760 protein-coding genes, 1 tRNA gene, 11 pseudogenes and 2 riboswitches (2 of these 774 only partly in view) are annotated in these 922,746 nt (G+C 64.4%); of the genes and pseudogenes, 415 read left to right on the plus strand and 357 right to left on the minus strand.

Annotation, left to right across the window (positions count from 1 at the left end; genetic code table 11):
* The 4 genes in view from AC1RGE_RS03245 to AC1RGE_RS03260 are tightly spaced (at most 28 nt apart) and all read left to right on the plus strand, a layout consistent with a single transcriptional unit that may run on beyond the window.
* Positions 1–460, plus strand: the 3' end of a protein-coding gene (locus AC1RGE_RS03245) for a branched-chain amino acid ABC transporter permease (RefSeq protein WP_047336614.1). Its footprint begins 590 nt before the window's first position; 460 of the gene's 1,050 nt are visible here — the last part of the coding sequence; the start codon falls outside the window, past its left edge; the stop codon is at positions 458–460.
* 28 nt (positions 461–488) lie between these two features.
* Positions 489–1,823 carry an ABC transporter substrate-binding protein gene (locus AC1RGE_RS03250; protein ID WP_011060918.1) on the plus strand — a complete coding sequence of 445 codons (1,335 nt, stop codon included), beginning with the start codon at positions 489–491 and terminating at the stop codon, positions 1,821–1,823.
* Between the two features lie 3 nt (positions 1,824–1,826).
* Positions 1,827–2,594 carry an ABC transporter ATP-binding protein gene (locus tag AC1RGE_RS03255; protein ID WP_401334317.1) on the plus strand — a complete coding sequence of 256 codons (768 nt, stop codon included), beginning with the start codon at positions 1,827–1,829 and terminating at the stop codon, positions 2,592–2,594.
* A gap of 13 nt (positions 2,595–2,607) precedes the next feature.
* Positions 2,608–4,044, plus strand: a complete 1,437-nt coding sequence (locus AC1RGE_RS03260) for an FAD/NAD(P)-binding protein (protein ID WP_258611822.1) — start codon at positions 2,608–2,610, stop codon at positions 4,042–4,044.
* Positions 4,045–4,100: 56 nt separating this feature from the next.
* Here AC1RGE_RS03260 and AC1RGE_RS03265 read toward each other — a convergent pair whose 3' ends face one another.
* From AC1RGE_RS03265 to AC1RGE_RS03290, 6 genes are all read right to left on the minus strand, one after another.
* Positions 4,101–5,207 carry a Gfo/Idh/MocA family protein gene (locus AC1RGE_RS03265; protein ID WP_492583325.1) on the minus strand — a complete coding sequence of 369 codons (1,107 nt, stop codon included), beginning with the start codon at positions 5,205–5,207 and terminating at the stop codon, positions 4,101–4,103.
* A gap of 231 nt (positions 5,208–5,438) precedes the next feature.
* Positions 5,439–6,206 carry an SDR family oxidoreductase gene (locus AC1RGE_RS03270; RefSeq protein ID WP_011060922.1) on the minus strand — a complete coding sequence of 256 codons (768 nt, stop codon included), beginning with the start codon at positions 6,204–6,206 and terminating at the stop codon, positions 5,439–5,441.
* A 39-nt stretch (positions 6,207–6,245) separates the two neighbouring features.
* Positions 6,246–7,313 (minus strand): phosphotransferase family protein, encoded by a 1,068-nt coding sequence (locus AC1RGE_RS03275; RefSeq protein WP_011060923.1) that lies wholly within the window; start codon positions 7,311–7,313, stop codon positions 6,246–6,248.
* 247 nt (positions 7,314–7,560) lie between these two features.
* Positions 7,561–8,511, minus strand: coding sequence for a 2-hydroxyacid dehydrogenase (locus tag AC1RGE_RS03280; protein WP_492583327.1), 951 nt, complete (start codon positions 8,509–8,511; stop codon positions 7,561–7,563).
* A 17-nt stretch (positions 8,512–8,528) separates the two neighbouring features.
* The gene (locus tag AC1RGE_RS03285; protein ID WP_019094301.1) at positions 8,529–8,924 is read right to left on the minus strand and encodes a VOC family protein; all 396 of its coding nucleotides are present in this window, start codon (positions 8,922–8,924) and stop codon (positions 8,529–8,531) included.
* 134 nt (positions 8,925–9,058) lie between these two features.
* A complete protein-coding gene (locus AC1RGE_RS03290; RefSeq protein WP_123430918.1) occupies positions 9,059–9,598 on the minus strand; it encodes a cysteine hydrolase family protein in 540 nt (179 codons plus the stop codon).
* A 493-nt stretch (positions 9,599–10,091) separates the two neighbouring features.
* Here AC1RGE_RS03290 and AC1RGE_RS03295 point away from each other — a divergent pair, with 493 nt between their 5' ends.
* Together AC1RGE_RS03295 and AC1RGE_RS03300 are read left to right on the plus strand one after the other, a co-directional pair.
* Positions 10,092–11,372 carry a serine/threonine transporter gene (locus AC1RGE_RS03295; protein WP_093408640.1) on the plus strand — a complete coding sequence of 427 codons (1,281 nt, stop codon included), beginning with the start codon at positions 10,092–10,094 and terminating at the stop codon, positions 11,370–11,372.
* Positions 11,373–11,688: 316 nt separating this feature from the next.
* The gene (locus AC1RGE_RS03300) at positions 11,689–13,362 is read left to right on the plus strand and encodes a SulP family inorganic anion transporter (protein WP_019094304.1); all 1,674 of its coding nucleotides are present in this window, start codon (positions 11,689–11,691) and stop codon (positions 13,360–13,362) included.
* A 54-nt stretch (positions 13,363–13,416) separates the two neighbouring features.
* Here AC1RGE_RS03300 and acnB read toward each other — a convergent pair whose 3' ends face one another.
* A complete protein-coding gene (acnB, locus tag AC1RGE_RS03305) occupies positions 13,417–16,026 on the minus strand; it encodes a bifunctional aconitate hydratase 2/2-methylisocitrate dehydratase (protein WP_011060929.1) in 2,610 nt (869 codons plus the stop codon).
* A gap of 409 nt (positions 16,027–16,435) precedes the next feature.
* On the opposite strand from acnB, the gene AC1RGE_RS03310 reads away from it, so the two are divergent.
* On the plus strand, positions 16,436–16,903 hold the full coding sequence (locus AC1RGE_RS03310; RefSeq protein ID WP_011060930.1) for a DUF1289 domain-containing protein: 468 nt from the start codon (positions 16,436–16,438) through the stop codon (positions 16,901–16,903).
* A gap of 216 nt (positions 16,904–17,119) precedes the next feature.
* On the opposite strand, the gene AC1RGE_RS03315 is transcribed toward AC1RGE_RS03310, so the two are convergent.
* Positions 17,120–17,983: a universal stress protein gene (locus tag AC1RGE_RS03315; RefSeq protein WP_011060931.1), complete on the minus strand. Its 864-nt coding sequence runs from the start codon at positions 17,981–17,983 to the stop codon at positions 17,120–17,122.
* Between the two features lie 289 nt (positions 17,984–18,272).
* Between AC1RGE_RS03315 and AC1RGE_RS03320 the strand changes: the two genes are divergently transcribed.
* The 3 genes from AC1RGE_RS03320 to AC1RGE_RS03330 all read left to right on the plus strand — a co-directional run bounded on the left by AC1RGE_RS03320 (position 18,273) and on the right by AC1RGE_RS03330 (position 21,050).
* Positions 18,273–18,878 carry a MiaE family protein gene (locus tag AC1RGE_RS03320; protein WP_011060932.1) on the plus strand — a complete coding sequence of 202 codons (606 nt, stop codon included), beginning with the start codon at positions 18,273–18,275 and terminating at the stop codon, positions 18,876–18,878.
* A gap of 171 nt (positions 18,879–19,049) precedes the next feature.
* Complete coding sequence (locus AC1RGE_RS03325; protein ID WP_011060933.1) at positions 19,050–19,760, plus strand: winged helix-turn-helix domain-containing protein; 711 nt, start codon at positions 19,050–19,052, stop codon at positions 19,758–19,760.
* Entirely contained in the window at positions 19,761–21,050 is a 1,290-nt protein-coding gene (locus AC1RGE_RS03330) for an ATP-binding protein (RefSeq protein ID WP_492583329.1), read from the plus strand. It begins immediately after the preceding gene.
* Between the two features lie 70 nt (positions 21,051–21,120).
* Here the strand turns inward: AC1RGE_RS03330 and AC1RGE_RS03335 are convergent, their stop codons facing one another.
* From AC1RGE_RS03335 to AC1RGE_RS03345, 3 genes are all read right to left on the minus strand, one after another.
* Positions 21,121–21,921, minus strand: coding sequence for a MipA/OmpV family protein (locus tag AC1RGE_RS03335; RefSeq protein WP_492583331.1), 801 nt, complete (start codon positions 21,919–21,921; stop codon positions 21,121–21,123).
* 6 nt (positions 21,922–21,927) lie between these two features.
* A complete protein-coding gene (locus AC1RGE_RS03340; RefSeq protein ID WP_103291097.1) occupies positions 21,928–23,739 on the minus strand; it encodes a serine hydrolase domain-containing protein in 1,812 nt (603 codons plus the stop codon).
* A 108-nt stretch (positions 23,740–23,847) separates the two neighbouring features.
* Positions 23,848–24,336, minus strand: a complete 489-nt coding sequence (locus AC1RGE_RS03345; RefSeq protein WP_019093781.1) for a GFA family protein — start codon at positions 24,334–24,336, stop codon at positions 23,848–23,850.
* Positions 24,337–24,446: 110 nt separating this feature from the next.
* A riboswitch (yybP-ykoY riboswitch) is annotated at positions 24,447–24,607 on the plus strand.
* A gap of 10 nt (positions 24,608–24,617) precedes the next feature.
* Between AC1RGE_RS03345 and mntP the strand changes: the two genes are divergently transcribed.
* Positions 24,618–25,190: a manganese efflux pump MntP gene (gene mntP / locus AC1RGE_RS03350; protein WP_492583333.1), complete on the plus strand. Its 573-nt coding sequence runs from the start codon at positions 24,618–24,620 to the stop codon at positions 25,188–25,190.
* Positions 25,191–25,265: 75 nt separating this feature from the next.
* Here the strand turns inward: mntP and AC1RGE_RS03355 are convergent, their stop codons facing one another.
* Together AC1RGE_RS03355 and AC1RGE_RS03360 are read right to left on the minus strand one after the other, a co-directional pair.
* Positions 25,266–25,832: a GNAT family N-acetyltransferase gene (locus tag AC1RGE_RS03355; RefSeq protein ID WP_011060939.1), complete on the minus strand. Its 567-nt coding sequence runs from the start codon at positions 25,830–25,832 to the stop codon at positions 25,266–25,268.
* Between the two features lie 135 nt (positions 25,833–25,967).
* Positions 25,968–26,873 carry a LysR family transcriptional regulator gene (locus AC1RGE_RS03360; protein ID WP_019093783.1) on the minus strand — a complete coding sequence of 302 codons (906 nt, stop codon included), beginning with the start codon at positions 26,871–26,873 and terminating at the stop codon, positions 25,968–25,970.
* Between the two features lie 142 nt (positions 26,874–27,015).
* Here AC1RGE_RS03360 and AC1RGE_RS03365 point away from each other — a divergent pair, with 142 nt between their 5' ends.
* The 6 genes from AC1RGE_RS03365 to AC1RGE_RS03390 all read left to right on the plus strand — a co-directional run bounded on the left by AC1RGE_RS03365 (position 27,016) and on the right by AC1RGE_RS03390 (position 33,145).
* Positions 27,016–27,843 (plus strand): HTD2 family dehydratase, encoded by an 828-nt coding sequence (locus AC1RGE_RS03365; RefSeq protein ID WP_041752747.1) that lies wholly within the window; start codon positions 27,016–27,018, stop codon positions 27,841–27,843.
* Positions 27,844–27,877: 34 nt separating this feature from the next.
* The gene (locus AC1RGE_RS03370; protein ID WP_011060944.1) at positions 27,878–29,041 is read left to right on the plus strand and encodes an acyl-CoA dehydrogenase family protein; all 1,164 of its coding nucleotides are present in this window, start codon (positions 27,878–27,880) and stop codon (positions 29,039–29,041) included.
* A 9-nt stretch (positions 29,042–29,050) separates the two neighbouring features.
* On the plus strand, positions 29,051–30,400 hold the full coding sequence (locus AC1RGE_RS03375) for an MmgE/PrpD family protein (protein WP_015635353.1): 1,350 nt from the start codon (positions 29,051–29,053) through the stop codon (positions 30,398–30,400).
* 32 nt (positions 30,401–30,432) lie between these two features.
* On the plus strand, positions 30,433–31,638 hold the full coding sequence (locus tag AC1RGE_RS03380; RefSeq protein ID WP_103407501.1) for a CaiB/BaiF CoA transferase family protein: 1,206 nt from the start codon (positions 30,433–30,435) through the stop codon (positions 31,636–31,638).
* A 165-nt stretch (positions 31,639–31,803) separates the two neighbouring features.
* Positions 31,804–32,616 (plus strand): HpcH/HpaI aldolase/citrate lyase family protein, encoded by an 813-nt coding sequence (locus AC1RGE_RS03385; RefSeq protein ID WP_123473258.1) that lies wholly within the window; start codon positions 31,804–31,806, stop codon positions 32,614–32,616.
* Positions 32,617–32,713: 97 nt separating this feature from the next.
* Positions 32,714–33,145 carry an HD domain-containing protein gene (locus AC1RGE_RS03390; protein WP_492583335.1) on the plus strand — a complete coding sequence of 144 codons (432 nt, stop codon included), beginning with the start codon at positions 32,714–32,716 and terminating at the stop codon, positions 33,143–33,145.
* 28 nt (positions 33,146–33,173) lie between these two features.
* On the opposite strand, the gene AC1RGE_RS03395 is transcribed toward AC1RGE_RS03390, so the two are convergent.
* The 5 genes from AC1RGE_RS03395 to AC1RGE_RS03415 form a co-directional block, all read right to left on the minus strand.
* Positions 33,174–33,365, minus strand: a complete 192-nt coding sequence (locus AC1RGE_RS03395) for a tautomerase family protein (protein ID WP_011060949.1) — start codon at positions 33,363–33,365, stop codon at positions 33,174–33,176.
* A gap of 90 nt (positions 33,366–33,455) precedes the next feature.
* On the minus strand, positions 33,456–33,785 hold the full coding sequence (locus tag AC1RGE_RS03400; protein ID WP_011060950.1) for a hypothetical protein: 330 nt from the start codon (positions 33,783–33,785) through the stop codon (positions 33,456–33,458).
* A gap of 63 nt (positions 33,786–33,848) precedes the next feature.
* Positions 33,849–35,312 carry an amidase gene (locus tag AC1RGE_RS03405; RefSeq protein WP_492583337.1) on the minus strand — a complete coding sequence of 488 codons (1,464 nt, stop codon included), beginning with the start codon at positions 35,310–35,312 and terminating at the stop codon, positions 33,849–33,851.
* A 105-nt stretch (positions 35,313–35,417) separates the two neighbouring features.
* The gene (locus tag AC1RGE_RS03410) at positions 35,418–36,539 is read right to left on the minus strand and encodes a polyamine ABC transporter substrate-binding protein (RefSeq protein WP_011060952.1); all 1,122 of its coding nucleotides are present in this window, start codon (positions 36,537–36,539) and stop codon (positions 35,418–35,420) included.
* Between the two features lie 106 nt (positions 36,540–36,645).
* The gene (locus AC1RGE_RS03415; RefSeq protein WP_036996300.1) at positions 36,646–37,677 is read right to left on the minus strand and encodes an AraC family transcriptional regulator; all 1,032 of its coding nucleotides are present in this window, start codon (positions 37,675–37,677) and stop codon (positions 36,646–36,648) included.
* A 363-nt stretch (positions 37,678–38,040) separates the two neighbouring features.
* Between AC1RGE_RS03415 and AC1RGE_RS03420 the strand changes: the two genes are divergently transcribed.
* From AC1RGE_RS03420 to dctM, 3 genes are read left to right on the plus strand one after another with little or no spacing between them, the layout of a single operon-like run.
* The gene (locus tag AC1RGE_RS03420; protein ID WP_210482181.1) at positions 38,041–39,042 is read left to right on the plus strand and encodes a TRAP transporter substrate-binding protein; all 1,002 of its coding nucleotides are present in this window, start codon (positions 38,041–38,043) and stop codon (positions 39,040–39,042) included.
* Positions 39,043–39,099: 57 nt separating this feature from the next.
* Positions 39,100–39,732, plus strand: a complete 633-nt coding sequence (locus AC1RGE_RS03425; protein WP_065363856.1) for a TRAP transporter small permease — start codon at positions 39,100–39,102, stop codon at positions 39,730–39,732.
* Positions 39,732–41,012, plus strand: coding sequence for a C4-dicarboxylate TRAP transporter large permease protein DctM (dctM, locus tag AC1RGE_RS03430; RefSeq protein ID WP_492583339.1), 1,281 nt, complete (start codon positions 39,732–39,734; stop codon positions 41,010–41,012). Before AC1RGE_RS03425 ends, dctM begins: the two co-directional genes overlap by 1 nt.
* Positions 41,013–41,243: 231 nt before the next feature.
* On the opposite strand, the gene AC1RGE_RS03435 is transcribed toward dctM, so the two are convergent.
* The 5 genes from AC1RGE_RS03435 to AC1RGE_RS03455 form a co-directional block, all read right to left on the minus strand.
* Positions 41,244–41,855, minus strand: coding sequence for a DNA-3-methyladenine glycosylase family protein (locus AC1RGE_RS03435; RefSeq protein WP_015635362.1), 612 nt, complete (start codon positions 41,853–41,855; stop codon positions 41,244–41,246).
* 117 nt (positions 41,856–41,972) lie between these two features.
* Positions 41,973–42,875 carry an alpha/beta hydrolase gene (locus AC1RGE_RS03440; protein WP_019093789.1) on the minus strand — a complete coding sequence of 301 codons (903 nt, stop codon included), beginning with the start codon at positions 42,873–42,875 and terminating at the stop codon, positions 41,973–41,975.
* A 44-nt stretch (positions 42,876–42,919) separates the two neighbouring features.
* On the minus strand, positions 42,920–45,154 hold the full coding sequence (locus AC1RGE_RS03445; RefSeq protein WP_430765461.1) for a TonB-dependent siderophore receptor: 2,235 nt from the start codon (positions 45,152–45,154) through the stop codon (positions 42,920–42,922).
* 147 nt (positions 45,155–45,301) lie between these two features.
* Positions 45,302–46,639: a HAMP domain-containing sensor histidine kinase gene (locus AC1RGE_RS03450; RefSeq protein WP_492583341.1), complete on the minus strand. Its 1,338-nt coding sequence runs from the start codon at positions 46,637–46,639 to the stop codon at positions 45,302–45,304.
* The gene (locus AC1RGE_RS03455) at positions 46,639–47,331 is read right to left on the minus strand and encodes a response regulator transcription factor (protein ID WP_492583343.1); all 693 of its coding nucleotides are present in this window, start codon (positions 47,329–47,331) and stop codon (positions 46,639–46,641) included. Before AC1RGE_RS03455 ends, AC1RGE_RS03450 begins: the two co-directional genes overlap by 1 nt.
* Positions 47,332–47,513: 182 nt before the next feature.
* On the opposite strand from AC1RGE_RS03455, the gene AC1RGE_RS03460 reads away from it, so the two are divergent.
* The 8 genes from AC1RGE_RS03460 (at position 47,514) to AC1RGE_RS03495 (ending at position 52,376) form a co-directional block, all read left to right on the plus strand.
* Positions 47,514–48,209 (plus strand): helix-turn-helix transcriptional regulator, encoded by a 696-nt coding sequence (locus AC1RGE_RS03460; RefSeq protein WP_125063919.1) that lies wholly within the window; start codon positions 47,514–47,516, stop codon positions 48,207–48,209.
* Positions 48,210–48,214: 5 nt separating this feature from the next.
* Positions 48,215–49,000, plus strand: a complete 786-nt coding sequence (locus AC1RGE_RS03465) for a PhzF family phenazine biosynthesis protein (protein WP_492584242.1) — start codon at positions 48,215–48,217, stop codon at positions 48,998–49,000.
* A gap of 115 nt (positions 49,001–49,115) precedes the next feature.
* On the plus strand, positions 49,116–49,763 hold the full coding sequence (locus tag AC1RGE_RS03470; RefSeq protein ID WP_103291085.1) for a hypothetical protein: 648 nt from the start codon (positions 49,116–49,118) through the stop codon (positions 49,761–49,763).
* Positions 49,760–50,236, plus strand: a complete 477-nt coding sequence (locus AC1RGE_RS03475) for a surface-adhesin E family protein (protein WP_011060965.1) — start codon at positions 49,760–49,762, stop codon at positions 50,234–50,236. Before AC1RGE_RS03470 ends, AC1RGE_RS03475 begins: the two co-directional genes overlap by 4 nt.
* A gap of 135 nt (positions 50,237–50,371) precedes the next feature.
* A complete protein-coding gene (locus tag AC1RGE_RS03480; protein WP_011060967.1) occupies positions 50,372–50,665 on the plus strand; it encodes a hypothetical protein in 294 nt (97 codons plus the stop codon).
* A 40-nt stretch (positions 50,666–50,705) separates the two neighbouring features.
* A complete protein-coding gene (locus AC1RGE_RS03485; protein ID WP_011060968.1) occupies positions 50,706–51,056 on the plus strand; it encodes a hypothetical protein in 351 nt (116 codons plus the stop codon).
* Between the two features lie 107 nt (positions 51,057–51,163).
* Entirely contained in the window at positions 51,164–51,772 is a 609-nt protein-coding gene (locus AC1RGE_RS03490; protein WP_072442144.1) for a hypothetical protein, read from the plus strand.
* A 16-nt stretch (positions 51,773–51,788) separates the two neighbouring features.
* On the plus strand, positions 51,789–52,376 hold the full coding sequence (locus AC1RGE_RS03495) for a hypothetical protein (protein ID WP_492583345.1): 588 nt from the start codon (positions 51,789–51,791) through the stop codon (positions 52,374–52,376).
* A gap of 84 nt (positions 52,377–52,460) precedes the next feature.
* Here the strand turns inward: AC1RGE_RS03495 and AC1RGE_RS03500 are convergent, their stop codons facing one another.
* Both AC1RGE_RS03500 and AC1RGE_RS03505 read right to left on the minus strand, forming a co-directional pair.
* A complete protein-coding gene (locus tag AC1RGE_RS03500) occupies positions 52,461–53,015 on the minus strand; it encodes a UPF0149 family protein (RefSeq protein ID WP_492583347.1) in 555 nt (184 codons plus the stop codon).
* Between the two features lie 95 nt (positions 53,016–53,110).
* A complete protein-coding gene (locus tag AC1RGE_RS03505) occupies positions 53,111–53,512 on the minus strand; it encodes a hypothetical protein (protein WP_015635375.1) in 402 nt (133 codons plus the stop codon).
* A 411-nt stretch (positions 53,513–53,923) separates the two neighbouring features.
* Between AC1RGE_RS03505 and AC1RGE_RS03510 the strand changes: the two genes are divergently transcribed.
* The 3 genes from AC1RGE_RS03510 (at position 53,924) to AC1RGE_RS03520 (ending at position 55,558) form a co-directional block, all read left to right on the plus strand.
* Entirely contained in the window at positions 53,924–54,154 is a 231-nt protein-coding gene (locus AC1RGE_RS03510; RefSeq protein ID WP_011060977.1) for a DUF3079 domain-containing protein, read from the plus strand.
* A 45-nt stretch (positions 54,155–54,199) separates the two neighbouring features.
* On the plus strand, positions 54,200–54,850 hold the full coding sequence (locus AC1RGE_RS03515) for a DUF2239 family protein (RefSeq protein WP_373940193.1): 651 nt from the start codon (positions 54,200–54,202) through the stop codon (positions 54,848–54,850).
* 87 nt (positions 54,851–54,937) lie between these two features.
* Positions 54,938–55,558 carry a LysE family translocator gene (locus tag AC1RGE_RS03520; RefSeq protein ID WP_011060979.1) on the plus strand — a complete coding sequence of 207 codons (621 nt, stop codon included), beginning with the start codon at positions 54,938–54,940 and terminating at the stop codon, positions 55,556–55,558.
* Positions 55,559–55,603: 45 nt separating this feature from the next.
* On the opposite strand, the gene AC1RGE_RS03525 is transcribed toward AC1RGE_RS03520, so the two are convergent.
* Complete coding sequence (locus AC1RGE_RS03525) at positions 55,604–56,191, minus strand: AidA/PixA family protein (protein ID WP_065363866.1); 588 nt, start codon at positions 56,189–56,191, stop codon at positions 55,604–55,606.
* A gap of 458 nt (positions 56,192–56,649) precedes the next feature.
* Between AC1RGE_RS03525 and AC1RGE_RS03530 the strand changes: the two genes are divergently transcribed.
* Entirely contained in the window at positions 56,650–57,837 is a 1,188-nt protein-coding gene (locus AC1RGE_RS03530) for a PrpF domain-containing protein (RefSeq protein WP_492583349.1), read from the plus strand.
* 187 nt (positions 57,838–58,024) lie between these two features.
* Here the strand turns inward: AC1RGE_RS03530 and AC1RGE_RS03535 are convergent, their stop codons facing one another.
* A complete protein-coding gene (locus AC1RGE_RS03535) occupies positions 58,025–58,471 on the minus strand; it encodes a WapI family immunity protein (RefSeq protein WP_492583351.1) in 447 nt (148 codons plus the stop codon).
* A 1-nt stretch (position 58,472) separates the two neighbouring features.
* Positions 58,473–58,814 carry a low molecular weight protein tyrosine phosphatase family protein gene (locus tag AC1RGE_RS03540; protein ID WP_492583353.1) on the minus strand — a complete coding sequence of 114 codons (342 nt, stop codon included), beginning with the start codon at positions 58,812–58,814 and terminating at the stop codon, positions 58,473–58,475.
* A gap of 189 nt (positions 58,815–59,003) precedes the next feature.
* Here AC1RGE_RS03540 and AC1RGE_RS03545 point away from each other — a divergent pair, with 189 nt between their 5' ends.
* From AC1RGE_RS03545 to katG, 3 genes are all read left to right on the plus strand, one after another.
* Positions 59,004–59,561, plus strand: a complete 558-nt coding sequence (locus tag AC1RGE_RS03545; RefSeq protein ID WP_492583355.1) for a helix-turn-helix domain-containing protein — start codon at positions 59,004–59,006, stop codon at positions 59,559–59,561.
* A 118-nt stretch (positions 59,562–59,679) separates the two neighbouring features.
* On the plus strand, positions 59,680–60,252 hold the full coding sequence (locus tag AC1RGE_RS03550; RefSeq protein WP_492583357.1) for an HD domain-containing protein: 573 nt from the start codon (positions 59,680–59,682) through the stop codon (positions 60,250–60,252).
* A gap of 254 nt (positions 60,253–60,506) precedes the next feature.
* Positions 60,507–62,687: a catalase/peroxidase HPI gene (katG, locus tag AC1RGE_RS03555; protein ID WP_492583359.1), complete on the plus strand. Its 2,181-nt coding sequence runs from the start codon at positions 60,507–60,509 to the stop codon at positions 62,685–62,687.
* A 62-nt stretch (positions 62,688–62,749) separates the two neighbouring features.
* Here katG and AC1RGE_RS03560 read toward each other — a convergent pair whose 3' ends face one another.
* The 3 genes from AC1RGE_RS03560 to AC1RGE_RS03570 form a co-directional block, all read right to left on the minus strand.
* Positions 62,750–63,403 (minus strand): hypothetical protein, encoded by a 654-nt coding sequence (locus tag AC1RGE_RS03560; RefSeq protein ID WP_492583361.1) that lies wholly within the window; start codon positions 63,401–63,403, stop codon positions 62,750–62,752.
* Positions 63,396–64,016, minus strand: a complete 621-nt coding sequence (locus tag AC1RGE_RS03565) for a hypothetical protein (protein WP_492583363.1) — start codon at positions 64,014–64,016, stop codon at positions 63,396–63,398. The genes AC1RGE_RS03560 and AC1RGE_RS03565 overlap by 8 nt, the downstream gene beginning before the upstream one ends.
* A 64-nt stretch (positions 64,017–64,080) precedes the next feature.
* Complete coding sequence (locus tag AC1RGE_RS03570; RefSeq protein WP_492583365.1) at positions 64,081–64,509, minus strand: hypothetical protein; 429 nt, start codon at positions 64,507–64,509, stop codon at positions 64,081–64,083.
* 178 nt (positions 64,510–64,687) lie between these two features.
* Between AC1RGE_RS03570 and AC1RGE_RS03575 the strand changes: the two genes are divergently transcribed.
* Positions 64,688–65,632, plus strand: coding sequence for a helix-turn-helix transcriptional regulator (locus AC1RGE_RS03575; RefSeq protein WP_492583367.1), 945 nt, complete (start codon positions 64,688–64,690; stop codon positions 65,630–65,632).
* Complete coding sequence (locus tag AC1RGE_RS03580; protein ID WP_492583369.1) at positions 65,604–66,041, plus strand: hypothetical protein; 438 nt, start codon at positions 65,604–65,606, stop codon at positions 66,039–66,041. The genes AC1RGE_RS03575 and AC1RGE_RS03580 overlap by 29 nt, the downstream gene beginning before the upstream one ends.
* A gap of 132 nt (positions 66,042–66,173) precedes the next feature.
* On the opposite strand, the gene AC1RGE_RS03585 is transcribed toward AC1RGE_RS03580, so the two are convergent.
* On the minus strand, positions 66,174–66,602 hold the full coding sequence (locus tag AC1RGE_RS03585; protein WP_011060992.1) for a hypothetical protein: 429 nt from the start codon (positions 66,600–66,602) through the stop codon (positions 66,174–66,176).
* A 234-nt stretch (positions 66,603–66,836) separates the two neighbouring features.
* Between AC1RGE_RS03585 and AC1RGE_RS03590 the strand changes: the two genes are divergently transcribed.
* The 3 genes from AC1RGE_RS03590 (at position 66,837) to AC1RGE_RS03600 (ending at position 68,526) form a co-directional block, all read left to right on the plus strand.
* Positions 66,837–67,751, plus strand: coding sequence for an SGNH/GDSL hydrolase family protein (locus tag AC1RGE_RS03590; RefSeq protein WP_401262636.1), 915 nt, complete (start codon positions 66,837–66,839; stop codon positions 67,749–67,751).
* A gap of 320 nt (positions 67,752–68,071) precedes the next feature.
* Positions 68,072–68,335: a hypothetical protein gene (locus AC1RGE_RS03595; protein WP_123473268.1), complete on the plus strand. Its 264-nt coding sequence runs from the start codon at positions 68,072–68,074 to the stop codon at positions 68,333–68,335.
* 2 nt (positions 68,336–68,337) lie between these two features.
* A complete protein-coding gene (locus AC1RGE_RS03600; RefSeq protein WP_253278692.1) occupies positions 68,338–68,526 on the plus strand; it encodes a DUF6360 family protein in 189 nt (62 codons plus the stop codon).
* A gap of 43 nt (positions 68,527–68,569) precedes the next feature.
* Here the strand turns inward: AC1RGE_RS03600 and AC1RGE_RS03605 are convergent, their stop codons facing one another.
* Positions 68,570–69,238: a phytanoyl-CoA dioxygenase family protein gene (locus AC1RGE_RS03605; protein ID WP_492583371.1), complete on the minus strand. Its 669-nt coding sequence runs from the start codon at positions 69,236–69,238 to the stop codon at positions 68,570–68,572.
* Positions 69,239–69,668: 430 nt separating this feature from the next.
* On the opposite strand from AC1RGE_RS03605, the gene AC1RGE_RS03610 reads away from it, so the two are divergent.
* A complete protein-coding gene (locus AC1RGE_RS03610; RefSeq protein WP_492583373.1) occupies positions 69,669–69,950 on the plus strand; it encodes a DUF3077 domain-containing protein in 282 nt (93 codons plus the stop codon).
* A 163-nt stretch (positions 69,951–70,113) separates the two neighbouring features.
* Here AC1RGE_RS03610 and AC1RGE_RS03615 read toward each other — a convergent pair.
* A pseudogene (locus AC1RGE_RS03615) lies at positions 70,114–70,356 on the minus strand (transposase); the annotation flags it as partial.
* A 489-nt stretch (positions 70,357–70,845) separates the two neighbouring features.
* Positions 70,846–71,016, minus strand: a complete 171-nt coding sequence (locus tag AC1RGE_RS03620; RefSeq protein ID WP_443693517.1) for a hypothetical protein — start codon at positions 71,014–71,016, stop codon at positions 70,846–70,848.
* A 272-nt stretch (positions 71,017–71,288) separates the two neighbouring features.
* Between AC1RGE_RS03620 and AC1RGE_RS03625 the strand changes: the two genes are divergently transcribed.
* The 4 genes from AC1RGE_RS03625 to AC1RGE_RS03640 all read left to right on the plus strand — a co-directional run bounded on the left by AC1RGE_RS03625 (position 71,289) and on the right by AC1RGE_RS03640 (position 76,377).
* Complete coding sequence (locus tag AC1RGE_RS03625) at positions 71,289–72,521, plus strand: ABC-three component system protein (protein WP_492583375.1); 1,233 nt, start codon at positions 71,289–71,291, stop codon at positions 72,519–72,521.
* Positions 72,514–73,026, plus strand: coding sequence for an ABC-three component system middle component 4 (locus AC1RGE_RS03630; protein ID WP_492583377.1), 513 nt, complete (start codon positions 72,514–72,516; stop codon positions 73,024–73,026). The genes AC1RGE_RS03625 and AC1RGE_RS03630 overlap by 8 nt, the downstream gene beginning before the upstream one ends.
* The gene (locus tag AC1RGE_RS03635; RefSeq protein ID WP_492583379.1) at positions 73,023–75,035 is read left to right on the plus strand and encodes a hypothetical protein; all 2,013 of its coding nucleotides are present in this window, start codon (positions 73,023–73,025) and stop codon (positions 75,033–75,035) included. Before AC1RGE_RS03630 ends, AC1RGE_RS03635 begins: the two co-directional genes overlap by 4 nt.
* 79 nt (positions 75,036–75,114) lie before the next feature.
* Positions 75,115–76,377 carry a hypothetical protein gene (locus AC1RGE_RS03640; protein ID WP_492583381.1) on the plus strand — a complete coding sequence of 421 codons (1,263 nt, stop codon included), beginning with the start codon at positions 75,115–75,117 and terminating at the stop codon, positions 76,375–76,377.
* A gap of 284 nt (positions 76,378–76,661) precedes the next feature.
* On the opposite strand, the gene AC1RGE_RS03645 is transcribed toward AC1RGE_RS03640, so the two are convergent.
* Entirely contained in the window at positions 76,662–76,883 is a 222-nt protein-coding gene (locus AC1RGE_RS03645; protein ID WP_492583383.1) for a helix-turn-helix domain-containing protein, read from the minus strand.
* Between the two features lie 151 nt (positions 76,884–77,034).
* Here AC1RGE_RS03645 and AC1RGE_RS03650 point away from each other — a divergent pair.
* Both AC1RGE_RS03650 and AC1RGE_RS03655 read left to right on the plus strand, forming a co-directional pair.
* A pseudogene (locus AC1RGE_RS03650) lies at positions 77,035–77,439 on the plus strand (DUF6196 family protein).
* Between the two features lie 198 nt (positions 77,440–77,637).
* Positions 77,638–77,919 carry a hypothetical protein gene (locus AC1RGE_RS03655; protein ID WP_443693524.1) on the plus strand — a complete coding sequence of 94 codons (282 nt, stop codon included), beginning with the start codon at positions 77,638–77,640 and terminating at the stop codon, positions 77,917–77,919.
* Between the two features lie 47 nt (positions 77,920–77,966).
* Here the strand turns inward: AC1RGE_RS03655 and AC1RGE_RS03660 are convergent, their stop codons facing one another.
* Both AC1RGE_RS03660 and AC1RGE_RS03665 read right to left on the minus strand, forming a co-directional pair.
* On the minus strand, positions 77,967–78,596 hold the full coding sequence (locus tag AC1RGE_RS03660; RefSeq protein WP_492583385.1) for a cupin domain-containing protein: 630 nt from the start codon (positions 78,594–78,596) through the stop codon (positions 77,967–77,969).
* A 73-nt stretch (positions 78,597–78,669) separates the two neighbouring features.
* Complete coding sequence (locus AC1RGE_RS03665) at positions 78,670–80,622, minus strand: oxidoreductase (protein ID WP_492583387.1); 1,953 nt, start codon at positions 80,620–80,622, stop codon at positions 78,670–78,672.
* A 215-nt stretch (positions 80,623–80,837) separates the two neighbouring features.
* Here AC1RGE_RS03665 and AC1RGE_RS03670 point away from each other — a divergent pair, with 215 nt between their 5' ends.
* The 13 genes from AC1RGE_RS03670 to AC1RGE_RS03730 all read left to right on the plus strand — a co-directional run bounded on the left by AC1RGE_RS03670 (position 80,838) and on the right by AC1RGE_RS03730 (position 98,474).
* The gene (locus AC1RGE_RS03670) at positions 80,838–81,899 is read left to right on the plus strand and encodes an ABC transporter substrate-binding protein (RefSeq protein ID WP_492583389.1); all 1,062 of its coding nucleotides are present in this window, start codon (positions 80,838–80,840) and stop codon (positions 81,897–81,899) included.
* A gap of 99 nt (positions 81,900–81,998) precedes the next feature.
* Positions 81,999–82,793, plus strand: a complete 795-nt coding sequence (locus AC1RGE_RS03675; RefSeq protein ID WP_065363890.1) for a class II aldolase/adducin family protein — start codon at positions 81,999–82,001, stop codon at positions 82,791–82,793.
* Between the two features lie 482 nt (positions 82,794–83,275).
* On the plus strand, positions 83,276–83,914 hold the full coding sequence (locus tag AC1RGE_RS03680; RefSeq protein WP_210456765.1) for a TetR family transcriptional regulator C-terminal domain-containing protein: 639 nt from the start codon (positions 83,276–83,278) through the stop codon (positions 83,912–83,914).
* 83 nt (positions 83,915–83,997) lie between these two features.
* Positions 83,998–84,714: a response regulator gene (locus tag AC1RGE_RS03685; RefSeq protein ID WP_065363891.1), complete on the plus strand. Its 717-nt coding sequence runs from the start codon at positions 83,998–84,000 to the stop codon at positions 84,712–84,714.
* A 1-nt stretch (position 84,715) separates the two neighbouring features.
* Entirely contained in the window at positions 84,716–85,513 is a 798-nt protein-coding gene (locus AC1RGE_RS03690) for a substrate-binding periplasmic protein (RefSeq protein ID WP_220224279.1), read from the plus strand.
* The gene (locus AC1RGE_RS03695) at positions 85,510–87,765 is read left to right on the plus strand and encodes an ATP-binding protein (protein WP_492583391.1); all 2,256 of its coding nucleotides are present in this window, start codon (positions 85,510–85,512) and stop codon (positions 87,763–87,765) included. The genes AC1RGE_RS03690 and AC1RGE_RS03695 overlap by 4 nt, the downstream gene beginning before the upstream one ends.
* A 208-nt stretch (positions 87,766–87,973) precedes the next feature.
* Positions 87,974–89,377, plus strand: a complete 1,404-nt coding sequence (locus AC1RGE_RS03700) for an amino acid permease (RefSeq protein WP_015635402.1) — start codon at positions 87,974–87,976, stop codon at positions 89,375–89,377.
* Positions 89,378–90,615: 1,238 nt separating this feature from the next.
* On the plus strand, positions 90,616–91,407 hold the full coding sequence (locus AC1RGE_RS03705) for an enoyl-CoA hydratase/isomerase family protein (protein WP_011061006.1): 792 nt from the start codon (positions 90,616–90,618) through the stop codon (positions 91,405–91,407).
* Positions 91,408–91,625: 218 nt separating this feature from the next.
* Positions 91,626–92,786 (plus strand): acyl-CoA dehydrogenase family protein, encoded by a 1,161-nt coding sequence (locus AC1RGE_RS03710; RefSeq protein ID WP_011061007.1) that lies wholly within the window; start codon positions 91,626–91,628, stop codon positions 92,784–92,786.
* A 21-nt stretch (positions 92,787–92,807) separates the two neighbouring features.
* Complete coding sequence (locus tag AC1RGE_RS03715; RefSeq protein WP_492583393.1) at positions 92,808–94,907, plus strand: acetate--CoA ligase family protein; 2,100 nt, start codon at positions 92,808–92,810, stop codon at positions 94,905–94,907.
* 10 nt (positions 94,908–94,917) lie between these two features.
* Complete coding sequence (locus AC1RGE_RS03720) at positions 94,918–96,525, plus strand: 5-guanidino-2-oxopentanoate decarboxylase (protein ID WP_492583395.1); 1,608 nt, start codon at positions 94,918–94,920, stop codon at positions 96,523–96,525.
* Between the two features lie 26 nt (positions 96,526–96,551).
* Positions 96,552–97,760 carry a pyridoxal phosphate-dependent aminotransferase gene (locus AC1RGE_RS03725; RefSeq protein WP_019093507.1) on the plus strand — a complete coding sequence of 403 codons (1,209 nt, stop codon included), beginning with the start codon at positions 96,552–96,554 and terminating at the stop codon, positions 97,758–97,760.
* Between the two features lie 9 nt (positions 97,761–97,769).
* Positions 97,770–98,474: an NAD(P)H-dependent oxidoreductase gene (locus AC1RGE_RS03730; protein ID WP_011061010.1), complete on the plus strand. Its 705-nt coding sequence runs from the start codon at positions 97,770–97,772 to the stop codon at positions 98,472–98,474.
* 387 nt (positions 98,475–98,861) lie between these two features.
* On the opposite strand, the gene AC1RGE_RS03735 is transcribed toward AC1RGE_RS03730, so the two are convergent.
* From AC1RGE_RS03735 to AC1RGE_RS03835, 21 genes are all read right to left on the minus strand, one after another.
* On the minus strand, positions 98,862–99,848 hold the full coding sequence (locus AC1RGE_RS03735; protein ID WP_492583397.1) for a 2-hydroxyacid dehydrogenase: 987 nt from the start codon (positions 99,846–99,848) through the stop codon (positions 98,862–98,864).
* Between the two features lie 18 nt (positions 99,849–99,866).
* Positions 99,867–101,162: an MFS transporter gene (locus AC1RGE_RS03740; protein WP_276494988.1), complete on the minus strand. Its 1,296-nt coding sequence runs from the start codon at positions 101,160–101,162 to the stop codon at positions 99,867–99,869.
* Between the two features lie 137 nt (positions 101,163–101,299).
* Positions 101,300–102,262 (minus strand): sugar kinase, encoded by a 963-nt coding sequence (locus AC1RGE_RS03745; RefSeq protein WP_011061013.1) that lies wholly within the window; start codon positions 102,260–102,262, stop codon positions 101,300–101,302.
* On the minus strand, positions 102,255–103,037 hold the full coding sequence (locus tag AC1RGE_RS03750) for a sugar phosphate isomerase/epimerase family protein (RefSeq protein WP_011061014.1): 783 nt from the start codon (positions 103,035–103,037) through the stop codon (positions 102,255–102,257). Before AC1RGE_RS03750 ends, AC1RGE_RS03745 begins: the two co-directional genes overlap by 8 nt.
* A gap of 66 nt (positions 103,038–103,103) precedes the next feature.
* On the minus strand, positions 103,104–104,120 hold the full coding sequence (locus AC1RGE_RS03755) for a LacI family DNA-binding transcriptional regulator (protein ID WP_346624205.1): 1,017 nt from the start codon (positions 104,118–104,120) through the stop codon (positions 103,104–103,106).
* Between the two features lie 142 nt (positions 104,121–104,262).
* Positions 104,263–105,195, minus strand: coding sequence for an alpha/beta hydrolase (locus AC1RGE_RS03760; RefSeq protein ID WP_492583399.1), 933 nt, complete (start codon positions 105,193–105,195; stop codon positions 104,263–104,265).
* A gap of 88 nt (positions 105,196–105,283) precedes the next feature.
* On the minus strand, positions 105,284–106,225 hold the full coding sequence (locus AC1RGE_RS03765; RefSeq protein ID WP_011061017.1) for a choline ABC transporter substrate-binding protein: 942 nt from the start codon (positions 106,223–106,225) through the stop codon (positions 105,284–105,286).
* A gap of 127 nt (positions 106,226–106,352) precedes the next feature.
* Complete coding sequence (locus tag AC1RGE_RS03770; RefSeq protein ID WP_072442065.1) at positions 106,353–106,964, minus strand: LysE family translocator; 612 nt, start codon at positions 106,962–106,964, stop codon at positions 106,353–106,355.
* Positions 106,965–107,014: 50 nt separating this feature from the next.
* On the minus strand, positions 107,015–107,854 hold the full coding sequence (locus AC1RGE_RS03775) for an AraC family transcriptional regulator (protein WP_015635414.1): 840 nt from the start codon (positions 107,852–107,854) through the stop codon (positions 107,015–107,017).
* Positions 107,855–107,934: 80 nt separating this feature from the next.
* Positions 107,935–108,576: a DUF1345 domain-containing protein gene (locus AC1RGE_RS03780; protein ID WP_065363903.1), complete on the minus strand. Its 642-nt coding sequence runs from the start codon at positions 108,574–108,576 to the stop codon at positions 107,935–107,937.
* Between the two features lie 127 nt (positions 108,577–108,703).
* Complete coding sequence (locus tag AC1RGE_RS03785) at positions 108,704–110,665, minus strand: HAF repeat-containing protein (protein WP_492583401.1); 1,962 nt, start codon at positions 110,663–110,665, stop codon at positions 108,704–108,706.
* A gap of 354 nt (positions 110,666–111,019) precedes the next feature.
* Complete coding sequence (locus AC1RGE_RS03790; protein WP_492583403.1) at positions 111,020–111,640, minus strand: glutathione S-transferase; 621 nt, start codon at positions 111,638–111,640, stop codon at positions 111,020–111,022.
* Entirely contained in the window at positions 111,637–115,281 is a 3,645-nt protein-coding gene (locus AC1RGE_RS03795; protein ID WP_492583405.1) for an AAA family ATPase, read from the minus strand. The genes AC1RGE_RS03790 and AC1RGE_RS03795 overlap by 4 nt, the downstream gene beginning before the upstream one ends.
* On the minus strand, positions 115,278–116,522 hold the full coding sequence (locus AC1RGE_RS03800; RefSeq protein WP_011061024.1) for an exonuclease SbcCD subunit D C-terminal domain-containing protein: 1,245 nt from the start codon (positions 116,520–116,522) through the stop codon (positions 115,278–115,280). Before AC1RGE_RS03800 ends, AC1RGE_RS03795 begins: the two co-directional genes overlap by 4 nt.
* A gap of 264 nt (positions 116,523–116,786) precedes the next feature.
* The gene (locus AC1RGE_RS03805) at positions 116,787–118,421 is read right to left on the minus strand and encodes a BatD family protein (protein ID WP_492583407.1); all 1,635 of its coding nucleotides are present in this window, start codon (positions 118,419–118,421) and stop codon (positions 116,787–116,789) included.
* Complete coding sequence (locus AC1RGE_RS03810; protein ID WP_492583409.1) at positions 118,418–120,163, minus strand: tetratricopeptide repeat protein; 1,746 nt, start codon at positions 120,161–120,163, stop codon at positions 118,418–118,420. The genes AC1RGE_RS03805 and AC1RGE_RS03810 overlap by 4 nt, the downstream gene beginning before the upstream one ends.
* Entirely contained in the window at positions 120,160–121,236 is a 1,077-nt protein-coding gene (locus AC1RGE_RS03815; protein ID WP_011061030.1) for a vWA domain-containing protein, read from the minus strand. The genes AC1RGE_RS03810 and AC1RGE_RS03815 overlap by 4 nt, the downstream gene beginning before the upstream one ends.
* Positions 121,229–121,723, minus strand: coding sequence for a DUF4381 domain-containing protein (locus AC1RGE_RS03820; protein WP_011061031.1), 495 nt, complete (start codon positions 121,721–121,723; stop codon positions 121,229–121,231). Before AC1RGE_RS03820 ends, AC1RGE_RS03815 begins: the two co-directional genes overlap by 8 nt.
* Positions 121,720–122,661, minus strand: coding sequence for a DUF58 domain-containing protein (locus tag AC1RGE_RS03825; RefSeq protein ID WP_011061032.1), 942 nt, complete (start codon positions 122,659–122,661; stop codon positions 121,720–121,722). Before AC1RGE_RS03825 ends, AC1RGE_RS03820 begins: the two co-directional genes overlap by 4 nt.
* A 5-nt stretch (positions 122,662–122,666) precedes the next feature.
* Entirely contained in the window at positions 122,667–123,626 is a 960-nt protein-coding gene (locus tag AC1RGE_RS03830) for an AAA family ATPase (RefSeq protein ID WP_003218556.1), read from the minus strand.
* A gap of 478 nt (positions 123,627–124,104) precedes the next feature.
* The gene (locus tag AC1RGE_RS03835) at positions 124,105–124,461 is read right to left on the minus strand and encodes a hypothetical protein (RefSeq protein ID WP_019094865.1); all 357 of its coding nucleotides are present in this window, start codon (positions 124,459–124,461) and stop codon (positions 124,105–124,107) included.
* A 547-nt stretch (positions 124,462–125,008) separates the two neighbouring features.
* On the opposite strand from AC1RGE_RS03835, the gene AC1RGE_RS03840 reads away from it, so the two are divergent.
* On the plus strand, positions 125,009–129,868 hold the full coding sequence (locus AC1RGE_RS03840) for an NAD-glutamate dehydrogenase (protein ID WP_011061034.1): 4,860 nt from the start codon (positions 125,009–125,011) through the stop codon (positions 129,866–129,868).
* 97 nt (positions 129,869–129,965) lie between these two features.
* On the opposite strand, the gene AC1RGE_RS03845 is transcribed toward AC1RGE_RS03840, so the two are convergent.
* The 3 genes from AC1RGE_RS03845 to AC1RGE_RS03855 all read right to left on the minus strand — a co-directional run bounded on the left by AC1RGE_RS03845 (position 129,966) and on the right by AC1RGE_RS03855 (position 133,020).
* Complete coding sequence (locus tag AC1RGE_RS03845) at positions 129,966–130,688, minus strand: META and DUF4377 domain-containing protein (RefSeq protein ID WP_015635425.1); 723 nt, start codon at positions 130,686–130,688, stop codon at positions 129,966–129,968.
* Between the two features lie 366 nt (positions 130,689–131,054).
* Positions 131,055–132,419, minus strand: a complete 1,365-nt coding sequence (locus tag AC1RGE_RS03850) for an ArnT family glycosyltransferase (protein ID WP_026020192.1) — start codon at positions 132,417–132,419, stop codon at positions 131,055–131,057.
* A 286-nt stretch (positions 132,420–132,705) separates the two neighbouring features.
* Positions 132,706–133,020, minus strand: coding sequence for a hypothetical protein (locus AC1RGE_RS03855; RefSeq protein WP_011061037.1), 315 nt, complete (start codon positions 133,018–133,020; stop codon positions 132,706–132,708).
* Between the two features lie 244 nt (positions 133,021–133,264).
* On the opposite strand from AC1RGE_RS03855, the gene AC1RGE_RS03860 reads away from it, so the two are divergent.
* The 3 genes from AC1RGE_RS03860 to AC1RGE_RS03870 are packed head-to-tail and all read left to right on the plus strand — an operon-like array spanning position 133,265 to position 135,451.
* On the plus strand, positions 133,265–133,921 hold the full coding sequence (locus AC1RGE_RS03860; RefSeq protein ID WP_050783811.1) for an STN domain-containing protein: 657 nt from the start codon (positions 133,265–133,267) through the stop codon (positions 133,919–133,921).
* The gene (locus AC1RGE_RS03865; protein WP_011061039.1) at positions 133,918–134,463 is read left to right on the plus strand and encodes an RNA polymerase sigma factor; all 546 of its coding nucleotides are present in this window, start codon (positions 133,918–133,920) and stop codon (positions 134,461–134,463) included. The genes AC1RGE_RS03860 and AC1RGE_RS03865 overlap by 4 nt, the downstream gene beginning before the upstream one ends.
* 37 nt (positions 134,464–134,500) lie before the next feature.
* Complete coding sequence (locus tag AC1RGE_RS03870) at positions 134,501–135,451, plus strand: FecR family protein (RefSeq protein ID WP_015635428.1); 951 nt, start codon at positions 134,501–134,503, stop codon at positions 135,449–135,451.
* Positions 135,452–135,577: 126 nt separating this feature from the next.
* Here the strand turns inward: AC1RGE_RS03870 and gspJ are convergent, their stop codons facing one another.
* Both gspJ and AC1RGE_RS03880 read right to left on the minus strand, forming a co-directional pair.
* Positions 135,578–136,189: a type II secretion system minor pseudopilin GspJ gene (gene gspJ, locus AC1RGE_RS03875; protein WP_011061041.1), complete on the minus strand. Its 612-nt coding sequence runs from the start codon at positions 136,187–136,189 to the stop codon at positions 135,578–135,580.
* Positions 136,186–136,647 (minus strand): GspH/FimT family pseudopilin, encoded by a 462-nt coding sequence (locus AC1RGE_RS03880; RefSeq protein ID WP_492583411.1) that lies wholly within the window; start codon positions 136,645–136,647, stop codon positions 136,186–136,188. The genes gspJ and AC1RGE_RS03880 overlap by 4 nt, the downstream gene beginning before the upstream one ends.
* Before the next feature lie 130 nt (positions 136,648–136,777).
* Here AC1RGE_RS03880 and AC1RGE_RS03885 point away from each other — a divergent pair, with 130 nt between their 5' ends.
* Positions 136,778–137,206, plus strand: a complete 429-nt coding sequence (locus tag AC1RGE_RS03885) for a type II secretion system protein N (RefSeq protein ID WP_011061043.1) — start codon at positions 136,778–136,780, stop codon at positions 137,204–137,206.
* Between the two features lie 3 nt (positions 137,207–137,209).
* Here the strand turns inward: AC1RGE_RS03885 and gspI are convergent, their stop codons facing one another.
* The gene (gspI, locus tag AC1RGE_RS03890) at positions 137,210–137,596 is read right to left on the minus strand and encodes a type II secretion system minor pseudopilin GspI (protein WP_011061044.1); all 387 of its coding nucleotides are present in this window, start codon (positions 137,594–137,596) and stop codon (positions 137,210–137,212) included.
* A 148-nt stretch (positions 137,597–137,744) separates the two neighbouring features.
* Here gspI and gspG point away from each other — a divergent pair, with 148 nt between their 5' ends.
* The 11 genes from gspG to AC1RGE_RS03945 all read left to right on the plus strand — a co-directional run bounded on the left by gspG (position 137,745) and on the right by AC1RGE_RS03945 (position 162,862).
* Positions 137,745–138,194, plus strand: coding sequence for a type II secretion system major pseudopilin GspG (gspG, locus tag AC1RGE_RS03895; RefSeq protein ID WP_011061045.1), 450 nt, complete (start codon positions 137,745–137,747; stop codon positions 138,192–138,194).
* 8 nt (positions 138,195–138,202) lie between these two features.
* Positions 138,203–139,183, plus strand: a complete 981-nt coding sequence (gene gspK / locus AC1RGE_RS03900; RefSeq protein WP_019094873.1) for a type II secretion system minor pseudopilin GspK — start codon at positions 138,203–138,205, stop codon at positions 139,181–139,183.
* Complete coding sequence (gspL, locus tag AC1RGE_RS03905) at positions 139,180–140,394, plus strand: type II secretion system protein GspL (RefSeq protein WP_019094874.1); 1,215 nt, start codon at positions 139,180–139,182, stop codon at positions 140,392–140,394. The genes gspK and gspL overlap by 4 nt, the downstream gene beginning before the upstream one ends.
* Positions 140,387–140,953: a type II secretion system protein GspM gene (gspM, locus tag AC1RGE_RS03910; protein ID WP_065363917.1), complete on the plus strand. Its 567-nt coding sequence runs from the start codon at positions 140,387–140,389 to the stop codon at positions 140,951–140,953. The genes gspL and gspM overlap by 8 nt, the downstream gene beginning before the upstream one ends.
* The gene (gene gspD / locus AC1RGE_RS03915; RefSeq protein WP_492583413.1) at positions 140,950–143,334 is read left to right on the plus strand and encodes a type II secretion system secretin GspD; all 2,385 of its coding nucleotides are present in this window, start codon (positions 140,950–140,952) and stop codon (positions 143,332–143,334) included. The genes gspM and gspD overlap by 4 nt, the downstream gene beginning before the upstream one ends.
* 220 nt (positions 143,335–143,554) lie before the next feature.
* Positions 143,555–144,976: a type II secretion system ATPase GspE gene (gene gspE / locus AC1RGE_RS03920; protein ID WP_015635436.1), complete on the plus strand. Its 1,422-nt coding sequence runs from the start codon at positions 143,555–143,557 to the stop codon at positions 144,974–144,976.
* Entirely contained in the window at positions 144,976–146,187 is a 1,212-nt protein-coding gene (gene gspF / locus AC1RGE_RS03925; RefSeq protein WP_019094876.1) for a type II secretion system inner membrane protein GspF, read from the plus strand. The genes gspE and gspF overlap by 1 nt, the downstream gene beginning before the upstream one ends.
* Positions 146,188–146,734: 547 nt before the next feature.
* Positions 146,735–147,913, plus strand: coding sequence for a substrate-binding domain-containing protein (locus tag AC1RGE_RS03930; RefSeq protein ID WP_011061052.1), 1,179 nt, complete (start codon positions 146,735–146,737; stop codon positions 147,911–147,913).
* Positions 147,914–148,038: 125 nt separating this feature from the next.
* A complete protein-coding gene (locus AC1RGE_RS03935; RefSeq protein ID WP_015635438.1) occupies positions 148,039–149,217 on the plus strand; it encodes a substrate-binding domain-containing protein in 1,179 nt (392 codons plus the stop codon).
* Positions 149,218–149,417: 200 nt separating this feature from the next.
* Complete coding sequence (locus tag AC1RGE_RS03940; protein WP_492583415.1) at positions 149,418–161,981, plus strand: filamentous hemagglutinin family protein; 12,564 nt, start codon at positions 149,418–149,420, stop codon at positions 161,979–161,981.
* A gap of 164 nt (positions 161,982–162,145) precedes the next feature.
* Positions 162,146–162,862, plus strand: coding sequence for a class I SAM-dependent methyltransferase (locus AC1RGE_RS03945; protein ID WP_145712179.1), 717 nt, complete (start codon positions 162,146–162,148; stop codon positions 162,860–162,862).
* A gap of 209 nt (positions 162,863–163,071) precedes the next feature.
* Here the strand turns inward: AC1RGE_RS03945 and AC1RGE_RS03950 are convergent, their stop codons facing one another.
* A complete protein-coding gene (locus AC1RGE_RS03950; RefSeq protein ID WP_492583417.1) occupies positions 163,072–164,274 on the minus strand; it encodes an MFS transporter in 1,203 nt (400 codons plus the stop codon).
* Positions 164,275–164,398: 124 nt separating this feature from the next.
* Between AC1RGE_RS03950 and AC1RGE_RS03955 the strand changes: the two genes are divergently transcribed.
* The gene (locus AC1RGE_RS03955) at positions 164,399–165,307 is read left to right on the plus strand and encodes a LysR family transcriptional regulator (RefSeq protein WP_011061057.1); all 909 of its coding nucleotides are present in this window, start codon (positions 164,399–164,401) and stop codon (positions 165,305–165,307) included.
* A 13-nt stretch (positions 165,308–165,320) separates the two neighbouring features.
* Here AC1RGE_RS03955 and AC1RGE_RS03960 read toward each other — a convergent pair.
* Both AC1RGE_RS03960 and AC1RGE_RS03965 read right to left on the minus strand, forming a co-directional pair.
* Positions 165,321–165,395 (minus strand) — tRNA-Gln (locus tag AC1RGE_RS03960).
* 169 nt (positions 165,396–165,564) lie between these two features.
* The gene (locus AC1RGE_RS03965) at positions 165,565–166,269 is read right to left on the minus strand and encodes a hypothetical protein (RefSeq protein WP_103291134.1); all 705 of its coding nucleotides are present in this window, start codon (positions 166,267–166,269) and stop codon (positions 165,565–165,567) included.
* A 179-nt stretch (positions 166,270–166,448) separates the two neighbouring features.
* On the opposite strand from AC1RGE_RS03965, the gene AC1RGE_RS03970 reads away from it, so the two are divergent.
* From AC1RGE_RS03970 to AC1RGE_RS03995, 6 genes are all read left to right on the plus strand, one after another.
* On the plus strand, positions 166,449–168,053 hold the full coding sequence (locus tag AC1RGE_RS03970) for an FAD-binding oxidoreductase (RefSeq protein WP_492583419.1): 1,605 nt from the start codon (positions 166,449–166,451) through the stop codon (positions 168,051–168,053).
* Positions 168,050–169,639, plus strand: a complete 1,590-nt coding sequence (locus AC1RGE_RS03975; protein WP_492583421.1) for a glycerol-3-phosphate dehydrogenase/oxidase — start codon at positions 168,050–168,052, stop codon at positions 169,637–169,639. The genes AC1RGE_RS03970 and AC1RGE_RS03975 overlap by 4 nt, the downstream gene beginning before the upstream one ends.
* 23 nt (positions 169,640–169,662) lie before the next feature.
* The gene (locus tag AC1RGE_RS03980; protein WP_145712171.1) at positions 169,663–171,237 is read left to right on the plus strand and encodes an FGGY-family carbohydrate kinase; all 1,575 of its coding nucleotides are present in this window, start codon (positions 169,663–169,665) and stop codon (positions 171,235–171,237) included.
* 131 nt (positions 171,238–171,368) lie between these two features.
* On the plus strand, positions 171,369–171,872 hold the full coding sequence (locus tag AC1RGE_RS03985) for a hypothetical protein (protein WP_011061062.1): 504 nt from the start codon (positions 171,369–171,371) through the stop codon (positions 171,870–171,872).
* Positions 171,869–172,081 carry a DUF4287 domain-containing protein gene (locus tag AC1RGE_RS03990; RefSeq protein WP_011061063.1) on the plus strand — a complete coding sequence of 71 codons (213 nt, stop codon included), beginning with the start codon at positions 171,869–171,871 and terminating at the stop codon, positions 172,079–172,081. Before AC1RGE_RS03985 ends, AC1RGE_RS03990 begins: the two co-directional genes overlap by 4 nt.
* A 147-nt stretch (positions 172,082–172,228) precedes the next feature.
* On the plus strand, positions 172,229–174,355 hold the full coding sequence (locus AC1RGE_RS03995; protein WP_103291140.1) for a TonB-dependent receptor family protein: 2,127 nt from the start codon (positions 172,229–172,231) through the stop codon (positions 174,353–174,355).
* A gap of 98 nt (positions 174,356–174,453) precedes the next feature.
* On the opposite strand, the gene AC1RGE_RS04000 is transcribed toward AC1RGE_RS03995, so the two are convergent.
* The 3 genes from AC1RGE_RS04000 to AC1RGE_RS04010 form a co-directional block, all read right to left on the minus strand.
* Positions 174,454–174,603 carry a hypothetical protein gene (locus tag AC1RGE_RS04000; protein ID WP_181000802.1) on the minus strand — a complete coding sequence of 50 codons (150 nt, stop codon included), beginning with the start codon at positions 174,601–174,603 and terminating at the stop codon, positions 174,454–174,456.
* A 150-nt stretch (positions 174,604–174,753) separates the two neighbouring features.
* Entirely contained in the window at positions 174,754–175,251 is a 498-nt protein-coding gene (locus tag AC1RGE_RS04005) for a hypothetical protein (protein ID WP_072442033.1), read from the minus strand.
* A gap of 134 nt (positions 175,252–175,385) precedes the next feature.
* Positions 175,386–176,285, minus strand: a complete 900-nt coding sequence (locus AC1RGE_RS04010; protein ID WP_308447958.1) for a serine hydrolase domain-containing protein — start codon at positions 176,283–176,285, stop codon at positions 175,386–175,388.
* 136 nt (positions 176,286–176,421) lie between these two features.
* On the opposite strand from AC1RGE_RS04010, the gene AC1RGE_RS04015 reads away from it, so the two are divergent.
* Complete coding sequence (locus tag AC1RGE_RS04015; RefSeq protein WP_123430862.1) at positions 176,422–176,952, plus strand: hypothetical protein; 531 nt, start codon at positions 176,422–176,424, stop codon at positions 176,950–176,952.
* An 8-nt stretch (positions 176,953–176,960) separates the two neighbouring features.
* Here the strand turns inward: AC1RGE_RS04015 and AC1RGE_RS04020 are convergent, their stop codons facing one another.
* The 4 genes from AC1RGE_RS04020 to AC1RGE_RS04035 form a co-directional block, all read right to left on the minus strand.
* Positions 176,961–177,434, minus strand: coding sequence for a hypothetical protein (locus AC1RGE_RS04020; protein ID WP_011061069.1), 474 nt, complete (start codon positions 177,432–177,434; stop codon positions 176,961–176,963).
* A gap of 100 nt (positions 177,435–177,534) precedes the next feature.
* Positions 177,535–179,247, minus strand: a complete 1,713-nt coding sequence (locus tag AC1RGE_RS04025) for an amidase (protein WP_492583423.1) — start codon at positions 179,245–179,247, stop codon at positions 177,535–177,537.
* A 178-nt stretch (positions 179,248–179,425) separates the two neighbouring features.
* Positions 179,426–179,893 carry a hypothetical protein gene (locus AC1RGE_RS04030; RefSeq protein ID WP_207239144.1) on the minus strand — a complete coding sequence of 156 codons (468 nt, stop codon included), beginning with the start codon at positions 179,891–179,893 and terminating at the stop codon, positions 179,426–179,428.
* Positions 179,894–179,913: 20 nt separating this feature from the next.
* Entirely contained in the window at positions 179,914–180,762 is an 849-nt protein-coding gene (locus AC1RGE_RS04035; RefSeq protein WP_492583425.1) for a suppressor of fused domain protein, read from the minus strand.
* 186 nt (positions 180,763–180,948) lie between these two features.
* On the opposite strand from AC1RGE_RS04035, the gene AC1RGE_RS04040 reads away from it, so the two are divergent.
* Positions 180,949–181,308: a DUF7677 family protein gene (locus tag AC1RGE_RS04040; RefSeq protein WP_015635455.1), complete on the plus strand. Its 360-nt coding sequence runs from the start codon at positions 180,949–180,951 to the stop codon at positions 181,306–181,308.
* A 74-nt stretch (positions 181,309–181,382) separates the two neighbouring features.
* Positions 181,383–181,820 carry an HIT family protein gene (locus tag AC1RGE_RS04045; protein WP_072442019.1) on the plus strand — a complete coding sequence of 146 codons (438 nt, stop codon included), beginning with the start codon at positions 181,383–181,385 and terminating at the stop codon, positions 181,818–181,820.
* Positions 181,821–181,929: 109 nt separating this feature from the next.
* On the opposite strand, the gene AC1RGE_RS04050 is transcribed toward AC1RGE_RS04045, so the two are convergent.
* From AC1RGE_RS04050 to AC1RGE_RS04060, 3 genes are all read right to left on the minus strand, one after another.
* Positions 181,930–184,149, minus strand: a complete 2,220-nt coding sequence (locus AC1RGE_RS04050) for an OsmC domain/YcaO domain-containing protein (protein WP_492583427.1) — start codon at positions 184,147–184,149, stop codon at positions 181,930–181,932.
* Positions 184,150–184,298: 149 nt separating this feature from the next.
* On the minus strand, positions 184,299–185,807 hold the full coding sequence (locus tag AC1RGE_RS04055; protein WP_011061076.1) for an NAD(P)/FAD-dependent oxidoreductase: 1,509 nt from the start codon (positions 185,805–185,807) through the stop codon (positions 184,299–184,301).
* Complete coding sequence (locus AC1RGE_RS04060) at positions 185,804–186,835, minus strand: LysR family transcriptional regulator (protein WP_011061077.1); 1,032 nt, start codon at positions 186,833–186,835, stop codon at positions 185,804–185,806. Before AC1RGE_RS04060 ends, AC1RGE_RS04055 begins: the two co-directional genes overlap by 4 nt.
* A gap of 485 nt (positions 186,836–187,320) precedes the next feature.
* On the opposite strand from AC1RGE_RS04060, the gene AC1RGE_RS04065 reads away from it, so the two are divergent.
* The 8 genes from AC1RGE_RS04065 to AC1RGE_RS04100 are packed head-to-tail and all read left to right on the plus strand — an operon-like array spanning position 187,321 to position 206,840.
* On the plus strand, positions 187,321–187,587 hold the full coding sequence (locus tag AC1RGE_RS04065) for a phosphopantetheine-binding protein (protein WP_011061078.1): 267 nt from the start codon (positions 187,321–187,323) through the stop codon (positions 187,585–187,587).
* 13 nt (positions 187,588–187,600) lie between these two features.
* Complete coding sequence (pltA, locus tag AC1RGE_RS04070; protein WP_011061079.1) at positions 187,601–188,950, plus strand: 1H-pyrrole-2-carbonyl-[peptidyl-carrier protein] chlorinase; 1,350 nt, start codon at positions 187,601–187,603, stop codon at positions 188,948–188,950.
* A 32-nt stretch (positions 188,951–188,982) separates the two neighbouring features.
* Positions 188,983–196,359 (plus strand): type I polyketide synthase, encoded by a 7,377-nt coding sequence (locus tag AC1RGE_RS04075; protein WP_492583429.1) that lies wholly within the window; start codon positions 188,983–188,985, stop codon positions 196,357–196,359.
* 48 nt (positions 196,360–196,407) lie between these two features.
* A complete protein-coding gene (locus AC1RGE_RS04080) occupies positions 196,408–201,732 on the plus strand; it encodes a type I polyketide synthase (RefSeq protein WP_492583431.1) in 5,325 nt (1,774 codons plus the stop codon).
* Positions 201,733–201,782: 50 nt separating this feature from the next.
* Entirely contained in the window at positions 201,783–203,417 is a 1,635-nt protein-coding gene (locus AC1RGE_RS04085; RefSeq protein WP_053158244.1) for an NAD(P)/FAD-dependent oxidoreductase, read from the plus strand.
* 1 nt (position 203,418) lies between these two features.
* Positions 203,419–204,561: an L-prolyl-[peptidyl-carrier protein] dehydrogenase gene (gene pltE, locus AC1RGE_RS04090; RefSeq protein WP_011061083.1), complete on the plus strand. Its 1,143-nt coding sequence runs from the start codon at positions 203,419–203,421 to the stop codon at positions 204,559–204,561.
* Positions 204,558–206,054: an L-proline--[L-prolyl-carrier protein] ligase gene (gene pltF, locus AC1RGE_RS04095; RefSeq protein WP_015635460.1), complete on the plus strand. Its 1,497-nt coding sequence runs from the start codon at positions 204,558–204,560 to the stop codon at positions 206,052–206,054. Before pltE ends, pltF begins: the two co-directional genes overlap by 4 nt.
* A gap of 3 nt (positions 206,055–206,057) precedes the next feature.
* On the plus strand, positions 206,058–206,840 hold the full coding sequence (locus tag AC1RGE_RS04100; RefSeq protein WP_492583433.1) for a thioesterase II family protein: 783 nt from the start codon (positions 206,058–206,060) through the stop codon (positions 206,838–206,840).
* 5 nt (positions 206,841–206,845) lie between these two features.
* Here AC1RGE_RS04100 and AC1RGE_RS04105 read toward each other — a convergent pair whose 3' ends face one another.
* Entirely contained in the window at positions 206,846–207,481 is a 636-nt protein-coding gene (locus AC1RGE_RS04105; RefSeq protein ID WP_026020031.1) for a TetR/AcrR family transcriptional regulator, read from the minus strand.
* A gap of 111 nt (positions 207,482–207,592) precedes the next feature.
* Between AC1RGE_RS04105 and AC1RGE_RS04110 the strand changes: the two genes are divergently transcribed.
* The 6 genes from AC1RGE_RS04110 to AC1RGE_RS04135 all read left to right on the plus strand — a co-directional run bounded on the left by AC1RGE_RS04110 (position 207,593) and on the right by AC1RGE_RS04135 (position 214,826).
* Positions 207,593–208,606, plus strand: a complete 1,014-nt coding sequence (locus AC1RGE_RS04110) for an HlyD family secretion protein (protein ID WP_011061087.1) — start codon at positions 207,593–207,595, stop codon at positions 208,604–208,606.
* Positions 208,603–210,372 (plus strand): ATP-binding cassette domain-containing protein, encoded by a 1,770-nt coding sequence (locus AC1RGE_RS04115; RefSeq protein ID WP_041117996.1) that lies wholly within the window; start codon positions 208,603–208,605, stop codon positions 210,370–210,372. Before AC1RGE_RS04110 ends, AC1RGE_RS04115 begins: the two co-directional genes overlap by 4 nt.
* A gap of 3 nt (positions 210,373–210,375) precedes the next feature.
* Positions 210,376–211,524 (plus strand): ABC transporter permease, encoded by a 1,149-nt coding sequence (locus AC1RGE_RS04120; RefSeq protein WP_019093651.1) that lies wholly within the window; start codon positions 210,376–210,378, stop codon positions 211,522–211,524.
* A gap of 4 nt (positions 211,525–211,528) precedes the next feature.
* Positions 211,529–212,647 (plus strand): ABC transporter permease, encoded by a 1,119-nt coding sequence (locus AC1RGE_RS04125; protein WP_019093652.1) that lies wholly within the window; start codon positions 211,529–211,531, stop codon positions 212,645–212,647.
* Positions 212,648–212,658: 11 nt separating this feature from the next.
* Complete coding sequence (locus tag AC1RGE_RS04130; protein WP_011061091.1) at positions 212,659–214,155, plus strand: efflux transporter outer membrane subunit; 1,497 nt, start codon at positions 212,659–212,661, stop codon at positions 214,153–214,155.
* 71 nt (positions 214,156–214,226) lie between these two features.
* Positions 214,227–214,826, plus strand: coding sequence for a LysE family translocator (locus AC1RGE_RS04135; RefSeq protein WP_169891728.1), 600 nt, complete (start codon positions 214,227–214,229; stop codon positions 214,824–214,826).
* Between the two features lie 117 nt (positions 214,827–214,943).
* Here the strand turns inward: AC1RGE_RS04135 and AC1RGE_RS04140 are convergent, their stop codons facing one another.
* The 5 genes from AC1RGE_RS04140 to AC1RGE_RS04160 all read right to left on the minus strand — a co-directional run bounded on the left by AC1RGE_RS04140 (position 214,944) and on the right by AC1RGE_RS04160 (position 219,661).
* The gene (locus AC1RGE_RS04140) at positions 214,944–215,414 is read right to left on the minus strand and encodes a hypothetical protein (RefSeq protein WP_346624223.1); all 471 of its coding nucleotides are present in this window, start codon (positions 215,412–215,414) and stop codon (positions 214,944–214,946) included.
* A gap of 292 nt (positions 215,415–215,706) precedes the next feature.
* Positions 215,707–216,705, minus strand: coding sequence for an NADP-dependent oxidoreductase (locus tag AC1RGE_RS04145; protein WP_492583435.1), 999 nt, complete (start codon positions 216,703–216,705; stop codon positions 215,707–215,709).
* Between the two features lie 58 nt (positions 216,706–216,763).
* Entirely contained in the window at positions 216,764–217,642 is an 879-nt protein-coding gene (locus tag AC1RGE_RS04150; protein WP_019094697.1) for an alpha/beta fold hydrolase, read from the minus strand.
* Between the two features lie 75 nt (positions 217,643–217,717).
* The gene (locus AC1RGE_RS04155; RefSeq protein WP_011061097.1) at positions 217,718–218,506 is read right to left on the minus strand and encodes an SDR family NAD(P)-dependent oxidoreductase; all 789 of its coding nucleotides are present in this window, start codon (positions 218,504–218,506) and stop codon (positions 217,718–217,720) included.
* Between the two features lie 54 nt (positions 218,507–218,560).
* Positions 218,561–219,661 (minus strand): alkene reductase, encoded by a 1,101-nt coding sequence (locus AC1RGE_RS04160; protein WP_492583437.1) that lies wholly within the window; start codon positions 219,659–219,661, stop codon positions 218,561–218,563.
* Positions 219,662–219,810: 149 nt separating this feature from the next.
* On the opposite strand from AC1RGE_RS04160, the gene AC1RGE_RS04165 reads away from it, so the two are divergent.
* Positions 219,811–220,398, plus strand: a complete 588-nt coding sequence (locus tag AC1RGE_RS04165; protein ID WP_026020161.1) for a TetR/AcrR family transcriptional regulator — start codon at positions 219,811–219,813, stop codon at positions 220,396–220,398.
* Positions 220,399–220,700: 302 nt separating this feature from the next.
* On the opposite strand, the gene AC1RGE_RS04170 is transcribed toward AC1RGE_RS04165, so the two are convergent.
* Entirely contained in the window at positions 220,701–221,483 is a 783-nt protein-coding gene (locus tag AC1RGE_RS04170; protein WP_492583439.1) for a hypothetical protein, read from the minus strand.
* 123 nt (positions 221,484–221,606) lie between these two features.
* Positions 221,607–222,398, minus strand: a complete 792-nt coding sequence (locus AC1RGE_RS04175) for a response regulator transcription factor (protein WP_492583441.1) — start codon at positions 222,396–222,398, stop codon at positions 221,607–221,609.
* A 139-nt stretch (positions 222,399–222,537) separates the two neighbouring features.
* On the opposite strand from AC1RGE_RS04175, the gene AC1RGE_RS04180 reads away from it, so the two are divergent.
* Both AC1RGE_RS04180 and AC1RGE_RS04185 read left to right on the plus strand, forming a co-directional pair.
* Positions 222,538–223,641 (plus strand): polyamine ABC transporter substrate-binding protein, encoded by a 1,104-nt coding sequence (locus tag AC1RGE_RS04180; protein WP_401024117.1) that lies wholly within the window; start codon positions 222,538–222,540, stop codon positions 223,639–223,641.
* A gap of 164 nt (positions 223,642–223,805) precedes the next feature.
* Positions 223,806–224,990 (plus strand): contractile injection system protein, VgrG/Pvc8 family, encoded by a 1,185-nt coding sequence (locus AC1RGE_RS04185; RefSeq protein WP_492584244.1) that lies wholly within the window; start codon positions 223,806–223,808, stop codon positions 224,988–224,990.
* Positions 224,991–225,113: 123 nt separating this feature from the next.
* Here AC1RGE_RS04185 and AC1RGE_RS04190 read toward each other — a convergent pair whose 3' ends face one another.
* Both AC1RGE_RS04190 and AC1RGE_RS04195 read right to left on the minus strand, forming a co-directional pair.
* Positions 225,114–225,545, minus strand: a complete 432-nt coding sequence (locus AC1RGE_RS04190; RefSeq protein WP_492583443.1) for a hypothetical protein — start codon at positions 225,543–225,545, stop codon at positions 225,114–225,116.
* Positions 225,542–226,012, minus strand: a complete 471-nt coding sequence (locus AC1RGE_RS04195) for a DUF6896 domain-containing protein (RefSeq protein WP_015635476.1) — start codon at positions 226,010–226,012, stop codon at positions 225,542–225,544. Before AC1RGE_RS04195 ends, AC1RGE_RS04190 begins: the two co-directional genes overlap by 4 nt.
* On the opposite strand from AC1RGE_RS04195, the gene AC1RGE_RS04200 reads away from it, so the two are divergent.
* The 3 genes from AC1RGE_RS04200 to AC1RGE_RS04210 all read left to right on the plus strand — a co-directional run bounded on the left by AC1RGE_RS04200 (position 226,011) and on the right by AC1RGE_RS04210 (position 227,828).
* Entirely contained in the window at positions 226,011–226,289 is a 279-nt protein-coding gene (locus tag AC1RGE_RS04200) for a hypothetical protein (protein ID WP_011061106.1), read from the plus strand. The genes AC1RGE_RS04195 and AC1RGE_RS04200 overlap by 2 nt on opposite strands.
* Before the next feature lie 63 nt (positions 226,290–226,352).
* Entirely contained in the window at positions 226,353–226,949 is a 597-nt protein-coding gene (locus AC1RGE_RS04205) for a hypothetical protein (protein WP_492583445.1), read from the plus strand.
* Positions 226,950–227,288: 339 nt separating this feature from the next.
* A complete protein-coding gene (locus tag AC1RGE_RS04210) occupies positions 227,289–227,828 on the plus strand; it encodes a P-loop NTPase family protein (RefSeq protein WP_077934046.1) in 540 nt (179 codons plus the stop codon).
* Between the two features lie 123 nt (positions 227,829–227,951).
* Here the strand turns inward: AC1RGE_RS04210 and AC1RGE_RS04215 are convergent, their stop codons facing one another.
* A complete protein-coding gene (locus AC1RGE_RS04215; protein WP_065363950.1) occupies positions 227,952–228,845 on the minus strand; it encodes a LysR family transcriptional regulator in 894 nt (297 codons plus the stop codon).
* A gap of 99 nt (positions 228,846–228,944) precedes the next feature.
* Here AC1RGE_RS04215 and AC1RGE_RS04220 point away from each other — a divergent pair, with 99 nt between their 5' ends.
* Positions 228,945–229,262, plus strand: a complete 318-nt coding sequence (locus AC1RGE_RS04220; protein WP_492583447.1) for a twin-arginine translocation signal domain-containing protein — start codon at positions 228,945–228,947, stop codon at positions 229,260–229,262.
* Positions 229,263–229,276: 14 nt separating this feature from the next.
* The gene (locus AC1RGE_RS04225) at positions 229,277–230,488 is read left to right on the plus strand and encodes an MFS transporter (RefSeq protein WP_492583449.1); all 1,212 of its coding nucleotides are present in this window, start codon (positions 229,277–229,279) and stop codon (positions 230,486–230,488) included.
* 121 nt (positions 230,489–230,609) lie between these two features.
* Here the strand turns inward: AC1RGE_RS04225 and AC1RGE_RS04230 are convergent, their stop codons facing one another.
* Positions 230,610–230,783 carry a hypothetical protein gene (locus AC1RGE_RS04230; protein WP_346624230.1) on the minus strand — a complete coding sequence of 58 codons (174 nt, stop codon included), beginning with the start codon at positions 230,781–230,783 and terminating at the stop codon, positions 230,610–230,612.
* A 339-nt stretch (positions 230,784–231,122) separates the two neighbouring features.
* Here AC1RGE_RS04230 and AC1RGE_RS04235 point away from each other — a divergent pair, with 339 nt between their 5' ends.
* The 10 genes from AC1RGE_RS04235 (at position 231,123) to AC1RGE_RS04280 (ending at position 241,441) form a co-directional block, all read left to right on the plus strand.
* Positions 231,123–231,725: a transposase gene (locus AC1RGE_RS04235; RefSeq protein WP_047286332.1), complete on the plus strand. Its 603-nt coding sequence runs from the start codon at positions 231,123–231,125 to the stop codon at positions 231,723–231,725.
* Between the two features lie 74 nt (positions 231,726–231,799).
* Entirely contained in the window at positions 231,800–233,434 is a 1,635-nt protein-coding gene (locus AC1RGE_RS04240) for a ShlB/FhaC/HecB family hemolysin secretion/activation protein (RefSeq protein ID WP_374046632.1), read from the plus strand.
* Positions 233,435–233,455: 21 nt separating this feature from the next.
* Complete coding sequence (locus AC1RGE_RS04245; RefSeq protein WP_492583451.1) at positions 233,456–235,273, plus strand: DUF2341 domain-containing protein; 1,818 nt, start codon at positions 233,456–233,458, stop codon at positions 235,271–235,273.
* An 11-nt stretch (positions 235,274–235,284) separates the two neighbouring features.
* A complete protein-coding gene (locus AC1RGE_RS04250; RefSeq protein ID WP_011061113.1) occupies positions 235,285–235,710 on the plus strand; it encodes an ExbD/TolR family protein in 426 nt (141 codons plus the stop codon).
* Between the two features lie 3 nt (positions 235,711–235,713).
* Entirely contained in the window at positions 235,714–236,430 is a 717-nt protein-coding gene (locus AC1RGE_RS04255) for an energy transducer TonB family protein (RefSeq protein WP_011061114.1), read from the plus strand.
* A 40-nt stretch (positions 236,431–236,470) separates the two neighbouring features.
* Positions 236,471–238,165 carry a putative porin gene (locus AC1RGE_RS04260; RefSeq protein WP_011061115.1) on the plus strand — a complete coding sequence of 565 codons (1,695 nt, stop codon included), beginning with the start codon at positions 236,471–236,473 and terminating at the stop codon, positions 238,163–238,165.
* A gap of 17 nt (positions 238,166–238,182) precedes the next feature.
* Positions 238,183–238,830: a DNA repair protein gene (locus AC1RGE_RS04265; RefSeq protein ID WP_103291169.1), complete on the plus strand. Its 648-nt coding sequence runs from the start codon at positions 238,183–238,185 to the stop codon at positions 238,828–238,830.
* Positions 238,831–238,850: 20 nt separating this feature from the next.
* Positions 238,851–239,336: a YbjN domain-containing protein gene (locus tag AC1RGE_RS04270; RefSeq protein WP_123473595.1), complete on the plus strand. Its 486-nt coding sequence runs from the start codon at positions 238,851–238,853 to the stop codon at positions 239,334–239,336.
* A complete protein-coding gene (locus tag AC1RGE_RS04275; RefSeq protein ID WP_492583453.1) occupies positions 239,333–240,289 on the plus strand; it encodes a peptidylprolyl isomerase in 957 nt (318 codons plus the stop codon). Before AC1RGE_RS04270 ends, AC1RGE_RS04275 begins: the two co-directional genes overlap by 4 nt.
* 174 nt (positions 240,290–240,463) lie before the next feature.
* Positions 240,464–241,441 carry a LysR family transcriptional regulator gene (locus AC1RGE_RS04280; protein ID WP_011061119.1) on the plus strand — a complete coding sequence of 326 codons (978 nt, stop codon included), beginning with the start codon at positions 240,464–240,466 and terminating at the stop codon, positions 241,439–241,441.
* A 66-nt stretch (positions 241,442–241,507) separates the two neighbouring features.
* Here the strand turns inward: AC1RGE_RS04280 and AC1RGE_RS04285 are convergent, their stop codons facing one another.
* Complete coding sequence (locus AC1RGE_RS04285) at positions 241,508–241,903, minus strand: hypothetical protein (RefSeq protein WP_492583455.1); 396 nt, start codon at positions 241,901–241,903, stop codon at positions 241,508–241,510.
* Positions 241,904–242,100: 197 nt separating this feature from the next.
* Here AC1RGE_RS04285 and AC1RGE_RS04290 point away from each other — a divergent pair, with 197 nt between their 5' ends.
* Both AC1RGE_RS04290 and AC1RGE_RS04295 read left to right on the plus strand, forming a co-directional pair.
* The gene (locus tag AC1RGE_RS04290) at positions 242,101–244,050 is read left to right on the plus strand and encodes a hypothetical protein (RefSeq protein ID WP_492583457.1); all 1,950 of its coding nucleotides are present in this window, start codon (positions 242,101–242,103) and stop codon (positions 244,048–244,050) included.
* Between the two features lie 89 nt (positions 244,051–244,139).
* Complete coding sequence (locus AC1RGE_RS04295; RefSeq protein ID WP_011061120.1) at positions 244,140–244,652, plus strand: GNAT family N-acetyltransferase; 513 nt, start codon at positions 244,140–244,142, stop codon at positions 244,650–244,652.
* Between the two features lie 134 nt (positions 244,653–244,786).
* Here AC1RGE_RS04295 and AC1RGE_RS04300 read toward each other — a convergent pair whose 3' ends face one another.
* The gene (locus AC1RGE_RS04300) at positions 244,787–245,479 is read right to left on the minus strand and encodes an aspartate/glutamate racemase family protein (RefSeq protein WP_492583459.1); all 693 of its coding nucleotides are present in this window, start codon (positions 245,477–245,479) and stop codon (positions 244,787–244,789) included.
* A gap of 78 nt (positions 245,480–245,557) precedes the next feature.
* Between AC1RGE_RS04300 and AC1RGE_RS04305 the strand changes: the two genes are divergently transcribed.
* Both AC1RGE_RS04305 and AC1RGE_RS04310 read left to right on the plus strand, forming a co-directional pair.
* The gene (locus tag AC1RGE_RS04305) at positions 245,558–246,346 is read left to right on the plus strand and encodes a helix-turn-helix domain-containing protein (protein ID WP_492583461.1); all 789 of its coding nucleotides are present in this window, start codon (positions 245,558–245,560) and stop codon (positions 246,344–246,346) included.
* Positions 246,347–246,529: 183 nt separating this feature from the next.
* Complete coding sequence (locus AC1RGE_RS04310) at positions 246,530–247,021, plus strand: SET domain-containing protein (protein WP_015635490.1); 492 nt, start codon at positions 246,530–246,532, stop codon at positions 247,019–247,021.
* Positions 247,022–247,069: 48 nt separating this feature from the next.
* Here the strand turns inward: AC1RGE_RS04310 and AC1RGE_RS04315 are convergent, their stop codons facing one another.
* The gene (locus AC1RGE_RS04315) at positions 247,070–247,288 is read right to left on the minus strand and encodes a hypothetical protein (RefSeq protein ID WP_011061124.1); all 219 of its coding nucleotides are present in this window, start codon (positions 247,286–247,288) and stop codon (positions 247,070–247,072) included.
* 62 nt (positions 247,289–247,350) lie between these two features.
* Entirely contained in the window at positions 247,351–248,778 is a 1,428-nt protein-coding gene (gene ccoN / locus AC1RGE_RS04320; RefSeq protein ID WP_011061125.1) for a cytochrome-c oxidase, cbb3-type subunit I, read from the minus strand.
* A 267-nt stretch (positions 248,779–249,045) separates the two neighbouring features.
* Between ccoN and AC1RGE_RS04325 the strand changes: the two genes are divergently transcribed.
* Both AC1RGE_RS04325 and AC1RGE_RS04330 read left to right on the plus strand, forming a co-directional pair.
* A complete protein-coding gene (locus AC1RGE_RS04325) occupies positions 249,046–250,719 on the plus strand; it encodes a nitrite/sulfite reductase (RefSeq protein WP_011061126.1) in 1,674 nt (557 codons plus the stop codon).
* Positions 250,716–251,210, plus strand: coding sequence for a DUF934 domain-containing protein (locus AC1RGE_RS04330; protein WP_011061127.1), 495 nt, complete (start codon positions 250,716–250,718; stop codon positions 251,208–251,210). Before AC1RGE_RS04325 ends, AC1RGE_RS04330 begins: the two co-directional genes overlap by 4 nt.
* A 139-nt stretch (positions 251,211–251,349) precedes the next feature.
* Here the strand turns inward: AC1RGE_RS04330 and AC1RGE_RS04335 are convergent, their stop codons facing one another.
* The gene (locus tag AC1RGE_RS04335; protein ID WP_492583463.1) at positions 251,350–253,707 is read right to left on the minus strand and encodes a tetratricopeptide repeat protein; all 2,358 of its coding nucleotides are present in this window, start codon (positions 253,705–253,707) and stop codon (positions 251,350–251,352) included.
* Positions 253,708–253,919: 212 nt separating this feature from the next.
* On the opposite strand from AC1RGE_RS04335, the gene AC1RGE_RS04340 reads away from it, so the two are divergent.
* On the plus strand, positions 253,920–254,591 hold the full coding sequence (locus AC1RGE_RS04340; protein WP_011061129.1) for a DUF3313 domain-containing protein: 672 nt from the start codon (positions 253,920–253,922) through the stop codon (positions 254,589–254,591).
* A gap of 53 nt (positions 254,592–254,644) precedes the next feature.
* Here AC1RGE_RS04340 and AC1RGE_RS04345 read toward each other — a convergent pair whose 3' ends face one another.
* The 4 genes and pseudogenes from AC1RGE_RS04345 to AC1RGE_RS04360 all read right to left on the minus strand — a co-directional run.
* Entirely contained in the window at positions 254,645–255,622 is a 978-nt protein-coding gene (locus AC1RGE_RS04345; RefSeq protein ID WP_492583465.1) for a DUF3829 domain-containing protein, read from the minus strand.
* Positions 255,619–257,256, minus strand: coding sequence for a molecular chaperone DnaJ (locus tag AC1RGE_RS04350; protein WP_492583467.1), 1,638 nt, complete (start codon positions 257,254–257,256; stop codon positions 255,619–255,621). The genes AC1RGE_RS04345 and AC1RGE_RS04350 overlap by 4 nt, the downstream gene beginning before the upstream one ends.
* Positions 257,257–257,381: 125 nt before the next feature.
* Positions 257,382–257,579, minus strand: a pseudogene (locus tag AC1RGE_RS04355) (hypothetical protein); the annotation flags it as partial.
* Positions 257,562–257,905, minus strand: a pseudogene (locus AC1RGE_RS04360) (hypothetical protein); the annotation flags it as partial. The pseudogenes AC1RGE_RS04360 and AC1RGE_RS04355, both read right to left, overlap by 18 nt.
* A 398-nt stretch (positions 257,906–258,303) precedes the next feature.
* Between AC1RGE_RS04360 and AC1RGE_RS04365 the strand changes: the two are divergent.
* The 9 genes from AC1RGE_RS04365 (at position 258,304) to AC1RGE_RS04405 (ending at position 272,939) form a co-directional block, all read left to right on the plus strand.
* Positions 258,304–258,747 carry an SRPBCC family protein gene (locus AC1RGE_RS04365; protein ID WP_492583469.1) on the plus strand — a complete coding sequence of 148 codons (444 nt, stop codon included), beginning with the start codon at positions 258,304–258,306 and terminating at the stop codon, positions 258,745–258,747.
* 43 nt (positions 258,748–258,790) lie between these two features.
* Positions 258,791–259,474, plus strand: coding sequence for a type 1 glutamine amidotransferase domain-containing protein (locus tag AC1RGE_RS04370; RefSeq protein WP_019095224.1), 684 nt, complete (start codon positions 258,791–258,793; stop codon positions 259,472–259,474).
* A 439-nt stretch (positions 259,475–259,913) separates the two neighbouring features.
* Entirely contained in the window at positions 259,914–260,414 is a 501-nt protein-coding gene (tpx, locus tag AC1RGE_RS04375; protein WP_011061148.1) for a thiol peroxidase, read from the plus strand.
* 177 nt (positions 260,415–260,591) lie between these two features.
* Positions 260,592–261,911 carry an MdtA/MuxA family multidrug efflux RND transporter periplasmic adaptor subunit gene (locus tag AC1RGE_RS04380; protein ID WP_262214572.1) on the plus strand — a complete coding sequence of 440 codons (1,320 nt, stop codon included), beginning with the start codon at positions 260,592–260,594 and terminating at the stop codon, positions 261,909–261,911.
* A complete protein-coding gene (locus AC1RGE_RS04385; protein ID WP_492583471.1) occupies positions 261,908–265,006 on the plus strand; it encodes an MdtB/MuxB family multidrug efflux RND transporter permease subunit in 3,099 nt (1,032 codons plus the stop codon). Before AC1RGE_RS04380 ends, AC1RGE_RS04385 begins: the two co-directional genes overlap by 4 nt.
* 37 nt (positions 265,007–265,043) lie before the next feature.
* A complete protein-coding gene (locus AC1RGE_RS04390) occupies positions 265,044–268,151 on the plus strand; it encodes an efflux RND transporter permease subunit (protein ID WP_015635503.1) in 3,108 nt (1,035 codons plus the stop codon).
* The gene (locus AC1RGE_RS04395) at positions 268,148–269,641 is read left to right on the plus strand and encodes an efflux transporter outer membrane subunit (protein ID WP_019095227.1); all 1,494 of its coding nucleotides are present in this window, start codon (positions 268,148–268,150) and stop codon (positions 269,639–269,641) included. The genes AC1RGE_RS04390 and AC1RGE_RS04395 overlap by 4 nt, the downstream gene beginning before the upstream one ends.
* Positions 269,642–269,908: 267 nt before the next feature.
* Positions 269,909–271,984, plus strand: coding sequence for a putative bifunctional diguanylate cyclase/phosphodiesterase (locus tag AC1RGE_RS04400; RefSeq protein ID WP_065363983.1), 2,076 nt, complete (start codon positions 269,909–269,911; stop codon positions 271,982–271,984).
* A gap of 208 nt (positions 271,985–272,192) precedes the next feature.
* A complete protein-coding gene (locus AC1RGE_RS04405; RefSeq protein WP_015635506.1) occupies positions 272,193–272,939 on the plus strand; it encodes an SDR family oxidoreductase in 747 nt (248 codons plus the stop codon).
* A gap of 115 nt (positions 272,940–273,054) precedes the next feature.
* Here AC1RGE_RS04405 and AC1RGE_RS04410 read toward each other — a convergent pair whose 3' ends face one another.
* The 6 genes from AC1RGE_RS04410 to AC1RGE_RS04435 all read right to left on the minus strand — a co-directional run bounded on the left by AC1RGE_RS04410 (position 273,055) and on the right by AC1RGE_RS04435 (position 279,240).
* The gene (locus AC1RGE_RS04410) at positions 273,055–273,609 is read right to left on the minus strand and encodes a hypothetical protein (RefSeq protein WP_019095228.1); all 555 of its coding nucleotides are present in this window, start codon (positions 273,607–273,609) and stop codon (positions 273,055–273,057) included.
* Positions 273,610–273,667: 58 nt separating this feature from the next.
* Entirely contained in the window at positions 273,668–274,450 is a 783-nt protein-coding gene (locus AC1RGE_RS04415) for a PoNe immunity protein domain-containing protein (protein ID WP_019095775.1), read from the minus strand.
* 14 nt (positions 274,451–274,464) lie between these two features.
* Complete coding sequence (locus AC1RGE_RS04420; protein WP_492583473.1) at positions 274,465–275,520, minus strand: hypothetical protein; 1,056 nt, start codon at positions 275,518–275,520, stop codon at positions 274,465–274,467.
* 295 nt (positions 275,521–275,815) lie between these two features.
* Positions 275,816–277,225 (minus strand): GntR family transcriptional regulator MpaR, encoded by a 1,410-nt coding sequence (gene mapR / locus AC1RGE_RS04425; RefSeq protein WP_011061157.1) that lies wholly within the window; start codon positions 277,223–277,225, stop codon positions 275,816–275,818.
* Between the two features lie 157 nt (positions 277,226–277,382).
* Entirely contained in the window at positions 277,383–278,798 is a 1,416-nt protein-coding gene (gene ccoG, locus AC1RGE_RS04430) for a cytochrome c oxidase accessory protein CcoG (RefSeq protein ID WP_011061158.1), read from the minus strand.
* A gap of 208 nt (positions 278,799–279,006) precedes the next feature.
* Positions 279,007–279,240, minus strand: coding sequence for a DUF3203 family protein (locus tag AC1RGE_RS04435; protein ID WP_011061159.1), 234 nt, complete (start codon positions 279,238–279,240; stop codon positions 279,007–279,009).
* Positions 279,241–279,516: 276 nt separating this feature from the next.
* On the opposite strand from AC1RGE_RS04435, the gene AC1RGE_RS04440 reads away from it, so the two are divergent.
* Positions 279,517–280,020 (plus strand): MgtC/SapB family protein, encoded by a 504-nt coding sequence (locus AC1RGE_RS04440; protein WP_011061160.1) that lies wholly within the window; start codon positions 279,517–279,519, stop codon positions 280,018–280,020.
* Positions 280,021–280,077: 57 nt separating this feature from the next.
* Here AC1RGE_RS04440 and AC1RGE_RS04445 read toward each other — a convergent pair whose 3' ends face one another.
* Positions 280,078–280,242, minus strand: coding sequence for a hypothetical protein (locus AC1RGE_RS04445; RefSeq protein ID WP_181000778.1), 165 nt, complete (start codon positions 280,240–280,242; stop codon positions 280,078–280,080).
* Between the two features lie 201 nt (positions 280,243–280,443).
* Between AC1RGE_RS04445 and AC1RGE_RS04450 the strand changes: the two genes are divergently transcribed.
* The 3 genes from AC1RGE_RS04450 to glgB all read left to right on the plus strand — a co-directional run bounded on the left by AC1RGE_RS04450 (position 280,444) and on the right by glgB (position 288,128).
* Positions 280,444–282,432, plus strand: coding sequence for an alpha-1,4-glucan--maltose-1-phosphate maltosyltransferase (locus tag AC1RGE_RS04450; protein ID WP_492583475.1), 1,989 nt, complete (start codon positions 280,444–280,446; stop codon positions 282,430–282,432).
* 120 nt (positions 282,433–282,552) lie between these two features.
* Positions 282,553–285,900: a maltose alpha-D-glucosyltransferase gene (gene treS / locus AC1RGE_RS04455; RefSeq protein ID WP_011061162.1), complete on the plus strand. Its 3,348-nt coding sequence runs from the start codon at positions 282,553–282,555 to the stop codon at positions 285,898–285,900.
* On the plus strand, positions 285,897–288,128 hold the full coding sequence (glgB, locus tag AC1RGE_RS04460; RefSeq protein WP_019095234.1) for a 1,4-alpha-glucan branching protein GlgB: 2,232 nt from the start codon (positions 285,897–285,899) through the stop codon (positions 288,126–288,128). Before treS ends, glgB begins: the two co-directional genes overlap by 4 nt.
* Before the next feature lie 118 nt (positions 288,129–288,246).
* On the opposite strand, the gene AC1RGE_RS04465 is transcribed toward glgB, so the two are convergent.
* The 22 genes and pseudogenes from AC1RGE_RS04465 to AC1RGE_RS04570 all read right to left on the minus strand — a co-directional run.
* A complete protein-coding gene (locus AC1RGE_RS04465; RefSeq protein WP_015635519.1) occupies positions 288,247–288,936 on the minus strand; it encodes an alpha/beta hydrolase in 690 nt (229 codons plus the stop codon).
* Positions 288,937–289,041: 105 nt separating this feature from the next.
* Positions 289,042–289,848 carry an endonuclease/exonuclease/phosphatase family protein gene (locus AC1RGE_RS04470; protein ID WP_011061165.1) on the minus strand — a complete coding sequence of 269 codons (807 nt, stop codon included), beginning with the start codon at positions 289,846–289,848 and terminating at the stop codon, positions 289,042–289,044.
* An 83-nt stretch (positions 289,849–289,931) separates the two neighbouring features.
* Positions 289,932–290,690 carry a PIG-L deacetylase family protein gene (locus tag AC1RGE_RS04475; protein ID WP_011061166.1) on the minus strand — a complete coding sequence of 253 codons (759 nt, stop codon included), beginning with the start codon at positions 290,688–290,690 and terminating at the stop codon, positions 289,932–289,934.
* A gap of 282 nt (positions 290,691–290,972) precedes the next feature.
* Positions 290,973–291,638, minus strand: a complete 666-nt coding sequence (locus AC1RGE_RS04480; protein ID WP_492583477.1) for a glycosyltransferase family 2 protein — start codon at positions 291,636–291,638, stop codon at positions 290,973–290,975.
* Positions 291,635–292,234: a class I SAM-dependent methyltransferase gene (locus AC1RGE_RS04485; protein WP_011061168.1), complete on the minus strand. Its 600-nt coding sequence runs from the start codon at positions 292,232–292,234 to the stop codon at positions 291,635–291,637. Before AC1RGE_RS04485 ends, AC1RGE_RS04480 begins: the two co-directional genes overlap by 4 nt.
* The gene (locus AC1RGE_RS04490; protein ID WP_011061169.1) at positions 292,231–292,989 is read right to left on the minus strand and encodes a PIG-L deacetylase family protein; all 759 of its coding nucleotides are present in this window, start codon (positions 292,987–292,989) and stop codon (positions 292,231–292,233) included. Before AC1RGE_RS04490 ends, AC1RGE_RS04485 begins: the two co-directional genes overlap by 4 nt.
* Positions 292,986–294,002, minus strand: coding sequence for an acyl-CoA dehydrogenase family protein (locus AC1RGE_RS04495; RefSeq protein WP_492583479.1), 1,017 nt, complete (start codon positions 294,000–294,002; stop codon positions 292,986–292,988). The genes AC1RGE_RS04490 and AC1RGE_RS04495 overlap by 4 nt, the downstream gene beginning before the upstream one ends.
* A gap of 2 nt (positions 294,003–294,004) precedes the next feature.
* On the minus strand, positions 294,005–296,164 hold the full coding sequence (gene glgX / locus AC1RGE_RS04500) for a glycogen debranching protein GlgX (RefSeq protein WP_011061171.1): 2,160 nt from the start codon (positions 296,162–296,164) through the stop codon (positions 294,005–294,007).
* A gap of 113 nt (positions 296,165–296,277) precedes the next feature.
* A complete protein-coding gene (locus AC1RGE_RS04505) occupies positions 296,278–296,577 on the minus strand; it encodes a DUF2934 domain-containing protein (protein ID WP_015635523.1) in 300 nt (99 codons plus the stop codon).
* Between the two features lie 21 nt (positions 296,578–296,598).
* Positions 296,599–299,379, minus strand: coding sequence for a malto-oligosyltrehalose synthase (locus AC1RGE_RS04510; RefSeq protein WP_492583481.1), 2,781 nt, complete (start codon positions 299,377–299,379; stop codon positions 296,599–296,601).
* Positions 299,376–301,457 (minus strand): 4-alpha-glucanotransferase, encoded by a 2,082-nt coding sequence (malQ, locus tag AC1RGE_RS04515; protein WP_492583483.1) that lies wholly within the window; start codon positions 301,455–301,457, stop codon positions 299,376–299,378. Before malQ ends, AC1RGE_RS04510 begins: the two co-directional genes overlap by 4 nt.
* Positions 301,454–303,250, minus strand: coding sequence for a malto-oligosyltrehalose trehalohydrolase (treZ, locus tag AC1RGE_RS04520; RefSeq protein ID WP_041118090.1), 1,797 nt, complete (start codon positions 303,248–303,250; stop codon positions 301,454–301,456). Before treZ ends, malQ begins: the two co-directional genes overlap by 4 nt.
* Before the next feature lie 13 nt (positions 303,251–303,263).
* Entirely contained in the window at positions 303,264–304,832 is a 1,569-nt protein-coding gene (glgA, locus tag AC1RGE_RS04525) for a glycogen synthase GlgA (RefSeq protein WP_011061176.1), read from the minus strand.
* A gap of 558 nt (positions 304,833–305,390) precedes the next feature.
* Positions 305,391–306,344 carry a D-2-hydroxyacid dehydrogenase family protein gene (locus AC1RGE_RS04530; protein ID WP_065363994.1) on the minus strand — a complete coding sequence of 318 codons (954 nt, stop codon included), beginning with the start codon at positions 306,342–306,344 and terminating at the stop codon, positions 305,391–305,393.
* 15 nt (positions 306,345–306,359) lie between these two features.
* Positions 306,360–307,370 carry an alpha/beta fold hydrolase gene (locus AC1RGE_RS04535; RefSeq protein WP_174394746.1) on the minus strand — a complete coding sequence of 337 codons (1,011 nt, stop codon included), beginning with the start codon at positions 307,368–307,370 and terminating at the stop codon, positions 306,360–306,362.
* Positions 307,371–307,549: 179 nt separating this feature from the next.
* The gene (locus tag AC1RGE_RS04540; RefSeq protein WP_011061179.1) at positions 307,550–307,987 is read right to left on the minus strand and encodes a YqaA family protein; all 438 of its coding nucleotides are present in this window, start codon (positions 307,985–307,987) and stop codon (positions 307,550–307,552) included.
* Positions 307,984–308,433 (minus strand): DUF411 domain-containing protein, encoded by a 450-nt coding sequence (locus AC1RGE_RS04545; RefSeq protein WP_015635530.1) that lies wholly within the window; start codon positions 308,431–308,433, stop codon positions 307,984–307,986. Before AC1RGE_RS04545 ends, AC1RGE_RS04540 begins: the two co-directional genes overlap by 4 nt.
* A 154-nt stretch (positions 308,434–308,587) precedes the next feature.
* Complete coding sequence (locus AC1RGE_RS04550) at positions 308,588–309,586, minus strand: copper resistance protein B (RefSeq protein WP_103290254.1); 999 nt, start codon at positions 309,584–309,586, stop codon at positions 308,588–308,590.
* The gene (locus AC1RGE_RS04555) at positions 309,576–311,315 is read right to left on the minus strand and encodes a copper resistance system multicopper oxidase (RefSeq protein WP_011061182.1); all 1,740 of its coding nucleotides are present in this window, start codon (positions 311,313–311,315) and stop codon (positions 309,576–309,578) included. The genes AC1RGE_RS04550 and AC1RGE_RS04555 overlap by 11 nt, the downstream gene beginning before the upstream one ends.
* An 85-nt stretch (positions 311,316–311,400) precedes the next feature.
* On the minus strand, positions 311,401–311,856 hold the full coding sequence (locus AC1RGE_RS04560; RefSeq protein WP_072441919.1) for an SRPBCC family protein: 456 nt from the start codon (positions 311,854–311,856) through the stop codon (positions 311,401–311,403).
* Positions 311,857–311,935: 79 nt separating this feature from the next.
* A pseudogene (locus AC1RGE_RS04565) lies at positions 311,936–312,466 on the minus strand (methyl-accepting chemotaxis protein); the annotation flags it as partial.
* Positions 312,467–312,793: 327 nt separating this feature from the next.
* Positions 312,794–313,930, minus strand: a pseudogene (locus tag AC1RGE_RS04570) (cache domain-containing protein); the annotation flags it as partial.
* Positions 313,931–314,372: 442 nt separating this feature from the next.
* Here AC1RGE_RS04570 and AC1RGE_RS04575 point away from each other — a divergent pair.
* The gene (locus AC1RGE_RS04575; protein ID WP_015635535.1) at positions 314,373–314,906 is read left to right on the plus strand and encodes a hypothetical protein; all 534 of its coding nucleotides are present in this window, start codon (positions 314,373–314,375) and stop codon (positions 314,904–314,906) included.
* Positions 314,907–314,952: 46 nt separating this feature from the next.
* On the opposite strand, the gene AC1RGE_RS04580 is transcribed toward AC1RGE_RS04575, so the two are convergent.
* Entirely contained in the window at positions 314,953–315,948 is a 996-nt protein-coding gene (locus AC1RGE_RS04580; RefSeq protein ID WP_053151540.1) for an aldo/keto reductase, read from the minus strand.
* Positions 315,949–316,066: 118 nt separating this feature from the next.
* Between AC1RGE_RS04580 and AC1RGE_RS04585 the strand changes: the two genes are divergently transcribed.
* Positions 316,067–316,981 carry a LysR family transcriptional regulator gene (locus AC1RGE_RS04585; protein WP_015635537.1) on the plus strand — a complete coding sequence of 305 codons (915 nt, stop codon included), beginning with the start codon at positions 316,067–316,069 and terminating at the stop codon, positions 316,979–316,981.
* Between the two features lie 94 nt (positions 316,982–317,075).
* On the opposite strand, the gene AC1RGE_RS04590 is transcribed toward AC1RGE_RS04585, so the two are convergent.
* Entirely contained in the window at positions 317,076–317,204 is a 129-nt protein-coding gene (locus AC1RGE_RS04590) for a hypothetical protein (protein ID WP_011061188.1), read from the minus strand.
* 171 nt (positions 317,205–317,375) lie between these two features.
* Between AC1RGE_RS04590 and AC1RGE_RS04595 the strand changes: the two genes are divergently transcribed.
* Positions 317,376–317,564, plus strand: coding sequence for a hypothetical protein (locus AC1RGE_RS04595; protein WP_015635538.1), 189 nt, complete (start codon positions 317,376–317,378; stop codon positions 317,562–317,564).
* A gap of 17 nt (positions 317,565–317,581) precedes the next feature.
* Here the strand turns inward: AC1RGE_RS04595 and AC1RGE_RS04600 are convergent, their stop codons facing one another.
* Entirely contained in the window at positions 317,582–317,962 is a 381-nt protein-coding gene (locus AC1RGE_RS04600; protein WP_011061190.1) for a hypothetical protein, read from the minus strand.
* A gap of 296 nt (positions 317,963–318,258) precedes the next feature.
* On the opposite strand from AC1RGE_RS04600, the gene pvdQ reads away from it, so the two are divergent.
* Positions 318,259–320,592, plus strand: a complete 2,334-nt coding sequence (pvdQ, locus tag AC1RGE_RS04605) for a bifunctional acylase PvdQ (RefSeq protein ID WP_103290249.1) — start codon at positions 318,259–318,261, stop codon at positions 320,590–320,592.
* A 50-nt stretch (positions 320,593–320,642) separates the two neighbouring features.
* On the opposite strand, the gene AC1RGE_RS04610 is transcribed toward pvdQ, so the two are convergent.
* Positions 320,643–321,656 carry a FecR family protein gene (locus tag AC1RGE_RS04610; protein WP_011061192.1) on the minus strand — a complete coding sequence of 338 codons (1,014 nt, stop codon included), beginning with the start codon at positions 321,654–321,656 and terminating at the stop codon, positions 320,643–320,645.
* A 151-nt stretch (positions 321,657–321,807) separates the two neighbouring features.
* On the opposite strand from AC1RGE_RS04610, the gene AC1RGE_RS04615 reads away from it, so the two are divergent.
* Complete coding sequence (locus AC1RGE_RS04615) at positions 321,808–322,077, plus strand: PepSY domain-containing protein (protein ID WP_011061193.1); 270 nt, start codon at positions 321,808–321,810, stop codon at positions 322,075–322,077.
* 201 nt (positions 322,078–322,278) lie between these two features.
* Complete coding sequence (locus tag AC1RGE_RS04620; RefSeq protein WP_011061194.1) at positions 322,279–323,316, plus strand: Ldh family oxidoreductase; 1,038 nt, start codon at positions 322,279–322,281, stop codon at positions 323,314–323,316.
* Positions 323,317–323,374: 58 nt separating this feature from the next.
* Here AC1RGE_RS04620 and AC1RGE_RS04625 read toward each other — a convergent pair whose 3' ends face one another.
* Positions 323,375–323,695: an ElaB/YgaM/YqjD family protein gene (locus tag AC1RGE_RS04625; RefSeq protein ID WP_011061195.1), complete on the minus strand. Its 321-nt coding sequence runs from the start codon at positions 323,693–323,695 to the stop codon at positions 323,375–323,377.
* Positions 323,696–323,892: 197 nt separating this feature from the next.
* Here AC1RGE_RS04625 and AC1RGE_RS04630 point away from each other — a divergent pair, with 197 nt between their 5' ends.
* Positions 323,893–324,147, plus strand: coding sequence for a hypothetical protein (locus AC1RGE_RS04630; protein WP_011061196.1), 255 nt, complete (start codon positions 323,893–323,895; stop codon positions 324,145–324,147).
* Here AC1RGE_RS04630 and AC1RGE_RS04635 read toward each other — a convergent pair.
* Entirely contained in the window at positions 324,119–325,054 is a 936-nt protein-coding gene (locus AC1RGE_RS04635; RefSeq protein ID WP_015635541.1) for a LysR family transcriptional regulator, read from the minus strand. The genes AC1RGE_RS04630 and AC1RGE_RS04635 overlap by 29 nt on opposite strands.
* Positions 325,055–325,138: 84 nt before the next feature.
* Between AC1RGE_RS04635 and AC1RGE_RS04640 the strand changes: the two genes are divergently transcribed.
* Positions 325,139–326,059: a carbon-nitrogen hydrolase family protein gene (locus AC1RGE_RS04640; RefSeq protein ID WP_011061198.1), complete on the plus strand. Its 921-nt coding sequence runs from the start codon at positions 325,139–325,141 to the stop codon at positions 326,057–326,059.
* Here the strand turns inward: AC1RGE_RS04640 and AC1RGE_RS04645 are convergent.
* A complete protein-coding gene (locus AC1RGE_RS04645) occupies positions 326,052–326,603 on the minus strand; it encodes a GNAT family N-acetyltransferase (protein ID WP_011061199.1) in 552 nt (183 codons plus the stop codon). The genes AC1RGE_RS04640 and AC1RGE_RS04645 overlap by 8 nt on opposite strands.
* A 144-nt stretch (positions 326,604–326,747) precedes the next feature.
* On the opposite strand from AC1RGE_RS04645, the gene AC1RGE_RS04650 reads away from it, so the two are divergent.
* Positions 326,748–327,644, plus strand: coding sequence for a LysR family transcriptional regulator (locus AC1RGE_RS04650; protein WP_011061200.1), 897 nt, complete (start codon positions 326,748–326,750; stop codon positions 327,642–327,644).
* A 9-nt stretch (positions 327,645–327,653) separates the two neighbouring features.
* On the opposite strand, the gene AC1RGE_RS04655 is transcribed toward AC1RGE_RS04650, so the two are convergent.
* From AC1RGE_RS04655 to AC1RGE_RS04670, 4 genes are all read right to left on the minus strand, one after another.
* Positions 327,654–329,084: an aldehyde dehydrogenase family protein gene (locus AC1RGE_RS04655; RefSeq protein ID WP_011061201.1), complete on the minus strand. Its 1,431-nt coding sequence runs from the start codon at positions 329,082–329,084 to the stop codon at positions 327,654–327,656.
* The gene (locus tag AC1RGE_RS04660; protein WP_011061202.1) at positions 329,081–330,277 is read right to left on the minus strand and encodes an iron-containing alcohol dehydrogenase; all 1,197 of its coding nucleotides are present in this window, start codon (positions 330,275–330,277) and stop codon (positions 329,081–329,083) included. Before AC1RGE_RS04660 ends, AC1RGE_RS04655 begins: the two co-directional genes overlap by 4 nt.
* 99 nt (positions 330,278–330,376) lie before the next feature.
* On the minus strand, positions 330,377–331,858 hold the full coding sequence (locus AC1RGE_RS04665) for an APC family permease (RefSeq protein WP_103290246.1): 1,482 nt from the start codon (positions 331,856–331,858) through the stop codon (positions 330,377–330,379).
* A 292-nt stretch (positions 331,859–332,150) separates the two neighbouring features.
* Entirely contained in the window at positions 332,151–333,059 is a 909-nt protein-coding gene (locus tag AC1RGE_RS04670; RefSeq protein ID WP_401260052.1) for a LysR family transcriptional regulator, read from the minus strand.
* Between the two features lie 128 nt (positions 333,060–333,187).
* Here AC1RGE_RS04670 and AC1RGE_RS04675 point away from each other — a divergent pair, with 128 nt between their 5' ends.
* Positions 333,188–334,726, plus strand: a complete 1,539-nt coding sequence (locus AC1RGE_RS04675; RefSeq protein WP_492583485.1) for an MFS transporter — start codon at positions 333,188–333,190, stop codon at positions 334,724–334,726.
* On the opposite strand, the gene AC1RGE_RS04680 is transcribed toward AC1RGE_RS04675, so the two are convergent.
* The 7 genes from AC1RGE_RS04680 to AC1RGE_RS04710 all read right to left on the minus strand — a co-directional run bounded on the left by AC1RGE_RS04680 (position 334,727) and on the right by AC1RGE_RS04710 (position 345,432).
* Positions 334,727–335,980 carry a ferredoxin reductase family protein gene (locus AC1RGE_RS04680; RefSeq protein WP_103290243.1) on the minus strand — a complete coding sequence of 418 codons (1,254 nt, stop codon included), beginning with the start codon at positions 335,978–335,980 and terminating at the stop codon, positions 334,727–334,729.
* A 377-nt stretch (positions 335,981–336,357) separates the two neighbouring features.
* Positions 336,358–337,440, minus strand: a complete 1,083-nt coding sequence (locus AC1RGE_RS04685; RefSeq protein WP_041118117.1) for an LLM class flavin-dependent oxidoreductase — start codon at positions 337,438–337,440, stop codon at positions 336,358–336,360.
* A 36-nt stretch (positions 337,441–337,476) separates the two neighbouring features.
* On the minus strand, positions 337,477–340,056 hold the full coding sequence (locus tag AC1RGE_RS04690) for a TonB-dependent receptor plug domain-containing protein (protein ID WP_492583487.1): 2,580 nt from the start codon (positions 340,054–340,056) through the stop codon (positions 337,477–337,479).
* A gap of 244 nt (positions 340,057–340,300) precedes the next feature.
* The gene (locus AC1RGE_RS04695) at positions 340,301–341,884 is read right to left on the minus strand and encodes an ABC transporter substrate-binding protein (protein WP_492583489.1); all 1,584 of its coding nucleotides are present in this window, start codon (positions 341,882–341,884) and stop codon (positions 340,301–340,303) included.
* 4 nt (positions 341,885–341,888) lie between these two features.
* Positions 341,889–343,097: an LLM class flavin-dependent oxidoreductase gene (locus AC1RGE_RS04700; RefSeq protein WP_011061211.1), complete on the minus strand. Its 1,209-nt coding sequence runs from the start codon at positions 343,095–343,097 to the stop codon at positions 341,889–341,891.
* Between the two features lie 15 nt (positions 343,098–343,112).
* Complete coding sequence (locus tag AC1RGE_RS04705; protein ID WP_011061212.1) at positions 343,113–344,336, minus strand: lipase family protein; 1,224 nt, start codon at positions 344,334–344,336, stop codon at positions 343,113–343,115.
* Between the two features lie 22 nt (positions 344,337–344,358).
* Complete coding sequence (locus AC1RGE_RS04710; protein WP_169891667.1) at positions 344,359–345,432, minus strand: ABC transporter substrate-binding protein; 1,074 nt, start codon at positions 345,430–345,432, stop codon at positions 344,359–344,361.
* Positions 345,433–345,986: 554 nt separating this feature from the next.
* Here AC1RGE_RS04710 and AC1RGE_RS04715 point away from each other — a divergent pair.
* The 4 genes from AC1RGE_RS04715 (at position 345,987) to AC1RGE_RS04730 (ending at position 350,107) form a co-directional block, all read left to right on the plus strand.
* Complete coding sequence (locus AC1RGE_RS04715; protein WP_065364011.1) at positions 345,987–347,063, plus strand: sigma-54 interaction domain-containing protein; 1,077 nt, start codon at positions 345,987–345,989, stop codon at positions 347,061–347,063.
* A gap of 112 nt (positions 347,064–347,175) precedes the next feature.
* Positions 347,176–347,757, plus strand: coding sequence for a TetR/AcrR family transcriptional regulator (locus AC1RGE_RS04720; protein WP_492583491.1), 582 nt, complete (start codon positions 347,176–347,178; stop codon positions 347,755–347,757).
* 149 nt (positions 347,758–347,906) lie between these two features.
* On the plus strand, positions 347,907–348,767 hold the full coding sequence (locus AC1RGE_RS04725) for an NAD(P)-dependent oxidoreductase (RefSeq protein WP_492583493.1): 861 nt from the start codon (positions 347,907–347,909) through the stop codon (positions 348,765–348,767).
* A 137-nt stretch (positions 348,768–348,904) separates the two neighbouring features.
* Complete coding sequence (locus tag AC1RGE_RS04730; RefSeq protein ID WP_492583495.1) at positions 348,905–350,107, plus strand: MFS transporter; 1,203 nt, start codon at positions 348,905–348,907, stop codon at positions 350,105–350,107.
* On the opposite strand, the pseudogene AC1RGE_RS04735 reads toward AC1RGE_RS04730, so the two are convergent.
* The 4 genes and pseudogenes from AC1RGE_RS04735 to AC1RGE_RS04750 all read right to left on the minus strand — a co-directional run bounded on the left by AC1RGE_RS04735 (position 350,083) and on the right by AC1RGE_RS04750 (position 354,079).
* Positions 350,083–350,653 (minus strand): annotated as a pseudogene (locus AC1RGE_RS04735) (hypothetical protein). The gene AC1RGE_RS04730 and the pseudogene AC1RGE_RS04735 overlap by 25 nt on opposite strands.
* A gap of 92 nt (positions 350,654–350,745) precedes the next feature.
* On the minus strand, positions 350,746–351,585 hold the full coding sequence (locus AC1RGE_RS04740) for a metal-dependent hydrolase (RefSeq protein ID WP_019095520.1): 840 nt from the start codon (positions 351,583–351,585) through the stop codon (positions 350,746–350,748).
* Positions 351,586–351,624: 39 nt separating this feature from the next.
* Positions 351,625–352,524 (minus strand): SDR family NAD(P)-dependent oxidoreductase, encoded by a 900-nt coding sequence (locus AC1RGE_RS04745; protein ID WP_011061221.1) that lies wholly within the window; start codon positions 352,522–352,524, stop codon positions 351,625–351,627.
* Complete coding sequence (locus tag AC1RGE_RS04750) at positions 352,511–354,079, minus strand: flavin-containing monooxygenase (protein ID WP_492583497.1); 1,569 nt, start codon at positions 354,077–354,079, stop codon at positions 352,511–352,513. Before AC1RGE_RS04750 ends, AC1RGE_RS04745 begins: the two co-directional genes overlap by 14 nt.
* 268 nt (positions 354,080–354,347) lie before the next feature.
* On the opposite strand from AC1RGE_RS04750, the gene AC1RGE_RS04755 reads away from it, so the two are divergent.
* The 10 genes from AC1RGE_RS04755 to AC1RGE_RS04800 all read left to right on the plus strand — a co-directional run bounded on the left by AC1RGE_RS04755 (position 354,348) and on the right by AC1RGE_RS04800 (position 367,900).
* Complete coding sequence (locus AC1RGE_RS04755; protein WP_015635560.1) at positions 354,348–355,343, plus strand: alpha/beta fold hydrolase; 996 nt, start codon at positions 354,348–354,350, stop codon at positions 355,341–355,343.
* A 295-nt stretch (positions 355,344–355,638) separates the two neighbouring features.
* Positions 355,639–356,931: an alkane 1-monooxygenase gene (locus AC1RGE_RS04760; RefSeq protein ID WP_011061224.1), complete on the plus strand. Its 1,293-nt coding sequence runs from the start codon at positions 355,639–355,641 to the stop codon at positions 356,929–356,931.
* Positions 356,932–357,072: 141 nt separating this feature from the next.
* A complete protein-coding gene (gene praA / locus AC1RGE_RS04765) occupies positions 357,073–357,564 on the plus strand; it encodes an alkane oxidation protein activator PraA (RefSeq protein ID WP_015635562.1) in 492 nt (163 codons plus the stop codon).
* Positions 357,565–357,696: 132 nt separating this feature from the next.
* Positions 357,697–358,203 carry an alkane oxidation protein activator PraB gene (gene praB, locus AC1RGE_RS04770; protein ID WP_011061226.1) on the plus strand — a complete coding sequence of 169 codons (507 nt, stop codon included), beginning with the start codon at positions 357,697–357,699 and terminating at the stop codon, positions 358,201–358,203.
* Between the two features lie 122 nt (positions 358,204–358,325).
* Positions 358,326–359,774, plus strand: a complete 1,449-nt coding sequence (locus AC1RGE_RS04775; RefSeq protein WP_011061227.1) for an outer membrane protein transport protein — start codon at positions 358,326–358,328, stop codon at positions 359,772–359,774.
* 278 nt (positions 359,775–360,052) lie between these two features.
* Complete coding sequence (locus AC1RGE_RS04780) at positions 360,053–362,602, plus strand: acyl-CoA dehydrogenase (RefSeq protein ID WP_492583499.1); 2,550 nt, start codon at positions 360,053–360,055, stop codon at positions 362,600–362,602.
* Positions 362,603–362,632: 30 nt separating this feature from the next.
* Positions 362,633–363,985 (plus strand): 3-oxoacyl-ACP reductase, encoded by a 1,353-nt coding sequence (locus tag AC1RGE_RS04785; protein ID WP_011061229.1) that lies wholly within the window; start codon positions 362,633–362,635, stop codon positions 363,983–363,985.
* 3 nt (positions 363,986–363,988) lie between these two features.
* Entirely contained in the window at positions 363,989–364,879 is an 891-nt protein-coding gene (locus AC1RGE_RS04790) for a MaoC family dehydratase (RefSeq protein WP_011061230.1), read from the plus strand.
* Positions 364,879–366,177: an acetyl-CoA C-acetyltransferase gene (locus AC1RGE_RS04795; RefSeq protein ID WP_492583501.1), complete on the plus strand. Its 1,299-nt coding sequence runs from the start codon at positions 364,879–364,881 to the stop codon at positions 366,175–366,177. Before AC1RGE_RS04790 ends, AC1RGE_RS04795 begins: the two co-directional genes overlap by 1 nt.
* A gap of 19 nt (positions 366,178–366,196) precedes the next feature.
* Positions 366,197–367,900 (plus strand): long-chain-fatty-acid--CoA ligase, encoded by a 1,704-nt coding sequence (locus tag AC1RGE_RS04800; RefSeq protein WP_015635569.1) that lies wholly within the window; start codon positions 366,197–366,199, stop codon positions 367,898–367,900.
* An 81-nt stretch (positions 367,901–367,981) separates the two neighbouring features.
* Here the strand turns inward: AC1RGE_RS04800 and AC1RGE_RS04805 are convergent, their stop codons facing one another.
* From AC1RGE_RS04805 to AC1RGE_RS04820, 4 genes are read right to left on the minus strand one after another with little or no spacing between them, the layout of a single operon-like run.
* Positions 367,982–369,277, minus strand: coding sequence for an efflux RND transporter periplasmic adaptor subunit (locus AC1RGE_RS04805; protein WP_492583502.1), 1,296 nt, complete (start codon positions 369,275–369,277; stop codon positions 367,982–367,984).
* Positions 369,267–370,757: a TolC family protein gene (locus AC1RGE_RS04810; RefSeq protein WP_011061234.1), complete on the minus strand. Its 1,491-nt coding sequence runs from the start codon at positions 370,755–370,757 to the stop codon at positions 369,267–369,269. Before AC1RGE_RS04810 ends, AC1RGE_RS04805 begins: the two co-directional genes overlap by 11 nt.
* On the minus strand, positions 370,750–371,949 hold the full coding sequence (locus AC1RGE_RS04815; protein WP_053158448.1) for an ABC transporter permease: 1,200 nt from the start codon (positions 371,947–371,949) through the stop codon (positions 370,750–370,752). The genes AC1RGE_RS04810 and AC1RGE_RS04815 overlap by 8 nt, the downstream gene beginning before the upstream one ends.
* Positions 371,946–372,650: an ABC transporter ATP-binding protein gene (locus AC1RGE_RS04820; RefSeq protein WP_011061236.1), complete on the minus strand. Its 705-nt coding sequence runs from the start codon at positions 372,648–372,650 to the stop codon at positions 371,946–371,948. Before AC1RGE_RS04820 ends, AC1RGE_RS04815 begins: the two co-directional genes overlap by 4 nt.
* A 355-nt stretch (positions 372,651–373,005) precedes the next feature.
* On the opposite strand from AC1RGE_RS04820, the gene AC1RGE_RS04825 reads away from it, so the two are divergent.
* Both AC1RGE_RS04825 and AC1RGE_RS04830 read left to right on the plus strand, forming a co-directional pair.
* Entirely contained in the window at positions 373,006–373,749 is a 744-nt protein-coding gene (locus AC1RGE_RS04825) for a TetR/AcrR family transcriptional regulator (RefSeq protein ID WP_011061237.1), read from the plus strand.
* A 122-nt stretch (positions 373,750–373,871) separates the two neighbouring features.
* A complete protein-coding gene (locus tag AC1RGE_RS04830; protein ID WP_065364020.1) occupies positions 373,872–374,819 on the plus strand; it encodes an alpha/beta fold hydrolase in 948 nt (315 codons plus the stop codon).
* Positions 374,820–374,937: 118 nt separating this feature from the next.
* On the opposite strand, the gene AC1RGE_RS04835 is transcribed toward AC1RGE_RS04830, so the two are convergent.
* Genes AC1RGE_RS04835 through AC1RGE_RS04845 form a run of 3 tightly spaced genes read right to left on the minus strand, consistent with a single transcriptional unit; the run spans position 374,938 to position 378,742 of the window.
* A complete protein-coding gene (locus tag AC1RGE_RS04835) occupies positions 374,938–376,251 on the minus strand; it encodes an NAD(P)/FAD-dependent oxidoreductase (protein WP_019095529.1) in 1,314 nt (437 codons plus the stop codon).
* Positions 376,248–377,336, minus strand: a complete 1,089-nt coding sequence (locus AC1RGE_RS04840) for a polyamine ABC transporter substrate-binding protein (RefSeq protein ID WP_011061240.1) — start codon at positions 377,334–377,336, stop codon at positions 376,248–376,250. Before AC1RGE_RS04840 ends, AC1RGE_RS04835 begins: the two co-directional genes overlap by 4 nt.
* A gap of 47 nt (positions 377,337–377,383) precedes the next feature.
* Positions 377,384–378,742, minus strand: coding sequence for a glutamine synthetase family protein (locus AC1RGE_RS04845; RefSeq protein ID WP_011061241.1), 1,359 nt, complete (start codon positions 378,740–378,742; stop codon positions 377,384–377,386).
* A 163-nt stretch (positions 378,743–378,905) separates the two neighbouring features.
* Between AC1RGE_RS04845 and AC1RGE_RS04850 the strand changes: the two genes are divergently transcribed.
* On the plus strand, positions 378,906–379,820 hold the full coding sequence (locus tag AC1RGE_RS04850; protein ID WP_011061242.1) for a helix-turn-helix domain-containing protein: 915 nt from the start codon (positions 378,906–378,908) through the stop codon (positions 379,818–379,820).
* A gap of 30 nt (positions 379,821–379,850) precedes the next feature.
* Here AC1RGE_RS04850 and AC1RGE_RS04855 read toward each other — a convergent pair whose 3' ends face one another.
* Together AC1RGE_RS04855 and AC1RGE_RS04860 are read right to left on the minus strand one after the other, a co-directional pair.
* Positions 379,851–383,057, minus strand: coding sequence for an ATP-binding protein (locus AC1RGE_RS04855; protein WP_492583503.1), 3,207 nt, complete (start codon positions 383,055–383,057; stop codon positions 379,851–379,853).
* Between the two features lie 10 nt (positions 383,058–383,067).
* On the minus strand, positions 383,068–383,694 hold the full coding sequence (locus tag AC1RGE_RS04860; protein ID WP_011061244.1) for a response regulator transcription factor: 627 nt from the start codon (positions 383,692–383,694) through the stop codon (positions 383,068–383,070).
* 435 nt (positions 383,695–384,129) lie between these two features.
* Between AC1RGE_RS04860 and AC1RGE_RS04865 the strand changes: the two genes are divergently transcribed.
* Both AC1RGE_RS04865 and AC1RGE_RS04870 read left to right on the plus strand, forming a co-directional pair.
* Positions 384,130–384,555 (plus strand): response regulator transcription factor, encoded by a 426-nt coding sequence (locus AC1RGE_RS04865; RefSeq protein WP_011061245.1) that lies wholly within the window; start codon positions 384,130–384,132, stop codon positions 384,553–384,555.
* 222 nt (positions 384,556–384,777) lie between these two features.
* Complete coding sequence (locus tag AC1RGE_RS04870; protein ID WP_011061246.1) at positions 384,778–385,533, plus strand: response regulator transcription factor; 756 nt, start codon at positions 384,778–384,780, stop codon at positions 385,531–385,533.
* Between the two features lie 220 nt (positions 385,534–385,753).
* Here AC1RGE_RS04870 and AC1RGE_RS04875 read toward each other — a convergent pair whose 3' ends face one another.
* Positions 385,754–386,449, minus strand: coding sequence for a peptidoglycan DD-metalloendopeptidase family protein (locus AC1RGE_RS04875; protein ID WP_026020258.1), 696 nt, complete (start codon positions 386,447–386,449; stop codon positions 385,754–385,756).
* 246 nt (positions 386,450–386,695) lie between these two features.
* On the opposite strand from AC1RGE_RS04875, the gene AC1RGE_RS04880 reads away from it, so the two are divergent.
* Both AC1RGE_RS04880 and AC1RGE_RS04885 read left to right on the plus strand, forming a co-directional pair.
* The gene (locus tag AC1RGE_RS04880; protein WP_015635581.1) at positions 386,696–386,914 is read left to right on the plus strand and encodes a PLDc N-terminal domain-containing protein; all 219 of its coding nucleotides are present in this window, start codon (positions 386,696–386,698) and stop codon (positions 386,912–386,914) included.
* 37 nt (positions 386,915–386,951) lie between these two features.
* Entirely contained in the window at positions 386,952–387,488 is a 537-nt protein-coding gene (locus AC1RGE_RS04885; protein ID WP_011061248.1) for a hypothetical protein, read from the plus strand.
* A gap of 115 nt (positions 387,489–387,603) precedes the next feature.
* Here the strand turns inward: AC1RGE_RS04885 and AC1RGE_RS04890 are convergent, their stop codons facing one another.
* From AC1RGE_RS04890 to AC1RGE_RS04920, 7 genes are all read right to left on the minus strand, one after another.
* Positions 387,604–389,604 (minus strand): peptidase U32 family protein, encoded by a 2,001-nt coding sequence (locus AC1RGE_RS04890; RefSeq protein ID WP_011061249.1) that lies wholly within the window; start codon positions 389,602–389,604, stop codon positions 387,604–387,606.
* Positions 389,605–389,727: 123 nt separating this feature from the next.
* A complete protein-coding gene (locus AC1RGE_RS04895) occupies positions 389,728–390,108 on the minus strand; it encodes a RidA family protein (RefSeq protein WP_015635583.1) in 381 nt (126 codons plus the stop codon).
* Between the two features lie 59 nt (positions 390,109–390,167).
* Entirely contained in the window at positions 390,168–391,313 is a 1,146-nt protein-coding gene (locus tag AC1RGE_RS04900; RefSeq protein ID WP_053151618.1) for an HNH endonuclease, read from the minus strand.
* Positions 391,300–393,174, minus strand: a complete 1,875-nt coding sequence (locus tag AC1RGE_RS04905) for an AAA family ATPase (protein ID WP_492583505.1) — start codon at positions 393,172–393,174, stop codon at positions 391,300–391,302. Before AC1RGE_RS04905 ends, AC1RGE_RS04900 begins: the two co-directional genes overlap by 14 nt.
* Positions 393,175–394,830, minus strand: coding sequence for a restriction endonuclease subunit S (locus AC1RGE_RS04910; RefSeq protein ID WP_011061252.1), 1,656 nt, complete (start codon positions 394,828–394,830; stop codon positions 393,175–393,177).
* Entirely contained in the window at positions 394,827–396,569 is a 1,743-nt protein-coding gene (locus tag AC1RGE_RS04915; protein WP_492583507.1) for an HsdM family class I SAM-dependent methyltransferase, read from the minus strand. The genes AC1RGE_RS04910 and AC1RGE_RS04915 overlap by 4 nt, the downstream gene beginning before the upstream one ends.
* 111 nt (positions 396,570–396,680) lie before the next feature.
* Positions 396,681–397,301 (minus strand): TetR/AcrR family transcriptional regulator, encoded by a 621-nt coding sequence (locus AC1RGE_RS04920; RefSeq protein WP_065364045.1) that lies wholly within the window; start codon positions 397,299–397,301, stop codon positions 396,681–396,683.
* 137 nt (positions 397,302–397,438) lie between these two features.
* On the opposite strand from AC1RGE_RS04920, the gene AC1RGE_RS04925 reads away from it, so the two are divergent.
* Positions 397,439–397,882, plus strand: coding sequence for a nuclear transport factor 2 family protein (locus tag AC1RGE_RS04925; protein WP_492583509.1), 444 nt, complete (start codon positions 397,439–397,441; stop codon positions 397,880–397,882).
* A gap of 9 nt (positions 397,883–397,891) precedes the next feature.
* Here AC1RGE_RS04925 and AC1RGE_RS04930 read toward each other — a convergent pair whose 3' ends face one another.
* Positions 397,892–398,152: a hypothetical protein gene (locus AC1RGE_RS04930; protein WP_053151631.1), complete on the minus strand. Its 261-nt coding sequence runs from the start codon at positions 398,150–398,152 to the stop codon at positions 397,892–397,894.
* A gap of 218 nt (positions 398,153–398,370) precedes the next feature.
* Between AC1RGE_RS04930 and AC1RGE_RS04935 the strand changes: the two genes are divergently transcribed.
* Positions 398,371–398,712: a lipoprotein gene (locus tag AC1RGE_RS04935; protein WP_015635586.1), complete on the plus strand. Its 342-nt coding sequence runs from the start codon at positions 398,371–398,373 to the stop codon at positions 398,710–398,712.
* A gap of 9 nt (positions 398,713–398,721) precedes the next feature.
* Here the strand turns inward: AC1RGE_RS04935 and AC1RGE_RS04940 are convergent, their stop codons facing one another.
* Entirely contained in the window at positions 398,722–399,021 is a 300-nt protein-coding gene (locus AC1RGE_RS04940; RefSeq protein ID WP_258718520.1) for a DUF7693 family protein, read from the minus strand.
* 170 nt (positions 399,022–399,191) lie between these two features.
* A complete protein-coding gene (locus tag AC1RGE_RS04945) occupies positions 399,192–401,342 on the minus strand; it encodes a TonB-dependent receptor (RefSeq protein ID WP_492583511.1) in 2,151 nt (716 codons plus the stop codon).
* A gap of 110 nt (positions 401,343–401,452) precedes the next feature.
* Positions 401,453–401,657, minus strand: a riboswitch (cobalamin riboswitch).
* A 362-nt stretch (positions 401,658–402,019) separates the two neighbouring features.
* Here AC1RGE_RS04945 and AC1RGE_RS04950 point away from each other — a divergent pair.
* The 8 genes from AC1RGE_RS04950 (at position 402,020) to pelG (ending at position 415,208) form a co-directional block, all read left to right on the plus strand.
* Positions 402,020–402,952, plus strand: a complete 933-nt coding sequence (locus AC1RGE_RS04950) for an NAD-dependent epimerase/dehydratase family protein (RefSeq protein WP_011061259.1) — start codon at positions 402,020–402,022, stop codon at positions 402,950–402,952.
* Between the two features lie 78 nt (positions 402,953–403,030).
* The gene (locus tag AC1RGE_RS04955; RefSeq protein WP_015635589.1) at positions 403,031–405,841 is read left to right on the plus strand and encodes a bifunctional glycoside hydrolase/polysaccharide deacetylase family protein; all 2,811 of its coding nucleotides are present in this window, start codon (positions 403,031–403,033) and stop codon (positions 405,839–405,841) included.
* Positions 405,819–409,415 (plus strand): tetratricopeptide repeat protein, encoded by a 3,597-nt coding sequence (locus tag AC1RGE_RS04960; protein WP_492583513.1) that lies wholly within the window; start codon positions 405,819–405,821, stop codon positions 409,413–409,415. Before AC1RGE_RS04955 ends, AC1RGE_RS04960 begins: the two co-directional genes overlap by 23 nt.
* A 28-nt stretch (positions 409,416–409,443) precedes the next feature.
* The gene (locus AC1RGE_RS04965; protein ID WP_011061262.1) at positions 409,444–409,965 is read left to right on the plus strand and encodes a transporter; all 522 of its coding nucleotides are present in this window, start codon (positions 409,444–409,446) and stop codon (positions 409,963–409,965) included.
* A 5-nt stretch (positions 409,966–409,970) separates the two neighbouring features.
* Positions 409,971–411,341 (plus strand): PelD GGDEF domain-containing protein, encoded by a 1,371-nt coding sequence (locus tag AC1RGE_RS04970; RefSeq protein ID WP_015635591.1) that lies wholly within the window; start codon positions 409,971–409,973, stop codon positions 411,339–411,341.
* Positions 411,319–412,308, plus strand: coding sequence for a HEAT repeat domain-containing protein (locus tag AC1RGE_RS04975; RefSeq protein ID WP_011061264.1), 990 nt, complete (start codon positions 411,319–411,321; stop codon positions 412,306–412,308). Before AC1RGE_RS04970 ends, AC1RGE_RS04975 begins: the two co-directional genes overlap by 23 nt.
* Positions 412,305–413,837: a GT4 family glycosyltransferase PelF gene (gene pelF, locus AC1RGE_RS04980; protein WP_015635593.1), complete on the plus strand. Its 1,533-nt coding sequence runs from the start codon at positions 412,305–412,307 to the stop codon at positions 413,835–413,837. The genes AC1RGE_RS04975 and pelF overlap by 4 nt, the downstream gene beginning before the upstream one ends.
* The gene (pelG, locus tag AC1RGE_RS04985) at positions 413,838–415,208 is read left to right on the plus strand and encodes an exopolysaccharide Pel transporter PelG (RefSeq protein ID WP_011061266.1); all 1,371 of its coding nucleotides are present in this window, start codon (positions 413,838–413,840) and stop codon (positions 415,206–415,208) included.
* A gap of 113 nt (positions 415,209–415,321) precedes the next feature.
* Here pelG and AC1RGE_RS04990 read toward each other — a convergent pair whose 3' ends face one another.
* Positions 415,322–416,089, minus strand: coding sequence for a substrate-binding periplasmic protein (locus AC1RGE_RS04990; protein WP_492583515.1), 768 nt, complete (start codon positions 416,087–416,089; stop codon positions 415,322–415,324).
* A 489-nt stretch (positions 416,090–416,578) separates the two neighbouring features.
* On the opposite strand from AC1RGE_RS04990, the gene AC1RGE_RS04995 reads away from it, so the two are divergent.
* The 6 genes from AC1RGE_RS04995 (at position 416,579) to AC1RGE_RS05020 (ending at position 436,292) form a co-directional block, all read left to right on the plus strand.
* Entirely contained in the window at positions 416,579–418,720 is a 2,142-nt protein-coding gene (locus tag AC1RGE_RS04995; protein WP_492583517.1) for a type I secretion system permease/ATPase, read from the plus strand.
* Positions 418,717–420,105 carry an HlyD family type I secretion periplasmic adaptor subunit gene (locus tag AC1RGE_RS05000; protein ID WP_053151654.1) on the plus strand — a complete coding sequence of 463 codons (1,389 nt, stop codon included), beginning with the start codon at positions 418,717–418,719 and terminating at the stop codon, positions 420,103–420,105. Before AC1RGE_RS04995 ends, AC1RGE_RS05000 begins: the two co-directional genes overlap by 4 nt.
* A gap of 2 nt (positions 420,106–420,107) precedes the next feature.
* Positions 420,108–422,267 carry a type I secretion system permease/ATPase gene (locus AC1RGE_RS05005; protein WP_492583519.1) on the plus strand — a complete coding sequence of 720 codons (2,160 nt, stop codon included), beginning with the start codon at positions 420,108–420,110 and terminating at the stop codon, positions 422,265–422,267.
* Between the two features lie 121 nt (positions 422,268–422,388).
* Positions 422,389–431,400 (plus strand): TcdA/TcdB pore-forming domain-containing protein, encoded by a 9,012-nt coding sequence (locus AC1RGE_RS05010; RefSeq protein ID WP_492583521.1) that lies wholly within the window; start codon positions 422,389–422,391, stop codon positions 431,398–431,400.
* A 78-nt stretch (positions 431,401–431,478) separates the two neighbouring features.
* Entirely contained in the window at positions 431,479–432,984 is a 1,506-nt protein-coding gene (locus tag AC1RGE_RS05015; RefSeq protein ID WP_103407426.1) for a TolC family outer membrane protein, read from the plus strand.
* Between the two features lie 128 nt (positions 432,985–433,112).
* Positions 433,113–436,292 carry an ATP-binding protein gene (locus tag AC1RGE_RS05020; protein WP_346624297.1) on the plus strand — a complete coding sequence of 1,060 codons (3,180 nt, stop codon included), beginning with the start codon at positions 433,113–433,115 and terminating at the stop codon, positions 436,290–436,292.
* Here AC1RGE_RS05020 and AC1RGE_RS05025 read toward each other — a convergent pair.
* From AC1RGE_RS05025 to AC1RGE_RS05065, 9 genes are all read right to left on the minus strand, one after another.
* Positions 436,289–437,206 (minus strand): LysR family transcriptional regulator, encoded by a 918-nt coding sequence (locus AC1RGE_RS05025; RefSeq protein ID WP_011061274.1) that lies wholly within the window; start codon positions 437,204–437,206, stop codon positions 436,289–436,291. The two genes, AC1RGE_RS05020 and AC1RGE_RS05025, sit on opposite strands and share 4 nt — an antisense overlap.
* 20 nt (positions 437,207–437,226) lie before the next feature.
* A complete protein-coding gene (locus AC1RGE_RS05030; protein WP_492583523.1) occupies positions 437,227–438,207 on the minus strand; it encodes a response regulator in 981 nt (326 codons plus the stop codon).
* A 99-nt stretch (positions 438,208–438,306) separates the two neighbouring features.
* Positions 438,307–439,557 (minus strand): TIGR02270 family protein, encoded by a 1,251-nt coding sequence (locus tag AC1RGE_RS05035; RefSeq protein ID WP_492583525.1) that lies wholly within the window; start codon positions 439,555–439,557, stop codon positions 438,307–438,309.
* Positions 439,558–439,581: 24 nt separating this feature from the next.
* Entirely contained in the window at positions 439,582–440,463 is an 882-nt protein-coding gene (locus AC1RGE_RS05040) for a hypothetical protein (RefSeq protein ID WP_011061287.1), read from the minus strand.
* A gap of 27 nt (positions 440,464–440,490) precedes the next feature.
* Positions 440,491–441,603, minus strand: coding sequence for a PAAR-like domain-containing protein (locus AC1RGE_RS05045; protein ID WP_072441843.1), 1,113 nt, complete (start codon positions 441,601–441,603; stop codon positions 440,491–440,493).
* A complete protein-coding gene (locus AC1RGE_RS05050; protein ID WP_092137439.1) occupies positions 441,603–442,643 on the minus strand; it encodes a 3-oxoacyl-ACP synthase in 1,041 nt (346 codons plus the stop codon). Before AC1RGE_RS05050 ends, AC1RGE_RS05045 begins: the two co-directional genes overlap by 1 nt.
* Entirely contained in the window at positions 442,640–443,752 is a 1,113-nt protein-coding gene (locus tag AC1RGE_RS05055; RefSeq protein ID WP_492583527.1) for a DUF2169 family type VI secretion system accessory protein, read from the minus strand. The genes AC1RGE_RS05050 and AC1RGE_RS05055 overlap by 4 nt, the downstream gene beginning before the upstream one ends.
* A 14-nt stretch (positions 443,753–443,766) precedes the next feature.
* Positions 443,767–444,213, minus strand: a complete 447-nt coding sequence (locus AC1RGE_RS05060) for a DUF6484 domain-containing protein (protein ID WP_019095552.1) — start codon at positions 444,211–444,213, stop codon at positions 443,767–443,769.
* 11 nt (positions 444,214–444,224) lie between these two features.
* Positions 444,225–446,474 (minus strand): type VI secretion system Vgr family protein, encoded by a 2,250-nt coding sequence (locus tag AC1RGE_RS05065; protein ID WP_065364060.1) that lies wholly within the window; start codon positions 446,472–446,474, stop codon positions 444,225–444,227.
* 609 nt (positions 446,475–447,083) lie between these two features.
* On the opposite strand from AC1RGE_RS05065, the gene AC1RGE_RS05070 reads away from it, so the two are divergent.
* A complete protein-coding gene (locus AC1RGE_RS05070; RefSeq protein WP_011061293.1) occupies positions 447,084–448,775 on the plus strand; it encodes a SulP family inorganic anion transporter in 1,692 nt (563 codons plus the stop codon).
* 72 nt (positions 448,776–448,847) lie between these two features.
* Here AC1RGE_RS05070 and AC1RGE_RS05075 read toward each other — a convergent pair whose 3' ends face one another.
* Positions 448,848–449,507 (minus strand): hypothetical protein, encoded by a 660-nt coding sequence (locus AC1RGE_RS05075; protein ID WP_492583529.1) that lies wholly within the window; start codon positions 449,505–449,507, stop codon positions 448,848–448,850.
* A 336-nt stretch (positions 449,508–449,843) separates the two neighbouring features.
* Between AC1RGE_RS05075 and AC1RGE_RS05080 the strand changes: the two genes are divergently transcribed.
* The 5 genes from AC1RGE_RS05080 (at position 449,844) to AC1RGE_RS05100 (ending at position 453,335) form a co-directional block, all read left to right on the plus strand.
* The gene (locus AC1RGE_RS05080; RefSeq protein ID WP_262214461.1) at positions 449,844–450,704 is read left to right on the plus strand and encodes an RNA ligase family protein; all 861 of its coding nucleotides are present in this window, start codon (positions 449,844–449,846) and stop codon (positions 450,702–450,704) included.
* Positions 450,705–450,718: 14 nt separating this feature from the next.
* Positions 450,719–451,864, plus strand: a complete 1,146-nt coding sequence (locus AC1RGE_RS05085) for an AAA family ATPase (protein WP_492583531.1) — start codon at positions 450,719–450,721, stop codon at positions 451,862–451,864.
* 81 nt (positions 451,865–451,945) lie between these two features.
* Positions 451,946–452,317: a hypothetical protein gene (locus AC1RGE_RS05090; RefSeq protein WP_492583533.1), complete on the plus strand. Its 372-nt coding sequence runs from the start codon at positions 451,946–451,948 to the stop codon at positions 452,315–452,317.
* On the plus strand, positions 452,314–452,790 hold the full coding sequence (locus tag AC1RGE_RS05095) for a hypothetical protein (protein WP_492583535.1): 477 nt from the start codon (positions 452,314–452,316) through the stop codon (positions 452,788–452,790). Before AC1RGE_RS05090 ends, AC1RGE_RS05095 begins: the two co-directional genes overlap by 4 nt.
* Positions 452,791–452,822: 32 nt before the next feature.
* Positions 452,823–453,335, plus strand: coding sequence for an Imm15 family immunity protein (locus AC1RGE_RS05100; RefSeq protein WP_492583537.1), 513 nt, complete (start codon positions 452,823–452,825; stop codon positions 453,333–453,335).
* Positions 453,336–453,465: 130 nt separating this feature from the next.
* Here the strand turns inward: AC1RGE_RS05100 and AC1RGE_RS05105 are convergent, their stop codons facing one another.
* The 4 genes from AC1RGE_RS05105 to AC1RGE_RS05120 all read right to left on the minus strand — a co-directional run bounded on the left by AC1RGE_RS05105 (position 453,466) and on the right by AC1RGE_RS05120 (position 459,241).
* Positions 453,466–456,582 (minus strand): efflux RND transporter permease subunit, encoded by a 3,117-nt coding sequence (locus tag AC1RGE_RS05105; RefSeq protein WP_492583539.1) that lies wholly within the window; start codon positions 456,580–456,582, stop codon positions 453,466–453,468.
* A complete protein-coding gene (locus tag AC1RGE_RS05110; RefSeq protein ID WP_492583541.1) occupies positions 456,579–457,670 on the minus strand; it encodes an efflux RND transporter periplasmic adaptor subunit in 1,092 nt (363 codons plus the stop codon). The genes AC1RGE_RS05105 and AC1RGE_RS05110 overlap by 4 nt, the downstream gene beginning before the upstream one ends.
* A 310-nt stretch (positions 457,671–457,980) precedes the next feature.
* Positions 457,981–458,619, minus strand: a complete 639-nt coding sequence (locus AC1RGE_RS05115) for a paraquat-inducible protein A (RefSeq protein ID WP_492583543.1) — start codon at positions 458,617–458,619, stop codon at positions 457,981–457,983.
* A 25-nt stretch (positions 458,620–458,644) separates the two neighbouring features.
* The gene (locus AC1RGE_RS05120) at positions 458,645–459,241 is read right to left on the minus strand and encodes a TetR/AcrR family transcriptional regulator (protein WP_047286479.1); all 597 of its coding nucleotides are present in this window, start codon (positions 459,239–459,241) and stop codon (positions 458,645–458,647) included.
* Positions 459,242–459,364: 123 nt separating this feature from the next.
* On the opposite strand from AC1RGE_RS05120, the gene AC1RGE_RS05125 reads away from it, so the two are divergent.
* From AC1RGE_RS05125 to AC1RGE_RS05150, 6 genes are read left to right on the plus strand one after another with little or no spacing between them, the layout of a single operon-like run.
* Positions 459,365–460,516, plus strand: a complete 1,152-nt coding sequence (locus AC1RGE_RS05125; protein ID WP_047286480.1) for a MexC family multidrug efflux RND transporter periplasmic adaptor subunit — start codon at positions 459,365–459,367, stop codon at positions 460,514–460,516.
* Between the two features lie 27 nt (positions 460,517–460,543).
* A complete protein-coding gene (locus tag AC1RGE_RS05130; RefSeq protein ID WP_492583545.1) occupies positions 460,544–463,675 on the plus strand; it encodes a multidrug efflux RND transporter permease subunit in 3,132 nt (1,043 codons plus the stop codon).
* Positions 463,672–465,111 carry an efflux transporter outer membrane subunit gene (locus AC1RGE_RS05135; protein WP_492583547.1) on the plus strand — a complete coding sequence of 480 codons (1,440 nt, stop codon included), beginning with the start codon at positions 463,672–463,674 and terminating at the stop codon, positions 465,109–465,111. Before AC1RGE_RS05130 ends, AC1RGE_RS05135 begins: the two co-directional genes overlap by 4 nt.
* A gap of 46 nt (positions 465,112–465,157) precedes the next feature.
* Entirely contained in the window at positions 465,158–465,778 is a 621-nt protein-coding gene (locus AC1RGE_RS05140; RefSeq protein WP_445494762.1) for a paraquat-inducible protein A, read from the plus strand.
* Positions 465,771–468,083: a PqiB family protein gene (locus AC1RGE_RS05145; RefSeq protein WP_492583549.1), complete on the plus strand. Its 2,313-nt coding sequence runs from the start codon at positions 465,771–465,773 to the stop codon at positions 468,081–468,083. The genes AC1RGE_RS05140 and AC1RGE_RS05145 overlap by 8 nt, the downstream gene beginning before the upstream one ends.
* Before the next feature lie 41 nt (positions 468,084–468,124).
* Positions 468,125–468,646: a hypothetical protein gene (locus tag AC1RGE_RS05150; protein ID WP_047286485.1), complete on the plus strand. Its 522-nt coding sequence runs from the start codon at positions 468,125–468,127 to the stop codon at positions 468,644–468,646.
* Positions 468,647–468,952: 306 nt separating this feature from the next.
* Here the strand turns inward: AC1RGE_RS05150 and AC1RGE_RS05155 are convergent, their stop codons facing one another.
* A complete protein-coding gene (locus AC1RGE_RS05155; RefSeq protein WP_047286486.1) occupies positions 468,953–469,513 on the minus strand; it encodes a TetR/AcrR family transcriptional regulator in 561 nt (186 codons plus the stop codon).
* A gap of 235 nt (positions 469,514–469,748) precedes the next feature.
* The gene (locus AC1RGE_RS05160) at positions 469,749–471,701 is read right to left on the minus strand and encodes a sigma 54-interacting transcriptional regulator (RefSeq protein ID WP_492583551.1); all 1,953 of its coding nucleotides are present in this window, start codon (positions 471,699–471,701) and stop codon (positions 469,749–469,751) included.
* 198 nt (positions 471,702–471,899) lie between these two features.
* Here AC1RGE_RS05160 and AC1RGE_RS05165 point away from each other — a divergent pair, with 198 nt between their 5' ends.
* Genes AC1RGE_RS05165 through AC1RGE_RS05195 form a run of 7 tightly spaced genes read left to right on the plus strand, consistent with a single transcriptional unit; the run spans position 471,900 to position 479,076 of the window.
* The gene (locus AC1RGE_RS05165; RefSeq protein WP_492583553.1) at positions 471,900–472,958 is read left to right on the plus strand and encodes a phosphotransferase family protein; all 1,059 of its coding nucleotides are present in this window, start codon (positions 471,900–471,902) and stop codon (positions 472,956–472,958) included.
* Positions 472,955–473,311 (plus strand): DUF6285 domain-containing protein, encoded by a 357-nt coding sequence (locus AC1RGE_RS05170; protein ID WP_492583555.1) that lies wholly within the window; start codon positions 472,955–472,957, stop codon positions 473,309–473,311. Before AC1RGE_RS05165 ends, AC1RGE_RS05170 begins: the two co-directional genes overlap by 4 nt.
* Positions 473,312–473,365: 54 nt before the next feature.
* A complete protein-coding gene (locus AC1RGE_RS05175; protein ID WP_492583557.1) occupies positions 473,366–474,538 on the plus strand; it encodes an acyl-CoA dehydrogenase family protein in 1,173 nt (390 codons plus the stop codon).
* Positions 474,538–475,305: an SDR family NAD(P)-dependent oxidoreductase gene (locus AC1RGE_RS05180; protein WP_492583559.1), complete on the plus strand. Its 768-nt coding sequence runs from the start codon at positions 474,538–474,540 to the stop codon at positions 475,303–475,305. Before AC1RGE_RS05175 ends, AC1RGE_RS05180 begins: the two co-directional genes overlap by 1 nt.
* Positions 475,306–475,355: 50 nt before the next feature.
* Positions 475,356–477,041: a long-chain-fatty-acid--CoA ligase gene (locus AC1RGE_RS05185; protein WP_492583561.1), complete on the plus strand. Its 1,686-nt coding sequence runs from the start codon at positions 475,356–475,358 to the stop codon at positions 477,039–477,041.
* Between the two features lie 56 nt (positions 477,042–477,097).
* A complete protein-coding gene (locus tag AC1RGE_RS05190; RefSeq protein ID WP_492583563.1) occupies positions 477,098–477,421 on the plus strand; it encodes a DUF485 domain-containing protein in 324 nt (107 codons plus the stop codon).
* Complete coding sequence (locus AC1RGE_RS05195) at positions 477,418–479,076, plus strand: cation acetate symporter (RefSeq protein ID WP_492583565.1); 1,659 nt, start codon at positions 477,418–477,420, stop codon at positions 479,074–479,076. Before AC1RGE_RS05190 ends, AC1RGE_RS05195 begins: the two co-directional genes overlap by 4 nt.
* Positions 479,077–479,346: 270 nt before the next feature.
* Here the strand turns inward: AC1RGE_RS05195 and AC1RGE_RS05200 are convergent, their stop codons facing one another.
* From AC1RGE_RS05200 to AC1RGE_RS05235, 8 genes are all read right to left on the minus strand, one after another.
* On the minus strand, positions 479,347–479,679 hold the full coding sequence (locus AC1RGE_RS05200; protein ID WP_492583567.1) for an imine reductase family protein: 333 nt from the start codon (positions 479,677–479,679) through the stop codon (positions 479,347–479,349).
* A 369-nt stretch (positions 479,680–480,048) separates the two neighbouring features.
* A complete protein-coding gene (locus AC1RGE_RS05205) occupies positions 480,049–481,302 on the minus strand; it encodes a diaminobutyrate--2-oxoglutarate transaminase (protein ID WP_492583569.1) in 1,254 nt (417 codons plus the stop codon).
* 72 nt (positions 481,303–481,374) lie between these two features.
* A complete protein-coding gene (locus AC1RGE_RS05210; RefSeq protein ID WP_492583571.1) occupies positions 481,375–482,799 on the minus strand; it encodes a gamma-aminobutyraldehyde dehydrogenase in 1,425 nt (474 codons plus the stop codon).
* Between the two features lie 79 nt (positions 482,800–482,878).
* Positions 482,879–484,210 (minus strand): APC family permease, encoded by a 1,332-nt coding sequence (locus AC1RGE_RS05215; protein WP_492583573.1) that lies wholly within the window; start codon positions 484,208–484,210, stop codon positions 482,879–482,881.
* Between the two features lie 13 nt (positions 484,211–484,223).
* The gene (locus AC1RGE_RS05220; RefSeq protein WP_492583575.1) at positions 484,224–485,381 is read right to left on the minus strand and encodes an iron-containing alcohol dehydrogenase; all 1,158 of its coding nucleotides are present in this window, start codon (positions 485,379–485,381) and stop codon (positions 484,224–484,226) included.
* Positions 485,382–485,625: 244 nt separating this feature from the next.
* A complete protein-coding gene (locus AC1RGE_RS05225) occupies positions 485,626–486,501 on the minus strand; it encodes an alpha/beta fold hydrolase (protein WP_492583577.1) in 876 nt (291 codons plus the stop codon).
* Entirely contained in the window at positions 486,498–488,024 is a 1,527-nt protein-coding gene (locus AC1RGE_RS05230) for a flavin-containing monooxygenase (protein WP_492583579.1), read from the minus strand. Before AC1RGE_RS05230 ends, AC1RGE_RS05225 begins: the two co-directional genes overlap by 4 nt.
* 493 nt (positions 488,025–488,517) lie before the next feature.
* Positions 488,518–489,099 carry a TetR/AcrR family transcriptional regulator gene (locus AC1RGE_RS05235; protein WP_492583581.1) on the minus strand — a complete coding sequence of 194 codons (582 nt, stop codon included), beginning with the start codon at positions 489,097–489,099 and terminating at the stop codon, positions 488,518–488,520.
* 545 nt (positions 489,100–489,644) lie between these two features.
* Between AC1RGE_RS05235 and AC1RGE_RS05240 the strand changes: the two genes are divergently transcribed.
* From AC1RGE_RS05240 to AC1RGE_RS05275, 8 genes are all read left to right on the plus strand, one after another.
* Entirely contained in the window at positions 489,645–489,971 is a 327-nt protein-coding gene (locus AC1RGE_RS05240) for a hypothetical protein (protein ID WP_492583583.1), read from the plus strand.
* Positions 489,972–490,153: 182 nt separating this feature from the next.
* Entirely contained in the window at positions 490,154–491,521 is a 1,368-nt protein-coding gene (locus tag AC1RGE_RS05245; RefSeq protein ID WP_047286503.1) for an NAD(P)/FAD-dependent oxidoreductase, read from the plus strand.
* 96 nt (positions 491,522–491,617) lie between these two features.
* Entirely contained in the window at positions 491,618–492,280 is a 663-nt protein-coding gene (locus tag AC1RGE_RS05250; protein ID WP_492583585.1) for a hypothetical protein, read from the plus strand.
* Positions 492,281–492,874: 594 nt separating this feature from the next.
* Positions 492,875–494,296: a DUF1329 domain-containing protein gene (locus AC1RGE_RS05255; protein ID WP_492583587.1), complete on the plus strand. Its 1,422-nt coding sequence runs from the start codon at positions 492,875–492,877 to the stop codon at positions 494,294–494,296.
* A gap of 27 nt (positions 494,297–494,323) precedes the next feature.
* On the plus strand, positions 494,324–495,970 hold the full coding sequence (locus AC1RGE_RS05260; RefSeq protein WP_492583589.1) for a DUF1302 domain-containing protein: 1,647 nt from the start codon (positions 494,324–494,326) through the stop codon (positions 495,968–495,970).
* 50 nt (positions 495,971–496,020) lie between these two features.
* Positions 496,021–498,393, plus strand: coding sequence for an efflux RND transporter permease subunit (locus tag AC1RGE_RS05265; protein WP_492584246.1), 2,373 nt, complete (start codon positions 496,021–496,023; stop codon positions 498,391–498,393).
* A 10-nt stretch (positions 498,394–498,403) separates the two neighbouring features.
* Entirely contained in the window at positions 498,404–499,366 is a 963-nt protein-coding gene (locus tag AC1RGE_RS05270; protein ID WP_492583591.1) for a WD40/YVTN/BNR-like repeat-containing protein, read from the plus strand.
* 261 nt (positions 499,367–499,627) lie between these two features.
* The gene (locus tag AC1RGE_RS05275; protein WP_492583593.1) at positions 499,628–500,170 is read left to right on the plus strand and encodes a hypothetical protein; all 543 of its coding nucleotides are present in this window, start codon (positions 499,628–499,630) and stop codon (positions 500,168–500,170) included.
* Positions 500,171–500,296: 126 nt separating this feature from the next.
* Here the strand turns inward: AC1RGE_RS05275 and AC1RGE_RS05280 are convergent, their stop codons facing one another.
* A complete protein-coding gene (locus AC1RGE_RS05280) occupies positions 500,297–500,878 on the minus strand; it encodes a TetR/AcrR family transcriptional regulator (RefSeq protein ID WP_445494731.1) in 582 nt (193 codons plus the stop codon).
* Positions 500,879–501,243: 365 nt separating this feature from the next.
* Between AC1RGE_RS05280 and AC1RGE_RS05285 the strand changes: the two genes are divergently transcribed.
* From AC1RGE_RS05285 to AC1RGE_RS05300, 4 genes are all read left to right on the plus strand, one after another.
* Positions 501,244–502,131 (plus strand): phytanoyl-CoA dioxygenase family protein, encoded by an 888-nt coding sequence (locus tag AC1RGE_RS05285; protein WP_492583595.1) that lies wholly within the window; start codon positions 501,244–501,246, stop codon positions 502,129–502,131.
* A gap of 220 nt (positions 502,132–502,351) precedes the next feature.
* Positions 502,352–503,605 (plus strand): PucR family transcriptional regulator, encoded by a 1,254-nt coding sequence (locus tag AC1RGE_RS05290; protein WP_492583597.1) that lies wholly within the window; start codon positions 502,352–502,354, stop codon positions 503,603–503,605.
* A gap of 601 nt (positions 503,606–504,206) precedes the next feature.
* A complete protein-coding gene (locus tag AC1RGE_RS05295; RefSeq protein ID WP_445494725.1) occupies positions 504,207–504,422 on the plus strand; it encodes a hypothetical protein in 216 nt (71 codons plus the stop codon).
* Between the two features lie 487 nt (positions 504,423–504,909).
* Entirely contained in the window at positions 504,910–505,740 is an 831-nt protein-coding gene (locus AC1RGE_RS05300) for a class I SAM-dependent methyltransferase (RefSeq protein WP_492583599.1), read from the plus strand.
* Positions 505,741–505,752: 12 nt separating this feature from the next.
* On the opposite strand, the gene AC1RGE_RS05305 is transcribed toward AC1RGE_RS05300, so the two are convergent.
* Complete coding sequence (locus AC1RGE_RS05305) at positions 505,753–506,547, minus strand: helix-turn-helix transcriptional regulator (RefSeq protein ID WP_492583601.1); 795 nt, start codon at positions 506,545–506,547, stop codon at positions 505,753–505,755.
* Between the two features lie 128 nt (positions 506,548–506,675).
* On the opposite strand from AC1RGE_RS05305, the gene AC1RGE_RS05310 reads away from it, so the two are divergent.
* Positions 506,676–507,491, plus strand: a complete 816-nt coding sequence (locus tag AC1RGE_RS05310) for a carbon-nitrogen hydrolase family protein (RefSeq protein ID WP_492583603.1) — start codon at positions 506,676–506,678, stop codon at positions 507,489–507,491.
* 78 nt (positions 507,492–507,569) lie between these two features.
* A complete protein-coding gene (locus AC1RGE_RS05315) occupies positions 507,570–508,670 on the plus strand; it encodes a polyamine ABC transporter substrate-binding protein (RefSeq protein WP_492583605.1) in 1,101 nt (366 codons plus the stop codon).
* 577 nt (positions 508,671–509,247) lie between these two features.
* Here the strand turns inward: AC1RGE_RS05315 and AC1RGE_RS05320 are convergent.
* Positions 509,248–509,823 carry a hypothetical protein gene (locus AC1RGE_RS05320; protein WP_019095561.1) on the minus strand — a complete coding sequence of 192 codons (576 nt, stop codon included), beginning with the start codon at positions 509,821–509,823 and terminating at the stop codon, positions 509,248–509,250.
* A 242-nt stretch (positions 509,824–510,065) separates the two neighbouring features.
* Between AC1RGE_RS05320 and AC1RGE_RS05325 the strand changes: the two genes are divergently transcribed.
* Positions 510,066–510,665, plus strand: coding sequence for an MliC family protein (locus AC1RGE_RS05325; protein ID WP_492583607.1), 600 nt, complete (start codon positions 510,066–510,068; stop codon positions 510,663–510,665).
* 48 nt (positions 510,666–510,713) lie between these two features.
* Here the strand turns inward: AC1RGE_RS05325 and AC1RGE_RS05330 are convergent, their stop codons facing one another.
* Positions 510,714–511,547, minus strand: coding sequence for an enoyl-CoA hydratase/isomerase family protein (locus AC1RGE_RS05330; protein ID WP_011061306.1), 834 nt, complete (start codon positions 511,545–511,547; stop codon positions 510,714–510,716).
* A gap of 178 nt (positions 511,548–511,725) precedes the next feature.
* On the opposite strand from AC1RGE_RS05330, the gene AC1RGE_RS05335 reads away from it, so the two are divergent.
* Positions 511,726–512,799: a linear amide C-N hydrolase gene (locus AC1RGE_RS05335; RefSeq protein WP_492583609.1), complete on the plus strand. Its 1,074-nt coding sequence runs from the start codon at positions 511,726–511,728 to the stop codon at positions 512,797–512,799.
* Between the two features lie 80 nt (positions 512,800–512,879).
* Here the strand turns inward: AC1RGE_RS05335 and praB (AC1RGE_RS05340) are convergent, their stop codons facing one another.
* Complete coding sequence (gene praB, locus AC1RGE_RS05340) at positions 512,880–513,377, minus strand: alkane oxidation protein activator PraB (RefSeq protein WP_103290198.1); 498 nt, start codon at positions 513,375–513,377, stop codon at positions 512,880–512,882.
* A 329-nt stretch (positions 513,378–513,706) separates the two neighbouring features.
* Between praB (AC1RGE_RS05340) and AC1RGE_RS05345 the strand changes: the two genes are divergently transcribed.
* The 7 genes from AC1RGE_RS05345 (at position 513,707) to AC1RGE_RS05375 (ending at position 519,816) form a co-directional block, all read left to right on the plus strand.
* The gene (locus AC1RGE_RS05345; RefSeq protein ID WP_492583611.1) at positions 513,707–514,516 is read left to right on the plus strand and encodes a helix-turn-helix transcriptional regulator; all 810 of its coding nucleotides are present in this window, start codon (positions 513,707–513,709) and stop codon (positions 514,514–514,516) included.
* A gap of 84 nt (positions 514,517–514,600) precedes the next feature.
* Positions 514,601–515,236: a LysE family translocator gene (locus AC1RGE_RS05350; protein WP_258611958.1), complete on the plus strand. Its 636-nt coding sequence runs from the start codon at positions 514,601–514,603 to the stop codon at positions 515,234–515,236.
* Between the two features lie 158 nt (positions 515,237–515,394).
* Positions 515,395–515,811 (plus strand): NUDIX hydrolase, encoded by a 417-nt coding sequence (locus tag AC1RGE_RS05355; protein WP_011061311.1) that lies wholly within the window; start codon positions 515,395–515,397, stop codon positions 515,809–515,811.
* Positions 515,812–515,946: 135 nt separating this feature from the next.
* Positions 515,947–516,552, plus strand: coding sequence for an SCO family protein (locus tag AC1RGE_RS05360; protein ID WP_011061312.1), 606 nt, complete (start codon positions 515,947–515,949; stop codon positions 516,550–516,552).
* Entirely contained in the window at positions 516,552–517,031 is a 480-nt protein-coding gene (locus tag AC1RGE_RS05365) for a copper chaperone PCu(A)C (RefSeq protein ID WP_011061313.1), read from the plus strand. The genes AC1RGE_RS05360 and AC1RGE_RS05365 overlap by 1 nt, the downstream gene beginning before the upstream one ends.
* Before the next feature lie 228 nt (positions 517,032–517,259).
* Positions 517,260–518,885 (plus strand): OLD family protein, encoded by a 1,626-nt coding sequence (locus tag AC1RGE_RS05370; RefSeq protein WP_492583613.1) that lies wholly within the window; start codon positions 517,260–517,262, stop codon positions 518,883–518,885.
* The gene (locus AC1RGE_RS05375; RefSeq protein WP_492583615.1) at positions 518,872–519,816 is read left to right on the plus strand and encodes a hypothetical protein; all 945 of its coding nucleotides are present in this window, start codon (positions 518,872–518,874) and stop codon (positions 519,814–519,816) included. Before AC1RGE_RS05370 ends, AC1RGE_RS05375 begins: the two co-directional genes overlap by 14 nt.
* 3 nt (positions 519,817–519,819) lie before the next feature.
* Here AC1RGE_RS05375 and AC1RGE_RS05380 read toward each other — a convergent pair whose 3' ends face one another.
* From AC1RGE_RS05380 to AC1RGE_RS05395, 4 genes are all read right to left on the minus strand, one after another.
* Positions 519,820–520,437: a class I SAM-dependent methyltransferase gene (locus AC1RGE_RS05380; RefSeq protein WP_492583617.1), complete on the minus strand. Its 618-nt coding sequence runs from the start codon at positions 520,435–520,437 to the stop codon at positions 519,820–519,822.
* Between the two features lie 137 nt (positions 520,438–520,574).
* Positions 520,575–522,758, minus strand: a complete 2,184-nt coding sequence (locus AC1RGE_RS05385) for an ATP-binding cassette domain-containing protein (RefSeq protein ID WP_492583619.1) — start codon at positions 522,756–522,758, stop codon at positions 520,575–520,577.
* 98 nt (positions 522,759–522,856) lie between these two features.
* Positions 522,857–523,321, minus strand: coding sequence for a MarR family winged helix-turn-helix transcriptional regulator (locus AC1RGE_RS05390; protein ID WP_492583621.1), 465 nt, complete (start codon positions 523,319–523,321; stop codon positions 522,857–522,859).
* A 147-nt stretch (positions 523,322–523,468) separates the two neighbouring features.
* Positions 523,469–524,386, minus strand: coding sequence for a LysR family transcriptional regulator (locus AC1RGE_RS05395; RefSeq protein WP_492583623.1), 918 nt, complete (start codon positions 524,384–524,386; stop codon positions 523,469–523,471).
* Positions 524,387–524,548: 162 nt separating this feature from the next.
* Between AC1RGE_RS05395 and AC1RGE_RS05400 the strand changes: the two genes are divergently transcribed.
* A complete protein-coding gene (locus tag AC1RGE_RS05400; RefSeq protein WP_015635627.1) occupies positions 524,549–526,240 on the plus strand; it encodes an AMP-binding protein in 1,692 nt (563 codons plus the stop codon).
* Between the two features lie 31 nt (positions 526,241–526,271).
* Positions 526,272–529,544, plus strand: a complete 3,273-nt coding sequence (locus tag AC1RGE_RS05405) for an acetyl-CoA carboxylase family protein (RefSeq protein WP_492583625.1) — start codon at positions 526,272–526,274, stop codon at positions 529,542–529,544.
* 33 nt (positions 529,545–529,577) lie between these two features.
* On the opposite strand, the gene AC1RGE_RS05410 is transcribed toward AC1RGE_RS05405, so the two are convergent.
* Positions 529,578–530,894: a DUF6687 family protein gene (locus AC1RGE_RS05410; protein ID WP_370059144.1), complete on the minus strand. Its 1,317-nt coding sequence runs from the start codon at positions 530,892–530,894 to the stop codon at positions 529,578–529,580.
* 48 nt (positions 530,895–530,942) lie between these two features.
* A complete protein-coding gene (locus AC1RGE_RS05415; RefSeq protein WP_011061319.1) occupies positions 530,943–532,358 on the minus strand; it encodes an MFS transporter in 1,416 nt (471 codons plus the stop codon).
* Positions 532,359–532,466: 108 nt separating this feature from the next.
* On the opposite strand from AC1RGE_RS05415, the gene AC1RGE_RS05420 reads away from it, so the two are divergent.
* The 4 genes from AC1RGE_RS05420 (at position 532,467) to AC1RGE_RS05435 (ending at position 536,955) form a co-directional block, all read left to right on the plus strand.
* Positions 532,467–533,243, plus strand: coding sequence for a helix-turn-helix transcriptional regulator (locus AC1RGE_RS05420; protein ID WP_492583627.1), 777 nt, complete (start codon positions 532,467–532,469; stop codon positions 533,241–533,243).
* Positions 533,243–534,715, plus strand: coding sequence for an alpha/beta hydrolase (locus AC1RGE_RS05425; RefSeq protein ID WP_492583629.1), 1,473 nt, complete (start codon positions 533,243–533,245; stop codon positions 534,713–534,715). The genes AC1RGE_RS05420 and AC1RGE_RS05425 overlap by 1 nt, the downstream gene beginning before the upstream one ends.
* Positions 534,716–534,817: 102 nt before the next feature.
* The gene (locus AC1RGE_RS05430) at positions 534,818–535,327 is read left to right on the plus strand and encodes a sn-glycerol-3-phosphate transporter (RefSeq protein ID WP_227454061.1); all 510 of its coding nucleotides are present in this window, start codon (positions 534,818–534,820) and stop codon (positions 535,325–535,327) included.
* Positions 535,328–535,464: 137 nt separating this feature from the next.
* The gene (locus tag AC1RGE_RS05435; RefSeq protein ID WP_492583631.1) at positions 535,465–536,955 is read left to right on the plus strand and encodes an aldehyde dehydrogenase family protein; all 1,491 of its coding nucleotides are present in this window, start codon (positions 535,465–535,467) and stop codon (positions 536,953–536,955) included.
* Between the two features lie 44 nt (positions 536,956–536,999).
* Here the strand turns inward: AC1RGE_RS05435 and AC1RGE_RS05440 are convergent, their stop codons facing one another.
* Both AC1RGE_RS05440 and AC1RGE_RS05445 read right to left on the minus strand, forming a co-directional pair.
* Entirely contained in the window at positions 537,000–537,470 is a 471-nt protein-coding gene (locus AC1RGE_RS05440) for a hypothetical protein (protein ID WP_011061324.1), read from the minus strand.
* On the minus strand, positions 537,464–537,919 hold the full coding sequence (locus tag AC1RGE_RS05445) for a glucosaminidase domain-containing protein (protein ID WP_015635634.1): 456 nt from the start codon (positions 537,917–537,919) through the stop codon (positions 537,464–537,466). Before AC1RGE_RS05445 ends, AC1RGE_RS05440 begins: the two co-directional genes overlap by 7 nt.
* Positions 537,920–538,220: 301 nt before the next feature.
* On the opposite strand from AC1RGE_RS05445, the gene AC1RGE_RS05450 reads away from it, so the two are divergent.
* From AC1RGE_RS05450 to AC1RGE_RS05465, 4 genes are all read left to right on the plus strand, one after another.
* Complete coding sequence (locus tag AC1RGE_RS05450; protein ID WP_015635635.1) at positions 538,221–539,234, plus strand: iron ABC transporter substrate-binding protein; 1,014 nt, start codon at positions 538,221–538,223, stop codon at positions 539,232–539,234.
* Positions 539,235–539,238: 4 nt separating this feature from the next.
* The gene (locus tag AC1RGE_RS05455) at positions 539,239–540,849 is read left to right on the plus strand and encodes an ABC transporter permease (RefSeq protein WP_011061327.1); all 1,611 of its coding nucleotides are present in this window, start codon (positions 539,239–539,241) and stop codon (positions 540,847–540,849) included.
* Positions 540,846–541,910 carry an ABC transporter ATP-binding protein gene (locus AC1RGE_RS05460; protein ID WP_053158558.1) on the plus strand — a complete coding sequence of 355 codons (1,065 nt, stop codon included), beginning with the start codon at positions 540,846–540,848 and terminating at the stop codon, positions 541,908–541,910. The genes AC1RGE_RS05455 and AC1RGE_RS05460 overlap by 4 nt, the downstream gene beginning before the upstream one ends.
* Positions 541,911–542,019: 109 nt before the next feature.
* Entirely contained in the window at positions 542,020–542,232 is a 213-nt protein-coding gene (locus AC1RGE_RS05465) for a FecR/PupR family sigma factor regulator (protein WP_011061329.1), read from the plus strand.
* 12 nt (positions 542,233–542,244) lie between these two features.
* Here the strand turns inward: AC1RGE_RS05465 and AC1RGE_RS05470 are convergent, their stop codons facing one another.
* Entirely contained in the window at positions 542,245–543,186 is a 942-nt protein-coding gene (locus AC1RGE_RS05470; protein WP_401260093.1) for a site-specific integrase, read from the minus strand.
* A gap of 462 nt (positions 543,187–543,648) precedes the next feature.
* Between AC1RGE_RS05470 and arnB the strand changes: the two genes are divergently transcribed.
* The 11 genes from arnB (at position 543,649) to AC1RGE_RS05525 (ending at position 555,635) form a co-directional block, all read left to right on the plus strand.
* Positions 543,649–544,788: a UDP-4-amino-4-deoxy-L-arabinose aminotransferase gene (arnB, locus tag AC1RGE_RS05475; RefSeq protein ID WP_492583633.1), complete on the plus strand. Its 1,140-nt coding sequence runs from the start codon at positions 543,649–543,651 to the stop codon at positions 544,786–544,788.
* 5 nt (positions 544,789–544,793) lie between these two features.
* Positions 544,794–545,813 carry an undecaprenyl-phosphate 4-deoxy-4-formamido-L-arabinose transferase gene (arnC, locus tag AC1RGE_RS05480; protein WP_011061332.1) on the plus strand — a complete coding sequence of 340 codons (1,020 nt, stop codon included), beginning with the start codon at positions 544,794–544,796 and terminating at the stop codon, positions 545,811–545,813.
* Positions 545,810–547,816, plus strand: a complete 2,007-nt coding sequence (gene arnA / locus AC1RGE_RS05485) for a bifunctional UDP-4-amino-4-deoxy-L-arabinose formyltransferase/UDP-glucuronic acid oxidase ArnA (RefSeq protein WP_011061333.1) — start codon at positions 545,810–545,812, stop codon at positions 547,814–547,816. The genes arnC and arnA overlap by 4 nt, the downstream gene beginning before the upstream one ends.
* A complete protein-coding gene (gene arnD / locus AC1RGE_RS05490; protein ID WP_103290183.1) occupies positions 547,816–548,700 on the plus strand; it encodes a 4-deoxy-4-formamido-L-arabinose-phosphoundecaprenol deformylase in 885 nt (294 codons plus the stop codon). The genes arnA and arnD overlap by 1 nt, the downstream gene beginning before the upstream one ends.
* Positions 548,697–550,346: a lipid IV(A) 4-amino-4-deoxy-L-arabinosyltransferase gene (arnT, locus tag AC1RGE_RS05495; protein WP_072441813.1), complete on the plus strand. Its 1,650-nt coding sequence runs from the start codon at positions 548,697–548,699 to the stop codon at positions 550,344–550,346. Before arnD ends, arnT begins: the two co-directional genes overlap by 4 nt.
* Entirely contained in the window at positions 550,343–550,687 is a 345-nt protein-coding gene (gene arnE, locus AC1RGE_RS05500) for a 4-amino-4-deoxy-L-arabinose-phosphoundecaprenol flippase subunit ArnE (protein WP_103290180.1), read from the plus strand. The genes arnT and arnE overlap by 4 nt, the downstream gene beginning before the upstream one ends.
* A complete protein-coding gene (gene arnF, locus AC1RGE_RS05505; RefSeq protein ID WP_015635644.1) occupies positions 550,684–551,097 on the plus strand; it encodes a 4-amino-4-deoxy-L-arabinose-phosphoundecaprenol flippase subunit ArnF in 414 nt (137 codons plus the stop codon). The genes arnE and arnF overlap by 4 nt, the downstream gene beginning before the upstream one ends.
* Complete coding sequence (locus AC1RGE_RS05510; protein WP_011061338.1) at positions 551,094–552,458, plus strand: UDP-glucose dehydrogenase family protein; 1,365 nt, start codon at positions 551,094–551,096, stop codon at positions 552,456–552,458. The genes arnF and AC1RGE_RS05510 overlap by 4 nt, the downstream gene beginning before the upstream one ends.
* Positions 552,459–554,084 (plus strand): ArnT family glycosyltransferase, encoded by a 1,626-nt coding sequence (locus tag AC1RGE_RS05515; protein ID WP_492583635.1) that lies wholly within the window; start codon positions 552,459–552,461, stop codon positions 554,082–554,084.
* A gap of 41 nt (positions 554,085–554,125) precedes the next feature.
* Entirely contained in the window at positions 554,126–554,641 is a 516-nt protein-coding gene (locus AC1RGE_RS05520) for a GNAT family N-acetyltransferase (RefSeq protein WP_401025340.1), read from the plus strand.
* A gap of 289 nt (positions 554,642–554,930) precedes the next feature.
* Complete coding sequence (locus AC1RGE_RS05525; RefSeq protein ID WP_015635647.1) at positions 554,931–555,635, plus strand: HPP family protein; 705 nt, start codon at positions 554,931–554,933, stop codon at positions 555,633–555,635.
* 91 nt (positions 555,636–555,726) lie between these two features.
* Here AC1RGE_RS05525 and AC1RGE_RS05530 read toward each other — a convergent pair whose 3' ends face one another.
* From AC1RGE_RS05530 to AC1RGE_RS05565, 8 genes are all read right to left on the minus strand, one after another.
* The gene (locus AC1RGE_RS05530) at positions 555,727–556,590 is read right to left on the minus strand and encodes a LysR family transcriptional regulator (RefSeq protein ID WP_015635648.1); all 864 of its coding nucleotides are present in this window, start codon (positions 556,588–556,590) and stop codon (positions 555,727–555,729) included.
* Between the two features lie 59 nt (positions 556,591–556,649).
* Positions 556,650–557,684 (minus strand): arginine N-succinyltransferase, encoded by a 1,035-nt coding sequence (gene astA / locus AC1RGE_RS05535; RefSeq protein WP_015635649.1) that lies wholly within the window; start codon positions 557,682–557,684, stop codon positions 556,650–556,652.
* Positions 557,681–558,619: a citrulline utilization hydrolase CtlX gene (gene ctlX, locus AC1RGE_RS05540; protein WP_011061343.1), complete on the minus strand. Its 939-nt coding sequence runs from the start codon at positions 558,617–558,619 to the stop codon at positions 557,681–557,683. The genes astA and ctlX overlap by 4 nt, the downstream gene beginning before the upstream one ends.
* A 256-nt stretch (positions 558,620–558,875) precedes the next feature.
* Positions 558,876–559,355, minus strand: a complete 480-nt coding sequence (locus AC1RGE_RS05545; RefSeq protein ID WP_011061344.1) for an Lrp/AsnC family transcriptional regulator — start codon at positions 559,353–559,355, stop codon at positions 558,876–558,878.
* Between the two features lie 12 nt (positions 559,356–559,367).
* Entirely contained in the window at positions 559,368–560,129 is a 762-nt protein-coding gene (locus AC1RGE_RS05550; protein WP_492583637.1) for an ABC transporter ATP-binding protein, read from the minus strand.
* A gap of 64 nt (positions 560,130–560,193) precedes the next feature.
* Positions 560,194–560,904 carry an ABC transporter permease gene (locus AC1RGE_RS05555; RefSeq protein WP_011061346.1) on the minus strand — a complete coding sequence of 237 codons (711 nt, stop codon included), beginning with the start codon at positions 560,902–560,904 and terminating at the stop codon, positions 560,194–560,196.
* Complete coding sequence (locus AC1RGE_RS05560; RefSeq protein ID WP_011061347.1) at positions 560,901–561,626, minus strand: ABC transporter permease; 726 nt, start codon at positions 561,624–561,626, stop codon at positions 560,901–560,903. Before AC1RGE_RS05560 ends, AC1RGE_RS05555 begins: the two co-directional genes overlap by 4 nt.
* A gap of 72 nt (positions 561,627–561,698) precedes the next feature.
* Positions 561,699–562,478, minus strand: a complete 780-nt coding sequence (locus AC1RGE_RS05565) for a transporter substrate-binding domain-containing protein (RefSeq protein WP_492583639.1) — start codon at positions 562,476–562,478, stop codon at positions 561,699–561,701.
* Positions 562,479–562,938: 460 nt separating this feature from the next.
* On the opposite strand from AC1RGE_RS05565, the gene AC1RGE_RS05570 reads away from it, so the two are divergent.
* Positions 562,939–564,045 carry an enoyl-CoA hydratase/isomerase family protein gene (locus AC1RGE_RS05570; RefSeq protein ID WP_258610772.1) on the plus strand — a complete coding sequence of 369 codons (1,107 nt, stop codon included), beginning with the start codon at positions 562,939–562,941 and terminating at the stop codon, positions 564,043–564,045.
* Positions 564,046–564,049: 4 nt separating this feature from the next.
* Positions 564,050–565,201, plus strand: a complete 1,152-nt coding sequence (locus AC1RGE_RS05575; protein WP_011061350.1) for an acyl-CoA dehydrogenase family protein — start codon at positions 564,050–564,052, stop codon at positions 565,199–565,201.
* Between the two features lie 161 nt (positions 565,202–565,362).
* Here AC1RGE_RS05575 and AC1RGE_RS05580 read toward each other — a convergent pair whose 3' ends face one another.
* From AC1RGE_RS05580 to AC1RGE_RS05605, 6 genes are all read right to left on the minus strand, one after another.
* Positions 565,363–566,136, minus strand: coding sequence for an enoyl-CoA hydratase (locus AC1RGE_RS05580; RefSeq protein WP_011061351.1), 774 nt, complete (start codon positions 566,134–566,136; stop codon positions 565,363–565,365).
* 20 nt (positions 566,137–566,156) lie between these two features.
* Complete coding sequence (locus AC1RGE_RS05585) at positions 566,157–567,284, minus strand: acyl-CoA dehydrogenase (RefSeq protein WP_011061352.1); 1,128 nt, start codon at positions 567,282–567,284, stop codon at positions 566,157–566,159.
* A 12-nt stretch (positions 567,285–567,296) separates the two neighbouring features.
* Positions 567,297–568,487 (minus strand): acetyl-CoA C-acyltransferase, encoded by a 1,191-nt coding sequence (locus AC1RGE_RS05590; protein WP_011061353.1) that lies wholly within the window; start codon positions 568,485–568,487, stop codon positions 567,297–567,299.
* 12 nt (positions 568,488–568,499) lie between these two features.
* Positions 568,500–569,261, minus strand: coding sequence for an SDR family NAD(P)-dependent oxidoreductase (locus tag AC1RGE_RS05595; protein WP_011061354.1), 762 nt, complete (start codon positions 569,259–569,261; stop codon positions 568,500–568,502).
* A 14-nt stretch (positions 569,262–569,275) separates the two neighbouring features.
* Positions 569,276–570,940, minus strand: coding sequence for an AMP-binding protein (locus AC1RGE_RS05600; protein ID WP_011061355.1), 1,665 nt, complete (start codon positions 570,938–570,940; stop codon positions 569,276–569,278).
* A gap of 347 nt (positions 570,941–571,287) precedes the next feature.
* Positions 571,288–572,310 carry an AraC family transcriptional regulator gene (locus AC1RGE_RS05605; RefSeq protein WP_041120647.1) on the minus strand — a complete coding sequence of 341 codons (1,023 nt, stop codon included), beginning with the start codon at positions 572,308–572,310 and terminating at the stop codon, positions 571,288–571,290.
* Positions 572,311–572,695: 385 nt separating this feature from the next.
* Between AC1RGE_RS05605 and AC1RGE_RS05610 the strand changes: the two genes are divergently transcribed.
* From AC1RGE_RS05610 to AC1RGE_RS05640, 7 genes are all read left to right on the plus strand, one after another.
* The gene (locus tag AC1RGE_RS05610; RefSeq protein WP_232512122.1) at positions 572,696–573,967 is read left to right on the plus strand and encodes an ABC transporter substrate-binding protein; all 1,272 of its coding nucleotides are present in this window, start codon (positions 572,696–572,698) and stop codon (positions 573,965–573,967) included.
* A 157-nt stretch (positions 573,968–574,124) separates the two neighbouring features.
* Entirely contained in the window at positions 574,125–575,051 is a 927-nt protein-coding gene (locus AC1RGE_RS05615) for a carbohydrate ABC transporter permease (protein WP_492583641.1), read from the plus strand.
* A gap of 10 nt (positions 575,052–575,061) precedes the next feature.
* On the plus strand, positions 575,062–575,892 hold the full coding sequence (locus tag AC1RGE_RS05620; RefSeq protein ID WP_011061359.1) for a carbohydrate ABC transporter permease: 831 nt from the start codon (positions 575,062–575,064) through the stop codon (positions 575,890–575,892).
* Positions 575,893–575,915: 23 nt separating this feature from the next.
* Positions 575,916–577,019, plus strand: a complete 1,104-nt coding sequence (locus tag AC1RGE_RS05625; protein WP_492583643.1) for an ABC transporter ATP-binding protein — start codon at positions 575,916–575,918, stop codon at positions 577,017–577,019.
* 16 nt (positions 577,020–577,035) lie between these two features.
* Positions 577,036–578,517: a mannitol dehydrogenase family protein gene (locus AC1RGE_RS05630; protein ID WP_011061361.1), complete on the plus strand. Its 1,482-nt coding sequence runs from the start codon at positions 577,036–577,038 to the stop codon at positions 578,515–578,517.
* A 62-nt stretch (positions 578,518–578,579) separates the two neighbouring features.
* Positions 578,580–580,076, plus strand: a complete 1,497-nt coding sequence (xylB, locus tag AC1RGE_RS05635) for a xylulokinase (protein WP_065364091.1) — start codon at positions 578,580–578,582, stop codon at positions 580,074–580,076.
* A 13-nt stretch (positions 580,077–580,089) separates the two neighbouring features.
* Complete coding sequence (locus AC1RGE_RS05640; RefSeq protein ID WP_065364092.1) at positions 580,090–581,028, plus strand: carbohydrate kinase family protein; 939 nt, start codon at positions 580,090–580,092, stop codon at positions 581,026–581,028.
* A 90-nt stretch (positions 581,029–581,118) separates the two neighbouring features.
* Here AC1RGE_RS05640 and AC1RGE_RS05645 read toward each other — a convergent pair whose 3' ends face one another.
* Complete coding sequence (locus AC1RGE_RS05645) at positions 581,119–582,420, minus strand: OprD family porin (RefSeq protein ID WP_015635666.1); 1,302 nt, start codon at positions 582,418–582,420, stop codon at positions 581,119–581,121.
* A 644-nt stretch (positions 582,421–583,064) separates the two neighbouring features.
* Here AC1RGE_RS05645 and AC1RGE_RS05650 point away from each other — a divergent pair.
* The 17 genes from AC1RGE_RS05650 (at position 583,065) to AC1RGE_RS05730 (ending at position 601,496) form a co-directional block, all read left to right on the plus strand.
* Positions 583,065–584,417: a UDP-glucose dehydrogenase family protein gene (locus tag AC1RGE_RS05650; RefSeq protein ID WP_011061365.1), complete on the plus strand. Its 1,353-nt coding sequence runs from the start codon at positions 583,065–583,067 to the stop codon at positions 584,415–584,417.
* The gene (locus AC1RGE_RS05655) at positions 584,414–585,433 is read left to right on the plus strand and encodes an NAD-dependent epimerase (protein WP_258610774.1); all 1,020 of its coding nucleotides are present in this window, start codon (positions 584,414–584,416) and stop codon (positions 585,431–585,433) included. The genes AC1RGE_RS05650 and AC1RGE_RS05655 overlap by 4 nt, the downstream gene beginning before the upstream one ends.
* 57 nt (positions 585,434–585,490) lie before the next feature.
* Positions 585,491–586,243, plus strand: a complete 753-nt coding sequence (locus AC1RGE_RS05660; RefSeq protein ID WP_019093969.1) for a sugar transferase — start codon at positions 585,491–585,493, stop codon at positions 586,241–586,243.
* A 1-nt stretch (position 586,244) separates the two neighbouring features.
* Positions 586,245–586,889, plus strand: coding sequence for a CpsD/CapB family tyrosine-protein kinase (locus AC1RGE_RS05665; RefSeq protein ID WP_011061368.1), 645 nt, complete (start codon positions 586,245–586,247; stop codon positions 586,887–586,889).
* A gap of 22 nt (positions 586,890–586,911) precedes the next feature.
* On the plus strand, positions 586,912–587,931 hold the full coding sequence (locus AC1RGE_RS05670) for a polysaccharide biosynthesis/export family protein (RefSeq protein ID WP_011061369.1): 1,020 nt from the start codon (positions 586,912–586,914) through the stop codon (positions 587,929–587,931).
* Between the two features lie 11 nt (positions 587,932–587,942).
* Positions 587,943–589,535 (plus strand): GumC family protein, encoded by a 1,593-nt coding sequence (locus tag AC1RGE_RS05675; RefSeq protein ID WP_492583645.1) that lies wholly within the window; start codon positions 587,943–587,945, stop codon positions 589,533–589,535.
* Between the two features lie 11 nt (positions 589,536–589,546).
* Entirely contained in the window at positions 589,547–590,647 is a 1,101-nt protein-coding gene (locus AC1RGE_RS05680; RefSeq protein WP_050783812.1) for a glycosyltransferase family 4 protein, read from the plus strand.
* Entirely contained in the window at positions 590,644–592,014 is a 1,371-nt protein-coding gene (locus tag AC1RGE_RS05685; RefSeq protein ID WP_015635672.1) for an O-antigen ligase family protein, read from the plus strand. Before AC1RGE_RS05680 ends, AC1RGE_RS05685 begins: the two co-directional genes overlap by 4 nt.
* A 144-nt stretch (positions 592,015–592,158) precedes the next feature.
* Complete coding sequence (locus tag AC1RGE_RS05690; protein WP_011061373.1) at positions 592,159–593,124, plus strand: glycosyltransferase family 2 protein; 966 nt, start codon at positions 592,159–592,161, stop codon at positions 593,122–593,124.
* Positions 593,117–594,253: a glycosyltransferase gene (locus tag AC1RGE_RS05695; protein WP_019093966.1), complete on the plus strand. Its 1,137-nt coding sequence runs from the start codon at positions 593,117–593,119 to the stop codon at positions 594,251–594,253. The genes AC1RGE_RS05690 and AC1RGE_RS05695 overlap by 8 nt, the downstream gene beginning before the upstream one ends.
* 1 nt (position 594,254) lies before the next feature.
* Positions 594,255–595,253, plus strand: a complete 999-nt coding sequence (locus AC1RGE_RS05700; RefSeq protein ID WP_492583647.1) for a polysaccharide deacetylase family protein — start codon at positions 594,255–594,257, stop codon at positions 595,251–595,253.
* On the plus strand, positions 595,250–596,560 hold the full coding sequence (locus tag AC1RGE_RS05705; protein WP_019093964.1) for a lipopolysaccharide biosynthesis protein: 1,311 nt from the start codon (positions 595,250–595,252) through the stop codon (positions 596,558–596,560). The genes AC1RGE_RS05700 and AC1RGE_RS05705 overlap by 4 nt, the downstream gene beginning before the upstream one ends.
* Positions 596,557–598,485: a hypothetical protein gene (locus AC1RGE_RS05710; RefSeq protein WP_492583649.1), complete on the plus strand. Its 1,929-nt coding sequence runs from the start codon at positions 596,557–596,559 to the stop codon at positions 598,483–598,485. Before AC1RGE_RS05705 ends, AC1RGE_RS05710 begins: the two co-directional genes overlap by 4 nt.
* Entirely contained in the window at positions 598,482–599,186 is a 705-nt protein-coding gene (locus tag AC1RGE_RS05715; RefSeq protein ID WP_019093962.1) for a GNAT family N-acetyltransferase, read from the plus strand. The genes AC1RGE_RS05710 and AC1RGE_RS05715 overlap by 4 nt, the downstream gene beginning before the upstream one ends.
* Positions 599,183–600,307 (plus strand): GNAT family N-acetyltransferase, encoded by a 1,125-nt coding sequence (locus AC1RGE_RS05720; RefSeq protein WP_492583651.1) that lies wholly within the window; start codon positions 599,183–599,185, stop codon positions 600,305–600,307. The genes AC1RGE_RS05715 and AC1RGE_RS05720 overlap by 4 nt, the downstream gene beginning before the upstream one ends.
* Positions 600,304–601,083: a carbohydrate deacetylase gene (locus AC1RGE_RS05725; RefSeq protein ID WP_072441778.1), complete on the plus strand. Its 780-nt coding sequence runs from the start codon at positions 600,304–600,306 to the stop codon at positions 601,081–601,083. The genes AC1RGE_RS05720 and AC1RGE_RS05725 overlap by 4 nt, the downstream gene beginning before the upstream one ends.
* Positions 601,084–601,238: 155 nt before the next feature.
* Positions 601,239–601,496, plus strand: coding sequence for a DUF2790 domain-containing protein (locus tag AC1RGE_RS05730; RefSeq protein WP_072450286.1), 258 nt, complete (start codon positions 601,239–601,241; stop codon positions 601,494–601,496).
* 123 nt (positions 601,497–601,619) lie between these two features.
* Here AC1RGE_RS05730 and AC1RGE_RS05735 read toward each other — a convergent pair whose 3' ends face one another.
* Positions 601,620–601,883 (minus strand): DUF1652 domain-containing protein, encoded by a 264-nt coding sequence (locus tag AC1RGE_RS05735; protein ID WP_011061382.1) that lies wholly within the window; start codon positions 601,881–601,883, stop codon positions 601,620–601,622.
* A 517-nt stretch (positions 601,884–602,400) separates the two neighbouring features.
* Here AC1RGE_RS05735 and eco point away from each other — a divergent pair.
* Both eco and AC1RGE_RS05745 read left to right on the plus strand, forming a co-directional pair.
* Positions 602,401–602,877, plus strand: coding sequence for a serine protease inhibitor ecotin (gene eco / locus AC1RGE_RS05740; protein ID WP_011061383.1), 477 nt, complete (start codon positions 602,401–602,403; stop codon positions 602,875–602,877).
* A 26-nt stretch (positions 602,878–602,903) separates the two neighbouring features.
* Positions 602,904–603,209: an NIPSNAP family protein gene (locus tag AC1RGE_RS05745; RefSeq protein WP_072441775.1), complete on the plus strand. Its 306-nt coding sequence runs from the start codon at positions 602,904–602,906 to the stop codon at positions 603,207–603,209.
* 172 nt (positions 603,210–603,381) lie between these two features.
* Here the strand turns inward: AC1RGE_RS05745 and ilvA are convergent, their stop codons facing one another.
* Positions 603,382–604,419, minus strand: a complete 1,038-nt coding sequence (gene ilvA, locus AC1RGE_RS05750) for a threonine ammonia-lyase, biosynthetic (RefSeq protein ID WP_011061385.1) — start codon at positions 604,417–604,419, stop codon at positions 603,382–603,384.
* A 295-nt stretch (positions 604,420–604,714) separates the two neighbouring features.
* Between ilvA and AC1RGE_RS05755 the strand changes: the two genes are divergently transcribed.
* Both AC1RGE_RS05755 and map read left to right on the plus strand, forming a co-directional pair.
* Positions 604,715–604,915, plus strand: coding sequence for a ParD-like family protein (locus AC1RGE_RS05755; RefSeq protein WP_011061386.1), 201 nt, complete (start codon positions 604,715–604,717; stop codon positions 604,913–604,915).
* Positions 604,912–605,676: a type I methionyl aminopeptidase gene (map, locus tag AC1RGE_RS05760; RefSeq protein WP_011061387.1), complete on the plus strand. Its 765-nt coding sequence runs from the start codon at positions 604,912–604,914 to the stop codon at positions 605,674–605,676. Before AC1RGE_RS05755 ends, map begins: the two co-directional genes overlap by 4 nt.
* Positions 605,677–605,682: 6 nt before the next feature.
* Here the strand turns inward: map and AC1RGE_RS05765 are convergent, their stop codons facing one another.
* Positions 605,683–607,269, minus strand: coding sequence for a RimK family alpha-L-glutamate ligase (locus tag AC1RGE_RS05765; RefSeq protein WP_015635682.1), 1,587 nt, complete (start codon positions 607,267–607,269; stop codon positions 605,683–605,685).
* Positions 607,270–607,362: 93 nt separating this feature from the next.
* On the opposite strand from AC1RGE_RS05765, the gene AC1RGE_RS05770 reads away from it, so the two are divergent.
* Positions 607,363–608,469: a GNAT family N-acetyltransferase/peptidase C39 family protein gene (locus AC1RGE_RS05770; protein ID WP_019093958.1), complete on the plus strand. Its 1,107-nt coding sequence runs from the start codon at positions 607,363–607,365 to the stop codon at positions 608,467–608,469.
* A gap of 181 nt (positions 608,470–608,650) precedes the next feature.
* Here AC1RGE_RS05770 and AC1RGE_RS05775 read toward each other — a convergent pair whose 3' ends face one another.
* The 3 genes from AC1RGE_RS05775 to lpxO form a co-directional block, all read right to left on the minus strand.
* Positions 608,651–609,802: a PQQ-dependent sugar dehydrogenase gene (locus tag AC1RGE_RS05775; protein WP_065364102.1), complete on the minus strand. Its 1,152-nt coding sequence runs from the start codon at positions 609,800–609,802 to the stop codon at positions 608,651–608,653.
* A 77-nt stretch (positions 609,803–609,879) separates the two neighbouring features.
* Entirely contained in the window at positions 609,880–610,248 is a 369-nt protein-coding gene (locus AC1RGE_RS05780) for a hypothetical protein (RefSeq protein ID WP_011061391.1), read from the minus strand.
* 222 nt (positions 610,249–610,470) lie between these two features.
* Positions 610,471–611,370, minus strand: a complete 900-nt coding sequence (gene lpxO, locus AC1RGE_RS05785) for a lipid A hydroxylase LpxO (RefSeq protein WP_492583653.1) — start codon at positions 611,368–611,370, stop codon at positions 610,471–610,473.
* 359 nt (positions 611,371–611,729) lie between these two features.
* Between lpxO and AC1RGE_RS05790 the strand changes: the two genes are divergently transcribed.
* The 3 genes from AC1RGE_RS05790 (at position 611,730) to AC1RGE_RS05800 (ending at position 615,820) form a co-directional block, all read left to right on the plus strand.
* A complete protein-coding gene (locus AC1RGE_RS05790) occupies positions 611,730–612,464 on the plus strand; it encodes an alpha/beta fold hydrolase (RefSeq protein WP_011061393.1) in 735 nt (244 codons plus the stop codon).
* A gap of 249 nt (positions 612,465–612,713) precedes the next feature.
* A complete protein-coding gene (locus tag AC1RGE_RS05795) occupies positions 612,714–614,300 on the plus strand; it encodes an ABC-F family ATPase (RefSeq protein WP_011061394.1) in 1,587 nt (528 codons plus the stop codon).
* A gap of 332 nt (positions 614,301–614,632) precedes the next feature.
* Positions 614,633–615,820 carry an MFS transporter gene (locus tag AC1RGE_RS05800; protein WP_019093956.1) on the plus strand — a complete coding sequence of 396 codons (1,188 nt, stop codon included), beginning with the start codon at positions 614,633–614,635 and terminating at the stop codon, positions 615,818–615,820.
* Position 615,821: 1 nt separating this feature from the next.
* Here the strand turns inward: AC1RGE_RS05800 and AC1RGE_RS05805 are convergent, their stop codons facing one another.
* Entirely contained in the window at positions 615,822–616,859 is a 1,038-nt protein-coding gene (locus tag AC1RGE_RS05805) for an alpha/beta hydrolase family protein (protein ID WP_011061396.1), read from the minus strand.
* Between the two features lie 254 nt (positions 616,860–617,113).
* Positions 617,114–617,725 (minus strand): FMN-dependent NADH-azoreductase, encoded by a 612-nt coding sequence (locus tag AC1RGE_RS05810; protein WP_011061397.1) that lies wholly within the window; start codon positions 617,723–617,725, stop codon positions 617,114–617,116.
* Between the two features lie 133 nt (positions 617,726–617,858).
* Between AC1RGE_RS05810 and AC1RGE_RS05815 the strand changes: the two genes are divergently transcribed.
* On the plus strand, positions 617,859–618,767 hold the full coding sequence (locus AC1RGE_RS05815; RefSeq protein WP_011061398.1) for a LysR substrate-binding domain-containing protein: 909 nt from the start codon (positions 617,859–617,861) through the stop codon (positions 618,765–618,767).
* Between the two features lie 11 nt (positions 618,768–618,778).
* Positions 618,779–619,123 (plus strand): MmcQ/YjbR family DNA-binding protein, encoded by a 345-nt coding sequence (locus tag AC1RGE_RS05820; protein ID WP_169891849.1) that lies wholly within the window; start codon positions 618,779–618,781, stop codon positions 619,121–619,123.
* Here AC1RGE_RS05820 and AC1RGE_RS05825 read toward each other — a convergent pair.
* Positions 619,120–619,542: a DUF1294 domain-containing protein gene (locus AC1RGE_RS05825; protein WP_011061400.1), complete on the minus strand. Its 423-nt coding sequence runs from the start codon at positions 619,540–619,542 to the stop codon at positions 619,120–619,122. The two genes, AC1RGE_RS05820 and AC1RGE_RS05825, sit on opposite strands and share 4 nt — an antisense overlap.
* Positions 619,539–620,369, minus strand: coding sequence for an undecaprenyl-diphosphate phosphatase (locus AC1RGE_RS05830; RefSeq protein ID WP_011061401.1), 831 nt, complete (start codon positions 620,367–620,369; stop codon positions 619,539–619,541). Before AC1RGE_RS05830 ends, AC1RGE_RS05825 begins: the two co-directional genes overlap by 4 nt.
* A 384-nt stretch (positions 620,370–620,753) precedes the next feature.
* On the opposite strand from AC1RGE_RS05830, the pseudogene AC1RGE_RS05835 reads away from it, so the two are divergent.
* From AC1RGE_RS05835 to fapF, 10 genes and pseudogenes are all read left to right on the plus strand, one after another.
* Positions 620,754–621,440: pseudogene (locus AC1RGE_RS05835) on the plus strand (cache domain-containing protein); the annotation flags it as partial.
* Positions 621,441–621,563: 123 nt separating this feature from the next.
* Positions 621,564–622,298, plus strand: a complete 735-nt coding sequence (locus tag AC1RGE_RS05840) for a methyl-accepting chemotaxis protein (protein WP_370059502.1) — start codon at positions 621,564–621,566, stop codon at positions 622,296–622,298.
* 89 nt (positions 622,299–622,387) lie between these two features.
* Positions 622,388–622,951, plus strand: coding sequence for a nicotinamide riboside transporter PnuC (gene pnuC, locus AC1RGE_RS05845; protein WP_011061403.1), 564 nt, complete (start codon positions 622,388–622,390; stop codon positions 622,949–622,951).
* Positions 622,948–623,472, plus strand: coding sequence for an AAA family ATPase (locus AC1RGE_RS05850; RefSeq protein WP_492583655.1), 525 nt, complete (start codon positions 622,948–622,950; stop codon positions 623,470–623,472). The genes pnuC and AC1RGE_RS05850 overlap by 4 nt, the downstream gene beginning before the upstream one ends.
* A gap of 328 nt (positions 623,473–623,800) precedes the next feature.
* Positions 623,801–624,247, plus strand: coding sequence for a functional amyloid chaperone FapA (gene fapA / locus AC1RGE_RS05855; RefSeq protein WP_019093951.1), 447 nt, complete (start codon positions 623,801–623,803; stop codon positions 624,245–624,247).
* A 1-nt stretch (position 624,248) separates the two neighbouring features.
* Complete coding sequence (gene fapB / locus AC1RGE_RS05860) at positions 624,249–624,827, plus strand: fibril amyloid subunit FapB (protein ID WP_011061406.1); 579 nt, start codon at positions 624,249–624,251, stop codon at positions 624,825–624,827.
* 63 nt (positions 624,828–624,890) lie between these two features.
* A complete protein-coding gene (gene fapC / locus AC1RGE_RS05865; RefSeq protein WP_011061407.1) occupies positions 624,891–625,880 on the plus strand; it encodes an amyloid-like fimbrin subunit FapC in 990 nt (329 codons plus the stop codon).
* Between the two features lie 64 nt (positions 625,881–625,944).
* Positions 625,945–626,625 (plus strand): fibril amyloid maturation endopeptidase FapD, encoded by a 681-nt coding sequence (gene fapD / locus AC1RGE_RS05870; RefSeq protein WP_011061408.1) that lies wholly within the window; start codon positions 625,945–625,947, stop codon positions 626,623–626,625.
* Between the two features lie 48 nt (positions 626,626–626,673).
* Positions 626,674–627,408 (plus strand): fibril amyloid subunit FapE, encoded by a 735-nt coding sequence (gene fapE / locus AC1RGE_RS05875; protein WP_011061409.1) that lies wholly within the window; start codon positions 626,674–626,676, stop codon positions 627,406–627,408.
* A 54-nt stretch (positions 627,409–627,462) separates the two neighbouring features.
* Positions 627,463–628,758: a fibril amyloid transporter FapF gene (gene fapF, locus AC1RGE_RS05880; protein WP_011061410.1), complete on the plus strand. Its 1,296-nt coding sequence runs from the start codon at positions 627,463–627,465 to the stop codon at positions 628,756–628,758.
* Between the two features lie 70 nt (positions 628,759–628,828).
* Here the strand turns inward: fapF and AC1RGE_RS05885 are convergent, their stop codons facing one another.
* Positions 628,829–630,154, minus strand: coding sequence for a sigma-54 dependent transcriptional regulator (locus AC1RGE_RS05885; RefSeq protein WP_011061411.1), 1,326 nt, complete (start codon positions 630,152–630,154; stop codon positions 628,829–628,831).
* A 353-nt stretch (positions 630,155–630,507) separates the two neighbouring features.
* Here AC1RGE_RS05885 and AC1RGE_RS05890 point away from each other — a divergent pair, with 353 nt between their 5' ends.
* The gene (locus tag AC1RGE_RS05890) at positions 630,508–630,774 is read left to right on the plus strand and encodes a DUF1652 domain-containing protein (RefSeq protein ID WP_015635695.1); all 267 of its coding nucleotides are present in this window, start codon (positions 630,508–630,510) and stop codon (positions 630,772–630,774) included.
* A gap of 178 nt (positions 630,775–630,952) precedes the next feature.
* Here AC1RGE_RS05890 and AC1RGE_RS05895 read toward each other — a convergent pair whose 3' ends face one another.
* The 4 genes from AC1RGE_RS05895 to paaY form a co-directional block, all read right to left on the minus strand.
* The gene (locus tag AC1RGE_RS05895; protein WP_011061413.1) at positions 630,953–633,100 is read right to left on the minus strand and encodes a phosphocholine-specific phospholipase C; all 2,148 of its coding nucleotides are present in this window, start codon (positions 633,098–633,100) and stop codon (positions 630,953–630,955) included.
* Positions 633,101–633,431: 331 nt separating this feature from the next.
* The gene (locus tag AC1RGE_RS05900; protein WP_374046604.1) at positions 633,432–634,442 is read right to left on the minus strand and encodes a poly(ethylene terephthalate) hydrolase family protein; all 1,011 of its coding nucleotides are present in this window, start codon (positions 634,440–634,442) and stop codon (positions 633,432–633,434) included.
* Between the two features lie 275 nt (positions 634,443–634,717).
* Positions 634,718–635,641, minus strand: a complete 924-nt coding sequence (gene paaX, locus AC1RGE_RS05905; RefSeq protein ID WP_011061415.1) for a phenylacetic acid degradation operon negative regulatory protein PaaX — start codon at positions 635,639–635,641, stop codon at positions 634,718–634,720.
* A 64-nt stretch (positions 635,642–635,705) separates the two neighbouring features.
* On the minus strand, positions 635,706–636,299 hold the full coding sequence (paaY, locus tag AC1RGE_RS05910) for a phenylacetic acid degradation protein PaaY (protein ID WP_011061416.1): 594 nt from the start codon (positions 636,297–636,299) through the stop codon (positions 635,706–635,708).
* Between the two features lie 426 nt (positions 636,300–636,725).
* On the opposite strand from paaY, the gene paaG reads away from it, so the two are divergent.
* The 12 genes from paaG to nhaB all read left to right on the plus strand — a co-directional run bounded on the left by paaG (position 636,726) and on the right by nhaB (position 649,523).
* On the plus strand, positions 636,726–637,517 hold the full coding sequence (paaG, locus tag AC1RGE_RS05915; RefSeq protein ID WP_053158663.1) for a 2-(1,2-epoxy-1,2-dihydrophenyl)acetyl-CoA isomerase PaaG: 792 nt from the start codon (positions 636,726–636,728) through the stop codon (positions 637,515–637,517).
* A 27-nt stretch (positions 637,518–637,544) separates the two neighbouring features.
* The gene (gene paaI / locus AC1RGE_RS05920) at positions 637,545–637,994 is read left to right on the plus strand and encodes a hydroxyphenylacetyl-CoA thioesterase PaaI (protein ID WP_011061418.1); all 450 of its coding nucleotides are present in this window, start codon (positions 637,545–637,547) and stop codon (positions 637,992–637,994) included.
* A gap of 220 nt (positions 637,995–638,214) precedes the next feature.
* Positions 638,215–639,537, plus strand: a complete 1,323-nt coding sequence (gene paaK, locus AC1RGE_RS05925) for a phenylacetate--CoA ligase PaaK (protein WP_011061419.1) — start codon at positions 638,215–638,217, stop codon at positions 639,535–639,537.
* Positions 639,538–639,714: 177 nt separating this feature from the next.
* Complete coding sequence (paaA, locus tag AC1RGE_RS05930) at positions 639,715–640,704, plus strand: 1,2-phenylacetyl-CoA epoxidase subunit PaaA (RefSeq protein WP_011061420.1); 990 nt, start codon at positions 639,715–639,717, stop codon at positions 640,702–640,704.
* Positions 640,705–640,773: 69 nt separating this feature from the next.
* Positions 640,774–641,055, plus strand: coding sequence for a 1,2-phenylacetyl-CoA epoxidase subunit PaaB (gene paaB, locus AC1RGE_RS05935; RefSeq protein ID WP_011061421.1), 282 nt, complete (start codon positions 640,774–640,776; stop codon positions 641,053–641,055).
* A gap of 8 nt (positions 641,056–641,063) precedes the next feature.
* On the plus strand, positions 641,064–641,825 hold the full coding sequence (gene paaC, locus AC1RGE_RS05940; protein ID WP_011061422.1) for a 1,2-phenylacetyl-CoA epoxidase subunit PaaC: 762 nt from the start codon (positions 641,064–641,066) through the stop codon (positions 641,823–641,825).
* Entirely contained in the window at positions 641,812–642,342 is a 531-nt protein-coding gene (gene paaD / locus AC1RGE_RS05945) for a 1,2-phenylacetyl-CoA epoxidase subunit PaaD (RefSeq protein ID WP_011061423.1), read from the plus strand. The genes paaC and paaD overlap by 14 nt, the downstream gene beginning before the upstream one ends.
* Positions 642,343–642,371: 29 nt before the next feature.
* Positions 642,372–643,448: a 1,2-phenylacetyl-CoA epoxidase subunit PaaE gene (gene paaE / locus AC1RGE_RS05950; protein ID WP_011061424.1), complete on the plus strand. Its 1,077-nt coding sequence runs from the start codon at positions 642,372–642,374 to the stop codon at positions 643,446–643,448.
* 110 nt (positions 643,449–643,558) lie between these two features.
* Positions 643,559–643,867 (plus strand): DUF485 domain-containing protein, encoded by a 309-nt coding sequence (locus tag AC1RGE_RS05955; RefSeq protein WP_152686228.1) that lies wholly within the window; start codon positions 643,559–643,561, stop codon positions 643,865–643,867.
* A complete protein-coding gene (locus tag AC1RGE_RS05960; RefSeq protein ID WP_492583657.1) occupies positions 643,864–645,510 on the plus strand; it encodes a cation acetate symporter in 1,647 nt (548 codons plus the stop codon). The genes AC1RGE_RS05955 and AC1RGE_RS05960 overlap by 4 nt, the downstream gene beginning before the upstream one ends.
* Before the next feature lie 60 nt (positions 645,511–645,570).
* On the plus strand, positions 645,571–647,625 hold the full coding sequence (paaZ, locus tag AC1RGE_RS05965; RefSeq protein WP_492583659.1) for a phenylacetic acid degradation bifunctional protein PaaZ: 2,055 nt from the start codon (positions 645,571–645,573) through the stop codon (positions 647,623–647,625).
* Positions 647,626–648,020: 395 nt separating this feature from the next.
* Complete coding sequence (nhaB, locus tag AC1RGE_RS05970) at positions 648,021–649,523, plus strand: sodium/proton antiporter NhaB (protein ID WP_019093618.1); 1,503 nt, start codon at positions 648,021–648,023, stop codon at positions 649,521–649,523.
* A 90-nt stretch (positions 649,524–649,613) separates the two neighbouring features.
* Here the strand turns inward: nhaB and AC1RGE_RS05975 are convergent, their stop codons facing one another.
* From AC1RGE_RS05975 to gnd, 3 genes are read right to left on the minus strand one after another with little or no spacing between them, the layout of a single operon-like run.
* Entirely contained in the window at positions 649,614–650,450 is an 837-nt protein-coding gene (locus AC1RGE_RS05975) for an HAD family hydrolase (protein ID WP_492583661.1), read from the minus strand.
* Positions 650,432–651,949: a glucose-6-phosphate dehydrogenase gene (gene zwf, locus AC1RGE_RS05980; RefSeq protein WP_492583663.1), complete on the minus strand. Its 1,518-nt coding sequence runs from the start codon at positions 651,947–651,949 to the stop codon at positions 650,432–650,434. Before zwf ends, AC1RGE_RS05975 begins: the two co-directional genes overlap by 19 nt.
* Positions 651,946–652,926 (minus strand): phosphogluconate dehydrogenase (NAD(+)-dependent, decarboxylating), encoded by a 981-nt coding sequence (gene gnd, locus AC1RGE_RS05985; RefSeq protein ID WP_015635708.1) that lies wholly within the window; start codon positions 652,924–652,926, stop codon positions 651,946–651,948. The genes zwf and gnd overlap by 4 nt, the downstream gene beginning before the upstream one ends.
* Before the next feature lie 408 nt (positions 652,927–653,334).
* Between gnd and AC1RGE_RS05990 the strand changes: the two genes are divergently transcribed.
* From AC1RGE_RS05990 to AC1RGE_RS06010, 5 genes are all read left to right on the plus strand, one after another.
* Complete coding sequence (locus AC1RGE_RS05990; protein ID WP_015635709.1) at positions 653,335–653,511, plus strand: DUF6026 family protein; 177 nt, start codon at positions 653,335–653,337, stop codon at positions 653,509–653,511.
* Positions 653,512–653,757: 246 nt separating this feature from the next.
* Positions 653,758–655,500 carry a phosphoethanolamine transferase CptA gene (locus tag AC1RGE_RS05995; RefSeq protein ID WP_019093620.1) on the plus strand — a complete coding sequence of 581 codons (1,743 nt, stop codon included), beginning with the start codon at positions 653,758–653,760 and terminating at the stop codon, positions 655,498–655,500.
* A 293-nt stretch (positions 655,501–655,793) separates the two neighbouring features.
* Positions 655,794–656,018: a hypothetical protein gene (locus AC1RGE_RS06000; RefSeq protein WP_492583665.1), complete on the plus strand. Its 225-nt coding sequence runs from the start codon at positions 655,794–655,796 to the stop codon at positions 656,016–656,018.
* Between the two features lie 318 nt (positions 656,019–656,336).
* Positions 656,337–657,011 carry a heavy metal response regulator transcription factor gene (locus AC1RGE_RS06005; RefSeq protein WP_011061434.1) on the plus strand — a complete coding sequence of 225 codons (675 nt, stop codon included), beginning with the start codon at positions 656,337–656,339 and terminating at the stop codon, positions 657,009–657,011.
* Complete coding sequence (locus tag AC1RGE_RS06010) at positions 657,008–658,432, plus strand: heavy metal sensor histidine kinase (RefSeq protein ID WP_492583667.1); 1,425 nt, start codon at positions 657,008–657,010, stop codon at positions 658,430–658,432. Before AC1RGE_RS06005 ends, AC1RGE_RS06010 begins: the two co-directional genes overlap by 4 nt.
* Here the strand turns inward: AC1RGE_RS06010 and chrA are convergent.
* The 8 genes and pseudogenes from chrA to AC1RGE_RS06050 form a co-directional block, all read right to left on the minus strand.
* A complete protein-coding gene (gene chrA / locus AC1RGE_RS06015) occupies positions 658,429–659,616 on the minus strand; it encodes a chromate efflux transporter (RefSeq protein ID WP_019093622.1) in 1,188 nt (395 codons plus the stop codon). The two genes, AC1RGE_RS06010 and chrA, sit on opposite strands and share 4 nt — an antisense overlap.
* Complete coding sequence (locus AC1RGE_RS06020; protein ID WP_011061437.1) at positions 659,616–660,107, minus strand: GNAT family N-acetyltransferase; 492 nt, start codon at positions 660,105–660,107, stop codon at positions 659,616–659,618. Before AC1RGE_RS06020 ends, chrA begins: the two co-directional genes overlap by 1 nt.
* A gap of 158 nt (positions 660,108–660,265) precedes the next feature.
* Positions 660,266–661,393, minus strand: coding sequence for a cell division protein ZapE (gene zapE / locus AC1RGE_RS06025; protein WP_492583669.1), 1,128 nt, complete (start codon positions 661,391–661,393; stop codon positions 660,266–660,268).
* Positions 661,394–661,569: 176 nt separating this feature from the next.
* Complete coding sequence (locus tag AC1RGE_RS06030; protein WP_011061439.1) at positions 661,570–661,899, minus strand: nuclear transport factor 2 family protein; 330 nt, start codon at positions 661,897–661,899, stop codon at positions 661,570–661,572.
* A 52-nt stretch (positions 661,900–661,951) separates the two neighbouring features.
* Positions 661,952–662,668: a helix-turn-helix transcriptional regulator gene (locus AC1RGE_RS06035; protein WP_015635716.1), complete on the minus strand. Its 717-nt coding sequence runs from the start codon at positions 662,666–662,668 to the stop codon at positions 661,952–661,954.
* Positions 662,669–662,918: 250 nt separating this feature from the next.
* Entirely contained in the window at positions 662,919–665,396 is a 2,478-nt protein-coding gene (locus AC1RGE_RS06040; protein ID WP_019093627.1) for a TonB-dependent receptor, read from the minus strand.
* Between the two features lie 122 nt (positions 665,397–665,518).
* Entirely contained in the window at positions 665,519–666,478 is a 960-nt protein-coding gene (locus tag AC1RGE_RS06045; RefSeq protein WP_026020026.1) for a FecR family protein, read from the minus strand.
* 7 nt (positions 666,479–666,485) lie between these two features.
* Positions 666,486–666,983 (minus strand): annotated as a pseudogene (locus AC1RGE_RS06050) (RNA polymerase sigma factor); the annotation flags it as partial.
* Positions 666,984–667,241: 258 nt separating this feature from the next.
* On the opposite strand from AC1RGE_RS06050, the gene AC1RGE_RS06055 reads away from it, so the two are divergent.
* Together AC1RGE_RS06055 and AC1RGE_RS06060 are read left to right on the plus strand one after the other, a co-directional pair.
* A complete protein-coding gene (locus AC1RGE_RS06055) occupies positions 667,242–668,681 on the plus strand; it encodes a nucleobase:cation symporter-2 family protein (protein ID WP_011061444.1) in 1,440 nt (479 codons plus the stop codon).
* Positions 668,682–668,849: 168 nt separating this feature from the next.
* Entirely contained in the window at positions 668,850–669,311 is a 462-nt protein-coding gene (locus tag AC1RGE_RS06060; RefSeq protein ID WP_011061445.1) for an LEA/WHy family protein, read from the plus strand.
* Here the strand turns inward: AC1RGE_RS06060 and glsB are convergent, their stop codons facing one another.
* From glsB to AC1RGE_RS06105, 9 genes are all read right to left on the minus strand, one after another.
* Positions 669,312–670,220: a glutaminase B gene (glsB, locus tag AC1RGE_RS06065; RefSeq protein ID WP_011061446.1), complete on the minus strand. Its 909-nt coding sequence runs from the start codon at positions 670,218–670,220 to the stop codon at positions 669,312–669,314.
* Between the two features lie 281 nt (positions 670,221–670,501).
* On the minus strand, positions 670,502–670,882 hold the full coding sequence (locus AC1RGE_RS06070; protein WP_318255187.1) for an REP-associated tyrosine transposase: 381 nt from the start codon (positions 670,880–670,882) through the stop codon (positions 670,502–670,504).
* A gap of 250 nt (positions 670,883–671,132) precedes the next feature.
* Positions 671,133–672,923, minus strand: coding sequence for a dipeptide ABC transporter ATP-binding protein (locus AC1RGE_RS06075; protein WP_492583671.1), 1,791 nt, complete (start codon positions 672,921–672,923; stop codon positions 671,133–671,135).
* Positions 672,920–673,765, minus strand: coding sequence for an ABC transporter permease (locus AC1RGE_RS06080; protein ID WP_492583673.1), 846 nt, complete (start codon positions 673,763–673,765; stop codon positions 672,920–672,922). Before AC1RGE_RS06080 ends, AC1RGE_RS06075 begins: the two co-directional genes overlap by 4 nt.
* A gap of 23 nt (positions 673,766–673,788) precedes the next feature.
* Complete coding sequence (locus AC1RGE_RS06085; protein ID WP_015635723.1) at positions 673,789–674,850, minus strand: ABC transporter permease; 1,062 nt, start codon at positions 674,848–674,850, stop codon at positions 673,789–673,791.
* Positions 674,843–676,414, minus strand: a complete 1,572-nt coding sequence (locus tag AC1RGE_RS06090; protein WP_072450256.1) for an ABC transporter substrate-binding protein — start codon at positions 676,412–676,414, stop codon at positions 674,843–674,845. The genes AC1RGE_RS06085 and AC1RGE_RS06090 overlap by 8 nt, the downstream gene beginning before the upstream one ends.
* Before the next feature lie 10 nt (positions 676,415–676,424).
* Positions 676,425–677,624, minus strand: coding sequence for an LLM class flavin-dependent oxidoreductase (locus AC1RGE_RS06095; RefSeq protein ID WP_019094951.1), 1,200 nt, complete (start codon positions 677,622–677,624; stop codon positions 676,425–676,427).
* A gap of 187 nt (positions 677,625–677,811) precedes the next feature.
* The gene (locus tag AC1RGE_RS06100; RefSeq protein ID WP_019094952.1) at positions 677,812–678,543 is read right to left on the minus strand and encodes a class II aldolase/adducin family protein; all 732 of its coding nucleotides are present in this window, start codon (positions 678,541–678,543) and stop codon (positions 677,812–677,814) included.
* A 15-nt stretch (positions 678,544–678,558) separates the two neighbouring features.
* Entirely contained in the window at positions 678,559–679,614 is a 1,056-nt protein-coding gene (locus AC1RGE_RS06105; RefSeq protein ID WP_194238115.1) for an ABC transporter substrate-binding protein, read from the minus strand.
* A gap of 465 nt (positions 679,615–680,079) precedes the next feature.
* On the opposite strand from AC1RGE_RS06105, the gene AC1RGE_RS06110 reads away from it, so the two are divergent.
* The 11 genes from AC1RGE_RS06110 to AC1RGE_RS06160 all read left to right on the plus strand — a co-directional run bounded on the left by AC1RGE_RS06110 (position 680,080) and on the right by AC1RGE_RS06160 (position 696,776).
* Positions 680,080–681,327: an acyl-CoA dehydrogenase family protein gene (locus AC1RGE_RS06110; RefSeq protein WP_011061455.1), complete on the plus strand. Its 1,248-nt coding sequence runs from the start codon at positions 680,080–680,082 to the stop codon at positions 681,325–681,327.
* 241 nt (positions 681,328–681,568) lie between these two features.
* Positions 681,569–683,350 carry an ABC transporter ATP-binding protein gene (locus tag AC1RGE_RS06115; RefSeq protein WP_053151800.1) on the plus strand — a complete coding sequence of 594 codons (1,782 nt, stop codon included), beginning with the start codon at positions 681,569–681,571 and terminating at the stop codon, positions 683,348–683,350.
* Positions 683,343–685,250, plus strand: coding sequence for an ABC transporter ATP-binding protein (locus AC1RGE_RS06120; protein ID WP_011061457.1), 1,908 nt, complete (start codon positions 683,343–683,345; stop codon positions 685,248–685,250). Before AC1RGE_RS06115 ends, AC1RGE_RS06120 begins: the two co-directional genes overlap by 8 nt.
* 271 nt (positions 685,251–685,521) lie before the next feature.
* Positions 685,522–686,679, plus strand: a complete 1,158-nt coding sequence (locus AC1RGE_RS06125; protein WP_072441740.1) for an LLM class flavin-dependent oxidoreductase — start codon at positions 685,522–685,524, stop codon at positions 686,677–686,679.
* Positions 686,680–686,698: 19 nt separating this feature from the next.
* Complete coding sequence (locus AC1RGE_RS06130; RefSeq protein ID WP_019094956.1) at positions 686,699–687,751, plus strand: ABC transporter substrate-binding protein; 1,053 nt, start codon at positions 686,699–686,701, stop codon at positions 687,749–687,751.
* 37 nt (positions 687,752–687,788) lie between these two features.
* Entirely contained in the window at positions 687,789–688,847 is a 1,059-nt protein-coding gene (locus AC1RGE_RS06135; protein WP_019094957.1) for an ABC transporter substrate-binding protein, read from the plus strand.
* 396 nt (positions 688,848–689,243) lie between these two features.
* Positions 689,244–691,514 carry a TonB-dependent receptor gene (locus tag AC1RGE_RS06140; RefSeq protein WP_015635734.1) on the plus strand — a complete coding sequence of 757 codons (2,271 nt, stop codon included), beginning with the start codon at positions 689,244–689,246 and terminating at the stop codon, positions 691,512–691,514.
* Between the two features lie 193 nt (positions 691,515–691,707).
* On the plus strand, positions 691,708–694,179 hold the full coding sequence (locus AC1RGE_RS06145) for a TonB-dependent receptor plug domain-containing protein (protein WP_492583675.1): 2,472 nt from the start codon (positions 691,708–691,710) through the stop codon (positions 694,177–694,179).
* Positions 694,180–694,429: 250 nt separating this feature from the next.
* Positions 694,430–695,197 carry an ABC transporter permease gene (locus AC1RGE_RS06150; protein WP_011061464.1) on the plus strand — a complete coding sequence of 256 codons (768 nt, stop codon included), beginning with the start codon at positions 694,430–694,432 and terminating at the stop codon, positions 695,195–695,197.
* Positions 695,198–695,207: 10 nt separating this feature from the next.
* Positions 695,208–695,969 carry an ABC transporter permease gene (locus AC1RGE_RS06155; RefSeq protein WP_065364137.1) on the plus strand — a complete coding sequence of 254 codons (762 nt, stop codon included), beginning with the start codon at positions 695,208–695,210 and terminating at the stop codon, positions 695,967–695,969.
* A gap of 9 nt (positions 695,970–695,978) precedes the next feature.
* Complete coding sequence (locus AC1RGE_RS06160) at positions 695,979–696,776, plus strand: ABC transporter ATP-binding protein (protein ID WP_011061466.1); 798 nt, start codon at positions 695,979–695,981, stop codon at positions 696,774–696,776.
* Positions 696,777–696,962: 186 nt separating this feature from the next.
* Here AC1RGE_RS06160 and AC1RGE_RS06165 read toward each other — a convergent pair whose 3' ends face one another.
* Genes AC1RGE_RS06165 through AC1RGE_RS06185 form a run of 5 tightly spaced genes read right to left on the minus strand, consistent with a single transcriptional unit; the run spans position 696,963 to position 701,408 of the window.
* Positions 696,963–697,727, minus strand: a complete 765-nt coding sequence (locus tag AC1RGE_RS06165; protein ID WP_011061467.1) for an ABC transporter permease — start codon at positions 697,725–697,727, stop codon at positions 696,963–696,965.
* Positions 697,727–698,926: an ABC transporter substrate-binding protein gene (locus AC1RGE_RS06170; protein WP_011061468.1), complete on the minus strand. Its 1,200-nt coding sequence runs from the start codon at positions 698,924–698,926 to the stop codon at positions 697,727–697,729. Before AC1RGE_RS06170 ends, AC1RGE_RS06165 begins: the two co-directional genes overlap by 1 nt.
* Positions 698,892–699,731 (minus strand): ABC transporter ATP-binding protein, encoded by an 840-nt coding sequence (locus AC1RGE_RS06175; RefSeq protein WP_011061469.1) that lies wholly within the window; start codon positions 699,729–699,731, stop codon positions 698,892–698,894. Before AC1RGE_RS06175 ends, AC1RGE_RS06170 begins: the two co-directional genes overlap by 35 nt.
* Positions 699,728–700,798 carry an acyl-CoA dehydrogenase family protein gene (locus AC1RGE_RS06180; protein WP_492583677.1) on the minus strand — a complete coding sequence of 357 codons (1,071 nt, stop codon included), beginning with the start codon at positions 700,796–700,798 and terminating at the stop codon, positions 699,728–699,730. Before AC1RGE_RS06180 ends, AC1RGE_RS06175 begins: the two co-directional genes overlap by 4 nt.
* A 49-nt stretch (positions 700,799–700,847) precedes the next feature.
* The gene (locus tag AC1RGE_RS06185) at positions 700,848–701,408 is read right to left on the minus strand and encodes a carboxymuconolactone decarboxylase family protein (protein WP_015635738.1); all 561 of its coding nucleotides are present in this window, start codon (positions 701,406–701,408) and stop codon (positions 700,848–700,850) included.
* Positions 701,409–701,512: 104 nt separating this feature from the next.
* Between AC1RGE_RS06185 and AC1RGE_RS06190 the strand changes: the two genes are divergently transcribed.
* Positions 701,513–702,424 (plus strand): AraC family transcriptional regulator, encoded by a 912-nt coding sequence (locus AC1RGE_RS06190; protein ID WP_011061472.1) that lies wholly within the window; start codon positions 701,513–701,515, stop codon positions 702,422–702,424.
* Between the two features lie 18 nt (positions 702,425–702,442).
* Here AC1RGE_RS06190 and AC1RGE_RS06195 read toward each other — a convergent pair whose 3' ends face one another.
* From AC1RGE_RS06195 to AC1RGE_RS06215, 5 genes are all read right to left on the minus strand, one after another.
* Positions 702,443–703,045, minus strand: a complete 603-nt coding sequence (locus tag AC1RGE_RS06195; protein WP_492584248.1) for a methionine ABC transporter permease — start codon at positions 703,043–703,045, stop codon at positions 702,443–702,445.
* A 65-nt stretch (positions 703,046–703,110) separates the two neighbouring features.
* Positions 703,111–704,088, minus strand: a complete 978-nt coding sequence (locus AC1RGE_RS06200) for a methionine ABC transporter ATP-binding protein (RefSeq protein WP_492583679.1) — start codon at positions 704,086–704,088, stop codon at positions 703,111–703,113.
* Entirely contained in the window at positions 704,085–704,894 is an 810-nt protein-coding gene (locus tag AC1RGE_RS06205) for a MetQ/NlpA family ABC transporter substrate-binding protein (protein WP_011061474.1), read from the minus strand. The genes AC1RGE_RS06200 and AC1RGE_RS06205 overlap by 4 nt, the downstream gene beginning before the upstream one ends.
* A gap of 28 nt (positions 704,895–704,922) precedes the next feature.
* On the minus strand, positions 704,923–705,960 hold the full coding sequence (locus tag AC1RGE_RS06210) for an isopenicillin N synthase family dioxygenase (protein ID WP_492583681.1): 1,038 nt from the start codon (positions 705,958–705,960) through the stop codon (positions 704,923–704,925).
* Positions 705,961–706,001: 41 nt separating this feature from the next.
* Positions 706,002–706,217, minus strand: a complete 216-nt coding sequence (locus AC1RGE_RS06215; RefSeq protein WP_011061476.1) for a TOBE domain-containing protein — start codon at positions 706,215–706,217, stop codon at positions 706,002–706,004.
* A gap of 222 nt (positions 706,218–706,439) precedes the next feature.
* Between AC1RGE_RS06215 and AC1RGE_RS06220 the strand changes: the two genes are divergently transcribed.
* The 6 genes from AC1RGE_RS06220 to AC1RGE_RS06245 all read left to right on the plus strand — a co-directional run bounded on the left by AC1RGE_RS06220 (position 706,440) and on the right by AC1RGE_RS06245 (position 715,926).
* A complete protein-coding gene (locus AC1RGE_RS06220; protein ID WP_492583683.1) occupies positions 706,440–707,261 on the plus strand; it encodes an aldo/keto reductase in 822 nt (273 codons plus the stop codon).
* A 202-nt stretch (positions 707,262–707,463) separates the two neighbouring features.
* Positions 707,464–710,301, plus strand: a complete 2,838-nt coding sequence (locus AC1RGE_RS06225; RefSeq protein ID WP_011061478.1) for an ATP-binding protein — start codon at positions 707,464–707,466, stop codon at positions 710,299–710,301.
* Positions 710,288–711,478, plus strand: coding sequence for a response regulator cyclic di-GMP phosphodiesterase PvrR (gene pvrR / locus AC1RGE_RS06230; RefSeq protein ID WP_011061479.1), 1,191 nt, complete (start codon positions 710,288–710,290; stop codon positions 711,476–711,478). Before AC1RGE_RS06225 ends, pvrR begins: the two co-directional genes overlap by 14 nt.
* A gap of 106 nt (positions 711,479–711,584) precedes the next feature.
* Complete coding sequence (locus AC1RGE_RS06235; protein WP_492583685.1) at positions 711,585–714,770, plus strand: hybrid sensor histidine kinase/response regulator; 3,186 nt, start codon at positions 711,585–711,587, stop codon at positions 714,768–714,770.
* Positions 714,771–714,844: 74 nt separating this feature from the next.
* Positions 714,845–715,492, plus strand: coding sequence for a response regulator (locus tag AC1RGE_RS06240; protein WP_011061481.1), 648 nt, complete (start codon positions 714,845–714,847; stop codon positions 715,490–715,492).
* 26 nt (positions 715,493–715,518) lie between these two features.
* Positions 715,519–715,926, plus strand: a complete 408-nt coding sequence (locus tag AC1RGE_RS06245) for a TIGR03067 domain-containing protein (protein WP_015635749.1) — start codon at positions 715,519–715,521, stop codon at positions 715,924–715,926.
* Positions 715,927–715,950: 24 nt separating this feature from the next.
* Here AC1RGE_RS06245 and AC1RGE_RS06250 read toward each other — a convergent pair whose 3' ends face one another.
* Positions 715,951–718,227: an ATP-dependent DNA helicase gene (locus tag AC1RGE_RS06250; RefSeq protein ID WP_011061482.1), complete on the minus strand. Its 2,277-nt coding sequence runs from the start codon at positions 718,225–718,227 to the stop codon at positions 715,951–715,953.
* Positions 718,224–719,870, minus strand: a complete 1,647-nt coding sequence (locus tag AC1RGE_RS06255) for a VRR-NUC domain-containing protein (protein WP_015635751.1) — start codon at positions 719,868–719,870, stop codon at positions 718,224–718,226. Before AC1RGE_RS06255 ends, AC1RGE_RS06250 begins: the two co-directional genes overlap by 4 nt.
* A gap of 206 nt (positions 719,871–720,076) precedes the next feature.
* On the opposite strand from AC1RGE_RS06255, the gene AC1RGE_RS06260 reads away from it, so the two are divergent.
* Positions 720,077–720,301 (plus strand): YgdI/YgdR family lipoprotein, encoded by a 225-nt coding sequence (locus tag AC1RGE_RS06260; protein ID WP_011061484.1) that lies wholly within the window; start codon positions 720,077–720,079, stop codon positions 720,299–720,301.
* Between the two features lie 16 nt (positions 720,302–720,317).
* Here the strand turns inward: AC1RGE_RS06260 and AC1RGE_RS06265 are convergent, their stop codons facing one another.
* From AC1RGE_RS06265 to AC1RGE_RS06320, 12 genes are all read right to left on the minus strand, one after another.
* A complete protein-coding gene (locus AC1RGE_RS06265; RefSeq protein WP_041774262.1) occupies positions 720,318–720,698 on the minus strand; it encodes a hypothetical protein in 381 nt (126 codons plus the stop codon).
* A 164-nt stretch (positions 720,699–720,862) separates the two neighbouring features.
* Positions 720,863–722,716, minus strand: a complete 1,854-nt coding sequence (gene pueA / locus AC1RGE_RS06270; protein ID WP_492583687.1) for a polyurethane esterase A — start codon at positions 722,714–722,716, stop codon at positions 720,863–720,865.
* Between the two features lie 113 nt (positions 722,717–722,829).
* Positions 722,830–725,946 carry an autotransporter serine protease gene (locus AC1RGE_RS06275; protein ID WP_210693142.1) on the minus strand — a complete coding sequence of 1,039 codons (3,117 nt, stop codon included), beginning with the start codon at positions 725,944–725,946 and terminating at the stop codon, positions 722,830–722,832.
* Between the two features lie 65 nt (positions 725,947–726,011).
* A complete protein-coding gene (eprS, locus tag AC1RGE_RS06280; protein ID WP_492583689.1) occupies positions 726,012–728,990 on the minus strand; it encodes an autotransporter serine peptidase EprS in 2,979 nt (992 codons plus the stop codon).
* A gap of 193 nt (positions 728,991–729,183) precedes the next feature.
* Positions 729,184–730,869: a polyurethane esterase B gene (gene pueB, locus AC1RGE_RS06285; protein WP_492583691.1), complete on the minus strand. Its 1,686-nt coding sequence runs from the start codon at positions 730,867–730,869 to the stop codon at positions 729,184–729,186.
* Positions 730,870–730,918: 49 nt separating this feature from the next.
* Positions 730,919–732,268 (minus strand): TolC family outer membrane protein, encoded by a 1,350-nt coding sequence (locus AC1RGE_RS06290; protein WP_015635757.1) that lies wholly within the window; start codon positions 732,266–732,268, stop codon positions 730,919–730,921.
* Between the two features lie 14 nt (positions 732,269–732,282).
* Positions 732,283–733,599, minus strand: a complete 1,317-nt coding sequence (locus AC1RGE_RS06295) for an HlyD family type I secretion periplasmic adaptor subunit (protein ID WP_370059505.1) — start codon at positions 733,597–733,599, stop codon at positions 732,283–732,285.
* 14 nt (positions 733,600–733,613) lie between these two features.
* Positions 733,614–735,395: a type I secretion system permease/ATPase gene (locus tag AC1RGE_RS06300; RefSeq protein ID WP_011061492.1), complete on the minus strand. Its 1,782-nt coding sequence runs from the start codon at positions 735,393–735,395 to the stop codon at positions 733,614–733,616.
* Between the two features lie 209 nt (positions 735,396–735,604).
* A complete protein-coding gene (locus tag AC1RGE_RS06305) occupies positions 735,605–735,991 on the minus strand; it encodes an AprI/Inh family metalloprotease inhibitor (protein WP_011061493.1) in 387 nt (128 codons plus the stop codon).
* A gap of 93 nt (positions 735,992–736,084) precedes the next feature.
* The gene (locus AC1RGE_RS06310; RefSeq protein ID WP_011061494.1) at positions 736,085–737,533 is read right to left on the minus strand and encodes a serralysin family metalloprotease; all 1,449 of its coding nucleotides are present in this window, start codon (positions 737,531–737,533) and stop codon (positions 736,085–736,087) included.
* Positions 737,534–737,832: 299 nt separating this feature from the next.
* On the minus strand, positions 737,833–738,933 hold the full coding sequence (locus AC1RGE_RS06315) for a DmpA family aminopeptidase (protein WP_065364150.1): 1,101 nt from the start codon (positions 738,931–738,933) through the stop codon (positions 737,833–737,835).
* 9 nt (positions 738,934–738,942) lie between these two features.
* The gene (locus AC1RGE_RS06320) at positions 738,943–740,307 is read right to left on the minus strand and encodes an APC family permease (protein ID WP_011061496.1); all 1,365 of its coding nucleotides are present in this window, start codon (positions 740,305–740,307) and stop codon (positions 738,943–738,945) included.
* A gap of 204 nt (positions 740,308–740,511) precedes the next feature.
* Here AC1RGE_RS06320 and AC1RGE_RS06325 point away from each other — a divergent pair, with 204 nt between their 5' ends.
* Positions 740,512–741,315 carry a helix-turn-helix transcriptional regulator gene (locus AC1RGE_RS06325; protein ID WP_011061497.1) on the plus strand — a complete coding sequence of 268 codons (804 nt, stop codon included), beginning with the start codon at positions 740,512–740,514 and terminating at the stop codon, positions 741,313–741,315.
* A 262-nt stretch (positions 741,316–741,577) separates the two neighbouring features.
* Here AC1RGE_RS06325 and feaR read toward each other — a convergent pair whose 3' ends face one another.
* The 4 genes from feaR to AC1RGE_RS06345 all read right to left on the minus strand — a co-directional run bounded on the left by feaR (position 741,578) and on the right by AC1RGE_RS06345 (position 746,485).
* Positions 741,578–742,516 (minus strand): transcriptional regulator FeaR, encoded by a 939-nt coding sequence (gene feaR / locus AC1RGE_RS06330; RefSeq protein WP_011061498.1) that lies wholly within the window; start codon positions 742,514–742,516, stop codon positions 741,578–741,580.
* 149 nt (positions 742,517–742,665) lie between these two features.
* Positions 742,666–743,259: a DUF3156 family protein gene (locus tag AC1RGE_RS06335; protein ID WP_011061499.1), complete on the minus strand. Its 594-nt coding sequence runs from the start codon at positions 743,257–743,259 to the stop codon at positions 742,666–742,668.
* Positions 743,225–744,745: an APC family permease gene (locus AC1RGE_RS06340; RefSeq protein ID WP_072441710.1), complete on the minus strand. Its 1,521-nt coding sequence runs from the start codon at positions 744,743–744,745 to the stop codon at positions 743,225–743,227. Before AC1RGE_RS06340 ends, AC1RGE_RS06335 begins: the two co-directional genes overlap by 35 nt.
* Before the next feature lie 252 nt (positions 744,746–744,997).
* Entirely contained in the window at positions 744,998–746,485 is a 1,488-nt protein-coding gene (locus AC1RGE_RS06345; protein WP_210458653.1) for an aldehyde dehydrogenase family protein, read from the minus strand.
* Between the two features lie 284 nt (positions 746,486–746,769).
* On the opposite strand from AC1RGE_RS06345, the gene AC1RGE_RS06350 reads away from it, so the two are divergent.
* The 5 genes from AC1RGE_RS06350 (at position 746,770) to AC1RGE_RS06370 (ending at position 752,076) form a co-directional block, all read left to right on the plus strand.
* Positions 746,770–748,104: an aspartate aminotransferase family protein gene (locus AC1RGE_RS06350; protein ID WP_011061503.1), complete on the plus strand. Its 1,335-nt coding sequence runs from the start codon at positions 746,770–746,772 to the stop codon at positions 748,102–748,104.
* A 175-nt stretch (positions 748,105–748,279) separates the two neighbouring features.
* Positions 748,280–748,954, plus strand: coding sequence for a helix-turn-helix transcriptional regulator (locus AC1RGE_RS06355; RefSeq protein ID WP_019095321.1), 675 nt, complete (start codon positions 748,280–748,282; stop codon positions 748,952–748,954).
* A gap of 87 nt (positions 748,955–749,041) precedes the next feature.
* On the plus strand, positions 749,042–749,857 hold the full coding sequence (locus AC1RGE_RS06360; protein ID WP_019095322.1) for a molybdenum cofactor biosynthesis F family protein: 816 nt from the start codon (positions 749,042–749,044) through the stop codon (positions 749,855–749,857).
* A gap of 78 nt (positions 749,858–749,935) precedes the next feature.
* The gene (locus AC1RGE_RS06365) at positions 749,936–751,318 is read left to right on the plus strand and encodes an aspartate aminotransferase family protein (RefSeq protein WP_019095323.1); all 1,383 of its coding nucleotides are present in this window, start codon (positions 749,936–749,938) and stop codon (positions 751,316–751,318) included.
* Positions 751,315–752,076 (plus strand): SDR family oxidoreductase, encoded by a 762-nt coding sequence (locus AC1RGE_RS06370; protein ID WP_492583693.1) that lies wholly within the window; start codon positions 751,315–751,317, stop codon positions 752,074–752,076. The genes AC1RGE_RS06365 and AC1RGE_RS06370 overlap by 4 nt, the downstream gene beginning before the upstream one ends.
* Positions 752,077–752,239: 163 nt before the next feature.
* Here the strand turns inward: AC1RGE_RS06370 and AC1RGE_RS06375 are convergent, their stop codons facing one another.
* Genes AC1RGE_RS06375 through AC1RGE_RS06390 form a run of 4 tightly spaced genes read right to left on the minus strand, consistent with a single transcriptional unit; the run spans position 752,240 to position 756,051 of the window.
* Positions 752,240–753,331, minus strand: coding sequence for a polyamine ABC transporter substrate-binding protein (locus tag AC1RGE_RS06375; RefSeq protein ID WP_011061508.1), 1,092 nt, complete (start codon positions 753,329–753,331; stop codon positions 752,240–752,242).
* A gap of 47 nt (positions 753,332–753,378) precedes the next feature.
* Positions 753,379–753,720 carry a cupin domain-containing protein gene (locus tag AC1RGE_RS06380; RefSeq protein ID WP_019095326.1) on the minus strand — a complete coding sequence of 114 codons (342 nt, stop codon included), beginning with the start codon at positions 753,718–753,720 and terminating at the stop codon, positions 753,379–753,381.
* A gap of 57 nt (positions 753,721–753,777) precedes the next feature.
* Positions 753,778–755,184 (minus strand): NAD(P)/FAD-dependent oxidoreductase, encoded by a 1,407-nt coding sequence (locus AC1RGE_RS06385; RefSeq protein WP_492583695.1) that lies wholly within the window; start codon positions 755,182–755,184, stop codon positions 753,778–753,780.
* Positions 755,185–755,235: 51 nt separating this feature from the next.
* Positions 755,236–756,051 carry a helix-turn-helix transcriptional regulator gene (locus AC1RGE_RS06390; protein ID WP_346624906.1) on the minus strand — a complete coding sequence of 272 codons (816 nt, stop codon included), beginning with the start codon at positions 756,049–756,051 and terminating at the stop codon, positions 755,236–755,238.
* Positions 756,052–756,328: 277 nt separating this feature from the next.
* On the opposite strand from AC1RGE_RS06390, the gene AC1RGE_RS06395 reads away from it, so the two are divergent.
* The gene (locus AC1RGE_RS06395; RefSeq protein ID WP_011061512.1) at positions 756,329–756,598 is read left to right on the plus strand and encodes a DUF1652 domain-containing protein; all 270 of its coding nucleotides are present in this window, start codon (positions 756,329–756,331) and stop codon (positions 756,596–756,598) included.
* A gap of 45 nt (positions 756,599–756,643) precedes the next feature.
* Here the strand turns inward: AC1RGE_RS06395 and AC1RGE_RS06400 are convergent, their stop codons facing one another.
* Positions 756,644–759,109, minus strand: coding sequence for a UvrD-helicase domain-containing protein (locus AC1RGE_RS06400; RefSeq protein ID WP_492583697.1), 2,466 nt, complete (start codon positions 759,107–759,109; stop codon positions 756,644–756,646).
* Positions 759,110–759,384: 275 nt separating this feature from the next.
* Here AC1RGE_RS06400 and AC1RGE_RS06405 point away from each other — a divergent pair, with 275 nt between their 5' ends.
* Entirely contained in the window at positions 759,385–760,080 is a 696-nt protein-coding gene (locus AC1RGE_RS06405; protein WP_492583699.1) for a pirin family protein, read from the plus strand.
* A 59-nt stretch (positions 760,081–760,139) separates the two neighbouring features.
* Here the strand turns inward: AC1RGE_RS06405 and pgm are convergent, their stop codons facing one another.
* On the minus strand, positions 760,140–761,786 hold the full coding sequence (gene pgm / locus AC1RGE_RS06410; protein WP_072450222.1) for a phosphoglucomutase (alpha-D-glucose-1,6-bisphosphate-dependent): 1,647 nt from the start codon (positions 761,784–761,786) through the stop codon (positions 760,140–760,142).
* A 210-nt stretch (positions 761,787–761,996) separates the two neighbouring features.
* Positions 761,997–763,019 carry a zinc-dependent alcohol dehydrogenase family protein gene (locus AC1RGE_RS06415; protein ID WP_011061516.1) on the minus strand — a complete coding sequence of 341 codons (1,023 nt, stop codon included), beginning with the start codon at positions 763,017–763,019 and terminating at the stop codon, positions 761,997–761,999.
* A 269-nt stretch (positions 763,020–763,288) separates the two neighbouring features.
* Here AC1RGE_RS06415 and AC1RGE_RS06420 point away from each other — a divergent pair, with 269 nt between their 5' ends.
* A complete protein-coding gene (locus tag AC1RGE_RS06420; protein WP_011061517.1) occupies positions 763,289–764,203 on the plus strand; it encodes a LysR family transcriptional regulator in 915 nt (304 codons plus the stop codon).
* Positions 764,204–764,369: 166 nt separating this feature from the next.
* On the opposite strand, the gene AC1RGE_RS06425 is transcribed toward AC1RGE_RS06420, so the two are convergent.
* Positions 764,370–765,440 carry an SDR family oxidoreductase gene (locus AC1RGE_RS06425; protein WP_492583701.1) on the minus strand — a complete coding sequence of 357 codons (1,071 nt, stop codon included), beginning with the start codon at positions 765,438–765,440 and terminating at the stop codon, positions 764,370–764,372.
* A gap of 74 nt (positions 765,441–765,514) precedes the next feature.
* On the opposite strand from AC1RGE_RS06425, the gene AC1RGE_RS06430 reads away from it, so the two are divergent.
* The 8 genes from AC1RGE_RS06430 to AC1RGE_RS06465 all read left to right on the plus strand — a co-directional run bounded on the left by AC1RGE_RS06430 (position 765,515) and on the right by AC1RGE_RS06465 (position 777,903).
* Positions 765,515–765,904, plus strand: a complete 390-nt coding sequence (locus AC1RGE_RS06430) for a MerR family transcriptional regulator (RefSeq protein ID WP_019095332.1) — start codon at positions 765,515–765,517, stop codon at positions 765,902–765,904.
* Positions 765,905–766,186: 282 nt separating this feature from the next.
* Entirely contained in the window at positions 766,187–767,434 is a 1,248-nt protein-coding gene (gene mexE, locus AC1RGE_RS06435; RefSeq protein WP_011061523.1) for a multidrug efflux RND transporter periplasmic adaptor subunit MexE, read from the plus strand.
* Between the two features lie 15 nt (positions 767,435–767,449).
* A complete protein-coding gene (locus AC1RGE_RS06440) occupies positions 767,450–770,629 on the plus strand; it encodes an efflux RND transporter permease subunit (protein ID WP_011061524.1) in 3,180 nt (1,059 codons plus the stop codon).
* Positions 770,626–772,047 (plus strand): efflux transporter outer membrane subunit, encoded by a 1,422-nt coding sequence (locus tag AC1RGE_RS06445; protein WP_019095825.1) that lies wholly within the window; start codon positions 770,626–770,628, stop codon positions 772,045–772,047. The genes AC1RGE_RS06440 and AC1RGE_RS06445 overlap by 4 nt, the downstream gene beginning before the upstream one ends.
* 309 nt (positions 772,048–772,356) lie before the next feature.
* Positions 772,357–773,256 carry a bestrophin family protein gene (locus AC1RGE_RS06450; protein WP_123577883.1) on the plus strand — a complete coding sequence of 300 codons (900 nt, stop codon included), beginning with the start codon at positions 772,357–772,359 and terminating at the stop codon, positions 773,254–773,256.
* Positions 773,257–773,330: 74 nt separating this feature from the next.
* Positions 773,331–774,386 (plus strand): tetratricopeptide repeat protein, encoded by a 1,056-nt coding sequence (locus AC1RGE_RS06455; RefSeq protein WP_011061527.1) that lies wholly within the window; start codon positions 773,331–773,333, stop codon positions 774,384–774,386.
* A gap of 347 nt (positions 774,387–774,733) precedes the next feature.
* Positions 774,734–776,236 carry an ATPase domain-containing protein gene (locus AC1RGE_RS06460; protein WP_492583703.1) on the plus strand — a complete coding sequence of 501 codons (1,503 nt, stop codon included), beginning with the start codon at positions 774,734–774,736 and terminating at the stop codon, positions 776,234–776,236.
* Positions 776,233–777,903, plus strand: coding sequence for an ATP-binding protein (locus AC1RGE_RS06465; protein ID WP_072450218.1), 1,671 nt, complete (start codon positions 776,233–776,235; stop codon positions 777,901–777,903). Before AC1RGE_RS06460 ends, AC1RGE_RS06465 begins: the two co-directional genes overlap by 4 nt.
* A 10-nt stretch (positions 777,904–777,913) precedes the next feature.
* Here AC1RGE_RS06465 and AC1RGE_RS06470 read toward each other — a convergent pair whose 3' ends face one another.
* From AC1RGE_RS06470 to AC1RGE_RS06490, 5 genes are all read right to left on the minus strand, one after another.
* Positions 777,914–778,291, minus strand: coding sequence for a response regulator (locus tag AC1RGE_RS06470; RefSeq protein WP_011061530.1), 378 nt, complete (start codon positions 778,289–778,291; stop codon positions 777,914–777,916).
* A 100-nt stretch (positions 778,292–778,391) separates the two neighbouring features.
* Positions 778,392–779,573: a hybrid sensor histidine kinase/response regulator gene (locus tag AC1RGE_RS06475; RefSeq protein WP_011061531.1), complete on the minus strand. Its 1,182-nt coding sequence runs from the start codon at positions 779,571–779,573 to the stop codon at positions 778,392–778,394.
* Entirely contained in the window at positions 779,563–780,171 is a 609-nt protein-coding gene (locus AC1RGE_RS06480) for a chemotaxis protein CheB (RefSeq protein WP_011061532.1), read from the minus strand. Before AC1RGE_RS06480 ends, AC1RGE_RS06475 begins: the two co-directional genes overlap by 11 nt.
* On the minus strand, positions 780,168–780,983 hold the full coding sequence (locus AC1RGE_RS06485) for a CheR family methyltransferase (protein ID WP_011061533.1): 816 nt from the start codon (positions 780,981–780,983) through the stop codon (positions 780,168–780,170). The genes AC1RGE_RS06480 and AC1RGE_RS06485 overlap by 4 nt, the downstream gene beginning before the upstream one ends.
* Positions 780,983–784,477 (minus strand): response regulator, encoded by a 3,495-nt coding sequence (locus AC1RGE_RS06490; RefSeq protein WP_492583705.1) that lies wholly within the window; start codon positions 784,475–784,477, stop codon positions 780,983–780,985. Before AC1RGE_RS06490 ends, AC1RGE_RS06485 begins: the two co-directional genes overlap by 1 nt.
* 256 nt (positions 784,478–784,733) lie before the next feature.
* Between AC1RGE_RS06490 and AC1RGE_RS06495 the strand changes: the two genes are divergently transcribed.
* The 8 genes from AC1RGE_RS06495 (at position 784,734) to AC1RGE_RS06530 (ending at position 793,628) form a co-directional block, all read left to right on the plus strand.
* The gene (locus AC1RGE_RS06495) at positions 784,734–785,093 is read left to right on the plus strand and encodes a response regulator (RefSeq protein ID WP_011061535.1); all 360 of its coding nucleotides are present in this window, start codon (positions 784,734–784,736) and stop codon (positions 785,091–785,093) included.
* Positions 785,094–785,176: 83 nt separating this feature from the next.
* Positions 785,177–786,475, plus strand: coding sequence for a glycosyltransferase (locus tag AC1RGE_RS06500; RefSeq protein ID WP_492583707.1), 1,299 nt, complete (start codon positions 785,177–785,179; stop codon positions 786,473–786,475).
* A 243-nt stretch (positions 786,476–786,718) separates the two neighbouring features.
* Positions 786,719–787,624, plus strand: coding sequence for an AraC family transcriptional regulator (locus AC1RGE_RS06505; RefSeq protein ID WP_011061537.1), 906 nt, complete (start codon positions 786,719–786,721; stop codon positions 787,622–787,624).
* Between the two features lie 261 nt (positions 787,625–787,885).
* Positions 787,886–788,734: an iron uptake transporter permease EfeU gene (gene efeU, locus AC1RGE_RS06510; protein ID WP_072441689.1), complete on the plus strand. Its 849-nt coding sequence runs from the start codon at positions 787,886–787,888 to the stop codon at positions 788,732–788,734.
* 8 nt (positions 788,735–788,742) lie between these two features.
* Positions 788,743–789,942, plus strand: a complete 1,200-nt coding sequence (gene efeO / locus AC1RGE_RS06515; RefSeq protein ID WP_103290910.1) for an iron uptake system protein EfeO — start codon at positions 788,743–788,745, stop codon at positions 789,940–789,942.
* Between the two features lie 15 nt (positions 789,943–789,957).
* Positions 789,958–791,268 (plus strand): iron uptake transporter deferrochelatase/peroxidase subunit, encoded by a 1,311-nt coding sequence (gene efeB, locus AC1RGE_RS06520; RefSeq protein ID WP_492583709.1) that lies wholly within the window; start codon positions 789,958–789,960, stop codon positions 791,266–791,268.
* Between the two features lie 35 nt (positions 791,269–791,303).
* Positions 791,304–792,128 carry an iron uptake system protein EfeO gene (gene efeO, locus AC1RGE_RS06525; RefSeq protein ID WP_011061541.1) on the plus strand — a complete coding sequence of 275 codons (825 nt, stop codon included), beginning with the start codon at positions 791,304–791,306 and terminating at the stop codon, positions 792,126–792,128.
* A 294-nt stretch (positions 792,129–792,422) separates the two neighbouring features.
* Complete coding sequence (locus AC1RGE_RS06530) at positions 792,423–793,628, plus strand: MFS transporter (protein WP_492583711.1); 1,206 nt, start codon at positions 792,423–792,425, stop codon at positions 793,626–793,628.
* Positions 793,629–793,715: 87 nt separating this feature from the next.
* Here the strand turns inward: AC1RGE_RS06530 and pssA are convergent, their stop codons facing one another.
* Positions 793,716–795,059, minus strand: coding sequence for a CDP-diacylglycerol--serine O-phosphatidyltransferase (pssA, locus tag AC1RGE_RS06535; RefSeq protein ID WP_015635793.1), 1,344 nt, complete (start codon positions 795,057–795,059; stop codon positions 793,716–793,718).
* A 385-nt stretch (positions 795,060–795,444) separates the two neighbouring features.
* Here pssA and AC1RGE_RS06540 point away from each other — a divergent pair, with 385 nt between their 5' ends.
* Together AC1RGE_RS06540 and AC1RGE_RS06545 are read left to right on the plus strand one after the other, a co-directional pair.
* Positions 795,445–796,008, plus strand: coding sequence for a TetR/AcrR family transcriptional regulator (locus AC1RGE_RS06540; protein WP_093403424.1), 564 nt, complete (start codon positions 795,445–795,447; stop codon positions 796,006–796,008).
* Positions 796,009–796,066: 58 nt separating this feature from the next.
* Entirely contained in the window at positions 796,067–796,546 is a 480-nt protein-coding gene (locus AC1RGE_RS06545) for a nuclear transport factor 2 family protein (protein WP_011061545.1), read from the plus strand.
* Between the two features lie 313 nt (positions 796,547–796,859).
* On the opposite strand, the gene sfnG is transcribed toward AC1RGE_RS06545, so the two are convergent.
* Positions 796,860–797,954: a dimethylsulfone monooxygenase SfnG gene (gene sfnG / locus AC1RGE_RS06550; protein ID WP_011061546.1), complete on the minus strand. Its 1,095-nt coding sequence runs from the start codon at positions 797,952–797,954 to the stop codon at positions 796,860–796,862.
* Between the two features lie 334 nt (positions 797,955–798,288).
* Between sfnG and AC1RGE_RS06555 the strand changes: the two genes are divergently transcribed.
* Complete coding sequence (locus AC1RGE_RS06555) at positions 798,289–799,524, plus strand: acyl-CoA dehydrogenase family protein (RefSeq protein ID WP_011061547.1); 1,236 nt, start codon at positions 798,289–798,291, stop codon at positions 799,522–799,524.
* 288 nt (positions 799,525–799,812) lie between these two features.
* Positions 799,813–800,592 carry a TSUP family transporter gene (locus AC1RGE_RS06560; RefSeq protein ID WP_011061548.1) on the plus strand — a complete coding sequence of 260 codons (780 nt, stop codon included), beginning with the start codon at positions 799,813–799,815 and terminating at the stop codon, positions 800,590–800,592.
* Here the strand turns inward: AC1RGE_RS06560 and nudC are convergent.
* The 5 genes from nudC to AC1RGE_RS06585 all read right to left on the minus strand — a co-directional run bounded on the left by nudC (position 800,560) and on the right by AC1RGE_RS06585 (position 805,385).
* The gene (gene nudC / locus AC1RGE_RS06565) at positions 800,560–801,390 is read right to left on the minus strand and encodes an NAD(+) diphosphatase (RefSeq protein WP_015635796.1); all 831 of its coding nucleotides are present in this window, start codon (positions 801,388–801,390) and stop codon (positions 800,560–800,562) included. The genes AC1RGE_RS06560 and nudC overlap by 33 nt on opposite strands.
* Before the next feature lie 6 nt (positions 801,391–801,396).
* Positions 801,397–802,209: a crotonase/enoyl-CoA hydratase family protein gene (locus AC1RGE_RS06570; protein ID WP_015635797.1), complete on the minus strand. Its 813-nt coding sequence runs from the start codon at positions 802,207–802,209 to the stop codon at positions 801,397–801,399.
* A 198-nt stretch (positions 802,210–802,407) separates the two neighbouring features.
* Positions 802,408–803,184 (minus strand): class I SAM-dependent methyltransferase, encoded by a 777-nt coding sequence (locus tag AC1RGE_RS06575; protein WP_065364168.1) that lies wholly within the window; start codon positions 803,182–803,184, stop codon positions 802,408–802,410.
* 190 nt (positions 803,185–803,374) lie between these two features.
* On the minus strand, positions 803,375–804,679 hold the full coding sequence (locus AC1RGE_RS06580) for an ATP-binding protein (protein WP_011061551.1): 1,305 nt from the start codon (positions 804,677–804,679) through the stop codon (positions 803,375–803,377).
* A 4-nt stretch (positions 804,680–804,683) separates the two neighbouring features.
* Complete coding sequence (locus AC1RGE_RS06585) at positions 804,684–805,385, minus strand: response regulator (RefSeq protein ID WP_011061552.1); 702 nt, start codon at positions 805,383–805,385, stop codon at positions 804,684–804,686.
* 202 nt (positions 805,386–805,587) lie between these two features.
* On the opposite strand from AC1RGE_RS06585, the gene AC1RGE_RS06590 reads away from it, so the two are divergent.
* Both AC1RGE_RS06590 and AC1RGE_RS06595 read left to right on the plus strand, forming a co-directional pair.
* A complete protein-coding gene (locus AC1RGE_RS06590; protein WP_011061553.1) occupies positions 805,588–806,742 on the plus strand; it encodes an efflux RND transporter periplasmic adaptor subunit in 1,155 nt (384 codons plus the stop codon).
* 9 nt (positions 806,743–806,751) lie between these two features.
* Positions 806,752–809,850, plus strand: coding sequence for a multidrug efflux RND transporter permease subunit (locus AC1RGE_RS06595; protein ID WP_015635799.1), 3,099 nt, complete (start codon positions 806,752–806,754; stop codon positions 809,848–809,850).
* 59 nt (positions 809,851–809,909) lie between these two features.
* On the opposite strand, the gene AC1RGE_RS06600 is transcribed toward AC1RGE_RS06595, so the two are convergent.
* The 8 genes from AC1RGE_RS06600 to AC1RGE_RS06635 all read right to left on the minus strand — a co-directional run bounded on the left by AC1RGE_RS06600 (position 809,910) and on the right by AC1RGE_RS06635 (position 816,246).
* Entirely contained in the window at positions 809,910–810,170 is a 261-nt protein-coding gene (locus AC1RGE_RS06600; protein ID WP_041118453.1) for a hypothetical protein, read from the minus strand.
* Positions 810,167–810,346, minus strand: coding sequence for a hypothetical protein (locus AC1RGE_RS06605; RefSeq protein WP_368994843.1), 180 nt, complete (start codon positions 810,344–810,346; stop codon positions 810,167–810,169). Before AC1RGE_RS06605 ends, AC1RGE_RS06600 begins: the two co-directional genes overlap by 4 nt.
* A 112-nt stretch (positions 810,347–810,458) precedes the next feature.
* On the minus strand, positions 810,459–810,584 hold the full coding sequence (locus tag AC1RGE_RS06610; RefSeq protein ID WP_015635802.1) for a hypothetical protein: 126 nt from the start codon (positions 810,582–810,584) through the stop codon (positions 810,459–810,461).
* A 196-nt stretch (positions 810,585–810,780) separates the two neighbouring features.
* Positions 810,781–810,960 carry a hypothetical protein gene (locus AC1RGE_RS06615; protein ID WP_015635803.1) on the minus strand — a complete coding sequence of 60 codons (180 nt, stop codon included), beginning with the start codon at positions 810,958–810,960 and terminating at the stop codon, positions 810,781–810,783.
* Between the two features lie 155 nt (positions 810,961–811,115).
* A complete protein-coding gene (locus AC1RGE_RS06620) occupies positions 811,116–812,294 on the minus strand; it encodes a lactonase family protein (RefSeq protein ID WP_019094608.1) in 1,179 nt (392 codons plus the stop codon).
* Positions 812,281–812,574 (minus strand): DUF5629 family protein, encoded by a 294-nt coding sequence (locus AC1RGE_RS06625; RefSeq protein WP_011061560.1) that lies wholly within the window; start codon positions 812,572–812,574, stop codon positions 812,281–812,283. Before AC1RGE_RS06625 ends, AC1RGE_RS06620 begins: the two co-directional genes overlap by 14 nt.
* Before the next feature lie 214 nt (positions 812,575–812,788).
* Entirely contained in the window at positions 812,789–815,164 is a 2,376-nt protein-coding gene (locus AC1RGE_RS06630) for an efflux RND transporter permease subunit (protein WP_011061561.1), read from the minus strand.
* Positions 815,165–815,196: 32 nt separating this feature from the next.
* The gene (locus AC1RGE_RS06635) at positions 815,197–816,246 is read right to left on the minus strand and encodes a WD40/YVTN/BNR-like repeat-containing protein (protein WP_492583713.1); all 1,050 of its coding nucleotides are present in this window, start codon (positions 816,244–816,246) and stop codon (positions 815,197–815,199) included.
* 346 nt (positions 816,247–816,592) lie between these two features.
* Here AC1RGE_RS06635 and AC1RGE_RS06640 point away from each other — a divergent pair, with 346 nt between their 5' ends.
* Positions 816,593–818,257, plus strand: a complete 1,665-nt coding sequence (locus AC1RGE_RS06640; protein WP_492583715.1) for a SulP family inorganic anion transporter — start codon at positions 816,593–816,595, stop codon at positions 818,255–818,257.
* 152 nt (positions 818,258–818,409) lie between these two features.
* Here the strand turns inward: AC1RGE_RS06640 and pepN are convergent, their stop codons facing one another.
* The 6 genes from pepN to AC1RGE_RS06670 are packed head-to-tail and all read right to left on the minus strand — an operon-like array spanning position 818,410 to position 824,907.
* On the minus strand, positions 818,410–821,067 hold the full coding sequence (gene pepN, locus AC1RGE_RS06645; RefSeq protein WP_093403437.1) for an aminopeptidase N: 2,658 nt from the start codon (positions 821,065–821,067) through the stop codon (positions 818,410–818,412).
* Between the two features lie 12 nt (positions 821,068–821,079).
* A complete protein-coding gene (locus tag AC1RGE_RS06650; RefSeq protein WP_019092921.1) occupies positions 821,080–821,910 on the minus strand; it encodes a DUF2797 domain-containing protein in 831 nt (276 codons plus the stop codon).
* Positions 821,907–822,167 carry a YeaC family protein gene (locus AC1RGE_RS06655; protein ID WP_011061566.1) on the minus strand — a complete coding sequence of 87 codons (261 nt, stop codon included), beginning with the start codon at positions 822,165–822,167 and terminating at the stop codon, positions 821,907–821,909. The genes AC1RGE_RS06650 and AC1RGE_RS06655 overlap by 4 nt, the downstream gene beginning before the upstream one ends.
* Positions 822,168–822,182: 15 nt before the next feature.
* Positions 822,183–823,049: a rhomboid family intramembrane serine protease gene (locus AC1RGE_RS06660; RefSeq protein ID WP_492583717.1), complete on the minus strand. Its 867-nt coding sequence runs from the start codon at positions 823,047–823,049 to the stop codon at positions 822,183–822,185.
* The gene (locus AC1RGE_RS06665; RefSeq protein WP_169891843.1) at positions 823,046–824,020 is read right to left on the minus strand and encodes a metallophosphoesterase; all 975 of its coding nucleotides are present in this window, start codon (positions 824,018–824,020) and stop codon (positions 823,046–823,048) included. Before AC1RGE_RS06665 ends, AC1RGE_RS06660 begins: the two co-directional genes overlap by 4 nt.
* Entirely contained in the window at positions 824,017–824,907 is an 891-nt protein-coding gene (locus AC1RGE_RS06670) for an NAD(+) kinase (protein WP_007920913.1), read from the minus strand. Before AC1RGE_RS06670 ends, AC1RGE_RS06665 begins: the two co-directional genes overlap by 4 nt.
* A 162-nt stretch (positions 824,908–825,069) precedes the next feature.
* Between AC1RGE_RS06670 and AC1RGE_RS06675 the strand changes: the two genes are divergently transcribed.
* Complete coding sequence (locus AC1RGE_RS06675) at positions 825,070–826,023, plus strand: DUF1853 family protein (RefSeq protein WP_015635810.1); 954 nt, start codon at positions 825,070–825,072, stop codon at positions 826,021–826,023.
* A gap of 87 nt (positions 826,024–826,110) precedes the next feature.
* On the opposite strand, the gene AC1RGE_RS06680 is transcribed toward AC1RGE_RS06675, so the two are convergent.
* Together AC1RGE_RS06680 and AC1RGE_RS06685 are read right to left on the minus strand one after the other, a co-directional pair.
* On the minus strand, positions 826,111–827,397 hold the full coding sequence (locus tag AC1RGE_RS06680; protein ID WP_077934208.1) for an arsenic transporter: 1,287 nt from the start codon (positions 827,395–827,397) through the stop codon (positions 826,111–826,113).
* A gap of 113 nt (positions 827,398–827,510) precedes the next feature.
* On the minus strand, positions 827,511–828,068 hold the full coding sequence (locus tag AC1RGE_RS06685; RefSeq protein WP_011061571.1) for an NADPH-dependent FMN reductase: 558 nt from the start codon (positions 828,066–828,068) through the stop codon (positions 827,511–827,513).
* Positions 828,069–828,296: 228 nt separating this feature from the next.
* Between AC1RGE_RS06685 and AC1RGE_RS06690 the strand changes: the two genes are divergently transcribed.
* The gene (locus AC1RGE_RS06690) at positions 828,297–828,533 is read left to right on the plus strand and encodes a hypothetical protein (protein ID WP_011061572.1); all 237 of its coding nucleotides are present in this window, start codon (positions 828,297–828,299) and stop codon (positions 828,531–828,533) included.
* A 93-nt stretch (positions 828,534–828,626) separates the two neighbouring features.
* Positions 828,627–829,520 carry a LysR family transcriptional regulator gene (locus AC1RGE_RS06695; protein WP_011061573.1) on the plus strand — a complete coding sequence of 298 codons (894 nt, stop codon included), beginning with the start codon at positions 828,627–828,629 and terminating at the stop codon, positions 829,518–829,520.
* On the opposite strand, the gene AC1RGE_RS06700 is transcribed toward AC1RGE_RS06695, so the two are convergent.
* From AC1RGE_RS06700 to dnaQ, 3 genes are all read right to left on the minus strand, one after another.
* Positions 829,517–830,104 (minus strand): GNAT family N-acetyltransferase, encoded by a 588-nt coding sequence (locus AC1RGE_RS06700; RefSeq protein WP_015635812.1) that lies wholly within the window; start codon positions 830,102–830,104, stop codon positions 829,517–829,519. The genes AC1RGE_RS06695 and AC1RGE_RS06700 overlap by 4 nt on opposite strands.
* 14 nt (positions 830,105–830,118) lie before the next feature.
* The gene (locus AC1RGE_RS06705; protein ID WP_015635813.1) at positions 830,119–832,374 is read right to left on the minus strand and encodes an Orn/Lys/Arg family decarboxylase; all 2,256 of its coding nucleotides are present in this window, start codon (positions 832,372–832,374) and stop codon (positions 830,119–830,121) included.
* Between the two features lie 324 nt (positions 832,375–832,698).
* Positions 832,699–833,448 (minus strand): DNA polymerase III subunit epsilon, encoded by a 750-nt coding sequence (gene dnaQ / locus AC1RGE_RS06710; RefSeq protein ID WP_011061576.1) that lies wholly within the window; start codon positions 833,446–833,448, stop codon positions 832,699–832,701.
* A 196-nt stretch (positions 833,449–833,644) separates the two neighbouring features.
* Here dnaQ and AC1RGE_RS06715 point away from each other — a divergent pair, with 196 nt between their 5' ends.
* Positions 833,645–833,968: a DUF2388 domain-containing protein gene (locus tag AC1RGE_RS06715; protein ID WP_065364174.1), complete on the plus strand. Its 324-nt coding sequence runs from the start codon at positions 833,645–833,647 to the stop codon at positions 833,966–833,968.
* Positions 833,969–834,114: 146 nt separating this feature from the next.
* The gene (locus AC1RGE_RS06720) at positions 834,115–835,065 is read left to right on the plus strand and encodes a glycerophosphodiester phosphodiesterase family protein (protein WP_492583719.1); all 951 of its coding nucleotides are present in this window, start codon (positions 834,115–834,117) and stop codon (positions 835,063–835,065) included.
* A 16-nt stretch (positions 835,066–835,081) separates the two neighbouring features.
* On the opposite strand, the gene rnhA is transcribed toward AC1RGE_RS06720, so the two are convergent.
* Both rnhA and AC1RGE_RS06730 read right to left on the minus strand, forming a co-directional pair.
* Positions 835,082–835,534, minus strand: coding sequence for a ribonuclease HI (rnhA, locus tag AC1RGE_RS06725; protein WP_492583721.1), 453 nt, complete (start codon positions 835,532–835,534; stop codon positions 835,082–835,084).
* 109 nt (positions 835,535–835,643) lie between these two features.
* Complete coding sequence (locus AC1RGE_RS06730; RefSeq protein WP_015635818.1) at positions 835,644–836,402, minus strand: methyltransferase domain-containing protein; 759 nt, start codon at positions 836,400–836,402, stop codon at positions 835,644–835,646.
* A 65-nt stretch (positions 836,403–836,467) separates the two neighbouring features.
* On the opposite strand from AC1RGE_RS06730, the gene gloB reads away from it, so the two are divergent.
* The 9 genes from gloB to AC1RGE_RS06775 all read left to right on the plus strand — a co-directional run bounded on the left by gloB (position 836,468) and on the right by AC1RGE_RS06775 (position 848,084).
* Complete coding sequence (gene gloB / locus AC1RGE_RS06735; RefSeq protein ID WP_011061581.1) at positions 836,468–837,235, plus strand: hydroxyacylglutathione hydrolase; 768 nt, start codon at positions 836,468–836,470, stop codon at positions 837,233–837,235.
* Positions 837,236–837,334: 99 nt separating this feature from the next.
* Positions 837,335–838,762 carry a transglycosylase SLT domain-containing protein gene (locus tag AC1RGE_RS06740; protein ID WP_011061582.1) on the plus strand — a complete coding sequence of 476 codons (1,428 nt, stop codon included), beginning with the start codon at positions 837,335–837,337 and terminating at the stop codon, positions 838,760–838,762.
* 171 nt (positions 838,763–838,933) lie between these two features.
* A complete protein-coding gene (locus AC1RGE_RS06745; RefSeq protein WP_019095504.1) occupies positions 838,934–840,763 on the plus strand; it encodes an extracellular solute-binding protein in 1,830 nt (609 codons plus the stop codon).
* A complete protein-coding gene (locus AC1RGE_RS06750; RefSeq protein ID WP_011061584.1) occupies positions 840,760–842,613 on the plus strand; it encodes an extracellular solute-binding protein in 1,854 nt (617 codons plus the stop codon). Before AC1RGE_RS06745 ends, AC1RGE_RS06750 begins: the two co-directional genes overlap by 4 nt.
* Positions 842,614–842,615: 2 nt before the next feature.
* Positions 842,616–843,689: a microcin C ABC transporter permease YejB gene (locus AC1RGE_RS06755; protein ID WP_011061585.1), complete on the plus strand. Its 1,074-nt coding sequence runs from the start codon at positions 842,616–842,618 to the stop codon at positions 843,687–843,689.
* 1 nt (position 843,690) lies between these two features.
* On the plus strand, positions 843,691–844,710 hold the full coding sequence (locus tag AC1RGE_RS06760) for an ABC transporter permease (protein ID WP_011061586.1): 1,020 nt from the start codon (positions 843,691–843,693) through the stop codon (positions 844,708–844,710).
* A gap of 1 nt (position 844,711) precedes the next feature.
* Positions 844,712–846,322, plus strand: coding sequence for an ABC transporter ATP-binding protein (locus AC1RGE_RS06765; RefSeq protein WP_011061587.1), 1,611 nt, complete (start codon positions 844,712–844,714; stop codon positions 846,320–846,322).
* 22 nt (positions 846,323–846,344) lie between these two features.
* On the plus strand, positions 846,345–847,139 hold the full coding sequence (gene fabI / locus AC1RGE_RS06770; RefSeq protein ID WP_015635823.1) for an enoyl-ACP reductase FabI: 795 nt from the start codon (positions 846,345–846,347) through the stop codon (positions 847,137–847,139).
* 69 nt (positions 847,140–847,208) lie between these two features.
* Positions 847,209–848,084 (plus strand): hypothetical protein, encoded by an 876-nt coding sequence (locus tag AC1RGE_RS06775; RefSeq protein ID WP_492583723.1) that lies wholly within the window; start codon positions 847,209–847,211, stop codon positions 848,082–848,084.
* A gap of 63 nt (positions 848,085–848,147) precedes the next feature.
* On the opposite strand, the gene AC1RGE_RS06780 is transcribed toward AC1RGE_RS06775, so the two are convergent.
* The 3 genes from AC1RGE_RS06780 to AC1RGE_RS06790 all read right to left on the minus strand — a co-directional run bounded on the left by AC1RGE_RS06780 (position 848,148) and on the right by AC1RGE_RS06790 (position 850,631).
* The gene (locus tag AC1RGE_RS06780; RefSeq protein ID WP_258610815.1) at positions 848,148–849,116 is read right to left on the minus strand and encodes a GGDEF domain-containing protein; all 969 of its coding nucleotides are present in this window, start codon (positions 849,114–849,116) and stop codon (positions 848,148–848,150) included.
* 98 nt (positions 849,117–849,214) lie between these two features.
* The gene (locus AC1RGE_RS06785) at positions 849,215–850,387 is read right to left on the minus strand and encodes an NnrS family protein (RefSeq protein WP_011061591.1); all 1,173 of its coding nucleotides are present in this window, start codon (positions 850,385–850,387) and stop codon (positions 849,215–849,217) included.
* Complete coding sequence (locus AC1RGE_RS06790) at positions 850,374–850,631, minus strand: hypothetical protein (RefSeq protein ID WP_011061592.1); 258 nt, start codon at positions 850,629–850,631, stop codon at positions 850,374–850,376. The genes AC1RGE_RS06785 and AC1RGE_RS06790 overlap by 14 nt, the downstream gene beginning before the upstream one ends.
* 334 nt (positions 850,632–850,965) lie before the next feature.
* On the opposite strand from AC1RGE_RS06790, the gene AC1RGE_RS06795 reads away from it, so the two are divergent.
* On the plus strand, positions 850,966–853,410 hold the full coding sequence (locus AC1RGE_RS06795; protein ID WP_401260158.1) for a hypothetical protein: 2,445 nt from the start codon (positions 850,966–850,968) through the stop codon (positions 853,408–853,410).
* 9 nt (positions 853,411–853,419) lie between these two features.
* Here the strand turns inward: AC1RGE_RS06795 and AC1RGE_RS06800 are convergent, their stop codons facing one another.
* Positions 853,420–855,507, minus strand: a complete 2,088-nt coding sequence (locus AC1RGE_RS06800; protein WP_011061594.1) for an EAL domain-containing protein — start codon at positions 855,505–855,507, stop codon at positions 853,420–853,422.
* 324 nt (positions 855,508–855,831) lie between these two features.
* Here AC1RGE_RS06800 and AC1RGE_RS06805 point away from each other — a divergent pair, with 324 nt between their 5' ends.
* The 5 genes from AC1RGE_RS06805 to AC1RGE_RS06825 all read left to right on the plus strand — a co-directional run bounded on the left by AC1RGE_RS06805 (position 855,832) and on the right by AC1RGE_RS06825 (position 861,412).
* Positions 855,832–856,365, plus strand: coding sequence for a sigma-70 family RNA polymerase sigma factor (locus AC1RGE_RS06805; protein WP_011061595.1), 534 nt, complete (start codon positions 855,832–855,834; stop codon positions 856,363–856,365).
* Between the two features lie 3 nt (positions 856,366–856,368).
* Positions 856,369–857,346, plus strand: coding sequence for a FecR domain-containing protein (locus AC1RGE_RS06810; protein ID WP_183000350.1), 978 nt, complete (start codon positions 856,369–856,371; stop codon positions 857,344–857,346).
* A gap of 98 nt (positions 857,347–857,444) precedes the next feature.
* Positions 857,445–859,919: a TonB-dependent siderophore receptor gene (locus AC1RGE_RS06815; RefSeq protein WP_492583725.1), complete on the plus strand. Its 2,475-nt coding sequence runs from the start codon at positions 857,445–857,447 to the stop codon at positions 859,917–859,919.
* Between the two features lie 85 nt (positions 859,920–860,004).
* The gene (locus AC1RGE_RS06820; protein WP_011061598.1) at positions 860,005–860,508 is read left to right on the plus strand and encodes a VOC family protein; all 504 of its coding nucleotides are present in this window, start codon (positions 860,005–860,007) and stop codon (positions 860,506–860,508) included.
* A 25-nt stretch (positions 860,509–860,533) separates the two neighbouring features.
* A complete protein-coding gene (locus AC1RGE_RS06825) occupies positions 860,534–861,412 on the plus strand; it encodes an AraC family transcriptional regulator (RefSeq protein ID WP_072441640.1) in 879 nt (292 codons plus the stop codon).
* A 13-nt stretch (positions 861,413–861,425) separates the two neighbouring features.
* Here AC1RGE_RS06825 and AC1RGE_RS06830 read toward each other — a convergent pair whose 3' ends face one another.
* The 3 genes and pseudogenes from AC1RGE_RS06830 to AC1RGE_RS06840 all read right to left on the minus strand — a co-directional run.
* Entirely contained in the window at positions 861,426–862,010 is a 585-nt protein-coding gene (locus tag AC1RGE_RS06830) for a LysE family translocator (RefSeq protein ID WP_011061600.1), read from the minus strand.
* A gap of 143 nt (positions 862,011–862,153) precedes the next feature.
* Positions 862,154–863,227 carry a methyl-accepting chemotaxis protein gene (locus AC1RGE_RS06835; protein ID WP_492584250.1) on the minus strand — a complete coding sequence of 358 codons (1,074 nt, stop codon included), beginning with the start codon at positions 863,225–863,227 and terminating at the stop codon, positions 862,154–862,156.
* A 168-nt stretch (positions 863,228–863,395) separates the two neighbouring features.
* A pseudogene (locus AC1RGE_RS06840) lies at positions 863,396–863,758 on the minus strand (PAS domain-containing protein); the annotation flags it as partial.
* 309 nt (positions 863,759–864,067) lie between these two features.
* Here AC1RGE_RS06840 and AC1RGE_RS06845 point away from each other — a divergent pair.
* Positions 864,068–864,607 (plus strand): GNAT family N-acetyltransferase, encoded by a 540-nt coding sequence (locus AC1RGE_RS06845; RefSeq protein ID WP_103290934.1) that lies wholly within the window; start codon positions 864,068–864,070, stop codon positions 864,605–864,607.
* A 343-nt stretch (positions 864,608–864,950) separates the two neighbouring features.
* Entirely contained in the window at positions 864,951–865,799 is an 849-nt protein-coding gene (gene dapA, locus AC1RGE_RS06850; protein WP_011061603.1) for a 4-hydroxy-tetrahydrodipicolinate synthase, read from the plus strand.
* 114 nt (positions 865,800–865,913) lie between these two features.
* Here dapA and AC1RGE_RS06855 read toward each other — a convergent pair whose 3' ends face one another.
* From AC1RGE_RS06855 to nosR, 3 genes are all read right to left on the minus strand, one after another.
* On the minus strand, positions 865,914–866,570 hold the full coding sequence (locus AC1RGE_RS06855; protein ID WP_011061604.1) for a ribonuclease T2 family protein: 657 nt from the start codon (positions 866,568–866,570) through the stop codon (positions 865,914–865,916).
* A gap of 171 nt (positions 866,571–866,741) precedes the next feature.
* Entirely contained in the window at positions 866,742–867,377 is a 636-nt protein-coding gene (locus tag AC1RGE_RS06860; RefSeq protein ID WP_011061605.1) for a LysE family translocator, read from the minus strand.
* Positions 867,378–867,507: 130 nt separating this feature from the next.
* The gene (gene nosR, locus AC1RGE_RS06865) at positions 867,508–868,839 is read right to left on the minus strand and encodes a response regulator c-di-GMP phosphodiesterase, NosR family (RefSeq protein ID WP_011061606.1); all 1,332 of its coding nucleotides are present in this window, start codon (positions 868,837–868,839) and stop codon (positions 867,508–867,510) included.
* A 200-nt stretch (positions 868,840–869,039) separates the two neighbouring features.
* Here nosR and AC1RGE_RS06870 point away from each other — a divergent pair, with 200 nt between their 5' ends.
* The 5 genes from AC1RGE_RS06870 to AC1RGE_RS06890 are packed head-to-tail and all read left to right on the plus strand — an operon-like array spanning position 869,040 to position 876,627.
* Positions 869,040–870,965 carry a GGDEF/EAL domain-containing response regulator gene (locus tag AC1RGE_RS06870; RefSeq protein ID WP_492583727.1) on the plus strand — a complete coding sequence of 642 codons (1,926 nt, stop codon included), beginning with the start codon at positions 869,040–869,042 and terminating at the stop codon, positions 870,963–870,965.
* Positions 870,955–871,950, plus strand: a complete 996-nt coding sequence (locus AC1RGE_RS06875) for a cytochrome-c peroxidase (RefSeq protein WP_011061608.1) — start codon at positions 870,955–870,957, stop codon at positions 871,948–871,950. Before AC1RGE_RS06870 ends, AC1RGE_RS06875 begins: the two co-directional genes overlap by 11 nt.
* Entirely contained in the window at positions 871,947–873,752 is a 1,806-nt protein-coding gene (locus AC1RGE_RS06880) for a DAHL domain-containing protein (protein ID WP_011061609.1), read from the plus strand. The genes AC1RGE_RS06875 and AC1RGE_RS06880 overlap by 4 nt, the downstream gene beginning before the upstream one ends.
* Entirely contained in the window at positions 873,752–875,170 is a 1,419-nt protein-coding gene (locus AC1RGE_RS06885) for an ATP-binding protein (protein ID WP_011061610.1), read from the plus strand. Before AC1RGE_RS06880 ends, AC1RGE_RS06885 begins: the two co-directional genes overlap by 1 nt.
* 44 nt (positions 875,171–875,214) lie before the next feature.
* Entirely contained in the window at positions 875,215–876,627 is a 1,413-nt protein-coding gene (locus tag AC1RGE_RS06890; protein ID WP_011061611.1) for a DUF2252 domain-containing protein, read from the plus strand.
* A gap of 9 nt (positions 876,628–876,636) precedes the next feature.
* Here AC1RGE_RS06890 and AC1RGE_RS06895 read toward each other — a convergent pair whose 3' ends face one another.
* The 7 genes from AC1RGE_RS06895 to AC1RGE_RS06925 all read right to left on the minus strand — a co-directional run bounded on the left by AC1RGE_RS06895 (position 876,637) and on the right by AC1RGE_RS06925 (position 885,161).
* Complete coding sequence (locus AC1RGE_RS06895) at positions 876,637–879,204, minus strand: bifunctional diguanylate cyclase/phosphodiesterase (RefSeq protein WP_492583729.1); 2,568 nt, start codon at positions 879,202–879,204, stop codon at positions 876,637–876,639.
* A gap of 192 nt (positions 879,205–879,396) precedes the next feature.
* Positions 879,397–880,350 (minus strand): GDP-mannose pyrophosphatase NudK, encoded by a 954-nt coding sequence (gene nudK, locus AC1RGE_RS06900; protein WP_011061613.1) that lies wholly within the window; start codon positions 880,348–880,350, stop codon positions 879,397–879,399.
* A complete protein-coding gene (locus AC1RGE_RS06905; RefSeq protein ID WP_492583731.1) occupies positions 880,347–881,336 on the minus strand; it encodes an SMI1/KNR4 family protein in 990 nt (329 codons plus the stop codon). Before AC1RGE_RS06905 ends, nudK begins: the two co-directional genes overlap by 4 nt.
* A 67-nt stretch (positions 881,337–881,403) precedes the next feature.
* Positions 881,404–881,715, minus strand: coding sequence for an AzlD domain-containing protein (locus tag AC1RGE_RS06910; protein WP_011061615.1), 312 nt, complete (start codon positions 881,713–881,715; stop codon positions 881,404–881,406).
* Positions 881,715–882,413, minus strand: coding sequence for an AzlC family ABC transporter permease (locus AC1RGE_RS06915; RefSeq protein ID WP_011061616.1), 699 nt, complete (start codon positions 882,411–882,413; stop codon positions 881,715–881,717). Before AC1RGE_RS06915 ends, AC1RGE_RS06910 begins: the two co-directional genes overlap by 1 nt.
* 243 nt (positions 882,414–882,656) lie before the next feature.
* On the minus strand, positions 882,657–883,853 hold the full coding sequence (gene fabV / locus AC1RGE_RS06920; RefSeq protein WP_011061617.1) for an enoyl-ACP reductase FabV: 1,197 nt from the start codon (positions 883,851–883,853) through the stop codon (positions 882,657–882,659).
* Between the two features lie 276 nt (positions 883,854–884,129).
* Positions 884,130–885,161, minus strand: a complete 1,032-nt coding sequence (locus AC1RGE_RS06925; protein WP_492583733.1) for a lysozyme inhibitor LprI family protein — start codon at positions 885,159–885,161, stop codon at positions 884,130–884,132.
* 185 nt (positions 885,162–885,346) lie between these two features.
* Here AC1RGE_RS06925 and AC1RGE_RS06930 point away from each other — a divergent pair, with 185 nt between their 5' ends.
* The 4 genes from AC1RGE_RS06930 (at position 885,347) to AC1RGE_RS06945 (ending at position 887,907) form a co-directional block, all read left to right on the plus strand.
* Positions 885,347–886,084, plus strand: a complete 738-nt coding sequence (locus tag AC1RGE_RS06930) for a substrate-binding periplasmic protein (protein WP_026020254.1) — start codon at positions 885,347–885,349, stop codon at positions 886,082–886,084.
* A 7-nt stretch (positions 886,085–886,091) separates the two neighbouring features.
* Positions 886,092–886,685 carry a hypothetical protein gene (locus AC1RGE_RS06935; protein WP_041774275.1) on the plus strand — a complete coding sequence of 198 codons (594 nt, stop codon included), beginning with the start codon at positions 886,092–886,094 and terminating at the stop codon, positions 886,683–886,685.
* A 23-nt stretch (positions 886,686–886,708) separates the two neighbouring features.
* Positions 886,709–886,978: a hypothetical protein gene (locus tag AC1RGE_RS06940; RefSeq protein ID WP_011061621.1), complete on the plus strand. Its 270-nt coding sequence runs from the start codon at positions 886,709–886,711 to the stop codon at positions 886,976–886,978.
* 116 nt (positions 886,979–887,094) lie between these two features.
* Positions 887,095–887,907 carry a DeoR/GlpR family DNA-binding transcription regulator gene (locus AC1RGE_RS06945; protein ID WP_041774276.1) on the plus strand — a complete coding sequence of 271 codons (813 nt, stop codon included), beginning with the start codon at positions 887,095–887,097 and terminating at the stop codon, positions 887,905–887,907.
* 165 nt (positions 887,908–888,072) lie between these two features.
* On the opposite strand, the gene AC1RGE_RS06950 is transcribed toward AC1RGE_RS06945, so the two are convergent.
* The 6 genes from AC1RGE_RS06950 to ltnD all read right to left on the minus strand — a co-directional run bounded on the left by AC1RGE_RS06950 (position 888,073) and on the right by ltnD (position 894,668).
* Positions 888,073–889,140 carry an alpha/beta fold hydrolase gene (locus tag AC1RGE_RS06950; protein WP_011061623.1) on the minus strand — a complete coding sequence of 356 codons (1,068 nt, stop codon included), beginning with the start codon at positions 889,138–889,140 and terminating at the stop codon, positions 888,073–888,075.
* Positions 889,141–889,370: 230 nt separating this feature from the next.
* On the minus strand, positions 889,371–890,153 hold the full coding sequence (gene otnI / locus AC1RGE_RS06955; RefSeq protein ID WP_492583735.1) for a 2-oxo-tetronate isomerase: 783 nt from the start codon (positions 890,151–890,153) through the stop codon (positions 889,371–889,373).
* 21 nt (positions 890,154–890,174) lie between these two features.
* Positions 890,175–891,638 carry a GntP family transporter gene (locus AC1RGE_RS06960; protein WP_011061625.1) on the minus strand — a complete coding sequence of 488 codons (1,464 nt, stop codon included), beginning with the start codon at positions 891,636–891,638 and terminating at the stop codon, positions 890,175–890,177.
* 186 nt (positions 891,639–891,824) lie between these two features.
* Positions 891,825–892,463 (minus strand): 3-oxo-tetronate 4-phosphate decarboxylase, encoded by a 639-nt coding sequence (gene otnC / locus AC1RGE_RS06965; protein WP_011061626.1) that lies wholly within the window; start codon positions 892,461–892,463, stop codon positions 891,825–891,827.
* Entirely contained in the window at positions 892,460–893,752 is a 1,293-nt protein-coding gene (gene otnK, locus AC1RGE_RS06970) for a 3-oxo-tetronate kinase (RefSeq protein WP_492583737.1), read from the minus strand. The genes otnC and otnK overlap by 4 nt, the downstream gene beginning before the upstream one ends.
* Before the next feature lie 10 nt (positions 893,753–893,762).
* Positions 893,763–894,668 carry an L-threonate dehydrogenase gene (ltnD, locus tag AC1RGE_RS06975; protein ID WP_011061628.1) on the minus strand — a complete coding sequence of 302 codons (906 nt, stop codon included), beginning with the start codon at positions 894,666–894,668 and terminating at the stop codon, positions 893,763–893,765.
* A gap of 546 nt (positions 894,669–895,214) precedes the next feature.
* On the opposite strand from ltnD, the gene AC1RGE_RS06980 reads away from it, so the two are divergent.
* The 7 genes from AC1RGE_RS06980 to AC1RGE_RS07010 all read left to right on the plus strand — a co-directional run bounded on the left by AC1RGE_RS06980 (position 895,215) and on the right by AC1RGE_RS07010 (position 902,518).
* Positions 895,215–895,565 carry a hypothetical protein gene (locus AC1RGE_RS06980; protein WP_011061629.1) on the plus strand — a complete coding sequence of 117 codons (351 nt, stop codon included), beginning with the start codon at positions 895,215–895,217 and terminating at the stop codon, positions 895,563–895,565.
* Between the two features lie 410 nt (positions 895,566–895,975).
* Positions 895,976–896,266, plus strand: coding sequence for a hypothetical protein (locus AC1RGE_RS06985; protein WP_041118511.1), 291 nt, complete (start codon positions 895,976–895,978; stop codon positions 896,264–896,266).
* 283 nt (positions 896,267–896,549) lie between these two features.
* Entirely contained in the window at positions 896,550–899,261 is a 2,712-nt protein-coding gene (mgtA, locus tag AC1RGE_RS06990) for a magnesium-translocating P-type ATPase (RefSeq protein ID WP_047287087.1), read from the plus strand.
* 124 nt (positions 899,262–899,385) lie between these two features.
* Entirely contained in the window at positions 899,386–899,586 is a 201-nt protein-coding gene (locus tag AC1RGE_RS06995) for a hypothetical protein (protein WP_019095481.1), read from the plus strand.
* A 28-nt stretch (positions 899,587–899,614) separates the two neighbouring features.
* A complete protein-coding gene (locus AC1RGE_RS07000) occupies positions 899,615–901,318 on the plus strand; it encodes a Na/Pi cotransporter family protein (RefSeq protein WP_011061633.1) in 1,704 nt (567 codons plus the stop codon).
* Positions 901,306–901,656 (plus strand): DUF2493 domain-containing protein, encoded by a 351-nt coding sequence (locus AC1RGE_RS07005; protein ID WP_011061634.1) that lies wholly within the window; start codon positions 901,306–901,308, stop codon positions 901,654–901,656. Before AC1RGE_RS07000 ends, AC1RGE_RS07005 begins: the two co-directional genes overlap by 13 nt.
* 76 nt (positions 901,657–901,732) lie before the next feature.
* A complete protein-coding gene (locus AC1RGE_RS07010; RefSeq protein ID WP_011061635.1) occupies positions 901,733–902,518 on the plus strand; it encodes a PA4824 family protein in 786 nt (261 codons plus the stop codon).
* A gap of 211 nt (positions 902,519–902,729) precedes the next feature.
* Here AC1RGE_RS07010 and AC1RGE_RS07015 read toward each other — a convergent pair whose 3' ends face one another.
* The 3 genes and pseudogenes from AC1RGE_RS07015 to AC1RGE_RS07025 form a co-directional block, all read right to left on the minus strand.
* The gene (locus tag AC1RGE_RS07015) at positions 902,730–903,908 is read right to left on the minus strand and encodes a pyridoxal phosphate-dependent aminotransferase (RefSeq protein WP_492583739.1); all 1,179 of its coding nucleotides are present in this window, start codon (positions 903,906–903,908) and stop codon (positions 902,730–902,732) included.
* A gap of 84 nt (positions 903,909–903,992) precedes the next feature.
* A complete protein-coding gene (locus AC1RGE_RS07020; RefSeq protein ID WP_370059506.1) occupies positions 903,993–904,856 on the minus strand; it encodes a methyl-accepting chemotaxis protein in 864 nt (287 codons plus the stop codon).
* A pseudogene (locus AC1RGE_RS07025) lies at positions 904,851–905,678 on the minus strand (MCP four helix bundle domain-containing protein); the annotation flags it as partial. The pseudogene AC1RGE_RS07025 and the gene AC1RGE_RS07020, both read right to left, overlap by 6 nt.
* Before the next feature lie 320 nt (positions 905,679–905,998).
* Here AC1RGE_RS07025 and hpaB point away from each other — a divergent pair.
* From hpaB to AC1RGE_RS07055, 6 genes are all read left to right on the plus strand, one after another.
* The gene (hpaB, locus tag AC1RGE_RS07030; RefSeq protein ID WP_492583741.1) at positions 905,999–907,561 is read left to right on the plus strand and encodes a 4-hydroxyphenylacetate 3-monooxygenase, oxygenase component; all 1,563 of its coding nucleotides are present in this window, start codon (positions 905,999–906,001) and stop codon (positions 907,559–907,561) included.
* Between the two features lie 187 nt (positions 907,562–907,748).
* Complete coding sequence (gene hpaC, locus AC1RGE_RS07035) at positions 907,749–908,261, plus strand: 4-hydroxyphenylacetate 3-monooxygenase, reductase component (protein WP_011061639.1); 513 nt, start codon at positions 907,749–907,751, stop codon at positions 908,259–908,261.
* 203 nt (positions 908,262–908,464) lie between these two features.
* Positions 908,465–909,442 (plus strand): helix-turn-helix transcriptional regulator, encoded by a 978-nt coding sequence (locus AC1RGE_RS07040; protein ID WP_011061640.1) that lies wholly within the window; start codon positions 908,465–908,467, stop codon positions 909,440–909,442.
* 135 nt (positions 909,443–909,577) lie between these two features.
* Positions 909,578–910,450, plus strand: a complete 873-nt coding sequence (locus AC1RGE_RS07045) for a transporter (protein ID WP_492583743.1) — start codon at positions 909,578–909,580, stop codon at positions 910,448–910,450.
* 24 nt (positions 910,451–910,474) lie between these two features.
* Entirely contained in the window at positions 910,475–911,638 is a 1,164-nt protein-coding gene (locus AC1RGE_RS07050) for an MFS transporter (RefSeq protein ID WP_011061642.1), read from the plus strand.
* A gap of 89 nt (positions 911,639–911,727) precedes the next feature.
* Positions 911,728–912,849 carry a class II histone deacetylase gene (locus tag AC1RGE_RS07055; protein WP_026020252.1) on the plus strand — a complete coding sequence of 374 codons (1,122 nt, stop codon included), beginning with the start codon at positions 911,728–911,730 and terminating at the stop codon, positions 912,847–912,849.
* 168 nt (positions 912,850–913,017) lie between these two features.
* On the opposite strand, the gene AC1RGE_RS07060 is transcribed toward AC1RGE_RS07055, so the two are convergent.
* Entirely contained in the window at positions 913,018–914,064 is a 1,047-nt protein-coding gene (locus AC1RGE_RS07060; RefSeq protein WP_019095477.1) for a helix-turn-helix domain-containing protein, read from the minus strand.
* 326 nt (positions 914,065–914,390) lie between these two features.
* Here AC1RGE_RS07060 and AC1RGE_RS07065 point away from each other — a divergent pair, with 326 nt between their 5' ends.
* The 5 genes from AC1RGE_RS07065 to AC1RGE_RS07085 are packed head-to-tail and all read left to right on the plus strand — an operon-like array spanning position 914,391 to position 920,358.
* Positions 914,391–914,924: a 2,4'-dihydroxyacetophenone dioxygenase family protein gene (locus tag AC1RGE_RS07065; protein WP_019095476.1), complete on the plus strand. Its 534-nt coding sequence runs from the start codon at positions 914,391–914,393 to the stop codon at positions 914,922–914,924.
* A gap of 34 nt (positions 914,925–914,958) precedes the next feature.
* Positions 914,959–916,239, plus strand: a complete 1,281-nt coding sequence (locus AC1RGE_RS07070; RefSeq protein ID WP_015635866.1) for an MFS transporter — start codon at positions 914,959–914,961, stop codon at positions 916,237–916,239.
* Complete coding sequence (locus AC1RGE_RS07075; RefSeq protein ID WP_492584252.1) at positions 916,239–917,303, plus strand: 2,3-butanediol dehydrogenase; 1,065 nt, start codon at positions 916,239–916,241, stop codon at positions 917,301–917,303. Before AC1RGE_RS07070 ends, AC1RGE_RS07075 begins: the two co-directional genes overlap by 1 nt.
* 56 nt (positions 917,304–917,359) lie before the next feature.
* Positions 917,360–918,661: a carbohydrate porin gene (locus AC1RGE_RS07080; protein WP_492583745.1), complete on the plus strand. Its 1,302-nt coding sequence runs from the start codon at positions 917,360–917,362 to the stop codon at positions 918,659–918,661.
* A 35-nt stretch (positions 918,662–918,696) separates the two neighbouring features.
* Entirely contained in the window at positions 918,697–920,358 is a 1,662-nt protein-coding gene (locus AC1RGE_RS07085; RefSeq protein WP_492583747.1) for a GMC family oxidoreductase, read from the plus strand.
* Between the two features lie 9 nt (positions 920,359–920,367).
* Here AC1RGE_RS07085 and AC1RGE_RS07090 read toward each other — a convergent pair whose 3' ends face one another.
* A complete protein-coding gene (locus AC1RGE_RS07090) occupies positions 920,368–921,459 on the minus strand; it encodes a DUF1176 domain-containing protein (protein WP_492583749.1) in 1,092 nt (363 codons plus the stop codon).
* A gap of 114 nt (positions 921,460–921,573) precedes the next feature.
* Complete coding sequence (gene hpaA / locus AC1RGE_RS07095) at positions 921,574–922,503, minus strand: 4-hydroxyphenylacetate catabolism regulatory protein HpaA (protein WP_011061651.1); 930 nt, start codon at positions 922,501–922,503, stop codon at positions 921,574–921,576.
* A gap of 198 nt (positions 922,504–922,701) precedes the next feature.
* Between hpaA and AC1RGE_RS07100 the strand changes: the two genes are divergently transcribed.
* Positions 922,702–922,746: the beginning of a fumarylacetoacetate hydrolase family protein gene (locus tag AC1RGE_RS07100; protein WP_492583751.1), read on the plus strand. Its footprint extends 615 nt past the window's final position; the window shows 45 of its 660 coding nt (coding positions 1–45); the start codon lies at positions 922,702–922,704; its stop codon lies off the right edge, out of view.

Consider the following 922,746-nt stretch of genomic DNA (forward strand, 5'->3'; position numbering starts at 1 on the left):
GGTCGGGCGCAACTGGATGGCGATCCGCGACATGGACACCGCCGCCGCGGTGATCGGCATCCCGGTGGCCCGCTACAAACGCCAGGCGTTTGCCGTCAGCTCGTTCTACCTGGGCATCGCCGGTGCGCTGTGGGCCTTCGCCTACCTGGGCACCGCCAGCGCCAGCAGCTTCGATATCAATCGTTCGTTCCAGATCCTCTTCATCATCATTATCGGCGGCATGGGCAGCGTGGCCGGCAACTTCGTCGGCGCGGCCTTCATCAGCCTGTTGCCGATTCTCCTCAGCCATGCCGGGCAGGCGCTGCTGGGCGGGGCGGTGGACGCCGGGCAGTTGCAGAACCTGCAGAAAATCATTTTCGGCGTGCTGATCATCCTGTTCCTGATCAAGGAACCCGAGGGCCTGATCCGCTTGCTGGGCAACTTGCGCGAGCGCCTGCGGCACTGGCCGCTGCGCTTCTGAATTCCTCCTCCCAGAACAGAGAGACAACATGCGTGCATCCTTGAAAGCTTCCCTGGCCGGCGCGGCGTTGCTGCTGGCGGCGGCCGTTGCCCCGGCAGCCCAGGCCGGGCCGGACCAGCAGTTCTTCCCCCTGGCCACCTACCGGGTTGGCGCCTACGCCTCCAGCGGGGTGCAGGTGTGGGCCGGGATGATCGACTACCTGAACTACATCAACCAGGTGGAGGGCGGCATCAACGGGGTCAAGCTGGTGTGGCAGGAGTGCGAGACCGAATGGACCGCCGAGAAGGGCATCGAGTGCTACGAGCGCTTCAAGAACGGTCTGGATGGCGCACCGGTGGCGGTCTACCAGCCCAACGGCGCACCAGCGGCCTATGCCCTGAGTGAGCGTGCCGAGGTGGACAAAATCCCGCTGATCACCCTGGGCTACGGCCGCACCGAAGCCACCGACGGCACGGTGTTCCCCTACAACTTCCCGGTGATGCTGACCTTCTACAGCGAGGCCTCGACCCTGGTGAACTACATCGCCCAGCGCGAGGGCGGGTTCGACCGGCTCAAGGGCAAGAAGATCGCCACGCTCTATCACGACTCCGCCTATGGCCGGGAAACCCTCGGGCCGCTCAAGCTGCTGGCCGAGAAGTACGGTTTCGAGAACATCCAGATCCCGGTGGCCGACCCGGGCAACGAGCAATCGGCGCAATGGCGGCAGATCCGCCAGCAGAACCCGGACTGGGTGTTCCTGCGCACCTGGGGCGTGTCCACCCCCGTGGCGGTGAAGACCGCCGCGCGCTTCGGCTTCCCGGTGGACCACATCATCGGCGATATCTGGGCCAGCTCCAGCGAAGACGTGCTGCCGGCCGGCGCCGCGGCCAAGGGCTACCTGGCGCTGACGCCCTACCCGGCGGGCAGTGACTTCGAGATCCACAAGCGCCTCAAGCAGTACATCCTCGATACCGGCAAGAGCGACCTCAAGGACCTGAAGAATTTCGGCAGCGTGTACTACAACTCCGGCCTGGTGAACGCGGCGGTGGCGGTGGAGGCGATCCGGACCGCCCAGGGCAAGTTCGGCAAGCGCCCGCTCAATGGCGAGGAAGGGCGCTGGGGCCTGGAACACCTGAACATCGACGACGCCCGGCTCAAGGACATGGGTTACCTGGGGCTGATGCAGAACCTCAAGCTGTCCTGCCGCGATCACGAAGGCGGCGGCGCGGCCCGGGTGCAGCAATGGGACGGCGCCAACTGGACCCTGATCAGCGAGTGGATTGCCGCCGACCGCGCGCTGCTACGGCCGCTGATCGACGAAAAGGCCGCGGCCTTTGCCAAGGAGAAGCGCCTGGTGCCCCGTACATGCAACGAGGGTGACTGAACCATGAGCCACAGCGCCACGGCCGCGACGGTCGAGACCTTGCTGCAGGTACAGGACATCGAGGTGATCTACGACGGCGTGATCCTGGCGCTGGCCGGGGTATCTTTGAGCGTGCCCCGGGGGGCCATCGTCGCCTTGCTGGGGGCCAACGGCGCCGGCAAGAGCACCACCCTCAAGGCCATTTCCGGGCTGGTGCGGGCCGAGCGTGCCGAGCTCAGCCGCGGCGCCATCGCCTTTGCCGGGCAGGACCTGGCCGGGGTCGACCCCAGCCAGCGGGTGCGCCAGGGCATGGTGCATGTGCTGGAAGGGCGTCACGTCTTCCCCCAGTTGACGGTGGAAGACAACCTGCGCGCCGGCGGCTTTGTCCGTGGCCTGGGCCGGCGCCAGCTGGAGCAGGACCTGGAGCGCATCTACAGCTGGTTTCCGCGGCTGCTGACCAAGCGCCGGGTGCGCGCCGGGCTGACCTCCGGTGGCGAGCAGCAGATGCTGGCCATCGGCCGGGCGTTGATGACTCGTCCTACTTTGGTACTGCTGGATGAACCGTCCATGGGCCTGGCGCCTATTATCGTCCAGGAGATTTTCCAGATCGTCGCCCAGCTCAATCGCGAGGCGGGGGTGAGCTTTCTGATCGCCGAGCAAAGCATTAATCTGGCGCTCAAGTACGCTTCCCATGCCTACCTGCTGGACACCGGACGCGTGGCCTTGTCCGGCAGCGCCGAGCAACTGCTGGCCCGGGGCGACCTGCAGGATTTCTACCTGGGCAAACACTGACCGTGAGCATTCCATGAGCCAAACCCACACCGGACAGGCAACCCCTGCCACCCGTGATGCGCCAATCCTGATTGTCGGCGGCGGCCTCAGCGGCGCCTTGCTGGCCGCCCAGTTGCTGCGCCTGCCGGGCCAGCGACGGATCCTGGTCATAGAACCGCGCAGCGAGCTGGGGCGCGGCGAGGCCTACAGCGCCGTGGAGCTGGGGCACACCCTCAATGGCAACGCCGCGCGCATGAGCGTCGACCCGGACAACGCCGACGACCTGACCCAATGGCTGGCCCGGCACATTGCCGAGGGCGGCTGGCCCGAGTCGGACCGCCAGCATGTGCCGGTCAGCGAACTGTTTCCACCCCGCGGGCTGTTTGGTGTCTACGTCCAGCAGCGCCTGGCCGAGGCCCAGGTGCAGGGCCGGGCGCAGGGCTCCTCGTTGAGCCATGTGCAGGGCGAGGCGGTGGACCTGGAAACCGGCCCTGACGGCGTGCTACTGACCCTGGCCGATGGCCGGCAACTGCCCGGCGCGGTGGCGGTGCTTGCCACCGGCATGTTCCCGGCGGCGCGTACCCCGCAGACCCGCTCCAGCGGCCTGAATGCCGCGGCTCTGGACCCCTGGGATGTGGCGGCCATGGCCCGCCTCGACCCCCGGGCGACGGTGCTGATCATCGGTTCCGGGCTGACCATGGTGGACGCCGTGGTGTCCCTGGAGCAGGCCGGGCATCGTGGGCCGATCGAAGTGTTTTCCCGGCATGGGCTGCTGCCGCACGTGCGCCGCCAGCCCCCGGCCTGGGAAGACTTTCTCGGCGCCGACCCGAGCATCCGCAGCCCTCGGCAACTGCTGCGGGCGCTGCGCCAGCAATGCCGCGTGGCCGAGGCCCAGGGCATCGACTGGCAGGCCCCGCTGGACACGGTGCGGGTGCATATAGGGCGCCTGTGGAGCCAGGCCAGCGAGGTACACAAACGCCAGTTCGTGCGCCATGTACGGCCCTGGTGGGAAAGCCATCACCATCGCTCGCCGCCCCTGAGCGCCGAGCTGGTGGCGCGCCTGCATGAAGAAGGGCGGTTGCGGATTCATGCCGCTTGCTACCAGGGCCTGGAGCCGGGCGCCGACGGCCGGCTGGCGATCCGCCTGCGCTACCGCGGCAGCCAGGACAGCGTGCGCATGGCGGGCGATGCCCTGATCAACTCCAGCGGCATCGAATACGACTGGCGCCGGGTGGCGCGGCCCTTGCCGCGCCAGCTGCTGGCCCGCGGCCTGGTGACACCCGGGCCTTTGGCCCTGGGCATCAGCGCCGAGCCCGATGGTGCCGTGCACAACGCCCAGGGCCAGGCCTGCGAGCGCCTGTTCGCCATGGGGCCGCCCCTGCGCGGCCTGTGGTGGGAAAGCACCGCCGTCACCGACGTCGCCCTGCAGGCCAAGGCCCTGGCCGCGCGCCTGGCCAACCACCAACCGTAGGCGCTGGCTTGCCAGCGAAGGCGCCCGCAAGATCGCCTTCGCCGGCAAGCCGCTTCCTACAGTGCCACCCAGCGCTGTTCGGCGGCGGCAGTGCGGATCGCCGCGGCCAGGCGCTCCACTTCCCAGGCTTCAGCGAAATCCGTGCCGTCCCGGCCCTGGCCGCACAGGGCCATGATCAATTCGTGAACTTCCAGGGTCTTGAGTTCGTTGTAGCCCAGCTGGTGCCCCGGGGCCGGGCTGAAGGCCGCGTAGCCGGGCAGGGCGGGCCCGGCCAGCAGGCGCTGGAAACCCTTCTGGCCGACCCGGTACAGGCGCAGTTCGTTGAGGCGTTCCTGGTCGAACGCCAGGGTGCCGAGGGTGCCGCTGATCTCGAAGCTCAGGTGGTTCTTGTAACCATGCTTGATCCAGCTGCTGCTCAGCGTACCCCGCGCGCCATTGGCAAAGCGCAGCAGGGCATGGGCCTGGTCATCCACGGCGATGGCGCGGCGTTTCTGGCTGCCGGCTTCGGTGGGGCGTTGCAGGTGCACGGTCTGGGTATCAGCGCACACCGCCTGCACCGGCCCCATGAGAAAGCGTGCCATGGCCAGCAGGTGGCTGCCCAGGTCCGCCAGGGCGCCGCCGGCGTGCTGCGGCTCGCAACGCCAGGACCAGGGGGCATCCGGGTCGGCCATGAAGTCTTCGCTGAACTCGCCCTGGAAACTCACCAGTTGCCCCAGTTCGCCGTTGCCGATCATGTCCCTGGCCTGGGCGATCACCGGGTTGTGCTGGTAGTTGTAGCCCACCCGGGTCACCACCCCGGCGGCCTGGGCCGCGTGGTGCATCTGCCGGGCCTGTTCGACGCTGACCGCCAGGGGCTTTTCGCAGTACACCGCCTTGCCTGCGGCCAGCGCCGCCATGGCCATGGGGAAGTGCAGGTGGTTGGGAGTGGTGATGGCCACCAGGTTGACCCGGGGGTTGGCCACCAGGGCCTGCCAGTCGGCATGGGCCTGGGCAAAGCCCCAGGCGCCGGCGCAGTGTTCGCCGCGCTGGGCGTCGGCGTCGGCCAGGGCCGCCAGGTGCAGGCGCACCGGCAATTCGAAGACCGCGCCGGCACTGCGAAACGCCAGGGCGTGGGCACGCCCCATGAAACCGGTGCCGATCAAACCAATGCCGAGCTCGTCCATAACCGCACCTGCAGAATTATTGTTCTAGGGAGGGCTAGTTATGGAATAAATATTCTTTAATTGCAATTGGTGGAATTAAAATTTTGAAAGGCGCTTGCATGAGCCGACTTGCCGGCGAAAGGGGCCGCTTGGGTTGCGCTGGGCTCAAGGCCCTCTTCGCTGGCAAGCCAGCTCCTGCGGGAAATGAAAAAGGCAGCCCGGAGGCTGCCTTTTTTGTGGTGCAAGCGGGCCTCAGGAGAGGAAGCCGCCGTCCACATTGAGCGAGACACCCGTGGTGTAGCTGGAGGCGTCGCTGGCCAGGTAGAGCACCGCGCCGGCCATTTCGCTGGGGTCGGCCACGCGCTTGAGGGGGATCTGCGCCAGGGCGGTCTTGAGGATGGCGTCGTTCTTGACCAGGGCCGAGGCGAACTTGGTGTCGGTCAGGCCCGGCAGCAGTGCGTTGCAGCGGATGCCGAACTGCGCGCATTCCTTGGCGAAGACCTTGGTCATGTTGATCACCGCGGCCTTGGTCACCGAGTAGATGCCCTGGAAGATCCCCGGCGAGATGCCGTTGATCGAGGCCACGTTAATGATGCTGCCGCCGCCGTTTTCGCGCATCAGCTTGCCGGCTTCCACCGACATGAAGAAGTAGCCGCGGATGTTGACGTCGACGGTCTTCTGGAAGGCCCCCAGGTCAGTGTCCAGGACGTTGCAGAATTGCGGATTGGTCGCGGCGTTGTTGACCAGGATGTCCAGGCGCCCGAACTGTTCGCGAATGCCGGCGAAGACTTGGCTGATCTGCTCCATTTCACCGATGTGGCAGGCAATGGCGGTGGCCTTGCCGCCGGCGGCGATGATCGCGTCGGCCACGTGCTGGCAACCTTCGAGCTTGCGGCTCGACACGATGACATGGGCGCCTTGCTGGGCCAGCAACTTGGCAATGGCCTCACCGATGCCGCGGCTGGCGCCGGAGACGAATGCGATCTTGCCGTCGAGGTCGAACAACTGAGTCTTGGACATGGTTTTTCCTTGTTTGGGCTGTCGAGCGCCGGGGCGCGGTCAGAGGCTGGATTTGTGAATGACCTGCAGGCTCATCTGCTCCAGCAGTTTGTTCATGTGAATGAACTGCGCGAAGCGTTTGTCCTGGGTCTGGCCATGGTAGAAGCGGTAGTAGATCTGCTGCACGATGCCGGCCAGGCGGAACAGGCCGTAGGTGTAGTAGAAGTCGAAGTTGCCGATTTCGATTCCCGCGCGCTCGGCGTAGTAGTCGACGAACTGCTGGCGGGTGAGCATGCCCGGGGCGTTGCTCGGCTGGCGGCGCATCAGTTGCACCGGCGCCGGGTCGCCGGCCTCGATCCAGTAGGCCAGGGTGTTGCCCAGGTCCATCAGCGGGTCGCCCAGGGTGGTCAGCTCCCAGTCCAGCACGCCGATGATCTGCATCGGGTTCTGTGGGTCGAGGATCACGTTGTCGAAGCGGTAGTCGTTGTGCACGATGCTCGAGGTCGGGTGGTCGGCGGGCATCTTCTCGTTGAGCCAGGCCTTGACCTTTTCCCAGTGCGGCGCGTCCGGGGTCAGGGCCTTCTCGTAGCGGTCGCTCCAGCCCTTGATCTGGCGCTGCACATAGCCTTCGGGCTTGCCCAGGTCACCCAGGCCGCAGGCGCTGTAGTCGACCCGGTGCAGCTCGACGAAACGATCGATGAAGCTCTTGCACAGGGCCTCGGTCTGGCCGGCATCCAGGCCCAGCTCCGGCGGCAGGTCGGAGCGCAGGATGATGCCCTTGACCCGTTCCATGACATAGAACTCGGCGCCGATCACCGACTCGTCGGTGCAGTGCACGTAGGCTTTGGGGCAGTAGGGGAAACCGTCCTTGAGCTGGTTGAGAATGCGGAACTCGCGGCCCATGTCGTGGGCCGACTTGGCCTTGTGGCCGAAGGGCGGGCGACGCAGGACAAACTCCTGCCCGGGGTATTCCAGCAGGTAGGTGAGGTTCGAGGCACCGCCCGGGAACTGGCTGATCTGCGGCGTACCGCTCAGGCCGGGAATGTGCGCCTTGAGGTACGGGTCGATCAGGTTGGCATCGAGTTCCTCGCCGGAGCGAGTGCGGGTGGACTGGTCTGTAAGCGCCATGCTTATCCCTTCTGCTTATTCTGGAGGCCAGAGATTATTGGCTAATCTAATGCGCCTACCGGCCCCTCACAATCGCGGCGGGCCTTTATAGGTGCGCGTGTTGCCGGACAATCATTGCTTTTGATACAAGCGTTTGAATTTAGCCCCGTGTGTCTACGACCCGATGAGAGCAAGCCGGCTCCTACACCAGTCATGCAGGCACAGAGGTTGTCCGCCCCACGAGCATAGGCGTTGACTCGGGGCTGGGTCAGTTCGGTGCCGGCAGGGCCAGCGGGGTCAGCAGTGGCCGGCCTTCGAAGTGGGCCAGCAGGTTCTGGCCGACCATCGCCACGGTATCGCGGCTGGCCTGGGGCGAAAGGCCGGCGACGTGAGGGGTCAGCACCACATTGTCGAGCACCTTGAAGGCGTCCGGGACTTGGGGTTCGTCATCGAACACATCCAGGGCCGCGCCGGCAATCCGCCGCTGCTGCAGGGCCTGCAGCAGGGCGTTGGTGTCCACCACGCTGGCCCGGGCGATGTTCACCAGGAAACCTTCGGGGCCAAGGGCTTCCAGCACCGGCTGGTCCACCAGGTGCCGGGTGTCGGCGCCGCCCGGGGTGGCGATCACCAGGACGTCCGAGTCCCGGGCCAGTTCCACCAGGGTCGGGCAGAAGCGGTAGGGCTGGTCGGGGCGTGGCTGGCGGCTGTGGTAGCTCACCGGCATGTCGAAGCCCAGGGCGCAGCGCCGGGCGATGGCCTGGCCCACGGCGCCGAGGCCGAGCACCCCCAGGCGCATGCCGGCCAGGGACGGGCGCAGCACCTTCGGCCAGTCCCCCTGGCGTACCGCGGCGTCGGACTGGGGAATGCCGCGCACCAGAGACAGCAACAGGGCCAGGGCATGATCGGCCACGGACGAAGCGTTGACCCCGGCGCCATTGGTTACGGCGATCCCGCGATTGCTCGCCGCTTGCAGGTCCACTTGCTCATAGCCGGCGCCGATCACGCAGATGATCTGCAATCGGGGCAGGGCGGCGATTTCCGCCGCGCTCAGCCCCAGGGGGCCACGGGTCAGCACCGCATCGATCTGCCCGGCGTGGTCCCGGATCGCCTGGGCCCGGGTCTGTGGGGTGGGCGCCAGGATCAGCCTGAAACCCAGGTCTTCGAGGTGCGGCAGGTAGGCGTTGACGTTTTCAACCAGGACCAGAACGGTGGCGCGCATGGCGGACTCCTCGTGGGTTAGCGGGGCAGGGGTTGGCGCAATTGAAAGATGTTGCCTTCCGGGTCGATGCCGTCGCAGGCCCGGGCGTCCTTGAATTGCCATTCGCGCTCGGCTTCGTACACCCGGCCACCGGCCTTGGCAGCGCGCTGCCGGGCCCGGGCCAGGTCGTCTACCTGGAACAGCGGCTTGCAGGCGCAATCGCTGCGGGGCAGCGGCGGTTCCTGGAGGACGATGCGCGCAGCAATCGCTGGCGGCACCTGGACCAGGGTCAGCTCGAAGCCCTGGTGGGCCAGTTGCTGGTAGTCGGCTTGCTGTTCGGTGATGGGCCAGCCCAGCAGTTCGGCATAGAAGCGGGCGAGGGAAGGTGGATCAAGGCTGTAGAGGAGGCAGCCGGCGATCGTCGTGGCGCTCATGGAGGGTTCCATACGGGCAGGGGCGAAGGCTCAAGGGTGCGGGTTGCGAGGGATTTTGGCAATGCTCGCCGGCACCGTTCCCGGGGGCATCACGCCATGTTCGGCGTGCCCGGGGCGGTGTGGGGACGATGGGGTCAGAAGGTTACGTCGGCGGTCGTGGCCAGGCGCACGAAGGGGCCGTTCAGGGTGGCGTTATGGTGGGCGATGATGGTTCTTGCCCCGATCAGCGGCGTGTCCATGCAGGTGTGGGCGTCTTCCACCAGCACGGCGGCAAAGCCCAGGTCGCCGGCGGCGCGGCAGGTGGTATCGACGCAGTACTGGGTCTTCATGCCGACGATCACCAGTTCATTGACCTGGGCCTCCTGCAGGCGCTCGGCCAGCCCGGTGCCGACAAAGCAACTGGGGCGGGTCTTGTCCAGTACGCAGTCCAGCTCTTCATCCACTTCCAGGGTCGGCAGCAGTTGCCAGAAGGGGCTGCCAGCGGCAATCGGGGATTCGGCGGGGCCGGTATGGCGCACGGCGAAGATCGGCGCCCCGGCCTGGCGGGCGCGGCGGATCAGTTGGTTGATGTTTTCCAGGACCTGCTCGCGCTTGTAGGGCTTGTCCGGTCCATTGAACAACCCGACCTGCATGTCGATCACCAGCAGGGCACGCTTGGCGTTGGATAAAGGCATCTTGTCTCTCCTTGTAGTGCCAGCTGGACGGAGAAACAAAAGGCCCCGTCCATTGCTGGCGGGGCCTTGGTTCTACTGTGCTTGTGTCATCCCGCACAGCCACCACACGACCCGCCGGAGGCAGTCGTGGTGGTGGAGGTAGGGTTCAGCGCGTAGATATTCATGGGGTCCGATCATGCCGCCTGCCCGTGAGGCTTGTCAACGCGGCCTACTAGGGGCCGGCTTGCCGGCGAATGGCGTCTTCAGGCGGGCGCCTTTCGCTGGCAAGCCAGCTCCTGCGGAACCCGGATTGAGCGGGAGAGGGCCGGACCAGACGCTTTCCCATCAAACGAAAAAATACCTGCAGCGCATAAACCGTTCCTCAGCTGAGTCTATGCAGCGCCCTTGGAATCCCGGACAATCGCGCCCCCTCTTTTCGCTCGGGCACTGCCTGTCGGGTACTCCGATACGCCCGGGTGAATGGCAAACGACCGGAATGTGGAGATCCCACCGGATGAATGATCAGGCCAACAGCGTTGATCAACGCTTTGAAACCGCGGCCCCAGCGACCCTGACCCGCTGGAACCGCCAAGACACCACCTGGATGCTCGGCCTGTTTGGCACGGCCATCGGTGCCGGTACCCTGTTTCTGCCCATCAATGCCGGCATCGGCGGTTTCTGGCCGCTGTTGATCCTGGCGCTGCTGGCCTTCCCCATGACCTTCTATGCACACCGCGGCCTGACCCGCTTCGTGCTTTCCGGGCGTGACGGTGCGGACATCACTGACGTGGTGGAAGAGCATTTCGGTCTCACCGCCGGTGCCCTGATCACTTTGCTGTACTTTTTGGCGATCTTCCCGATCCTGCTGATCTACAGCGTGGCCCTGACCAACACCGTCGACAGCTTCATGACCAACCAACTGCACATCGCGCCGCCACCGCGGGCGATCCTGGCCCTGGTGCTGATCTTCGGCCTGCTGGTGGTGGTGCGTTGCGGCGAGCAGGTGATCGTCAAGGCCATGAGCCTGATGGTCTACCCGTTCATCGTGGCCCTGCTGTTCCTTGCGGTGTTCCTGATCCCGCACTGGAATGGCGGCATCCTCGCCACCGTCAGCGATGTCCCGGCGCCTTCGGCCTTCCTGCATACCCTGTGGCTGGCGATTCCGGTGATGGTCTTCTCGTTCAACCATTCGCCGATCATCTCGGCCTTTGCCGTGGACCAGAAGCGCCGCTATGGCGTGCACGCCGAAGAGCGCAGCTCGCAGATACTCTCGCGTGCCCACCTGCTGATGGTGGGCATGGTGCTGTTCTTCGTCTTCAGCTGCGTACTGACCCTGAGCCCGGCGCAACTGGCCGAAGCCAAGGCGCAGAACCTGTCGATCCTGTCCTACCTGGCCAACCATTTCCAGAATCCGACCATCGCCTTTGCCGCGCCGTTGATTGCCTTCGTGGCCATTGCCAAGTCCTTCCTGGGCCACTACATCGGTGCCAGCGAAGGCCTCAAGGGCCTGATCGGCAAGAGCGGCCGGCGCCCGGGCACGAAAACCCTGGACCGCGTCACCGCCGCCTTCATGCTGGTGATCTGCTGGGCCGTGGCCACCCTCAACCCGAGCATCCTGACGATGATCGAGACCATGGGCGGCCCGGTGATCGCGGCGATCCTGTTCCTGATGCCGATGTACGCCATCCGCAAGGTGCCGGCCATGGCCCGCTACCGCGGCCAGGCTTCCAACGTCTTCGTGACCCTGGTGGGCCTGGTGGCCATTACTGCCCTGGTGTACTCCCTGGCGTCCTGACAGCCTTCCGGTAGGAGCCGGCTTGCCGGCGAAGAGGCCCGCAAGCCAACTGCAAGGTGCGCGGACGCCTCCCTGGCGAACCCGCTGCTGCACACAACGCCGTCGGTACTTCACTGTACCGGCGGCGTTGTCGTTCAAGGCATTGATCAGGATTGTTTGCTGCCTTGAATAAAGGGCTAAGCTGGTGCTCTTATTGCTGCCAGGAACCCGCCCATGGCCATTCCCGCCCCTCTGGCTGCAAGCCTGCCCAAACATGTTTATTCCGTTGGGCGACACCCCCTGAATCTGGATTTTGCGTTGTCACGGATGAACCCGATTGGCCACTGAACCCCTGACCCACCCAACCGCTGCACCCAAGCGCACCCGCGACCTGCTGGCCGGCCTATCCATTGCCGGCCTGTTATTGCCGGAAGCCGTAGCCTATTCCAGCATCGCCGCCTTGCCGCCCCAGGCCGGGGTCATTGCCCTGTTTGCCGGGTTGCTGTGCTACGGCCTGTTGGGCACCAGCCGCTTTGCCATTGTTTCTGCCACTTCATCGTCGGCCGCGGTGCTGGCGGCGGCCACCCTGTCCCTGGCCGGTGGCGACGCCCAGCTGCGCCTGAGCCTGGCCTTTGCCCTGGTGCTGCTCACTGGGGTGTTCTTCCTCCTGGCCGGGCTGTTCCGCCTGGGGGGCGTGACCGCCTTCATTGCCAAGCCGGTGCTGCGCGGCTTTGCCTTCGGCCTGGCGTTGACCATTGTCCTCAAGCAGTTCGCCACCGTGGTCGGGGTGCACCTGAGCACCGGTAACCTGGTGCGCTTCCTGCCGCAGTTGCTGGAGCAGTGGCCGCAATGGAACTGGGCCGGCGCCGCGGTGGCGGCGGTGGCGCTGCTGGTGCTGGGGATCTGCTCGCGAATTCCCTATGTGCCCGGCGGGCTGGTGGCGGTGGTGATCGGCATTGGCGCCGGCCAGTGGTTCAACCTGCCGGCCCATGGCGTCGACCTGATCGGGGTCATCGAACTCAAGCTGGAGGTGCCGAGCCTGCCGCAACTGCCTTTTGCCGACTGGCTGCGCCTGGGGGAGCTGGCGTTCGCCCTGGTGATGATCCTGTATGCCGAATCCTATGGTTCCATCAGCTCCTTTGCCCTGAAGCATGGCGACCGGGTTTCCTCCAACCGCGACCTGCTGGCCCTGGGCGCTTCCAATCTGCTCTCGGGGCTGTTCCATGGCATGCCCGCGGGGGCCGGCTACTCGGCCACCTCCGCCAATGAAGCGGCCGGGGCGCGCTCGCGCCTGGCAGGGCTGACCGCGGCGGCGGTGATGCTGCTCATCGTGCTGACCGTGCTGCCCTATATCGCCCTGACCCCGGAGCCGGTGCTGGCGGCGATTGTCATGTACGCCCTGGGCCATGGCCTGAGCCTGCAACCCCTGGGGCGCTACTTCATCTGGCGGCGTGACCGGGTGCTGGTGATCTGCGCGGTCAGCGCGGTGCTGGTGCTGGGGGTGCTGGACGGGCTGCTGCTGTCAGTGGGTATCAGCATCCTGTTGCTGCTGCGGCAGATGTCGGCGGCGGATATCCAGATCCTCGGGCAACTGGGCAGCGGCCACGACTTTGTCGATCTCAGCCGTCATCCTCAGGCCCGGCAGGTGCCCGGCGTGCTGATCCTGCGGCCGGGGGAGGCGCTGTTCTTCGCCAACGCCGAACGCATCCTCGGCGGCGCCCTGCGCCTGATACGCCATGTGCAGGCGCCGATCCACAGCATCATCCTCAGCCTGGAGGAGTCCCCGGACCTGGACGGCACCAGCATCGAGGCCCTGGACGAGTTCTTCCGCCAGGTCAGCCTGGAGCACAAGCACCTGGCCCTGGCGAGGCTCAAGCACGAGGCCAAGGACGCCCTGGCACTGCTGCCGTCGAGCCGCGAGTACCAGGTGCTGCTCAGCGGCACCAGCGTCGACGACACGCTGCAGGAGAGCCTGCGGGGCTGGAAGGCCGGGGCTATTTCCCAGGCATAAAAAAACGCCGCGTATCGTGGAATACGCGGCGTTCCTTCTTACAACGCTACAGCCTTAGGCTTGCACCACCGGGATGTTGGCGTTGGCAGCCGCTTCACGGAACTCCGCGATCTGGTCGAAGGACAGGTAGCGGTAGATATCGGCCGCCATGCTGTCGATCTTGCCAGCGTATTCCATGTACTCCTCGACGGTCGGCAGGCGACCCAGGATCGAAGCCACCGACGCCAGCTCGGCCGAAGCCAGGTAGACGTTGGCGCCATCACCCAGACGGTTCGGGAAGTTACGGGTCGAGGTCGACACCACGGTGCTGTTCGGCTCGACGCGTGCCTGGTTACCCATGCACAGCGAGCAGCCCGGCATTTCCATGCGTGCGCCGGCCTTGCCGTAGATGCCGTAGTAGCCTTCTTCGGTCAGTTGGTGAGCGTCCATCTTGGTCGGCGGCGACAGCCACAGACGGGTTGGCAGCTGGCCCTTGACCTGATCCAGCAGTTTACCGGCAGCGCGGAAGTGACCGATGTTGGTCATGCACGAACCGATGAACACTTCGTCGATCTTCTCGCCAGCAACGCTGGACAGCAGACGGGCGTCGTCCGGGTCGTTCGGCGCGCACAGTACAGGCTCGCTGATGTCGGCCAGGTCGATTTCGATGATTTCGGCGTATTCGGCGTCGGCATCGGCTTCCATCAGTTGCGGGTTGGCGATCCAGGCTTCCATCGCTTGAGCGCGACGTTCCAGGGTACGTGCGTCACCGTAGCCTTCGCCGATCATCCAGCGCAGCAGGGTGATGTTGGACTGCAGGTACTCGGTGATCGACTCTTTCGACAGCTTGATGGTGCAACCGGCAGCCGAACGTTCGGCCGAGGCGTCGGACAGTTCGAACGCCTGCTCCAGGGTCAGGCCTTCCAGGCCTTCGATTTCCAGGATGCGGCCGGAGAAGGCGTTTTTCTTGCCTTTCTTCTCGACGGTCAGCAGGCCGTTCTGGATGGCGAAGTAAGGAATGGCATGGACCAGGTCACGCAGGGTGATGCCAGGTTTCATTTTGCCCTTGAAGCGCACCAGGATCGATTCCGGCATGTCCAGCGGCATGACGCCGGTGGCAGCGGCGAACGCCACCAGGCCGGAACCGGCCGGGAACGAGATGCCCATCGGGAAGCGGGTGTGGGAGTCACCACCGGTACCGACGGTGTCCGGCAGCAGCATGCGGTTCAGCCACGAGTGGATGATGCCGTCGCCCGGACGCAGGGAAACGCCGCCGCGGGTCATGATGAAGTCAGGCAGGGTGTGGTGGGTGGTCACGTCGATCGGCTTCGGATACGCCGCGGTGTGGCAGAAGGACTGCATCACCAGGTCAGCGGAGAAGCCCAGGCACGCCAGGTCTTTCAGTTCGTCACGGGTCATTGGACCTGTGGTGTCCTGGGAGCCCACGGTGGTCATCTTCGGTTCGCAGTAGGTGCCAGGACGCACGCCTTTGCCTTCTGCCAGGCCGCAGGCCTTGCCGACCATCTTCTGCGCCAGGGTGAAGCCCTTGGTGCTTTCAACAGGGGCTTCGGGCTTCTTGAACAGGTCGAACGCAGGCAGGCCCAGTTCGGCGCGAGCCTTCTCGGTCAGGCCACGGCCGATGATCAGCGGGATACGGCCGCCGGCACGGACTTCGTCGAGCAGGACCGGGGTCTTCATTTCGAAGGTGGCCAGGACTTCGTCGGTACCGTGCTTGCAGACTTTGCCTGCGTGCGGGTACAGGTCGATCACGTCGCCCATGTTCATCTTCGACACGTCGAATTCGATCGGCAGGGCGCCGGCGTCTTCCATGGTGTTGTAGAAGATCGGGGCGATCTTGCTGCCGAAGCAGAAGCCGCCGGCACGCTTGTTCGGAACATAAGGCACGTCGTCGCCGAAGAACCACAGTACCGAGTTGGTGGCCGATTTACGGGACGAACCGGTGCCGACCACGTCACCGACGTAGGCGATCGGGAAGCCTTGACCGCGCATTTCTTCGATCTGCTTCATCGGGCCGGTCTTGCCTTGCTCGTCCGGAACGATGCCGTCACGGGCCATTTTCAGCATGGCCAGGGCGTGCAGCGGGATGTCCGGGCGGGACCAGGCATCAGGAGCAGGGGAGAGGTCGTCGGTGTTGGTTTCGCCGGTGACCTTGAACACCCGCAGGCTGATCTTGTCGGCCAGTACCGGGCGATTCTTGAACCACTCGCCGTCGGCCCAGGATTGCAGTACGCCTTGGGCGTGAACGTTGCCGTTCTTGGCTTTTTCCGCGACGTCGTGGAAGGCGTCGAACATCAGCAGGGTGTGCTTGAGTTGAGCGGCGGCCACTGGTGCCAGTTCGGCGTCGTCCAGCAGGTTTACCAGGGTCACGATGTTGTAGCCGCCCTGCATGGTGCCCAGCAGTTCAACGGCGCGCTTCTTGTCGATCAGAGGGGAGGAGGCTTCGCCTTTGGCCAGCGCGGAGAGGAAACCGGCCTTGACGTAGGCGGCTTCGTCGACTCCTGGTGGAACGCGATTGGTGATCAGGTCAACGAGGAAAGCTTCTTCGCCAGCCGGGGGATTCTTCAGCAGCTCGACCAGGCCTGCAGTTTGTTCGGCGTTAAGCGGCTGGGGAACGATACCCAGTGCTGCACGCTCTTCGATATGTTTGCGGTAGGCTTCAAGCACAGTTATTACCCTCATCAGTGGTCCCAAATGGGTGTCCGGGACGCTCATCCCGAAATTGCCGTACTCATGCGCTGCGTGGCGTTGTGGGCCACTTAGCCAGAATTACCGACAATTCCTTACAGAAGCTGCTTTCAAAGTTTTACGCCTGCAGAACGGGGAGCTGATGAGGGTTGGCGTTGGGTTTTTCCCCGCTGGAAAAACCCCTCGCCAACACCGCTCTGAAGGAACGACTGTGCTCGTGACGCTTTGAAAACAGCTTCAAACGGACATTGGCGCCTAAAAAGGCTGGCTGATTCTACGGTAAAAAAAGCCTCAACGTAAGTTGCTGTATTGAAGTTTGAGGGGTGATCAATCTTAGACAAAGGGCTAACATTGCCCACTGTTTTGCTTTTGCGTGCGTTGTCTATCTATGCCCAATCAGACCATCAAGACCCCCTGCGTCGGCCTCTGTTCCACGGTTTACGGCGATCTGGTATGCCGTGGCTGCAAGCGTTTCCACCATGAAGTGATCAACTGGAATGGTTACAACGAGGAGGAAAAACGCGCGGTCTGGCTGCGTCTTGAGCACCTGCTGGTGCAGGTGATGGCGGCCAAGCTGGAAGTCTTCGATCCGGTGCGCCTGCGCGAGCAGCTGGAGCAGCGCAAGATCCGCTTCGTGCCCCATCAGTCCGAGTATTGCTGGGCCTACCAGCTGATTGCCCGCGGCGCGCGAGTGATCAACCAGCTCGATGCCTATGGGATGGTGCTGCTGCCTGAGTTTCGCGACTGGGCCCTGCCGGAGTTGCGCGACGCCATTGATCGGGAATTCTTCCTGCTGTCCGAAGCCCACTACCAGCGCTACATCGCCCCCGGCTTTCTCAAGGATGCCCTCGGCTGAGTGCTTCGCTACGCGAATAACTCCCACGCAAATGCCACTGCAGGAGCTGGCTTGCCAGCGAAGACGGCTGCCAGGGCGGTGCAAGGCTTGTGGGCCTCTTCGCCGGCAAGCCGGCTCCTACGGGGTGAGGTTGATCGGGCTCTGTAGGACTGGCATGTCGACGAAAGCGCCGTCATGGACGGCGCAGATTACGCGATGGCGTTGCGGAGAGGGGGCTCAAGCCTTGGCCGCCAGCTCTTCCAGGTGATCCATGATGTCCGCCGGCTTGAGCACCAGCACGTCGCTGTCCAGGGAGTCGAGCACCACTTCGGCGGTGTTGCCGATCAGTGCCCCGGAAATCCCGGTGCGGGCCACGGTGCCGATGATGGTCAGCACGGCGCCAAGCTTGTGGGCCAGGTGGGGAATCAGCACATCGGCCGGGCCTTCCTCGATATGCAGGTGGGCGTCGTCGATGTCGAACTCGGCCTGGAACGCCTTGCACTGCTCGCGATAGCGCGCCTCGATGGTTTCCTTGAGCTGGAACACCGGGTCGGCGGCCGACAGCATCGGCGACGGGTGAGCGCTGATCACATGCAACTGGGCCTTGGCCAGGCTGGCGATATCGAAGCCGTGGTCGACGATACTGGCGTGCAAGGCCCGGTGCTCGCCGTCCATGTTGCCGACGTCGATGGCGGCCATCACCACGCCGCCGACCCAGGGCGTGGCGGTCTTGACCAGCAGCACCGGGGTCGGGCAGTAGCGCAGCAGTTTCCAGTCCGCCGGGGTCAGCAGGGCTTTCTTCAGCGGGGCGTCCGGCAGGTGCTGCTTGATCACCAGGCCGCAGCCCTCGGCCTGCTGCACATCGATGATGGTTTCGTGCAGGCTTTCGTTCCAGGCCTGCTCGGTGGTGACGCTGTAGCCTTCGCCGGTGAGGCTGCTCTTGAGTACGCTCAGCAGCGCCGAATGCTCGTGCTTTCTGTCGCAGACCAGCAGGTGCAGGTGGGCCTGGGTGACCCCGGCAATCAGCTTGGCGCGCTTGAGGGCAAGGCTTTCGCCGGGCGTGGGATCGATGACCACCAGGATACTGCGGATGCTTTGCATGATCGGGATCTCCAGGAAGGGATGAACGGTTAGGGTCTGTTCCCGTTTGGCCCAGCAACGCGGCTCGTCACCAAACGGGAACAGACCCTAGCGTGCACAACTATAGTTGCTGGCGCCCGGGCCGGATGTTGATGCATATCAATCGCGGCCGCTGGTGGTCTGCGGCCCGGCCGGTATAATCGCCGGCCTTTCGCTATGAAGCCTTTTGTCCCGTGAGCCTCATGTTAACGATCACTGATAGTGCTGCCTGCCGCTTTGCGGTGATGGCTGATTGTTCGGAAATGCGCCGATGAACTTTCCTGAAATTCCCGACTTTCTTGGCTGCCGCACGCCCGACGCTTGGGTCCAGGCGGCCCTGGCCGACCAGGAAACCCTGCTGATCGACCACAAGAACTGCGAGTTCAAGGCCGCCAGCACCGCCCTGAGCCTGATCGCCAAGTACCACGCCCATGTCGACCTGATCAACATGATGTCGCGCCTGGCCCGGGAAGAGCTGGTGCACCATGAGCAGGTCCTGCGCCTGATGAAGAAGCGCAAGGTCGAGCTGCGCCAGTTGCATGCCGGGCGCTATGCCTCGGGCCTGCGCAAGGTAGTGCGCAGCCACGAGCCGGTGAAGCTGGTGGACACCCTGGTGGTGGGCGCCTTTATCGAAGCCCGCAGCTGCGAGCGTTTCGAAGCCCTGGTGCCGCACCTGGACGAGGAGCTGGGCAAGTTCTACTTCGGCCTGCTCAAAAGCGAGGCCCGGCACTACCAGGGCTACCTGAAGCTGGCCTATCAGTATGGCGACGCCAAGGACATCGCCCAGGTCATCGACCGGGTGCGGGCGGCGGAGCAGGAACTGATCGAGTCGCCGGATCCGGAGTTCCGTTTTCACAGTGGCGTGCCGGCCTGGTGAACGACTGCCCTTGTGTAAAAGCAGGGGCAAATTGTTAAAAACTCTTAAAAGAATGAAATATCGCGCAAAACCGCTGCACGTCCCGGGTTTTGTGGCTTGCGTTATCCTTTCCTTAACCTCTTGCCCCCTATAATGCGCGCGCACAAATTGTGCGTTCACAGATTGGCAAATATGGAAAACCTGGGTCTTGGCAAGGTGTTGCTGGTGGAAGATGACGAGAAGCTCGCCGGGCTGATCGCGCATTTTCTGTCCCAGCACGGCTTTGAAGTGCTGACGGTCCACCGCGGCGATACCGCCCTGGCGGCATTTCTCGAATTCAAACCGAAACTGGTGGTGCTCGACCTGATGCTGCCCGGCCAGAGCGGCCTGCACGTGTGCCGGGAAATCCGCGCCGTGGCGGACACCCCCATCGTCATCCTCACCGCCAAGGAAGACGACCTGGACCACATTCTCGGCCTGGAATCCGGCGCCGATGACTACGTGATCAAGCCTATAAAACCGGCGGTGCTGCTGGCGCGCCTGCGGGCCCTGCAACGGCGCCAGGTGCCGGAAACCACCACCCTGCGCGGGGCCCTGGCATTCGGCGTGCTGAGCATCGACCGCAACAGCCGCGAGGTGCGCCTGGCGGGCGAGCCGGTGGAACTGACCACCATGGAATTCGAGCTGCTCTGGCTGCTGGCCAGCGCGCCGGGCAAGACCCTGTCCCGGGACGACATCCTCAACCGCATGCGCGGCATCGAGTTCGACGGCCTCAACCGCAGTGTCGACGTCTACATCAGCAAGCTGCGGGGCAAGCTCAAGGACAACCCGCGCGAGCCGGTGTGCATCAAGACCGTGTGGGGCAAGGGCTACCTGTTCAATCCGTTCGCCTGGGAGGTTTGAATGCTGCGTCTGTTTCTGGGGCTCTACCTGTTCCTGGCCCTGGGCTTCGCCGGGGCCATGACCGCGGTGCAACACATCTTCATCAACTACCTGGCCGCCGACCTGATCGAGTCCTACAACCGCGATGCGGTGCGCGGGCCGGCCTACAGCCTGAGCGAACAGTTGCGGCCGTTCGACGAGGCCGGGCGTCAACAGCAGCTGGAGCAGCTCAAGCCGCACTACGGGCTGCTGCTCAAACTGGTGCAGGCCGACGACCTGGACCTGAGCGTGCGCGAACAGGCCCTGCTGGATTCCAACCAGTTGGTGGTGCGCGAGGAGTTCACCGAATTCATCGGCAGCATCGACGGTGGCAAGCAACTGTTGAGCATCAAGCTGCCGGAAGACCCGCCCCTGACCCTGCTCTACAACATCGCCGCCTATGCCTTGCTCGGCGCGCTGCTGGCCATCGTCCTGTACTTCTGGGTGCGCCCGCACTGGCGCGACCTGGAGCGCCTGCGCCTGGCCGCCGAACGTTTTGGCGACAACGACCTGGGCACCCGGCTGCACCTGTCGCGGCGTTCCAACATCCGCGACCTGGCCCAGCACTTCAACCGCATGGCGGCGCGCATCGAGGGGCTGATCGCCAATCAGCGCGAGTTGACCAACGCAGTGTCCCACGAACTGCGCACGCCCATCGCCCGGCTGTCCTTCGAGCTGGACCAGTTGCAGCAACAACCAGATCCGGATGAAAACCGCGAGTTGATCGCCGACATGTATGCCGACCTCGGCGAGCTGGAGGAAATGGTCTCCGAACTCCTCAGCTACGCCAGCCTGGAACATGGCGCGGCCACCATCAACCGGGAAAACATCCAGGCCCAGAGCTGGCTCGACAGCGTGGTCGGCAGCGTGGCCCTGGAGGCCGAGGCGGCCGGGGTGCAACTGCTGATCCGCTCCTGCCAGGTGGAGTACGTGCGCATCGAACCGCGCTTCATGGCCCGGGCGGTGATCAACCTGCTGCGCAATGCCATTCGCTACGCCGACCGCCGGGTGGAGGTGTCCCTGGTGCGCCTGGAGCATGGCTACGAAGTGCGGGTCAATGATGATGGCCTCGGGGTGCCGGTGGATGGCCGGGAGAAGATCTTCGAGCCGTTTTCCCGCCTTGATGCCAGCCGTGACCGGCGTACCGGCGGTTTCGGGCTGGGCCTGGCCCTGGTGCGGCGGGTCTCGCAATGGCACGGCGGCAAGGTCGAAGTGGTGGATTCGCAATGGGGCGGCGCCTCGTTCCGCATGACCTGGGCCCACCTCGACTGAGGTTTGTGCACGGTGCCCTGAACCTGCGCAGCAACGCGGCCCGTGATCACGGGCCGCATCGCTGCCTTTCTCAGAAGCTGTACTCGATTTGAGTGGCGATGCCGGTCTGCATGCGCCGGTCGACGATCGGGCTGTCGCCGGCTTCCTTGCTCAAGTACTTCATCGACAGCAGGGTCGAGACCTTGGTCTGCTCATTGAGAGGCAGGGTCCAGGCCAGGTCGGCGCCGCTGCTGACCCGTCCACCCTTGGCCCGGTAGGCGCCGAAGCGGCTGTGGGCCGCCTGGGTGTCGCTCACCCCGTACCAGGTCTGCAGGTAGTCGGCGTTGCCGAACAGGCTGTTGAGGCTGGCATCCAGGCTGCCGAAGCGGCCCTGGTAGAGGTTGCTGCCAATGCTCAGTTCCAGTGCGCTGTAGGCCGAGCCGGTGTCGCGGTTGTCGTTCTTCTTCACCGCGTGGGTCAGGGTGGCGCCCAGTTCGAACGGCCCCAGGTCATAGCCCAGGTGCGCGCCGAACTGTGCCCGGGTCTTTATTTCGCCCATGCCCTTGAGGCGCTTGGAGCCCTGGCCCAGGTGGTTCTTGTCGCGCCGTGATTCGCTCGGGCCGACCCAGGTACTGAACGACAGGTCGCCCCATTCGTTGCCCCAGCCCAGGCCCTGGTCGGTATTGAGGAACACGCCCCAGGGGCTGATGATCTCGCCGCCGAGAATCGGCGCCAGGGCGCGTTCGTCACTGCCGCTGTAGCGCGGCACGCTGGCCACCCCGGCGTGCACGCCGTACTTCCAGTCTTCGGCGTGCAGCGTGCCGCAGACCGTGCTCAGGCCCAGGGTGCCGGCCCACAAGGCGGCGGTGGTGGAGTGTTTCAGGGTTTTCATGAAGGGTCAGAACCTCAGGTGGTTGGCGTTATAGGTGCGTTTGAATGAGTAGCCCAGGACGTTCACGCCGTTGACCTGGCGGCGCACGGTGTCGCCCAGGCCCGGGCCGTTGCCGGCGATCACCGCGTGGGCGTTGTCCACCGGGGCGAGGATGTAGTCGGTAAGGGGACGGCCTTGCTGCAGGCTGCGGATCATCAGGAAGCCGTCCTCCAGGGCGATGTCCATGCCGTTGATGGGCGGTTCGCCGGGGGCGTCGCTCAGAGCCTGGTAGGTGCCGACCGTGGCCAGCCAGTTGTCCGTCAGGGGCACCGGCTCGATCCGTTCTCCCACCGCCAGCAACTGGCCGTGGCTCTTGGCGGTGAACACCCGATGGCCCTGGACCTGCATCACGTCCAGTTGCAGTTGCCCCAGCGGGCCCAGGTCCTGGGGCCAGAGCCCGAGGCGCTTCTTGCGCACCCGCAGCCAGCCCTGTTCGTCACGCAGCAGTTCGTAGCGCTCGCCGGCCAGCTCGGCGTACAGGCGCTGGTGCTGGTCGCGGATCCGCAGCACACCCCAGCGGGTGGCATAGAAGCCCGCCAGGTGCCGGCGATCCGCCGCTTGCGGAACCTGACGTTGCTGGGCCTGGGGGGCCGTGGCCGGTTGCGGTGGCGGTGGCGGGGCGCCGTGGGCCTGCAGCAGCATGCGCAGTACCTGGGGCACCAGGGGCTGGGCCAGGGCCTCGCCGCTGTCGGAATTGCTCATCACGATCACCGCCAGCTGCTGCTCGGCCAGCACGCTGATCCGGGCATGAAAGCCCTCGCCGAAACCGCTTTGCTGCCAGGTGCGCATATCTGGCCGGACCCATTCCTCGCCGCAGGGCGACAGGAACCAGCCAAGGCCTACCTGGCAGTCGAAATCCAGCGGGTTGCCGGCGTTCTGCGTGCGCACCATTTCGTCGATGGATGCCGCCGAGAGCAGTTGGCGGTCCTGGTACCGGCCCTGGGCGAACAGCATGCGCACATAGCGGCTCAGGTCCCGCGGGCTGCTCCACAGGCCCTGGGCGGAAAGGTCGCGGACCAGGGCATCGCTGCTGACACCGTCTTCATAGCCTCTTGCCCGGTAGGGCTGGGCGCGGCTGTCCCCGACAAAGCTCGACTGGCTCATGCCCAGTGGGCGCAGCAGGCTCTTCTGCAACTGCTGTTCGAAATCCACGCCGCTGCTGCGCTCCACCGCTGCCCCGAGCAGAGCATAACCGAGGTTGGAGTAGGCGGTCTGGGTTCCCGGAGCGTTGCTCAGCCACAGCCCGCTGAGCTTTCCCGGCAGTTCGTCGAGGGCGTTGGGGGTGCGTGCGTCGCGCAGGTATTCGCTGGGAATGCCGCCCTGGTGGCTGAGCAGGCGGCGCAGAGTCACGGCCCGGTCGGCGGCGTTCTGGTCCTCGTGGAAGCGCGAGCGGACGTAGAACTCCCTGAGGGTGTCCTGCAGCGGCGCGTCCAGTTGCAGGCGCCCTTGTTCCACCAGTTGCATCACCGCCGTGGCAGTCAGCAATTGCGACAGGGCACCGGCGCGAAACGCGGTGTTTTCGGTCACTTGCAGGCCCCGGGCCTGGTCGGCGAAGCCAAAGCCCCGGGCCCAGATCAGTTGCTGGCCGTCCACCAGGGCTATGGATAGCCCGGGCACCTGATGTTCGGCCATCTGTTGCGGGATGTACTGCTTCAGGTAGCCGATGATGCTGGCGTAATCGCCGGGCGCGATGGGCGGCGGCGCTGGAGGCTGGCCGTTGCAGCCGAGGTTGCTCAAGAGCAGGCCCACCAGCGGCAGGCCGAGAAGTTTGCGGGACATGCAGCACCCGAGGGCCAATTGGATCAGCGGATGCTAGGGAAGGGGGGCGTGGCAGTCTTTGACAGCTTTGTCGGGAAACTGTCAAAGACTGTTAAGCCCCGGTTGCGCTCAGGCCTCCAGCCCCAGGCGCTGGTGCCACTGGGCAATCGATTCCTCGGGGTATTCGGCGAACTGCAGGTCGTGCGCCCCGGCATCGACCTCGACCCAGGGCGCCCTGGAGTCGAGCATCAAGTGGGTGTGTTGCGGCGGCACCGGCAACGGGGTGTCGATGGCCGAGGCAAAAGGGTGGATCAGCTCCGGCCATTGCGGGCTGAACAGCCACAGCCCGGAGCCGCAGCGCCCGCAGAAGTGCCGTTCGGCGCTGCTGCTGTGGGCCCGGGCGGCACCGGTGGGCTTGAGCCGGGCATGGTAGATGACGATGTGCTTGCGCCCACGTACCTTGAGGCTGGCCGCATCGCCCCCCAGGTTAATGGCGTAGCCGCCACCGCCCTGGGTCTTGCGGCAGATCGAGCAGTAGCAGCGCTGGTAGGGATAGGGATGGCGGCTGGACAGGCTGAAGTGCACGGCGCCGCAATGGCAGGAGCCCTGGAGTTGCATGGGGTACCTCCACGAATCAACGGGTGGATTGCACAGGCTAGCCGCTGTGCGAGCAGCTGTCGTGGCGCGCTGCTGATGAAATTTTCACATGTGCCCGGCTAAGCTGCGCGCCTCTTTGGGGAGTAACCTGCCACCGCGCCCTGCGGTGGCGCCCGTATCAACATTCTCGGCAACCTGCCGTGGTACGGGCACCGTTTCGGTTGGTGAGACCATCGACATACCTGCGCTGAAGTCGGGCGCGTGGGCATGTCGTGGACTCAAGCCCGACCGGAAGACTCAACGTGAACCCAGCCTCGATCATCTTTCTTGCCTTCGCCATGTCCACCGATGCCTTCGCCGCCGCGGTGGGCAAGGGTTCGGCCATGCTCAAGCCGCGCCTGCTGGAAGCTTTGCGCATCGGCCTGATCTTCGGCGTCATTGAAGCCATCACCCCGGTGGTGGGCTGGTTCATCGGCCAGGCCGCGACTCAATGGGTGGCCAACTGGGACCACTGGATCGCCTTCGGCCTGCTGCTGTTGCTGGGCCTGCACATGATCTACAACGGCACCCGCCAGCAGGCCGAGGCCGAGGAAGAAAAACCGCGCCAGCACGGCTTCTGGCTGCTGGCGGTAACCGGCCTGGCCACCAGCATCGATGCCCTGGCGGTGGGGGTGGGGCTGGCGTTCGTCAACGTCAACATCTGGGTCGCGGCCAGCGCCATCGGCCTGGCCACCATGACCATGGTCACCCTGGGAGTGATGCTGGGCCGCGCCATTGGCACGGTGATGGGCCAGCGCGCCGAAGTGCTGGGCGGGGTGGTGCTGATCATCGTCGGCTCGGGAATTCTCTACGAGCACCTGTCGGCTGTGGCTTGACTTCAGTATCGGCGGCGGGGCGGTTCTGCGGGCAATGCGGCCGCGCCTCGGGCCGAGGCGCGGAGCGCTCTGGCGTTACAGCGCCAGGCTGTGGATCACCTGGGTGGCGTCATCGGGGTCGATGGCGCTGCGCATGCCCAGCTGTTTTGCCAGGCGGCGCATGCTGTAGTTGGCGGCGGAATCCACCGAGTACATCTGCTGGAAACCGTTGTTGCGGGCTTCGTCGATCAGGTGCTGCATCAATAGCGCGCCGAGGCCCTTGCCTTGCCACTCATCGGCGATGGTCACGGCGAACTCGCAATGCGAGGGCTGCTCGTCGACCTGGGCGTAGCGGCTGATACCCACTTCCCGCAGTTCGCCGTTGTCGTGGACCAGGGCCACATAAGCCACCCGCTGCGGCGTGCCGACATCCATCAGTTGATTGAGCAGTTGCTCGCCCACTTCCTTGATCTCGCCGAGAAAGCGCTGGTGCCGGGTGGCCGGGGAGAGGTTTTCGATAAAGGCCTTTTCCCGCTCCCGGTCCTGGGGCCGCAGCGGGCGGATCAGCACATGGCTGCCATCGTTCAGGGCGTCGATCCAGTATTGGCCTTGCTGCGCCGGGAACGGCGGGTGGGCGAGGGTATCGAGAGCGGTGCTGGGCATGGTCAAGTCTCCGCGGAGCCAAAGGGCGGGCTGTGCACACAGCCCTGATTGGCTTCAGGTTTACTCCGCTGGCGAGGCGGGCACTTGATCGGCATCAATGTCTCTGCTTGCGCTGCCGGCCAGGGCGATCACCGGTCACGAGGCTTGCGGGCTCCGGGCATCGGGCATCAGCGTCGCGATCAGCGCCCGCACGCTGCCGGGCAGGGCCTCCAGTTCGCGGACGATGATGCTGCGTTCGCGCACGGCCCAGCTTTCATCCAGCTTCACCGTCACCAGCTGCATGGTGCGGCTGTGCCGCAAGGCCGCGGACTCGGGAATGATGCCGATGCCGACCCCGGCTTCCACCATGCGGCAGATCGCTTCGAAGCTCGACACCTGGATGCGCAGCGAGAGTTGCTTGCCCAGGCGCTCCACGTGCTCGCGCAGGAAGGTCAAGAGGGTGCTGCCTTCATGCAGGCCGATGTGCTGGTAGGCCAGGGTCTGTTCCAGGGTCACCGAAGCCTGCCCCGACAGCGGGTGGCCCACGGGCACCATCAGCACCAGGTGGTCGGTGCTGAAGTGCAGCACCTGCAGGCCGCTGGCTTCCACCGGGCCGGCGATGATGCCCATGTCGCTGGTGCCGTCCAGCACACCGCGAACGATGTCCCGGGACAGGCGCTCCTGCAGGTCCACCGTGACTCCCGGGCGTACCGAGAGAAATTTCGCCAGCACTTCCGGCAAGAATTCGGTGACCGCCGTGGTGTTGGCGAAGATGCGGATGTGCCCGGAGGAATCACCGCCGTACTGGGTGAATTCGCTTTTCAGGTAATCCACCTGGCGCATGATCAGCCGCGCGTGCTGCAGCAGCCGTTCGCCGGCGGGGGTGACTTCCACGCCACGGCTGTCGCGGTACAGCAGGCGGGTTTCGAGCTGGCCTTCCAGGGCCTTGATCCGCGCGCTGGCGGCCGCTGGCGAGAGGAAGGCGCGGCGCGCGCCCTGGGTCAGGCTGGGGGATTCGGCAATATGGATAAACAGGCGCAGGTCCGCCAGATCGAAATGCATGTCCGGGCTCCTGAAGGCAGGGGTAGGGGCGAATGGCGTTCAGCATAAACGAACGCCGGTTTATAGAAATGCAAATTCTCCATACGCGCCAGCCCCTTGCATGATGGCCGCCATCACCTTCGTGCCACAGGACCCTGCCACCATGAGTGCCACCGACCCCAGCGCCTGGATCGGCCGCAGCCAGCGGATCGACGACCACCTCAGCCATAACCTGCTGGCCCGCATCGCCGCCACGTTCGGCCAGCCCGCCCCGGCCCCGGGCGAGGCCCTGCCGCCGTTGTGGCACTGGTGTTTCTTCCAGCAGCCACAGCCGGCCTCGGCCCTGGGCGGCGACGGGCATCCGGCGCGGGGCGGTTTCCTGCCGCCGGCGGCCAACCGCAACCGCATGTGGGCCGGTGGCCGCCTGGCGTTTCACCGGCCGCTGCGGGCCGGCGCCGAGGCCAGTTGCACCAGTACCATCCTCCAGGTCGAGGAAAAGGCCGGGCGCACCGGCAAGCTGCTGTTCGTCACCCTGTGCCACGAATATTTTCAGGACGGCCAACTGGCGCTGCGCGAAGAACAGGACATCGTCTACCGCGAAGCGTCCCCGCCGAAAATGAGCAGTGGCGAGCTGCTGCCCGAAGGCGACTGGCGCGAGCCGGTGGAGCCCACGCCGACCCTGCTGTTTCGCTACAGCGCGGTGACCTTCAACGGCCATCGCATCCACTACGACTATCCCTACGTCACCGCCACCGAGGGCTACCCGGGGCTGGTGGTGCACGGCCCGCTGATCGCCACCCTGAGCCTGGGGGCCTTCTGCCGGGCCCACCCCGAGGCGCGCCTGCGCCATTTCGCCTACCGCGGCCTGCGGCCCTTGATTGCCCCGCAGCCTTTCGAGGTCGGCGGGCGCATCAGCGCCCCTGGCCACGCCGAACTGTGGGCCGGCGACGGCTCCGGGCTGGCCCAGCGCGGCGAAGTGCAGTTCGACTGAATTCCAACAATAAGCAAAGGCGGAGTGCCGATTGATGACCCCCCATGACACTGAAGAACTCAATGCCATCCGTGAAGGCGTGCGTGCCCTGTGCGCCGAATTCGACGCCGCCTACTGGCGCGGCATCGATGAGCGCAAGGGCTTCCCGGAAGCCTTCGTCAAGGCCCTGACCGAGGCCGGCTGGCTGGCGGCGATGATCCCTGCCGAGTACGGCGGCTCCGGCCTGGGGCTGGCCGAAGCCTCGGTGATCCTCGAAGAGGTGAACCGCTGCGGCGGCAACTCCGGCACCGTGCACGGGCAGATGTACAACATGTTCACCCTGCTGCGCCACGGCAGCCAGGCGCAGAAGCGCTACTACCTGCCCAAGCTCGCCAGCGGCGAACTGCGCCTGCAATCGATGGGCGTCACCGAGCCCACCACCGGCACCGACACCACCAAGATCAAGACCACTGCCATCCGCCGCGGCGACAAGTACGTGATCAACGGGCAGAAGGTGTGGATCTCGCGCATTCAGCATTCCGACCTGATGATCCTGCTGGCCCGCACCACGCCACTGGCCGAGGTGCGCAAGAAGTCCGAAGGCATGTCGATCTTCCTGGTGGACCTGCGCCAGGCCATCGGCAACGGCCTGACCGTGCAGCCCATTGCCAACATGGTCAACCACGAGACCAACGAGCTGTTCTTCGACAATCTGGAGCTGCCCGCCGACAGCCTGATCGGCGAGGAGGGCAAGGGCTTCAAGTACATCCTCGACGGCCTCAACGCCGAGCGCACGCTGATCGCCGCCGAATGCATCGGCGATGGCCGCTGGTTCATCGACAAGGCCAGCGCCTATGCCCGCGACCGGGTGGTGTTCGGCCGGCCCATCGGCCAGAACCAGGGCGTGCAGTTCCCGATTGCCGAGGCCCATATCGAGATCGAGGCCGCCGACCTGATGCGCTGGCGCGCCTGCGAGGAATACGACAGCGGGGGCAACGCCGGGGCCAGCGCCAACATGGCCAAGTACCTGGCGGCCAAGGCTTCCTGGGAGGCGGCCAACGCCTGCCTGCAGACCCACGGCGGCTTCGGCTTTGCCTGCGAGTACGACGTCGAGCGCAAATTCCGCGAGACCCGGCTGTACCAGGTGGCGCCGATCTCCACCAACCTGATCCTGTCCTACGTCGCCGAGCATTTGCTGGAGCTGCCCCGCAGCTTCTAAGGAGCCCCCATGAGCCATACCCACGACTTGGCCGGGTTCCTTGCCGGCCTGCGCTACGCCGACCTGCCGGAAAGCGTCCTGCTGCGCACCCAAGAGCTGTTCCTCGACTGGCTGGGCTCGGCCCTGGCGGCCCAGGGCGCGCACCCGATCCCCTTGTTCGAGGCCTATGCCCGGCACATGGGCCCGGCCAGTGGCCCGGCGCGCATCCTGGTCAATGGGGCCGGCAGCTCGGCGTATTTCGCCGCCCTGGTCAACGCCGCCTCCTCGCACCTGGTGGAGCAGGACGACCTGCACAACAGCTCCGTGCTGCACCCGGCCACCGTGGTGTTCCCGGCGGCGCTGGCGGCGGCCCAGGACCTGGGCAAGTCCGGCCGCGAGCTGCTGCTGGCGGCGGTGGCCGGTTATGAGGCAGGGATCCGCATCGGCGAATTCATGGGCCGTTCCCACTACCGGATCTTCCACACCACGGCCACCGTCGGCACCCTGGCCGCTGCGGTGGCGGTGGGCAAGCTGATGGAATTCGACAGCGAGCAGTTCATCAACCTGCTGGGCAGCGCCGGGACCCAGGCCGCCGGGCTCTGGGAGTTTCTGCGCGACGCCGCCGACTCCAAGCAATTGCACACCGCCAAGGCCGCCGCCGATGGCCTGCTGGCCGCCTACCTGACCCGGGACGGCCTGAGCGGCGCGCGCAATATCCTCGAAGGCGAGCAGGGCATGGCCGCCGGCATGTCCCGGGATGCCGAACCGGCATTGCTCAGTGCCCGCCTGGGCAGCCGCTGGGCGCTGCTGGAAACCTCGTTCAAGTTCCACGCCTCGTGCCGCCACACCCATCCCGCCGCCGATGCCTTGCTTGAGGTGATGCAGCGCGAAGGCCTGGAACACGGGCAGATTGCCCGGGTGCTGACCCGGGTGCACCAGGGTGCCATCGATGTGCTGGGCCGGGTCCAGGTGCCGCAGACCGTGCACCAGGCCAAGTTCTCCATGGGCACCGTGCTCGGCCTGATCGCCGTGCACGGCAAGGCCGGGTTGCCGGAGTTCCAGCGTCATGGGCTGAACGACCCCCGGGTCGCGGCGTTTCGCGACAAGGTCGGCATGCAGCTGGACCCTGAAGTCGATGCGGCCTATCCAGCGCGCTGGCTGGGCCGGGTCGAGGTGCAGTGCGTGGACGGCCGCACCCTGCACGGCGCCATCGATGAGCCCAAGGGTGACCCGGGCAATGGCCTGTCCCGGGCCGAGCTGGAAGACAAGTTCCAGCGCCTGCTGCAGTTCTCCGGCGCCCGCACCCCGGAGCAGGGCAATGCCTTGATCCGTCGGGTCTGGGCCCTGCGGGACGCTGCCGATCTCAACTCACTGCTCTGAATGCCCGACATCGAACAGGGCGAGGACCGAACATGACTGACAACACAGCACAGCCACGGCCCCTGGACGGCATCACCGTGGTCAGCCTGGAACACGCCATTGCCGCGCCGTTCTGCACCCGCCAGCTGGCGGACCTGGGCGCCCGAGTGATCAAGGTCGAGCGCCCCGGCAGCGGCGATTTCGCCCGGGGCTACGACCAGCGGGTCAAGGGCCTGGCCTCGCACTTCGTGTGGACCAACCGCTCCAAGGAAAGCCTGAGCCTGGACCTCAAGCAGCCCGAAGCCGAGGGCCTGCTGGACAGCCTGCTGGCCGGGGCCGACGTGCTGGTGCAGAACCTGGCACCGGGGGCGGCGGCGCGCATGGGGCTGTCGTTCGAGGCGCTGCATGAGCGCTTTCCACGGCTGATCGTCTGCGATATTTCCGGCTACGGCGAAGGCGGCCCCTATGAGCGGAAAAAGGCCTACGACCTGCTGATCCAGAGCGAAGGCGGCTTTGTATCGGTGACCGGCGGCCCCGAACCGGAGCAGATGGCCAAGGCCGGTTGCTCGATCGCCGACATTGCCGCCGGCATGTACGCCTACAGCGGCATTCTTTCGGCCTTGCTGCTGCGTGGGCGCACCGGCCTGGGCAGCCGCATCGACATCAGCATGCTGGAAAGCCTGGTGGAGTGGATGGGCTACCCCCTGTACTACGCCTTCGAAGGCGCCGAACCGCCACCCCGGGCCGGCGCGGCCCATTCCACCATCTACCCCTACGGGCCGTTTCCCGCGGGTGACGGTGGCACGGTGATGCTCGGCCTGCAGAACGAACGGGAATGGGCGGCCTTCTGCGACAAGGTGCTGGAGCTGCCCGAACTGGCCACGGACGAGCGCTTTGGCGCCAACTTTAAGCGTTCGGCCAACCGCGAGGCGCTGCGCCAGATCATCGTCGAGCGCTTTGCCCGGCTCAGCGTCGCCCAGGTGATCGAACGGCTGGAGCAGGCGCAGATCGCCAACGCCCGGGTCAACGACATGCAGGGCGTGTGGCAGCACCCGCAACTGGCGGCCCGGGATGCCTGGCGCCAGGTGGACAGCCCGGCGGGCTGCCTGCCGGCGCTGTTGCCACCGGCGCGCAACAGCGCCTATGCGCCGCGCATGGACGCAGTCCCGGCGCTGGGCCAGCACAGCGCAGCGATACTCGCCGAGCTGGGCCTGAGCCCGCAAGGCATCGAGCAACTGCAGGCCCGTGGAGTCATCTGAACCCCAACCTCCCCGTAGGAGCCGGCTTGCCAGCGAAGGGGCCCCTGAGATCGCCTTCGCCGGCAAGCCGGCTCCTACGGAGGGCAGGGCAACACCAGGCTCTTGCCGTAGGGGCCGGGCAGCAAGCCCGGCCGCCATTGGTCTTCCAATAACAAGGATCCGAACATGTCCAACCCCATTGTCCGCTCCGCGCTGTTCGTCCCCGGCAGCCGCCCCGAGCGCTTCGCCAAGGCCCTGGCCTGTGGCGCCGATGCGGTGATCGTCGATTTCGAGGACGCCGTCGAGGAGCCCCTCAAGCTGCAGGCGCGAGAGCACCTGGGGCGCTTCCTGCTGGCGCAGCCCCAGGTCCGGGCCTGGGTACGAATCAACGCACCCGAGCACCCCCAGCACCTGGCCGACCTGGCGTTCTGCCAGGCCCATGCCGGTGTGGTGGGCATTCTCCTGCCGAAAGTCGAGAGCGCAGCCCAAGTGGCGCGGGTGGCCGCCAGCGGCCGCCTGGTCTGGCCGATCATCGAAAGTGCCCGGGGCTTGCTGGCCCTGGGCGAGATCGCCAGCGCCCCCGGGGTCCAGCGCCTGTCGTTCGGCGGCCTGGACCTGGCCCTGGACCTCAACCTCAGCAGCGGCTCGGCGGCGGCCCAGTTCGCCCTGGACCAGGCGCGGCTGGCGCTGATCCTGCACTCCCGGGCGGCGGGGCTGCAGGCGCCGCTGGACGGGGTGTTTCCCGGCATTGCCGACAGCCAGGGCCTGGCCGCCTCGGTCCGCCACGCCTACGCCATGGGCTTTGCCGGTGCGCTGTGCATCCACCCGGCCCAGGTGCCGGTGATCCACCAGGCCCTGGCGCCCAGCGCCGAGGAATTGGCCTGGGCCCAACGGGTGGTGGAAGGCGGGCGCGAGGGTGCCGGGGCCTACCAGGTGGATGGGCAGATGGTCGATGCCCCGGTGCTGCTGCGGGCCCAGCGCTTGCTGGCGATGGCCTGAGCCTGCGCCCGGGCCGCGGCGCAGGTAGAATGGCGCGGTCTTTTTATCGAGGTGGCACCATGCACGGCTCAGCCCCATTCACCTGCGGTAGCGTCCGATGAGCAGCCTGGAGCGGGCCATCGCGCTGGCCGCCCAGGCCCATGCCGGGCAAGTCGACAAGGGCGGTGCGCCCTACATCCTGCATCCCTTGCGCGTGATGCTGCGCCTGACACACCCCGAGGCGCGGATTGTCGCGGTGATGCACGATGTCCTGGAAGACTGCCCCATCACCCCGGAGCAGTTGCGGGGCGAGGGCTTCAGCGAAGAGGTGCTGGCGGCGCTGCTGGCGCTGACCAAGGTTGCCGGCGAGGACTACCCGGCGTTCATCCGCCGCGCAGGCGCAAACCCCCTGGCGCGGCAAGTAAAGCTGGCGGATCTGGCGGAAAACAGCGACCTGTCGCGCATCCCCGAACCGGGTGCCGAAGACCTGCGGCGCCTGGAGAAGTACCGCCAGGCCACGGACTACCTGAACTCACTGGCGTGCGACTGAGTTCGTGATACCTGCGCCCAGCAGCGGCTCAGGCCTGGTCGTCGTCGCTGAGCTCGCCGGCAAACCCCCAATCGCTGCCGTCGATTTCCTGGATCACGATGTGGGTATGCTCGGGCTTCTTGCCCAGTACCCGCACCAGGGATTCGGTGAATTCCTTGACCAGTTGGGCCTTCTGCTGGCGCGTGGCGCCCTTGGTGATCTGCAGGTTGATATAGGGCATGGATCGACACTCCAGGTGATGGTGCATGGACGGGCGGCAGGGCAGCCTACGACAGCCGCTGCCCTCCTGCCAGCCAGGGGCCCTGGTGCGTCAGTTGCTGTAGCTGGACAGCGCCACTTCGGCGGTGCGTGCCGGTGGCTTGCGCCCACGGGTGCGCCAGTGCTCGATCAGCGCCCGGCCATGGGCCAGGCCGGCCTGCAGCGCGGCTTCAGTGCTGGCGTAGTCATTGCCGTAGGGCGGGCAGGCGAAGTGCACGGAAAAGCACGGGTGCTGGCCGTGGCCGGTGAGGCGGCCGACGTAGCTGTAGCTGGAACCGGACTGATGGGGATCAAGGCTGGGAGAGCTCGGTTCACGAATGATCATCACGTAGATGTCGTGGTCGAATTGGGTGTCTTGATACCAACTGCTTGAAGAATCCATGGTCCACCTCCTTGTCCGTGAGCCTTCGCCGTGGCCGGCGTCGGCATTGTGTTCTGTGCGGGTCTAGCGGTTTGCGGGTGACGCCTGGGGGGCGTCGTGCAGCCCGGCGGGGTGGCGGAACACCCCCTCGGGCAGCCGTTTTTCCAGGGCCCGTGCGGCCCTCAGTACCAGGGCGTCGCGGCCGAAGCGGGCGACGATCTGTAGGCCGATGGGCAGGCCCGCCTCGCTCAGGGCGCAAGGCAGGCTCAACGCTGGCTGGCGGCTGAAATTGAACGGGAAGGTGGTGGGCTGCCACATGGCGCTGATCTGTTCCGGCCAGTCCGGCGGCAGCAGGCGTTCCACGGCGAAGGGTTCGACCACCGCGGCAGGGGTCAGCAGCAGGTCGTACTCACCCAGGAAAGCGTGAAGCTTCTGCGCCACCCGGTGGCGCTCTTGCACCGCACAGGCGTAGTCCAGGGCATTGAGCTGGCGCGCGCGGACCTGGGCCTGCTGGAGAAAGTCCCCCACCAGATGGCGGTCCTCGGCGGGTATTTCCTGGGCCACGGCGCAGGCCACTTCCACCGGCCAGGCCCGCAGGTAGTTCGGCGCCGGGTTGCCGATGTCCGGCGAGGCCAGGACCAGGGTGGCGCCGGCTTCCTGCAACAACCTGGCAGCGTTCAGGCAGGCTGCGGCGATCTGCGGGTCGACATGGGCGGCGTAGCCCAGGTCGGCGCTGAAGGCGATGCGCAGGCCGGCAACGCCGTCCTCGATGGAGCTGAGGAAATCCCTGGGCCCATGGGGCCAGGCAAAGGGCTCGCCGGGCTCGTGCACGGCCATGAGCTCCATCAACAGGGCAATGTCGCGCACGTGGCGGGCAATCGGGCCTTCGGCGGCCATGCCGCCCGGGTCGATGCTCGGGCAGGCGGACACCAGGCCATGGCTGGGCTTGAACCCGACCACGCCGCAAAAGCTCGACGGGGTACGGATCGAACCGGCGGCATCGTTGCCTGTCGCGGCCGGGGCATAACCGGCTGCGACCCCCGCAGTACTGCCGCCACTGCTGCCACCGGCATGCAGGGCCAGGTTCCACGGGTTGCGGGTGATGCCGGTCAACGGGCTGTCGGTCAGGGGCGTGCTGCCCAGTTCCGGCAGGGTGGTCTTGGCGATGAAGATCGCCCCGGCTTCACGCAGGCGTGCCACCAGGCTGGAGTCCCGGGTCATGGCCGAGCGGTTGGCCAGGGCCCGGGAACCACTGCGGGTCTGCCAGCCCTGTACGTCGTTGTTGTCCTTGACCAGGATCGGAATGCCATCCAGCCGGCCCATGGGTTGCCCGGCGGCCCAGCGCGCGGTGGACGCCTGGGCAGCGCGCAGCGAGGCCGGGTCCTGGCGTTCGCAGAGGGCGTTGAGCTGTGGCTCGTGGCGCTCGATCTGCGCCAGCACGGCCTGCAGCACGTCCACCGGGGTGAACTGCAAGGTGGCGAAACCCTGCAGCAGCGCCTCGATCGACAGGTGTGGCAGGGCCGCTTGGCTGGAAGTGGGCAACGGCATATTCGGCTCTTCGTTCAAGCACGCCGGGCGCGGGCTGCGCCACGGCGTGGAAAGGCGGCATGGACGCCGTTGGCGGCGTCCTGGCGGGCCTTCGCAGTGAATGACTCAGCGGCCACTGGTGACCTTGACCCAGGTCCGGGTCCGGGTGCGCTCGGCCTTGGCCGGCAGCGGTGCCAGGGGGTAGAGGCGGGTCATGGTCTCGGCGCTGGGGAACAGGTCCGGGTTGTCCAGCAGCGACTGCTGGATGAACGGCTTGGAATCGGTCACGCCGTTGGGGTAGCCGACGTAGTTGCTGATGGAGGCAATGACCTTGGGTTCCATCAGGTAATTGAGGAAGGCGTGGGCGGTGTCCACGTGCTTGGCGCCGGCGGGAATGGCCACGGTGTCGATCCACACCAGGGTGCCTTCCTTGGGAATGCGCATTTCGATGTGCACGCCGTTCTTGGCTTCGTTGGCGCGGTTGGCCGCCTGCAGGAAGCCGCCGGAGTAGCCCACGGCCACGCAGATGTTGCCGTTGGCGATATCGCCCATCCACTTGGCGCTATGGAAGTAGCGCACGTAGGGACGCAGCTTGAGCAGCATGGCCTCGGCCTTGCGGTAGTCCTCGGGGTTCTGGCTGTTGGGGTCCAGGCCCAGGTAGTGCAGGGCCAGGGGCAGCATTTCGGTGGGCGAGTCGAGGAAGGTCACGCCGCACTGGCTGAGCTTCTTCAGGTTCTCTTCCTTGAACACCAGGTCCCAGCTGTTGACCGGCGCGTCGCTGCCCAGCAGCTCCTGGACCTTGTCGCGGTTGTAGCCGATCAGGTTGGTGCCCCACATGTAGGGAATCACGTAGCGGTTGCCCGGGTCGCTCTGCTCCAGCAGCTTCATCACGGCCGGGTCGAGGTTCTTCCAGTTCGGCAACTGCCCGCGGTCCAGGGGCTGGAAGGCGCCGGCGCTGATCTGCTTGCTGACGAAACCGCTGGAGGGCACCACCACGTCATAGCCGCTGTTGCCGGTCAGCAGCTTGGCTTCGAGCACTTCGTTGCTTTCGAAGATGTCGTACTTGACCTTGATCCCGCTCTGGGCCTGGAAATCCTTGATGGTGTTGGGAGCGATGTACTCCGACCAGTTGAAGATGTTCACCGTGCGCTCGGGGGCGGCCTGGGCGGTGACAGAGGCGGCCAGGGCCAGGGCACCGAGGGTGCAGGCCGTGGCGAGGCGGGAGAGGGCGGTGTGCAACGATTTCATATGACAACTCCATGTCCGAAATGAGCGGAACCATCCGAGGCGGACATTTTTCGTCGGATAGGTCGCAGAGAGAATGCTTGCAACGGTCAATAGGGGATATTTAGCGTCAATCTTCGGCGCAGTCCGAGAGCGGCCCGAGCTGGCCGGCCAGCTGGCGGAAGCGCCCGGGAGCGACGCCGCTCCAGCGTTGGAAGGCGTGGCGGAAACTTGCGGTTTCCTTGAAGCCCAGGGCTTCGGCGATGCGGTAGATGGGCAGGCTGTGCTGGCCCAGCAACTGCTGGGCGCGGGCGTAGCGCAACTCGTCCAGCAACTGCTGATAGCTGGTGTCCTGGGCTCGCAGGCGCCGGCGCAGGGTGCTGGGGGAGCAGTGCACCTGGCGCGCCAGGCTGTCGAAATCCGGCACCGCGTGCAGCTGTTCATTGAGGATGCGCCGCACCTGGTCGATCCAGGTCGGCCGCGCGCTGAGCTCCTCGTTGAGGCGGATGCAGCGTTGCAGCATGTCGTTCTGGGTCACCAGGTCCGCCAGGGGCAGGCGCCGGTCCAGCCACTCCAGGTCGAAACCGATGGCATTGCGCCCGGCATTGAACTGCACCGGGCAATTGAAGGCCTGCTCGTAGCTGTCCATATAGGGCTGGGGGCCATGCATCAGTTGCACCTGGCGCAGGGGCAGGGAGCAACCCAGCAGGTCCTGGCAGGTGACCCGGTAGGACGACATGCAGAAATCGGTGTTGAACACCTCAAGTTCGCTTTCGCTGTACTGGTCGGCGGTGAGCCAGGCCAGGCCGTCGCGGACCTCAAGGTCGAGGCGGAAGAAGGTGCCCAGCAGCAAGGGGTAGCGCAGCGCCAGGGACCAGCCTTCGCGCAGGGTGGCGCTGGTCAGCAGGGTCAGGCCGAACATGCCGTAGGCGGAAATGTGCAGGTTGCGCCCCAGCACCAGCCCCAGGTCCTGGCGAAACTGCACGGCGTTGCTGAACACGCGCATTTCCTGGCTGATATTGATCAGGCTGTTGGGCAGCTCCAGGTCCGCCAGCTGGATGCCGCTGCCCTCCAGCAGCACCTGGGCGGGTACGTCGCTGTCACGGAAGGCGTCCAGCACCGCTTGGGTGGTATGCAGGGTGGTCAAGCGAAGGGCGGTCATCGACGATCTCAGAGTGATATCGGGAGGCGTGACTTTAGGGGTTACGCGCCCGCGGTTCAATTGCCCCTTGCAGGCGCTGGCGGGGGCGGCGCAGGGCTAAGGGCCCTTTCGCCGGCAAGCCGGCTCCTACGGGGCGTTGGGCGGCGCCGATTGCGCAGGCACGGCCCGTTGTAGGAGCTGGCTTGCCAGCGAAGGCGCTGGCAGGAGCGGCGCAGGGCTCGGGGGCCTTTCGCCGGCAAGCCGGTTCCTACATGGGGAGGGGCGTTCGGCGGGGGTGAACGCGGGTATCAAAAATTCGAAATTCTCTATACGCCATGCCTTAGGCACTCTTCCCTCAATCACAACAATAAAAAGGTGAAGTCCATGTTCAAGCTCTCAAGAGCGCTGTTCTGTGCCGCCGCATTGCTTGCTGCCGGGGTGGCCCAGGCCGCCGAATCCACCGGCAACCCGATCATCATCAAGTTCGCCCACGTGGTGGCCGAGAACACCCCCAAGGGCCAGGGCGCGCTGCTGTTCAAGAAGCTCGCCGAGGAGCGCCTGCCGGGGCGGGTCAAGGTCGAGGTCTACCCCAACTCGTCGCTGTTCGGCGATGGCAAGGAAATGGAGGCGCTGCTGCTGGGGGATGTGCAGATGCTGGCGCCGTCCCTGGCCAAATTCGAGCAGTACACGAAAAAGATCCAGATCTACGACCTGCCGTTCCTGTTCGACGACCTGGCGGCGGTGGACCGCTTCCAGGCCGCCGAGGGCAAGCAGTTGCTGACCTCGATGCAGGGCAAGGGCATTCTCGGCCTGGCCTACTGGCACAACGGCCTGAAGCAGTTGTCGGCCAACAAGCCCCTGCACGAACCCAAGGACGCCCGTGGCCTGAAGTTCCGCGTGCAGGCCTCCAGCGTGCTCGAAGAGCAGTTCAAGGCGATGCGCGCCAACCCGCGCAAGATGAGTTTCGCCGAGGTCTACCAGGGCCTGCAGACCGGCACCGTCAACGGCACCGAGAACACCTGGTCGAACTATGAAAGCCAGAAGGTCAACGAGGTGCAGAAGTACTTCACCGAGTCCAACCACGGCCTGATCGACTACATGGTGATCACCAACGCGAGCTTCTGGAACGGCCTGCCGGCGGACGTGCGCGGCGAGCTGGAAACCATCATGGCCGAGGTCTCGGTAGAGGTGAACAAACAGGCCGAGGCCCTGAACCAGAGCGCCAGGCAGAAGATCGTCGAGGCCAGGACCAGCGAAATCATCGAACTGACCCCCGAGCAGCGCCAGGCCTGGCGCGACACCATGCGCCCGGTGTGGAGCAAGTTCGAGGACGAGATCGGCGCCGACCTGATCAAGGCCGCCGACGCCGCCAACCAGCGCCACTGATACGCCCTCCCGGCCGTCCGCGGCGGACGGCCACTGCCCGTTTCGCGAGGTATCTCTATGCAGTCCCTGAGACGTATCTGGGAGCACCTGGAGGAGGGCCTGATTGCCCTGCTGCTGGCGACCATGACCCTGGTGACCTTCGTCTACGTGATGCTCAACAACATCTACACCCTGTTCTTCGCCCTGGCCGACAAATGGGCCGCCAGCAGCGCCTTCTTCAACGCTCTGGGCGACGCCACCATGGGCCTGGCCCAGGACATGACCTGGAGCGTGGCCCTGACCAAGGCGATGTTCGGCTGGCTGATCTTCTTCGGCATGTCCTACGGCGTGCGCACCGCCGGGCACCTGGGGGTGGACGCCCTGGTGCGCCTGACCCCGCGCCCGGTGCAGCGCTACCTGGCGCTGCTCGCCTGCCTGTGCTGCCTGGTGTACGCCGGGCTGTTCATGGTCGCCAGCTTCAAGTGGCTGAGCGCGATCATGGCCGCCCATATCGGTGCCGAAGACCTGGACCGCTTCGGCATCCAGGTCAGCCATATCGTGGTGATCGTGCCCATCGGCTTCGCCCTGGTGCTGATCCGCTACCTGGAAATCTTCTACCGCATCTTCACCCGACGGCAGTTCGGCCTGGGCCTGGCCGACGAGGCGGGCGAGGCCAGCAAGCTGGCGGGCAGCCATGAGGAGCGTCACTGATGGCCGTGCTCTGTCTGTTTCTGCTGCTGTTCGTGTTCATGTTCCTCGGCGTGCCCATCGCCATTGCCCTGGGCCTGTCGGGGGCGGTGTCGATCCTGATGTTCAGCCAGGACTCCCTGAGCTCCCTGGCGATCAAGCTGTTCGAGACCTCCGACGCCTACACCTTCCTGGCGATTCCGTTCTTCCTCTTGTCCGGGGCCTTCATGACCACCGGCGGCGTGGCCCAGCGCCTGATCGACTTCGCCAACGCCTGCGTCGGCCACATCCGTGGCGGCCTGGCAATTGCCGCGGTGCTGGCCTGCATGCTGTTCGCCGCGCTGTCCGGTTCCTCGCCGGCCACCGTGGCGGCGGTAGGCTCGATTGCCGTGGCGGGCATGGTGCGCTCCGGCTATCCCAAGGAGTTCGGCGCCGGGATCATCTGCAACGCCGGGACCCTGGGCATCCTGATTCCGCCGTCGATCGTCATGGTGGTGTACTCGGCGGCCACCGAGACTTCGGTGGGCAAGCTGTTCATCTCCGGCGTGGTGCCCGGCTTGCTGCTGGGCCTGCTGCTGATGGTGGCGATCTACATCGTGGCCCGGGTGAAAAAGCTGCCGGCCCAGCCACGGGCCACCTTTGGCCAGTGGCTGAGTGCTGCGCGCCGGGCGTTCTGGGGCCTGTTGTTGCTGGTGATCATTCTTGGCGGCATCTACAGCGGCATGTTCACGCCCACTGAGGCGGCGGCGGTGGCGGCGGTGTACTCGGCCTTCGTCGCCCTGTTCGTGTACCGCGACATGAAGCTGCGGGACTGCCCCAAGGTGCTGCTGGAGTCGGGCCGGCTGTCGATCATGCTGATGTTCATCATCGCCAACGCCATGCTCTTCGCCCATGTGCTGACCACCGAACAGATCCCCCAGGAAATCACCGCCTGGGTGATTTCCGAAGGCCTGACGCCGATCGGTTTTCTGCTGATGGTCAACGTGGTGCTGCTGGTGGCGGGCAGCTTCATGGAGCCCTCGGCGATCGTGCTGATCCTGGCGCCGATCTTCTTCCCGATTGCCATGAAGCTGGGGATCGACCCGATTCACCTGGGCATCGTCATGGTGGTCAACATGGAGATCGGCCTGGTGCATCCGCCGGTGGGCCTGAACCTGTTCGTGACCTCGGCGGTGACCGGCCTGACCCTGGGCCAGACCATCCGCGCGGCGATGCCGTGGCTGATGATCCTGCTGCTGTTCCTGATCCTGGTGACCTACGTGCCGCTGATCTCCCTGGCCTTGCCCAACTGGCTGGGCATGTAGCGCCCCCATCGCTGGCAAGCCAGCTCCTACAGGCGGGCATATCCCCGTAGGAGCCGGCTTGCCGGCGAACCGCGCAGCGACCATTGGGCGCGGTTGATGGCGAGGGAATGGGCGATCTTGCGGGCGCTTTCGCTGGCAAGCCAGCTCCTACAGGTGGGCATATCCCCGTAGGAGCCGGCTTGCCGGCGAACCGCGCAGCGGCCAGTCCGCACCGGGTCAAGTGCGCGGTGTTCAGGCCGTCGGCACGCGCCACAGGTACCAGGCAGCGGTGGTGCGCCAGGGGCTCCAGGCCTGGCCGATCTGGCGCAGCTGCCGGGGGCTGGGCTGTTTCTCCAGGTCTTTCAGGCGGCGATAACCTTCGCGTACGCCAAAGTCGTCCACGGGCAGTATGTCCTCGCGCTCAAGGCTGTAGATCAGCAGCATCTCCACGGTCCAGCGGCCAATGCCAGGCAGCTGGATCAGGCGCTCTATCAACTGTTCGTCATCCAGGCCACGGGCGCTGGCGGCATCGGGGACGCGGCCGTCCAGGGTGGCCTGGGCGATGCCCTGCAGGGTCGCTACCTTGCGTGCGGAAAAGCCGCAGCCGCGCAGGCTCTCCAGGCTGGCATCGGCCAGTTGCCCGGGCGTGGGGAAGTCCTGGCCGGGAAACAAAGCGCGCAGGCGGCCGAGTATCGCGTCGCCCGCGCGGGCATGCAGTTGCTGGTAGGCCACCGCGCGCACCAGCGCCTGGTAAGGCTCGCGCTCCGGGCGGGGCTGGTGCAGGCAGGGGCCGACGGCGGCGATCAGCGCGGCCCAGTCGGCATCCAGTGCGGCAAGAAAACGAGTGGCGGGGCAGGTGGGCATTGGCGATCCGGAACAAGTGGCGGGGCGAGCGGCAGATTAGCCCGCCGCCCCAAGGCTTGCACCCTGTCTCTTGCGCTGGAACTCGCGGCCCGGGCCTTGCACCCGGGCGCAGGGTTTTCAGTCCTTGGCCGCCGGCAGGTAGAGCCGCTCCAGCACGTAGTGCAACGAGGCCGCCAGGGTTTGGCCATGGCTGAGTTTTTCAAAACTGTGGTAGTCCAGGACCAACCCCGGCACCTGGGCCAGTTGCGCCTGCAACTGGCGGGCGCGCTGGTCGGCCTCGGGCCCTGCTGGCTGGCGCGGGTTGCCCGGCTCGGCGCCGCCGCGCATCAGCAGCAATTGCGCATGATGGCCCTGCAGGCGCTCGGCCAGGCCCTGGGCCTGGGGCAGGATCAGGCCGTCGCCCCACCACAGCGAAGGGCTCGCGGCAGCGTAGTGGCGAAACGCCTGGGGCTGGCTGAACAGCGCCTGCAGCACCAGCAGGCCGCCATAGGAGTGGCCCCACAGGGTCTGTTGCGCGGTATCTATCGGTGCCTGGGCCGCCACGGCCGGGCGCATGCGCTCGCGCAGCAGTTGCAGGAAGGCTTGCGCGCCGCCGCTGGGTTGCCCGGTCAGCGGGTCTTGCTGCTGCGCCTGGCCCGGTTGCTGCGGGGTGTAGTCATAGGTGCGGGCGTTGCGTTCGATACGCAGCGGGGTCTGGTAACCCACCGCCACCAGCAGCGGTGCCTGGCCTTGGTCCAGGCGCTTGAGCTGCTCGGGGTCGAGGGCGCCGAGGGCGGCGTTGCCATCGAGCATCCATAGCACCGGGTAGCCCTGTGGCGGTGGCGCCTGCAACGGCTTGCCGATCCACAGTTGGTAGTGCCGCTGGCCGTCGGCGGAATCCAGTTGCAGGCTAGTGAAGCGGTAGGGCAGGTCCTGGCGTTGCAGCAGGCTGCGGTCCATGGGCTGGTCCGGGGCGGGGGCGGCCAGGGCCGCTCCCGCAAGGCCCCAGGCCAGGGCCAGGGGCAGGAAAAAAGTTCTCATCAGGCGTTCTCGGCAGGCTCTTGGTGATGGCTCTTGGTAATGGCTCAGAACGAAGCGGTCAGGCTGGTGTACAGGGTGCGCCCGGGTTCGTTGTAGGTGGCGGCGCCGGCCCCGGCAATATTGTTCACGCCCTGGGCATTGCCTTCACGGAACAGGCGTTTGTCGAACAGGTTGTCGACCCCGGCGGTCAGGCTCAGGTTGCGGGTCAGGGCGTAGGTGCCGCTGACCCCGGCAATGGCGTACGGCGCCAGTTGCTGGGTGGCGCTGCCGGTGACGCGGTCGCCGTGGTAGTCGTACTTCTTCGGCGTCTGCTGGCCGTACCAGGCCACGGTCGCCTGCAGCGACAGGTCCTGGGTGGCCTGCCAGTCGAGCATCGAGTTGAGGGTGTAGCGCGGGGTCACCGAGAGGTAGTCGCCGGTTTCCTTGTTCTTCGATTGCAGCATGTAGGTGAAGTTGTTGTTCCAGGTCAGCTGGCTGGCCAACGGAATGGTCAGGGTGCCTTCCAGGCCTTCCACCAGGGCCTTGGGCACGTTTTCCCACTGGTAGATCGCCGAGTTGCGGTAAGCGCCGCTGCCGCCGCTGGCACGGCTCACCGGCGCCAGGCCGGATTCCACCTTGTTCTTGTAGTCGTTGCGGAAGTAGGTCAGGCCGGCCACCCAGCCGTCGGCCTTGTATTCCAGGCCCAGTTCCTTGTTGACGCTGGTTTCCGCCTTGAGCTTGTCGTTGCCCTGCAAGTAGCAGCTGGTGCTCTGGCCATAGCAGCCCTGGCCGCGGCTGTAGAGCAGGTAGTCGGAGTTGAGCTGGTACAGGTTCGGCGCCTTGTAGGCGCGGGCGATGCCGGCCTTGAGGGTCAGGGTGTCGCTCAGGGCGTGGGACAGGTTGAGCGATGGGCTCCAGTTGTCGCCGACGATGCTGTGGTGGTCCAAACGCAGGCCCGGGGTGAGCATGGTGCCCGGCTGCAGTTCGATGTTGTCTTCAGCGAACAGCGAGAAGATCTGCGCGCTGGACTGGGTGCTGCGGTTGCTGCTACTCAGGCCGCCCACGGCGCCGCCTTCGCTGGTGCTCTGGGTGTTGGCGCTGGGGTCGTCGAGCTTTTGCTGGGACCATTCGCTGCCCAGGGTCAGGGTCTGCTCGAAGCCGGCGCGCAGGGGCAGGTTGACTTCGCCATGGGCGGTCAGGTCGCGCAGCACCGCGGTGTAGAACTCGCTGTTGCTGAAGATGCCTTCGGTGCCGCCGGCCAGGCCTTCGTTGATCCGCGTGTTGCGGGTCTTTTCGTATTGCAGGTAGGCCATGGAACTGCCGAAGTCCCATTCGCCACGATGGGTCACCGAATAGGTCTCGCGGTAGCTGCGGTTGGTCTCGTGGCCCAGCAGGTTTTTCACCGTGCTGTTGCTGTTGGTGTTCTGGGTATCGCCGGTGTAGATGTTGCCCTGGCGGCTGAAGCCGGCTTCGAAGTCCAGGCTCTGGTCCGGGGTCAGGTGCCAGCTCAAGAGGCCGTTGAGGTCCTTGTTGCGTACCCCTTCGCGGCCAGCGGGCAGGGTGCCGACCTGGTTGCCGGTGCGCAGGGATTCATGGCCGGCGTTGATGTCGGCGTCGTCGGAATCGGTCTTGGCCACGTTGCCATAGACCCGGTAGCTCAAGCTGTCGGTCAGCGGGCCGTTGAGGCCGAAGCTCATGCGTTGGGTGGCGCCTTCGTCCTTGTGGGTCGGGAACGAGCTGTAGATCGTCGCGTTGCCGTGGGTCTGGATGCCGGCCTGCTTGGTGATGATGTTGATCACCCCGCCAGCGGCGCCGTTGCCGTAGCGGGCCGCCGCCGGGCCGCGGATCACTTCGATGCGTTCGACCTGGTCGGCCGGTACCCAGTTGGTGTCGCCGCGGCTGTCGCGCTCTCCGCGCCAGCCGTAGCGCACCGAGTTGCGGCTGCCCACCGGCTTGCCGTCCACCAGGATCAGGGTGTTTTCCGGGCCCATGCCGCGGATGTCGATCTGCCGGTTGTTGCCGCGCTGGCCGCTGGTGGAGTTACCGGTGAGGTTGACCCCGGGCATGGTGCGGATGATCTGCGACAGGTCGTTGGCCGGCGGGCGCTTCTGGATGTCCTCGGCGGTGATCACCGAGACCCCCGGTGCCTGCTTGGTTTCTTCCTTGGCGGTGGCGATGACGCTCTGGGGTTCCAGCTCCAGGACCGGCTGGGTCGAGCCTTCATTGGCAGCCTGCACGGCCTGGCTGAGCAGGCAGCAGGTGGACAGCAGGAAGGGGGCGAAAGGACGCATCGAGCGCATGGACATCGGTGATCTCCGGGACAGAAGCAGAAACAGAAGATCACGAATGATAATGACTGCTATTTGCGAGTAAAGCGCATTAACTTTCTAAACACTTCCAGGTCGGGGCGAGGTTCTGTCAGGGAGCCGGGCGCGCTTGTGCCGGGCCTAGGCGGCGGGTAGCAGCAGGTGCATGCACAGCCCGGGGTGGCCGTTGCTGGCCCAGATCCGCCCCTGATGCAGCTCCACGGCGCGCCGGGCGATGGCCAGGCCCAGGCCGAAGCCGTCGCCCTGGGCCGAGTCCAGGCGCTGGTAGGGCTGGAAGATGCGTTGCAGGTCCTGTTCGGCGACCCCTGGTCCCCGGTCTTCCAGGCACAGGTGCCAATAGGCGCCTTCGCGCCAGCCGCACAGGCTCACCCGGCCGCCGGCGGGGGAGTAGCGGATCGCGTTGCGCAGCAGGTTCTCCAGGGCCTGGGCGATACTGTCCAGGTGCACCTGGACCCGGCACTCGGCGTCCAGCAGGCAGGGCAGGCGCTCGGCGTCCCAGGCGCTTTCGAAGCAGGCGTCCTGGCGCAGGGCTTCCCAGATCGACAGCACCTGCACCGCTTCGGTAGGCAGTTGCGGGCGCTCGGTGTCGAGCCAGGCCAGGTCCAGGGTGTCTTCCAGCAGGCGCTGCATGTCGGCGATTTCCCGGTCCAGGCGCTGGCGCAACTGCTCCGGCGGCAACCGGCTGTCATGGGCGATGCGCAACCGCGCCAGGGGCGTGCGCAGCTCATGGGACAGCGTGCGCAGCAGCAGGCGCTGCTGGGCCAGGCTCTGGCGCAGGCGCTCGGCCATGTGCTCAAAGGCCAGGGCCAGTTCCCCCAGTTCGTCGTGGCGGTTCACCAGGGGCGTGCCCAGGCCCTGGCTTTCCAGGTCGTCGGCGCGCAAGGCATCGGCGCGGTCGCGCAGGCGGTTCAACGGCAGCACCAGGTGGCGGTAGAGCAACAGGCCGAGCAGGGCGGCCAGCAGGGTCGGCACCACGCCATGGCTGAGTACGTGGGTCCAGGGCGTCAGGCCACTGGGCAGCAGGCGCTCGGGTAGTTGCAGCACCAGCCGGCCTTGCTCCGGGTGCTCGGGGAATTCGATGCTGACGTAGGGCAACTCGTCCTGCAGGCGCCGGCTCATGGGCCAGTCGAGCTTGCGCATGAAGGTCAGGTGGCTGGCTTCCTCGGCGGTCAGCGGCGTGCTGCCCAGGCTCTGCAGGCGATCGCCGATCACCGCGACCCAGGTGTCTTCCCGGGTTGCCAGTTGTCGCTGGAACTCATCGACCGCGGCCACGCCGCCCTGGCGCCAGGCGTGCTCGGCCTGCTGGGCGTAGCTGGCCAGGTACTGGCGGTCGGCGGGGTCGAGAAAATAGGTGCTGCGCTCGGCCGACAGGCCCCAGGTCCAGATGATCCAGGTCAGCAGCAGGCAGAAGCCGATCTGCAACAGCGCCAGTTTCCACAGCAGGGGGTGACGGCGCATCAGTGGCGTTCCGCTTCCACCAGGATGTAGCCCGCGCCGCGCACCGCCTGGATCTGCAGGTGCTGCACCCCAAGGTCGGCGAGTTTGCGCCGCAGGTTGCACACGTGCACATCCAGGCCGCGATCGAGCCTCGTGTAGATGCGGTGCAGTACGTGCTGATAGAGAAACGGCTTGCTCAGGGTTTCCCCGGGGTGCTCGCGCAGGGTCACCAGCAGCCGGTATTCGGAACCGGTCAGGCCCGCTGCGCGGCCCTGGTGCAGCACGTCCTGGGCCTGTTCGTCGAAGCTGAGGATCGGGTCCTGGCGCGTGGCCTGCAGCTGTTGCACCCGGGCCATGCGCCGCAGCAGGGCGTCGGCGCGGGCGTCCAGTTCGGCCAGGCTGAAGGGCTTGGGCAGGTAGTCGTCGGCGCCTCGGGTAAAGCCGGTGATGCGGTCCTGCTCGGCGCCCAGGGCCGACATCAGCATGACCGGCGTGCCCTGTTCCTGGCGCAGGGTTTCCAGCAGGGCCAGGCCGTCCATGCCCGGCAGCATGATGTCCAGCAGCACCAGGTCGAAGTGGCCGGCGCGCACCGCGGCCAGCCCCTGGCGGCCGTCGGCGCAGGGGGTGACGGTAAAGCCGCGCTGGCGGAAATGCAGGTCCAGGTCGTCGCGCAGTCGGGCGTCGTCTTCCACGAGAAGCAGGTTGGGGATCATGGGGCAGAGCACTTGAATGGAAATATTTAATGAGAACGTTTTACATTTGCGAATATTGCAGCAATGCCCTTGGCTATGCAATTGCCATGATGGGCGGGCATGACCGGGATCAACTGAACAAGAAGTTGAATATTCAACAAAGTGTTGATATTTTTCCTGGCCGTTCACCTTGGTAGTCACCCATGAACCGATCTTGCGCTTCCCTGCTTGCCGAACGTCAGCTGGTGCTGCAGGTGCTGCACAGCACTTTGCAGATGCTGGGCAGCGTGGTCGGCCAGCATGTGGAAATCGTCCTGCATGACCTGGACCGCCCGGAATCCTCGATCGTTGCCATCGCCAATGGTCATGTCACCGGGCGCCGGGTAGGCGACCCGGTGCTGGTCGGGCCGCGCCAGGACCTGGGTTTTGCCGCGGTGCGACGCGCCCTGCAAGACCGCTCCGCGGCGACCCCGCTGGTGCTGGAGAACTACCCGACCCTGGCCCCCGACGGCCGCGAGCTGCGCAGTTCCACGGTGATCTTTCGCGACAGCAGCGGGCAGCCCTTCGCCAGCCTGTGCAGCAACAGCGACCTGAGTGGTATCGCCGCCGCTCATGCCTGCCTCGGGCAGTTGCTGGGCCTGGGCAGCGCGCCTGCGCCGCGCCGCGACGAAGCCCCCGACATGGAACAGTTGCTGGCCCAGATCATCCAGGGCGCCTGCCCGGGAAACGGGGCGCGCATGAGCAAGCAACACAAGCTCGACGCCGTGCGCCAGATGCAGGAGCGCGGGGTGTTCATCGTCAAGGGCGGGATCGAAAAGGCCGCCGCGGCCCTGGGGGTGACCCGCTACACCATCTACAACTACCTGGAACAGATCCGCGCCCAAGGCGCCGAGGAATGACCGCGATGCAGCTCGATATCTTTCAAGTGGATGCCTTTACCTCCCACGTCTTCGGTGGCAACCCGGCGGCGGTGTGCCCCCTGGATGCCTGGTTGCCGGACGAGGTCCTGCAGCGCATCGCCCTGGAGAACAACCTGTCGGAAACCGCCTATTTCGTGCCCCGGGGCGAAGTCTTCGAACTGCGCTGGTTCACCCCCGCGGTGGAGGTCGACCTATGCGGGCACGCCACCCTGGCGGCGGCCTGGGTGCTGTTCGAGCAGTTGGGCGAGCGCCGCGACGTGCTGCGCTTTGCCACCCGCAGCGGCGAGTTGCGGGTGAGCCGCGAGGGCGGCCTGCTGTCCATGGACTTTCCCGCCAAGCAGCCCGAAGCCGTGGCGATTCCTCCGGCCCTGCTGCAAGCCCTGGGGTTGCCGGCGGCCGAGGCCCTGTACCGCACCGACGATTACCTGCTGGTGGTGGACGACGAATCTCTGGTGGAGGCGCTCAAGCCCGATTTCGCCGCACTGGCCGCCTTCGATGTGCGCGGCATCGCCGTGACGGCGCCGTCCCGGGCATTCGATTTCGTCTCGCGCTGGTTCGGCCCGCGGGTCGGGGTCAATGAAGACCCGGTCACCGGTTCCGCCCATACCTCCCTGGCGCCTTACTGGGCCGCGCGCCTGGGCAAGCGTCAGTTGCGGGCGCAGCAGGGCGGGGCGCGCAAGGGCCAGTTGCAGTGCCAGGTGCTGGACAACGTGCGGGTGATCATCAGCGGCTACGGCGCCTTGTACCTCAAGGGCAGTATTTTCCTCTGAACCGGCTGCGGCGCCGCTCTGCCATGCAGGCCTGGTGCCTGCAGGCGGATTTGTCTCGGCGGTGCCGGCGGGAGTAGAGTCGCGTTTTTTTCGCCTGCTCAGGATGCTCCAGACCATGCAACGGACGCGCACCTTGCCCCGCCTTTCCACCTCACCGCTGTTGGCCTTGCTCCTGGGCTTGAGTGCCGGCGCTGCCCAGGCAGCGAGCCTCAGCCAGAGCCTGCTGGAGTGCCAGCCGAGCTTTTTCAAGGCCCTGTATCAGCAGCGCGCCGAGCTCGGGCAGGTGGTGAAACTGGCGGAGAATCAGCGCCAGGGCATCGCCTGGATTCCGGTGGCGGAGCGCCGCGACAGCGCCACCGCGCTGATGGCGTTTTCCCGGCCGCTGCTGGATCAGGGCCTGCCCCTGAGCGCCTACTACGACCGCCAGTTCGACCTGGGCGAGCAGGGCACCTTTCACTTCTGGGGCTTTGAAATCGATGCCAGCCGCGAGGCCGTCATGGCCGCGCTGCCCCAGGCCGGTTGGCAGGAGACTGGCGAATACTTCGTCTCCCGGCCGCAGATCAAACTCAACGCCGCGGCCCCCTGGCAGGACAACCCGGCCGCCGCTTCGGGCATCGCCCCGGCGCCGGGCTCCGCGGAAAAGATCCTCATGCTCAGCCAGGAAGACGGCAAGACCCGTTTGCTCTGCTCGCTGCAGGGCACTGTCGATCAGCCATTGCTGGAGCAGGAGCGGCCGGACCTGGCCCAGGGAGCGGGCCGATGAACAAGCTGTCGAGCTTGAGCGCGGCGCTTTTGCTCGCCGGTTGCGCGCATTCGGGTACCCCCGGGGAGGCCCCGGCGCCGCAGCGTCCGGATGGCATGTTCAAGGTGCTGGAAAGCCCGGAACTGGCCACCTACTTTGCCGCCAACTCGCTGGCCCTCTACCAAAACAACCCGAACCTGCGGCAGTTCTATCTGGTCAACAACTACGCCAAGCCTGCTGCGCTGGGCGGTGGCAAGCCGCCGATCTACAGCTCCCGCGCGACCCGGGTGATCAACTGCGAGAAGGATGAGTCGGCGCAGTTCGGCCGGGTGTACTTCTCCGAGCCCTTCGCCCAGGGCGTGGAGGTCATGCGCAAGGACGATCTTGCGCAATGGGCCGCCTTTCCCCGTCAATCGTTGATCGGGGAGCTGCGCAACATGGCCTGCGCGGTCGATCCGACCCGGCTCAAGCTGGCTCCGGCACCGAGTCGGTGAACGGTGTCAGCCGGGCCTGTTGATCAGCCCGGCCAGGCCATGATCAGCATGGGCGGTGGCCTGCCTGATTGAAGCGCGCGCCGCACGCCACCCAGGCGGCGTTCTGTCCAACTGTTGAGCACCAAGGAAGTTTCGATGCTGGAAAGCAACCGCACCATCACCCTCTCTGGCGAGCAGGCGCTGCAGGCCCTGGCGGAGCTGGAGTTCGTCTTGATCTCGTTGCACAAGATGGGCGCCTACTACATGGATAAACCCGTGGCCGACTACCAGCGCGCCACCACCGATTTCATCGATAACCAGCAGGTCACCCAGCGCCTGGCCCAGGTGCGCAGGATTCTCAGCGAACCCTTCGACCGTACCCTGGGGGAGGACGACATGGACGACATCGAGCGCCATGTGGAGGGGCTCGAACTGTGGCGCCCCGAGTAGCAGGGCGAGGGCTGCCCGCCGATTTATCAAGGAACCTGCCATGTCCAGAATAAGCATCGCCGCCGCGACTCCCGGCACTGACCTGGCGCTGGTCAAGTTTCTCCATCAACGCCTGGGCCTGTCCCTGAGCGTTGCCCAGGGCTATCTGCGCCGTGGCGCCGAGGGCTTCTTCTACAGCGCCAAGCTGTTTCACAACGACCATGTGGAACGTGAGCAGGAACTGCGCGACATCCTCGCCTTCTGCAACAACGCCCAGGTGCCGCTGCTGATTGTCGAAAGCGACCCCGATGAGGAGTGGAACGGCGTTGCGCCCGAAGCGCTGGAGGACTGCGCGATGCCCCAGGAGCACTTGTTCAATCTGCTCCAGGCCTATGAAGAGGACTATCAATAAGGCCCGGGAGCGGGCCTGTCCCGCCCAACCGAATGCGAGGTTTTCCTAAAGTTCTGGGCGCCGGGGTCGAGACGTTGGTGCTGTCCGTCCCTCAATAAGGATATTTCGTGTTCAGAATCCTCCTCAGGGCCACCGCCCTTGTCGCCACCCTGGCGCTGACCGGCTGTGTGTCCTACAACGTCACCGGCCCCTTGGGCGCACCGCTGCATCCCGCGCCTGCCAGCAGCCCGCGCACTGCGCAAATTGCCGATGTGCAGGTTTCCGCCGCCGGTATCGACGAAGCCACCCGCACCGCCATCAGCCGCTCCCTGACCGCCCAGCTGACGCCCTACGTCAAGAGCGCCGGCTACTTCCAGCAACTCAGCGAATTTCCTACCCGCCTGGGGGAAAACGACGTGGTGCTGAAGTTCAACATGACCTCCCTCAAGGGCCATCGCGGGCCGCACCCGGGCTATGTGCCGGGGGCTCTGCTGACCCTGACGCTGTGGATTTGGGTCAATGGCCCGATCTACGTCGACAGCTTCGACCTGGCCGGTGATCTGTCGATCGTCGATCGCGACGGCAAGGAACTGGCCAGCGCCAGGGAGCAGCTCAAGTTCGAGCGCAATGTCGGTCTCTACGGGCGCGAATACTGGGCCCCGACCCAGGGCGCCAAGCAGCTCAACGAGCTGGTTGCCAAATTGCTCGACAACGCCACCGCCCGGTTGGCGCACTAGGATCAAGGAGCGTCACATGTTCGGTTCCATCAAGCACCTACTGGTGCTGGCCGCGGTACTGCTGAGCGGCTGCGTGTCCTATTCGCAACACGAACTGGCACCGGTCACGGCCTGGCCACCCACCGCCCAGGCGGAGGAACACAAACCCACGGCCTTCGTGCGCACCACCGCGATGAACCAGGTCAATGGCGGCCCGGCCAATGCTGCCGCCGGCGCCCCGGCCGCCGCCTGGGAAGCGGCGGTGGCCGATACCTACCGCCAGTCCGGGCGCTTTGCCCGGGTCAGCACCGACAAGGTCGAGTCGGACCTGTACGCCGAAGCCACCCTGTACAACAACGAGCAGTTCAGCATGGCCTCGGCCATCATCACCGGCGCCACCTTCTTCATCATCCCGTCCACGGCGAAAAACACCTTCACCCTGGAGACGGTGTTCAAGGACAAGGACGGCAAGGAACTGGGGCGGATTCGCAAGAGCGAGTCGGTGCGTACCTGGATGCAACTGCTGCTGATCGTGGCGATTCCTTTCCAGGCGGATACCCGCGACGTGGTCCAGCAACTGGCCCGCAGCACCCTGGATGAAGCGGTGCAACGCAAACTGCTGTAAGCCTCGCGCTGCTGGCAGGACGCAGACAAAAACGCCGCGGGCCCTGATTGGAGCCCGCGGCGTTTTTTTTGGATGCGGTTTACTTCAGCGTTGCGCCGCCCAGTAGGCATGCAGCGCCCGAGCGGCCGGTTCGATGGCCGCCACTTGCTGGCGATGCTGCTCCAGATCCAGGTCGGCCGGCAGTTCGAAGTTGTCCTGCTCGGCACAGTCGATGATCGTCTGCAACAGGCCGGTCTGTGGTGCCGGCATCTGCGGCCAGTTGCCCACGGCCACGCCACGCAGGTAGCCAAAGCACCATTCTTCGGCCAGCAACAGGTCCTGGCCCTGGTGTTCGGTGGTTTCGAAACGTGCATGGAAACCCTGGGCATCACTGGCCAGTTGTTCGGCCAGGGTGTTGATGTGGCGCACGCACAGGTCGATGAACTGCCGGCACTCTTGCGGGGTTTCCCAATTGGGGTTCTCGCCGCCCCAGATCGCCGGGAACCATTCGGCGATATCCACCTGGGTCGGGCCCGACACCAGCGCGGTGAAATAACCGTCCAGCTCGCAGGGGTTGAGTACCGAGTGGTCGTCGCCGTACTTGAGCAGGGTGTCTTCGAGGGTTTCGAAGTCGGCGGCGTTCAATGGGGTGTTTTGCATGAGAGAAGTCCTGGAAAAAGCAGCGGCAAGTTTCCGGGTTCAGGCCCCGGGCTGCAAGCCTTGAACGGTATGGGCGGCGCTTGAGTGCGCGGCCCTCAGGTGCCGCGCAACAGGTCCTGGGAGTCCAGCAGGCGGTAGGCGATTTCCGGGCGCTGCTCCATGGCCCGGCGGATGGCGGCCGGGATCGATTGCCGGGTCTTGCGGCACAGGCCGGGCAACTCGCCCAGGGAAATGGCGATGCCGCGCATGCTGCGGACCACATTGTCACTGGGGCTGATCTGGACGCGGATGCCCAGTTGTTCGTACATCCGCCTCTGCATGTGTTCCAGGTCCGCCAGGTCCTTGAGGTTTTCCAGGCGTTCGAGCAGGCGCTTTTCCTCCTGGCGCGTGAGATTGAGGATGCGCAGGTCGGCTCCGGGGGTGTCCAGCAACTGCTCGCGCTCGCAAATGCAGGCGCCGGGCGGACAGGGTTGGCGGATCGCGGGGCTGGGGTTCATGGTGATCCATCATAGCGATCCCGTAGCCGCTGTCAGAGAAAATTCTGTGCCCGGCCAGCCCCAACGAGATGGCGTGGTGGCGGGGCTTTGTGTAGGAGCTGGCTTGCCAGCGAAGGCGTCTTCGGGTGCGTCGCAGGGCTTGAGGCCTATAGAGCCAGGGGGGCGGATCGCCTTCGGCGAGCATCAGGCTCAGTAACGGCCGTTCCTGTTCGGCAGGAAGTAGGCCGCGGGTTTTGTCTTCGAGCACGATCACGCCCTCTTGGTTGCTCAGGGTGATGAGCACCATGGCCCGACCCTGGTGATGAAGCAGGTGATCCAGGACCGCACTCTGCCATTGTGATCGGGATCAAGGCTCGAAGGCGCCGCAGGTTCTAAGGTGCAGGCTCCTTCATCCAGGTTTCGGGAGCCGCCATGGCCAAGCCCTTTCCCCTGCGCCCCAAACACCCCGAGCGGATCTGCTGGGGCTGCGACCGCTACTGCGCGGCCAATGCCCTGGCCTGCGGCAATGGTTCCGATCGCACCATGCACCCGGCGGAAATGCTCGGGGAGGACTGGTACCTGGACGGCGATTGGGGCATCGAGATGCCCGCCGACAGCGAGCCGGCCCCACAGCGGCAGTCGCGAGGGCCGGCCGCTGTTTAAATATTACCCGGGTATTATTGATTGTCTTATTAATACCCGGGTAATATGCAGCCTCGTTTCCTTGAGGCCATAACCATGTCCGACTCACTTACCCAACCCGTCACTGCGTTTCAGGCCCAGCAGGTGCTGGCGGCCGGCCCGTTGCTGGAGGTCGCGCTGGCGGTCAAGCGTGCCAGCGAAGAGGCGGCGCCGCAGCCGTTGCTGGTGTTCGACGATGCCAGCGGCCGGGTCATCGACCTCGACCTGCGGGGCTCCCCGGACGAAGTGCGCCAGCGCCTGGCCGCCACGCCGGCGCCGGGCAACGGGCGCTATCGCCCGCGCCAGCCTGCTGCTGCGCCGGTCGAGGGCGAAGAGGCTGCGCCCCGGGGGCGGGGGCGACCCAAGCTGGGGGTCATCGCTCGGGAAGTGACCCTGTTGCCGCGCCAGTGGGACTGGCTGGCCGAGCAGCCCGGTGGCGCCTCGGCGGTGCTGCGCCGGCTGGTGGACGAAGCCCGGCGCCATGGCGCCGAACCGCAGCGCCAGCGGGCCGCGCAAGAGGCGGCCTACCAGTTCATGCTGGCCATGGGCGGCGATCTTCCCGGTTATGAAGAAGCCACCCGGGCGCTGTTCGCCGCGGACCTGGCGCGCCTGCAACAGTGCATCGAGGACTGGCCGCAGGACATCCGTGCCTATGCCTTGCGCCTGGCCGGGGCGTAATCGCCGGGGCTGGCTTGTGTCCCGGGGCCCAGGCGTTTTATGTTCCTTGCCGGTCAACAACGACGCCTTGCCGATTCTGGAGTGCCTATGAACCTCGCCACCCTGGCGCTATTTCTCCCGGCCTGTTTCGCCCTGAACATGGCCCCCGGGCCGAACAACCTGCTGTCGGTGCGCAATGCCAGCACCTACGGTTTTCGCACCTCGTGCCTGGCGGGCATCGGCCGCCTGGCGGCGTTCGCCCTGATGATCGCCCTGGCCGCCGCCGGCCTGGCGGTGGTGCTGCAAGCCTCGGAGCTGTTGTTCTACGGGATCAAGATTCTCGGCGCGGGCTACCTGCTGTACCTGGCCTATCAGCTGTGGACCGCGGACCCCCAGGTGCAGAGTGCGGAGCGCAGCCGGGTGTCCGGGCTGCTGGCCCTCAGCCGGCAGGAATTTCTGGTGGCCATCGGCAATCCCAAGGCGATCCTGATCTTCACCGCGTTTCTGCCGCAGTTCGTCGAGCCCGGGGCGCCGGTGGGTTCGCAGTTCCTGGTGCTGGGGCTGTTGTTCCTGCTGCTGGAGTGGATCGCCATCAGCGCCTATGCGCTGATGGGCCTGCACATGCGCCGCTGGTTCAGCGAGCCTGCGGGCAAGCGCCTGTTCAATCGCTGCTGCGCGGCGTTGCTGTCGGCGGCGGCCTCGGTGCTGTTGCTGGCCCGGCGCGCCTGAAGCCTGGAGCAAGCCTCTCCCCGCAACGGGGAGAGGCCATGGCCATCAGTGGATGGAGAAGTACGGGTCCCAGGAGCAGTAGGCGATCACCTTGTTGTTGCTGTCCAGGATCATGAAGGCCCAGGTGTAGGTAATGCGCGAGCCGACCCGGGTGGCGTTGGCCTGCCAGTAGTAGTTCTGCACACTTTGCGCGATGGGCTGCCCGGCCGGGTTATCCTTGTCGATGATGGGCAGCGGCGTGCTGTCCAGGACGACTGGGGTGACGTCGGTCAGATAGGGCGGATTGCCGGCACTCGGTACCGGGTTGGTCTGGGTGTACTGGTACAGCAGCACCGCGTTGTACATGCCCTTGGACAGGCTGGTGGCGCGCCAGCGGACAATGTCCCCCTGACGCAGGTTGACCGCCAGTTCGGAGCCGCCATCCGGCCCGTCGGTGTTGTCGCGGCGGGCCACCATGTAGACCACCTGGTCGGACAGGCGCTGGCCGTTGCTGTAGTAGTTGTAGAGCTGGGTGGGGGTGGCGCTGTGCTGGCTCAAGGTCAGCGTGTTGCCGCCGTCGAAGGTCTTGCCGTTGCTTTCCAGAATGGTGTCCACGTCAATGGTGACAAGGATATCCACGATGTTTTCGTTCATGTCCGGCTCCCTGTTGTCGCGCTATGGGCCTGGTGATCCAGGCCCGGGTGTCATCGGCTGTGCAGCGTGCGGCCACCGAGCATCCGGGCGCGGCGCAACAGCTGTTGGGCACCGGGCGAAATGCACTTCCATGAGGTCGCCAGTGGAATCTAGAAGCTCAAGACTGTTAGTCAAATGGGCCGGTCAAAAAAGCGCCGCGAGGGCGTCCTGGCCGCTTCGGGCTACAAGCCTGTAGCACCCGTGCCAAGGCCCAGGTCTGATCGGCCCATAGCGCCGCCTGGGCGACATGGCTCAGGCCCAGGTCGTGATCGGCCCCGGGCACGATGCGCAATCGGGCGACCCCGGATCGCCAAGCGGCAAGCCCCGGGATCGGCCGCGACGGTTTATCATGCTGCGCTGCCGCCCGTTGCCCGCGCGACAAGGGGCTGCTCCATTCGCCCACCCTGGAGGCGCCTGCCATGCCCGATCTGCCCAAGCCTGCTGCCATCCCTGAATTCCCCGTGTGCCACGCCCGTGGCGGCACCTCCACCGGGCTGATCCTGGCCCGCGAAGCCTTGCCCCGGGACGAAGCCCTGGTGGAAGAGTTGCTGCGCCACCTGATGGGCGTGCCGCTGCATGGCGAGTGGCCGGGCAACAGCCAGATCACCGGCCTGGGGCGCGGCGGGCCCACCAGCAACAAGGTGTTCATCGTCGAGCGCCGCCCCGGCGAGACGCGCATGGTCAGCACCCTGGCGCAACTGGCGGCGGCCAAGAGCGCCATCGACTGGAGCGTCAACTGCGGCAACATGTCCGCGGCCCTGCCGTTGTACGCCCTGCAGCGCGGCTGGCTGGAGCCCGGGGAGGGCGGTGGGCAGATCGAGATCTACAACAGCAACACCCAGACCACGATGTATGCGCGCTTAGGCTTCGCCAATGGCCGGCTGCTGAGCGACACGCGGATTCCCGGGGTCAACGGGGTGTTTCCCGGGGTCGACCTGTTTCTCGACAAGCCGGTGGGGGCCAAGACCGGCGCGCTGTTCCCCACCGGCAAACGGGTGGACCTGCTGGACGGCATCGCCGCCACCTGCATCGACGTGGCGGTGCCCATGGTCATCCTGCGCGCGGCGGACCTGGGCAAGACCGGCGAGGAAACCCCGGCCCAGCTGGACGCCGACCCGCAATTCAAGGCGCGCCTGCTGGAACTGATGGTGCTGGGCGGGTTGCGCATGGGCTTGCGCAAGCGCGACGGCAGCCTGATGAGCGCCGACGAGCTGCGGCGCAGCGAAACCATCCCGAAGATCTGCATCGTCAGCCCGGCGCGGGAGGGTGGGGATATTGCCACCCGCTACTTCACCCCGCAGAACGCCCACCCGTCCCTGGCAGTGTCCGGTGGTTGCTGCCTGGCGGCGGCCTGCCTGGCCCAGGGCACCGTGGCCCATGCCTTGTTGGCGCGGGCGCCGGTGCTAGGCGAGGAGCCGGGCGAATACCCCCTGGCGATTGAAAACCCCGCCGGGGTGCTGGAGACCCTGATCAATGCCCGGCTGGCCGGTGGAGAGCTGCTGATCGACGGCGCCGCCTACCGGCGCAGCGCGCAGATCCTGTTGCAGGGCAGCACACCGCTGTACAACGCCTCCCCAGCGTTGATCGCCGCCCTCGGCTCCGTCTAACCACCACCACCACCACCGAGGCTCCTTCGCGGCCACACAGAGTCCAACCCTGCGCGTGCCCCGCTTCTTGTAGCCGCTGCCGAAGGCTGCGCACGAGCCGCAGGCTCGCTGGCGATCCCCCTGGCGCCGAGGCCCCTTCGGTGCCTATCGCAGCCTGCGGCAGCGGCTACAGACGGGCGGCTGTGGTTCAGCGCTGGGGGAAATCCCGGCGCAGGGCATCCACCCCTGCCAGCAGCCGAGGCACGGAATTGCAGGCCAGGGGCAGCGTCACTTGGCAGCCGTCCAGCCGTTGCTCCGGGTTCAGCCAGGGCGGTGCGGCTTCAAGGCAAAAGTGGATCTGGATCTGCGGCTCGGGGCCGCCCAGGTAGTGAAACGCCAGGCAGGGCTCGGTGAACCAGCAGGGCCGGGGAGGGCCTTCGGGCTGATCCAGGGCCTGTAGCCACTGGGCCAATTGATCGAGCTCATGAGTCCTCAGGCAGGCATCCTTGAAACGCCAGTCGCCCTGGGGATGCTCGATGCGGCCCTGCACCATCAGCCAGTTGGCGTTCAGGTGATCGTGGCTGCCAGGGAACTGGTAGCCAAGGATGTCCAGCTCCACCCGCAGCTCAGGTGGGGCCCTGAATATCAGGGGCATATCAGCGAGCCTCGCCGCCATCGGGAAGAAACTGCGGCACCTTCTGCTGCAGCAACTGGATCAGCTCCGGGTCCATGAACTCGTAATCATCGGGAATGTTCAGGCACACAATCTGCTGGTTATTCAACTGCGCCTTGAAGCGCTTGCGCAGTTTTTCCCGGTGCCGGGTTTCCATCACCACAATCAGCCCGGCCCATTGCACCAGCTCCGGACCCAGGGGCACTTCGGCATCGTGGTTGAGGCCCGCCGAAGCGGTCTCGATCCCCGGCCAGTCGGCAAACACCTGCTCGGCGGTGGGGCTGCGCAGCTTGTTCTGGCTGCAGACAAACAGGACATTGAGCATTGGGCCGAACTCCTTGGCACAGACGCCCGGCCCTTGGAGGGCGGGGCAAAGGTGCTGATTTTTCGGGGCTTTTACTGCACTGTCCAGCAACTTGTGGCGGGCCGGACCAATTGCATTGGTCGGTGCAAGTTGCCCGCCAAGCGCCGAGGCTGCGAAACTGCCGGCCCCTTTACTCGCATCGCCCAGGCCATGTCCGTAGCTCTGTTCACCTCACCCCATCTGGGCCTGGCCCTCAGGCGCTGGCGCTTGTTGCACCGGGTCAAGCAACAGCACGCCGCCGAGTTGTTCGGTGTGGCGCAGTCGAGCATTTCCCGTTGGGAAAACGGCCAGCAGGCCATGGAACCGGCAGAGCGCGTGCGCTTGGAGCAACTGCTGGCGGCCAACCTCAGCGCCGCCGCCGATCAGGCCCTGGCGCGGCTGGTGAACGACAGCCCGCGCGCCGTGCACCTGGTGTGCGACCTGACCCACCGCCTGCTGGCCTGTTCCGCCACCCGTGCCGGGCAGTTCGGCGTGCCCTTGAGCGAGCTGCTGGGGCACTCCCTGTGGGGCTTCTGCACCGAGGAAATCGTGCGCAAGGAAGCCGCCCTGGATGACCTGGGCTGGCGCGAAGTACTGGCGCCGCCGTCCCTGGAATTCTTCAGCGGCCACAACGATTCGGCCATCGTGCCCATCGCCCCCAGCCAGTGCCGCTGGACCCGCCTCAACCTCTCTGACGGCAACGCCGTGCGGCTGGTGGAAACCCTCTGAAATGGGGCCCCGGATATTTTATCCGTGGCCCCGGCAGCACCCCTTGGCTAGTCTGGTTAGCCATCGCTCGCCGCCTTTCAGTGCCGGCTGTGTTTTGCCCACCCGCGCAGGTCTTTCCATGAACAGTGAACTTCTCAGTGGCCGCCTCGACTTTCTCCGTGAAGCGGAAAAACTCAAGGACGTGCTGCGCAGCGCCCACACCTCCAGCGGCCGCCAGGAAAGCACCGCCGAGCACAGCTGGCGCCTATGCCTGATGGCGCTGCTGTTCGAAGACCAACTGGGGGACCTGGACCTGCTGCGGGTGCTGAAACTGTGCATCGTCCACGACCTGGGGGAGGCCATTCACGGCGACATCCCGGCGGTGGCCCAGGCTGCCCACCCGGACAAGAGCCAGCAGGAGCGCGACGACCTGCAATTCCTTGCTCGGTCCCTGGACGCCCCGGCCCGCCAGCGCCTGCTGGACCTGTGGGATGAATACGAAGGCGCCGCCAGCGCAGAGGCGCAGACGGTCAAGGCCCTGGACAAGCTGGAAACCCTGCTGCAACACACCCAGGGCCAGAACCCGGCGGACTTCGACTACCGCTTCAACCTCGGCTACGGCCGCCGCTACACCGATGCCAGCCCGTTGTTCCAGGCCCTGCGCCAGCAGATCGACATCGACACCCAGCGTCGCCTGGACGCCCAGGGCTAAGCAGCGGTTCAGGATGTGCGGTGTTTGCCTTATGCGGCGTTGAACAAGCCAGAGCATCGCTCGCCAGCGGATGAACAGGCTCCAGGGGGCAGGGCGCCCGCTGCGAGCCTGGCACCTGTCATGGTTTTTTTCTGCCAGGGTCATCAAGCGAAGCTATTTTTACCTTCGCTTGTCCTTCACTACGCTTTTCAAACGCCCATCCCTCCTAGGGCCCCAGTCGAGCGGCCGGGCAGGGATGATCGAAGGAGTGATCCATGTCTGATGAATCCAAGTGCCCGTTCAAACACACCGCCGGCGAAGGCACCAGCAACCGTGACTGGTGGCCCGGCCAACTGAACCTGAAGATCCTCCACCAACACTCGCCCCTGTCCGACCCCATGGCCGAGGGCTTCGACTACGCCGCCGAATTCAAGACCCTGGATCTGGCCGCGGTGAAGCGCGATCTGCAGGCCTTGATGACCGACTCCCAACCCTGGTGGCCGGCGGATTTCGGCCACTACGGCCCGCTGTTCATCCGCATGGCCTGGCACAGTGCCGGCACCTACCGCATCGCCGATGGCCGGGGTGGTGCCGGGGGCGGCCAGCAGCGCTTCGCCCCACTCAACAGCTGGCCGGACAACGTCAGCCTGGACAAGGCGCGGCGGCTGATCTGGCCGATCAAGCAGAAGTACGGGCGCAAGATCTCCTGGGCCGACCTGATCATCCTCACCGGCAACGTCGCCCTGGAATCCATGGGCTTCAAGACCTTCGGCTTTGCCGGTGGCCGCCAGGACGTCTGGGAGCCGGAAGACAACGTCTACTGGGGCAGCGAAACCACCTGGCTCGACGACCAGCGCTACAGTGGCGACCGCGAGCTGGAGAACCCCCTGGGGGCGGTGCAGATGGGCCTGATCTACGTCAACCCGGAAGGCCCCAACGGCAACCCCGACCCGCTGGCGGCGGCCCGGGACATCCGCGAAACCTTCGCCCGCATGGCCATGAACGATGAAGAAACCGTGGCCCTGATCGCCGGCGGCCACACCTTCGGCAAGACCCACGGCGCCGGCCCTGCGAGCCACGTCGGCCCGGAACCGGAAGCCGCCGGCCTGGAAGAGCAGGGCCTGGGCTGGAAAAGCAGCTTCGGCACAGGCGTCGGTGGCGACGCCATCACCAGCGGCCTGGAAGTGATCTGGACCACCACCCCGACCCGCTGGAGCAATGACTTCTTCGACCATCTGTTCGGCTACGAATGGGAACTGACCACCAGCCCCGCCGGCGCCCACCAGTGGCGGCCCAAAGCCGGCGCCGGGGCCGACAGCGTGCCCGACCCCCACGACCCGAACAAACGCCGCACGCCGTCGATGCTCACCACCGACCTGTCGCTGCGCTTCGACCCGGCCTACGAGGCGATTTCCCGGCGCTTCCATGAGCACCCCGAGCAACTGGCCGAAGCCTTCTCCCGGGCCTGGTTCAAACTCACCCACCGCGACATGGGCCCGCGCGCCCGTTACCTGGGCCCGGAAGTGCCGGCCGAGGAACTGATCTGGCAGGACCCGATTCCCGCGGTGAACCACCCGCTGATCGACGCCCAGGACATCCAGCAGCTCAAGGGCCAGATCCTCAATTCCGGCCTGTCCGTGGCGCAACTGGTGTCCACCGCCTGGGCCTCGGCCTCGACCTTCCGCGGCTCGGACAAGCGCGGCGGCGCCAACGGCGCACGGATTCGCCTGGCCCCGCAGAAGGATTGGGAGGTCAACCAACCGCAGCAACTGGCCCAGGTGCTGCGTGCCCTGGAAGGGGTACAGAGCGCCTTCAACAGCTCGCAGACGGGTGGCAAGCGCGTGTCCCTGGCCGACCTGATCGTCCTCGGGGGTTGCGCGGCGGTCGAGCTGGCGGCGAAAAATGCCGGCTACGGCATCAGCGTGCCCTTCGCCCCGGGGCGCATGGATGCCAGCCAGGAACAGACTGACATCGAATCCTTCGCCGTGCTGGATCCGGTGGCAGACGGCTTCCGTAACTACCTCAAGCCGGTTTCCGGCGTCAGCGCCGAAGCCCTGCTGGTGGACAGAGCGCAACTGCTGACCCTGACCGCCCCGCAACTGACCGTGCTGCTGGGCGGCCTGCGGGTGCTGGGGGCCAACGTCGGGCAATCGCCCCACGGTGTATTCACCTCGCGCCCGGGCACCTTGAGCAACGACTTCTTCGTCAACCTGCTGGACATGGGCACCCAATGGAAACCCCAGTCCGAGGCCCGCGACCTGTACGAAGGCAGCGACCGCGCCACGGGGCAATACAAATGGAGCGGTACTCGGGTCGACCTGCTGCTGGGTTCAAACTCGCAACTGCGGGCCCTGGCCGAGGTGTATGCGGCGGCGGATGCGGGTGAGCAGTTCGTGAAGGACTTTGTCGCGGCCTGGGATAAGGTGATGAACCTGGACCGGTTCGATCTGCGCTAAAAGGGGGGGCAAACCGGGTAATACGACAACGCCTCCCTAGGGAGGCGTTTTTACTGGCCCGGCTACTGCGTTGCCCCCACCCGTTGCACCTCCGGGAACAGTTGGCCCAGGGTGCTGCGGGCCTGGGCCGCATTCAGGTAGGCGTAGAGCAGGTCGGTCAGGGCTTGGAAATCCAGGCGCTGGCCATCGAGCATCGGGTTGAACAGCCACAACCGCACGCGCATGCCCGCGGCCACTGGCCAGGCATGGGGCGCGGCCAGGGACTTGAAGCAGGCTGGCGCCAGGGCCGGCGCACGGCTACCGGCGATCACCGAGAACACCAGCCTCAGGCTCAGGTAGCGCTGCTCCAGTTCGAAACCATCGAAGCACACCCAGGGAGTGGGGGCGGGCGCATTGGCGAACTGCAGGGTGTCGGGGGTCAGCGCCAGCACCTGCTGGCCATGCCGCCGGCGCAGGGCTTCGGCCGCCGCCAGGCCCACAAGCCCGGCGCCCAGCATCAGCGCCCCGGGCAGCCAAAACCACAGCTGGGCAGAGCGCAACTGCCAGGCCGAAGGCAGGCTGGCCAGCCAGCCGCCCAACAGCACCAGCAGCAGCGAGAGCAGGGCCAGCATGACCGCTTGCCCAAGGGAGCGCTCACGAATCTCGCAGCGGCGCCGGGGGCCGTCGGCATCGTCCTGCAGTTGCAGCAACAAGGCTTCTTTTTCGGCGTTATCCACGGCCTTGCAACTCATCCAGCTGTTGCTGTGCATTGGCCGCCTGGCAGTAGGCGTCCAACAGCGCGGCGATGTCATCGATGGCCAGTTTGCGCCCCCCGCTCATCAACCCGGCGGAATGGATGCGAATGTGAGGTTCGGGGCTCTTGAGCGCCATGGCCTGGTTGCCGAACAACTGGCGCACGGGCCTGTGGGTCGGCAGCGGGCTGCCCGGGCGCAGGGTCAGCTGCTGCAGGGTCAGCAGCCCCTCATCCTTGACATGGACATCCACCACGTCCGTCAGGTTGACCGGTGCGCTCAGGGAATCCACGAACAGCTGGCGCCGGGTCAACCGCATGAAGGCATGCTGGCCGGCGTGGCGATGCTGCCAGGTCACCAGGGCGAACAACGCGGACAGAAACAGCCCGCAGAGCAACATGCCGGTCTTGCCCTGCTGGATACCCCAGGCCAGCATGCCCAGCGAAATCAGCGTGAACAGCGGGCCCAGCAATTGATGGCGGCGCGTGTTGGTGAATTCGCTCTGCTCGGGCACACGCTGGATCACCTGTTGGAGCTGGGCGATCACCTGTTCGCGCTGAGCGTCGCGGGATGCATCGGGTTGCAGCGATGAAGTCATAAACAAGTCCTTGATTCACAGAAAACAAAGCGGCCGAGCGCCTGGGTGCCGGCGCTCCCAGGGCTTACCGGGCCTTGAGATAGTCGGTAAGGAACGCCTGGGCATCGCCCTGGCTCGACAGGTTCTCGTCATAGCGCACCCGCACCGGCGCGGCTTCACCCGGCAGGTACAGCTCGCCCCAACCCTCCTGGAGCACCAGCACCACGAATTTCTGCCCGTCGACGGTCGTGGCGTAGCGGGTATCCTTTGCGGTCTTTTCCACGGCCATTTTCTGGATGCGCAGGTTCCAGTCGTGATCCACGTCCTCCACCTGCACCAGGGCCTGATGCTCACTGCGCTCACCGATGCGCAAGGTCCAGACCTTCACCCCCTGCTGGCCGACATAGGCCGCCAGCTTATCCGCCACCGGGGGCCGTTCATCGGCTTGGGCCAGGCCGGTTACCAAGGCCAGCGCCATGGCCCACACGGCCGCCCATCTGCAATAAAGCTGCATTGTTCACACTCCTGACATCTGAAAAAGCCGTTCATTGAAGTCGGCACCTGCTGCCCTGCCAAGCGCTTTGGCCGTCATTCACAAGAAAAATTCCGACGCTCACAACCACCGCTGCGCAAAGTGTGAGTGAGTTACCATTGGCCGCCGTAGCAACCACCCCCATGGACCTGCTTTGCCGATGGAATGCTGGAACCCCTACCTCGATACACAATTCTGCTTCGACCGGCCGGTTGGCCTGGCCCGCGCCGGGGTGTTCGACCCCAGTGCCCGGCGGGTGATGGGCAGCGCCGTCGGCCACTACCGCGCCCGCACCGTGCGCCCGCACTTGCAGTACTTCGACTGCAACCTGCAATTCCCCGATCCGCTGCGCATCCACAAGGTATTGCCCGACAGCCTGTGCATCGTCCAGGTGCTGGCCGGGCAATGGCAGCACCGGATCGACGGCCAGCTCCACCACTACACCCCCGGCGCGCCCCAGGCCCTGGGCCTGAGCGAAACCATGGATGCGCTGGACCAGATGCCCGCCGGCAGCCACGCGCGCATGGCCGGCCTGCGTATCGCCGGTAGCTATCTGCGGGAACTGGCCGAGGAAGACCCGACGCTGCAGCCCTTGCTCGGCCTGCTGGACGACGGCATCCGCTTTCGCCAGTTTCAACGCTGCCGGGCGCTGGGCAGCTTGCTGGAGCGGCTCTACCAAGCGCCGTACCAGGGCGCCCTGCAACGCCTGCACCAGGAAAGCCTGAGCCTGGCGGTGCTGGTGGAACTGGCGGTGCACCTCCAGGGCCAGCGCCCTGCGGCGCCCACGGTGCGGGGGCAACTGGACCTGGCCCACGAAGCCCGTCGCCAGCTCGACGCCCACCTGCTGGACCCGCCCGGCAGCCAGGCGTTGGCCCAGCAACTGGGGGTAGGGGAGACCACCCTGCGCCGCGCCTTTGCCCAGGTATTCGGCCAGTCGATGCTGCAGTATGTGCGGCGCCAACGCATGGAGCTGGCACGCACCCTGTTGCGCCAGCGCAAATGGCACGTGGCGCAGATCGCCTACCGCCTGGGCTACGCCAACCCGGCCAATTTCAACCACGCCTACAAGGCCCACTTTGGCCATCCGCCCGGCGCGGAAGGCTAGCGCAGGCGCACCCCAGCCCCTTACGCCTTACTCGATCGTCAGCGACACCTACATCGAGCAGGTCATGCAAGAGGGTGGCAAGGTGCTGGCCTACAGACCCGCGGCGCGACAGGTGGATGGTTACGGACAGCCCATCACCCCGGCGCGGCGAATCGAAGTGGTTGAAAATCCAGGGCAGGACAGCGACGAAAACGGCCTGGCCAAGATCGCCGGAATACCCGCCTGGATTCAGGGTCAAGAGACACGCCCAGGCTTGAACTATGTGCTGCAGATCAACAACTCCCGGCTGAACAGGGCAGCTCCAAGGCACAAGGGCATTTTGGTCGGTGGAGCCTGCTACCTGCTATTGAAGCAAGGCATTGATGACGAAGACCTGATGGCCGGGGCCCTGATCATCCAGAGTTCATAAGAAAGGGGCCGGGCCCTCAGCGTCATGAACCTGGACCGGTTTGATCTGCGTCGAGAGGGATGTGCACGGGGAAAAACGACAACGCCTCCCTAGGGAGGCGTTGTTGCAGAGCGGTCGCGGCCGCCCGACGCTCTACTTGGCCTTGAGGTACTCATTGAGAAACGCCTGGGCATCGCCATAGCTGGACAGGTTGCTGTCATAACCCACCTTCAGCGGCTTGGCCTCACCCGGCAGATGCAACTCGCCATAGCCTTCCTGAAGCAGCAGCACCACGAACTTCTGCCCGTCCACCTGAGTGAAGTAACGGGTGTCGCGATCGGTTTGCTCCACGTTCATTTTCTGAATGCGCATGTTCCAGTCATGGTCGGCGTCTTCCACCTGCACCAGCGCCTGATTGGCGCTGCGCTCACCGATACGCAAGGTCCAGACCTTCACCCCATGCGGCCCGGTGTAGGCCAGGATCTTGTCTGCCACCTGTGGCCGTTCCTCGGCCTGGGCCAGCCCGGTTCCCAGTACCCACGCCATGACCCACGCGGCCGCCCAACGGTAATAAAGCTGCATCCTTCTAGCTCCTGAACATGAAAAGGGGCGGTTATTGAAGCCGACCCGTGCGGCGCTGCCAAGCACCCAAGGCAACAGGCGGGATAAAAAAACCGGCGCACACGCTGGACTCACCCGCCACCGACCTGTCGCGAACAGCACACTCTTTGCGCCCTCGGCTAAATACAGGTCGCAAGCGTGGCGAGGCAAAACGTCGCCACCGGTAGTCTAAGAGCACCACCCGGGAGACTTTCAATGATTCGACGCGCGTGCTTGGCCGCTCTATTGACCATGACTGCCGCAACCGCCTTTGGCGGCCCTGGCTACGATCATCTCTATGCGTTCGGTGACAGCTACTCTGACAATGGCGCGGGTGAAACCTTCACCCGAACCATGGCCGCGCAGAAGGTCAAAGATGCACAGGAGCTGCCCGGTTCGTTGTATTGGCAGGGACGCTGGAGCAATGGTCCCACCGCGGTCGAGCACTTGGCGCAGGCCTTGAAAATTCCCTTGACCGACTACGCCATTGGCGGTGCCAAAAGCGGCAACGGCAACTACTACGCCTGGATGCAGCCCTCTCGCGACACCGGGGTTTTCGGGCAAATCGCCGATCACCTGAAAGCGGCTAAAACACACAAGGCGGATCCGGATGCGCTGTATTTCATTTTCATCTCAGCCAACGACTTTTTTGAATGGGCCGACTTCGCGCACCCAGAAACGATCGACGTGCTTGGCCAGAACAGCGTGGCGAACATACAGAAGAGCACCGAGACGCTGATCGCCGCAGGGGCGAAGCACCTGATGGTGGTGGGGACCACGGATTTGAGCCATGTGCCGGCTGTGGTGCAGGGCAATCAAGTCAAGAACGCAACGCAATACCAGCAGATACTCGAACAAAAACTGCCCGCCGTGCTGACAACACTGGCTAACGCCCATCACGTGAGCATTGGCTACTTTGACCACCTGGCCTTCAGCAACACGCTTCGCGCGGCACCCGAGGTGGCGGGCCTGAAGGATCTGGATACCCCGTGCCAAGCCACCTACCCGGACGTCAAACCCGTGTGTGCGGATCCGGATAGCCATTACTACTGGGATGAATGGCACCCGACCCGCAAAGTCCACAACCTGGCCGCCGAGGCGATGCTTGAAACGCTGAAAGCGAGCCGTTGAGGTTCTCTATCCGCCCATAGCCGTTCAGCACTGCCCGGCTATGAGCGCCAAGCATTGTCATGGTCATTGCTCGGACATCCTTGCCCTTGTCGTTGAGAACAGCATGCTGTGTTCACGGGACGCTTAGCGACATGTGACCTTGTGGGCACCCTGGGGGGAGACGCCGGCAACGAGTTCTCCAGTGGTATGGCGGACATGGGCTTGGCTCCATTCTTGAGGTCGTTGTTTGGGCTTAAACCCGATAAAGTGACCCGCCTCAAAGCGCCTAACGCACAAGCCGCGCCCCGATTCAAAGGCTGCATTTTCAGGATGAATACCCCATGAGCCAACTCACCGCACTGATCGCCCAAGCCCAAGCCGGGCTGTCGGTCCAGCAAAACATTCCCCAGGAACGCTGGGAGGCCATCGCCACCCAGTGCGGCGCCGAGGAAATCGCCGAGATCAAAACCCGCATCGCCTCACTCAAGGCCGCCCGCGAAGCGGTGGAAGACTGGGACGGCGACACCCGCGATGACCTGTATTTCGCCATCGCCAACTTCACCCGCCTGCTGGAACTGGCCAGCGCCCACGCACAAGGTGAATGAGCATGCCGATTGACCGCACAACGGATTATTTCGAGAGCAGCGACGGCGACGTGCGCCTATGGATAGAGCAGGGCAGTGCCATTCATCTCAAGGCCATCAGCCCGCACAACGACCCGGTGGAACTGACGGCAGAACAGGCCCTGGAACTGGCCCAGGCACTGCAACGCCTGGCCAGCCGCCTGGCCGACTGAATGAGCGCCACGCTGCTGACGCACCCCTGGCGCCCGAGCCCACTCAGACAAAATCCGCCGGTTCGAAGCGCTCGCGGGTGTCCATGCGGATAGCACGCAGGCCCAGCGTCTGCAGATGGGACTCATACAGCCCCAGGGCGCAATAGCTGACCAGCAAGCTGCGACGGCGCGCACCACTGGGGTTCAGACTGGCCCCATGCACCAGATCAGCATCGAACAGCAGCACGTCCCCCGCATCACCCGCCAGCTGCACCACCCGGGATTCATCACTGAAATCGAAGGGCGCCAACCGCTCCCCGGGGCGATGACTGCCGGGCACGATGCGCGTCGCGCCATTGGCCGGCCCATAGTCATCGAGATAGACCAGCGCCGTGACCCGGTCACCGAGGCGCTGCTCCGACAGATCCCGGTGCAACACCTGATGACCGCCCCCCGCCAACGGCTCGCGGCCCTCCACCTGAGCCAGAAAAAAGCCTTCCCCGATCAACTCCCCGGCCACCGCCAACAGCGCCGGCAAGCGACACACCGCCTGCACCCGTGCATCCAGATCCACCAGCGCATGACGCCAATCCGCCCCCCGAGGCACCGGCCATTGCTCAGGCCCAATCACCCCCGCCTCGAACGTGGCCCGCAGCTCATCCAGCCAGCCGGCGGGCAGCGCCTGACGCAGCAACTGGTAACCGTTTTGATGGAGTTGTTCGCGGTCGATCATGAGGGGGCAGATGTCCTTATCCGGGGTAGGGGAGAGCATAACGGCTCGCTAATCCGAGCGACATAACCGGCTACGGTTTAGCGGTTGCCGGACTGTGAGCAGACCGCCTAGTCTGCTGCGGTCGCTGCAAAATCAGCGACCGGGCCTGAGAACCCGGTAAGATGCAGGCGCACAAGCGCCCGCCTATGAATGCAGGCGCATTTTTGTGCCCGTCTGTTCGTGTTATGGCGGCTGTGCGTGGGAGACCTTCGGGTCTGCCGGGTTCCTGTATCTCCGGTTTCTCAGCCCGCGCACAGCTGCCACCCACTCGCCTGAGAACGAAGGTGGCAGCTCTCATTACCGATATGGGAGTTTCAATCATGTACGCCCGTAATCTGTGTGGATCTTCCCTTCGTAATACCCGTCTCCTGGCTGTTGTAGGAGGTGTCCGATGAGCAGTTCAGCCTCAGTCAAGACACTGGGTTTCGTCACCTTTGGCAGTTGTGCCGATCCTGAACTAACACTGTTTCGCGTGAACGCTGATGTGCCTTTGGAGCAGGCGTTGGAGCACGCCTCTACTTTGTTGTACTACGCTAAAAAACTTGCGCTGGATGCTGCTATGGAGGAGCAGGGCGAGCGCTATGCTTGGGCTTCACACTTTTTGGCAGAGATGGGCAAGGCGGTGATTGATGATGTGTGTTTTGGGTTGGGGGAAAGAGGGGAGGGGCTTTGAGTTAGGGCAACACCGCACGAGGTAGATTAAAACGCCGCTTATTGTCGGTTGATAAGCGGCATCTTTATGTCTCGAGGGGGCTGCTTTTGCCAAAAGCGGACGCTTGGAGTGGAGAAGAAATCCGTCCCCTTTTCGTCTCAATGCACCAAACACAAAGTAGAGTTCGACCAGCAGTTGAGGGCAACGTGCCGTCGTCTCTCCAATCACGAAAGCGTTGATACACAGTCGACCATGGGCCGAAGCGCTCCGGCAAATCGCGCCGGTCAGCACCTGAGCATAAGATCCAGAAGATGCCATTGAGCATCAGTCGGTCATCACTGCGAGGTCGCCCCATTTTCTGCTCGGGGGAAACCAAATCGGCGATCAGATCCCAAGCTGCATCTGGGAGTTCGTAGCGCTTTGCCATGCGGGCCTAGCCTATCATGGCGCCGATTTTAACCGTTTGGACTTTTCGTACAGAACCTAAAACGAGTGGATATCTAGTCCAGGATAAACTTTCACCGGGAAGCCGTATTACACAACGTCACCTTCACAAAAAATGTGTTTACCAAACTTGAAAAACGTCGAGTCATAGTTATTGGACGCTTGAACGAAGGGAGTCCCTAGCCGTTCACCCTGGAACACATCGAGGTGCTTCGCCGCTTGATCGATAAGCACACCAAAGTCGTCAGTAACGCGATCCGGGCCAATCTGGAGCGCCGGAGCATTGAATGATGCGAGGTGGGTCAGATTTGAAATTAAAGAATTCGCCCCAGCCATAGCCAGGGACGCAGCGTAAGACCGGACGAAAATACTGGCGAAGCTCCAGCCCTCGTGTCGCCACAAGCGGATTAACGCAGCTGAATGAGCCTCTAAAGGGCAGAATCTGCGTCAATTCCGCAATACTATCGTGCCATTACGTGAAGTTTCGGTAATATTCAGTGAACTCAGGACTACCGAAGATCAGAAAATGGATTTCATCCTCTCCGTCGACCAGATGCGGGGCACGCTGACCTGGATCATGCCAGCTACACTGTTCATCAATTTGCTCAAAACGCTTCCAGCCAAAGGCGACATTGGCGAACACCTCCCGGATCGATTCGCCGACTGGAGGTCCCAACAGCAGACGTCACTCGCCCTACACAATGTCGCGACACGCGAAACCCCTCGAATGCCACCACGTTTTTCTTGCACTCAGCCATCACGGTGCCGGAAACGAAAGCCCCAGATCGGGGCATTTTCGGTAGCTAAAAGCAGAAGTAGCGAACGCACAAGCCATATAAGCGTGAGCCTAGGCCGAGATTCTCAAAAGGCTGAGGGATCTACAAGTTATAAACAACTCATAATCCAGGCAAAATCATGATTGAATTTATCTCTCAGAACAACAAAAAAAACTTGATTTTATTTGTACATGGCTTTTGTGGTGGAGAGGCAACTTGGCGAAATGGAACTGCAAAATCTTTTCCAGAGCTACTTCTCGACGACCCTGAAATTTCCAGTAATTACGACGTCGCCTATTTTTCATATTTTACGAAACTGCTAAATCTTTTTGCAAAAGCAGGAAAAGTATCAACTCTCCTTAAGAGGGTCTTCTCCACCTCTCACGGAAAACTAGCAAAAAACATAAGCATTGAAGAAATCGGAAATTTACTTAGAACCGAGATACGCTTTCGTCTTCAATCTTACGAAAATCTAATAATCGTCGCGCACAGCATGGGTGGGCTAGTGACGAAAAGCGCAATAACCAATGACATTCACGAGAAGACCCCTTCAAAAATCAAACTCTTTATCTCCTTAGCTGTGCCTCACCATGGTGCAGAAGCAGCTACATACGGCAGTCTAATCAGCGAAAACCTCCAAATTGAAGGGCTAGCACCTCTCAACGACTTCATACATAAAATTAGTGATGAATGGCTGAAAACAAGCATCAGGCCTACCACTAAATATTTTTATGGCACTTACGACACAATCGTAAAGAAAACGAGTGCCGCCCCATCCGATAAAGAAAAATCAGACATTATTCCTGTTAGCGAAGACCACACAAGCATTACGAAACCTGAGGGTCCGAATAGCACAATCTACATTGCAGTTCGCCAAACAATATTGGACTTTGAAAAATGTGATCCCGGTATGTCCAATCTAGAGTTCCAAGAGCTTTTAGATGACACCAACTTTGATGACGAGCTGTTTGTACTAAAACTTATTAGCGCAGACATTCATAAAACGTCTATAAGAGAAGCTAAGGAAGTATTTCTCAATGCCGAGTATATAAGAAAAATATTCAACAGCCCGTCCGACCAGAAGCGACTTGCTGATCTGTACAAAAAAATTCGAAAAATATACCAAACCAGCTACTCAAAATACGTCCATGACGGCATTCCTAATTCAGGGTTGTTATTAACAGATGTCCATGAGACGATTCTAAAGGAAGACAAAACTTTTTTAGACACATTTATTCCATTTATCAACGCCATCCATAAACAAGGGATGCTTCACCAGCTTTCTAATTCAGAGGATGAGGAAATTTGGTGGACTAAAGATATCCCGGCGTCCTCCTTGAAAAAACTTCTCAAGGAGGCAGAGGATGACTAGCCTACCCTACATACAGCCTGAGAGAGAACTTTATTACAATCTCGGAGTGCTATTGTTAGTACTAGGTACTTTAGCTGAAACCAAAAAGCGCAAAAAGATACTGAGTATTGATAAAATTCAATCATTTTACTTCCTGACTACCCGTCCATCGCTGCTCAATAGAGTTCTCCTTCTAGCTAACAAACCTCAAATCAATATTGGTGAAAGTGATTACTATACAGTCGGAACCCTATCACCAAATATTGAAGAGCTTTACGATAGAAGCCGCTTGTTAACGATGCTAAAAATCCTTGCCTCTAAAAAGTTTTTATCTGTCGAGTACTCGAACAGCGAAGGTTTTTTATTTGGTTTAACAGAGGTCGGAAAATCCAAGTCTCAAGAATTAAATGAAGGGTACTTCCAGAAAATTTCTTATTTCATTGAGTTACTATCAGAACTTCGATCACAAACCCCTTCAAAACTCAACGGATATATAAACTCAGCTTTAAGGCAGGAGGTACGGTGAACACATCTCAAGGTCTTCTTTTGAAGAATTTAGTTCTTCACGGACATAGAAAAGATTATCGAGTTCCTTTCTATCCAGGTATCAATATAATTTATGGTGATGCTGATACTGGAAAGTCAAGTATCCTGCGCCTTGTTTATTATTTGCTCGGGGGCAAAGAGGTTAAGCTAGATAAAGAAATAACATCCTCCGTCAAATATGCGACTCTTGAAATACATATTAATGGCCATCCCTATTGCATAAGTCGAGATATATTTAACGCATCAAAAGACGTAGATGTATACTTTTGCGATCTATCCAAGATATCAGAGTCATTCCCGGAGAAATATAAATCTAGCGTCAGCAAAGGTGATGACCAGAACAAAAGTCTCTCTGATTTTTTGTTAGAGGTTTTAGAGTTCCCCTCTGTCCGACTGAAGCAAGCCCCAACAAAAGACTCATCTGAAACAGCTAGATTAAGTTTCCTTGATCTTTTTAAGTTCATGTGTCTTGATCAAGATGATGTCGGCAGCGCTAATATGCTAGATATAGGAAACTACGTCCTCGAAACGAAAAATAGAGAGGTTTTAAAGTATATATTCAATGTCCTAGACTCTAGTATTTCCGAGCTTGAGGTGGAAATTTCAAAAAAAACGCACGACAAAACACAGCTGATCACTCAATACACAGCAATAACGTCGTTTTTGAACCAAACAGAATTCAAAGATACCGAGTCGCTAGATGAGGAAATCAACAATATAGATTTGATCAAAATAGAGCTAAAAAAGCAGGTTTTGGATTTAAACAAGAGAATGACAAGCGACAACGCGCTCTACGAGGGCCTTAAGGACGCGCTAAACACGATTATCCTTAAAGTCGAGCAACAAGAAGATACAAAAAATTCCACATTACGAAATATAGAACGATTCACTCGACTACTCAACGAGTATCAAAATGATATCGAACGAATAAAGGCTGGCTTGTCCGCTAAAGAAATCATTGGCAAGGAGGTGCAAGACCAAACAAACTGCCCAATTTGCGAAAGCAGTATTGAAATCCAAAATCTGTCTGAGAAATTTGACATACCCAGCGACACCCGTCTAAAAAGCGAGCTCACATCGATCACACGGAGAACCAAGGACCTTAAGCAATTAATCTCCGAAAACAGGACTGATCTAGAGACGGCTATCAACCTACTTTCAGCCCTATATTTAGAAAAAAACAAAGCTCGGGAAATGATAGATGATGAGCTTAAAAGCTCCATATCACCTTATCTGGCAGAGCGAGACGCAATTATCTCTGAAGTAGCTCAGCTTGATGAGCGTAGAGGGAAAGCAGTTCATTCTCTGCGAGTTCGGAATACTCAGACAGGGATTGCCGATCAAATAGGTCGCCTAGCAGGAAACATAGAAAATCTAAAAATCAAACTAGATGAGCTGAAAAAAAACTCGCCATCTATCGATGACGTAATCAAAGACTTAGGCATCGATCTCAATAACTTTATAAAAGACGTTAAGATCAAAAACCACTACGGTGTGGGAATAGACAATAAAACCTTTTTTCCGGTGGTTAGAGACACAGAGTATCGAAAAATTAACTCTGGTGGTCTTCGTACGATTGTGTCCATAGGGTATCTGACGTCAATTCTGTCTCAAAAACTACGGAAGGATACCAATCTTCCGGGGCTGCTTATGATTGACACCGTGGGAAAATTCTTGGGTAAGACTCCCGAAAATTTGGAGTCGAACCAACTCACTACGCTCAACGACGCAGACGGCGTAGCAGATCCGGAGAAATACAAGAACCTTTTCGAAGCACTAATTAAAACGGCAGAAAAATTTGATGAGAACAATAAGCTCTGTCAAATTATTTTGGTGGATAACGATATCCCGCAGAACGTTGCTTTCGAGATACAAGGATTGGAAATAGCACACTACAGGTCAAATGGAGTAAATGGGCTACCGACCGGTCTCATTGATGACTGGGACTCAGTTGACACAAAAAATCGCTCACAGATACAACCAGAATAAGTTGGCTTTTCTTACGACTACACATACACCATATATCTAAGTGGATACGGTGATTGCACTTAAAGGAATATCTAGCTCCATGGGCATCAGAAGCGCCGACTACGAAATACAATTTGCTCTACATCAAGTATGCACGTCTTCAAATCCGCTTCTAGCATTACGCGCATATGAAAAAAACCAGCACCTACTAAAAGACTGGCGAATAATCTATGCAGCTGAAGATGATGCGGGGCCATTTAAACTAAGGCGCAAAGAATTCTCTGACAGAGGATTTATATCAACGTGTTTTCGAGGAAAGTCACTTTGGGTACTAGACGCAGAAGCCATCAGTACTTTATCTCCAGTAAGATTACAGATAGGGTACGGCACCTTTGTTGATTCAAATGCAGCCAGCTTTATCAAAGCAATTGCATATCGCGAAAATCTATCTCCACAGCTAATTAGGTACGGCCTATCTTTAAGGGAGAATTTCAACAACGAGGAACTGGCAAATTTCAATCCGTACTTGTATCTGTGGGAGGCACAAAGATCTTGGAACTCACAAACCATTGAAAATAGCCGAATGACTCTAGCAGCAATACATGCGCTATCACTAGATTCATATCCGTTAGATGAGGCTTGGGGAAGACGGTTTAGAAAGTTTTACAAAAAGCAAGCAGAAGCTTACGCAGATGAGCTACTGGTCGACTTTCAGAAGCAATTAGACGATGGATTACGTGAAGGTATCGAACAACAGGTAAATCTTGTTGAAAGCATGATATTGCGTACCAAAATAATTGAAGCAAGCTCTTCCAAATCAGTGGAGCATAAGATGGAGGAGCTCGTGCAATTTATGCATGAAGACCTATCGATATTTATGCTGCGAGAGTTAATTGTTTGTGCCGATATCATATGTCGTGGCGGGCGGTCTGCGCTGTCAAAAAAACTTAACTCCGTACTGGATAAAAAAGATCCGCTTGCCGTAATAAAGAACTGCTCATGGGACCTCTATCTCCCGCGAGCGCTGGATGCAATGGCGAATACAAACACTCTACCCGAAGCTGACTTTTACCTCAGTAATTTAGTAACCTTCGACACGGATGTGGCTGATATTTTGAAACTGACAGAGCTGCGAGCAATGGCACTACACCGAGAGTCACCACTCACATTTCCTTTCTTTAACGAAGAATTCGTGGGCTGGCTAGTTACTCGACTGGGTGAAAAACGCATGAGTTCTCTTTCGGATATTTTTCAAGCTGAAAGCTTTGAACTCCGCGCAAAGCAGCGTAGTCATGAAAAAGTTAAAAGTATACTTATGGAAGATCGCGAAGAATTACTCTTCCTAAAAAAATCAAAGCAATAACTGTAGACGTTTCGTCACCCTGATTAACGCGTCATTTAGGTATTACATTTACTGACCGTTGGATCGAATTGCTCAGCCCACCAGTCCAGTAACAGGGGGGAGCTCAAGCCTCATACACGAGCCCGTCCTCTGAAATCTAGCTGATAGGTCCTGCAAAAATCAGTACAGCCACGGAATTTCGAACGATTTCTCTAGGCATAGCAGAATTATAGGGTGCGCTGATCCTGATTTTTCCGCGAGGAGTCGAGTTTGCTGACAGCGCCAGCTTATCGGCGTCTTCAACTTCACTCAGGATAGCGCTTGCAGCGCAAGTAATGTTCCCTGCCCACGGCGGTCAAGCTTTGGCGGCGAGTGGTTTGGGTGATCAGTTTGAGCCCTAGCTGAGATTCCAGATTGACTTGCTTGGCAATTAGCTTTGGAGTCACGCCTAATACGGCAGCCTCTGCCGAGAAGGAGTCTGACTTAACTGCCGCTACGAACGCCGCCACGCTTTTCAGCTTATCCATATCTACAACCTTTGGTTGTCAATGTTATTTGATATTGAGCATTTATCTTTAAGATCTTCATGCTTAGCATTGTGTGGGTCAATAAAAAGAAGCGCAGGGCATGAAATGGTGAACATTTCCCATGAAACGGCACAGGATACGGAGCGCAGACATGTTGCATGTAATTACCGAAGCGCGTGTCCGCTTCTTCCCCGGCACTTACACGTTTCTGGAGTTTCCTTTGTCATCGTTTCCTAGTGCCGCGCGCCCTGATGCACTGGCGCTTGTACGAGATGACAGGGTATGGAGTCAGCTAGTCTCCTGTGCGGACTTCGAGCAAGAGCTGTTCGGTGTTTTCCGGTTCCACTTTCCGGAAGGCGCCGACAACAGCGGGTTCGTTGGCTGGTTGGCAATGCACCTGAAGTAGAGGTTTGGGACCGGCGTTTTTGTGACTTGTGGCCAAAACCGAGAGGAGGGTGGGATCTTTGATTATTGGGGCGCCCCGGCGAGCCTAGCTTCAGATGTCTTCGCAGAGATCCGGGCTTTGGTAGATGGCCAAGTAGACGGTGAGGTGTGAGTTTCCCTGTAGCGGATATGTTCGCGTGTCCCCAGATTTCAGCTTATGGCAGGAAGCAGCCGCTGTAGGTGCGTACAAGTATGCTACCCCCAACCCCAACCCCAACCCCAACCCCAACGAAATGGCGAAAGAGAAGCAGACATCCTTTACGTAAATCTAAAGGCTGTTTATCTAAGCTCTCTGTTTAAAGGACTAGACATGACCGTTAAAATTATCGAATTCAGAAAACTGCTAGAGACCGGGCAGCGCTATCTGAATGGAGCCGCCACCCTCGCTGAGTTGAACGGTCGAGCAAGGGCAACATTGGAGGCCGGACACTTCTGGGGAGCCGCATCGCCACTCATGAAAGTCGCCCGAAACTGGGAACACATGATTAACCGCACCTGGAATGAGATGGGAGAGCACCAGGCTCCGCTGACTGAGGCCCAGTTCAGTGAGTGGTTGCGGCAGCAGTTCTATTTCCCACCCCGTGACAGTTAGCGCTCAGAAGGAGCGGTATACGGCGCTGCCGCTCAGCATCGCTCGCCTCAAAACGTCGGCGGCGTAATCACCCACAACACCACCGCATCCTCCTCCCCAGGATTCCCATACTTATGCGGTTCCTGGCTGGAAAAGCTAAAGCTATCCCCCTCACTCAACTGAAAATACCGTTCCCCCACCCACAGCTCAAAGCTCCCCGACAGCACATACCCGGCTTCTTCCCCCTCATGGCTGTAACTCTCCTTGCTGTACGTTCCCGGCGGAAAGCGCGAGTGCAAAAACTCCAGCTGCCGGGTCGGTTGCGGGGTCAGCAGTTGATCGATAATCCCGTTCTCATAATTCACCTGCAGCCGCTGTTTCTTGCGCACGACATAGCCCTGATCCTCGGGTGCGGTCTGGGTTTCGCTGGCGAAGAACCATTGGATGGTCACGCCCAGGCTGCGGGCGATGTTGAACAGGGCGGGGATGGAGGGGTAGGCGAGGTTGCGTTCCAGTTGGCTGATGTAGCCGGCGGTGAGTTCGCTCTGTTGCGCCAGTTCGCTCAGGGTCAGGCCGCGGCGTTTGCGCAGGCCGCGGATGCGGGTGCCAAGGAACTGCGGGCCGCCAGGGGCCTGGTTGTCGCTGCTGGGCTCGGTGGCGGGCAGGTGGCTCGCGGGCGGCGTCTTGCTTGGGTTCATGGCGGGCTCCAGGCCTGGAAGGTGGGCACATCCGGGCGCCCGTCCTGCAAAAGGCCTGGAGTATAAATCAGCCTCAAAGCGCCCAGGCGACTTTCAAGCCTTCATGGATGGCTTCTTCCACGGTGCGCGGTGCCAGGCAGTCGCCGATGCGTTGGAAGGGCACCAGGCCTTTGAGTTGTTGGCCGAGGTCATCCACCGATTGGTGGCCTTGGCACAGCACCAGGCTGTCGACGTTTTCCAGCAGCATGGGTTCGCCGCTGGCGGTGTGTTGCAGGTACACGGTGCTGTCGTCGCAGCCGTAGAGGCGGGCGTAGGGGATGATCGGGATCGCCAGTTTGTGCAGTTCGCCAGCCATTTGGTCGCGTACGTACAGCGGCAGGCTTTCGCCGCAGTGGGTGCCATTGACTGCTAGTTGCACTTGGTGCCCGGCGCGCACCAGGCGCTCGGCGATGCCGGGGCCGATCCAGTCGCAGCGCCAGTCGGCCACCACCACGCTGCGGCCCAGTTGCACTTCATCCCGCAGTACTTGCCAGGCGTCGACTACTTGCAGCTCGCCGCCGCGTTCGAAGTTTGGCCAGTAGGGCTGGGCGCCGGTGGCGATGATCACGTGGTCGGGGTTTTCCCGCTCGATCAGGGCGCGGTCGACCCGGGTGTTGCGTACCACTTCCACACCGGCCAGTTGCATTTCCCGTTGCAGGTTGGTGCTGGCGCCGCCGAATTCGCTGCGCCGGGGCAGCAGTTGTGCCAGTTGGATCTGGCCGCCCAGTTGCGCGCTGGCTTCGTAGAGGGTTACGCGGTGGCCGCGTTGCGCGGCGACCGCAGCGGCTTTCATCCCGGCCGGGCCGCCGCCCACCACCAGGATGCGTTTGCCGCGGGCGCTGGGCTTGGGCTGGCCGTAGAGCAGTTCGCGGCCGGTTTCCGGGTGCTGGATGCAGGAGATCGGCAGGCCCTTGTGGAAGTGGCCGATGCACGCCTGGTTGCAGGCGATGCAGGCGCGCACGTCTTCGGCGTGGCCGCTGTCGCTCTTGTTGGGCATCTGCGGGTCGCAGATCAGCGCGCGGGTCATGCCGCACACGTCGGCCTGGCCCTTGGCGATGATCGCTTCGGCTTCCTGGGGCTGGTTGATGCGCCCGGTGACGAACAGCGGGATCGACAGTTTGGCCTTGAAGGTGCCGGCTTCCCGGGCGAGATAAGCCGCTTCCACCGCCATGGGTGGGACTATGTGCACCGCGCCGCCGAGGGAGGCGGAGGTGCCGGCGACGATGTGCACGTAGTCCAGTTGCCCTTGCAGCAACTGCACGGCGGCCAGGGATTCGTCTTCGGTGAGGCCTTCGGGGTCGCGTTCATCGGCGGAAATGCGCAGGCCGATGATGAAGTCGGCATCGGTGCTGGCGCGCATGGCGCCGAGAATTTCCCGGATAAAGCGCAGGCGCTGTTCCAGTTCGCCGTTGTAGCCATCGGTGCGGCGGTTGACCCGCGGGTTGATGAACTGCGCCGGCAGGTAGCCGTGGCTGGCCACCAGTTCTACGCCGTCCAGCCCGGCCTGATGCAGGCGCCGGGCGGCGTCGGCGTAGCCCTGGATGATCTCGTCGATCATGTCCTGGTCCAGGGCCCGGGGCATGACCCGGAAGCGTTCGTTGGGCACCGCCGAGGGCGCGTAGGCCACCGCCAGCAGGCCGTCGGCGGACTCCATGATTTCCCGCCCCGGGTGGAAGATTTGCGACAGCACCACGGTGCCGTGGGCGTGGCAGGTTTCGGCCAGGCGCCGGTAGCCGTCGATGCAGGCGTCGTCGGTGGCCATCAGCACGTGGCTGGTGTAGCGCGCACTGTCGTGGACCCCGGCCACCTGCAGCACGATCAGGCCGACGCCGCCTTCGGCCCGGGCGCGGTGGTAGGCAATCAGCTGTTCGTTGACCAGGTTGTCGGTGGGCATCGAGGTGTCGTGGCCGCTGGACATGATGCGGTTCTTCAGGCGTTTGCCACGGATCTGCAAGGGGTCGAACAGGTGCGGGAAGGCGCTGGTCATTGCGGTGGCTCCAGGCGGGCCAAGGGCAGGGGGCGGGGCCTTGGCGTTGTTATTGTTGGCCTATCAAAATTTACCGCCAGTAAAAAATCAACTTGTTTTTTTACTAAGGCTTGCAGTAGCTTCGATTTGCGCCCGCTCCCGGGGCCAACCTCACAACAATAAAAAAGGGCTGTGCCGGCGCCTGCCGGTGTGGCACCGCGAAGAGGATTCACAGAATGAAAGCGCTCACCCGCAAGCACGGTTGTTCTTTCCTGGCCCTGAGCCTCGCCCTGGGTCTGACCCTGGGCCAGGGCACTGCCCAGGCAGCCCCCGACATGGTGGTCGTGGCGTACGGCGGAGCCGGACAAAAAGCCCAGGATGTGGCGTTGTTCCAACCCTTCAGCAAGGCCGATGGCAGCAAGCTGATCCAGAGCGAATACAACGGCGAAATGGCCCGGATCAAGGTCATGGTCGACACCGGCAACGTCGACTGGGACGTGGTGCAGATCGAAGGCCCGGACCTGATGCGCGGCTGCGACGAAGGTATGTACGAGCCCCTGGACTGGGAGGCCCTGGGCCGTGCCGAGCAGCTGATTCCCGATGCCGCCCAGCCCTGCGGTTCGGCGGTGCTGGTGTGGAGCGTGGCCATTGCCTACGACCGCAACAAGCTGGCCAAGGCCCCGACATCCTGGGCGGATTTCTGGGACGTCAAGCAGTTCCCCGGCAAGCGCGGCCTGCGCAAGCGCGCGGTGTACAACCTGGAATTCGCCCTGATGGCCGACGGGGTCAAGGTCGAGGACGTGTACAAGGTCCTGGCCACGCCCGAGGGGGTGGAGCGGGCCTTTGCCAAGCTCAGCGAACTCAAGCCCTACATCCAGTGGTGGGAGGCCGGGGCCCAGCCGGGGCAGTGGCTGGCCGCCGGTGATGTGGTGATGACTTCCACCTACAGCGGCCGCATCGCCGTGGCCGCCCAGGCCGGCGCGCCGCTGGCGGTGGTGTGGCCCGGCAGCCTGTACGGCATGGACTACTGGGCGATCATCAAGGGCTCGAAACACGTGGATCAGGCCAAGCGTTTCATCGCCTTCGCCAACACTCCCGAGGTCCAGGTCGACTACGTCAAGCAGATCCCCTATGGCCCCACCAACACCCTGGCCGCAGCCAAGCTCGACCCGGCGCTGGCGCAGTGGGTGCCGACCTCGGAACAGAACCTCAAGGGTGCACTGGCGATGGACGTCGGGTTCTGGGTTGATCATGGCGAGGAGCTGGAAGAGCGCTTCAACGCCTGGGCTAGCAAGTAAGCGCAACGGGCTGGACGCCTGCGGGCGTCCGGTCCTATTGTTTGCGGGCTCTTTTTACCGGCCCCGTTTGCCCGCCCACCTGCCTGGAGGACTCCAACAATGAACAATATCGCTCCCAGCCCCCACGCCCTGACCGAGCGCAGCGCCACCGAACAGCGCCTGCGCGAAGAGCTGGCGGCCTGCTACCGGTTGATCGCGCACTTTCGCATGACCGACCTGATCTTCACCCATATCTCGGTGCGCCTGCCTGGGCCCGAGCATCACTTCCTGATCAACCCCTACGGCTTGATGTTCGATGAAATCACCGCCTCCAACCTGGTGAAGATCGACCTCAATGGCGAAGCCGTGGAGCCGTCGCCGTACCCGGTGAACCCGGCGGGTTTTGTGATTCACAGCGCCATTCATGGCGCCCGGGAAGATGCCCAGTGCGTGCTGCACACCCACACCAAGGCCGGTTGCGCGGTGGCGGCGCTCAAATGCGGCTTGCTGCCGGTGAACCAGATTTCCATGGAGTTCTATGGCCGCGTGGCCTACCACGATTACGAAGGTGTGGCCCTGGACCTGAGCGAGCAGCAACGGCTGGTGGCCGACCTCGGCGACAAGAGCGTGCTGATGCTGCGCAACCATGGCTTGCTCACCGTGGGCGAAACCGTGAGCCAGGCGTTTTTGCGCATGTACTACTTGGAGAAAGCCTGCGAGATCCAGCTGGCGGCCCAGGCGGCGGGGGAGATCGTGCTACCGCCGGACGCGGTCTGCGCCCACACCGAACGCCAGTTCAACGACCCGGGCCGGCCGCTGCAGGAAGGCGAACTCAACGACCCGGACGCCATGCAACTGGCCTGGGCAGCGTTGTTGCGCCTGCTGGAGCGCATCGCCCCCGACTACCGCGCCTGACCACACGTGGGTTTGTATCTACCTGTAGCCGCTGCCGAGCCCTGGCGAAGCTGCGAAAAGGCCCGCAGGGCCTTGCTTGACGATCTCCAGCCGAACCTGTGTCGTCTTCAAGATCTTTGCGTCCCTGCGACGGAGTGCCGCCCAGACCGTGCGCAGCCTTCGGCAGCGGCTACAGGGACCGCGCCGTTTGTTGTTTTTGTCACGGTGCTCCCGGCTTTGTCATGTGTAGCCGCTGCTGAGCCCTGGCGAAGCTGCGAAAAGGCCCGCAGGGCCTTGCTTGACGATCTCCAGCCGAACCTGTGTCGCCTTGAAGATCGTTGCGTCCCTGCGACGGAGTGCCGCCCAACTCGTTCGCAGCCTTCGGCAGCGGCCACAGGAAGCGGTGCGGCTTGGGCGGCCACACAAACGCTGGATAGCCACGGAAGGCCTGTTGTACAGTCGTTCAGTTTCAACTTCCCGCCACTGTCCAAGGAACCCGCCCCATGAGCCAGGAAGCGCGCTTTTCCCGTCTGGAACCCGACCTGCGCAAGGCCGAGCTGATCGAGGCGACGCTGACCTGCCTCAAGCTCCACGGTTTCCAGGGCGCGTCGATCCGCAAGATCTCCGCCGAGGCCGGGGTTTCGGTAGGGCTGATCAGCCATCACTATTCCGGCAAGGACGAGCTGGTGGCCGAGGCCTATCGCGCGATCACCGGGCGGGTCATGAGCCTGCTGCGCGAGGCCATGGAGCAGGCCGCGCCCGACCCCCGGCAGCGGCTGTCGGCGTTCTTTCGCGCCTCGTTCTGCGCCGAACTGCTGGACCCGCGGCTGCTGGATGCCTGGCTGGCCTTCTGGGGCGCGGTGAAGACCGCCGAGGCGATCAACCTGGCCCACGAACATTCCTATGGTGAATACCGCAACGAGCTGGCCGGCCTGCTGGGCCAGTTGGCCGGCCTTCAGGGCTGGAAAGGCTTCGACGCCGATCTGGCGGCCATCAGCCTCAGCGCCTTGCTCGACGGCCTGTGGCTGGAATCCGGGCTCAACCCCGGGACCTTCAGCCCGCAGCAGGGCGTGCAGATCTGCGAGGCCTGGGTCGAGGGGCTGCTGGCCAGCGGCGGGCGAGGTTTCGCTGTGCCGACATAGGGCTGTTGATCGGTTGTTCAGTAATGGCTAGGCTGCTGCGCTGTAGGTGGTTTCTCTAATAAAAATAATCAGGAACACAGGCGATGACTCCTCGGGTATTGATCGTCGACGACGATCCGCTGATTCGCGAGCTGCTTCAGGCTTATCTCTCTCAGGAAGGCTACGACGTGCATTGCGCCGCCACCGCGGAGCAGGCGGAGAGCTTTCTCGGCCAGCACACGGTGGACCTGCTGATGCTGGACATCCGCCTGCCGGGCAAGGACGGCCTGACCCTGACCCGCGAGCTGCGGGTGCGTTCGGAGGTGGGGATCATCCTGATCACCGGGCGCAACGACGACATCGACCGGATCGTCGGCCTGGAATGCGGCGCCGACGACTACGTGATCAAACCCCTCAACCCCCGCGAGCTGGTGTCCCGGGCCAAGAACCTGATCCGTCGGGTGCGCCAGGCCAGCCCGCCCCAGGCCTCGGCCAACAGCCCGAGCCCGGTCAAGCAGTTCGCCGACTGGGCCCTGGACACCGACCGCCGCCGGCTGATCGACCCGCGGGGCGCTGAAACCCTGCTGACCCACGGCGAATACCAATTGCTCAGCGTGTTCCTGCGCAACAGCGGCCATACCCTGAGCCGCGACCAGTTGATGGACCAGATCCGCAACCGCGAATGGGTGCCCAGCGACCGTTCCATCGACGTGCTGGTGGGCCGCTTGCGGCGCAAGCTGCACGACGACCCGGCCGAGCCGGAGCTGATCATCACCATCCACGGCGCCGGTTACCTGTTCACCGCCAGCGTGGCGGCCTGAATTGCTGCGTCGCGCGCTGGTGCTGTGCCTGGGCCTGTGCCTGATCCCGCTGGCCGGCGCGACCTGGGCCGAGCCCCAGCCCGTGCTGCGTTATTGCGACTACCCGGTGTACCCGCCGATTTCCTGGAGCGACGGCAGCCAGGTGCGTGGCCTGGCACCGACGGTGGTGCGCCAGGTGCTGGGGGACCTGGGCTATCAGGTGCAGGTGGTGGTGCTGGGCAACTGGAAGCGCTGCCTGCTGGACGCCGCGGCCGGCCGGGTGGATGTGGTGCTGGCCTACAGCACCGGCCAGCGCCAGCAGGACCTGTTGTTTTCCCGGGTGCCGGTGCTGCGTGAGGAGGTGGCGCTGTTCGTCAACCGCCGCAACCTGCCGAGTTTTACCCACTTGCAGGACCTGACCGCCTACCGCGGCGGCCTGCTGTTCGGCGAGAGCTACGGCCAGGATTTCGACCGCGAAGTGGTGCAGCACGGCAATATCGAATGGGTTTCCAGCAGCCAGCAGAATTTCGGCAAGCTGATCCGCCAGCGCATCGATTTCATCCCCCATGAACGCCGCACCGGGCAGCTGTTCATCGAGCAGTTGCCGGGGGCCGAGGACATAGTCGCCTTGCCCCAGGCGGTGAGCGTCGACTACCTGCGCCTGGCGGTGTCGCGCCATTCGCCCCTGGCGGCGCGCATGGCCGAGATCGACACCCAGTTGCAGCGCCAGGTGGACAGCGGGGCGATCCAGCGCTGGCTGGCGCAAAGCCAGGACGGCTACCGCGCCATGCTCAAGGCCCAGGTGGAGGGCCGGCCATGATTGCGCTGCGGCCCAGCGGCCTGTTGCGCCGCCTGTTGCTGTTTATCCTGCTGTTCAGCCTGTGCTTCACCGTGTTCGCCAGCAGCGTGCAGCTGTACTTCGAATACCGCCGGGAAATGCGCGACATCGACAGCCGCATGGAGCTGATCCGCGCCGGTTACCTGGGCAGCCTGGAACGCAACCTGTGGGACCTCAACCAGGAGCAGCTGACCGTGCAGTTGCAGGGGCTGGTGGACTTTTCCGATGTGGCCCGGGTGCACCTGATCAGCAACGATTTCGACTTGCAGCAGGGCAGCGCCGAGCTGATCGGGCCGCTGCGGGTCGAGCGTTTTCCCTTGAGCTACCAGCCGCCGTCCGGGCCCTTGCGCCAGCTCGGCGAGTTGCAGGTCAGCACCGACCTGGGGGCGGTGTACCGGCGTTTGTACGCCACCGGGCTGGCCAGCCTGTTGTGGATGAGCGTGTTTCTCTGCGGCTTGGCGGTGGCCTTGTCCGGGCTGTTCTACCGCCTGGTCACCCGGCACCTGCAAGTGATGGCCGACTTTGCTCGGCGCGTGGCCGCCGGCGAGTTGCGCGAGCCCCTGCACCTGGACAAGCGCCAGCGCCCGGGCGGCGATGAAGTCGACACCGTGGCCCGAGCCCTGGACGACATGCGCCGGGCGGTGCTCGACGATGTGCAGCGCCGCGAAGCTGACCGCCTGGCCTTGCAGGACAAGCGCGACGAGTTGCAGAAAATGGTCCAGCGCCGCACCGCCAGCCTGATGCACGCCAAGGATGAGGCCGAAGCCGCGAACCTCGCCAAGTCGCGCTTTCTGGCGACCATGAGCCATGAACTGCGCACCCCCTTGAACGGCATCCTCGGCATGGCCGAACTGCTGCGCCGGGCGCCCCTGGAACACCAGGACCGCCAGCGTTTGCAAGCCTTGCACCAGGCTGGGGAGGGCCTGCTGAGCATCCTCAACGAAGTGCTGTCCTTCGCCCGGTTGGAGGAGGGCGAAAGCCACCCGGAAGTGCGGGACTTCTCCCTGCGTCAGTTGCTGGAAGAAGTCACCACCTTGTTGCAGCCCCGGGCCGAGGCCAACCGCACCCGCCTGGAATTGCACATCGACGAACAACTGGCGCTGCGTCAGCAGGGCGCCGAGCAGTACCTGCGCCAGGTGCTGAGCAACCTGCTGGCCAACGCCATTCGTTTTACCGAAGACGGCTGGGTGCGGGTCGAAGTGCAAGTGCTCGGCAGCACCGTCGAGGGCCAGCGCCTGCGTTGCTGCGTGCGCGACAACGGCATCGGCATTGCTGCGTCGATGCGCGAGAAGATCTTCGAGCGTTTCGTCCAGGCCAGTGACGAGGTGACCCGGCGCTATGGCGGCACCGGCCTGGGCTTGGCCATCTGCAAGCACCTGCTGCAACAACTGGACGGGCGCATCGGTGTGGACAGCGAGCTGGGGCAGGGTAGTTGTTTCTGGTTCGAGCTGGCGTTGGGCATCGGCCAGGAGCCCTTGTCGGTGCCCGCGCTTGAGTTGCCGACGCAGGGGTTGAAAATCCTGGTGGTGGAAGACGTGGCCCTGAATCGCGAAGTGGCCAGCGGACTGCTTGAGCGTGACGGCCATCAGGTGTGGCTGGCGCAAGACGGTGAAAGCGCCCTGGCCCTGTGTCAGCAGCAAGCCTTCGACCTGTTGCTGCTGGATGTGCACCTGCCCGGCATCAGCGGAGTCGAGCTGTGCCGCGAGATCCGCCGCCGCCCCGGGCCCAATCGGCAGGTACGCATTGTTGCCCTGACCGCCAGCGTCCAGCCGTCCGTGGTGCGTGGTTATCTGCAAGCCGGGATGCAGGGCATTCTCGGCAAGCCGTTGCAGCTGGCCAGCCTGCGGCAGGTGTTGGCCGGGCAGGTGCAGGTGCCGCAGGCCGACACTGAGGAGGGCTTGCTCGACCAGAGCGTGCTGGACACCCATCGCAGCCTGTTGGGCGAGCAGAAATTGCAGGGTCTGCTTCAAGTGCTGGCCGATGCCCTGGATCAGCAACAGCCCCTGTTGAGCGATGCCCTGGCCGCCGAGGACTGCACCGAAGTCCTGCACCTGGCCCATCGCCTGGCGGGCAGCGCCGATTCCCTGGGCTTCTGTGCCCTGGCCCGAGTGCTGCGGGAGTTGGAAGGTGCGGCAGAGCAGGCCGATCGTCCGGCGCTGGCGGCCCTGGGGGTGAGTTTGCAAACGTCCTGGCAGCAGTCCCGGGCCTTGCTGCAACAGCTGTTGGCGGCCTGACGTACAAAATCCTTACGACTTTTTACATCTTCGATCTTTTGCTTCAACCCGAACTTACATGGCTTTCCAATAATCGCTTGAGCCGCGCCCGCCGCGGCCTTCGAAGCTTATTGGAGATAATAATAATGAACTGCCTGCAAGCTGCTTGTACCCCACGCCCCGTCCCATCGCCCCGCGCCCTGCGCCTCACCGACTGCTGAGGTGCACCATGACGACCAGTACTGAACGCAAAGGCATCCAACTGACGCGCTCGCTGAAGAGCCGGCACATTTTCATGCTGTCCCTGGGCGGCGTGATCGGCACCGGGCTGTTCATGGGCTCCGGGGTCACCATCAACCAGGGCGGGCCCTGGGGGGCGATCCTCTCCTACCTGGTGGCCGGCTTCCTGATGTACCTGGTAATGGTCTGCCTGGGCGAGCTGTCGGTGCAGATGCCGGTGTCCGGCTCGTTCCAGGCCCACGCCACCAAGTACATCGGCCCGGCCACCGGCTTCATGATCGGCTGGGTCTACTGGATGAGCTGGGCCACCACCGTGGGCCTGGAGTTCACCGCCGCCGGCATGCTGATGCAGCGCTGGTTTCCCGGGGTGCCGATCTGGTACTGGTCGGCGCTGTTCGTGGCCTTGCTGTTCGGCATCAACGCCCTGGCCACCCGGGCCTTTGGCGAGGCCGAATACTGGTTCGCCGGGGTCAAGGTGCTGGCGATCCTGAGCTTTATCGTGGTGGGCGCGCTGGTGATCTTCGGCGTCATCGACCTGCCCAGCGGCGCCCCGGCGCCGATGTTCGACAACCTCAAGGGCGACTCCCTGTTCCCCAACGGCCTGCCGGCGGTGTTCGCGGTGATGATGACCGTGGTCTACGCCTTCCAGGGCTGCGAGATCATGGGCGTGGCTGCCGGTGAAACCGACCAGCCGGAAAAAAGCATCCCCCGCGCCGTACGCAACGTGGTGTTTCGCGTGCTGATCTTCTACGTGCTGGCAGTGATGGTGCTGGCGGCGATCATTCCCTGGCAGCAGGCCGGGCTGGTGGAAAGCCCCTTCGTCCAGGTGTTCGACATGGTGGGCATTCCCTACGCCGCCGACCTGATGAACTTCGTGATCCTCACGGCGATCCTCTCGGTGGGCAACTCCGGGCTGTATGCCTCCACGCGCATCCTCTGGGCCATGTCCAAATCCGGGATGGCGCCCAAGGCCCTGTCGCCCCTGAGCAAACAAGGCGTCCCCCTGCGCGCCCTGTTCATCACCCTGTGCTTTGCCCTGATCTCGCTGATGACCAGCTTCATCGCTGCCGACACCCTGTTCATGGTGCTGATGGCGGTGAGCGGCATGGCCGGCACCGTGACCTGGATCGTCATTGCCCTGGCCCAGTACCGCTTCCGTCGCCAGTTCCTGCGCGAGGGCGGGCAACTGGAGCAGCTCAAGTACCGCGCGCCCTGGTTCCCCCTGGTGCCGCTGCTGTGCATCGTCCTGTGCAGTTCGCTGTTCGTGTTCCTGGCCCTGGATGAAACCCAGCGTCCGTCGCTGTACTGGGGGTCGGGCTTTATCGCCCTGTGCTATGGCGCTTACTACCTGATGCAACGCAAACGCCAATTGCAACCTGCAGCCGCTGTGTAGGAGCCGGCTTGCCGGCGAAGGGGCCCGGGAGACATGCAGCGCCTGGGCGGATGCCTTCGCTGGCGTTTGCGGCTAGAGGGACGGGGTAGATATTCATTCCTGCGGTCATGGCCGCTGGTGGTTTCGCCTTTACAGCGAGGTTGACGGGGTACATATCCGTTGCTGCGGTAACGGCCACTTAGGGTTTCGCCCTTACGGCGAGTCCCTTTTTACAAACGCCTAAAAAGGAACCAAAAACGCTTGCCCCTCCATGGGCCCCTCGCTAAGGCTCGGGGTTCCCTCGCTTCGGCATTGCTCCGGGGGCCGCCGCCAACCGGCCATCCATGGCCGGGTGGCGGCTAGCTCGGCATCCCTGCCGAGCTGCCCCCCTACGCAACGCCTACGCTCGGCCGGCTGGGAAGGGGCCTGAAGATCAAAAGCAAAAGCAAAAGCCAAGCGCGTGTTACGCGCTTTTCGTAGGAGCCGGCTTGCCGGCGAAGAGGCCCGTGAGACATGCATCGCCTGGACGGACGCCTTCGCTGGCAAGCCAGCTCCTACACGGGGGGGGGCGGTGCACACCGCTCCATCTTCAGGCCGGCCGGTAGGCCGCCGTCGCGCTCTTGATTTTGATCTTGATCTGAGCGCCCTGTTAACCACGATGGCCGAACGCAGGCATTGATCCGTGGGTAACCCGGCAGGGATGCCGGGTTAGCCGCCACCCGGCCAGGGATGGCCGGTGGCGGCGGCCCACGGATCAATGCCGGAGTGAGGGCATGCCGAGCCTAAGCGAGGCACCGAGTGGAGGGGCAGAGCGTTTTGCTTACTTTTGCGCTCTTCAAAAGTGAGCCGCTGTAAGAGCGGAACCGCCAGCGGCCGCACTCGCAGGAACGGATATGTACCCAACCCCCGCTGTAAAAGCGGAACCATAAGCCGCCGCACCCGCAGCAACGGATATGTCCACCAATCAGACCGCCCCCCTCAGGCTTTACGACCGCCGCGCGCCCGAGCGGGAGCAAGCACTCTCGCCACAAAAAAACCTCCCCCAATCCCCCTTTTGTCGAGGCTTGTTCGAAGTTGTAACAACCCCCACACACCACACCCCAAGAATCCAGATTTTTACCTAATAAAAACAAAGGGATACTTAAAAAACTCGACCAAAACTCCCCCCAAGCCCCCCAATTGCCGCCTTGTTGAACACTCGTTTAGTATGGCGCTCACGTCACCTCCCTCACGCCAACCACAATAATTCGAGGACGCACATGACCCCTTCATCGTCGCTGCTCAGCCGGGTCGAAGCCGGCGTAGCCTGGATCACCCTCAACCGCCCGGAGCAACGCAACGCCCTGGACATCCCCACCCTCAAGCAACTGCATGCCTTGCTGGAGCACTGCAACAGTGACCCGGCGGTACGGGTGCTGGTGCTGACCGGCAGCGGCCGCAGTTTCTGCGCCGGGGCCGATCTGGCGGAATGGGCCGAAGCCGAGGCCCGGGGCGCCCTGGAAAGCTACGGCTGGACCGAAACCGCCCACGCCTTGATGACCTGCCTGCACAGCCTGGACAAACCCACCATCGCCGCCATCAACGGCACGGCGGTGGGCGGTGGCATGGACCTGGCGCTGTGCTGCGACCTGCGGGTGGCCGGGCAGTCGGCGCGCTTCAAGGCCGGCTACACCAGCATGGCCTACTCGCCGGACGCGGGGGCCAGCTGGCACCTGCCGCGCTTGATCGGCAGCGAACAGGCCAAGCGCCTGCTGTTCCTCGATGAGTTGTGGAGCGCCGAACGCGCCCTGGCTGCCGGGCTGGTGGGCGAGGTGTGCGCCGACGAGCAACTGATCGGCAGCGTCAGCGAGCTGGCGGCGCGCCTGGCCACGGGCCCGACCTTCGCCTTTGCCCAGACCAAGAAGCTGATCCGCCAGGGCGCCGACCGCAGCCTGGCGCAGCAACTGGCCGCCGAACTGGCCGCCGGCCTGCTGTGCGGGCGCAGCGCCGACGGCGCCGAAGCCCTGCGTGCCGTCAGCGAAAAACGCCCGCCACGTTTCCAAGGGTTGTAGGGGCGGTCGGGCGGCGTTCCGCTTGCCGGCGAAAGGGCCCCTGGGCCATGCGCCCATTTTGTAGGAGCCGGCTTGCCGGCGAAGGCGCCCGCAAGAACAGCGCCTGATTCAAGGGCCTGTTCGCCAGCAAGCTGGCTCCTACAGGAAGGTGTTTTTCGGCAGGTCGTCCTGCCCGATCACTGGTTTTTTTGCACCGTCACTCACTCACAGGTAGCGCCATGAATTTCCAACTCAGCCAAGAACAAGAAATGTTGGTGGACGCGGTTCGCAGTTTTGTCAGCAAGGAGTTGCTGCCCCACGAAGAGGCGGTGGACCGCGCCGATGAGGTCAGCGCCGACCTCGCCGGGGAAATCCGCAGCAAGGCCATCGCCGCTGGCTTCTATGCCTTCAACATGCCGGAAGAAGTGGGTGGTGGCGGCCTGGACTACCTGTCCCAGGCGCTGATCGAGCGCGAGCTGGCCAAGTGTTCCTGGGCCCTGCATGTGTTCGTTGCCCGGCCGTCGAAAATCCTCATGGCCTGCACCGGCTCGCAGATCGGCGACTACCTGCTGCCCTGCGTGCAGGGGCGCAAGGTCGACTGCTTCGCCCTGACCGAACCCGGGGCCGGCTCCGACGCCAATGCGATCAAGACCCGCGCCGTGCGCGACGGCGGCGACTTCGTGCTCAACGGCAGCAAGCACTTCATCAGTCACGCCGGGCATGCGGATTTCGCCATTGTCTTCGCCGTCACCGGTACCTATGAGCACAACGGCCGCCAGCGCAACGCGGTGACTTCGTTCCTGGTGGACCGCGACACCCCGGGCCTGACCATCCGCCGTGGCCCCAAGTGCGTGAGCAACCGCGGCTACCACACCTTCGAGATGTTCTTCGATGACTGCCGGGTACCGGCCAGCAAGGTGCTGGGGGAGGTGGGCAAGGGTTGGGAAGTGGCCAACGCCTGGCTCACCGCCGGGCGAGTGATGGTCGCCGCCAATTGCGTGGGGCAGGCCCAGCGCGCCCTGGATGCCTCCTTGCAATGGGCCGCGGACCGCAAACAGTTCGGCCAGGCCATCGGCAGTTACCAGGGGGTGTCGTTCAAGCTGGCGGACATGGCCACGCAGATCCGCGCCGCCGAGCTGTTGACCCTGCACACCGCCTGGAAGATGGACCAGGGCAGCATGACCGATGGCGAGGCCGGCATGGCCAAGCTGTTCGCCAGTGAAGTGCTGGGCCGGGTGGCCGACGAGGCGGTGCAGATCTACGGCGGCATGGGCCTGATGGACGAAGGCCCGGTGGAGCGCATCTGGCGCAACGCGCGGATCGAGCGGATCTGGGAAGGCACTTCGGAGATCCAGCGCCACATCATTTCCCGTGAACTGCTGCGGCCGCTGATGCGCTGAGCGCCCTGGAGAATTGCCGTCATGTCCCAGACTTTGCGTGACAATCTCAAGCGCCTGCTGGCCCCGCGGCACCTGGCTTTCGTGGGCGGGCGTAGCATGGCCCGGGCCCTCAGGCGCTGCGCCGAAGGCGGTTTTGCCGGGCCCATGTGGCTGGTCAACCCGCAGCATGCCGAGCTCGATGGCGTGCCGTGCGTGGCCAGCATCGAACAGCTGCCCTGCGGCCCGGATGCGGTGTTCGTCGCCACCAACCGCGAGCTGACCCTGACCTGCGTCGCGGCGCTGGCGGCCAAGGGCGCCGGCGGGGCGATCTGTTACGCCTCGGGCTTTGCCGAAACCGGCGCCCAGGGCCAGGCCCTGCAACGGCAACTGCTGCAGGCGGCCGGCGACATGGCGCTGCTGGGCCCCAACTGCTACGGCCTGCTGGACTACCTGCACAGCGCCGCGCTGTGGCCGGTGGCCCATGGCGGTCAACCCGTGGAACGCGGGGTGGCGGTGCTGACCCAGAGCGGCAACTTTGCCTACAACCTGTCCATGAGCGATCGCTCGCTGCCGGTGGCCTACATGGCGTCGGTGGGCAATCAGGCGCAGCTGGGCATTGCCGAATTGATGGACGTGCTGCTGGACGAACCACGGGTCACCGCCATCGGCCTGCACCTGGAAGGCCTGAAGAACGTGCCGGGGTTTGCCCGGGCGGCGCATAAAGCCCTGGAGAAGGGCATTCCGATCATTGCCCTGAAGACCGGGGTGTCGCAGATCGGCGCCGAGCTGGCCTTGAGTCACACCAGTTCGCTGTCGGGATCGGACGCGCTGTACGACGCGCTGTTCCAGCGCCTGGGGGTGATCCGGGTCAGCGGCCCGGTGAGTTTTGTCGAAACCTTGAAAGCCGCCTCCTGCGGGCAGTTGCCGGCTGGCCCGCAGTTGATGGCCCTGGCCTGTTCCGGGGGCGATGCCGGGCTGATCGCCGACTACGCCGAGCGCAACGGCCTGCAGTTGCCCAAGCTGGATGCCGGGCAGTGCGCCGAGCTGGCCCAGGTGCTGCCGGGCTACGCCAACCTGGTGAACCCGCTGGATTTCACCACCGCCATCTGGGGCGACGCTACGGCCCTGCAAGCCATGCTCGACACGGCCCTGCGTACCGAGGCCGACAGCGCCATGCTGGTGCTGGATTACCCGGCCGAATTTACCGGCGAGCGCAAGGAATGCGACCTGCTGCTGGAGCTGTTCTGCGCCGCGTTGCAGCGCCATGGCAAGCGCGGTTTTGTCACTTCGGCCTTTCCCGAGCTGCTGCCGGCCAGTGCCCGCGAGCGTTTGCACGGCCATGGCATTCCCGCCTTGCAAGGCGTGGAGGACGGCCTGGCGGCCTGGGGCCGGATCGTCGCCTATCAACAGCGGCGCCCGGTGTTGCTGGCCCTGGGGGAGTCGGCCCTGGTGCCGCTGTGCCCGCAGGCTCTGGACGGTAGCGCTGTGCTGCTGGACGAGTGGCAGTCCAAGCAGGCCTTGCGCGCCTTTGGCCTTTGTACCCCCGATGGTGTGTTGACCACCCCCGGGCAGGCCCTGAGCGCGGCGGCGGGCATTGGCTACCCGCTGGTGCTCAAGGCGGTGAGCGCCGAGCTGCCGCACAAGACCGAGGCCGGGGCGGTGGCCCTCAATCTCAAGGACCCTGAAGCCCTGAGCGCCGCATTGCGGCTGATGCGCACGCGGATTGCCGAGCATGCGCCGGGGCTGGCCTTTGAACAGATCCTGCTGGAGCCCATGGCCGCGGCGCCCCTGGCGGAGCTGATTGTCGGCATCAAGCGTGAGAACGACTTCGGCCTGGCCCTGGTGATCGGCGCCGGCGGGGTGCTGGTGGAACTGCTCAAGGACAGCCGCAGCCTGCTGCTGCCCACCACCGAAGGGGCGATCCGCCAGGCCTTGCTCAGCCTGCGCAGCGCTACCTTGCTGCAAGGCTTTCGCGGGCGCCCCGAGGCCGATCTTGAGGCCCTGGTGGCGGCCATCGGCGCGGTGGCGGACTACGCCTGCGAACATGCCGGGCAACTGCTGGAACTGGATGTGAACCCATTGTTGGTCGGTGCCCAGGGCACCGTCGCGGTCGATGCGTTGATTCGCCTTGGCCAGGCTTGAGGAGAGAGACATGCACGATCAGACCTTGACCGGTGGCCAGGCCCTGGTGCGCCTGCTGGCCGGCTACGGCGTCGACACGGTGTTTGGCATTCCCGGGGTGCACACCCTGGAGCTGTACCGCGGGCTGCCCGGCAGCGGCATCCGCCATGTGCTGACCCGCCACGAGCAGGGCGCGGGTTTCATGGCCGACGGTTACGCCCGGGTCAGCGGCAAGCCCGGGGTGTGTTTCGTCATCAGTGGCCCGGGGGTGACCAACGTCGCCACCCCCATCGGCCAGGCCTACGCCGACTCGATCCCGCTGCTGGTGATTTCCAGCGTCAACCACAGCGCCAGCCTGGGCAAGGGCTGCGGCTCGCTGCACGAAACCCAGGACCAGCGGGCGATTACCGCGCCTATCACCGCCTTTTCGGCCCTGGCCCTGAGCCCGGAAGATTTGCCGGAGCTGATCGCCCGGGCCTTTGCCGTGTTCGACAGCGAGCGCCCGCGCCCGGTGCACATCAGCGTGCCCCTGGATGTGCTGGCAGCCAAGGTCGCCCGGGACTGGACCGGCGAAGTGCGGCGACGCCCCGCTCGCGGTCCGGCTGCGGCGGTAGATATCCAGCAAGCGGCGGACACACTGCGCAACGCCAAGCGGCCGATGATCATTGCCGGTGGCGGCGCGCTGCACGCCGCCGAGCAACTGCGGACCCTGAGCACGCGCCTGGGGGCGGTGTTCTTCAGCAGCGTCGCCGGCAAGGGCCTGCTGCCGGATGAAGCGCCACTGAACGCCGGGGCGACCTTGTGCGTGGAGCCCGGCTGGCAGCTGATCAGTCAGGCCGACGTGGTGCTGGCGGTGGGCACCGAGATGGCCGACACCGACTATTGGCGCGAGCGCCTGCCGCTCAACGGCGAGCTGCTGCGCCTGGATATCGACCCGCGCAAGTTCAATGACTTCTACCCGTGTTCGGTGGCCCTGCACGGCGATGCCCGCGCCACCCTGGACGCACTGCTGCTGGCCTTGGAGCAACAGGTCACGCCTGCCACGGCGGCGATTCATGCGGTGGCCGATCTGCGCCAGGCGGTGCAGAACGGGCAGGGGCCCTTGCAGCAGATTCACCGCTCGATCCTGCAACGCATTGCCGCCGAGCTGCCGGAGCACGGCTTTATCGCCAGCGACATGACCCAGCTGGCCTACAGCGGCAACTACCTGTACCCGACCCGGGCGACCCGCAGCTGGCTGCACCCCACCGGCTACGGCACCCTCGGCTACGGCTTGCCGGCCGGCATCGGCGCCAAGCTCGGTGCCCCCGAGCGGCCTGGGCTGGTACTGGTGGGCGATGGTGGTTTTCTCTACACCGTGCAGGAGTTGGCCACGGCGGTGGAGGAACTGCGCAGCCCGCTGGTGGTGCTGCTGTGGAACAACGACGCCCTGGGGCAGATCCGCGATGACATGCTGGACCTGAACATCGAGCCCATTGGCGTGCTGCCGCGCAATCCGGATTTTGCCGCCCTGGCCCGGGCCTTTGGTTGCAGCGTCAGCCAGCCCGCCAGCCTCGATGAGTTGCAACAGGAACTGCGCGAGGGCTTTGCCCGCAATGGCGTGACCCTGATCGAACTCAAGCACGCCTGCGCGCGCTGACCATCCCTTTTTCCTGGAGCTTGTGCATGCGCTTTTCTCGACTGACCCAACGTATTGCCGGAGACGGCGCCGCCGCCTGGGACATTCATTACCGGGCCCTGGCCAAGCGCGAACGTGGCGAGGAAGTCTGGTTGCTGTCGGTGGGCGACCCGGATTTCGACACCCCGCAACCCATCGTCCAGGCGGCCATCGACAGCCTGCAGGCCGGCCACACCCATTACGCCGATGTGCGCGGCAAGCGCGCCTTGCGCGAGGCCATCGCCCGCCGCCATCAGCAGCGCAGCGGGCAAGTGGTGGATGCCGAGCAGGTGGTGGTGCTGGCCGGTGCCCAGTGCGCCCTGTACAGCGTGGCCCAGTGCCTGCTGGACCCGGGGGACGAAGTGATAGTGGCCGAGCCGATGTACGTCACCTATGAAGCAGTGTTCGGCGCCTGCAATGCCCGGGTGGTGCCGCTGCCGGTGCGGGCCGAGGACGGCTTTCGGGTGCAGCCCGAGGCGGTGGCCGCGCGCATCACCGGCAAGACCCGGGCCCTGGTGCTCAACAGCCCGCACAACCCCACGGGCGCCAGTATCCCCCGGGCCACCTGGGAAGCCCTGGCGGCGCTGTGCATCGAACATGACCTGTGGCTGATCTGCGACGAGGTCTACAGCGAACTGCTGTACGAGGGCGAGCATGTCAGCCCGGCCAGCCTGCCGGGCATGGCCGAGCGCACCGCGACCCTCAACAGCCTGTCCAAGTCCCATGCCATGACCGGCTGGCGCCTGGGCTGGGTGGTGGCGCCGACGGCCCTGGCCGCGCACCTGGAAAACCTCGCCCTGTGCATGCTCTACGGCTCACCGGAATTCATCCAGGACGCCGCCGTGGTGGCCCTGGAACAGCCCTTGCCGCAGCTGCAAGAGATGGCCCAGGCCTATCGCCAGCGCCGGGACCTGGTGTGCGACTGCCTGGCCGATTGCCCCGGTGCCCGGCCGTTGAAACCCGATGGCGGCATGTTCGTCATGGTCGATATCCGCGCCACCGGGCTCAGCGCCCAGGCCTTCAGCGAGCGCCTGCTGGATGAGCAGGGCGTCTCGGTGCTGGCTGGCGAAGCCTTCGGCCCCAGCGCCGCCGGGCATATCCGCCTGGGGCTGGTGCTGCAAGCGGATGACCTGCGCGAAGCCTGCCGGCGCATCGCCTTGTGCGCCCGGCAGTGCCTGGCCGAACGCGATGCCCCTGTTACTGTGCAACCTGTCTGAGGAAGCTTCATGAATGTGTTGATCGTCCACGCCCACCCCGAACCGCAGTCCTTCACCGCCGCCTTGCGTGACCAGGCCCGCAGCACCCTGGAGGCCCAGGGGCACCAGGTACAGGTCAGCGACCTGTACGCGATGAACTGGAACCCGGTGGCCAGCGCCGCGGATTTTGCCTCCCGGGACAACCCGGATTACCTGGTGTATGCCCTGGAACAGCGCCTGGGGGTGAAGAACCAGAGCATTGCCGCGGATATCCAGGCCGAGCTGGACAAGCTGCTGTGGGCCGACCTGTTGATCCTCAACTTCCCGGTGTTCTGGTTCTCGGTGCCGGCCATGCTCAAGGGCTGGATCGACCGGGTGCTGGTGTCGGGGGTGTGTTATGGCGGCAAGCGTTTCTATGACCAGGGCGGGCTGGCGGGCAAGAAAGCCCTGGTGACCCTGACCCTGGGCGGGCGCGAGCACATGTTCGGCGAAGGCGCGATTCACGGCCCGCTGCAGGACATGCTGCGCCCGCTGCTGCGCGGCACTTTGGCCTATGTCGGCTATGACGTGCTGGAACCCTTCGTGGCCTGGCACGTGCCCTACATCAGCCAGGAGGCTCGCGAAGCCTTCCTGCACAGCTACCGCCAGCGCCTGCAGCACCTGGCGGACGACCAGCCCCTGGTCTTCCCGCGCCTGGACCAGTTCGACGAAGCCCTGTACCCCTTGCCGGTCTGAAATCCCCACCGCCGATACGCCTTCCTCCGTAGGAGCCGGCTTGCCGGCGAACAGGCCCTTGAGCCTTGTGCTGCTCTTGCGGCCGCCTTCGCTGGCAAGCCAGCTCCTACACGAGCGTCCGCGGCGATACGCCTTCCTCCGTAGGAGCCGGCTTGCCGGCGAACAGGCCCTTGAGCCGTGTGCTGCTCTTGCGGCCGCCTTCGCTGGCAAGCCAGCTCCTACACGAGCGTCCGCGGCGATACGTCTTCCTCCGTAGGAGCCGGCTTGCCGGCGAACAGGCCCTTGAGCCTTGCGCTGCTCTTGTGGCCGCCTTCGCTGGTAAGCCAGCTCCTACACGAGCATTCCCGGCGATAGGGAGTTCTTCGGGGGCGCTGCGCGGGCTGGCCGCTAGGGGCGCGAGCCGGTCCACGCCGCGGGGTTGACCAGGTTCGGTGGGCGCTGGCCGGCCAGGGCCGCCAGCAGGTTGTCCACCGCGCAGCGGGCCATGGCTTCGCGGGTTTCGTGGGTGGCCGAGCCGATGTGCGGGGTGGCCACGACGTTGGGCAGTTGCAGCAGCGGGGAGTCGTGGTCCAGCGGCTCGCGTTCGAAGACGTCCAGCCCGGCGCCGCGAATCCGCCGTTGTTGCAGGGCTTCTATCAGCGCCGCTTCATCCACCACCTTGCCCCGGGAAATATTGATGAAGATGCTTTCGGGGCGCATCAGGGCGAACTCCCGGGCGCCGATCAGGCCCTGGGTGCGTTCGGTCAGGGGCAGGGTCAGGCAGATGAAGTCGGCTTCCTCAAGCAGTTGCTCCAGGCTCCGGTACTGGGCATTGAAGCGTTGCTCCACCGCGGGCTTGGGCCGGGTGCTGTGGTAGATCAGCGGCATGCCGAAGCCGAAATGCCCGCGCTGGGCCAGGGCTTCGCCGATGCGCCCCATGCCGATGATGCCCAGGGTCTTGCCGTGGACATCCGTGCCAAAGTGCGCCGGCCCGATGTTGCGCTGCCATTGCCCGGCGCGCACCAGGTTGGCCAGTTCCACCACCCGCCGGGCGGTCGCCAGGATCAGCGCGAAGCCGGTGTCGGCGGTGGTCTCGGTGAGCACGTCGGGGGTGTTGCTGAGCAGGATGCGGCGCTGGGTCAGGTAGTCGATGTCATAGTTGTCGACCCCCACCGAAACGCTGGCCACCGCCCGCAACCGGGGCGCCAGGTCCAGCAGTTCGGCGTCCAGGCGCAGGCTGGCGCCCAGCAGCCCGTCGGCGCTCGGCAGCGCCTGGCGCAGGGCATTCAGCCCCGGCGCGTCGAGGGTTTCGATCAGGGTTACCTGCGCCTGCTCCTGCAGGCGGGCCATCAGCGTTGGGGAGAGTTTCTTGTACAGCACCAGGTGTTTTTTCATGGGGTTCTCTAGACCGTTTCAAGGGTGGGCCAGGCGCCGGCGCAGGGGCAGGGCCTTGGCCTGCGGCTGGTCGGCACCGGGTTTGAGCAACAGGGTCAGCAGTACCGAGAGCAGCAGCGCGCCGCTCATCAGCAGGTAGGAGGCGCCGGGGGAGCCGGTGGCGCTGTTCAGGTAGCCCACCAGGTAGGAACCGCCGAAAGAGCCCAGGGCGCCCATGCTGTTGATCAGGGCCATGGCGCCACCGGCGACGTTGGCCGGAAGGATCTCCGGGACGATGGCGAAGAACGGCCCGTAGGGCGCGTACATGCAGGCCCCGGCGATCACCAGCAGGCTGTAGGACCACCAGAAGTGCTCGGCCCCCAGCAGGTAGGAACCGTAGAAAGCGATGGCCGCCACCAGCAGCGGCGGCCAGACGAAGCGCTTGCGCTTCTGGGTGCGGTCCGAGCCCCAGGACACCACCAGCATGGCGATCACCGCCGCCAGGTAAGGCAGGGCCGAGAGCCAGCCGGCTTCCACCATGTCCATCTGCGCGCCGTGCTTGAGGATCGACGGCAGCCACAGGACAAAGCCGTAGACCCCGATGCTCCAGCAGAAGAATTGCAGGGCGAGGATGATCACCCTGGGCGAGCGGAACGCCTCGGCGTAGTTCTTCACCGCCTTGATCCCTTGCTGTTCGGCGGCCAGGGCGCTTTCCAGGTCGCGTTTTTCGTCCTGGCTCAGCCACTGCGCCTGGCTGGGCCGGTCATCGGCCAGGCGCCACCAGATAAAGGCCCAGATCACCGCCGGCAGGCCTTCGATGATGAACATCCAGCGCCAGCTGAAGTGCTGCACCAGGTAGCCGGAGACCACCGACATCCAGAGCATGGTCACCGGGTTGCCGAGGATCAGGAAGGTGTTGGCCCGGGAGCGTTCGGCGCGGGTGAACCAGTGGCACAGGTACACCAGCATCGCCGGCATCACCGCGGCCTCTACCACCCCCAGCAGGAAGCGGATGCCGATCAGCATGTAGGCGTTGGCGACTATCCCGGTGAGGGTGGCCAGGCCGCCCCAGAGGATCAGGCTGACGAAGATCAGCTTCTTCACGCTGCGCTTTTGCGCGTAGATCGCCCCGGGCACCTGGAAGAAGAAATAGCCGAGGAAGAACAGCGCCCCCAGCAGCGAGGACAGGCCGGGGGTGATCTGCAGGTCGTCGGCCATGCCCGAGGCCGCGGCGAAACCGTAGTTGGCGCGGTCCAGGTAGGCCAGGCTGTAGGTGATGAAGACGATGGGCATGATGTACCACCAGCGGCGGGTGGCGAGTTTGAGCGTGTCCATGAAAGTTCTCCTGAGCTTGTTGTTTTTGTCGCAGCAGGTGGTTCGTGGTGTTCGGTCACTGCAGGAGCCGGCTGGCCGGCGAAGGGGCCCTTGAGGCATGTGTCGCCGGGCGGGCGTCTTCGCTGGCAAGCCAGCGCCTACAGGGCGCTGGCGGTTTTCAGGCTGGGTGTGTGCTCCGGTAGTTCGTGGCGCAGGGGCAGGCCTTCCATATCGCCACGGCTCTGCACCGCGCGGCTGCCGATCCAGTTGGCCCGCTGCACCGCTTCGAGGATGCCGCGGCTTTCCAGCAGGGCGCTGATCAGGCCCACGGCAAAGCCGTCGCCGGCGCCTACGGTGTCCACCACCTGGGCCACCGGCACGCCCTCGACGAAGCCGGCATCCAGCTGGGTGCGGTAGTAGGCGCCGTGGGCGCCGAGCTTGATCACCACGGCTTCGGCGCCCTGGTCCAGGTAGAAGGCGGCGATGTCCGCCGGGTCGTCGCGGCCGGTGAGCAGGCGGCCTTCGGCGAGCCCCGGCAGTACCCAATGGGCCAGCGCCGCCAGCCGGTTGATCTCGCGGATCATCAGCGCTTCGCTGGGCCACAGGGCGGGGCGCAGGTTGGGGTCGAACGACACGCTGTGCCCGGCGCTGCGCTGGGTGTGCATCAGGTGGCCGGACAGCTCTCGGGCCGAGTCCGAGAGCGCCGGGGGAATGCCGGTGGCGTGCAAGTGGCGGGCCCGCAGCAGGGCCGGGTCGAGGTCGCTGATGGCCAGGTGGCTGGCCGCCGAACCGCGGCGGAAATACTCGACCCGCGGGTCGTCGCCGCCGTCTTCCCGGGACTTGAGCTGAAAGCCGGTGGGATGGATCGGGTCGCAGCGCACGAAACGGCAGTCCAGGCCTTCGGCGCGCAGGGTGTCGAGCACGAAGCGCCCCAGGGAGTCGTTGCCTACCCGGCTCAGCCAGGCCACCTTGAAGCCCAGGCGTGCCAGGCCGATGGCCACGTTGCTGTCGGCCCCGGCGATGCGCTTGTGGAAGTGCTGGACCTGGGCCAGGTCGCCGCCGTGTTCGGCAACGAACATCGCCATGGTTTCGCCGAACGAGAGGATATCGATATCAGGCATCTGCATGCTCCAGGCGCGATTGGCCAAGGTGGGCCAGCAGGCTGACCTGCTCGGTGGTCACTTGCAGCAGGTCGGTGCCTTGCAAGGGGTATTCCACGGCCCGGGTAATACCTTGAGTCATGTGCCGCAGCAGTTGTTCCCATTGATGCAGCTCCGGGGCGCCGGGCGGTATGGCCACCAGCTTGCCGTCGACCCGCAGGCGCACCGCCTTGCAGTGCACGTAGGCCACGTGCCGGCCCAGCAGGCGCGCGGCGTTGAGCGCCGATTGCTCCTGCCATTGCCAGTTGCCGATGTCGAAGGTCATGCGCAGCGGCAGGTTCAGCGCCTCTACCGCGCTGAAAAAGCGCTGGAACGGCTCGATGCGCCCGCCGTGGGCGGTCTGGTCGTTCTCCACCAGCAGGGCCAGGGGCTGGCGAAACAGCAGGGTGGCCAGGCTGCGCAGGTCGTGGTGTTCGCGAAAGTGCCCGAGGGACACCTTGAGCCGCTTGGCGCCGAACTCCCGGGCCCGTTGCAGGGTGGCGCTCAGTTGCGGGTTGGGCTCGCTGCGCTCGGCCTGCCACAACTCCAGGGGCGAGGAAAACACGCTTTCCAGGCCGTGCTCCGCAGCGCTGCGGGCCAGCTCGGCGGGCTGCTCATGGGTCAGCAGTTCTTCGCGCCATTCGATGCAGGACGCGCCGGCGGCGGCCACCAGGGGAATGAAATGCGCCTGACCCTGTGCGCGCACAAGGTCTGCGCCGTAGCTGGACAAACTGATGGATACGGGGGATTGCTGCATGTTCCTGACCTCTGAAACCGGTTTCATTTTTGTTCGAGAAAAAAGTGGTGGGCCTTGCCCCCACCGTTACAACCGGGTGGAGCCGCGCACGATCAACTGCGCCGGAAAATCCACCACTCGCGCCGGGGCATCGTCGCCCCGCAGGCGCTTGAGCAGGCATTCGAAGGCAGTGGTGCCTATGGCTTCGGTGGGCTGGGCCAGGGCCGTGATGCCATTGCCCACCAGGGGGTACCAGTCCAGGTCGTCGAGGGCGATCAGGCCCACGCCTTCGAACAGCGGGCACTCCAGCTCACGCAGGGCGCGGGTGGCGGCCAGGGTCGCCACGCCATTGGCGCAGAACAGCGCCTTGGGCCCGGGGCCGGGGGCGGCGAGAAAGGCTTGCAACTGGCTGGTCAGGTGGCTGCCGGTTTCCAGCAGTTGGCCGCGCAAGGCCGGACGGCGCTCGATCTCGGCCTGGAAACTGGCGCTGCGCTCCAGCCGCGAGCTGGTGCCGTCATGGGGTTCGCTGACCAGCAGCAGGTCGCGATAGCCCTGCTGTTGCAGGTGGTCGAGGGCGCTGCGCACCGCCGCCGGGTTGTCCAGGCCCACCAGGTCGGCCTGCAACTGCGAGAGCTTGCGGTCCACCAGGACCATGGGCATCTCTTCCTGCAATTGCTGCAACTGTTCCAGGTGGTGGCCCAGGGTGTTCACGATCAGGCCTTCGATGTTGTAGGCCCGCAGGTTGGCCAGGTGCCGGGCTTCCTGTTCGTCGTCGCGGTCGGTGTTGCACACCACCAGGCTGTAGCCGTGCTGGCGGCAGGCGGTTTCCACACCATGCATCACGGCAATCGAATAGGGGTTGCGGATATCGGCCACCAGCATGCCGATCAGGCGGGTGCGCCCGCGCTTGAGGCCGCGGGCCATCTGGTTCGGGCGGTAGCCCAGTTCGCTGATGGCCTGATCGATGCGCAGGGCAATGGCATCGGAGAGCAGGGCCCGGTCCTCGCCGATAAAGCGCGACACGCTGGCCTTGGAGACCCCGGCGCGGCGGGCGACATCGAGCATGGTGACGCGGCTGCGCTGGGCGGCGGAAAACTGATTCACGGGCGACGACCTTGTTTTTGGAATTATGGGTTCCAGTTGCGCTGAAACCGGTTTCAGGAAACCGCAAAAGCGCTTCGGCCGTCAATAGTGCAGAGGCAGGAAATAGCATCCACGCAGGTCGGTGGCTGACCAACGGTCGCGTTCAGGGGCGGCCCAGGTGCTGTTCCAGGTAGGCCAGCAGGGCGCTGTATAGGGCGTCCACTTCAGGGGCCAGGCCCCTGGCGCGCAGGCAACCGTGCACCAGCCCCAGGCCCGGGTACAGCTGGCTTTGCCCACCGGCTGCGAGCAAGTGCTGGTGATAACGCTCGCCGTCATCGCGCAGCGGGTCGAACTGTGCCAGGGCGATAAAGGCCGCGGGCAGGCCGGCGAACTGTTGCGCCAGCAGCGGCCGGGCATAGGCCGAGCGCTGCTGCGGGCCGGGCAGGTACAGGGCCTGGAAACAATCCAGGTCGCTGCTGCTGAGCAAGGGCGCGTCGGCGCACTGGCTGCGCGAGGGCAGGTTGGCGGCGCCACCCAGGCCGGGGTAGACCAGCACCTGGGCCGCCGGCCCGGGTTCGCCGGCATCGCGCAGGGCCAGGCACAGCGCCGCCGCCAGGTTGCCGCCGGCGCTGTCGCCCATCAGCACCCGGCGCTGCGGGTCCAGTGGCAGGGGCAGCAGCCCTTGTTCCAGGGCCCGCCAGACCCCCAGGCAATCGTCGAAGGCGGCGGGGAACGGGTGCTCCGGGGCCAGCCGGTAGTCCACGGCGATCACCAGTATTCCCAGCTCGCTGGCCAAGCGGGCGGTGATGAACTCGTGGGAGTCCAGGCCCCCCAGCACCCAGCCGCCGCCGTGCAGGTACAACAGCCAGGGCCAGCCCGAAGGCGCAGCGGGGCGCTCGGGGTGATACAGGCGCAGTGGCACCCCGGAAAGTTGCAGCTCCTGTACCGCCAGCCCGGCCGGGCGAGGCGGGGTGAAGGCCCGGCACATGCGCTCGTAGCTGTCGCGCAGGCCCTGGAAGCTGCTGTCGACGCTGGTGTAGTTCAGGGTTCGCTGGACAAAGGCCGCCAGCTCGGCAGAAAGCGGGTAATGGTTCATGGACAGTCCTGGAGTGTGGGAGCCGGCTTGCCGGCGAAGAGGCCCGTGAGACCGCCTGCGCCGGCAAGCCGGTTCCTGCAGAGGGTGGCTACAGGCTCGCTTTGACCGCTGCCACGCCATCGCGGCCGTCGAAAGTGGTCACTCCCGCCAGCCAGCGCTGCAGGTCCTCGGGATGCTCGCGCAACCATTGCCGGGCCACCTCCTGGGGCGATTGGCGCTGCATGATGGGCACCATCAGCTGGCTTTCCTGGGCTGCGGTGAAGCTCAGGTTCTTCAGCAGCCGGTCGACGTTGGGGCAGCGCTCGGCATAGTCCGGGGCGGTCACCGTGGACACCGTGGCCGCGCCTTCGTTTGGCCCGTACACGTCCTCGCTGCCGGTGAGGTAGGTGATGGCCAGGTTGATGTTCATCGGGTGCGGGGTCCAGCCGACGAACACCACGAACTCCTTGCGGTTGATCGCCCGCTGCACCGCCGCCAGCATCCCGGCCTCGCCGGACTCGATCAGCTTGAAGCCCTTGAGGCCGAAATGGTCGGTGTCGATCATGGTCTTGATCGTGGTATTGGCGCCGCTGCCGGGTTCGATGCCGTAGATCTTGCCCCCCAGTTGCTCCTTGAAGCGGGCGATGTCGGCGAAGGTCTTCAGGCCCGCTTGCGCCACGTAGTCCGGCACTGCCAGGGTCGCCTGGGCATCGGCCAGGCTGGGCTGGGCCATGACCCTGACCTGCCCGGCGGCCAGGAAGGGCGCGATGTTCTGGTCCATGGCCGGTTTCCAGTAGCCGAGGAAGATGTCCAGGCGCCGGTCGCGAATGCCGGCGAAGATGATCTGCTGCACCGCGCTGGTCTGCTTGCTGTCGTAGCCCAGGCCGCCGAGCAGCACGTCGGCCATGGCGCTGGTGGCGATCACGTCGGTCCAGTTGACCACGCCCATGCGCACGGTCTTGCAGGCGGCGGGCTCGGCGGCCCAGGTCGGGGCACTCAGCAGGAAGCTGGCGCAACAGGCCAGGAAACAACGCTTGAACGGTGTTTTCATCGGAGGCTCTCGTGGGGCAGTGGTTTTTGTTCGGGGCGGCGCCTTGTTGCGCCGTGTGCGCCACCCTACAGCGCCCCGGTGCCGAGCCAAAGGCACTGGAGCGACCGCCCGTTGCACTGTGGCGACCTCAGGCCCACAGGCTCATCCAGGTGGATGCCAGCAACAGCAGGGCCATGCCCCGATTGAACGCCTGCAGCGCCTGGGGCGAGCGCAGCCAGCGCGCCGAACCGGCCCCCAGCAGTGCCCAGGCGCCCAGGCACGGCAGGGCGATGAGGAAAAACACCAGGGACAGCCACAGCGCCCGCCACTGTCGGTCGGCCTCGGTACCGGCGAACACGCTGACCACCGCCAGGGCCATCATCCAGGTCTTGGGGTTCACCAGTTGCAACGCGGCGGCGCCGGCCAGCCCCAGGCGGCGAGGCTGCCCGGCACTGGCATCCAGGACGCTGGCCGGAGCCTGCCAGATCTGCCAGGCCAGGTAGCTGAGCCACAGTAGCCCGAGCCACTGCATGGCCTGCTGCACCTTGGGCCTGCCGGCGAGCCAGTCGCCCAGGCCGGCGCCCACCAGCAGCACGATCCCGGCCGCGGCCAGCGCCGCGCCGAGGATGATCGGCGGCGCCGCCCGCAGGCCATGGCGGGCGCTGTTGTTCAGCACCAGGATATTGGTCGGCCCCGGGGTGATGGAGGCGACGAAGGCAAACAGCACAAAGGGCAGCAGGGTCGAGAGAGACAGGGGCATGGCGGGCAACTCCGGTAAGTGATCGGCAGTTGATCCTGGCCCAGGTGCTTTCAGGCGTCTGGAAGCTTTGTGCAGCGCTTGCGATACAACGCCGGGCTCAGCCCGTAGGCACGCATGAACCAGCGCCCCAGGTGGCTCTGGTCGGCAAAGCCCAGGGCCGTGGCGACCTCGGCCGGCGCCGCGCCTCCGGCCAGCAGGCGGCGTGCCCGACTCAGGCGCAGTTGCACCAGGTAGGCATGGGGTGGCAGGCCGAAGGCGGCCTTGAAGGCGCGGCTGAGGCGAAAGCGGTCGACCCCGCAGGCCTGGCTCAGGGCTTCCAGGCTCAGGTCCTGGGCCAGGTGCGCATGCAGGTAGTCCCGGGCCCGTTGCGCCACCAGCGGCAGGCGCGGGTCCTGGGCGTAGCGCCGGCGCCAGTGCAAGTGCCCGGTCAGTTGTTCCAGCAACTGGTCCAGGGCGCTCTGGCGGACGATGCGCAACTCGCCATGGTGCAGGCTGTGAAAGGCCGCGCTGGTGGCGCGGGCCAGGCGCGGATCGCTGGCCAGGGTACTGCCGAATGCCAGTTGGGCATTGGCCGGCGCCTCGGCGAACAGCGCCCCCAGTTCGCGCTCCAGCCACTGCGGGTCGAGGTACAGCATGCGGTAGGTAAAGCCGCCCTCGGTGGGGGCCTCGCCGTCGTGGATTTCCCCCGGTTCCAGCAGGAACACCTTGCCCGGCGTGCTCTGGTGCCGGGCCCGGCGGCAGTTGAACTGCTGCACCCCTTGCTCGGTGACGCCCACCAGGTAGCTGTCGTGCCAGTGCGGGTCATAGGCGTGGCCGGTGAAATGGGCCCGCAGGGTCTCGATGCCGGTGTCGGCATCCTGGGCCAGGTCGATCCAGTTGGGCGTGGTCATGGGGCGGTCCGTGGGGCGTGGCGGCAACCCTGGCAGTTAACGCCGGTGCCAGGGCTGGGGTCTAGAAGTTTTGTGCAGCCTCAACTGAACAGCCCGGCGGCGATATTGATCGAGAAACCGAGGATCGCGGTGTTGAACAGAAAACCGATCAGCGACTGGGCGAGGACGATCTTGCGCAGCTCGCGGGTGGCCACGCCGACGTCCGAGGTTTGCACCGCCACGCCGATGGTGAAGGAGAAATACAGGAAGTCCCAGTAGTCCGGGTTGGTCGGGCCTTCGGCAAAGCGCAGCGCCGGTTCCTTGCCGTCCCAGGTGTAGTACAGGCGCGCGTAGTGCAGGCTGAAGATCACCCCCACCAGCAGCCACGAGCCGATCACCGTCAGCCCGGTGAAGCCGTAGTGGACCAGGCGCTGGGTGCTGTCCAGGTCCTTGCTGCCCACCAGCTCCAGGGTGATCGCCACCAGGCTGGCAATGGCCGCCACACAGACGATCAACAGCACCAGGCCGGCGTTTTCATCCTCGGCTTCGGCGATACGCCTGACCTCATCGGCGCGAGCCCGAACGGTGAGCCAGAACATCAGTGCCAGGTAGCTCCAGACAGCGGCGTTCCAGCCAATGAGGATCTTGCCGGTCAGGCTCTGGGCAGGAGCGAGCAGACCAATGGCGCAGCCGATCAGGACGCCGATGGTCAAGCGGGGGTGGGTGCGGATGACGACGGACATGGGCATTTTCGCAAGAGTGGAAGTGGCCAAACCTTAGCATGGCGCCTGGCTCCTCGGCCTGCCCAATGGCGAACGTGCACCCGCATCCCGGCCGCCCTCGAACTCAGGCCGGCGGGGCAGGCTGCTATCAGAACTGGTAAGTGAAGGCTGTCTGAATGCCGGTCACATCATTGCCACCTGGTTGCTGCGCCCAGAACACGCCCGTATGCACGGCGCTGTGTTCGTTCAGGGCATAGCTCACTCCTGTGCCTGCCCCCAGGCGAGTGTCGTGCTGTTTTCCGGCCTGGTAGGTGTAGCGCCCCAGGTACTCCATTTGGGCTTGAAAGGCATCGCGCTTGTTGCGCAGGTCCTGGGTCAGCTCCAGGTTGGCGCTGAGTTCCAGCTGCCGGGTGAGCTTTTTGGCGCCCCGCACACCGAGGTTCAGGCTGGTGGTCGTGCGGCCCATTTTCGCGTAGCTGGCTGCAAACACCGCGCCACTGTTTTCACGATAGCCCTGGCGGCTGACCTGAGTCTGGCTGAGGCCCAGATACGGCGTCAGGGTCATTGCATTGAGCATCACGCCGTAGGCGCCTTCGATGCTCAAGGACTTGCCGCGCAGGCTCGAACGTCCTTGGCCGGCCTCGGTGTAAGCCAGTTGTTCGCGTGTGATATCGACCTTGGAAGACACATAGGCTGCGGCCACACGGCCCTGCCAACCCAGCCCGTGGCCTGTTTCATCAACGGCGGCGAAGAGGGCGACCGCCGGTGCTGCCGACCCTGCCTTGGTGTAGTTGTCCGGCAGTTGCCGATCGAGGTCCTGATCCAGGGTGACGCCAAGGCGCAGATGCTCGGTGGGACGAACCCCCAGGGTCAGGCTCATGCTGGTCTGCCTGGCCACGCTGTTGCGGCTGTAGCTTGGGCCCACACCGATACAGAACGAGCCACTGTCGATCTGGCATTCCTGGCTCATCAATCGAGCCAGTTGTTCGCTGCGCAAATCGAGCATCCCCCAGGCCCGATTGGCGTTCTTGGCCATGGCGGTGCGGGTGTTGTCCAGGTCGACAAGGTGGGAACCTGTTTCGGTGATTTTCCATAGCGCGGCGTGCGTGGCACCTTCGCCTGTAAGGCTGATACCCACGACAACATTGCCGTCAGCGGAGACGCCGGTCGCCGATGACGTTCCACCACCCAGGGTGCCCAGGTCGACCATGCCGCTGGCATCGGTGTGCCGGAATGCATGGGGATCGCCAGTGGCCGTCGCAGCTGTACCCACGACGACGCGACCGTCGGCAGAAGTGCCATAAGCAAAGGAAGGGCCACCCCATGAGCCCAGGCCGACCATGCCGGTGGTGTCAGAGTGTTTGAACGCTTGAGTGTCGCCTGTAGCTGTCTGGGCCGTTCCCACGACAACATGGCCGTCAGCGGAGATGCCGAATGCCAGTGAGGTCTGCCCTCCCAGGGTGCCCAGATCGATCATGCCGCTCGCGTCGGTGTGCTTGAAGGCGTGTTTCAGGACTGTGCTGGAGTCGATATCAGCGTATCCCGCGACGATGCTGCCGTTCGCGGACACGGCGGTGGCAAAGGAGAGGCCGCTGTTGTCCGCCTTCAGGGTGCCCAGATCGATCATGCCCTTCGCATCGGTGTGTTTGAACGCACGATAGTAGCTATTGGTTGCAGACGAATAGCCTACGACAACCGCGCCGTCAGCCGATACGCCTGCCGCCTCTGAGATCCCCCCTCCACTCAACGTGCCCAGGTCGACCATGCCGGTTGCATCGGTGTGCTTGAAGGCGTGAACCGTGCTAGAGGTGCTAGCGCTTCCCACGACCACATTGCCGTCAGCGGATATGGCTTTGGCAGAGGCATGGCGTCCCCCCGGGAGGGAGCCTAGATTGACCATGCCGGTCGCATCGCTGTATTTGAAGGCGTGTTGGGTGTCTTGCACTATCGTAGAGCCGATGATGAAACGGCCGTCAGCGGATACACCGTAGGCTACCGAGCCATCTGCGCCCAAAGAACTCAAGTCGATAGTAATGTCGGCACAGGACTGTGCTGAATGAATCACTCCATAGATCAGTGTTAATACGGCTGTTGCAAAAGGCGATTTCAATGTAATGAACCTGGCGAAAAAGGAAATGATTACAGCGGCCTGAGTAATGGAAGTTTTTTATGGGCGAGCAGGCTACTGCCGAGGTAAAGGCTTGGTTTACGCAGTGAGGAGGGCGTGAAGCCCGGATGGCTTGGGTTTGGGGCCGGGCGGGGCGCGATGGCGTGAGTCGAAGTTGTCTTGCTTACATGCGGGTAGTAACTGGGTGTTTAACTAATCGCTGTGTTGGATATGAACTTTGTGTGTCGAATTAGTTTAGTTATTAGTTGCGGATGAAGTCTTTAGGAAAATTCTGAAAGCCGGTTGTTTCGGCAGCTCAATCTATTTGAGGCTGCCGATGTGCGCATCTTGTGAAAGTTATTGTTTGGCCATGACTGCCAGGAACAACTTTGATTCGAGTTGCTCCTGCAACCACTCCTGCAAGGAGCGATAAGGCGTCTGGGCAAACCACTCCCGGTCCACATGGGCAAACTGGCGAACAAACGGCAGCAGCGCCATGTCCGCCAGGCTCGGATGCGCCGCCAGCAGATAGCGGCGCTGCTGCAACAGGCTATCGAGGCGCGCCAGAAACGCCTCGCCCTGGGCCCGGTAGTGCTCCATGGGCGCCTCGGGGTAGCGCTCGGCGTACTTGTAGCGATTGAGGTGCACCTTGAACACCTGGTCATTCTCGGCAATCAGTGCCGCCATCTGCGCCTGGGCCGTCGGGTCCTCCGTGAGCCGCCAATCCTCGGGGTCATGCTGGGCCAGGGCCCAGTGCATGATCTCCAGGCTTTCATCGATCACCCGATCCTCCAGTGCCAGCACCGGCACCGTGCCCTTGGCCGACAGCGCGAGCATCTCGGCCGGCTTGGCCTTGAGGCTGACTTCGACAATCCGCATTGGCACCCCGGCATAGCGCAGGGCCAGCCGCGCACGCATGGCGTAGGGGCAGCGGCGGAAGGAGTAGAGGGTCGCCCCCGGCGTTTGCAGCGTGCTCATTTCACCTCCAGGGTGCTCAGGCCATTGCCCTGGCGGCTGACCTTGATCTGTACCGGAATCCGTTCGTGCATTTCCTGTACGTGGGAGATCACCGCCACCTTGCGGCCCTGGGCCTGCAGGCCGTCGAGGGCATCCATGGCCAGTTGCAGGGACTCGGGGTCGAGGCTGCCGAAGCCTTCGTCGATGAACAGCGATTCGATCTTCAGGGTGCTGGAAGCCATGGAGGCCAGCCCCAGGGCCAGGGCCAGGGACACCAGGAAGGTTTCGCCGCCGGACAGCGAGTGCACCGAGCGCAGCTCATCGCCCATTTCGGTGTCCAGCACCAGCAGGCCGAGCATGCTGCCACCACGCTTGAGGCGGTAGCGGCGCACCAGTTGGCGCAGTTGGGCATTGGCGTGGTGCACCAGCAGGTCGAGGTTGTAGGCCTGGGCGATCTTGCGGAACTTGTCGCCTTCGGCCGAGCCGATCAGGGCGCTGAGCCGGGCCCAGCGCTGCCACTGGGCGTAGGCCTGTTCAAGGCGTTGGTTGAGGGCCTGGTTGGCGGCCTGGCGGCGCTGGTCCTCGCTTTGCCGTGCACGCAGGTCCGCCACCTGTTGTTCGCTGGCCTGGGCCTGTTGCTGCAGCTGTTCCAGGGCCTGGGCCAGTTGTTCGGTCTCCAGGTTGCCGTTGTGCTGGGCCTGATGCTGTTCCAGGCGCTGCTGGCGTTCCTGCAGCAGCACCTTGGCCTGCTCGATGGCCTTGTCGTTGTCTTGCAGGCGCTGGCGCAGTTGCTGCACCTGTTCTTCGTCCAGCTCCAGCAACTGTTGCAGGCCGGCGTCATCCAGTTCCGGGTGCCCGGCGCGCCACTGCTCGATGCTGGCGGCCAGCTGCTGTTGTTCGCTTTCCAGGGCTTGCAGGCGTTCTTCCCGGGCCTTGAGCTCGGCGCCCAACTCGATCGCTTGCTGGTGCAGTGCCTGCTGCTGTTGCTGGGCCAGGGCCTGGGCGCTGCGGGCCTGGTCCACGGCTTGCTCCAGGTGCTGCTGCCAGTGCTCGGCGCTGGGTTGCTGGCCCAGCAGTTCGGCGAGCCTGTGCTGGCAGGCCTGTTGCTGCTGGTGCAGGGTGTCGAACTGCTGTTGGGCCTCGGCCAGTTGCTGCTGGCGGGTCAGTTGGCGGTCCTGTTCCTTTTCCAGGGTCAGCTGGCGCTGTTGCTGTTCTTCGGCCTCTTCCTGCTGCTCGCGCAGTTGCTCGATGCGTTGCAGCACCTGCTGGTCGAGCTGCATGAAGGTGCTGGCCGGGTCGCGACGCAGGCCGTCGAGGACCTCTGCCGGCAGCAGGTGGCTGAAGCTGGCCAGTTCCTCGTCCAGGCGCTGGCGGTCGGCGCTCAGTTGCTGCTGTTGCTTGTCCAGGTGCTGGGCGGCCTGCTGGCTGGCGTCGATTGCTGCCTGCAGCTGGTTTTGCAGGCGCGCGGCATCTTTTTGCAGGGTCAGCAGGGCGCCCTGGCGGTTTTCGTCCTGGGTGATGCTCTGCTGCAGCTGGTCGAGTTGCTGTTGCAGCCAGGCGTCGCGCTTGGGCGGGTCCTGGTCCAGGAGGCTGGCGCTCAAGGGGTGGGCTTGCAGGCTTGGGGCCAGGGCTTGCTGCTGGCTCGCCAGTTGTTCCTGCTGCTGGAGGAATTCCTTCTGCTGGGCGATCAGCCCCTGGACCTGGGCCCGCAGTTCGTTGAGCTGTTCCTTGAGGCTGTCCACCGTCTTGCGGGCGCTGGCTTCCTCGTTCTCGTCGTGGCGCCCGAGGCTCTGCAGCAAGGCTTCAGGCTGGTGGTAGGGGTGCTCGACGCTGCCGCACACCGGGCACGGCTGGTCGCTCTGCAATTGCCCGCGCAATTCCTCGACGCTGGCGCTGCGGGCCAGCCGCTGGCGCTCCAGCAGGGCCTGGGTGACGCTCAGGGTCTGCTCGGCCACCACCAGCTCGGCCTTGGCCTGCAGGCCGACCTTGTTCAGTTCCTCGCGCTGGGCGGCCACCGCCTGCTGCCTGTCCTGCAGGGCCTGGCCGCGCTGGTCCAGTTCGCGTTGCTGGGCCCAGAGCCGGGCCAGCTCTTCGACGGCGCGCTGCTGCTTGCGGTTGTCCTGGAGCAGGGTGCCGAGCAACTGGATCTGCTCGGCCACCGCCTGGGGCTCGGCCCCGGCTTCGCTGTAGAGCAGTTCGAGCTGCGTGCGTTGCTCGCTCAGTTGCTGGGCGGCGCTGCTGGCGCGCTGTTCCAGGGCCGGCAGTTCGGCCTGGCCCTGGTGCAGGCGATTGCCGATCAGCATCAGCTGTTGCAGGCGTTCGCGGTAGGCGTTCCAGGCGTCGCTCAAGGGGGCGAGGGCGACACTGTGGGCCAGTTGCCCGGCGATCCGCTCCAGGCGTTCGCCCACCAGGCGCTGTTTTTCCAGCAGTTGCTGGATGCCTTGCTGGCCCTCGGTGCTGGCCTGCTCGGCGCGGCTGCGTTGGGCCTCGGCCTGGGCCAGGCTCTGCCCCAGTCGCTCCAGGTTGGCCTGTTCGGCAAAGGCTTCGCGCAGCAACGGGGCGCTGGTGCTGTGCTGTTCCTGGGCCTGGGACAGGGCCGTGCCGGCGTCCTGCAGTTGCTGTTGCAGGCGTTCCTGCCGTTGTTGCAGGGCGCCTTGCTGTTCGACCTGCTGCTGGATCTGCTGGCGCAACGGCAGCAGGCTGGCGCCCAGCTCTGCCTGGCGCAGGAACTGGTGCCGCTGCGGCGCCAGTTGCTCCAGGCGTTGCAGGCGCAGGCGCTCCGGGGCCAGGGCCTGGGCGTCCTGTTCGGCCGCTTGCAGTTGTTCGGCGGCGCTCTGCCGGGCTTCCTGCCACTGGCGCAGTTCCTTGAGCCAGACGTGCTGGGCTTCCAACTGCCTGAGCTGGGCCTGTTGCTCCTTGAGCTGTTGCTGGGCCTGGCTCAACTGCTGTTCAAGCTCGGCCCGGGCCTCGGGCTCCAGCGGGCTGATGCCGCTGGCCTGGGCCTTGAGCTCCTTGTGGGCGTCTTCGGCCTCCTTGCTCTTGCTGTAGGCGCGGCGCCCCAACTGGCTGTAGACCGCAGTGTTGGTGAGCTTTTCCAGCAGCTCGCTGCGTTCCTTGTCGTCGGCCTTGAGAAAGGCGCTGAACTCGCTCTGGGCCAGCATCACCGCCCGGGTGAACTGTTCGAAGTTGAGCCCCAGGCGGGCCTCGATCAGTTGCTTGTATTCGCTCTTGCTCTGGTTGCTCAGCAGCTGTTCGCTGTCCAGGTCGGTGAGGTTCTGCCGGCTGCCTTGCAGCTTGCCGGTGGCTTTGTCGCGGGCGCGGTTGGTTTCCCAGCGGGCGCGGTAGCGACGGCCGTCGATGCCGACAAAATCCACCTCGGCATAGCCGCTGCCGGTGCCGCGGCGCAGCAGGGTGCGCGGGTCGCTGGTGAGGATCTCGCTGTCGACCTCGGGGACCTTGGTCTCGCGGCCGATATTGTTCAGCCGCGGCACCGCGCCGAACAGCGCCAGGCACAGGGCATCCAGCAGGGTGCTCTTGCCGGCGCCGGTGGGCCCGGTAATGGCGAACAGCCCGGCGCTGGCCAGGGGCTCGGCGGTGAAGTCGATCTCGAAGGGGCCGGCCAGGGAGGCCAGGTTCTTCAGGCGGATGGCCAGGATTTTCATGGCTGTTCACCTTCTTGCTGGACGTCCTGCAACAGCAGGGCGAAATCCTTGAGGGTGGCTTCGTCCACCTCGTTGGCGTATGCGTCGCGCCAGGCGCGGCGGAACAGCTCTTCGGGGGTCAGCTGGTCCAGCTCGATCAGCTCGGCACTGGCCTCTTCACCGTCGCCTGCGCCCTTGCCGGCGTATTCGGCGGCGATCCGCACCAGGCGCACGGCCTTGCCTTGCAGGGCGCTTTCCACTTGCTGGCGCAGGTCCGGCTGGGGCTCGTCCAGGCGCACCCGCACTTCCAGCCAGGGCTGGCGCTGCTCCTCGGCCAACAGGTCGATGTCCGGCAGCTCGCCGAGCTGGGTCAGGAGTTCCCCCAGGGGCGCCGGGCCCAGGCGTTGCAGGTTCACCGCGCGGGGAATCAGCCGCGGTTCGACGCTGACCAGGGTCTCGCCGTCCAGGCGCACGTCGAGGATCTGGTGCTGATAGCCGATCTCGGAGAACGACAGCGGGATCGGCGAGCCGCTGTAGCGGATGCGCTCCTCGCCGTTGACCTTCTGCGGCTTGTGCAGGTGGCCCAGGGCCACGTAGCTGATGTCCGGGCCGAACAGGCTGGCGGGCAGGGCCTCGGCGTTGCCGATGATCAGGCTGCGTTCGGAATCTTCCGAGACCGAGCCGCCGGCCATGTGCGCATGGCTGACGGCGACCAGGGCCTGGCCCGGCTGGCGCTTGGCGTTGGCCGCGGCGATCAGCCATTCGTGGACCTGGGCAATGCCCTTGAGGTAGTCGTCGCCCAGCTGGCGGCCGGTGACTTCCGCCGGCCGCAGGAACGGCAGGGCCAGGCACCAGGCGGCGACCTGGCCGCTGGCGTCGGGCAGCGGCAGCAGCAGGCGCTCGGCGTCCAACTGGCCGTCGTCCAGCCACAGCACCCGGCCCAGGGCGTGGGTGCGCAGGCGGCGCATCAAGGGCGCCGGCAGCTCGATGCGCGAGCCGGAGTCGTGATTGCCGGCGATCATCACGACGGTGAGGGCCGGCTGCTGCTCGTGGGCGCTGACGATGAAGTCGTAGAGCCGCTCCTGGGCGCTGACCGGCGGGTTGACGGTGTCGAAGATATCGCCGGCGATCAGCAGCACATCGGGCTGTTCGTGCTTGAGCTGGCGCAGCAGCCACTCCAGGAAACAGGCGTGTTCGAAGTCGCGTTCCTGGCCGTGGAGGTTCTGGCCCAGGTGCCAGTCGGAGGTGTGAAACAGACGCAAGGCAGGCTCCGCATGCAAAAGGCTTGGCCGCACATAAGGGTGACCGCGGCGAAAGGGCAGAGAGTTTACTGGCAAATGCGTGTTCATGCCCGGCGCCGTGGCAAATGCAGGCGAGACTGGCGCAGCGGCCGGCCGGCCAGCCGGGCGCTACGGGGGAACTGTAGGCGCTGGCTCGCCAGCGAACAGGCCCGTCCAGGCGCGGCATGGCTTACGGGGCCTTTCGCCGGCAAGCCGGCTCCTACGGGGGGCTGCGCGAAGCGCCGGTTACTTGGGGTACAGCGGCGGCAGGCTGGTGGTGTCCGCCACCGGGTCCTGGACCCGTTCGTCGATCGGGATGGCGCGTATCGCTCGCCACAGTTCCTCGCCCTGCCAGTACTGGCCGGTCTCGCTGTAGAGCGCGCCGTTGAGGCCGTCCAGGGCATCGGACAGCGGCACGAAGCGCGCGGCCATTTCGGCCAGGGTTTCGGGCTGCTGCCGGGCCCAGGCGTCCAGGGCCTGGCGGGTGGCCTGGGGGTCATTGGCCTGGCAGGCACGCTTGAGGTCGTCCAGCAGCGAGCGCGGGCTGGGGCCGGTCTGGGTGGCGCGCAGCACCGCCGGCTGCCAGCGGGCGCGCCACCACAGGCCGAAGCCCAGCAGGGTGGTGCAAGCCAGCAGCAGGGTGCTCAGTTGCCACAGCCACAGGTTGCCGCTGTCGGGCTCGGCCGGGGCGTTGCCTGCCGGGGTGTCCACCACCAGGCTCGGGTTGTTCGCCACCTGCAGGGCCCGCGACGGCAGGCTGGTGCTTTCCAGGCGGTCTTCGACGGTGTTCCACCAGGTCACTTCAATGGCGGGCAGTTCGACGTTGCCGGGGCGGGTGGGCACCAGCGCCTGGCGGTCTTCGCGAATGCCCAGAAGGCCCTGTTCAACGTGCTGGTTGCTCAACTGCGGCTGGTCCGGGTAGCTGCGCAGGCCATTGACGTCGGCCAGGGGCAGCGGCGGCAGCTGGGCGCTGGACAGGCCTTCGGCGCGCAGGGTCAGGCTGCGGGTCAGGGAGTCTCCGACCTGAGGGTGCTCGGGCTCCGGGTTCCAGCTTTCGCTCAGGCTCAGGCTGCGGGCCGGCAGCCAGGGCGCGTCGGCCGGGTAGGTGGCGGGCTTGGCCTTGACCTGCAGGCTGATGTCACTGGAGCTGACGTGGATCAGCTTGCCGGCCCGGGGCGTCTGCGAGCCGGTTTCCTGGCCCGGGTCCGGGTTGGCCAGGGTGGCGCTGAAGGTCAGCGCGGGAATCTGCAACGGCCCGCTGCGCTGGGGATAGAGCGCGTAGCGCATCTCGATCACCCCGTGGCGCACGCCATTGATGAGCTTTTCGTAGGTGCGCGGCTCGCCCAGCTGTTCCACCCGGGTGTCGCTCAGCAGCAGCGGGCTCAGGCTGCTGTCGTCGAACAGCGGCACCGAGTGGTAGATGTGCAGGGTCAGCAGGGCCTGGGCCTGGACATAGACGCTGGGCTGGTCGAGCTCGGCTTCGATGAACACCGGTTCCAGGCGGGCGTTCTGGTCCTGGGCCGGGCTGGTGTTGACCTGCATGCTCAGGGGCTGGCTCTGCAGGCTGCCCAGTTGCAGCGGGGCGATTTCCAGGGTGCCGGTATGGCGCGGCAGCAGGGTGACGATCCAGCGGGTACTGGCGTGGTTGTCCCCCAGGCCGTTGAGCTGGTTGACCTGGCGTGTGCCGCGCACCTCGAATTGTGCCTCCAGGGGCGCCAGGTCCGGCTTGCCGAACTGGGTGACATCGGTGGACTCCAGGGTCAGCTCGACGGTTTCCCCGGAATTGACCTGGCTGCGGTCCAGGCTGGCGAGCAGGCCGGCAGCCTGGGACTGGCCAGTGCAGAACGCGAGGGCAAGCAGTAGGGCGGTGCAGCGGGTCATCGAGTTTTTCCCTGATCCTGATGTTGTTGCTGTTCGTACCAGAATTTGCGCCTGAGCAATTCACCCGGGTCGTCGGGGATCTTGCGCAGCCATTGTTCCAGCGCCTGCTGGTGTTCAGCGTCCAGGCTGTCCTCCACCGGGCGCAGCGGGGTGGTGGTGTGCTGGTCGTCCAGCTCGCTGCCGGGCACTTCGCTGTGGCCGGCGGTTTGTGGATCCGGCGGCGGCGTGTCGCTTTCGTTGGCCGGCGCCTGTGCCGGGTCCTGCGGGCCATCGCTGCCCGGTGGTGGCTGGGTGGCTGCACCGCTGGGGCCCGGGCGGGTGTCGTCGCCTTCGGGGGTGTCCGGCTTCTTCGCCGGTGGCGGTGTTTGCGCCTGGGCCTGTTGCTGTTGCAGCAGGCTCTCCACCAGGGCCTTGTTCTGCAACGCCGGTTGCAGGTCCGGCTGGCGTTCCAGGGCCTGCTCGTAGGCGTCGATGGCGGCTTCCAGCTCGCCGCTGCGGGCCAGGGCGTTACCGCGATTGTAGTGGGCGCGGGCGTCGTTGCCCTCGGCGAAACGCTCGGCGGCGGCAGTGTAGTTGCCGGCTTCGTACAAGGCCACGCCTTGCCATTGCGGGTCCTGGAAATGCCGCGCGGCCTCCGCCGGGCGCTGCTGTTGCAGAAGCCGCTGGCCCTGCTGGTCGGGGCGCAGCCACAGGTCATTGAAGTCGAAGGCGTAGCTCGGTTGCGGCACGGCGAACAGCAGCAGGGGCAGGCAGAACAGCCAGCCCCGGCGCCCAGCGCAGGCGGCCAGCAGCAACAGCGGCAGCAGCAGCCAGTAGCCCTGGTCGGCCCAGGTATCCAGGCGCAGGGTCTGGCCGTCGCTGCGCAGGCCTTGCGGGCCGCCCAGCAGGCCCAGGCCGCGCAGGTCGCTGTCGTCCAGGCGCGCCTGGCGGTAGCGCCCGCCCACGTCGCCGATGAAGTGCTTGAGGTCCGGGCTGTCCAGGCGCGATACCAGGATCGCGCCCTGGTCGTCCTTGAGGTAGCTGCCGTCTTCCTGGGCCACCGGGGCACCGTCGCGGCTGCCGAAGCCGAGCATCAGCAACTGTGGGGCGTCGCCCTTGAGCGCCTGGCGGATGCCCTGGCGTTCCTCTTCATTGAGGGAGGAGGCCATCAGTAGCACCCGGCCCTGGCCCAGGGCCCCCTGGTCCAGCAGCTTCAGGGCCTTGAGCAGGGCCAGGTCGGCGCGCTGGCCGGCCTGGGGCATGATCGACGGCTTGAGGGCGTCCAGCAGGTTGCGGCTGGTGGCCAGGTCATCGGACAGCGGCACCAGGGTGTGGGCGCTGCCGGCGTAGACCACGATGGCGGTCTGCGCGTCGCTGCGCAGTTGCAACAGGTCCAGCAGCTTGTGCCGGGCCTGCTCCAGGCGATCGGGCGGCACGTCGTTGGCGAGCATCTGCGGGGTCAGCTCCAGCAGCACCACCAGCGGGTCGGCCGGTTTCTGGCTGGTCTGTTCCACCCGCTGCCAGCTGGGGCCCAGCAGGGCCAGCACCGCCAGCAGCCAGGCCAGGCCCAGGGCCACCCAGGGCAGCTTGCTTTCGCGGCCATTGCCGCCGCTGAGCAGGGCGGCGTGAAAGGCCGGGGGCAGGATCATCTGCCAGCGCCCGGCGCGTTTCTGCCGGTGCCAGAGCTTCCACAGCAGCAGCGCCAGCAGGGGCAGTACCAGCAACCAGCCGGGGCGGAACCAATGGGGCCAGAGGCTGATCATCGACGCCTCCGCAAGCGCAGGCGCTTGAGCCGCTGGCGCCAGTCATGGGCAGGCAGCAGGAAGTTCGACTGGGTGAAGAAGCGTTGCAGCGGGTTCTGCGGCCAGCGCTCGCGCAGCACCAGCAGCACGCTGAGCAGCAACGCCGTGGCCAGGGGCCAGTGGTACAGGGCCTGGGCCGGGCGTGCCTGGGTCGGTTGCTGGGCCACCGGTTCCAGTTGATCGAGGGTTTGCTTGATCGCTTGCAGCTCCTGGCCGTCCCGGGCGCGGAAGTAGCGCCCGCCAGTGACTTGCGCCAGCTCCTTGAGGGCCGGTTCGTCCAGGTCCAGGCTCGGGTTGATGCCCAGCACGCCGAGGGTGGCGCTCTGTTCCGGGTCGGCGCCGATGCCGATGGGGTAGATCTTCACCCCTTCCTCGGCGGCCAGCCGGGCGGCGGTGATGGGGGCGATCTCGCCGCCGTTGTTGGCGCCGTCGGTGACCAGGATCAGCACCCGGCTCTGGGCCGGGCGCTGGCGCAGGCGCTTGAGGGCCAGGCCGATGGCATCGCCGATGGCGGTGTTCTTGCCGGCGATGCCGATCTTCGCTTCATCCAGCCAGACCCGCACCGTGTGCCGGTCGAAGGTCAGGGGTGCCTGCAGGTAGGCCTTGCTGCCGAACAGGATCAGGCCCACCCGGTCGCCTTCGCGGTGTTCGAGAAAGTCCCCCAGCAGGTGCTTGACCAGGTTCAGGCGGCTGACGTCCTCGTCCTGCCATTGCATGTCGGGGAAATCCATGGAGCCGGAAACGTCCACCGCCACCAGCAGGTCGCGGCCGCTGGCGGCCACCGGCAAGGGGTCGCCCAGCCATTGCGGGCGCGCGGCGGCCAACAGCAGCAGGAGCCAGAGCAGGATGAAACGCACCTGCTGGCGCCAGGCCGGCAGGTGGGCGCGGGCCCGGCGCTTGGACAGGCCTTCCAGGTCACTGAGAAAACTGACTTTCAGCGCCGGCTCGCCGCTGTCGGCCACCGGCAGCACCAGGCGCAGCAGCCAGGGCAGCGGCAGCAGGACGAAGACCCAGGGCCAGGCGAACTCAAACATGCTTGCGAATCCAGGTGTCCACCGCCTGGGTCAGGCCGGCGATGGCTTTGTCGTCGAGCTTGCACTCGGGCTTGTAGGCGCCTTCCACCAGCACCATCCAGCGGGTCAGGCCGGCGGCCGGGCAACGGTTGTCGAGGAACGCCAGCCATTTGCGCCCGTTCAGGGTGTGGCTCTGGCTGTAGGGATAATGGTTGCGGCACAGGCGCTTGAGCAGGGCATTCAAGGCCTGCAGCCAGGCGCCGGCGGGGGCACCGTCATAGGGCTTGGGCAGCAGCGCCAGTTCTGCCAGGGCGGCCAGGCGCACCGGGTCCAGGGGCTGCTCGCTGCGGGCGCGCACGGCCTTGCGCGGCCACAGGTGGCGCCAGTGCCAGAGGGCCAGGCCCAGCAGCGGCAGCAGGATCGCCAGCAGCCACCAGCCCGGGGCCGGCGGCCACAGGCTGACCGCGGGCGGCGGCAGCAGCGGTTGCAGTTGTTCCAGGCTGCTCATCGGCCGGCTCCGGGGCGCTGCGGGTTGAGGTACTCGCGCAGCTGCTCGACCATCTCGCTCTGGGTGCTCAGGGGCATCAGCAGCACCCGCAGCTTTTGCGCCAGGCGTTCCCAGCGGGCGATGCGCGCTTCGCTCATGGCGCGGTAGGCCTGGCGCAGGTCGTAGTTCAGGGTGTCCAGTTCCAGCTGGGCGCCGCGTTCGGCAAAGCGCAGCAGGCCGGCGGCGGGCAGGGCGTGGTCCAGCGGGTCGGAAAGGGGCATCAACAGCAGGTCGCAATGGCGCGACAGCAGGCTCAGTTGCTGCTCGGCGGCGTCGCTCAGGGCGCGTTCGTCGCAGATCACGATCACCAGGCTGCCGGGACGCAGGACTTCGCGCCCGCGCAGCAGCGCGGTGCCCAGGGCGTCGCGCTGGGGCCGGGCTTCGCTGTGCAGCGACTGGTTGACCCGCACCAGGCGGTTGAGCAGCTGCAACAGGCTCTGCTTGCTGCGCCGCGGCTTGATCTCGTAGTGCTCGTCGTCGCCGTAGACCAGCCCGCCGACCCGGTCATTATGGCCCAGGGCGGCCCAGCCGATCAGGCTCGCGGCCTGGGCGGCGAGCACCGACTTGAACATCAGCCCGGAGCCGAAGAACAGCTGGCGGCTCTGTTCCACCATGATGAAGATCGGCCGCTCGCGCTCTTCGTGGAACAGCTTGGTGTGCGGTTCCTGGGTGCGCGCGGTAACCCGCCAGTCGATGGTGCGCACGTCGTCGCCGGCCTGGTAGACCCGCACCTGGTCGAAGTCCACGCCGCGCCCGCGCAGCTTGGAGTGGTGCAGGCCGATCAGCGGGCTGCGCTGGCTGGGGGTGGAGAACAGCTGCACCTCGCGCACGCGATGGCGCATCTCGATCAGCTCGCCGAGGGTGATGCGAATGCCGGGTTCGGCAACGGGCTGGGTCATGGGCTTCAGGCGACGGCAACGACGTCGAGGATGCGCTGTACCACACGGTCCTGGTCGATGCCGGCCGCTTCAGCCTCGAAGGACAGGATGATGCGGTGGCGCAGTACGTCGAACAGCACGGCCTGGATGTCTTCGGGGCTGACGAAGTCGCGGCCGGCGAGCCAGGCGTGGGCCCGGGCGCAGCGGTCCAGGGCGATGGAACCGCGGGGGCTGGCGCCGTAGGCGATCCATTCGGCCATCTCCGGGTCGAACTTGGCCGGGGTGCGGGTGGCCATCACCAGTTGCACCAGGTATTCCTCCACCGCATCGGCCATGTACAGGCCGAGGATTTCCTTGCGTGCGGCGAAGATCGCCTGCTGGCTGACCCGGCGCTCGGGCTTGGTCTCGCCGTTCAGGGCTTCGCCGCGGGCCTGCTGGAGGATCCGCCGCTCCACGGCGGCGTCCGGGAAGCCGATCTTGACGTGCATCAGGAAGCGGTCGAGCTGGGCTTCGGGCAGCGGGTAGGTGCCTTCCTGCTCGATGGGGTTCTGGGTCGCCATCACCAGGAACAGCGGCGACAGTTCATAGGTGCTGCGCCCGACGCTGACCTGGCGCTCGGCCATGGCTTCGAGCAGGGCCGACTGGACCTTGGCCGGGGCGCGGTTGATTTCGTCCGCCAGCACCAGGTTGTGGAAGATCGGGCCTTGCTGGAACACGAAGCTGCCGGTTTCCGGGCGATAGATCTCGGTGCCGGTGATGTCGGCGGGCAGCAGGTCGGGGGTGAACTGGATCCGATGGAATTGCGCTTCAATGCCTTCGGCCAACTCCTTGATGGCCTTGGTCTTGGCCAGCCCTGGAGCGCCCTCGACCAGCATGTGGCCGTCGGCGAGCAGGGCGATGAGCAAGCGCTCGATGAGTTTTTCCTGGCCGAGAATCTGCGTTGAAAGAAAGGTTCGCAGCGCCAAAAGCGCTTCACGATGTTCCATCGGTGACTGTTCCTGGAGAGGGTGCGCCCCGGGCGTTGAGGGAACGTCGGGGCTGGGGGCGATACTTTAATCCATAGCGGGGGTCGGCGACTAACGGGGAAAACCTGATTTGGCGAATTAGTCGAAAAAAATCCGTGTTTTATTCAGCACCACGCGCACCCCCGGTAGGAGCCGGCTTGCCGGCGAAGAGGCCGGCAAGGTTTGCGGCGGGGCCGAAGACGCCTTCGCTGGCAAGCCAGCTCCTACGCTCGGGCGCGGTGTTGGGGTTCTGGCAGGAGCCGGCTTGCCGGCGAAGAGGCCGGCAGGGTTTGCGGCGGGGCCGAAGACGCCTTCGCTGGCAAGCCAGCTCCTAGGCTCGGGCGCGGTGTTGGGGCTCTGGTAGGAGCCGGCTTGCCGGCGAAGAGGCCGGCAAGGTTTGCGGTGGCGCCGAAGACGCCTTCGCAGGCAAGCCAGCTCCTACCGGGAAGGGCGCTGTCGCTCAGGACAGCTGGCTGATGTAGGTGCCGGTGCCCTTGAGGATGTTCTGCAGGGTTTCCTCCACTTCGGCCAGGTCCGAGGCAGCGGTGCTGTGGCGGATCTCCAGGTGGTCGGCGCCGTTCAGGGCGTCGGCGTCGGCCGCGGCGATTTCGATCAGCAGGGTGGTGGGGCTCAGGGTCACCTTGACGCCATCGAGGGTCGAGGGCTCGCCGTCGAGGGTGATCTCCAGTTCGTCTTCGTCCGGGTAGCGGCTCATCAGGAACATCTCGCCCTGGGTGCTGTGGCAGCAGAGCATGGCCATGTTGTCTTCTTCGTCGTCGCAGGGGTTGGCGATCAGGTGGGCGGTGGTCATGTGCATGGGGGCATTCCTGAGAGAGTGGCCGGGCGGGCAGAAAGGAAACAATTCTGCCAGCCCGATGGAATTTCTGCTGGCTTGTCTGTCAGAGAACAGGTCGTGAACACAATCGCTGCGGCAGTCACTTTTGGTACGCAAGTACCGTGAATCCGGGGAAAAAAACCGGTTTTTCCACCGCGGCTGCTAGTGTTGCTCAAAGCGTGAGCGTTCTGCTGCGTGCCGTTGACCGAATATGTCGCAGCATCGCAAGCAGCTGTCACATCGCACTCGTTAAGCTGCGCAGCGGACAATTTGTTCTTAGTGCAATAGGTTGCGTCTGATTTGTGATGGTCACCTGTAAAGGCATTGCGCTCGGTTTCCCGGCAAGCGTCAGTCGTTTTTGCAGATGCCCATCCCCGGAAGGTGAATGTGACCTGTGCGTCTCGTCCAGCTTCACCCACCTGTCATCCTGCTACCTCTGCCCGAGACCAGGAGCAGGATGCAGCACCGCCCCGCGAGGGGTTTGCACGCGACGCTTCCATCAATAACAAGCCCAAGCGGAGTACCACAGATGGCGTTCTTCACCGCAGCCAGCAAAGCCGACTTCCAGCACCAACTGCAAGCGGCACTGGCGCAGCACATCAGTGAACAGGCACTGCCACAAGTGGCGCTGTTCGCTGAACAATTCTTCGGCATCATTTCCCTGGACGAACTCACCCAGCGTCGCATGTCCGACCTGGCGGGCTGCACCCTTTCTGCCTGGCGCCTGCTTGAGCGCTTCGACCACGGGCAACCGCAGGTCCGCGTCTACAACCCCGATTACGAACGCCATGGCTGGCAGTCGACCCACACTGCTGTGGAAGTCCTGCACCACGACCTGCCGTTTTTGGTGGACTCGGTACGCACCGAGCTCAACCGTCGCGGCTACAGCATCCACACCCTGCAGACCACCGTGCTCAGCGTACGCCGTGGCAGCAAGGGCGAGCTGCTGGAAATCCTGCCCAAGGGCACCCAGGGCGAAGGCATCCAGCAAGAGTCGCTGATGTACCTGGAGATCGACCGTTGCGCCAACGCCGCCGAACTCAGCGTGCTGGGCAAGGAGCTGGAACAGGTACTGGGCGAAGTGCGGGTCGCCGTGGCCGACTTCGAGCCGATGAAGGCCAAGGTCCAGGAACTGATCCAGAGCATCGACAACAGCCAGTTCCCGATCGCTGCCGAAGAAAAGACCGAGATCAAGAGCTTCCTCGAATGGCTGGTGGGCAACCACTTCACCTTCCTCGGTTATGAAGAATTCGTGGTCGGCGCCGACCAGGACGGCGGGCATATCGAATATGACCCGAACTCCTTCCTCGGCCTGGCCAAGCTGCTGCGCGCCGGCCTGACCAGCGACGACCTGCGCATCGAAGACTACGCCGTCAACTACCTGCGCGAACCGACGCCGCTGTCCTTCGCCAAGGCCGCGCACCCGAGCCGTGTGCACCGTCCGGCCTACCCGGATTTCGTCTCGATCCGCCAGATCGATGCCGACGGCAAGGTCATCAAGGAATGCCGCTTCATGGGCCTGTACACCTCTTCGGTGTACGGCGAGAGCGTGCGGGTGATCCCTTACATCCGCCGCAAGGTCGAAGCCATCGAGCAGCGCTCGGGCTTCCAGGCCAAGGCGCACTTGGGCAAGGAACTGGCCCAGGTCCTGGAAGTGCTGCCCCGCGATGATCTGTTCCAGACCCCGGTGGACGAGCTGTTCAGCACCGTGATGTCCATCGTGCAGATCCAGGAACGCAACAAGATCCGTGTGTTCCTGCGCAAAGACCCCTACGGTCGTTTCTGCTACTGCCTGGCCTACGTGCCGCGCGACATCTATTCCACCGAAGTGCGGCAGAAGATCCAGCAAGTGCTGATGGATCGCCTGCAAGCCACTGACTGTGAGTTCTGGACCTTCTTCTCCGAGTCGGTGCTGGCCCGTGTGCAGTTGATCCTGCGGGTGGACCCCAAGCAGCGCATCGACATCGATCCGCTGCTGCTGGAAAAAGAAGTGGTGCAGGCCTGCCGCAGCTGGCAGGACGACTACGCCAGCCTGGTGGTGGAAAGCTTCGGCGAAGCCCACGGCACCAATGTGCTGGCGGACTTCCCCAAAGGCTTCCCGGCCGGCTACCGCGAGCGCTTCGCTGCCCATTCGGCGGTGGTGGACATGCAGCACCTGCTGAGCCTCACCGAAGCCAACCCGCTGGTGATGAGCTTCTACCAGCCCCTGGGCCAGGTCTCCGGCCAGCGCGAGCTGCACTGCAAGCTGTACCACGCCGACACCCCGCTGGCGCTGTCCGACGTGCTGCCGATCCTGGAAAACCTCGGCCTGCGCGTGCTGGGCGAATTCCCGTACCGCCTGCGTCACAACAATGGCCGTGAGTTCTGGATCCACGACTTCGCCTTCACCGCCGCCGAAGGCCTGGACCTGGATATCCAGCAGCTCAACGACACGCTGCAGGACGCCTTCGTCCATATCGTGCGCGGCGATGCCGAGAACGATGCCTTCAACCGCCTGGTGCTGACCGCCGGCCTGCCATGGCGCGACGTGGCGCTGCTGCGTGCCTACGCCCGCTACCTGAAGCAGATCCGCCTGGGCTTCGACCTGGGCTACATCGCCAGCACCCTGAACAACCACACCGACATCGCCCGCGAGTTGACCCGGTTGTTCAAGACCCGCTTCTATCTGGCGCGCAAGCTCACCAGCGACGACCTGGAAGACAAGCAGCAGCGTCTGGAGCAGGCGATCCTCACCGCCCTGGACGACGTCCAGGTGCTCAACGAAGACCGCATCCTGCGGCGCTACCTGGACCTGATCAAGGCCACCCTGCGCACCAACTTCTACCAGACCGACGCCAACGGCCAGAACAAGTCCTACTTCAGCTTCAAGTTCAACCCGCACCTGATCCCCGAGCTGCCCAAACCGGTGCCCAAGTTCGAAATCTTCGTCTACTCGCCACGGGTCGAAGGCGTGCACCTGCGCTTCGGCAACGTTGCCCGTGGCGGCCTGCGCTGGTCCGACCGTGAAGAAGACTTCCGCACCGAAGTCCTGGGCCTGGTCAAAGCCCAGCAAGTGAAGAACTCGGTGATCGTTCCAGTCGGTGCGAAGGGCGGCTTCCTGCCGCGTCGCCTGCCACTGGGCGGCAGCCGGGACGAGATCGCGGCCGAGGGCATCGCCTGCTACCGCATCTTCATCTCCGGCCTGCTGGACATCACCGACAACCTGAAGGACGGCGCCCTGGTGCCGCCGGCCAACGTCGTGCGCCATGACGACGATGACCCCTACCTGGTGGTCGCGGCGGACAAGGGCACTGCGACCTTCTCCGACATCGCCAACGGCATTGCCATCGACTACGGCTTCTGGCTGGGTGATGCATTCGCCTCCGGCGGTTCGGCCGGTTACGACCACAAGAAGATGGGCATCACCGCCAAGGGTGCGTGGGTTGGCGTGCAGCGCCACTTCCGCGAGCGCGGCATCAATGTCCAGGAAGACAGCATCACCGTGGTCGGCGTCGGCGACATGGCCGGCGACGTGTTCGGCAACGGCTTGCTGATGTCCGACAAGCTGCAACTGGTGGCGGCGTTCAACCACCTGCACATCTTCATCGACCCGAACCCGGATCCGGCCACCAGCTTCGTCGAGCGCCAGCGCATGTTCGCGCTGCCGCGTTCGGCCTGGAGCGACTACGACACCAGCATCATGTCCGAAGGCGGCGGTATCTTCTCCCGTAGCGCCAAGAGCATCGCCATCTCGCCGCAGATGAAAGAGCGCTTCGACATCCAGGCGGACAAGCTGACCCCCACCGAGCTGCTCAACGCCTTGCTCAAGGCGCCGGTGGACCTGCTGTGGAACGGTGGTATCGGCACCTACGTCAAGGCCAGCACCGAGAGCCACGCCGACGTCGGCGACAAGGCCAACGACGCCCTGCGCGTCAACGGCAACGAGCTGCGCTGCAAGGTGGTGGGCGAGGGCGGCAACCTGGGCATGACCCAGCTGGGTCGTGTGGAGTTCGGCCTCAATGGCGGCGGTTCCAACACCGACTTCATCGACAACGCCGGTGGCGTGGACTGCTCCGACCACGAAGTGAACATCAAGATCCTGCTCAACGAAGTGGTGCAGGCCGGTGACATGACCGACAAGCAGCGCAACCAGCTGCTGGCGAGCATGACCGACGAAGTCGGCGGCCTGGTGCTGGGCAACAACTACAAGCAGACCCAGGCCCTGTCCCTGGCTGCGCGCCGTGCCTACGAGCGTGCCGCCGAGTACAAGCGCCTGATGAGCGACCTGGAAGGCCGTGGCAAGCTGGACCGCGCCATCGAGTACCTGCCGACCGAGGAGCAGCTCACCGAGCGCGCCGCCACCGGCAAGGGCCTGACCCGTCCGGAACTGTCGGTGCTGATTTCCTACAGCAAGATCGACCTCAAGGAAGCCCTGCTCAAGTCCCTGGTACCGGATGACGACTACCTGACCCGTGACATGGAGACCGCGTTCCCGCCAAGCCTGGTGGCCAAGTTCTCCGAGGCCATGCGTCGCCATCGTCTCAAGCGCGAGATCGTCAGCACCCAGATCGCCAACGACCTGGTCAACCACATGGGCATCACCTTCGTGCAGCGCCTGAAGGAGTCCACCGGCATGAGCCCGGCGAACGTCGCCGGTGCCTATGTGATCGTGCGGGACATCTTCCACCTTCCGCACTGGTTCCGTCAGATCGAAGCCCTGGACCACCAGGTTTCGGCTGAAGTGCAACTGGCGTTGATGGACGAGCTGATGCGCCTGGGCCGTCGTGCCACCCGCTGGTTCCTGCGCAGCCGGCGCAACGAGCAGGATGCGGCGCGTGACGTTGCGCACTTCGGTCCGCACCTGGCGGCGCTGGGCCTGAAGCTCGACGAGCTGCTCGAAGGCCCGACCCGCGAGGGCTGGCAAGCCCGTTACACCGCCTATGTCGAAGCCGGTGTGCCGGAGTTGCTGGCGCGCATGGTTGCAGGCACTACCCACCTGTACACCCTGCTGCCGATCATCGAGGCCGCTGATGTGACCGGCCACGATGCGGCGGAAGTGGCCAAGGCCTACTTCGCCGTGGGCAGTGCCCTCGACCTGCCGTGGTACCTGCAGCAGATCAGCGATCTGCCGGTGGCCAACAACTGGCAGGCGGCGGCGCGCGAAGCCTTCCGCGATGACGTGGACTGGCAGCAGCGGGCGATCACCATCAAGGTCCTGCAGATGGCCGATGCGCCGGATGACATGGAGGCCCGCGTGGCCCTGTGGCTGGAGCAGAACGCGAGCATGGCCGATCGCTGGCGCGCCATGATGGTGGAAATCCGTGCCGCCAGCGGCACCGACTACGCCATGTATGCGGTGGCCAACCGCGAGTTGCTGGACCTGGCCATGAGCGGTCAGTCGGTGCTGTAACGGCCTGACCCCGCCCAGAACCAAAAAAGCCCCGTATCTTGCGATACGGGGCTTTTTTATTGCCTGTCGGTTTGTGCCGGTTGGCGGGTGGCTCGGCTCAGTGGGCCGCCGAGGCGTCCTGCTCGACCACCATGTCCAGCACATAGACGCTGGACGGGGCATCGGCGGGTGCATTCTTCCACTCGTACTGCTTGACCCGCAGCACATTGCGCACGCCGTCCTGGTGCTCGTAGCCCTCGATGGACTGGTACAGCGGGTGCCAGGTGTCCTGGGTCGGCAGCTGCAGGCCGGCGTCGTCGTAGCGGCGCTCACGCACTTGCAGGCACTGGAAGTCGGGGATCAGCGGGTGGCTGCACTTGACGGTCTTGGCCGCCACTTCCAGGAAGCGGGTCTGGCCCTGGCTGCCGTAGCGGGTTTCCGGGGTGGGCTGGCCTTCGAACGTGAGCAGGGTGCCGTCCTGGGTGGCCAGTTGCAGGGTCGGGGTCGACTGGTCGCCGCCGAAGGTGGTGCGCAGGTCGCCCTTGAGCAGGTTGGCGATTTGTGCGTCCAGGGCCATCAGTTTCGGCTCGCAGGCCATCAGGGTGGCGGCCAGTGGCTGTACCTTGAGCACGCCATTTTCATGCTGGAAGCCGCCGAACTGGCGGTTGCAGCCGCCGCTGATGCTCAGGTTCTGCCCGGCGAAGGTCAGGCGCAGCTGGCGCTCGATGCCCTTGTCCAGGGCGGCGACGGGCTTGCCCGCCGCATCGCGGGCCGCAACCAGCTGCCAGTAGTAGGCGGACAGCGCAGGCTGGGCGCTGACGGAGGCAGTGCTGGCGGGCATGGAAGAAGATCCTTCAGGGGTGGTGGAAGCCGGGGTGCAGGCCTGGAGCAGGGCGGCACAGACGGATACGAGGAGGATGTTTTGCTTCATGGTTCGCTCTTTCAGCCTTGATGGAGTATGGCCTGCCGCATGGGGGGCAGGCCCAGGCCGGTAACCTGTGGCGGTGAGGTCGTCGGGCCAGTGCTGCGTGGGCCGCAAGCCGCCGCAGGGCGACCTCCGCCGTTACCGATTGCGATGTGACAGCACTGTGCCAGTTCGGTTTCATCGCCGGGGGTGCCCGGGAGTGTTACCAAATCTTGCACGCTGCCGGTGAGCGCCGTTGCCTGCTTCCGGCCGGGCGCTGCGGGCCAGGTGTGGACGCCCGCCTTACCAGAACCAGTAAGGCAGGAATTTGGGAGTGGGTTCTTTGGCCAGTTCCAGATGATAGGTGATGGCGTTGAAGAAGAACCCATCCAGCAAGAGAAAGGCCGCCACGCCGAATGCCAGGACGATGACCTCGTAATGCCGGTGCCCGGTGTACTGCCGGCCGATCCAGTAGCGCACGCCGCTGAGCAGGGCAAAGCTTGAAAACACCCCGGCGAAGTCGGGCTGCAGGGGCCGGGCGGCAAAGCTGTTGTAGCCCAGCACCAGCAGCGCCAGGAACGCGCCGATGGTCGGCAGGTTCAGGCACAGGCGCAGCAGGCGTCTGCGGGTGGCGCTGAACAGGCCGTTGGGGTCGATGAAGATGTAGGCCGCCAGCAGGGAAATGGCCGGGGTGATGGACAGCACGTAACGCGCCTTCTTCGAGTTGGGGATGGTGAAGAACACAATCAGCACCACGAACCAGGCGCCCAGGTGCAGCAGCAGGCGCGGCGCCGACAGCGACGGGGCGCCGAGCCACTGGCGGCCGCTCCTGGCCATCACGCAGAGGGCGTAGAACGCCGTGAAGCTGTAGGTGATCAGCCCGGCGCTGAAGTAGAAGTAGTAGCGCGGCGAGTGATCGCTGGCGATCCGGCCCAGGCCCTGCATCTCCAGCACTTGCTGCATGAAGGCATCGCCGCCCTGCACGTGGGCGGCCCAGGCCAGTAGCGCGACCCCGGCGGCGAACAGCAGGCCGCTCACCAGCGAGAACCCGACCAGGGTTCGCCACTGCCGGCTCAGCAGGTAATAGCTGCCGACCACCAGTGCCGGGCCGATCATGCCGATCGGCCCGCGCAGGGCAAAGCCCAGGATCAGGCCGAGGAACACCAGCGCCAGGCGTCCGCGCTGCTGCTTGAGGTCGGCGGAGTAGGCCAGGTAGAAGCAGCCTGCGGTGATCAGGGCGGGGTAGATGTCCAGGGCCAGGGAGTTGACGCTATCCACGAAGGCCCAGGTGAACAGCGCAAAGAGCACGCCGCACAGGCCCCATTTGCGCTCATGCAGGGCCCCCAGCTTGTAGATGAACACCAGCATCAGCGACGCAGCGATGCAGAAGGGCAGGCCCATCGACAGCACGGACAGCTGGCCGAAGGGCAGCGACGCCAGATAGACCAGCACCGTGTTGGCGATGGTGTAGTCGGGGTAGGGCTGCAGATCGTCGGCAATGGGGAACAGCGTCATGCCGTGCTGCAGCATGTAGTCGGCAAAGTCGACGAAGCGCGTGGTGTAGTTGAGGACTGCCGGTTTGTACTGCAGCGCCATGAACAGCGCGAGGGCAATCAGGAAAATGCTTTGGCAGGGGCGCTGCAGGATCAGCTTTTTATAGTCTTCCATGCGTCCAACACGCAAAAAAACACCAATGATAGGGTGGCCGGCAGGCGAACGCCATCCACGCGCCGTGTTCGGGGCCGTTGCCGGCACCGGGGTTCAAGGCTCGGCAATCTAGCGCGCCCGGGGTTAACGCCCGGTATACGGGCAGGGGCTGATCAAGGGGGCGCGGCGCAGTGCGCGATTGGCCACGGGGCGACCGTCGCCCGCTGCCTTCGCCGCTGTCCAGGCGGGCCCTGGGACGGGCCCGGTGGCGGGTAGCGGCCCGGCAATCGGCCGACCGCGGCGCCGTTCAGGGCCGTTGCGGCTTGACCGAGGTGCCGAAGGTGTTGCCCATGCGCACGCCGGTGGCCGCCGGCGTCGAGAGCCCGACCTGATTCGGTGGGCGCTTGTTCACCGGGTCCTCCAGGGCCTGCTGGTTGGCCTGGGCCGCCTTCACTGCGTCCGGGTTGTTGCCCATCTGTTTGCTCAGGCAGTTGTAGTCGGGGGCCTTGTAGCCGCCGACGCTGACTTCCACGCAGCCCTCGCTGGCTTCTTCGGCATGCAGCGTCCAGGGCAGGGCGCTGAGCAGCCACAGGGCTGCGCTGTATCGGCTTAATCGTTTCATCCTGGCCTCCTGGCTGGCCCGGGGAATCGGGCTTCGATGCCGGCCGAGTGTAGTGCAAAGCCCGGCCTGAAAAAGTGATGGTTTTTTTGCCGTGGCCGTAACACCAGATTCATAAACTGGCCTCAGGATGACGCTTTTCAGGGATTGGACCGCAGTGCAGCGACGCAGAGCGCAGGTCGGGCGATGGACGTCATTGCACGGGGGCTTGGCGACCTGTGTGGTGGCGCTCGGGCTGCTGCTGTGGATGCCGGCGGGCTGGGCCCAGGGCCCTCCCGGCGGGCCGCCGCGGGTGGATTCACAGGCCCTGCTGGCACTGGAGATACCGGCGCAGAACCTGGCGGATGCCCTGGAGCTGTTCAGCCGCGCCACCGGGATGGCGGTGCTGGTGGACCGGGAGCTGACCCGGGGCCGGCGCTCGGTGGGGATCAACGGTCACTACAGCGCCCGGGAAGGCCTGAGCCGGTTGTTGGCCGGCAGTGGCCTGATGGCCCGCTACGCCCGCAGCGATGCTTTCACCCTGCAGGTGCCGCAGGCCACACAGCCGGCCGTGCAGCCCGGCGCGGCGGGCAGTCGTGCGGCGCGGCTCAACAGCAGCTACGCCAGCGCCCTGCAACGGGCGGTGGAACGCAGCCTGTGCGGCTCGGCGCTGACTCGGCCGGGGAGCTTTCGCGCCTTGCTGCAACTGTGGATCGGCGGCGACGGAGCGGTGCAACACAGCCGCCTGGTGAGTTCCACCGGCGACCTGCAACGGGATGAGGCGCTGGTGCAGCGCCTGGCCCAGACCCGGGTCGAGCGCCAGGCACCGAGCTCGTTGCGCCAGCCGCTGACCTTACTCTTGATACCGGACACGACAGGGAAACGCATGGACTGCAAGGAATGGGAAGGAGCTTCCGGGGTATGAAAAATACCGGACACAGTGCGATGGTCAGGCTGTTCCTGACGTCCTACGAGGATTTTCGGGTGCGCTTGCGCAGGCGCCTGGGGTCCGAGGACCTGGCCAACGACGTCCTGCACGAAACCTACCTGCGGGTCGACCGCATGGAAGAGCCGCCGAACCTGGCGCAACCCAATGCCTACCTGTACCGCATGGCGCTGAACATTGCCGCCGACCGGCGCCAGTCCGATGCCCGCCTGCTCACCGGCGATGAGGTCGAGGAGCTGTTGCAGATCGCCGACGAAGCCCAGGACCCCTCGCGGGTGGTGGGTGGCCAGAAGGAAATCCAGACCCTGCTCAAGGCCCTCTACGAACTCCCGGCGCGGCGCCGCAAGATCTTCATTGCCGCGCGCCTGGAAGAGGCGCCGCACCTGGAAATTTCCCAGCGCTTCGGCATTTCCACACGGATGGTGGAGAAGGAACTCAAGGCAGCCCTCGGCCATTGCGCCCTGCGCCTGGAAAGAAAAGTCATTCAGCGGTTCGGTCCCGGGGCCGGAAAACCGTCCTAGACAAAGAGCCCTGATCAATCCGTGAGTACCTGCGCGCTTGAACATTTTTAGCATCTCCACACCCCAGGCCTCGGCGGACCAGCAGTTGCTGAGCGAAGCCCGGGACTGGCTGGTCCTTCTGACGTCGGGGCGGGCCACCGCCGCCGATGCCCGGGCGCTGCGCCAATGGTGCGGGCAAAGCCCGCAGCACGCGGCCGCCTTCGAGCAGACCAAGGCCCTGTGGCATTGCCTGCAACCGGCAGCGGCGCTGCTGGAGCAGCAAGCGCGGCCGCGGCACTTTGGCCGCCGGGCCTTTCTTGGCGGCGCCCTGGCGGCCTCGGCGGCGCTGTTCATGGTGCGGCTCACGGTGCCGGGCGGCTTTGCCGGATTGACCGCCGACTTTGCCACCGAAGTCGGCGAACAGCGCCGGGTGGATCTGGCCGAGGGCGTGAGCCTGGAGCTCAACACCCAGACCCGCATCAGCCGGCGTGACCTGGGCGCGGGCGAGCAGGGCATCGAACTGCTGGAAGGCGAAGTGGAAGTCTTCAGCCAGCGCCTGCAGCCGCTCAAGGTCCAGGCCGGCGAGGGCTGGCTCAGCGCGCGCCAGGCGCGCTTCAACCTGCGCAACACCGACCACCAGGTGTGCGTCACCTGCATCGAAGGCAGCCTGCAAGTGGACGTGGCCGGGCGCAGCATTGGCCTGGATAGCGGCCGCCAGCTGACCTACGACCCGCGCAGCATCGGCGAGCCCCAGGTGGTGGACATCCACAGCGTGATTGCCTGGCGCGAGCAGGTCCTGGTGTTCGACAACGCCAGCCTCAACACGGTGATCAGCGAGATCAATCGCTACCGCCCGGGAATGCTGGTGCTGCTCAATGCCGAACTGGGCAAGCGCAAGGTCCAGGCGCGTTTCAACCTCAACCAGCTGGCTGGCGTGGCCTTGCTGATCCGCGACGCCTACGGTGCCAAGTGCACCGAATTGCCCGGCGGCGTGGTGCTCCTGAGCTGATCCGCGAAACACCAACAGCCCCCTGTAGGAGCTGGCTTGCCAGCGAAGGGGCCGGCGCTATTTGCCGAATTCTCAGGGCCTGGCCGCTACGCGGTTCGCCGGCAAGCCGGCTCCTACGTGAGAGGATTATTGCAACGGCCCCAGCACTTGCCGGTAGCGCTCTTCGCCCTGGGGCGTCTGGCGCACCAGGCGGATCTCCAGGCCCTGGGGGCTGTCTTGGCGGTTGCCGCTGAGCTGGCGCCAGCCTTTGTCGGCATCCCAGACCCGTACTTGCAGGTCGCTGACCCGGTTCAGCACCGCCACGCCGTCGCGCGGCGCGGGCAAAGGGTAGCGGTCGCGGGGCTCGGCCACGGCGCGGTACAGGGTGTCGCCCTTGAGCCACCAGCGCACCCGTTGCAAGCCTTCCCCCGGGGTGGCGGCGCTGCGTATCACCTCCAGGCGAAAGCCCTTGCTGTCGGAGCTGCGCACGCTCAGCGGGGCCGGGCTGTCGGGTTCGGCTTCTTCGCTGTCGCCCAGGGCCGGCTCGCGCAGCTGGGTGCCGGCACGCAGGGCCACGTCACGTTCCAGCTGGTTGAGGGTGCGCAGCAGTTCTTCGGTCTGTTCGGTGCTGGCCTTGAGATGGCTGTCGGCCCGGGTGACGCTGTCCAGGCCGCGCCAGGCAATCAGGCTGACCACCGCCATCAGCATGATCGCCACCATCACTTCGATCAGGGTGAACCCCTGCTGCCGGCGCTTCATGGCTGGGTCACCACCCGCAGTTGGCCGGCGGCGCTGCGTTCCAGGCTCAGGCTGTGCTGGCCGTCGGACAACACCAGGCGCAGCGGCGGGTTGATCCATTCGGCGTTCAATACCAGGCGCTGCCTGGGTTCGATGCGCACTTGCAGCGCCGGGGTTTCCCAGGCCCGGGGGCGCAGTTGGGGGTCGCCACGCAAGTCATCGATGCCGCCTCCGAATTCGCTGTGGCGGCTGAAGGCAAAGCCCTTGGCCGTGGCTCGCCAGGTGATCGGCCGACCATCGGCGCGGGCTTCGGCCTGGGCCACTTGCAGCAGTTGCGCCAGGCGCTCGGCGTCCTTGCGCAGCAGTTGCAGCGGGTCGGGCTTGATGCTCAGGCCCACGGCCGCGCTGGCAATGCCGATGATCACCAGCACCACCATCAGCTCGATCAGGGTGAAGCCTTGTTGCTTGCCTGCCTGCATCGGATTGCACTCCTTGGCCCTCGGACCAGCCTGCCAGACGCAGATGATCGTCCGGTGAAATAAAACCGTGAGAATTGAGCGGTAGGCTGGGGGCACGGACAAACAGGAGGTCCCCCCGATGCTACGTACCATGTCATTCGCCCCGCGCCTTGATGCCCCTCGACTGCTGCAGTACGCGGCCTTGCTGGCGGCCCTGGGTGGGGTCGCCACCTGGTCGTCGCTGCTGCTGACCCCGGCCGAATCCCAGACCCCGGCGGTGGCGCCCCAGGTGCTGGCCGCGCGTTCCGACAACCCGGCCCTGCAGTGGTTTGCCAACCAGCCGGCCCAGGTGCAGATCAAGGTGTCCGGGGTCATGGCCGGGGCCCGTGGCGCGGTGGCGATCCTGCATCTGAACGATGGCCCGCCGCGCAGCTTCCTGGCCGGGGAAACCCTGACCCAGGGTGTGCGCCTGGCTGCGATCGAGGCCGACGGCGTGCTGATCGAGCGCGGCGCCGAGCAGTCGCGGATCAAGGTCAGCAAGCTGCCGGACTCGCCGGAGCTGCCGCGGTTGACCCGCTAGGCCTCACTGGCGTTGTACCTGCGGCCGGCTGACCAGGGTTTCCAGGCGCGCAAGCGGCGGCGCCTCGCGGCTGCGGTCGCTGACTTGCACCTGCACGCGCACCAGCCCCGGCGCACTGCCCGGGGCGATGCGGGTTTCGCAGCGCAGCTTGAGCCGTCCCTGGTCGCAGTCGAGGTTCTTCACGCCGCTGTTCAGGCGGCCTTCCAGGCGCACTTCGGCGACCCGGCTCTGGGCCGCCAGCAAGGCCAGGGATTTGTCCCGCAGCAGGCCATTGCTCTGGGTCATCAGGCCCGCCACGCGCACCGCTGCAGCCATCGCCACGGCAATGATGGCCAGGGCCACCAGCACTTCGATCAGGGTGAAACCAGCTTGTTTGCGCAGGGCTTGCATGGGCCGCTCGAGACCGGGAAACAGCCTCGCAGACTAGCCTGCGGGCTTGACCGAATGGCGACCGAAACTCCCGAGGTTTTTCAATACCACTGACATATCTTCTTGCAACACTGCGCGACGAATCGAACTTACGCCAAGGAATGTCGAGATGGATATCGCGCCTGTAACATCCCCGCCCCGAGGCCTGCGCGGCCAGCGTGGCTTCACCCTGATCGAGATCATGGTCGTGGTGGTGATCCTCGGGATCCTGGCAGCCATGGTGGTGCCCAAGGTCCTGGATCGCCCGGACCAGGCACGGGCCACGGCGGCCAGGCAGGACATCGCCGGGCTCATGCAGGCCCTCAAGCTCTATCGCCTGGACCACGGCAGCTACCCGAACATGAACCAGGGCCTGAAGGTGCTGGTGGAGCGCCCGGCCAATGCCAAGGACAGCAACTGGCGCTCCTACCTGGAACGTCTGCCCAATGACCCCTGGGGCCGCCCGTATCACTACCTCAACCCCGGTGCCAACGGCGAAGTGGATGTGTTTTCCCTCGGCGCCGATGGCCAGCCCGACGGCGACGGCGTGAATGCCGATATCGGCTCCTGGCAACTATAGGGCCGGTCGTGAAAGCCCATTCGCCCAGTGCGGCGAAGCAGCGTGGCATGGCCATCATCAGCGCCTTGCTGATCGCCGCGGTGGTGGCGGTGATCGCCGGGGGCATGCTTACCCGGCAAACCTCTTTCACCCGTGCGGTGGAAGCCGAACAGGCGCGGATCGTCGCTGCCGGGGTGCTTCAGGGCGGCCTGGAATACAGCCGGCAACTGCTCTGGGACGCGCGCCAGCGTGATGTGTTGACACGCCTCGACCAGGCCTGGGCGCGGCCCATCGGCGACCAGGCCCTGGGTGGATTCAACGCCGGGTTCCAGGGCCACCTGCAAGACCTGCAGGGCAAGTTCAACCTGCGCAACCTAGTGTTCAACCAGCAGGTGGATGCGGGGCAACTGCAGAGCTTCCAGCAGTTGTGCCAACTGATCGGCATCGACGGCGCCCTGGGCCGGCGCATCAGCCAGCGGGTGATCGCTTCCTACCCCCAGCGCCTGCAGGCGCCAGCCGCCACCAGCAGCCATGGCAGTTTCAACAGCGGTCGCCAGACCTCGGCAGGCGCTGCGGCGCAGACCCTGGCGCCCAGGCAGCCGATGCTGCGCAGCCTGGACGACTTGCTGGGCCTTGAGGGCGTGACCCCGGAACTGCTGGCGCGCCTGGAGCCGTACGTGAGCATCCTGCCGGGCAATACCTGGATCAACGGCAACACCGCCAGCGCCGAGGTGCTGGTGGCGGCGGTGCCGGGCCTGGATCTGTCCCGGGCCCGGGCCCTGGTGGCCGAGCGTGACGCCGGGCACTGGTTCATCAACCGTGGCGATTTCGTCAATCGCCTGCGCCTGCCGCAGTTGCAGGTGGACCAGATCAAGGTCGGCATCACCAGCGAGTGGTTCCTGCTTCAGGGCCAGGCCCGCCGTGATCAGCGCCGGGTCAGCCTGCAAGCGCTGCTGCACCGTCCCGAGGACCGCATGCCCCAGGTGATCTGGTCGCGGGTGGGCGCATGAGCCGCCTGCGCATCGGCCTGCCGCCCCTGGACTTGTTGCTCGGCACCGAGCAGCCGCAGCAGTGCCGGGTGGATTTTGCAAGGCTCGATCGTGGCGGGCGGGTCACGGATACCGGTTGCTGTGCCCTGGGCCAGCTGGGGTTGCCGGGCAAGGGTGACAAGCCGCCCGCAGTGGAGTGTTTCCTGCACCCACTGGACAGCCTGCTGACCCAGATCCCATTGCCGCAATTGCCCGCTGCGCGGATCAAGGCCGCGGTGGCCTGCGCTGCCCAGGCGCTGATCCTCGGCCCCAGTGAACAGATGCATGTGGCCCACGGCCCCCGCGATGCAGAGGGCCAGGTGGCGCTGAGCTGGCTGCCCCGGGAACGCCTGCAGGCCCTGGGGCGGCTGCTGGAGCAGGCCGGGTTGAAGCTCGCCGGCCTGTACCCGGCGCCCTACGCCTTGCCGGTGCCGCCCCCGGGGCAGATCAACCTGTGCCTGCTGGACGAGCAGTTGCTGGTGCGCCAGAGCGCCACCCAGGGCAGCGTGCAGCCCCTGGTGGCCGAGACCCTGGAGCAGTTGCGCGCCAGCGCCAGCGAGCTGTGCTGGATCGGCGAAGTGCCAGCGCTGCCGGGGCAACCATTGCCAGCGCCACAACCCCTGCTGGCGCAATTGCGCTGGAGCGGCACGCCGCCTTCCTGGGGCCTGCACAGCGGCGCGCTGGCCGGCACCCGCGCCCCCCAGGGCTGGGGCCGGGCCCTGGGCTGCTGCGCCCTGGCGGTGGCGGTCTGGGTGCTGGGCCTGAACCTGTACGCCGCCCGCGAGGCAGAGCAGGGGCAGCGGCTCAAGGCGCAGATGAGCCAGCGGGTGAAGCAGGTATTCCCCGAATTGCCGGTGGTGCTCAATCCGTTGCAACAGGCTCGCCAGCAACTGGCGGCGCGCCAGAGCGGCGCTGCGGCGGACCCGAGCCAGGGCTTCGCCCACCTGCTGGCCCAGGCGGGGCTGGCCATGCCGTTCATGGTGGGCAGCGTGCAAAGCCTGGAGTTTTCCGGGCAGCGCTTGCAGCTCCAATTGTTGCCAGACACCCCGAAAACCGCCGACAGCGCCTGGCAGGGGGCCCTGATCCAGGCCGGCTACAGCGTCCAGGCCCAGGGCAATGGCTGGAGCCTGGCCCCGGGGCAGGCTCCAGCCGAAGAGAGCACAGCCGAGGCAACGGGAGAAGACAATGAATAAGGCCATGCTGGCGCCGTATCGGGCGCGCTGGTCGCGCCTGCGGGCCCAGGCCCTGGGTCACTGGAACGGCCTGGCCCTGCGGGAAAAGCGCTTGCTGGGGGCCACTGCCCTGGGGTTGCTGGGGCTGTTGCTGTGGTTGCTGCTGATCCAGCCGCCGCTGAAGAAGATCGACTACTGGCAAGCCGAGACACCCAAGCTGCGCTCCCAGGCCGAGGCCCTGGAAGTGCTGCTGCACGAGGTCGCGGCGGGCTCTCGCAATGCCCCGGGCGAAAGCCTGGAACAGGCCCTGCGCCAGGCTCTGGATGCGGCCGGGCTCCAAGGCCGCTACCAGTTGCAACACGCGGATCAAGCCGGCCCCGAGAGCTGGCGGTTGACCTTTGAGCAGGCCCCGGCGGATGCCGTGGTCGGCTGGCTGCTGGGGGCTCCCCGGCAGTTTTCACTGCAGGTGGTGGAGGCTCGTCTGCAACGTGCAGACGGGGCCGCTGCCCAAGACTCGGCAGGCACACTGTCCGGGACCGTTCGCATGGATCAGGCGCAGGGCGCTAAGGAAGCTTCATGAAGTGGTCAGGTTCCAACTACGTGCGCCAGTGTCGCAAGGCCGCACCTTTTCTGCTGCTGGCGCTGGGGGCTTGCAGCAACACCACCTCCACCACGCCGCCGCCCTTGCTGGTGGACAGCGAGCTGGGCCAGCCCCTGGCTGACACCCGGCGCAGCGGCGATCTGCTGGCGGACCGCGAGCGCTTGCAGGCGCAACAGGCGCAACGGCCGAAAGTCCTGCACCCGGTGACCAGCAGCAGCCGCGCCCAGGGCACGTCGCGCAGCACCAGCGTGCCGCGCAATCCTCTGGGGGATCAGCCGGTGCAACTGAACTTCGTCGACGCCGATATCCAGGCGGTGGTGCGCGCGCTGTCCCGTTCCACCGGCCAGCAGTTCCTGGTGGACCCACGGGTCAAGGGCAACCTGACCCTGGTCAGCGAAGGCCAGGTGCCGGCGCACCAGGCCTACGACATGCTGCTGGCGGCCCTGCGCATGCAGGGTTTCTCCGTGGTGGACGTGGGCGGGGTGGCCCAGGTGGTGCCCGAAGCCGACGCCAAGCTGCTGGGCGGGCCGATCTACAGCGCCGACAAGCCGGCGGGCAACGGCATGCTGACCCGCACCTTCCGCCTGCAATATGAAAATGCGGTGAACCTGATTCCGGTGCTGCGGCCCATCGTCTCGCCGAACAACCCGATCAATGCCTACCCGGGCAACAACACCATCGTAGTCACCGACTACGCGGAGAACCTGCAGCGGGTGGCGCAGATCATCAACGGCATCGACACCCCGAGCGCCATCGACACCGATGTGGTGGCGGTGCAGAACGGCATCGCCGTGGACATCGCCACCATGGTCGCCGAACTGCTGGAAACCCAGGGCGCCGATCAGACCCAGAAGATCAGCGTGATCGGCGACCCGCGTTCCAACTCCATCATCATCCGCGCCGGCAGCCCGGAGCGCACCGAACTGGCGCGCAACCTGATCTACAAACTGGACAACGCCCAGAGCAACCCCAGCAACCTGCACGTGGTGTACCTGCGCAACGCCCAGGCCGGCAAGCTGGCCCAGGCCCTGCGCGGGCTGCTCACCGGGGAAAGCGACAGCGCCGGCAGCGACGGCGCCCGGGCCATGCTCAGCGGCATGGGCGGCAACAGCCAGGGCGCCCAGGGCGCGAGCCAGAACAGCAGCGGCACGCCCACCGGCAGTGGCAACCTCAACAACAGCAGCAGCGGCAGTGGTGCCTACGGCCAGGGCAGCAGCGCCGGCCAGGGCGGCACGGGCCAGCAGAATGACCAGAACACCGCCTTCAGTGCCGGTGGCGTGACCATCCAGGCCGATGCCACCACCAACACCTTGCTGATCTCGGCGCCGGACCCGCTGTATCGCAACCTGCGGGAGGTCATCGATCAGCTCGACCAGCGTCGCGCCCAGGTGGTGATCGAGAGCCTGATCGTCGAAGTCAGCGAAGACGATGCCAGCGAGTTCGGCGTGCAGTGGCAGGCCGGCAATCTCGCCGGGCGCGGCGGCTTTGGCGGGGTCAACCTCGGCGGCAGCGGGCTGGTGGGCACGCCGGCGAGCAAGACCAGCATCGACGTGTTGCCCAAGGGCCTGAACGTCGGCGTGGTCAACGGCACGGTGGACATCCCGGGGATCGGCAAGGTGCTGGACCTCAAGGTCCTGGCCCGGGCATTGAAGAGCAAGGGCGGCACCAACGTGTTGTCGACGCCCAACCTGTTGACCCTGGACAACGAGGCGGCGAGCATCTTCGTCGGCCAGACCATTCCCTTTGTCACCGGCAGCTATGTGACCGGCGGTGGCGGCACCAGCAACAACCCGTTCCAGACCGTGCAGCGTGAAGAAGTGGGCCTGAAGCTCAATGTGCGGCCGCAGATCTCCGAAGGCGGCACGGTGAAGCTGGATATCTACCAGGAGGTCAGCAGCGTCGACCAGCGGGCTTCGGTGGACGCCGGCACCGTGACCAACAAGCGGGCGATCGACACCAGCATCCTGCTGGATGACGGGCAGATCATGGTGCTCGGCGGCCTGCTGCAGGACGGCTACAGCCAGAGCAACGACGCAGTGCCGTGGCTGTCGAACATCCCCGGGCTCGGGGTGCTGTTTCGCAACGACAAGCGCAGCGTGACCAAGACCAACCTGATGGTGTTCCTGCGGCCCTACATCATTCGCGACAGTGGCGCGGGGCGCAGCATTACCCTCAATCGCTATGACTTCATGCGCCGGGTACAGGGCCAGTTGCAGCCGGAGCGCAGTTGGGTGATGCCGGATATCCAGGCGCCGCAACTGCCGGCGGCGAGCAAGGCGATCCCCGGGGCAGTGCCGGTGTCCCTGCAGGGCGTACCGCAGACGCCGCGGGCGCCGATTCGCGCGGTGCCGGTGCAATGAACGGGGCAAAGGGGTCCCAAATCCGGGCTGCCAAGCCCTTCGTAGGCGCCGGCTTGCCGGCGAAGCGGCCCGTGGATCGGGCGCTGATCTTGCTGGCGCCTGCGCTGGCAAGCCGGCGCCTTATGGGGGATGCCCCCATTCTTTTCCAGGCCGGCGGGCATCGCGGGTTTCACCGTGGCAGCCCACGCAATGGCGCCGCACCCCACAAGGAGCCACAGCCATGACCACCCAGTTGCCCTACGCCTGGGCCAAGTCCCAGCGCATCCTCCTGCGCCACACCGAGCAAGGCGCAGTGCTGCTGGTGTGCCCCTCGACGCCTGGCTGGTCCATCAGCGAAGCCCGCCGCCAGTTCGGCCCGGCGCGCCTGGAGCGAATTCGCGACGAGGAACTCGACGGCCTGCTGGCCACCGCCTACGCCGACACCGGCAGCGCAGCAGCGGTGGTCGGGGCGGCGGAGAACGAGGTGGATCTGGACCGCCTGATGCAGGACATGCCGGAAATCACCGACCTGCTGGACACCCAGGACGGCGCCCCGGTGATCCGCATGATCAACGCCTTGCTCACCCAGGCCGCACGGGACGAGGCCAGCGATATCCATATCGAACCCTTCGAGACCCATTCGGTGGTGCGCTATCGGGTCGACGGCACCCTGCGCGACGTGGTGTCGCCACGCAAGGCGCTGCACGGCGCGCTGGTGTCGCGGATCAAGATCATGGCCCAGCTGGACATCGCCGAAAAACGCCTGCCCCAGGACGGGCGCATCGCCCTGCGGGTGGCCGGGCGGCCCATCGATATCCGTGTGTCCACGGTGCCCACCGGGCATGGCGAGCGGGTGGTGATGCGCCTGCTGGACAAGCAGGCCGGGCGCCTGCAACTGGAAACCTTGGGCATGGATCCGGACCTGCTGGCGCGCCTGGATACCCTGATCCGCCAGCCCCACGGCATTGTCCTGGTCACCGGGCCCACCGGCAGCGGCAAGACCACCAGCCTCTACGCGGCCCTGGCCCGGCTGGATGCCAGCACCAGCAATATCCTCACCGTCGAGGACCCGGTGGAATACGACCTGCCGGGCATCAGCCAGATCCAGGTCAACGCCAAGATCGACATGACCTTCGCCCTGGCCCTGCGGGCGATCCTGCGCCAGGACCCGGACATCATCATGATCGGCGAGATCCGCGACCTGGAGACCGCGCAGATCGCGGTCCAGGCCTCGCTCACCGGGCACCTGGTGCTGGCGACCCTGCACACCAACGACGCGGTATCGGCGGTCAACCGCCTGATCGACATGGGGGTGGAGCCGTTTCTCCTGGCCTCGTCGATGCTCGGGGTGCTGGCCCAGCGCCTGGTGCGGCGCCTGTGCAGCCAGTGCAAGGAGCAGGACCCGGCCAACCCCGGCACCTGGCGCCCGGTGGGCTGCCCGGCCTGCAACCACATCGGCTACAGCGGGCGAACCGGGATCCATGAGCTGTTCTGCATCGATGACGATGTGCGCAGCCTGATCCACCAGGGCGCCGAGGAGCAGGCCCTGCGTGCCGCCGCGCGCCGGGCCGGGATGTTCAGCATGCGCGAAGACGGTGAACGCTGGGTGCGCAGCGGCGCCACCGCGCCGGAAGAAATCCTGCGTGTGACACGGGACGCCTGATGAATCGCTATCGCTATGAAGCCGCCGACGCCCTCGGCAAGATCGAATCCGGGCACCTGGAAGCCGACAGCCAGGATGCGGCCTTCGCCAGCCTGCGCAGCCGCGGCCTGACCGCCTTGCTGGTGCAGCTCGATGGCAACGGCGGCGACGGCGGAGCAGGGGGGCTGCTGCGCCCCAGGCTCTCGGACAACGACCTGGCCTGGGCCACCCGCCAGCTGGCCAGCCTGCTGGGGGCCAGCCTGCCGCTGGAGGCCGCGCTGAGCGCCACGGTGGAGCAGGCCGAGCGCAAGCACATCGCCCAGACCCTGAGCGCGGTGCGCGCGGATGTGCGCAGCGGCATGCGCCTGGCCGAGGCCCTGGCGGCGCGGCCCAGGGATTTTCCGGAGATCTACCGGGCGCTGATTGCCGCCGGCGAAGAGTCCGGCGACCTGGCCCAGGTCATGGAGCGGCTGGCGGACTACATCGAAGAGCGCAACGGCCTGCGGGGCAAGATCCTCACCGCCTTTATCTACCCGGGGGTGGTGGGGCTGGTGTCCATCGGCATCGTGATCTTCCTGCTCAGCTATGTGGTGCCTCAGGTGGTCAGTGCCTTCTCCCAGGCGCGCCAGGACCTGCCGGGGCTGACCCTGGCCATGCTCAATGCCAGTGATTTCATCCGTGCCTGGGGCGGCCTGTGCTTTGCCGCCATGGTCGCCGGGTTCTGGGGCTGGCGGGTGTACCTGCGCAACCCCCGGGCGCGCTTGAACTGGCACAGCCGGATCCTGCGCCTGCCGCTGATCGGGCGCTTTGTCCTGGGGCTGAACACCGCGCGTTTTGCCTCGACCCTGGCGATCCTCGGCAGCGCCGGGGTGCCTTTGTTGCGGGCCCTGGAAGCGGCGCGCCAGACCCTGTCCAACGACCGCCTGAGCCAGAGCGTGAGCGAGGCCACGGCCAAGGTGCGCGAAGGCGCCAACCTGGCGGCGGCGCTGCGGGTGGAAAAAGTCTTTCCGCCGGTGCTGATCCACCTGATCGCCAGCGGCGAGAAGACCGGCGCCTTGCCGCCGATGCTGGAACGGGCGGCGCAGACCCTGTCGCGGGATATCGAGCGCCGGGCCATGGGCATGACCGCCTTGCTCGAACCCTTGATGATCGTGGTGATGGGCGGTGTGGTGCTGGTGATCGTGATGGCGGTACTGCTGCCGATCATCGAGATCAACCAGCTGGTCACCTGAACCGCACAACCCAACCCGACCTGACCCCGTCCGGCCCGGTCTGGCCCGGTCCGTAGGCGCTGGCTTGCCAGCGAAGGCGTCGGCAGCGGCGATGCAGGGCTGGCGGGCCTCTTCGCCGGCAAGCCGGCTCCTACGAGAGCGAAGCGGTGGTGCGAAGCATAGGGCAGGGCAGCCATAAAATTTCGCGCCGCGTGCCTCACTCCCGACCGGGCAACGGGCCAACCTCGGGTTCCTCGTTCTGTCATGTTCAGACCCGGTGGCCAGCCCCCTCGGCGCTTGCAGGGCAATGCCGCTTCCAGCCCCGGCAACCTGGCGGTCATTTTCCCGGGAAAGGCGCGAAAACCTCCGACAAACACCCGAGAATCTTTTGCAAAAACAGCTGCTTTCTCCCGAGGTTTTTTCCTTTATCTGTCACCGGAAACTGCGAACTTCTCTCCCCATGGCCTCACCCATCAAGCCGTCTGGATCAAGGCTTCTGGCCCGAGTGCCATGGCGTCATGCAAGAGCTATTCACCCAACGTACGAACACGACGAAAGGAGATTCTTCATGTTTAAGCGCAACGTTCTCGCGGCATCCCTGACCCTGGCTGCCCTGTGCTCGGCACAGGCTGCAATGGCTGATATCAACGGCGGTGGCGCAACCCTGCCACAACCGCTGTACCAGACCGCTGGCGTACTGACCGCCGGCTTCGCTCCCTACATCGGCGTAGGCAGCGGCAACGGCAAGGCTGCCTTCCTGAACAACGACTACACCAAGTTCGTGGCCGGCACCACCGGCAAGAACGTGCACTGGGCCGGTAGCGATTCCAAGCTCAGCGCAGCAGAGCTCAAAGGTTATGAAGACAATCACCAAGCGGCCTGGGGCAAGCTGATCCAGGTGCCTTCGGTGGCCACTTCGGTTGCCGTTCCATTCAACAAGGCGGGTTCCACCGCCGTTGACCTGAGCGTCAATGACCTGTGCGGCGTGTTCTCGGGGCGCGTTTCCAAGTGGGAGCAGCTTCCGACTTCGGGCCGTACCGGCGCCATCACCGTGGTTTACCGCAATGAAAGCAGCGGCACCACCGAGCTGTTCACCCGCTTCCTGAACGCCAAGTGCGCCGAGACCGGCACCTTCGCCGTGACCACCAACTTCGCTTCCAGCTACTCGGGCGGCCTGCCTGCCGGTGCGGTTGCCGCTGTTACCAGCCAAGGCGTCATGGACGCGCTGAACGCTGGCGACGGTCGCATCACCTACATGAGCCCGGACTACGCCGCGCCGACCCTGGCCGGCCTGGACGACGCTACCAAGGTGGCCAAGGTGGCTGGCGTTTCCCCGGCGCCTGCCAACGTTTCCTCGGCTATCGCCGCGGTTGCCGTGCCTGATACCACTGTTCGTGGCGACCAGAACCTGTGGGTTCCTGTCTTCACTTCCCAGGCCAACATCGACGCCAACCCAAGCGACAAGAGCCTGCGCCTGTACCCAACCAGCGGTTACCCAATCCTGGGCTTCACCAACCTGATCTTCAGCCAGTGCTACGCCGACGCTAACCAGACTTCGCAAGTACGGGCTTTCTTCAGCCGTCACTACGGTGCCCTGGTGAACAACGACACCGCCATCAACAACAACCGCTTCGTGCCTCTGCCAGCTGCCTGGAAAACCGCAGTACGTGACTCGTTCGTCACTGCCTCCAGCGGCCTGAGCATCGGTAACGCCAGCGTCTGCAACGCCATCGGCCGTCCGCTGTAACTTTCGCGTCCGATACCTGCAGCACCCGGATCAGCAACGGTTTCGACCGTTGCTGATTTTTTTCATGCTCGGCACAACGGTCCGGCATGAGTGCTCGCCCGTCCTGATACGACAGGAGTCATGTCATGTTCAAAATGCATTGGTTAGCCACGTCACTGGTGGGCAGCGCCCTATGTGCCCAGTTGGCCCTGGCGGATATCAACGGTGGCGGGTCGACGCTGCCGCAGTCGTACTACCTGGCGCCCGGGGTACTGACGGCGGGTTTTGCGCCCTACATCGGCTCTGATCTCGGGGACAAGGAAGCCTTTCTGAACAACGACTACAACCGCCTGATCCCGGGCGCCCCTGCCCGGAACGTGCACTGGGTGGCCACTGAGTCGAAGTTGAGAGGCAGCGAGCTCGACGGCTACTCCATGGCCCATGGCGCGAGCTGGGGGCCGTTGATCCAGGTGCCCGTCGCCGCCACGGCGGTGGCGATCCGCTTCAACAAGGCCGGCATTGGCAACCTGGACCTGAGCGTCAATGACGTGTGCGGGATCTTCTCGGGCCGGCTGGACCGTTGGGAGTACCTGTCGAGCGGTGCAGGCACTTACGGACCACTGACGGTGGTCTACCCGCAAGGGCCCAGTGGCACCACCGAGCTGTTTACCCGTTTTCTCAATGCCAAGTGCTCTGAACCGGCCGGGCCTTTCGCGGTGACCCGGTTCTTCGCCAACGCTTATCCAGCCTCGGTGCCACAGACCGCCAAGAGCGCGCAGGGCAGCCCCCAGATCATGGAAGTGCTCAATGCAACCCCGGGGAGTGTGACCTTCATCGGTTCCAGCCACGCATCCAGCACCCTTGCCGGGCTGGAAGATGGCAGCAAGGTAGCGCGGGTAGGGGGGATAGCCCCGACACCGGCGAACATCGTCAACGCCATCAGCCTGATCAGCCCGCCGACGGCGAACCTATCGACCGGCCCGTTCAGCGACCCCATCAGGTGGGTACCGGTGTTCGCCGCTTCGTTCGATGGCAATGACCCCTCGGTGGTGCCATTTCCCAGCGTCGGGTATCCGATCCTGGGCTTTAGCACCGCGATTTTCAGCCAGTGCTACGCCGATGCGGCGCAAACCGCCCAGGTGCGGGCGTTCTTTGCCCGCCAGTACGGTTCGCTGGTCACTAACGATGCGGCACTGCTCAACAACAACCTGCAACCCTTGCCAGCGATCTGGAAGGCCGCGATACGGAACGCCTTCGTGACGCCCGCCAGCCTGCGCAGTATCGGCAACCCCAATATCTGCAACGCCATCGGCCGACCTTTCTAGCCGGCCAGCGCCGCTTGCCCCTGCCTGCCGCCGTGGCACGCAGGGGCAGGGGCGACACCCTGCACCCCAAAGATGAATTTTCCGTGACATCCGTTCGGTCGCGCCTCGCGCCAACGGCCTATCCCCTAAAGCAGTGACGCGCGCCCTGGGCCCTACAAGCGTCGCGCTCCCGTGGGCGTCATAACAAAGGATGAGTAGTAATGGTTCGCTGCAAACCACCGGTCAAATCCCCCGCGCTGCGCCCTGATGGCGAGCTGCCGATCCTGCGGCTAAAGCCCCTGGCCCAGGCCATCGCCCTGCTGATGGTGGCGGGCAGTGCCCATGGCGCGACGGCCTTCAGTTCCGGCTGGTTCGCCGACAAGGGCGCGTCCCAGGCCGCCACCGCCGCGCGCACCAACGGCCAGGTTCCGGGGATCCCGCCGCTGTCCCAGCAGACCCGCGCCAACCAGCAGTTGCAGCGCTCCCTGAGCAACCTCAATTCCAGCGTTGCCGCCATTGCCGCCCAGCAAGCGGCCCAGGCTGCCGCACGCCAGGCCGCGTTCGGCACGGTGAGCACCATTCCCGATGGCCTCGGCGAAGGCGGGCTGAAGGTCGACAACAGCCTGACCCAGGGCTGGCTCAATGCCAAAGGGCCGGTGCAGAGCCAGTCCGGCGGCAAGACCACGGTGACCATCGAGCAGACCGCCGACAAGGCCATTCTCAACTGGGAGACCTTCAACGTCGGGCGCAACACCACCGTCGATTTCCAGCAGCAGTCCAACTGGGCGCTGTTGAACAAGGTCAACGACCCCAATGGACGGCCCAGCGAAATCCAGGGCCAGATCAAGGGCGCCGGTACGGTGATGATCATGAACCGCAACGGGGTGATCTTCAGCGGCACCAGCCAGGTCAATGTGCGCAACCTGGTGGCGGCCGCGGCCACCATCAGCGACGAGCAGTTCACCCAGCGCGGGCTCTATGTGGACGCCAACGGCACCCAGCCGACCTTCAGCGATGCCCTGGGCAAGGTCCAGGTGCAGCGCGGCGCGCTGATCCAGACCCACCCGGCGGCCACCTCCACCGAATCCGGCGGCTATGCCTTGCTGCTGGGCTCGGAAGTGGAGAACGCCGGCACCATCGTCACTGCCAAGGGCCAGACCACCCTGGCGGCCGGCGACAGCTTCTACATCCGCCGCGGGGTCGGCACCAGCGGCAACCAGCACTCCACCACCCGGGGCAATGAAGTTGCCACTTCGCTGAAGGCCGGCAGCAGCGCCGGCAAGGTCAGCAACAGCGGCCTGATCATGGCCTCCACGGGCGACATCACCCTCACCGGGCACCAGGTGGCGCAGAACGGCGTGGCCCTGGCCAGCACTTCGGTGGACACCCGCGGCACCATCCATTTGCTCAACTCCGCCAGCGACAGCACCGGCAGCGTGACCCTGGGGCAGGGCAGCACCACCGCAATCCTTCTGGACAGCAGTGGCAGCAGCGCTCTGGACAGCCAGCGCAACAACGGCCTGATCAACCTCGACGGCACCCCGACCAACCTGATCACCGGCCAGTTCAACAACCTCAGCAGCGTGGCCGACCGCAGCGACCAGTCCCGGGTGGAGATCGTCAGCGGCGGCACCGTGGATTTCCAGGACGGCTCCATCACCCTGGCCACCGGTGGCCAGGTGGCGGTCAGTGCCGGGCAGCGCAGCCTGGTGCGCGATGGCGCGGTGATCGATGTGGCCGGCGCCGTCGGGGTCAAGGTGGCGATGGAGTCCAACAACATCAAGATCAACGTCCAGGGCAACGAGCAGCGCGATTCGGCGGGCAACCGCGACAGCGGCCAGTTGATCAACAACGACGTCTGGGTCGACCTGCGCGAGCTGGTGTTCGTCCCGGCGGGCACCAACGGCTACGCCACCGATCGCTGGTACACCGCCGGCGGCCTGCTGGAAGTGGGCGGCTACCTGGGCACCCAGGGCCACAACATCGGCGAGTGGATGGCCCAGGGCGGTACCCTGACCTTCACCGGCAAGGACGTGGTGACCCAGTCCGGCGCCCAGTTGAACCTCTCCGGCGGCACCGTCGATGTGCAGGGCGGCTACATCCAGCAGACCTGGCTCAAGGGCGCCGACGGGCGCTTGTACGAGCTCTCCAGGGCGCCGGGGGACCTGCTCTACACCGGCATCTACAAGGGCTATGTGGACAGCAGCCCGCGCTGGGGCCGCACCGATTACTACTACAACCCGCTGATCGCCCAGCAGCGCCGCTACGAGGCCGGCTACAGCGTCGGCCGCGACGCCGGCAAGCTGGTGATCGGCACCAGCAACGCCGTGCTCGAAGGCCAGCTGGTGAGCGAAGTGTTCAAGGGCGACCGCCAGACCCAGGCGCCGAACATCAACCTCGACGGCTACCAGCAATCGCACAAGGCCGCGGCCCAGCGCGCGCAACTGATCATTGGCAACTACACGCCGATCTACAACAAGGCCAGCGGCACCCTGCGCTACGCCCTGAGCCCCAGCGTGGACAAGGTGCTGATCGAGGCCAACCAGCAGAAGATCGCCGACGGCCTGGACCTCGCCACAGCCCTGCCGGCCAACCGCCAGGGCCAGCTGGTGCTGGACAGCGACCAGCTCAACGGCTTCCAGCTGGGGGCGATCAAGGTCGGCGCCAGGCAGCAGGTCCAGGTCAACGGCGCGCTGAAGGTAGCCGATGGCGGCGACATCACCCTGTTCGGGCCAGAGGTCAAGATCAACGCCAACCTCACCGCCCACGGTGGCAGCATCAACGCCGGCAACGTGCTGAACCAGGTGGATGTGAACCGCAATTTCGTGGTCGGCGATGTGATCCTCGCGCCCACCGGCGGCGCCCAGGCCCGGGTCGATGTGGCCAGCGGGGTCAAGCTGGATGCCAGCGGGCGCTGGAACAACCTGGCCCTGGACCCCTCGGACAGCAGCGGCCTGGCCTTTATCAACGGGGGCAAGGTGTCGCTGCGCAGCAGCGGCGACCTCAACCTGGCCAACGGCACCCTGGTGGATGCCAGCTCCGGCGCCAGCATTGCCTATGACGGCAAGACCAGCGGTGGCAAGGGCGGCGATGTGACCCTGGCCGCCGACGGCAAGCTCGACCTCGATGGCGAGCTGCGCGGGTATGGGGTCAACGGTGGCGGCACCCTGGCCCTGCAAGCGCACAAGGTGCTGATTGGCGCCCATGATCCGGCCCCCGAGGCCGGCACCCTGCAACTGGCCGGGGATTTCTTCAACAAGGGCTTCGGTGCCTACGACATCACCGGCAACGAAGGGCTGACCGTGGCCGAGGGCGCCCAGGTCGAGGTCAACATGCCGGTCTACCGCTTCGGGGCCCAGGCCAGCAGCAGTGCCACTGGCAGCGACCCGGCCACGGTGCTGGAGCGCTGGTTGCCGCAGCTGTACCAGCAGGATGCAACCAGGGGCGTGCTGACCCAGCGCCGTGGCGCCGGCCTGACCCTGAACGCCGGCAACCAGTACTCCACGGCCGCCCAGTTGGCCACCACGGCGCTGAGCGTGGGGCAGGGCGCGGTGATCAGTGTCGACCCGGGGCAGGCCATCAACCTGCGCAGCGTCGGCCAGTTGACCCTGAACGGCACGCTCAATGCCTGGGGCGGCAGCGTCAGTCTGGGCGGCCTGACGGTGGCCAGTTCCGAGGCCGCCAATGCCGCCGGTCACGGGCGCTCGATCTGGGTCGGCGAGCAGGCGGTGATTGATGTGGCGGCGCGGGCGGTGAGCGCCGTGGACAACCGTGGCCGCCGTTACGGCCAGGTGCGCAATGGCGGCAAGATCGCCATCGGCGGCGAGATCGACCTGGCCACCGGTATCGCCAAGGCCAGCGACCTGTTTGTGGTGGTGCGCGAGGGGGCGCGTCTCGATGCTTCCGGCGCCCAGGCGGCCCTGGACATTCCCGGCCAGGGCCGGGTGCAGGTGGCCAGCAACGGTGGCAGCATCAGCTTCGCGTCCAACAACGGCCTGTACCTGGATGGCAGCTTCGTCGCCCGGGCCGGAGGCGCTGGCGCTGCAGGGGGCACCTTGTCGCTGGCCCTGGAAAGCCCGTACTACATCAAGAACGCGGTCATTGACCGGGTGCTCAAGGCCCGGGAACTGGTGCTCAGCCAGATCCACCAGGGCAGTGCATTGCCCGGTAGCGCCGACGCCGCGGCCGCCAGCCTGGAGTATGGCCACGGCCGCCTCGGGGTGGATCAGGTCACCGCCGGCGGCTTCGACAACCTGGCACTGCTGAGCAACGGCCTGTTGAGCTTCGATGGCGATGTGTCGCTGAACATGGGCCAGAGCCTGCGCCTGTACAGCGGTGCCCTGAACCTCAGCGAAAGCGCCGCGGCCAATAGCCGGGTCGACCTGTCGGCACCCTACCTGCTGCTGGCGGGCATCCTCGCGCCGCTGGAAGCCAAGGACCAGTACGTGCGTCCGGTCTCCACCGGCACGCCGTCGCAACAGGCCACCCAGGCGCAGTTCAATGCCAGCGGCAACCTGATCGATGTGCGTGGCAACGTGGTGTTCGGCAGCAAGGGCACGTTGCGCCAGGCCGACAACAGCCTGCTGAGCGTCGAGCGCCGCGGGTTCGACCATGTGCAACTGACCAGCCAGGGCGACCTGCGCTTTCTCGCCGGGGCCGGGGCCGATGTGATCGCCAAGGGCATCAGCACCCAGTTGCTGACCCAGGGCGACATGACCCTGCGGGCCGCGCAGTTGTACCCGGGTACCGAGGTCGGGGCCCGGGTGATTGCCGGCTACCTCAACGATATTTCCGGCACCAGCATCAACTTCGACCCCACGCGCACCCTGACCATCGGCCGCACCGGCCAGGGCGAGGCGCCTGTGCCGTACTCGGCCTTCGGCCGCTTGCAGCTGGGCGCGGCCAACATCCAGCAGGGCGGGGTAGTCCGTGCGCCCCTGGGGCTGATCGAGATCGGCAACCTGGGCGCGAGCAAGGTCGAGCTGCTGCCCGGCAGCCTGACTTCGGTCAGCGGCAAGGGCCTGGTACTGCCTTACGGCGGCACCGTCGATGGCCAGGTCTATAAGTACAACGGCAAGACCGTGACCTTCCTCGGCCAGGGCGCCCTGGTGAATGAGAACAGCGACCTGAGCGTCGGGGTGATCCTGGGCGGCAAGTCGGTGCAGGTACAGCCCGATGCCACCGTGGACCTGTCCGGTGGTGGCGAACTGCTGGGCGCCGGGTTCATTTCCGGGCGCGGCGGCTCCACCGATGCGCGCTACAGCCCGCTGGTGCAGATCGGCGCCAACGGCAGCTTCATCCTCCCGGGCCTGGGCAGCAACCCGATCTACGCCATAGTGCCCGGCGTGCAGCCGGGCTATGCGCCGGTGGCACCGGAGGGCGGCGCGGTGGACCCGCTGATCGGCCAGCAGATCACCATCGGCGCCGGGGTTCCGGGGCTGGCGGCGGGCACCTACACCCTGATGCCGTCCACCTATGCGCTGATGCCGGGGGCCTTTCGCGTGGAGATCAACGGCCTGGCCGGGCTCGGCACCGAAGGCGCGACCCAGCCGTTGCGCAATGGCTCCTGGTCCACCGCCGGGCGCCTATCGATCGCCCATACCGGGATCAGCAACAGCGTCGCCAGCCAGTTGATCCTGACCTCGGCCGACACCCTGCGCCGCTATTCCCAGTACAACGAAACCGGCTATGCCCAGTTCGCCCTGGCCGATGCCGCCAAGCTCGGGGTGCCACGGCCGATGCTGCCGGTGGACGCCAAGACCCTGAAGCTGGCCCTGGAGCCGGGGGCCGGTGCGGATGCCTTCTCGTTCAAGGGCATTGGCCGTTTCGACGCCGCTGCGGGGGGCTATGGCGGCACCGTCGCGGTGTTGAACATGGGCAGTGGCAACATCGAAGTGGTGGCGGCCGGCAAGTCGGCCACCCAGGGTTTCAACGGCGTTACCCTGGATGCCGACAGCCTCAACGCCATGGGCGCAGCGCGCCTGATGCTGGGCGGCCTGACGCTGGTCAAGTACGGCCAGGGCGGCAACTACATCACCGTGGCCGAAGGCGTGAACACGCCCAAGGGCTCGATCACCTTGCGCGAGGGCGCCACCCTGGCCGCGCCGGAAGTGTTCCTGGTGAGCAACACCGGCGAGATCGTCCTGGAGCAGGGCGCCTCGATCAATACCCTGGGCCGAGGCAAGGCCAGCTATGACGCCCGTGACGGTTTCACCTACCAGGTGGCCAATATGCTGGCGGTGTCCAACGGCCTGCTCAACGTGATCAGCAAGGCCCAGGCCGGCGGACAGACCAGCGGTGGCATCCGGCTTGGGGTGTGCGCCAGCGCGCCGTGCAGCGGGCAGACCGCACTGTATTCCGATGGCAGCCTCGTTGCCTTGACCGACAACGCCTTCGAGCTGGGTGACCAGGTGCGCTACGGCACCCGCCACCTGAACCTGGGCCTGAACAACATCAACGTCGGCAGCCCGGAGGCGCTGGCGGCAGCGGCGGCGGGCAATCGCCTGCCCAGCGGCATGACCCTGACCCAGCAACTGCTCGACCGCCTGCTGCGCGGCGATACCCAGTTCGGCGCCCCGGCCCTGGAGACCTTGCAGCTCTCGGCCCGGGACGGCTTCAACTTCTACGGCAGCGCCAGCCTGGACACCTACGACCCGGCGACCGGCAAGTCGCTGCTGAGCAACCTGATGCTCTCCACCCCGGCGATCTACGGTGCCGGGGGCGCCAATGATGTGGCCAGCATCCACACCGCCAACCTGATCTGGCAGGGTTCCGAGACCCCGGCAGGCGCGGTGGTGGCCGGCGGTGCCGGAACCGGCAGCGGCCGCCTGCAAATCAATGCCGAACGCATCGAGTTCGGCTACGGGGCCTTTGCCCAGCCCAGCACCACCAAGAGTTTCGACCGCCTGGCCCTGGGTTTTGCCAACATCGACCTCAATGCCAGCCAGCGCATTACCGCCAACCACAAGGGCAGCCTGTCGGTCTACCAGAGCCAGGGCGCCTTCGATCCGCTCAAGGGGTTTGCCTACAGCGGCGGCAACCTGAATATCCTCACCCCACTGATGACCGGCGAGGCCGGCTCGGTGAACCGCATCATCGCTGGCGGCGCCATGGATATCGGCGCCTCGGCCGGCCCTCGTGGCCAGGCCAATGGCCAGGGCGCGGAACTGTCTCTGCAGGGCGACAGCATCCGCCTGGCCAGTGCCGTGGTGCTGCCCAGCGGCAAGGTGACCCTGGGGGCCCGGGGTGATGTCAGCCTGACCGATGCGGCGCTGATCGATGTGGCCGGCCGCACCATCGCCTTCAATGACCTGAGCAAATACGGCGCCGGCGGCGAAGTGCTGCTGCAGAGCGCTACCGGCAATGTGCTGCAGGCCATGGGCTCGACCATCGACCTTTCGGCCACCCATAACCAGGCCGGCAAGCTGCGGGCGGTGGCGCTGGACAGTGCGGCCGGACGGGTAGACCTGGCGGGCAAGGTCCTTGGCGGCAGCAGCGGTTACTACGATGCCGGCGGCACCCTGGTGCCGTTCCTCGGCGCCACGGTGGAAATCCAGGCCCAGCACCTGGGCAGCAGCGGCACCCTGGACGAGCAGTTCGCCGCCCTCAACCAGCGCCTGAACCAGGGCCAGGTTTTTGGCGCACGCAGCTTCCAGCTCAAGCAGGGCGACCTGACCATCGGCGACGGGGTCAGGGCCAGCACCGTCAACGTCTCGGTGGACAACGGCAGCCTGCGGGTTACCGGGCGAGTGGACGCCAGCGGCGAGCGGGTCGGCAGTATCAACCTGGCGGCCGGCAAGGGCCTGACCCTGGACGGTAGCGCGGTGCTCGATGCCCACGGCAGCAAGCTGCGGGTGGATAGCTACGGCAAGATCATCGACTCACCGAACCGCGCCAGCGTGGTGCTCAGCTCGGGCCAGGGCCGCCTGACCCTGGCCGACGGTGCGCGCATCGACCTGCGCCACGGCACCGACGTGGCTGTGGGCAGCGCGGCGGGGCAGAACGACGGTCGCAGCCGCGGCACCCTGGAGCTGAACGCGCCGCGCCTCGTCCAGGCGGACCAGAGCAGCAACGACATCGACATCGATGCCCGCGGCCCGCTGGATATCCAGGGCGCGCGCTCGATTGCGGTCAACGGCATGCTCCGCTACGACGATGCTCCGGAAAAAACCGACGCCACCGCCAGCGGCCGCCCTTACCAGGAAATCACCCAGGCCTACCTGGATGCCAAGCATGCCCAGAGCACGGCCTTTATCAACGCGGCCCTGCAAAACAGCGACCTGCTGCAGAACAAGCTGGCCGGCCTGAACAACGCCGGCTATGCCGACGCCTTCCATCTGCGGCCCGGGGTCGAGATCGTCAGCAAGAGCGCAGACGGCGACCTGGTGGTGCAGGGCGACCTGGACCTGTCGGGCTATCGCTATGCCAGCCTCAACCCCCACAGCCAGAAGACCTCGGTCTACGGTTCCGGCGAGGTCGGCAGCCTGACGCTGCGCGCCGGGGGCGACCTGAATGTCTATGGCAGCATCAACGACGGCTTCGCGCCGCCGCCTGCCACCGTGGACGACAAGGGCTGGGTGCTGCTGCCGGGCGTGGACTTCACCGGCGGCACTATCATCGTGCCGGGCAACGGCGTGACCCTGGCCGACGGCACCGCCTTCCCGGCGGGCAGTACCCTCAACTACGACCTGCCGATCAAGGGGCTGACCGTGGCCGCGGGCACGCGCCTGCCGGTCACGGCGACCCTGGACCAGACCCTGGTACTGCCGGCGGGTACGGTACTGGCGGCGGCGATTCGCGATGCCTCGGGCAACCTGCTGTTCGCCGCCGGCACCCTGCTCGGCGAGCCCCGGACCCTGGTCGCCGGCACCCGTCTGGAGGCCGGGACGCTGTTGACCCAGGGCACCCAGTTGCGGGCCATGACCTGGCCCAAGGGCGTGCCGCTGCCGCAAGTACACCTGGCCAATGTGAACAACAACATCGTCATGCTCGACGGCAGCAAGGCCCTGCCCAAGGGCGGGCTGATCCCGGCCGGCACCAACGTCAAGCTGCCGAGCGGCGTCGACTCGGTGCAGTTGCGGCCCGAAGACGTCGGGCGCCAGGGCAAGCTCTGGGCCATTGCGCCGATGCTTGCCGAAGGCTCGCAATCCTGGTCCCTGCGCCTGGTGGCCGGGGCCGATACCCGCGCAGCCGACAGCCGCATCGTGCAGGCCAACCCACGCAGCGGTGACTTGCATCTGGCGGACAGCCATTACGGGATGTTCGCCAAGGAACTGCCCAGCCAGGTGGTGCGGACCTGGACCCAGGTGGCGGTGGATGACCTGGCCGGCGTAGGGATAGTGGTCAAGGCCGGTGATCCGATCGACGAACAACTGCTGGTGGATCTGGGGCAGACCTCGATCGAGCAGTTCTGTGCCGACAGCCCGGCCTATTGCGCGATCAAGGCCAGCTACGCCTGGACCCAGCTGGCGGTGGACGAGCTGGCGGGCGCCGGGGTGGTGGTCAAGGCCGGCGATCCGATCGATGAGCAACTCCTGCTGGACCTGGGGCAGTCGTCCGTCGCGGCCTTCTGTGAAGAGTCGCCCGCCTTCTGCATGGCCCTGGACAGCAAGACCTATGGCGCAACGCCGTCCAGCAGCCGCTTCAGCGTGATCCGCACCGGCACCGGCGACCTTGAACTGCTCAGTGCCGGCAACCTGAGCATGGACTCGCTGTACGGGGTCTACACCGCCGGTACTTCCTCCACGGCGACGACGGCCGGCGATCCCTACAACCAGCCACGGGCCCTGGGAACGGGAGCCACGGTGCTCAATGACCCGGGCAGTTACTTCGAGCAGTTCGTCAATGGCAGCGGCACCAGCCTGTACCGCGCCTGGTACCCGGAGGCGGGGGGCAACCTGCGGGTCAGTGCCGGTGGCGACCTGACCGGCAATATCAGCAGTACCGCCAACGACAGCCGTGCCTGGCCCAACCCCAAGGACAACGGCCAGGACTCGGCCGAAGTGGGCAACTGGCTGTGGCGCCAGGGCAGCGGCGATGTCGCCACCGGCGGTTCGGCGCAACCCGTTGCCTGGTGGATCAACTTCGGCACCTATGCGGCCAACGGCAGCGCCGACCGGATGCTGGGCTTTACCGGGTTCGGCACCCTGGGCGGCGGCAACCTGGAGCTGAATGTCGGCGGTGACGCGGGCATCCTCCAGCGCCTGACGGACAGCGCCGGCGCCTCCACCGTGGCGCCCCGCAGCCAGGGGCTGGTGCTGGCCGTGGGCAGTACCGGCCGGGTCGCCAGCGATGGCAGCCTGCAACTGACCGGCGGTGGCGACCTGCGGGTGAACATTGCGGGCGCCTTGAACCCGGCCAGCAACCTGGTCATCGAGCATCGCAACGGGGTGGTGGTCAACCTGCGTGGCAGCAGCCATTTGCAGAGTGCCTCCCTGGGCAGCATCGACCTGCACTATGGCGGCACCGCCGTTGACCACAACCCCAGCGAAGCCCGGGCCTTCGACCCGTTGCGCGCCACCCGTGGCCTGGCCCAGGGCGGCCTGACCCTGGTGCCCGGCGATGCCACCTTCAACCTGCAGAGCCGCGGCGACCTGGTGGTGCAGAACGTCGAGGACCCGGGCCGGGTCCGCCAGTTCAACACCGCGCTCTTCAGCCGTGGCAGCCAGCAAGGCAGCGGCCGGAGCTGGTTCACCCTGTGGACCGAGCGTACCGCCATCGACCTGATGTCCCTGGGCGGCAACCTGACCCCGCTCACCAGCCCTGGCAGCACCGATCTGGCGGTGGTCTATCCGTCGATCCTCAGGGCCGTGGCAGCCAGTGGCAGCCTTTACTATGGCAAGGCCGCCAGCGCGCAAGTCGGCGACCTCAACTACCGGGTGCCGCTGTTCCTGGCGCCGGGCGCCGCAGGGCAGTTGCAGTTCCTGGCCCAGGACTCGATCTACGCGGGCGGTTTCACCGTCAGCCAGTCGGGCGCCGCGGCCGCTTCGGTGGCCACGCCCTGGCGTCCGGCATTTGTCGGCAGCATCGAGGGTGAAGTGGTGGCCAGCAACCTGTCGGTCAACGGCAACCCGGTCATCGGCTCGATCCTGCCGTTGTTCGCCTTCGGTTCCGGCAGCGTCTCCGGGCTGGTTGCCGGCCCGGCCGATCCGGCGCGTTTCTATGCGGTGAACGGCGACCTGATGGGGGTCAACAGCGGCCGGATCATCACCTTCGGCCAGGCGGCCTCCCAGTTGCACTCGGGGCAGACCTGGTACGAGGGCAGCCGCCCGGTGTGGATGATGGCCGGGCGCGATATCGTCAGCAGTGGCCGGACCTTCGGCGTCGAGGACCCGGTCAATGGCTCGACCTCCCAGGGCAACCTGTTCGTGCACAACAACCCCAGCGACATCTCCGTCGTCAGCGCCGGGCGCGACATCCTCTACAGCAACTTCAACGTCGCCGGCCCCGGCACCCTGGAACTGACCGCGGGGCGCAACATCCTCATGGAGGACAAGGTCAGCGTCACCAGCATCGGCGCCGTGGCGCCGGGGGACCGCCGGCCTGGGGCGAGCATCGTGATGCAGGCCGGGTTCGGCCCCAACGGCCCGGACTACCGGCGCTTCGTCGAGGCTTACCTGGACCCGGCCAACCTCGCCCAGCCGGGCGAAAGCCTGTCGGGCGCCCGGGTGGCCAAGACCTACGAGGGCGAACTGCTGGACTGGCTGGCCGAGCGCTTCGGCTTTGTCGGCGACAGCGCCCAGGCCCGGGCCTATTACGCGGCCCTGCCCGCGGAACAACAGCGGGTGTTTGCCCGGAATGTGTATTTTGCCGAGCTCAAGGCCGCCGGCCGCGAGTACACCGAGGAAGGCGGCATGCGCCAGGGCAGCTATGCCCGTGGCCGTGCGGCGATTGCCGGGCTGTTCCCGAGCACCGACGTGGCGGGCAACCCGATCACCTACCAGGGCGATATCACCTTGTTCGGCGGTGCCGGGGTGCACACCGACTTTGGCGGCAACATCCAGATGCTGACCCCCGGCGGCAACCAGACCTTCGGCATCGAAGGCACGGCGCCACCGGCCTCGGCGGGGATCATCACCCAGGGCGCGGGGGACATCCAGCTGTACTCCCTGGGCAGCATCCTGCTGGGCCAGAGCCGGATCATGACCACCTTCGGCGGCTCGATCATGGGCTGGTCGGCGGCGGGCGACATCAACGCCGGCCGCGGTTCCAAGACCACCGTGGTCTATACACCGCCCAAGCGGGTCTACGACAACTGGGGCAACGTCAGCCTGTCGCCGTCGGTGCCCAGCACCGGGGCGGGGATCGCCACTCTCAACCCGATACCCGAAGTGGCGGCCGGCGACATCGACCTGATCGCGCCCCTGGGCACCATCGATGCCGGCGAGGCGGGGATCCGGGTCTCGGGCAACGTCAACATCGCCGCTCTGCGGGTGGTCAACGCGGCGAACATCCAGACCCAGGGCAAGTCCAGCGGGGTGCCGGTCACGGCGGCGGTCAACACCGGCGCCATGACCTCGGCCAGCGCCGCCGGCTCCGCCGCGTCCCAGGCCGCGGAAGATGCGGCCCGCAACCAGCAGGCGGCGGCCAAGCAGGGCCGGGCGTCCATCGTCACCGTGGAAGTGCTGGGCTTTGGTAGCGAACCGGTGCAACGCCCCCGTGAAGACGCCAGCCGCGCCCCGGGCTACAACCCCGACAGCCCGGTGCAGGTGCTGGGCGCCGGGCCCTTGAGCGACCAGGCCCGGGCGCGCTTGACCGACGAGGAGCGCGGGCAACTGACGCTGTAGGTTCTCTCGTGGTAGCAAGGCTTGGGGGCGATCGTCGATCGCCCCTTTTTTTGGGAGCAGGGGAGGTGCTATTCCAGACGGGAATACAATGAATAAAAACAATGAATTTTAATTATCAAACCGCAGGGCCTAGCCTGTCCCGATCCTTTGAATGGAGCCCTGCCATGACCTCATCCTCGGTAAACCCGGCTGAAAAATTCGACCGCTCGCGAGCCGACGAATACGCCCGCCAGAGCCGTATCGCCCTGGCGGGCTACGACGCCTGCCATGACCTTGCCGCCTGCATGTTGGCGGCCAGCCTGGGTGAGGGGCGTGCGGCCCACATCCTGGCCGTGGGGGCCGGTGGCACGGCCCAGGAGATTATCGCCATGGCTTCCCTGGAACCGGGCTGGCGCTTTACCGCTGTAGACCCCTCGGCACCGATGCTCGAGGCAGCGCTCCAGCAGTTGCAGGCGCAGGGTTTGCTGGAGAGGACCGAAGTGCGTCTGGCCACGGTGGACGAACTGGCGGCGGACGAACCCTTCGACGGGGCCACGCTGATCGGCGTGCTGCACCATCTGCCCGGTGATGAAGCCAAGCGGCAATTGCTGCGGGCCATCGCCCGGCGCCTCAAGCCCGGCGCGCCGCTGATCGTCGCCGGCAATCATTACGCCTACGCCAGCCAGCCCCTGCTGCTGGCGGCCTGGGGGCAACGCTGGCGCCAGCAGGGCGCGACGGCGGATGAGGTACACGCCAAGCTGGGGAAAATCCTTCAAGGCGCCGACCCGCCCCATTCCGAGGCGGCGGTGCAACGGTTGCTCGAAGAGGGCGGTTTCAGCGCGGGAACACGTTTCTTCAGCAGCCTGTTCTGGGGCGCCTGGTTGAGCCGCAAGAGTCGCTGAGGGGCCGCTCGAACATGCCTGGCACGCCTTCAGGCCGGCAAGCTCCACAAGGTCATCACTCATGGAGTGTCGCCGCATGCCGGGCCAGCCCGCGAGGCTGGTATCGCCTTTGAGCATCTGCTGTGCATGAGCAATGTGCCGCCACTGGCGGCCTCGCCTCCCTGTCGGGCAGCCCAGGCGCCGATTGCCGAGCGCCTGGGCATCAATGATCACGCGCCGGCCCTCCTGGCCTGTTCCAGGTTGGCCGCGCCCAGCCAGTAGAACAGCCCGCCGGCGACTATGAACGCTCCCAGCATGTAGAAGATCCAGTGCGCCGGGTGGCTGGCCAGGACCATGCCGCAGAGTATCGGGCCCAGGGCGCCGCCGAGGTTGGAGAGGTTCTGCGCGCCGTAATACAGGCCTCGCAGGTGTTCGGGGGCGATCAGGTCGATGAACATGTACTCGGCGGGAAACACGATGATTTCCCCCAGGGTGAACACCACCATCGACAGCACCCACAGCGCCAGGCTGGTGGCCAGGCCGAAGCCGCTGACCCCCAGCAGGAACAGGCCCAGCCCCAGCGCCAGCCAGCGGCTCAGGTGGCGCTGGGTAATCCTGCGGCCGATGGCGTATTGCAAGGCGATCACCAGCAGCGCATTGGTCGCCACCAGGGTGCTGATGATGCGGTAGGTGGCCTCGGCCGAGGTGGTGACCACCAGGTACTGCGACAGGTATGCCGAGAACTGGCCAAAGACCACGGCGCTGAGCAGGCCGCCCAGGGTGAAGCACACCAGGCGGTAATCCCGTAGCAGCTGTTTGCCCAGGGCCGCGAAGGATAGCGGCGCTGGCGTCGGGCCGGCGGCGCTCAGCTGTCTGTCGCCCCAGCGCATATGGATCGCCAGGAACCCGGCGCCCAGGGCGGCGGAGATCAGGAACGGCAGGCTGATGTCCAGGCGCGCCAGCCCGGCGCCGAGGAACGGGCCCACGGCGTAGCCGATATTGGTCAGGGTGTATTTGATCGAGAAGGCTTCGCTGCGCTGTTCCACCGACAGGCGCTGGGCAAAGCCGGCCTTGATCGCGATGTCGATCACCGCATAGGCCAGGTTGACCAGCACCAGGCACAGGTAGAACAGCCACAGCTGGCGGGCACTGAAGGCGCCGATGAAGCCCAGGGTGAACAGCGCGCAGCAGGCCAGGATCAGCCGGTAGCTGGGCGTGCGGTCCACCAGGAAACCACCGTAGAGGCTCAGCAGCGAGCCGAGGATCATGCTGCTGCCGATCACCAGGCCGATGTCGCTCACTTGCAGGCCGAAAGCACTGCTCAGGTAGATCACCAGGTAGGGCAGGGTGATTGCCCGGGCCAGGGTCAGCACCAGGGTGCCGGCCAGCAGCAGGTTGATTGCTTTCGGGTAGCTTTTCAGGGTGCGCAGCATCCGTGCCTCATCGGTCTGTAACGGCGTTTTTGAGAATGGCAGCCAGCTTACTGGGGAATCTGGTTCTGTTTTATGATGTTTTTTACCCAGTGAATGGAATCAGATTCATGAATAAGAGGCGCCAATGTTTTCTTCCGAACGCTTGAAGGGGATCGATGTGTTTGTCTGCGTGGCCGACTGCGGCAGCTTCAAGGCCGCCGCCGAACGGCTCAACCTTACGGCTTCCGCCGTCAGCAAGGCCATCGCCCGGCTGGAAGGGCGCCTGCAGGCGCGGCTGTTCCAGCGCACCACCCGCAGCCTGGCGCTGACCGACGCGGGCACGGCCTTCTACCGCACCTGCAGCGGGGTGCTGGCAGACCTGGAAGAGGCCGAGCTGGCGCTGAACGCGGAAAACTCCGAGCTGCGGGGGCGGGTGCGCATCGACCTGCCCGGGACCTTCGGCCGCTCCCAGGTGCTGGGCGCCGTCCTTCGCTTTGCCCGGGAGCATCCGGGCTTGCAGCCGCACATCACCTTTTCCGATCCCGGTGTCGAGCCGCTTGAAGCCGGTGCGGACATCGCCGTGCGCCTTGGCGGCTCGGGGCAGTGGCCGGCGGCGCTGGGGCACCGCTGCCTGGGCCGCGAATGGCACCTGTTCTGCGCCTCGCCCGACTACCTGCGCAGCCATGGCGTGCCGCTGACCGACCAGGACCTTGAGCGCCATCAGTGCATTGCCTATGGCTGGGTGGATGGCCGGGTCAGCCCCTGGAACTTCGCCAGCGGCCGCCCGGGTGAGAGTGAGCGCCGGGTGATGTCCGCCAGTTGCGTGGTGGGCGATGGCGAGGGGCTGTTGATGGCGGTGCAGCAAGGCTATGGCATTGCGCAACTGCCTTCCTGGCTGGTCAAGCGCCAGTTGGAGGACGGAAGTCTGGTGGAGGTGCTGCCGCAATGGGCCAGCGAAGGGCAGGCGATCCATCTGCTGTGGCTGAAAAGCCGGCAGGGGTTGCCCAAGGTCAGTGCATTGCTGGAGATGCTGGAACGGAATCTGCGGGGATAACGATGAGAAAAAATGGCAGGGGCGGCTGGATTCGAACCAACGCATGGCAGGATCAAAACCTGCTGCCTTACCGCTTGGCGACGCCCCTGTAGCTGTTGCGACGTTACTTGCCTGAACTGCCGGCCCGGGGAGGGCCGCTGCAAGAACGGGCGCAAATTTATCAACTTATGTGCCGGCTGTGAAGCCCCCCATGCAAAAAAATGAGTTTGAAAACAGCTGCTTAGTCTTTTTCAGGGCGATTTTATCCGTCCCGGGGTTCAAGGGACCAGGTAGCCGGGCTGTGAATCCTTCAGCGGCCGGGCCATGTCCAGTGCGCGGCGGATGGCCCGCAACTCCGCCCCTTCAAGGGCGCGCCGGCCAAATTGATAGTCGTCGCCCCCCGGGCCCAGGTGCACCGAAAGCAGCCCGAACAGCTGCTCGCCCACTGCTTCGATGAACATTTCCATATAGCTTTCGTAACGGCCGTAGGCGCACAGGTAGATCAGCCCCTGGACCTCGGCGCGCTCGCACTCGTGAATGTCATCCCAGGTCAGGCAACTGCCCTGTTCGCCACTGATCAGCGGCAGGTGCCAGGCGTTCGGTGCGAGCGGTTGGGCGCGCAGGGCCGCCGGTAGCGGCTGGCAGGACAGCACCTGGAAGCGGTACCTGAGCCTGCCGTGGTGGTTGGCATGCCGTGGCGCGGGCGGCTCGGCGGCCGGGCCGGTGATCCGCACGTGCAGCAGGTGGCTCAGGGCGATTTCCGAGGGTTGCTCGTTCCAGCCATTGAGGTCCGCCAGCGGCGGGCACCAGATCAGTTGCAGGGTTTCACCGAGCACGATGCCGTCCTGGCGTTGGAAGAAGGCTGAGCTTTGCTCGCCCACCACTGGCAGCAGGTCGCGCAGCTGCAAGGTCGGCGCGCCGTAGTCGATGCCCAGGTCGGTGGACCAGAACAGGGGGGTGCAGGTTCTCAGGGTTGCCGGCATGGACGCGAGCCTGTGATGGGGAAGGGGAGGATTCTTCGGTAACTGGCGCCGGATGTCACCTCTGTCTGACTCAATCGGCTACATCCGCTGGCTCAATGTGACCGTGACAGCCCGCTGCCGCGCACTAGTATAGGGAGCCTTGGGCAAGACCTATAAGAACAGCAGAAGGACACACACGCATGCGACGCTGGAACGGCTGGGGGGATGCATCCACGGTGGTCGAATTGCCGGCCCAGGGCGCGGGGTTTCTCGCCGAGCGCCTGGGGCCGGGACACAGGTTGCCGGAGGCGACCCTGGAGCAGGCCCTGGCCCGGGTGCCGGCATCGCGCCTGCAAGCCCATGACTTGTACAGCATCAGCGCCGAGGACCGGCTGCTGCACGCCCGCGGCCAGAGCCTGGCGGACTGGCTGGCGCTGCGCGAGGGCGAGCTGGGGGCCTACCCGGACGCCGTGGCGTTCCCGGAAACCGCCGAACAGATCCGCCAGCTGCTGGCCCTGGCCGAGGACCGCGACCTGTGCCTGATTCCCTACGGCGGGGGCACTTCGGTGGCCGGGCACATCAACCCCGGCTGGTCCCAGCGGCCGGTGCTGACGGTGTCCCTGGCGCGCATGAGCCGCCTGCTGGACCTGGACGAAGACAGCCTGCTGGCGACCTTCGGTCCCGGGGCCAGCGGCCCTCAGGTGGAAAGCCAACTGCGGGCCCGGGGCTACACCCTGGGGCACTTTCCCCAGTCCTGGGAGCTGTCGACCCTGGGCGGCTGGGTCGCCAGCCGTTCCAGCGGCCAGCAGTCGTTGCGCTACGGGCGCATCGAGCAGCTGTTCGCCGGCGGCACCCTGGAAACCTTTGCCGGGCCAATGCCCATCGCCACCTTTCCGGCGTCCGCCGCCGGGCCGGACCTGCGCGAGGTGGTGCTGGGCAGCGAAGGGCGCTTCGGGATCATTTCCGAGGTCAAGGTGCGGGTCAGCCGCCTGCCCGATGACGAACGCTTCTACGGGGTGTTCCTACCCGACTGGCAGCAGGCCCTGCAAGCGGTGCGCGCCCTGGCCCAGGCCCGGGTGCCGCTGTCGATGCTGCGCCTGTCCAATGCCCTGGAGACCGAAACCCAGCTGGCCCTGGCCGGCCACCCGACGCAGATCGCCTGGCTGGAAAAGTACCTGGCCTTGCGCGGCGCCGGGGCGGGCAAGTGCCTGTTGACCTTCGGCGTGACCGGCAACCGCCGGCAGAATGCCTTGTCCCTGCGCCAGGCGCGCCAGCACCTGAAGGCTTTCGGCGGGGTGTTCACCGGCACCCTGCTGGGCAAGAAATGGGCGCAGAACCGCTTTCGCTTTCCCTACCTGCGCGAAAGCCTGTGGAACGCCGGCTACCTGGTGGACACCCTGGAGACCGCCACCGACTGGAGCAATGTCGACCGCCTGCTGCAACGCATCGAGCAGAGCCTGCGTGACGGCCTGGCCGCCGAGGGCGAGCAGGTGCATGTGTTCACCCACCTGTCCCATGTCTATGGCGAAGGGTCGAGCATCTACACCACCTACGTGTTCCGCCCGGATGCCCAGTACCCGGCGACCCTGGCCCGCTGGCAGGCGCTCAAGCACGCTGCCAGCCAGACCATCGTCAACCACCGCGGCACCATCAGCCACCAGCACGGCGTGGGCAAGGACCATGCGCCGTACCTGCTGCGGGAGAAGGGCCCGCTGGCCATCGATGCGCTGCAGGCCCTGAGCCGCCACTTCGATCCGGCCGGGCGCCTCAACCCCGGCACCCTTTTGGAGCCCCGTGAACCATGAGCCAGGACTGGAATGCCCAGTGGCGCCAAGAGGCGCTGCCCGGGCTGGCGGCGCAAGCCTGGGACTTGATCGTGATCGGCGGCGGCATCAGCGGCGCCGGCATCCTGCGCGAAGCGGCGCGGCGTGGCTGGCGCTGCCTGCTGCTGGAACAGCGAGACTTTGCCTGGGGCACCTCCAGCCGCTCCTCGAAGATGGTCCATGGCGGCTTGCGCTATATCGCCAAGGGCCAGTGGCGCCTGACCCGGGATTCGGTGCGCGAGCGCCAGCGCCTGTTGCAGGAGGCCCCGGGGCTGGTGGAGCCCATGAGCTTCCTGATGCCCCATTACCGCGGCAAGTTTCCCGGGCCCAGGGTGTTCGGCGGCCTGCTGAGTGTGTATGACGCCTTGGCGGGGCGGCGCAATCATCGCTTTTACGATGCCCGGCAGCTGGCTTTCCTGGCCCCCGGGGTCAAGGAGCCGGGGCTGTTGGGGGGGACCAGTTTTCTCGACGCCCTGACCGACGATGCGCGGCTGGTGATGCGGGTGCTGGCCGAGGCCCGGGCCGATGGCGCCCAAGTGTTCAACGGCGTTCGGGTCACCCGCCTTTTGCGCGAGAACGGGCGGGTCTGCGGGGTGCAGATCGAGGACAGTGAAGGCGGGCAGCCGCAGCAGGTGCGCTGCGCGGCCGTGGCGGTCGCCACCGGCGCCTGGGCCGAGCGCCTGCGCCCGGCGGACCGCGTGCGCCAGCTGCGGCCCTTGCGCGGCAGCCATCTGCTGCTGCCGGGCTGGCGCTTGCCGGTGGCCCAGGCCTTCAGCTTCATGCATGCCGAGGATGGCCGGCCGGTGTTCGTCTTCCCCTGGGAGGGCGCCACCGTGGTCGGCACCACCGACCTGGATCACCGCGATGACCTGGACCAGAGCGCCAGCATCAGCCAGGAAGAGCTTGAGTACCTGCTGGCCGCCTGTGCCCAGCAGTTTCCCCAGGCCCTGATCACTGCCGGCGACGTGCTGTCGACCTGGGCCGGGGTGCGCCCGGTGGTGGCCAGCAGCGACGGCCAGCAGGGCAAGCCTTCCAATGAAACCCGCGAGCATGTGCTGTGGCAGGAACCCGGCTGCGTGACCCTGGCCGGCGGCAAGCTCACCACCTTCCGGCCCCAGGCCATCGAAGTGCTGCAGGCCTGCGGGGCGATGCTCGGGCGTGAAGTGGTGGACGACGGCGCCCCGGTCTTCACGCCTGTGGCGCCCCTGGAGATCCCTGGCCTGAGCGGCGCCCAGGTGCGGCGCCTGGCTGGCCGCCACGGCCGCCATCTGCCGCGGCTGGCGCAGTGGGTGGCGACCCTGGGCGGCGATTGCGTCGGCGCCAGCGACACCCTGTGGGCCGAGCTGGCGTTTGCCGCCGAGGCGGAAATGGTCCTGCACCTGGACGACCTGTTGCTACGCCGCACCCGCATCGGCTTGCTGCTGGCCGAGGGCGCCGCCCAGTACCTGCCGGCCATCCGCCGCCTGTGCCAGCCACAGCTGGGCTGGGACGACGAGCGCTGGCAGGCCGAGGAACAGCGCTACCGGGCCCTGTGGCAACGCCATCACAGCCTGCCGCCACTCGCCTAACGATGCTCAACCAAGAGAGCCCCATGGATAACCACAACAACAATAAGCAGGACTACCTGCTGGCCATCGACAACGGCACCCAGAGCGTTCGTGCGCTGCTGTTCGACCTCAAAGGCAACCTGCTGGGCAAGGGCAAGGTGGAGCTTGAAGCCTATTTTTCCAGCCGGCCCGGCTGGGCCGAACAGCACCCGGACTACTACTGGGCCAAGCTCGGCGAAGCCTGCCAACTGCTCTGGCAGCAGACCGGCATCGACCGTTCGCAGATCCGCGGCGTGTCCCTGACCACCCAGCGCGGCACCCTGATCAACGTCGATGCCCAGGGCCGCGCGCTGCGCCCGGCGATCCTCTGGCTCGACCAGCGCCAGGCCGAGGTCGAAGGCAAGATCAAGGGGCCCTGGGGCTGGCTGTTCAAGTTGATCGGTGCCGAGGCCACGGTGGATTATTTTCGCGCCCAGGCCGAGGCCAACTGGGTGGCTCAGGAGCAGCCCGAAGTGTGGGCCGCCACCGAGAAGTTCCTGTTGCTCTCGGGCTTTCTCACCCATCGCCTGACCGGCAATTTCGTCGACTCGGTGGGCTGCTGCGTGGCCTACCTGCCGTTCGACTACAAACGCCTGCGCTGGGCCGCCCCCAGTGACTGGAAGTGGCAGGCCCTGGCGGTGCGCCAGGAGCAGTTGCCGACCCTGCTCAAGCCAGGGGAAACCCTGGGCCGGATCACCGCCGAGGCCAGCCGCCATACCGGCATACCCGAAGGCCTGCCGCTGATTGCCGCGGGTGCCGACAAGGCCTGCGAAGTGCTGGGCTCGGGCGTCCAGGACTCGACCACCGCCTGCCTGTCCTACGGCACCACGGCCACCATCACCACCACCCGCTCGCGTTACCTGGAAGTGGTGCCGCTGATCCCGCCGTACCCGGCGGCGGTGCCGGACCACTACAACTGCGAGGTGATGATCTTTCGCGGCTACTGGATGGTTAGCTGGTTCAAGCAGCAGTTCGGCCTGCGCGAAGTGCAGCAGGCGGCGGAGCAGGGGCTGGAGCCGGAGCAGCTGTTCGATGCCCTGGTCCAGGCGGTGCCGCCCGGGTCCATGGGCCTGACCCTGCAACCCTACTGGTCGCCGGGCATCCGCGAGCCGGGCATGGAAGCCAAGGGGGCGATGATCGGCTTTGGCGACGTGCACACCCGGGCGCACATCTACCGGGCCATTCTCGAAGGCCTGGCTTATGCCCTGCGCCAGGGCATGGAGCGCATCGAAAAGCGCTCCAGGCTGAAGATCAGCCGCCTGCGGGTGGCCGGCGGCGGCTCCCAGAGCGACGCGGCCATGCAACTGACGGCGGACATCTTCGGCCTGCCGGTGGAGCGGCCCCATGTCTATGAAGCCTCGGGGCTGGGTGCGGTGATCGCCTGCGCGGTGGGCCTGGGGCTGTACCCGGACTTCGCCACGGCCATCAGCGCCATGACCCGGGTTGGCGCAGTGTTCGAGCCCCAGCCCCAGGCGCAGCAGATGTACCAGCGGCTGTACAGCGAGGTCTACCTGCGCATGTACCGCCAGCTCAAGCCGCTGTACCAGAGCATTCGCGAGATCACCGGTTACCCGGCTTAGCGAAAGCGCCGGCCAGCGGCCGGCAGGGGGGGCGAACCTCTGCGGGGTAAAAAGTTCTTCCAGGCGCCAGGGCTGATCTATCGTGATCAAGGGGCAGGGCCCCTTCGACCCCCCACGCCTGCGAGACGAGCATGAACCGCCAGGAAGCGCTGAACATCCTGTGGAAGCGACTGTTCCTCATCTTTGTGCTGCTATTGGCGGCATCCCTGGTGTCGGTGGCCATGGCCGATGGCTACACCATTCCCTCGGTGGTGTTCATTGCCGGCAACATCGGCGGCTATGTCGGTTTTCACCGCCAGCTTTCCAGCCTCAGCGAGGAGGAAATCATCGGCCTGTGCAGTTCCTGGTTCAGCCTGGTGCTGCCGTCATTCATCGGCGGCATCCTCGCGGGGCTGCTGTATATCCTGTTCATTTCCGGGGTGGTGCAAGGGGAGCTGTTTCCAAAGATCGTCGCCGATGAAACCTGTCGCTACAGCGAGAACAGCTTCTATGTGATCTTCTGCCAGCACGCCGGTGGCTATGCCGCCTACGCCAAGCTATTGTTCTGGTCCTTTGTCGCGGGGTTCAACCAGAACTACGTGGTGGACCTGATCGACAACATCAAGGGCAGCCAGAAGACGGAGAATCAGCCATGAGTGAACAGAGCAAAGGGCCGGCGTCGTACTTCCCCTCCATTGAAAAGCACTACGGCCAGCCCATCGGGCACTGGCTGGAGCTGCTGGCAACGGTCGACGGCAAAAAGCATATGGAGCTGGTGGCCTGGCTCAAGACCGAACACGGCATGGGCCATGGCCACGCCAATGCCCTGGTGGCGCACTTCCTGGCGGCCAGCAAGGGCCGCTAGTCCCCGGGGCGCCATTCTTCGCCAGTGAAAGCCTGACTGCCGACATCCGCTTTCCTGGCGAAAAAAGCCAAATTCCCCTGTGTTCTCTTCGTTCTTTCCTACGTCGCACCTTGCATTGCCCTCTTTCTGCCTGTCGGAGTTTTCTCGATGTCTTCGCCAAAATCCTTGCCCACGGCCCTGTTGGGCCTGGCCCTGGCCTGCCCGGCATTTGCCGAAACCCGTGCCGTGGAGCTGGCTCCGGCGCAGGTCCTGGGCCAGGAACAGGGCGGTGAGGGGCAGCCGGCGCAGGAGGCTGCGGCGCGGCTGGCCCAGGTGCCCGGCGGCACCAATGTGGTGGACATGCGCCGCCCGCTGCAGGGCCGGGTGGCCAGCAACCAGGATGTGCTGGCCTACCAGCCCGGGGTCTATGCCCAGTCGGCGGGCAACGAAGGGGTGAAGATCTCGATCCGCGGCTCGGGCATCAACCGCGCGCCGGGTGCCCATGCCTCGGGGCTGTATACGATGCTCGACGGCTTGCCCCTGACCGGCCCCGGTGGCACGCCCTATGAATTGCTGGAGCCCTTGTGGGTCGACCACGTGGAAGTGCTGCGCGGCGCCAACGGGTTCGACCGTGGCGCCCTGGCCCTGGGTGGCGCCATCGATTACGTCAGTCACACCGGCTATGACGCACCGCTGTTGCAGGTACGCTACGCCACCGGTAGCCACGGTTATCAGCAGCGTCAGGTCAGTTCCGGGCAAGTGCTGGGGGATTTCGACTATTACGTGTCACTGACCGACTCCAATGCCGACGGCTACCAGGATCACACCCGCAGCCAGAGCAAGGGGCTGATCGGCAACTTCGGCTACCGCTTCAACCCGAACCTGGAAACCCGCTTCTACCTGCGCTACCGCGAGACCGACAACGATCTGGCCGGGCGCGTGACCAAGCGCTCCATCGAACACGACCCGCGGGCGGCCAACCCGGCCTACGTCAGCCGCGACGACCGGCGCAAGCAGCCGGGCAGTACCTTTGTCGGCAACAAGACCACCTATTACCTGGACGACGATTCGAGTATCCAGGCCGGGCTGGTGTACCACGACTACCCCATGGACCTGCGCGAAGGCCCCAACCGCCTGAAGGTGGCCTACAGCGACGTCAGCGGCACCCTGGACTACAAGCGCCGCGACAGCCTCTGGGGCCTGGAAAGCCGCAGCACCCTGGGCCTGCGGGTGACCAAGCACCTGCCCAATGACGGTGCCAGCGAGTTCGTGCGCATTCCTGGCGGCAATACCAAGACCTACGCGCCGGGCACGCGGATCCGCAACTTCACTTACCAGGGCTCGGACACCGTCCTGCACGTTGGCAATGACCTGGAGATCGCCGACGACCTGTGGCTGACCACCGGGCTGGCGGCCATCTACACCCGCCGCGAAAGCGCGGTGACCTACCCCGAGGGCGGCGGCAAGACCAGCCTTGGCGACTGGGACTACGCGCCGCGCCTGGGCCTGCGCTACCAACTGAACCCGGATCTGCAACTGTTCGCCAACCTCAGCCGCTCGGTGGAAGCGCCACACCCCTGGTCGCTGATCTATAGCTCGAACCTGCGTTTTCCGAAAACCAGCGGCGTCGCTTACGGTGCTCAAAGCAATCCGGTCAAGCTGCGCAATCAGACCGCTACCACCCTGGAACTGGGCGGGCGCGGCGACAGCAGCCTGGGCCAGTGGAGCCTGGCCTGGTACTACGCCCAGGTGCGCCACGAACTGCTTTCGGTGCTGCCGGATGCCAACGCCACCACGCCTTACGAACTCAACGCCAGCCCCACCGTGCACCAGGGCGTGGAAGCCAGCCTGCAGAGCGAGCTGTGGTCGCGCCCGGGCGTCGGCCGCCTGAGCTTGCGCCAGGCCTATACCTTCAGTGATTTCCACTACCGCGACGATCAGCGTTTCGCCGACAACCGCCTGCCGGGCCTGCCCATGCACTACTACCAGGGCGAGCTGCGCTACGACTGGCCCCTGGGCTTCTTCGCCGCGGTCAATACCCAGCTGGTGTCCAAGGTGGCGGTGGATTACGCCAACAGCTACTACGCCGATCCCTATGCGCTGTTCGGCGCCACCCTGGGCTACAACGCGCCGAAGAACGACTGGCAGACCTGGGTCGATGTGCGCAACCTGACCGACAAGCGCTACGCCGCCACCGTGACCCCGGGCTATGACGACAAGGGGCTGGACGCGGCGCGTTCAACGCCGGGGGAGGGGCTGGGGGTGTACCTGGGGGTGTCCTGGAGCCTGCGCTGAAAGCAGGGCCGCGAGCGAGCCGACACCCGCCAATGAAAGTGCCCGCAGCAGCGGGCACCTGGTTAATGCCGGGCGGTGTCAGCCCGGGCGGCAGTGATTTACCACTGGCCCGAGAACACGCAGGTCAGCGCTTCGATGGCGCTGAACTTCCACAGCGAGTCGCCGCAGTCGCTGGCAAAGGCGTGGGCGTTGGAGGCGGTGAGGGCCAGGGCGATGGCCGAGGCATAGATGATTTTCTTGAGCGACATGGGAAAACTCCTTGTTATGAATCCGCACGTTCTTGTAGGCGCCGTCCTGAAGGGGGGGCTGCTGCGGACTATAGGCCCGTGCTGCCCCCGGCACTATTAGCCCGAATGTGCTAATGGCCCATGCGCATCACTGTGCCGCCCGGCCCAGGCTCAGTTGCGAAAATACAGCTCGTCCAGCTGCCGCCGGCGTATCACCAGGTACTCCTCCCAGACCTTGGGGAAATCCTCGTCCCGGGTCAGGGGGAAGGTCAGGTAGTAAGTCCGACCGGTGACACTGATGTACTCCCGCACCCGCTTGTACGCCGGCTGTTCCAGCAGCGAGATGTATTCGTCATAGGCGTAGTGGTAGTGGGAAATCGTCACCCGATGGGGCGCGATCATGCAGCGGGAGAAGTCGATCACCCAGCCATGGCTCATGTCGCTGCCCAGGTAGCCGTAGACCCCATCCTCGGAGAGGCTGATGGCTTTTCGTGCCTGTACCCCATCCTCATCGTTGACCAGCACTATCTGGCTTTCGAAGTAGCGGATGGCCTGTTGCTCGGGGCCGCGCAACTGCAGGTTCCAGCCGACGGCGCCCATGCGGAACTCGCCCTGTTCGGTATATTCGGCAGTCCAGCCGTTGGCGAGGGTAATGCTGTGTGTGGTCATTGTCGTCCTGGTGATGGCTGTCCCTGAAGGCTGGGGATTGTACGTCAGCCGCTGTGCGAAACGGCAGGGCCCGTGGCGCCCGGTCAGTCATGCCAGCATGCGAGCTGTCCTGTGACTGTGGCCGTGCCCTGTGGCTAGTTCGCCAGTGCGTGGCGCAGATGCGCCAGGGCCCGGGTTTCGACCTGGCCCTGGTCGCTCCCCGGATTGAAGACCGCGCAGCAGGCGCTGGTGCCGGCGACGTTGGCGCGATAGACCGCCAGCGTGCTGCCGGGGCCGCTGCCGGTGTGGCCGTAGAGCGTCAGGCCAGACTCGACACTGCCCACCATCAGGCCCATGGCATAGCCGGGAGCGACCCAGGGCCGGCCGGCCATCGGCCCGCCCAGAACCTGGGCCTGCTGCATGCCTGCCAGCAGTGCCGGGGGCAATAGCGCGCCGCTCAACAGCCGATCCAGCAGCAGCGCCGCCTCCGCCAGGGGCCCCACCAGCAGGCCGTGGTAGACCCAGCCGGGGTGGTAGTCGCCCAACTGGCCCAGGTCCACATCCCGCAGGTCTTCGCGGGTCACGGCGAGGCGTGTGCGAGACAGGCCCAGGGGCGCCAGTACCCGTTGTTGCAGGGCAAGGTGCAGGGGCAGGTCCGTCGCCTGCTGGATCAGTTGCGCCACGAACAGGTAGCCCACATTGGAGTAGCGCCACTGGCTGCCGGGGGCGTAGCGCAGGCGGCTGGCGTCCAGGCGCTGCAGCATCTGTGCACCGGGCCATGCATCCTCGTTGCGCAAAACCGCGTCGTGGTAGTCGCTCAGCTCGCTGTAGTCCGCCAGCCCGGCCTGATGCCGCAGCAACTGGCGCAGGGTGAAGGGGCCCTCGGGCAGCGGCTCATCCAGCCCCAGCAGGCCGTCGCGCACCAGGGTCAGGGCCGCTGCGCTAAGCACGGTCTTGGTGAAGCTCCACCAGGGCACCAGTGGCTGGGGTTGCTGTGGGGCCAGTGGTTGGCCGTTGTGGATCAGGGCATGAAGCACGGAGGGGATGTCCTTGATGGGCTGTGTTGCCGCGCGCTGTTGGGTCAATCAGGCCGTGAGCGGCCCTGCAGGGTACGGCATAATGCGCGGCCGTTTTGGCTAAACCTAGGAATTGATCAGGAGGATCAGGCTGGCTATGTACAGACTTGGGCACATGATAGACAACCAGTGGGTCGAGCACAGTTATCCGCCGGTATTCGTGTTGGCCTCCATTGGCGAGGGGCAGCGCGTGGTGGCGGGCGTTCCAGGCTCGGACCCGCAGGTCCTGCTCAGCCTGCTGGGCTGCCTGGCCGAACCGCTGGTGCTGCTGTTCGTGCTGCACACGCCCCGGGACGAATCGCAAGCCGGACGCTACTGGAGCCCGCAGCTGTCGCGTGAAGACGTTCAGGATTTCATCTACGACTTCAAGCCACTGCTCTGTGGCGACAGCCGTTTCGACCTGTGGGTCCACTCGCCCGAGCAACAGGCCACCGTGGTCTGGGACCGGCACAACCTGATCTATGGCTACGGGCCGCTGGAAGACTACGCCACGGCCCTGCGCGCACTGGGCTTCGGCCATGGCGAGCCGCAGTTGCCCGTGCCCCATACCCACCACTACCACCCGCAGCTGGACGACCTGTGCCGGCAGTTGCTCACCCACTTCGATTGGCAGCACTCGCCATTGCGACCTGAGGATGAGCAGTGATGGTGCAATCAAGCCCACTCATGCTCGGTCAATCTTTTGAATTCAGTGCAGGCCTCGTCAAACTGTTGCCTGGAGAATTCGGCGCGTTGAGCGTTGCTGTTCCAGGCCACCGCAGTGACCAGTCCGTCGATCACTGTGACGGCTCGTCCAAAACGTTCCCAGATCAGCTTGTCTCCCCGTACCACCTGCTCGACCACGGCCACTGTGCAACTTAGATCCATGTCGTCGGGGCAGATCAGCAACGGGACGATGCTCGAGCAATCCTCGCTCGCGGGAGCCAGTAACTGCCAGGCAAGTTCTGCGTGCTCGTCGTCGATCAGCCAGCCCTGGGCCGGTACCAACCCCTCGGTGCTGTCTGCCCCCGAGCCATCGTAGATGACCCCCTTGATCCAACTGTCCAGGGGGACGTCGTCGAGGGTGAAGACGGGGTGGGGGGCCTTGGTGTATTTCGATTGATGCATTGCAGCGCGAATGTGGTTCATGGGGTCTCGCCAACGGGTTGAGCGCAAAAGGTCATGCGCAAAGGGGACTCGAAGGGACGGCGTTGAGGAACGGGGCCGTTGCGGCCCCGGTCCCGGTTTGTCACTGGCCGCTATGCAAGGCCGGCGTGCGCGGTGGTATCAGGCGCTTGCTGCCGGTGGCCTCGAAGGCCGAAGCCAGGCGCAGCAGGCTCGAGTCGTCATAGGCGCGCCCGGCGAAGGTCAGCCCCACCGGCATGCCGATGTCCGCCATCACCCCCATGGGCACGGTAACGGTGGGCACCCCCAGGTGGCGGATGGCGAGGTTGCCGTTGGCCACCCACACGCCATTGCTCCAGGCGATGTCTGCCGACTCGGGATTGATATCGGCATCGGCCGGGCCAACGTCGGCCACGGTGGGGAACAGCACGGCGTCCAGCCCCAGGCGGTCCATCCAGTCTTCCAGGTCGATGCGCCGGGTCTGTTCCAGGCCACGCAGGCCGTCGGCCAGGGTGGCGATCTGGTCCCAGGTCTTGAGCCCGCGCTTGGCCATGTTCAAGTATTCGTCCATGCCGGCGGCCAGGTCGTCTTCGCGGTTGGGCAGGGTGCCGGGGTCGTGGGGGAAGATCTGCGGCCCGTCGACATCCGCCAGGCGGTTGAGCTTGGGGTCGTCGTTGGCCCGCAGGAAGTCGTCGAAGGCCCAGCCCGAGAGCTCCCACAGCTCGTCGTGGAGGAACTCCTTGCTGACCAGGCCGCGGTTGTACACGGTCGGCGCGCCGGGGCGGTCGCCCTCGCAGTTGGACACCAGGGGGAAGTCCACTTCCAGCACTTGCGCGCCGGCGGCTTCCAGGGCCTGGCGCGCCTGTTCCCAGAGGCTGATCACCGAGGGCCGGGTATGGATGCGCTGGCCGGTGGGGCCGCCGATGCCCGGTTTCTCGCTGGTGCCGGCCTCAGGGTCGGCATTGATGTACATGCGCGGCACGCCAAGGCGCTTGCCCTTGAGCGCCGCGGCGCCGGCCGCCAGTTGCGGGTAGGAGGCCGGGCGCACCGAAGCGACGCTGGGGATCGGCACCCAGGGCTGCAGGCGCCACAGGTCGCCGCGGGTGTCCGGGTCTTCGGCCACCACCACGTCCAGCACTTCCAGGAGGTCGGCCATGGTCCGGGCAAAAGGCACCACCACGTCCATGGTCGGGGTCAGCGGCCAGTTGCCGCGCACCGAGATCACCCCGCGCGACGGGGTGTAGGCGCACAGCCCGTTGTTGGAGGCCGGGCCACGGCCGCTGGACCAGGTTTCCTCGGCCAGGCCGAAGGCGGCGAAGCTGGCGGCGGTGGCGGTGCCGGCGCCATTGGACGAGCCCGAGGCGAAGGGCGCGGTCAGGTAAGCGGCGTTATAGGGGCTTTCGGCGCGGCCATACACGCCACGCTGCATACCGCCGTTGGCCATGGGCGGCATGTTGGTCTTGCCCAGGCAGATGGCCCCGGCAGCCCGCAGGCGCTCAATGGTGAAGGCGTCGCGGTAGGCCACCAGCTCGGCGAAGGCCGGGCTGCCGGAAGCAGCCGTCAGGCCCTTGACCAGGTAGCTGTCCTTGGCGGTGTAGGGAATGCCGTCCAGCGGGCCCAGGGTCTGGCCCTTGGCGCGGCGCTCATCGGCGGCCCGCGCCTCGTTCAGCGCCTCGGGGTTGCGCACCACCACGGCGTTGAGGGCGGTGGCGGTGTTCGGGCCGTCATAGGCCTCGATCCGCGCCAGATAGGCCTGGACCAGTTCCACCGAGGTGGTCTGCCCGGATTCCAGGGCGGCGCGCAGGTGGGCAATGGAGACTTCGGTGACTTCGATCATGCTGCTACCGCCGTTGGCTGGTGGGTGATGAGGTGCAGAGGGCGCAACGGGGCGCGTGTGTTGGGGTATTGGCTGTGCATGGTGGTTCTCGTGGTACGGCTGGCACGACAAGGGTGGCATGGGAACGCTGGGGGCCTTTTTAGCATCTAGTGCGGGGCAGAGGAATCGGCTTGATGGATTATTGCTTCAGGCCAGCTGCGCCAGGGCCTGCGGGCTCCACGTTGAACTCGCCAAGGTAGTCCAGGGTTGCCGTGCTTGCGGGCTGGCGTTGATTGGCGCCGCCGGAGATCGATTTGTGGTCACCGTAAATCGACTCGCAGCCAACGATGATGAAATGGCTGTAGCCGGAGTCGATGCGCGTGCGCAGCTGCTTTTTTTCGGCGTCGCTGCGGATTAGCGATTCCAGGTATTGCGGGCCGTCTTCACTGTCGATCAGCTCGACGAAATCGGAGTCCATGTAGTACCCCAGCTCCTGTTTGAGGCCCCAGCTGGGGTTGCGTGCTTCCCAAGCGCTGAACTCGGCGTCGCTGGCGTCGGCCGCGGGGGCGGGCTCCCACTGTTCGAAGGCAAACCGTTCGGCCTCTGCCTGGTCCGGGAACCGGGCAGCGAACAGGTAGAAAGGAAAGTAGGCATCGGCTTCTGACATGGACGGCTAGGCTCCTTGGTTCAGATCAGGCTGGCGCGCTGCAAATGGCTGACATGAGCATGGCCGGCGGCGCTCAAGCGCACGGCCAGGTCTTCCCGGGCCTGGGCCCCGCCGCTGCGCACGTACTCCAGCTCCGCGGCGGTGATCAGCACCACCGGCACCAGGGTCACGGGGGACAGCGGCATGTCTTCCAGGCGTGTCGGGAAGTCCGGGGCCGGGCCGCCCACGAGTACCCCGGCGCAGTCGTCAGCGCTGATGAAATGCGCTGGCAGTTGCTCGCTCATGGCGCGGGACTGGCTGACGCCGGGCAGTTCCAGGGACAGCACCCCGTAGCGCTGCAGGCGGGCAGTGAGGCCACCGGCATCGGCCGTGGTGTTGGCCACGCAGCGCAGCAGTTCGAAAGCCCAGCTATCGGCGAACGGGTAGACATCACCCACCGCGCCCTGGGCATGGGGTGGGATGTCCGGGGTTTCGACGAACAGTTCCATCTCGAAACCATTGCCCAGATCATCGCCTGTGACCCCATCGAACGGGTCGGACAGGCCCTCGGTGGCGAGAATGATGCCGTTGTTGCGACGCACGATGCGATAGGCCTGGCGCGTGGAGGGCCAGTGCGAGCCGCCCATGAAACTGGGGCTGATGGCGAAGCCCAGGACGTCTTGCTCACAGTGGCCGACCGCTTGCCAGTGGCGATCGAGGCAGGCGGCACCGGCCTCCATCAGGGCAATGCCGGCCAGCTCTGCTTGGGTTGGCTGGTACTGGGTGTAGGGCTCCTCTGCGGCGGTCGGTTCGCCGGCGGGCAGGGTGGGCTCGGCCTTTTGTGGCGCCGGCTTTTTGAAGACGCTGAGCAGTTTTCCCAGGAAATTCATCGGGCGATCCTTGCGGGGCAAGTGCGTTGCACAAGGCGCACAGCACAGGGGTAGAGAGAGGGGGCACATTGTGACGGGTTTGCCGTGCCCATGGAAACCGACGGATGCAAGTTGCACGAAGCCTTGCCTTGCCGGTGTGGCTGCCCGAGAATCCGCCCCGGTCCGCTATCAAGGAAAGTGATCAGCATGTCTTACCCGAAGAAGCTAAGTCCGGAGTTTTCCGGGGCACTGAGAACCTTCAGTTTCTGGGTCGCCAACGGCACCTTGGGCTATCCGTTGCTGGAAGGCGTCGACTACCGCAGTTGCCTCGGGGACGAGCCGAGCATGCTGGAGATGGCCTATGCCATTTTTGCCAATGTGCTGGAGCTGGACGAGCAGGGCGTACCGGTGAATGCCAAGTACGCCGAGCACCGGGCGGCGCAGTACATCCGCCAGTATTGCGATCCGGGCTACCAGGCACGGCCGGCGTTCGAGGACTGGGAGCAGGAGCTGTACGGCCCGCCCGACCGGGACGACAGCAAGCCCTGGCCAGCCGGCGTGGCCTAGGTTTTTCGACGGCTGGATACAAGCCTCGGGCACTACGGCTTCGAAACGACGAACCCCCTCATCAAGGATTATGAATGTCGCTGATTTCGCAACGTGTAGAACTGGCCCGCCAGGGTGCCAACGACAAGGTGATTTGCCGCATGGCCTCGGGCTGGGCGGTGATGGGCGATGTGCAGTTTCTTGAGGGCTATTGCCTGTTATTGCCGGACCCGGTGGTGGCCAGCTTGAACGACCTGGATGCCCAGGCCCGGGCCACCTACCTGCTGGACATGGCCCGCATCGGCGATGCGCTGCTCGAGGCCACCGGAGCGCTGCGCATCAACTATGAAATCCTCGGCAACTCGGAGCCTGAGTTGCATTGCCATATCTTTCCCCGCTACGCCTCGGAGCCGGAGGGCAAGCGCCGGATGCCGGTGTGGTTCTACGACTGGAAGACCGCGTCGCCCTATGTCGAGGCCGAGCACGGTCCATTGCGCCAGCAGCTTGCCCGGATATTGGCTGGCCAATTGTAGGAGCGAGCTTGCTCGCGATGCTCGTTAACGAAAAACGCCGCGTTCACTGGGGGAGCGCGGCGTGCTTGAGTGCTTCGCGAGCAAGCTCGCTCCTACAAGGGGCTGTTGATCAGCGCTTTGCTGCGCTCCACTTGGCTCGCGCTGCGTGCAGCTTCTTGTAGCTGTCGATCAGCCGCAGGTGGCGGTCCAGGCCTTCGAGCTGCAGGTTGGTCGGGGTCAGGCCGTAGAAGCGCACGCTGCCTTGCACTGAGCCGATCACCGCGTCCATCCGTTCGTTGCCGAACATGCGCCGCAAGTTGGCCTCGTAGTCGCCCAGCTCCAGCTCGTCGTCCAGCTCCACTTCCAGCACCGCGTTCAGGGCCTGGTAGAACAGCCCGCGCTCGACGGTGTTGTCGTTGTATTGCAGGAACATCTCCACCAGCTCCTTGGCCGGGTCGAACTGCCCCAGGGCCACGTGGATCAGCAGCTTCAGCTCCAGGATGGTCAACTGGCCCCAGGCGGTGTTGTCGTCGAACTCGATGCCGATCAGGGTGGTGATGTCGGTGTAGTCGTCCAGTTCGCTTTCTTCCAGGCGCTCCACCAGCGAGCGCAGGCCGTCTTCGTCCAGGCTGTGCAGGTTGAGGATGTCTTCACGGAAGAACAGCGCCTTGTTGGTGTTGTCCCAGATCAGGTCGTCCACCGGGTAGATTTCCGAGTAGTCCGGCACCAGGATGCGGCAGGCCGTGGCCCCTAGGTGTTCGTACACCGCCATGTAGACTTCCTTGCCCAGGCCCTCGAGGATGCCGAACAGGGTCGCGGCCTCCTCGGCGTTGGCCGCCGCTCTTTCACCGCTGCTGCCCTGGCTGGTGAAGTCCCACTCGACGAATTCGAAATCCGCCTTGGCACTGAAGAAACGCCACGACACCACGCCGCTGGAGTCGATGAAGTGCTCGACGAAGTTGTTCGGCTCCATCAGCGCCTGGCTTTCGAAGGTCGGCTGCGGCAGGTCGTTCAAGCCTTCGAAACTGCGGCCCTGGAGCAGTTCGGTGAGGCTGCGCTCCAGCGCCACCTCGAAGCTCGGGTGGGCGCCGAACGAGGCGAACACGCCGCCGGTGCGCGGGTTCATCAGGGTCACGCACATCACCGGGAACTCACCGCCCAGGGACGCATCCTTGACCAGCACCGGAAAGCCTTGTTCTTCCAGGCCCTGGATGCCGGCCAGAATGCTCGGGTACTTGGCCAGCACTTCCTGAGGCACATCCGGCAGGGCCATCTCGCCTTCGAGAATCTGGCGCTTGACCGCCCGCTCGAAGATCTCCGACAGGCACTGCACCTGGGCTTCGGCCAGGGTGTTGCCGGCGCTCATGCCGTTGCTCAGGTACAGGTTCTCGATCAGGTTGGAGGGGAAATACACCACCTCGCCGTCGGACTGGCGCACATAAGGCAGGCAGCAGATACCGCGCTCGATATTGCCCGAGTTGGTGTCGTACAGATGCGAGCCGCGCAGCTCGCCATCGGGGTTGTAGATGGCCAGGCAGTGCTCGTCGAGGATCTCCTTGGGCAGCTCATCCTTGCGCCCCGGCTGGAACCAGCGCTCGTCCGGGTAATGCACGAACTCGGCGTTGGCGATCTCTTCGCCCCAGAACTGATCGTTGTAGAAGAAGTTGCAGTTCAGGCGCTCGATGAACTCGCCCAGGGCCGACGCCAGGGCGCTTTCCTTGGTGGCGCCCTTGCCGTTGGTGAAGCACATCGGCGACTGCGCATCGCGGATATGCAGCGACCAGACGTTGGGCACGATATTGCGCCACGAAGCGATTTCGATCTTCATCCCCAGGCCCGCGAGGATCCCGGACATGTTGGCGATGGTCTGCTCCAGGGGCAGGTCCTTGCCGGCAATGTAGGTGCCTTCGCTGGAGCCCGATTGCGGCATCAACAGCGCCTGGGCATCGGCGTCGAGGTTTTCCACTTCCTCGATGATGAATTCGGGGCCGGTCTGCACCACCTTCTTCACCGTGCAACGGTCGATGGAACGCAGGATGCCCTGGCGGTCCTTGTCGCTGATGTCCGCCGGCAGCTCGACCTGGATCTTGAAGATCTGGTTGTAGCGGTTTTCCGGATCGACAATGTTGTTCTGCGACAGGCGGATATTGTCGGTGGGGATATTGCGGGTCTGGCAGTACAGCTTCACGAAGTACGCCGCGCACAGCGCCGAAGAAGCCAGGAAATAATCGAACGGACCCGGCGCCGAACCATCGCCCTTGTAGCGGATAGGTTGGTCGGCCACCACCGTGAAGTCGTCGAACTTGGCTTCAAGTCGAAGGTTGTCGAGAAAGTTGACCTTGATTTCCATGGGGGCACCGGCATCACAAAGCAAAAAATGGCGGGCATTATCCGGGTTTTTGCGCGGGAAGTGTTGTGGTTTTCGGCGGACGGGTGGATCGCCAGGCCTGGCTGCCGGTCACAGACACCGGCACCCGGCCCCGGGCATCACTCAGGCATTCAGACTTTGAGGATGAAACGATTGGATATCCGTGAATAGCCCAGGGGCAACAACTCGGCTTCGTGCTCCTTGATCAGCTCATGCAGCGCGTTGGCGGTTTCGGCCACCGGCCTGGCTTGCTCCCTGGCCTGTTGCATGACCTGGCACGACTGCCTGAACAGGCTTTCGTAGGCGGGCGAGTCCAGGGACAGGCAGCCAGGGAAGCGCACCGCCTCAAGCGCTGCATCGAACTGGCGGGCGTCGCCACTGTGTTCCAGGTCGTGCAGCAGCTTTTGCAGAAAGGCACTGCCCAGGTTGGAGCCGCTGAGCCAGACCCGATGCCACACGTTCCACAGGTGAAAGTCGCTGAAGGCTTCATAGGAGCAGGAGACCAACTGGTCATTGGTCGCCACCGCGTTCAGGCAATGGCGCTCGACTTCGATGAACTGTTCCCGTTGCCAGCGGTTGCTGCGGGCGGCGTCCAGCACCTTGGGGGCCAGCCTGAGGATGGACTCGAAGGTGGTGATCAACCCCCTGGAGAACAGCGGGTCAATAAACCCTGTGGCTTGCGGCAGGAGGCAGAAGCGATCCCCGACATTTTGCACGCTGCGGTAGTTGATGCGCGGCGCGTAGATCCACTCCCGGGCATTGACCGCATCCTTGAAGTGTTCGCCGATGGCCGGGTACTTTTTCAGCAGTTTGCGAAACTCGATCTCCGGCGCCTCGGTGGGACGGTACTTAGCGTTGTTGAACTGGAAGCCGATGCTGCACAACTGATTGGTGCCCTGCGGGTGGTTGTTGAAGGGGATGACCCACAACCAGCCCTCTTCGAAGATGTGGTGCAAGGTGCTCTTGAACAGTTCGATGGGGGAACGAGTGCGGGACAACGGAGCCAGGGCATCTTCGTAGCTCTTCACATTGAGCATGTGGGTGAAGAATGAGCAGGTGTCGGTCGCCAGCCCTTCGGTGGTGCGCAAGCCCAGTTGGCGGGAGAGCGGAGAGCCCTGGGCAGCAGCGTCAATGATGAACGCGGCCTTGACGGGGGCGGCATTGGACAATGCCACCTCGACCCCGTCGTCGTTGAGGCTGATCGACTCGATCTTGATGTTCTGTCTGGATTCGGCGCCGTGTTTCAGGGCAATCATCAGGGCGAAATAGTCGATGTCCTGCCGGAAAAGATGGGCTTCCGGCACCTTCAGCGGCGGGGCCACAAGGTGGTCAGGGGACGACGGCGCGTTCTCTTGATGCCAGGCAAAACTGAAGCCCAACTTGATCCCGCAGGCGCTCGAACCGACGTGCTGGATGATCTTGTCGGGGTGCGAGAGGTAGGCGATTTCAGGGATGTCGAAGCGCTTTGAGAGCAAACGCAGCAGAAAACCGCTTTCCGGTGTCGCCGCTTCGCCGACGGAGAATCGTGGGTGCTGGGCCGAGTCGAGGATCAGAACGTTCAGCCCGGACTTCGCGAGGACGGCGCCGGTCAGCGCGCCGGCGATACCACTACCGATGATAATGACGTCGTACTGATTCATGATGTCTGGCTCTTGTCTTGCAAGGTGGTCGCTCTGGAAAGCGCTGAATGCATTGCGGTATCGAAATGCAGGGTGGCCAGGGTCTGCGGTATTTCCTTTTCAAACGGCAAGTCCCAGTAAGGCGTGCTGCCGATCGAGCGTTTCAACTCATTGATGAACAGGCGGGTCTTGGCCGGGACAACGCTGCTGCGTGCCCTCAGTGCGTAGATCGCTCCCTGTTGCGGATCGGCCTCGCAATATTCGTCGAGCAGCGACACCAGTTGGCCGCTGGCGATCTGTTCATGCACCAGCCAGGTGGGCGCGTGGATGATTCCTATGCCCTGAAGGGCGCCGTCTACCAGCAACTCGGAACTGTTGACCGATAGCCGGCTGCTGGGCATGAGCTTCTTGAGCAGGCCATCGACCTTGAATTGCCAGGTCAGTGAGAAGTTGCTGCAGGTGCTGTGGATCAGGCAGGCATGTTGGTACAGGTCTTCAAGAGTTTGCGGACAGCCGTGTTGCCGGATGTATTCCGGGCTTGCGCAGAGCACGCGCCGCATATCCGCAAGTTTCGTTGGAATCAGATTACTGTCCGGCAATATGCCCAGCTTGATACAGATATCGACGTTATCGATGCTGGGGTCGAGAGCTTTGTCGTTAAGCGAGAATTCAATTTTCAAACCGGGATGATGGTTCAGTATTCTGCTCAATAAAGGCGCTACATGGCGCCGTCCAAAGGCCACGGGTGCTGAAACCTTGAGAACGCCTAGGGTCGATGCAGTGTGTTCTTTTACTTCTGATCTAGCATGCCCAATGCATCTCGAGATGTTCTTTGCATGTTCGAGAAAGAGCAGGCCTGTTTCGGTAAGTATCAAGCATTTTGTCGATCGATTGAATAGACAGGTTTCAAGTTCTTTTTCGAGGCTATTGATTCTGCGCATCACCGAAGAAGGTGGGATGCCAAGTAGTCTTCCTGTTTCGGAGAAACTACCCGTTTTAGTTACGGATATATAAAGGTCTATGTCATTGACAACGCCTAGCGCCTTCATTCCTAAATCCTTTTAGAATTTTTAGTGTCTTATTTTTGTAAAGGCAAATTACAAATAGATCATGACAGCCTCCTTAGTACGGCTAGGCTTTTTGTTTGTCAAGCAGTGCTGGGGCCATGATTAGTTGGCTTTGGGAAAATTGATTCATAACATTTCAGGCGCCACAGCTCTACCCGGCGCAGAGCGGAACACCGTCCAAGTGCAAGGCTTGGTTTGCACTATCTGGATACAAAAATAGTTCTAGTGGCTAATTGCGCAGAGCGCCAAAACTATGCTTGGGCGCTCGAAGATGACTTTCTGAAGGCCGTCATATAGGCCTGTGGAACATCGTTAAGTTGTGTTGGCTTCGATGTTGTTGGGGCTGTTTTGCCTTTGCGGATATGCAAAGGCCTTTTGCAAAAACGGCTATTCACAAGTGCATTCTTATTGAGGATTGTAGACGGGTTTTCCCAACCCACGATTGTCGAATGCAGGAGCGTACGTCTATGGACGGAGAGGAAGTTAAAGAAAAGATTCGTCGCTACATCATGGAAGATTTGATCGGGCCAAGTGCAAAGGAAGATGAGCTTGATGACCAGACTCCACTACTGGAGTGGGGCATTCTCAATTCGATGAATATCGTCAAGCTCATGGTCTACATCAGGGATGAAATGGGTGTCTCGATTCCAAGTACCCATATCACCGGCAAATATTTTAAAGACCTGAATGCAATATCCAGGACTGTCGAGCAACTAAAGGCCGAGTGCGCCTAACAGGGAGTGGGCAATGAGCGATCATGATTATGATGTAGTGATTATCGGTGGCGGGCCGGCGGGTTCGACCATGGCCTCCTACCTGGCAAAAGCCGGTGTCAAATGCGCGGTGTTCGAAAAAGAACTGTTCGAGCGCGAGCATGTTGGCGAGTCGCTGGTACCGGCCACCACTCCGGTGCTGCTGGAAATCGGGGTGATGGAAAAGATCGAGAAAGCCAACTTCCCGAAGAAGTTCGGCGCTGCCTGGACCTCGGCAGATTCCGGCCCCGAAGACAAGATGGGCTTCCAGGGCCTGGACCACGATTTCCGTTCGGCGGAAATCCTCTTCAACGAGCGCAAGCAGGAAGGGGTCGATCGCGACTTCACGTTCCACGTCGACCGCGGCAAGTTCGACCGCATTCTTCTGGAGCACGCAGGTTCGCTGGGGGCCAAGGTCTTCCAGGGCGTGGAGATCGCTGACGTCGAGTTTCTCAGCCCGGGCAATGTCATTGTCAATGCCAAGCTGGGCAAGCGCAGCGTGGAGATCAAGGCCAAGATGGTGGTGGATGCCAGCGGTCGCAACGTGCTGCTGGGCCGCCGGCTGGGCTTGCGAGAAAAGGACCCGGTCTTCAACCAGTTCGCGATTCACTCCTGGTTCGACAACTTCGACCGCAAGTCGGCGACGCAAAGCCCGGACAAGGTCGACTACATCTTCATTCACTTCCTGCCGATGACCAATACCTGGGTCTGGCAGATCCCGATCACCGAAACCATTACCAGCGTGGGCGTGGTTACGCAGAAGCAGAACTACACCAACTCCGACCTCACCTATGAAGAGTTCTTCTGGGAAGCGGTGAAGACCCGGGAAAACCTGCATGACGCGCTGAAGGCATCGGAGCAGGTCCGCCCGTTCAAGAAAGAGGCGGACTACAGCTACGGCATGAAAGAAGTCTGTGGCGACAGCTTCGTGCTGATCGGCGATGCCGCACGGTTCGTCGACCCGATCTTCTCCAGCGGCGTCAGCGTTGCACTCAACAGTGCGCGCATCGCCAGCGGCGACATCATCGAGGCGGTGAAGAACAACGACTTTAGCAAGTCCAGTTTCACTCACTACGAAGGCATGATCAGGAATGGCATCAAGAACTGGTATGAGTTCATCACGCTCTATTACCGCCTGAACATCCTCTTCACCGCGTTCGTTCAAGACCCACGCTACCGCCTGGACATCCTGCAATTGCTGCAAGGGGACGTCTACAGCGGCAAGCGCCTGGAAGTGCTGGACAAGATGCGCGAAATCATCGCTGCGGTTGAAAGCGACCCGGAACACCTCTGGCACAAGTACCTGGGCGACATGCAGGTTCCTACCGCCAAACCCGCGTTCTAAACACTAAACACCCAGTCGAAGGAGATGACTGAATGGATGCTCGTGCGCCCATGGATTTTGAACCCATTGCAATCATCGGGAGTGGATGCCGCTTTGCCAAAGGTGCATCGACCCCCGAGGCATTCTGGGAGCTCCTTCGTGCTGGGACCGATTTTGTCGGACCGGTTCCCGCAGAGCGCTGGGACACAGCGGCGATCTACGATGAGAGCGCTGCTGAAACCGGTACGACCTACAGCAAGGTGGGGGCGTTCCTCGAGCACATCGACCGCTTCGATGCGCATTACTTTGGCATCTCGGCCTCTGAAGCCAAGGAAATGGACCCGCAGCAGCGCCTGCTGCTGGAGGTCGCCTGTGAAAGCGTGGCCCGTGCCGGCCTGACCCGCGAGCAGCTCAAAGGCAGCAGGACCGCGGTCTATGTCGGCATGCTGGGCATGGATTACCTGGCACTGCATTCCCGCGAGGCCGGCATCGAACAGATCAATCCCTACTATGCCGCCGGCAAGGAATTCAGCTTCGCCGCCGGGCGTATTGCCTACCACCTGGGTGTTCATGGGCCGGCAATGACCGTGACCACTGCATGCTCTTCTTCCCTGGTGGCCATGCACCTGGCCTGTCGCGCCTTGCAGGCAGGGGAGGCGGACATGGCCCTGGCCGGAGGGGTGAACCTGATGCTGGCGCCGGACCTGACGATCTACATGAGCCAGATCAGGGCGATCTCGCCCAGTGGCCGCTGCCGGGTATTCGATGCGGCGGCCGACGGGATCGTCCGGGGCGAGGGCTGCGGGGTCACGGTGCTCAAGCGCCTGGCAGATGCCCTGCGCGATGGCGACCCGATCCAGGCGGTGATCAGGGGCTCGGCGATCAACCAGGATGGCGCCAGTGCCGGCCAGACCGTGCCCAACGCCAATGCCCAGGCTGCGGTGATCAGCCAGGCCCTGAAAGTGGCCGGCTTGAGCGTGGACGACATCGACTATGTCGAGGCCCACGGCACCGGTACGCCCCTGGGCGATCCGATCGAACTCTCTTCGCTGGACAGTGCCTTCCAGGGGCGTGAGCGGCCGCTGTGGGTGGGCTCGGTCAAGGCCAACATGGGCCATCTGGATGCGGCCGCCGGAATGGCCAGCGTGATCAAGACCATGATGGTTCTCAAGCACGCCGAGGTGCCTGCGCAACTGCATCTCGCACAGTTGAACCCACTGGTGGACTGGAAGCGTTCCCGGCTGGCGGTGCCCACGGCGATCGAGTCGTTGCCCGACCGGCCGCGCCTGGCTGGAATCAGTGGTTTCGGGCTCAGTGGCACCAACGTCCACATGATTCTCGAAGATGCCAGCGCCTATCGGCAGGCACAGCCGCAGCAGGAACGATCGGCCCAGGGCCGGCCCTGGGTCCTGCCGGTATCGGCCAGGTCCGCGCAGGCCGTGGTGGAGCAGGCCAGGGCCTATGCCGTTCATCTGCCGCAGCAGGACGATGGGCAATTGCAAGCCTTTGTCGCCAGCGCCATTCATCGTCGTGATCACTTTCCCTACCGGTCGGTCGTGGTGGGTGCGAACGCCGCGCAATTGAAGAGCCAGCTGGAGCAGTTGCCGGCCCCGACCTTGGCCTGCACGACGTACGAAGAGGATCGGCGCGGGCCCGTGCTGGTGTTTACCGGGCAGGGCGCCCAGTGGGTGGGAATGGGTCGCGACCTGCTTGAACGGGAGCCGGCCTTCCTGGCGATGATCCGGCGTTGCGACCAGGCGCTGGCCCAGTGGGCAAGCTGGTCGGTGGAGGCCGAGCTGCGCAGCGACGCCAGTGGGTCCCGCCTGCACCTGACCGAATTTGCCCAGCCCTGCATCTTTGCCATCCAGGTGGCGATCAGTGAATGCCTGCGCCAGTGGGGTGTGATCCCGGCGGCGGTGGTCGGCCACTCCATGGGGGAAGTGGCCGCGGCCTATTGCGCCGGAGCACTGGACCTGGAGTCGGCGGTGCGGGTCATCCACCATCGGGCCCAGGCCATGAAGGACACCCTGGGGCAGGGGCGGATGCTGGTGGTGGGCTTGCCCGCGCCGACGCTCCAGTCGCGTCTGGCGAACAACCCGCAACTGGAACTGTCGGTGGTCAACAGTCGAAACAGCTGTGTGGTGTCCGGCAGCCCGCAGGCTGTACAGGCTCTGGATCAGCAACTGCGTGACGAAGGCATCTTCACTTACCTGATGCCGGCGGAATATGCCTTCCACTCCCGCCAGATGGATGAGTGCCTGACGCAGATCCGCGCGGGGCTGGAGGATTTGCCGGTGGTTGCCGCGCACACGCCCTGGATTTCCACCAGCGCGATGCCCGAGGAGCCGATCCTGGCAGATGCCGACTACTGGGCGAGGAATGCCCGTGGCATCGTGCGCTTCGATCGCGCCATCGAACAGTTGATCGAGCAGGGGCACCGGCTGTTCGTCGAGATCGGCCCGCACACCGTGCTGGCGGCGTCGATCAACCAGGCCCTGGCCGACAAGGGAACCCAGGGACTGGTGTGCGGCGCCTTGCACAAGCAGGGCGACGCCGCCCTGGAGCTGGCCAGTATTGTTGCCCGCCTGTACGAGTGGGGCGCAGGTCCCGACTGGCAAGCCTTCCAACCCAGGGAGGCGGCGCTGGAGCTGCCGGCCTATCCCTGGCAGCAGGAGCGTTTCTGGTTTGCCCCGGCGCCGCGGCCGCAGCCGGCAGGGCTCGTGTCCCAGCTGCGGGCGCAGGTACTGGTGTATGACGCCCAGGGCAATCTCTGCGCCCAGGCCAACGATGTGGCGCTGAGCGTGCCGCAGCTGGCACAGGCCGCTGTGCCGGCACCGGCCAAGGTGCCCGCAGCGGCGCAGCCGGTGGGGGATGTGCGGGCGCAGATTGGTGCACTGCTGACGCAGATCATCGGCGTGGCCTGTGCCGACCCGGACCCGGATCGAGGCTTCTTCGAACTGGGCCTGAGCTCGATTTCCCTGGTTGAATTCAAGCGCATGCTGGAGCGCCAGTTCGCCCTCAAACTGTCGGCGACCGTGGGCTTCGACTATCCCACCATCAACCGGCTGGGCCAGTACCTGGAAGGGCTGCTGTCCCGGGAGCCGGCCAGCACCCCGGTAACGGTCGATGCCGGGGCGACCGACGCCGCGGGGAGCGTCGCCGTGGTGGCCATGGCGTGCCGGTTTCCCCAGGCCGACAGCCCCGAGGCACTCTGGAAGCTGATGCTGGAACAGACGGACACCGTGGGGCCGGTACCGCCGTCCCGGCTCGCCGGCGCCAAACCGGAGGAAACCTTCCCGCGGTTTGCCAGCCTTATCCAGCGCCCCGAAGGGTTCGACGAAGCGTTCTTCCGCATTTCCCCCAAGGAAGCCCGGAGCATGGACCCCCAGCAACGGCTGTTGCTGATGGTGGCCTGGGAGGCTCTGGAACGGGCCGGTATCCCTCAGGAGAAGCTGCTGGAACAGAGGGTCGGGGTGTTTGTCGGGGCCAACTCCCACGACTACGAAACCCGGGTCCTGGGTAGCGCGCAAGGCGTGGATGCCCACTACGGCACTGGCAGTTCGTTTTCGGCGATCTGCGGGCGCCTCTCGCATTTTCTCGGCGTGCGTGGGCCGAGCCTGACGGTGGACACCGCATGCTCGTCATCGCTCACGGCCATCCATCTGGCGTGCAACAGCTTGCGTGCCGCGGAGTGCGACATCGCGATTGTGGGTGGGGTGAATGTCATCGCCTCGGCGTCGATCTTTCAATCCATGGGGCAGGCCGGCGCATTGGCCCCGGACGGCATCAGCAAGGCCTTCGACGACAGTGCCGACGGTTACGGTCGAGGGGAGGGCTGCGGCGTGGTCATTCTCAAGCGCCAGGCCCAGGCCGAGCGGGAGCGTGACCCGATTGTCGCGACGATTCTCGGTTCGGCGGTCAATCACGACGGTGCCTGTGCCGGGCTGACAGTGCCCAATGGTCCGGCGCAAGAGGCGCTGATCAGCGAAGCACTGGCCAACGCCGGCGTGCATCCGGAGCAAGTCAGCTACGTCGAGGCCCATGGCACCGGCACGGTGCTGGGTGACCCCATCGAGCTCAACGCCCTGCACAACGCCTATCGCCAGGCCAGCCCCGACAGTCCGCCGCTGACGGTGGCCTCGGTCAAGGCCAATATCGGGCACCTCGAGGCGGCAGCGGGCATCGCTTCGCTGATCAAGGCCTGCCTGGTGGTGGAGCACGGCCGGATTGCCCCGCAAGCCCATCTGCAGCGGGCCAACACCCGTGTCGACTGGGCGGCCATGAACCTCAAGCTGGCGCATCAGGCCATGGACTGGCCGGGCCGGCCGGAGTCGCGGGTGGCCGGGGTGAGTGCCTTTGGTTTCACCGGGACCAACGTGCATGTGCTGCTCAAGGGCTATACGGCGCCCGCGACAGCGCCTTTGCCACCCGCCACAGCACCAGTGGCCTTGTGCCTGTCCGCGGCCACCCCGGCGGCATTGGCGGAGCTGGCCCAGCGCTATGTGTCCTTCCTGGGCGCTACCGAGCACTGCCCACAGACCATCTGCTACAACGCGCTGATGCGGCGCACGGCGTTCAAGGAACGCCTGGTCGTCCACGGCCAGGATTGCCGCGAGCTGGCTCAGGCACTACAGGCCTGGCTGGCCGGCAGCCCCATCGCCAATGACCGCAAACCCGCGGCCGGCGAACCCTGGGCAACCCTGGCCGAGGCCTTTGGCCGCGGCGCCCAGTCGCCGGGCCCCGAGCGCTTGCCGGACGGCTGTCAGGCCATCGGGTTGCCCACCTATCCCTGGCAGCTCAACGACTACTGGATCGATGCTGGCCAGCCGGCTACGGCGGTGCAGCCCGCCCGGGCAGCCTCGGGCCATCCTTGCCTGCAGAGGCTGGTACGGCCGGCCGGGCAGCTCTGGTACTGGTCGGGGGCTCTCGCTCCCCAGGCCGGGCATTACGACCCGCTGGGCGAGCAGGGGTACAGGGTCAAGACTCACCTGTTGCTGGATGCCGTGCTCCAGGCGGTGCGGGAAACACCGCGGGGCGTGCAGCAGATCCGCGACTTGCAGATTGCCCAGCTGCGCCTGCGCGGCGAACAGCACCTCACTTCGCACCTGAGCATCCACCTCACCCAGGCGCCTGACGCCTGCTTCGAACTGGCCTTGCAAGGGGCCGGCGACGAGCGCCGCCAGGTCTGCATGAGCGGAACCCTGGTTGACTGTGCAGCGCAGTTGCAGGAGGAAACCCTGTGCGGGGTGTCGATGCTCGATGAGCCTTCACCGCCGGCGCCGGACGTTGGCCTGTGCCCATGGTCCGGGTGTGCGGCCACGGGCGGGCAGCGGGCCTTGTACCGTTTTGCCCACTCCCTGACGGCGGCCGAGCGCCAGACCCAGTTGCTGGCCAGTGTGGTCGAGCTGTTTGAAGGCGCCCACGCCGCCGCGCTGGTCGGGTTCTCCGGGCTCCAGGTATGGGCAGACCTGCCGGCGCAGGTATGGATTGTGCTGGCCGGCCATGACGCCGACAAACCCGACAGCCTGCAGGTAGTGGATGCCCGGGGTTGCCAGCTGGCGCTGTTCGAAGGTCCGCAGTTTGGCCATCCTGGTTCGTGGTACTTGCCCGACCTCCAGACTGCACCCCTCGACCTGCCGATGATCGCTCGCCAATGGCAGGACTATCCGATGCCGGGCGAGGGCGCTCGGCAACGCGAGGGCTACTGGATGGTGCTGGCCTGGAGCACTGCCGAGGTCCAGCCACTGGCTGCGGCGTTTGCGGCTGAACAGCGTCCGGTCGAAGTCATCGAGCTGCGCGCCGGGCAACAACCTCTGGCCCGCAAGCTGTCCTCGGCGTTGCGCGGGGCAGTGGCCGATCCGTCCTGCCTGGGGGTGATCGTTGCCGGCGTTGAGGCTCAGGAGGCCGACGGCCTCGGTATATCCCTGGTGGCCTCTGCGGCGCTGGTACAGGCCTTCGCCGGTGCGATTGCCAGCGTCGGAACACCGGCAAAGCCGGTCTGGTTCGCCCTTCATGCCAGTGATGCTGCGTCGCCGGCCATGGCCGCTGTCCAGGCCACCTGGCAGAGCGCCGCACATATCTTCGCCCTGGAGCAGCCTGCCTGGTGGGGCGGTCTGGTGACTTTGCAGGGCAGCGACAGAAGAAGCTACGCCAGCCTCTGCCGGCTGTTGCACGGCCAACCTGGCCATGATCACTTTGCGATCAGCGGCGCCCGGGTCGAGGTGCAATACCTGGTGGAGGAACAAGCCGACCCACTACAGCGCCTGGAGCCGCCGGCGCTGAACGGAACCGTTGTGCTGCATGCCGTCCCGGGATCTGACCTGGAGCCTGTGCTGACGGCGCTCGGGCAGCGGGGTGTGCAGCGTGTGCTGCTGCTCTGCGAGGCCCCCGGGCAACTGCACATGCCTGAGCGGATGCCCGAAGCGATGGCGATCAGCAGCCTCTCGGACCTGAGCCGGGAAAACCTGGCTGACACCTTCGCGACGCTGCGAGCGCAAGACCGCATCGCCGGCTTTATCCACCTCGATCTTGACTGGCGCACGGTTGCGCTCAAGGAGCCAGAGTTTGTCGTGCGAATGCAGGAAGGCGTTCGGCCGCTTGAGGTCTTGCAGCAGGTTCACCAGCTGATCGATGACCCTGAAGCGTTCTTCCTGATCCTGGGCAGCGTGTCTTCCCTGCTTGGCGGGGCCGGCTTCGCCCGCTCGGCGATTGCCGATGCATATGCCTTGTGGGTGCATGCACAGCGCCGGCGCCAGGGGTTGAACTGCCAGCTGCTGCACCTGACGCAGAGCGAACAGGAGCTTGAGCAGGACGCCGCAGCCCGCACGGCCATGCAAGGCAGCGGCCTGCAGCCTTTGCAGCGCTCGCAGATAGTGCAGGCCATAGCCCGCGTGCTGGGTGGCCAGGGCCAGTGCGGGCTGCTCAATGTCGACTGGCAACAACTCAAAGGGCTGTACCTGAGCGTGCTGCCCTGGCCCTTGCTCGAACACCTGGGTGCAGCGGATAGCGCAGCGGATCAGCGTCTGGCCGAGCTGATTGGCCTGCCACCGCTGCAGCAGCGCCGGGCCATGCAGGCGCTGGTCTGCGAGGTAGTGGGGCAGGTGTTCGGCGTTGCCGATGGCCTGGAGCTCGATGTCAGGAAGGGCTTCTTCGACATGGGCATGTCCTCGGTCATGTCGCTGGACCTGCGCTCACGGCTGGGCCGGGCGTTGAGCATCGACCTGCCTTCGACCTTCGGCTTCGAATACACCTCCATCGAACAGGTCACGGACTACCTCATGGGCCAGCTCCTGGCGCCTGAAACCCGGGAGCCGGTGGCGGCGCCCGAACCTGTGTCGCCAGCGTCGCGGCATCAGGACCTGCATGAACTGTCACGGGCCGAGCTGATTGGTGCTCTCGAAGACGAGCTGCGCGATATCGCCAATTACTAGCCCTGGGGCTGGATGACAACTGCCAGAGAATCACTGATCGAGGCCTTTATGGATAACGATGTCCGCGATGTAAGCAAGGAACAGCTGCAAGAGAGTCTTGCTCAGGCAATCACCACCATCCGTGCGCTCAAGGAAAAGGTGGCCGGCAAGAGCTCGGCGCCTGTCGAACCGATCGCCGTAGTGGGCCTGGGGTGCCGGCTGCCGGGCAGTTCCGACACACCGAAGCGGCTGTGGAGCCTGCTGAAAAATGCCACCGATGCGGTGGGCGACATGCCCAGCGACCGTCTGTACGGCACCGACTATTACCATACTGATCCCCAGGCACCCGGCAAGGCCTACGTCATGCGCGGTGGCTTCATCGAGGGGGTGGATCAGTTCGACCCGGGCTTCTTCGGCATTTCGCCCAAGGAAGCCGAGGGCATGGACCCCCAGCAGCGCCTGGCCCTGGAGGTTGCCTGGGAGGCCCTGGAGAACGCCGCGATCGCCCCCGACAGCCTGCATGGCAAGAAGCTCGGCGTGTTCATGGGGGTCAGTACCAATGATTACGTGCGCCTGCGCCAGCAGTTGGGCGCGGTCGAGGACGTCAACGCCTACCAGTTCTATGGCGAAACCAGCTTCGTGGCCGGGCGCATTGCCTACACCCTGGGCTCCAGGGGCCCGGCGGTGGTGCTCGACACCTCCTGCTCCTCATCCCTGGTGGCCCTGCACCAGGCCTGCAACAGCCTGCGCAGCCGCGAGAGCGAGCTGGCGCTGGCCGGTGGGGTCAACCTGATCCTGTCGCCCTACGGTTTCATCCTGGTCAGCAAGCTGCGGGCCGTGGCCCCCGATGGCCGCTGCAAGACCTTCGACGCGGCGGCCGATGGCTACGGGCGCGCCGAAGGCTGCGTGATCCTTGCGCTCAAGCGGCTGAGCGATGCGGTACGCGACCAGGACCCGGTGCTGGCCGTGATCGAGGGTAGTGCGGTCAACAACGACGGCGCCAGCAGCGGCATCACCGTGCCCAACATCCACGCCCAGGAAGAGGTGATCAGGCTGGCGCTCGGCCAGGCCGGGCTCCAGGGCAGCGAGGTCGACTATGTCGAGGCCCATGGCACCGGCACCGCGCTGGGCGACCCGATCGAACTGCACGCCCTGCATGCGGTACTGGGCAAGCAGCGGCCCGTGGATGCACCGCTGCTGGTGGGCTCGATCAAGGCCAACATGGGGCATCTCGAACCGGTCGCCGGGGTGACCGGGCTGGCCAAGGTCCTGCTGTGCCTGCAACAAGAGGCCCTGGTGCCCCAGGTGCACTTCAACACGCCCAACCCGCGGATCGAATGGGATCGCCTGGCCCTGAAGGTGGTCACCGAATCCACGCCCTGGCCACGCCAGGGCAAGGCGCGGCACGCCGGTGTCAGTTCGTTTGGTGTTACCGGCACCAACGCCCATGTGCTAGTGGGCGACGCGCCGCTGCGCGAACGTGCCCAGGGGCGCGACAACCCCTGGCAGCTGATCACTCTGTCGGCCAAGGGCGAGACGCCCCGGCGCCAGATTGCCGGACGCTATGAACGTTTTATCGCCGACAACAGCCAGCTCGAACTCAAGGACCTGTGCTACACGGCGAACGTCGGGCGGGCGCACTTTGGCCATCGTTTCGCGGCCGTGGCCGATAGCCGTGAGGGGCTGCGCGAGCAACTGGCAGCCTATGCGTCACGCAAGGTGGTGGGGCATGTATTCGAAGGGCGCTGCCAGGGAGCGGCGGCGCCGCTGGTGATGCTCTTTCCGGGGCAGGGCTGCCAGTACCGGGCAATGGCCCAGGCACTGTATGACAGCGAACCATTCTTCAAGGCGCAGATCGATGAATGCCGCGCCCTGTTGCAGCCGCTGATGGACGTGGACCTGCTGACCCTGGTGCTGGACGCGGGTGCGGCCAGTGACAGCTACCTGCAACAGACCCGCTATGCCCAGCCGGCGATATTCGCGGTCGAATATGCCCTGGCGCGGTTGTGGATGCATTGGGGGGTCGCTGCCGATGCGCTGTTCGGACACAGTTTCGGCGAGATCAGTGCAATCTGTGTGGCCGGGGCGGTATCCCTGGCTGACGCGCTGCGTATGGTGGAGGCGCGTGGGCGCCTGGCCCAGCAACTGATGACGGCCGGCGGCGCGATGTACGCACTGGGCATGAGCGAGGCGCAACTGCTGGAGCTGCTCAAGGACCGGCCCGGCAGCGCGATCGAACTGGCGGCGGTCAACAGCCCGCAGGACGTGGTGGTGGCCGGGCCGCAAGCCGAGGTCCAGGCGCTGGCCGAAGCGGCGCTCGCCAGCGGTTGCAAGGTCAAGAAGCTTGCGGTTTCCCATGCCTTCCATACCGCAGCCACCGAGCCGATGCTTGAAGCGTTCCGCCAGACGGTGGCGCAGATCACCTTCAGCGAGCCGCGCTTGCCGGTCATCAGCAGTGTCACTGGCCGGGTGCATACGCTCTCCAGCCTGAGCTCGCCCGATTACTGGTGTACGCACACCCGCCAGGCCGTGAGGTTCAGCGAAGGGGTCAACACCCTGATCGCAGAGCTGGGGGTGAAAACCTTCCTTGAAGTGGCCTCCGATGCTGTGTTGACGCCGCTGATCGGCCGTCACCCCCTGGCGGACGGCAGCCTGGTCCTGGCCAGCCTGCGCCGGGCCGGCGATCCGTCCAGGGACCTGCGCCTGGCCGCCGCGCAGCTCTACGTGGGCGGCCATAACCTCGACTGGGCCCGGCTGCACGAGCATGACGGGGCCTTGCGCCAGGCCTTGCCCGGGTATGCGTTTCAGCGCCAGCGCTACTGGTTCGACAACGCCAGCGGCTCGCCCCTGCAACAGGTCGCTGCGGGAGCGGTCGGCCGGCTGCTGGGGCATTCGGTCAATGCACCCACTCCGGCATTCGAGTCGACGCTCGATAGCGCGCTCCTGCAGGCCGTGGGCGGCGAGATCCGCGATGACCTGGCGCTGCTGCGTCCTGACCGGTTGCTGGCAGCCCTGAGCGATGAGCTGGCCGGCCACTTGCAGCTGGACACCTATGGGGTGAGCCTCGCCAGCATCACCCCGGCCCTGGCGTTCCATGTCGATGACCAGTTGCATCTGTTCACCGTACTCAAGCCGCTGTCCGGGGCGGCCTGGGAGGTCAACTGTTCGGCCCTGAGCGCAGCGGCCAAGGTTGCCGGTGCCGATTGGCAGCCGGTCCTGTCGCTGACCCTGGAAGGCCTGCCGGCGGCGGTCCGGGGCGGCCTGCCGGACCCGGGCCATGCCGCCACCCAGGACGCAGGCTTTGTCTACCACATGCAGTTGCCGGCAGAACCCGATCCGCACGGCAATCACCTTGGGCAGGTCCTCGAGTACCTGGGGCAGGCGGTGCCGGGCGATGCGCCGGGCTCGATAAGCGGCATCCGCCGCTGGGTCGCCAGCCGGTCCGCTTCGCCCCGGGCACAAAGCCTGGTGATTGCCACGAGCCAGGCACATCCGCAGCAGTTCGACTGCGCCTTGTACGATGCGCACGGCCAGTGTGTAGGCAGCCTGGAAGGGCTGACCCTGGCTGCCGCCCCGAGTGAGGAGGCGCTGCGTGGCATGCTTTACCAGCCCGACGTGCTCTACAGCCTGGATTGGCTCGAACGCCCTCGCCAGCGCGCCGAAGTGCCGCAGCAGGACCGCTTGTTCACCCTGGTCAGCCGCTCGCCGGAGACCGCCGCTCCCCTGGTCGAACACCTGCAGCGTGGCGGGCATCGTGCCCGGGTCCTGTGCCCGCAGCAGTTGCTCGATAGCGCGCGGAGGGTGCTGGCCCAGGACCCGAGCCAGGCATTGACCGATGAAGGCGAGGCCTTGGCCGCCGATATCATCGTGCTCGATGGCAAAGACATTGAGGATGCCGGCTCGACCACGCTGCAGAGCCTGTCGAGCCTGCAGGCGACACTGTTCCACCCGTTGCTGGAGATGGTCCAGGCGCTCATCGAACTGGGCCCGCGCGGTGGCCGGTTGTGGCTGGTGACCCAAGGGGCAAACCCTGTTGGCCTGGATCGCGACCAGCCCCTGCAAGTGGCGACCGGGCCGTTGTGGGGGCTGGGCAAGACGCTCGCCCTGGAGCACCCCGAACACTGGCGCGGGCTGATCGACCTGGCCCCCGACGATCCTCACTGGGCAAGGGCGCTGGCCGAAGAAGTCAGCGACCCCGATGGCGAGGACAAGATCTGCCTGCGCCCGGGCAAGCGTTATGTCCAGCGCCTGAACCATTTCAGCGCTACGCAGTTGCCAGCACAGGCCTATGCACCTTGCCCGCAGGGCAGTTACCTGATTACCGGCGGCATGGGTGGAATTGGCCTGGCCATGGCCCAGTGGCTTCTGGATAAAGGCGCGGGCGCTGTGCTGATCACCGGCCGGCGGCCACTGGAGGATGTCGCCACGGGCCTGGAGCGCTTCGGCGCTGCGGCATCGCGGGTGAGTTACGTCCAGGCCGACATCACCTCGCCCCAGGACATGCAGCGGCTGTTCTGCGGTCTGGAGGCGTCGGGCGCGAGCCTGAAGGGCATCTTCCATGCCGCCGGAATTTCAATTCCGCAGGATCTCAAGGACGTCGACCGTGACAGTTTCGACCAGGTGATGCGGCCCAAGGTCGAGGGCACCTGGTTGTTGCACGAACTGTCCCTGGGGCTGGACCTGGACTTCTTTGTCCTGTGTTCGAGCATCGCCAGTGTCTGGGGTTCGCAGCATGTCGCCAGCTACGCAGCCGCCAATCAGTTCCTCGACAGCCTGGCGTGGCAGCGTCGGGCCATGGGCCTGAGTGCCCTGGTGATCGACTGGGGGCTGTGGGCCGGCGGCAGTCACCTGTTCGACGAGCAGGTGCTGAATTTCCTCACCAGCGTTGGCTTGAAACAGATCGCCCCGGTACAGAACGTCGGCCTGCTGTCGCGGATTCTGGCCAGCGAGCTGCCCCAGATGGTGGTGTCAGGGGTGGACTGGAATCGCTTCAAGCCACTGCTCGAATCCCGCGGCCCGCAACCGCTGCTGCAGTACATCCGCAGCCAGGCTCCGACCGCCAGGGCCGGCGACAGCAGCAACGTGGAGATCCTGCAGCAACTGGCGGGCGCCGACGAAGCCGCTGCCCTGGCATTGCTGGATGACTACGTGTGGGAGCAGTACGCGCAGTTGCTCGGGGTCAAGACCGAACAGGTGCGGGCCAAGCTCGAGGATGGCGGCAGCCTGATGGACTACGGCCTGGACTCGCTGCTGGTGATGGACATGGTCGCCCGCTGCCGGCGCGATCTGAAGCTGGAGATCAAGGCCCGCGAGTTTCTTGAGTGTCCGGGCCTGATGTGGCCGGACTTCCTGGCCCGTTCGATAAAGGAACAGGGCTGCGTGGCCGAGGCCTGACGGGCCGCGGGCAGTGCAACCCAGACCCATGATCTGTGATTGAGGTGGTTATGAACGATGTGCAGTCTGGCAAGGCGCCAGAGCATTACGACATTCTCTTGGCGGGCAACAGCATCAGCGTGATCATGCTCGCCGCCTGCCTGGCCCGGAACAAGGTCCGGGTCGGTTTGTTGCGCAACCGGCAGATGCCCCCCGACCTTACCGGTGAGGCGACGATTCCCTATACCTCGATGATTTTCGAGCTGATTGCCGACCGCTATGGCGTGCCGGAAATAAAGAATATCGCCCGCACCCGGGATATCCAGCAGAAGGTGATGCCGTCTTCCGGGGTCAAGAAGAACCTCGGGTTCATCTATCACCAGCGCAGCCGGGCGGTGGACCTGGGCCAGGCGCTGCAATTCAACGTGCCCTCCGAGCATGGCGAGAACCATCTGTTCAGGCCCGATATCGATGCCTATCTGCTGGCGGCGGCCATCGGTTATGGCGCGCAGCTGGTGGAGATCGACAACAGCCCAGAGGTGCTGGTCGAGGACAGCGGGGTCAAGGTAGCTACGGCACTGGGGCGCTGGGTCACTGCCGATTTCATGGTTGATGGCAGCCAGGGCGGCCAGGTGCTGGCGCGGCAGGCTGGCCTGGTCAGCCAGGCTTCGACGCAGAAGACCCGGACCCTGGAATTCTCCACTCATATGCTCGGGGTGGTGCCGTTCGATGAGTGCGTGCAGGGCGATTTTCCCGGCCAGTGGCATGGCGGCACTCTGCATCATGTGTTCGATGGGGGCTGGGTGGGGGTCATCCCGTTCAACAACCATCAGCACTCGCGCAACCCTTTGGTCAGCGTGCTGGTTTCACTGCGTGAGGACCTCTGCCCGAGCATGGACGGCGACCAGGTCCTGGCCGGCCTGATCGAGCTGTACCCCGGCCTGGGGCGGCACCTGTCCGGCGCCCGGCGGGTGCGCGAGTGGGCGCTGCGCCAGCCGCCCCGGCAGGTCTATCGCACGGCGCTCGAACGCCGCTGCCTGATGTTCGACGAGGGCGCCGCGAGCAACGATCTGTTGTTCTCGCGCAAGCTGTCCAATGCTGCGGAACTGGTTCTGGCCCTGGCGCACCGGCTGATCAAGGCGGCGCACAGCGGTGACTACCGCAGCCCGGCCCTGAATGATTTTGTCCTGACCCAGGACAGCATCATCAGCTTGAGTGACCGGATCGCCTCGGCGGCCTATGTGTCGTTTCGCGACCCCGAGTTGTGGAATGCCTTCGCCCGTGTCTGGCTGCTGCAGTCGATTGCCGCCACCATCACCGCGCGCAAGATCAACGATGCCTTTGCCAAGGACCTGGACCCGCAAGTGTTCGATGAAATCGACCAGCTCGCAGAGGACGGTTTCTGGATGCCTCTGTATCAGGGGTACAAGGATATTCTCAACACTACGCTGGGCCTTTGTGATGACGTCAAAAGCGCCAAGGTCTCTGCTGCGCACGCGGCGAGCAGCATCTTTGCGGAGCTTGCCAACGCCAGTTTTGTTCCGCCTATTTTTGATTTTGCTAATCCTCACGCTCGTGTCTATCAACTGACCACCTTGAGAAAGCTCAAGGCGCTCTGGTGGGGCCTGATGCAAGTGCCCTCAGAGGTCGGGCGGCTGATTTTCTATCGATCCTTCAGAAAACCTTCCCTGCGCAAGGAGAGTTGAAATGGACTTCAACTACGACGATACCCAGAAAAAACATGCGGCCATGATCGCCCAGGTGTGTGCCGAGCAACTGGCGGCCTGTGGCAATGAACACTCGCGGTATTTCACCGCCCGGCAATGGGCGATCTGCGGCGAGGCCGGATTGCTGGGGCTGTCGATTCCCCGGGAATACGGTGGCCAGGGCCTGGGTGCACTGTCGACGGCCATTGCCATGCACGCCTTTGGCCTGGGTTGCACAGACATGGGCCTGGTGTTCGCGGCGGCGGCCCACCAGTTTGCCTGTGCGATGCCGATCGTCGAGTTCGCAACAGCGGAAACCAAACGCGATGTGTTGCCCAAACTCGCCAGCGGTGAATTCATCGGCTCCAACGCGATCACCGAACCCGAGGCCGGCTCCGACTCCAGCAATTTGAAGAGCCGTGCCTGGCCCCAGGCCGATGGCAGTTATCGCCTTGACGGCCACAAGAGCTTTGCCGGCAATGCGCCGATTGCCGACATCTTCGTGACCTATGCCACCACCCAGCCCGAGTACGGTGCCCTGGGGGTCAGCGGTTTTATCGTCCACCGCAGCAGTGCGGGGCTCAGGGTCAGTGAGCCCCTGGACAAGGTATGCCTGAGAAGCTGCCCCGCGGGTGAAGTGTTCTTTGACGATTGCAGGGTTCCTGAGGTCAACCGCCTGGGTGAGGAGGGGCAGGGCCGGCAGGTGTTCCAGAGCTCCATGGGCTGGGAGCGTGCCTGCCTGTTCGCAGCGTTCCTGGGGATGATGGAGCGGCAACTGGAACAGACCATCGAGCATGCGCGCACCCGGCGCCAGTTTGGCAAGCCGATTGGCGACAACCAGGCGGTTTCGCACCGTATCGCGCAAATGAAGCTGCGCCTGGAGTCGGCGCGGTTGCTGCTGTTCCGGGCGTGCTGGGGCATGGACCAGGGCGATCCGGGGCAGCTCAACATTGCCCTGTCGAAACTGGCCATCAGTGAAGGGGCGCTGGCATCGAGCATCGATGCGGTGAGGATTTTCGGCGGCCGGGGCTGCCTGGAGTCTTTCGGGATCGAGGCGATGCTGCGCGACTCCATCGGCACTACGATCTTTTCCGGCACCAGCGACATGCAGCACGAGATCATTGCCCGGGAGCTGAAGCTATGAAGCTGCTCCATGAACGGATGATGCACAGCCTTGCCCGCTACCCGCGGCAGACGGCGGTGGTGGATGAGCAGGATGCCTTGAGCTACGAGGCGCTGGAGCTCAGGACCCGGGAATTCGTGGCAATGCTCTGTGCCCTGGGGGTCGGCCAGGGGCAGCGGATACTGCTCTGGGCGCACAAGTCGGTGGACCTGGTGGCGGTCATGCAGGCGGCCCTGCGGCTGGGGGTGGTGTATGTGCCGGTGGACCCACTGAGCCCGGTGTCGCGCCTGGAAAAGATCGCCGGGGATTCCCAGGCCGTGCTGGTCCTCTGCACCGCGGCACGCCTGGAAGAACTCGCCGGCTCCGCGCTTGCCCAGGTGCGCAGCGTGGTCCTGGACGACCCGGCCAGCGCCGGCTACTGGCGCAACATCGATACCGGCTCCAGCGTAGTGCCTACGCTGCGCATCCAGCCGGACGATCTGGCCTACATCCTCTACACCTCCGGGTCCACCGGCGTGCCCAAAGGGGTTGCGCTCAGCCACGGCAATGCCCTGGCCTTCGTCGACTGGGCGTGCGAGCGCTATTGCTTCCAGCCTGGCGAGCGTTTCGCCAACCATGCCCCCCTGCATTTCGACCTGTCGGTCCTGGACATCTACTGCGCGCTCAATGTGGGCGCGACGGTGTGCCTGGTTCCCGAGTCGATCGCGTTCTCGCCGCGGCTGCTGACCGACTTCATCCGCCAGCACGAAATCAGCATCTGGTACTCGGTGCCCTCGGTACTCATGATGATGATGCAAGACGGCGACTTGCTCAGCGATATCCAGGACACCCTGCGGGTACTGTTGTTCGCCGGCGAGCCTTTTCCGATCAAGCACCTGCGTGACCTGCGCGCGGCCTATGCCGATGTGCGTCTGGCCAATCTCTTCGGCCCCACGGAAACCAATGTGTGCACCGCATTCGAGGTCGGCGCCATCGATCCCGAGCGCGTGCTCCCGGTGCCCATCGGCACGGCCGCCTCCGGCAACCAGGTGTGGGCGCAAAAGCCTGATGGCAGCCGCTGCGCAGTGGGTGAAGAAGGTGAGCTGGTGGTGCAGGGGCCTACGGTCATGCTGGGCTATTTCGCCAAGCCGGCTCAGGAGGGGCCCTACAAGACCGGCGATATGGTCAGGCAGCGGCCTGACGGCAACTACGAATACCTGGGGCGTCGTGACGACATGCTCAAGGTGCGTGGCAACCGGATCGAGCGCGGGGAAGTCGAAGCCGCGCTGCTGGCCCATCCCCAGGTCAGCGAGGCCGCCGTGCTGGTGGTCGGGGAGGGGATGAACGCGCAGTTGTGGGGCGTGCTGGTCGCTCACACCCGGGACGCTCTTTCGCTGATCGACCTCAAGCGCCACTGCGCCCAGCGCCTACCTCGCTACATGATCATCGACAAGGTGCTGTGCCTGGACGCACTGCCACGCAACGCCAATGGCAAGGTCGATCGCTTCGCCCTGGCCAGGCAGGTGGAGGGCTGACCCATGGGAACTCCATCACGCGTGGCCAAGGACGCCTGGTTTCCCTATGCCAGCCGGCCTCGGGGCAAGATGCGCCTGTTCACCTTTCCCTATGCCGGGAGCGGGGCCTCGGTCTTTCATCGCTGGTTCCTGCCCCTGTACGACCAGGTCGACCTGTATGCCTTGCAGTTGCCGGGCCGCGAGGGTCGCAGCCAGGAGGCCTGCTACAGCGACATGCAGGCGGCGGCCAATGACGTGGCCGACTGCCTGGAGCAGTTTGGCGATGACATCCCCTGCTGTTTCTTCGGCCACAGCATGGGCGCCTTGCTGGCCTTTGCGGTCGCCGGTGTGCTGCAGGAGCGGCGGTTGCCGATGCCGCAGCAACTGATGCTCTCGGGCATGGTTGCGCCCCATGTGCGGCAACGGGTAGCACCGCTGCACCAGCTGCCGGCAGAGCAGGCCATCACCGCGCTGCAGGCCATGGGGGGCGTGCCGGCGGTGGTGCTGGCCGAGGAGGACCTGATGCAGATGTACCTGCCCATCATTCAGGCCGACATACAGATGGTCTACTCCTACGCCGGTGCCCAGCCGCAGCCGCTGGACACCCGCATGATCTGCCTGAGCGGCGCCCAGGACCTGATTGCGCCGCCTGCGCAGATGCAGCAGTGGCGGCGCTACACCCTGGGCGGCTTCGAGCAGTTCGTGTTTGCAGGTGGCCATTTCTTTCTCGACGCCCAGGTCATGTCGCGGGTCAAAACAGTGCTGGGCAGCGCCCTGCACAATCAGCCTGGCAGTCTGGCGGTGTGAGCCGACTATTGGGCAATGGCCGCGAGGCCGGACCTGGCGAACAGCTTGAAGTGGGCTTTCAGGGCGTTGGCGTCGTGTTGCAGGACGGCTTGCAGCGGGCTGGGCTGCTGGCGATCTATCACCGCCAGCATCAGGCAGGGCGCGATGATGCTGATGGTGCAACGCGCCAGCGCCGGGTCACCGATCGGAAATCCGGTGATCTCGCTGATGAGCGCTTCCAGCAGACGGAATTTGGGCATCACTTCTTCTTGCACAAGGCTGGTGAAATGGACAGTGGGCGCCAGTATTTCCCGTGCACAGACTTTGCTTTGCCAGCTCTGCTCATCGAGCACCCGGGTGACGATGGCATCGATGAAGCTATCGAGCTTGATCAGCGCCGGCTCTTCGCTTTGCGCCAGCTGCGACAGGGCTTCGAAGCTCACCAGCTGCTTGTGTCCCTCGATCAGCACCGCCTTGTACAGGGCTTCCCGGCTACCGAAGTGGTAGTTGATGGCGGCGAGGTCGGCGCCGGCTTCTTCACAGATGAGCTTGCTCGCGGTGTTGGCATAGCCATGCTGGGCAAACAGGCGGGCAGCCACTTCGAGAATGCGGATTTTAGTGTGTTCGCCGTCGCTTCTGCTGGTTCTGCGTCGCGTGTTCATGATGTTCCTCGTGGTCTGAGCGGGGGGTTGCTTCATGGCCAGTATCTGTTATTTTCTAATTTAAATTCAAATTGAATTTTAATTAGGCCTTGGCAAACAAAGGACTCATGGATGAAGAAGCAGTTGATTGTAGGGGTTGCCGTACTGCTGGTGGCCACAGCGGGTGTTTCCTGGTTTCTCCTTCGCCCCGAGAAGCAGAACGACCACCTCAAGCTCCATGGCAACGTCGACATTCGCCAGGTGTCCCTGGCGTTCGACGGCAGTGAGCGAATCGCCGCGCTGTATGCCGAAGAGGGCGACCTGGTGCAGCCAGGCCAGGTCCTGGCGGAACTCGACACACGCACACTGCGCCTGGAAATAAATCGCTCCAAGGCCAGGATCGGCGCCCAGGAACAGGCGCTGCTGCGCTTGAAAAATGGCACACGGCCTCAAGAGGTCGAGCAGTCCAAGGCACGTTTTGATGCCGCCCAGGCGCAAATGCAGCTGGCTCAACTGCACATGCAGCGCCTGCGCAGGATCGCCGACGACACCCAGGGCAAGGGCGTCAGCCAGCAACGCCTGGACCAGGCAGCCGCCCGCTTGCAAGTGGCCAAGGCCCAGTCGCAGGAGCAGCGCGAATCCTGGACCCTGGCCAAGATCGGCCCACGCAATGAAGACATCGCCCAGGCCACGGCCGACCTGCAAGCCTCCAGGGCCGACCTGGACCTGCTGGAACATTACCTGGCGCGCGCTCAGCTCAAGGCGCCGACCCAGGCCCGGATCCGCACGCGCCTGCTGGAGCCGGGGGATATGGCCTCGCCGCAGCGCCCGGTGTTTGCCCTGGCCCTGACCGACCCCAAGTGGGTACGGGCCTATGTCAACGAGCGCCAGTTGGGCCACATACGTGCGGACCAGATGGCGCGGGTCTACACCGACAGCTTTCCTGACCAGGCCATCGACGGCAAAGTCGGCTACATCTCCTCGGTTGCCGAATTCACCCCCAAGTCGGTGGAAACGGAAGACCTGCGCACCAGCCTGGTCTACGAGATCCGGGTGCTGGTCAAGGACCCTGACGATCGCCTGCGGCTCGGTATGCCGGCGACCGTCTACCTTGACCAGGCACCGGTGGCCGGGGCCACGCCATGAGTGCGCCAGCGGTAACGGTTCAGGCTGTTGAACTGGTCAAGCGCTTTCGCAGTGGAACGCGAGAACAGTTGGCTCTGGAGCAGGTTTCTCTGGAGGTGCCCAGTGGCAAGTTGAGTGCCCTGGTGGGGCCGGACGGGGCCGGAAAAACCACCCTGTTGCGGATGATTGCCGGCTTGCTCAAGGCCGACGAAGGGCTGTTGAAGGTGCTGGGGCTGGACGTCGCCGCAGATCCGCAGCAGGTGCAGGACCTCATCAGCTACATGCCGCAGAAGTTCGGCCTGTACGAAGACCTGACGATCCAGGAAAACCTCGAACTCTACGCCGACCTGCATGGCGTGCGCGCCCAGCAGCGCGAGGAGCGCTTTTCCCGGTTGCTGCAGATGATGGACCTGACGCGTTTTCGCGACCGGCTGGCCGGACAGCTTTCCGGCGGCATGAAACAGAAACTGGGGCTGGCCTGTACCCTGGTCCGCTCACCGCAGCTGTTGCTGCTGGACGAGCCCACCGTGGGGGTGGATCCGCTGTCGCGGCGGGAACTGTGGAGCATCATCGAACAACTGATCGAGCAGGAAAACCTCACGGTGCTGATCAGCACTGCCTACATGGACGAGGCCCAGCGTTGCGCCCAGGTCTTTGTGCTATACCAGGGGCGGCTGATCGCCCAGGGGCCACCGGCGCAGTTGTGCCATCTGGCGCAGGGCCTGTGCTATGGCGTCGGCCCCGAGGCCGGCACCCCGGCCAGGCTGTTGCAGGCGCGCTTGCTTGACGACAATGAACACATCATCGATGCCGTGCCCGAAGGCGGCATGGTTCGCTTTATCCGTAGCGCCCAGGTGCCTCTGCAGGCCATTCCATCCCTGGCTGGCCAGGCCTCTCCCCAGGCGCTGGAGGCCCGCCTCGAAGATGGCTTCATGGTGTTGCTCCGGCAACAGGTTGGCAGCGTTGCAAGCCTGGACGAGCCGGCGCAGGCGCCCGCCAGCGACGGCCAGGGCGACGCTGCCTCTGGGCGTGCGGTGGTCATCGAGGTCCGCGACCTGGTGCGCAAGTTCGGGGACTTCACCGCGGTTGCCAGCACCTCGTTCGAGGTGTTGAAGGGCGAGATATTCGGCTTGCTGGGCCCCAACGGAGCCGGCAAGACCACCACGTTTCGCATGCTTTGCGGTTTGCTTCCCGCCTCCAGCGGGCACCTTGAGGTGGCTGGCGTCAACCTGCGCACCGCACGGGCGGCGGCGCGGCGCAAGATCGGCTACGTCTCGCAGAAGTTCGCCCTGTACGCGAACCTGTCGGCCCTGGAGAACCTGCGCTTCTTCGGCGGCGCCTATGGCCTGCACGGCGCGAAGCTGAAAGCGCGGGTGGCGTTGATGCTCGAACAGTTCGACCTCGACGAACACAAGCACCTGCGCAGCGGCGAGCTGCCCGGTGGCTACAAGCAGCGCCTGGCCATGGCGGTCGCGCTGCTGCACGAGCCGCAGATCCTGTTTCTCGACGAACCCACCAGCGGTATCGACCCCTTGGCCCGCCGGGCGTTCTGGCGCCGTATCACCGCCCTGGCGCAAAGCGGCACGACGATCGTGATCACCACCCACTTCATGGAAGAGGCCGAGTACTGCGACCGTATCGTCATCCAGGATGCCGGACGGCTGCTGGCCCTGGGCACTCCGGAACAGGTACGCCACCAGGGCAGCGAGTCGCTTGCCGACATGAACAGCGCCTTCATTGCCGTGGTCGAGCGTGCTCGGGCCCAGGCCAGCGCCCCGGTGCAGTGAGGAATGACCATGACTGACTCCAATCGATCCGCCTCAGGGTTCAGGCGCAGGCTCATTGCGCTCACCCGAAAGGAGTTGCGCCAATTGATGCGTGACAAGAGCAACCTGGCGATAGGCATTGTCCTGCCCATCGTACTGATCCTGATATTTGGCTACGGCCTGTCCCTGGACATTCGCAACACGCCGCTGGCCGTGGTCCTGGAAGACAGCTCCCCCAGCGCCCGCAGCGTGGTGGCGAAGCTTGCGAGTTCGGACTACTTCTCGGTGGTCCAGGTGACCAGCATGGCCGAGGCCCAAGCGCTGATGGACAAGCGTCGGGTCGACGGCATCGTGCGCGTGCCGGCGGATTTTTCCAGGCGCCTCGAACAGCAGGATGCGCGCTTGCAATTGCTCCTGCATGGCGCCGATGCCAACAGCGCGGCGACCCTTGGACGCTATGTCAGGGGCGCGCTGAATGTCTGGCAACAGCAGCAGTTCGACCGCTCCCGGCAGCCCCAGTCGGCAGGTCGGGTGCTGGTCGTCGAACGCATGTGGTTCAACGCCGCCAACAGCAGTACCTGGTACCTGGTGCCCGGGCTCATCGCCCTGATCATGACCCTGGTGGGTGCCTTCCTGACCTCTCTGGTACTGGCCCGGGAGTGGGAGCGGGGCACGCTCGAATCACTGTTCGTCACCCCGGTCAGGTCGATCGAAATACTCCTGGCCAAGATCATTCCCTATTTCCTGGTGGGCCTGCTGGGCCTGGTGATGTGCCTGGTTTCGGCGCGGTTGCTGTTCGAGGTACCGATCCAGGGTTCGCTGGTGCTCCTGCTGTTGAGCTCCATGCTCTACCTGCTGGTCACCCTGGGCATTGGCCTGCTGATTTCGGCGAAGACACGCAACCAGTTCCTGGCCAGCCAGATCGCGATCATCTTCAGCTTCCTGCCGGCGCTGATGCTCTCGGGGTTCCTCTTCGATCTGCGCAATGTGCCGACGTTCATCCGCGTGGTGGGCTCGATCCTGCCGGCGACTTACTTCATGGAGCTGGTCAAGACCCTGTTCCTGGCTGGCAACAACTGGCCATTGATCGCCAAGAACCTCGCAATCCTCGCGGCCTACGCCGTGTTCCTGTTGAACGCTGCACGCCTGTGCACCCGCAAGAAGCTGGATTGAAGCCATGGACAAGCTGATGAATTTCCTACGCGAGTTGCTGTTCCTGTTTCAGAAGGAGTTCCTGGCCATCGTCAAGGACCCGGCCAACCGGGTGATCCTGATTGCCCCTGCGATCGTCCAGTCATTGCTGTTCGGCTACGGCGCCACCTACGACCTGAACTACGTGCCCTATGCCGTGCTGGATCAGAGCCAGGGGCGCGCTTCGACAGAGCTTTTGGCACGCTTCGATGCCTCCGGGGTATTTGCCCGGGTGTCGACCCTGACCAGCGTCGATGAGATCGCCCCGGTGATCGACCGGGGCAGTGCCTTGCTGGTGCTGCATATCGCCGCGGACTTCGACGAGCGCCTGAGCCGGCATGAAAACGCCGGCTTGCAGTTGATCCTGGATGGGCGCAACTCGACGACCGCGGGAATGGCGGCCGGGCATATCGCCAACCTGGTGGCTGACTTCAACCAGCAGTTCCTGGCGGTGGAAAACGCGCCGGTACGCCTGGAGACCCGTGCCTGGTTCAACCCCAACCTGCAAACCCGCTGGAACATAGTGCCGGGCCTGATCGCCGCGCTGAGCATGATCCAGACCCTGATGCTGGCGGCGTTGTCGGTAGCCAGGGAGCGCGAGCAGGGCACCTTCGACCAACTGCTGGTGACTCCGCTGACGCCTTTCGTGATCCTGCTGGGCAAGGCCCTGCCGTCGGTACTGATCGGTCTCTTGCAGTCCAGCCTGATCCTCCTCATCGGCCTGTTCTGGTTCAAGATCCCCATGATCGGCTCCGTGCTGGACCTGTACCTGGGGCTGTTCGTCTTCACCAGCGCCTGCGTGGGCATCGGGCTGTCGATCTCGGCGCTGTCGGCCAACATGCAGCAGGCCATGGTGTACACCTTCGTGCTGATGATGCCGCTGATCCTGCTCTCCGGCCTGATCACCCCGGTGCACAGCATGCCCGAGGCCTTGCAACTGCTGACCTATCTCGATCCGCTGCGCTTTGCCATCGACCTGGTCAGGAGGATCTACCTGGAGGGGGCAACGCTGGCGGATGTGTCCTGGAACCTGGTGCCCATGCTTGCCGTTGCGCTGGTGACCCTGCCGCTGGCTGCGTGGCTGTTTCGCAATCGATTGGTGTGATAAGGAACGTCATGAAAACTACTCACTCTGGATACCTGCGTAATGGGCTGACGCTGGCCATGCTGCTGGCCATCACCGCCTGCACCGTCGGGCCCGATTTCAAGGCGCCGGCAGTTACCAGCCCGGAACGCTGGACGGATTGGCACAGTGGCCCGCCAGCGTCTTCGGTGCCGGGCAAAGCCCCGGCGACCACCTCGCAAACCGCAGACGGCAACTGGTGGCAGGTGTTTGGCGACCCGGTGCTGGACCAGCTGCAGGCCCAGGTGCGCGAAGGCAGCCCGGACCTGCACACGGCCTTGCTGCGGTTTGCCCAGGTGCGGTTGCAACGCCAGATAGTCGCTTCCCTGGAAACGCCCGAAGTGTCCTTTTCCGCGGCGGCTTCGCGAAACCGGCAAAGCCGGTATGCGCCGAACAATCGAATGCTTGAAGCCTTGGGCAGCGACAGTGATGCCCTGGAAAAGGTGCTTACCGACCCTTATAGCCTGTACCAGGCCGGGTTCGACGTTTCATGGGAGCTGGATCTCTGGGGGCGGGTGTCACGCCTGGGTGAAGCCGCCCAGGCCGAGGTCGATGGTGCGGCCGCGACCCTGGACGACGTGTTGCTCAGTGTCTCCAGCGAGCTGGCGCGAAACTACTTCGAAGTGCGTACCGCACAGCGCCAGACCCGTCTTCTGGAGCAGGAGGCACAGATCCTGGCCGCGCACCTGCAAGTGGTTGCCGTCCAGGCCCGGGAGGGCGAGGAAGACGGGTTCGCGGTGGAACGCCAAGAGGCACGGCTGGCCTCGCTGCATGCACAGATACCGGGTTGGAAGGCGCTGCACACCCAGGCGGGCAACCGTATTGCGCTGTTGCTGGGGGAGCATCCCGGAGCCCTGGAAACCTTGCTCGCGGAGCGGCCTGATAATGCCTTGAGCCGCCCGCTGCCCAACCTGCAGTTGGGCCTGCCTGGCGACCTGGCCCGGGAGCGTCCGGACATCCGCGCGGCCCAGGCCCGCTTGCATCGGGCGACGGCGGGCATCGGAGTGGCCGAGGCCGAACTGTACCCGAGCGTGATGCTGGGGGCCGACTTCGGCTTCGAATCCTACAAGAGCGGCCAGTTTGCCGACTGGAGCAGCCGCACCTGGTCGGTAGGGCCGCGCCTGGACCTGCCGCTGTTCGACCGTGGGCGGCGCAGCAAGACCGTGGTCCTGCGCACACTCGAACAGCAAGAGGCGGCCGTGGCATTTCACCGGACCGTACTGGCAGCCTGGCAGGAAGTGGACGATGCGATGAGCCGCTACCACAACGAATACCAGCGTGCCGCGCACCTCAAGGACAGCTATGACAGCAAGGCCCGCACCTATGAGTGGACCCGCGTCCGGTACGCGGCCGGGGAGGCCAGCTACCTGGAGGAACTGGAAGCGCAGCGCACCGTGCTGGAGGCGCAGCGCGACCTGGTCAATAGCGACAGTCAACTGCGTACTCACCTGATCAGCATTTACAAATCCATGGGTGGGCATTCCACCTGAGCCCCTGAAACGCTGCCTCTGGCAGCACTCCCCCCAGACCCACTTTCCTAACGGAATAGGAAGCCATGCAAATGGATGACCTCTACAAGATCGCGCTTTTTTCGTCCCTGATACTGGTAGTGCCGGGGCCCTCAAACACCTTGCTGCTGGCCTCGGGCTTCAAGTTCGGCGTGTTGCGCTCGCTGCCACTGGTGTTGATCGAAATGCTCGGCTACACCGTTTCGATCTGCACCTGGGGCTGGGGGCTTGTGCTGCTGTCCCACGACTACCCGTGGCTGATCCACCTGATCAAGCTGCTGTGCGCCTTGTACATCGCGGCGCTGGCCTTGAAGACCTGGAAGACCTCCACCACCGGAGCCCAGCACACCGAGCGCTTTGAGAGCTGGCCACGGCACCTGTTGATTGCGACCTTGCTCAACCCCAAGGGGCTGATCTTCGCCAGTGTGATCTTCCCGGCCAGCTCATTCGCCAGCCTGGGGGATTTCCTGCCGTCATTGAGCGCTTTCTTCCTGGCACTGGCGCCAATAGCCTTGCTCTGGGTCTCGCTGGGGGCGGGCATTCGAGCCCAATACCTGGGGCGGGTTTCTGGACCGCTGTTTTCCCGGGGCACCGCCGTCGTTCTGGCGCTGTTTTCCGCCACCCTCACTTACACCGTGGTTCGTGCGGTGTAGGTGTCTTTGCCGCGGCTTTCAGCGCCCAAGTGAGGCTAGGGCAATGGCGCTGCTGAGAGAGGCCCTTGTACCCCCCGTGTTCCAGCACCACTCTGTTGTCGCCAACACCCGGGGGGCTCATTCCATGTAGCGCAGGAAAAAATGGGTGCGACCGCGAACAGCCTCGACAACCGTTGAAACCACGGCTTGCCGGTCCTCCTCGGTGGCCTTGATCCGATGAACAGGGCGTTTGGCGGATGTTAATCTGCGCCCCCCGGACAAACGGTGGGCCAGTGGATGCAGAGGATGTTGAGTGAAGCCGAGCTTCACAAGGTGCTGGAATCGATCGAAAGCGACTCCTGCCATGACCTGGATCTTCTGTATGACGGGATGCAGATAGACCGGTGTGCTCTTTTCAATCAAGTCGCCATGGCGGTGGCCCGGCTCTTTATCGAGGGGCAGCGCGACTTTCATTACGGCGATGCGGTCATGAATACCTTGTTCAGTGACATTGTTGATGTGTCCTTGAACGCTGACATGCCCGAGCCGGCCTTTTCCATCTACCTCGCGTTTGATGCCGGAGAGCATCGTCACCCAGGGGATGGGCAAGATGAATTGCCTTGGGAAAAGTGGACGCGGCCGGCGCTTGAACGGATTCTGCGCGCAGCCGATGAGGGGGCGTCGGCCGAGGTTTAGCCGGCCTGGGTCGCGGCCAGAACCGCCGGCGAACTCACGCGGTTTCGCTACGGCTCCAGCATCAAGCGGCGCCAAAGGATCTGTGGCAGCGCTACAGCAGCGGCCGGCGCTTGCGGCTCCGGCCTCTCCGGCGCCTGGGCTGACGTTGCCTCGCTGGGCCCAGGCGCTCTTGTCGACTCGGTCGGGTCATCGGTAGGTGGTGTGGTCATTTGATCCTGACCACCACCTTGCCCTTGGTTCGTCCCTGCTCGACGTACTGCAAGGCCTCTGCCGTCGATTCGAAACTGAAGCTGCGATCAACCACAGGTTTGATGATTCCGGCCTCGATCAGCGCGGTGATCTGTTGCAGCTGGGCGCCATCGGCCCGCATGAACACAAAGGCGTAGCGGATGTCCCGCTGGCGCGCCTTGCGCCGGATACCCAGGCTCAAAAGCCGCATGACCTGCTGCAACGGCCAGGCCAGCCCTTGCTCCTGGGCGAATTGCACCGTGGGTGGCCCGGAGATGGAAATCAGCTGTCCGCCGGGCTTGAGGACCTTGAGGGACTTTTCCAGTACGTCGCTGCCCAGGCTGTTCAACACCAGGTCGTAGCCATGCAAGAGGCTTTCGAAGTTCTGCTGCTTGTAGTCGATTACCTGATCGGCGCCCAGGGCTTTGACCCATTCGACATTCGCCGTGCTGGTGGTGGTCGCGACGAAAGCGCCGAGGTGTTTGGCCAGCTGGATGGCAAGGGTGCCGACACCGCCTGCGCCTGCGTGGATCAGCACTTTCTGGCCCTTTTTCAGTTGGGCGGTTTCCACCAGCACTTGCCAGGCGGTGAGTGCGACCAAGGGGATCGACGCGGCCTCGGTCATGGTGGTGTTGGCAGGTTTCAGGGCGATTGCGTTTTCGTTCACGGCGATCCACTGGGCGAACGTCCCGATCCGTGTTTCAGGCGGGCGCGCGTAGACTTCGTCTCCCGGCTTGAAGCGTTGCACTTGGGGGCCAACCTCAACCACGACGCCCGCCAGGTCGTTGCCCAGTACCAGCGGCAATGCATAGGGCAGGATCAGCTTGAATTCGCCGTTGCGGATCTTCGAGTCCAGCACGTTGACGCTGCTGGCGTGGACCTCGATCAACACGTCGTGGGCACCCAGCGTGGGCGTGGGCGCTTCGCCCATGCGCCCACTGTTCTTGCCATAGCGATCAATTAGAAAGGCTTTCATCGTGGTGCGGCTCTTGTCGGTTGGAATAGGTGTGGGCGGTGCTTGGGTGGGGTTGCTGTCATGGGGCTCTGTCGTCAAGGAACGCCCGGACCTTGGCCACGAAGTCCGCGTGGTACTGGAAAATGCCGCCGTGCCCGGCGTCCTCATACATCACCAGTTGTGCGTTGGGGACACGCTTGGCCAGGGCATGGGAGTTGGCGCTGGGAACCATGATGTCGTTGTCGCCATTGACGATCAGCGTCGGCGCCCGCAAGCGCCCGAGATCCTGCGGCGCCTGTCTGCCCCACGCGGTGATGGCTTGCAGCTGGCGCAGGAAAGCGCCGGGCGTTGGGCCCTTGTCGCGATGCTTGCTGAGGGCTTTCAGGCGTTGCAGATATTCCGAGGCGGCTCGACGACCATTGGGCGTCGAGGTAAAGAACAGGTAGTACTTGGGATCGCGCAAGGTCAGCAAGCCTTTGAGCATCAAGGGCCAGGTCACCGAGCCGACCTTGTCGATACCGATGCCGCCGGCCGGTCCGGTGCCGGTGAGAATCAAGCGGTGCACCAATTGGGGGGCTTGCAGGGCGATGTCCTGAGCGACGAAGCCGCCGAGTGAGAAGCCCAGGATATCGACGCTCTTGAACCCCAGGGCCTGTATCAGCTCAATGGCGTCTTGCGCCATGTCGCCGACCGTCAGGGGGGCGGTTCCACCCGAGCCGCCGATGCCGCGATAGTCGGTGGTGATGACTCGCCGGGTCTGTGCCAGCCCATCGATTATTGCCGGGTCGAAGTGGTCCAGCACCGCGCCCCAGTGGTTAAACAGCACCAGGGGCACGCCGCCCGCGGGACCGGTATCGCGATAGGCGAAGGGAATGCCCCTGACCATGATCGACTGGTTCGCCGCGTTGATGAACGACGTCTGCAAAGCCGGGGGGAAGGTTGTCTGCGTTGGATTCATTGCTACTCCGAACAGCGGACCGGATTCGTCGCAGTGCCTGCCGCGAATCCGCCGCGAATGCTCGCTACCTGAAGATCACTCTTGGGTCTGGTAACGCTGGGCAACCTCGGATTGACGGATGTGCCCCAGCAGGCCCTGACGTGCACTCTGCAGGTCATCCCAGGGTTCAGCCTGTTGCAGTGGCGGGATGGTCACCGGTTCGCGCCGATCGAAACCGACCAGTGCGGCATCCACCAGATCGCCCACTTCCATGATTTCGTCCAGGGTATTGATGTCGACGCCGGAGCGGTCCCAGATTTCCGTGCGGGTGGCGGCCGGCAGCACGGCCTGCACGTACACGCCCCGGGGCGACAGTTCCAGGCTCAGGCCCTGGGACAGGAACAGCACGAAAGCCTTGGTTGCACCATAGACCGTCATGCCGAACTCCGGCGCCAGGCCCACCACCGAACCGATGTTGATGATCGCGCCGTCACCGGCTTTGGCCAGGCGCGGGGCAATGGCACTGGCCAGGCGCACCAGTGCCGTGGTGTTGAGGGCAACCAGTTGCGCAACGCTGTCGGTGCTTTGCTCGATGAAGTTGCCGGACAGCGCGGCGCCGGCGTTATTGATGAGGATGCCGATACGGGCGTCGTCGCGCAGGCGGCTTTCAACGGTTGTCAGATCGCTGAGTTGGGTCAAATCCGCTTTCATCACCTCGACGGCGACCCCGTGTTCGCCGCGCAGTCGGGCTGCAAGTGCGTCCAGGCGTGCCCGGTCGCGGGCAACCAGGACCAGATCATGGCCACGTTGCGCGAAGCGCTCGGCGTAGATGGCTCCGATGCCAGTGGAGGCGCCAGTGATGAGAACGGTAGGGCGAGTGTTCATGGGGTCATCTCTCTTTCAGAATGGGTGAAAACGGACAGCCCGGTTTCTGCTTGCTCAGCTTGCGCTGGCGCTCGAATCAACCAGCGTCGGGTAGTCGATGTAGCCTGCCGCGCCGCCGCCGTAGAGGGTGGCGGGATTGAATGCGGACAAGGCGGCGCCGGTCTTGAGACGCTCCACCAGATCCGGGTTGCCGATGAACGGGCGACCGAACGCGATCAGATCGGCCTGGTCTTCGGCGAGCCGTGAGGTTGCCAGCTCCAGGTCATAGCCGTTGTTGGCGATGTAGGTGTTTTTGAAGCGCTGGCGCAGGGCGGTGAAATCCAATGGCGCCACGTCACGTGGGCCACCGGTCGCGCCTTCGACCATGTGCAGGTAAACGACGCCGAGGGCGTCGAGTTGATCGACGACGTAATTGAATTGCGCCTGCGGATTGCTGCTGGAGACGCCGTTGGCCGGCGACACCGGCGACAAGCGCACCCCGGTGCGATCCGCGCCGATTTCATCGACCACGGCAGCGGTGACTTCGAGCAACAGACGCGCACGATTTTCAATCGAGCCGCCGTAAGCATCGGTGCGCACGTTGGCGCTGTCCTTGAGGAACTGATCCAGCAAATAGCCGTTCGCGCCGTGAATTTCCACACCGTCGAACCCGGCAGCGATAGCGTTTGCCGCGGCCTGACGGAAATCGGCGACGATCCCCGGCAGCTCGCTGATGTCCAGTGCGCGGGGCTCGCAGGCGTCTTCAAAGCGGTTGTTGACGAACACCTTGGTGGCCGCACGCAGCGCGGAAGGGGCCACGGGGGCGGCGCCGTTTTCTTGCAGATCAACGTGGGACACGCGGCCGACATGCCACAGTTGCACAAAGATCTTTGCGCCCTTGGCGTGGACGGCGTCGGTCACCGTGCGCCAGCCATCAATCTGCGCCTGGGTGTAGATCCCGGGGGTGTCCTGATAGCCCTGGCCCTGTTGGGAAATCTGCGTGGCTTCGCTGATCAGCAAGCCCGCGCTAGCGCGTTGGCTGTAATAGGTGGCGGCGAATTCGCTGGGAACAAAGCCTGCGCCCGCGCGGTTGCGGGTCAGTGGCGCGAGGACGATGCGGTTCGCCAGCGCGAGGGCGCCAAGGGTGTAAGGGGTGAACAGATTCTGATCGGTCATCTGGTGTCTCTTCCGTGCCCGTGGGTGGAGGTCGGTGGTGCGTGCAATTAGGATGATGATCGAAATCTAAGCTGTCAACGGTTTTGATTGTGAACGACATCTATGTATGATTGGGCCCATGATTTCCCAATGAACATGAGGTATTGCACGTGAGAGTGAGCAAGGCCCAGGCGCAGGCCAATCGAGAGCACATCGTTGAAACGGCCTCAGAGTTGTTCCGTGAGCGCGGCTTCGACGGTGTGGGTGTGTCGGATCTCATGGCGGCGGCCGGTTTCACCCACGGCGGCTTCTACAAGCATTTCGGCTCGAAGGCCGACCTCATGGCCGAGGCCTCGGCCTGCAGCCTTGCCAAGTCGCTGGCAGGCGTGCAGGCGCTGGATGTGCCTGGCTTCATCGACGTCTATGTGACCAGAGAACATCGCGACGGACGTGGCAGCGGTTGCACCATGGCCGCGTTGTGTGGCGATGCGGCGCGCCAATCGGATGATGTGAAAGCGACGTTTGCCGAAGGGGTCGAACACACCCTGCAAACCCTGGGGGACAAATACCCGACCCGGCCGGATGCCGCTCCGGAGGAGGGCAGGCGGAAAATGATCGACCTGCTGTCCCGTGCGGTGGGTGCGATCATGTTGTCGCGTGCCTGCCCGGATGATTCCGCGCTGGCGGATGAGATTCTTGAGGTGTGCCGCGCTGAGATGTTTGCGTCGTTGCCGGTTGATAAAGGCAAGCCGGCATAAAGGGGGGCATGCCAGGGTTGTGCGCTTGCGGTCGTTGAGCGCACGTCGGCGTCAATTATGATTTGAAACGTGCCTCGGATCTGCCTGGGCGCACACCAGTGTCAAATTCTTCCTTCACCTTGACTGACGATTCGGCATTTCCAAGATCAGCCTCAATGGGGCCAATGCAACCCCAACAGTCACCGCCACAATCGACCGAAAGCGGATCGTCTTTGAGGCCCAGTTTTCGACCACATATACCGCACATGTCTGACATGCCTAGATCCTTGCTCAGCCAACCTCAATCGTCTTTTCTCCGAGCGTCATTCCACGTAGCGCAGCCACAAATGGGTGCGACCGCGAACAGCCTCGACAACCGTTGAAACCACGGCTTGTCGGTCCTCCTCGGGGGTGTTGTAGAGCGCACAAAAATCGCTCGCCACCGCGCTGGCTACGCAAAGGTCGGCAGGCTCTGCCCGCAGGAAGCCGAGGTAAGACGCGCCCACCCCGATCAACTCATAGCCATGGGCCTGGGCGAAATGGCGGGCCACCGCAAAGTTCTGCGCGGGGCCCAGGTCGCAACTGAAGTAGCCGTTGGGAAAAGCGGCGAGCGCCTGACAGGACTGCTCGACGGGCACCAGGAGTGCCGAGAGGGGCTGGTCGAGCAGTGATACAGGGTTTTGCTGATAGTCCACCCATTCGCGCAGGGCTGGCTCATCAAGGGTCAGGCCGTGGGCGCAAGCGCCTTCGAACGAGCTGCCCGCCACCAGGTCAGTGAAGTTGCGCAAGCAGATCGCGAACTCGGCCTTGGTGGTGGGGTAGCCCAGGTATTCACCCTGTTCGAAGCACTCTGCAGGTAGCAGGGCGATCTCCTGCTCCGAGGCATCGTCCAGCCCCAGGTTGTTGCGGGCATGCCCGGAGGTGTAGCGGGCCTGGGGCAGATCATCCAGCGAGAGAAGGGGCTGGAAACCTGGGTGGTCGCCCGCGATCTTGCGGTAGGCGTCGATCAGCTCATCCAGGCTGGAAATGGCGCTCAGGCTGTATTCATCGCAGGTGCCAGCGGCGGGGTTGCCAGGCATTGCGTTACCGCGAAATTGGATATCCATCGAATGGCTACCGGCTCCATGTGGGTGTTCAGGCGAATGAGCAACGCTTGGTCGAACGTACGTGAGCCTGCTGCTGCTCTCGCTGTTCGTGCCAGGCCTGTGAGTTCATTCCAGGCCCGGGGCCTAGCTTAAAGAGAGCACATCCTGCCTGGGCATGAAGAAGCGTGCAAAGAGTTCGGACTGTGACTTGATGTTCAACTTGGCGTAGATGTTGCGGCGGTGCACTTTGATCGTCTCTGTGGAGAGGGAGAGTTTTCCTGCGATTTCCTTGTTGGAAAAGCCACTGAGCAGCAGCCTGAGCACATCACTTTCCCGCGTGGTTATCTGGGTACCAAACTGGGTGGTCGTCTCCGGCCATTGCGGCGGTTCGCTGAGGCTTTTTTCCACATCGACTTCGAAGCACATGCGTTGATGCATGAGTGCCGTGACCCACGGCTTGATGATGTCCAGCATGGTGATGTGTTCCTGGCTGAAATGGGCGTTGCTGCCAATGGAAATGCACAGTGTTCTGTCAGCATCGAGCTGGATGTTGTATTGCACTTCATCTACGCAAATATATTGTGCAAAGTACTTGTGGTAGTACTCGGTTTCAACAAAGTACTCCGGCGCTATATCCAGTAGATGAAAGAAGCCGCTCTGCGGGTTTTCCCGGTTGGCGATATAGAAGGGGTCCAGCAAATACAGGCCTTTTACATAGAGGTGAATGAACGCATCCACTTCTTCTGCATCTGCCACCTCGGGCAGGCTGACAACTTGCACTTGTTGATTGCTGAAGATCAAAACCACCCAGTTATCAATCTGCACATATTCATTGAGTGTGCGGATAAGTGAGCTCCAGAACTCTGGGCGATTCAACTGCAGAATCAGTTTTCCAATCGAACGGTGCCAGGCCAGGCTATGAAGATCGAGTGGCATTTTCTACCCCTTTAGGGTTAGGGAATGGTCGGCCGGAGCTAAGTAATCGTAGGTATTTACTATTGGCTGATGCCCGGTATATTCGCTGGCACGGGTTTACGACCGCCATGAGGGCACGTCGTCTGGACAAGGATGTTGCATGAGAAAGTCACGTTTGCGAACCATTTTTTCGGCTGCGTTTCTCTATGCCGGAATAAGCACAACGGCGGGTGCCGCAGAGCCTGCCATGTACCTCTACAACTGGTTCGGGCTGCTCGCACCAGAGACTCCAAAGGAGTTCGAACAGGCCACCGGCACCCGTATCCACATGGATGCCTTCGACAGCGCCGATATCATGCAGAGCAAGGTCATGGCCGGGCGCACGGGGTATGACGTGGTGGTGGCGACCTCCAATGTACTGCCCAGCCTGATCCAGGCCGGAGTCCTGCAGCCACTTGATTCAGGTCAACTGAGTAACCTGTCCCATGTCGATCCCGCCATCCTGGCGCAACTGGCGGTCAATGACCCTGGCAATCGCTACGCCGTGCCCTACTTGTGGGGCACCACCGGCATTGGTTATGACGTCGATAAAGTCAAGGCAGCCCTGGGCGATAATGCCCCGGTCAATAGTTGGGACCTGATCTTCAAGGAAGAGAACATCAGCAAGCTGCAGTCTTGTGGTGTGGCCATGCTCGACTCTCCCAGCGAGATCATCTCGATTGCCTTGAATTACCTCGGGCTGCCCAGCAATAGCAAGAACCCGGAGGATTACCAGAAGGCGCAAGCGCTGCTGTTGAAGATTCGCCCCTATATCCTTTATTTCGACTCCTCCAGAATCGACACCGACTTGGCGGGCGGCAACATCTGTGTCGTTGTGGGCTGGGCCAATGGCGCCCTGGCTGCGCAGGCCGCCAATGAAAGTGCCAATACCGGGCGCAGGATCAACTACAGCCTTCCTCGTGAAGGTGCGCTGGTCTGGTCGGAAAACCTGGTGCTGTTGAAAGATGCCCCTCACCCCAAGGAAGGGCTGGCCTTCATCAACTATATGTTGCGCCCGGAAGTGATTGCCAAGACCTCGAATCACACGCTTTATCCTAATGGCAATAAAGATGCCACCGAGTTCGTCGAGCAGAAGTTGCGCGATAACCCCTGGATTTATCCGGACAAGCAAACCATCGCCACATTGGTTCCACTTGAGCCGCTGCCTTTGAAACTGGAAAGAATCCGTACTCGGGTCTGGACCAAGGTGAAGAGCAGTATCTGAACTGATTTGACTCTTCGCTTGCTGTTTCATGCACATTGTTATTGTGTGTGAGCGCATTGTTCAAACACTCGGAGACATGTACGCGTCTTGTGCAAGATGAACTTTTGCGCAAGGCGCTGCACGACCGTGCCCATTCAACAGGTTATGCAATAAGAGAACAGTGGATGTTAAGCCCAGCCAATGCACCCCGGTTCAGCCTGACAATCGACGGTTTTGCGCACGACTTCAAGGTGCGCGCGTTCACCGGAGAAGAGGCGATCAGCAAGCCCTATTTCTTCAATGTGGAGTGTGTGAGCGAGCGACCGGATCTGGACCTGCAATGCCTCTTCGATGTGTCGGCTTTTCTGGCATTCGACACTTGGGGCAATGGCATTCATGGGCGCATCTATCACATTGCGCGAGGCCCGGACGCTCAAGGCTTGACGCACTACAACCTGGCCCTGGTGCCGCACCTGTCCTACTTGCGTCACCGTATCAACAAGAGGATCTATCAGCAGTTCTCGGTGCCTGCTATCGTCGCCCTGGTCCTGGAGGAGCATGGGATTCTGGGGGATGCCTACCGCTTTGAGCTCGGGGCGAGCTACCCCGAGCGTGACTGCTGCACCCAGTACGATGAAACCGATCTGCATTTTATTCAGCGCCTGTGCGAGGAAGAGGGAATTCACTTCCACTTCCAGCACAGCGCTCAAGGCCACGTGCTGGTCTTTGGCGATCAGCAGGCAGTATTCCCCGCGATCGGGCCGATCACTGCTTTTGCCCCCGGGCACGATGGGCTCGCCACCCTGTTACCGATCGGTCACGGCACGCCGACAAGCCTGCGTGCCAGGGAGTCGCGCCAGGTTGAAGGGCAAGGTACGCAGAGCGGGCTGCTCAGTGGTCATGTCCTGGAAACCTCGGGCCAGGGCAGCGACCTCTGGCTACTGACTCAGGTCATTCATGAGGGCAAGCAACCACAGGTTGCGGATGAGAGCGTCGCCAATGGCCACACTGACAACCAGGGTCAACTGCGCCAGGGTTATCGCAACCGTTTCACCGCGCTTGCGTTGGACCTTTGCTATCGCCCGCCTTTGGCTCATGAGAAGCCTCTGGCGCCAGGCAACCAGACGGCGCTGGTCATCGCCCTGGAAGACCAGGCGAACTCGCGTGGTCAGCGCTTCGAAAGGGTCAAGGTCAAGTTTCCCTGGGACCGCGAAGGTCGGTTCGACGACAAGAGCAGTTGTTGGCTGGCCGGTACTGCCAATTGGCGTTGTGAAGTGACGCCGCTGCGACCCGGTGTGGAGGTCAAAGTCGCATTTCTTGAAAACGACCCCGATCAACCGCTGATCAGCGGTTGCCTGTGTTGCGGCTGATACGCCATTGCCCTGAACGCGCATCAAGCCGCCAGGGAGAAGGCCCGGACCACACTCGATAGTGAATCGACGGTTGCCATCAGTGGCCTGATCCCAGGCCTCGGTCCTGACGCCAGGGCTTTCTCATGAGTGTCTGGCCGCGTAGGTCTGGCCCGTCAGCAGCATGACGCCTTCTTTTGAGCAGACGCCGGTGATGCTGTTGATCACGACTTCAAGGCCGCTGGAATGCGGGAACAGCGAAAACAGCAACTCGAAATACAGGTAGTCCTGGACCAGGCGCGCCGCCAGATCGGGATGGTCCTTCAACAGCATCCTGAAGCTTGGGTAGCCCAGCTCTGCAAGTTCCTGGATGTCGACAAAACCCTGGTCGATATCGTCGGTTTTGCATTCGGCGGCAAAGGTGTCCGCGCAGTCAAGAAAGCGTTGCGGCAGATCGCCGTGGTGGATGCGCAGTTCATAGGGCGTTACCGGGATCGTCAGTGCTTCGCCGAAGCCCAGGCTGCGATAGCCGACGGTTTGTGGGTCGATGATTTGGCCGGCTGAGGTGAACTTCATGATGGGCTTCCGGGGTGCTCGGGGGGTGAGGGACTGTCGCTATCTTCGAGCGTGCGCGCTTGGGATCTAACGGTTGCGACGTAATAAAGGATATAGCCCGAATACACCAGCGAGCCTGCTGCCACTTCTTGGTCGAAGCACTGCTTTAGTTCATCCTCATCCGTAAAACCGTATTCCACGAGCCTGTTCTCGGCAAAGCCGGCCAGCCTCGATAGGGTTATTCCGTCGATTTCGCCCTGCTCGCCAAAGTCAAAGCTCACCGTTGCCGTTGGCAGGTGAACGGCGCAGCCATAGCCGTGCTTGAAGTAGCGAATACCGCCAGCCAGTTCTCCTTGATCCGGGATATCGGTTCCCACCCAATCGGCGTTGCTGGCGGGGAGGGGAATGGCGGATTGTTGCATCAGTTCGACAGCCGTGCGGATGCTGGCTTGGTAGTCGGAAACAAGATGGGCGAGGTGCGGGTTCATGGGCATTGGCATCGTGGGCAAGGGGGCAGAAGATTTCAGAGATTGCGGCGCGATACAAGCGGCGAGTGTGCTGGATGCGCGCCAGTACGTTGATATCGGTATATTCGCCCGGACAAATTTCGGAGCCGAAAACATGGGGTTTTCCACCACTGTCTGGGAATGGTACGGGCAGGATGAGTACAAGCGGGTGCTGGCGGTGGGCGAGGCGCAGTTGCGCCCCTTTCTGGAGGAACTGATGGTGGATTGTGGACGTGCGGTGCGTGGCGTGAAGTCTTGACCCAAGTATTGGCCAGAGGCTGTTAACGAATGCGGCAACCTGTGATGGAGTGGACAGAAACGGATGTTTGACGAGCTGATATTTACCGGTGAAACGCCTGCAAAAGAGGATGCCTATGCCGGTGGTGGGGCCTGCCTGCCCACGGAGCTGGCTTGGCCCTGTTCGCCTGATGGAGTGCCGCTGACACACCTGGTGGCCTTTCCTGGACATTGGTTTTCAGAGGCCCTGATCGATAGGAGTTATTGGGTTTCGGTTTTTGTACCGTACTTGCCGGGCGAGGTCGGCCACTATCGAAAGTTGCGTGCCGTCCAGGGACGCTCGCAAGCGGTTGTCATGGGCTATGTTCGAGCCGGTTCCGAGCGGAATGAGGCTGTTCAGCCGATTTCAGATCGCGGGGCGGTACGGCTGGGGGTGAACCGCGACGTGGATGATGACGAGAACCTGGCCTCGAAGCTGGATGGCGTGGACGCTTGGCTGCAGGCGCCTGTTTCAGCGGAGGCAGGGCGCAGAAGGGTATCCATTTATGGGGGCGATCTGGATAGAGCGCTGCCTGAGCACAAAGGCGTGCTTTCGGATGGCATGGGGTATCTGTTTCTGGATGAGGATTTTTCAGAGCGGATAGGCGCGGGGATTGGTCGGTTCTTTTTGCAGTTGGGGTAGGGGAGATGGCGCTATCGAAAGCAACGGCCAGGCCAGCGATTTTCGCTGAAAGGGCGTTTGACTGCGTGAACGGGCGCTGTTCGAACAATGCCAGTTGAGATGCTTCTAGATCGACGGAGAGGGCCAATGCTCTATCCCTTGGTCGGGGCCTGACCTAAGTATCTGTGGCCCTTGGCGGCTAACCGTTTGGACTCACCTGTGTCGATGCTTTGTCGTTTGGGCTGACCGCTTTCGGTCAGAAGTTGCCTGTCGTGATGAGCGCCTGTTGTTGACCGAGGTAAGCATTGACGTAAACTCGCCGCCCCAAAAAATCAGCTTGCATAGCGAGAAGGAGCTTCGATGCAACGGGTGATGATTGTTGGTCAACCTGGATCAGGCAAAAGCACTTTGGCGCGTGAGCTTGGTCAGCGCACGGGCTTGCCGGTCGTTCATATCGACACTATCCACTGGCAGCCAGGGTGGATCGAACGAAGCCCGGACGAGAAGACGCGGCTTTGTCTCGATGTAGAGGCTCGAGATCGCTGGATATTCGAAGGTGGCCATTCAGCCACTTGGGACAACCGGGTGGCCCGTGCCGATCTTTTGATATGGATTGATCGTTCGGCGACGCTTCGATTCTTGCGCGTACTGCGCAGAACGCTGCTCCAACGCGGTCAGTCTCGGCCCGACTTGCCGGAGAACTGCCCCGAGCTGCTGGCGAACCTGCCGGAGTTTTTTAGATTCATGTGGCGGACGAAAAAATCAGCGCGAGAAAAAATGCAGCAACTTGTAGCAACAGCGCCATCAGCTTGCCGCGTGGTTTGTCTGCGGTCTAATCGGGATATCGGCATTTTTCTCGCGAGTATGGGAAGTGCGACTGTCCAAGCTCTGCAGGATTGATCGACGGTTGACTGACTGCGGAAACTGCCGCTTACGAGCGGCAGTTCCTGGCCGATTGTTGCCTGTCACGATCGGCCGCAATCGATCCATAGCAGACGTTGTCGCGCGTCGAATGCAGAGGGCTCAGCTTCTATATTTCAGCGCCTCCACCAATGCAGAAAAGGCGGGAGACGCTTGTCGCCTGTTCGGGTAATACAAATGGTAACCCTGAAACTCAGGGCACCAGTCGGCCAAGACTTCTTTGAGCCGGCCGTCAGCCAGATAGGGTGCTACCAATTCCTCTGGTACGTAGGCCAAGCCAACGCCATCAACGGCGGCATTGAGTACGTGCATGATGCTGTTGAAAACAAGTTGTCCATCTGCCTTGACGGTAAAAGCCTGGCCATTACTTTCAAATTCCCATGCGTAGATCGCCCCTGATGGTCTGTGTCGGATATTCACGCAGTCATGCCCGGTCAGCTCATGGGGGGTTGTTGGTGCCGGGTTGCGTTCGAAATATTCTGGAGAGCCCACCACAGCCAACCGCCAATCTGGGCCTATGCGAACGGCGATCATGTCTTTGCTGATCGATTCGCCCATGCGAATGCCAGCATCGAATCGTTCCTCGACCACGTTGGTGAATCCATAGTCGACGTAGAACTCCAGTGTGATATCCGGGTAGCTCTTCAGGAAGCTTGCAAGCATTGGCCGAATGCACAACTCAATCTGATCATCAGTACAGGAAATACGAATCGTGCCACTGGGCTTGTCCCGCAGCTCGCCCAGCGCTTCAAGCTCGGCGGTGATCTGATCAAAAAGCGGAGCGATCGAGCGCATCAATCTTTCTCCCGCCTCTGTGGGCGACACATTGCGTGTCGTGCGGGCCAGCAGTCGTATCCCCAGTCTTTGTTCAAGTGCCCGGATCGTATGACTCAGCGCAGAGGGAGTAATGCCCAGTTTAGCGGCGGCTTTCGTAAAGCTTTGATCTCGCGCCACCGCAAGAAAAGCTTGGAGATCGTTGACTTTAGTACTGGCCATTGCTGAGTTTTTCTCAAAACCACATGAAGATTACGCCTACTAATCAAGATATTTCGAATCCGTCAAGCTCTGTCACATATCTGGAACGGAGTACTGATGATGAGCGAGACACCTGTAACCCTCCTCGAAGCTGCAGAAGCCTTGAACTCTCCAGGGCTTGATCGGCGCGCATTCGTAAAGGCCAGCGGCGTCAGCATTGCGGCCCTGGGCGTCCTTTCAGTCGCAGGCGGTGATGCCTTAGCAACTGACTCGAAAAGCGCTGTCAGCGCGCCGGAAGGCGCCAACAATTTTTACAAAAGTGACAAGGTCACTGTGCAAAAGGTGACCTTCAAGAGCTCATACAGTCTTCAAATTGTGGGCAATCTTGTAACGCCCAAAAATCTGGATAGAAACGCTAAAACGCCTGCAATTGTTTGATGAGAGGTTTTTGAATGACGGCTCAAGTATTCGACACCCCGGCAGGTGAGGCCCTCGGCACGCCGGGGACTGGTGAACTGCCGGCTTACTGGAGTGGCATCTTTGCGATGACACTGTGCGTATTCGCGTTGATCGCCTCGGAGTTCATGCCTGTCAGTTTGCTCACGCCGATTGCATCTGATCTGCAAATCAGTGAAGGACTGGCCGGGTATGGGATCGCCATCTCCGGCACCTTCGCGGTGCTGACAAGCCTTGCGATTTCCAGGCTAGTGGGTTCAATGGACCGCAAGACGCTGTTGCTTGTACTGACCGGGATTATGTGTGTGTCGGGGCTGGTGGTCGGTCTGGCGCCGAACTATACGGTGTACATGATTGGTCGTGCGCTGATCGGCGTGGTGATCGGTGGATTCTGGTCGATGTCGGCGGCAATGGCCATGCGCCTGGTACCTGCCCATAGCGTGACCAAGGCTCTGGCAATCTTCAACGGCGGCAATGCTTTGGCAACCGTAGTGGCCGCTCCGCTGGGAAGCTATCTGGGGAGTGTCATCGGTTGGCGGGGTGCTTTTTTCTGCCTTATTCCGGTAGCGATTATCGCGTTGATCTGGCAGTGGATCAGCCTGCCAGCCATGGCGCCGGCGCCGCGCAAACCGGGCGCTGGCAATGTCTTCCGATTGTTTAAGAGCCCATTGGTCAGTTTCGGCATGTTGAGTGTGGGCATTTTCTTCATGGGGCAGTTTGTATTGTTCACCTATCTGCGCCCGTTCCTGGAAACCGTCACAGGTGTAGATGTATCCCTGTTGTCGATGGTCCTGCTGGTCATCGGCGTGGCGGGTTTTGTCGGGACCGTTCTGATCGGCACTTTCCTGAAAACCGGAATGTACCGCGTCCTGGTCTGCATTCCACTCTTGATGGCCGCGATTGCACTTTCTTTGATTGTCCTTGGCGGCAAAGTCGTGGCAGCTTTTGTACTGCTTGGGCTGTGGGGCCTGATCGCGACGGCGGCACCTGTGGGGTGGTGGTCGTGGTTGGCCAAGGCGTTGCCCAAGGATGCTGAAGCCGGTGGCGGCTTGATGGTGGCGGTCATTCAGCTATCCATTGCGCTGGGCTCTACCCTCGGTGGGCTGCTGTTCGACGGCAGCGGTTATCGCATGACATTTCTCGCAAGCTCTGTCTTGCTGGTACTTGCGGCAGTGATGGCCTTTTTCACATCGCGAAACCAGGTTTAATAGAAGGCAGACTGAGTAAGGCTGGCAACTGTCCACAATTTGTAAGATCGGATTTGATCAACGTCCGCTATTGGCCGTTTTCAACCACTTTTAAAAGACTTCTTTCCCCCTAAAAAACAAATCACCGCCCCCATTTGAAGCGCTCCGCGCCGCCCAGCAGCACGATTGCCGCTACGTTGGAGATCTGTTGCAGATTGGCGTCGTCAGCATTCCCCGGCTCTGCGCGGGAGAGGCTTTCCAGCAGTTGAGTCATGGCCAGTAAAGGTGCCGCACCCTTGGCATGTAGCACGTCCAATGGTGCGGTCTTGCTTATGAAACAGAGCCCCCGTCCGGGCGGCGCATTTTCAAGCCTTCCCCAGTACAACAATTCCCTCCCGTAGGAGCCGGCTTGCCGGCGAAGAGGGCGGCCTGGTCGTGCGCGGAATAACGACAGCCCAGCGCTGCACTGGTGGCAGTTTTCGCCGGCAAGCCGGCTCCTACAACGTTCGCGCGTTGCTCTCGTGAATGAAGCTTTTATGACAAAAGTTCGGTAGCACATGGCCACGCGCGTCTTGGGTATGTAACGCGCTTGAGGGGGCCGCCAGGCCACTTTTTTAAGCCGAGGCGGGACGCCGGGAGTGAGGCTATGGGGACTATGGAACGCTACTCGAAAGTGGGCATGCAGGAGCTGGATCAACGGCTATCGAAGATTGTCGAGGCCGCGCGCAAGAAGCCGGTGTCGGTCTATCGCTACGGCGCGCCGTGGGTCTGGATCGTCTCCCAGGATGACTGGCAGGGCGCCTTGAAGGAGGTGGCCAGCTATATCCCGCCGGGGCATTCGCTGGTGCTGCTGCGTCCGCAGATCGATGAGTTGCTGGATCAGCACCGCGACCTGCTCCAGGGCCTCAATGCCGAGCCCGGCATGCTGATCGCGCCGCGTACGGTGATGCACATTCTGTTGTTGCAGTTGCTGTATTCGGTGCCCAGCGAGCAGCAACTCTATGAGCAGCTCAGCTACAACCTGCTGTTTCGCTGGTTCGTCGGCCTGGACCTGAATCAGAAGGTCTGGAGCTTCGGCGTCCTCAGTCGCGATATCGCCACGCTGTTGAACAACCCGCGGGCGGTGCAGTTGATCCAGAAAATCATCGGTGAAGTGTTCTGCGGTGCCTTGCTGCAAATGCCTGAGTTCTCGTTGAACTTCGCGCTGTTGCACACCTGGCTGGCTCGCCACGAAAACACCTCGATCACCAGCAATTGAAGCGGCCAAACGCTGTGCAGACGGCGACGGCAATGCGCGTACGCGCGCCAATTTTCAGTTTTTTAGGGGGCGGTGTGGAGCATCTGGGCAAATCAGGGCGACCGGGCAGTGGCGGGCGCTGGTGGCCGTTGTGCGGTTGGTTGGCACTGGCGGCGCTGGTGCCGGCGGTGCAGGCCGAGGAGGGCGAGCCGGCCCCGGTCGAAGCCTCGGCCGCGGCGCGGTTGGTGGACGTCAATGAGTACTTCGTGCGCGGCAATACGGTGCTCGATGCCCGGGCCATCGAGGAGGCGGTGTATCCCTTCCTTGGCCCGCAGAAGGCCCTGGCCGATATCGAAGGCGCCCGGGATGCGCTGCAGAAGGTCTATCAGGAGCGCGGCTACCAGTCGGTGTTCGTCGAGCTGCCGGAGCAGAAGGTCGAGGACGGTATCGTTTATCTGCAGGTCAGTGAAACCAAGGTCGGTCGGGTGCGGGTGGTGGGGGCCAAGCATTATTCGCCGGTGGAGATCCGCGACCAGGTGCCGGCGCTGCAAGAAGGCCAGGTGCCGGACTTTGCCACGGTGCAAAGCCAGCTGGCCGGGCTTAATCGCGGCGCCGGGCGCCAGGTCATGCCGCTGGTGCGTGAAGGCCAGCGCCCGGGGACCATGGACGTGGACCTGCAAGTGGAAGACCAGAACCCCTGGCACGCCAGTGTCGGCCTGAACAACGACTACAGCGCCGACACCGAGAAGCTGCGCACTGTGGTCAACGTCGGCTACGACAACCTCTGGCAACTGGGCCACAGCATTTCCCTGACCTATTTCACCGCGCCCCAGGACACCGACAACGCCAAGGTCTGGTCCGGTTCCTACACCGCGCCGCTGAGCGATCGCTGGGCCTTGCAGTTCTCCGGCTACCAGTCCGACAGCAACATCGCCACCATCGGCGGCAGCAATGTGCTGGGCAAGGGCCATTCCTACGGGGTGTCGGCGATCTACACCTTGCCCGCCGCGGGCAACTGGGCCAACTCGCTGTCGGTGGGTGTGGACTTCAAGGACTTCGAGGAAGAGATGCGCTTTGGCCGCAGCAGCGACCAGATTCCGCTGAAGTACGCCCCCATGACCTTTGGCTACAACGGCTACCGCTACAGCGAGAAAGCCCAGCTGGGCCTGGGCCTGAACCTGATCGTCGGCACCCGGCGCTTCTTCGGCTACGGCAGTGACGCCGAGGAGTTTCACTACAAGCGCGACGAGGCCAGCGCCAGCTTCTCGGTGCTCAAGGGCGACCTGAATTTCACCTACACCTTCGCCAACGATTGGCAGTCGGCGTCCAAGGCGGCGTTCCAGCTGGCCTCGGGGCCGCTGGTGTCCAACGAGCAGTATTCCGCCGGCGGCGCCACCTCGGTGCGCGGCTACCTGGCCGCCGAGCGCACCGGGGACGAGGGCTACCTGTTCTCCCAGGAGTTGCGCACGCCGTCTTTGGCCAAGTTCCTCGGCAGCTACGTGCAGGAGTGGCGCTTCTATGCCTTTGCCGAAGGTGCGCACCTGTCCCTGCACGACCCGCTGCCCGAGCAGGAGGACGAATACAGCCTGGCCAGTGTCGGCCTGGGCACCCGCGCCAGTTTGAGCAAGTGGCTGTCCGGCAGCCTGGACTGGGGCTACCCGCTCAAGGACGGCCCCAACACCCAGAAATACGACCCGCGCCTGCACTTCAGCGTGCAAGCGACGTTCTGACTTTTTACGGAGACCCTTCACATGCAACGCTTATTCCTGAGCCTGTTGATCTGCCTGGGCTTCGTGCTCCCGGCCACGGCCCATGCCTGGTGGCAGGACGACTGGCATTACCGCAAGCAGATCAGCGTGGACACCACCCCGCAAGGCGCCGCCATCAATGAAGCCCTTGGCCGCACCGCGCTGCTGGTGCGCCTGCACACCGGCAACTTCACCTTCGACGGGGTCAAGGAAGACGGCGCCGACCTGCGCTTTGTCGCCGCCGATGACAAGACCCTGCTCAACCATCAGATCGAAAGCTTCGACCCGCTGATGGGCATGGCGCTGATCTGGGTCGATGTGCCCAAGGTCGAGGGCGGCCAGCGCCAGGACATCTGGATGTACTACGGCAACCAGAAGGCCCCGAGCACGGCCAATGGCCAACTGACCTTCGACCCCAGCTACACCGCGATCTACCACTTCGACGGCAGCAACGGCACGCCGGCCAAAGACACCACCGCCTATGGCAACACCGCGCAGAACGCCACCGGCGCGGCGATCGACGGGGTGATCGGCCGGGCCCTGCAGTTCAGCGGCCAGCCGCTGCTGCTGCCGGCCAGCCCGTCGCTGCAGCACAACGCCGGCGGCGCCTTCACCTTCAGCGCCTGGGTACGCCTGGACCAGGCCAGCGGCGAACAATTGCTGCTGGCTCGCCGCGAAGGTGCCGGCAGCCTGCTGATCGGCATCAACCAGGGCATGCCCTTTGTTGAAGTGGACGGCCAGCGCGCTGCCTCCACCCAGCCGCTGAACCCGGGGCAGTGGCAGCACCTGGCCCTGAGCGGCGAGGGCAGCCGACTGGCGCTGTATGTCAATGGCCGCGAAACCGCGAGCCTGGCCCAGGCCATTCCCACCTTCAATTCGCCATTGGCCATCGGTGCCGATTTGCCGCCGGCCGCCGGGGTCGAGGCCAGCCACTTCCAGCCGTTCACCGGGGCCCTGGACGAGCTGCGCCTGTCCAAGGTGGCGCGTCCGGCGGCGCTGATCCTGGCCGATGCCAGCGCCCAGGGCGCGGAGTCGAAGCTGGTGGTCTACGGCGTCGATGAAGAACAGTCGGGTTTTGGTTTCGGCAGCCTGGGTTTCCTGCTCAAGGCGGTGCCGGTGGATGCCTGGGTGATCATCCTGGTGCTGGTGGGGATGATGATCCAGTCCTGGGTGATCATGCTGCGCAAGAACCGCATGGTCGGCCGGGTCAGCGCTGCCAATGCGCTGTTTCGCGAGCAGTTCGCCAAGGTCGGCACCCGCCTGGAGATGTTTGCCGACGACCAGGTGCTGGCCAGCCGCCTGGAGCATTCCTCGCTGTGGCGCCTGTACCTGGTGGCGGTGAAAGAAATTCGCACCCGGCGCGAGCAGGGCGCCGATACCTCGTCGGTGTCGGCGGCCACCATCGAGGCCATCCGCTGCTCCATGGATGGCGTGCGCACCCGGGAAAACCAGCAGCTGAGTTCCAAGCTCTCGACCCTGTCCAACGCCATTGCCGGCGGCCCCTACATCGGCCTGTTGGGCACGGTGCTGGGGATCATGGTGGTGTTCCTCGGCACCGCCATGGCCGGTGACGTCAACATCAACGCCATCGCCCCGGGCATGGCCGCGGCCTTGCTGGCCACCGCCATGGGCCTGTTCGTCGCGATCCCGGCGCTGTTTGGCTACAACCGCCTGATCACCCGCAACAAGGAAGTGGGCGCCGACATGCGGGTGTTCGTCGACGAGTTCATCACCCGGCTGGCGGAGCTGCATGGCGAGAGCCAGCACAGCGAAAACGCCCACTGGCGGGTCAGCCACAGCAACGCGTCGGTTCCGGCCTGAGGAGAACTACCATGGCTTCCGTGAATGCCTCCCATGACGACGAAGACGATGCCGCCGTCGACAGCATCAACATCACGCCCCTGGTGGACGTGCTGATGGTGGTGCTGGTGATGTTCATCCTCACCGCCACCGCCCAGGTCTCGGGCATCCAGATCCACTTGCCCAAGGCCAGTGCCTCGGTGTCGCTGTCCGAGGCCAAGACCAAGGCCATTTCGGTGAACGATGGCGGCCAGGTGTTCCTCGACGCCTACCCGGTGACCCTGGGCGAGCTGGAAGAGCGCCTGCGCATCGAGAAAGCGCAGAACCCGGACTTCCCTATCATCGTCCGCGGCGATGCCACGGTGCAGTACCAGAAGGTCATCGAAGTCCTCGACCTGCTGCGCCGCCTGGAGTTGTCCCAGGTCGGCCTGGTCACCGGCAAACCGAGCCAGGGCTGAGCCATGAGCGCACATCAACCGTTCGAGCTGCCGCCGGTACAGAACAAGCCGCGCGCCCTGCGCCTGCTCAAGTGGGGCGCGGGGCTGCTGCTGGGTGCCGTGGCGGCCTGGCTGCTGTGGCAGTGGGCCAATGACATGGCCGGGGTGCGCCGGGAAGCGCCGAAGGTGCCGACCATCATCCCGCTGCCGCCTCCGCCGCCTCCACCCCCACCGCCGCCGGAGAAACCCAAGGAGCCGGAGCCGGTGGAAGAAAAGATCCCGGAACCCGAACCCACGCCCACCCCCGAGGAGGTCAAGCCGGAGGAGGAAGCACCGCCATCGCCGGCGGACGACCTGGCCAACCCGATGCAGATCGACGGCGATGCCCAGTCCGGCAACGACGGCTTCAACGTCGGTGCCGGCAAGGGCGGCGGCATGGCCGGCGCCGGTGGCGGCGGGCTGGGCACCGGCACATACAAGCAGTACCTGGCGGCGACCTTCCAGCGCGCGCTGCGCGAAGACCCGGAGTTGCGCAAGAAAGCCTATGCCTTGCAGGTGGACCTGTGGCTGGGCGCCGACGGGCAGGTGACCCGCGCCGAGCTGGCCGGCTCCAGTGGCAACCCCGAGACCGACCAGCAAGTGCTGGCGGCACTGCGGGCCACGCCGCGCCTGAAAGAGCGCATGCCGGCCTCCCTGACCTTGCCGGTGCGCCTGTCCCTCAAGGGCCGGCGACCGGAATGAGCGAACCCCTATTTGCAGTTTCTACAGGAGTTGTGTGCAGATGATTTCCACCGTGAATCGATTGACCCTGGCGCTCGGCATGGTCGCCCTGACCCTGGCCGGACAGGCCACGGCCGCCGCGGCCGCGCCCTCGGAGAACGCCACGATCAACCTGATCCGTCTGTTGGTGCAGCAGGGGGTATTGAAGCAGGAGCAGGCCGACGGGCTGATCGCCCAGGCCGAGAAAGAAGCCCAGCAGGCCCGCGCGGCCACCGCCGTGGCGGCAACCGGCCCGGCTGCGGCGCCCGGTGATGTGCGGGTGCAATACGTGCCGGCCATCGTCCGCGACCAGATCCGCGATCAGGTCAAGGCCGAGGTCATGGCCACCGCCAAGCAGGAAAACTGGGCCCAGCCCAACACCTTCCCGGACTGGATCTCGCGCATCAGCTTCGACGGCGACATCCGCCTGCGCGACGAGTCGCGGTTCTTCGCCGACAACAACAGCAACGAGATCGTCGACTACGCCAAGCTCAACGACAGTGGCCCTTACGACGTCAACAAGGACACCAACAGCAAGCTGCCGCCGCTGCTCAATACCCGCGAGGACCGCGACAACCTGTTCCGCCTGCGCGCGCGCCTGGGGATGAAGGCGGTGATCTCGCCGGAATGGACCGCCGGCATCCGCATCGGCACCGGCTCGGACAACAACCCGGTGTCCACCACCCAGACCCTGGGCGGCGGCTTCGGCAAGAAGGACATCTGGCTCGACCAGGGCTACCTGACCTGGAAGGCCACCCAGGACCTGACCCTGACCGGCGGGCGGATCGCCAACCCGTTCTATGCAACCGACATGCTGTACTCCAACGACCTCAATTTCGACGGCGTGGCGGCGATCTTCAACCACAAGCTGAGCAGCGACTGGGGCCTGTTCGGCACCCTCGGCGCCTTCCCGGTGGAGTACACCAACGACACCGCCACCAGCAACGGTTTCGACAAGAACGAGAGCGACACCAAGTGGCTGTTCGGCGGGCAGGTCGGCGCCAACTGGAAGATCAACCGCAGCAACAGCCTCAAGGGCGCCCTGGCCTACTACCGCTTCGACGACATCGAAGGCCAGCGCTCCAGCCCTTGCGCGCCCTGGGCCGGGGCCCCGGGCTGCGACACCGATGGCTCGCGGGTCGCCTTCATGCAGAAGGGCAACAGCGTGTTCCTGCTGCGCGACATCACCCCCAACCCGGCCACGCCGGGCCTGACCCCGCAGCCGCAGTTCGTGGGCCTGGCCTCGAAGTTCGACGTGCTCGACCTGAACCTGGCATGGGACACCGAATTGCCGGACGACCTGCGCCTGCGCAGCCAGACCAACTTCATTCGCAACCTGGCCTACGACAAGGGCGAGATGCTCAAGCGCAGCGAAGGCGAGATCGTCAACAACATCAACAGCCAGGGCCAGTTCGAAAGCGGCGGCAACGCGTTGATGGTGCAGTTCACCCTGGGCAATGCCCTGGAAATGAAGAAGGCCGGGGACTGGAACCTGCTGGCCGGCTACAAGTACATCCAGCCCGACGCCTTGCCCGACGGCTTCAACGACTCCTCGTTCCACCTGGGGGGCACCAACGCCAAGGGCTATTTCCTGGGCGGCAACTACGGCATCGACAAGAACATCTATGCCACGGCCCGCTACATGAGCGCCTCGGAAGTCTACGGGCCGCGCTACGAGGTGGACGTGATGCAGCTTGAACTCAACACGCGCTTCTAAGTGCAGGGAGGAAGGTTATGAACAGCCGAGCGAGGGCAGGGGCGGCGAGCCTGTTGCTGGTCTGGGGCGTGCTGGCCAGTGTCGGCGCCAGCGCCGAAGGCATGGAGGAGCGCCTGCGCACCCAGTTGCGCAGCACCACCCAGCAGTTGCAGGCCCTGCAAAGCGAACAGGCCCAGGCCGCGGCGGCGCGGGTCGCCGCCGAGAACGCGGCCAGGGAGGCCCAGGCCCAGGTCAAGCAACTGACGGCCGAGCTGGCCAAGACCCGCGGTGTGGCAGAGCAGTTGGCCGGCCAGCAGCAGAGCCTGCACAGCCAGGCCCAGGCCCAGGCGGCCGCCAGCAGCGAGCAACTGGGCAAGTTCAAGAAGGCCTATGAGGACCTGCTGGTGCTGGCCCGGGGCAAGGAAGCCGAACGGGCCAGGTTGCAGGCGCAATTGAGCGAGCGTGACACACAAGTGCAGCAATGTGCGGTCAAGAATCAGCAGATGTACGGCATCGCCAAGCAGATCCTGGCGGCCTACGAAAACATCGACGTGGCCGAGGTGGTGAAAATCCGCCAGCCCTTCGCCGGCAGCGCCCGGGTCAAGTTCGAGGAACTGGCCCAGGGCTTTGGCGACGAGCTTTACCAGACCCAGTTCGACGCCCCGCGGGCGGCGAGCACCCACTGATCACCAGGGAAGAGATGACCATGACCTTGATTAACAGCGTCACCACCGAAAGCCTCACCGACCTGCTGCAAGGCGCCGGCTACCGGGTCAACCAGACCGAACAGAACGGCATCGTGCAACTGCTCAGCGCCAGCCAGGGCATCGGCTACGCCGTGCGCTTCGGTAACCCGGGCAGCGAAGCCGGGCACTACGTGGACTTCACCTACAGCTGCGCGCTGCGGGTGCAGGGCGAATTGCCGGCCGGGCTGGCGGAACTGTGGAACGCCTCACGGCGCTTTGCCCGGCTGTCGCTGCAGGGCGAATTCCTGGTGATGGAGATGGACGTGGTGGTGGCCGGCGTCGGCGAGACCCACCTGCGCAGCCAGCTGGAGCTGTGGGATCGGTTGCTGCAGGAGTTCATCGTCTACCTGCGCGAATACAGCCAGCAGGCGGCCCAGTTGCAGGCGCAGGCCGAAGCGCCCCAGGCGGTGCAAAGCCAACCCCGGGAAGAGGCGGCCACCCTGTGAAAAAGCCCACCCTAGTGGTCGGTGCCGGGGCACTGACCTTGCTCGGCCTGGCGTTGGGCCTGGCCCTGCGCCCGGGCAATGACCCGGTGGCGGCGCAGCAGCCGGCCCCGACCCTGCTGCAACAACAAGTGGCGTCTACGCCCGCCGTGGCGCGCCTGGGCAATCAGCAGGTGGCGGCCGAGGAGCTCAAGAGCTTGTTTGCCAGCCTGCCCGAGGAATCCCGGGGGCAATTGCGCGGCAATCGCCCGGCGCTGGAAGCCTGGATTCGTTCACGGCTGGCGGAAAAGGCCGTGCTGGAGCAGGCCGATGCCCAGGGCTGGCGCCAGCGCCCGGAGGTGGAGCAGCAGACCCGCGCCGCCACCGAACAGATCGTGTTTCGCGACTATCTGCAGTCGGTCAGCCAGGTGCCGGCGGACTACCCCAGCCCGGCGGAGTTGCAGCAGGCCTATGACAGCGGCAAGTCGGCGTGGATGACACCGCCGTTGTACCGGGTCAGCCAGATCTTCCTCGGGATCGCCGAGCCCCAGGCGGCCGAGCAGGTACGCCGCCAGGCGCAGGAGCTGAGCCGCAAGGCCCAGGCCGCGCCGGGGGAGTTTGCCGCCTTGGCGGCGCAGTACTCCCAGGACCGGGACAGCGCCCAGCGCGGTGGCGACTCCGGCCTGCAGCCCTTGCAGCAACTGCTGCCGGAGGTGCGCAGCGCGGTGGCCCGGCTCAAGGTGGGCGGGGTGTCCGAGGTGGTGCAGAGCGCGGCGGGTTTCCACGTGCTCAAGCTCACCGAACAGCAGCCGGCACGGACCGCCAGCCTGGACGAACTGCGTGATCGCCTGACCCAGGCCCTGCGCGCCCAGCGCCAGGAGCAGATCGCCAAGGCCTATCTGGAAGGCATGCTCAACACTGCGACCCTGAGCATCGATGGCGCGGTGTTGAACCAGGTACTGGAGGACAAGCTGTAGGAGCTGGCTTGCCAGCGAAGGCGATCTCACAGGCCCCTTCGCCGGCAAGCCGGCTCCTACGAGGCAATACGCAGCACCGGCAACTGTAGGAGCTGGCTTGCCCGCGAAGGCGATCCCACGGCCCCGCCGTCCGCCCGCCAAGGAAGCAACACTCAACAAGACAGGGAGTCACCGATGTCATTTCTCGAACCCGCTCCACTCCAGGGCTTTGCGCCATACACCGCGCCCCAGGAACCCCGGGAAGCCTGGCTAGCCCTGGCCGCCGGCATCGAACCTGCGGTGGCCCAGTATTTTCTGGTCAGCGCCCGTTGCGGCTGCTTCATGCAGGCGGCCCGCAGCCTGAACATCAAGGCCACTCTGCTGCGCAAGCAACTGGCGCAGTTGGAGGAGCACCTGCGTCGTTCGCTGTTCTGCTACCAGGGCAATGCCTTGAGCCTGAGCCGCGAAGGCCTGCAACTGCAGGCCCAGCTGATTGCCCTGGCCCACCAGCGGCGGCTGCCGGTGATCGAGCAACCCCTGATCCGCGTGGCCGTGGCGGAAACCATCCTCCACGACATCCTTGGCCGTGACCTGATCGCCTTGCTGCGGCGCAACGCCAGCGCCCGGCTGGAAATCATCTCCATCGACAGCGACCTGTCCCTGCAGGCCCTGAGCGCCGACCTGGTGCTGTGGCTGGCGGCCGAGGATTCACCCCTGCCGGGCCCCAGCTTCGCCACCCGCGAACCCATGCCCCTGGCGCGCATCGACTACCTGCCGCACATCGCCAAGCGCTACTCCCGGGTCGCGGCCCGCCCCGACAGCCTGGACGACCTGGCGGACTACATGCTGGTGCAGTGGCAGCACGACCGTCATATCGAGCCGTTCCGGCCCTGGAACAGCCTGGTGGAACAGCGCCTGGCCGGGGTGGTGCAGGTGCATTCCTATGAACTGATGCTGGAGATGATCCGCTGCAGCGCCTGCATTGGCCTGCTGCCGCAGTACATGAGCCGCTTCGACCGCGGCCTCACCGCCTTGCCGGGCCTGTTCGAGGAAAGCATGCAACGCCGCGCCTGGCTGGCGGTCAATGCCCAGGTGGAGCATGAAGAGCAGGTACAGCAACTGGTGGAACTGATCCTCAACACCTTCAGCGAACGCCAGGACTGGTTCGTTTGAGGCGAGCCGTTTTGTCGGAGTGACCAGGGCCGAACTCTTGGTGCTATCCGGACCGGGTGCTTGGGCTCATGCCTTGGAGTCAGGGGTCGTGAAATCCTCCCAGAAGTCTTGTACTTCGGCGTTGCTGCTCTTCCGATCGGGGAAGTGGGTGATGTTCCACTGGGTGTCGGTACTGAACTCGTCGCCGAGCAGGTCTTTGGCGATAGCGTTGGCTTTGATGGCCTCCTGCCGGTCTGCCGGCACGTCACCCTCAAGGTCCTCGCCCTCTGGGTTGATCCATACGCCTGGCGCCGGGTTAACGGCAGGATCCCCTGCGTAGGCCTCTTGCAATCGCTTGCGCTCCGCCACTATCTCGGCTGCTTCAGCTCGGGGAGTACCACGAGAAACAAGCAGTGCTTGTTCCATGGCGTCGATTTGCCGTTGTTTCAGCTCAAATGCGTCGTTGTCATCTTTGTAGAACATTCGGTGGTTCCTTGTGCATTGCTTGTTCAGTGGATGGGGTTCACCGAGGCTGTTTGTGACTGACCTTGGATGCCTTACAAGTTAATCGGTGGCCGCCCCCCGGTTTGTGTAATTCAACGAGGGGATGACGGGAAAATGTTGTAGCACCATGACGAACCACTCAGGATGGGCGCAGGACAACGGAGGGTGGGTGCGGTGTGATTAACAGGATTCCCAAGTTTCACGAAGTCATCGAGCTGTTTTACGAGCGGGCTGTGTTCAAAAGGTCGAAGGCGCCTTTGCCGCGGCAAGGCCAGAGCCTGGAGCAGCGCCAGAAGCGTCAGCAGGCAATGCTCGACCTAGTGACCAGGCGGATGGCGGAGGGGGGAGATGATTCACTGCTGACCCCGGTGTTGCGCAATTTGCGGGAGATTCACAAGCACCTAGGGTTCGTTGCCTTGTTTCCTGACAAGGACGTATGCGCTACGCACTTGTATTTCTGGCTGATCGTGTGGCCACAACTTGAGCAAATGTTCGTGGACGCCTTGGAGAATGGTCAGGGTTCTATCCCATTGCGCTATCTGGCACGTTGCTATGAGTGCTATGGAGACCGGCTCTTCGGCGACCCGGTGGCGACGAGGGAGGCCATTCTGACAAGTTTAGAGGCGTCTCTGGTACAGGTCATGGAGTGCTTGGGAATTCCCCAGCAAAGGGCGCAGGCGGCTGTTTTGCAGTTCCTGCGACGTTTGGGTCGCCTGATTCGGCATGATTCGTTTCCGGGAAGAACCTCGGTCGACGCGCCCGTGAAGCAATTGGAGCTGGCCTTGGGGCGATCACAGAAAGCCGGAGCGGTCATTCAGCACCTGGAACATCTGTTCGAAGGTGTAAAGGTGCTGCATGCCGCGGGCCGGTGGTCGTTGCCTGAGCCCAGACCGGTGCTGCCGGATGAGTTGCACGAAGTACACCGAAACCTTTATCAGCAGGCCAGGAGTGATGCTGCGGTCGGCAGACGCTCGCCGAGCTTGTTGCTCGACAGGCTGGTGAGCATTTTCAAAGCCCAGATCAGGCATGTGGAGCCTGGTGAGTTTCTGTCGCAACAAGCGAGGCAAGTCGGGCGGTCAAAGGCGACTCGCAGCTTGATCGAGCATAATGCCGGGCAGCTCCATGCCTATGTCTTGCTGGAGCAGATCAAGAGTGACCTTCATGTCGGGCGCCGGCTGCAGCGCGTCGAAAACAGTGTTCAGGTGCTGGTTGGAATATCCGGTTCAGATCGAGAGTGCTGGCAGGCGTTCTTCCAGGACATTTCGTTGTCGCTGTTCCTGCTCAACGCGATCTTTTCCTCTGCCTTAACCCTGATTCAGCGGCTCTTCGGCGAGGAGGCCTTCGCAGAGGCCGCGTTGATCCTCAGGCGTCTAGTCGAGGCCGAACAGACCGAAGGACAGCAGCGGGAACGACTGCTTGCTGTGGCGGCTCGAGAGCAGATCAGTGCGCTCAAGGCGTTGCTGGATTCCTACCACGCCCAGCATCACCTGGGGTGGCTATCGATGGAGCTTCTTGCCTTCATCTATGCCTTTAAATACAACTACGATCCAGGATTTCAGCCGCATGCCACGGACAAGCTGGAGGCGATTCTCGATGACTGTGTCGATCAGCGAGACATCCGTCACCGGATTGTCTATGAAACCCAATTCGGCCGCTGTACGCGCACCCTGAGTCCGGCGGGCGCGGATGTAGCACTTATCATGATCCATCAATACAACCGCTACATACTCGCTCACTGTGAGTATCCGTTGGAGTATCTGTGCAATCCGCTGCAACGCTTGAATGAGATTCTGCAACGTTCCTTGAGCGCTGCCAGCGCCGGAGGGGAGATCGAGGCGGCGACCCTCAAGCGTTGCATCAATGCAGAGTTTGGGACGGGCAAAAGCAAGTCGGTCATGCGTATTGGTGGTCTCCGTCCCTACGAGTGTCTGCGTGATGTGGGCTTCTATCTGTCAGCATTGCACCTAGAGAAGCAAGAAGCCCTGAACCCGGGGTTATTTCTCTATCTTGCGTTGTCGGATGCTTTGCAGCACCAGGTTCTGCAACTGCTTTCACCTGCAAGCTATGCCGAGGATCTGCGTCGACAGCAAGCTCGCTCACCCGAGTCGCCAGACCAGGGTTTCTAAGGTTTGCGCTTTGTGCTTGAGCGCCTCGCCAGAGTTATACGCATGCCCGTACACTCGATGGCCACTTCGACTTCAAGGATGACCTCGCCATGCCCAACGCCCATCCCACCATCGTCATCGAGCGGTGCAACGAAGCTCATATCGACGGCCTGACGGCGCTGTACAGCGAACCCAGTGTGGCGGCCCAGACCCTGCAACTGCCTTACCAGTCCCGCGAGTTGTGGCGCAAGCGCGTCGGGCTGGGGCAGGAAAACGAGGGGCTGGTGGCCCTGGTTGCCCTGCACCAGGGTGCGGTGATCGGCAGTTGCAGCCTGCTGCAGGTGGCGCGGGTGCGCCGGGCCCATTGCGCCGATATCGGCATGGGCGTATCCCCGGCCTGGCAACGCCAGGGCATCGGCAGCCGCCTGCTGGCGGCCGTGCTGGAGGTGGCCGACAACTGGATGAACCTGCGCCGGGTGGAGTTGACGGTGTATGCCGACAACCAGGCCGCCATCGGCCTGTACCGCAAGTTCGGCTTCGAAACCGAAGGCCAGCTGCGCGACTACGCCGTACGCGACGGAGGTTATGTCGATGTGCTGAGCATGGCGCGCTTGCGTCGTTGAGACCGGGTTCGTGTAGCCGCTGCCGCAGGCTCGGGCCGCGTTCGGACGATCGGCTCCGCAGCAGAGGCAGGGATCCTGTGGCCGCCCGAGGTTCGGCAGGCGATCGCCATGCAAGGCCCTGCGGGCCCTGACGTTCACTCCAGCAAAGCGAAATCCACCGCCGCCCGGGCATGCAATTCGGTGGTGTCCAACAGGGGCAGGGCGCTGTGCTCGGGCTTGAGCAGCAGGCCGATTTCCGTGCAGCCGAGGATGATCGCCTCGGCGCCACGGGCCTGGAGCCCGTCGATCACGTGTTGGTACAGCCGCCGCGAGCTCTCGCTGACAACGCCCACGCACAGCTCCTCATAGATGATGCGGTGCACCGCCTGGCGCTGCGCTGCATCGGGCACCAGCACCTTCAGGCCCTGGTCTTCCAGGCGGCCTTTGAGGAACGCCTGCTCCATGGTGAAGGCCGTGCCCAGCAGCCCCACGCTCAAGGTGCTGGCTGCCTGGGCGGCCTGCACCACGGGATCGGCAATATGCACAAAGGGCACTCCAATGGCGGCCTCTATCTGCCCGGCGACCTTGTGCATGGTGTTGGTGCAGAGCACTACGCATTCGGCGCCGCCGGCTTCCAGGCGCTGGGCTGCCTCCACCAGGATCGCCGCCGCGTCGTCCCAGCGCCCGGCATGCTGGGCCTGTTCGACAGGCCCGAAGTCGACGCTGTACATTAACAGCCGCGCTGAACGCAGCGGCCCCAGTCGATCGCGAACCTGCTGATTGATCAGGCGATAGTATTCGGCGCTGGACTCCCAGCTCATGCCGCCGATCAGGCCGATGGTGCGCATGGGCAACTCCTCTGTGGTGCGGTTGGGTAAGCCTCAGTTTCACGCCGCCACGGGTGGCGATCTATCAGGAAATTTCACATGCCCCAGGTGCTCGAACTTCGCCTGCTGGACGGCCGCCTGCTGCTGCAACTGCTGCCGGCCGCGGCCTACAGCGCCCGCGATCCGGCCCAGTGGCAGACCTTGGGGGTGACCCTGGAACGCCAGCGCGGGGTGCATGCCATCGACTCCGACCGCCGCGAGGATTTCGATACCTGGCCCGGCACCCTGGCCCTGACGCCCGCAGGCATTGAGGTGTTTTCCGAATCCGCCATGGGCGGCGAATACCTGCTGCTGCGCTGGCAGGGCGCGACGCCGCTGGTTCCTGGCCAGCGCCGGATGCAGAGCCCGGGGCATGCCCGCGCCCTGGCCCTGGGGCGCGAAGCCAGGCGCCTGCTGTTGGCGCCTGAGGCCGATGAGCTGGCCCTGGAGCAATGCGCGCTGGCGTTTCTGGGGCTGGCCCAGCCCGGTCGGGCGGCGCCAGCCCCGGCCCCGGAGCTGGGGCAGGTGCTGCAACAGATGGCTGATGAATACGCCCGGGCCCTGTCACTGGCGCAACTGGCCCTGACCTACGGCCACAACGAACTGCGCCTGCTGCGCGACTTTCGTCGTGCTGTAGGCATCACGCCCCATGCCTGGATCACCGAAGTGCGACTGCAAGCGGCCCGGCGGCTGCTGGAGCACACGGACCTGCCCCTGGCGGCGGTTGCCCAGGACTGTGGTTTTGCCCATCAGTCCCACCTGGGCAGCGCCTTGCGCCAAGCCACCGGCCTGACGCCGCGTCAGTACCGGCTGCAGTTTCAGTGCCGAGCGGCGGATACTGCGCTGTAGATTTTGCCTGGTAATGCCTTGCCAGTGATCGTCGCCAGCGGCCCGCAGGATCATCATCGGTGGGCGCAGCTACAGGGCTCGGCGAGCCGGCGGGCAAACAACTCAACGCCCGACACCGGCATCTGCCATGCTCAGGGCCGGCGACCTGCTGTTCTCAAAGGTCGAAGCCAGGGACACAGCACAATGGACGATATCCAGCAACTGGGCGAGATGCTGCGCCACTACGCGGCCAGTGAAGCCCACAAGAAGCAGCTGTTCGACAGTCAGTCGGTGGTCTGGGCGCGTCGCATTCATCAATTGTTCGGGCAGATCGAAGACTGGCTGGCGCCGGTATTGCTGCCGGACCTGCTGGCGTTGCAGCGCGAGCCCTATGTGGCCTTCAGCCCGGCGGTGCCGCTGGAGGTCTCGACCTTCAAGAGCGAGAAGCTGACCATCCATATCGCCGGCAAACCGGTGGAGTTCGTGCCGGATGTGATGGGCCCCCAAGGGCAGATTTCCCTGGCGGTGATCGGCCTGACTGCGGCGCGGCTGGGCAGCGTGTCCCTGGTCGGCGAGGCTTCGGGCGGCTGGCAATGGCGCAAGACCAATGGCTTGAAGGACCCTGACGTCTTTGCCTTTGACGGCAATTTCCTCGCCGCTCAGTTGCAGAGCCTGATCCCCCGCGAGCGCGCCTGACCCGGCCAATACCCCCACTGTAGGAGCTGGCTTGCCAGCCAAAGCGCTCTACATGTCCAGGTTGATCCAACCCGGCTTGGCTTCCTCCGGCGCCACGGCGTTGATTTTCTTGCCCGTGGCCAGCTCCACCCGGCGGGCTACGTCGGGGTCGTCGGCGAAGGGGATCAGGCTGGCGTCGTCCAGGCTCTTGGCACTCTGGTGACGCAGGCAGTACTCGATGCAGAGGTAGAGAAACGCCACCCCCAGCAGGTTGAGCAGTATATCCATGGGTTTTCAGGCTCCCTGAAACGCAACACGCCGGCCACGGGGGCCGGCGTGGGGCAGGTGGGTCAGGCGATCCGGGCGTCGCTCAGCGCCAGGCGCTCATCGGCAACGCGCACGGTGCGCCAGGTGTTGTAGGCCATCAGCAGCATGCCGCTGAGGAAGAACACGCCGCCGGCGAAACGCACCACGAACCCCGGATGGCTGGCCACCAGGGCCTCGACGAAGGAGTAGGTGAGGGTGCCGTCTTCGTTCACCGCGCGCCACATCAGGCCCTGGGTGATGCCATTGACCCACATCGAGGCGATGTACAGCACGGTGCCGATGGTGGCGAGCCAGAAGTGCAGGTTGATCAGCGGCACGCTGTACATCTGCTCGCGGCCGAAGACTTTGGGCACCATGTGGTAGATGGCCCCGAAGGTGATCATCGCCACCCAGCCCAGGGCACCGGCGTGTACGTGGCCGATGGTCCAGTCGGTGTAGTGGGACAGGGCGTTGACGGTCTTGATCGCCATCATCGGGCCCTCGAAGGTGGACATGCCGTAGAACGCCAGGGACAGCACCAGGAAGCGCAGGATCGGGTCGGTGCGCAGCTTATGCCAGGCCCCGGAGAGGGTCATCATGCCGTTGATCATGCCGCCCCAGCTCGGGGCCAGGAGGATCAGCGACATGGCCATGCCCAGGGACTGGGCCCAGTCCGGCAGCGCGGTGTAGTGCAGGTGGTGCGGGCCGGCCCAGATGTACAGGGTGATCAGCGCCCAGAAGTGCACGATGGACAGGCGATAGGAGTACACCGGGCGCCCGACTTGCTTGGGCACGAAGTAGTACATCATCCCGAGAAAGCCCGTGGTCAGGAAAAAGCCTACGGCGTTGTGCCCGTACCACCACTGGACCATCGCGTCGGTGGCCCCGGAATACACCGGGTAGGACTTGAACCAGTCCACCGGGATCGACAGGTGGTTGACCACGTGGAGCATGGCGATCACCAGGATGAAGGCGCCGAAGAACCAGTTGCCGACGTAGATGTGCTGGCTCTTGCGCCGCACCACGGTGGTGAAGAACACAATCGCGTAGGCGACCCAGACCACCGCCATCCACACCGCGCCGGCGAATTCGATCTCGGCGTATTCCTTGGTGGTGGTGTAGCCCAGGGGCAGGGTGATCAGCATGATCACGATCACCGACTGCCAGCCCCAGAAGGTGAAGGCGGCCAGGGTGTCGGAGTACAGCCGCACCTGGCAGGTGCGCTGGACCGCGTAGTAGCTGGCGGCGAACTGCGCGCTGCCGGCGAAACCGAAGATCACAAGGCTGGTGTGCAGCGGCCGCAGCCGGCCGAAGGTGCTCCAGGGCAGGTCGAGGTTCATCTCCGGCCACACCAGCTGCGAGGCAATCCACACCCCCATGGCCATGCCGATCACGCCCCATACCACTGTTGCGACGACGAATTGGCGAACCACCTTGTAGTTGTAGGCCTGTCCGATTGTTGCTGAGTTCATGGTCAATGCTTCCACGGTTGCAAAGTCTTGCCAGGCCACCCGGTCTGGCACGGGGTGCACTGTAGGAATCAGCGGGGAAACAAAACAGGCTCAGAAAAACCACATTAATACGGATCAGATTTTCCTCATGCCTACGGTGGTGCAGCCTTGGCTGATATGGTTTTTTAGTTTTTACCTGAATCTGTAACGCTCTGCGCCGTACGCGCATAGTCGCCCCCTCACAACACGCGCCGTTTAGAGCACGATCAGCTTCGATGAGGTAGGGACATGTATCAGTACGACGACTATGACCGGGCCCTGGTGCTTGAGCGGGTGGCGCAGTTTCGCGACCAGGTCGAGCGCTTCATGGGCGGCCAACTGAGCGAGGAGGAGTTCCTGCCCCTGCGCCTGCAGAACGGCCTGTATATGCAGAAGCACGCCTACATGCTGCGGGTGGCGATTCCCTACGGCACCCTCAGCGCCCGGCAGATGCGTACCCTGGCCAGCATCGCCCGGGACTTCGACCGCGGCTACGGCCACTTCACCACCCGGCAGAACCTGCAGTTCAACTGGATCGAGCTGGCCCAGGTGCCGGATATCCTGCAGCGCCTGGCCGAAGTGGAGATGCACGCCATCCAGACTTCCGGCAACTGTGTGCGCAACATCACCACCGAAGCCTTTGCCGGGGTGGCCGGCGACGAATACCTGGACCCGCGCCCCCTGGCGGAGATCCTGCGCCAGTGGTCCACCATCAACCCGGAATTCCTGTTCCTGCCGCGCAAGTTCAAGATCGCCATCTGCTCGGCCAAGCAGGACCGCGCGGCGATCATGATGCATGACATCGGCCTCTATCTTTACCGTGCCCGCAACGGCGAGATGCTCCTGCGGGTGATAGTCGGCGGCGGCCTGGGGCGCACGCCGATCCTCGGCCTGCAGATCCGCGACGGGCTGCCCTGGCAGCACTTGCTGTCCTATGTCGAAGCGGTGCTGCGGGTCTACAACCGCTACGGCCGGCGGGACAACAAGTACAAGGCGCGGATCAAGATCCTGGTCAAGGCCTTGGGCATCGAGGCCTTCGCCAGGGAAGTGGAGGAGGAGTGGCAGCACCTCAGGGACGGCCCGGCGCAGCTCACCGAGGACGAATTCCAGCGGGTGGCCAGCGCCTTTGTGCCGCCGATCTACGAGCGCCTGGCGGACACCGACCTGGAGTACGGCAGCCACCTGGCCGAGTCCCCGGCCTTCGCCCGCTGGGTGGCGCGCAACGTGCACCCGCACAAGGTGCCGGGCTACACCTGCGTGGTGCTGTCGACCAAGCCGGGCCCGGCCTCGCCACCCGGTGACGTCACCGGCCAGCAGATGGAAGCGGTGGCCGATTGGTCCGAGGACTACGGCTTTGGCGAGATCCGCATTGCCCACGAACAGAACATCGTCCTGCCGGATGTGCCCAAGTCGCGCCTGTTCGAGCTTTGGCAGCGGGCCTGCGAGCATGGCCTGGGGACCGCCAACGCCGGGTTGCTGACCGATATCATCGCCTGCCCGGGCGGTGACTTCTGCGCCTTGGCCAACGCCCGTTCGATCCCCATTACCCTGGCCATCCAGCAGCGCTTCGACGACCTGGACTACCTCCACGACCTGGGGGACATCAGCCTGAACATTTCCGGCTGCATGAACGCCTGCGGCCATCACCACATCGGCAATATCGGCATCCTCGGCGTCGACAAGAACGGCAGCGAGTGGTTCCAGGTCACCCTGGGCGGGGCCAAGGGCCGTGACAGCGCCCTGGGCAAGGTGATAGGCCCGTCCTTCAGCGCCGAGGAAATCCCCGAGGTGATCGAACGCATCATCGCCACCTTCGTACGCTACCGGGAAAGCGACGAACCCTTCGTCGAGACCCTGCAGCGCATCGGCCTGGAGCCGTTCAAGGAGCGGGTCTATCCCAAGGCCCTGGAGGCGCTGGCATGAACAACCTGCTGCGTTTGCACGAAGGCGAAGCCCAACGTGTGGAAGACGATGCCTGGAGCCTGGTGCGCGGGGTCGACGACGCATTGCCGGACGGGCCGCTGATTCTGCCCCTGGCCCTGTGGCTGATGCGCCGCATCGAGCATCACCCGGCCCGGGACGGAGTGTGGATCGGCCCGGACGACGAGGTGGAAAGCCTCAAGCCCTGGCTCAAGCTGATCCCGCTGATCGCCGTGGACTTCCCCAGCTTTCGTGATGGCCGGGGTTACAGCCAGGCCTACCTGCTGCGTACCCGCCTGGGCTGGATGGGCGAATTGCGAGCGATTGGCGATGTGCTGCGCGACCAGTTAAGCCATATGCGCCAATGCGGTTTCGACAGCTTTGCCGTGCGTGAAGACAAGTGCGCGCTGGACGCACTCAAAGGGTTGGCGGGGATGAGCGTGCTCTATGGCCGCTCGGTGATCGAGCCGCGACCGCTGTTTCGTCGGCGCTGAAGGTGGCGCGCGGTTGCGCTGGCTAATGTAATTTCTAGAATAAATTGTCTTTTAAAATCAATAGATTAAAATTGATAGTTAATCCTATTTGATTGGTTTTAGTGGGGCTCGGGTAACCGAGCCCTCCTTGCCACCCTGCCTATTGCAACGCCGGATCCCCGGGGTTGAGCTGCTTCCATTGCTGCATCAGTGCCTGGGCCTTGGGTTCCTGGCCGCTCTCCAGGTCGTACTGGATCAGGCTCAGGCGCGCATTGCGCTGGGTCGGCTGGCGCTGCAGCAGCGCTTGCAACTGACGGTTGGCAGCGTCCTGCTGGCCACTGTCGTGCAGGGCCACTGCCAGCACATAGGCGTACTGAGGATTCTGCGGTTCCAGCTCGGCGGCCTTTTTCAAGGCGGCCATGGCCCGGGCAGTGTCGCCCCCACGAATCAGGCTCAGGCCCCGGGTGTGCTGCAGCAGCGCCGACTCCGGGTGCTGTTGCAGGGCCTGGGCCAGCAGTTGCTGCGCCTCCTGGCTGCGGCCATTGGCTTCCAGCCACTGCCCCAGGGTCACCAGGGCCGGGAAGAAGTCGCTGTCGCGGCGCAAGGCTGCGCGCAGGTAGGGTTCGACCTCGGCACCGCGCCCGCTGGCCTGGTAGAGCATGGCCAGGTTGAGGTTGGCTTCGGCCCGCTCCACGAGGCTCAACTGCACCGCTTCATATTCGCCAAGGGCTTTGTCCCAGGCCCCTTGAGCCGGGCCCAGGCCACTGCGCGCGGCGCCCAGCAGATCGCGAGCCGCGGTGATCCGCACGGCCTTGACCGGGTCTTGCAGCAGGGGCACCAGCAGCGGGCCACGTTCGGCCGGCGGCACCAGGGCGCTGGTGGCTCGCACCGCGCTTTCTCGCACCTGGGGCTCCGCATGCCCGAGGGCCTGGGTAGCCAGTTGCAGTGCCTGGGCGCTGGGGTAGTTGGCCAGCTCGGCCAGCAGGGTGGCACGCCGGATCGGTGGCAGATCGCTGCGCTGCAGTTGTTCCTGCAACGCCTGGGCTGCTCCTGGGTGGCCGCCGCGGATCAACCACAGGCTGTCGTCGTAGCGTGGTGGCTGGGGTGGGCTGTTGGCGGTCCATAACTGGAACTGCCGGCTGATGCGTTCGCCGGCCTGTTGCCCCTGGTGGCAGCTCAGGCAGGCATCGGCCGTGCCAAGCTTCTGCGCCCGCAGCGGGTTGGGCAGGCTGAAGCTGTGGTCATGGCGATAGTCATTGCCCATGTAGACCTTGCCCGGCATATGGCAGTCCACGCATTGCGCACCGGGCTGGCCGGGGGTGTGCCGGTGATGGTCGGGGGAATCGTAATCCTTGGCCTGCAACCCGCGTCCGTCGATGCCGGCTGCCGCGCTCTTGCCGACGGGGTTGTGGCATTGCAGGCATACGGCGTTGCCCGGGGCCTTGAGCTGGGTGCTGTGGGGGTTGTGGCAATTGCTGCAGCGCACCCCCTTGTCGAACATCTTGCTCTGGGCGAAGGAGCCGTATTCGAACACCTCGTCCTTGATCTTGCCGTCCAGGGCGTACAGCTCCCGGGTCAGGGCGCTGGGCAGGTAGTCATCCATCAGGCGCTGGCCGACGTGGTAGCCGTCGCCCAGGGGCGCGCGCCGGGCGTGGCAGCGGGCGCAGGTCTCGATCTCCTGGGTGGCGCTTGCGGCCTTGAGGTCCACGGCGAAGCCGGCGTTGGCCAGGGTGGCCTTGCTGGCCGTGGCCTGCAGATGGTTGGAGGCCGGGCCGTGACAGGCCTGGCAGCCAACGCCGAGGCTGTTCCAGCGGCTGTCGAAGCGCTCCTGGCTGGCGCTGAAATTGCGCTGGTAGCCGGTGGTGTGGCATTCCACACACATGAAGTTGGCGTTCTGGCTGGGCTTGCTCCAGTGCAGCGGGTTCTTGAAGTTAACGCCCTGGCCCGGATACAGGTGGAACCACTGCTGCTTGCGGGTATCCCAGGCCACGCCCAGGGCTTGCAGGCGCCCCTGGCCGACCTCGATCAGGTATTGCTGCAAGGGCTCGATGCCGAAGGTGTAGGCCACCTTGAAGTTCGCGGGCCTGCCGTCGGCGCCGGGGGTGTGGACCCAGAACTCGGCCCCGCGGCGAAACAACCGGGTGCTTTCGCCTTCGGCCTTGAAACGCTGTTCATTGAAATTGCCCAGCACCGTCTGCGGGTTGGCCTCCTGCATCGCCAGTTGATGGTGCGAGCCTTGCCAGTCCCTGGCCTGGGCCTGGTGGCAGCCCTGGCAGGCCTGTTCATCGACGTACTGGGCGGCCGGTAGCGCCGGCACGGCCTTGGGCTGGGCGGGGGGCGGGGCCGCAGCCACCTGCGGCGCCGCCAGCCGGGGCGGTTCGGCCAGCAGGAACCAGACGAGCCCGCCGAGCACCAGCAGCAACAGCAGGGCGCCGAAGGGGAACAGATAGCGGTGGGGCGAAGGTGCAGTTGAAGCAGGGGGTGTCGGGCGTGGGTTACTCTTCTTCGGCTTGGGCATTGCGACGTCCGTATCCAGAATGCGGTGCCTTGATCGGCACTCTCAGGCTCGATGGAGCTTTGACGGCAGCTGCCGGTCTGTCAAATCCGGGCTGTGAATCAGCCCGCAAGCCGTGACAAACAACCCGCGCCGGCGGGGCAAAGCGCCGGCTTTTGGCTATACCTTAATTTCCCCTAGCCAGTCCCTGGCTGCTGCACCTACAGGAGTTACACATGAAGCTTGCTCTGACCCTCAGCACGCTGTGCCTTGCCACCCTCGGGATGGTGGGCTGTTCCAGCAAAGTGCCCCAGCCTGACGAGTACTCCGGGTTTCTCAGCGACTACAGCCAGCTCAAGGAAGCCAAGTCGCCCTCCGGCGTGGAGGTGATGCGCTGGATCGATCCCAAGCTCAAGCTGAGCAACTACAGCAGCGTGTACATCGAACCGACCCAGTTCTACCCGCAGCCGCAGCCGACGGCGAAGATCCCCCAGAGCACCCTGACCGCCATCACCCGTTACTACGACCAGGCACTGCAGCGCGAGGTGAGCAAATCCCTGCCACTGGCCACCGGCCCGGGCCCGGGAGTGATCGTGGTGCGCGCGGCGATTACCGCAGTCACCAGCAAGACCGAGGGCCTGAAGCCCTATGAAATCATTCCCGTGGCCCTGGTGGCGGCGGCGGTGAGCACCGCCAGTGGCATCCGCGACCAGGAAACCACCCTGGCCACCGAGGCGGCGTTCCTGGATGGCAGCACCCACGCGGTGATTGCCGAAGTGGTCCGCAAAGGCACCGGCAAGCCCCTGGAAAACGACACTCAGGTGATGCAGGCCAGCGACGTGAAGAACGTCATCGACGGCTGGGCCTATGACATGCACCAGTCCTACCTGCAACTGAAGAAAAAGTGACCGACCGTTGATGGCCGCGGCATCTTGAAAGGTGCCGCGGCCATCGTTCGGTTTCAGTACTGGCTGCGCGCCAGTTTGTTGTAGTGGTAGAGCATCTGGTCGTAACCCTGGGTCACTGCGTAGTAGTCGTCGCTCAGGCGTTGCGGCTCGGCATGTTGCTGCCAGTCGCGGTGCAGGGTGTCCAGCGCCTTGAGGTACTGTTCGCCGGGCTGGGCGATCAGTTGCCAGAGGTACAGCACCTGCTCGGTGTTCTTGTCCGGCTGGCCTGTTTTCAGGTACTGCTGCCGAGCGTCCCAGGTCTGGCGCAACTGCCGGGTGACCTGCGTCAGTTGGTCCGGGGTCAGGCTTTGCTGGCGTACGCCTGCCTCGACAAACTCCACAGTGCTGCGGGCCTGGATCATGTAATCGAGCAATGCCCAGTGGGCATTGCGCCCCAGGCGTTGCTCCAGGCGCAGCAGTTGCTGGCTGCGCGGTTCGATATCCAGGGCCGGGAGCAGCCGGCGCACGGCATTGGAAGCTTCCAGGTAAGCCTCGCTCTGTTGCGCCAGTTGGCGGGCAAACTCATCCAGTTGCGCCTCGGTCAGGGGCCGCCCGATGCCCATTTTGCGCATGAAGGAATCCTTGGTGAGGGCCGCGAAGGGCCCGAGCACTTGCAGATAGCGCACGGTGGCGGGGAGCAAAGGGCTGTCCGGGGCCAGGACCTGCAATTTATCGGTGATCCTGCCGGGGCAGTTGAGGCGGTACAGCGCGTCGATGTCCTGGTGGCTGTAGGCATACAGGTCGTAGGCTTCGGGCGCCTTGGCCCGGGGCGCACCCTCGGCCATGAAGGCCTGGTGGGCCAGGCGCCAGGGTACATCCACCTGGTTCATGCAATTGACGATCGGTGCCAGGGCATTGGCCTGGGCGGTGCTCGGGCTGTCCTGGTGGTCCAGCCACAGGTCGAGGCGCCCCAGGGGCTTGCTGGCCCCGGCCAGGCCGACCAGCGTCAACCCCAGAACCAGGCCGATGGGCAGCAACCAATTGGGGTTCATGGCTGCCCCTCCTGGCCGTACCACTGGCGGGCGGTGGCCGGGGCCGCGCAGCCCTCGGCATTGGCGGGCATGCGCGCACACAGGCGTTCGCTCCATTGCTGCAGGCCCTGGTTGGGGTTGAGCGTGCGCTGGCTGGTGAACAGCTGGAGGCTGCCCAGGCCTGCCACCAGCACCATGCAGCCCAGGCCGATCAACAGCCGCCGGCGCCAGGGAGCGGGTTTTTCCCAGGAAGCCTGGGCCTTGAGTTCGCGGCGCCGCAGGCTCGCCACCCCCAGCAGCACGGCCAGGTAAGTGGCGGCGCTGACCGGGCCGCAGAAATATCCCAGGGCACTGCTGACCAGCAGGGCCGGCAGCAGGTCGCGCAGGACCAGCACCTCACGGTCCGGGTCGAGCCAGTGCGGCAGGCGTGCGCCGAGTGCCTGGTCGCGTGCCCAGAGGCGGTGAGCCAGAGGCTGCCAGAGCCACCCCAGCAGGGCCCCGGCGCCGGCAAAACAGGTGCTCCAGAACAGTGTCACGCCAATGATTTCCCCCAGGCTGCCGGCTTGCGGCGCATAGCGGGCCACGGCCCCCGCCAGGCAGGCGAGGACAATGCCCAGGTACATGGGCCAGGCGTTGAAGGCGAACTCCCAGTCGCGCCAGAAGAACGGCGTGCCGCCGGGCATGCCGGCCGATACCTCGGGGTGATTGGCGTGCAGCCGCGAGCTCAGTTGGCGGCAGCAGGCCCAGTCATCGGGGCGCAGGCGCCGGGCGAAGTTGCGCCGGCGGGTGAAGCTGATGGGCGCCAGCAGCAGGTAGGCGGCGCGCTGTTGCGGGCTGACCGGCGCCTGCGTGGCCAGGGCCTGCTGGCGGGCAATGAATACCGGTGCTTCGTCACGGGCTTTGAGGCGCTCCCATTCCAGCGCCGGACAGGCGTTGTCCGCACCGTTGTGCCAGCCCTGGCCGGCACACACCGCGGCGAACCCCGGGCTGGACCAGTAGGGGCTGTTGAGCAGCAGCTCCACCAGTTGCAGGTTGAACCACTGGCCCTGGTCCAGGCTGTTCAGCCAGGGCTGCTGCTGGCGTTGCGCGTAGGCCTGGAGCAGAGCCTGGTCGTCGCGCTGGGCCAGAGCGTCCTGAAGGGGCTGCAAGAGCTTTTCCTGGCACTGTTCCAGCAATGCATCGATCAGGTACTCCGGCAGTTCCAGGCGCTGCCAGGCGCTGAGCCAGTGGAACGTGGCAAAGGCCCAGGCCAGCAGCTGTTGCGATTGGTCCGGGCGTTCCACGCAGTGGCGCAACAGGCCCAGCTCGAACTCCAGCAGGCAGTCGCTCTGGATCGCCTGCTGATAGCGCAGGTCCAGTTGTTCGATGCGGATGCCCTCCAGCAAGGGGGCGACTCGCTGCGCCGGCGACAGCGGCTTTGGGCCCTGCGGCGCCTGCGCGGTCAGCGGCACCGGGTCTTCGTCCGGGTGTGGATCCTGCTCCTGCATGCCCAACCACCGGGCTTGCTCCAGCGCCGATTCATAGGCTTCGCGCAGGCGCTGGAACGCCACCGGGTCTTCATCCGGGCGGGTCTGCTTGAGCAGCCTGGCGTAGTGGCGTTTGATGGTGCGGGTATCGGCGGTGGCCGGCAGGCCGAGCAGGGTCCAGCAACTCATTGGGCGGTACGACTCCATGAAAGACCGCCGCGCCCGGGCAGTGGCGCGCTGAAACTGCGCACCCTACCGGTTTCCTGAAAAAAAGTCCCAGGCCGCATGCAACGGCCCGGGATGAGCGCTTCAGCTCACTGGCCGACGAACCAGCGGTAGTAGGGGTTGCCGCCATCCACCCGGCTGATTTCCCGTGGCCGCACCCAGGGCGCGTATTCGATGCGCGGCCGGTCATCGGTGACCGCCGGGGCATCGCCGGCAAAGCGCTGCAAGCCATCGCGGTCGCTGACCCAGGTGGCCAGCAGCGCCGGGGCGCTATTGTTCTTCAGGTCGAAGGTCCAGGTACCGGTGGAGCGCAGGTGCCAGCCCCGGGGCAGGTTGTGGATGATGAAGGGCTGCAGGGTGGCACGCAGCAACTGGGGGACGCCGATGAAATCCGAGGGGGCGATGGGCAGGGGCCCCGCAGCAGGGTGTCGTTGGTGTGGGCGTTGCTGTCGTACAGGCGCGGGGTGTAGTAATCCTGCAGGTTTAGGCCGGGTGCAAGGTTCAGCGGGTTGTTGCTTTTGTTGGCGGTTTCCGCGTTGTCGGCCAGGGCCGGCAGCGCTGAGCTCAGGGCGACTACGGCCCAGACGGCGGGCGCAAAAAATGCTCTGGACATGCAGGTTCAATCCTTTTGCGAACGATCACCGAGCGGCACTTCTTGAACCGTGGGACAACTGATAGTGTTTCTCTCTAACGCCCGTAGGAATTGTCTGATGACGCTAGCAGCTAACCTTCGCTTAGCCAGTCGAAAGGGTTAATTCGTTGGTTTTTGTGCACAGGATCACTGCCGGGCTGTGGACAGGCAGTGCGTGGCGGGCGGCCCTTTGAAGGTGAGCGTCGGCGAATCTTTATTAAAGTGTTTTGTGATTATTTCAATGTTATTTGTATGGTTATAGTGATTGATTGTTTTTTTAATAAAAACCATTAAAAAACAATGTTTTATATGTTTTTAGTGAAGTGGTTTGTAGTTTTGTGTGGGTGCCTCCTCAATAAAATCAGCAAGGATGAACCAGAATGCCCGTGGTCGAACGCACGACTTTCCTGGCCGGATACAGCCCGCAGCAGGTGCTGGATTTCTGCCTTGAAGGCGCCAACTTTCCGAAGATTTTCCCCGAGCGTGTCACGCCCTTGGGGGGCCTCGATATCAATGACCTGCGCATCAGTGTCGGGCGCCAGTTCAGCTTCCTGCACTGGATGTTCGGTGTCATACCGGCGAAATGGACGGTGGTTATACGTGAGGTCGGCCATCGGCATTTTATCGACGAGATGCTCAAGGGGCCGCTGCGGGCCTTTCGCCATGAGCACCGGGTCGAGGCCGCCGAAGGGGGCACCCTGTACACCGACCGGGTGACCTACAGGGCCATCGGTGGTGCACCTTTGGAGTGGTTGATGGTCAACGCCTACATGGCGCGGATTTTCGATGCCCGGCACCGCAACATGTTGCGGTTGCTCAGTTGATTGCCGTGCCTTGCCCTGTTTTCCAATGCCAAGGAGCATGCCCATGAGCAAGAAGATACTGGTGGTCCTGACCAGCGTGGCCAAATACCCCAACCTGGCCCGCGCCACTGGCCTGTGGCTGGGTGAGGCGGTGCATTTCGTGAAGAAGGTCGAGGCGGCGGGCTTCGAGGTGGACTACGTCAGCCCCAAGGGGGGCTACGTACCCATCGACCCCCATAGCCTGGCCATGGCCGACGACACCGACTGGCAGTGGTACCAGGACAGCGCCTTCATGAGCCGCCTGGGCTCGACCCTCAAGCCTTCCCAGGTCAGGGCCGGGGACTATGTGGCGATCTATTACGCCGGTGGCCACGGCGTGGTCTGGGATTTTCCCGATAACCCGGAGTTGCAGGCCCTGAGCCGGGAGATCTATGAGCAGGGGGGCTATGTCAGCTCGGTGTGCCATGGCGCGGTGGGCTTGCTCAACATCAAGCTGGGCGACGGTAGGCTGCTGATCGCCGGCAAGCAGGTCACCGGTTTCTCCAATGAAGAGGAGAAACTCGCCGAACTGGACCAGTACGTGCCCTACCTGACGGAAACCGAACTGGTCAAGCGCGGTGCCCTTTACCAGAAGGCCGCTGCACCCTGGGCGCCGTTCGCGGTGGAGGATCAGCGGGTGATCACCGGGCAGAACCCGGCGTCCGGTGGCCCGGTGGCCGATCTGCTCCTGGCGCACCTCAACAAATAACCGTAGGAGCCGGCTTGCCGGCGAAGAGGCCGTTAAGGCTTGTGCACGGCTAGAAATCGCTTTCGCTGGCAAGCCAGCTCCTACACCGAAACACCCAGATTCACCCCTGTAGGAGCCGGCTTGCCGGCGAAGGGGCCCTTGAGGCTTGCGCAAGTCTCGAAATCGCTTTCGCTGGCAAGCCAGCTCCTACACCGAAATACCCAAATTCGCCCCTGTAGGAGCCGGCTTGCCGGCGAAGGGGCCCTTGAGGCTTGCGCAAGGTTTGAAAGCGCCTTTGCTGGCAAGCCAGCTCCTACAACCGGTAATGCCGGTGTCGGGGTGGGTTGTTGGACAATTTGCCCGTGGGGCATAGGTGCCCGGGCCGTTTCATGCTTAACTTCGGCCTCTCAGGAATTTCTCATTGCTGTTCCATCATCACTGTTCAATAAGGACTCCGTTCATGGCTCAAGTCACTCTCAAAGGCAACCCGGTGCAGGTTAACGGCCAATTGCCGCAAGTCGGTTCCAAAGCCCCAGCGTTCACCCTGGTGGGCGCAGGCCTGGCCGATGTTTCCCTGAGCAGCCTCGCCGGCAAGCGCAAGGTGCTGAACATCTTCCCAAGCGTCGACACCCCGACCTGCGCCACCTCGGTGCGCAAGTTCAACGCCCAGGCCAACGAGCTGGCCAACACCGTGGTGCTGTGCATCTCTGCCGACCTGCCATTCGCCCAGGCACGCTTCTGCGGCGCCGAAGGCCTGGAAAACGTGCAGAACCTGTCGACCCTGCGTGGCCGCGAGTTCATCGAGAACTACGGCGTGGCCATCGCCGACGGCCCGCTGGCCGGCCTGACTGCCCGCGCCGTGGTGGTGCTGGATGAAAACGACAAGGTGCTGCACAGCGAGCTGGTCAAGGAAATCGCCGAAGAGCCGAACTACGACGCGGCCCTGGCCGTGCTCAAGTAACAGGTTTTACAATTATTCACGGCCTGGCTCTGTCCAGGCCGTTTTTATTTGTGCTTCAGTGGCTTAGCACCGCTCCTTGAAACGTCAGTCAAAGGTAAATTGCCGGTAAAGGCGCTTTGCTAAAACGGTTCCAGTGCTTATCTTTCAGCCTTCTCAAAGAAGCCTCCCACGCGCCCAATGGTTGATCACTCCATGCAATCCTCTGTCTCCCGCAACTCCCGTCGCTGGCTGTTCGGCCTGTTCGTCCTGCTGCTGGTCGTTGGCCTGTGCTGGAAATTCTGGCCGGCCAGTACCCACCAGGAGGCCGCCGGGCAGAAAGCCGCGACCGGGCATACCGGGCGCAGTGGCAGCGTGCGCCCCGGTTTCGGCGGCGCCAGCGGGCCGATCCCGGTGCGGGTGTCACCGGTGACCCAGGGGGATTTCGCGGTGTACTACAAGGCCCTGGGCACGGTGACGGCACTGAACACCATCAACGTGCGCAGCCGGGTGGCGGGGGAACTGGTCAAGGTCAATTTCGAGGAAGGGCAGATGGTCAAGGCCGGCGACCTGCTGGCACAGATCGATCCGCGTCCGTACCAGAACGCCTTGCTCCAGGCCGAAGGCACCTTGCTGCAGAACCAGGCCCAGTTGAAGAACGCCCAGGTCGACCTTGAGCGTTACCGCGGGCTGTACGCCCAGGACAGCATCGCCAAACAGACCCTGGACACCGCCGCGGCGCTGGTGGGGCAGTACCAGGGTACGGTCAAGACCAACCAGGCGGCGGTCAACGACGCCAAGCTCAACCTGGAATTCACCAACATCCGCGCGCCGATCGCCGGCCGCCTGGGCCTGCGCCAGCTGGACGTGGGCAACCTGGTGGCGGCCAACGACACCACCGCGCTGGTGATCATCACCCAGACCCAGCCCATCAGCGTGGCCTTCACCCTGCCGGAAAACAGCCTGGAAACCGTGCTCGCCCGCTACCACAGCGGCGCCAGGCTGGCGGTGGAAGCCTGGGACCGCGGTGACGTGAAGCTGCAGGCCACAGGCGTGCTGCAGAGCCTGGACAACCAGATCGACACCACCACCGGCACCCTGAAGTTCAAGGCGCGCTTCGATAACCGCGACCAGGGCCTGTTCCCCAACCAGTTCGTCAATGTGCGGCTGCTGGCCGATACCCTGAAGAACGTGGTGCTGGCGCCCTCGGCGGCGATCCAGTTCGGCACCAACGGCACCTTCGTCTACGCCCTGGATGGCGACAACAAGGTGAAGATCCGCCAGCTCAAGGTGGGCGCCAGCAACGGCGACTCGACGGTGATTCAGGACGGCCTCAAGGCCGGTGACCGGGTGGTGATGGAAGGCACCGACCGCCTCAAGGACGGCAGCGAAGTGGAAGTGGTCAACGACAGCATCGACGTGCCCACCACCCCCACCGAACACCTGCAAGGGCAGCCCGCCGGGGCACCGGCCGCAGACGGCAAGCCGGCTGATGGCAAGGCGCAAAAGGTCGGCGCATGAATTTCTCGCGGCTGTTCATCCTGCGTCCGGTAGCCACCACCCTGAGCATGCTGGCCATTGTCCTGGCCGGCCTGATCGCCTATCGCCTGTTGCCGGTCTCGGCCTTGCCCCAGGTGGACTACCCGACCATCCGGGTCATGACCCTGTACCCCGGGGCCAGCCCGGACGTGATGACCAGCGCGGTCACCGCGCCCCTGGAGCGCCAGTTCGGGCAGATGCCCGGCCTGACCCAGATGGCCTCCACCAGTTCCGGCGGCGCCTCGGTGCTGACCCTGCGCTTCAGCCTCGACATCAATATGGACGTGGCCGAGCAGCAGGTGCAGGCGGCGATCAACGCTGCCACCAACCTGTTGCCCAAGGACCTGCCGGCGCCGCCGGTGTACAACAAGGTCAACCCGGCGGACACCCCGGTGCTGACCCTGGCCATTACCTCCAAGACCATGCTGCTGCCCAAGCTCAATGACCTGGTGGATACGCGCATGGCGCAGAAGATCGCCCAGATCAGCGGCGTCGGCATGGTCAGCATTGCCGGCGGCCAGCGCCAGGCGGTGCGGATCAAGGTCAACCCCGAGGCCCTGGCGGCCAACGGGCTGAACCTGGCGGACGTGCGCGCCCTGATCGGCGCCTCCAACGTCAACCAGCCCAAGGGCAACTTCGACGGCCCGACCCGGGTCTCGATGCTCGACGCCAACGACCAGTTGACCTCGCCCAAGGACTACGCCGAGCTGATCCTGGCCTACAACAATGGCGCGCCGCTGCGCCTGAAGGATGTGGCCGAGATCGTCGATGGCGCGGAGAACGAGCGCCTGGCGGCCTGGGCCAACGAGAACCAGGCGGTGCTGCTGAACATCCAGCGCCAGCCCGGGGCCAACGTGATCGAGGTGGTGGACCGGATCAAGGCGCTGCTGCCGAGCATCACCGACAACCTGCCGGCGGGCCTGGACGTCACCGTGCTCACCGACCGTACCCAGACCATCCGCGCTTCGGTCAAGGATGTGCAGCACGAGCTGTTGATCGCCATCGCGCTGGTGGTGATGGTGACCTTCCTGTTCCTGCGCCGGGCCAGTGCCACCATCATTCCTTCGATTGCCGTGCCGCTGTCGCTGATCGGCACCTTCGGGGTGATGTACCTGGCCGGCTTCTCGGTGAACAACCTGACCCTGATGGCCCTGACCATCGCCACCGGCTTCGTGGTGGACGATGCCATCGTCATGCTGGAGAACATCTCGCGCTTCATCGAGGAGGGCGACAGCCCGATGCAGGCAGCGCTCAAGGGCGCCAGGCAGATCGGCTTCACCCTGATCTCCCTGACCCTGTCGCTGATCGCGGTGCTGATCCCGCTGCTGTTCATGGCGGATGTGGTGGGGCGGCTGTTCCGCGAGTTCGCCATCACCCTGGCGGTGGCGATCCTGATTTCCCTGGTGGTGTCCCTGACCCTGACCCCGATGATGTGCGCGCGGCTGCTCAAGCGTGAGCCCAAGCCTGAAGAGCAGGGGCGCTTCTACCGCGCCAGCGGGGCCTGGATCGACTGGCTGATCGAAAGCTACGGGCGCAAGTTGCAGTGGGTACTCAAGCACCAGTTCCTGACCCTGATGGTGGCCATCGGCACCCTGGGCCTGACCGTGTTCCTTTATATGGTGGTGCCCAAGGGCTTCTTCCCGGTGCAGGACACCGGGGTCATCCAGGGCATTTCCGAGGCGCCGCAGTCGGTGTCCTTCGCCGCCATGAGCCAGCGTCAGCAGGACCTGGCCAAGATCATCCTGCAGGACCCGGCGGTGCAAAGCCTGTCGTCCTACATCGGGGTGGACGGCGACAACGCCACCCTCAACAGCGGTCGCCTGCTGATCAACCTCAAGCCCCACAGCGAGCGCGACCTGAGCGCAGCCCAGGTGATCGCGCGGATCCAGCCCGAGGTGGACAAGCTGCTGGGCATCCGCCTGTTCATGCAGCCGGTACAGGACCTGACCATCGAGGACCGGGTCAGCCGCACCCAGTACCAGTTCAGCCTGTCGTCGCCGGATGCCGAGCTGCTGAGCCTGTGGAGCAATCGCCTGGTGCAGGCCCTGGCCCAGCGCCCGGAGCTCACCGACGTGGCCAGCGACCTGCAGGACAAGGGCCTGCAGGTGTTCATGGTGATCGACCGTGACGCCGCGTCCCGGGTCGGGGTTTCGGTGTCGAACATCACCGACGCCCTGTACGACGCCTTCGGCCAGCGCCAGATCTCCACCATCTACACCCAGGCCAGCCAGTACCGGGTGGTGCTCCAGGCCCAGGCCGGCGAGCGCATCGGGCCCCAGGCCCTGGAGCAGATCCACGTCAAGACCACCGACGGCGGCCAAGTGCGGCTGTCGAGCCTGGCCCATGTCGAGGAGCGCCAGGCGCAACTGGCCATCGCCCATATCGGCCAGTTCCCGGCGGTAATGATGTCCTTCAACCTGGCTCCGGGCGTGGCCCTGGGCAAGGCGGTGGACGTGATCGAGCAGGTGCAGCAGGAGATCGGCATGCCGGTGGGCGTGCAGACCCGCTTCCAGGGCGCGGCGGAAGCCTTCCAGGCCTCGCTGTCGAGCACCTTGCTGCTGATCCTGGCGGCGGTGGTGACCATGTACATCGTGCTCGGCGTGCTCTATGAGAGCTATATCCACCCGATCACCATCCTCTCCACCTTGCCCTCGGCGGCGGTGGGGGCCTTGCTGGCGCTGATCCTCAGCGGCAACGACCTGGGCATGATCGCCATCATCGGCATCATCCTGCTGATCGGCATCGTCAAGAAGAACGCGATCATGATGATCGACTTCGCCCTCGACGCCGAACGCCACCAGGGCATGGCCCCGGAACAGGCTATCTACCAGGCGGCGCTGCTGCGTTTCCGGCCGATCCTGATGACCACCCTGGCGGCGCTGTTCGGCGCCGTGCCACTGATGCTGGCCACCGGTTCCGGCGCCGAGCTGCGCCAGCCCCTGGGCCTGGTGATGGTGGGCGGCCTGCTGGTGAGCCAGGTGCTGACCCTGTTCACCACGCCGGTGATCTACCTGTACTTCGACCGCCTGGGTCGGCGCTTCGGCAAGCGTGAAGACGTCCAAGAGGTGGAGGCATGAAGGGCCGCAGCCTGCCTCAAGCCTGGAGCGTGTCGGCATGAACCTCTCCGGCCCCTTCATCAAGCGCCCGGTGGCGACCATGCTGTTGTCGCTGGCGATCATGCTGCTGGGCGGCGTCAGCTTCGGCCTGCTGCCGGTGGCGCCGCTGCCGCAGATGGACTTCCCGGTGATCGTGGTCCAGGCCAGCCTGCCCGGGGCCAGCCCCGAGGTCATGGCCTCCACCGTGGCCACGCCCCTGGAGCGTTCCTTCGGCGCCATCGCCGGGGTCAACACCATGAGCAGCCGTTCCAGCCAGGGCTCGACCCGGGTGATCCTGCAGTTCGACCTGGACCGCGACATCAACGGCGCGGCACGGGAGGTGCAGGCAGCCATCAACGCCTCGCGCAACCTGCTGCCCAGCGGCATGCGCAGCATGCCTACCTACAAGAAGGTCAACCCGTCCCAGGCGCCGATCATGGTGCTGTCGCTGACTTCCGATGTGCTGGAGAAAGGCCAGCTCTACGACCTGGCCTCGACCATCCTGTCCCAGAGCCTGTCCCAGGTGCAGGGCGTGGGCGAAGTGCAGGTCGGTGGCAGCTCCTTGCCGGCGGTGCGCATCGAACTGGAGCCGCAACTGCTCAACCAGTACGGCGTGGCCCTGGACGACGTGCGCAATGCCATCGCCAATGCCAACCAGCGCCGGCCCAAGGGCTCGGTGGAGGATGACCAGCGGCTGTGGCAGATCCAGGCCAACGACCAGTTGGAAAAGGCCCGTGACTACGAGCCGCTGATCATCCACTACAACAACGGCGCGGCCCTGCGCCTGAAGGACGTGGCCAAGGTCAGCGACGGCGTCGAGGACCGCTACAACAGCGGCTTCTTCAATGACGACGCGGCGGTGCTGCTGGTGATCAACCGCCAGGCCGGGGCCAACATCATCGAGACGGTGAACGAGATCAAGGCTCAGTTGCCGGCGTTGCAGGCGGTGCTGCCGGCCAGCGTCAAGCTCAACCTGGCCATGGACCGCTCACCGGTGATCAAGGCCACCCTGCACGAGGCCGAGATGACCCTGCTGATCGCCGTGGCCCTGGTGATCCTGGTGGTGTACCTGTTCCTCGGCAACTTCCGCGCCTCGCTGATCCCGACCCTGGCGGTGCCGGTATCCCTGGTGGGCACTTTTGCCATCATGTACCTCTACGGTTTTTCCCTGAACAACCTGTCGCTGATGGCGCTGATCCTTGCCACCGGGCTGGTGGTGGACGATGCCATCGTGGTGCTGGAGAACATCTCCCGGCACATCGACGAAGGCATCGCGCCGATGAAAGCGGCGTACCTGGGGGCCAAGGAGGTGGGCTTCACCCTGCTGTCGATGAACGTGTCGCTGGTGGCGGTGTTTCTCTCGATCCTGTTCATGGGCGGGATCATCGAGAGCCTGTTCCGCGAGTTCTCCATCACCCTGGCCGCGGCCATCGTGGTATCGCTGGTGGTGTCCCTGACCCTGACCCCGATGCTCTGCGCGCGCTGGCTCAAGCCCCACACCCCGGGCCAGGAGAACCGCCTGCAACGCTGGAGCCGGCGCAGCAACGACTGGATGATGGGCAAGTACGCCACCAGCCTGGACTGGGTGCTGCGGCACAGGCGCCTGACCCTGCTCAGCCTGCTGCTGACCATTGGCGTCAACGTGGCCCTGTACGTGGTGGTGCCCAAGACCTTCATGCCCCAGCAGGACACCGGCCAGTTGATCGGTTTTGTCCGCGGCGACGACGGCCTGTCCTTCAGCGTGATGCAGCCGAAGATGGAAATCTTCCGCCGCGCCGTGCTCAAGGATGCGGCAGTGGAGAGCGTGGCCGGTTTTATCGGTGGCAACAACGGCACCAACAACGCCTTCATGCTGGTACGCCTGAAGCCGATCAAGGAACGCAATATCTCGGCGCAGAAGGTCATCGAGCGCCTGCGCAAGGAAATGCCCAAGGTGCCCGGCGCGCAACTGATGCTGATGGCCGACCAGGACCTGCAGTTCGGCGGCGGCCGCGAGCAGACCACCTCGCAGTATTCCTACATCCTGCAAAGCGGTGACCTGGGCGAGTTGCGCCAGTGGTACCCGAAAGTGGTGACGGCGCTGCGCGCCTTGCCTGAGCTCACCGCCATCGACGCCCGGGAAGGCCACGGTGCCCAGCAAGTGACCCTGATGGTGGACCGCGACCAGGCCAAGCGCCTGGGGGTGGACATGGACATGGTCACCGCGGTGCTCAACAACGCCTACAGCCAGCGGCAGATCTCCACCATCTACGACAGCCTCAACCAGTACCAGGTGGTGATGGAGGTCAACCCGAAATACGCCCAGGACCCGATTACCCTGAATCAAGTGCAGGTGATCACCGCCGACGGCGCGCGGATTCCGCTGTCGGCCATCGCCCACTATGAGAACAGCCTGGAAGACGACCGGGTCAGCCATGAAGGGCAGTTCGCCTCGGAAAGCATTTCCTTCGACATGGCCGAGGGCGTGACGGTGGAGCAGGGCACCGCCGCCATCGAACGGGCGATCGCCAAGCTGGGCATGCCCGAAGACGTGATCGTCAAGATGGCCGGCACCGCCGATGCCTTCGCCGCCACCCAGAAGAGCCAGCCGTTCATGATCCTCGGCGCGCTGCTGGCGGTGTACCTGGTGCTCGGGGTGCTCTATGAAAGCTACATCCACCCGCTGACCATCCTCTCCACCTTGCCCTCGGCCGGGGTTGGCGCCTTGCTCTCGATCTATGTGCTGGGCGGTGAGTTCAGCCTGATCTCGCTGCTGGGGCTGTTCCTGTTGATCGGGGTGGTGAAGAAGAACGCGATCCTGATGATCGACCTGGCGCTGCAACTGGAGCGTCACCAGGGCCTGGACCCGTTGCAGTCGATCCGCAGCGCCTGCCTGCAACGCCTGCGGCCGATCCTGATGACCACCCTGGCGGCGATCCTCGGCGCCTTGCCGTTGCTGCTGGGCGGGGCCGAAGGCTCGGAAATGCGCCAGCCCCTGGGCCTGACCATCATTGGCGGCCTGGTCTTCAGCCAGGTCCTGACCCTCTACACCACCCCGGTGGTCTACCTCTATCTCGATCGCCTGCGCCACAAGTTCAACCACTGGCGTGGGGTCCGTACCGATGCTGCTCTGGAAACGCCGCTATGACCGACCAATCGTCCCGTCCCGTTACTCTGCTGTCCGCCCAGCGCCTGGCCATGGCCCGGGGCTCGCGGGCCTTGAGCCTGGGCCTGTGCGTGCTGCTGCTCAGCGCCTGCGCCATCGGTCCCGACTACCAGCGCCCGCAGGTGGCCGAGCCGGTGCACTACAAGGAAGCCGAAGGCTGGCGCCAGGCCAACCCCAGCGACGCCCTGGCCCGTGGCGCCTGGTGGGAGCTGTACGGCGATGCCCAGCTCAATGGCCTGATCGACAAGCTCAACAGTTCCAACCAGAGCGTGGCCCAGGCCGAGGCGCAGTTCCGTCAGGCCCGGGCCCTGGTGCGCAGCTCCCGGGGTTCGTTCTTTCCCAGTGTCGACCTGAGCGCCGGCAAGACCCGCGCCAGCCAGGGCACCGGCAGCAGCAGTTCGGCCCTGAGCAGTTCCAGCAGCGGCATTCGCGACACCTACAACACCCAGTTGGGGGTGAGCTGGGAAGCGGACGTGTGGGGCAAGTTGCGCCGTGACCTGGAAGCCAACGAGGCCAGCGCCGAGGCCAGCTTCGCCGACCTGGCGGCCATGCGCCTGAGCCAGCAGTCCGAGCTGGCGCAGAACTACCTGCAACTGCGGGTGATCGATGAGCAGAAGCGCCTGCTGGAGGCCACGGTGGCGGCCTATCAGCGCTCCCTGACCATGACCCAGAACCAGTACCAGGCCGGGGTCTCCGGCAAGGATGCGGTGGCCCAGGCCCAGACCCAGCTCAAAAGCACCCAGGCCGACCTGATCGACCTGATCTGGCAGCGGGCGCAGTTCGAGAACGCCATCGCCGTGCTGATCGGCGTGCCGCCGGCAGAGTTCAACCTGGCCGAGAGCAAGACCATCCCCGTGCTGCCCCAGGTGCCATTGGGCGTGCCGTCGCAACTGCTGGAGCGGCGCCCGGACATCGCCTCGGCGGAGCGTTCGGTGATTGCCGCCAACGCCAAGATCGGCGTGGCCAAGGCCGCCTATTACCCAGACCTGACCCTGAGCCTGGCCGGCGGCTACAGCAGCAGCACCTACGCCGACTGGATCAGCCTGCCGAACCGCTTCTGGTCGGTAGGGCCGAAACTGGCCATGACCCTGTTCGACGGCGGCCAGCGTTCGGCGGAAGTGGACCGCACCGAGGCGGTGTACGACCAGACCGTGGCCAAGTACCGGCAGACCGTGCTCGACGGTTTCCGCGAGGTGGAGAACTACATGGTCCAGCTCAAGGTCATGGAGGACGAGGCGGGGGTGCGCCAGCAGGCCCTGGATTCGGCCCGCGAGGCCCTGCGCCTGACCGAGAACCAGTACAAGGCCGGGCTGATCGCCTACCTGGATGTGGTCACCAGCCAGACCACTGCCCTGAGCAACGAGCGTAGCGTGCTCAGCCTGTTGCAGAGCCGGCTGATCGCCAGCGTGCAGTTGATCGCCGCCATGGGCGGTGGCTGGGATGGCCAGCTGCAGGCCAGCGAGCAGAAATAGGCCCTTGAAGGCCTTGCAGCAAGGTGGCTGCAAGGCCTGCTCGACAGCCGCAGGCAGGGCGCATCCGAAGCCGTTTGCAACTGCTCGCGACTTCCCGCAAAGCCCATGCCCACAGGGCTTGTAGGGGTATGAGGCAGCCGAAAACGGCGTTCTGTCCGACTAATGGCTTTTTGCTAACTTTGTAGATGCGTTCTTCCACGCAATCAGTACAATCTGCGGTTTTGCCCGCCGCGCAGGGATGTCGGCACAACGGCCAAGAGACGCCTCATGCTCATCGGTAGCTACTCCTCCGCACTGGTCCTGATCTCCATTTTCGTGGCGATCCTCGCTTCCTATACTGCCCTCGACCTGACCGGGCGCATTGCCACCACCACCGGCCGTGCCGCTTATCTATGGATGATGGGCGGAGCCCTGGCCATGGGCGTCGGTGTGTGGTCCATGCACTTTATCGGCATGCTGGCCTTCAGCCTGCCCATCGACCTGGGCTACGACATCCAGCTCACCGCCTTGTCGCTGCTGATCTCGATCCTGTCCTGCGGCTTTGCCCTGTGGCTGGTGAGCCAGCCGCGGCTGCCGCTGTGGCAGTTGCTGTTCGGCGCGCTGATCATGGGCTCGGGCATCAGTGGCATGCACTACACCGGCATGGCGGCCATGCGCATGCAGCCGGGCATCGACTACGACCCGAGCCTGTTCGGCGCCTCGCTGCTGATTGCTTTCGGCGCGTCGCTGGCGGCGCTGTGGATTGCCTTTCGCCTGCGCCAGAACACCCCCTACGTACGTCTGGCCCGGACCGGCGCGGCGATTGTCATGGGCTTTGCCATCGTCGGCATGCATTACACCGGCATGGCCGCGGCGCGTTTCGCCGATGGCAGTTTCTGCGGCGCCCTGGGCAACGGCCTGAGCGGCAAGGGCCTGGACAACCTGGTGCTGATCACCACCCTGGCGGTGCTGATCATCGCCTTGCTGACCTCGGTGCTGGATGCGCGGCTGGAAGCCCGCACCGCGGTGCTGGCGCAATCGTTGACCGAAGCCAACAAGGAACTGACCCAACTGGCGTTGCACGACACCCTGACCGGGCTGCCGAACCGCATTCTGCTGGCCGACCGCATTGACCAGGCGATGCACCGGGTCACTGCCCATGGTGGCTGTTTTGCGCTGATGTTCATCGATCTGGACGGTTTCAAGCCGGTCAACGACGCCTTTGGCCACCACATGGGCGACCAGTTGCTGCGCGAAGTGGCCCAGCGCCTGCGCGAGGATTTGCGCAGCGAGGACACCCTGGCGCGGATCGGCGGCGATGAGTTCGTGCTGCTGGTGCAACTGGCCGAGCCGGACGATGCCCTGCGCCTGGCGGCACGCCAGGTGGGGCTGGTATCGCGCTCGTTCCGGGTGGCCGAGCACGACCTGCAGATTTCCGCCAGCATCGGCATTGCGGTGTACCCGGGCAATGGCCTGAGTGCCCAGGAACTGCTGATGAACGCCGATGCGGCGATGTACCACGCCAAGGGCACCGGCAAGAATGGCTACAGCTTTTTCGATGCCTCGATGAACAGCAATGCCCGGCGCCAGCTGCAATTGCTGCAGGATCTGCGCAATGCCCTGGAGCATCATCAGTTCCGCCTGCACTACCAACCCAAGTTCGACGCTGCCAATGGCCTGCCGGTGGGGGCCGAGGCGCTGCTGCGCTGGGAGCATCCCCAGCATGGCCTGTTGCTGCCGGACAAGTTCATCGAACTGGCGGAGAAGACCGGGCTGATCATTGCCATCGGCGAGTGGGTGCTCAACGAGGCCTGCCGGCAGATGCGCGAGTGGTACGTCCAGGGCTACACCGACTGGCGCATCGCGGTGAATCTCTCGGCCTTGCAGTTCTGCCATGCCGGGCTGGTCAGGAGCGTGGCCAATGCCCTGGAACGCTACCACCTGCCGGCCAACAACCTGACCCTGGAAATCACCGAAACCACGGCGATGAACGACGCCGATGTCAGCATGCTTGTCCTGCAACAGCTGGCGGACATGGGGGTGGACCTGTCCATCGACGATTTCGGCACCGGCTATTCCAGCCTGATGTACCTCAAGCGCCTGCCGGCCAACGAGCTGAAGATCGACCGCGGCTTCGTCCGCGACCTGGAGCACGACAGCGACGATGCCGCCATCGTCTCGGCCATTGTCGCCCTGGGCCAGGCACTGGGCCTGCGGATCGTCGCCGAGGGCGTGGAAACCGGGGTGCAGCAGACCTTCCTCACCCAACTGGGCTGTGATTCCCTGCAAGGCTATTTCCTTGGCCATCCGCTGCCGCCCGAAGGTTTCATGCAGGGCATCCACCGGGGCGAAGAAAAAGCCTGAGCCTCTCGCCTTGCCGGCTGCGGTCGCGATCTGGCGGCAGTTCGCAGGGATATGGCCGCCGCCCAGGCCCCAGCCGGTTTGCGCCGTCGGTGCGCGGGGCTACCGTGCACTTCTACTGGCTTGATGTGGCACATTTGCGCAGTTTTCATCGCCGCCCGCGCGGTGTTTAATGGCTCGCGTTGAAATGTTCAGTGAGGGAGTCGGCAGCATGGATAAAGTCATCGTCATCACCGGTGGCGGAAGGGGTATAGGCGCCGCCACGGCAGTGTTGGCCGCGCAGCAGGGATTCAAGGTGTGCATCAACTACCAGGCCGACGAGCAGTCCGCCCTGCAGGTGCTCGAACAGGTTCGCGCCCTGGGCGTGCAGGCCATTGCGGTGCGCGCCGACGTCAGCATCGAGGATGAAGTGATCGGTCTGTTCCAGCGGGTCGACAGCGAACTGGGGCGGGTCACGGCCCTGGTCAACAATGCCGGGACCGTGGGCCACAAGTCGCGGCTGGATGAAATGTCCGAATTTCGCATCCAGAAGATCATGAAGACCAATGTCATGGGGCCGATCCTCTGCGCCAAGCATGCGGTGCTGCGCATGTCGCCGCGCCATGGCGGGCAGGGCGGCAGCATCGTCAACGTCTCCTCTGTGGCGGCGCGCCTGGGTTCGCCGGGGGAATACGTCGACTACGCCGCCTCCAAGGGCGCCCTGGACACCTTCACCATCGGCCTGTCCAAGGAAGTGGCGGGCGAGGGCATCCGCGTCAACGCGGTGCGCCCGGGCTATATCTACACCGACTTTCATGCCCTGAGCGGCGATGCCGACCGGGTCAGCAAGCTGGAATCGGCAATCCCCATGGGTCGTGGCGGGCGTCCTGATGAAGTGGCCGAGGCGATTGTCTGGCTGCTGTCGGACAAGGCCTCCTACGCCACCGGCACCTTCGTCGACCTGGGCGGCGGCCGCTGAGCCCTCGCAAGTCCGCGGCCTATCCCGTAGGAGCCGGCTTGCCGGCGAAGGGGCCCTTGAGTCTTGCGCCGCGCTTGCGGACGCCTTCGCTGGCAAGCCAGCTCCTGCGGTTTCCTCAGCGGGCGCGGCGGCGGCCGGGGCCGATCAGCAGGGCCAGCAACAGCCCCAGTACGCTGGTGCCAAAGCTCATCAACTGTGGCATCAGGAACCCCAGGGTTTCCCCCGGGCGGTTGCAGCTGTAGCCATATCCTTCGCCTTGTTCATGGGCCCAGACGCCCGGTGTGGCGCTCACGTCCACAGGCGCCGATGGTGCGGGTTCCTCATTGGAGAACCCCAGGTTCGAATGGCTCGCGCTGCGCCTTTCCAGCTGTTCGATGGCCTGCAACTGGGCGTCGTTGCAGCGGTTCTGCGCCCAATTGCCGACCACCACCAGGACGGACAGCAGAAGCAGCAGCGGCACCGGGTAATAACGCCGGGTCCGCAGCAGGGGCGCCACCACCAGCCCGGCCAGGAAACCCGCCAGCAGCAGATTGACCCAGAACCACGGGCCGCCTTCCCAGCTCGGCGGTATCAACTGCACCAGCAGCGGGGGCAGCACAACGCGGGCGAACAGCAGGCACAGGGCGGCTGCGAGCAGGGTGATCAGCAGGGTCTTGATCCAGGATTTCATGGGCAATGCATAACCTTTAAGAAGGAGCGGTAAACGGGGGCTATCAGTGCTGCGCCAGCTATTGGGGCATCGGCGGCGGGGTAAAGCGCCGGGCGTATTCGAGCATCTCCCGGGGGAAGACCATGTGTTTCACCGCGCTGTCGTCCAGGCCGTAGAGGTAGGCCACCGCCGCCGCTTCAAAGGCCCAGTAGCCGAAGTAGGAACCCTCGTCGCCGTCCAGGTGGCTGTCGTGCCATGGGGCCTGTTCGAACGCCTCGTACCACTGGTTGCAGTACTCCACCAGCAGTTCCCGGGGTTCATCCGGATCTTCGGTGTAGATGGCCCGGATCAGGGGCGTAGAGACGTCGTGGAACCACTGATCAACGTCTTCACGATCCGGCAGGTAGGCCTTGAGCAGGTCCTCGATCAGGGTGTCCTCGGCGTGGTAGCCGGCGCGGTCCTGCAGCGCCACCAGGCGCGGCAGCAGGTCGCTGCGTTGCAGCAGGATGCACAGGCTGATCACCTGGACATATTCCTCGTACTCGTCGGGGTAGTCCTGGATGTTCAGCGGCGCGATATCCGGCCGTTCTTCATAAACCCCCATCTTGCGCTGGTAGTCCTCGTAGCCTTCGATCACCCCATCCAGCTCCCGGGCCAGTTGCTCCATGGGTGCACCGCCGGTGTAGCCCAGGATCAGGTGGTGCAGGCGCGCGCTGCGCACATTGGAGGCCTTGAGGGAGGCTTCCTGCTCGGGGCTGTCGGCCATCATCGAGTGGGTCTGCCAGTGGGCCTCTTCGCCGGCCAGGCTTTCGAGGAAGTCGTGGTACTGCTTGTGACTGAGAAACACTTGTCTGCGGTTCATGTCGGTGCCTTGGCTCAGTACACGGGAATCAGGGTGAAGGGCGCCTTGCGCTGCGAAGTTTCCAGCAGCAGGGTCGGCAGGTCGACTTCGGCGGGCTCCAGGTCAAGCTGCTCCAGCTCTTCTTCCAACTGCTGCGCATCGGCGGGCAGGGCAACGATTGGCCGGCGCAGGTAGGGCCGTGGGTCTTCGCCGTAGTAGACCTTCACCGGGCCCTCGGGGATGCCTTCCAGGCGGGCAAAACCTTCCTGGTCGAGGTTGCCCTCGGCTTGCGAGCCGTCACTGAACACCGCTCGGTAGGCGGCGCCGGACACCGGCTCCAGGTTGGGGTAGTGCAGGTTCAGTTCCAGCCAGTGGCCCTCACCGGTGAGGTGTTCCAGGCCCTGGTTGATGTCCTGGGCGAGGCTTGCGGCGTCGTGGGCCCCGGGTTGCGTCGCGGCGGTGAGGGTCGTTGGGCGCGGTTCCAGGGACGACTGCGGCTTGGGCGCCAGGGCCGGGCCGCGGCTGTGGGCGGCGGCCGAGTTGTTGCGTTGCTCGGCGATCCAGGGGGCAATGCGTTCTTGCACCGACACCATGAGGAACTCGGTGTGTTCGCAGGCTTCGTTGAGGTTGTGCAGCACCAGGCACTGCTGCTGGGGCGTCAGGCCGTTGAAGGTGCTGGAGGCGCTCACGCCGCGGATGATCTCGGGCAGTTCCTCGGCCAGGCGCACGGGGTCCAGGCACTTTTCCAGCAGCTGTTCGGGGCTGGTCTTCAGGCGGCAGGCCAGCAGGGTGTGGCGGATCAGGTCGAAGAGCTTTTCGGCGTGGCGCTGGGGGGCGCGGTTGATCAGGCGCAAAAGGATCTTCAGGCCGTGCCCGGGGCCGGGAATCCAGCCGATCAGGGCCAGGGCCAGGTCGAAGAAGGCGTCTTGCTCGTCCTTGGGGTTGTTGATGGCGTCCAGTTCGAAGATCGCCTGGATGCAGTCGTAGGCGTTGAGTTCCTGGGTCAGCAGTGGCAGGCGGCCACGTTCGATGGCCTTGATCAGTTCGGCCTTGGCCTCTGGGTAGTCGTCGTAATACAGGTCTTCGACCATGACGTGTTCCTTTCCCTGGAAAATTGGAGCGCGGATGCTGAATGAGTTGAGGGGAGGTGGCAAGGGGATTTGGTTCTTTGATGGGGCGCGTGGGATGGGGTACATATCCATTCCGGCGGGTGCGGCTACTTGCGGTTCCGCTCTTGCAGCGACTCACTCGGCCTGGAGATTGCGCGGTGTGTACCGCCCCGTAGGAGCCGGCTTGCCAGCGAAGGCGTCCGCTCAGGCGCTGCATGGCTTGCGGGCCTCTTCGCCGGCAAGCCGGCTCCTACAGGTGCGGGTGGGGCGGTTGTGCTTAAAAGGACCGAATGATCCGCCCCAGGGTTTCCATGGCCTTTTCCGCGGCTTCGTTCCACGGGCTGCCGTAGTTCAGGCGGATGCAGTTGCGAAAGCGCTGGGTCGGCGAAAAGATCGGCCCCGGGGCAATGCTGATGCCTTGGGCCAGGGCCATCTGGAACAGTTTCAGCGAGTCCATCTGCGGCGGCAGCTCCAGCCACAGGAAGTAGCCGCCGGCCGGCTGGCTGACCCGGGTCTGGGCCGGGAAGTAACGGGCGATCGCCGCCAGCATGGCGCTCTGCTGTTCTTCCAGGGCATAGCGCAGCTTGCGCAGGTGGCGGTCGTAGCCACCGTGTTGCAGGTAGTCGGCAATCGCCGCCTGGGCCGGCATCGAGGCACACAACGAGGTCATCAGTTTCAGCCGTTCGATCTTCTGCGCATAGCGCCCGGCCGCGACCCAGCCGATGCGGTAGCCCGGGGCCAGGCTCTTGGCGAAGGAGCCGCAGTGCATCACCAGGCCCTCGGTGTCGAAGGCCTTGGCCGGTTTCGGCGCCTGCTGGCCGTAGTACAGCTCGGCGTAGACGTCGTCTTCGATCAGCGGCACCTGGTGCTGGCGCAGCAGCTCCACCAGCTCCTGTTTCTTCGCCTCGGGCATGCTCGCGCCCATGGGGTTCTGGAAGTTGGTCATGCACCAGCAGGCCTTGATCGGGTGCCGCTCCAGGGTCTGGGCCAGCACCCCGAGGTCGATGCCGTCGCGCGGGTGCACGGGGATTTCCACCGCCTTGAGCTTGAGCCGCTCCAGCACTTGCAGGCTGGCGTAGAAGGCCGGAGCCTCGATGGCCACCAGGTCGCCGGGCTCGGTCACCGCTTGCAGGCACAGGTTCAGCGCCTCCAGGGCGCCGTTGGTGATCAGCAACTCCTCCATGGGCAGCATCAGCCCGGCCACCATGTAGCGCAGGGCGATCTGCCGGCGCAGCTGCGGATTGCCCGGCGACATGTCGGTGACCACCACCCGCGGGTCCATCTCGCGGCTGGCGCTGGCCAGGGAGCGCGACAGGCGCTGCAGGGGGAACAGGGTCGGGCTGGGGAACGCCGAGCCGAAAGGCACGGTGCTCGGGTCCTTGATCGAATCGAGCACCGAGAACACCAGTTCGCTGACATCGACTTCGGTGGATTCATTGACTTCGCTGCTGATCACCGGCTCCGAGAACGGGCTCGGCGCGTGGGCATTGACGAAGTAGCCGGAGCGCGGGCGGGCGCGGATCAGGCCGCGACGCTCCAGCAGGTAATAGGCCTGGAACACCGTCGACGGGCTGACCCCGTAGGTCTGGCTGGCGTAGCGCACCGAAGGCACACGCTGGCCCGGCCCCAGGACCCCGGAGCGGATCAGTTCGGCGATGTCATCGGCGAATTTTTCGTAGCGTTTCATCTGCGGTTGAGGATCCAGTCTGGTCATCGGGTCGACATATCTGCGGTGGCGAGGGAGTGACGAACGCCGCCAGCGGGCTGGCGGCGGGTGTCCGGTTCATTGGCTCCGGGGCCGGCCCCGGGGGGAGCCGGCTCCCTCGCCAGGGCATTCTAGAGGCTCAGCGGTTCATCGGCGCGACAAAACGACTCTTGGCCACGGCGTAGACGCCCGGGTCATCGCTGTCGCTGACCTTGAAACTGATGGCCTGGGAGCTGCTCTGCGCCTTGTCCTGGGTCATCGCCACGGACACCGGCAGGTCGGTGATTTCACCGGGGGCCAGGCTCAGCTCGGTCTTGCCCTGCAGCTCGAAGCCTTCGCCATCCACCAGGGCCAGGTGGTACTGCTGGCGTTCCTGGGTCTTGTTGATGATCTTCAGGCTGTAGATGTTCTCGATCTGGCCCAGGGCGTTCTCGCGGAACAGGCCGCGGTCCTTGCTCACGTCCAGGGACACCATCGGCCGCTGCACCAGGGCCAGGGCCAGGGCGCCGATCATCACCAGCAGCACCAGGCTGTAGCCCACCAGGCGCGGACGCAGCAGGTGGGTCTTGCCGCCTTGCAACTCGTGTTCCGAGGTGTAGGCGATCAGGCCGCGGGCGTAGCCCATCTTGTCCATGATCGAGTCGCAGGCGTCGATGCAGGCAGCGCAGCCGATGCACTCCATCTGCAGGCCGTCGCGGATGTCGATGCCGGTAGGGCAGACCTGTACGCACAGCTGGCAGTCGATGCAGTCGCCCAGGCCGACATCGGCAGGCTTCACATCACGCTTGCGCGGGCCACGGCTTTCGCCGCGCACCGGGTTGTAGGAAATGGTCAGGGTGTCCTTGTCGAACATCACGCTCTGGAAGCGCGCATAAGGGCACATGTGCATGCACACCGCCTCGCGCAGCCAGCCGGCGTTGATGTAGGTGGCCGCGGCGAAGAACAGCACCCAGAACAGGCTCAGGCCGCCGATCTGCAGGGTCAGCAGTTCCTGGGCCAGGGGGCGGATGGGGGTGAAGTAGCCGACGAAGGTCAGGCCGGTGAGCAGGCTGATGCCCAGCCACAGGGTGTGCTTCATGGCCCGGCGGGCCAGCTTGTTCAGGCCCCAGGGCGCGGCCTGCAGCTTGATCCGCTGGTTGCGCTCGCCCTCGGTGACCTTTTCGCACCACATGAACAGCCAGGTCCACGAGCTTTGCGGGCAGGTGTAGCCGCACCAGACGCGGCCGGCGAACACGGTGATGGCGAACAGGCCGAAGGCGCAGATGATCAGCAGCGCCGAGAGGAGGATGAAGTCCTGGGGCCAGAAGGTTGCGCCGAAAATGTGGAACTTGCTTTCGGCCAGGTCCCAGAGCACGGCCTGGCGGCCACCCCAGTTGAGCCACACGGTGCCGAAGAACAGCAGGAACAGGAAGCCTGCGCCGCTCATGCGCAGGGTGCGGAACAGGCCGCTGAAACTGCGGGTGTAGACGTGTTTGTCAGTGGTCTTCGTCTTCATCTGTGTAGGGCGTGAAGGTTCGAAGGTTTCTACTAATCGGACGGGGATTCTTTCGCTCATGGTCGTTCGCTCATCAGCCTCCATCAGGCCGGGCAACTATGACCACGGATCTGTTTGCATAACAGACTCAGGTATTTGATAAAAAACCGGATCAGATGGCCCATTGCAGCGCCCCTGCGACAACTTGCCGTACCCCCTCAGGTGCCACCAGGGAGGGCTGCAGGCCGTGCTGGCACAGGGCCGCGGGGCGGGCCCTGATCCAGGTCAGTCAAATCACCGAATCACCTTCACTGGCTTTCAGATGGCGCCGGCCGTCGGTGGCACCTGCTACGGTCAATGCGTCGGCTTCTGCTTCGGTGATGTAGACCCGCTCGCCACCCAGGTCCACCGCCGACATCGACTTGGCGCTGTCGGTGATGATGGTCACGGCGCTGGCCGGGAGGTGCTGGTGCAGGGTTTCGGTGTCGAAATAGCAGGTCTGGTTTTCGATGCGCAGGCTCATGGCGGTTACCTCAAGGCAATGGCTGTACAGGTTAGGGCGCAGGGGCTGGCCAGGGTTCGACCACGGCGATCAACGGTGGCTGGGCAGGCGCTGGCAGGCGCTGGCGCAGGCTTGTGCAGGAACTGGCTGGCCAGCGAAGGCGTCCGTGGGGTTGGCAGCCGGCTTGGGGCCTCTTCTCCGGCAAGCCGGTTCCTACGGTGGTGGTGATGGCGGCACCTTTTGCTGGCGAGCGCGGTCCATCGCTCAGGAACCCGCGAAGGGACGAGGAGCGATCGCATGAACACCTGGTGGCAAGAAGTCTGGCTGACCCTGCAAGACGAATTCGCCGATATCGGCGATGCCCGGCAACTGACCCAGATCACCCTGCGGCTGCTGGTGGCGGCCCTGCTGGGGGGCATTCTGGGCTTCGAACGCGAGCATCAGGGCAAGGCCGCCGGGGTTCGCACCCATATGCTGGTGGCCATGGGCGCGGCCCTGTTCGTGCTGGTGCCGAGCCTGTCCGGGGCCCAGGCCGATGCCATGAGCCGGGTGCTCCAGGGGGTCATCGCCGGGATCGGTTTTCTCGGCGCCGGGACCATCCTCAAGGGCCGTGAAGAAGACCAGGGCCAGCACGTCAAGGGCCTGACCACCGCCGCCGGGCTGTGGATGACCGCAGCCATCGGCGTGGCCGCCGGCATGGGCCGCGAGGCCACGGCGGTGCTCAGTACCTTGCTGGCGCTGATGGTCTTCAGCCTGATGCCGCTGATTGTCCGGCGCCTGGAAAAGCGCCAGGACGGCTGATGCTCCGGGCCTCCCCACGCGGCTGTCTATGCTTGCTGGCTGGGCAGGCGCCCGGGCTCAGGCGCTGACCACCACCGGCGGCATCGTACTGGGCGGGTCGCCCTTGGGTGGCGGGGTGCTTTCCGGCGGTTCCTGCTCCGGGATCGGCTCAGGCTCGCTGGGGGGCAGGGTCGGTTGGTCGATGTTGGGATCGGGGGTTTCTGCCGGGATCGGGATATTCATCGCGCTGGCCTCCTTTGTGCTTGCAGATGCACGGGCTCTTCTGGTGGACCGCAGCGGCGCGGATTTGATTCCCGCCGCTTGGCCGACCAATCGCGGTGAACTTTCGCCGCAGGCTTTGGCTCGGAACCTAAGTGCATTGATTCACCGGGGCCGCGGCCCCGCCACCAGAGCGTCGAAGACGTGAAAAAGGGGTGATGCTCGATGACTGTAGAAAAACCGACCGAACAGCAATACCAGGCGCACCTGCCGTTGTCCCAGGCCCTGCTGCTGCCGCGCATTGCCATCGAGAGCATCCGCCCGGTGCTCGACGGTGGCCAGTTCGCGGTCAAGGCGGTGGCCGGCCAGGAGGTAGAGGTGGCGTGCAAGGTATTCGCCGACGGCCACGACAAACTGGCGGTGCGGGTGCGCTGGCACAACGAGCAGCAGGACAGCTGGGCCAGCCAGGCCCTGGAAGACCAGGGCAACGACGGTTGGCTGGGGCGTTTCACGGTGCCCGAAGTGGGGCGCTACCGCTTCTGCATCGAAGCCTGGATCGATCAGTTCGCCAGCTTCTGCTACGAGCTGGAGAAAAAGCACCTGGCCGGGGTTGCGGTCAGCCTGGAGCTGCAGGAGGGCCGCAGCCATGTGCAACAGGCCGCCGAGCGCAGCGAAGGGCCGCTGCGCGAGCAGTTGCTGGCGTTGCAGCGCGAGCTGTCCGGGTTGCTGGAGGCCGAGCAGGTGGCGCTGTTTCTCAGCGAGTACAGCGCGCGCCTGATGGCCGAGGCCGATCACCGGCCCTACCTGAGCCTGAGCCCTGAGTACCCGCTGGATGTGGAGCGGCTACAGGCCCAGTTCGCCAGTTGGTACGAGCTGTTTCCCCGCTCGATCACCGACGATCCGGCCCGCCACGGCACGTTCAACGACGTTCATTCGCGGCTGCCGATGATTCACGACATGGGCTTTGACGTGCTGTATTTCCCGCCGATCCACCCCATCGGCCGCAGCCACCGCAAGGGGCCCAACAACTCGCTGAGCGCAGGCCCGGACGATCCCGGCAGCCCCTATGCAATCGGCAGCGAGGAGGGCGGCCATGAGGCCATCCACCCGCAACTGGGCAGCCGGGAGGACTTCCGCCGGCTGCTGGCGGCGGCCGCCGACCACGGCCTGGAGATCGCCCTGGACTTCGCCATCCAGTGCTCCCAGGACCACCCCTGGCTCAAGCAGCACCCAGGCTGGTTCAACTGGCGCCCGGACGGCACCATCAAATACGCCGAGAACCCGCCGAAGAAGTACCAGGACATCGTCAATGTCGACTTCTATGCCGCCGAGGCCATTCCCAGCCTGTGGCTGGAACTGCGGGACATCGTCATCGGCTGGGTCGAGGAGGGGGTCAAGACCTTTCGCGTGGACAACCCCCACACCAAGCCGCTGCCGTTCTGGCAGTGGCTGATCGGCGAAGTGCGCCGCCAGTACCCGGAGGTGATCTTCCTCGCCGAAGCCTTCACCACCCCGGCGATGATGGCGCGCCTGGGCAAGGTCGGTTACACCCAGAGCTACACCTACTTCACCTGGCGCAACACCAAGAGCGAGTTGTCCAGCTACCTGGCCGAACTCAACCAGCCGCCGTGGCGCGACTGCTTCCGCCCCAACTTCTTCGTCAACACCCCGGACATCAACCCGCAGTTCCTGCATGACTCGGGGCGCCCTGGGTTTCTGATCCGCGCGGTGCTGGCCACCATGGGATCCGGGCTGTGGGGCATGTATTGCGGGTTCGAGCTGTGCGAATCGGCGCCGGTGCCGGGCAAGGAAGAGTACCTGGATTCGGAGAAATACCAGATCCGCCCCCGGGACTTCTCGGCGCCGGGCAACATCATTGCCGAGATCGCCCAGCTCAACCGCATCCGCCGGCAGAACCCGGCGCTGCACAGCCACCTGGGGCTCAAGCTGTACAACGCCTGGAATGACCACATCCTGTATTTCGGCAAGCGCAGCGGCGACAACTTCGTGCTGGTGGCGGTCAGCCTCGACCCGTTCAACCCCCAGGAGGCGCATTTCGAATTGCCGCTGTGGGAAATGGGCCTGGCCGATGACGCCCAGACCCAGGGCGAGGACCTGATGAACGGCCACCGCTGGACCTGGTACGGCAAGACCCAGTTCATGCGCATCGAACCGGCGCAGCCCTTCGGCATCTGGCGCATCACCGCCACGTAGGAGCCGGCTTGGGCCCATGGGCCTTGTGCAGGCCCGGCCGACGCCTTCGCTGGCAAGCCAGCTCCCACGGTGGGGCGTGGTTTGTGGCAGCTGCGAATTCAATTTTTTCAGGAGCCCGACATGGCCAAGAAACCTCGCCCCACGACCTTTATCAAGGACCCGCTCTGGTACAAGGACGCGGTGATCTACCAGGTGCATGTAAAGTCCTATTTCGATTCCAACAACGACGGAATCGGCGATTTTCCCGGGTTGATCGCCAAACTCGACTACATCAAGGACCTGGGGGTCAACACCATCTGGCTGTTGCCGTTCTACCCCTCGCCGCGGCGTGACGACGGCTACGACATCGCCGAGTACCGCGGGGTCAGCCCCGACTACGGCACCCTGGCTGACGCCCGGCGCTTTATCGCCGAGGCCCACAAGCGCGAGCTGCGGGTGATCACCGAGCTGGTGATCAACCACACCTCCGACCAGCACCCCTGGTTCCAGCGGGCACGCAAGGCCAAGCCGGGTTCGGCGGCGCGCAATTTCTACGTGTGGTCCGACGACGACCAGAAATACGACGGCACGCGGATCATCTTTCTCGACACCGAGAAGTCCAACTGGACCTGGGACCCGGTGGCCGGCCAGTACTTCTGGCACCGCTTCTACTCCCACCAGCCGGACCTCAACTTCGACAACCCCCAAGTGATGAAGGCCGTGCTCTCGGTGATGCGCTACTGGCTCGACATGGGCATCGACGGCCTGCGCCTGGACGCCATTCCCTACCTGATTGAGCGCGATGGCACCAACAACGAGAACCTGCCGGAGACCCATCAGGTGCTCAAGCAGATCCGCGCCGAAATCGACGCCAACTATCCGGACCGCATGCTCCTGGCCGAGGCCAACCAATGGCCGGAAGACACCCAGCTGTACTTTGGTGATGTCACAGGCAGCGACGGCGACGAGTGCCACATGGCCTTCCACTTTCCGCTGATGCCGCGCATGTACATGGCCCTGGCCCAGGAGGATCGCTTCCCCATCACCGACATCCTGCGCCAGACCCCGGAGATCCCGGCCAACTGCCAGTGGGCGATCTTCCTGCGCAACCACGATGAACTGACCCTGGAAATGGTCACCGACCGCGAGCGCGACTACCTGTGGAACTACTACGCCGCCGACCGCCGGGCGCGGATCAACCTGGGGATCCGCCGGCGCCTGGCGCCGTTGATGGAGCGTGACCGGCGGCGCATCGAGCTGCTCAACAGCCTGCTGCTGTCGATGCCCGGTACCCCGACCCTGTACTACGGCGACGAGATCGGCATGGGCGACAACATCTACCTGGGGGACCGGGATGGCGTGCGTACGCCGATGCAATGGTCCATCGATCGCAACGGCGGTTTCTCCCGGGCCGACCCGGCCAGCCTGGTGCTGCCGCCGATCATGGATTCGCTGTACGGCTACCCGTCAGTCAACGTCGAGACCCAGTCCGGCGATCCCCATTCGCTGCTCAACTGGACCCGGCGCATGCTGGCGGTGCGCAAGCAGTCCAAGGCCTTTGGCCGCGGCACGCTGAAGATGCTGTCGCCGAGCAACCGACGGATCCTGGCCTATACCCGGGAATACACCGGGCCTGACGGCAAGCAGGAGATCATCCTGTGCGTGGCCAACGTCTCGCGCAGCGCCCAGGCCGCGGAGCTGGACCTCTCGGCGTTCGCGGGCATGGTGCCGGTGGAGATGCTCGGCGGGAACGCCTTTCCGCCCATTGGCCAGCTGAATTTCCTCCTGACCCTGGCGCCCTACGGTTTCTACTGGTTCGTCCTGGCGGCGGAAAACCAGATGCCCAGCTGGCACGTGGAACCGGCCCAGAGCCTGCCGGATTTCACCACCCTGGTGCTGAAGAAACGCCTCGAAGAATTGCTCGAAGCGCCATCGCGCACCACCCTGGAGCAGGAAGTACTGCCCAACTGGCTGCCCAAGCGGCGCTGGTTCGCCGGCAAGGACAGCGCCATCGACCAGGCGCGGATCGCCTACGGCGTGCGCTTTGGCGACCCGCAGCACCCGGTGCTGCTCAGCGAGATCGAAGTCACCAGCGCCGGGCGCAGCGAGCGCTACCAGTTGCCGTTCGGCCTGTTGGCCGAAGAGCAGATCAACAGCGCCTTGCCCCAGCAACTGGCCATGGCCCGGGTGCGTCGCGGGCGCCAGGTGGGGCTGATCACCGACGCCTTCGCCCTCGACAGTTTCGTGCGCAACGTGCTGCTGGCGCTGCAGGGCACCACCTGCCTGGACAGCGAGCAGGGCCAGATCCGTTTCGAGGCCACCGCGCAGCTGGCGGCGCTGGGCCTGGGGGCCGACGCCGAGGTGCGCTACCTGTCGGCGGAGCAATCCAACAGCTCGGTGGTGGTGGGCGGCAGCCTGGTGCTCAAGCTGATCCGCAAGGTGGCGGGGGGCATTCACCCGGAACTGGAAATGGGCGCCTTCCTCACCGCTGCCGGCTTTGCCCACATCTCGCCGCTGCTGGGCTCGGTGCTGCGCCGCGATGCCCAGGGCGAAGACCATCTGCTGATGATCGCCCAGGGCTACCTGAACAATCAGGGCGATGCCTGGGAGTGGACCCAGAACAACCTCGAGCGGGCGATCCGCGACGAGCTGGCCGAGGCCATGTCCGAGCAGGAGCAGCACTACAACGCCTTGGGCGAGCTCCAGGATTTCGCCGGCCTGCTGGGCCAGCGCCTGGGGGAAATGCACCTGCTGCTGGCGGCCCCCAGCGACAATCCGGATTTCGCTCCCGAGCACGCCACCGCCAAGGATGCCCAGGCCTGGAACCAGCAGGTTGCCGAGCAACTGGAGCGCGGGTTGCAACTGCTTCAACAGCACCAGGCCGAACTCGCGGCAGGGGAGCAGAAATTGCTCGGCAAATTGTTGCAGCATAAGGCGCTGATCCTGGGTCACATCCAGCAACTGGCCAAACAGTTGGTGGGGGGCGTGCGGATTCGTGTCCACGGCGACCTGCACCTGGGGCAGGTACTGGTGATCAAGGGCGATGCCTACCTGATCGACTTCGAGGGCGAGCCGGCCCGGCCCCTGGCCGAGCGCCGCGGCAAGCACAGCCCGTACAAGGATGTCAGTGGGGTCCTGCGTTCCTTCGACTACGCGGCGGCCATGGCCCTGGAGGCACCGGCGGTGGACGGCGCGCAAGGCGCGGCGGCGGGGCGGCGCAAAGTGGTCACGCGCTACCTGGCCGAGGCGCGCCACGCCTTTGTCCAGGCGTATCGGCTGGCGACGGCTAATCTTGCCCATGGCTGGCAGGACCCGGCGGCCGCGGATGCCGCACTGGCACTGTTCAGCCTGGAGAAGGCCGCCTACGAGCTGGCCTATGAAGCGGAGAACCGTCCCGCCTGGTTGCCTGTGCCATTGCACGGCCTGGTGGGGCTGTTACGTGAACTGAAACCCTTTTCCGATATTGAGAGTGGTGGAGAGCAGTCATGAGTTTCTCGAACAAGGAACAGGGAAAGCAGCAACCGGCATTGCTTCCTTCGGCCAAGGCCATCGACGCCCTGGTACGGGCCGAACACCGCGATCCATTCGCCATTCTCGGGCCCCACGGCGATGGCGCCGGCGGGCAATTCATCCGCGCTTTCCTGCCCGGGGCGCTGAGTGTGCAGGTGCTGGACCGCGACCAGCAGCAGGTGCTCGGCAGCCTGCAAGCCGGTGAGGTGCCGGGGCTGTTTGTCGGGCACTTTCCCGAGGCCCGGCCCTATCTCTTGCGCATTCAATGGGCCGGGGGCGAACAGGTCAGTGAAGACCCCTACAGCTTCGGCCCCCTGCTGGGGGAGATGGACCTGTACCTGTTTGCCGAAGGCAATCACCGCGACCTCAGTTCCTGCCTGGGGGCGCAACTGACCACCGTGGACGGCATCGACGGCGTGCGTTTTGCGGTCTGGGCACCGAATGCCCGGCGGGTCTCGGTGGTGGGCGACTTCAATATCTGGGACGGGCGCCGGCACCCGATGCGCTTGCGCCATCCCTCCGGGGTCTGGGAGCTGTTCATCCCGCGCCTGCAGGCGGGCGAGGCCTACAAATACGAGATCCTCGGACCCCAGGGCATCCTGCCGCTCAAGGCCGACCCCATGGCCCTGGCCACGCAGTTGCCGCCGGACACCGCCTCCAGAGTCGCGCCGCCCCTGACCATCGACTGGCAGGACCAGGAGTGGATGCTGGCCCGTGGCGAGCGCCAGCGGGTGGACGCGCCGCTGTCGATCTATGAGCTGCATGCCGGTTCCTGGCAGTGCGAAGTGGACGACCTTGGAGAAGTGGCCCGCCAGTACAGCTGGGCCGAACTGGCCGAACGGCTGATTCCCTACGTCAAGGACCTGGGGTTTACCCATATCGAACTGATGCCGATCATGGAGCACCCGTTTGGCGGCTCCTGGGGCTACCAGCCGCTGTCGCAGTTCGCCCCCAGCGCCCGCTACGGCAGCCCGCAGGATTTCGCAGCCTTCGTCGACGCCTGCCACCAGGCGGGCATCGGGGTGATTCTCGATTGGGTGCCGGCGCACTTTCCCACCGATACCCACGGCCTGGCGCAGTTCGACGGCACTGCACTGTATGAGTACGGCAACCCCCTGGAGGGCTTCCACCAGGACTGGGACACCCTGATCTACAACCTGGGGCGTACTGAAGTGCACGGTTTCATGCTGGCTTCGGCGCTGCACTGGCTCAAGCATTTCCACGTCGACGGCCTGCGGGTGGATGCCGTGGCCTCGATGCTCTACCGCGACTATTCGCGCAAGGCCGGGGAATGGGTGCCGAACCGCCACGGCGGCCGGGAAAACCTCGAAGCCATTGATTTTCTGCGCCACCTCAACGACGTCGTGGCCCTGGAGGCCCCGGGTGCCCTGGTGATCGCCGAGGAGTCCACCGCCTGGCCCGGGGTCAGCCAGCGCACCGATCAGGGCGGCCTGGGCTTTGCCTATAAATGGAACATGGGCTGGATGCATGATTCCCTGCATTACATCCAGCAGGACCCGGTGTACCGCGCCCACCATCACAACGAACTGAGCTTTGGCCTGGTGTACGCCTGGTCCGAGCGTTTCATCCTGCCGATCTCCCACGACGAAGTGGTGCACGGCAAGCACTCGCTGATCGACAAGATGCCCGGCGATCGCTGGCAGAAGTTCGCCAACCTGCGTGCCTACCTGAGCTTCATGTGGGCCCATCCGGGCAAGAAGCTGCTGTTCATGGGCTGCGAGTTCGGCCAATGGCGCGAGTGGAACCACGACCAGCAACTGGACTGGTACCTGCTGCAGTACCCCGAGCACCGCGGGGTGCAACAACTGGTGGGGGACCTCAACCGCCTGTATCGCCAGTACCCGGCGCTGCACGACCAGGACGACGTGCCCCAGGGTTTCCAATGGCTGATCGGCGACGATGCGATCAACAGCGTCTATGCCTGGTTGCGCTGGAGCAAGAGCGGCGAACCGCTGCTGGTGGTGGCCAACTTCACCCCGGTGCCACGCCAGGGCTATCGCGTCGGCGTACCGGTGGCGGGGCGCTGGAGCGAGTTGCTCAACAGCGATTCGCAACTGTATGCCGGCTCCAACTACGGCAACGGTGGCGAGGCCTTCAGCGAAGAGCAGAGCAGCCATGGCCAGGCCCTGTCCCTGGTACTCAACCTGCCGCCGCTGGCCGTACTGATCCTGCGCCCTGACAGTTGACCCAGGCGTCCTGTAGCCGTTGCCGAAGGTTACGAACTGTCTGGGCGGCGCTCCGTCGCTGGGGCGCGGGGTTTGCGAGGTCGCCAACGGCTCGTCTGAAGATCGCCCAGTCAACCGGTTACAGGGAGTCGGCGGCCTCGGCGATCAGCGCGGCTACGGGCCCGGGCTGGGAGGCGAGGGAGGCGTGGCTGGCGTCCAGGTGAATGACCTTGCGGGCGTTGAGCCGGGCGGCCATGCGCTCCTGGTTCGCCGGGGCGATCATGCGGTCGGCACGGGACACCTGGTACCAGGAAGGTTTGTCGCGCCATGCCGGGGCCCCGAGGGCGTCGCCGAAGGTGCTGGCCAGCGGCGCCTTCTGGGTCAGGCCCATGACCAGCCCTTCCTGGGGGCTGAGATCCTGGCAGAAGCTCTGCTGGAAACGCTCCGGACGCACCCAGAGGTAGCCGTCGCTGTCGGGCGCCAGATTGGCGGCGGCTTCAGGCGGGAACTCCTGGGTCAGGCCACCGGGGCTTTCACCCTGGTCCGGGGCGAAGGCGGCGATGTACACCAGGCCCGCGACGTTCGGCGCATGCCCGGCCTGGGTGATCACCGCGCCGCCGTAGGAGTGCCCCACCAGCAGCACCGGCCCCGCTTGCTGGGCCACCAGTTTGCGGGTCCGTTCGACGTCTTCGGCGAGGGAGGTCAGGGGCAGTTCCACGGCGCGGATCTTCTCGTAACCGCGGTTCAGCAGTTCGACGATGACCCGGTTCCAGTGGGCGGCACCGCCCCAGAAACCGTGGACCAGGACAATCGTGGGTTGCTCGCTCATCGCTTGATTCCTTCTCTGGGCTCAAGGTTGGCCCGGAGGCGGGCGCCCCCAGGCTCGGGTTCGGGGAAAAGCATGGTCGACTCTGGCGGGAATACGGCTATTTATTCATGAATTCTGATGTGCGGCCCCAGGCGGCAGGTGCACTTCCACCGCCAGCGGCAGGTGATCGGAGAGGTGGGTCCAGGGCTTGTTGCCGAGGATCTGCGGGCGGTGGCTGTGGGCGTTGCGCAGGTAGACCCGATCCAGGCGCAGCAGTGGCCAGCGGGCCGGGTAGGTCTTGGCCGGGCGGCCATGATGGCGTTCGAAGGCTTCGTGCAGGTCGTTGCGCCGGCCCAGGGTGGCGTTGCCGTGCATCTGCCAGTCATTGAAGTCGCCGGCGATGATCACCGGTGCCTCCTCGGGCAGTGACTCGAGCAACTGGCCCAGCAGCGCCAGCTGCAACTGGCGATGGCTTTCCAGCAGGCTCAGGTGCACGCAGATGGCGTGGACCTCGGCGTGGCCGGGCACATCCAGCACGCAGTGCAGCAGGCCCCGGCGCTCGGGGCCGGTGATCGAAACATCGAGGTTGCGGTACTGGCGGATCGGAAACTTCGACAACAGGGCGTTGCCGTGATGGCCGTCGGGGTACACCGCGTTGCGCCCGTAGGCGTAGTCGCTCCACATGCTGTCGGCGAGAAACTCGTACTGTGACTGCTGAGGCCAGTTGTCCAGGCGCGAGGCATGGCGCTCGTGCTCGCCCAGCACTTCCTGGAGAAACACCAGGTCGGCCTGGGTACTGCGCACGGCCTCGCGCAGTTCCGGAAGAATGAAGCGGCGGTTCAGGGCGGTGAAGCCCTTGTGGGTGTTGACGGTCAGAACGCGTAACCGCTGGACCGCCTCGGGGTTGGGCTGGCGGGTGGAATCGCTGCTCACGCGGGCTCCTTGGAATCAGTGGCGGTTACAGATGGGACTGGCGACCGGTGCGTGCGTTCAGCTTATTTTCCACCCGCGCAGGCCTACATCAGGATGATCTCGTAGGGCAGGCGCAGGCGCTCCAGCAGCACCGGCGACAGCGACGGCTCCAGGCCGATCTCCGGCTCGCCCTGCAACTGGCTGGCATAGGCGTGGGCGGCGTGGCGCTTGCGGGCCACGGTCCAGGTGTCCAGGCGCAGCTTGCGCGCACGCTGCCAGGGGATCTGGTGCTCCTCGCGGGCCGCCCAGTGCCAGGCCCAGATCGGGATCTCATGAAAACGCGCACCCACCAGGCTCGCGGCCTTGGCCGTGGCCCGGCCCACGGCTTCGTGGTCGAGGTTGCCATCGGCGCGCCAGGTGCTGAACACCACGTCGGTGTCGCGCAGGTAGCGGCAGATGAAGGGCACCAGTTGCTGTTCCCGTTCGCTCAAGGCGCTGTCGGCAAAGCCGCCGCGGATCCACTTCAGGCTGTGCAGGGGCAGGCCCAGGCGACGCAGGGCTTCGGCGCTTTCCTGGGGCCGGAATACGCTCAGGCGGCGCTTGGGCCACAGCTCCGACCCGGGATGGCTGGCGCTGCCGTCGCTGATGGAAATCAGTTGCAGAGGGTGGCCGTGGTGGGCCAGCACTTGCAGCAGGCCGCCGCTGGCGACCACTTCGTCACCGGGGTGAGGGGCGACTATCACTGCCCGGGAGCCGGCCGGAACCAGGTTGGCCAGATTGATGGCCGGCACCTCGGCCAGGCTGCGGGCACTGTTCCAGACTTGGCTGGGCCAGTTGCTGTCGATTGCGGGTATGGCTTTCATGGGGTGTCACATCCCTGTTTTCCGGGCCACGGCAGTAGCGGTTGAACCTCCGTTCAGTCGCGACCCTGGGTTTGCACGCACGCTGATTCCTTGGCACCTGCCTCAGCGTGAAGTACCGGTGCCCCATACCTTTGGAGCACCGCGATTCGGGGGTAATCATACACAGCCTGGAGCTTTCCACGCAGTGCCAGCCCAGGCTTATTTGCTGATTACCAAGCCCGTCACAGGGTAGACGGCAATTCTCCCCCCGGGGAGGCGCACTGACCAATGCCATGCTGTACTTCACAGCCCTGCGCAAGGTTCGTTCAGGCCCTTGAGGTAATCGCCGAACCCACCTTTGGCCCGTGAATCCAGGCGCCCGCTGGTAATCACTTGCGGATGCCGGCTCCAGGCGATGCTGGCGCCGCAGCGCTGCAACTGCCGCACCAGCTGCACATCCTCGTGGCAGGCCAGGGCCTCGAAGCCGCCGGCGCGGACATAGGCTTCAGCGCTGATGCCGAGGTTGGCGCCATGGATGTGCCGGTGGCCATCGCTGTCCTGGTAGGCGTCGTGATAGCGGATCCGGGCCTGGGGTTCGAAGCCTTCGCTCCAGCGGTCGACGGTGACGGTGCCGCAGACGGCGTCGGCGCCCAGGGCCAGTTGGGCCACCAGCCAGTCTTCGGGTACGCGGCTGTCGGCATCGGTACAGGACAGCCAGCGGGCGCCGGCCTGCAGCAGCAACTGCGCGCCCGCGGCCCGTGCCCGTCCGACATTGCGCACCTGCAATTGCAGGTGTTGCACGGCGAACTGGCGGGCAATGTCCAAAGAACCGTCGGAGCAGCTGTCGAGCACCACCAGGATCGCCACGTCTTCATTGAGCTCGGGGTGGCTGGCGGCTTTCAAGGCGCAGCGCAGGCAGTCGGCCAGCAGTTGCTCCTCGTTATGGGCGGGTATCACCACTCCGATCATCGCAGGCCCTCCAAGGTCGCGACCGAATCCGCTTCGCGGCCCCAGAGGTCGAGGAGAAAGTCCGCTTCCTGGTGCTCCAGCAAGCGTGGCAGTTGTAAATGGCGATGGAGCAGTTCGTGCACTTGTCCGGCATCCAGGGGGCACTCGGCAATGGGCGGGCGCCAGTGGCAGGCCAGTAGCTGGCCATCCGCGGCCAGGGAGCCCAGGGCCCGTGCCACCAGTTGCGCCAGGTCGGCGGCGTCCAGGTAATAGCCGATCTCGCTGATGACGATCAGATCGAAGGGCCCCTTGGGCCAGTCCTGGGGCAGGCGGCCGTGTTCCACCCGGGCGTGGGGGAAGGAGCGCAAGCGCTGCCGGGCCAGGTCCACCGCGTTGCGCGCGGTGTCGTAGGCCAGCAGGCTGTCGCAGCGGCTGGCCAGTTCGGCGCTGAGTTCGCCGTTGGCACAGCCGGGTTCGAAAATGCTCCGGTAGTGGCGGCGCGGCAGGCTGGCCAGGGTGATTGCACGTTTGCGCTGTTCATACCAGCGCTGGCGAAAGGCCCAGGGGTCCTGGTCCCGGGCGAACAGCCCTTCGAAATAGCGACTGTCGACACTCATAGGAACACCACCTCAAAAGGTTGCAGCAGACGCTCGATGATGTGCGGTGCCAGCACGGGCGCCAGGCCGATCTGCGGGTCGCCCTCCAGTTGGCTGGCAAAGGCGTGGATGGCATGGCGCTTGCGGGCCACCTGGGCAGGGCTGAGCAGCACCTTGCGGGCCCGCTCCCAGGGCAGCTGCCGGCCCTCGGGATCGGCCCAGTGCCAGGTCCAGATCGGCAGTTCCTTGAGGCTCGCACCCGCGGCCCGGGCGGCCAGGGCGCTGGCCCGGCCCACGGCTTCGTGGTCGCAGTGGCCGTCCTCGCACCAGGTGCTGAACAGCACGTCACCGGCGCGCAGGCAACCCTGGATGAACTGCGTCAGGGCGGCTTCGTCCCGGGCGACGCGGCTGTCCTCGAAGCCCGCGCGCAGCCAGGTGATGCGCTGCAGCGGCAGGCCCAGGCGGCGCAAGCCTTCGGCGGACTCCTGGGGCCGTACCTGGCTCAGGCGCTGTACCGGCCAGCGCCGGGAGCCGGGATGGCTGGCGCAACCATCGGTGACCGAAATCAGCAGCAGCTCGCGCCCCTGCGCCGCCAGCAGTTGCAGGAGGCCGCCACAGCCGAGGATTTCATCGTCCGGGTGCGGGGCCACAATCACCGCCCGCGCTCCTTGCGGGACCAGGGTTCGAATATCCACCGCAGCCATGGCCTGCAGTTGCGAGGAAGCCTGCCAGGCCCGCAGCGAGGTGCCGCGACCGACAATCGGATTGGCTTTCACAGTTGCCATCCTCCCGGGTCCGCTGCAGCGTGGGCGGCGTTGGCCAGCTGTTGCCCGAGAATGGCCAGGTCACGCTCGGCATGGCTCTGGCGGATGAACACCGGCAGGTCCGCCAGCAGCCGGGCGAAGTGCCGGTCCAGGCAATAGGGGCCGGCGCCCAGCGCCCGGCCGACGTGGTGCAGCACGCTGTCGACGCTGGCCTCGGTCACCGCCCGGGCGCGCCGGGCCAGCAACTGGCACTCAGCCTGGGGCGCCTGATCCAACTGTCGGGCACTGTGGCGCAGCACGCAGGCGGCCTGATGCAGGGCGCTGTCCACTGCCCCCAGGTGGGCCAGGGCATGGGGCTCGTCGCGTTTGGCGCAGTGTTCGCGCAGGGGGTGTGCGATGGCCTGGGCGGCTCCCAGCCAGCAGGCGGCGATGCCGATGGCGCCTTGCCAGAAGCCCGGGCGCTGCAGGTAGTCATCCGGTCCGCCGACCCATTGGCCACGAGCCTCGTGGAAGTCAACCCGCTGGCTGCCGGTACTGGCCATGCCCACCGCTTGCCAACTGCCGCTCTCGACCTGCACCCCGGGCTGGTCCAGGGCCACCGCCACCAGGCGTTGGTGGCCGTCGGCGTCCCAGGCGGTGAGCAGGGCATGGCTGAGCACCTCGGCCCCCGAGCACCAGGCCTTGGTGCCGCTGAGCCGGCAGTGCGGGCCATCGGCAACGGCGTGCACCCGGGCCTGGGGCGGCTCCGCGGCCCAGGTGCCCCAGGTGGTGCCGGGGGGCACGGGGCAGCCCAGTTCCGCCATGATCGCCAGGGCGTCGGTGTGCCCCTCGTAGAGCTTGCACAGGCCCAGGTCATGGCCGGCGACCCTGGCCAGGGCCTGCCAGCGTTGCAGGGTGGCGCCCCCGGCGGGCAGTGGCAGGCGGTCGAGCCCGGCGCCCACCAGGGCGTCCAGGCACAGGCCCAGGGCGCGGGTGTCGGCATGCCCCAGGTCGGGGGAGTGATGCAGGAAGCCTTGCAGGTCCATGTTCAGTCTTCTTCCTCATGTTGCAGTTCGAACAGCAGCAGGGAGCGCCCGGTCACCGAATACTCGTGGCCGAAGGCAAAGCGTTCCTGGCCGCGCACCGCCGGCTGGTTGGTGTCGAGCATGCAGGTCCAGAACTCCCCGGCGGGCACCTCAGGCAGGCGGAAGTTGACGATGTCGTGGTGGGCGTTGACCACCAGCAGCAGGGTGGCGTCGGCCCCGGGGCGGCGGATCCCGGTTTCCTGGGCGCGGCCGTCCAGCAGCATGCCCAGGCAGCGACCATGGGGGTCCTGCCAGTGCTCGGTGGTCATCTCGCTGCCGTCGGGGGCCAGCCAGGTGACGTCCTTGACCCCGATGTCCTCGTTGTAGCTGCCCACCAGGAAGCGCCCGCGCCGCAGGATCGGGTAGCTCAGGCGCAGCTTGATCAGGCGCTTGACGAACTTGAGCAGGGACTTGCCGTCGTTATCCAGCTCCCAGTTGACCCAGCCGATCTCGCTGTCCTGGCAGTAGGCGTTGTTGTTGCCGTGCTGGGTGCGGGCGAATTCGTCGCCGGCCACCACCATCGGCGTGCCCTGGGCCAGTAGCAGGGTGGCGAAGAAGTTGCGCATCTGGCGCAGGCGCAGGGCGTTGATCTCGGGGTCGTCGCTGGGGCCTTCGACGCCGTGGTTCCAGGACAGGTTGTTGTTGCTGCCGTCCTGGTTGTTCTCGTCGTTGGCTTCGTTGTGCTTGTCGTTGTAGGACACCAGGTCGTGCAGGGTGAAACCGTCGTGGGCAGTGACGAAGTTGACCGAGGCGTAGGGCCGGCGGCCACGCTGGTTGAACATCTCGCCGGAGGCGGTCATGCGCCCGGCAAAGTCCGCCAGCTGGCCGTCATCGCCCTTCCAGAAGGCGCGCACGGTGTCGCGAAAGCGATCGTTCCATTCCACCCAGCCCGGCGGGAAGTTGCCCACCTGATAGCCGCCGGGGCCGCAGTCCCAGGGTTCGGCGATCATCTTCACCTGGCGCAGCACCGGGTCCTGGCGGCAGGCCACGAGGAAGCTGTGGCGCTCGTCGAAACCGTCGTGGTAACGCCCGAGAATGGTCGCCAGGTCGAAGCGGAAGCCGTCCACGTGCATTTCCGTGGCCCAGTAGCGCAGCGAGTCGGTGACCATCTGCAACACGCAGGGGTGGCTCAGGTCCAGGGTGTTGCCGGTGCCCGAATCGTTGATGTAGAAGCGCTTGTCGTCGGGCATCAGGCGGTAGTAGGAGGCGTTGTCGATGCCGCGCATGGACAGGGTCGGGCCTTGCTCGTTGCCTTCGGCGGTGTGGTTGTAGACCACGTCCAGGATCACCTCCAGCCCGGCTTCGTGCAGGTGGGCGACCATTTCCTTGAATTCGGCGATCTTGCCGCTGGCCAGGTAGCGCGGGTCGGGGGCGAAGAAGGCGATGCTGTTGTAGCCCCAGTAGTTGGTCATGCCCTTGTGCAGCAGGTGCTGGTCGTTGACGAAGGCGTGGATCGGCAGCAGCTCCACCGACGACACCCCGAGCTTGCGGATGTGCTCCAGCACGTCGTCCACCATCAGCCCGGCGAAGCTGCCCCGCAGGTTCTCGGGCACCGAAGGGTGGCGCATGGTGAAGCCGCGCACATGGGTCTCGTAGATGATGGTCTTGTCCCAGGGCACGCTGACCCGCTGGTCGTTGCCCCAGGTGTGGGCCGGGTCGATGACCTTGCACTTGGGCACGAAGGGCGCGCTGTCGCGCTCGTCGAAACTGAGGTCGGCATCCGGGTGGCCGATGGTGTAGCCGAACAGCGCCTCGGACCATTTCAGCTCGCCCACCAGTTGCTTGGCATAGGGGTCGATCAGCAGTTTGTTGGGGTTGAAACGGTGCCCGTTGGCCGGGTCGTAGGGGCCGTGCACGCGGTAGCCGTAGATCAGCCCCGGGTGAGCGTCGGGCAGGTAGCCGTGGAAGATTTCGTCGGTGTATTCCGGAAGTTCGATGCGTTCGAGTTCCACTTCGCCGGCATCATCGAACACACAGAGCTCGACCTTGGTGGCATTGGCCGAGAACAGCGCGAAGTTGACCCCCAGGCCGTCCCAGGTGGCGCCGAGGGGGAAGGGCAGGCCTTCACGAATGCGCGAGGGTTCGCTCTCGGGAGTGGCGGCGGGCTGCTTGGATCTGCTCATGGTTGCTCCTGCAGTGAGACGGTGACGGGCCGGGCCCTTTTTTCAGGGCGAACGCGACCCTTATGGCGCGCGGGCGTGCCACGGGTTGACGAGGACGAGATGGCCGGCGGGTGTCAGTTGGCCGGCGGTTTGCGCGGCGCCCGGGGCTTCTTCGCCGCCGCGGGTTTTTCTCCCGGGGGCACTACCACGGCGGCGGCCGACTTGGCCTTGGGCTTGGCCGCGCTCTTGGCGGCGGGCTTTCCGGTCGCAGGCTTGGCCTTGCCGGCCTTGGGTGGCGTGCTTGGAGCCAGGGCTTCGGCCTCGGCGAGCTTGCGGGCCATGTCCCAATGCCGGGCTTCCTGGCCCTCCGGCTTACCTTCCGACTCCCAGATCTGATAAGCGAATTCACGAATGCGTTTGTCGTCGGTACTCATCGCAATGCTCCTGGACTGAATTCAAGGTTGAATCAAAAGGTTGAGCGCAAAGTCTTGCAGTGCGGCGCTAAGCATCAGCTCCCTGTGGGGTGTGACTGCTACCGTGGAAAAAAGTCCATTCAGCTTTTGCCCCGAGGCGTCGAACGGTAGCTGCACCCGGGTATCGCCCCACAGCGGCCCCTCGATCAAGGGCATTGCGCGATCTCCCAGCAGGCCGGCGACCTGCACCGGCACTATCACCACTGCCCGTTGTGCACCGTGCTCGCGCATGAACGCCAGGACCCGCCCGGCATGTTGGCCAAGCACCGGCAGCGGCTGGTAGCGGCCCCGGCGAAACAGCTCCGGGTACTGGCCACGCAGGTTCAGGGTGCGGGCGATCAAGGCTTGCTTGATGCGTCCGTCGTGCCACTGGGCCAGCCACTGGCGTGGTTCGCCGCCGCGCTCCAGGGCCGCCTGCCGGGCCGGGTAATCCACCGGCCGGCGGTTATCCGGGTCCACCAGGCTGAAATCCCAGAACTCGTTGCCCTGGTACAGGTCGGGGACCCCAGGCACGGTCATGCGCAGCAAGGTTTGCGCCAGGCTGTTGAGGGCGCCCGCCGGGGCAATGGCCCGGGCCGCCGCGGCAATCGACTGGCGCAATGCCAGGCCCTGGGGCGCCAGCAGCAGGGCCTGGACAAAGGCCTGCACGGCCTCTTCGTATTCTGCGTTGGGCGCCGCCCAGCTGCTTTGCAGCTTGGCCTCGCGCAGGGCCTTGAGCTGCCATTGCCAGATCCTTTGTCCATAGCCTTGCAGGGCCGCCTGATCCTCGGCAGCCAGTTCCAGGGGCCAACTGCCCAGCAGGGTCTGATAAAGGATCAGTTCGTCCCCCGCCGAAGGCGCATCCGCCTGCTGGCGCAGGGGCGCGGCCAGGGTGCGCCAGTGCTCCACCTGGGCGGCATACCAGGGGGCCCGTTCGCTGAGCACTGCCAGGCGCGCGCGGCTGTCCTCGCCCCGTTTGTGGTCGTGGGTGGCGCTGGTCAGCAGGTTGTCGGGGAAGCTGGCCAGGCGTTGCTGGCAGGCCGTGTGGAAGGCGGCGATCGGCGCACTGAACTGTTCGCTGTTGAAGCCCACGTCGTTGCGCGCCAGCAGTACCGCCGAGCGGTAGAAGGCGGTGTCTTCCACGGCCTTGGCCGCGGCGGGCGAAGTCAGTTGCTGGAAACGCACGCAGGCGTGGCGCAGCAGCTTGCGCCCACGGCCCGGTGGCTGCTGGCGCCAGCCCTGGCCGCCGAGCCAGCGCTCCAGGCAGTCGAGCACCGGCCTGTCGGCCTCGCCCAGGCTCTGTCGCGCGCCGTCCAGGGCCTGCTGGAACAACTGCTGGTCCTGCTGCCCGCGGCCACAGGCGCTGATATAGGTGCGGTACACCGGGAAGTGCACGATCAGTTCCTGCAAGGCGCGGCGGATGGCCCCCAGGGTCAGGTCGCGGCTCATCAGGTCCAGGCGAGCCACCTGCAACAGGGCCTGGGCCACGCTTTCAAAATCGCTGGCCAGAGAGCCGTTGAGAATCTGCTGACGGGCCAGCAGTGCCTCTTCGGCGAACGCCGCGGGGCGCTGGCTGTGCCGGCTCCACAGTTCGGCCAGCACCGGCTGGCCTGCAGGGGCCTGCTGCAGCAGCGACAGTTGGTTCATGAACTCATAGCCGGTGCTGCCATCCACGCCCCAGTCGCGGTGCAGGGTTTCCCCGGCGCCGAGGATCTTCTCGACGTAGATCGGCAGGTGCTGGCCCGGGCGCAGGCGGTCGATCCGGCGCCGCAGCTTGCGGCAATAGCTGCGCGGGTCGGCCAGGCCGTCGATATGGTCGATGCGCAGGCCGTCCACCAGCCCACGCTGGATCAGCTCGAAGATCTTGCCGTGGGTGGCTTCGAACACCGCCGGGCGCTCGACCCGCAGCCCGCCCAGCTCGTTGACGTCGAAGAAGCGTCGCCAGTTGATGTCGTCGGCGGCGGTGCGCCAGCTGGCCAGGCGATAGCTCTGTTGCTCCAGCAGATGGTGCAGGCGCTGGAAACCTTCGTCGTGGCGTGAGTCGTAGCCTTGCAGGTGGGCGGTGACGGCCTGGTGCAGCGCCGGTTGCTGCAACAGTTGGCCCAGGGCCTGCTGCAGCGGTTGTGCCTGGGCGTGGGCGTCGCCGCTGAAACGCAGGGCGGCAAAGCTGTCGGCCAGGGGCTTGAGGGCCTGGGCGGCATCCGGCGGGCCGGCGAGGCGCAGCAGTTCCCCGAAGTCGGCGGGGCAGATGGGGAAACAGTGTTCATAGTGGCGAACATGGAAACCGCAGCGATCGTCGTCCAGTTGCAGTTGCAGGCTGCCATCCTGCAAGGCCTGCCCATAGTCGCTGCCGAGGAAGGGCAGCAACAACTGGCCTTCCATCAGCGGGTCCGGGGAATGCCACTGGATATCGAAGAACTCACCGTACGGGCTCAGGCGCCCCCATTGCAGCAGGTCCAGCCACCAGGGGTTGTCATTGCCGCCCACCGCCATGTGGTTGGAGACGATATCCAGGATCAGGCCCATGCCGTGCTGGCGCAGGGCATCCACCAGCCGTACCAGGGCCGCCTCGCCCCCCAGCTCGGGGTTGACCCGGGTGGGGTCCACCACGTCGTAGCCGTGCATGGAACCGGCCCGCGCGCAGAGCAGTGGCGAGGCGTAGAGGTGGCTGAGGCCCAGGCCGGCGAAGTAGGGCACCAGGGGCAGCGCATGATCCAGGGTGAAGCCCTGGTGAAATTGCAGGCGCAGGGTGGCCCGTGGCATTGGCGTGGCTGGCGGGCTCATCGGTCACGCTCCAGGGCCTGCTGCCGGGCACAGGCCAGCAGCTCCAGGCGCCGCGCAGCGTCGCTGTCGTCCAGCAAGTGCCGGCTGGCATTGGCCAGGCGTCGGCGCCAGTTGGGGTGGCTGTCGAGGGTGCCGGGCAGGTTGGCCTGTTCGTCGATGCCCAGGGCGTCCTCCAGGGGCAGCAGCACCAGGGGCGCCCGGGTGTGGCCGAGGAAACGCACGCTGGCGTCTACCACCTGGTCGGCCTCGTGGCTTTCCTCGCGAAAGTTCTGCGGGTCCTGGGCCAGGGCGTGGCGCAGGCCGTTGCGTTCGTGCTGGCGGTGTTCGCGCCAGTGCCGCGCCGCCGCTTCGTCCACCAGGCCCAGGCGCTGGTTCCAGTCGATATCGCGGCCATGCCACCAGCCGTTGAGGGTCGGCAGATCATGGGTGCTGGTGGTGGCCAGGGCATTGTCCGGCCAGTCGAGAATGGGCTTGAAGTGGCAGCCGTGGTCCTGTTCGAACAAAAGCACACGCATGCCGAGCATGGCCCGGGCGGCTAGTTTTTCCCGCAGCCCGTCGGGCACTGTGCCCAGGTCTTCGCCCAGCACTATGGCCTGGTGGCGATGGGATTCCAGGGTCAGCAGGCGCAGCAGGTCGTCCACCGGGTAATAGAGGTAGGCGCCATCGCTGGGGGGCGCGCCCAGGGGAATCACCCACAGCCGTTGCAGGCCCATCACATGGTCGATGCGCAGGCCCCCGGCATGGGCGAAGTTGGCCCTGAGCATTTCGATGAAGGCGCGGAAACCGTGGCGTTGCAGGCCTTCCGGGGAAAAGGCCGATATCCCCCAGCTCTGGCCCTGGCGGTTGAGGATGTCCGGTGGCGCGCCCACCGTCAGGTTGGCCAGTAACTGCTCCTGGCGGCTCCAGGCCTGGCTGCCGCTGCCGTCGGCGCCCACCGCCAGGTCGGCGATCAGGCCGATGCCCATGCCGCCGCTGCGGGCCGCGCTTTGCGCTCGCTCCAGGCTGCGGGCGATCAGCCACTGGCAAAAGGCATGGAAGCCGATTTCGTGGGCCTGTTCCTCGGCGAAATGAGCCAGGGCCGGGCTGGCCGGATCACGCCATTGCGGCGGCCAGTGACGCCAGTCCAGGTCCTCGCCACGGGCGGCGCGCTGGGCCTGGATGGCTTCGAAGCGGCAGTGGTTTTCCAGGGCCTCGCCGGCTGCCCGGCGGTAGCTGGCGAAGTCCTCGTGCAGCGGGTGCTCGCCCTGGCAGAAGCCTTCATACAGCGCCCGCAGTGCCTGCAACTTGGCCTGGGCCGCCAGGGGCCAGTCGATCAGCGGCAACTGTTCCAGGTCCTGCAGTTGTTCGCCCAGGCCACAGGCTTCGATCGCGGTGCGCCAGGCGCGGTCGCCGAGGATCGCGCCAGGGGCGGCATACAGGCTGTTGAGAAACAGCCGGCTGGAAGGCGAATAGGGGCTGTAGCGCAGCGGGTCGCTGCTGAACATGGCGTGCAGCGGGCTGATGGCCAGGGCATCGGCACCGCGTTCGGCAGCCTGGCGCGCCAGTTCTTCAAGGGCCTGGGTATCGCCGAAGCCATCATCGCCGGGGCGGCGCAGGGCGTACAGCTGCACGCTGAGGCCCCAGGCCCGCGGGGTGGGCTGGTGCACGGCGTCGGCCACGCTGAAGCAGCGTTCGGGGGCCACTGCCAGGACAAAGTGTTCGTCGTCGATACTCACGGCGTGGTAACCCACCGGAATCGAGCCCGGCAGCCGGCTCTCGGCATCCAGGTCCAGGTGCAACGGGCTGCCGTCCTCCAGCCGCAGGAAACAGGCCGTGTGCGGGGGGAAGTAGCGCGCCAGGTCCAGGCTCTGGCCGTGGTCGGCGGTCAGCAGCGGGGGCAGGTGCCGGCTCTGTTGCACCCCTTGCAATTGCAGCAGGCTCTGTTCGACCTGCTGCGGGTCTTCGGCCGGATGCCCCAGGCCGGCCAGGACAGCCCGCAGGACCCGGTCCTCGACCTTCTGGGCACGGCCGTTGGCATCGATCCAGTCCACTGCCAGGCCGGCGCGGCTGGCAAGCAGTTCCAGTTGCGCATCGCTCATAGGCATTCTCCATCTGGGTCGGTCGGGGAAGAGGTGGGGGCCAGCAGCACCAGCACGCTGTAGGCAGGCAGTTGGCCCTGGCACCAGTGCTTGAGGGTGTGCGGCGGATATTCGAAGCACAACTGCGGTGCGGCCTCGGCGGCCAGTTCGACCTGATGCGGGCCGAGGTTGAGGTCGATGCGCAACAGGCTGCCGTCCCCCAGGCGCCAGCGCGCACTCAAGGCGCCCTCGGCCAGTACCTGGCAGCCCAGGGCCCGGGCGCCGGGCAGGCGCGGAACCAGCTCGCGGTGGCGGATCTGCAACAGGCTGCGGTACAGCTCGCGGGTGGCCTCGGCCTGTCGGGACTGGGCCCGTGGGCGCGAGGCCTGGAAGGTCGAGGCGGCGTTGGGGTCGGGAATGCGCTGGCGCTGCCCGGCGTCGGCGAAGGCACTGAAGGCGGCGAATTCGTTGCGCCGGCCCTCGCGCACCGCTTCGGCCAACTGGCCCTGGTGGCTGGTGAAGAACAGGAATGGTTCCTGGGCGGCCACTTCGTCGCCCATGAACAGCAGCGGAATCATCGGTGACAGCAGCAACAGCACCGTGGCCGCGTGCAGGGCCTGGGTCGGCGCCAGTTGGTTGAGGCGTTCGCCAAAGGCCCGGTTGCCGATCTGGTCATGGTTCTGCAGAAACAGCACAAAAGCGCTGGGCGGCAGGTGCCCGCTGGGTTCGCCGCGGGCCTCGCCATGGCGGTTGGCATGGCCCTGGAAGGCGAAACCCTGGCTCAGGCAGCGGGCCAGTTGCTCAGTGGGCTGCTCGGCGAAGTCGGCGTAGTAGGCGTCGGTTTCGCCGGTCAGCAGCACATGCAGGGCGTTGTGGCCGTCGTCGTTCCACTGTGCGTCGAAGCCTTGTTGCAGCAGGCTGGCCTGATTGAACTCGTTCTCCAGGTTGAGCCACACATGGCGATCGGGTGGCACTGCCTGGCGGACCCGCTGCGCCAGTTGCCGCAGGAAATCCGGATCGTCGATGGCGTGTACCGCGTCCAGGCGCAGGCCGTCGAAACGGTACTCCAGCAGCCACATCAGGGCGTTGTCGATAAAGAACTCGCTGACCTGCGGGCGTCGAAAGTCGATGGCAGCGCCCCAGGGGGTGTGCAGGTCCTGGCGAAAGAAGCCCTGGGCGTACTCCTGCAGGTAGTTGCCGTCGGGGCCGAAGTGGTTGTAGACCACATCGAGGATCACTGCCAGGCCCAGGCCATGGGCGGCATCGATCAGCGCGCGCAGCTCGTCGGGCGAACCATAGGAGGCTTCCGGGGCGTAGGGCAGCACCCCGTCATAGCCCCAGTTGCGTTCGCCGGGAAACTCCGCCAGGGGCATCAGCTCGATGGCGGTCACCCCAAGTTCCACCAGGGCCGGCAGGGCTTGCTGCACCGCTTGATAGCCGCCCATGACCCCCACGTGGAGTTCGTAGATCACCGCCTCGTGCCAGGGCCGGCCGCGCCACTGCGGGTGCTGCCATTGATAGCGCTCGGGGTCCACCACCAGGCTTGGCCCGTGGACATCACCGAGCTGGGCCCGGGACGCCGGGTCGGGGACCTGGATCCGCTCGTCGATATTGAAACGGTAGGCGCTGCCCGCGGGGCAGCGCGCCTGGGTCATGAACCAGCCTTCGGGCTGGGGCTGCATGGGCAGCGACTGGCCGTCCGCCAGTTCGACGCTGACGCAGCGCGCATCCGGCGCCCACAGGGCGAACCGGGTGTGCTCGGCATCCAGCAGCCGCGCGCCATGAGTCCAGGTGTGCAGCGTGCTTGAGGGCATCGGTCCTTGCCTCTTACTGTCGGGCGGCCTGTCCCAGGGCCTTGGCCACCAGTTGCTCGTAGAGTTCGGCGTAGGGTTCCACCGCCTTGCACCAGTTGAAGGGCGCGGCCATGGCCCGGCAGCGCATGGCATTGAGCAGCGCCGGGTAGGCGAACACCTTGAAGGCCCGGGTCAGGGCTTCCTGGTAGCTGGCCACGGTGGATTCGTCGAAGAGGAAACCGGTGACGCCGTTCTCGATGGTGTCCGCCAGGCCGCCGGTGTTGCGCGCCACCGGCAGCGAGCCGAAGCGCTGGGCATACATCTGGCTCAGGCCGCAGGGCTCGTAGCGCGAGGGCATGAGCAGGAAATCGCTGCCGGCGAACATGCGCCGGGCGTCGGTCTCGTTGAAGCCGATGTGCACCCCGATGCGGCCGGGGAAGCGCCGGGCCAGGGCGCGCATGGACTGTTCTTCCTCCGGCTCGCCGCGGCCGATGATGGCGATCTGACCGCCGGACTGCACGATGAACTCGGCCACCGCTTCGGTCAGGTCCAGGCCTTTCTGGTAGACCAGCCGCGAGACCACGGCAAACAGCGGGCCGCTGGAGGCGTCGAGGCCGAACATCTGCCGCACATGGGCGGCGTTGGCTGCCTTGCCGTCCCAGTCGCCGATGCTGAAAGGCGTGAGCAGGTGGGCGTCGGTGGCGGCGTCCCAGCTTTCATCGATGCCGTTGGGGATGCCGCTGAGCAGGCCCTGTTGGGTCTTGCTGGCGAGGAAGCCGTCAAGCCCGCAACCGAAGGCCGGGGTGGTGATTTCCTGGGCATAGGTGGCGCTCACCGTGGTGATGTGGCTGGCGTAGGCCATGCCGGCCTTGAGGAACGACAGCTTGCCGTAGAACTCCATGCCTTCCTGTTGCAGGGCATGCTCGGGGATGCCCAGTTCCGGGCACGAGGCCAAGCTGACCACGCCCTGATAGGCCAGGTTATGAATGGTGAACAGGGTCGGCGTGCGTTGCCCGCGCCAGTGCATGTAGGCCGGCGCCAGCCCGGCGGGCCAGTCATGGGCGTGCACCAGGTCGGGGCACCAGTGGATCTGCGCCAGGTTGGCCGCGATGTCGGCGGCGGCCAGCCCCAGGCGGGCGAAGCGGATATGGTTGTCCGGCCAGTCGCGGCCGTTGTTGGCGCCGTAGGGCGTGCCTTCGCGCTCGTAGAGTTCCGGGCAGATCAGCACGTAGATCACCAGGCCGTCGGGCATGTCCATGCGCCCGATCTTGCAGGCCGGCAGTGCCGCGTGGCCACCCAGCTCCCCGATGATGTGGATCGGGTTTTCGCTATGCAGCACCTGGGGGTAGCCGGGGATCAGTACCCGCACATCGTGCAGGTGGGCCATGGCCCTGGGCAGGGCGGCAGAGACGTCGCCCAGGCCGCCGGTCTTCACCAGGTCGGCGATTTCCGAGGTGACGAACAGCACTCGCTTGCGGTTGGGATTGGGCCGCGCCAGCGGCAGCACCGTCTTGTTCCCAGGGACCGGAACCGAGGGGGCGGCGCGGTCGCCGGCCTGCTGTTGAGGGTGATCTCCCTGAGTGTCCAATACGGCGCTGATCATGTGTCTCTCCCGTTTTATTGATCTGTTCTGGTGTCTCGAGCGCCGCGCGTGGCCAATTCCTATGGCCGGGCGCAAACGCGCCACACGTCGATCAGCCTGTGCTGCTCGAGCGTGGAAGCAGAAAGGGTGGAGGAGCCGTTGCAAGGAATGCACCAGTGGCAGCGACCCTACCTTTAACCTGACCTTGGGCCGAAGCGAAAAGTTTCGACTTTTTCTCGGCGAATGTGACTGCCCGGTCACAGTGCGAAATTCAGTCTAGGACAGAACCTAGAGCGGTGCCGGGGGAGGTGGGTGTTTCCCGGGGTTGGCAGGGCGGGCGGCGAACGCGTCCCGACGAAAGGTCGGCCATGCACTGCCCGGGAGCGGGGCCGTTGCGGCCCGGGGGCGAAAATGGGGAGGGGCTGCCAGCGGCCGGTGCCGTTGTGGTGCGACGCCGCCCAAAGAACGGGCACAGGCGGGCTCCTGCGCCCAGCGTCCCTGCGAGCCTGGTCGCCGCCGAACCTGCGAGCCTGCGAAAAGCTGCGCAGGACCTTGCCTGGCGATCGCCACGGGGGGCTTTCAGTTGAGCAGGCGGATCGGCTGGCCGGCGTGCCAGGCTTGCAGGTCTTCGATCATCTGGCCGAAGAACTGCTGGTAGTTCTGCCGGCTGACATAGCCGACATGGGGCGTGGCCAGGACATTGGGCAAGCGCCGCAAAGGGTGGTTGGCAGGCAAGGGTTCCTGCTCGAATACATCCAGTGCGGCCCCCGCCAGCCGGCCCTGTTCCAGGGCGGCAATCAGCGCGGCTTCATCGACAATCGGCCCGCGGGCGGTATTGACCAGCAGCGCCCCGGGCTTCATCCACGCCAGGGCCTGGGCGTCCACCAGGCCGCGGCTGCGCTCGCTGAGCACCAGGTGCACCGAGAGCACATCGGCTTGTTCGAACAGTTGCTGCTTGTCGACATGGGTCACGCCGGCCGCGGTCGCGCGTTCAGCGGTGAGGTTCTCGCTCCAGGCAATCACCCGCATGCCGAACACCTGGCCGAATTGCGCCACCCGTTGGCCGATGCTGCCCAGGCCGAGAATGCCCAGGGTCTTGCCGTGCAGATCACCCCCTAGGCCCTGTTGCCAACCGCCTGCGCGCAGGGCGCAGGCTTCGCTCAGCAGGTTGCGGCTCAGGGCCATGAGCAGGGCCCAGGTCAGCTCCGGCGCGGCGTGCTTGTAGCTGTCGGTGCCGCACACCTGGATCCCCAGGGCGCTGGCCGCCTTGAGGTCGATGGCGGCGTTGCGCATGCCGCCGGTGAGCAGCAGCTTGAGCTGCGGCAGGCTGCGTAGCAGGGTTTCATCGAACCGGGTGCGCTCGCGCATCACGCAGATCACCTGGAACGGTTGCAGGCGCCGGGCCAGGGTGGCGGGGTCTGCCGGGTAGTCGTGAAGGAAGCTGACCCGGCCGATGCTATCGAGCACCGACCAGTCCACTACCTCGCGCGCTACGTCCTGCCAATCATCGATTACCGCAATCTCTAGTGCCATGTTCGGGCTCCTGGCTCAGGGTTGCTTCAACCAGCCCAGCAGGGCCTGGTGGAAAGGCTCGGGTTGTTCCATTTGCGGTGCGTGGCCCAGCCCCGGGAACTGCACCAGGGTCGAATGGGGGATGCGCTGCGCCACCTGCTTGCCCAGGTCCTGGTAGTGGCCGATGCGCGCCTTGACCTCGGGCGGCGCGATATCGCTGCCGATGGCGGTGGTGTCGGCGGTGCCGATCAGCAGCAGGGTCGGCATCTTCAGGTCCTGGAATTCGTAGTACACCGGCTGGCTGAAGATCATGTCGTAGATCAGCGCCGAGTTCCACGCCACCAGGCGCTTGCCGGGGCCCTGGTTGAGGCCGGCGAGCATGTCCACCCAGCGCTGGTACTCGGCCTTCCAGCGGCCGGCGTAATAGGTCTGCTGCTCGTAGCGGCGGATACCCTCGGCGCTCTGCTTCAGCTCGCGCTGGTACCACTGGTCGACGCTGCGCCAGGGCACGCCCAGGGCTTTCCAGTCTTCCAGGCCGATGGGATTGACCAGGGCCAGTTGCCGTACCTGATCGGGGTATTGCAGGGCGTAGCGGGTGGCCAGCATGCCACCGGTGGAATGGCCCAGCAGGCTGGCCTGGCTGACGCCAAGCTTTGCCAGCAGTTGATGGGTGTTCTGCGCCAGTTGCTGGAAGCTGTACTGGTAGTGTTCGGGCTTGCTGGAGGTACAGAAGCCGATCTGGTCCGGGACTATCACCCGGTAGCCTGCGGCGCTCAGGGCCTTGATCGAGCCCTCCCAGGTGGCGCCGCAGAAGTTCTTGCCATGCATCAGTACCAGGCTGCGCCCGTTGGCCGGGCTCTGGGGCGGTACATCCATATAGCCCATCTGCAGTGCCTGGCCCTGGGACACAAAGCTGAAATGCTGCAAGGGATAGGGGTAGTCGAAGCCCTGCAGTTCGGGACCATAGACCGGCGCCTGGGCGGCGAGGGCAGGCAGGGCCAGGGGCAGCAGCAAGGCACTGAGCCAGCGAGGGGTAGCAAGGGGCATAAGGGCACTCCGCAAGGTTGCGGGCGATGCTGTAGCCGCCGGATTAGGGCGACGTTAAGCCACAGGCAAACCCTGGGCGCCGGCTTGCCGACAAGGAAGGCCTTGAGGCAGGTGGTTGCGGGGGCGGGCGCTTTCGCTGGCAAGCCAGTTCCTGCGCGGTGATGGGGAGCTGCGGGCGCTCAGCCGATCCAGCCCAGGGTCAGCCACGCCAGCACGGCGTAGCGCGCGCCCTTGGCCAGGGTGACCAGCAGCAGGAAGCGCTTGAGGGGTTCGCCCATGACGCCGGCCACCAGGGTCAGCGGATCGCCGATCAGCGGCATCCAGCTCAGCAGGAGCGTCCAGTGACCATAGCGTTGGTAAGGCCCCCGGGCCCGCTCCAGGTGACGCGGGCTGACCGGAAACCAGCGGCGCTCCTTGTAGTGTTCCAGGCGCTGGCCCAGCCACCAGTTGACCAGCGAGCCCAGGACATTGCCCAGGGTCGCCACCAGCCACAGCCCGAGCACTGCCAGTTGGCTGTTGTGCAGCAACCCCACCAGCAGCGCTTCCGATTGCAGGGGCAGCAGGGTGGCGGCGCCGAACGCCGCCAGGAACAGGCCGAAGTAGGCGCCGAAGATCAACGGGCCGGGTAGTCCGCGACGACCACGTCCTTGCCCTCGCGGGTCAGGCCGATGACCTGGAAGGCATCGGCGCCCATGCCGTCCATTTCCATCCCGGGGGAGCCCATGGGCATGCCCGGGGCGGCGATGCCCAGCAGGTCATCGCGCTTGCGCAGGGCCAGCACCTGTTCGGCCGGCACGTGGCCCTCGACGAACTTGCCGTCGATCACCGCGGTATGGCAGGAGCCCAGGCGCGGGGCGACGCCGAGCCGCTGCTTGACCGCGCTCATGTTGCTTTCCACGTGGTCGGTCACGGCAAAGCCGTTGTCCTGCAGGTGCTCGATCCACTTTTTGCAGCAGCCGCAGTTGGCGTCGCGGTGCACGTCGATGGGAATCAGTTCTCCAGCCTGGGCCAGGGAGCTGATCAGCAGGGCGGACAGGGCCGCCAGACGCAGTGAGGTGTTCATCGAAAGTCTCTTTGTCGCTGATCAATAAGGAAGGGTGGCATGGCCGGCCACCCGCGGTTGCACGCTCGGGGTGGTGCATTTTGCGGTTTTTTTCGCTGGCCGCCGCTGGCTTTTGTTTCAAGGTGATACCAAGGCCGGCCAGCGGTTGTGGCCTTCAGAACCACAGGCGCAGGCCCAGGACCAGGCGCGGGTCGTTGTCCATCTCGGCCTCGTCCCGGGCGTAGTCGGCGCTGCGGCCGTAGCTGCGGTTCCAGGTCACCCCTATATAAGGAGCGAACTCGCGGCGGATCTCGTAGCGCAGGCGCAGGCCGATCTCGCTGTCCGCCAGGCCTGCGCCCAGGCCCCGTTGCCGGTCATTGCGGCTATAGAGGTTGACCTCGGCGGAGGGCTGGAGGATCAGGCGTTGGGTCAGCAGCAGGTCGTAGTCACCCTTTAGCCGCAAGGCGGCCTGGCCGCCCTCGCCGAGGTAGGCGGTGACCTGGCTTTCAAAGTTGTACAGGGCCATGCCTTGCAGCCCCAGGGCGGCCCAGGTCTGCGGCGTGCCGGGCTTGAAGTCCTGGCGCAGGCCGCCCACCAGGTCCCACCAGGGGCCAATGGCATGGCCCCACAGGGCTTGCAGCTCGGCGTGCTCGGTGACGCCCCGGGTGCGTTCGCCTTCACTGCGCAGCCAGAGCCGGTCGCGGTCGCCACCGACCCAGCCCTCGACCTCCCAGGCGACGCTGCCGCCCGGGTCGGCGTCCTGCCATTCCAACTGGTCCACCAGCAGGAAAGTGTTCAGCGACGGGCCGTGGATGTGGCCGCTGGGGCCCTGGTAGACCGCCGCCCGATCGGCATCGGTCAGCACCGGGATCGGTGTGCGGCTTCGTGTGGGGGCTGGCGCCTGCATGCCGGGCATCTGCGAGTGGTCCATGGCACCCATGGCGTGGCCGGGCATGGTGGAGGGGGCCACGCCGGGCGTCGATTGGCCCTGTGTCGGCGCCTGCATGCCGGGCATCTGCGAGTGGTCCATGGCGCCCATGGCGGTCCCGGGCACGCTGGAATGGTCCATGCCCGGCATCGATTCGCCCTGTGCCGGTGCCCAGGGCCAGGCCAACAGGAGCAGGGCCAGGCCAACGCCGGGCTGCCGGGTGAAGCGGAGGTAATCAAGCTTCATGGTGGCGTTCCTCCTCGACCCGGACTTCGCGGAACATGCCGCTTTCCATGTGGTACAGCAGGTGGCAGTGATAGGCCCAGCGCCCCAGGGCATCGGCGGTGACCCGGTAGCTGCGGCGGGTGCCCGGGGGCATGTCGATGGTGTGCTTGCGCACCTGGAAGCGGCCGTGTTCGTCCTCCAGGTCGCTCCACAGCCCGTGCAGGTGGATGGGGTGGGCCATCATGCTGTCGTTCACCAGTTCGATGCGCAGCCGCTCGCCATACCGCAGGCGCAGGGGTTCGGCTTCGGCAAAGGGAATGCCGTCGAAGGACCAGGCAAACTTTTCCATGTGCCCGGTCAGGTGCAGGGTCAGGGTCCGGCTCGGTTCGCGGCCGTCGGGGTCGGCGAAGGTGCTTTTCAGGTCGGCGTAGCGCAGCACCCGGCGGCCGTTGTCGCGCAGGCCGATGCCCGGATCGTCCAGGCGCGGCATGGGGTTCACCGCCTGCATGTCCACCAGGGGGTTGTTGGTTTCCGAGGTCGGGTGGCTGATCGTGGCGTTCATCGCGCCGTGATCCATGGCGCCATGGTCCATGCCCGGCATTGCCCCGTGATCCATGGCACCCATGGCCATGTCCGTCATGCCCAGCAGCGGTCGCGGGTCCATGGCCGGTGCCTCGGCCACTAGTCCGGGGGCGCTGGCCAGGGTGCCCAGGGCATAGCCGCTGCGGTCCATGGCCTGGGCGAACAAGGCGTGGGCTCCGGCACCGGGTTGCACCAGCACGTCGAAGGTTTCGGCCACGGCAATGCGCAGTTCATCCACGGTCACGGGCACCACGTGCTGGCCGTCGGCGGCGACCACGGTCATCTGCACCCCGGGAATGCGCAGGTCGAAATAGCTCATGGCCGAGGCATTGATCACTCGCAGGCGCAGGCGTTCGCCGGGGCGGAACAGCCCGCACCATGGCTGGCCCGGGGCCTGGCCGTTGAGCAGGAAGGTATAGGTGGCGCCGCTGACATCGGCGAGGTCGGTGGGGGTCATGTTCATCTGCGCCCACATGCTGCGTTCGGCCAGCGTGGCCGCCCAGCCGTCGCGGCCGACGTCCTCGATGAAGTCGCCCAGGGTGCGCTTGTGCTGGTTGTAGTAGTCGGACTGTTTCTTCAGGGTGCGCAGGATCTGCCCCGGCTCCTCGTCGCTCCAGTCCGAGAGCAGCACCACGTAGTCGCGTTCGTAGCTGAAGGGCTCCGGTTCCCGGGCGTCGATCACCAGCGGGCCATACACCCCCAGTTGTTCCTGCAGCCCGGAATGGCTGTGGTACCAGTAGGTGCCGTGCTGCTTGACCGGGAAGCTGTAGCGGTAGAGCCCGCCGGGCTCGATGCCCTCGAAGCTCAGGCCGGGCACGCCGTCCATGTCGGCCGGCAGGATGATCCCGTGCCAGTGGATGGAACTGGGCTGGTCCAGGCGGTTGCGCACCCGCACAGTCACCCGGTCGCCTTCGCGCCAGCGCAGCAGGGGCCCGGGCAGGCTGCCGTTGATGGCCATGGCCTTGCGTGGCCGGCCGCTGAAGTTTACCGGCAACTGCTGGATGCACAGGTCGAAGTCGCTGCCGGCCAGGACCTCGGGCTGGCCCGGGCTGCTGACGGCCCAGACCGGGTTGCGCCACAGGCCGAAGCCGGCTAGCACACCACCGGCAGCCAGGGCCTTGACGAAGGTGCGGCGGGAGGGGCTGTGGAACGAGGAGGGGCGCGGCATCGGAGGCTTCCAGTCAGTCAGCGGATTGGAGCGGACTCTAATCGGCGCTGGCTGTCAGGAAACTGAGGTGGGCATTACAGATTTGTCAGTCGTCGGGCTGTTCCAGACGCTGCTTGAGGTTGCCCAGGGCCTGGCTCGAAAGCTGCTCCATGCGTGCTCGCAGGCCACTGAGCTGCAGGTCGGTGGCGTATTCCAGGGTGCGCCGGAACAGTGTGCCGTCGCCCTGCTTGCTCAACTGGTAGTGGATCGAACCGTCCAGCGCGGCGGAACTGAACAGGGTCTTGAACTCCTTGGGAAACACCGCCACCAGCACCCGGTAGCTGATGGGCAGCTGCACCCCCAGCAAGTCCATGGTTTCACTGAAGCGGTGGCCGGCGGGCAATGAACCGCACAGGCCGGTGTCGGCACGCAGGCTGGAAGGGTGCCACTCCGGCCAGCGGTCCGGCTGCGTCACGTAGTAGTAGACGGTGTCGATGCTGGCCTGGATAAACAGTTCGTGGCTGATCTGTTCATGCAACAGATGTGTCTGGCGCTGTCCCATGGGGCACCTCACGTCCTTGTGACCGGAGCCTGAAATATAGCCCCGCCCCGGCGGGCTGCCAGGGGCGGGGGCAGACCGTTCAGCGGACTTTGAAGCGGCTCATCAGGTGGCTGACCTGGGCATTGGCCTGCAACAGGCTCTGGGTGTTGCTTTCCCCGGCCCGGGCGCTGTCCACCAGCTCCTCGACCATGTGTCGGATGCTCACCATGCTGCGGTTGATCTCCTCGGTCACGGCGCTCTGCTGTTCGGCGGCGGTGGCGATCTGGGTGCTCAGGCTGTTGATCTGGCTCACCGAGTCGGCCATTTCGTCGAGCCCGCTGTTGACCCGCGCCGTGGCATCCGCCGCTGACTGGCAACTGGCCTGGGTGTTTTCCATGGCGCTGACCGAGGAACTCACGCCCTGGGTCAGGCGCGCGAGCATTTCGTTGATCTGCGAGGTGCTGTCCTGGGTCCGCGCGGCCAGGGCCCGCACTTCATCGGCGACCACGGCGAAGCCGCGGCCTTGTTCTCCGGCCCGGGCGGCCTCGATCGCGGCGTTCAGGGCCAGCAGGTTGGTCTGCCCGGCGATGGCGCCGATCACCCCGAGGACCTCGGTGATGCGCTGGGCGTCGGCTTGCATGGCCTCGACCTTGTGGGTGGCATCGGCGACTTCGTCGATCAAGGCGATGACGCTGCCGGAAGCTTCGCCCACCACCACCCGGGAACGTTCTGCGTGTTCGTTGGCGCGGCGGGTGAAGTCTGCGGTCTGGGCGGCGTTGGCGGCAACGCTGTCGGCGGTGCTGCTCATTTCGGTAATGGCGGTCACCGTCTGATCGGTTTCCGAGGCATGGCGCAACAGGATCTGCTGGCTGTGGGCCGAGCTCTGCTGCAACTGCCCCAGGCTCCCGGCCATGGCCTCGGTGGCCTGGGTGACCTCGCCGATCATCTGCTGCAGGTACTGGATAAAGCGGTTCACCGAGTGGCCGATGGCCCCCAGTTCGTCCTCGGCGCGGATCACGATGCGCCGGGTCAGGTCGGCGTCGCCGGTGGCCAGGGCGTCGATATTGCCCTTGAGGATCTTCATACGCTGCACCAGCTGGCGGATCGCATAGACCTGCAGCAACACCAGCAGGATCACCATGGGGATCTGCAACAGGCTCAGGGTGCTCAGCACGTCGTCGCGCTGGGCGGTGATCAGCTGGGTCGGCAGGGCACTGGCGAGAAACCAGGGCGTGCCTTCGATGGCGCGCATGAAGAAGGTGCTGGGCACCCCGGCATTGTCGAACTCGACGCGCCGTGCCCCCTGGTCGCGCTGCTGCAGGGCGGCCTGGACCTGGGCGGCGAAAGGGGAGCCGGGGCTCAGGTCGCGGATGTTCTTGAGCACGATCGGGCCGTTGATCCGCGAGCTGTTGCTGATGATCTTGCCGTCGGCTTCGACGATCAGCATCTCGGCCTTGAGTGCCTGTTCCTGGCGCGCCACCAGGTCGTTGAAGAAACCCAGGGTCACGTCGATGGTGGCCACGCCCCAGGGCTGGCCGTCGCGGCGGATGGCCATGGCGCAGTTGGTGCGCGGCTCGGCGCTGGCATCGTCCTTGTAGGCCGCAGCCCAGGCGCACTGGCCGGGGGCGGTCTGCATGCCGCCCAGGTACCAGGGCTGCTCGTAGTAGTTGGGCGCCGGGTCGCTGTTCCAGAAGGTGTTGACCACCAGCTTGCCGGAGGCGTCACGGTGCCAGAAGGTGCTGTGTTTGTTGCGCCCCGGGGTGCGCTGGCCGGGCAGGGGCCAGATGCCGCCGCCGAAGACTTTCTGTTCACCGTACTGGTCCACCAGGCCCGGCAGGACCTTGTCGATGCTGTCGCTGTCGAGCAGGGGAATGGTCTGGGTGATGCTGCGTTGCTGGGCCTGGACCTTGTTCAGTTCGCCCTGGATGCGCTGCGCCACTTCGGCGATGCGGTTGAGGGCTACCTGTTCTTCGGTATGACGCAGCTTGGGCGCTACCAGTTGGCTGATGCCCACCACCGTGAGTATCAGCATCAAGACAATGAACAGGACCAGAAACAGCGTGTAGCGGGCTTGAATCGTGCGCAAAGCGGGCATGGGACCTGTCCTTACCGAGCGATTTTTATTATTCGGGAATGCGATGCGTTGTCAGGGCATCCACAGGATGTCGGCGCGGTTTTTCCGCTCTTTAGTACGATCGTCCAAAAAAAGGCATGCCCTGGAAAAAAAACTGCGCCCAGGGATGGTGGGGTAGGGCAAAGGCGTCCGGTCAAGGGCAAGGCCAGGCATGAAAAGATGACGCCTTGATGTGCGGGAAGACTTCCCGGGCCTTTTAAACAGGGCCTTTGCGGTAATTGTGTCGAGTTTGTACAAAAATTGTAAATTCAGGAAATAAAGCGTTGTTGGTGCTTGCCACGGCGTTGATACTTGCGCCCATTCAGATGTTTCAACACGGCTTACATCCTTGTTCAGGCACCTTGTCAGAAGTTTCATGGTGCTGAAAAAGGTGATTGGAAGGCCGGACTACAGGAGTTACAGCATGGCAATCGGATACGTCGGCGGATGGACCAGCAAGGCTGGGCTGCTGGTGCAGGAAAGCCCGGGCAGCTCGTCCAAGCCGGTTTCCCAAAGCGCCAAGGTACGGCAGATGCTCAGCCTGGTAGGCCAGAACCCTACCGTGCTCGACATCCGCAAGATGGATCAGTTGAAGCTGCACAAGCAGATCAAGGGTTTCGATCCGACCAACGTCACCGCCAAGTCCCTGGGCGGCATGAGTACCTTTCTCAAGAACAATGGCCTGATTTCCGATGTCACGGCGCTGAACCTGATCAACGCGGGCGATCAGTTCGACCGTTTCGGGATTCCGAAGAACCCCGATCAGCCGTTCAATGCCCTCGAGTATTTCGCCATGAAGCTCGATGACATCCAGAACAACAACCTCAAGGGCAACAAGTACGCCAACTACCTGATCCCCGAGTACAAGAAAGCCATCTATGTACTTCAGGGTCTGCAGAACTATGGCAAGGGCAACGGCACCACGGTGACCGACAAGAACGTCTCCACCAAGGCCTGATTCCGATGGCGCGCACTGCCTGCCGGTGCGCGCCACAGCTCTGCTTTCAACGCCCCAGCAAGCCCATTACCTCTTCGGCATACCGGGTTCCGGCGGTGGTCTGCGGGCTGAAGATCTGCTCCAGTGACGCCAGTTCCTCGGCGCTCAGCCTCACCTCCAGCGCCGCCACGTTCTCTTCCAGATACCGCCGTTGCTTGGTTCCGGGAATCGGAATCAGGTAATCGCCCTGGGCCAGCACCCAGGCCAGGGCCAGTTGTCCGCTGCTCACCCCCTTGTCCGCCGCCAACTGCTGCACCTGTTGCACCAGGCGCAGGTTGTGCTGGAAGTTTTCGCCCTGGAAACGTGGGTTGAAACGCCGGTAGTCGTCGGCGGCGAAGTCTTCCGGGCTTTTCAGGGCCCCGGTGAGAAACCCCCGGCCCAGCGGGCTGTAGGGCACGAAGGCGATGCCCAGGCGCTGGCAGGCGGCGAGGCAGCCGTTGTCTTCCTGATCCCGGCTCCATAGCGAATATTCACTTTGCAGGGCGCTGATCGGATGCACCTTGTGCGCCCGCTCCAGGGTTGCCGCCGAGGCTTCGCTCAGGCCCAGGTAGCGCACCTTGCCGGCCTGGACCAGCTCGGCCATGGCGCCGACGGTTTCCTCGATAGCCACGTCCGGGTCGACCCGGTGCTGGTAGTACAGGTCCAGGGTGTCCACCCCCAGGCGCCGCAGGCTGCCGTCGATGGCGGCGCGGATGTATTGCGGCCGGCCGTCGACCCCGCGGGCCGCCGGGTTGGCCGGGTCGCGGACAATGCCGAACTTGCTGGCCAGGAACACCTGTTCGCGCTTGCCGCGAATGGCCCGGCCGATCAGCTCTTCGTTGCTGTGGGGGCCGTAGATGTCGGCGGTATCGAGCAGGTTGACGCCCAGTTCCAGGGCCCGATGCAAGGTGGCGACGGCTTCCCGGGGATCGTTGCCGGTGGTGTAGAAATCGCTCATGCCCATGCAGCCCAGGCCAATGGCGGAAACCTGCGGGCCGTCCTGGCCCAGTTGTCGAGTGCGCATCTATGAATGCTCCGGTAAGGGGAAAGAGCCTGCAGTGTGCTACTCGACAAAAAACCGATAAACAGGCTAAAAGCGCTATCACTATTATTGAATTCTAAATAATCGGCAGGTTTGCTCCATGGATCGTTTCAACGCCATGCGCGTCTTTACCCGTATCGTCGAGCTGGGCGGCTTTGCCAAGGCTGCCGACAGTCTGCAGATGCCGCCGGCTTCGGTGACCATTCTGATCAAGCAACTGGAGGCCCATCTGGGGGTGCAGTTATTGCACCGCACCACCCGCCAGGTCAGCCCGACCCTGGACGGAGCCGCCTATTACCAGCGTTGCGTACGCTTGCTGGCGGACCTGGAGGAGAGTGAGGCGGCGTTTTCCCTGGCCCGGCACAACCCCCGTGGACTGTTGCGTATCGATATGCCGGTGGGCATCGGCCGGTTGCTGGTGATACCGGCGCTGCCGGAGTTTTCCGCGCGCTATCCGCAGATCGAACTGGAGATCGGCCTCAATGACCGCCCGGTGGACCTGATCCGCGAGGGCGTGGACTGTGCGCTGCGCGGTGGCCCGGCCCTGGACGAGAGCCTGGTGGCGCGGCCGCTGGCGCAGTTGCAGCAAGTCACCTGTGCCAGCCCCGGGTACCTGCGCCAGCGGGGGGTTCCCCGTACTCCGCAAGAGCTGCAAGGGCATCAGATGGTGGAGTATTTCTCCAATGTCAGCGGCAAGCGTTATGGCCTGGAATTCTTCTTCGCCGGCCAGTTGCAGCCGGTGCAGTTGCCCAAGCGGGTGGCGGTGAACAGCGCCGATGGCTACCTGGCGGCCTGCGAAGCCGGCTACGGGCTGATCCAGACCCCGTACTACCACGTTGCCCGGCAGTTGCAGGACGCGACCCTGCAGCGGGTGCTGGAGGACTACCCGCTGCCTGCATTGCCGCTGACCGCGCTGTACCCGCCCCAGCGGCACCTGTCGACCCGCCTGCGGGTATTCATCGATTGGCTGGTGGAGCTGTTCGCCCGCCCGGGCAATCACATTTCTTGCCCCTGAATGGTCGGGCGCCAGGCAGCAAAACGCCCGCGACAAGGCGGGCGCTGGTGGCGAGATCGGGCGGCTCATGGGGCCGATGGGCTGGCCGGATGACTCAGCGGTGATAGTAGCCCGGGCCGCCGTCGTAGTAGCGGTGGTGCCCGCCATCGTGGGGCATGATGATGCAGCCCGACAGGGTCAGCATGGCCAGCAGGGGAATCAGCAGCGTGATTCGACGAAACATGGATCAATCCTCAAAGGGCTCGGGGAACACGGCAGGACGACAAGGAAGAAAAAACTCCTTCGCGCCTGTACCATGTGACCCCGATTTGCCCGGCTCATCCCCGAATCCGGGTATGTGCTTGGCATCGATCTTGATACACGGCAGATACAATTTCAGCTTCAGGACCCGGCAATGACTCAGAAACAACGCTTGATCTACTCGATTCTGATTTCCCTGGTGGTACTGGGAATCATGCTTGGCCTTTCCTACCTGCAGAACAACGGCATCATCAGCGAGAAGCTGTTCCAGTACATCGCCATTGGCGTGGCGGTGGTCGTGGTGGTGATCAACGGCGTGATGCGCCGCAAGGTCAAGCCCTGAGCCCGGGCTCGACGGCCTCAGGAGAGACCGTCGAGCACCGCTGCGGCCTGCTGGTGCAGGCTGTAGCTCTTGTCTGCATTGAGGGTCAGTACACCCTCGCTGCACAGCCGCTTGAGCACCTCCCGCACACTGAGAAAGGACAGGGGAATGTCCAGTTCCAGCAGTTGGCTGTGGATGCCGCGCACCCCCAGGGAGCGGTCGCTCTGGGCCGCGGTGAGCAGGGCGTCGATGACTTTCAGGCGAATCAGGCTGGTACGCAGGCCGAAGCTTTTGAGCAGGTGCTTGATTCGTTCATTACTGTTGCGCTCGGCGTTCTTGCCGAAGACACCGGCGCCGGCATTCAGGGAAGGCGTGCTGTTCACGGTGTTGCCGTCCATTGGCAGTTGCGGGTTGTACATGCAAAAACTCCTTATCAGAGCCTGATCAGGAAAAGAATGATGGATGCTCTAGTAACTAGACGAACGAGCACGGCAAATCATGAAGTCCTGAATGTAGAAAATTTGTCGGTATCAGGTCGCTGACATGTGATGGCGGGGCTTTTGGCCTTTGCGGATTAAATTTTTTTCAAGCATTTCGTCTTTATGGGCAGGCAGGCGTCGGGTGATCCGTGCGCGGCTGGATTCCCAGACTGGCGGCGTTGCCAACCGCTCCTGCACACCAGTCCTGGTTCTGTATTTTTGCATCAGGAGTCGGCGTGATCATTTCCAGGCAGTTACCGAGTTTTTGCCTTGCAGCCCTGTTTCTAAGCTTCAGCGGTGGCGCCCATGCCTTGGCGCAGCCCGAGCAGACCCGCGCCGAGATTCGCCGCACCAGTTTTGGTGTGCCGCACATCCGTGCCGACGACGAGCGCGGCCTGGGCTACGGCATCGGCTACGCCTACGCCCAGGACAACCTGTGCCTGATGGCCAATGAGGTGCTGACGGTCAACGCCCAGCGCTCGCAATACTTCGGCGCCGAGGGCCAGACCCTGGAACAGCGCGACAACCTCAGCAGCGACCTGTTCTTCAGCTGGCTCAACACTCCCCAGGCCGTGGCGGCCTTCTGGCAGGCCCAGACCCCGGCGATGCGCGAGCGCATGCAGGGTTACGTGGAGGGCTACAACCGGCAGCTGGCGGAGCGCCAGGCCCAGGGCCTGCCCGAGCAATGCCGGGGTGACTGGGTGCGGCCGCTGGCCACCTCGGACCTGGTGAAACTGACCCGACGCCTGTTGGTGGAAGGCGGTGCCGGGCAGTTCGCCGAGGCCCTGGCCGGGGCCACGCCACCTGGAGCCACGGCCCAGGCCGGGCTGCCAGCCGAACACTGGCAACTGGCGGCGGCACGCCAGCAGCGTTTCGCCCTGGACCGTGGCAGCAACGCGGTGGCCATCGGTAGCGAGCGTTCGTTCAACGGCCGTGGGCTGCTGCTGGCCAACCCGCATTTCCCCTGGGTCGGCGGCATGCGCTTCTACCAGATGCACCTGACCATTCCCGGGCAACTGGATGTGATGGGCGCGGCCTTGCCCGGCCTGCCGCTGATCAATATCGGCTTCAACCAGCACCTGGCCTGGACCCACACCGTGGACGCCTCCAAGCACTTCACCCTGTACCGCTTGCAACTGGACCCCAAGGACCCGACCCGCTACCTGCTGGACGGCCGTTCGCTGCCCCTGGAGCGCCAGACCCTGACCGTGCAGAGCAAGGGCCCGGACGGCCAGTTGCAGCCGCGTACGCGCACGCTCTACAGCTCGGTCTTCGGCCCGATCGTGCAGTGGCCGGGGGAACTGGACTGGGATCATCAATATGCCTACAGCCTGCGCGACGCCAACCTGGACAACAGCCGGGTGCTGGCCCAGTGGTACGCGATGAACCAGGCCAGCAGCGTGGCCGGCCTGCAAGACAGCGTGCACCAGTTGCAGGGCATTCCCTGGGTCAACACCCTGGCGGTGGACGACCAGGGCCGGGCGCTGTACATGAACCAGTCGGTGGTGCCCAACGTCACCCAGGCCAAGCTGGCGCAGTGCAGTGATCCGCGGGCCGGCACCCGGGTCATCGTTCTGGATGGCTCGCGCAGTGCCTGCGCCTGGGATATCGACCCGGCAGCGGCGCAACCGGGGATCTTCGCCGCCAGCCAGTTGCCGCAACTGGCGCGCAACGACTACCTGCAGCATTCCAACGATTCGGCCTGGATGGTCAACCCGGCGGCGCCGCTGCAAGGCTTTTCGCCGGTGATCAGCGAGCAGGACGTGCCGCTGAAGATGCGCGCGCGCTTTGCTCTGGATCGCCTGAGCCGGATGCACAAGGCCCAGGTCAGTGACCTGCAGCACCTGGTCACGGACGATCAGGTGTACCTGGCCGGCCAGGTGATGCCCGATCTGCTGCAGTTCTGTGAGCAGGACCTGGGGGCGGATGCCCAGCGCCTGGGGCCGGTGTGCGCCAGCCTGAAAGCCTGGGACCGCAGCGCGGGGTTGCAGGCCGGCCTGGGCTTCGTGCACTTCCAGGGCATCATGCAGCCGCTGTTGCAGGACCCCAGCGTGTGGCGCGTGGCCTTTGACCCGAAAGATCCCCAGCACACCCCACGGGGCCTGGCCATTGGCCGGCCAGCGGTGGCCCGGGCACTGCGCGAGTCGATGCTGGCTTCGGCGCAGCAGGTCGCCGATGCCGGGCTGGGGAGTGACGTTCGTTGGGGCGATATCCAGCAGGTCAGCCAGGGCGGCCAGCCGACCCCGGTGCCCGGCGGCCCTGAAAGCCTGGGGGTGTACAACGCCATCCAGAGCGTGCCGGCGGCCGATGGCAAGCGTGAAGTGGTCAGCGGTACCAGCTACCTGAACGTGGTCAGCTTCGACGAGCAGGGGCCGCGCGCCCTGGGGCTGCTGGCGTTCTCCCTGTCCAGCGACCCGGCCTCAGCGCATTTTCGCGACCAGACCGCTGCTTTCGCCCGCAACCAGTGGAGCGTGCTGCCCTTTACCGAAGCGCAGATCCGTGCCGATGGCCAGTATCAGTTGCAGGTGATCGAAGAGCCGCGCAAGGGGGCGGTACTGGCGCGCCAGTAACGATTGAGCGTGAGCATCAAGAGGAGGCCGCCCCGGCAACGGGGCGGCCTTCAGCTTTTTGGCGGGGACTGGGGCAGTGAGTTGATTACCGGGTTGCCATCGCGATTGCGCGTCAGGTAGACCGGCAGCACCTTGGGCAGCGAGGTCAGCAGGCTCTTGATTTCCCGGGTGTTGTAGATGCCGCCGACGCGGATCTTGCCGGTGTTGGCGTCGGCGACCTGCACCGGAGTGTCCAGGTAGCGGTTGATCAGCGGCAGGGCGTCGGTGAGAGCCAGGTTGTCCAGCACCAGCTTGCCTTCGCGCCAGGCCAGGGAGCTGTCGTTGCTGTAGGTCTGGCTGATCTGCGGCTGGTAGTCGCCGGCCTTGTAGCTGGCCTGCATGCCCGGCTCCAGGCGGAAACCTTCGCCGGGCAGGGCGGTGTTGCTGCTCACCAGGACCGAGCCCTGGAGCAGGGTGACCCGCACCTGGTCCTCGTACATCCACACATTGAACTGGGTGCCGGTGACCTTGACCTGGCCATTGGCGGCCTTGACCACGAACGGGTGGCTGGCGTCGTGGCTGACCTTGAAGAAGGCTTCGCCTTTTTTCAGGGTGACCCGGCGCTGGTCCTTGTAGTTGCTGTAGGTCAGGGTGCTGCCCAGGTTCAGTTGCACTTGGCTGCCATCGGCCAGGGTCACGCTGCGCAGGCTGTCGCCGGCTTCGAATCGCTGGTAGGAGGACGGCACCCAACCCAGTTCCCAGCCGCTGTAGGCGGCCAGGGGCAGGGCGCACAGGGCGATGGCCGCCGCCACGCCATACTGCTGCCAGGTGCGCCGGGGAACGAGCTTGACCGGTGCGGGGGCTGGTGCGGCAGTGAGGGTGGAGGGGGGCAGTTGATCGGCCACTTCCCATATTTCCCGCATCGCCTCGTATTCGAAGGCGTGCAGGGGGTCGGCATCATGCCATTGCTGAAAGGCCAGACGCTCCGCGTCGCTGCAGTCGGGTTCATGCAGGCGCATGCACCATTGGGCTGCCGCTTGGGTGATGGCGTCGTATTCGGCTTCTGAGAGGATCTGTTCGCTCATTGACTCTTCCTGATTTCCCGCATTCTACCCTCCGCGGCAAGTCTTGGAGAACAACCGTCATGGCTAATGAGCATCAAAGTGAACTTATTTTCATCTGGCACGCCCTAAAACCAGGCTCTGTATCGAAAGTGAATACACAAGGAGATGGACCATGTTGAAGAAGACGCTTGCCGCATTGCTTGCCACCGCCAGCCTGCTGGGCGCTGGAGCGGCCCTGGCCGACCGTCCGGGGGCCGGTTGGATCACCATTGAAAAAGCCATTGAAACCGCAAAGACCAAAGCCGGCTACGTGGAGATCTACAAGATCGAAGCGGACAACGATGGCTATTGGGAAGGCGAAGGGCGCAAGTCCGATGGCAGTGTCTATGAGTTTCGCATCGACGGCGCCTCGGGCAATGTGCTGCGCGACCAGAAGGACTGAGCCAGGCTGAAACAGCCCCCTGTGCCTTGCCACGGCAGCGCACAGGGGGCTTTTTCTTGCTCCAGGGGGATGGTTGTTCCGGCCATCCTGGCACCTTCCCTGCAAGGCGCCGGCAGTGGTTGACAGGGTTGGAGTGCGGCGTTGTTTAATCGCCAGGTTCACACGCTGTCGCCCCCTCCAATAATTACTCTGGAGCTTCAGATGTCTGCATCGTCCGTGGTTGTTGAAACACCGCCCCAATACCTTTCTTTACCGGCCCTGGTGCAGTTGCTGGAAACGATTTTCCAACGCCACGGCTGCCGCGCCGAAGTGGCCCGCTGCCTGGCCGAGAACTGTGCCGGCGCCGAGCGCGACGGAGCCCACAGCCATGGCGTGTTCCGCATTCCCGGTTATGTCTCGACCCTGGCCAGTGGCTGGGTCGACGGCCAGGCCGTGCCGGTGGTGGAGGATGTGGCGGCGGCCTTTGTCCGGGTCGACGCCGGCAACGGCTTTGCCCAGCCGGCCCTGGCTGCCGCCCGCGAGCTGCTGGTGAGCAAGGCCCGCAGCGCCGGTATCGCCGTGCTGGCTATCCGCAATTCGCACCACTTCGCCGCACTCTGGCCGGATGTCGAACCCTTCGCCGAGGAAGGATTGGTGGCCCTGAGCGTGGTCAACAGCATGACCTGCGTCGTGCCCCACGGCGCCGACAGGCCATTGTTCGGCACCAACCCGATCGCCTTCGCCGCACCCCAGGCCCAGGGCCAGCCGATCGTCTTCGATCTGGCCACCAGCGCCATTGCCCATGGCGACGTGCAGATCGCCGCGCGCAAGGGCGAGCGCCTGCCGCCGGGCATCGGTGTCGACAGCCTGGGCCAGCCGACCCAGGACCCCAGGGCGATTCTTGAAGGTGGCGCCTTGCTGCCGTTTGGCGGGCACAAGGGCTCGGCTCTGTCGATGATGGTGGAGTTGCTGGCGGCAGCCCTGACCGGGGGCAACTTCTCCTTCGAATTCGACTGGTCCGGCCACCCGGGGGCCAAGACGCCCTGGACTGGCCAGTTGCTGATCGTCATCGACCCGAGCAAGGCTGCCGGGCAGAGTTTTGCCGAGCGCAGCCAGGAGCTGGTGCGGCAGATGCATGCGGTGGGGCTCAAGCGCCTGCCGGGGGATCGCCGGCATCAGCAGCGCGAGCGTTCGCAGCACGCGGGCATCGCCATTCCCGCCGAGCAGCTGCAGCAATTGCGGGCGCTGGCCCAGGACTGAAGGCATGAAAAAGGCCAGGCCGCCATTGGCGTACCTGGCCTCAACGTTGCACGGGGGCTTAGGAACGACGGCCCAGCAACAGGCCTACCACCAGGCCGAAACCGGCGGAGATGGCCACGGTCTGCCACGGGTGGCCACCGATGTACTGCTCGGTGGCATCCACCACCGGCTTGCTGCGCTCGCGCACATTGCTGACCGAATCCAGCGCCTGCTTGAGCTTGAGGCTGACTTGCTGGCGCAGGCTCTCACCTTCTTCGCCGACCAGGCTGGCGCTGCCCTTGAGCAGCTTTTCCGATTCTTCGATCAGCGCCTGCAGTTCGCTGAAGGCCTGGTCCTTGATTTGATCGTTTTCCGCTTGCGCGGCAGATTTACGAGCCATGAAGTTTTTTCCTTGGAAATATCGCCGCTGGTGCACAACGCATCCGCCAGCGGCTACAGGTGAATGGGTAGCAAGCAATGGAGTCTGGCGCGGGGGCAAAAGTTGCAGTTGTTTTACGCCCCGTTGGCGACCCCGGGGTAAAACCCGTAGCCCCTACAGTGTAAGATGGCGCCTATTTTACGCAGCAGGAATTTCCCATGAGTTTCAATCTGGCTAACAAGACCCTGGCCGAGCGCGCCGCCATCGAGGACGAGAAGTCCCGTCTGTTCGACCTGTGGCAGAGCAACCTGGGCAAGGCCAAGGGCGAGGCCGCGCGGCTGTTCGGCGAGCGTGGCAAGCGCAAGGGCAAGTGGGCCGAGTGGGTCCGCGCCGAGCTCGACGGCATGTCGCCGCCGGAGTACTCGAACATGGTGCGCAGTGAAGTCAATCGCCTGATGGCGGCGAACAAGTAAGGGCAAAACTCTCGACAATCGCCTCGCGTACCTTCACCAGCAGCGGATCGGTCTGCGGGCTGGTGCGCCAGCCCAGCTCGATCGGGTAGCGCGGCAGGGCCAGGGGGCAGGGCAGCAACTGCAGCCCGGTGAGTTCGGCGATGCGTCGGGCGGCATGGGCCGGAATGGTCGCCACCGCCTGGCTGCCCTTGAGCAGAAAGGGCAAGGCGGCAAAGTGCGTGGTCGAGGCGCACACCTGGCGGCTCAGCCCCAGGTTGGCCAAGCCTTCATCGGTAATCCCGATAAACCCCTGGGACGACACCAGCAGGTGTTCCCGTGCGACAAACTCCTCAAGACTGATCTGCTGTTGCCCGGGGGCCAGGCTGGCCGGGTCTGCCAGGCACAGGTAATGGCCTTCCCCCAGCACCTGGCGGCTGAGCAGGCGTTCGGCAAAGCCGCCGGCACTGATGGCCAGGTCGACGCTGCGCTGCAACAGCGCCTCGGCGACGATCTGGCTGTGGCTCTGGCGAAAGATCAGCCGCAGCTTCGGCGCCCGCCGGGCCACGGCCTCGATCATCTGCCGGCCATAGGCAATCTCGAAATCATCCGACAGCCCCAGCGTTACCGAGCGGCCCTGATAGTCGGCGGTGTCGGGGGCGACCATGGCCAGGCTCTGGCGGCATTTGTTCAAGGCTTCGCTGACCACGGGCTTCAACTGATTGGCCTTGAGGGTCGGCGCCAGCCCGCGCCCGGTACGCACGAACAGCGGGTCGCCATACAGCTCGCGCAGCCGGCGCAGGGCAGCGCTCATGGCTGACTGGGTCACCCCCAGGCGCAAGGCGGCGCGGCTGGCGCTGGACTCGTCATGCAGCGCCTCGAAAGCCTTGAGCAGGTTGAGGTCGACACTGGCGATATTCATCTGGTTCATATCATTAAGCACTGGAGTGGGGTTTATCGATGATCAGGGGCCGCAGCAGAATGGGCAACACCTGATTGCTCAAGGAGTCATCCCATGCCCAAGTCCGTTGTCGCTGCCCTGCAGATCGGGGCCTTGCCTGAAGGCAAGGCCGCCACCCTGGAACAGATCCTCTCGTACGAGGCCGCCATCATCGAAGCCGGCGCGCAGTTGGTGGTGATGCCCGAAGCGCTGCTGGGGGGCTACCCCAAGGGCGAAGGCTTCGGCACCCAGCTGGGCTATCGCCTGCCGGAGGGCCGCGAGGCCTTTGCCCGCTACTTCGCCAATGCCATCGAGGTCCCCGGGGTGGAAACCGATGCCCTGGCCGCGCTGTCCGCCCGTACCGGAGCCAACCTGGTGCTGGGTGTCATCGAGCGCAGTGGCAGCACCCTGTACTGCACGGCGCTGTATTTCGACCCGCAGCAGGGGCTTTCGGGCAAGCACCGCAAGCTGATGCCCACTGGGACCGAACGCTTGATCTGGGGCAAGGGCGACGGCTCGACCCTGCCGGTGCTGGACACCCAGGTCGGCCGGGTGGGCGCGGTGATCTGCTGGGAAAACATGATGCCGCTGCTGCGTACCGCGATGTACGCCCAGGGCATCGAAGTCTGGTGTGCGCCCACGGTGGACGAGCGGGAAATGTGGCAGGTGAGCATGCGCCATATCGCTCACGAGGGGCGCTGCTTCGTGGTCAGCGCCTGTCAGGTGCAGGCCTCGCCCGAAGAGCTGGGGCTGGAGATTGCCAACTGGCCGGCCCAACGGCCGTTGATTGCCGGCGGCAGCGTGATCGTCGGGCCCATGGGGGACGTACTGGCCGGCCCCCTGGTGGGCCGGGCCGGGCTGATCAGCGCGCAGATCGATACCGCCGACCTGGTGCGGGCGCGCTATGACTACGACGTGGTCGGCCACTACGCTCGCCCGGATGTGTTCGAACTGACGGTGGACCAGCGCCCCCGTCCCGGGGTGCGCTTTACCTGAGTCGGCGCCATTGCTCGCGGGTGATTTCCCAGATGTCCACGGGGAATCGCCCACTGACGAACTCACCGTCCTCGGAGCGGATCAGGCGCATGCCCGCGCGTTCGGAAATCCGCCGCGAGCCCTGGTTCGGCGCGGCCTTGGGCACCCGCATCAAGGGCCGTTGCAGTACCTCGAACCAATAGTGGTCCACCACCTTGCAGGCCTCGCTCATGTAGCCCTGGCCCTGCCACGGCGGGGCCAGCCAGAAGCCGCGGTTGTTGTCGGCTTCGTCCATCAGGCTGATGCTGCCGATCATCTGCCCGGGGTTGCTGCGCAGGCGCAGCGTCCAGTGCCATTCCGTGCCCCGGGCCATCGCCGGCAGCGCCATGTCCCGCAGGAAGCTCAGGGCGCCGTCGGCCGGGTAGGGCCAGGGCACCAGGGCGTTGAGGTAGCGCACCACCTCCCACTGGGGGAATAGCTGCTGGATGGCGTCGGCGTCCGCCAGTTCCAGGGGGCGCAGCAGCAAGCGTTCGGTGCACAGCGCGGGCGTGGGGTGTGAGTCCATTGGCAAGCGATCCAAGGTGGCAAGAAGGCGTTGCATAGTCCCTGCAATGTCATCGATCACGCAAGCCGCGATGGATTTGACGCGGCCCGGGCGCTGCCGTTGAATAGCCCCCTGGTTCAGCCCCGCGACTCCTGGAAACCCCCTGTGCTTAGAAACGTCACCGACATGGACCTGCGCCTGCTGCGGATTTTCTCCGTAGTGGTCAAGTGCGGCGGTTTCACCGCGGCCCAGGCCGAACTGAACATGAGCCAGTCCAATATCAGCATGCACATCTCCAGCCTGGAAAAACGCCTCGGCTATCGGCTGTGCGAGCGCGGCAAGGGCGGCTTTCGCCTGACCGAGAAGGGCCAGCGGATCCTGGCGGCGGCCCAGGCGCTGTTCGGCGCGGTGGAGGCGTTCAAGAGCGAGGCCCAGGAGTTGTCCGGGCGTTTGGTGGGGGATCTGTACCTGGGGCTGGCGGACAACATCGCCACCTTGCCCGCGGCACGCATCGACGCGGCCATCGCGCGCTTCTATCGCCGCGAGCACGACCTGCACCTGCATGTGTTCATCAATTCGCCCACCGAGCTTGAGCGGGCGGTGATCGACGGCCAGTTGGACCTGGCCATTTCCTATTTCAGCCGCAGCCTGCCGACCCTCGACTATCAGCCGCTGTATGCCGAGGAAATCGCCCTGTTCTGCGGCGCCTCGCACCCGCTGTTCCCTGTCCTGGAGCCAGAGCTTGCGCACATCAAGGCCTGTGACTGGATCAAGCACGGTTTCCTGCCCGCCAGCCAGGTGCTGCCGGTAACGCCCCAGCGCGCCTCGGCCACCGCCTACCACATGGAGGCGGTGGTCCACGGGGTACTGGCGGGCACCCACCTGGGCTACCTGCCCAGCCACTATGCCCAGCCCTGGGTCGCGGCCGGGCAGATGCGCGTGCTGCACCCCGAGACGCTGCGCTATGAGGTGCAGCACAGCATGATCACCCACGCCGGGCATGCCCGTGGCGAAGCGCTGAAGGCCTTTATCGCCGACCTGCTGGCAGAGCATGGCGGCTGATCCCGCGCTTCAGCCCAGGCAGCGGGTCAGGTGCTTGATCGACTGATAGGCAGCCAGCCCCCAGGGGCCCAGTTCCCGCCCGATGCCGCTGCCCTTGGTGCCGCCCCAGGAGGTTTCGACGAACACCGCCTGCAGTGAATTGATCCACACGTGGCCCACGTCCAGGGCGGCGGCGACCCGTTCGGCGCGTTGCAGATCGGCGCTGATCACAGTGGCCACCAGGCCGAATGCGCTGTCGTTGGCCAGGGCCAGGGCCTGTGCTTCGTCACTGAAACGGCGCATGCACAGCACCGGGCCGAAGATCTCCTCTTGCCACAACCTGCTGCTGGTGGGCACATCGGTGTACACCGTGGGCGCCACGAACCAGCCCGGCCCGGGCAGGGCATGGCCGCCCACCAGGCATTCCAGGCCCTCGTTCCTGGCCTGTTCCAGGTAGGTGCACACCGTGCGCCACTGGGCCTGGCAACTCAGGGGGCCCATGTCCACTTCCTGCTCCAGGGGGTTGCCGACCCGCAGGGCCAGCAGGGCACTGCGCAACCGCTGCAGCAAAGCATCGGCAATCGACTCGTGGACCAGCAGCCGCGAGGTGGCCGAGCACATCTGCCCGGCGTTCCAGCAAAAGCCGCCGATGATCCAGTGCACCGCCTGGTCCAGGTCGGCGTCGGCGAATACCAGGATCGGCGACTTGCCCCCCAGCTCCAGCGTCAGTGGCCGGCAGAAGGCGGCGGAGCTGGCCATCACTCGCTGGCCGGTGGCAGTGCTGCCGGTGAACGACAGCTTGTCCAGCCCCGGATGCTGGCTGAGGGCTGCGCCGGTTTCGCCGGCGCCGGCCACCAGGTTCAACACGCCCGCCGGCAAGCCCAGGGCGTCGGCGATTTCGCCGTAGACCTGTTCGATCAGGGGCGTCACTTCCGAGGGCTTGAGCACCAACGTGCAGCCCGCGGCCAGGGCCGGGGCCAGCTTCCAGGCACTGGTGACCAGGGGGAAGTTCCAGGGCACGATCAGCCCCACCACGCCCAGGGCCTCGAACCTGCAGTGGGCACTGAAGCCCGGAGCCTGCAAGGGCACCGGTTGATCCTGGCGGGCGTCCAGCTGGGCAGCGAGGCCGGCGTAGTAGTCGAAGGTGGCGATGGCGTCGTCCAGGTCCAGTTCGGCTTCGTGCCGCGGCTTGCCGTTATTGCGCATCTGCAGGGCGATCAGCCCTTCGCGGCGTTGCTGCAGGTGCCGGGCGAAGCCTTGCAGGTACTCGGCTCGCCGGGCGCCGCTGAGGCTGCGCCACCCTGGCAGGGCCCGGCGCGCGGCCTGCACCGCCAGGTTCACCTGATGGGCGCTGGCCGCCGGTACCTGGGCCATGATTTGGCCCAGGGACGGGTCATGCACCGGCATCGGCGCGCCGTCGCCATCGACCCAGTGGCCATCGATAAACAAGGCCGGTTTCATGGGCGGGCTCCTGGCAGGACGCCGTGCACGGCGTTGCGGAAGATCTGGCTGTAGTCGGCTGCGCTCAGCGGTCGGGCATTGGTGTCGGAGGACGAAATATCCGCCAGGGCCTGGGCCCCGACCCACTCGGCTTCATGGCTGTCCAGGCCGATATCCGCCAGGCAGTGGGGGATGCCCAGCTCGGCGCGCAGGGCCAGGATCCAGTCCAGGAACCCCTGGAAATCCCCCCGGGGCAAGTCCAGGTAACGGGCCAGGCGCCCGATCTCCTCGGCAATCACCGGCTGGTTGGCCACCAGCACATAGGGCAGGAGGACGGCATTGAGCAGGCCATGGTGACGGTGATAGCGGGCGCCCAGCGGGTGGGCCAGGGCGTGGACGCCCCCCAGGCCCTTCTGGAAGGCCACCGCAGCCATCGCCGAGGCCACCAGCATGCCTTCCCGGGCGTCCAGGTCCTGGCCGTGGCTCACTGCCCGGCGCAGGTGCTGCTGCACCAGGCGCATGCCTTCCACGGCAATCGCGCTGGACATCGGGTGGTACAGGGGCGAGCAGAACGCCTCGATATGGTGGGTCAGGGCATCCATGCCGGTGGCGGCGGTCAGCGCGGGCGGCAGGCCGCGGGTCAGCAGCGGGTCGAGGATCACGCAGGCGGGCAGCAGTTCGGGGTGGCTGATGACCCGCTTGACCTGCTGCTGGCTGTCGGTCAGTACCGCTTCGCGGCCCAGTTCGGAGCCGGTGCCGGCAGTGGTGGGCAGGGCGATCAGGGGCGGCAGGCCCAGGCGCGGAAAGTCACTGAGGCTCGGGTAATGCTCGATCACCTGGGACCACTCGAAACGCTGCAGCCCTTGCGGGTCCACGGCGGCCAGGGCGATGCCCTTGGCGGCGTCCATGGCGCTGCCGCCGCCCAGGGCGATCAGCGAGTCGTGGCCGCCGGCCCTGAAGGCTTGGACGCCGCGCTGCACATCGTCCAGGCTCGGGTTGCTGGCCAGTTCGGCAAATACCGCAAAGCCCTGGCGGCTCTGCTCCAGGTGCGCGGTCAACAGGCCAAAGGGTTCCAGTTCGAGCATGCCCGGGTCGGTGACCAGCAAGGGCCTGGCCATGCCCAGCAGGGCGCAGCGCTGGGCCAGGCCGTGCAGGGCCTCGGCGCCGCAGAAGATCTCGGTGGGGTAGTTCCAGTAATGGATGGACGGGGGCATCGATGGTCTCCAGAAACATCAGGCGTGAAGCGGCCGGCGCAGCAGGCGCCGGGCCAGTAGCGGGGAGGGAATGCGCTGTCGCTGACAGCGCATGAGGATTCAGCCGCGGTCGGATGCGCTGCTGTCGCGGCGCAGGTAGGGCTTGGCCAGGACCATGTAGATCAGGCCCAGCACGGCCAGGGTCGAGAACACCAGCACCACTGCCCAGACCTGGAACCAGGGCGCTCCGGGCGGCGCCAGGGATTCCCGCGGCCAGGCCACGTTGACGCTCTCGAACAGCAGCCAGACAAAGGCCGCGAGGTTCACCGGCAGGCCCCAGCGGCCGAGGTTGAAGACCCCGGCGTCGGGCCGCCAGCGGCCACGCAGGCGATGGACCAGGGCACAACTGATCACGATCAGGAACACCATGAAGAAGCCCCCGCTGCCGAAGGCGATCAGGGTGCCCACGGCCGTGGCGTTCAGGCCCAGGGCCAGGCCGAAACTGGCGAACAGGGTGCAAACGAGCATGGCGGCGAAGGGCACCTTGCGCCCATCCACCCGGCGCAGGAACGCCGAGGCGGGCAGGATCGAGTCCCGGGCCATGCCGAATACCGCGCGGCCGATATAGGTCTGTACCGAGACCACGCAGGCAATGAACGCCACCAGCACCACGCCGACGAAGGGCCGCTCGGCCCAGGCGCCAAAGGCATCCACCACCGCCGGGGTGACCGGGTCCACCACCTGGCCGGCCACCAGGCCCGCGGTGTCGGTGAACGACAGGGTCACGGCAAAGGCGGTGAGCATCACCGTCAGCCCCACCAGCAGCATCGAGCGCAGGATGGCCCGCGGCGTGGAGGTACGGGCATCGGCGGTTTCCTCGGACACCTGGGAGCAGGCATCGAAGCCGAGAAAGGCCCAGCCGCCCACTGCCATGGCGGTGACGAAGCCGCTCAGGTAGGTGCCATCGCCGCTGACGCTGTTGCCCAGGCCTTCCAGCAGCAGCGACCAGGAGTGGTTGCGAAAGAACAGCAGCAACAGCACGCCGATGCCGATGGAGGCGATGGCTTCGGCGATGATCCCGGCGTTGACGAAGTACTTCAGCGGGTTGATCCCCAACAGGTTGACCCCCAGCCCCAACGCCAGCAGCACGGCGCCGCTGGCCACCTGGGCATTGGCCGAAGGCGGCGTGCCGGTGACGAACAGCCACAGCCAGAACCCGCCCAGGTAGGCCACGGTGGTCAGGGAAGCCAGGGCCGAGGCCAGGTACATGAAGCCGGTGAACCAGGCCCAGCGGTCTCCAGCCAGGCGCTTGACCCATTGATAGCAACCGCCGGCCAGGGGGTACTGCGAGGCGAGTTCGGCATAGACCAGCGCCACCAGCATCTGCAGGGCCAGGCACAGGGGCACGATCCAGACCCAGGACGGGCCGGTGCTCATGGCGCCCAGGGCCATCACCGAATAGATCCCCACCACTGGCGAGACCGTGGCAAAGCCCACGGAGAACGACGACCACAGGGACAGGCCGCGGTGCAGCTCCTGGCGATAGCCCTGGTGGTGCAGCAAGTGTTCATCGGTGCCCGGAGCGGGCAGGAAGTCAGTCATGGCGCACCTCGTTCAAGGGGCGGGCGCCACGATGCAGGCCGACGCAAGGGCGGCGTGATGGGGTAGTTGACATAGCGGTTCCTGGAGTCGGCAGATCAGATTGTTATTGGGATGGCCTTTAGCTGTTGTTTTTGGCGTACCGACATTGCCTGGCCTGCAGCAGCAGGCCAGGACGAGCTTACGGTGGGCAAACATCAAGATGAATACATGGATTGGTAAGCTGGCATCTGCATTTGTTGATGTTTTGCAGGGGCCGGCGACTGCCCGGCCAGCGCCAGGCATCGAGGGGATATCAGCGGGAAGCGTGGTGCTTGCCCAGCTCCAGCCGTTCACCGAGAAAGTCGACGAACACCCGCAGCTTGGGCAGCAGGTGACGGCTGCTGGGCCAGAGGATGGAGAACTTGCCGCGCTCTTGCTGGTAGTCGTCCAGTACCGCGACCAGGCTGCCATCGGCCAGGGCCCCGCAGACCACGAACTCGGGCACGTAGGCGATGCCCAGGCCCTGGGTGGCGGCGTGGATCAGCGATTCCAGGTTGTTGCTGGTCAGGGCACTGCCCAGCACCAGCGGCGGGGCTCCGTCGGGCAGGCGCAGGCTCCATTGCTGCAGCAAGCTGCCGCCGGGGAACTTGTAGCGCAGGCAGGCGTGCTGCTCCAGCTCCCGGGGCGTGCGCGGGGTGCCGCGCCGGGCGAAGTAACCGGGGGCGCCGACCAGCACGAAGCCGAAGGGCCCCAGGTTCCTGGACTTGAGTTGCGAGTCCGGCAGCTCGCCACTGCGGATCACCGCGTCCACGCCTTCGGCGATCACGTCGATCAGCCGGTCGTTGAAGTCCAGGTCCAGCTCGATGTCCGGGTAGCGCGCGGAAAACTCCGGGAGGATCGGCAGCAGCATCCGATAGCCGATGGCCGGCAGGCTGACCCGCAGCCGGCCCCGGGGCTTGTCGCTGATCCGCGCCAGTTCGGCCTCGGCCTCCTGGACTTCGGCGACGATGCGCTGGCCGCGCTCATAGAACAGCGCGCCTTCATCGGTCAGGCTGATGCGCCGGGTGCTGCGGTTCAGCAGGCGCACGCCAAGGCGCTGCTCCAGGCGCGCCAGGGCCTTGCCCACCGCCGAGGCAGACAGCCCCAGGCGCTCGCCGGCGCCCACCAGGCTGCCGCTCTGGACCACGCTGACAAACACCTGCAAGCCGTTTAGGTTGTCCATCGTTCACCTCGATTGCAGCGTTTTTGTCCGTAAAGAGCGGAAGAATGCCCTGTTTTTCAGCGATTGCGGCATACCTACCATGGATTTTTCTTAGCCCACCCCTGGTTGCCAGGGCTTGAGAGGTCCGTGTGAATCCCGAACTCGAATTACCCCTGGGGCAGGCCGCCCAAAGTCGCCGGCAGTCCGCCCATGGCGTGCTGGCCGCGGTGTGCCTGGCGGCCCTGATGCTGCCCCTGACCTTTGTCGGGGTAGCGGTGGCGACCCCGGCCATCGGCCATGAACTGGGGGGCAGCCCGCTGGCCCTGAGCTGGACCACCAATGCCTTCATGCTGACTTTTGGCAGCGTGCTGATGGCCGCCGGCACCCTGGCCGACGAATTTGGCCGCAAGCGCCTGTTCAGCCTCGGCGTGGCGCTGTTCGGCCTGAGCTCCCTGGCCCTGGTGTTCGTACCGTCGCTGCTGTGGCTGAACCTCTTGCGCGGGGTCCAGGGGCTGGCCGGTGCCGCCGCCCTGGCCGGTGGTTCGGCGGCCCTGGCCCAGGCCTTCGACGGCCCGGCGCGAACCCGTGCCTTCAGCCTGCTGGGCACCACCTTTGGTGTCGGCCTGGCGTTTGGCCCGATCCTCGCCGGGGTCCTGGTGGAACAGGCCGGCTGGCGCGGGATCTTTGTCTCCGGGGCGCTGATCGGCGGCCTGTCCCTGGCCTTTGGCGTGCCGCGCATGCAAGAGTCCCGCGACCCCGACGCCCAGGGCGTGGACTGGCCCGGCACCCTGAGTTTCACCCTGGCGCTGGTGCTGCTGACCTGGGGCATCCTGCAGGCCCCGCAAAACGGCTGGAGCAGCCCTTGGGTTCTGCTGTTGCTGGCGGGGGCGCTGCTGGCACTGTGGCTATTCATCGTCGTCGAGCGGCGTGCAGCGCGGCCGATGCTGGATCTGTCGCTGTTTCGCTATCCGCGTTTTGTCGGGGTGCAGGTGCTGCCCATCGCCACCTGCTATTGCTACGTGGTGCTGCTGATCCTGTTGCCGATCCGCTTTATCGGCGTCGAAGGCTACAGCGCCATCGATGCCGGGATGCTGATGCTTGCCCTGTCGGCGCCGATGCTGGTGGTGCCGTTCGCCGCGGGCTGGCTCAGCCGCTGGTGCAGCGCCGGCAACCTGTCGAGCCTGGGCCTGTTGCTGGCTGCCGCCGGGCTGTGGTGGCTGAGCCGGATCGCTGCGGGCCAGGCGCCGGCCGATCGGATCTGGCCGCTGCTGCTGATCGGCCTCGGCAGCGGGCTGCCCTGGGGGCTGATGGACGGCTTGTCGGTGAGCGTGGTGCCCAAGGAGCGCGCGGGCATGGCCAGCGGCATCTTCAGCACCACCCGGGTGGCCGGCGAGGGCATTGCCCTGGCCCTGGTGGTGGCGCTGCTGGCGGGGCTGCTGCAGCACGCCCTGGCGGATCAGGCGCTGCCCGCCGAGACGTTGATGGGGGCTGCCCGGCAACTGGCCGGGGGGGACCTGCCCGGTACTCTGGCGGCCTTGCCGGCGCTGGGCCGGGAGGGGTTGCTGGCCCTGTACGGGCAGGCTTTCAGCCAGTTGTTGCAGGTGCTGACCCTGATGACCCTGCTGGCGGCGCTGGTGGTCTGGGTGACGCTGCGCGAGCCGCGCCAGCCAGGGCCGCCAGCGGCTTGATCAGCGGAACTCGAAGAATTCGTAGTGCAGGTTGCCTTGGGGAATCCGGCACTCGCTCATCAGTTCCCGGACCTGGCCCAGCAAGCCCTTGGGCCCGCAGAAGCTGACCTGGATCTGCTGCGGATCGGTTTCGGCCGCGGTGCGCTTGAGGGTCTGGGCCAGGGGCTCGGTGCCGCCGCAGTTGGCCACGAAGTTCACTCCCCGGGCCTGGGCCATGCCCTGCAGGGTGTCGACACTGGGGAAGGCCCGGGACGGGTTGTAGCAGTACACCAGGGTGGCCTTGTCGAACTGCCCGGCAGCTTCATCCTGCAGCCAGGAAATAAATGGCGAGATGCCCACGCCACCGCCGATCCAGATTTCCCGGGCAGCCGCCTGCGGCCGCTTGAAACGCCCATAGGGCGCATAGATGTCCGCACGCATGCCGACCTTGACCTGGCGGCGCAGGCGTTGGGTGTAGTCCCCCAGGGCGCGGATCACGAATTCGATGCGCCCGTCATGGGCCTGGGCGCTGGCGATGGTGAACGGATGGGGTTCGCGCAGGCCTTTTTCCTGCATCGAGAGGAAGGCGAACTGCCCGGCCTTGAAAGGAAAGCCCCGGCCCTGGGGAATCAGCTCCAGGTGCAGGGAGTTCTTCTCCACCCGGACCGCCGTCACCTGGTATTCGCCGGCCTTGGCCACCAGGGGGTAGAGCAGCAGCTTGTACAGGGCCCCAAGCACGCCGAGGACGCAGAGCAGAGCCAGCCAGATACCCGAGGGCGAATCCAGGGTGATGGGCGATTTGAAGCTCAGCCAGTGCAGGATGACGATCAGGAACAGCGGGCCGGAGAGCTTGTGCCACCAGCGCCACTGGCTGTAGGGAATGTTGCGGTTCAGTGCCAGCAGCACGATCAGGCCCAGGGCCACGTAGCTCAGCTGGCGGACCAGGCGCGTCCAGTATTTGGACAGTTCGAGGATCGGCACGCTGTTCCATTCATCCAGGTTGGCCTTGAACACCAGGTGGTAGGTGGCGAATGCCAGGGCCCAGATGCCCAGCCATTTGTGCGCCTCGTAGACCCGGTCAAGGCCGCCGAACAGCCGTTCGACCCAGCCCCAGCGGCTGGCCAGCAGGCAGGACATCGCCATGTAGGCCAGGGCTGCGGTGCCCAGGATCATGCTCAGGGTGGCCGAGGTCAGCCAGGTGGCGGAAGGGATCTCCAGCAGCAGGGTGACCGTGGTGATCAGCAGGATGCCGACAAGTGTGTGCCAGGTTTTCAAAGTGCATGACTCCGGTGAGGAAATGCCGTCATGGCGCAGCAAAGGGCGCGATGCATAAAGTGGATATGACAGGTTTAAAGCCAAAGGCTGGGTGGAATGTTAACGCTTTGGCGAGTATTCGTGGTGATCTGGGTCATCGGCCTGGCGCCGATAAAGTGTTGAAAATGATCGACTATCACTCGCATTCCGATTCCCCGGCCACCGCTTGCGCAGGCGCTGGCAGGCGGCCAAGGGCCCCTGAACCGGGCAGTGCTCTTGCGGGCGCCTTCGCTGGCAAGCCAGCTCCTACAGGGTTGTGGGAAAGGTCAACGCAGTTGTAGGAGCCGGCTTGCCGGCGAAAGGGCCTCCAAGCCGGATGCCAGCCTCGTAAACGCCTTCTACAGGTGTTGCTTGCGGCGGGCGGCGGCTTCGCGGACGGCGGGGATGATCCAGCGCCCATAGTCGATGGTGTCGTAATAAGGGTCGTAGCCACGGTTGAGGAAGGTGGTCACGCCCAGGTCGACGTAGTCCAGCAGGGCCTGGGCCACGGTCTCCGGCGTGCCCACCAGGGCCGTGGTGTCGCCGTAGGCGCCAACGGCGCTGGCGGTGGGCATCCACAGGGCGCGGTCATGGCGGTCGCCGCGGGCTGCGGCCGCCAGTAGGCGTTCGGAGCCGGTGCCCTTGAGGCGCTTCTGCCAGGGGCTGCCGGCGGCGAACTGCGGGTTGGCGCGGATCTGCGCCAGGATCTGTTCGGCCCGTTGCCAGGCCAATTCCTCGGTGGCCCCCAGGATCAGTCGCACCGAGAGGCTGACCCGGGGCGCGGCCACCCCCGCGGCGCTGGCCGCGGCCTTGAGTTTGCCGATCTGTTCGGCTACCCCCTCCAGGGGCTCGCCCCACAGGGCGTAGAGGTCGGCGTGCTTGACCGCGATCTGGTAGGCGATGTCCGAAGAGCCGCCAAAAGAGATGGGGATGTGCGGCTGCTGCAGCGGCTTGACCGGGGAAAACGCGCCCTTGAGGTTGAAGTAGCGGCCTTCGAAGTCGAAGGGTTCTTCGGCGGTCCAGGTGCGGCGCACGATCTCCAGGTACTCGTCGGTGCGTCGATAGCGCTCGGTCTTGTCCAGCAGGGTGTCGCCTTCCTGGGGCTCGGCAGTGATGCCGGTAATGGCATGCAGGCGGATGCGCCCGCCGCCGGTGGTGTGGTCCAGGGTGGCGAAGGCCCGGGCCGCCACGGTGGGGGCGCTGAGGGCCGGGCGGTGGGCAATCATGAAGCCCAGGCGCTCGGTGTGGGCCGCGGCGTAGGCGGCAATCTGCAGGCTGTCGGCGCTGCCCGGGCCGCTGGCGATCAGCACTCGGTCAAAGCCCGCGTGTTCGTGGGCGCGCGCGTGCTCGCGGATGAATGCCAGGTCGAAGTCCGGGCTGCGCACGCCGCGGGTTTCGGACCATTGGCGGGGAAAGATCATGCCGACGAATTCAATGCTCATGGGGAGTGTCCTGAGGTCGCAGAAGAATGAAAGTGCCTAGAAGCGGTAGTCCACCTGGGCCAGCACGGTGCGTCCGGGCATGGGCTGCAGGAAGGTGTTGGTGGAGCCGGCCAGGCCGCTGACGAAGTTCAGTTCGTTGGTCAGGTTGAGCACCCGCAGGGTGGTGCTCCACTGGGGCTGGCGGTAGTACAGGGCCAGGTCGAGGTTGTATTCGTCGGGGACCTTCACCGTCTTGCTCAGGTTCAGGTACCAGCTGCTGGTCCACCAGCCGGAGAGCTCGGCGCCAAAGCCCGAGTCGAAGCGGTAGTCGAGGTAGCCGCTGGCGGTGTACTCGGGGATCTGCACCGCGTCGAAGCGCCCGGAGGGCCGCTGGTTGAGGCTGTTGTTGTCGCCGAACACGGTGCCGTTGTCGGGGATGAACCCGGCGGAGGCGAAGCCGGCTTGGGAGGTGAATTCGTTGTAGGCGCTGAGCCGGGACAGGTTGAGGCCGCTGCGCAGGTGCGGGTCTGGCTGGTAGCGCAGGGTCGCCTCGGTGCCCTTGATGATCAGCCGGGCGATGTTGTTGTTGCTGTCCGGGGACTGGTCCCGGGCCTGCTTGAAGGTGGCCAGGGTCATGAACAGCTGGTCGGGGATGGCTTCGACCTTCAGCCCCAGTTCATGCAGCACGCTCAGGCTCTGGAACGCCAGGGGGTTGAGCTGGTTGGCGCCACTGCCGCTGCCCCAGCCCAGGCCGTTGGAGAAGAACCCGGTGTTGACCGCCAGGGAGCGGTCGAAGGTGTAGTACAGGGTGCTGTTCTCGGTGGGTTTGACGTAGGGGCTGACCTGGAACGCGAACAGCCGGTAGTTGTGGCTGTCGCGCCGGTCGCTGCCACCTGCAAGGACGAAGGGGTTGTCGATCCGGGCGTCGATCCAGCTGCGGCTGGCACCGATGTTCAGGCCCACCCGCTCGCCCAGGCGCAGGTTGTGCTGGCTGAACAGGGTCTTGGTGGTCCAGGTGCTTTCGGCGGTGTAGGGCGCCAGGGATTCGGCGTACAGGCCGTGGCCGGCGGGGTACATGGCCGCCAGGTTGAGCCAGCCGTAGTAGTTGGAGTATTGCGGCACCCCGGGTTGGCCGATCCAGGCGCCGTTGCCGCCGGCCGGGTTGCTGCCGGTGAGCCCCAGCAGGTCGCCGGGGTTCTTGCCCGAAGGGTCCAGGGTCAGGTCGTAGGCGTTGATGGTGGAGCCGAAATGATTGTTGGCGGCGATCGACTGGTTGAACTCGCGGCGGTAGATCAGCCCGCTGTTGCTGTCGTCCCGCAGGGCCAGGCCGCCGAGCCGGGTTTCATTGCGTGAGCGGAACTCGAAACGGTTGTCCAGCAGGTTGTCCCGGGATTGCACCTGGAACGCCCCGACCGCGTCGGTGAGGTCCCGGGAGCGCTGGTAGAAGGTGCTGTTGGCCAGGGTCACGCTGGGGGACAGGTCGCCCTCGATGCGCAGTTGGGTGGTAAAGCGCCGTGAACTGCTCTGGTCTTCGCCGCGCTGGCCGGCCTGTGGCGACAGGGAGGTCAAGCCGTTGCCCGCCAGGCTCGGGTCGTAGACCCAGCCGCGCAGGGTGCCGGGGCTGGCCTGGGTGTTGGGCGAGGCCGCCTGGAAGCTGCCATCCACCACGCTGTACTGGCCCTGGGCGTTGCGCTGGCGCTGCACCCAGCCCAGGGTCGGGGCATTGGCGGCACCGGAAGCCAGCACCGGCGACCACAGGGTATTGCCGTTCTGGATGATCGGCGTGGCGCGGCCGGCGTAGTACTTGCCGCTGTCCACCAGTTGTTGGGTGGCGCGGTTCCAGCCGTGGGTGATGTTGTAGTCGTAGTAGTTGTCGTAGCTGGCGTTCCAGTCCACCCGCAGGTTGTCGTTGCGCCAGGCCAGGGCCCCATAGAAGGCATCGAAATTGTTGTCGACATTGTCGTAGTAGTCCTGCTGGCGCTGCTGGGTGATGCTCACCCGGTAGGCCAGCTGGTCGCTCAGGGGGCCGGTGTTGTCGAGGCTGAATTTGCGCGAGTCGCGGGACTGGCCGTCCGGCACCCAGGTCCCGAGCTCGCCGCTGAGGCGGGTCTTGAACCCGCTGAAATCGGGTTTCTTGCTCAGGTAGTTGACGTAGCCGCCGCTGCCGGACACCGAACCGTAGGTCACCGAAGAAGGCCCGGCGACGATGTCCGCGCCCTCGTAGGCGTTGAAGTTGGCCGGATGGCGCACGCCATAGGCGCGCTGGCCGTCCTGGAACACTTCCGAGCCCTGGGCGCGGAACTGCGGGGCGATACCGGCGTTCTGCCCGCCACCGCGGGTGATCCCCGGGGCGTACTTGACCAGGTCGTCGGCGCTGCGGATCGGGTCGTTGGCCAGCTGTTCGGCGTTGACCTGGGTGATCGAGCGCGGGGTGTCCAGGACCTTGGTTTCGGTGCCCCCATACACCGAGGTCGGTGGCCGGGTGGGCAGGGCATCGTCATCGGCCTGGCTGCTGGCCTGGACGGTGACGGTTTGCAACTGGGTATCGGCGGCGAAGAGCGGCGGCGCCAGGGAAGAAAACACCGTTACGGCCAGGGCCGGGCCGAATGCGGGGCGAGCGAAGGCGTTGGAGGGCATGGCACATGAGCCTCATATTGAATCGCATGAATGTTCTGTAGGAGCCGGCTTGCCGGCGAAGAGGGCCTGGAGGCTCGCGGTGCTCTTGCGGGCGCCTTCGCTGGCAAGCCAGCTCCTACGGGGTGTGTCGCGGTTGCGGTGGTTCCTTGTAGGAGCCGGCTTGCCGGCGAAGGGGGCCTGAAGGCTCGCGGTGCTCTTGTGGGCGCTTTCGCTGGCAAGCCAGCTCCTACGGTCGGGCCGTGGGTCAGGCGCTGTTGTTGAGCCACAACCTTTCGAAACGCCAGGTGCTGAACAGCGACTGTTCTTCCCGGGCGCCGCCCACGCGGGTGGAGACGCTGTCCAGCAGATCGGCGTAGCCCCAGATCAGCATGCCGCCCCGTTCGTACTGGATCTGCTGGGCCTGGTGCACCAGGGCCGTGCGTCGTTGCAGGTCGGGTTGGGCCATGGCCGCAAGAAACACCTCGCTGAACTGCGGGTCGTTGAAGTGGGTCTTGTTGGATACGGCAAAGGGCGCGTCGGTGTGGATCGCGCTGGCCAGGAACGGCGCGCCGATGCTGCCGCCGGTGCTCAGGGTCCAGTCGTTGCGTTGCGGGCCCTGGAAGGTCGCCAGGTCCACCTGGCGGACCTTGAGGGTCACGCCAATGCGCTTGGCCTGTTCGGCCAGCACCAGGGCCGAGATCAGGGCCGGCCCCGGGATGGTCACCAGCTCCAGCTCGAGGTTTTCCTGGCCGGCCTCCTTGAGCAGTTGCGCCGCACGCTGCGGGTCGTGGGGGCGGGGCCCCAGGCTGTGGTTGAAGGTCGGGTCGCTGGGGGCATAGAGGTCGTTGGCCACCCGGCCCTGGCCGTTCAGGGCGCGGCGCACCAGCTCCTCTCGATCCGCCAGCAGGCGGAAAGCCTGGCGCACCCTGGGGTCGTTGAACGGCGGCTTGTCCAGGTTCATGTCGAAGGACAGCCAGTTGCCGGTCACCGATTTCAGCAGCCGCACCCGCGGGTCGCGCTGCAGGACTTGCAACTGTTCGGTGGGCATCACGTTGGCCATGTCGATCTGCCCGGAACGCAGGGCCGCCAGGCGCGCCACCTGATCCTTGAAGTCGATGATCTCCAGTTCGTCGGCGTAGGGCTGGCCGTCCTTGTAGTAGTTGTCGAAGCGGGTGAACAGCGAGCGCTGGCCGGGGGTGAAGCTTTTCAGCTTGTAGGGGCCGGCACCCACCGGGTTGGTCACCGGGTGATAGTCCACCGGGACGATGCCACCGAAGTTGACCCAGGTTTCCGCCAGGGGCATGTAGCTGCGGCCCTCGCGAAAGCTCAGGCGCACAGTGCGCTCATCGAGCTTTTGCAGGTTGTCGCGATCGACCCAGTGCAGCAGCGCCGCGTAGGGCGAGGCCAGTTGCGGGTCGGTGAGGCGGCGGATGGAGAAGATCAAATCATCGGCGTCGATGCTCTTGCCGTGGTGGAATTCCAGGCCCTGGCGCAGGCGCAGGGTCCAGCTGCTGGCATCGGCATTGGGTTCGGCGAACTCCGCCAGGGCCAGGCGAGGTTGCATCTGCTCGTCCCATTCCCAGAGCTTGCTGTACAGCGCGAAGCCTCGGACGATGCCGCTGCCGATGGGTTTGTGGGCGTCCAGGTTGCCGCTCTGGTTGCCGTCGAGAATCCCCAGGCGCAGGCGCCCGCCGTAGCGCGGCTGGTCGCTGGCGACCGTGCCCGGGGCGCTGGAATTGTCTGCGTCGCAGCCGGCCAGCAGGCTGCTGCCCAGCAGCAGGCCGCCGCCGAACAGCGCGCTGTGGCCGAGAAAACGACGGCGGCTCAAGCCCGAGTAGTCCTGGCTCATGGCGTCAGGCTCCTGCCGGGCCGTTGGCGCTGCGCAGCTCCAGCGGCGCTTGCGGCTGACGGCTCAGGGCCGCGCGCTCGCCGCGAAAGTGCGGCAGGATGTGCTCGCCCAGGCGGTAGGCTTCCTCCAGGTGCGGGTAGCCGGCGAGGAAGAACAGGTCGATACCGATGGCGTGGTACTCGCGGATCCGCGCCACCACGTTTTCGTAGCTGCCCACCAGGGCGCAGCCCGGCGGTATGCCGATGTAGCCGAAGCCGGTCCAGACATTGGGGTGGATGAAGAAATCCTCGAAGCCCTGGGTCTCGTTCTTCTGTGCGAAGCCGTTCTCGTAGCTGAGCTTGCGCGCGGTGCGCAGCCCGGCATGGGCGGCCACGGCCTTGACCGCGCCCTTGGCGATGCCCTCGTCGAAGAAGCGCTTGGCCTCGGTGCGCGCCAGTTCCTCGGTTTCCCGGGTGATGACGTCGATCGACAGGCCGAAGCGGATATCGCTGCGGCCGTACTGCAAGGCGCGCTCACGAATATCGGCGATCAACGCGGCGATCTCGTCCGGGTGCTCGGCGCGCATCAGGTAGAAGTCGGCATGCTTGGCGGCGAATTCCCGAGCGGCGATGGACGATCCCGCGGTACAGATCAGCGGCAGCTCGGCCTTCTTCAAGGGGCCGCGCAGGCCGCCGCCTTCGGCGCGGTAGAACTGGCCCTGGTAGTGGAAGTTCTCGTTGTGCCAGTAGCCCTTGACCACGTCCATGAACTCGGTGGCGCGGGCATAGCGCTCATCGTGGTCGCTGAAGTCGCCGACCTGGCGCTGAATGGCGTCCGAGCCGCCGTTGATGATGTTCCACACCAGGCGATTGCCGGTGGCGCGCTGGTAGGTGGCGGCCTGCTGCACCGCAACCCAGGGCGTGTAGTGATAGGGCTGGAAGGCGGTGACGAACTTCAGGGTGCGGGTTTCCCGGGCCAGCAGCGAGCACACGGTCCAGGGCTCTTCGCCGGAGGGCGCGTTGACCATCAGCGCGCCGCCGAAGCCGTTGATTTCCGCGGCCCGGGCGATCTGCCCCAGGTAGTCGATGTAGGTGAAGTGGTCGCCGACGCTGAAGCCTGAGACGGCACCGGTGCTGGGCCCGCCCCGGTGCCAGTCGCCGCGGTTGCGCGGGTCGCCGGGGAGGAACTGGGTTTCGCCGTGCAGGGGCAGGCGAGTGAAGAATTCGATGCTCATGGCTGGGCCTCCTGGCTATTGCACGCTGGGGTTGCAGACGGGGGTAATGGCTTGGCCGTTGATCACCTTGTGGGCGAACGGCACCGAGTCCTTGAGGGAGGCATTGACCGTTTCACTGTGGCCCAGGCCCTTGTACAAGTGGCCCTCGACCACCGAGCCGGCCTTGCAGGCGTCCTGCATCAGGGCCACCTGGGTGGCGGCGGCCGGGGTCTTGTCCTCGGCGCCGGTGCCGATGAACACCGGCTGGGCGGTTTTCAGGGTCGGGTAGGACACTTGTTTCTGCCAGGCCGCCAGTTGGCTGCCCTGATAGTCCTTCTTGGCGTTGGCCGGGGTCAGGCCAACCCCCACCACGTCGCTGACCAGGGACGCCAGGCAACTGGTACGGGCCTGTTCGAACAGCGGCAGGGCCTTGTCGGTGTAGAAGTCCCGGGGGTTGATGCTGGGGTCGTACTGCTGGGCGGCCAGCAAGGTGTAGAAACCGTAGGCCAGGGAGGCATCGACCTTGTTCGGGTCCTGCTCGCCGACATTCTTCGCGCCGATGGTGTAGATCACCCCGGTGCCGATGCTGCCCTTGACCCCCAGGTCCGGTGCGTAGGTGGAGGCGTAGGCGGCCGAGGCGAAGGCGCCGGCGCCGCCCTGGGACTGGCCGACGATCAGTACCTTGTTGGCCAGCCCGGGCACCCCGGCGACCACGGCTTTGGCGGCGTCGAGAATGCCGTAGGCGGCCATGCGGTTGTTCAGCAGCGGATGGCCGCCGGGCACGCCCAGGCCCTGGTAGTCGGTGGCGACAATGGCAAAGCCTTCGTCCAGCCAGCGGCTCAGGTACTGCACGTCACGGTAGGAACGGCCCTGCCAGGACGGCGCGCAGACATCCGCCACGCCCACCGTGCCATGGCCCCAGGAGGCCACCGGCCAGCCGCCGGCCGGGGCCTTGCCCTTGGGCAGGAACAAGGTGCCGGAGACCACCACCGGGGTCTTGCCGTCGATGCCGTCGGTGGAGCTATAGAGAATCCGTTGCGCGCTGGCGGCGTTGGGCAGGCTCAGGGTGGCTTCCAGGGGTTCGCTGCGCAGCAGCTTGCCCGGGGTCGGGGGGATCGCGTCCTGCCAGGTGTAGAAGGCCGAGACCCGGCCGTCGCCCTGCAACGGGTCGGGCTTGGGCGCGTAGGTCGGGCCGGCCAGGGCCGACAGGGAGAGCGCCAGGAGGCTCAGGCCAAAGGTGAATTTTGCGGACAGTTTCATCAAGAAGACTCGTGCTCAGGGTTCAGGGATGGGTGGCGACCTGGCCGCGCAGGGCGGGCCAGTAATCACTCAGGTGCAGATCGATCAGTGCCTGGTTGGTGAAACCGGTGGCCAGGGCCGGGGTGATGTCGTAGGGCGTGCGGATCAGCTGGTTGGCCAGGGCGTAGTCGCTCAGCGCCTGATAGTGGGCCTTGAGCTGCTGGTCGCTCTTGGGTGCCCAGCGCTCCTTCCAGGCCACCGGGTCGCCCTGGTCGTCGCGGCGCAGCACGCTCTCGGCGGTGCCGGCGCGGGAGGACAGTTGGTAGTAGGCGTCCTGGTTCTGCTCCTGGGAAATCCACCAGGCGGCCTTGACCCAGGCGGTGGCCAGCAGTTGGGTAACCTCCGGGTGCTGCTCGATGAAACTGTCGGTGCCCCAGAGGTCGGAGACCAGGCGCCAGTCATTGGCCCCTTGCTTGGTGGACCAGATGATCCGGCCCACGCCCTTGTCTTCCAGGGCATAGGCCTCGCTGAGCAGCACCGCGGCGTCGACCTTGCCGGCGGACACCGCCGCCGCACCGACCTGGGGGTTGAGGTTGGCGATCTTGAAGTCGTCGAGCTTCAGGCCCTTGCTGGCCAGGAAGTTGCTGAAGGCGAACTCCCAGGGCCTGCCGCGATGCAGGGCCAGGCGCTGGCCCTTGAGGTCCTCGATGCTCTTGGCCGTGGACTGGGTGGGCACCACCAGGTAGATATTGTTGCCGCTGCCGCCGGGCACGATCAGCTTGCCCGGCACGCCGCCGGCGCCGGCGATCACCGACGGCAGGTCGCCACGCACGGCGAAGTCGATGCTGTTGTTGCTGAAGCCCTCGTTGATCTGCGGCCCGGCGCCGGCGTGGGGCAGGGCGATCCACTGCAGCTTGATGCCGCGCTGGCTCAGTTGCTGTTCCAGCCAGCCATCCTCGATCACCCGCCCGGCGATGCCGCCGAACACCGGCTTGCCGCCCTGGGTGAAGGCGACGATGGCAATCTTCAGCGACTCGGGGGCCGGGTTGGCCAGCGCCGTGACACTGATCAGCAGCCCGGCCATAACGGCCAGGGTATTGCGCCATAAACCTTGCATTGCACTCTCCCTCAAAAAATAAGCCCTCAGCCCCGCCAGCCCTGCGACAGATATCGCGGTGTTTCCTGTAGGAGCCGGCTTGCCGGCGAAGGGGCCCTTGAACCTTGCCTCGCCCTTGCGGACGCCTTCGCTGGCAAGCCAGCTCCTGCAACAGATATCGCGGTGTTCTCCTGTAGGAGCCGGCTTGCCGGCGAAGAGGGCCCTTGAGCCTTGCCTCGCCCTTGCGGACGCCTTCGCTGGCAAGCCAGCTCCTACGAGGGGCGGTGGTGGGTACTGGTGTCGGAAGGGATAGAGCAGATTGCATGCCAGGGCCGCTACAAAGCGCTGCAGGCCTTGCCCGGCAAGGGCTTCAGGCAGATCGACAGGCCCTGGCCCAAGCCGCCGCTGCTGATCTGCGAACAGGCAGGTGCTGGCCGATTGCTGCTCCAGCAGCAGGTGGGGAGCACCCTTCAGATATATTCATAAAAGGAATATCTAAAGATTAATTAATAATTATTTAGTCTAAATATCTTCGTGCACTATTGAGCCCGCGCTTTTACTGCCAGGAATGCACCATGTCGCTGATCACTCATCCAAACGCCCGTGAATTGACCAAGTCGGTACGGGCCACCGTTCTGGTGTTCAAGGACCCGCGCTCCCAGGAATTGCTCAGTCGCATCGAGCGCCTGGCCCCCAGTGAGGCCAATACCCTGATCATTGGCGAGACCGGCACCGGCAAGGAACTGGTGGCGCGCCACATCCATCACCTGAGCCGCCGCGGGCGCGAGCCCTTTGTCGCGGTGAACTGCGGGGCCTTTGCCGAAACCCTGGTGGAAAGCGAACTCTTCGGCCATGAAAAAGGCGCCTTTACCGGCGCCACCACCCACAAGGCCGGCTGGTTCGAAGCGGCCAACGGCGGCACGCTGTTTCTCGACGAGATCGGCGACTTGCCGCTGAACATGCAGGTCAAGCTGCTGCGGGTGCTGCAGGAGCGAGAAGTGGTGCGCCTGGGTTCGCGCACGCCGATCCCGATCAATGTGCGGCTGGTGGCGGCCACCAACGTCAACCTCGCCGATGCGGTGGTGGCCGGGCATTTTCGTGAAGACCTGTTCTACCGCCTGCACGTGGCCACCATCCGCCTGCCGCCGCTGCGCGAGCGCCCGGGGGACATCCTGCCCTTGGCCGAATTCTTCCTTGAGGAACACTGCCAGCGCCTGGGCTACAACCGTGCATCGCTGACCGAAGAGGCTGAACGCAAGCTGCTGGAGCACAGCTGGCCGGGCAACATTCGCGAACTGGAAAACGCCATTCACCACGCCTTGCTGGTGTGCCGCCAGCAACGGGTGGCACCGGGGGATCTGCACCTGGTGGACATGCGCTCCTCCGGCATCCGCCAGGAACAGGCGCCCCTGGCCGTCCCGGCGCCTCAGGCGCCGGCAGACCTGGGCCGGGCCTTGCAGGCGCTGTTCGAGCAGAACATTCCCGACCTGTACGAGCACATCGAGGAAACGATCTTTCGCGAGGCCTATCGCTACTGCCATGGCAACCAGTTGCAGACCGGGCGCCTGCTCAACATCAGCCGCAACATCGTGCGCGCCCGGCTGGAAAAGATCGGCGAGTTGAACAAGCCCCTGGCGACTTCCGCTTCCTAGATCCGCTTCCTGGACCCGAGAACCGGCCCGGGGCTTTTTTTGCCCGGGGCGGTTGACGCCTGCCGGCTTGATCTTTAGTCTTTGGAATGATCATTCCAGAAAGGTAATAGCCGTGCGTCCCAAGGAGTTCGACCCCGAGCAGATTGCCGATGCGGCCATGCAGGTGTTCTGGCAGCGCGGTTACGCCGCCACGTCCATTCAGGACCTGGTGGAAGGCACCGGCCTGAGCCGTAGCAGCCTGTACAACGCCTTCGACAGCAAGCACGGCCTGTATACCTGTGCCCTCAAGCGCTACCAGCAGATGACCAGCGCCAATATCGAGCTGCTGGGCGCCGACGCACCCGCCAGGGAACGGGTCCGGCGGTTGCTGATGCGCATCGTCGACAACGAGCTGGAAGACACCCGGCGCCTGGGCTGCCTGGCGGCCAATGCCTCCCTGGAAATGGCCGGGCAGGACGCGGCGGTGGCTCAGCTCGTGGCGCAGAATTTCCAGCGTATCGAGGCGGCCCTGGAGCAGGTGCTGCGTCGCGGCCAGGAGCAGGGGGAGATCGACCCGCAGAAGAATCCCCGGGCCCTGGCCAGCTTTGTGGTGTGCACCGTGCAGGGCTTGCGGGTGCTGGCCAAGGGCAGCCTGGCGGAGCAACGACGCCAGCGCCTCCTGGATGTGGTCGAGGTGGTCCTGGCCAGCCTGTAGCAGCCGGCGTGCCGGCGAAGGGCCCCTCACAATGTGCATCAGGTTCCAGGGCGTCTTCGCTGGCAAGCCAGCTCCTAAAGGGCTGGGCTTTTTTTTGCCTTTTATTGGAATGATCATTCCATAATTAATTCAACACGGGAGAGACACAGATGGCCAAGCAACCAGGATCCATTGCGGTATTAGGCATCGGCATCATGGGCGCCGCAGTGGCGCGCAATCTGCGGCGCAAGGGCTTTGCGGTACGGGCCTGGAACCGCACGCTGCAACGGGCCCAGGCGCTGATCGCGGACGATATCCAGGTGTTTGCCGAGCCCGCTGAGGCGGTACGCGGGGCGCAGGTGATCATCACCCTGGGCAAGGACGGCGCCGCCGTGCTGCAAGCCATGCAGCAGGCACGGGACGGTTTCGAGGCTGGGGCGCTCTGGCTGCAGATGGCTACCGTGGGGATCGAGGCCAACGACGAACTGCAAGGCTTTGCCCGGGATGGCGGGCTGGTCTTCTACGATGCCCCGGTGCTGGGCACGCGCCAGCCTGCGGAGCAGGGCCAGCTGGTGGTATTGGGCGCGGGCCCCGAGGCTCATCGGCCGGCGTTGCAGCCGCTGCTGGAGGCCATCGCCAAGCGTGTGCTCTGGGTTGCCGAACAGCCGGGAGCCGGCAGCCGCCTGAAGCTGGCCCTCAACAGCTGGGTGCTAGCCCTGACCCACGGCGCTGCGGAAAGCCTGGCCCTGGCCAAGGGGCTTGGGCTGGACCCGGCGCTGGTGGTGGAACTGGTCAGCGGCGGGCCCCTGGACAGCGGCTATTTCCAGGCCAAGACCCGGGCCATGCTCAGTGGCGACTACAGCCCGAGCTTTACCCTGGCCAACGCCCTGAAAGACGCCGAATTGATGGTGGCGGCGGCCGCCAGAGCCGGGGTCCGGCTGGATCTGGCCGAGGCCGGAATCCAGCGTTTCCAGCGCGCCCTGGAGCAGGGCCATGGCGACAAGGACATGGCGGCCTCCTACCTCGGCTGAGCGGTTTCTTCTAGCGCTGATGCAGGCGCTGGCTTGCCAGCGAAGGCGCCCGTGAGTCGGGCGCAGGGTCTGAGGCCCATTCGCCGGCAAGCCGGTTCCTGCGGTGATTTCTGGTCTTCTTGTGTGAGCATTCTTTCATGAACATTTGCGTACCTTTGCCGACCGCCTCCAGCAGGTTGCCGGTCTGGCGCCTGCTGGCCTTTACCCTGGCCGGTTTCATCGCCATCGTCACTGAGACGCTGCCTGCCGGGCTGTTGCCGCAGATCAGCCAGGGCCTGGGCATCAGCGAGGCCATGGCCGGGCAGTTGATCAGCCTGTATGCCCTGGGCTCGGTGGCGGCGGCGATTCCGCTGATCGCCGCCACTCGCAGTTGGCGCCGTAGGCCCTTGCTGTTGCTGGCCATCGGCGGCCTGTTGCTGTTCAACAGCCTGACCGCGTTGTCGACCCACTACCTGCTGACCCTGGCCGCGCGCTTTGCCGCGGGCATGGCGGCGGGGCTGGTCTGGGGCCTGCTGGCCGGCTATGCCCGGCGTCTGGTGGTGCCCGAGTTGCAGGGCCGGGCCCTGGCGGTGGTGGGCGTGGGCCAGCCGATCGCGCTGTGCCTGGGGGTTCCCCTGGGGGCCTGGCTGGGCACCCGCATGGATTGGCCGCAGATCTTCTGGGGGCTGTCGCTACTGGCTCTGCTGCTGTGGTTCTGGGTGCGCCTGGCAGTGCCGGACTACCCCGGCCAGCCGGCCCACCAGCGCCAGCCGATCGCGCGGATCTTTCTCACCCGGGGCCTGCCCCAGGCGCTGCTGGTGATCTTCGTGTGGATCCTGGCCCACAACATCCTCTACACCTATATCGCGCCGTTCCTCGCGTCCCTGGGCCTGGCGGCCTCTCTCGACCGGGCGCTGCTGGTGTTCGGCCTGGCCTCCCTGGTGGGGATCTGGTTCATCGGGCTCGGGGTCGACCGCTGGCTGCGCGGGCTGACCCTGTGCAGCCTCGCCGGTTTCGCCCTGGCGTGCCTGCTGCTGGGGATCGCTGCCAGCCAGCCCTGGCTGGCCTGGCTCGGCATTGGCGCCTGGGGCCTGACCTTCGGTGGCGCCCCAACCTTGCTCCAGACCGCCGTGGCGGATGTGGCCGGGGAGGGGGCGGATGTCGCGCAATCGATGCTGGTGACCATCTTCAACCTGGGCATTGCCTGCGGGGGTATGGTCGGCGGCCTGCTCTTGCAACGCTATGGCGCCGCGTCTTTTCCCTGGGCGATGGCCGCCCTGGCGCTGGTGGGCCTGATGCTGGTCTGGGGCGCGCGCAGCCATGCCTTCAAGCCGGGTCAGCGCTCTGCCTGCTGCGCCTGAGGTTGGGCGTCGCGAGCCTGTTGCAGCAGGCTCGCCCATTCATTGGCGAAGCGGTGGCAGTCCCCGGGCCAGCGCGCGGTCAATAGATTGCGGTCGCGGACCACAAGACCGCGCTCGGGGTGCTCTGCCGAATCCCGGCGTGGCAGCCAGGGCCCGGGCAGAAAATCCGCCGGGCTGGCCAGGGCCGCCTTGATCTCTTGCTCGACGCTGTGGTCGTAGGTGCGGTAATAGCGCCCGAGCCACGGCGCGGTGACCAGCCAGGCCGCCAGCTCCATGGGCAGCCGGGTCGACCCCGGCATAGGACAGAGGGCTGCAAAAGGCCGGGTCGCGGGTCATGGCGTGGTAGCGCGCCAGGTCGGCCGCCGGGGTCATCAACAACGGGTTGAGCGGGCCGAACCCCAGGCTCACCAGGCGCGAATCGGCGTAGGCCGGCATCCCCAGGGGGGTGGCGAACTGCGCGGCAAAACCGGCGTCCCGGGCAGCCTGCCAGGGCAGGCTGCTTTCGCTGGGGTCGTAGTCGGCGTGGGGCAACAGAATCAGGATCATCGCGCGGGCTCGCAGCACCTAAGGGTGCGTTGCAGGTTAGCAGCCCCGCCAGGGGATGCCGGCACGCCGCTGTTGCGCCGTGCCGGCATTTGTCACTTGGCCGCGGCGGCGCGGGTGCGTTCGATGTCCTGCACCAGGCCGTCGATGCGTTGCAGTTGCTCGCGGTTGTCGTGGTTCCAGGGGTGAAAGCCCGGCTTGAAGAACTGCAGCCAGGGCAGGGCGATCCGCGGGAACACCCCCTTGGGGCCGTAGAGGTACTTGACCACCTGCCACAACCCGCGCCAGTGGCCGCCGCGACGGCGGTCGGCGATCAGCATGCGCACATGGAAGTCGAACACCACCAGCCAGAAGCCCAGGGTGGTGAACAGCATGCTCCCGGTGCGGATCAGGTAACGCTTGGGCCCGGGCTTGATCACGCTGTTCCAGACGTCGTAGGACACGGCCTTGTGCTCGGTTTCCTCCAGGGCGTGCCACAGCCACATCTGCCGGTAGCCCGCCACCGAATTGCCGAAGCGGCTGGGGTCGCGCAGCAGCAGGTCGGCGAGGATTGCCGTGTAGTGTTCCAGGGCTACGGTGATCGCGAGGTTGAAGGCCGGCGGGAAGTGCTTCTTCTGGAAATCGAGGAAGAAGCGCAACCGCCGGTCCAGCAGATGGGCCGGCAGCCCGGCGTCCTGCAGCAGGTCGTTGTAGCGCAGGTGCTCGCGGCTGTGCATGGCTTCCTGGCCGATGAAACCCTGGATCTGGCGCTTGAGCTCGGGGTCGTGAATCTGTTCGCGGTAGTGGCGCACGCTGTCCATGAAGAACAGCTCGCCGGAAGGAAACAGCAGGGACAACGCATTGAAGAAGTGGGTCACGTGGCTGCCTTGCTCGTGCCAGTCGCAGGCGCGTTCGGCAGGCAGTTCGACCTTGATGTCGCGGCGGATGGGCAGCATGGCTGTCGCTCCTCTAGACATGAAAAAGGGTGGGCGGCACTACAGGCCGCGTTCGTCCTGGGGCTCGTAGACCGCCGGCCGCGTCTTGCCCGGCTTGGGCGCCATGCGCCGGCTGGCCCATACCACCAGGGCCTGGTAGGCACTGGGCAGCAAGCGGATGAACAGGTCGAGCAAGTGCGCGTCGCGGCCGATCAGCACCCGGCGCTTGTTCTTGCGCACCCCCAGCAGGATCACCTTGGCGGCGGTTTCGGCGGAGGTGATGAAGAGTTTTTCGAAGTCGTCCCGGGCCTGCTGTTCGTTGTCGATCAGGAAACCCTTGACGTTGTCGCTGATGCGGCTGGTGCGGGCGATATCCGTGCGGATGCCCCCCGGGTGCACGCAGGTGGCGGAGACCCCGTGGCCTTGCAGGTCCAGCTCCTGGCGCAGGGATTCGGTAAATCCGCGCACGGCGAACTTGGTGGCGTTGTAGCCGCTCATGCCAGGCTGGGAGAACAGCCCGAAGACGCTGGAGGTGTTGATGATATGGCCGTCGCCGGATTGCCTGAGGTAGGGCAGGAAGGCCTGGGTGCCGTGGACCACGCCCCAGAAGTTGACGTCCACTATCCACTCCAGGTCCGCCAGGCTCGAACCTTCCACGGTGCTCGACAGCGCCACTCCGGCGTTGTTGAAGATCAGGTTGATCTGGCCGTGTTCGGCGGCGCTGGCGGCGGCCCAGGCGAACATCGCCTCGCGGTCGCCGACGTCCAGTTCCTGGCTGCTGATGCGCAGCGGCAACAGGGTCGCGGCCCGGGCCTGGGCCACGGTCTGTGCCAGGCCCTGGGGGTTCTTGTCGGCCAGGGCCAGGTGACAGCCCTCACGGGCCAGGGCGACGGCCAGGGCGCGGCCCATGCCGGAGGCGGCGCCGGTGATGGCGGCGACTTTACCGTTAAAGTTTTTCATTGAGAGCGGCCTCTTCAAGGTGCAGGGGGCGCGCGGCGGCCGGTGCGGCGGCGGGCTGGGTGTGGGGCAGGTGGCTGGCCTGGTAGTCCTGCAGTTCGAAGTGCTGCAAGGTCTTCTTGAAGCTCCAGGCGGAGCCCGGCCAGAGGGTGGTGTTCTGCCCGCTGCGCGGGTCCAGGTACCAGCTGCGGCAGCCGCCGGTGGACCAGATGGCCCCGGCCAGGCGCTGCTGCAGGCGCTGGTTGTACTGGCTTTCGACCTGGGGCCGGACTTCGATGCTGGCGATACGTTCGCGCTGCATCTGGCCCAGGGCCTTGAGGATGTAGTCCACCTGGGCCTCGATCATCAGGATCATCGAGTTGTGCCCCAGGCCGGTGTTGGGGCCGACGATCATGAAGAAATTCGGGAAGCCCGGCAGGCAGGTGCCCAGGTAGGCGTGGGCGCCCCGGGCCCAGCTGTCCATCAGGTCCTGGCCATGGCGGCCGAACAGCAGGCCTCGGGGAATCGGGTCGGTGGCCTGGAAACCGGTGCCGAAGATGATGCAGTCCACGGGGTGGCGGTTGCCGTCTGCAGTGATCACCGCGTCGCCGTCGATGCGCTGGATGTCATCAGTGATCAGCCGCACGTTGCCCCGGGTCAGGGCCGGGTAGTAGTCGTTGGAGATCAGGATGCGCTTGCAGCCGATGGTGTAGTCCGGGGTCAGGCGCTGGCGCAGCACCGGGTCGGGCACCTGTTTGCGCAGATGGCGCAGGGCCACGCGCTGCACCACCTTCATCAGTCTGGGCCGGCGGGCGAAGGCGATCACCCGGCTTTCCAGGGCCCAGTACAGCGCCGAGCGCACCAGCCGCTGGGTGAAGGGCAGGTGCTTGAAGGCCCAGCGTTCCACCGCGCTGAGCTCGCGGTCGGGCTTGGGCATGATCCACGGCGGGGTGCGCTGGAACAGCTTGAGCTGAGCCACCCGCGGGGCGATTTTCGGCACGAACTGGATGGCGCTGGCGCCGGTGCCGATCACCGCCACCCGCTTGCCTTGCAGGGCGTAGCGGTGATCCCACTGCTGGGAGTGAAACCGCTTGCCGGTGAAGGTGTCGAGCCCGGGGATGTCCGGGATCGCCGGGCGCGACAGGCCACCCATGCCGGAGATCAGTACCCGCGCACTGACTTCCCGACCATTGCTGAAGCGCAGGTGCCAGCGCTCCCGGGCTTCATCGAAGACCGCCTGTTGCAGGCCCATGTTGAAGTGCAGGTAGGGCGCCAGGGCGAAATCCCGGGCGCAGTTTTCCAGGTATTCGCGGATTTCCGGCTGGGGCGCGAACTGCCGGGTCCAGTTCGGGTTGGGCGCAAAAGAGAAGGAATAAACGTGGGATTGCACGTCGCAGGCGCAGCCGGGGTAGTGATTGTCGCGCCAGGTGCCCCCCAGGGACGCGGCGTGTTCGGCGACGAAGAAATCCTCTATCCCCGCTTGCTTGAGCTTGATCGCCATGCACAGCCCGGCGAAGCCGGCGCCGATGATGGCGATGTCAACGACCTCGGGGTCGTTGGGTGGCGAGTACGCATTCATGGTGTGTACCTCGATTGTAATGATGCTGCTGGGTGACTTTCGTCAGTGGGTGGAAACTCAGGATTGCACAATTTAAAATAATGTTTTAAAAATTAATTTAAATAAATTACCTGAAAATGTCACCTGCGCTGGTCGCCTGTGGATTTTGCGGGGCTCATCCAGGCCATGGGTGAGGCGTCACAGGCGGCACCAGGCCAGGGCGACACGCCACACCGCCAGGTCATTCCGATCACGGGCGAACGGCGCAGGGAAGCTGAGGGGGCGGGTTATGGAGTGGCTGGTAGCGGCAGCGGTATTCCTGGCGGTCAGTGCGGTGCTCTGGGTGGTGAGTTTTCGTATCAACCGCCGGATTGAAAGCCAGGTTCCGATCAACGGACGCTTTCTCGAGGTCGGTGGCGAGCGCATTCACTACACCGATGAGGGCAGGGGCCCGGCGCTATTGATGATCCATGGCCTGACCGGCTGCGGGCGCAACCTGACCCACTCCCTGGCCCCGCAGCTGCGCGAACGCTTCCGAGTGATCACCATCGATCGTCCCGGTTCGGGCTATTCCACCCGGGCCCGGGGCGCCGCGGCAGACCTGCCGGCCCAGGCCAGCCTGGTGGCCAGGTTCATTCGCACCCTGGACCTGGGCCAGCCGCTGGTGCTGGGGCATTCCCTGGGCGGTGCGGTGGCGCTGTCCCTGGCCCTGGACCATCGGCAATCGGTGTCCGGGCTGATCCTGGTGGCCCCCTTGACCCATCCGCAGCGCATGTTGCCGCTGGTGTTCCTGTCCCTGGCAGTGCGCCCGGCTTTCCTGCGGCGCTGGATGTCCCTGACCCTGGCGGCGCCCATGGCCATGCTCGGGCGCCGTGGCCTGGTCAAGTCGGTGTTCGCCCCGGACCCGGTGCCCGAGGATTTCGCCGAGCGTGGCGGCGGGTTGCTGGGGATGCGTTCGGACAGCTTCTACAACGCCTCCAGCGAAATCGCCGTGGTCAACCGTTCGCTGCCGGGCATGGTCAAGCATTACCCCAGCCTGAAGCTGCCGGTAGGGCTGATCTATGGCTCGGCGGACCCGGTGCTCAGTTACCGCCGGCACGGTGAGTCAATGGTCGGCAAGGTGCCGGGGCTGTCCCTGGAGATCGTCCAGGGCAGGGGCCACATGTTGCCCATCAGCGCAGTCGAGCGGGTGGTGGCCATGGTCCAGCACGTCGCTTCCCAGGCTGCGCCACAACGCAGCGCAACCATCCTGCACCCGCCGTTCGCGGCTTCAAGAGCAAGTTGAGGGCGTGGTGGGGGGCGGTTTCGAGCGCCCCTGCCGCGGCGTCGACAGCAGCTGTAAATGCTTCACGGGCGACATTCGAAACAAGCCGAAAAAATAGTTGACGAGCTAACGAACCCGAGCTATTTTTTTAAAAAAATGTTTTGAATGTTTTTTTTGAAAGTGCAATTGAGCGATTAAAAATAATGAAAATAACGCCATTTCACGCTTTTGTTTTTTCATCCCTTCACGCTCTGCACAGCGCAGCCGCGCTGTCCTTTATAGCACCTGTTTCGACTGCCATCCTGCGGAGGCTGCCATGACTGTTTCCGTGGCGGCACCCGGCGTCTGGACCGATAGCAAGCGTCACCTGTGGTGGCTGGGCACCTTGCCCATGATCACCCCTCTGCTGTCGGGGATCTTCGCCCTCACCACCGGGGTGCAAGTGTTCTGGTGGAGCGGGGTCCTGGTGATCTTCGGCCTGATCCCGCTGATTGACGGCCTGATGGGGGAAGATGCCAGCAACCCGCCTGAATCCGCCGTTCCCGATCTGGAAAAACAACCCTACTACCGCTTTATCGTCTACAGCTGTGCCGTGCTCTCGGTACTGTCTTTGGTGGTGACCGCCTGGATGGCCATCAGCGGGGTGGACTGGATCATCGCCGGCGGCCTGCTGCAACTGAGTGAACAACTGCACCTGCAAGGCAGCCTGGCGAGTTTCGCCGCCTTCCTCACCGAGCGTGCGCAACTGCACGGCAGTATCGGCTGGTTCACCTACCTGGGCATGGCGATGTCCACTGGCGCGGCCACCGGCATTGCCATCAACATCGCTCATGAGCTGGGGCACAAGAACCGCGGGATGGCCAAGTTCCTGGCCAAGCTGGCCCTGGCTTCGACCTTCTACGGGCACTTCTTCGTCGAGCACAACCGCGGCCACCATGTGCGGGTGGCCACCCCGGAGGACCCTGCCAGTTCGCGCCTGGGCGAATCCTTCTGGAGTTTCCTGCCGCGCACCGTGTGGTTCAGCCTGAGTTCGGCCTGGCATCTGGAAAGCCAGCGCCTGGAAAAACTCGGCCTGCCGACCCTGCACTGGAAGAACGGCGTGCTCAGCGCCTGGTTGTACAGCGTGGTGCTGTGGGGCGTGCTGATCGCCTGGCTGGGGGCGGCGGTGATTCCCTTCCTGGTGATCCAGGGGATCTACGGCTTCTCTCTGCTGGAGGTGGTCAACTACGTCGAGCACTACGGTCTGCTGCGCCAGAAACAGCCCAACGGCCGCTATGAACGCTGCTCGCCGCGCCACTCCTGGAACAGCAACCGGATCGTCACCAACATCTTCCTGTTCCAGTTGCAGCGCCACTCCGACCACCACGCCAACCCGACCCGTGCGTATCAGGCCTTGCGTCACTTCGACGAGTCGCCACAGCTGCCCTATGGCTACGCCACCATGATCGTCTGGGCCTATGTGCCGGCCCTCTGGCGGCGCCTGATGGACCACCGGGTGCTGGCGCACTACTCGGGTGATGTACGCCTGGCCAACATGCACCCGGCCAAGCGTGACGAGCTGCTCAAGCGCTACGGCTTCAGCAACACCGATTCAGACACCGCTCTTTAGTTGTACCGCTCACCCCTTCAAGTGCTGGTGAACCGGTCGTGTTCGCCTGTGATGTGCCCGCTTGAAGGGTGAGCAACGCAGTAGGCAGTCCTTAAGCAAGTTGACCGACAACAACAATAAGCAACTGTAAGGAAGTCACGGATGTCTATTTCACCGCTATTCACTGCCCAGTTGTTCGTGGTCCTGGTGGGGATCTCCCTGATGGGGGCCGCCGAAGCCGCGCGCATTGAACCGGCCAATACCGAGTTCACCGCCAAGGGCCCCATCAGCTTTGCCAAGAGCATCATCAATGCCGACTGCACCATCCAGGTCAGCGGCAAGGTCAGCCCCGACGGCAGCTTCGCCAGCGTCGAGAAAGTCGACTTCAGCGGCGGCCTCAAGTGCGGCCAGGTGGAAGCCACGCACCTGCCCTGGAAGCTGATCGCCAAGGATGAAACCAGCGGCGCCATGTCGGGTATCCAGGTCACCGTGCACGCGCCCCTGGTGGGCGGCGACTGCGGGCCGTCCACCGCCGAAGGCAGTTGGAACAACAGCACCGGAAAACTCGAAGCGGCCCAGGTCAGCCTCGACGGTGGCTGCACCATCAAGACCGTATCGATCCAGATGCCACCCACGTTCCGGGTTGCACCCTGACGCGCACGTCACACCTTTATCGAATTGAAGATTTGGCTGGAAAGGGAAGCTCGGTCGCTGTTCTCCGTGTCGTCTCGCTCAAGGCCATTACCCCGGCGAAATGAATCGCCATACATGTGAGGAAAAACAACAATGAAAGGCATCAAAACTCTCGTGTCCGCCACCGCCATCGTTGCCTGCTTGGGAGCTGCTTCCATGGCCAGCGCTGCATCCATCGCCATTGATGGTGCGAACCCGGATGGTCCGTTCACTACCCCTGGCGGCACCATCACCGTGCGCTCGCCGTCCTCGTTCAACCAGCCAGTGACCTGCAACATCAATTTCAGCGGCAACATCGCCGGCGGCGTGGCCAGCATCACCGGCGCCACCGTCAGCGGCAGCAACGCGCTGTGCAACCTGCCGAAGATCACTGGCTTGCCATGGACCCTGAGTGCCTCCAGCACCACCGCAGGTACCGTGACCAACGTGGGTTACACCATTTCCTTCTTCCCTGCCACCAACTGCGGTCCGACCACCATCAACGTGGCCTGGAGCAACGTGACTCACTCGCTGAGCCTGAGCACGCCTCAGACCCTGAGCGGTGGCTGCTCCGTGGATGTGCTGAACGCCAAGCCGTCGCCACAGGTCAGCGTGATTTAAGCGTTATCTGGAACCAAGGGCTGATCACCCGCTGAAGGACACCGCCTCGCAAGAGGCGGTGATCTGCAGATCAGGAGGGCCCTGTAGTGTCGGTTGCTATCGATAATAATAAGGAGTGGGGCATGAATAATAAGAAACAACAGTTGCAGATCGCGGTGGCACTCGCCCTGTTGGGGGGCTTTGGTGCGATCGGCACTGTTCAGGCAGGCGGCTTCACCACGCCTACCTACGGCGCTCCCGGATGGGGCCGGGCCTTCGGTGGTGGTTCGTTGTTCAAGAACGACCCCAGTGCGGCTTACAACAACCCGGCGGCCATGGCGTTTATCGATCAGAACGTGGCACAGATGACGGTCGACTACGCCCGCATCAAGATGAAATACAAAGGCGATGCCTACGATTATCAAGGGAACCCGGCCACCACCTTGCCGGTGGATGCATCCGGCGTCCCCACCAGCGGTCCGGTGCCCCTGGAGGGCAATGGTGGCCAGGGCGGCTTCACCGCCTGGTTGCCGACCGGCTTCATGGTAATGCCGATCAACGATCAGTTTGCCTTCGGCCTGAGCCAGGTGGTGCCCATGGGCATGCGCAGCACCTGGGATAACGACAATTCCAAGATCCGCGACTTTTCGGTGGATACCAAGATCGAGACCGTGGGCCTGACCGGCTCGCTGTCGTTCAAGGTCAATGACGACTTCTCCCTGGGTGCCGGGGTCATCGTCCAGCACAGCAAGGGCTTTGTCAGCCAGAACCTCAACCTGACCGGTGCCGCGGCGGTATCTCCCGGCCTGGGCGGGATCCCGCTGCCATCCGGCGTCGGGGCGAACCTGATGCGGGTCAAGGTGGACAATACCTCGGTAGGCTGGTTCACCGGCGTGGTCTGGAAACCCACCGACCGCGACACCCTGGGCCTGAACTACCACGCCAAGATCAAGAACAAGATGGACGGCAAGTACAACGTGCGTGCCGACGCGGTAGGCCGCCAGTACATGACCCAACCGGCCGGGCCCAATGGTGAAAGCCTGGTGGAACTGGCCTATCCCGGCCTGAAGCTGAACCCGGATGGCGCCAACGCCAGTGCCCAGCTGGACATTCCAGCCTCCGCCGGGCTGGACTGGGTGCACGTGTTCGATGACCGCTTCACCCTGGGTGCCAGCATGCTGTGGACCCAATGGTCGTCGTTCAAGGACCTGACCCTGAAGTCCGATGGCAATACCCTGGTCTCCATCCCGTACAAGTACAAAGACACCATGATGTATTCCCTGGGTGGCGACTACCGCTTCACCGACCAGTTGACTCTGCGGGCCGGTGTGGCGTACGACCAGACACCAACCCGTAACAGCACACGTGACCCGCGGATTCCCGACAACGATCGCTGGTTCACTTCCCTGGGCTTCGGCTATGACATCAGGGCGATCCCCGGCCTGACCATCGACGGCGCCTATTCCCGGCAATTCGTCAAGGAGGCCAAGATCAAGACCCAGAACGTGGACCGTCTCGGTGCCTCGCGCCTGGATGGCAAGGTCGACGCCAAGGGCGAGGTGGTGAGCCTCTCCGCGACCTATCACTTCTGAGGGTAAAGGCTTTACCCACGCCTCGAGATAACGGCAGTACAAAGGGATTGTGCTACTGCCGTCGGCGGGACGGGTCACCTCAGGACCCGTCTTGACCTGCCATTTCCCCAAGCCCTGGCTGACATCGTTCGGCCGTTGTGCGTTGCTGAAATCACTCAAAACAATATTTAAAAATAAAATTTGAAACTAGGCAGTTTCCTTTGTAGGGTGATCTTCGAGGGGCCGGCACAACGCCCAGGCTCCAAGTGGTCGTCTGCATAGAACAAGAGAGGTATTCCATGATTGTCTGGTTATTGGTGGGACTCGCCGCTGCGTTCGCACTGGCCTATCGGCAGGCCCCGGCATCCTGGTGGCTGGGCTCGGCCCTGGTCTGGCTGGGGGCAGGGCACTGGTTGGGCCTGGTGGGCTCGCTGGGCATCAGCCTCGCGGTGCTGCTGGTGGTGCTGCCGGCTGCGCTGCTGAGCGTCAAGCCGCTGCGTCGGGCCTTGCTGACCCGTCGTGCCCTGGTCATGTTCCGCAAGATCATGCCGGCCATGTCCGACACCGAGCGCGCGGCCATCGAATCCGGCACGGTCTGGTGGGATGCCGAGCTGTTCAGCGGCAAGCCCGACTGGTCGCGTCTGATAGGCGCCGCGCCGGCCAGCCTGAGCGCCGAAGAGCAGGCGTTCATGGACAACGAAGTGGAAACCCTGTGCGACATGGCCAACGACTGGGAAACCACCCAGGTCTGGCAGGACCTCTCGCCCAAGGCCTGGCAATACACCAAGGACGCGGGTTTCCTGGGGATGATCATTCCCAAGCAGTACGGCGGCAAAGGCTTCTCCCATTACGCTCACTCCCAAGTGGTGATGAAGCTCTCCACCCGCTGCTCGGCGGCGGCGATCTCGGTGATGGTGCCCAACTCCCTGGGCCCGGCCGAACTGCTGCTGCACTACGGTACCGAGGCCCAGCGCCAGCATTACCTGCCGCGCCTGGCCCGGGGCGAAGACATTCCCTGCTTCGCCCTGACCAGCCCCTATGCCGGCTCCGACGCCGGGGCCATTCCCGATACCGGCGTGGTCTGCAAAGGCCAGTTCGAGGGCCAGGAAGTGCTGGGCTTCCGGGTTACCTGGGACAAGCGCTACATCACCCTGGGCCCGATCGCCACGGTGCTGGGCCTGGCGTTTCGCGCCGAGGACCCGGACGGCCTGCTGGGCACCCAGGGCAGCCTGGGGATCACCTGCGCGCTGATTCCCACCACTCATCCCGGGGTCAATACCGGGCGTCGCCACTGGCCGCTGAATGCGGTGTTCCAGAATGGCCCGACCACCGGCAAGGATGTGTTCATCCCCCTGGAATGGGTGATCGGCGGTGGCGACCAGGTGGGCAACGGCTGGCGCATGCTGATGGAATGCCTGGCCGCCGGGCGCGCCATTTCCCTGCCCTCGGCCAACGTCGGCCTGGGCAAGGTGGCGGTGCGCGGCACCACGGCCTACGCGGCGATGCGCAAGCAGTTCGGCCTGCCCATCGGCAAGTTCGAAGGGGTGCAGGCGCCCCTGGCCCGCATGGCCGGGCACCTGTATGCCTGCGACGCGGTGCGCAAGGTCTCGGTGGCGTCCCTGGATGCCGGCGAGAAGCCCTCGGTGATCTCGGCCATCGCCAAGTACCACGTCACCGAGCGCGCCCGGGCCATGGTCAATGACGGCATGGACATCGTTGCCGGCAAGGGCATCTGCATGGGGCCCAACAACTTCCTGGCCCGGGCCTACCAGCAAAGCCCGATCGCCATCACCGTGGAAGGCGCGAACATCATGACCCGCTGCCTGATCATCTACGGCCAGGGGCTGATCCGTTGCCACCCCTATGTCTTTCGCGAGATGGAAGCGGCCCGGGATACCGGGCGCAAGGGCCTGGAAGCGTTCGACAGCGCGATGTTCGGCCATATCAGCTTCGTCTTCGCCAACACCGTGCGCGCTGCCGTGCACGCGGTCACTGGCGGGCGCCTGATCAAGGCCCCGGGCAATACCGACAAGGCCCTGGCCGCCTATTACCGGCAGATCCAGCGTCTGTCGGTGGTCCTGGCCCTGGCCTCGGACATTTCCATGGGCGTGCTGGGCGGTGCCCTCAAGCGCAAGGAAAGCATCACCGGGCGCCTGGGGGACATTCTGTCCCAGCTGTACATCCTGTCCTGCGTGTTGAAGCGCTTCGAGGACGATGGCCGGCCGCAGGCCGACCTGCCGCTGGTGCACTGGGCCGCCCAGGACTGCCTGCTGCGGGCCCATGAAGCCCTGGCCGAAGTGCTGGACAACTATCCGTCCAAGGCTGCCGCGCGGATCATCCGTGGCCTGAGCTTTCCCCTGGGCATTCCCCAGCACAAGCCGTCGGACCGCCTGCTGGCGCAAGTCGCCGAACTGGTGCAGACCCCGGGCCCGACCCGCGACCGCCTGCTGGCCGACTCCTACATCCCGCAGCCGGACATCGACAAGCTGGCCTATGGCGAACTGGCGTTCCGCCTGCAGCCACAGGTGGACCTGATCGAGGCGCGGCTCAAGCCGGCGATCAAGCAGGGCAGCCTGGCACCGTTGCCGATCTCCCGCGAGGCCTTCGTGATCTGGCGGGTCAAGGCCCTGGAGCTGCAGCTGATCAGCCCGGACGAGGACGAGCTGCTGGGGCGCTATGTGGAATACGGCGACCACGCGATCCAGGTCGACGACTTCCCCCAGGACTTCGGTCTGCTCGAAGCCCTGCAACAGCGTCAGGCGCACTTCGAGCAAAGCGCCAAGCCGGCCTCGCGCAAACGCGCGGCCAGCAGCGAAGACGCAGTGGCCGCCAGCGATTCGGCCTATTGACCCTCTACAGGATTGGATCGGGATCTCTTTATGTCTGACGGTTATCTTTCGTTCGTCAATTCCGGCTGGGGCCGCTGGCTGGCCCAGCGCACCGGCCTGCCGCAACCGGTGCCGCTGCAACGGCACCGCGAGGGGCAGGGCGGCAACCTGCTCAACCCGGTGGTCCTCGCCGCAGCGCCCGAGGGGCGCCTGCTGGGCGAGCTGCAACGGATCTTCGCCGCCACCGACACCGTGGCGGCCCAGGCCGCAAGTATCACCGCGCCTTCCACGGTGAAGGTCCAGGGCCTGGTGTTCGATGCCAGTGGGGTGGCCGACATCGCCCAGCTGGACGAGCTGTACCGCTTCTTCCACGCCAATGTGCGGCGCCTGACTGCCCACGGCCGGGTGCTGGTGCTGGGTACGCCGCCGGAGCACTGCAAGGAACTGGCCCAGGCGGTGGCGCAACGGGCCCTGGAAGGCTTCGTGCGTTCCCTGGGCAAGGAGCTGCGTCGGGCCATCACGGTGCAGTTGCTGTACGTCGAGCCCGGCGCCGAAGCCGAGCTGGACAGCAGCCTGCGGTTCTTCCTGTCGCGCCGCTCGGCCTATGTATCGGGGCAGGTGGTGCGCATCGGCGAGCCGGTGGAAGTGCCCCGGCACATCGATTGGCAACAGCCCCTGGGCGGGCGCCGGGCACTGGTCACCGGGGCCTGCCGCGGCATCGGCCTGGCCATTGCCAAGGTCCTGGCCCGGGAGGGCGCCCAGGTGGTGTGCCTGGACATTCCCCAGAGCGAGGCCGAGCTGCAGCAGGCGGCTGCCGGGATCAAGGGCAGCGCCCTGGCCCTGGACATCACCGCGGCCAACGCCGGGCAACGCTTGCTGGAGTTCGTCGGCGAGCACGGCGCCTTCGATATCGTGGTGCACAACGCCGGCATCACCCAGGACAAGACCCTGGCGAAGATGACCGAGGCAGCGTGGCGCAAGGTCATGGCGGTCAACCTGGAAGCGCCGCTGCTGCTCAGCCAGGCGCTGCTGGAAGGCCAGGGCCTGAATCCCGGCGGGCGCATCGTCTGCGTCTCGTCGATTTCCGGGATCGCCGGCAACCTCGGGCAGAGCAACTACGCCACGTCCAAGGCCGGGGTCATCGGCCTGGTGCAGAACCTCGCCCCTTTGGCGGCGCGCCAGCAGATCACGGTCAATGGCGTGGCCCCGGGTTTTATCGAAACCCAGATGACCGCGAAGATCCCGCTGATGATCCGCGAGGCCGGGCGGCGCATGAACTCCATGAACCAGGGCGGGCAGGCCGTGGATGTGGCGGAAACCATCGCCTGGCTGGCCCATCCGGCCTCCGGCGGGATCAATGGACAGGTGGTCCGCGTCTGCGGGCAAAGCCTGTTGGGGGCCTGAGCCATGAATGCTGATACCGCAATTCGCATCATCGAGCCGCCGCCCTCCCGGGGGCAGCTGCTTTACGACGGCATCCGCAGCCTGCGCAAGCCCAAGCCGGACGCCGCGCCCCAACTGCCGACGGAGCGCCTGGTGCGCCCGGCGGTAGAGCTCAAGGCCGACGAAATAGCCCGCTACGCCCGGGCCTGCGGCTTTCGCCGGGAACATGGGGTGCCGCTGGCGTTTCCCCACACCCTGGCGTTCCCGCTGCACCTGTTGCTGCTGACCCGCCCGACGTTTCCCTATCCGGCCAGCGGCATGGTCCACCTGGCCAACCGCATCCGCCAGTACCAACGGCTGGAGGAGGGCCAGGCCCTGCGCCTGGAAGTGTTCGCCGAGCGTTGGTTGGCCCATCCCAAGGGCCAGGCCCTGTCGATTGCCACCCGTGCCCACAGCGGTGGCAGCCTGGTCTGGGAAAGCGACAGCCTGTACCTGCGCCGCGGTGTAGCCGGGCCCATCGGCGAGCCCTGGGAGGGCTCGTTGCAATGGGATGAGCAGGCCTTGGTGCGCACTCAGCGCTGGAGCCTGGGGGGCGACCTGGGCCGCCGCTTTGCCCAGGTCAGCGGCGACTTCAACCCGATCCATACCTCATGGCTGGGCGCCCGGCTGTTCGGCTTCCGCCGGCCCATTGCCCACGGCATGTGGACCCTGGGCCGGGCCCTGGCGGCCCAGCAACCGCCCCATCCTCTGGCGGCAGCCCAGCTGGACTGCGAGTTCAAGCTGCCGATCTTCCTGCCGGCGGCGGTGACCCTGTGGAATCGCCTGCCGGACGGCCCGCGCCATGAGTTCGAAGTGCGCAACAACGCGGGGGACAAGCCCCACATGCGCGGTCTATTTATCTGGGGAGCTCGTTGATGGCTGAGTACAGTTTCAATCCGGCGCCGGTACGCCGGGTGGCGATCCTGGGCGGTAACCGGATTCCGTTCGCCCGTTCCAACACGGTATATGCCAATGACAGCAACCAGGACCTGCTGGTGGCGGCGTTGCAGGGCCTGGTGGATCGCTACGGCCTGTCGGGCCAGCGCCTGGGGGAGTTCGCCGCGGGGGCGGTGATCAAGCATTCGCGGGATTTCAACCTGGCCCGGGAAAGTCTCTTGTCCACCACCCTGTCGCCGCAGACCCCGGCCTATGACCTGCAGCAGGCCTGCGGCACCGGGCTTGAGGCGGCGCTGCTGGTGGCCAACAAGATCGCCCTGGGGCAGATCGAAGTGGGCATTGCCGGGGGCGCCGACACCACCTCCGACGCGCCCATCGGCATTAACGAAGGCCTGCGCCGCACCTTGCTCCAGGCCAATCGCGCCAAGGGCACCGGCAACAAGCTGCGCAGCCTGCTCAAGGTGCGCCCGGGGATGTTCTTCAAGCCGTTGCTGCCACGCAACGGCGAGCCGCGCACCGGGCTGTCCATGGGCGAGCACTGCGAAGAAATGGCCAAGCGCTGGCAGATCAAGCGCCTGGCCCAGGATGAACTGGCCCTCACCAGCCACCACCAGTTGAATGCGGCCTACCAGCGCGGCTTCTTCGATGACCTGATCACCCCGTACCGCGGCCTGAAACGCGATAACAACCTGCGGGCCGACGCGAGCCTGGAGAAGCTCGCCGGCCTGGGTCCGGCCTACGACCGGCACAACGGCACCCTGACCGCCGGCAACTCGACCCCGCTCACCGATGGCGCCTCGGTGGTGCTGCTGGCCAGCGAAGACTGGGCGGCGGCCAACAACCTGCCGGTGCTGGCCTACCTGCGTACCGGGGAAACCGCCGCGGTGAACTTTGTCGACGGCAGTGAAGGGCTGCTGATGGCCCCGGCCTATGCCGTGCCGCGCATGCTCGCCCGGGAGGGCCTGAGCCTGGAGGATTTCGACTTCTACGAGATCCACGAAGCCTTTGCCGCCCAGGTGCTGTGCACCCTCAAGGCCTGGGAGGACGCTGATTACTGCCGGGACAAGCTCGGCCTCGACGGACCGCTGGGCAGCATCGAGCGCAGCAAGCTCAACGTCAACGGCGGCTCCCTGGGCTGCGGGCATCCGTTCGCCGCCACCGGTGGGCGGCAACTGGCGACCCTGGCCAAGGCGATCCATGAGCGCGGCAGCGGCCGCGGGCTGATTTCCATCTGTGCAGCAGGCGGGCTGGGCGTAACCGCCATCGTCGAAAAATAAAATAACAAGGAGACTGCCAATGAGTGTCGTGAGCCTGCAACCCGTCGAGCGTATCTGGCTGAACGCTTACCTGCCGGGAGTGCCCAGCGATATCGAAGCCGAGATCGACCGTTACCCGTCGCTGCGGGAAGTGTTCCTCGAACACGTGGACAAGTATCGCCAACGGGTGGCCTATGTGAGCATCGGCACCGAGATGGGCTACGACCTGTGGGAGAAGCGGGTATTCGCTTTCGCCGCCTGGTTGCAGTCCAAGGGAGTGAAGAAGGGCGACCGGGTGGCGTTGATGATGCCCAACTGCCTGCAGTACCCGATCTGCCTGTTCGGCACCCTGCTGGTGGGGGCCGTGGTGGTCAACGTCAACCCGCTGTACACGGCGCACGAACTGCGGCACCTGCTCAAGGACAGCGGCGCCGAGACCGTGGTGATCTTCGAGAATTTCGCCCACACCCTGGAACAGGCGATGCCGGGCAGCCAATTGAAGAACATCGTGGTGGCCGCCATCGGTGACCTGCTGGGCACCTTCAAGGGCGCAGCCCTGAACTTCGCCTTGCGCCATGTGCAAAAGCAGGTGCCGAAATTCAACCTGCCGGGGGCCATCCGCTTTCCGGCGATGATGAAGCTGGCCAGCGTGCTGGAGCACCGCCCGGTGGAACTCAAGCAGGACGACATCGCCTTCCTGCAATACACCGGCGGCACCACGGGCGATGCCAAGGGCGCCATGCTCACGCACCGCAACATCCTCGCCAACCTGATGCAGGCCAAGGCCTGGGTCGGTGACCAGCTGGACGAGAACCAGCAGGAAACCAACGTCACCCTGTTGCCGCTGTACCACGTGCTGTCGCTGACGGTGAACTGCCTGATGTTCATGTGCCTGGGCGGGCGCAACATCCTGATCGCCAACCCGCGTGATGTGAAGCGGGTGCAGATGATCCTGCGCAAGGAAAAGTTCAGCGGCATCGTCGGGGTCAACACCCTGTTCAACGGCCTGCTGGAGAACGAAGAGTTTCGCGGCCGGGATTTCTCCGACCTGAAGTTGGCGATTGCGGGCGGCATGGCCACCCACACCTCGGTGGCCCGGCGCTGGAAGGAAGTCACCGGGGTGCCGATCATCGAAGGCTACGGCCTGACCGAGTGCTCACCGGTGGTGAGCATCAGCCCGATCGATATTGCGCGCATGCGCGAAGGCGATTTCACCGGGACCATCGGCGTACCGCTGCCTTCGACCTGGGTGCGCTTCGTGCGCGAGGACGGCCAACTGGCCGAGCTGGGCGAGGAGGGCGAGCTGCAGGTACGCGGGCCGCAGGTGATGAAGGGCTACTGGCAGCGCCCGGAGGAAACCGCCAAGGTTCTGGACCGCCACGGCTGGCTGTCCACCGGGGATGTCGGGGTGATGAACGAGCAGGGCTTCATTCGCCTGGTGGACCGCAAGAAGGACATGATCCTGGTCTCCGGTTTCAACGTGTACCCCAACGAGATCGAAGATGTGGTGGCCCTGCACCCCGGGGTGGCGGAAGTGGCGGCGATTGGCGTCGAGGATGATGTGACCGGCGAGAAAGTGAAGATCTTCGTCGTGCGCAAGGACCCGGCGCTGACCCAGGACCAGTTGCTGGCCCACTGCCGGGAATACCTCACCGGCTACAAAGTGCCGCGCTATGTAGAGTTCCGTACCCAAGAGCTGCCCAAGACCACCGTGGGCAAAGTCCTGCGCCGCGCCCTGCGCTGACCCGCAGGAGCCGGCTTGCCGGCGAAGAGACCCCTGGGCCTTGCGCCGTTCCCGAGGGCGCCTTCGCTGGCAGGCCAGCGCCTACAAGGCGTTGGGCAGGCGAACCTGGCCCGGTTGCAGGCCGAACACTTCCACGCCCTCCGGGGTCGATTGGCCCACGGTCACCGGCACCCGCTGGCCTGGTTGATCGGCCGTTGCCCGGTATTCCACGCTCATGCCGTCGGCGTCGCGCTGGATCGCCGCAGGCGGCAGCACGATGGCCTGGTCGTTGCGGTAGGTAACGATGGTCAGCCGCGCGCTCATGCCCAGGCGCACCCGTTGCAGTTGTTCGCGGCTGAGCTTGGGCACCGACAGGGTCACCGGGAATTGCGCTCCGGCACCTGCGGTTTCGTTGGGCAGGGCCAGGCTGCTGACGATATCCACCACGCCTTCCAGGCGTTCACCATCAAAGCCATCACCGAGAATTTCCACGCGCTGCCCCTGGTGGAGTTGGTTGATGTCCAGCTCCGACACCTTGCTGACGATCTTCAGCTGTTCGATGTTGGCCAGGCCGAACAGCACTTGCCCCGGGCTCAGGCGTGAACCGGTCTGCACCGGACCGTTGGCGGCACCGGCGGTGTTCGGGCCCGCGCCGCCATTGGGTGGCGGCACCACGATGCCGGCAAAGGGGGCGACCACGTCCTTGTGCTCCAGCAGTTTGCGCAGGGCGTCGTACTTGACCGTGGCGTTGGTCAACTCCATTTCGGCAATCTGCCGGTATTCCCCCGTGCCCTGGTTCAGCGCCTGCTGCAATTCACTCTGGGCGGCGGCCAGGTCCAGGCGCTGCATCTGTGCCTGTTGCTCCTGGTCGTTGAGCTCGTTGCGCGGAATGATTCCGCGCTGGAACAGGTTCTGGCTTTCCCGCAGCTTGCGTTCGGTATTGGCCAGGGACATCTGCGAGTTGCGCAGGGTACGGCGGGCCCGGGTGACCACGGCGCCGTTGTTCCAGTCCTGCAGCTCCTGGACGGTACGGCGGGCCTTGAGCAAGGTGGAAAGGGCTTCGCGCGACTGGATCTCCACCAGCCCCGGGTCCATCTGCAAAAGGACCTGGCCGGCCTCTACGCGCTGGCCCTGTTCCACCAGGCTGGCCTGCACATTGCCTTCGAACGGGGCGGTGAGGACCACGGTCTTTTGGGGTTCGATCTTGCCCACCAGGCCGATCTGGTGAGTCAGTACCGTGCCTTGCACGCTGACCCAGCGGGCCTCGCTGGCCGGAGTGCTGGCGGGGGACTGGAGGGTGACCAGGGCAGCGACGCCCACGGCGAGGGCGACGGCCAGGGCCAGCGCTTGCAGGGTATGGCGACGGCGCTTGCTCGCCTGCGGCTTGTCAGAAGTCATTGAGCGCAATGTCCCAGCTCTCCAAAGTCATGCCCAGGGTCAGGTCCAGTTGCGTCTGGGCGTTCAGGTAGGCGATCAGCGCATTGAGCCGGGCATTCTCGGCGTTGCGCAGGTCACCCTCGAAACTCAGCACCTGGAAGTTGCTGGAACGGCCGGCACTGAGCTTTTCCCGTTCGATGTCCAGCTTGCGCTTGGACAGTTCGCTGGCGCGCTGGGCAATCTCGTACTGGCGCCAGCGGGTGCCCAGGTCGCGCACCACGTTGTTGACGTCACGCTCCAGCACCTGGCGGGCATCGGCCAGGAGGATTTCCTGGTTCTCCACATTGACCCGGGCGTGGACCTCGGCCTGGCGGGTACTCAGGTCGCCAATGGGAATCTGCACCTGGACCCCGGCGTAGCTGTCCCAGCGCCGGTCCGAACCGTTGCTGGTGTCATTGTCATAGCGGCTGCGGGTCTGGTTGGCCCCGGCCACCAGGGATACGTCCCAGCGCGACTGGTCCTTGGCGATCACCAGGTTCAGATCGGCCTGCTGGCTGCCCAGCAGGGTAGCCAGGTATTCGGGCTGCTGGATCTGCGCAAGGCGCAGGGCCTCGCGCTGGTCGATGCTGATCTTGGCCGCCTGCAGGGCCTCGCTGGCGTGGATCCGGCTGGACATGTCCAGGGCCAGCAGACGCAGCAGCGACAGGCGGTTGACGTCCACCTGGTTGCGCGCTTCCTCCACCCCCAGCTCCTGGCTGGCGATGTCGGCTTCGGTCTGCACGATCTCGAACTCGGCCATGCGCCCGGCGCTGATCAGCGCGCGGTTGACTTCCAGCAGGGCATTGGCGCGCTTGAGGGCTTCCTGGGCGATGGTCAGCTGTTCCTGGGAGCGCAGCAGCTCGCGGTAGGTGGTAATGATCGCGGTGATCGTCTGGGCGACCCCGGCCTTGAGGTTGAGGCGGTTGCTTTGTTCGGTGATGCGCGCCAGGCGCAACGGCGCGGTGGTCACGTCCCAGCCGGCGCCGCGCAGCAATGGCTGGATGATCGCCAGGTCCAGGCCGTCGCTGCGCTGGCGGCCGGCCCGATCGGCTTTGTTCAGGTCCTGGATCCAGGCCATGCTCAGGCGCGTGCCGTACTCGCTCAACAGGCTGGTGGCCGGGGCCATGTTGAGGTTCTGCGTGGTGTCGCTGCTGCCCCGGGTGGTGCGGTAGTTGCCGGTGATCAGCAGCTTGGGGTTGAACACATCCTCGGCCACCCGCAGGTCGAACTTCTGCGCCACCCGCTGCAGGTACGAACTGCGGATGCTGCGGTTGTTGCGCAAGCCCAGGTAGACCGCGTCCCCCAGGGTCAGGTCGGTGACCTGCTGGCTGAGCAGGGCGCTGCGCGAGTAGTCGCTGCGCATGGTGGGAGCGGAAGGGCGATCCACCCGCTCATCGGCGCTGAGCGCCGGCAAGTACAAAAGGCACAGGCAGGCGAGTGTTCGCAGGCGCCAGTCATTCATCGCGCAACGCCTCCACCGGTTGCAGTCTGGATGCCGAAATGGCCGGGTACAGGCCGAAAAACAGGCCCACCAGCAGGGTGCTACCGATTCCCAGCGGCAGTGCGGCTCCCGCCAGGGAGAAGTGCCAGCCGGACATCCGGGCGTAGATAAAGGCCGAGGCGACCCCCAGTATCGCCCCCGACAGGGCGCCGACTGCGGTCAGGCTGACCGCCTCCAGCAGGAACAGGTTGCGGATGTCCTTTTGCCGGGCGCCCAGGGCCATGCGGATGCCGATCTCGCGGCGGCGCTCCGAGACATTCATCAGCATCACGTTCATCACCCCCACGCCACCCCCCACCAGGGAAATGCCGCCCAGGGCCATCAGCAGGTAGCCAAAGGTGCGGCTCTGCCGGGTCATGCCGTCGATGATCTGCTGCGGTACCTGCACTTCCACCTCACGTCCGCGCAGGATCTTTTTCAAGGCCTGGGTCATGGCCGCGGCGACCTGCTCCATGTTCTGGCCACCGGCGACCCGGGTCACCACGTTGTCGATCTGTGGCGAAGGGAAAATCCGCCGCATGCTGCCCTGGGGCAGGAACACCGAGTCATTGGCCTGGATTGGCACCAGCACCGCGCTGGGCTGGTTCTGCAGGATACCGATGACCAGGAACAGGTAGTCGTTGATCCGCACCCGGTCCCCCAGTTGCAGCGGGGCCCCGGCGGCGCCCAGGGTCTGAGCCACCTGATGGCCGATCACCGCATAGATTTCGTTCTGATCGAAGTCCGAGAGAAAGCGCCCCTCACGCAACTGCAGACGCATGGCCGGCGCCAGCTCGGCGGTCGCGCCCACCACGCTGGCGTTGGCGGAGCGGCCATTGCGAATAAGCGTGGCGCTGAGCAACACCGTCGGGGCAATGTTGATCAGGCTAGGCACCGCCTGGCTCAGCGCCCGGGTGTCCAGGGCCGCGGGCAGCGGCGTGCGGCTGTCGGCGCTGGCGGGAAAGCGGGCCACCAGGGTGTCGGTGCCCATGTTCTGGAAGATCGCCGCGGCGTCCTCGGCGGCGTTGTGGCCGATGTTGATCAGTGCCACCACCGAGGAACTGCCGATGACGATGCCCAGCAGGGCCAGGATCGAACGCTTGCCCAGGGTGCGCAGGCTGACGAAGGCTTCGTGCAGCAGCTGGCTGGCGCTTTGCTCGACCTTGAGGCTCATGCCGGGCAGACCTCCTGCACCACGCCATTGGTGACACGGATCTGCCGTTCCAGGCGCTGGGCGATATTGGGGTCGTGGGTGACGATGATCAGGGTCACCCGGCGCTCGCGGTTCAGCGCCAGCAGCAGGTCCATGATGTCCTGGGCGGTGTGGCTGTCGAGGTTGCCGGTGGGTTCGTCGGCGAGGATCACCGAGGGTTCGCCCACCAGTGCCCGGGCGATCGCCACCCGCTGGCGCTGGCCGCCGGAAAGGTCCGCCGGGCGGTGGTCGGCGCGTTGCCCGAGGCCTACCTGGTCGAGCATGTGCATGGCCCGCTCCAGGGAATCACGCCGGGCCACGCCGCGGTAGCTCAGGGGCAGGGCGACGTTGTCCAGGGCGCTGAGACGCGGCAGCAGGTTGAAGCTCTGGAACACGAAGCCGATCTGCTGGTTGCGGATCGCCGCCAACTGGTCGGGGCTGGCGCGGAAGATATCGTGGCCGGCAAAGTGATAGTCGCCGCTGTCGGGCAGATCCAGCAGGCCGAGAATGTTCAGCAGGGTGCTTTTGCCGGAGCCGGAGGCACCCAGGATGGCGCAGCTTTCACCGGCGTCGATGCAAAGGGAGACGTTCTTGAGAATGTGGAGCGGTTGCTCCGCCAGCCGATAGCTCTTGCCTATGCCCTGCAGGGAGATAAAACCTTGCTCGATTATCGTCTCTGTCATCGCTTACCGCGCCGGCTGGCTCGACTGGCTGCTTGAACAACCACGGGGCGCAGGGATCACGCAACAGGGGTATTCAGGGGCAGGGCCAAGCTCTGGTTTTATTTATTATTTTAAAAACATTGTTTGAATAGTAACTGCGTTCATCCTGCCACGCCAGCCGTCTGAACCGGGTAATTGAGGGCTTTTTCCAGGTTTTTTTGCGGAGAAACCCGCGGGTCACAAAAAGGCCGGTGGCCACCGTGACGGTCCCTCGGGCGCTTGCTTTTAGGGCTTCTCGCAGGTATAAAAAATCAAATTTTTTTTTAAAACACTGTTCGAACGGTCAGTTTTTCATCCCAGCAAAGGTTAGTCCTCCATGGTCGCCAAGAAACTCAGTGCCCCCAATGTCACCAAGACCCGACTGCTGGAAGCGACCGAGGCATTATTTATCAAGTACGGCTACGACGCGGTGCTGCTGCGCCAGATCACCGAGCGGGCCAAGGTCAACCTGGCGGCGGTGAACTACCACTTCGGCGACAAGGATTCGCTGATGAAGGCCCTGTTGATGCAGCGCCTGGGGCCACTCAATGATCAGCGCCTGGAACTGCTGGCCAAGTGCGAGGAACAGGCCGAGGGCCCGCTGGACTGCGAAACCCTGCTGGGGGTGCTGTTCGCCCCGGCCATGGGCCTCGAGCGCAGCGACGAGAGTGGCGGCGTGGAAGGGCGCTCGTTCATCCGCTTCCTTGGCCGGGTCTACAGCGATACTTCGCCCTTTATCCAGGAATACCTCAAGGAGCATTACCAGCCGGTGTTCGAGCGCTTCTTCAAGGCCTTTGCCCTGGCTTTGCCGGACCTGCCGCGCAACGAGCTGGGGGTGCGCCTGCAATTTGCCCTCAAGGCAATTTCCGGCGTCATGGCCGGCACCGAGCTGCGCCTGCTGATGCAGGCCATGAGCCTTGGACGCCCGGCCACCGATGCTGAAGTCATGGCCAAGCTCATCAGCCTGGTGTCGGCGGCGATTCGCGCCCCCATGCAGGACCCCGATTCCGAGCAGGCCCTGGAGAAAGTCCTCGATACCCAGCGCCTGATCCGTCAGCAATCCCATTCCCTGGCCGGCTGATTCCCGGCTGAGCCGCCCGGCCCCGACAGCGCAGCAGGATCATTCGGAGCGTCAATGGTTCTCGGGGCAGGTGCCCACATCTGCTAGGTTCTGCTCCTTGCATCTGCCTTGGAGCATTCGCCATGAGTTCCTCCCAACAGCATGTTCTGGCCGTCAACGGCATCGAGCTCAGTGTGCGGGTCAGCGGCCCGGAACACGGGCAGCCGGTATGGCTGCTGCACGGTTTTCCCGAGTGCTGGCATTCCTGGCGCCATCAAGTGCCGGCCCTGGTGGCAGCGGGGTTCCGGGTGTTCGTCCCGGAAATGCGTGGCTATGGCCGCAGCTCGGCTCCCGAGGCGGTGCAGGCCTACGACCTGCTGACCCTGTGCGCCGATATCCAGCAGGCCATGCACGCCTTCGGCCAGCAGCGGGTGTGCATCGTCGGCCACGACTGGGGCGCCCCCGTGGCCTGGCACCTGGCGCTGCTGGAGCCGCAGCGGGTGGCGGCGCTGGTGACCCTGTCGGTGCCCTTTGCCGGGCGGCCGAAACGCCCGGCCAGCGAGATCATGCGCCAGGTGCACGGCGAGCATTTCAACTACATCCTCTACTTCCAGCAGCCGGGAGTGGCCGAGGTGGAACTGGACGCCGATATAGACGCCAGCCTGCGCCTGTTCATGGGCAATGTCGGTGCATTGCTGCAACCCAAGCCGGCCGATGCCCGGTTGTTCGACGGGGTGACGGTGCCCGCAGGGTTGCCGCAGTGGTGCAGCGAGGAGGATTTCCAGGCCTATCGCCAGACCTTCGCCGGGCGCGGCTTTCGCGGTGCCCTGAACTGGTACCGCAATTTCGAGCGGACCTGGAAGCGCACCGAGTTCCTGGCCGATGCCCAGGTCCAGCAACCGACCTTGTTCCTGCTGGGCGACCAGGACCCGGTTGGTGTACTGGAAGCCCATACCCTCAAGCGCATGCCGGGCAAGGTGGCGGACCTTGAGCAGCACCTGCTGGCGGACTGCGGGCACTGGATCCAGAACGAACGGCCGCAGCAGGTCAATGCCCTGTTGCTGGATTTCCTGCAGCGCCGGTTCACCTAGGGAGCCCGCCGCCCCGCAGGAGCTGGCGTGCCAGCGAACGCGCCAGCAGGTGCGGCGCAAGGTGTTCGCCGGCAAGCCGGATGCTACAAGGCCGGGTGGTGCCAGCGAAGGGGGCCGATCAACCGAGCATTTCCCGCATCCGGTGCCAGAGCATGCCCAGGGCCAGCAGTGGTGCCCGCAGGGCCGGGCCGCCGGGGAAGGTCATGTGCGGCACGCCGCTGAACACGTCCAGGCCGCGACTGTGGCCGGCATGGATGGCTTCGGCCAGTAGCCGCGCAGTCCAGTGGGTGACGTTCAGGCCATGCCCGGAATAGCCCTGGGCGTAGTACACATTGGGGTACTGCGACAGGCGCCCGACCTGGGGGAAACGATTGGCGGTGATGCCGATCTTGCCGCCCCACTGGAAGTCGATCGCCACATCCTGCAACTGCGGGAAGACCTTGAGCATCTTGGGGCGCATGTAGCCGGCAATATCCGCCGGATCACGCCCCGAATAGTGGCAGGCACCGCCGAACAGCAAGCGCCGGTCCGCGGTCAGTCGGTAGTAGTCCAGGCCGACTTTCTGGTCGCACAGCGCCAGGTTGTCCGGGATCAGTTGCCTGGCCCGGGCCTCGGCCAGCGGCTCGGTGGTGATGATGTAGCTGCCCGCCGGCAGTACCTTGCCACTGAGCCGCGGCTCGAGGTCTTCCAGGTGGGCATTGCAGGCCAGCACCAGGTGCCCGGCAGTGACGGTGCCGGTCGCGCAGCGCACTTTCACACTGTCGCCGTGGGTCAGTTCCAGCACCGGGCTCTGCTCGAAGATCCTCACCCCCAGGGACGCTGCCAGCCGCGCTTCGCCCAGCACCAGCTTGAGCGGGTGCAAGTGCCCAGAGCCCATGTCCACCAGCCCCCCGGCATACGCCGAGGAGGCCACCACCTGCTGCATGTCCTGGGGCGCCACCAGCCGAGTGGGGTGGCGGTAGCCCAGCCTGACCAGGCTGTCCTGCTCGGCCTGGAAGGCGGCGAACTGGGCCGGGGTGTTGGCCAGCTCACAGAAGCCCCAGCGCAGGTCGCACTCGATGGCATGTTCGCTGATGCGCTGGCGTACCACCTCCACCGAGTCGATGCCGGCCTGCTCGAGGTATTTCACCCCTTCCTGGCCGACGTAGCGGGCAAAGCCTGTGACCTCGTGGCCAATGCCGCGGATCAGTTGGCCGCCGTTGCGCCCGCTGGCGCCCCAGCCGATGCGCCGGGCTTCCAGGAGGATCACCGAGAGCCCGCGCCGGGCCAGCTCGATGGCGGTGTTGACCCCGGTGAAACCGCCGCCGATCACGCAGACGTCGGCGCTCGGTTGGCCCTCCAGCGACGGGTAGCCGGGCAGGCTGCCGGCCGAGGCGGCGTAGTAGGAGCGGGCATGCCCGTTGGCGCTGCCCGAAAGGTTTGGCTGAATCATTTGTTGGACTTCACTTTGCTCCAGGAGCGGGTCATCAAGCGCATGATGGCCGGCGACTGGGTGGTGGAGATGTACAGCTTGTCGAGCACGGCCTGAGGTGGATAGACCTCGGGGTTGTTCACCAGGTCGGCCTCCATGTACTGCTGGGAAGCCGGGTTGGGGTTGGCGTAGCCGACATAGGCGCTGACCTTGGCGATCACTTGCGGGTCCAGTAGGTAGTTGATGAAGGCGTGGGCTTCCTTGACGTTGCCGGCATCGGCGGGAATCGCCAGCAGGTCGAACCACAGGTTGCTGCCTTCCTTGGGAATCGAATAGGCGATGTTCACCCCGTTCTTGGCTTCCCTGGCCCGGTTGGCGGCCTGGAACACGTCGCCGGAGTAGCCGAAGGCGATGCAGATATCACCATTGGCCAGGTCCGAAACGTACTTGGAGGAGTGGAAGTAGGTGATGTAGGGGCGCAGGGTCAGCAGCTTGGCCTCGGCCTTCTTGTAGTCCTCGGGGTTCTCGCTGCGCGGGTCCAGGCCCAGGTAGTTGAGCACCGCCGGGAACACTTCATCCGGCGAGTCCATCATCGACACCCCGCACTGCTGGAGCTTCTTGAGGTTCGCAGGCTCCAGCAGCACCGCCCAGGAGTCGATGTGGTCGATGCCCAGTACCTGCTTGACCTTGTCGACGTTGTAGCCGATGCCATTGGTGCCCCAGAGGTAGGGCACCGAGTACTGGTTGCCGGGGTCGTTCTGCTCCAGCAGGGCCAGCAGCTTGGGGTCCAGGTTCTTCCAGTTGGGCAACTGCGAGCGGTCGAGCTTGAGGAACGCGCCGGCCTTCACCTGGCGCGCCAGGAAGTGGTTGGAGGGCACTACCACGTCGTAGCCGGTGCGCCCGGCCAGCAGTTTGCCCTCCAGGGTTTCGTTGGAGTCGAAGACGTCGTAGATCACCTTGACCCCGGTCTTGCCCTGGAAGTCGGCGAGGGTGGTCTGGCCGATGTAGTCGGTCCAGTTGTACACGCTGACACTGGGTTGTGCCTGGACGGCGGTGCTGCACAAGACCGCTAATGCTGCCGGGACCACTGCTTTCAAAAGACGCATATCGACACCTCTTCGGGTTGTTTTTGTTGATTGCAGAATGCGGGTTGTCAGACGCTGAGCAGCAGGAACTCGCGTTCCCAGGAGCTGATCACGCGCTTGAAGTTCTCGTGTTCGGCACGTTTGACCGCCACATAGCCGCGCACGAACTTGCGCCCCAGGTACTGCTCGATGGTCGGGCAGTCCTCCATGTGTGCCAGGGCGTCCTCGATGGTGATCGGCAGGCGCAGGTTGCGCCGCTCGTAGGCCCGGCCTTCCACCGCGGCGCTGGGCTCGATGCCCTCGACCATGCCCAGGTAGCCGCACAGCAGGCTGGCGGCAATGGCCAGGTAGGGGTTGGCGTCGGCGCCGGGCAGGCGGTTTTCCACGCGCATGGCGTCGGGGCTTGCGGTCGGAACCCGCAGGCCCACGGTGCGGTTTTCCTCACCCCATTCGACGTTCACCGGGGCCGAGGTGTCCGGCAGGAAGCGGCGGAACGAGTTGACGTTGGGGGCGAACATCGGCAGCAATTTGGGGATGTACTTCTGCAGGCCGCCGATGTGGTGCAGGAACAGCTTGCTTTTCTCACCGTTGGCATCGACGAAGATCGGCTTGCCGGTGTCGATGTCCACCACGCTCTGGTGCAGGTGCATGGCGCTGCCGGGCTCGTCGGCCACCGGCTTGGCCATGAAGGTGGCGGTGACGTTGTGCTTGAGCGCCGCCTCGCGCAGGGTGCGCTTGAACACGGTGATCTGGTCTGCCAGGTCCAGGGCGTCGCCGTGGCGGAAGTTGATTTCCATCTGCGCCGGGCCGTCTTCGTGGATCAGCGTGTCCAGGTCCAGGCCCTGGGCTTCGCACCAGTCGTAGACATCTTCGAACAGCGGGTCGAATTCGTTGGCGGCATCGATGGAGAACGACTGGCGACCGCTTTCCGCTCGGCCGGAGCGGCCCAGGGGAGCCTTGAGCGGCAGGTCCGGGTCTTCGCAGCGCTGGGTCAGGTAGAACTCCATTTCCGGGGCGACGATCGGCTTCCAGCCCTTGTCGGTGTACAGCTGCAGCACTTTCTTCAACACGTTGCGCGGCGACAGTTCAATGGGGTTGCCGAATTTGTCGAAGGTGTCGTGGATGACGATGGCGGTGGGTTCGATGGCCCAGGGCACCAGGTAGATCGATGACGAGTCGGGGCGGCAGACCATGTCGATATCGGCCGGGTCCAGCAGTTCGTAGTACAGGTCGTCGTCGACAAAATCCCCGGTTACCGTTTGCAGCAGGACACTTTCCGGCAGGCGCATGCCTCGCTCATGCAGGAACTTGTTGGTGGGTGCGATCTTGCCGCGGGCAATGCCGGTCAGGTCGCTGACCACGCACTCTACTTCGGTAATCTTGTGATCTTTCAGCCAGGAGGAAAGCTGATCGAAAGGGGCGTTCATAAAGACCTCGATTATTGGTTTTATCTGCTCCGAGGTGAGCGGGAGTATCCCGGCAAGGCTTCCCCTGCGGCGCATTGGCGACTATCTTGGGCGAGCCTTGTTGTTCCATCTATCCACTTTAAGCAGAACCAAAACGCACCAAACGAGTGCGTAAGGTCCCCCGATGACAGCGTCCAATCCGCTTCAGGTCCAAGCGTTCAACACCTTCGATGTCGCCGATCAGATCCGTGCCACCCCGGGTTGGGTCCAGCATTACCAGCAGATGTCCCCTGGCCATTTCAACGGCCTGGTGCGCTACCTGGACCTGCAGGGCGTGGAGATCTACGAGGAATGCATGAACACCCGGGTCGAGCAGAATTTCAGTGCCCCCCAAGGCGCCCTGGCGTTCTGTTTCGACCGCAGCGACAACGCGCTGTACGTGCTCAATGGCGAGAGCCGCAATATCTGGATCACCCCGGAGAACTACCAGGAAGTGGCGGTGGTGTTCGGCCCCGAGTTCGTCCGCGGCCACGGCCTGGGTGTGGAGCGCCTCGACGGGCTGTTCATGGCGCCCCTCAACAGCCAGCAGAACGCCTTGTTCTGCCGCTGGCTGAGTTCGACCCTGACCCGCCTGTCCCAGACCCTCGACCCACCCAGCCGCGAAGCCCTGACCCAGCAACTCCTGGAGGACTGCCTGTACATCCTCGACAACGCCTGCGTGCGCCTGGACCGCGGCGGCCTGCAACGGCGCAGCGAGGAGCGGGGGATCATGCAACGGGTAGCGCAGTGGGCCGCCGACGTGCCCGAGGAAACCCTCAACCTGCTGGAGCTGTCCCAGGTAGCCGGAGTGTCCCTGCGCCAGTTGCAGAGTGCGTTCAAGGCCTTTACCGGGATGGCCCCCAGCCAATGGCTGCGCCTGCGTCGGCTCAACAGCGCGCACCGCGAACTGCTCAGCCGAGGGCCGACTGAGACCACGGTGGCCGAGGTGGCGATGCACTGGTCGTTCTGGCACCTGGGGCGGTTTTCCAGCAGTTACCGGGCGCTGTTCAAGGAGCTGCCGAGCCAGACCTTGAAACGCAGTGCCGTGGCGCGTCGCTAGGGCGTGCGCCCGGGCCTTGCGGGCAAGCCCTCAGTACACTTGCAATGACTGGTTGAGGTCGCGCAGGGCCTGATCCAGCCGGGCCACGGCGCTGGACAATTGCTGCTCCTGGGCCGCCTCGGCCACCAGCTCTTCCAGGCTGACGCACAGCTCCAGCAAACCTTGGGTATTGAGCAGGTAGGCCGTGCCCTTGAGCTTGTGGGCGATGGCTTTCAGGGCCTGGCGATTGCCACTGGCCAGGGCCTTGCTCAAGGCCTGCAGTTCCTCGTTGTTGCTGTTGATCACGTGCTCGGCCAGAGCGGCGTGGATGTCGCCGTTCAACGACGGCACCGCGCTCTGCGCCTGGGGGGGCGTCAGGCTCAGCTTGGGGATCAGGCGGTTCAGCCCGGCAAGGCTGATCGGCTTGGTCAGGGCACTGTCCATGCCCGAAGCCAGGCAGCGTTCCAGTTCCTCAAGCTGGGCGCTGGCGGTCAGGCCGATGATGGTGCAGGGGCGCACCCCCATCTGGCCCTCCATGCGCCGGATCGCCTGGCTCATCTCATGGCCGCTCATCTGCGGCATGTTGCAGTCGGTGATGATGATATCCACGTCATGCTCCTGCCACATGGCCAGGCCTTCCAGGCCGTTGTAGGCGATCAGGGCCTCGTGTCCCAGGTAGTTGATCTGCTGGTTGAGCAGGTACTGGCTGGGCAGGTGGTCTTCGACGATCAACACGCACAGGGGCTGGTCGGTGCTGTTGAACACCGCTTGTTCCGCGCTGTCGGTGGCGCTGCTGCGCTCGTCGGCAACGCGCTGAAAACAGGCCTTGAAGGTCATGCGGGTACCTACGCCAAGTTCGCTCTGGACCTGCAGGCTGCCGTTCATCAACTGGGTCAGCGAATGACTGATGGACAGGCCCAGCCCCGACCCGGCGTTGGGGTTGCTGACCACGCTGTCGACCTCGAAGAACGGGGTGAAGATCTTCTGGATCTGCGAAGCCGGAATGCCCGGGCCGGTGTCGATCACTTCGACATGGAAGTCGAGAAAGTGTTCATCTTTCACCTGGCCCAGGCAACGGATATGGATCTCGCCCTGTTCGGTGAACTTGATCGCGTTACTCAGCAGGTTGGAGATGATCTGCTTGAACTTCAGGCCATCGATCCACACTTGCGCGGTGGCCCAGGCATCGAACTGCAGGTGGATGTCCAGGTGCTTCTGGCGGGCCAGGCCATCGAAGACATTGGCCACCGATTCGATCAGGTCCTTGAGGCTGGCGGCTTCCGGGCGCAGGGTCAGGCGCCCGGATTCGATCCGCGAGATATCCAGGATATGGCCGATCAGCGCCAGCAGGTTCTGCGCCGACTCGTAGGCGATATGCACGGAGCGGGTATTGAGTTCGCGGTCGTTGTCACGGGTCAGCACCAGCTCCAGCATGCCGACGATGGCGCTCAGGGGGGTACGGATCTCATGGCTCATGGTGGTCAGGAACACGGTCTTGCTGCGGCTGGCATGCTCGGCGGCTTCTTTGGCATCGCGCAACTGGTCGAGGATCAACTGGCGCTGCAGCAGGTCCAGGCGCTTGCGAATGATCCGTCGTCGCTGGCTCAGAATCCACCAGGCCGCCAGCACCAGCATCAGGCCCAGGCTGCCCAGGATTTTCCAGGTGAAGGCCGTCACACCTTTCCAGTAGCTGTCGTCGGTGCTGCCGCTGGCGCGCCAGCGACCCAGGATCTGCAGGTATTCCTGAGGGCTGATCTCGGCCATGGCCTGGTCGATGATGGCGATCAGTTGCTGCTGGCTTTGCGGTGCGGCGAAGGCGATCCGGGCTTCCAGGCCTTGCATCATGCCGTGAATCTTCAGGCTGTTCTGGAGCCTGAAGGACAGGTAGTAGTTGGCCAGGTTGGCCGGTGCCAGGGTGAAGTCCGCCTTGCCTTGGCGCACCCGGTTGAGGGCCTCGGCAACGGTGGATGTCTGCTGGACCCATAGCCGTGGATAGCGCTCGCGCAGGTCCTCGCTCTGCAGGTAGCCGGAGGCGAGCGCCACGGAGCCGATGGAGTCGCGGTTCAGCGGTGCCAGGGGCGGGGCGTCGGTCTTGCGCACAATCACATAGGGCGTGGTGACGATCGGCCGGGTGTACAGGTAGGACGCACGCCTGGGGTTGGCGCGGGCCAGTATGCTGAGGTCCGCACGGCCTTCGCGCAGGCGGGTGTCGACCTGCTTGAGCGAGCCGACCCGGGAGACCTCGAAGCGCAGCCCGCTCTTGCGCCGGATGAGGTCCAGAAGGTCCGAAGCGATGCCGTTGAACAGCCCGCGGCTGTTGAAAAACGCATAGGGCGCCAGGTCGTCGCTGATCACCAGCCGCACCGGCGGTGCATGCTCCAGCCAGAGCCGCTGATCGGCGTCCAGGCGTTCGCGAAAGCTGTTGGAGTCGCAGTTACCCGTACCGCCCCACATCTGCAGCGCCGATATCACCTGGCAGCGCTTGATGCCGCCCAGGGCTCGCTCGAGCAACTGTTGCAGGTGGGTATTGTCACGGGCCACGGCAAACCCGACCTGGATTTCCGGCAACCGTGCACTGTGGCTGATCACCAACTGGTCGCTGAACAATTGGCTGGATAGATAGCCGGTAGACAGCGAGTCCCCCAGGTAGATGTCTGCGTCGCCATCGAGTACCGAGCCCATGGCGGCGCGGGGGGAATCGTACAGCTGGATCAGGCCCCGTCCACCGGTGCGCAGATAGAGCTCCAGGGCCATGCCGCGGGTGGCGGCGATCCGTGTCCTGGAGATGTTCGCGCGGTAGTCCCGCAGGTCACCGCTCTCGGCATACAGGGCCAGTTCGGTGACCGCGTAGCTCGGGCTCAGCCGGACCTGGTAATCCTCGGCTTCCACCTGGGTAGCGCTGTCTACCAGGTCGACCTCACCACTGCGCAAGGCGTGATAGGCGGCATCCGTATTGGGGTAGGTGCGGACTTCCACGGGGATCGCCAGCTCGCGCTGCAAGGCCCCCAGGTAGTCGGCCCCTATGCCTTCGAGTTCATGGCGCTGATTGATTTCCCGGTAGGGGGGCAGGTCGCCACTGACGATGCCGACCAACAGGGCCTCTTTGTTACGCAGCCAGGTCTGTTCATCGATGCTGGGGCGAATATCGAGGAAGTCCAGCGGCTGGCGGGCACGGATCTTCACCCTGTCCTGCGCGAATACCGGCAGGGCCAACCACAATATCAGTACGAAAAACAGCGGGCGCGGCGGTAACCTCACATCAGGTTACTCAGACCAGTTCGTTCTGCCTGGCGATGTTCACCAGATCCACCACCGAAGTGACCCCAAGCTTGCTCAAGATATTGATCTTGTGGCCGCTGACGGTCTTGTTGCTCAGGTGCAGTTTCTCGGCGATCTCAAGATTGGTCAGACCTTCAGCGAGCAGCTTGAGGACTTCCAGTTCGCGATTGGTCAACGCCGCCAGGACGTCGCTGCTGTGTTTGCCGCGGCCGCCATCGCTGAACGGCATCGACTTCTTTGGGAAGAACACATAGCCCTCGACGATGGTGTCCACTGCCTTGAGCAGTTTGGTCAGGGGTTCGTTCTTGCTCACGAAACCACTGGCTCCGGCCTGCAGGCAGCGCATGGCGTAGGTGTCGACGGATTGGGCGGTGAACACCAGCACCCGCACATCCAGGTTCGCCTGGGCGATGCGCTTGAGCACCGTGAGGCCGTCCATTTTTTCCAGGCTGACGTCCAGGATCACGATGTCCGGCCTCAGCGACAGGATCATGTTCAGGGCGCTGATACCGTCGGCAGTTTCGCCAACAATGGTGTAGCCCTGGGACTCCAGGGTTTTGCGAATCGCCTCACAGACTACCGGGTGATCATCGACGATCAGTACACTTTTACTCATGCCAGGTTATCCAGAATCAAAATATCTAGGTAATTAAGTGAGCCAACAACGGTCAGCGCCTTGATGAAATCTGAGGCTGGTTGAGATTTTTCTCTGACCCAGGGTGGATTTGCGGAAAGCTCAAATAAGAAAATGATGCCGAATAAGCCCCCCAGGGTCATCAGAATGTCACTGGCAGGCTAGCAGGAAGCAACCTGAGTACTGCCAAGAAAATTCCTGTTTTTGAATCCATTGCTTCGGGTTGACGGGCTCTTGGCGGCGATCTCGACTAGATGAATGCAATTCAAGACTATTCCTAAAGCCCATCCCCAACGCAGAGCCTATCTTGCCCTGTCATTCAGGCAGGCACAGGGCGAGCCTGAGTGGCGGGCAGCATTCTAGTGCACTGTGCCAGCAGTGTGACGGCCCACTATTTTCCTGAGGTCGAACCAAGCGATGTTGAAGTTAAGGGTAGGGGTACTGGAGCAACATAATATTGTCCGCCACGGTCTGTACAAGCATCTGTCCAGGCAGTCGGTTCTGTGCCTGAGCGAGTTCTTCAATTTCGCCGACATGTTGGAGGCCCTGGAACAAGAGCAGTTGGACGTGCTGATGATCGGCCACCTGATGGATAGCGACCCGGTTCATCTGGTACGAAACTTGAGTACCCGCTACCCCGATCTGAAAATACTCGTGCTGCTGAACCGTCCCGATCCTGTAATTGCCTCGCAGCTGCAGGCCGTGGGCGCACATGGGGTGATGTCCAAGACGCAGTCTTTGCCGGACTACGCTGATGCGCTGCGAAGCCTGGCCCGCGGCGAGCGCTATGCCATGCTCAGCGATGGCCGGGCAAGCATGGAAAAGCCACTCTACGACGCCTAGCCGAACAGGTCGCGTCGCCCTCGATTCAAGATTTTCTTTGGAAAACTTCAAGACGTTTCTTGTTATGGCTAGGCGGCCGGCGCTCTAGAGTACCCGGCACTGGTGACCTGAAAGACTGTCGCAAGGCCGTGACAGTCGGTGGGCCAGGACCACTTGGACGAGAGGCTTGAGAGGATGGAAAATCCAGTTCTGAAGACCACCATCGAACGTTCTGGAGGCGCTATGTCACTTGCCGTGAACAAGCCCTTGCGCATCGCAGTGCTGGACGATCACGCATTGATTCGCATGGCGATGCAGCTACAGCTGCAGAGCGTGGCGGATTTCCAGCTGGTGGGTTTGTATGCCAGCAGCGGCGAGCTGATCTCGGCCCTGCGTGATACCGAACTGGACCTGTTGGTGCTCGATTACCAGCTGCAGGAATGCGACCTGGATGGCCTGCGCCTGATCCGCCTGTTGCGCAACAAATACCCGCATTTGCTGATCCTGGTGTCCTCGGCCACCGAGACGCCGTTTTTCGTCAAGCAGATCATCGATATCGGAGCCAATGGCTTTCTCGGCAAATCACAATCCCTGGACGACCTGATTCCAGCCATCCGCACGGTAGCCAGCAAGCGGCTCTATCTGTCGCCGTTGCTGGCTTTCGCCGTGCAGCACCCGCCAATCGGCCCCGCCGCCGAGCCGGGCAGCCCGCCATTGACCAGCCTTGAGACCCTGTCCCCCAAGGAGAACGAAGTCTTGCGCTGCTTTCTGGATGGCCTGCGGATCTCGCAGATCGCCAGCAAGTTTTCCCGCAGCATCAAGACCATCAGCGGTCAGAAGCAGGCCGCGTTCAGAAAGCTGGGGATCCGCACCGACGCCGAGCTGTTCAAGGTGCAGCGCAAGCTGGACCTGCATATTGCTTCCCGCGAGCCGGCAGAGGACGCCTTTCATGATGAGGCCAGCGAGCCGACGCTGCCGCCGACCCGCAGCACCATCTAGAGCGGCAGTGACAGGCGTGAGCACTGATGCTCGTTTCCAGGCCTTGAGCTATTGACGCGCCCCGCGTCAATTGCTTGCGCCGAACTCATCGGCCACTACAGAGTCGCTATGGCAAGCATCAAGAAGGTTGCGCTCACCATCCTGCTAAACCCCAGCATTCAGCGCGGGCGCGGTTTTCGAGGACATCGAGGGCAGGAGCGCTGCGAGGCCAGTCACTCGCTCAGCCCGGCGGCAGCAAGCGCAGCGGATCCACCGGCACGCCGTTGGCGCGGATCTCGAAGTAAAGCTGGGCGCGGTCGGTGTCCTGGGAACCGGCTTCGGCGATCTTCTGGCCCTTGATCACCATCTGCCCTTCCTTGACCAGCAGCCGGCTGTTGTAGGCGTAGGTGCTGGTGTAGGAGGGGCCGTGCTGGAGAATCATCAGGTTGCCGTAACCGCGCATGTAGCCGGCGAACGCCACCTTGCCGCCCAGGGTGGCGTGGATCGGCTGGCCCTGGGTGGTGGCGATGCGGATGCCCTGGTTGAGCTTGCCGGTGGGGGAGAAGCGCCCGATCAGCACTCCGCGCAACGGCCAGCTCCAGCCCTTGAGGGTGACCTTGGGCATGGGGGCAGGGGCCGGGGGCGCTGTTCGGCCCTTGCTGGCGGTGGTTCGCGACTTGCTGCTGACCACCCGGGTGGTCCTGGCCGCGCCGCCTACCCGCAGCACCTGGCCGACCTCCACGGTATAAGGCGCCTTGAGGCCGTTGAGCCGCGCCACCTCCTTCCAGTTGGTGCCGTTGCGGCTGGCAATGGAATACAGCGTGTCGCCGCGCTTGACCCGGTACTCGCCGGCCTTGAGGGGGCCGGAGTTGGAAGGGCTGGAGCTGCAGGCTGACAGGGTCAGGAGCAATGCGATGAAAAGCAATCTTGCGAACACGCGACATCCACTATGTCTTGACGGGGCCAAGGGGCCCGAAACTTCGGCATTAGCCAGGCCGATAAAGCCGGCAACTATACCTGTTTGCCGATGAAGAGGCGCGTTATAGACCGCTGCCACAGCGGTTAAATTCAATCCGGATGTCACAGGACGCTGATCTTTCCTGCGCCATGAACGCCCACGGCAATCTTTGTGAACCCTCGTCGCCTGCACCGCACTAAGGCAGTACAGACCGGGAGGAATCTTATGCAAGTGCAATACCTGTTGATCGTACTGGCCGTGATCGTGCTGCTGGCCGAGATCTGGGCCATCAGAAGCCTGCTGCGCAGCGGTGCGCGGGCAGAAAACAAGGGGCTGTGGATCGTGGTGATCATCTTCGTGCCGCTGCTGGGGCTGTTGCTCTGGCTGATGGTCGGCCCCAAGGCCCTGAACCGGGACGCGCCGGCCGAGCGCGGCAGAAGCTGAAAACGGGGGGCAAACCCGCTGAAGGGTTGAACACGACATGCCAAGAATTCTTACATCCCATGTGGACGAAGCCGAGCTCACCGAGCACAACGCCAAGATGTTCGGCTCGCCCAAGGAACGGCTGGACTTCTATCGTCGGGAGATCCAATACGAAACCAGCATCCTGGCCAACCGCACCGATGCCTACCTGACGGCCCAGGCATTCCTGGTAATCGCCTTCGCTTCGTGCATGGCCAACCTCAATCCGGAATGGGGCAAGCTGTTTACCCTGTCCGTGCCGCCTTTCCTGGCGTTGCTGGGGATCCTCAGCTCTCTCAATGCCTGGCCTGGCATTAGGGCCGCCTACGAGATCATCGATCACTGGCATTTCAAGCAGAGTCACCTGCTGCACAGCGAACCGGTGATGGGCCTGGCCTATGACGAATCGCCGCTGTTCTGCGAAAGCGAGTCGAGCCACAAGGGCTATCGCAAGTCGTTGCTGTTTTCCATGCGTTCGCCCTGGTTGTTCGCGGCGTTCTGGCTGCTGCTGGGGATTTGGGCGGTGTATATCCAGGTGACCAATCCGGGCTCCTGAGGGCGCAGGCTCGCTGCCTGCGCTGCGGGACGCAACGCTACCGGCCTATGGGCGCCAGCTGGCCGGTGTGCCGCGCACGCGAACGCGGCACCTGGGTGCCACGCTCGCCGGTCACTCAGTGCGGAGCGCGGGGAATGGTCTTGAGCAGGTCTTCGGGGCTGATATGGCCGACCACGGCCTCGGCGGCGCTGCCCGGTAGCGGCAGGTCGAGGATATGACCCTTGATCTTGCCCACCACATGCATTTCGCACGGCTTGCAGTCAAATTTCAGGGTCAGCACTTCATCGCCGTGTACCAGTTGCATCGGTGCCACCTTGGTGCGCACGCCGGTCACGCCCTTGGCCTGCTTGGGGCACAGGTTGAAGGAGAAGCGCAGGCAGTGCTTGGTGATCATCACCGGCACGTCGCCGTGCTCTTCATGGGCCTCGAAGGCCGCGTCGATCAGTTGCACCCCGTGACGGTGGTAGAAATCCCGGGCCTTCTGGTTGTAGACGTTGGCCAGGAATGACAGGTGCGATTCCGGGTAGACCGGCGGCGGGCTGCTTTCGGCCTTGCGCGAGCCCCGTGGGTGGGCAGCGATGCGTGCGGCGTCCAGGGCTTCGATGACTTCCCGGCGCAGGGCCTTGAGCTGGGAGTTGGGGATGAAGTAAGCCTGGGGCGCGTCCAGCTTGATGCTGGTGGCGTGGTAATGGGTGGTGCCCAGCTGGCCCAGCAGATCCTGCAGTTGCCCCAGGGCCTGTTCCGGCTTGTTGGCCACACCGAACGGGCCATCCAGGGCGACGCTGGCGCTGATGCCTTCCTCGCTGGTGGCGGTCAGTTCCAACCGTGCTTCGCTCAGGCGTGCCAGCCAGGACAGGCCGATGCGCCGCTCGGCGGAAGTGCGGGTCAAGGCTTGCTGCCAGTTGTGGTCGAGGTTGCGGCTCAGGGGGTGGTTGGGCCGCAGACGGCTCAGGGCTTCGGGCATCTCGTTGGGTTCGACCCGATAGCGGTAGCGTTTCTCGCCATCTTCTTCGAACTCGCCACGGGCCTCGGCGATGTTGGCGCGGAAACCCACCACCTCACGCTTAACCAGCAGGTTCAGGCCATCGCCATTGGACAACGGCTCGAAGGTCACCACCTGCAGGTCGCGCTTGCCGACCTTTTCCACGGTGCCTACGGGCAGCCCGGTGAAAGTCGGCGAGTCGAAGGCGCCGATGTCGATCTTGCGCTCGCTGACAAAGTAGTCGGTGCTGCCGCGGTGGAACGTCTTGTCCGGGTCGGGCACGAAGAAATGCGCGGTACGGCCGCTGGAGGCGCGGGCCAGGTCGGGGCGATCTTCCAGAACCGCGTCCAGGCGCTGGCGGTAGTAGGCCGTGATGTTCTTCACATAGGCCATGTCCTTGTAGCGCCCCTCGATCTTGAACGAGCGCACGCCGGCTTCGACCAGGGCGCGGATGTTGGCGCTCTGGTTGTTGTCCTTCATCGACAGCAGGTGTTTTTCATAGGCGATCACGCCGCCGTGCTCGTCTTTCAGGGTGTAGGGCAGGCGGCAGGCCTGGGAGCAGTCGCCACGGTTGGCGCTGCGGCCGGTCTGGGCGTGGGAAATGTTGCATTGGCCGGAGAAGGCCACGCACAAAGCGCCGTGAATGAAGAACTCGATGGCGGCATCGGTTTCGGCGGCGATGGCACTGATTTCCTTGAGGTTCAGCTCGCGGGCCAGGACCAGCTGGGAGAAACCGGCCTGGTCGAGGAACTTCGCCCGCTCCAGGGTGCGGATGTCGGTCTGGGTGCTGGCGTGCAGCTCGATGGGCGGAATATCCAGCTCCATCACCCCCAGGTCCTGGACGATCAGCGCATCGACCCCCGCGTCATACAGCTGGTGGATCAGCTTGCGCGCCGGTTCCAGCTCGTTGTCGTGGAGGATGGTGTTGAGGGTGGTGAACACCCGGGCGTGATAGCGGCGGGCGAACTCCACCAACTGGGCGATCTCGCCCACCTCGTTGCTGGCGTTGTGGCGGGCGCCGAAGCTCGGGCCGCCGATGTACACCGCATCGGCGCCATGCAGGATGGCTTCGCGGGCGATGCTCACATCGCGGGCAGGGCTGAGCAGTTCCAGGTGATGTTTGGGCAAGGACATGTTTTTTTAGTCAGGCTTATCAGGGTCAAGGCGCGCATTGTAGCGGCGAAACGCTTGCCCGGCACCCGTGTGCTGCCAGGTGGCGGCCACGCCTTGCGCGAGGCCGCCGATTGAAGCGCTGCCTCAGGCCTTTGCGGCCATTGCCGTGACTTCCACGCGCATGCCTTCCACCGCCAGGGCGGCCACGCCCACCGCGGCACGTACCGGCCAGGGCTTGGCGAAGAAACGCTGGTAGACCGCATTGAATGCCGCACGATCGGCCATGTCGGTGAGGTAGATGGTCAGGTGCATGACCCGGTCCATGGAACTGCCGGCGCGCTCCAGGGCCACTTTCAGCGCCTGCAGCGTGCACTCGCTCTGCAGGGTGATGTCCCCCAGTTCCAGGCTGCCGTCGGCGCGGGTGGGGATCTGGGTGGAGACCAGGATGCCGTTGAAACCGACCACGTCGGAGGAGATGGAATCGGCGTCCGGGTCGGGGGTGAAGCTCAGGTCTTGGTTGGCCATGGGGGTCTCTTGTTCGAGGGGAAAAAGGTTCGCAAGGATGAGTGGGTGTCGACTGAAGTTCAAGTTGTGAGGGGCTTTTTGCGGTCCTCATTCCATGCATCGTCCAGGTCTCGCTTCCAGGCGGCAATTCGTCGTGGGTCACACAAGGCCTTGGCCAAGGCCTGGTGCACTTCATAGTTGGGCTCGGTTTGACTGAGCCCATTGGTCCAGTCCTTCACCTGTTGATAGAGACTTTGGGTCGTCGTTGGGGCATCGTTTTTTCGCTGCCGGGTCAGGATGGACTTGTACAGCTTGCGGTTCTCGCCCTTGAGCTCTCGGGTCCAGCGATCTTCCAGGTGCAGGAGCCTGTTCAAGTTGTGGACCCGTTGCGCATCGGCTGCGCGGGTGCTCTTGAGCATGACGCTGAGCTTGGTGTCGTTGAACTCCAGCTTGAGCGTGCCGGCGGGGTTACGCCTGTAGGGGTGGAACCACTCCTCAAAGGAGCCGCCGCTGTGCACGGGATGTGCAGCCTTGTTCTGTGGACCATTGCACTCGCCGCAGATGGGGACCAGATTCTCCGCACACACCGCCAGCAAGGGGTAGGCACTCTTGGGTATCCAATGGTCGACTTCGACATTGCGCAGCTCACCTCCGCACATCACACAGACATGCCGGGCGTCCTGGTCCTTGTCACCCTTGTGAAGCGCAAGAAAGCTGTCGCAGAAGTGCTGGTATTTCAGGAGCGAGCTGCGCTCACCGGTAGGCGTACCGTCGGCAAGGTAGGGCAGTCCGTCTTTAAGCCCCTTGTTGTAGAACGCCTCCATCAGGTCCTGGAGGTTTTTTTGGTGGGCTTTGGCATACGGGTCGCCAGCGAAGGGGTAACCCACTGGCATCGCAGGAGCGATGGGCGCGGCCTCGAAGTATCGGCCAATCCGGCTGGTTGCATTGATCCAGTCACGCAGGCGGTCCTTCTGCGTGTCATTGAGTTCGGCCAGGTGGGCGGCCCGCTCCAGAAGCTTGTGGCGATTGAGCTTCTTGTTCAGAAAGCCCCACAGCCAACGGCTTTCTTCCAGGCTCAGGGGCAGCGTCTGCAAGTCGGCAGCCGTCAATTGCGCTGCCCGGGTCGTAGGCTGGCACAACCACAGGGCAAACACATGCATCATGTTCTGGCATGCCCTCAAGGCCGCGGAGCAGCCGACTGGCTCTATGGGTTTAAGCATCGGCATCACCCCGGCCTTTGTTGGCGGCCTGGAGCTTGTCGATCAAGCCATGCAGATCGGCTTTCAAGTCATCCGACTTCACATGTTCGATCAAGGCATTGAGGGTTCGAGCGTCCTCGGTCTGCTCCCAGTGATTTAGCCGGGCGCGCAGTTCGGAGCGATAAAAACCGGTGCCAAGCCGATTGACCACCGCCCTGAGTTGCTTTATTTGCTCGGCGGTGGGTACCTGCACTTGCTCCACATGGTCGAGAAAGGTTTCGATACGCCGCTGCGCACGGCTACCGATACTGTCTTGCGTGTGAAACAGATTCATCATCAGCGCCCCGGGATCCGTGGCGAATGTGCGGGTGCTGACCTGATTGGCCGAAGAGCTGCCATCCTCTCCTTTCTTGATAAAGATGATTTCCTCATCGAACACATCCGACAGCACGATGGCCGAATGGCTGGCAATCAGTACGCTGCTGGCATCCTCGCCCATGGCTTGCTCGATATTGCTGACAATCTCGCGCTTCCAGGCGTCGTTGAAGTGGGTTTCCGGCTCATCGAGCAGCAGCAGGGCATCCTGCTGACCCGCAAGCAGATGGAACAGCGCCCAGCGTCGCAGCACCATCTGCTCGCCATCGGAAAGGTCGGAGTAGCTCATGACCCCACTGTCGTTGGCGAACTCGTCCTCAGGCTTTTCATTGCGCCGCAATGACATTTCGATGCCGTCGATCAGGCCAACGGCCAGCCACCGGGACAACTCGTTGAAACGGCTGAACGCACTCTGGTTTGCCTCTCCCAGCATCAGGGTCAGGGCCTGATCCTGAGTGGCCGCCTGCGACAGTTGCTGGTTCAGGTACTGGCTTTTATCTACGGCTGGAACCGGGGCGTCCACATCAAAGTGCAATACCCGCAGGCGATCGCCGGGATCGGGTAGGGCAAGCACCTCGCCGGCCACCAGCAGCAGGTCGTGCATTTTGCTTTGCAAGGCCCGCGGTGCCGCCAGGGCCCGGTGCAGGTCCAATCGCAAGCGCACACTGACGAGCCGATGCCAGCCGGCCTTGGCGAATAACCCGCTTAGCCCGCGATCGTTACCTTCCTGCGGGCGTTGCTGCATCAGGTCCTGCAGGACCACGGCCAGCAACGCGGCATCCGGACGGCCGTCGCTCAGCAGGATCGGACGATCGAGCTGGTCACTGGCCTCGTCCTTGCCATGGGGCAGGGGAGACTGATCCTGCGGGGCAGGCTCGGTGCCATTCAATGACGCCTCATCCTGGTAGGTCCAGCCAACAGGACGTTCCAGTTCGAAGGGGTATTGCTCATCGGGCTTGAAGCGCAAGGCGCTAGCCACCTGCTCCAGCGGCGGGCGCCAGATGTCCTGCCACGGCCTCCAGGAGCCGGAGGTGTAGGCCAGCACCTTGGGCAGCAGGTCCGTCACGGTTTGCGGATAATCACCTTCCTTGATTCGTGGCGTGAACAGTGGCAACCGCTCTGTACCCAGTTGTTCGATGAGTGCCTCGAAATCGGCGCTGCCCGCGTTTTTTGCAATGGGCTCGCCCTCTGCCTGCCACAGGCTGGTGGACGCAGCAGTTCCTGAGCTCTTGAAAATCACGCTGCGCAGCTTGCCGCTGGCGACCGTGCCCAGTTCATAGACCAAGGTGAAGGCGAAGCCAGGCAGCCGGCCATCGGCCAGGGCGATATAGATCGAGGCGATGGCGCGCAGCAGATGGCTTTTGCCACTGCCATTGAGGCCCACCACGAAATGGATGGCGCAAGGTTGTGGCTGATCCTGGACCAGGGCTTCCCAGGGCGCATCCTGAGCGAAACACACCTTGAGCTGGCTCAGGGGGGCGTAGAGGTTCAGATTCAAATAACGCAAACGCATTTATTGTCCCTTGTTCGAACGGCTGACGCTGTCGCGAAAGCGCTTTGCATCCTGCATGGCGCTGTCTTCCTCGACGCGCCCCGAGTCGTTGATCCGATAGCTCCTGAATGCCGTCATGAACTCACCCTCGGTGCCTGTACCTGATCCCGGAATGCTCATTTTGCGGATCAGCCCCAGCGCTGCGATCTGTTCCAGGGTTCGGTGCAGGGACACCGTCGATAACCCTGATTGATGTTGTGCAGACACTAGGCTGTGGCAAAAGGCTTCGACCGCATCCTGATCATCTATCACCAAGGGGAACGGCAGTTCACTCAGCTCTTTCCAGACCTGGGACTGGAAGCTCGAGAGCTGGGCGGCGACTGTCGTACGTGCGCTGCGCGAGACACTTCTGACGGGCTCGGGAACCTCGGGCAGCACAGGGAGCACGAGGCGTGGCGGCGATGGCTCCGCAATGCCCCGGGTTTGCTGTTGAGCTCGCCATTTAGCCGAAAGACTGGAGGAAAAGGCCTCCGTCAGCATGGCCTCGCCAAGCCGCCGCGCCGTTTCCAGGGCATCGTTGATCCGCTCGATCGGGACTTTACGTAACAGGTTGACGATCGGCTTTTGCTGGTCGAGAGGGGGTAATGGCAGCTCAAGGCGCTCAAAGAAAGAGCGGTAGATCCGTCCGGGGATGCTTCTTAGTACTGATGCCGGCACATGCTGACGCAGCCACGACAACCTTATGAAGCAGGCCAGATAGTCCGCCAGTAGAACCTTGGTATTAGGGCGTAGCACCTGGAAGGCCGCCGAGGCGAGGGGCGTTGCGTATTCATCAGGGGTGACAGCGAAGGCAATGCCCCGTGACCTGAAGCTCTGATTGAGTGTAAACAGTACGTCATCGGCCTGGACTTCGGCGCAGGTAGGGGGCAGTTCTTCGAGCTTGAGCCTTTGCGGCTCTACCTGACCGGTTATGTGGTCAAAGCTTCGCGGGGAAAACAGCTCTGTCCTGGAAGGCCCCTGGTACTTCTTGGGATGGGCTCCCGCAGGGCTGAACTCGCAGATTGAAGATAACTTGACCCTGGGCCAGGCCTGAGCCTTCTCTCCAGAAACCAACAGTTGCAAGGCCAGAGCATCGGATAGGTCAATGACTTTGTTCAGTGCGTCCTGATAAGGCTCCAGCGAGGCCTTCTGCAGCAGTTGGATAAGGTAGTCCTGCTCTTGCAGCGGTGGCACTGGAATGGACAGGTTTTTGAAAAAACTGAGCGGAATGCTCAGTTGGCTTTGCGTGCCTCTATTGGTGTTCAACGCTGCCTTCTGGACCCAAGGCTGCTGGATGAAGTGCAGCAAGAAGGCAGGGCGTATCTGCGGACCGGCGCGCAGGGCCAGGAAGTATTGAGCAAGGCCAAGTTCGGTGACCAGCCCCGAGACTATTGTCGCTTGCATGGCGTCTCGGCCACGGGTGGCGATCAACACATCCCCATTTTTGAACAGCACGCCCTGGCGGGAAGTCTCGCCATAGGCCTGAATGCTGGAATTCAGGCTGGGACCAGTCAACTCGGTGATGAGTGACTTGGGAAAGAAGGTCACCGGGGTCTCTGGCTCCGGGCGCTGTATGCGCGGATTCAGCTCGCAAACGTCCAGTAGCCCGACTTCTTTCCAGGAGGGGGGCAGGGTCATTGCACCTCTCCGATCTCGTCTCGCAACTGGCGCAGTTGTTCAATGACTTTGAGTTCCAACTGCTCTAGCTCATCGATCAACTGCAAGGCTGTGTTCTCACCGGCGGATTTGGGTTGTTCAATGACCTTGTAATCATCAATGTCCAGGCTCCAGTCCTTGGCCTCGATGCAGTCTGGGTCCAGCGAGTCGGGAAATAGAGCTTCGGAACCTCTTAACTTGCGACGTACAGGAACCAGCCACTGTTTGACTTGGGTGCTGCTGCGCTCGATTACGTTATGGAGGGACGTCCAATAAGGACCTTCTTCGGCACCGGCTTGGAAATATAGATCCCTTCCGCGCTCCCAGAGCTCTGCACTCAGTTGACGTCTTCGGAAATGCACGAAGGCATCGAACAAGTCATTGTCCGCGTCAGCGGGCAGCTCCTTGCGCTTGTGGTCCATCGAGTGCCCATCCTGAGTCACCTCGTAAAACCAGACAGCGTCGGTTTGTGGTGGTGCAACGTGTGGCGAGGCCAGCGCTTGATGGTCGGTTACCTTGCGCACCACCAGTATCGCCGCCTTGATCCCGGTGTAAGGATTGAAAATCGCTCCCGGCAACAGAATCACGGCTTCCACTGAATGCCTGGAAAGCAGTTCGCGCCGCAGGTCGATCTGGGCTTGCGAACGGCCAACCAACAGGTTCTGAGGAATGATCAGCGCCGCGCTGCCGCCAACCTGCAACAGGTTCAAGGCGCGCCAGACAAACAGCAGCTCAACCTTATCGGAACGGTTGCCCTGATCATCCCGGGCATAGAAGGGCAGGTAGTTTGCGCCAGCAGCTTCCTGCGGGTCGATCCGGCCGCCAAATGGCAGGTCGCTCAGGACAAAGTCGTAACTCTCTTTCAGCCAGCGGCCCGCAGCCCCTTGAGAGTCACCGGTGACCAGGCTGTTACCTTGCATGCATTGTGGCGACTCGATGTCATGCAGCAGGAGATTGACCCAGCCAATCCGGGCCAGGGTATGGCTGAGGTCGATGCCCACCAGGGAATGGCCGTTATGGATCTGTTTTTTGGTAGCGGCCGACAACCTGGCATGCCTGGATAGCATGTATTGCTGAGCACTAACCATAAAACCGCCCGTGCCGGCAGCAGGGTCGATGATCCGTTGCCCGGGCAGGGGGGCCAGCAGGGCCACCATGAATCGGGTTATATGTCGCGCGGTGACAAGAGGACCGATGTTGCTGCTGGTCGAGCCTTGGGTAAACAGATACTCGAACACTTCCCCGGGTGAAAACCCTTCCTGGCGCTTCTGCCCGGGGTAGGGAAACAGCTCGTCAATGGCGTGCACCAAGCCCGTGAGAGCCTGGCTTTTGCTCGGGTCGAGCTGAAAGTAGGCGTCACTCAGCATGCCATTCAGGCCCAGACGCTTGGCCAGGGATGGATAGTTGCCGGTTCGCATTTCCAGGCTGCGCAGCCACGGAAAAATCTGGTCATTCAAGTAAGTGCCAGGGTCTCGATGCATCAGCAAGTTCTTCCAGAACGAGTGATGCTTGTTCGGGGGGTGGACCTCATCAGGCATGAGCACTTGAAAGACCGACGGCAGTCCCTCTTCATCGTCCGCAGAGGCAATGTCATCCAGGCGTTTGAGAAATATCAGGCAGGCAATCTGTTCAAGCGCCACGTAGGGCGAGGAGGCCAATCCAGCACCGGAAACCAGGTCCCAGAGCGAAGCAGCTTTGTTCTTGATCTCAAGAGGCAGCATCGTAGTCCTTTGCGATAGGGGCTGCTGTGCAGCGAAACGGCGGCAAGTATAAGTGGGCAATGCAATGAGCTGCCGGCAGCCATGGGTGTTTCGAACCAGGCACCGGGCAGTCTATGTCCCTTTTTCGACCTGGAACAGTTGCAGCAAGCCTTGCAGGGTGCTGTCGACGAAGCGCTGGTCGGTGGTGCCGGCGGGAAAAATCAGGACGCGATGGATCACCAGCGACGCCAGGCCGTGGGTATAGGACCAGCCGGCGAGGGCGGCTCGGCGAACCTCGGGTTGCTCCATGTCCAGCTCTAGGACTTCGGCGACGATCCGCCGCAGTTCGCTGAAAGCCTGGTCACGAGCGCCATGCAGTTCAAGGGGCATCTGGCCGTCGGCAAACTCGGGGCCGAACATCAGCTGGTACAGCGCCGGGTTGGCGCGGGCGAAGCTGAAATAGGCCAGGCAGGCGTTGCGCAATGCCTGCAAGCCGTTCTCGGAGCCGTGCGTGGGCAGCTCTTGGGCCAGCTCGCGAAAGCCTTGAGCCGCCAGGTGACCGATGAGCTCCGCGCGATTGGCGTAGTGGTGGTAGGCCGCCGTGGCGCTGACCCCGACCCGTTCGGAAACCGCCCGCAGCGACAGCTTGGTCGGACCCACTTGCTCAAGCATGTGTCGGGCCGCTTTGAGCAACTGTGGTGCCAGATTGCCCACGTGGTAGGCGTCCCGCGACCGCGGGGAGTGCTTGGTCATGTCAGGAGGGCCCCGAATGGCTTCGACTGGAAGGCGGAAAAACGCCGGAATCCTATCATGGGCAACAATCTTGACGATGCTAAGATTGGCTCGTAGCCTGGGCACCACTACAACAAGACAACCCCAGGATCAATCCCATGTCCGAACTCAAGCTTCAGCCTCAGGCCCACGCATCCTTGCAACGCTGGCACGCCATGGTCGCCGAGCAAGACCTGCGTGACTTGCCCGAACTGCTGGACCCCAAGGTGGTGTTTCGCTCGCCCATGGCTCATACCGCCTACCCGGGAGCCCAGGTCGTGGCGACCATCCTTGGCACGGTGCTCAATGTCTTCGAGGCATTCGCCTATCACCGTGAGCTGGCCTCCGCCGATGGCCTGAACGTGGTGCTGGAGTTCAGTGCTCGAGTCGGCGACAAACAGGTCAAGGGCATCGACATGATCCGCTTTGACGAGGGCGGCAAGATTGTCGAATTCGAAGTCATGGTGCGCCCCATGAGCGGATTGCAGGCCCTGGGAGAGGAAATGGGCAAGCGTTTGTCCAGCTATCTTGCTGCCAGCAAGGGCGCGCTGCCGGCGCCCTGATACTGCGGGTTATTCGAGTGTTTCACCGGCGTCTGGGGTCAGCCATGTCTCCAGCACCCGCCGGTCCAGCTCTTCCCAGTCGGCCATGCCCAGGACCCGGGTGGTGTTCAGGCCACGCAGGTAGCCACGCAATTGATAGGCGGCGATCCGCAGACTTTGCGGGTCGGCGCTGCTGTCACCCAGCACCTGTTCGTACTCCACCAGGTAGTCCGCCACCCGCTCACGGAATTCCGGGAGGACGGCGTCGCGAATCAAGTCAAAGGTGCGCATGGGGAAATCCTTTTTTTAGTTGTAGTCGGGCTGCCGGGCAGTCTGCCCGGGGGGCAACTATCGGTTCAAGTAATAGTGACAATCAAGCAACGCAAGTTCTGCTTTGGGCGCCAACCATGGACAATCGCCCCCGACCCAAAACCATGACCGCAACGGCAGCGCCCGTGACGCTGAACCGTTGCGCACCGAACCAGGCTGTACATTTTCAGGACTTACCGATGCGCCCTCTATTTGCTCCCGCCATGACCCTGGCCACCTTGCTGCTGGCCGGTTGCGCCACCGCGCCCAACGACCCGACGCTGGTCATGCAGACCCGGAAAACCCCGGCCGAATATGCCGAGTGCGTGGTGCCCAAGCTGCAAGGCAACGCCCAGAGCCCGACGGTTTCCCAGACCCAGCGCGGTTTTCGCATCGTCGTTGCCAGCAAGGTGGCGGCAGACAACGTACTGGAAGCCTACAAGGCGCCCAATGGCGGCAAGGTGTTCCTCTACGAGCGGCACTTGCTGGCCTCCAGCTTCGCCCCGTCGAGCTTCGAACGCGCGGCCCAGGAATGCCTGTAGCCAGCCGTGTTAAACCGCCTCTTTCAGTAACTTCTCGATCTGCGCCAGCTCCCAGGTACTGAGCAGGCTCACCGGGTCGGTGCCGAAGCGTTGCCGCGTATCGAGCTGCCAGACATCGCCTTCGGTGCTGCGGCAGCTCTGGCAGTGATGCAGATGCCGGCCATCGAAATCCAGCAGCAACTGCCAACCCTCGATATCCACCTGCACCTGGCCAGCGCCCGAATGGCTGGCGCCGGGCCGTAGGGGGTAAACGCCAAGGGCGGCATCGCGCAGGCGCTGGCAGACATCTCGGGCATTCAGGCAGGGCATGGGGCTCTCGCGGGCAGTGCAGGGACAAAGGCGCTCAGGATATCCATCGACTGCGTGGGTGCAAGTGTCGATTGGTCGCTGTCCGACGCTGGCCCGGGCCAGTGGCTGGCGAACTCACTGCACGCCTGAAATGGCGCCGCAAAGCCCAGGGCCTTGCGGCAACCCCTCGATCAGAAGCTGTAGTCGGCGGTGACGAACAACGAGCGCGGTTCACCCATCAGCCATTGCTGGCCGCTGTTCTGTTGCGCCGCGGCATAACGCCGGTCCAGCAGGTTGTTCACCTGCAGGCCCAGGCGCACGTCGGGCAGGGCCTGCCAGCCGAGGTTGGCATCCAGCACCGTGTAGCCGGGTACATCGACGCTATTGGCGGTGTTGGCATAACGCGCATCGACGTAGCGCAGGCCCATGCCGGCTTCCAGGCTCGGGGCCAGGGCCTTGTTCAGCCACAGGTTGGCGGTGCGTCGCGGCACGTTGGTGGGGCGATTGCCGGCCCGGGACACCGCTTTGCCAGAGACCACCTCATCGAAGTCGTCGTACTCGGCGCGCACCACCGAGGCGTTGGCCGAGACTTGCCAGCCGTGATCCAGGGCCAGCTCCAGCGAGGTTTCCAGGCCGTCGGCGGATTGCTGGCCGACCTGCTGCGCCAGGCGGGTCACCGGATCGGTGGTCAAGAGCTTTTTCTTGACAATGTGGTAGGCCGCCAGGGTCCATTCGCCACGGCCGTTCCAGAACTGCTGCTTGAGCCCGAACTCGGTCTGCTTGGCTTCGGTCAGGTCCATCTGCAACCGGCTCGGGTTGAGGCTGATCAGGTTACTGACCCCGTCTTCACTGGTGGAGTACTGGCCGTACAGCGACAGTTGATCGGTGACCGCGAACACCAGGCCGGCGCGCCAGTTGCCGCCGGTGAGGCTGCGATCGGTGCGGGTGCCGGCGCGCAGATCACTGCGATCGATATGGTTCTGGTCGCGGCGGATGCCGGTCACCAGCGACCAGCGCTCCGACAGTTGCAGGCGGTTTTCCGCAAACAGGGCGAAAGTGCGGGTGCTGCTGTCGGTCTGGGGCGAGAAGGGCGAGCGGCTCTGGAAGTAGCCCGGTGCCGGGTTCCACGGGTCGATATAGTCGCTACCGATATCCTTGTAGGGCGAGTTGTTGGCCACGCCGAAGCGAATCCTGTTGTACTCCAGGCCGACCACGGTCCTGCTGTCCAGGCCGAACAGCGAGTGGTTGAAGGTGAAGCTCTGGCGATCGCCGATCTGCTCCTGATCGTGCTTGATCTCCAGGTAGTCGCCGCGCAACAACTGCTCCCGGGAGCTGACCCAGTTGTAGGCTTCGGCGTTGCGCCAGTGGCGGCGGCTCTTGATGTAGTAGAGCTGGTTGCTGGCGCTGAGGTTGTCGCTCAGGGTCCAGTCGGTGTTGAGCCGGGTCCATTCGTCGTTGTAGCGCTGCACGGCGTTGCGCAGGTTGTAGTTCTTGTCCCGCAGGCTGTCGCGGTATTGGCCGGCAATCAGCGGCGTGCCGAAATAGCTGGCGGGTTCGCTTTCACCGCGCTCATGGGCCAGGGTGAAACCGAGGTCGTCGGTGGCTTGCCAGCGTAGCGCCGCGCTGAGTGCCAGGCTGCGTGACTGGCCCTGGTCGACCCAGCCATTGCTCTGCTGCTGGTTCAGGGTCAGGCGGTAGCTCAGGGTGTCGGTCAGCGAGCCGCCGCTGTCCAGGCCCAGTTGCTGGCGATCATGGGAGCCATAGCCCAGGCGCAGGCGGTTGTGGATCTCACCGTCGAAGGGCTTCTTGGCAATCACGTTGATCACCGCGCCGGTGGCGCCTTCCCCGTACAGCACCGAGGCCGGGCCGCGGATCACGTCGATGCGCTCGACCATCCACGGGTCCACCGGGAAGGTCTGGCTGCCGGCGCCGGTGTACAGGCGCGCGCCGTCGAACAGGGTCATCACCGAGGAGTGCCCGGTAAAGCCGCGGGCCGACAGTGCGGTATTGCCGTTGCCCGGGGTGGCGATGCTGGTGATGCCGGGGGAGCGGGTGACGGCATCCTGCACCGTGAGGTTGTTGCGGTTGCTGATGGCGTCGTTGCCCAGGCTGCTGGTGCTGGCCGGAGTCTCCAGGGCCGTGAGGTTCAGCCGCGAGCCGGCGGGCAGGGGCGTGTCCAGAGAGGTTTGCGGGGCGCTGGAGACTCCGCTCACTTGGGTCTCGGGCAAGACCAGGGAGGTTTTCTGTTCAGCCAGTGCCAGGGCCGGGTAGGTCATGCAAGGCAGGAGGGTGAAACACAGCGAGGGGCTCGCCAGGTGTTGCAGCAAGGAGGTGCGGGACATGCGATTCCTACTACTTGTAAGGAATGAATGAATCCCGGAGGGAACAACGCATAGGGAATCGCGGGCAGCCGCGCCCACGAAAACCGGACTGCGCCCGCCCACCGCGGGGTTGTCAAACGAAGTTGCAGGCCGGTCTCCGGGCTTGCGAGGGTCATGAGGCATTCACCTTCCCATGCCTTGGCACAGTGGTCTGTCGAATGCTTCGCTCGCTTACCGTTGCGGGGGCAGCGCCGGACTGATCATCGAAATGACGCACCGGCTTCCCGTTTAACCCCATGCACGGCGGCATGGGACACCTGAAACTGGCGCGCATATGAGCACTGCCGAGCCCTTGCGTCAATGGCATGTGGCCAGCTACGGCGGCGGTTTCAGCGCTTTATGCCAGGCAAGTCAATATATTGACCTATTTTTCCTGGCGCTTAAATAATCAACAAATATCGACGCATTATTGACGATTTTGCTTTTCTGACCCAGTATGTCGGCGCTGAGCGATTGATTATCTTGAGTTTTTTTTGACGCCAAAGCGCTGAACTCTGCTCCGAAAATAGGCGAAACAGCCTATGGCGCAGAGCAGCCACTAAAAACATGACGGCCAGGATGGCAAGTAGCCAGGGCTGATCCGTTGGCTGTGCTGGCTTCAGACGGCGTAGCCGCGATATTTCTCTTTGGAATGATCTATGTCTGCCGAACGGATACTGGTTACTGGGGGCGCTGGTTTTATCGGTTCTCACCTCGTGGATGCACTGCTGGCCAAGGGTTATGCGGTGCGGGTTCTGGACGACCTTTCCACGGGCAAGGTCGGCAATCTGCCCATGGGCGATGCTGGCCTGGAACTGCTGGTGGGGGATGCCGCCGATGCGGCACTCCTGGCGGATGCCGTTCAGGGCTGCGATGCCGTGGTGCATCTGGCTGCTGTGGCGTCGGTCCAGGCTTCGGTCGAAGACCCGGTGGCCACCCACCAGAGCAATTTCATCGCCACCCTGCGCCTGTGCGAGGCGATGACCGCGGCCGGTATCCGCCGCGTGGTGTTCGCCTCCAGTGCGGCGGTCTATGGCAATAACGGCGAGGGCACGCCGATTGCCGAAGACACCCCCAAATCTCCCCTCACGCCCTACGCGGCGGACAAGCTCGCCAGCGAGTACTACCTGGACTTCTACCGCCGCCAGCATGGGCTGGAACCGGTGATCCTGCGCTTTTTCAATATCTTCGGCCCGCGCCAGGACCCTTCATCGCCGTACTCCGGGGTGATCAGCATTTTCAGCGAGCGGGCCAAGGCCGGGCGGCCCATCACCCTGTTCGGCGATGGCGGGCAGACCCGCGACTTCGTCTATGTCGCGGACCTGGTGAAGATCCTGGTGCAGGGCCTGGAATGCCCTGCGCCGGCAGCCGATGCCACCAATGTCGGGCTCGGCGGGGTGACCACCCTCAACGATCTGATTGGCGCCCTGCAGCAGATCAGCGGCAAGCCGCTGCAGGTGAGCCACGGCGCGACCCGCTCCGGGGATATCCGCCATTCCAAGGCCGACAACCGCCGCTTGCGCGAGCGCTTCGACCTGGGCACGCCCAGCAGCCTGGCCGAGGGCCTGGAACGGCTTTACCGCAGCCTTTAGTTCGTTGCCTTAGGGGCGCGCCATGGCGGCTGCCCTAGAGCCTGATGTTGTGCAGATTGATCTACTGAAGAGTGAGTTATGGATATCGAGTTTCGCAGGGGGCATGTCTGCAAAGTGGTTCGACGCCTGTTTACCGCATTGGCCTTGTGTGCCACCAACACCCTGGTGCAGGCCGCGCCCGCGGCGCCCGCCAGTGTCGGGTTCTGGTACGCCGAGCAGCCACCCTTGCAGGAGCTGGCGCAGTTCGAATGGGCAGTGGTCGAGCCCGGCCATATGGCCAGCGCCGATGTCGCCACCTTGCGCAAGCTCGGCAGCCAGCCGTTCGCCTACCTGTCGGTAGGGGAGTTCGACGGCAACCGCGCTGCCCTGGCCAAGCAGGCCCTGGCCCAGGGCGCGAGCCCCGTGCGCAACAAGGCCTGGGACAGCCAGGTGATGGACATCGCCACCCCGGCCTGGCGCGAACACCTGTTCAAGCGTGCCAAGGCGCTGCAGGACCAGGGCTACGCCGGCCTGTTCCTGGACACCCTGGACAGTTTCCAGTTGCTCCCCGAGGCCGATCGCGAACCGCAACGCAAGGCCCTGGCCTCGTTCCTGCGGGAACTGCACAGCCGGCTGCCCAACCTCAAGCTGTTCTTCAACCGGGGCTTCGAGGTACTGGGCGAGCTCGATGGCGTCGCCTCGGCCGTGGCGGTGGAATCCATCCACGCCGGCTGGGATGCCTCGGCCAAGCGTTACCGCCCGGTTTCCGAAGCCGACCGCACCTGGCTTGAAGGCGAACTCAAGCCGCTGCGCGCACGCAACATCCCGCTGGTGGCCATCGATTACCTGCCGGCCAACCGTCGGGAAGAGGCGCGCAAGCTGGTCCGGCAATTGAGCCAGGAAGGCTTTATCCCGGTGGTCACCACCCCGGACCTCAACGCCCTGAGCATGAGCACGGTGGAAGTCCAGCCGCGGCGCATCGCCATGCTCTATGACCCGCGCGAAGGGGAACTCTACGATCACGCCGGGCACCGCATGCTCGGTGGCCTGCTGGAATACCTGGGTTACCGGGTGGACTACTTCCCGGTGGACGACAGCCTGCCTGCCTACAGCTTCGCCGGCCTTTACGCCGGGGTGGTGCTGTGGATGACCAGCGGCCCGCCCGAGGACAGCCGTGCCTTCTATAGCTGGGTCGGCCAGCGCCTGGATGAGCAGGTGCCCCTGGCGATCATGGCCGGCCTGCCGATCGAGGACCGGGCGCTGCTCAAGCGCCTGGGGCTGAACCTGGCGGCGCCGGGGGCTCGCGATGCCCTGCATGTGCTGAGCCAGGACAAGAGCCTGATCGGCGCCTTCGAGGCTCCGGTGGTGGCGCGCAGCCGCGAACTGACCCGCGTGAGCCTGCTGCCCGACGGGCCGAAACCAGCCCTGGTGCTGGGCGATGACAAGGGCGGCAAGTACGTCCCGGTGGCCACCGCCGCCTGGGGCGGCATGGCCCTGGCCCCCTATGTGGTGGAGGCCAATGTGGAGCGCAGCCGCTGGATCCTCGACCCGTTCGCCTTTATCCAGAAGGCCCTGCGCCTGCCGTCCCAGCCACGCCCGGACACCACCACCGAGAACGGTCGGCGGATCGCCACGGTGCATATCGACGGTGACGGTTTCCCGTCCCATGCCGAAGTGCGTGGCACCCCGTATTCCGGGCGCCAGGTGCTGGACGACTACATTCGTCCCAACCCGTTCCTGACCTCGGTCTCGATCATCGAAGGCGAAGTCGGGCCCAAGGGCATGTCGCCGTTCCTGGCGCGGGAGCTGGAGCCCATCGCCCAGGAGATCTTCGCCGACCCCAAGGTCGAAGTGGCCACCCACACCTACAGCCACCCGTTCTACATGCAGCCGGAAAAGGCCAAGAAGGACGAGGATTTCCACGCCGAATACGGCCTGCGCCTGAATATCCCGGGGTACAAGACCCTGGATTACAAGCGCGAGATCCTCGGCTCGCGGGACTACATCAACAGCCGCCTGACCACCGCGCAGAAACCGGTGAAGCTGGTCTTCTGGCCGGGGGATGCGCTGCCCAGCGCCGAGACCATCAAGCTGGCCTACGACGCCGGGCTGAAAAACGTCAACGGCGGGCAGACCATCCTGACCAAGGCCAACTCATCGCTCACCGGCCTGTACCCGCTGTTGCGGCCGACCTCGGGCGGCTTGCAGTACTACGCTCCGGTGATCAACGAGAACATGTACACCAACCTCTGGAAAGGCCCGTACTACGGCTTTCGCGATGTGATCGACACCTTCGAGCTGACCGATAGCCCACGGCGCCTGCGCGGCATCCACCTGTACTACCACTTCTATTCGGGTACCAAGCAGGCGTCGATCAAGGCCATGACCGACATCTACCAGTTCATGCGTGGCCAGCAGCCGCTGTCATTGTGGATGAGTGACTACCTGGACCGGGTCCACGGCCTGTACCAGGCAAGCCTGGCGCGGACCGCCAATGGCGACTGGCAGGTACGCGGCATGGACGGCCTGCGCACCTTGCGCCTGGACCCGGCGCTGGGTTGGCCGGACCTCGGCCGCTCGGTGGGGGTGGCCGGGGTGCGCGACTTGCCCCAGGGGCGCTATGTAGCCTTGAGCAGCGATCATGCGCTGTTGGCCCTGCGCCCCGAGCGCGATCCGCGCCCGGCACTGGAGCTGGCCAATATTCCCCTGCGCGACTGGCGCTATGTCAATGACCGGCAGGTGAGCTTCTCCTTTGCCGGCCAGTTCAACCTGGAATTCTCGGTGCGTTCGGCCAGCGCCTGTCGGGTCGAGGTCCAGGGCCAACGCTACGCCGGCAAGTCCGAACAGGGCCTGTGGCATTTCCAACTTCCCATGAAGCAGGTGAGTGATGCCCAACTCCTCTGCAACTAAGGCCAAGGCGCCCAGCGCGCGGCTGCTCAACCCCTGGGCCTTGCTGCTGGTGGCGATCGCCGTCGGCGTGCTGCTGTGGGCAACCTTTCGCAATGAAGAGGCGTTCCGCCCCAAGGGCGGGCAGCCGGACGAAGTGTCGGCCAGCTACGCCGAGGTGCTGCTGGCCGCACACCCGGAAAACAATGAGCTGCGCACCCAGCTGCTCGACCTGCTGATTCAGCTGGGGGACTACCCCAAGGCGGAAAAACACCTGGCCCAGTGGCAGCGGCCCGATCCGGCGCTCAAGGCCTACTACCGCTTGCAGCTCGATGCCCTGGCGCTGAACAACAGCACCGACAGCGCGGCCCTGCAGGCCCTGGCCGAACGTTTCAAGGCCTTTGACTACAAGCCGCTGCCATCGCCACAACTGGAGCGCCTGGCCACTTTGGCCCTGAGCGCCCAGGCCCCGGGGCTGGCGGCGGATGCCTATGCCGAGCTGGCGCGGCGCGACCCGACACGGCGCGAGCAGTGGCTGCCTGAAGCCGCCAAGTGGTACCAGGCCAGCGAACAGCCGGGGCGCGCGGCCGATCTCTATGTGCAGTTGCTCGATGCCAGCCAGACCCCCGAGGCGCGTCGGCAGTTTCTGCAACAGGCCTTCACCACCCTGGTGGCGGCCGATCGCGGCGATCAGGCAGTGGAGCTGCTGGCCCGAGAGCTGGCCGCACAGCCGGACGTGGCATTCGAACCGGCGCTGCTGGACCGCGGCGTGGATGTGGCCGTGGCGCACAACCGCGTGGACCTGGCGGAACAGTTCTTCAGTGCCTGGCGCAAGGTGCAGCCCGACAGCCCGGAAATCCTCGCCAAGGAATTCAAGCAGCGCCTGGCCTTCGGTGACCTGGCCGGCGCCCATGCGGTGGGCCTGCAACTGCTCGAACAGCGGCCGGATGACCCGCAGTTGCTGGAGCAGATGGCCCATCTCGCCGAATGGCAGGGCGACTCCGCCGCCGCCCTGGGCTACTGGATCAGCCTGAGCACGCTAAGCAAGGACCCGGCGCAGTTCGAGCACACCTGGCGCCTGGCGATGCAAACCTACGACTTCGACCGGGGCATCCCACTGCTGGCGGGGATCATGGACAGCCGCGCCCTGACCAACGTCGAGCTCGATGCCCTGGTCTACGCGCAAGAGTCCAGGGGGACGCCCGAGGAGGCAGAAAAGTGGCTGCGCCGCTATGTCGCCAAATACCCGAAACAGCGTCTGGCCTGGGTGCGCCTGTTGCAGAACCTGGAAAACACCGAGCAGTACCCGCAGCGCCTGGTGGTCTGGAACCAGTTCGCCAAGCGCTATCCGCTGACCAGCACCGAACGTGTGGACTGGGCCAACAACCACCTCAAGCTGTTCGATAGCCAGGGGGCCTGGAAAGTCATCACCGCGGTGGATGGCAACAAGATCAAGGACTTCAACTACTGGCAGTCCCGCGCCGCCCTGGCCTGGGACCTGGAACTGGACGACGAGCTGCAGCTGGCGCTGGAGAAGATGCTGGCGATCAAGGGCTCGCTCAATACAGGCGACGAAAGCGAGCTGATTGCCCTGTATCGCACCCGCGATCCGCGCAAGGCCCTGCAATTGACCGTCGACAGCTGGCGCCAGGGCCACAGCCCGCAGCGCCTGGTGGCCGCCCTGCAACTGGCCCAGGAACTCCAGGACTGGCCTCTGGTGGTCGATTTGCTCAAGGAAGCCGAGCAGTACCCGGGTGCCAGCGACCAGTCCCAGGTGCTGGCCGCCCGCGCCGCGCTGGCGGTGCAGCAGGGCCAGACCGATCTGGCCCTGCGCCTGTATCAACAGGGCTTGAGCCGCTTCCCGGACGACAACACCTTCCGTGAGCGGCTGCTGTGGCTGTATGTCGATCTGGGCCGCACGGGCGAGATCAAGCCGCTGTTGCAGCAATGGCGCTCCCTGGCCCGCAGTGACAGCAGCCTGTGGCTGCCGTTCGCCGCCGCCAGCCAGTTGCTCGGGCGCAATACCGAGGCCCTGGCCTGGTATCGCCTGTACTTGCAGGCCAACCCCCGGGACTGGATGGTCCAGGCCGCCTATGCCGATGCCCTGGAGGGCGCCGGTTATGCCGACTCGGCCCAGCGCTTGCGCCTGCGGCTCGATCGCCAGGTCAGCCCGGAGCAGATCCGCGCCACGCCCCAGGGCTATGCCACCTGGCTGCGCCTGCTGGCCAGCAGCTATTCGTCACGCAAGGCGCAGAACAAGGCCATGCAATGGCAGGACGGCTCCAAGCCGATGCTGCAGCTGTGGTTCGATCAGTTCCTCGCGCGCCTGGATGACCTCAATCAGTCGGTGCAAAAGGATGAGTGGCTGGCCTGGGCCCGCAGCCGCGGTCTGAAGGTCAGCCGCTACGAGCAGATCCAGGAAGCCCTGCGCGGCAGCAATCGCCAGGCCCTGGAGCGCCTGGTGGCCAGCGGCGACCTGGACCCGGCGCAGCAGGTCGAGGCCTTGAACAGCCTGGGTCGCAGCGGCGAAGCGCTGGCGGTGGGCCTTTCGGCACTGGGTGACGAGCAACCGGCGGCGCTGCGCGAGCAACTACGCCGCCAGGCCATTGAGATGACGGAGCGCACGCCCCAGGGTATGCAAATCGCCTGGGAGCGCCAGGACTACGGCGGCCTGGTGTTCAACGGCCCGCGCCTGACCGCCGCGCGCTATCTGAAAGACAACTGGTACGCCAAGCTGGTCCTGGAGCAGGGCCGCTACAGCGGCGATGTGCTGGATGAGTCGCGCCTGGGCAATGAGACCAACACCGAACTGACCTTGCAGCGCCAGCTGGAGAACGGCAACTACAAGCTGATCTTCGACAGCAGCCTGCGCAAGGACGATGACCGCAACGGCCTGGGTGCCAGCCGCACCTGGCAACTGGACAGCGGCAACGAGCTGGACGTCGGTGCCGACTGGCACCGCAAGAACGAGGACAGCGGATACATGCGCACCTTCGGCCAGCAGGATGATGTCTGGGTGGGCGGCCGGCATCGCTATTCGGCCCGTGACCAGTTGTCCTGGAACCTGGCCCAGCGCTGGTTCTCGACCCGCGGCGGCGATGACCTGGGCAGCGGCCAGGCGTTGAAGATCGAGTTCGACCACACCTTGCAGTTCGAAGGGCCGAACTGGGAATTGCGCAGCGGTATCGACTACCAGCAGAACAGCCTGAACAACCGTTCGCTGCCCGACCTGGCCAATACCCTGGGCGGAGGCATCGATCTGGCCGGGGCCGATCTCGACAATCCGGAGCAGATCACCAGCCAGACCCTGCTGCAGAAGCGCTACGGCCAGCTGTTCTTCGGCAGTTCCTGGCGGCGCGGTTTCCCGGGGGCGCTGAACCGCACGCGGGGGCAATACACCTGGCTGGTGGATGTCAGCACCGGCTGGCAGTGGACCGACAACACCATCAACTACGCCATCAGTACCGGTGTCGGCACCGAGGTGATAGGGGATGACGAATTGGCAGTGACCCTTGGCTACCAGTCCGCGCCGCAAGGCGGGGCAGGCAAGTCCGGGGGCACTGCAGGTGTCAGCTACAGCGTGCGTTTCGGACGCTGATCATGGAATTCAAAGAGGAGTAAACCTTATGCAATCCATTCGTTGCGTGAGTCTGGCAATGGTCGCCTTGCTGATGGCCGGGTGCAGCAGCTTCACCGGGCAAAGCAGCCCCGAGTTGTCCAAGAGTGCGCGCTGGGGCGTGCTGCCGCTGGTCAACTATTCCCAGACACCCCAGGCCGGCGAGCGCAGTGAGCAAATTCTGCTCAGCGTGCTGAGCAGCCGCGGCCTGCAACCCCAGGTCTACACCGGTACGGCGGGGCAGGGCGAACAGGCCCTGCTCGACGACAACGAGCGTCTGGCCGGGGCCATGGACTGGGCCCGGGAGCAGAAGCTCGACTATGTGGTGTCCGGCAGCGTCGAGGAGTGGCAGTACAAGAACGGCCTGGATGGCGAACCGGCGGTGGGCATCAGCCTGCGGGTGGTCGAGGCCGGTACCGGCAAGGTGCTGTGGAGCAATAGCGGGGCCCGCGCCGGCTGGTCCCGGGAAAGCCTGGCCGGGGCCGCCCAGAAGGTGCTCGACAAGCTTGTCGGTGGCCTTCGGATCGAGTGACTGCCATGAACTCTCCACACATGGACTATGCGCTGGCGCCCCGCGCCAGCGGTCCGGCGTCCTGGCTGGAAACCTTTCTGGTGACCGCCCTGGTCATCGGCGTCGGCCTGTGGCTGGCCCCCGAGGACCCCTTGCAGGTGCAGGGCGAGTTTCCCTGGTCGGTGCTGGCGCCGCTGCTGCTGGGGGTGCGCTACGGGTTTGTCCGCGGCCTGATCAGTGCCAGCCTGCTGGTAGCGGCGTTCTTTGCCCTGCGTCATTCGGGGCTGGCGAGCTACGCCCAGGTCGCGCCGTCCTACATTGTCGGCGTACTGGTCTGCGGCATGCTGGTGGGCGAGGTGCGCGACCTCTGGGAGCGGCGTTTGCTGCGCTTGCAGATGGCCAACGAGTACCGCCAGTACCGGCTCGATGATTTCACCCGGGCGCACCAGATTCTGCGGGTCTCCCATGACCGCCTGGAGCAGCGCCTGGCGGGCAGCGACCAGAGCTTGCGCAGTTCCCTGCTGGGCCTGCGTGATCGGCTGCGCGCGGCGCCCAATGGCGGCGACCCGCTGAGCCTGCTGGCCGAGCCGGTGCTGACCCTGCTCGGCCAGTACGGCTCGCTGCGGGTGGCCGGGCTGTACCGGGTGGAGCAGGGCGCCAGTGCGGCGCCACAGCTGAGCCTCTTGGCCTCGATCGGCACCATGGGGCCCCTGGACAGCCAGGACCTGCTGGTGCGTATGTGCCTGGAGCGCGAGGAGCTGGTGAGTGTGCGTGAGGAGCTGCTGGATAGCGGCGCCCAGGCCTCGGTGTCGTCCTTGCAGGCCTGTGTTCCGCTGGTGGACACCCAGGGCCAGGTGCTGGCGATTCTGGCGGTGCGGCAGATGCCGTTCTTTGCCTTCCAGGAACGCACCCTCAGCCTGCTGGCCCTGCTGGCCGGACATATCGCCGACCTGTTGCACCCGGACCCGCAGGTTTTGCAACTGCAGAGCGCCGATGCCCAGCACTTCACCCGCCAACTCAAGCGTTCACTGGTGGATGTCGAGCGCCACGGCCTGTCCGGTTGCCTCTATGCCTTCGAGCTGACCCAGCCCAATGATGAACTGGCGCGGCTGTTCGAGCGCAGCCAGCGAGGCCTGGACCTGCACCTGAGCCTGGCCAATGCACGCGGGCACGAACTGTTGCTGGTGCTGTTGCCGCTGACCAGCGCCGAGGGCGCCCAGGGCTACCTGGCACGCCTGGGCAAGCTGGTCCACGAACACTTCGGCATGAGCGTGGAGCTGGCCGGCCTGGGGGTCAAGGTACTGCCCTACGACCTGGAGTCGGCCCGGCAACGCGATGGGCTGCGTAACTTCCTGTACAACGAGTGTGGCCTGAATGATCAGCAAGTGGCTGTTTAGCGGAGCGCTGTTTTTCGAGATCGGCAGCTGGGCCAGCCTGACGGCGCAGTTGCCCGACCTGCAGACCGCGCTGCTGTATGCAATGACCCATGGCATCGCCTGTGGCCTGCTGACCGCGGCGGTCTGGCTGCTGCTGCCGGCGCGTTATCGCCGGCCGTTGCCATGGAGCCCGCTGTTCATCTTCAGCCTGGCGTTCTTTGTGCCGCTGATCGGGGCCGTCGGGGTGATTGCCGCGATCTTTCCGGCGCTGTACCTGCCGCGCAAGCGCGAGGCGCAGACGTGGCAGGCGGTGGGCATTCCCGACCTGCCGTTTCGCGCTCAGACTCAACTGCATTCGCCCACCTTCGGTGACAGCGGGCTGCAGGATGTCTTGCGTCATGCGCCGGACCCCGACCAGCGCCTGGCGGCCTTGCTCGCCACCCGGCGGATGCCGGGCAAGGAAGCGGTACCGATCCTCAAGCTGGCCCTGGGTGACCCGAGCGACGATGTGCGGCTGTTGGCGTATTCGATGCTCGACAAGCAGGAAACCGACATCAACCAGCGGATCCAGTCCTCCCTGGAACAACTGCCCGGCGCGGCGCCGCAGAAGGCCGGAGCCTTGCACGCGACGCTGGCCCGCTGGTACTGGGAACTGGCCTACCTGGGCCTGGCCCAGGGCAGTGTGCAGCAGCACGTGCTGGGCCAGGCCGGCGAGCATGCCGAACAGGCGCTGAAACTGGGGGAGGGCGGCGAGCTGCTGTTGCTGGCCGGGCGCATCGCCCTTGAACGCGGTGACGTCGGCAAGGCGCGCCTGCACATGCACCAGGCCGAGGAGGCGGGCATGGACCCGGCCAAGGTCCTGCCGTTCCGCGCCGAAATCGCCTTTGAAACCGGCCGCTATGCCGAGATTCCCGGGCTGCTGCGAAGCCTGCCGGCGCAAATGCAGCAACGTCCGCCCTTTGCCGGGCTGGTAAGGACCTGGACATGAAGAAAACCCCCGACTCAACCCCCATCGCCGATGTCTGCCTGCTGCTCGAGGGCACCTGGCCCTATGTGCGTGGTGGCGTGTCCAGCTGGATCCACCAGATGATCCTCGGCCTGCCGCAGCTGCAGTTTTCGGTGCTGTTCATTGGCGGCCAGCGCGAGGCCTATGGTCAGCGCCGCTATGAGATTCCGGCCAACGTCGTGCATATCGAAGAGGTGTACCTGGAAGAGGCCTGGCGCAACCCCAGGCACAAGCGCGAGGCCCACAGCGCGTCCCTGGAGGAACTGAGCAACCTTTACCGCTACCTGCACAACCCGCAGAAGCCCGCCGCCGAGCTGGGCATCGAAGTGCTGGCATCCCTGGCCCAGGGGCGCATCACCCTGGACGACGTGCTCTACAGCCGGCCCAGCTGGGAAGCGCTGACCGAAGGCTACGAGCAGCACTGCGCCGATCCGTCCTTCGTCAACTACTTCTGGACCCTGCGCACCATGCAGTCGCCCTTGCTGATGCTGGCCAATGCCGCCCGGCACATGCCGCGGGCCCGGGTGCTGCACTCGATTTCCACCGGCTACGCCGGGCTGGTGGGCTGCATTCTCAAGCAGTTGTGGGGCTGCCAGTTCCTGCTCAGCGAGCACGGGATCTACACCAAGGAGCGCAAGATCGACCTGGCCCAGGCCAGCTGGATCGCCGAAAGCAGCAACCAGGCGCTGAACGACAGCATGGATTCCGGCTCCGGCTATATCCGCATGCTCTGGGTGCGTTTCTTCGAACGCATCGGGCATCTGGTCTATGAAAGCGCCGACCAGATCATTGCCCTGTACGACGGCAACCGCCAACGCCAGATCAAGGACGGCGCCCCCCCCGAGCGCACCCAGGTGATCCCCAACGGCATCGACCTGCAGCTCTGGACCCAGGCCCTGGAGGCCCGGGCCGAAGGCATTGCGCCGGTGGTCGGGCTGATCGGCCGGGTGGTGCCGATCAAGGACGTCAAGACCTTCCTGCGGGCCATGCGCGGGGTGGTCAGCGTGATGCCCGAGGTCGAAGGCTGGATCGTCGGGCCGGAAGAGGAAGACCCGGAGTACGTCGCCGAGTGCCGCAGCCTGGTGGCGAGCCTGGGGCTGGAGCAGAAGGTACTGTTCCTGGGCTTCCAGAAAATCCAGGACATCCTGCCGCAACTGGGCCTGATGGTGCTGACCTCCATCAGCGAGGCCCAGCCCCTGGTGATTCTCGAAGCCTGGGCCGCCGGCACGCCGGTGGTCAGCAGTGACGTGGGCTCCTGCCGCGAGCTGATCGAGGGCGGCGAGGCGGCCGACCGGGACCTGGGGCGGGCCGGGGAAGTGGTGGCGATCGCCGATCCGCAGGCCACCTCCCAGGCGATCATCGACCTGCTGCGCAGCCCCGCACGCTGGCAATCGGCCCAGGCGGCGGGCCTGTTGCGGGTACATCGCTACTACAGCGAGCGCTTGATGCTCGACCGCTATCGCACGCTCTATCACACGGCCATCGGCACCCCACACAAGGAGGCTGTGTAAATGGCCGGCATCGGTTTCGAACTGCGCAAGATTCTCTCCCGCGACTCCTACACGGCGACCCTGCACGCCTATGTCTATGCCGGCCTGATCAGTTCCGGGCCCTGGGTGCTGTCGATCCTCAGCGTGATGCTGGTGGGGGTGATCAGCCTCGGGCTGGTGGTGCCGGAGGTCCTGATCCGCCAGTTCCTGATCACCGTCACCTACCTGATGGCCACGTCGCTGATCCTGACCGGCGGCCTGCAGCTGTTTTTCACCCGTTTCGTGTCCGACCGCCTGTTCGAGCGCAAGTACGAGCAGATCCTGCCGAACCTGGTGGGCGTACTCTTGCTGGTGACCCTGGGCTCCGGGGCGCTGGGCATCCTGCTGCTGGTGACCCTGTTCGACCAGGCGCTGATCTACCGCCTGCTGACCCTGGCCAACTTCGTGGTGCTGTGCAACCTGTGGCTGGTGATCATCTTCCTCTCGGGGATGAAGGCCTATAACCGCATCCTCCTGGTGATGCTGGTGGGGTATGGCTTGATGGTCGGCAGCGCCTTCTACCTGCGCTACATGGGCATGGAAGGGCTGTTGCTGGCGCTGCTGCTGGGGCACAGCACGCTGCTGTTCCTGTTTCTCTACGACATCCTGCGTGAGTACCGGGCCGAGAAGCTGGTGGCCTTCGACTTTCTCGACCGCCGCCAGGTGTTTGTCAGCCTGCTGCTGACCGGGCTTTGCTACAACCTGGGGATCTGGATCGACAAGTTCATCTTCTGGTTCAACCCGGAAACTTCGAGCCAGGTGATCGGGCCGATGCGCGCGTCAATTCTCTACGACCTGCCGATCTTCCTCGCTTACCTGGCGATCATTCCCGGGATGGCGGTGTTCCTGGTGCGCATCGAAACCGATTTCGCCGAATGGTACGACCGCCTGTTCCGTGCCGTGCGCGATGGCGAGACCTTGCAGCACATCGGTTCGCTGAAGGCCGAGATGACCTTCTCGATCCGCCAGGGCCTGCTGGAAATCTGCAAGGTCCAGGGGCTGACGGTGGTCCTGCTGTTCCTCTTCGGCCCGCGCCTGCTGGAGTGGCTGGGGATGTCCAGCTACTACCTGCCGCTGTTCTACATCGACCTGATCGGGGTGAGCATCCAGGTGGTGTTCATGGCGATTCTCAACGTGTTCTTCTACCTCGACAAACGCGCCATCGTGCTGGAGCTGTGCCTGCTGTTCGTGGCCCTCAATGCCGCCCTGACCCTGCTCAGCCTGCACCTGGGGCCGAGCTTCTTCGGCTATGGCTTTACCCTGTCGCTGCTGATCTGCGTGCTGCTGGGGCTGACGCGGCTGTCGACGGCGCTGGATGACCTGGAGTACGAGACGTTCATGCTGTCGCGTTGAGGAGCATCGGCAAGCGCGTGCTGCGGACCCGCGGCGGTGCTTTGCAGAGGCTTGCAGGATCGGGACGCCGGCTATGCCAACGCGGCCCGGGTTCTGCGCAGCACAGGGGCCGGTCAGGGAGCGTCGAGGTAGGATTTTCGCATTCTCTCCAGCGTGCCGTCCTTGCGCAGCCCCTCGACCGCCGCGCGCAGCTTGCGCACCAGTGTCGCATTACAGTTTCTGGAGCAGGCCAGGTACAGATCGGTGCTCATAAAGACCGGACTGACCTGCAACGGCTGAGTCGACACCTTGCGCCAGATGCTCTGGGTTTCGGGAATGCCGTTGAACCAGGCGTCGACCCGTCCCATCAGCAGCAGTTGAGCCGGGTTCTCGCCAATTTCAAACGGATAGATCTGGTTGTCGCCAAAGCCTTCAGCCCGAAGCTTCTGCTCTTGGGCACTGCCTCGGCCAACGGCGATCCGAGCGAAGGTTTCCCGTGCCTGCTGCAGGGTTTCGACGCGCGTGTGCAGGCTGAAGAAGGCTCTGTCCATGGTCATGATGGGCGCGATCCAGGTGTAATCGGCTTCTCTTTCCGGCGTGCGCGACAGGGGAATGATCAGCTTGTCGACGCCTTTGCGTACGCTTTGCTGGGCTCGTGCCCAAGGCACTTCTATAAAGTGCAGCGTATATCCGGCTCGGGTCGCCGCTTCCAGCGTCGCGTCGCCGAGGATGCCATGCAGGCCGGACGGGTCCAGCATCGATAAAGGCGGCGCTTCGGCGATGTACAGGTCGAAGCTACGGGACTCGGCGCCAGACACTGAGGGCCCCCAGACCATCAGAGCGAGCAGCATCGTCAGGATCAGCGCCCCCCGCTGGCGAAACGATTGACTCACATGAGTCATGGCAGTAACTCAACAGACAGTGGCATTTCATGCTCTCGGATTAACGCTGCGTATTCGACACGTACAAAGACCGACCGCAACGACCTGCAAAACGTGCCGCCAAGATTAGAGGGTTATGTGCAGAGATGGATGGATTTGACGGATTATTTTGACCGCTGATTGCCATCACCGTTCAGGGCTGGCGCAACCAGTGAGGGCAGCGACTGGTACGCGCTGACACTCAGGTTGAACAGCCGTGGGCAGCGCTGTATCAGTAGCCTCGCCAGCCTGGGACCAGGTCCCTGTGCATGCGCAGCCTGGACATGCAGGGGATTTAGGGGACAGCCTTAAGTTTTAGTTAAAACGCTTCAATCAAACTGCTGATTATCATTCGCAATTAGCTGGCTCAGACTGCGTTCGTGCCTCCATGCTCCCTGGAGCAAGAAACGAGCGGTCTATGCCAGTCAATATTGCAACAACCCGCAGCCTGTCCTCAGCGGATGCTCCACTATGACAGCGCTGTCTGCCCCATCATCCGCGGCCGATACGGCCGTTCACTCAGCCTTGGCCTGCTGCCATCTGCTGCTGCAACTGACCCAGGAACGCGTACCGCAAGCCGCGGCCCCGCAATCCCTGGACCCTGACCCTTCGCGGGACCTGCGCCAGGCGGTCAGGGACTATGCACGCAACGCCGGTGTCGATCTTCGCCTGGAACGCCTGGCGCTGACCCGACTGACCCCGAAGATGCTGCCCCTTGCCTGGCGCAACCAGAGCGGCGAATTCATGCTGCTGGCGCGGCTCTCGGACACCCAGGCGCTGGTGCAGCGACCTTCAATGCCGACCCCGGACATGCTCGATCGCCTGCAGTTGGCCGAGCAGTGGAGCGGGGAGGTGATTCGCCTGCGCCAGAGCGGTTTGCGCTTTGATCTGTCCTGGTTCGTACCGGAGCTGCTGCGCCATCGGCGGATACTGGGCGAAGTGCTGCTGTGCTCGCTGTTGCTGCAGGTGCTGGCCCTGGCGACGCCGTTGTTCTTCCAGGCGGTGATGGACAAGGTCATGGTGCACCGGGCGCTGTCGACCCTCGACGTGCTGGTGATGACCCTGGTGGTGGTGGGCCTGTTCGAGGTGCTGCTCAAGGGCTTGCGTGAATACCTGGCGGCGCACACCGCCAATCGCATCGACATCGGCCTTGGGGTCAAGCTCTTGCGCCATCTGCTGGGCCTGCCGCTGCTGTACTTCAAGCAACGCCAGGTGGGGGCGATCATCACCCGGGTCCAGGAGCTGGACAGCATCCGCGAGTTCCTCACCGGCTCGCTGCTGACCCTGTGTGTCGACGTGGCCTTCACCCTGGTGTTTTTTGCGGTCATGGCCTGGATTTCCTGGCCGTTGACCCTGCTGGTGCTGCTGACCCTGCCCCTGTATGCGCTGCTGGCCTGGTTCAGCACCGGCCCGCTGGAGAAGCGCATCGAGCGCCAGTTCTACAGCGCGGCGCGCAACACCGCCTTTCTCAATGAAAGCGTCAGCAGCAGCGAAACCATCAAGAGCCTGGCGGTGGAGCCGCGTATGCAGCGTCGCTGGGAGTCGCAGACGGCGCAGATGGTCGAGGCCGGGTTTGCCAGCCAGACCCTGGGCAGCGCCATCAGCCAGACCGTGATGCTGTTGCAGAAAGTCACGGCGGTGGCGGTGATCTGCTGGGGCGCTAGCCGGGTAATCGACCTGCAGATGAGCATCGGCCAGTTGATTGCCTTCAACATGATGCTGTCCCACGTCAGCCAGCCCGTGGCCAAACTGATCGAGGTCTGGCAGCAGTTCGTCCGGGTGCGGGTATCGGTGGACAAGCTGGGCGACATGCTCAACCTGCCGGTGGAGCAGGCCGAGGGGGATCTGCGCCCGACCCAGGCATTGCGTGGCGAAGTGCGCATCGAACAGTTGGTGTTCCGCTACCGTCCGGAACTTGAGTGGGTGCTGCGCGGCCTGGACTTGCAGATCGCCGCGGGGCAGACCCTGGGCATCGTCGGGTCGTCCGGGTCCGGCAAGAGCACGCTGACCCGCTTGCTGCAGAAACTCTACACCCCCGATGGCGGGCGCATCCTGATCGACGGCTTGCCCCTGGAGCAGTTGCAGCCGGCCTGGTTGCGCAGCCAGATTGGCGTGGTGCTCCAGGAAAACTACCTGTTCAACCGCAGCGTGCGCCACAACATTGCCCTGCGCCATCCCACCGCCTCCCTGGAAAGCGTGATCGCCGCAGCGCGCCTGGCCGGTGCCCATGATTTCATCCTGCGCCTGCCCCTGGGCTACGACACGGTGCTGGCCGAAGCCGGCAGCTCCTTGTCCGGCGGCCAGCGGCAGCGCATCGCCATAGCCCGGGCACTGATGGGCGACCCGCGCATCCTGATTTTCGACGAAGCCACCAGCGCCCTGGATGACGAATCCCAGGCACTGATCCAGGACAACATGGCGAGCATCGCCCAGGGACGCACGGTGATCATCATTGCCCATCGCCTGTCTGCGGTACGGCATTGCCAACGCATCATCGCTCTGGAACAGGGGCGCATCAGTGAATCGGGCAGCCACCAGCAACTCTTGGCCAACGGCGGTTGCTACTCGCGCCTGTGGGCGCTGCAACAGGCGCTGTGCAAGGAGGCGTCATGAGGTCCGGTGCACTGTTGTCTCGCTGGCGCCGCGCCTGGCAGCGCCTGGGTGACGCGCGGACGCTGCTCAAGCGCAGCCGCGACGAATACGAGTTCCAACCCGGCTACCTGGAAATTGTCGAGCGGCCACCCGCGCCCTGGGCACGTGGCACGGCACTGCTGCTGATCCTGGCGATCCTGCTGGCCCTGGGCTGGGCGATCCTCGGCTTTCTCGACATTCATGCCAGTGCCGCCGGGCGCCTCATGGTCTCCAGCTACACCAAGGTGATCCAGGCGCACGAGGCGGGTGAAGTTCGCGCCATCCATGTACGTGACGGGCAGCGGGTCAAGGCCGGCGAGGTGCTGGTGGCGCTGAACCCGATCGGCATCGACGCCGAGTTGAGCGAGTTGCGCACGCAACTGGATTTCAAGCGTCTGGAATTGGCCCGGGCCCGTGCACTGCTGACCCCGGACCCCTTGCACAGCTACCAGACGCCTGCTGGCCTGGATGCACAGCAGGTCGCGGCGGCCCGGGAGCAACTGCTCAGTACCTGGAAGGAAATCAGCGCCAACCTGGACAGCCTCAACGCCGAAATCGCCATCAACCAGGCCAATCAAAGGGCCCGGGGCAGCGAGATCAGCGCCCTGGGCAAGCTGGCCAGCAATGTGCGCAAACGGCTCCATGCACGCCGGGCGATGGCCGCCGAACAGCTGATGCCCCTGGTGGAATTGCTTGAGCAGGAAAAGGAGCAACTGGACGTCGAGCGTTCGCTGGCCCAGCAGCAGGCCGAACTGCAGGTGCTCAAGGCCCAGGCGCAGAACCGTCGGGAGCAGCGCGACAGTTTCCTGGCCAGGACCCAGCGCGAACAGCATGAATTGCTCAACCGCAGCCAACAGGAGATCGCCGTGCTCGAGCAGCAACTGATCCGTGGCCGCGACCGGCAGCGCCTGCAAACCCTGCTGGCGCCGGTGGACGGTGTGGTCCAGCAACTGGCGGTGCATACCCTGGGCGGCGCCGTGCAAGCGGCGCAGCAGTTACTGGTGATCGTGCCCGAGGGGGCCGAGCTGGATGCCGAGGTCATGGTGCTGAACAAGGACGTCGGTTTCGTCAGGGCCGGCCAGCCCGTGGAGATCAAGGTGGATGCGTTTCCCTATACCCGCTACGGCACCTTGCGCGGCACCGTGGCCCATGTCTCCGGTGACGCCATCAAGGACGAACAGCTGGGGCTGGTGTTCCCCACGCGGATTCGCCTGGAGCGTGCGGCCATTGCCGCGGGGCAGGGCTGGATGCCCTTGCAGGCGGGGATGAGCGTGACCGGCGAGATTCGCACCGGCGAGCGGCGGGTGATCAATTACCTGCTGAGCCCGATTCGCGAGTATCAGTCCGAAGCGTTGCGGGAGCGTTGAACATGACCCGCGCTTTCGATGCCGCTTCTGAACCCTCACCGACAATGCTCGACACCGGCCTGCACGCCCTGGCCTGGGCCGCCCGGAGCTTCGACCTGAGCATCAGCGTGGCGCAACTGACTCACCGCCTGGGGCGGGTTGAAGGTCCGGCCGACAGCCTTGACCTGCGGCGCTGCGCCGGCTGGATCGGCCTGCGCGCACGGGCAGTGCAAAGCCGGGTGCAACGCTTGCATCACCTGCCGCTGCCGGCGCTGCTGGACACCACGCGGGGCTGGGCGGTGCTGGACGCGGTGGAGGGCGACCGGGTCCGGGTGTTCTGGCCGCTGCAGGGGCAATGCCAGACCCTGTCGCGCCAGGAGCTGGCGACGCTCTGGCAAGGCCATGATCAGGGACAGGGAGAGGTGTTGCTGCTGGCCGAGCGGCATGTGCAGCTGAAGACGGGTGGTTTCGGCGTCTCCTGGTTCCTGCCGTCGATCCTCAAGCATGGGCGCCAGTTTCGCAGCGTGCTGCTGGTGTCGCTGATGCTGCAAGGCGTAGCGCTGGTCACGCCGCTGCTGTTCGAGAACATCATCGACCGGGTTCTGGTCAGTCGCGGCCTGTCGAGCCTGCAAGTGCTGGGGATCGCCATGCTGGCCCTGGCGCTGTTCGAGCCCTTGTTCGGCCTGTTGCGGTCCTGGCTGTTCAGCAATGTGGCGAGCAAGATCAACGCCGAGCTGTCCGCGCGCCTGTACCAGCATCTGATCCAGTTGCCGCTGGGTTATTTCCAGCGGCGCCAGAGCGGCGAGATCATCGCCCGGGTCGGTGAGATGCAACAGATCCGCCAGTTTCTTACCGGCTCGGCCTTGACCCTGGTGCTGGACCTGGCGTTCTGCGGCTTGTTCATCGCCGTGATGTACAGCTACGCACCGCTGCTGACCTGGATGGTGGTGGGCTCCCTGGCCCTGTATTTCCTCTTCTGGCTGTGCGTGGGCCCCTTGCTGCGCAGCCGGGCCTTGCGCGAATACGAGTTGAATGCGGCCAACACGGCGTTTCTCACCGAGACCGTGACCGGCATCGAGACTATCAAGACCGGGGCCATCGAAAGCGCCTTCCAGCAGCAGTGGCAGCGCCAGCTGGCGGCTTATGTGCGTGCGGCGTTCCACACCCGCATCGTCGGGATCTGGGCCGGGCAGGGCATCGGCCTGATCCAGAAGCTGACCGCAGCGCTGTTGCTGTGGTGGGGCGTGATGCTGGTGCTGGATGGCCAGTTGAGCCCCGGCCAACTGGTGGCCTTCAACATGCTGGCCGGGCATGTGGTGGAGCCGATCCTGCGTCTGGCCCAGGTCTGGCAGGACTTCCAGCACACGCTGATTTCCCTGCGCCGCCTGGGGGACATTCTCGACAGCGACTGTGAAAGCGGCAGCGGCGGCCTGGCCTCGGTGCCAGCGTTGCAGGGCGGGGTGAGCTTCCAGGGGGTGCGTTTTCGCTACGAGGAAGACGGCCAGGAGGTGCTGCGCCAGCTGGATCTGGAGATCCAGCCGGGCGAGTTCGTCGGCATCACCGGGCCTTCCGGTTCCGGCAAATCGACCCTGACCCGCCTGCTGCAGCGCCTCTATGTGCCCCAGCACGGCCGAGTGCTGGTGGACGGCATCGACCTGGCCATCGCCGACCCGGTGGCCCTGCGTCGCAACATGAGCGTGGTGCTCCAGGAAAGCGTGTTGTTCGCCGGCAGCGTTGCCGAGAACATCCGCCTGTGCCGGCCTCAAGCCAGCGACGCCGAGGTGCGGCACGCCGCCGGTCTGGCCGGGGCGGCGTCCTTTATCGAGGCCCTGGCCCAGGGCTACGAGACCGAGGTGGGCGAGCGTGGCGGCCAGCTCTCCGGCGGCCAGCGTCAACGCATTGCCCTGGCCCGGGCCCTATTGACCAACCCCGGCATCCTGTTGCTGGACGAAGCCACCAGTGCCCTGGACTACGAGTCGGAAGCGGCGGTGATGGCCAACCTGCAGGGCATCGTCCGCGGCCGCACGGTGATCAGCGTCGCCCATCGCCTCAATACCCTGCGCCATGCGGACCGGATTCTGGTCATCGATCAGGGCCGGGTGCTCGAACAAGGTACACACCAACAGCTGCTCGCCCTGAACGGGTTGTATGCCCGGCAGTGGGCGCTGCAGATGAAGGACTGACCCCACCGACGGCAGGAGGACTCGCCCACCCGTCATGTCTCCCCACCCCGCAGTTCCATACCCCTAGGCAGCCCTTCGCGAGACGCAGGGCTTGGCTCAAAACAGACAAAGGATCATTGCAATGGCTTTTATGTCCAAGGACTTCACGCGCCTGCTCAATACCCTGATCGACCAACAGATCAAGACGGCAGGGCGGCAAACCGAATGGTTCAACATGAGCGCCGACGAGCGTGCCGCGTACATCGGCCAGGTCGGCGAGCGCCTGCTGGAAATGCAGCAGAGCACCCTGAGCGTGCTGGCCGCCCAGCACTACCAGATGCAGGACAACCCGGTCTCGGTGGGCGACCAGTTGCAGGTGCTGCAACAACGCCGCAAAGAAATGAAGGCCATCGCCGACACGCCGGCCACCATTGCCTACAAGCAGCAACTGGACCGTGACATCCTGTTGTACAGCCGTCAGGACACGGCGATCAGCCACTATGACAGCACCTGGAACAAGGCCCTGCGGCTGCTCAGTCCCGGTGGCGCCAAGGCCGAGGTCCTGCAAGCCGATGCGCCGGCCAAGCAGAAAGAGCTCAAGGGCCGGATCAACCGCCTGGAGAAGCACCTGAGCATGCAGGTGGCCGACTCCACCTTCAGCCAGACCTACGTGACCCTGTTCTCCGAGCTGCAGGCCTACAAGGAGGTGAGTACCCGCTACAACGCCTGGCTCAAGGCCGCCCCGCAGCAGCAGGCCGCGAGCCTGGCGGCACTGGCCAAGCCGCCCCGGGCCTCCGACGAGCTGCCGGTGAACCTTTCACTGCTGATGATGGAGGAGCGCCCGGGCTACATCCGCATGAACGTGGCGCTGGTCAATGCCAGCACCGATGGCCGCTTCAAGGACTTCTACCTGGAGCACGGCCGGCTGGTGGTGCCCACCGACGGCGTGCTGAATTTCTCCTTTGGCACCGCCGCCCGTTCCCTGGCCTGGCAGCAACAGTACCGGCTCAAGAGCGAGCCACCGTCCATGCGCTCGCCGACCTATGCACCGATTCGCTCGGTGTTGGTCAAGACCGGGTTCGTCGAGCAGTACTTCGCCAACCACCTGGTGTCGGAAAGCTCCCTGCGCGAAGGCTTCAAGGCCCAGGCGTTGAGCAACGGCCGCAAGCTGCTGTTGACCGGCGTCGATCGCAAAGTGCCCAACCAGGTCGGCATCCAGGTCTCGGGCCAGTCGCCCGGCACCAGCGTGACCCGTGAAGTGCCCCTGGCTGGCGCCTTGAGCGAACTGATCAACCAGAACGCGGACATCACCAGCTTCCAGACCCTGGGCGTCGAAGACTATCGGCAGAACAGCTACCACCCGGACCGCGACGGCCTGTTCGTCAATATTCATGAGCTGGAACGCTCGGTCGGCTTTGCCGAGCATCAGTACCTGCTGGAAATGCCCCAGGGTGACGCTTACCGTTCGGCGACACCTTTTGCCGTGATGACCGTCGAGGGCGACAAGGTCAGCAGCAGCCACCTGAGCAAGGCCCAGACCGAGACCCTGTATCAATACAACGCAGCGTTTTTCGAGCGCCTGGAGCAACTGCGCGGCGAGGGCTTCAAGGCCAGCCGGCTGTTCGAAGGCAGCAGCGAGCGCGCCACCTTCGTGCAACAGCTGACGCGCCTGCTCGAACGCAACCACATCACCCCGGCCGGGGTGCTGCTGGCGCAACACAGCCGCCCGAGCCTGCGGGATATCAAGGGCAACAACCTGAACAAGGTGCTGTGGGAACAGGCCTTCGCCGCGTCGGTCTGGCAAAGCCACGACAACGATGAGCTGCTGTTCGGCCTGGGGCAGAACCTGGTGAAGAGCCAGGCGCTGAGCAAAGTCCTGCAAGGCGGTTATCTGCAGAGCGACATTGCCCAGGCCAAATTGCTGCTGGCACCGTTGTATGAACAGTGGCGCGCCCAGGCGATCGAGACGGAAACACAGCGAGTGGCCAGCGCTAACGCCGGGCAGCATCCAGGCAACCCGAAGGTGCATGTCTTCGATCAGGTGGCGGTGGAGCGCGGCCTGGACAGCAAGTTGCTGAACCTGTTGTTGAGCGGCCCCCAGGGCCTGGCGCCGGCCGACGTCGCGTTGCGGCCGACGGTCGAGGCGCTGTTGTCCGGCGACCAGGGCCGCAGCCTGCGCAAGCAGGCGTTGTTCCATGCCCTGCGCCCCGTGGCCGACAGTTTTTCCAAGGCCGCGGTGCCGGTCAATGCCCATGCCGCGCTGACGCCAAAAACCGGCGCCGACAAGGTCATGATCAACAACCGGCTGAACCAGCCCGACCCCTACCTGATCCTCAATACCCACCCGGAGCAGGCCCGGACCGATGCCGCGCTGCTGATCCAGAACGACAAGTACCGCAGCTACAGCCAGTTCCGCCCCGATCCGAACAATGAAGCCACACGCTACATGAGCGACCTGGACACCCCGTTCGTGGGGGGCATTTCCGGGACTACCCAGACCGTCAGCAATGCCTTGCCGGAGTTGTTCGGTAGCGCGCCGAGCGTCAAGCAGTACTGGCAGTTCCAGATGGCCAACGCGGCCTTCATGATCCGCAACGGCTACCACTCGTTCTTCGAAACCCTGTATGTCGCCGCCCGTTATGAACCCCAGGGGCCGGACAGCATCGGCAAGGATCTGCTGCAGACCTTCGACCGCTACCGTGCCCAAGGGCGCCGGGAGGCTTTGCATGGGGAGCTGTACGACGCCGTGATGGCCCGGGTCCTGCCCATCGTCAATCAAGGCCTGGCGCCGAGCGAGGAGTTCCATCCACCGCGCTTCACCGACCTGGGGCCGCTGCCCGCGCTGTTGGGGCAGGCCGCCAAGGACCGGCAACTCAAGACCGGGCTGGCATCGCTCGGAGCCGGCTTCGAACCGCGCCAGGGCAGCGCCGACATTCACCAGTTTGCCGCCGACCCGGTGCAGTTCGCCCAGACCCACACCCTCAGTGCCGAGGCCCTGGTCAAGGCGGGGCGCTTGCCGGCCCAGGGCAACGTGCAGTTGGTGGAAGTCGCGCCCAGGCTGTATGAGCTCGAATACACCGAGCACAGCGCCAACTCCGTGAGCGGGAGCCCGGACAGCGTGCCGGCGTATTTCCTCGGCTACAACGGGCCGAACCAGGCGAACGCCGCGCCGGCCTATGTGGACATTCCCAAGCAGGCGCGCCCGGGCAGCTTCCTCTTTACCGGCACCTTGTCGGGCTGCTCGCTGGTGGTGACCAGCCTGGACGCCACTACCTATCGGGTCTATCACGACGGTCGGGTCAACAGTTCGCTGCTGTACGACAACGTGGTGATGGCGGTCGACTACAAGGACTACCAAGTGGCCGGCACCGCCGAGGGCCTGGCTGCGGCGTACATGCAGGTCGTCGACGGCCAGTGGCAGTTGGTGTTCCAGCGCCAGGAGTACCAGCGCGAAGGGCAGATGGTCTGGCCGAAGTTGCGCGAGGGTGCAGAGCCGCTTGCCATCCAGACCGCCGACAGCCAGGTGCAGGAACGCAACCGGACCCAGTTCGCCGAATACCGCGAACAGGTGCACCAGAACCTGAAGAAGGTGGCGACCCAGTTCGGCGTGTCCACTGAAGGGGTGGCCGATGGCGTCTACAGCGGCGGCGACTTTTCTCCCGAGCACCCGGCCATTGCCGCCTGGAATCGGCTGCGCGATGCGGTCCAGGCCAAGGTCAGCGCCGACATCGAACAGCTCGGCAACCAGCGTTATCAACTCCAGGAGCAGCGGCGCGGGGCCAGCGACAAGAGCCTGATCGACCAGCAGATCAAGCAGCTCAACCTCACGCAGGATTTCTACCGGGCGCAGTACGAACCGGTGTTGCGTGAGGCCGCTTCGGTGGAAAAGACCTGGCTCTGGCAGCAGATCCAGGCCAAGCAGGGCAGTGCTGCGGTGGTGCGCACCGACGACACGGCGATCCAGGGCGGGGGCGATGAGCGCAGCACCAGCGTGGGCGAGCGCTACGCCATTGCCGAGGCCTATCAGCGCGGGGCCCGGGGCACGGCATTCAGTGACGGCGTGCGGGATTTTCGCGAGATCAAGATCCCCGGGCTGGACGACAAGAAGTCGGCCCTGGAGATGAAGCGCCTGTTTCTCGACGGCCAGCTCACGCCTGGGCAGCGTGGCGCCCTGAGTGCCCGCATCAGTGAGACCAGCCAGGCCGAATACATCGACAAGGTGCTGCGCCAGACCGCGACCCTCAGTGAAGACTTCCGGGGCGCCGGCAGTGTCTTCGGCCAGTTGGCGCCCCAGGACTTCTACCTGTCGCTGGTGGGGGACCGCTCCGGAGGCCGCTGCTACCCGCTGGTCAGGGCCATGGCCGTCGCCCTGGCCAGGGGCGGCGAGGCGGGGGTCAACAGCCTGGTGCAGAAGCTGTTCCTGGCCTCGGCCGATCCCCAGGCGGGCAGCTCGACCTTGCTCAAGAACAGCCTGATCCGGCTGCATTCCAATGTCGACGCGGTCCAGGCCTCCAAGGCGCTGGGGCAGTTCCAGTTGTCCGACGTGGTGGCCCGGCTGGCCAACGGCAGCAGCGACTCGATGTTTGCCCTCAACACCCAGAACCACTCGATGATGGTGGGCAGTACCCAGGGCCCCGAAGGCCGTCGCTACTACTTCTATGACCCGAACGTGGGGATCTTCGCTTTCGACTCCAGCAAGGGCTTGGCCAAGGCCATGGAGCAGCACCTGGTGCGCCGAAAACTGGCGGCGCACTACGGCTCGTTCGGCAGCCAGTCGCAGCCGGCCTTCAACCTGATCGAGATCGACACCCACAAGATGGCCGAGGTGCCGGTGGGCAGCGGGCTGAACGTTGCCGATCTGTCCCGTCCCGAGGAGTTGGCCGGCGTCATCGGCCAACGCCGCCAGGTGGAGCAGGCGGTGGGTGCCCAGCAGCGCGTCAGCCAGGACCTGCGCCTGGGCGCGGCGCTGACCACGTTCGACGCCGAGCAATGGGGCGCGCGCTTCGACGCCGCCAGCACCCGGCTGGCCCGGGAACACCAGTTGAGCAGCCAGTGGATACCGATCATCGCCAACACCGAGCCACAGCCGGAGGGCGGCTATCGGGTGCAGTTCATCAACCGTGACCAGCCCGATCAGACCCGCTGGCTGAGCACCGACGATGGCACCTTTGTCGAATTCCGTCGTTTCGTCGATGAGCACATGAGCGTGCTCAACGAGCACTTCACCCTGGAGCATGGGCAGATCCGGCCCCGCGGCGGGGTCGGCGAAGTGGCGCATGTGGACGGCCTGAACGCGGGCTTTGCGGTCCAGACGCTGATCCAGTGGTTTGCCGACAAGAACCGCAAGGATGCGGCCCAGGGCGTGGTTTCACCGGACCTGGCCACCGCCCTGAAGATCCATAGCTACCTGGGCCTGGCGCAGATTGGCCATGGCACCTTGCAAGATGTGGCCAAGGTCACCGAACTGGTGCAAACCGCGTTGCGCGGCGAAGCCCTGGCCGCCGAGTCCTCGCTCAAGGACTTTGCCTCGACCCTGGGGCACACGGTCAACGAGGGCGCAGGCGTGCTGTTTGGCGGGGCCATGGTCGGCCTGGATGCCTATGAGCTGGCCCATGCCGAGAACGATGTGCAGAAAGCCGTATTCGGCACCCAGCTGGCGTTCGACTCGGCGAGTTTTGTCAGTGGCGCGGCGGGTATCGGTGCCGGGCTGATCGGCGCTTCGACAACGGCGGCGGTGCTGGGAGGCGCGGGGGTGATCCTCGGTGGCCTGGCGGTAGGCTTCACGGCACTGGCCCAGGCCTTTGGCGCGGTGGCCGAAGATGCCAAGGCGGTGGGACGTTACTTCGACACCCTGGACAAGGCCTACCAAGGCAACGGCTACCGTTATGACGAGAAACAGCAGGTGCTGGTGCCCCTGGCCGGGGCGGTGGTCAAGCGCCTCGACCTGCGCTCGAACGAGGTAGGTTTCGACAGCCAGTACATTTACCGCACTCACCACGGCTCCACCGGTTCCGGGGCGATCAACTACTTCTTCTGGGTCGGGGACTTTCCGCGGATGATCCACGACCGCGCCCAGGCGATCGAGGTGCGCAGCGGCATTGGCCACGGCGCCAAGCCGCCCAGACTCGACCACGGCGACAGCAGGACGGTGATCCTGCCGGGCACGCCCAAGTCCTACATCAGCTACGAGTACATGATCCTGCCGGGGGCCACCACCCGGCATGACACGGGTTTCGATGTGATTCGCAAGCTTGAGCAGGACCGGCGCTTCGACTACGACTTCTACATCTTCCCGAGCGAGGAGACGATCCGGCGGATTCACCAGGAGTACGTCGAGACGCCGGTAGAAGTGCTGCTCGATGGGCACAACCGGCAATTGGTGGTGCCGCAACTGCCCAAGGAGCTGTACGGCTACCTGCGCTACGACATCCAGGGCGCAGGCGGCGAATACCTGATTGGCCTCAACGAAGGCACCGAGGTCAGGCTCTGTAACCAGGCCGGTCGTCAGCCGTCACGCTGGATCATCGACAGCAGCCAGCTTGAGAGCGACAGCATCACCGTGGCGAAGGACCACTTGCTGGTGGGCGGGGTCAAGGTCAGGCTCGATCCGGCCCAGAGCGGGCAGGTGCTGCTGGTCAACGCCAAGGGCGAAGTACGGGCAGCCGATTTTGCCGGCCAGACCACCTACGTGGTGAAGGAAGACGCCAGCCAATGGCAGGTGTCCGGGCAGCGCATCGAACAGCACCTCAAGGAGCTGGCCCAGGCCCATCAGTTGCACGGCCAATACGTGGTGGTGGAGAACTACAAGCACGGTGAGCGCAATGTCGGTCGGGCGTACTACGAGGTTGCCAAGGACCGCATGCTATTCACCGACACCGATGTGCAACAGGCGCGCAACGCCCAGTTGGGGGCGGTCATCGGCGAGCATGCCTACTTCGTCGATGCCGAGAACGCCGCCGCGTGGCGGGTCGATATTGCCAGCGGCAAGGTCGATGCGCAGTTCGCCCCTGCGTTCAACCAGAGCGCCGGCCAGATCAGCCGGTTCTGGCAAGAGGGCGATGCGGTGTATCTGGCCCGTCGTTATCAGCTCAAGGAGCGGGAAGCCGAACTGAGCTTCCGTATCCTTGGTGACCGCATGGAGCTGGTGGGGGTGGTCGGCGATGAGTCGTTGCTGCAACTGTCGGCAAGCAACAGCCAGCATGGCAAGGACGCCAAGACCCTGCTCAATACCCTGCTCAAGGGCTACGAGACTCAGGCCACCCAGCGCGACACCCCGGTGTACAGCCTGGGCGCGCCCGTGCTGGAGCCGACGGCGGCAGAGCTGATCACGGTGTTTGGCCTGGACAACGCCAAAGTCGCGCACCGCTACTGGGTGCGCAGCCGCGACGGCATCGTGATCAAGCCGAACCTGGCACCACCGGCCGGGCAGGCGCCGCGCGCCGATGCCCCGGGGCAGGCGCAAAGCGCCTGGCAGATTCCGGCCGACCTGGTGTTGGCGGGCAGCCAGGCGCAGCCCGGTGGCCAGGAAGTGTTTTATTTCTACAGCAAGGCGCAGCAGGTGCTGTTCCGCCAGGAAGGGCCGGGGCAGAAGGTGCTCGATGCCGGCCAGCCAAGCGCCTTGCGGCTGAGCACGCCGCCCCTGGCCAATGTGCTCAATCTCAATGGCCATCTGCTGGCCGTGACCAACGACGGGCGCATGGCCCGGATCGAGGCGACGGGACGGCTGAGCTATGAGGCGGTCAACGAGCATTGGCTCAAGGCCCACAGTAACTGGTGGAAAAACCTCGCCGAGGTCGCCGGCAGCAATGCCACCCTGGCGGTATTCGGGGTCAAGGCCGCCGACGGCAAGAGTGCGCTGCCGGTGTGGTACCACAACGGTCAGGTGGTGGTGGCATCGTCCGCGCTGCAAGGCAAGCCGCTGCAGTTTCTCGGCTTCGACAGTGCCAGCGCCAGTGCCCGGCTGTTCGAGCCCGAGAGCGGCAAGCTCTATCTGCAGCCGCCGCTGACAGCGCAAGCACTGGCCACCGCGTTTGGCAAAGACGAGGTGCTTGAGGCCTCGGCGCAATTGCCGGCCGCCATTGACTGGATGCCCAAGCAGCCACTGCGTTCGGCAGTCCAGGTCGATGCCGGGTTGCGCCTGACCACGGTGCAAGGCGAAGTGCTGCTGCGCAGCAACAACGGCGATGTGCAACTGGTGGCCGTGGACAAGGGTTGGCAACAGGCACATCTGGGCAATCTGCCCCAGGCCCTGGCAACCGTGGCTGGCCAGTGGGGCGCCAAAGGCGTGTTGAGCTTGCAGGACGGCGACACCCGCGGCTGGTTCGATATTGCCAGTGGGCAGATGTTCGCCAGCAACGGCATCCCGGGTGGCAGCGACTTGCGCTTTATCGGCGTCGCTGCCGGGACGCCGAACTCGGCCTATGTCTACAGCCCGACGGCGCAGGCGCTGTATCAGGTCAAGGACGGCAAGGCGCTGCGCCTGGGCCATTACGCAAATGTCGAGCGCATCGGCTCCTCGCTGCTGCTTCAGGGAGCCAGCGGCAATGCTCCTCAGGATGACCTGGCGCCGCCGTTGATTGCCGGGGTCGACAGCGTGGTGCTGCACGGCGGCGCCGGGGATGACACCTATCGTTTCAGCCCGGCGATGTGGGCGCATTACCGCTCGGTGGTCATCGACAACGATGATCCGGGCCTGGCCCTGGATCGGGTGATCCTGCCGGTGGCCGATGGCAAGAATATCCTCGTCAGCCGTCGGGGCGAGGATGTGCAACTGACCGACACGGGCAATGGCACCACCCTGGTGCTGCGCCAGGTGCTGGGCAGCCAGGCGGCCGCCCATGGGCATTTGCTGATCGAGCTCAAAGGCGACTCGTCGATGATCAGCGTCGAGCAACTGCTCAAGGGCTTTGGCCCGAGTGGATCGGCCGGGGACAGCGTGTTCGAACTGGCCTGGAGCCAGCGCGAGACGCTGCCGGCGGCGAACGCTCTGAGCTCGGCGGCGGATGTGCCGGACTCGGCGGCGGATGGTCGGGGCCCCAGCCTGGCAAAACTCAGCGGGGCCATGGCGGCCTTCGCTGACACCGGCGGCGCTCGCGAACAACTGCCGAAAAACCATCAGGCCGCGCAGGCGGTGCTGGTGCCTTCACTGACCTGACCTCGCAGGAGAAACACAGGAGGGGCGCAAAGCCCCTCCTGTCTGCGGCGCCCTCTTTTCCCGGTGTTAGATCCAACCATGAGCAAACCCATGAATTCGCGGCAGCGAGCCCTTGCCGGCTGGCTGCTTGCCGTCCCGCTGCTGGTGGCGCCCCTGGCGCAGGCGGCCCCATTGCATCGGCAAGACCTGCCACAAGACTCGGCACAGCATCCGCCAGCCCATGTGCCACAACAGCGGCCCCAGGCGCTGCCCAGTGACCTGTGGCGGGTGTACCTGGATGCCCGGCAGAACAACAGCGAGCTGGCGGCGGCCCAGGCCGATCAGGCGGCCCGCGCCGAGGCGGTGCCCCAGGCCAGGGCCGGCCTGCTGCCCACGCTGTCCGCCAGTGCCGATCTCAATGCCACCAGCACCTCCCTGCAGCAGCCGCGGCAGGACACCCGGCGCAGTGGCACCAGTTATCAGGCGGTGCTGAACCAGCCGATATTCCGCGCCGATCGCTGGTTCACCCTCAAGGCCGCGCAAGCTGAAGACCAGCAGGCCCAGCTGGAGCTGGCCGCCGCCGAGCAGAAACTCATGTTCGACAGCGCCCAGGCCTACTTCGGCCTGCTCAAGGCCCAGGACGCCCTGGCGGCGGCCAAGGCCGAAGAAGCGGCGCTCAAGCGCCAGCAGCAACTGGCCGAACGGGGCTTGCAGCTGGGCCTGTCGGACCGCACCGATGTGCTGCAGGCCCAGGCCGGCCATGACACGGCGCGGGCCAACCGCATCGTGGCGCAGAAGCAGACCGACGATGCCTTCGAAGCCCTGGACACCCTGACGCATCAGCAGTACCAGGCAGTCCAGGGGCTGCGCCACGACATGCCGGTGCTGTTGCCCGAACCCAACGACGCCCGGCGCTGGGTGGACACGGCGGTGCGCCAGAACCTGACCCTGCAGGCCAGCCAGTTCGCCCTGGAGGCGACGCAGCAGACCCTGAGCGCGCGCAAGGCCGGGCACGCGCCGACCCTGGACGCGGTGCTGCGCTACCAGACCGGGGACAACGACGCCCTGGGCTACGGCAACAGCGATATCCGTGGCAATGGCTACGGTGGCAATGTCGAGCAGCGCACGGTCGGTCTGCAGTTGAACATTCCGCTGTTCAGTGGCGGCCAGACCCGCTCCCAGGTGCGCGAAGCCCACCAGCGGATGAACCAGCGCGAGTACCTCAACGACGGCTTGCGGCGTCAAGTAGTGGAGCAGACCCGCAACCTGCATCGCGGTCTCAACAGTGGTGTCGATCAGGTGCAGGCGCGGCGCCAGTCGATCATCTCCAACCAGGGCGCCGTGCTGGCCTCGCAGATGGGCTTTCAGGTCGGAACCCGCAATATCGTCGATGTGCTGGAGGCGCAGCGTCAGCTCTATAACGCCGTGCGCCAGTACAACAACAGCCGCTATGACTACATTCTCGACACCCTGCGGCTCAAGCAGGCGGTGGGGACATTGTCGCCCCAGGACCTCAAGGCGCTTTGTGATTACCTCAAGGCCGACTACGATCCGGACCGCGATTTTCTGCCGCCGGAGTTTCCACGCCGGCTGGCAAAACGCTGACAGGGCCAGGCAATGCCTCGGACAAGGGTTGGCGGGCACCGATTTCTTTCAGGTAAAGGGGGACAGGGTTGTACGGGTTATTGGACTTCTTCGACAGTCACAGGCGCTGCTGTTATGCCCTGGGCGTGATGATCGCGGGCGGCGCCGCAGGGGCGCTGGGCAACTACTACCGTGTGCAAGTCGAAGACGTCTACCGGGCCAGCATCCAGATGCAGACCCGGGAGCAGGCCCAGGACCTGGAACAATGGAAATCCAACGGTTTTGCCATTGGCGCACTGTCGATCCTCGGGCGTCACAACCCCTCGCTCAAGCGCATTGTCCTGGAGCCCGAACCCTCTGCGGACCTGATGGAGCGGGCCACCATTCCCCTCAAGACCCTGTCCCTGGTGGTGGAAGCCAACCATGCGTTTGTTCTCAACCGGGAAGGGGTGGTGGTAGCGGCCCATGACCAGCACGGGCAGACGCCCCTGGGGCTGAACGTGGCCTTCCGCCCCTACTTCAAGGTGGCTCTCGATGGCGGCAGCAGTGTCTACGGCGCCATCAGCGCCACCACCGGCACTCGCATGTTCTACATGGCGGCACCGATCTTCGAGTCGCGTACGCGCCAGGACAAGGTGATCGGGGTGCTGGTGGCGCGTTTTGATGCCGATAGGCTCGATGCCAGCCTGAGCAAGCCGTACAGCGACGATCTGAAGATGATCCTGTCCCCCAGCGGCGTGGTGCTGGCCGCCAGTTCCCCGGCCTTTATCCTCAAGTCCGACCGCGCCTGGCCCTGGAACCGGTTCACGGGGGAGATCCGCCGCCAGTTCAGCGACTATCGGTTTGCCAACGGGGTGCCCGAGCGCTTGCCCTTCGATGCCCATCAGTCGGTGATCCAGCTGGACGGCCGGCGCTATAGCCTGTCCCGGGTGGATTTCGACTGGAATGACCCGAGCGGTCCCTGGACCCTGATCACCCTGGGCGACCTGGATACGCTGTTGCCGGGGGAACAGGTGCTGCTGATCGAGGGGCTGAGTGCCCTGGTGTTCTTGCTGTTGCTGTGGGGCGGCCTGCGGCGTCTGGCCGATGCCCGGCGGCACAAGCGCGACGTGGCGCAGATCGAGCAGAGCGAACAGCGCCTGGACATGGCCCTGCAAAGCGGGGCCCTGGGCCTGTGGGACTGGAACCTCAGCCTGGGGACGGTCATCAACAACGATGTCTGGCTGCAGATTCTTGGCTACAGCAAACAGCAGATGGAACAGGCTTTCGGCCATGGCCTGGAGCGCTGGACCGCTCTGGTGCACCCGGACGACTACGAGCCGGTCATGGCCCGGCTCAAGGCGCACCTGAACGATGAAGTCGGCGAATACCGCGCCGAATACCGCATGCGCAACAAAGAGGGGCAATGGCTGTGGGTGCTGGACATCGGCAAGATCATGCAGCGCGACGCCAGTGGAGCACCGACGCGGGTCACCGGGGTGCTGCAAGACATCAGCGAGCGCAAGGCGGTGGAAGCGCAAATCCAACAGTCACGACAGGATGCCGAGCGGGCGACCCAGGCCAAGTCGGAGTTTCTCGACTGCATGTCCCATGAGATCCGCACGCCGCTGAACGCGATCATCGGCATGGCCCACCTGGCACTGGACCTGCCGCTGGAGCCGGTGCAGCGCGACTACATCGAAAAGATCGACCGTGCGGCCAAACACCTGGTGGGCACCATCAACGGCGTGCTCGACCTGTCGAAGATCGAAGCCGGCAAGCTGAGCATGGAGCAAGTGGGCTTCGACCTGCGGGAACTGGTGGACGATGTGTTGCTGCTGGTCCGCCAGCGCGCGGAAGAAAAGGCGCTGCGGCTGCAACTGGATATTCCGGCTTCACTGCCGCGCCGTTATGTGGGTGATCCGCTGCGTCTGGCCCAGGTGCTGACCAACCTGGTGGACAACGCGATCAAGTTCACCGAGGCCGGCCATGTCTGTATCGGTGTGTGCCTGGTGCGCCAGTGGGATCATCAGGCGCTGCTGTGCTTCAGCGTCACCGACACCGGGGTGGGCATCAGCGACGAGCAGCAGGCCCGCTTGTTCAATGTCTTTGTCCAGGCCGACCGGTCCATCAGCCGGCGTTATGGCGGCAGCGGCCTGGGGCTGACCATCTCGAAGAAAATCGTGCAACTGATGCAAGGTGATATCTGGGTGAAAAGCCAGCCAGGGCAGGGCGCAACATTCAAGTTCAGCGTGCAGTTGAACCTGTCGCCGTTACCACTTGAGGAAAACTGCGCCACGCCTGCCGCGCCGGCGACTGGCGCCACAGCGGGGCAGGGCGCGATCAATGACCCGGTACGCTGGCTGGCGGGGACGCGGGTGCTGGTGGTCGAGGACAACCGGCTCAACCAGGAAGTGTTGCAGGGCCTGCTGCAGCGCGTGGGGGTCCAGGTGGTGCTGGCGGCGAACGGTGCGCAGGCCCTGCGTCTGTTGCTTGAGGAGGGGCGCTTTGACGCTGTGCTGATGGATTGTCAGATGCCGGTCATGGACGGCTTCGCCACGACCCGCAAGATTCGCGGGTATCCGCACCTGCGGTGGCTGCCGATCATTGCCGTGACCGCCAGTAGCCAGGCCGATGTGCAGGGCAGGGCGGTGGCTGCCGGCATGAGCGATCTGCTGAGCAAGCCCCTGGAGGTCGCGGCGTTCTATCGGACCCTGGTGCGCTGGATCAAAGCGACGGACATGCCGGTAGCGCAAGCTCCGGCGCCTCCGGGTACAAGGGTCTTGAACTCGACTTATGCAGGCATCGACACCGCGCGCGGGCTGGCGGTGGTGAACCAGGACCTGGCCCTGCACCGCAAACTCCTGGCCGACTTTCGTGACAGCCAGCAGCAGGTCATCGAACGCTTGTGGCAAGCCCATGCCGCAGGGGACCTGGCCGCCCTCGGCTCTCTGGCCCACAGCCTGCAGGGCAACGCCGGGAACATCGGTGCCACGGCGGTCAAAGAGGCCGCTGGACAACTGGAGGAACAGGCGGGCGGGCCGGCAGCGCTGGGGCCGCTGATCGAGCAGCTGGCGCGGTGCCTGGAACCGGTGCTGGCCGGCCTGGCGTCCCTGCCAGTGGCAGCCGACGGGGATCTGGCACCGCAGCAGCTGGGGCTGGACCCTGAGCAGGTGTTGGCACTGGAGCGCTTGGCCAAGCTGCTGAGCAGCCATAATGCCCAGGCCCTGGCGCTGATCGATGAACTGTACGAGCAATACCCCTGTGGCCCTCTGCGGGCCATTCAAGAGCGGATCTACCGGCTGGAGTTCCAGCAGGCCCATGACCTGCTTGTCGACTTCCAGGGCTAGCGGGTGTCCTGGGTCAGGGCCTGATAGCGGGCCATGCGGTCGGTGCAGTGCTCGACCAGGCATTGATGCAAGGCGCGCAACGACGAAGTGATCTGCGAGCGGTGCGAGACCACCAGATTCAGCGGCGCCGCGTCGGACTGCCAACCGGGCAGCAGCGCCAGCAAGCGACCGGCGAGCAGGTCCTCCACGACATTGAGCAGCGGCAGGTTGACCACGCCGTGGCCAGCCACGGCCCAGCGCCGTGCGGCATCGCCATCATCACAGCAAAAATGCCCTTGCACCGGCACGTCCTCGACCTTGCCGGCCCCATGGAAACGCCAGCGGCTCTCCGGGCGGCCAATGCTGTGGCAGATGATGCATTCGTGCTCGCTCAGCTGTTCCGGCGACTCGGGCTGGCCATGCTCGGCCAGGTATTCGGGCGCGGCGCAGGCGATGAAGTAATGCTGCTTGAGCACCGGTAGCTCGACCAGATCCAGTGCCAGGTTCTTGCCGTAGCGCAACGCCGCATCGAAGCGGCCCTTGAGCAGGTCCTCTTCCTTGTCGCTCAGCGCCAGCTTGATGTACATGCGCGGCCGTTCCTGCTTGAGCCGGGCGAGCATGTCCAGCAGCAGGTTGCGGCCCAGGTCGGAAGACACCGTGAGTTCCAGCATGCCGTCATCGTGGCGCAACGAGCGCTTGCCGTTGGCCAGGATCTTCAAGGCATGCTGGGCACTTTCCAGGTAGCGCGCGCCTTCGGGGGTGAGCTTCATGGTGCGGGTGGAGCGGGTGAACAGCCGCACGCCGAGGCGGTTTTCCAGGCGCTTGAGCCCCAGGCTGGCGGCAGCCGGGGTGATCGACATGACGCGAGCGGCGGGGGACAGGCCCTGCAGCTCGGCGATCAGAATGAACAGCTCCAGATCTGCGAAGTTAGGCATTGGCCAGGCTCACCATCCATTCACCGGCCGAAAAAGCTCTGTGACGAACTCAGCAAGGCCGCCGACAGCGGCTCCGGGTCGCCGGCGATGCACTGCTCGAACCCGGGCTGGCGGTACATCTGGCCCATGGCTTGCGCATGCCGACTGTGGAGGTCCTCGGTGCTGGCCTGGAGCAGGCTCAGGTGGTAGTTCAGTGCCAGGGCGAACAGACGGGCCGACAGGGACAACCGCTCGCAGGTGTCCAGCTCGCCAGGGCCCTTGAGCAAGGCATCGGCGTGAGTGATTTTCCAGGCAAGGTTGAGGATCGGGTCTTCCGGCTCGGCGTGGGCGAGAATCTCTTCAATCAGCAGCCTGCTGTGACCCAGGGCCTGATCGATACGGCTGCCCGGCTGATTGAGGCCCATCAGCGCCAGGCAGGCAGCGCTGCGCAAGGCCGCGGGGTCGCGCCGGCTCGGGCTGCTGCGCAGCAGAATCGACAGGGTATCGAGCAAGGCCTGGAGGCGAATCTGCGGATTGCCGGCCAGTTGCAGGGTCAACGCACTGACAAAACCATCGCGCATGTCGCTGCCGGCGCAAGGTCCGGCCACCGCTTGCAGGTCATGCAGGAGTTTGTTGCGGTAGCCCAGTTGCGTTGCCACCCGGGCCAGTACCACAGGGGGCGAAATCGGCTTGGCGATGTAATCGGCGGCGCCCAGCAGCAGCCCCAGGCGTTCGTCTTCGACGCTGCTGCGCGAGGTCAGGAAAATCACCGGAATGGCTGCAGTCGCCGGATGACTCTTGAGCTCGCTGAGCACCTGGAAGCCATCCATCTCCGGCATCAGGATGTCGAGAATGATCAGATCGGGGCTGGCACTGCGAGCCAGGGCCAGGCCACGTTCGCTGTTCTTTGCCAGCAGCACTTCATATTCGGCGGTCAGGGTTTTCGACAGCACGATCAACGATTGCGGATCATCGTCGATGGCCAGGAGCGTATAGGGCTTGGGAACATGCTCTGCGGGCATGACGAGGGGGCCTGAACAAAATAGGCCGGCAGTCTAGCGTATTTGGTTTATGGGCACCTAGCGTCCAGCTGCCGCAGTCGAAGAGAATGAATCGCCTGCTCATCCTCCGGACAACAACCGCTTTTGCCGCCAGGCCGGTGCGCTGGTGGGGAAAAGCACTTCAGTCGGCCGGAAGCGGGCGATGCCGTAGGCGGCGGCAATACGCTGGCGTTGCTGGCCCCGGACAAGCGCTTGCTGAAAACTGCTTTCGCGCTGCGCCAGCCCCAGCACATAGCCCACGCCCGCCTGGAAATCACCTCCATGGGCCTGCCACCAGGCTGCGATCAACTGCGGGTCGGGCCAGGGTAGATTCTCATCGGGGTCCATGGCGACATTGGCATCCTCAGGGTCGTCGTTCGGGCCTGCATCGAAATCCGGCAGGTCCTGCAATTCCAGATCGAGTAACGCCAGGTCTGCCCCAGTAATCTGGCTGAAGGCCTCGCCGGCGACGCGGGCATGAGGCAGGTCGCTCATCTGCTGGATCAGCCAGGGCACGCTGACCGGGTCGCCCAGCAGCCCAACGGCCTGGATGCCGACGCGCTGTTGCTCGGGGTTCTGTATCAACTGGCGTATCCAGGCGATGCTATGCTCACGCCTTTGCCAGGCCAGCAGTACACAGAGCGCGCGGTACTGGAACTGGCCCGGTTGCTCGGCGAACTGCCGCAGCGGCTCCAGCGCCTCCTCGTCGCCCATCTGCGCGGTGGCCCAATTGGCCCAAAAGCGCGTGGCGGTGTCCTGGTGTTGCCGGTGGGTGCGAATTGTCGGCATCAGGTCACGACGGCGCAGTTCGCCGGCAGTGCGGGCGGCACGTGCCAGGACGCTTGGGTCGGCGTGGGAAAGTCCGGTAAGCAGGGCAGCGCCGGGGTCATGGCGGTGCATGCCACAGGCGGCCAGGCCGAGGCGCAGAAACAGGGGGGCGGGGGAGGCGAGCAGGCGATCAACCCAGGGCGATACCCACTTCCAGTCGAGCCAACCCAAGGCCATCAGGTAGCCGCTCTCCGTTTCTACGGCACTTCGCAAATGCTCGCTGAGCCGTGACAACACCTGTGCGTTACCCGCCTCGAAGGCCAGCACCACACTGGCGAACAGCTCGCCAATGGCGTGTGGCCCAAGTTGAGCCAACAGGGTTTCCAGGCCGCGGGTGCCGGCGACTCGAAGGCCGTCAAGGTGGGCGTCGATGCGCTCGTCGAGTTGGCTGAGGTGGTCGAAGTCGTAGTGCGGTGCGCCCAGGGCATAGTCCCGCAGGACGGCGAGGAAGCTGGCTTCTTCGACATGTTGATCCAGAATCAGCGGAATCAAGTTCGAGTACATTTCAAAGTCTTGAGAAATAGTGAGTTAAGCAAGTTTCCTCCAGCTCTGCCCGTCATGTACCAAGATATCCTTTTGGCCAACAGACCAAAGCGCCCCGTTTTTAGCGGAAAGACAGTAGCAAGTATTGGGCTTTGGCATGTTCCAGTTGATTGGCCGCAAAGAACTTTCATCGAGAACGTATACTTCGAACAAGGTGGCTAAATAGATTTTTCCTTGGTGTTCAGCAATGCTCCAGAAATCATCGGTGAACTCTTCGAGATCGATAATTTCCCATGTGTCCGCTCTGCCACGCAGCAAAGTGCCTTGGCGGCCACATAAATAACAATAACCATCAGAGGCGCATATCAATGCAGTTATTTTAAAGTTGGTTGGACTGTCGACTTGCCGCCAGTTGCCTTGCTCCCGCAGCCATATTTCTCCCTTCCAGCCGGCGGCATAGATTTCATCATTGGAGAAACCGCCCAGTGCTTCGAAGCCAAAAACACTGTCTTTACTCGTAGGCTTTGGGGCATGTATAGGCTGCCAGGCAGAAGATCCATGGCGTACATACACCTCTCGGGACACTCCGCACAAGTAGGTATATTCGCCTATCGAGCTTATCCCTCTGAGCATTAGCGGTGGCGGATCCATTTGCGACAAGCTGAGGGTCGAGCCGAGATCGCCTTCCCCAATTTCACCCTCTTCGGATATTGCCAGCATCTGTTGTGACCGGTCGGTGGTCATGGCAACGGTATCCCAAGTCGCCTCGCCAACTTCTCGCCACTTTCCAGAGTTGTACTCCAGGAAAATAGTGTGCGAAACGTCCTGGGCTTCTAGTCCGATTTCCCGAAAAGCGAAAAAAGATTTCTGTGCGTCTACGGCGGCAACATAAGCGTAGTAATAATCTTCCAGCCATTCGTCAGCCATATGAATATCCGTTTATTGGGTGGTGGCTCAAGGGGAGGGCCTTCTCGCAGTACGGTTCAATACCGCTGGCTTACTTCTTCCGCTTGGTGAATGTTTTACTTTAGGGGGCTGCGTATTTGGCGGTAGCATTTTTTTATGCCCGTCGGCCAACTGTGCCGTGAGGCAGCGTTCGCTACAGTTTGACTCGGGAAACGCGCCACGAGTACTTTGGGCCGCCATGGAGGCCTCTTTACCGAATTCGCGCATATCGCCTTTCTTGACCCCAGCGATAACCCCCAGAGCTTTATGCTCGCTGTGTCGGACACCATGACTCCCATGAGTGTTCCCCCAGCCCTCAACGCACATACAAGGCGCCGTATCTTTCGAATACTCTTCCCAGCCGGGCTGGCGCTTGTTGTTACTGAACGCTCCTACAGAAAATGAGCTTTTCGGTATGACATGGTCAGGTGTTTGTGCTGGACAGCATCCGGCTATACCTGCTTCGTCCTTAGGGCGGTACGGCACTAACTGACAGCGGCGAGCCGACAAGCATTTGTTTGCTTTGGCTCTTGTCGCTGTTTTGCTGGCCCAAGCGCTTTCATTGACCATTTCACCGCTCAGCTCGGCCTCTTTACAAACATTCTTTTCACCGTACGGTTTGTATTCCTGGCAGGATTTTCTTTCTCTTTTTTTCTCCCTTTTGCATTTTCCCTGGGTGCTCGGCGACATCTTGGAAAGGTGAGGCCAGGGAGGGGTATTACCTGGCTGTGAAGCATGGTTGTGCGTCGTCATATCAAGGTGCCGTACTACGTTTTGACCTTCGAACTTCACATTCATCGACCAGGAAGTGAAGTACACCTTCCCCTTGATCTTGCTAGTGATGACCCCCTTCTTGGGCGCATTCCCAGCCTCATCCCCATAACTTGTCTTGAAGTAACTCTTGTCCTTGAGCATCACCTCTTTGCGGGTGATCTTGACCGTTCGTGTGCCCCGGGTGGTGTCCTTGGACATACCCGTATTGGGGTAGGGAATGGGTACCCCCATCGGTGTCGGCGGAGCCACGGGCGGAGTGAAGCAGACATCCGGAAAGCAGGCGACGGACTTGCCATCGGCCGCCTTGCAGGAAATCTCCATATTGTTGGCATACACCTCGTTGGCCATCAGGCAGCCCTCACGGTCTGGTAGCTGAGCAGGGCGGCGGCGCGTTGGCCGGCGTCGTTGCCGAGGTGGCAGAGGATATTCGGGCCGTCACCGTAGCCCTTGCGGCTGGCGGCCAAGGCCACGGCCAGCATCGTCGGGCCGATGGCGGCGCCGACTTCGCCAATGCAGTCGGCCGGGTGCCAGAGGTGGAAGAACTCCTTGCGCACCCGCAGGGTACGGCTCAGGGCCAGGGAGGCTTCCTTGAAGTAGTACTGCTCGCCGGAGATGTCGGTGAGCCGATAATCCATTTGCTCCAACCCACAGCCAACCTCGCTCAGGGCAGCGCGTACGGCTTGAGTCAGACCTTCAGCACGCAGGGGAGTACCTTCGGCCTCCACGGTGGCCTTCTCCACGCCGAATCCCAGGCCGAGGCAGGCCAATTGCGGTTCTTCGCTGGCAACGGGGGCGGCCAGCACCACGGCGGCGGCACCTTCGCCGGGGATAAATCCGTTGGAGTTCTGGCTAGTGAGCAGGCGATCGCGTGCTTCGAAAGCGGCCAGCGTCGGTCCATTCAAGAAGGAGTCGACGCCGGCAATCAGCACGTGGCGATGGCCGCCCTGGTAGATCAGCGTACGCGCATCAAGCAGGGCCACGGCAGCGCTGACCCGTCCATAGGCGATGACGTTGGAACTGGGATGAAAGCGCAGGCCCAGTTCGGCTTCGATGGCGTGCAGCAGCCCCTTATCGAGGCCGTCGAGGCGGCCGGGGCGCTCGACTTCCGCCACCCCCAGCAGCAGCGGGGTCTTTTCCGGGTCGACGTTAGGGGTGCTTTGCAGCGCCTCGGCGATGGCGCAGGCGGCCATCTTGATCAGTTTGCTGCGCCCACGCCAGGGCTGCTCCAGAGGCACGCTGGCAGCGATCAGCCATTCGCCGCCGCAGTCGATGAAGCGGGTTTCCTGGAAGTTATCGATAGCGCAGCGAATCGCCGCGCAGCTCGCGGGTGCGCTGAGGCCAACGGCGCTGACCATGCCGGAACCGATGATGCAAAGTGCAGTCATCAGTTTGTCTCCTCGGGGGCGTGCCTGGCTTTTACCAGGGAGGAGAGCGACGGGTAGTAATCCTTGCCCAGTTCGCGGGCGCGCCACCAGCCTGTGGACATAGTGCCGACCAGCACCTGAGCGATCTCGAACATGTTGTGTCGTAGTACACGAGAGACACGCCAGGTCAGTTGCACCTGGAGCGCGTCTGTGTCGATCAGCAGGGTATCGATCACCGCCTGCACAGTCTCGTGACCGCCTTTTTTCAGAAAGAAGGTCACCGGCACGTCCATTTCGGGGATGCGAAAGCCCGCGCGCTCCTGGCGTGTGAGGTTGAGCAGCAACACATCCTCGCCGCCACGCAGGTAAGGAATCTGCTGATCGTCAGGGGCCGCCTGAAAGTAGCGACGGTCGAAATCTCCCGGCAGAAACGGAAAGCGGTCGGCCAGCCAGGCATCGTCGTAAGTGCCAGCGAAGCGAGCACGTTGCGGCCAGCTGCGGCCGATGGGGCCAAGGGCCATAGGACGGAAGTCGCCAGAGGGACTGTCGATCGCCTTGCCCAATTCCTCGGTGCTCGGCATCGGCATGCCGACGATGGCAGCACTGCCCATGCGGCTTGGAAACCAGCCACAACCGGTCGGATTGTCCAGGTAGCTGTAACGCAATTCGGAGTCTTCCGCCATCGGATGGCTGCCGCCAAAGGCCTGGGCATAAGAGATGTCCTGCTCGATGAAGGGCTGCGGCAAGCCGGGAGAAACGCCCAGTAGCCCCAATTGCCATTGTCGGGGGCCGAGCACGGAAAAGGCCTTGCTCATCTGACCGACGCGAATGCCCGCTGCCATCTGGCTCACGGGTCGCCCGCCTGGGGCATAGGCCTTGCCGCGCACCAGCACATCGCAGAACGGCTTGACCGGTGCGAAGTCCATTTCCTGCAGCGGGGCGCTGAGACCGGGTTCGCCGAGGAAGGTATCGGCCATCAGCAGCGGTTGCTGGGTCTCGGCCAGGGTCGCCGCGCGGCCGTCCAGAGGCAGATTAAACGTGCCTTTGACCACCACCACCAGGGATTCGCGGCCATCGGGCTCCATGCCCTGGGTATAGGCAGCAAGCAGTTTGCTGGCGTTGAGCAATTCCATAGGCGACTACCTGTCTAGTTGATCTGCACCGAACCACCCTTGATGCGGTTGACCCCGCTGGAGCGACTGGACAGGTAGGCGCCCTGGATGATCACTTTGCCCGCGCGGGTCAGGGTGATGCTGGCCTTGCCGCAACGCAGCACGATCTCGCGTTCGGCGCGCAGTTCCAGGCGCTGGTCGTCCAGTTGCACGCTGGCAACCGGTTCGGGCGCCATGGCCTGGCTCAGCAGGCGGCCGATCACTAGCGGGCGGGAAGGATCGCCATCTTCGAACATCAGCGCCACTTGGCTGCCGATGTCTTCAGGGGAGAGCAGGGTGGTGCTGCGGGCGGCGATGCTCTGTTGCTCGGGGCAGCCGGGGTAGGTCACCCAGGGCGCACTGGCCTGTGGCAGGTCGAGCAGTACACCGACGACTACGCCATCGATGCGGGCCTGCGTGGGCAGTGAGTATTGAACCGTCATACGCGTTACTCCTAGTTTTGCAGGATCTTGCGTCCCTTGATCACCACGTTCTTGTTGGCCTTGATGTTGATCGCGCCAGAGCCGTCTATGGTGATGTCCTTGCCGCTGATGCTGATGGTGCCGTCCTTCTTCATGACGATGCTGGCTTTGCCGGTCATGATGGTCACCGAGTCACCGGCATCGATGACAAGGTTCTTGCCCACCGTCAGCTCATCGTCCTTGCCGATATCGGTCGTGCGTCCCGCGCCGACCTGGCGCGATTCGTTGTCTTTTACCGTCGTTGAAAGATTGGCTCCGACGTCCACCGAGCGGTTGGTACCCACATTGGTCGACTGGTAGAGGCCCACGTTGACGTTTTGGTAGGCCCCTACATTCACCGTTTGAAAGGCACCGATGACAACTTCCTGCGCGGCGCCGATGGCGATCGTCTCGTTGATACCTACCGCATGGGTGCGTTGCAGGGCCACGGTCGCGGTTTCGCTGGCGCCCACGCTGATGGTGCGGTTGAGGCCTATGCTGATCGTCTCGTTACTGCCGACGCTTTCGGTACGGTTGACGCCAATGCTGATGTCCTCGTTGTTGCCCACGCTTTCGGTGCGGTTGACGCCGATGGTGATGGTCTCGTTGTGATCGACGGTTTCGGTGCGGTCGTGTTTGACATGCACAGTCTCGTCGTTATCGATGGTCTTGCTGCGGTCGTGGCCGACCCAGTGGGTCTCGTCGTTCTCGACCTCGATGTCCTGGTTCTTCTCGGCATGGATAAACAGTTGCTCCGCACCTTTCTTGTCCTCCATGCGGATTTCATTGAAGTTGGCCGGTGAGCCGTCCTTGCTCGAACGGCTTTTCACCCCGCTCTGAGTGGCATTGGCCGGTAGCGTGTAGGGCACGGTCTGTTCGGCGTTGTAGACGCGGCCAGTGATGATCGGCCGATCCGGGTTGCCTTCGATGAAACTGACGATCACTTCCTGACCGATCCGCGGGATTTGCACCGCTCCCCAGTTCTTGCCGGCCCAGGCCTGGGACACGCGCATCCAGCAGGAGCTATTGGCATTGGACTGGTCGTGGCGGTCCCAGTAGAAATGCACTTTGACCCGGCCATACTGGTCGGTCCAGATCTCCTCGCCATCGGGGCCGACCACCACGGCGGTCTGCGGCCCGCGAACAATGGGCATGGGGGTCAGGGGAAGAGGGCGGAAGGCCTGGCTGGCATCCATGCAGTCCAGCTCGCTGGTGAACTGCTCGGACAGGTCCAGCTGCGCATTTTCATAGAGTTCCTGGCGGATCTGATAGCGTGCGAACACCACCAGGTATTCGCGGTTCTGGTCCTCGCGCTCGTAGCCGGTCAGCTTGAACAAATGGCCGCAGCCCAGCCCGCGGGCGCGGCCGCGCAGCTGCACGCGCTCGAACTGGCTGTGAATGGCTTCGATGCGGGTACGCGCGTAGTGCTCGCCGTCGTTGCTCTGAACGTATTCACCGGGGTAGTCGTAGAGCGGGTGGTCGCCGTTGCTGTGACTGCGCGACACACTGGAGCGCACCTCCAGTCTGGCGCGGGGGCGCTTGAAGTCGTAGTCGTTTAGCTCCAGAGAACCGGGTTGGACTTCCCGCTCCAGTTGCCAATCGTAGAAATGGTCGCGCTCGCGCATTTGCCGATCGGGCGGGTAGAAGGGCACCGAGTCATAGTCGGCCACCGTGGAGTGGGCGCCATAGGCGTCGGCAAACACCAGTACATGACGCGCCTGCTCATGGCGAAAGTAGTAATAGATGCCTTCGTGCTCCATCAACCGGCTGACGAAGTCAAAGCTGGTTTCACGGTACTGCACGCAATATTCCCACTCGCGGTAGTTGCCGCTCAGGCTGTCTTCGAAATCGGAGAAACCGAGGTCGCGGAACACCTGCTTGATGATCTCCGGCACCGTTTTGTTCTGGAAAATCCGGCAGTCCGAAGTGCGCGTGAGCAGCCATAACCAGGGCCGTAGGCTGACGCGGTAGCCGGCGAACTGACCGTGGCCGTTCACTTGCCGGCAGCTGCAGACAATGCCGTGGAAATAGCGTTTGCTGCCGTCGTGCAGCTCCAGGGTCAGGCCCATCGGCTTGCCCAGCAACTGGTCGAATGTGATCGCTCGGTTTTCGGAGGTGAGGTCCAATTCGTAGTGGAACAATCGCCCCAGCTCTTCGTTGCCTTCCATGCTCTGCAGCAACAGGACATCGCCGCCGAGGGGACTGTCGACCTGCACCAAACGGTTGTTTTGCGTTATTGCCATAAACGACTTCCTCTGGCTCGTGTTCGGGCGTCAGTCGTCCGTCTCGCGGGGTCAGGGGAAATCGTGTCCATCCATCGCGGTACATCCACCACAGAGATGATCTCCATATCGGCCTCATAGGCACTCAGTCAAAGCGAACGTACGAGTCAATCCGGCTTCTGCGGATTAACCTTCTGTCCAGAGCCACTTGGGCATCACCTCTAACAATTTCGGTTAAAGTCTTAGCGCGGTTTAATCCTAGTCAAGAAACTCTCCGACCAATGGAGCGAACACCGAGCCGTTTCAAGGTAGGTGACCGACGGTCATTTTTTGCCTGGCTACGAGCGCGACGACATGCACCGAGAGGTGGCGCGTCATCAAGGCAGCGCGCCGTTATAACTGGCTTGGCGGCCCATGAATGGGAGGAGTTGTTCATCCATAGCGGCCCAAGCTCACCACCACCTGCGCCTCAGCGGGTTGCCCATGGCCAAGCACCTGGGTGAATCGAAGCAAAAGCTGCTCCAGCTCATGGCGCTAAGTTGCCCGATTCGCTTGAATAACGCCCCGCGTCGCCTTGCCAAACAAGCGCGCAGCCAAAGAATAAAACGGAATATTTCGAAAGGACCCGGCATGTCGTTATCCCGCTGTCTATCTGGCCTGTCCAACTTGTTGCACTACCGCCGCGAATGGTTGCGCGCCGACCTGCGGGCCGGCTTGTCCGTGGCGGCTATCCAGATCCCGATCGCCATCGCCTATGCGCAGATTGTCGGCCTGCCACCGCAGTACGGGCTTTACGCCTGTGTGCTGCCGATGATCGTCTATGCCTTGATCGGCAGCTCGCGGCAACTGATGGTCGGCCCCGATGCCGCTACTTGCGCCATGCTCGGCGGGGCCGTGGCGCCTTTGGCCATGGGCGACCTGCAGCGTACCGTCGAATTGTCGATGATCGTCACCGTGCTGGTGGGCCTGATGCTGATTGCCGCCGGGATCGCCCGGGCGGGTTTTATCGCCAGCTTCTTCTCGCGGCCGATCCTCATCGGCTACCTCAACGGCATCGGTCTGAGCCTGATCGCCGGGCAAATGGGCAAGGTGGTGGGCTTCAAGATCGAAGGCGACGGCTTCATCCTGGGGCTGGCGGACTTTCTCCAGCGCCTGGGGGAGATCCATGGCCTGACCCTGGCCGTCGGCCTGGCCAGCCTGGGCCTTTTGATCTGGCTGCCGCGACGCTATCCGCGCGTACCTGCGGCGCTGCTGACGGTGGCGCTGTTCACCTTGCTGGCCGGGCTATTGGGCTTCGACCGCCTCGGAGTGGCGATCCTCGGTCATGTGCCGGCCGGGATGCCGGAGTTGTCCTGGCCCAAGACCACCCTGGAGGAAAGCAAGAGCCTGCTGCGCGACGCGCTGGGCATCGCTACCGTGAGTTTCTGCAGCGCCATGCTCACTGCCCGCAGCTTCGCCGCGCGCCATGGCTACGCGATCAACGCCAACCATGAATTCATCGCCCTGGGCCTGAGCAACCTGGCCGCCGGTGCCTCCCAGGGCTTTGCCATCAGCGGTGCGGATTCGCGTACCGCGGTCAATGACATGGCCGGAGGCAAGAGCCAACTGGTGGGCATCATCGCCGCCCTGGCGATTGCGCTGATTCTGCTGTTTTTCACCGCGCCCATGGCGTGGATTCCGCAGCCGGCCCTGGGCGCGGTGCTGTTGATGGCGGGCTGGGGCTTGCTCGACGTCAAGTCCCTGAAGCAAATCTACCGCCTGAGCCGCTTCGAGTTCTGGCTGTGCCTGCTGACCACCGTCAGTGTGCTGGGGCTGGGCGTGCTGCCGGGCATCATGTTCGCCGTGACCCTGGCCATCCTGCGCCTGCTGTACAGCATCTACCAACCCACCGACGCGGTGCTGGGCTGGATGCCGGGCATCGAAGGCCAGGTGGACATCCGCCAGTACCCGCAAGCCCGCACTGTGCCCGGCCTGGTGGTGTATCGCTTCGACGACGCGATCCTGTTCTTCAACGCCGACTACTTCAAGATGCGCCTGCTGGACACCGTGCAGCGCGAGAGCCAACCCGAGGTGGTGCTGTTCGATGCCGAGGCGGTGACCGATATCGATGTCAGCGGCATCGCGGTGCTGCGGGAAATCCGCGAGACCCTGGCCGCCCAGGGCATCTACTTCGCTATCGCCCGTGCCCGCGGTACTTTCCTGGCGATGCTGGAACGTTCGGGGATGACCCGGGAAATGGACAGCCAGTTGCTGTTCGGTTCGGTGCGTTCGGGCATCAGGACCTACCGCATATGGCGCAACAGCATGCGCGGCAAGCAATGAAGCAGAGGAGGGTGACCGGCAGGGAGCGGCCCTGCCGGCGCTTGATCGAAGCTCAGCCAGGTTGGCATGGCATCACTGGGTGATGGTCATGCTGCTGGTGGCCTGGACCGAGCCATAGCGGATGCGCGGATACGTCGGGTCGGCGTAGCTGAAATCCATCACCGTGCCGACGGAACCGAAGTACAGGGCCTGGCAATTGAAGTTCACCGCGACCTGGCCGCCGTAAGGAGTGACCCCGATGGCGACCTGGGTCGGCCCGGTCCATTCGATCTTGCAACCCAGCGTACCGCCTGCTGCGCCGGCATTGTATCCACGACAGTTCAAGGTGGCGTTGCCGTTGCTGGTATTGGGAAAGCCCGCCCATTTGGCGATGGCCAGGTTGGCCGAGCATGAAGTGTTGACGCTGCTGGCTCCCGGGGCGAGCTTGTAGACCCCGGACGGTGGCGCAAGCGTTGCCGTGACAGGCGTCAATGGCAGCGCGGCAAGGCTCGATGCCGCCTGGTTTTCCACCACGGTGGTGGGCGAGGGCGGGAGCTTGCACACCACCACGGCGCCGACGTCGTCGGACTTCTTCAACTCACCCTGCGCAGTGATATCGGCGCCGCCCTTCGACTCGCAGAAGAGTTTGCGCAACTGGGCTTTTTCTTCGCTGTCAGCCAGGGACGAGGCCTGGGCCAAAGGTGCAAGGGCCAGGCCAATGACGCCAGCCATCAGCACGCTTGAAAGTTTCATGATCGATTCCTTATCGGGGTTATGACTGGCTGCACCCTAAGAGCGCCAGGCGGTTTTTTTCATGACAAAAGCTCGGGTGTTGCGCGCAAACAGGGCCGCTGGAGTTTTGTCCTTTCTGGGCTTGACCGGATGCCGCTATCTGCTGTTGAATGCGCGCCCTAAAGCCTCTGCAACCTTTTCTCCAAGTGGTGAAGCCAGTGCCCTACGCCAGCCAACACGCCTGATACCGACGACGGTCCATCCTGCCTGATGGCTGCCCGTGCTTGCGCGCGGCGCTTGATTGCCATGCCTGCCTGATCCTGTCGTTGGTTTTTCTCTGTTTTCGAGGACAAACCCATGCACACGGATATTCGTGCCACCGCGCACAACCTGGAACTGCTCAAATACCCCCGCACGCCCCACCTGCAAGGCTCGCGCCTGCAAGATGGCGACACTGACACTGGCCAGGTGCGCTATGCCGCCCTGGCCGGACAGTGGCTGGTGGTGGAAGAAAAACTCGATGGTGCCAACACCGGCATCAGCTTTAGCGCAGGCGGCGAGTTGCGCCTGCAATCTCGCGGTCACTACCTCACTGGCGGTGGTCGCGAGCGCCAGTTCAATCTGTTCAAGCAGTGGGCCTCGGCCCATGAGCACTGGTTGCTGGAACGCCTGGAAGATCGCTTCGTGCTGTATGGCGAGTGGCTGCACAAGAAGCACTCGGTGTTCTACGACCACTTGCCACATTACTTCTGCGAGTTCGATGTGTGGGACCGCGCCACAGGGCTGTTCCTCTCCACCGCGGCGCGCCGGCGCCTGCTAGAAGGTGGGCCGGTTCTGTCGGTGCCTGTGCTGTACGAAGGCCCGGCACCGCGCCGGCATGCCGAGCTGCTAGCGCTGGTGGGCGATTCGCTGGCCAAGACCGCGCACTGGCGCCAGGTGTTCGAGCAGGTGGTGCACCGCGAAGGCCTCGACCTGGCCCGTGCCTGGCGCCAGTGCGACCGCTCCAGCCGCATGGAGGGCCTGTACCTGAAGCTCGAGGACGAGCAGCAGACCCTCGGCCGGCTCAAGTGGGTACGCCAGGACTTCGTCCAGGCCATCCTCGATGCCGACCAGCACCATGCCAGCCAACCCTTTATCCCCAATCAACTGGCCGCCGGCGTCGACCTCTATGCCCCGCGCCTGTCCATGGACTGGCAGGGCCCACGCCACGGCTACTGAAGGAGCATCTCGAAATGGATATTCAACAACTGCGCCAACTGGTCCCCGAGCCGGGGCGCGATATGGACACCGCCGCCTGCCTGTCGGCCATTCCGGCCCTGGCGCGCCTGGCCGACACACCGCAAGACCCGATCTACCACGCCGAGGGCGATGTATGGATTCATACCTGTCTGGTGGTCGAGGCATTACTGGCGCAACCCGCCTACCAGCAGGCCAGCGCCGAGCAGCGCTTTGTGCTGTTCTTCGCGGCCCTGTTGCACGACATCGCCAAGCCCGACACCACGGTGATCGACAAGGATACCGGGCGTATCGGCCAGCCCGGTCATTCACGCCGGGGGGCGGTGGATGCGCGGCTGCTGTTGTGGCGCGCCGGTGTGCCGTTCGAGCTGCGCGAGCAGATCTGCCGCATCATCGCCGTGCACCAAGTGCCGTTTTTCGCCCTGCAGGGTAATCGCAGCGGCCGCAGCCCTGAGTTCCTCTTGCACAAACTGTCCTGGGAACTGCCGCTGTGGATGCTCTGTGCCGTCGCCGAGGCCGATATGCAGGGCCGCAACTACGCCGGCAAGGCCGATGTACTGGACGCCATCGAACTGTGGCGCGAACTGGCGCAGGAGGAGGGCTGCCTGCACGGCCCGCGGGCCTTTGCCGACGACTACACACGCATTCAGTACCTGCGTGGCGCCCGGGTACATCCCGACTACCCGTTGCACGCGCCGCAGGGTTCGTCGGTGGTGATGCTCTCGGGCCTGCCGGCAAGCGGCAAGGACACCTGGACCGCACAGCATCACCCGGAGCTGCCGGTGGTGTCGTTCGACGACGCCCGCCAGGCCCTGGGCCTGCGCCATGGACAGAATGAAGGCGCCGCTGCGCATTACGCCATCGACCGGGCCAAGGCCTTGCTGCGAGAGCACAAACCCTTTGTGTGGAACTCGACGCACCTGTCGGCGCAGATGCGCAACCGCACCTTGGACTTGCTCTACGGTTACGGCGCCGAGGTGGAAATTCTCTACCTGGAGCGCCCCGAGAGCGAGATCATGCGGCGCAACCAGCAGCGCGACACCTCGCTGCGCAACGATGATATCCGCCGCATGCTGTTCAAGTGGGAAGTGCCGTTGCCGACCGAGGCACACCGGGTTGTTTATCAGGCCGTGACGGGCTGAACCGGGAGTTCGCCCATCTGAAGATGGTGCGTTCAATCTGGTTTCGAGCAGATAACACCTGATGTGAGCAAGGAGGGCTAAGTGATAACTGAAAAAATGAAATGCATGGAGGCACTTGGGGCTTTTTTAGATCGGCTCTATGTAGCGTCTTCAAAAAGGCAAGGTACGGCACTAAGCAGAGATCGCGGGCATTACGAGTACCCAGGTGAAAAGTTCTGTGTCTACGTGACGATTTTCCCCTGTGAGGTTGAGCTTATATTTGAAGGTGAGCACTTGGAAGATGGATCCTTTGTGCTGACCTTGGACGCATGCACTCCTGATGGGGAAATACTCGCTGGTAATATCATCTCCATGCACGGTAGCTGTGGGGAAGTTGAAGCGCTGCTGGCCTCATCGGAAGCGCGGGTGCTTATTGAATTACTTACGTTTCTTGAAGGTGGGGCGTTGGAGTGATTGATAGCCTGGAAGTTAAAGAATTCGATCACCTTGAAGAGGCGCTAATTGATGCGGATGTGTCTTTCGGGGAAATGACACGTCAGTATGCTCTCTATCTGCTCAGGCTGATTGACAGTGGCGTGCTTGCCAGTATCTCTGACTCCAAGTTGAAGATGCTGGTTCCATATATCGAAGAAGGCATCCAGCGAGAGCGTATAGAAAACGATAAAGATCTCCGAAAAAAGCTGGCGATCGAACTTTGGGAAATAGAGAGCCAGCACCGTAAGTCAGATGAGAACTTTGCCAATCTCATACGTTGTGTGATTTTTTGTTTTGGAACGCAAGAGCGCTGGATTGAAGAGGGTACAGGAGATATAACACCGATTTATCTTTATTTTCTGATTCTAAAAAACATAACCCCTGATATAAGGCAGGATTTTATCAAGAACTTTCAAGGTTTTATTGCATATCGCCGCTGCTGCGCTACATAGCTTGATAATCATCGATTGAGTGCCCTGTAAAAATGAAGCTTACAGAACTATATAGCCGGATAATCAGTAAAGAGCCCTATAACGATATGGCTATTTTCTTTGAAAGCTATGAGAGCTTTGAAGAAATACCGCTTGTATCTAGATATAGTCGCTTAAAGCTCTTGAAAGATGAGATGAACGACAGTGGTGTTTCTGGCTTTCTGATAGGCCTCGCTGTATTTCTTTTAAACACTCTAAGGTGGTTGGAGGCGTCAAGAACTGAAGGTGTTTTTTTTGCCATGACGTTTACGGAGTTTGCGGGATTGGAGGAGCAAAGCGTCCTCATGCCTAATATATTTATTTATCCAAAACCAGCTTCAGACGGTTTCTTGGAGAACATACGAGAAAAGGATAAAGGAATTGCATCGCGGGAGATGACAGAAGTAAAAAGGCATTTTTCCAGCTGCGGGCTAGAAACAGCTTTTGATTTTTATGAGAGTAGGTTTTATGACACCGCTTGCGCTGAAGACATTGTAAGGATCTTTGCTGTTTCCAGGACTTGCTGAGAGAAAATGCTGATGCGTGGGCCTATTCACAAAGCCTGGCTTGGCAGAAGATCCAGTGTTGCAAACACGAGTGCGGCGCCGGTTCTGGCGCCACACTTCGTGAACCTGGTTGCAGTTCTCCAGCCTCGACCTAAGTGCGCAGCACGGGATCGGGGCTGATGGAGGGATCTTGCGGCCTGCGGTGGCGATTCTCCCATTGCAACAACAGAGAAATACCGCAGGGCAGGACCGTCAAGGTCACGACTGTCGCAATGGCCAGCCCGCCAATCACCGCGTAGGCCATCGGTCCCCAGAATATCTGCGGGGCGATCGGGATCATGCCGAGAATAGCGGCGCAGGCGGTCAACAGAATCGGCCGGGCCCGGTGCATCGACGCGTGAATTATCGCTTCGGCTGGCGACTGCCCCAGTTTCATGTTGATCTCCACCTCCTCGATCAAAATGATCGCATTGCGCACGATCATCCCGACCAGAGCAATTACCCCCAACTGCGCCACAAAGCCCATGGGCGTTCCTGTCGGCAGCATGGCCAGGACAACGCCTATGAGTCCGAACGGCGCCATTGCGATGGCCAGGAACATGCGGGAAAAACTGCGCAGTTGCACCATCAAGAGCACGCACATCACCAGCGCGGTGAGCGGGAGAACGGCGAGCAGCGATTTGCTCCCCTTGGCGGCTTCCTCGACTGCGCCACCTGTTTCAACCTTGTACCCCTTGGGCAGCTCCGCAGAGAACCGTGCCACAACCGGTGCGAGCGCCTGCACTACGGTCGAGGCCTCGAGCCCATCGCGAACATCTCCCTGCACGGTGAGCAGGGGAAGACGTTGGCGTCGCCAGACGATGGGATCTTCGACGCCAAAACTCAGCTTGGCGATTTGAGTCAAGGGGATGGTATGACCTTGGGACGAGCGCAACTGAAGATTGGCGAGGGTTGCAAGGTTGGTGCGTTCGCCGATCTGGGCGCGGATCACCACATCGATCAACCGGTCGTGATCGCGCACGGTGGTCACCGCCGAGCCCGAGAAAATGGTCGCCATGGTACTGGCGATATCTTCGGACGAAAGCCCCAGGGCGCGGGCCTGAGTCTGGTCGACTTCGACGAGGATACTGCGCTGTGGCTCGCCAGAAAGCAGGTGAACCTCGCGGGTGTCGTGGTTGGCGGAGATGAGGTTGGCCAGACGCCCGGCAATATCGCGCACGGTGTTCTGATCGGGTCCCGTGATCCGATACTTGAGTGGCCACCCCACTGGCGGACCGAGCTCCAGTGGCGTCGCACGAGCGATGAGGTCGGAGAATTGCGTCTTGAACGCCGCGGCAAGCTTCGCCTGTAACGCATCGCGCTCCTTGACGCCCTTGGTCACCACCACCGTCTGGGTGACGTTTTCGTTCTGCAGCAAGACTTCCATCGGGAGATAGAAACGAATGGCCCCGGAGCCGATGTAAGTGGAAAAACGCTCGACATCGGGGTCGTTCTTTAGCAACGCCTCAAGTTTCGAGGCTTCCCGCGCCGTTGCATCCAGTGAGGCATTCTGCGGCAGCGTCAGGCTCACCAGAAGCTCGGGGCGGTCGGAAGGTGGAAAGAACTGCTGTTCGAGATAGCTGGAGGCACCGAGAGAGGCGACGAACGCCGCCATGGCAACGCCCAGGGTCATTGCCCGATGGCCAAGGGCCCAAGCCAGCGCCCGTTCGTAGGCTTTCATCAGGCGCCCGGCGCCATGGCCGTGATGCGGCAATGACTTGGGCAGGATCAGGGTCCCGAGCAAGGGTGAAAACAGCACCGCAACAATCCAGGAGGCCGACAGCGAGATCAGCACGACCATAAACATCGAGTAGCAGTATTCACCTGCGCTGGAGGCCGCAAAGCCAACCGGGATGAACCCGGCGATCATCACCAGTGTGCCGGTCAGCATCGGGAAGGCGGTTGACTCGTAGGCGAAGCTCGCTGCGCGCTTCAGATTCCAGCCTTCTTCCAGTTTTCCGACCATGGCCTCCACGGTGATCATCGCGTCATCGACCAGAAGGCCAAGGGCGATGATCAGGGCCCCGAGCGAGATACGTTGCAGGCCGATGCCGGTCAGCTCCATACCGATGAAGGTCATCGCCAGAACAAGGGGGATCGACAGGCTGACCACCAACCCGGCGCGGACACCGAGCGAGAGAAAGGAAACCGCAAGCACGATCGCCACCGCTTCGGCGAGGACCGTCAAGAAGCCACTGACGGCTTGCTTCACGACTGTCGATTGGTCTGCGACCTGGATCATCTCTATACCGTGAGGCAAGGATGCCCTGACGTCATCCATGCGAGTCCGTACGGCCTCGCCGAAATTGAGCAGGTTACCGCCCGCGGCCATCGAGATGGCAAGACCCAGGGCTTTCTCGCCGTTGACCCGGAACAGCGGGGCTGGCGGATCGGCTGCTATTCGCTGGATAGCGGCCAGTTCGGTGAGCGGCACGAAACGGTCGTTGGCCTGCAACGTCACGTTGCGCAAGCTCTCCTCGGAGGCAAAGCCGCCGCTGACGCGCAGGGCGATCTTATCCTCGGCCAACCGCACCGTGCCTGATGGTACGACTGCGTTCTGCGCCTTCAAGGCTCGCAACACGGCCTCTTCGTCAAGCCCGAAGGCGGCAAGCCGGCCCGGGGAGAACTCAATGACGATCTGCTCCTCTTGAACCCCCATCAACTGAACCTTGCCAATACCTGGAATACGCAGCAGTTCAGCGCGCACGCCTTCGAGGTAGTCACGCAGTTCACGGTCAGAGAAACCCTCGGCGGTAAATCCGAAGATCTGCCCATAGGTGTCGCCGAATTCGTCATCGAAGAAGGGGCCCTGCACGCCGCTTGGCAGTGTTGCGGTGATGTCGGCCATCTTCTTGCGAACCTGATACCAGGCATCAGGGACTACTCGCGCCGGCGCATCATCGCGCAGGTTGACCATGATCACCGATTCGCCTGGGCGCGTGTAGCTGTCGAGCCGGTCCAGATAAGGGGTCTCTTCAAGCTTTTTTTCCAGGCGGTCAGTCAGAAGCTGGGTTGTATCGTCGAGGGAGGCCCCAGGCCAGTGCGCGGTGACAACCATTGTCTTGATGGTAAACGCCGGATCTTCGTTGCGACTCAGCTTGGAATAGCTGATCGCCCCTCCGACCAGGGTTACCAGCATGAGGAAGAACACCAGAGGCATCTGTTCGATTGACCAGGCCGAGAGGTTGAATCCTTGCCGGTCTTTTGCCGGTGCTGTGTTCGGCTTCATTGGGTCGCCTCCGCGGTTTCATAGACAACTTTCTGTCCTGCGCGAAGTTTGCTGACCCCAGCCGTTACAACGGCATCGCCCTCGGTGAGCCCTGACTCGATCAGCGCCTGTGTCGCCGTGAAGCGTGTCACGACGACAGGTTTGCGAATAAGCACGTGATCAGAAGGTTGCACCACAAACACCGCCGGCTTGCCTTCCTCGCTGGTCAAGGACGTAGCGGGAAGAATGAACAGCGCTTTGCCGGGCAATAGCAAGCGCCCGGTTACGGTGGCCCCCAATGTCATGGCGGGCGGGGTTTGCGGCAAGGCGATGCGCACCCGATAGGTTCGGGTCGCGGCGTCGGCGGTCGGGCTCACATCGCGGATGGAACCAATGACTTTGATCTTGGGGTCCGACACGAGAGCCACTTCGACTTGCACATCCGAGATCACTGAGGTGTAGAGGCGCTCGGACACGTTGAAGACGGCGTCACGTTCGTGTGTCGAGGCAAGCTTGATTGCCAGCTGGCCGGCATCGACAACCTGGCCGGTGTTGACCATTACCCCGCTGACAATGGCGTCGTCTGGGGCGCGCAATTCGGTGTAGCTCAGCTTGTTGCGGGCGGTCAGCAGGCCGGTCTTTGCCACGTTCAGCCGAGCGTTGGCTGCCCGCCAGTTAGCCGCCGCCTCATCCACCCGGGCACGGGCGACGAATTGCTTGTCAAACAGCATGCGCTGGCGATCAAGCCCTGATCGGGCAAACTCTTCCGCGGCTTCCGCACTGCGTACTTCGGCCTCGGCGACTCGCACTTCGTTCTGGACGTCGTTAGGGTCGAGCGAGGCCAGTAGCTGTCCCTTGGCGACAGCCACTCCGACATCAACATTGCGGGTCGCGATCCGACCTGCAATACGAAAAGCCAGATCGGTCTCGATGTGAGCTCGGATCTCGCCCGTTTGGGCGACTTCTTCACCTATCACGCCCGGCTTGGCAATGATCGTTCGGACGGGGCGGGGCGCCTCTTGCGCACGTTTTTCTTCCTGACAGCCGGTAAGGAGCAGGCTAAGGCAGCACACATAGCCGCAGATCCGCAATGCCGTGGGCACTATCATTTTTTTCCCTCGATCAAGTAGGACACGCAAGTCAAGGTGTTCACCCTCAGGAAAAACACGCTCGTATTACAGAATTCATCACTGGCCGACCGCCCTCCCTTGAGTCGTACCGAGCCTGAGGGCCCGATCAGGTTTCAGAGGGCTCGCTGTACGTCCGGTAGCCGGAAGGACCACTATTTTTTTGCTTACGTTGTTTCTGTATAGCCAAAGATTCAAAGCGGGTGGGACCGTCGCGTCACGGGCGCTCAATGCATTCTCCCGAAGGCTTCCAACCGGTCGTAGAAGACAGGGCCTGGCGAGCACGCTGCAGCTACTCGCCCGATAGGGCTTCCCAGACCTGGTGCGAAGGCATGCTGAGCTCCAACCAGATCTGCGTGAGTAGCAGGGCGACGAAACAGGCGAGGCCGATGCCCAGGCTCAGCTCGGCGATGTCAATCAACTTGACGATGGAAACCAGGATTGCGAACAGGTAGACCTCGAGCATGCCCCATTCGCGCAGATGGTGATAAGTGCGGTACAGGCGCATTCCAGTGTGCCGCGCCACCTGGAACCGCGCACTCAGGAGCACGAGCAGTTGGCACACCAGCTTCAGCAGGGGAATCACCATGCTGCTCAGCAGCACCAGCACAGCCACCCCCGACATGCCGCTTTCGAACAAACCGAGCACACCGCTCCAGACCGTTTCGCTTCGAGTCTGCCCCAGCAGGGTCAGGTGCATGATCGGCAGGAAATTGGCCGGGATGTAGAGAAGCAAGGTGGTCAGCACCAGGGCCAGGCAGGTGTGTTGCCACCCCTGGCGGTGCACGGCTAGTTCAAAGCCGCAGCGTGGGCAGCAACTTTTTTCCCCGGGGGCCAGCGTTTCCCTGCGCATGAGCAAATCGCATTCATGGCAGGCGACCAGGTCGTCCAGGGAAAGGTTCGTCAGGTTGCCAGCGTGGTTTGGGTGCATTGAATGGGTCCTGGAGGCGTGTGGCCTAGAGTGACTGGGCGCAAGCGCCATGCAAGAACATCTGTTGCAGGGTATGGGCGGTATTGGCACTGGCCGCGCGGCCACGCTGCTCGGCATCCACCATGCCGTAGACCAGAGTGATGAACAGCTCGGTCAGAACCGCGGCAGTGATGTCGATGCGCAGCGCGCCTTGCTGCTGGCCGCGCAGGAAAAAGCCGTCCAGGGCATCGAGATAGCAGCGCCAGGGCGCGCCGTTGGATTGCTCATCAAGAAAGCCGGGGCGGTACTGGACCACCAGGAAAGCCAGCAATTCACGGTGTGCCAGATGCTCGCTGATCAAGCGCTCCAGGGTCGGAAGAAACTCCGCCTGCTGCAGGCGGGCATTGTCGACGATTTGCTCGAGCATTTCGCGCGCATGGGCTTCCAGGCTCAACAGAAGGTTGTCCCGAGTGCCGCAGAAACGATGCAGCGTGGCCCTGCTGACTCCCACCATTTGCGCCAGTTCAAGCATCGAGGCTCGTGGTCGGTTGACTACCGCCGTGGTCAGCAGGCGCAGCAGGCGTTCTTCGTGGGGGGACGATGGGCTTGCCCCTGCTTGGGAAAATTTTCCAGATGCTTGCATAGCGCCTGACGGTCTCCAGGAAAAGAGTGCTTGGGTCTTATATTGTTCAAATGAGTCACTATTGACTCATTGGGTTCGCAAAAGTACCATTCGGCCCGTTTTCAATCAAGCAGTGGATGACTCATGGGCAAGATGCATGCAGTAGGAGTGGCGGGGGCGCTGGCAATTGCCATCGCATTGGCTGGGTGTAGCCCTGCCGGTGAACAGAGCGCCGCCGTGGAAGTGGCGCGCCCGGTCGAAGTGCTGGCGGTGACCAGCGAACCCTTGGCCCTGGTTTCAGAGCTGCCAGGTCGGGTCGAGCCGGTGCGGGTGGCGCAGGTGCGTGCCCGGGTGGCTGGCATCGTCCTGCACAAACGGTTTGTCGAAGGGGCTGACGTCAAGGCGGGCGATCTGCTGTTCCAAATCGATCCGGCGCCGTTCAAGGTCGCCGTGGCGAGGGCCGAGGGCGAGTTGGCCCGGGCGCAATCCGGGTTGCTGGAGGCGAAGGCGCGAGTCAAGCGCTATGAGCCGTTGGTCAAGATCGAAGCCGTGAGCCAGCAGGATTTCGACAGCGCCACTGCCGAACTGCGGCGGACCCAGGCCGCCACGCGCTCTGCCCAGGCCGACTTGGAGACCGCGCGCCTGAACCTGAGCTACGCCTCGGTTACCGCACCGATTTCCGGGCGCGTGGGGCGGGCACTGGTGACTGAGGGCGCGCTGGTGGGGCAGGGCGACGCCTCGCTGATGGTGCGTATCCAGCAACTGGATCCTGTGTACGTGGATTTCACCCAGCCGGCGGCCGATGCGCTGCGCCTGCGTGAAGCCCTGAAGACCGGCGCGCTCGCGGCCGATGCGCAGCAAGGCTTGTCGGTGCGTATCGAAGGTACGTCCTACGAGCGCCAGGGCTCGTTGCTGTTTACCGATGTGGCGGTGGACCCCGGCACTGGCCAGGTGGCGTTGCGCGGTCAATTCGACAATCGCGACGGCAATTTGCTGCCGGGCATGTATGTGCGGGTGCATACCCCTCAGGGCACCGATAGCCAGGCACTGCTGGTACCGCAACGAGCGGTATTGCGCAGCCCAGACGGCAGCGCTTCGGTGCTGGTGATGGACAGCGAGCACCGAGCGCAACTGCGCCCGGTGCAAACCGGCGTCATGCAGGGCGCGCGCTGGCAGATCCGTGAGGGCTTGAAAGTTGGTGATCGAGTGATCGTCAGCGGCCTGGCTGGCCTGCAGCCCGGCGCCAGGGTGGAGCCCAAAAGTGCCGTGGCCACAGCGTCCGAGTCACAAAAGTAAGGGCGCAATCGCCGCGAGGATTTTTCGATGTCGCAATTTTTTATCAAGCGCCCCAATTTTGCATGGGTGCTCGCACTGTTCATCTCTCTGGCCGGCATCCTGGTTATCTCCAAGCTACCGGTCGCCCAATATCCGAACGTGGCTCCCCCGCAGATTACAGTGACCGCCAACTACCCTGGTGCGTCGGCCAAAGTGCTGGTGGAATCGGTCACCAACGTGCTGGAGGAGTCGCTGAACGGCGCCAAGGGCTTGCTGTACTTCGAGTCCACCAACAACTCCAACGGCACTGCTGAGATCGTCGTGACCTTTGAGCCGGGCGTCGATCCGGACATGGCCCAGGTCGATGTACAGAACCGTCTGAAGAAAGCCGAGGCGCGCCTGCCCCAGGCCGTGCTGACCCAAGGATTGCAAGTGGAGCAGAGCAGCGCCGGCTTTCTGCTGATCTATGCACTGAACTACAAGGACGGTACTCACCACAGCAATACCACGGCCCTGGGCGACTACGCCGCGCGCAATATCAATAACGAACTGCGACGCTTGCCAGGGGTTGGCAAATTGCAGTTCTTTTCCTCGGAAGCAGCGATGCGGGTCTGGGTTGACCCACAGCGGCTGGTGGGTTACGGCCTGTCCATCGACGACGTGAGTACCGCCATCCGTGAGCAGAACGTGCAAGTTCCCGCCGGCGCGTTCGGTGGTACGCCGGGCAATAGCACCCAGGAGTTAACGGCGACCCTGGCGGTCAAAGGCGTCCTGGACAATCCGCAAGAGTTCGGTCAGATCCTGCTGCGAGCCAATCAGGACGGCTCCACGGTCAAGCTCGCTGACGTCGCGCGCGTGGAGCTGGGCCAGGAAAACTACAACATTTCCTCGCGCCTCAACGGCACTCCCGCGGTTGGCGGGGCGATCCAGCTGTCACCAGGAGCCAACGCTATCCAGACAGCGGGGCTGGTCAAGCAGCGCCTGGCCGAGCTTTCGGCGTTTTTCCCCGAGGACGTGCAGTATTCGGTGCCTTACGACACCTCGCGTTTTGTCGACGTCGCCATCGAGAAAGTGGTTCATACCCTGATCGAAGCCATGGTCCTGGTGTTCCTGGTGATGTTCCTGTTCCTGCAGAACGTGCGTTACACCCTGATCCCTTCGATCGTGGTGCCGGTGTGCCTGCTCGGCACGCTGATGGTGATGTACCTGCTGGGCTTCTCGGTGAACATGATGACCATGTTCGGCATGGTGCTGGCCATCGGTATTCTGGTGGACGATGCCATTGTGGTGGTGGAGAACGTCGAGCGAATCATGGCCGAGGAGGGCCTGTCACCGGTCGACGCCACCATCAAGGCGATGCAACAGGTGTCGGGGGCCATCGTCGGTATCACCCTGGTACTCTCGGCGGTGTTCCTGCCGCTGGCCTTCATGTCCGGTTCGGTGGGGGTTATCTACCAGCAGTTCTCGGTGTCGCTGGCGGTCTCTATCCTGTTCTCCGGCTTCCTGGCCCTGACCTTCACCCCGGCATTGTGCGCCACGCTGCTCAAGCCGATTCCCGAGGGGCATCACGAGAAGCGCGGTTTCTTCGGCGCCTTCAACCGGGGCTTTGCCCGGGTGACCGAGCGCTATTCGCTGTTCAATAGCACACTGATCAAACGCGCCGGGCGCTTCATGCTGGTCTATGGCGGTATTGTCGCGATCCTTGGCTATAGCTACCTGCGTTTGCCGGAAGCCTTCGTGCCCAGCGAAGACCTGGGCTACATGGTGGTTGACGTGCAACTGCCGCCAGGCGCCAGCCGCGTGCGCACCCATGCCACCGCCGAGCAGTTGGAGGTCTATCTCAAGTCCCGCGAGGCGGTGTCCTCGGCATTCGTGATCTCGGGCTTCAGCTTCTCCGGCCAGGGTGACAATGCGGCGCTGGCGTTCCCGACCTTCAAGGACTGGTCCGAGCGCGATTCGCAGCAGTCGGCTGCGGCGGAAGTGGCGGCGTTGAACGAGCATTTCGCCGCGCCTGACGACGGCACGGTCATGGCGGTGTCGCCCCCGCCGATCAACGGCCTGGGCAACTCCGGCGGTTTCGCCCTGCGCCTGATGGACCGTGGCGGGCTGGGTCGCGAGGCGCTGCTGCAAGCCCGCGATACCTTGCTGGCACAGACCTACGGCAACCCGGTGTTCTTCTACGCGATGATGGAAGGCCTCGCCGAAGCGCCACAGTTGCGCTTGCAGATCGACCGCGAGAAAGCCCAGGCCCTGGGCGTGAGTTTCAAGACCATCGGCAGCACCCTGTCCGCAGCCTTTGGTTCCGATGTGATCAACGACTTCACCAATGCCGGACGCCAGCAACGGGTGGTGATCCAGGCGGAGCAAGGTGAACGCATGACCCCGGAAAGCGTGCTCAAGCTCTACGCGCCCAACGACAGGGGTGAACAGGTGCCGTTCAGTGCCTTTGTCACCACCCAGTGGGAGGAGGGCCCGGTACAACTGGTGCGCTACAACGGCTACCCGTCGATCCGCATCATCGGTGACGCCGGGCCAGGCTTCAGTACCGGCCAAGCCATGGCCGAGATGGAGCGCCTGGCGGCGCAACTACCGGCAGGCATTGGCTACGAGTGGACCGGCCTGTCCTACCAGGAAAAGGTTTCCAGTGGCCAGGCCACGGCGCTGTTCGCCCTGGCCATCCTGGTGGTGTTCATGCTGCTGGTGGCGTTGTACGAGAGCTGGTCGATCCCGCTGTCGGTCATGCTGATCGTGCCGATCGGTGCGGTTGGTGCGGTGCTCGCGGTGACCCTGGTGGGCATGCCCAACGACCTGTACTTCAAGGTTGGCCTGATCACCATCATCGGCCTGTCGGCGAAGAACGCGATCCTCATTGTCGAATTCGCCAAGGAACTCTGGGAAAAGGGCTACAGCCTGCGTGACGCCGCCATCGAGGCCGCGCGCCTGCGCTTTCGACCGATCGTCATGACCTCCATGGCCTTCATTCTCGGCGTGGTGCCGCTGGCCCTGGCCACCGGAGCCGGCGCTGCGAGCCAGCGCGCCATCGGCACCGGTGTGATCGGCGGCATGCTCAGCGCGACGCTGCTCGGAGTGATCTTCGTACCCATCTGTTTTGTCTGGGTGCTGTCGCTTCTGGGCAGTAAACCCGCGGTGCGCGAGCCCGCTGCCGAGGGTCAGCAATGATGCGCATGCCGATAAGAAGTCTTTCCCTGTCGCTGTTGCTAGCCCTGGGCGGTTGCTCCCTGGCGCCGACTTACCAGCGTCCCGAAGCACCGGTGGCCGCCGCTTGGAATCTCACGGCCACAGAGCCCGGGCAGCGTGTTGGCGAGCTGGATTGGCAGGGGTTTATCCTCGACCCCAAGCTGCGGCAACTGGTGGGCATCGCCCTGGACAACAACCGTTCGCTGCGCCAGGCCCTGCTGGATATCGAGCAGGCCCGGGCCCAGTACCGCATCCGGCGCGCCGACCGGGTGCCGGGGCTGAATGCGGGGGCTTCAGGTAACCGCCAGCGCCTGCCGGCCGATCTGGCCAGCAACGGCCAGGCCGGGGTCTCCAGCGCTTATCAAGTGGGCCTGGCCCTGCCGGAATACGAACTGGACCTGTTCGGGCGGGTCAAGAGCCTCAGCGATGCGGCACTGCAACAGTACCTGGCCACCGAAGAGGCGGGGCGCGCGGCGCGCATCGCCCTGATCGCCGAGGTCAGCCAGGCGTACCTGCAGCTGGACAGCGCCCAGCGTCGCCTGGAACTGACGCAGCAGACCCTGCTCAGCCGCGAATACTCCTTCGCCCTGATCAGCCGTCAACGCGGGGTGGGCACCGCCGGAGCCCTGGACTACCAGGAGGCTCTGGGGTTGGTGGAGCAATCCCGGGCCGACCAGGAAAGCAACCTGCGCCAGCAGCAACAGGCGTTCAATGCTCTGGTGCTGTTGCTGGGCAGCGCGGATGCGGCGAAAGCCATCGGTCAATCGCCTCAGGATCGGCCACTGCTGGTGCAGGACATAGCGGCCGACTCGCCGTCGAGCCTGATCGAGCGGCGTCCGGACATCCTGGCCGCCGAACACCGTTTGCAGGCGCGCAATGCTGATATCGGCGCCGCACGGGCGGCGTTCTTTCCACGCATCAGCCTGACTGGCAGCCTGGGTACCTCCAGTGCGCAGATGTCCGGCCTGTTCGATGGCGGCTCGCGGTCCTGGAGCTTTGTGCCGACCCTGTCGCTGCCGATCTTCGATGCGGGGCGCAACAGCGCCAACCTGAGCCTGGCCGAGGCGCGCAAGGACTCCGCCGTCGCGGCCTACGAGGCCACGGTGCAGACCGCTTTTCGTGAGGTGGCAGACGCCCTGGCGGCCAGCGACACCCTGCGCCGCGAAGAAGCGGCACGCCGTGCCCTGGCAGATACCAGCGAGGAGTCGCTGAAATTGGCCAAGGCGCGTTACCAGGCCGGTATCGACAGCCATCTGCGCTACCTGGATGCCCAACGCACCCGCTTCAACAACGAAACGGCCTTTATCGAGGTCAGCACTCAGCGACAGATCGCCCTGGTGGACTTGTTCCGCGCCTTGGGCGGTGGTTGGCGGGGCCACCCAGAGTCGCATCCGGCAGCACGCCAGGCGACCCCCTAAATGAACGTTGGTGCCCGCGCGCGGGCGCCGGCCAAGGAAGCTAACTATGCGTGCGATCGATGCCGGTATTCAGCTGTGCGACGAGTGCCATCAACTCAACCCCCTCGACGTCCAGCAGCCTGCGCGCTGCAGTCGTTGCCAGTCTCGGCTGCATGCTCGGCGCCCCGACAGCATCAGGCGGACCTGGGCGTTGCTGATCACGGCCATGATCCTCTACATCCCGGCCAACCTGCTGCCGATCATGAGCGTCAGCGTCTTCGGCAATGGGGCGCCGGCCACCATCATGAGCGGAGTCGTCAGCCTGCTTCAGCTAGGGATGGCGCCCATCGCTCTGGTGGTGTTCGTGGCCAGCATCGTAGTGCCCACCTTCAAGCTTGGGGGGTTAGGGCTGCTGCTGTATTCCGTGCAACGACACCAGCCGATGTCCGCTCGACAGCGAATCATCATGTACCGCTTCATCGAATGGGTGGGGCGCTGGTCGATGCTCGACATCTTCGTCATCGCCATCCTGGTGGCGCTAGTGAACTTCGGCAACCTGGCACGCATCGAGGCCAACCTCGGTGCCGCCGCCTTTGCCAGCGTGGTGGTACTGACCATGCTGGCTGCAATGACTTTCGACCCCCGACTGATATGGGATAACACCCACTTGGACAATGAAAATGAGTGATCTGCCTGTCCCCAAAAAACACCCGGCCTCCAGCTGGTCGGCGATCTGGATCCTGCCCGTGCTAGCCCTGGTCATTGGTGCCTGGCTGGCGTGGCGCGCCTACGACGAGGCCGGCACCGTCATCCAGATCCGCTTCGAGAGCGGCGATGGTATCCAGGCCAAGAAAACCGAGGTGCTGTACAAGGGCATCTCGGTCGGCAAGGTGGTGGAGCTGAAGGTCAGCGACGACATCAAGGGCGTGCTCGCCTCCATCGAAATGGCCAAGGGAACCGAGAAGTACCTGAATGAAGATACCGACTTCTGGCTGGTGAAACCGCGGGTATCCCTGGCCGGCGTCACTGGCCTGGAGACCCTGGTTTCCGGGGTCTACATCGCGGTGGATCCGGCGAAGGGAGATAAAGGCGACCAAGGTGTTCGTAGCTTTACGGCCCTGAAGGAACCACCGCCGATGTCCGAGAAGGTACCCGGCCTGCACATCACGCTCAAGGCCGAGCGCCTGGGCTCTCTGGAGCAGGGTAGCCCGGTGTTCTACAAGCAGATTCTTGTGGGCCAGGTGAAGAGCTTCAAGCTGGGCGAGGACCACCGCACCATCGAGATCAGGGTGCACATCGAACCGGCCTACGCAGACCTGATACGCAAACACACACGCTTCTGGAACGCCAGCGGGATCTCGATTTCCGGCGGTTTGTCGGGGTTCAAGGTACGCAGTGAGTCACTGCTGACCCTGGCCGCGGGGGGGATTTCCTTTTCCACGCCCGACAGCCATCGCGATAGCCCGCCCACCGACACCAGCAAGCCGTTTCGCTTGTACGAGGACTATGACGCAGCCCAGGTCGGCCTGCGGGTGAAACTTAAGATGAAGGACCTCAACGACATACAGTCGGGACAGACGCAAGTCATGTACAACGGCGTGCAGGTCGGCCTGGTCAAGAGCGTCGACATGAGCGGGGATTTCAGTGGCGCCACCGCCGAGCTGGCGATGGACCCGCGGGTCGAAGCACTGTTGTTGGAGGGGACCGAATTCTGGACCGTGAAGCCGAACATCTCGCTGGCCGGTATTACCGGGCTGGATGCGCTGGTGAAGGGCAACTACATCGCTGTACGTTTCGCCAAGAACGGAGTGCCGCGACGGGAGTTCAGCGTTCTCTCCAAGGCTCCGCCCATGGACATGAACGTACCGGGCTTGCACCTGATACTGACCAGCGATCGGCGCGGTTCGGTGGACGTGGGTTCGCCAGTGCTTTATCGGCAGATTCGCGTGGGCAGCGTGCAGAGCTACCAGCTGTCGACGGACAACCAGCGGGTCATGATCGGTGTGCATATCGAGCCCGAGTACACGCGCCTGGTGAACGGCTCGACGCGCTTCTGGAGCGCCAGCGGGGTGACGCTGAGTGGCGACCTCAACGGGCTCAAGGTCAAGAGCGAATCCTTGCAGACCTTGATCAATGGGGGAATCTCCCTCGACACCCTGGACTTGAAAGCGCCGCCCCTGGGCAAGGAGCGTCGTTTCGTCCTCCATGACAGCGAAGAGACCGCCATGGCCCGAGGCGCGCAGATTCAGCTCAGTGTCGAAGATGCCGAGGGACTGCGCGAAGGCACGCCTATTCGTTTCAAGGGGCTGCTGATCGGCAAGGTCGAGAACATCGACTTGAAAACCGATTTGTCCGGCGTGCAGCTCAAGGCGCGCCTGGAAACCTTTGCCGAACAATTCGCCCGCAGCGGCACACGCTTCTGGGTGGTGCGCCCGGCACTCGGGCTGATGCGCACGGAGCACCTTGGCACCCTGGTCAGCGGCCCCTACATCGAGGCCCTGCCCAGTAGTCGACCGGGGGAACGCCAGGTCCGCTTCCAGGCCCTGGCTGAAGCGCCCAATCTCCTGCCCGGCGGTGAAGGCCTGAGGCTGACCCTGAGCGCCCCCGACAAAGGCTCGATCAAGCTCGGCAGCCCGGTGACCTACCGCAAGATGACGGTGGGCAAAGTCATTGACATGAGCCTGGGGCCCCACGCAGACCGGGTGCTGCTGAGCATCCTCATCGAGCCGCGCTATGCCCCCCTGGTGCGTACTGGCAGCCGCTTTTGGAACGCCAGCGGAGTCGGCATCGAGGCGGGTTTATTCAAGGGCGTGTCGGTTCGCACCGAATCCCTGGAGGCCATGGTGGCGGGAGGAATCGCCTTCGCCACGCCCGACAACGGGCAGATGGGCGAGCCGGCCAGGCCCGGGCAAACGTTCGCCCTGTTCGATGCTGTCGACGAACAGTGGCTGCAGTGGGCGCCGAAGATCCTGCTCAAGGAAGCGGTGCAGTGATTGCACCCTCATCATTCAGTCAATGTAAAAGGAGTCAATTCATGTTCAAGCAACTATTTTGCGCCGCCGTCATCGCCGCCTCAGGCGTTTTTGTCGCACAAGCCCAGGATCCTCTGCCTTCGGCGCAGCAGGTGATGAGTGATCACAAGGAGAAGATCAATAACCAGATCGAGGCCATCAATTACAAACGCAAACGGGTTGTGGAATCCAACATGGGGCTCGAAAGCCAGCAAGCCGAGGCCTTCTGGCCGATCTATGCTCGTTATCGCAATGAAATGGAGAGCCTGAACAAGGATTCGTTCGAACTGTTGCTGGAATATGCGCGAGCGTATGGCTCTGGAGCGGTCACGAATGAGGACGCGTCCAAGATAATCAAGGTGTACAAAACCTTGCAGGTAAAACGACAGATCCTGTTGAACCGCTACATCGATGAAGTCACTGAAAAATTGTCTGCAGTGACCGCCATGCGTTTTCTACAGATAGAAGAACAACTGGATGCTGTAGAAATGCTGGAAACCGGGCAGCGTATCCCTCTGGTTGGAACCTCGCCGAATCGTCTGTAAGCCTATCAGGCCGCGGATCCGTTCAGCTGGGTGCGCGGCCTGTCTCTCTTTCGAAATACGCCTCTGCCACCGCCCTGGATGCTCAAGAGAAGCTCGTTAGCATTCTCTGGAGAGGCGCGGTGCGTCTGTGAAGGCGATCGAGTGGTCGCGCGAAAGCGGCTGCCGGATTAAACCCAATGTGCATCGCCAGGAGTGGCCGCGGCGCTGGGGCGCGTTCGACATTTGCGACCTGCCGCATTTATCGATGCACTTCTCCAGCTTGCCGCGGTGGTAGCCCAGGCGTACTTTTTGACCGGGTTTGCGCCCTTAGCGAGCAGTCGCTGAGGCGCCGTCTAGAAAGAGCAGTTCCAGTGTCTGTACAGACGTCGCGCTGGCTGCACGTCCACGGCGTTCGGCGTCGACAATGCCGTAGACCATGCTCAAGAACATTTCGGTAAATACCGCAGCGCTGATGTCGATGCGGAAGGCGCCTGCCTGTTGACCGCGCAGGAAGAAGGAATCCAAGGCATCGGCATACGCCCGCCAAGGTCGATGTGCCTCGCTGTCGTCGAAGGAGTCCGGACGATACTGGAAGAGCAAGAAGATCATCATCTCTCGATGCTTCAGGTGCTCGATGATCAGACGATGCAGGGCCATCACCGCGTCGCTGCTGTCCAGCTCGGCGTTGTCTATCACTTGAATGAGGACCTGTTCCCCATAGCTCTCCAGCATCGTCACCAGATTGTCACGGGTTCCACAGAACCGGTGCAGGGTCGCCTTGCTGACGCCTGCGGCCTGGGCCAATTCCTTCAAGGTAGCCCGAGGGTGGACAACTATTGCATCGGCCAACGCTTTGAGTAGACGCTCGTCGGTTATCGGAAGGTGCATCCCTATATTCCACACAGCCAGTTGTGCCGTCATTGTGAAGGAAACGTGTACAGATGGCACCCATCTGATCACCTACTGATTCAATTAAGGCTTTAGGGTCGCTTTGGCGTCACCCGAGTTGCTCATGCATCCGTGAACATTCGCAGGTCGTTCCCGATTGCAGGCTCACCACTCAGCAGCCAGCACGCCGCTGCACCCTGTGAGCCTGATACCGGGTTCGACCTGTGGGGTTCGATTAGCGCAGGGACCTCAATCGCCGCCACAAGGTGGTCCGGCTGATGCCTAGGCGACGGGCCGCTTCGTCGAGATTGCCTTGGCAACTGTCCAGCGTCTGTTGTACGTGGCGTAGCTGGGCAGCCTTGCCGATCGTATGCAGGTCTGCTTCGCGTGGAGCAGGCTTGCGGGCAGGGGACACAGGCCTGTCTTCGCACAGTTCAGGTAGCACGCGAGCCAGATAGTGCTCGTTCAATCCGCGCTCGCCCACTAGCTCGCGGGCCGAGAGCATCGCGCGTTCGATCACGTTTTCCAGTTCCCGAACGTTGCCCGGCCATGAATAGCGCTCCAGGTACGGCAACAGGGCAGCCGGTATGTCCGCAGCGGCCGCAGGCTGCCCCTGAACCAGTAGACGTTGGCTGATGCCCTGGCAAATCAGCGCGATATCTTCCGGCCGGTCACGCAACGCAGTGGTCTGCAAGCGCAGAATGTTGAGCCGGTAATACAGGTCTGTCCGAAATTCGCCCTGCTCCATGGCTGCACGCAGGTCCTGGTGAGTGGCGGCGATGATGCGCAAGTCAATGGCAATGGGTTCGATGCCACCCAGCCGGAGTACCTCCCGCTCCTGCAGCACACGAAGCAAGCGTGTCTGCAGCGATACCGGCATGTCGCCAATTTCGTCCAGAAACAGCGTGCCGCGGTGTGCGGCCTCAAGCAGCCCGGGCTTGCCACCTTTGCGCGAACCACTGAAGGCACCTTCCTCGTAGCCGAACAGTTCGCTTTCCAGTAGCGACTCTGGAAGAGCCGCGCAGTTGATGGCCACGAAGGGCCCTTGCCGGCGAGGGCTCTCGTTATGAATGCCCTGGGCCAGCAGTTCCTTGCCGGTGCCGCTTTCACCGGTGATCAGGATGGTCGAATGGCTGGCGGCGAAACGCTTGGCCATTTGCAGCATTTCGCGGTTGGCGGCGCTGTTGCCGTGCAGCTGTTCGAGCCGGTAGCGGGCGGTGAATGCGCCTGGACGGCGAGTGGAGCGAATGCGCTGATCCGCCCTTTGCACGGCGGTGGTGTCCTGGCAGGTGAGCACAAGACCGGTACGCTGACCGTTTTCAAGGATGGGCAGCAGGTTGCTGACCACCGCATGCGAGCCCAGTCGAATGACCCGGTTCTCCTCGCCGCCGCCATCCCGCAACGCCTGCTGTAAATCCAGTTCCGGGCACAGTTGCTGCAGTGGTCGGCCCAGCGCTTCGCTGAGCGGTAACTCCAGCAGGTGGGCCAGGGCAGGGTTGAGCGACTGCACCAGCCCTTGGTTGTCGACCGCTGCCACGCCGGTGGGAATGTGTTGCAACACAGCGTTCAGGTGCTGTCGCTTGGCAATTTCGATGCGCTGACTGTCCAGGATGCCCAGGGCTTCCTCAAGTGCTCTGCGTACGGTGCCCTCGCTCAGCGACAGCACGCCGTGCAGTCCTGCCTGTTCCGCCAGCTCCACCACCGACGATGAGCCAATGATGCTGCGGCACCCCAGTTGGGCTGCCTGCTCGACCGCCTGGCGGGCTTCCTCCAGTGTGGAGTAGGCGGCCTGGTGAACAGGCACGGTGAACAGCGCTGCCATGGCCGCAAGGTTGCGATCAATGCGGTTGTAGCTGAGCAAAGCGACCTGTGAGGTGTGCTCGCGTGCTTGGCCCAGCGCCCGCAGCAGATCGTCGCCTCCCACATGCATTGTCAATACCGGGCGCGTCAGGTGCTTGCGCAGGTAGGCAGCAGTGGCCCCGGCGCAGACAAATACGTCGACTTCATCGCGCTGTTCCAGTTCGCGAGCGGTCGGCAACGCTTCAGCCACTGAGGTGTCGAGCACCTCGATGCGGGTATCGAGATAGTCCGCAGCCAGTCCGGTCACGACATTGGCGAGGCGGCTGCGTTGCCGGGGACGCTGCAAATGGCTGATCAGCACGACGACCCGCGAAGTGGGAGATTCCATGACGAAGCCTTTCAATGGTGAAATGTTTCGATATTGAATGAAATTGTTTCTTTTATGCAATCCGCCAGAAGCCCACTGTCCCTTTCAACAAGCTGAAGGCCAGGTATGGCGAGGCTTTCCGTAGGTTCTTGAAGGGTTGGCCCGGTCATTGCTCTACCGTCTTGCCCACTCAAAAACGAAGGCAGGATTCATAGATTCATGACCCGTTCCCCTACGACTTTTCCGGCCAGCGATGCGTTCGTGGCCGCGACCCAAGACCAACGCTTGGTCGACTTCATCCGTGAGCGCGCCTTGGCGACCCGCGTCGTCATAAAGGCTCGCAAACGCCTGAGCGGTGGCGCCATCCAGGAAAACTGGCTGTTCGAGCTGCTGATCGAGGGAGGCCCCTGGGAGGGCGCGCGGAACTGGGTGTTGCGCAGCGATGCGCTCTCGGCACTGCCGGCCAGCCTCAATCGAGCGCAAGAGTTTGCTGTGCTTCAGGTGGTCCACGAGGCCGGTGTGAAAGTGCCCCGGCCGCTCTGGCTATGCCGCGATACCCACGTTTATGGTCGGGTTTTTTTCCTGATGGAATACAGGCCCGGCGTAGCAGCCGGGCGCCTGCTCAGTGCCGGTGCCGGGGCTCATGGACAGGCGCGGCTGGCAACGCAGCTCGGCGCCAACCTGGCGCGTGTGCATCAAGTGCGTCCGCCCTGCGCGGCGCTGGACTTTTTGCCAATACCGCAGGATGCACCCGCCCTGGCCACTGTTAACGCCTATCGCGATTACCTCGATACGCTCGCCGAGGCTTATCCGGTACTGGAGTGGGGGTTGCGCTGGTGCGAGCTGCATGCACCGCGCACCCGCGCCCTGTGCCTGCTTCATCGCGACTACCGTACCGGCAACTATCTGGCCAGTGAGCGAGGGCTGGAAGCCGTGTTGGACTGGGAGTTCAGTGGTTGGGGCGACCCTTGCGAGGACCTCGGCTGGTTTACCGCTCGCTGCTGGCGTTTTACGCGCCCCGACCTCGAAGCCGGCGGCATCGGGCTGCTACAGGACTTTCTAGGTGGCTATAACGACGTGTCCTCTGTACGTATCGAGCCGCGCCAACTGCACTTTTGGCAGATCATGGCGACCTTGCGTTGGGCAGTGATCGCCTTGCAGCAGGGCCAGCGCCACCTGTCCGGTGAAGAGCCTTCCCTCGAACTGGCGCTGACCGCACGCCTGCTGCCGGAGCTGGAACTCGACATCCTGAACATGACGGGAGCAGAGGCTCCATGACCCAGCCATATGCCCATGAACTCCTCGAGATCGCCCGCCAGACCTTGCTTGAGCAGGTGCTGCCGGCACTGGCCAGTGAGCTGCGCTACCCGACGCTGATGATCGCCAATGCCATGGCCATCGCCGCTCGCGAAAGTCGCCTGCAAGCGCATACCGGCAGCCAGGAGGAGGCGTACCTGGCCACCCTGGTCGACGGGGCGGGTGCGCCCTTGCACGAAATCCGCCGTCAATTGGCCCGCGACATTCGCCAGGGACGCCATGACGATCCGCAACGCCGGCGCACGCTGGTAGACGCCTTGCGGCAAGTGACCCTCGCCCGGTTAGCGATCAGCAATCCCAAGGCCATGCCCTGAGCGCGGCGACACCTACCTTTTCCCCCGGACCGACCAGAGCCAAGAAGGACAGACATGAATTTCACCCTGCCGGAAGAACTGCTTGCATTGCAGGCCAAGACCCGCGATTTCATCGCCGAACAGGTCATCCCGTTCGAAAACGACCCCCGCCAGGATGCCCACGGCCCCAGCGACGCCCTGCGTCGGGAGCTGCAGGCCCGCGCACAGTCGGCTGGCCTGCTGACACCTCACGCCAGTCGTGAAATGGGTGGCCTGGGCCTGAGCCATGCCGCCAAGGCCATCGTCTTCGAAGAGGCCGGTTATTCGCCTCTGGGGCCCGTTGCACTGAACATCCACGCCCCGGACGAAGGCAATATCCACTTGATGGATGTGGTGGCCACCGAAGCACAAAAAGACCGCTGGCTGCGACCGTTGGTGCAGGGGCGGGTGCGCTCGTGTTTCGCCATGACCGAACCGGCGCCGGGCTCGGGCTCCGATCCGTCGATGCTGCTCACTACCGCCACTCGCGATGGTGACGATTACCTGATCAATGGTCGCAAGTGGCTGATCACCGGAGCTGATGGGGCGGGGTTCGCCATCATCATGGCGCGCATGGAGGACGGTACGGCGACCATGTTCCTGTCCGACATGCAGCGTGACGAGATCATTCACGAGCGCCAGCTCAATACGCTGGACAGCTGCTTCACCGGTGGCCACGGGCAATTGCGCTTCGACAACCTGCGGGTGCCGGCAAGCGATGTGCTGGGCGAGATCGGCAAGGGGTTCCGTTATGCCCAGGTGCGCCTGGCGCCAGCGCGGCTGACTCATTGCATGCGCTGGCTTGGGGCCGCGCGACGTGCCCACGACATCGCCTGCGACCATGCGCGCACCCGCGATGCATTCGGCAAGCCGTTGGGCGAGCACCAGGGGGTCGGCTTCATGCTCGCCGACAACATGATGGACCTGCATGTAGTGCGCCTGGCGGTCTGGCACTGTGCCTGGGTGCTCGACCAGGGCCAGCGTGGCAATGTCGATTCGAGCATGGCCAAGGTCATCAGCTCGGAAGCGCTGTGGCGGGTGGTCGATCGTTGCGTGCAGGTCCTGGGGGGACGCGGGGTGACCGGGGATACCGTGGTCGAGCGGATCTTTCGCGACATCCGTCCATTTCGCATCTACGACGGCCCGAGCGAAGTGCACCGCATGAGCCTGGCGAAGAAACTCCTCGACCAGCGCCTGGGAGCCCACTGATGCAGCCGAACCTTGCCGGACTGTTTGCCCTGGATGGGCGCCGCGCCCTGGTGACCGGCGCTTCCAGCGGCCTTGGACGACATTTCGCCATGACCCTGGCCGCGGCGGGTGCCGAGGTAGTGGTGACCGCCCGGCGCCAGGCGCCGTTGCAGAGCCTGGTCGAATCCATCGAGCTGGCCGGTGGTCGCGCCCGGGCCTTCGCCCTCGATGTGACCTGCCGTGAGGATGTGTGCCGGGTGCTCGACGCCGCGGGCCCGCTGGATGTGCTGGTCAACAACGCAGGGGTGAGCGACAGCCAGCCCCTGCTCGATTGCGACGATGAAAGCTGGGACCGCGTGCTGGACACCAACCTCAAGGGCGCATGGGCGGTGGCCCAGGAAAGCGCCCGGCGCATGGTCGCCGCGGGGCAGGGCGGCAGCCTGATCAATGTCACCTCGATCCTCGCCAACCGCGTGGCCGGCGCCGTCGGCCCCTATCTCGCGGCCAAGGCGGGCCTGGCGCACCTGACCCGCGCCATGGCCCTGGAACTGGCGCGCCATGGCATACGTGTGAACGCCCTGGCGCCAGGGTACGTGATGACCGATCTGAACGAGGCATTCCTGGCCAGCGAGGCCGGGGAGAAGCTGCGCTCGCGTATCCCCAGCCGGCGCTTCAGCCAGCCGTCGGACCTCGATGGCGCCTTGCTGCTCCTGGCCAGCGATGCCGGGCGGGCCATGAGCGGCGCCGAGATCGTGGTCGATGGCGGCCATCTGTGCAGTAGCCTGTAAAGCGCCCGGCGCAAGAACAACAAGAAACAGGAGAGGTGTATGTACATTCAATGCCTGGGCAACATAGCGATGGGGTGCCGGTCATGATGACCCCGACCTTCGAGCATGAGCTTGCCCCCAACGAAGCCAACCATGTGCCGCTGTCGCCGCTGTCGTTCCTCAAGCGTGCCGCCCAGGTGTACCCGGAGCGCGACGCGGTGGTGTATGGCGGCCGGCGCTACAGCTACCGCCAACTGCACCAGCGCAGCCGTGCCCTGGCCAGCGCCCTGGAACGGGTCGGCGTGCAGCCGGGCGAGCGGGTGGCGATCCTGGCGCCGAACATCCCCGAGATGCTCGAGGCGCACTATGGCGTGCCCGGTGCCGGTGCGGTGCTGGTATGCATCAATATCCGCCTGGAGGCGCGCAGCATTGCCTTCATCCTGCGCCATTGCGCGGCCAAGGTGCTGATCTGCGACCGCGAGTTCGGCGCGGTGGCCCGCCAGGCGCTGGCGATACTCGATGCGCCGCCGCTGCTGGTGGGTATCGACGATGCCCAGGCCGAGGATTTCGACCTGGCCCACGACCTCGACTACGAGAGTTTCCTGGCCCAGGGCGATCCCAACCGAGCGTTGAGTGCACCGCAGAACGAATGGCAATCGATCGCCATCAACTACACCTCCGGCACCACAGGCGATCCCAAGGGCGTGGTCCTGCATCACCGCGGTGCCTACCTCAATGCCTGCGCCGGGGCGCTGGTCTTCCAGTTCGGGCCGCGCAGCGTCTACCTGTGGACCCTGCCGATGTTCCATTGCAATGGCTGGAGCCATACCTGGGCGGTGACCCTTTCAGGCGGCACCCATGTGTGCCTGCGCAAGGTCCAGCCCGAGGCGATCCATGCCGCCATCGCCGAGCATGCGGTGACCCACCTGAGCGCAGCCCCGGTGGTGATGTCGATGCTGATTCACGCCGGGCATGCCGAGGAGCCTGCCAGGCCGGTGTCGGTCATCACCGGTGGCGCGGCGCCGCCCAGCGCGGTGATCGCTGCCATGGAAGCGCGCGGCTTCAGCATCACCCACGCTTACGGCATGACCGAAAGCTACGGCCCCAGCACCCTGTGCCTGTGGCAACCGGGCGTCGATGAACTGCCTCTGGAGGCCCGCGCCCGGTTCATGAGCCGCCAGGGTGTCGCCCACCCGATGCTCGAGGAAGCCACGGTGCTGGATACCGACACCGGTCACCCGGTCCCGGCCGACGGATCCACCCTGGGCGAGCTGGTGGTGCGCGGCAACACAGTGATGAAAGGCTACCTGGACAACCCGGACGCGACCCGCAGCGCGCTGGCCAACGGCTGGCTGCACACCGGCGATCTGGCCGTGCTGCATCCGGACGGTTATGTGGAAATCAAGGACCGGGCCAAGGACATCATCATTTCCGGCGGCGAGAACATCAGCTCGCTGGAGATCGAGGAGGTGCTCTACCAGCATCCCGAGGTGGTCGAGGCCGCCGTGGTGGCGCGCCCCGATGCGCGCTGGGGCGAAACCCCGCATGCTTTCGTCACCCTGCGCGCCGACGTCCAGGCCCGCGTCACGGCTGACGACCTGATCCGCTGGTGCCGAGAGCGGCTGGCGCACTTCAAGGCGCCGCGCCATGTCTCGCTGGTGGCGTTGCCCAAGACTGCCACCGGCAAGATCCAGAAGTTCGTCCTGCGTGAGTGGGCCCGGCAACAGGAGGCCCAGGCCACCGGCGCCGAACGCTGATCGAGCTGCAGCACCTGCACATCCCATAACAACAAGTACATTGCCCGAGGTGCCCCATGTCCAGCCTGTTATACGCGCGTGTTCGCGCCAGTGCCCGGTTCCAGCAACTGGTGGCGCGCAGAAACCGTTTTACCCTGAGCCTGTTCCTGCTGATCCTGGCCACGTTCTATGGCTACATCGCGTTGGTGTCGTTCTGGCCCGAGCTGATTGCCAGGCGCCTGGCCCAAGGGTCGAACATGACCGTCGGCGTCGCTGCCGGCGCCTTCCTGTTCGTGTTCTTCTGTGCGTTGTCGGCGCTCTATGTCTATCGGGCCAATGGCGAGTTCGATCGCCTGACCCAGGCGTTGGTCGCCGGGCTGGATGAGGAGGCGGGCGCATGAAGAAACTATTGCCTCTGGCGTTGTTGCTGCACTCTGGCCTGCTGCTGGCATCGCCCGCGTTGGACGCGGGCCAGCGTCAGCCCCTCAACCTGCATGCCATCGGCATGTTCATGGTGTTCGTGCTCTTGACCTTGTGCATTACCTGGTGGGCGGCGCGGCGCACCCGCTCGACGGCGGATTTCTACAGCGCCGGCGGCGGTATCCTGGGCTGGCAGAATGGCCTGGCACTGGCCGGTGACTACATGTCCGCCTCGACGCTGTTGGGGATCACCGCGCTCATCTATACCTCCGGTATGGATGGCTACATCTACCTCATTGCCTTCTTCGCGGGCTGGCCGGTGTTGTTGCTGTTGATGACCGAGCGGCTGCGCAACCTGGGCCGCTTCACCTTCGCCGACATCACCTCGTACCGCCTCGACCAAGGCAAGGTGCGCACCATGGCCGCCATCGGTTCGCTGACCGTGGTGTGTTTCTACCTGGTGGCGCAGATGGTCGGGGCCGGGCAACTGATCAGGCTGCTGTTTGGCCTGGACTACCACATCGCCTTGGTGGTCGTCGGCGCGCTGATGATGCTGTATGTCACCTTTGGCGGCATGGTGGCGACCACCTGGGTACAGATCATCAAGGCGTTCCTGCTGCTGGTCGGCGGTTCACTGGTACTGTTTCTGGCGATGCGCGAGTTCGACTTCAGCTATGACACGCTGGTCACCCAGGCCATGGATACCCATGCCCTGGGCGAACGCCTGCTGGCGCCTGGCAGCTTGCTGGCCGACCCATTGACAGCACTGTCGCTGAGCCTGGGGCTGGTATTCGGAACGGCCGGACTGCCCCATATCCTGATGCGGTTCTTCACCGTCAGCGATGCCCGGGAGGCACGAAAATCCGTGCTCTATGCCACCGGGTTCATCGGTTACTTCTTCAATGTCATTTTCCTGCTGGGTTTGGCGTCGATCGTGATCGTCAGCCAGCAGCCACAGTTCTTCGAGGGAGGGCAGGTGGGTGGCAAGCTGCTGGGCGGGGGCAACATGGTGGTCATGCACCTGGCCCAGGCGGTCGGCGGCAACCTGTTGCTGGGCTTTTTGTCGGCAGTGACCTTCGCCACCATCCTCGCCGTGGTTTCAGGCCTGGCCCTGGCGGGGGCATCCGCGATAGCCCACGACCTGTATGCGCGGGTAATAATGAAGGGATCGGCCAGCGAGGCCCAGGAGTTGCGGGTGACCAAGTTGGCCACCCTGGGCCTTGGGTTGGTGGCGATAGCCCTGGGCATTGTGTTCGAAAATATCAACGTTGCCTTCATGGTCGCGCTGGCCTTTGGCATCGCCGCCTCGGCCAACTTCCCGGTGCTGTTCCTGTCGATGTTCTGGTCGGGGCTGACCACGCGTGGCGCGTTGGCCGGTGGCTACGTAGGTTTGCTCAGTGCCATGGGGTTTGTGGTGTTTTCCAAGCTGGTATGGGTGGATGTCTTGCACTTCGCCGAGCCGCTCTTCCCCTATGCCCAGCCTGCGCTGTTTTCCATGCCGCTGGCGTTTTTGATGGCATATGCCGTTTCCCGGCTGGACCGCACTGCGCGGGCCAAGGCGGAAAGGGCGGCCTTCGCCGATCAGTTCGTACGGGGCCAGACAGGCCTTGGTGCCAGCGGTGCAATGGATCATTGAGTCACAAGCGGTCGCTGGCGGATGAGTGCCAGCGGCCGCGTGACACCTTGCTAGTAACCTCTGAAGACATCCCCAATGCTGATAGTCGGATGCCCCTTGTGTTGCGCCGTCCCTTGGTGGACGAGGGTCGGCCTTGGGGCAAGAAGGACACCCAGGAAACTGGCCAGCGTCAAGACGGCCAGTAGAAAACCAAATCGGCGCATATGATCCTCCAGCAATTTTTATGATTGTTGTCGTCGGGTTCGATCCAAGAGGCCTGTAACCGCGCGGTCATGCCTCTTTCGCGGCGCCGTGCTCGCGAGCGAACACCTGGGTGGTGGCCGCGATGTTCTGATCGCCATAGCCCAATGATTCTGCGCGTTGCACGACCTGACACACGGCGTCCAACACCGGCGTCCAGGCACGTTGTGCATGCATGGATTCAGCAATGTGCGCAAACACGCCCGCATGCACATCAAGCCTCGCCTGATCGCCCGCGTAATCCTGCACTTCGAGCCGGCGTACCGCTTCCTCGAGTGCATCAGCGATGAAAAAGGGTGACGTGTCGAGCAGGAGCCGGGCTGTTCTCGAAACAGGCGTGCCAAACCGATTGCTTGCGCCCACGGCCTAGAAAAATACAACCATCGCGGCAAATGCATGAGCGTGGAACACGGTTGCAAAGGCGAATGCTTGTTCCCAGGGAAGGAATACCGTATGGCCGGCGAGTACTTCAAGTAGCGCCCGATGCTGCTCGAAGGCCTCAGATACGCTTGCGCCATGATTGTCCCCATCGCCCCGAGTCCGACTACGGACACATCAAAGTCGGAGCAGGTTTCATTTTGTTCGTCCACAGTCAAACCCTCATGATGAGTGCCTCACGTGATCCATGACGTTATCCGCATCGCCAACGGGTGCAGTCTGTGCGTCGCCCGCAGGTGAGAAGCTGGCGTGCGCCATGTGTACCGACACATGGCGCCCGACAGAACCCTGCAGCTACTGGCTCAGCGCTGCCGCGACCGACTCGCCGAACGCTTTCAAGCCTTCCTCGAGCTGCTCGGTCGGCGTGTTCACGGGTGGCATCAGCTTGATGATCTCGCCGTTCGGCCCGCAGCGGTCCACCAGCACTCCCGCCTGCAGCACGCGCTGTTGGGCATCCTTGGCCAATGCCACGTTGCCACGGCCGAAATCGATACCGGCGATCATGCCGCGGCAGCGCGCGGAAGCGACCCCTGGAATCTCGGCGTAGCCTGCGATCGCGCGCTCCATGGCCGCGCAGTTGGCGGCCAGCAACGTCAGGAACTGCTCGTCGCGCCAATAGCCAAGGGCGATCTGGGCGGTAAGGAACGCCAACTGGTTGCCGCGGAACGTGCCGATGTGATCGCCTGGTTCCCAGACGTCCAGCCCGGCACCGATCAATACGATCGCCATGGGCAAGCCATAGCCACCGATCGATTTGGCGCAGGTGATCAGGTCAGGGACCACCCCGGAGCGCTCGAAACCGAAGAAATCACCGGTACGGCCGCAGCCGGCCTGGATCTCGTCGCAGATGAGCAGCACCCCGTGGGCACGGGTCCATTGGCGCAAGGCCTGCAGCCACTGGTTGGAGGCGGGGTAGACGCCGGCCTGGATCTGCACCGACTCGACGATCACCGCCGCCGGCAGCTGCGAACCACTGCCTTGGTCGTTGGCCATGCGCTGGAGGAAACCAATGCTGTCGAATTCGCCGTAAGGGCTGTTTTCGTACGGCACGAACACCACATCGCTGGACAGCCCGGGACCTCGACGATTGCGGTTTCCGGTGACCGCCAGGGCCCCGGCGGTCATACCGTGGTAAGCACCGTAGAACGATACGACTTTGGTGCGGCCCGTCGCCTTGCGCGCCAGCTTCAACGCGGCCTCGACGGCATCGGCACCGGTCGGGCCGGTGAATTGAACCTTGTAGTCCCAGCCGCGCGGCGCGAACAGGTCACGCTCGATCGACTCCAGGAACCGCCGCTTGGTACTGGTGTGCAGGTCCAGAGCGTGGGTCACGCCATTGGCCGAAAGGTATTCAATCAACGCATCGCGCATGCGCGGATCGTTGTGCCCATAGTTCAAGGCGCCGGCGCCGGCGAAGAAGTCCAGGTAGTCGCGACCGTCTTCGGCGTGGATCTTGCTGCCTTGGGCGGTATCGAAAACCAGGGGCAGGTCACGACAGTACATCCGCACGTTGGATTCGAGTCTTTCAAACGTCTCGATAGTATTCATACATAGCCTCTTGGCTGTATCTGGGCGAGGGGCAGGGCTGCGAGCCCTGGTCTTTAAGGCGCGTGACTTCACTTAGTGCTTGAACATCACATGTCGCACCACGGTGTAGTCTTCCAGGCCGTACATGGAGAGGTCCTTGCCGTACCCGGACAGCTTCACGCCGCCGTGGGGCATTTCGCTCACCAGCATGAAATGGGTGTTGATCCAGGTGCAGCCATACTGCAGGCGAGCGGCCAGTCGATGGGCTCGACCGACATCCGAGGTCCACACCGACGAGGCCAGGCCGTAGTCAGACTCGTTGGCCCATGCCAGGGCCTGCGCTTCATCTTCAAACTCCGAAACGGTCACCACCGGGCCAAAGATTTCGCGGCGCACCACCTCGTCATCCTGCCTGGCGCCGGCCAAGACCGTTGGCTCGTAGAAGAAGCCCGCGCCCGGTACCGGTTTGCCGCCTGTGACAACCTCGATGTGCGCGAGCGCCTTGGCGCGCTTTACAAAACCCTCGACACGTTCGAAATGCTCCTGGGTGATCAGGGGCCCCATCTGCGTCGCCGGATCATCCTGAAGCCCGCATTTGATGCGGGACACCGACTCCCCGAGTTTGCGAACGAACTGCGCATAGACCGTCTTCTGTACATAGATGCGACACGCAGCGGTACAGTCCTGCCCGGCGTTGTAGAAGCCGAAGGCGCTGATACCTTCGACAGCGGCATCGATGTCGGCATCCTCGAAGATCAGCACAGGTGCTTTGCCGCCCAGTTCCATGTGCATGCGTTTCACGCTGTCGGCCGTGCTTTCGATGATGCGGCTGCCGGTACGAATGGAACCGGTGAGCGATACCATCCGCACCTGAGGATGGCTGGTCAGTGGTTCCCCCACCGAAGCGCCTCGCCCGTGGACGATATTGACCACGCCAGCAGGCAAGATATCGGCGAGCAGCTCTCCCAGTTTCAACGTGGTCAACGGGGTGTGTTCCGAGGGCTTTAGTACCACCGTGTTCCCGGCGGCCAACGCGGGCGCGAGTTTCCAGGCCGCCATCATCAACGGATAGTTCCATGGCGCAATGGACGCAACCACGCCCACCGGATCGCGACGGATCATCGATGTATGCCCCGGCAGGTATTCGCCCGCCGCCGAACCTTGCAGGCAACGAACGGCGCCGGCAAAGAAGCGGAACACGTCCGAGACGGCCGGAAGCTCATCCTGCAGCACGGCCGCGAAGGGCTTGCCGCAGTTGTCCGCCTCAAGGCGAGCGAACACTTGCGCCTGCGCGTCGATTCGATCGGCAAGCTTGAGCAACAGCGCCGCACGATCTTTGGGGGGCGTTTGTGACCACGCCTCATAAGCCGCGCTTGCGCTCTGGACCGCGGCGTGAACTTGAGAGCTGCTAGCCTCGGTGGTTTGCACCAGGACGCTGCCCAGGGAGGGGTTGTAAACGGCCAGGCTTTCGCCTTCGCCAGCCACGAGGACACCATTGATCAGAAGGTTGGTTTGCATATCGATTCTCGCCATTGCACGGCAAGCCCAGGGGCTTGCCTTGTGGTTATTGTCAGAGCGTTCGATTGAAGGGCGATCGCTACACCAGGGCATCCGCTACAGGGCTGCGGAAGAAGCCGGTACGGCAGGTGAGATAAACGGCGCCTATGCCAAGCCAGCCACAGCCCATGATCAGTGCGTCCTTATCCAGGCTGGCGAGCATCCAGCCGGCCGTGATCAGGCCAATGAGCGGGAAGATCACGCCTCGAAAAAATCCGGCGCCATCTCTGACGCGTGCATCGAAGGTGAGCCGCAAAGCGCAAAGATTGACCGCAGTAAAGGCGAGAAAGGCGCCGAAGTTCACCAGGGACGTCGCGGTGGCGATCGTCAGTCCAAAACCTACAGTGCCGAAGGCACCGCAGAGCAGGATGTTGAAGGCGGGCGTCTTGTAGCGTGGGTGCAACGCGCCGAACAACGTGCGGGGCAGTTGGTTATCCCGACCGAGGGCATACAGCAGTCGACCCACGCTCGCCTGGAAGGACATGCCCGCGGCGAAGTGGGCGATGATGATGCCGGCCAATACGATCGCGAAGAACAGATCCCCGCCGATCATCCGGGCGATCTCGAATGCCGCGCCATCCACATTCACGAACTCGGGGGAGGGATGCACCAGGTACATGAAGTACGAGGAGCCGACGTACACCGTTCCACCGATCACGGCGACCAGCAGAATGGCGCGTGGAATCGTCCGGCTCGGATCCCTGGTTTCCTCACTGAGCGTGGACAACGCGTCGAAGCCCAGAAAGGAATAGGCAGCAATGGCAGCACCGGCCATGGTCGTGGCGAACGGCACTTCCTGGTTGAAGAACGGTTTGGCCGATAGCAGCCCGCCAGGGCCGTTGGCAAGAGTGATGTAATGCCAGCAGAGACCGATGAACACGGCGATGATGGCAAGTTGCACCAGCATCAACAGGACGTTGAAGCGGTTCGCCACCTGGATGCCCAGGATATTGAGCAGCGTCGTGCTCATAATGAAGCCCAGGATCCATACCCACTGCGGCACATCGGGAAAAGCCATGTTGAGATAGCTGGCGCCGAGTAGCCAGATCAGCATCGGAATGAAGAAGTAGTCGAGCAGGGCGGCCCAGCCCACCATGAACCCGACATTCGCATTCAACATCTTGCGGGTATAGGTGTAGGCCGAACCGGCTGCCGGGAACACCCTGACCAGGCGACCGTAGCTCAAGGCGGTGAAAATGACGCCGATCGCCGCGATCCCATAGGACATTGCCGTGGTGTTCTGGCTTGCTTGCGAAATGACGCCATAGGTGCCGAAGACGATCAACGGGGCAAGGAAGGCCAACCCGAAAAGCACAACGGAAAACGGGCCGAGGGTGCGCTTCAAAGAAGCGCTCGGGATTGATTCGCTCATGACTGACACCCCCTCACTCTACGAAGCTGTAAGCAGCGGCGATGATTTCGCGGTAGGTCTGCACTGTCATTTCCTTGGCATTGCTGGGGTCGGAAAAGTTCTTCTTCGACTTTTCCGCAATCGCCTGGAAGTCTTCTTCGCGCACCCCCTTGACCTCGGCGAAGCGTGGAATACCCAGGTCTTTGCTCATCTGGAACAAGTGGTCGACCGCAGCCGTGGCGGCATCGACAGGCGAAAGGCGGGGGTCGATTCCCAGCGCGTAGGCAACCTGAGCATGCCGTGCAATATCGGCATCTCGATTGTGACCGAAGACGAAGGGCAGGAAGATCGCGTTGCCCACGCCATGGGGGGTGTCGTACATGCCCCCGATGGCTTCGGAAATGCAATGCACACTGCCTACATCGGCGTTACCGAATGCCATGCCGGCAATCAAGCTGGCGATCAGCATCTGCTCGCGAGCTTCCAGGTTGCCCGGCTCTCTTACCGCAGGCTTGAGGTGCTGGCTGATAAGGCGAATGGCATGCAGCGCCAGGGCGTCACTGATCGGGTTCGAGACGCGACAGGTAAAGGCTTCGATGGCATGGGTCAGAGCATCCATGCCGGTTGCGGCGGCAACTGCCGGCGGTAGTGTGGCGGTAATGTGCGAGTCGAGCAGGGCGAGCACCGGGCCGATTCGATAATCCAGCACGTTCATTTTGAAATGCCGTGCGGTGTCGGTAATTACCGAGAAACACGTCACCTCGCTACCAGTGCCCGAAGTGGTCGGGATCGCCACGATTGGCGGTATCGCCTGCTTGAGTGTGAATGAGCCCTCGTAATCCTCGATCCTGCCTTCATGGGTGAGAAGCAGACTGATGGCTTTGGCTGCATCCATGGCGCTGCCGCCGCCCACGGCCAGGAGACCGTCGATTCCCTTGCCCCGGTACCTCTGCGCCGCTTGGTTGATATCTTCGCTGCGAGGGTTTGCCTTGATGTCCGAGAGTTCATCGAATGAAATTCCGGATTTTTCCAGGCTGGCATAGATGCTGGACAACAGACCTGCGGCCTTAACTCCGGCGTCCGTCACAATCAGAATGCGTTTCAAACCGAGCTCATGCAGATGTTCGCCAGTGCGCTCACACAGGCCTGGCGCCATCACAACTTTGGTGGGGAGTAAGAACTTGAATTCCATACATACCTCTTGCCTTTGCGGCTTAGTTGTCATTGTTAAAAGGGCAGTGAAGGAGCATCCGCGCCAGGCTCTGGTTGCAGCCCAAGCGTGCGATGTGTGGCTCGACGGTTCCGAACAAGCCGTTTTTGTTGTTAGTTCTGTTCAAACTTGAACACGGCACTACGCTGCAACTGGGCAGGTTCAAGTTTCATTGTGTAAAAAGAGGGGCGATAAACAGCACGCCCCTAAAAGTGAGCATTGGTTTCTAGCCTAAATGTCCTGCCAAGAGAGACAGCAGCGTGCCCGACAGGCAGGACGGAAAGTCATGTCCCATCCCCGGTAGCAGCACTAAGTGAGCCCCGGGGATCGCTGCGGCCGTGGCGAAGCCTCCGCTCGTGGCAACCATGAGGTCTTTATCGCCATGGATGACAAGCGTGGGACAGCGAATTTTCCGCAGATCTTGAGTGCGGTCGCCCGAGTTGATGATGGCGCCAATCTGCCTGACAACTCCAAGGTTGCCTGCTTCTCCCCCCCCGCGGTCCCAAGCCTCCCTGGCATAATTACGCAGGGCTTGTTCATTCCACTCAAGCCTCGACCCTATGAGACGCATGATGTCTACATAGTCGCGAACACTTTCCTGTTGATTTCTCGGGGGGCGGCGCAGCGTCTGCAAGATCGCCCTGAGCGAGGGTTGGCCTACTCGTAGTGAGCCCGTCGTCGAGAAAATAGAGGTGAGGGTCTCTATGCGTTCAGGGAAGCGGGCGGCCAGGATCTGGGCGATCATGCCTCCCATCGACATCCCGACTACACCCACCTTCTGTAGTTGCAAGCCGTCCATGAGACCGATCACATCATTGGCCATGTCACCCAGGTCGTAACCCGGCGTCGGCTTGCGGAAGAACTGCTGCATGACCGTGGGCGGCGTGACCTGGGTATAGAAAGACCGCCCCGAATCCCGATTGTCCAGCGTGATGACACGCAAGCCCATTTCCACCAAACCACTGATGATCGGCTGCGGCCAGTAGGTCAATTGCAATCCGAGGCCCACGACGAGAATGACCGCCGGGGCTGTTTCAGATCCGTAGCTTCGATAGCAGAGGAGGCGCTTGTCGGGCAACTCAAAGAACCGATCGGCACTCATTGCCCACTACCCTGTGCCTGCAGTTCGGCGCCGTGGTGCAGTGGGGCAGCGGTGACTGAGGTGAACGTGAGACAGTTCTCTGCAACCTTTCCACGGCGCAACAACTTCACATCGCGAAAGTAGTCCATCGACATGACCCACGGTTCGCTGGGGCCTTGGCGGGGCATGCCATCCAGAGCGCGTTGTACGTATCCAGCGCCAAAGTCCAGCAGGGGGCGAGTTTCAACGCCATCTGGCGCTTTGGGCTCGCACACGTTGTAGCCCTGTTCGTCCATGAAACCCAGCAAGCGACAAAAATGATCGCACAGCAGGCACACTTTCAGCGTCCAGGAGGAGTTGGTGTAACCCACGGCAAAAGCAAAATTGGGAACACCGGACAACATCGTGCCTTTGTAGGCCAGGGTCTCGTTCAGTACTACTGGTACGCCGTCTTTGTGCAGGGTAATGCCACCGAAGAGCTGAACATTCAGCCCGGTAGCGGTGATGATGATATCGGCCTTCAACTCCTTGCCAGATTTGAGCAAAACCCCCGACTTGGTAAACCGCTCGATATGGTCGGTGACGACAGAGGCTTTACCCGCACTGATCGCCTTGAACAAATCCCCCTCAGGAACGGAGCACAATCGCTGGTCCCAGGGGTTGTAGGGCGGGTTGAAATGCACATCGACAGGGTAGTCCTTGGGCAACTCTTTCTTGGTCAGCCATAGGAGCAGCTTGCGCGCAAGTTTGGGGAAGCGTTGACAGAATCCCCAGAAAGCCAGAGTGATCTTGGCGTTCTTGTAGCGGACCAGCGAGTAGGCTGTTTGTGCCGGCAAGACCTTGCGCAGAAATGCCGCAATGGAGTCAGTTGCAGGCTGATTGATGATGTAGGACGGGGTGCGTTGCAGCATGGTGATACTGGCAACTTTGTCAGCCATGGCCGGAATCAAGGTGACTGCCGTTGCTCCGCTGCCAATCACGATGACATGCTTATCCCTGTAATCCAGATACTCCGGCCAGTGTTGCGGATGAATGATCTCCCCCTTGAACTGCTCTGTGCCTTCAAAGCGCGGGGTGAATCCTTCGTCATAACGATAGTAGCCGCCCGCGCTGAACAACCAGCGGCATTCAATGGTGCGGGGCTCTCTCGTATTCCCGTCCATGACCGTGACCGTCCAGAGTCCTTTCTGGCTATCCCAGTTCGCGGATACAACCTTCTGCCGGTACTGGATGGTTTTCTCCAGCCGATATTCCTCGATGGTTTCGTTCAGGTACTCAAGGATGTCAGCCGCGTCGGCCAACGATTTGTCTTTGGTCCAGGGCTTGAAGTCGAAACCGAAAGTAAACAGGTCGGAATCAGAGCGAATGCCGGGATAACGGAACAAGTCCCATGTACCGCCCGCTCGCTCACGTGACTCCAGGATGGCAAAAGTTTTGTGAGGCTGGTCGCGCCGCAAGTAAACCGCTGCGCCGATACCCGATACACCTGCTCCGATGATCAAAACATCCAGAGGCTCAACCGGAAGTACAGTGTGGGAAGACATGTCGCCCCCTAGTATTGTGTTATAGAGTCTTGTTCTTTTGACTTGATCGCCCGACCAAGATAGAGCCAGCCGTTTTTCCGGGCAAGGTGCAAAACGCCCTTCATTCAGGGAGATTTTGAGCGTTTTGCACACCCGTATAGGGGCGTTGCGCAAATGTGGCGTTTCTGCCGCTGATTAAAAGGGCGGTTCCTAGGTAGCGCCGCGCCTGCCCCTTATTTGGAGGCAGAACAAACGCCCGTGCTCCATAAGGGAGGGCTTTGGGCCTTTCTTTCTCTTTGGCGGCCAGACCCGGCACGCCCAGGTCGGGGGCGCGGCACCTAAGCGCAGAGCGGCTTAAAAGGAGCGATGCGCGCGCCAAGTTTGCTGCGCGGCGATAAGACTCGTGGGCTTGAAGAAAGAAACCGCAGGTTGATGGGAGCGGGTGGAAGCCCGGCAAGGCAGTGTTGGAAATGCACTGCCTTGAGGCGTCGAAGAGGGGATGTTGAACTTCGATTCAATAACTGGCGACCAGTAGTCTTACAGCGCGGCAGGCGGCTTCTGTCTCGGCCTCCAAGCGCTCCAAATCTCCGTGGGCTGACCATGCGAGCAGCAATCCGTCAAACAAGCTGATGAGTAAGCGGCTGACGGTGGTCAGCTCGGTCTTGTTCAGTGCAGGAAACGCAACGGCCGAAATGTTCTGCTCAACAGCTTCGATAGACACGGCATAGATCTTGGCCGCCATTGCTGGATTGTTACGCAGATTCCAGAAAAACAGCTCGAACTGGGTGGTGGCCAAGTCCGGGTGGGCAGTGAACCAATTGACCAGCTGACGCAAGATTTCCGCGGCGCATTCTGCTGCACCTGCTCCTGTCGGCATGGGGGCCAACGACCGTTGCGGCATGTTTATCAGGGACTCGTAAACGGCGTAGAACAGATCGTCCTTTGTATGAAATACATAGTGCAGCGAAGCAAGCGGCGACTTCGCTTGAGCCGCTATACGCCGGGTGGTTGCATTGGCTACGCCGTGCTCGGCAATCACCTTGACGGTGGCTTCAATGAAGTCTTGTTTGCGCTGTTCAGCGCCCATCCGAGCCATGTAGACCATCTCCTTTCACGGTGTTGACGCCAGTCACCTGGCTAGGCGTCCAAAAGCGTGGATGCTAACGCATGGTTGCTTTGCAATCCATGAGTCGACATCAATGGCCATCAGACCGTCGCGTCGCCCACCCGAGTGGTGCCTGAATTGCGCACTCAACACCAATAGATACTGCCCAATCGCCCAGTGCAATGTGGTGATTCGAAACAAACTTACATTGCAAGTGGGTCGTGAGGTATCACATCCGCTCAAACTTCACTGAGCGCAAGCGTTGATTTTCATTGCTTGAGGCGGCCTAGCCAAAAGCGGCACACAAACTGCTTGTGATCATTGGACTTGGTCAATTGATCAGATCAACAGACCCAATCTGACTGAAAGCGTGGACACTCCCGTCACCCAGAACTCAGAGGCGAGCTGAAGAGCATCCAGCCCCATTAACCCAACGCCCGTGTTCATGGGCGCTTTGCCTGGCAATGAATGGGACCGGTTGAAGCTCGAGCGCAGACTGTTCAGTAGCTCGGTAGATCATGAAGCAGGAGATGTACATGCAGGCACAAAAACTATCGACAGTAAGCTGCGACACGCCGATCGAGCGGGTGGCGGAAATGCTCAGGCGGGATGGCGCAATCGTTATTTCCAACTTTGTCTCGCGAGAAACGCGGGGGTGCCTCGCTGAAGAGCTTGAGCCCTATTTGAGTGCAACGCCTTGTGGTGTGGATCCTTACTTTGCAGGCACGCAGACTCCACGTGTGGCACGCATTATCTCGCGAAGCGAGCCCCGCAAGAGCTGCTTGCCATGCCGTCATTCAGCGCTGCAGGTAAAGGGTTTTAAGCCTTTCAAATCGATGATGTCGGAATGCCTCACGGCCTGAAGGGTGATCGGCGTTACGTCGAGGCTTGCGGACTCTGTGCCGAATTTCATCCCAGGGATAACCAGCGACGCCAATCACTTCACACGTTCGCGACCGTTCACTTTCTTGGCGGGGGTTGTCGTGTTCGATGGAGTGTGCGGACACGCTACACAATTGACTGAGTGCAAGTAGGAGTGAAGCAAATGAAAGCTTCGAGTACAGGAGCCTGCAACGGTTCTGAAACGCTGAGATTTCGTAGTCTTGGTGGATGGGTGGAGCGGCCAGTCGACCTGCAGCCGGAACTCAACGGCCATGAGCATGCCGATGTGGTTGTGGTCGGAGGGGGTTTTGCTGGTATCTCAACGGCACTTGAGCTGACGGCTCTGGGGGCGAAAGTCATTGTCCTGGAGCAAGAGTTCGCCGGCTTCGGCGCCAGCGGGCGCAATGCGGGCTATCTGCTTGGCAGCATGGGCATCGAATGCGACATGTTCGTCAAGCGCGTCGGCTTGGAGCAGGCCAAAAAATTTGTCAGCTTCTACGACGAGGCTGTCACTTACGTCGAAGCACGCTTGGCTGAGTTGGCTATTGATTGTGATTACACCCCCTCCGGGGTCATCAGGGCTGCTGTCCATGCGAGCCAGGAAAAACGGCTGCGCGCCAATATGGAGCTCGGTCATGAATTAGGCTCTGTAACCCGCTTTGTGGATAGCGCCGAAATGCGGGCGCGAGGAATTCCTGCTGCATTTTTGTTTGGCAGCGAGCAGCGCGGTGGCACCTTGAATCCAGGGAAGTACATCAGTGGCCTACGACGTGCAGCCATCCAGGCAGGCGTAAAACTATACGAGCGCACGCCATTGCTTTCTTTCAGTGAAGGACAGGTCATTACCTGCAAGACCGCGCAGGGAAGTGCAACCGCACCGGTGATGGTGCTGGCAACCAATGCCTATACGCCTCAGTTGGGTGTGTTGCGTAACAAGGTTGCGCCCATTCGGGTTTCAGCAATAGAAACCCAGCCTCTGTCAAAGGAGCAACTGGCGTCCTTGGGTTGGGAAGGGCGGGAAGGAATCATCACGCCGCACTACACGATGGAAAGCCACCGCCTGACGGCTCACGGCACTATGGTGCTGACGGTCAAAGAGTTGGGCTATGCCTATGGTTCAAAGACGCCCAATGTGCCTGACAACAAGGCCTATGCGGCCCTGGTCCGGGTGCTGCGGGAACGCCATCCCTCCTTATCTGGCCTGGGTATCCAGCATTGTTGGAGCGGTTACGTCAGCGGGGCTTATGACTTTCTACCGGTCATCGGCACTATGGGGGCGAAAAACAATATTTTCTATTCGGCCGGCTGTTCGGGCCACGGTCTTGCCACTCAATCGCTTATGGGCACGCTTTTGGCCAGCCAAATCAACGGTGAAGAGGCTCCTCTGCTGACCAGCCTGCACCACAAAACGCCCTCGATGCTGCCCGAACCATTTCAATGGTGCGCAATAAAGTCCGCATTTGCAGCAGCCCGACTGCTGGATTCATGGACAGATAAAAAAGTGCGCAAAGATAACGCCTGGAAGCGCTGAGTCCAATAAGAAGGATGTTAATAGTGCGACGCCCTTGCACTCAAGAGCGCAAGGAAACTTCATAGACAAGACATTATTTATAAAGGGGCGCATATCGTGGAGTTCAGAGATTTATTTGCACTGGTTTCATGTGTTGTTCTTGTGCTTTGCGGGCTCTGTTATGGCGCGGCGTTTATCAGGCGAAATAACTATTTGCTTGGGTTGGAGTATTTGATTGTTGGTATTTCAGCTACAAACTTTACAACATTCATAGCTACGGGCTGGCAAGCCAACTACAACGTTGCAATTTTCCTGGATGCTTTTTCAAGAGGAGTCGGGGTTCCTGTTATTGGAACACTCGGGCTGATGGCGGTGACGCATAACTACAAATTATCCCTGTCGAAAGATGTGGTCATCTTTGTGGCTGGATTTGCGGCGACCGCTGGCTATTTTCTGTCTGGAAACATGAAGGAGTTGCTCCCTTACTTCTATGTAATCATGTGGTCACTCTACACGTTATACCTATGCTACTTTACTTGGCGTTTAGCACGTGCTGGAGAGTCTTTCCATGCGCTGGCTACGATGCTTGGCGGAGCAGCGGGGCTTGCCGTGGCACTTCGATACGATTTTTTTCCGATTCCAGGCGATGAGACAAAATTGATCTTCATGACATTTGCCTTTCTGACATGGTCATACTCAATTGTGCAGTTGTATTACGCCTATCACGCATTGAAATACTCGCAAAAGGGGCATTCTTGTTCGCCCCTTGAATGTCGCTGAAATAAGACAAGGGCCAGGCTTTATTGTTTAAGCGCTTGTCTACTGTTTCAAACACTATCGTTTTTCTTGATGAGCAATTGACTACTCCATGGCGGGCCACGGCCTGCCTTTTTACCGCCCTCTAGGGCGGTTTTTTTTTGAGAGTTTATATTCAGCCCCTACACCCGCGCGAAATTCATTGACAGAAAACTTCAATGGTTTTTGGGGTGCCCGCATGTTGTCAAGGCTTGATTGGTCTGTGCGCTGAGGGGCGGAGAGTTGCGGCATAAAATATTGGTCTTGGCAGGTTTTAGTGCATAGGCCTAACTAGGGCACTGCCTCTGATGCTCCAAGAACAAGCACTTATTGGTAACACCTGTTTCCTTATTTCCCATTATAGGGCAGGGGTGTTGCTCGCCCTATTCTTAGCTAATTCATAACCCTATGTTTTTTATAGATAAATAATTTTTACCAGATTCTGGCCTGTGGTTTGCTTGATGGTCATTCGACATGGTCAATTGATCATGTCATTTGACCATATCTGTGGCAGAGCCCCACGCTTTCGCAAGGAGGGGGGCCGTCACCGATCAAAGCCCTTTGCTTGAGGATCCTCCAATGAAAGATGTAACTGAACGGCTGGAATGTGAAGTATCCGCCCGCCGTGTGATCAGGCAGTTGCTCGTGTCTATTGCGGCATCGACCGTGATTTTTTCGGTTCAGGCTGCAAGCCTGGAACCTGAAGCACTGGGTTCGAAACTGACACCTCTGGGAGGGGAGATTGCGGCCAGCACAGACGGGGAGATTCCGGCCTGGACGCCGCCTGGTCAGCAGGGGGCGGGATGGAGTTACGGCCAGGTACGCGGGGAATATTGGAAGTTCAAGGGCGACAAGCCTCTTTACAGTATCGATTCGAATAATGTCGCGCAGTATGCAAGCAAGCTATCGCCAGGACAGCTTGAACTGTTCAAGAAGATCCCTGGCTATCGCATGGATGTCTATCCGACTCGTCGCACCTGTGGTGTTCCAGACTTCGTGGCAGAAAATACCAAGCAGAATGTTGGCTTCGCCAAGCTCGATGCTTCTGGTGTCGCCCTGGAAGAAGCCCATGTTCCAGGCATCCCGTTCCCCATACCCAGCACGGGCGCCGAGGTCATGTGGAACATGAAGATGCGCTATCGCGGCGTCGGAGTTGAACTTCCCCGAAGTATTTCCGGTATTTCGCCCCGCAAGGGCGGAGAGTGGTTGCGCCAGTCGACGGATACGGCCTTCTTCACACCCTGGGGTAAAAAGGGCAGTGCGCTGTTCTCATCCGTCGGACGCCTGGAAAATGCCACCTATTTCAGTTTCCAGGAGCCGGCAGCGTTAGCCGGGCAGGCCGGCGTGCAGACAGCAGTGGCTGGCGAGCAGGCGACGAGCTTCTATTACTTCCCAGGGCAGCGTCGCGTGCGACGCATGCCGTCCTACTCCTATGACGCTCCGCAGATTGGCCTGGACAATCAGTACACCGTCGACGAGGCAAACGTCTTCTTCGGGGCCATGGACCGCTTCGACTGGAAACTGGTTGGCAAGCAGGAATTGCTGGTGCCTTACAACGTCTTTGGCGCCTACAACACTTCCGCCAAAGCAGAGGAATTTGCGGGCAACGACTCGCTGGCGCCGCAGGCGCGTCGCTATGAGCTGCATCGCGTTTGGGTGGTGGAGGCCAATGTGCGCCAAGGCATGCGCCATCAGGCGCCCAAGCGTCTTTTCTATATCGACGAGGATAGCTGGAACGCTTTGGTGGCAGTTGACTTTGACAAGCAAGGGCATATCTGGAAGGTGCGTGAAGGACTCTCGATTCCTGTCTATGAGACGGGCGCTTGCGACGTGGAAGCCCAGGTTCAGTACAACCTTGCCGACAGCCGTTATCTCTTCGACATGACCACGATCGGGGCGGGCAAGAACGATATTCGCTGGATCACCGAAGACAATGGCAACCCCCGCCTGAAGCGTGATTTCTTCACCTCCGACAACCTGCGAGCCATCAGCGAACGCTAAAAGAACGACGTCAGATCGAGAGCCCACATGAAAAAAATAATTACCAAAGCGTCAGGCCTTGTCATCGCGTGCGCAACCCCACTGGCAATGGGATTCACTTTTGAAAACGACACTCTTCATGGTTCCTTCGACTCCACGATCACCGCTGGCATGGGCGTGCGTACGGAGTCGCGCAGCTGCAGCCTGATCAACCAAGGCGCCAGCGGACACAACGCGCCATCGGGCTGCTTGGCGCAGAGCTCGGGCGTGGCCGATCAGGGCGATTTGAACTACGACCGTGGCGACCTGTTTACCAACTACCTCAAGGGGACGCATGAGCTGTTGTTGAAGATGCCCGAAGACGTCACCTTCATGGCGCGCGGCAGTTGGATCCGGGATTTTGCCGCAACCGATACCACCGGTACCCGTTCATTCAACACCCCTGAGGGCGTCGGCAGCGACGGCCTTAGCGACGCTGCACGTGACGACCTCAAATTCAAGGCCCGATTGCTTGATCTATGGGTGAGCAAAGGCTTCGACGTGGGAGACCAGCGCGTCCGGGCTCGCTTGGGCAATCAAGTGATCAACTGGGGGGAAAGCCTTTTCGTGGCGGGAGGCATCAACAACACCAATGCCTACGACTATCAAGCCTTGGCGCGTCCCGGTGTCCAGCTCAAAGAGGCCGTGCTGCCGGCGCCAATGCTCAGTGTCGCCTCGGGCCTGGGCCATGGCCTGAATATCGAGGCTTACTATCAGTTCGGTTGGAACAAGAGTGAGTTACCACCGGTGGGCAGCTACTGGTCTATGAACAGTGCCCTGGGCAAGGGTATGGGGGTCTACGGTTTCTCCGACAAGAACGCCCGCGATAGTGGCCAATGGGGTCTTTCGTTGCGTTGGCAGCCGGAGGACAGTGACGTCAACTACGGACTGTACGTGATGCGTTATCACGACAAGACACCTTCCTTGAGCGTGGCACTCCTCGACCCGAATACCTTCGCGGCATCACCGACCTGGAGGTACCAGGAAGACCGGATGCTGTATGGCATCAGCGCCAACATGCCGATCGGCGACTGGGCTGTCGGAACGGAGCTTTCGTACCGCCCCAAAGATTCCGTGCCGCTCAATCCTGTCCTCGACCTGTGCCAGAACAACGGTGGCAAATGCTGGAAGGACGAAAAAAAATTCCAATGGCATCTGACAGGTCTGTACAGCTTCACGCCGTCCAATTCTCCGGAGCTTCTTGAGTTCGCCGGCGCCAGCACCGGCACCTTGTTGACCGAGTTGGTAGTGATCAAATATCCGGGGCTGCACGACGAGGTGAACGGCGAGCCGATCGCCGCGGGCCTGAATACCTGGCAACTGGACCCGGCGACACCGCCAAAGGCCCATGGCGACAAGACCTCGTCAGGCATCAACATGGACCTGAGCCTGACCTATGACGGCACGTTGCTCCCGGGCTGGCAGGTCACCCCAGGGATCTTCTACTCGCGGTCGCTGGGAGGGCGCACACCGAATCTCACCGCCACCTTCACGCAAGACGCCAGCAGCATGAACCTCTACCTGAACTTCGTGCGCAATCCGGCCAGTTGGCAGATTTCCCTCAATTACGCGAAGTTCATGGGCGGCGAGACACCCTACGATCAGCTGTACCGTGACCGAGATTATGTCGGCCTTGCCATCTCCCGTACCTTGTGAGGCTTGCCGTGAACGGTTCCGTAAAACTACCTGAAGTACGAACGCGCGGCATGCTGTCATGTGTCGAAGGCATCTTGTTCGGACACCGCCGGCTAGTGCTGGCGAGTCTGGCCGTTTTCACCTTGGTCATGGCGTGGTTCGCCGTGCAACTGCGCATGGATGCCGGCTTCGAAAAGCAATTGCCGATAGGTCACGAGTACATCAAGACATTCGAGGCATACCGCAATGATCTGCTGGGAGCCAATCGGCTGACTATCGTGGTCAGGGCCCGCAAGGGTGATATCTGGAGCGCTCCGGGGCTCAAGCGCCTTTATGACGTAACCCAGGCGGTGACTTTTCTCCCCGGTGTGTCTCGCAGCAGTGTGCGTTCGCTGTGGACGCCCAATGCCTTCGTCAACGAAATTACCGAGGAGGGCTTTCGTGCGGATCCATTGGTACCGGGAACGGTTACACCCGAGCACCTGGACGATGACATCATTGCAAGGATCGCCAGTTCCAGTGCTCAAGGTGGCTTTATCGGCACCCTGGTTTCTCGCGACCAAACGGGCGCGATGATCACCGCGGAGCTCAATGAGTTCGACGCCGGCGGCGCGCACCTGGATTATGTTGCCTTCAACCATGTCCTGGAGAAAGAGATCCGTCAGCAGTTCGAGGATGGTGATTTCGAAATCCAGATCATTGGCTTCGCCAAGCAGATCGGCGACATCGCCGACGGCGCATCGGCGGTGCTGGAGTTCTGCCTGTTGGCACTCTTGCTGACGGCAGGGGCGGTCTATTGGTACTGTCACTCGCTGCGTTTTACAGCGCTTGCGCTGGTCTGTTCGCTGGCTTCGCTGGTGTGGCAATTCGGTAGCCTGCGCCTGCTGGGCTACGGCCTGGATCCGCTCGCTGTTCTGGTGCCTTTCCTGGTGTTCGCCATCGGCGTTTCCCACGGTGTGCAGCAAATCAACTTCATCGTTCGTGAAATTGCGCTCGGCAAGAGTGCCGAAGAGGCGGCGCGCTCGAGTTTCACCGGCTTGCTGATTCCCGGCACCCTGGCACTGGTCACGGCGCTGGTGTCCTTTGTGACCCTGCTCCTGATCCCCATTCCCATGGTGCGGGAGCTGGCCATCACGGCATCGCTCGGCGTGGCTTTCAAAATCATCACCAATCTACTGATGTTGCCTTTGGTGGCGTCCGTGCTGCGGGTCGACGACAAATACGCCAGCGCGCAGGAGATCTCCCGGCAGCGCCGGACCCGCTGGCTGCGCGGCCTGAGTCGGCTCGCCGAGTGGCGCAATGCACAGTGGGTACTGGGGATTGCTTTGAGCGTTTTCCTGGTGGCGATCTGGCAAAGCCATGACCGGGTCGTGGGCACACTGCAGGCCGGTGCGCCAGAGTTGCGCGAAGACTCGCGTTTCAATCGTGATGCCGTCTCCATTGCCAGTAACTACGACATCGGCCTGGACTGGTTGAGCGTGGTATTCGAAGCCAATCGAGACTCCTCCAGCGAAGCAAGCCAGGTTGGCTGCGAGGATGTCGCCCTGGGCCAATACCAGGATCGTTTCGTCTGGGCCATGCAGGGGGTGCCCGGGGTACTGTCGGTCGCTTCCTTTTCCTCCTACATGCGCCAGTACAACGAGGGGTACAACGAAGGTAATCCGAAGATGGGCGCGGTTCCCATTGACCCGGTGAACTACGCTGCGCTGGCCACCGAAGTTGCGCGGACGCCCGGACTCATGCGTTCAGACTGCAGCATGTCAGCGGTTCACTTGTATCTGGCAGATCACAAGGCCAGCACGATCAACCGGGTGGTGGACGCTGCCAAGGCGTTCAGAAGCGCGTTTCCGATGCACGGCGTGGTGATTCGCCTCGCTTCAGGCAACGCTGGGGTCCTGGCCGCCATCAACGAAGAGGTGGAGAAAAGCGAAACCCCCATGCTGCTGTATGTCTACGCCGCCATCGCCTTGCTGGTGTTCGTTGTCTATCGCGACTGGCGAGCGGTATTGGTGTGCTGCCTACCCCTGACCATCGGCACCTTCATCGGTTACTGGTTCATGAAGGAGTTGCAGATCGGCCTGACCATCGCCACCTTGCCGGTGATGGTGCTTGCAGTGGGGATCGGCGTCGATTATGCCTTCTACATCTACAACCGCCTGCAACTTCACCAAGCCAATGGCCAGCCCATCACCAAGGCAGTCGAGCACGCACTGCTAGAAGTGGGCATTGCGACCATCTTTACCGCGATAACCCTGGCCATCGGTGTCGCCACCTGGGCATTTTCCGAGCTCAAGTTTCAGGCCGACATGGGCAAGCTGCTCGCCTTCATGTTCATCGTCAATATGGTGATGGCCATGACCGTGTTACCGGCCTTTGCGGTCTGGCTGGAGCGGGTATTTCCCCGTAGGCGCCCCGTGCGCATGATCGGCGCGCTGGTGCACTGAGGAGAGAATCATGCGTCATGACTGTTTATTTATCGGTTTTTTGCTCGCCACCGCTCTGCTGCCTGTTTCACTGCAAGCTTCGCCGCTAGAAGCCGTGCCGGCGGTCCAGTCAAGCATCGCCACGCAGGCGACTATGCTCGATGCCGTATGGGCTGGAGAGCGGGTGGTTGCCGTCGGCGACCACGGCATCGTGCTGTTGTCCGACGACCAAGGTAAAAATTTCCGCCAGGCAGGCTCGGTACCGGTGTCCACGCCGCTCACGGGCGTGTCTTTCGTTGACTCCAAGCGCGGCTGGGCCGTGGGGCATTGGGGGGCTATTCTGGTCACTGCGGACGGCGGGGAGTCCTGGAACATCCAGCGCCTGTCCAGTGAAGAAGATCGGCCTCTGTTCGCCGTGCATTTCTTCAATGCGCAGCAGGGTGTCGCCGTGGGGCTCTGGGCCCAGGTGCTGATGACCGAGGATGGCGGACTGACCTGGAAGGACCAGCCTCTACAGGCGCCGCCGGGATCGAAAAAAGCCGACCTGAACTTGCTGGGGCTGTTTGCCGATCGCCAGGGCAGGCTCTATGCCTCCGGCGAACAGGGAAAGGTCCTGCGCTCCGACGATCACGGAAAAAGCTGGAAATACTTGAGTACCGGCTACGAGGGGACGCTTTGGTGCGGAGCGGTACTTGCCGATGGAAGCCTGCTATTAGGTGGTCAACGCGGGACGCTATTGCAGGGTTCTGCAGAGGGCCGGGATTTCCACAGAGTGCCAACGCAAAGCAAAGGCTCGGTCACTTCGGTGGCGGTGTCTGGCTCTAACGTACTGGCGGGCGGGCTGGATGGGTTGATACTAACGAGTCGCGATGGGGGACGTAGTTTCAAAGAAAGTCAGTCAACTGAAGGGGGCTCGTTGACCGCAGTGCTGCTCAGCCCTGAGGGTTCGCCTGTACTGTTTTCGCGACGTGGAGTTGTGGCCGAACACAAATAGTGGATTGCCCCCGCCCATGGAGGCCGGACGGCGCACATCGCCGTCCGGCCTTGTTCATTTTCCGTACTTTGTCAGCGCAGCTTCATTGCAGGTTGCTCGCGGGCAAGAAAGTAGATACTGAATTGTTTAGCCGACAACTGGGCTACCTTTGTAGCAATACCCCGGCTGGAAGAGATTCGTCGATTAGTTGAAGGCAGCGCTCCCTGCGCTGGATGTGTAGATTATGTGTTTTTGGGGGCTATTAATTGTGAGGTATCTTGAATGCAACCCTTAACCCCTGCAGAAGAGCGTCGATTTGCATTCGAGGCACGTCGCTTGACAATAGAAACGCTTGTGAAGATTTATCTTGAGCAAGTTTCGGTTTCAAGAGGGTTGGTTACAGTCTACCTACGCTTGATGTTTACATTGTCACTTGGTGCTTTGGCGGGGGTAGTAACCCTATACGGTGCCATACTCCGTTTTAGTGTTGCCGCCAGTCTTGACATGATCTCTATTGCAGAGGCGATAACCGCCGTCATGGCACTTGGCGCACTTGTCACGTCCGCTTTACTCTCGGCTCGAGCGCTGCAGCAAAGTGCTTTTGACGTAGCACCGTTCCTGCATGATCCTTTCCCGAATGCCAGTTCCGTCATTGACTCTATCTTTCAATCAAAAGAACTCGACGAGCAGCAAATAGTCGATCGGTTGTATTTTGCCATCGGCAAAATTGTCGAGCATCAACCGGTGCTCAGAGTCAGTACACGACTGACAACCGTTCTGCTGATTTTAGGTTTACTGCTGACGGGGATGTCATTTTTGATATGACGCGCTGGGTTCAATGACTTTTATGCAACGAAGATAACGGTTAGGGCCAGGGGAGGGCAGCGCCTCGTGCCAAGCGTCCATGCACGGATAGCCGTGCCATAAGGGCACGGCGCATCCAAGAGCGTCTTAATAGCTGTCCACCAGCAGCTGCACGGCTTGGCAGGCGGTATCGGTCTCGCTCTCCAAGCGCTCGAGATCACCATGGGTAGACCAGGCAAGCAGCAAGCCGTCGAAGAGATTGATGAGCAAGCGACTGACGGTGATTAACGCGGTCTGATCCAGCGCCTCGCCGGTAATCTTTCTGATGGCCTGTTGGGCCGCTTCAATGGAAACGGCATAAATCTTAGTCGCCATTTCCGGGTTGTTGCGCAGGTTCCAGAAGAAGAGTTCGAACTGTGTGGTAGCCCGGTCGGGGTGCAAAGTGAACCACTTGACCAGCTGCCGCAGCATTTCCCCAATCGATTCTGCTGTAGTCGCGCCTGTCGGAGCGTACTGCAGTGATTGCTGTGGCATGTTGATCAAGGACTCGTAGACGGCACTGAACAACTCGTCCTTGGTGTGGAAAACATAATGCAGTGAGGCCAGCGGAGAATCCGCTGCCGCCGCGATACGTCGTGTCGTGGCGTCGGCTATGCCGTACTCGGCGATCACCTTGATGGTGGCTTCAATAAAATCTTGCCTGCGCTCTTCCGCGCCTATCCGAGCCATTGAGCGTTCTCCCTTTTTTGGTGTTGCCGCCAACCTTTGATCCAGCGTTGACGGTGACGAATCCTATCGCAAGGTCATTCCCCAATCCATGAGATGAGTCGATGCCATCCCTTTCTCTAGGGGATGGCTTCGTCAGTGAGCGCCAGCTGGTATAGAGGATTTGACGGGTTCTAACGGTGGTAGTGGAGCGACACAAAAAAACATAGTCATACGACTTGATCATGTGATCACGTTCAGTAATTATAAAGTGCTCGCGCTGATAGTGGAAGCAAGAGGCGTTGCAGTCATCAGGCAACGGGTGGGGTGAGTCAGGTTGACCGGCTCACTGGATAGAACAATGACAGAACCAGACAGGTAGAAAGCAGATGGATGCACTAAAACTCTCGACGGTCAGCAGTGATGCATCGGTCGAACAGGTGGTGGAGATCATCCTGCGTGACGGCGGGGTCATCATTTCCGATTTTGTCTCGTCCGTAACGCTGAAGTCCCTCACCGAAGAGCTGGACGCCTACTTAGAGGCCACCCCTTGCGGAATGGATCCCTATTTCGCAGGTGCGCAAACCCGACGTGTCGGCCGTATCATCGGGCGAAGCGACACGGCGGTGGATGTGGCGCTGAGCCCACTTTTCATCGGGGCGGCGAAGAAGATCCTGCAGACACCTACCCATGTCTGGGTGGGTAGCGACCGCATCGAGATCGAGCCTGACATCCAGCTCAGCATTACCCAAGCCATCCAGATTGGGCCAGGCCAAGGCCTGCAGCCCCTGCACCGTGATGACGCCACTTCGCTATGGAGGCATCCCCAGTACGGACGTGAAGCCCGCCTGCAACTCATGCTGGCGATCTCGGATTTCACCGAAGAGAACGGGGCGACACGCGTCATTCCCGGCAGTCATAAATGGGACGACGAGCGGATGCCAACCCAGGAGGAGACCATTGCCGCTGAAATGAAGGCAGGCTCCGCGCTGCTATGGATGGGGTCGGTCTATCACGGTGGTGGCGCCAATACCTCTTCTACTCCTCGTACCGGCCTGACAATGGCCTACGACCTGGCCTGCCTGCGCCTCGAAGAGAATCACTTCCTTTCCCTGCCCGTTGAACGTGTTCGCCAGCTTCCGGCAGAAATGCAACGCCTGCTGGGCTGGAGTGTCAGCTCCACACTGCTGGGCTGGGTGGAAATCGATGGCCAGATGCGAGACCCGCACGAACTATTGGGCATGCCTGCGTTCACCGAGCCGGGAAAAGGGTTCTGACAATCCTGGGCCGCCATATTCTGCAAGGCATGTGGATGAATGCCTTGCGACAGGCAATTGCCGATCATTTGCATGCCTTGATCTGAAGTTACCGCGTGTCGGGCCGAAGGCCTGCTTCTTTACCGCCTCTCGGGGCGGTTTTTTTAGTTTTCCCTTTACCCTTCACCAAGGTACAAACTGCGCAACTTCCCCTGATATCTCTGAGTGATTTGCACTTTTTATGACCAGTACGCCGCCCCATTGGCCACGTCCCTCCGAAGCCGTTCGCGAGCTCATGCGCAAAGGCGCCGAGCTCGCGCAGACGTTGCCACCGGAGTGGATTGAGCGTCTGAACCAGTCGCTTTTCTCTTCACCAGAAGATGCAAAACTGCTGGAGGACCCGGTCATCCTCGCGGCGTGTCGGCGCGCCAATAGAGCAGAGTTACTGCACTGGGCGAGCGCCAATCTGCAGCGCCCTGGAGAGCCGGTTGAGCCCTACGTGTCTGCCGATATGGTGGACACGGCCAAGGAGTTGGCCCGCAGGGGGCTGTCTGAACTATTGATAAATGTCGCGAGGTCGACCCAGAACGCCGCGTGGGAACTGTGGATGAAAATGGCATTCAGCCTGACGCAGGATCCGGTGGTGCTCAAGGAGTTCCTAGAGGTCTCGTCGCGTTCTATCTCGGAATTCATCGACAACAACATGCGTGTCGTGACCCAGATAATCTTGGAAGAAAAGAGCGCCCTGACCCCTGAGGATCATATCGACAAACGTTCTCTGGTCAGTCGTTTGCTCGATGGCAGAGATGTGGACACCGAACAGTTGGGGCGGCGACTGGGTTACAGCCTTTTCCAGAAGCACCACGCCTGTCTCGTCTGGAGTGAAAGCCCGGATGTAGAAATCCAATCCCTGGAGGATATGGCACGCACTCTAGCGCACCTTACTGGCACGGTAGCGCCACTGATCGTGTTCGCAGCCTCTGCAACTCTATGGCTCTGGATGAGTGCGGCAAAGCCGTTGGACCTGAACGCGCTGCAGGGCGTCGCTCATCAGTTTCCAAAAAATCGTGCAGCAATCGGCTCCCCGGGAATGGGAGTCAATGGTTTCCGTCGCTCACACCTGGAGGCCTTGAGCGCCCAACGAGTGTTGGGGCGCCTGGCTGGTGCTCCCGCCGTCGCCACGATTGATCAAGTCAGAATGGTTTCACTTATGACTCAGGACCTGCGCGCCGCCAGACAATTTGTCTTGAGCATGCTGGGGCGGCTGGCCACGGAGCCCATGGTTCTTCAGCATTCGTTGCACGCCTTCCTGGCCAATGGCTGCAACGTCACCCAGACCGCTGAAGAGCTTGGCATGCATCGCAACACGTTGCTGCGTCGGCTGGAGCGAGCTCAGGACCTGTTACCCGTGCCGCTTGCCGACCATCGCATTCAAATCGCAGCGGCTCTTGAGTTGGTGATTTGGAGCACACCACTGAACGGCGATGAAAGGTGAGTCCAGCGAACCGGGCACTCTGATGCCTTGCGCACCTGTATTGCTCTCGCGGTGGAAGGTGAGAGGCGGAATCGGGCCGTAGCGCTGTACAGATGTCTGAGAAGCTGGCGAGGCAGTCTCCGGGGCTGAACTGTCTCGCGCCACGGCGTCAACTTTGAACATTTCGTAACGAGTGTTTCGTAAGTTCACAGAGCGATGTTGCCTACCGACACACTCTGGTGCACTGCCTGGCCGGAGTATATCGGCAGGTAATTTGCGACCTACGTAATCATTTGAAAAATAATGAAATTATTTTTTGCCCCCGTTTAGGCACAGTGCTTGCTTAATCTGGACTGGATCAATTGATCCAGTCGCACGATCAAAAAGGCATCATGACCGATGGGGGGAAGAGCCTCCAGAGGCAGTCGATTGAATTCACAGGAGGTGAGGCTCTGTCACAAGCAATGTATTAGAACTCAACCCTGTATTGACCAATTACCGACTGCCGATTCAGCGGCAAGGCATACCAAGTGCTGAATACGCTGAGTTCTATTTTCAGAACTTGGGAAAACTTCTCCGTTTTAAATTTCTGCCTTATAGGGCGCAACCAAGGAAATAATACATGCCGTACTCAATTGAAACGAAAGTTGGCGAATTGCTGGATAACAGCAAAACAAATCAAATCATTGAAAAGCACATACCTGGGCTCAATAAGCATCCGCAAATCGCCATGGCCCGTGGTTTTGCCTTGGTGACGGCGGCAAAATATTCTGGCGGGTTAATTTCCAAAAAGGCACTAGAGGACATTGATAGCGAGCTTAGAGCGCTCGTCGACTAGTTGCAGGCGCTGTTCTGACTTACTCGTATATGTCAGTTACTTGGTTCAGCCCAAATATCCAGATGGGTGCCTCTCAGGTGATAGCGGGTGGGCAGCAGTTACCACCGTGGTAAAAATCACTAAATGACCCAATGCAGATACTGTGGATGACCGTTTTCGTCTAGAAGCGGTCTTTCCAGCCGGGTGATAGCAGGGTTACACCACTTTTAGGCTGACGTCTGTTTGATGGCGTGAAACAGATTTACTTCTGTAGGGCCTTCGTCAGCGTCAGCCTTAATTCTTTTGGAGTGAAACTTTGATTGCCCTGTGCTCAAGAGGAGATAGTGAAGAATGTATAGCTAAGAAAGACAAAAAACAATTACTGCGGGTATACCCAAGGAGGGTTGTATGGACGGCGAAAGGGAATTTGCTAGGTACAACGATCAGGACATGAATCTGCAGCCCATCGCGCTTGTCGCAATGAGCTGTCGGTCAAGAGGAAATTGCCATGCAGAACGCAACGGCCAGCTGGACCGCGATCTACACCTCCATCGCTCGTGCCGCCCATCAAGTACTGGACCAGCCTCCCAAGGTGATCGACGACCCGGTAGTGGTCGGTCTGGTCGAGGGCTCCAGTGCGACGCAGATCCAGGCCCGGGCCGAGGAATTCCAAGGGCCGATCCAGTGTCTGGCCCGGGCCATGTTCGTCATGCGCAATCGCTTGGCTGAAGATGAACTGCGTCGAGCAGTGGCAGCTGGAGCGGGGCTGGACACCTTCGCTTATCGCCAGCCCGACTGGGCCCAAGGCATACGCCTGATCGAGGTCGACCATCCAGACTCCCAGGCATGCAAGCGCGATTATTTGCACGCGGCGCGCATCGGAATTCCGCACAACCTCAGTTTCTGTGCCATGGATTTCGAGCGCATGTCCCTGCGCCAGGGCCTGGCAGCCGTCGGTTTCGATTCCCAAGTACCGACCTTCCTGTCCTGGCTCGGCGTCACCCAGTACCTGGAGCGAGCGGCGATCCAGCGCACTCTGGAAGACGTGCTGGCGCTCCCGGCTGGTAGTGGCCTGGTGATGAGTTTCATCATTTCGAATCCTGGGCTCGATGGCCTTGACCAGGAGGCGATGCAGGTCTTTTCCAGCCTGGTAGCCGCTCGCGGCGAACCCTGGATCAGCTGTTTCGAACCCGGGCAACTGCAGCAGTGGTTGCTGGAGCTGGGATTTGCCGAAGCATTGCTGGTCGCTCCGGCCGAGTTGGAGCAGCGCTACTTGGCCGGGCGCACGGACGGCCTGCGGGCACCGCTCTTCGAACAACTGATGATCGCACGGGTATAGGTGCCGGCGAGGTCACCCGGATCTCTGGGCCTTGAGAAAGAGAGAGAACAACTCCTGCGGCGATTTGACGTCTAGTTTGGCGTAAATGTGCCGGCGGTGGACTTTCACCGTTTCCGCTGAGATGTTCAGTTTTCCCGCCACCTCCTTGTTGGAGCAGCCACTGAGGATCAGTCGGATCACGTCCAGCTCGCGGGCAGTCAAGGGCGTGCCGAGGCGCTCCATGGCCTGCTCCAAATCATCCTGCCAGCGCGGTGTCTCGTGTGACATGTTGTCAGCCGGCAGCATGCCTTCGAAGAACATGCGCTGACGCATCAGCCCGCTTACCCAGGGGCGGATCATCTCCAACAGGGAAATCTGTGAAGGGCTGAAACACTGTCGGCTGCCCAGCGAAAGACACAGACTGCGCGACTCGTCCAATTGCACGTTGTACTGCACTTCGTCCTGCTCCACATAGCGAGTGAAGTACCGCTCGTAATACTCCGTCTCCTTGAAGCGCTCCGGTGCCACCTCGGCCAGCCGCACCAAGCCGCTGCTGCGATATTCACGATTAGCGATGAAAAAGGGGTCCAGAAGGTAAAGACCCTGGATGTAATCATTGAAGAGCGGGTCCGGCCCTTCCCCTTGATAGGGGCTTTCGGCGAAGGCGAACGGACGTCCATCGCTGAACAGCAACACGGCCCACGTGTCTAGTTGTACATAGTCGCCGATCAGCCGTGCCAAACCCCGCCAAAAGCTCGGCTTATCCAGCTGTTCGATCAACTGGCCGGCGCTGCGGTGCCAGGCCATGTCCTGGAGCGTTGGTGTCATGCAAGTACTCCCTGGGGGTAATCACTCGGTGGGATAGGAACTTCACCGTGGAAGTAGATACTTGCATCGATCTTTGGCGAAAGCCAACTGATCCAGTCCAACACTCAGCTCGACAACAAGGTCTGATCATGCAACTTGAACTTCTTCAACTAGCAGGGCGCGACGGCGACACCACATACAACCTCAGGCGCATCCTGGACGCCATTACCCAGTGCGCGCTTGGCACCGACATACTGGTTTTCCCTGAGGCATATCTAACCGGCTTCCTGGGGCCGGAGAACATTGACAAGTTTGCCGAATCGCTGGATGGCGCCAGCGTGCGTGCCATCCAGCAAGCCGTACGGGACCGTGATGTAGCGGTGGTTGTAGGCTTGATAGAGGAAGAGGGCGGTTGTTTCTACAACACCACGGTGTTCGTTGCGCCCGAAGGCATCTTGTTCAAATACCGCAAGACGCACTTATGGGTGTCCGAACCCGGGTTGGTCCTGCCGGGGGATCGTTACACTACTCTTCGATGGCGCGGCATATGTATCGGCCTGCTGATTTGCTATGACACAGAGTTCCCGGAAACAGCGCGTGCTTTGGCGGCGCTGGGGGCCGAACTCGTTTTGGTCACCGACGGCAATATGGAACCCTACGGCTATGTCCACCGGACCAGCGTTACTGCCAGGGCTCAGGAGAACCAGGCATTTTTCGCCGTCGTAAACCGAGTGGGGGAGGCGGCTGATGGCACCGTTTTCGCTGGCGGTAGCGCTGTGGTAGCGCCCTCTGGGCACATGCTTCTTGAAGCCGGTCGCCACGAGTGTCGCCATGTGATCGACCTGGACATGGCCCAACTTTCGGAAGCTCGCACCATTTACGACTACAGCAAAGACCAGCGTTTCCAATTGCCGGGGCAGCGTATCGAACACCCGGATGGGCGTCGGGAACTGCTGATCCCCTGATAGCGGCCCGCAAATTCATAACAAAAAAACACGACGACTGCGTTCCCCGCCAAGGGAGTCGATCAGTCAGGAGATCCCATGCCATTCTCGCGTCTACTCAACTTCGGTCTGGCTTCTGTGCTAGGTATGAGCATCCATTCTGCCATGGCCGAAACGCCTGTCCTGAACCTGTATAACTGGTCCGATTTCATTGCGCCGCAAACCCCCAAGGCCTTTCAGGAGGCTACGGGAACCCAAATGACCCTGGATGTCTTCGACAACGCAGAGGTCATGCAAAGCAAGCTGATGGCCGGCCGCAGTGGATATGACGTGGTAATTGTGCCAGACGACTTATTGCCCAACTTCGTCAAGGCGGGTGTTATCCAGGAGCTGGATCGTGCGCAGCTTGATAACTGGTCACACCTGGACGCGCAGGTGCTGGCCAAGTTACAGGTCAACGATCCAGGCAACCGCTACGCCGTGCCCTACATGTGGGGAACCACAGGTATCGGCTACAACGTCGCCAAGGTTGGCGAACTGCTGGGGCCCAATGCTCCCGTGAATTCCTGGGACCTGATTTTCAAACAAGAGAACATCGCCAAACTCAGTGAGTGCGGCGTAGCAATGCTCGACGCCCCTGTGGAGATCATCCCCATTGCGCTGCATTACCTGGGGTTGCCTCCCAACAGCGAGAACGCGGATGACTACCGCAAGGCCGAGGCGCTGATACTGAGCATTCGCCCCTACATACGCTATTTCGATTCATCGAAATTTACCTCCGACCTGGCTAACGGCGACATCTGCGCGGTGATAGGTTGGGGAGGCTCGGTCTACAGCGCCAAGCTTTCGGCCGACAGCGCCAACAATGGCGTAAAGCTGGCCTATAGCATCCCGCGCGAGGGTGCGCCGATATGGATGGAAAACATCGTGCTGCTCAAGGACGCGCCCCACACGAAACAGGGTTATAGCTTCATCAATTACATGATGCGCCCCGAAGTGATCGCAAAGAGTTCTAACTACGTCGGCTATCCCAACGGCAACAAAGACGCCACAGCTCATGTCGACGCGCAGTTGCGCGATACGCCATCCCTTTACCCGCCCAAAGAGGTGATGGATACGCTGTTCCCGCTGAAAACCCTGCCGCTGAACCTCGAACGCGTGCGTACGCGGATGTGGAGCAAAGTGAAAAGCGGAACCTGAGCGCTTAATAGCGGCGACTCACGAGAGGTCCGGTACACGGAGACACCTTCGGGTTAGCTTGGCGCCCGGGGGTGTGAATGGGTAGATTCCAGATTCACTTGCGTCCGCTTGAGGTTGCAAAACTCGAGCAATGCCTACTGAACATTCAGGCTCGTGTGGTGGAGGTGTCGATGTTTGTGCAGGATACATTATTTAACATAATATACATTATGCGTAGATATGACATATTCATGTGGGTCACGATACCCAAGAATTACCCAGGCTCAGCTGCAACGCTTCCTACCCTCAGGAACAGCTTCTGAAGCCAGGCTTCGATCACTCTGCTGTCGCTCGCGTCTGGGCCTTCGCAATGACATCCTGGACAAACGAATCCTGATTCCTTTGCTCCTTGTAGCCAACCCAGGACTTCACCGGCCCTGGGCCGAAAAACTTCCAGTTGTGTGACTCCCACGGATTCCGACCGCGCGTGAACATGTGGTGTGTGTCTTTCAAACTCAGGTGGTTGCTGACTGTGGCCCACCTGCATATCGAACTATTAAAGGTGGGCTTTGGGTAATTGCCGGGACGGCCAAGAAATCTACCGACAGAGCTCTCTGTATCGATTCACGTTGGAAACTGCAGAGTCTAGTGTTGTTGTTTTGTATTTGTAGTAGTGGATTATATTCGCCTGGGCCGGTCCGACATTGCCGAAGTATTCTTCCCAGGCATTACTCTTGGTGAGCAAGTCAGAGAGCATGGTTCTCAAGTCGTTTTCCGTCCAGGCTGTCTTGTAGCCTTTAACCTCACCAGGGGCCGGGCTGTTATGTTTTACATAATTAACCAGCAGGTACTTTCCTTCGTAGGCCATAAATACCGTATACACGGTCCCTTGAGGGGCTGACTGCCTGTACCAAGGGATCACGACAAAATGATGAACCACTGGTCCCGTACTAAAGTGCCAAACAGCTGTCTCCGAGTGCAGGCCGCGAAATAAAAGAGCCTGATCGATTTGGTACTTCATGCTTCCGTTATTTGTAATGACATCGTTTCCAACATCATTTTGCACCTTCCCGTAGACAGCGCAGCTCATTTGAATGGGCACGGAAGGACAATCCTTCAGTTCCATGAGTGTTGCGTTGTTTTCTATTGCCCTGACCAGATCTTCCCCTGTCATGTTTCTTGGCTCCTGCCTAGTTGTTCAATATGCAGTTTAAATAATCGATATTGCTGCCCCTGGTGAGGATAGCTTCGATCTGCCCTTTATCAAATACACCTCGCCGCGGGTCTTGCCGAGTGCTGCCGGGTGTCGAGATATGGCTCGCGGGATGAGCTACCCTGCCCTTACAATATGACGCTTATAAATAACTAAACTAAATGAATATTTAGTTTAGTTATATTGGATATCAGGAGTTACCCATGACCTTTCCCCTTCGAACAATGGTGAGCAGTGTCGCTTTATCGGCCCTGCTGGCCACTTCTCTGGCAACGGCCGAACAAGGTCCTTCATTCAACTGCAGTGAGAAGATGACCAGGTCGATAACCGCACTGATCTGCCAGAACCCTGGTCTCGCGGCACTGGACCGCAAGTTGGCCACTATTTATCGCGACGCCCTGAAGAATGCCGGCAAGCGCGGCAATGTGCTCAAGGCCGAACAGCGTGGCTGGATCAAGGGCCGCGACGAGTGCTGGAAGATCGATGATCAGCAAGCCTGCGTGGCTGATAGCTATCGTCGGCGCATCGTCGAACTGCAGACGGATTATGGGCTGGTCACCTCCTCCGCTCCGGTCATGTTCGATTGCGCGAGCAATGGCCGTATCAGTGTCACCTTCTTCCAGACCGAACCGCCCTCCCTCACCGCCTTATATAAAGGTCGGCAATCGCTGATGCTGGAGGCCAGCTCTGCCAGCGGCTCACGTTACCTAGGGCAGAACGAGAGCTTCTGGGAGCATCAGGGCGAGGCTGCTGTCACTTGGGGCCATGGGGCTGAAGAGATGATCTGCAAGAAAGCAGGCTGAGCCCTGCCGTCTGCACCGCATCGGGTGCAGGCCGCCACGCCCTGGAGGTTAGTTCCTGACAATACCCGGCGTACCGGGCGACTGCTGGCTGGCCCGATCCGGATGATCGCGCTCGATGAACCGCCGCAACCCTTCCTGGGTTTCCGGTTGATGGATCGAGCGGTTGAAGCACTGCGCTTCGATCTTCAAGCCCTCCGCCAATGGCAAGCCATAGCCGCGCACGGCCGCTTCCTTGTCCGAACGCATCGCCGGTTGCGGCAGGCCGGCCAGGACATGGGCCAGCTCCAGTGCCCGTTTCAGGGAGCGCCCACTGGGCACTATTTCGTTGACCAGGCCGATGCGGTACGCCTCCTGGGCGTCGATCACCTTGCCCGTGAGAATCAGTTCCATGGCCCGGCCCATGCCGATGATCCGTGGCAGGCGCTGGGTGCCGCCATCCGCCAGGCCGATGTTCCAGCGCCGGCAGGTAACGCCGAACGAGGCGTGTTCTTCAGCGATGCGGATGTCGGCAAAACAGGCCCACTCCAGGCCACCGGCATAGGCCACGCCGTTGACCGCGGCAATGATCGGCTTGTAGATCTCGGTCCAGCGGCTGGGGCCGATGATGCCCGGGCGTTCGCCACGGTCGTGGGCTGCCATTTCCTCGGCGCTGCTGGGCACCAGTTGCGCGGCCGCCTTGAGATCGCCGCCGGCGCAGAAGGCTCGGTCGCCGGTGCCGGTGATGATTGCCACCAGGGCGTTTTCATCCTCGCGAAAACGCGTCCAGGCCTCGATCAGCTCGCGGTGGGTGACCGGGCCGATGCAGTTGCGCTGCTCGGGACGATTGAAGCGGATGATCACCACAGGCCCGGACTGCTCATAGGCTATTTCGCTGAAAGTCATAAACGCTCCTGTTTATGTGTGTCCTGCGGTGAAACGGCTGCGCAATCCAGTATAGGCAGTGCTAAAAGTGAGGCTATGGCGATTTTCAGGTCACTCCGGGCTTTCTTGACAAGGCAAAAGACTGGTATGAGTTCAGAGACCCGCGCCGTCTCGGCCGAATAAAACAGGAATCAGCACCATGAAGGTAATGCCACTGCCCAGGAAAGCCGTGCCTAGGGCCTTAGTCCTGGCCCTCAGCAGTATCATCCTGTCCCTGCCCCTCGCCCAGGCCTGCACCCGGCTGACCTACCTGGGGAGCAACCAGAGCGTGATCACCGCCCGTTCCATGGACTGGAAAACCGACGTGGCGACCCATCTGTGGATCTTCCCGCAGGGCATGCAGCGCAATGGTGAGGTGGGAGCCAACTCGATCAAGTGGACCTCGCGCTACGGCAGCGTGATTGCCTCGGGCTATGACATCGCGACTACCGACGGCGTCAACCAGGCAGGCCTGGTGACCAACCTGCTGTGGCTGGTGGAGTCCCAGTACCCGGTGCCCGACAACGGCAAGCCGGGCCTCAGCATCGCCGCCTGGGCCCAGTATGTGCTGGACAACTACGCCACCGTAGCGGAGGCCGTGGACGCGCTGAAGAAAGAGCCCTTTACCCTGGTGACGGCCAATGTCCCCGGGGACACGCGCCTGGCGACCCTGCACCTGTCGATTTCCGACGCCACGGGGGACAGTGCGATCATCGAGTACATCAAGGGCAAGCCGGTGATTCACCATGGCCGGGAATTCCAGGTCATGACCAACTCCCCGACCTTTGATGAACAGCTGGCCCTCAATGCCTACTGGAAATCCATTGGCGGCACCGTCATGTTGCCGGGCACCAACCGCGCCGCGGATCGCTTCGCCCGAGCCTCCTTCTATGTCAACGCTATTCCCAAGGACGAGAGCCCGCAGGTCTCCCTGGCCAGCGTATTCAGCGTGATCAGAAACGTCTCTGTGCCTTACGGCATCTCCACCCCGGGTGAACCGAATATTTCCTCCACTCGCTGGCGCACTGTAGTGGACCATCAACGCAAGCTGTACTTTTTCGAGTCGGCACTGACCCCCAATACCTTTTGGGTCGACCTGAAGAAGATCGACTTCGCAAGCACTACGGGCCAGGTGAAGAAGCTCGACTTGGGCAAGGACCAGTCCACCACCTATTCCGGCGAAGTCTCCGACGACTTCAAGGTCACCCCCGCCTTCAAGTTTCAAGGTGCCTGAGCGGTTTCTACGCTGCCGAGGCAATGTGCCCCGAGCGCCCGAGGCCACAAGGCCCGGGAGCTTGGGGTATCGCGAGGGGGCTACGGGACCAGGGTCAGTGGCGGCTGCAGGGTGATATCCAGTGCGGCCAGTGTGCAATTGCCAGTGAGGGCCTGGTTGAAGGCACTCAACTTTTGAAAGGGACCGTTCCAGGTCACGAATATGTCATTGGCCCCGCAATTGCTGGCAGGTACGAAATTGGAGACGACAAAGCTGACGCCCTCCAGCTTCAAGGAAAACACGTTTTCCGGTTTCAAGATCCAGGGCAGATTCTTTGCCTGCAAGGACTTGCAGATTCCGCCACCGCTGATGAACACACTGTGGATCTTGGCTTCATCCTGAGTGTTGATCGAACCGCTCAGGCTGATGCCACAGGTGACCTGTGCCTGAAACGACGACGGCAGTTTTATCGAGAGGGTGCCATTGTTGCCGTAGAACGGGCCCTGGGGTGAAAAGTGTGGTGCAGCGGCCACCAGGGTCGTGGAGCACAACCCTATGACAAGCGCACTTGCGATCATCAGGCTATTCAAGCTTTTCATTGTTGTTCCTCACGCATAGGGCGAAGTGTTTCGCCGGGGTAATGGCCATGATCGAGAGGTCATGAAAACGGCAGGACGTCCCTTTCCAGCCAAGCTTCAGGTCGGTTGCATTTCACGGGAGCGGCCAAGGCGCCAAGGAAAGTCCTCCACCCTGGGCGAAATTCAAAAACAGCATTGAAATATTTTTTTGAATCAAATAGCTGGCAATCTCCGATCGGTCAAGGCTCCCCATCGGCCTTCAACCCTGTGGCAAGCCTGCCGGGAGGCCTGTTAGGCTAACCCGCCCACCGCGTCGCCGCGGTCTCTACAGCTCTTCGCGGAACCGCACCATGTCCTCCACCGCCCAATTCTGGCGCGACCCGAACCTGCCCTACGTCGAAAGCCGCCGGGCCTGTGACAGCCGCGCCAACTACAAGGCCCACAGCCATCCGACGGTGTCCATCGGTGCCGTGGACCGGGGTGTCAGTGTGTTCAGCGGCGGCGCCCAGGGCCCGACCCGGATCCAGGCTGGCAGCGTGGTATTTGTCCCGGCCGATTGCGCCCATGCCTGCAACCCCCTGCAAGGCAGCGCCTGGAGTTACCAGATGCTGCACTTGGACCCGCGCTGGGTGGACGCTGTGCGCGAAGAAGCGCAGCAGCATGGGGCGGCGCTCCTGTCCCAGGTAGTACTGAGCCACGACAGTGGCCTCTACCAGGCTTTTTGCCGGCTCAACCAGTTGTTGTTTTCCAGCACCAGCTGGCAGGACAAGGAGGCCGCGCTGATCGAGTTCATCGGCGGCTTGGCCACCCGGGAGCAACCGGTGATTGCCCTAGCGGCCGATCCGGCCCGGGCCAGCGCAGGCGTGCGCCGGGTCGTGGATTTGCTCCAGTGTGATCCGCAGCAGGCCGGGCCTCTGGAGCACTTGGCGGAGCTGGCGGGCATCAGCCGCTACCAGTTGATTCGCGCCTTTCGCGCGGCCACCGGGATGACGCCCCATGCCTACCAGTTGAACCAGCGGATCATCCAGGCCCGCGCTTCGCTGCAGGCCGGGGAAGCGTCGGCAGCCCTGGCCCAGCGCCTGGGCTTTGCCGATCAGGCGCATTTTCAGCGAGTGTTCAAGGCTCATGTCGGCGTAACCCCGGGCCTGTACAAGACCTGAGGCCGCGCAATTTTCTTCAATACCCCGGTTCTCTCGGCGCCGCAGACTTCCAGGCTTTCACGTCACTGGAAGGCTCTACCCATGATTCAACAGTTCCTGCTGGTCGCCGCCGCGCACTTTCTCGCCCTGCTCTCCCCCGGCCCGGATTTCTTCCTGGTAGCACGCATGTCCATGGCCGCGGGGTGGCGATCGGCCACCGGCGCCTGCCTGGGCATCGCCCTGGCCAATGGTGCCTTTATCGTCCTGGCGTTTGCCGGGGTCTCGGTGTTTCGGGCAGGCAGCCCGCTGTTCCTGGCGATCCAGTTTGCCGGGTGCGGCTACCTGCTTTATATGGGCTGGCTGTTTATCCGTCATGCCGGTGCCAGTTCCCTGGCCGCGGTGGACGGCAACGACGAAGCCCGGCCGCTGGGCCGGGCCACCTGGTGGCGTGGCCTGGGCATGGGCTTTCTCTCTGGCATCCTCAACCCCAAGAACGCGCTGTTCTATGTCAGCCTGGCGTCCCTGGTGGGGGCCCAGACCAGTGCCGGCTGGAAGCTGGTCTATGGCTTGTGGATGTTCAGCGCCGTGCTGTTGTGGGACGTGCTGGTGGCCCTGGCCATTGGCAACCGCCGGGTGCGCGAGCGCTTTGCCCGGGCCCTGCCCTGGCTGGAACGGGGCACCGGGGTGGTGCTGATCCTGCTGGCGCTGCTAGTGATCGGCGCCACTGTGTGGCGTCACTGATCCACGCCCCGGGCAGTGACTTCCAACTGTCATTACAAATAAACAACAAAGCAATAATCTGCCGAAAGCGCCGCTGCCGATATTGTCGCAACGGTGAACGGGCCTGCCGGGCATTGCCCGGTATCTGCCCCGCCGAAACAGTGCAAGGAGGACCTGCCATGCAACAACAGCCACGCCTGGGGTGCGGTGTCGCGATTGTCCGGGACGGCCAGCTGCTGCTGGTCAAGCGCCTGCGCGACCCGGAAGCCGGTTGCTGGGGCCTGCCCGGAGGCAAGGTCGACTGGCTGGAACCGGTGGAACAGGCCATGCGCCGGGAAATCCACGAAGAACTGGGGCTGACCCTGCAAGGCGTGAGCCTGTTGTGCGTGGTCGACCAGATCGACCCGCAGCGCCAGGAGCACTGGGTATCACCGGTATACCTGGCCTCGGCCCCGGCCATGCCGGCGCGCAATTGCGAGCCGCACAAGCACAGCGATGTGGCCTGGTTCGAGCTCGACCGCCTGCCCCAACCCCTGACCCAGGCCACCCGCAGCGCCGTGCGCGCCCTGGTGCAGATGGCCGCCCTGGAAAGCTGAGCAGCCACGCCCCGGCCCTTCCCGACCTGCGACCGATGGCCGCAGGCATTGGTCTAATTAGCCCGCCGCCGCTTTCGTCTGTTTGTTACCATGCGCGGGTTTTTGCCTGTCTGGCTGTTCAAAGGGCGTTATTTCATGAGTGTTCTGCTGACTCGCCGCACCCTGCTCACCAGCGCCGGAGTGCTCGGCCTGGGCCTGCTCGCCGGTTGCGACAACAGTCCCCGACTGTCCTTCAAATACGGCAAGGACCTGAGTAATCAGATTCTTGGCCGCACCTTCAAACTCACCGATTCCCAGGGCGAAACCAAGTCGCTGTCCAGCTACCGCGGCCTGATGCCGATGATTTTCTTCGGCTTCACCCAGTGCCCGGCCGTGTGCCCCACCACCCTGGCCCGCGCGGCCCAGGCCAAGAAGCTGATGGGGCGTGATGGCGACCGCCTGCAAGTGGTGTTCATCACCCTGGACCCGGAGCGCGACACCCCCGAAGTGCTGGACGCCTACGTCAAGTCCTTCGACCCCAGCTTCGAGGCGCTGTACGGCACCCTGGAGCAGACCGCTGCCACCGCAAAGGAATTCGGCGTGTTCTACGAAAAGATCCCCAGCGGCTCGACCTACACCCTGTCCCACACCGCCACCAGTTTCGTCTTCGACTCCCGGGGCACCTTGCGCCTGGGGCTTTCCCAGTCCCTTACCGCCCAAGAGTGCGCGGAAGACCTGCTCACCGTCATGGAGGTTTGTTAATGCATTCCCTACAGCGCCCATCCCGTCTCAAAGCTGCCCTGCTGCTGGTTTCCCTGCTGGGCCTGGGCGGCACCGCCAGCGCCGCGACCCAAGTGGACAACGCCTGGGTCCGCGCCACCGTAGCCGGCCAGCACGCCAGCGGCGCCTTCATGGACCTCACCGCCAGCAGCGACAGCAAGCTGGTTGAGGTGCAATCGCCAGTGGCCAAGAACGTGCAGATCCACCAGTCGAGCATGCACAACGACGTGATGAGCATGCAGCAAGTGGACGCCGTGGCCCTGCCGGCCGGGCAGAAAGTCAGCCTGGACACCCACGGCTACCACGTGATGCTCATGGAGCTCACCGGCCAGATCAAGGCCGGCGACAAGGTGCCCCTGACCCTGACCGTGGAAAACGCCAAGGGCGAGAAGGAAACCATCAAGGTCGAAGCCCAAGCCCGAGCGCTGAATGCGCCGGACCACAGCATGATGAAACACTAAAGTGAGCTGAAACACAGGCCCTATGGCCAGGAACAAGCCGCGCCGGACTCAGCAAGCGCGGCTTTTTTTTGCCTGGATTTCAACCACGCGTAGCTATTTCCCCACGCCGATCCGTATGCCACTCTACGCGCCACTGGCCAAAAACATGGCTAAAAGCCATTCCCCCGCGTTGATCCGATCGATCATCGAGAACGCCATGACCTGGGCAACTACCATCAAGGATTCGATATGTCGCCAGACCGCACAGTGATTCATGTGCTTTTTTTCGCCGATAAGCCAGGGCAACCGTTGGTATTACTGCTCACCGATGAGTATGAGGTGGCTTTTGAGAACACATCACCGATAACCGACCAGCCTTCTTACTGCCTGCAGATTGCACGGCGGTCAACGCCGGCAACCCCTGGCGAATTGAGCGTCGCGTCATTCACCACGCTTTACGGCGAAAATGGCAGTGGCAAGACCGCGATGCTACTTGAGTTGTGCGAGGGGCTGGCCCACTGGAGTAGAGACTCGAACATCAGTGTGCTGTGGGAGGACCGGACTGGCCTGCACCTGGCAAAAGGCATCTCGCTTCAAGGCGTCGAACTGCAAGCCCGTGATGGGGTGAATGAGCTCGACAGATCCGCGATGCCTGATTTTTTCACTGCCTTCTATACGACCTCTCCTTTTGAAAGAGTCAGACTGAATCGTTTGAAGGCCCGGGGAGTCAAGGACCTCGGCGCACAAACGGGGCAGGCCCGACTATCGGATCCGATCGCAGCATTCAGCGCCTACCCCTACCTCAAGGGGCGAGCCGATTTCGTTTCCAAGACCCAGGTCAACATAGCGGTCAAGCCGATCTCTCTGGTAGAAGCGCTCAGGACCTACGGCAGGCGCGGTACTCGGACGTACAGCGCTCTGCAGCCAGAGCTCAAATACTATATGCAGGAGTTGGATCGAAGCGCTTCGGTCGCAACCAGGTTCATCTTGTCCTTTACCCTGTTGAGTGCGGCCGACAGGTTTTATGAGCATCAACGTCATGAGTTGATAGATGCGTTGATAAAGATGATCCGAGAAAACCAGCCTTGGTTGGATGATCACCTTGCATCCAACCTTGAGCAGCTCAACCTGCTTTCGAACGACCCATTGCTGATGGAACTGTTATTCGAGGCGCAACGGGCACTGGAGGTGGTCGCAAGACTCTTTGACGGTCTTCGCCACTGGAGCCGCAGCGCAAGCTTGTCATACCTGAATCGACAGATTGGTCAGCAGATCCGCCAGCATGAAAGTCTGCTTTCTGAAGTCGCGGCACTCGGCCTGCTGGAGCTCTCCTTTGAGACACTGAGCTCCGGTCAGGCCAGTATGATGTTCCTCTACTGTTCGGTCGCCAAGGCCATCGGTGAGTTCGGGCTCCAGTCTGAAGCCAGCAGTCTGGTGTTGTGCCTGGATGAAGCCGAGTTGTTCATGCACCCGAAATGGCAGAGCCTGTACATTCACGATTTGCTGGAATTCATTCAGCAGTTCCCAAGCGTTGCCAAACGCACCCACCTGTTCATTTCAACCCACTCGTTGATGGTTGTAGCGGACACTCCCGCCAATCGGCTCTTCAACCTCGACTGCAAGCGATTGGACAATGCGTTCGGGTACACCGCCAAGCAGACCCTGACGAAAGTGTTTAAGGTCGACAGCTTCACCGGTTACTGCAACGCCCAGCGACTGAGCGAATTGTCCAGGCTGCTCAACATGGGCAGGCTTGACTCCCAGCAAATGAACAGGGCCGTGAGTATCGCCAAAACCCTGGCCAGTGAAACGCTGCAATCCCATGTCATGGATCAACTGTTGGTGCTGGGGATGAAATCAGATGCTCAAGTTTAAGACCCTCTCTTCCGAGGTCGTAGACCTGCACTTGAGAACCCTGGGAAAACGTTTCGACGACGTGCTCAATCGCTGGACGGAACTCGACGACTACCCGACCTGTGCCGCTAAATTGCGCAAAACGTTGAAAGACAGGCGCGAGGATATTCTCGTAGGCGGCGTGCAGAAACTCCGGAGTGTGATTACTGACATCGAAAGCATTGCGCCAGAACTATCGAAGTACTTATTAAAGCGTCCTCGAGGCAAGAAAAGGAAAGATCATCCGCAAATGGAGCTTCTACTTAATAAGCTCAATGAACTATTCAACTATGCGAAATTTGACAATAAGGATGACGGCTGGAATGCCTACAAGCTGGTAGCTCAGCACGCTCTCCGTATCTGCCCTTATTGCCATATGAACCATGTGAATTACCACGAACAACAGGCAAAGAACTCAGGGGAGCTGGAGCTGCGCCCACCTCTGGATCATTTCCTGCCTCAATCGATCTACCCGTACCTGGCCGTTTCGCTGTACAACCTCATCCCCTGTTGTGAACGCTGCAACTCCACAACGATCAAGGGCGCCAAGGACCCCAAACAGACGATTCCGCACCCATTCGATGGTTCAGCTCTCGGGATGAGTTTCAAGGTGGAGGGCTCCGTACTGGGAATATTCGGGCTCACTAATGAAGAGCTCCGAGTGAGTGTCACCGGCGATGGCGCCTGGCAGAATTTCGCCGATTTCTTTCGCCTGCAAGAGCGTTATCAATGGCATCGCTGCGAAGTGAACGACATGCTCAAGCGCATCCAGACCCTGGATGAAAGTGATGATGTCCTTGAAAGTCTGACGATACGCCCGATGTTTATCCTCGGTTTCGCCCCACACAACGTTGAAAAGCGCGCTCTGGGGATATGCCTGCTGGACATCGCCAAAAACCTCAAGGCGCTCTAAACCTCAATAAATCCCCCGCGCCAACCACACCGTCAGCCCACAACACTCCGGGTCTTCGCTGATGTGCTGCACCACCTCGAAACCATGGGTGTCGAGCAAGGTGCAGTATTCCCCCGGGGAGAGGCTGGCGTGGTACAGGGCTTCGCCCTCGAATTCGCCGATGGCCTCCCCTGCCTCGGGGCCGCTGGTGAACATCAGGGCACAACCCGGGCCGGCGTGGCGTTCGAAAACGGCGAACATGGCGCGCTGATCGTCCGGGCTCAGGTGGAACAGGCTGTTCCAGGCGAGGATGCCGGCAAAATCCTGGTCCAGGGCGAGGCTGCGCATGTCAACGTGGATCCATTGCTGCCCGGCAAAGCGCTGGCGGCACTGGTCCAGCAAGGTGGCAGAGCTGTCGACGCCGGTGACTGCACATTGGTGTTCGATCAGGTAGCGCGCAATCGGCTCGCCACCTCCGCAACCCAGGTCCAGCACCTGGCCGCCCTGCCCCATGACCCGGCGAAAGCGCTCCAGCCATGCCTGCTCTCCCTCGAAGGCCTCGGGGTTGGCCCTGCGACGCTGGTCCCAGGCCTGGGCATGACGCTGGTACAGATCGACGATATGACGGGCGGACTCATGCATCCTCAGGTTTCCTTGAGCGGGTGGGTGGTCGCGGATTACAGCACAGCAGCACCTGACCAGGCAGCAGGGGCAGCGCCGCCGGAGCGCTATAAAAGCCTATTCTTGGGGCGAATCAGCGCCGAGTGGATGCACTGAAATCAACGCTCGCCGGACAAATGGCGCCGCAGGAATGGCCCAGTGACAGATTCCGGTGCGCTGCACATTGCCGTGGGCCGTCCCTCGAAAATGACCCTGCCACCCTGCTTGCCGGCCCCGGGGCCCATGTCGATCAACCAATCGGCATGGGCCATGACATCCAGATTGTGCTCCACCACAATCACCGTGGCGCCGCGCAGCGTGAGATCGTCGAAAATGGCAAGCAACCGGTCCACATCGGACATGTGCAGGCCGGATGTCGGCTCGTCAAATACATACAGGCTGCCCTCTTCGGCCAATCGGGAGGCCAGTTTCAGGCGCTGGCGCTCACCCCCGGACAGAGTGCTTAGCCGCTGCCCCAACGACACATAGCCCAACCCCACTCTGGAGAGCCGATTCAGGGGCTCGACGATGCTCTGGCAAGGCTGGAAATGCAGCAGGGCCTGCGCTACGGGCAAGCCCAGCACCTCGGCGATATTCAGGCCCCTCCAGTTGATGGCCCGTGCCGCTTCGTTGAACCCCGTGGCATCACAGGCATCACAGCTCGTTTCCACGCTATCCATGAACGCCAAATCGATCTGTACCACCCCCAGGCCCTTGCAGGCCGGACAAGCGCCCTGGGCGTTGCTGCTGAACAGGCTGGCGGGTTGACCGCTGGCTCGGGCAAAGCTCGAGCGAATTACCTCAAGCACGCCGATATAGCTTGCAACCGATGAGCGCCGCGTTCCTCCCAGGCCTTTCTGGTCGATCACAATGGCAAAAGGACAATGGCGCGGCAGCAGACGGTTGACGAGGGTACTTTTGCCTGAGCCCGCCACGCCCGTCACGACGGTCAGTACACCGGTTGGAAGGGATACGCTGACGTCTTTCAGGTTGTGCAGAGAAAGCTCATGCAAGGTGATCTGTCCCGTGGCAGGACGCGGTTGGCGTCGCAACGGTGCAGCCCTTCGCAGGTAGCGCCCCGTCAGCGTATCGGCCTGTCGCAAGCCCGGGTAATCGCCCTGGTACACCACTTGGCCGCCTTCCTTCCCCGCACCCGGCCCCATGTCCACCACATGATCGGCGATGGCGATGACATCCGGATCGTGCTCCACCACCAGGACGGTATTGCCCTTGTCGCGCAAGCTGCGCAGCAAGGTATTGAGTGAATGCACATCCCGTGGATGCAGCCCGACGCTGGGCTCATCGAAGATGTAGGCAATGTCGGCCAGGCTGCTGCCAAGATGGCGAACCATCTTCACCCGTTGAGCTTCGCCGCCCGACAGGCTCGCGGTTTCACGGCCCAGGCTGAGGTAGTCCAGGCCAATGGAGCGAAGTTGCTCCAGTCTTTCGACAATGGCGGCCAGCACAGTGGCCACGGTGTCCGAACTGAGCGTGCGAATGAACCCCAACAGTTCGCCGATCTCCAGGCTGGCGCAGTCGGCGATGGACTTGCCATTGATCTTGCACGACAAGATGGTCGGATTGAGGCGCGCTCCTGCGCATTCGGGGCAGCACTGGCGAGTGATGACGCGGGCCAGCCCCTCGCGTTCGGCACGGGTCAGGCGGCTGGGCTCGTGATCCAGATAGGCTCGCCGAAAACGCGGAATCACCCCCTGGAAACGGGCCGAAGATGGCCACCCGGGCAGTGGATGGCTCACGGCAAGATCGTCGGCATACAGCAACGTCTGCCATTGCGCGGGGCTGTAGTCGGCCAGCGGCTTGTCGCAATCGAACAAGCCTGAGCAGGCGTAGCGCTTCCAGCGGAACGTACCGCGGGCAAAGGTGGGGAACTCGATCGCCCCTTGATTCAGAGACTTGCTGCGATCGAACAGGCAATCGAGATCAAGTTCGTCCACCCAGCCCAGGCCTTGGCAGGTCGAGCACATGCCCTGCGGGTGATTGAACGAGAACACATTGGCGTACCCCACGAATGGTTGGCCATGGCGGGAAAACAGCAGACGCAACAGCGGTTGTATGTCGGTGGCAGTGCCTACGGTCGAGCGCGCATTGGCGCCGAGCGGTTTCTGGTCAATCACGATGGAGGCGGGCAGATTGCGCAAGGCATCGGCCTGGGGTTGACCGTAATGCGCCAGCCGGTGCCGGACGAAGGTGCTGTGGCTTTCATTGAGCAGGCGCTGGGATTCGGCCGCGATGGTGTCGAATACCAATGAGGACTTTCCTGAACCGGACACGCCGGTGAACACGGTGATGCAGTGCTTGGGCAGGTCAAGGGTGACGCTGCGCAGGTTGTTGTTGCGAGCGCCAATGATCTTCATATCGCGGTACTGGGTGTCCGGGAGGCTCATGCGCCAGCCCCTCGCCGGTTGTCATGCTCGACCAGGGCAGCACTGACCTTGTCACAGAGCTCGGTAAACATCGCCTGTTCACCTGGGGACAATGCAGCCATGGCGCACTGTGCGGCGTCACGCCGGCCTGTGGCTGCGCGCACCAGGAAATCCCGTCCTTGGCGCGTGAGTGCGGTGACCTGTTCACGCCGATCCCCGTCGCCCGGCATCTGTTCCACCAGCTTGAGTTCCTTGAGCAGCCGCAAGGACTTGGAAATTGCGCTGCGTGCAGCTCCCAAGGTGTCACCCAGCAGCGAGGGGGTCATGGGGCCCTGCAGGCGTAGCAGTTCAAGGATGTCGTACTGAGCCCAGCTCACAGCTTCAGGCGTATAGCGGGTGCGTCGCGCGACGAGGATGCATTGCAGATGCGAGAGCGCGTTTTCCAGAGCACCGGGCTCTTCATCGGGGCGAACACTGTTCATGGGGCTCCAGACAGTTTCTTTAATGCAATTTAATGGGCAGGAACAGGCCTGAATCCTACGCAACTAATTTCCATATGGAAACTATATAGGCGCAATTTCACCGCTATTCAACCTCCCGCCCCCTGCTGCCCCCAGCAAAGCACCCGCTCACGCGCGCCCTGCCAGCTCCAGCAACTGCCCGCGCAGCCAGCGGTTGGCCGACTCGTTCTGCACTTGCTTGCTCCAGTACAGGTTGAGGCAGACCTCGGGCAGGGCCAGGGGCATGTCGAGAATCCGGTTGCCCAGCCCGGCGTTGATCAACTGCGCATTGTTGCGGGTCAGGGTCAGCAGGCCATCGCCCTGGGCCACCAGTTGCGCGGCGGTGAGAAAGTGCTGGCAGTGCTGGCGGATGCGCCGTACCACCCCCAGGTGCCCCAGGGCCAGGTCTTCGACGCAGATGCCTCGGCGCCTGGAGGTCACCGCCACATGCTCGGCCGCCAGGTAGCGTTCCACCGTCAGTTCGCCGCTGAAGCCGGGGCCGGCCATCACGCAGAAGGAGTCCTGCAGCAGCAGTTGCTGTTGCAGTTGCGGGTCGGTGAGCCGCGACAGTTCGATGGCCAGGTCAATGCGCCCGGCAATCATCTCCAGCTTCAGGTCGGCCCAGTGCACGCTGGTGCTGCGCACTTCCAGGTGCGGGGCAACACGGTTCAGGTGCGCCAGGATCAAGGGCAGGATCACCGGCTCCAGTTGCTCCGGCATGTTGAGGGTGAAACGCCGGCGGTCCCGCAACGGGTCGAAGGCCTGGGCCGGGTTGAGGCTGCGGCGCAGACCGCTGAGGGCGTCCTGGATCCCCGGGGCCAGTTGCTTGGCCAGCGGCGTGGGGGCCACGCCATAGCCTTCGCGGACGAACAGCGGATCGTCCAGCTGGGCGCGCAGGCGCGCCAGGGCGTGGCTGATGGCCGACTGGCTGAGGTGCAGCACCGAGGCGGCGCGGGTCAGGTTGCGCTCCTGGTACACCACCTCGAAGACCCGGAACAGGTTCAGGTCCAGGCGGCTCAGCCCTGACCATTCATGCGGTGAGTTCATGGTTGTGCCCTCGCAGTCTCGACCCGCAGCAGGCTAGCAGCGGGCCGGCGCCGGCAGAACCATGTAGCGCATTCATGAATCTCGATGAATAACCGTCGGTTCTGTGGTGCCCCGGGCGCTGCCTAAGATGGCCGTGCCGATAACAACAATTCAGGAGGCACCATGGACCTTGCGGCCTATCAGCAGCACCTTCACGCCCTGCAGCAGGCCGCCTGGCCCGAAGGCGCGCCGCGTACCCCGCAGTACCCCCTGGGCCAGCAGCCCCTTACCGAATACCTGCGGGCCTGGGCGCAGTCGCAAGCCAGTGCCGTGGCCCTGGACTTCTATGGCTATCAGTTGAGCTTTGCCGAGCTGGACCGGCTGTCCGACCGGTGCGCCGCCTTGCTCGGCGAGCTGGGAATCGGCCCCGGGGACCGGGTGGCGGTGTACCTGCCCAACTGCCCGCAATTGCATATCGGCTTCTGGGGCATTCTCAAGTGCGGCGCCGTGTACGCGCCGGTCAGCCCCCTGGCGCGCACCCTGGAGCTGGAGTATCAGCTCAAGGACAGCGGCGCCCGGGTTATCCTGTGCTTCGACCAACTGCTGGATGTGGTGCAGGCGGTCAGCGACGCCTGCGAGTTGAGCGCGATCCTGGCCACCAGCCTCAGCGAGTTGTGCCCGGCCACCCCGAGCATTCCCCTGCCGGACCTGCTGCGGGCGCCCAAGCGCCTGGCCCCGGGGGTGATCGACTTTTTCCCCGCCCTGGAGGCCTGTCGCGCCGCCACCCCGGCCCACCGTCCTGCCCTGGGCGATATGGCCGCACTGAACTACACCGGTGGCACCACCGGCATGCCCAAGGGCTGCATTCATAGCCACGGCGACATGCTCTACACCTGCGCCAGCTTCGTGCCGGTGGCCTTGGGCCTGAGGCAGGACAGCGTGCTGCTCAATTTCCTTCCCGAGTTCTGGATCGCCGGGGAAAACGCCGGCCTGCTGTTTCCCATCTACGCCGGCTGCCGCCTGGTGCTGCTGGCGCGCTGGGACGCCCTGGGTTTCATGGCGGCGGTGGCGCACTACCGGGTCAGCCATTGCGGGCTGCTGGTGGACAGCGCCGCCGAAGTGCTGGAGCACCCAAGCGTCGCCGACTACGACCTGAGCTCCCTGAAGGCCACCGGCTGCATCTCCTTCGTCAAGAAGCTCACCCCGGACTATCGCCAGCGCTGGCGCGCGCAAACCGGCTGCACCCTGTTCGAGTTCAGCTTCGGCATGACCGAAACCCACACCTGCGACACTTTTACCGCCGGCCTGCAGACCGACGACTTCGACCTCAAAAGCGCGCCAACCTTCGTCGGCCTGCCGGTGCCGGGCACCGAGTTCAAGGTCTGCGACTTCGACAGCGGCGCCCTGCTGCCCCTGGGCTCCGAGGGCGAGTTGTGCGTGCGCAGCCCTTCCCTGCTGCAGGGTTACTGGCAGCGCCCGGAGGCGTCCGCGGCGGCCCTGCGCGACGGCTGGCTGCACACCGGTGACCTGGGGCAGATCACCGGACAAGGGTTTATCCGCTACCTGGGCCGGCGCAAGGAAATGCTCAAGGTCAATGGCATGAGCGTGTTTCCCAGCGAGCTGGAGGCGCTGTTCGGCCAGCACCCGCAGGTGCTGGCCAGCGCAGTGATCGGCCGCGCCGATGAACGTCGGGGCCAGCAGCCGGTGGCCTTCGTTGTGCTCAAGCCCGATGCGCCCCAGGACCCGCATGCCCTGGCAGCCTGGTGCCAGGAGGTGATGGCCGCCTACAAGGTGCCGCAGATCCGCCTGGTGGCCAGCCTGCCCATGACCGCCACCGGCAAGGTCAAGAAGAACGAGCTGGAACAACAGCTCTGAGCCCTTCCTTTTCAGCATTGCGAGAATTGCCATGTTCCAGAGTCTGTTGATCGCCAATCGCGGCGAGATCGCCATCCGTATTGCCCGGGCCTGCGCCGACCTGGGCGTTCGCAGCGTCGCGGTATTCGCCGAGGACGACGCCGCCAGCCTGCACACGCGCAAGGCCGATCTGGCCCTGCCCCTCAAGGGCCGCGGGGTGGCGGCCTACCTCGACCGCCAGCAACTGATCGCCCTGGCCCTGCAACAGGGCTGCCAGGCGATTCACCCGGGCTACGGCTTTCTCGCGGAAAACCCCGACTTTGCCCGGGGCTGCCTGGAAGCCGGGCTGACCCTGATCGGCCCCGGCCCCGAGGTGCTGCAACTGTTTGGCGACAAGGCCGCGGCCCGTGCCCTGGCCGAAGATTGTGGGGTGCCCTTGCTGGAGGGCATCAACCGAGCAGTCAGCCTGGAACAGGCCGCAGCCTTTCTCGAACGCCATGGCGCGGTGATGCTCAAGGCCCTGGCCGGTGGCGGTGGCCGGGGCATGCGCGCGGTCACCGAGGCCGGGCAACTGCAGCAGGCATTCATCCGTTGCCAGTCCGAAGCCCAGGCGGCCTTCGGCAATGGCGCGCTGTATGTCGAACAACTGCTGCAGCGGGCGCGGCACATCGAGATCCAGGTGCTGGGAGACGGCAGCGGCGCGGTCAGCCACTTGTGGGAGCGCGATTGCAGCCTGCAGCGCCGACACCAGAAGCTGGTGGAAGTCGCCCCCAGCCCGGACCTTGCCCCGCAGTTGCGCCAGCAGTTGATCGACGCCGCCCTGGCCCTGGCCGCGCGAGTGCGTTACCAGGGCATTGGTACCTTCGAATTCCTTCTCGACCAGGAACACCCGGGGCGCTTCTATTTCATGGAGGCCAACCCAAGGATCCAGGTGGAGCACACGGTGACCGAGGCCATCACCGGCGTCGACCTGCTGCACACCCAACTGCGCCTTGGCGCGGGCGCCTCCCTGGCCAGCCTGGGCCTGAGCCGGCCACCAGAGCCCCAAGGCTTTGCCGTGCAGGCGCGGATCAACCTGGAACAGCCCCTGGCCGATGGCGGCATGGGGCCGGTGGCCGGCACCCTCAGTGCCTATGAAGCCCCCAGCGGGCCCGGGCTGCGGGTTGACGGCTACGGCTATGCCGGTTACCCGGTGAACCCCGGCTATGACTCGCTGCTGGCCAAGCTGATCGCCCAGGGTACGGATTTTCCCGCGGCCCTGGGCCGGGCCTATCGTGGGCTTTGCGAGTTTCGCCTGGAGGGCGTGCCGAGCAACCTGGGGCTGTTGTTGAACCTGTTGCGCCAGCCGGCGGTGCTGGACTATCAGGTGGACACCAGGTTCGTCGAAGCCCATTGGGCCCAGTTGCTGCAAGATTGCGCCGGGCAACACCGGCCGATGTTCTTTGCCCGGCAGGCCGCCACTGCGCAGAGCACTCGCAGCGAAGTCCAGGCGCCCCCGGGCACGGCGGCGCTGAACGCCCCGAGCACCGGGGTGCTGGTGAGCCTGGAAGTGGCCGTGGGTGATGAGTTACGGATTGGCCAGCGGGTTGCGGTGCTGGAAGCGATGAAGATGGAGTTCGAGGTCAAGGCGCAGAGCAGCGGTATCGTCCGGGCCTTGGCCGTCCAGGTTGGCGAGGCACTGGGCGAAGGCCAGCCCCTGCTGTTTCTGGAGCCGGCGGAGTTTGCCGACCAGGGCCAGCGCAGCGAAGAGCAACTGGACCTGGCACTGATTCGCGCCGACCTGGCCGAAGTCCGCGAACGCCATGCCTTGCTGGAGGATGCCCAGCGTCCGGAGGCGGTGGCCAAGCGTCGCCGCAACGGCCAGCGCACCGCCCGGGAGAACCTCGAGCACCTGCTGGACCCGGGCAGTTTCATGGAGTACGGCGCCATGGCCCTGGCCGCCCAAAGGCGTCGGCGCAGCGTCGAGGAGTTGCAGGCCCTGAGCCCGGCGGATGGGCTGGTGGGAGGCATAGGTACGGTGAATGCCGGGCTGTTCGACGGCCAGGACGCCCGTTGCCTGGCCCTGGCCTACGACTACACGGTGTTCGCCGGCACCCAGGGGGTGATGAACCACAAGAAGACCGACCGCCTGCTGAGCCTGGCCCAGGAGTGGCGGCTGCCGGTGGTGCTGTTTGCCGAAGGCGGCGGTGGCCGGCCCGGCGACAGCGACTTTGTCGGGGTCGCCGGCCTGGATTGCCATACCTTCGCCGCCATGGCCCGGCTGTCCGGCTGGGTGCCCACGGTGGGCATCGCCTCGGGGCGCTGCTTCGCCGGCAATGCCGCCCTGCTCGGCTGCTGCAACCTGATCATCGCCACCCGGAACGCCAGCATCGGCATGGCCGGCCCGGCGATGATCGAAGGCGGCGGCCTGGGCAGCTTCACCCCGGAACAGGTGGGCCCGGTGTCGGTACAAGGCCCCAACGGAGTGATCGACGTGCTGGTGGCCGACGAAGCCGAGGCCGTGCAGGTGGCCAAGCAGTACCTGAGCTATTTCCAGGGGCCGCTCAAGGACTGGCACTGCGCCGACCAGCGTGAACTGCGGCATTTGATTCCGGAAAACCGCCTGCGGGTCTACGACATCCGCCGGGTCATCGAGACCCTGGCCGACCGCGACAGCGTGCTGGAGTTGCGCCGGCAATTCGCCCCGGGGCTGATTACCGCGCTGATCCGCGTCGAAGGCCGGGCCTTTGGCCTGCTGGCCAACAATCCGGCGGTGCTGGGCGGCGCCATCGACGCCGCGGCCGGGGACAAGGCCGCACGTTTCATGCGCCTGTGCGAAGCCTTCGGCCTGCCGCTGGTGTCCCTGTGCGACACCCCGGGGTTCATGGTAGGGCCGGAATCGGAGCAGCAGGCCACGGTGCGCCATGTGTCACGGATGTTTGTCAGTGCCGCCAGCCTCACGGTGCCGTTCTTCACCCTGGTGCTGCGCAAGGGCTATGGCCTGGGCGCGCAGGCCATGGCGGCGGGCAGTTTTCACAGCCCGTTGTTCACCGTCGCCTGGCCCAGCGCCGAGTTCGGCGCCATGGGCCTGGAAGGTGCGGTGCGCCTGGGCTTCTCCAAGGAACTGGCGGCCCAGCCCGACCCGCAGTCGCAACAGGCGCTGTTCGACAAACTGGTGGCCAAGGCCTACGCCCGGGGCAAGGCGCTGAACATGGCCAGCTACCTGGAGATCGACGCGGTGATCGACCCCCTGGAAAGCCGAGCGTGGCTGCTGCGTGGCCTGCAGGCCGCACCGCGCCCGGTGCCCTGGGCCGAGCGCGCCCAGGGTTTTGTCGATACCTGGTAGCCCTGCCCCTCCATCGTAGGAGCGGGCCGCAGCTCAGGCGTTGGCATCCCAGGCGACAGGGGCTTGTTCGAGGAACTGGCGCAGTTCGGCCAGCAGGGTGCTGCTGGCGTGGCTGCTGGGCCGGCTGGCGACAAACCTCAGGGCCGGCATGATTTCCTGCACGCCGTCGTAGTGCCATTGCCCCGGGGTGCGTTCGGCTTCCTGCAGGGCCCGGGCGAAGATCGCCAGGTCGCGCCGGGGCCGGGCAATGCCGCTGATGCGCTCGACCCAGCTCTCGTAGCGCTGGCGAATCTCCACCCGCCCCTGACGGACCATGGCCAGCACCCCGCAACGGCTGCGGTTGTGCACCGCCACCGGCGACAGGCCGCAATATTCGCCCAAACCGTCCCAGCCCTGCTCGGGCAGGACAAACACCGCCAGATCAATGCCCGGGTACTCCTCGATCACCGTGCCCGGATCGGCCAGCAGCGCCTCGCTGCGTTGCAGCGCGAGCATGGCCGGAGCATACAGGGGCGCATAGCGCCGGGTGTTGTCGAGTACATCGGCCATCTGCGGCAGCAGCGCGGCGAAGCGTGTCAGCAATTGCCGGTCGTTGCTGGCCTGTGGGTCGACGCGCACCCGGGCCGCCAGGGCATGCAGGGCAAAGGCGCAGTGCAGGGCCTGGGCCGAAGTGCCCCGGGAGAAATCACCGAGGCGGGCAATATCGATCAGCAACTGGCGGTGCCCCAGGGCATGCTCCGGCGCCAGGAAGGCATACACCGAGGCCAGCCCGTCGAGGTCGAAATGATCGCTGGTGATCACCTGCGCCCGGTCCACCGTCAACCCCTGCTGGAGAAAGCCCAGGGCACTGGTGGTGGAGAGATTGGCCTTGTGCTCGACAGGCGTCTTGTTCGCCGGCCAATGGGACAGGGTCAGCAGGGTCGCCGGGGTATCGATGGAATCCAGGGAAATGTTCTCGCGGTGTGTGCTCTGGCCCAGGGGCAGGAAGCCATAGCGGCTTTGCCGGCCCAGGCGCAGGGCTGGCAAATCCAGCTCCAGGGGCGGGGCCGGCGTTGCCACCGGCCCTGGGGGCGCCGCCGGTGCAGACGCGGTTGCACGGGTCAATTCGCCCTGCCCGCCCAGGCGATAGCCGAGCTGGCAGATATTCTCCCGGCGCAGGTCCCAGGGGTTGCCGTTGCGCACCGCGCAGCCGGGCCCGCCGACAACGCTGAGCAAGTCAGTAAAGCGGTTGTCGGCAATGCCGATCACCCTTCCCCCCAGCTGCCTGAGCTGCAGGTGGTGCAAGTGCGGGGCCAGCCCCGGATCGAGGATCAAGGCCGGTTGCGGCGCATCAGTGGCAAGGCTGTTCATCGTGGTTTCCTTACAGGTCAATGACGCCAGGCGCACGCCCGACAGGGTTCAGGCTTGGGCCAGGTGCGGTGAACCGTTGCGCCGTACCTGGCGCACCGAGACAAACAGCAGCGCCGACAGCCCGGCGTACAGGCCGAACAGCCAGGCCGCAGCCTGGGCCGCGCCAGCAGTCCCGCCCGTGGAGGTCAGGCCTGCCAGGTTGACGATCATTCCCGCCAGCGCCGCCCCCAGGGCAGTGGCCACCAGTTGCACCGTGGTAATCGAGGCGCCGGCCAGTTCCTTCTGATCCTGCGGGGCCTGTTCCAGAACCCGGGACAGCAGGTGCGGCCAGGCCAGGCCGATACCGACGCCCACCAGCAGCATGGCCAGGCACACCGCCCCCAGGCTCAGGGCCGGGGTGGCGGTGGCAGGCATGAACAGGCAGGCCAGGAGCAGCCCGGCCACCACCAGGAACGGTCCGATGGCAATCGCCCGGGCCGCGCCCCGCGGGCCAAGGCCTGAGCTGAAGATCGCCCCCAGGGTCCAGCCGGCGGCCATCAGTGCGGCGATATAACCTGCCAGCAACGGCGTCTGCTGATGCAGCACCTGCAGAAACAACGGTACGAAGACCTCGCTGGTCATGCCCACCACCAGCAGGGCCATGGAAATGTACAGCGCCAGCAAGGCACTCCCGGCCTTCAGGCTATTGCGCGGCAACAAGCGCGCGCCGTCGCGGTTCTCCAGAGCGAATACCGGCACCAGCAGAACCAGCCCGGCTCCCAGCCCCAGGGCGTTGTACAGCGGCGATGGGGTGATGCTGCCGATGGAAATGGCCAGTACCACGGCGGTCAGCAACAGCAGTTGCAGGGCGGGAATCGGGCTACGGGGCGCGCTTTCCCGACTCTTGCCCGGCAACAGTGCAACGGCCAGCAGCATGAACAGCAAGGTGCAGGGCAGCAGCACCCAGAACGCCGCGCGCCAGGCCCCATGTTCGGCGAAAATTCCGCCGACCGCCGGGCCGATCAGGGTCGCTGCGCCCCACATGGCGGAAATCAACGCCATCGCCCGGGGCCACAGCGGCTCGTCGAACACCAGGCGGATCATGGCGTAGGGCAACGCGAACAGCAGGCCGCCCCCCAGCCCCTGGACGCTGCGCCCGAGGATCAGCCCGCCCATGTCCGCCGCCAGGGCGCACAGGCTGCAACCGAGCATGAACACCAGGCCCGCCAGGCCGTACGCGGCTTTGGGCCCCAGGAGCGCCAGGGCCCGGGTGGAGAGCACCGAGCCGATGATCGAGGCCACCACGAACAAGGTGGTGTTCCAGGCGTAGTAGTCCAGGCCGCCAATGTCCTTGACCACCGAGGGCAACAGGGTGGTTACCAGGTAGACGTTGATTGCATGCAGGGCCACGCCACCAGCCAGGGCCGCAGAACGCAGCCCGTTCTTGCCCAGTAACAGTGCCGACCATCCGCTTGTCGATGCCATGCCGTTCTCCATGTGTGTTGTTCGCTGTTGGGCGAATGTAATACACAAGCAAGTACTTTGATAATTGTTTTTTCCAGCCGTTCCGGCAATTCCCCCCAGCAGCAGGCAATGGATCGACAAGCTGCGAGCCCCTGCGCCCGAGCCTGTTATGCTTGCGTGGTTGCCGGCGTCATGGACGCTCCTGATACCCCACCTGTGCATTGGTTAATGGCCCAGATGTCTTTGATTTCCCCCTCCACCGAGAAGAAAAGCCCCGGGGCTACCGCCGAGCGGATCCTGTTTCTGCTGAAAACCCGCGGCCCGTTGAAAACCGCCGATCTGGCGCCGCTGCTCAAGGTGTCCCAGGAAGCCGCGCGCCAGCAATTGCAGAAGCTGGTGGACAGCGAACTGATCGTCGGCCAACTGATGCCGGCCCAGGGCGCCGGGCGGCCCTCACAGAAATGGGTGCTCACCGAGCTGGCCCAGGCGCGCTTTCCCGACACCCACGCCAACCTGACCCTGCAGTTGATCGATTCGATCCGCGCGGTGTATGGCGCCGACGGCGTGGAGCGCATCGTCAGCGATATGGAGCGGGCCAACAGCGCCGAGTACCTCAGCGTCTGCGCGCCGTTGCCGACCCTGGAGCAGCGGGTCCGGGCCCTGGCGCAGATCCGTGAAGTGGCCGGCTACATGGCCAGTGTCGAAGCCGACGGCGATGCCTGGCTGCTGATCGAGAGCCATTGCCCGATCTGCGTCGCGGCCCAGCAGTGCCAGGGCTTCTGCCGTTCCGAGTTGCAATTGTTCCAGGCCGCCATCGGCGAGTTGGGCCAGGTACAGCGCGTGGAACACCTGATTACCGGCGATCGACGCTGCGTCTATCGCATCCGTGCCACCCCAGTGAGTTGATGCCCGTGCCCCTGCCAGTCCTGTCCCGCCTGCTCAAACAGGGCGCGCTGATCCTCGGCGTCGCCACCCTGACCCTGCTGGCCTGGCGGGCTTACGACAGCGAGCGCGGCCCGGCGCTGCAGCCCTGGCACCTGAAGGTGCCCCATGAACTGAGCGTGGAGCAGTTGGACCACGCCGACTGGGGCGCCTGGCTGCAGGCCGAGGACCGGGTATTCACCGAGGTCCGGCAGCAGGTCAGCGAGCGCCTGGACCCCGGGCAGGTACCGCCCTTCAACCGCTACCGCCAGGACAGCCGGGCCTACCCGCCACGCTTTGCCACGAACTGGAACCGTTCCTACCTGTTGCGCCCGGCGGGTACGCCCCGGGGCGTGGTGGTGCTGCTGCACGGCCTGACCGATTCGCCCTACAGCCTGCGGCATATCGCCCAGCGCTACGTCGAGCACGGCTACCTGGCCATCGGCTTGCGCCTGCCCGGCCATGGCACGGTGCCGGCGGGGCTGACCGATGCCCAGTGGCAGGACTGGCTGGCCGCCACCCGCCTGGCCCTGCGTACCGCCCGGGCCGAAGTGCCGGCGCCGGCTCCGCTGCACCTGGTGGGCTACTCCAACGGCGCCGCACTGGCGGTCAAGTACACCCTGGATGCCTTGAGCGACCCGCAGTTGCCCCAGGCCCAGCGCCTGGTACTGATTTCCCCGATGATCGGCGTCGCCTCGTCCGCCCGTTTTGCCGGGCTGGCCGCCTTGCCTGCGGTGTTCCCGGCCTTCAGCAAGGCGGCATGGCTCAACCTGCGGCCCGAATACAACCCGTTCAAGTACAACTCGTTTCCAGCCAATGCCGCGCGCCAGTCCTGGCTGCTGACCGACACCCTGCAAAAGCAGCTGCTGGCCCTGGTGGGCGATCCACGACTGGCCCGGTTGCCACCTATCCTCAGCTTCCAGTCGTTGACCGATGCCACCGTCAGCACCCCGGCCCTGGTCAGTGGGCTGTACCGGCAACTGCCGGCCAACGGCAGTGAACTGGTGATCTTCGACCTCAACCGCGAGCGCGATTTCGAAGGGCTGCTGGACCCGGCCAGCGTCACCTCCCTGGCCAGCCTGCTACCGCCCGCGCCACGCAACTACACCACCCGCATCCTCAGCAACGAAGGCACGGGCAGCGCGACACTGGAAGAAGTGAGCACCCCCGCCCTGAGCCCGGACAGCAGCCGGCGGCCCCTTGGCTTGGCCTACCCGCCGGGGGTGTTTTCCCTGTCCCATGTGGCATTGCCCTTCCCCATCGATGACGGCCTGTACGGCACCCAGCCCAGCCCCGATGAGGATTTTGGCGTGCACCTGGGCACCATTGCCGCCCGTGGCGAACGGGGTGTGCTGGTGGTGCCCATGGATGAGCTGATGCGCCTGAGCGCGAACCCGTTCTACCCCTACCTGATCCAGCGCATCGAGGCGCAGATAGATAAAGCAACAGTTCATTGATTGATCCCGTGAATACCCGAGTGGTAGTTTCGCCGCCCCCTACCCTCCTTGATTTCCGAGGGGGCGCAACTGCCGCCATGGCAGGGAAAGACCATGATCTCCATGCTTCAATCTCCGGCCCTGCGCCTGCCAACGCCCAAGCACCGCACCCTGAAAGCCGCCGCTGCGGCCCTGCTGTTGCTGGGCGCGGCCGCCAGCGCCCAGGCCGACCAGCAACAGGACTTCTGGTACGTACAGACCAGCGTGTACACCAACCACTGGAGCAACGACCCCGACCACAACAACCACCAGGACCTGATCGGCCTGGAGCGCAACTACGCCGACGGTGAACTGTGGGGCGTGAGCACCTTTCGCAACTCCTTCTCCCAGCGTTCCTACTACGCCTACGTCGGCAAGGCCTGGGAAAATGCCGACTGGCCGGTTTACGCCAAGCTCAGTGGCGGCCTGATCCAGGGCTACAAGGGCGACTACAAGGACAAGATCCCGCTGAACCACTTTGGCGTGGCGCCGGTGCTGATCCCGGCCATCGGCACCCATTACGGCCCGGTGGGCGCAGAGCTGGTGGTGCTGGGGGCCGCGGCGGTGATGGTCAACGTCGGCTACCGCCTCTGAGCACCCGGCCCTCGCACAATCGTACAAGACGCCCCTGCACTCCCCTTCCTAGACTCCCCGCTGAATGACCACCGCGCCGCGGTGGCCCGGCGTTGCCATCGTTGCCAGTCCCGGCACACTTGGAAAGGGATCTTCCAATGCACGGTTTTCAACCCTGGAACCCGCAGTTCTATATCAACCCGCTGTACCTGCCGGCTTCCGGCGATGCCCCGCACCAGGTGTTCAACCCGGACACCCGCGAGCCCATCGGGCTCAACCCCAGTTGTACCAAGGACGATGTGCACACCGCGGTGGCGGCGGCCAACGTTGCCCACACCCTGTGGCGCCTGCTGGATACGGATCAGCGTCAGGCGCTGTTGCTGCAACTAGCGGACAGCATGGCCGCCGACAGCGAACTGAACCGGCAGATCATCCGGCAGATGACTCGGGAACTGGCGCTTTGCGTGGCCGAAGCCCGGGCCGAGCTGGATCACTGCGCAGCCGTGTTCCGCTATTACGGGGCACTGGCCGACAGCGATGTCCCGGCCCCGAGCCCGAGCGGTGCAGCGCAGTGCCGGCTACGGTACGAGCCCTATGGCGTCAGCGTGCATATCCTGCCGTTCACCCTGGGCATTGCCCTGCTGGGGCGCACGTTGGCCGCGGCCCTGGCGGCCGGTAACAGTTGCCTGGTCAAGCCGGCGCAGAACGCCAGCCTGTCCACCCTGGCCTTCATGCAGCACTTCGCTGGCCTGCCGGCGGGGCTGGTCTCGTGCATTCCCGGGGACGCCGCCACCGGGCAATGGCTGCTGCAGTCCAGCGGCACCCATGCCGTAGCCTTCACCGGCAGTGTCGGCGCTGCCAGCGCGGTGGCGGTGACCTGCGCCGAACTGCTCAAGCCCTGTGCGATCGAGAGCACCGGCCGCGGCGCGATGATCGTTGCCCAGGACGCCGACGTCGCGCTCGCCGCCGCCTACGGAGCTCGCGCCGCCTTCAGCCGCGGTGGCCAGAGTTGCCTGTCGATCCAGCATTTTTTCGTCGAGGCGCAGGTTCATGACCAGTTCGTCCGGCACTTCATCGAGCACACCCACAACCCGGGCCACGACTCCAGCAGCGCTGTGCGGCCGCTGATCAGCCAGGCCGCACGGCACAAAGTCCGGCGGCTGGTGCGTGACGCCCTGGCCAAGGGCGCCGCACTGCTGGCCGGAGAACAGGCACTCGAAAACCCGCTGCCCGGCAGCCTGCAACCGCCGGTGATCCTCACCGAGATCGACGACGACATGGTCATCACCCAGGAAGAGTGCCTGGGCCCGGTGGCGGTCATCCGACGGGTGAGTGACCTTGGCGCAGCCGCGCAACTGGCCAACGATTGCCCGGCAAGCTTTGAGGTGACCCTGTTCAGCAAAGATCCGGCGCACGCGGTGCAGTTGGCCCAACGCTTACTGAGCGCCCGGGTGCGGATCAACCCGCCGCCCGTGCCGAACCACCCCGACAGCGAGCACCACTGGACCCTGTCGCAATTGGCCGGCGACCTGTCTCCCAGGGCCCTGGATGCTTTCCGGCGGCCCAAGCGCCTATTGCTCGGTGCTGCAGCGGCCCCGGCCACGCAGCAGACGCCGGTGCAAGCCTTCGCCGCAGGGCTGCCCGAGTGATGAGCCAGAGGTTGGAAGAGCACGCGGCGACGGTGCTCCTAGGCTTATTGTTGGTCTTCGCAGCCCAGGCCCTCGCGCTGGCTTTTTTCATCCGCCAGGCTCTTGCCGGTGCGGGCCATCACCCGCCGCTGCAAGGCTCGCAGCTCGGCGCCATCAAGGCGCTTGCAGCTGTTGATTTCCCAGGTATCGCCCGTGTTCAGGCTGACCGAGAACAGGCCCCAGTACTCGGTGGCCCCGGCCTTGGGGTCGTTGTAGCCGAGGCTGAAGTCGTAGTACCCGGGATGGGGCGGCTTGCCGTTTTCGTCCTGCAGGTCGCCGTCGATGAACACCCCGGGGCGCTGCAACTGATAGTCCTGGTGCTTGAGGGCCACCCGCAGGACCTGCTCCGCCTGTTCGCGGGTCAGGCCGCTGTCCTTGATCCGCGCCGGCTGCAGGCTATCGGTGGCGCAGGCCACCAGTGTGGTGCAGGCCAGGGACAGGCCAAGCACCCAGGAAGGACTCTTGAGTTTCAGCACGCCATGCGCCCTCTGACCGCGATGATGATGTCCGCCAGGTAGCGGGCGAAGCCATCCCGGCCGCCGGTCTTGGCGTTGCCGGTGTTGTAGCCGCTGCGTACCAGCGCCTGGGCGAATGCCATGGGGTCACGCTGGCCACGTACTGCCGTGCCAAAGCTCGAAGCAAAGGACTGGGCGGACTTCTGGAAGGAGTCGAACTTGGCCACCTTGATGCTGGCGTTGCCCAGGGGCGCCTCGGCGCCGATCTGCAGGGGGGCCGGTGCGTGCATGGAAAAGTAGTTGTTCAGTTCCCGGGCAATGCGCCCGGTGCCGTACTGGCTTTCCTGGGCGGCCAGGCCCAGCAGGTTTTCCACCGGCAGGTCCAGCTGGTCGGCAATCGGCTGGCACACCGCCTTGTACTTGCTGACAAAGGTCACGGCACTGATGTTGTTGCAGAGTCTGGCGCTCACGTTTGTTCCCTCGGTTGACCGGTCAATTCCATTTACTGCGGTTTTCGCCGCGTGATTATAAAGCAACCCGGGGCCCACGCTGTCGAGTGCGTCACAGCCTCAAGGCAGACGCGTGACCGGCTACCGCGAGAACCTCCGGGCATCACGGGAATTCACCATAAATTTGACGATTTTTTCTTGTTTGCCGCTCTACATTGCGCGCAGTTTTCATTTGCAAATGATTCCTATTGTTCGAGCTGCCCGACGGCTCGATTCTTCCGGCTTGATGCATCCAAAAACCACCGCAGGAGCTGCCTTCTCCATGACCCCACGTATCCCCTCACGCTTGAAAGCCGGCCTGCTGGTCGGTGCCTTGCTGACTGCCGGCCATGCCTATGCGGCCGATGCCGACGGCCTGCTGGTGTACAACGCCCAGCACGAAGGCCTGACCAAGGCCTGGGTCGAAGGCTTCACCCGGGACACCGGGATCAAGGTCACCCTGCGTAACGGTGATGACAGCGAAATGGGCAACCAGCTGGTGCAGGAAGGCCAGGCTTCGCCGGCGGACGTGTTCCTCACCGAGAACTCACCGGCCATGGCCCTGGTGGACAACGCCGGGCTGTTCGCCAAAGTGGCTCCGACCACCCTGGAGCAAGTGGCCGCTGCCTATCGTCCAACCCACGGCAACTGGGTGGGCATCGCCGCGCGCTCCACGGTGTTCGTCTACAACCCGGCCAAGCTGCAGCAGGCCGACCTGCCCAAGTCCCTGCTGGACCTGGCGAACCCAGCCTGGAAAGGCCGCTGGGCCGCATCCCCTGCCGGAGCCGACTTCCAGGCCATTGTCAGCGCGGTGCTGGAACTCAAGGGCGAAGCCGCCACCCTGGAATGGCTCAAGGGGATGAAGAGCAATGCCAGCCTCTACCGGGGCAACAGCGCGGTGCTCAAGGCGGTCAACGCCGGTCAGGTGGACAGTGGTGTGATCTATCACTACTACAGCTTCGTCGACCAGGCCAAGACGGGGGAAAACAGCAAGAACACCGCCCTGCACTACTTCAAGCACCAGGATCCAGGGGCGTTTGTCAGCCTTTCCGGCGGTGCGGTTCTGGCTTCCAGCAAGCACCAGGAGCAGGCCCAGGCTTTCCTCAAGTGGATCACCAGCGCCAAGGGCCAGGCAGTGCTCGGCAGCGGCAAGTCGTTCGAATACGCGGTGGGCCTGGGCGCGCAGTCCAATCCCAAGCTGGTGCCCCTGGCCGAGCTGGACGCGCCCAAGGTTGACGCCGCCAGGCTCAACAGCAAGAAAGCCGTGGACCTGATGACCCAGGCCGGCCTCCTGTAAACCCATGGCCGACGACCTCTCACGCTTGCCCGCCGGGGATACGACCCGGGTCGCTGCCGCGACCCACACTGGCTATCGCCGCCACGGGCCGGGACGGCGGGCCGCTCCCTGGCTGTTGGGCGCGGCGCTGCTGGTGTCGCTGTGGGCGCTGCTGCCCCTGGGATTTGTCGTCGGCATCTCGATCCAGACCGGTTGGGCGACCATCGCCGAGCTGGTGCTGCGCCCGCGAGTCGCGCAGCTGCTGGGCAATACCCTGTTGCTGCTGGTGCTGACCCTGCCGCTGTGCGTGCTGCTGGGGATTGCGCTGGCCTGGCTGACCGAACGCAGCGACCTGCCCGGGCGGCGCATCTGGTCGCTGCTGGCCGTGGCGCCCCTGGCCGTGCCGGCGTTCGTCCACAGCTATGCCTGGGTCAGCCTGGCGCCCGCGCTGCACGGCTTGCCAGCGGCGGTGCTGGTGTCGGTGATTGCTTACTTCCCCTTTGTCTACCTGCCGGCGGCGGCCACCCTGCGCCGGCTGGATCCGGCCCTGGAAGACGTGGCCGAGGCCCTGGGGCTCGAACCCTGGGCCCTGTTCCTGCGGGTGGTACTGCCACAGTTGCGCCTGGCCGTGGGCGGCGGCGCATTACTGGTAGGCCTGCATTTGCTGGCCGAGTACGGCCTGTACGCAATGATCCGCTTCGACACCTTTACCACCGCCATCTACGACCAGTTCCAATCCACCTACAACGGCCCGGCGGCGAACATGCTGGCGGGCATCCTGGTGCTGTGCTGCCTGGTGCTGCTGGGGGTGGAGTCCGCCAGCCGTGGCCAGGCGCGCTATGCCCGGGTCGGCTCGGGCAGCCCGCGGCCCCAGCGCATGCAGGCCTTGCGCGGCGTGGCCCGGGCCGCCGGGCTGTTGCTGGCGGCGCTGACCAGTGCTCTGGCCCTGGGCGTGCCCCTGCTGACCCTGGGCAACTGGCTGCTGGCCGGCGGCCTTGAGGTCTGGCAGGTGCCGGAGCTGCTGCCCAGCCTGCGCCAGACCCTGATGCTGGCCAGCCTGGGGGCGCTGTTGACCACCTGTGCGGCGATCCCCGTGGCCTGGCTGTCGATCCGTGCCCCGGGGCGCCTGCTGCGGCTACTGGAAAGCTGCAACTACCTCACCAGTTCCCTGCCCGGCATCGTGGTGGCCCTGGCCCTGGTGACGGTCACGGTGAAATTCGCCAGGCCGATCTACCAGACCAGCTTCACCGTGCTCCTGGCCTACCTGCTGATGTTCCTGCCCCGGGCCCTGGTCAGCCTGCGGGCGGGTATCGCCCAGGCACCGGTGGAGCTGGAAAACATCGCCCGCAGCCTGGGCCGCTCGCCGCTCCAGGCGCTGTGGCGGGTCACCCTGCGCCTGGCGGCACCGGGAGCGGCAGCCGGCGCGGCGCTGGTATTCCTGGCCATCAGCAATGAACTGACCGCGACCCTGCTGCTGGCGCCCAACGGCACCCGCACCCTAGCCACCGGCTTCTGGGCCAGGACCAGCGAGATCGACTACGTCGCCGCGGCGCCCTATGCCCTGATCATGATCCTGCTGTCCCTGCCGTTGACCGGCCTCCTCTACCATCAATCCAGACGTACGGCGGGCCGATGAACGCTCTCGAACTCCACGCAGTGCACAAATCCTTCGGCGGCGTGCCGGCGGTGCAGGACATCAGCCTCAGCATGCCCGCCGGCAGCCGCACGGCTATCGTCGGCCCTTCGGGCTCGGGCAAGACCACCTTGCTGCGAATGATCGCCGGCTTCGAGTTTCCCGATCGCGGGCGCATCAGCCTCAATGGCCAGGTGCTGGCGGACGCTCAGGGCGCGGTGCCGGCCCATCAGCGCCTGATCGGCTATGTACCCCAGGATGGCGCGCTGTTTCCGCACCTCAACGTGGCGGCCAATATCGGCTTCGGCCTGACGGGCAAGAACCCGCAGAGGCAGCAGCGCATTGCCGAGCTGCTGGACATGGTGGCTCTGGATAGCAGCCTGGCCGCCCGTTGGCCCCACGAGCTTTCCGGCGGCCAGCAGCAGCGGGTTGCCCTGGCCCGGGCCCTGGCGCAGCGCCCGCGGCTGATGCTCCTGGACGAACCCTTTTCCGCCCTCGATACCGGCCTGCGGGCCTCGATGCGCAAGGCCGTGGCACGGCTCCTGGCTGAGGCCGGGGTGACCACCATTCTGGTCACCCATGACCAGGCCGAGGCCTTGTCCTTTGCCGACCAGTTGGCGGTGATGCGCCAGGGCCGGCTGGTGCAGGCCGGTGCGCCGCTGGAGCTGTACCAGCACCCGCGGGATGCCCAGACTGCGCTGTTTCTCGGCGAGGCGGTGCTGCTGCCGGCGCAGCTGGACCAGGGGCTGGCCCAATGTGACCTGGGGCAGGTGCCGATCCGCGAGCGCTCGCTCAAGGGCCCGGCGCGGATCATGCTGCGCCCCGAGCAACTGCAGGTGCTGGCGGACGACGGCGATGGCGCCGGCAGTTGCCCGGGAGTGGTCAGGGACTGCGACTTTGCCGGCAACACCTGCACCCTGAGCATCGGCGTGGCCGGTGCCGGGGGCCATGAACAACTGGTGCCGGTCCGCAGTTCCGGCCTGCATGCGCTACCGGTCGGCAGCCGGGTGCGCATCCGCACCCTGGGGCATGCCCATGTGCTGGGGGCGGCCCCCGGTGCTTGAGTGAAGGATGCTGCCCTTGATCATGGTCATGCGCGGCAATCGCTCCGATACTTCAGCCATGCCGCTGTACACCGTGGCTACCGGCTCCACCTTGAACAAGGAATGAACCATGACTGATTCTGCCAGCCAAGCAGAGGAATACCTGATGATGCAGGCCGCGCACTGGTGCATGCGCCTGCGCGAGGCCGATTGCAGCCTGGCCGAGCGCCGGGCATTCGAGGACTGGCTGCAGAGCGACCCGAGCCATGCCTTCGAGTACGCGAAGATGCTGGAAGCCTGGGACCTCACCGGGCAGTTGTCGCCCACCCTGCCCTCGCTCTGACCCTGCCACGGCCTACAGATCGAAGCGGTCGATGGCCCGGCGCCGTTCGTTGTCATCGCGCAGGTCATAGCTGGCCGTGGTCTGGATGTTGCTGTGGTGAGCCAGTTTCTGCGCCAGCGACAGGTCGTGTTCCTCGATCACCCGGGTGATGAACGAGCGCCGGAAATCATGGGGCATGATCCGCACGCCCACCTGGGCACCGCGTTGCCGGGCAATGTAGTAGATAGCGTGCTTGGTGATGCGCTCGCGAGTGATGTGCCCGCCCCGGCGGATGCGGTTGAACAGGAACGGGTCGTCTACCAGGCCCGCGGGCAGATGCCGGCGGCGCAGCTCCAGCCAGGCCTGCAGCTTGTCGAAAGCCCAGGTGGGTGCGTACTTGATCAACTGACGATTGCCCTTGGCCAGCACCTGCAGGCTGCGCTCGCTGAAATCCACCTGGGCCAGGTCCAGGTTGACCGACTCGGACTTGCGCATGCCCGAGCCATAGAGCAGCGCAATCAGCGCTGCATCGCGCACGCCCTGGGGGCGCGGGTCGGAAGCGCACACGGCCATCAGTTCATGGATCAGGCCGCGCTTGAGGTTGCGTCCGCGGGCCAGGCGCGTGCCGCTGATGGCCTTGACCGAACGCATCTTCAGCAGGTGGTCCTGGCTGATCAGGCTGGCCCGCCACGCCTCGTTCATCACCCCGCGCAGGGCATTGACGTACAGCGATGAGGTATTGGGCGCATAGCCGTCTTCGCGCAAGGTGGCCACCAGGGCCGTGACATGCTCGGGTTGCAGCAGGTGCCAGGGGATTTCCTCCAGGTTCTGCTCGGCGTAGCCCAGGCGGTCGGCGGCGTCCTGCAGCACATAACGCAGGGTCGACTGGCTGGAGGGGGCCAGGCGCTTCAGGTACAGGCTCAAGGGGTTGGGCGCGTCAAGGCCGGCGGCGCGGTCAAGGCCCGGCGGGTTCATGGATGCTCCGCTGGGCAAGGTTGTACCGGGTAGCACCTTGGCGAGGTGAAAAAAACACTCCCGCAGGCCCCTTCAATACCCATTGAAAACTGGTTACAAAAGCCGCCAGGCCTGCGCACTTCGATAACTTTGGAAACAAACTGAACACTAGCTGTCTGGCTCGCAGAAAAACGGACTTTTACCTTATTTTTCATATTCGTTTCACAATTTTCGGCTTAATCTCAGCCCCCGACAGACAACCATCCGAGTGCAGTTTGTTCTCAGGTTGTAAAGATAACACCTTGATCCACCTTTACTTTTCACAAACCCAGTCTTTACTGATTCGCTGCATGGAATGCCCTGTTGGCTCAATAACTGGATGCGCCTTGATGACTGCAAGACCTCCCCGCTTTCCATGAACTGTCCGTTCACCCGCAGCAACCCGTATTCCAGTAATTCGCATTGTGTAAACCCGAGGTAACCATGAACCAGGCTTTCCTTCCTTTCTCGCGCCCGAGTATTGGCGAAGAAGAGATTGCTGCAGTGGAGCAGGTTCTGCGCTCCGGCTGGATCACCACCGGCCCGAAAAACCAGGAACTGGAACAGCAGTTCGCCGAACGCGTCGGCGCCCGCCACGCCGTGGCACTGTCCTCCGCCACCGGCGCCATGCACATCACCCTGCTGGCCCTGGGCATCGGCCCCGGGGATGAAGTGATCACCCCGTCGCAGACCTGGGTCTCCACCGCCAACATGATCTGCCTGCTGGGTGCCACCCCGGTGTTCGTCGATGTCGACCCCGACACCCTGATGAGCGACGCCGCCACCATCGAAGCCGCCATCACCCCGCTGACCAAGGCGATCATCCCGGTGCACTACGCCGGCGCAGCCTTCGACCTCGACCCGCTCTATGCCCTGGCCGACAAGCACGGCATCGCGGTGATCGAAGACGCCGCCCACGCCGCCGGTACCACCTACCGCGGCCGCGCCATCGGCGCCCGGGGCACGGCGATCTTTTCCTTCCACGCGATCAAGAACATGACGTGCGCCGAAGGCGCGATGTTCGTCAGCGATGACGAAGCCCTGGCCAACCGCGTGCGCATGCTCAAGTTCCACGGCCTGGGAGTGGACGCCTACGACCGCCTGACCCATGGCCGCAAGCCACAGGCCCAGGTCATCGAGCCCGGCTTCAAGTACAACCTGGCGGACATGAACGCGGCCATTGCCCTGGTGCAACTGCAACGCCTGGACGAGATCAACGCCAAGCGTGAAGTTCTGGCCAAGGCCTACCTGCAGCGCCTGGAAGGCTTGCCGGTACAGCCCCTGCTCCTGCCCCAGTACCCGCAGCAGCATGCCTGGCACCTGTTCATCCTGCGCATCGACGCCGAACGCTGCGGCCTGGACCGCGAAGCCTTCATGAAAGGCCTGCAGGAACAGAACATCGGCACCGGTATCCACTTCATTGCGACGCACCTGCATACCTATTACCGACAGCGCTTCCCTGAAGTGCAGCTGCCCCATACCGAATGGAATTCGGCGCGGCTATGCTCGATTCCACTGTTTCCGGACATGACCCTCGACGATGTCGAGCGGGTGACCGGTGCCATTGCAAACCTTTTGGACTGAAGCCTTTGAAACCTTATCCGATTCAGTTCGTGTCGATCGTGATCCCGGTCTACAACGAAGAACAGAGCCTCCCCGAGCTGTTGCGGCGCACCGAAGCGGCCTGCCGCCAGCTCAAGCACGAGTTTGAAATCGTCCTGGTGGACGACGGCAGCCGCGACGAGTCGGCGAACATCCTGCAAGCTGCCGCCGAGCGCGAAGACAGCCCGGTAGTGGCGGTGATCCTCAACCGCAACTACGGCCAGCATGCGGCGATCATGGCCGGCTTCGAGCAGTGCCGTGGCGATGTGGTGATCACCCTCGACGCCGACCTGCAGAACCCGCCGGAAGAAATCCCGCGCCTGGTGGCTCAGGCCGAACTGGGCTACGACGTGGTCGGCACCGTGCGCAACAACCGGCAGGACTCGGCGTTCCGCCGCTGGCCCTCGAAGCTGATCAACCTGGCCGTGCAGCGTTCCACCGGTGTGGCCATGAGCGACTACGGCTGCATGCTGCGGGCCTATCGCCGGACCATCATCGACGCGATGCTGGCCTGCACCGAGCGCAGCACCTTTATCCCGATCCTGGCCAACAGCTTTGCCCGGCACACCACCGAGGTGCTGGTGGAGCACGCCGAGCGCGAGCACGGCGACTCCAAGTACAGCCCGATGCGCCTGATCAACCTGATGTTCGACTTGATCACCTGCATGACCACCACGCCCCTGCGGCTGTTGAGCATCATCGGTTTCGGCATGGCCGGCCTCGGCGCGCTGTTTGCCCTGATGCTGATCGTGCTGCGCCTGATCTTCGGCGCCACCTGGGCCGGCGACGGCACCTTCGTGCTGTTCGCGGTGCTGTTCGTGTTCACCGGTGGCCAGTTCATCGGCATGGGTCTTTTGGGTGAATACCTGGGACGCATGTACAGCGACGTGCGGGCCCGCCCGCGTTTCTTCATCGAAAAAGTCTTGCGCAGCCAGCCTGCGGCCCCGGCCCCTGCTGTGACTGTCGACGGTTTAACTTCCACTCATACTGATCAGGTTTCGCCATGAGCAATAAAGCTGTTGTCTTCGCCTACCACGATATTGGCTGTGCTGGCATCGAAGCCCTGCTCAACGCAGGTTACGAGATCGCCGCCGTGTTCACCCACGCCGATGACCCCAAGGAAAACACCTTCTACGGCTCGGTGGCCCAGCTCTGCGCCCGCAAGGGCATTGCCGTGCATGCCCCGGAAGATGCCAACCACCCGCTGTGGATCGAGCGCATCGCCAAGCTCAACCCCGACTACCTGTTCTCCTTCTATTACCGCAACCTGCTGAGCGAGCCGCTGCTGGCCACTGCCAGCAAGGGCGCGTTCAACCTGCACGGCTCGCTGCTGCCGCGCTACCGTGGCCGCGCACCGGCCAACTGGGTGCTGGTCAAGGGCGAAACCGAAACCGGCGTGACCCTGCACCGTATGGTCAAGCGTGCCGATGCCGGCGCCATCATTGCCCAGGAACGTGTGGCCATCGAGCGCAGCGACACCGCGCTGAGCCTGCACCACAAACTGCGTGACGCCGCCGCCAGCCTGCTGCGCGACACCCTGCCGGCACTGGCCCAGGGCAAGATCACCGAAACCGCCCAGGACGAGTCCAAGGCCAGCTACTTCGGTCGTCGCACCGCGGCGGACGGCAAGATCGACTGGCAGCGCCCGGCCGAAGAGCTGTTCAACCTGGTGCGCGCCGTGACTCAACCCTACCCGGGCGCCTTCTGCGCCGTGGGCGAGCACAAGCTGATCGTCTGGAGCGCCGAAGTCGCCAAGGGCAACGAAGGCCAGGCCCCGGGCCGGGTCATCAGCGTCGACCCGCTGCGCATCGCCTGTGGCCAGGACTCCCTGGTGATCACCTCCGGCCAGCGCAACGCCAACGGCCTGTTCCTGGGTGGCCCGCAACTGGCCAACGAACTGGGCCTGGTGGACGGTTCCCTGCTGCGCGGCGCCGAGTCGGGGCGCAAGCCACGTCGCACCCGCGTACTGATCCTGGGCGTCAACGGCTTTATCGGTAACCACCTGTCCGAGCGCCTGTTGCGTGACGACAAGTACGACGTCTATGGCCTGGACATCGGCTCCGACGCCATCGAGCGCCTGCGCAGCCATCCGAACTTCCACTTCGTCGAAGGCGATATCAGCATTCACTCCGAGTGGATCGAATATCACATCAAGAAGTGCGACGTGGTCCTGCCACTGGTGGCCATCGCCACCCCGATCGAGTACACCCGCAACCCGCTGCGCGTGTTCGAGCTGGACTTCGAAGAGAACCTCAAGCTGGTTCGCTACTGCGTCAAGTACAACAAGCGCGTGATCTTCCCGTCGACTTCGGAAGTCTATGGCATGTGCCAGGACAAGAACTTCGACGAAGACACCTCCAACCTGATCGTCGGCCCGATCAACAAGCAGCGCTGGATCTACTCGGTCTCCAAGCAGCTGCTGGACCGGGTGATCTGGGCCTACGGCGCCAAGGGCCTGAACTTCACCCTGTTCCGTCCGTTCAACTGGATGGGCCCGCGCCTGGACCGCCTGGACTCGGCACGCATCGGCAGCTCCCGGGCCATCACCCAGCTGATCCTCAACCTGGTGGAAGGCACCCCGATCCGCCTGTTCGACGGTGGCGAGCAGAAGCGCTGCTTCACCGACATCGCCGACGGCATCGAAGCCCTGGCACGCATCGTCGACAACGAAAACGACTGCTGCAACGGCCAGATCATCAACATCGGCAACCCGGACAACGAAGCCAGCATCCGTCAGCTGGGCGAAGAGCTGCTGCGCCAGTTCGAAGCTCACCCGCTGCGCGGCAACTTCCCGCCGTTCGCCGGTTTCCGCGATGTGGAGAGCAAGGCGTTCTACGGTGCCGGCTACCAGGACGTGGAACACCGCAAGCCAAGCATCGACAACGCCAAGCGCCTGCTGAACTGGGAGCCGACCGTGGAAATGAGCGAAACCATCGGCAATACCCTGGACTTCTTCCTGCGTGAAGCGATGCTGGAAATCGCCGACCGCGCCAAGCAAGAAGCACGCTGATGCAGGCAGGTCTGCGCATTGATGTCGATACCTACCGCGGCACCCGGGAGGGGGTGCCACGGCTGCTCGAATCGCTGGATGAAGCCGGGGTCAAGGCCACCTTCTTCTTCAGCGTCGGGCCGGACAACATGGGGCGCCACCTGTGGCGCCTGATCCGTCCGCAGTTCCTCTGGAAAATGCTGCGGTCCAATGCCGCGGGCCTGTACGGCTGGGACATCCTCCTGGCCGGCACGGCCTGGCCGGGTAAACCCATTGGCCGGGACCTGGGGCACTTGATGCGCCAGACCCTGGCCGCCGGTCATGAAGTCGGCCTGCACGCCTGGGATCACCACGGCTGGCAGGCCAATACCGGGCGCTGGAGCCAGGCACAGCTGATCGAACAGATCCGCCGTGGCGTCGACAGCCTCAACGATATTCTCGGGCAAGCGGTGAGCTGCTCGGCGTCCGCCGGTTGGCGCGCCGACGAACGCGTCATCGAAGCCAAACAGCAATTCGGCTTTCGCTACAACAGCGACTGCCGCGGCCAGAGCCTGTTCCTGCCACGCCTGGCGGACGGCAGCCTGGGCGCACCACAGATTCCGGTGGACCTGCCGACCTTCGACGAAGTGGTCGGGCCGGTGGTGGCCGCCAAGGATTTCAACAGTTACATCCTCGACCGGTTCAGCCCGGACAAACTCAACGTCTATACCGTGCATGCAGAAGTAGAAGGGATTCTCATGGCCAACGATTTCCGCCAACTGCTGGCCAGCGCCAGGCAGCGCGACATCCACTTCCAACCCCTGGGCGACATGCTCCCGGCGGATCTGGCCGGCCTGCCCGCGGGCAAGGTGGTGCGCGGTGCGCTGGAAGGCCGTGAAGGCTGGCTGGGAGTGCAAGGCGCATGACCAGACGTTGGGCTCTGCCGCTGCTGCTGATCGCGTTCGGCCTGTTCTACCTGCTGCCCCTGGCCACCCACGGCCTGTGGATTCCCGATGAAACCCGCTACGCGCAGATCAGCCAGGAAATGCTCCTGACCGGCAAATGGGCGTCGCCGCACTTCATGGGCATCCGCTATTTTGAGAAACCGGTGGCCGGCTACTGGATGATCGCCATCGGCCAGGCGCTGTTTGGCGACAACCTGTTCGGCGTGCGCGTGGCCTCGGCCCTGAGCACCGGCCTGAGCGTGGTCCTGGCCTACCTGCTGGCCCGGCGCCTGTGGAACGATCCGCGCAAGAGCCTGGCCAGCGCCCTGCTCTACATGAGCTTTACCGTGGTCGCGCTGCAGGCCGGCTACGCCAACCTCGATCCGCAATTCACCTTCTGGGTCAACCTGAGCCTGGTGGCGCTGTGGTTCACCTTCGACTGCCGGACAACCCGCGGCCAGGTGCTGGCCTGGGTGGCGCTGGGCCTGGCCTGCGGCATGGGCTTCATGACCAAGGGCTTTCTGGCCTGGCTGCTGCCGGTGCTGGTGGCCCTGCCCTACGCCATCTGGCAGAAGCGCCTGCGCTCGCTGCTGATCTATGGCGGCATCGGTGTGCTGGTGGCCATTCTCATCAGCCTGCCCTGGGCCCTGGCGGTGCACTCCCAGGAACCGGACTACTGGCGTTTCTTCTTCTGGCACGAGCACATCCGCCGTTTTGCCGGTGATGATGCCCAGCACGCCTCGCCCTGGTGGTACTACCTGCCGTTGCTGGTGGGGTTCAGCGTGCCCTGGGTGCTGCTGCTGCCGGCCGGCCTGAAGCAGGCCTGGCAACAGCGGCGCCAGAACAGCAGCGGCTTCCTGCTGCTGTGGCTGGTGCTGCCCCTGGCCTTCTTCAGCCTGAGCAAGGGCAAGCTGCCGGCCTATATCCTGCCGTGCCTGTTGCCCCTGGCGTTGTTGATGGGCAACACCCTGGTGGACCGCCTGGCTGCCGGCAAGACCCGGCTGCTGGCATTCAACGGCGTGCTCAACCTGGTGGCCGGCCTGCTGGGGCTGCTGGCCCTGGTGTACTTCCAGATGAAAAAGCCGGTGTATGTGGACGAGCCGCAGCACCTGGTGTTGGTGTATGTGTTGCTGTTGGGCTGGATCCTCAGCAACCTGCTGCAAGCCATGCGCCCCCTGACCCTGTGGGCGGCGCCGGCCCTGGGCAGCTTCCTGCTGGTGGCCCTGGCCCCGGCAGCGCTGCCCAACTCGGTGGTCTACAACAAGATCCCCGACCAGTTCATCATCGATCACGTGGCCGAGCTGGGCCAGGCCAAGGCCCTGCTGAGCAACGACCTGGGAGCTGCCTCCGCCCTGGCCTGGCGCCTGCGGCGCCCTGACGTGACCCTGTACAACACCGAAGGCGAAGTGAAATACGGCCTGGGCTACGAAGACACTGCCGCGCGCAAGGTCGACCTCAATCAGGTCCAGCCGTGGATCGCCGAGGCCCGCAAGCAGGGTTCGATCGGCGTGGTGATGCGGGTCAAGAGCAGCGACGAGGAACATGAAGTCGAGCTGCTGCCCAAGGATGCCAAGCGCTACGAGCAAGGCAATATCGTGATCTTCATCATTCCCCAGGGCCAGCCATGAGCCTGCTGCTTTTGTTGCTGGCCTGCGGGCTGACCTGCCTGGGCCAGGTGGCGCAGAAGTTCGCCGTGGAAAGCTGGCGCGGCCAGCCTTCCAGCGCCCTGCAGAAACTGCGCTCGGGCTGGCTGTGGCTGGCTCTGCTCAGCCTCGGCCTGGGCCTGCTGGTGTGGCTCCTGGTGCTGCAACGCATGGAGGTGGGCGTGGCCTACCCGATGCTCAGCCTGAACTTCGTCTTCATCACCCTGATTGCCCACTTCGTATTCCGTGAGCACATCGACCGGCGCCACTGGTTCGGCGTGGCCCTGGTGATCGGCGGCGTGCTGCTGTTGAGTCGCCACGCATGAGCCGGGCCAAGGGGTTTGCCTTCGCCCTGGGCAGCGTGGCCCTGGTCAGCGGCGCCCAGCTGGGCATGCGCTGGAGCATGACCCGCCTGCCCGCTCCGGATCAGTGGTTGCCGGCGTTGAGTGCCGGCAGCGTCGACCTGGCCGCCCTGGCGGTGGTGGCCGCGGCCATCGCCGCCTATGCGCTGTCGATGCTCTGCTGGCTGCTGGCCTTGCGCGACCTGCCGCTGGGCCGGGCCTATTCGCTGCTCAGCATCAGCTACGCCCTGGTCTACCTGCTGGCCGCCAGCCTGCCGTTGTTCAACGAGCCTTTCACGCTTTCCAAAACCCTCGGGGTGGCCCTGGTCATCCTCGGGGTCATCACCATCAACTCTCGATCTGCACCCGCGACAAGTCCCAGGAATACCCCATGAAAATCAGTGTATTTGGAAGTGGTTACGTCGGCCTCGTACAGGCTGCCGTGTTGGCTGAAGTCGGCCACGATGTCATCTGCATGGACATCGACGAGCAAAAGGTCAAACAGCTGCAACAGGGACACGTGAGCATCTTCGAGCCGGGGCTGGCCAGCCTGGTCAAGGAAAACCTCGAAGCCAAGCGCCTGCACTTCACCCACGATGAAAAACTCGCGGTGCAGCATGGCCAGGTGCTGTTCATCGCCGTGGGCACGCCCTCCAGCGAAGACGGTTCGGCGGACCTGCGCTACGTGCTGTCAGTGGGCGACGCGGTGGCCCGCCACCGTGAGCAGCCGGTAATCCTGGTGGAAAAATCCACCGTACCGGTGGGCACGGGCGACACCTTAAAGGCCCACATCGAGAAGGTCCTGGATGGCCGTGCGCTGCAATTCGATATCGTCTCCAACCCGGAATTCCTCAAGGAAGGCTCGGCGGTCACCGACTGCCGCCGGCCGGACCGGATCATCATCGGCTGCGAGCGCGAAGAAGTGCGCGATGTGATGCGCGACCTGTACGCACCGTTCAACCGCAACCATGACCGCATCATGTTCATGGACCTGCGCAGCGCCGAGCTGACCAAGTACGCCGCCAACTGCATGCTGGCGACCAAGATCAGCTTCATCAATCAGATCGCCGAACTGGCCGAGCACCTGGGGGCCGACATCGAAGCGGTGCGCCTGGGCATCGGCGCCGACACCCGCATCGGCTACCACTTCATCTACCCGGGCTGCGGCTACGGCGGCTCGTGCTTCCCCAAGGATATGCGTGCGCTGATCCACAGTGCCCAGCAAGCCCACTGCTCCAGCGATCTGTTGCAAGCCGTGGAAGCCATCAACGAGCGGCAGAAGCACAAGCTGTTCGAACGCATCAAGGCGTTCTACAAGGGCGACCTCAAAGGCAAGACCTTTGCCCTGTGGGGCCTGGCATTCAAGCCCAACACCGACGACATGCGCGACGCCCCGAGCCGGGTGCTGCTCGATGCGCTGTTCGCCGCCGGTGCCCAGGTGCGGGCCTTCGACCCGGAAGCCATGCAGGAAACCCAGCGCCTGTACCCGGACGAGTCGCGCCTGATGCTCATGGGCACCCCGGAATCGGTACTGGTGGGCGCCGACGCCCTGGTCATCTGCACCGAGTGGCAGCAGTTCAAGGCACCGGATTTCGACCTGATCCAGCAGCGTCTCAAGGCGCCGGTGATCTTCGACGGGCGCAACCTGTACGACGCCGAGCGCCTGGCGCGCAACGGCTTCACCTACTTCCCGATTGGCCGCGGTGAATCGCGCAACCTGCCGATCCCCCACCAGCAGTGGTCTGCTGAGGCCTGAATGAACACCAGTCACTCCTCCCCTTCGAACACTCTTCTTTGGCAATCGTTGGGGCTGGGGTTGCTGGCCCTGCTGCTGTTCTGCGCCGGCGCCGACCACCAGTCGGCGATCGGCTTCGATTCGCGCTTCGTGCTGTTTGCCAAGGAAATGCTGCGCCACGGGCCGGGGTTCTTCCCCACCACCTACGGCCAGCCCTACGCCGACTACTCCAGCGCCTCGACCCTGCTGGTCTGGCTGTTCTCCCTGCCAGGGGGGCAAGTCACCAGCCTCACCGCCTGGTTGCCCACGGCCATCGCCTCGGCCTTGATCGTCAGCCTGATCTATCGCCTGTTGGCGCCCTATTCCCGCACCTGGGCCCTGCTCAGCGTTGCCCTGCTGTTGCTCAGCAACACCTTTATCAGTGAAACCCGCGCCGTGTCCCTGGACCAGATGCTGGCTGCGGTGTCCCTGGCCGTGTTCTACCTGGGCTACGCCCATGACCATTTCGGTACCCACCGGCGCCTGGGCTGGATCTTCCTCCTGCTGGTGCTGGGCTTTGCCATTCGCGGGCCCATCGGCCTGGTGATTCCCACCGGCATGCTATGCAGCTACTACCTGCTCAATGGCCAGTGGCGGCGGCTGTTCAGCGTCGGTTTCAGCGCCCTGGCGCTGCTGGTGGCCTGCGTCGGCCTGCTGCTGTGGCTGGCCAAGCTCAGTGGCGGCCAGGCCTTCGTCGACGATGTCATCCGCATGCAGTTCATGGGGCGCATGGACGGCAGCGAAGGCTCCAGCGATGTCTTCTATTACTTCACCAGTTCCCTGGGCAACTACGCCCTGGCCTACCCCCTGGCGATCCTGGCGTGGCTGGCCGTGCTGCTGACCCGCGCCACGGAACAGGGCCCGGGCCTGAAACTGTTGCGCCTGTGCACCGCGGCCGGGTTGATCGTGATGATCGGCCTGTCGATTCCCCAGGCGAAAAAGGCCCGCTACCTGCTGCCGATGCTGCCCATGGCGGCGATCATTGCCGCCTATCCGTTCCAGGCCGGCCGCGGGCGGCTGCTGGCCTGGCTGCGCGGGGCGATCCAGGGCCTGTGGCTGCTGCTGCCGGGGTTGCTGATCATCGGCTTGCTGGTGCTGCGGCGCAAATTCCCCGAGCAGCTCGACTCGTTGACGCCGATGCTGCTGGTGCTCGGCCTGTTGCAGCTGTTGTCCCTGGGGCTGCTGTTCAAGCGCCAGTGGCGCGCCGTGGGCCTGGCCTACAGCGCAGTGTTGGCAGTCTGGGCCTGCTACATCGGAGTCTTCGAGCCGGTGGAGCACCGTCTCTATGACACGCGCACCTTCAGCCACAGCGCCATGCAACTGATCGAGGCCGACCCGGCACCGGTGGTCCTGCACCGCATGGGCAAGGACGCCAAGGCCATCAAGTTCATGGTCAACCTGGACCGGGATCTGCAACCGCAGTTCACCGAAAGCCCAGACGCCCTGGCTCAGGTACCCGGCCCGGCCTGGGTCATCCTCGATCAGAGCAACCTGGCCAGCCTGCAGAATACGCCGCTGGCCGACCTGAAGCCGGTGTTGAGCGGGCGTTTCGACAAGAACGACTTCGTCCTCCTGCACCTGCCCGGGCCAACCGCCGCGCAACCCTGAAAGCGTTGCACGGCCCCTGCCCGCTGCCTACACTCGCGCCCATGACTATTGAGATCCGCCGGGCGCGGGTGACCGACGCCGACTTTCTTCCCGCCATTGAAACCTGCGCTGCCGAACTGTTTCGCTCCGATGCGCAACTGGCCTGGCTGGCAGACGCCGCAGTGGCCGACGCACCGAGCCACCGCGCCAATATCCAGCGCCACCCGGTCTGGGTGGCGGTGACGGCGGATGACATCCCTTGCGCCTTTCTCAACGCCGAAGCCTGCGACCGGGAACTGCATGTGTGGGAGATTTCCGTCGCCCGCGCTCACCAGGGCCATGGCATCGGCAAGCGCCTGTTGCAGGCGGCGCGGCAATACGCTCTGGAGCAGCAGCTTGAAGCCCTGACCCTGAGCACCTTCCGCGAACTGCCCTGGAACGAACCCTTCTACCAGCGCCAGGGCTTTGTCACCCTCGAACAGGCGCAACTGGGCCCACGGCTGTGCCAGGTGCTGGCCGATGAAGCCCGGTACGGCCTGCCCGCGGCGCGCCGCTGCGCCATGCGCCTGGCGCTGTAGAAACCGGTGAGGAATGGGCTGCCTTCGCGGGCTTCCCAGCGAAGGCGTCCGCCAGGGCTACACCACACTCAAAGGCCTCTTCGCCGGCAAGCCGGCTCCTACAGGGGCTGTCGTATTTAAGTGCAAAATAAATGCACTGAAGCAGCATTATTATGAATTTGTCAGGCGCAAGATTCCTCGGCACACTGTGCCGGTTCCTCCCCCAAATGTTGGAACGTTCAAGGGCTTTCTGGTCATCCAGGCAAGCCCTTCTTTTTGCCTGTCGTTCTGGATTGGAAAGCGTTTACCGATGTTCGCCCGCTGGAAACCCGCCGCCATCAATACCCGCCCACTGGAATGGAGCCGCGCCGCCATCGGCATGGCCCTGGGCACCCTGTTCAGTGTCTGGCTCTGTGCCCAGGTCTTCGGCATGCCAGTGGCCCTGCACCTGATCGGCCCCCTGGGCGCGTCGGCGGTGCTGCTGTTCGCGGTGTCTTCAGGCGCCCTGGCCCAGCCCTGGTCGATTCTTGGCGGCTACCTCTGTGCCGCCGTCATGGCCTTGGCGGTGGCCCATGTACTGGGCCGTACCTTGGGCAGTGCCTGCCTGGCGGCGGGCATGGCCCTGGTGCTGATGTGCTGGTTGCGCTGCCTACACCCGCCGGCCGGCGCCCTGGCCCTGACCCTGGTACTGGCGGACCCGGCCAGCGTGGCCCTGGACTGGTACGAGCTGGGGCCGGTGATGCTGGCCGCCGCCAGCCTGTTGCTCAGCGCCCTGGCCTACAACAACCTGACGCGCACCCGTTACCCCAAGGGCCCCAGCGAAGCTCCGGCGCTCCTGCCAGCAACCGCTGCCAGCGACAGCCTGGCGATCACGGCCCAGGACCTGAAACTGGCCCTGGCGGAGATGGAGGAGTTCTTCGACGTCACCCCCGAAGACCTCGAACAGCTGATTCATGCCAGCGAAGCCCACGCCCGGCGCCGCAGCATCGGCCAGGTGCTCGCCTCACGCCGCTGACAGCCAGCGCCAGTCGCCGGCTTGCCCGCCAAGGCGCCCTCAAGGACAGCCCATCACTCAAGGGCCTCCTCGCCTGCCAGGTTGCCGGGTTTCAGACCATCGGCGACCAGCGCTGGGACCAGTCGGTGTCGCTTTCTATCACTTCCCGCAGTACCGCGAACGCCTGTTGCAGCTCTGGGGTATCGCGCTCGCGGGCGTACAGCAGGTAGGTGGGGAAGTTGAACTCCGGGGCTTTTTCCACCCGCTCCAGCACACCGCTGTCCAGGTAGCTCTGCACCACGCGTGTGCGGAAATAGCCGCTGCCACCGGCATCGAGGATGAATTGCAGGGCCAGCGGCCCGAGGTTGAAGCCCACTGCCGCCTTGGCCTGCGCAGGTAGCGCGGCGTCGTGCTGGCGGCGAAAGTCCTCGCCCCAATCGATGTACACATAGGGCTCGGGGCGCCCGGCCAAGCGCACCTGGATCAGTTTTTCCTCCAGTAACTGCTCCACCTGCAAGCCCGGCGAGTACAGCGGCTGGAACACCAGCGCGGCGTCCAGCACGCCCAGCTCCAGTTGCCGCTGCAAGCTGGCGCCTTCGCCGATCTGAGTGCGCACGGCGTGGTTGGGCAACGCCTGGCGCAGGCGCCGCACCCAGTTGAGCATCAGCGGGTTGCACAGGCTCAGCTCGCCGCCGATGTGCAGCACATTGCGGTAGCCGGCCAGCAGCGGCAGGTCGCGCTGGGCTGCCTCCCAGGTCTGCACCAGTTGGTTGGCGTAGCTGATGAAGGCCTCGCCGTCGGCGGTGGGCCGGGCGCCGGCGCGGTTGCGCACCAGCAGCTTGCAGTTGAGCTGGCCTTCCAGGTTCTGCACCCTGGCGCTGATGGCGGTCTGGGTCAGGTGCAGGCGCTCGGCAGCAGCGATCAGGCTGCCGCTGCGGACGATTTCCAGGAAGGTGCGGGCCAGATCGATGTCCATGGTGCCTCGCCGGCAGAAAATTCGAGCGCCATTGTAGCGGCGCTCGCGCCACGACGCTTCTAGGCTGCGGACATTTGCCGCGCCGGCACCGCCAGGCTCACCGCCCGCACCGAGGCCCCGGCCGGCAACCCCAGGGCCCGGGCGCTGTCACGGCTGACAATCAGGGTGCCGGCGGCGACCCGCGCCGCCGCCACGCTGATCCGGCAGTCGGCAAACTGGCGGTTGTGGACCAGGTAGGGCTGGGCCTGCTCCCCCGGGGTGCCGATGCTCAGTTGCAGCACCTGGCTGTCGCGCACTGCGCGGATGTCGCCGGTGGCGCATTCGATCAGGGGCCCGCCGTCGAAGATGTCGATGTAGTCCTTGAAGGCAAAACCTTCGGCCTTGAGCATGCCCAGGGCCGGTTCGGTATTGGGGTGCACCCGGCCGATCACTGCCCGTGCCGGCTCCGGCAGCAGGCAGGTGGGCAAGGGAAACTTGGGCATCAGCTCGGCGATGAAGGTCTTGTTGCCAAGGCCGGTGAGGTAGTCGGCGTCGGCGAAATCCATCTTGAAAAAGTGCCGGCCCAGGCCTTCCCAGAACGGCGACACACCCTGCTCGTCGGAATAGCCCCGCATCTCGGCGATCACCTTGTCGCCGAAAAGCTCGCGGAACTCGGCCAGGAACAGGAAGCGCGCCTTGGACAGCAGGCGCCCGTTGAGCCCCTGGCGGTGGTCGGCATGCAGGAACAGCGAGCACAGTTCCGAATGGCCGGTCATGTCGTTGCCCAGGAACAGGGTCGGCAGTTGCTGGTTGATCCCCAGGTTTTTCGAGGCCGCGACAAACAGCCCGACCCGATAGTTGTACCAGGGCTCGCGCAGGCCCACGGCGCCGGCCAGGGCGCAGATGCCGACCACCTCGCCCTGCGCGCTTTGCAGCACGAACAGGTAGTCGGCATCGGCCCGCGAGGCCTGGCCGGCGAAGGTCTGCTCGGCCCATTGCAGGCGTGACCGCAGGCGCCCGGCGTCGGCGGGCAAGGTGGTCAGGCCGGCACCGGCACTGTGGGCCAGGGCCAGCAGCGCCGGCAAATCGGCCAGGGTGGCGGGACGGACGATCATCGCGAGAGCTCCAGCTGAGGTTGACGTTCGGGCAGGTAGATTTCCGCCAGCATGCAGCGGGCGCTGCCGCCGCCGATGCGTTCAATGGTGTCGATGTTCACCGGCACCGGCTGCACATGGCGCTCGATCAGCCGGCGCTGCTCGGCATCCAGGGAGCGCCAGGCACTGCGGGACATCACCAGCAGCGGCTCGCCGGCACTGTTGTGGACTTCCAGCATATTGCCGGCGAAGGATTCCAGCTGGGCCCAGGTCAAGGGCAGCAGCTGTTTGCCGCTGCTTTCCAGGCGCTGGCGCAGGGCCGCCCGCTCCTGTGCATCGTCCAGGGCCAGCAGGCAGGCCACCGCCAGCTGGCTGCCGACGCTCATCATCACGTTGGTGTGATAGATCGGCTCACCCTGGCGGTCCCGGGCATGAAAGGCACACAGCTCGTAACCCAGGTGCGCCACCAGCTGGTCCAGGGCCCGGGCGTGGGTGCGGGTCGAGTAGCCGGCGTAGCAGATGCGCTGCTGGCGATCCAGGACCATGCTGCCGGTGCCTTCGAGAAACAGTTCCTCCTGCTCCAGGGAGGTGAGATCCAGGGTGCGGTTCACCTGGTACTGCTCGTGCAGGTGCGCCAATACCCCCTTGTAGCGCTCCAGGCGGCGGTTGCGGCCCTGCATCGGGTACAGCACCAGGGTGCCGTCGGGGTGGCTGCTCCAGCAGTTGTTGGGAAAGATCGAATCCGGGGTATGGGGTGCGGCGCCGTCTTCATGGACCAGCACCCGGACCCCATGCTCGCGCAGCGTCGCGACGTAGCCGTCGAACTCCTGCAGGGCCTTGGCCTGCACGTCTTCGGCGGCACCGGGCGGGCGCTGGAAATGGTTGTTGCCGGCAGTGTCCTGGTTGAACGAAAAACGCGTAGGGCGAATCATCAAAACGCTATGGGTAGTCTGCATGGGGCACGCAATCAATGAGGTTTCAGAGGGGCCCATTGTGTTTTTTTGTCGGGACAAAACCCGGCTGAACGGCGGGCCTGCACAGCAGGAAATGGCTGAAAGCACGGGTTGCCCCAGCCGATTTCGCACCCCCTGAAAACACCGATATGCGACCTGCAGGAGCAGGCTTGCCAACGAAGGCGATCTTGCGAGCGGTGCAAGGCTTGCGGGCCTGTTCGCCAGCAAGCCGGCTCCTGCGGCGGGGGGCGTACGGGGGTTATTCCATGCCGGTCTTGACCATCGCCAGCTCAGGGTGGCTGACCAGTTTGTCGATGTGCAGATCCGGGTCGTCGAACCAGACTTCGGTCAGCACCCGGTAGTGCTCCATGTCCCGGCAGCGCATGCGCAGGCTGTAGTCGAAGGCGCCGCTGATCAGCCGGCATTCCAGCACCTGGGGGCAGGCGCGGACCTTGGCCTCGAAGGCTTTCTGCGCCGCCCGCCCGCTCTGGTTGGACAAGGCCACCAGCACCAGCAGCGACAGCCCCGGGGTGAGTTTCTTTTCGTCGAGGATGGCCCCGTAGCCACGGATGACCCCGAGCTGCTCCAGCTTGCGCACCCGTTCCAGGCACGGCCGGGGGGTCAGGTGCACGCGCTCGGAGAGTTTCTGGTAGGTGATGCGCCCTTCGTGGCGCAGAACCTCGATGATCGCCTGGTCGATTCGATCAAGCACGATCGACAGGTCGCGGATGTCCGCCATGGATGTCTTCCCTCACTTCAAACGGCCGGATAGAAACTGCTGCAAACGTTCACTCTGCGGCTGGTCGAGAATCGCCGGGCTACCCTGCTCCTCGACCCGCCCTTGATGCAAGAACAACACCTGGCTCGACACTTGTCGGGCAAAGCTCATTTCATGGGTGACCATGAGCATGGTCCGCCCCTCTTCGGCCAGGGCCTGGATCACCTTCAGCACCTCCCCCACCTGTTCCGGGTCCAGCGCCGAGGTCGGCTCGTCGAACAGCAGGATCTGCGGCTCCACCGCCAGGGCCCGGGCGATCGCCACCCGCTGTTGCTGGCCACCGGACAGGAACGCCGGGTACTGCTCGGCCACCCGTTGCGCCAAGCCCACCTTGTCCAGGTAGGCCCGGGCACTGGCTTCGGCCTCCTTGCGGCCAATGCCCAGCACCCGGCACGGCGCCAGCATGATGTTCTCCAGCACGCTGAGGTGGCTCCACAGGTTGAAGTGCTGGAACACCATGGCCAGGCGCGTGCGCAGGCGCTGCAACTGGGCCGGGCTGGCCACCTGCATGCCGCCTGGGGCATCGCGGGTGACAACCTCCTCGCCGTCCAGGGCAATGGCCCCGGCATCGGCCCGCTCCAGGAAGTTGATGCAGCGCAGCATGGTGCTCTTGCCCGAGCCACTGGCGCCGATCATGCTCACCACGTCTCCGGCCCGGGCCTTCAACGAGACGCCCTTGAGCACCTCGTTGTCACCAAAACGCTTGTAGAGATTTTCAACGGTCAATTTGTACATCGCAGACTCCTGGAACCCCGCCGCTGGCAGCAAGGTTCTGGATAGGAAAAAGAGGAAAGGAGCGTCAGTGAGCCGGGCCGAGGAAGCTCAGCCAGCGCCGCTCCGCCAGGCGGAAGGCCGCCACCAGGCCGAAGGACAGCCCCAGGTACAACAGGCCGGCGATGCCGAAGGCCTGGAAGGTCATGAAGGTGGCGGCATTGGCGTCCCGGGCCACCTTGAGGATGTCCGGGATGGTGGCGGTGAAGGCCACCGAGGTGGCGTGCAGCATGAGGATCACCTCGTTGCTGTAGTACGGCAGCGCCCGGCGCAGGGCCGAAGGCAGGATCAGCCGCCAGTACAGGCGCCAGCCGCTCAGGCCATAGGCGTGGGCTGCCTCGATCTCGCCATAGGGAATGCTGCGGATGGCCCCGGCGAAGATCTCCACGGTGTAGGCGCAGGTGTTCAGGGTGAAGGCCAGCAAGGTGCAGTTCATGGCATCGCGGAAGAAGGCTTCGAGCAACGGCTGCTGGCGTATCGCGGCGATGCCGTACAGGCCGCTGTAGCAGATCAGCAGCTGGATGTACAAAGGCGTGCCGCGAAACACATAGGTGAACAACTGCACCGGCCAGCGCAGCAGCGCCCAGTGCGAGGTGCGCAGAATGGCCAGGGGCAGCGACAGGACAAAACCCATGGCCAGGCTGGCCACCAGCAGCCACAGGGTCATGGCCAGCCCGGTAAGGCTCTCGCCGTCAGTGAACAGAAACGGCCGCCAGTATTCCTGGATCAGTTCGATCATCGCGACAGCCCTCGCACGCCCTGGTTGTAGTGCCGTTCCAGGCGCCGCAGCAGCTGGTTCGAAGCGCTGGTGATCAGCAGGTACAGGGCCGCCGCCAGGAGCAGGAAATCCAGCATGTTGAAGGTGCTCTTGCCGGCTTCCTGGGCCACCTTGACCAGGTCGGTGAGGCCGATGATCGACACCAGCGCCGTAGCCTTGAGCAGCACCAGCCAGTTATTGCCCAGGCTCGGCAAGGCGAAGCGCATCATCTGCGGGAACACCACGTGGCGAAAGCGCTGCATGCGGCTCAGGCCGAAGGCCGCCGCGGCTTCCTGCTGGCCCCGGGGCACGCTGAGGATTGCCCCGCGAAAGGTCTCGGTGAAATAGGCGCCGTAGATGAAGCCCAGGGTCACGATCCCGGCCACGAAGGGGTCGATCTCCATATAGGGCCAGTCCAGCAGTTCGGTCAGGGCCGTGAGCCAGCCCTGCAGGCTGTAGAAGATCAGCAGCATCAGCACCAGGTCCGGTACGCCGCGGATCAAGGTGGTGTAGCAGGTCGCCGGGATCTGCAGCAGGCGCAGCGGCGAAAGCTTGGCCGCCGCCCCCAGCAACCCCAGGAGCATGCTCACCAGCAGCGCCAGGGCGGAGAGTTTCAGGGTCATCCAGGCGCCGTGCAGCAACAGCGGCCCATAGCCTTGCAGGACCTCGAGGTCCAGGCCCAACAGAGTCAGAAAGGTATTCACGCCAATCACCTTGCTCGGGCCACGGCCGGGCCCGGGATACTGGGTAACAGTCCCGGGGCCCGCCGTGGGCGATCAGTTGTTGTAGAGGTCGAGGTCGCCGAAGTACTTGCGCTGGATCTGGGCGTAGATGCCCTTCTCATGCAGCGCCTGGATGGCGCCATTGAGCATGGCCTTGAGCTCGTCCTGGTCCTTGCGCAGGCCAATGGCGATCTCCGACGGCACCAGAGGGTCGCTGATGCCGACGCTGTTCTCGAAGTCGGCGCCCTGGGGTGATGCGAGGAAACTCATCTGCGCTTGCAGCTTGTCCTGGATCGAGGCGTCCAGCCGGCCGTAGACCAGGTCGGCATAGACCTGGTCCTGGTTCTGGTAGGCCCGCAGCTTGACCCCCGCCGGGCCCAGCTTGGCCCTGGCGTAGGTTTCCTGGACGGTGCCCTGCATGTAGCCCAGGGTCTTGCCCTTCAGCGATTCGCCGGTGGGTTCGAGGCCCGAGCCCTTGCGCGTGACGATGGCCGTGGGGCCGGCGTACAGGCGGTCGCTGAAGTCGATCTGCTTGCGCCGCGCATCGGTAACGGTCATGGAGGACTCGATGGCGTCGAACTTGCCGGCCTTGAGTGCCGGGATCAGGCCGTCGAAGTCGTTGCTGACCCACACGCACTTGAGCTTGAGCTCGGCGCAGATGGCGTTGCCCAGGTCGACACCGAAGCGCTGCACGCCGCCGCCTGCCGTGGTGGATTCAAAGGGCGGATAGCTCGGGTTGACGCCAAAGCGCAGTTCTTTCCATTCCTTGGCGCTGGCGCCCATGGAAACGCACGCAATTGCCAGTAACGGCACAGCCAGCCAGTGTTTAGTCATCTTCAGAGTCCCGGATTATTTGGATTTATAGCGGCCCGGCAGCAATGCCAGGCCCCACTTGTGACAGGGGCAGAGAGTGGATGCGGGGGCGCCGCAGTCGGGTTCTTGTTGTTATTGGCCGGGTTTGGCGCGCAGAGCCGAACCCGTTCCTGGTTGCCGCGGTCTACGCTGCAACGGAGCGCCAGAATGCCAACTGCCGAAGTGGCCCAGGTGTCGTAAGGGGCGCCTGAAACAGCCGGGATCGGCTGATCACGGCTATTTCACAGCCGATTCTGTCGTCAAGGCTCTACACCTTGGTCCAGAGCGGTTGCGCAAGGCCAGGGCGTGTTTTTTTGTCATGCAAAAATGCACAGTCGACCTGCAGCTTTCCGGGTTGTAATTGGCAAATTTGCACTGCTACGATCCGCCGATGCTCGCGCGCGAGCCTCATATAAAAAACAATAAAAGCAGGGAGTTAGTGATGACTGCTCAGGTTTCATCCCAGGCGAGCCGGGCCTGCGACGCCACCCCGGACGAAGTGTTGGTCGAGGTGCGCAACCACATCGGCTACCTGACCCTAAACCGCCCCGCCGGCCTCAACGCCATCACCCTGTCGATGGTCCGCACCTTGCAGCAGCACCTGGACCACTGGGCCCAGGATCCGTTGATCCACGCCGTCGTCCTGCGTGGCGCGGGGGACAAGGCTTTCTGCGCCGGCGGCGATATCCGCTCGCTGTACGACAGCTACCACAGCGGCGACAGCCTGCACCAAGACTTCTTCGTCGAGGAATATGCCCTTGACCTGACCATCCACCACTACCGCAAGCCGGTGCTGGCGCTGATGGACGGTTTTGTCCTGGGTGGCGGCATGGGCCTGGTGCAAGGCGCCGACCTGCGGGTAGTCACCGAGCGCAGCCGCCTGGCGATGCCGGAGGTGGCCATCGGTTACTTCCCGGATGTTGGCGGCAGTTACTTCCTGTCGCGCATACCCGGGGAGCTGGGGATCTATCTCGGAGTCAGCGGCGTGCAGATCCGCGCCGCCGATGCCCTGTACTGCGGCCTGGCCGACTGGCACCTGGACAGCAGCAAGCTGGACCTGCTGAACCAGCGCCTGGACCGCCTGCACTGGAGCGACTCGCCCCTCAAGGACCTGCAAGGCCTGCTGGCCAGGCTCGCGGTGCAGGCCCTGCCCGATGCGCCCCTGCAAGCCTTGCGCCCGGTCATCGACCACTTCTTCGCCCAGGCGGACGTACCCAGCATCGTCGAGCAACTGCGTACCGTCACCGTTGCCGACAGCCATGAATGGGCGCGCAGCACCGCCGACCTGCTGGAAACCCGCTCTCCCCTGGCCATGGCCGTGACCCTGGAAATGCTGCGCCACGGCCGCCAGTTGAGCCTGGAACAATGCTTCGCCCTGGAACTGCACCTGGACCGGCAGTGGTTCGAGCGTGGCGACCTGATGGAAGGCGTACGCGCCCTGATCATCGACAAAGACAAGACTCCGCACTGGAATCCGCCCACCCTGGCGGCCCTCGACGCCGATCGGGTGGCGAGCTTCTTCAGCGGTTTTGACGGCAGCGGGAGCTGAACTCATGCACGACATTGAACTGACCGAAGAGCAAGTGATGATCCGCGACATGGCCCGGGACTTCGCCCGAGGCGAGATCGCCCCCCATGCCCAGGCCTGGGAAAAGGCCGGCTGGATCGACGATGGCCTGGTGCGCAAGATGGGCGAACTGGGCCTGCTGGGCATGGTGGTTCCCGAGGAATGGGGCGGCAGCTACCTGGACTACGTGGCCTATGCCCTGGCAGTGGAAGAAATCGCCGCCGGCGACGGCGCCACCGGTGCCCTGATGAGCATCCACAACTCGGTGGGCTGCGGGCCGATCCTCAACTACGGCAGCCAGGAACAAAAGCAGCAATGGCTGCCGCGCCTGGCCGCTGGCGAAGCCATCGGCTGCTTCTGCCTGACCGAACCCCAGGCCGGCTCCGAAGCCCACAACCTGCGCACCCGCGCCGAACTGCGGGACGGCCAGTGGGTAATCAACGGCGCCAAGCAGTTCGTCAGCAACGGCAAGCGCGCCCAGCTAGCCATCGTTTTTGCAGTGACCGACCCGGAACTGGGCAAGAAAGGCCTGTCGGCGTTCCTGGTGCCCACCGACACCCCTGGCTTCATCGTCGACCGCACCGAACACAAGATGGGCATCCGCGCCTCCGACACCTGCGCCGTGACCCTCAACCAATGCACCATCCCCGAGGCCAACCTGCTGGGTGAACGGGGCAAGGGCCTGGCCATCGCCCTGTCCAACCTCGAAGGCGGGCGCATCGGCATCGCCGCCCAGGCCCTGGGCATCGCCCGCGCCGCCTTTGAAGCCGCCCTGGCCTACGCCCGGGAGCGGGTGCAGTTCGACAAGCCGATCATCGAACACCAGAGCATCGCCAACCTGCTGGCCGACATGCACACCCGCCTGAATGCCGCCCGCCTGCTGATCCTCCACGCCGCGCGCCTGCGCAGCGCGGGCCAGCCGTGCCTGTCGGAGGCTTCCCAGGCCAAGCTGTTCGCCTCGGAAATGGCCGAGAAGGTCTGCTCCTCGGCCATGCAGATCCATGGCGGCTACGGCTACCTGGAAGACTATCCGGTGGAACGCTACTACCGCGATGCGCGAATTACCCAGATCTACGAAGGCTCCAGCGAGATCCAGCGCCTGCTGATCGCTCGCGAGTTGAAGCATTACCAGCTGTAGGCATTGACGCCGAAAACAAAAAATCGCAGCCGGGGCTGCGATTTTTTTTGGCTGTTCCCTCGTGGGAGCCGGCTTGCCGGCGAGCAGGCCCCTGAGTTATGCGCTGCCCTCGGGGACGCCTTCGCTGGCAAGCCAGCTCCTACATGGCTAGGACGCTGCGGTTACTGATCCTTGAACTGCGGGTCACGCTTGGCGATGAAGGCGGCCATGCCTTCTTTCTGGTCCTGGGTGGCGAAGGCGGCGTGGAATACCCGGCGCTCGAAGCGTACGCCCTCGGACAGGCTGACTTCAAAGGCGCGGTTCACGCTTTCCTTGATCATCATGCTCACCGGAATCGATTTGCCGGCAATCACCGCCGCCACTTTCAGGGCTTCTTCCACCAGTTCATCGGCCGGCACGATGCGTGCGACGATGCCGCAGCGCTCGGCTTCCACGGCGTCGATAAAACGCCCGGTCAGGCACATTTCCATGGCCTTGGCCTTGCCTACCGCGCGGGTCAGGCGCTGGGTGCCGCCCATGCCCGGCAGCACGCCGAGGTTGATTTCCGGTTGGCCGAACTTGGCGTTGTCGCCGGCCAGGATGAAGTCGCACATCAGCGCCAGTTCGCAACCGCCGCCCAGGGCGAAGCCGTTGACCGCGGCGATGATCGGCTTGCGCCGGTTGGCCACGCGGTCGCTGTCGCTGAAGAGGTCGTCGAGGTAGATCTGCGGGTAGCTCAGCTCGGCCATTTCCTTGATGTCGGCACCGGCGGCGAAGGCTTTCTTGGAACCGGTGATGACGATGCAGCCGATCTGCGGGTCGGCTTCCAGGCGATCCAGGGCCTGGTTCACCTCGCCGACGATCTGTGCATTGAGGGCGTTCAGCGCCTGGGGGCGGTTGAGAGTGATCAGGCCGACCCGGCCCTTGATGTCCAACAGAATGGTTTCGTAGCTCATGAATCAGCTCCTGCTAAAAGTCAGAGATTGCGCGAAATGACCATGCGCTGAATGTCGCTGGTGCCTTCGTAGATCTGGCAGATGCGCACATCGCGGTAGATCCGCTCCACCGGGAAGTCGCTCAAATAGCCATAGCCGCCCAGGGTTTGCAAGGCCGCGGAACAGACCTTCTCGGCCATTTCCGAAGCGAACAGCTTGGCCATCGAGGCCTCCACCAGCGCCGGCTTGCCACTGTCGCGCAGGGCCGCGGCGTAGTGCACCATCTGCCGCGCCACGGCGATCTGGGTGGCCATGTCCGCCAGGCGGAAGGCCACGGCCTGGTGCTCGATGATCGGCTTGCCGAAGGTTTCGCGCTCGCGGGCGTAATCCCGTGCCGCTTCGAATGCAGCCCGGGCCATGCCCACCGATTGCGAGGCAATGCCCACGCGCCCGCCTTCAAGGTTGGCCAGGGCGATCTTGTAGCCCTCGCCCTCCTCGCCCAGGCGGTTGGCCAGCGGCACCTTCACATCCTCGAAGAGGATCTGGCAGGTGTCGGAGGCGTGCTGGCCGAGCTTGTCCTCGATGCGCGCGACCTTATAGCCCGGCGAGTCGGTGGGCACGATAAAGGCACTGATGCCGCGCTTGCCGGCCGCCGGGTCGGTGACCGCGAACACGATCACCACCCCGGCGTTCTGCCCGGAGGTAATGAACTGCTTGCAGCCGTTGAGCACATAGTGGTCGCCGTCGCGGCGGGCCCGGGTTTTCAGGCTGCTGGCATCGGAGCCGGCCTGGGGTTCGGTCAGGGCGAAGGCGCCGAGCATGGCGCCACTGGCCAGGGGCTTGAGGAAGCGTTCCTTCTGGTCATCGTTGCCGAATTTGAGGATCGGCACGCAGCCCACCGAGTTGTGCACGCTCATGATGGTGGAACAGGCGCCATCACCGGCGGCGACTTCCTCCAGGGCCATGACATAGGCCAGGTAGCCGGTGTCGCACCCGCCCCACTGCTCGGGCACCAGCATGCCGAAGAAACCCAGCTCGGCCATCTCGGCAATGGCTTCCTTGGGAAAGCGGTGCTCGCGGTCCCAGTCGGCGGCGAAAGGCTTGAGGCGCTCCTGGGCGAATTGCCGGGCCGCGTCGCTGATCTGCAGTTGTTCGTCATTGGGCAACATCGGGATTCCTCGTTACAGGCATTCAACGGCCATGGCCGTGGCTTCACCACCGCCGATACAGATCGCGGCCACGCCACGCTTGAGGCCTTTCTGGCGCAGGGCCGACAGCAGGGTCACCAGGATCCGCGCACCGGAAGCGCCGATCGGGTGGCCCAGGGCGCAAGCGCCGCCGTGCACGTTGACCTTGGCGTGGGGGATTTCCAGCTTGCTCATGGTGACCAGGCTGACCACGGCGAAGGCTTCGTTGATCTCGAACAGGTCGACCTCGTTCAACGACCAGCCGGTCTTCTTCATCAGCCGCTCGATGGCACCCACCGGGGCCACCGGGAACAGCCCGGGGGTATCGGCGAAGGCCGCGTGGCCGTGGATCACTGCCAGGGGCTTGAGGCCGCGCTTGTCAGCTTCGGAGCGGCGCATCAGCACCAGGGCCGCGGCGCCGTCGGAGATCGAGCTGGAGTTGGCCGCAGTCACGGTGCCACCGTCGCGGAACGCCGGTTTCAAGGTGGGGATCTTGTCCAGCTTGGCCTTGGGCGGCTGCTCGTCGTCGCTGATCAGCTTCGACTCCTTGCCGACCATCACCTGCAGGGGAACGATCTCGTCCTTGAACAGGCCATCCTTGATCGCCTGTTGGGCACGGGTCAGGGAAGCCACGGCGAAATCGTCCTGGGCCTGGCGGGTAAAGCCGTTGGCCTCGGCGCAATCCTCGGCGAAGGTGCCCATCAGGCGGCCCTTGTCGTAGGCGTCTTCCAGGCCGTCGAGGAACATGTGGTCCAGCACCTTGCCGTGGCCCATGCGGTAGCCGCTGCGAGCGCGGTCCAGCAGGTACGGGGCGTTGGACATGCTTTCCATGCCACCGGCGATCACCACCTCGGCACTGCCGGCCAGCAGCATGTCGTGGGCCAGGATGGTGGCCTCCATGCCGGAACCGCACATCTTGTTCAGGGTGGTGCAGCGGGTACCCTTGTCCAGGCCGGCGCCCAGGGCGGCCTGACGGGCCGGGGCCTGGCCGAGGCCGGCGGACAGCACGCAGCCGAACAGCACTTCTTCGACCGCCTGCGGTGCAATGCCGGCGCGCTGGACTGCGGCGCGAATGGCTTCGCTCCCCAGTTGCGGCGCGCTGAGGCCTTTGAGGTCCCCCTGGAAACCGCCCATGGGGGTACGGACGGCGCTGACGATGACAATCGGATCTTGGGCAATGGACATGATGAATCCTCCTTACTTGGCGGCCATGCGCAAGGCGCCGTCGAGACGGATCACCTCGCCGTTGAGCATGCTGTTTTCAATGATGTGCCGCACCAGCGCTGCGTACTCGGCGGGCTTGCCCAGGCGTGGCGGGAATGGCACGCCGGCGGCCAGGCCGGCCCGCACTTCGTCGCTCATGCCGGCCATCATCGGGGTTTCGAAAATACCCGGGGCGATGGTCATCACCCGGATGCCGAAGCGTGCCAGCTCCCGGGCCACCGGCAGGGTCAGGCTGGCGATGGCGCCCTTGGAGGCAGCGTAGGCCGCCTGGCCGATCTGCCCGTCGAAGGCGGCGATGGACGCCGTGTTGATGATCACCCCGCGCTCGCCGTCGGCATTGGCCGGGCTTTCGGCAATGGCTGCTGCTGCCAGGCGCAGCAGGTTGAAGCTGCCGATCAGGTTGACGTTGATCACCTGGCTGAAGCTGGCCAGGGCGTGGGGGCCGTTCTTGCCGAGGATTTTCTCGCCACGCACGATGCCGGCGCAGTTGACCAGGCCGTTGAGCCCGCCAAAGGCCTTGACCGTGGCCTGCACCGCCGCTTCGGCCGCGGCTTCCTGGCTGATGTCGGCCACCACGCTCTGGCAGCCCAGCTGCTGGGCCTTGGCCGCCACGGCCTCGGCATTGAGGTCCACCAGCATCACCCTGGCGCCGGCGGCGACCAGCATTTCGGCGCTGGCGGCTCCCAGGCCGGAAGCGCCGCCACTGACGAGAAACACCTGGTTTGCAATGTCCATCATTCAAATCCTGTTCATGCGGTAGCTGTTGACGCCGCGGCCTCTTGAGCCTTGGCGATTTCCTGGTTGCGCAAGATAAAGCGCTGCAATTTGCCGCTTGGGGTCTTCGGCAATTCGCTGACAAATTCGATTTCACGGGGGTAGGAATGGGCCGCCAGGCGCTTGCGCACGTGCTGGCGCAACTCCTCTGCCAGCTCATCGGTGGCGCGGTACTGCTCGCTGAGCACCACGAAGGCCTTGACCAGTTCGGTGCGCTCCGGGTCGGGCTTGCCCACCACCGCCGCTTCCACCACGGCCGGGTGTTCGATCAGTGCGCTTTCCACGTCGAACGGGCCGACCCGGTAGCCGGAGGTGGTGATGACATCGTCGCTGCGGCCCACGAAGCTGATGCTGCCGTCCTGGTTCAACTCCACGGTGTCGCCGCTTAAGTAGTAGTTGCCGACGAAGGCCTTGGTCGGCACCCCGGCGTAACCGGCGAACCAGCACATGGGTGACTGGCTGCGGTCGATGGCCAGAATCCCCGGCTGGCCGACGCCCAGTTCCTGGTAGTGCTCATCCAGCACCACGATACGGTGGCCCGGCGAGGCGAAACCGGCGGCACCGACATGCACCGGGTGCTCCAGGCCGTGGTGGTTGCACAGCACCATGCCCAGCTCGGTCTGGCCGTAGTGGTCGTGGATCACCACGCCCAGTTGTTCGGCGAACCAGCGGATGACTTCGGGGTTGAGCGGCTCGCCGGCGCTGCTGACGATACGCAGGCGGCCCTTGATCGAACGGGCGAACTGGTCGCCGCCAGCGATCAGCAGGCGGTAGGCAGTGGGCGAACCGGTGAGGTTGGTGATGCCGTACTTGTTGATCACCCGGCAGGTGCTTTCCAGGGTGAAGGGGCCATCGTAGAAGGTGATCGGGTGGCCCAGGCCCAAGGGGCCGGTGACGCCGAAGTAGATGCCGTAGGCCCAGCCCGGGTCGGCGACGTTCCAGAAGGCGTCTTCCGGGCGCAGGTCCACGGCGTCGCGGGTGTAGGCCTGGAACGCGACTATGGCCTTGAGCGGTACTTCCAGGGCTTTCGAGGGGCCGGTGGTGCCCGAGGTGAACATCAGCAGGAATGGGTCTTCGCCGGTCAGCAGCACGGGCTCGCACTGGGCCGGGTACTGTTCCAGCTCGGCCCAGAAGCTGAAATCGCCACGCACGATGCCCTGGCCCTTGGCGCCTGCGACCGTGACGATGGTCGGGCACTCGGCGACTTCCGCCAGCTTGGGCCGGTTCACCGCGTCGCTGACCACCAGCTTGGCCTTGGAGCTGTTGAGGCGGTGCTCGATGGCCTTGGGGCCGAAGGCGGTGAACAGCGGCTGGTACACCGCGCCAATGCGCCAGGTGGCCAGCACCGTGATCAAGAGTTCGACATTGCGTGGCAGCAGCCCGGCGACCTTGTCGCCCTTGCCGACCCCCTGGGCCAGGAAGAAGTTGGCCAGGCGCCCGGCCTTGTCCTGCAGTTCAGTGAAGGTGTAGCTGGCGCTGCTGCCGTCCCGGCCTTCCCAGAACAGCGCGATGCGCCCGGGCAAGGCATGCCGGTCGCAGCACTCGACACAGGCATTGAGGGCTGAGAGCGAGCCCGCCAGGGCCGACTCCATGGTGTGCTGATAATCGAATTCCTTGATAGCAGACAGGTAGTTGCGCATTGCCAGAATCCCTCACTGTTCTTATTAGGATGGGAACCTCATGAAAATCAGGGAAATACTGGCGCCAGAGCCCTCGCGGAACAATGGTCAAAGCTATCAAGTTGCGTGACCGGTTTGGCCAAGAGCACGCCCCGCCACGGTTGGCGGCGGCACCTGAAATTGCCGTAGGAGCTGGCTTGCCAGCGAAGGCATCGGCCCGGGCGGTGCAAGGCTTGCGGGCCCTTTCGCCGGCAAGCCGGCTCCTATTGGGGGATGGGGTTACCGTCTGTGTAGGAGCTGGCTTGCCAGCGAAGGCGTCGTCTCGGGCGGTGCAAGGCTTGCGGGCCTCTTCGCCGGCAAGCCGGCTCCTACGAGAGGTGCGGGTCGTTGAGGATCAGGCTGCGGTAATGCCCGGGGTTGGAACCGGACCATTTGCGAAAGGCCTTGTAGAACGAGCTGGTGTCGGCAAACCCCAGGCGCCCGGCAATCTCGGCAAAGCTGATCTGCGGCTCGGCCAGCCAGACAATCGCCAGTTCCTTGCGCACGCTGTCCTTGAGGGCCTGGTAGCTCTGGCCCTCTTCCGCCAGGCGCCGGCGCAGGGTCGAGGCGGACATGCACAGGCTCTGGGCCAGGCTTTCGCTCTCGGGCCACTGCTCCCCTGGCAGTTGCCGCAACTGCTGCTTGATGCGGCTGGCCAGGCTCTCGGGGTCGCGGTACTTGACCAGGATGTTGGCCGGGGCATGGGCCAGGAAGCGCTTGAGTTCTTCCTCGCTGCGCTTGATCGGCAGGTCCAGGCAGTCGGCGGCGATGATCATCCGTGTGCGCGGCCGCTCGAAACGCAGGTTGTCGGAGAACATCACCCGGTAGTCGTCGCAGAAATCCGGCTGCGGGCCGCGCAGCTCGATGGCCAGGATCGGAATGCGCCGGCCCGCCAGCCAGCAGGCCACGCCGTGGACAATCATCCAGTAGGTGAAGTAGGTAAAGGCCCGCCGCGGCTCGTGTTCATCCTCCAGCAGGACGATTTCCGCCAGGCTCTGCTGGTGCACCAGCTGCGCCGGCATGCGCTCGAACATCAGCGTCAGAAAGCCCAGCACCGAGTCCAACCCGCTGGCCAGGGTCGGCTGGGCCATGGCCGAGCGGCAGAGAAAGGCCAGGCTGCCGGACTTCAGGCGGCGCGGGTCCATGCCGAAGAACTCATCGTCCAGGCGCCGCGCCAGCAGGCGCCAGAGCCGTGCATAGGCACTGGCCGGTACCCGCGCCGTGCCCTGCTGCAGGCCCGCCGGGTCGATCCCGACCTTGTGCAGCACTTCATCGGTGGCAGCGCCCGGGGCGCAGCTTTGCAGCAGTGCCTCGCGCACCAGTTGCATGGAGATGGTGTCTTTTTCCGACATCGCGGCCAACGGTTTACTCAATCCTGGGATGGCCATCTTAGGCAGTGACCGGGAAAAAGCCAGTGGGCTTTGGGCTAAGTGGCAACCCCTCCTGCCAGGCAAAACCAATACGCATCTGCAAGGCCGCGAACAGGCCCATGCGCCAGCGAGTCCCGCAGAACGTCTGCCCAAGCCAAGGGCCCTTTGGCGGGCCAGTGCAAAAAAGTATCAATTCAAGTGTCAGGGATGATTTGTCAGCACCGCGTTTGAGGGCTGTAATCAGCCCACCTTCTTCCTCGGCAGAGGAAGACATAACAACAATAACCGTCCTTCTGCAGCCCTCACCGGCGCAGGACAGGAGTGAACGATGAAACCCTGCAGCAAAGCCCTGCTCCTCACCACCTGCATGACCCTCAGCAGCGTCACCCTTGGCGCCCAGACCCTGACCATAGCCACCGTCAACAACAGCGACATGATCCGCATGCAACGCCTGTCCAAGACCTTCGAGGCCGAGCACCCGGACATCAAGCTGAACTGGGTGGTGCTGGAAGAGAACGTGCTGCGCCAGCGCCTGACCACCGACATCGCCACCCAGGGCGGGCAATTCGACGTGCTCACCATCGGCATGTACGAAGCCGCACTCTGGGGCGCCAAGGGCTGGCTGCAACCGATGCAGGACCTGCCGGCCAGCTATGAGCTGGACGATGTCTTCCCTTCGGTGCGCGAGGGGCTGTCGGTCAAGGGCACTCTCTATGCCCTGCCGTTCTACGCCGAAAGCTCCATGACCTACTACCGCACCGACCTGTTCAAGGAGGCCGGCCTGAGCATGCCCGAGCGGCCGACCTGGGAGCAGATCGGCGAATTCGCCGCCAAGCTCAACAAGCCCGACCAGGAGCAGTACGGCCTTTGCCTGCGGGGCAAGGCCGGCTGGGGCGAGAACATGGCCCTGATCACCACCCTGGCCAACAGCTACGGCGCACGCTGGTTCGATGAACAATGGCAGCCGGAGTTCACCGGGCCGGAATGGAAGAACGCCCTGAGCTTCTATGTCGACAACATGAAGAAGTCCGGCCCGCCGGGGGCTTCGAGCAACGGTTTCAACGAAAACCTGGCGCTGTTCAACAGCGGCAAGTGCGCGATCTGGGTCGATGCCAGCGTGGCCGGCTCTTTCGTCACCGACAAGAGCCAGAGCAAGGTCGCCGACCATGTGGGCTTCACCTACGCGCCGCACCAGGTCACTGACAAGGGCAGCGCCTGGCTGTACTCATGGTCCCTGGCGATCCCCGCCAGTTCCAAGGCCAAGGACGCCGCCAAGACCTTCAGTGCCTGGGCCACTTCCAAGCAGTACGCGGCCCTGGTGGCCGAGAAGGATGGCATCGCCAATGTGCCGCCGGGCACCCGCGCCTCCACCTACAGCGAGGCCTACATGCAGGCCGCGCCGTTCGCCAGGGTCACCCTGGAATCGCTGAAGGTCGCCGACCCGAGCAAGCCCACCCTAAAGCCCGTGCCCTACGTCGGCATCCAACTGGTAACCATCCCCGAGTTCCAGGCCATTGGCACCCAGGTCGGCAAGTTGTTTTCCGCCGCCCTGATCGGCCAGACCACGGTGGACCAGGCCCTGGCGGCCGCGCAGCAGAGCACCGAACGGGAAATGAAACGCGCCGGCTACCCGAAATAACCCGGCTCTCCCTGTAGGAGCCGGCTTGCCGGCGAAGAGGCCCTTGAGTCTTGCGCAGTGTTCAAGGGCGCCTTCGCTGGCAAGCCAGCACCTACGGGCAGCCCGGCCGTGCCAGCGCCGTGTCGCGCCCCCCTGTACCCAACTGGTTGTGACCCTTATGAATACCTCGACTGCCAAGCTGCATGTGCAACCGCAGGCGGCGCCTCGCAAAAGCCGCCTGGCCAACCCCGGCTGGTTCCTGGTCAGCCCCTCGGTGGCGCTGTTGCTGCTGTGGATGATCGTGCCCCTGGGTATGACCCTGTACTTTTCAGTGATCCGCTACAACCTGCTGTACCCCGGCGAGAACCAGTTCGTCGGCCTGGAGAACTTCAGCTACTTCCTCAGTGATTCGGGCTTTGTGCCCGGGGCCACCAACACCCTGTTGCTGGTGGGCAGCGTACTGCTGATCAGCGTGGTGTTCGGGGTACTGATCAGCGCCCTGCTGGAGGCCAGCGAGTTCCTCGGCCGGGGCATCGTCCGGGTGCTGCTGATCTCGCCGTTCTTCATCATGCCCACGGTGGGCGCGCTGATCTGGAAGAACCTGATCTTCCACCCGGTGTCGGGGATCCTCGCCGCGCTGTGGAAACTGTTCGGCGCCCAGCCGGTGGACTGGCTGGCGCACTACCCGCTGCTGTCGATCATCGTCATCGTTTCCTGGCAGTGGCTGCCGTTCGCCATCCTGATCCTGATGACCGCCATGCAGTCCCAGGACCAGGAACAAAAGGAAGCCGCGCGCCTCGATGGTGCCGGGCCCATCGCCATCTTCTGGCACCTGACCCTGCCGCACCTGGCCCGGCCGATTGCCGTGGTGGTGATGATCGAGACCATCTTCCTGCTGTCGGTGTTCGCCGAGATCTTCACCACCACCAACGGTGGCCCGGGCTACGCCTCCACCAACCTGGCGTACCTGATCTACAACCAGGCCCTGGTGCAGTTCGACGTCGGCATGGCTTCGGCCGGCGGGCTGATCGCCGTGGTCATCGCCAACATCGCCGCGATCATCCTGGTGCGGATGATCGGCAAAAACCTGACTGACCAGAGCTGAGGTGGCCGCCATGACCCTGCAACAATCCCGACGCCTGCAAAGCCTGCTACTGGGCACCCTGGCCTGGGCCATCGCGATCCTGATCTTCTTCCCGATCTTCTGGATGGTGCTGACCAGCTTCAAGAGCGAGATCGACGCCTTTGCCACGCCGCCGCAATTCATCTTCACGCCAACGCTCGAGAACTACCTGCACATCAACGAGCGCAGCAACTACCTGGCCTTCGCCTGGAACTCGGTGGTGATTTCCTTCAGCGCGACCGCCCTGTGCCTGCTGATCGCGGTGCCGGCGGCCTACTCCATGGCCTTCTTTGAAACCCGCAACACCAAGCGCACCCTGCTGTGGATGCTCTCCACCAAGATGCTGCCGCCGGTGGGCGTGCTGATGCCCATCTACCTGCTGGCCAAGAGCTTCGGCCTGCTGGATACGCGCATCGCGCTGATCGTGATCTACACCCTGATCAACCTGCCGATCGTGGTGTGGATGGTTTACACCTACTTCAAGGACATCCCCCGGGACATCCTCGAAGCCGCCCGCCTGGACGGCGCCACCCTGGCCCAAGAGATGCTGCGGGTACTCATGCCCATTGCCAAGGGCGGCCTGGCCTCCACCGCGCTGTTGTCACTGATCCTGTGCTGGAACGAAGCCTTCTGGTCGCTCAACCTGACCTCCTCCAACGCCGCCCCGCTGACCGCGCTGATCGCCTCCTATTCCAGTCCCGAAGGGCTGTTCTGGGCCAAGCTCTCGGCGGTCTCGACCCTGGCCTGCGCGCCGATCCTGATCTTCGGCTGGATCAGCCAGAAGCAGCTCGTACGCGGCCTGTCCTTTGGCGCGGTGAAGTAACTCTGAAATTGCGGAGACATCCCATGGCTCACCTGAAAATCAGCAACCTGCAAAAAGGCTTCGAAGGCTTCGAGATCATCAAAGGCATCGACCTTGAAGTGAACGACAAGGAATTCGTGGTGTTCGTCGGCCCCTCGGGCTGCGGCAAGTCCACCCTGCTGCGGCTGATCGCCGGGCTGGAGGAAGTCAGCGGCGGCAGCATCGAGCTGGACGGGCGCGACATCACCCAAGTCAGCCCGGCCAAGCGCGACCTGGCCATGGTGTTCCAGACCTACGCCCTGTACCCGCACATGAGCGTGCGCAAGAACATGTCCTTCGCCCTGGACCTGGCGGGGGTCGACAAGGCCCTGGTGCAGCAGAAGGTCGACGAAGCGGCGCGCATCCTGGAACTGGGGCCGATGCTTGAACGCAAGCCCAAGCAGCTGTCCGGCGGCCAGCGCCAGCGCGTGGCCATTGGCCGCGCCATTGTGCGCAACCCGAAGATCTTCCTGTTCGACGAACCGCTGTCCAACCTCGATGCCGCCCTGCGGGTACAGATGCGCCTGGAACTGGCGCGCCTGCACAAGGAACTGCAGGCCACCATGATCTACGTGACCCACGACCAGGTGGAAGCCATGACCCTGGCAGACAAGGTGGTGGTGCTCAATGGTGGCCGGGTGGAACAGGTGGGCTCGCCCCTGGAACTCTACCATCGCCCGGCCAACCTGTTTGTCGCAGGCTTTCTCGGCACGCCGAAGATGGGCTTTCTCAAGGGCCGCATCAGCCACGTCGACGGCCAGGGCTGCGAGGTCCAGCTGGATGCCGGGGCACGCCTGCGCCTGGAGCAGAGCGGTGCGCAACTGAGCCCGGGCAGCGAGGTGACCCTGGGCATCCGCCCCGAGCATCTGGAGCTGGGCGAGCCCGGCCCGGGCAGCCTGGCAGTCACCAGCGACGTGGCCGAGCGCCTGGGCAGCGACACCTTCTGCCATGTCCGCAGCAGTTGCGGTGAAGCCCTGACCCTGCGTATCCGCGGTGACCTGGCGAGCCGCTACGGCGAACAGCTGCACCTGCACCTGGCCCCCCAGCACTGCCATCTATTCGATGCCCAGGGGGTCGCCGTGTCCCGCCCCCTGCGCGCCGCCGCCTGATCCCAGAGAGCCCTGCATGAAACTCAAACGCTTGAACCTCAGCCAACTGCCGCCCCAGGTGCGGGTACCCGCCTACACCGTCACCGCCACCCGCCAGGGCATCGCGCACATTGGCGTCGGCGGCTTTCACCGGGCCCACCAGGCCTATTACACCGATGCCCTGATGAACCTGGGCCAGGGCCTGGACTGGAGCATCTGCGGGGTCGGCCTGCGCTCCGAAGACCGCCGCGCGCGGGACGATCTGGCCGGCCAGGACTACCTCTACACCCTGTACGAGCTGGGCGATGGCGACGGCCACGAGGTGCGGGTGATCGGCGCCATCAGCCAGATGCTGCTGGCCGAGGACGACGCCCAGGCGCTGATCGACAAGCTGGCCAGCCCGGAGATCCGCATCGTCTCCCTGACCATCACCGAGGGCGGCTACTGCATCGACGACAGCACGGGCGAGTTCATGCTGCACCTGCCGCAGATCCAGCACGACCTGGCCCATCCGCAACAGCCGCGCACGGTATTCGGCTTTCTCTGCGCGGCCCTGGCCCTGCGCCGGGCCGCGGGGATCCCGGCCTTCACCCTGATGTCCTGTGACAACCTGCCCCACAACGGCGCGGTGACCCGCAAGGCGCTGCTGGCCTTCGCCGCCCGCCGCGACGCCGACCTGCATGACTGGATCGAGCGCCACGTGAGCTTTCCCAACGCCATGGTCGACCGCATCACTCCCATGACCAGCACCGCCCACCGCCTGCAACTGCACGATGAGCACGGCATCGACGATGCCTGGCCGGTCGTCTGCGAGCCCTTTGTGCAGTGGGTCCTGGAAGACAAGTTCTGCAATGGCCGGCCGGCCTGGGAACAGGTCGGCGTGCAGTTCACCGACGACGTCACGCCCTATGAAGAGATGAAGATCAAGCTGCTCAACGGCAGCCACCTGGCCCTGACCTACCTGGGCTTTCTCAAGGGCTACCGCTTCGTCCACGAAACCATGAACGACCCGCTGTTCGTCGCCTACATGCGCGCCTACATGGACCTGGACGTAACCCCGCAACTGGCGCCGGTACCGGGCATCGACCTGGCGGCCTACAAGGACACCCTGGTCCAGCGCTTCTCCAACCAGGCGATCGCCGATCAACTGGAGCGGGTGTGCAGCGACGGTTCGTCGAAGTTTCCCAAGTTCACCGTACCTACCATCAACCGGCTGATCGCCGATGGCCGTGATACTGAGCGTGCGGCCCTGGTGGTGGCGGCCTGGGCCCTGTACCTCAAGGGCGTGGACGAGAATGGCCTGAGCTACCGGGTTCCCGACCCGCGGGCCGAGTTCTGCCAGGCCCTGGTGGCCGACGATACCTTGCTGACCCAGCGTTTGCTGGCGGTGGAAGAAATCTTCGGCTCGGCGATTCCCCATTCCAGCGCGTTTGTCGATGCTTTCGAGCGCTGCTTCAACAGCTTGCGCGAACATGGCGTGAGCAAGACGCTGGAGCGGTTGTTGGCCAGGCCCGTGTAGCCGCTGCCGCAGGCTCGGCAGCGGCTACAGCTCGACAGTAATCACCCACACCAGGAGCGACGATGACTCAACCCGCGCTTTTTCTCGGCCTCGACTGCGGCACCCAGGGCACCAAGGCGCTGATCCTCGACAGCCGGAGCGGCACCGTCCTGGGCCGGGGCGCTGCGCCCCACAGCCTGATCAGCGGCGCCAATGGCTGCCGCGAACAGGATCCCGCGCAGTGGCTGCAAGCCTGCACCAGCGCCACCCGGCAGGCCTTGCAGGCGGCCGGGGTGGATGGCCGGCAGGTGCTCGGTGTCGGGGTTTGCGGCCAGCAGCACGGTCTGGTGCTGCTGGATGACCAGGGCCAGGTGCTGCGCCCGGCCAAGCTGTGGTGCGATACCCAAAGCAGCGCCGAAAACCAGCGCCTGCTGGACTGGCTGGGGGGCACCCAGGGCTCCCTGGAGCGCCTGGGGCTGGCCATTGCCCCGGGCTACACGGTGTCAAAACTACTCTGGACCCGGGAGCAGCACCCGGAGCTGTTCCAGCGCATTGCGCATATCCTGCTGCCCCACGACTACCTCAATTTCTGGCTGACCGGGCGCTGCTGCAGCGAGTACGGCGATGCCTCGGGCAGCGGCTATTTCGATGTGCGCAGGCGCGACTGGGACCGCGCCCTGCTGGCCCATATCGACCCCAGCGGGCGCCTGGAGCGGGCCTTGCCGCCGTTGCTCGAAGCGCACCAGCCTGTGGGCCGGATCCTTGCGCCGGTCGCCCGGCAACTGGGGATCAGCGCGGATGCCTGGGTGGCCAGCGGCGGAGGCGACAACATGCTGGGGGCCATCGGCACCGGCAATATCCAGCCCGGAATCATCACCATGAGCCTGGGCTCCTCCGGCACCGTGTATGCCTACGCCGAGCGCCCGTTGATCAGCCCCGAGCCTTCGGTGGCGACCTTCTGTTCGTCCAGCGGTGGCTGGCTGCCGCTGATCTGCACCATGAACCTGACCAACGCCACCACCCTGGTGCGCGAACTGCTGGGCCTGGACCTTGCCGCTTTCAACCAGCGCCTGGAGCAGGCCCCCATCGGGGCCGAGGGGCTGTGCCTGCTGCCGTTCTTCAACGGCGAGCGAGTGCCCGCCCTGCCCCAGGCCCAGGGCAGCCTGCACGGCATGACCCTGGACAACCTGACCCCGGCCAACCTGTGCCGCGCGGTGGTGGAAGGCACCACCTTCGGTTTGCGCTACGGCCTCGACCTGTTGCGCGCAGCGGGCCTGCACAGCCAGAGCATCCGGCTGATCGGCGGCGGTGCGAAAAGTCTGCTGTGGCGGCAGATGGTCGCCGATATCATGCATGCCCCGGTGATCTGCCCCCGCGAGGCCGAAGCCGCCGCATTGGGCGCGGCGATCCAGGCAGCCTGGTGCCATGGCCGGCAGGATGATCCGGACCTGGACCTGCAACAACTCTGCGAACGCTGCGTGCGCCTCGACCCGGGCAGTGAAACCCAGCCCCGGGCCGAACACGTGGCGGCCTACGAACCGGTGTACCAGCGCTATCGACAGCAACTGGCAAGCCTTTGAAGAGCGAATGACTATGTATCTGGTGTGTGGCGAAGCGCTGTTCGACTTTTTCAGCGCGGATGAGGCCGGGGCCCCGGCCAGTAAAGTGGCGTTCCAGGCGATCGCCGGGGGCTCGCCGTTCAACGTGGCGGTGGGCCTGCGCCGCCTGGGCGTCGATGTCGCCCTGCTGGCCGGGCTGTCCCGGGACTACCTGGGTCAGCGCCTGCGGCGGGTGCTGGAAAACGAAGGAGTGGATACCCGCTACCTGCGGGAATTCGACGCCCCCACCACCCTGGCCATGGTGGCCGTGGGCGCCGATGGCTCGCCCCACTACAGCTTCCGCGGCGAGGGCTGTGCCGATCGCCAGTTGCAAGAAGAGCACCTGCCGCAGCTCGACGCACAGGTGCGCGGGCTGCATATCGGCTCGTTTGCCCTGGTGGTGCAGCCGATTGCCGATACCTTGCTGGCCCTGGTGCGCCGTGAGCGGGGGCAGCGGCTGATCAGCCTGGACCCCAACGTACGGCTCAACCCGCAGCCGGATATCCAGCTGTGGCGCCAGCGCATCGCCGAACTGGCCGGCCATGCCGACCTGATCAAGGTCAGCGACGAAGACCTGGCCCAGCTGTACCCCGGGCAGGCGCCCGAGACGCTGATCCGGGGTTGGCTGCAAGGCAATGCCCGGCTGGTGTTCCTGACCCGTGGCAGCCAGGGCGCGACGGTGTTCAGCCGCGGGCATGGCAGCTGGTCGGTGGACGCGCCCCGGGTGGAGGTTGCCGACACCGTGGGCGCCGGAGATACCTTCCAGGCTGCGCTGATCACCTGGCTGACCGAACAGGGCCTGGATTCCCCCCAGGGCCTTGAACAGCTCGATCGCGAGCAGACCGACGCCCTGCTGCGTTTCGCCGTCAACGCCGCGGCCCAGACCTGCACCCGCACCGGCCCGGACCTGCCGTACCGACATCAACTCCCGTAGCCGCCGGCTTGCCGGCGAAGAGGCCCGCAAGCGTTGCGCAATTGCGGCTACCGCCTTCGCTGGCCAGCCAGCTTCTACCAGAGTCGTCGGTCAGAGCAGCGAGAAGTTGTAGCTGACGATCAGGCGGGTTTCGTCCATGTCGCGGGCGATCTTCTGGTAGTTGCTGCGGTAGGTGGCGTTGCGCAGGCGCAGGCTCACGTCCTTGAAGGCGCCGCTCTGCACCACGTACTTGAGCTCGCTGTCGCGCTCCCATTCGCGGCCTTCGCGCAGGCTGCCCGGGACCTTGATGTGGTCGCCGCTGACGTAGCGGGTCAGGAAGCTCAAGCCATTGAGGCCAATGGCCTTGAAGTCATAGTCATAGCGCAGTTGCCAGGAACGCTCCTGGATCGCAGCGAAGTCGTTGACCTGCACGTAGTTCACCAGGTACGGGTTGCTGCCATCCAGGTAAGGCATGGAGTTGTCGCCGTACATGCGCTGCCAGCCGGCACTGAACACGTGCCCGGCCACGCTGTAGCCGAGCATGGTGCTCAGGGCGCGGTTGTCGATGCCGCCGGCGCGCTCGGCGCCGGTGTCGGCACTCTTGAGCAGGCGCAGGTCGCCTTTGAGCACGCCGGGCCCCAGGGGCTGGTTGGCCAGCAGGCCGACAAAATGCTGACGGTAGATGTCTTCCAGCTCGGCGTAGTGGTACTGGCCGGTCAGGCGATCGTTGAACTTGTAGTCCACCCCATAGGTGTCGAAGTGATCCGCCGTGGTGTTGCAGGCGTAGCGCTTGTTCTTGCAGTGCACGCGGATGTCCTGGGCATCGCTGGAGTCCCGCGCGGTGTAGCGGTTCAAGCGGGCCGCGGTCAGGGTCAGGTCCTTGACCTCCCGGGAAGTCAGCACCGCGCCGTTGAACATGGTGGGCAGCAGGCGCCCGTCGTTGTACTTGAGCAGTGGCAGGTCCGGCAACTGGGCGCCGTACTTGAATACCGTCTGCGAGACCCGGACCTTGGCGGTCAACCCCAGCTTGGCGTACTGGTCCGCCGAGCCCCGCGGGTCGTGACCGCTGGAGGGCAGCAGGCCGCTGTTGCTGCGGTCGGGGCTGGAGTCGAGCTTGATCCCCAGCATGCCCAGGGCGTCCAGGCCGAAACCCACGGTGCCCTCGGTGTAGCCCGATTGCAGGTTGAGAATAAAGCCCTGGGCCGATTCTTCACGCTTGGATGCGCCCTGGTCGGTGCTGGTGTGGCCGTCGCGAAAGTCCCGGTTGAAGTAGATCGTGCGCGATTCCAGCTTGGCGCTGCTGTCTTCGAAAAAACCCGCCGCATTGGCCAGAGGGGCAAAACCCGCGCACAGCACGGCAGCGCCGAGGCCCAGCAATGGGCACGGATTGAGTAAGGGGAAAGGGGGACGCATGAACAGGCTCCAGCAGCAAATCAGTGACGCGAGGTAAAGAAAAAGACCCAGGTGAAATTCATCCAGCGAATCTGTGATCGCCAGCTGAATTGATTGAATCAATGAAGACCGGCAATGATGGCAGATAGCCCCTACCCTCCCAACCCGACTTTAGTCTGACGCCCGCCTGGTCATAACCGGCGCTACCCGTCCCGCCTTGCCAGCCATATCTTTGAAAAAACCGATCAATTTCAACAGTTTTCAAGCTGCAGAAAAGCGTCAAAAAAACTGTCCAACTGCTCAGCTTCGCCTTCGGAACCCAGGCTGCCATAGCAGGTAATATCAAAAAGGCATCAGTTTTTCGTCTTACCGCACTACCGTTCGTCGGTTTTTTCAGTCATTTATTAACAAAAACCAACTATTTGACGCTTTCCATGATGACCATCATTAATACGCTTAACTAATTGTTTTTAAACATTATTTTATGCATCGAAAAATAAACAAAACACAGCTGTCATTTATGTAACACAGCAAAACGTCAATTAAACGTCTCGACGTTATGGTAGTGTCAAAAAAAGAGCGTGATAGCGGCAATGTGCCATACGCCTTTTCAGAAGGTGAGAACCACCCTCACCCCAACACTCATCATGGACGAGGTCGTTCCCTTGGAAGTCAGCGTTTTTGGTACTGGCTATGTTGGCTTGGTGCAAGCAGTTGCCCTGGCCGATGTCGGGCATAACGTGGTCTGTGTCGATATCGACAGCCACAAGATCGCCCAGCTGCAACGTTCTATTCCGCCGATTCACGAGCCGGGCCTGGCGACCCTGATCGAAGAGAATCAAAAGGCCGGCCGATTGCACTTCACCACCCAGGCCAGCGATGCAGTGGGCCACGGCAAGGTGATTTTCATCGCGGTCGGCACTCCCTCCAACGAAGACGGCTCCGCCGACCTCGACCATGTCCTGGCCGTGGCGCGCAACATTGCCTGCCTGATGTTCAGCGACAAGACCCTGGTGATCAAATCCACGGTGCCGGTGGGCACCGCCGATCTGGTGATCGAGACCGTCGCCGAACAACTGGCAGACCTGGGCAAATCCGAACTGCGGGTGCACGTGGTCTCCAACCCGGAGTTCCTCAAGGAAGGCTCGGCCGTGGCCGACTGCATGCGCCCGGACCGGATCATCGTCGGTTGCGCCGACGACCTGCCCCGCCAGCAGTTGAGCGAGCTATACGCGCCCTTCAACCACAACCATGACCGCCTGATGTTCATGGACAACCGCAGCGCCGAGCTGGTCAAGTACGCGGCCAACGCGATGCTCGCCACCCGCATCAGCTTCATGAACGAGATGGCCAACCTGGCAGAACGCCTGGGGGTGGACATCAATGCCGTGCGCAAGGGCATCGGTGCCGACCCGCGCATCGGCTACCACTTCATCTACCCCGGCGCCGGCTTCGGCGGCTCGTGCTTCCCCAAGGACCTGCGGGCGCTGATCCACACCGCAGAAAGCCACGGGCTGGAACCGCACATGCTCAAGACCGTGCGCGACGTCAATGAGCAGCAGCGCCATGTGCTGTTTCGCAAGCTCAAGGCGCACCTGGGGGACAACCTGCAGGGCAAGGTCATCGCGCTCTGGGGCCTGGCCTTCAAGCCCAACACCGACGACATGCGCGAAGCCACCAGCCGCTACCTGATGCAGGCACTGTGGGAGGCCGGGGCCAAGGTCCAGGCCTACGACCCGGAAGCCATGACCGAATGCCGGCGCCTGTACGGCTACCGCGATGACCTGCAACTGTGCGCCACCCGTGACGACACCCTGCAAGGCGCCGACGCGCTGGTGATCTGCACCGAATGGAAGGCCTTTCGCGTGGTGGACTTCACGCTGCTGCGCGAGACCCTCAGGGATCGCCTGGTGGTCGACGGCCGCAACCTCTACAACCCGCAACAGGCAGCGGATGCCGGCCTGCATTACCTGAGCATCGGCCTGCCCTACCGTGTACCGGAGGCATTGCGCGCATGAATATCCTGATCACCGGGGCCGCCGGATTCATCGGCGCCCATACCGCACTGCGTTTGCTCAAGGATGGGCACCAGGTCACCGGGCTGGATAATTTCAACGACTACTACGACCCCCAGCTAAAGCGCGACCGGGTGCGCTGGGTGGAACGCCAGGTGGGGCACTTTCCCCTGCTGCGCCTGGACCTGGCCGACAGCGAGGGCCTGGAACGGCTGTTCGCCGAAGTACGGCCCCAGGTGGTGATCAACCTCGCCGCCCAGGCCGGGGTGCGCTATTCCCTGGAAAACCCCAAGGCCTACCTGGACAGCAACCTCAGCGGTTTCCTCAACCTGCTGGAGATGTGCCGGCGCTACCCGGTGCAACACCTGATCTACGCCTCGTCCAGTTCGGTGTACGGGGCCAACCAGCAGACCCCGTACAAGGTCAGTGACAACGTCGACCACCCGCTGTCGCTGTATGCGGCCAGCAAGAAAGCCAACGAGCTGATGGCCCACAGCTACAGCCACCTGTTCGGCGTGCCCGCCACCGGCCTGCGCTTCTTCACGGTGTACGGCCCCTGGGGCCGGCCGGACATGTCGCCGATCCTGTTCGCCGACGCCATCAGCCAGGGCCGGCCGCTGAAACTGTTCAACTACGGCATGCACCAGCGCGACTTCACCTACATCGACGACATCGTCGAATCCCTGGTGCGCCTGCTGGGCAAGCCGCCAGTGCGCGATCCGCTGTGGGACCGGGAACAGCCGGACCCGTCCACCAGCATGGCGCCCTGGCGCCTGTTCAACATCGGCGGCCAGCGCCCGGTGGAGCTCAAGGACTACGTGGCGACCCTGGAAAAACTCCTCGGCCACAAGGCCCAGGTGGAATACCTGCCGCTGCAGCCCGGCGATGTGCTCAACACCTGCGCGGATGTCAGCGCCCTGGAAAACCTCACCGGTTTCGGCCCCCAGGTGCCCCTGGAGGAAGGCCTGCGCGAGTTCGTCCAGTGGTACCTGAGCTACTACCCGGGCGCGGCGTCCTGAGCCGCGACAGCCGAACGTTTTTACCCAACCCCTGCAATGGAAGTATTACCGGTGGATATGGATAGACCTCTCTCATCGCCCGCAACCGAGGTGCCCGCCCCGCTGCACATCGACCGGCGCAACGACCCGTTCCGGCGCAAGGTCCAGGCCGCCATCGACCTGCAACAGCACGGCTGGATCACCGGCCGCGACGGCGGGCGGCCCTGGACCCTGTCGCGCAGCAAGCGCCTGACCTCGGCGCTTTTGGCCGCGGTGCTGCTGGTGCTGCTGTCGCCGGTGCTGCTGGTCGTGGCCTTGCTGATCAAGCTCACCAGCCCCGGCCCGGTGTTCTTCGTGCAGTTGCGCACCGGTTTTCGCGGCCGCCGCTTCGGCATGTACAAGTTCCGCACCATGGTGGTCAACGCCGAGGCCCTGAAGGATTCGGTGCGCCACCTGAACAAGCACGGCGCCGACTCGGTGGATTTCAAGATCGACCGCGACCCGCGGATCACTGGAATCGGCGGTTTCCTGCGCCGTACCAGCCTCGACGAGCTGCCCAACCTGATCAACGTGGTGCTCGGCCAGATGCGCATCGTCGGCCCGCGCCCCACCTCGTTCCATGCCCAGACCTACAAGGAACACCACCTCGGCCGCCTGAGCATCTACCCGGGGATCACCGGCCTGTGGCAGGTATCCGGGCGCAGCGACGTGGATTTCGACGGCCGCGTGACCCTCGACATGACCTACATCTTCCAGCAGAGCCCCTGGCTCGACCTGAAGATCCTGATCAAAACCCCTTTCAAGGTCCTCAATGGCCACGGAGCAAGTTGAAATGGCGGCAGCAACCTTTGCCAGTCTGAAGATCCAGAGCCCCAGCGAAAGCAACCTGGCGGTGACCGTACTCGACCAGGAACTGCGGGTCATCCTGCTGACCGCGGCCAACCGCAACAGCGGCGTCACCAGCAGCAGCCTGAGCATGGCCAACGAACTGGCGCGCACCAGCCGCGGCCGGGTGCTGGTGGTGGACACCAGCCTCTCGGACAGCAGCCTGACCCGGCGCCTGGCCCTGGATGAGCGGCCCGGCTTCCTCGACCTGGCACTGGCCGAAACCCCGCCGCCCCTGGCCTCGTGCATCGAGAGCAGCGACGCGGTGAATTTCGACTTCCTGCCCCTGGGCCGCCGCCAGCAGTACAGCGAGCGCCTGACCCCGGAACTGCTGCGCGAACTGCTGCAGGCCCTGGCCGAGGAATACCGCTTCGTGATCATCGACGGCGACCCGGTCTACAGCAGTGGCGACATCCTCACCCTGGCCACCCAGGTCGACGGCGTGGTGCTGGTGGTGCGCAGCGAGGAAACCCGCTGGGAAGTGGCCCAGGCCGCCGCCCAGCGCCTGATCCAGGCCGAGGCCAAGTTGATCGGCAGCGTGTTCAACGCCCGCAAGTACTACATGCCCAAGTGGGTTTATGACCGTCTCTGACCGGCACAAGGACCGTGTAACCATGAACAAGCCAAGACTTTCCCTGCTGAGCCTGTCACTGCTGCTGGCCCTGGGCGGCTGCGTCAATCGCGAGCCGCAGCAGATGCCGGTGCAGATCCTCAGCGCCCCGGCCGACCAGGCCCAGCTCACCGAGGTGGTGCCCATCGAGCAGGTGCTGCGGCCCCAGGACGTGCTGGACGTGATCTTCCATATCGGCACCACCAGCCAGCAGCGCTACCTCGTGCAGCCCGGCGACCAGGTGGATGTGACCTTCCTCACCGCTCCGGAACTGGGCGGCAGCAAACTGGTGCTGCCCGACGGCAGCATCGACATGCCCTACGTGGGCAATATCCAGGTCGCCGGGCTCTCCGCCGAACAGGCGCGCCAGGTCCTGGAAACCCAATACGCCAAGGTGCTGAAGAAGCCGCAGATCAACTTTTCGATCTCCCACGCCATGGCCCAGCTGGACAACCTGCGCACCAGCCTGACCAACCCGGCCACCGGGCTTAGCCGCGAGATCGTCGTGGGCTCCGACGGCCGCGCCAGTTTCCCGCTGCTGGGCAGCCTGTCGTTGCAGGGCAAGAGCCTCAGCGAGCTGCAGACCCTGGTCAACCAGCGCTATGCCAAGGAGGTGGGCTCGGTGAGCGTCGATGTGCTGCTCAAGACCACCGCCTCCAACGAGGTGTTCGTCATGGGCGAAGTCGGCCAGCCCGGAGCCTACCCGATCCGCCGGCCGATCTCGGTGCTTGAGGCCCTGACCCTGGCCAAGGGGGCCGGCCCCACTGCACGCCTGGATTCGGTGGTGATCATGCGGCGCAAGGGCAACCAGGTCGAAGCCCGGGTCTACGACGCCGACGCGGCGCTGGACGGCAAGGCCCTGCAATTCGCCTACCTGCAGCCCGACGACATGCTCTATGTGCCCAAGACCCGCCTGGCCAAGGCCGGCGCCCTGAGCAAGCAGCTGGCGGACGTGATCATGTTCCAGGGTGTCGGGTTCAGCTTCGGCTACCGCGTCGACAACAAAGAAACGAACAACAACTGAGTTCCCTCTTGATGACCAAGATCGAAAACTACCTGCACGAGTTCCTGCTCGTGTTCTTTGTCAATCGGCGCCTGATCAAACGGGTGTTCCTGGGTTTCGCGGTGATCGCCCTGCTGCTGCCCCTGGTGCTCAAGCAGAGCTTCGAGATCACTGCCGAAGTCATCGTGCAGTCCAAGAAACTCTCGCAGACCGACGCCAACACCGTGCTCGCCCCGGACTCCGACAAGTTCATCCCGCCGTCGCTGGCGGACATGGAGACCGAGAGCAACATCCTGCGTTCACCCACGCTGATCCGCGACACCATCGACCAGTTGCGCCGCGAAGGCCAGTTCGGCGGCAGCGAGGGCCTGTTGACCCGGCTGATCGTCAAGCCGATCCGCAATGGCCTGATCGACCCCCTGCGCAACCATGTGATCAACCCGGTGCGCGGTTTCTTCGGCCTGGCCGTGGACCCGGTGCGCGATACCAGCCTGGATGCCTTCACCGACCAGGCGGTCAAGGACCTGAAGATCGGCACCCTGCCCGGCTCCAACGTGATCTCCATCGTCTACGCCAGCCCCAACGCCGCCGAAGGCACGCGCTTTGTCGAGCGCCTGCTGGCCAACTACCTGAAGAACCGCCAGGACCTGCAATCCAACGAACTGCCCGAAGCCTTCTACGAACAGAAGAAGGCCCAGTACCAGTCGCGCCTGGATGACCTGGAAGGCAAGCGCCAGGCCCTGCTGGAAGCGACCCACGCCTCCGACCCCAAGGAAGAGATCACCTTCCGCCTGAACGCCATCAACACCGAAGAGCAATCGCTCAACGGCTACCGCGACCAGGCACTGGAGAACCAGCGCCGCCTGGATTACCTGCAGAAGAACCTGGCTGCCGCGCGCAAGGCCGGCCTCACCGACTACACCTTCCCCTTCGCCTTCGCCAACACCGTGGACAACGTTGCCTACGAAGACCGCGAGATCAAGCAACTGGGCGAACAGCTGACCAACCTGGTGAGCCAGTACGGCACCACCGCCGACACCTACCGCGCCGACAGCGTGCCCATGCAGCAGCAGCGCGAGCAGATCGTGCGGGCCCGGGCGCAGTTCCTCAAGGTGGTGGAAAACCGCGTGCGCGAGCGCAGCAGTGACTTGCAGATCACCCAGTCGGTGATCGCCCAGAAGACCGCGCGGATCAACGACTACAAGGCGCGGGTGCGCGACCTGCAAGAGGTCCTGAGCAAACTGCGCCAGCTGGACACTGAAATCGATGCCTTGCACAAAGCCTTCTTCACCTACACCCAGCGCTACGAAGAGAGCCGTGGCGAGCGCCTGATCAGTGGCGAGCTGTCCAACGCGCGGGTCCTGAGCCAGCCTTACGAACCCAGCGAAGCGGCGTTCCCCAAGCCGATGCTGATCATTCCCCTGGGCCTGCTCACCGGCCTGCTGCTGGCCATTGCCCTGGGCTATGTCTACGAGTTCTTCGACCATCGCTTCAAGCACCCGGCCCAGGTCAGTGATCACCTCGGCCTGCCGGTGTTGATGGTGCTCAACGCGGTCGAGCAGCTCCAGGTCAACCCGTACCCGCGCTGGACCTGGCGCTGGGCCTGGCATTGGGCCAAACAGTGAGCGACCTGAGCATGGCCGCGCAGCCTATCGTGCACCTGATCCACAGCGGCGGTTTCTACGGTGCCGAGCGAATGCTGCTGGATCATTGCCTGGGCACCCCGGGGCAGCATCGGGTGGTGTTCATCAATGCCCCCGATGCGCTGCTGCAGCGTTTCGCCGAGGCCGGCGTGGCGAGCCACAACTGCCACTGCCTGCAGGAACTGCTGGCGCACCTGCGGCAACAGCCGGGGCTGCTCAACGCGCACAACTTCAAGGCCCAGGTGTTTGCCTGGGTCTGCGCCCGGCGCCTGCGCCTGCCCCTGGTCATGACCCAGCACGGCTTCACCCCGCGCAGCCTGAAACAGAAGTTCTACACCTGGCTCAGCCTGCGCCTGTGCCGCAGCCGCCGGGTGCGCCGGGTCGCCTGCGTGGCCCAGAGCATTGCCCTGCTGCACCTGGAGGCGGGGGTCGCCGAGGGCAAGCTGCGGGTGATCCCCAACGGCCTGCCGGAGCCGGCCCTGGAACTGCCGGCGAGCCTGGACGGGCCGCCGCTGCGCGAGCCCGAAGTACGCCGCGACGAAATGGAACCCTTGGTGGGTTTCGTCGGGCGCCTGAGCGCGGAAAAAGGCCCGGACCTGTTTCTCGATGCGCTGATCGGCCTGTGCCAGCAGCGCCCTGCGCTCAAGGCCGTGCTGCTGGGCGATGGTGAACAGAACCAGGCCCTGCGCGAGCGCATCAACGAAGCCGGGTTGGCCACGCGCATCCTGCTGCCGGGCTATCAGAACGACATGCAGCCCTGGCTCAAGCGCCTGAATGTGCTGGTACTGAGTTCACGCACCGAAGGCACACCGATGATCCTGCTCGAAGCCATGCAGGCCGGCACCCCGGTGGTGGCCTTTGCCGTGGGCGGGATTCCCGATGTGCTGCAGCACCGGCACAACGGCCTGCTGGCCAAGCCCCTGGACAGTGCCGGGCTGGGGCGCTGCATCGGCCAGTTGCTGGACGACCCGGTACTGGCCGGGGAGCTGGCCAAGGCCGCCCAGGTCACCCAGCGCAAGCACTATCACTTGCCCACCCTGGCTCGCCGCTGGGATGAGCTGTACCGCGTCGCCAGAGAGAGCTCCCGAGTATGATCGCCGCTCCGTTCCTGGGTTTGCTGCTGGGCCTGGCCGCACTGTTGCTGCTGGCCAGCCCCTGGCCGTTTCTTGCGCCGCTGGTGGTGGTCGGGCTGTTCGGCCTGGCGCTGCTGTACCGGCGCCCGGGCTGGGGCCTGCTGGGGATCTGCGCCCTGGTGCCCTTCGAAGGCCTGTTCAAGGACAGCGCGTTCTCCGGGGCCAAGCTGCTGGGCGCCTCGCTGATCCTGATCATGCTGTTCAAGCTGCTGCTGCGGCAGATCCCCGACACCCGCCTGCGCAGCAACCTGTGGCGGGCCCTGGGGCCATTCCTGCTGTGCCTGCTGCTGAGCATGCTGTACAGCGAGAACCTGCTGGTGTCCCTGGACAGCCTGCGGGAGCTGGCAGTGGGCCTGGTGCTGTTCTTCGTCACCCTGCTGATTGCCCGGGAAGTCAACCTGCTGATGCTCTGCCGCCTGCTGGCGGTGAGCGTGGCCATCACCTGTGTGATCGCCCTGGTATCGGCCAAGTACCAGGTGGGCGGCCGGGCCATCGGCCTGTTGCAGGATGCCAACTACTTCGCCCTGCTGATCGCCATGGCGGTGCCGCCGGCGATCTTCCTCGCCCTGCGTTCGCCCCATTGGCCGGTGCGGCTGTTCTGGGTCGGCATCAGCCTGACCCTGATGGCCGGGATGACCAAGACCGACTCGCGCTCGGGCCTGCTGGTGGTGCTGTTTACCATTGCCATCGGCGTCTGGCACTACCGCGACCGGCTCAAGGGCCTGCGGCCCAAGCACCTGGGCTTCGCCATGTTCGCCGTGGCCATCGTCATTCCCCTGGGCATTGCCGTGCTGCCGGCGGAGTACGTGGCGCGGATCCAGTCCCTGAGCATGCTCAAGTCCGGCGCGCACTCGGCGGACACCTCCCTGGGCCGGCGCACCTCCTACCTGGTGGTGGGCGGCCAGATGATCCGCCAGAACCCGCTGCTGGGCTCGGGCCTGGGGACCTTCCCGATCCACTACGCGCAGACCGGCTTTGCCAGCAGCTTCTCGGAAAACATGAACGAGCCGGACCTGTTCCGCCGGGCCCACAACACCTACCTGGAGCTGTTCAGCGAGCTGGGCATTCCCGGCGGCCTGAGCTTCGTGGCGCTGATGCTGATGGGCCTGCGCAACTTCGAACGGGCGCGCCAGGGCTTTCTTGCCCGGGGCCAGCGCGAACAGGCCGATATCGCCACCCACCTGGGCCTGAGCCTGTTGGCCATGGCGGTGTTCCTGCTGTTTCTCAGCGCGCCGAACCACAAGTACCTGTGGATCTTCCTGGCCCTGTCCAGCGTCCTGCGCCTGCAGGCAGAAGACGCTCCCGTACCGCGCCCGGCCCCGGCCTGACAACGCCGCGTGTAGCCACTGCCCCAGGCTGCGACAAGGCCCGAAGGGCCTTCTGGCCCCCAGGAGCAGCACCGACAGAACAGCAACACCGCGCCCTCACCCGGCGCCCACGACAACAACGCAATCTGGCCAAGGGAGGCAAAGATGCAAAGGATCAGCGTGATCGTGCCCATGTACAACGAGGCGCGTCACATCACCCGCACCCTGGACAGCGTGCTGCGCGCCGCCCGGGCGGCGACCCTGGACTGCGAACTGATAGTGGTGGACAACGGCTCCACCGATCAGGGGCCGCAACGGGCCCGGGAGCTGGGCGCGCGGGTGCTGCTGTGCCCGGGCATCGGCATCGGCGCCCTGCGCAACCGCGGTGCGGCGGTGGCCACCGGCGATAGCCTGGCGTTCCTCGACGCCGACATCGAAGTGCCCGGCAATTGGCTGCAGCTCTGGCAGCAGGCCCATGCCGAGCAGCGTGCCGAGGTCTTCGCCCTGGACTGCGCGGCACCCGCCAGCGCCCCCTGGTTCGCCCGGGCCTGGCAGCGCCGCAGCCTGGCCGGCGACCCGCAACCCCGGCTACTGCCGTGGATGCCCACCCCCAACCTGTGCCTGCAGCGGGCCTGGTTCGAACGGGTCGGCGGCTTCAACGAGCAGTTGCGCACCGGCGAGGACAAGGATTTCGGCCTGCGCCTGCACGCTGCCGGCGCCCGCCAGTTGAGCCTGCCCCAGCCCCAGGTGCTGCATTGGGGCTACGAGGCCAGCTGGGCCGAATGGGCCGGCAAGGAACGCTGGCGCCAGGGCAGCCACGTGCAATTGCTCAAGGGCAGTGGCCTCAGCCTGCGCCTGTTGCGCTTTCCCCTGTTGTGCCTGGCCTGCGCCCTGCTCAGCCTCGTGGCGTTGCTGTGCCTGCTCGCGGGCCTGCCCGGCGCCGCGGGCCTGTGCCTGCTGCTGGGGGCGCTGGCGCCCCTGGCCCTGGCCGTGCGCCAGGGCCTGCGCCAACGCGACCCGCTGTTCGTCCTGCAACTCTGGCTGCTGCACTGGGTGCGCCTGCACCTGGGCGCCCTGGCCCTGGTGCAGGCCCTGTTCAACCGTTCTGCCGAGAGACCTGACCGTGGCTAAAACACTTTTCTGGCTGTGCCTGCTACTGCCTTTCTATGCCTGGGTCGGCTACCCCCTGCTGCTGGCCCTGCTCAGCCTGTTCGTCAGGCCGCGGCCGGTGCAGGAAGGCGCGCCGCTGTCGGTCAGCGTGATCATCGCCGCGCACAACGAAGGCCCGCACATCGAGCACAAGCTGCGCACCCTGTTGCAGCAGGACTACCCGGCCACCGACTTGCAGATCATCCTCGCCAGCGACGGTTCCAGCGACGACACCGTGGCCACGGCCCTGGGCGTGCGCGACTCACGGATCGTGGTCCTGGACCTGCCCCGGGTGGGCAAGGCCGGGGCGCTGAACGCCGCGGTGGAACTGGCGCGCAACGACATCCTGGTGTTCACCGACGCCGACAACCAGTGGTCCCACGACACCCTGGGCAAGCTGCTGGCGCCCTTGGCCGACCCGCAGGTGGGGGCCTGTGGCGGGCACATGATCATCCCCGACCCCGGGCACAACCTGAGCCTGGGAGACAGCCTGTACCGGCACTACGAGGCCTGGTTGCGCCAGGCGGAAAACCGCACCGGCTGCATGGTCTCCGCCGACGGCGCGCTGCTGGCCCTGCGCCGCGAACTGTTCCAGCGGGTTCCGGCCGAGGTCAACGATGACTTCTTCATCAGCACCTGCGCCCCGGTGGCCGGCAAGCGGATCGTCTATGTCGAGGAGGCCCAGGTGCTGGACCAGGGCGTGGACGAAGCCGGCAAGCAGTACCGGCGGCGCCTGCGGGTCACCGTCGGCGGCCTGCAGAGCCTGGCCCAGCGCCGCGAGCTGATGAACCCACTGCGCCACGGCGCCTACGCCATCGCCCTGATCAGCCACAAGCTGATCCGCCGCCTGGCCCCGGTGCTGTTGCTGCCACTGCTGGTCAGCAGCCTGCTGCTGTGGAATGCCGGCGCCTTCTACAGCCTGGCCCTGCTGGCCCAGGTGCTGGGTTACGGCGCCGGGATCATGGGCCTGCTGGACCGCCGCGGGCGCCTGCCCAAGGTGTTTCGCCTGGCCGGTTTCGTGCTGGTGACAATGGCCGGCATGAGCATGGGCCTCTGGCAATTTCTCCGCGGGCAGCGCTATGCCCTGTGGAACCCACAACAGAACCGCTGACATGAACCTCAAACTCAACCTCAAGCGCCTGCTGGGCAGCGTCTACTTGCACAGCGTTGGCCGCGCCCGCCTCAGCGAAGCCGGGGTGGTGCTGATGCTGCACCGGGTGCTGGCCGACGAGCAGGCCGCCCGCCGGCCGCACCGGGCGCCACTGTGCGTCGGCCAGCGCCAGTTCGAGCACCTGCTGCGCTGGCTGCGGCGGCATTTCGACTGTGTGCCGCTCAATCACCTGCTGCAATACCCCGGCGGTGACCGGCCGCGCCTGGCCCTGACCTTCGATGACGGCTGGCGCGACAACGCCGAGGTGGCCTACCCACTGTTGGAGCGCTACGAGGTGCCGGCGAGCATCTTCCTCTCCACCGACTTCATCGGCAGCGCCCAGGGCTTCTGGTGGGAGTCCATCGGCGAAACGCTCTGGCTGCGGCCCGCAAGCGCCGCGGCCCGGCCGCTGCTGGAACAGTTGCAGGTGCTGCAACTGGCACCTGCGGCCGAACTGTTGCAGCCGGGTGACAGCGACGCCCGCAGCCGGCTCCTGGGGCGCTACCTGCAACGCTTGAAGACCCTGCCCGGGCCCACTCTCCAGGCCCTGGCCGACAGTTGCCCCAACGAGCACGGCCCCCACAGCCTGGACTGGGCCCAGGTGCAGCGCCTGGAGCGTTCGGCACTGGTGCGCTTCGGGCCCCACGGCGCCAGCCATGCCATTCTCACCGGCCTTGACGAGGCCGCGCTGAAAGCGGATCTGCAACGCTCCCATCAGGCGTTGCAGAACCATTGCCAGGCGCCGCTGGAGTTCTATTGCTACCCCAATGGCGACCACAATGCCCAGGTGCGCGCCGCCGTCGCCGGGCTGGGTTATCGCTACGCCCTGGGCACCCGCCCCGGGCTGATCGAGGCCAGTGGCAACCCGCTCCTGGCCTTGCCACGCATCGACGTCAGCCACGCCAGCGCCGCCCGCCCCGGCTTGCTGGCCTGGCGCCTGCTGCAGGGAGCCCGGGCATGAAGCGCGGCGGCTACCTCTGGCACCTGGCCCTGAGCATGGGCACGCGCCTGGCGATGATCGGCCTGCGGCTGCTGCGCAACGTGCTGCTGGCTCGCTTGCTGGGCCCGGCGGATCGCGGCCTGTTCGCCCTGCTCAGCACCCTGCCGGACCTGATTGCCGCCCTGACCAGCGGCGGGCTGAACACCGCGGTCGGCTATGAAGCCGCGCGCCAGCGGCCCATGGGCCTGCTACTGACCCAGGTGCTGGTGTACGGCTGCCTGCTGGCCAGCCTGCTGACCCTGGCCGGGCTGGCATTGATGAACACCCTGGGCAGCCAGTGGGAACTGAGCCTGCAACTGGGGGACCTGGCCTGGCTGTTGTTGCTGGCGGTGCCCATCACCGTGCTCAAGAGCGGCCTGCTGACCCTGCACAACGCCGATGGCCGGGTCGAAGCCTTCAATGCCCTGCGCCTGCTGGAATCCCTGGTGCCGCTGCTGCTGTTCGTCGGCCTGTGGTGGATCTGGCGCGACCAGCCGCTGTCGGCGGCCCTGGTCAGCTGGCTGGGGGGCACCTTGCTGGTGGTGGTGGTTGGCTGGTGCTGGTTGCGACGCTTCCACGACCTGGGCCTGCGCTGGCAGGCCGGGGAACAGGGCAAGCTGCTGCGCTACAGCGCCCAGAGCCACCCCGGGGTGCTGTCGCAACAATTGATGCTGCGTTCGGACTACCTGTTCATCGGGGCCCTGCTCGACCCCGCGGCCCTGGGCTGGTACGCCATGGCCAGCGCCGCCGCCGAGCTGCTGCTGATCATTCCCGAGGCGGTGACCACGCCACTGATGAAGCGCCTGCTGCAACAGGGGGCGGGCATCGAGCAACTGACCGCCCTGGCCCTGCGCCTGACCGCCACGGTGATGCTCGGCGCCTGCCTGTGCATGGCGCTGATCGGCCAGTGGCTGATTGTCACCCTGTTCGGCGCCGACTACGCCCCGGCCTACGATGCCCTGCTGGCCTTGCTGCCCGGGCTGTTCGGCCTGTGCTACGCGAGCATCCTGCGCCTGGACCTCTTGGGCAAGCAGCGCCCCGGCACGCTGTCGCTGCTGCTGGCCGGTGGCGCCCTGCTGAACCTGGCGCTCAATGCGCTGCTGATCCCGTCGCTGGGCATCGTCGGCGCCGGCCTGGCCTCGTCCATTGCCTACCTCGCGGTGAGCCTGGCCATGCTCGGCCTGTATTGCCACCTCAGCGGTGTGGCCTGGTACCGCACCCTGATCCTGTTACCTGGAGACATCGTCTACGTGCGCCAGTTATTGCGCCCTAAGGAAAGGCTTCAATGAAACCCTGTTCCCTGCTCGCCCTGATGCTGATCTCGGCGGCCACTGCCCTGCACGCCGCGCCCCTGCAATGGGGCGATATCCGCGACGGCAGCCTGTACCTGCAAGCCGAGGCCGGCGACACCCTGCACCTGCGCTGGAGCCCGGCCTGGCAGAGCGACGCCAACCAGGAGCAGCTGTACCTGCTGCGCCCGGACGGCCAGTTGCTGCAACAGCTGGAGATTCGCGCCGACCAACCCTACGGCCAGCGGGAAGTCCAACTGCCCGCGGCCCAGGGCGACTACCGGCTGCAGGTACCGGGCTACAGCTTTCGCAACTTCAAGGTCAGCCACGACAGCGCCACCCTGGCCCAGTTCGAACCGGCCAAGGTGCATTTCAGCGCCGACGTGCCCCGTGGCGTGGAGCTGTATTTTCGCGTGGCCGCCGGAGAGCAGGCGGTACTGGCGGGCAAGTATTACGGTGGGGTCAGCGTGCTCCAGGCCACGCGCCTGAGTGACCACCAGTTGCTGCGCCTGAAGCTGGTGGAGCACCCGCAGTACGGTCAGTTCGACCAGATCCCGCTGCCGGTGGCCCAGCAGGACGAGGTCTGGCGCCTGTCCCTGGGCGGCTCGGGCAAGGTGGCGTTCTGGCTCGACGGCACCGCCAACCTGTTCGCCCAGGACCTGCGCCAGTTGCACCCGCTGCAATGGACACCGGGCCGGGTCGAGCTGAGCCTCAAGCCGCAGATGCGCGGCCCCAGCCCGCACCTGGGGATCGCCCTGCCCTATGCCCAGCCGCCGCAGTCGACCTTTGAACTGCTGCGGGCCCTGGGGCCGCGGGCGGCCAACTTCTACAGCTTCGTCGATGTGATCCAGCAGGAACCCCAGCGCGAGCTGGGCTTTCGCCGGCTGTACCGCGAAACGTTCAAGATCGACCGCGACATCACCCTGCTGGCGGGCACCGGGCGCCGGGCGGTGCTGGCAGCCGACAGCCAGAGCTTCGCCGGCCTCGACGCCTGGCTGGCGGACAGCGTGCGCCTGGGCAACCAGGGCCTGCACTACCTGGCGTTCGCCGACGAACCCAACCTCAACTACCCCAGCTACGCCGTGTTCGCCAGCTACTTCGGGCGCATGCTGGAGCACGTCAAGGCCAACCCCGAGGCCCGGGCCGCAGGTGTGCGCATTGCCATGCCGGTCAGTTCGCGGCTGCTGGACGGGCCGTTTCGCATCGGTGCCGGGCAGCGCCGCGGCATCGACTGGGCGCGCCAGTTGCTGGAGGCCCACGGCGCCGATATCGACGCCATGGCCTGGCACGAGTGGATGGTCCGCGACCTGCTGGCCACCCGCCGCTACCGCGCCAGCGTGCGCGCCGCCGCCGACCTGGTGGGCCTGGATGACCTGGGCCGGCCGCGCAAGGCGCTGTTGCTGAGCCAGACCAATATCTCCAGCGGCCCGGACCTGAGCCCCTATCAGCAGGACACTCACTACGCCGCCCTGTGGTGGATGTCGGTGGTGGCCAATGCCTCCCAGGACGGCCTGCTGGACATGCTCAACTGGTTCCAGGCCGCCGATGAGCCCGAGTACCCCAAGGGCATGCTGGCCCAGCACGACGCCCAGCGCTTCAGCCTGAAGCCGGTGGCCGTGGCCCAGCAATTCATCCAGCGGCACTGGCTGGGGCAGGTCCAGGCGCTGGACAACCCGGCCTTCGAGGTGGATGCCCTGGCACTGCGCGATGGCCCGCGCCACAGCCTGCTGGGCGTGACCAAGACCCCGCGCGCACAAACCATCGACCTGGACGGCGCCGAGCAGATCTGCCAGGCCGGCCCGAGCCTGGAACTGCTCGGCGCCGACGGGCACAGCCGCTCCGCCGCCGTGCAGTGCAGCAATGGCCGGGCCCAGTTGCAGGTGCCCGGTGAAACCCTGTTTGCCTTGACCTGGAAAACCCTATGAGTCGCTTGACCGGCCTGTTGGCCAGAATCCGCCGCAAGGGCCTGCGTGGCAGCCTGCGGGTGCTGCGTGAACGCTTCTTCTATTACCACTGGGAACTGCTGACCCTGGAACGCTCCCTGGCCTTGCCGGTGCCCTGCCCCATCAACCCCGGCCGCTGGCCCCAGGTGCCCATCACCCGCGAGCTGCTGCCGGCCTTCGACAAGTACTTCAAGGCGCAACTGCCGGCCATTCGCGGCCTGCTGGACAAAGGCAGCCACGGCAGCGCACACCTGGATGAAGACGGCAACGTGATGATGATGGTGTGGATCAGTGAGCGCGATTACTACGACGACCAGTTGTACCGCTGCTGGATGCGCATCCCGCCGGGCTGCCTGTATCAGTTCGCCGGAGAGTGCGCGGTGCCGTATCGCGGCTCGGGGGTGGTGATCCTGGCGCAGAAGCTGCTTTGGGATGAATACCGCGAGCGCGGCTTCAAGGCCACCCGGGCCCTGGTCAACGTGCGCAACGAGCCGGCGCTGAAGATGCACATGCGCCTGGGGTTCCAGGAAGTGGGTGAATCCCTGCATGTCTACTGCCTGTTGCGCTGCCTGCACTTCCACCGCCGCCGGCCCTACCACCAGACACGCCTGCACCACCTGCGCCGCGGGCGCCTGGCACAGCAGCCCAGCGGTTCCAGCCCTATCGACAAGGAACGTTCGTGAGCCTGCGTTGGCAATGGTGCGCCAGCCTCTGCACCCAGGACTTTCCCGTGGCGGCCTATGAGCAACTGCGCCAGCAAGTGCCACAGGCCACGCCGTTCAATCGCTTGAGCTGGCTGCAGGGGGCGGAACGGGCCCTGGAACACCGGCACTTGCAGATACTCCTGGGCTGGCACGGCCAGCGCCTGGTGCTCTGCCTGCCGCTGACCCTGGGCCGCGAAACCCGGGCCGGCCTGCGCCTGCAGGTGGTACGCCACTTGGGGCATCCGCTGAGCGATCGCCTGGCGCTGCTGGTCGCGGACCCGGCGCAAGGCGCCATGCCCGAGGTGCTGGAGCAGATCCGCCGGCAACTGCCCCATGACCTGCTGCAACTTCATGAACTGGTGGACGCCGAGCGCCTGCTGGCGCCCTGGCGCCGGGCCAGCTGGTACAGCGAACAAGCCCTGAGCTGCCGGGCGCCGGAACACCTGATTGTCGACAGCGACCGCGAGGAAGCCACCGGCACCTTGCGCTACGAGCTGCGCCGGGCGAAGAAACGCTGCGCGGAAATCGACGCTCGGGTGATCCGCATGGCGCCCCAGGCCGACGGCATGGACGGGGTGCTGGAAATGCTCCGCGAGGTGGAACAGGCCAGTTGGAAAGGCGTAGACGGGTTGGGGATCTTCTCCGGGGAGCTGCGCTGGCAATGGATGGCCAGCGCCCTGCGCGGCCTGGCCGCCGAAGGTTGTGTGCGGGTGGTGATGCTGGAACACCAGGACCGTTGCATCAGCTATCGCCTCGGCCTGCTGGAGCGCGGCCGCCTGTACGACTACAACATCGCCTTCCTGGCGCAATACAAGAACCTGGGTAGCGGCCGGCTGCTGCTGGATGAGTGGATCCGCTGGGGGCTGGACGAGGGCTGGCAGTGGGTCGATGCCTCGCGGGTCAGCCTCAGCCGCTCCAGCCATCAGTTGCATGAACGCATGAGCGGCCTGGTGGAACACCAGCGCTGGAGCTTCTATTCCTGGCGCCCGCGAGCGCTGCTGGCCGGTACCGCCGAACGCATCTGGCAGTGGCTCAAGCCGCGCCTCAAGGCCTGGCGCGAACGGCGCCAGGCCAACACCGTACAAGGATCCCGCCCATGAACCGCCCCCTGACTGCCGCCCGGGCCCACCGGGTCATCGTCAATGCCGACGACTTCGGTCTCGACCTGGACTACAACCAGCTGACCCTGCGCGCCTTCAAGCGAGGGGTGATCAGCTCGGCGACCCTGATGGCCAACATGCCGGCGTTCAACGACGCCTGTGAACTGACCCTGCAGCACGGTTTGCTGGGACGCATCGGCCTGCATTTCAACCTCACCTACGGCGCGCCACTGAGCCCGGCGATGCGCCACCAGCCGTTGTTCTGTGACCCTCAGGGGCAGTTCGACCTGAACCTGCGGCGCTCGGCCCTGCGCCTGCCGGCCGCGGCGGCCGAGGCGGTGCGCGAGGAGTTGCAGGCCCAGTGGCAGCGCTGTGTCGATCAGGGTGTGCGGCCCAGCCATATCGACTCCCACCAGCACGTGCACAACCTGTGGCCGGTGGCAGCCATCGTCGCTCGCTTCGCCGCGCAGCAAGGGGTGCCGGTGCGCCTGGCGCGCAATGTGGGGGGCAACATCGGGCCCCTCAAGCGGTTGTTCAAGAGCGCGCTCAACCGGCGTATCCGCTGGTTGTGCGGGGCCGGGGCCCAGAGCGTGTGCACGCCCAGGGACCTGCTGGAAGGTTTTCGCCCGCCCGGCGTGATTGAAGTGGTGGCCCACCCGACCCAGCTGGCCGAGGGTGATTTCGGTGACGATTACCTGCCGGCGCAGCAGTCTCTGGAGCAACTGCTGCAACAGGCATTGCCCGGGTATCAACGCATTGCCTACAGCGAGCTGTAAAAAACATTAGCTCCCTATGCAATTTAATCGGCAATTAATCCGGCAGGCTAAAAGTGTCATTGACCGCGCTAGCTCAGAACAATCTGAAGCGCTGCGCGGCAAGTTCTAACGCCTGATTGGCGCGGAACTGACGTAGCCTGCATCGGAGAATTGCCATGAACCTGCGTATCGGTTTGACTGCCACCGCCCTGCTGTTGAGTGCCCTCAGTGGCCTGGCCCAGGCAGACAGCACCACCGCCGTGCCCTACCACTATGGAATGCCGCTGCATGTGGGCAAAGTGATCTCGATGACCGAACCTGCGACCCAGGAGTGCAAAGTGATCACCGCCGACATGAAGTTCATCGACAACCAGGGCAAGCCCGAGGAAATCACCTACAGAAAGATGTCGGATGCGTGCATCACCGATAATTGAGGCTGTGCAACACACTCACGCGGGGCCGCGCTGCGGCCCCTCATCACGCCCGGTGCCGATCGGCAAGCCGGGTTTCGCGGCGGCCTGGCGGCCCCCTGTTGAATTCCCTACTCCCGAAGGCGCCTAGAATGCACGCCGCAGAGGGGCAACCTGGCGAGGGTTGTGCGCCAGGTCGTAGCGCAATTCGGCAATCAGCTCGTTGATTTCCCGACAGCCGTTGAGCTGCGAGGCGTCGATGCCGGTAACCACCAGGTCGACCCGGTCGGTTTGATGGTCGCCGAAGACCTTCACGGTCATCGACAGGTCGGGGCTTAGGGTGCATTGGCAGCGTTTGGGCAGAAAGCTGCTTTCAATGATATTTCGCAGTTCAAGGGCAGATAGAAACATGGCGACTCTCTCCTTTGTTCGAGACGGCCAATCAATAGGCAAACAACCTGACAACAATGACGTCCGTGTTCGGTAGTGATCCGGGCCCGGTCTTGATCCTTGCAGACGGAGCCAAGCTACAGACTAAGCCGCTTTCCCGAGGCTGCTAAATTCGATTTCGCTCTGAGCACCGGGTTTTTTCGCTTGGTTGGCTGCCAGCCCATACCGGCCGCCGGCCTATCCCTCCATTTGCGTGCAACTGGTCTTGTTTCAAGGTTTTGCTCAATCGCGGGCCTGATTGATAAAGCAGCAGGAAACGTGCCTGACCGGCAGCGCCACAGGGCCCTGCGAAATCGGCATGCGGCGCACGAGCAGCCGTGCAAAGTGCAAGAAAGCAGGCAGTTGGCCTTGCAAAATGCCCTGCTACCCAGGACGTTTGCATTGCGCCTCGGGCGCCGGTCAGAATGCCCGGGCCGGACTTTCCCCAAGGCGCCCACTCAAACGGGTGTATCGCGCTTTCAATCAGCCAGGAGGCTTCATGCGTCTGCTCCCCCTTGCCAGCGTCACCCTGCTTTCGGTTCTCTGCGCCCAGGCCTTTGCCGCCAAGCTCGAAGACACCGCGCCCTACCCCAAGGCCGAAGACGGCTTCACCCGCCAGGTCATCCACCTGCCCAAGCAACAGCACGAAGACCGCTACAAGGTCGAGATCCTCGCCGGCAAGACCCTCACCGTGGACTGCAACCTGCAGCGCCTGGGCGGCAAACTGCTAGAGAAGAACCTCGAAGGCTGGGGTTATCCCTACTACCGCCTGGACCAGGTCAGCGGCCCGATAAGTACGCGGATGGCCTGCCCCGACGGCAAGACCCGCGAGGATTTCGTCCCGGTGACCGGTGACGGCTTCGTCTTGCGCTACAACAGCAAGCTGCCGATCGTGATCTACGCGCCCAAGGACGTGGAAGTGCGCTACCGCCTGTGGAGCGCCGCGGACAAGACAGAAAACGCCCGCCAGGAATAAGCCATCCCCCAGCCGGAGTGCCGCCCTTGATTACCTGCCATGTCAAATATGTGATCGACCCCTACCAACTGGCCGAGTTCGAAGCCTACTCCAAGGCCTGGATCGCGGTGGTGAGGCGGCTGGGCGGCACCCACCACGGCTATTTCATGCCCTGCGAAGGTGCCAGCAACATCGCCTACTGCCTGTTCAGCTTTCCTTCCCTGGCGGACTACGAAGCCTACCGCCAGAGCGCCCTCAGTGACCCGGAAAGCGTGGCCCTGGTAGCGGCGGTGGTGCAAAAGCGCTTCATCCTCAGCTACGAACGCAGCTTCATGCGCCCTCTGCTGTCGTAGGAGCCGGCTTGCCGGTGAAGCTTGCATCGCTGCGCAGGGCGCCTTCGCTGGCAAGCCAGCTCCTACAACAGGCAGGTACACCGTGCACGCCCCCGTAGGAGCCGGCTTGCCGGCGAATGGGCCCTTGAGGTCTGCATCGCTGTGCAGGACGCCCTCGCTGGCAGGTCTGTTCCTACAAGGCGGCGTTGCTCAGGGCGGCGCGTTCGGCGACGTGGCGCAGGCTGTCAAAGTTGATGTTGGCGCCCGAGTCGATCGCCACCAGGGTCTGGCCGCGGACGCCGCTTTGCGCCACGTATTCCTTGATGCCCGCCACCGCCAGGGCGCCCGAGGGTTCGGTGATGGAGCGGGTATCGTCGTAGATGTCCTTGATCGCCGCACACAGCTGGTCGTTGCTGACGCTGATCACTTGATCCACGTGATGCCGGCAGATCTGGAAACCATGCTCACCGATCTGCGCCACCGCAACGCCGTCGGCAAAGGTTCCCACTTCAGGCAGCACCACCCGCTGCCCTGCCGCCAGGGCCTGTTGCAGACAGTTGGAATGTTCGGACTCGACACCAACGATGCGGATCTGTGGCCGTAGGTATTTGACATAGGCGGCGATCCCGGCGATCAGCCCGCCACCGCCGACCGGAACGAAGATCGCGTCCAGTTCGCCCTGCTGCTGGCGCAGGATCTCCATGGCCACGGTGCCTTGCCCGGCAATCACATGGGGATCATCAAAGGGTGAAACAAAGGTACTGCCGGTGCGTTGGGCCAGATCCAGGGCGTGCTCCAGGGCGAAGGGAAAGCTCTGGCCATGCAGGATCGCCTCGGCGCCGCGGCTGCGCACCCCCAGCACCTTGAGTTCCGGGGTGCTGGCGGGCATCACGATGCTTGCCTTGATCCCCAGTTCCCGCGCCGCCAGCGCCACGCCCTGGGCATGATTGCCGGCGGACGCGGTGACCACTCCGCGCAGCTTCTGCTCCGGGGTGAGGTGCGCCAGGCGGTTGTAGGCGCCACGGATCTTGAAGGAAAAGGTCGGTTGCAGGTCTTCGCGCTTGAGCAGGATCTGATTGCCCAGCCGCTCGGACAGCGCCGGCGCCGCCTGCAACGGCGTACGGATCGCCAGGTCGTAGACCGGCGCCGCAAGAATCATCTTCACGTAGCGCTCCAGCAACGCCATGTCGACACTGGGCTGGGGGGTGGCAGAACGGCTGGGGCGACTCATGGTGGATCTCCTGGCTGTGTACGAAGCCCGGGAGACAGAGAGAAAAAACCCGCCTCCAGGGCGGGTTGGGTGCAGTCGTCAGCAAGCCCGCCAATAAGGAATGGCGGTAATAATGCTTGGCTGGAAACGATATGCAGGGAAAGTCATGGGCTGGAAATTACTCGCGCCAGCAGGCTCCGGTCAACGCTTTTTTCCCGCCCCCCCTTGAACGGCGACGTCTGCCATCGGGCACCGTGGCTTGAAGCCAAATATACGAAACATATATGATTCGTATATTTCCTCAAGGGAGGCCCCCATGGGCATCGTCAAGATCTCCGATGAACTGCACGAGCAGATCCGCGTGGCCAGCGCCGCCATGGACCGCTCGATCAACGCCCAGGCCGAGTTCTGGATGAAGATCGGCCTGCTGGCCGAACTCAACCCTCACCTGGCCTACAACGACCTGATCAACAAGCTGTTGCTGAACAAGCCCGACCTGCTCAGGGGGCGCGCATGACCCAGGCCCTGATCAAGACCCCGGAACAACTGGCGCTGATGCGCGAAGCCGGGCGGCTGCTGGCCCAGGTGTTCACCTATCTCGACGGTTTTGTCGCCCCCGGCCTGTCCACCCTGGAGCTGGACGCCGCGGTGGAACACCTGATCCGCCATGAACTCAAGGCGCGCCCGGCCAGCAAGGGCCAGTACAACTACCCCTACTGCATCAACACCTCGATCAACGAGGTGGTGTGCCACGGCATGCCCCACCCCAAGGCCGTGCTCAAGGACGGTGACATCATCAATATCGACATCACCCTGGAGAAGAACGGCTACATCGCCGACTCCAGCAAGATGTACCTGATCGGCACTGTCGGGCCCAAGGCCCGGCGCCTGGTGGACACCACCTTCGAAGCCATGTGGGCGGCGATCAAGGTGGTGCGCCCCGGCGCCCGGCTGGGCGATATCGGCCATGCCATCCAGGCCCATGCCGAAGCCAAGGGCTACAGCGTGGTCCGTGAATACTGCGGCCATGGCATCGGCCGGCAGATGCACGAAGAGCCGCAAATCCTCCACTTCGGTCGCCCCGGTACCGGCCTGGAGCTGCGCGAGGGCATGGTCTTCACCATCGAGCCGATGCTCAACCAGGGCAGCGCCCGGGTTCGCGGGCTCAAGGATGGCTGGACCGTGGTCACCCGCGACAACGGCCTCTCGGCCCAGTGGGAACACACGGTGGCGGTGACCCGGGACGGCTTCGAGGTGCTGACCCTGCAACCGCAATGAAGGCCCCTACCAGGCCTGGCCGCGCCGCTTGAGCTCCAGGCGGCGGACAAACTCCTCCAGCACCAGGGCATAGAGATCGTCCTGCAGGTAGGCATCCTCGATGCCGGCGTCGAGGTTGGGGTTGTCGTTGACCTCGATCACCACCACCTTGTCGCCGGACTGCTTGAGATCGACGCCGTACAGGCCGTCGCCGATCAGGTTGGCGGTCTTCACCGCCAGATCCACCACCGCCCGGGGCGCTTCGTGGATCGCCAGGGTGCGGCACTCGCCGTTGATGTCCTGGCCCTTGGCCTTGTGGTTGTAGATCTGCCAATGGCCCTTGGACATGAAGTACTGGCAGGCAAAGATCGGTTTGCGGTTGAGCACGCCGATGCGCCAGTCGTACTCGGTGTAGAAGAACTCCTGGGCCAGCAGCAGTACCGAGTGCTCGAACAGCTCGGCGGTGGCTTCCATCAAGGCCTGCTGGCTCTCGACCTTGATCACTCCGCGGGAAAAACAGCCGTCGGGGATCTTCAGCACCAGGGGAAAACCCAGGCGCTCGCCGACCCGTTCGAAATCCTGCGGTCGCTCCTTGTAGAGAATCTCGGTGGCGGGCATGCCCAGTTGATGGCCCTTGAGCAGGTCGCTGAGGTAGACCTTGTTGGTGCAGCGCAGGATCGACGCCGGGTCGTCCATCACCACCAGCCCTTCGCTCTCGGCCTTCTTGGCAAAACGGTAGGTGTGGTTGTCGACGCTGGTGGTCTCGCGGATCAGCAGCGCGTCATATTCGGCCAGCCGCGAATAGTCCTTCTTCTCGATCAGTTCCACATCGATGCCCAGGCCCTTGCCCACGCGAATGAAACTCTCCAGCGCCCGAGGGTTGGAAGGCGGCAGCAGTTCCTGGGGATCATGGAGAATGGCCAAGTCATAACGGGCCACTTGCCGGGAGCGCGGAACCCGCCAGACCTTGCGGCTGAAACTGTCCAGGGAGTTGGCGAATTGATCTTCCTGGTCTTCGCGCAACTTATGCAGCGCCCCCGACTTGACGCCTTCGATGTGCCAACTGTTAGTTCGCTTGAAATCAACTAACAGAATCGGACAAGGGAAGAGTTCAAACAATTGCCGAGCCAATTCCTGCAAGGGCTCTATATGAGTTCGACCGAAGTAAAGGGTCAGCGTAAAGCCTTCGGTATCGCGGTAAAGATGATTGCTCAGGGCCTTTTCCAGGCTCTTGTCGAGATCATCCAGGGCCAACCCGTAAAGCGCCTTGCGGGTCAGTTCGCTGATGGTGCGCACCGAGGGAATCACCCGGTGGCCGCGGGCTTCAGCCAATAGCGAGCAATAGTAGCCATGCCCCAGGTACTTGTAGCTGCGGCACAGGTTGATCACCTGGACGCGCTTGCCGGGCGCGCTTTCGCGGCTGTGTTCGAGGTACTCCTGGGCCGTGAGGATGTCGTCGCTGGGAAAGTACGAGGCCCAGTCTTCCTTGCGTTCGACAATAATGATTACCTGGCTTGAGGTTTTGTCCAGCCGGGCAATATTAGTTGAGGAAGTGATTGTCGCCGGCAAACTTTGCCCGGATACTTCTCGCCAATGACCTTGTACCGCTGACATAAAGTTCGCTCTCGCTGAAGAACCTGACCCTTTCTATTAAGCACGAACTTTTTTTGAAGTCTCGTTTCATTACGCAACTTTTACGGCGGTCATATGGATCTTGTCTTTCGCACTGCAACCCTCGAGGACTTGCCGGCGCTGGTGGCGCTGGAAGAGCAATGTTTCACCAGCGACCGGCTGACCCCGCGCAGCTTCCAGTGGATGATCAGCCGCGCCCATGGGCAGCTGCTGGTGGCCGAACAGCAGGCGCAGGTGCTGGGGTATGCCCTGGTGCTGTTTCATCGCGGCACCTCCCTGGCGCGCCTGTATTCCCTGGCCATCGCCGAAAGCGCCCGGGGCCTGGGGCTGGGCAAGCGCCTGCTGCAACGCATGGAGGCCTGTGCCCTGGCCCATGACTGCGCCTACCTGCGCCTGGAGGTACGCACCGACAACCCTGCGGCCATCGCCTTGTACGAGCGCAACGGCTACCGGCGCTTCGCCCTGGTCCCCGACTATTACCAGGACCACGCCGACGCCCTGCGCCTGGAAAAACGCATCCTCCAGCACCGCGAGACCCGCAGCATCCGCGTGCCCTATTACCAGCAGACCACCGACTTCACCTGCGGCCCCGCCTGCCTGCTGATGGCCATGGGCGCCCTGCAACCTTCACGGCCCCTGGAGCGTCGGGAGGAACTGCAGATCTGGCGTGAAGCCACCACCGTCTTCATGACCTCGGGCCATGGTGGCTGCAGCCCCCAGGGCCTGGCCCTGGCGGCCTGGCGCCGCGGTTTTGCCGTGCGCTTGCAGGTCAACAGCAGCGGGCCGCTGTTTCTCAACGGCGTGCGCGACGAACATAAAAAGGACGTCATGCGCCTGGTCCACGATGAGTTCTGCAAGGAACTGGATGCCAGCGAAGTGCAGCAGGTGCTCGGCGGGCCGCTGGACCTGCCCGGCCTGTTGCGTGAAGGCGGCCAGCCCCTGGTGCTGATCAGCAGCTATCGCCTGACCCGCTCCAAGGCGCCGCACTGGGTGATAGTCACCGACTGCGACCAGGACTTCGTCTACCTCCACGACCCGGATGTCGACCACAGCCAGCACCGCCAGCCCCTGGACTGCCAGCACCTGCCGGTGAGTCACGGCGAGTTCGCCAAGATGTGCAGCTTCGGCAGCAGCAAACTGCGCGCCGCGGTGATCCTCTTCCCCCCGCGAGCCCACCCGTAGGAGCCGGCTTGCCGGTGAAGAGGCGCAGCCTTGCGCGGCCCCTGCCAGCGCCTTCGCTGGCAAGCCAGCTCCTACAGCAGCCAGATACGCCCCGCAGCCGCCCCCCGTAGGAGCCGGCTTGCCGGCGAAGAGGCCCGCAGCCTTGCGCGGCCCCTGTGGGCGCCTGCAAGGGAGCCCGGGGCTATTGCAGGCCGACTTTGTACAGCGTGCCCTGGTCCTCGTCGGTGAGGATGTAGAGGTAGCCGTCCGGGCCCTGGCGCACATCACGAATACGCGCCTTGAGCCCGCCCAGCAGGCGTTCCTCGTGCTCGACCCGATCACCGTTGAACTGCAGCCGGATCAACTCCTGGCTGGCCAGGGCGCCAATGAACACGTTGTGCTGCCAGGGCTTGAAGCGGTCGCTGTCATAGAAGGCCATGCCGCTGATGCCGGGGGACTTCTCCCACACATGGTGCGGCGCCACGGTGCCGGGCGCTGTCTGGCCCACGGCCTCGGGGATCGGCTGGCCGGAATAGTTGATGCCGTGGGTCGCCAGAGGCCAGCCGTAGTTCTTGCCGCGCTCGATGATATTGATCTCGTCGCCACCCTTGGGCCCGTGTTCGTTCTCCCAGAGGGTGCCGCTCCAGGGGTTGAGCGCCGCCCCCTGGGGGTTGCGGTGGCCGTAGCTCCAGATCTCCGGGCGCACCCCGGCCTGGCCGACGAAAGGGTTGTCATCCGGCACCCGACCATCCGGGTACAGGCGCACGATCTTGCCCTGGAGCTTGTCCAGGTCCTGGGCGGTGGGCCGGTCGTTGTTTTCTCCCAGGGTCACGAACAGGTAGCCGTCGCGGTCGAACACCAGCCGCGAACCGAAGTGATTGCCCGTGGACAGCTTGGGTTCCTGCCGGAAGATCACCTGGAAATCCTTGAGCCCGCTCAGGTCATCGCTCAAACGGCCACGGCCCACGGCGGTGCCGGCAGTCCCGCCCGCGCCGCCACCTTCGGCATAGGACAGATACACCATGCGGTCCTGCTTGAAGTCCGGCGACAGCGCCACATCCAGCAAGCCGCCCTGGCCCTTGGCCCAGACCTTGGGCACCCCGCTCAGGGGCGCCGAGAGCTTGCCGTCCGCGCCGACCAGCCGCAGGTTGCCCGGGCGCTCGGTCACCAGAATGCCCTGGCGGTCCGGCAGGAATGCCAGGGCCCAGGGATGGTCAAGGCCGGCAGCCACCGGAGTCAGGTTCAGCGTGCCCTGCTCACTGGGAAAAGCCTGGGGTGTGGCGGCCATGGCGGGCACGGCACTGCCCAGCAAGACGCTGGAGCACAAGGTGGCGATAAGGGTTTTACGCAACATGCTCGCTTCCTTTTGTCGATCGAGAAAATCCTCGGTAGCAGGTTTCGCACCTGCCGCCAGGGTGGCAGGACAGTGCTTCAGCGCCGGTTGCCGGGATCGCTGTCGCGGGGGCTTTGCACCCGGGGATCAGGGTTGGGTCGCTGCACCCCGCCACGCGGGTAGCCATTGCCGATGCCACCGTTCTCAAGGGTTGGCGGGCGACCGGTCGGAGCGGTGCTGGGGCCGCGCACGGGCGGGCTGCTGGGCTGGGTGCCCTGCATGCTGTTGGGGTTGGCGCGACGGATGGGGTTGCTGTAGGGGTCGTTGTTGCCGCTGCTGGGCAGGTTCTGCGCCAATTGCAAGGGGTGTTGATGGGTGGGAGGTGCTTCAGGGGCGCCAGCCCAGGCGGCGCCGCTGGTCCAGACCAGCGCGATGAGTGCGGCAAACCCGCGAGCCAGACAGTTCATGACAAGCCTCCTGAGGAGCGACAAGGTATCGAATTCGATTCCACGCTACGCCCAGGGTTCGGCTTTGTTAACTAAATAATCCTTCAGAACATGTAACACCCGGTATCCACGGTGCCTTCATCTGCAAGCGCTGGCTGGCCTGCGAACGGGCCCTTTGGCCGTGCCTCTGGCTCAAGGATACGTTCGCCGGCAAGCCCGCTCCTACACCGCGGGGGTGCAACGTCAGATATAGATGAACAGCAACAGCAGTGCAGCGAAGATCGCCCACTTTTCCAGGTAGTAGCGCGTGCGGTTGCGCTTTTTCAGTTCTTTGCCCCGCAAGCGGATCTTGTACAGCTTGTTGAAGGCACGGTTCAGGCCACCAGTCTTGTCACCGGCATCGTTAGGCGCGCCGGCGGCGGACATCACGGTACGGCTGAACCAGCCATTGAACGCAGCGGCCCAGCGGTACTTCATCGGCCGCTCGACATCGCAGAACAGAATGATGCGGTTCTGCTCGGTGGTGTTTTCCGCGTAGTGAATGTAGGTCTCGTCGAACATCACCGCTTCGCCGTCGCACCAGTGATAACGCTCACCGTCGACCTCGATGAAGCAGCCTTCGTTGTTCGGCGTGGAAAGACCCAGGTGGTAGCGATAGGAACCGGCATAAGGGTCGCGGTGACGAACCAGGCGCGAACCAGGCGGCAGCTCGGCGAACATCGCAGCCTTGATCGAACCGATACTCTGCACCAGCTCGGTGGTGCGTGGGCACAGCTTCATCGCCGAAGGGTGACTGTCGCCGTACCACTTCAGGTAGAAGCGTTTCCAGCCGGTCTTGAAGAAGGAGTTGAAACCCACATCGTTGTACTGGTCCGAGCGCTTGATCTCGCCGGCCTGCAGCAGGCTCTGGCCTTCGGCACGGATCTCTTCCCAGTGTTCCTGCAGCTTGTTCATCTCCGGGAAGTCGGCCGGGTCCAGGTACGGCCGATTGGGGTACTTGGAGAACAGATAGAGGAAGCAGTTGATGGGCGCCAGGAAGGTCGAGTGATCACTGAGCTGGCGGCCCAGTTTATGGCGCACGCGCCCCCGCAGGTGTACGTACGCAATGGATAAAACGTATACAGCGGCAATGATGAGTTTCACGGAAATCGTCACACGTCAGAAGAGAACATGCTGCGCCTCTGAAAGCCCGGAAGGCCAAAGGCAAATTGCAGCGTCTGAGTTGAAAAAAGCGTAACCGGCGACACTCTTCGTCGCAGGTTCGACCCTCGGCATCTGGCCGTCGGCTGGCATTTTAGCCACAGTTTGTAACCAATGGTTAACTCATATTTGTTAAAAGCTGCGCTCCTTTCGTTGAAAGATGCGGGTATTGCGCCGGCTGTTGATTCAGCTCAACAAAAGCCGCTCGGTGCCGGTAGCGACCCGCAAGGGACTGTGTTGCCGGGCCTTGCCGAGGTATCCTGCGCGCCGCTGCCCTCTCCTCTTCGGCAAGGATTCCCGACTTGATCGACCCCAATCTCCCGCCAACCCTGGTGCTGCTGCCGGGCATGGATGGCACCGGCACCCTGTTCGAACCGCTGCTCCAGGCCTTGGACCAGCATTGGCCGGTACAGGTCTTGCATTATCCCGGCGATCAGCCCCTGGGCTACCCGGCCCTGGTGGAGCGGGTGATGGCGCAATTGCCGACGAACCGGCGATTCATCCTGTTGGGCGAGTCCTTTTCCGGCCCGGTGGCGGTGAGCGTGGCCGCCCGCAATCCCGAAGGGCTGATGGGCCTGGTGCTGTGCAGCAGCTTTGTACGCAATCCGCGCCCGCGCCTTGCGCCTTTGCAGCCCCTGCTCAAGGTACTGCCGGTGCAGCGCCTGCCGTTCTGGCCCATGGATGCCCTGCTGCTGGGCGGTTTTTCCACCCCGGCACTGCGTCAGGCACTGGCGGCGGCGATCGCCCAGGTGGCGCCGCAGGTACTGCAGGCCCGGTTGCAGGCGGTGATCGCCGTGGATGTACGCCAGGCCCTGGCTGCCAGCCGGGTGCCGCTGCTGTACCTGCGGGCCCGCCAGGATCGCTTGGTGCCCCCATCGGCTTCGGCCCTGGTCCGGCAACTGCGCAGCGACGCCCGGCTGGTGGAGATCGAGGCGCCCCACTGCCTGCTCCAGGCCGCGCCGGCCGCGGCAGCGGCGCAATTGCAGCACTTCCTGAACGACCTGCTGGAAGCGGCTGCCATGCCCGTCAGGGGTTGAGCATCGTCTGCCCGCGCTAAAATCCCTGCCCCTGTGTCATACAACTGCTCGTTTACATATGCGACAATGCGCGCAAATTTCAACATGCACCCCGCACTCTTCGCTCAGCAACCTGGCCTCTTGGCCGGAATGTTGCGCTCGACGTACGCCCGCTGGCTCAGTTCCACACCCATACCGGTCCGACCTGGAAGGCTCCAGATCGCGCCCTGTGGATTTAAGGTCGGCGCTAAAACATTGGTAGGTAAGTAATTGATCTCCACAGCTAACATCACCATGCAGTTCGGCGCCAAGCCGCTGTTCGAGAACGTTTCGGTCAAGTTCAACGGCGGCAACCGCTACGGCCTGATCGGCGCCAACGGTTGCGGCAAGTCGACCTTCATGAAAATCCTCGGTGGCGACCTCGAGCCGTCCGGCGGCCAGGTCATGCTGGAACCGAACGTGCGCCTGGGCAAGCTGCGCCAGGACCAGTTCGCCTACGAAGAATTCACCGTGATCGACACCGTGATCATGGGCCACGAGGAGCTGTGGAAGGTCAAGGCCGAGCGCGATCGCATCTACTCGCTGCCGGAAATGACCGAAGAAGACGGCATGGCCGTGGCCGAACTGGAAACCGAATTCGCCGAGATGGACGGCTACACCGCCGAGTCCCGCGCCGGTGAGCTGCTGCTGGGCCTGGGCATTCCCCTTGAACAGCATTTCGGCCCGATGACCGAAGTCGCGCCAGGCTGGAAACTGCGAGTTCTGCTGGCCCAGGCGCTGTTCTCCGATCCGGAAGTGCTGCTGCTGGACGAACCGACCAACCACCTGGACATCAACACCATCCGCTGGCTGGAAAACATCCTCACGGCGCGTAACAGCACCATGATCATCATTTCCCACGACCGGCACTTCCTCAACAGTGTCTGCACCCACATGGCCGACCTGGACTACGGCGAGCTGCGCCTGTTCCCGGGCAACTACGACGAGTACATGATCGCCGCGACCCAGTCCCGCGAGCAGTTGCTGTCGGACAACGCCAAGAAGAAAGCGCAGATCGCCGAGCTGCAGACCTTCGTCAGCCGCTTCTCGGCCAACGCCTCGAAAGCCAAGCAGGCCACGTCCCGGGCCAAGCAGATCGACAAGATCCAGCTGGCCGAAGTCAAGCCGTCTAGCCGCGTCAGCCCGTTCATCCGCTTCGAACAGACCAAGAAACTGCACCGCCAGGCGGTGACCCTGGAGCGCATGTCCAAGGGTTTCGACGGCAAGACCCTGTTCCAGAACTTCAGCTTCACCGTCGAGGCCGGCGAGCGCGTAGCGATCATCGGCCCCAACGGCATCGGCAAGACCACTCTGCTGCGCACCCTGGTGGGCGAGCTGACCCCGGACGCCGGCACAGTGAAGTGGACCGAAAGCGCGGAGCTGGGCTACTACGCCCAGGACCACGCCCATGACTTCGAAGACGACGTCAGCCTGTTCGACTGGATGGGCCAGTGGACCCAGGGCGAACAGATGATCCGCGGCACCCTGGGCCGGATGCTGTTCTCCAACGACGAGATCCTCAAGTCGGTGAAGGTGATTTCCGGTGGTGAGCAAGGCCGCATGCTGTTCGGCAAGCTGATCCTGCAAAAGCCCAACGTGCTGGTGATGGACGAACCGACCAACCACCTGGACATGGAATCCATCGAGGCGCTGAACCTGGCCCTGGAAAACTACCCGGGCACCCTGATCTTCGTCAGCCACGACCGTGAGTTCGTATCGTCCCTGGCCACCCGCATCATCGAGTTGAGCCCAAGCGGCGTGACCGACTTCAGCGGCACCTACGACGACTACCTGCGCAGCCAGGGCGTGATGTTCTAAAGACAGCGGCAAGCGGTAAGCGACAACAAAAAAGCCCCGTCCAGTGTGACGGGGCTTTTTTGTATGCCCCCTTCGCTCGCAGGTGCCGGCTTGCCGACGAAAAGGCCCGCCAGCCTTGAATCACCCGGCGGGCGCCTTCGCTGGCAAGCCAGTTCCGGCACGAACCCACAGGCCTCTGTAGGAGCCGGCTTGCCGGCGAACAGGCCCGCAAGACTTGCACCGCTCCTGCCAGCGCCTACCGGGTGCGGGGAATAGATAGTTAGCCTGCTTTCTTTTATGTTCACGGCACGCGATGATGCAGGCCTCTAACCGCCGCCCGCGAACGAGCCTTCATGCCCGAGCCACAAACGCCCGCTCAAAGCTCCATGGCGATCACCCTGCAGATTGTCTCCATCGTCTTCTATACCTTTATCGCCTTCCTTTGCATCGGCCTGCCGATCGCGGTGTTGCCAGGTTATGTCCACGAACAGCTGGGCTTCAGCGCGGTGGTCGCCGGGCTGACCATTGGCGCGCAATACCTGGCCACCCTGCTCAGCCGGCCCATGGCCGGGCGCATGTCGGACACCGTGGGCACCAAGCGTTCGATCATCTACGGCTTGCTGGGGATTCTGCTCAGCGGGGTGCTGACCCTGGTTTCGGTGCTGCTCGTCCAGTGGCCGCTGCTGAGTCTCGCCGTGCTGCTGGGCGGGCGCCTGCTGCTGGGGGTGGCCCAGGGCCTGATCGGGGTCGGCACCATCAGTTGGTGCATGGGCCAGGTCGGCGCGGAGCACACCGCGCGGTCTATCTCCTGGAATGGCATTGCCTCCTACGGCGCTATCGCCATTGGTGCACCGTTGGGGGTGCTGATGGTCCAGCAATACGGTTTCGCCAGCCTGGGGGTCGCCCTGTCCTGCCTGGCGGCCCTGGCATTGCTGCTGATCCGCAACAAACCCTCGGTGCCGGTGGTTCGCGGCGAGCGCCTGCCGTTCTGGGCCGTGTTCGGGCGCATTGCACCCTTTGGCGCCAGCCTGAGCCTGGCCTCCATCGGCTACGGCACCCTGACCACCTTCATCACCTTGTTCTACCTCAGCCGCGGCTGGACCGGCGCGGCCTATTGCCTGACGGTGTTCGGCGTGTGCTTTATCTTTTCGCGGCTGCTGTTCATCACCTGCATCAGCCGTTTCGGCGGCTTTCGTTCGGCCATCGCCTGCATGTGCGTCGAAACCCTGGGCCTGGCCCTGCTGTGGCTGGCGCCCTCCACCGGCTGGGCCCTGGTGGGGGCCGGGTTGACCGGCTTCGGCCTGTCGCTGGTGTACCCGGCCCTGGGAGTGGAGGCCATCAAGCAAGTGCCCAACAGCAGCCGTGGCGCAGGCTTGAGCGCCTATGCGGTGTTTTTCGACCTGGCACTGGCCATCGCCGGGCCGTTGATGGGCGCGGTGGCGTTGAACCTGGGGTATTCGTGGATTTTCTTCTGCGCCGCCCTGCTCTCGCTGACCGGCCTGGGCCTGACCCTGATGCTCAAGCGCCGGGCCGGCGCCTGAGTCATTGATCGGCGGTCTGCATCCCGGCCCGGCTTGGCCGGCCCAGGGTATGGGCGAAGAAGTTGCCGGCTTCGAGAATCAGGTTGCGGTGGATGTCTTCACGGTCGACGCCGTCGGCATCGGTGCACAGCGCCGGCATCGCGGCCATCTGCTGTGCGGAACAAGGCGCCATGAACACGAAATGCCCGGCGCCGGCCAGCAGCTTGAAGTCCGGGGCCACCGGCAGTTTGCGCGCCAGGGCCGCGGCGTTCTTGTCCAGCGCCACCAACTGGTCGCCATCACCACTGTAGAGCAGCACCGGCACATGCACCCCGGCCAGGGTCTGGCGGCCGAACTTGAGGCTCAGGGGGGCCAGCAGCATCAAGGCATGCACCCGGGGGTCGGCCACCGGTTGCAGGTCGTCGCGGTCGACGATCAGTTCGCCCTGGGTGTTGCAGGCATCCCGGTCATTGGGGCGCTCCTGGCAGTAGCGCCGCAAGCGGTCCAGGTCCGGCGTGGCGCCGGAGAGAATCAACGCGGTCTCGCCACCGGCGGAATAGCCGATCACCCCCACCTGGTCGGCATTGACGAAGGGCGACAGCATCGGGTCGCCGAGGGTTGCGGTGATGGCTTCGGAAATCTGGATCGGCCGCCCGTACAGATTGCTCAGGGTACCCAGACGGCTGTGGTCCTTGGAGTTGTCGCCGGGGTGAATCACCGCCACCACGACAAAGCCCTTGCGTGCCAGAGAGGTGGCCAGGTCATGCAGGGCCAGAGGGGTGCCAGTGTTACCGTGGGACAGCATCAGCATCGGGAAGCGGCCGATGGCGATCTTGGCATCCCGCGAGGCAGCGATCTGATAGCCCTCAAGCTGGCTGCCGTGCTCGATACCGGTGGATGGGTAGAAGGCGATGGCGCGCATCGGTTGCCGGTCCAGGGGGTCGAGAAAACTCATCTCGTGGAAGCCCACGCTCCAGTGCGGATGCGGCCCAGGGGCGGCCTGCACCGAAAGCAGGCTGCTGAGCAGGCAGATCAGTAACATTGCACAAAGACGTTTCATCGCACGCCCACCTTTGCCGCCGGATCGAGAAAGCCGTTCTCCCCTGCCATCCCTTGCCGCCAAGGCCTTGCAGCTGTACCACGCCGTAGCCAGGGATGCACAAGCCGGGAGCATTGCTCCGTGTGCTGCATAACCCGGGCCAGAAACCCTGAACACCACAATAAAAAAACTCCGCACCCTGCCCACTTCATGCGGTGAGCAGAATACAGAGTTTAGTGGCCCTTGCCGTGCAGCAAAGGCTCTTTACACAAGCCTTACGCGGCAGCGAAGAGTTGCTGGCTGATCTGCGCCTGGGCGTCGCTCATGGCTTTGCTGCGTACTTCCTCGCCGTAGGCCAGGCCATGGGCGCGAACGAATTCGACATCGGTGATGCCGAAAAAGCCGAACAGCACTTTCAGGTAGTCCTCGTGAGCCACGCCAGTGGCCTGGCCCACGTGCAGGCCGCCGGAAGTGGAGACCACAATCACTTTCTTGCCGCCGCACAGGCCTTGCGGGCCGGCTTCGGTGTAGCGAAAGGTCTCGCCAGCCACGGCGATGCGGTCGATCCAGGCCTTGAGTTGGGTGGGAATGGTGAAGTTGTACATCGGCGCGGCGACTACCACGGTATCGGCAGCCTTGAATTCGGCCAGGGCCTGAGCGCTGAGTTGGGCCTCATGCTTCTGCGCGGCGTCACGCAGCTCCGCGGCGGTACCGGCAGCCACCAGGGTGGCGGCGGAGAAGTGGCTGATGGCGTCATTGGCCAGGTCGCGGTAGGTCACCACGGTGGCCGGATGAGCGGCTTTCCAGGCCTCGACCACACTGTGGCTGAGCTGACGGGAGGCCGAGTTGTCACCAAGAATGCTGGAATCGATATGCAAGAGTTTCATCTGGGATCTCCAAGTGAGGACCGCCACTGGGCGATCGGATGTGGGCAATCCTACAGATGAAACCAATAGCTGATTAGCCGGTATAAATGCGATAGTTCGTCCCATCAGCAGGACAATCGAGCGAAAAATCATCATGCAAGACCTCAACGACCTCTATTACTTCGCCAAGGTGGTGGAAGCCGGTGGCTTCGCCGCCGCCGGACGGCTGCTGGGCATTCCCAAATCGCGGCTGTCACGGCGTATCGCCGAGCTTGAAGAACGCCTCAACGCCCGGCTGCTGCAACGCACCACCCGGCAACTGAGCCTGACTGCCGTGGGCGAGCGTTACCTGCGTCACTGCCAGGCCATGCTGCTGGAAGCGGAGATGGCCGACGAAGCCGTGGCCAGCATGGCCAGCGAACCCCGCGGGCGCCTGCGGGTGTCGAGCCCGGTGGGCCTGGCCCACGAACTGCTGACACCGCTGGTCAGCAGCTTTCTGGAGAAGTACCCCCAGGTGCAGCTGGAAATGCTCCTGCTCAACCGCCGTGTCGACCTGATCAACGAGGGTGTGGACGTCGCCCTGCGGGTGCGCGAGCTGGGCGACGAAGACCCGCTGCTGGTGACCCGGCGCCTGCGCCGGGCCCAGACGGCGATCGTGGCGACCCCAGACTTCCTCCGGCAATACCCGGTGGAGCATCCGGAAGACCTGCGGCGCGTGCCGATTCTCGGCGCCTTGGAGGCCGACCGCCTGGTGCACCTGCGCCTGCTGGACCAGCAAGGCCAGGCCTGCGACCTGGCCCTGGAGGCACGCCTGGGCATCGACGACTTCATCGTGCGCCGTGCCTGTGCCCTCGCTGGCCAGGGCTGCACTGTGCTGCCCATGCTGTATTGCGAGGAGGAACTGGCCAGCGGCCAGTTGGTGCAGATGCTGCCGCAATGGTCATTGCCCGGCGGCTGGCTGCAGGCCGTGTATCCTCACCGCCGGGGTGTGATGCCGGCCGTGCGCGCCTGGATCGAGCACCTGAGTGAATCCTTCGAACGCTGCGGAGAACGACTGCTGTGAAAGCCCGAACCTTGAATGAAGAGCAAGTGGCGCAATTCTGCCTGGGCCTGCCGGGTGCGCGGGAAGACTACAAGTGGGGCGGTGTGCGGGTGTTCTCGATTGCCGGCAACAAGATGTTCGCCGTGCAGCACCTGCGGGGCGACTCGCTGGCCTTCAAGGTCGATCAGGAGCTGTTTCTCGGCCATGTCGACCGCCCGGGCATTGCGCCGGCGCCCTACCTGGCCCGGGCGCACTGGATCATCATGAACACCCCCTACCCCCTGGGCGCCTCGGAGCTCGAGGCGCTGCTGCAGCGCTCTCACCAGTTGGTGGTGAGCAAGCTGCCCAAGCGGGTTCAGGTGGGTTTGCTGCTCTAGAACAGGCTCAGCAGGCTGCTTTCCAGGAACAGCCGGTCGATCCAGAACACCTGGTGCAAGGCCACGATCAGCCAGAACACCAACTGGTAGGAGACCTTGCGGGTCTTGTGGCGCAACAGCTGCTGGGCCAGCAAGGCCCCGGGCCAACCACCGGCCAGTTCCAGGGCATGCAGGACGTTCTCCGGGGTACGCCGGCCCTCGGCCTGGGCCCGGCGCTTGTCGTGCCAGTAGACCAGGAAGGCCAGCAGGCTGACCGCGCCATAGGCGATCAGGGGAATGAGCGAAATCCCCTTCCACCACAGCGACAGCGAACCGAACAGCGGCAACCCGCACAGCAGTACGAACGCCAGCAGCTTGGCCCGGGGATGCTGGAGCCGCGCAGCACTGGCCGAGGACGCCGGGCGCCGGGCCGTACTCATGGCTTGGCCGCCGTCCAGTCGACCCAGCCGAACTGCCAGGTCGCCAGGATCAACAGGCCGAAGGCAATGCGATACCAGGCGAAGGCCGCGTAGCTGTGGCTGGCGATGAACTTCAGCAGGCCCTTGACCGCGATCATGGCGAAGACAAAGGCGGTGACGAAGCCGATGGCGAACACCGGGAAGTCATCGGGCTGGAACAGATGGCGGTACTTGTAGCCTGAATACACCGCGGCGCCGACCATGGTGGGCATGGCCAGGAAGAACGAAAACTCGGTGGCGGTCTTGCGCGACAGGCCGAACAGCAGACCGCCGATGATGGTGGAGCCCGAGCGCGAGGTGCCCGGGATCATCGCCAGGCACTGGGCGCAGCCGACCTTGAGCGCGTCCTTCCAGGTGATGTCGTCCACTGTCTCGGCATGCACCTGGTGCTGCCGGCGCTCGGCCCACAGCATGATGAGGCCGCCGACCACCAGGGCCGTGGCCACGGTAATGGGGTTGAACAGGTAGGCATGGATCAGGTCGGCGAAGATCACCCCCAGCACCACCGCCGGCAGGAAGGCGATCAACAGGTTGATCGTGAAGCGCTGGGCCTTGGGCTGGGTCGGCAGGCCGATCACCACATCGAGGATCTTGCGGCGAAATTCCCAGACAACCGCAAGGATCGCCCCCAACTGGATAATGATGTTGAAGGCCATCGCCCGCTCGCCGCCAAAGTCGAGCAAGTCGGCCACAATGATCTGGTGTCCGGTGCTGCTGATGGGTAAAAACTCGGTCAGGCCTTCGACAATCCCGAGTATCAATGCCTGTGCGGCGGTCCAAAGATCCATCAATTCCCCCATGAGGCGATGCTCGTGGCATGCCTCTTTTTAATTGGTCAAAGCATTTGCTGCGTCGAGCGTAGCCGAGAAATCGGCGCTCGTAAGATCAACACAAGCCCATGAAAATTATGTGAAAAGTTCAGAAAGGTTCAGGTTTTCGGCAAAGGCGCCGAAATCCTAACAGACAGGCGCAAAACACGCCGCGATGTTATTGGACTTCCGTAGGGTTGGCGTTGGAAGGCCAGCGTGCTTGGATGCTCCGGGCCTTTTATGACAAGAACAAGAATCTGGAGTGACCGGATGATGAATAGCTTACGCAAGATGTCCATCAGTCAGCGCCTGTGGCTGATCCTGATCGTGGCGGTGCTGACCCTGGTGACCCTGGGCGTGATGATGCTCAAGCAGATTCATGGGGACCTGTACCTGGCCAAGGCGCAGAAGACCCAGCACGTGGTGCAGACCGCCGCCGGCGTACTGAATTACTACCAGGGCCTGGAAGCCGCCGGCAGCCTGACCCGCGAGCAGGCGCAGAAGCAGGCGCTGCAGGTGATTCGCGGGCTGCGCTACAACCAGAATGACTACTTCTGGATCAACGACCTGACGCCGGTGATGATCATGCACCCGGCCAACCCCAAGCTCGACGGGCAGAACCTGGCCGCGGTCAAGGACCCGGACGGTTTCGAGGTGTTCAACGAGATGGTGACCCTGGCCAAGGCCAAGGGCGGCGGCATGGTGGACTACCGCTGGCCCAAGCCCGGCGCCGAGCAACCGGTCCAGAAGACCTCCTACATCCAGCTGTTCCAGCCCTGGGGCTGGATCATCGGCTCCGGAGTCTATATCGACGACCTGCAGGACGAGTTCTACGCCCAGGTACTGCGCGCCTCCTCCATCGGCCTGGTGATTGCCCTGCTGATGGCCGCCCTGGTGGTGCTGATCGTGCGCAGCATTGTCAGCCCGCTGCGCGAAACGGTGCACGCCATGGCCAACATCGCCAGCGGCGAAAGCGACCTGACCCGCAGCCTCGACACCCACGGCCAGGACGAGGTCACCGAACTGGCCCGGCACTTCAACGGCTTTACCGCCAAGTTGCGCGGTGTGGTGATGCAGCTGCAATCCAGCGCCGCAGCCCTGGAACAGTCCTCCAGCGAACTGGGTAGCAACGCCAACGACGCCCAGGAGCGCAGCCAGCAGCAATCCCAACAGATGGAACAGGTGGCGGCCGCTATCAGCCAGGTCACCAGTGCAGTCCAGGATGTGGCGCGCAACGCCGAGCACGCCGCCACCGAGGTGCGCGAGGCCGAGGCCCAGGCCCAGCAGGGCCAGGTCAACATCGACGGCAGCTTGCAGCAGATCGACCAGCTTTCGGTGACCATCGACCAGGCGGTGGAAGTGATCCGCACCCTGGCGGCGGAAAGCACCCAGATCGGCACGGTGCTGGAGGTGATCCGCTCGATTGCCGAACAGACCAACCTGCTGGCCCTGAACGCTGCAATCGAGGCGGCCCGGGCTGGGGAACAAGGGCGCGGCTTTGCCGTGGTGGCCGACGAAGTGCGCCTGCTGGCCCAGCGTACCCAGCAGTCCACTGCGGAAATCCAGGGCATGATCGAGCGCCTGCAAAACCACTCCGAAGCGGCGGTCAAGGTCATCGGCGATAGCAGCCGAGCCTCGCAACTGACCATCGAGCAGGCCGGGCTGGCCGGCGCCAGCCTCAACGCCATCGGCCAGGCACTGCGCAACCTCAACGGCCTGAACGCGACGATTGCCAGCGCCACCCTGGAACAGGCCCATGTGGTGGAAGACATCAACCACAACGTCGGCCAGGCAGCCGGCCTGTCCCAGGGCACGGCCCTGGCGGCCCAGCACTCCAGCGCCGCCAGCCGCCACCTCAAGGAGCTGTCGGAGCAGCTCAACGGCCTGTTGCGCCAGTTCCGCGTCTGACCCCTCGCTGAACCCAAGGCCCCGGACTGACGCCCGGGGCCGACTCTGGGTACAATCGCCCCCCTCCTCCATTTCCCCAAGGAACCGCCATGTCCGGGCTTGAACTGTTTGCCGCCGCCCTCGGCGTGATCGCCGTCTGGCTGACGGTCAAACAGAACCCCTGGTGCTGGCCCATCGGCCTGGTCATGGTGCTGCTGTACAGCTGGATCTTCTACGAGGTCAAGCTCTATTCCGACATGCTCCTGCAGGTGGTCTACGCGGTGCTGCAGCTCTATGGCTGGTGGCAGTGGACCCGGGGCGGCGAACAGCACCAGGGGCGGCCGGTCAGCCAGTTGCAGTCCAGCGGACTGCTACAGGGGCTGGCCCTGGGCGCAATGGGCAGCCTGCTGCTGGGGGCTGCCATGGCCCACTGGACCGACGCCGCGCAGCCCTGGCTGGACGCCGCCTTGACCGCCTTCAGCCTGGTGGCGCAGTGGTGGATGGCGCAGAAGCGCGTGCAATGCTGGCCGCTGTGGATTGCCGTGGATGTGATTTTCGTCGGGCTGTTCGTCTACAAGGAGCTCTACCTGACGGCGGCGCTGTATGCCCTGTTCACCCTGCTGGCCGTCCAGGGCTGGCGAGCCTGGCGCGCCGACCCGGCCCTGCAGTCGTGAAGGTCCTGGTACTGACCGGCCCCGAGTCCAGCGGCAAGAGCTGGCTGGCGAGCGAGCTGCAAGCCCACTTCGGTGGCATCCAGGTGGGCGAATACGTGCGCCACTTCATCGAGCAGCAGGGCCGCGACACCTGCCTGGCGGACATTCCCGAGATCGCCCGGGGCCAGCTCGCCTGGGAAGATCAGGCCCGCGCCAAGCAACCTGGACTGCTGATTCTCGATACCCACCTGTTAAGCAACCAACTCTGGAGCCAGACCCTGTTCGGCGACTGCCCGCCGTGGCTGGAACCCCAACTGCTGGCCCGCCACTACGACCTGCACCTGCTGCTGTCGCCGGAAGATGTGGCCTGGAGCGACGACGGCCAGCGCTGCCAGCCACAACTGGCAGAACGCATGGCGTTCTTCGAGGCTACCCGCCATTGGCTGGAGCAACACCGCCAGCCGTACCGCATCATTGGCGGCGACTGGCAAGCCCGCCGGCAACAGGCCTTCGAGCAGGTCCGGCAACTGCTGCAAGCGTGATCGGTGCAGTGCCGCAGGGCCACAAGTGTCCATCCCTGAAACACCTGCCTGGCCATCAGGCCGCCATTTTCCGCGGTGGCGCCCACGGCCGGGCAAACTGTTAAGCCCCTGATACACCCCCGCAGCAACCCCTGTTCCAGAGCGTTGCCCCGGTTATGGCCAATGGCCGTCGGGGGTACTTGTCTCATCCCTGAAACAGTCCCGAAAGCCGACGCCCCGCAGCGTTCGCAAGCCTTTGAATCTTAAAAAGAAACAAAAAGCGGCACGGCTTCTGCTCTCTTCCTCGCAACGCCGGCTAGGGCCAGCACTGAGAAGAAGGAATACCGCCGTGGGGACGCTGAATAAAAGTTTCACCCGCCTACTGCTGATCGGCTGCGCCGTCAGCGCAGTGTACAGCCTTCCGGTGATCGCTGCGGGGAATGGCGAAATCATCATCCAGCGCACCGTCCAGGCGCAGCCCATCGGCCGCGCACCTTTGCAAAAAGATCCCAACCCCGTCGAGGTCAACACCAACCCGTCGGTCCTGGTCAATCAGATGACCAGTAATGAAATGAGCGATGGCGACTTTGCCGGAATCAAGACCGGAGCGCTGGTCCGCGGCACGGTGCTGTCCGGCAGCGCCGGTGTACCCGGCATGAATGTACTGACCAACAACAACGGCCTGCCCGGCATGTCCGCCGGCCATGGCGGCGGTGCGGGCGCCAGCATCTCCAACTCGATCAACCGCAGCATCAGCTCCGGCATGGCTCCCTTGAGCAACATTGGAGGGCAATAACATGAGTCGCTCCCTGCTGTTCCTCGCCTTGCTGACCTGCACCGGGGCCATGGCCGACTCGGCCAGCCCAGTCACCGATACCTCGAACATCCAGAACTCCGGCGCAGGCTATACCGGCAACTTCAACGTCAACCAGGCCGCCGGCGACCAACAGCAACAGACCAACGTACGGGCCATTGCCATCGGCACCAACGCCACGGCAACCACCAGCGTGACCCAGAAGATCACCACCGCCGCCAGCCGCGCGGTCAACGCCAGCAGCACCATCGGCGGCAACTCTTTCAGCAAAGGCAACGGCGCACTGGGCGTGAACCAGTCGGCCGGGGCCAACAACCAGATGGCCAATGCCCTGCGGATCAGCATCAGTGCCAATCCGCAAAGCATTGACGACAGCGCCCTGTCGCAACAGAACGTGGCGCTGTTACCAGACTCAGGAGCAACTGGCACTCAACAAGGCAGCCGCCAGGTCGTTACCAGCGACCAGGCCTTCACCGGCAGCCGTGGAGTGATTCAGGTGAACCAGAGTGCCGGGGTGGGGAACCGAATGGCTAACACCCTGAGCATCCGGGTCGCAGATTGACCCCTCGTAGTGCAATTAGAAAGTACCAACACTTAACCAACTAATAAGCACCGGAGAAACACCATGAAACCTACAATGGCTCTCAAACCACTGGTTTTCGCACTGGCCGCCGTCATGGCAATGGCTGCTCAGGCAGGTGGTAACGATCATGGTAACAACGGCGGTCATGGCAACGGCCATGGCGATCACGATCAAGGTCCGGACCTCAGCACTCTGCTGCAAATCACCGCTGGAGCCGGTGCCGCAGTCATCGATGTGCAGAACAGCAACACCAACGTAGTGAAAAACCAGGGCACCAACAACAACGCCAAGGCCGACAACTCCCTGAACAACTCCAACGGCAACATGGGTGCCAACGTCGCCGCCGGCGACGGCAACCAACAAGACAATGCCGCTGCCCTGGCAACCGCTGACGAAAGCTTCATCTTCGGCAGTGCCGTGGCCGCTTCCAGCGCCACCCAGGTCAACAACAACAACTACGTGAAAAACTCCTCGACTCAGAACAACGCCGTGCTCAACAACTCCGGCAACAACGGTTCCGGCAACATCGGCATCAACGTGACCGCCGGCGACTTCAACCAACAGAAAAACAACCTGGCCATTGCCGTTTCCGGTGGCCGCGTAGCCACTGCCGCTGCTTCGGCCAACCAGCAGTCGACCAATCTGGTCGTGGATAACAAAGGTGTCCAGGCCTACAAAAAAGACACCCTCTCTGGCGGCTTCGTTGCCTCCGGCACCTACAAAGGCACCGGCAGCGGCAAAATCGAAGGTGGCGACGATCACAGCGGCCATGGCTATGGCGACAACAAAGGCCACGGCAACGACGATCAAAAATTCACCTTCAAAGAACAAGGCACCATCGAACTGGCTGGCTACTGGACCCAGCAAGTGCTGACCAAAGACGGCTGGAAAAACCCAGTGGTCAACAACGCCAGCATGACCAACTCGATGAACGGCTTCTCCGGCAACGGCGGCGCCAACGTCTCGGCCGGTGTGGGCAACCAACAAAGCAACTCGCTGTCCATCGCTGCTGGCTGCAAAGCCTGCATGTAATCGCGATCGTAACGAAAGCCCCGGAAACGGGGCTTTTCCACAGTCCGACTCAGGCGTAACGATCATGCGTACTGCGATCCTCTCTCTCTTGCTTTGCCTCTGTGCTCCAGTCCAGGCTGCGCAGATGGCGGTGGCCGGCCTGCCCGGTGGCAACCTGATCTTCAAACAGGTGCAGAGCGTGCGCGAGCGCAAGTTCAGCGACATCGTCGAACAGAAGACCGACTTCAGCTGCGGTGCCGCCGCACTGGCGACCATTCTGCGTCAAGCCTACTGGCTTGATGTCGATGAGGAGCACGTCATCAAGGGCATGCTGGTCAATTCGGATCAGGGCCTGGTTCGCACCCAGGGCTTTTCCATGCTCGATATGAAGCGCTACGTAGAAAGCATCGGCATGCGCGCCCGAGGCTACCGGATTCCGCCCGACAAGCTCGAAGCGGTGACCATCCCGGTGGTGGTACTGATGGAGATTCGCGGCTACAAGCACTTCGTGGTGATGCAGCGGGCGCAGAAAGGCTGGGTCTATATCGGTGATCCAGTGCTGGGCCACAAGCGCTACACCCATGATGACTTCGTCAAAGGCTGGAACGGTATCGTGTTCGCCATCATCGGCCCTGGCTACGACAAGGCCAACGCCTTGCTCGACCCGCCAGCCCCACTGACCGCGAAGAACAAGCTCGATAACTTCTACCCGGTCAGGGACGCGGACTTGATGGACTTCGGCTTCATCCAGAGCGACTTCTTCTAGAAGCGCAAACACTATAAAGGGGCAGGATGCTCCGGGAGCAGCAAGCAGATGAAGACTTCATACTGGCTGGCCGCCGCCTGCCTGGCAGCAGCTCTTCCAGCACATGCTGGTTTCAAGCCCGAACTCATCCAGGATCAGGAACTGTCGCAGTTGCGGGGCCGTTACGTCATGCCGGGGCGGATCATCAGCTTCGGCATTGTCATGAGCAGTACCTGGCGCAACGCCAGCGGTGACCTGATCGGCGCGTCCACTTCGCTGCAGATCCAGCAAGCCACGATCAAACCGCAATTCTACGTCTCCACCATCAGCCAGGCCGGCAATGGCACTACGCCCCCGCCCGGGACCGGCAACGTGATCGGCGGCGCAGGGCTGGCCAGCGGCCAGGGCGTAACCCAGAGCGTAAGGGCCGCCGGCGACGGCAACTCGGCCTACAACAACATCAATATCAATGTCACAGAAGCCAATCAGGCGCCGGCACTGGCGGCCGGTGTGGGGCAGGCATTGATCAGCGGCCAGACCATCACCGGCAGCAACGCAGCCGGCAGTGTGGCGGTGTCGGCCCTCAACGGTGGCATCCAGATGGCCATTCAGGCCAGCGGCAACCAGGGCAATGCCTTGCAGCAAGTGGCCCAGGGCAATTTGCTGCAGAACACCCAGTTGATGGGTAACAGCAACCTGGTGAACAACATGACACAGCTCAATGTGGTGCTCAGGAACAACGGTCCCAGCACCGGTGCTTTGGACTGTAATTTGAGTACGCTCAACGCTCTACGCAAATTCTGATCTTGAACTACGCTGATTCTCGACCATTGGGGTTCACAAGGGACGGTTTATTTCATGTATCGATCGGTTTCACTGCGCGCAATAGTCTGTTTAAGCACTCTATTCCCGGCGGCGCTGGTACAAGCGGCGCCGGACGCCGATGTAGAGACCCTGAAACGAGAGCTTCTGGAACTCAAGCAACGTTACGAAGTGCAGCAGAAGGCCCTCGCGGTGCTGGAACAACGGGTTCGCCAAGTGGAGGATCAACCGGCGGCTCCGCCTCCCAAGCGCCTGGCCAAATCACCTGCTGACCTGAAAGGCAATCAACAGGTCGCCGGTACTGGGGCCGGTGCCGCTTCCGGAGGCGCTGCAGGAGGCGCTTCCTATGGCCAGTCCCTCAAGGATGATTCGGAACCGGCACAAAGCGTCAGCAACCTCTACGACGAGGCCAGTGGTTTCTTTGGCGGCGGCAAGTTCAGCGTCGAGACCGGCTTGACCTATGCCCGCTACGATGCCCGCCAACTGACAGTCAACGGCTTCCTGGCGCTGGATTCGATCTTTCTCGGCAACATCAACCTGGACCGGATCAAGTCCGATACCTGGACCCTCGACCTGACCGCGCGCTACAACCTCAACAACCGCTGGCAATTCGATATCAACGCACCCGTGGTCTATCGCGAATCCACCTTCCAATCCGGCGGTGGCGGCGGCTCAGGCACCCAGACCACCGAAGAGTCGGTCACCCGCGACCCGACATTGGGGGACGTGAACTTCGGCGTGGCCTACAAGTTCCTCGACGAGTCCGAGTTCTGGCCCGACGCGGTGGCAACCTTGCGCGTCAAAGCCCCTACCGGCAAGGACCCATTCGGCATCAAGCTGGTGCAGTCCTCTGCCAACAACAACCTCTATGTGCCTGAAAGCCTGCCCACCGGTAACGGCGTCTGGTCGGTCACCCCCGGGATCTCCCTGGTCAAGACCTTCGATCCGGCCGTGCTGTTCGGGACTCTGGCCTATACCCACAACCTGGAAGAGTCCTTCGATGACATCAGCTCGACAGTGGGCAGCAAGACCCCCGGCAAGGTGCGCCTGGGCGACAGCTTCCAGATCGGCGCCGGTGTCGCCTTTGCGCTCAACGAGAAGATGAGTATGTCCTTCTCGGTTTCCGACCTGGTGCAGCGTAAAAGCAAGCTCAAGCAGGACGGTGGCGACTGGCAGTCGGTGGTCTCCAGCGATGCCAACGCCGGCTACTTCAACGTCGGCATGACGATTGCCGCCTCCGACAACCTGACCATCGTACCCAACCTGTCCATCGGCATGACCGAGGATGCTCCGGCCTTCACCTTCAGCCTGAAATTCCCCTACTACTTCTGACCCACCGGCAAAAACGCCAAGGCCCGCTGCGATTCCCCAATCGCAGCGGGCCTTGGCGTTTCTCCCCGCCCTAGCGGATCTGGTGCTTGTGCAGCAAACGGTAGAAGGTCGGGCGCGAGATCCCCAGGACCCGCGCCGCCACGCTGAGGTTGTCGCTGTGCCGGTTCAACACGTCGCACAGGGCCTGGCGCTCGGCGCGGTGCTTGTAGTCTTCGAGGGTGCCCATGGGCAGGTCCTGGGCCTGCAGGCTGAGCAGGCCCAGGTCGCTGGCCTGGATCTGCCGCCCCTCGGCCAGCACCAGGCCGCGACGCACCCGGTTGGCCAGTTCGCGGACATTGCCCGGCCAATCATGCTTGCCCATGGCCACCAGGGCATCCTCGCTGAAACTGCGGGGCCGGCGCCCGGTTTCCTGGCTATAGAAGTGGGCAAAATGGCTGGCCAGCATGCCCAGGTCGCCATGGCGCTCGCGCAACGGCGCGGTGATCACTTGCAGCACATTCAGGCGGTAGTAGAGGTCCTCACGGAAGCGCCCGCTGGTAATGGCCGCTTCCAGGTCGACGTGGGTGGCCGCCAGAACCCGAACATCCACCGGAATCGGCTGGCTGCCCCCTACCCGTTCGATGTGCTTTTCCTGCAGGAAGCGCAGCAGATTGGCCTGCAGTTCCAGCGGCAGGTCGCCGATCTCGTCAAGAAACAAGGTGCCGCCATGGGCCGCCTCGATGCGCCCGACCTTGCGTTGATGGGCGCCGGTAAAGGCGCCCTTCTCGTGCCCGAACAGTTCGGACTGGATCAGGTGTTCGGGAATCGCCCCGCAGTTGATGGCGACAAAGGGTTTGTCGTGGCGCTGGGACTGACGATGCAGGGTACGCGCCACCAGCTCCTTGCCGGTGCCGCTTTCGCCTCGGATCAGCACGGGCGACTCGGTGGGCGCCAGCTTGCCCAGCAGCTTGCGCAAGTCGCGGATCGGCCGGCTATTGCCCAGCAACTCATGCTCGGGCTGGTCCACATGGATCGAGCCCTGGCCCCGCAGGCGCGCCATGCCGAACGCCCGGCCGAGGGTCACCTGGACCCGCGACACGTCGAACGGCAGGGTGTGGAAGTCGAAAAACCACTCGCAGACGAAATCCCCGACCTTCTGCAGGCGCAGCACTTCCTGGCTCAATACTGCGATCCACTCGGTGCCGCTGCGGCTGATCAGGTCCTTGACCGCCTCCGGGCGCTCCAGGTGAAAAGGCTGCAGGCGCAGCAGGCCGACATCGCAGGAGCGTTCGCGAGCGGACTCCAGGTCACAGCTGTCGACATCCCAGCCAATGGTGCGCAAACCGGGTAACAGGCGATGGCAATCGTCACAGGGATCGACCACCAGCAAACGGCGCTGCACAGGGGCTTCGAGCATGACTGTTCCTTGGCGCCAGGGTATGGAAAAGTTATTAGAAACAGTGATTTGGAAAACCTGGCTGTAACATTAGCAAGAACTTGACGGTGGAATGTATCAATTGCTTATAGCGCTGATTACCAAAGGAACTAACGTGGGACTCCAAGCTGTTCACGAGCGACTGATTGTCGCAGTTGTTTTATCCAGCCCCCGCAACTAAGGGCCCGGCCACAAGGCCTATGCACGAAAGTTGTAAAAACTTGTTTTTCAGTGTGACCCGAGTGCTACCTCGGTGCATCAGTACAAATGACCAGCCGAACGGTAAGCCCAACCGACGGCACATCATTTGATTGGGCACACAGAGAGAAGACCCCATGAACGCCCCGCTCCGTATCAACGAAGCACTTTTGATCGCCGACCGCGCATTCCAGCCTTTTCAATGCGTGGCCTGGGCTCCACAGGACGGTAATGGCGAGCTCAGCCTGACCGTCATCGACCGCACCAGCACCCGTATTGGCCACACCCAGATTCCCAGCAGTGCCTACTCCGATCCAGCCCAGCTGGAAGACCTGCTCAAACAGGCCCGCGCCGAACTGAGCCAGGACGGTTATACCTTGCAGTCCTGGGCCATGCCCAAGTAAGCGATGCTGTTAACGGATCACCCGAAGGGGTGATCCGTTATTTAAAGCAAACAACTAAGCACCCTATCTATCCTGCCCTCCTCTACAACTTCTACCTTCCGGGTATTAGTTGCTCTTGTCGTTATCCAGCCCGGCTTCCGGTTTCACTTCGAAAGCGCCCCCGTTTTTGCCAAGGTCTTCATGCCCGGCCCATCAAGGGGTCGCTGATGCTGTGTGCTCCGGTTTCCAGGCGCCCGGCGATCCGGCGCAGCCAGCCGCCGTCGCTGCGCAGCGTCAGGTCGTACCAGCCGCCACTACCCTCGCAGGCAAACACCTGGCGCACCTCGCCCCGGGCCGGTACCGCCAAGGTCCATGGGCCCTGCTGGGTGTAGGGGCAGCGATCGATACTGATGACCACCCCGTGTTCCCCCGGATTGCTCAGGGTCAGTTGCAACTGGCTGTTGCTGGTGGTCACCAGCAGTTCGGGCTGCAGGGTTTTCAGGTCGCCGTGGAAACTGCGGTGAAACCCGTTGGGGCCCAGGACCCAGAGCTGATAGCGCTCCACCACCGGCCAGCTGTCCTGCAGGGCCTTGCCGGCTTCCACGGTATAGCGGCGGGGAATCTCGCTCAGGTGCAGGCCATCGTAGACATGCAATACCGCCCCTTGCTCCCCAGTGTTCTGCAGGCTCAGCGACAAGGTGCGAGCCTTGGGATCGGCCTGGCTGTCCACATGCAGCCGATAGGGCAAGGCCCGGGAAGGCCGGGCCAGGCGCTGCTGCTGCGGCGCCAGTTGCTGGCCGGCCGAGGGCAGCGGTACCGGCAGCAGTTTCTCCTGGCGCTGGCGCAGGCTGTCGGCGGCCTGGCGGGTAGTGGTCTGCAGCGCGGGAAGGGTTTCATGGTTGGGGTCGGCAAAGTTGAACGCCGAGGTCAGGTCGCCGCAGACTGCCCGCCGCCAGGCGCTGATGTTCGGCTCTCGCACGCCAAAGCGTTTCTCGAGAAATTGCAGCACCGAGGTATGGTCGAACACTTGCGAGTTGACCCAGCCACCACGGCTCCAGGGCGACAGCACCAGCATCGGCACTCGCGGCCCCGGCCCGTATACGCCGCCATCGGGCAAGGGTTGCTGGGTCGAGCCCGCCGGGGCCGGGTGGGTGAACAGTTCGCTGTCGAAACCCAGGGTGGACTTGCCGGCAAAGCTGCCGTCCTTGCGCCGCGAAGGCGCCGAGGGCGACGGCATATGGTCGAAGAAGCCGTCGTTTTCATCGTAGGTCACCAGCAGTACCGTCTTGCTCCAGACCTCGGGGTTGCTGGTCAAGGCCAGGAGAATTTCCTGGGTGAACCAGCCGCCCTGCACCGGGCTCGAAGGCCCGGGATGCTCGGAATAGGCTGCCGGCGCGACAATCCAGCTGACCTGGGGCAGCTTGCCGGCCTGCACGTCGTTGCGAAACCCGCCAATGATGGTCTCCAGGTTGCTGCCGCTGCTGGCCGGCAGGGTGTTGCCATTGCCCTTGTACAGCGGCGCCACGGCGTTGAGCCCGTCGCTGTAGGGCACGAAGGCATTGAAATCCTTCGGCGGCTGGGCCGGGTTGCCGACCTGCACGCTGGCGGCCCGGTACTGCCGGAACCCCGCCAGCGGGTTGTCGCCGAAGTTGTCCGGCAGGTGCTGGTACACCTTCCAGCTCACGCCCTGCTCTTCCAGGCGCTCGGGGTAGGTCTTCCAGCTGTAGCCGACATTCACCGGCCCCGGGCCGTCCCATTCGTTGACCACCGCCGCCACCTTGGCTGCGCTCGCGCCATTGCTGCCAGTCCAGAGGAACAGCCGGTTGGGGTTGGTGCCGGCGTGCACCGAGCAGTGGTAGGCGTCACACAGGGTGAAGGTGTTGGCCAGGGCGAACTGGAAAGGCAGTTCCTGCTCGCGGTAGTAGCCCATGGAGGTATTGGTCTTGTAGGTCGGCCAGGCGCTGATACGCCCCTCGCCCCAGGCCGAGTGGGCGTCCGCCCAGGAATGCGGGGTTCCGCTGACGCGCTGGGCGTTGCCCTTGCTGCTGTCCAGGTGATAAGGCATCACCAGCCGGCCCTTGCCCTGTTGCTCCCACACTTCCCGTTGACCGGTCTGGGGGATGGTGAAGCGGTCACTGAAGCCGCGTACCCCGGGAAAGGTGCCGAAGTAGTGGTCGAACGAACGGTTTTCCTGCATCAGGATCACCACGTGCTCGACGTCCTTGATGGTCCCGGTCCGGTTGTTCGCCGGTATCGCCAGGGCCTGGCGGATGGATGCCGGCAATGAGGAAAAGAAAGTACCGATGGCGGCCGCTTGCAAGAGCTTCCTGCGTGTAAGACTGGGCATGGGTTATTGAGTCCTTATGGTTGCAGCGCGATATATAACGCTGCCCCCAAGGTATTGGGCGCAAATAACAATGCAGTGACATTGCCATTGCAGTTGGTTCATGAAGCGTACAACTACCCGCCACTGCCCTACCTTGCCAGTTCGGCAATAACGCATTGCCAGGTAACGCAGGAAGAATATTTCATGAATAAAACACCCGAGTTCAAGAAACGCCCGGTACATTTCGCCGCCGCCTTAACTTTGCGCTGGCGAAATGCACTATTGAATGGGCCAGAAAACAGGCTTCGCACACTCCCTGGGCTGTATCCGTTTTACCGGAGAAAGCACAGTGCTATTGAAGGCTATCGGCTACTTCATTGCGCTGGACCCGCAGCGGGTTGAATAGCAGGCGAATGAACTGCGGATCTCGGGCCAGTTTGTAATCTTCACCGACAAAGTATTCTTTGGCGGCCGGGTCATTCTTGCCGATATATAAGATCCAGGCCGTGGTAATACCGGCAAACTCATCTTCCCTGACGCTTCTGACCGGGCTGAAATGGGTGGCGTTATGGGCAGTTGCGCTCCAGCCCGGCACGGTCTTGATCAGCCCGCCCTGCCACAGCCTTGGCCAGGCCCAGGCCGGGACCACTACGTCCGCTGCGCCGGTGAGCACCAGGGTCGGTGTCTTTACCGTGGAGCCAAGGCCGATCGGCCCGGGTTCGATCGGCAGCGAGCCGATATAGCGCAACTGCGGGTCGATGCCCTTCAAGGTCTCTGGCAAGAGGCTTGCCGATAGAATCGATGCGCCTCCTCCCGCCGAATGCCCCGCCACAATGGTGCGCGACAGGTCGACCTTGCCGAACAGTGGCGAGGTCGGGTCCTGGTTGAGCTTGCTCAGTTCCAGGGCGCCGAGCACATGCATGGTGGGGGCGGTGTTGATGAAGTCCGAGGAGATGATCACGATGAAGCCGTAGCTCGCCCACAGCCGCAGCAGATCTGTGTACTGCCCCTGGTTGGAAAGAATGCCGCCGACGAAGTTGACCACTGGCAACTTGTCCAATTGCTTGATATTGGACGGGTAATAGACACTGGTGGAAATCGGATTGGAGAATCCGTAAGGAAAGGACTGATTGCATTGCAGGCTGTTATCCAACAGCATGATCCGCGCCAATACCCCCAACAACCCACGGCAATCACTTAGAACAGCATTGGTGCTGACTGCATAGGGCCCCGGAGACTTGGCATATTGATCATTGGCCAGCCCAAATGCCGGAACCAGTTGCGAAGCAATAGCCAACTTGCCCCAAATAACCAACATCATGGCCAGGCCGAACTTTGTAGCCAGGTTGCGAATCCACTTCATCGATAATTCCTTTATCTGTCTGCTTTCCCTGCAGGACCGAATACCTGTACCTGGCCATGCTCCCTATATTGCAAATATCTTCAAACTTGCAGTGCACGTCATTCAACTGCAATAGCGCTGAAACATTCTCTGCTTAGTTGCATTGAATACGTTCGCGACCCTAGATCAGGACAAATTCGCAGGTCAATGACTATTTAACATCCGGGCTGTGATAGACCCGGGCTGCAACGCCCGGGGCCTCAGGCATCACAGCTGGCACCCCTTGGATGGGCGGGCTAGACCAGCCCGCCAAAACGCCGGTAGTAGCTTTCGCCGACATCCGGCAACGGGCCATCGGCGTTCTCCAGGGCAGTGGCCAGCCATTCTTCGGCCCGGGCCTGGATCAGGCGATAGATGTTGCGACACAACTGGCGCGCCGCGCGGCCTTCCCAATCCCCGGGCAGCAGTTCGTCGGGCAGTTGCGGATCGCGCAGCAGCAGCTTGCGGTACTCATGAATCAGCAGCAGCCGGGCCAGGAAGCAATCCTGGGGCTGCAACTGCTCCTGCTCGCGCAGGGCCTGCCAGAGCGGGCGGAACAGCTGGATGAACTCGCTGTAGTGGGCTGCCAGTTCATCGATGTTCCAGCTTTCCCGCACTTGCAGGCGCAGGGCCCTGGAACCCAGGACATCCTGGGGCGTGGTCTCGAAGACGATGGTGTCTTCCTGGGCACCAAGCTCCGCCAGGGTGGCGTTGATATCGGCCCGATCACTGCGCGGGCAGGCCAGCAGTACCGGCGACATGGCGCCGAACCCCTGCCATTCCAACTCTTCGCGCACCTGCTTGCGCAACTCGACAGACAGTTGCGAGAGCATCACCAGGCACCAGGCGCCGTCCCAGGCCGGCACTCCGGCGCTGTACACGCGCTTGAAGGCTTTGTCGAAGCGCCGGCGCCCGGTCAGGGTCAGGCTGTAGTAACTGCGCCGGCCGACCTTTTCAGCGCTCAGCCAGCCCTCTTTGCTCAGGCGGAAGATCGAGGTGCGGATCAAGCGCTCGTTGATCCCCATGGGCTCCAGCAACTGAATCAGGCTGCCCAGCCACACCGTGCCGCCGTGGGGCTCGATGGCATCGCCGTACAGGGTGATGATCAGCGAACTGGCGCGGATCGGAGTCTGCTCCTGGAAACGTTTGATCAGGTGGTTCAGTGGCGCTAGGGACGACATGGATGTACCGGTAAAAAAGGAAGGAATATAGCGGGTTTCAGGCAGCTATAGCGCCCGGGCAGGTTCATGGGCGAGCCTTGGGGCGCAGCGCACTGTTGCCGATTCGCGGGCGTCCGGGCTCTGCCTCCCGCAGCGGCTCGCAAGGCCGCATCTGCTCCAGGCAACGCCTGGCCAGCTGTTGGTATTCGCGGGTCCCCGCCTGCTTCCAGGCCAGCTCCGCATCACTGAGCGGGCGGCTGACCCGGGCCGGCGTACCCATGATCAGCGACTGTGGCGCACACTCGAAGCCGGCCTTGACGAAGGCTGCCGCGGAAACGATGCAACGGGGCGCGATATGCGCGTTGTCCATCACCACCGCATTCATGCCCACCAGGGCGTCGGCGCCAATTCGACAGCCATGCAGGACAGCGCCATGACCTATATGGCCGTTGCGCTCGACCACCGTATCGCTGTCGGGAAAACCATGCATCACACACGTATCCTGCAGGTTTGCCCCCTCCTCCAGAACGATCCGCCCAAAATCGCCCCGCAAGCTGGCCAACGGGCCGACGTAACAATGGGCGCCGACAATCACATCACCAATCAGCACCGCTGAAGGGTGCACATAAGCGCTGGGGTCGACCACCGGGGTCAATCCATCGAGGCTGTAACAGGTCATGGAGAGGTTCCTTGAAGAACACGTCATCTGAAAGCAGGAAATACGATGAACTGCGGATGGCAGTTTGTATCAGATTATTGGCCACGCACAAGACCGGCGCCGCCGCAATCAGCCAGCCTGGCTGCTCCACAAAGACTTGTCAGTCCCGTATTTATCAAGACCTTAGGCAGCCTGGAGGCTTTTGTCGTGAGCCTGGGGCTACAAAAAAAGCTGGACCGACACTCAAAATCAAGACACATTAAATTCACGCCGCTATTGTTTTTATGTATCACATTGGCGATATACTCGACGAAAACCGGCCAACCAGCCGACCCGACAATCGAGCCGACCACCGGCCACCCCGAGGACATTCACCATGCCTCAACGCCTTGCCTCCACGCCTGTCGGTGGTGTTCGCCTGATCGCCCAGCACAGAGCGCCCCGCCCATGAACTTCACCACCATCCTGTTCTCCATCAGCGAGGGCGTGGCCCTTCTCAGCCTCAACCGCCCCGAACAGCTCAACAGCTTCAACCCGACGATGCACCGCGAGGTTCAGGCAGCCCTGGACCTGGTGCGCAATGACCCGCAGGTGCGGGTCCTGCTGCTGACCGGGGAAGGCCGGGGCTTCTGTGCCGGGCAGGACCTGGGCGAGCGCACCGTGGCACCCGGCGGCGCCGCGCCGGACCTGGGGGCCTCCATCGAAACCTTCTACAACCCCCTGGTGCGGGCCCTGCGGGACCTGCCGCTGCCGGTGGTCTGCGCGGTCAACGGGGTGGCCGCCGGGGCCGGGGCCAACCTGCCCCTGGCCTGCGATCTGGTACTGGCCGCACGCTCGGCAAGCTTTATCCAGGCCTTCTGCAAGCTCGGGCTGGTTCCCGATTCCGGCGGTACTTGGCTGCTGCCGCGCCTGGTGGGCATGGCCCGGGCCAAGGCCCTGGCCCTGCTCGGCAACCGCCTGAGTGCCGAACAGGCCGAGCAGTGGGGCCTGATCTACCAGTGCGTGGATGATGCCCAACTGCGGGACCAGGCCCTGAGCCTGGCCCGGCACCTGGCCACCCAACCCACCTACGGCCTGGGCCTGATCAAGCGCAGCCTCAATGCCAGCCTGCACAACAGCTTCGATGAGCAACTGGACCTGGAGCGCGACCTGCAACGCCTGGCCGGTTGCAGCGAGGACTACCGCGAAGGCGTCAGCGCCTTCATGGAAAAACGCAGCCCCGTGTTCAAGGGCTGCTGACCACGGCGACTCCAAGGAGGCCCCTGCATGACTGAACATGACGCCATGGAACTGGCCCGGCGCTGCGCCCGGACACTGTTCGAACGTGACCCGGCAAGCAACGCCCTGGGCATGCGCCTGTTGTCGGTGGCGCCCGGTGCGGCGCGCCTGGGCATGAGCGTGCGGGCCGACATGCTGCAGGGCCACGGCACCTGCCACGGCGGCCTGATCTTCACCCTCGCCGATTCGGCCTTCGCCATTGCCTGCAACAGCCATGACCGGGCCACGGTGGCCCTGGGTTGCAGCATCGAGTACATCGCCCCGGCGCAGTTGGGCGACACCCTGACCGCCGACTGCCATGAACAGAACCGCGGCGGCCGCACCGGCCACTACGCGGTGCGCGTGGAAAACCAGCAGGGCCGGCTCATCGCCCTGCTCCAAGGCAAATCCTACCAAGTGCACGGCCCGGTGCTGACACAGGAGACCTCCCATGAATGACCCACTGCTCATCGATGCCGTCCGTATCCTCATTGGCAGCGCCGGGGCCGCTACGCGCTGTGCACCATGTGCATCGGTGTCGACCCGGGCATCGCGCTGATCAGCGAGCGGCTGCAAGCACAGTAAAAAGACTCCCCCCGGGGCTCGCCTGCGCCCCGGGGCATGCACTCAGAGCCCGCCCGCCGGCGGGCTACAAGACAACAACAATTCGAGTGACACCATGAACATGCCGATTGCCGGAACCGTGCCCGACGCGCTGCTGGACCCGATGGAAACCGCCAGCATCGACCACCTGCGCCAGCACCAGCTGGAACGCCTGCGCTGGAGCCTGAACCACGCCTATGACAGGGTCCCGCTGTACCGCCAGCGCTTCGACCAGCTCGGGGTGCACCCCCAGGACATCAAGCGCCTGGAAGACCTGGCGCACCTGCCCTTCACGACCAAGGCCGATCTGCGCGACCACTACCCCTATGGCATGTTCGCCGTGCCCATGGACCAGGTGGTACGCCTGCACGCCTCCAGCGGCACCACCGGCAAGCCCACGGTGGTCGGCTACACCCGCAACGACATCGACACCTGGGCGCAGGTGGTGGCGCGCTCGATCCGCGCCGCCGGCGGCCGCCCCGGGGACAAGGTGCATATTTCCTATGGCTACGGCCTGTTCACCGGCGGCCTGGGGGCGCACTACGGCGCCGAACGCCTGGGCTGCACGGTGATCCCCATGTCCGGCGGCCAGACCGAGAAGCAGGTGCAACTGATCAAGGATTTCCAGCCGGACATCATCATGGTCACCCCCTCCTACATGCTCAACATCGCCGACGAGATCGAGCGCCAGGGCCTGGATCCGCACCAGTTGGCGCTGCGCCTGGGAATCTTCGGTGCCGAACCCTGGACCGACGAACTGCGCAGTGCCATCGAACAGCGCCTGGGCATCACTGCCCTAGACATCTACGGGCTGTCGGAAATCATCGGCCCCGGGGTGGCCATGGAATGCGCGCAGACCCGCGACGGCCCTACCCTCTGGGAGGATCACTTCTACCCGGAAATCATCGACCCGATCACCGGCCAGGTACTGGCCGATGGCGAACTGGGCGAGCTGGTGCTCACCTCCCTGACCAAGGAAGCGCTGCCGATGATCCGCTATCGCACCCGCGACCTGACCCGGCTGTTGCCGGGCACGGCGCGGCCCATGCGGCGCATCGACAAGATCACCGGGCGCAGCGACGACATGCTGATCATCCGCGGGGTCAACGTGTTCCCCACCCAGGTCGAAGAGCAGGTGCTGAAGGTCGGGCAACTGGCCCCCTGCTACGAGATCCACCTGTACCGCCACGGCAACCTCGACAGCGTTGATATCCACGTCGAGCTCAAGCCTGAGCACCAGCAACTGGGGGACGAGCAGCAGCGGGCCCTCTGCGGCGATCTCAGCCGCCACATAAAGACCCATATCGGTATCAGCTCGCGTATCGTTTTGCAGCCGGCATTCAGCATCAAGCGCTCCGAAGGCAAGGCCTGCCGGGTAATCGACAAACGTAACCGCTAATCCATCCTGCCTGGAAGCCCCGCTGATGCGGGGCTTTTTTTTGCCTTGGCAAAGGCCCAGGGGGGCAATGCGATACCAAAATCAAACATGACACGTTATTTTATGTTTGATATTAATTTGCGTATCACATATAAACATTCCCATGCCCAGCCACACCTTCACACCGGGAGACGCCACATGTACGCACAGCTGGTAGAAACGGGGGTCAAGCGCGTCACGCCACTGGCCGAGATGTCCGAACAGGAACGCAGCTTCCAGCAAAGGATCGACGACGAGATCAAGATCGAAGCCAAGAACTGGATGCCCGAGGCCTACCGCCAGACCCTGATCCGGCAGATCTCCCAGCACGCCCATTCGGAAATCGTCGGCATGCTGCCCGAAGGCAACTGGGTCACCCGCGCCCCGACCTTCAAGCGCAAGCTGCAACTGATGGCCAAGATCCAGGACGAAGCCGGCCACGGCCTGTACCTGTACAGCGCCATGGAAACCCTGGGGGCCGACCGCGACGAAGAAGTGGCCCGGCTGCACAGCGGCAAGGCCAAGTATTCGAGCATCTTCAACTACCCGACCCTGAACTGGGCCGACATGGGCGCCGTGGGCTGGCTGGTGGATGGCGCGGCCATCGTCAACCAGGTGGTGCTGCAACGCACCTCCTACGGCCCCTACTCCCGGGCCATGGTGCGCATCTGCAAGGAAGAGAGCTTCCACCAGCGCCAGGGCTACGAAATCCTCCTGACCATGATGCGCGAGGGCAACCAGGCGCAGCGGGACATGGTCCAGGACGCCATCAACCGTCTCTGGTGGCCGGCCCTGATGATGTTTGGCCCCAGCGACGAACACTCCCCCAACAGTGCCCAGTCCATGGCCTGGAAGATCAAGCGCCAGAGCAACGACGAACTGCGCCAGCGCTTCATCGACCAAACCATCCCGCAACTGGAGCTGCTGGGCTGTACCTGCCCCGACCCGGAGCTTGCGTGGAACGCCGAGCGCGGCCATTACGACTTCGGCGAAATCCAGTGGGAAGAATTCTACGAAGTGCTCAAGGGCAACGGCCCGTGCAACCAGGAACGCCTGGACACCCGCCGCCAGGCCATCGAGGACGGCGCCTGGGTGCGGGCTGCCGCCGTGGCCCACGCCGCCCGGAAGGCCGCTCGCGACGCCGCCTGAGAGCCCGTTCACCCCCGGCCACTGCCCCCAGGGGCAATGGCCCTCCAGCCCTGATGTGGAGTCACTGCAATGTCTGAATGGACCCTCTACGAGGTTTTCGTGCGCAGCAAGCACGGCCTCAACCACAAGCATGTCGGCAGCGTGCACGCCGCCGATGCCCCGATGGCCATGGCCAACGCCCGCGACCTCTACACCCGGCGCAGCGAAGGCGTGAGCCTGTGGGTGGTGCCGTCGGCGCAGATCGTCGCCTCCTCGCCGGACGAAAAGGAGCCGCTGTTCGACCCGGCGGACGACAAGGTCTACCGCCACGCCAGCTTCTACCAGTTGCCCCCCGAAGTCGGACACATGTGAGGCCGGCCATGAACCCTGCAAACGATCTGCTCAACCATCTGCTGCGCCTGGGCGACAGTGCCCTGGTCCAGGGCCAGCGCCTGTGCGAATGGTGCGGCCGGGCCCCGGCCCTGGAAGAAGAACTGGCACTGATGAACGTCGGTCTCGACCTGGTGGGCCAGGCCCGCAACTGGCTGGACTATGCCGCCGAACTGCTGGCGGACGGGCGGGATGCCGACCATCTGGCCTTTCGCCGCGACGAACGCGCCTACCGCAACCTGCTGCTGGTGGAACAACCCAATGGCGACTTCGCGGTGACCATGCTCAAGCAGTTCTTCTACGACGCCTGGCACCTGGAAACCCTTCGTGGCCTGTGCCTTTCCAGCGATCCACGCATCGCCGGGGTCGCCGCCAAGGCGTTCAAGGAAGTCACCTACCACCTGCGTCGCTCCAGCGAATGGGTCGAGCGCCTGGGGGATGGCACCGAGGAAAGCCACCGGCGCATGCTCCAGGCCCTGCCGCGGCTGTGGCGCTTTACCGGGGAACTGATCGCCACCGATCCTGCGGAGAACGCGTTGCACCAGGCCGGGCTGCTGGCAGACCCGGCTCAGGTCGCCACCGCCTGGCAGGACAGGGTCGCCGCGGTGTTCGCCCGGGCCACCCTGCCTGTGCCCGAAGCGCCCAGCCACTTCTACCTGGATGCGCGCAAAGGCCTGCATACCGAACACCTGGGCCTGCTGCTGGCCCAGATGCAATCACTGCCGCGAGCCTATCCCGATGCGGTCTGGTGAGCTGATCGGCAGCGACCTGGGGGCACGCGACCCGTTGCCCGGGGACCTGGACACCGCCTGGGCCACCCTCGACCGGGTCATGGACCCGGAAGTGCCGGTGGTCAGCGTGCTCGACCTGGGCATCGTGCGCCACCTCGACTGGCACCAGGGGCACCTGCAGGTGGCGGTCACCCCGACCTACTCCGGCTGCCCGGCCACCGAGGTGATCGAAAGCGACATCCGCCAGGCCCTGGAGCGCGCCGGCTTCAAGGCCCCCAGGCTGCTGCGCCAGCTGACCCCGGCCTGGACCACCGATTGGATCACCGAGCGCGGGCGCCAACGCCTGCAGGCCTACGGCATTGCACCGCCCTCGGGCAGCAGCAAGCGCAGCCTGCTGGGAGAAACGCCCCAGGTGCTCTGCCCGCAATGCGGCAGCGCCCACAGCGAGCGCCTCAGCGAGTTCGGCTCCACCGCCTGCAAGGCCCTGTATCGCTGCCGTGATTGCCTGGAACCCTTCGACTACTTCAAGTGCATCTGAGCGGCCCGGCGCCGCAGTGGAGAACCACCATGAGCCAGTTCCACCGCCTGACCATCAAGGACCTGCGCAATGAAACCCGCGACGCGGTGTCCATCGCCTTCGAGGTTCCCCCGCACCTGCAGCAGCAGTTCCACTTCACCCAGGGCCAGCACCTGGTGCTGCGCACCGAGCTTGAAGGCGAGGAAGTGCGCCGCTCCTATTCGATCTGCACCGGGGTCAACGACGGTGAACTGCGCATAGCGGTCAAGCGCGTGGCCGGCGGGCGTTTCTCGGCCTTCGCCAATGAACGATTGCAGCCTGGCCACAGCCTGGACGTGATGCCCCCGGCCGGGCGTTTCCATGTGGAGCTTGACCCGGCGCGGCGCGGCCATTACCTGGCGGTGGCGGCCGGCAGCGGCATCACGCCGATCCTGTCGATCATCAGGACCACCCTGCAAACCGAGCCCCACAGCCGGGTCACCCTGCTCTACGGCAACCGCTCCAGCAACTCGGCGCTGTTTCGCGAACAGCTTGAGGACCTGAAGAACCGCTACCTGCAGCGGCTGAACCTGATGTTCGTGTTCAGCCGCGAACGGCAGGACATCGACCTGTACAACGGGCGCATCGACCAGGACAAGTGCCAGCAGCTGTTTTCCCGCTGGCTCGACGTCCAGCAACTGGAGGCCGCGTTCATCTGCGGCCCCCAGGCCATGACCGAAACCGTGCGCGACAGCCTCAAGGCTGCCGGCATGCCGGCCGAGCGCATCCACTTCGAGCTGTTCCACGCCGGCAGCGACGGGCACAAGCGCCAGGCCCGGGAAACCGCCAGCGCCCTGGATGCCCGGCACAGCCGGGTCACCGTCATCAGCGACGGCCGCGCCCTGGCCTTCGACCTGCCGCGCAACAGCCAGAGCATTCTCGACGCCGGCAACGCCCAGGGCGCCGAACTGCCCTACTCGTGCAAGGCCGGAGTCTGCTCCACCTGCAAATGCAAGGTCATCGAAGGCGAAGTGGAAATGGACAGCAACCACGCCCTGGAAGACTACGAAGTCGCGGCCGGCTACGTCCTCTCCTGCCAATCGTTCCCGCTCAGCGACAAGGTGGTACTGGACTTCGACCAGCTCTGACTCCGGCGCTCCCCGCAGCCGCCCGTAGCCGCTGCCGAGCCCCAGCGAAGCTGCGAAAGGCTGCGCAGCGCCTTCACGTGCCACCAACAACAAAAACAAGAGAACGCGCCATGACCCCACAACAGATCGCCCGCATCACCCGCCATCCGGACTTCATCCAACTGGTGCGGAGCAAGCAGCGCCTCTACTGGTCGCTGACCCTGATCATGCTCCTGGCCTACTACGGCTTCGTACTGCTGGTGGCTTTCCACCCCGGGCTGCTGGGGCGCTCGTTGGCCGGCGGAGCCACCAGCGTCGGCATGCCGGTGGGCGTGGCTATGATCGGCCTGGCCTTTGCCCTCACCGGCTTCTACGTCTACCGCAGCAACCGCCTGCTGGACCCGCTGAACGACAAGCTCAAGCGCGAGTGCCAGCCATGAAGCGCCTGCTCGCTCTATTCCTGCTGCCCTGCCTGCTGGCCACCGACCTGGCCCTGGCGGCCGACACGCCGGCGCGGCCATTGAACTGGAACGCCATCGGCATGTTCCTGGTGTTTGTCCTGATGACCCTCGGCATCACCCGCTGGGCCGCCCGGCGCACCCGCTCCGCCAGCGACTTCTATACCGCCGGTGGCGGCATGAGCGGCATGCAGAATGGCCTGGCGATCGCCGGCGACATGATTTCCGCGGCGTCCTTCCTCGGCATCTCGGCAATGATGTTCCTCAATGGCTACGACGGTCTGTTGTACGCACTGGGGGTGCTGGCCGGCTGGCCGATCATCCTGTTCCTGATCGCCGAACGCCTGCGCAACCTGGGCAAGTACACCTTCGCCGACGTGGTGTCCTATCGCCTGGCCCAGACGCCGGTGCGCCTGACCTCGGCCTTCGGCACCCTGAGCGTGGCGCTGATGTACCTGGTGGCGCAGATGGTCGGCGCCGGCAAGCTGATCGAGCTGCTGTTCGGCATCAGCTACCTCTATGCGGTGATGCTGGTGGGCCTGCTGATGGTCTGCTACGTGACCTTCGGCGGCATGCTGGCTACCACCTGGGTACAGATCATCAAGGCGCTGATGCTGCTCTCGGGCACCAGCTTCATGGCCTTCATGGTGCTCAAGCACTTCGGCTTCAGCAGCGAGGCGCTGTTCGCCCAGGCCAGCGCGGTGCACGCCAAGGGCAGCGCGATCATGGCCCCGGGTGGGTTGCTGTCGAACCCCATCGATGCCATTTCCCTGGGGCTGGGCATGATGTTCGGCACCGCCGGCCTGCCGCACATCCTCATGCGCTTCTTCACCGTCAGCGATGCCCGGGAAGCGCGCAAGAGCGTGTTCTACGCCACCGGTTTCATCGGCTACTTCTACCTGCTGCTGATCATTGTCGGCTTCGGCGCCATCGTCATGGTCGGTACCGAGCCCCAGTACCGCGATGCCGGCGGCGCGATCATCGGCGGCGCCAACATGGTTGCCGTGCACCTGGCCCAGGCGGTGGGCGGCAACCTGTTCCTGGGCTTCATCTCGGCCGTGGCCTTCGCCACCATCCTGGCGGTGGTGGCCGGGCTGGCGCTGTCCGGCGCCTCGGCGGTCTCCCACGACCTGTACGCCTGCGTGCTGCGCAAGGGCCAGGCCAGCACCCGGCAGGAAATGCGCGTCTCGCGGATCGCCACCCTGTGCATCGGGGTGCTGGCGGTGCTGCTGGGGCTGTTGTTCGAATCGCAGAACATTGCCTTTCTCTCGGGGCTGGTGCTGGCCATCGCCGCTTCGGTGAATTTCCCGGTGCTGTTTCTTTCCATGTTCTGGAAAGGCCTCACCACTCGCGGCGCGGTGGGCGGCAGCCTGGCTGGCCTGGTCTCGGCGATTGTGCTGCTGATGCTCAGCCCGGCGGTCTGGGTCAATGTGCTGCATCACCCCCAGGCGCTGTTTCCCTATGCCAACCCGGCGCTGTTTTCCATGAGCCTGGCGTTCTTCTGTGCCTGGGCCTTCTCCGTCAGCGACCGCTCGCCCCGGGCCGAACTGGAGCGCGGGCGCTACCTGGCGCAGTTCATCCGTTCCATGACCGGCATTGGCGCATCCGACGCCACTCATCACTGACCCCATCCATGAGCGCGGGCTGCCGCGCTCGAACCCGGTTCACCCTCTGGAGGAATCCCCATGCCACAGGCTCCTACCCTGCAAAGCTTCATCGCCGGCCGCTGGTTCGGCCAGCATCCGGCCCAGTCACTGCGCAGCGCCATCGATGGGCATGAAGTGGCGCACACCCACGAGGAGGCCCCGGACTTCGCCGAGGCCCTGGCCTTTGGTCGCCATCAGGGCGGCAAGGCCTTGCTGGCCCTGGATTTCCAGCAGCGGGCCCAGCGCCTCAAGGCCCTGGCGCTGTATCTGAGCGAGCGCAAGGAGCAGCTCTATGCCCTGTCCCATCACAGCGGCGCGACGCGGGCCGACAGCTGGATCGATATCGAGGGCGGCAACAGCACCCTGTTCAGCTACGCCGGCCTCGGCGGCCGGGAACTGCCGTCGGGCAACCTGTTGCACGAAGGCCCGGCGCAATCCCTGAGCAAGCTCGGCAGCTTTGCAGGCAGCCACATCCTGGTGCCCCGGGGTGGCGTGGCGGTGCACATCAATGCCTTCAACTTTCCGATCTGGGGCATGCTGGAAAAATTCGCCCCGTGCTTCCTCGCCGGCATGCCCTGCATCGTCAAGCCGGCCAGCGCCACCAGTTACCTGACCGAGGCCGCGGTGCGGCTGATGCATGAATCCGGGCTGCTGCCCGAAGGCAGCCTGCAACTGGTGATAGGTGGCACCGGCGACCTGTTGGATCACCTGCAAGGCCAGGACCTGGTGACCTTCACTGGCTCTGCCAGCACTGCCGGCAAGCTGCGGGCCAACCCCAACCTGATCCGCCACTCGGTGCCGTTCAATGCCGAGGCCGACTCGCTGAACTGCGCGATCCTGGCCCCGGACGTAAGCCCGGACGATGAGGAGTTCGAGCTGTTCATCAAGGAAGTGGCACGGGAAATGACGGTCAAGGCCGGGCAGAAGTGCACCGCCATCCGCCGTGCCATCGTCCCCGCCAAGCAGCTGGATGCGGTGGCCACGAAATTGCGTGAACGCCTGTCAAAGGTGGTGGTGGGCGACCCGTCGGTGGAAGGCGTGCGCATGGGCGCCCTGGCCTCCCATGAGCAGCAGCGCGATGTGGCCGAGCGCCTGCAAAGCCTGCTGCACAGCAGCGACCTGCTGTTCGGTGCCCGGGACGGCTTCGAGCCCCGAGGCACAAACGTCAGCCAGGGCGCGTTCTTCGCCCCGACCCTGTTGCTGGCGCGCGATCCCATGGCCGAGGGCGGCGCCCACGACATCGAAGCCTTTGGCCCGGTCAGCACCCTGATGGCCTATGACGACCTGGACCAGGCACTGGAGCTGGCCTCTCGCGGCAAGGGCAGCCTGGTGGCCAGCCTGGTCACCAAGAGCCCGGCCATTGCCGCCCAGGTCATTCCCCGGGCGGCGGCCTGGCACGGTCGCTTGCTGGTGCTGGACCGCCACTGTGCTGGCGAATCCACCGGCCACGGCTCGCCCCTGCCACAGCTCAAGCATGGCGGCCCGGGGCGCGCCGGCGGCGGTGAAGAGCTGGGAGGCCTGCGAGCGGTCAAGCATTACCTGCAACGGGCGGCGATCCAGGGCTCGCCGAGCATGCTGGCGGCGGTAACCGGTGAATACGTGCGCGGCGCCAAAGTGCTCGAGACCGAGGTCCATCCCTTCCGCCGCTACTTCCAGGACCTGCGCATCGGCGAGTCCCTGCTGACCCACCGGCGCACCGTGACCGAGGCCGACCTGGTGAACTTCGGCTGCCTGTCGGGGGACCATTTCTATATGCACTTCGACGAGATTGCCGCCAGGGAGTCGCAGTTCGGCAAGCGCATCGCCCATGGCTACTTCGTGCTCTCGGCGGCGGCCGGGCTGTTCGTTTCCCCGGGCCCCGGCCCGGTGCTGGCCAACTACGGCCTGGACACCCTGCGCTTCATCACCCCGGTGGGCATTGGCGACACCCTGCAGGCGCGCCTGACCTGCAAGCGCAAGATCGACCAGGGCAAGCTCAGCCCCCAGGGCACGCCGCAAGGAGTGGTGGCCTGGGATGTGGAAGTCAGCAACCAGCTGGGCGAGGTGGTGGCCAGCTACGACATCCTGACCCTGGTGGCCAAGCGTACTGAGTAAAACCGTTGAAGACCGCGCAAGACTCAAGGCCCTCTTCGCCGGCAAGCCGGTTCCTACAACAGTTTCGCGCCGCCAGCCCCCCGTAGGAGCTGGCTTGCCAGCGAAGGCGTGCTTGAGGACTGCGCAAGGCTCAAGGCCCTCTTCGCCGGCAAGCCGGTTCCTACAACAGTTTTGCGCCGCCAGCCCCCCCGTAGGAGCTGGCTTGCCAGCGAAGGCGTGCTTGAGGACTGCGCAAGACTCGAGGCCCTCTTCTCCGGCAAGCCGGCTCCTACGGAAGGTCGTGCACTGGCGGCCGCTGGGGCGCTGGCGAAGTTTGTCGCAAAAGATTTCATCAATTCTTGATTCTCAATCCGCCATGGGGCAAGTTGCGCGCTTCTCACTACAAGGAGCCGCCAATGTCCGGTTCAATGGCCCAGGCGTTCGCCCACAATTTTCTCGGCCAATCACCCCGCTGGTACAAGGCAAGCATTGTCGCGTTCCTGTTGCTCAACCCTCTGCTGTTCTTCGCTGTCAGCCCGGCCGCCGCCGGCTGGTGCCTGGTGATCGAATTCATCTTCACCCTGGCCATGGCCCTCAAGTGCTACCCCTTGATGCCCGGCGGCCTGCTGCTGGTACAGGCACTGGTGCTGGGCATGACCACGCCCCAGGCGCTGTATGACGAGCTGGTGCACAACTTCCCGGTGATCCTGCTGCTGATGTTCATGGTGGCCGGCATCTATTTCATGAAGGAGTTGCTGCTCTACCTGTTCTCCCGGCTGCTGCTGGGGGTGCGCTCCAAGGCGCTGCTGGGCCTGCTGTTCTGCTTTCTCTCGGCCTTCCTCTCGGCCTTTCTCGACGCCCTGACCGTCACCGCGGTGATCATCAGCGCCGCGGTAGGCTTCTATTCGGTGTATCACCGGGTGGCGTCCGGCAATGACCCGCGCCAGGACAGCGCCTTCGCCGACGACCAACAGTTGCCTGCCCTGCATCATGACGACCTGGAGCAGTTCCGCGCCTTCCTGCGCAGCCTGCTGATGCATGGCGCCGTGGGCACCGCCCTGGGCGGTGTGTGCACCCTGGTGGGGGAACCGCAGAACCTGCTGATCGGCCATGAAATGGGCTGGCACTTCGCCGATTTCTTCAGCAAGGTGGCACCGGTTTCAATGCCGGTCCTGGCGGCTGGCCTGGTGACCTGCGTACTGCTGGAGAAGCTGCGCTGGTTCGGCTACGGCACCCTGCTGCCGGACAACGTGCGCCAGGTGCTGGCCAACTACGCCGCCGAGGACGATGCCCAGCGCACCTCGCGCCAGCGCGCGGCCCTGCTGGTGCAGGGGCTGGCGGCACTGATCCTGATCGTCGCCCTGGCCCTGCATGTGGCCGAGGTCGGGCTGATCGGCCTGCTGGTGATCGTACTGATCACCGCCTTTACCGGGATCACCGACGAGCACCGCCTGGGCAACGCGTTCAAGGACGCCATGCCCTTCACCGCCCTGCTGGTGGTGTTCTTTGCGGTGGTGGCGGTGATTCACCAGCAGCAGCTGTTCACCCCGTTGATCCAGTGGGTGCTGGCGCTGCCGGCGGACCAGCAGCCGGGCATGCTGTTCATTGCCAATGGCCTGCTCTCGGCCATCAGCGACAATGTGTTCGTGGCCACCATCTACATCACCGAAGTGAAACAGGCCTTCATCTCCGGGCAGATGAGCCGCGAGCACTTCGAAACCCTGGCGATCGCCATCAATACCGGTACCAACCTGCCGAGCGTGGCCACGCCCAACGGCCAGGCGGCCTTCCTGTTCCTGCTGACCTCGGCGATTGCGCCGCTGGTACGCCTGTCCTACGGACGGATGGTGTGGATGGCCCTGCCCTACACCGTGGTGATGGGGCTGCTGGGCTGGTACGCGGTGAGCTACTGGTTGTAACCGCTGCTTGGGGCGCCCCGGGACTGCAGATGGGGCGCAATGGGTGCAGGACTGGGGGCCGTGGCCCGGCGCGATGCCGGGCCACGGCCCTCAACGCATGAGGATATAGCGCTCGATGGCTTCGGCGGCGCCGTCTTCCAGGTTGCTGCCGGTGATCACATCAGCCTGGCGCTTGACCCGTTCTTCCGCCTGGCCCATGGCAATCGACAGGCCGGCACGCTGGAACATCGCCGGGTCGTTGCCGCCATCGCCCAGGGCCGCGGTGCGCTCCAGCGGCACCCCCAGGTATTCGGCCAGGGTCACCAGGGCCTGCCCCTTGTCCGCCTGCAAGGCAGTGAGATCGAGGAACCTGGGTTGGGAACGGGACGCCTGGGCCTGCCCTGCAGTGGCGGCCCGCAAGTGGGCCTCCAACTGCACCAGCAAGCGGTGATCGCTGCTGGCGGCGACGATCTTGTCGATGCGCGGCAGGTATTCCTCGAAGCTGTCCACCACCTTGGGGGCGTAACCCAGCGCCTGGCGCTCCAGGGGCATCAGGGCACCGTCCAGGTTGCGCAGCAGCCATTCGTTGTCGGCAAACACCCAGGTCTCGACCTGTGGGCAGGGTTCGAACAGCAGCAAGGCGGTGACCGCCGCTTCCACCGGAACATGGTGGCGAGCCAGGAAACTGCCATCGGGCTTGACGATACTGCCGCCGTTGAAGCCGGCAGTGGGCAGGTCGACGCCCAGCGCCTCGATCTGCTGCAGCATGGCCCGCGGCGGCCGTCCGGTTGCCAGGCTGAAGGCTACCCCGGCCTCGCGCAGCGCACGGACCGCGTCCAGGGTGCGGGGGCTGAGGCTGTGGTCGGGGCGCAACAGGGTGCCGTCCATGTCACTGAGGAGGAACTCGACAGGCCGCGCCTGCACGCCACTCACCCCAGGGGTCGCCATACGCGGCCATCCCGGGCCAGCAGTTCATCCCCGGCTGCCGGGCCATCCACGCCCGCCGGGTAGTTCTGCAAGCTGGCGTCCTGTTGCCAGGCATCGAGGAAGGGTTGCACCGCGCGCCAGCCGTTCTCGATGTTGTCGGCGCGCTGGAACAGGGTCTGGTCGCCGATCAGGCAGTCGTAGATCAGGGTTTCGTAGCCGGTGGAGGGCTGCATCTCGAAAAAGTCGCGGTAGGCAAAACCCAGCTCGATGTTGGCCATGTCCAGGCTCGGCCCGGGCTTTTTCGCCAGCAGGTCGAACCACATGCCTTCGTTGGGCTGGATCTGGATCCGCAGGTAAGTCGGCAACAGGCGCTCGACCTCGGTATCGCGGAACTGTGCATAGGGCGCCGGCTTGAAGCAGATGACGATCTCGGTGTCGCGCACACTCATGCGCTTGCCGGTGCGCAGGTAGAACGGCACCCCGACCCAGCGCCAGTTGTCGATCATCACCTTCAGCGCAACGTAGGTTTCGGTGCTGCTGTCCGGCGCCACGTTGGCTTCCTCGCGGTAGCCCGCCAGGGCCTTGCCGGCCACTTCTCCGGCGCTGTACTGGCCGCGCACCGAGTTGGCCCGGGCCTCGTCCACGGACCAGGGGCGGATAGCCCCCACCACCTTGGCCTTTTCGCCACGTACCGCATCGGCGCCAAAGGCTGCGGGCGGCTCCATGGCCACCATCGCCAGCAACTGGAACAGGTGGTTGGGCACCATGTCCCGCAGGGCACCGGTGTGTTCATAAAAGCTGCCACGGGTTTCCACGCCGACGGTTTCCGCCGCGGTGATCTGCACGTGGTCGATGTAATGGTTGTTCCAGAATGCCTCGAACAGGCTGTTGGAAAAACGGCTGACCAGGATGTTCTGGACCGTTTCCTTGCCCAGGTAATGGTCGATGCGATAGATCTGCTTCTCGCTCATGACCTTGAGCAGGCAGCCGTTGAGGGCTTCGGCGGTCTGCAGGTCGGAGCCGAAGGGTTTTTCGATCACCACCCGGCGAAAAGCCTGCGGCCCCTCCTCCAGCAACCCGGCGCTGCCCAGGCGGCGCACCACTTCACTGAAGAAGCGCGGTGCGGTGGCCAGGTAGAACACCGCGTTGCCGGTGCCGCTGGCGGCAATCCGCGCCGCCAGTTCGGCATAGGTGGAGTCGTCGAGAAAATCGCCCTGGACATAGTTGATGCCCCGGGTCAGGCGGGCCCAGACGGCGGCATCCACCGCCGCCCCCTGGCCTTGCTTGTTGAGCACTTCATCGCGAAGGAAGTCTTCCAGCAGCGTGGCGAACTCGGCGTCGCTCACCGCGTTGTGGTCGACGCCGACAATCCGCAGCCCCTCATCCAGCAAACCGTCGCGGCTGAGGTTGTACAGCGCCGGCATCAGCAGGCGCTTGACCAGATCACCGCGGGCGCCGAACAGGAACAGCGTGGTCGGCGGCGCCGGCAACGCCTTGGACTTCTTTCGCGTGGTGGTCATTTTTTCCCGGTCTCCACATGGCCGCCAAAGCCGAAACGCATGGCCGACAGCAGCTTGTCACCGTAGGTGCCCTGGCCGCGGGAGCGGTAGCGGGAGAACAGCGAGTTGGACAGTACCGGCACCGGCACCGATTGCTCCATGGCCGCTTCGATGGTCCAGCGCCCTTCGCCACTGTCGGCCACCGAGCCGGAGAAGCCGTCGAGCTTCGGATCGCCCGCCAGGGCATCGGCGGTCAGGTCCAGCAGCCAGGAGGACACCACGCTGCCACGGCGCCAGACTTCGGCGATATCGGCGACATTGAGGTCGAAGCGCTGGTCTTCCGGAAGGCTTTCCGAGGCCTTGGTCTTGAGGATGTCGAAGCCCTCGGCGAAGGCCTGCATCATGCCGTACTCGATGCCGTTGTGGATCATCTTGACGAAGTGCCCGGAGCCGGCCGGGCCGGCGTGGATGTAGCCGCGTTCGGCACGGTCGTCATCGGCGACCCGGTCCTTGGTCCGCGGGATGGTGCCCATGCCGGGCGCCAGGGCGGCGAACAGCGGGTCCAGGCGCAGCACTTCGGCAGCGTCGCCGCCGATCATCATGCAGTAGCCACGCTCCAGGCCCCAGACGCCGCCGGAGGTGCCGACGTCGATGTACTTCAGGCCCTTTTGCGCCAGGTCGCGGGCGCGGCGGATGTCGTCTTTATAGTAGGTGTTGCCACCGTCGATGATCACATCGCCCGGCTCCAGCAACTGGCTGAGGGTGTCGATGGTGTCTTCGGTGGGTGCGCCCGCGGGCAGCATGACCCAGACCGCCCGGGGCTTTTCCAGGCCCGCCACCAGGGCCGGCAGGTCGGCGACGCCCTTGGCGCCTTCAGCGGCCAGGGCGCTGACGAAGTCGGTGTTGCGGTCAAAGACTACGGTCTCGTGCCCATTGAGCATCAGGCGCCGTGCAATGTTGCCGCCCATGCGGCCCAGTCCAATAATCCCCAGTTGCATGTGCTGATGCTCCTACTGCAAAAATTCTGATCAAAAAAAGTTATAGCCCAGAGGGCCGGGGCAAAATCCCGAGGGGCGCAACTATACAAGGCAAGAAGCCCCAAGACAGCGCAATCTTCAGACAGATTCCGAGTTTTTACCCCCGACGGCGCGAATTACCCATCGACCGGCCCCAGCCAATTCCCCTGACGGGCAGCAGAGCAATGAAGATTAGTCCTGTGCCAGCCCCTGAAGTTTCCCTGGCCCTGGGTGGATAACGCTGCAAATCTGCGCGAAGACACAGCGACCGCGAAAAATAAAAAAGTTCCCTTTGCCCGAAAAAGAAATAAAATTGCCGCCGATAGTGCTTTGCGCAAGGGATGCGGCCAGCGAAGCATAGTTGAGACACGCCATTTGCGAGGTGAAGCAATGGGCACAGTACTACCGGCACGACCAGCACAAACCCTGTACGTCACCATTCGTCGTGACGAATTGCGTCAACTCAAAGACGAACGCGATCAACTGCAACGGGAGCTCGCACAATTGCGCCTGCAGTTGCAAAGCCAGGGTCAACCGGCGCCGCTACACCTCTCCTCCGCGAGCTGAGCCTCGCCCCTGAACGCAGGCCCGACCTGCGTTCAGCCCCGCTGTAGGTCCCGGGCCAAGCCGCCTTCCCTCGCCATACCGCCATAGCCCACCCCGTTGCAGACCACAAAATAGCGACGTTCAGCTGACAAAGTTTTCACACTTGCCTGTCGATACTCCCGGCCATTGTGGCCGTCTTGTTACAAGACGGCGCTCATTCGCGACGCCCTTGGCGCGCAATGAATCTGGATCCCTGGGGAGCGCTCAATGGCATTGTTCAAACGCAGTAGTGCATCTGCGAAAGGTTTTGACTGGATGGGGCTGCTCTGGCTGTTCCTGTTCTTCTGGTATTTCTCCGGCATCACCCAACTGCTGATCCAGCTGACCGACACCTCCGGCTTCACCGGTTTCCGCCAGGCGTTCTTCATGAGCGCCATCTGGCTGGCACCGATGCTGCTGTTCCCGGCGCGCACCAAAGTCATGGCCGCCGTGATCGGCGTGGTGCTCTGGACCTGTTCCATGGCCAGCCTGGGCTACTTCTTCGTCTACCAGCAGGAGTTCTCGCAAAGCGTCATCTTCATCATGTTCGAGTCCAACCCCTCGGAAGCCGGTGAATACCTGACCCAGTACTTTGCCTGGTGGATGCTCCTGGCGTTCCTCGCCCACAGCGCATTCGCCTTCTTCCTCTGGACCCGCCTGCGCCCGGTCTACCTGCCTCGGGGCCAGGCCCTGGTGGCGGCGACCGCAATCCTGGTGGCCATCGTCGGCTACCCGCTGGTCAAGCAGATCTCCCGCGCCGATACCCTGGCCGCCGGCCTGGAGAAATTCGAAACCCGCATCGAGCCCGCCGTGCCCTGGCAGATGGTGATTGCCTATCGCCGCTACCGCGAGCAACTGGACGGCATGCAGGGCATGCTCGCCAGCGCCAGCAAGATCGCCCCCCTGACCAACCTCAAGGACAGCATGGCCAACCAGCCGGCGACCCTGGTACTGGTCATCGGCGAATCCACCAACCGCCAGCGCATGAGCCTGTACGGCTACCCGCGCCAGACCACCCCGGAGCTGGACAAGCTCAAGGATCAGCTGGCGATCTTCAACAACGTCATCACCCCGCGCCCCTACACCATCGAGGCGCTGCAGCAGGTACTGACCTTCGCCGACGAAGAAAACCCCGACCTGTACCTCAAGAGCCCGTCCCTGGTCAGCGTGATGAAGCAGGCCGGCTACAAGACCTACTGGATCACCAACCAGCAGACCATGACCAAGCGCAACACCATGCTCACCACCTTCTCCGAACAGGCGGACGAGCAGGTCTACCTGAACAACAACCGCAACCAGAACGCCCGCCAGTACGACGGCGACGTGCTCGAACCGTTCTCCAAGGCCCTGGCCGACAGCGCACCGCGCAAGTTCATCGTGGTCCACCTGCTGGGCACCCACATGAGCTACCAGTACCGCTATCCGCCCAGCTTCGACAAGTTCAATGATCGCCAGGGCGTACCGGCCGGCGTGCGCGACGACCAGTTGCCCACCTACAACAGCTACGACAACGCCGTGCTGTACAACGACTTCGTGGTCTCGAACCTGATCAAGAACTACGCCAAGACCGACCCCAACGGTTTCCTGCTGTACCTCTCGGACCACGGCGAGGACGTCTTCGACTCCGCCGGCCATGACACCCTGGGCCGCAACGAAGCCCGGCCGACGGCGCCGATGTACACCATTCCGTTCATGGCCTGGGCCTCGCCGAAATGGCGGGAAACCCATGACTGGAGCTTTGCCTCGGACCTCAGCCGCCCCTACATGAGTTCCCAGCTGATTCACACTTGGGCGGACCTGGCGGGCCTGAGTTTCGATGAGCTGGACCACAGCCGCAGCCTGGTGAGCGACAGCTTCAAGCCACGCCCGCTGCTGATCGGCGACCCCTACTCGCGCCAGAGCAAGCCCTTGATCGACTTCAGCCTGATGAAACCCAAGGCTCCGGTCGAAGCCACGGTGGTACAGAAGTAAGCCCCCCTGTCACGCCCGCAGGATCCGGCTTGCCGGCAAACAGCCCCGAGAACCCTGGCCGGTTCCCGGGGCTTTTTTTTGCACCAGGCCGCGTCCGCAGGCGGCGCCTTCAAGGCGGTGCCCTTGCCGGCCAGCGCAGCCAAGCGCCGGCAAAGACACATGATGTCGAAATTGTAATCAGCACTTCAGGCTGACGTTAACCCTCGCTTAATACACTTCGGTGAAACTTTCGCCCATCACTTCTTGTGCAGGGACGTAACAAGTACCGAACATTCTTAAGCAGGAAAAACAGCATGAAACTTTCAACTTTGGTATTAAGCGGCCTGATTCTGGTAGGTTCCAGCGCGGCCTTTGCCGAAGGTGGCTCGGAAAATATGCAGCGCTTCTATGACAACTTCCGCGTTAGCCAGCAGCAACTTTATGGCGACAAGACCGAAAACACCGCAAAAGCCGAAAAGCAGAAATCCGAGCCCAACTATTCCGCCTCGGATGCCAAGCAACAACAGCCTGGTGCCTGACCCCCAGTTCCAGCGATACCCCTTCTCGGCAATCTGCTCCTTTGCCAGAAGTGGATGTTTGGCGCCCTTGCGGGCGCCTTTTTCATAGGGGCTGCCCTCCTTCTCTTGCACCCGCATGACAGGCAGATGACAACCCGGTCATCTGCCGCCCGCAGTGCCCCGGCTCAATTAGTATCGCCGCACCATGCCACTCGCCACTGATCGGACAGCCTGGTTAATCAGTTGAATTAGCTGGGTTATTTTATTGACCCTATAGCTACTACAGACTTTAACCTGCGCTCGCTCGACAGCCCCGACAGCTTTGAAGAGGATATTGCAATGCGCATTCTGGTGATTGAGGACGAACCCAAGACGGCCGACTACCTGCATCAGGGCCTGAGTGAAAGTGGCTATGTGGTGGACCGGGCGAACAATGGCGTGGACGGCCTGCACCTGATTCAACAACAGCCCTATGAATTGGTAATCCTGGATATCAACCTGCCCGGCAAAGATGGTTGGCAAGTTCTTGAACAACTGCAGGGAAACTATCCCGCACGGGTCATGATGTTGACTGCCCGCGGGCGCCTGGAAGACAAGGTCAAGGGCCTGGATATGGGCGCCGATGATTATCTGGTCAAACCGTTTCAATTTCCCGAGTTGCTGGCCCGGGTTCGTACCCTGATGCGTCGTAGTGAAGTCATTGTCCAACCGGAAGTTCTGCAAGTTGCCGACCTGCAACTTGACCCGCGCCGTCATCGGGCTTATCGCGGCAGTCGGCGTATCGACCTGACGACCAAGGAGTTCACCCTGCTGCATGTATTGATGCGCCACAGCGGAGAAGTACTGACCCGCACCCAGATCATTTCCCTGGTCTGGGACATGAACTTCGACTGCGACACCAACGTGGTGGAAGTCTCCATCAGCCGCTTGCGGGGCAAGATCGACGACGCCAGTGACGTCAAGCTGATCCATACCCTGCGCGGTGTCGGTTATGTCCTGGAAGCACGCCCATGACAACGCGCCCCGCCGCCGCGGCCAGCAGCCTGTCCATGCGCCTGGGGCTGACCGTCGCCCTAATGGGCGCGGCACTGGTGGTGCTGCTGGCAACCCTGGCCTACCTGGCGTTGAACCATGAGCTGGACAACCTGGCGCGCAAGGGCCTGGACAGCAAGCTGGAGCAGATCCGGCACAGCCTCACCAGCGACCTCAAGAGCAGTGACCTGGCGGCCCGCCCCCATTCCCTGCTGGACCTGGTGATGGGCCACGACAACCTGCAATTGAGCATCCTCGGCAGCGATCCGCTGGCCGAACCCCTGCTGATTGTCGGCGGCATGGCCCAGGAGTCCCTGCCCGAGCCCCTGGGCAATATCGGTGGCGATGGCTATGTCGACTGGCGCGACAGCCGCGGCAACCCCTTGCTCAGCGCCCTGCGGCAGATGAGCCTGCGCAACGGCGAGCAGGTCCAGGTGGTACTGACCCTGGACCGCAGCAACGATCAGGCGCTGCTCAGCGCCTACCTGCGTTCCACGGTGATCGCCCTGCCCCTGTTGCTGCTGCTGATCGGTTTCGGCGCCTGGTGGCTGGTGCAACGGGGCCTGCTGCCGCTGCAGCAGTTCAGCCGGGTCGCGGCGCGGGTGACCACCCAGGACCTGACCCACCGCCTGAAGCTGCAGGGCCTGCCCCGGGAGCTGGCGGAGCTGGGCCAGGGCATCAATGTCATGCTGCAACGCCTGGACGGCGGCGTGCAGCGCCTGTCGCAGTTCTCCGACGACCTGGCCCACGAGTTGCGCTCGCCCATCAGCAACCTGATGGGCAAGGCCCAGGTGACCCTGTCCCGGGAACGCCCGCCAGAGGAGTACAAGGCGGTGCTGGAGGCCAGTATCGAAGAGCTGGAGCGGGTCACGCGGATCGTCGCCGACATGCTGTTCCTGGCCCAGGTCAGCCAGCCGGCGTCCCAGGCCCGGTTCGCCCGAGTCTCGCTGGGGGAAGAAGCGCGCCGGGTCATCGACCTGTTCGCCCTGAGCGCCGAAGAGAAGCAGCTGCAACTGCAGCCCAGTGGCGATGCCTGGGTGCTGGGGGACCGGCTGATGATCCAGCGGGCCATTTCCAACCTGCTGTCCAACGCCATTCGCCACAGCCCGGCGCGGGGGCAGATCAGCCTGCGGGTGGAGCAGACCATGGAGGCCGTGAGCCTGAGCGTGGGCAACCCCGGCCCGGGCATCGCTGCCAGCCACCTGCCCCATCTGTTCGAGCGCTTCTATCGGGTCGACAGCAGCCGCACCCGGGCCGAAGGCGGCACCGGGCTGGGCCTGGCCATCGTCCGTTCGATCATGAACCTGCACCAGGGGCGCACCGAGGTCAACAGCATCCCGGAACTCCTGACCGAGTTCCGCCTGGTATTCCCCCGGCTCGACCCGGCGCAGCACGACCTCTAGAGCAGCCAGGCACCGGCACCGGCCCCCAGCAGCACCAGGGCCCAGGGCGGCACCCGGCCGCTGCGCAACAGCAGCAGCGCCAGCAACACCGCCACCAGTTCCGGTGCGCCGGTCACGCTGCTGGTCCACAGGGGTTGGTACAACGCTGCCGCCAGCAGGCCCACCACCGCGGCATTGACCCCGGCCAGGGCCGCCTGGATGCCCTGGCGGTGGCGCAGCCGCTGCCAGAAGGGCACCACGCCGATCACCAGCAACAGCCCTGGCAGAAAGATCGCCAGCAGGCACACCACCGCCCCACTCCAGCCATCGATGGCCGCGCCGAGAAAGGCCGCGACGCTGAACAGCGGGCCGGGCATCGCCTGGGCGCTGGCGTACCCGGCCAGGAACAGCGGGCTGCTGACCCAGCCGGGCTCCACCACCTGCGCCTGCAACAGCGGCAGCACCACATGGCCGCCGCCGAATACCAGAGCGCCGACCCGGTAGAAACCATCGAACAGGCTCAGCAGGCGCCCCGGCCAGAGCAGCACCAGCCCCGGCAACAGCACCAGCAGCAATAGCGCCAGCCCCAGGCAACACGCCCCCAGGCGGCGACTCGACCCAGAGGGAGGGCTCTGGACCTGCACCTGGAACACCGGCCTGATCAGCCAGCGGCCCAGCAGCGCCGCCAGCAGCATCACCAGCAACTGCCCGCCCAGGCCCGGCCAGCGCAGCACCAGCGCCGCGGCCAGCACTGCAATGACGATCTGCAAGGCGCCCCGGCACAGGCTGCGGGCCATGCCCCACAAGGCCTGGGCCACCACCGCCACCGCCACCAGTTGCAAGCCCTTGAGCGCCCCGGCCGGGACCCCGCCCCCCACCCCCAGGGCCAGCAGTGCCAGGGCCAGGGCCGAAGGCAAGGTAAAGCCGGCCCAGGCACACAGGGCCCCGGGCAGGCCACGGCGAGACAATCCCAGGGCGATGCCGACCTGACTGCTGGCAGGTCCGGGAAGAAACTGGCACAGCGCGACCAGCTCGGCATAGGCCGCCTCCCCCAGCCAGCGCCGGCGCTGGACGAATTCCTGGCGAAAGTAGCCCAGGTGCGCCAGCGGCCCGCCAAACGAACTCAGGCCCAGGCGCAGAAACACCAGGAAGATCCGCCAGGGTGTTTCTACCGGGACCGGCGCGCAGGGGCTGGGGGCGTGCATTACAAGGCTTTGCTCCAGAACAGCATGCGCCCGTGAGCCGGGTCGAGCATGGCATTGGCGAAACCGCAGGCGCGATAGGCGGCCTGGGCCTGGGCATTGCCCTCCAGCACTTCCAGGGTGACCTTGCAGCAGCCCCGTTGCCGGGCGATGTCCTCGACCTTCTGCAGCAGGCGCTTGCTCAGGCCCTGGCCGCGGTAGCTGTCCAGCACCACCACGTCATGGATATTCACCAGGGGCCGGCAGGCAAAGGTGGAGAAGCCTTCGAAGCAGTTCACCAGGCCCACCGGCTGCCCGCCGGCAAAGGCCAGCACGCTGAACGCCTGGGGCCGCTTGGCCAGCTCCGCCGGCAACTGCTGGAGCCGGTCTGCGTCCAGGGGCTGGCCGCCGCCCATGGGGTCCTCGGCATAGTGGTTGAGCAACACGCCTATGGCTTCGGCGTGCACCGGGTTGCTGTAACTGGCTTGCAACACCACGACATCGGCAACGTCCATGTTCATCCTCGATCAACGTATTGAAAGTGAGCGCTCAGGGCTCAGGCAGCCTCGATTGTAGGCTGGGGGATTTGACCAAACGAAGATTTTTAACCCGCGCACTACAGAAAAAATCCTAAGCAGCGGCCGGGATCCACGGCAGCCGGAAAGGTTTCCCTTCAGGCCGCGGGCCCACCGGCAAAACGCTGCAACTGCATTTCCTGCAGGCGGCTGAGGGTGCGGCGGAAAGCGAACTCCAGGTAGCCCTCGGTGTACAGCTGTTCCATGGGCACCTGGGCTTCCAGGTACAGCGGCACCTTGCGGTCGTAGCACTCGTCCACCAGGGCGATGAAACGCCGCACCGCGTCGTCATGTACCGACAGCTGCGGCAACTCACGATCCCCGGCCACCACCCGCTCGGCACCATCCTCGGTGCCCCGGGCAATGCGTGCGGGGCGCTGGCAAGCGCTGAGGTTGGGCACATCGCTCAGGAGAATGGCCTGGAAGCGGTCGCACAGGGCCATGAAGTCCATGGCGGAAAACGGCTGTTCGCACAGCTCGACGAAGCTGCACCAGACCACCGTCCCGCACGCCTTGACCACCTGCAACGGGCGATAGCCGAGCAACAGCGGCTCGCTGCTCGCCGGCTGCCCGGCACTCAAGCGCTCGAACACCGGCCCCAGGGCGCTCGGCTGCCCCTCGGCGCCAAGCCAGTAGCGTTGCTCGGCGGTGCCCGGGTGCAGGCGGTGATCCTGCTCGCCGTCCACCGCCACCACCTGCATGTGCTGGCGGATGGCGCTGATCGCCGGAACGAAGCGCTCGCGGTTGAAGCCATCGGCATACAGCTGCTCCGGGGGCTGGTTGGAGGTGCAGACCAGCACCACGCCCTGGTCGAACATCACCTGGAACAGGCGCCCGAGGATGATCGCGTCACCGATGTCATTGACGAACAGCTCATCGAAACACAGCACCCGCACCTCTTCGGCCAGCTCCCGGGCCAGGGCCTGCAAGGGGTCGGCAATACCGCTCAGTTGGAACGAACGCTGGTGCACCCAGCCCATGAAATGATGAAAGTGCTGGCGCCGCGCCGGGACCCGCAGGCTCTGGTAGAACTGGTCCATCAGCCAGGTCTTGCCCCGCCCAACCGCCCCCCACAGATAGACCCCGGGCACCGCCGTGCGCCCTTGATGCAGGGCTTCATGGCATTGCTGCAAGGCCTGCACCGCCCGCGCCTGCGCCGCGTCGGCGACAAAGCCCTGCTGCTCCAGGGCGTATTGGTAGGCGCTCATGGGGGAATCGAATGGCATGGGGCTCGGGCCTCCTGGCAAAGAGCCGCAGTATGCCAGCATGAGCCGCTCCAGGCCGACCTGTAGCCGCTGCCGAGCCCGCGAAGCTGGGAAAAGGACCGCAGGGCCTTGCCTGGCGGTCTCCAGCAAAACCTTGGGCATGCTCAGGTTTTTCGCCGCCTGCGCCAGCGGCTACATCAGCGGGAAATATCCAGGCGTTCGATCCGCCCCTGGGCGTCCAGGCGGAAGGTGTGGCGCAGGGCCTGGGGGCTGCCGGGGAAGTCACCGCACACCCGGCTGTCGAGCAGCACTTTGCCGGTGCGCTGCTGGACCCCGAGGATTTCCAGGCGGCACGCGCCTTTGCCCATCCAGCGGGCGATCTGCTGGGGCCCCACGCAGTGCTCGCGTTCATCGAAGACCTGGGCGCGGTCGGCGAAGATCGACGCCACCACTGCGCTGTCGCCGCTGTTGATGGCCGTGACATAAGCGGCGATGGCCGGGGCCAGGGAAGGGTCTGTGGCCGACATGACAAAAGCTCCTTGCTGTTGAATGAGCGGGCCATGCTAAAGCCCCCGCGTGTCATTTCCTGTCAGCAGTGAAACGGCCCTGCTCATCGCTGTGCATGCGTTTGCGCCAGGCTCGCAGCCAGTCGCTGCGCCGCCCCGGATACCGCTCGCCCTGTTCCTGGGCGGCGGCAATGCGGTCGGTGCGGAAGGTGCGGTAATCCTCGCGCAATTCACACCAGGCCACGATCACCCGGGCCTCGTTGAGAAAGCCCAGGGCCAGGGGCCAGACCCGGCGCTGGCTGGGATTCTGGTTGACGTCGGCATAGTCGATCAGCAGCTTGGCCTGAAGGCGGATCGCCTGGCGGAACACATTGAGCGACACCGGGTTGTCGGGGAAGCCGTAGCCCGCCGGGCCGGGCAACAGGGTCGGATTGCGCAGTGCGTCCTGGGCCGCGGGGGCCAGCACCGCAGCGATCTTGGCCATGGCATCGGCGGCGGCCTTGCTCAGTTCCTCGTCGCCGCGCTGGTCGACGTAGCGCAGGCCCAGCACCACGGCCTCGGTCTCGTCGGCATTGAGCATCAACGGCGGCAGGAACAGCCCGCTGCGCAGCACGTAGCCTATCCCGGCCTCACCGTAGATCGGCGCGCCCAGGGCGGTCAGCTCGGCGATATCGCGGTACAGGGTGCGCTCGGAAACCTCCAGCTCCGAGGCCAGGGTCGCGGCGGTCACCGGACGGCTTTTGCCCCGCAGCATCTGCAGCAGGGTGAGTAAACGACTGGCTCGCGACACGCAGGTGCACTCCGGAAAAAACACCGGCGCAGATTACCAGAGCCTCCTGACAGTTTCTGTCAGGAGGATGGGGGTTGGCGGGACATTGCCAGGCATGATTCTGCCGGGGTCCTGTAGCCGCTGGCGCAGGCGGTGAAGGCACTGCGTCGCAGGGTTCGGCTGGGAGTTGCCAAGCAAGGCCCTGCGGGCCTTTGCGCAGCCTCGCTGGGGCTCGGCAGCGGCTACAGGGGCCGCAAGAGCCCCCGGGGCATCAGTAGGCCATGGTCCAGGTCAGGGTGTAGGTGCGGCCACGGCCCTGGTAGTCGTAAAGGTAGTCCGGGCCGTAGGTCGGCGAGTAGAACAGCTTGGCGCGCTGGCCCCAGACGGTGCTGTACTGCTTGTCCAGCAGGTTCTGGATGCCGCCGCTGAAGGTGCCGAACTCGGTGTCGTGGCTGCCCAGCAGGTCGAAGGTGGTGTAGCCGTCGATGGTGTTGGGCGCATCCACGCTGTGGGTGGCGTCGATCTGCTTGACCGCGTCGTCCTTGAGGGTGAAGGCGTGGTTGCCCTGCAGGCGCACGCTGCTGCTGTCGTCCTTCCAGCCGACGAAGGCGGTGAGTTTCGACAGCGAGGCATAACGGGCGTCGCGCTTGCTCCAGCCGCCGTTCTTGTTCTCCTCCTCGGAGCGCACGGCATGCAGGGTGCCGCCCAGCTCCCAGCCGTTCTGGAAGTGCCGGGTCAGGGCGCTTTCAAAACCGTAGTCGCGGCTTTTCTGGTCCTTGACGTCGATGGTCAGGGTGGCCTGGTCGGTGGTGATCACCTTGTCCGACCAGATGTAGTACAGCGCCGCCTGGGCATCCCAGTCGCTATCGGAGAAGCGCCAGCCGGTCTCCACCTGGCGGCTCTTGATCCCGGCCAGGGGGTTGTCGTCCACGCTCAGGCCCGGCTTGCCGTAGAACTTGGCCGGGTCCGGCAGATCGAAGCCCTCGCCGTAGTTGACCCACAGCTGGTGGCCGTTCTTGAAGTCGTAGATGGTGCCCAGGTTGTAGAGGTTGACCGCATAGTCGTTGCTGCCGCCGGGTACGTTCTTGAACTGGCCCACGTCCACGTCCATCTGCTGGCGCCGGTAGCCGCCGGATACCGTCAGGTTGTCGGAGGCGTGCCAGTCCAGCTGGGCATAGCCGGACAGGCCGTCGACCCGGTAGCTGGGATAGCGCGGCGCCTTGCTCTGGGTCACCAGGTCGAGGCCGCCGCTGCCCGAGGAGATGCCCTGGTCGAAGGTGCTCTGCTGGGCATTGAAACGCTCGCGGTCCAGGTCCACGCCGTAGGTCAGCTTGAACGCCTCGAACTCCTTGGCGAACAGCGCCTTGAGGCTGGTGACTTCGAAATTCTGCTGGGACGCGGCGAAGTACACACCCTTGGAGCCTGCGGGGCTGCCGCTGTTGTAGTAGGGGAACGGGAAGAAGTTGTCGTCTTCCTTGCGGTACGAGGCCTGCAGGTAGAAATCCTGGCCCAGCACGTCGCTGTGGTGGTAGTTGGCGTTGAGCAGCAGGCGCTTGGTACGCGGTTCCAGGTCGGTGGAATAGCCGCCGCGCAGCTCGGCGTCTTCCAGGTTGGACGGCGCCTTGTACTTGAGGTTGGGGAAGTAGATCCCGGTGCTGCCATGGTTGCCGGAGTCGTAGTACTGGGCCAGCAGGTCCAGGCTCTGCTCTTCGTTGAACTGCAGAGCCAGGCTGCCCATCAGGTCCAGGGTACGGTTGTACTGCAGGTCGGTCTGGGTGTTGTCGATGAAGATCTGCTTGCCGGCACCGTCATAGAACGCCTGGTTCTGCTCCCCCGCCACCGCCAGCCGGCCGCTGATGGCTTCGTTGCCGCCGCTCACCGACTGGGCGATGCGGGTCGTCAGGTCGTCACTGTTGTTGAAGCCGCTGCTGGCCCCCAGCTGGGTCTCGAAGCGCGCCGGGCCCGGTTCGCCTTTCTTGGTGACGATATTGATGATGCCGCCGGTGGCGCCGCCGCCGTAGATGGCGCTGGCCCCGGACAGCACTTCGACCCGCTCGACGTTGAACGGCGAGATGCTGTCGAACTGTCGGGACAGGCCCCGGGAACTGTTCTGGCTGACCCCGTCGATCATCACCAGCACGTTGCGCCCGCGCATGTTCTGGCCGTAGTTGGTGCGCCCTTCCGGGGCCAGGTCGAGGCCCGGTACCAGCTTGCCGATGGCTTCCTTGAGGCTGACCCCGGTGCTCAACTGCTCGCGCAGCTGGCTCTGCTCCACCACCCACACGGTGCCGGGAATCTCGCTGATGGCGGCGCTGGTGCGTGACGCCACGGTGACCTGGGTCGGCTTGAGGTTGAGGCTGGCGGCCGGCACGCCAGCCCGACGCAGGATCACCGTGTGCCCGTCGCTGAACGACCAGCTCATGCCACTGCCGGCCAGCAGGCTTTGCAGGGCCTGGGCCACCGTGACCTCGCCGTTGAGGGCGGTGGATTGCAGCCCCTCGACATCGCTGGTGGTGTACAGCAGGCGCAGGTCGGCCTGATCGGCGAAGCGGGTCAGCGCCTGGTCCAGGGGCTGGGCCGGCAGGTTCAACGAGACCCGGCGCTCCTGGGCGCTGCCGGCCTGGCTGACCGTGGCGGCCTCCTGGGCCTGGGCCAGGACCGGGCTCAAGGCCCCGGCGAACAGGGCCTGGGCCAGTAATGTGCGGCGCATGATGTGGTGACCGCGCCCCAGTGTCGACAGCTTGAACATTGCTTTCACGTGTTCCTTCCCAGCCGGTTGAAATGACGTCAATGAGAATGATTGTCTTCTCAGTCTCACTACGACGATTTCCCCCAGGGGAACTTGCAGTGCCCAGGCAAAAAAAATTCGACTCAGTGCAGGACCGCCAGCCATGGCAGGTAGGTGACGTGCAGCGGGTAGCGCTGCTGCAGGGCCTTGAGCGAGCCTTGCGGATCATGCAGGTCGAACACACCGCTGATGGCCAGGGCCGCCAACTGACCGTCGGAAATCAGGATGCGCCCGTGCTGGTAGCGCTCCAGTTCACCTATCACCTCACCCAGCGGGCGGCCGTTGAAGATCAGCTTGCCGCGCTGCCAGGCGGTCAGGCTGGCGGCGTCCACGGTCTGCTGGGCCAGCAGCGGCTGGCCGGGCTGGTATTGCAGGCGCTGGTCGGCCTGGAGCAGCACTGGTGCGTGGTCACCGCTGAACTGCACCTGCCCTTCGCGCACCACCACCGTCAGTTGGTGGCCGTCGCGGCGCACGCTGAAGGCACTGGCAGCGCTTTGCAGTTGCTGGGCCTGGGCCTGGACCACGAAGGGCCGCTGCGGGTCGGCCAGCGGTTCGAACAGCGCTTCGCCGCTGCGCAGGATCACCCGGCGCTCATCCGCCGAGTAGGCCACCGACAGCGCACTGGCGCTGTTGAGGGTGACCCGCGAGCCGTCCGCCAAGGTGATGCTCTGTTGCTGGCCGACCCCGGTGTGGTAGTCCGAGGTCAAGGCCGGCCACTGCTGCCAGCCCAGGCCAGCCCCCAGCGCCAGCAGCAGCGAAGCGGCCAGCGCCGGCCAGAGGCGCCGTGGCCGGCGCACCATGACGGGCGGCGCCTGGTGTTGCCGCGCGGTCTCGGTCTGCCCCAGGTCACCCCACAGTTGCTGGGCCTCGGCGGCCGCTGCGGCATGGGCCGGGCTGCGCTGGCGCCATTGCTGGAAGGCCATGCGCTGGGCCGGCGTGGCGTTGCCGGAGTGCAGCAGCACCAGCCAGTCGATGGCGGCGTCTTCGAGGCTTTCGGGGTGGTCGGTCATGGCATCGGCGGCAGGCAAGAAGGAATCATTCATGGTGGACTTTCAGCCAGTCGCGGCAATGGCGCAGGGCCTGGCCGATGTATTTTGCCACCATGCTTTCGGAAACGCCCAGGCGCAATGCGATCTGTGCCTGGGTCAGGCCTTCCAGGCGATTGAGCAGCAAGGCCTGGCGGGCGTTGTCCGAGAGTTGCGCCAGGGCCTCGTCGAGCACCGCCAGGCGCTCCTTGGCCAGCAGCACGGCTTCCGGTGCCGGGGCCGGGTCCACCGCTTCGGCGTGCTCCTGGCCGTCGCTGAGGTTGGCCGCCAGGCGCTGCTCGCGGCGCAGGGTGTCGATGGCCAGGTTGCCGGCCACACGGAAAATGAAACCGCGATCGTTGTGCACCTCCACCGTCTGCGGATCGACCTTGAGCAACTTGAGGTAGGTCTCCTGGGCCACGTCCGCCGCCCGTTGGCGATCGCTCATGCGCCGGGTGAGAAACTTCAGCAGGTCGTCGTAATGCTCTTGAAAGCTGCGCAGCAGGCTGGGGGTCGGCAGCATCGGGGGGCGGTCCGCGGATCGGGGAGGCGGATTATTCCATAAAGGCAAATGAGAAACAGTATCTTTCGTATCCTTTCCAACTTGGCTTTTTCCGCCTGTTTGCCCTTCTGGCTGCGGCGCCTTTCTGGCATCCTGCGCCTCCTTTTTTCTGACCGGGTGCGCACATCTTGTCCATGACATGGCGTTGCGGCCCAAGTCCCGTCCACTTTCCGACGTGTGCCCCCGTAGTTTTCACACGTCACTGGCAGGCCTTTTCCCATGACCGCACCCGACCGCTCCCCTCCCCGCTACAAGTCAGACCTGATCTACGGCCTCAACGACCGTCCGCATTTCAGCGCGGCGATCTTCGCCGCCCTGCAGCATGTGCTGGCCAGTTTCGTCGGCATCATCAGCCCGACCCTGATCTTCGGCGGGGTCCTGGGGCTGGAAAGCGAGCTGCCGTACCTGATCAGCATGGCGCTGTTCGTCTCCGGCCTGGGCACCTTCGTCCAGGCCCGGCGCCTGGGGCCCATCGGTTCCGGCCTGCTGTGCGTGCAAGGCACCAGCTTTTCCTTTATCAGCGTGCTGCTCAGTGCCGGCTTCATGGTCAAGGGCCGGGGCGGCGACACCAACGAAATCCTCTCCACCATCTTCGGCATCTGCTTTGTCGCAGCCTTTATCGAGATGTTCCTCAGCCAGTTCATCGGCAAGTTGCGCAAGCTGATCACCCCGGTGGTGACCGGCACCATCATCACCCTGATGGGCCTGTCGCTGATCAAGGTGGCGGTCACCGACATGGCCGGCGGCTACGGTGCCAGTGACCTGGGCGCGGCGAGCAACCTGGGGCTGGCGGCGCTGGTGCTGCTGACCATCGTGGTGCTCAACCGCTTCAACCACCCGATGCTGCGCCTGGGCTCCATCGTCATCGGCCTGACCCTGGGTTTCGTGGTGGCCTGGATGCTCGGCCGGGTGGACATGGCGGCCATGCCCGAGGTGCCCCTGGTGAGCGTGCCGGTGCCGTTCAAGTACGGCTTCTCCTTCGACCTGATCGCCTTCATTCCCCTGGCGGTGATCTTCCTGATTTCCCCCCTGGAAGCAGCCGGCGACCTGACGGCCAACTCGATGATTTCCCAGCAGCCGGTCAAGGGCCCGCTGTACATCAAGCGCATCAAGTCCGGGCTGCTGGCGGACGGTTTCAACTCGGCGGTGGCAGCGGTGTTCAACAGCCTGCCGATGGTCACCTTTGCCCAGAACAACGGGGTCATCCAACTGACCGGCGTGGCCAGCCGCTACGTGGCCTACTTCATTGCCGGGCTGCTGGTGCTGCTGGGCCTGTTCCCGGTGATCGGCGCGGTGCTGCAACTGATGCCCAAGCCGGTACTGGGCGGCGCCACCCTGATCATGTTCGGTACCGTGGCCGTGGCCGGGATCAAGATCCTCGCCGAGGCCGGGCTGCACCGGCGCAACGTGCTGATCGTGGCCATCTCCCTGGGCATGGGCCTGGGCGTGGCGGCGGTGCCGGAAGTGCTGCGCGAGCTGCCCAAGGCGCTGCACAACATCTTCGAGTCGCCGATTACCGTGGGCGCCTTCTGCGCGATCTTCCTGAACATCTTCCTGCCGGAGGAATTCCTTGAGCTGGAAGAAGACGAGTTCGATCCGGAAGCGGCGACCCTCAAGGTCATGCAAGACCCGGACATGAGCGGCAAAGCGAACTCCTGAGGCTCGCAGGCGTCTATGCTGCGAGCGCTGGTGATGGGCCCTCGGCCGTGGAAGGCTGGCCGGGGGTTTGCCAGGCAAGGCCCTGCGGGCCTTGTCGCAGCCTCGCAGGCTCGGCAGCGGCTACAAGGTGCCGGCCAGCCATTCATTTCCATTGCCGACAGGTATTCCATGCGTAGATTGATCGCCTTGACCCTGGTACTGCTCAGCCTGAGCGCTTGTGCGCTGTTGCCCAATCGCGATCCACTGGCGATCAATGTGGTGGGCATCGAGCCACTGCCGAGCCAGGATCTGGAAATGCGTTTCGCGGTGAAACTGCGTCTGCAGAACCCCAACGAAAGCCCCATCGACTACAACGGCGTGGCCTTGGACCTGGAAGTCAACGGCCGCCCCCTGGCCTCCGGGGTCAGCGACCAGCAAGGGCATATCGGCCGCTACTCGGAAGACATCCTGGTGATCCCGGTCAGCGTCTCGGCCTTCTCGGTGCTGCGCCAGACCCTGGGCCTGAGCCAGACCCAGAGCCTGGACAACCTGCCCTACGTGCTGCGCGGCAAGCTCGCCGGCGGGCTGTTCGGCACCCAGCGCTTCATCGATCGCGGGCAGCTCAGCCTGAGCAACCCCGGCGCCTGGTAACTAGAACACCGACCAGCCGATACGCTGGCTGAGCAGTTCCAGGGCCGCCATGCCCACCAGCGAGTTGCCGGCGCTGTTGAGCTCCGGCGACCAGACGCAGACCGTGAACTGCCCCGGCACCACCGCCACAATTCCCCCGCCCACCCCGCTCTTGCCCGGCAGGCCGACCCGATAGGCGAAGTTGCCGGCCTCGTCGTACAGGCCGCTGGTGGCCATGATCGAGTTGACCTGCTGGGTCTGGCGCCGGGTGAGAATCTGCTCCCCGCTGTGCTTGCAGAAGCCGTCGTTGGCCAGGAAACAGAAGGCCCGGGCCAGATCCACGCAGCTCATGCGCAAGGCGCAGTGGCTGAAGTAACTGCGCAGCACCGCCTCCACATCATTGTGAAAGTTGCCGAAGGACTGCATCAGGTAGGCCATGGCCGCGTTGCGGGCGCGGTGCTGGTACTCCGACTCGGCCACCCGACCGTCCACCATCACCTGCAGGTTGCCCGACAGGCGCCGGACAAAGTCGCGCATGGACAAGGCCGGCGCGGCAAAGCGCGACTGGTTGATGTCGCAGATCACCAGGGCCCCGGCATTGATGAAGGGGTTGCGCGGCCGGCCACGCTCGAATTCCAGTTGCACCAGGGAATTGAACGGCTGCCCCGAGGGCTCGTGGCCCAGGCGCTCCCAGATCGCCTCGCCGGAATGACCGATGGCCTGCACCAGGCTGAAGACCTTGGAAATGCTCTGCACCGAGAACGGCGTATCGGCGTCACCGGCGCTGAACACCTGGCCGTCGTTGCCATACACGGCAATGCCCAACTGATTGGCCGGCACATCCGCCAGGGCCGGAATGTAATTGGCCACCTGGCCTTGGCCGATCAGGGGGCGGACTTCATCGAGAATCTGGTTCAACAGGTCTTGCATGTTCTGGCTCATTACCGATACGACTGCGGGGCTATGGCAGCTAGACGCACGCCAGAGCCGGCGCAGCACAGTCCACCGGCAAATGCCCCACCACCCCAGCCCCTGCAGGAGCTGGCTTGCCAGCGAAGGCGTCGGCAGATTCGCCACCTGCCTTTCGGGCCCCTTCGCCGGCAAGCCGGCTCCTACGGTTGAGAGCTGGCCTTGTAGGAGCTGGCTTGCCAGCGAAGGCGTCGGCAGATTCGCCACATGCCTTTCGGGCCCTTTCGCCGGCAAGCCGGCTCCTACAGCCAGATGGCGTCCCAGAGGGGGTAATCGTGCACGCGGGTGACCAGGCCGGCGCGAATCGGGTTGGCGACTATGTAACGGGAGACCCCCAGCAGGTTCTCTTCCCGGCGCAGTGAGCGGTCGTGGTAACCCTTTTGCCAGACGCGACCGGTTCGCTGCAGGCAAGCATTGATGTCCCGTGCGCTGCGGGATTTGATACCGCGCATCAGGGCCGATAGCGAGCCCGTCCCCAGCGCCAGCAGCCAGTGGAAATGATCAGGCATCACCACCCAGGCCAGGGAACTGGCACGACCTTCAAGCTGGGCCTGGTGCAGTTGTCGCACCAACAGGCGGCCGATACGCCAATCACCAAAGAATGGTTCGCGGTGGTGGGTCACAGCAGTGAGCAGGTAGACCTGGCCGCCCGGTACGCAGCCGGTTGCCGTGGAAGCGCTGGGGCATTGCGATGTCCTCCGTGTGACGGATATACAAGTCAAGGCTAACCCGTGGGTACGGGTGCGCCGGGGCATTGTGGATCCGGGTATTTCTGGGAGGGTCTCTTCGCCGGCAAGCCGGCTCCTACGGTTGAGAGCTGGCCCTGCAGGAGCTGGCTTGCCAGCGAAGGCGGTGCAAGGGTTTCTGAAGATGTCACCCAAGCCGTGGCGAATTCTCCAGCAGGGTCCGGGTGTAGATGTGCTCGGGTCGGTCCAGCACGGCGTCCACTACGCCCTGCTCCACCACCCGTCCCTGCTTGAGCACCAGCACCCGGTCGGCAATGGCCCGTACCACGCCCAGGTCATGGGTGACGAACAGCAGGGTCAGGCCTTCGTCTTGCAACTGGCGCAGGAGCGCGAGGATCGAGGCCTGTACCGAGACGTCCAGGGCCGAGGTGACTTCATCGCAGATCAGCAGTTTGGGTTCGCACACCAGGGCCCGGGCAATCGCCACCCGCTGTCGTTCGCCCCCGGACAGGCTGTGGGGATAGTGGTCCGCCAGGGCCGGCGACAGCGACACCCGTTGCAGCACCGCATGGACCCGCGCCCTGGCCTCGGCCCCCCGGATGCCGAAAAAGTGCTCCAGGGGTGCGCTCAGGGTCTGGTACAGGGTGTGCCGCGGGTTCAGCGCCCGATAGGGGTTCTGGAAAATGTACTGGATCTGGTGCCGCAGCCCTTTGCTCCGCTGCCGGGCCGACAGGCTCAGAGGCTGGCCGGCATACCGCACCCGGCCTTCGGCGTGCTCGCCAAGCCCGGCCAGGGCCCGGGCCAGGCTGGTCTTGCCGGAGCCGGACTCGCCCACCAGCGCCAGGCACTCCCCCGCCACCACTTGCAGGCTGACGTCGAACAGCACCTGGCGGTCATAGGCCAGGTTCAGGCCCTGGACCTCCAGCAGCGGCCGTCGTTCGCTGCCGGACACAGCCGCTTGCACCGCCACCACGGGCGCCGGCATGGGCAACGCCTGCCGATAAGGGTCGATACAGGCCACCTGGACATCAGCTGCAAGCCCTTGCAGCAACGGCTCGCCCGCTGTGCATTGGGCACCCCGGCGCGGGCACCGGGGGGCGAAGGCACACCCCGCCGGCCGCTGCCCCGGCGCCGGGGCCTGCCCAGGTATCGCCAGCAGGGGCCGGCGCTGGCCGACATCGGGAATCGCCGCCAGCAGGCCCCGGGTATAGGGGTGGGCCGGCTGGCGAAACAGCGCATCACGGGAGGCGCTTTCGACGATCCGCCCGGCGTACATCACCAGCACCCGGTCCACCAGGTCCTTGATCACGGCCAGGTCGTGGGACACATAGATCGCCGCCACACCCAGGCTTTTGCACAGGTGGCGCAAGGTGCCGAGGATGTGCGCCTGGGTGGTCACATCCAGGGCCGTGGTGGGCTCATCGAGCACGATCAGCCGGGGCCGCAGGACAAAGGCCAGGGCCAGCATCACCCGCTGCTGCTGGCCGCCGGACAGCTGATGGGGAAAGCGCCGCAGGAACTCGCGATCCGCCGGCAAGCCCACATCCTTGAGGGTGTCGCGGATCCGCTGCTGCCGCCCGTGGCGGTCCAGGTGCGATGGATGCACCGCCAGGGTTTCCTCCAGCAGGTCGGCAATGCGCAGCGCCGGGTTCAGGGCGGTGGCCGGGTCCTGGGCCACATAGCCGATCAGGCCGCCCCGGGCCCGGCGCAGGTCCTGCGCCGAGAGGTCCAGCAACGACTGCCCGGCCACCTCGACCCGCCCTTCGACAATCCGCGCGCCCCGCCGGGCATGGGCCAGCAGGGCCGTGGCCAGGGTGGTCTTGCCCGAGCCCGACTCCCCCACCAGGCCAAGAATTTCCCCCGCGGCCAGGCTGAAGCCGACTCCGGACAACACCTCCACGCCAACCGCCAGCTCCACCCGCAATCCCTCAACCTGCAGCACCCGGGCCTCTCGGGTCACTTCCACCACGGCGTTCATGGGCCTTTCTCCCCGATCCGCGCCTGACTGCGCCCGATGCCCTCGGCGAGGATGTTGGTGCCGTAGGCGAACACCCCGATCAGCAGCGCCGGGGCCAGCACCGCCCAGGGCTGGACCAGCAGCCCGGCCTGGTTCTCGTTGATCATCAGCCCCCAGTCGGCGGCCGGCGGCGCCACCCCATAGCCGAGGAAGCTCAGCCCCGACAGCATGCCCACGCCCCAGGTCAGCATGTTGCCGAAGTGCACCAGCAGCGGCGTGAGGATGTTCGGCAGGATTTCCCCAGAGAGGATCCGCCAGCGCGAATAGCCCATCATCTGCGCGGCCTCGACGAACTCCTGCCCCGCCACCGCCACCGCGCTGCCCCGGGCCAGGCGCACCACCCCGGGGGTGAAGGCGATGGCCACGGTGAGCACGATCAACCAGGGCGCTCGCCCCAGCATCGAAACGATCAGCAGCACCAGGATCAGGTCGGGAAAGGCCAGGGAAACATCCGCCAGCCAACTGATCAACGTGTCCAGCCGGCGCCGCGAAAGGCCGGCCAGCAACCCCAGGGCGCTGCCCACCAGCAGGGCGATGGAGGCCGCCGCGAGGGACATCCACAACACCGACAGGCCCCCGCGGAGCAACCGCGAAAGCACGTCGTGGCCAAGAAAGTCATGGCCGAGCCAGGCGCCGGCAGTGGGCGCGCCGTACACCGGGCCCAGCATGTCGGTGCTGCCATGGGGCGCCAGCCAGGGCCCGAACAGCGCCAGCAGGACCACCAGCAAGGTGATGAATGCACCCTTGCGGGTTTGCGGTTCGCCCAGCCACAGGCGCCAGCGGGAAATGCGTAAGTCGTTCATGGATAGGTTCTCATGCCGCAGGTTCAGGGAGCCTTGGGCGCCGAGCGGCGCCACCAGGGCTGGAGGCCTCGTCGGTTGCGGCGGATCAGGCCGGCCCGCCGCGCCGTACGCAACTTGGGGGTCAGCAGCACCGTGGCCAGGTCTGCCAACAGGTTGATCAGCACCACCCCCAGGGTGATCACCAGCACGATGGCCTGGATCATCGGCAGATCGCGCATCTGGATCGCCGAGTTGAGGGCGGTGCCGATCCCCGGATAGCTGAACACCACTTCCGCCAGCAGGGCCCCGCCGATCAGGGTGCGCAGGGTCAGGGCCAGCCCCTGCACCGCCGGCACCAGGGCATTGGCCAGGGTGTGGCGCCAGACGATGCGCCACTCAGGGATGCCCCGCAGCCTCGCGGCGATCACGTAGTCCGATTCCAGGGCCTCGATCATTGCCGCGCGCACCATGCGCGTCAGGTAGGGTAAGGCCGACAGGCTCAAGGCCAGCACCGGCAGTACCAGGAATTGCAGCTGGCGCCACAGTGCCAGCTGGGGGTCGAGGATCGACACCGCCGGCAGCAGGTCCATGTGGGGCATGGAAAACAGCAGCACCAGGCCAATGGCCAGGAGAAAACCCGGGGTAGCCTTGAGGAAGATCAGCAACGACAGGCTCCAGCGGTCCAGGCGGCTGTCACGGCGCAGGGCCAGGGTCACCCCCAGCAGCAGCGCCGCGGGCACCACCAGCGCGATGACCCCGGCCAGCAACGCCAGGGTGTAGCCCAGGCGCGCGAAGAGGACGTCGGCCACAGGCGCGCTGGAATCCAGGGACTGCCCCAGATCGCCTTCCAGCGTCTGGCCCAGCCAGTGCAGGTATTGCTCGAGCAGTGGCCGGTCCAGCCCCAGTTGTCGTTGCAGGGTGAGGATGCTTTCCAGGGGCGCATCGGGGCCAAGGATCACCCGCGCCGGGTCCGAGGGCAGCGCCTGGGTGGCGATGAACACCACCAGGCTGATGACCCAGGCCGTGAGCAGGCCGTAGCCCAGGCGGCCGACGAACCAGGACAGCCAGGCCGGGGTACGGGGCGTGTTGCGGCAGGTGTCAGGCATGGTTCAACCACATTTCGTCAAAGCGCCAGGAGGCGAAGGTCGTCTGTTCCGGCACCAGCCCGCCAACCCGCACCGAGGCCGCGTCCAGCACATCGTTGAAGCCCCAGATCAGCAGCCCGCCGCGCTGGTGCTGGATGGCCTGGGCTTCGTGCACCCATTGCCGGCGCAGTTGCAGATCGGGCTGGGCCAGGGCCTGCTGGTACAGCTGGGTGAATCGCGGGTCGTGAAAGTTGCTGCGGTTGTAGATGGCCTGGGGAGCGTCGTTGTGCAGCGCCGAGGCAAGAAAGCCCCGGGCCGGCGTGGCCCCGGGCGACAGCAGCCACTGTTCGCGCTGGGGGCCGTTGAACACCGAAGCGTCAACCTGGGTCACCTTGACCTCGACCCCGGCCCTCTTCGCCTGCTGGGCGAACACCAGCGCCGCGTTCACCCCCGGGCCCGGGGTGGTGGTCAGCTCCACCCGCAGGTCGCTCTGCCCGGCCTGACGCAACAGCGAACGGGCCTGTTCCAGGTCATGGGGCCGCTGGGCAATGCCGTGGTTGTAGGTGGGGTCGTGGGGCGAATACAGGTCATTGGCGACTCGGCCGAAACCATTGAGCCCACGGTCCACCAGCTCCTGGCGGTCGGCCAGCAGGCGGAACGCCTGGCGCACCCGCACATCCTGGAACGGCGCCTTGGCCAGATTGAGGTTGAAGCCGGTGAAAGAAGTACTCGGCGAGGCGTAGAAGCGCAGCCGCGGATCGGCCTTGAGCAGCGCGCTGTGCTCGGCCTGTACGCCGCTGGCCACGTCGATCTGCCCGGCCCGCAGCGCCGCCGCCCGCGACACCTGGTCCTTGAACTCGATGATTTCCAGTTCGTCGGCGTAGGGCTGGCCGGGCTTGTAGTAGTTCTCGAAACGGCTGTACAGCGAACGCTGGCCGGGAATGAAGCGCTTGAGCCGGTAGGGGCCGGCGCCCACCGGGTTGGTCTGCGGGTGGTAGTCGGTGGGCACTATGGCACCGAAGCTGATCAGGGTTTCGTCCAGGGGAAAGAAGCTCTGGCCCTGTTTGAAGCGGATTTCGATGGTGCGCTGATCGAGCTTGCGCAGGGCCTGGCGATCGATGGCCCCCACCAGCCCGGCAAAGGGCGAAGCCAGTTGCGGGTCGGTCAGGCGCAGGATGGAAAACAGCATGTCGTCGGCGCCGATGCTCTTGCCGTGGTGGAACTCCAGCCCCGGCTTGATGCGGATGGTCCAGACGCTGGCGTCGGCATTGGGCTCGGCGAACTCCGCCAGGGCCAGCCGGGTGCTGACGTCCGGGTTCCATTCCCAGAACTTGCTGTACAGCGCCCAGCCGCGAATGATCCCACCGCCCACCGGTTTGTGGGCGTCGAGATTGCCGGACTGGTCGCCATCGATGATCCCCACCCGCAGGCGCCCGCCGCGCACCGGGGTGCCGGGCAGCAGCGGTGCGGCACCGGGCGCCGCACCGTTGTCACAGCCGCTGAGCAGGCTGCTGCCCAGCAACAGGCCGCCACCGGCGGCCAGGGAATGGCCGAGGAATACCCGGCGGGAAAATGCCTCGCTCATCGCTCGCTCCTCAGGCCTGCTCGGTGGCCTTGGCCGGTTGCCGGGCAGCCAGCGTCGCGCCCAGGCGCGGCACCTCGAAACCGTGGTCCAGGTCCAGCAGCGGGAACAGCAGGTCGGCCACCCGGTGGGCCTCGTCGATCAGCGGAAAGCCCGAAAGAATGAAGGCCGAGGTGCCCTGCTCTTCGTATTCGCGAATGCGCTCGGCCACTTGCCGCGCGCTGCCCACCAGGTAGGTGCCGGCGGCGGGCCCGAGAATGTTGAAGCCGAACAGGCTCGGGCCGAGCCAGACATTGGGGTAGATCTCCAGGTCCCGGGCCTTGGGCAGGCGGCCGGTGCGGATCGCCTCGACATTGCGCTGGATCTGCGGGTCGTCGCTGTGGAAGCTGTCCAGGGTTTCCCCCGGCGGCAACTGGCGTTCGATGGAAGCCCGGGCGGTCTGCAGCGAGGTGCGCTGCAGCAGTTTCTCGGCGTGGGCCCAGGCCTCCTCCTCGGTTTCCCGGACGATGATCTGCAGGCGCGTACCGAAGCTCAGCTCACGGCCGATCTTCGCCGCCTCGGCGGCCACCTTGCGGAATTTCTCGCCGAGTTTCGGCGGCGTGTCGGCAAAGCTCAGGTACACATCCAGCAACTGCACTGAATGGGCCACTCCCGGGCCGGAGGTGCCGGCGCCCCACAGCGGGATGCCGGGGCGTTGCCTCGGCGCGTGCCAGCCGCCCAGGGGATGGCCGGCCGCGGCCGGCGAGCGCGGCGCCAGCTTGACGTAGCGGCCGTCGTAGCCGTCGGTGTCCCCGGCATAGAAGCCCTGGAACGCCCGCCAGTACTCCAGGCTGAAGTCATAGCGCTCATCGTGGGGATAGTGCACCCCCAGGGTGGCCAGCCCGGCGTCACTGCCGTTGACCACGTTGAACAGCAGGCGGCCGTTGGAGAACTGATCGAAGGTCAGCGCCCATTTGGCCAGCACCGCCGGCGACAACTCCCCCGGGTGCTGTGCCACCAAAAAGCGCAAGCGCTGGGTGGCATCGATCAGCGCCGCCGAGACCGCCAGGCTTTCATTGGGGCTCGAACCCAGCAGCGAACCGTAGTAGCCCAGGCGATCGCTGGCCACCGCCAGTTGCTTGAGGTGCTGGAAATCGGTGTTCCAGCGCCCTTCCGGCTCCCAGGGATAGGGGCCGTCGGGGGTGGTGAGGTACCAGAGAATCTTGACTGCCATGTAGCTGTTCCTTGAATGATTGAAGCCTGTGCAGCCATCGCTGCCCCGCCCACCGCCGCCCCCCACCGCGTAGGAGCCGGCTTGCCGGCGAAGAGGCCCTCAAGCCTTGTATCGCCCTTGCGGGCGCTTTCGCTGGCAAGCCAGCTCCTACAACAGCTCCGATAGCCGCTGCCCGGGGAGCGGCAGGTCAGCTGCGGCGGTCGATGGCGGGCACCAGGCCCAGTTCCGTGGCGCGCTCGTACAGGCCGCTCATCTTCCATTGCTGGGTCAGTACGCCTGGGCCATAAGGGCGGGAGCCACCCAGGGCGTCGGCCAGCAGTTGCAGTTGCGCGCCCTCTTCCAGCAACAGGATGAATTCCGCCGTGGCCCGCAGGCCCTGCTTGCCCCATACCGTGGAGCCGCCGTTGGCTTCGAGAATCGCCAGGTTGAAGGGGTTCTGGGCAATGCTGTCGAGGATGAAGTCCACCTCGGGCTGGCGCCGGTCGATGTACACCGGCAGCTCCCGGGCCAGCTGGTAGCGCTGCACCGGCACATAGTGGAACGGCAGCGTGCGGTGGGTCTGGGCCCAGGCTCCCAGGTACGGCGAATGCACGTGGGACACGGTGGTGATGTCGGCATGCTGCTGGAACAGCTTGGTATAGCGTCCCAGGCCGCCCTTGCCCTGGCCCAGGATGACCTTGCCGGCAAAGTCGGTGACCGTGGCCTGCAACGGTTTGCGGTAGTTCCACGGGCCGCCGTAGTTCACCGACACCAGCAGTTCCTGGCCCGGTACCCGCTCGATGAAGCCCACGGTGCCGTTGGCGGTGATGGTCTGGGTTTCGCGGAACACGGTGAACGCCTGTTCGGCCTCCAGCAGCACCTGATCGATGAAGGCCTGCAGTTCCTGGGTAATCGGGGTTTCGTTGATCAATACAGTCATGGCAATTCTCCGGGTTCAGGCGCGGCGCTGGGCCAGCAGTTCATGGGCGGCGTGCAAGGGACGTGGGTCGACCCAGTCGGCAATGGCGAAATCCCGTTCGAGGAAGCCATGGCGATAGAGGAAGTTTTTCTGGATATCGAGAAACTCCAGGCGCTGCGGCGACAGGTCGGGCGCCAGGGTGGTGTGGAAATCGCCGCGGTAGGCCTCATTCACCCCGGCACTGCCGGCCCGGGTTTCCTCTTCCAGGATGGCGTTCAGGGCCGGCCGGTTGTGGGCCGCCCAGTCGGCGGCGCGCAGGGTCTGGGCAAGAAAGCGCACCACCAGGTCGAAGTGATTGTCCAAGAGGCTCTGGTGCACGGTGATCGGCCGTGGCGTGCCGTTGTTGATGCGGTAGCGCGGCTCGGCGATCAGGTCCAGGTCGATGCCCACCACCAGCCCCAGGCGCCGCGCGGCATCGGCGGCGGCAGCCCCCTTGACGTAGACCGCGTCCACCTCGCCGCGCACCAGATAGTCCAGGCCCGACCACAGGCGCTGCAAACCTTCCTGGGGCGTCGCCGCACGCTCCTGGTCCTGCAGCGCCACTTCCACCAGTTGCACGTCGTCGAAACCCAGGCCCGCCAGGCTCAACGCGCCTTTGTAGCCGTGCAGGCTCATGGCCCGGGCGATGCTGCCCGGGCGGTTTTCGCCCCAGGCCGGCAGCGCCAGGCGCTTGCCCTTGAGGTGCTCGGGGCGGCTGATGCCGGAATCCGGGCGCACCAGCAAGGTTTGCCATTCCTCGATCCAGGTCAGGCCGATCAGCCGGCTGGGGGAACCGGCGGCGCGGGCAGCCAGGGCCGGCACGTTGCCGCCCTCGCGAAACAGCCCGGGCAACTGGTGATCGTAATGGTGATGGCCCAGTTGCCGGGCTTCCTGCAGGGTCGCGACCGGCAGGCCGTCGGCGGCAAACTCCTCGCTGAGCCAGCCCAGCTTGTAGGCGATCCCGGAAGCCGTGGGCACCGGGCAGCGGGTGAACCAGATCTGCTCCAGTTCAGGCTGGGCAGCGGACGTGGGCAATGTGGCGGCAAGCGTCATGAACGAGTTCCTGTGCAATGGCTGTTGCCAGGGCTATTGCAGCGCCCGTGCCAACCGGGCAAGGCCCCGGATTACGGGGCCTGGGCCGCTGCCCGCAAAACCGGCACCTCGCCGACTGCTGCCCGACCAGCAGCATTGCGCAGCGACTGCTGCTGTCGGAGCAACGGGCCGACGAACATTGCTGCTGGAGCAGCAGCAGGCGTTTTAGCACCCATTGCGCACCCGCCCGCCAGCCGTGTCGCACAAGGCCTGCAACGGATTTTCAGCACACTGAAAAGGCCCTGGCGCAGAACTTGCTCAAGCCTCCTCAAACCCAGCCCTTTTTCGTAGGAGCTGGCTTGCCGGCGAAGGCGTCGCCAAGACCGGCGCAAGGTTCAAGGGCCCCTTCGCCGGCAAGCCGGCTCCTACGGATCAGGTCGATACACACGCCCCTGGGGGCAGATTTCTTCAGATAGAGGTACCAGCATGAGTAGCGTTCAAGCCCTTCCTGTCACTCCGGTCCGTGTCCTGGGCAGCGAGGCCGAAGCCATCGCCGTGGCCCGGGAAATCGCCACGGAAATCGCCGCCATCGCCGCCGACAGCCAGGCCAACGGCCAGTTGCCGCGGCGCCAGGCGCAGTTGCTGTCCGACAGCGGCCTGACCGCCATCGGTGTGCCCAAGGCCTTCGGTGGCCTGGGGGCGTCGGTGGCCACCATCGTCGAAACGGTGCGCCTGATCTCGGTGGCCGATGGCGGTGTGGGCCAGTTGCTGCAGATCCACAACGTGATGCTGCGGGGCATCTTCAACGGTTACCCGGATGCCGTGCGCGACCGCGTGGTCAGCGACGTGCTGGCCGGCAAGCGCCTGGGCAATGCCCTGGCGGAGATCGGCGGCAAGAACAAGTTCGCCCTCAAGACCCGTATCGAGCGCCGCGCCGACGGCAAGCTGATCCTTAACGGCAGCAAGTTCTACTCCACCGGTTCCTACCTGGCCGAATGGATTTCCCTGACCGCCGCCAGCGAAGAAGGCGGCGCCGGGGTGCTGCTCAACCGCAACGCTCCGGGCCTGACCCTGGTGGACGACTGGCATGCCTTCGGCCAGCAGAATTCGGTCAGCGGCACGGTGCTGTTCGACAACATCGAACTGGACGAAGACTTTGTCTCGCCGCGCAAGGGCCCGATGAAACGCACCGGCCTGACCTTCCCGCAGATCCTCCATGCGGCCATCGACACCGGGATCGCCGCCGGAGCCCTGGGGGCCGCGGTGGACTACCTCAAGCAGCACGCCCGGCCCTGGGTGGAAAGCGGCGTCGACCACGCCAGCGAAGAGCCGCACATCATCAAGCAGATCGGTGAATACGCCGTGGCCCTGCGTGCTGCCGAATCCTTGCTGCGCGATGCCGCGCGGGTGTTCGACGAACACGAGCAGGATCCGGACAACAAGGAACTGCAGGACCAGCTGATCCTGTCCGTGGCCACCGCCCGGGCCCATTCCGACAGCGCCTCGCTGAAGATCTCCAGCGACATCTTCTCGCTGTTGGGGGCCAGTTCCTCCCTGAGCAAATGGAACCTCGACCGCTTCTGGCGCAATGCCCGGGTGCACACCACCCACGACCCGATCCGCTGGCGCCTGCACCACGTGGGCAACTACTACCTCAACGGCGTCGACCCGGGCGAATACACCGCGATCCTCAACGCCAAGGAGCAACAGGGCGCGACCCGCCCCGCGCCATAACCCCAACCACCGCCATCCCTCGTAGGAGCTGGCTTGCCAGCGAAAGCGTCCTCAAGACCGACACAAGGCTCGGGGGCCTCTTCGCCGGCAAGCCGGCTCCTACCAATAACCATGGCATCACGCACACCGTAGGAGCTGGCTCGCCAGCGAAGGCGTCCTCAAGACCGACACAAGGCTCGAGGGCCTCTTCGCCGGCAAGCCGGCTCCTACGGGGGTGGCCGATTTTTTGAACGAGCCCTGCATGATCGAAAAACACCCTCTTTTGCGCGCGCTGGCGATCTACCGGGAAGTGCCCTGGCGCTTCACCCTGGTGGCGCTGCTCTATGTCGCCGTCAACCTCGGGCTGGTCTGGCAGCAGTGGCTGATTGGCCATGCGGTCAACGATGTCAGCAGCGGGCAGGCGGTAAAGCACCTGGCCGACGGCAGCCTGGATGCCAGCCTGGGCTGGTACTGGCTGTGGCTGCTGCTGGCGGTGGCCCTGGGCCGCGGCCTGTTGCAGTACGCCGCCACGGTGTTGTCCCTGGTGCTCAGCCAGGAATTGCTGACCCGCCTGCGCGAGCGCATCCTGCAGCAGGTCCAGGGCCTGCACCTGGGCTACCACTGGCAGCACGGCATGGGTGAAATGATCACCCGCACCACCCGCGATGCGGACAAGGTCCGCGATGCCCTGATCAGCTTCTGGCGCCAGGTGGTGGAAACGCCCCTGGTGGTGCTGGCCACGGTCGGCCTGCTGGCCTGGTACAGCCCCTGGCTGGCGGTGGTGCCGCTGCTGCTCACCGCCTGCGGACTGTGGATCTTCGTGCGCCAGACCGAGCACCTGGTGAGCCTCGACCGCGCAGTGGGCGCTGCCTACGACCGGGTCAACCAGGACCTCAGCGAGGGCATCGGCGGGGTGCGGGTGATCAAGTCCTTCGCCCTGGAGCACAGCCGCATCCAGGGTTTTGCCGCCCAGGTCGGGCTGTTCGCCGAGCACGCGCGCCGGGCCCTGGCCTATTCCAGTTCGCGTATCCCCCTGCCCCAGGCCGTGGTCGCCCTCAGCCACGTGTGGATCCTGGTCTACGGCGCTCATCAGGTGGCGGCCGGGCAGCTGGGGATCGGCGAGCTGGTCAGCGCCCTGCTGATCGTCACCACCCTGGTGTTTCGCATCGAAGGCATCGGCCGGGTGATGCAGACCTTCGCCGATGCCCGCTCCAGTGCCGAGCGCATCTGGCAGTTGCTGGACGAGCCGCTGCACATCCGCAGTGGCAACGCCCGGCTGCCCCAGGCGCCCCTGGGGTTGCGCCTGGAGGGGGTCAGCGTCAGCGCCCCCGGCGGTGGCCGGAAGATTCTCGATGACTGCACCCTGAGCCTTGAGCCCGGCGAGGTGGTGGCCCTGGTGGGCGCCACCGGCACCGGCAAGAGCCTGTTGGCCAGCCTCCTGCCGCGCCTCACCGAGGCCGGTGCCGGCCGGGTGCTGCTGGGCTCGGAACTCAGCGGCTGGCAGGACGTGCGCGACCTGGACCTGCAACAGCTGCGGCGCCGGGTGCATGTGGTGCCCCAGGAAAGCTTCCTGTTTTCCGACACCCTGGCGGCCAACCTGCGCCTCACGGCCCCCGACGCCAGCCACCGGCAACTGCGCCAGGGCCTGGCCCTGGCTGCCGCCGAAGACGTACTGGAACGCTTGCCCCAAGGGCTGGACAGCCGCCTCGGCGATCGCGGGGTCACCCTCTCCGGTGGCCAGCGCCAGCGCCTGAGCCTGGCCCGGGCGCTGCTGGGGGAGCCGGACATTCTCTGCCTCGACGACGCCACCAGCGCCCTGGACGCCATCAGCGAACGCCAGGTGCTGGACAACATCCGCCAGTTGCGCCGAGACCAGGGCCGGGCCACCACCTTGCTGGTGATCTCCAGCAAGCTCTCGACCATTCTCCTGGCGGACCGGGTGTTGCTGCTGCAGGACGGGCGAATCCGCGCCAGCGGCCGCCACGCCGAGCTGCTCAAGACCAACGCCCACTACCGCGACCTGCTGGGAGTCGACCATGGCTAATCCAATCGCCGGCAAGGCCCTGAGCGATATCGAAATCGAGGAAATGCTTGCCCGCCAGGCCCTGGACCGCAGCATGCTGTCGCGCCTGCTGCCCCTGCTGCGGCCGATCCGCGGCCCGATCCTGACGGTGATCGGCATCGAGTTGCTGCTGGTGTTCACGGTGTTCCTGCGGCCCTGGTTCGTGCGCGAACTGCTGGACCGCGGGCTGGTCCCGGACCAGGGTCACTGGCTGCTGGACGAGTCCCTGGTGCTGTGGCTGGGCCTGGGGCTGGCGGCCAGCTGGCTGGGGCGCTTCGTCCTGGCCGGGCTGTCGCAGTTCGTCGCCGGCAGCGCGGCGATCCGAGTGCTCAACGACCTGCGGGTCAAGGTCTTTGCCCATATCCAGGCCCTGAGCGTCAGCTACTTCGACCAGACCCGCGCCGGGCGCATCATTTCCCGCGCCGACCGCGACGTCGACAGCCTGGAACCGCTGCTGATCCAGGGTCCGCCGGAGCTGCTGGGGGCCCTGCTGCGCTGCGGCCTGGCGGCGCTGATGCTGTGGCGCATCGACCCGCGCTTCTTCCTCAGCCTGGCGGCCACGGTGCCGCTGCTGGCGCTGGCGACCTGGGGCTTCAAGCGCATCTCCCAGCGCAACTGGGCCAGGGTCGCGGAGAACCGCAGCCGCTTCACCGCGCACCTGGTGGAAAGCGTCAGCGGCGCGCGCATGCTCCAGCAATGCGGGCAGCAGGAACCCAACCTGCAGCGCTATCGCGGCCTGCTGGATGACTTCAACCAGGCGCTGATCCGCGGCAGCCTACGCTCCAGCTGGTTCGCCCCATTCACCGCGCTGCTCAGCACCGCCGGCATGGCCGCGCTGCTGCTGGTGGGCGGCTATGGGCTGGCCGATAACCAGATCAGCGTTGGCCAGATGGCGGAAAGCCTGTTCTACGTGTTTCTGTTTCTGGGCCCGTTGCAGGAGCTCTCTGACCTGTTCGAACGCTACGCCACCGGCTCGGCCTCGGCGCAGCGGATCTTTCTGCTGCTGGACACCCGGCCCCAGGTCCTCGACCCGGCCCAGCCCCAGCGCATGCAGCGGGCCCGGGGCGAGGTCGGTTTCGAACAGGTGCGGTTCGCCTACGACCCCAGGAGCAAAAGCGCGGTGATCCAGAACCTGGACCTGCAGATCAAGGCCGGCGAAGTGCTGGCGATTGTCGGCCCCTCGGGCCATGGCAAAAGTACCCTGGTGCAGTTGCTGACCCGTTTCTACGACGTTCAGGGCGGCGCCGTGACGCTCGACGGCGTGGACATCCGGCACCTGGCCCAGCACGACCTGCGCCGGGCCGTGGGCGTGGTGCTGCAGGACAATGTGCTGTTCAGCGGCACTATCCTCGACAACCTGCGCCTGGCAGCCCCCGGCGCCGATGATGCAACGCTGATTGCCGCGGCCCGGGAGCTGGGGGCCGACGAGGTGCTGGAACGCCTGCCCCACCAGTACCACAGCGAGGTCGGCCCCCTGGGGGGGCACCTGAGCCATGGCCAGCGGCAACTGGTGTGCCTGGTGCGGGCCTACCTGGCCAACCCGGCGGTGCTGGTACTGGACGAAGCCACCTCGGCGGTGGACATCCACACCGAGCGGCGCATCCAGCGCGCCCTGCGCCGGCTGTGCCAGGGGCGCACGGCGATCATCATCGCCCACCGCCTGGCGACCATCCGCGACGCCGACCGGATCGCGGTGATCCGCCACGGCCAACTGGTGGAACAGGGACCGCATCAGCAGTTGATCCGGCAGAACGGCGCCTATGCGGCGTTGTACCAGGCCTATTTGCGTAGCGCCGACCAACCCGGCGGCGCAAACCCCGCGGCCCCTTTCGCCGGCAAGCCGGCTCCTACACAAGCACCGCCGGTATCACGCCAGCTGTAGGCGCTGGCTTGCCAGCGAAGGCGCCCGCAAGGACAGCACAAGGCTCAAGGGCCTCTTCGCCGGCAAGGAGGCACTGGGTTGTTGCGCGCTCAGCAGCGGTTGCTGCCGGGGTGCTGCTACAGCAGCACCAGGGCCCTGCGCGAGGCCGGCTGAAGCCCCCGAACCCCCGCCATGGTGGGCTGCGACGGCCATGGCATGGCCGTTGCAATTACCCCCTGACAGGCGTCTTCGCACCCGCGCGGCGCAACGCGTTACTGAATCAGGAGCACCCATGAGCACTGAATTTTTCTGGCGCCTGCCGCTGGGCACCGACGGCCCGCAGTTGAGCACCGACAAGCACAATCGCGGCAACCCCCACCCCCGTGCCGGGCATATCGCCCCCGGGCGCCTGGCCAACGGCGAGCCCGACGGTTTCACCTACATCGACTACATCGCCCAGGTGGCCAAGGCCGCCGAGCTGGCGGGCTTCGAAGGCGCCCTGCTGCCTACCGGCCCCGAGCCCTGGGTGGTGGCCGCGGCCCTGGCCCGGGAAACCCGGCGCATCCGCTTTCTGATCGCCTTCCAGGCCACCTGGACCCTGCCGGCCTACGCCGCCCAACAGGCGGCGATCCTGCAGAACCTCAGCCACGGCCGCCTGGACTGGAACATCATCACCGGCGGCAACCCGGCCAGCCAGCGAGCCAATGGCGATTACCTGGACCACGACCGGCGTTACCAGCGTACCGGCGAGTTCCTCGACATCATCCAGGGCCTGTGGCAGAACGAACGCTTCTCCTATGACGGCGATATCTACCAACTGGAGAACGGCGCCCTGCCCCCGGGCCTGCAGCAGGAGCGCAAGCCGGGGGTGTATTTTTCCGGTTTCTCCGATGCGGCCCTGGACGTGGCGGCGCGGCACGCCGACGTCTACCTCAACTGGGCCGAGCCCATCGACCAGCTCAAGCCCCACATCGAGCGAGTCCGCGAGCTGGCGGACAAACAGGGGCGCACGGTGCGCTTCGGCCTGCGGGTCGATCTGTTCGCCCGGGAAACCGAAGAGCAGGCCTGGGCCGACCTGCGCCGTCAATTCGACAAGCTCGAAGGCAAGGGCAGCCTGATCGCCAAGAACTTCACCAGCGGCTCGGATTCGGTGGGCGCTGCGCGGCAGACCGCCTACCACCAGAACGTCGACCGCTTCGACGACCTGATCCTCGGCCCCAACCTCTGGGCCGGCTTCGCCAAGGCCAAGCCGGGGCCCACCGTAGGCCTGGTGGGCAGCCACCAGAACGTTGCCGAGCGCCTGGCGGAGTACCGCGATGCCGGTTTCTCCACCTTCATCCTGGCGGGCAACCCGCACCTGGAAGAAGCCCTGCGCATCGGCCAGGAAGTCCTGCCCCTGGTGCAGCAACGCCCCGTCGCCCAGGCGACGCCGCTACAGGCCCGCGCCTGAGCCTATAAGGAGCCCGTTCATGTCCCATCCTCTGGATACCCTCTGGTACACCCGCTGCCCGGTCCCCACGGGCCTGGGCATTGCCGTGCAGAAAGGCTGGCTGCAAGACAGCCTCGGCGCCCTCGGCACCCAGGTGCAGTCGCTGCGCGAGTCCAGCGACCAGGCCGTGCGCGAGTCGCACTTCGATCACAGCCTGCGCAACTCGGTGCGCCACGGCGGCAGCATCCCGGCCCTCTGGGCCCGGGCCCAGGGCCGGGAAACCCGGCTGATCGGCCTGTCCTGGGCCGATGAGGTGCAACTGATCCTGACCCGTGCCGACAGCGGCATCCACCGCATCAAGGAGCTCAAGGGCCGACGCTTCGGCCTGCCGGACTGGGCCGGCGCACAGATCGACTTCACCCGCGCCCAGGCCCTGCGCGGCCTGGAAAACGCCCTGGGCCTGGACGGCCTGCAAGTGGGCGACCTGCAACTGGTGAACTACCGCTACGGCGGCACCTTCAGCGACCCCCAGGTGCAGACCCTGGCCGACACCCCGGTCAGCGCCCAGCCCAGCAGCGGACGCAACCTGGAACTGCAGGGCCTGCTGCGAGGCGAAGTCGACGCGATCTTCCTCAAGGGCGCCAGCGCCGCCCGCCATGCCCACGAGTTCGGCCTGCGTACCCTGATCGACACCGGCGCCCACCCCGACCCGCTGATCCGCTGCAACAACGGCACACCGCGCACCCTGACGGTGGACAGTCATCTGCTGGAGCAGCACTTGGACGTCGCCACCGGGATTCTCGGCGCGGTGCTGCGGGCCGAAGACTGGGCCCGCCACCACCCGGAAGACACCCGCCGCTACCTGGCCCGGGAAACCAACAGCAGCGAGTACTGGATCAGCGCCGCCTATGGCGAGGATGCCCACCTGCGCCTGCGCACCGGCCTGGAAGAACAGGCCATCGACGCGCTGCAGGATTTCAGCGCCTTCCTGCGGCGCTGGCGCTTCATCCCGCAGCAGGTGGATGTGCGCCAATGGATCGACCGCCGGCCGCTGGATGCGCTGCTGGCTACCCCTACCGCTCTGGCCGGCTGACCGCGCCAGGTTTCATGGATTCGAACTGAAGACCCTTATGAGCAAATCACTCGATACCCTCTGGTACACCCACAGCCCGGTGCCCACCGGGCTCGGCATCGCGGTACAGTCCGGACGCCTGGCAGAGGCCTTCCTGCCGTTCGGCACCAATATCCAGTCCCTGCGCGAATCCAGCGAACGCGAAGTGCGCGAGGCCCACTACGACCACCACCTGCAGAACTCGGTGCGCCACGGCGGCAACATCCCGGCCATCTGGGCCTACTCCAGCGGCGTGCAGACCCGGGTCCTGGGCTTGTCCTGGAGCGACGAGGTGCAGTTGATCCTGACCACCGCCGAAAGCGGCGTGAAGAGCATCCGCGACCTGAAGAACCGGCGCTTCGGCCTGCCCAAGTGGGCCAACGTGCAGATCGACTTCACCCGGGCCCAGGCCCTGCGCGGCCTGGAGAACGCCCTCAGGTTAGAAGGCCTGGAAGTGGCCGACGTGGAACTGGTGGACTACCCCTACGGCGGCACCTACAGCGACGAGCAGAAGCAGCACCTGTACGGTTCCGAAGTGAGCCTTGGGGTGACCCGCTTCAGCCGGCGCAACAACGAACTGATCGGCCTGCTGCGGGGCGATATCGACGCGATCTTCCTCAAGGGCGCCCACGCCGTGCACCTGGCCAACGAGTTCGGCCTGCAGGTGGTGGTGGACACCGGTTCCCACCCCGACCCGCTGATCCGCTCCAACAACGGCACCCCGCGTACCCTGACCGTGGACACCCACCTGCTGCGCGAGCACTTCGACGCCAGCGTGAAGATCGTCGACACCGTATTGCGCACCGAACAATGGGCCTGGGCCAACCCCGAGGAAACCCGGCGCTTCCTGGCCCGGGAACTGAACACCAGCGAGTACTGGGTGGCGGCCGCCTATGGCGAGGATGCCCACCGACGCCTGCGCACCACCCTGGATGCGCGATCCATCGAGGCCTTGCAGGACTTCACCGATTTCCTGCATCGCTGGCAGTTCATTCCCCGGCGTTTCGACGTGCGCGAGTGGATCGACTTCAGTGTGCTGGAGGCGGTCATCGGCTCCACCTCTCGCGTGGCGGTATAGCCCGACGAACTGACGGTGGAACCCGTAGGAGCTGGCTTGCCAGCGAAGGCGCCAGCCCAGGCGATGCATGCCTCACGGGCCTCTTCGCCGGCAAGCCGGCTCCTACGGGCTGGGGGGCCGGTGCTGGCGCAGCAACAGTCCAGCGGGCAATCGGTGCTGCTCCAGCAGCACCAGCCAAGCAACTTCTGCTGAATCCTGCGCAGGATGTTTTAAACCTCTGGCCCGCAACTTTTCACGCCTGCCAAACACCCCTCTAAAACACTCAGACCAATTAAAAATAAACCTTGTTTTTCAATGAGTTGATCAAACTAACGCTTACCCATAAAACCCACTAAGCCTCTTGGCACGTTCTCTGCTCTAGCCCTCTTAGCGAAACTTTAAATGGGGGAGTTCAACATGCATAAGCTTAATCCGATCACCAAGAGTCTATGGCTGGCACTGGCGCTCACCGGGGGCACATTCAGCCAGGGCCTGCTGGCCGCCGAAACCACAGACACCGACACCACCGGGAACAGCAGCGAACCCGCCCTGAAGACCGTCACCGTCACCGCCCAGCACCGGGAGGAAACCCTGCAAGAGGTTCCGGTGGCGGTGTCCGCCGTACAGGGCACCAGCCTGGTGACCGACGGGGTGCGCAACATGGGCGACATCACCACCTTCATCCCCAACGCCTCGGCCAAGAACCCCGACGGCGACGGCCGCCCACGCTGGTACATCCGCGGCCTGGGCACGGGCGACACCGGGGCGGCCACGGTGTTCCCGGTGGGCATCTACGCCGATGATGTCTACCTCAACGCGCCCATCGCCGGCGGCGGGCCGCTGTTCGACCTGGAGCGCATCGAGATCCTGCGCGGGCCCCAGGGCACCCTGTACGGCAAGAACACCACTGCCGGTGCGGTCAATGTGATTTCCAAGAAGCCGACCTTCGACACCGACGGCTACGGCACCCTGGGCATCGGCAGCAAGAGCGAGCGCATCCTCAATGGCGCCATCGGCGGTGCCCTGGTGGATGACAGGCTGGCGGCGCGGCTGTCGCTGTATTCGGAAGAACGCGACGGCTTCCAGAAGAACCTCACCGACGACCATACCTACGGCGACGTCGACAAGAAGGCCGTGCGCCTGCAGTTCCTGGCCAGGCTCAACCCGGACCTGGACGCCCTGCTGAAGATCCACGCCCGGGAATACAAGGGCGACGGCAGCAACGGCTCGCTGCCGGTGGGCCGCTACTACAACGTCGGCTACCAGCGGCCCGACGGACGCAACATCGCCCTCAACGTCAACGAGGATGCCAAGCTCGATCACGACGGTACGTCCCTGACCCTGAACTGGCACCTGGGGGACTACACCCTGACCTCCATCAGCGCCTACGACTACATTCGCGGGCAGTCCACCAGCGACGCCGACTACACCCCCTACGAAGTCAACGGCGCGGCCATCAGCGACAACCGCTACAACCAGTACTCCCAGGAACTGCGCCTGGCCTCGCCGCAGCAGGAAACCCTGCGCTGGCTGGCAGGGGTGCACTACTTCCATGAGGACCTGGACAGCTCGGCCAAGCGCCTCATCACCCCGGGCCCCACGCCCAACGGCACCGGCTCCAACCAGACCGGCGGCGCCACCGACTTTCGCGACCTCAACTACCAGCACACCACCGACAGCTACGCGCTGTTCGGCAACCTGACCTACGACTTCACCGACAACTTCACCGTGACCGGCGGCCTGCGCTGGACCCAGGAAAAGAAAGACATCGACCTGGACCTGACCCAGCTCACCCGGGCCACGGCCAACGGCCCGCTGATCCCCCTGGGCGCCGCCGGCAGCAATGGCAGCCGCGACGAGAGCAAGACCTGGGAAGCCTGGACCTACGATCTGACCCCGGAATACCGGATCAACGACAACGTCCGGGTGTTCTTGCGCTACGCCCACGGTTTCCGTTCCGGGGGCTTCAATACCGGGCTGTCCACCAGCCTGGCGCAGTTGACCACGGTGGACCCGGAGAAACTCGACGCCTACGAGATCGGCCTCAAGTCGGAATGGTTCAACCATCGCCTGACGGCCAACGCCAACGTCTTCTACTACGACTACTCGGACATCCAGGTGAACCTGCTGACGGTCAACAACGGCGTGCTCACCACCGCCCTGACCAACGGCGCCAAGGGTAAGGTCAAGGGCGCGGAACTGGAGCTCGAAGGCCAGCCCACCGACTATCTGCACCTGCGGGCGGCGATCTCGTTCCTGGATACCGAGTACACCGACTTCAAGAACACCAACCCCAACACCGGCGCGGTCACCGGCGACTACAGCGGCAACAGTTTCGTGCGCTCGCCGCGCAACGTGGTGTCCCTGGGGGCCGACTACACCATTCCCCTGGAGATTGGCGGCAAGCTGGTGGCCGGCGGCGACGTGAGTTTCCGCGACAAGGAATACTTCCTCGCCGACCGCCAGAGCAGCGCCGACAAGACCCTGAGCCAGCCCCACTACACCCTGGCCAACACCCGCCTGACCTGGTTCAGCCCGGATGAAAAGCTCAGCGTCACCGGCTTCGTCAACAACCTCACCGACCGCCGCTACCAGGTCCATGGCCGGCCCAACGGCACCCTGGGGCAATACGTCATCACCTACGGCGACCCGCGCACCGTGGGCCTGAGCGTCACCAGCCGCTTCTGAGCCCCGGGGCGAGCCCCCGAATCCTGATTTCCGGGCCGCCGGTATCGCTAACCACCGCCGACACCCACCGTGTAGGAGCCGGCTCGCCGGCGAAGAGGCCCGCAAGCCTTGCGCCGTCCATGACGACGCCTTCGCTGGCAAGCCAGCGCCTACAGGGGCGGTTGGGGTCATTCATTTCACAAGGAATCCAAAGATGTTCCATCGCAATCCGTTGGCCGGCGCCGTGGCGCTGGTCGTCGGCAGCCTTGCCGTGCCCGCGTTCGCTGCCCAGACCTCAAGCAATGCCCCCGGCGCCAGCGCCGATCACCTGGACACGGTGGTGGTGCTGGGCACCCGGCGCAGTGATGTAACGGCCCTGGAAAGCGCCGCACCGGTGGACGTGCTGTCCGCCCAGCAGTTGCAGCAGACCGGGGCCAGCGACCTGTCCGGCGCCCTCACCGCCCTCTCGCCTTCGTTCAGCTACCCGCAGTCGCCCCAGGGCGCCTTCGCCGGTTCCATCGCCCAGGGTGCTTCCCTGCGTGGCCTGGCGTCAGACCAGGTGCTGGTGCTGGTCAACGGCAAGCGCCGCCACACCAGCGCCAACGTCACCCGCCAGAGCCTGGTCAACGGCCGCGGCGCCGCCGCGGTGGACCTGAGCCTGATCCCCCTGAGCGCCATCGAGCGAGTGGAGATCCTGCGCGACGGCGCCGCCGCCCAGTACGGCTCCGACGCCATCGCCGGGGTGATCAATATCGTCCTCAAGGAAAAGGACGACGGCGGCAACCTCGGCTACCGTTTCGGCGGCTACGACAAGGGCGATGGCCTGCAGCGCAAGCTCAGCGGCTGGAAGGGCTTGAGCCTGCCCAACGACGGCTTTTTGACCCTGAGCTTCGATGCCGGCAGCCAGGACCCGGCCAGTGACACCAACCCCGACAACCGGATCTACTACCCCGGCTCCACCAGCACCAGCACCCCCCGGGAGCAGAACAACCGCTACCGCACCTGGCGCTGGGGGTCGGGCAACGTCTCGGACCAGTACAACTTTGCCGCCAACAGCGAGTTCGGCCTGGGCGAGGGGCTGACCGCCTACGGTTTTGCCACCTACTCCCACAAGAACACCGACGCCGAAGGCTTCTTCGACCCGCCCACCACCTTGCGCAACAACTACGGCAGCACGGCCCTGCAACGCTACCCCGACGGCCGCCTGCCGATCACCCGCTACTCGCTGGAGGACTATGCCCTGACCGGAGGCCTGCGCTACGAGGACGAACGCCTGGGCAAGTTCGACCTGGCGCTGAACCACGGCGACAACAGCCTGAAATCCGCCGACCGCAACGCCATCAACCCCAGCTGGGGCGAGGCCAGCCCGGCGAAGATCTACACCGGCAAGCGCGAGGCCGACCAGACCAACCTGACCCTGGACTGGGTGCGGGACTTCCCCACCGACCTCCTGTTCAAGCCCCTGACCCTGTCGGCGGGCCTGGCCTGGCGCCAGGAGAACTACGAACTGAGCGCCGGCGAAGCGGCGGGCTGGCAGAACGGGCCGCTGTTCAATACCGTGGACCCGGTCACCGGGCGGCGCATTCCCGGCTACTACTCGGGCATTACCCAGGTCGACGCCGCATCCCTTGAGCGCAAGGTCTGGGGCGCCTATATCGACGTCGAAGGCCAGGTCACCGAGAAATTCCAGGCCGGGGTGGCGGTGCGCACCGAGCACTACTCGGATTTTGGCGACACCACCAACGGCAAGCTGTCGCTGCGTTACGACTTCACCCCGCAGCTCGCCGCGCGGGCCACCGCCAGCACCGGCTACCGGGCGCCGTCCCTGGTGCAGAGCGGGCTGTCCTCGTTCAGCGTGCAGGTGGTGGAGCAACCGCCGGGCAGCGGCAACTACGTCGAGGTGCAGCAACGCACCCTGCGCGCCGACAGCCCGGAAGCCAAGCTGCTGGGGGGCAAGGCGCTGAAGCCCGAGGAGTCCACCAACTACTCCCTGGGCCTGGTCTGGCGGCCGCTGGCCAACGCCTCGGTGACCCTGGATGCGTACCGGATCAACATCGACAACCGCATCACCCTGTCCGACCAGTTGCCGGCCTCGGTGGTCACGCCGATCTTTGCCGGCACCCCTTACGCCAACATCCAGAGCGCGGCGTTCTACACCAACGTCGCCGACACCCGCACCGATGGCGTCGAGCTGACCGGCAACTACCAGCTGGACCTGCAGCAATGGGGGCGCCTGAACCTGTCCAGCGGCTACAGCCAGAACAACACCCGGATCACCGCCCTGCGGGACGTGGGCAACATCGCCGGTTCGCAGATCGTCGGCCGCACCACCCAGGGCCTGATCGAGGACGGCACGCCGAAGAACAAGCTGACCCTGAGCGCCAACTGGCTGTACGACAGCTGGGGCCTGACCCTGGCGCAGCGCCGGTACGGGCAATGGAAGAGCCTCAACGCCAGCAACCCGACCCTGGACCAGACCTTCAGCGCGCAATGGGTCACTGACCTGGACATTTCCTACAGCTTCGACAAGTCGCTGAAGCTGTCCGTGGGCGCCATCAACCTGTTCGATACCCACCCGGACAAGGCATCCGGGGCGCAGTTGTATGGCGTGCCGAAATACTCCATCACCAGCCCCGAGGGCGCCCAGGGCGCGTTCTACTACACCAGCCTCAGCTACGACTTCTGAGGCCGGACTGCTGCCGGGGTGTTGCCCTGGCAGCAGTGGCTGCTGCCCAGGCATCAGTTTCGCTGGCACGCCAGCGCCCACAACCCACCCACACGCCGCTCCTCCCGTAGGAGCCGGCTTGCCGGCGAACAGGCCCGTAAGCCTTGCACCGCCCCGGCCGACGCTTTCGCTGGCAAGCCAGCTCCTACGAGCGCGCGATGGCACAGGTCTTGCGATAGGCATCGGGTACTTCGCCGATATAAGAACCGCCATGGCTCATTCCTTGCGCTGCACGCTCACCTCCCTGACCTGGCTGGTCTCGCCCCTGGCCCTGTTGCTGCTCTGGACCCTGGTGGCCCAGGCCGGGATCTTCCCGCGCAACCTGCTGGTACCGCCGGCCCAGGTGCTGCACACCTTCGAAACCCTGCTGGCCAGCGGCGAGTTGCTGGAGCATTTGCACAACAGCCTGTCGCGCCTGGGCCTGGGCTTTGCCCTGGGGGCCCTTGGCGGCCTGGTGTTCGGGGTGCTGATGGCCCTGTCCAAGACCGTCGAGGCGTACTGCGCGCCGCTGTTCCATACCCTGCGACAGATCCCCAGCATCGCCCTGATCCCGATGTTCGTGCTGCTGTTGGGCATCGATGAAACCTTCAAGATCGTCATCGTCGCCAAGACTGCGTTCTTCCCCGTGGCCCTGGCCGCCAGCGAGGGGGTCAAGGCCATTCCCCGCAGTTACTTCGAGGTGGCCGACGTCTACCGCCTGCGCTGGCCGACCCTGGTGCGCCAGATCGCCCTGCCCGCCGCGGCGCCACCGATCATCACCGGCCTGCGCATCGGCCTGACCCGCTGCTGGGTGGTGCTGGTGGCCACCGAGCTGCTGGCCGCCGACAGCGGCCTGGGGCAGATGATCGAGATGGCCCGGCAGATGCTGCGCATCGATGTGGTGATGGTGGGGATAGTGGTCACCGGCGTGATCGGCTTTGTCCTGGACTTCTCCTTCCGCCGCCTGGAACAGCGCGTGCTGCGCTGGCAAACCCGCTAGGAGCCCTTGCATGACGACTCTACTGGCCAAGTTTCGCGGCCTGCTGCTGCCCCTGCTGCTGATCGGCGGCTGGGAATACCTGTCCCGCCAGGATGCCGCCGGGGCCTACGCCTTCGTGCCGCTCTCCACCATCGCCAGCGCCTTGCTGGAGCTGCTGGGCAACGGCGAGTTGCCGGTCAACCTGCTGGCCAGCCTGGGCCGGGCCAGCGGCGGCCTGCTGCTGGGCACCCTGGCCGGGGTCATGCTGGGAGCCCTGATGGCCCTCTCGACCCTGGCCAACCGCCTGATCGGCCCGCTGTTCCATTCGATCCGCCAGGTGCCGATGCTCGGCTGGATTCCGCTGATTGCCATGTGGTTCGGCAACGGTGAGTTTTCCAAGATGCTGATCGTCAGCCTCGCGGCCTTCTACCCCATGGTGCTCAACACCTACCAGGGCTTTTGCCAGGTGGAACGGCGCTACCGCGAGGTCGGCCAGGTGCTGGCGCTAAACCCGGCGCAGCGGCTGCGGCACATCCTGCTGCCGGCGGCCCTGCCGAGCATTGCCACCGGCCTGTTGCAGGCCCTGGCCTTTGCCTGGGTGACAGCGGTGGGCAGCGAGCTGTTCCTGTCCTCCGGGGCCGGCCTGGGCAACCTGATGATGAACGCCGAAGCCGGCTCACGCATGGAAGTGATAGTGCTCTGCGTGCTGTGCATCGGCCTGTGCGGCTACCTGATGACATTGCTGCTGACCCTTCTGAGCCGCCGCCTGCTGCGCTGGCGCCCTACCCGTTAAGGCCTCCCCATGAATGCGATCGCCCAACACGCCCCGCTCCCCACTCATCTCCACGCCCGGACCGGGGCCCTACAGATCCGCGGCCTGAACAAGAGCTACCGGATCCAGGGCCAGGCCCTGCCGGTGCTGCAAGGCATCGACCTGGACGTCCAGCCCGGAGAGTTCGTCAGCATTGTCGGTGCCAGCGGCTGCGGCAAATCCACCCTGCTGCGGCTGATCGTCGGCCTGGAGGGTGACTATCAGGGGCAGATGCTGCTAGACGGCAAGCCAGTGACCGGCACCAGCCTGGAGCGGGGCATCGTGTTCCAGGACCATCGGCTGTTTCCCTGGATGACCCTGGCCCAGAACATCGCCCTGGCACTGAAGAACCACCCCTTGTCCGAAGCCGAGAAACAGCGCCGGGTGGCTGAGCACATCGCCCTGGTCAACCTGCAAGGCTTCGAGCAGGCCTACCCCCATCAGCTCTCCGGCGGCATGGCCCAGCGCGGCGCCATTGCCCGGGCGCTGATCAACCAGCCCAAGGTGCTGTTGCTGGACGAACCCCTGGGGGCGCTGGATGCCCTGACCCGGGTGCGCCTGCAGCACGAACTGCAACGTATCTGGGTGCAGCAGCGCTGCACGGTGATCATGGTCACCCATGACATTGAAGAAGCCCTGTACCTGGGGGACCGGGTAATCGTCATGGACGCGCATCCGGGGCGGATCAAGCATGAGATCCGCGTCGACCTGCCCCATCCCCGGGACCGCTCTTCACCCGTGTTGCAAGGCTACAAAGAGCAGTTGCTGGAGGAACTGGTGGGGCATTGATCGTCCCGGCACCCCGGCGCTGCGCCGGCTCCTACGCAGGTAGCGCCGCGATTACGCCGGGGCCGTAGGAGCTGGCTTGCCAGCGAAGGCGCCCGCAGGGGCGGTGCAAGGCTTGAGGGCCTATTCGCCGGCAAGCCGGCTCCTACGGGGGCTCCACCGGTGTCGCGCCGAGCCCACCGGCGGGCCTCAGGCGTGGGACCAGCGGCGATGCAGGCCACGGGCCAGGGCGTCGAGGGCAAAACCCAACACGCCGATCAGCAGCACCATGGCCATCAGTTCCGAATAGGCCAGGCGGTCCCGGGTGTCGAGGATGAAGTAGCCCAGGCCGGCGCTGACCCCGAGCATTTCGCAGGGCACCAGGACGATCCACAAGATGCCGATGGACAGCCGTACCCCGGTCAGCACATGCCCCAGCACCCCGGGCAGGATCACCTTGCGCAGGGTCTCCCAGCGGGTGGCGCTGAGGCTGCGGCTCAGTTGCAGCCAGCGCGGGTCCAGCTGGCGCACGCCGGCCGCGGTGTTGAGCAGGATCGGCCACAGCGCGGCGAACGCCAGGAGGAAGTAGATCGGCTGGTCCCCTACCCCCATCAGCATCACCACCACCGGCATCCAGGACAGCGGCGAGATCATCCGCAGAAACTGGAACGCCGGGGTGGTGGCTGCCTCCAGGTGCCGGTAGCTGCCCACCAGCAGGCCCAGGGGCACGCCGATCAGCAAGGCCAGGAGCAAACCCACCAGGATCCGCTTGAGGCTCACCAGCACATGCTCGTACAGCTCGCCACGCCCCAGCAGTTCCAGCAGGCTGGCGAAGGTCGCCTCGGGGGAGAAACGCGCAGCCAGGCCGTTGCCATCGCCCAGCAGGTGCACCCCCAGCCACCAGCCCAGCAGCAGGCTCGACAGCCCGGCAAGCCCCAGGAGCCAATGGCTCAGGGAAGAAGGTTGCTTGCCCATCAAAGACCGAACTCCTCGCTGCGCTCGAAGCTGTCCGCCAGGCCGAAGGCCTTCAGCCCGCCCACCGAGGCGATGGCGTTGCGCACGAAGCGATCGTCCACCAGGTCCTTGGCGGTGTGTGCCGGGTCAAGGCCGGCCAGAAAGCCCTTGTCGCCCTCGATCAGGGTGTCCTTGAGACGCTTGACCAACTCTTCGGTGTAGCTGGGGAACGGATACGGCTGGAAGTCGATGCGCTGCTCGTCCCAGTGGCTGTGCTGGATCGCGCCGCTGGCCAGGTAGGCCTCGCGGTCGGCCGCCGCCGGCGCCAGCACCCGGTTGAGCACCTGGGGCGCATGGGGCGTGTAGCGGTTGGCGCCATCCTTGGACAGCAGTTGCGCGGCCTCGGCGCGGTGGTCGCGGGTCCACAGCTGGGCCTTGACGATGGCGTTGACCACCTTCTGCGACCATTCGGGACGGTTGTCCAGGTCATGCTCGTGCATGAACACCACGCAGCAGGCGTGGTTGCGCCACACATCCCCGGTAAAGCGCTGCACCCGGCCCACCTTGAGTTCCTCGGCCAGGGCATTGAACGGCTCGGCGACGATGTAGCCGGCAATCCGCTTGCTGGCCAGGGCTGGCGGCATGTCCGAAGGCGGCAGCACCACCAGGTTGACCTCGTTGGCCCCCAGGGCACTGCCGGCGGCCTTGCTCACCGGCACCAGGCCGTTGTCGCGAAACAGTTGCTGCACCACCACGTTATGGATCGAATACCAGAACGGGATCGCCACCGACTGCCCCGCCAGTTGCTTGACCTCGGTAATGCCCGGGGCCACGGTCAGGCCGGAACCGCCGACGTGGTTCCAGGCCACCACCTTGGCCGGCACCCGGCTGCCGTAGCGGGCCCAGACGGTCATCGGCGACAGCAGGTGAATCACGTTGACCTGCCCGGAAATGAACGCCTCGATCACCTGGGCCCAACTGCGCAGCAGCACCGGGCGCTCGGCCTTGATGCCCTCGGCCTCGAACAGGCCGTTGTTGTGGGCCACCAGCAAGGGCGTGGCGTCGGTGATCGGCAGGTAGCCGATGCGCACCGGCGCGTCCGGTTCCTGGGCGGCGCGGGCCTGCAGGCTGTTGAGCAGCGGCAAGGCGCCGCCGGCAGTCAGCAGCGCACTGAGCTTGAGAAAGTCACGACGGGTATGAGTGAAGTCGTCCAGGCACATGGTCAATCTCCGACGGTGCAGGCAAAGGGGAAGTGTGGGGGTTGCGGCTCGCCCGCCGAAGGGTCTTGAGAATCTCGATGCGCAGCGCGCCCAGTTCCTCGATCCGCTCGGCGCGCGGCGCCGGCAGCTCGATGTGCCACTGGCCGAGGGTGCGCGCCGGGCTGTTACCCAGTAGCAGTACCCGATCGGACAGCAGCAGGGCTTCGTCGATGTCGTGGGTGATCAGCAGCGCCGCGGTGCGGTGCTGGCCGATCACCTTGAGCAGCAGTTGCTGCATGTCGGCGCGGGTCACCTCGTCCAGCGCGCCGAAGGGTTCATCCAGCAGCAGCACCTGGGGCTGGCGCGCCAGGCAGCGGGCCAGTGCGGTGCGCTGGGCCATGCCGCCGGACAGTTGGGCCGGATAGCGCTGGCGGGCGTGTTCCAGGCCCACTGCGGCAATCGCCTGGTCGATGCGTTCCTTGCGCTGGCGCGGGCTCAGGTGCGGCTGGCGGGCAAAATCCAGGCCGAAGGCGACGTTGTGCTCCAGGTTCAGCCAGGGCAGCAGGCTGGGGTCCTGGAATGCCACCGCGACCCGCGGATGAGGGCCGTCGAGGGGCTCGCCCAACAGGCTGACCTGCCCGGCGTGGGGCTTCTGCAGGCCGGCCAGGACCCGCAGCAGGCTGGATTTGCCGACCCCGCTGGGGCCGAGAATGGACACCACCTCGCCGGCCTGCAGGTGCAGGTCGAAATCCTCCAGCACCGTGTGCCAGCCTTGAGCCGCGGGGTAGCCGAGGCTGATCGCCTGTGCGTTCAACAGGCCGCTCATGCTGCCGCATTCCGCGCCTGGCGTTGCAGTTCGGCGCGCAGTTGCACCAGGCTCGGGGTGACGATGGGCACGAAGGCCGACTCGCGCCAGCGCCGGGCAAAGCCGCTGCCGAACTCGCTGAGGTAGGCCTTGCCGCCGCTGGCCTGCAGCTCCAGTTGCACGGCGTTGGCGGTGGCTTCCGCCAGGGCGATGCGCGCCCGGAACAGCGCCCCGGGCTGGCTCAGGAAGCGCCCGTCGAGCAGGCCGCTCTTGAGTTCGCCGACGGTCTGCTCCAGGTGCTGGCGTTGTTCCAGCAAGGGTTCGTGGAGGATCGAACGGGCGCCCTCGACGTGCTTTTCCACCTCGCTCAGGGCCCGGCGCGCCAGGCCGATGGCCAGGGCACATTGCAGGCCGAGAAAGGCCGGGCGCACCGCCGGCAGGAACACTCGGGCATCCTCGTGCAGCAGCCAGTCACGGGCCACCGCCACCTGGTTCAGTTCCAGGGCAGCGGTGTTGCTCGATTGCAGGGCCATCAGTTGCAGGTCATCGGAGCGCTGCAACCCGGGCAAGGCATCGGGGATCGCCAGGATGAACGGCGCGCCGCCCTCCTCGCGCTCGATGGCCGCCGCCACCACGAACCCGCTCTTGCGCAGGTTGGTGACCCAGTGCAAACGACCGTTGAGGCTCCAGCCCTGCTCCTGTTCCCGGGCCCGGACCTGCAAGGCCTCGATCCCCGAGAGAAACTTCATGGCATTGGACAGCCCGGTGGCACCGGCCAGCTCGCCGCTGAGCAACGAGGGCAGCAGGCGCTGGCGCAAACCGGCATTGGGGCTGTGCAGCAGGTATTCGATAAAGGCTCGCTGGCCCCAGCAGACAAAGGCCGCCGCCAGGGAATGGCTGGCCACGCTGGCCATGACTTCCAGAGCATCGGTCAGGTCGCCGCCGCTGCCGCCCTGAGCCGGGTCGATACCGACCCGCAGTACCTCGGCGCCCGCCAGCCGGGCGAGGACCTGCTGCGGGTCGCACTGGCCCTGGTCGAGTGCCTGGGCCTGGGCATCCAGCCATTCACTCAATTGCGCATCGAGCATGTGGTTTTCTCCTTGAAAGGGGGCGCCGCGCAACCGCCGGCGCCCTGGCTCATTGACCTTGCACTGACCAGCGATACTTGGCCAGCTCGGGGTTCAGTTCAGTGCCGGCGAACACGTTGGCGAAGTTGCACAGGGTGGCCAGGCTGATGCCCAGGATCACTTCCAGCGCATTGCCTTCGCTGTATCCTGCCGCCTTGAACTGGGCATAGCCGGCGTCGCTGACCTTGCCCCGGGTGGCGATCACTTCCCGGGCAAATGCCGCCAGGGCTTCCAGCCGGGCTTCGGGCAAGGTGCTCTGCTCGCGCAGGGCGCTGACCACCGGGTCCGCAAGTTTGGCCTTGTTCAGGGCCACCGAGGTATGACCTGCGACACAGAAATCGCAGCCATGGGTGGTGGCGGCCACCAATTGCACCACTTCACGCTCCGCCAGGCTCAACTCGGCCTTGCCGTTGAGGGCGGACACCGTGACGTAGGTTTCCAGGGCCGCCGGGGCATTGGCCAGGATGCCCAGCAGATTGGGGATAAAGCCCGAGTTCTTCAGCGCATTCTCAAGAAAGGGCCGAGCGGCTTCTGGAGCCGTGTGCAAGGTGTGTAGAGTGACGCGGGACATGGAGTGGACTCCTGCTGTGTAGGTGTGCGTCAAGTCTGTTGGTTATAAGAATTCCGATCCATATTCTAAAGTAGCGATTACTTGCTTCTGAGTGTTTCCCTTAGATGATTTCGTCAAGCCCACTGGTTGATTGGTTATTAGAAGGCCTGGAACTCGATGCCAGCCTGTTTCACGTCGGACGCTACTGCGGAGGCTGGCACGCCAGCACCCAGGGCCTGGCCCGGGCCAGCTTCCACCTGATCGTCCAGGGCCATTGCTGGCTGCATATCGACGGCGCGCCCCAGGCCCTGCGCCTGGATGCCGGGGACGCGGTATTCCTGCTGCAGGACCTGGGCTACCGGCTGTCCAGTGCCCAGCAGGCTGAAGCGGCGCAGCAACTGCCGCGCACGCCCATGGTGCCCCTGGAGCCGGGAGCCCAGGACGGTGTGGGGCTGGTCTGCGGCTTTTTCCATTTCAAGCCCGGGCTGTCCTCGCTGATCATCGACAGCCTGCCGGGCTGGCTCATCCTGAGGGCCGGCGACCCGTCCCTGAGCGCAGCCCGGGCGCTGTTCCAGCTGATTCTCGAAGAATGCCAGCGCACCCCGGCGCCCTCCTCGGCGCTGCTGGAACGCCTGAGCCATCTGCTGTTTTTGTATGTGCTGCGCCAACAGGTCAACGCCAACCAGGACCTCGGCGGCCTGGTGGCCCTGGCCCGCCACCCGGGGTTTGCACCGCTGCTGGAGCAGTTGATCCAGCGCCCCGGAGAAGCCTGGCCCCTGGAAAGCATGGCGGCCCTGACCGGGCTTTCGCGCTCGGCGTTCTTCAAGCGGTTCAATGAACTGGCCGGGCAATCCCCGGGGCAGGTACTGCTGGCCCTGCGCATGCGCCACGCCTGCCAGTTGCTCAAGGCCAACCAGACAGTGGAGCAAGTGGGCGCCGCCGTGGGCTATCAGTCGATCGCCGCCTTCACCCGGGCCTTCACCAAGGCCGTGGGCCTGCAGCCCGGGGCCTATCGCAAGCAGCACGAAGGGCGCTGAAACGCGCCCCGAATGTACTCAGCGGCGATGGGCCAGGGCCCGCACCAGGCGGTCGCCGCAGCTCTGTACCCCCTGTACCAGCAGCACCAGGACCAGCACCGTGGCCACCATGATCTGGTTGTTGAACCGCTGATAGCCGTAGCGGATCGCCAGGTCCCCCAGGCCGCCACCGCCGATGACGCCGGCCATGGAGGAAAAACCGATCAGCATCACCAGGGTCAGGGTCAGCCCTGCCAGCAGGGCCGGCAAGGCTTCCGGCAGCAGCGCCTTGAAGATCACATGGCCGATGTGCCCGCCCATGGCCAGGATCGCCTCGACCCGACCGCGGTCCACTTCATCCAGGGCGTTCTCGACGATCCGCGCAAAAAACGGAAAGGCGCCGATGGTGATGGGCACCACCGCGGCAGTGCTGCCCAGGGTGGTGCCCACCACCAGCCGGGTTAGGGGGATCAGCGCAATCAGCAGCACCACGAAGGGCAGCGAGCGCCCCAGATTGACCAGCCCGCCCAACAGCCGGTTGAGCCTTGGCATGGGGTACAGGCCGCCCTTGCGGCTGATGAACAGCAGCCCCCCCAGGGGCAGGCCGATCAACAGGGTGAACAGCGAGGCCAGCAGCACCATGTACAGGGTTTCACCCGTGGCAGTCAGCAGCAGCTGCGCCAGTTCCTGCCAATCGAGGCTGCGGTTCACAGGCGTTCACTCCGAATTCCTCGCTGGGCCAGGGCCGTCAGCAGTTGTTGGAATTTGCCGGCGTCGGCGGGGGCGGCGGCGATGCGCAGGCGCCCTACCCGCCGGCCGCCTACCGCTTCGACACCACCGGCCAGGACCTTGAGCTCCAGCGCCTGCTGGCGGCTCAGTTGCTCCAGCAGCGGCGCCGCGCGCTGGTTGTCGAAAAAGGTCAGTTCGGCCTGGGGCTGGCTGCCGTTGAACGGCAGGTTGTAGCCCGGCAACAGCGCCCGGCCCAGGGCCGACTGCGGGTTGCCCAGCAGTTCGGCCACCGCCCCGCTCTCCATCAGCCGGCCGCCCGCCAGGGACGCAGCGTGGCTGCAAATGGCCTTGACCACTGCCAGCTCGTGGGTGATCAGCACAATGGTCAGCCCCAGCTCGCGGTTGATCTGCGCCAGCAATTGCAGGATCGACGCCGTGGTTTCCGGGTCCAGGGCGCTGGTGGCCTCATCCGACAGCAGGTAACGCGGCCCGGCGGCCAGGGCCCGGGCGATGCCCACCCGCTGCTTCTGGCCACCGGACAGTTGCGAAGGATAGGCCTGGGCCTTGTCGCCAAGACCCACCAGTTCCAGCAGTTCCAGAACCCGCGCGCGGCGCTGGCTTTTGCCCAGGCCGGCAATTTCCAGAGGCACCGCGACGTTGTCCTCAATCGTGCGCGAATGCAGCAGGTTGAAGCCCTGGAAGATCATGCCGATGCCCTGGCGCTGCCGGCGCAGCTCGCTCGCGGACAAAGCGCCAAGGTCCTGGCCGTCCATCAGGATGCGCCCGCTGCTGGGCCGCTCCAGCAGGTTCAGGCAGCGCAACAGGGTCGACTTGCCGGCGCCGCTGCGCCCGAGAATGCCGTACACCGCCCTGTCGGGAACCGTCAGCGAAACCCGATCCAGTGCCGCGGGCTGGCCTTCGCCGTAGACCTTGCAAAGCTGCTGGACCTCGATCATGGCTGGCGGTCCGTGACGGGAATCACCGAGCCCGAGTAGGTGCGGGTAATGAACGCCGCTACTTCCGGCGAGTTGAGGTCCTTGGCCAACTGACGGATGCGCGGGTCATCCTGCAGCTTGGGGGTGGTCACCAGGATGTTGGCGTAGGGATTGTGCTCGGCCTTTTCCAGGCCCAGGGCATCCTTGGCCGGCACCAGCCCGGCCTCCAGGGCGTAGTTGCCATTGATCACCGCCAGGTCCACGTCGTCCAGGGCCCGGGGGATCTGCGGCGATTCGATCTCCAGGATCTTCAGCTGTTTCGGGTTGTCGGCGATGTCCCTGGGGGTCGCCTGATCCCGGGCCGGGTCGGTGAAACCGGGCTTGAGGCGGATCAACTGGTAGCTCTGCAACAGGTACAGCGCGCGGCTGAGGTTGGTGACATTGTTGGGCACCGCGACGCTGGCGCCCTGGGGCAACTGCTCGAAGCGCTGGTGACGCTTGGAATAGATCCCCAGGGGCTCGATGTGCACGCTGGCAGCCACGGCGAAGGGCTGGCCTAGGGCCTGTTCCTGAGACTTGAGGTACGGCAGGTGCTGGAAGTAGTTGGCGTCCACATCGCCGTGGGCCAGCAGTTCGTTGGAGTTCACGCCATTGGGAATCTCGATGATCTTGAGCTGCAATTGCGGGTCGAGTTTTTGTACGTAGGCGAGGATCTCGGCATGGGGCACCGGGTCGGCGGCTACCCGCAACGGCTGCGCCGCAGTGGTCGGCAGGGCCGCCCCCAGGCTGGCCAGCAACGCCAGGGTCAAGACGGTGTTCTTCAGCATGGCAGTGTCCTTGAGCAGCGGATGAAGGTCAGGCACTCAGTGCCTTGGGCACCAGGGCATCGGGGTAGAAACGCCGGGCCACGTCCGGATGCGAACGCAGGCGGCCCTTGAGGTAGTTCCAGCCCACTTCGCGAAATAGCGGGTTGTCGGGGTCGCTGGCCGGGCCCCGGGCTTCGCGCAACAAGGCTTCGGGCAAGGGATACAGCGGCACCCGGGCATCGAGTTGGGCACCGAGGAAAAACGCGATGGACAGCCGCTGGCGATCCGCGGGCGGCGACTGCACCCGGTGCACGGTAGCGCGCAGATAGCCGTGGGTGGCCAGTTCCAGCAGCTCGCCGATGTTCACCACCAGGGTGTTGTCCCGGGGCGGCGCGTCGATCCAGCGGCCCTCCTCCACTTCCACCTGCAGGCCGGCCTGCTGGTCCTGCAGCAGAAAGCTGAGGAACCCGGAATCCTTGTGGGCCCCCACGCCCTGGTTGCTCTGCCCCGGCGCGCGGCCAGGGTAGCGGATCAGCTTGATGTGCTCGTTGGGCCGTTCGCCGTACAGCCCATCGAAGGCCTGTTCCGGCAGTGACAATGCCTGGGCAAAGCCGCGCAACAGGCGCAGGGACATGGCGGTCATTGCCTGCTGCCACTCCAGTAGCACGGGCTTGAACGCCGGCAGTTGCGCCGGCCATTGGTTGGGGCCCTGCAAGCGGGTCCAGGGCGGGCAGTGGGGATCCAGGGGCAAGGCCTGGCGCTCGGCCCCCAGGTCGAACTGTTCCCGCAGGTCCGGCTGGCCCCGGGTGATCTCCGAAGCCGCCTGGTTATAGCCGCGAAAGTGCGGCGAGTGGATCATGCCCACGGCCGCCTTGTCGGCCTCGGGCAAGGCAAAGAACGCCCGCGCCTGGTCCTGCACCCGGCGCAGCAGGCCGCTGTCGACTCCGTGCCCGGTCAGGTAGAAGAAACCCACGTCCCGCGCCGCCTGGCGCAAGCCGTCGAGAAAGATCCGACGCTGCTCCGGGTGGCCCTGCAATTGGCTCAGGTCCAGGACCGGCAGCGCGGTGATATCCAGCGAGTGCGGCATGCTTCACTCCCCTGTGAATGGACGATGTCCGCAGGTGCGGCTCAGAGCTTGGCGATGGAGACTTCGGTGGACTTGACGAAAGCGATCACTTCGCTGCCGACCTTGAGTTCCAGGTCGCGCACCGAGCGGGTGGTGATCACCGAAGTGACAATGCCCGAGGCGGTCTGCACGTCGATTTCCGAAACCACCTGGCCTTCGTGGATCTCCTTGATCACGCCCTTGAACTGGTTGCGTACGTTGATCGCTTGAATGGTCATGCTGAAAAGTCCTTTGCTGGCACCGGGCTCAGGAGTTGAGCGGCTGGGGCTAAACATGCGCCTTTGGCAAAAGCCTTAAAAGGAATAAATAATTAGATAGTTATCTCTTTTAGGAATATAAAAGACCCAGCCTCCCGCCCTCGCGCAGCCTTGACCCTGCCCGCCGGCTTTGCTTCCCTGTGCCCTGCACTGATCACTCTCGATAGATACCAGGAGGTAAGCATGCGCACGTTGATGCTGGCAGACACGCAGGTTCCGGTGATTGGCCAGGGCACTTGGCGGATGGGCGAGGACCGCCACCTGCGGGATCAGGAAGTCGCTGCCCTGCGCACCGGTATCGACCTGGGCCTGACCCTGATCGACACCGCGGAGATGTACGGCGAAGGCGGTGCCGAGGAAGTGGTCGGCCAGGCCATTGCCGGGCGTCGCGACCAGGTGTTCCTGGTAAGCAAGGTCTACCCCCACAACGCCAGTCGCAAAGGCCTGCCCCTGGCCTGCGAGCGCAGCCTGAAACGCCTGGGCAGCGACTTCATCGACCTGTACCTGCTGCACTGGCGCGGCCAGTATCCGTTGGCGGAAACCGTGGACGCCCTGGAGCGCCTGCGCGAAGCCGGCAAGATCCGCCGCTGGGGAGTCTCCAACTTCGATGTGGCCGACCTGGACGAACTCGACTCCCCGGCCTGCGCTACCAACCAGGTGCTGTACAACCTGGAGTCCCGGGGTATCGAGTTCGACCTGCTGCCCGCCTGCCAGCAACGGCGGATGCCGCTCATGGCCTATTGCCCGATCGGCCAGGGTGGCGCCTTGCTGGCCGAACCGGTGCTGCTGCAGGTCGCCCAGCGCCATGGGGTCACCGCGGCCCAGGTGGCACTGGCCTGGCTGCTGCGCCAGGACGGCGTGCTGGTGATTCCCAAGGCGGTGCGCCCGGCACACATCCGTCAGAATGCCCAGGCCGGCCAATTGCAATTGCCCGCCGAGGACCTGCTGGCCCTGGATCAGGTGTTTGCTCCGCCACGGCGCAAGCAGCGCCTGGAAATGGTCTAGGCACAACACCGACGCAACGAGCATTTTTCAAACCGCGAAGGCTGCACGATAGTCATTGAAAAAATGAACAGGCGAGGAAAGTTGCGAGGTTCGACGGATAAGGAAGTGCCTGAACACTGTAAGTGCCACAAACCTACTGTGTACCGGGCGATTTAAGAATTGTCTGATCCCTGCTTGGCATGCCCCCAATTACAGTTGGCGCATGAGATTAAAAAGCTACCTGCATCAGATCAATCCCCTATTTTCCAGTCCTGAAGCAGCCCGCCGGCTGCTTCGTGTCGTGGCGCTGATTTTTCTGGTCGGCCTGTTCGGCGCGGTCTACAACTTTCTTCGCTCCAGCCTGCACAACGAACTCTCACAACGGCAAAGCTACATGAGCAGCGCCATTGCCGAGGCCCAGGCATTCTTCACCAGCCGCTCGGCCCTGTTGGAAAGCCTGAGCCTGGCGGCGGTCTACGACCCTGGGGAACATATCAGCCCCCCAGGCGCCAGCGGTGCCTCCCAAGAAGAGACGTACCTGCAACTGGGTGGACCGCAGGGCAACCAGTGGGGGATCTGGCTGACCCTGCGCATGCGCAACTACCTGCAAAACAAGCAACTGAACCTGCTCTACATTCCCGGCACCCGCGATCTGCAGGTGCAACGCCTGTTCAGCACCCGGCCACAGACCAGCGATCTGCCCGGCGGGTTGCTGGACAAGCTGATCGCTCTGAAGCCCGAGCAGATCCCTGTCGGCGAAGAACTTTGGCTGATGGACAACTCCGCGGCGGGCGCCCATCTGTACATCTTCACTCGCCTTGACGAACGCTTCGCCCACTCCGGCTGGCTTGGACTGGAGATGGACGGCAAGAGCGTCTCCGCCGCCCTCAGCGACCAGAGCGCCGGGGATTTCATGATGTTCAATTCCCAGGGCGGGCTGATTTTCAGCAGTGCGCCCAGTGCCCGACTGAGCGCCGACGTACGCCACGTCCAGGGCGGCAGTTTCTTCGGCTTTCTCGGCGGCCGCTGGTGGCCCGACCATCTGGTGATCCGCAAGCAGCTGGGGGCTACCGACTGGCAGCTGGTGTACTCCTTCGACCTGCAGAACCTGCTCAAGAGCCTCTGGCCGCAGTTGCTGGCGGCGCTGCTCATCAGCCTGACCGGCATGGCTCTGATCGGCCTGCTGACCCACTGGGTCGAAGTGCGCCTGATCGCCCCCGCCCTGCACCGGATCCAGGCCCTGGTCGAAAGCGAGGCCTTCAGCCGCGACGTGATCCAGATCGCCCCGGTGGCACTCTGTGTATTGCGCCGCAGCGATGGCCGGGTGGTGCTGGAAAACACCCTGTCCCAGCAATGGCTGGGCAACGGCAGCGAACGCGACCAGCTGTGTTCCGGGTGGATCGAGCAGGCCTTCGACCCGGCCCGCCCCAACAGCTCGGACTACTTTGAAACCGCCGACGGGCGCCATCTGTACCTCAGCTCCGCCCCCACTCGCTACAACGGTGAGGACGTGCTGTTCTGCGCCTTCAGCGATATCAGCGCTCGCAAGCAGATCGAGGCGGCGCTGGAAGAAGCCAAGCGCCTGGCCGATACCGCCAATGAAGCCAAGACCCTGTTCCTGGCCACCATGAGCCACGAGATCCGCACGCCACTGTATGGCGTGCTCGGCACCCTGGAGCTGCTGTCGCGGACCCAGCTGGACAACCAGCAGAAGGATTACCTGCAAGCCATAGAAGGCTCTTCCGGTACGCTGCTGCAGTTAATCTGCGACGTGCTCGACGTGTCCAAGATCGAAGCCGGGCAACTGGCCCTGGAGCTCAGCGAATTCTCCTCCCTGGATCTGGTGCACGAGATCATCCAGGGCTACGCGGCGGCCGCCCAGGCCAAGGGCCTGCAGTTCTATGCCTGTGTCGACCCGCAGTTGCCGGAGATCCTGCTCGGCGATGTCACCCGGATCCGCCAGATCCTCAGCAACCTGCTGAACAACGCGGTCAAGTTCACCGATACCGGGCGCATTGTCCTGCGGGTCCGCACCGAAAGCCGCGATGGCGAGCGCAGCAACATCCTCTGGCAGGTTTCCGACACCGGCCGGGGCATTGCCCAGGACGACCAGACACTGATCTTCGAGCCCTTCTACCAGACCGAAGGCAACACCAACGTGATCGCCGGCACCGGCCTGGGCTTGCCGATCTGCCAGCGCCTGACCCAATTGATGAACGGCAATATCCGCATGGTCAGCGAGCTCGGCCTGGGCAGCAGCTTCACCCTGACTCTGCCGCTGGAGGCCTCTGCCGTGCAGGGCGACACCCCGCTGATCAGCCCATTGCTGCCGGAGATGGTCTATGTGGTGTCCCCGGTGCGTGAACTGGCCGAATCGGTGGCGGGCTGGCTGCGCCGCTGGGGTGCCCGGGCCCAGTTCAGCCTGCCGAGCCCGTCCGACCGGGCCCGGGGCAACGTACTGATCGAACTACACCCCGGCAGCGTGGAGCAACGCCTGGAACCCGACTGGCAGGGCCCCCTGGTGCTCGCCAGCGGCGATGGCCATAACGAACCGCGGATCGACGGCGGCAGTTGGCAGATCAACACCAACAACCTGCGGGCGATCCATCAGGCCGTCAGCCAGGCCCAGGGGGTCTGGGTGGCCCAGAGCGAGGATCACTCCGATCACCGCGAGCTGAAAAAGCTCAGCCTGCATGTCCTGGTGGCCGAAGACAACGTGATCAACCAGTTGATCCTCAAGGACCAACTGGAAGAACTGGGGTGCAGCGTGGAGCTGGCCTCGAACGGTGAAGAGGCCCTCTGCATCTGGAAGGCCGGTCGTTTCAACGTTGTGCTGACCGATGTGAACATGCCGAAACTCAACGGTTATGAACTGGCCCAGGAGCTTCGGCGTCAAGGCTGTTCGATCCCCATCATCGGGGCAACGGCCAATGCAATGCGCGGAGAAGAAGAGCTCTGTCTTGCAGCCGGGATGAACCACTGCCTGGTGAAGCCCTTTGCATTAAGAGCGTTGTTCAACTATCTGGCGCCCTATGAAAGAGCCCCCCATGAAGTCCTGTAGCATTTTGATCGTCGAAGATCAGCCGTTTCAGTACATGTACCTGCAACACTTGTTCAACGAGCTGGGGCCCTACCAGCTGGAGGTGGCAAGCAGCGGCAAAGAAGCGCTGGAACGCCTCAAGCAGCGGCACTTCGACCTGGTACTGACAGACCTGCTGATGCCCGGCATGGATGGCGTGCAGTTCATCCAGAGCCTGGCCACCCATCGCGTGCGCCCGGCCCTGGCGATCATGAGTGCGTCATCCCGGCGCATGCTGATGGGCGCCAGCCTGGTGGCCCGCAACCTGGGGCTGAAGGTCATCGGGTTGATTTCCAAACCCGTGAACCTGGCTGCACTGCGTGCACTCACCGCTCAGTTGCCAGGACTCGCCAATGACAGCAGCCCCCCACAGATCGGGGTCGAATGCAGCCCAGAGACCCTGCGTGAAGCCCTGCGCAACGGGCAGATCCAGGCCTGGTTCCAACCCAAGAAAGCCTTGAACAACGGTCGCATCGTCGCCGCCGAAGCCCTGGTGCGCTGGATCCACCCACAACACGGCATGCTCCTGCCTTGCGACTTCCTGCCGGCACTCACCGTGGCCCGCCTCGAAGAAGAACTACTGTGGCTGATCCTGGAGCAGGCCCTTGAGGCCCAGGTGCACTGGCGCGAAGACGGCTATGACATCCCGGTGTCCATCAACCTGCCGACCCACCTGCTCAACAGCGCCGACCTGGCCGACCGCCTGTACGACTTCGTGATCCAGCACAACGGTGTGCCGGCCAGGATCTGCTTCGAACTCATGGAATGTTCGACCCCGGAGCACATCAGCAACTTCTACGCCGGAGCCTGCCGCCTGCGCATCAAGGGCTTCGGCCTGTCCCAGGACGACTTCGGCAAGGGCTACAGCTCCTACATGAACCTGGTATCGACACCCTTCACCGAATTGAAGATCGACCGGGGGCTGGTCCAGGGCTGTCACAACAATGAAGAAATAGCCCAGGCCCTGACCTGCATCATCGCCCTGGGCCGGCAACTGGGCCTGACGGTCGTCGCCGAAGGCGTGGAAAGCGCCCACGAACTGGCTCTGTTGCGCAAGATCGACTGCACCCAGGTGCAGGGCTTCCTGATTTCCCATGCGGTCTCCTCGCAACAGTTTCAGCAACTGCTGGCCCAAGACGGGCCGGCCACGGTGTATTAACCGATGAACCCATTGCCTGCCCGCGCAACAGTCACTCATCGCTGACGGTCCTGCCCCAGAGATAGGAATCTCGGCAGGGCCCTTATATGTGTTTGGGAAATCAGTGATGAAAGAAAGCAGCACCTTGCTGCAGAACCTGGCTCGCAGCTTGCCCCGATTGAACATGGGCATACTGCTGGGCCTGGCGCTGCTGCTGTTCGCCACCCTGTACTGGACCCTCGAGCGTCTGTTCGATGAACAGAACAGCAACGTGCGCTTACATTTCGCCCAACTGATGGAGAACATCCAGGAGCAGGAGCTGTTTCTCAAACGCCTGGCCGCGCGCCATTCGATCGACGCCCTGAGCCTCGACGCCCCTCATCACCTGAACCTGCAAGCCTTCCCGCTCACCGCAGGCCAGCAATCCCCCTTCGCAACGCCCTTCAGCCTGAGCTTGTCCCCCCAGCAGCCAGCGGCCGGCGAGCTGCCCAGGGTGTTCGCCCTGGGGCTACAGCTGTCGAGCTTCTACAGCGCCTTCTGGTCAGGCTCGCAGCATGTCGCTCCGCGAACCTTTGTGTTCAACACCTTCGGCCATTTCGACATCAGCCACCCCGAGGGAAACACCGCGCCCGACATCGGGGTGGCAGACCAGGTGCTGCACCAGCAGCTCGTGAAGAGCGCCGGCTTTGCCGACCACCGGATCCATTGGCAACAGTACAGGCCGCCCGCGTCGGAAGCTCTACCGACCAGGTTCCTGGCGTACATCAACCTGCATGAGCCGGCTCCACCGCTGGATGTCCAGGGAGGCAACGACTGGAGCGTGGTCGCGTCACTGCTGAGCCTGGATGACCTCAATCACCTCGAGCACACCAGACACTGGTCGATCTACGACGACTTCACCCTCATCGAGCCTTCCGGCACCGCCCTCACCGGCGACCCGGCGCCTGCCGACGTGCTAGGTGAAGGCCTCAACTTCGGCCTACAGGGGATGATCGTCAAGGTGACCAGCCAGACTCCGCAGCTGTGGACCGGGCTCTATGCCATCAGCTACAGGAACTACCTCGACTACGCACTGTGGGCCATGCTGAGCCTGCTGGCCCTCGGGGTAGGCAGCATCGCCTGCGGCTGGGCCGCCAGCCGCTGGTACCGCAACAAGGTGGTGGTCCCGGCGCAACGGGCGCAGCAATGCCTCAATGAAAGCGAAGACTTCAACCGTGTGGTCATCGACACCGTTCCCTCGGGGCTATGCGTGGTGAGCCGCGACAACCTCCAGGTAATCCTGCAGAACCGTCAGGCCGAGCAATGGCAAGGCACGGCGCAACTGCTGTCTCGGCTGGCACAGGACCGCAGCCTGATCGACGGCGGCGAAACCAGCCTCGACATCGACGGGCGCTACCTGCAGGTAGAGTTCGTCTCGACCCGCTACCAACGCCAGGATGTGCTGGTGTGTACCTTCAACGATGTCACCCGGCATGTGGAAGATGCCAGGGCGCTGGACCGGGCCAGGCGCTCGGCGGACGCCGCCAATGCCGCCAAGACCCTGTTCCTGGCCACCATGAGCCATGAAATCCGCACCCCGCTGTACGGCGTGCTCGGCACCCTGGAACTGCTCGGCCTGACCCGCCTGGACAGCCGCCAGAGCGACTACCTGCAGACCATCCAGCGCTCCTCCAGCACCCTGTTCCAGTTGATCAGCGATGTGCTCGACGTCTCCAGGATCGAGGCCGGGCAAATGAGCATCGATCCGCTGGAGTTCTGCCCGCTGGACATGCTGGAGGATGTCTTGCACGCTCACGCTGCCTCTGCCCAGCGGCGCGGCCTGCTGTTCTATGCCTGCATCGACCCCAACCTGCCGGATCTGCTGCTGGGGGACGCCGCGCGAATCAGCCAGATTCTCAACAACCTGCTGAGCAATGCGATCAAGTTCACCGAAAGCGGCCGGGTGGTATTGCGGGTCCGGTTGCTGGAGTTGCGCGACCAGCAAGCCCGTATCGAATGGCAGGTCACCGATACCGGGATCGGCATTTCAGCCCAGCAGCAACCCCAGCTGTTCGTCCCCTTCTTCCAGGTACGCGACGCCTCCAACGAAGCCGGGGCCGGCCTCGGGCTGGCGATCTGCGAGCGCCTGTGCCAGATGATGGGTGGGCAGATGCAGGTGACCAGCGAGCCGGGGCTGGGCAGTAGTTTCTCTTTGCGCCTGACGCTGCGCTGCCTGCCAGGAGGGCTGCCGCCATTGCTGCCATGGCCCGAAGGTTCGCCGGTGTATGTCCGGGCTCCGGTGCCGGAGTTGCTGAAAAACACCTGTGACTGGCTCGGCCGCCTGGGAGTGCCGGCCTATCCGGCCCCCCTCGGCTGGAACGACGAGCCGCAGACTGGCGTGCTCATCGACATGCTGCCCCGGGATGGCCTGGCCTCCTGGCCTGGCCCATGCGTCAGTGCCGTCTCCGGGGGCCGTAGTGGCCGCCTGCCGCAGGCCACCTCCTGGCAAGTCGACGCCCACGATATTCGCGCCATCGCCCAGGCCGCGGTGCTGGCCCACCAGGGCCTGCCCCTGTGCCAGGCACAGGCACAGCAGAGAACCGGCCGCATGGGCCAACTGAACCTGCGCATCCTGGTGGCCAAACATAGCCCGATCAACCAGGCAATCATCAAGGAACAACTACAGGCCCTGGGCTGCCAGGTGACCCTGTCGGCCAATGGCAAGCAGGCCCTGGAACACTGGCAGCCACAGCGCTTCGACATCGTGATCACCGACGTCAATATGCCACTCATGAACGGCTACGAGTTGGCGCGGGAGCTGCGTCGCCGCGACCCGCAACTGCCGATCATCGGTGTCACCGCCAATGCATTGCGCGAGGAAGGCATCCGCTGCCTCGCCGCCGGCATGAACACCTGGATAGTCAAACCCATGAACCTGCAGACCCTGCGAGGGCATCTGTCGAAGTTGTGCCCCACCAGCACCGCGACCGCAGCGCCCAGCATTCCGCCGGCCGCACCGTCCCGGCCTCCCCCCGACACAGCGCAAGGCGACCGGATTCAAGTCACCGAGAAAATGCGCCCGCTGTTTCTCAGTACCATGCACGAGGATCTGCGGCGGCTGGCCGAGGCGCTGGACAGCGGCGCCGGCAAGATCGCCGCCGCACGACTGCACAGCATCGCCGGCGCCATGGGGGCGGTGCAGGCAGCCCCACTGGCCAAGGCGTGCGCCGAACTGGAGTGCCGATTGCTGGAAGGTGCTCTGACTGCGGATTTGCAAGCCCAGGCCAGGCAACTGATGCAACGCTTGTCCAGACTCCTGTTGCCCCTTGAATAATGGCCTGCTGGGTTTAATGTACCGACGGTCCCTAGCTCCTTTACTAAATTGCGTATTGCACGGGTGTGTTTGCCATGGAAAAACTGAAAGTAGTCATCGCTGACGATCACCCTATCGTGTTGCTCGGTGTGCGTGAGCTGATGGAGCGTGATGAGCGCTTCGAGATCGTCGGCGAAACCCTGTCTTCCCAAGGCCTGATCCAGAAGCTGGAAAGCTGCCAGGTGGATGTGGTCATCACCGACTACAACATGCCCGGGGACTCGCCCTACGGTGATGGCCTGAAGCTGGTGGAATACCTCAAGCGCAACTTCCCGCACGTGCAGATCCTGATCCTGACCATGATTTCCAATCAGTTGATCCTCACCCGCCTGCGGGAGTTGGGTGTGGTCGGGGTGATCCAGAAGAGCCAGTTGCACGAAGAAATCCAGATCGCCCTCAAGGCCATTGCCCAGAAAGCCGTGTATCGCAGCCTGGAGCCGGCCCCCAATTCGGTGCTGGAATCCAATGTCGCCATCGACGAGCGCATCTCCACCCTGTCGCCCAAGGAATTCGAGATTCTGCGCCTGTTCGTTTCCGGCAAGAGTGTCAGCGAGATCGCCCGCAGCCAGAACCGCAGCGCCAAGACCATCAGCGCGCAGAAGATCTCCGCCATGCGTAAACTGGAGGTGCAGAGCGACCAGGACCTACTGACCTACTGCATTGGCCGCAATATATTCAACTGATTTCCAGCCCAAGGAACTGCCTGAAAATGGATTTGATTTCACCCGAAGCCGCCGACCTGCTGGAGCTGCAACGCTTGCAAGGGGCCTGGGAACAGATCGCGATGGAAGACAGCGGCGTGCTCAACCCACCGGACGAACACAGCGCCCCCGGCGCCCTGACCTTTATCGAAGGGCAGGATTTTCGCGTGGTGACCCCGGCCGGTGAACTGCTGCTGGCCGGCACCTTTACCCTCGACAGCAGCACCCATCCCAAGTCGATCACCTGGACCGACTCCATGGGCGCAGACGCCGGCCAGGCGCTGCCGGCCAGCTACCAGCTGAGCGACGATGAGTTCGTATTCATCGCCGCCGATGCCGGCCAACCCCGGCCAAGCCATTTCCGCACGGGCCCGGGCCAGACCCTGCGCCGTTTTGTCCGCGCTCGCCAGGCCTGAACCGGCGCACCCCTCCTGCCCGGCCTAGCCGCCAGCCGGCGGCGCGTCCAGGGCCCACCAGCTCGGTAGCAGCTGGCGGACCCTGGGTTCGGCAAAGCGATCATCGATCAGCACCAGCACCCCACGGTCGGACTGGCCACGGATCACCCGTCCTGCCGCCTGCACCACTTTCTGCAGGCCCGGGTACAGGTAGGTGTAGTCATAGCCGGAGCCGAACAGCGCCGCCATGCGCTGCTTCATCTGCTCGTTCAGCGGGTTGAGCTGGGGCAGGCCGAGGGTGGCGACAAAGGCCCCGATGAGTTTCGACCCCGGCAGATCGATGCCCTCGCCGAAAGCACCGCCGAGTACGGCAAAACCGATACCCTGCCCCTCTGGGCGAAACTGCTGGAGAAAGTCCTGGCGCGAAGCCTCGTCCATGCCTCGGGACTGGCACCAGAGCACAATGTCCGGGTGCTCGCGCGCCAGTAACCCGGCCACCTGTTGCAGGTAGTCGAAGCTGCTGAAGAACGCCAGGTAGTTGCCCGGGCGCGCCGCGAACTGCCGGGCCATCAGCTCGACAATCGGCGCCAGGGAAGCCTGCCGGTGGGCATAGCGGGTAGAAATGCGGCTGACAATCTGCACCTCCAGCTGCCCGGCGTCGAACGGCGATTCCACATCCAGCCACACGGTGTTGTCCGGCAGCCCCAGCAGGTCAGCGTAGTAACCTCGGGGATTGAGGGTGGCGGAGAACAGCACCGTACTGCGGGCCGCCGCCAACCGAGGCCCCAGCAGCGCCGCCGGCACCACATTGCGCAGGCTCAGGCGCGACAGGCTGCGCTTGGCGCCCAGGGCGCGCTTGCTGATGTCGAAGATGAACTGCTGCTCATCGAACAGCTCCGCCACCCGGGCAAACTGCAGCAGCTCGAAATACAGGCCCTGCAAACCGCTGTCCAGGCCCCGGGGCTGTTCGTTGAAATAGTCCCCCAGGGCCGCTACGCACAGGGCCAGGGCCTTGAGCAGCGCGGCAGGTAGCTGGGCATAGGCCTGATACTCGGCCACCTGCTCCTTGTGCAAGGCATTCCACTCGCGATTGAGCCGCTGCAACGGGCTCTTCAAGGCCTGGGGCGCGCTGCTGCGCACGCTCGCCAATTGCTGCTGGTCCAGGCTCGCGCTGTACATGCCACGCCCGCGCTCCACCAGGTTGTGGGCCTCGTCCACCAGCACCGCCACCTGCCACTGGTTGGCCTGGGCCAGGCCGAAGAGCAAGGCGCTGAAGTCGAAGTAGTAGTTGTAGTCGGCCACCACCAGGTCACTCCAGCGAGCCATTTCCTGGCTCAGGTAGTAGGGGCAGACCTGATGCTCCAGGGCCACCTCGCGCAGCGCCTGACGATCCAGCAATGGCACCTGGCTGGCGGCCTGGCGTGCCGCCGGCAGGCGGTCGTAAAAGCCCTTGGCCAGCGGGCAGGACTCACCGTGACAGGCCTTGTCCAGGTGTTCGCAGGCCTTGTCCCGGGCCACCAGCTCCAGCACCCGCAACGCCAGCCCCGGCACCCCGGAGAACAGCACCCGGGCGGCATCCAGGGCCAGTTGCCGGCCCGGGGTCTTGGCGGTGAGAAACAGCAGTGTGTCCAACTGCTGCGCAGCCATGGCCTTGAGCATGGGAAAGATCGTGCCCAGGGTCTTGCCGATGCCGGTGGGGGCCTGGGCCAGCAGGCAGCGCCCGGTGCTCACCGCCTTGTACACCGACTCGGCGAGCGCGCGCTGGCCGCGACGAAACTCGGCGTGGGGAAAGCGCAGGTCCCGGGTGGCCTGGTCCCGGGTCGCGCGATGGTGCATTTGCTGTTGCGCCCAGTGCAGGAACAGCGCGCACTGGCGATTGAAGAACTCTTCCAGCGCCTCGGCGCTGTGCTCTTGCACCAGCGCGGTTTCGCCTTCGCTGAGCACATCGAAATACACCAGCGAGACACGGATGCTCGGCAGTTGCAGGCTCTGGCACAGCAGCCAGCCATAGACCTTGGCCTGGGCCCAGTGCAATTGCCGATGGTTGTCGGGCATGCGCTCAAGGTCGCCACGGTAGGTCTTGATCTCCTCCAGCAGGTTCTGCGCCGGGTCGTAGCCGTCCGCCCTGCCCTTGACCAGCAGCTCGGCGTATTGCCCCTCCAGGGCCACTTCACTCTGGTAGCCGGGGTTGCGTCGCGAAGCCACGGTACGGTGCCCGGCAATGCCCTCCAGCGCCGTGGGCGATGGGGTGAAGCGCAGGTCCAGATCGCCGGCCTTGGCGCTGAATTCGCACAGGGCGCGCACCGCGATGCGGTAACTCACGCGCTGGGGTCCTGCCACTGCACGTAGCACACCGCCACCGGCATCCGGTGTTCCTGGCAGAAATCCAGCCAGCGCAGCTGGTTGTCCTGCAAACGATCCCCCGGGCCCTTGACCTCGATCATCCGGTAGCGCTTCTGCTCGGGCCAGAACTGGATCAGATCCGGCATGCCGGCGCGGTTGGCCTTGATGTCCAGCAGCAGGCGCTGGAACCAGTGCTTCAGGTGCTCGGCGGGCAGGCAGTCGAGGGCCTGGTCGAGCAACTCTTCGCTGAGCGCGCCCCAGAACACGAAGGGCGACTGCAACCCCCACTTGGCCACGAAGCGCTGGCGGATGCTCTGCCGGTAACGGCCATCGTCGAGTTCTGCCAGGCAGGCCTGGAACAGTTCGCTGCGCCGCTGATGGAAGTCTTCGCTGAACAGGTCCACCGGCCCACGCTGGAACGGGTGGAAAAACGCACCGGGCAAGGGGGCAAAGATCGCCGGCCAGCACAGCAGGCCGAACAGCGAATTGATCAGGCTGTTCTCCACGTAGTGCACCGGCGCCTGGGGCTGGTGCAGATGGGCCTGGACATGCAGTTCCACCGCCAGGCCGTCGGCGTCACGCGCCAGGCACAGGTCCAGGCGCTGCACCTCGCGGTTGGCCGCCCGGGGCGCCGGCGGCCCGCCCAGCTTGCGCCGCAGCCGGGGCATGATCCGCAGCAGATGCTGGGCCTCGGCGGCGCTCTCGGGCGCGGCAGCGGCCTGCTCGGCCAGCGCCAGGGCGGCCTGGTATTGGGCGCTGCGCTCCAGCACCCGGATCAATCGCGATCGCGCGCCCGGGTAGGCGCACTCCTGGTAGATCTGCCGGGCCAGCGCCCACTGCGCCAGGCGCTCGCACTGCTGGCCGAGCTGAAACAGCAGCTTGGCCCGGCGTTTTTCCAGCCAGGGGTTGAGGGTCTGGAAGCGGGCAATGTGCGCCAGCACCTCGGGCAATTCGGCGCCGGCCTCGAACGCTTCCTGGCACTCATGCAGATAGAGGAAGCCGTCCACGTCTTCGCGGCTGCGCAGGCCACGGGCATCGGCACTGATCTCGACCTTCTCGTAGCTGTAGATGCCCAGGTCCGCGAGGACGAATTCCGACCAGTCCTGATACAGGTTGCCAAAGAACATCAGGCGCAGGCGATCGCACAGCGGCATCAGCGTCAGGCTCAGGAGCCGGTCTGGCAGCGCCGGGCACCACTGGGCGAATGCCTGGGGCGCCAGGCCCTGCTGGGTTAGCTCTTCCAGCCACTGGTCTTTCCTGGCCTTGGCCGCAAGCCCGTTGAAGCACTGCAGGATCTCGGCCTTTTGCAGCAGGCCGAACAGCTCTTCCAGGCAGAGCGGCGCCTGCTCATCGACCCAGCCCAGCGCCAGCAACGGCTCCAGGGCCACGGCGCTGTCGCCGATCTCCGGGTAGCTGAGCTTGCTCAGGCGAAAGTGCCGGCCCTTGCGCATCACCATGCGCACCAGCAAGGCCTGGGAAGGCTCGGCCAGTTGCGCGAAATCAAGGATGAAGCGCTGTTCATCGGCGCTCAGCACATCGGCATAGCGCAGCTGCAGCCAGTTCAATACCTGGCGGAAGTTGTGCAGGTAATAGAGGGGGTTTTCGAGGGGATTGGAAGTCACTGAACGCAAGCGCCACGGCTGATCGGATACTGGTTATGCATACAGATAACAGCCGGCGACCGGGTCTGGCAAACACTATTGGATAAATGGCACAGCGAAGTTTTTTACAATTCCCTGGCGAACTTTCGTCGTCTTCACTACACCAAGGGCCCATGGCTATAGTGTCCGGCGCCAATGCGCGTACGCATCATTGATGAGAGGTCTGTATGAAAGTGAAGAACCTGGGATTGTTTCTGGCCGCTTGCGGCGCCATGGCCTTGGCCGGTTGCGCCTCGCCCACTGTGGTGACCCTGCAGAACGGCACCCAATACCTGACCCGGGACCAGCCCAAGACCAAGACCGCCGACGGCTTCTATGAATTCCAGGACATTTCCGGCAAGACCATCCGGGTCAAGGCGGACGATGTAGCCACCGTCCGCCAGGAAAAGTGATCCGCTGCGGTTGAAGTCAGTGCGACCAGGGAAAGGGCCCCTGCCCTGGCTCGCAGAAAATCCCCAGGGGCTTGCCGCGCCTGGACAATTCGTTACGCACCTGCTGGCAACGCTCGCGCTCCCGGGCCTCGGCGTTGTCGATGCTGATGTTGCCGGTGGTATCCGGCCTCTTGTCGTCCCCCAGACGGACCTGGGCCCAGGGTTGTTCGGGTTGCACATGGAAGCGGCTCGGGGCCGGCTCCTCCTTCACTTCAGGCGCCGGCTGGCCGGCCGGCAACTGGTCCGGGGTCACCCCATAACGCTTCAAAATCGAGCTGTGAGGCAATTCCTCGGCGGATGCCATGGCCACCCACAGGGCCAGCACCACACCGCTCGCATACCTCTTGCTGTTATTCACCGTCAAAACTCTCCTGTCATTGCCGTAGCGTGAATGCCTGCCTGTACTAACGAGCTGACACGTTTCAGCTTTACCGCTATTGGAGTCGCAAATCGACTGGCAGGTCACTTTCCCCCGGCAATGAACGGTGCGAGGCCCATTGCAGGCCTCGCGCCGCGCCGGCATCAGGCGAGAACGATGCCGGAACCGTTGAGGTGCTCCAGGCGGACCCCCACCAGGGTCACCGAGTCCTGGCCGAAGGTCAGCACCGTGTCGTTACCACTGCTGCTGGCATGAGCCCGATAGTCCTGGTCCGGCAGCACGCCGCTCACCCCCATGAACACCAGCTTGTCGCCACCCTGGTAGCCGAGGATGCGGTCCTGGCCGAAATGCCCGGTGAACAGAAAGGTATTGTTGCCGCCTCCGGCTTCCATCAGGTCGTTGCCGGCACCGCCAACGAACACGTCGTTGCCCTGGCCGCCGATCAGGTGGTCGTTGCCGTCCAGGCCGAACAGCCAGTCGCCGCCGGCATGGGCCTTGAGCACGTTGTCGCCCGCATCGCCCCTGACCGACGAGGCGTACTGGGTAAGCTGCCCGCCGGCCTTGAGGCCCTGGTCGGTGACCTGGTGGATCACATCGTCCTTGAACAGGCCCCAGAGAAAGCCCGGCTCCTTGCTCTGGATCGCGCCAATGTCGCGGGTCATGCTGATACCGCCATTGGCGTCACGCAGGTACAGGGTCCCGGCGCCGTCGCTGGCAAAGCTGTAGTTCTTGACCGACTGCTGCAGGTCCAGGGTGTTGCTGCCCTGGCCGCCGAGGATGATGTTGTAGCCGCCGCTGTCGCGGAACGTATCGTTGCCGGCCCGGCCTTCCAGGTAGTCGTTGCCGCTGCCGCCCTGGATCAGGTCGTTGCCGTCGCTGCCGATGATGAAGGTGCTGCCCTTGTGGGTCTCGGCATTGCGGTTGAGGTCCTGGACCCAGGTACTGGCCCGGGCCGGGTCCGACAGGTTGGCTACCACGATGGTGGAGTCCTTGCTGGTGAAGTCGTAGAACTTCGACTCCAGCACCCGGGTCAGGCCGTCGCCGTAGCCGGTGGGCAGGTGGGAGAGCCAGGTGGGAATGTTGAGGATCGAGAACGGCAGCACATTCCACAGGGTCGAGGCGTAATGGTCGTTGAAGTTGACGATGTTGTTGGTCGCCGAGTCCTGGTGGGCGTCATGCACCCCGAGGGACGACAGGTTGAAGGTTGAGCCGTCCAGGGCGCGGAACACCGGGTCGTTCTCGTAGCCGATGTTCAGCACCTTGTCGCTGGCGCTCTGGGTCGGCGAGGCGTAGGCGATGTAGTTGGAGTCCTTGTAGAACCCCGACCAGCGTTCGCTGCTCAGGTCCGCCAGGCTGTTGACCCCCAGCCCGCCCAGGCTGTGGCCGCTGACCAGGACATCCTTGCCCGACAGGCCATTGGCCTGGGCGAAGGCGGCGACATCTCCCAGCAACTTGCCGAACGCCTCGCCGGCATAGTTCTTCGCATAGTCCTTGGGGCCCAGGGCCGCCAGCAGGTCGTTGATCACATCACCGATGGTGTCACTGATCACCGATTCCCGTGGCCCGCTGGTGCCGCGAAAGGCAATGCCGATGGACTCCAGGTGGCCCTGAGCATCGTACTTGCCGAGGATTTCCACCTGGGCCGTGCCGTAGCCGGCCTTCTCGCCAAAGAAGGTTCCCCGGCCATCGACCTTGCCGTCGTAGCCCAGTTGCTGGGCGCTGATGGTGGACCAGCCGGCCTGGTGCAGGGCATCCAGCGCGGCCTTCTCGGAGTCGGGGTTCCAGGGAATGCCGGGGATTACCCCCTGGGAATTGCCGCTGCCGATCAGCGCCGTGACCAGGGTCGCCGGCAGGCCCAGGCCGAAGCCGTTGTGCTGGTAGCCCTCGGCAAAGCCGTTGTCGATGTTGTGGTAGGAGTACAGGGTGATCGCCAGCGCATCGGAAAACAGCGCCTTGGAGTCACTTGCAGTGAAGTTCTTGTAGTCAAACACACCCATGGTATTGCCTCTTCTGTTGTTGGAATTGTCAGAGCAAACGCATGCCGCCCAAGCCCCATGGCGGGACTCGGGCAACTCGGTGAAGGGCCGGGGGACTGCTGGCTACCCGGCCTTCAGAACTGCCAGTCCAGGGTCAAGCCGACCCCGTGACTCTTGTCCCGGGCCCCCAGCAACCCGTTGTAATCCAGGTTGACCCGAGTCCCTCGGCCCACGGCCATGCCGGCCCGGGCGCCAATGACCGCGGCGTCGCGATCCAGGGACAGGCTCTGCACCTTGAAGCCCTGCCCGCCCTCGACGAACCCCAGGTTCATCGTGGCGTCGGTGGGGCTCAGGTGGTGCTGCCAACCCAGGGTAGCCGACAGCTCCAGGCTTCGGGTCGAGCTCAGTTGCAGGCGTTGGCCAGCGCGCAGGCCCAGGGTCGTGAGCCAGGCCTCGCGGTGGTCATCCGCGCCCCTCAAGGCCGCGTCGCCGCCCTTCTCCTTGAAGCTGTCGCTGGCCACATTGACATAAGCCAGGTTAGCGAAGGGTTCAAGCGCCAGGGGTTGCAGGTCCAGGCTCCAGGCGGCCTCGGTGAACAGCTGGGCGCTCTGGGCGTCACGCTTGGTCTTGAGCCGCTCGGATTCCCCGGCAAACTGCAACTCGCGCTTGACGTCGATGCGGTGCCAGCTGTAGGAACCGCCCACACTCAGGCGCACGGCATCCAGTTGCTGGCCGACATAGGCCCCCAGGTGGTAGCTGTCGACCTTGGCCGAGGAATGGGTACCGTCGCCCATGTTCAGGGAACTGTCGCTGTAGCCACCGAACAGCCCCAGGCGCCGGCCCTCGCCCACTTCACCATCCACCCCGGCCAGCAAGCCGCCGATGGAGGTGTTGTAGCCGGCCTGGGAATGCCCGCCATCGGCCTTGCCCCAGGCGCCCAGGACCTTGAACCAGGCGCCTTCATCAAGGCTCTGGGTGCCGTTGCCGACAGCCCCGGCGTCCTGGCGCAGGCGCTCGCCCATGGTGTCGCGCAGGTGACGGCCCTGGTTGATCAGGACACTGGCCACCGCCGGGTGGATCTCCCCGGACAATTGCTGGAAGGCCTGCTGGGCACTGGCGGCAGTCGGCGCCAGCAGCAGGCTTTCGAACAGCGGGCTGCCGGCCCCCAGTTGCTCGGCGGCAGCCGCCACCGACACCTGGTTGTCGGTCAGGCCGACACTGGCGAACGAGCGCGCACTGCGCTGCACCGCCAACTGCACACCAGTGGCCGAGTAGTCCAGGCTGCCGGCAAGAAACAGGTAGCTGGGCAACACCGTGCCGAAGCTGCCCTGGACCCCGCCCGCCGCATCGAGGATGTCGAACTGGCGCCCCAGCACGCTGCCGCTGCCAGTGCTCGAAGGCTCCAGGACCATGGCCAGGTTGGCCCCGGCAATGGTCACCTGGCCGCTGCTGACGATCCGGTCGCTGGCGGTCGGCGACACCTCCACGGCGTAGGTCGAGCCCGGCTGGAAGGTCACGTCGCCGGCCACGTTCAGGGTGCCGATGGAGTTGCCCGGGGCCACCGTGGCCCCGGCGTTGGCCGTCAGCCCGCCGATCCGGCCATTGCCGCCGAGAGTTGCGCCCTGGTTCACCGTCACCGCCGACGTCAGGCTGCCGTTGACCGCCAGGCGGCCCTGGTTGACCAGGGTCGGGCCGGCGTAGCTGTTGTTGCCGCTGAGCACCAGGGTGCCGATGCCCTCCTTGGTCAGGCCGCCATGGCCGCTGATGTCGTTGCTCCAGATGTCGAAGCCGCAGTTGAACTGGGTACAGCGCCGCTGGGTGGGCTTGCCGGCGTCCAGCAGCGCTCCCACCCCCGGCAGGTTGGCTACCCACTGGGACGAGCCATAGGCGCCATCGATCCGCAGTTCCTGGGGGATGTCCTGCTCGGTGACCAGCATGCCCGGGCCGCGAATGCCCTTTTGCAGGTCGATCATGCCCCAGCCATACAGCTCGTCGATGCCCGGGGCGCCCATGTCCCGGGCGGTGGTGCGCAGCACCCCGGCGATCTGCGCCGCATCCATGTAGGGAAAGCGCTCCATCAGTACCGCTGCCGCACCGGCGGCATGGGGCGCGGCCATCGAGGTGCCGTTCTTGTTGGCGTAGCCGACCGTCATGTCTTCCAGGCTGGTGCCACCGATCACGGCGCTGTAGATCCGTGTACCCGGGGCCGAGACACAGAAGCTCGCGGTGTAGCCGCAGCGAGAGGAAAAGGTACTGATGGTGTAAGGCTCTGCGCTGCTGGTGTCCGGGTTCTGCTGCAAGGCCGCCACTGTCAGCCACTGCGGGGCGATCTCCGGGACGAAATAGCCCAGCCCGGCGATGGCGTCCGGGTTGTTCAGGTTGTAGTCGTTGCCGGCGGCGAAGATGGTCAGCACGCCACTGCGGGCCGCATTGATGGCACCGTCATAGGCACCGCCTTGCAAGGTGCCGAGCAAGGGCCGGATCTGGCTGAACTGGGCCTGGGCGTCACTCAGGCCGAAGTGCGGGAACGCCGGATCGCGCCCGCCCTTGGCGAATGCGTCGGTGATGCCGATGCCCCAGCTGTTGTTGATGATCCGCGCGCCACTGGCTACCAGGCCGTCCCAGCCGGCCTTGTACACCGCCCCATCGTTGCCCAGGATGATGCCGTCCTCGGGGCCGGGGTCGCCGTTCTCGGCACTGATGATCTGGGCGTCGAAGGCCACCCCATGCATGGCGCCGCCATCGCGGCTGCCGGCGGCGATACCGCCCACGTGAGTGCCGTGGGAACCGAGCTTGCCGTCCGAGCCCACCGAGGGCGTGCCGTCATAACGGAAGGCGTCTCCAGCCTTTACCGGAATGTAGGGATCGGTGTACTGGCGGATGCCGCTGGTCACCAGGGTGATGACCTTGTCGCTGCCGGCGAACTCAGGGTGCTGGGCATACACCGGCTGGTCGAAGATCCCCAGCTTGATGCCCTGGCCGGTGTAGCCGGCGGCATAGGCACTGTCGGCATGTATCGCCCCCAGGCCCCAGTCGGCCTTGAATTCGGCGCTGCGCCAACTGGCGGCGTCGCCGAGCTTGCCGGTTTCCACATAGGGCGCCGCCTGGGCACCAGTGGCCAGGGCCAGGCAACCGGCCAGGGCGCTGGCCAGCGGGCTGTACGCCCAGGGTAGCTGCCGGCAGCGAGGCCATCCGGAGCGGGTATTGCGAAGATGCGGTTGTCCAGGTTGAAACTGCTTCACTACGACCATCCTTAGTTGTATGGGCAATCGACCGGCGCGACGACGCTCTGCGCCGGGGTATGGCGACCGGCGCTTCAGAAGCGCCAGTCGAGGTTCAGCCCCACGTTGTGGAACTGTTCGGCATTGCCCAGCTGGCCCTGGTAATCCAGGCTCAGGTCCAGCTGGGCGGTGACTCCAAGGCGCGCCTGAAGCCCCAGCAGCGCCGCATCCCGGGACGCGCTTGCGCTGTCCACGGCAAAGCCCGGGCCGCCGCTGGCGAATGCCAGGTGCTGGCTGGAAGTGTCATGCCCCAGGCGGTGCTGCCAGGCCAGGCTGCTGGACAGCTCCAGGGGCTGGCCGCGGCTCAGGCTGAGCCGCTTCAGGCCCCGGGCCCCCAGGCTGCCCAGCAGGGCCTCGGCGCTGTCGTCCCCGGCGCGCAGGGCCGCGGCGTCGCCCTTCTCGTGGAAGGCGTCACGCTGCAGGTGCAGGTAGGCCAGGTTGGCGAAGGGCTCCAACGTCAGGGCCGGTAGCTGCAGCCGATACGCCGCCTCGCTGAACAGCTGGCTGCTGCGGCCGTCGATCCGGGCCTTCTGTTTGGCGCTGGCTTCGGCGTATTGCAGGTCGCGGCGCACCTGGGCGCTATGCCAGCTGTGGCTGGCCCCCAGGCTCAGGCGCAGGTCGCCCAGGTCGCGCCCGGCATAGGCGCCCAAGTGGTAGCTGTCGATCTGCGCGCTGGAGTGGCTGGCGCCGCCCATGCGCAGCGAGGTGTCGCTGTAGCCGGCGGCCAGGCCGACCCGCGTGTCCGCGTCCAGGTCGCGGTCCAGCCCCAGCAGCACCCCACTGCCCTTGCCCTGGTAGGAACTGTGGCCCGAGTCGCCGTCAGTGCGCGCCTGCCCACCCAGGCCCTTGATCCAGAAACTCGCCTCGCCCTCCCCGGCATTTGGCCCCGGGCGCTGCAAGCGCTGGCCAAAGGCCTCGCGCAGGTCGCGGCCCTGATTGAGCAGGGTCTGCTCCAGGGCCGGGTAGATCTCCCCGGACAACTGTTGCAACGCCCCTTGAGCCGAAGCCGGCGAGGCCGACAGCAGCAGGCTTTCGTAGACCGGGTCGGCCGTGCCCAACTGCTCCACCGCCGTGGCCACCGCGCGCTGGTTGGGGCTGGCGGCGACGCTGGCAAAGGTCGCGGCGCTGCGCACCAGGCCCAGTTGCACGCCGCTGGCGGAGTAATCGACCACCGCGCCGAGAAACAGGTAGTTGGGTTGCACCAGGGCGAACTGGCCATCGATACCGCCCGCGGCCTGCAAGATGTCGAACTGGCGCCCGACCAGCCCCCGGACCTGCCCGGCGCTGAGCAGGTTGGCGTTGTGTTCCAGGCTCAGGCTGAGCTGGGCGCCCTCCAGATGCGCCCGGCCGCCGGCGACGATACGGTCGCTGGCGGTCGGCGACAGCTCCACGGCGTAGGTCGAACCTGGCTGGAAACTCACATCGCCGGCCACATTCAGGGTGCCGATGGAGTTACCCGGGGCCACGCGCGCGCCGCGGGTCGCGGTCAGCGCCGCGACCTGCCCGCTGCCACCCAGGCTCGCGCCACTGTTGACCGTGACCGCGGATGCCAGGCTGCCATTGACCACCAGCAGCCCGCCATCGACCGTGGTCGGCCCGCGATAGCTACTGTCACCGCCGAGCAACAGCCAGCCGGCCCCGGACTTGACCAGGCTGCCCTGGTACAGGCGCTGCGCGGCCGCCGCATCCCGGGCCATGCCGACCGCGTAGTCGGTCAGTTCCTGCTGGCTGGCCTGGGCCCCCGGGCCCTGCTCCCAGCCACGATCCTTGAGAGTCTGTTGCCAGGCCTGGTGCTCGGCGGCATCCTCCACCTGGCGCTGGGCCAGGGCCTGGTCGGAGATGCCGTTGCTCCACACATCGCCCTGCCCGGCCTCCAGGTTGACCTTGAATTCCCCCAGCAACTGCCCGGGCCCGTGCAATGCCCGGCCCAGGTCCGGCACGCCCCAGCCCACCAGGCTGCCAGGGGCCTGGGTCAGCGAGCCATCGAGCTGGCGGGCGGTGGTCAGCAACACCTGCAGGGCCTGCTGGTTGTCCAGATAGGGGTAGCGCTCCATCACCAGGGCCAGGGCCCCGGTGGCATGGGGCGCGGCCATCGAAGTGCCGTTGTAGGTGGCGTAGCCGCCCCCGGGCACAGTGCTGGTGATGGCCGCGCCGGGCGTGGCCAGGCACCAGTACTTGGCGATCCCGCACTGGTTGTATTTCTGCTGGTTGTTCTTGTCCAGGCCCGAGACCGCCAGCCAATGCCCTTCCAGCTCCGGCTGAAAATACGGCAGTGCCGATCGCACGCTGGCATTGGCATAGCCGCTGTTGCCGGCGCTGAAGACGTTGATCACCCCCTGACGCGAGACCTGCGCCGCCGCGTCGAGCCAGGTGTCCTGGCCGAAGTGCTGGGCATAGGCGGCGTGCAGACCCTGGAGGGTCTGGTAGCTGACGTCCTTGGGCTGGCTGCCCCAGCTGTTGTTGATGACCCGCACCCCGGCGTCGGCCAGGGCACCGTACACCGCCTGGAAATAGCGCGGGTCGGGGCCCGGGCCGAAGAGCATGCTGTCGTTGCCGTTGGTGTTGCCGACGTAGACCTGGGCATTGAAGGCCACCCCGTGCATGCCGTTGCCGTCGCGGGCGGCGCCCATGGTGCCGGTGACGTGAGTGCCGTGGGTGTCGTTGTTGGCGTTGAGCACCCCGGACACCTGGAACCCGATACCGTCCTGGTAGTTGCCGCTGGCGATCACCGGGTGAAAGCGCAGGGACGAGGCTTCGGCATGGGCCGCATCGAAGCCCGAATCCAGGGCACCGATCTTGACCCCGCTACCGGTAAGGCCGGCGGCGTAGGCCTGGTTCGCCTGCATCCGGTCCAGGCCCCAGTCCTGCAGGTATTCGGCGGAGCGCCAGCTGGCGGCATCACCGGGGCGACCGGTTTCCTGGTAGGCCGCCTGGGCCCCAACCGGCAGGTTCACGGCAAACGCCAGGAACACCCCGGCCGCCAGCACATTGAGCTGATGAACATTCACATCCATGTTGATGACTTCTCTTGTTGTTGTTCTGGGATCGACTTTCCGTAACCGATCAGCAACCACGGCTTACTTCATGGGACTGGCTCCTTGAGGGTTCGCGCCCTACGCCCAGGGGCGCCTGCTGCGGGCAAAGCTGTCGCCGCCGCAGCCCTTTTCAGGGGGCTGCGGGGCCTCTAGCGCTGGATATCGGTGAGGGTCAGGCGAAGACCAGGCCCGAGCCCGAAAGGCTGTCCATGCCGACCCCCACCAGGGTCACCGAGAACTCGCCGACACTGAGCAGGGTGTCGTTGCCGTTCTGCGACAAATGCTGGCTGTAGTCGTAATGGGCGTCGACCCCGGGCACGCCCATGAACACCAGCTTGTCGGTGTTCTGGTAGCCGTGGATCAGGTCGAAGCCGAAGTTGCCGCTGAACAGGAAGGTATTGCCCCCGCCACCGCTGGAGTGCATGACGTCGTTGCCGGTGCCGCCGACGAAGGTCACGTTGGCCTTGTCGCTGCTCAGCAGGTCATCGCTGCCATGGCCGAACAGCCAGTCGCCATCGACGCTGGCTACCAGCGCATTGCCGTAGGCATCGCCGTTGAGGGAATGGTTGTAGGCGGTCCACTGGTTGCCGTTCTGCAAGCCGTCGGCGGTGACGCTGTGGCTCACGTCCTTGCCGAACAGTTGCCACCAGCTTCCGGTCTCGTGGCTGACCAGGGCGCCGACGTCCCGGGTCATGCTGATGCCGCCGTAGGCATCACGGATATACAGGGTGCCGTCGCCGTCATTGGCGATGGAAAAGTTCTTCAGCGGCTGTTGCAGTTCCAGCACGTTATGGCCCTGCCCGCCATGGATGATGTTGTAGCCGCCGTCATCGCGGAAGCGATCATCGCCGGCCCCGCCATCCAGGTAGTCGTTGCCCTTGCCGCCGTGCAGCAGGTCGTTGCTCTGGGTGCCGATGATGAAGGTGCTGCCGGTGTGTTTTTCCGCGTACAGGTTGAGGTCCTTGACCCAGACCTGATCGCGCTTGCCCTCGGACAGGTTGGAAATAACCACGGTGGAGTCGCGGCTGGTCAGGTCATAGAAATCCGAGTTGATCAGGCGGTTGAGGCCGCCGGCGTAGTCCACCGCACTATGGGCCGACCAGGACTGCGGATTGAGGATGCTCTGGGGAATCAACTTGCCCAGGAACGATGAATAGTGATCGGTGAAGCTGACGATGTTGTTGGTCGCCGATTCCTGGGGCTTGTCGTGGGTGCCCAGGGACGAGGCGTTGAAATGAGTGCCGTCCAGGGCGCGGAACACCGGGTCGTTTTCATAACCGATGTTCAGCACCTGCGAGCTGTTGGCGCTCTGGGTCGGCGAAGCGAAGGCCACGTAGCTGGCGTCCTGGTAGAAGCCGCCCCAGTGATCGCTGCTCATGGCCGCCAGGCTGTTGACCCCAAGGCCGCCCAGGCTGTGGCCGGTGACCAGCACATCGCTGCCGCTCAAGCCCTGGGCCGCAGCAAAGGCCGCCACCTTGCCCAGCAGGTTGTCGAAGGCCAGGCGGCTGTAGTTGTCGGCAAAGCCCGACACGAAGGCCGCCTGCAAGTCGTTGATACCGTCCTTGAGGCTGTCGGTGCCGCGAAAGCTGATGCCGATGGACAGCAACTGCCCGCTGGCGTCGTATTTGCCCAGCACCTCGACCTGGGCGTCACTGACAATCGCCTGCTCGCCGGAAATCGTGCCCTGGGCGCTGACGTTGCCCTGGTAGCCCAGCTGGCTGGCGCTGATGGGGCGCCAGGCGGTGCCCGGCAGCGCCTCGCCGGTGGGTGTGGAGGCGTACAGCGCCAGAGTAATGGCTTCGCTGTAGAGGGCCTTGCCGTCACCGCCAAGGGCGGTCTTGTAATCGAAGATACTCATGCTCATTCCTCTTTTTTATTGTCCCTGAGCCTGCGGTCGGCAAGGCCTCCTAAGGCTGCGCGCGCTGGCCGAAAGCCTCGTCGACCCTGGCCAGATCCTCTTCCCGCAGAGTGCCTGCGTAGTAGTGCAGCTTGGTCCAGGCCATCAAGTAGTCATAGCGCGCCTGGGCCAGGTCGCGGCGGGTGGTGTAGAGCTGCTGTTCGGCGTTCAGTGCATCGAGGTTGACCCGTTCGCCCCCCAGGATGCTCTGCTTGGTCGAGACCACCAGGGCCTCGGCCGAAGTCAGGGCTTTCTGGTAGGCCCGCAACTTGCTCACCCCCGATAGACAGGCACTGAATTGGCGGCGGAGTTCAATCAGGGTTTCCCGGGTCTTGCCGTCCAGTTCGTACTCGGCCTGTTCCATGGAGCGGCTGGCCTGGCGGGTCGAGGCCGAGACCCCGCCCCCGGCATACAACGGCACGCTGACTTCGATACCGATGGTGTTGGTGTCGTAGCGCTGGTTGTAGGTGTTGCCGCTTTCCGATTCGTTCTGGCGCAGGGTGGCGTAGGCGCTGAGCTTGGGCAGGTGCCCGGCGCGGTTGCGTTCCACCTCGTAGCGCGCGACCTCGACCCGCTGGCGCTGGGAAGCCAGCACCGGGTTGTTGCTCAGGGCCATCTCGTGCCAGGTGTCGTAGTTGGCCGGGGTCAGGGAGAAGGACTGGAAGTCTTCCTGCAAGGGGTCCAGATCCCGCACATCGAGGTTCGGCTCGCCGGTCAGGGCCGCCAGCTCGCGCAACGCCGCGTCCTGCTCGTCCCGGGCTTCGATCTCTTCGGCGGTGGCCAATTCGTAGCGCGACTCGGCTTCGAGGATGTCGGTGCGGGTGCCCTCGCCCTGCTGGAACATGTGCCGGTTCTGCTGGAACTGCTGCTCGAAGGCCTTTTTCTTGGCCAGGGCGATGTCGATCTGGTCCTGGGCGAACAGCGCCTTGGTGTAGTAGCTCAGCACCCGCACCAGCAACTCCTGGCTCTTGCCGCGAAAGTTCTCGTCGGCAAACAGCGCCTGGGCCACGCCCTTGCGGTAATTGGCGTAGGCCTCGTAGTCGATCAGCGGCTGCTGCAGGGTCAGGGACGAACCGTAGCTGTCGTAGTTGCGTTTTTCGGTAATGGTGCCGCGCACCGTATCCAGGTAGCTGACCTTGGAGTTGTTATGGCCCTTGTTGTAGCTGTAGCCGACCTTGGGCAGCAGCCCGGCACGGCCGATGGCGCGGTTTTCAAGGCCGGCGTCGCGTTCCTTGATGGCGCCGAGGAACACCGGGTCGTTGCGCAGGGCCTGTTCGTAGATCTGGAACGGGCCCACCGCCTGGGCCGTCTGGCAGGCCAACAGCGCCAGAGCCGCCGCGAGAATGGAAAGCTTACTCATACGACGCGACATCCTTATTCTTCGGTCAGTGCAGAACCTGCCCGGTCGAGCAGTGGCTTGAACAGGTAATTGAGCAGGGAACGCTCGCCAGTGCGCACGAACATTTCCGCCGGCATGCCGGGCTTGATCACCAGGCCGTTGAGCTTCTCCATGGCCTGGTCGCTGACACTGCTGCGCAGCACGTAGTAGGGCATGCCGGTTTTCTCGTCGAGCATCTGGTCGGCGGAAATCAGGCTGACTTCGCCCGGCACTCGTGGCGTGCGGCTCTGGTTGAAGGCGGTGAACAGGATGTCCACCGGCAAGTGGGTGCCGACCTTGTCCACCAGGTTCACCGGCAGCCGCCCTTCCACCTCCAGGTGAGTGCCCTGGGGCACGATTTCCAGCAGGGTCTCGCCCTGGCGCACCACCGCGCCCTCGGTGTGCACCCCGAGGTTGACCGCGATGCCGTCGGCGGTGGCGATGATCTCGCTGTGCTGCAGGTCGAAACCGGCAGAGGTCAGTTGCTGCTCCAGGGTCTGGGTCTTGAGCTGGGCTTCGGCCAACTGGCTGCGCACCTCTTTCTGGTACTCCTCGCTGTGCTGTTGCAGCTTGAGCCGGGATTCGAGGATGCCCTGCTCCACTCGCCCGCTTTCCCCGGTGTTCTGCGCCAGTTCCTGCTGCACCTGGGACAGTTGGCGCTGATATTCCAGCAGGCGATTGCGCGGGATGTAGCCGTTGTCCGCCAAAGGTTGCAGGTTGCTCAGTTGCTGGCGCAGGGATTCGGCCTGGCTACCGAGGTCGGTGCGGGCCCGGCGCATGCCGGCCAGTTGCGCGGTGGCGCCTTCGATATTGGCACGGATGCCCGCCTGCTCCCGGGAGAATGCCTCGCGCCGGCTGCTGAACAACTGGCGCTGGCCCTCCAGCACCAGGGCCAGGCGCGGATCGTCGCTGTCGCTCAGGGGCGCGGGGAAATCCACCTGCTTGAGGTTGTCGCGCTCGCTGCGCCAGCGCGCCAGGCTGGCCATGGCCATGCGGTACTGGGCTTGCAGCGATTGCACGTCCGCCGCCACCTGGGTCTGGTCCAGGCGAAACAGCGGCTGGCCCTGCTTCACGCTTTCGCCCTCGCGCACCAGGATCCGGCTGACCACCCCGCTGCTCATGGACTGCACCGCCTTGCGCTTGCCGGACACCACCACCGTGCCTTGCACCGGAATGCCCTGGTCCAGGGGCGCCAGCGCCGCCCAGACGAAGAAACTGCCCGCCCCCACCAGGGCCAGGATCCAGCCCATGCGGGCGAAAAAGCCCGCGTCACGCTCGACCCGTTCCGGCGCGTAACCTTCTTCGATCATCATGTTGCTGTCCTTGCTCATGCGCCTGAATTCCGTGTCGGAGCCTGGTATTGCCGGCTCATGCTGAGGCCGCCGGGCGCCGCTGCAACGGGCTTGGGCGCCTCCTGGGCCTGGGCTTGCTGGCCGCCGGCCAGGGCCTTGAGCACTTCCTGGCTCGGGCCGAAGGCCTGCAAGCGGCCTTCGTTGAGTACCAGCAGTTTGTCGGCCAGGGCCAGCACCGAGGAACGGTGGGTCACCAGCACCACGCTGGTGCCCCGGGCCTTGAGCTGGGCAATGGCCGCCGCCAGGGCACTTTCGCCCACGGTATCGAGGTTGGAATTGGGTTCGTCCAGCACCACCAGGCTCGGGCTGCCATACAGCGCCCGGGCCAGGGCCACCCGCTGCTTCTGGCCACCGGACAGGCCGCTGCCGTCATCGCCGAGCACGGTGTCGTAGCCCTGGGGCAGGCGCAGGATCAGCTCATGCACCCCGGCCATCTGCGCGGCCTGGACCACCTGCTCCGGGTCGGCCTGGCGAAAGCGTGCGATGTTCTCGGCGATGCTGCCGGTAAACAGCTCGATATCCTGAGGCAGATAGCCGATGTAGGGCCCCAGTTCGTCGCGGTTCCAGCGATGGATATCGGCCCCGTCCAGGCGCACGGTACCGCCCAGGGTCGGCCATACGCCCACCAGTACCCGGGCCAGGGTCGACTTGCCGGAACCGGAAGCCCCCAGCACGCCAAGCACTTCGCCAGCATTGATGCTGAAGTTCACCTGTTGCAGGGTCGCCATCCGCCGTCCGGGTGGGCCGGCGCTGACCTGCTCGAAGCTCACCTGGCCCTTGGGCGCCGGCAAGGACATCGCCGTATCGCTGGGCGGGAACTCGCGCAGCAGTGCATCCAGGCGGCCGTAGGCCAGCTTGGCCGAACTCCATTGTTTCCACACCGCGATCAACTGGTCGATGGGGCTCAGCACCCGGCCCATGAGGATCGAACCGGCAATCATCATCCCGGCGGTCATGTCGCCCTTGATCACCAGCAAGGCACCCAGGCCCAGCACCAGGGATTGCAGGCACAGACGCAAGGTCTTGCTCAGGGAGCTGATCACCGAGCCGGTATCGCTGGCCTGGTTCTGCAGGCCGAGAAAGCGCGAGTGCACGGCGAACCAGCGTTTGCGCAAGGCGCCAAGCATGCCCATGGCCTGGATGGTTTCGGCGTTGTGCAGGTGGCTGGTGGCCAGCTGGGTGGAACGCTGCGAAAAACCGCTGGCCTCGGCCAGGTCCTTCTTGGTCATGGCTTCGTTGAGGTACGCCAGGGCAATCAGCAACAACGCGCCTACAGTGGCGAACACTCCGAGCCAGACGTTGAAGGCGTAGATCACCAGCAGGTAGATGGGGAACCAGGGTGCATCGAAGAAGGCGAACAGTGCCGGCCCGGTGAGGAACTGGCGAATATGGGTCAAATCTCCCAGGGACTGCCCCGCATGGCCCTCGCCCCGGGACAGGTTGCGCTCGAACGCGGCCTGGTAGACCCGCAGGTTGAAGCGGCGCTCCAGCTGGCTGCCGATGCGGATCACGATAAAGCTGCGCAGCACTTCCAGAAGACCGATAAAGACGAAGAAGCCCACCACCATCAACGACAGCATCACCAGGGTGGTTTCATTCTGCGACGACAGTACCCGGTCGTAGACCTGCAACATATAGATGGAAGGCACCAGCATCAGCACGTTAATCAACGCAGTGAAACAACCGACACTGATGAGGATGCCCTTATATTCGCCCAGTGCCTTGAACAGTGGTGCAGGATGATTGTTCTTCACCATTTCTAACATTTTCCCTGAGCTGTTAATCCGCGCCCGCTAGCGTGGAACCAATGTAGCCTACAACTAACAACCCGCACTACTTAGTTGCTGAATCCTGCGGACACGAATAATTCGGACAGCTGTATCCAACAGCAGCCCGAACATGTTCCTGCCGGCCAAGAGAGTGGCGATATAATGGCCGTCGTTTATTAGACGAACACACTCATCGCTTAATTAGCGGCGCGTTGTAACACAATCAGACCGTCGGCTTTCAGGCGGGCTTCGTAGAGGCCCTCTTTCTGGCGACTGAAGAAAATGATTTTCGAGCCTTCGCGGCCGGTAATGGCAATGCCATCGGGCTCCGGGAACCAGCCTACCGCGGCTTCCCCGAGCCATTTCGACAGGCAGTCGGCGCCGTCGCCCAGGGCGGCGTTGTGCAGCAGGTCCAGGGTGCAACCTTCAGCGGGTGCGGCTGCCTGTTGCAGCTGCCAGTGTCCAACCAGTTCCGAGGGGTCCGCCAAGCGCAGGCTGCTTGCCATGGTGATTGCTCCATAAAAGATCATCAGTGTCGCCAGCAGCCATCGGGCCGCCCGGCAACAGGAAATATGCAGGGTCATAGGGTGCTCCGTTCGCCCGGTAGACTCGCTCAGGCCAGGGCCCAAAGCAAGAACGCAGAGCCGCTCGACTGCGCGGCCCTGTGCTCATTTCACTCAGGCGACGATGTCGCTGACCGCTGCCTGGCCCACGGTGCTGACCAGGAAGTCCGCCACGCCATGCCCGGAGAAGTCCACGGACAAGGTGCTCACACCCCCGGAGGTGGTGAGGATCGCGTCACCCGCCGCGCCGGTGAAGGCGTTGACAAAGTGCAGGCCGGCGCCCTTGGTGATCCCGGTCAGATCGATCTTGTCCAGGCCGCTGACAAAATCCATGATCTGGTCGGCCGCACCCGGCTTGGAGTCGGTGCTGGCGGCGAACACGAAGGTGTCCGAGCCCGAGCCGCCCCACAGCTGATCTGCACCGCCGGCGCCGTAGATGATGTCGTTGCCGGCACCACCCTTGAGCACGTTGGCGGCGTTGTTGCCAATCAACAGGTCGTTGCCCGAACCGCCGATGGCGTTCTCCACGGTCACGCCCTGAGCGATGGAAACGTTACCCACCATGCCGCCAACGTCGGAGAACGAGGCTTCATTGAGGTTGATCTTCTGGTTCTGGGTGAAACCGGAGAAGTCCAGGGTATCGTTGCCGCCACCGTCCCACACCGAGAACACCAGCTTGTCGGAAGACGAGCTGGCGCTGTAGAAATCACGCCCGGTGTTGGAATTGAAGCCGTAGGTGGTATCGCCGGCACGGGTGCTGTAGTTGGCACCGTAGAGTTTCTGGATAGCCGCGATATCGTCCATCAGCGGGCCGGACGAATAGGCTTCGACCCCGCCCTTACTGAAGTTCTGGCTGGTATTGCTTTCACTCCAGTAGCTCATGACGCTGTAGCCACGGGTGTCCTGACCGTAGCTGGCGTCCTTGTAGCTGGGGTTGCCTTCGCCGGCGTTGTAGTCGCCAGGGTGAGCCAGGCCCAGGGTGTGACCGATCTCATGGGTCAGGGTCTGACGGCCATAGTTGTTCAGGTCGGGGTTCTTGTTCTGGGTGTAGCTGCTGTTGATCAGGTACCACGAGGTGCCGTCGTAGCCGGCGCCGGTACCTGGCAGGTAGGCAAATGCCGCCGCGCCATCCTGGCCACCGCTGTAGTTGCCGAAGGTCATGTGGGCGTCGCCACCCGAGGCTTTCTCGGTAAACACGACGTTGGCCACGTCCGCCCAGGACTGCATGGCCAGGACTGCCTGGGCCTTCTGCTGGGCGCTGAACTGGCTGAACCCGGAGATGCCATGCTTGTACATGGTGCTCGAGGAAGCCGAGGTCAGGAAGGTATAGGTCAGATCGATCTTGCCGTTACCGTTCAGGTCCTTGTAGGCAGCACCGTCACGCAGCAGTTGCGTGGCGGCCTGGTCGACCGAGAACGAAGGTTTGCCATTGACCGTGAGATTGCCGCCACGATCGTATTGGTGGCTGAAGCTATTGATCTGGTTATACGCCGAACTTGCTGCGGCCAAAGGCACCAGTTGTTGTTCGGCAGATGCAATAGCGTTCTCTGTTACTTTCGACATAAACACACTTCCTTGTAATCAATGGAACAGTTTTTGTCAGATAGCGACAATCCCTGGCGAGATCGTCCTATCACTCGCCCTAAGCAGGCGCAAGAAAACTGACACAATTTGAAATCAGGCGTCCACTACTTTTTTGACGTCAAATCTCACTGTTCCAGCGAACTCCAGCAAACAATGACTGTACAGTCGAAAGATTCTTTTCCAACTGATTAACGGCAGTCATTGTCCGACAATCTACAATTTAATTATTAAATATCCATATAAACAGTTATGTCGACCGCGTCGCACTTCTTAGTCCGTTAACTTCTGTTCCAACCAGTTAGTTCCAATGTTTCCAGCAACACTTGCGCAGTCAGGGCCGGCACTTGCACGCCGTCGGCGCTGGTCATGGGCACCCCCGCCAGCAGGGCGTTGATGATGGCTTCCTCCACCGCTTCGGCGGCTGCGCTGAACAAGGGCGAGATGTGATCGTTGTTGAGCATCGCCAGCGGTGTGCTGAAACCCAGGCCCTTGCGCCCGTAGTCCGCCGTCGGCAAGTCCCGGTTTCCCGTGGCAAAGGCCAGGAAGATATCGCCGCTGGAATCCTCGGTGCCTCCGCCGGTGCGGGCGATGCCGATGGATGCGCGCTGGGCCAGGCGCTGGCACTGGTGCGGCAACAGCGGCGCATCGGTGGCCAGTATCACCACGATCGAGCCCATGCCCGGGGTCCCGCGCTCGGCAAACGGCGAAGGGATATGCCCCAGCCGGCGCCCCACTGGATAGCCATCGACCCGCAGTTCCTCGCGCTTGCCGTGGTTGGCCTGGACCAGGGCGCCGACGGTGTAGCCGCCCTGCTCGGCCGTCAGCCGCCGCGACGCCGTACCGATGCCGCCCTTGAACTCATGGCAGATCATCCCGGTGCCGCCGCCGACCGCGCCCTCGGTCACCGGCCCGGACTCGGCGCAGGCCATGGCTTCGCGCACCTGCTGCACACCCACATGCTGGCCCCAGATGTCATTCAACAGGCCGTCGTAGGTTTCCATCACCACTGGCATGCACCAGTACACCGCCGGGTCTTGCAATGCCTCACGCTCCAGGGCGATCAAGGCATCGCGCACCACGCCCACACTGTGGGTGTTGGTGATCGCCAGCGGCGTGGTCAGGGTGCCGGCCTCGCGAATCCACTCCAGGCCCGTGGCATCGCCATTGCCGTTGAGCACATGGCAACCGGCAAAGCACGGCTGCTGGCGGGCGTGCCCGGCCCGGGGCTGGACCAGGGTAACCCCAGTGCGCACCTGCTTGCCGTCCACACTGGCATTCAAGGTGCTGTGGCCGACCCGCACCCCGGGAACATCGGTGATCGCATTGAACGGGCCTGGCGTCCCCAGGCCCAGGTGGATGCCCAATTGACGTGCTCGCATAACCACTCCTTACAGTTTCTGAAACGCCGGGCTGTACCGGCCGTTGGTGCCATAAAGAATCACCGACAGCGCCAGCAGCCCGATGATGACCATGATGTCCCGCAGGGACGCTTCGAGGAACAGATTGACCAGCAGGTAACCCGCGCCGAGCACCGCCAGCAAGGCCGGCAGCGGCCACAGCGGCATGCGGTAGGGATGCTCGCGGTCGCGCAGCAATACCCGGCTCATCAGCGCGCTGAGGGCGACGATCAGGTACACCAGCATGATCAGCAGCACGCTGAAGGACGTCAGGTCCGCCAGGTTCGAGCTGAAGCTCAGCACCGCCGAGGGAATGGCCAGGAACAGGGTCGCCAGCCAGGGTGAATCCCAGCGCGGGTGAATGCGGGTGAACAGGCGATTGATAGTGGGCGTCCACAGCGCATCGCGGCCACTGCTGAACACCACCCGACCAATCTGGATGACGATGGCGACAATGGCATTGAACACCGAAAGGAAAATCCCGCCGCTGACCACCCGGGCCAGGGTCTCGTTGCCATGGCTGGTGAGCAGGTAACCGATGGGGTCGGGGCTGGCGAGCATCGCGCTCAAGGACGGCGCGCCGATCAGCAGCGCGGTGAGCGGCACCAGTTCGATGATCACCACCAGCACCAGGGACCACAGCACCGCCTTGTGCACCCCGCGGCCCTTGCATTTCATGTCTTCGGCCAGCAGCACCGCCGGGCCGTAGCCGTTGTAGGAAAACAGGCCGATGCCCACCGCGCCGATCACCAGTGCCCAGGGCGCCAGTTGCAAGGCGCCGTGATCGACGATCTGCGGTTGCAGCAGAATGCTCACCGGCTGCGAGGCATTGCCGAAGCCGAGCCAGACGATCACCAGCAAGGCCGCCACTTCCAGCAGCAGGCACGTGCCGGTGATCCAGGCATTGAGCTTGATATTGAGGATGCCCAGCAGGTAACTGCAGACCACGATCACCAGGGCCACGGTCTGGGAATCGAAGTTCGTGCCCAGGGCATTGTTCAGGTAGGTGGCGGCACCAGTGGCCAGCACCGGCGGAATGAACAGCAGCATCACCAGCACCGTGAGGAAGGTGGCATAACCGGCCATGCCGCCGAACACTCGCTTGGCGTATACATACTCGCCGCCGGCGCTGTTGTGGGCGCGGCCCAGCTCGGCGTAGCAAAAGGCAAACATCAGGGCCAGCAACCCGGCCATGACGAAGGCCAGGAACACCCCGCTACCGGCCTGATGGATGGCGAAGGGGGCGATCACGAACACTGAACTGGCGGGGGTCACACCGGACACGGTGATGGCCACCACATCGAACACACTCAAGGTAGGTTTCAGCGCACCGTCGGGCGCAGAGGGAGAGCTCATATCGTTATCCTCGTGTTTATTGTTGGTCTGAGGCAGAAACGAAATTCATCGGGCGGGTGCGTTCTGGGGCGCACTTGCTGGGAGCTACTCTAGGCAGATGCAGACCATCACCCAATTCCCCTATTGGAGTACTCCCCTTGACGACGGCGGTTAAATCGACGAAACCGGGCCACGACATTTCAGCGGATCAACGGAGCAACGCCTTTGAGTAACCTGTTCAGGGAAGTGGGCCTGCATGCCGGCCTGGGCCGCACCCTCACATTGATCGGCAATCCACGCTTCTGGAAACAGCTGATCCTGCTGCTGCACCAGGCTACGCCGTTCGACAACGCCCTGGCGATCTTCTACCCGCTGGACGGCCCGCCCCGGGCCCTGGAGGAATATGACGCCGAACCCAGCAGCAAGCCGGCGTCCATGCTCACCTACCTCAACGGCCTGTACCTGCTGGACCCCTTCTTCCAGGCCTGTCGCGAAGGCTACCCCAGCGGCCTGTACCGCCTGGAAGAAGTGGCCCCGGACCATTTCCGCCAGAGCGAATACTTTCTCAGCTACTTCCACGACAACGTCCTGGAAGACGAGGTGCAGTTGATTCTGCAACTGCCCGAGGCTGGCACCCTGTCGCTTTCCCTGGGCAGCCAGTGCGTCTTCAGCCACGACGAGATCGGCCTGCTCACCACCTTTTCAGCCTGGGTACTGCCGCTGATGGAGCAGCACTGGCAACACAGCCAGGCCCGCCCCCAAAGCCCTGCGCCCCAGGAAATGGCCAGCCAGATCCGCGACGCCCTGAGCCATTTCGGCAGCGCCGTACTTTCGGAGCGGGAGCTGGAGATAGCCCGCCTGATCCTCCGGGGATTTTCTTCAAAGGCCATGGCGGAACGGCTGAAGATCTCGCCGGACACCATCAAGGTCCACCGCCGCCACCTCTACGCCAAGCTGGATATCTCCAGCCAGCCGGAGCTGTTCTCGCTGTTTATCCAATCCCTGGGGCACGACCTGGAAAATCCGTGATTGCCGGTCTGCCAGCGGCCATCCGCCGCCCGTCATCCGCTATCTGCTATCTGCTATCTGCTATCTGCTATCTGCTATCTGCTATCTGCTATCTGCTATCGGTAGGAGCTGGCTTGCCAGCGAAGGCGCAATCAAGAGCGACGCATGCCTTGCGGCCTTCTTCGCCGGCAAGCCGGCTCCTACAGGCGAAGGCGCACTCAAGAGCGGCGCATGCCTTGCGGTGCGGCCGCCGGCAACGACGGCGGCCGCAAGGGCCATGCCGTCAGGCGTTCAGGGACCGGGCGCGGAAATCCCGGGGCGATTGTTCGAAATGCTTCTTGAAGGTACGGCTGAAATGCGCCGAATCGGTGAAGCCCCATTTGAAGGCAATGTCGGTGATGGATTCGTTGCGCAGGTGCGGATTGCTCAGGTCCGCGGCGCTGCGCTTGAGCCGCGAGCGCTGGATGAAGCGGCAAACGCTGTCCCCCTGCTCCTCGAACAGCCGGTACAGCTGGCGCACCGAGATATTCAGCTGGCCGGCCAGTGATACCGGAGTCAGGCCCGGCTCATTGAGGGACTGGCTGATCAACTGCCGCGCCTGATCACGCAGGCATCCGCCATGCAGGCCCTCGTCAAAGCCATCCAGGCTGTTGACGGTCTGGCGCAAGGTCGGACCGAGCAAGGCAATCAGGGCTTCCTGCAAGGCCTGCCCTTCCTGCTGGGCCGCACAACCCTGCAATTCGCCGGCGCAGATCTGCTCCACCAGCAAACGCATCAGGCGCCCGCTGGCGCAGTTTTGCGACAGCTTGCCGAACTTGCGCTGCTGGGCCGGCAGGTGGCGGTAGACGTCCTCCCGGCACAGATGGAACGAAGCATGCTCGATCAGGCCATGGGGCACGATCTCGCAGGCTCCGGCGGAGTCCAGCAACGCCATGTCCCCCGGGGCCAATTCGACACTTTCGCCGCCCTGGCTCAAGCGCGCATGGCCGCTGCGCTGGATGATGAGGAAGCAATGGCGATCGTCCTCATGATCGACCTTGGTGCTCTGGCGGGAGATCAGCCCGGCGTTGGTGCGGATCTGCGCCACCTCCAGCCCGGCATAATCCTGCATGCCCACTTCACCAATGAACAAGGCGGGATTGCGCGCCGGACGGGCATCGAATCGACCGCAGACGCCCTGCAGGGCGCCCACCCAGGAACTGAAACTATGCGAAGCAAGCACTGTGCACCTCCAGAAGCCGGTTCCAACCGCCTTTGTTGTTATGGCGATATCATTAACATGTTATCTATTTGCCAGGCAAGGCGCCTGACAGCATGGATAGTCTGTTATGGCTTAAGCAGGCTGTATGCCAGCGCTTACGGTTATGTCCCTCAGAAATCTCGCAGTAGCTTGTACAACTCAGTGAAGCTGCCCAGTAGCGCCACCCGCTGTTCAGCGCTCAAGCGGATATAGCGGCGGAACCCGGGCAGGCGGTTGACCACTTCGCTGGCGCCGAAATGCTCCAGGTGCACCTGCCAGCCCTGGGCATCGCGCCGCAATTCCAGGTGTTTGAAATCCAGGGGCAACAGGTGCTCCAGCAAGCGCTGGTCACTGCACAGGCGCTGCAGCAGCGGCGCCCATTCAGCGTCCTCCCCCGTGAGCAGCCGAGCTGCGACACCCTGACGGCGGATCGCGCCAGTGTGACGCAGACGGATCCGCGCCTGCCGGGCCGTGTCGCAAGGCACCGGCAGGCGCCACTCACAGGCCACGATGTGCATCAGGAACTGCGCCTGGGCGCGCTCTTGCACCTCGAACCTCAAACCGTTTTGCGGGCAATGAAAACCGCCCTGCACCTGGCTCTGTGCAGTGAAATCGAGCCCCGCCAGATCCCGACGCAACTGCCCCAGGGTCAGCCCCGGGCGATAGCCCGATGGCGCGCGGTTCCACAGTTCAAAGAGGTTTTGCCGCCAGCTTGAAAGATTCATCAGGCGCGCTCTCCCGTAGGTTATGGGCGGTATCCGGGTTCAGGCCCAGCGCCTGTTCCAGCACCTCCTCCACCGGCACCGGGCGAAACGGATTGACCTTCTGCACCAGCAGGGTCCAGACCAGCGCATAGATCGCGGTCAGGCCCAGCATGCTGCCGAAAGGCACATAGATGTCCCGCGGATTCATGCCCGGCGGCGTGATGAACCACATGCCCAGCAGGATGCCCACCGAAGACAGGATCTGCGGCAGCGGAAACCACGGCGACTTGTAGGCCCGGGGCAGGTCCGGCCGGCGAATGCGCAGCATCACCACTGACAGGGTGACCAGCAGATAGGCAGTGCTCCAGGCACAGACCGCCGCCAGCACCAGGTGCATGATGCTGTCGGTGCTGCCCCCCAGCCACCAGGCATGCAGGCAGGGAATCAGCACGGCTACGGCAATGCACAGCAACGGCGTCTTGAAGCGCGGGTGCAGGTAAGTGAAGACCTTCGGCAACGCCCCATCCAGAGCCATGCCGTAAAGGATCCGCGGCAAGCCGGCCATCAGCGTGTTGATGGTGGCGGCGCCGGCGAACAGCAGGCCGATGCCCAGCCAGATACGGCCGAAGGGCCCCATGATCTGCTCGGCAAAATGCGGAATGGCCATGGGCGTATCCAGCAGGTGCACGCTGCCATCCTCGCTCAGGGCGATGTTTTCCACTTGGCGCTTCATCGCCGCGCCATAGATGAACATGCACACCGCTACCCCCACCAGCCCCAGGGCCATGGCCCGGGGAATGGTCCGGGCGGCCTTGCGCACATCCGGCGTCAGGGGCGTGACGAATTCACAGCCGACGAACATGAACATGGCCATGCCCACCAGGGACAGGATGGTCGGCAGGTCGGTACCCACCATCGAGGCGCCGAACCAGCCATCGAGCTGCACCGCCGGTGTCTTGAGCACCCCGAGCACGCCAAAGATGATCAGGGTGGTCCACATGCCGAAGGTCAGGATCACCTCGGCACGGCTGAAGGCGGTGATGCCCACGGCGTTCAGCGCACCGAAGAACAGCACCAGCCCCACCCCCACCAGCCAGGCACTGCCGCTCTGCTCCAGCAGGGTGTTGAGGGACTCGAAGTTAACCAGGGCCATGACTCCACTGAGAATGGTCTCCGCGGTGCCGGCGAACACGTGCACGATCAGGTAGGCGGACAAGGTCCCGGTGATGGCGAAAAAACGCCCCAGGCCACAGGCCAGATAGTCATAGACCGAACCGTTGGTGGGCAGCAGGCAGGCCGCTTCGGCGAAGGTGGTGGATTGCGCCAGCATCATCACCAGGGCGATCACCATCGCCATGGCAAAGGCGCCGCCGCCGATACCAAAGCCCGTGGTGGCCGTGAGGATCACCGGGCTGGCCATGATCAAGCCCACGGCACTGGCCAGGGCCGTGGGAAAGCCGACTACACCTTGATCCAGGTGGCGACTGAGTCTGTCGTTGAGCGACATGGTGGTAAACCTCGAAAGCATGGGTTGATGATTGTTGTTCTAGGCATTTCAAGGGCACGCCTGATGGCGGAGTGCTTGGCTGTCTGACGCAGCTGTCTTCATGTTCACACCCTGTAGGAGCTGGCTCGCCAGCGAAGGCGTCGGCAAGATCACCGCCCAATCCAGGGGCCTCTTCGTCGGCCAGCCGGCTCCTACAGTAAACCGGTTGGCCCTGCCCCCGCAGGGGCCGGCTGGCCGGCGAAGGCGTTCGGCTCAATAAGCGATGCACACCGACTTGTTCTCGGTGTAGGCCTCGATGGCCGCATGGCCCATCTCGCGACCGATACCCGACTGCTTGTAGCCACCGAAGGGCATCGACGGGTCCAGCATGTTGTGGGTGTTGACCCAGACAGTGCCGGCCTTGATCTGCGGAATCAGCTGCATGACCCGCCCCAGGTCGTTGGACCAGATGCTCGCCCCCAGCCCGTACTGGTTGTCATTGGCCAGGCCCACCACTTCGTCCAGGGTGTCGAACGGCGTGGCCACCACCACCGGGCCGAAGATCTCCTCGCGCACCAGTTGCTGGTCGGCGTGCACATCGGCCACCACCGTCGGGCGCACATAGAAGCCCCGCTCGCCATGGGCGACACCGCCACAGAGCAGCCGGGCGCCCTCTTCGACTCCGCGCTGGACCATCTGCAGCACGCGTTTTTGCTGCTTGGCGGAAATCAGCGGATTGATCTGTGCCTGCTCGTCCAGCCCCGGCCCGATGCTCAGGGACCCGGCAATGGCCACCAGGCGCTCCAGCACCTCGTTATAGATGCGGCGCTGGATGTACAGCCGCGAACCCGCCGTGCACACCTGCCCCTGGTTGAAGAAGATCGCCCCGGCTGCGCCGGCGGCAGCGGTCTGCGGGTCGCAGTCGTCAAGCACGATCACCGGCGATTTGCCGCCCAGCTCCAGGGAAAAACGGGTCATGTTGTCCACCGCGGCATGGCCGATCAGCTTGCCCACCTGGGTCGAGCCGGTGAACGCCAGCTTGTCGATTCCCGAATGCGCGGCCAGGGCCGCGCCGGCCTGGGCGCCACTGCCGGTGACCACGTTGACCACCCCGGGGGCGATCCCCGCTTCCAGGCACAACTGGCCCAGGCGCAACGCGGTCAGCGGGGTTTCGTCCGCCGGCTTGAGCACCACGGTGCAGCCACAGGCCAGGGCCGGAACGATTTTCCAGATGGCCATCAGCAGCGGGAAGTTCCACGGCACGATGGCCCCCACCACGCCCACCGGCTCCGGCACGGTGTAGGCCCGGTACTGCGCCCCGGGCACTGCGGCGATGGAAACATCCAGGCTCTTGCCCTCGATCTTGGTGGCCCAGCCAGCCATGTAGCGGGTGAACTCTGCGGCCGCTCCCACCTCCAGGGCCCGGGCCAGGTGGATCGACTGGCCGTTGTTGAGGGTTTCCAACTGCGCCAGTTCCTCGCCATTGGCCTCCAGCAGGTCCGCCAGCTTCAGCAGCAGGCGCTCGCGGTCGGCGGGGCGCTGCGCCTTCCAGCTACCCTCGAAGGCCCGACGTGCGGCGCTCACCGCCAGGTCGATATCGGCCTGGGCGGCTGCCGCGACCTCGGCCAATTGTTCGCCACTGGCGGGGTTGTACACCGCCATCCGCGCACCGCTGAGGGCCGGCTGGCTGTGACCGTCGATCAGCAGGCCATGCTGACTGTCTATGAATGCAGCGACACGTGGGTCGATGGCAACGCTCATCTTGAATCCTCGCAGGTAGACCTAGTTCGAGATGGACTTTGAGCGCAAAGGCGCACGCCGTCTTGACCCTGGCTGCCGCGAAACTTGGCCCTGGCTGCCAGCCCCGCCAGGGCCTTCGCTGGCAAGCCAGCCCCTGCAGGTGCGCGCCATTGGCCGGCGAACAGGCGCGCAAACCCGCCACTGGCAGCCTGGGTCAAGTGCCCTGGCACACAGAGGCAAGCCAGGGGCGCATAAATGACGCACTAATATCTCCACGCTGTCCGTGCGTTATCAGGAGACTCAACGTGAGCGAACCAAGCCGTTTCTGGCACCCCATGCTGCACCCCAACGAAATGAAGCAACGCGAGCCGATCCGCATCGTCCGTGGCGACGGCTGCTATGTGTATGACGACAAGGGCCACCAGCTGGTGGATGGCGTTGCCGGGTTGTGGAACGTCAACGTCGGCCACAACCGCAAGGAAGTGAAGGCGGCGATCACCGCGCAACTTGATGAACTGGAATACTTCCAGCTGTTCGACGGGGTCAGCCATCCCCGGGCCGAAGAACTGTCGCGGGTGGTGATGAACCTGCTGGAACCCGAGGACATGCGCCGGGTGGCCTTCAGCTCCGGCGGCTCGGACGCCATCGAAAGCGCTTTGAAGCTGGCCCGCCAGTACTGGAAGCTCGAAGGCCAGGCCGACCGCACCAAGTTCATTTCCCTGCGCCAGGGCTACCACGGCACCCACTTCGGTGGCGCCTCGGTCAATGGCAACACGGTGTTCCGCCGCAACTACGAGCCGCTGCTGCCGGGCTGCTACCACATCGATACCCCCTGGCTGTACCGCAACCCCTACAGCCAGGACCCGGAAGAGCTGGGCAAGATCTGCGCCGACCTGCTGGAGCGGGAAATCCAGTTCCAGAGCCCGGACACCGTCGCCGCCTTCATTGCCGAGCCGATCCAGGGCGCTGGCGGCGTGATAGTGCCACCGGCCAACTACTGGCCGCTGATCCGCGAAGTCTGCGACAAGTACGGCGTATTGCTGATCGCCGACGAAGTGGTCACCGGCTTCGGTCGCAGCGGCTCGATGTTCGGCAGCCGCCTGTGGGGCGTCAAGCCCGACATCATGTGCCTGGCCAAGGGCATCACCTCGGGCTACATCCCCCTGGGTGCCACGGTGGTCAACCGGCGCATCGAGGAAGCCTTCGAGAAGAACGCCAACTTCACCGGGGCCATCATGCATGGCTACACCTACTCCGGGCACCCGGTAGCCTGCGCCGCCGCCCTGGCGTGCCTGGACATCGTGGTCAAGGAGGACCTGCCGGCCAACGCCGCGAAAATGGGCGACTACATGCTCGACAAGCTGCTGCCCTTCGTCGAGCGCTTCGACACCGTCGGCGAAGTGCGCGGCAAGGGCCTGATGCTGGCCCTGGACCTGGTGGCGGACAAGACCACCCGCGAACCCATCGACCCCATGAGCGGCTACGCCAATCAGGTGGCACAGATCGCCCGGGACAACGGGGTCATGGTGCGTCCGGTGGGCACCAAGATCATTCTCTCGCCGCCCCTGGTGATCCAGCAGGCACAGGCCGATGCCATAGTCGACGCCCTGGCCGAAGGCTTGAGCAAGGCCCGCCGCTAACCCCGGCCGCAGGCTGCGATCGAGGCAATCACGATCGCAGCCTGCAGCGCTGGAGGCTTGCCAGGCACGCCCAGCAGGGTTTCACTGTGGCAGTCCGGGTTCCGGACAGGATCAATCCACGTCCTTGCGCCCCTTTCACCGAGCCACTGCCCCAGGTCCAGCCAGGAGCCATCCGATGAACGCACCCGCCTCCCTGCCCGGCCCCCATGAACTGGGCCACCGCTGCATCGCCGCTTTCACCCGGGTAGTACCCGCCAGCCTCTGCGCCTTCTACCGCATCGATGCCCAACTGCAGGCCCGGGATTTTTCGCTGTACCGCATGCCGGAGCAGATGCACCAGGCCTACCTGCAGCACTTTCGCCACTACGACCCCCTGCAACCTCGTCACTGCGCCGCGGCGGGGCGCCCGGTGCTGTCTCTGCACATGGGCATGGCCCACCAGGGCCATCACGAGAGCGAGGTTTATCAGGGGTTCCTGCAGCGCCATGGGGTACTGGATGTGGTGGAAATCCTGGCCCGCGATGGCGAACGGCCGGTCGCCGGCCTGTCGCTGCTGCGCGACGTCGGGCTGGGGCACTTCAGCGTGGAGGAACTGGGCACCCTGCATGCCTTGCAGGGCCTGCTGGAGATTGCCGCCCTGGCGCCCTGGTCCCAGGTCGATGAGCGCCTGTCGGGCCTGACACCCCGGGAGCGGGAAATCGCCTGGCTGCTGCGCGACGGCGCAGACAACAAGACCATCGCCCGGCGCCTGGACCTGGGCCTGCCCACGGTCAAGACCCACTTGATCAACCTGTTCCGCAAGGTCGGCGCCAGTAACCGTACGGAGCTGGTCAGGGCGCTGTTCCTGTAAAGCCCGGGCACTTCAACCATAAGGTTGATGGGCAACCCGGGGCTGGCGGCCGAACATGCAGCTCTCCTTGCTGACAAGAGCCTTGCCATGAACCCGCAACCTGAATGGATCACCGTCGGAGCCCTCGCCGATGGCTTTGCCGAAGACAATCACATCCTCCCGGCGGTCGACGACCTGGCCGGTCGCCGCCTGACCCTGCACTTCGACAACCACTGGCAGATCGAACACCATTTCGCCGCCCACACCCTGCGCTGGAACAACGTCGGGGAAGCGGCCGGCGCCGAGTTGCCCTATCGCGCAACCTGCCTGCGCCCCGGCATCTACCTGGTGGACTTCCTCAAGCACGAACAGGGGCAGATCCACTCGGTGAGCCTGGTCCTGGACCTTGAGCAGCAATGCTTCAGCGCCGTCATCGGGCAGATGCCCAGCCAGGCCGAATCCAGCGTCGACCTGTTCAGCCGGGCCCTGGCCGGTGGCGAGCTGACCTCGGTCAAGGCCCAGTTTCTCCACGGTGCCATCGACACGCCGGTCACCGCCGGCACGCCACGCCATGAACCCACCGATGAACTGGTGGGCCTGCGCAACCGGTACATCTACAGCGCCAGCGAGGCCTACGAGCACATCTACCTGAATGCCAACTTCTACAGCTGGCAATGCCTGCGGGGCGTCGAACAGGGGCTGGCGGATACCGACCGCTGCCACTACTACAAGATCGCCGAGCAGCTGTACCTGTTCGTCTGGCGAGAAAAGATCGTCCCGACCCTGGGCCTGGTGCTGATCGACCTCAAGTCCGGTCGCAGCGACGGCAAGATCTTCGGCTACCAGGGTGCCGACTTCAGCAGCGCCGCCAACTTTCCGGTGGGAGCCCTGGCAGAGGTGCTCAACCGTACCCGGCACCGCTGATACCCGCCCCCTGGCTCCAGGCTGCCGGCCCAGGCCGGCACCTGGGCCAGCCAGCCCTCTTCCTCACAGGACACTGCCATGACTCTGGGCCTCGATCTGCAACGCGTCGCCAGTTGCTACCAGACCGAACTGCAACTGTTTGCCGAGAAACACCCGCGCTCCGGCGCTTTCTACCAGGAAAACCTCCAGCATTGGCTGTACGGCGCGCCCTTGCACTGGATGCAGCAATGGCCCGGCTCCTACCCGATCATGGTGGCCGACGCTCAGGGCGCGACCCTCACCGATTGCGACGGTCATCACTACGTGGACTTTGCCCTGGGTGACACCGGAGCGATGTTCGGCCACGCCCAACCGGCGGTCGCCGCTGCCATCGCCGAACAGGCTCTGCATGGTTCGACCCTGATGCTGCCCACGGCCGACAGCCTGTGGGTCGGCAAGGAACTGACCCGGCGCTTTGGCCTGCCCTACTGGCAGGTCACCACCTCGGCCACCGACGCCAACCGTTTTGTCCTGCGCCTGTGCCGGATGATCACCGGGCGGCAGAAGGTCCTGGTGTTCAACTGCAACTACCACGGCAGCGTCGACGAGTCCCAGGTGGAGTTCGACGCCCAGGGCCAGATGATCCCGCGGGACGGCGTGCACGCCAACGGCCTGCAGCACCAGGCCACCACGCGGCTGGTGGAGTTCAACGACCTGCCGGCCCTGGAAGCGGCCCTGGCCCATGGCGACGTGGCCGCGGTACTCACCGAACCCTTCATGACCAACGTCGGCATGGTGCCGCCAGCCCCGGGCTTTCATGATGGCCTGCGGGAGCTGACCCGGCGCTTCGAGGTGCCGCTGATCATCGACGAGACCCACACCCTGTCCTGCGGCCCCGGCGGCTATTGCGGCGAGCACGGGTTGCAGCCGGACTTCTTCGTTCTCGGCAAATCCATCGCCGGTGGCATTCCCACAGCGGTCTGGGGCGCCAGCCAGGCCATGGCCAAACGGATCTGGCAGGTGCTGCCGCATTTCCAGCCGGGCCAGGCGATCAACCATTTCGGCTTCGGCGGCACTCTGGCCGGCAACGCCCTGCAGATGGCGGCCATGCGCGCCACCTTCAGCGAAGTGATGAACGAGGCCAGCTACGCCCATATGTTCCATCTCGCCGAGCGCCTGCGGGCCGGGGTCGAAGCCATCATCCACAAGCACCGCCTGCCCTGGCACGTGACCCGCATCGGTGCCCGGGTCGAATACCTGTTCATGCAGCAGCCTCCGCGCAACGGCGGCGAGGCCCATCATGCCCGCCATGGGCTGATCGAAGCCTATCTGCACCTGTACCTGCTCAATCGCGGGGTGTTGCTGACGCCGTTCCACAACATGGCGCTGCTGTGCCCGACCGCCAGCGAGGCGCAGGTCGACCTGCACAATCGCCTGCTGGACCAGTGCCTGGCCCAGGTTCTGCCAGGAGCCGGCTCATGAGCCAGGATCTGCGTGGGCGCATCGCCCTGGTCACCGGTTCCGGCCAGGGCATCGGCCGAGCCATCGCCCAACTGTTCGCCGCCCAGGGGGCCAGGGTCATGCTGGCGACCCGCAGCGCGGCATCAGGCGATGAAACCCTGCGGCTGATTCGCCAAGCCGGCGGCACCGCCGAACTGCTGCCTGTGGACCTGGGCACCCGCAATGCCGCCGAACAGGCAGTGGCGGCAACCCTGGAGGCCTTCGGCGGCCTCGACCTGCTGCTGCACAATGCCGCGATCTTTCCGATGCAGAAGCTGGCCGAACTGGAGGATGAAACCCTGGACAGCACCCTGGCGGTGAACCTGAAAAGCTGCTTCTGGCTGACTCGGGCCGCCTTGCCGGCGTTGCGCCGGTCCCAGCAGCCGAGGATCGTCATCACCTCCTCGGTCACCGGCCCGCGCACGGCGATTCCCGGGCTCGCCCACTACGCGGCCTCCAAGGCCGGGGTCAATGGTTTCATCCGCGCTGCCGCGCTGGAGCTGGCGGAATATGCAATCACGGTCAACGGCGTGGAGCCCGGGCTGATTGCCACCCAGGCCATAGACAATCTCGGCGACGCTTCGACCCTGGCTTCGAGCATTCCCCTGAAGCGCCTGGGCAGCGCCGAGGATATTGCCTGGGCCATGCTGTTCCTGGCGTCACGGCAAGCGGGCTATATCACCGGCCAGACCCTGGTGGTGGATGGCGGCGCCCTGCTCCCGGAAAACACCCAGCTATAGAAACTGCCGCCCCCCACACCGGCACCTAAGAGGCGGACCGGCTGGCGCCTTCCATGGAGAACGACGGGCGTAGGAGCTGGCCTGCCAGCGAAGGCGACCCCGAGCGCAACACAGGGCTTGAGGCCCTCTTCGTCGGCAAGCCGGCTCCTACGAAGGGGTCAGGTCAGCTGCCGCTGCGGATCTTGTTCCACAGGCGGGTGCGGATGCGGTCGATGTCCAGCGGCATGGCCTCCAGGGCAAACAGCTTGTCCATCATTTCCGGGCTCGGATAGACCTTGGTGTCGTTCTTGATGGCCGGGTCGATCAGGCTGTCGGCCTGCAGGTTACCGTTGGCGTAGTGCACGTAGTTGCTCACGCCGGCCATCACTTCGGGGCGCAGCAGGTAGTTCATGAAGGCATAGCCGGCCTGCTCATCCGGGGCATCCACTGGCATGGCCACCATGTCGAACCAGATCGGCGAGCCTTCCTTGGGAATCGAGTAGCCGATCTCCACCCCGTTCTTCGCCTCCCTGGCACGGCTTTCCGCTTGCAGGATGTCGCCGGAGAATCCCACCGCCACGCAGATATTGCCGTTGGCCAGGTCGCTGGTGTACTTCGACGAGTGGAAGTAGCTGACATAAGGCCGGACCTTCATCAGCAACGCCTCGGCCTGCTTGTAGTCAGCCGGGTTCTTGCTGTGGTGCGCCAGCCCGAGGTAATTGAGAGCGGTAGGGATCAGTTCCGGGCCGTTGTCGAGGATCGCCACCCCGCACTTCTGCAGCTTCTGCATGTACTCGGGCTTGAAGATCAGGTCCCAGGAATCCAGTGGGGCATCGTTGCCCAGCACTTCCTTGATCTTGGCCACGTTGTAGCCAATGCCGGTGCTGCCCCAGAGGTAGGGGAAGCCGTGCTGGTTGCCCGGGTCGTTGACCTCCAGGGCCTTGAGCAGCACCGGGTTGAGGTTCTTCCAGTTGGGCAGCTGGCTCTTGTCGAGCTTCTTCAGTGCCCCGCCCTGAATCTGCCGGGCCATGAAGTGGTTGGAAGGAAACACCACGTCATACCCGGATTTTCCGGTCATCAACTTGCCGTCCAGGGTCTCGTTGCTGTCATAGACGTCGTAGGTGAAACCAATCCCGGTTTCCTTCTGGAAGGCCTTGGTGGTGTCCGGGGCGATGTAGTCCGACCAGTTGTAGATCTTCACCGTATCGGCCTGGGCCAGGGACGTGGCCAGGAACAGCGGGCTGAGCAATAGCAACGCGCAAGTCTTGCGGATCATGAGTCGATACCTGTGGCTGGTTTTGTTGTTGGCAGGCAATCAAGGGATCAGAAAATCAAGACGTAGGTCTTGCGCACCGTTTCCTGGATATCCCAGATCCCGGTGCTGTTGGCCGGCAACATCAGTGCATCGCCGGCTTCTATGTGCAGGGTTTCGCCGTTGTCCGGGGTGAAGGTGCAACGGCCCTGGATGAAGTGGCAGAACTCCTGGGCGACGATCTGCCGCCGCCAGCGCCCCGGGGTGCATTCCCAGATGCCGGTCTCGACCCCGTCGTTGCGTTCGACGGCGGTCACCGAGGTCACGGCCACCGGAGTGCCCAGGGGCACCGCCACTGGTGCCGATTCGGCCAGGGTGGCGGTGGCGGTTTGCTTGAATTGGGTGATGCTCATGGTTCTACCTTTCGACGGAAAATCCGAACGGACAGCGTTCGGTACATAGAGGCCGGCTCAGTGCATGAAACCTTCCATGAAGCCGGCGATCCGGCTGGCCATCCTGCGCCGCCATGGAGCCGAGGCCGGGTTGGCCAGGGTCTGGTCCTCGTGGACGAAGCTGCGAATGATCGCGTTGTAGCCCAGCCAGCGGCACGGCTCCGGCTCCCAGGCCCGCAGGGCCTCCAGGCCGCACTCGGGCATGACCCAGGGTTGGTGTACTAGAGGGCTGTCGCGTTCCAGGATCAGGTCCGCCAGGGTCCGGCCGCCGAGGTTGCTGGCACCCACGCCCTCGCCGCCATAGCCGCCGGACAGGGCGATGCCCTTGCGCCGGTCGCAGAGCATGTGCGGCTTGAAGTGCCGGGACATGCCCAGGTTGCCGCCCCAGGAATGGCTGATGCGCACGTTCTTGAGTTGCGGGAACAGCTCGCCGAACAGGTAGCGGCGCAGTTCCACCTCGTCACGGGTCAGGTCGAAGTCATGGCGCAGCTTGCTGGCGAACTGATAGCCGCCCCGGGCACCGAACACCAGCCGGTTGTCCATGGAGCGCTGGCCATAAGTCACCTGTCGGCTGCTTTCGCTGAAGGCCTGGCCCTGGCTCAGGCCGATTTCTTCCCAGACGGACTCCGCCAGCGGCTCGGTGGCCACCAGCAGGCTTTGCACCGGCAACTGGTAGCGGCCCAGGGGCGGCAAGGTGACCGAATAGCCTTCCACTGCCGGCACTATCCAGCGGCTGCGCACCGAAACCTGGGCCGTCTGCAGGCTGCCGGACTGCCAATGGGTCACCGGGCTGTTTTCATAGAGGGTCACCCCCAGGCGCTCAACCGCCCGGGCCAGGCCGCGCACCAGCTTGGCAGGCTGGATGGTGGCGCAATGCGGGGCATAGATACCGCCATAGGGCTTGGCCAGGCGGATCTGCTGGGCCAGTTGCTCGGGGTTGAGCCAGCGGTAGTCGTCCTGGTTCAGGCCCTGGGCATAGAGCTTGTCCAGATAGTGGCGCAGGCTGGTTTCCTGCTCCGGGTAGCGGGCGGCGCAATACAGCACCCCGCCCTTGCGGTAATCGCAGTCGATGCCCTCACGTTCGATGACATTGGCCACCTCATCGGGGATGCCGTGCAACAGGTCGAAGGAGGCCCGGCGCTGCTGCGGCGACAGAGCGGCCAGCAGCCGGTCTTCTCCCAGCAGGTTGCCCATCAGCCAGCCGCCATTGCGGCCCGAGGCACCAAAACCGGCGGTTTGCGCTTCGATCACCGCAATATTCAACTGCGGCGCCTGGCGCTTGAGGTAATAGGCGGTCCACAGCCCGGTATAGCCGGCGCCGATGATCGCCACGTCCAGGTCCAGGTCTTGCGCAAGCTGCGGCCGCGGCAATAGCGGCTCGTCGAGCTGGTCCATCCACAAACTGATACTGCGCCACGCTGGCATGCAAGCACTCCGCAACCCGAATTTCGAATGCGGCGATCCTAGTGCCTGGCCTCAGGGGCTGTCTTGCGCGCGTGCACGCAAAGAAATTTGCTTGGCGTAGGCCTTGGGCGACTGGCCGGTGTGCTGGCGAAAACAGCTGTAGAAGGCCGACAGCGAGTTGAACCCTGCGGCAAACGCCAGCTCGTCGATGCGCAGCGGTGGCGTGGCCTGGTCCAGCGCTACCAGCAGATGCTGCAGGCGCGCCTGGTTGACGTAGCGGTAGAAGCTCTGCCCCAGCACCTGATTGAGCAGGTAGGAAATCTGGTTGCGGCTGTAACCGCATTCCCGGGACACCCGCTGCAGGTCCAGCTCGGGGTCCAGGTACGGCTGCTGGCGCTGGAAATACTGCTGCAGGTCCTCGGCCATGAAACTCAACTGGCGCGGCGACAGCCCCAGCCGGCTGGCCGCCGGGCGCAGTCTGGCGGAGGACTTGCTCGGTGCCGGCTCCCGGACCAGTGAGGCGTACTCGTTGACCCGCCAGATCAGCCCGTCGCGCACGGTGATCGCTTCACTGGAGCGAAATGACACCAGGCCCTGGCCGCCGCGCAGGGTCACCTGGTACTGGATAAACGCGGTGTTGCCATCCAGGCGGATGCGATCGCTGTGCTCCAGGGCCTCGTCGGGAGCCCGGGGCATGCTGGCCCGCACGTATTCGCGCAGTTCCTCCAGGCCCAGGGTACGGTTCTGGAAAAAGTCGTTGTACTGGATGTCCGGGTGGTACAGCGCCATTACTCCATCCAGGTCCCGGTGCTTCCAGCACAGGTGGTAGCGCATCACGGTTTCACCGGTGGCCTGGGTGTGCAGCGGCCCGTCATCGGGGGCAGACATAGGTTTCTCGAACAGGAAAAGGCGCAGCTTGCCGAACTTCGCCAAGGGCTTCAACGACCGGCCGCCGGCCAGATACGGCAGCCGCCGGGGGGGGCCTGGGCTATGACATGACTTGCATCAATAATCCGTGAATGAACCGCCGGACGGTGGGCAAAAAAAAAGCGAACCGTCACAAGCCAATGCTATTTTTAAAACCTCAACCGATCGGGTCATTGACGATCCGGTCGTTCCTACCGCGAGCACAAGGAAGCGCTCAATGAATCAAGGTGGGCCACCGATGAACAGAGTCTGGGCCAGTAAAGTCACCTTTCCCAACGCCTGCCAGCTGATGCGCTGGCATTTTCATCCCATGGGTTTCGAAGCCAGCATGGATGCGCCCGGCAGCATGATCGCCCGGCTCTTCGATCGCGCCAGCGGCGAAACCATGATCGCCATCGCCGGCATTCCCTGTGCCACGGTGATGAGCGCTGCGGATGTCGAACGAATAATCGAGGCGGTGGAAGATGAGCTGGAGGCCTTTTCCCCGTCCCTGGCACTCAAGGCCTGAAGCCCCGCTGCCTCACCCGAAGCCCGCCTCGCCAGCGGGCTTTTTTCATGTCGCCTGGCGCAAGTCCTGGAAGTACGGCTTGTCTCGCGGTACCCGGTCCGAAGCCTTGGGCGCATTGCCCGAGGGGCCTTCCTGGCGGTCCACATACCAGTAGCAATGCTTGGCCGCCCGGGTGATGCCCACATAGGCCAGCCGCAGGATCTCGTCCTTCTGTGCGCTGTCGTAGGGCTCGGCATCGCCGTCCTTGCCCAACCCGGCCATGCGATAGACCTGGTTCTTGTACGGCGAACTGCTCAGGTGCTGGCAGTCGCCCAGCAGGAATACCGCATCCGCCTGCAGTCCCTTGGCGCTGTGATAGGTCAGCTGTTTCAGGCGTCGCGACCCTGGAGGCAAACTAGAATCAACATTAACTATTTGTGAAATAACTTTTTCAATCAATAACTTATCACTACTTTTTCGAAACAACATCAAGATCGAATCATCCTGCTCATAGTGCTCAGCCAGACGCTGGGCCAGGCCCTGGTCATCGCGATCGAGCACCTGCACCGGCCACAGCTCTGTAGCTTCGCCGCTGGCCTTGGCCTTCTTTCCGGCAATGGCCGGCGCCGCGCGGACAATATGCTCCGCGGCATCGATCACATGCTGATGGCTGCGGTAGTTCTCGCTGAGCATGACCCGGGTGGTGCCCGGGGACGGGAACTCCTTGTTGAACTCGATGAAGTACTTGGGCGAGCTGCCCCGCCAGCCGTAGATCGACTGCCAGTCGTCACCGACGCAGAGCAGCGAGGAATGCTGGGCGGCGCGCCCGATGTGCAAGGCGGCGCCTCGGCTGCGGATCGCCGCAAGGCTGGCCCTGATCCAGGAAACGATCTGCGGCGAAACATCCTGGAACTCGTCGATCATCAGGTGTGACATCGGGCGCAGGCAGGCATCGCTGAGCAGCTTGAAGTTCTCCGGCGAGCGCTCGCTGAACAGGGCGAACATGCGGTTATAGCTCATGATGGGCGGCGACTGATCCAGCAGATGGTCCTCCAGCGCTCGCCAGAACAGGCTCAGGGCCTCGAAGAAAAACCGGTCCGGATCGTCCTGGGCAAAACTCATGCCCGCGACGGCATCGCCCACTTCCAAGCCCAGGTTCTCGATAAAGCCTGCGGCGGCGACAAAGCAATCGAGCAGCGGCGCCGACGCCAGCTCGCCCTTGACCTTGTAATCGAAACCCGGACCGCCATTGACCTGGGCCGAAAAGGCGCCGGCAGAACGCTTTGAAGCTTCGTAACTATCAAGCCAAATCAATGGTTTACGGCAAAAAGCTTGAAACAGGGTGCGTTTTACAGCCCACTCCGCCCGCACCGTCAGCTTGGCCCCGGGCCGGGTCAGCTGCGGGCTCTCGCGCGGGTCGAAACCCAGCACCACCCAGGCGTCCAGCTCCGCACAATAGCCATGGCTGTGAAAGGTCGCACCGTTGATTTCGAACCGCTGGCGCTGCGGCTCGATGCCCTTGATCGGCCAGGCGCCCGCGCGAAACCACAGGTCTTCCACGGTGTCGCAGAGCTCTTCATCGCGCTTGGCCGCCAGTTCGGTCACCGCCATGCGCTTTTGCACGTCCGGGTGATCGCGCTCCAGTTCCTTGAGCTGCAGGGCGTGGCGCACCAACGGCTGCAACGCCAGGCGAAAGCGCGGGTCATCGCGGTACAGTGCCTGGTAGCAGGCATTCAGGTGCCGACGCTGGGCGTCATTGATGCGCAGATCGAATGGGTTGCTGTCCACCTCGTCTTCGCCGCCCTGGAGCCGATCGCTGAGGTTCTCGAAGGCCTGCAGGCGCTCGAAGCCCGGCAGGCTGCGGACCATGGGCAGAATCCGCGAGTGGAAGGTCCGCACCAGCTCCCGGGCTTCCCTGGCGCCCAGTTGCCGCCCCCACAGGGCAAAGACTTGCGTGAGCTTGGTGATGAAGTCCTTGCGCGACTCCCGGGTGAAGGTCACCACGGTCATGGCGTCCAGTTCGAAGCCCAGATAGTGATGCAACAGCAGCAGGCGCAGCACCAGCGAGGTTGACTTGCCGGCGCCGGCCCCGGCGATCACCGCGGTGGCGGGTGTGTCGCTGAAAATCATCTTCCACTGCGCGGCGCTGGGTTGCGCGGCGGCGGGCAGCAGGCGGGCGACATCGGCCTTGAAGCGCTTTTTCAGCTCGGCGCTCAACGGCAGGCGCCAGTCATCGAACAGCCGGTCATCCACCCCGGGCGGGCGGTGCTCGGTGTTGCGGCTGTCGCGGATCAACAGCACCTGGCGGCCTTCCTCCAGCCCCTCGAGCCGGCCTTCCTGGTAGCCGTATTCCACGCCGGCAGTGTGGCCACTGCGAAAGCCATCGGCCTGACCATGCAGCCAGGAAGCCCGATGCTGGGCCCGCAGGCGGTTCAGGCCATGGCCGAAGAAGCGCGCCGCGAGGCGTTTCAACAAGGGCATCTGGGCCAGGGGCAAAAGCTCGGGGGGCAGATCGGGGGTGTGTTGCGACACGCGGACTCCAGGGTGTGAGGCTGAGCGGTAATCTTCGGCGGATTGTTCCACGGTATCCAGCCAATTGCTTGCAGGTCATTAACTTAAGCGATGAACCGAAGGTTTAACACCAGCTTTGCGACAAAATAATCATCTAATTTTACGATTGGATTACGGCATTTTTTGCGCTTTTTATCGATCTATAGCTGATGGAAGATGCTCGCCATCAACCAACGGTTATCGTTTTCTGGCCCGGGTACAACGTGCCATGACGAGCCCTTAATGAGGAGAAGATCATGCTTGAACTCAGACCTTTCAGCTCCCTGGGCGGCGCGCACCATGGCTGGCTGGATGCCCACCACCATTTTTCCTTCGCCGAGTACCATGACCCCAAGCGCATGCACTGGGGCAACCTGCGGGTCTGGAACGATGATGTGATCGCCCCTGGCACCGGCTTCCCCCAGCACCCGCACCGGGACATGGAAATCATCACCTACGTTCGCGAAGGGGCCATCAGCCACCAGGACAACCTGGGCAACAAGGGCCGCACCGAAGCCGGTGATGTGCAGGTGATGAGCGCCGGCACCGGGATCGCCCACAGCGAGTACAACCTGGAAGCCACGCCAACCAAGATCTTCCAGATCTGGATCATCCCCAACCAGGCAGGCTCCGCGCCTTCCTGGGGAGCCAAGCCTTTTCCCAAGGGCCAGCGTGAAGGTTTCGTGACCTTGGCCAGTGGCAAGGATGGCGATGAGGAAAGCCTGCGGATTCGCGCCGATGCGCGGCTGGTGGCGGCCAACCTGAAGGCCGGGGAAACGGCCGAGTATCACCTGGACGACGGGCGCCGGGCTTACCTGGTTCCGGCGACCGGCGCGATTGAAGTCAACGGCTTGCGCGCCGAAGCTCGAGACGGCGTCGCGGTTGAGAATGAGCCGGTGCTGCGGGTGACGGCGTTGCAGGACAGCGAGATCGTGCTGGTGGATCTGGCGTGAAATACAGCGGCCAATAAAAAGGGGCGACCGTGATGGTCGCCCCTTTTTTTGCCTGACGCTCAGTTGCCGCTGATGGCGGTGTCCACCAGGGTCTGGGCTTCCTGCACCAGCTGCTTGAGGTGGTCGCCGCCGATGAAGCTTTCAGCGTAGATCTTGTAGATGTCTTCAGTACCCGACGGGCGTGCGGCGAACCAGCCGTTTTCGGTCATGACTTTCAGGCCGCCAATGGCCTGGTCGTTGCCCGGTGCATGGCTGAGGATCTGCTGGATCGGCTCGCCGGCCAGCTGGGTCGAAGTCACCTGCTGTGGCGACAGCTTGCTGAGCAGGGCCTTCTGCTGCGGGTTGGCCTTGGCATCGACGCGGACCGAGAACGGCTCACCCAGCTCGTCGCACAGGGCGCGGTAGGCCTGGCTCGGATCGCGACCGGTACGCGCGGTCATTTCCGCCGCCAGCAGGGACGGGATCAGGCCGTCCTTGTCGGTGCTCCAGACGCCACCGTCGCGGCGCAGGAAAGAGGCGCCGGCGCTTTCTTCGCCGCCAAAGCCCAGTGAGCCGTCGAACAGGCCATCGGCAAACCACTTGAAGCCCACCGGCACTTCATACAGACGGCGGCCCAGGCGTGCAGCGACCCGGTCGATCAGGCCGCTGCTGACCACGGTCTTGCCCACCGCGGCATCAGCGCGCCATTGCGGGCGATTCTGGAACAGGTAATCGATGGACACCGCCAGGTAGTTGTTCGGCGCCAGCAGGCCGCCGCTCGGGGTGACGATGCCGTGGCGATCGTGATCGGGGTCGCAGGCGAAGGCCACGTCGAAGCGTTCCTTGAGGCCGATCAGGCCCTGCATGGCGTAGCTGGAGGACGGGTCCATGCGGATCTGCCCGTCCCAATCCACCGACATGAAGCGGAAAGTGGCGTCCACTTGCTTGTTAACCACCTCCAGGTCCAGGCGGTAGTGCTCGGCGATCGCCGACCAGTAGCGCACCCCTGCTCCGCCCAGCGGATCCACGCCCAGGCGCAGCTTGGCGTTGCGGATGGCGTCCAGGTCGATGACGTTGATCAGGTCGGCGACGTAGGTGTTGAGGTAATCGTGGCGATGGGTGGTGTCGGCCTTCAGCGCCTGTTCGTAACTGATGCGCTTGACCCCAGCCAGCTTGGCTGCCAGCAGTTCATTGGCCTTGGCTTCGATCCACTTGGTGATGTGGGTGTCGGCCGGGCCGCCATTGGTGGGGTTGTACTTGTAGCCGCCGCTTTGTGGCGGGTTATGGGACGGGGTGATGACGATGCCGTCCGCCAGGCCCGATGTACGCCCACGGTTGTAGCAGAGGATGGCGTGGGACACCGCTGGGGTCGGGGTGTACTCGTCGCCGGCAGCAATCATCACGGTCACGCCATTGGCCGCCAGCACTTCCAGGGCGCTGGCCCCGGCCGGAGTCGACAGGGCATGGGTGTCGATGCCGACAAACAGCGGGCCGTCGATGCCCTGGGATTCGCGGTACAGGCAAATGGCCTGGCTGATGGCCAGCACATGCCATTCGTTGAAACTCAGATCGAACGAGCTGCCACGGTGCCCGGAGGTGCCAAAGGCCACACGCTGGGTAGACACCGATGCATCAGGCTGACCGGTGTAATAAGCCGTAACCAGTCGCGGGATGTCGACCAACAATTCAGCCGGTGCCGGTTTGCCCGCAAAAGGACTGAGAGTCATGCAAAACCTCTGGAAAAGGATGGTTCGGAAATGGGCCGCAGTTTACTGGCAGTTTGACCGCAGCGCGATGGAATCTATCCCGGCGCCCAGGCCCTTTTATGCAGCAGCCGCTTGCCGGTAAAAGGACTGCCAGGGGAAAAACTAAAAAGCCGGCGCAAGGGCCGGCAAATCGAGGCAATAAAAAACGCCAGGCTTTGCCTGGCGTTGGGATCAGACCGGTTCGACCTGAAGCGCGACCCGTTCGCGGCATGGGCATTCATCCATGTAGCGGTGCGCCTCGACAAACTCGTTGAACGCGAATACCCGGGTCTTCAGGGGGAGCAGCACCCGGTCCGCGGTGAGCTGGTTGATGTCGCGCAACGCACGCTGCAGCGCGACCTGATCCTGGACAATTCCCAACTCCGGCTTGCCAGTGAAGTTGCCGATGCAATGGACGAAGAACTGGATGTTCTTCTGGAACGCCGCGCAGGCCGGGAACGGCGTCTGGTTGCCGCCTTGCAGGCCATAGAGCACCAGGCTGCCACGGGGCGCCAGGACATCGCCGAGCATGGACATCTGCGGGCCGCCCAAGCCGTCGAACACCACGTCGACACCGCGGTTGTCGGTGAGCTTGTTGATCTGCATCAGCAGGTCCTGTTCCTCGGTGACAATCACCTTCTCGGCACCCAGGGACAGCAGGTATTCACGCTCTTCAGCGGTCTTGGTCGCGGCAATCACCCGCACACCCAGGGCCTTGCCCAACTGGACAAAGGACGGCCCGGCGCAATGGCTGGCGTCGGTGACCAGGGCAAACTGCCCCGGCTTGACCCGCGCCAGGTCGGCGTAGGCGAAATAGGCGATCAGCAGCGGCGTGTAATGAACAGCAGCCTCGATCGGGCTGAGAACATCGGGATAACGGGTCAGGGCCGAACGCGGCAGGACGATCAGCTCGCCATACACCGGGTAATCGTTGGGGCTTTCGGCGGGAAAACTCGCCACCTTGTCACCTACCGCCAGGTCGTCGACGCCCTCGCCCACGGCCGTGACCACACCGGCCATTTCGTGCCCGAGGCCCGAGGGCAGGCGCGCATGGGACGACGCCAGGTTCTGCCGCCAGAGCACGTCATACCAGCTGATACCGATGGCTTCGACTCGTACCTGCACTTCGCCTGGCGCAGGCAACGAGGCCGCATGCTCTTCGCATTTGAGCACCTCGGCCGGTCCAAACTTGTGAAAACGAATCGTGCGGGACATCGCAAACCTCGTCAAATTAACCTCTAATGCCGCGAACTTTATCCGGGCTTTGCAAGCAAGACTATCAGTGCCTATTAATAGTCGACATGCCTGGCATTGATTTCGTGCCCTTGAAAATCGGGGCGTACAGCGTGCTCGAACCTTGCCCGGCTACAAACAAACAACATTTAGCCGATGCAGAGTACCAGCCTTTCCCCGTAAGATTCACGCCGGCCATTGTTCCGATATGGTCGCTCCCGTCAAGCTCGCTGACTCTGCCAGGACTCCAGATGAATCGTAATGACCTGCGTCGTGTCGACCTGAATCTGTTGATCGTATTCGAAACACTGATGCACGAACGCAGTGTGACCCGCGCCGCCGAGAAGCTGTTCCTCGGCCAGCCGGCCATCAGTGCAGCCCTGTCGCGCCTGCGCAACCTGTTCGACGATCCGCTGTTCGTGCGTACCGGGCGCAGCATGGAGCCCTCGGCCCGGGCAGTGGAAATCTTCGCCCTGCTCTCGCCGGCCCTGGATTCGATCTCCACCGCCGTCAGCCGCGCCGCCGAATTCGACCCGGCCACCAGCACCGCCGTGTTCCGTATCGGTCTTTCCGACGACGTGGAATTCGCCCTGCTACCGATGCTGCTCAAACGCCTGCGCGCCGAAGCCCCGGGCATCGTGCTGGTGGTGCGCCGCGCCAACTACCTGCTGATGCCCGCGCTTCTGGCCTCCGGCGAAATCTCCATCGGCGTCAGCTACACCGCCGACCTGCCGGCCAACGCCAAGCGCAAGGTCCTGCGCCGCAGCCTGCCCAAACTGCTGCGGGCCGACACCGTGCCCGGCCCCCTGACCCTGGACGACTTCTGCGCCCGCCCCCACGCCCTGGTGTCGTTCGCCGGGGACCTGAGCGGGTTCATCGATGAGGAGCTGGAGAAGCTCGGACGCAAGCGCCACGTCGTGCTCGCCGTACCGCAATTCAACGGCCTGAGCACCCTGCTGGCCGGCACCGACATCCTTGCCACCGTGCCCGACTACACCGCCGACGCCCTCACCGCCGCCGGCGGCGTACGCGCCGAAGACCCGCCGCTGCCAGTACGCAGCTTCGAACTGCACATGGCCTGGCGCGGTTCACAGGACAACGACCCGGGCGAGCGCTGGTTGCGTTCAAGAATTCAGATGTTCTTTGGCGATCCAGACAGTCTTTGATCAAGTGCCACAGGCATCCATAGATTCTTCTGAAAAGAGTCCTTTAGCGACTAATTCGGTCTGAGGCTTTCCCTCAGGTTCCGCTGGCTTGCGAAGTATTCGGGGGCATAAGTGGGGGCAAACCCTGGCTGCTTGAAAGGGATGCCCCCAAGGAAGATGTCAGCGGCTAGCCCTTGGCTATGAAACATGAGTTGACGAACGTTGCCGTGTGCCGCAAGGCCTGACGGATATCCGGCTTGACCAGCCCATGCCTGTTGGCAAATTGCTCGACGGCCGCGGTATCAAATCGAGTGGTCTGGATAAAGTCCAAGGCTTCGGGTTTTGTATTCATGAACCTCGCCACGAGAGGAATGCTCAGCAGCCACTTCAGCAATCGGAGCGAGATGTGATGCCTGGGAGGCTTTAAGCCCAAAGGTTGCGCCACCTGGACCAGGAGTTCTCGCAAATTGGGAGTTTGCGCATCCAGCGCCAGCAGTTCCTCACCCGCCATGGCGGGATCAAAAGCACAAGCCGCCACCAGCTCAACCAGGTAATCCACGGTAACCAGTGGCAGCCAGTGCTGGGCGGTACCGGGCACTGCCGTCAGTTTTCCCAGCACAAGGTTGCGGATCAGCTCCACCAGTGGCTGGCCGTCAAGGATATGCCCCGTGCGGCTGTGGCCACAAACCGTCGCGGGGTGGACAACGGTGATCTCCCCGCCCTTGGCGGACATGAGCTCCAAGGTCGCAAAATGCGCCTCCAGCTTGCTCGCCTCGTAACCACCGACATGGCGGTAGACGGCAGGCCAGTTCGTCCGCCGCGGATAACGAGGATCGATGCCGATGCGTTGCAGATGCTCATGGTTTTTCAGCATGTAGCCGCCGATCATCACTAACCGGCTGTTTTGCTCAGCCGCCAACAGCGCCACCCGCTTTGCCCCTTCGACATTCACCGCACGAGACTGCTCCAATGACAGCCCCCAGGCGAAGTGTGCGCCCAGGTGGAATACGACTCTGGCGTGCCTTAGCACTTTCCGGTCAGCAGGACTCAGCCCTAGGTTATCCCGCTCCAGATCGCCGGCCACGGCAAATACCCGCCTTGCGTCTCCTCCCAAATTGACGACTTGCTCCCGCAATTCAGCCAGTCGCTCTGGGCGACGCATCAACACCCCGACGGTGTGGCCTTTTGCGCTCAGGCATGCCAGCAAATGTTGACCGATGAAGCCGGTACCCCCGGTGACAAAGCACTCCACGCTCATTTCCCTGTTCCTTGTTCAAGGTAAGGAACCAAACGTAAACTATCGACCCAACTCTATGGTCAAGCGGTGTTTTCATGAAAATTGGCGAAATCGAGGCCCGTAGCGGCGCCAGCCGCCATACGCTGCGTTACTACGAGCAAATCGGCCTGATCTCACCGCAGCGGCGAACTAACAACTACCGCGTTTACACAGCACAAACGCTGCAGGACCTGGACTTTATCCAGCGCGCGCAAAGCATGGGCTTTTCCCTGGGGGAGATAGGCGAGATTCTGGAGGCGCAGCGCAACCAGATGATCGATTGTGCGGACGGCGCCAAGCTCATTGAAAGGAAGATGGCAGAGATCGAACAGAAAATCGCCAACCTCCAAAGCATTTATCGGTACCTGGATCAAGAGCGTGCAAACCTCGAAGCCAGCGCCGCCAGGCAACTTGAGCTTCAGCAACTCAACAGCTCTTCCATCTGATTGGAAATGCACTACGAACTGAGCTGGCAGACCATGGACCTCGACGCACGGGGCTACGATGGCCAGCCAGCCGGCTCCTGCGGCCACAGCCAATGTTGCGTCAGCCGCAATAACTAATTGCACGCCAGGGAATTGATAGCAGCCTAACGAAAGGCGCATGCTAGAGGGCTTGCTTGGGGCTTATATCATTCCGAATGATAGTTACCTTCGCTTCATTCGATTCGTGAGATACAACCCTGCCGAGCATCATCCGCCCATCTCAAATACAGTGGCGGATGCACCATGGACCAGTCAGTCAAACTCCTACGTTTTCCACTCGCCGTTCTCGCCGTGCTGGTGATGAGCGCGTGCGGCAAAGCCCCTGAGACCGCCTCCGCCCCGCCCGCTGCCAAAGTCAGCGTGGCCAAGGTGCTGGAACAGCCGGTCAACGAATGGGATGAATTCACCGGGCGCCTGGAAGCCCCGGAAACCGTGGAGATCCGGCCTCGGGTCTCGGGCCAGATCGATCAGGTGGCCTTCACCGAAGGCGCCCTGGTGAAGAAAGGCGACCTGCTGTTCCAGATCGACCCACGGCCTTTCCAGGCTGAAGTACGCCGCCTCGAAGCCCAGCTGCAACAGGCTCGGGCCACCGCGACCCGCAGTGCCAACGAAGCCCAGCGCGGCCAGCGCCTGCTGACCAGCAACGCGATTTCCGCCGAGCTGGCCGACACCCGCACCAGCGCCGCCCAGGAAGCCCGGGCCGGGGTCGATGCGATCCAGGCCCAGTTGGACGTGGCCAAGCTCAACCTGAGTTTCACCCGGGTGGTGGCGCCCATCAGTGGCCGGGTCAGCCGCGCGCAGATCACCGCCGGCAACCTGGTGACCGCCGATGTCACCCCGCTCACCAGCCTGGTCTCCACCGACAAGGTCTACGCCTACTTCGACGCCGACGAGCGCGTGTACCTCAAGTACACCCAGCTCGCCCGCCAGGGCCAGCGCGGCCAGACCACCCCGGTGTACCTGGGCCTGTCCAATGAAGAAGGCCACCCGCACCTGGGGCAGATGAACTTCGTCGACAACCAGGTTAACCCCAAGACCGGCACCATCCGTGGCCGCGCGGTGTTCGACAACAGCGACGGCAGCTACACCCCGGGCCTCTATGCGCGCCTGAAACTGGTGGGCAGTGGCACCTACTCGGCGATGCTGATCAACGACGAAGCCGTGGGCACCGACCTGGGCAAGAAGTTCGTGCTGGTGATGGACGCCGACAACAAGCCGGCCTACCGCGCCGTGGAACTGGGGCCGAAGATCGAAGGCCTGCGCATCGTGCGCAACGGTCTGAGCAAGGACGACACCATCATCGTCAAGGGCTTGCAGCGGGCACGTCCCGGCGCACCGGTCACGCCTGAAGTGATCCCCATGGCCAGCAAGGAAACCCTTGCCGCCCTGGCCCAACAACGCCAAGCACTGGAAGCCAGCAACCTGCCGCAGGTCACCCCTGCCAAGGCGGCTCCGGCTGTGAAACTCGCCGCTGCGACACCGCGCGGTTAAGGGACGACTCTCAAGATGAATTTTTCCCAGTTCTTCATTTCAAGGCCGATCTTCGCCGCGGTGCTGTCGCTGCTGATCCTGATCGCCGGCGCCATCTCGCTGTTCCAGCTGCCCATCAGCGAATACCCGGAAGTGGTGCCGCCCACCGTGGTGGTGCGCGCCAACTTCCCGGGGGCCAACCCGAAAGTCATCGGTGAAACCGTGGCCGCGCCCCTGGAGCAAGCGATCACCGGGGTCGAGAACATGCTCTACATGTCCTCGCAATCCACCGCTGACGGCAAGATCACCCTGACCATCACCTTCGCCCTGGGCACCGACCTGGACAACGCCCAGGTGCAGGTACAGAACCGCGTGACCCGCACCCAGCCCAAGCTGCCCGAAGAAGTGACGCGCATCGGTATTACCGTGGACAAGGCCTCTCCGGACCTGACCATGGTGGTCCACCTGACCTCGCCGGACAAACGCTACGACATGCTCTACCTGTCCAACTACGCACTGCTCAACATCAAGGACGAGCTGGCGCGCCTGGGCGGCGTGGGGGACGTGCAGTTGTTCGGCATGGGCGACTACTCGTTGCGGGTATGGCTGGATCCGAACAAGACCGCTTCGCGCAACCTGACCGCCACCGACGTGGTCACCGCCATCCGTGAACAGAACCGCCAGGTCGCCGCCGGTGCCCTGGGCGCGCCGCCTGCGCCCACCGCCACCAGCTTCCAGCTGTCGGTCAACACCCAGGGCCGCCTGGTCACCGAGGAAGAGTTCGAGAACATCATCATCCGCTCCGGTGAGGACGGTGAGATCACCCGCCTGAAGGACATCGCCCGCATCGAGCTGGGGTCGAGCCAGTACGCTTTGCGTTCCCTGCTCAACAACCAGCCGGCGGTGGCGATCCCGATCTTCCAGCGCCCGGGCTCCAACGCCATCGAGATCTCCAATGAAGTGCGGGCCAAGATGGCCGAACTCAAGCAGAGCTTCCCGCAGGGCATGGACTTCAGCATCGTCTACGACCCGACCATCTTCGTCCGCGGCTCCATCGAGGCCGTGGTGCACACCCTGTTCGAAGCCCTGATCCTGGTTGTGCTGGTGGTGATTCTGTTCCTGCAGACCTGGCGTGCCTCGATCATCCCGCTGGTGGCCGTACCGGTGTCGCTGATCGGTACCTTCGCGGTCATGCACCTGTTCGGCTTCTCGCTCAACGCCCTGTCGCTGTTCGGCCTGGTGCTGGCCATCGGCATCGTGGTGGACGACGCCATCGTGGTGGTGGAGAACGTCGAACGTAACATCGGCCTGGGCCTGAACCCGGTGGAGGCCACCAAGCGCGCCATGCGTGAAGTGACCGGCCCGATCATCGCCACCGCCCTGGTGCTGTGCGCGGTGTTCGTACCGGCAGCCTTCATCAGTGGCCTGACCGGGCAGTTCTACAAGCAGTTCGCCCTGACCATCGCCATCTCCACGGTGATCTCGGCCTTCAACTCCCTGACCCTGTCGCCGGCCCTGGCCGCGGTATTGCTCAAGGAACACCACGCGCCCAAGGACCGTTTCTCGAAGATCCTCGACAAGCTGCTGGGGGGCTGGCTGTTCAAACCCTTCAACCGCTTCTTCGATCGCGCCAGCCATGGTTACGTCGGCACCGTGCGCCGGGTCATCCGCGGCAGCGGCATCGCCCTGTTCCTCTATGCAGGCCTGATGGTGCTGACCTGGTTCGGCTTCGCCCACACCCCGACCGGTTTCGTCCCGGCCCAGGACAAGCAGTACCTGGTGGCCTTCGCCCAACTGCCGGACGCCGCCAGCCTGGACCGCACCGAAGACGTGATCAAGCGCATGTCCGACATCGCCCTGAAGCAGCCCGGCGTGGAAAGCGCGGTGGCCTTCCCCGGCCTTTCGATCAACGGTTTCACCAACAGCCCGAACAACGGCATCGTCTTCGTCACCTTGAAGCCTTTCGATGAGCGCAAGGACCCGAGCATGTCCGCCGGTGCCATCGCCGGCGCCCTGAACGGCAAGTACGCGGATATCCAGGACGCCTACATGGCGATCTTCCCACCGCCGCCGGTACAGGGGCTGGGAACCATCGGCGGCTTCCGCCTGCAGGTGGAGGACCGCAGCGGCCTGGGCTACGACGAGCTGTACAAGGAAGTGCAGAATGTCATCACCAAGAGCCGCAGCGTGCCGGAACTGGCCGGGCTGTTCACCAGCTACCAGGTCAACGTGCCCCAGGTGGATGCTGCCATCGACCGGGAAAAGGCCAAAACCCACGGCGTGGCGATCTCCGACATCTTCGACACCCTGCAGATCTACCTGGGTTCGCTGTATGCCAACGACTTCAACCGCTTTGGCCGCACCTACCAGGTCAATGTCCAGGCCGAGCAGCAGTTCCGTCTCGAGCCCGAGCAGATCGGCCAGCTGAAAGTGCGCAACAACAAGGGCGAGATGATCCCCCTGGCCACCTTCATCAAGGTCAGCGACACCGCAGGTCCCGACCGCGTGATGCACTACAACGGTTTCGTCACCGCGGAAATCAACGGCGCAGCGGCCCCGGGCTACAGCTCCGGGCAAGCGGAAGCGGCGATCGAGAAACTGCTCAAGGAAGAACTGCCCAACGGCATGACCTACGAATGGACCGAGCTGACCTACCAGCAGATCCTGGCCGGTAACACCGCGCTGTTCGTCTTCCCGCTCTGCGTGCTGCTGGCCTTCCTGGTGCTGGCCGCTCAGTACGAAAGCTGGAGCCTGCCACTGGCGGTGATCCTGATCGTGCCCATGACCCTGCTGTCGGCCATTACCGGGGTGATCGTCTCCGGGGGCGACAACAACATCTTCACCCAGATCGGCCTGATCGTTCTGGTGGGCCTGGCCTGCAAGAACGCGATCCTGATCGTCGAGTTCGCCAAGGACAAGCAAGAGGAAGGCCTCGACCCGCTGGCCGCGGTGCTGGAAGCCTGCCGCCTGCGTCTGCGGCCGATCCTGATGACCTCCTTCGCCTTCATCATGGGCGTGGTGCCCCTGGTGATCTCCAGCGGCGCCGGAGCGGAAATGCGTCATGCCATGGGTGTCGCGGTGTTCTCCGGGATGCTCGGGGTGACCTTCTTCGGCCTGCTGCTGACTCCGGTGTTCTATGTACTGATCCGCAACTACGTGGAGCGCAGCGAGGCGCGCAAAGCCGCCCGTGCTCTGCAACTGGAGGCGCAACAATGAGTTCCAAAGTCTTCCTGCCGAGCCTGCTGGTGCTGGCCCTGAGTGCCTGCGCCGTCGGTCCGGACTACCAGAGCCCAACCACCGAGGCGGCGCACATCAGCGCCGCCACCGATGGCGCTGCGGGCCAGAAGAACTTCGACCGCGCACGCTTCGAAGGCATCTGGTGGCAGCAGTTCGATGACCCGACTCTCAACCAGCTGGTGAGCAAATCGTTGCAGGGCAACCGTGAACTGCGGGTGGCCTTCGCCCGCCTGCGGGCCGCCCGGGCGATTCGCGATGACGCCAGCAATGACGCCATGCCCACCATAACCAGCCGCGCCAGCAGCGACCTGGCCAAGGGGCAGATCCCCGGCCAGACCACCAAGCGAGTGAACAGCGAGCGCTACGACCTGGGCCTGGACATGGCCTGGGAGCTGGACCTGTTCGGCCGCATCCAGCGCAACCTGGAAGCCACCGACGCCGACCAGCAGGCCGCCGAGGCCGACCTCTACCAACTGCAGGTGACCATGATCGCCGAGCTGGTGGACGCCTACGGCCAATTGCGCGGCGCACAGCTGCGGGAAAAGATCGCCCTGGCCAACCTGGACAACCAGCAGGAGTCGCGCAAGATCACCGAAAGCCTGCGCGACGCCGGGGTCGGCGACCAGCTCGATGTGGTCCGCGCCGACGCCCGCCTGGCTTCGGTGGAGGCCAGCGTGCCGCAGTTGCAGGCCGAGCAGACCCGCCAGCGCAACCGCATCGCCACCCTGCTGGGTGAACGCCCGGACAAGCTCAGCGTCGACCTGTCGCCGGCGCAGTTGCCGGCCATTGCCAAGGCCCTGCCGATTGGCGACCCGGGCGAGCTGCTGCAACGCCGGCCGGACATTCTCAGCGCCGAACGCAAGCTGGCAGCGGCCACCGCGCGCATCGGCGTGGCCAAGGCCGACCTGTTCCCACGGGTCAGCCTCAGCGGCTTCCTCGGCTTCACTGCCGGGCGCGGTTCGCAGATCGGCTCCTCGGCGGCCAATGCCTGGGCCCTGGGCCCGAGCATCACCTGGGCGGCCTTCGACCTGGGCAGTGTGCGAGCCCGCCTGCGCGGCGCCGACGCCAATGCCGACGGTGCCCTGGCCAGCTACGAGCAGCAGGTGCTGCTGGCCCTGGAGGAATCGGAAAACGCCTTCAGCGACTACGGCAAGCGCCAGCAACGGCTGATCTCCCTGATTCGCCAGAGCGAATCCAGCCGCGCCGCAGCGGACCTGGCCGAGATCCGCTACCGCGAAGGCACCGTGGACTTCCTGGTGCTGCTCGATGCCCAGCGTGAACGCCTGGCCGCCGAGGACTCCCAGGCCCAGGCCGAAGTCGACCTGTACCGCGGCATCGTCGCCATCTACAAGGCCCTGGGTGGTGGCTGGCAACCGGAGACGGTAGCCAGCAAGTAAGGATTTGCAACGAGCTCCTTTGGTTGGCCGCAACCAACCAATGTTTGGCCCCGTGGATCATTCGGTCGCGGGGCTTTTTTTTGCCCGGCTCAAGGGCCTCTTCGCCGGCAAGCCGGCTCCTACAAGAGCCCGCGCAACGCATGGCTCCGGTAGGAGCTGGCTTGCCAGCGAAGGCGCCCGCCAGAACACCGCCCACCCCAAGCCCATTGATAGAGGCCGTCGATCACGCGGTTGGCCATTGCGATTGGACAGCCCCACAGCGCGCTCCTACTCTTCACTCGCCGCGTAATCGCCCTGGCCTCAGCCCTCATGATTGTCCGCCCCAAGCCGAACCTGATCGGCATCCTCTTCGCCCTCAAGGGCTCGATTGCCAAGCGCATTGCCTTGCGCTGCGTACTGGTCACACTGTTGGCCTCGGTGATCGTGCTGGTGGAAACCCTGCAACCGAGCTATTTCTCCAAGGTCAACGCCACACCCTTCACCTTGCTGGGGCTGTCGCTGTCGATCTTCATGAGCTTTCGCAACAACGCCTGCTACGACCGCTGGTGGGAAGGCCGCAAGCAATTGGGGCAGTTGATCATCGAGGTGCGGTCGCTGATCCGTGAAAGCCTGATCATCGACGGCCACTCCGAGCGCGAGGGCATGCTGCGCGACCTGTGCGGCTTTGCCCACAGCCTGATCGCCCGCCTGCGCCATGAAGACGAGGCCGCCGCCCTGCGCCCCTGGGCCCAGGCCAGCCTCGACCCCGGCCACCCGAACCTCACCGACGCGCAGTTGCAACGCATCGGCCAGCGCTGCTCGCAGTGGGCCCAGCAGGGGCTCATCAGCGAATGGCGCTACACCCAGCTGGAAACCCGGCTGGTCAGCCTGAGCCTGGTGCAGGCCGCCTGCGAGCGGATCCAGAACACCCCGCTGCCCTTCCCCTACACCCTGCTGCTGCACCGCACCATCTACCTGTTCTGCATCCTCCTGCCGTTCGCCATGGCCGAGCCCCTGGGCTGGCTGACGCCGATCTTCACCGCCATTGTCAGCTACACCTTCCTGGGCCTGGACGAGATCGGCGACGACCTCGAAGACCCTTTCGGCTATGACGACAACGACCTGCCGTGCAGCGCTCTATTGCGCGGCCTGGAGCGCGAAGTCCTGGCGGCGCTGGGGCAAACCGAGCTGCCGCCGCTGCTGGAGCCGCAGGAGTACGTGCTGACCTGAACCCGGGTTTGACTCAAGCCGGTTCCTGACCGAAGCTTGCGCCTTCCAAAAGTTGCCAGCTTCCGGATTCCTGCATGTCCCAGCCCCGCCGCTACCTGCTGATCAGCCTGCTTACCGTCGTCGTCCTGGCCCTGGCCTGGAGTTTTCTGCGCAGCAGCCCGCCGCAGGTTCCCGAGGCCATCAAGCATGGCTACAGCGCGGCACTGGAAAAAGCCCGCAACGGCCAGCCTGGCGCGGCGCGCGTGCTCTACCAGCAGTTGGGCCGGCCCGACCTCGACGACCAGCAGCGCATTCGCCTGCTGGCAGTGCTGGCCAACTACCCCAGCCCCCAGGCACTGAAACTGGCGGACGCCGACCTCTATCACCCTTCCGCCGAGGTGCGCAAAGCAGCGATCAAGAGCGTGCTCGGCCTGGTGCCCAGCGGCCAGCGCAGCCTGCTGCTGGGGCCGTTGCTGGACGATCATGAACAGAGCGTGCGCTTCGCCGCGGTGGACGCCCTGCTGGGCCTGAGCCCCGACGACCAGGGCCTGTACTTCGGCCCGTTGCAGCAGGTGATCGACGAATACACCCAAGTGCTCAAGACCCGCGGCGACAACGTCGAGGCCCAGTACCAGCTGGCTCGCCTGTACCTGCACAATGCCGACCTGATCAAGGCCCAGCAGACCCTGGAACAGGCCCTGCGCCTGGCCCCGGACAACCTGCAGGCAGTGGTGCTGCAGATCGAAGTCCTGGACAAGCAGGGCCAAAGCGATGCCGCCCGCCAATTGCTGGCCAAGCAGTTGCAGGCACAGCAGGATTCGGCCTACCTGCAACATGCCCTGGGGCTCTGGCTGCTGCACCATGGCCAGGGTGAGTTCGCCCTGCTCGGCTTGTCCCGGGCGGTGGAACTGGAGCCTAACAACGCCGCCTACCGCTACGACCTGGCCACCACCCTGCACAGCGAACAAGAGCTGGAAGCGGCGCAGAAGCAACTGGAGGAAATCGTCCAGCGCCAGCCCTACAACCGCAAGGCGCGGGTGCTGCTGATCAGCTACTGGAAGGAAAGCGGCCAGTTGCAGAACGTCCAGGTCCTGCTGGCCCAGCTGGAACAGCAGAACCCCGACGACCCGGCCCTGCAGCAGGGCCTGTAGCTGCCCCCCCTGGCCTTGCCTGGCAATCCCCGGCGCGCCCCGCGCCTGCTGAGTGGGAATACCGCCCAACCCGTTCGCAGCCTGCGCCAGCGGCTACAAGAGCCAGCACAAAACCTGTAGCCGCTGCCGAGCCTGCGAGGCCGCGAAAAGGCCCGCAGGGCCTTGCCTGGCAATCCCCAGCAGAACCTTTGGCACCCTTGCCCCCCCGCGCCGGCTGCGCTCAGCAGCGGCTCCACGGCGACAAAAGGTTGAACCGTGCCAGCGGCAGGCGGTCAAGTGATTTATCAGCGATATCAAGGTGCTCGACGCCGTCGCCGATCACTTGGACCTATTTGCGAGGGCATTGTTTGTCGACCTCATCTGCGTTGCTCAGCGAAAAAGCCGCCACCGGCATCGAAGGCCTGGACGATATCCTCTCCGGCGGATTGTCACGTGGCCATGTGTTCCTGCTGGAAGGCCAGCCCGGAACCGGCAAGACCACCGTGGCCTTGCATTTTCTGCGGGACGGCGCCGCCGTCGGCGAGCGCTGCCTGTACATCACCCTCTCGGAAACCGAGCGCGAGTTGCGCCAGGGCGCGCAATCCCACGGCTGGCAACTGGACGAGAACATCCACATCTTCGAGCTGATCCCGCCGGAAAGCCTGCTCAACGCCGAGCACCAGCAGAGCCTGCTGTACTCCTCGGACCTCGAACTGGGGGAAGCCACGCGGCAGATCTTCGAAGTGGTGGAGCGGGTCAAGCCGACCCGGGTGGTGCTCGACAGCCTTTCGGAAATCCGCCTGCTGGCGCAAAGTTCCCTGCGCTACCGGCGGCAGATCCTGGCGATCAAGCACTACTTCGTGCGCTATGACGCCACGGTCCTGCTGCTGGACGACCTGACCACCGAATCCCTGGACAAGACCGTGCACAGCGTGGCCCATGGGGTGATCCGCCTGGAAGAACTGACCCCCAGCTACGGCGCCGAACGCCGGCGCATCCGGGTGGTGAAATACCGGGGCCAGAAGTACCGCGGCGGCTTCCATGACTTCACCATCATGGGCGACGGGGTCCAGGTGTTTCCACGCCTGGTGGCCGCCGAGCACCGCGGTCAATACCAGCGCCTGACCCTGACCAGCGGCATCACCGAGATGGACGCGCTGCTGGGGGGCGGCATCGAGACCGGCTCCAGCACCCTGATCCTCGGCCCCGCCGGCACCGGAAAATCGCTGATCTCGATGATCTTCGCCGCGGCCGCCGTAGCCAGGGGAGAGAAAGCCGCGCTGTTCATCTTCGACGAGGAACTGGGGCTGCTGTTCGAGCGCATGCGCAACATGGGCATCGACCTCAAGGCGCTGCAGGCCAGCGGCAACCTGATCATCGAACAGGTGGACGCCGCCGAGCTCTCGCCGGGGGAGCTGTCCCACCGGGTGCGGCGCTGCGTCGACCAGGAGCGGATCAAGACCGTGGTGATCGACAGCATCAACGGCTACCAGGCAGCGATGCCCGAGGAAAATGCCCTGGTGCTGCACATGCACGAATTGCTGCTGTACCTCAACCGCCAGGGCGCCGCCACCTTCATGACCGTGGCCCAGCATGGCCTGGTGGGCGACATGCAGGCCCCGGTGGACATCACCTACCTGGCCGACACCGTGGTCCTGCTGCGTTACTTCGAGGCCCTGGGCAAGGTGCGCCGGGCCATTTCCATCATCAAGAAACGCACCGGCAGCCACGAGTCGACCATTCGCGAATACCGCATCAGCGCTCGTGGCCTGACCATCGGCGAGCCCCTGGAAGCCTTCCAGGGCGTGCTGCGGGGCGTGCCCACCTACCTGGGCGAGAGCAAACCGCTGCTCAGGGATGAGGGCCAATGAGCCCCGACCTGGACTTTTCCGAACGGGCTCTGGTGCTCACGCCACACGGGCGTGACAGCCAACTGGCGCAGATGATGCTCAAGGAGGCCGGCTTCAACAGCCTGATCACCCCGCACCTGCCCGCCCTGTGCGAGCAGCTGGAGCACGGCGCCGGGCTGGTGATCATCGCCGCCGAAGCCTTGCGCGGGGTCGACCTGGAGCCCCTGCTGCGCCACCTGGAACAGCAACCGGCGTGGTCGGACCTGCCCATCGTGCTGCTGACCCAGCACGGCGGCCCCGAGCAGAACCCGGCATCGCGCTTCAGCGAGCCCCTGGGCAACGTCAGCTTTCTGGAACGGCCCTTCCACCCGGCGACCCTGATCAGCCTGGTCAGCGCCGCCCTGCGGGGCAGGCGCCGGCAGTACGACGCCCGCGACCGGCTGATCGACCTGAGCCAGAGCGAACTGCGCCTGCAACGCACCCTGGAGACCCTGGAACAGCAGGTGGAAGAACGCACCGCACAACTGCGACACAACGAAGAAGCCCTGCGCCAGTCACAGAAAATGGAGGCCGTGGGGCAACTCACCGGCGGCATCGCCCACGACTTCAACAACATGCTCACCGGCATCATCGGCAGCCTGGAGCTGTTGCGCCGGCGCCTGGCCCGGGGCCGCACCGAGGACCTGGACAGCCTGATCGACCTGGGGGTGACCTCGGCCAACCGCGCCGCCGGCCTGACCCACCGCCTGCTGGCCTTCTCCCGGCGCCAGTCGCTGGATTCCAAGCCGGTGGAGATGAACGCCCTGGTGACCTCCATGGGCGAGCTGCTGCAACGCAGCCTCAGCGAAAGCATCGAGCTGGACATGCGCCTGGACCCGCAGCTATGGGTGGCCGAAGCCGACCCCAACCAACTGGAAAGCGCCCTGCTCAACCTGGTGCTCAACGCCCGGGACGCCATGCCCAACGGCGGCCGGCTGCTGGTGGAAACCCTCAACCAGCGCCTGGCCCCGGACTTCGCCCAGGCCCACGACAACCTCAAGCCGGGGGACTACGTACTGCTGCGAGTCAGCGACAACGGCTGCGGCATGCCCGAGGCGATCATCAACCGCGTGTTCGATCCGTTCTTCACCACCAAGCCCATCGGCCAGGGCACAGGGCTGGGGCTGTCGATGATCTACGGCTTCAGCAAGCAGTCCCGCGGCCATGTGACCCTCAACAGCACCCTGGGCCGGGGTACCGAGGTCAGCCTGTACCTGCCGCGTTTTGTCGGCGACCTGGAGCAGGCCGAACACCCTCTGGTGCAACAACCGCCCAATGCGCAGAACGGTGAAACCGTGCTGATCGTCGAGGATGACCCGGCGGTGCGGGTGCTGGTCTGTGCGGTGCTCAGCGAACTGGGCTACGCCTTTGTCGAAGCCGGCGATGCCCGCAGCGCCATGCCGATCCTCGACTCGGCGCAGCGCATCGATCTGCTGATCAGCGATGTCGGGCTGCCGGGCATGAATGGCCGGCAACTGGCGGAAATCGGGCGGCAGATCCGCCCGGAGCTCAAAGTCCTGTTCATCACCGGCTACGCCGAGCACGCGGCGGCCCGTGGCGGCTTTCTCGAACCCGGCATGCAACTGATCACCAAGCCGTTCACCTTCGACCTGCTGACCGCCAAGGTGCGGGAAATGATCCGCGACTGATAGCCGGGCTTCAAGCCAGCAATTGCTGGATCTGTTCCTGCAGGCTGTTGAGGTCGAAGGGCTTGGCCAGGATCGGCGCCTTGCGGGTGATGGGGCTGCCGCATTCGAGGATTTCGTTGGGGTAGCCGCTGATGAAAATCACCTTCAGATCCGGACGCAGCTTCACGGCGGGCTCGGCGATCATCACCCCGGTGATCCCGCCCGGCAGGCGGTAATCGGTGATCATCACGTCCAGGTGCGGCTTGCTGGCGAGAATCTCGAACGCCTGCTCGCCATTCTCGGCCTGCAGCACCCGGTATCCCAGGCCCGACAGGTAGTCGGCCAGAAGCATCAGGATCACTGGTTCATCTTCGACGATCAGTACGACGTCTTGTGCATCTTCACTCATGGAAAACCTTTGCTCGGTCAATTGCTGCTGTTACGACCATTGGGTCACGCAGAGGTTGCGTGCGCGTTACGCTTTTAATGATTCACCGGCCAACGGGCCTCTACAGGGGCAGGCTGACGCGAAACAGCGCGCCCTCGCCGATCCGGCTCTCGACACTGATGGCACCACCATGGGCGGTGACGATCTGCTCGGAAATGAACAGCCCCAGGCCCAGCCCCGCCGCCACGTGGTTGGCACTGACCCGTTCGAACTGCTGAAAAATGCGCTTCTGGTTGTCTTCGCTGATACCGATGCCGTGGTCACGCACCTCGACCCGAGCCTCGCCGTCCTGGGCATAGACCCGCACTTCGATCGGGCTCTTGGCGCCGTAGCGCAGGGCGTTGGTCAGCAGGTTGGAAACCACCTGTTCGATGCGGAACTCGTCCCAGTTGCCCTCCAGGGGCTGCTCGGCCTGCAGGCTCAGGGACGACTGCGCCGCTTCCACCTGAGGCGCGAAGTTTTCCACCAGCCCGCGCACCAGCTGCGCCAGATCGAACCGCGAGGGGCGGATCGACAGCTTGCCGGTACGGATGCGCGAGATGTCCAGCATGTCCTCGATCAGGCGGATCAGGCTTTTGATCTGGCGCTCGTCGCGGTCGACCATGGCGTGCATCTTGTCCAGGCTGAAGGCCGCGGCGTTCTCCCGGGCCAGGTGCATCTTGCGCAGCTGGGTCTCGAGAATCAGGCCATTGAGCGGCGTACGCACTTCGTGGGCGACGATGGACATGAAGTCATCGCGCATGCGCACCGCCTGCTCCAGCTCGTTCTGAGTGGCCTGGAGCTTCTGGAGCAGCGCTTCCTGCTCGCGCCGGCTCTGCTCCAGGGCCTCGACCTGCTGCTTCATGGCCTTGCTCTGGCGGTACAGGTCGACGAATACGTTGACCTTGCTCTTCACCGCGTGGATGTCCAGGGGCTTGTGCAGAAAGTCCACCGCCCCGCTCTCGTAGCCCTTGAAGGCGTAGTTGAGCTCGCGCCCGGCGGCGCTGACGAAGACGATGGGAATGTTCTTGGTCTTCTCGGTGCCGCGCATCAGCTCGGCCAGCTCGAAGCCGTTCATGCCGGGCATCTGCACATCGAGGATAGCCATGGCGAACTCATGCTGGAGCAGCAGCGACAAGGCTTCGTCAGCCGACAGCGCCTTGTACACCGTACGGTCCTCGCGCTTGATCAGCGCCTCCAGGGCCAGCAGGTTCTCCGGCAGATCGTCGACGATCAGCAGCTTGGCTTGAATATTACTTAACATGGGTTCCTTCCAGCTCGGCAAGCAGACGGCTGATGCCGCGCAAAGGGAGAATGTAGTCCGGTTGATGCAGGGCCAGGGCGGCGTCCGGCATGGTCGAGACATGGGCCTCATTGGGATCCTGGACGATGGTCAGGCCACCCTGGCGCTTGACCTCGGCCAGGCCGCGGGCGCCATCCTGGTTGGCCCCGGTCAGGAGCACCGCGGCCAGGTTCCGGCCATAGGCATCGGCGGCGGACTCGAACAGGTAGTCGATGGCCGGGCGTGAGTGGTGCAGGCGTTCTTCCTGGCTCAGGGACAGGCTGCGGTCCTGCTCCACCGACAAGTGATAGCCGGGCGCGGCGAAGTACAGGGTGCCAGGCACGATCTGCTCCTTGTCGTCGGCCTCCTTCACCGCCAGCGCCAGACGCCGGTCGAAGACTTCGGCCAGCTGGCTGCGGCGCTCGTCGGGCAGGTGCAGGACCACGATCACCGGCAGGCGGAAACCCTGGGCGAAACCGCTGAACAGCTTCAGCAAGGCTTCGACCCCACCCGCAGAGGCCCCTACCACGATCGCCTCGATCTGCGGCCAGAAACCCTGGCTGACAATCTCCTGGCTCATGTCTTGCGATAGATCCGTTCTTGTTTGACCAAGGGCTCGAAGTGCTTGCCATAGGCGGAGAAGTCCAGGGTTTCCTTGCTGCCCAGCACCAGGAAACCACGATGGCAGAGGGACTCGTGAAACAGTCCGAAGGCACGATCCTGCAACTTTTTATTGAAATAAATCAATACGTTACGACAAGAAATTAATTGAGTTTCAGAGAATACACTGTCGGTCGCCAGGCTGTGGTCGGCGAAGGTCACGTTCTCGCGCAGGCTCTTGTCGAAGATCGCGTAGTCGTAGGCCGCGGTGTAGTAGTCGGCAAAGGAGCGCTGGCCGCCGGCCTGCTGGTAGTTGTGGGTGTAGGCCCGCACGTTCTCCAGGGAAAAGATGCCTTGCTTGGCCTTCTCCAGGGAGCTGGGGTTGATGTCGGTGGCATAGATGATGGTGCGCTCCAGCAGCCCCTCTTCGCGCAGCAGGATGGCCATGGAGTAGACCTCCTCCCCGGTGCTGCAGCCGGCGATCCAGATCTTGATCGAAGGATAGGTCTTGAGCAGCGGCACCACCTCCTGGCGGATCGCCAGAAAGTGCGACGGGTCGCGAAACATCTCGCTCACCGGAATGGTCAGGAACTGCAGCAACTGCATGAACGCGGTGGGGTCGTGCAGCACCCGCTCCTGCAACGCAGAAATGGTCTTGCATTCGAACTGGCGCAAAGCGTGGTTGACCCGGCGCTTGATCGAGGCACCTGAGTAGTCGCGGAAGTCGTAGCTGTACTTGAGGTAAATAGCTTCGATCAGCAAACGCAGTTCGATCTCGGTATTACGCTCCACTAAATTCTTTCCATCTTGGGTAGCCACACACGGATAAGGGAAAACAGCCGGTCCAGGTCAATGGGCTTGGCCAGGTAATCGTTGGAGCCGGCCTGCAGGCAGCGCTCCTGGTCATCCTTCATGGCCTTGGCGGTGACCGCGATGATCGGCAGCTTGCGCCAGCGCGGGTCCTTGCGGATCTGCACCGTGGCTTCGAAACCGTCCATCTCCGGCATCATCACGTCCATCAGCACCAGGTCGATATCCTCGACCTCATTGAGCCTGGCAATGGCTTCATGGCCGTTACGGCCGATCACCACTACCGCGCCCTTGTGTTCCAGGGCGCTGGTCAGGGCAAAGATGTTGCGCACGTCATCATCCACCAGGAGGATCTTGCGGCCCTCGAAGACCTTGTCGCGGCTGCGGGCGGTCTTGAGCATCTTCTGCCGTTCATGGGACAGCTGGGATTCGACTTTGTGCAGAAAAAGCGTCACTTCATCCAGCAGGCGCTCCGGCGAGCGCGCGCCCTTGATGATGATCGAGCGCGAATACTTGCGCAGCTCGGCCTCTTCATCCCGGGTCAGGTTGCGCCCGGTGTAGACGATCACCGGCGGGAAGGAGCAGATATCCTCGGTGGACATGCGCTTGAGCAGGTCGTTGCCGAGCATGTCCGGCAGCTTGAGGTCGATGACCATGCAGTCGTAGACGTTCTCGCGCAGCAGGTCCAGAGCCTCCTGGGCCAGGCCCACGGCGGTGATCTCGATGTCATCGTCACCGATCAACCGGGCAATGCTGTCGCGTTGCAGGTCGTCGTCCTCCACCAGCAGCACGCGCTTGACCTTCTGCGTCAGCTTGGCTTCCAGGCGGGCGAAGACATCCTTGAGCTCCTCGCGGGTGGTGGGTTTCACCGCATAGCCCACGGCGCCCATGTGCATGGCCGCTTCCACCCGGTCTTCCACCGAAATCACGTGCACCGGGATGTGCCGGGTCTGGGCGTTCTCCTTGAGGCGCTGCAACACGGTCAGGCCGGAGTGGTCCGGCAGGCGCATGTCCAGCAGGATGGCGTCCGGGATGAACTGGGCAGCCAGGCTGTAACCTTCGTCGGCGCCGTGGGCCACCAGGCAGTGGTAACCCAGCTCGTGGGCCAGGTCGAAGAGGATGTGGGCAAAGTTCGCCTCATCTTCCACCACCAGGATGCAACGACTGCTGAATGGCGCCTTGTCGCGGTCATCGGCGAAGCGCGGAATGTCCGCCCCCGGGGCCTCGGCCACCGGCTGCGGCAGGCTGGCAGGCTGAGGCGCGGCCACGGGCGCGACTGGGGCCGGCGGCGCCACCAGCGGCTCGGCGGCCTCCTGGTACTGCTCCGGCAGCACCAGGGTGAAGATACTGCCGCGGCCGGGTTCGCTGCTGACGCTGATGGAGCCGCCGAGCAGGGTCGCCAGATCCCGGGAGATCGACAGCCCCAGGCCGGTGCCGCCATAACGCCGGTTGGTGGTGCCGTCGGCCTGGCGGAAGGCCTCGAAGATGCTTTGCTGCTGATCCTGGGCAATGCCAATCCCCGAATCCTGCACCGCAAAGGCGATACCGGCCCCCGGCTGAGCGGACACCGTGAGGCTCACCTGGCCCTTCTCGGTGAACTTGACCGCATTGGACAGCAGGTTCTTGAGAATCTGCTCGACCCGCTGGCGGTCGGTGAACAGCATCTGCGGCGCTCCCGGTTGCAGCTCCACCTTGAATTCCAGGCCCCTGTCCTGGGTCAGCGGCTGGAACAGGCTGCGCAGCCCGTCCACCAGGCGCGGCACGCTGGCGTTCTCCGGACGCACTTCGAGCTTGCCGGCCTCGACCTTGGAGATGTCGAGGATGTCGTTGATCAGGTTCAGCAGGTCATTGCCCGCTGAATAGATCGACTCGGCGAACTTGACCTGCTCGGCGCTGAGGTTTTCCTGGGGGTTTTCCGCCAGCAGCTTGGCCAGGATCAGCGAGCTGTTGAGCGGCGTGCGCAGTTCGTGGGACATGTTGGCAAGGAACTCGGACTTGTACTTGCTGGAGCGTTGCAACTCTTCGGCGCGCTCCTCGAGCTGGGTCTGGGCCTCGTTGAGCTCGTTGTTCTTGCGGTCCATGGCGTCGCGCTGATCGGCCAGGATCTGCGCCTGCTCCGCCAGTTGCTCGTTGGTCTGTTCCAGCTCCACCTGCTGGGTTTCCAGGTGCACCTGGGATTCCTTGAGGATCCGCGACTGCTCTTCCAGCTCCTCGTTGGCGGTCTTGAGCTCTTCTTGCTGCACTTGCAGCTCTTCGTTGAGCTGCTGGGTCTCGGCCAGCACTTCCTGCAGGCGCTGGCGATAACGCGCGGCCTCGATGGAGGTGCCGATATTGCCGGCAATCAGTTCCAGCAGCTCGACGTCGTGCTCGCTCAAGGCCCGCAGGAAGCCCAGCTCGATCACCCCGTTGACCCGGTCGTCGTCACGAGTTGGCACCACCAGCACGCTGCGCGGCGAACCATCGCCCAGGCCGGAGCTGACCTTGAAGTAATCGGCAGGCACCTCGTCCAGACGGATCAGGCGCTTGTGCTGCGCGGCCTGCCCCACCAGCCCTTCGTCACTGTACAGCGACTGTTCCTGGGCTTCCTGCTCCCGGGAGAAGCCATAGGACGCCACGCGCCTGAGGCCACCGTGCTCCTCGCGCACATAGAGCGCCGCCACCGGTGTGCCCAGGTACTGGGCGCAGAATTGCAGGATGTTGCGCCCCAGCAGGTTCAGGCTCAGCTGGCCGAGCATCTGCTCGGCCAGCTCGGTCTGGCCGTTGCGCAACCAGGCCTGCTGTTCCAGGCGCCGGGCGCTCTTTTCCTGGGCTTCGAGGTTGTCGCTGTAGCTCTTGGACAGGGCCAGCAGGTCACGACGGCCGATGTAGGCCAGCAGCGCGCTGATGCCTACCACGAACAGCAGGTACAGCACCACGCTGAAAATGGTGGTGCGGGTGACGCTCTCGTTGCGCTCCAGGCGCAACTGCTGCTCCATGGCCACCGCGTCGTCGTATTCCTTGCGGATCTCATCAGTCAGGCGCTTGCCACGCCCGGCCTGCACCGCCCCGCGGTAATCACCGCTCTGCCGGCGCAGGTCGATCATGCCCTGGGCAAAGTTGTTCCACTCCACTTGCAGGGCTTCCAGGCGCTTGAGCCGGTCCACCTGCTGCGGGTTGTCCGCCACCAGCTCCTGCAAGCTGCTCAGTTCGCTGACGATGCGCGGCTTGGCCACTTCGTAGGGGTCCAGAAAATGCTCGTCGCCAGTGATCAGGAAGCCGCGCATGCCGGTTTCCAGGTCGATGGTCAGGCGCGCCGACTCGTTGAGGTTGTTGATCACTCGATCAGTGTGCTGCACCCACTGGATGACCGAGAGCAGGTAGGTGATCAGGGACACGAAAAAAATCGCGCTGAGTACACCGACACCCAGCGGCAGGCTGATGTTGCGGGTCAGCAGCTTGCGGAAACTCTGTTCATCAACCGAGGACGGACGAATCATTTGATGGGCCTTGGCGCTGGTGAAAAAAAACGAAGTTTGCCCCACATTCAGCCAGGACAGCTATTTTTTATAACCAAGGTAGCGCTCGCTTGCGATTTGTCCTGCCGTGGGACAAAGGAAGCGGTTATTCTTGCCGACGCTTGTACAAGGGGAATTTTTTGTACAGCTTCGGGAACTTGTGGCAAGCCGGCACTTACTGATGCACAGGGCTGCCTGCCGCACTGCCCCGCCGAATTCATTTCTTGAGAGTGTCCCTATGCCCGCCAGCGCCTCCACCATCCTAGTCGTCGAAGACGATGCCATCGTGCGCATGCTGATTGTCGATGTCCTTGAAGAACTGGAGTTCAGCGTGCTGGAGGCCGACGGCAGCGAAGCGGCCCTGAGCCTGCTGGAGGACGCCGGGCAACATATCGACCTGCTGATGACCGATGTCGGCCTGCCCGGGATGAACGGCCGCGAGCTGGCGGAGCGTGCCCGCACCCTGCGGCCGCAGTTGCCGGTGCTGTTCGCCAGTGGTTACGCCGAGTCCATCGAGGTGCCGGCCGGCATGTCGGTCATCGGCAAGCCGTTTTCCATCGACCAACTGCGCGACAAGGTGCGCAGCATTCTCGGCTGAGGGCAGGCAGCCTGCTCGGGCGCTGGCGCGCTGTGGTTTAATGGCGGCCTTTTTTACCCCCCGCCTGCCAGGAATGCCCGCTCATGAGTCCCACCGCCGCAACCAAAGTCCTGATCATTGGTTACGTCTGGCCCGAACCCCGCTCCTCCGCCGCCAGCGGGCACATGATGCAGATCCTCCAGAGTTTCCTCGACCAGGGCTGGGAGCTGACCTTCAGCAGCCCGGCCAACGAGGGCGAACACAAGGAAGACCTGACGGCCCTGGGCATTCGTGAATGCCCGATCGAACTCAACAACGCCAGCTTTGACCGTTTCGTCGCCAAGCTGGCACCGGATATCGTGCTGTTCGACCAGTTCATGATGGAGGAACAGTTCGGCTGGCGGGTGGAGCAGCATTGCCCGAATGCCCTGCGGGTGCTGGAGACCTCCGACCTGCAATGCCTGCGTCATGCCCGGCACCAGCGCCTCAAGGATGTTCTCAAGGAGGGCACCGAGGAAGACGACTTCAGCCCGCTGTTCGCCCAGGCGCCGGAGCAGGAATTCCAGCACATGGCCGTCACCGACCTGGCCAAGCGCGAGATCGCCGCCATCTATCGCTGCGACCTGAGCCTGATGATCTCCGAGGTGGAAATCGAGCTGCTGGTGCAACAGTTCCATTTGCCGCCGGCCCTGCTGCACTGGTGCCCGCTGATGCTCGAGCAACTGCCGCAGGGCTTTGCTCCCTTCGAGCAGCGGGCGCACTTGCTGAGCATCGGCAACTTTCGCCATGCGCCGAACTGGGACGCCGTGCTGTGGATGAAGAACCGCGTATGGCCGCTGATCCGCCAGCAATTGCCCGGCGCGCAATTGCACCTGTACGGCGCCTACACCCCGCCCAAGGCCGCGGCGCTGCACAACCCGGCCCAGGGCTTTCACATCATGAACTGGGCCGAGGATGCGCTGCAGGTGATGAGTGCAGCGCGGATCTGCCTGGCGCCCCTGCGTTTCGGCGCCGGGATCAAGGGCAAGCTGCTCGATGCCATGCTTTGCGGCACGCCCAGCGTCACCACCCCGGTGGGCAGCGAATCCATGTCCCAGGACGGCCTGCCATGGCCGGGGGCGGTGGCTGAATCCGCCAGTGGTCTGGCGGCCGCCGCGGTGCGCCTCTATCAGGACCGGCAGCTGTGGGAGCAGGCCCAGGCGGATGGCCGGCAGTTGCTCGAAGCGCGCTACCGCCAGCAAGTCCACGGCCCGGCGCTGATCCAGCGCCTGCAACACTGCCGCCAGCACCTGGAGCAACTGCGCCGGGACAACTTCACTGGCGCCATGCTGCGTCACCACCATCACAAGAGCACCCAGTACATGGCGCAGTGGATCGAAGCGAAAAACCGCCCGGCCTCCTGACCCTTCTTCGCTGGCGCACTGCCGGCGGTGCGCTTGCCGGCGAACAGGCCCTGGGATTTGCGCCGAACGTGAGGCCGCCTTCGCTGGCAAGCCAGCTCCTACAGTTGGCGTGATATCGGCGGTGTTCTTGTAGGAGCCGGCTTGCCGGCGAACAGGGCGCCAACCCTGAGAACGCCTTCTCTGGTGCGCGAGCGGGCCACGAGGCATTATCAGCCGGGCCTACAACAAGAACAGGCCCGCGCCATGAGCCGACCCGGCAAGATCACCGACCCCTCCTATGAGTTGATGGACGACCACAACGGCCTGTCCATCATCTATCGCCAGCACGGCTTCCCCTGCCCTCTGGTGCGCTGGCATTTCCACAAGGAATACGAGCTGCACCTGATAGTCGCCAGCTCCGGCAAGGTGTTCATCGGCGACTACATCGGCAACTTCTACCCGCAGACGCTGTTTCTCACCGGCCCCAACCTGCCCCACAACTGGATCAGCCAGGTGGCCGAGGACGAAGTGGTGGCCAAGCGCGACATGCTGGTGAACTTCACCGATGAGCTGTTCGACAGTGGCAGCCAGGTGTTCGCCGAGCTGAAGAACCTCAGCCCGCTGCTGGAGCGGGCGCAGTACGGCATCGAGTTCCGCTGCCCGCAAACCATCGCCCAGGCCCTGCCACTGATGCAGCGCATCGCCGACTCCAGCGGCATCACCCGCCTTGGCCACTTCCTCATCCTCATGGAGCTGCTGGCGGCCTGCGACGACTACCAGTTGCTGTCCGGCGCCACCAGCGTGCAACTGGCGGACGAACACAGCGTCGACCGCACCAACCGCGCGGTGGACTACATCTTTGCCCACTACGCCCGGGAGTTGCCCCTGGAGGAAGTGGCCGACTACCTGGGCATGAAGCCCAGCTATTTTTCCCGGGTGTTCAAGCAGGCCACGGGGCGCTGCTTCGTCGAGTTCGTCAACCGGCTGCGCATCAGCAAGTCCTGTGAACTGCTGGCCGACGGCGACAAACCGGTGACCGACGTGTGCTTCGAGTCGGGCTTCAACAACATTTCCAACTTCAACCGGCGCTTCCAGCAGCTCAAGGGCATGACCCCCTCCCACTACCGCCGCCTGGCGGTGCAACGCCTGACCGAACAGAACCTCGGCTGAGGACCCACGCTCGGCGCAGGGCTCAAGGGCCTCTTCGCCGGCAAGCCGGCTCCTACAAGGGCACCCCCAAATATCACACCAGCGAAGGCGCCCCCACGCCCGGCGCCAGGAACAATCGCCCGCAAGAGCCGACAAACCGGTCCAGGCTTGGTAAACGAGACCCGTTCAGCTTCCGTTCAGCAGTTGTCAATAATCTTCATTTAGCAATGAGTATCATTATGTTACAAATTACCCCCTAGCCTATTTGCCCACCGGTGCTGAATGCTCGTTCCATTTCTGATCATGTTGCGCGAAGGGATTGAAGCCGCGCTTATCGTTGGCATCATCGCCAGCTACCTGAAACAGACTGGCCGTGGCCAGTGGATGCCCGCCGTGTGGATCGGGGTCTTCCTCGCCGCGGCCCTGGCCCTGCTGGTGGGCGGCGGCCTGGAACTGATGAGCGCCGAATTCCCGCAGAAGCAGCAGGAACTCTTCGAAGGCATCGTCGGCCTGGTGGCCGTGGGCATCCTCAGTTCCATGGTGTTCTGGATGCGCAAGGTGGCGCGTTCGATCAAACATTCCCTGCATGTCTCCCTGGACCACGCCCTGGCCGGCTCCAAGCACCAGGTCACGGCGCTGATCGCCATGGTGTTCTTCGCCGTGGCCCGCGAAGGCCTGGAAACCGTGTTCTTCCTGCTGGCGGTGTTCCAGCAGAGCGAAGGCCCGGGCGCGCCCGTAGGCGCCCTGCTGGGCCTGATCTCAGCGATCATCGTCGGCTTCCTGATCTACACCGGCAGCATGCGCCTGAACCTTGGCGCCTTCTTTCGCTGGACCGGGCTGTTCATCCTGGTGGTGGCCGCCGGCATCCTCGCCAATTCGGTGCAGGCCCTGCATGAAGCCGGGGTCTGGAACCACCTGCAGACCGTACTCTTCGACTTCAGCGCCAGCCTGCCCATGGATGGCCCGGTGGGTTCGGTACTGGCCGGCATGTTCGGCTACCAGGACGCCCCCACCATCAGCACCCTCGGCGCCTATGTGCTGTACCTGGCCGTGACCCTGGTGCTGTTCTTCCTGCCCGGCGGCGCCCCAGCCAAGGCGCCCGGCTCAACGTCTTCCGTTTCCAGTCAGTAAGGCTCCCCATGACCCAGCAAGCCTCTCCCCAGGCCTCGCCTCCCCGCGCTCTGCGCTGGGCGGTTGCCGGTTCGGTGATCGTCATGATCGCCGCCGGCGGGCTGTTCTACTACGCCTCGCAACTGGCCGCCAGCAAGCGCCAGGCCCACCAGGGCGAGATCACCGTGACCATCCACCCCAAGAGTTGTGAACCCAACGCGCTGACAGTCCCGGCCGGGCGCGCCAGCTTCCGCATCGTCAACCGTTCGGATCGCGCCGTGGAATGGGAAATTCTCGACGGCGTGCTGGTGGTGGAGGAACGGGAAAACATCGCCCCGGGCCTGAGCCAGGTGATCAACGCCAACCTGCAGCCAGGGGACTACGCCATCACCTGCGGGCTTTTGAGCAACCCCCGCGGCACCCTGCACGTGACCCCGACCGCCGAGTCCGACGCCCAGGCCAAGGCGCGGCCGTCGATGGTGGCCTTTATCGGCCCGCTGTCGGAGTTCCGGGTCTACCTCAGCACCCAGGGCAGTGCCCTGGTCAAGGCAGTGAACGCCTTGCAGCAGGCCATAGACGCCGGCGACCTGAAACAGGCCCAGGCGCTGTACCTGCCGGCCCGCGCAGCCTATCAGCGCCTGGCCCCGGCGGCCCAGCGCCTGGCCGAGCTGGACAACACCATCAACGCCCGTGCCGATTATTTCGAACAGCGCGAACAGGATCCGGGCTTCAGCGGTTTCCACCGCCTGGAATACGGCCTGTTCCAGAAAAATGACCTGGCAGGCCTGGCTCCCGTAGCTCAGCGCCTGTCCAGCGACGTGGTCAGCCTCAAGGAACAGTTGCTGGCCCAGACCCTGCCACCGGAGCAATTGGTGAGCATCGTCGCGCGCAACATGCGCAGCCTGGCCGACCTGCGGGCCAGCAGCGGTGAAGAGGAACGCTACAGCCACGGCGACCTCAACGGCTTTGCCGCCAACCTGGAAACCACGCGCAAGGTCATCGACCTGCTGCGGCCGCTGCTGGCCAAGTCCGCGGCCCAATTGCTGCCCCAGGTGGACAGCGCCGCCGATGCCCTGGCCACTCGCCTGGCCAGCCTGCGCGACGGCTTCGGCTATGTGGCCTACGACCAGGTCGACGCCCGGCAGCGCAAAGAGATCGCCGACAAAGCCAAGGCCCTGGCCGACGCCCTCGACGCTATTGATCCCGCACTTGGCCTTTCCGGCCTGTAACAAGACGAGTTTTCAATGAACGATTCAGATCAGTCCAATCCGTCTTTTTCCGCCCAGCGTCGGCGCGTGCTGCTGGGCATGGGCGCCGCCGGCGTGGCCCTGGCCGGCAGCAGCCTGAGTTGCCCGGCCATGGCCGCCGCGCCCGCCCAGGTCACCGAAGCCCCCAGCAGCGACAAGACCCAGGACCGCCACGACTTCCATGGCCAGCATCAGAGCGGCATCGTCACCCCGCGCCCGGCCGCGGGCATGCTGGTGTCCTTCGATGTGCTGGCCAGCGACCGCGACGACCTGGAACGGCTGTTTCGCACCCTCGACCAACGCATTGTCTTTCTCATGCGCGGTGGCCCGGTGGCCCAGGTCGACCCGAAACTGCCGCCCCTGGATTCCGGCATCCTCGGCCCGGTGGTGACCCCGGACAACCTGACCATCACCGTCTCGGTGGGCGAGTCGCTGTTCGACGAGCGCTTCGGCCTGGAGGCGGCCAAACCCAAGCGCCTGATCCGCATGGTGGGCTTCCCCAACGATGCCCTGGAGCCCGCCTGCTGCCACGGCGACCTGAGCCTGCAGTTCTGCGCCAACACCGCCGACACCAATATCCACGCCCTGCGCGACATCGTGAAGAACCTGCCCGACCTGCTGCTGGTGCGCTGGAAACAGGAAGGCAGCGTACCGCCCCAGGCCCCGCTCAAGCCCGGCGAGCCGGCGCAGAGTGCGCGCAATTTCCTGGGCTTTCGCGACGGCTCGGCCAACCCCGACTCCAACGACCAAAAGGCCATGCAGCAGATCGTCTGGGTCCAGCCCGGCAGTGACGAACCGGCCTGGGCAGCCCATGGCAGCTACCAGGCAGTGCGGATCATCCGCAACTTCGTCGAACGCTGGGACCGCACCCCGCTGCAGGAGCAGGAAAGCATCATCGGCCGGATCAAGACCAGTGGCGCGCCCATGGACGGCCAGAAGGAAAGCCAGGTGCCCGACTACGCCCGGGACCCCCATGGCAAGGTCACCAAGCTCGACGCCCACATCCGCCTGGCCAACCCGCGCACTGCCCAGAGCCAGCAGAACCTGATCCTGCGCCGGCCGTTCAACTACTCCAACGGGGTCAACAAGAACGGCCAGCTGGACATGGGCCTGCTGTTCATCTGCTACCAGGCCGACCTGGAGAAAGGCTTCATCGCCGTACAGACCCGTCTGAACGGCGAACCCCTGGAGGAGTACCTCAAGCCCACTGGCGGCGGTTACTTCTTCACCTTGCCGGGGGTCACCGGCGAAGAGGATTTCATCGGGCGTTCGCTGCTCGATGCCACCCGGCCCAAAAGCACTGCCTGACACCCATGACACAACAACCCCCACGGAAAAGTCCCATGAAAAAGTCGCCTCTCGCTGTGTTGCTGACCCTTGGCTTGCTCCACGCGCCGCTTTCGGCGTTCGCCGCAACTGCGCCCCTGGAGCTGGTGGGGCCGATCTCCGACTACAAGATCTACGTCACCGAGCAGCTCGACGAACTGGCCAGCCACACCCAGCAGTTCACCGATGCGGTGAAAAAGGGCGACCTGGCCGCCGCCAAGAAGCTCTACGCGCCGACCCGGGTCTACTACGAGTCGATCGAACCGATCGCCGAGCTCTTCAGTGACCTGGACGCGTCCATCGACTCCCGGGTCGACGACCACGAGAAAGGCGTCAAGGCCGAAGACTTCACCGGCTTCCACCGCCTGGAATACTCGCTGTTCTCGGAAAACAGCACCGAAGGCCTGGGCGAGCTGGCCGACGGCCTGAACAAGGACGTCAAGGACCTGCAGACCCGCGTCGCCGGCCTGACCTTCCCGCCGGAAAAAGTCGTGGGTGGCGCCGCCGCGCTGCTGGAAGAAGTGGCCGCAACCAAGATCTCCGGTGAAGAAGACCGCTACAGCCATACCGACCTCTACGACTTCCAGGGCAACATCGACGGGGCGAAGAAAATCGTCGACCTGTTCCGTCCGCAGATCGAGAAGCAGGACAAGGCCTTTGTCGCCAAGGTGGACAAGAACTTCGCCACGGTGAACAAGATCCTGGCCAAGTACAAAACCCCTGACGGCGGCTTCATGACCTACGACAAGGTCAAGGAAAACGACCGCAAGGCCCTGGTAGGCCCGGTCAATACCCTGGCCGAAGACCTCTCCACCCTGCGCGGCAAACTGGGCCTGAACTGAGCCCGGAACCCAACACGCCATCCTCCCTGTAGGAGCTGGCTTGCCAGCGAAAGCAGCCCTGGGCACAACGCCCGCCTCAAGGCCCTCTTCGCCGGCAAGCCGGCTCCTACACAAGCAGAACAGCACCCCGCCCCCCCCGTAGGAGCTGGCTTGCCAGAGAAAGCGGCCCAGGGCACAACGCCCGGCTCAAGGTCCTCTTCGCCGGCAACATCATCACGAATGCAGATAAGTCTGGGCTGTGACACGTTATCCCGTTAACGTTCACGGCCCATCGACTTTCATGGAAGACCCTTCATGCCTCGCTCCACAGCCGCCAGCGCGCCGCAGACCGTCAGACCCTTCTCGCTGGTTCCACTGATGGCCGCCTATATGGCCTGCACCATGTCGATGATGGCCTTCGTCTCGCTGATCGGCCCGATCTCCCGGGCCCTGCACCTGGAAACCTGGCACGCCGGCGCGGCCGTCACCGTTTCCGGGGTGATCTGGATGCTCCTGGCGCGCCCCTGGGGCCAGGCCAGCGACCGCTTCGGCCGGCGCCGTGTGCTGCTGCTGGGCACCGCCGGCTTCACACTCGCCTACTGGGCCTTGTGCCTGTTCATCGACCTGTCGCTGCAGTCGCTGCCCAGCGTCGCCATGGCCTTTCTCGGCCTGATGCTCGGCCGCGGCTTGATCGGCGCCTTCTACGCGGCGATCCCGGTGGGCGGCTTCGCTCTGATCGCCGATAACGTCGAGCCTCAGCACCGCGCCCGTGCCATGGCCACCCTGGGCGCCGCCAACGCCGTGGGCCTGGTACTGGGCCCGGCGGTGGCCGCGCTGCTGGCGCGCTACAGCCTCAGCCTGCCGTTCTACGCCATGGCGGTGCTGCCGTTGCTGGCATTCCTGGTGCTGCGCTACCAACTGCCGCGCCAGGAACTGCACCTGGCCCAGGCGCCGACCCGGGTACGCCTGGGCGACCCGCGACTGCGCCGGCCCATGGTGGTGGCCTTTGTCGCCATGCTCTGTGTGTCGGTGGCCCAGATCACCGTCAGTTTCTATGCCCTGGACCGGCTGCACATGAGCCCCGCCGATGCCGCCCAGACGGCCGGGGTGGCCTTGGCCATGGTCGGCGTGGCGCTGATCTGCGCGCAGTTGGTGGTGCGCAAGCTGGAATGGCCGCCGCTGCGGATGATCCGCTACGGCGCCCTGCTGTCGGCGCTGGGTTATGCCGGCAGCATGCTGGTGGACAGCGCCTGGGGCTTGTGGCTGGCGTTCTTTGTATCGGCGGCAGGCATGGGTGGGGTGTTTCCGTCGTTCTCGGCCCTGGCGGCGAATGCCGTAGAGGCCTCGGAACAGGGCGCGACTGCCGGCAGCATCGGCGCCGCCCAGGGCCTGGGCGTGGTCATCGGGCCCATGGCCGGCAGCCTGATCTACGCCATCGAACCGCGCCTGCCCTACCTGCTGGCGGCGGTGCTGCTGGTACTGATCGCCATCTGGCCCGCCCCGCAGCCCAAAGACCTGTAGCCGCTGCTGCAGGCTGCGAACGGCTGCAAATCAGACGCCGCTCTTGAGATTGCTGAAGGTCCTGTGGACCTCGGCAGCGGCTACGGGTTAAAGCATGCGGTAGAGCAAGCGCTCGATGCGCACGCGGCTGACCCGGCGCAGGAACTTGCCCACGGCCTCGGGATAGTCCACCAGGCTGTCCAGGTACTGAAAGTGCTCGATACGGCGGGTGTGGCGATAGATCTCGGCCTGTTCGGCGTTGCGCGCCTGCAGCAGCTCGCCCTTGGGGTCGTCCAGCAACAGGGCGTTTTCCAGGTCCAGGCGGAAGGCCCGCGGATTGAGGTTGTTGCCGGTGAGCAAGGTATAGCGCTCATCGACCCACATGCCCTTGAGGTGGTAGGTGTTGTCACCGTCACGCCACAGGTGCAGGTTCAACTGGCCGTTGTCGATCACTTTCTGATGCCGCTTGGCAAAACGCCGCAGGCTGATCTCATACAGATAAGGCAGCGCGGCGATCACCTTGAACGGCTCGCTGGGCGGGATATAGAAGTCGTTGGCGGTCTTGTCGCCGACGATGATGTCGATCTTCACCCCGCGCTCCAGAGCCCGGTTGATCTCCCGGGTCACCGGCAGCGGCAGGTTGAAATACGGGGTGCAGATGGTCAGCTGGCGCTGGGCGCCGGCAATCAGCTCGCAGATCACCCGGTTCAACGGGTTGCCCTTGCCCACCCCGAGCAACGGGCTGACCGACAGCCCGCTCTTGTCCAGGCCACCGGCAGTGGTGTCGTAGGTGGCGTGCTTGAGGCGGCTGCGCAGATCGCCGATGTCGTTGCGCAGGCTGCGGGTGGTGGGCAGGTTCGGCAGGTCCAGGCGGTGCACTGCCCGCGACTCCACCAGGCCGTGCTGTACCAGGTGGTGCATGGAGTCGGCCAGCGCCTGGTTGTGCAGCAGGTGGTAACGGTCGAAGCGGTACTTGTCGAACTTGTGCAGGTACACGTTGTTCAGGCTGGCGCCGCTGTAGAGCACGCAGTCGTCGATGACGAAACCCTTGAGGTGCAGCACCCCGAACAGCTCGCGGGTCTGTACCGGCACGCCGTAGATCGGCACCTCGCTGGCGTGAGTGCGGGTCATTTGCTGGTACCAGGCCGAGTTGCCCGGCTGCTTGCCGGCACCGATCAGGCCGCGCTGGGCCCGCAGCCAGTCAACCACGACCACCACTTCCAGCTCGGGGCGGGCGGCCTTGGCGGCGTGCAGGGCATCGAGGATTTCCTGGCCGGCTTCATCCTGTTGCAGGTACAGCGCGACGATATAGATGCGCCGGCGTGCCTGGGCAATCTGCTCCAGCAGCGTGCGGCGAAACTGCGCGGCGCCGGTCAGCGTGGTGAAAGCCTCGGCGGCCAGTGGGAAGCTGCGCAGCTTGGGCAGCAGGGAACGTTTGAAAAGCGACGGCATTAGGGCTCGCAGTGGCTCAAATCCAAAGAGCGCAAGAGCTTACACCATGGACCGGCCGGAGTCCCCTGCCTGGCATGTATAACGCCCTCCCTCAGCAAAGCAACCGCCCGCTGTGCGCAGGAGCCGGCTTGCCGGCGAATGGGCCCCCAAGCCCTGTCCAAGGCGCAATGACACCTTCGCTGGCAAGCCAGCTCCTACATATAGGGAGAGATTCGATGTGCTTTTCTGTAGGAGCCGGCTTGCCGGCGAATGGGCCCCCAGCCCTGCGCAAGGCGCAATGACACCTTCGCTGGCAAGCCAGCTCCTACAAAGGGTAATGGCCAGTTTCGAAGAAAAACAAAAAATATAATTGACCAAGGAGAACGATCGTTCTACTGTTCGCCACATGAACGAAATCATGCACTCTGAAACCCGAGACATCATCCTCGATGTCACCGAGAAACTGATCTACCAGAACGGCATTGCCGCCACCGGCATGGATCTTCTGGTGAAGACCGCCGGCGTCTCGCGCAAGAGCGTCTACCGCTATTTCACCAACAAGGACGAGCTGGTGGTGGCCGCCCTGGAGCGTCGCGATCAGCGCTGGATGCACTGGTTCTGCAGCGCGGTGAACCAGGCCGCGACCCCGGCCCTGCGCCTGCTGGCGCTGTTCGACGTGCTCAAGGACTGGTTCGCAACCCCCGGTTTTCGCGGCTGCGCCTTTATCAACACCAGTGGCGAAACCGGCGACCCGCAAGACCCGGTGCGCCAAGTAGCAAAACGGCACAAGCAGAACCTGCTCGACTACGTGACCGAGCTTTGCCAGGGACATGGCGTGCAACATCCTGAGGAACTGGCAGCGCAACTGCTGATCCTGATCGATGGCGCCATTACCGTTGCCCTTGTGATGGGCAATCACAGTGCTGCTGATAATGCGCAATGCATGGCGCGAAAGTTATTGGACCTCTGATTGTTTTAAACAAGAGCAGCTTCTTTGTTTGAACAGCAACTTTCATTGGAGACAGATCATGTCGTCTAACGCTCAAGTGCGCCCGCCCCTTCCGCCTTTCACTCGCGAGTCGGCGATTGAAAAGATCCGCCTGGCCGAAGATGGCTGGAACTCCCGGGACCCGGAGCGGGTATCCCTGGCCTATACCCTGGATACCCAATGGCGCAACCGCGCCGAGTTCGCCCACAACCGCGAAGAGGCCAAGGCGTTCCTGACCCGCAAATGGGCCAAGGAACTGGATTACCGCCTGATCAAGGAACTGTGGGCCTTTACCGACAACCGTATTGCCGTGCGCTACGCCTACGAATGGCACGACGACTCGGGCAACTGGTTCCGTTCCTACGGCAACGAAAACTGGGAGTTTGACGAACAGGGTTTGATGGCCCGGCGCTTTGCCTGCATCAACGACATGCCGATCAAGGCCCAGGAGCGCAAGTTCCACTGGCCCCTGGGCCGCCGGCCCGACGATCACCCGGGCCTGAGCGAACTGGGCCTGTAATCACCACCGCCTCCGCGCTTGTAGGAGCTGGCTTGCCAGCGAAAGCGCCCTCAAGCCCGGCACAAGGCTCCGAGGCCCGTTCGCCGGCAAGCCGGCTCCTACGAAAAAACACACCTCCTCCGCCCCCGTAGGAGCTGGCTTGCCAGCGAAAGCACCCTCTAGCCCGGCACAAGGCTGCGAGGCCCGTTCGCCGGCAAGCCGGCTCCTACGAAAAAACACACCTCCTCTGCCCCCGTAGGAGCTGGCTTGCCAGCGAAAGCGCCCTCAAGCCCGGCACAAGGCTCCTAGGCCCATTCGTCGGCAAGGGGCGGCTTCAGGCGGCGGCTTCCTGTTCCTTGGACCGCGCCCGGGCCTCCAGCTCGCGTACCAGGGGCAGCACGCGCTGGCCGAAATACTCCACCTCTTCCTGGAAATGCAGGAACCCGGCCAGTACCAGGTCCACACCCACCGCCTTCAACTCCACGATGCGCTGGGCAATCTGCTGTGGCGTGCCGATCAGGTTGGTCTTGAACCCGTCGTTGTACTGCACCAGGTCCTCGAAACTCGACTTGGCCCAGTTGCCCTCGCCTTCGGGGGACGCCTTGCCGGCCTGCCGGGCGGCGTCACCGAAGGCATTCACCGCCTCCGGGTCGGCCTGATCGATGATTTGCTGCAACACCGCCCGCGCCTCCTCTTCGGTGTCCCGGGCGATCACGAAGGCGTTCACTCCGATCTTCACCGAGTGCTGGTTGGCCGCGGCCTTGGCGCGGATGTCATCGACCTGGGCCTTGATCCCCTCGACACTGTTGCCGTTGGTGAAGTACCAGTCCGAAACCCGGGCCGCCATGTCCCGGGCAGCCCGCGAGCTGCCGCCCTGGAAGATCTCCGGCTGGCCCAGGGGCTTGGGCTTGAGGCTGTAATGGTCGAAGCGATAGAAATCGCCCCTGAAGGTGAAGGCATCCTGGCTCCAGACCCCGCGCAGGCAGCGAATGAATTCCTCGGACCGGCGATAGCGCTCGTCGTGCTCCAGCCAATGCTCGCCAATGGCCTGGAACTCACCCTTGAACCAACCGCTGACGATGTTCACCGCAATACGGCCATTGGTCAGTTGGTCGATGGTCGCCAGTTGCTTGGCCGCCAGGGCCGGCTGCCAGGGCCCGGGCAGGATCGCCGCAATCACCTTGAGCTTGTCGGTGGCCGCCAGCAGTGCGTGGCTGAAAGCCACCGACTCGTGCTGGTACTCGGCGCCATAGCCAGCGGTGAAGCGAATCTGGGTCAGGGCGTATTCGAAGCCGGCCTGCTCGGCGATCTGCGCCAGCTTGCGGTTGTAGTCGATGCCCCAATGGGTGCGTTGCTCGATCTTGCTGACCACCAGCCCACCGCTGACGTTGGGCACCCAGTAGGCAAATTTCACGGCTTGCTGACTCATGGTTCGGTCCTCGGGACTTGGGAAAGTACCCCGGAGCAGAGCAGCAAGCGTGCCAGGGCCTGGAAGCCCTCGGCGCGTAGGCCGCCAGACGCCGTGTGGAGCCTCAAGCACGCCCTCTCCCGGGCAATGGCTGAGGCTCGCTGCCTGCGGCGGCGCGGGGCCGGCCAACCCTGGAAACGGGCTGTTTTGTTGATGAACTGTTGGCGGAGCAACAGTTGCAGGCGCTCTGCCGGAGCCCTTGCCCCGGCAAACCGGCGTTTGCGGCTTCGGCATGGTGTGTGCAATCGGCCTGGACCCTGCAGCGCTTTTTTCTGCCGAACCCAGGAGCTACACCATGACTGAACACCAGGTAATCAATCCGCTGTCCGTGGGGGTCGACTACGAGACCCTGGCCGCAGGCTTTCGCCCGATCTTCCAGCGCATCGCCAGTGGCGCGGTGGAACGGGAACAGCAACGCAAACTGCCCTACGAGCCCATCCAGTGGCTCAAGGAATCCGGATTCGGCGCGGTACGGGTGCCGCTGGAATATGGCGGTGGCGGCGCTTCCCTGCCCCAGCTGTTCCAGCTGCTGATCGAGCTGGCCGAGGCCGACGCCAACGTGCCCCAGGCCCTGCGCGGGCACTTTGCCTTTGTCGAGGATCGGCTCAATGCCACGCCCGGACCGGGCCGGGACCTGTGGTTCAAGCGCTTTGTCGAAGGCGATATCGTCGGCTGCGCCTGGACCGAAATCGGCGCCGTGGACATCGGCCAGGTCATCACCAAAGTCTCTCCGGATGGCGAAAAATGGCGCCTCAACGGCGAAAAGTTCTACAGCACCGGGAGCATTTTCTCCGACTGGATCGATGTCTATGCCCAGCGCACGGACACCGGCGGCGACGTGATTGCCGCGGTGCGCACCCGCCAGCCGGGCATCGAGCAGAGCGACGATTGGGACGGCTTCGGCCAGCGCACCACCGGCAGCGGCACCTCGCGCTTCCAGGACGCTGAAGTGGACGCCGAGAACATCATCGACTTCGCAACCCGCTTCAAATACCAGACCGCGTTCTACCAGCTGGTGCTGCTGGCGACCCTGGCCGGCATCGGCCGCGCGGCGCTACGTGATGTGGCCCACGAAGTGCGGGTGCGCAAGCGCATCTACAGCCACGGCAACGCGCCCCAGGCCAGCGCCGATGCCCAGGTGCAGCAGGTGGTGGGCGAGATCGCGGCCCTGGTGTATGCCGCCGAAGCCGCCGCCCTGCGTGCTGCAGCCCCTGCGCAACAGGCCTACCTGGCGCGCTTTGCCGGGGACCCGGCCCAGGAGCGTGCGGCCAATGTGGCGGCGGAAATCGAATCGGCCACGGCCCAGGTGGTGGTCACCGAACTGGTCCAGCGCGCCACCAGCGAGCTGTTCAATGCCCTGGGGGCTTCGGACATTCGCCAGGGCAAGGCCCTGGACCGGCACTGGCGCAATGCGCGCACCGTGTCTTCGCACAACCCAGTGATCTACAAGGCGCGGATCGTCGGCGACTGGAAGATCAACGGCAGCGAGCCACCCTTTGTCTGGCAGATTGGCAACGGCCCCCAGCGCTGACCTCAGGCACCGCCCCCCGTAGGAGCTGGCCTGCCAGCGAAGGCGTCATCCAGGCGAACGCTCGGCCCAGCGGCCTCTTCGCCGCCAAGCCGGCTCCTGCAGCGAAATCTCGGCGCACCGCCCCGTAAGAGCTGGCTTGCCAGCGAAGGCGTCATCCAGGCGGGCGCTCGGTTCAGGGAGAGGCATCCGACCAAGGTCGAGGCGGTCGCGCGGCGGGCTGGGTTGCAGGTAATATGGCGGACTTTCGCGCAGCCCCCTTTGCGCTTCTCGCCGAAATAAGCCGACCCCATGCCCTTCGAACTCAGCGTAGACCTGACCACCCTCGCCATTCTCGCCCTCGTGGCCTTCATCGCCGGTTTCATCGACGCCATTGCCGGCGGCGGCGGCCTGCTCACCACCCCGGCCCTGCTCACCGCCGGCCTGCCGCCGCACCTGGTGCTGGGCACCAACAAACTCAGCTCGACCTTCGGCTCGGCCACCGCCAGCTTCACCTTCTATCGGCGCAAGCTGTTCCACCCCAGGCAATGGACCCACGCCATTGTCGGCACCCTGGTGGGCGCCCTGACCGGGGCCATCGTCGCTCACTACCTGCCGGCGGAATGGCTGAACAAGATGCTGCCGGTGATCGTCTTCGCCTGCGGCCTGTACCTGCTGTTCGGCGGCACGCCCAAGGCGCCACTGGACAGCGACGCACCGATCAAGAAGAAGTGGCAATCGAGCCAGGGCTTCAGCCTGGGCTTCTATGACGGCGTGGCCGGCCCCGGCACCGGGGCGTTCTGGACCGTGAGCAGCCTGCTGCTCTACCCCATCGACCTGGTCAAGGCCAGCGGCGTGGCCCGCAGCATGAACTTCGTCAGCAACATCGCGGCGCTGTCGGTGTTCGTGTTTTCCGGGCAGGTGGACTGGATCATCGGCCTGTGCATGGGCCTGTCGGTGATGGTCGGGGCCTTCTTCGGCGCACGCACCGCCATCAGCGGTGGTGCCAAGTTCATTCGCCCGGTGTTCATCACCGTGGTCCTTGGGCTGACCGTGCGCCTAGCCTGGCAGCACTGGTTCAGCGTGGCCTAGGCGGCGCGCCACATAGAGATCGATCAGGTAGCGGGCAATCGAGCGCGAGGCCGGCAACGGCGGTAGCGCATGGACGCTGAACCACTGGGCGTCCTCGATCTCGTCTTCCTGGGGAATGATCTCGCCGCCGGCGTATTCGGCGTGAAAGCCCAGCATCATCGAATGGGGGAACGGCCAGCATTGGCTGCCCACGTACTGGATGTTCCTGACTTCGATGCTCACCTCTTCGCGCACCTCGCGAATCAGGCAGTCCTCCGCCGACTCTCCCGGCTCGGCAAAGCCTGCCAGGGTGCTGTAGACCCCGGTGACGAAGCGCGGCGAACGAGCCAGGAGGATTTCGTCACCGCGGGTGATCAGCACGATCATGCTCGGTGAAATGCGCGGGTAGCTGCGCAGGTCGCAAGGCTGGCAATACATCGCCCGCTCCCCCGGCACCTGGGCCATGGGCTGCCCGCAACTGCCGCAGTACCGGTGCTCCCGGGCCCAGGTGCCGATCTGCGCGGCATAGCCCAGGACCTTGTACAGGGTGTGATCGCCCTCCAGCATGAAGGCCCGCAGGCCTTTCCAGCCGCAGCCCGGCACTTCGGCGCGGGCGCTCAGTTCCAGCAGGTACACCGGCTCGCCATCGAGATGGCCGATGCCGTGTTCCGCCAGCAGAGGCAGGTCCTGGCCCTTGAGCCAGTGCCGCGGGAACAGCGCGCCGTTGTCGTCGTAGAGAAAGCCGTCCGGGCCGCGGGCCACGGCCCAGCCGCCGGGAAGGTCGGTGTCGAGTACTGCGGTGGTCCAGCGTTCAATCATCGTCAATCAATCCAGAAATTCGGGTTTCTGTTTGCTCATATGGGCGGCGATGGCCACACGCAAGTCGTTGGACTGCAACATGGCAGCGTTCCAGGTGGCGACATATTCCAGGCCGTCATCAATACGGTGGTCACGCATGTAGCTGAGCATTTCCTTGGTGCCGCTGACCGCGATCGGCGACTTGGCGGCGATCTCCCGGGCAATTCCCATGACCCCGTCCAGCAGGCTTGCGGCATCGCTGTAGGTCCGGTTGACCAGGCCAATGCTGCGTGCTTCCTCGGCACCGAAGGTGCGCCCAGTGTAGGCCAGCTCGCGCAGGATGCCGTCGCCGATGATACGTGGCAAACGTTGCAGTGTGCCGACATCCGCAGCCATGCCGATATCGATTTCCTTGATCGAGAATTGCGCATCGTCCGCGGCGTAACGCATGTCGCAGGCGCTGATCAGGTCGATGGCGCCCCCCAGGCAATAGCCCTGGATCGCCGCCAGCACCGGCTTGCGGCAGTTGTCCACGGCGTTGAACGAGGCTTGCAGCTGGAAGATCTTGCGCCGCAGCAGGCGCGCGTTGCGGCCCACATCCTTGCCCAGTTCGTTGGCCACCCCGGCCAGCATCATCAGGTCGATGCCCGAAGAAAAATGCTTGCCGGCACCGCTGAGCACCACCACGCGCACTGCGTCGGTGTCGTCGATCCAGCGGAAGATCTCGACGATCTCGCTCCAGAACGCGGCGTTCATGGCGTTGATCTTTTCCGGGCGGTTGATCTGCACATGGGCGATGTTGTCAGCGAGTTCGACGCGAAAGGCTTGGTATTCGGACATGGCAGTGATCCTTTACTGGGCAGAAAATGAGGGCCGAACTATAGCAAGTGGCGGCGGCGGGCCGTAAGGCAGCGCATCGGCCAAAAGCGGGACTGGCCACCGCCCCTGCGGGAGCCGGCTTGCCGGCGAAGAGGCCCCTGAATAACGCCTTCGCTGGCAAGCCAGCGCCTACATGGGGGCGATGTGGGGGTGATGAGCTCAGCCTTGCCTGATGCAATAGAAGGCGGCGGTCGTGTAAGGCACGGTGACCTGGGCCTTGCCCCGCAGCTGCGGCTCGCTGTCGATCAGGGCGGCGATCTGCCGGTCCACGGCCTCGCGCTCGGCCTGGGGCAAGGCGGCGATGAAGCTGGTGGAGCGCACACGGTTGAAGATCACGTCCTCCGGCGTGCCGCTGTGGCCCTGGGTGAAATGCTGTTCCTGCAGAGGCCCGAAACCCGGATGGGGAAAGGCCTGGCGCCAGGCACCGGTGTAATAGCGCGGGGTATCGGCCTGCAAGGCATTGACGATGGCGTCCAGGCGCGCCACCCAGGGCACCCGGGCATCCCGCAGGTTCCACACCAGGGCCAGCTTGCCGCCGGGCTTGAGCACGCGATGGATTTCCTCCAGTGCCGCGCGGTGGGCAAACCAGTGAAAGGCCTGGGCACAGACCAGCACATCCACCGAGGCATCCTTGAGCGGCAGCGCCTCGGCGCTGCCCTCCAGCACCTGGGCCTCGGGCTGGGCCGCCGCCAGCCTGGCGCGCATTTGCTCGACTGGCTCCACCGCGATCACTTGGGCCCCTGTGGCCAGCAAGCGGCCGGTGAACTTGCCGGTGCCGGCGCCCAGGTCCACCACCACCCTGCCCGGCCCGAGGCCCAGCGTCTCCCGCAGCCAGGGCTCAAGGGCTGGCGGATAGTCCGGCCGGCCCCGCACATAGGTATCGGCGGCCTGTTGGTAGCCGTCGGCCGCAGCATGATGAATCGCCTGATCGTTCATGGATGAACCTCCTCATTGCGGGTGAGTACGAACAGGATAAACCGTGCCCGACAACAGGCAGCATGAAACTCCTGTCAGTTGCACCCCCGTTGCAGGAGCAGGCTGTAGGAGCTGGCTTGCCAGCGAAGGCGTTATCCGCAGGGGCACTCGGCTCAGGGGCCTCTTCGCCGGCAAGCCGGCTCCTACGGATTCAGGCCCTGGGCGGGGGCGGCAGGCTCAGGCGAAAACGCGCGCCGCCCAGGGGCGAGGCTTCCACGGTCAGGGTGCCGTCCTGGGCTTCCAGGGCCCGGCGGCTGATGGCCAGGCCCAGGCCGAAGCCGCCGGTGGCGCGGTCGCGGCTGCGGTCCAGGCGGTAGAACGGCTCGAACACCCGCTCGCGCTCGTCGTCGGGAATGCCGATGCCGTCATCGTCGACCCAGATCTCGCAGCCGTCGTCGCTGACCAGCACCCCCACCTGGATGCGCTTCTCGCAATAACGGGTGGCATTGCGCAGCAGGTTCTGCAAGGCCCGGGCGGTCAGCCGTGGGTCCAGGGTGAAACGTTCCAAGGCACCGTGCAGCAGGACGTCGATGACGATATCCGACTCCAGCTCATCGTCGACACTGCCCAGGATGCTGTCGATGAACTCGTCCAGGGACACCTCGATCTGCTCCGGCAGGCACGCCGGGTTCTGCAGGCGGCTGTAGGACAGCAGCTCCAGTACCAGTTCATCCAGTTCGCGAATGTGCGCCACCAACCCTTGCAGGCGCTCGCGGCTGGCCGCCGGCAAATCGTCGGAGAGCGCCAGGGCCAGGCCGAAATCCAGCCGGGTCAGGGGCGTGCGCAGTTCGTGGGACACCGCGTTGAGCAGGTCACGCTGCTGGTTCAGGAGTTTTTCGATATCCCCGGCCATGGTGTCGAAGACATTGGCCAGGCTGCCGATGTTGGAACTGGCGGGCAGCTGGGTGCGCTCGCCCAGATGGCCCTTGCCGAAGCGTTCGGCGGTGCGCTTGAGGCGCTCCAGGTCACGCCAGTGCGGGCGCACCCAGAGCAGCAGGCAGGCCAGCAGCACGGCGACGATCAGGACATTGATGCTCCAGTACAGCAGGTTGACGTCCAGCGGGTCCGGCGGCACCACCAGCTTCACCGCCAGTTGCTCATCCAGCGGCGACACCGCCAGGGTGCGCCAGCCCCAATCGCCCAGGCGCACCACTTTCTCGCCGCGTTGCAGGCGCTCGCGCTCGTAATCGCTGAAATCCGGGTCGTCGATGCGCACCAGGGCCACCTGCAGCGGGTGGAACTCCTCGTCCATCTCCTTGACCAGGGTCGGCCACTGCTGCGCCGGCAAGGCGCGGAACTGCTTGACGATCAGGCTCTGCAGGCCCCGGGACTGGTCCAGGTTGTAGTCCAGGAAACGCTCGTGGAAAACCTTGATCACCAGGTCCGGGATCAGGTAGATCGCGGCGCTGAAGGCAATGATGGTGATCAGGTACAGACGGACCAGGATGCGCAGCATGGAATCAGCATTCCCACTCGGAACGGCTGAACAGGTAACCCTTGCCCCACACGGTCTTGATCTTGCGCGCCTCGCCGGCGTGATCGTCGAACTTGCGCCGCAGCTTGGAGATCGCCACGTCCACCGAACGATCGGTGCCGTTGAATTCGATGCCCCGCAGGCGCTGCAGGATCTGGTCGCGGCTCAGCACTTCACCGGCATGCCGGGCCAGCACCACCAGCAGGTTGTACTCGCCGCTGGACAGCTCCACCAACTGCTCGCGCCAGGTCACGGTGCGCTCCGACAGGTCGATGCACAGGTTGCCCATGAGGATCTGGTCGCTGGCGCTCTGCGGCTCGCTGAGGCTGCTGCGGCGCAACAGGGTACGGACCCGGGCCAGTAGCACTCGCGGTTCGCAAGGTTTTGTCACATAGTCGTCGGCGCCCATTTCCAGACCCAGCACCTGATCATGGCTATCATCCCGCGCGGTCAGCATCAGGATCGGCAGGGTCGCCGAGTCGGCGCGCAACAGGCGGCAGACTTGCAGGCCATCCAGGCCCGGCAGCATCAGGTCGAGGATCACCAGGTCCGGGGGGCTGGCCTTGGCCCGCTCCCGCACCTGGTCACCACGGCTGATCACGCTGACCTGATAGCCATTGCGTTCCAGGTAGCTGGCGATCAGTTCGGACAGCGCGGTGTCGTCTTCGACAAGAAGAATATTGGGCATGGAGAGCGATCTTTATTGAAGAAATACAGAATACCGGCGTTCTTTATAAGGCACCGGGCAAAACCAGCAAGGCGCCAAGGATATACAACCCTGGCCGCACCGGTGCGCAGGCTTCACACTTTTTCACACAGCACCTACACAGCTTCACAGCGGGCCTTGACCCATGCCCTTAGCATGCCGAGGTCATTATTGGGGTATCAGCATGTCGAATAAACTCTTTGCGCCATTCTGCCTGGTCGTTCTGGCAGCGGCGCTGAGCGCGTGTGGCAAGACCGAAGGCGAGCAGACGCCGCCACCGGCCAAGGTACGGATCGAAACCGTACAGAGCCAGGCCCTGTCCATCACCAGCGAACTGAGCGGGCGCATCGCCGCGCCACGGATCGCCGAAGTCCGCGCCCGGGTGGCCGGGGTGGTGCTGCAACGGACCTTCCGCGAAGGCTCCGACGTCAAGCAGGGCGAGGTCTTGTTCCGCATCGACCCGGCCCCGTTCAAGGCTGACCTGGACAGCGCCCAGGCCAGCCTGCGCAAGGCCGAGGCCACCGCCTTCCAGGCGCAGTTGCAGGAGCAGCGCTATTCCAAGCTGGTCGCCGACCAGGCCATCAGCGGCCAGGAATACGACAATGCCCGGGCTGCGGCACGCCAGGCCAGCGCCGACGTCGCCGCCAACCAGGCCGCGGTGCAGCGGGCCAAGCTCAACCTCGGCTATGCCACCGTCACCGCGCCGATTTCCGGCCGGGTCGGCCGCGCCCTGGTCACCGAAGGCGCGCTGGTGGGCCAGAACGAGACCACGCCGCTGGCGCTGATCCAGCAACTGGACCCGATCCACGCCGACCTGACCCAGTCCACCCGTGAACTCAACGACCTGCGCCGGGCCTTCCGCGCCGGCCAGTTGCAGCAGGTGGGCAAGGACCAGGCCAAGGCGACCCTGATCCAGGACGACGGCAGCCTCTACCCGCTGCCGGGCAAGCTGTTGTTCGCCGATATCAGCGTTGACCCGAGTACCGGGCAGATCATCCTGCGCAGCGAGTTCCCCAACCCGGACCTCGACCTGCTGCCCGGCAGTTTCGTGCGCGTGCGCCTGGAACAGGCGGTCAACCAGCAAGGCATCAGCGTGCCGCAGCGGGCCATCCAGCGCGACAGCGCCGGCATCGCCCAGGTGCTGCTGGTGGATGCGCAAAACAACGTGGTGCAGCACCCGGTGCAACTGGGTGGAGTGCAGAACGATCGCTGGATTGTCACCGAGGGCCTCAAGCCCGGTGACCGGGTGATTGTCGAAGGCCTGCAACACGCCCGCCCCGGCGAGCCGGTGGAAATCGACGCCAGCCCCCTTGCGCACGTCCAGAACCCTGGCCAGTAGGTAGTACACATGCCGCAATTCTTTATTGACCGCCCGGTATTCGCCTGGGTGGTCGCCTTCTTCATCCTGTTGGCCGGTGCCCTGGCGATCCCCCAACTGCCGGTGGCGCAATACCCCACCGTGGCCCCGCCGCAGATCGAGATCTACGCCGCCTACCCGGGCGCCTCGGCACAGACCCTGGACGAATCGGTGGTCAGCCTGATCGAGCAGGAGCTCAACGGTGCCGACCACCTGCTGTACTTCTCGTCCCAGAGCAGCCTCGGCAGCGCCACCATCACCGCCACCTTCCAGCCGGGTACCAACCCGGAACTGGCCCAGGTGGACGTGCAGAACCGTCTCAAGGCAGTGGAACCGCGCCTGCCCCAGGCGGTGACCCAGCAGGGCCTGCAGGTGGAGAAAGTCTCCGCCGGCTTCCTCTTGCTGATCACCCTGACCTCCAGTGACGGCCGCCTGAACGATGTCGCCCTCAGCGACTACCTGGCGCGCAACGTGATGAACGAGATCCGCCGCCTCGATGGCGTCGGCAAGGCCCAGTTGTACGGTGCCGAGCGGGCCATGCGGATCTGGCTCGACCCGCAGAAACTGATCGGTTTCAACCTGACCCCGGCCGACGTCAACGCCGCGGTGGCGGCGCAGAACGCCCAGGTTCCGGCCGGCAGCATCGGCGACCTGCCCAACCCCGCCAGCCAGGAAATCACCGCGACCATCCTGGTCAAGGGCCAGCTTTCCAGCCCTGAAGAGTTTGCCGATATCGTCCTGCGGGCCAACCCCGACGGCTCCACGGTACGCATCGGCGATGTGGCCCGGGTGGAAGTCGGCAGCCAGGAATACCAGTACGGCACCCGCCTGAACGGCAAGCCGTCCACCGCGGTGGGCGTGCAGTTGTCCCCCGGGGCCAACGCGTTGAATACCGCGACCCTGATCCGCGCCAAGATGGACGAGCTGTCGCGCTATTTCCCGGCCGGCGTGGAATACAAGATCCCCTACGACACCTCGCCCTTCGTCAAGGTCTCGATCACCAAGGTGCTCTACACCCTGGCCGAAGCCATGGTGCTGGTGTTCCTGGTGATGTTCCTGTTCCTGCAGAACATCCGCTACACCCTGATCCCCACCCTGGTGGTGCCCGTGGCCCTGATGGGCACCTTCGCCACCATGCTGGCCCTGGGGTTCTCGATCAACGTGCTAACCATGTTCGGCATGGTGCTGGCCATCGGCATCCTGGTGGACGATGCCATCGTGGTGGTGGAGAACGTCGAGCGGATCATGGCCTCCGAAGGCCTGTCGCCCAAGGAAGCCACGCGCAAGGCGATGCAGCAGATCACCGGGGCCATCATCGGCATCACCCTGGTGCTGGTAGCGGTGTTCATCCCCATGGCCTTCATGCCCGGCTCGGTGGGGGTGATCTACCAGCAGTTCTCGCTGTCCATGGCCACCTCGATCCTGTTCTCGGCGTTCCTCGCCCTGACCCTGACCCCGGCCCTGTGCGCCACCCTGCTCAAGCCCATCGCGGCGGGCGAACACCATGAACGCACGGGGTTCTTCGGCTGGTTCAACCGGCGCTTCGAACGCCTGAGCGACAGCTATCAGGGCGGCGTGACCTATGCGCTCAAGCGTACCGGCCGCTACCTGCTGATCTACCTGGCGCTGCTGGCGATCATGGCGCTGCTGTTCAGCCGCCTGCCCTCCTCCTTCCTGCCCGTGGAGGACCAGGGCTACACCATCACCGACATCCAGCTGCCACCTGGTGCCAGCCAGAACCGCACGATCAAGGTGGTGGAGCAGATCGAAGCGCACAACGCCAGCGAACCGGGAGTCGGCGACAGCACCATCATTCTCGGCTTCAGCTTCTCGGGTAACGGGCAGAACGCCGCGCTGGCCTTCACCACGCTCAAGGACTGGTCGCAACGGGGCAGCGAGGATTCGGCGATGTCCATCGCCGACCGCGCCAACGCCGCCCTCGGCGCGATCAAGGATGCTGTGGTGTACGCCGTGCTGCCGCCGCCGATCGATGGCCTGGGCACCTCCAGCGGCTTTGAGTTCCGCCTGCAGGACCGTGGCGGCGTCGGCCACGCGGCCCTGATGCAGGCTCGGGACGAGCTGCTCAAGGCCACGGAAAAGAGCCCGATCCTGGCCAACGTCCGGGAAAGTGCCCTGGCCGAAGCGCCGCAGGTGCAACTGGAAGTCGACCGCAAGCAGGCCAACGCCCTGGGCGTGTCCTTTGCCGATATCGGCAGCCTGCTGTCCACCGCCCTGGGGTCGTCCTACGTCAACGACTTCCCCAACCAGGGGCGGATGCAGCGGGTGGTGATCCAGGCCGAAGGCGACCAGCGCAGCCAGGTCGAAGACTTGCTGCGCCTGAACGTGCGCAACAGCGCCGGCAAGATGGTGCCGCTGTCGGCCTTCGTCCGCGCCAGCTGGAGCCTGGGCCCTGCGCAACTGACCCGCTACAACGGCTACCCGGCCATTGCCGTCTCCGGCGAGCCGGCCCCTGGCCACAGTACCGGTGAAGCCATGCAGGAAATCGAACGGCTGGTGGCGCAGTTGCCCACCGGGCTGGGCCTGGAATGGACCGGCCTGTCACTCCAGGAACGGCTGTCCGGCAGCCAGGCGCCGATGCTGCTGGGCCTGTCGCTGCTGATCGTGTTCCTGTGCCTGGCGGCGCTCTACGAGAGCTGGTCGATTCCCACCTCGGTGCTGCTGGTGGTGCCCCTGGGGGTACTGGGCGCAGTGCTGGCGGTGAGCCTGCGCGGCATGCCCAACGACGTGTTCTTCAAGGTCGGCCTGATCACCATCATCGGCCTGTCAGCGAAGAACGCGATCCTGATCATCGAGTTCGCCAAGAGCCTGTACGACGAAGGCCATGATCTGATCGATGCCACGGTGCAGGCTGCACGCCTGCGCCTGCGCCCCATCGTCATGACCTCGCTGGCGTTCATCCTCGGCGTGGTGCCCCTGGCCATCGCCACCGGCGCCAGCTCCGCCAGCCAGCAGGCGATCGGTACCGGGGTGATCGGCGGCATGATCACCGCAACCCTGGCAGTGATCTTCGTGCCGGTGTTCTTCGTGGTGGTGATGAAACTGGTGAAACGCGGTTCGTCCAAGGACTGACATCGCTGCATGGGGCCCCGGTTCCGGGGCTCCTTCTTCTCTTGCCCCCTCTTCTCGTCTCAGGCCGCCATGGCCGGGCATACCCGTGCCTGTGGGCAATCCAGGGCGAAAGGCCCGGGAAAGGCCGCAGCGGATTTGCCCGGTGGATTGCCCGCCAGCAGCGCCGGAGCCTTGGCCGCCTGGCTGTGATGGGCGATCTGGTGATTGCATTCGATGGCCCGCGCCAATGCTCCGGCCGAGCCCTGGCCCAGCCCCAGCAGGCTGGTGCCATTGGTGAAGAACGCGAGGAAGGCGGTGATCATCAGACGGCGCCCTTTCATGGCCGTCTCCCCGCTTCGGCATGGAGTACCGGGCTCTGGCCGCTTGCCGCGCCGGAATCAATCAACGCAGCGCTCGGCAGGCCCGCAGCCAGGCTGGCCCAGAGCATCAGAAGCAGATAAAGCCCCAGCGCCAGGTAGGCGCCGTGCTTGGCGGAACTGAGGATCGAACGGGCCATGGTGATCTCCTGAGGCGTTTTCGTGCCCAGAGGATCTATCAATCAAACGCCAGTAAAAAGACGTTTATATCCATAGCCATCATCAATTTTCTTGATGCTTTAAACTCGCGTCTCAGTCCTGCAACAGGCTGGTCAGACGCTCGCGGGAAGTCTCCGGCTCGCCTTCGACAGGCTGGGCAGAGGACAGGATGGGGGTGGAGTAGAGCAACAGCAGAACCACGGTCAGACGCATCACCATGCTATCGATCCTTGCTCGGGAAAGAGTCAATAATTCAGCGTCAAATTTAAACACATGGCTATATGACACTACCAAGCAAAATTTGCCTGGCGGGAAGAATAAGTCGCAAACAGGTGATGCAGGAGCGACATCACTGCTTCAGTGACTTCGCTCCTGCATACCTTGGGTTTGCTGCTTGCGGGGTGATCCGGAGCACTCATTGCTGGGCTTTGTGATCCAGGGCGGCGTAGAAGTTGGCGCTTTGTTGCAGGTACTTCTGGGTGTAGGTGTTGGTGCTGGATTTCTTCTGGCTGATTTCCACGCTGGCGCTGGCAGGCAGTGCCACGGTGGCGGAAATGGCGGAGGCTGCGATCACGGAGAAGAGATTGAAGTTCATGGCGGTAACCCTCGTATTCAGTTGGCTTGCTTGCCCGTGTGGGCCGTGAAGCAAACTTACTCCCGAGGGTTGGCGGGAAAAAATTCTTTGCGGCAGTAGCCATTATCAGCGTCGTTAATAGAAGGAGTCAGGCCCCGGATGCCGGGGCCTGCGGTCTATTGACGCACCAGGAATTTGATATCGCTGGGGGAATCGAACGGCAGTTTCTGCACGGTCTTGCCCAGGAAACCGGTCTTGGCGTCGCGCTCGATCACCACGATCTCGTTGCTTTTCTGGTTGCCGATCAGCACATAGCGGTTGCTCGGGTCGAGGCTGAACTCCCGTGGGTGATCGCCTTCCACCGAACGCCGCTGGATTTCCTTGAGCTGGCCATTGGCCGGGTCGATGGCAAACACCAGCAACTGGTTGGCGGTGCCCCGGTTGCTGACATACAGGTACTGGCCGTCCTTGGAAGCATGCAAGGCCGCGGCGGCCTTTTTCTCCTTGGAGCCGTTGGCCGCCAGGTCGAGCATCTGACGCTGAGTCAGCTTGCCGTCCTGGTAGTCGAACACCGCCAGTTGAGCGCTCATTTCCATGGTCAGGTAGGCATGCTTGCCATCGGCGCTGAACAGCAGGTGCCGCGGGCCGCTGCCCGGCGGCAGCTGGACGAAGGCCGGGTCGGCCGGGCTCAGCGGGTGTTCCGCATTGGCCTTGGGGTCATAGCGATAGACGAAGATCTTGTCCGCACCCAGGTCGTTGGCGAACAGGAACTTGCCGTCCGGGGACGGCACCGACGAATGCACGTGGGCCGATTGTTGGCGCTCGGGGTCGACCCGGCTGGCCGGATGACTGGTGAGCTGCACCACCGGCGACAGATGACCGTCATCGCTGACCGGCACCACCGCCAGGCTGCCGCCCGGATCCACATCCACCGAATAGTTGCTGACGAACAGGTAGTTGCCGTCGGCACTCAGGCTGGAATGGGTGGGCTCGTTACCCTGGCTCTGCACCTGGTTGATCAGGCTCAGTTGATGGGTTTTCGGCGCCAGGCTGTAGCTGCTGACACGACCGATGGGGTCGGCCTGCCCCGGGCTGTTCTCATTCACCGCGAAGACGAACTTGAGGTCCTTGGACAAGGTCAGCCAGGACGGGTTGGAGCTCTTCACCACCTGCAGCGGCTTGGGGTCGATTTGGCCGGTGCGCTCATTGAATTGCAGGCGGTACAGACCCTGGCTCTGGCCCTGGGTATAGGACCCCACCAGCAGCTCATGGGTTTCGGTGGCCGGCGCGGCCTGGACCGCCATGGCACCGACACTGCCGGCCATCAACAGGGGCCAGAAATTACGCATCTTCATGTTCACCTTCCTCTTCGTCGCGGGCACTGAACGCGCTCATGCACACCAGGCGGTGCTCACCGGAGTCGCCTGCCAGGGTCCAGCTCTGCAAGTCCTGGTCGAAGGTCGCGGCCTGGACCTGGGCCAGGGTAAAGCTCCAGCGCTTGGCCGCGCGGCCGTCCATGCACTCGATCAGCAGGCGCTGCTCGTCGAGGGTGAAATCGAAAGCGTGCAGGCCGTCGATTTCCAGCATGTCGCAGGCTTCAAGGGCGCAGATCAAGGTGTCGGTAGCAGCGGTCATAGCGATCAGTCATCAGATGGAAAGGCGCAATGATAGCTGATTGGCGCTGCCGGGTTGGGCCAGCATTGCGCCGCGCAAGCGACTGCCCCGGATACATCCTCCGACAGGCACTGCCGGGGCCGCCCGGTTCTTCAGCACCACCCGCTTTCCCCTCGGAACACCGGGCATGAAAAAGCCGCACCCGAGGGTGCGGCTGAGTACTCATGCAACGGGATCAGTGGGCGAACAGCGAGTTGCCCTTCTGCCCCGCGAGCTTCTCCGGCTTGATCAGGAACCGCGCCAGGGCCGGCAGCAGCCACAGGGCACCGAACATGTTCCACAGCAGCATGAAGGTCAGCATCAGGCCCATGTCGGCCTGGAACTTGATGGCCGAGAAGATCCAGGTGCACACGCCGATGGCCAGGCACAGGCCGGTGAACAGCACGGCCTTGCCGGTGGAGCGCAGGGTCTGGTAGTAGGCCTCCTGCAGCGGCAGGCCGGCCCGCAGGAAGCTCTCCAGGCGGCTGTAGATATAGATGCCGTAGTCCACGCCGATGCCCACCCCCAGCGCCACCACCGGCAGGGTCGCCACCTTGACCCCGATGCCCATGAAGGCCATCAGCGCGTTGCCCAGCACCGACGTCAGCACCAGTGGCAGGACGATGCACAGGGTCGCCGCCCAGGAGCGGAAGGTGATCATGCACATGCCGGCCACGCAGATGTAGACCAGGATCAGGATGGTCAGCTCGGACTCCTTGATCACCTCGTTGGTCGCGGCCTCGATCCCGGCGTTGCCGGCAGCGAGAATGAACTCCAGGCCGTCCTTGTTGTGCTGCGTGGCGAACTCCTGCACCGCATGCACCGCACGGTCCAGGGTCGCGGCCTTGTGGTCGTTGAGGAACACCAGCACCGGCGCCAGGGAGCAGTTGTTGTTGTACAGACCGTCGGCCCGGGCAATGGAGTTGTTCAGCACGTCAGGGTTGCGCGACAGGGTTTCCCACTTCAGGTTGCCCTCGTTCATGCCCTTGATCATCTGCTTGGAGACGGTCACCAGGGAAATCGCCGACTGCACTCCCTCGGTGTTCTGCATCTTCCACATCAACTCGTCGATCGGCGCCATGGCCTCATAGCGCGAGCAGCCTTCGGCCGCGGTCTTGACCATCACCACCAGCACGTCGGAACTGGTGGAGTAGTTGCTGATGATGAAGTTGTTGTCCTTGTTGTAGCGCGAATCGGGACGCAGCTCCGGGGCGCCCTGGTCGAGGTCGCCGATCTTCAGGTTCTGGCTGTACCAGAGGCCGCCGGCAAAGGCCACCAGGGCCAGGGCGATGGAAATCGGCGCGACTTTGGGGCTGGCGAAGTTAGACAGCAGGCGCCAGAACGGATGCTCGCGGGAAGCGTCCTTCTTGCTGCGCTCGATGGCGCGCTTGCTGATGCCGACGTAGGAAATCGCCACCGGCAGCAGGATCAGGTTGGTGAACACGATCACCGCCACACCGATGGAGGCACCGATGGCCAGCTCGCGGATCACCCCGATATCGATGATCAGCAAGGTGATGAAGCCCACGGCGTCGGCGAGGATCGCAATCATCCCCGGCAGGAACAGCTGGCGGAAGGTGCGCCGCGCCGCGGTCAGGGCGTTGTCGGCATCACTGGACTGCAAGGCGATGCCGTTGATCTTCTGCACCCCGTGGGAAATGCCGATAGCGAAGATCAGGAACGGCACCAGCATTGAATACGGGTCCAGGCCAAAACCGAAGGCGTGCATCAGGCCCAGTTGCCAGACCACCGCCACCAGGGTGGTGATCAATACCGCGATGGTGCTGCGGATGCACCAGGTGAACCAGTACAGCAGCACCAGGGTGATGATGAAGGCCACGCCGAAGAACATCACCACCATGATCAGGCCGTCGATCAGGTCGCCGACCTTCTTGGCGAAGCCGACGATGTGGATCTTCACATTGGGGTTCTGCGCCTCGAACTTGTCGCGGATCTTCTCTTCCAACTGGTGGGAGAATTTCTGGTAGTCCAGGGCTAGCAGCTTGCCCTGGTCCTGCGGGTCCGGGTAGGACTCCAGCAGCGGGATATCGACGATGCTGGACTTGAAGTCGTTGGCCACCAGGCGCCCGACCTGGCCGGACTTGAGCACGTTGTTGCGCAGCTGTTCGAGGCTGTCGGCCGAACCGTTGTAGCTCTGGGGAATCACCTCGCCGCCGGCGAAGCCCTCTTCGGTCACTTCGGTCCAGCGCACGCTGGGGCTCCACAGCGACTTGAGCCCGGAGCGATCGACGCCGGAGATGTAGAACACCTCGTCGTTGATCTGCCGCAGGGTTTCCATGTAGTCCTTGGTGAAGATGTCGCCGTCGCGGGCCTCCACCGAGATGCGCACGGTGTTGCCCAGGTTGGCCAGGTCGTTGCGGTGCTCCATCATCCGCTCGATGAATGGGTGCTTGAGCGGGATCATCTTCTCGAAGCTGGTGGACGGCCGGATCAGGGTCGCCTGCCAGAACAGGAAAGCGCTGACCAGCAAGCAGATGAAGATCACTGCCGGGCGGTTATTGAAAATCAGGCGCTCAAGAAAGTTCGCCTTGTCCTGGTGATGACTGCTCATGGAATTCCCCACCTTCTTATTATGTGCCCGGCTTATTGGCCGAGTTCAGCGCCCGTTGCTGCAGAAACCCGTACACCGCCCTGCCCGGCCAGGATCAGGTCGCCGTTGCCGGCAGCGGTGACCGCCGACAGCGAGATGCGGTCCGCACGGTTGAATACGCTGAAGGTCTGGCCGTGGTCGGTGCTGCGGATCACGCTGCCGCCGTTGCCGACGATCACCAGCGAGCCATCGTCCAGCAGGGTCGCCCCCGACAGGCCGAACTCCAGGGCGCCACGGGCGGCGTTCAACTCCACCTGTTCCCAGGTGCTGCCGAAATCCGTGGAGCGGTAGAGATTGCCGCGCAGGCCATAGACCAGCAGAGTGGCCGGCTGGCCGGTGCCGATCACGCCGAACAAGGAGCCTTCATAGGGGCCTTCGAGGCGCTCCCAGGTCTGCCCGTCATCGGCGGAGCGGAACATGCTGCCCTGCTCGCCGACAATGAACAGCCCGGAATCCTTGACCTGGGCAATGGCGTTGAGGTGGAACTGGTCCTCGTTGTCGAGGCGGTCGCTGACGTCCTCCCAATGCTGGCCGCCATCGCTGGTTTCCAGCAGGGCCCCGTAGGCGCCCACGGCGTAGCCGGTCTGGGTGTCCTTGAACCATACATCGAGCAAGGGCGCCTCGCGCTTGAGGTCCTGGAACTGCCGGGTCCAGGTGGCACCGCCGTCGCTGCTGGCCAGGAGCTGGGCATCGTGGCCCACCGCCCAGCCGCGCTTATCATCGACGAAGTACACCGCCGTCAGCAGTTGCCGGGTCGGCACCTTGGCCTGGACCCAGGTCTGGCCCTGGTCGTCGGAATAGAGAATGTGCCCGCGATCGCCCACCGCCACCAGGCGCTTGCCGGCGTGGACCACATCGAGCATCAGGCTTTTCGCCGCCTTGGGCGATTCGATGGAATAGACAGAATCCGCTGCAGTGGCAGCGGCCAGGACTGGCGTCGACAGCGTCACGACGCCCAACAGCGAGAGCGCTGTAGCCAACAGTGCGAACGTGCGCAGCGCCGGCGGGCGGCCAACAACCACACCCATGACAGGCTCACTCATAGACCATTCCCCCATTATTATTGTCAGGTCATTCAACCTCTCAGGGCGCCTTGAGGGGGCTGCGCAGGCCTGGGCGATCATGACGATCGTCCTGGAAACTGCAATCTAGAGCCCCTTCGGCTGCGGGCTATCCTATCGGGCTTTGGAAAGGTCTGACAATCGACGCCACGTTATCTTTTGTTAACCATCAGCCCCTGCCAAAACCCTGCATGATCGGCCATTCGCAAGACTGATGGATGTGTCTAGGCCGCGTCTGCGCGACAGTGGGACAAAGCCTGATCCAGGACAGGGGCCGACACTCCCCGGCCGGGGCTATGATGAGCCGGACAGACTTCAGGACAGAGCCATGATTGCCATACGCGAGGCGTGGAAAGCCGGATTGCTGGGACGTGCGCACTGGGGCCGCAACCTGGTGTCCGGGGTGATTGTCGCAGTGGTGGCGCTGCCCCTGGCCATGGCCTTCGCCATCGCCTCCGGGGTCAAGCCCGAACAGGGCATCTACACCGCCATCGTCGGCGGCCTGCTGGTGTCGCTGTTCGGCGGCAGCCGGGTGCAGATCGCCGGGCCCACCGGGGCCTTTATCGTGATCCTTGCCGGGGTCACCGCCCAATACGGAGTGGATGGCCTGCAACTGGCGACCCTGATGGCCGGGCTGATCCTGTTCCTGCTGGGCATCAGCCGCCTGGGTGCCCTGATCAAGTTCATCCCGGACCCGGTGATCCTGGGCTTCACCGCCGGTATCGGGGTAATCATCTGGGTCAGCCAGTGGAAGGATTTCTTCGGCCTGCCCGCGGTCAGCGGCGAGCACTTTCATCAGAAACTCTGGCACCTGCTGCAAGCCCTGCCCCAACTGCACCTGAGCACCACCCTGCTGGCCCTGCTGAGCCTGGCGCTGCTGCTATGGGTGCCGCGCATCCCCCAGCTCAAGCGCCTGCCGGCCCCCCTGCTGGCCATGACCCTGGCCACGGCCTTGCAGTCGCTGTTCCAGTTCCAGGGCGTGGCCACCATTGGCAGTGCCTTCGGCGGCATTCCCCAGGGCTTGCCGGCGTTGCAGTTTCCAGAGGTCAGCCTGCCGCGGATCCTGGACCTGATCGGCCCGGCTTTCGCCATCGCCATGCTCGGGGCCATCGAATCGCTGCTGTCGGCGGTGGTGGCCGATGGCATGGCTGGCACCCGCCATGACTCCAACCAGGAACTGATGGGCCAGGGCATCGCCAACCTGGTCACCCCGCTGTTCGGCGGTTTCGCCGCCACCGGCGCCATTGCCCGTACCGCCACCAATATCCGCAACGGCGGCAGCAGCCCGCTGGCGGGTATCGTCCATGCCCTGGTGCTGCTGCTGATCATCCTGTTCCTGGCGCCGCTGGCAGCGAACATTCCGCTGTGCGCCCTGGCGGCGATCCTGTTCGTGGTGGCCTACAACATGAGCGAGCTGCACCACTTCAAGCGCATGCTGCAACGGGCCCCCCGGGCCGATGTGGCGATCCTGCTGTGCACCTTTGTGCTGACCGTGTTCAGCGACCTGGTGATCGCGGTGAACATCGGCGTGGTCCTGGCCATGCTGCATTTTCTGCGGCGCATGGCCTCCTCGGTGGAAGTGCAACAAGTGGTGGAACAGGATCTGCAGCAGGAACTGCACCACAGTGGCCAGCAGCACCTGCCACCGGGCGTGCTGATCTACACCATCGAAGGGCCGTTGTTCTTTGGCGCCGCGGAGACCTTCGAACGGGCCCTGGCCCAGACCCACAGCGACCCGCAGGTGCTGATCATCCGCCTCAAGCATGTGCCGTTCATGGACATTACCGGGCTGCAGACCCTGGAAGAAGTGATAGGCCAGCTGCACAAGCGCGCGATTGTGGTGAAGCTGTGCGAAGCCAACCTCAAGGTGCACGGCAAGCTGGAGCGGGTCGGCATCCTGCACGCCATCGGCGCGCAGAACTATCACCGCGACTTGAGCGAAGCGCTACAGAGCCAAATCCCCCCTGCCTCCCCACCACCACCGCTCGCGTAGGAGCTGGCTTGCCAGCGAAGGCAATGCCGAGGGCCGTACAAGCCTTGAGGGCCTCTTCGCCGGCAAGCCGGCTCCTACGGGGGGATATGCGGTGGCTTGGGTCCGTAGGAGCTGGCTTGCCAGCGAAGGCGATGCCGGGGGCGATACAAGCCTCAGGCGAGGCTTTTGCTCACCACCTCGAACACATCGCTGGACAGCTCGCCGGAGGCGCGGATGCGCTCCAGTTCGCCTTTCATCAGTGCCTGGCGGGCACTGTCGTATTTGCGCCAGCGGGTCAGCGGCGCCAGTTGCCGCGAGGCAATCTGCGGGTTGAAGCCGTTGAGCTGGATCACCAGGTCCGCCAGGAAGCGATAGCCCGAACCATCGGCGGCGTGGAAGTTGATCAGGTTCTGCCCGGCAAACGCCCCCACCAGCGCCCGCACCTTGTTCGGGTTCTTGATGTTGAACGCCGGGTGCTGCATCAGTGCCTTGACCCGCTCCAGGCCACCGGGCAACGGGCTGCCGGCCTGCACGCTGAACCACTGGTCCATGACCAGGGCGTTGTCCTTGAAGTTCTCGGCGAATACTTCTAGGGCCTTGGCCTTCTCGGCCTCGAACGGCGAGTTGACCAGCACTGCCAGGGCGGTCAGGCGCTCGGTCATGTTGTCGGCGCTGTCGAACTGTTCGATGGCCGCAGCCAGTACCTCGGGCTTGTGGGTCAGCATCAGGTACGACAGGGCGATGTTCTGCAGCGCGCGACGGGCAAAATGCTCGGACTCGGCCACGTAGGCGGTGGCCTTGGACACCTGCCGATTGGCCTGATAGCGCTTCCACAGGGCATCGAACAGACTGTCAGCCAGTTGCTGACGGGCAAACTCGCGAGCCGCGTGGATCGCCTCGACATCCGCCACTTCGCTGATCTCGGTGAGGTAGGCCTCGCCCGGCAGGGACAGCATTTCGGCGACCATGGCCTGATCCAGGCTGTCATCGGCGAGCACAGTGCCCAGGGCAGCCACCAGACGTTCGTCCATCACCAGCGCCCGGCCCTGTTGGTGCTGGGCGATCAGTTCCTGCAACACCTGCACCGACAATTGCTGGCCGGCGTCCCAGCGGTTGAAACCGTCGCTGTCGTGCTGCATGAGGAACATCAGCTGGTCACGGTTGTAGGGGAAGCTCAGCTTCACCGGAGCCGAGAAACCCCGCAGCAGCGAGGGCAGCGGGTGTTCGGCGATGTCGACGAAGGTAAAGGTCTGCTCGGCCTCGGTCACCGACAACACGCGGGACGAGCCCTGGGCGGCGGCTTCACCAGCCAGGCGCAAGGCCATGTCGGCACCGGTGCTATCGAGCAGGCCCAGGGCCACCGGAATCACGAACGGCAGTTTCTCGACCTTGTCCGGGGTTTGCGGGCAGCTCTGGCGGAAGGTCAGGCTGTAGGTTTTCGCCGCTGCGTCGTAGGACTCGCTGACCGCCAGCCGCGGCGTACCGGCCTGGCTGTACCAGCGCTTGAACTGGGTCAGATCGACGCCGTTGGCGTCTTCCATGGCCTTGACGAAGTCGTCGCAGGTCACGGCCTGGCCGTCATGGCGCTCAAAGTACAGGTCGCTGCCCTTGCGGAAGCCTTCGGCGCCGAGCAAGGTGTGGATCATGCCGACAACTTCCGAACCCTTTTCGTACACGGTCAGGGTGTAGAAGTTGGAGATCTCGATAAAGCTTTCCGGACGCACGGCGTGGGCCATGGGGCCGGCGTCTTCGGCGAACTGGTGGGTCCGCAGGTACGCCACGTCCTGGATGCGCTTGACCGTGGCCGAGTTCATGTCCGCGGAGAAACCGGCGTCGCGGAACACTGTGAAACCTTCCTTGAGCGACAGCTGGAACCAGTCGCGGCAGGTCACCCGGTTGCCCGACCAGTTATGGAAGTATTCGTGGGCAACGATGGCCTCGACCCGCTGGTGCGCGGCGTCGGTGGCGGTTTCGGCACGGGCCAGCACGGCGCTGGAGTTGAAGATGTTCAGGCCCTTGTTTTCCATGGCGCCCATGTTGAAGTCGTTGACCGCGACGATCATGAAGATGTCCAGGTCGTACTCGCGGCCATAGGTCTCTTCGTCCCAGCGCATGGACTTCTTGAGGCTGTTCATCGCGTGCTGGCACTTGTCGATGTTTTCCGGCTCGACATAGATGCGCAGCGCCACGTCGCGACCGCTCTGGGTGCGGAAGCTGTCTTCCACGCACCACAGGTCTCCGGCCACCAGGGCGAACAGGTAGGCCGGTTTCATGAACGGGTCTTCCCAGGTCGCCCAGTGCCGGCCGTCTTCTCCCGGGCCGCTGGCGATCGGGTTGCCGTTGGACAGCAGCACCGGGTAGCTGTGCTGCTCGGCGACCACGGTGGTGGTGAACTTGCTCATCACGTCCGGGCGGTCGAGGTAATAGGTGATCTTGCGAAAGCCCTCGGCCTCGCACTGGGTGCAGAACATGCCACTGGACTTGTACAGGCCTTCCAGGGCGGTGTTGCTTTCCGGGTGGATCTTCACGCTGGTGTCCAGGGTGAAGCTGGCGCTGGTGGGGTGCAGGGTCAGGTGGCTGTCGTCCAGCTGGTAGTCGCTGGCACTCAGGGCCTGATCGGACAGGCTCACCGACAGCAGTTCCAGTTGCTGGCCGTCCAGCACCAGGGGCGGCAGGCCGGCGCCCCGGGCCGGGTTGCGACGCATCACCAGCTGCGCATGGACCAGGCTGTGGTCCTCGAACAACTCGAAGGTCAGGTGGGTCTCGTCGATCAGGTACTCGGGGGCCTGATAGTCCTTCAGGTAGATCATCTTCGGTTGGTCGGTGCGCATGGCGAATTCCTTCTACTGATGCACGGCGAGCTGGTACGCCGTGTATTTGCGAATGTTGATCACGCCGGTGTCGAAGATCAGGTACTGGCCCTTGATCCCCAGCAACGTGCCTTCGGCGATCGGATTCTTGTCCAGGTTGAAGCTGACGATCTTGGTCGGGTACTCCACGACCGGATAGCGGATTTCCAGAGGCTCGATATCGGTCACCGGCTGGATCGCCTGCAGGCCAAAACGCTCCTGCAGGGCCAACAGGCCCTCGGCGCAGGCGGCGAACAGCTGCTCGCGCACTGCCACCAGGTCCACCGCCTGGGCATCACCCTTGAGCAAGGCGCGCCAGTTGGTCTTGTCGGCCACCTGGGAACGGAACAGGTCTTCGACGAAGCCCGATTGCTGGCGGGTCGCCACGCGCATGATCGGCAGCGCCTGGCTGGCCCCCTGGTCGAGCCAGCGGGTCGGCAGTTGGGTGGCGCGGGTGATGCCGACCTTGATCCCCGACGAGTTGGCCAGGTAGACCACGTGGTCGGTCATGCAGAACTGCTCGCCCCATGACGGATCGCGGCAAGTACCGGCGTCGTAGTGGCAGCGTTCCGGGCTCATGATGCAGATATCGCACTGGGCCAGCTTGGTCATGCACGGATAGCAGTAGCCCTGGCTGAAGCTGGTCTTGGTCTTGCGCCCGCAATGGCTGCAATGGATCGCACCCAGGTATTCCAGGCGCACTGTGGTGCCGATCAAGGGGTTGACCGGTACCTCGCTGTCGCCCAGGCGAAAAGCGTATTCAACGTTCGACCCGTCAAGGCGCGCCGACATTTTACTGATGGAACCGCGGCCAATCTCGATCAATGGATGGCATCCGACTTGAACAGGATGTTCGGCACCGGCGCCGACTTCGAGGCGCATTCCTGCGGGCCCATGTAGCCGGTACGTTGATCCTCGGGCAGATTTTGCATTTCCCAGGCGATCATCGCCTGCAGGGACAGTTCACGCTGTTCGGCGGTGAGCTTGCGGCCATCGGACCATTTGCCGATCTCTACCGCCAGTTTCAGGCTCTGGTAGATCTCGGGGGTGATGTTTTCGATCATTTCAACAAAGGACGACATACAAGACTCCAGCGTTTAAAGGGCCCGTCGGCGGCTGTACAAGCCGCCCAACAGGCCGGTGAGGCATCCGATAAGCAACCCGCCAACGTGGGCGGCGTTGGCGATTTCACCGAAACCGATCATCGAGACCAGCCCGGACAGGCACAGCAGCAGCCACACCAGCATCATCACCAGCACGCCCCGGGGCAGGCGGTAGATGGGGTTGGGGGCCAGCAATTGATAGATCCAGCAATGTCCGAGCAGGCCGTAGAGCACCCCGGACAGGCCGCCGAACAGGGTCGGCCCGCTGAAGTAGTACTGCGCGTAATTCGACACCAGGCTGAACAGCAGGGTCAGGCCCAGCAGGTTGATGCCGCCCTGGCGCATTTCGATGCGCCGCCCCAGCTCCCAGTACCACATGCCGTTCATGGCGATATGCAGGAAGCCGAAGTGGATCAGCATCGGCGTCACCAGGCGCCACCACTGCCCCGCTGCCAGGCTGTCGGCCAGGGAGCTGAACTGGATGTAGTCGCCAACCACGCGGAACTCGAGGAAGGTGAACCAGCTCAGGGTCTGCAGGTTGTCGCCGAGCAAGGTGATACCGCATACCGCCAGGCTCAAGAGCAGGATCAGCGCGGTGACCGGGCTGCTGCGCAGTTGCTGGACGAAGCCGGCGCGCGCCGGGGCACTGGCCTGGGGAATGTCCAGTTGCTGATCGGGGTCGCCCTGGGGAAAGCGCTGGTACAGGCCACGCACGTCCTCGCTGATGGATTCCGGCACCCAGAGCACCTGCTCCCCCGCCTCCTCGCTGACCCGGTGAGGCACCTGCATGCGTTGCAGCAGCTTGACGAAGCCGCTCAGGTCCGTCGCCAGGGGCAGGCGCAATACCGCTACCGCACTCATCGCACTACCTCGGGCCGTTCAACGTCGACCCAGACAAATTTATTCGGATCCAGGCGGGTTTCCTGGTCCAGCCGATACGCGGCGAGCTTGCCGTAGAGCACCGCGCTGTAGTCCAGGCACGCCAGGTTGGGACGGATCGGCGCCGGCTTGCCGCTGCGCCAGTAGTGCCCGACGAACAGCATCGGCTCCTCGGCGCCATAACGCAGCAGGCTGTTCTTCTCGGCCGGGGACAACGGCGTGCGGGCCACAGGCTCGGGCAAGGCGTCGGGCTGGAACACGATGTCGCCGTAGGTCTGCGGGTCGTCTTCCCAGAACTTGGTACGGAAGAAGGCGCGGGTCAGGCCGTCGCCGCTGGTCATGGTCAGGCCATGGGGCAGGCGCATGTCGGTGCCCCGCAGCAAACGGTCGAAGGCGGTACAGGCAAAGCTGTCGGGAACGGCCGCGGACTGCAGGAACTCGCGGTCGATGCAGCCGTTGGGGTACTGCTGGCGCAGCGGCGCGATCAGGCCCGCATCCCAGCAGGCGTGCACCACGCGAAAGCGCCCGGCGTCGACGAACAGCGGCAACTCATAGAACCACTGCAGGAAATCGTGCCAGTCACCCGGGTGCTGTTCGAACTGGGTCAGGGTCTCGTGGATCAGCCGGGCATGGCGCGGGGTGTGCTCGCGCACGAACTGCTTGCCGCTGCCTTCGGCCGCCGGAGTGCTCCAGCCCAGGGCATTGAACTCGTGGTTGCCCATGATGCACAGGGCCTGACCGGCCTCGACCATGTCGTGGACAATGTGCAGGGACTCACGGATACGCGGGCCGCGGTCGATGATATCGCCGAGGAACACTGCCATGCGCGACGGGTGCCGCCAGACGCCGGCCTGCTTGTGATAACCGAGCCGATCCAGCAAGTGCTCCAGGGTCAGGGCGCAACCGTGCACGTCACCGATCAGGTCGTAGCTACGCGCGGGATCGAGCATCAGTCGCCTCCACCGCCCAGCCGGCTGCCCCAGCCGAGTTTGGTCCGGCAGACCTCGTAGTAGTTGTGGTCCAGCGGGTGGATCAGGCGCAGTTTCTGCGCCTTCTTGCTGACCGTGATGGTGTCGCCCGGGGCACAGGTGAAATGGTTCTGCCCGTCACAGGAAACTTGCGGATAGATCTGCATATCTTTGGACACGACGATTTTCAGCTCGCTGTTGCCATCGACCACGATCGGTCTTCCCGACAAGGTATGGGGGTACATCGGCACAATCACAATGGCATCCAGCTTGGGATGCATGATCGGCCCGCCGGCGGACAGGGCGTAGGCCGTGGAACCGGTGGGTGTGGCGACGATCAGGCCGTCGGCCTTCTGGCTGCAGACGAACTGGCCGTCGATGTAGATCTCGAACTCGATCATCCGCGTCGACTTGCCCGGGTGCAGCACCACATCGTTCAGCGCATCGCCCTGGCCGATGGCCTCGGCATGGCGGCGCACCTCGGCCTGCAGCAGGAAGCGGTTCTCTACCAGGTAGTGGCCGTCCAGCACCTCGGCGACCTTGACCTCCAGCTCGTCGGGGCGGATGTCGGTGAGAAAGCCCAGGCTGCCGCGGTTGATCCCCAGCACCGGGATGTTGTGCCGCGCCAGGGCCCGGGCGGCGCCCAGCAGGCTGCCGTCGCCACCGACCACGATGACCATGTCGCAGACCTCGCCCAGCAACTTGCGCGAGGAAGTCTGCAGGCCGTGGCCGGGCAGCACTTCGGCGATGGTGTCCTCAAGGATCACGTGCAGGTGCCGCGCCAGCAGAAACTTTTTCAGTCGGCGAACTGTGTCCAGCACCTGGGAACTGCCCAGGCGACCGATAATGCCGATATTGCGAAATTGCTCCATGGGGCTCCTGCGGGGTTCGGGTACGGGCGAAACGGAGGATTATGGGCGAAACCCGGCGTTAGACAAAATCCTTTCAGCCACACGGGCTTAGCCAGCCCTGCCGCAACTGCGAGTGGCACGCATTTATCGCGATCGGCCCGGGTTTGCGTCTATGCTCGCAAGATGCTCCTGTTCCCTGATCTGCTCGGCCTTCCCCGCCAGTTGCGTCAACCTGAAGTCCGCGACCTCGCCTGGGTCATCCTCGCGCCGCCGATGCTCAGCCACACGCCCTGGCCACAGCGCCACCCGCTCGCCGGCAGCGACTGGGTCCAGGCGCCGCAACTGCTGGCCCACTGGCTGCGCTGCCAGGACCTGGACAGCCGCGCCCTGCGCCAGTGGCTGGCCGAGGGCCCGACCCGGCGCCTGGGCCTGTATTACGAACGCCTCTGGCAATTTGCCGTCCGCCACGCCCCCGGGGTCGAGCTGCTGGCGGCCAACCTGCCGATCCGCCGCGGCGGCCACACCCTGGGCGAACTGGACATGCTGCTGCGCGACCGTGACGGCGTGCACCACCTGGAACTGGCGATCAAGCTGTACCTGGGCCCCCAGGCCGGCAATGGCCAGGACAGCGCCCAATGGCTGGGCCCCGGCTGCCATGACCGCCTGGACCGCAAGCTGGCGCACCTGGATGGGCACCAACTGCCGATTTCCGCCCGGGACGAAAGCCGCGAAGCCCTGGCGGCACTGGATATCCACCAGTTCAGCGCGCACCTGTGGCTGGGGGGCTACCTGCTGTACCCCTGGCCGGGTCGCGCCGAACCGCCCCAGGGCGCCCACCCGCAACACCTGTGCGGGCGCTGGCTGCATCAGCGCGACTGGCCGGCATTTTTCGCCCAGAGCGCCCCGGGGCGCTGGCAGCCCCTGCCCCGCCACGCCTGGCTGGCGCCGGCCCACTACCCGGCCGAGCAGGCCTGGACCGCCACGCAACTGCAGCAATGGCTGGCGGAACTTGCCCCCCAGGCCCCGGCGCAGTTGCTGGTACGCCTGGAGCAAACCCCTGAAGGCGGCTGGGAAGAAGCCGAACGCCTGTTCCTGGTGGCCGATCTCTGGCCCCACGTCCCCCCGCAGCCCTCCTGACAATCTGCCGCAGGAGCGGGCTTGCCGGCGAAGGCGACCCTATGGGCACCACAGGACTCAAGGGCCTGTTCGCCGGCAAGCCGGCGCCTACATCAGAGACAGGCGCAGCGCCAGCGCCGCCAGGGTCGCCAGCAACACCGGCAGCGTCAGCACGATGCCAACCCGGAAGTAGTACCCCCAGCCAATGTGAATACCCTTGCGCTCCAGTACATGCAGCCAGAGCAGGGTCGCCAGGCTGCCGATGGGGGTGATCTTCGGCCCCAGGTCGCTGCCGATGACGTTGGCGTAGATCATCGCGTCCTTGACCACCCCCGTGGCCTGGCTGGCATCGATGGACAAGGCGCCGATCAGCACTGTCGGCAGATTGTTCATCAGCGATGACAAGCCCGCCGTGAGCAACCCGGTGCCCAGGGCCGCGCCCCAGATCCCGCCGCCGGCAAAGGCATCCAGCCAGCCGGCCAGGTACGCCGTGAGCCCGGCATTGCGCAGGCCGTACACCACCAGGTACATGCCCAGGGAAAAAATCACGATCTGCCAGGGCGCTTCCCTGAGCACCTTGCGCGTGGAGATCCGGTGCCCGCGGGCGGCAATCGCCAGCAGCAGCGCCGCGCACATCGCGGAAATAGCGCTGATGGGAATGCCCAGCGGCTCCAGGGCAAAACAGCCCAGCAGCAGGATCAGCAACACCCACCAGCCGGCCATGAAGGTCGCCCGGTCATGGATGGCGCTGGCGGGCTCGGCCAGTTGTCGGGGGTCGTAATCCAGCGGGATATCGCGGCGGAAGAACCACAGCAGCACCACCAGGGTGGCGGCCACGCTCACCAGGTTGACCGGCAGCATCACCAGCGCATAACGGTTGAAGCCAATCTTGAAGAAGTCCGCGGAGACGATGTTCACCAGGTTCGAAACCACCAGCGGCAGGCTCGCGGTGTCGGCAATGAACCCCGCGCCCATGACAAAGGCCAGGGTCGTGGCCGGTGAAAAGCGCAAGGCCAGGAGCATGGAAATGACGATGGGGGTCAGGATCAGCGCGGCGCCGTCATTGGCGAACAGCGCCGAGACCAGCGCCCCCAGCAATACCATGAAGGCAAACAGCCGCCTGCCCCGCCCTCGCCCCCAGCGCGCCACATGCAGCGCGGCCCAGGCAAAGAACCCGGCCTCGTCCAGCAGCAGGCTGATGATGATCAGCGCGACAAAGGTACCGGTGGCATTCCAGATGATCTGCCAGACCACCGGGATATCCGCCCATTGCACCACCCCGAACAACAGCGCCAGGGTTGCGCCGAACACGGCGCTCCAGCCAACGCCCAGGCCCTTGGGCTGCCAGATCACCAAGGTAATGGTCAGCAGGAAAATCGATACGGCAATCAACATGAGAGAGGGTCTTGAGTATGCAGGAGCCGGCTTGCCGGCGAAGGCGCCCCACGGGACTCAAGGGCCTCTTCGCCGGCAAGCCGGCTCCTGCGACAGCAGGGAATGGTGGGGAATCAGGCCTTGCGTTGCTGCTCGACCCACTGCCCGTAGGCGTTGATGAAGCCCTGCAGGAACGGCCGGGTTGCTTCGGACAGTTTGCCGGCCTCGTCGAATGCCGAGCCAGCGCCACCCAGGTAGGCCTCGGGCTGCTGCATGCAGGGCACATTGAGGAACACCAGGGACTGGCGCAGGTGGTGGTTGGCGCCAAAACCGCCAATGGCCCCCGGAGAAACGCTGATCACCGCCCCCGGCTTGCCGCTCCAGGCACTTTTACCGTAGGGCCGCGAGCCGACGTCGATGGCATTTTTCAGCGCCGCCGGTACCGAGCGGTTGTATTCCGGGGTAACGAACAGCACCGCGTCGGCGCCGCTGATCTGTTCGCGAAAACGGGTGTAGGCCGCCGGTGGCGTGGCATCGATGTCTTCGTTGTAGAGCGGCAGGTCACCGATCTCGACGATGTCCAGCTGGAGGCTGGCAGGTGCCAGCTCGGCCAGGGCCAGGGCGACCTTGCGGTTCAGGGACTGCTTTCTCAGGCTGCCGACCAGTACTGCGACCTTGTAGACATTGCTCATGGGAGTTTCCAACCGTTGGCGTAAAGAAGGTGTTAGTTATAGATGACCCGAGGTGATGTCTGCTACCCCACCCCGATAATTCCCAAGCCATGGCCTGTTGCCAGCGAGCCCGCGATAACGAGGCTGGCACCGGTAGCGGATTATTTTTTTCCCGGGGTAAAACTTCCCCTGGGGACACCGGGTCTACACCACCGAATTTGCGTGTTTTATCTCCAGAGGCTCTAAAGAATGGCAGCAGTACTTGTCGGACAATTCCATGCAAGAGATGCCGAGGGACGGGTGTACTCAGTGCACGAATTCCAGGAATCCATGCCCCCGGAGGACGGCGCGGCCGGATCGGAGCCCGTGACCACCTACCGCCTGGCCATCGGCGACCGGGTCAAGAAACTCGATGACAACCAGTTCCTGCTGGTGCAGTCGGATGTAACCATCGTGCGCGAGCCCGAGACCTATGTAGCTCAGTGATTCTTCGCGAGCATCATCGCCAGCTGTTGTGTCGCCACACTTGGGTTAGGATTCGTTGCTTGACCCCTCGACGGCTGGAGATGGACTTCAAGCATGCGTTTACGTCATATCGAAGTGATTCAGGCGCTCCTGCAAACCGCTCACCTGGGCACTGCCGCCGAACTGCTGCAACTTTCGGTGGCCGAGGTCGAGGCCCTGCTGCGCGACGCCGAGAGCCAATTGGGCTTCATGCTGTTCGCCAGTGTTCGCGGCCGTTTGCAGGCCACCCGTGAAGCCCGGGAGCTGCAGGGAGCCATCACCCGGGTGTATGACGCTTTCGAGCCCGTGCAGCGCCTGGCCGACAGCCTGAGGTTCCACCAGGCGCCACCGCTGCGCCTCGTCGGCACCCCGCCGCTGGTTCAGCAACTGCTACCCCAGTGCATCGCCGCCCTGCGCCGGCGCTTCGCCGACACCCCTTGCAGCCTGCTCGGCCAGAGCACCCGGGACATGGTCCACAGCCTGCTGCTGCGTGACTGCGATCTGGGCCTGAGCCTGCACGATCCGCAGCACCCGGACATCCACAGCCAGGCCCTGGCCCAGGGCAAGCTGTTTCTCCTGGCGCCCCACGGCTGGCTGCAACCCAAGCAGAAATACGTCGCCCTGCAGGATCTGGCCGGCCAGGCCATGGTCGGCCTGGAGGGCCAGGACCCGCTGAGCGTGATGCTTGCCAGCAAACTGCAGAACCTGCGCCCCAGCCCGGTGATCCAGACCCGGGTGCAGACCTATCAGATGATGCGCAGCCTGGTGGAAGCTGGCGAAGGTCTGGCCATCGTCGACCCCTTCACCGCCGTCGGCGCCCGCAGCGCCGGGCTCGATGTGTGCCCGCTGTCGCCCCCCATCAGCGTCACGCTGTACGCCTTGCGGCGCCACGGCAGCGACAGCTCGCCGCTGACCACTGCCCTGCTGGAGCTGCTCACGGAACAGGCCGAGGCCCTGCTGGCAGGTTAAAGCGCCGGCCCCTCCAGCTCATTGGCGAACAGCCGGTACCAGAAGATCGCCACCTCGGCGGTCTGCGGGTCGATACCGCGGTAACGCAGGTGGTCCACGCCCCCTACCACATAGCCGCATTGCTCGTAGAGGCGGCAGGCCCCCAGGTTGTTGTTCTGGGTTTCCAGCATCATCCCCGGCAGTTTTTTCCTGCGGCTCCAGAACTGCGCCACATCCAGCAGCGCCCTGGCTACCCCGTGGCGCCGGGCCGGCGCATGCACCGCCAGCTCATCGATATGGGCGTAACCGTTCCAGTTGGTGCTGACCACCACATGGCCCACCGGCTGGTCGTCCAGATAGGCCATGAAGATCTCGCTGTCCGCGGCATTGCGGTAGCTGCTGAACTCCTCCGGGTCGATGCCATAGCATTTGCGATAGGGCACGATCCGTCGCAGGGCCCAGTCCGCCACCGGCACTTCGCGTTCGGCCACGGCATAGGCGCTGACCTCGAAGCTGAAGTCGCTGCCCCAGATATAAGCGGCAAAGCCCTCATCGGCGACTCGCACCGCCAGGCCCGGATAACGGGGATTCACAACAGGTTGCATGGCCGGGAAACTCCTCATGCCTTGATGCAATCGACGGTGTACTGGCGCCCGTCGCCCAGATCGTCATGCTGCAGCCCGTGCACATCGGCGACAAACCCCGGGAAGCTGCTGTCAAAGGCCCGGGCGAAGGCCAGGTAATCGATGATCGAACGGGTGGAATCGGTGAAACGCTCGCCCGGCATGATCAGCGGAATGCCCGGCGGATAGGGCACCAGCATCACCGCAGCGATACGCCCCTGCAACTGATCGATGGAAACCGCCTCGACCTCGCCCCGCACCAGATGGTCATAGGCATCGGCAGGCTTCATGGCCACCTCCGGCAGCACCGTGTACATGCGCTTGAGGTGCTTGGCCGTGGCGTTGCTGCGGTAGCAGGCGTGCAACTGGTCGCACAGGTCCTGCAGGCCCATGCCCTGGTAGCGCTGCGGGTCCTGCCCGGCCACGCTGGGCAGGCAGCTGGCCAGGCTGACATTGGCGTCGTAGTTGCGCTTGAACTCCAGCAGTTCGGTGAGCAGCGTGCTCCACTTGCCCTTGGTGATGCCCATGGAGAACAGCACCAGGAACGAATAGAGCCCGGTCTTTTCCACCACCAGCCCGCGCTCCCAGAGAAACTTGCTGACCACCGCCGCCGGGATCCCGTGCTCGCTCAGGGCGCCGCCCGCGGTCAGGCCGGGCATGACCAGGGTCACCTTGATCGGGTCCAGCAGCACATAGTCATCGGTGACCCCGGCAAAACCGTGCCACTCGCCCTCAGGTTCCAGCAGCCAGTCCTCGGTGCGCACCTGGTCGATGCCCTCGACCCGCTCCGGTTGCCACACCGAGAACCACCAGTCATCGGCGGCGATGTTCTGCCGCAGGTTGGCCAGGGCCCGGCGAAAGCTCAGGGCCTCGTCGAACATTTCCTGCAGCAGCGAGCGCCCTGCCGGCCCTTCCATCATCGCCGAAGCCACGTCCAGCGAGGCGATGATGCTGTACTGCGGCGAGGTGGAGATATGCATCATGAAGGCTTCGTTGAAGCGGTCGCGGTCCAGTTGCCGGGCGCCGCCATCCTGCACGTGAATCATCGAGGCCTGGCTGAAGGCCGCCAGCAGCTTGTGGGTGGAATGGGTGGTGAACACCAGCGGGCTGTCGGCGCTGCGGGACGTGCCCATGCCGTAGCGCCCGGCGAAGAACTCATGAAAGGCCGCATAGGCGTACCAGGCTTCGTCGAAGTGCAGCACCTCGACACTGTTGCCCAGGCTCTGCTTGATCAGCTCGGCGTTGTAGCACAGGCCGTCATAAGTGGAGTTGGTGACCACCGCCAGCTTGACCCTGGGCGGCCGACCGCGGGTCAGCGGGCTGGCATCGATCTTGGCCTGGATCGACTCGGCGCTGAACTCGCTCAGGGGAATCGGCCCGATGATCCCCAGTTCGTTGCGCTCCGGGCACAGGTACAGGGGAATGGCCCCGGTCATGATGATCGAGTGCAGCACCGACTTGTGGCAGTTGCGGTCCACCAGCACCAGGTCATCGCGACCGACCATGGAATGCCAGACGATCTTGTTGGCGGTGGAGGTGCCATTGATCACGAAAAAGGTGTGATCGGCGCCAAAGTTGCGCGCGGCACGGGCCTCGGCTTCCGCCAGCGGGCCGGTGTGATCCAGCAGCGACCCCAGCTCCGGGACCGACACCGACAGGTCCGAACGCAAGGTATTCTCGCCAAAGAACTGGTGAAACGCCTGCCCCACCGGGCTCTTGCGATAGGCCACGCCACCGCCGTGCCCCGGGGTGTGCCAGGAATAGTTGGAGTCGGCGGTGTGCTGTACCAGGGCCTTGAAGAACGGTGGCAGCAAGCCATCCAGGTAGCCCCGCGCGGCCCGGGCCACTTGCCGGGCCAGGAACGGCACCGTGTCCTCGAACAGGTAGAGAATGCCCCGCAGCTGGTTGAGTTCGCTCATGGCGTCGGCGGGGGCGTTTTCCAGGGTCACCTGCTCGCCCAGGGCAAAGATCGGCAGCAGCGGCGCACGTACCCGCGCCAGGCGGATCAGTTCCACCATGTTCTGCAACAGGTGCTTGTTCTCCCCGGCCCCTTCGGCGGCGATCAACATGCAGGCCAGGCCGTGATGGGTCGAAGCCACCAGCCGCCCTTCGGCATAGTCCACCGCGGAAAAGATGCTGAACCCGTCCTTTTCCAGTTCCCGGGCGATCCCCCTGACCCGGTCCCCCGCGACCGTATCGGCCTTGATGTCGCGATGCACGATCAGGATCGGAAACTGCAGGTCTTTATACATGGGGCTCAGTGTCCTGAAACGGCGGGCAGGCCCCGCCAATCAACTCAGGGTAGAAGCTGCGCACGCTTCGTGTCACCCCAGGCATGGGCTGGGTGTAACAAAACGTCGCTCTGGAACAATTGCCGGTCCATTCCCAGCCACGCCTGTAGCCGCTGCTGGGCCCGCGAAGCTGTGAAAAGGACCGAAGGGCCTTGCCTGGCGATCTCCCGCCAGGCCCCTGCGGCCTTCAATATCGCGGCGCCTCCTACGGCGCCGTTCGCCGCCTGCGGCAGCGGCAGCGGCAGCGGCAGCGGCAGCGGCAGCGGCAGCGGCCACAGCAAAGGCTTACTGCTGGGTTTCGAGCAACTGGGTCCAGAGCGCCGGGGCACCGGCGGACTTGGCGATGATTTCCAGGCGCACCTGGTGCTCGGCCAGTTCGGCGTCGCTGGCCTGGATGATCCGCCCGCGCGGGCGATCGGCCGGCAAGCGGCGGATTTCCGAAGCCTGGCCGGCTCCCTCGCCAGAGCCGTTGCCGTCCGAGGCATTGCCGGCCAGGGACAGGCTGGTCTGGCCACCGGTCATGGTCAGGTAGACGTCGGCCAGGATCTCCGAGTCGAGCAAGGCGCCGTGCAGTTCACGGCCGGAGTTGTCGACGCCGTAGCGTTTGCACAGGGCGTCGAGGCTGTTGCGCTGCCCCGGGTGCCGCTCGCGGGCCATCATCAGGGTGTCGAGGATGGTGCAGTGCTGGGTGATGTCGGCCCGTTCGTGCTGGCCCATCAAGGCGAATTCGTTGTTGATGAAGCCAACGTCGAACGCCGCGTTGTGGATGATCAGCTGCGCGCCCTGGATGAAGTCGAAGAACTCATCGGCGACTTCGGCGAAACGCGGCTTGCCCACCAGGAATTCGTTGGTGATGCCGTGGACGCCGATGGCGCCCTCATCGCTCTCGCGATCCGGTTGCAGGTAAACGTGGAAGTGCCGGCCGGTCAGGCGCCGACCGATCAACTCGACGCAACCGATTTCAATGATCCGGTGGCCGTCGGTCACCGGCATGCCGGTGGTTTCGGTATCGAGTACAACAGATCTGTTGGCCATCAGGGGTCAGTTCTCAACGGTGGAAGTGTTTCAAAGCGCGGGATTTTAGCACGCTCTGGCGGCAGGACACCCATGGCGGATTCATCAGCCCCCAGCCTGTGCAGTTTTTAACAATCCTTAGCAAAGCTGCTGCAGTTCGTTGCAACGCAAAGCGCTAGGGTGCCCGACGATATTTTCCGCCGGACCCAGCCCTGCCATGACCCCCAGCAAAACCCGACTGGCCTGCGCGCTCTGCGCCTGCCTGTGCGCCGACCTCGTCCAGGCCAGCGCCCTGGTGATCAGCACCGACATCAGCATGAGCCTGACCCTGAGCTCAACCGAGGGCAGCTCCAAAGCCAGCAGCTCATTCAAGGACGACAAACTTGTGCTCGCCGCCCAGAGCGATGCCGCGGCCTTCGTGGCCAGCGCCGGCGAGATCCGTGGCGCCCGGTTGGAAGCCGCCCTGATGCACATTCGCCAGGTGCTCGGCGCCCCGCCCTGTAGCGACCTGCAACTGGCCAGCGCCATGCTTGCGCTCTGAGCCCCCAGGCGCATCCGCAGCTAATTCATCGCGCGCCCCAGCCGTTTCTTTATGCGAACAAGGCTATTGCGTTACCGTGCGGCCTCACCCAGGCGCGCGGGTGCTGATACCCGGCGTTGCACTCACCCCACAGGAACCGCCCTTCCATGCTCAAGACTCGACAGATGCTCCCACTGCTGCTGGCCTTGGCCTGCATCAGTGGCTGCTCTTCCCTTGCGCACACCGACAGCGACAGCCAACAACGGCCGCTGATCGTTGCCCATCGCGGCGGCGCCGCGGAATTTCCCGAGAACACCCTGCTGGCCATCGACAACGCCCTGCGCAATAACGTCGACATGCTCTGGCTGACGGTGCAACTCAGCCGCGATGGCGTACCGGTGCTGTACCGACCGGCCGACCTGAGCACCAATACCCAGGCCACAGGCGCAGTCAACCAGCACACCCTGGCGCAGTTGCAGGCACTCAATGCCGGGTGGAATTTCAAGCAGACAGCAGCCGATGGCCAGGTGAGCTTTCCCTATCGCGCCCAGCCGGTGAGCCTGCCGTCGTTGCGACAGGCGCTGATGGCGATCCCCGAGTCGGTGCCGGTGATTCTCGACATGAAGGCCCTGCCGGCTGCCCCCCAGGCCCAGGCCGTCGCCCGCTTGCTGGAACAGCTGCACGCCTGGAACCGGGTGCTGATCTACTCCACCGATGCCGGCTACCAGCAGGCTTTCGCGCCCTATCCCCAGGCCCGGCTGTTCGAATCCAGGGACAGTACCCGGGACCGGCTGGCCAGCGTCGCCCTCGCCCACCACTGCAACGCACCACCTGCACCCGGCAGTTGGGTGGCTTTCGAGTACCGGCGCCCGGTGCAACTGGTCGAGTCCTTTACCCTGGGCGAGGCGCGCTCCCAGGTCGATGCCCGGCTGTGGACGCCCGCTGCGGTGGATTGCTTTCAGTCACGGGGCAAGGTGCGGATGCTGGCGATCGGCATCAATACGGCCGAGGACTACCAGGCGGCCACTTGCCTGAAGATGGATGCGGTGCTGGTGGATTCGCCCCGTGCGATGGGGGAAATGAAGCAGCGGCTCGAACGGCCGCTGCCTTGTCGCTGATTGGCCGCTCAGGGCATCAGGGCTGCTTGTAGCCGCGGACCTCGTCGACGCCACGGTTGGCCAACTGGTCGGCCCGCTCGTTGCCGTGATGGCCGGTGTGGCCGCGCACCCATTTCCAGGTGACGTTGTGGCGGTTGACCTGATCGTCGAGCTGCTGCCACAGGTCGGCATTCTTCACCGGCTCCTTGGCGGCGGTCTTCCAGCCGCGCTTCTTCCAGTTGGCCATCCACTCGTTGATGCCCTTCATCACATACTGCGAGTCGGTGACCAGCTGCACATCGCACTGGCGCTTGAGCTCTTCCAGGCCGCGGATCGCCGCCATCAGCTCCATGCGGTTGTTGGTGGTGTTGGCTTCGCCGCCCCAGAGCTCCTTTTCGACGCCCTTGCACACCAGCAGCGCGCCCCAGCCACCGGGGCCGGGATTGCCCTTGCAGGCACCGTCGGTAAAGATTTCTACGCTATCGCTCATCCACGCCTTCCATCAGAAAATTGCCATTGGCCCGACGACCGCGATCGACCGGGCCCAGGGCCGGGCTACGCCGGCCGGGAGTGTATAAAAAGAGGGTTTCAACAGTTCATCAAGGCTCGCTGTTGCGGCGGTTGACCTTGGCCATGGGCAGCGGTACCAGCTTGCCCATCGGCTCGCGCCGCACCTGGCGCACCGGGCGCAGGCCCACGGCGATCTTGCGCGCCACCAACAGGTAGAAGCCGCCGCCGGACAGTTGCCAGTGCCCGGCCCTGCGCTCCCAGCCGGCCAGCCGCGCCTGCCATGCCGTTGAAGCAAGCGGCGGACGATAGCACCCGAAGCGGCGTTTCTCCAGCGCGAAGCCCAGCAGGTTGAGCCAGTCGCCGACCCGCGACGGGGAGATGCAGCGGGCCAGGCGCAACGCATCATGGGCGAACACATGGCGCAGGCCCCAGGTGCTCCAGGGGTTGATGCCGACAATCAGCAGATGCCCCCCAGGGCGCACGCTGCTGGCCGCCTCGCGCAGCAGGCCATGGGGCGACAGGCAGAAATCCAGGCCGTGCTGCAGCACCACCACATCGGCGGCGTGCTCGCTCAGGGGCCAGGCCTGCTCCTCGCAGACGATCTCCACCCCGGGCAAGGGCGCGCCGAGACGCACGTTGCGTTGCACCTGGGGCGCCGCCGGCGGGGTTTGCGCCGAGGGCCCGTAGTGCACCAGGTAGCCACCGAAGAAACGCCCCAGTTCCTCTTCGAGCATGCGCCGCTCTTCATCCAGCAGAAATTGCCCCAGGGGGCCGGACAGCCACTCCCGGGCCGCACTGATCAGGGCCAGCCAGTCGGGATCTGCCTGAGCGAAGGCTTTATCGGTCATTGCATTCTCCAACACGCCAAGAAGCTCTAAGATGCGCCATTGTTTTCCGCTTGGCGAATCCGAAGATGATACAGATCAGTGCCCTGCCCGCCTTCACCGATAACTACATCTGGTTGTTACAAGATCATCGCAGCCAGCGCTGCGCAGTCGTCGATCCGGGGGATGCTGCGCCGGTACTGGCCTGGCTGGAACAGCACCCGGGCTGGGTGCTCAGCGACATCCTGATCACCCACCATCACCACGATCACGTCGGCGGCGTCGAACGCCTCAAGCAGCACAGCGCGGCCACGGTCCATGGCCCGGCCCGGGAAAAGATCCCGGCCCGCGACATCGGCCTCGAAGACAACCAGCGGGTTAGCATCCTCGGCTGGGAGTTCGAGGTGTTCGCCGTGCCCGGCCACACCCTGGGGCATATCGCCTACTACCACCATGGCCTGCTGTTCTGTGGCGATACCCTGTTCGCGGCCGGTTGTGGCCGGCTGTTCGAGGGCACCCCGGAGCAGATGCACCACTCCCTCGGCCGCCTCGCCGCGCTGCCGGACGACACCCTGATCTACTGCACCCACGAATACACCCTGAGCAACCTGCGCTTCGCCCAGGCGGTGGAACCGGCCAACCCGGATATCGCCGAACGCCTGGCGAAGGTTACGCAGATGCGTGAGCAAGGGCGCATGACCCTGCCCTCGACCCTGGCCCTGGAGAAATTGACCAACCCGTTCCTGCGTACCGGTGAAACATCCGTTAAACAAAAAGCGGACGAACGGAATGGCCAGGATAACCAGTCGCAGAGTGCGGTCTTTGCGGCTCTGAGGGCTTGGAAAGATAAGTTCTAAGCAGGCTATCGATTGGTACAAAAATTCTGAATGGTTGACCGCACCCCGGGTGCTTTCTAGAATCGCCCGACATTTTTGCCCGGAACTTACTTCCAGCCAATGTCGTCATCTATTCGTTATTCCATCAGTTCAGACGCATTGACGCGCTTGGCCCAGGCCATCGCGGTAGCTGTGTCAGCGACTCTTGCGGGCTGCCAAAGCACCGGCCATGCCCCGCAGAGCGACGCGACACACACACAGAATTTCAACGCCCGCATCAAGCAGAAACCCATCTGGCTGAGCAACCAGCCCAGCCCGCAAGTACCCCAGGACGTCTGGGAACGCATGCGCCAGGGGTTCCAATTGCAAGAAGGCCTGGGCGTCAACCCGCGTATTGAACAGCAGCGCCTGTGGTTCGCCAGCAACCCTTCCTTCCTGGAAAATGCCGGCGAGCGCGGCAGCCTTTATATCCACTACATCGTCGAGCGTCTCGAAGAGCGCAACATGCCGCTGGAACTGGCCCTGCTGCCGGTCATCGAAAGCGCCTACAACCCCCTGGCCTATTCCCGGGCCGATGCGGTGGGGCTGTGGCAGTTCGTCCCGGCCACCGGGCGCTACTTCAACCTGCGCCAGACCCGCTTCTACGATGGCCGCCGCGACATCACCGCGTCCACCACCGCGGCCATGGACTACCTGAGCCGCCTGCACGACATGTTCAACGGCGACTGGCTGCTGGCACTGGCCGCCTACAACGCCGGTGAAGGCACGGTGAGCCGGGCCATCGAGCGCAATGAAAAGCTCGGCCTGCCCACCGACTACTGGAACCTGCCGCTGCCGGCCGAGACCCAGGCCTATGTGCCCAAGCTGCTGGCCCTGTCCCAGGTGGTGCTGGCCCCGCAGGCCTACGGCGTGAACCTCAACCCGATCGCCAACGAACCCTACTTCCAGGTGGTGGAGATCAACCAGCGCATGGACCTGTCCAAGGTCGCGGCGGTGGCCAACATCGACGAGGACGAGCTGTTCCAGCTCAACCCGGCGTTCAAGCAGCGCACCACCATCGACGGCCCCCAGCACCTGCTGGTGCCGACTTCCAAGGCACAGTTGCTGACCACCAGCCTGTCCACCATGAAACCCGAAGAACTGATCAGCAAGCGCTCCCTCAAACCGGTCTTCGACCGCGACGAAGGGCGTGATTCGCTGCGGGCCAAGCGCATCTACCGGGTCAAGAATGGCGACAACCTGACCCTCATTGCCAAGGCCAACAAGGTCGACGTCCAGGACCTGCAGCGCTGGAACAAGCTCAGCGGCAAGAACCTCAAGGTCGGCCAGACGCTGGTGATGCAGGACACCCGCAAGGTGGCCAGCAAGAAAACCAGCCTGGCCAGCAACAAGAAGAAGTCGACTCAGTACAAGGTCAAGCAGGGCGACTCGCTGTACATGGTGGCCAAGCGCTTCAATGTCGAGATGCAGCACCTCAAGCGCTGGAACCCCCGCGCGGCCCAGGCCCTCAAGCCCGGCCAGATGCTGACGGTGTACCTGCCGCACTGAAATCTCCCCTGTAGGAGCCGGCTTGCCGGCGAACAGCCTTCGCCGGCAAGCCGGCTCCTACAGGAAATTTCAATTGCACGAAGCGCGCGCCAGCGAGCTTTTTCCTGCTGATACAAGCTGTTACTGTACGGAGCACAAAGCCCAAGCCGCCTGGATCGGATCTCTGTCTCGATGCGTCCCCTGCTCCTGCTCTTCATCAGCCTGGCCTTGAGCTTTCCCGCAAGCGCGACGATCACCGAAAGTCACGGTTACGCGCAGTTTGGCACGCTCAAATACCCGGCAAAGTTCACCCATTTCGATTGGGTCAACCCCGCTGCGCCCAAAGGCGGCACCTTGCGGGTCATGGCCTTTGGCACCTTCGACACCCTCAACCCCTACACCTTCAAGGGCACCAGCCCGGTCGCCACGCCGAATTTCCTGCAATACGGGGTCAACGAACTCAACGAACCCTTGATGGTGGGCACCGGCCTGTATGCGCCTTCCGGTGATGAGCCGACTTCCAGCTACGGCCTGATCGCCCGCTCGGTGGAATACGCCGAGGACCGCAGTTGGGTGGTCTTCAACCTGCGCCCCGAAGCACGCTTTCACGATGGCAAGCCGATCACCGCCTACGATGTGGCGTTCTCCTATCGCCTGTTGCTCAAGGAAGGCCACCCGCAATACCGCACCAACCTGCAAGAAGTGCAGCGGGTGGATATCCTCGGCCCGCAGCGCATCCGCTTCGTGTTCAAGCGTGCCGGCAACCCCTTGCTGATCCTGCGCCTGGGCGAACTGCCGGTGCTACCCCAGCATTACTGGAAGGATCGCGACTTCAAGGCCACCACCTTCACCCCGCCCCTGGGCAGCGGCCCGTACCGCATCACCCAGGTACAGCCCGGGCGCCAGCTGGTGTTCGAACGGGTCAAGGACTACTGGGGCAAGGACCTGCCAGTCAACCGCGGCTTCAACAACTTCGACCGGGTCGAAGTGGAGTTCTACCGCGACAGCGACGTGGCCTTCGAAGCCTTCAAGGCCGGCGAGTTCGACATCTATATCGAGCACCAGGCCAAGAACTGGGCCAACGGCTACAACTTCCCGGCGGTCAACCGCGGTGAGGTGATCAAGGCCCAGGTGGCGCACCAGATCCCGACCCAGACCCAGGGCCTGTTCATGAACACCCGCCGCGCCACTTTCGCCGACGTGCGGGTGCGCGAGGCGCTGGGCATGATGTTCGACTTCGAGTGGACCAACCGCACCCTGTTCAGCGGCGCCTACCAGCGCGCCCTGAGCTACTACCCCAACAGCGAGTTCTCCGCCACCGGGGTACCGCAGGGCCATGAATGGCTGCTGCTCTCGCCCTACCGCGAGCAACTGCCCGCCAGCCTGTTCAGCCAGGCCTTCAGCCTGCCGCGCACCGACGGCCGCGGCATCCCGCGGGACACCCTGCGCAAGGCCCTGGGGCTGCTCGGCGAGGCGGGCTGGAAGCTCAATGACCAGCGCCTGCAGAACAGTGCCGGGCAGCCGCTGCGCTTCGAGCTGATGCTGGTCAATCCCAACCTGGAACGGATTCTCCAGCCCTACGTGGAGAACCTCGCGAGCATCGGCATCGACGCCCGCCTGCGCACCGTGGACAGGGCGCAATACAAGCAGCGCCTGGACCAGTTCGACTACGACATGATCCTCATGACCCTCAACCAGACCCTGAGCCCGGGCCTGGAGCAATGGCAGTACTTCCACTCCAGCCAGGTCTCGGTCAAGGGCAGCAAGAACTACGCAGGCATCAACAACCCGGTGGTCGATCACCTGCTGGAACAGCTGCTGGCCGCCCAGACCCGCGACGACCAACTGGCCGCGGGCCGGGCCCTGGACCGGGTGCTGCTGTGGCAGCACTACATGATTCCCAACTGGTACCTCAACTATCACCGCCTGGCCTACCGTAACCGGTTCGCCTTCGTCACCACGCCGCCCTATACCCTGGGCCTTGGCGCCTGGTGGCTGAAGTCCATGGAGAACGCCCAATGATGCCCCTGCGTGCCCTGCTCCTGCGCACCAGCGGCCTGTTGTTCAGCGCCATCGCCTGCTATGCCCAGGCTGCGCCGCAACACGCCGTGACCCTGTACAACGAAGCGCCGAAATACCCGGCGAACTTCCAGCACTTCGACTTCGTCAATCCCGACGCGCCCAAGGGCGGCACCTTCCGCATGGCCGGCTTCGGCAGCTTCGACAGCCTCAACCCGTTCATCAGCAAGGGCGTGCCGGAGCTGAACATCGGCCTGGTCTACGACACCCTGATGGCCCAGAGCCTGGATGAGCCGTTCACCGAGTACGGCCTGGTGGCCAGCAAGATCGAGAAGGCCCCGGACAACAGCTGGGTGCGCTTCTATCTGCGCCCCGAGGCGCGCTTCAACGACGGCCAGCCGATCCACGCCGAAGACGTGGTGTTCAGCTTCCAGACCCTGATGAGCGCCGGCTCGCCGCTGTACCGCGGCTACTACGCTGACGTCGACCAGGTGATCGCCGAAGACCCGCAGCGGGTGCTGTTCAAGTTCAAGCACACCAACAACCGCGAGCTGCCGCTGATCCTCGGCCAGCTGACGATCCTGCCCAAGCACTGGTGGCAAAGCCGCGACTTTGCCAAGAGCAACCTGGAGATTCCCCTGGGCAGCGGCCCTTACAAGGTCACCGAGGTCAAGGCCGGGCGCTCGATCCGCTACGAGCGGGTCAAGGACTATTGGGCCAAGGACCTGCCGGTCAACCGCGGCTTCTACAATTTCGACGTGATCACCAGCGACTACTACCGCGACAACACCGTGGCCCTGGAAGCGCTCAAGGCCGGCCAGTTCGACTACTGGCTGGAAATGAGCGCGAAGAACTGGGCCAACGCCTACAACATTCCGGCCGTGGCCCAGGGCCGCCTGATCAAGGAGCAGATCGCCAACGGCAACCCCACCGGCATGCAGGGTTTTGTCTTCAACACCCGCCGGCCGATGTTCCAGGACGTGCGAGTGCGTCACGCGCTGAGCCTGCTGCTGGACTTCGAGTGGAGCAACAAGCAGCTGTTCAACGGTGCCTACACCCGCACCCGCAGCTACTTCGAGAACTCGGAAATGGCCGCCACCGGCCTGCCGGGGCCCGAGGAACTGGCCATCCTCGAACCGCTGCGGGGCAAGATCCCCCCGCAGGTATTCGACCAGGCCTTCTCCCCTTCGGTGTGCGACGGCAGCGGGATGATCCGCGCCCAGCAGCGCCAGGCCTACCAGCTGTTGCAGGAAGCCGGCTGGCGCATCGTCGACGACAAGATGGTCGACGCCCAGGGCAAGCCGGTGGTGATCGAGTTCCTGCTGGCCCAGACCGAGTTCGAGCGCGTACTGCTGCCGTTCAAGCGCAACCTGGCCGACCTGGGCATCGACCTGGTGATCCGCCGGGTCGACGTGTCCCAGTACATCACCCGGGTGCGCTCGCGGGACTTCGACATGATCGTCGGCAGCTTCCCCCAGTCCAACTCCCCGGGTAACGAGCAGCGCGAGTTCTGGATGTCCTCCAGTGCCGACAAGCCCGGCAGCCGCAACTACATCGGCCTCAAGGACCCGGCCATCGACAGCCTGGTGGAAAACCTGATCAACGCCGATTCCCGCGCCAGCCTGGTGGCCCACGCCAAGGCCCTGGACCGGGTCCTGCAATGGGGCTACTACGTGATTCCCAACTGGCACATCAAGACCTGGCGCGTGGCCTACTGGGACCATATCGGCCACCCCAAGGTCGCGCCCAAGTACGACATAGGCGTCAACACCTGGTGGATCAAGCCCGGCGCCAAGCCGGCCGTTGAACCGACCCCGGACAACCAGGCGGCCCCGGCCGAAGCGGTGTACTGACCATGCTGGCCTATATCTTTCGCCGCCTGCTGCTGATCATCCCCACGCTGCTGGGCATCCTGCTGATCAACTTCGTGATCATCCAGGCCGCACCCGGCGGCCCGGTGGAGCAGATGATCGCCAAGCTCGAAGGCTTCGACGGCGCCACCAGCCGCATCGCCGGCGGCGGCGCCGAAGTCTCGGTGGCCGGTTCCAGCTACCGCGGCGCCCAGGGCCTGGACCCGGCGCTGATCAAGGAAATCGAGCACATGTACGGCTTCGACAAGTCGGCGCCGGAACGCTTGTGGATCATGATCAAGAACTACGCCACCCTGGATTTCGGCAACAGCTTCTTCCGTGACGCCAAGGTGGTGGACCTGATCAAGGAAAAGATGCCGGTGTCCATCTCCCTCGGGTTGTGGAGCACCCTGATCATGTACCTGGTGTCGATCCCCCTGGGGATCGCCAAGGCCACCCGCCACGGCAGCCACTTCGATGTCTGGACCAGTTCGGCGATCATCGTCGGCTACGCGATCCCGGCCTTCCTGTTCGCCATCCTGCTGATCGTGGTGTTCGCCGGCGGCAGCTATTTCAACTGGTTCCCCCTGCGCGGCCTGACCTCCAACGACTTCGACCAGCTGAGCTGGGGCGGCAAGATCCTCGACTACTTCTGGCACCTGGCGCTGCCGGTCACCGCCCTGGTGATCGGCCACTTCGCCACCATGACCCTGCTGACCAAGAACAGCTTCCTCGACGAGATCAACAAGCAGTACGTGGTCACCGCCAAGGCCAAGGGCCTGACCCAGCGCCGGGTGCTCTACGGCCATGTGTTCCGCAACGCCATGCTGCTGGTGATCGCCGGCTTCCCCTCGGCCTTCATCGGCATCTTCTTCACCGGCTCCCTGCTGGTGGAAGTGATCTTCTCCCTCGACGGCCTGGGCCTGATGAGCTTCGAGGCAGCGATCAACCGCGACTACCCGGTGGTGTTCGGCACCCTGTTCATCTTCACCCTGCTGGGGCTGGTGGTGAAACTGATCGGCGACCTGACCTACACCCTGGTCGACCCTCGCATCGACTTCGACAGCCGGGAGCATTGAGATGAACCTGTCCCCCCTCAATCGCCGGCGCTTCGAGCGCTTCAAGGCCAACAAGCGCGGCTGGTGGTCGCTGTGGCTGTTCCTGGTGCTGTTCGTCCTCAGCCTGGGCGCCGAGCTGATCGCCAACGACAAGCCGCTGGTGGTGCACTACGAAGGCGGCTGGTACTTCCCGGCCCTCAAGCGCTACCCGGAAACCACCTTCGGCGGCGAATTCCCCCTGGAAGCCAACTACAAGAGCCCCTACATCCGCGAACTGCTGGCGCAGAAGGATGCCTGGGTACTCTGGGCACCGATCCCCTTCAGCTACCAGAGCATCAACTACGACCTGCGGGTGCCGGCCCCGGCGCCGCCCTCGGCGGACAACCTGCTGGGCACCGACGACCAGGGCCGCGACGTACTGGCCCGGGTCATCTACGGGTTCCGGGTGTCGGTGCTGTTCGCCCTGACCCTGACCATTCTCAGCTCCATCATCGGCGTCATCGCCGGCGCCCTGCAGGGCTTCTACGGCGGCTGGGTGGACCTGGTGGGCCAGCGCTTCCTGGAGATCTGGTCCGGCCTGCCGGTGCTCTACCTGCTGATCATCCTCGCCAGCTTCGTGCAACCCAACTTCTGGTGGCTGCTGGGGATCATGCTGCTGTTCTCCTGGATGAGCCTGGTGGACGTGGTGCGGGCCGAGTTCCTGCGCGGGCGCAACCTGGAGTACGTGCGCGCGGCCCGGGCCCTGGGGATGCAGAACGGCGCCATCATGTTCCGCCACATCCTGCCCAACGCCATGGTCTCCACCATGACCTTCATGCCCTTTATCCTCACCGGCGCCATCGGCACCCTCACCGCCCTGGACTTCCTCGGTTTCGGCCTGCCGCCGGGGGCGCCATCCCTCGGCGAGCTGGTGGCCCAGGGCAAGTCCAACCTGCAGGCGCCCTGGCTGGGCATGAGCGCCTTCGCCGTGCTGGCGATCATGCTCAGCCTGCTGGTGTTCATCGGCGAATCCGCCCGCGATGCCTTCGACCCGAGGAAATGACATGACCCAGGACAACCTGATCGAAGTCCGCGACCTGGCGGTGGAGTTCGTCACCGGCGAGCACCGCCAGCGGGTGGTGCAAGGCGTCAGCTTCGACATCAAGCGCGGCGAGACCCTGGCCCTGGTGGGCGAAAGCGGCTCGGGCAAATCGGTCACCGCCCACTCCATCCTGCGGCTGCTGCCCTACCCTCTGGCGCACCACCCCAGCGGCACCATCCAGTATGCCGGGCACGACCTGCTGACCCTGAAAGAGAAGACCATCCGCCATATCCGCGGCAACCGCATCGCGATGATCTTCCAGGAGCCCATGACCTCGCTGAACCCGCTGCACAGCATCGAGAAGCAGATCAACGAAGTGCTGGGCATCCACAAGGGCCTGACCGGCAAGGTCGCCACCCGGCGCACCCTGGAACTGCTGGAGCTGGTGGGCATCCCCGAACCGCACAAGCGTCTCAAGGCCCTGCCCCACGAGCTGTCTGGCGGCCAGCGGCAACGGGTGATGATCGCCATGGCCCTGGCCAACGAGCCGGAACTGCTGATCGCCGACGAGCCCACCACAGCCCTGGATGTCACCGTGCAGCTGAAGATCCTCGAGCTGCTCAAGGAACTGCAGGCGCGCCTGGGCATGGCGCTGCTGCTGATCAGCCACGACCTGAACCTGGTGCGGCGCATTGCCCACCGGGTCTGTGTCATGCAGAAGGGCTGCATCGTCGAACAGGCATCCTGCGAAGATCTGTTCCGCGCGCCGCAGCATCCCTACACCCGGGAACTGCTGGCCGCAGAACCCAGCGGCCTGCCGGCGGCCAACGAGATTGGCCCGCCGCTGCTGGAGGTTAACAACCTCAAGGTCTGGTTCCCGATCAAGAAAGGCCTGCTGCGCAGCACCGTGGATCACGTCAAGGCAGTGGACGGCATCCACTTCAGCCTGCCCCAGGGCCAGACCCTGGGCATCGTTGGTGAAAGCGGCTCGGGCAAGTCGACCCTGGGCCTGGCGATCCTGCGCCTGATTGCCAGCCAGGGCGGCATTCGCTTCGAGGGCCAGCAACTGGACAGCCTGACCCAGCAACAGGTTCGGCCGCTGCGGCGGGAAATGCAGGTGGTGTTCCAGGACCCTTTCGGCAGCCTCAGCCCGCGCATGAGCGTGAGCCAGATCGTCGGCGAGGGCCTGCGCATCCACAAGATAGGCAGTGAACAGGAGCAGGAGCAGGCCATCATCGAAGCCCTCAAGGAGGTCGGCCTGGACCCGGACACGCGGCACCGCTACCCCCATGAGTTCTCCGGCGGGCAGCGCCAGCGCATCGCCATCGCCCGGGCCCTGGTGCTCAAGCCGCGGCTGATCCTGCTGGACGAACCGACCTCGGCCCTGGACCGCACGGTGCAGCGCCAGGTGGTGGAACTGCTGCGCACACTGCAAAGCAAGTACAACCTGACCTACCTGTTCATCAGCCACGACCTGGCGGTGGTCAAGGCCCTGAGCCACCAGTTGATGGTGATCAAGCACGGCCAGGTGGTGGAACAGGGGGACGCCGGGGGCATCTTCGACGCCCCGCAACACCCTTACACACGGCAACTGCTGGAAGCCGCCTTCCTGGCTCCGGCAAGCGCCGAATAACCTGAAACAGGAGTAGCAACATATGGGTTTTCTCGCTGGGAAGCGTGTCCTGATCGTTGGTGTCGCCAGCAAGCTGTCGATCGCCTCCGGCATCGCTGCCGCCATGCATCGTGAAGGCGCCGAGCTGGCCTTCACTTATCAGAACGAAAAACTCAAGGGCCGGGTCGAGGAGTTCGCCGCAGGCTGGGGCTCCAGCGCCGAGCTGTGCTTCCCTTGCGATGTGGCCAGTGACGAGCAGATCGCCCAGGTCTTCACCGCGCTGGGTAAAAAATGGGACGGCCTGGACTGCATCGTCCACTCCGTGGGCTTCGCACCTGGCGACCAGCTCGAAGGCGACTTCACCGATGCCACCACCCGCGAGGGCTTTCGCATTGCCCACGACATCAGCGCCTACAGCTTCGTGGCCCTGGCCAAGGCCGGTCGGGAAATGATGAAGGGCCGCAACGGCAGCCTGCTGACCCTGTCCTACCTGGGCGCCGAACGCACCATGCCCAACTACAACGTGATGGGCATGGCCAAGGCCTCCCTGGAAGCCGGCGTGCGCTACCTGGCCGGCTCCCTGGGCCCGGAGGGCACCCGGGTCAACGCCGTTTCCGCCGGCCCGATCCGTACCCTGGCCGCCTCGGGGATCAAGAACTTCCGCAAGATGCTGGCGGCCAACGAGGCGCAAACCCCGCTGCGGCGCAACGTCACCATCGAAGAAGTCGGCAACGCCGGCGCCTTCCTCTGCTCGGACCTGGCCTCGGGCATCAGCGGCGAGATCATGTACGTGGACGGGGGGTTCAACACCACCGCCATGGGCAACCTCGACGAGTGATCTGCGGCGGTGGCGAGGGGCTTGCGCCCTCGCCACCCTGCCCCCTCCCGCTCATTGGAAAGGCCAAACATGAAGCTGTGCTATCTGTTGCTCGTGCTTTTTCTAGCCGGCTGCGACAACACCCAAGATACCGCCTCGAATAAAACCCGGAGCAGCGTCGCACGCCTGCACATCTCCTTGGGCACACCGGTTGCCGAGTTCCTGGAAAAGAGCCCGGTGAGCTTTACCGCCGACTGCCTGGATGCGGTCAACCTATGTTGGTATGAGGCGGATCGTCAGGGAGCACTCCTTGACCTGAGCCTGGCCCAGCCCGAGGGCACGCTTGAACTGGATCAGGTGGCCGGGCTGCTGATTGCCGTTGATGGCAATACCTCAAACACCATCCAGGAATTGAACATCGACCTTCGCGGGCTGCCGGACAACAGCACTCACAAGGCCAACAAGGCGCTTGTCTATAACCTTCTCAGGGCGTTGAAGAACGCTGGATGGCAAAAATACTACTTCCCTTCCGACCCCCGAATAGCCGCTGGCGAGTTGCACAAGCTGGACTGGAAGGAAAGCCTCCTGGGTACCCAGCCACTCAGCCACCCGCTGTTCGATGCCAACCATGAGATGAGCCTTGAGCAGTGGCTGGGCAACAACATGTTCTATGACTGGTATCTCTATCACGGCAACTACATTGCGCATGTCCGAGCCCTGCGCTACGACTCGAAAAGCGCCCCCCTACAAAGCGCTGTCTACTTGATAAGCCTGAACCTGATGTCCCTGGACACGTTCTGGACCCGCGACTTTGCAGAGGCACAAAGAGCCCAATGGAGACCCCTGTTCCCTGCGCATTTGAAAGAACGGCTGCAACGTCGCTCAGAAGTTGAAAGCCGGGCCAGGGCGGCCGGGGTCGACATCGAGGAAAGCTATAGCCCACCGCTGATGGAGCGCGGCCAATAGCGCCCTGCCACTGACGCACTTCCCTGCCCCGCGTCACCGGGCAGGGCTTGGCGGCAGCAACCCTCAGCGAGCCCGCTTGCCCGCCTGCTTGTGCAGGTACATGGCCTTGTCGGCGTCCGCCAGCAACGCCTCGATGTCGGGATGGCGTTCGGCGTCGTATTCGATCTGGCCGACGCTGAAGCGGATGTCATAACCCCGCTTCAAGGTGGCATTGCGCTCGTCGAGAATCTCCCGCAGGCGCGCCATGATCGCCGAAGTCTCGATATGGTCGGCAGCGGTCAGCAGGGCCACGAACTCATCGCCCCCCAGGCGGCCGATCACATCGCTCTCGCGAAAGGCGATGCGCAGCACGTCGGCGAAGGTCTTCAGGGCGCCGTCGCCTTCGGCATGGCCGTAGGTGTCATTGATCTGCTTGAAGTCGTTGAGGTCGAAGAACAGCAGGGTCGCCGGTTTTTCCAGGCGCTTGCACACCCCCAGGGCATGCCGGGCCAGGGCCTCGAAGCCGCGGCGATTGGACAGCAGGGTCAGCTCGTCCATGCTGGCCATCTGCACCGCCGCCAGTTCCTGCTCGGCCATGCGCGCCAGGTCCCGTAGCAGTGCCCGATCCTCGTCGTCCAGGTCGCGGGGCTTGATGTCGATCAGGCACAGAGTGCCGAGCTTGCTGCCATTGGTCACCGTCAGCGGGCAACCGGCATAGAAGCGGATGCCCGGCGCGCCCACCACCAGCGGGTTGTCGTGGAAGCGTTCGTCCAGGCCGGCGTCGGGCACGGTGAGGATCTGGTCACCGAGGATCGCGTGGCCACAGAAGGAAATGTCCCGCGAGGTTTCGCTGACGTCGAGCCCCACGCAGGACTTGAACCATTGCCGGTCGGCATCCACCAGGCTGACCAGGGCAATGGGCACGTTGAACAGACGCTTGGCCAGCCGGGTCAGGCGGTCGAAACGCTCCTCCGGTGAGGTGTCGAGCACATTCAGCTCCCGCAGAGTCTGGATTCTCAAGGCCTCATTGTTGGGTTTGCTGGGATACAACATCGCTGACTCCATTCGCGGCTAAGATTCCAAGCGTAGTCCAGAATAACGACGGCTTATCATTTAAAGCGGCGCGGCAGGAGCCAGTGAGCAGGTGGCCCTCACAACCGGGGGGTCAACAGAATCCTCCCGTAGCCAGCCACGAACACGGCAAACGCCAGGCCTGCCAGCAGCGCTGAAAGGCCCAGCCCCAGGCTGCTGAACGGCACCAGCAGGACCCGGCACAAGGCCGCCAGGAACAGCAGCGCAAAACCACCGGCCATGGCCCGCGAAGCCTGCAGGGGCCGGCCACTGTGGCCGAGGCTGACCCGCGCCACCATGCCCAGCACCAGCCCGCCCAGGCCGCCCACCGCCAGGGCATGGGTCACCAGGCTCTGGGGTATCGACCAGCCCAGGTGCCAGAGCGCCATGCCCAGGGTTGCCAGGGCCAGCCACCCGTAGGCCAGGTACAGCGACCAAAGCAACGGCACCCTCCACAGCCCCGGCCGGTGCCAGCGCCACAAGCGCCAGCCTTGCAGCCCCGCCAGCAGGGCGAACAGCGGCGCCAGCCACCCGCGGGGAGCGTCACCGCCGCCCAGGGCCATGGACAACGCGGCCAGCAGGCTGCCCACCAGCAACACTCGGGTCGGCCAGGGCGATGTCGGCGCCTGGGGGGGCAGTTGCAGCCCGCGCTGGATGAAGAAGGGAATCACCCGGCCGCCGATCACCGTCATCAGGGTCGCCACCAGCCACAAGGCACCCAGTTCGCCGCGCCGCTGCCAGCTGTCCTGGTGTTCCAACAGGCCCCACAGGGTCAGCCCCTGAAACAGCGCCAGCAGCCCTAGTACCAGGACCATGGGGTAGTTCTCGCGCTTGCCGGCGCACCACAGCTCGCGCCCGATCACCGCCGCCAGCAACGGCATGAACGCCAGTTGCACCACAACGAACAGCGGGCCCGGCAGCGGCAGCCACCAGGCCAGGCGCCCCGCCAGCCACAGCAGCCACAGCAACAGCAACGGCGTACGGCTCAGGCCCGGGCGGCCGGTCCAGTTGGCCACCGCCGTCAGCAGGAAGCCGGCAACGATCGCCACGGCAAAGCCGAAGAGCATTTCGTGACGGTGCCAGGCCAGCATCCCGGCCACCGGTTGCAGGCCCGCCAGCGCACCATGCAGCCACAGGCCCCACCCCACCAGGGCAAGGCAGGCAAAGCCGGCGCCGGCGAGGAAGAACGGGCGGAACCCCAGGCTCCAGAGGGGCTGGCCGGTCCAGCGGTGCCAGGCTTCAGGCAAAGACACAGGCAGCCCTCCCCTGGCACTGGGCCATGCGCCGCTGGGCCAGCAGGCGCATGACATAACCGATCTTCAACAGGGTCGGCCCGATCATCACCAGGCTGTGCATCAGCACCAGGGTGGCGATAGGCAAATGGCCGGAATGGACATAGGCGGCGTACACCCCCAGGCCCAGCAACAGGCTGCCCGACCACAGCAGCGCATTGGACAGGTGCAGTACATGCAGCGGCGAATCGAAGTAACGGCTCATGTCGACAACTCCTCGAACACACAATGGCATGACTGGCCCTTCACGTTTCATGCCAGCGCGCAGAGCCCGTAAAACCGGGCCCTGCCACCTCAAGAGTCTTTATGACCAGATAAAGAAGAAGTCATAAAGACCGCCAACGCAGTCAATATGACTGCATTTTTCCCCGCTGCCCTTTTTCGCCGGCAAGGGCAGATTGCCCCTCTTGAGCCAATCCCCCCTCTGCAGGAGCGAGCTTGCTCGCGATGCATCGGAAAACGCCGCGCACTTCCTGTAGACCCGCGTTATCGTTGACGCCCATCGCGAGCTCGCTCGCTCCCATACAAGGATGTCGCCGATGCCCGAAGCTTCCTCCCCCGCATCCGAAAAGAGCCTGTCACGCCTGTTGCTGGAGTTGCTCTGGCAGTTGGCCGCCCTGCTCATCCCGATCTTCTTCGTCACCCTGCTGCCGCCCCCGGCGGCCCTGGGGGTGTTGCTCGGCTGCGCAGCGGCGATGACCCTGGCGGCGCGCCTGGGCTGGCCTAAAACCGCCCGCGGCCTGGCGCGGCTGATGATCAGCGCCGCGTTCGGCCTGGGCTTCAGCCTGGGTCGGGCCCTGCCGGCCTACTGGGATATCGCCGCCGCCTTCACCAGCATCTTTGCCGGGCTGGCAGCGGTCAGCCACCTGGAACGCCGCCTGGGGCTGGTGCAGCCGAGCCCCACACCGATCAGCGCCTGGGGCGGCAACGAACCGCAACAGACCCCGGAGGGCCAGCCGATCCGGGTGTTCAATCACGGCGAGATCGCCATGGGCGGGCCCACCTATTGCGACTACCTGTTCCCCGATGGGGTGCTGCTGCAAGGGCTGGGGTCCTCGGCGCGGTTTTCCAGTGACGGGCGCTACTTCGCCGCGCCGCTGCCTTCCAGGCAACACTGGGGGCTGGCCATCCTCGACCGTGAACAGCGCCGCCTGTACCGCTGCAACCGGGAACACTTCTGGGAGCTGGATGCCTTCAGCGCCGACACCCTCAGCGGCCGCCACAGCCCGCTGGTGGACAACGGCCAGCACCAGGCCAGCCTGAACAGCCTGCTGCAGGAGGCCGAATGCGTCGATCTGGTGGCGGTAGCCGATCTCTGGCTGGAGCCGGGCCAGTGGCTGGAGGCCCTGGCTTGCCAGGATTTCGAAGAAAGCGCACCCCACGGCAGCCACCGGCTGCACGCCAGCCTGGCGCTGCCGGCCAGCCTCAGGGCCCTGGAGCAACCCCTGGAACCCCTGCGCACGCCGCCCTATCGCATAAGCATCGACGGCCAGCCCAGCGGCTTGCTGCTGCGGGCGGACGCACCCCGCATCTGGCGCGACGATGGCCGGGCCCTGGCCTGCATCGCCCACGAGCAGGCGCAGCCTGAGGCCGCGTGCTGCTGGCTGTGGCAGGCCGACAAGGGCTGGCGGGCATTGCCCGCGCCCTGGGTCGCCAGCCATGCAGAACCATCCTTCTACCCTGGCCCGCTGCTCAGCCTGGATCGCCACTGGCTGGGCTACAGCGCATACCTGGACCTGGCCGAGGCGGACCACGGGCGCTACGGCTATCGCTTGCACAGTACCCACAGCGACAGCGAAACCGGCGTCGGCCACGACCGGCAAGGCTGCCTGCAAGTGGAGCCACTGCCGCTGACCCGCACCCAGTTGCTGCAGCCCCTGGACGGCAGCGGGGCCCGGGGCGAAAGCCGGATCCAGTCCCAGCCCCTGCTGGGCGAGCAGCGCGCGCTGTTCAGCTGGCTGACGGACAACCCCCGGGGCCTGGGTGCCTACCGATGCCAGATCGGCACCTGGCAACTGCCCGGGTGCTGGTTGCTGGACCATCGGGTTTCCGATTGCCAGCGCTACCTGGCCCTGCTGCCCTGGAGCGAGACCCTGGAGCTGGCCCCCCAGGTGGTGGTGGCGGACCTGCAACAGCAGCGCCTGATCTACAGCCCGGCACTGCTGGCGGCGCGCCTGCTGGACTTTCGCCAGGGCCGCCTGAGCCTGGCCGTGCTGGTCGGGCGCCTCGACCCGGACCACGCCAGCAGCCCGCTGCAACGCTTCAACCGGCCGGCGCCCGCACCTGAACACGCCGCGGCGTTCTGCACCGAAGGCCCGGCCTCGCAGCCCTGCTATGAGCGCCAGGACTGGCAGGTGATCGATGACCAATTGCAGCCCGTGGCGCCCTGGCGCCTGGTGGATCGGCCTCAGGCCGCGGTCGCCGAGGGTGACTTTATCCAGCCTGCCCCCGATGGCCGCGACGCCGCGTGGCTGTTTGGCAGCGAAACCGAGTACGCCGACAGCTGGCTGCGGGAAACCAGCCCGCGGCTCGGCGGCCACCTGCTCACCGCCTCCGGCTGTGCAGTAGGCGATCTGGCTCCGTCGCTGATCTGGTCCACCGACGCCCGCTACCTGGCCTTGACCCGGCTCCGGCTCGGCGCCGGCGACCCGCAGCAGGGCTACCGCGCCTGGCAGTTGCTGCTGCTCGATGTGCAGGAACGCAGCCTGCGCATCGCCCCCGACTGGCTGCGCCACCGCCCGCTGTTCCAGCACTTCGATGCCCGGGGCCTGGCGCTGCAGCTGTTCGAACGGGATTGGCAGGTGGCGGACGATCCCGATCCGGGCCACAGCCTGGAGTGGGCACTGGAGGACCTGTTGCGCCTGCCCGCCGAACCCTTGCGTGAACACCAGGGGCTGTGGCTGAGCGCCACCGACTGGCCCCAGGCCAGGGCGTGGCAGGCGCTACGCCGCCCGGCGCACCCGGCCTTCCGCGCCGGGGCTTGAGCCCCGGGGTCAATCGGCCTTCAGTGCCTGGGCGTCCCGCGCGCGCTGGCTGACAAAACCGGGGATCTGCTCCCCGGGCAGGGATTTGCTGTAGTACCAGCCCTGGATGGTCAGCTCGGCACTCGATTGCAGGAAATCCAGCTGCTCGCGGGTTTCCACCCCTTCCACCACCACTTTGAGCTTGAGGGTTTCGCAAAAACGCAGCAGGCCGTTCAACACCTGGGCGCCCTTGGGTTCACGCTGGGCGAGGACAAAGCTGCGGTCGATCTTGATCCCGTCCACCGGGAACTGGTGCAGGTAGCTCAGGGCGGAAAAGCCGGTGCCGAAGTCATCGATATAGACCCGGGCGCCCAGCGCATGGAGCTTGCCGATCCATTGCTGGGTCAGCAGCGCATCGCCCACCAGGGCATCCTCGGTAATCTCCACCGACACCTGGCCCTGGGCCCGGGCCAGAATCTCCAGCAGGCGCTGGCCATGTTCCCGGGAAGCCAGGGTGGCGCTGGAGATATTGATGGTGATGGGCAGCTCGAAGCCGACCTTGCGCCACGCCAGGTGCTGGCGCACCGCCTGGGACGCCACCCAGAAATCCACCTCGGGCATCAGCTTGGCCTGGCCCAGCCACTGCAGCAGTTCCCAGGGCGACTGCACCTTGCCCTCGCGGTCACGGGCGCGGATCAGCGCTTCGCAACCGCTGCACAAGCCGCTGTCCTTGATCACCTGGGGCTGATACTCCAGGTGGAAGTCGTAGTCGCTCAACTGCTGGATACGGGCTAGCTGCAATGACTGCTGGGCGGCCTGCTGGTAGGACGCCACCATCGGGTCCAGCTCGAACAGCCGGCCCCGCTCCTCCAGGCCATGGAAGGTGGTGTCGAAGGTTTTCAGGTAGACCTGGGCACTTTGCTCGCCCTGGCGCTGGATACTGCGCACATAGGGCATGTAGATCAGGATGCCGACCCCCAGCAGCAGCCCTTGCAGCAGCACCGCGCCCCAGTCGCCCTGGGTGCTGAGGTAGGCATTGAGCAGCACCGGCGAGGTAAAGGGCAGGCTCACCAGCGCCGGGCTCACCCACCCCAGTTGCACCACCAGCAGCGCCAGGCAGGCATTGACCATCGGCACCAGCATGAACGGTACCAGCAGGCGCGGGTTGAGGATGATCGGCACACCGAACAACAGCAGTTCGTTGACGTTGAACAGCGACAGCGCCAGGCTCGCCAAGGCCAGCAGACGCATGGAGCGGTTGCGCGAGAAGCCGAGGATCGCCAGCACCAGTGCCAGGGAACCGCCAGAGCCGCCAATGAAGGCAAAACAGCCCAGCAAGCCGCTGTTCAAGGCATAGCGCAATGGCCGGCCAGCGGCCTGATCCGCGGCGTTGAGCGTCACGGCCTGGTCCATCACATCCATCAGCGGCTGCATGGCATGGGCGCCATGAATGCCGAAGAACCACAGCAGCGAATTGGTCGAGGTCAGGAAGATCGCGTTGAGGTAGGGGTTGTCCAGGTCGTCGATATCGATCGGCCGCTCGACGTAGGCAAAATCATGGAACTGCAGCAGCAGTTGCAACACGCAGACCAGCACCAAAGAGGTCACCATCCCCGGCAGCACCATGTTGATGGTGCCCTTGAGGTTGTGCCCCACCAGCCCTTCGTCCACCAGCCGGGTCCAGCGCTGGCGGTGCAGCCGGGCCATCAGCGGCACATTGACCAGGGGCGAGGCGATGGCGATGAACAGCACGAAGGTCGCCGCCGCCCGCGGGTAGTCGCGCAGCAGGTAGATGGCGATCACCACATGGGACAGGCAGAGGAAGGCCACCGGCAGTTGGGGCAGGCGGTATTTGATCGCCAGCATGTAGCCGATGGACGCCGCCACCAGCAGGGGAATGATCGAACTGATGCGGTTGTGCAGGCCGGTCAGCAGCTCCACCAATGCTGGCGGCGCACCCAGCGCCTGGGCGCACTGGCCGAGGATCAGCAGCAGCGCCGAGACCAGCAGGCATGGCAGCAGCCACAACAGGCCTTCGCGGATCGAGCGTAATGACTCGGCACCCGCCAGGAGTGCCAGACGATGGGTGAAAAACAGCTTGAACCCCACGTTTCGCATAAGCCCCGCCCCTTTGCCGCTGCGCGTCCGATACCCCCCGGACGTTGCCGCCCGCCCCATGGATACGCAATGCAGCGCCAGGCCATGACAAGCGAATACCGGCGAAGATACCACTGAAGAAACCCCATTCAGCAAGCACTGAATGGCCCCGATCCCAGTCTTTTATCGTCCTGTTCACGCCAGGCTTGACTGCCTGCGCGGCCACCCGCTCAAGCACGGTCGATTGCGCCAGGGCTCGGCGATATCGTTTGCAGGGGTCGATGGCTTTTGCTTTAATCGCGATCAATTCCCATTTACAACCAGATCGCCAGCGGACACGCCTCCTTGCCCTCCACGCCTCTCGCCAGCCCGGACTCGGTCCACAGCCTCTACGATGCCCATCACCGCTGGCTCTACGAGTTGTTGCGCCGGCGCCTGAATCACGCCTGGGACGCCGCCGACCTGGCCCACGACATCTTTGTCCGGGTGCTCAAGCGCCCGCCGGTGCTGCGTGACGAGGTCCACCAGCGTTCCTACCTGGCCACCGTGGCCCGGGGCCTGTGCATCGACCACTGGCGGCGCCGGCAACTGGAGCAGGCCTGGCTGCAGGCGCTGGCTGCACGCCCGCAGGCGGTGCAACCCTCGGCGGAGCAGCAGGCAATCATTGTCGAGACCCTGTACGAAGTGGACGCCATGCTCAGCCGCCTGCCGGCCAAGGTGCGCTCGGCCTTCATCCTCGCTCAACTGCACGGCCGGCCCTACCAGGCCATCGCCGATGAGCTGGGGGTATCGGAGCGCATGGTGAAGAAGTACCTGGCCCAGGCCCTGCTGCATTGCGCGCTGCTGGAGGCCGAACTCGACGGCCTGCTGGTGGACTGAACCATGGACCCTCGACCCGGCGGCCGGCTCAGCCACGCCTGCCTGCAACAGGCCGCGCACTGGTACGTGCAACTGCAGGACCAAGGCAGCAGCGACGAACAGCGTCGCCAGTGGCGGGACTGGTTCGAGCAGAGCGCGGAACACCGCCAGGCCTGGAGCTATGTCGAGCGGGTCAGCCAGCGCCTGCTGCCATTGCAGGAGGCCAACACCCGCCCATCCGCCAGCCGCGCCCTGAGCGCCGCCCGACGTCCAGCCCTGGCACGGCGCCAGGTACTCGGTGCACTGCTGCTGGCCGGCCTGGGCTGGGGCACCTGGCGCAACAGCCCGTTGCCCCAGGCCCTGAGCCGCTGGCGTGCCGACTACGCCACCGGCACCGGGGAAGTCCGCGACACGCTGCTCAGCGACGGTACGCGCCTGTGGCTCAATGCCCTGAGCGCGGTGGATGTGCGCTACAGCACCGAGCAACGGCTGCTGGCGTTGCACCTGGGGGAAATCCTCATCGACACCGCCAAGGACCCGCAGCGGCCATTCCTGGTGCAGACCGAACACGGCCGCCTGCGCGCCCTGGGCACGCGCTTCAGCGTGCGCTGCGGCGCCAGCGACAGCCTGCTCAACGTCTACGCCGGCGCGGTGGAGGTACGCAGCGCCAGTGGCTTGCAGGTGCAGGTGGTGAATGCCGGCCAGCAGCTGCGCTTCGATGGCCGCACCCTGGGGCCGCTGCACGCCGCCAGTGCCGCCCGCGAAGCCTGGAGCCACGGCCTGCTGCTGGCCGACAACCTGCCCCTGGAGCAACTGCTGGAGGAACTGGGGCGCTATCGCAACGGCCACCTGGGTTGCGACCCGGCCATCGCCCAACTGCCGGTGATGGGCTCTTTCCCCTTGCACGACTCCGACCAGGCCCTGGCCCTGCTGGAAGCGGCGTTGCCGGTGCGGGTCAAGCGCCTGGCGTCCTGGTGGGTGACCCTGGAGCCACGTACCTGAAGCCGGAAAACTTTTTTCACCTGGCAGGTTCCCTTTTTCCGACGCCCTTCGGTTAACCCGGTAACAGTCCTCACATTGCCGACCCACAAGGGAACCCCATGCCATCACCCCGTCGTTCGCGCCTGCCCTTTCATACCCTGCCCCTGTGCACCGCACTGCTGTGCGGCGCCGCGCCCTGGGCCCACGCTGCTGCCGATGCGGGCCAGAACCAGTCCCAGGCTGAACGGCGCAGCTACAGCATCGGCCCCGGGCCGCTGGTCACGGTGCTCAACCGCTTCGCCGAGCAGAGCGCGGTGTTCATTGCCGGGCACAACGACCTGGCCGCCGGCAAGCAGAGCCCCGGCCTGAACGGCCGCTACAGCGTCGCAGAGGCCCTGCAACTGCTGCTGGCGAACTCCGGGCTGCAAGCCCAGGCGGTCAGCGGCGGCTATGTGCTCAAGGTACTTCCCGCCACCAGCGGCCCGCTGCAACTGGGCACCACGCAGATTTCCGCCCAGGGCCTGGGCAGCGTCACCGAAGGCAGCCAGAGCTACACCACCGGGGCCAGCGCCTCGGCCACCGGCCTCAACCTGTCGCTGCGCGAAACCCCGCAAACGGTGACGGTGATCACCCGCCAACAGATGGACGACCAGGGCGCCACCAGCATCGCCGACACCCTGCGCCGGGCCCCCGGGGTCAGCGTGCAGAACTACGACAGCGAGCGCTGGGAGTTCTCCAGCCGCGGCTTGCCCATCACCAATTTCCAGTACGACGGGGTCAACGCCACCTACGACGGGGTCTACGACTACGGCACCACCAGCACCGACATGGCGACCTTCGACCGGGTGGAAATCATCAAGGGCGCCACCGGCCTGATGACCGGCTCCGGTGACCCGTCGGCCACCGTCAACCTGATCCGCAAGCGGCCGACCAAAGAGTTCAAGGCCTCGGTCACCGGCACCGTCGGTTCCTGGGACAACTACCGCAGCGAAGGCGATATCTCTGGGCCTCTGACCGAAAGCGGCAACCTGCGCGGACGCTTTGTCGGGGTCTATCAGGATCGCAGCTCGTACCTGGATCACTACCAGAACACCAAGGACATCGCCTACGGCATTCTCGAAGCCGACCTGACCCCGGACACCCTGCTGACCTTCGGCCTGGACCAGCAGAACACCCGTTCCCGAGGCGCCACCTGGACCGGCTTCCCGATGTACTTCAGCGACGGCTCGCGCACCCGCTTCTCGCGCTCGTTCAACCCGGCCACCGACTGGAGCCGCCGCGACTTCAAGAACCAGACCCTGTTCACCTCCCTGGAACAGCAACTGGCCAATGACTGGACCCTGAAGGTCAGCTACGACCACCTGCGCCGCCAGCACGACACCCTGCTGGGCTCGGCCAGCGGCGGCAACCCGGACCAGGCCAGCGGCGACGGCATGTTCATGTACATGGGCAAGTTCAAGGGCGACCAGCGCCAGGACAACCTCGACATCAACCTGCACGGCCCCTTCAGCCTGTTCGGCCGCGAGCACGAGCTGATCGCCGGTTTCATGCTGATGAACGCCAAACAGGACATCCCGGTCCACGGCTCGGTGTACCCGCCAGTGGGCGGCAGCATCTACGACTGGCGCGGCGAGTTCGCCAAGCCGGACATCCCGAAGATCGGCGACAACGACATCCTCCAGCGCCAGACCGGCGCCTACCTGGCCACCCGCCTCAAGCCCACCGACGACCTGGCGGTGATCCTCGGCACCCGGGTCAGCGACTTCAAGGGCATCGACAACACCCGCTACCTCGACCCCAACAGCCCCGACGCACGCCAGCGCTACCAGCAGACCGGCGTGGTCACCCCCTATGCCGGGCTGGTCTACGACCTCAACGACAGCTACTCGCTGTACACCAGCTACACCAGCATCTACCAGCCGCAGATGAGCAAGGACGTCGACGGCAAGATCCTCGACCCGGTGCAGGGCGACAGCTACGAAGCCGGGATCAAGGCCGAGTACCTGGATGGCCGGGTCAACGCCAGCTTCGCGGTGTTCCACACCGAGCAGGACAACGTCGCGCAACTGGTGGACGGCTGGGGCATCGACGCCATCTACCGTCCGACCAAAGGCGCGACCACCAAGGGTTTCGAGGTGGAGGTGGCTGGCGAGCTTAGCGAAGGCTGGAACCTGTCGGCCGGCTACAGCTACAACCACACCCGCGACGCCAATCACGACTACGTCTACGGCTCCGTGCTGCAGAGCACCGAACCGCAGCAGGTGGCTCGGCTGTTCAGCACCTACCGCCTGCCCGGCGCCTGGGACCGCCTGACGGTGGGCGGCGGGGTCAACTGGCAGAGCCAGTTCTTCGGCAAGGTGTACCAGCCCGACCCGAGCGATACGGTCAATGGCGGGCATGACTCGCGCATCACCCAGGACGGCTACTTCCTGGTGGATGCCATGGCCCGCTACCAGTTCAGCCAGCACCTGAGCTCGACCCTGAACGTGAAGAACCTCTTCGACAAGAAGTACTACACCGGTATCGGCAACTTCAGCACCGGCTTCTACGGCGAGCCGCGCAGCCTGCAACTGGCCACCCGCTGGGACTTCTAGCCCCGCGCCGATCCATGGTAGCCCGCTCCGGCTGCGGGTTGACTACGCTTGTGCGAGCGTGCTCAACCCGCAGAGGAGCGCCCCCATGCAACGCATCCAGACCATCACCCCGTGCCTGTGGTTCGACCATCAGGCCCACGAGGCCGCACAGTTCTACTGCTCGATCTTCGAGCACTCGCGCATCACCCACGTCAGCCACTACGGCAAGGCCGGCTTCGAGTTCCATGGCCGCGCCGAAGGCTCGGTGATGAACGTGACGTTCGAGCTTGACGGCCAGGGCTTCAGTGCCCTCAACGGCGGCCCGGCGTTTACCTTCAACGAAGCGGTGTCGCTGCAAGTGCACTGCCGCACCCAGGCCGAACTCGACCACTACTGGAATGCCCTGGGGTTTGGCGGCCCGAAACAGGCCCAGCAATGCGGCTGGCTCAAGGACCGCTTCGGGCTGTCCTGGCAGATCGTGCCGCAGACGCTCGCGCAGATGATGTGCGACCCCGACCCGGCCCGTTCCGAGCGGGTGATGCAGGCCCTGCTGGGGATGAAAAAACTCGATATCGCGACGCTGCAACGCGCCTTCGACGCGCGAAGCTAATACACTCGTGGCCGGTCCTTGAGCGATGGATATGGCCTTGACGAAAACCGCCCCGCCCTCTGCAGACGCCCCCCTCTTCTGGCGCGATGTGGCCCTGCCCTTCATCGAGGCCCGCTCCATCGCCGACGGGCGCAAGGTCTGCTATTGCGCTCATGCCCATGAGCAGTTCTCCATCGGCTGCATCACCGCAGGTGTCAGTACCTACGTCAGCGAGCAGACGCAAAGGCAGGTGGGCGCCGGCACCGTGGTGCTGATGAACCCCGGGGTGGTCCACGCCTGCAACCCCATCGACGACCAGCCCTGGTCGTACCGCATGCTGTACGTCGACACGCCCTGGCTGACCCGCCTGCAACATGAACTGGGCGTGAGCCCCGAGTTGCAGTTCCAGCCCTTCGAGGAAACCAGCAGCGACGACCCGCAACTCTTCGCCGACCTCGAGCAGCTGTACCACGCCCTCGTGGACCCACAGGCCGAGACGCTGCACAAGCACAGCTGCGTGGTGGCGTTCTTCAGCGAGCTGCAACAGCGCCTGAACCCGGCCAAGGCCCCGCCCCGGGAGAACAACCACAAGCTTGAACGGGCCGCGCAGTTCATCCGCCAGCACTGTACCGAGCCCCTGGACCTGGAACAGATCTGCCAGGCTGCGCAGCTTTCGGCCTCCTACCTGATCCGCGCCTTCAAGCAGCAGTACGGCATGGCGCCCCATGCCTACCTGGTCAACCGGCGGGTGCAGTTCGCCCAGGCCCGCCTACGCCAGGGCGTGCCGATCGCCGAGGTGGCGCAGGCCGCGGGCTTCGCCGATCAGGCGCACTTGCAGCGTGCGTTCAAGCAGCATCTGGGGGCCACCCCGGGCCAGTACCAGGGGCCGCGACGGGCCAGGCGCGGCGAACCCCAGGCCCACTGACGCCCAGCTGCATTCAAAGCAGCAGGCAGGCCGCGCTGACTGCCAGCAAGGCGGCCATGGCCCGGTTGAACAGGCGCATGCCCGCCGGGTTGCCCAGGTAATGGCGCAAAAAACTGCCGGCATAGGCCCAGCAGGCCACCGACAGGTAGCAGATGACCAGGTACACCGCCGCGAACAGCCACACCAGCCGCGCCTCGCCATCGGCGGCGAAGGCTCCCATGCCGGCCACGCAAGCCAGCCAGGCCTTGGGGTTGAGCCACTGCATCAGGGCGCCATACCAGGCCGACGGCGCCCGAGGCTGGCCTTCGGTATCCAGCCGGCCATCGTCCCGGGCCAGCTTCCAGGCCATGTACAGCAGGAAGGCCACGCCGGACAGGCGGATGCCCTGGGTCAGGGCCGGCCACTGGCGCAGCAGTTCGTGCAGCCCCAGGCCGACCAGCACCAGCAACAGGACAAACCCCAGGGTGGCCCCGGCCACATGGCGCAGGCTGGCCCTGAAGCCGAACCGCGCACCGCTGCCCAGGGCGACGATGTTCACCGGCCCCGGGGTAATGGAGGCCGCCAGGGCAAAGGCCGCCATGGAAAACACTACGCTCATCACTTGCCTCTTTGTCTCTGTGGGTTGGAGCCGCACAGACTACGAGGCCGTGGTGAGGCGGTATTGAACAAAACTACCCTGCCGGTGGCGGGCTGTCGTGACACCGCGCAGGCCGCGACGAACTTGTGGATCGCGCCCGGCAATCAACTATTGAATCGGGTCACCAGTGCATTGAGTTCATGGGCGGTGGACTCAAGGTCGCCACCAATGCTGCAGGAGTGCATGGCAATATCGGCATTCTGGTCCGAGACCCGGGCGATATTGCTGATCTGCTCGGAGATTTCCTCGGCCACATGGGCCTGCTGCTCCGACGCCGCGGCCATCTGCTGGCTCATCTGGTGAATGCGCTCCACCGCCGAGTTGATGCCGTCCAGCGCCTGCTGGGTGCTGACTACCTGGGCCACCCCGGAGCGCGCCTCCACGCTGCCCTGGCGCGCCACTTCCACGGCCTGGCCCGCCACCTGCTGCAGGCTCTGGATGATGCGCTGGATGCTCTGGGTCGATTCCCGGGTCTTCGACGCCAGGGCCCGCACCTCATCGGCGACCACGGCGAACCCCCGGCCCTGCTCGCCGGCCCTCGCCGCCTCGATGGCTGCGTTCAAGGCCAGCAGGTTGGTCTGCTCAGCGATCGAATGGATCATGTTCGCCGCCACCTGGATCGACTGGGTTTCCTGCGCCAGGCCTTCCACCGACTGGCTGACCGCATCCACCGTATCCGCCAGTTTCTCGATCACCACCCGGGAACGGCGCGCCTCCTGGGAGCCGACCTGGGTCAGCTCGTTGACCTGGTCGGCCGCGGCGGCGGTGTCATGGATGTGCACCGAAACCTCGGCGATCGACGAAGCCATCTGGTTCATCGCCGTGGCCGCCATGTCGGCTTCGTCGCGCTGCTTGCCCAGGGCCGACTCGGCCTGGCGCGACAGGTTCTGGCTGGTGGAAGCCAGTGACGCCGCCTGGTTGGCGTAGTCCCCCAGGCGGCTGAGGGCGGTACGGATCTTCGCCGCCTCGCTGATCAGGATCATCTGCAGGCGTGCCACCGGGCCTCGCTCATCGGTATAGGTGCGGGCAATCAGCTCGCTGTCGAAACTGCCCAGGGACACCGCGCTGATGCGCCCCAGCAACTGCCCGGTGCGGTAGGCGCCGTGGGCCTGCACGGCAAAGAGCCCGAGCAGCGCCACTCCCAGCCCGGCCCAGAGCCCGGCCAGCCAGCCGGCCATGGCGCTGGCCAGTACCGCCAGCAGCGGCGGCAGCACAAACACCCCGGCGCCCAGCAGCCGATGGCGCCAGGGCGTGGCCAGGCGGGTGCTGCGCAGGTGCGAGTACAGGGCGGCGGCGCGCTCCACCTGCTGGCGCTCGGGCTTGACCCGCACCGATTCGTAGCCGGCAATCACGCCCTGGCTGAATATCGGTGTGACATAGGCGTTGACCCAGTAATGATCACCGTTCTGGCAACGGTTCTTGACGATACCCATCCAGCTCTTGCCGTCCTTGAGGTAGGACCACATATGGCCGAACACCGCTTCGGGCATGTCCGGATGGCGCACGATGTTGTGCGGGCTGCCAATCAGCTGTTCGCGGCTGAAACCGCTGACCGCAACGAACTCGTCATTGCAGTAAGTGATCTTGCCATGGGTATCGGTGGCGGAAATAAGCCGTTGTTCGGCAGGAAACACCCGCTCACGCTGAGTCACCGGGAGATTGTTTTTCATTTGAAAAACCTCGCAGGAAGTCTGGTAATTGCTCGTCATGATCAAACAGCAACTGGCGCATCCTGCGATTACCCGAAGACTTCTTCTGCGTACCTGCAGAACTTTCCCGAGCCTGATGAGCAATCCACTACAACAACTGCCCAGCGCCCGACCGAATCGAGTTTAGATAGCACTTTTAATCGCGCTATTGCCTCCAGGGAAATAACTTCCCTGGCAACGGAACTAGATTCAACACTCTTGACCTGGATCAATACTTAGCCTGGCAAGCAATGCCCCGGCCGCCCCTGGTTGAGAACCGATGGCCCATCACCTACCTTCTCCAGGTCCCTAAGCCATAGAGCCGCGCCAATGCCTGCCTCCTGCCAAGAAACTGCCCGCCTGCTACTGCGCGCCCCGACCCTGGACGACCTGCCCCAGGCCTGTGCCATCCATGGCGACCCGCAGACCAACCGCTTCAACCCCAACGGCCCGATCAACGCTGCCGCCTGCGCCGACAAGCTGCACGGCTGGATCGAACACTGGCAGCAGCACGGTTTCGGCTACTGGGCCATCGCCCTGCGCAGCGACCCGCAACGGCTGATCGGCTTCGGCGGGATCATGCAGGGCTTCTTCGGCCACGAGCCGGGGCTGAACCTGTACTTTCGCTTGCGCCCCGAGGCCTGGGGCCAGGGCTATGCCGCGGAAATGGCCCGGGCCGCCCTGCACCTGGCCTTCAGCGAACTGCATGCACCGCGGGTCACCGGCCTGGTGCGCCCCGACAACCTGCCCTCGCGGCGCGCCCTGGAGCGCCTGGGGCTGAGCCTGGAAGGCGAACTGGATGATTTTCCCGGCCAGGCGCCGAGCCTGCTGTACCGCATCAGCGCGCCGGACAACCCAGGCCCGGGCTGACCCTCAGGGCAGGCACCCTGGCAGCCTGCGCGGCGGACTCAACGGATTCGAGGATTGACAAAGCGATCGCCGGCTTTTAAAACTGGGCGCCTGATTCTTGAGCCTGCAGCGACCATGTCCCCAGCCACGCCCTTCATCCTTCGCACCATTGGCCTGTCGGCCAAGGTCGAGGCGCGCGTGGCCTGCAGCTCTAAATCGAAGAAACAGTCGCTCATGTGACCGGGGCGCTGTGTCCCGTCAGATGAGCTGACAGGACCTCAAGCGCTACGGACACCCTCCCCCTGCTTACCGCCCTTCTACTCTTCTGACGACGACCCGACGGTCAACCATCAGGAGAACACGCATGTCATCGTTTCAAGGTATCTGGGTCCCTATCGTCACCCCTTTCATCGACGGTGCCGTCGATTTCGCCGCCCTGGGGCGCTTGACCACTCACCTGCTGGAAAGCGGCGTAGCCGGGCTGGTGGTTTGCGGCACCACCGGCGAGGCCGCGGCCCTGGACAAGGACGAGCAGTTGGCGGTGCTCGATGCGGTGCTGGAGCGAGCCCCCGCCGGGAAGGTGATCATGGGGCTGGCGGGCAATAACCTGAAGTCGCTGCTGAGCCTGCAGGAACAGATCCTCGAGCGTGCGGTGGCCGCCTTGCTGGTGCCCGCGCCCTACTACATCCGGCCGTCGCAAGCAGCCCTGGAGAGCTTCTTCGCCACCGTGGCCGACGCCTCCAGCGTGCCGCTGATTGTCTACGACATTCCCTACCGCACCGGGGTGAGCCTGGACACCGCTACTTTGCTGAACATCGTGGCCCATCCACGGATCGCGGCGGTCAAGGACTGTGGCGGCAACCTGGAAAAGACCCTGGCGCTACTGGCCTGCGGGCAGATCGAAGTGCTGTGCGGCGAGGACCTGCAATTGTTCAACGCCTTGTGCCTGGGCGCCCATGGGGCCATTGCGGCCTCGGCGCATATCCACCCGCAACGGTTCGTCGCCTTGCTGCAACAGGTCCGGGCCCAGCAACTGGACGCGGCCCGGAGCACCTTCATGCAACTGGTGCCGCTGATCAAGGCGCTGTTCGCCGAACCCAACCCGGCGCCGGTCAAGGCACTGCTGGCCCACCAGGGGTTGATCGGAACGCAGTTGCGAGCACCGATGCACGATTGCAGCGCCGCCCTGCAAACCCTGCTCCGCACCCTGTAGGAGCGGGCTTGCCGGCGAAGAAGCCGCCACGGCTTGCACCCGCCCCAGGTAGGCTTTCGCCGGCAAGCCAGCTCCTACAGCGATGCGACATCGGTGGGGTTCTTGCAGGTGCCTTCAGCGGATGGGCGGAATGCGGATCTGCCCGGCACGGCACTGGTTCTTCACGCCTTTGCCGCAGGCGCCGAACTCCAGGTCCTTGGTCAGGCAAACACGAACTTCGGACAGCTCGGGGCCGCTGCACAGAATGGCGATGCCGTTCTCGGCGATCCCCGGGTTGCTCTGGCGAAACTGCTGGGCAATCTGGCTGGCCTCGAAATAGCGCACCGTGGTCGAAGGCTGCAGCGCCTCGGGAATCTGTACCCTGGCCAGGGCCTTGTCCGCGGCATCCAGGTACCCCATGGCCCCCAGGCCGCTGCAGGTGCCGTGCTTGCTCCATTCATGGTTCATCAGCTTGGCGGTGGGAAACAGGGTCAGGCCCTTGGCCCGCTCCTGGGCATTGAGCTGGGTCAGGGGTGGGCAGGACTCGGGCCAGCCACCCTTGGCGTATTGCGGCCACAGGCCGTGCAGGACAAAACCGTAGCCCTTGCCGGTGCACTGCTCGTTTTCCGGGTGCATCAGGCAGAAGGTCGGCGACCAGGACAGGGTCAGCAGGTAGTAGTCGAAGGTACCCGCCACCGAATCGCGCTGCTGCTTGGGCTGACGTGCGTCGCTGATGCCCACCATCCCCAGTGTCAGCACCAGGGCTGCCATCAGGGTAAAAAACTTTCTCATCGTGACCTTCTCCTTGGGAAAGCGCATCGTCCTGGCCCCGCCATCGGGGTGGAACGGATTGAAAACAACCTGATCTTTCTGGCAGGCCGGCGTTGCCGGAACATGACAGCAATTGCCCGGTGTCCCGCAGAAGCCGGTCAGGCAGCGGCTCGGAGAATACCCGCCAATGCCCTAGGCGGCAGCGCCCTCACTGCGCCGATACAGGCCGACACCCAGCGCCAGCACCGCCAGCAGGCCGGCACAACTGCGGTTGATCCAGCCCATGACCCGGGCGGAAAAGCGCGCCATGGCCCGCCGGCCACCCACGGCATAGAGGCTCATCATCAGGCAGTCCACCAGGGCGCTGACCACGGCCAGGATCAGGTACTGCTCGGCCACCGGCTGCTCCGGGCGCACGAACTGCGGCACGAAGGCGGAGAAAAACAGCAGGCCCTTGGGGTTTGACAGCCCCACCAGCAACGCCCGGCGAAACGCCGACCAGCCGCTGGCCGAGGCCCCGCCCACCGTACAGGCCAGGGCACGGGTAGGCGCTCGCCACAAGCCCCAGGCCAGATACAGCAGATAGGCCGCGCCGCAGCTCTTGACCACCACGAACAGCTCTTGCGAGGCCTGCAGCAACGCCCCCAGGCCGCAGCCCACCGCGCCGATCAGCAGCAGGTCGGACAACGCCGCGCCGGCGATGCCCCAGCCAGCCACCCGCATGCCATGCACCGCGCCATTGTTCAAGGCCAGCAACATCGAGGGGCCGGGGGTAATCATCACCGCGCTGACGGTGACGATGTACAGCAGCAGGGTTGGTATATCCATGGGTTCGCTCCAGGGTCATCCGCCGCGATCCGAAATCGCCCGGAGCACCTCAGGGCGCCCACTACGCGGGGGGGCAAAATATGACGGATCACTGCGGCACCGGGCAAGCACGACGGACCGCACACACCACTCAGGCGTCGGGAACGCTGACGAAGATGCTGTAGCGGGCCCCTTCCATGGCTTCGAAGGCGATCAGTTTCTGCACCAGCGGTTCGCTGAGCACCTTGCCGGCATTGAGCAGCAACATGCCGTTGTCGGCATTCAGGTTGCGCCGCAGGACCATCCCGGCCTGCAGCTCCCGGGTTCCCAGGACCCTGACCGTCGGATCATCGACGGTGACATCGCTCTGGTAGGCGGCACAGACCTGGACAAAGTCTTCCACCAGATTCGGGTCGTACAGGCGGCCCGCGTACTTGCGAATGAACAGCAGGGCTTCATCGCTGTTCATGTGCCGCTCCAGAATCAGCCCGCACTGCAATTCGATGAAATCCACCGCCAGCTTCAACAGCCGGGAGCCCCAGGGAATCGCCTCGCCCTTGAGGCGCTGGGGAAAGCCGCTGCCGTCCCAGCGCTCCTGGTGATGAAGGATCAGCCGCGCGGCATCCTGCATCGGTTCCAGTGCCATCAGCACCGATTCGCTCTGCTCGGGATAGGCGCGGTAGCGCGCCTGATCGGTATGGCGCAACAAGTCCGCCGGCGCCAGCAGCATGGCATCGCTCCAGCTCAACTTGCCGATGTTGTACAGGGCCGCCGCCATGGTCAGGTCGCGGCTGCTGGCCTCGTCCAGGCCGTACCTTTTGCAGCAGGCACGCACCAGTTCGATGATCTTGCGGTTGGTTTGCTTGTCCGCGGGCAGCCGCAGGTTGGCCAGCAGCGAAAACACCTCGGTGGCGGTCACATAGCTGTGCTTGAGTTCTTCGTAGGCCAGGTCGAGCATGTCGGCAGTCTGCTGTAGCTCCGCGGTCCGCGAAGCCACATGCCGTTCCAGGCTGGCGTTGCTGGCCTTGAGTTGCTGGTTCTGCTCCAGGACCAACTGCTGCAAACGCTTGAGCTCACGCTCGGCGAGCTGGTGCTCCAGGGTCTGGCGCAGGATCAGCAGCAGCTCTTCGTCATTCCAGGGCTTGCTCAGGTACTGGTGGATCTGCCCGTCGTTGACGGCCTTGATGATGGTGTTCAGATCGGCATAACCGGTGAGCAGGATTCGCCGCACCGCCGGGTACTTCTCCCGCACCCGGGCCAGCAGGGCCGCGCCGTCCATGCCGGGCATGCGCGCGTCGCTCATCACCAGGTCGACGGGGCCTTCGGCGAGGATCTCCAGCGCTCTGGCGCCGCTGTTGGCCAGCAGCACGTCATAGGGCTCGGGACGCAGCAGGCGCTTGAGACTGTTGAGAATCGACTCCTCGTCGTCCACCAGCAACACACGTGGACGCCTACCTGGCTCAACCGGCTGCGGATCTTCCATGGGGTTCTCCCTGTGCGGCATAGGCTGCCCCGCTCCGTGCTCACGGACGGCTCGGCAGCGGCGTTTTTCCCAGACAATCCTAGATGAGTTTTTTATTTTCACGCCATTGCCCCCCGCGAAATAAATTCGTCAGCCGCGGCACTGCGCAATGACTATGCTGACAACGTTGCAAGGCGGGCTCAGGGTACTAGGGAAGGTCTATGGACGCTGGCAGTGACGCACAGACAAAGGCACAAGAAGCCTCGGACCAGCCCCCAGGGCGGGCCAACCGACGGATCCTGATTGTCGATGACAGCCCGGCAATCCATGAGGATTTCCGCAAGATCCTGGCCCCGCGCCAGGCCCCGGACCTGAGCCTGGCCCAGCAACAGTTGTTCGGCCACGCCACGATGCCAGCGCAGCAAGCGCCCTTCTGCCTCGACTCGGCGTTCCAGGGCCAAGAGGCCCTGGCCCGGGTCGAAGCGTCCCTGGCCCTGGGCCTGCCCTATGCCATGGCGTTCATCGACATGCGCATGCCCCCCGGCTGGGATGGCCTGGAAACCATCGAGCGCCTGTGGAACGCCGACCCGGACCTGCAGATCGCCCTGTGCACCGCCTATTCCGACTATTCCTGGGAAGCCATGGCGCAACGCCTGGCATTCGGCGACCAGTTGCTGATCCTGAAAAAGCCCTTCGACAGCCTGGAAATCCGCCAGATGGCCAGCGCGCTGACCTGGAAGTGGCAGATGGCACAGGACGCCCGACAGAAACTCGACGACCTGCAACAGACCATCGAAAGACGGGTGGCCGAACTGCTCAAGGTCTCCCACCTGCTGCACTACGACGTGCTCACCGGCCTGCCCTCCAGCACCTTGCTGGGAGACCGCCTGGGCCAGGCCATGGCACGGGCCCGCCGTTATGAGCAGCGGCTGGCGGTGATGTTCCTCGGCCTGGACCGGTTCAAGCGGATCAACCATGCCCTGGGATACCCGGCCGGGGACGAGTTGCTCAAGAGAATCGCCCGGCGCCTGGAACAAGGCATGCGCGAGTCGGACTCGCTGTTTCGCTACGGCTCCGACGAGTTCGTGGTGGTGCTCCATGACCAGCAGCATCCGGCGCAGATACGCGCGCTTGCGCAAAAGCTGCTGGCCACCGTGAGCCAGTTCGATGACATCGCCGGGCACGACCTGCAGGTGACGGCCAGCCTGGGCATCAGCCTGTACCCCGAGGATGGCCAGGATGCCCTGGCGCTGATCAAGAAAGCCGAGATGGCCATGCGCACCAGCAAGGAGCAGGCACCGGGCAGCTACTGTTTCTTCACCGATGACATGACGCACCGGGCCCGGGAGCAGCAATACCTGGAGTCGGGGATTCTCCAGGCCCTGGAACGCCGGGAGTTCCACCTGCATTACCAGCCGAAAATCCACCTGGCCTCGGGCAATGTGGTAGGCGCTGAAGCGCTGATTCGCTGGCAACGCCCGCAACAGGGCTGGATCAGCCCCGAGCTGTTCATTCCAGTGGCCGAAGACAGCGGCTTGATCACCCGCATCAGCCAATGGGTCCTGGGGGAAGCCACTCGCCAGTGCCGGGCCTGGCAGAGCGCCGGCCTGCCCCCTGTGCCGTTGTCCATCAACCTGTCGGCGGCTGACTTCAGGCAGCCGCAACTGCTCCAGCAACTGCGCGACGCGCTCAGCGACAACGCCCTGGACCCAGCCTGGCTGGAACTGGAAATCACCGAAGGCGTACTGCTGCAGAACGTCGAGGTCACGCTGGCTACCCTGCTGGCGATCAAGGCCCTGGGCGTGCGCCTGGCCGTCGATGATTTCGGTACCGGCTATTCGAGCCTGAGCTACCTGCGCAAGTTTCCCGTGGATGTGCTCAAGATCGACCAATCCTTCATCCACGGCCTGAGCCACGAACACAAGGACGCCGTACTGGTCAGCGCCATCATCAACCTGGGGCGCAGCCTGAACCTGAAGGTCATCGCCGAAGGGGTGGAGACGCACCAGCAACTGACCTTTCTCCAGCAGCAAGGCTGCGAGGAAGCCCAGGGCTACTACTTCAGCAAGGCCCTGCCCGCCGAAGACTTCGCTCGCCTGCTGGGCAAGCACAGGCCGCAGTTCCAGGTGACGGACCATGACCACTGACCAACCGCGCCAGCCGCCGCGCCGCCGCGCACGGGTACTGCTCCTGCTGCTCTGGGCAGGGCTGGGCGCCACCAGCCCGAGCGCTTTTGCCGCGCCCCTGGACGAACCGCTCAAGCCGTTGCCCGCACCGCCGGCACTCGACCCCCAGCGGGTCGAGCTCGGGCGCCAGCTGTTCAACGAACCGCGCCTGTCCCAGGACCACAGCCTGTCCTGTGCCAGCTGCCACCGGCTGGACCAGGGCGGGGCCGACTCCCAGGCAAAATCGCCGGGTTTCAAGGGGCAGCCTACCCGGGTCAACACCCCCAGCGTGTTCAATGCCGCGCTGAATTTCCGGCAGTTCTGGGACGGGCGCGTCGAATCCCTGGAAGCGCAGATCGACAGCGTCGTGCAAAGCCCCAGCGAGATGGGCAACACCTGGCCGGCGCTGATCCGCACCTTGAGCGATGACAGCGCCTACCAGAAGTCCTTCGGTGCCCTGTACCCGGACGGCATCACCGCAGCCAACGTGCAAAATGCCCTGGCCACCTATGAAAAGACCTTGCTCAGCGCCAACTCGCGGTTCGACCAGTACCTGCAAGGCAATACCGACATCCTCAGCCTGGAAGAAAAATACGGTTACCAGCGCTTCAAGGATTACGGCTGCATCGCCTGCCACCAGGGGGTCAATATCGGCGGCAACATGTTTCAGAAGTTCGGCGTGATGGGCGACTACTTCGCTGCCCGGGGCAACCCCACCGACGCCGACCTGGGGCGCTTCCTGGTCACCGGCGACGAACAGGACCGCAACGTGTTCAAGGTGCCCAGCCTGCGCAATGTCGCAGTGACTGCGCCCTACTTCCATGACGGTTCGGCGCCGACCCTGGAGCAGGCTGTGGAAGTCATGTTCAAGTATCAACTGGGGCGCCCGCCCAATACCCAGGACATCAGCCTGATCGTCAAGTTTCTCAAGACCCTGACCGGCGAATGGCAGGGCAAGCCCTTATGAAGCTGTCCCGACGCGTGCCGATCATGCTGCTGTCGCTACTGACCCTGAGCCTGGTGCTGGGGCTGGCCTTTCTCTACTTCAAGACGGTGATCGGCCAGCCCTCGAACTACGTACTGGCGCGGGACCTGATCAGCCATATCAAGCAGTTGAATGCCCAATGGGAAACCGAGGTGCTCAAGGCTCGGATCGCCATCACCCACGACTACGATCCACTGGTCATGCCGGTGCAAGAGATCAACCAGCTGTGGAACCGCTTCGATCAGCTTTCACAACAGAACCACAATGACCCGGCCGCCTGGACGGCCGGCCACCAGGCGTTCATCGAGGCCTTCCAGGAAAAGGCCGGCCTGGTGGAGCGTTTCAAGACCCACAACGCGGTGCTGCGCAACTCCCTGGCCTTCCTGCCCACTGCCGAAGACGACATCCAGCGCCGCCTGGCCGGCCTTGACGACCAGGCGCGGCTGTCAGAGCAGACCATTGCCATCGATACCTATGACCTGCTGCTCAGCAGCCTGGAGTTCGCCCAGGTTTCCAGCGACGACCGGGCCGCAGACATCCTGGTGGGGCTGAACAAACTGGCGGTCAACAAGGAGCGCCTGCCCGAACCCATGCATGAGCCGGTGGAGATCCTCAGCAACCACGTCTCGGTGATTCTGCGGGAGCAGCCGGTGGTCAACGACCTGCTGGAGCGCATCACCTCGATCCCCATCGCCCAGCGCCTGGACGACATCACCCATCTGCTCAACGCCGATCAGTCGCAGGCCGATCTGCAGGACCAGAAGGCCCACCAGTACCTGCTGCTCTTTGCCGCCTTGCTGGTGATACTGATTCTCTACCTGGCCGTCAGGCTGGTACGCAGCTACGCGGTCATCCGCCGGGTGAACACGGCCCTGCAGAGCGCCAACGAGCACCTGGAACACCGGGTCGAGGAACGCACCCGGGAGCTCAAGGAAGCCCAGAGCGAACTCTTGGACAGCGCCCGCCAGGCGGGCATGGCGGAAATTGCGACCAACGTCCTGCACAACGTGGGCAACGTGCTCAACAGCGTGAATATCTGCAGCGAAATGCTCAGCCGCACCCTGCGCTCCAGCAAGGCACAAGGGCTGGGCAAGGCCATGCAGTTGATCAACCAGCACCAGGATGACCTGGGGCGTTTTTTCACCGAAGACGACAAAGGCAAGCTGCTCCCCGGCTACCTCAATCAATTGGTCGAAGCCATAGCCACCGAGCAGCAGGGCATGGGCGAAGAACTGGCTCAGTTGGCCCGTAGCGTCGACCACATCAAGGAAATCGTCGCCACCCAGCAATCCTATGCCGGAGCCTCTCGGCTGATAGAACCCCTGCGGGTCGCCGAGCTGATCGAAGACGCCCTGCGCATGAACTCCGGCGCCCTGGCCCGGCATCAGGTCACGGTGGTCAAGGACTATGGCCCGTTGCCTCCGGTGATGGGCGACAAGCACCGCATGCTGCTGATCCTGATCAACCTGATCAGCAACGCCAAGTACGCCATGTCCAACCTCGATGATCATTCACGGACCCTGACCCTAAGCGCCAGAGTGCTGGACGGCCAGACCCTGAGCATCAGCGTCAAGGATGAAGGCGAAGGCATCCCCGCGGAGAACCTGACGCGGATTTTTTCCCACGGCTTCACCACCCGCAAGGACGGCCACGGCTTCGGCTTGCATAGCTGCGCCCTGGCGGCCATGGAGATGGGTGGACAATTGAATGTGCACAGTGATGGCCCCGGCCTGGGCGCCACCTTCACTCTGGACATCCCGCTGATCAGCGCAGAGGACCCATGATGGACCAGTTGAACAATCGCCGGATCCTGCTGATCGACGATACCCCGTCGATCCACGAGGACTTTCGCAAGATCCTCACCCCGCCCGAGGCAGACGACAACGGTCTGGATGACCTGGAGGCACAGCTGTTCGGCGCCACGGCCAAGCCCCGGCAACAGCCTTTCGAACTGGATTCGGCCTACGGCGGCGAGGAAGGCCTGGCCATGGTCTGCCAGGCCCAGGAGCGGCAGCGTCCCTATGCCCTGGCGTTTGTCGACATGCGCATGCCCCAGGGCTGGGACGGCGCGCAGACCATCGAACGCCTCTGGCAACAGGACCCGCGGCTACAGGTGGTGGTGTGCACCGCCTACTCCGACTATTCCTGGGAAGAGCTGCTGGAGCGCCTGCAGGGTCATCACCGCCTGCTGATCCTGAAGAAGCCCTTTGACAACATCGAAGTCCAGCAGATGGCCAACACCCTGACCAGCAAGTGGGAAATGACCGCCCGCGCGCTTTTGCAAATGCATCACCTGGAGCACCTGGTGCAGCAGCGCACCGAAGACCTGAGGCAGGCCGGGGCGGCGCTGCAACTGGAGATCGACGAACGCAAGCAGTTGGAAAACCAGCTGGTGCAATCGGAAAAACTGGCCTCCCTCGGGCAACTGGCCGCCGGGGTCGCCCACGAAATCAACAACCCCATCGGTTTCGTGTCCTCCAACCTCGGCAGCCTGGCAGGCTACCTGCAGCAGCTCGACCAGATGCTCAGCGCCTATCGCCAGGCCGAAGAAGCCATCGCCGCGCCGGAACTGCGCAAGCACCTGCAGAGCCTGCGCGAGAGCATCGACCTGGACTTCCTCCAGCAGGACATTCCGGTACTGATCAGGGAGTCCAAGGAAGGCATCGGCCGGGTGGCGCAGATCGTCAAGGACCTGAAGAACTTCTCCCGGGTCGACAGCGACCAGCAATGGCAGCTGGCGAGCCTGCAACAGGGCATCGACTCGACCCTGAACATTGTTGCCAACGAACTCAAGTACAAGGCCGACCTGGTCACCGACTACCAGCCGTTGCCGGAAATCGAATGCCTGCCCTCCCAACTCAATCAAGTGGTGATGAACCTGGTGGTCAACGCGGCGCAGGCCATAGGCCCCGAGCGCGGCACCATTACCCTGCGCAACGGCGTGGACGGCGAGCGGGTCTGGCTGGAGGTCAGCGACAGCGGCTGCGGCATCGACCAGGAGCACCTGGCCAAGATCTTCGACCCCTTCTTCACCACCAAGCCGGTGGGCCAGGGGACCGGCCTGGGCCTGTCGCTGTCCTACGGCATCGTCAAGAAGCACGGCGGGCAGATCAGCGTGCAGAGCCAGCCGGGCGTCGGCAGCACCTTTCGCGTGGAACTGCCGATCCGGCAGGCGCGTCAGGAGTTGCCCGCACAACCCTAGCCACACCGCCCCCCTACCGCTAAGGCCTGGCACAGGAGCTGTCCATGAACCGCCCCGACGATTCGATCAAGCTCGGCAAGCAAGCCCGCAAGGACTGCCCCCGCAGCTCCCATTCCGATCCCGGGCAGATCAAGCGCGACCCCTTGCCGTTGATCGAGGCCTCCAGCCAGGGCCGGGTCCAGTCCCTGGTGGCACTGCGCTACGGGCGCATGCTGGTGTCGCCCTTCACCTTCTACCGTGGCAACGCCCTGCTCCAGGCCCACGACCTGGCCAGCACCCCGGACATGGGCCTGCGCTCGACCATCTGTGGCGACTGCCACCTGATGAACTTCGGCGGCTTTGCCACCCCCGAGCGCAACCTGCTGTTCAGCGTCAACGACTTCGACGAGGTCCATCCCGGCCCCTGGGAGTGGGACCTCAAGCGCCTGGTGGCGAGTTTCCTGATTGCCGCCCGGCACCTGCGCCACGGCCCGGGGGTCGAAGAGGCCCTGTGCCGCGAACTGGTGGGCGCCTATCAGCGCAGCATGGCCACCTGCGCCGGGCAAAGCGCCCTGGAGATCTGGTACGACGCCCTGACCTACGAAGACCTGCTGCACCAGGCGCGCTCCAACAGCGACACCCTGGAGCATGTGCAACGGGCCATCGACAAGGCCGCCCGGCGCACCCATGCCGAGCTCCTGCCCAAGATCAGCGAACGCGACGCCCGGGGCCGCCTGCTGATTCGCGACGACCTGCCGGAAATCTTCCACCTGCACAACACCACCAGCCTGCTGGACCCCGACGATGACTGGATGCGCCTGGAAGACTGGCGGCCGCTGTACGACACCTTCATGCGCGACTACCGCGGCACCCTGCAGGCCGACCGCCGCGACCTGCTGGCACGGTTCCAGCCCAGCGACCTGGCCTTCAAGGTGGTGGGGGTTGGCAGCGTCGGCACCCGCTGCCTGGTGGCGCTGCTCACCGACGCCCAGCAGCGGCCACTGTTCCTGCAATTCAAGGAAGCCCGGCGCTCGGTGCTCGCCGACTATGTGCGCGAACGCTCAAAGCCAAGGCACAACGGCCAGCGGGTGGTGGAAGGCCAGCGCCTGATGCAGTCCGCCAGCGATCTCTTCCTGGGCTGGACCACCGGCCCCAACGGCCGTCATTTCTATGTGCGCCAACTGCGCGACATGAAGGTCTCGGCGGAACTTGAGACCTTCGACGAGGACACCTTCGCCGCCTATGCCAGGATCTGCGGCCGGGCCTTGGCCCGGGCCCACGCCAAGGCTTCGGGCCAGGCCGCGCGGATCAGCGGCTACATCGGCAAGAGCGAAACCCTGGCCGAAGCCCTGTGGCACTACGCCCAGGCCTATGCCACGCAGAACGAACGGGATTTCGAGCGCTTCCAGCAGGCCTGCCGCAAAGGCCGCCTGCAAGCGCGCTCGGAGGCCGACTTCGCCGCCGACCACCTGCCCTGAAACACAGGCTCAGGTGATCGGGCGCGAGGCCCGGGCGGCTTCGCCATAGAGCTTCAGCAGGGCCTCCTGGTCCAGCGGCGGGCTCAGGTGCGGGCCCTGCACCTCATCGCACTGAATGTCGCGCAAGACCCCGAACTGCTCTGCGGCCTGCACCCCCTCGGCGACCACCCGCAAGGACAATGCATGCCCCAGGTCGACAATCGCCTCGACAATGGAGCGCCCGGCATCGTTGTGGTTGAGCCGGGCGATGAAGCTGCTGTCGATCTTCAGGCCATCCAGGGGGAAGGTCTGCAGGTACTGCAGCGCCGAGTAGCCGGTGCCGAAATCGTCGATCAGCAACTGCACCCCCAGCGCCTTGAGCCCCTGCATGATGGTGAGCACGTGGCGGCTGTCGTCCAGCAGCACCTTGTCGGTCATTTCCAGCTCCAGGCGTGACGGCTCCAGGCCGCTCTGCTTGAGCACCGCCGCGATCCGCGCCACCAGCTGGCCGCGCAGAAATTCCGCCGGCGACAGCTTGACCGCCAGCAGTCGGCCTTCCGGCCAGGCTCGCGCCGCACGACAGGCTGCGTGCAGTACCCAGTTGCTCAGCGGCAGGATCAACCCGGTGTCCTCGGCAATCGGCACGAACACGTCCGGCCCCAGCAAGCCATGCTGGGGATGCTGCCAGCGCACCAGGGCCTCGGCGCCCATCAACTGGCCATCGAGCACGCGGTAGCGCGGCTGGAAATGCAGGAGCAACTGGTCCTGCTCGATGGCATGGCGCAGGTCACGCTCCAGGCGCCGCCGTTCGATGATCCGCACATTCATGTAGGGCGCATAGAAACGCCAGGTGCTGCGCCCCGCCGCTTTCGCCTCGTACAGGGCGATGTCGGCAAAGCGCAGCAGTTCTTCGGCCTGGGAGGCGTCGCCCGGGGCCCGGGCAATGCCGATGCTGGCGCTGATGAAGACCTCGTGCCCGGCGATATAGAACGGTTCCTCGATCCGCTCGATCAGGCGCCGGCACAAGCCTTCGATCTCGTGGCCAGCCACCTGGCCGGTGACCACCAGGACAAACTCGTCGCCGCCGACCCGGGCCACCAGGTCCTCGCTGCGCAGGCATTGGGCCAGGCGCTGGGACACCTCGTGCAGCACCTGGTCGCCAGCGGCGTGCCCCAGCAGGTCGTTCACCGGTTTGAAACGGTCCAGGTCGACGCTGAGCATCAGCAGGGGTTCCTGCAGGGTCGGCGGGGCCTGCAGCCGGCCTTCGAGAAACTCCTGCATGCGGGTGCGGTTGGCAAGGCCGGTCAAGGCATCGTGTTGGGACAGGTACTCGACCCGCCTTCGAGCCGCGACCTCCTCGGTGATATCACTGGCGGTGCCGCGAAAGCCCCCGGCGGCCATGGCCCGCACCGACAGGCGACAGACTCGCGACTGCTCCTGGCCATCCCGGTACAGGCACTGCTGGATCGCCTGGGAACGCCGCTCCGGGGCCGCCAGCCACTGGCCCAGCGAACCCTGTTCGCAGCTCAGCAGCTCGGTCATCGGCCGCCCCAGGGTCGACTCCCGGGTCAACCCGGTAACCGCCTCGAAACGTTCGGACAGGTAGGTAAAGCACAGCTGCCCGTCGACTTCCCAGATCCAGTCGGACGCAGCTTCAGCCACATCGCGAAAGCGCTCCTCGCTCGCGGCCAGGGCCCAGCGGTTGGCGCGCAGCGCCTGGACCTGCCGGTCCATGACCTGCGCTGCAGCATCGGCGCGGCGCAACAGGAACGCCGCCATCAGGCCCACCAGCAGGCCGGCCAGCAGCAACAGCGGCATCACCAGCACCAGCAACTGGTGCCCGGGGCGCGCCGGCCGCCATTGCAGGGTTCCGGCGCCGTCGGGCAAGTCCAGGGTCGGCAAGCTCTGGTCCGTGGCGGCACGGGCCACCTGCAGATGCTCGATGTCCAGGCCTTGGCCCAGGGCCAGTAACCGCGGCGGGTCGAAACGGGCGACGAAGACCAGCACCGACTGCGGCCCGGCATCAGGGCGCACTTGCGGGTCGTTGCCCGGGCCTATGACAGCGGCGAGCACCAGCGCCGGCGTGCCGGCAATCGACTGGTAACGGTCCACCACCTTGCCGCCGGCCTCGCGCGCTGCGCTGACCAGGGGCGGCAACGCCTCGCCCAGCCAGTCGCGGGCATCCATCTCGCTGAGGTCGCCGGTCACCAGGGAGTACACGGTGTGGCCGGCCGGGTTGATCACGAACACCCCGTCAAAGCCCAGGTCGCGGTACAGCGTGGGGCCGAAATTCTGCCGGTTGAAGGCCCAGTCCAGGTCGACCTTAAGGTGCAGGTGCTGGTAGGCATCGCCCCAGAGGGCGTAGTCCTTGAGGGTGGTGCGGGCATTGCCGGCAAAGGATTGCAGGGCCTTGTCGATGTCCAGGCGGTTGTGCTGCTCGGCCTCGAGGTTCTGGTCGAGGGCGATGTATACCAGCAACACACCGGTGAAGAGAAACAGCGCCAGCAGCAGCCCCGAGCAACCCAGCAAGGTGGCGCGGGTCAGCGCCTGATTGGAGGTGCTGCGCCCTTGAGACGGATCAAGACCGAAGTTTTCCATAGTGCTCCAGGCGCCATAACGACAAACCGACCGGTGCGACCCTGCCTCACGCGGCCTTCGACGAAGCTCCCGCTTGCCTATTGACGATAGACAGTTTTTCCCCGCAGGGCCTGAAGAAAAGCCCCTGGCGGGGCCTGTGCGGGTATTCCCCCGGCGCCGATTGCCGGCGCCGGGGCATCCTGGAGCGGCGCGTCAGCCAGTGCCGCCGGGCACCACCGGCAGTTGCTCCACCCGGTGATAGAGGGCCAGGCCCAGGCGCTGGCCGATCTCGACCATGGCATCGCAGCCCGCCGACGGCCCGCCGATGCGCAGCACCGCATCGCAGCGTTCCAGCAGGCGCTCGGCGTAGGCATGAAAGCGCTGGTTGTAGATCTCGTCGCCCACCGCCCGGGAACCCGCCAGCCGGGTCATGGGCAACGCCACCCATTCCCCCAGTACCGGAAAGTGCCCCGCCGCCAGGACCTGCGCCGCGCAGTGCTCCATGGCCTCGACATTGCGCGCCAGCAGCGCCGGGTCATCGTCGGTACCAGAGCGATAAGGGCCGGCCACCAGCACCATCAGGCTGCGGGGCTTGAGCACATGCAGTTGCAGGTATTGCAGGAGCATGATGGTCTTGCCGTCGGCGATCTCCCCGCTCTTGATCATGCCCAGGGCCTGGTCGATATCCAGTTCCAGGACCTCGATGTCCTCGCCCTCGTGCTCCAGCCCGCCGCCTGCGTCGATCCGGTCTTCGGCCTGGTAATGGCCAATGAAGAAATGCACCCGCTCGGTCACCGAACCCGGGCTCATGAAGGCATCGAAGACCTTCTGCACCTCGCCGACCCGGTAGCCGGTTTCCTCCTGGGCTTCCTGGCGGATGCGCACCTCGGGGCTGGCGTTGTCCAGGAGCCCGGCAGCGGTCTCGATCAGGTAGCCGCTGTGGCCGTTGACGAAGGCCGGCATGCGGAACTGCCGGGTCAGCAGCACCGTGCGCCGTTGCAGGTTGTACAGCAGGATGGTTGCGCCATTGCCCCGGTCGTAGACCTCGCGGTCCTGGGCCTGCCAGCTGCCGTCGCGGCGGCGCAGCTCGAAACTGTACTTCTTCAGCACGTACCAGTTGTCGGAGAGGGTCTGTTCGGCGGTGATGCGGATGGTTTCTTCGCTCATGGCTGCTCCTGGGCGTGAAGGGGTGCGGGGCGAAACCCGGCCAGTTGTTCCAGCAATTGCGCCTGGTAGGCCGGGGCCAGGGCGAACCCGCCCGCCGCCTGCCGCAGTTGGCCGCCTGCCAGGCGGTTACGGAACCAGTCGCGGATGAAATCCGGGGCGTAGCCGCCGGTGCCGAAGCCCCTGGCGAAGGCGATCATGTCCTGATAGACCAGCAGGTACGCCTCTTTGTCGGGGACCGGGTAGCGATTCTGGTACAGCCAGAACTGCAGGTCATAGAGCAGTTGCGACAGTGGATCGGCATGCAGGGCGAAGTAGCGCTTCTCATGGACGATGCGCAAGGCGATCTGGCGGATCAGCGGCCCCAGGTCGGGGACTGCGCTGAAATGGCCGAGCAGTTCCTCCAGCAGGAGCGAGAACGGCGCGTGGGCGACCTTGTCCAGATCATCCAGGTAATCCTGTTCCGAGGTGTCGTAGACCTCGGGCGACACCAGCCCGCGGACAAAGGCCTCGAAATCCGCTGCCAGCACTGTCACCGCGTAGTCGGCCTCCTGGTCCACATGCACCACCCGCGGCTCGCCCTCGGGCCCGCACTCGCTGTAGTCCAGGGCAACCATGTCATGGCCGGCGGAGGGGCAATCGCAGATGTACACCCCCAGGTCCGGGTAGCCCCACTCCTCGATCATGAAACGGCTGCCCAGGCCACCGCCCAGGGAATAGTCGCCATCGCAGCCGATGCTGAGAAAGCTGTCGATCGCGCAGTGGTCCTCGGCCCAGGAGGTGCCCTGCTCGGTGGGGAAACAGCTGAGGTGCGGGCGCCCGCCGTTGTAGCGGTTCATGAAGGCCACGTAGGACAGCGGCAGGCGATAGCCCAGTTGCGCCTGCAACTGGGCTATGACGGAAGGGCTGGCGGGGGGCTGGTTGATCTTGCTGCTGGTGGTCCGGTCCCAGAACGCGTCCAGGTCGATATCGTGGGGAAAGTCGCTCATCCGATGCATCCGTTGCGGTTGAAGGTCGGCCGGTGCCGAAAGCTGCACAGGCTACCGCAAACGGCCCTCAGAACCACCAGCGCAGGAGGAAAAAGAACCCCATGCTCAACAGCATGCTGAGCAGGGTGTTGCGGGTGTAGATCACCAGCGCAATGGCCACCAGGGAGCTGAGCAGGTAGGGGTTGCTCCAGTGCAGGTTCAGCTCGTGGTCGGGCATGAACACGATGGGGCCGCAGATCGCCGTGAGCATGCCCGGCACCGCAAAGCCGAGGAACTGCCGGGCATTGCTGCTCAGGCGCAACGGCAGGCGCGGTTCAAGAAACACGTAGCGATTGAGAAAGACCAACAGGCCCATGCCGAAGATGACTGCCCAGACCATCATGCTTGCCCCCGATAGAGTTTGTTGCAGACAAAACCTGCGGTCATGCCCGCCAGCCCCGACAGCACCAGCGCCGATCCCCAGTGCCAGTAGCTGAACAGCACCGAGCAGAACAGCGATACGGCAACGCAGACCACGGTGGGCACATTGCGCACCAGTGGCGTAATCAGGGCGATGAAGGTGGCGGCGATGGAGAAGTCCAGGCCCAGGTGCTCAAGGCCGGGAATGCTCTTGCCCAGCACGATGCCCAGCAGGGTGAAGAGGTTCCAGGCCACATAGAAAGTCAGCCCGACGCCCAGGGCGTACCAGCGGTCGAACTGCTGCTTGTCGTGGGCGCTGGTCAAGGCGAACAGCTCGTCGGTGAGCAGAAAGCCCAGGCCCACCCGCCAGCGGCCCGGCAAGGGTGAAATCACCGAGCGCATGCTCATGCCGTAGAGCAAATGCTGGGACGTGAGCAGCAAGGTGGTGAGCAGGATCGAGAAGATCCCCGCCCCGCCCTTGAGCATGCCGATGGCCACCAATTGCGCGGCACCGGCGAAAACGATGCTCGACAGGCCCTGGCCCTGCAGCGGCGTGAGATTGGCCTCGATGGCCATGGAACCGGCCAGCAGCCCCCAGGGCGCGGTGGCCAGGGACAGCGGCATGATGGCGATGGCGCCACGGATGAACGCGGCACGGGGTAAGAGAACGCTGGACATAAAACCCTGCACACAAGTAACGGACGCTGACTGTGCCATCTGCCGGCGCCCCTGGCTTGAACGATCTTGCGCAATTGCCCCGCCCCGCCCTCGTAGGAGCTGGCTTGCCAGCGAAGGCGTCTCCAAGACCAGCACAAGACCTGCGGGCCTCTTCGCCAGCAAGCTGGCTCCTACGGGAAATAGGGGGATGCAAACGACAGCGCCCCTCACGAGGGAGGGGCGCTGGCTGATGCTACGAGCGGATTACAACTGGATCAGGTTGCTGATCTTCACGTCCGGATCGACGTCGGCTTCGTAGTCGACACCTTCGATCTCGAAACCGAACAGGCGCAGGAACTCTTGCTTGTAACCGACGAAATCGGTCATCTCGTAGAGGTTCTCGCTGGTCACCTGGTCCCACAGCTGCTTGACCCGGTCCTGGACCGCCGGTTGCAGTTCCTTGTAGTCGGCACGCAGGCGGCCTTCCTGGTCGATCACCGGCTCGCTGTTGTACAGGCTGTCCTTGTACAGGCCGTAGACCTGTTCGATGCAACCTTCGTGGCTGCCCTGCTCCTTCATCACCTTGAACAGCAGCGACAGGTACAGCGGCATGATCGGGATCGCCGAGCTGGCCTGGGTCACCACGGCCTTGAGCACCGACACCCGGGCGTCGCCGCCCAGGCCGGCCAGCTGCTGGCGCATGCCGATGACTTTCTGGTCCAGGTCCTTCTTGGCTTCGCCAATGGAACCGTTCCAGTAGATGTCGTGGGTCAACTTCTCGCCCAGGTAGGTGAAGGCGGTGGTCTTGGCGCCTTCGGCCAGGACACCGGCTTCGTGCAGCGCGTCGATCCACATCTGCCAGTCTTCGCCGCCCATCACCGCCACAGTGCCGTCGATCTCTTCCTGGGTCGCCGGCTGCAGGGTGGTTTCCTTGACGATTTCCTTGTCGGTGTCGACACCGCGCAGGGTCACGGACTTGCCCAGTGGCTTGAGGGTCGAGCTCAGCACTTCACCGGTCTTGGGGTGGGTGCGGCGCGGTGCGGCCAGGCTGTAGACCACCAGGTCGATCTTGCCCAGGTCGCGCTTGATGGTCTCGATGGTCTCGGCCTTGACCGCATCGGAGAAGGCATCGCCGTTGATGCTCTTGGCGTACAGGCCCTTTTCTTCGGCGAACTTGTGGAACGCCGCGGTGTTGTACCAGCCGGCGGTGCCCAGCTTGCCGTCAACGCTGCCGCGCTCGAAGAACACCCCGAGGGTGTTGGCGCCACAGCCGAACGCTGCGGTGATCCGCGCTGCCAGGCCGTAGCCGGTGGAAGCGCCGAGTACCAGTACGTTCTTCGGCCCTGCGTCGATGGCGCCCTGCTGGGTGACGTAATCGATCTGTTGCTTGACGTTGGCTTCGCAACCCACCGGGTGGGTCGTCACACAGATAAAGCCGCGAACGCGGGGTTTGATGACCATACATACTCTCCCAATTTCAAAGTGCCAGGCGCCGATGACGGCGGCGGCAGTGTCACTTGCACTAGTCGTAGACGCTCATATTCGCTTCGCGTCACCAACCTGAGGAATTTGCCCGTCAGGCCCCGGTTCCAGGGGGCACGGCGGTGGTGTTGCGCGCCCGCCAAGCGCGATTGCGCACAGCCCGGGGCGAGACTCTAGCAGGTGCGCCGATGCTGTCGCCTGTCCGTCCGGCGAAATCTCTTGCGCGCCCTGCCCCTGGCCGCTCGCCGCGCCGGCTCAGGGCATCATGTCCAGCGGCAGCTGCTTGTCCTTGCTGCGCGCTTCATACCAGCTCTGCACCACATCCGGCAGGCTGTGCTTCCACTCAGGCTCGGTGGTGTAGTAACGCACCCGCACTTCATCCTTGGGCCCTGCCACCACCAACAGCGCGACCCACAACTGGCCCTGGGTACCGCGCACGAAAATCGCCGCGTTGGTGGTGGCCAGGCCCGGCAGCCACATATCGGTGACCTCGGCGCCCTTGAGTTCGGCCGAGGTATCCGCGGAGAACGACGAGCCACTGTCGAGCAGGGTCTGATAGTCCTTCTTCAGCAGTTTCCGGGCGCGCCGGTCTTCCTCCTCGGTGCGCACCAGCGCCGTGGACAGCAGGTCGTAATGGCTCTCCAGGGCTTGCTTGGAAGCCACATAGAGCCCGTCGTAATACACCCCTGAACCAGCGCCGCAGGCAAAGGAGTCGCCCTCCTGGCTCACCTGCAACAGGCCGTTGCGCTGCGTGAAGCGCAGGTTGCAGCCCTCGACGCTGTAGCTGGCCTCACCGCCCTTGATCTGCGCCTTGCCCGCGAGCGAGCCGGAGTTGGCGCCGCCCATGGCCGACAGATCGAAGCTCAGGCGATCCTCGCCAGTGCGCCGGATCACCAGATCACCGGTGTAGAACGGGCTGACCGAGACCCGCTGCCAGGTTCCCTGCCACTCGAACGGCACATTCACATAACGCAACGCGACCAGGCGGCTCAGGTATTTGCTGCGCAGGCAACCCAGGTCGGCTGCGCACTGATCCCGCTCCTTGAGCCATTCACGCTGGTCCAGGCGCAGCGCCTTGGGGTCCTTGGCCTTGGCCAGGGTCGCCTTCCAGGCCTTGCCCAGCTGGCTGTCCAGCGAGGCGGTATAGGGGTCGGCACACAGGGCCTTTTCACTGCTGCTGGCGGCCTTGACGCAGTCGAAACTGCTGGCCTGCACGCCCTGGGAACAGGCCAGGACCGCGAACAGCAAGCCAGTGGCTCGCAAGGGACGAACAAGGGGAGCGAACATGGGTCGATTCCATTCTGAAAAGGCGGCGCAAGAATAACTGCAGTGGAGTGTTTTCAGCGATATCCCGACGAAAAAAGCCCCCGGGCACCCCCCTCTGAAGCCTGGCAGGGAGCCGGCAGCTTTTATCGCGACAGGCGGCAACCAGTCGTACTAAGCTCTGCGTTTTCAAACTCCAAGGGCACTGCATGAAATGGATGCTGCAGGCACTGTTGCCGCTATTGAGCCTTGCGGCCCACGCTGGCGAGTTGCGCATGCTGACCGACAACCACCCGCCGCTGCACTTCCAGCAGGGCGAGCGGATGGTGGGGTTTGGTGTCGATGTGGTGCAGGCCCTGGCGCAGCGCAGCGGCGACACGGTGAACGTGCAGCTGCGGCCGATGCTGCGGGCCCTGCGCGATGCCGGAAGCGATGACGACACGGCGGTGTTCACCATACTGCGCACCGCCGAGCGCGAGTCGCGCTACCAGTGGGTAGGCCCGTTGATGCGCACCGAAACCGCCCTCTATACCCGCAATGGCGACAGCACGCCGGTCACCGACCTGCACCAGACCCGGGGCCAGATTGCCGTGCCGCGCAAATGGCTGGTCTACAGCTACCTCAAACAGCAGGGGCTGGACAACCTGTGGGGCGTCGACAGCCCGGAAATCATGATGCGCCTGCTGCAGGTCGGCCGCGTGCAATACGTGGTGGCCGACACCATGAGCGTGGGCACCTTCGCCGCCGAAGAGGGCTTGGCCCTCGACCAGTTGCGCTACCAGATGCCACTGATGCACCAGGACGCCTACATCGCCTTTTCGCCCAAGGTCGATGCGGCCCAGGTGGCCCGCTGGCAGCAGGCCCTGGACGGCATGAAGCGCGATGGCAGCCTGCAGCAGCTCAAGCAACGCTGGCATATCGACCAGGCCACGCCACAGGTAGATTGATTCACCCATGACCAGCCTTGCCCCCTGGAGCCCCATGCCCCATCAGTTGGCGCTCAGTTGCCCGCAGTGCGCAGGCCAGGCCTGCTTCGACTTCGTCGTGGCCAGGCCCATCGAACGCAAGGCCGATGTGCCGTTCTTCCAGGCCCACCCGCTGCTGGAGTACTGGAAAGAGCAGGACAACTGCGGCCACTATCACCACTACGCCCTGTACTTTCCCGGCCTGCATGGCGACCCGATGCAGAGCCTGGGTCCGTTGCCCGATGGCTACAGCCCCAGCCACTGGCAGCGTTCAGCCTACTGGTACCGCGATCACGGCCTGGACCTGGGGTCGGTACGCTGCGAGCACTGCCACTACGCGGCGCGCCACCATCTGAACTGGCCAGGCGAAGCCTATTTTTCCGTACTCTACAAAGGCCAGATGCTCTGGGCCTTCAACCGCGAATCGGCCCTGGCCCTGCATGATTACCTGGGTTCCGCGGAGCGCAATCCCGGTGGCTACCCCTGGCGCAGTTTCCTGCTGCACATCCCGGGGCCGTTCAAGAGCCGCAAGGCACGCCAGCCGCTGACCCGCTCGCTCAAGCGCCTGTTGACCCCGGGCTGAGGCCCCTGACCTGGAGTTCCCCTATGCCGACCTTTACCCCTGCCCGCCCTTTGTATCGCCTCAATTGCACCGGCTGCGGCTGGGACCTGGCAATACTCGGCCAGAACGATGCCACCGTGCGCAAATGCCCCTGGTGCGGCTGCAATGAATTCAGCGAGCAACAGCCGAACCGCAGCGGCGCCGGGCAGATCCTGGAATGCAGGCACCATGGCCCGGTGGTGGTACAGGTGCTGGACGCCAACATCGACAGCCAGGACTTTCTCGACAATCTGTATTGCCCCTTCTGCCCCTGACCGATGGCCATGTTTTCCTGACTTGCACACGGCACTAAATCTCGTCCGCGGCGGCTACTTTCGCTACTATGGCCTGCCGATTCCTGCCTTTGCCGACCCGCCAGACCGGAGCTTCAATGCCTACCCCCAAGGACCTTGCCAGTGACAGCGGCGCACCGATGATTCCCGAACAGCGCCGCGAGCAGATCCTGCGCCAGTTGCGCAAGCACCAGGTGCTCAGCGTGCATCAGTTGATGGAGATGTTCGACTGCTCGCACATGACCGTGCGCCGGGATATCGCCCTGCTGGAGCAGGAAGGCCGCGCCCACTCGGTAACCGGCGGGGTGCGCATCGCCAGCCAGTTGCACAGCGAGCCCAGCCATCAGTCCAAGGCTGTGGTGGAGCTGCCGCAGAAGCAGGCCATGGCCAAGCTGGCGGCGAGCCTGCTGCACGCGGACATGACCGTGTACCTGGACGCCGGCACCAGCACCCTGGAAATCGTGCACTACATCAAGGCGCTGTCGGGGATGACCGTGGTGACCAACGATTTCGGCGTGGCCCAGGCCCTGATGGACGCGCCCCAGGTGACGGTGATCCATACCGGCGGGCAATTGGACCACTCCAACCACTCCTGTGTCGGCGGGCTGGCGGTGGCCACCCTGCGCCAGGTGGTGACCGACGTGGCCTTTATCTCCACCAGTTCCTGGGACCTGCGCCGGGGCATCACCACGCCATCGGCGCTGAAGGTCGAGGTCAAGCAGGTGGCGATGCAGTCGGCGACCCAGGTGGTGCTGGTGGCCAGCAGCTCCAAGTACGGCACCTTCAGCATGTACAAGATCGCCGGGCTGGAACAGTTCGACATCATCATCAGCGACGCCGCACTGGCCCCTGCGGCAGCGGACGGGATCCGCAAGCACGGTGTGGAACTGCTGCTGCCGGCACAATCCTGAGCCAGCGATAGCCCCCTGTGGCGAGGGAGCTTGCTTCCGCTCGTCTGCGCAACAGGCGCAATCCCTGCCCCCATCACTCCCTGAAACACCGCGCCGTCCGAGTTTGGAGCGGCGCGCCGCCCAGCCGGGGCTTGCTCCCTCGCCACCAAGAGCGCGCAGTGGCCGCTAGCGGTTTTTCTCGGTGTCGGCCATGAACTGCCCCAGTTCGCGGGCGTAGAACCGGGCCATGCCGGTGGTGCCGTGGCCACGGGTTTCGGCGCTGGCGGGAATCAGCAGCAGGCGGGCATTTTTCACCTGTTTAAGCGCCGCTTGCAGGGTGCCGGTTTCCGGCGGGTTGCGCTCGTCGTCCGCGGCGTTGATCACCAGCACCGGCGCCTGGATCCTGCCCAGCCCCGGCATGGCGTTGTAGTCCGCCGAGGACTGCCACTGGTAGATGAAATCATTGGCATCGGCGCCCTGGCTGGCCTTGAGGCGCTCCTGCACCAGCTGGTCAGCCTGGGCCCGGGTCGGCGCCAGGGCCTGATAGGCCAGGGTGCCGCCGCTGGTGCCGGTGGCGAACAGCGCGTTGGCCAGGCGCAGCGACGGCGGCTGTTGCCGGTAGTTGCCCTGCTCCCAGGCCGGGTCCTGCTTGATCGACTCCACCAACAGGCGGCGCATCATCCAGTTGCGCGAAGACATTTCCCCCGGCTGGGAGGCCATGGGCACCAGGGCGTCCATCATCTGCGGCCACTTCTGGCCCCAGATCCAGGCCTGCATGCCGCCCATGGAATTGCCGATGATCAGCCGCAGGTGCTTGACCCCCAGCCCTTCGGTCAGCAGCCGGTACTGGGCCTGGACCATGTCCTCGTAGTTGTACTGGGGAAACCGCGCCCGCAGGCCGTCCGAAGGCTTGCTCGACTGGCCGACGCCGATGCCGTCGGTGGCGATGATGTAGTACTTGCTGGCATCCAGGGGTTGCCCGGGGCCGAACAGTTCACCGCCAAAATCCTTGCTCAACAGGTCGCTGGCCGGCCGATAGGTGCCATGCAGATAGAGGATCGCCGGGTGCTTGGGGTCCCCCAGGGTGATGTAGTGCAGCTTCAGGTTGGCCAGCTGCTCACCGTTGTGGAAGGTGAATTGCGGGGCCACCCAATCCCCCTCGGTGGCCGGCGGCAAGCTCGCGGCCGCGGCCAGGGACATACCGCCCAGGGACAAAATCAGGCCGAGCGCGGCCCGGCAGGCAAAACGCTGCATGGGAAAACTCCTGTGTTTATCGCTACGTATCATCTGTAGCCGCTGCCGCAGGCTGCGCAAGGCACCGCAGGGGCCTCGACGGCCAGGGAATCGCTGCGAGCCTGCGGCTCGTTCGCAGCCTGCGGCAGCGGCTACATAAAGCGATGCGCGAAGGCCCCCCAGGGCCTTGCGCGACGCTCCCCAGATACCTTTTGCTTCGCAACCTGCAGTGGCGGCTACACCGCCGAGCCTTAGCGCGCCTGCCAGTCCCGCAGCCACTGCAGGCCGGCGGAGGTGTTGCCGCGCGGGCGGTATTCACAACCGACCCAGCCGTCGTAGCCAAGGTCGTCCATCAGCTGGAACAGGTAGGGATAGTTCAGTTCGCCCAGGTCCGGCTCGTGGCGGTCCGGCACCCCGGCGATCTGGATATGGCCGATGCCCGCCAGGTCCCGACGCAGTTTCACCGCCAGGTCGCCTTCGACGATCTGGCAGTGATAGCAGTCGAACTGCACCTTGAGGTTGGCCGCGCCGACTTCCTTGCAGATGGCCTGGGCCTGGTCCTGGCGGTTGAGGAAGAACCCCGGCATGTCCCGGGTGTTGATCGGCTCCAGCAGCACCGTGACCCCGACCTTGGCCGCCTGGGCCGTGGCGTGGGCCAGGTTCTCCAGGTAGACGCCGTGGTGCCGCGGGCGATCGTTCTCGGACGGCAGCAGGCCGGCCATCACGTGGACCCGCGAGTTGCCCAGCACCGCGGCGTATTCCAGGGCCTTGTCGAAACCCTGGCGGAATTCCTGCTCGCGCCCGGGCAGGGAAACGATGCCCCGCTCCCCCGCCGCCCAGTCGCCGGGCGGAGCGTTGAACAAGGCCTGTTGCAGGCCGTGGTCGTCCAGGCGCTGTTTCAGCACCTGGGGGCTGTAGTCGTAGGGAAACAGATATTCCACGGCCGTGAAGCCGTCGGCCGCCGCGGCGGCGAAACGTTCGAGAAAGTCATGTTCCGGGTAGAGCATGCTGAGGTTGGCAGCAAAACGAGGCATGGGAACTCCTGGGACAAAGGGTCAGACAAATGGCCAGATCAGCAGGGTAATACAGAACCCCAAGGTGCCGAGCAAGGTGGTGATCACGGTCCAGGTACGCAGGCCGTCCGCGACGTTGAGGCCGGCCAGCTTGGTGAAGATCCAGTACCCGGCGTCATTGATATGGGACATGGCCAGCCCGCCACCGCCCATGGCCAGGCACAGCAGGGCCATGTGGTTGGGGCTCAGGTTGAGGGTGGCGATCAGCGGCGCGATGATCCCGGCGGTGGTCACCAGGGCCACGGTAGTGGAGCCCTGCACCGCACGCAGCAGCATGGTCAGCAGAAAACCCAGGGCCAGCACCGGCAGGCCGGTGGTGCGCAGCAGGTCGGAGACCACCGCGCCGATCCCGGTATCCACCAGCACCTTGCCGAACACCCCCCCGGCCCCGGCGATCAGGATCACCATGGCCACCCCGGGCAGCGCTGAGCCGATCACGTCGGAGACCTGGCTGCGGCTCCAGCCGCGGCGCGAGCCCAGCAGCCAGGCACACAGCAAGGTGTCCAGCAGCAGCGCCACCAGCGGCGCGCCAAGTACGGTCAGCACCCCACGCAGGGTGGACTCCAGGGGCAGCAAGGAAGTAGCCAGGGTGCCCAGCAGGATCAGCACGATGGGCAGCAGGATCAGGCTGACGATCAGGCCGAACCCCGGTGGCGGAGCCGGCGGCAGTTTCGCCGCCAGGCTGCCGGTGGATTCTTCCAGGCCCATGTGCGCCACAGCGGCCACCGCCTGGGGGCTGGCAGGCTGCTCGGAACCGTTGTTCCAGGCGGCGAGGTCTTCATTGGTGACGTGCGGGCCGTAGACTTCGGCGCGGATGTCATCGGTCATCGGGTAGTTGCGCCGGGTCATGCGCCCCGCCACGCGGTAGCCCACGTAGCACAGCAGCGCGGTCAGCGGCAGGCCGAACATCAGCACCCGGCCCAGGTCCGCGCCCAGCTGGCTGGCCGCGGCCACCGCTCCAGGGTGCGGCGGCAGGAAGGCGTGCACGGTGAGCAGCGCGGCGCACATCGGCAAGGCGAACACCAGCAGCGGCTTGCGCGCACTGCGGGCCACGCCATAGGCCAGGGGCATGAGGATGATCACCCCGACCTCGAAGAACACCGGCACGCCGATGATGAATCCGGCCATGGTCAGTGCCAGGGGCGTGCGCCGGTTGCCGAAGCGCTCGATCAGGGTCTTGGCCAGCGCCTCGGCGCCGCCGGAAAGCTCGATGATGCGGCCGATCATCGCGCCCAGGGCGATGATGATGGCGATGTGGCCGAGGGTCTTGCCCATGCCGCCCTCGATGGTGGCCACCAGCTCCGCCGGTTTCACTCCGGCCACCAGCGCCACCAGGATGCTTACCAGCATCAGCGCGACAAAGGGCTGGAACTTGTACTTGAGCACCAGGAACAGCAACAGGGCGATACCGGCCCCGGCGGTGATCATCAGAATCAGCGGGCTCATTGCACAAGCCCTCCACCCAGTGGCTGGCAGGGGGTGCTGGTGGTGCGGGAACCCGTAAAGCAAATGCAGTCATTCATCTCGGGAAATCCTGTTGTTATTGTTTTTCAACGGCAAGCCGCTCCCCGCGAAAGCCTCATGAAGGCTTCCGTGGACTGGCGTGCATGAAACGCTGGCAGTGTCGCGGGCTTACCAGGTGGCGCCGAAAGCGTCCCGCAGCTCATCCAGGGCGGCCTGATCCAGAGGTGCCGGGCGCGGCTGGCTCATCAGCCACAGGCGCGCGGTTTCCTCCAGCTCTTCCAGGGCGTAGCTGGCCTTGGACACACTGCTTTCCCAGACCACCGGGCCCAGGCGTTCGAGCATCACCCCACGCACCTGGTTGGCCAGTTGCGCCACCTGCTCGGCGACCTTGGGCGAACCCGGGCGCTGGTAGCCGATCAGCGGGATGTGCCCGACCTTCATCACCTGGTACGGGGTCAGCGGCGGCAGGATGTCGTCCTCGCGCCAGACCCCGGCCAGGGTCAAGGCCACCAGGTGGGTGGAATGGGTATGCACCACCCCGCCCACCCCGGGATTGCGGTCATACACCTGGCGATGCAGGGCCAGGGTCTTGGACGGTTTGTCGCCGCTCACCCACTCCCCCGCCAGGTTGACCTTGGCGATGGCTGCAGGGTCGAGCCGGCCCAGGCAGATGTCGGTGGGGGTGATCAGCCAGCCATCATCGAGCCGCGCACTGATGTTGCCGGCGCTGCCCACGGTGTAGCCGCGCTGATAGAGGCTGCGGCCGACATCACAGATTTCTTCGCGCAGAGCGTTTTCCCGGCTCATGCCTGACCTCCCGCCAGTTGACCCAGGGCCTTGCTGAAAAAGTCGCGACCACCGAAGTTGCCGGACTTCAGCGCCAGTGCCAGGGGCTCGTCGCCACTGCTGACGGTGGCCGGGACCCCGGGATCGATCTGCGCACCGATCTGCAGCAGGCGCACGTCCAGGGCCTTGACCACGGCGCCGGAGGTTTCCCCGCCAGCCACCACAAAGCGCCGCACGCCGCTGTCGCGCAGGCCCCGGGCGATCTCGCCCAGGGCATTCTCCACCAGCGCTCCGGCACGTTCGGCACCGAGCTGACGCTGCACCGCCTTGACCTCTTCCGGCGTGCTGGTGGCGTAGATCAGCACCGTGCCCTGCTGCTCCCGGGCAAAGGCCAGGGCCTGTTCCACCACCGCCTCGCCGGCCGCCAGGGCCAGCGGGTCGATGCGCCAGGCCGGGCGCTCGGCTTCCAGCCAGGCATCGACCTGAGCATTGGTGGCCAGGGAGGCACTGCCGGCCAGCACCACTTCGCCACCGGCTACCTTGGGCAGGCTTGCAGCATCGAGGTCACGCAGCTTGCCGGCGCGACGGAAGTTTTCCGGCAGGCCCAGGGCCAGCCCGGAACCGCCAGTGAGCAGCGGCAGGTCGGCGCAGGCGGCGCCGAGGGTATAGAGGTCGGCATCGGACAGCGCGTCGGCAATCGCCAGGGCAACACCCTGCCCGCGCAGTTCGGCGATCCTGCTGCGCACCGCCTCCACGCCCTGGGCGATGCTGTCGTAGCGCAGCAGGCCTACCGGCAGCCGGGTCTGGGATTGCAGGACCCGCACCAGGTTGGCATCGGTCATCGGCGTCAGCGGGTGATGCTGCATGCCCGATTCGCTGAGCAACTGGTCCTGGACGAACAAGTGGCCACGGAAAATGGTCCGGCCGTTCTCCGGGAACGCCGGGCAGGCCAGGGTGAAATCGCTGCCCAGGGCCTCGAGCAAGGCCTCGCTGACCTGACCGATGTTGCCCGCCGCGGTGGAATCGAAGGTCGAGCAGTATTTGAAGAAGATCTGCTCGCAGCCCTGGTCCCGCAGCCATTGCAGGGCGGCCAGGGATTCGGCCACCGCTTCGCTGGCCGCAGTGGTGCGCGACTTCAGCGCGATCACCACGGCGTCGGCGTCCAGCCCGGCAGCCACTTCAGCGCTGGGAATGCCGATGCTCTGCACAGTGCGCATGCCACCGCGAACCAGCATGTTGGCCAGGTCCGTGGCCCCGGTGAAATCGTCGGCGATGCAGCCCAGCAACGGGCGTGGATTGGAAATCGTCATCATGGGTTCCTCACTCGGCATCGGGCTTGGCCACGGGCAGGTCGATGCCCGGGAAGATCTTGATCACCGCCGAGTCGTCCTCGCGGCCAAAACCGGCGCTGGAGGCCTGCATGAACATCTGGTGCGCGGTGGCCGACAGCGGCAGCGGGAATTTGCTGGCCCGGGCGGTATCCAGCACCAGCCCCAGGTCCTTGACGAAGATGTCCACCGCGGACAGCGGTGTGTAGTCGGCCTTGAGGATATGCGGAACGCGGTTCTCGAACATCCAGGAGTTGCCCGCGCTGTGGGTGATCACCTCATACAGGGCATCGGCGTCCACCCCTTCGCGCAGTCCCAGGGCCATGGCTTCGGCAGAGGCGGCAATGTGCACCCCGGCCAGCAACTGGTTGATGATCTTGACCTTGGAGCCCAGGCCATGGGCATCCCCCAGGCGATAGACCTTGCCGGCCATGCCCCCCAGAATCGCCTCGGCCCTGGCGTAAGCGGTGGCCGGGCCGGAGGTCATCATGGTCATCTCGCCGGCGGCGGCCTTGGCCGCGCCCCCGGAGATCGGTGCATCCAGATAGAGCAGGCCCAGGGCTTCCAGGCGCTGGCCCAGGTCCACGGCGTAGGTCGGGGCCACGGTGGCGCAGCCGATCACCAGGCTGCCGGGACGCAGTGCCGCTGCCGCCCCGCCCTCACCGAACAGCACACTTTCGGTCTGCTCGGCATTGACCACCACGGTGACAATCACATCGCATTCACCGGCCAGTTGCGCCGCCGAGGCGCAAGCCACGCCGCCTTCGCTGGCGAACTGCTCGGTGACCGCAGCACGGACGTCACAGGCATGCACCTTGAAACCGCTGCGCAGCAACGACCGGGCGATGCCCAGGCCCATGGCGCCAAGACCGATGACACCGACATTGTTGTTATTCATGGGGGACTCCAGAAATAGACCAGGACTGTGCCGCGCCAGACAGGCGCCGGGCAAGAACCGGGCAGGACAGGGAAATCCGGATTGCAGGTCCGGCAAATGCAACACAGGCAGCAACAGGCGCAGCGCCAGACGGCAAGCCCGGAAGGTGCATGGCACCGTGGGCAGGTGCCGAGAGAGGCAGGAGCGAATCGATCATCATGGCCATCCTGTTGCTGTTGTTATCAGGTTGAGCTTTGGCTGTGAACGATCATCCACCAATGAACGGATTATGTGAAGAAGTTTTTCAATCTAACATTTTTTAACATCACCTTGAGCGCCCGGCCCCGGCCAGCCACTGGTCGGAAGCCGACGGCCGGTGCCCCGTGGGCTGCTACAACCCTTCACAGCCCTGATCTGGATCAGCATGGCCCGGGGTGACCTGGCCGAGGCTGAATGAACGAGGGCTGCTGACTGGCGGTAGCACCCTTCATCGCAACCCCGTTGACGCTCCCACTGGCGGAGAGCTCAATGGCTTGTCTGGTTATGCTTGGATAAGGATGATTCAACATGGCAAAGATTGAGGTTTTATCAGGTGATTTCCTGCAAGGCGCCGGCGAGTACCGGCACGGCACCTTCAGGCTCAAGACGGTATTCAACAGCAACGGCGTCGAGGTCAAGGCATCGGCCTTCAAGACACTGGAGATCGCCAGCGAAAGCCCCATCACCAACAAGGACGCCCTGGGCTACGGCATTGCCGGCGCCATGCTGTTGGGCCCGGTGGGCGCCCTGGCCGGGTACCTGATGGCGGGTACGGAAAACGAAGTGACCTTCATCGGCACCCTCAAGGATGGCCGGCAGTTGATGGCGGCCACCGATAGCGCGACCTACAAGGATATCTCCCAGCACTTGCTGCACTGATAATCCTCTTCGCTATATTCAGTGCTCATGACATCCCCATCTGTCATGGGCACTTTCTTTATATGAAACTTATATATATCCGCCTCTCGCATCAGCTAATTCCCACCCTTAGCTGAACCTCACCTGAAACTTCGTAACTGATCAATGATTCAGGGCAATTTAACCTTGACTCCAGCACCCCTCCTGAGTAAATTGCGCGGGCCGGTAATTACGGCCCTTTGTTTAACTCACTAAAGAAGCCAATGGACACAGTATCTAGACGCTGTCTGGTCACTGCCGCTGCGCAGAGCCAGGCACTTAACCCTGAAAATGACGGGACTCGACTCCGCGGTCGGGTAAGCTGCGCTAGGGCTTGACGCTCCAACGTAACTTGCCTCCCCCGGAACCAGTCCGGTCGCGAGGCAAATGTTATGCACTTCACTTCCTCTGTAATGCCAGGCGTTCGCGCCTTCGCCGCCACCATGCGGGTCAAGCTGTGCCGTGAGCCCAAGGTTCTGGCGCGCTCGCCGTTTTCTCGTGCCGCCCCCACCCCCTCGACCGCCCTGCGAGCCAATTGGCGCGTCTGCCCGATGACCGGGCAGTTGCAGCAACGCTGGTGCTTCGACGATAGCCAGGACCCGCAGAGTCGGGGCGCTGCCCTGCTCCTGCAGCAGGCCGGACTGATCTTCGGCCTGTACCTCGGGGCACGCAGCTCAGCCTGAACCAGCGGTAACTTTCCGTTGTTTGCAAACGAACTTTAAAAGTTGAAGTTCGGCGGCGCGCTAGTGCCTGTCAGTTAATAAAGTTACTGGAGAAAGTTATGGAAGAGGCCAGTAGTAGGTTCGCTGCCCATACAACTTCATTGTTTGGGCAGCGAACGTTAAAACCTGAAAAACGCCAAGATCAAAATCGATCGCTAACCTGCGGCTCGACATGTTTTCGCTCGCCTTTAATTAGTTGAGTGTTGCTGTGTCGTGCCGCAAGCAGGCGGCAGGAGCACAGACCATGACTGTAAAAACCCCAACTTCCCGCAACACCAGCGCCACCAGTGACAGCAACAAGCTGTCGATGCGTGCCGCCCGCGAAGCCCAGAACGGCCTGGCCGTCACCCTGGCCAACGTCAACTCCACCACCGCCGGCCTCACTGAACTGGATGCCGAGGGCCGCCTGCAACGGGACGGCCACAACGAGGTCGCCCACGACCGTCCGCCACACGCTCTGGTGCAGTTGCTCCAGGCTTTCAACAACCCTTTCATCTATGTGCTGATGACCCTGACCGGTATCAGTTTCTTCACCGACTTCTGGCTGCCGCTGCAGGCCGGCGAAGAAACCGATCTCACCGGGGTCATCATCGTCCTGGTGATGGTGCTGGCCAGCGGCCTGATGCGTTTCTGGCAGGAACACCGCTCGGCCAAGGCCGCCGAAGCGCTCAAGGCCATGGTACGGACCACCGCCGCCGTACTGCGCCGCGAGCAGATGGGCATGCAGGCCCGGGTGCGTGAAGTGCCGATGCGCGACCTGGTGGTGGGCGACATCATCCAGCTGTCCGCCGGTGACATGATCCCTGCCGACATCCGCCTGATCGAATCCCGCGACCTGTTCATCAGCCAGGCGGTGCTCACCGGCGAAGCCTTGCCGGTTGAAAAGTACGACACCCTGGGCGCCGTCCAGGAAAAGTCCGCCACCGCCCAGGCCGCCGATCAGCAAGACCTGCTGGACCTGCCGAACATCTGCTTCATGGGCACCAACGTGGTCAGCGGCACGGCCACCGCCGTGGTCGTGGCCACCGGCTCGCGCACCTACTTCGGTTCCCTGGCCCGCTCCATCGTCGGCTCCCGCACCCAGACCGCCTTCGACCGCGGGGTCAACAGCGTCAGCTGGCTGCTGATCCGCTTCATGCTGGTGATGGTGCCCATCGTTCTGCTGATCAACGGATTCGCCAAGGGCGACTGGGCCGAAGCCTTCATGTTCGCCCTGGCAGTGGCCGTCGGCCTGACCCCGGAAATGCTGCCGATGATCGTCAGCGCCAACCTGGCCAAGGGCGCCTCGGCCATGGCCAAGCGCAAGGTGGTGGTCAAGCGCCTCAACGCGATCCAGAACTTCGGCGCCATGGACGTGCTCTGCACCGACAAGACCGGCACCCTGACCCAGGACCGGATCATCCTCGAACATCACGTCGACATCAGCGGCAGCCGCTGCGATGAAGTGCTGCAACTGGCCTGGCTCAACAGCTACCACCAGAGCGGCATGAAGAACCTGATGGACCGCGCAGTGGTCAGCTTCGCCGAGGAGAACCCGCACTTCACCCCGCCTGCCGCCTGGCGCAAGGTGGATGAGCTACCGTTCGACTTCGTCCGGCGGCGCCTGTCGGTCATCCTCGCCGATGCCCGCGGCCACCACCTGCTGGTGTGCAAGGGCGCGGTGGAAGAAATGCTGGAAACCGCCACTCGGGTCCGCAAGAACGGTGTCACCCAGACCATCGACGCTGCCCTGCGTGCCGAGTTGCTGCAACTGGCCGAAGACTACAACCGCGACGGTTTCCGCGTGCTGCTGGTGGGCACCCGTGACATCGCCCGGGACCAGATCAAGAACCAGTACAGCGCCAGCGACGAACGCGAGCTGGTGATCGAAGGCTTCCTGACCTTCCTCGATCCGCCGAAGGAAACCGCCGGCCCGGCGATTGCCGCCCTGCGCGACAACGGGGTCACCGTGAAGGTACTGACCGGTGACAACGCCATCGTCACCGCGAAGATCTGCCGCGAGGTCGGCCTGGAGGTCGGCGAGCCGCTGCTGGGTCGTGACATCGAGCGCATGGACGACGAAGTGCTGGGGCGCCTGGTGGAAGAGCGCACGGTATTTGCCAAGCTCACCCCGCTGCAGAAGTCCCGGGTGCTCAAGGCATTGCAGGCCAACGGCCACACCGTGGGCTTTCTCGGCGACGGCATCAACGACGCTCCGGCGCTGCGCGATGCCGATGTCGGCATCTCGGTGGACAGCGGCACCGACATTGCCAAGGAATCGGCGGACATCATCCTCCTGGAAAAGAGCCTGATGGTGCTGGAGGAAGGGGTGATCAAGGGTCGCGAGACCTTCGGCAACATCATGAAGTACCTGAACATGACCGCCAGCTCCAACTTCGGCAACGTGTTCTCGGTGCTGGTGGCCAGTGCCTTCATTCCGTTCCTGCCGATGCTGGCGATCCACCTGCTGCTGCAGAACCTGATGTACGACTTCTCCCAGCTGGCCCTGCCGTGGGACAAGATGGACAAGGAATACCTGAGCAAGCCACGCAAGTGGGACGCCAAGAACATCGGGCGCTTCATGCTGTGGATCGGGCCGACCTCGTCGATCTTCGACATCACCACCTTTGCCCTGATGTGGTACGTGTTTGCCGCCAACAGCGTGGAAATGGCCGCCCTGTTCCAGTCCGGCTGGTTCATCGAAGGCCTGCTCTCCCAGACCCTGGTGGTGCACATGCTGCGCACCCGCAAGATCCCGTTCATCCAGAGCACCGCGGCACTGCCGGTCATGCTCGCCACGGGCCTGGTGATGGCACTGGGTATCTATGTGCCCTTCTCGCCTCTGGGCAGCATGGTCGGCCTGGTGCCGCTGCCATGGGAATACTTCCCTTGGCTGGTGGGTACCCTGCTCAGCTACTGCGTGGTCGCCCAGACCATGAAGACCCTGTACATCCGCCGCTTCAAGCAGTGGTTCTAAGGGCCTGAGCCCGGTGCGACCGCCCCACGGCGGTCGCACCAGATACAGCAAACCAACGATGCCACCGTCGGCGCGGCCAGCGCCCTGTCGACGGCGACGCTGTTCGCCCGAAAGGAGCATCGCCATGTTTTTCAAACCTTTTTCGCTGTTGCAACGCGGCCTGAAGGCCTTGCTGGTCTGCGGCCTGTGCGCCTGCGCCAGGCTGCTCGCCCGCCTGAGCATCCGCCTCTATGTGCGGGGCCTGCTGAGCGCCGTTGAAATGCGTTTCCTGCTGGGGTTCAGCGCCGCCATCACCCGCGCCTCGCTGCGCCTGGCGATTGCCTGAAACCTGTCACAGTCCCGGGAGAATACTCATGTCGGGCACTACTCTTCTGATCAACCTGGCCGGCGCCATCGCGCTGTTGCTGTGGGGCTCGCAGATGATCTGCGGCTCACTCCTGCGGGGCTTCGGCAGCCCGCTGCGGCACTGGCTCGGGCAACACCTGAACAACCGCTGGCTGGCGCTGCTGTGCGGCGTCGGCATCACCGGCGTGGTGCAAAGCAGCACTGCGGTGAGCCTGATGGCCAGCTCCTTCACCGCCGCCGGCACCCTGGGCCTGGCCCCGGCGCTGGCGGTGATGCTGGGGGCCAATATCGGCTCGACCCTGGTGGTCCAGCTGCTCAGCCTCGACCTCTCGCTGGCGGCACCCGTGGCATTGCTGGCGGGCTTCCTGTGCTTTCGCCTGCGGGACGATTCGCGCTTTGAAAGCATCGGCTGCGCACTGATCGGCCTGGGCCTGATGCTGCTGGCCCTGGGCATGCTCGGCGCGACCCTGGGGGCGGTGGAAGGCACCCCGGTGTTCCAGCTGGTGATGACCAGCCTCGACGGCGACCTGCTGCTGGCCCTGCTGGTGGCGCTGCTGCTGACCTGGATGTGCCACTCCAGCGTTGCCGTGGTGCTGCTGATCGCCTCGCTGGCCGGCACTGGGCTGCTGTCGCCGGCCACCAGCATGGCCCTGGTGCTGGGGGTCAACCTCGGCAGCACCCTGCCCTCGCTGCTCAGCGCCAGCGGCAACGTGGCCCGGCGCCTGCCCCTGGGCAACCTGCTGGTGCGCCTGTCGGGAGCGGCGCTGCTGATGCCCTGGATCGCCACCCTGGGCCAGTGGCACGTCATCGAGCAACTGCCTCCGGCACTGCTGGTGGTGGCCCTGCACACTGCCTTCAGCCTGGTGCTGGCGCTGCTGTTCATCGGTTTCACCGGGCCAATGGCCAAGCTGCTGACCCGGCTGCTGCCGGCCCCGGCCGCGGTGACCGACCCGGGCATGCCGCTGTACCTGGACGAAGCCGGCCTGGAAGTGGCCAATATCGGCCTGTCCAACGCCGCCCGTGAAGCCTTGCGCATGGCCGACATGCTCTCGGGCATGCTCGACCGGGTGCTGCAGCTGTTTCGCACCGCCAACCAGGCCAATGCCGATCAGGTGCGCCATATCGATCAGTCCCTGGACCTGCTCAGCGCGGCGATCCGCGCCTACCTGGCGGATATCGGCAAGGAAGGCATCAGCGACCAGGATGCCGACCGCTCCCAGGAAATCCTGCTGCTGGTGATCAACCTGGAACACGCCGGGGACATTCTCGCCACCAGCCTGGCGCACCTGGCCGCGCGGCGCTTGCGCCGTGGCGAGCCGTTTTCCGAGTTCGAGCTGAGCACCCTGTACCCGCTGCACCAGGAACTGCTGGACAGCCTGAGCCTGGCCATCACCGTGTTCCTGCGCGAAGACCTGCCCACCGCCCACCAACTGGTGGCGCGCAAGGAAAACGTACGGCGCCTGGAAGCCGCCGCCAGCCGCGAGCACTTTCGCAAGTTGCGCGAAGACCGTGGCGCCTGGGCCGAATCCGGGGACATTTTCCAGCGCTTGCTGCGCGACTACCGGCGGGTTCACCACCACATCGCCGCCCTGGCCTACCCGGCCCTGGAGCGCGCCGGTGAACGGGACATCGAGCACGCTTACCTCAACGAACCGCTGCCCGGCGAGACCAGCATCAGCCCGGTAAAGGAGAACAGCCCATGCGCGTCCTGATCTGCGCCGGCCGCTACTACGCCGACGACCGCCGGTGCCGCCAGGTCCTCGACGCCTTTCAGCGCCTGCATGAAACCCGCGTGGTGATTCATGGCGGCAGCCAGTTCCTCGGCGCCCATATCGAGGACTGGGCCCGGGACATCGGCGCCGACATCATCCGCTACCCGCCCAACTGGCAACGCCATGGCAAGCACGCCGAACGCCTGCGCAACGCCTTCATGCTGGCCGACAGCCGCCCCGACATCGTCCTCGCCCTGCCCGGTGGGGAAGACACCGAAGAACTGCTGGCCCAGGCCCGGGCCCGGCAGATCCAGGTTCTGTCGATGGCCGACCAGTAAGCCTCCCAAGCCGCCACCCTCTGCACCGGCCCGCACGCCAGATGCACCGGTGCCCCAACCCAGAACGAGATCCGCCATGTCCAAGCACACCCCACATCGCCCCTCGCGTTCCAGCGCCTTTGGCCACCCTCTGCCTGCCGCGAAAAGCCGCATGCTCAAGCGCAACCTGCTGTTCCTCGCCCTCACCGCCAGCGCGACCGCCACCCTGGCCCTGTGCTCCAAGGCCCAGGCCGCCGGCGGCGCCTACGTGGTGGACGACGGCGCCATCAACGCACCCGGGGAATGCAATGTCGATGTCTGGTACCAGAGCACCCGCCACCAGGGCTCCAGCCACACCAGCGTGGTGGCCCCGGCCTGCACCTTCAGCCAACTGCCCTGGGTGCAACTGGGGGCCGCGGTGCAGCGCCAGCAGGCCGACGGCCAGGGCGAGACCCAGCTCAGCCCCCAGGTCAAGCTGGCCCTGCTGGACCGTGATGACCTGGGCCTGCAACTGGCCCTGGCCGGCTCCGCCCACTGGGCCCTGAACCGCAGCCACAGCTTCGACGGTGGCGACCTCGCCCTGCCACTGACCTTCAGCCCTGTTGCCAGCCTGCGCCTGAACCTGAATGCCGGCTGGGCCCACGCCTATGACGACGGCGACCAGAGCCACCGCTGGGCCTGGGGCAGCGGGCTGGAGTACGACCTGGCCCAGAGCCTGACCCTGATTGCCGAGCGCTACGGCCAACGCGGCGGCGAACAGGGCTGGCAGGCCGGCCCGCGCCTGCACCTGGGCCAGCACCTGGACCTGGACCTGATCGTTGGCCAGCACCTGACCGAAGACCGCGATCGCTGGCTGACCACCGGCGCGACCCTGCGCTTCTAACCCCCGAAAGCGCCCCACCTCTGTAGGAGCTGGCTTGCCAGCGAAGGCGTCGGCAAGGGCGATGGAAGACTCAAGGGCCTCTTCGCCGGCAAGCCGGCTTCTACGCAAGGTACGTTCGGCGTTGCGTTGCACCGTAGGAGCTGGCTTGCCAGCGAAAGCGTCGGCAAGGGCGATGCAGGGCTCTGGGACCTCTTCGCCGGCAAGCCGGCTCCTACAGGGCCAGGAGTTGCGCGGTGCACTGGGCGATGCGGCGGCAGGCTTCGGCCAGCCGTTCGCGGTCCAGCACCAGGGCAATGCGGATGTGCCCGACCACGCTGGGGCCGAAGGCTTCGCCCGCCAGCACCGAAACCCCATAATCCTCCAGCAGTCGCTCGGCGAACGCCTGGGCGCCCAGCCCGGTGCGGCGTACGTCGACCATGACGAACATGCCGCCATCGGGCAGCACTGGCCGCAAGCCCGGGCACTGCCCGAGCAGCGTGCACACCAGGTCGCGGCGCTGGCGGTACTCCTCGCGCATCCGTGGCAGTTCCGGCAGTTCGCGGGTCAGCGCCACCACTGCCGCATTCTGGATGAAGTCCGGCAGGCCATAGAGCATGCACAGGGCCAGATTGCTCAGGTGCCCGGCCAGCACCGGCGGAGCGATCACCCAGCCCACCCGCCAGCCGCTCATGGCATGGGACTTGGACAGGCTGTTGATGGTGGCGGTGCGCCCGCCCATTCGCGGCAGACCGCCCGGGCTCAGGTGCTGGCCTTCATACAGCAGGTCGCCGTAGACCTCGTCGGAAACCAGCCACAGGTCATGCTCCATGCACAACCGTGCCAGGACCTGCCAGTCATCAAGGGACAGGCTGGCCCCGGAGGGGTTGTTGGGGCTGTTGATGAGCATGGCCCGGGTCCGCGGGCTGATGCGCGCCGCCACTTCCTGCGGGTCCAGGCGAAAGCCCTGCTCGGCCCGTACCGGCACCGGCACCACGGTGGCGCCACAGGCACCGAACACCCCTTCGTAGGTGACGTACATGGGCTCGGCCACCAGCACCTCGTCCCCAGGGCCCAGCAGGCACTGGGCCACGGAGAACACCGCACACTGCGCCCCCGGCAGCACCACCACGTGCTCGGCATCGACGATCTGCCCGGTGCGCTGGTGGTGGCAACGGGCGATGCAAGTGCGCAACGCCAGGTTGCCGCGCACATCCGAATAGTGGGTGTCACCGGCCAGCAGGCTATCGATGGCCGCCTGGACCACAGGCCGGGGGGTGTCGAAATCCGGATCGCCGATGGTCAGCAACAGCACATCGCGCCCCTGCTCGCGCAAGGCCAAAGCTCGGTAATGGATATCCCAGGCGGCGGAACCTTCTCCGGCAATCCGTTGGGTCAGGGCTGAATAGCGCATCGCTTTCTCCATGAAAGATGCTTCAGCCAGAACCCTAGGTGCTGGCGCGGCACTCGTCGAGCGAGCGCCAGCGCCGTTGGACGCTTAGATCACAAAACGCGCCACCAGAGCGTTCAGGTCCACCGCCAGGCGCGACAACTCATGGCTGGCGGCGCTGGTCTGGTTGGCCCCGGCCGCCGACTGGGTGGCCAGGTCGCGGATGTTCACCAGGTTGCGGTCCACCTCGCGGGACACCTGCGCCTGCTCTTCCGAGGCGCTGGCGATCACCAGGTTGCGCTCGTTGATCTGGTTGATGGATTCGGCAATCTGCTCCAGGGCCACGCCCGCGGCACGGGCCAGTTCCAGGGTGCTCTGGGTACGCTGGTTGCTCTGCTGCATCGACTCCACGGCGTCGCCCGTGCCGTTCTGGATGCCGGCCACCATCTTCTCGATTTCCTGGGTCGACTGGGCGGTGCGATGGGCCAGGGCCCGCACCTCATCGGCCACCACCGCAAAGCCGCGCCCGGCCTCGCCGGCACGGGCCGCTTCGATGGCCGCGTTGAGGGCCAGCAGGTTGGTCTGCTCGGCGATGGCGCGGATCACGTCCAGCACCTTGCCGATATCCCGGCCCTGGGTCGCCAGGCCTTCGATCATCACCGAGGTGCTCTGCACGTCGTGGGTCATGGTCTGGATCGCGTCCACGGTTTCCACCACCCGGTCGCGACCTTCGCGAGCGGCCTGGGTCGACTGCCGGGAAGCCTCGGAAGTGGACACCGCGTTGCGTGCCACCTCCTCCACCGCGGCGGTCATTTCGTTGACCGCGGTGGCCGCCTGTTCGATCTCGTTGTTCTGCTGCTGCAAGCCGCGGGAAGCCTCTTCAGTGACCGCGCTGAGTTCTTCCGAGGCCGAGGCCAGCTGGGTCGCCGAGCCGGCGATCTGCTCGATGGTGCGGCGCAGGCTGGCCTGCATCTCGGCCAGGGCCTGCAACAGCCGCGCCGGCTCGTCCTTGCCATCGACCTCGATGGCCTGGCGCAGGTTGCCGCCGGCGATCACCTGCGCGGCATTCAGGGCCTTGTTCAGGGGGGTGACGATGCTGCGGGTGAGCAACAGCGCCAGAACAATGGTCAGCAGCGCGGCAAGCACAGCCACCGCCACAATCCCGGCGATGGCGCTGCTGTAGTGCTCGCCGGCAGCCTTGGAAGCGCTCCTGGCATCAGCAGCGTTGATCGCGATCAGTTGGTTCAACTGCTCGCCCATCTGGTCTGTGCCTTCCTTGATCCGCGAATTGATCAGGCTGCGCATTTCATCCAGCTTGTTCTGGCGCGACAGTTCGAGCATCTCGTTCTGCGCCTGCAGGTAGTTGTCCAGGGTCGTAGCGAAGGTCTTGTACAACGCAGCCTCCTGCGGCCCCGCCGGCAAGGCCGCATAGCTGGCCTGGGCCTTTCTGGCGTTGTCCACCAGCACGCCGATGCGCGTCTGGGCTTCTGCCAGGCCTGCCGGCTCGCGGTTCACCAGCACACGGAAGGAAAGAATCCGCAGGCGCAGCACGTTCTCGGTGAGGTTGCCGAGAAAGCCGACACTGGGCAGCTGGTTGCTTTCCATGTCCATCGAGGCTTCGCGGATCACCGCCATGCGATTGACCGCAAACACCCCCAGCACCACGACCAGCAAGGCAATGAAGGCAAAACCGAGGAAAGCACGAGGGGCGATATTCAGGTTACGCAAGGACATAGGACGACTCTCGAGGGAGAACGGGCGACAGGCATCCATGCCGTTGAGCCGTCGGCGCATCAGGGGCTGTGCCGACGTGGGGCGCCGCGCTGTTGGAAGTCCGCGGGCCTGTCAGAGATATCGGCCGAACTTGAGCTTTCATATGGCTGATTGTTAAAAATATTTCTGAATGTGACCGGTGTATCACTGCTGATACAACACAACGCGAAGTGAATCGATAAAGCGCTACAGCATCGCCCCTCAGCCACCGTTTTCGACCCTGGCTCCGGCCACCCGCCTCCCTATGAAAAGTGCAATTCATTCGCCGGAAAAGCCATTTAGTCCATTCCCGCGGCTGCCCATCATGGCCCCAGTCAATAAAAACAACGCTGAGACTGGATATGAAACCTGAAGACTTTCGTGCCGCAACCGACCGCCCGCTGACCGGTGCCGAATACCTGGCCAGCCTGCGCGACGACCGTGAAATCTACATCTATGGCGACCGGGTCAAGGACGTCACCACCCACCCGGCCTTCCGCAACTCCGCGGCCTCCATGGCCCGCCTGTACGACGCCCTGCACGACCCGGCCACCCAGTCACAACTGTGCTGGGACACCGACACCGGCAACGGCGGCTACACCCACAAGTTCTTCCGTTCGGCGAAAAGCCCCGATGAACTGCGCCAGCAGCGCGACGCCATCGCCGACTGGTCGCGCCTGACCTATGGCTGGATGGGCCGCAGCCCCGACTACAAGGCCGCCTTCGGCAGCGCCCTGGGGGCCAACCCGGAGTTCTACGGGCGCTTCGCAGACAACGCCCGCACCTGGTACAAGCGCATCCAGGAAGCCTGCCTCTACCTCAACCACGCCATCGTCAACCCACCCATCGACCGCGACAAACCGGTGGATCAGGTCAAGGACGTGTTCATCTCGGTGGACGAGGAAGTCGAGGGCGGGATCATCGTCAGCGGCGCCAAGGTGGTGGCCACCAACTCGGCCCTGACCCACTACAACTTCGTCGGCCAGGGCTCGGCCCAGTTGCTGGGGGACAACACCGATTTCGCCCTGATGTTCATCGCGCCGATGAACACCCGGGGCATGAAGCTGATCTGCCGCCCTTCCTATGAACTGCAGGCCGGCATGACCGGCTCGCCCTTCGACTACCCGCTGTCCAGCCGCTTCGACGAGAACGACGCGATCCTGATCATGGACAAGGTGTTCATCCCCTGGGAAAACGTGCTGATCTACCGCGATTTCGAGCGCTGCCGCCAGTGGTTCCCTCAAGGCGGGTTCGGCCGGCTGTTCCCGATGCAGGGCTGCACCCGGCTGGCGGTGAAGCTCGATTTCATCACCGGGCTGCTGGTCAAGGCCCTGCAATGCACCGGTTCCCTGGAGTTTCGCGGGGTCCAGGCCCAGGTCGGCGAAGTGGTGGCCTGGCGCAACCTGTTCTGGTCCCTGACCGACGCCATGCATGGCAACGCCAGTGAATGGATGAACGGTGTCTACCTGCCCAGTACCCAGGCGCTGCAGGCTTACCGGGTCCTGGCGCCCCAGGCCTACACCGACATCAAGAAGATCATCGAGCAGGTGGTGGCCAGCGGCCTGATCTACCTGCCCTCCGGCTCCCGCGACCTCAAGGACCCGGTGCTCAACCAGTACCTCGGCACCTACTGCCGGGGCTCCGGGGGCATGGGCCACGAGGAGCGGATCAAGATCCTCAAGCTGCTGTGGGACGCCATCGGCACCGAATTCGGCGGCCGCCACGAGTTGTACGAGATCAACTACGCCGGCAGCCAGGACGAGATCCGCATGCAGTGCCTGCGCCACGCCCAGGCCAGCGGCTCGATGAAAGCCATGACCGACCTGGTGGACAAGTGCCTGGGGGACTACGACCTCGACGGCTGGACCGTGCCGCACCTGAGCAACCCGGATGACATCAACATGCTGGACCGCATCCGCCAATAGCCACGAAGCCAGCGTGTGTAGGAGCTGGCTTGTGTAGGAGCTGGCTTGCCAGCGAAGACGCCCGCCAGAGCACCACAAGCCTCCAGGCCCGCTTCGCCGGCAAGCCGGCTCCTACAGGCCAAGTCCGCCGTCAGCCCCGCGTTGGCAGCCAGACACCCGGCTGCCCTGCGTCCACGAGGAATTCGTCATGTCTGTACTCGATCCCAAGCAACTCGCCTTTCGCAACGCCATGGCGCACATGACCGCAGCGGTCAACGTCATCACCAGCAACGGCCCCGCCGGCCGCTGCGGCATCACCGCCACGGCGGTCTGCTCGGTCACCGACAGCCCGCCGACCCTGATGGTCTGCGTCAACCGCAACAGCGCCCTGAACCCGGTGTTCAAGGGCAACGGGCGGTTGTGCGTCAACGTCCTCAGTGGCGAACACGAAGAAGTGGCCCGGCACTTTGCCGGCATGACCGGCGTGGCCATGGACCAGCGCTTCGGCCTGCACCCCTGGCGCGACGGCCTGCAGGCCCTGCCGGTGCTGGAGGGCGCCCTGGCCAGCCTGCAGGGGCGCATCACCGAGGTCCAGGAAATCGGCACACACTCGGTAATGCTGGTGGAACTGGATGAAATCGGCGTGCTGGAGCACGGCGACTCACTGGTGTACTTCAGCCGTTGCTTCCATCGCCTGGCCCACCCTTGCCGGGCGGCCTGACCTCTTCCCTCCTGGCCGTCATTTCCCGCGCCTGGATGCCCGCCGGCATCCGGGCCAAGGGCCACCTCCTGCATCTGTAGGATGGCGCGGCTCTTCCAAGCCATCGATACTCGAACCAGGCCCTGCCCACGTCCCCTGACGTACCGGTCCCAAACCCCTTCCGTGACGAAAACAATAACAACGTCGCACAGAGGTACAGACCCATGAACCACCCCGAGCGTGCCCCGGCCAGCCTGTTGCAGGCCTTCAGCGAACTGACCCTTGAACTGCAGCAACTGGCGCAGAACAGGGACATCGAAAACCTGCACCAGCATGCACTGGCGCGCATCAGCAGGCTACTGCCCTTCGACAGCGCCTGGTGGGGCCGTGCCGCACTGGTGGATGGCCTGCCGGATGAACACAGCTGCTACCTGTACCGCCTGCCACCGAGCTACCTGCCGGACTGGCAATCGATCCGCCACATCGATGTCACGGTGAGCCGGGTCCATGAGGTGCCGGGCCGGGCGGTGATCGTCGACATGGCCGATCCGGACAACGGCCCCGGCCTCAACTGGCTGGGCCGCCAGTACAACATCGGCGAACTGCTGTGCGTGGTGCACATCGATCCCCACACCCACCTGAACAATCACCTGGCGCTGTACCGCGCCCCGGGAGCGCCGCGCTTCAACCAGGGCGACTGCCACCTGCTGAACAACCTGATGCTGCATCTGGTGGCCGCAGTGTCGGCCAACCAGATCCGCACCCTGGTGGCCATGCGCGAGAAACTCACCGGCCCGCGCAACCTGGCCCTGGCCGTGTGCGACCAGCGCGGCGTGCTGCAATGCGCCGAACGCGGCTTCGTCGACCTGCTGCTGCATGAATGGCCGCAGTGGAGCGGCCCGCAACTGCCCATGGCGCTGGACCCCGGCGGCTTCGAAGGCAAGTCCCTGCAGGTGGAATCCTCGGCGGTAGGCGACCTCTGCCTCCTGGCGGCCCGCAGCCGCAACCTGCTGCCCCGGCTCAGCCCACGGGAAAATGCCGTCGCCCAGTGCTTCGGCGAAGGCAAGACCTACAAGGAAGTGGCCCGGGACCTGGGCATGTCGCCCAACACCGTGCGCCATCACATTCGGGCCATCTACAGCAAGCTCGGGGTCAAGGACAAGGCCCGCATCGCCCAGTTGCTGCATGCCCCTCCCGGCTGATTCCGCCCCCTGACCACCCTTGACCAGTGCCGTCGAATGTGACGGCCACGGGCAGCCTTTGCCCTTTTTCCAGCCCCTGCCGTGTGCCGGCGAGCCGTTCGCCGAACAACAACTCCAACAAGAGACGCACCGCCCATGACCACGCCCGTGCCCCGCATCACCCTGGCCCTGACGGCTACCCTGGCCAGCCTTTCACTGAACGCCGCCGACCTCAATGCCCGGGACTTCTTCGCCGCCCCAGCGGGCACCAGCCTGGGCGTGCTGTACCTGCCCGCCACCCGCGCCGGTGATTTCCACGGCCCGGCCGACAGCACGGGCAAGGCCGAGCTGCGAGTCAATGCCATGGCCTACCGCCAAGTGTTCTTCAGCGACCTGTGCGGCACCCTCTGTACCCCGCAGTTCATCGTGCCCTTCGCCGATATCGACGCGCGCCTGCCCGGCGCCGAACGCCACACCGGCGAAAGCGGCTTTGGCGACCCCCAGGTGGGCGGCACGCTGTTCTTCATCAACCAGCCGCAAACCCGCACCTACAGCGGCCTGCTGACCCTGATCACGCTGCCCGTGGGCCAGTACCACGGGCGCAACCCCGACGTCTCCCCCGGGGCCAACCGCTGGGGCGCGACCTTTGTCTACAACTACACCCAGGGCCTGGGGGAAAAGTGGGTGCTGGAGGCCAACCTGGAAGCCCAGCTCTATGGCACCAACGACGACTACTTCGGCAGCGACCTCAAGCAGGACCCGCTCTACCGCCTGCAGGCCTTCGCCTCTTACGACTTCACCCCCGCCACCTATGGTGCCCTGCGCCTGATCCACGCCGATGGCGGCGAACTGCGGATCAACGACCGGCGCATCGACGACACCCACAAGCGCTACACCCAGGTCGGGTTCGAGCTCGGCCACTGGCTGGACAAGCAGAACCAGCTGATGTTCGGCCTGTCGCAGAACGTCGCCACCCAGAACGGCTTTGCCGGCACCGACGCCCTGCTGCGCCTGGTCCATGTGTTCTGACCCCCTTGCCTTAGGAGCCTGTCCATGAACACCCAGAACCCCGCCTTGAGCCAGAACCCGCCGATCACCCGCCAGCCCCTCGGGCTCCAGGCGGCCATCGTGCTGTTCGCCGCCATCACCCCCGCGGTGCTGCTGACGGCCCCGGCCATTGCCGCGCAACTGGCCAGCCAGTGGCAACTGAGCCCCTCCCAGATCGGCGACCTGTTTTCCGCCGAGCTGGGGGCCATGAGCCTGGCCACCCTGCCCGCCATCTGGTGGCTGAAACACATCGACTGGCGCCGCGCGGCGCTGTGCAGCGCCCTGCTGTTCATTCTCGCCAACCTGCTGTCGATGCTCGCCAACGACTATTCGCTGCTGCTGATCGCACGCTCGTGCAGTGCCCTGGCCGGCGGCTCGCTGATGATCATCTGCCTGGCCAGCGCCGCCGCCAGCCCCAACCCCAGTCGCGCCTACGGCTTCTGGGTGATGGGCCAGCTGGTGCTGGGGGCCATCGGCCTGAGCCTGCTGCCCATGCTCTTCGAGCGCTTCGGCCTGGGTGCCTGTTACCTGATCATGGCGCTGCTGATGCTGCTGTGCCTGCCCCTGGCTCGCAGCTTTCCAGCGGGCGCGGCGAAGGCCGCCAGCCATGAAGCCAAGGCCCCGCCGGTTTCCAGGGCCAAGGCCACCCTGGGGATTCTCGGCATCCTGACCTTCTACATCAGCCTCAGCGGGGTCTGGACCTTCATCGGCGCCATCGGTGGCCAGTCCGGCCTTTCGGCACAGACCAGCGGCGACGTGCTGGCCATCGCCACCCTGATGGGCATTGCCGGCGCCCTGTGCGCCACCCTGTTCGGCGATCGCCTGCCCCGTAGCGCCCTGCTCCTGCTGGGCTACGGCCTGATGGCCGGCTCGGTGCTGCTGCTTCTGGGCCAGCCGCAACTGGCGCGCTTTGCCCTGGCGGCGCTGGTGTTCAAGTTCACCTGGACCTTCATCCTGCCGCTGATCCTCGCGCGCATGGCCGAAATGGACCGCAGCGGCCGCCTGATGAACGCCTCCAACCTGGTGATCAGCGCCGGCCTGGCCATAGGCCCGACCATCGCCGGGCGGCTGATCGAAGGCAGCGGCGGCTTCCGCGGGCTGCTGCTGGCGGGCGCCGCAATCACCCTGCTGTCCATGGCCCTGGTACTCAGTTGCCGGCCTGCACGCTAACGCTCTCGGTGCCCTGGTGCCCCTGGCACCGAGGGCCTGGGCCAGCCGCTGTCGCGTTGTAAATTCCACCCTGAAAAATGGATATCACCATGACCTGTAAAAGCGCGTTTTTCTTCGACGAACTCAGCCTGTGGCATAGCGGCGGCCCCCACGTCCTGACCCTGCCGGTGGGGGGCTGGGTACAGCCGCCAGCCGCCGCCGGGCACGCCGAATCACCGGAAACCAAACGCCGTTTGAAAAGCCTGATGGATGTCTCCGGCCTGACCCGACAGTTGCACCTGCGCAGCGCCGCAGCGGCCACCGAAGACGACCTGCTGCGGGTCCACAGTGCTGCCTACCTGCAGCGTTTCAAGGCCTTGAGCGACGCTGGTGGCGGTCACCTCGGCGACGAGGCGCCGGTGGGCCCGGGCAGCTATGAAATCGCCCAGCTGTCCGCCGGGCTGGCCATGGCCGCCGTGGACGCCGTGCTCAGCGGCGAAGCCGATAACGCCTATTCCCTGTCCCGTCCACCGGGACACCACTGCACCCGCGACCAGGCCATGGGCTTCTGTTTCCTGGCCAACATCGCCATCGCCATCGAGGCCGCCAAGGCCCGTCATGGACTGGGCAAGGTAGCGGTCATCGACTGGGACGTGCACCACGGCAACGGCACCCAGTCGATCTTCGAGGAGCGGGCCGACGTGCTGACCCTGTCCCTGCACCAGGACGGTTGCTTCCCTCCGGGCTATGGCGGTGAACAGGACCGCGGGCGCGGCGCCGGCCTGGGCTGCAACATCAATATCCCGCTGCTGCCGGGCAGTGGCCACGACGCCTACCTGTACGCCATGCAGCGCATCGTGATACCGGCCCTGGAGCGCTTCGAGCCGGAACTGATCATTGTCGCCTGTGGCTATGACGCCAACGCCGTGGACCCCCTGGCGCGGATGCTGCTGCACAGTGACTCGTTCCGCGAGATGACCCAGTGCCTGAAGGATGCTGCCGAGCGCCTGTGCCGAGGGCGCCTGGTGCTGGTGCATGAAGGCGGCTACTCCGAGGCCTACGTACCGTTTTGCGGGCTGGCCACCCTGGAGGCGCTGTCGGGAATCCGCACCGCCGTCGCCGACCCGATGCTGGAGTTCGTACGCCTGCAACAGCCCAAGGAGCCATTCGTGACCTTTCAACGCCAGTTGCTCGACCTTCAAGCCCAAGCCATGGAGGCTGCCGGGCGCTGACCCCCGCTCTGGTGCCGGAACGGGCAAGCCCCGCCACCCGAGCGGCGGCATCCACCAACGGCGTTCCCCGGAGCCCGGGCTCCAGCCAGCGGAACGCCGCTCTGCCCAACCGGCCATCCTTCCCCCGCTCCCCTGGGCTACTTGCTGCAACAGTGTGGCCCGGGTGGGTCAGTTGCCTTGCTCCAGGCCCCGGAGATTGTCGCCACAGGCGTGACCGACGCTTTCGGCTGCCGGGCTTGCCAGGGTTGCGGCTAACCCCAGGGCGCGTGCCTCACTGGGAGTTTGCTGGAAGCGGCTCTTGAAGGCCCGGGCAAAATGCGCCTGGCTGGCAAAGCCGTGCCGGTAGGCGATCTCGCTGATATCCAGGCCCGCTCCCTGGCTGCTGCACAGCAGTTGACGGGCCTGTTGCAGGCGTTTTTCCAGGATGAAGCGGCTGGGTAGCGTTTCTTCCAGGGCGAACAGCCGGGCCAGGTGCCGGGTGGAAATGCCGGTCTGGGCCGCCACCCGCTCGCAGCTCAGGGTCGGGTCGGCCAGCTGTTCATGGATGCATTGCTTGGCCGCCAGCAGGTAGGAGGCGCTCAGGGCGTTGATTGGCCGTTCCCCCACATGCCCGGCAATGATGCTGGCCAGAAGCTCGAAGGCCTGCTCCTGATAAGCCTCGGCCTCGGCGCACAGGGGTTGCTGGAAAAAGCCCCGGGTACGTTCGCCCAGGGTGCGCAGCAACAGGCGCTGGACCCCGCTTTCGACGCTGATCCGCAAAGGCCGGTCGAAGCGTTTCAGGCAGCGTTCGGCGAACTGCTGCTGGGGAATGTCGAAGATGAACTGGCGCATGGCCCCGGAAAAGCCGAACAGATAGGGCTTGTCGGTGCGGTAGACCACCAGCTCCCCCGGCTCCAGCACCTGGCAGGCGCCATCCTGGTAGAAGAACGAGCCGCTGCCGGTGACCAGGGACACGAAGATCGACTCCTTGGGAACGCCGCGGATCATCGAGGTGTCGCGCTCCACCACGTGTTCGTTGCCGACGATGCGGGCCAGGCGCATGGCGCTCAATTGCAGGTTGTCCTGGCTGGCGGCGAAACCGCCCTCGGCGTAGGAGTTGCACTTGAGCCCCACCAGGGTGCTGGCGTTGTAGTCCTCCCAGAAGGCCAGGCGTTGGTCCAGGTCGACGGCCTGGGTGCTGGCATGCCGGGTTTCGAGCAAGGCGCATGGAGACATTGTTGTTCTTCTCATGGCGGCGGGATGTTCCCCGGACGGCAAGGCAGTGTCCGGACACCTGGGGCCGCAGGCACTGCGGGCTGCGGCCATTCATTAACATCTGAACTATATAGCCTGTCAACTTGAAACGCAGTGGGGCCCGGTCGCTTTGAGTGCGTCATCAGCTCTCTATCGGCCGTAGGAAAAAAGCCGTCCGAAACAGACAAACAACCAGTCCGATCCGTGCAAACCCTTGCCCCGCCCCCGACCTAAAGTCTGCGCCGTACCCCCATGGCCGCCCTGCCCGGCTGCCCAGGCTCCTCCCATAACAACAACCGAGGCCCACCATGCCCGAAGCCGCCCACCGTGAATTCTGGAAAGACCTGCAACCGATCGCCAACTGCTTCAAGCCCGACGCCAAGCCGGAGGTCTACCTGCCCGATGCCGCCAGCGACGACCTGCGCCTGTACGTGCCCTTCACCGAGACCGTGTCCTCACGGCCACTGTGGATCTCCCCCAGCGAAAACCGCTGGTGCGACATTCTCCTGGCCCGCAGCGCCGGGCTGGTGAACCGCCACTACCACCCCCACGAAGTCTTCGCCTACACCCTGTCCGGCAAATGGGGCTACCTGGAGCACGAGTGGACCGCCACCGCCGGGGACTTCGTCTACGAGACCCCGGGCGAAGGCCACACCCTGGTGGCCTATGAGCATGAGCAGCCGATGCGGGTGTTCTTCATCGTCAAGGGCCCGCTGATCTGGCTCGACGAACAGGGCGAGCCCGACGGCTACTTCGACGTGCACTCCTACATCGCCATGTGCCGCGCCCACTACGAAAAGATCGGCCTGGGCGCCGCCCATATCGACACCCTGTTCCGCTGACCGGCGCTGCCCACGCCTCCTTCGGAGAACCACCATGGCTTATAAAAACAACAAGGCCGGTTACGAGAACACCTTGCTGGGGGTGCTGTTCCTGACCTTCGGTTTCGTCTTTTTCGATCGTCTGGCGCTGTCCTTCCTGTTCCCCTTCATGGCTGACGAGTTGCAACTGAGCAACAGCCACCTGGGCATGCTGTCGTCGATCCTGGCCCTGGCCTGGGCGGTGTCCGGGGCCCTGGTGGGTGCCTGGTCGGACCGCCGGGGCGTGCGCAAGCCGTTGCTGATCGTCGCGGTGATCCTGTTTTCCCTGTGCTCGGCGCTGTCCGGGCTGGTCACCGGCTTTCTCAGCCTTTTGCTGTTCCGCGCCATCATGGGGCTGGCCGAGGGGCCGATCCTGCCGCTCTCCCAATCGCTGATGGTGGAAGCCTCCTCGCCCCATCGCCGGGGCCTGAACATGGGCCTGCTGCAAGGGTCGGCGGCGGGCCTGTTGGGCGCGGTGATCGGCCCGCCGGTGCTGATCGCCCTGGCCGAAGCCTACGGCTGGCGCCACGCCTTCATCATTTCGCTGATTCCCGGGCTACTGATCGCCCTGCTGATCTGGCGCTACGTGCAGCCCGACCCACCGCGACACGAACCGCGAGCGCACACCCCGTCCAGCCCGGGTGGCAGCCATCGCCTGGCCCTGCTCAAGAGCCGCAACATCGTGCTCTGCACCCTCATCAGCTGCGTGTTCCTGACCTGGTTCATCATCCTGATTTCCTTCACCCCGACCTTCCTGGTCAAGGTTCGCGACTACAGCCCGGCCAGCATGGGCACGGTGATGAGCTGCCTGGGAGGCGCCTGGGTGCTCTGGGGCTTCGGCGTGCCGGCAATCTCCGACCGCCTCGGCCGGCGCCCGACCCTGGTGCTGTTCTCGCTGATTGCCGCTTGCTGTCCCATCGCCCTGCTCTACGCCTCGTCGCCCTGGATGCTCGGGGTGCTGATGCTGCTGACCTACACCGGCCTGGGCTGCTTCACCCTGTTCATGGCCACCATCCCCGCGGAAACCGTGCCCCGCGAAGTCATGGCCACGGCCCTGGGCATGATCATGGGCATCGGCGAGCTGGTGGGCGGCTTCATCGCTCCGACCATTGCCGGCTTCGCCGCCGACCGCTTCGGCCTGTCGATCGTCATGTGGATGTCCTGCGGCGGCGCATTGCTGGCCGCCGTGCTGGCCCTGTTCCTCAAGGAAACCGCCCCCGCGGTACTGGCCCGCCAACAACGCCGGCACCCCGGCCCCAACCCTGCACCCAGCCCGAGCCTGGGAGGAAACCCATGATCAAAGCACTGCAATGGCATGCCGCCCGCGACCTGCGCCTGACTCAGCTGGAACCGCGCCAGCCCGGCCCCGGCGAGGTGTTGCTGCAAGTCGCCTACTGCGGCATCTGCGGCAGCGACCTGCATGAGTACGTCGATGGCCCTCACTCCATACCTCAGCAGGTGGCTCACCCGCTGTCCGGTTGCCGGGCGCCGCTGACCCTGGGCCACGAGTTCTGCGGCCAGGTAGTAGCCCTGGGCCCGGGCGTGGATGCACGGCTATTGGGCCAGCGGGTGGCTGTGGAACCCGAATACCGCTGCGGCGAGTGCTCGTACTGCCAGATGGGTCAGTACAACCTCTGTGAATCCATGGGCTTTATCGGCCTGATGGGCGACGGCGGCTTTGCCGAACAGGCGGTGGTACCGGCCTACATGCTGCACCTGCTGCCGGACAGCGTCAGCTTCAAGCAGGCGGCCGTGCTGGAGCCGGCAGCGGTGGCCTACCACGCCTTGAACCAGAGCAGCCTGATGGCCGGCGACAGTTGCGCGGTGTTCGGCCTGGGGCCCATCGGCCTGCTGCTGGTGCTACTGGCACGGTTGCGGGGGGTGGAACGGATCTACGCCGTGGACCTGGACCCCGAGCGTCGGCGCCTGGCCCTGGAGTTCGGCGCCTCTGAGGCCCTGGACGGCGCCGACCCGCAACTGCAGGCACGCCTGCGGCAGCTGAGCGCCGGTGGTATCGACAGCGCCTTTGAGGCCGCCGGTAGCCAGCAGACCCTGAGCCATGCCCTGCACTGCCTGCGCAAGGGCGGCGAAGCGGTGCTGGTGGGCTTGATGGGCGACGTGCAGTTCGATGCCTTCCACCTGGTGAACAACGAGTTGCGCCTGCTCGGCAGCGTCGGCTACCGCCACGTCTACCCCGAACTGATCCAGCTGCTGGCCAGCGGGCGCCTGGACCTGAGCCGGGCGGTCACCCGCTGCCTGGCCCTGGAACAGGCGGTGGAGCAAGGCTTCCAGGCGCTGTTGCAAGACAAGAGCCAGATCAAGGTGCTGGTCAACCCGACCTCGGCCCTGGCCGATGCCTGAACAAACGATGTGCAACCGACACTCAAGACAAAAACAACAAGAATCGAGTACCCGACATGAATGCAACCTATGCGCTGTGCCCGCTGCTGGCCGCCTTGCTGCTACCCCTTGATTGCCTTGCCCAGACGCCGACCACGCCGCGTACCGGCCCGCTGTCCGGCCTGGGGGACTACCTGGCCGACCGTGGCATCACGCCCCATGTGCAGTTCCTCAGCCTGGCCATGAAGAACCTGGACACGGGCCCCCGGCCCCACAGTTTCGGCAACAGCGGCGACCTGTTCGTCGGTGCCGATATCGATCTGGGGACCTTCGCCGGCCTCGACGGCGCAGCCCTGCACTTCGAGCAGACGCTGTTCATCCTCGACCACGAGACCGGCGTGCCCACCTCGCGCAACTGGCAGGGCGCCGCCGGCAGCTACTTCGGCGGCGCGCCGATCCACAACGACCTCACCAGCAACCAGTTGAGCCTGCTGACCTACCAGCAGACCTGGCTCGACGGCCGGGTCGACCTGAGCCTGGGGCGGACCAACGCCCGGCGCTACTTCTATATCTACAACTGCGAAAGCACGGTGACCTGCAACGACCCGATCATCGACTCTTCCACCGGCATCCTGCCGCCGCCCTACGGCAGCTGGGGCGGCTACCTGAAATACCAGCTGACGCCCCAGTGGTACGTGCATGGCGGCGCCTTCGAGTCCAACCCGGTGGACTACCTGAAGGAGCGCAAGGGCCTGGATTTCAGTACCGACGACGCCAGCGGCACCAGCCTGCTGCTGGGCATCGGCAGCCAGAACCGCGATGCCTACAGCTCCCACTACGAGCTCAACGGCTACTACAACACCTCCAAGCAGGTGGACCCGCTGACCGGGGCCATGGACTTCGGCACCGGCGGTGCCTTCTTCAAGTTCCAGCAGGCACTGTGGCGTGCCGACGCCGGTACCGGCAGTGCGCCCCAGGCCCTGCTGCTGTTCGGTTCGCTGTCGGCGGCGGCCGATGACAAGCAGCCCTTCAGCCAGTTCGCCGAGGCCGGGCTGACCTACCTCGCGCCCTTCGACCGGCCCCAGGACAAGCTCAACCTCAAGGCCAGCTACCTGCGCCTCAACGACCACCAGCTGCGCTTCCAGCAGCAGGCCCGCATCGCCAACGGCGGCGACCCGCGCCTGGGCGAACGCAATGTCTATGCCCTGGAAGCCAACGCCCATATCGCCCTGACCCGGCAACTGGCCCTGGAGCCCAGCGTCCAGTACCTGGTCAACCCGGACAACTTCTACAACCCCGAAGCCCGCGAGCTGAGCGGCAACGGCTTTGTCGTCGGCCTGCAAGTGGCCCTCGACGTCGGCTCGCTGCTGGGGCTCTGAGATGGATTTCTGTGACTGCCAACGAGGTACCTCCGATGAGTGAAACAACCACGCAGACCTTCGACTACATAGTGGTGGGCGCCGGTTCCGCCGGTTGCGTGCTGGCCAACCGACTGTCCGCCGATCCCAAGGTCCAGGTGTGCCTGATCGAAGCCGGGCCCAGTGACCGCACCTTGCTGCCCGCCGCCTATGTGCGCACTCCGGCGGGGATCATCCGCCTGATCGCCAACCCGCGCTGGAACTGGATGCACCAGTTCAGCCCACAGGCCAGCAGTGGCGACGTGCCGATCCCCTGCCCCCGGGGTCGGGTCTGGGGCGGCTCCAGCGCGATCAACGGCATGATCTATATCCGCGGCCATCGCCTGGACTTCGACCGCTGGGCCGCCGCCGGCAACCAGGGCTGGAGCCATGACGAACTGCTGCCCTACTTCAAGCGCTCGGAGCATTTCGAACCCGGCACCTCACCGTGGCACGGCCAGCACGGCGAGCTCAACGTCGCCGAGCAGCGCAGCCCGAGCCCGGTCAATCAGGTGTTCTACCAGGCCGCCACCGAGCTGGGCTGGAGCTACAACCCGGACTTCAATGGCCCGGAGCAGGAAGGCTTCGGGCCCTTCCATGTCACCCAGATCAACGGCGAGCGCTGCAGCGCGGCACGGGCCTTCCTGCACCCGATCCTGCACCGGCAGAACCTGACGGTACTGAGCAGCACCCTGACCCACCGGGTGTTGCTGCAAGGCACTCGTGCCAGCGGTGTGGAAATCAGCCAGGACGGCCGGGTCTGGCAACTGCAGGCACGCCGGGAAGTGATCCTGTGCGCCGGGGCGATCAACTCACCGCAACTGCTGTTGCTGTCCGGCATCGGCCCGGCCGAGGAGCTTGCGCGCCACGGGATCGTTTCCCGCCACCCGCTGCCAGGGGTCGGGCTCAACCTGCAGGATCACCAGGACATCGTGCTGATGTACCGCAGCGACCCCGAGCTGGGCTACGGCATTTCCGCCAAGGGCCTGCTGCCCCTGGCCCGCTCACCCTGGCAGTACCTGACCCGGCGCCAGGGCCCGCTGACCTCCAATACCGTCGAGTCCGGAGCCTTCCTGCGCCTTGCGCCCGAGGACCCGGTGCCGGAACTGGGGCTGATCGTCGCCCCGGCCCTGAAGAACCAGCCCCAGCGCCTGATCCCCGTGGGCCACGGCATCAGCCTGCATGTGGCGGTGATGCACCCGCAGAGCCGCGGCCGGGTGCGCCTGAATTCCGCCGACCCGCACGACAAGCCGCTGATCGACGCCAACTTCCTCAGCCACCCCGAAGACCTGCGCAAGCTGGTGGCCGGCTTGCGCCTGGTGCGCCAGCTGTCAGCGACCCGGGCCTTCTCCCAACGCCTCAAGGGCGAGCTGGTACCCGGCCCGCAGGTGCAGAGCCAGGAGCAGATCGAGCAATGGATCCGCCAGCACCTGGGCACGGTGTTTCACCCGGTGGGCAGCTGCAAGATGGGCCACGACGAACTGGCGGTGGTGGACGACCAGTTGCGGGTCCACGGCCTCCAGGGGCTGCGGGTGGCGGACGCCTCGATCATGCCGAGCCTGATCACCGGCAACACCAATGCGGCGGCAATCATGATCGGCGAAAAGGCCGCGGACCTGGTGCTGGGCACGGCACCGGCGCAACCGAGCAACGTGCTTCAAGGCGAAGCTTGCACCTGATGCCGGGGCTCAGGGGCGCTTGGGTGCCTCGGCGCTCCAGAGCACCGGCCAGTCTTCGTAGCCCAGGCCGCTGCAGGTGGGCATGCGCCGATAATCGGTGAGCTGGAAGGCCTGGCCATCGAAGTGCCAACTGGCCATTTCACCGCAGTCGCCTATCCCGCGGCCCATGAGGAAACTGCTGAGCTCGCCGGTCTCGGGGTAATAGTTGAGGCCCCCGGCATGGTCGACGCTGCCGGCCGGCAACGCCTGCATCTGCAGGGGCTGCAGCGCATAGGGCGCCGTGCGCGTGCGGCTGCTGATATCGAACAGGCAGATGTAGGCACCGCAATCGGAGAACTCGAAGACCAGCGCCTGCTGCGCGGTCAGGGGATAGACCTCGATCCTCGGTGGCATGACGTAGTCGTCGGCATCTTCGGTCTTTGCCGGCGGCAAGGTTTTGCGCACCGCCGCCAGCAGCCCGGTGCGCTCTCGGGCACTGAGGGGCGTCACCCCGGGATAGGGCCGCAATGCCTTGGCCGCATGGACCCTGGGCACCGCGCTGGCCGGCTGTTCGCCGAGCGCCGCCAGGGCGCTGACCGTGCCCTGGCGCTGCTGCACCTGGTCCACCCGTCGCAGCAAGTCCGGCAACCCCTTGAGCAGCACCTGGGCCGGCTCCTCTCCCGGCAGTTCCAGCACCTGCCCAGCCCGCAGCCGCGCCAGCCATTGCCGGGCCAGGGGCTGGTCATCAACCCGGTAGTACTGTTGTTCACGGGTGCTGTCGGGGGCTTCCACTTCCTGGACCAGCGCCGCCAGCAAGCCGGGCTCCAGCGGCTGGCCATCCAGGCGCAATGCACCGAGTTCCAATGGCGCGCCCTGGTGCTCCAGTTGCAGTTGCAACAGGCCTTCGGGGCCGGCCTGGCTGCGGATTTTCAGGGTCAGGTGGTTGACCCGCTCGGCAAAATCGATGTTCGGCGCGTAGAGCAGTTGGCAGTCGCGGCGGTTGTCGCACGCGCCGATCCAGCCCTCCTGTTGCAACCACAGCGGCGTCAGCTCCGGCAGCTCCCGGGCCAGGCACGGCAAGGCGCCAAGCACCAGCAGGGGCAACACAACGGTACGCAGCATGACGACGCTCCTTGTCGGGCAAAGGCGCGGATTCTGCCACGCCCGCCAGGCGGCGAATACCGCCAGGGTCAGTTGCCTGGGCGCGGCTCCATGGCATCAGCCCTGCCCCAGGGATCAGGCACCCGGCGCATTTGCGCCAGGGGCAGGCGCCTGCCCCTGGCGCAAGCGGTATTCCCCCGGCGCGGTCTTGGCGTAACGCTGGAAAAACCGGCTGAAATAGGCCGGGTCCTTGAAGCCCAGCTGGTAGCAGATTTCGTTGATCGAGCTGCCGGTGAACAGCAGCAGGCGCTTGGACTCCTGCATCACCCGTTCATGCACCAGGCGCTTGGACGGCAGGTCGGCGATGCGCCGGCAGACATCATTGAGGCGCGCCTCGGTCACTCCCAGGCTGCTGGCGTAGCGGCCCAGGGGCCAGTGCTCCAGGTAGCGGGCCTCGATCAGCTCGTTGAAGCGGTGGAAGATCTGCAGGTCTTCATGGCGTGCCGGGCGCGCCGTCAGGGAGTTGGCCGACAACCGCAGCAGGCTGATCATCAGCAACCGGGTCAGGGCTTCCAGCGCCGGCTCGCGCCCCGGGCCCTGCCCGGCAATCTCCCGCTGCAACTCATGGAACAGGCCCTCCAGGCGTCGTACTTCGCCGGCGAACTGCGGCCCCAGGCGCGCCAGGGCTACGCACACCGGCGGCACCTGGGGCGCCGGGGCCAGTGCCGGGTCGGCGCCGATCAACTCCCACACCAGTTGCTGGCGCACGGTCAGCACATGGCCTTCGCTGTCGGCCTCGGTGACGAAGGCGTGGGGAATGGTCGGCGGGGTCAGGAAGAACATCGGCCCCGACTCCAGATACTGCTGATCGTCGAGGTAGACCCGCACCGCGCCGCTCTGCACGTAATGCACCTGGAAGAAACGGTCGTGGCGATGCACCGGCATGTTGCGACCGAAGAAGCCGGCCAGGTTGCTGAGCTTGTCGTAGTGCACCTGGGCATCGGCGTAACGCTGGTCGTAGACCTGACCGATGTTGATGTTGGGAATCGGTTGGCGTGGGTTCATGGCGCCCTTCTGTTTTTTATTTTGATCCACGCGGACCCTGCGCATCCTGCGTGATTCGCAGCTTGCCCGCCACTGCGGGATGGAAGCGGGCAGTCCATCGCTTGACGATCATTAACATATTAAATATAACGTTAACACATTAACGAAATCGACCCGCCAGCGGCAAGCCGCTACGGGTACGGACACCAGGAGAGCCCGATGAGCCGTGCACTGAACGATCACGCCGGCGGCACCCTGTTCGGC

This window comes from Pseudomonas sp. GW823-FHT02C05, assembly GCF_058797595.1.

Bases quoted from the DNA above. Each gene is read 5' to 3' on its own strand.
- AC1RGE_RS03720 (WP_492583395.1), top strand. From the start codon at position 94,918: ATGCACGATCAGACCTTGACCGGTGGCCAGGCCCTGGTGCGCCTGCTG.
- gloB (WP_011061581.1), top strand. From the start codon at position 836,468: ATGATACAGATCAGTGCCCTGCCCGCCTTCACCGATAACTACATCTGG.
- AC1RGE_RS03465 (WP_492584242.1), top strand. From the start codon at position 48,215: ATGCAGCTCGATATCTTTCAAGTGGATGCCTTTACCTCCCACGTCTTC.
- AC1RGE_RS04400 (WP_065363983.1), top strand. From the start codon at position 269,909: ATGCTCATCGGTAGCTACTCCTCCGCACTGGTCCTGATCTCCATTTTC.
- AC1RGE_RS04020 (WP_011061069.1), bottom strand. From the start codon at position 177,434: ATGAACCACATTCGCGCTGCAATGCATCAATCGAAATACACCAAGGCC.
- AC1RGE_RS04760 (WP_011061224.1), top strand. From the start codon at position 355,639: ATGACTGTTTCCGTGGCGGCACCCGGCGTCTGGACCGATAGCAAGCGT.
- AC1RGE_RS04145 (WP_492583435.1), bottom strand. From the start codon at position 216,705: ATGAAAGCCTTTCTAATTGATCGCTATGGCAAGAACAGTGGGCGCATG.
- AC1RGE_RS05040 (WP_011061287.1), bottom strand. From the start codon at position 440,463: ATGGCTGACGAATGGCTGGAAGATTATTACTACGCTTATGTTGCCGCC.
- AC1RGE_RS04960 (WP_492583513.1), top strand. From the start codon at position 405,819: ATGCCCAACTCCTCTGCAACTAAGGCCAAGGCGCCCAGCGCGCGGCTG.
- AC1RGE_RS04315 (WP_011061124.1), bottom strand. From the start codon at position 247,288: ATGGATATACTGCTCAACCTGCTGGGGGTGGCGTTTCTCTACCTCTGC.
- AC1RGE_RS03815 (WP_011061030.1), bottom strand. From the start codon at position 121,236: ATGTTTGAGTTCGCCTGGCCCTGGGTCTTCGTCCTGCTGCCGCTGCCC.
- AC1RGE_RS03425 (WP_065363856.1), top strand. From the start codon at position 39,100: ATGCAGTCCCTGAGACGTATCTGGGAGCACCTGGAGGAGGGCCTGATT.
- AC1RGE_RS05130 (WP_492583545.1), top strand. From the start codon at position 460,544: ATGTCGCAATTTTTTATCAAGCGCCCCAATTTTGCATGGGTGCTCGCA.
- AC1RGE_RS06430 (WP_019095332.1), top strand. From the start codon at position 765,515: ATGAAAATTGGCGAAATCGAGGCCCGTAGCGGCGCCAGCCGCCATACG.
- AC1RGE_RS06755 (WP_011061585.1), top strand. From the start codon at position 842,616: ATGCTGGCCTATATCTTTCGCCGCCTGCTGCTGATCATCCCCACGCTG.
- AC1RGE_RS04265 (WP_103291169.1), top strand. From the start codon at position 238,183: ATGAACAGCCGAGCGAGGGCAGGGGCGGCGAGCCTGTTGCTGGTCTGG.
- AC1RGE_RS06630 (WP_011061561.1), bottom strand. From the start codon at position 815,164: ATGAGCAGTCATCACCAGGACAAGGCGAACTTTCTTGAGCGCCTGATT.
- arnF (WP_015635644.1), top strand. From the start codon at position 550,684: ATGAGCCGGGCCAAGGGGTTTGCCTTCGCCCTGGGCAGCGTGGCCCTG.
- AC1RGE_RS06105 (WP_194238115.1), bottom strand. From the start codon at position 679,614: ATGACGCTTGCCGCCACATTGCCCACGTCCGCTGCCCAGCCTGAACTG.
- AC1RGE_RS06490 (WP_492583705.1), bottom strand. From the start codon at position 784,477: ATGATTCGTCCGTCCTCGGTTGATGAACAGAGTTTCCGCAAGCTGCTG.
- AC1RGE_RS03935 (WP_015635438.1), top strand. From the start codon at position 148,039: ATGTTCAAAATGCATTGGTTAGCCACGTCACTGGTGGGCAGCGCCCTA.
- otnC (WP_011061626.1), bottom strand. From the start codon at position 892,463: ATGAGCCGGGAAAACGCTCTGCGCGAAGAAATCTGTGATGTCGGCCGC.
- AC1RGE_RS03345 (WP_019093781.1), bottom strand. From the start codon at position 24,336: ATGCAACTCCAGGGCTCCTGCCATTGCGGCGCCGTGCACTTCAGCCTG.
- pgm (WP_072450222.1), bottom strand. From the start codon at position 761,786: ATGACTCTCAGTCCTTTTGCGGGCAAACCGGCACCGGCTGAATTGTTG.
- AC1RGE_RS05770 (WP_019093958.1), top strand. From the start codon at position 607,363: ATGGATCTTGTCTTTCGCACTGCAACCCTCGAGGACTTGCCGGCGCTG.
- AC1RGE_RS05675 (WP_492583645.1), top strand. From the start codon at position 587,943: ATGACCAAGATCGAAAACTACCTGCACGAGTTCCTGCTCGTGTTCTTT.
- AC1RGE_RS04670 (WP_401260052.1), bottom strand. From the start codon at position 333,059: ATGGACAACCTAAACGGCTTGCAGGTGTTTGTCAGCGTGGTCCAGAGC.
- AC1RGE_RS03605 (WP_492583371.1), bottom strand. From the start codon at position 69,238: ATGATCGACCGCGAACAACTCCATCAAAACGGTTACCAGTTGCTGCGT.
- AC1RGE_RS06310 (WP_011061494.1), bottom strand. From the start codon at position 737,533: ATGTCGAAAGTAACAGAGAACGCTATTGCATCTGCCGAACAACAACTG.
- AC1RGE_RS04630 (WP_011061196.1), top strand. From the start codon at position 323,893: ATGAGTTTCAATCTGGCTAACAAGACCCTGGCCGAGCGCGCCGCCATC.
- AC1RGE_RS06495 (WP_011061535.1), top strand. From the start codon at position 784,734: ATGCCCGCCAGCGCCTCCACCATCCTAGTCGTCGAAGACGATGCCATC.
- AC1RGE_RS05310 (WP_492583603.1), top strand. From the start codon at position 506,676: ATGCAACTTGAACTTCTTCAACTAGCAGGGCGCGACGGCGACACCACA.
- AC1RGE_RS05590 (WP_011061353.1), bottom strand. From the start codon at position 568,487: ATGTCCATTGCCCAAGATCCGATTGTCATCGTCAGCGCCGTCCGTACC.
- AC1RGE_RS06320 (WP_011061496.1), bottom strand. From the start codon at position 740,307: ATGAGCTCTCCCTCTGCGCCCGACGGTGCGCTGAAACCTACCTTGAGT.
- AC1RGE_RS05420 (WP_492583627.1), top strand. From the start codon at position 532,467: ATGGATCGACAAGCTGCGAGCCCCTGCGCCCGAGCCTGTTATGCTTGC.
- AC1RGE_RS06870 (WP_492583727.1), top strand. From the start codon at position 869,040: ATGGACGCTGGCAGTGACGCACAGACAAAGGCACAAGAAGCCTCGGAC.
- AC1RGE_RS06470 (WP_011061530.1), bottom strand. From the start codon at position 778,291: ATGAGTGAAGATGCACAAGACGTCGTACTGATCGTCGAAGATGAACCA.
- AC1RGE_RS05365 (WP_011061313.1), top strand. From the start codon at position 516,552: ATGCATTCCCTACAGCGCCCATCCCGTCTCAAAGCTGCCCTGCTGCTG.
- AC1RGE_RS04885 (WP_011061248.1), top strand. From the start codon at position 386,952: ATGCCAAGAATTCTTACATCCCATGTGGACGAAGCCGAGCTCACCGAG.
- AC1RGE_RS05330 (WP_011061306.1), bottom strand. From the start codon at position 511,547: ATGACTTTCAGCGAAATAGCCTATGAGCAGTCCGGGCCTGTGGTGATC.
- AC1RGE_RS05115 (WP_492583543.1), bottom strand. From the start codon at position 458,619: ATGCACCCAAACCACGCTGGCAACCTGACGAACCTTTCCCTGGACGAC.
- AC1RGE_RS03665 (WP_492583387.1), bottom strand. From the start codon at position 80,622: ATGACCAGCGCCTTCCCGCACCTGTTCGACCCCTTGCAGATCCGTGGC.
- AC1RGE_RS03415 (WP_036996300.1), bottom strand. From the start codon at position 37,677: ATGACCGCCCTTCGCTTGACCACCCTGCATACCACCCAAGCGGTGCTG.
- AC1RGE_RS04495 (WP_492583479.1), bottom strand. From the start codon at position 294,002: ATGGACCTGCAAGGCTTCCTGCATCACTCCCCCGACCTGGGGCATGCC.
- AC1RGE_RS05805 (WP_011061396.1), bottom strand. From the start codon at position 616,859: ATGAAACGTCTTTGTGCAATGTTACTGATCTGCCTGCTCAGCAGCCTG.
- AC1RGE_RS05215 (WP_492583573.1), bottom strand. From the start codon at position 484,210: ATGAGCGAATCAATCCCGAGCGCTTCTTTGAAGCGCACCCTCGGCCCG.
- AC1RGE_RS06685 (WP_011061571.1), bottom strand. From the start codon at position 828,068: ATGAGCAATGTCTACAAGGTCGCAGTACTGGTCGGCAGCCTGAGAAAG.
- AC1RGE_RS05885 (WP_011061411.1), bottom strand. From the start codon at position 630,154: ATGCTCGAAGCCCCTGTGCAGCGCCGTTTGCTGGTGGTCGATCCCTGT.
- tpx (WP_011061148.1), top strand. From the start codon at position 259,914: ATGGCTCAAGTCACTCTCAAAGGCAACCCGGTGCAGGTTAACGGCCAA.
- AC1RGE_RS04995 (WP_492583517.1), top strand. From the start codon at position 416,579: ATGACAGCGCTGTCTGCCCCATCATCCGCGGCCGATACGGCCGTTCAC.
- AC1RGE_RS05710 (WP_492583649.1), top strand. From the start codon at position 596,557: ATGAAACCCTGTTCCCTGCTCGCCCTGATGCTGATCTCGGCGGCCACT.
- AC1RGE_RS06825 (WP_072441640.1), top strand. From the start codon at position 860,534: ATGGATATGGCCTTGACGAAAACCGCCCCGCCCTCTGCAGACGCCCCC.
- fapF (WP_011061410.1), top strand. From the start codon at position 627,463: ATGTATCGATCGGTTTCACTGCGCGCAATAGTCTGTTTAAGCACTCTA.
- AC1RGE_RS03390 (WP_492583335.1), top strand. From the start codon at position 32,714: ATGAGCAGCCTGGAGCGGGCCATCGCGCTGGCCGCCCAGGCCCATGCC.
- AC1RGE_RS06560 (WP_011061548.1), top strand. From the start codon at position 799,813: ATGCCCTTCGAACTCAGCGTAGACCTGACCACCCTCGCCATTCTCGCC.
- AC1RGE_RS03795 (WP_492583405.1), bottom strand. From the start codon at position 115,281: ATGAAAATCCTGGCCATCCGCCTGAAGAACCTGGCCTCCCTGGCCGGC.
- AC1RGE_RS03355 (WP_011060939.1), bottom strand. From the start codon at position 25,832: ATGCCCAGCACCGCTCTCGATACCCTCGCCCACCCGCCGTTCCCGGCG.
- AC1RGE_RS03945 (WP_145712179.1), top strand. From the start codon at position 162,146: ATGACCTCATCCTCGGTAAACCCGGCTGAAAAATTCGACCGCTCGCGA.
- treS (WP_011061162.1), top strand. From the start codon at position 282,553: ATGGCCAAGAAACCTCGCCCCACGACCTTTATCAAGGACCCGCTCTGG.
- AC1RGE_RS03255 (WP_401334317.1), top strand. From the start codon at position 1,827: ATGAGCCACAGCGCCACGGCCGCGACGGTCGAGACCTTGCTGCAGGTA.
- gspE (WP_015635436.1), top strand. From the start codon at position 143,555: ATGACCACCCAGTTGCCCTACGCCTGGGCCAAGTCCCAGCGCATCCTC.
- AC1RGE_RS05305 (WP_492583601.1), bottom strand. From the start codon at position 506,547: ATGACACCAACGCTCCAGGACATGGCCTGGCACCGCAGCGCCGGCCAG.
- fapC (WP_011061407.1), top strand. From the start codon at position 624,891: ATGAAACCTACAATGGCTCTCAAACCACTGGTTTTCGCACTGGCCGCC.
- AC1RGE_RS05300 (WP_492583599.1), top strand. From the start codon at position 504,910: ATGCAGAACGCAACGGCCAGCTGGACCGCGATCTACACCTCCATCGCT.
- AC1RGE_RS06110 (WP_011061455.1), top strand. From the start codon at position 680,080: ATGAGTAGCGTTCAAGCCCTTCCTGTCACTCCGGTCCGTGTCCTGGGC.
- AC1RGE_RS05395 (WP_492583623.1), bottom strand. From the start codon at position 524,386: ATGAACTCACCGCATGAATGGTCAGGGCTGAGCCGCCTGGACCTGAAC.
- dctM (WP_492583339.1), top strand. From the start codon at position 39,732: ATGGCCGTGCTCTGTCTGTTTCTGCTGCTGTTCGTGTTCATGTTCCTC.
- AC1RGE_RS06530 (WP_492583711.1), top strand. From the start codon at position 792,423: ATGCCTCGCTCCACAGCCGCCAGCGCGCCGCAGACCGTCAGACCCTTC.
- AC1RGE_RS06235 (WP_492583685.1), top strand. From the start codon at position 711,585: ATGAAAGAAAGCAGCACCTTGCTGCAGAACCTGGCTCGCAGCTTGCCC.
- AC1RGE_RS05400 (WP_015635627.1), top strand. From the start codon at position 524,549: ATGGACCTTGCGGCCTATCAGCAGCACCTTCACGCCCTGCAGCAGGCC.
- AC1RGE_RS05135 (WP_492583547.1), top strand. From the start codon at position 463,672: ATGATGCGCATGCCGATAAGAAGTCTTTCCCTGTCGCTGTTGCTAGCC.
- ctlX (WP_011061343.1), bottom strand. From the start codon at position 558,619: ATGCAGACTACCCATAGCGTTTTGATGATTCGCCCTACGCGTTTTTCG.
- AC1RGE_RS03770 (WP_072442065.1), bottom strand. From the start codon at position 106,964: ATGCCCCTGTCTCTCTCGACCCTGCTGCCCTTTGTGCTGTTTGCCTTC.
- AC1RGE_RS05425 (WP_492583629.1), top strand. From the start codon at position 533,243: ATGCCCGTGCCCCTGCCAGTCCTGTCCCGCCTGCTCAAACAGGGCGCG.
- AC1RGE_RS05415 (WP_011061319.1), bottom strand. From the start codon at position 532,358: ATGGCATCGACAAGCGGATGGTCGGCACTGTTACTGGGCAAGAACGGG.
- AC1RGE_RS06880 (WP_011061609.1), top strand. From the start codon at position 871,947: ATGAAGCTGTCCCGACGCGTGCCGATCATGCTGCTGTCGCTACTGACC.
- AC1RGE_RS04895 (WP_015635583.1), bottom strand. From the start codon at position 390,108: ATGGCCAACCAAGACCTGAGCTTCACCCCCGACCCGGACGCCGATTCC.
- AC1RGE_RS06155 (WP_065364137.1), top strand. From the start codon at position 695,208: ATGACGACTCTACTGGCCAAGTTTCGCGGCCTGCTGCTGCCCCTGCTG.
- fapD (WP_011061408.1), top strand. From the start codon at position 625,945: ATGCGTACTGCGATCCTCTCTCTCTTGCTTTGCCTCTGTGCTCCAGTC.
- AC1RGE_RS05620 (WP_011061359.1), top strand. From the start codon at position 575,062: ATGACCCTGCAACAATCCCGACGCCTGCAAAGCCTGCTACTGGGCACC.
- AC1RGE_RS07070 (WP_015635866.1), top strand. From the start codon at position 914,959: ATGGCTTATAAAAACAACAAGGCCGGTTACGAGAACACCTTGCTGGGG.
- AC1RGE_RS04305 (WP_492583461.1), top strand. From the start codon at position 245,558: ATGCCCCAGGTGCTCGAACTTCGCCTGCTGGACGGCCGCCTGCTGCTG.
- AC1RGE_RS06670 (WP_007920913.1), bottom strand. From the start codon at position 824,907: ATGGAGCAATTTCGCAATATCGGCATTATCGGTCGCCTGGGCAGTTCC.
- AC1RGE_RS05325 (WP_492583607.1), top strand. From the start codon at position 510,066: ATGACCTTTCCCCTTCGAACAATGGTGAGCAGTGTCGCTTTATCGGCC.
- praB (WP_011061226.1), top strand. From the start codon at position 357,697: ATGAAAGGCATCAAAACTCTCGTGTCCGCCACCGCCATCGTTGCCTGC.
- praB (WP_103290198.1), bottom strand. From the start codon at position 513,377: ATGAAAAGCTTGAATAGCCTGATGATCGCAAGTGCGCTTGTCATAGGG.
- AC1RGE_RS03695 (WP_492583391.1), top strand. From the start codon at position 85,510: ATGATTGCGCTGCGGCCCAGCGGCCTGTTGCGCCGCCTGTTGCTGTTT.
- AC1RGE_RS05900 (WP_374046604.1), bottom strand. From the start codon at position 634,442: ATGAAGTGGATTCGCAACCTGGCTACAAAGTTCGGCCTGGCCATGATG.
- AC1RGE_RS04880 (WP_015635581.1), top strand. From the start codon at position 386,696: ATGCAAGTGCAATACCTGTTGATCGTACTGGCCGTGATCGTGCTGCTG.
- AC1RGE_RS04935 (WP_015635586.1), top strand. From the start codon at position 398,371: ATGCGCCCTCTATTTGCTCCCGCCATGACCCTGGCCACCTTGCTGCTG.
- AC1RGE_RS05780 (WP_011061391.1), bottom strand. From the start codon at position 610,248: ATGAACTGTCTGGCTCGCGGGTTTGCCGCACTCATCGCGCTGGTCTGG.
- AC1RGE_RS03655 (WP_443693524.1), top strand. From the start codon at position 77,638: ATGACCGTTAAAATTATCGAATTCAGAAAACTGCTAGAGACCGGGCAG.
- AC1RGE_RS04035 (WP_492583425.1), bottom strand. From the start codon at position 180,762: ATGAATTTCCTGGGAAAACTGCTCAGCGTCTTCAAAAAGCCGGCGCCA.
- AC1RGE_RS06815 (WP_492583725.1), top strand. From the start codon at position 857,445: ATGCCATCACCCCGTCGTTCGCGCCTGCCCTTTCATACCCTGCCCCTG.
- AC1RGE_RS05810 (WP_011061397.1), bottom strand. From the start codon at position 617,725: ATGAAACTCTTGCATATCGATTCCAGCATTCTTGGTGACAACTCGGCC.
- AC1RGE_RS03740 (WP_276494988.1), bottom strand. From the start codon at position 101,162: ATGGACACGCTCAAACTCGCCACCCGCCGCTGGTGGTACATCATGCCC.
- AC1RGE_RS06120 (WP_011061457.1), top strand. From the start codon at position 683,343: ATGGCTAATCCAATCGCCGGCAAGGCCCTGAGCGATATCGAAATCGAG.
- AC1RGE_RS04245 (WP_492583451.1), top strand. From the start codon at position 233,456: ATGCAACGCTTATTCCTGAGCCTGTTGATCTGCCTGGGCTTCGTGCTC.
- AC1RGE_RS06380 (WP_019095326.1), bottom strand. From the start codon at position 753,720: ATGAGCATCACCCAATTCAAGCAAACCGCCACCGCCACCCTGGCCGAA.
- AC1RGE_RS06220 (WP_492583683.1), top strand. From the start codon at position 706,440: ATGCGCACGTTGATGCTGGCAGACACGCAGGTTCCGGTGATTGGCCAG.
- AC1RGE_RS05515 (WP_492583635.1), top strand. From the start codon at position 552,459: ATGAACACCAGTCACTCCTCCCCTTCGAACACTCTTCTTTGGCAATCG.
- AC1RGE_RS04785 (WP_011061229.1), top strand. From the start codon at position 362,633: ATGTCTGACGGTTATCTTTCGTTCGTCAATTCCGGCTGGGGCCGCTGG.
- paaE (WP_011061424.1), top strand. From the start codon at position 642,372: ATGAGCCAGTTCCACCGCCTGACCATCAAGGACCTGCGCAATGAAACC.
- AC1RGE_RS06465 (WP_072450218.1), top strand. From the start codon at position 776,233: ATGAGCCCCGACCTGGACTTTTCCGAACGGGCTCTGGTGCTCACGCCA.
- AC1RGE_RS04190 (WP_492583443.1), bottom strand. From the start codon at position 225,545: ATGAAGTTCACCTCAGCCGGCCAAATCATCGACCCACAAACCGTCGGC.
- AC1RGE_RS05190 (WP_492583563.1), top strand. From the start codon at position 477,098: ATGTCCAGCCTGTTATACGCGCGTGTTCGCGCCAGTGCCCGGTTCCAG.
- AC1RGE_RS06135 (WP_019094957.1), top strand. From the start codon at position 687,789: ATGAGCAAATCACTCGATACCCTCTGGTACACCCACAGCCCGGTGCCC.
- AC1RGE_RS03365 (WP_041752747.1), top strand. From the start codon at position 27,016: ATGAGTGCCACCGACCCCAGCGCCTGGATCGGCCGCAGCCAGCGGATC.
- AC1RGE_RS05110 (WP_492583541.1), bottom strand. From the start codon at position 457,670: ATGATAGTGCCCACGGCATTGCGGATCTGCGGCTATGTGTGCTGCCTT.
- AC1RGE_RS04950 (WP_011061259.1), top strand. From the start codon at position 402,020: ATGTCTGCCGAACGGATACTGGTTACTGGGGGCGCTGGTTTTATCGGT.
- nudK (WP_011061613.1), bottom strand. From the start codon at position 880,350: ATGAGCGAAGAAACCATCCGCATCACCGCCGAACAGACCCTCTCCGAC.
- AC1RGE_RS04015 (WP_123430862.1), top strand. From the start codon at position 176,422: ATGATAGACAACCAGTGGGTCGAGCACAGTTATCCGCCGGTATTCGTG.
- AC1RGE_RS03660 (WP_492583385.1), bottom strand. From the start codon at position 78,596: ATGAACCCAAGCAAGACGCCGCCCGCGAGCCACCTGCCCGCCACCGAG.
- AC1RGE_RS05015 (WP_103407426.1), top strand. From the start codon at position 431,479: ATGAGCAAACCCATGAATTCGCGGCAGCGAGCCCTTGCCGGCTGGCTG.
- AC1RGE_RS05240 (WP_492583583.1), top strand. From the start codon at position 489,645: ATGCAGGCACAAAAACTATCGACAGTAAGCTGCGACACGCCGATCGAG.
- AC1RGE_RS06180 (WP_492583677.1), bottom strand. From the start codon at position 700,798: ATGCTCGATGCGCAATTGAGTGAATGGCTGGATGCCCAGGCCCAGGCA.
- AC1RGE_RS05030 (WP_492583523.1), bottom strand. From the start codon at position 438,207: ATGCCCGCAGAGCATGTTCCCAAGCCCTATACGCTCCTGGCCATCGAC.
- AC1RGE_RS03765 (WP_011061017.1), bottom strand. From the start codon at position 106,225: ATGAAAACACCGTTCAAGCGTTGTTTCCTGGCCTGTTGCGCCAGCTTC.
- eco (WP_011061383.1), top strand. From the start codon at position 602,401: ATGCGTCTGCTCCCCCTTGCCAGCGTCACCCTGCTTTCGGTTCTCTGC.
- AC1RGE_RS03705 (WP_011061006.1), top strand. From the start codon at position 90,616: ATGACCCCTTCATCGTCGCTGCTCAGCCGGGTCGAAGCCGGCGTAGCC.
- AC1RGE_RS06700 (WP_015635812.1), bottom strand. From the start codon at position 830,104: ATGCAACCTGTTGTGAATCCCCGTTATCCGGGCCTGGCGGTGCGAGTC.
- AC1RGE_RS03825 (WP_011061032.1), bottom strand. From the start codon at position 122,661: ATGACCCAGCCCGTTGCCGAACCCGGCATTCGCATCACCCTCGGCGAG.
- AC1RGE_RS04415 (WP_019095775.1), bottom strand. From the start codon at position 274,450: ATGAACCGCAGACAAGTGTTTCTCAGTCACAAGCAGTACCACGACTTC.
- AC1RGE_RS05975 (WP_492583661.1), bottom strand. From the start codon at position 650,450: ATGGCGACCCCTGGGGTGAGTGGCGTGCAGGCGCGGCCTGTCGAGTTC.
- AC1RGE_RS04110 (WP_011061087.1), top strand. From the start codon at position 207,593: ATGAAGAAGCAGTTGATTGTAGGGGTTGCCGTACTGCTGGTGGCCACA.
- AC1RGE_RS04115 (WP_041117996.1), top strand. From the start codon at position 208,603: ATGAGTGCGCCAGCGGTAACGGTTCAGGCTGTTGAACTGGTCAAGCGC.
- AC1RGE_RS06080 (WP_492583673.1), bottom strand. From the start codon at position 673,765: ATGAACGACTTACGCATTTCCCGCTGGCGCCTGTGGCTGGGCGAACCG.
- AC1RGE_RS03435 (WP_015635362.1), bottom strand. From the start codon at position 41,855: ATGCCCACCTGCCCCGCCACTCGTTTTCTTGCCGCACTGGATGCCGAC.
- AC1RGE_RS04160 (WP_492583437.1), bottom strand. From the start codon at position 219,661: ATGACCGATCAGAATCTGTTCACCCCTTACACCCTTGGCGCCCTCGCG.
- AC1RGE_RS06130 (WP_019094956.1), top strand. From the start codon at position 686,699: ATGTCCCATCCTCTGGATACCCTCTGGTACACCCGCTGCCCGGTCCCC.
- AC1RGE_RS06775 (WP_492583723.1), top strand. From the start codon at position 847,209: ATGAAGCTGTGCTATCTGTTGCTCGTGCTTTTTCTAGCCGGCTGCGAC.
- efeO (WP_011061541.1), top strand. From the start codon at position 791,304: ATGAAAAAGTCGCCTCTCGCTGTGTTGCTGACCCTTGGCTTGCTCCAC.
- pvrR (WP_011061479.1), top strand. From the start codon at position 710,288: ATGAAGTCCTGTAGCATTTTGATCGTCGAAGATCAGCCGTTTCAGTAC.
- glgX (WP_011061171.1), bottom strand. From the start codon at position 296,164: ATGAGCAGATCCAAGCAGCCCGCCGCCACTCCCGAGAGCGAACCCTCG.
- AC1RGE_RS04210 (WP_077934046.1), top strand. From the start codon at position 227,289: ATGCAACGGGTGATGATTGTTGGTCAACCTGGATCAGGCAAAAGCACT.
- AC1RGE_RS05185 (WP_492583561.1), top strand. From the start codon at position 475,356: ATGCCTGGGCAACATAGCGATGGGGTGCCGGTCATGATGACCCCGACC.
- AC1RGE_RS04170 (WP_492583439.1), bottom strand. From the start codon at position 221,483: ATGGATATCCAATTTCGCGGTAACGCAATGCCTGGCAACCCCGCCGCT.
- AC1RGE_RS06845 (WP_103290934.1), top strand. From the start codon at position 864,068: ATGCCTGCCTCCTGCCAAGAAACTGCCCGCCTGCTACTGCGCGCCCCG.
- AC1RGE_RS03950 (WP_492583417.1), bottom strand. From the start codon at position 164,274: ATGCTGCGCACCCTGAAAAGCTACCCGAAAGCAATCAACCTGCTGCTG.
- paaA (WP_011061420.1), top strand. From the start codon at position 639,715: ATGTACGCACAGCTGGTAGAAACGGGGGTCAAGCGCGTCACGCCACTG.
- AC1RGE_RS06780 (WP_258610815.1), bottom strand. From the start codon at position 849,116: ATGTTGTATCCCAGCAAACCCAACAATGAGGCCTTGAGAATCCAGACT.
- AC1RGE_RS07090 (WP_492583749.1), bottom strand. From the start codon at position 921,459: ATGCTGCGTACCGTTGTGTTGCCCCTGCTGGTGCTTGGCGCCTTGCCG.
- paaC (WP_011061422.1), top strand. From the start codon at position 641,064: ATGAACCCTGCAAACGATCTGCTCAACCATCTGCTGCGCCTGGGCGAC.
- AC1RGE_RS03805 (WP_492583407.1), bottom strand. From the start codon at position 118,421: ATGACCCGCTGCACCGCCCTACTGCTTGCCCTCGCGTTCTGCACTGGC.
- AC1RGE_RS03955 (WP_011061057.1), top strand. From the start codon at position 164,399: ATGTTTTCTTCCGAACGCTTGAAGGGGATCGATGTGTTTGTCTGCGTG.
- hpaC (WP_011061639.1), top strand. From the start codon at position 907,749: ATGTCTGTACTCGATCCCAAGCAACTCGCCTTTCGCAACGCCATGGCG.
- arnA (WP_011061333.1), top strand. From the start codon at position 545,810: ATGAGCAATAAAGCTGTTGTCTTCGCCTACCACGATATTGGCTGTGCT.
- AC1RGE_RS05895 (WP_011061413.1), bottom strand. From the start codon at position 633,100: ATGCCCAGTCTTACACGCAGGAAGCTCTTGCAAGCGGCCGCCATCGGT.
- AC1RGE_RS04285 (WP_492583455.1), bottom strand. From the start codon at position 241,903: ATGTTCTACAAAGATGACAACGACGCATTTGAGCTGAAACAACGGCAA.
- arnD (WP_103290183.1), top strand. From the start codon at position 547,816: ATGCAGGCAGGTCTGCGCATTGATGTCGATACCTACCGCGGCACCCGG.
- AC1RGE_RS05000 (WP_053151654.1), top strand. From the start codon at position 418,717: ATGAGGTCCGGTGCACTGTTGTCTCGCTGGCGCCGCGCCTGGCAGCGC.
- AC1RGE_RS05470 (WP_401260093.1), bottom strand. From the start codon at position 543,186: ATGAACCCGCCGGGCCTTGACCGCGCCGCCGGCCTTGACGCGCCCAAC.
- AC1RGE_RS06680 (WP_077934208.1), bottom strand. From the start codon at position 827,397: ATGTTGATTGCCGTATCGATTTTCCTGCTGACCATTACCTTGGTGATC.
- AC1RGE_RS03710 (WP_011061007.1), top strand. From the start codon at position 91,626: ATGAATTTCCAACTCAGCCAAGAACAAGAAATGTTGGTGGACGCGGTT.
- zwf (WP_492583663.1), bottom strand. From the start codon at position 651,949: ATGACCACCACGCGAAAGAAGTCCAAGGCGTTGCCGGCGCCGCCGACC.
- AC1RGE_RS04745 (WP_011061221.1), bottom strand. From the start codon at position 352,524: ATGAAAAACTTTAACGGTAAAGTCGCCGCCATCACCGGCGCCGCCTCC.
- AC1RGE_RS05575 (WP_011061350.1), top strand. From the start codon at position 564,050: ATGCACGACATTGAACTGACCGAAGAGCAAGTGATGATCCGCGACATG.
- AC1RGE_RS06370 (WP_492583693.1), top strand. From the start codon at position 751,315: ATGAGCCAGGATCTGCGTGGGCGCATCGCCCTGGTCACCGGTTCCGGC.
- AC1RGE_RS04120 (WP_019093651.1), top strand. From the start codon at position 210,376: ATGACCATGACTGACTCCAATCGATCCGCCTCAGGGTTCAGGCGCAGG.
- gspD (WP_492583413.1), top strand. From the start codon at position 140,950: ATGAAGTGGTCAGGTTCCAACTACGTGCGCCAGTGTCGCAAGGCCGCA.
- AC1RGE_RS04395 (WP_019095227.1), top strand. From the start codon at position 268,148: ATGACCGACCAATCGTCCCGTCCCGTTACTCTGCTGTCCGCCCAGCGC.
- AC1RGE_RS03595 (WP_123473268.1), top strand. From the start codon at position 68,072: ATGAGCCAACTCACCGCACTGATCGCCCAAGCCCAAGCCGGGCTGTCG.
- AC1RGE_RS06500 (WP_492583707.1), top strand. From the start codon at position 785,177: ATGAGTCCCACCGCCGCAACCAAAGTCCTGATCATTGGTTACGTCTGG.
- AC1RGE_RS05565 (WP_492583639.1), bottom strand. From the start codon at position 562,478: ATGACTAAACACTGGCTGGCTGTGCCGTTACTGGCAATTGCGTGCGTT.
- AC1RGE_RS06635 (WP_492583713.1), bottom strand. From the start codon at position 816,246: ATGAGTGAGCCTGTCATGGGTGTGGTTGTTGGCCGCCCGCCGGCGCTG.
- AC1RGE_RS06760 (WP_011061586.1), top strand. From the start codon at position 843,691: ATGAACCTGTCCCCCCTCAATCGCCGGCGCTTCGAGCGCTTCAAGGCC.
- AC1RGE_RS05800 (WP_019093956.1), top strand. From the start codon at position 614,633: ATGCCCGAGCCACAAACGCCCGCTCAAAGCTCCATGGCGATCACCCTG.
- AC1RGE_RS03680 (WP_210456765.1), top strand. From the start codon at position 83,276: ATGAGCCAGGAAGCGCGCTTTTCCCGTCTGGAACCCGACCTGCGCAAG.
- AC1RGE_RS03360 (WP_019093783.1), bottom strand. From the start codon at position 26,873: ATGCATTTCGATCTGGCGGACCTGCGCCTGTTTATCCATATTGCCGAA.
- AC1RGE_RS06600 (WP_041118453.1), bottom strand. From the start codon at position 810,170: ATGAAAGGGCGCCGTCTGATGATCACCGCCTTCCTCGCGTTCTTCACC.
- AC1RGE_RS03570 (WP_492583365.1), bottom strand. From the start codon at position 64,509: ATGCAGCTTTATTGCAGATGGGCGGCCGTGTGGGCCATGGCGCTGGCC.
- pueA (WP_492583687.1), bottom strand. From the start codon at position 722,716: ATGGGTGTGTTTGACTACAAGAACTTCACTGCAAGTGACTCCAAGGCG.
- AC1RGE_RS04705 (WP_011061212.1), bottom strand. From the start codon at position 344,336: ATGAAACTGTCCGCAAAATTCACCTTTGGCCTGAGCCTCCTGGCGCTC.
- AC1RGE_RS06185 (WP_015635738.1), bottom strand. From the start codon at position 701,408: ATGTCCCGCGTCACTCTACACACCTTGCACACGGCTCCAGAAGCCGCT.
- pssA (WP_015635793.1), bottom strand. From the start codon at position 795,059: ATGCCGTCGCTTTTCAAACGTTCCCTGCTGCCCAAGCTGCGCAGCTTC.
- gspJ (WP_011061041.1), bottom strand. From the start codon at position 136,189: ATGAAGCGCCGGCAGCAGGGGTTCACCCTGATCGAAGTGATGGTGGCG.
- AC1RGE_RS04185 (WP_492584244.1), top strand. From the start codon at position 223,806: ATGTTAAGCCCAGCCAATGCACCCCGGTTCAGCCTGACAATCGACGGT.
- AC1RGE_RS06570 (WP_015635797.1), bottom strand. From the start codon at position 802,209: ATGTCCGAATACCAAGCCTTTCGCGTCGAACTCGCTGACAACATCGCC.
- AC1RGE_RS05290 (WP_492583597.1), top strand. From the start codon at position 502,352: ATGACCAGTACGCCGCCCCATTGGCCACGTCCCTCCGAAGCCGTTCGC.
- AC1RGE_RS03495 (WP_492583345.1), top strand. From the start codon at position 51,789: ATGTTCGGTTCCATCAAGCACCTACTGGTGCTGGCCGCGGTACTGCTG.
- AC1RGE_RS04965 (WP_011061262.1), top strand. From the start codon at position 409,444: ATGCAATCCATTCGTTGCGTGAGTCTGGCAATGGTCGCCTTGCTGATG.
- AC1RGE_RS05990 (WP_015635709.1), top strand. From the start codon at position 653,335: ATGGGCACAGTACTACCGGCACGACCAGCACAAACCCTGTACGTCACC.
- AC1RGE_RS04000 (WP_181000802.1), bottom strand. From the start codon at position 174,603: ATGTCGCTCAAGAAAATCATCTATGCCTCGGCCATCGCCCTGGCCCTC.
- AC1RGE_RS04635 (WP_015635541.1), bottom strand. From the start codon at position 325,054: ATGAACCAGATGAATATCGCCAGTGTCGACCTCAACCTGCTCAAGGCT.
- AC1RGE_RS04440 (WP_011061160.1), top strand. From the start codon at position 279,517: ATGAACACCTGGTGGCAAGAAGTCTGGCTGACCCTGCAAGACGAATTC.
- AC1RGE_RS03295 (WP_093408640.1), top strand. From the start codon at position 10,092: ATGAATGATCAGGCCAACAGCGTTGATCAACGCTTTGAAACCGCGGCC.
- AC1RGE_RS04370 (WP_019095224.1), top strand. From the start codon at position 258,791: ATGAGCAAGAAGATACTGGTGGTCCTGACCAGCGTGGCCAAATACCCC.
- AC1RGE_RS04200 (WP_011061106.1), top strand. From the start codon at position 226,011: ATGGGCATTGGCATCGTGGGCAAGGGGGCAGAAGATTTCAGAGATTGC.
- gspL (WP_019094874.1), top strand. From the start codon at position 139,180: ATGAGCCGCCTGCGCATCGGCCTGCCGCCCCTGGACTTGTTGCTCGGC.
- AC1RGE_RS05955 (WP_152686228.1), top strand. From the start codon at position 643,559: ATGACCCCACAACAGATCGCCCGCATCACCCGCCATCCGGACTTCATC.
- AC1RGE_RS03590 (WP_401262636.1), top strand. From the start codon at position 66,837: ATGATTCGACGCGCGTGCTTGGCCGCTCTATTGACCATGACTGCCGCA.
- AC1RGE_RS03315 (WP_011060931.1), bottom strand. From the start codon at position 17,983: ATGCAAAGCATCCGCAGTATCCTGGTGGTCATCGATCCCACGCCCGGC.
- AC1RGE_RS05630 (WP_011061361.1), top strand. From the start codon at position 577,036: ATGAAACTCAAACGCTTGAACCTCAGCCAACTGCCGCCCCAGGTGCGG.
- AC1RGE_RS03930 (WP_011061052.1), top strand. From the start codon at position 146,735: ATGTTTAAGCGCAACGTTCTCGCGGCATCCCTGACCCTGGCTGCCCTG.
- AC1RGE_RS05840 (WP_370059502.1), top strand. From the start codon at position 621,564: ATGGAACAGGTGGCGGCCGCTATCAGCCAGGTCACCAGTGCAGTCCAG.
- mgtA (WP_047287087.1), top strand. From the start codon at position 896,550: ATGACTGTAAAAACCCCAACTTCCCGCAACACCAGCGCCACCAGTGAC.
- AC1RGE_RS05335 (WP_492583609.1), top strand. From the start codon at position 511,726: ATGAAGGTAATGCCACTGCCCAGGAAAGCCGTGCCTAGGGCCTTAGTC.
- AC1RGE_RS06020 (WP_011061437.1), bottom strand. From the start codon at position 660,107: ATGGACGTTGCCGATGTCGTGGTGTTGCAAGCCAGTTACAGCAACCCG.
- AC1RGE_RS04625 (WP_011061195.1), bottom strand. From the start codon at position 323,695: ATGGCTCGTAAATCTGCCGCGCAAGCGGAAAACGATCAAATCAAGGAC.
- AC1RGE_RS04560 (WP_072441919.1), bottom strand. From the start codon at position 311,856: ATGGGACAGCGCCAGACACATCTGTTGCATGAACAGATCAGCCACGAA.
- arnE (WP_103290180.1), top strand. From the start codon at position 550,343: ATGAGCCTGCTGCTTTTGTTGCTGGCCTGCGGGCTGACCTGCCTGGGC.
- AC1RGE_RS06165 (WP_011061467.1), bottom strand. From the start codon at position 697,727: ATGGGCAAGCAACCTTCTTCCCTGAGCCATTGGCTCCTGGGGCTTGCC.
- map (WP_011061387.1), top strand. From the start codon at position 604,912: ATGACCCAGGCCCTGATCAAGACCCCGGAACAACTGGCGCTGATGCGC.
- AC1RGE_RS03540 (WP_492583353.1), bottom strand. From the start codon at position 58,814: ATGCTCAATGTCCTGTTTGTCTGCAGCCAGAACAAGCTGCGCAGCCCC.
- AC1RGE_RS06145 (WP_492583675.1), top strand. From the start codon at position 691,708: ATGTTCCATCGCAATCCGTTGGCCGGCGCCGTGGCGCTGGTCGTCGGC.
- AC1RGE_RS03850 (WP_026020192.1), bottom strand. From the start codon at position 132,419: ATGGAAGACTATAAAAAGCTGATCCTGCAGCGCCCCTGCCAAAGCATT.
- AC1RGE_RS06640 (WP_492583715.1), top strand. From the start codon at position 816,593: ATGATTGCCATACGCGAGGCGTGGAAAGCCGGATTGCTGGGACGTGCG.
- AC1RGE_RS04725 (WP_492583493.1), top strand. From the start codon at position 347,907: ATGGCCAAGCAACCAGGATCCATTGCGGTATTAGGCATCGGCATCATG.
- AC1RGE_RS05080 (WP_262214461.1), top strand. From the start codon at position 449,844: ATGCACACGGATATTCGTGCCACCGCGCACAACCTGGAACTGCTCAAA.
- AC1RGE_RS03780 (WP_065363903.1), bottom strand. From the start codon at position 108,576: ATGTCCGTCGTCATCCGCACCCACCCCCGCTTGACCATCGGCGTCCTG.
- AC1RGE_RS05435 (WP_492583631.1), top strand. From the start codon at position 535,465: ATGCACGGTTTTCAACCCTGGAACCCGCAGTTCTATATCAACCCGCTG.
- AC1RGE_RS03820 (WP_011061031.1), bottom strand. From the start codon at position 121,723: ATGAGCAGCCTGGAACAACTGCAACCGCTGCTGCCGCCGCCCGCGGTC.
- AC1RGE_RS06305 (WP_011061493.1), bottom strand. From the start codon at position 735,991: ATGACCCTGCATATTTCCTGTTGCCGGGCGGCCCGATGGCTGCTGGCG.
- AC1RGE_RS05580 (WP_011061351.1), bottom strand. From the start codon at position 566,136: ATGAGCTACGAAACCATTCTGTTGGACATCAAGGGCCGGGTCGGCCTG.
- AC1RGE_RS05260 (WP_492583589.1), top strand. From the start codon at position 494,324: ATGAAAAAAATAATTACCAAAGCGTCAGGCCTTGTCATCGCGTGCGCA.
- efeU (WP_072441689.1), top strand. From the start codon at position 787,886: ATGCTCGTTCCATTTCTGATCATGTTGCGCGAAGGGATTGAAGCCGCG.
- AC1RGE_RS03745 (WP_011061013.1), bottom strand. From the start codon at position 102,262: ATGCCTGATATCGATATCCTCTCGTTCGGCGAAACCATGGCGATGTTC.
- AC1RGE_RS05525 (WP_015635647.1), top strand. From the start codon at position 554,931: ATGTTCGCCCGCTGGAAACCCGCCGCCATCAATACCCGCCCACTGGAA.
- AC1RGE_RS03370 (WP_011060944.1), top strand. From the start codon at position 27,878: ATGACCCCCCATGACACTGAAGAACTCAATGCCATCCGTGAAGGCGTG.
- AC1RGE_RS03480 (WP_011060967.1), top strand. From the start codon at position 50,372: ATGCTGGAAAGCAACCGCACCATCACCCTCTCTGGCGAGCAGGCGCTG.
- AC1RGE_RS04215 (WP_065363950.1), bottom strand. From the start codon at position 228,845: ATGGCCAGTACTAAAGTCAACGATCTCCAAGCTTTTCTTGCGGTGGCG.
- paaB (WP_011061421.1), top strand. From the start codon at position 640,774: ATGTCTGAATGGACCCTCTACGAGGTTTTCGTGCGCAGCAAGCACGGC.
- AC1RGE_RS05210 (WP_492583571.1), bottom strand. From the start codon at position 482,799: ATGCAAACCAACCTTCTGATCAATGGTGTCCTCGTGGCTGGCGAAGGC.
- dapA (WP_011061603.1), top strand. From the start codon at position 864,951: ATGTCATCGTTTCAAGGTATCTGGGTCCCTATCGTCACCCCTTTCATC.
- AC1RGE_RS04920 (WP_065364045.1), bottom strand. From the start codon at position 397,301: ATGACCAAGCACTCCCCGCGGTCGCGGGACGCCTACCACGTGGGCAAT.
- AC1RGE_RS05690 (WP_011061373.1), top strand. From the start codon at position 592,159: ATGCAAAGGATCAGCGTGATCGTGCCCATGTACAACGAGGCGCGTCAC.
- paaZ (WP_492583659.1), top strand. From the start codon at position 645,571: ATGCCACAGGCTCCTACCCTGCAAAGCTTCATCGCCGGCCGCTGGTTC.
- gnd (WP_015635708.1), bottom strand. From the start codon at position 652,926: ATGCAACTGGGGATTATTGGACTGGGCCGCATGGGCGGCAACATTGCA.
- AC1RGE_RS03565 (WP_492583363.1), bottom strand. From the start codon at position 64,016: ATGACTTCATCGCTGCAACCCGATGCATCCCGCGACGCTCAGCGCGAA.
- AC1RGE_RS05245 (WP_047286503.1), top strand. From the start codon at position 490,154: ATGAAAGCTTCGAGTACAGGAGCCTGCAACGGTTCTGAAACGCTGAGA.
- AC1RGE_RS03585 (WP_011060992.1), bottom strand. From the start codon at position 66,602: ATGCAGCTTTATTACCGTTGGGCGGCCGCGTGGGTCATGGCGTGGGTA.
- AC1RGE_RS04715 (WP_065364011.1), top strand. From the start codon at position 345,987: ATGTCGCTGATCACTCATCCAAACGCCCGTGAATTGACCAAGTCGGTA.
- AC1RGE_RS04080 (WP_492583431.1), top strand. From the start codon at position 196,408: ATGGATAACGATGTCCGCGATGTAAGCAAGGAACAGCTGCAAGAGAGT.
- AC1RGE_RS04900 (WP_053151618.1), bottom strand. From the start codon at position 391,313: ATGCCGATGCTTAAACCCATAGAGCCAGTCGGCTGCTCCGCGGCCTTG.
- AC1RGE_RS06720 (WP_492583719.1), top strand. From the start codon at position 834,115: ATGCTCAAGACTCGACAGATGCTCCCACTGCTGCTGGCCTTGGCCTGC.
- AC1RGE_RS03730 (WP_011061010.1), top strand. From the start codon at position 97,770: ATGAATGTGTTGATCGTCCACGCCCACCCCGAACCGCAGTCCTTCACC.
- AC1RGE_RS06225 (WP_011061478.1), top strand. From the start codon at position 707,464: ATGAGATTAAAAAGCTACCTGCATCAGATCAATCCCCTATTTTCCAGT.
- nosR (WP_011061606.1), bottom strand. From the start codon at position 868,839: ATGGAAGATCCGCAGCCGGTTGAGCCAGGTAGGCGTCCACGTGTGTTG.
- fapE (WP_011061409.1), top strand. From the start codon at position 626,674: ATGAAGACTTCATACTGGCTGGCCGCCGCCTGCCTGGCAGCAGCTCTT.
- AC1RGE_RS06765 (WP_011061587.1), top strand. From the start codon at position 844,712: ATGACCCAGGACAACCTGATCGAAGTCCGCGACCTGGCGGTGGAGTTC.
- AC1RGE_RS03995 (WP_103291140.1), top strand. From the start codon at position 172,229: ATGTCTTCGCCAAAATCCTTGCCCACGGCCCTGTTGGGCCTGGCCCTG.
- AC1RGE_RS03575 (WP_492583367.1), top strand. From the start codon at position 64,688: ATGGAATGCTGGAACCCCTACCTCGATACACAATTCTGCTTCGACCGG.
- AC1RGE_RS06200 (WP_492583679.1), bottom strand. From the start codon at position 704,088: ATGATCGAGGTCCAGCAGCTTTGCAAGGTCTACGGCGAAGGCCAGCCC.
- AC1RGE_RS04125 (WP_019093652.1), top strand. From the start codon at position 211,529: ATGGACAAGCTGATGAATTTCCTACGCGAGTTGCTGTTCCTGTTTCAG.
- AC1RGE_RS05170 (WP_492583555.1), top strand. From the start codon at position 472,955: ATGACCCAGCCATATGCCCATGAACTCCTCGAGATCGCCCGCCAGACC.
- AC1RGE_RS05175 (WP_492583557.1), top strand. From the start codon at position 473,366: ATGAATTTCACCCTGCCGGAAGAACTGCTTGCATTGCAGGCCAAGACC.
- AC1RGE_RS05405 (WP_492583625.1), top strand. From the start codon at position 526,272: ATGTTCCAGAGTCTGTTGATCGCCAATCGCGGCGAGATCGCCATCCGT.
- katG (WP_492583359.1), top strand. From the start codon at position 60,507: ATGTCTGATGAATCCAAGTGCCCGTTCAAACACACCGCCGGCGAAGGC.
- AC1RGE_RS03830 (WP_003218556.1), bottom strand. From the start codon at position 123,626: ATGGAACATCGTGAAGCGCTTTTGGCGCTGCGAACCTTTCTTTCAACG.
- AC1RGE_RS03445 (WP_430765461.1), bottom strand. From the start codon at position 45,154: ATGCGCTCGATGCGTCCTTTCGCCCCCTTCCTGCTGTCCACCTGCTGC.
- mexE (WP_011061523.1), top strand. From the start codon at position 766,187: ATGGACCAGTCAGTCAAACTCCTACGTTTTCCACTCGCCGTTCTCGCC.
- AC1RGE_RS06690 (WP_011061572.1), top strand. From the start codon at position 828,297: ATGGCAGCAGTACTTGTCGGACAATTCCATGCAAGAGATGCCGAGGGA.
- AC1RGE_RS03330 (WP_492583329.1), top strand. From the start codon at position 19,761: ATGCTGCGTCTGTTTCTGGGGCTCTACCTGTTCCTGGCCCTGGGCTTC.
- AC1RGE_RS04555 (WP_011061182.1), bottom strand. From the start codon at position 311,315: ATGCCGCGCCCCTCCTCGTTCCACAGCCCCTCCCGCCGCACCTTCGTC.
- AC1RGE_RS03470 (WP_103291085.1), top strand. From the start codon at position 49,116: ATGCAACGGACGCGCACCTTGCCCCGCCTTTCCACCTCACCGCTGTTG.
- AC1RGE_RS04475 (WP_011061166.1), bottom strand. From the start codon at position 290,690: ATGAAAGCCATACCCGCAATCGACAGCAACTGGCCCAGCCAAGTCTGG.
- AC1RGE_RS06905 (WP_492583731.1), bottom strand. From the start codon at position 881,336: ATGAGCGACTTTCCCCACGATATCGACCTGGACGCGTTCTGGGACCGG.
- AC1RGE_RS06915 (WP_011061616.1), bottom strand. From the start codon at position 882,413: ATGTCCAGCGTTCTCTTACCCCGTGCCGCGTTCATCCGTGGCGCCATC.
- AC1RGE_RS06480 (WP_011061532.1), bottom strand. From the start codon at position 780,171: ATGAGCCAGGAGATTGTCAGCCAGGGTTTCTGGCCGCAGATCGAGGCG.
- AC1RGE_RS06595 (WP_015635799.1), top strand. From the start codon at position 806,752: ATGCCGCAATTCTTTATTGACCGCCCGGTATTCGCCTGGGTGGTCGCC.
- AC1RGE_RS06385 (WP_492583695.1), bottom strand. From the start codon at position 755,184: ATGCCAGCGTGGCGCAGTATCAGTTTGTGGATGGACCAGCTCGACGAG.
- AC1RGE_RS06450 (WP_123577883.1), top strand. From the start codon at position 772,357: ATGATTGTCCGCCCCAAGCCGAACCTGATCGGCATCCTCTTCGCCCTC.
- AC1RGE_RS03340 (WP_103291097.1), bottom strand. From the start codon at position 23,739: ATGTCCCGCAAACTTCTCGGCCTGCCGCTGGTGGGCCTGCTCTTGAGC.
- AC1RGE_RS06475 (WP_011061531.1), bottom strand. From the start codon at position 779,573: ATGTTAAGTAATATTCAAGCCAAGCTGCTGATCGTCGACGATCTGCCG.
- AC1RGE_RS05270 (WP_492583591.1), top strand. From the start codon at position 498,404: ATGCGTCATGACTGTTTATTTATCGGTTTTTTGCTCGCCACCGCTCTG.
- AC1RGE_RS06315 (WP_065364150.1), bottom strand. From the start codon at position 738,933: ATGCGAGCACGTCAATTGGGCATCCACCTGGGCCTGGGGACGCCAGGC.
- praA (WP_015635562.1), top strand. From the start codon at position 357,073: ATGTCTATTTCACCGCTATTCACTGCCCAGTTGTTCGTGGTCCTGGTG.
- AC1RGE_RS06505 (WP_011061537.1), top strand. From the start codon at position 786,719: ATGAGCCGACCCGGCAAGATCACCGACCCCTCCTATGAGTTGATGGAC.
- AC1RGE_RS04025 (WP_492583423.1), bottom strand. From the start codon at position 179,247: ATGATCGAAGTCACCGAAGTCTCCATTGCCCACCTGCGCGCCGCCCTG.
- AC1RGE_RS06240 (WP_011061481.1), top strand. From the start codon at position 714,845: ATGGAAAAACTGAAAGTAGTCATCGCTGACGATCACCCTATCGTGTTG.
- AC1RGE_RS04340 (WP_011061129.1), top strand. From the start codon at position 253,920: ATGAAGCTTGCTCTGACCCTCAGCACGCTGTGCCTTGCCACCCTCGGG.
- AC1RGE_RS03260 (WP_258611822.1), top strand. From the start codon at position 2,608: ATGAGCCAAACCCACACCGGACAGGCAACCCCTGCCACCCGTGATGCG.
- AC1RGE_RS05380 (WP_492583617.1), bottom strand. From the start codon at position 520,437: ATGCATGAGTCCGCCCGTCATATCGTCGATCTGTACCAGCGTCATGCC.
- AC1RGE_RS03275 (WP_011060923.1), bottom strand. From the start codon at position 7,313: ATGGCGCTTACAGACCAGTCCACCCGCACTCGCTCCGGCGAGGAACTC.
- AC1RGE_RS06590 (WP_011061553.1), top strand. From the start codon at position 805,588: ATGTCGAATAAACTCTTTGCGCCATTCTGCCTGGTCGTTCTGGCAGCG.
- AC1RGE_RS06340 (WP_072441710.1), bottom strand. From the start codon at position 744,745: ATGTCGCTCAACGACAGACTCAGTCGCCACCTGGATCAAGGTGTAGTC.
- AC1RGE_RS05610 (WP_232512122.1), top strand. From the start codon at position 572,696: ATGACCCTCAGCAGCGTCACCCTTGGCGCCCAGACCCTGACCATAGCC.
- AC1RGE_RS04535 (WP_174394746.1), bottom strand. From the start codon at position 307,370: ATGCCCCTTGCTACCCCTCGCTGGCTCAGTGCCTTGCTGCTGCCCCTG.
- AC1RGE_RS05120 (WP_047286479.1), bottom strand. From the start codon at position 459,241: ATGCAAGCATCTGGAAAATTTTCCCAAGCAGGGGCAAGCCCATCGTCC.
- AC1RGE_RS04040 (WP_015635455.1), top strand. From the start codon at position 180,949: ATGTCTTACCCGAAGAAGCTAAGTCCGGAGTTTTCCGGGGCACTGAGA.
- AC1RGE_RS03940 (WP_492583415.1), top strand. From the start codon at position 149,418: ATGGTTCGCTGCAAACCACCGGTCAAATCCCCCGCGCTGCGCCCTGAT.
- AC1RGE_RS06115 (WP_053151800.1), top strand. From the start codon at position 681,569: ATGATCGAAAAACACCCTCTTTTGCGCGCGCTGGCGATCTACCGGGAA.
- pueB (WP_492583691.1), bottom strand. From the start codon at position 730,869: ATGAGTATCTTCGATTACAAGACCGCCCTTGGCGGTGACGGCAAGGCC.
- AC1RGE_RS04060 (WP_011061077.1), bottom strand. From the start codon at position 186,835: ATGAAGGCGCTAGGCGTTGTCAATGACATAGACCTTTATATATCCGTA.
- AC1RGE_RS03420 (WP_210482181.1), top strand. From the start codon at position 38,041: ATGTTCAAGCTCTCAAGAGCGCTGTTCTGTGCCGCCGCATTGCTTGCT.
- AC1RGE_RS04890 (WP_011061249.1), bottom strand. From the start codon at position 389,604: ATGTCCTTGCCCAAACATCACCTGGAACTGCTCAGCCCTGCCCGCGAT.
- AC1RGE_RS06090 (WP_072450256.1), bottom strand. From the start codon at position 676,414: ATGAGCGAGGCATTTTCCCGCCGGGTATTCCTCGGCCATTCCCTGGCC.
- AC1RGE_RS03975 (WP_492583421.1), top strand. From the start codon at position 168,050: ATGAGCCAGGACTGGAATGCCCAGTGGCGCCAAGAGGCGCTGCCCGGG.
- AC1RGE_RS03475 (WP_011060965.1), top strand. From the start codon at position 49,760: ATGAACAAGCTGTCGAGCTTGAGCGCGGCGCTTTTGCTCGCCGGTTGC.
- AC1RGE_RS06730 (WP_015635818.1), bottom strand. From the start codon at position 836,402: ATGACCGATAAAGCCTTCGCTCAGGCAGATCCCGACTGGCTGGCCCTG.
- AC1RGE_RS04390 (WP_015635503.1), top strand. From the start codon at position 265,044: ATGAACCTCTCCGGCCCCTTCATCAAGCGCCCGGTGGCGACCATGCTG.
- AC1RGE_RS04005 (WP_072442033.1), bottom strand. From the start codon at position 175,251: ATGACCACACACAGCATTACCCTCGCCAACGGCTGGACTGCCGAATAT.
- AC1RGE_RS06860 (WP_011061605.1), bottom strand. From the start codon at position 867,377: ATGGATATACCAACCCTGCTGCTGTACATCGTCACCGTCAGCGCGGTG.
- AC1RGE_RS05520 (WP_401025340.1), top strand. From the start codon at position 554,126: ATGACTATTGAGATCCGCCGGGCGCGGGTGACCGACGCCGACTTTCTT.
- AC1RGE_RS04100 (WP_492583433.1), top strand. From the start codon at position 206,058: ATGGGAACTCCATCACGCGTGGCCAAGGACGCCTGGTTTCCCTATGCC.
- AC1RGE_RS03325 (WP_011060933.1), top strand. From the start codon at position 19,050: ATGGAAAACCTGGGTCTTGGCAAGGTGTTGCTGGTGGAAGATGACGAG.
- AC1RGE_RS03885 (WP_011061043.1), top strand. From the start codon at position 136,778: ATGTCATTCGCCCCGCGCCTTGATGCCCCTCGACTGCTGCAGTACGCG.
- AC1RGE_RS05165 (WP_492583553.1), top strand. From the start codon at position 471,900: ATGACCCGTTCCCCTACGACTTTTCCGGCCAGCGATGCGTTCGTGGCC.
- AC1RGE_RS06390 (WP_346624906.1), bottom strand. From the start codon at position 756,051: ATGTCTGCCCCCGATGACGGGCCGCTGCACACCCAGGCCACCGGTGAA.
- AC1RGE_RS03685 (WP_065363891.1), top strand. From the start codon at position 83,998: ATGACTCCTCGGGTATTGATCGTCGACGACGATCCGCTGATTCGCGAG.
- efeO (WP_103290910.1), top strand. From the start codon at position 788,743: ATGACCCAGCAAGCCTCTCCCCAGGCCTCGCCTCCCCGCGCTCTGCGC.
- AC1RGE_RS05065 (WP_065364060.1), bottom strand. From the start codon at position 446,474: ATGGCAATAACGCAAAACAACCGTTTGGTGCAGGTCGACAGTCCCCTC.
- AC1RGE_RS06585 (WP_011061552.1), bottom strand. From the start codon at position 805,385: ATGCCCAATATTCTTCTTGTCGAAGACGACACCGCGCTGTCCGAACTG.
- AC1RGE_RS06810 (WP_183000350.1), top strand. From the start codon at position 856,369: ATGGACCCTCGACCCGGCGGCCGGCTCAGCCACGCCTGCCTGCAACAG.
- AC1RGE_RS03610 (WP_492583373.1), top strand. From the start codon at position 69,669: ATGAGCAGTTCAGCCTCAGTCAAGACACTGGGTTTCGTCACCTTTGGC.
- sfnG (WP_011061546.1), bottom strand. From the start codon at position 797,954: ATGAGTCAGCAAGCCGTGAAATTTGCCTACTGGGTGCCCAACGTCAGC.
- AC1RGE_RS03600 (WP_253278692.1), top strand. From the start codon at position 68,338: ATGCCGATTGACCGCACAACGGATTATTTCGAGAGCAGCGACGGCGAC.
- AC1RGE_RS03750 (WP_011061014.1), bottom strand. From the start codon at position 103,037: ATGCAGCAATCCCCCGTATCCATCAGTTTGTCCAGCTACGGCGCAGAC.
- AC1RGE_RS05055 (WP_492583527.1), bottom strand. From the start codon at position 443,752: ATGGAATTGCTCAACGCCAGCAAACTGCTTGCTGCCTATACCCAGGGC.
- ltnD (WP_011061628.1), bottom strand. From the start codon at position 894,668: ATGAATAACAACAATGTCGGTGTCATCGGTCTTGGCGCCATGGGCCTG.
- AC1RGE_RS05455 (WP_011061327.1), top strand. From the start codon at position 539,239: ATGGCCGACGACCTCTCACGCTTGCCCGCCGGGGATACGACCCGGGTC.
- AC1RGE_RS03810 (WP_492583409.1), bottom strand. From the start codon at position 120,163: ATGATCAGCCTCTGGCCCCATTGGTTCCGCCCCGGCTGGTTGCTGGTA.
- AC1RGE_RS04220 (WP_492583447.1), top strand. From the start codon at position 228,945: ATGAGCGAGACACCTGTAACCCTCCTCGAAGCTGCAGAAGCCTTGAAC.
- AC1RGE_RS03880 (WP_492583411.1), bottom strand. From the start codon at position 136,647: ATGCAGGCAGGCAAGCAACAAGGCTTCACCCTGATCGAGCTGATGGTG.
- AC1RGE_RS06795 (WP_401260158.1), top strand. From the start codon at position 850,966: ATGCCCGAAGCTTCCTCCCCCGCATCCGAAAAGAGCCTGTCACGCCTG.
- AC1RGE_RS06985 (WP_041118511.1), top strand. From the start codon at position 895,976: ATGCACTTCACTTCCTCTGTAATGCCAGGCGTTCGCGCCTTCGCCGCC.
- AC1RGE_RS06545 (WP_011061545.1), top strand. From the start codon at position 796,067: ATGTCGTCTAACGCTCAAGTGCGCCCGCCCCTTCCGCCTTTCACTCGC.
- AC1RGE_RS06375 (WP_011061508.1), bottom strand. From the start codon at position 753,331: ATGATCCGCAAGACTTGCGCGTTGCTATTGCTCAGCCCGCTGTTCCTG.
- AC1RGE_RS04575 (WP_015635535.1), top strand. From the start codon at position 314,373: ATGGCAATCGGATACGTCGGCGGATGGACCAGCAAGGCTGGGCTGCTG.
- paaX (WP_011061415.1), bottom strand. From the start codon at position 635,641: ATGTCGTCCCTAGCGCCACTGAACCACCTGATCAAACGTTTCCAGGAG.
- paaK (WP_011061419.1), top strand. From the start codon at position 638,215: ATGAACATGCCGATTGCCGGAACCGTGCCCGACGCGCTGCTGGACCCG.
- AC1RGE_RS03290 (WP_123430918.1), bottom strand. From the start codon at position 9,598: ATGCCTTTATCCAACGCCAAGCGTGCCCTGCTGGTGATCGACATGCAG.
- paaI (WP_011061418.1), top strand. From the start codon at position 637,545: ATGACTGAACATGACGCCATGGAACTGGCCCGGCGCTGCGCCCGGACA.
- glgB (WP_019095234.1), top strand. From the start codon at position 285,897: ATGAGTTTCTCGAACAAGGAACAGGGAAAGCAGCAACCGGCATTGCTT.
- AC1RGE_RS06745 (WP_019095504.1), top strand. From the start codon at position 838,934: ATGCGTCCCCTGCTCCTGCTCTTCATCAGCCTGGCCTTGAGCTTTCCC.
- AC1RGE_RS04270 (WP_123473595.1), top strand. From the start codon at position 238,851: ATGACCTTGATTAACAGCGTCACCACCGAAAGCCTCACCGACCTGCTG.
- AC1RGE_RS06625 (WP_011061560.1), bottom strand. From the start codon at position 812,574: ATGACCGCTGCTACCGACACCTTGATCTGCGCCCTTGAAGCCTGCGAC.
- AC1RGE_RS04945 (WP_492583511.1), bottom strand. From the start codon at position 401,342: ATGTCCCGCACCTCCTTGCTGCAACACCTGGCGAGCCCCTCGCTGTGT.
- AC1RGE_RS04845 (WP_011061241.1), bottom strand. From the start codon at position 378,742: ATGAACGCCCCTTTCGATCAGCTTTCCTCCTGGCTGAAAGATCACAAG.
- AC1RGE_RS06395 (WP_011061512.1), top strand. From the start codon at position 756,329: ATGAACAGAGTCTGGGCCAGTAAAGTCACCTTTCCCAACGCCTGCCAG.
- AC1RGE_RS04810 (WP_011061234.1), bottom strand. From the start codon at position 370,757: ATGAATGACTGGCGCCTGCGAACACTCGCCTGCCTGTGCCTTTTGTAC.
- AC1RGE_RS03310 (WP_011060930.1), top strand. From the start codon at position 16,436: ATGCCCAATCAGACCATCAAGACCCCCTGCGTCGGCCTCTGTTCCACG.
- AC1RGE_RS03835 (WP_019094865.1), bottom strand. From the start codon at position 124,461: ATGCACATGACCACCGCCCACCTGATCGCCAACCCCTGCGACGACGAA.
- AC1RGE_RS04300 (WP_492583459.1), bottom strand. From the start codon at position 245,479: ATGCGCACCATCGGCCTGATCGGCGGCATGAGCTGGGAGTCCAGCGCC.
- AC1RGE_RS07080 (WP_492583745.1), top strand. From the start codon at position 917,360: ATGAATGCAACCTATGCGCTGTGCCCGCTGCTGGCCGCCTTGCTGCTA.
- AC1RGE_RS04600 (WP_011061190.1), bottom strand. From the start codon at position 317,962: ATGTACAACCCGCAACTGCCAATGGACGGCAACACCGTGAACAGCACG.
- AC1RGE_RS05570 (WP_258610772.1), top strand. From the start codon at position 562,939: ATGACTGCTCAGGTTTCATCCCAGGCGAGCCGGGCCTGCGACGCCACC.
- efeB (WP_492583709.1), top strand. From the start codon at position 789,958: ATGAACGATTCAGATCAGTCCAATCCGTCTTTTTCCGCCCAGCGTCGG.
- AC1RGE_RS03410 (WP_011060952.1), bottom strand. From the start codon at position 36,539: ATGAAATCGTTGCACACCGCCCTCTCCCGCCTCGCCACGGCCTGCACC.
- AC1RGE_RS06660 (WP_492583717.1), bottom strand. From the start codon at position 823,049: ATGAGTGCGGTAGCGGTATTGCGCCTGCCCCTGGCGACGGACCTGAGC.
- AC1RGE_RS05035 (WP_492583525.1), bottom strand. From the start codon at position 439,557: ATGTACTCGAACTTGATTCCGCTGATTCTGGATCAACATGTCGAAGAA.
- AC1RGE_RS06950 (WP_011061623.1), bottom strand. From the start codon at position 889,140: ATGCAGCGTTTTGCCTGCCGGGCCGCGCTCGGCCTGATTTTGTCCCTG.
- AC1RGE_RS06260 (WP_011061484.1), top strand. From the start codon at position 720,077: ATGAAAGTGAAGAACCTGGGATTGTTTCTGGCCGCTTGCGGCGCCATG.
- AC1RGE_RS04700 (WP_011061211.1), bottom strand. From the start codon at position 343,097: ATGAGCATCGAATTCTTCACTCGCCTGCCCCTGCACGGCGAAACCCAG.
- AC1RGE_RS07050 (WP_011061642.1), top strand. From the start codon at position 910,475: ATGAACACCCAGAACCCCGCCTTGAGCCAGAACCCGCCGATCACCCGC.
- AC1RGE_RS04645 (WP_011061199.1), bottom strand. From the start codon at position 326,603: ATGGACTCACACCCCACGCCCGCGCTGTGCACCGAACGCTTGCTGCTG.
- arnB (WP_492583633.1), top strand. From the start codon at position 543,649: ATGAACCAGGCTTTCCTTCCTTTCTCGCGCCCGAGTATTGGCGAAGAA.
- AC1RGE_RS06620 (WP_019094608.1), bottom strand. From the start codon at position 812,294: ATGAAGATGCGTAATTTCTGGCCCCTGTTGATGGCCGGCAGTGTCGGT.
- AC1RGE_RS06885 (WP_011061610.1), top strand. From the start codon at position 873,752: ATGGACCAGTTGAACAATCGCCGGATCCTGCTGATCGACGATACCCCG.
- AC1RGE_RS04755 (WP_015635560.1), top strand. From the start codon at position 354,348: ATGGAGTGGCTGGTAGCGGCAGCGGTATTCCTGGCGGTCAGTGCGGTG.
- mapR (WP_011061157.1), bottom strand. From the start codon at position 277,225: ATGAAACGCTACGAAAAATTCGCCGATGACATCGCCGAACTGATCCGC.
- AC1RGE_RS03640 (WP_492583381.1), top strand. From the start codon at position 75,115: ATGGGCATCAGAAGCGCCGACTACGAAATACAATTTGCTCTACATCAA.
- AC1RGE_RS06675 (WP_015635810.1), top strand. From the start codon at position 825,070: ATGCTCCTGTTCCCTGATCTGCTCGGCCTTCCCCGCCAGTTGCGTCAA.
- AC1RGE_RS06075 (WP_492583671.1), bottom strand. From the start codon at position 672,923: ATGAACGCCGTGGTGGAAGTGACCCGAGAGGCCCGGGTGCTGCAGGTT.
- AC1RGE_RS04870 (WP_011061246.1), top strand. From the start codon at position 384,778: ATGTCACTTGCCGTGAACAAGCCCTTGCGCATCGCAGTGCTGGACGAT.
- AC1RGE_RS05430 (WP_227454061.1), top strand. From the start codon at position 534,818: ATGCTTCAATCTCCGGCCCTGCGCCTGCCAACGCCCAAGCACCGCACC.
- AC1RGE_RS06005 (WP_011061434.1), top strand. From the start codon at position 656,337: ATGCGCATTCTGGTGATTGAGGACGAACCCAAGACGGCCGACTACCTG.
- AC1RGE_RS03520 (WP_011060979.1), top strand. From the start codon at position 54,938: ATGAACCTCGCCACCCTGGCGCTATTTCTCCCGGCCTGTTTCGCCCTG.
- AC1RGE_RS05725 (WP_072441778.1), top strand. From the start codon at position 600,304: ATGAACCGCCCCCTGACTGCCGCCCGGGCCCACCGGGTCATCGTCAAT.
- nhaB (WP_019093618.1), top strand. From the start codon at position 648,021: ATGTCCGGTTCAATGGCCCAGGCGTTCGCCCACAATTTTCTCGGCCAA.
- AC1RGE_RS06855 (WP_011061604.1), bottom strand. From the start codon at position 866,570: ATGAGAAAGTTTTTTACCCTGATGGCAGCCCTGGTGCTGACACTGGGG.
- AC1RGE_RS05025 (WP_011061274.1), bottom strand. From the start codon at position 437,206: ATGCCTAACTTCGCAGATCTGGAGCTGTTCATTCTGATCGCCGAGCTG.
- AC1RGE_RS04505 (WP_015635523.1), bottom strand. From the start codon at position 296,577: ATGAGTACCGACGACAAACGCATTCGTGAATTCGCTTATCAGATCTGG.
- AC1RGE_RS03760 (WP_492583399.1), bottom strand. From the start codon at position 105,195: ATGAACCATTACCCGCTTTCTGCCGAGCTGGCGGCCTTTGTCCAGCGA.
- AC1RGE_RS07040 (WP_011061640.1), top strand. From the start codon at position 908,465: ATGAACCACCCCGAGCGTGCCCCGGCCAGCCTGTTGCAGGCCTTCAGC.
- AC1RGE_RS07065 (WP_019095476.1), top strand. From the start codon at position 914,391: ATGCCCGAAGCCGCCCACCGTGAATTCTGGAAAGACCTGCAACCGATC.
- AC1RGE_RS06440 (WP_011061524.1), top strand. From the start codon at position 767,450: ATGAATTTTTCCCAGTTCTTCATTTCAAGGCCGATCTTCGCCGCGGTG.
- AC1RGE_RS04435 (WP_011061159.1), bottom strand. From the start codon at position 279,240: ATGAGCCTGCGCATCGAAAACCAGACCTGCTATTTCGACACCGAAACC.
- AC1RGE_RS03250 (WP_011060918.1), top strand. From the start codon at position 489: ATGCGTGCATCCTTGAAAGCTTCCCTGGCCGGCGCGGCGTTGCTGCTG.
- AC1RGE_RS05530 (WP_015635648.1), bottom strand. From the start codon at position 556,590: ATGGACATCGATCTGGCCCGCACCTTCCTGGAAATCGTCCGCAGCGGC.
- AC1RGE_RS04510 (WP_492583481.1), bottom strand. From the start codon at position 299,379: ATGAGCCCGCCAGCCACGCCAATGCCACGGGCCACCCTGCGCCTGCAA.
- paaG (WP_053158663.1), top strand. From the start codon at position 636,726: ATGAACTTCACCACCATCCTGTTCTCCATCAGCGAGGGCGTGGCCCTT.
- gspF (WP_019094876.1), top strand. From the start codon at position 144,976: ATGAATCGCTATCGCTATGAAGCCGCCGACGCCCTCGGCAAGATCGAA.
- AC1RGE_RS04825 (WP_011061237.1), top strand. From the start codon at position 373,006: ATGGTCGCCAAGAAACTCAGTGCCCCCAATGTCACCAAGACCCGACTG.
- AC1RGE_RS04335 (WP_492583463.1), bottom strand. From the start codon at position 253,707: ATGCCCAAGCCGAAGAAGAGTAACCCACGCCCGACACCCCCTGCTTCA.
- AC1RGE_RS06040 (WP_019093627.1), bottom strand. From the start codon at position 665,396: ATGTTCAAGCTGTCGACACTGGGGCGCGGTCACCACATCATGCGCCGC.
- hpaA (WP_011061651.1), bottom strand. From the start codon at position 922,503: ATGAACCCACGCCAACCGATTCCCAACATCAACATCGGTCAGGTCTAC.
- AC1RGE_RS03530 (WP_492583349.1), top strand. From the start codon at position 56,650: ATGCCCGATCTGCCCAAGCCTGCTGCCATCCCTGAATTCCCCGTGTGC.
- AC1RGE_RS04805 (WP_492583502.1), bottom strand. From the start codon at position 369,277: ATGACTTCTGACAAGCCGCAGGCGAGCAAGCGCCGTCGCCATACCCTG.
- AC1RGE_RS04410 (WP_019095228.1), bottom strand. From the start codon at position 273,609: ATGAAATCCTGGATCAAGACCCTGCTGATCACCCTGCTCGCAGCCGCC.
- AC1RGE_RS05100 (WP_492583537.1), top strand. From the start codon at position 452,823: ATGAAGCTTACAGAACTATATAGCCGGATAATCAGTAAAGAGCCCTAT.
- AC1RGE_RS04205 (WP_492583445.1), top strand. From the start codon at position 226,353: ATGTTTGACGAGCTGATATTTACCGGTGAAACGCCTGCAAAAGAGGAT.
- AC1RGE_RS04485 (WP_011061168.1), bottom strand. From the start codon at position 292,234: ATGAGTGTCGACAGTCGCTATTTCGAAGGGCTGTTCGCCCGGGACCAG.
- zapE (WP_492583669.1), bottom strand. From the start codon at position 661,393: ATGCCATTCGATTCCCCCATGAGCGCCTACCAATACGCCCTGGAGCAG.
- AC1RGE_RS05660 (WP_019093969.1), top strand. From the start codon at position 585,491: ATGGATAGACCTCTCTCATCGCCCGCAACCGAGGTGCCCGCCCCGCTG.
- AC1RGE_RS03375 (WP_015635353.1), top strand. From the start codon at position 29,051: ATGAGCCATACCCACGACTTGGCCGGGTTCCTTGCCGGCCTGCGCTAC.
- AC1RGE_RS04695 (WP_492583489.1), bottom strand. From the start codon at position 341,884: ATGAGCCAGGACTACTCGGGCTTGAGCCGCCGTCGTTTTCTCGGCCAC.
- AC1RGE_RS03775 (WP_015635414.1), bottom strand. From the start codon at position 107,854: ATGACCACGCCCAACTGGATCGACCTGGCCCAGGATGCCGACACCGGC.
- AC1RGE_RS05180 (WP_492583559.1), top strand. From the start codon at position 474,538: ATGCAGCCGAACCTTGCCGGACTGTTTGCCCTGGATGGGCGCCGCGCC.
- AC1RGE_RS05085 (WP_492583531.1), top strand. From the start codon at position 450,719: ATGGATATTCAACAACTGCGCCAACTGGTCCCCGAGCCGGGGCGCGAT.
- AC1RGE_RS06895 (WP_492583729.1), bottom strand. From the start codon at position 879,204: ATGGAAAACTTCGGTCTTGATCCGTCTCAAGGGCGCAGCACCTCCAAT.
- AC1RGE_RS04350 (WP_492583467.1), bottom strand. From the start codon at position 257,256: ATGAGTTGCTGGACCCTGCTCGGCCTGCCGGCCACCGCCGATACCCGC.
- AC1RGE_RS06695 (WP_011061573.1), top strand. From the start codon at position 828,627: ATGCGTTTACGTCATATCGAAGTGATTCAGGCGCTCCTGCAAACCGCT.
- AC1RGE_RS04815 (WP_053158448.1), bottom strand. From the start codon at position 371,949: ATGAGCCTCAAGGTCGAGCAAAGCGCCAGCCAGCTGCTGCACGAAGCC.
- ccoN (WP_011061125.1), bottom strand. From the start codon at position 248,778: ATGAACTCAGCAACAATCGGACAGGCCTACAACTACAAGGTGGTTCGC.
- AC1RGE_RS05735 (WP_011061382.1), bottom strand. From the start codon at position 601,883: ATGTTTCTATCTGCCCTTGAACTGCGAAATATCATTGAAAGCAGCTTT.
- AC1RGE_RS04085 (WP_053158244.1), top strand. From the start codon at position 201,783: ATGAACGATGTGCAGTCTGGCAAGGCGCCAGAGCATTACGACATTCTC.
- fabI (WP_015635823.1), top strand. From the start codon at position 846,345: ATGGGTTTTCTCGCTGGGAAGCGTGTCCTGATCGTTGGTGTCGCCAGC.
- AC1RGE_RS06610 (WP_015635802.1), bottom strand. From the start codon at position 810,584: ATGGTGATGCGTCTGACCGTGGTTCTGCTGTTGCTCTACTCCACCCCC.
- AC1RGE_RS05360 (WP_011061312.1), top strand. From the start codon at position 515,947: ATGAGTGTTCTGCTGACTCGCCGCACCCTGCTCACCAGCGCCGGAGTG.
- AC1RGE_RS06935 (WP_041774275.1), top strand. From the start codon at position 886,092: ATGACCAGCCTTGCCCCCTGGAGCCCCATGCCCCATCAGTTGGCGCTC.
- AC1RGE_RS06210 (WP_492583681.1), bottom strand. From the start codon at position 705,960: ATGCCGCACTCGCTGGATATCACCGCGCTGCCGGTCCTGGACCTGAGC.
- AC1RGE_RS06425 (WP_492583701.1), bottom strand. From the start codon at position 765,440: ATGAGCGTGGAGTGCTTTGTCACCGGGGGTACCGGCTTCATCGGTCAA.
- AC1RGE_RS03440 (WP_019093789.1), bottom strand. From the start codon at position 42,875: ATGAGAACTTTTTTCCTGCCCCTGGCCCTGGCCTGGGGCCTTGCGGGA.
- AC1RGE_RS06540 (WP_093403424.1), top strand. From the start codon at position 795,445: ATGAACGAAATCATGCACTCTGAAACCCGAGACATCATCCTCGATGTC.
- AC1RGE_RS04665 (WP_103290246.1), bottom strand. From the start codon at position 331,858: ATGACTGACTTCCTGCCCGCTCCGGGCACCGATGAACACTTGCTGCAC.
- AC1RGE_RS07020 (WP_370059506.1), bottom strand. From the start codon at position 904,856: ATGCAGGCCAGCCTGCGCCGCACCATCGAGCAGATCGCCGGCTCGGCG.
- AC1RGE_RS06170 (WP_011061468.1), bottom strand. From the start codon at position 698,926: ATGTGCCTGGACGACTTCACTCATACCCGTCGTGACTTTCTCAAGCTC.
- AC1RGE_RS04255 (WP_011061114.1), top strand. From the start codon at position 235,714: ATGAGCGCACATCAACCGTTCGAGCTGCCGCCGGTACAGAACAAGCCG.
- paaD (WP_011061423.1), top strand. From the start codon at position 641,812: ATGCGGTCTGGTGAGCTGATCGGCAGCGACCTGGGGGCACGCGACCCG.
- AC1RGE_RS04465 (WP_015635519.1), bottom strand. From the start codon at position 288,936: ATGAGCGAGCAACCCACGATTGTCCTGGTCCACGGTTTCTGGGGCGGT.
- AC1RGE_RS05060 (WP_019095552.1), bottom strand. From the start codon at position 444,213: ATGACGGTTCAATACTCACTGCCCACGCAGGCCCGCATCGATGGCGTA.
- AC1RGE_RS03510 (WP_011060977.1), top strand. From the start codon at position 53,924: ATGGCCAAGCCCTTTCCCCTGCGCCCCAAACACCCCGAGCGGATCTGC.
- AC1RGE_RS03450 (WP_492583341.1), bottom strand. From the start codon at position 46,639: ATGCGCCGTCACCCCCTGCTGTGGAAACTGGCGCTGTTGCAGATCGGC.
- pltA (WP_011061079.1), top strand. From the start codon at position 187,601: ATGAGCGATCATGATTATGATGTAGTGATTATCGGTGGCGGGCCGGCG.
- AC1RGE_RS05510 (WP_011061338.1), top strand. From the start codon at position 551,094: ATGAAAATCAGTGTATTTGGAAGTGGTTACGTCGGCCTCGTACAGGCT.
- AC1RGE_RS04915 (WP_492583507.1), bottom strand. From the start codon at position 396,569: ATGCTGCCTCTTGAGATCAAGAACAAAGCTGCTTCGCTCTGGGACCTG.
- AC1RGE_RS03285 (WP_019094301.1), bottom strand. From the start codon at position 8,924: ATGAGCGCCACGACGATCGCCGGCTGCCTCCTCTACAGCCTTGATCCA.
- AC1RGE_RS05235 (WP_492583581.1), bottom strand. From the start codon at position 489,099: ATGGCTCGGATGGGCGCTGAACAGCGCAAACAAGACTTCATTGAAGCC.
- AC1RGE_RS05220 (WP_492583575.1), bottom strand. From the start codon at position 485,381: ATGGAATTCAAGTTCTTACTCCCCACCAAAGTTGTGATGGCGCCAGGC.
- AC1RGE_RS06360 (WP_019095322.1), top strand. From the start codon at position 749,042: ATGAACCCGCAACCTGAATGGATCACCGTCGGAGCCCTCGCCGATGGC.
- AC1RGE_RS05145 (WP_492583549.1), top strand. From the start codon at position 465,771: ATGAGTGATCTGCCTGTCCCCAAAAAACACCCGGCCTCCAGCTGGTCG.
- AC1RGE_RS05755 (WP_011061386.1), top strand. From the start codon at position 604,715: ATGGGCATCGTCAAGATCTCCGATGAACTGCACGAGCAGATCCGCGTG.
- AC1RGE_RS06000 (WP_492583665.1), top strand. From the start codon at position 655,794: ATGAAACTTTCAACTTTGGTATTAAGCGGCCTGATTCTGGTAGGTTCC.
- AC1RGE_RS06910 (WP_011061615.1), bottom strand. From the start codon at position 881,715: ATGGTCTGGGCAGTCATCTTCGGCATGGGCCTGTTGGTCTTTCTCAAT.
- AC1RGE_RS04585 (WP_015635537.1), top strand. From the start codon at position 316,067: ATGGATCGTTTCAACGCCATGCGCGTCTTTACCCGTATCGTCGAGCTG.
- AC1RGE_RS03865 (WP_011061039.1), top strand. From the start codon at position 133,918: ATGAAAAATACCGGACACAGTGCGATGGTCAGGCTGTTCCTGACGTCC.
- AC1RGE_RS05275 (WP_492583593.1), top strand. From the start codon at position 499,628: ATGCAACCCTTAACCCCTGCAGAAGAGCGTCGATTTGCATTCGAGGCA.
- eprS (WP_492583689.1), bottom strand. From the start codon at position 728,990: ATGGATGTGAATGTTCATCAGCTCAATGTGCTGGCGGCCGGGGTGTTC.
- AC1RGE_RS06615 (WP_015635803.1), bottom strand. From the start codon at position 810,960: ATGAACTTCAATCTCTTCTCCGTGATCGCAGCCTCCGCCATTTCCGCC.
- AC1RGE_RS05195 (WP_492583565.1), top strand. From the start codon at position 477,418: ATGAAGAAACTATTGCCTCTGGCGTTGTTGCTGCACTCTGGCCTGCTG.
- AC1RGE_RS04775 (WP_011061227.1), top strand. From the start codon at position 358,326: ATGAATAATAAGAAACAACAGTTGCAGATCGCGGTGGCACTCGCCCTG.
- AC1RGE_RS04045 (WP_072442019.1), top strand. From the start codon at position 181,383: ATGTCGCTGATTTCGCAACGTGTAGAACTGGCCCGCCAGGGTGCCAAC.
- AC1RGE_RS05225 (WP_492583577.1), bottom strand. From the start codon at position 486,501: ATGAGTGCCGATCGGTTCTTTGAGTTGCCCGACAAGCGCCTCCTCTGC.
- AC1RGE_RS04450 (WP_492583475.1), top strand. From the start codon at position 280,444: ATGACTGTAGAAAAACCGACCGAACAGCAATACCAGGCGCACCTGCCG.
- AC1RGE_RS06175 (WP_011061469.1), bottom strand. From the start codon at position 699,731: ATGAGCGGCCTGTTGAACGCACAGGCGATCAGCCTCGGCTACCCCGCG.
- AC1RGE_RS04330 (WP_011061127.1), top strand. From the start codon at position 250,716: ATGAACAACCTGCTGCGTTTGCACGAAGGCGAAGCCCAACGTGTGGAA.
- AC1RGE_RS06830 (WP_011061600.1), bottom strand. From the start codon at position 862,010: ATGAGCGTAGTGTTTTCCATGGCGGCCTTTGCCCTGGCGGCCTCCATT.
- AC1RGE_RS04250 (WP_011061113.1), top strand. From the start codon at position 235,285: ATGGCTTCCGTGAATGCCTCCCATGACGACGAAGACGATGCCGCCGTC.
- AC1RGE_RS05375 (WP_492583615.1), top strand. From the start codon at position 518,872: ATGCTCAAGTTTAAGACCCTCTCTTCCGAGGTCGTAGACCTGCACTTG.
- AC1RGE_RS06835 (WP_492584250.1), bottom strand. From the start codon at position 863,227: ATGGCCGGCTGGCTGGCCGGGCTCTGGGCCGGGCTGGGAGTGGCGCTG.
- AC1RGE_RS03380 (WP_103407501.1), top strand. From the start codon at position 30,433: ATGACTGACAACACAGCACAGCCACGGCCCCTGGACGGCATCACCGTG.
- AC1RGE_RS03625 (WP_492583375.1), top strand. From the start codon at position 71,289: ATGATTGAATTTATCTCTCAGAACAACAAAAAAAACTTGATTTTATTT.
- AC1RGE_RS07005 (WP_011061634.1), top strand. From the start codon at position 901,306: ATGCGCGTCCTGATCTGCGCCGGCCGCTACTACGCCGACGACCGCCGG.
- ccoG (WP_011061158.1), bottom strand. From the start codon at position 278,798: ATGAGCGAAAGAATCCCCGTCCGATTAGTAGAAACCTTCGAACCTTCA.
- AC1RGE_RS05205 (WP_492583569.1), bottom strand. From the start codon at position 481,302: ATGAATACTATCGAGACGTTTGAAAGACTCGAATCCAACGTGCGGATG.
- AC1RGE_RS04235 (WP_047286332.1), top strand. From the start codon at position 231,123: ATGGAACGCTACTCGAAAGTGGGCATGCAGGAGCTGGATCAACGGCTA.
- AC1RGE_RS03320 (WP_011060932.1), top strand. From the start codon at position 18,273: ATGAACTTTCCTGAAATTCCCGACTTTCTTGGCTGCCGCACGCCCGAC.
- AC1RGE_RS05230 (WP_492583579.1), bottom strand. From the start codon at position 488,024: ATGTCTTCCCACACTGTACTTCCGGTTGAGCCTCTGGATGTTTTGATC.
- AC1RGE_RS05890 (WP_015635695.1), top strand. From the start codon at position 630,508: ATGAACGCCCCGCTCCGTATCAACGAAGCACTTTTGATCGCCGACCGC.
- chrA (WP_019093622.1), bottom strand. From the start codon at position 659,616: ATGCACGCCCCCAGCCCCTGCGCGCCGGTCCCGGTAGAAACACCCTGG.
- AC1RGE_RS06295 (WP_370059505.1), bottom strand. From the start codon at position 733,599: ATGATGATCGAAGAAGGTTACGCGCCGGAACGGGTCGAGCGTGACGCG.
- AC1RGE_RS03400 (WP_011060950.1), bottom strand. From the start codon at position 33,785: ATGGATTCTTCAAGCAGTTGGTATCAAGACACCCAATTCGACCACGAC.
- AC1RGE_RS05010 (WP_492583521.1), top strand. From the start codon at position 422,389: ATGGCTTTTATGTCCAAGGACTTCACGCGCCTGCTCAATACCCTGATC.
- AC1RGE_RS05715 (WP_019093962.1), top strand. From the start codon at position 598,482: ATGAGTCGCTTGACCGGCCTGTTGGCCAGAATCCGCCGCAAGGGCCTG.
- AC1RGE_RS05670 (WP_011061369.1), top strand. From the start codon at position 586,912: ATGAACAAGCCAAGACTTTCCCTGCTGAGCCTGTCACTGCTGCTGGCC.
- AC1RGE_RS05140 (WP_445494762.1), top strand. From the start codon at position 465,158: ATGCGTGCGATCGATGCCGGTATTCAGCTGTGCGACGAGTGCCATCAA.
- AC1RGE_RS05125 (WP_047286480.1), top strand. From the start codon at position 459,365: ATGGGCAAGATGCATGCAGTAGGAGTGGCGGGGGCGCTGGCAATTGCC.
- AC1RGE_RS04445 (WP_181000778.1), bottom strand. From the start codon at position 280,242: ATGAATATCCCGATCCCGGCAGAAACCCCCGATCCCAACATCGACCAA.
- AC1RGE_RS04380 (WP_262214572.1), top strand. From the start codon at position 260,592: ATGGTTGATCACTCCATGCAATCCTCTGTCTCCCGCAACTCCCGTCGC.
- AC1RGE_RS04850 (WP_011061242.1), top strand. From the start codon at position 378,906: ATGACAGCGTCCAATCCGCTTCAGGTCCAAGCGTTCAACACCTTCGAT.
- AC1RGE_RS06940 (WP_011061621.1), top strand. From the start codon at position 886,709: ATGCCGACCTTTACCCCTGCCCGCCCTTTGTATCGCCTCAATTGCACC.
- AC1RGE_RS06345 (WP_210458653.1), bottom strand. From the start codon at position 746,485: ATGAGCGTTGCCATCGACCCACGTGTCGCTGCATTCATAGACAGTCAG.
- gspI (WP_011061044.1), bottom strand. From the start codon at position 137,596: ATGCAAGCCCTGCGCAAACAAGCTGGTTTCACCCTGATCGAAGTGCTG.
- AC1RGE_RS07060 (WP_019095477.1), bottom strand. From the start codon at position 914,064: ATGTCTCCATGCGCCTTGCTCGAAACCCGGCATGCCAGCACCCAGGCC.
- AC1RGE_RS04795 (WP_492583501.1), top strand. From the start codon at position 364,879: ATGGCTGAGTACAGTTTCAATCCGGCGCCGGTACGCCGGGTGGCGATC.
- AC1RGE_RS05285 (WP_492583595.1), top strand. From the start codon at position 501,244: ATGGATGCACTAAAACTCTCGACGGTCAGCAGTGATGCATCGGTCGAA.
- otnI (WP_492583735.1), bottom strand. From the start codon at position 890,153: ATGCCTCGTTTTGCTGCCAACCTCAGCATGCTCTACCCGGAACATGAC.
- AC1RGE_RS06575 (WP_065364168.1), bottom strand. From the start codon at position 803,184: ATGAACGATCAGGCGATTCATCATGCTGCGGCCGACGGCTACCAACAG.
- AC1RGE_RS05605 (WP_041120647.1), bottom strand. From the start codon at position 572,310: ATGTCGGAAAAAGACACCATCTCCATGCAACTGGTGCGCGAGGCACTG.
- AC1RGE_RS06890 (WP_011061611.1), top strand. From the start codon at position 875,215: ATGAACCGCCCCGACGATTCGATCAAGCTCGGCAAGCAAGCCCGCAAG.
- AC1RGE_RS07015 (WP_492583739.1), bottom strand. From the start codon at position 903,908: ATGCGCTATTCAGCCCTGACCCAACGGATTGCCGGAGAAGGTTCCGCC.
- AC1RGE_RS04685 (WP_041118117.1), bottom strand. From the start codon at position 337,440: ATGAGCATTGAATTCGTCGGCATGATCTTTCCCCGCCAATGGTCCGAA.
- AC1RGE_RS05555 (WP_011061346.1), bottom strand. From the start codon at position 560,904: ATGATCGAACTGATCCAGGAATACTGGCGGCCGTTTCTGTTCACTGAC.
- AC1RGE_RS05345 (WP_492583611.1), top strand. From the start codon at position 513,707: ATGTCCTCCACCGCCCAATTCTGGCGCGACCCGAACCTGCCCTACGTC.
- AC1RGE_RS03970 (WP_492583419.1), top strand. From the start codon at position 166,449: ATGCGACGCTGGAACGGCTGGGGGGATGCATCCACGGTGGTCGAATTG.
- AC1RGE_RS06655 (WP_011061566.1), bottom strand. From the start codon at position 822,167: ATGTCGTCCTTTGTTGAAATGATCGAAAACATCACCCCCGAGATCTAC.
- AC1RGE_RS06085 (WP_015635723.1), bottom strand. From the start codon at position 674,850: ATGCCTGACACCTGCCGCAACACGCCCCGTACCCCGGCCTGGCTGTCC.
- AC1RGE_RS04195 (WP_015635476.1), bottom strand. From the start codon at position 226,012: ATGAACCCGCACCTCGCCCATCTTGTTTCCGACTACCAAGCCAGCATC.
- AC1RGE_RS06290 (WP_015635757.1), bottom strand. From the start codon at position 732,268: ATGAGTAAGCTTTCCATTCTCGCGGCGGCTCTGGCGCTGTTGGCCTGC.
- AC1RGE_RS04590 (WP_011061188.1), bottom strand. From the start codon at position 317,204: ATGTTTCGTCGAATCACGCTGCTGATTCCCCTGCTGGCCATGCTGACC.
- AC1RGE_RS04615 (WP_011061193.1), top strand. From the start codon at position 321,808: ATGTTGAAGAAGACGCTTGCCGCATTGCTTGCCACCGCCAGCCTGCTG.
- AC1RGE_RS04260 (WP_011061115.1), top strand. From the start codon at position 236,471: ATGATTTCCACCGTGAATCGATTGACCCTGGCGCTCGGCATGGTCGCC.
- AC1RGE_RS06045 (WP_026020026.1), bottom strand. From the start codon at position 666,478: ATGAATGATTCCTTCTTGCCTGCCGCCGATGCCATGACCGACCACCCC.
- AC1RGE_RS05265 (WP_492584246.1), top strand. From the start codon at position 496,021: ATGCTGTCATGTGTCGAAGGCATCTTGTTCGGACACCGCCGGCTAGTG.
- fapB (WP_011061406.1), top strand. From the start codon at position 624,249: ATGAGTCGCTCCCTGCTGTTCCTCGCCTTGCTGACCTGCACCGGGGCC.
- pelG (WP_011061266.1), top strand. From the start codon at position 413,838: ATGGCCGGCATCGGTTTCGAACTGCGCAAGATTCTCTCCCGCGACTCC.
- AC1RGE_RS03725 (WP_019093507.1), top strand. From the start codon at position 96,552: ATGCGCTTTTCTCGACTGACCCAACGTATTGCCGGAGACGGCGCCGCC.
- AC1RGE_RS04365 (WP_492583469.1), top strand. From the start codon at position 258,304: ATGCCCGTGGTCGAACGCACGACTTTCCTGGCCGGATACAGCCCGCAG.
- AC1RGE_RS05045 (WP_072441843.1), bottom strand. From the start codon at position 441,603: ATGGCCAACGAGGTGTATGCCAACAATATGGAGATTTCCTGCAAGGCG.
- AC1RGE_RS04280 (WP_011061119.1), top strand. From the start codon at position 240,464: ATGTCATTTCTCGAACCCGCTCCACTCCAGGGCTTTGCGCCATACACC.
- AC1RGE_RS04385 (WP_492583471.1), top strand. From the start codon at position 261,908: ATGAATTTCTCGCGGCTGTTCATCCTGCGTCCGGTAGCCACCACCCTG.
- AC1RGE_RS03675 (WP_065363890.1), top strand. From the start codon at position 81,999: ATGAACAATATCGCTCCCAGCCCCCACGCCCTGACCGAGCGCAGCGCC.
- pepN (WP_093403437.1), bottom strand. From the start codon at position 821,067: ATGCGCACCGACCAACCGAAGATGATCTACCTGAAGGACTATCAGGCC.
- AC1RGE_RS06875 (WP_011061608.1), top strand. From the start codon at position 870,955: ATGACCACTGACCAACCGCGCCAGCCGCCGCGCCGCCGCGCACGGGTA.
- AC1RGE_RS06125 (WP_072441740.1), top strand. From the start codon at position 685,522: ATGAGCACTGAATTTTTCTGGCGCCTGCCGCTGGGCACCGACGGCCCG.
- AC1RGE_RS04730 (WP_492583495.1), top strand. From the start codon at position 348,905: ATGAACATTTGCGTACCTTTGCCGACCGCCTCCAGCAGGTTGCCGGTC.
- AC1RGE_RS04930 (WP_053151631.1), bottom strand. From the start codon at position 398,152: ATGCGCACCTTTGACTTGATTCGCGACGCCGTCCTCCCGGAATTCCGT.
- AC1RGE_RS05730 (WP_072450286.1), top strand. From the start codon at position 601,239: ATGAACCTGCGTATCGGTTTGACTGCCACCGCCCTGCTGTTGAGTGCC.
- AC1RGE_RS03505 (WP_015635375.1), bottom strand. From the start codon at position 53,512: ATGAACCCCAGCCCCGCGATCCGCCAACCCTGTCCGCCCGGCGCCTGC.
- AC1RGE_RS05370 (WP_492583613.1), top strand. From the start codon at position 517,260: ATGTCGCCAGACCGCACAGTGATTCATGTGCTTTTTTTCGCCGATAAG.
- AC1RGE_RS05815 (WP_011061398.1), top strand. From the start codon at position 617,859: ATGCAAGACCTCAACGACCTCTATTACTTCGCCAAGGTGGTGGAAGCC.
- AC1RGE_RS05600 (WP_011061355.1), bottom strand. From the start codon at position 570,940: ATGCGCAACTACCTGTCTGCTATCAAGGAATTCGATTATCAGCACACC.
- AC1RGE_RS06300 (WP_011061492.1), bottom strand. From the start codon at position 735,395: ATGGTGAAGAACAATCATCCTGCACCACTGTTCAAGGCACTGGGCGAA.
- AC1RGE_RS04610 (WP_011061192.1), bottom strand. From the start codon at position 321,656: ATGAGCGAACAGATCCTCTCAGAAGCCGAATACGACGCCATCACCCAA.
- nudC (WP_015635796.1), bottom strand. From the start codon at position 801,390: ATGATTGAACGCTGGACCACCGCAGTACTCGACACCGACCTTCCCGGC.
- AC1RGE_RS03985 (WP_011061062.1), top strand. From the start codon at position 171,369: ATGAACCGCCAGGAAGCGCTGAACATCCTGTGGAAGCGACTGTTCCTC.
- AC1RGE_RS03790 (WP_492583403.1), bottom strand. From the start codon at position 111,640: ATGAGCACGCTGCAAACGCCGGGGGCGACCCTCTACTCCTTCCGCCGC.
- AC1RGE_RS03460 (WP_125063919.1), top strand. From the start codon at position 47,514: ATGAACCGATCTTGCGCTTCCCTGCTTGCCGAACGTCAGCTGGTGCTG.
- AC1RGE_RS06790 (WP_011061592.1), bottom strand. From the start codon at position 850,631: ATGAGCCGTTACTTCGATTCGCCGCTGCATGTACTGCACCTGTCCAAT.
- AC1RGE_RS04580 (WP_053151540.1), bottom strand. From the start codon at position 315,948: ATGCGCACTCGACAACTGGGCCAGGACGGCCCGCAGGTTTCCGCCATT.
- AC1RGE_RS06095 (WP_019094951.1), bottom strand. From the start codon at position 677,624: ATGGCAGTCAAGATTCTCTGGTACCTCACCACCCCCGACGGCCCCTAT.
- AC1RGE_RS04910 (WP_011061252.1), bottom strand. From the start codon at position 394,830: ATGACCCTGCCCCCCTCCTGGAAAGAAGTCGGGCTACTGGACGTTTGC.
- AC1RGE_RS06455 (WP_011061527.1), top strand. From the start codon at position 773,331: ATGTCCCAGCCCCGCCGCTACCTGCTGATCAGCCTGCTTACCGTCGTC.
- AC1RGE_RS06415 (WP_011061516.1), bottom strand. From the start codon at position 763,019: ATGTCCCGCACGATTCGTTTTCACAAGTTTGGACCGGCCGAGGTGCTC.
- AC1RGE_RS06705 (WP_015635813.1), bottom strand. From the start codon at position 832,374: ATGTATAAAGACCTGCAGTTTCCGATCCTGATCGTGCATCGCGACATC.
- AC1RGE_RS04955 (WP_015635589.1), top strand. From the start codon at position 403,031: ATGGATATCGAGTTTCGCAGGGGGCATGTCTGCAAAGTGGTTCGACGC.
- glgA (WP_011061176.1), bottom strand. From the start codon at position 304,832: ATGATCAGCGCCGTATTGGACACTCAGGGAGATCACCCTCAACAGCAG.
- AC1RGE_RS03545 (WP_492583355.1), top strand. From the start codon at position 59,004: ATGTCCGTAGCTCTGTTCACCTCACCCCATCTGGGCCTGGCCCTCAGG.
- AC1RGE_RS05255 (WP_492583587.1), top strand. From the start codon at position 492,875: ATGAAAGATGTAACTGAACGGCTGGAATGTGAAGTATCCGCCCGCCGT.
- AC1RGE_RS06275 (WP_210693142.1), bottom strand. From the start codon at position 725,946: ATGGTCGTAGTGAAGCAGTTTCAACCTGGACAACCGCATCTTCGCAAT.
- AC1RGE_RS04325 (WP_011061126.1), top strand. From the start codon at position 249,046: ATGTATCAGTACGACGACTATGACCGGGCCCTGGTGCTTGAGCGGGTG.
- AC1RGE_RS05005 (WP_492583519.1), top strand. From the start codon at position 420,108: ATGACCCGCGCTTTCGATGCCGCTTCTGAACCCTCACCGACAATGCTC.
- AC1RGE_RS05625 (WP_492583643.1), top strand. From the start codon at position 575,916: ATGGCTCACCTGAAAATCAGCAACCTGCAAAAAGGCTTCGAAGGCTTC.
- AC1RGE_RS05150 (WP_047286485.1), top strand. From the start codon at position 468,125: ATGTTCAAGCAACTATTTTGCGCCGCCGTCATCGCCGCCTCAGGCGTT.
- dnaQ (WP_011061576.1), bottom strand. From the start codon at position 833,448: ATGGCCAACAGATCTGTTGTACTCGATACCGAAACCACCGGCATGCCG.
- AC1RGE_RS03335 (WP_492583331.1), bottom strand. From the start codon at position 21,921: ATGAAAACCCTGAAACACTCCACCACCGCCGCCTTGTGGGCCGGCACC.
- AC1RGE_RS06150 (WP_011061464.1), top strand. From the start codon at position 694,430: ATGGCTCATTCCTTGCGCTGCACGCTCACCTCCCTGACCTGGCTGGTC.
- pltF (WP_015635460.1), top strand. From the start codon at position 204,558: ATGAAGCTGCTCCATGAACGGATGATGCACAGCCTTGCCCGCTACCCG.
- pelF (WP_015635593.1), top strand. From the start codon at position 412,305: ATGAAGAAAACCCCCGACTCAACCCCCATCGCCGATGTCTGCCTGCTG.
- AC1RGE_RS04310 (WP_015635490.1), top strand. From the start codon at position 246,530: ATGGACGATATCCAGCAACTGGGCGAGATGCTGCGCCACTACGCGGCC.
- AC1RGE_RS04620 (WP_011061194.1), top strand. From the start codon at position 322,279: ATGTCTGCATCGTCCGTGGTTGTTGAAACACCGCCCCAATACCTTTCT.
- AC1RGE_RS05105 (WP_492583539.1), bottom strand. From the start codon at position 456,582: ATGAAGCCGAACACAGCACCGGCAAAAGACCGGCAAGGATTCAACCTC.
- AC1RGE_RS06925 (WP_492583733.1), bottom strand. From the start codon at position 885,161: ATGTTCGCTCCCCTTGTTCGTCCCTTGCGAGCCACTGGCTTGCTGTTC.
- AC1RGE_RS05155 (WP_047286486.1), bottom strand. From the start codon at position 469,513: ATGCACCTTCCGATAACCGACGAGCGTCTACTCAAAGCGTTGGCCGAT.
- AC1RGE_RS04740 (WP_019095520.1), bottom strand. From the start codon at position 351,585: ATGCTGCCCATCCGCCGCGACATCAAGGTCGAACTGCCTGCCGAACGC.
- AC1RGE_RS05830 (WP_011061401.1), bottom strand. From the start codon at position 620,369: ATGGATCTTTGGACCGCCGCACAGGCATTGATACTCGGGATTGTCGAA.
- AC1RGE_RS03645 (WP_492583383.1), bottom strand. From the start codon at position 76,883: ATGGATAAGCTGAAAAGCGTGGCGGCGTTCGTAGCGGCAGTTAAGTCA.
- AC1RGE_RS05615 (WP_492583641.1), top strand. From the start codon at position 574,125: ATGAATACCTCGACTGCCAAGCTGCATGTGCAACCGCAGGCGGCGCCT.
- AC1RGE_RS05315 (WP_492583605.1), top strand. From the start codon at position 507,570: ATGCCATTCTCGCGTCTACTCAACTTCGGTCTGGCTTCTGTGCTAGGT.
- gspG (WP_011061045.1), top strand. From the start codon at position 137,745: ATGGATATCGCGCCTGTAACATCCCCGCCCCGAGGCCTGCGCGGCCAG.
- pnuC (WP_011061403.1), top strand. From the start codon at position 622,388: ATGTCCGGGCTTGAACTGTTTGCCGCCGCCCTCGGCGTGATCGCCGTC.
- treZ (WP_041118090.1), bottom strand. From the start codon at position 303,250: ATGCCCTCAAGCACGCTGCACACCTGGACTCATGGCGCGCGGCTGCTG.
- AC1RGE_RS04800 (WP_015635569.1), top strand. From the start codon at position 366,197: ATGAGTGTCGTGAGCCTGCAACCCGTCGAGCGTATCTGGCTGAACGCT.
- AC1RGE_RS04150 (WP_019094697.1), bottom strand. From the start codon at position 217,642: ATGAATCCAACGCAGACAACCTTCCCCCCGGCTTTGCAGACGTCGTTC.
- AC1RGE_RS07045 (WP_492583743.1), top strand. From the start codon at position 909,578: ATGACCACGCCCGTGCCCCGCATCACCCTGGCCCTGACGGCTACCCTG.
- AC1RGE_RS06205 (WP_011061474.1), bottom strand. From the start codon at position 704,894: ATGCTGAAGAACACCGTCTTGACCCTGGCGTTGCTGGCCAGCCTGGGG.
- AC1RGE_RS03700 (WP_015635402.1), top strand. From the start codon at position 87,974: ATGACGACCAGTACTGAACGCAAAGGCATCCAACTGACGCGCTCGCTG.
- astA (WP_015635649.1), bottom strand. From the start codon at position 557,684: ATGATCGTCCGTCCCGCCACCCTGGCCGATTTGCCGGCGCTGCTGGCC.
- fabV (WP_011061617.1), bottom strand. From the start codon at position 883,853: ATGGTCATCAAACCCCGCGTTCGCGGCTTTATCTGTGTGACGACCCAC.
- AC1RGE_RS03385 (WP_123473258.1), top strand. From the start codon at position 31,804: ATGTCCAACCCCATTGTCCGCTCCGCGCTGTTCGTCCCCGGCAGCCGC.
- AC1RGE_RS06605 (WP_368994843.1), bottom strand. From the start codon at position 810,346: ATGGCCCGTTCGATCCTCAGTTCCGCCAAGCACGGCGCCTACCTGGCG.
- AC1RGE_RS05700 (WP_492583647.1), top strand. From the start codon at position 594,255: ATGAACCTCAAACTCAACCTCAAGCGCCTGCTGGGCAGCGTCTACTTG.
- AC1RGE_RS03980 (WP_145712171.1), top strand. From the start codon at position 169,663: ATGGATAACCACAACAACAATAAGCAGGACTACCTGCTGGCCATCGAC.
- AC1RGE_RS03855 (WP_011061037.1), bottom strand. From the start codon at position 133,020: ATGAAACGATTAAGCCGATACAGCGCAGCCCTGTGGCTGCTCAGCGCC.
- AC1RGE_RS05295 (WP_445494725.1), top strand. From the start codon at position 504,207: ATGCCGTACTCAATTGAAACGAAAGTTGGCGAATTGCTGGATAACAGC.
- AC1RGE_RS04030 (WP_207239144.1), bottom strand. From the start codon at position 179,893: ATGTCAGAAGCCGATGCCTACTTTCCTTTCTACCTGTTCGCTGCCCGG.
- AC1RGE_RS04225 (WP_492583449.1), top strand. From the start codon at position 229,277: ATGACGGCTCAAGTATTCGACACCCCGGCAGGTGAGGCCCTCGGCACG.
- AC1RGE_RS05645 (WP_015635666.1), bottom strand. From the start codon at position 582,420: ATGCGTCCCCCTTTCCCCTTACTCAATCCGTGCCCATTGCTGGGCCTC.
- AC1RGE_RS06365 (WP_019095323.1), top strand. From the start codon at position 749,936: ATGACTCTGGGCCTCGATCTGCAACGCGTCGCCAGTTGCTACCAGACC.
- glsB (WP_011061446.1), bottom strand. From the start codon at position 670,220: ATGCAAGACCTGTTGAACCAGATTCTCGATGAAGTCCGCCCCCTGATC.
- AC1RGE_RS06750 (WP_011061584.1), top strand. From the start codon at position 840,760: ATGATGCCCCTGCGTGCCCTGCTCCTGCGCACCAGCGGCCTGTTGTTC.
- AC1RGE_RS05995 (WP_019093620.1), top strand. From the start codon at position 653,758: ATGGCATTGTTCAAACGCAGTAGTGCATCTGCGAAAGGTTTTGACTGG.
- AC1RGE_RS04970 (WP_015635591.1), top strand. From the start codon at position 409,971: ATGAACTCTCCACACATGGACTATGCGCTGGCGCCCCGCGCCAGCGGT.
- AC1RGE_RS05160 (WP_492583551.1), bottom strand. From the start codon at position 471,701: ATGGAATCTCCCACTTCGCGGGTCGTCGTGCTGATCAGCCATTTGCAG.
- AC1RGE_RS05280 (WP_445494731.1), bottom strand. From the start codon at position 500,878: ATGGCTCGGATAGGCGCGGAAGAGCGCAGGCAAGATTTTATTGAAGCC.
- AC1RGE_RS03860 (WP_050783811.1), top strand. From the start codon at position 133,265: ATGCCGGCGGGCTGGGCCCAGGGCCCTCCCGGCGGGCCGCCGCGGGTG.
- AC1RGE_RS03550 (WP_492583357.1), top strand. From the start codon at position 59,680: ATGAACAGTGAACTTCTCAGTGGCCGCCTCGACTTTCTCCGTGAAGCG.
- AC1RGE_RS06030 (WP_011061439.1), bottom strand. From the start codon at position 661,899: ATGTCGGCCACAGACCCTTCCCTGGCCCCGGCCATCGCCGCTTATGTC.
- AC1RGE_RS05070 (WP_011061293.1), top strand. From the start codon at position 447,084: ATGTCGTTATCCCGCTGTCTATCTGGCCTGTCCAACTTGTTGCACTAC.
- AC1RGE_RS04660 (WP_011061202.1), bottom strand. From the start codon at position 330,277: ATGCCCCCGTCCATCCATTACTGGAACTACCCCACCGAGATCTTCTGC.
- AC1RGE_RS03535 (WP_492583351.1), bottom strand. From the start codon at position 58,471: ATGCCCCTGATATTCAGGGCCCCACCTGAGCTGCGGGTGGAGCTGGAC.
- AC1RGE_RS03525 (WP_065363866.1), bottom strand. From the start codon at position 56,191: ATGAACGAAAACATCGTGGATATCCTTGTCACCATTGACGTGGACACC.
- AC1RGE_RS04180 (WP_401024117.1), top strand. From the start codon at position 222,538: ATGAGAAAGTCACGTTTGCGAACCATTTTTTCGGCTGCGTTTCTCTAT.
- AC1RGE_RS04075 (WP_492583429.1), top strand. From the start codon at position 188,983: ATGGATGCTCGTGCGCCCATGGATTTTGAACCCATTGCAATCATCGGG.
- AC1RGE_RS07010 (WP_011061635.1), top strand. From the start codon at position 901,733: ATGTCCAAGCACACCCCACATCGCCCCTCGCGTTCCAGCGCCTTTGGC.
- AC1RGE_RS05075 (WP_492583529.1), bottom strand. From the start codon at position 449,507: ATGAAACTTTCAAGCGTGCTGATGGCTGGCGTCATTGGCCTGGCCCTT.
- AC1RGE_RS04790 (WP_011061230.1), top strand. From the start codon at position 363,989: ATGAATGCTGATACCGCAATTCGCATCATCGAGCCGCCGCCCTCCCGG.
- AC1RGE_RS06420 (WP_011061517.1), top strand. From the start codon at position 763,289: ATGAATCGTAATGACCTGCGTCGTGTCGACCTGAATCTGTTGATCGTA.
- AC1RGE_RS04155 (WP_011061097.1), bottom strand. From the start codon at position 218,506: ATGAACACTCGCCCTACCGTTCTCATCACTGGCGCCTCCACTGGCATC.
- AC1RGE_RS04820 (WP_011061236.1), bottom strand. From the start codon at position 372,650: ATGACAGAGACGATAATCGAGCAAGGTTTTATCTCCCTGCAGGGCATA.
- AC1RGE_RS03735 (WP_492583397.1), bottom strand. From the start codon at position 99,848: ATGAAAAAACACCTGGTGCTGTACAAGAAACTCTCCCCAACGCTGATG.
- AC1RGE_RS06100 (WP_019094952.1), bottom strand. From the start codon at position 678,543: ATGACTGTATTGATCAACGAAACCCCGATTACCCAGGAACTGCAGGCC.
- AC1RGE_RS05775 (WP_065364102.1), bottom strand. From the start codon at position 609,802: ATGTTGCGTAAAACCCTTATCGCCACCTTGTGCTCCAGCGTCTTGCTG.
- AC1RGE_RS07000 (WP_011061633.1), top strand. From the start codon at position 899,615: ATGTCGGGCACTACTCTTCTGATCAACCTGGCCGGCGCCATCGCGCTG.
- AC1RGE_RS06160 (WP_011061466.1), top strand. From the start codon at position 695,979: ATGAATGCGATCGCCCAACACGCCCCGCTCCCCACTCATCTCCACGCC.
- AC1RGE_RS03500 (WP_492583347.1), bottom strand. From the start codon at position 53,015: ATGCAAAACACCCCATTGAACGCCGCCGACTTCGAAACCCTCGAAGAC.
- AC1RGE_RS05685 (WP_015635672.1), top strand. From the start codon at position 590,644: ATGATCGCCGCTCCGTTCCTGGGTTTGCTGCTGGGCCTGGCCGCACTG.
- AC1RGE_RS05545 (WP_011061344.1), bottom strand. From the start codon at position 559,355: ATGGCGGACATCCGCGACCTGTCGATCGTGCTTGATCGAATCGACCAG.
- AC1RGE_RS06820 (WP_011061598.1), top strand. From the start codon at position 860,005: ATGCAACGCATCCAGACCATCACCCCGTGCCTGTGGTTCGACCATCAG.
- AC1RGE_RS06190 (WP_011061472.1), top strand. From the start codon at position 701,513: ATGATTTCGTCAAGCCCACTGGTTGATTGGTTATTAGAAGGCCTGGAA.
- AC1RGE_RS06555 (WP_011061547.1), top strand. From the start codon at position 798,289: ATGACTGAACACCAGGTAATCAATCCGCTGTCCGTGGGGGTCGACTAC.
- AC1RGE_RS05355 (WP_011061311.1), top strand. From the start codon at position 515,395: ATGCAACAACAGCCACGCCTGGGGTGCGGTGTCGCGATTGTCCGGGAC.
- AC1RGE_RS05410 (WP_370059144.1), bottom strand. From the start codon at position 530,894: ATGAACAGCCTTGCCACTGATGCGCCGCAACCGGCCTTGATCCTCGAT.
- AC1RGE_RS04480 (WP_492583477.1), bottom strand. From the start codon at position 291,638: ATGATCGGAGTGGTGATACCCGCCCATAACGAGGAGCAACTGCTGGCC.
- AC1RGE_RS04905 (WP_492583505.1), bottom strand. From the start codon at position 393,174: ATGCGTTTGCGTTATTTGAATCTGAACCTCTACGCCCCCCTGAGCCAG.
- AC1RGE_RS03405 (WP_492583337.1), bottom strand. From the start codon at position 35,312: ATGCCGTTGCCCACTTCCAGCCAAGCGGCCCTGCCACACCTGTCGATC.
- AC1RGE_RS03990 (WP_011061063.1), top strand. From the start codon at position 171,869: ATGAGTGAACAGAGCAAAGGGCCGGCGTCGTACTTCCCCTCCATTGAA.
- AC1RGE_RS06995 (WP_019095481.1), top strand. From the start codon at position 899,386: ATGTTTTTCAAACCTTTTTCGCTGTTGCAACGCGGCCTGAAGGCCTTG.
- AC1RGE_RS04990 (WP_492583515.1), bottom strand. From the start codon at position 416,089: ATGACTCATGTGAGTCAATCGTTTCGCCAGCGGGGGGCGCTGATCCTG.
- AC1RGE_RS04710 (WP_169891667.1), bottom strand. From the start codon at position 345,432: ATGCAAGGTTTATGGCGCAATACCCTGGCCGTTATGGCCGGGCTGCTG.
- AC1RGE_RS03840 (WP_011061034.1), top strand. From the start codon at position 125,009: ATGGCGTTCTTCACCGCAGCCAGCAAAGCCGACTTCCAGCACCAACTG.
- AC1RGE_RS06355 (WP_019095321.1), top strand. From the start codon at position 748,280: ATGAACGCACCCGCCTCCCTGCCCGGCCCCCATGAACTGGGCCACCGC.
- AC1RGE_RS03455 (WP_492583343.1), bottom strand. From the start codon at position 47,331: ATGATCCCCAACCTGCTTCTCGTGGAAGACGACGCCCGACTGCGCGAC.
- AC1RGE_RS04065 (WP_011061078.1), top strand. From the start codon at position 187,321: ATGGACGGAGAGGAAGTTAAAGAAAAGATTCGTCGCTACATCATGGAA.
- AC1RGE_RS04175 (WP_492583441.1), bottom strand. From the start codon at position 222,398: ATGCCACTCGATCTTCATAGCCTGGCCTGGCACCGTTCGATTGGAAAA.
- AC1RGE_RS06740 (WP_011061582.1), top strand. From the start codon at position 837,335: ATGTCGTCATCTATTCGTTATTCCATCAGTTCAGACGCATTGACGCGC.
- AC1RGE_RS03630 (WP_492583377.1), top strand. From the start codon at position 72,514: ATGACTAGCCTACCCTACATACAGCCTGAGAGAGAACTTTATTACAAT.
- AC1RGE_RS06245 (WP_015635749.1), top strand. From the start codon at position 715,519: ATGGATTTGATTTCACCCGAAGCCGCCGACCTGCTGGAGCTGCAACGC.
- AC1RGE_RS05825 (WP_011061400.1), bottom strand. From the start codon at position 619,542: ATGAGTACGGCCCGGCGCCCGGCGTCCTCGGCCAGTGCTGCGCGGCTC.
- AC1RGE_RS04530 (WP_065363994.1), bottom strand. From the start codon at position 306,344: ATGGCACTAGAGATTGCGGTAATCGATGATTGGCAGGACGTAGCGCGC.
- AC1RGE_RS07055 (WP_026020252.1), top strand. From the start codon at position 911,728: ATGACCTGTAAAAGCGCGTTTTTCTTCGACGAACTCAGCCTGTGGCAT.
- AC1RGE_RS04130 (WP_011061091.1), top strand. From the start codon at position 212,659: ATGAAAACTACTCACTCTGGATACCTGCGTAATGGGCTGACGCTGGCC.
- AC1RGE_RS05960 (WP_492583657.1), top strand. From the start codon at position 643,864: ATGAAGCGCCTGCTCGCTCTATTCCTGCTGCCCTGCCTGCTGGCCACC.
- AC1RGE_RS05460 (WP_053158558.1), top strand. From the start codon at position 540,846: ATGAACGCTCTCGAACTCCACGCAGTGCACAAATCCTTCGGCGGCGTG.
- AC1RGE_RS05450 (WP_015635635.1), top strand. From the start codon at position 538,221: ATGACCCCACGTATCCCCTCACGCTTGAAAGCCGGCCTGCTGGTCGGT.
- AC1RGE_RS04640 (WP_011061198.1), top strand. From the start codon at position 325,139: ATGCCCAAGTCCGTTGTCGCTGCCCTGCAGATCGGGGCCTTGCCTGAA.
- AC1RGE_RS03395 (WP_011060949.1), bottom strand. From the start codon at position 33,365: ATGCCCTATATCAACCTGCAGATCACCAAGGGCGCCACGCGCCAGCAG.
- AC1RGE_RS04050 (WP_492583427.1), bottom strand. From the start codon at position 184,149: ATGGAAATCAAGGTCAACTTTCTCGACAACCTTCGACTTGAAGCCAAG.
- AC1RGE_RS05465 (WP_011061329.1), top strand. From the start codon at position 542,020: ATGACTGATTCTGCCAGCCAAGCAGAGGAATACCTGATGATGCAGGCC.
- AC1RGE_RS03670 (WP_492583389.1), top strand. From the start codon at position 80,838: ATGAAAGCGCTCACCCGCAAGCACGGTTGTTCTTTCCTGGCCCTGAGC.
- AC1RGE_RS05765 (WP_015635682.1), bottom strand. From the start codon at position 607,269: ATGTCAGCGGTACAAGGTCATTGGCGAGAAGTATCCGGGCAAAGTTTG.
- AC1RGE_RS04690 (WP_492583487.1), bottom strand. From the start codon at position 340,056: ATGCCCTCCAACGCCTTCGCTCGCCCCGCATTCGGCCCGGCCCTGGCC.
- AC1RGE_RS04865 (WP_011061245.1), top strand. From the start codon at position 384,130: ATGTTGAAGTTAAGGGTAGGGGTACTGGAGCAACATAATATTGTCCGC.
- AC1RGE_RS03715 (WP_492583393.1), top strand. From the start codon at position 92,808: ATGTCCCAGACTTTGCGTGACAATCTCAAGCGCCTGCTGGCCCCGCGG.
- pltE (WP_011061083.1), top strand. From the start codon at position 203,419: ATGGACTTCAACTACGACGATACCCAGAAAAAACATGCGGCCATGATC.
- AC1RGE_RS04655 (WP_011061201.1), bottom strand. From the start codon at position 329,084: ATGAAACCGGCCTTGTTTATCGATGGCCACTGGGTCGATGGCGACGGC.
- AC1RGE_RS04830 (WP_065364020.1), top strand. From the start codon at position 373,872: ATGAGTTCCTCCCAACAGCATGTTCTGGCCGTCAACGGCATCGAGCTC.
- AC1RGE_RS03280 (WP_492583327.1), bottom strand. From the start codon at position 8,511: ATGCGCGCCACCGTTCTGGTCCTGGTTGAAAACGTCAACGCCTACCTG.
- AC1RGE_RS04550 (WP_103290254.1), bottom strand. From the start codon at position 309,586: ATGAAGCTTGATTACCTCCGCTTCACCCGGCAGCCCGGCGTTGGCCTG.
- AC1RGE_RS05665 (WP_011061368.1), top strand. From the start codon at position 586,245: ATGGCGGCAGCAACCTTTGCCAGTCTGAAGATCCAGAGCCCCAGCGAA.
- AC1RGE_RS06405 (WP_492583699.1), top strand. From the start codon at position 759,385: ATGCTTGAACTCAGACCTTTCAGCTCCCTGGGCGGCGCGCACCATGGC.
- AC1RGE_RS03270 (WP_011060922.1), bottom strand. From the start codon at position 6,206: ATGTCCAAGACTCAGTTGTTCGACCTCGACGGCAAGATCGCATTCGTC.
- gspM (WP_065363917.1), top strand. From the start codon at position 140,387: ATGAATAAGGCCATGCTGGCGCCGTATCGGGCGCGCTGGTCGCGCCTG.
- paaY (WP_011061416.1), bottom strand. From the start codon at position 636,299: ATGACCTGTTACAGCCTCGATGGATTGACCCCGGTGGTCGACCCCAGC.
- AC1RGE_RS05705 (WP_019093964.1), top strand. From the start codon at position 595,250: ATGAAGCGCGGCGGCTACCTCTGGCACCTGGCCCTGAGCATGGGCACG.
- AC1RGE_RS04925 (WP_492583509.1), top strand. From the start codon at position 397,439: ATGTCCGAACTCAAGCTTCAGCCTCAGGCCCACGCATCCTTGCAACGC.
- AC1RGE_RS05680 (WP_050783812.1), top strand. From the start codon at position 589,547: ATGGCCGCGCAGCCTATCGTGCACCTGATCCACAGCGGCGGTTTCTAC.
- AC1RGE_RS03485 (WP_011060968.1), top strand. From the start codon at position 50,706: ATGTCCAGAATAAGCATCGCCGCCGCGACTCCCGGCACTGACCTGGCG.
- AC1RGE_RS05595 (WP_011061354.1), bottom strand. From the start codon at position 569,261: ATGGACATTGCAAACCAGGTGTTTCTCGTCAGTGGCGGCGCTTCCGGC.
- AC1RGE_RS03265 (WP_492583325.1), bottom strand. From the start codon at position 5,207: ATGGACGAGCTCGGCATTGGTTTGATCGGCACCGGTTTCATGGGGCGT.
- AC1RGE_RS07085 (WP_492583747.1), top strand. From the start codon at position 918,697: ATGAGTGAAACAACCACGCAGACCTTCGACTACATAGTGGTGGGCGCC.
- AC1RGE_RS04295 (WP_011061120.1), top strand. From the start codon at position 244,140: ATGCCCAACGCCCATCCCACCATCGTCATCGAGCGGTGCAACGAAGCT.
- otnK (WP_492583737.1), bottom strand. From the start codon at position 893,752: ATGACGATTTCCAATCCACGCCCGTTGCTGGGCTGCATCGCCGACGAT.
- AC1RGE_RS06335 (WP_011061499.1), bottom strand. From the start codon at position 743,259: ATGAATCTTTCAAGCTGGCGGCAAAACCTCTTTGAACTGTGGAACCGC.
- AC1RGE_RS04135 (WP_169891728.1), top strand. From the start codon at position 214,227: ATGGATGACCTCTACAAGATCGCGCTTTTTTCGTCCCTGATACTGGTA.
- AC1RGE_RS04105 (WP_026020031.1), bottom strand. From the start codon at position 207,481: ATGAACACGCGACGCAGAACCAGCAGAAGCGACGGCGAACACACTAAA.
- AC1RGE_RS04055 (WP_011061076.1), bottom strand. From the start codon at position 185,807: ATGAATCAGTACGACGTCATTATCATCGGTAGTGGTATCGCCGGCGCG.
- AC1RGE_RS04840 (WP_011061240.1), bottom strand. From the start codon at position 377,336: ATGCGTCTTTTGAAAGCAGTGGTCCCGGCAGCATTAGCGGTCTTGTGC.
- AC1RGE_RS05655 (WP_258610774.1), top strand. From the start codon at position 584,414: ATGAATATCCTGATCACCGGGGCCGCCGGATTCATCGGCGCCCATACC.
- AC1RGE_RS03515 (WP_373940193.1), top strand. From the start codon at position 54,200: ATGCAGCCTCGTTTCCTTGAGGCCATAACCATGTCCGACTCACTTACC.
- hpaB (WP_492583741.1), top strand. From the start codon at position 905,999: ATGAAACCTGAAGACTTTCGTGCCGCAACCGACCGCCCGCTGACCGGT.
- AC1RGE_RS06445 (WP_019095825.1), top strand. From the start codon at position 770,626: ATGAGTTCCAAAGTCTTCCTGCCGAGCCTGCTGGTGCTGGCCCTGAGT.
- AC1RGE_RS04860 (WP_011061244.1), bottom strand. From the start codon at position 383,694: ATGAGTAAAAGTGTACTGATCGTCGATGATCACCCGGTAGTCTGTGAG.
- AC1RGE_RS06140 (WP_015635734.1), top strand. From the start codon at position 689,244: ATGCATAAGCTTAATCCGATCACCAAGAGTCTATGGCTGGCACTGGCG.
- AC1RGE_RS04545 (WP_015635530.1), bottom strand. From the start codon at position 308,433: ATGAACACCTCACTGCGTCTGGCGGCCCTGTCCGCCCTGCTGATCAGC.
- AC1RGE_RS06060 (WP_011061445.1), top strand. From the start codon at position 668,850: ATGCGTAGATTGATCGCCTTGACCCTGGTACTGCTCAGCCTGAGCGCT.
- AC1RGE_RS05550 (WP_492583637.1), bottom strand. From the start codon at position 560,129: ATGTACAAATTGACCGTTGAAAATCTCTACAAGCGTTTTGGTGACAAC.
- AC1RGE_RS06580 (WP_011061551.1), bottom strand. From the start codon at position 804,679: ATGCTGCGCATCCTGGTCCGTCTGTACCTGATCACCATCATTGCCTTC.
- AC1RGE_RS04940 (WP_258718520.1), bottom strand. From the start codon at position 399,021: ATGCCCTGCCTGAATGCCCGAGATGTCTGCCAGCGCCTGCGCGATGCC.
- AC1RGE_RS04975 (WP_011061264.1), top strand. From the start codon at position 411,319: ATGATCAGCAAGTGGCTGTTTAGCGGAGCGCTGTTTTTCGAGATCGGC.
- AC1RGE_RS03845 (WP_015635425.1), bottom strand. From the start codon at position 130,688: ATGCCCGCCAGCACTGCCTCCGTCAGCGCCCAGCCTGCGCTGTCCGCC.
- AC1RGE_RS06055 (WP_011061444.1), top strand. From the start codon at position 667,242: ATGACCGCACCCGACCGCTCCCCTCCCCGCTACAAGTCAGACCTGATC.
- AC1RGE_RS04405 (WP_015635506.1), top strand. From the start codon at position 272,193: ATGGATAAAGTCATCGTCATCACCGGTGGCGGAAGGGGTATAGGCGCC.
- AC1RGE_RS05585 (WP_011061352.1), bottom strand. From the start codon at position 567,284: ATGTTGCCCAATGACGAACAACTGCAGATCAGCGACGCGGCCCGGCAA.
- AC1RGE_RS04345 (WP_492583465.1), bottom strand. From the start codon at position 255,622: ATGAACCCCAATTGGTTGCTGCCCATCGGCCTGGTTCTGGGGTTGACG.
- AC1RGE_RS06195 (WP_492584248.1), bottom strand. From the start codon at position 703,045: ATGGTGCTGCTGGCCTCGCTGTTCACCCTGTTGATCGGCCTGCCCCTG.
- AC1RGE_RS06960 (WP_011061625.1), bottom strand. From the start codon at position 891,638: ATGAGCCCGCTGATTCTGATGATCACCGCCGGGGCCGGTATCGCCCTG.
- AC1RGE_RS04835 (WP_019095529.1), bottom strand. From the start codon at position 376,251: ATGATTCAGCCAAACCTTTCGGGCAGCGCCAACGGGCATGCCCGCTCC.
- AC1RGE_RS05640 (WP_065364092.1), top strand. From the start codon at position 580,090: ATGTATCTGGTGTGTGGCGAAGCGCTGTTCGACTTTTTCAGCGCGGAT.
- AC1RGE_RS06010 (WP_492583667.1), top strand. From the start codon at position 657,008: ATGACAACGCGCCCCGCCGCCGCGGCCAGCAGCCTGTCCATGCGCCTG.
- ilvA (WP_011061385.1), bottom strand. From the start codon at position 604,419: ATGAGTCGCCCCAGCCGTTCTGCCACCCCCCAGCCCAGTGTCGACATG.
- AC1RGE_RS05320 (WP_019095561.1), bottom strand. From the start codon at position 509,823: ATGACAGGGGAAGATCTGGTCAGGGCAATAGAAAACAACGCAACACTC.
- xylB (WP_065364091.1), top strand. From the start codon at position 578,580: ATGACTCAACCCGCGCTTTTTCTCGGCCTCGACTGCGGCACCCAGGGC.
- AC1RGE_RS05020 (WP_346624297.1), top strand. From the start codon at position 433,113: ATGATCGCGGGCGGCGCCGCAGGGGCGCTGGGCAACTACTACCGTGTG.
- AC1RGE_RS03965 (WP_103291134.1), bottom strand. From the start codon at position 166,269: ATGCCGGCAACCCTGAGAACCTGCACCCCCCTGTTCTGGTCCACCGAC.
- AC1RGE_RS06215 (WP_011061476.1), bottom strand. From the start codon at position 706,217: ATGACCATTCAAGCGATCAACGTACGCAACCAGTTCAAGGGCGTGATC.
- AC1RGE_RS04420 (WP_492583473.1), bottom strand. From the start codon at position 275,520: ATGGTCGAAGACCTGTATTACGACGACTACCCAGAGGCCAAGGCCGAA.
- AC1RGE_RS05390 (WP_492583621.1), bottom strand. From the start codon at position 523,321: ATGAACAGTGTTCGCCCCGATGAAGAGCCCGGTGCTCTGGAAAACGCG.
- AC1RGE_RS06980 (WP_011061629.1), top strand. From the start codon at position 895,215: ATGGCAAAGATTGAGGTTTTATCAGGTGATTTCCTGCAAGGCGCCGGC.
- AC1RGE_RS06800 (WP_011061594.1), bottom strand. From the start codon at position 855,507: ATGCGAAACGTGGGGTTCAAGCTGTTTTTCACCCATCGTCTGGCACTC.
- AC1RGE_RS06930 (WP_026020254.1), top strand. From the start codon at position 885,347: ATGAAATGGATGCTGCAGGCACTGTTGCCGCTATTGAGCCTTGCGGCC.
- arnT (WP_072441813.1), top strand. From the start codon at position 548,697: ATGACCAGACGTTGGGCTCTGCCGCTGCTGCTGATCGCGTTCGGCCTG.
- AC1RGE_RS06715 (WP_065364174.1), top strand. From the start codon at position 833,645: ATGACCCCCAGCAAAACCCGACTGGCCTGCGCGCTCTGCGCCTGCCTG.
- AC1RGE_RS06945 (WP_041774276.1), top strand. From the start codon at position 887,095: ATGCCTACCCCCAAGGACCTTGCCAGTGACAGCGGCGCACCGATGATT.
- AC1RGE_RS04780 (WP_492583499.1), top strand. From the start codon at position 360,053: ATGATTGTCTGGTTATTGGTGGGACTCGCCGCTGCGTTCGCACTGGCC.
- AC1RGE_RS04750 (WP_492583497.1), bottom strand. From the start codon at position 354,079: ATGAATGCGTACTCGCCACCCAACGACCCCGAGGTCGTTGACATCGCC.
- rnhA (WP_492583721.1), bottom strand. From the start codon at position 835,534: ATGAGCGATAGCGTAGAAATCTTTACCGACGGTGCCTGCAAGGGCAAT.
- AC1RGE_RS04595 (WP_015635538.1), top strand. From the start codon at position 317,376: ATGACTCAGAAACAACGCTTGATCTACTCGATTCTGATTTCCCTGGTG.
- malQ (WP_492583483.1), bottom strand. From the start codon at position 301,457: ATGAGCGATGCGCAACTGGAACTGCTTGCCAGCCGCGCCGGCCTGGCA.